Raw genomic sequence first — 922,746 nt, forward strand, 5'->3', positions numbered from 1 at the left:
AAATTCTTCCGCTGATGCTTCTCCACGTCACGTAATACTTGCTGACTGACCAGAGCAGCAACGCCGCATGTTCCGTCAGCCGATGGTTCTGCCATGACAAAATATTTACCGCCTTCAGCCTGAAATGCAGCAGATTCGTAGGATTTATTTTGCATGACGGAACGGCGAGCCGCAGCCAAGCTGCTTTTAATTTGAGGATGACTGAGCAGACGAGTTTGTGCTTTGCTGCCCGTATAGGTGTTCGTATTCCCGTCGCTTGTGTGAATCCACTGTAACGTATGAAGATGACTGTGCGATTGCTGTAGCGTGCGGGTAAACTGCCTTTTCTGATCAGCAGTTTTACCATCAAGTTCCCGCATCACGTATTGAATATCCTGCCTTGCATCCATGCGTGTGAGGGTATCCGTAGCGGACAGGTCCAAAGCCAACATTCCTTTTTTGAGTTGCTTCTCTTGCTGTGGCACCATCTTGGCCGTATATTCGGGCTGCGGTGTATGGCGGTGATCACGGGAAGGCAGCATCAGTGTGATGAGAAGCACCCCGGCAGCTGCTCCTAGCAGGGGTTTTAACCATTTTCGCCGAGACATGAGACCGTCCTCCTTGAGAATTCATAAATTTATGGTTTAGCGTGAGGAGGTTGGCATGTTTTTATACCTTTCAATGCTTATTTGTGGTAGGATAAATACTGAAAATTACAGCTCTTTCGGTTAGAAGGGACTATTTTCGGGTAACCAAATTGATGAACAAGCAACAAATAAGGGGGAGCTGCCTTGATGTCAGCAGTCAACGTACAAAAATTATGTGAGTCGGCGCAGGAGAGACTGAAAACTGCCGTGAAACGGGTGGAAACATTCCTCAATGAGCATGCTCTGCCGCAACTGGCTGCAGATGGCAATGAGGAGTCCGTGCTCTTTTACAAAGGCTTTTTGTCGGATCTCCGTCATGTCCTTGTTTTTTCCGAAGTATCTTATGAAAAGTTGGGTGTGGCTTTACGCCGTGCCAATTTTGACGTCGATTTTGCGGAAAAGGCATTGTATAACGTTTACCATGACTGCGTGAACAGCTTTTTTTATCCCAAAAATGAATCTTACGCAGAGGACGGACGTTATGCGTATACGGGGCAAGATGCTATCCGCTTCCGTAAAACGCCAGTGCCAGCCGCTCGCGAAGTGATCATGGACATTACGAAAAATTTTGAAGAATTGCGTGATGATCTGACTTATTATGAAAGTGACTATTTGACTCAGCGCCGGATGCAGACTCGCCGTACTCATGCATAAAGCATTCAACGGGGAAGATCATTTCTAATCAAAAACTAAAACAAGACAAGCAAGCCGTTTTCTACTTGCTTCCTGCCATTTTGGAGGAGGTGAAGGAAGCGGCTTTTTTCGTATGTCACCAACTGCCATATACCATAAACGCATAGGTGCGGGATAGCGGGGGGACAATGAATCCGAGGTGATGATCATGAGCCAAGAGGCCAAGCCAATCGTTAAGTGTAGCGTAGCCAATTGTCATTATTGGGGAGAAAACAACTTGTGCAAGGCAGATTTGATCATGATTGAAGTTGATGGTCATGCCGGAAAGAAATTTAAAGAAGAATATGCGGGGGAAAGCTTCAGTTCAGAAGAACGTGATAAGGCCGACACGTCAGCCGCAACCTGTTGCCACACTTTTAAACCGAAGTCCGTGTAAATTTTATTACGCGATTCATTTTGCATTTGGAGGTGCAGTTTATTATGGAAGATCATGAAAACGACAAGCATCAGAATGAAGAGCATGTTAGCCGCAAACGTGTAGATTACCCCCGTCACATTCATGAACGATCTGCCAAGCGCCGTAATGATCGTGAGGAATATGCAGCAGAGGTTGCTCCCGGCTCAGTTGCGACTCGACATGAGGTCAAGGGTGAAGAGCAAGTTATAAACAATAGTGGTCGTATTTCTGGCTATGTTGGTCTGGCTGCGGGAATTGCCTCATTGTTTATGTGGTCCATTGTTCTGGGGCCTATTGCTGCAGTTTTAGGCTTTTTTGCTTATGTGAATGGCAGCAAAACGACCGGCATTTGGTCGATTGGTCTTGGGGCGCTGGCGACATTGAGTTATTTTGCTTTTATCCCGTTCGTTCGCTGACCTTGCTGGAGGAAAAAGTACAGTTTTCTTTTGTATATCCGAGAAAAATCATCTTAGTGATATAATTACATTTAAGCTGATCTATAAAGCTCCGCTGTCTTTTCGACAGAAACGGAGCTTTTTTTCATTAAAAGGTATGGAAGTACATAGTAAAAAGTTGTATCATAGCAGTAACGACAAGCTATTTGGGATATAACAACTATAGAAAGTTGGGAACACCACATGCAAATTGATCCGCGCGTGTCCAAGTCCATGTTAGACATGCAGCTGTTAAATAATATGAGTGCTACAACCCAGACGGGGACAACGGACGCTTTTTCCGGATTACTGGAACAAGTAGGTCAGTTGGAAACAGATGGTGCTGTGACTCGAGAAAATTCAAGTGATGTTACCAGAGACGAAAATGGTTTGCTTTGGCTTCAATTGGGACCTTCGAGGGGAACGGCTTCGTCATTGTATCCCGCTCCTTCCAGCACAGCAACAGACGGACCTACAACACCTACGGCATATGATGATTTGATTAACGAGGCTAGTCAGAAATACGGCGTTCCAGTAGCGTTGATTAAAGCAGTTATTGATACGGAATCTTCATTCAATCCGTCGGTCACTTCTTCGGCCGGGGCCAAAGGGCTTATGCAACTTATGGATGCTACGGCTCAAGGTCTGGGAGTCAGTGACCCGTATGATCCTGGACAAAATATTGATGCTGGAGTTCGTTATTTGTCTTATCAGATTAAACGTTTTAACGGACAAGAAAATATGGCGCTGGCTGCATATAATGCAGGTCCCGGACGGGTGCAGCGGCTTGGTGTAAGTAGTGATGAACAGTTAATGTCTGTACTGGATAAGCTTCCGCTGGAAACGCAAAGATATATTAACAAGATTCAAAATGCACGTGAAAAATATACGATCTAAGCCCTATAGCTTATAACGAAAAAAGTGCGTAATTTCAATTTAGATTAGGTCCGCAGAACAGGGTCAATATGGGGAAAGGGTGTCGCTATAATGTAGCGACCTTTCCCTATTTTGGTCTTTTTTTGTTGCAGCAGTTGTAGGGTAGAAAGGGGAGTTTAATGAAATATTTTGATTATGCCGCGACAACTCCGCCTTTTGAAGAGGTGATTACAACCGTTGCCGAGATCATGAGACGCCACTATGGCAATCCATCTTCGATGCATCGGTATGGAGAGGATGCGGATAAGTTGCTTAAGCGTTCGCGCGAAGTATGTGCTGCGGCTTTGGGAGTGTATCCATCAGAGATTGTCTTCACATCTGGGGCAACGGAAAGCAACAATCTTGCTATTAAGGGAGTAGCTTTGCAGTATCAGACCAGAGGCAAGCATATTGTTACTGTATCGACAGAACACCCGTCTGTGTATGAAGCTTGCAGACAACTGACAAATCTGGGTTTTGAGGTTACATTTTTACCTGTCGATGCAGAAGGGCATGTGAGCGCCGAACAGGTTTGTGCCGCTGTCCGTAAAGATACGATTTTAGTCAGTATTATGCATGTCAATAATGAGACGGGAAGGGTGCAACCGGTGCATCATATCGGAGCTGCGCTGAAGAAACAGTTCCCCCGTATTCTATTTCATATTGACGGTGTACAAGGGTTTGGAAAGCTGCCGGTTGATATCCGGGGCTGGCAGGCTGATCTGTACAGCCTCTCTGCGCATAAGCTGCGTGGACCTAAAGGTGCTGGACTACTATTCGTTCGGGAAGGTGTAGAGGTTTTCCCACTGCATAGTGGCGGCTCTCAGGAGCAGGGTTTTCGTGCAGGTACGGAAAATGTGCCACTGCTTGTTGGTATGTCCAAAGCGGTACGACTAGCGGGCGAACGACAAGCAGAAACAGCACGACGTATGACCGAGTGGAGAGAACGGGTGGTCGCAGAAGTGCAGACAATCCCTCAACTGCGGCTAAACAGCGGGGAGGAAGCACCGCATATTGTCCACTTTTCGTATCCGGGTATGAAGGCCGAGGTGCTGCTGCATACGCTGGAGCAACTAGGTGTGGCCGTATCCACCAAATCGGCTTGTTCTTCGAAGTTGGCCGAGCCCAGCCGGGTGCTGCAGGCGATGGGCCGCAATGAGGCAGAAGCATCTGGCGGCATTCGTATCAGCTTCGGTGACGAGCATACGGAACAGGATATTGACGAGCTTATACTTGCACTGCAACAGGCTGTAGCCAAGCTGGAATCCCTTGAAAGGTGGAAACGTTAAAATGCACTATGATATGCTGTTACTTCGCTTCGGTGAATTTACATTAAAAGGGAAGAATCGAACTCGTTTTGAAAAGGCAGTACTGAATCACGTGAAGCTGCTGCTCAAGCCGTTTCCCGGCGCTTCTTTGCGGAAGGAATTTGGACGGATTTATGTGGTACTCGGAGGAGAGCCTTATGAACAGATCATTCAAGTGTTACAAAAAGTGTTTGGCATCACGACAATAAGTCCTGTCAAAATGGCTCCTGTCGAGCTGGGTGCTATAATTGAGACCGCTGTAGCTTTGATGCGTGAGCTGAATGTGGCCGAGGGAACGACTTTCAAGGTAAATGCCCGCAGAGTGTGGAAGGAGTTTGCTCATTCCTCACAAGAGATGAACCATTTAATTGGTTCTCCTATTTTGCGAGAGTTTCAAGCGTTGAGGGTCGATGTGCATCAACCAGATATTGAGTTGCGTGTGGAAGTCAGAGAGCAGGCGGCCTATATATTCAGCGATGTTATTATGGCTGTAGGGGGCTTTCCGTTAGGAACGAACGGTAAAGCTATGCTGCTGCTGTCTGGTGGAATCGACAGCCCGGTAGCAGGATGGTCTTCCATGCGTAGGGGACTGGAAATTGAATGTGTACATTTTTATAGCTATCCGTTTACAAGTGAGCGTGCGAAAGAAAAGGTCATTGAATTGGCAAGGGTATTAGCAGGCTATGCAGGGCGGATCAAAATCCACCTTGTACCGTTTACAGAGGTGCAGACGGCCTTTACGCGCACTGGACAGGACAATCTGATTATAACGCTAATGAGACGGTCTATGCTGCGAATTGCAACGATGCTGGCTGAGCGTGAAGGAGCGCTGGCACTCGTGACGGGTGACAGTCTGGGTCAAGTTGCTAGTCAAACGTTATCCAGCATGAATGTGATTGGCCGTTCGACAGAATTACCATTGCTGCGACCTCTCGTCATGATGGATAAGCAGGAGATCACGGAAATCGCTAAGCAAATTGGCACCTACGATTTATCCATCCTTCCATATGAGGATTGCTGCACATTGTTTGTTCCTAAATCCCCAACGACCAATCCAAATTTGTGGGTTGTTCAAAAGATTGAAGCCTCTATTCGGGATTTAAATGCCTTGATTGAACAGGCTGTGGCTGCAACGGAAACGCTTGTCCTGGAGGCAGGCGGAGCTATAGAGGGGCGTAATGAGGAAGTTATACAGGAAGATTGGTTTTAAACAAAAAGGCAGACCCACTGTTATTATGGGGTCTGCCTTTTTTGATTTTAGTTAAAACAGTTTTTGAATCATTTTAAACCGCTTTTTCTCGACTGGATACTGTTTTGCGATTTTGAAGATATCCCGTGAGCAAAATACCAGCCATAACTGTAGCAATAAACAAGATACGCAGCGCAGGGTGCTCGGTAAAGTAAGGTTCCAGCTTACGTTCTTCAGTAATCATATTAGAGGCCGTATAACCAAGTACAGCCGATCCCAAATAGATAATCCAGGGGAATTTATTGATCAGTTTGATAAAAAGAGTGCTTCCCCATACCACGATTGGCACGCTGATTAACAGGCCCAGCACTACAAGTAGCAAATGCTGCTGGGCAGCGCCAGCAACAGCAATCACATTGTCCAGACCCATAGCCGCATCGGCTACAACAATCGTGCGGATAGCACCCCATAATGTTGTTCCCGCTTTGACTTCGGTATGGTCCTCCTGGTCTACGAGCAACTTATACGCAATCCAGACTAACATAATCCCCCCGATGAGTAACAACCACGGTACTTGAAGCAGCCAGAGTACCACAATGGTGGCTGCTATGCGAATAAGCAGGGCACCACCGGTGCCGTACAGAATCGCTTTTTTTTGCGTTGCAAGAGGCAGCTTTCTGGCGGCAAGTCCAATTACAATCGCATTATCCCCTGCGAGCAGAAGATCAATAAATATCACATTAAGCAGTAGCCAAAAGAACTGAAGTCCGGACATATCAATCGTTCTCATCTCCCTGATTAAACATCCTAAAATCGTTGTATGTGTTTATTTTAATACCCGTTTTCCGGAAATACGATTCATTATATGGCTGTTTGTTATTGATTTCAAGGTCTTTACTCAACGAATTTGACATCATTTTTTAATAAATGATGACTTATTTGACAAAGCTTATAAGCATAGCCTCGTCCTATTTCGCATACAAGTAGGATGGGGGTGTTTGTACACATGGAGCATATCATTTTGCTGTTGAAAATATTAATGATTAATTTGGTGTTAAGCGGTGATAATGCGGTTGTTATAGCCATGGCGAGCAAAAATTTGCCTGCAAGGCAGCGGAGTCAAGCTATATGGTGGGGGGCAGTCGGTGCAGTCCTCCTGCGCTGTGTTTTGACTTTTGTAGCTGTCATTTTGCTGGGCATACCCTTTATTCAGGCGGCAGGCGGTCTACTTCTGTTATGGATTGCGTTTAAGCTGCTTTATGAGAGTGAGGATCATGTAGGAGTCAGAGCAGAAACAACCATATGGAAGGCTATACAGGTGATTCTGGTAGCGGACTTTGTGATGAGTCTAGATAACGTATTAGCTATTGCAGCACTAGCAGATGGGGATATCGCCATTATTGTCATTGGTATTGCAATTAGCATTCCGATAGTTGTCTGGGGCAGCAACGTAATTGCGATCTGGCTTCACCGGTTCCCTGTACTTGTTTTGCTCGGATCTGCAATCCTGGCTTTTACGGCAGGAGAAATGCTACTGCGTGATCCCCGACTGGGTGTATGGTTAGCAGGTACGGGAGAGCTTATACATGCATGGTTACCAGGACTCTTAGCCTCAGCAGTTGTGATTGCAGGAATATATCGTCAGCTACGTGCTCATCATATTTGAACGTAGTTTTTTTGGAAAACATCGGCTAAAATATACTTAAAAACAATCACATTAAGCGACCTAAAAACAAATTCAGCAAACAAAGGAGACCACGATGAATTCCGGAAAAGAGCGTATGATCGGAGTGGGCATTGTTGCCGTAGGACTGATTATTTTGTTGGGGAAACTGGGGACGTTCTCCTTCTTGGGACGAAACTTTTGGCCTTTGCTGTTTTTAATACCTGGAATCGTACTGCATGCAATGTACATGAAGCGTAAAGTTTCACCCTTTATGTTGCTGCCAGCAGGGATTTTATCGGTTTATGGCTTCTTATTTTTGCTCTGCAATATTTGGGGCTGGAATTTAATGGCCTATTTATGGCCTTTGTTACTTCTAGGTGTGGCGGTTGGATTATGGGAGTACGCCATTAATGATATTTCGCTTTCTCGTAATGTATATACGGGGGGCGTGATATTGGGCTTGGTATCGGTGTTTTTATTGGTCATTACCCTGTTAAGAACGGGTATCATATATGTTATTGCAGTTTTACTGATCGGCGCTGGAATCTGGTTGGTCGTAAACAACCGCGGCAAACGCAAATGGTAAACGACAAGCAATGAGATTTTATGGCGGTAAATTACGGAACAGGCAATAATGTCTTGCTTTATGACATATTTCAACTATAATATAATGGATATGATAAGAGCGTCGGAATGATTTCTGACGCTTATTTTAAGGTTTTCACGCGAATCGGAGAGAGAAGCTGTCTGTACAAAGCCTGAAACATATAGAAGGCTGGCAGGGAGTGGGCCTAAAGAACGATTGTTAGCCTTGAATCAGCACTGCTTCAGGATAGAGACACTATTTTGATATACGGAAAGGATATGGATACAAACCATGCATGCTAGAGAAAACATTCGCAATATTGCGATTATTGCCCACGTCGACCACGGAAAAACGACGCTTGTCGACAAGCTGCTTCAACAGTCCGGAACATTTAGAGAACACGAGGCTGTTCAGGAGCGCGCCATGGACTCCAACGATCTGGAGCGTGAACGCGGTATTACGATTTTGGCTAAAAATACAGCTATCACTTACAAAGATTATCTGATTAACATTGTAGATACACCAGGACACGCCGACTTTGGTGGCGAAGTGGAACGGATTATGAAAATGGTTGACGGTGTTTTGCTTGTCGTAGATGCTTACGAAGGTTGCATGCCGCAAACGAAATTCGTACTGCGTAAAGCGCTGGAACAAAATCTGACGCCTATCGTTGTAGTGAACAAAATTGACCGTCCGGCGGCTCGTCCGGCAGAAGTTATTGACGAAGTACTGGATCTGTTCATCGAGCTGGGTGCGAATGATGAGCAACTGGAATTCCCTGTTGTGTACGCTTCGGCGCTGAACGGAACATCCAGCATGGATGCTGAAAAGCAAGACGATAACATGCAAGCATTGTACGAAACAGTTGTAGAGCATATTCCGGCTCCAACTGAGAATGTAGATGAGCCTCTTCAATTCCTCGTAACACTGATGGATTATAACGAATACCTTGGCCGAATTGCAGTAGGTCGTGTAAACCGCGGTATCATCAAGCAGGGGCAAGCAGTCACAGTTATGCAACGTGATGGTAGTAGTAAATCGGCGCGTATTGAGAAGCTGTTCGGCTTCCAAGGCCTGAAACGTATTGAAACGGATCAAGCGGGCGCTGGTGACATTGTAGCGATTGCGGGAATTAAAGATATCAACATTGGTGAAACCATTGCTGATCCAAACCATCCTGAAGCGCTGCCTGTACTGAAGATTGATGAGCCGACACTGCAAATGACCTTCTTGGTTAACAACAGCCCATTCGCAGGTCGCGATGGTAAGTGGGTAACATCCCGTAAATTGCGTGAGCGTCTTCTGAAAGAACTCGAAACGGATGTCAGCTTACGTGTTGATGAAACGGATAGCCCGGACGCCTTTATTGTATCCGGACGTGGTGAGTTGCATCTGGGTATCTTGATTGAAAACATGCGTCGTGAAGGTTACGAACTGCAAGTGTCCAAACCGGAAGTTATCGTCAAGGAAATTGATGGTAAGAAAATGGAGCCAATCGAACGTCTCCTTATTGATATTCCGGAAGAAAGCATGGGCGCAGTTATGGAAAGTTTGGGCTCCCGTAAAGCCGAAATGGTTAACATGATTAATAACGGCACCGGACAAGTTCGCTTGGAATTCCTGATCCCTGCACGTGGTCTGATCGGCTACACTACAAACTTCCTGACTTTGACTCGTGGTTATGGCGTAATGAACCATGCGTTTGACAGCTATGGACCATTTGTTGGCGGTCAAGTAGGTGGACGTCATCAGGGTGTACTCGTGTCAACAGAAAACGGCAGCTCTACATTTTATGGTATGCTGGGCGTAGAAGATCGCGGTATTTTGTTCCTAGAGCCAGGTACTGAAATCTATGAGGGTATGATCGTTGGAGAGCACACACGTGATAACGACATCGTCGTTAACATTTGTAAAGAAAAACAACTGACAAACGTTCGTTCAGCAACAAAAGACGATACAGTTAAACTGAAAACACCTGTAATCTTCTCTTTGGAGCAAGCGCTCGAATACCTGAATGATGACGAGTATTGCGAAATTACACCTAATGCCATCCGTTTGCGTAAAAAGATTTTGAACAAAGGTGAACGCGAGCGTGCAGAGAAGCAACGTAAAACAGCACAAGCAAATATGTAATTGATTGGATTGGTCTTTGGCCACAGCGGCGACGCCCGGGAACGGGATGCGCCGCTGTGTGTGTTTTAGGATTGTAAACTTGGAGAAAGCTATATTTCTCAAAACGCAGGAAAAGGTGTTGAAGCATGAGTAATCTTTCGAACGGATTGCCTCCCCGGACACAAACTGGGAAAAAATCCGCCAAACCGAAAAAAACGAAAAAGAAAAAAAGCTTTTTCAGATCGTTTATGAAGTTTGTCTTGTTTCTGCTCATTATAGGTATTTTAGCAGCAGGTGGTTATACCTACTATCTTTACAATCAGGTAGAGGAAGTTTTGGATACGGGGATCAACAAGGAAGTACCCAAAACACAATTGGCAGAAACTAAGCCTTTGACTATCTTATTGCTAGGAACCGATTACCGCCCTGATCATCCGACTTATTTGTCCGACGTTATTATGGTAGCTACATTGAACCCCAATACTAAATCGTCTACCATCGTGTCCCTACCGCGCGATACGCGTCTAGAAATGGATGGATATAAACCTCGCAAGTTGAATGAGTATTATCCGGTGTTTAAGGCTAGAGAAAAAGAATCTGGTGAAGTTGCTGAAGAACAGATGAAGAAGATGATCGGCAAATATTTAAACATTGATATCGATTATGTGACGGTTATTAACTTCCAGGGCTTTAGAGATGTAGTAGATAATTTGGGTGGCGTAGATGTGACGGTTGATAAAAACATGTGTTATCGTGACCGTGCAGATGGTACCGATATTAATCTGACAGCTGGAGCCAAGCATTTGAACGGTGACCAGGCTCTTGATTTTGTTCGCTACCGCAAATCGAATTGTCGTCCGAGAACAGCTGAATCTGACGATTTTGATCGCAATCGTCGACAAAATCAGGTGCTTCATTCTCTAATTGACCAAATGCAATCCTTTAACGCTTTGACCAAGTTTAGTGCAATTATTAAATCGGTTGATAAGAATATGATGACAGATATTGAGTCACAGCAAATGAAGAATATCGTACAAACCTATTGGAATATTTCCAAGCAAAATGTGAAATACAATCCGGTAGCGGGAACATGGCGTAGCCCGTATGTGTACATTGATGAGCAACAGCTCGATTTGGCCAAACAAGCGCTACAAGAGGAGTTAGCTAAAAAAGTAAGCGACAATACCGCAGCTTCTTCCAATTCCTGAGTATGTATATTTCTTCCCGCTTATGTTATACTCGCAGCGAGTAAAGCTCTTATATAACATAAGGGGGTTGAGGTATGTCTAAAGTTATAGTGAACCAAGTCTAGGTCCAGTGAGCAATCACTGGGCCTTTTGTGTCTAAATTCAAAAATGGACAGGCTCAGAGGCTATCTTCACTTACAACTTTTCGTTGTTTTATGCTGCTTTGGGGTTCTTTTTTCAGGGAATCAGCAAGTATTAGGTACCCGGTGAATAGGTATAGGTATGAAACACGAGATTGTCCACGCCGCTTTGGAGGGGATTTAATGAAGAAAATTTTTGTGCTGGATACGAATGTGCTGCTGCATGATCCGAAAGCCATTTTTACCTTCAAAGAACATGAAGTTGTTATTCCAGCTGTAGTTCTGGAAGAAATCGACTCCAAAAAACGCAACGCGGATGAGATTGGACGGAATGCCCGCAATGTATCGCGATTGTTGGACGGGTTGAGAGAAGTGGGCCATCTGCATAGTGGCGTTCCACTTCCCCAAGGTGGAAGGCTTAAGGTTGAGTTGAACCACCGAAGTTTTTTGAAAGTTCAGGAGATGTTCGGGGAGGTTTCGAACGATAACCGGATTTTGGCGGTCGCCTTGAATTATCATCTGGAAGAGCAGGAGCAGCCTGAGCCGCGTTCGGTCGTTTTGGTCAGTAAAGACGTGCTGGTCAGGATCAAAGCAGATGTATTGGGACTGCTGACTGAAGACTACCTCTCCGATAGAACAGGCGATTTAAGTGAGCTATACCCCGGATACTCGGCAATACAGGTGCACCCGTCCATCATAGATGAATTTTACTCTAACCGGTTTTTACTAATCAAGTCACTGGAACTACCTTATACACTGTATCCACATGAATTTGTCATTCTGAAAGATGAAATGGGAACTGGAAAATCAGCATTACTGAAAGTTAACCAGGAGGCAGAGCGATTAGAGCCGCTGTACTTAAGTAACGAATCAGTATGGGGAATCAGCGCGCGCAATGCTCAACAGAGGATGGCATTGGAGCTTTTGCTTAATGATGATATCCCTCTCGTGACCATTACAGGAAAAGCGGGTACGGGCAAAACGTTGCTGGCGCTGGCGGCAGGTTTGCTTAAAGTAGAGGATGAGCATCGCTTCAAGAAACTGCTGATTGCTCGACCTGTTGTTCCTATGGGCAAGGATATTGGTTATTTACCAGGAGAAAAGGATGAAAAGCTTCGTCCATGGATGCAACCAATCTACGACAATCTGGAATATCTGTTTGATGCCAAAAAATCAGGTGATATCGACAAAATTTTGATGGGCTTGGGCAGTATTCAGGTGGAGGCACTTACTTATATTCGCGGACGTTCGATACCTGGGCAATTTATTATAGTCGATGAGGCGCAGAATTTATCCCGACATGAGATTAAAACGATTGTGTCTCGGGTGGGTGAGGGAAGCAAGATCATTTTGATGGGAGACCCGGAGCAGATTGATCACCCTTATCTGGATGCAGCCAGCAACGGTTTAACCTATGTGGTGGAGCGGTTTAAGCAAGAAGGGATTAGCGGGCATATTATGTTGGAAAAAGGAGAACGCTCCAAGCTCGCGCAGTTGGCAGCTGATTTGCTATAAAGTCCTATCGTTATTACAATAATAAAGACCTCGGGAATATCCCGGGGTCTCTTGTTTTGTACACGTAAAAGTTCAGAACAATGAAAGTGGGCAAAAGCTTATTTAAAGTTTAATTCGAGCTTAACTTCAAGCATTCCTGCTAAAGTGCGTACTTCTGTGGCTTTGACATAGGAAATAAGCTGCTGTGGGTAGAAACCCAGATCAAAATCCCTTTCCAGCTTGTTGCGGGTCGTATCAGGTAGTTCCAGACCATTAAATACTAATCGATCCACATGAAATAAAATTGCATTTTTCGGTTCATTCTCTACCGTGTAGTGACCTTCTACCCTTAATTTCATCGTTCCTTGTTGGCCTTCTACCATAATTTGATCCTGCGCAAATGTAAAGTTGAAGTGATTAAACAATTCATTTTCTGACTTTAAAAAACGGTTAAAGTCCTCTTCACGAATGCTTATCGTAATGACTTTTCCATTTGTAACCATGGCACCTTGTTGTTGTTGAATGAATTGCGGTAAATCCTGCATAGCTTGAGCTAATGCTTTAAAGTGTTTATTTACCTCGTAGACACCTACATTTTCCCAATAAGCTGTCATTTCGCCAATTAGCTTGCGTAGGGTATCCGGGTCATTACTGGCGTTAACGCCGTCATTTACACGCGACTGAAGCAGGACAATGCGTTTGCGTTGAGCCAGTAAGTTTGTTTTGACTGTCTCCAATTCCATTGACGCTTGGATGACTTGTTGTTCTGTTTTTCGCATAGATTGATAATTGGATTCGTATTCTTGAAGCACATCCTGATCGTGACTAATCAATAACAAGTAGTAATCGTACAGAGAGAGAAGTTGCCTTATACTTTTTGCCCCTAGCACCACACTTAACAGCTTGTCCCTTTCCCCCATATAATAAGATCGCAGCACAGAGCCTGCACGCTTCCGTTGTATGGTCATTTGCTCTTGCTGAACGGTGAGGTTACTTCGCAGTTCCTGCTGGCGCTGCAAAAGAGTCTGTTGCTCCTGACTGATTCGCTCAATTTCATGGTCTATCTCTACAATCGACAGACTATCTTGTAAAATCTGACTTTCTTCTTGGGAGGGAGCGGCTAGAGTAGGACGTACATATATGAAAGTTAGCAACATAATGGTGCTCAGCAGGGTGCTGATTGTGATTTTTATTCGTTTGTTCATTTGGTTTCCCCTTTTATGTATTCCCGAAAAAAACTCATGGTAATGTATATGATCCTTTCTGTTTCTTTAACCATTCATTTTATTGTACAGCAGTCTGAGCATGCTTGAAACCCGAAACTGTTTACGTTCACGTATGAGTTCTTGCAGAAATGGAAATACAATTTAGTATCAAATAGATTCTATGAACTCTACGAGAGGCATAGGAATGAATAAACAGCTTTTATACCCTATTCAAATACCGGCAGGATCGGTTCATGAAGACGGTTATTTCAGGATGTTGTTAGGAGGGCTAGAGGCATGACTGCAATAAGACAAGATGCATGGAGTGTGGAAGATGACTTGATATTGGCGGAGGTGACATTGCGGCATATCCGTGAAGGTGGAACGCAGCTTGCTGCGTTTGAGGAGGTTGGACAAAAGATAGGAAGAACCTCTGCAGCATGCGGCTTTCGTTGGAACAGTTGCGTGCGCAAACGTTACGATGAAGCAATTAGCATTGCCAAAGCACAGCGCCAGAAGCGCAGTTATATCCGCAAGCAGAACCCGGTAGGTGTATCACAGGTTGCGGCTTTTGCCTCGCTTGATACAGTCGAAGGTGGGTACAGAACGGATGGTACGAGTGAGGATACATTTTCTATTGATGCAGTAATTCGTTTCTTGCGTCAATGGAAGGGATCCGTCCAGGAAACGAATCGGCAGATTAAGATGCTGGAGAAAGATTTACGGGAAAAGGAAGAAGAATTGAGTCAGCTTCGCTCCATTAATGACCGGCTGTCCAAAGAAGTGAATGAGGTGCAAACCGACTATCGTGTTGTGAATGATGATTATAAAGCTCTGATTCAGATTATGGACCGGGCTCGGCGCTTGGCTCTAATTACTGAAGATGAGGAAGAGCTTAAATCCAGATTCAAAATGGATGCCAATGGGAATCTGGAGCGCATTGAGTAACAAGATTACTTCTGCAATTCTGAAATAAAACGTCAACTAGCGCTTTGCCGTAGTTGGCGTTTTTTGTATTTCTTTAGAGTGCATATGATATAGTAGAAAAAAAGATGGAAGCGAGACGATACAAAGGTGATTGATATTATTGGAGCGGGTTCGCTGGGATTGTTGTTTGCCGGGAGGTTATCTGCCTCGGGTACAAAAGTAAGGCTGTGGACACGTACACTTGAGCAGGCACGCGTCATTACTCATGAAGGAATCACTGTGTTTGATAAGGAGGGGCAGGTGGCAGTACATATGTCTGGAGATAAATTGAAGGTAGCGCCATTGGCGGATTGGCAACGGTTAAATTCACAGGCTCCGGCACGATGGATAATGCTTATGACCAAACAGGGGGCGATTGAGGAAGTATTAGAACAGATCCAGCCTGCAGCTCAAATGGACAGAGATATAGGAATCGTTTGCTTGCAGAATGGAATCGGTCATATAGAACGCATTAGAAAGGCTTGGCCTAAAGCTGTGGTATACCCTGCTGTGACGACTGAAGGAGCCAAGAGGCAGGGAGTCGCATCTATTATACATGCAGGATCGGGTGTTACTGAAATAGGTTGTTCGGAGGAAGGGGAGGAGTCGAAGAACAATAATTTTAACCAATGTGTGCTAAATCGGCTGCTTGCAGCAGGATTTGACGCTTGCTTGTCGAAAGAAATCGAGAACGGTATGTATCGCAAGTTGTTGATCAATGCTGTAATCAATCCGCTGACGGCGGTATGGCGAGTTCGTAATGGCGAGCTGCTTTCGCCCCCTATTCGAATACATATGATGCGCAGGTTGTACGATGAAGGCATTCAAGTGTATGAAGCTCATGGTATCCACTGGGAAAACGCATGGTGGGAGCAAATTATAAATGTATGCCGGTCAACGGCAGAAAATCACTCGTCCATGCTAGCTGATGTACTTGCACAGTCCATGACAGAAGTTGCTTCAATTAACGGACAACTGGTGCAGATGGCAGATCAGGCTGGGGTTACTGCACCAACTCATGAGGTATTGTGGCAATTAATTGAAGGTATGCGGCTAAAAGAGGGGTGATCAGTTGAGTCTTATACAAGGTACCATTATCACTTTCAGTATTCTTCCCTTTTTTCCGTTTTTGATCGTGTTTGCGGTTTGTCGCTACATTCTTAAAATGGAAAAAAAGAAATCGTTACTTACTTCTATGGATATTACCACGTTTTTTCTGATATTTTCCGTCGCAGCACTCTTTAACGTCATTTTTACATCTCGATTCGGTTTTTATTTGATTCTACTGCTCCTATTACTGGCCTTGGGTTTAATTGGAGGAGCTCAAAATCGAATAAAAGGAAAGGTTGATGGTAAAAGATTATGTAGAGCGGTCTGGAGATTAACTTTTATAGCAATGACATTGGCGTATATTTTGTTGACTGTTGTTGGTATATTTAAGAATATATTCAACATCATGTGATATAACATGACATGAAACGGTGAGAAAATATGAATTAATCATGTTTTTTTGAAAAAAAAGCTCAATTTGAAGAAATGTAATGTAGATTTTTTTGACCGCTGGTTGTATAATCTATAAACATATACCACTTTAGAACTAGGGGGAAAACGCTAGATGAAAAGGAAAAGCTTTTTAGTCCTTTTGACACTCATTCTTGCAGTTGGCGCATTGCTCGCAGGTTGCGGCTCCAGCAAGAACGATACCAATGGTAAGGGCGCACAAGAAAACACCTCGACTACGCCGGCTCCGGCCGACAAGCAAATTTTGCGCATTAACCTTGCATCCGAGCCGCCAACGTTCGATCCGGCACAGGCTCAAGATACTCAAGCAAACACTGTTTTAAAAACAATGTATGAAGGTCTTGTTCGCATGGGCCCTGATGGTAAAGAAATTCCTGGTGTAGCTGAATCTTGGAAAATTTCCGATGACGGCAAAACCTATACGTTTAAGCTTCGCGATACTGCAAAATGGAGTAATGGCGACCCAGTCAAAGCAAGCGACTTCGTATTTGCTTGGCAACGGGTATTGGATCCTTCCACGGCTCCTGCACCTCCATATGCTTACCAATTGTACTATATCAAAAATGCTGAGGGTTACAACCTGAGCACTTCCAAATCTTTTAAAGGTACTAAAGTTACGGACTTCAAAGATGTAGGTGTCAAAGCAGTTGACGACCATACATTACAGGTAGAACTGGAACATGCAACACCTTACTTCCTGGGATTGACTTCTTTCTACACCTATTATCCGGTGCATCCGTCTGTTAAAGGTAATGATAAATGGGCGACTAAAAAAGAAAGCATGATCACTAACGGGCCTTTCACATTGTCGACTTGGGAGACAGGTCAAAAGATTGAGGTTTCCAAAAGCGAGAATTATTGGGGTAAGGACGAAATTAAACTGAAGAAAATTACAATGTCCCTTGTAAACAGCGGTGCAACAGAACTCGCTTCTTACAGAAGTGGACAACTTGATTATGCAGGTAAACCAAATGGTGAAATTCCTGCAGACCAAATGATGGCTGTGAAAAATGAAATGCCTAATGAATTCCAGGCTAAAGGTATAGCAAGCACCTATTACTATTTGTTTAACGTCACCGAAAAACCGTTCAATAATCTTAAAATTCGTAAAGCATTTGCAATGTCGATTCAACGTCAGCCGATTGTTGATAGAGTAACGATGGGTGGAGAGATTCCTGCTTACGGCTTTGTACCTCCGGGTATTAAAGGTTTATCTCAGGAATACCGTAATGAGCATAAAGATGATTATTTCAAAGAAGATGTAGCTGAAGCGAAGAAATTGCTTCAAGAAGGTATGAAGGAAGAAGGAGTAACTTCACTCCCTCCAATCACTCTACTCTACAATTCTACTGAAGGACACCAAAAAATTGCTTTGGCAGTTGCAGATATGTGGAAGAAAAGCCTGGGAATCGATGTGAAAACGCAAAACCAGGAGTGGGGCGTATTTATCCAAACACGTAACAAGTTGAATTTCCAAATTGCTCGTGGTGGATGGTCTGCTGACTTTAATGATCCGATGACATTCTTGGATATCTGGACAACTGGTAATGGCAACAATAATTCTGGATATTCTAATCCTGAATATGATGGTTTGATTAAAGCGGCTAAAACAGAAACTGATCCAGGAAAACGCATGGAAATATTTGCGAAAGCAGAGAAGCTTCTTGTTCAGGATGATATGGTTTTACTGCCGATTTATTACTACTCTAATACTTCTTTGACGAAACCAAATGTAAAAGGCGTTGCCTTGGATTTTAGTGGTGCAATTGATTTTACAAGAGCTTATATAACACAGTAAGTAGCTGATACTTGATTCTGAAGTTGAAGAGTTACTTCGGGATATATATGTGGGTACTGCCATATATATCCCGTTTTTTTTGTGTGTGAGGGTTCTTCTTAATATGATTAAATTAACCATGCATATAAGTAGATTGGACAACCCAACTCTATTTCTATAGAATCGAATGGTGTCGAAAAAATATGGGGGGTGTAAACGGGCGATGGCGCGTTATTTGATCAGTAAATTTATATTTATGCTTATTTCTTTGCTCATTCTGATCTCTGCGACGTTCTTTCTGATGAAGGCAATTCCAGGTAACCCTTTTATGAGCGAAAGAGCGACGTCTCCTGAGATTCAAGCCCGATTAATGGAACAGTATGGGTTGGATAAGCCTGTATATGTACAATATTTTAAATACTTAGGTGATATTGTTACGGGTGATTTTGGTATTTCTATGAAAAAATTGAATCAAGATGTGAGCGACATTATTGGACAGACCTTTATGGTATCATTAAAATTAGGTCTGGTAGCAATTATTGTCTCCATTATTGTCGGTATTTTACTAGGCATGCTGGCGGCTTTGTACCATCGTAGACTCATTGATACCGTAGCGATGATATTGGCAATTCTAGGTATTGCGGTTCCCAGCTTCGTTTTGGCATCATTAATCCAGTTCTTTTTTGCCCAAAAGTTGGAATTGTTTAATGTTATGGGTTTTGAGGGCCCAATGGACTACGTTCTGCCTGTTGCGGCTTTGTCCGCTCAACCAATTGCGTTTATTGCACGATTGACGCGTTCCAGTATGATAGAAGTACTGCATGCAGATTATATCAAAACGGCCAAAGCTAAAGGCTTGAAATCCATTACGATCATGTTCAAGCACGTTGTGCGGAATGCTATTTTGCCAGTTGTTACCTACGTAGGTCCAATGACAGCGAATATTATTACCGGATCTGTGGTTATTGAACGGATTTTCGGGATTGGCGGTATTGGTAAAGTGTTTGTGGAAAGTATCACAAGCCGTGATTACACTATGATTATGGGGATAACGATTTTTTACGGTGTTTTGCTTATGTTAGCGCGTTTTATTACAGATGTCGCGTATGGGTTTATTGATCCTCGGATTAAGCTGTCCGGCGGGAAGGAGGGGTAACTTTATGTCTGTGAAAGACAATGCTGTGAATTTGGATAAACTTCAGGTGAAACCGGAAGATTTCCAAAAAATAGGTGTCGATGAAAAGCAGTCTGAAGTTATTCAGCGAGAAAGCTTATCTGCTTGGCGCGATGCCTGGGAACGACTTCGTAAAAACAAGGTTGCAATGACTAGCTTGATTGTTTTAGTTCTGATTGTGCTTTTTTCTTTAATCGGCCCGATATTGTCACCCTATAATTATTACTCTAATGATTTACTCAGCACGAATCTGCCACCTTCCGCGGAGCATTGGTTCGGTACGGATGATCTTGGACGTGATATGTTTGTCCGTACATGGATGGGAGCACGGATTTCCTTGACGATAGGTCTGGCTGCAGCTTTGATTGATTTGCTGATTGGTGTTATTTATGGTGGAATTATGGGTTACTTTGGTGGCCGCGTTGATGAAATCATGAATAAATTTTCTGAAATCTTGTACTCCATTCCTTACTTGCTTGTTACGATCCTGTTGCTGGTTGTACTGGAGCCAAGTATCACTACAATCATTATTGCGCTTTGTGTGACCGGGTGGATTAACATGTCGTGGATTGTACGTGGTGAAATGATGCAACTCAAAAACAGAGAGTTTGTACTTGCTTCCCGTTCCATGGGTGCTGGAGCAGGTCGTTTGCTTTTCCGCCACCTCTTGCCTAATGCAGTAGGTCCGATCATCGTTACATTGACGTTGAGCGTTCCGACCGCTATTTTTTCCGAAGCTTTCCTGAGCTTCCTCGGGTTAGGGGTACCGAATCCGGAGGCATCGCTGGGTTCAATGATTGAATCAGCTCTGACCGGGTGGATGTATTACCCGTGGCGGATGCTTTTCCCGGCAGGTTTGATCAGTTTGATTATGCTTGCGTTCAACCTTTTTGGCGACGGCTTGCGTGATGCGCTTGATCCGAAGTTGAAGAAATAGGAGGTGAGATCATGGTGAGTAGCAACAATTTAATTGAGGTTGAAGGTCTTAAAAAGTATTTTAATGTTGGCAAAAACCGTGTGCTCAAAGCGGTGGACAACCTGAATTTCTATATTCGTGAGGGTGAAACGCTGGGTATGGTTGGCGAATCCGGCTGTGGTAAGTCTACAGCGGGTCGTACGATTTTGCGCTTGTATGAACCTACAGCAGGAAGCGTACGTTTTAACGGGACGGATATTTACAAATTATCACCGAGTAAAATGAAAGCCATGCGCCGTGATATGCAGATGATCTTTCAAGATCCGTATGCATCATTGAACCCGCGTTTTACTGTTTCTGATATTATTGGTGAGGCGCTGGATATTCACAATATGGCGGGTAGCCGTGCAGAACGTAAGAAACGGATTGAAGAGTTACTTGATCTGGTTGGTTTGAACCCTGACCATGCAACACGCTATCCGCATGAGTTTTCTGGTGGTCAACGTCAGCGGATCGGTATTGCACGCGCACTAGCGGTTAATCCTAAATTCATCATTTGTGATGAGCCGATTTCGGCTCTTGACGTATCTATCCAGGCTCAGGTTGTCAACCTGCTAAAAGAGCTTCAAGAACGTTTGGGTCTGACATATCTGTTCATTGCGCATGATCTGTCGATGGTTAAGCACATCAGTGATCGGGTAGCTGTGATGTATATGGGTAGAATGGTCGAGCTTGCAGAAAGCGCTGAGTTGTATGCAAATCCGATCCATCCTTATACGAAAATGCTTTTGTCGGCGATCCCACTCCCTGATCCAGAAGTAGAAGCTAACAAAAAACGGATTATTATGCCAGGCGACCAAGCAGGCCCGATTCATGATGCATCTGGCAATAAGACAGGGGCTTATAACCTGGAAAATGCCACGCTCATCGAAGTGTCCAAAGGACATTTTGTAGCTGAGCCTTACGCCTGATCTTGTTTTATGCAACAACCGCCGAGTTATTCGGCGGTTTTTTTTGTAGGAAGCTTTGACGTGGACATGGGCTTTCGGTACAATCAAGCAGTAAGGTTTTGGTGGAGACAGGAGGCAGACCCATGAAAATAATTCCGGAAACGCTTCGCGGAGGGTCGGCTTTGGCAGAAGATTATATACAGGGTACGGGACGCGCAAGCGATTTGTATGAGTATAATGTGCTGCACGCCGATGCTTATGCCCAACGGGCGAAGTGGCTGGATAAGACGGGGCATCTGCGATTAAACCGTAAGGATGTCGTAGCATGTCTTCGTATATACAATGAGAAATACAATTCGCATGAGGCGGTTCGTGCTTCATTGGACCGTCTGGATAGTCCAGATGCCTTAGTAGTAGCTGGCGGACAGCAAAGCGGACTGTTCACAGGTCCGATGCTGGTCATTTACAAAGCCGCTACAATTATTAAGGCAGCGAGAGAAGCTGAGGAACGGCTTGGACGTCCGGTTATCCCCGTCTTCTGGATTGCTGGCGAAGATCATGACTGGGATGAGGTCAATCATACATACGTAATGGCAAATGACCCACAAGCCGTCAAAATCAAGCTGAATAAGCAACTAGAACGCCGTTCTTCGGTTAGTGCGATTAAAGTTGATACTGTTGAGTGGAAGCAAGCGATAGCGGATATAGAGCAAAGCTTGCCAGATTCAGAACATAAGGCTGATATAATGCGCATGATTGAGAACGGATTAACGGACTCATATGGACTGAGTGAAGCCTTTGCCAAGTTGCTGGGCCTTTTGTTCGGCAGCTATGGATTAGTACTTTTGGATTCAGCAGATCCTTCGCTACGCAAGCTGGAAGCATCCGTTTTTAAGCGGCTGGTTCAGCACAATGATGAGTTGGAGCAGGCTTACCGGACGACTGCCACGCGGATCGTAGATTATGGCTATCATTTACAAGCGGATGTGCATGAAGGCGGCGCGAATCTCTTTTATATCCATGAAGATGAACGTTTGCTGCTTTTCAAAAAAGCTGGGCTATTCACAGATCGACACGGTCTGGTGGTGTTTACTGTGGATGAACTGCTTGAAGAGATAGATAGACATCCCGAACGTTTTAGTAATAATGTGCTAACTCGTCCTCTAATGCAGGATTCACTGTTTCCGGTGCTGGCATCTGTGCTGGGTCTAGGAGAGATTGCTTACTGGGCGATTACACGGGATGCTTTCGGGGTGTTGGAGATGCAGATGCCGATACTGCTGCCACGAATGTCTTTTACGTTGGTAGAGTCAGGTGTGGAAAAGCATATGCTTAAGTATGAATTAAGTTTTGGTCAAGTTCGAGACGGACTTGAGGAACGGAAAAAGCAATGGATTGCCACTCAAGATCAGCTTGGAATGCAGGATCAGTTTTCCGGGGCAAAGGAAGCTTTTGTCCGCATGTACGAACCGCTTGTGCAGCAGACAGGTTTGATTGAAAAAGGTTTGCTACGGCTTGGAGAAACCAACCGCGATAAGATTCTGTCACAGATCGCCTATCTGGAGGCAAAAGTTCAGGAAGCGTTGCTTCGACAAAATGAAACAGCACTTCGCCAGTGGGATCGTATTGAATGGTCGCTTTTCCCATTTGGACAGCCGCAGGAGCGGGCGTATACGATCTATCATTTTCTGAATCGTTATGGTCTCAGTCTGATGGATACGATTATGAATGTACCATTGGATTTGACGGGGACGCATCGTGTTATTTATGTATAATTTGTTGTTTTATATAGGATTTATCATGGAATAAAATTTAACCAATTTGAAGGAGGAAACAAAGTATGACTTCCCATTCTCTGCAAAATAGCATAGTTCACGATCTTAAATTGGCTCCTGAAGGTCATTTGAAAATTGATTGGGTAGAAGCACATATGCCGGTATTGAACCGTATACGTCAACAATTCGAGCAAGAGCAGCCTTTTGCTGGTTTGAAGGTAACCATCTGTCTACATCTGGAGGCCAAAACGGCTTATTTGGCTAAAGTGGTACAAGCAGGTGGAGCGCAGGTAACTATTACGGGTAGTAATCCATTGTCCACACAAGATGATGTTTGCGCCGCATTAGTTGAAGATGGCGTTACTGTATTAGCTAAATACAATCCGGACCCAGAAGAATTCAAAAATTTGCAAATCAAGGCACTGGAAACAAAGCCGGATCTCATTATAGATGATGGTGGTGACTTGGTTACTCTGTTGCAATCCGAACGGCCTGATCTGATTTCTACGATCCGTGGGGGAGCAGAGGAGACAACTACTGGCATTATTCGTTTGAAGGCATTGGAAAAAGAAGGGCAACTTCACTTTCCGATGGTGGCTGTTAATGATGCTTACTGCAAATATTTGTTTGACAACCGCTATGGTACAGGACAGTCAGCTTTCGACGGCATTATTCGTACGACTAATCTGGTTGTAGCCGGAAGTACAGTGGTTGTGGTAGGTTATGGCTGGTGTGGCAAAGGGGTTGCAATGCGTGCGAAAGGGTTGGGAGCCAACGTTGTTGTAACCGAGGTTGATCCAATCAAGGCTGTAGAAGCCCATATGGATGGTTTCCATGTGTTACCAATGGTAGAGGCTGCCAAACTGGGTGATTTCTTTATTACAGTAACTGGTAACAAGGCTGTAATTACAGGGGAACACTTTGATGTGATGAAGGATGGGGCTGTGCTGTGTAACGCAGGGCATTTTGATGTGGAGGTTAGTAAGCCTGAGCTTGCTAAACGTTCCGAATCCATTCGTACGGTGCGTCGTAATATTGAGGAATATCGCTTTAAAGATGGACGTAAAATGTATTTGCTGGCAGAAGGACGCCTTGTGAATCTAGCTGCCGCCGATGGTCATCCAGCAGAAATTATGGATACGACATTTGCGCTTCAGGCGCTTGGCTTGAAATACGTGAATGATCGTTATAATGAGCTTGGTAAGGCCGTTATCAATGTACCTTATGAAATTGATGAGCAGGTAGCTCGATTCAAGCTTGATAGTCTGGGAATTCAAATTGACACGTTAACTGAAGACCAAAAGATCTATTTGGACAGCTGGAACGCGTAAGCGGATTTTTCGTCACGATTTTCGCTGCAAAAGTGTTGTGTTTTTAATGCAAGTGTTTGTTTAGGTTGACATAATGGACAGAGAGTAAGCCCTTTATTCCGTGTGGTTTCGAAACCTGATGCATATTGTCGGGTGCCGGCTTCATGGGATAAGGGGCTTTTTTGTATCTTATGACGCAGGGCTACAATAACAGACATAATGCTATGGATCCAGCTTCTATCACTTTTTGGTAATGAAAAAGAGGTCTTTGATTTTTTAAAGCGAATCTATTATGCTTAGGTGGTGGAAAGTGGGCCAAAGTGGGAGAATGGGGTAAGGGGTGACGAAACCAATGTTTATGGGGGAGTTCCAACATAGCATTGATGAGAAGGGTCGGCTTACTGTACCGGCCAAGTTTCGTGAACTTCTCGGTGCCTCGTTCGTGGTTACCCGCGGGCTGGACCAATGCCTCTTCGTGTATCCTATGGATGAGTGGGCTGTCATGGAGAAAAAACTTAAAGCACTGCCTCTGATGAAGGCCGATGCGCGGGCGTTTACCCGTTTTTTTTTCTCGGGAGCGACTGAATGCGAATTGGACAAACAGGGCAGGGTAAATTTACCGGGGAATTTGTGCGAATACGCCAAGCTTACTAAAGAGTGCGTCGTATTGGGAGTGTCCACCCGTGTAGAGATTTGGAGTAAGCACACTTGGGAGCAATATTTCAACCAATCAGAGGAAGCATTTAATGACATTGCTGAGAAATTGGTTGATTTCAACTTTGAATTGTAATTTAGGAGGTCAGCCGTTTGTTTCACCACATTACCGTACTCAAAGAAGAAGCAACACAGGCACTAAACATCAGGCAGGACGGGATTTATGTGGACTGCACGTTGGGAGGGGCAGGACACAGTTCCGTCATTGCATCACAGCTTGGCCCTGAGGGAAGGCTTATTGCCTTTGATCAGGACGACTGGGCATTGAACAATGCGCGAGAGAAGCTGTCAGCCTATGAAGGAAAGATTTCATTAGTGAAATCTAACTTCCGCCACTTGCAGGACAAGCTGACTGAATTGGGATTGCCCGAAAAAGACGGCGTCCCGCAGGTCCAGGGTATTTTGTTCGATCTGGGTGTGTCCTCGCCCCAGTTCGATGAGGGGGAACGGGGATTTAGTTACAATCATGATGCGCCGCTTGATATGCGGATGGATCAGAGTAGCTCGCTTACGGCTTACGAAATTGTCAATGAATGGTCGGAAGCAGAGATTGCGCGTATTTTGTTTCATTACGGAGAAGAGAAGTTTTCACGGCGGATCGCAAAGATCATGATTGAACGTCGATTGAACAAGCCTATTCACACAACAGGGGAACTTGTCGATATTATCAAAGAAGGAATTCCGGCTGCGGCACGCAGAACCGGGGGACATCCGGCTAAACGCAGTTTCCAGGCTTTGCGGATTGCTGTAAATGATGAGTTGGGTGCACTGGAAGATACTTTGCATCAGGCAATAAGATGTCTGGCTCCAGGAGGCAGAATTTCGGTCATTACATTCCATTCTCTGGAGGATCGGATATGCAAGCATATTTTCAAGGAGTATTTGGCGAAAAGCATCTATCCATCTGATTTGCCTATTTTGGAGGACAAAATGATAGGCGATCTGAAGCTGGTGAACCGTAAGCCGATTGTAGCGTCAGAGCAGGAATTGGAGCTTAATCCACGGTCCCGGTCAGCGAAGCTGAGAGTTGCCGAAAAATTGTAAATTTAATGGAGAAGGAGAGGCGACATGGCTTATACACGCGGTAATTTGGCTGTAAAAGAAAGAGCCCGTCAGGAACAGGTTCAGCAACAACGGTATCGTGAGACCACCAAAGTCGTTACACGCCGCAGAGAGCTGCCGATTCGAGAAAAGCTGCTGTATCTATTGACACTTGTAGCGTGCATTGTCATTGCTGGTATGTTGATTGGCAGGTACGCTCACATTTATCAAATCAATTATTCGATTAATACGGCAAGCAAGGACATTTCCAAATTACAGACCAATATCGCCCAACTGAAGATTCAAAAAGAGCGTCTGGAAAATCAGATCGTGCCGACTGCAAAGGAACAGGGATATATCGAACCAACAAGAGAGCCCATTCGTGTGGAAAAGCAGGCTGCCAAATAGTTAAGGGCATAGCATCAAGCTATGCTCTGACGTACATTTTTTTGCAGAGAGGTTTGAGCTATGGTCAAAAGAATAAAGCTTCGTACACTGCTGATAGGGGGATGTATTACCCTCTTTTTTCTTGTTCTGCTACTTAAGGTATTTTGGATTCAAGTTGTGAGCGGGGAGTACTGGCATAACCTGGTAGTTACTCAAGTGGAAAAAGATCAGGTGATTCAGCCCAAGCGTGGAACCATTACGGACCGTAAAGGAAACGTATTGGCTACGGATGCACCAGCTTATACGGTAGTTGTCAATCCTACCATTATTCAGGAGTATGATTTGGAGAATGAGGTTGTAGCTAAGCTACACCAATTACTCAAAACACCTGAGGATGAGCTGAGAAGGCATCTTTCTGCAAAGGATAAAGCGGGGAACTACTTAAAAAACCGCGAGATCCGCAATGGAGGCTGGAAGGTAGATCCTGAGGTCAAGGCACAAGTGGATACGTTCAAAGAGTATTTGAAGGATAAGTATCAAGTAATTGGAGCTGTGGACACTGTTCAAGGATCCAAACGCTATTATCCAGAAAATAAGCTGGCTTCCCATGTTCTTGGCTATCAAAGAAAAGATGGCACAGCAGGTATGGGGTTGGAAGCTTATTATAATAAAGAGCTCTCGGGGACGGCTGGAAAGCTTCTGTATCAGCGGGATCGGAAGGGAGTTCCTCTTCAAGGATCGGGAAGTGTCTATGAGCCGGCACAAAATGGTAAAAATTTAAAGCTGACGATTGACGATACGATTCAGTATTATATAGAGGATGCCATGCAGGAAGCTATTGCAAAATACAATCCGAAAACGATGACTGTGGTAGCGGCTGATCCCAAAACGATGGATGTTCTCGGTATGGCGACCTACCCGAATTTTAATCCCAATACATATGGGAGTACACCTTTGGAAAATTTCCGTAATAATGCTACTCAGTCCATCTACGAGCCGGGCTCCACGTTTAAGATTGTGACCTTGGCTGCCGCGGTTCAAGAAAAGGTATTCAATCCGAATGAATCCTACCAATCTGGTATGATTCGGGTCGGAGGTTGGGATATTCGTGACGTAAGCCGTAACTGGGGAACGTTAACTTATCTTCAGGGAGTCAAGCGTTCAAGTAACGTCGGCTTTGTCCATCTGGGGCTGGATAAGTTGGGTGGCGAAAGGCTGAAGAAATATATTAATAACTTTGGTTTCGGGGTGAAAACGGGTATTGATCTTCCGAGTGAGTCTACCGGAGCTATCACATTCCATACCCAGTACAAATCCGAGGTCGCAACAGCTTCATATGGACACGGACGTGTCCAGGTGACGCCAATCCAGCAGGTAGCTGCCATCTCGGCAATTGCTAACGGGGGGAAGCTGATGCAGCCTCATCTGGTAAAGGAAATTATAAACCCAGATACAGGCGAAGTGCAGACGATTCAGCCAAAGGAAATCCGCCAAGTGATTACTCAGGAATCTGCAGCTCAGACAAGTAGCTATCTGGAGCAGGTTGTGTCTGACCAGGAAATTGGTACGGGACGCCTTGCTTATATCGACGGATATCGTGTAGCTGGTAAAACAGGTACAGCGACGAAGGTCGTTGGAAAAGTATATGACCATTCGAAGGATGTCGTGTCCTTTATAGGTTTTGCACCGGTAAATGATCCGAAAATGGCTGTTTTGGTTGTTATGGACGAACCTAACAAATCGGTAGGCGGCGGTACAGCAGCAGCGCCTGTATTTAAAAAAATCGTATCCCAATCGTTGCAATATATGGGTGTTCCAAAAACGGGAACTAAAACGAATAAATCAGGCAGCGCTGTTGTAAAAACAGTGAATTTGCCAACGGTACCACAATTAACGGGTCAGGTGAAGAAGGATGCGCAAAACGCATTGCTCAAACAGGGGATTGCCTATGAAACGGTAGGCAAAGGCTCCAAAATTGTTCGCCAGTATCCTGAAGCAGGCGTCAAAATGAAACCCGGACAACGCATTTACTTGCTGACTGAGGATAGTGCCAACATGACTATCCCTGATTTTACAGGTGTTTCGTTGCGTGACACACTTCAAGTTCTAACCCTTATGAGGGTTGGTGTGCAGGTAAGCGGCGAAGGTTATGTCGTCTCTCAAAAGGCGCAAATGGTAAATGGAAAGCGAATCGTCAGTGTGATGCTTCAGCCGGCCAAAGAAACGGTGACCGGAGTGAAACCGGAGGATACACAGGACTCGACCAATGGAGTTGCAGCTAACCAGATTGGGAGCGCAACAAAAACGGAGGCCGATAATAAAAACGAATCCGGTACTACTGCCGAAGCTGGAACAGATGCGGGAGCTCCTAAGAGAGGAATATCGGCTGTTGCAGATGAGAAAAGTGCTGCTGAGATTAAAGGCGAGGATAACTGATAGCTTGTTCTAATGTTCGTTCTTTTGAATATTCATGAGGTAAGACATGTCATGAGTATTTGAGGAACGGAGGGAGCGCGTTTGAAAAAATCTAACGTGACCATGCGGCGAAGGCTGGTATGGGGGCTAATGGGATTATTTGTACTGTTTGCGGCCTTGTCGATCCGGCTCGCCTATGTTCAATTGGGTAAAGGAGGCGAGCTCTCGGCCAAGGCTGAGGATTCGTGGCGCCGCAATATTCCATTTGCCGCCAAGCGTGGCGAAATTTTGGATCGGCAGGGTACGGCGCTGACCTACAATGTCAGTTCGCCCACAGTCATGGCGATACCAGTACAGATTAAGAAGCCGGAAGAAACGGCACGCAGGCTGGCGCCCTTGCTGGATATGAGTGAGGATAAAGTGCTCAAGCTGATTACCAAACGAACAGCAAGCCAAAAACTTCAGCCCGGCGGACGAAAAATTACGATGGAGAAAGCGCAGCAAATTCGTGATTTGAAGCTGCCGGGTATCGTTGTTGCTGAAGACAACAAACGTTATTATCCTTATGGTGATCTAGCCGCTCATATTCTTGGGTTTACAGGAATTGATAATCAAGGGCTGACAGGCGTAGAGAAGCAGCAAAACAGTAAGCTTCGGGGAATTGACGGAAGTATTGCATATTTATCAGATGCAGGTGGTCGTCTGATGCCAGGTTCTTCCGAAAAATACATTGAACCGAAGGATGGACTGAATTTACAATTAACCATTGATAAGTCTGTGCAGTCCATTATGGAGCGGGAGCTTGACCAAGCCATGGTCAAATTTCAGGCGAAGTCCGCGTTGTCTATAGCTATGAACCCCAAGACGGGTGAAATATTAGGCATGGCTGGACGACCAAGCTATGAGCCAGCGCTATACAAGCAATATGCGCCTGAAATCTACAATCGAAATCTGCCTATCTGGATGACATATGAACCTGGGTCTACTTTTAAAATTATTACATTGGCGGCTGCCTTGGAAGAAAAGAAGGTCAATCTCAAAAATGACCGTTTTTTTGATCCGGGATATATTGAAGTCGGTGGAGCACGTCTGCGTTGCTGGAAGAAAGGCGGACATGGGAGCCAAACTTTCCTTCAAGTGGTGGAGAATTCTTGCAACCCTGGTTTTGTAACATTGGGGCAGCGGTTAGGCAAAGAAACACTGTTCAAGTACATTCGCAATTTTGGCTTCGGCAGCAAAACGGGGATCGACATGATTGGTGAGGGCAACGGCATTTTGTTCAAGCTACCTCAGGTAGGTCCTGTAGAACTGGCGACGACCGCTTTTGGTCAAGGGGTGTCTGTCACCCCGATCCAGCAGGTTACGGCTGTATCAGCGGCAATCAATGGCGGTAATCTTTACAAGCCTCACATTACAAAAGGTTGGGTTCAGCCGGGAACCGGAAAAGTGCTGGAAAAAGTAGAACCAGAACTGGTACGTAGGGTCATTTCAGAGGACACCTCCCGACAGGTAAGGGAAGCGCTGGAAAGTGTCGTTGCTAAAGGTACAGGTCGTCCTGCTTTTATTGAAGGCTACCGGGTGGGAGGTAAAACGGGGACAGCACAAAAGGTGATTAACGGGCGTTATTCTTCCTCGGAGCATATTGTATCCTTTATTGGTTTTGCACCGGCAGATGATCCGCAAATCGTCGTCTATACCGCTGTCGATAACCCGAAGGGCATTCAATTCGGCGGGGTTGTTGCTGCGCCAATCGTGCAAAATATTTTAAAGGACGCGCTGATTGCCTTAAAAATACCACCTCGCACCAATCAAATTGCCAAAGAGTACAAGTATGGAGAAAATCCGATCGAAACGGTACCTGATCTGGTAGGTGCTACTGCAGCTGATTTGTACGAAGATATGAATATGAACTTTATGCTCGTAAAATCCGGGTCAGGCAAGACGGTCGTGAGTCAGGCGCCGAAGCCGGGCTCCAGATTGGAGCGGGGATCAACGATCCGTATTTACATGGGGGATTGATAGGTTCATTTTATACCATACTATGAATAACGAGAGAGCAATGGAGGAATGAAAGATGCAGCTTCAACAATTGGCTTCACTGCTGGCCGTCTCCCGTGTCGTGGGTGACGGTACAGTGGATTGCCGAGGAATCGGGGCGGATTCACGTCGAGTGCAACCGGGAGATTTATTTCTGTGTCTGCCAGGTTTTACAGTGGACGGACATGAATATGCCGAGCAGGCAATTGCGTCCGGAGCGGCAGCTTTGGTCGTTGAACGGGAACTGGATGTACCTGTTCCGCAGCTTGTAGTTAAGGATGCACGACATGCCATGGCGGTTTTGGCGGATTATATGTTTGATTCACCGAGCCGACGCATGCGCATGATCGGCATAACCGGAACCAACGGTAAAACAACGATAACTTATCTGATTGAAAAGATCATGAAGGACGCCGGGGTGAACACCGGACTGATTGGTACGATTCAAATGCGTTACGGTGGTCAGTCTTATCCAATGTCTGGCACTACGCCCGAAGCGGTGGAACTTCAACGTTATCTGGGAAATATGGCAGAGCAGGGGGTTCAATGCTGTGTCATGGAAGTATCCTCACATGCGTTGGAGCAGGGTCGCGTCAAGGGAACTGATTTTCGCACAGCTATATTTACAAACCTGACGCAGGACCACCTGGACTACCACAACACAATGGAGGAGTACCGTGCTGCAAAAGGACTTTTGTTCTCTAGGTTGGGAAATGCTTTCTCGCGTGATGCATCAGATAGCAAATATGCTGTTCTGAATGCAGACGATCCGGCTTCTTCCTATTTGCAGGCTCAAACTGCGGCCCAAGTGATTACATACGGCGTGGAAAAGGAATCTGATGTGCAGGCATCTCGTATCACTATTGGTGCCAAGGGAACCTTCTTCCATGTGTCCACTTTTAAAGGAGATACCGATATTGAGCTTCGAATGGTGGGCAAGTTCAATGTGTACAACGCACTGGCGGCCATTACCGCAGCTCTGCTGGAGGGAATTTCGCTGGCGGATATCAAGAGGAGTCTAGAGTCTATCGCGGGCGTAGATGGGCGGGTAGAGCCTGTAGATGCGGGTCAGCCCTTTGCTGTTATTGTAGACTATGCCCATACACCGGACGGATTGGAAAATGTCCTTCGCACCGTAAAGGAATTTGCGGTCGGTAAAGTATGGTGTGTATTTGGATGCGGCGGTGACCGGGATCGTACGAAACGTCCGTTGATGGGGAAAATTGCTGCGCGTTACAGTGATCATTCGTTTATTACTTCCGACAATCCGCGAACAGAGGACCCGAAAGTGATTTTGAAAGACATCGAACAAGGGCTGATTGATGAAGGTATACCCGCAGAACGATACGAATTGATCGTGGATCGAAGAACTGCAATTCATAAAGCTGTTGAAATGGCAAGCCCTGACGATGTAGTATTGATTGCGGGAAAAGGTCATGAGACTTACCAGTTGATCGGAAAAACGGTGCATGAATTCGATGACCGCATCGTAGCCAAAGAAGCGATAAGGGGTTTATCCAAGTGATGAAAAGAACAATCGGTCAGATTGCATCTATGTGTGAAGGAACACTTCACGGAGAAGCGGACGCCGAACAGATAGTCGAAGGCGTTTTTACAGATTCTCGCAGGCCGCAGAGCCAAGGGTTGTTTGTTCCACTCGTGGGCGAACGATTTGATGGGCATAATTATGTGCAGCAGATCGTAAGTGAGGCAGGTGCAGCTGCATTTTTATGGCAAAAGGATCATGGCGTACCTCCGGCTGAGAACGCTATTGAGGTAGAGGATACGTTAGAAGCCCTTCAGCATCTAGCAGCTGCATACTTACGCGAAACTGGCGTTTCTGTCGTTGGGATCACGGGAAGCAACGGCAAGACGACAACGAAAGACATCGTAAACGCTCTGCTGGGCACGACTTTTAAAGTACACAAAACCGAAGGAAATTATAACAATCATATCGGTTTGCCTTTAACGGTACTGTCCATGCCGCAGGATACAGATATTCTCATTCTGGAGATGGGCATGAGTGGACGTGGAGAGATTCGTCTGCTGGCTAATATTGCCCAACCAGATGTAGCTATCATAACGAACATAGGCGAATCGCACTTGCTGCAGCTTGGTTCTCGTGCGGAAATCGCTCGTGCAAAGTTGGAAATCACAAGTGGCCTTAAGCCCGGTGGTTTGCTGATCTACAACGGGGATGAACCACTGCTTTCACAAGTGTTGGCGGAGTCTGAAACGGTCAAGCCTGAAGGTTTAAAATTATTTACGTTCGGGCTAGCTGCAGGCAACGATGACTATCCAACTGAAATCACTTCGGATGGAGAAGGTAGCTTATTCATAACAGCCCAATCTGGCAAAGAGGCTTTCCGACTTCCCTTGCTTGGACAGCACAATGTTGTAAATGGTTTGGCAGCACTGGCGGTAGCGCGTCATTTCAATGTCGATGCAGACCATATACGTAAAGGGTTGTCGTCTTTAAAACTGACGGGCATGCGTATTGAGGTCGTGAACTGTCCTAATGGACTTACTGTGCTAAACGACGCTTATAATGCCAGTCCGGCTTCTATGAAGGCTGCAATTCAGACGTTGTCTGCGTATAAAACGGATGGACGTAAAGTCGCCGTACTTGGTGACATGCTGGAGCTGGGACCTGAGGAAAAGCAATTCCATGAGGAAATTGGAATTTTCGCGGCAAAGCACGACGTAGAGGTACTGTTTACCTACGGTGCGTTAGGCACTTCGATTGCACAGGGCGCGCAAGGGTTGATGCCAGCTGTTAACGTGCACGCCTATACAGATAAGCAAGAGTTGATCCAGCATTTGCGGGTTCATCTCCACGCCAATGATATTGTGCTGGTTAAGGCATCCAGAGGGATGCGACTAGAAGAAATTGTGGATGCGCTGAAAAACGGTCCGCTACAGAACTGATGTTGACGAGAGGGAGACTCCCATGGATATTCAATTATTACTGCTGACGATCGTCGTATCGTTTATACTGGCGGTCATTGCCGCTCCACTGCTCATTCCGCTGCTGCGGCGAATGAAATTTGGCCAGCAGGTCCGGGATGACGGGCCACAAAGCCATCTTAAAAAGATAGGTACGCCTACAATGGGCGGTATCGTGATTCTGGTGGCTTTTACGCTGACCTTTCTTAAGTTTTCAGCTATTAAAAATACGGACTTTTACGTTCTGCTGGTTGCTACACTCGGCTTTGGGCTGATCGGATTTTTGGACGACTATATCAAAATTGTATTCAAACGCTCGTTAGGCCTGACGGCGCGTCAAAAGCTGTTTGGACAATTATTGTTTGGCGCGATCATGTGCTGGCTTCTGCTTAGCAATGATCATAGTACTGCGATCGGCATCCCTGGAACGTCATGGTCATTTGATTGGGGCGGCTGGTTCTATTATCCGTTCATTATTATCATGATGCTGGCAATTAGCAACGCTGTCAATTTCACGGATGGGCTGGACGGGCTGCTGTCCGGTACAAGTGCCATTGCCTTTGCTGCTTATGCCATTGTCGCGATTCAGGCAACCTCGCTTCCGGCAGCAGTATGCTCAGCAGCTATGATTGGCGCTGTACTAGGATTTCTCGTATATAATGCTCATCCTGCCAAGGTGTTTATGGGTGACACAGGCTCGCTGGGAATCGGCGGCGCCATAGGTGCCATTGCCATCGTTACGAAAAGCGAAATTTTGTTTCTCATTATCGGCGGTGTATTCGTAATTGAAATGCTGTCCGTGGTCTTGCAGGTAGCTTCCTTTAAAACACGTGGCAAGCGTATTTTCAAAATGAGCCCGATTCATCATCATTTCGAGCTGTCCGGCTGGTCCGAATGGCGCGTAGTTATTACATTCTGGGCTGTAGGACTGCTGTTGGCAGGACTCGGACTTTATCTCAACAAGGGGTTGTAGACCAATGAACCATCCAGACGCATACAGAGATCAGGAAGTCGTCATTATCGGTCTGGCCAAAAGCGGCGTGCAAGTTGCCAAGGTGCTGCACCAGGCCGGAGCGAAGCTGACAGTCAATGATAAAAAAGATAGGGAACAATGTCCCGAAGCTTCTGAATTAGAGGCTTTGGGAATTTCCGTTTTATGCGGGGGTCACCCAGAGGGGTTGATTCATCCTGGAGTGAAGCTGGTTGTCAAAAATCCAGGCATTCCTTATACGGCCCCTCCCGTACAGAAAGCTGTCGAGCTCGGCATTGAGGTTGTGACCGAGGTTGAGGTCGCCTACCATCTATGTAAAGCTCCGATCATCGGAATTACTGGCTCCAACGGAAAGACGACCACGACCACTTGGGTAGGCAAGCTGTTGGAGGCATCCGGCATGAATCCAATCGTGGCTGGTAATATCGGTACGCCCTTATGTGAGGCGGCTGTGGACGCCAAGTCGGATGAGTGGATGGTTGTGGAGCTGAGCAGCTTTCAGTTAAAAGGAACAAAGGATTTCAAGCCCGCTGTGGCCTGCCTGCTCAATGTAGCAGAGACCCATTTGGACTACCACGGAGGCATGGAGGACTACGTTGCATCCAAGGCGCGTCTATTTGCCAATCAAACGGCGGCGGATACTGCGGTGGTGAACTGGGACGACCCCGTCTGCCGGGAGCTGGTACCCTATATAAAAGCGAAGCTGCTTCCGTTCTCTACGACAGAACGTTTGCAGGAAGGGTTGTTTGCTGATCCGCCATACATACCGGATGTGACGGACGATATTGAACGTAGCATCGTATACCGCGATGGAAATGGTGTGCTGCATCCCATTATAGGCATAGCTGAGATTGGACTTCCGGGTCGTTTTAACGTAGAAAATGCTCTTGCTGCCTGCGCAATCGCCATTGCTGTAGGCGCAGAACCAGCAAATTTGGCGGAACCATTAAGTACTTTTCGCGGCGTAGAACATCGGCTTGAATATGTTTTAGAACACGCTGGTGTAGCTTATTACAATAATTCCAAAGCAACCAATTCGAAAGCAACGATGATGGCCTTATCTTCCTTTAAGCAGCCTATTGTACTCATTGCTGGAGGATTGGATCGTGGCTCTGATTATACAGAGCTCGTACCTTCTTTACAGGAAGGTGTGAAAGCCGTTGTGCTCCTGGGTGAGACACGGCATAAGCTGGCTGAGCGGGCCAAGCAGGCCGGAATAGAGCATGTCAAGGTCGTCGATAATGGGGAGGATGCCGCCGCTACGCTCGTGGAGGCTGTGAACAAGGCTTCTGAATTTGCTGAGACGGGAGATGTGGTATTACTCTCACCCGCCTGTGCAAGCTGGGATATGTTCCGATCCTATGAAGAGCGTGGACGTATTTTTAAAGAGGCGGCGCATAAATTGTAAGTAGGGGGGTTGGATAAGCCCCTACTTTTATGCAAGGGGTGGCCTCCTGATGAAGCAGTCTCGTCCAGCGCCGGATCTATGGCTTTTCGTTTGTATTGTAAGCTTATTAGCCATCGGCATGGTTATGGTATATAGTGCGGGCGCCGTCCTCGCTTTTCACGAGTACGGGGACTCCTACTATTTTGTTAAGCGACAATTGCTGTTTGCGGGGCTCGGCCTAGTAGCGATGTACTTTACTGCCAGAACGGACTACCGGGTCTGGCAGAAATATGCCAAGGTCGTATTGTTGATCTGTCTAGCGCTGCTGGTTGCCGTATTAATTCCCGGCATTGGTGTAGTAAGAGGCGGGGCACGAAGCTGGCTCGGTATTAGCTCTTTCGGCATTCAGCCTTCCGAGTTTATGAAGCTAGGTATGATTCTTTTTCTCGCTCGTTGGCTCAGTCGTCCTGATTATGATATTAGCTCTTTTACGCGCGGCCTGTTGCCGCCGCTTGGACTCATGGGACTGGCTTTTGGGCTTATTATGCTCCAGCCCGATTTGGGCACAGGTACGGTAATGATGGGAGCGTCCATGCTCATCGTATTTACGGCAGGCGCGCGTATGAAGCATCTCGGTCTGCTAGCTCTGTCGGGAGCAGCGGGGTTTGCTGCACTGATTGCAGCTGCGCCTTATCGACTCCAGCGCATCACAGCTTTTCTGGACCCTTGGTCCGATCCGCTTGGCGCAGGCTATCAAATTATTCAATCGCTATATGCGATTGGTCCTGGCGGGCTGGCGGGCTTGGGACTCGGCATGAGTCGACAAAAATATAGCTACGTTCCTGAGCCGCAAACTGATTTTATTTTTTCCATTTTGGCGGAGGAGCTTGGCTTTATCGGTGGAATGACGGTGCTGGGGCTCTTTTTGGTTCTCGTGTGGAGAGGAATGCGTGTCGCTATAACCATTCCGGATACCTATGGTAGTTTGCTTGCGGTGGGTATTGTCGCAATGGTTGCCGTACAGGTCGTCATTAATATTGGTGTCGTTATCGGTTTAATGCCGGTGACAGGAATAACACTGCCCTTAATCAGCTATGGAGGTTCTTCTCTGACCTTAATGCTAACTGCTCTGGGCATTTTACTAAATTTATCACGTTATGCGAGGTGAACGTTTATGCGCGTCGTGTTGAGCGGCGGCGGCACCGGAGGGCATATTTATCCGGCGTTGGCCGTAGCCAGACAGTGCGAAGAAATTGATCCAGACGCTGAATTTTTATACATTGGCGGTCAACGAGGACTCGAAAGTAAGTTGGTTCCTCAGGAAAAAATTCCATTTGAGGCTATTGATATCACAGGATTTCGTCGCAGCTTGTCTGTGGAAAATATAAAAACGATCATGCGTTTTTTCAATGGGGTTCGCAGATCCAAAGCATTATTAAAGAAATTTAAGCCAGATGTCGTTATTGGAACTGGGGGATATGTATGTGGCCCCGTCGTTTATGCAGCTTCCAAGTTGGGAATTCCCAGCATTATTCATGAGCAAAATGCAATTCCAGGGCTGACTAATACATTTCTGAGTCGCTATGTGGATACAGTGGCTGTTAGCTTTGAAGGCTCAGAAGGAGCTTTTCCCAAAGCTAAAAATGTACTGTACACCGGAAACCCGCGTGCTACAACAGTTCGTTTGGCTAACCGGGATCGGGGATTTGCTACGATTGGGGTTCCGATGGACAGCTCAGTTGTCCTTGTGGTCGGTGGCAGCAGGGGAGCGAAGGCCATTAATGACGCCATGATTGCAATGGCTCCGCAACTTTCGCAACTGAAAGACGTCCATTTTGTATATGTAACCGGAGAATCTTATTACGAGCAAACGCTGGATAGCATACGGAATCAGATCGGCTCATTGCCCAATCATCTACATGTGCTTCCCTATATTCACAATATGCCAGAGGTGCTGGCCTGTACTTCTTTAATTGTTAATCGTGCAGGTGCGTCCTTCTTGGCAGAGATTACATCGCTCGGCATTCCGTCCATTCTGATCCCATCACCTAATGTGACGAATAACCATCAGGAGGCTAATGCTCGTACCCTTGAAAAGGCAGGCGCATCCGTCATGATTGTAGAAAAGGAACTGAGTGGCCCGGCCCTGTTTCAATCTATAGCGGGAATTATGAAGGATAAGGCATGGCGGAGTCGCATGGCGGAGTCGGCGTCTGCGCTTGGCAAGCCTGACTCAGCGGATATTTTAGTAAAAGAAATGGAGCGTCTTGCCCGTAAAAGGTAGTTTGCAGCGTAGAATTGGGCGGTTGTCACACACCGGATGGTATTTACATAGGATACCCTATAGATTGTGACCATCACTCAGGCTGCCGGTTGTCAGGTGAGAGCCTTATAACCATGCGGGGCAAGCAACAAGGAGGTTTCAGTACAATGCAGCAATGGATGCCATTATTAGCGGAGCATGATATCGGAAAAGTGCTGGAGCATGAGCCGCTGTCCAAATATACGACATGGAAGATTGGAGGCCCTGCGGATGCACTTGTCATCCCGGATACCAAAGAGCAGCTGGCAAGAGTTTTGAAGCTGGCTAGCGAGCACGGAATTCCCTGGATGCAGTTGGGGCGGGGCTCCAACATGCTCGTCTCTGACAAAGGGATACGGGGACTTGTGATCAAGCTGGGACCAGGATTTGATTATGTTCATTTTGAAGATGAACAGATCGTTGCTGGAGGAGGCGTTTCACTGGTCAAACTGTGCGTTATGGCCAGCAAACAGGGCCTATCCGGTCTTGAATTTGCTGGTGGTATCCCAGGATCGGTCGGTGGGGCTGTCTACATGAACGCCGGTGCCCATGGGTCTGATGTGTCACAAATATTCCAGTCCGCTGAGATTGTGCTGGATACAGGGGAATTGGCTGTGTACGATGCCGAGAATATGCATTTCAGCTATCGTCACTCCGTGTTGCATGAGCAACGTGGAATGGTGACAGAGGCAGTGTTTCGGATGAAGCGGGGCGACCGCGAGGAAATTTCAGCAGCGCTTGCGGCTTTTAAAGACCGCCGTCGGCTGACTCAGCCGCTACAGTTAGCTTGTGCAGGAAGCGTGTTCCGCAATCCTCCAGGAGACTATGCTGCCCGTCTTATTGAGAGCGCAGGTCTCAAGGGCTTGAAGGCGGGAGGCGCAGAGGTATCTGTACAGCATGCCAATTTCATTGTAAATACCGGTCAAGCGACAGCAGAGGACGTGCTTACCCTAATGAAGCATATTCAAAGTACAATATCATCTCAAACCGGCATCAAGCTAGTTCCGGAGGTTTTCGTAGTGGGTGAGCGGTAAACTCGGAGGTGATACATTGGACAAATTGGTGATTGAGGGAGGCCGTCCCCTGTCAGGCACCATACGTATCCATGGGGCAAAAAATGCGGCACTACCTATTCTTGCAGCGAGCTTACTTGCACAAGGTAAGGTAGAAATTCGGAATGTGCCCCATCTTTTAGACATTAAGGTCATGCTGCACATCCTTGAAAGACTCGGCTGTACATGCCGACATGAAGAGGAAACGGTATACGTGGATACGTCGTCCGTCCGAACGTTCCAAATTCCGGAAGATTTGATGAAGCAAATGCGCTCATCTATCTTTCTGATGGGACCGCTGCTCGCCAGATATGGAGAAGTTTCTATTTACCAGCCCGGAGGCTGTGCCATAGGCGAGCGCAAAATTGATCTTCACCTAGAGGGCTTAAAAGCTCTTGGCGCAGAGATAGAGGAAAAAGACGAGCAAATTACGTTTCGAGCCCACAAGCTGATCGGCTCGGACATCCACATGGATTTCCCGAGTGTAGGTGCAACGGAAAATATTATGATGGCCGCTGCGTTGGCTGAAGGACGAACAACGATCACCAATGCAGCGAGGGAACCGGAGATTCAGGATTTACAAAACTTCTTGAATGCCATGGGAGCCCGCATTATCGGTGCTGGAACCGACACGATTACAATTACGGGGGTCAGTTGCCTCAATCCGTGTACGTATGAGGTCATTCCTGACCGCATAGTTGCTGGAACGGTTATGATCGCAGCTGCAGCTACACGAGGAAGTGTGTCGTTGACACACTGCAATCCATCCCACTTGTCTGCTCTGATTCATGTCCTCAGGCGGGCTGGTGTTCAAGTCGGCATCTTGAATGATATAATGACCGTAAGTTGTATGAGTCGTCCCAAAGCAGTGGAGAGGATCGTTACCTCCCCTTACCCGTCTTTTCCGACGGATTTGCAATCTCAGGTCATGGTTCTGCTTTCTTTGGCGGACGGATTCAGTGTCATGAAAGAGACCGTCTTCGAAAGCCGATTCAAACATGTGGATGAACTAAATGTAATGGGTGCTGATATTACGGTTGATGCAAATGCTGCCTTTATAAGAGGAGTTTCACGTCTGTACGGGGCTACGGTAGAGGCTACCGATCTGCGGGCAGGGGCTGCGCTGGTCATAGCGGGTCTAGCGGCTCAAGGACGTACCGTTGTCGAGCAGGTTCATCATATTGACAGAGGGTATGACCGGATCGAGCGTCTTTTTCAGGGACTGGGTGCCCGAATGAGCCGTCAGTCTCCGGTGCCGGAGCAACTGGATTTCGTAAATTAATGCCTGTAATGTCCCTCCATTAACGGGGGGACAAAAGGGCTTTTGTGGAGAGAAGCTATGCCAAATGCTCAAATACCTGTTCTTAAAAAGAACAGAACGAAAAAAAGAACAAGCCGAAAGATTGCTATTCTTCTCATTTTGTTGTTTATCGTATTGCTCGCTGTTCTCTTTTTCCGTTCTTCGTTGAGTCGGGTTTCTGAAATTCGTTTTGATGGTAATGTATTTTCGACCCGAGACCAGCTTCTTAACCGAAGCGGTCTGGCTGTTGGAGATCAGTATTTCGGAGTCAGTTCATCTGACATCTCTGAGAAGTTGCGGGAAATTCAATCGATACAGCAAGTCACAGTGGACAAGCAGTTTCCGGGTATTATTGCTATTCACATTAAAGAGTTTGCTACGGTCGCTTACGAGTTGCAGAGTGACGGGAGCCTTCGTGCTATTCTAGCGAATGGGACAAGCGTGGGCGTGGGGAGTAGCGGAATAGCCGTTGAGAAGCCTATTTTGACCAAATGGAAATCTGATGATCCGTACAAAGCAAAGCTGTGTGATGCTTTATCACGCATTCCGGGGGAATGGACTGCCGATATTTCGGAAATCATTCCTGCGCCGATTCCTTCTTTTCCGGACCGCATCAAAATGTACACACGTTCCCAGTTTGAGGTTATAACAACCGTTTCTCTACTGAATTCTAAAATCAGCTATTTGAATCAGGTGCTAGAAACAGAAGATCCCGGTTTGATCACCATGTTGGAGGCGGATTCCTACGTTCCGTTCAAACCAGATACGAGTGAAGAGAGCCAAGAAAAAGATACTACTCAGTGATGTGAAAAAATGCTAGAATTGATTTTATGGGTAATAGACTTGCCTCCTTCTTTTTTCTTCAAATTTTTATGTGACTGCAACCATAAATTGGCTTCTAAAAAATTTGTAGAAAAAAGAGGGAAAGCATGGAGTTTGTTGAATATGTACAGAGTGTGTTTAAAGAACGAAATTCATTTTGGAGTCAGGAGGTGCCACAGACTTGAGCAACAATGACATCATTGTTAGTTTGGACATCGGTACATCCAAAGTTCGGGCTATTATTGGGGAAATGAATAATGGAACCTTTAATATTATTGGAGTTGGATCTGCCGACTCGGAAGGGATTCGCAAAGGTGCAATTGTAGACATTGATCAAACCGTGCAATCAATCCGTAACGCCGTGGATCACGCAGAACGCATGGTTGGTATTCAAATAACAGAAGTGTATGTGGGGATTTCAGGCAATCATATTGGCCTGCAAAATAGTCATGGCGTAGTAGCTGTGTCCAACGAGGACCGTGAAATCGGTGAGGAGGACATTGAGCGTGTACTGAAGGCAGCTGAAGTTATTGCCGTACCACCGGAGAGGGAAATTATTGACGTGGTAGCCAAGCAGTACGTCGTTGATGGCCTTGAAGGCATTCAGGACCCTCGCGGTATGATTGGAGTTCGTCTCGAAGTAGAGGCTACGATTGTTACTGGAGGCAAGACCCCGATACATAATCTGTTGCGCTGCGTTGAGAAAGCTGGCTTGAGGATTAAAGATCTGGTCTTGCTGCCTCTTGGAGCCGGACAATTGTCTCTTTCGAAGGATGAAAAGGTGATGGGTTCAGTTCTGGTGGATATTGGTGCAGGTTCTACGAATGTTGCCATTTTCCAGGAAGGAACGATTGTTGCCACATCAACACTTCCGATTGGTGGAGAGTTTGTAACCAATGATATTGCCTACGGACTGAGAACCCTTACCGATCAAGCCGAAAAAGTAAAGCTTAAATACGGCTGCGCATGGTATGATGATGCGGCAGTCGATGTCGTCTTTAAAGTGACACGTATCGGCAGTAATGTGGATAAGGAGTTTAACCAGCAGGATTTGGCTGCTATTATTGAGCCGAGAGTGCAGGAAATTTTTCAACTCATTCAGGCGGAAGTTAAGCGCTTGGGTTACACAGAGCTTCCGGGAGGTTATATACTTACCGGAGGCACCGTCTCCATGCCTGGTGTACTTCAGGTGGCACAAAGCGAACTGGCCGCTTCCGTAAGGATCGCCGTACCTGATTTTATCGGTGTAAGGGATCCGGGCTACACGAGCGGGGTTGGAATCTTGCATAATGCTATTCGTTACTATCGCGGAAGATCGACTAGCGTTAGCAACAGTGGCGGAAGTGCCAAGAAGCCGACTAACCGAACCAAAAGCAGTAGTCCCGTTGCGGAAGGTGAGCAAAAGCAGGGGTTGATTGAACGATTAAAAAATATGTTCAGTGAATTTATATAACGTTCATTGCTAATTATGCCAATCATGGACGGGCCATCCATGCACATTGAGGGGGAGATGGAATAGTATGTTGGAATTTGATTTTGAAATGGAGAGCTTGGCTCAAATTAAAGTGATCGGCGTCGGAGGCGGCGGCAGCAATGCGGTTAACCGAATGATCGAAAATGGTGTTCAGGGTGTGGAGTTCATTACAGTCAATACAGATGCCCAAGCACTTCATTTAGCGAAGTCTGAGCATAAGCTTCAAATTGGCGATAAGCTGACCCGCGGTCTGGGTGCCGGCGCTAACCCAGATGTGGGTAAAAAAGCGGCTGAAGAGTCGCGTGAGCTCATTATGAATACGCTCAAAGGTGCGGATATGGTATTCGTAACGGCGGGAATGGGTGGCGGTACAGGAACCGGAGCGGCTCCTGTCATTGCTGAAATTGCCAAGGAATGCGGCGCGCTGACTGTAGGCGTGGTAACCCGACCGTTCACGTTTGAAGGGCGTAAGCGCTCCAATCAAGCTGAACTTGGTATTGAGGGATTAAAAGAAAAAGTAGACACTTTGATTGTAATCCCGAATGACCGCTTGCTTGAAATTGTGGACAAGAAAACCCCGATGTTGGAAGCATTCCGTGAAGCGGACAATGTTCTGCGTCAGGCGGTACAAGGTATTTCAGATTTGATCGCTGTACCGGGTCTAATCAACCTTGACTTTGCTGACGTTAAGACGATCATGACGGAGCGTGGTTCCGCTTTGATGGGGATTGGCGAAGCAACTGGTGAAAATCGTGCGGCTGAAGCTGCACGCAAGGCGATTATGAGCCCGTTGTTGGAGACATCCATTGAAGGTGCTCGTGGTGTGATTATGAACATCACTGGCGGCAACAACCTGTCTCTGTATGAGGTTAATGAGGCAGCTGAAATTGTAACATCGGCTTCCGATCCGGAAGTAAACATGATTTTTGGTGCTATCATTGACGAAGAGTTGAAAGAAGAGATCAAGGTTACCGTCATTGCCACTGGCTTTGAAGGCAAGCCAAGTCAACCGGCACCGGGACGTAAACCGGCAGCTAACCCAGCTACTTCCGAATCGGCGGAAAAAGGCTCTCCTAACTTGCGTCCATTTGGTAACACTCAAAGCAGTGATCAATTAGACATTCCTACATTTTTACGTAACCGTTCGCGCAATAATAATAACGATAACTAGTTTCAATTCAGACTGCCCGCATTCTCCCTGGAGATGCGGGCTTCTTTCTGTTTTCCGTATCCTGCAGTTCAGGTGCTTCTCCTCTTTCCGACAAAATTAGTCGGTCACCGTCCCCACCGTTAGACAGACTTTGAACAGCATGACTACTATACTTAAGCCTATCCTGCAAACGCTGGGCGGGTGAAGCCTTGGTTGTTTATATCGACTTGATTTTTTTGGCCAATTTGTTCATTGATGCTGTGCTGCTGATGGTCACCGCTTGGATGAGAAAAATCCGTCCGGTGTGGTGGAGGTTGATGGCTTCAGCTGGAATCGGCGCAATGTACGTGGTCATGATGTTTGTGCCGGAACTGTCCTTTTTATTTACGTTCCTGATCAAACTGGCATTATCGGTCATAATGCTGCTGGTGGCTTTTGGATTTGGCAGCATGCAAAAGTATCTTCGTACAATGGGTGCCTTTTACATGATCAATTTTGTAGCTGCAGGTGGCATTTTGGGGATGCATTATTTTCTCCAAAATACAGGGGAACTGTTTAATGGCATCTGGTACACCGCTTCAGGAGGAATGTCTTTTGAACTGAAAATTGCATTCTGGTTTATTTTATGCGCATTTGGCGGAGTGATGCTTTTCTTTCGAATTGTGCAGTCCTCAAAGCAGCGCACAGAAAGGATGAGTGGGTTTCTGGGACAAGTGCAGGTGTGGATTGGGCAGGATCATATTGAGTGTACAGGCTTGTTGGATACAGGTAACCAGCTCCATGATCCTTTGACCCGAACCCCGGTGATGGTCATGGAGGCAGCATTGTGGGAGTCGTATTTGCCCGCTTCCTGGCTCCAAAAATGTTCTGAGGGTAATGCTGACCAACTGGTGATGGAACTGGGAGACGAATCGTTTAGCTGGCAGGATCGTGTTCGTCTCGTCCCCTATCGTGGAATTAACCGCAGTCATTCCTTTATGCTTGCCCTTAAACCAGACCGGGTAGAGGTGGTGATGAATGGGGTTCATTTTGTACATCATCGAGTGTTGATTGGCTTGGACGGGGGAACATTGTCGGCAGAGGGGAAGTATCGCGCCATCATCCACCCGGATGTGACGGCACAAGAAGGGGGCAGTGCTGATACCAACCAGAAACGAGATGCACATTTGAGTGAACATTTTACAGAATCAGGATGATGGAGCATAACACAAAATGATGTTTGAAGGCGACAAGAAATATCCAATGGTGAAATGCACGGAGCACAGCAGGAATTGCACTATTTTCAAAAGGGGGAGAATGATATGCGAGAACAGATGAAATTGAAGATGAAAATTAGGCTAGCGTTGCAACTGCAATATTATCGTATTTTATTTTTACTTGGGCTGAAAAGTGAAGAAATTTATTATATTGGCGGCAGCGAGGCGCTCCCCCCACCGCTGACGAGAGACGAAGAAGATTATTTGCTGGGAAAACTTTCTTCTGGAGATGCGGCAGTACGGTCGATGCTAATCGAAAGAAATTTGCGGTTAGTCGTATATATTGCCCGCAAATTTGAGAATACGGGCATCAACATTGAAGATCTCGTATCCATCGGTGCTATTGGACTAATCAAAGCGGTTAACACTTTTGATCCGGAGAAGAAAATCAAACTTGCCACCTATGCGTCCCGATGCATTGAGAATGAGATTTTGATGTATTTGCGTCGCAATAGTAAAACAAGAACGGAAGTTTCTTTTGATGAGCCTCTGAATATTGATTGGGACGGTAACGAGTTGTTGCTTTCCGATGTGATGGGGACGGAAAATGATACCATTTACCGTAATATTGAAGAGCAGGTAGACCGTAAATTATTGCATAAAGCACTGGATAAGTTGACGGATCGAGAGCGTTTGATTATGGAGCTGCGCTTCGGCTTACAAGACGGAGAAGAGAAGACACAGAAGGATGTTGCTGACCTGTTGGGTATCTCGCAATCGTATATTTCGCGTCTGGAAAAACGAATAATAAAGCGCTTACGAAAAGAATTTAATAAAATGGTATAATGCATGGGTATCCGGAAGCGATGGAAACGGCGAATAAAAAAATGCCCTCAGGAGATAATGTACATTAATGTTGCTCCTTGGGAGGTAAGACACGATGACCCGAAACAAAGTGGAAATTTGCGGTGTGGATACCGCCAAACTGCCGGTATTAACCAATGCAGAAATGCGCGAGTTGTTCACATCACTTCAGCAAAATAATGAACGATCAGCCAGAGAAAAATTGGTCAACGGCAATCTCCGACTCGTCCTGAGTGTCATTCAACGATTTAACAATCGGGGAGAGTTTGTGGACGATTTGTTTCAGGTAGGATGTATCGGCCTAATGAAGGCGATTGATAATTTTGACCTTTCGCAAAACGTAAAGTTCTCCACTTACGCGGTGCCGATGATTATCGGAGAGATCCGCCGTTATTTGCGGGATAACAATCCGATCCGTGTATCCCGTTCGTTACGGGATATTGCATATAAGGCGCTTCAGGTGCGGGACAGTCTGACGAATCTGAACTCGCGGGAACCAACGATTTTTGAAATTTCAGAGGCACTGAATGTGCCTAAAGAAGATGTTGTGTTCGCGTTGGATGCAATTCAGGATCCGGTTTCGCTGTTCGAGCCGATATATCACGACGGGGGCGACCCAATCTATGTGATGGATCAGATCAGTGATGACAGAAATAAAGACGTCTCATGGATTGAGGAAATCGCTCTGCGAGAAGCGATGCATCGCCTGGGCCAGCGTGAAAAGATGATATTGTCTATGCGTTTTTATGAAGGAAAGACGCAAATGGAGGTTGCCGACGAAATCGGTATCTCTCAAGCCCAGGTTTCAAGATTAGAGAAGTCGGCTATACAGCAAATGCAAAAACATGTAAAGTCCTAATGAAATGAATGCTGGAATGATTAAGTGACAAAAACGATCCCGTGCGGATCGTTTTTGCGTTTGTAGGACATTTTTTTGGCTCTTCCACTCATATAGTGAAATAAAGGATGTGATGCGTGTGAATGCACCGGAAACGTCAGTAAGAGCCATGAAAATTTCCGAGTTTCAAACCAAGGATGTCATTAACATTGTAGATGGACGACGTCTGGGACAAATCAGTGATCTGGAGATTGACGTACGACAAGGGAAAATTGAAGCTATTGTGGTTCCGGGCAGCAGTCGATTCATGGGCTGGTTTGGAGGGGGAAGCGAATTGGTTATTCCGTGGCGCAACATTGTGAAAATTGGTTCGGATGTTGTGCTTGTTCGATTGGAGGGATTGCATGAGCCACCGGATGAAAGGGAGGAAAAGCCGTATATCGAACGTCAGGAGCGGAATGACCGACGGGTCTTTTGAACAAGAGGGACACGTAATTTAGTATGTTGTGAAGACACAGCGGCGGCTTTTTGGTACACTGGGCAGTAGAGGTGAGAACAAAATGGAACCGTTTATAGTGAATACCGAGGCTACGGGGGCTATGCCAATGCAAGATGGCGGACGTCCCGTACCGGAGTTGTTATATATTCAATCTTGGGAGCGGCAGGTTCAGGGATTAACAGCGGGTTTTACAGGTCGTCATGGAGGTGTCAGTGAGGTTCCCTACGCTAGTCTGAACTGTGCGTTTCATGTAGGAGATGACCCCGAGAAAGTCATTCGTAACCGGCGGCTCATTGCAAAGCAACTTGGTTTTGCTGCTGAAGCATGGACGTGCGGTGAGCAGGTTCATGGTCATCATGTTGCTGTGGTCAAGGCTACTGACCGCGGGCGGGGCTTTATAGATCGTGCATCCGCTTTTCAGGACACAGATGGACTATTGACGAATGTACCTGGCATTTTGCTGACGTCTTTTTATGCAGACTGTGTACCCTTATATTTTTGTGATCCAGTGCGCCGTGTGATTGGGCTGGCGCATGCAGGCTGGAAGGGAACCGTTGCGGAAATTGCATTGAAAATGGTACAGACCATGCAAAACGAATATGGATCTCAGCCGTCAGATATACTAGCAGCTATTGGTCCTTCCATTGGTTCTGAATCCTATGAGGTGGATGAGCACGTGATGAACCGAATTCGGGTTTTGGAGCATGATTGCCCGGGTAATGATAAATGGGAAGGTTGTGTTTACTTCCCCTTAGCCGACGGTAAAACACTACTTGACTTGAAACAATGCAATCGACACATTATGATGAAAGCAGGAATATTGCCGAGCCATATCGAATGTACTACCTTATGCACGAGTAGCCGTAGCGATTTGTTTTTTTCATATCGCAAAGAAGGCGGCGTCACAGGAAGAATGGCGAGTTGGATTGGTCTGGAAGAGAGGTGAGTCCTCCCGTGTCTTTGGAGGAACGAATTAAAGAAGTGAATGCCCGTGTAGAAGCGGCATGTGCCCGAAGCGGACGTTCGCGTGATGAAGTAAATGTGATCGCTGTCACGAAATATGTTTCGGCGGCGACAATGACATCGGTATTGGATAGCGACTTAGAGCATGTGGGCGAAAATCGCTGGCAGGATGCTGCGGATAAATGGAGTAAGCTGGGTGACCGGGGAACGTGGCATTTTATTGGTCATCTCCAAACGAATAAAGTTAAAGATGTAATTGGAAAATTTAAATTTATACATTCGCTTGACCGCTTATCACTCGCTCAGGAATTGGATAAGAAGGCAGCTGCTCTGGGACTGCGAGTTAAAGCTTTTGTGCAAGTCAATATTTCTGGGGAAATGTCCAAATATGGCTTGTCCTCTGAGGCGGTTGTCCCCTTTTTGGAACAAATTCGCGAGCTGGAACATGTGGACGTGATTGGCTTGATGACGATGGCTCCTCATGAGGAAGACCCGGAAAAAACTCGGCCTGTATTTCGGGGATTGCGTGAATTACGGGATAGGTTAAATGGACAAGCCTTGACCAGGGAACCCATCGTTCACTTGTCTATGGGGATGTCCAATGATTTTGAAGTGGCGGTTGAAGAAGGAGCGACCTGGCTGCGGCTTGGTTCCGTACTGGTCGGACGAGAGGAGGATTTCCATTGGGCGTAATGAATAAGTTCATGAACTTTCTGGGGCTTCAGGAAGAAGAGGAAGTTATAGAGCGAGAGGTTATGAATACGCAGGAAGATCAAGAAATTGAAACCCCAAGCTTTGATAAACGTAAGAACCAGAAGGGCACTAATGTTGTCAGCATCCATTCACAGAAAAATGTGAAAGTTGTCCTGTATGAGCCGCGTTCTTATGATGAAGCACAGGAAATTGCCGACCATATCCGTTCCCATCGCACCGTCGTAGTCAATTTGCAACGAATTCGCAAGGATCAGGCGCTACGCATTATTGATTTTTTGAGTGGTACTGTGTATGCACTGGGTGGTGGTATTTCCAAGGTCGGGAACAATATTTTTCTGTGTACACCAGATACGGTTGAGATTCAAGGCTCTATTACGGAAATACTGGCTGACACTGAACAAGAACTTAACAGAATGAGGTGAACTTTTCTTGATCGAGGTAATTTACTGGCTATTTCAGATTTATTCGTACATGATCATTGCATATGTTCTGCTGTCATGGCTTCCTAATGCTAGAGAGAGTGTGATTGGTGATTTACTTGCCAAGTTTGTGGAGCCGTATTTGTCTCCTTTTCGCAGGTTTATACCGCCAATCTTCGGGATGATTGATATTTCTCCCATCGTTGCGCTGATTGCTCTGCGTTTTGCGTCGTACGGTTTGATTTCTTTAATTGGTAAGCTCGTCTAGGAGGAGTTATGCGAACTGAGATTTATGAGCATTTTCACCCGGATGAACGGGATTATGTGGATCGTGCTTCCGAATGGATCAGTCATGCGGGGGCTTATCATGAGCAGAAGCTGACTGATTTTTTGGACCCGCGCCAACAGTACATATTGGAGACACTTGCTTCGAAGGAAGACAAGGTCACGATTAGGGTAGATGGCGGATACATGGCTTCGGAACGAAAGCGGGCGCTGATTGCGCCCGATTATTCGGATTTGGACGGTGAGGAGATGGGGATTCAGGTCCTTTCCATCACATCTGACGATCTTAAAATAGGTACCCTTGAGCACGGTGATTATCTAGGTGCCCTACTGGGACTTGGAATCAAACGTGGGAAAATTGGAGATATTCATGTACTGGATGATGGGTGTCATGTATTGGTAGCTTCAGAGATCGGTGATTTTATGACGATGCATTTGCAGCAGGTACACCGTGTTCATGTATGGACAGAACTGTTGCCTGTAGCGAGTCTGCGAACGAAGGAAGTTGCATTAGAGACGCTAGACCTGACGGTCGCTTCTTTGCGTCTGGACGGTATTGCCAGCGATGTGTACAAGCTAAGCCGCAGTAAAATATTAACACCGATTCGGGCGGGACGATGCAGGGTAAATTGGAAGGTGGAGGAGAATCCATCCACTCCACTTAAAGCTGGAGACGTTATTTCCATGCAGGGTTTTGGGCGTTTCAAAGTGCTTGAAACAGACGGGATGACAAAAAAGGGAAGATTCCGTGTCAAAATTGGTAAGTTTGTATAGCTGTAGGCAGGAATCACGAGCTTTCTGTCGAAAGAATTAAGCTATAGCGAAGAACTGGAACGATTTTGCTCTGTACAGTATTCACAAAACGGGGTATGATGACCGATAGATGATAGTGAGCGTCGTGACGCGGAAAATGTATTTTTTGTCAATCTTATAGGAGGTGGACGGCATGCCATTAACGCCATTGGATATACATAACAAGGAATTTGCCCGCCGGCTTCGCGGTTATGATGAGGATCAGGTTAATGAATTTTTGGATCAGGTGATCAAAGATTACGAGGGCGTTATTCGTGAAAATAAAGAACTGAGCACCGAGTTGTTGAACGTACAGGAGAAGCTCGATCATTTCGCGACCATTGAGGATACGCTGAGTAAGACGATTATCGTAGCGCAGGAAGCCGCAGATGAAGTTCGTAACAACGCCAAGAAAGAATCCCAACTGATCGTGAAGGAAGCGGAAAAAAATGCGGACCGTATTGTGAACGAAGCATTGTCCAAATCCCGCAAGATCGCGTTGGAGGTTGAAGAGCTGAAGAAGCAGGCATCGATTTACCGAGCACGGTTTCGTACACTGGTGGAAGCACAGCTTGACTTGTTAAGCCAAGACGGCTGGGAAGCTCTTGAAAACCGGGAACGCGAAGTACTGGAGCGCGAGCGTGAGATGAAAGAAATTTATTAATTTCATTTCTGACAAGCTTTTATTAGGCGTTGTTAGGGTTGACTTTTTACTTTAAACAGGCTATAACTGTAAATACTATACTGAATTCAATGATTATCCGTCCGTCGGCTGATGGTTGTTATTCAAGGTAACGATGTTGCTGTTTAATATTCGATGAATTTAACATGTTTAATTCGTTGATGGGAACGAGTACGTCATGATTTGTCCCTCAGAGAGTTGGCCTTCCGGTGCAAGCCAACGTTCAGAACATGACCGAAGATCCTCCCGGAGAAGTGAGCTGAAGCGCTTAAGATGTATGGCGTGTGTAAGCAATCACCGTTTGCCATGCGTTATAATGGCGCCCTGCTGTAGTTGAGTGGGGCTCAGAGAGCCGTGATGAGACTGTATTTTTAGAATGGTCTATTTTTACGGAATCAGGGTGGTAACGCGAGCACAGTCTCGTCCCTTTACAGGGATGGGGCTTTTTTTGTTGCTTTTTTTAGGAAATGCTAGGGAAATCAATGATGAGCAGAGAGGGAGTATGACAGTATGAACAGAGTGGATGTTAAAGAAAAAGCACGGTCCCGTGACCTGCGCATCCTGAGCAAATGGAAGCAGGAGGACACATTCCGTAAATCCATTACAAATCGTGAAGGAAAGCCAAATTTTGTGTTCTATGAGGGCCCACCAACAGCTAACGGTAAACCGCATATCGGTCACGTGCTGGGCCGTGTAATTAAGGATTTTGTGGGCCGCTATCAGACAATGAAGGGATACCGCGTCGTACGTAAGGCAGGCTGGGACACGCATGGCTTGCCGGTAGAATTAGGTGTACAGAAGCAACTGGGGATCTCCCATAAACCTGAAATTGAAGAATACGGCGTTGAAAAGTTTATAAAAAAATGTAAGGCGAGCGTGTTTGAGTACGAGCAACAATGGCGTGATCTAACCGAAGCGATCGGATACTGGACAGACCTCGATAACCCGTACATTACATTGGATAATAACTATATCGAGAGCGTATGGAACATTTTGGCGACCATTCATGAAAAAGATCTGCTGTATCGTGGTCATCGTGTGAGTCCGTATTGTCCGGATTGTCAGACAACGCTAAGTTCTCATGAAGTAGCGCAGGGCTACAAAGATGTAAAGGATCTGAGTGCCACGGCCAAGTTCAAGTTGCATAGTAGTGGTGAATATGTACTGGCTTGGACGACAACACCTTGGACCTTGCCGAGTCACGTGGCGCTCGCCGTCAACCCTGAACTGGAATATGCACGTGTGAAGCAGGAAGACGGTGTATACATCGTTGCTAAAAATCTGGTTGAAGACGTAATTAAAGGCGAGCATGAAGTGATTGGCACGCTATCTGGTTCAGAACTGGTTGGCCAAACCTATACCCCGCCATTTACGTATTTTCAGGTTGAGAAGGGTAATCAGATTCTGGGTGCGAAGTTCGTAACAGATTCCAGCGGTACAGGTATCGTTCATATGGCTCCAGCGCATGGTGAAGATGATTACCGGGTATGTCGTGAAAATGGTGTTGAGTTCATCAACGTGGTGGATCTTCAAGGTAACTATGTAGAGGAAATCACTGATTTTGCAGGTCGTTTTGTGAAAGACTGTGATGTAGATATTGTAAAAATGCTGTCCGAAAAAGGCCTGCTGTACAGCAAGGAAAAATACGAGCATAGCTATCCGTTCTGCTGGCGTTGCGATACTCCATTATTGTACTATGCTATGGACAGTTGGTTTATCAAAACAACTGCGATCAAGGATCAACTGATTGCCAACAACAGCGAAGTCGAATGGTATCCGGGTCATGTACGTGAAGGACGTTTTGGCAAGTTTTTGGAGGAACTGGTGGATTGGAACATCAGTCGTGATCGCTATTGGGGTACACCGCTAAACATCTGGGTTTGTGAGGAAACTGGAGAACAGTTTGCTCCGCATAGTATTGCTGAATTGAGGGAACGTGCGATTGGCGACGTACCAGCGGACATCGAGCTGCACAAACCATATGTAGATGATATTAAGGTTCGTAGCCAATGCGGTAAATACGAAATGACTCGTACACCGGAAGTGATCGACGTATGGTTTGATAGCGGCTCCATGCCGTTTGCACAGCATCATTATCCTTTTGAAAATAATGAAACGTTCGAGCAACAATTTCCGGCAGACATGATCTGTGAAGGGATTGACCAGACTCGTGGCTGGTTCTATAGCTTGCTTGCGGTTTCGACTATGCTGACTGGCAAAGCTTCTTATAAAGCTGTCATGGCGACAGGCCATGTACTGGATGAGCAAGGGCAGAAAATGTCCAAATCAAAGGGTAATGTTATTGATCCGTGGGAAGTGATTGACGAGTACGGTACAGATGCTTTCCGCTGGGCATTGCTGTCCGATAGTGCACCATGGAATAGCAAACGTTTTTCCAAAGGCATCGTAGGTGAGGCTAAATCGAAGCTGGTAGATACGCTTGTGAATACACACGCATTTCTGACTCTGTATGCGGATATCGACGGATTTGATCCGGCACAGCACCCGTTCAAACCATCGGCTCATAAGTTGGATCGCTGGATTTTGTCCCGTCTGAACAGCCTGATTTTGGTAGTGGACAAAGCGCTGGCTGTAAATGACTTCCTGAACTCATCCAAAGCAATTGAGTCGTTTGTGGATGAGCTGAGCAACTGGTATATCCGTCGTTCACGCGACCGATTCTGGGGCAATGGTCTTACAGAAGATAAGCTGGATGCATACCGTACACTGACTGAAGTGCTGTTAACGACTGCCAAACTGCTTGCGCCGTTTATACCACTGCTTGCAGAGGATATTTACCTCAACCTGAGTAACGGGGAAAGTGTTCATCTGGATGATTATCCGACTGCCAATGAATCCTTGATCGATCTGGAATTGGAACGAGATATGGAAACGGCACGTCGTGTCGTTGAATTGGCGCGTAACGTCCGCAACGAAACGGGTTTGAAAACGCGTCAACCGTTGTCCGAGTTGATTCTATCCATGGATCAAGATTTTGAACTGAGTGGCTATGAGGAGATCATCAAAGATGAGATTAACGTGAAGCATATTCATGTTGAGACGGACGATAGCGGCTTTGTAGATTTTACACTGAAACTGAATTTGAAAGTAGCAGGCAAGAAATACGGCAAAAATGTCGTTTTCCTACAAAACTTTTTCAAAGGAATGTCTGCTGAGGATACCCGTACTGTTGTAGAACAGGGAATGTTAAATGTCGCTTCTCCAGAAGGTGAAGAGCTACAAGTTACAGCTGAAGAATTGCTGGTAGAGAAAAAAGCGAAAGAAGGCTTCGCTTCTGCTTCCGGTTATGGCTTAACGGTAGCGTTGAACACGGACATTACACCGGAGCTGGAGCAAGAGGGCTGGGTACGTGAAGTGGTTCGTGCGGTACAGGATTACCGTAAAAAACTGGATCTGCCGATTGAAAAGTATGTGGCATTGACGTTGGATGTAGATAACGAGCTGCGCCAGGCCATCGCAAGCTTCGACACTGTGTTGCGTGAGAACGTATTGGTTACGACTGTGACATTTGGTCAAGCCGAACCGGCAGAACATGTGGAAGTGAACGGTAAAACCATCGGCGTTCATATTGGGGAATAATTACAAGCCCCCTGTCCCATAATACAATAACAGGCAGCATATAAAAACGAGCCTAAGCATCGGAAACGGGTTTTCTCCGTTACGTGCTTCGGCTCGTTTGCTGCGTTCAGGGCAGCCATGGGAAAAGGGGGATTGTGCACATGACGGCACGATCAAGGCGTAGACAGAAGAGGAGTCTCCGAGGGATGAACGGAGAAGGAGCTGCCATAGCCACAGATAAAAGCAAAATAGGTAATCAGACAGAGCGATTAAGTCGTGTTGAAAAGCTGATACGTGCTGTCTCAGAGCAGATGGAACGGACACGTATTGCAGATTACGCTTTGCTGTTGAATAAGCCTTGGCGATTGCTCTGGCTAAATCTAATATCAGGCGTTTCCCGGGGAATCGGCATTGCGCTAGGTTTTACTTTTTTTGCCGCTACCATTATTTATGTGCTGCAAGTGCTCGGAGCGTTGAATTTGCCGATTATCGGTGATTATATCGCTGATATTGTACGGATCGTACAACGACAATTGGAGCTTACTACCTATTAGGAAGCGATTTCCACCTTGAAGTTCACGATTCGTCTTCGTGCGTATCCGGCTCCAGTAGACCTTCGCCCTCGCCATCTTCGATATAACGCTGATAAATGGAACTGCGAATAACGGATACATTTTGTCCATAAATGTCAGTAGCAACAAAGCTTTCGTATGGTTCTACGAAGCCCATATTATCATCGCCTGCTTCAATTTCCATATCATCATAACTGTGGATTTCTCCGCTTTCGGCCATGGCTGGGGTGTTAGAGGTACCCCAATTTTCGACGATCTGCCAGGCATCTTCACCGTCAAAGCCGTTTTGATCATCACGCTCATCCAGACTCGTTCTGCCGAACGAGGGAGCGAGAAATTCTTCCTCCACTGGGCGGCGGTTAGACACTTCTGTTTCGGGACTGTACTCTTTGCAGTAAATGGTATAGGGAACAGCCAGTAGCCGTTCATAGGGAATAGGTTTACCGCTGGCGGCGCAAATGCCGTAGGTCCCCTTGTCCATTGCCATCAAGGCTGATTTGATACGTTCCAATTGAAACTCATCATGCTCCAATAAGGAAATATCTTTGGCTCGCTCGTAGGTTTCGGTAGCCAGATCGCCTGGATGGTTATCAATGGGAGAAAGCTCACCGGTTTGATCGCGCTGTGAATCACCGAGTCCGTAATGGTCGTTGTTTTGCAAGCGATGCTCAATTTCCTTTTTGCGTTCCAGCAGTTCGTTACGCAGACCCTGCAATTGTTGCTCCGTCAATGGGGACATGGAATCCTCTCCTTGTTCTAGGTTTCATGCGCATGCGTTGTGTCGAGTATGCTCCTTGTAGTTTGCACCGGGAAGACCTCTTTTACATAGGAAATTCTAATCAAATGCGAAGGAGTTCATTTTATGGATGGTCTGTGCTTGATAGCTTGCGGGTTTCGTGGACGATCTGAGAACGCTTATGCTACAATAAATGGGTTCAACAACGGATATAAGCGGATCGGAGTGACGAAGGACTGTGATTTATTTTGGTATTGCGCTAATAATTTTTTTGATTGATCAGGGAGTCAAATATTTGGTGGCTACACGAATGGAATTGTACGAACAAATACCAGTCATCGGCAATTTCTTTTTAATCACCTCCCATCGTAATCGTGGAGCTGCTTTTGGGATTTTGGAAGGTCAACGTTGGCTTTTTATCGTGATTACAATTGTAGTGGTGATTGGTATCGTCTGGTATCTGCGAAAAACAGTTAAGGCTGGACAAAAGCTACTTCCTGTTGCGCTAAGTTTAGTGCTGGGGGGAGCAGTCGGTAACTTTCTGGATCGGGCTATTTCAGGGGAAGTGGTTGATTTTGCACAATTTAATTTTGGAAGCTATACGTTCCCCATTTTTAATGTGGCAGATTCGGCAATTGTCATCGGTGTAGCATTGATTATTTTGGATACATTGCTGGAATCGCGTCGGGAAAAGGGAAATGGCAATGATAGCATCGAAGGGAAGTCATAGCATGAGCGAAGTGAATGAAAATGGCGAAGCCGCAGGTCTGTCTTATGAGGACGAACTGGAGGGTGAATCTCTGGAATGGACAGCGGCTTCCGGGGATGCCAAAACGCGTATTGACAAATATATCGCCGAAGAAATGAAGGAAGTGTCTCGTTCTCAGATACAGCTGTGGATCGGAAATGGTCGTGTGCTGGTGAACGGTACGACAATTAAGGCGAACTACAAGCTGGCTGAAGGAGACCGGATTGTATTATCAGTACCGGAAGCAGAAACTGTAGATATTGTTCCAGAGAATATTCCGTTGGATGTCGTTTACGAGGACTCGGACGTTATTGTTATTAACAAGCAACGTGGTCTGGTCGTGCATCCTGCACCGGGACACTCTTCGGGAACATTAGTTAACGCACTGATGTACCATTGTCACGATCTTTCGGGCATTAACGGGGAATTACGTCCTGGTATTGTTCACCGTATTGATAAGGATACATCAGGACTGCTAATGGCGGCTAAAAATGATCAGGCTCACGCATCACTTGCAGCACAGCTTAAGGATCATAGTGTGACTCGGAAATATATAGCCTTAGTTCACGGTCATTTGAGCCACGATCAGGGAACGGTAGATGCTCCGATTGGCCGCGATTCGGGTGATCGCAAATTGTTTACAGTGACGGAACGTAACAGCAAGCATGCCGTCACCCATTTTCTCGTCATTGAACGATTGGGGGATTATACCCTCCTTGAACTTCAATTGGAAACAGGACGAACACATCAAATTCGTGTTCACATGAAATTTATTGGACACCCATTGGTTGGTGACCCTATGTATGGGCGCAGCAAAGGGGTTCGTATGGATGGTCAGGCGCTGCATGCGGCGGTACTGGGCTTTAAGCACCCATCCACTGGAGAATACATGGAATTCAGCAGACCGATTCCTCCTGATATGGAGGATGTGTTAGCATCCTTGCGTAGTCGTTAAAACAATGGTGATTTGCATTCCTATTCACAAACCTGAATAAATTATTAAGTTAAACCGCCTAAATGGCGGTTTTTTTATTGTGAGACAAGGCATGGGTAAAAACAACTATGGATAATTATACAATTACATTGTATAATTATTAAAGTGCTTCCGGTGGTTCCGGTTGAACGGGTGTTGACACACGATTTTCAATCTGTCATACTTCTTGTAGTTGCGATGAACTTTGTCCAAGAGATGGCTAACCATCTCACACTATGAGAAGCAGGACAAAGGAAATCCTGAATAGCACCTTTAAATCAGTCCCGTGAGGCTGGCAAGGTAACGTGAATGGATCACTGATCAGTGCATCCGCTGCGGCGGTATGTCTTCAGTGTGTCCGAGAGATCGGAGAACAGTAGAAGACTGTTCACACGAGACTCCTTGCCAAACTTGGGCAAGGAGTCTTTTTTGTATCCGAACACGGGACCAGGTCTGAAGGGAACATCACCTGAGGAGGCTGGAAGCATGAGTAATGAAACACATGTACTGATGGATGAAATTGCGATTCGTCGGGCATTGACACGGATTGCACATGAAATTTTGGAGAAAAACAAAGGTATTGACGATTGTGTGCTAGTAGGTATTCGAACACGCGGAGTTCATCTGGCGCAACGCCTGGCTGAAAAAATTGCTGAGATTGAAGGCGCACCAATTCCATGGGGAGAGCTGGACGTCACAGCCTACCGGGATGACCGGAACAGCGTAGCCGAAGCTAAAGGAAATGGAAAAGAGCTTTTGATGAATCCTGCTGACGTATCGGTTCATGATAAGAAAGTCATTCTCTTTGACGATGTGCTGTACACAGGCCGCACCATCCGCGCGGCGATGGATGCATTGATGCACTGCGGACGACCGCAAATGATTCAGCTGGCAGTACTAGCGGATCGCGGACACCGTGAGCTTCCGATTCGTCCGGATTACATCGGCAAGAACATCCCGACCTCCAAATCTGAGGAAATCGTAGTAGCCCTTCAAGAGACGGACGGTAAGGACGAAGTGACAATCATTCAGAACCGGGGGGAACAGCTATGATCACCACAGCCAGTCAACTTAAAGAACGTAGCCTACTCGGGTTAAAGGAACTCAGCCGAAATGAAATCGAGTCCATTCTGGATCGCGCTCATTATTGGGAATCTCAACCAGAAAAACTGGTTCCAGTACTGCAATCACGCTTTGCGGCCAACATGTTTTTTGAAAACAGCACTCGTACCCGCTTTTCTTTTGAAATGGCAGAGAAGCGGCTGGGCGCTCAGGTTTTGAACTTTTCCGCTGCGGCTTCCAGTGTGGAAAAAGGGGAGTCCATTTACGATACAGTACGTACGCTCGAATCCATGGGCATTGATGCAGGAGTCATCCGGTTAAAGCCAGCCGGAGTGCTGCAAGAGCTCGCTGAGAAGGTCAGTGTCCCACTGGTTAATGCGGGGGACGGCAACAATGAGCATCCAACGCAGGCTCTGCTGGACCTGTACACCATGCGCAAAACTTTCGGTGAGCTTAAAGGCTTGAGAGTGTCCATCATAGGAGATATTCTGCACAGCCGTGTCGCTCGCTCGAATCTGTGGGCCTTGCAAAAATTCGGAGCCAAGGTAAGCTTCTGCGCTCCTGATAATATGCAAGCACCTGATCTTGCGGCCTACGCGCCTTATGTTCCGATGCAAGAGGCACTACAAGCGGACGTGGTCATGATGCTTCGGGTACAGCTGGAACGGCATGCCGAAGGGATGTTGCGCTCAGCGGATGAATACCGAGAGCAGTACGGTTTGACAGAGAAAAGAGCAGCGAACCTGAAGCCCGGAACGATTATCATGCATCCAGCTCCAGTGAATCGGAATGTGGAAATTGATAGTGCAGTTGTGGAAAGCGAACAATCGCGAATTTTTCCTCAAATGGCAAACGGGGTTCCGATCCGCATGGCGGTTATGGAACGGGCAATGAAGCTGTAGAAGCTGTCAGTAGGATCGTAGGGAAAAGTTGCAAAAAACTGAGCGGAGGAATATTTCAGATGAAACAATTAATTATGAATGCAAGCGTATTGAACGAGCAGGGTGAGGCTGAATTGAAATCCATCCTAATCGCCGACGGAAAGATTTTGGCTATCGCAAGTGCGGATGCTGGAATCAGCCTACTTATGGAAGAAGGCGCATCTGGGCAGGAGCGCGAAGTCGAGAAAGTTGACGCCCAGGGGAAGCTGGTCATCCCCGGTTTAATCGACATGCATGTGCATCTGAGAGAACCCGGCTTTGAATATAAAGAAACGATTGAAACGGGTAGCCGCGCGGCGGTGAAAGGCGGATTTACGACGATTGCCTGCATGCCAAATACACGTCCAGTGACGGACAATGTGGACACAGTTCAGCTGGTATTGAAAAAGGGACAGGAAGCGGGGCTAGCCAAGGTTCTTCCTTACGCAGCCATCACGAAAAACGAACTGGGTCGTGAGCTGACAGATTTTGAAGCGCTCAAAGCAGCAGGTGCCATCGGCTTTACTGACGATGGTGTCGGGGTGCAAAGCGCGCAAATGATGAAGGACGCCATGGCGCGGGCCAAAGCACTGGATATGCCGGTTATTGCACACTGTGAGGATAACACACTTGTTGAAGGAGCGGCAGTGACGGACGGCGAATTTGCCAAGCGCCACGGGCTTAAAGGCATTCCGAACGAATCTGAAGCGATTCACGTCGGACGGGACATTTTACTATCCGAGGCAACCGGGGCACACTATCATGTATGCCATGTCAGCACGGAGCAGTCAGTGCGGTTAATCCGCCATGCGAAATCTTTTGGCATCAAGGTAACGGCTGAGGTATGCCCGCACCACTTGGTATTGTCAGATGAGGATATCCCTGGGCTGGATGCGAACTGGAAAATGAATCCTCCGCTACGCTCCCCGCGTGATGTGCAGGCATGCATCGAGGGACTGGAAGACGGTACGATTGACATCGTCGTAACCGACCATGCAGCGCACAGTGAGGAAGAGAAGGCAAGGGGGATGGAGCTGGCGCCATTCGGGATCGTTGGATTTGAGACGGCCTTCCCGCTGTTGTACACGAAATTCGTAGCTACCGGACAGTGGACGCTGGACTTTCTGGTGCGTCGTATGACTGCTGATCCAGCGCGTGTCTTCCGCCTTGATACGGGACGCCTGGAAGAAGGGGCTCCAGCTGACCTGACCATGATTGATCTGGAGCAGGAGCAGGCAGTTGATCCGCAAACGTTTGCCAGCAAAGGACGCAACACTCCTTTTACAGGCTGGAAGCTCAAAGGCTGGCCTGTGAAAACTTGGGTAGATGGCAAACTGGTATGGTCTGCTGACGAAGCAAAATAAATAGAAACCACTAAAAAAATAGAACCTTATAGCAGGAAACAATATAGAGGAGTGAGACGGGATGCAGGCAAGATTGTTACTTCAGGACGGCACGCTGTTTACAGGCACATCATTTGGTGCGGAAGGTGATAAAACAGGCGAGGTCGTTTTCAACACAGGGATTACAGGCTATCAAGAGGTGCTTACTGATCCCTCTTACTGCGGACAAATCGTAACGATGACTTACCCGCTGATTGGCAACTATGGAATTACTCGTGATGACTTTGAATCGGTACGGCCTTATGTCCATGGCTTTGCTGTTAGACATTACGAGCCAGCGCCAAGTAACTGGCGTGCTCAATACAGCGTGGGCGATTTGCTGAAGGAATATGGCATCATTGGCATTAGCGACATCGACACCCGCATGCTTACCCGGATTATTCGCCATCACGGCACGATGAAGGGCATTTTGACGACTGGTTCCCAGCCGCTGGAAGAACTGAAAGAAATGATGTCTGACTTGACCATTGAAGAACTGCGCAATCAGGTTCCTATGACTTCTACACCTCATCCGTACAGCAGTCCTGGCAACGGAGAGCGGATCGTATTGATTGACTACGGTGCAAAAAGCGGCATTTTGCGCGAACTGAATAAACGGGACTGCGATGTAGTTGTCGTTCCACATGATACGACGGCTGAGGAAATTCGTCGCTTGGACCCGGACGGTATTCAGCTGTCTAACGGCCCTGGAGATCCAAAAGACGTACCCCATGCCGTTAGTACGGTAGCAGAACTGTTAGGGGAATATCCGATTTTCGGAATTTGCTTGGGACACCAGTTGTTCGCTTTAGCTTCGGGAGCGGATACGGAAAAGCTGAAATTCGGACATCGCGGTGGTAACCATCCGGTGAAAGAACTGGAGAGCGGACGCTGCTTTATCACATCACAAAATCACGGCTACACGGTGAATGAGGATTCGATCCAAGGTACTGAGCTTGAAGTGACGCATATTAATAACAACGATAAAACGATTGAAGGTCTTAAACATACCAAGTATCCCGCGTTTTCGGTGCAATATCATCCAGAGGCTGCACCAGGACCTTACGATAATGGTTACCTGTTTGACCGCTTTCTGGACATGATCCGTGAGCACAAAAGAAATTATCCAAAGCAACCGCGTCAGGCTGCTATCGCCGCCGCAGTGAGAGGAGAGCGCTAATATGCCGAAAAATACAGAACTTAAAAAAATACTCGTGATCGGTTCCGGTCCTATCGTCATTGGTCAGGCAGCAGAATTTGATTATGCTGGTACACAAGCTTGTCAAGCGCTCAAAGAAGAAGGCGTCGAGGTAGTACTGATCAACAGTAATCCGGCAACCATCATGACAGACACCAACATGGCAGACAAAGTATACATCGAGCCGATTACACTTGATTTTGTAACACAGATTATCCGTCAAGAGCGTCCAGATGGTCTGCTTCCTACGCTGGGAGGACAGACAGGTCTGAATATGGCAGTGGAACTGGCTCGCGCCGGAGTGCTGGAGCGTGAAAACGTCAAGTTGCTGGGAACTCAACTGAATTCGATAGAAAAAGCCGAAGATCGTGATCTGTTCCGTGATTTGATGCGCGAGTTGGAACAACCTGTACCAGAGAGTGTCATTGTAACAACCTTGGAAGAATCTTTAGAATTTGCTAACGAAATCGGTTATCCAATTATCGTTCGCCCGGCTTATACGCTAGGGGGAACAGGCGGTGGTATCTGCTCCACAGAAGAAGAACTGCGTGAAACCGTCAGCTCTGGCTTGAGATACAGTCCAATCGGACAATGTTTGGTGGAAAAAAGTATTGCAGGCATGAAGGAAGTCGAGTATGAGGTCATGCGTGATGGCAATGATAACTGCATCGTTGTCTGTAATATGGAGAACTTTGATCCAGTCGGCGTGCATACTGGCGACAGTATCGTCGTAGCTCCGAGTCAGACGCTGTCAGATCGCGAATACCAGATGCTGCGCTCTGCTTCTCTGAAAATTATCCGCGCCCTCAATATCGAAGGCGGTTGTAATGTACAGTTTGCGCTTGATCCGCACAGCTATCAATACTATGTCATTGAAGTAAACCCGCGCGTAAGCCGCTCCTCGGCGCTCGCTTCCAAGGCAACCGGATATCCGATTGCTAAAATGGCTGCCAAAATTGCACTGGGTTACACGTTGGATGAAATTGTGAATCCGGTAACGGGACAGACGTATGCTTGCTTTGAGCCAACATTGGATTACATCGTAAGCAAAATACCACGCTGGCCATTTGACAAATTCATTTCTGCCAACCGCAAGCTGGGCACGCAAATGAAAGCAACGGGTGAAGTCATGGCCATCGGACGCACATTCGAAGAGTCCATCCAGAAAGCGGTACGGTCTTTGGAAATCGGTGTACACCGTCTGCATCTTAAGGGAGCCGATCAGCTGTCTGATGACGTGCTCAAGGATCGTCTGATTAAAGCAGATGATGAGCGGTTGTTCTTGGTAGCTGAGGCGTTCCGTCGCGGCTGGCAGCAGCAGGAGATTCAAGATTTGACAAAAATTGACTGGTGGTTCCTCGATAAGGTAGAGGGAATCATCAAGTTCGAAGCCATTATCGCTGGAGAATCTGAGCTGACCTACGAAACACTCTATCAGGCCAAACGTAAAGGCTTTACCGACCGCTCGATCGCCGAGATTCGCAGTATGGGCCAAAACGACAGTATGACAACCGAGCGTGAGGTACGTGAATTCCGTCTAGCTCAAAACCTGCGTCCGGTCTACAAAATGGTAGATACGTGCGCAGCCGAGTTTGAAGCCACAACTCCGTACTACTACTCCTCTTACGAGGTGGAAAATGAAGTGATTCCATCTAGCAAAGAGAAAGTTATCGTACTCGGTTCCGGACCGATTCGGATCGGGCAAGGGATTGAATTTGATTACTCCACCGTACATGCGGTATGGGCTATTCAAAAAGCGGGCTACGAAGCAGTGATTATCAATAACAACCCGGAGACGGTATCTACGGACTTTAACACATCCGACCGCCTCTACTTTGAACCGCTCTTCTTCGAAGATGTAATGAATGTTATCGAGCAGGAAAAACCGATTGGGGTTATCGTCCAGTTCGGGGGTCAAACGGCCATTAATCTCGCAGCTCCACTGAGTGCGGCAGGCGTGAATATTTTGGGTACGAGTCTGGAAAGTATCGATGAAGCGGAAGACCGGAAGAAGTTTGAGCAACTTTTGTCTCGTCTGGCTATCGCACAGCCTAAAGGCAACACGGTCACATCAGTTGATGAAGCAGTAGGAACCGCACAGGCGCTGGGCTATCCAGTTCTGGTACGTCCATCCTACGTTCTGGGCGGACGCGCTATGGAAATCGTGTACTCAGATACGGAATTGCTGCGGTACATGGAAGAAGCGGTTAAAATCAATCCAGAGCATCCGGTGCTCATCGACCGTTATATGTTGGGTAAAGAAGTTGAGGTTGACGCCATCTGCGACGGCGAGACAGTATTGGTACCAGGCATTATGGAGCATGTAGAACGGGCCGGGGTTCACTCAGGTGATTCTATCGCGGTGTATCCACCACAGCACTTGTCTGCCGAGTTGAAACAAAAAATTGTGGAAATTACAATCAGCATCGCTAAGGAATTGAAAACGATCGGTCTGGTAAATATCCAGTTTGTTATTCATCAAGACGAGGTGTACGTGATCGAGGTTAATCCTCGCTCCTCGCGGACAGTTCCTTTCTTGAGTAAAGTAACAAATATCCCAATGGCGAATCTGGCTACACAGGCTATTTTGGGCGGTAAGCTTAAAGATGCAGGTTATTCAGAAGGTCTATGGCCTGAAAGTAATTATGTCTCGGTTAAGGTTCCGGTATTCTCCTTTGCCAAACTGCGCCGTGTAGAGCCGACGCTGGGCCCGGAAATGAAATCGACAGGTGAAGTTATGGGACGCGATATTCAGTATGCCAAAGCACTGTACAAAGGACTTGTGGGAGCTGGTATGAAAATTCCATCCACTGGGGCGATCATCATTACAGTGGCAGATAAGGATAAAGAAGAAGCTGTCGAGTTGATGCAGGGCTTTTACAGACTGGGCTATAAAATTATTGCAACAGGTGGAACGGCGGCTGCTATGAAGCAGGCCAATATTCCAGTGAACACGATCAACAAACTGAGCGAAGGTAATCCGAACATCCTGGATATGATTCGCACGGGTGAAGCCAACTTTGTCTTCAATACGTTGACCAAAGGCAAAACGCCAGAGCGTGATGGATTCCGTATCCGCCGCGAAGCAGTTGAGAATGGCATTGTCTGCATGACCTCACTGGATACAGTACGCGCTTTGCTAAGAATGCTGGAAACGATCAATTTCACATCCGAATCCATGCCGGTCCTGAGCAAATAATGCGTTACGAATAGATGTGAGGAAATAAGTAGCACAGGGAAGGACATTCATCAGCTTCGGCTGACGGATGTCCTTTATCACGGGCAAATGCACCCGAATTGACGTAAAAAGGGGATGGAGAACGGTGAATGGAGCATTTCAGCAGATGGCAGGACGGCTGATGGTTGCGTTAGATTATCCCAATGCACAACAGGCTGAGCAGTTAATTCGGCAGCTAGAAGGGATTCCTTGTTATATAAAAGTAGGTATGCAACTGTTTTATAGTGCAGGGCCAGCTTTTGTAGAACAACTAAAGTCCAGAGGATACTCCGTATTTCTGGATTTGAAAATGCATGATATCCCTAACACGGTGCGGGGAGGGGCAGAGAGCATTACCCGCTTAGGTGTAGATATGTTCAACGTACATGCTGCTGGGGGCGTTAATATGATGTCAGCCGCTAAAGCTGGTGCAGAAGCAGCTATTTCCGCAGACAGCTCGCTTTCCATGCCGCTCATTATTGCAGTCACACAGCTGACCAGCACGGATCAGACGACCATGAATAAGGAATTAGGTATTCCTGGTACGGTACAGGATGCAGTGGTTCGTTACGCACAACTGACCCGTGAGGCGGGACTGGATGGTGTGGTAGCTTCACCTTTGGAAGTACCTGCCATTCGTGCTGTATGTGGATCAGACTTTAAGACGATAACTCCTGGCATACGCCCGGCAGGTAGTGCTACAGGCGATCAGTCGCGTGTGCTTACACCTGGCCAAGCCATTGCACAAGGCAGCAGCTACATTGTCGTTGGACGTCCTATCACCGCAGCAGCAGACCCACGCGCCGCAGCGGAACACATTATTGAGGAGATGATACAAGTATGACCACATTCAATAGTATACCTGAGCAAATTGCATCCCATCTGTTACGTATTCAGGCGGTGGCATTGCGCCCACAACAGCCTTTTACATGGACATCCGGCATTAAATCGCCAATCTACTGTGACAATCGCCTGACCATGTCCTACCCGGAGGTGCGCGAGCTGATCGCAGACTCATTTGCTGCTCTTATTCGTGAGCAATACCCCGAAACTGAAGTCATTGCAGGGACAGCTACAGCAGGGATTCCTCATGCAGCCTGGGTGGCGCAAAAGCTAAATCTGCCAATGGCCTATGTAAGGGACAAAGCCAAAGGACATGGGAAAGAAAACCAAATCGAAGGCCGTATTAGTGCAGGTCAGAAGGTTATGGTTATCGAGGATCTTATTTCTACAGGAGGCAGCTCCATTAAAGCAGCACAGGCCGTAGCACAAGCAGGCGCTCAGCCATTAGCGGTACTGGCCATTTTCAGCTACCAGCTAGACAAAGCGACTCAAGCCTTTGAAGAAGCGGGTGTGGAGCTGCAAAGCTTGTCCAATTATACAGCCCTGATGAACGTTGCCTTGCGTGAAGGAACCATTCAGGAAGAAGAGATGGAACTGCTGCGTTCCTGGCGCCAGGACCCCGCTTCCTTTGGTAAATAAGATGAGCTATAGAGGCCAATAGGTCTAATGATTAGAGCGATTCGTACTCTTTGCTAACCATTGTAGATTGTTATGGCCCAGGCCGTGTAAATCGAATTCGATCCGGTTACACTAACTCCTACCATCATGTGAAAAGAGGGAGCTCGGATGTATTGGATTTACTATGGCAGACTGTACACGACTAAATTTCAGGCAGGATGTCTGGCAAAAAGGTTGGAGCACGACGGCTGGATGTATGGCTACAATGATCCCCGCGCAGTGGAGGTGTACCGCTCGCGCAAAGGTCGTTATGGTGTCCGGTTTATTCCGTAAGTCCACAAAAATAATTTTTAAAAAGAAAATTTTCGAAAGACTATTGACGAAACACAAGAAAATGTTGTATATTAATTAACGTTGCTGTTATGAATGTGTGACGTGAGTATACATATTTTTTTGAGGGCCCTTAGCTCAGTTGGTTAGAGCGGTCGGCTCATAACCGATTGGTCGGGGGTTCGAGTCCCTCAGGGCCCATTTCCTCAAAAACCCTTGCTTAGCAAGGGTTTTTTTGTTGTTTATAGAGGGAAAAGGAAATTTTGAACTGCCCACGGTATTCATTGAGACAGACCTTGTTTCGGATAAGGCTCGTACTCCACCGCTGGTCGGATCATCGAGGATGCTTTTTTATGATGTTAAATTGAATTTGCCAAAGCCTCTTTATTAAGCTAGTGCTAATGCGGGTTCAAGGATGGAGTGGTATTTTGAAAATAGATCAAGTTTTTGAACATGACATAAGTGAAGAGTTAGCAGCCAGTATACAAACATTATTAATCGACAGTTTTTCAGAAATCTACCCTAAGGATAGAATTTATTTCAAGCAACTTCCTCATTTTAGACTTCTAGCTTTTAACCATGAATATCAACTTATAGGTCATGTTGGATTAGATTATAGGATAATGAATCTAAACGGAGAATCCATAAGAGTACTGGGTTTAATTGATTTGTGTGTTTCAAAAAATGTTCGATCACAGGGAATAGCTTCAGCGCTGCTTTTAGAAATTGAAAAATTATCCGTTACAGGAAATATTGATTTTATACTTTTATGTGCAGATAATATGAACTTGTATTTAAGAAATGGATATAAGCCTGTAAAGAACAAAATTAAATGGTTAAAAATTGATAATGAAAAAATGATTACAAATGGAATAGGCTTTGAGGAAATTGATGGAATAATGATTAAAAAAGTAGGAAAGATCGATTGGAGCGAGGGGGACTTGGATTTTTTTGGGTATCTTTATTGATCTCACGAAAGTTTAGAAAAGAGGACGTTCGAGCAGTTTTGAGGATCATTTAAATAAAACTTCTCAAGAGGTCGTTAAATAGAGTTCAATGAAAATTAATATAGAGTTCTACTGATAAAATAGCAGTATGAGTTCTACTCGCCCCATAAAGAAGCACTGTCCCAATAAACGGACAGTGCTTAAAAAACTCGCTATCAAATCACCATTTTGATAATGATCGTTGACTCCGTACTCCCAGGAACGCTTATTCCAACCTTAGTTTACCTTGACGGTATACACCATTCTCAATTTACCGTTACCGCCGTAAATTTCTACTCTTGCGCTCGTTGCAGTGGTGGTTGTTACCACGCCGGAAGAGGAGACTGTGACATTTCCGCTCACCACTTTATAAGTATCGCCCGGGTAATTTGACAGCGCATAGGAATAATTTCGTGGCAATGTAGCCGTTCTGTAATATACTCCGTTAACTTCTACAACAGGCGTAATTACTGGCGAAGGACCTACTGCTGCGGACGCACTAGGGACGATGATACTACCAATTAGCCCCAAAGACATTGCTGTTGTTAATAAGATTTTCTTAGTATTCATAAAAAATTCCTCCTGATGTATGATATGAGCTCCTAAAATATACCATGTAAAATTATTGATTTCGCTTTATTCGACAAATGTTGTCAAAATAATACAAAAAAACGATTCTAAAGTCCTATAAGATACAAAATAATTAAAATATAACAATTAAAGAAATTCATTTTATTGTACTGTATTTTTGAACTATTCTCCTGGCTGTATAGTCTTTGATCCACACGGAATAAAAAACGGACGTCAGAGTGATTAGCTCCAAGCCCGTTTTTCGTATTTGTATTCTTTCTAGTTCTTGATATCAGTTGACAAGTTGATGTGCAAGTCTCTCATCGCTGTCTAGATTCCTTTCTACCATACGCTGTTTTAATGCAGACAGTTCCGCACACTGACGAATGGCTTCCGCTATAAGCTGGGCGACCTGTTTGGCTCCTTTGTCAGAAAAATGGGTATTATCCGTTATACCAGCGGGGTAATTAGGGTGCGCTTTTTCAGGCAAATACATAAATAGCTGCTGGGACTCTTTTTCACCCATGGAACGATAAAGCTGCTGAGAAGCTTCAAAAATATCGAGCAGGGGTGTTTTGGTTTCCGCGGCTACTTGTCTCATGGCAGCGGGATAGGCTCCTACAGCCAGCGGATCAGGTTCACCGTTTGCGGTGAATCGGCGGCGGCTTACAGAGGTCAATAGCACTGGAATTCCACCACGCTCTCTAGCGGACTGAATGTAATGAATTAAGTTTTGACGATAATCTCCATCAGGATCGGTATAGCGAGTGGGGTCTTCTTTTTTCTCATCGTTGTGTCCAAATTGAATAAACAGATAGTCTCCAGCTAGAATATCTTTTTCAATATCAGCTAATCGGCCTTCTGCTATAAAAGATTTGGTGCTTCGCCCATTGACAGCACGATTGTCCACATGAACAGACGGTGCCAAATAGCTTTGCAAGTGTTCACCCCAGCCTGTCATCGGTTTTTCGGTAGCCCCTTTTTGAGCTGCAGTGGAGTCCCCGGCGATAAACAGTCGAGTTGTGATCTGTTGTCTCGCCCGAGCATATCCATGTTTTTGAAGCCAAGTTTCCGCCAGATTGAGCCATTGATGGCATTCATGGTTGTCCTCTGACAGTCCCAAGCCGTGTCGTCCTTCCTCAAATACATGCAGTTCAAACGGAATACGTTCCCTGGATAATGAAAAAGCGAACAACAGACTATTTTCTACCGGTACAGCGCCATCATTGGCTGTAGTCCACATCAAAGTTGGAGGTGTCTTTGAAGTCACTTGCCGATCGGATGAAAAGGCTTGAAGCTGTTCCAGCGTCGGCTGTTCCCCTAAAAAATGCGTACGGCTTCCGATATGTGTATAAGGCTCATAAAATGAAATTACAGGGTATCCCAACAACAGAAGATCTGGCTTTACCGTCCCTATAGTGGAGACAATGGAGGCCAAGTGACCGCCTGCTGAAAAACCGATGAGCCCCACTTGGTCAGGGATGACCAGCCAGTCATGCGATGTTTGGCGAATCCATTGCAGAGCATGTTCTACATCCTCCAACAAGGAAGTAATCTCGAAATCACCGACTTGATACTCCAGCACACCCGCATGAATACCTAGATCGTTTAACCACCGAGCTATAGGCTCTCCTTCATGTGAGGCCAAATGCTCGTAACCACCGCCAGGTAATACCAATATAAAAGGACGAGCTTCACCAACTGCTACGGGATAGAGGGAGAGAAAGGAAGTTTCTGACGGAAATTCTTCTTTTACAATCGGTTCTTTAGGACTAACAACATGTAACATAAGTAATTCCTCCAAATTTCTTTTTAACTGCCGCCAACCAAACAAAATCGACTTAAATTGGAATGATACGGATGTAAAAAATAATGCACACGTGAAAAAAATGATTTAAACCTTGTTATGAAAGCGCTATAATTTTGATGTGATGCAAAGAGCCAGAGGGGGAGCGCAATGAAAAAAGGAAGAATGTTCTACACCATTTTTATTACGATTCTGGTTTTAGGAATAGGATTTGTGGCCAGTTTTGGCAGCTACATCTATTTTACAACAATTAGCTCCGTTGTGGAGAGGGTTTCCAATACCAAGCAAAGCTATATGGCACAGATCAGAAATAGCCTGGAGCAGAAAATTCAAACGATTGAATATGCTTTTAATACGTATAGCACGACCAGTTCCTTTAATGATGTTGTGAAAAATCCCATTACAGAAAAAGATTTTATAGCGTATCGGAATGTGAATACTCAGCTCAATTATATTGCTACAATGGGATTAGAGGGAACGGAATATTCACTCATCAGTCTGGATCAGAATTGGAGAATCTCCAATGGAAGCCTGTCTTATTTGACGAAAGCAGAAAGGGAGAAGCTGGTTAATACCTATATCGACCATCAGAATCAGGGACTATTCTGGGTTAAAACAGATAAAGGGATTCGTTTTGTTAATACCTTGCCTGTATTCTCTAAGAAGAAGCAAGCCATTGCTCTGTCGGATATTTCGCTGCAAACATTAAATCATACGATTCAAACCGAGGATCATATGGCTGTTTTTATCTTGAATAATCAAGGCGATTTAATGTATGAAACCCAGCCTGCCGAACAATTATTGTCCACCCAGCAGCTCCAGCATATTTCAGAAGCCACAGTGAAGCCGAGCAACACAGGTATGCTAACTTTGGAGAAAACGGATCAGCAGCCTGCACGACAAGTCATTTACGCCAAATCTGCCTATAACAATTGGACTTATTTAACAGTATTAGATAAAAAAGAAATTGCGGATGCCTTTCAAACGACCAAATTTGGGATCATCATGATGGGACTTGTATTAACGCTCTTAATGGTGGTAGTGGCGTACTTCATTGCCATTTACTTTACAAAGCCATTTCAGCAAATAAAACGAAGCTTGCCTAAAAATCCTAATTTTGCTTTCAAAAATGAACCTTCTAAAAATGAAATTGAATGGATTATTAATTCCATCGATAACATTGTAACCGAGAAGGAAAGCTTGGAAAGTCTCATTCAGTCCGAAATGCCACAGTTGGAAACCCAATTGATTCTCAACCTGTTCCGCAAACGTATTTCTGCAGAGGAATTGGCACGAAAAATGCCACGCTTGGGTTATCCGCAGATCGAGAATCAAATGTATATTACCTTGTTAGTCCAACTGGATAATCTGGGAGATCGAGAGCCCTCGGATAAAGATGTTTTGCTGCTGGCTATTAACAAAATCGTAGAAGAAACGATTCCAGAGCAGCAGCGAATGCTTCCCATCATTTTGAACGATAACACTCAGGCCACCATATTAATTTTGACAGGGTTGAGCGAACAGGAAATGAGAAAGCAAGTCTTGGATGATGCGACCCTTTTGGTTCGAAACGTAAAAGAGTATTTAAATGTTTCCATCAGCATCGGCATTAGTACGGCGTATGATAACTTATTAGAAAGTAAAGAAGCCTGTGAGATGAGCAAGCAAGCTTTGCATCACCGTTTAAATTTAGGCAAAGAGTCGATTATTTTTTATGAAGATATTTCCATGGTCATTTCAGGTCCGGTGCTGCTCCATTATCCTACGGAATTGGAATCAAAACTATTTGATGCCATCCGAATAGGGGACGAAGAGCAGGTATATCATACCGTGCACTCATTATTGGAGGAAATGATGGTAAAAAACAATCATTCCATGAACTTTGAGGTGCTGTTGGTACGGTTTGTGAATAACCTCATCCAATTAGAGCAACTATTAGGGATTGAAGTGCTGCTGACGCAAGACAATCATGCCTTGTATCATCGTTTGCTGGACATCCGTAACCCGGAAGAGATAGAACGTATGCTGATAGAGCAAGTTATTTTCCCCATGGTAAAAAGCATGAAGGAGAAGACCAACCAGCAATTCCGCTGTCTCTCGGAGAAAATTGCTGCTATTATCCGTGCTGAATATGACCAGGAATTATCATTAGAACTCATTGGAGACCGACTTCATTACAATCCGAATTATTTAAGCAGTATTTTCAAAAAAGAATACGGAACGACGTTTAGTGAATATCTGATGGGCTACCGGCTGCAAATGGGTAAGAAGTGGCTCGTTGAGACAGATATGACGATTAAAGAAATCGCCGAGCGACTGCAATATCATAATTCGCAAAACTTTATCCGCTCTTTTCGGAAAAAGGAACAGGTTACACCGGGAGCTTACCGAAAGATGAAGCAAGCCAATTAACCTTTAACCGCTCCTAACAAAGCTCCTTTGACAAAGTGCTTTTGCACAAATGGGTACACGATTAACATCGGAACGGTCGCAATGACAATGACCGCCATCTTAATCGTCTGCGCAGGCGGAATGACATCTACAGCAGTTCCTTCTGCCTGCATACCACTGGAAACGATTACAATTTGACGTAGCAAGACTTGAATCGGCCATTTGGCAGAATCATTGATATAGAGAATGGCGTGCATATACGTATTCCAGTAGGCAACAGCGTAGAATAGAGAGATGGTTGCAATAGAAGGCAGGGCTAATGGCAACATAATTTTAAAGAAGATACCAAAATCGTTGCACCCGTCCATCTTGGCTGATTCCTCCAGATCATCTGGCAGCGCCTGAAAGAAGTTACGCATGATAATCAGGTTAAACGCATTAATGGCGACAGGAAGAATCAAGGACCAATACGAATTGATAAGCCCCATGCTTTTTACAACCAGGAATGTTGGAATCATCCCCCCACTAAACAACATAGAAAACACGACAATGAAGTTAATCGTATTGCGGCCGAGTAGATATCTTCGGGATAATCCATAAGCCATAAAAGCAGTAAATATCATACTTACAACTGTACCGACGATCGTTACGCCGACCGAAACCCCGAGACCTCTAAAAATGGTGGGAGTCGACAGAATATAGCGGTAGGCATCCAAGGAAAAAGTAACTGGGAATAAAATGAACTTCTTGGCTATCACTTCTTCGGTTGAGGCAAAAGAGCTGGCGATGATATTCAAAAAAGGTAAGAGACATGTGAGGGCAATGAGAATCAATAGTGTACTGTTTACAATGTTGAAGATACGGCTGCCCAGCGATTCTTTTTTTCGTAATTTTTGTTTTCGTAATGGCTGTGTCAATGTGGTTGACCTCCTCGTAATCGTTTACATGGCAACCTTATCAAGAGGAAAGAATTCCGTATATAATCAAATCTTGAGGTGTTCCCTAAGCCTGGAAAAAAGCGAATGATCATTAGGTTGTGTAGTAATCATTAGCTAAGGTGAAAGGTTGAAAAGTAGGCTGCACACCCAATTTTGTAAACGCTATCATTTGGTGATTATATGCGGAATGCTGAAAATCGCATACTCTTGAAAACGTATACAGGAACGTTTGAAGGAGGTCGAACTAATGAAAGTTTCAAGTGTCCCCGCACCAAACATGAAAATGAAAAAGAACAAAAGAACGACGGAAAGCCTTTTACGAATGCAGAAACACAAGCTGCTCTATCTAATGGTTTTACCCGGACTGGTATACTTCATTATTTTTAAGTACTTTCCTATGGGGGGATTGGTGATTGCATTTCAGGATTATCAAGCTTTTCAGGGAATCACAGGCAGTCCATGGGTAGGCATGAAGCATTTTATTCGTTTGTTTACCGAGCCTACGTTTTTTATGCTGCTTCGCAATACGCTGGTTTTGTTTGCATTGAACATTGTAATCTTTTTTCCATTGCCCATCATTTTGGCGCTTATGCTGAACGAAGTCAGGAAGATGTTCTTTAAGAACATTATCCAAACCATTATCTACATCCCGCACTTTATGTCATGGGTTATCATTGTTTCGATTTCTTATGTATTCCTAACCGTAGACGGTGGGGTGCTGAATGAAATGATTGCCGCGCTAGGTGGTGAGAAGATCAGTTTCTTAACTTCTCCGCAATGGCTGCGAACAGTCTACATCGGGCAAGTGATTTGGAAGGAACTGGGATGGTCTACCATCATTTATCTATCTGCGATTACAGTGGTAGATACGCAATTGTATGAGGCAGCAGAGATGGACGGAGCTGGACGCCTGAGAAAGACATGGCACGTTACCTTGCCTGCGATCCGCCCAGTCATTATTACATTGTTAATTTTGAAGATCGGTAGCACGTTGGATTTGGGCTTTGAGCATATGTATCTGCTATTGAACTCCTTAAACCGCGAAGTTGCCGAAATCTTTGACACTTACATTTATACTGCGGGCTTAAAGAATGGACAATTAAGTTTTAGTACAACGGTAGGGCTTTTTAAAGGTGTGGTAGGTTTAATCCTGATTATGGGCTCCAATCGACTGGCCAAGAAATTTGGTGAAGACGGCGTTTACTAATGACGACGGGAAGGATGCAAAATGGTGCGGTTTGTAGAAAACATGAACAAATGGTGCATGCGCCTGCTACGCCTGGTCTACCTTAACTTGCTTTGGACGGTTGCGACGATTCTGGGCTTGGGTTTTATAGGCGTTGGGCCTGCAACCGTTGCTATGCTTAGTATTTTAAGACAGTGGATTCGGGGCAATGAGGAAGTCGCCATTTTCTCGACGTTTGTACGTTACTTTAGAGAAAGCTTTAAAGAAGCAGCCATCATTGGGGGGCTTTACAGCCTTGTGGGTTACGTGCTCTACGTGGATATCGTCAACGTCTCGTCCTGGTATGTTCGTGTGGTGACGCTTATTGGAGCCTTTTTGTATCTTATCTCTTTGGCCTATATTTTCCCGCTGCTGGCTCACTATGATTGGAGAGGCATCAGACTGAAGGTCAAGATGTCGATCGTGATTGGATTTTCGTATTTACAATACACGCTTGTTCTTTTTGTAGCCATTGTCGTGCTATTTGCATTGATTCTAGGCTTGTACCCAGGAATTCTAACTTTTGCCGGAGCAAGTATTATGGGCTATCTCGTGATGTGGATGACGCATCAGGTATTCAGCAAAATAGAGCGAGAGGTTCTGGTGAAAGAGGAAGATATGGCATGAATATACAAACAGAAAAGGAGCAAACACGATGAAAAAGGGAATCACGACGAAAAAGGGAGTATCAGGCCTTCTTGCTGTACTAATGGTCATGAGTGTTTTTTTAGCAGCTTGTGGTGATAAGGGGGGAGAGGATCAAAGCGGCCAAACCTATGATCCGAAATCCAAACTGGAATTTACCTGGTTAAACGTATTGCATACAGCTTCTCCGCCTACAGAAACGATCAAAAGCAAAATTGAAGAATACACCAATTCTAAAATCACGTTCAACTGGGTGCCGGATGCTTCCAAAGAAGAGAGAATTACCACCGCACTGGCTTCTGGTGAACTGGCTGATATGGTGACGCTGACGATGATGACTAACTCTTCAGTGCGTAGTTCATTGAAATCAGGACTATTCTGGGATGTAGGAAAGTATTTGGATGATTATGAAAATTTGAAGAAGATCCCGCCTGAAGTGCGAGAAGCCGCATCCATTGAAGGGGTACTGTATGGCGTTCCGTTCCAGAAGAATCTGGCTCGGGCAGGTCTGGTCATTCGTCAGGATTGGCTGGATCGCTTAGGATTGAAGGTGCCGACGACACTGGATGAGTTGTATGAAGTTGCGAGAGCGTTTACAGAAGATGATCCGGATGGGAATGGAAAAAAGGATACGACTGGATTTGTTGACAGATCGGATCTACGCTACAGCAGCTTCAAAACTTTAAGTTCCTACTTTGGCACACCTAATGGCTGGAAAGTAGATGAAAGCGGAAAGTTTACGCCGGAATTTGATACTCCCCAATATTTGGAGACCTTAAAGTATTCGAATAAGTTATACAAAAACGGATATCTCTCTAAAGACTTTGCTGTAACCGCTAAAACGGACCAGCAGCAACAATTTGCACAAGGTAAAGCAGGTATTTATACAGGCATGATCGATATCTCTAACCTCAGAACCTTGTCCCAAGGCCTGCAAAAGGGGCTGAAGCTGGTACCAGTTAACAAGATTTCGAATGGAGATGGCAAATACCACGTATGGTCTGAGGGAAGCGGGGTAGGAGGTTTGCTGGCATTTCCGAAATCCGAAGTAAAAACAGAAGCTGAGTTGAAGAGACTGCTGCAATTTGTAGATGATTTAATTGACAAAGATGTATATATGTATATGACCGGTGGTATTGAAGGCACTCATTATAAAATCGAAAAAGATGGAGCCTTCAAAATTACGAATACAGATTTGTGGCAAGCAGATGTTCAGCCATTTTCAAGCTCCAGACCAAGTGAAGTGACTTATAACTTAAAAGATGCCAATCCAGAAAAGGAACTGGCTAATGAATTAGTCCGAGAAAATAATGAATTTGCTGTTCTGGACCCGACCGTGCCACTGGATTCAGTCACCGCTAATGAGCAAGGAACAGAGCTGGAGAAAATCATTACCGACGCCTCCTTCAAATTTATTATGGGTGAGCTTGACGAAGCCGGATTTAAAGCAGCCGTAGAAAACTGGAAAAACTCCGGTGGATCACGGATTACCGCTGAGTATGAGGAAGCGTATAAGAAAACGAAAAAATAAAGATATAGGTTGAACATGAGTGTACATGAATTGCCACTACGCAGGCGGATGGTGCTTACCATCGCTGACACTTGTCCAGCACCATTCCGCCTATTCCGTTTTCCAGTGTATTTTCAAGTCAGTCTATAAATCATTTTCGTATTCATAAAAAAAGACAGGAGAGAACGAAATGCAATTGTATAACATTGTAGATTATGGAGCAGTTCAGGATGGCACGACGCTGGCTACGGGAGCGATTGCGGCTGCCATTGAAGCGGCCAGCAATGCTGGAGGAGGAACCGTTGTTGTTCCGTCTGGGACGTATCTGACAGGTGCTATCTTTCTGAAAAGTAACATTGAGCTGCATGTAAGCCCTGGCGCAACTCTGTCCTTCAGTACGGATCTGGCTGATTACCCTGTAGTGGAATCCAGATGGGAAGGCGTTCAGCGGGAAGTGCATGCGTCATGCATTTATGGACAGAATCTTGAGAATATTTCAGTTACAGGTAGCGGAACGCTGGATGGAAATGGTCAGCCGTGGTGGGAAAAGCACCGAAATCATCCAGAGGAGTTACAGTATCCGAGACCCAAATTAATCAGCTTTGACCGTTGTCAGCGGGTTACCATTAAAGATGTTATGTTAAAAAATTCCCCCAGTTGGACTGTAAACCCCATCGCTTGCTATAACGTTACGATTGATAATTTGTCCATTCTTAACCCGGCGGACTCCCCCAATACGGATGGCATTAATCCTGAATCTTGTTCCAATGTTCGTATTAGCAACTGCAATATAGATGTGGGCGATGATTGTATTGCGATCAAAGCGGGGACCGAAGATACACAAGAGCGAATTCCATGTGAAAATATTACGATTACCAACTGTACGATGGTGCATGGACATGGCGCAGTTGTACTGGGGAGCGAAATGAGTGGTGATATTCGTAATGTTACAATCAGCAATTGTGTGTTCAAGCAAACAGATCGGGGTATACGTCTGAAATCCAGACGGGGACGTGGCGGAATCATCGAGGATATCCGCGTCAGCAACATTGTGATGGAGGAGGTCATTTGTCCATTTATTCTGAACCTGTATTATTTCTGCGGCCCTCGGGGCAAAGACAAATATGTGTGGGACAAAAATCCCTATCCGATTACCGATGAAACCCCGTGCTTTAGACGAATTCATTTTTCCGATATTACGGCACGACAGGTTCATGCGGCTGCTGGATTCTTATACGGACTAGCAGAACAATATATTGGTGAAATTACATTCTCCAATATTGATATTTCTATGGCTAAAAATGCAATTCCCGGTCGTCCGGCCATGATGACAGGGATCGAAGATATGAACAACCGTGGTTTTTATCTAGGTAACGTGAAGGATATTCGTTTTCAACAGGTGACGATTGAGAATCATCAAGGTCCTGCCTTTTATATTGAGAATGGGGAAGACGTTGAAATCAATCGTTGCCATTCGAAGAATACAGCTCAGCCCGAAAAGCTGATAGAACAAGTAACGATACAACCTTCTGAACAAAATAGGATGAATTAGGAGGACATGAAAGGAGGTACAACGTGGATAAATTACAAGCATTGTTGGGAGACCTTCCGGCAGATCGCCCTATAACGGCAACTCTGTTGAATGAAGAAGAGCGTGAGGGGTACCGACTGGAGTGTCTCCTGCTCGACTTGAACGGGATCGAATCTGTACCCGCTTATGTAGCTACACCCTTGCAAGGGAACGGTCCGTTTCCAATGGTCGTTTTTAACCATTCGCATGGGGGCGATTATACGAACGGACGCAAGGAACTGCTCCATAGCAGCTCTTACTTGCAGCAGCCCTCGTTTGCTACAACCCTGACAGACATGGGGTACTGCGTATGCTGCATTGACATGTGGGGCTTCAATGAACGTGGGGGCAAAACCGAAAGCGAGCTGGTAAAGGAAATGCTCTGGCAGGGCCAAGTGCTGTGGGGCATGATGCTGTATGATAACCGTCGCTTGGTGGATTATATGTGCCAGCGTGAAGACATTGATGCTTCCCGTATCGCAACAATCGGTATGTCGATGGGCGGACTCATGGCATGGTGGATGGCTGCGTTAGATGAACGGATACAGGTTACGGTTGATATTTGTGGACAGGTAGATGCCCATACGCTAATCGCTAAACGGGGATTGGACCATCATGGCTTTTATTCCTATGTCCCCGGCTTGCTGAAGCATTTTACCACCCTTGATATTCAAAAGCGGATCGTACCTCGTCCACGGATGAGTATAACAGGTCAAAATGACCGGATGTGTCCTATTGAAGGAGTCGAGCATTTGGCAAAAGGGTTGCTGGAAGCTTACCAGCAGGCAGGTCACCCAGAGCATTGGCAGCCTGTGATTGCAGGCGGTGGACATATGGAGACGCTGCAAATGCGCACGGCGTGGCAGACATTTTTAGCCAAGCACCTGTAAATCAAATGAAAGGATCGGGGTAATCATGCTAGTTGGAAAAGAATCCTTTTGTGATTTCCATACGATTCAGGAGGCAATTGCTGTATTGGAGCAGTCGGCTTCCAATGAAATGGAAACGTTAACTATTTTATCAGGTATTTATGAGGAAGAGGTGCGAATTTACCGTTCGTATCTTCATATTATAGGCATCGGGCAGGTAGAGATTCGAATGAATCGGTATGCCAAGGAGCGGAATGAAGCGGGTGAGGAAATAGGGACCTTTGCGACACCCACTTTATTTTTAGGCGGTAGCCATCTGATCTTGGAAAATCTCACGATTTCCAACACGGCAGGACAGGGAGAAGCCATTGGGCAGGCCGTTGCGGTATACGCTCATTGCGATGAAACGGTCTTTAGAAACTGTACCTTTAAAGGGCACCAGGATACTTTATTTACAGGCCCTCTACCTCCTGCACCGAAAGAACGACTCCAGTTTGGTGGAATCCATTTGAAGGAGCATCATAGGCACTATCGGCAGCTTTATCAGCATTGTTATATAGAGGGTACGGTGGACTTTATTTTTGGTGGGGCTACCGCGTATTTTGAAGATTGTGAAATTCGCAGTTTACGCCATCATGAAAACCAAACGAGCTACGTTACAGCCGCCTCTACGCCGCAAGGACAAGCGTATGGCTATGTATTCAACCAATGCTACCTAACTGCAGAGCCTGATATTGCCCCGGTTTTTTTGGGGCGTCCGTGGCGGGAATATGCCAAGACCGTATTTGTCGATTGTAAAATGGGCGCTCATATTGACCCACGTGGCTGGGACAATTGGGACAATGTCGCGAACGAGAAAACGGTCTGTTATCAGGAATATAACGGACACGATGAAGTTGCTGCATTACGTAAGCAGCGTGTTCCGTGGGCGGATTGTTTTGAAGCGGGAACAAAAGCATGGAGCAAGGAACAGGTTTTTGATGAAGTCACATTTTGGAAGTAAGGAGAAGTGAGGTCTCATGATGATCCAAAATCCCATATTAAAAGGCTTTAATCCCGATCCGTGTATTACACGAGCCCTGGATACTTACTATATTGTGGTGTCATCATTTGAGTGGCTGCCTGGAGTACGGGTGTACCAGTCCAAAGATTTGGCCCATTGGGAGCACTGCACAGATATTTTGACCGATCAGGTTGACTTAAGAGGTAATCCTAAAAATTGCAGCATTTGGGCACCGCAGCTTAGCTATGCAGATGACCTTTTTTATCTGCTCTATACGGATGTAAAAAGCACCAAACGTCCGTTCAAGGACGTTCATAATTTTGTGATGACGGCGCCTACGATCCAAGGACCTTGGTCGGAACCCGTTTATCTTAACAGTAGTGGATTTGATCCGTCTTTATTTCATGACGAGGACGGACGCAAATGGCTGTTGAACGCATTGTGGGATTACCGTATGTTGGAAAGCAACAAATCTTCTGGCATAGTTATGCAGGAGTATGACAGCCAGCAACAACAGCTTATTGGCGAGCCTGTTAAAATCTTCGATTGCACTCCTTTGAAGAAAACAGAAGCGCCTCACATCTACAAGCATAACGGTTATTACTATCTTGTTACAGCGGAAGGCGGAACGGGTACTGGGCATGCCGTTACCATAGCACGCTCGAAGCAGATATCCGGGCCATATGAAGTGGACCCGCACAACCCGATGCTTACGTCACGTGATCGACTGGATTTCCCGTTACAATGCGCAGGACATGGCAGTCTTGTACAAACACCAGACGGCGAATGGTACATGGCTCATTTATGCACACGTCCAGTAGAGGGGAAATATGCCATTTTAGGACGGGAAACAGCCTTGCAGCAAGTGTACTGGAATGATGAAGGCTGGCTGCGATTAACCGCCGGGGGCCATACACCCCAATTGGAGGTGCCTGCGCCTCAAGGAACAATTTCGGTTAAGCAAGAGCAGCAGGAGTATATTTTCGAAGACTTTTTCGAGGGCCCCACACTTGACAAAACGTGGAATACATTGCGTATCCTGGCTAACGAGAGCTGGTGTTCATTAAGTCAGCGCCCGGGCTACCTTCGCATTCTGGCTGGAGAATCCATTCAAAGTCTGTTCCAGCATCACGTGCTTGCCATTCGGCAAACGGATCATCATTTCCGGGTAGAAACAGCACTGGAGTATCAGCCAGCCAGCTATTTGCAAATGGCGGGACTTTTGCTGTATCTCAATGAAGAGGATTATTTGTACGCGTATGTTAGCTATGAAGAGGGACAAGGGAAGATACTGCGCATGATGCGATGTGAAGCCAATACATTTACCTTAGTTCCCCAAGCGATTACGCTACAGGACGATCTTCCTATACATTTAGCTGTGGAAGTCCATGCATCCCACGGGCAATTTTATTATGGAGTCGGAGATAAACCTGCTTGGAAGCGGCTTTTTGAAATGCAGGATATCAGCTTTTTATCCGGTGGTTTTACAGGAAATTTTGTAGGTATTGCTGCTCATGATATGCAACAGTTCCAAGGAAGCTACGCTGATTTTTCCCATTTCTTATATCATGGTATGGATCATCTTTCCTCATAAAAAATATTATAATGATGAATGCTGAAAGCACCTTGATGGGTGCTTTTTTCGTTGGTTCTGCACTTTACCTTTTCACATTATAACTTCGCAAAATCTCCAAAAAGGCGGTGCATGCTTTCGTTTCAAATACCGCAGAAGGGGTCAGAAAAGAAAATTTCCGAATGAAGGGGAGATCGAGAATATCCAATACTTCTAATGTTCCCAAAGCAAGTTCCTTTTGAATCACCCATTGGGACAGCAAAGAAATCCCCAAGCCTGCTTCTACAGACTCTTTGATGATCTGTGTACTGCCAAAATTCATCATATGAGAAGGATAAAATCGAAGCTGTGCAAACATCTTTTCAGCCGCCTCCCGGGTTCCAGAGCCTTCTTCCCGCAGAATCCAGATGTCCTCATGCAGCTCATTTATATCCACTTGAGATTTACCAGCCAAACGATGATTTTGCGGAACGACGATATACATTCTATCATCAGCAAATGATCCAATGTGTAGATGGTCATGCTGAAATTCTCCTTCGATAATTCCCACATCCAATTGATTATGGATCACGAGCTTTTCAATTTCCAATGTATTGCCGATGGTAATGGAGGGCTGAATGAGTGGATACTGGATTCTCATTTGCGCAATCACATGCGGCAGCACATATTCGCCATACGTGTAGCTTGCACCAATAGACAGGTTACCCTTTGCCGTATGCATTAGCTCATCCACCAAGTACTGCATACGTGTATGGAGTCGGATAATCTCCTGGGCATGATGATACACAATTTCACCTGCTTTGGTTAAGCGCACATATTTATTACTACGCTCCAGGAGGCGGGTTCCTACGCTACGTTCCAGCATTTGAATATATTGACTTACCGCAGGTTGGGTCATGTGTAATACCTCGGCAGCTCGTGTGAAGTTTTGTTTCTCCGCGACCCTAACAAATACGATTAAAGATTGGTCCAAAGCCCATTCCTCCAAATTCATCATATCTACTTACTTATTATCATTATTATAATGATTTATTTTTCTTATGACAAAAAACATATTAAGCTGGATGCATGTAGAATTGGAGGGGTTCACCATGAACAGTCATACACAACATACCAAATTATTTTCGAACAGAGGGCGATTATTCCAGCGTATATTTGGCATTATCCTCACGATGTTATTTGCTTTGGCAGGCTACGGTCTGAACGAATTGCCAGGCTTTCATTATGTAGGTCCATTGGCTTGTGCCATGTTTCTCGCTATTCTGTACCGACAGTTGTGGGGATACCCTGAAGCTGTGCGCTCAGGGGTTGAGTTTTCAGCAAAGAAAATACTACGTGGAGCGATTGTGCTATTTGGGCTGAAGCTGAATATGGATGTTGTCATTCATCATGGACTGGGTTTACTTTTGCGTGATGTGGGCACCGTTGTATTTTCCATCTTTTTTACGGTTTGGCTGGCAAAACGTTTCAAGGCAGATGCTTCGCTTTCGCTTCTTCTTGGTATTGGAACAGGAGTTTGTGGTGCAGCAGCGATTGCAGCGGTTTCTCCCTTGTTAAAATCCAAAGATGAGGATACAGCCATAGGAGTAGGACTCATTGCCTTGGTTGGTACGATATTTGCCATTTTGTTTACCGTGCTTCGACCCTGGCTTCCTTTGACGGATATGCAATATGGGATCTGGTCGGGCATCAGTTTACATGAAATTGCACATGTGGCCTTAGCTGCAGCACCTGCCGGACAGGATGCTCTTGCAATGGGCTTATTAGCCAAACTGGGGCGTGTTTTCTTGCTCATACCGCTCAGCTTTGTTTTAATGGTTTGGATGAAACGAACCGGAAAAATTCGTACAGATGCTAAAGTGGAGTTTCCCTGGTTCCTCATCGGCTTTATGGCTACAAGTGTTGTGGGCAGCTATGTTTTTGGAAAATATATTGTAGTTCCATCTAGTCTGACAAACGGAATTTCTCAAGTTACCACCTTTATGTTAACGATGGCTATGGTAGGTATGGGGCTGAATGTGAGCTTTAAGGCTTTGCGAGAGAAAGCAATGCTTCCCTTACTGGTACTGTCTGTTACCTCGATTATTCTTATAGGTTTAACATTTTTAACAGTATGAACATGAAGTATTCGTTTGTGATAAGATTGCTAGTAAACCAGATTAATAAAACTGGAAAAAGCTCTGCTTGCTATATAGCTGGTAGAGTTTTTTAGTACTTTTGTATGATAAAACTGAAATATGTACTGAATCAATCGTAACTTTTTACATATGATTCGCGTCTATCAAAATGGAGGTCCTGAGAATCATAGAGTGCAAGAATTTCATAAGCGAAAATATAGAGAATGGTAGGGTACATAATGAAGAAAATTTGTTTATTTGCTTTTTTGTTTCTGTTTCTACTAGCATTTCCAAGAGAGAGTCACGCTGCCTCTTCGAGTTCACATCTTCAGTTAGACGGTAAAGATATAAGTGTTGGCAAAGGTGTTCAGATTCAAGAAGTAAAGGGGAATATACTGGTTCCACTCCGTCTCATTGTAGAGGAATTGGGTTATAGCGTGAATTGGGAGTCCAAGACAGGGACCATAACTATACATAAGCAAAATCTTAACCTCAGTCTTCAGGTCAACAATCCCATGGCCTCTGTTAATGATCATCAAATGGGATTGGCTGTAGCGCCTTTGCTTAGAGAGGGGACGACTTATGTTCCGCTTCGCTTTGTATCCGAACAGACAGGGGTTGATGTGGTCTGGAACAACGAGCTTAAAACCGTGTTCCTGACGACTCCACCTGCTTCAAGCGGGAATAGCGAGTCCACTCATGATCATTCTGCTACTCCAGCTGTAAGTAATCCTAAAGAGAGTGCGCGCACGGCTATAAACCAAATTAGCTTCGCTAATCACCAATTGACTATAGCTGTTAATGGAAAAGTAACCCCCAAAGTAACTACGTTGACTCATGCAGACCGTATTGTTGTAGACATACCGGATACAAAGTTTGCTGAGGAATTTCTAGCATCGCAATCATTTGACAATAGTGGACAAGGAAGTTTTCCAGTCACAGAAGATCCAGATGTTTCCCAAGTAAGATATTCCATGTTTAGTACAACTCCCGCATCGGTACGTATTGTGGTTGATCTTAATAACAGCACACCTTTTCATATACTCAATGCAGATGATGGTAAGGTTGTTATAGCATTGGATCAGGAAACGGAGGAGCCATCAACTACCGAGAACGTTTTACCTACCATACCTGTTGCACCTGTGATTTCTTCCGATGGACACGCGCAAGGGATTGACGTCTCACACTATAATGGCAATATTGATTGGCAGCAAGTGGCAGCGGCAGGTAAAACATTTGCTTTTATTAAAGCTACAGAGGGCACAAAATATCAAGATAATCAATTTTTGATAAATGTACAGGGTGCCAGAGAGGCTAACATCTTGGTTGGCGCTTACCACTTTTTGAACGCAACTACCGCGGATGGAGCTCGTCAGGAAGCTGCTAACTTTGCTAGGGCTCTAGATTCAGCAGGAGGCAGGCTGGATCTGCCCCCTGTGATGGACTATGAAAATAACCCCAAAGGTCTTACTCCTGCACAAATTAATGAAGTGGCTCATGCCTTTTTGGATGAAATGGAGAGGCTTACCGGACGTCAGCCGATCGTATACACGGGTAATGTCTTTGCTTCCAAGTTTGATCCTACATTTTCTATGTATAAACTGTGGGTAGCCCGATACAGCACTACGCAAAAGCCGACCGCGGTTCCAGCTTGGAATAACTGGTGGGCTTGGCAATACAGTAGCACAGGCAGTGTTCCGGGTATTCGAGGCCAAGTGGATTTGGATGAATACAACGGAACGATAGATGAACTCCGGGCTTCACTTGGAGGAGAGCTCGATTAGCATAATCATATCATGATCAATCCTCGCGAATCCGGAATAGGATCTGCGAGGATTTTTAATGTCTGATTTGTTTAGTTGGGCATGATCCATACGATTTCGCTGATTCGAACAAAGAATTTTTTCCCATATACATCTAAAATGACATGGTCGGGCTTACAATCAACTACGCATCCATCAATTCTGCCACGAGTGGTCTCAAGTACAACGTACTTGCCGATCACCGATTTTAATGTTTCTACGACGTATGGATCTACAGGGTGCACCACGACGTGATGAGAGGTAGGATGGTGAGGAAAAGGTTGATTAACGTTGTAATTGAGCATTTGATTTGAATTCAATTGCTTCACTCCTTCAAGATTAGTTGTGTTATCCTATGCTCCTGCCTAGGAAAGGTGTAGGCTAATGCCCATCAGCGAAAACATTCATAACATTGCCAAAAAGCCCGGTCCATAGGAAAGCTCAATACATAAGCTATGTTGTACCTTGAATTGAAGGAGGCAATGACCATGAGTGAATGTGAAAGAGGTTGTGGCGGCGGTTCAGTAGGAGGCTACCCAGGAGTTTGGACATCGACAGGAGCTATTCTGGTACTGTTCATTCTGCTCGTTATCATTACGAAGTCTTTATGGGTTTAATTTAAAATGAGTAGCTTAACCCCCCATCGGTATATAACTGATGGGGGGTTAAGTGTTTTAGAGGATGGAATAAATGATAAAACACCTCAAATAACAGCGTACAAGCCCTACACAAATGGTGCCGGGCGAGACAGCTGTCATTTGAGGTACATTGGCATCTATAGACAGGAACGGACAATGGGTCAGGGATTAAATTAACGCAATCGCCAGCAGGGTGAACAGGCTCAATGTTAAGATTTGATTCCCATACCCGTAGCCAGGGTAAAAGGCAGACGTTTGTACACGTCCGTTCCGTTCTGTTTTTAAGTACACATTATTACGATCCACATCCATAATGGTTCCTTCGTACTGTTTTCCGTCCATGGTGAGAATACGTACCTTTTTATTCATGCAGTTCAAACAGTTGTAGTAAGCGTCCATTCCATCACCCCCTCTTATACATTGGCATTTTATGAGAGGGACGGTCTTATGGTAACGGCGAACATACAGGGAAAAGGTATTCCCTCGAACTAAGACCTGACTAGAGTTAGCCTATTCTTGATAGGGATTAAAAGAGAAGCCAGGATATCCGTTAGTATAGGCGTAATCTCTTTGGGGGACGGCTTGATAGTGTGGTGAAGCATCAGCAAGCCTCACATGTATCTCAGGTTTTCGGGGGGGCTGCTGCTTGCAGTCATTGGGAGGACCGATGATGACAGGCTTTTTAATAGGGACGAGCGCTTCCTGAACCTTATTCTCATCCAGGCAGTAAGTATGAGCCATAATGTTATTTGGCGTTAGGCGCAAAATGTCAGATCCCAGTATAAATTCAGGGGTCGGGGCATCAAAAATCGTCAACAAATGAGTGTTATCCATCGTGGCGACCAGATAATGCCACCATCCTTGAGGGACGTTAGCCACTTGGCCAGGTGTGATCGGAAAATGTCGTAACTCGCGGGTAAAGGGGTTAATCAGTGACACGGTTACGGCTCCAGAGATGCAGTAGACCAGTTCTGTGGCATTTTGATGATAGTGAGGCTCCACAACATTAGCAGTGCTGAGGCGAATATCCAGCAGCGATACATTTGCCAATGTATTCAGCTGCTGGATCGACAGCTCGTTGATCGAATTTTGAGCATCCTTCTGAAACAAAACATTGTCTCTTAAATCATAGGTGAATTGTACAGTAGGAGAGGTGTAATCCATATATGAATTCACGCGTCGTTTCCAGCCTTTCTGTTATTCGAAATTTGAGGATCGTACGCTACCCTATGCATACGCCTATATATGTGTGCGCGGAAATGTGATTTGAATTCATAGAAATCAGGCTTCGGTCCCGGGTAAGTTAAAGCGAAAAATAGCGAAAAAAGTCACGTATTCAAGTGTGTCCAGAACATGCTCCATTGCTTTTAATACACGTCATTCCTTTAGGGATGGCGTTTTATTTGCTTGGGTAGTCTTAGGACCAGAGCCGGATGATACGTAAATGCGGCTTGTGGTATACTGCAACGGACGTGTGAAAGCATGATTGTCCCATTCCGTATGTAGCCACGCGTCATTTCTGCAGCTAGGCATAAGTTATGTCATAAGAAACATCATCGGATAAACGTCCCTGAGTTGTACAGGCCGGAATGGTTGCACCGGACAGAACATGAAAGAGGAGGTTGTCTGGAATATGAAAAAATTATCTATTTTAATCCTGTCCTGCGCATGTATGTTAGGTACTGTATTGTCAGTCGCACCAGGACAAGCACAAGCACAATCGTCAGCTTTGAAGAAAGGGGTTCAAAGCGAACGGGTGCTGGAGCTTCAACAGCGGCTTCATTCGCTCGGTTATTTCAAAGCCGGGTTTACTGGGTACTATGGTTCTCTGACCAGTAAAGCGGTGACTCGTTTTCAACGGGATAACGGTCTGACACCTGATGGAGTAGCCGGAGCTGCTACACAAGCCAAGCTGAAATCCTTCGGTAAGGTGCGCGTAACCGCGCTGGATCAACTGGCTCGTATCATTTATTCTGAGGCGCGCGGAGAATCGTTTGAAGGTCAAGTAGCTGTCGGCGCTGTCGTATTAAACCGTGTTCAGTCCGGCGAGTTTCCAAGCTCGATCCCGGACGTTATTTTGCAGCCTGGCCAATTCACCGCTGTACAGGATGGACAATACCGCCTGAAACCCAACAAGACTGCGTACCGTGCAGCCAGACAGGCACTTAATGGTGCTGATCCGACCAATGGGTCCTTGTTTTATTACAACCCGGCCATTGCCACAGCCAAATGGAGTAAAAGTCGCCCGGCTGTCATCTCACTCGGTCGCCATACGTTTACGAATTAATTTCACATGAGAATACGCAAATTTCTAGCCGTCAGTTGCTTCTTTAGGAGCAGTGACGGTTTTTTATATTCGCAAATTTGTAATATATTAGTGGTGATTCATCTGATTTAATATTAAAAATTCTACCTATTATTCCGATACTCTTAATAGACAAAAAAATGAAATTAAAGGAGTCTTTCTAAAATGAGTCAACATCCTTACACTATCGAAGTAGATCAAGCCATGAAAACGGTATATATGGCGGTGAATGGAGTGTTTAGCCAGGAGGAGTATGATAGCTTTGTAAAAGATTATGTAGCCAAAACCTCATCCATTCAGGCGTCCAGCTTTACACTCAAGGTAGATTGTACCCAGATGGCACTTTTGGGTCCGGGAGAAGTGGAAAAATTGAAGGGCTCATTTGTACGTTATAAAGAAACCGGATTTGCCAAAGTAATCTTTGGTATCAGCCTTCAACAAACCATTATTAAAATGCAGCTTGGTCGAGTAGCACGCGAAGCAGGATTAAACAACGTAGATATTGTTGTACAATAATGCGCTGACGTATGTGTAAGGGGGAAGCCTGATGAGCCATATCAAAATAAAAGCACTGGGTGTGTACCATCCGTCCCATTCGTTGGATAACGAATACTATGTTCGCCATTTTGACGAGCGGGGCAAGGATATTCGACGCTTCATGGAGCATATGGGCAGAAGAGAGCGTTATATCATTGATGACCCGAACGAAAACGGTTTAACCATGGGAATTGCGGCTGCACAAAAAGCTCTGGAACAGGCTGGTATGACAGGCCGTGACGTGGATATGATCGTGTTCTCCACTCAAGTTCCTGAGTCACTGTTTCCGATGAATGCCTTGTTTGTTCACCATGTGATTGGGGCCAGACATGATGTGGCCGTGATGGATTCCAACGCGAATTGTGCAGGGATGACAGTCGCTGTCGATCAAGCCAGTCGGTCGATGTTATCTAATCCTGACGTGCGGACAGCACTTATTATCGGGTCGGATTTTAATTCACTCATTTCCGGTCCGGAGGATGAGATTACTTATGCGAACTATGGAGATGCTGCATGTGCGGTTATTTTGGAGCGTACAGAAGAAGACACCGGATTTATAGATTCTATGTATTTTACGGACCCAGTCAATATAGATAAAATTTTGTACCCGGCTCAGGGGTTAGCGGCAACACTCCAAAGGAATGCCCCCGGAAAATATATTCAGTGGCTTCCGTTCGATGCTAATATGGCCTTGCCTCCTACATTTGATCTGCTTGAACGCATTTTAAAAAAGAATGGGCTATCGCCTCAGGATGTACGGGCTTATTGTCTGTCTCAGTTCTCGTTAGCAAATGTATTAAAGATTCAGGATCACTTGGAGCTAGAGGATACCCAAATGATTTATGTGGGTGATCGATATGGTTACACAGGAACCAGTAGCCCGTTCATTGCTCTACATGAAGGTATTGAATCGGGTCGTATCCGGCGCGGTGATTATGTGCTGTTCTGGACGATTGGAGCTGGGTATCAGCTGGTTGCTATGTTGTTTAAATATTAGTTATGCGAAGACCTTGCAGCTGCAAGGTCTTTTTGTGTATCACACAATGACAATTGTAATGATTTGGTTGTGTTATGTTTGATTATTTTGTAAAATTTAAACATTGAATTCATAAGGGAGAGCTTATATTGCGGACATCGGATAGCATGATAATTATGACAGAAAACATAGCACACATTTCATAATAGGAGCTGAAGGGTCATTAAGATCGAAAATTTATTTTATGGAGAACGAATAAAGCTGGCCGCAGTCAGGGAAGAAGATGCCGAAGTGATGTTCAAATGGGGTGAGGATGCGAAGTATCTGCGAAATGTAGATACGGATTTAGCGCTTCCTTACACGTTGAAACAGATGGAGTCAGAAGGATCTCCCAGATCTAACGAGGTCTATTTTCGATTAAGAACATTGGCAGATGATGTCCTGATCGGATTTGTTGCTATCCACGGGATTGAGTGGAATAATCGCAGCGGACAACTGGCAATAGGTATAGGTAATACGGAGTACCGTGGCAAGGGCTTTGGGGCAGAAGCTGTAGGTCTCATTCTTCGGTATGCGTTTTATGAGCTCAATTTAAATCGGGTCGGCTTGGATGTGATTGAGTACAATACACAAGCGATCCGAACTTATGAGAAGGCGGGGTTCCAGCTTGAGGGTAGAGTTCGTTCCGCTGTTCTTCGTGATGGCAACAGTTATGATCGTATCATGATGGGTATCCTGTATTCTGAATGGAGCTCGACTGTTCAAGTATAATAGATACACAATTTGTTCATAAAATATTCCATAATAAGCCTTTTAATAATGTGAAAAGAGGTTTATAGTTAAGGGGTCACATGCCCAAATGGTTATTAATTTGAGTATGAGTCAAAGCTGAGGAGGAATTTACATGGCAAACGTTGTAAGATCCATCACTTCACCCAAGAAATTTATTTCTGGACAAAATCTGCTCTCGTCGTTAAATGACTATATTAAGGATTATGGCGATAAAGCCTTTGTTATCTGCGATGAGTTCATACTTGAAAGGGCCCAAAAGGAGGCAGGCGCTTCAATTGAAGCAGCTGGTAACCAAGTGGTCTTCGAGAAATTCCAATATGAATGTACAAAAGAAGAGATTGATCGTAACCGCGAATTGGTGCGTAAACATGGTTCGAACATTATCATAGGCATTGGCGGGGGAAAAACATTGGATACCGCTAAGGCAACGGCTTATTATGAAAAGCTGCCTGTTGTTATTTTCCCAACGATTGCTTCTACAGATGCTCCTTGTACCGCGCTTGCGGTTATATACAAAAAAGATGGCTCTTTTGATGAATATCTGTTCCTGCCTACTAATCCAGACGTTGTACTGGCGGATACAGGCATTCTGGCAGCAGCGCCTGCACGTTTCTTTGCAGCTGGAATCGGTGATGCACTGGCCACTTATTTTGAAGCTCGTGCTTGCTATCAGGCCAACGGGGATAACCTGGTTCTGAACAAGCCTTCCACTACAGGGCTGGGACTTGCTCGTCTTTGTTATGATACGTTGCTGGAAAATGCTGTGAAGGCCAAACGTGCTGTGGATCGTAAAGTATATACTCGTGCGGTGGAGGATACGATTGAAGCTACCATTTATCTGAGCGGTGTTGGTGCAGAATCAGGTGGATTGGCAGCAGCACACGCCATTCATAATGGTATGACGGCTGTTCCTTCGCTTCATAAAGCACAGCATGGTGAGAAAGTCACATTCGGTTTGTTAACCCAGCTAGTGCTGGAAAATGCACCGAAAGAAGAACTGGAAACCGTGATTAAACTGGTTAAGGATGTAGGCCTTCCATTGACACTTCGTGACTTGGGTGTAGAGGAATTTGTTGAGGCTGAATGGCGCCAAGTGGCTGAAGCTGCTTGTGCATCGAATGATACAATGGTCAACATGCCGTTCCCGGTTAGTCCTGCTGACGTGTACAATGCAATCATTGCAGCGAATGCAATAGCAGAATCCTATCAAGAATAGTTTCTTCCTAAATCACGAAAATGGGTTTGCAAAAACGGGTCTGTCACATCACTGGCAGACCCGTTTCGTGTACGTGCACTACATGTGAAACGAAAGAAGGATACCAGGGACTTATATCCTATCTTGTTCTGACCGATATACATGTAACAGGGAAATTAGGTTGGTTACACAGCAGGAGGAGATTTGATGTTGGTGCATGGTAAAACACGTAGGGGCAACTTGTACATCCATATGTCCAGCGGTTTTCACAAAATTGGAGATTATCGGGAAGAATACTCTGTAGCACCGGGTGATCGGCTGATGTCTAGACTGTCCAAGCGGATCTACACCATTGTATCCGTACATCTTGGAGAAGAGGCATATGCCGATATTGATCTAGAAGAGGTTATCAGGAATAGTTAGAGAACTTTATTTGGATTTTGGTATAAAAAAGCTTTCACTTTGCTTCTAGAGCGAAGTGAAAGCTTTTTTCTTTCAGTCCAGAGATTCATGAAGAAGGTCTCGTGTAATGATATTATTTTGGTTCATAAAATGTCTGATTGCTGCTTGTGAATTGGTTGCCGACAGTTCCTTACCCCATGTCATGGCATAGGCCCAGGCTGGCTGGTTCTGCAGCACCTTCGCACTCGGCAGAATATTACTTTCTCCGATTCCCATAGGCTTGCCCTGCGCAAGCTTTAGTAATTCGGTGTAGTAAGAGGATTTGTAATCATTGTTATAGATATCAGCTGCAAGAATATCTACCCGGTTAATACCTGGGAAGGAAAGATCATAAGGAGTGCTATATGCGTTTGGGGCATTGGGACTCCACACCCACAACAGGTTATCCAGATGATGGACATGAGTAAATCGATCATACATTAAATTCCACAACTTGGCGTAATTTTGCTTGTCTCCCCACCAAAACCAGTTGCCGTTCATTTCATGATAGGGCCTCCATAAAACAGGTACATCCGCGTCTCGTAAGGTCTTAAGGGACAGAGCCACCTCATCCAGATCGGCGATCAGTTGTTTATATTGCGGGGTACCTGGCGTGATGTAACGATTAAATTCAGCTTGAGTAATTTTTGCTTGTACGTTTTTCCACGTTTTGGGTTTGCCCGGTAGCGCCTGATGGAAGGTAACAGCTACGATTCCGCCGCCCCGACTCCATTGGATAGCACTATTCACAACATGCTGACGTTGCTCTCGTAGGGCCGTAAGAGACTGATTGGCTAATCCTCCAAACTCATAGCCGTGAAGCCCTGCGTATTGTCCGCTGATTTGTTGTAGCTTGTTATTTTGTTCATCCGGTGCCTCTAAGTAATCATGCTGCCCGGAAATTAGCATACCATCCGGTACATTAGATAGGTAGGCAAGTAATTGCTTGGCTTTGGCAGAGGCCTGAACATTAATTGGCGGGGCGGCATCGGCAACAATGAACGATTGCTGAGAGCCGCTGAAGAGTAAAACAAGCATTAGCAGTAGCACCCTCTGTAACCAAAAGCGTGTTGAGTGAGATTTCATGGCGCTCCTCCTTTGATGCATGGTAATGGGATTAGTATTTTTCTTTTTGCTTTCTAAGCTGTATATAGGCACTAATAATAATCACCAGCAGACTAATCATGGCCCATCCATTGAATTCCTGTGAGTGTATCCAGTTGTCCCATACAAGGAAGCCTAAAATTACAACGAGCAAACTCATTGTGAGATACATTTTGGTTTGTGCTGGACGTTGAGTGCGTTTCGAAATCCAATGTATGATGCCGAAAACGATGGCTGCCTGAAATAAAAATATACCCATTATCATTAAACTTGCTAAAAAGATTGGGGACATCGGTATCCTCCTCCTGGGTTTACAAACAGAATATGCAGGTTGTAAACGGAATGTGGATTCTTGGATGTGAATTTAATTGCAAGTTGAGTAAACAATTGAGCACTGGTTACGATCTTGAACAAGTTGACTAAATTATACCATAACTACCGTCCTGCAATGAAAGACGTCTAAATACCCACTCTACCTTGATTCGACATCAGACTTTATATTCAGCGAAATATTGACATAAGGGGGTACACTTCACATATATGAAGATGCAATCAGAAATATGTGGTAAGTATATACATAAAAGCAACGCGAAATCGACGGAAAAGTTTGGTATGATTAAAGTGGATTGAAAAGGAGGTACTCTTATGAATGAAGAAAACAGACCCTTCTCTAGATCAGCAGATGCTGAAGGAGCAAAAGCGAACTTTGATGCCAATCAGCGGAAGCTTCACTCCGAGGGAGTGCCTAGCTTATGGCGTCAGGTCAGCAACCTGCTGATTCTGGTTGGTGTGATTGCATTGATTATCATTTTAGGTCGAGTGCTCTAATGAGATATCCCAAAAAAATCAAAAAAAATTTAAAGAATTAGGGATGTGAAATGGTGCTAAAGGCAGCTTTACTTTTTATATTGGCTGGCATCGCTGAAATTGGAGGAGGATATTTGATTTGGCAGTGGCTGCGGGAAGGGAAGACATGGTATGTCGGACTTTGCGGCGGATTAATTTTAGCTGTGTATGGAATTATTGCTACCTTTCAGGTATTTTCCTCCTTTGGGCGTGTATATGCAGCATATGGTGGTGTCTTTATTGTTCTTTCCATTGCATGGGGCTGGTGGATTGATAAAAAGACACCCGACTTGTACGATTTCATTGGTGGATTGATTTGTTTGGTCGGTATAGCTGTAATCCTGTTTCCGCGATCAGGATGATAGGACGAAAAACCCTTTTTTTATTTTTTAAAAACATGACTATAGGTCTACAAAAACAAGCTTCATATTCCGAAATAGAACTTAAGGAGGGGGTTCTATGAACTGGAATCAAATGAAGCTTAGATTGAAATTTGGCAGTACCATGCCAAAGAATGAAGGTAATTTCTCTTTTGGTATCATGTGTGGACTCTTAATCAGCATCGTGCTGTGGATCTCGATCATTGGCTGGATCATGCTGATCTTTAAGTGATTTTACGAAATCGCTGTACATATCAAAACAAATGCATTAAGGGCTACTTTAAACCTATGTCCTATTACCCATGCTTTATTTTGTGAAATCGTTACGTAACTTGTCTATCCCGCGACCTATGGCTTCATCGATCATATCAGTAGCAGCAGGTGTATCTGCATCAGTGTCAGGAATGCGATTAAATCCTGGCTCGCGCTTGTCCAGGGATTGTTTATGTTCAATTTGATCGTCAGTACGATTCTTTTCAGAGTTATTATCTCTCATAGCACATCACAGCTCCTTTTATTAGGTACATTCAGCTTCTATACTTTACATAAACGTTTGTACTCCAGACTAAACGTTGATAAAAATAAAACCGGGGGGAGTAAATCCCGCCCGGCACTTCCCAAACAACTAGCGATGCTCAATCAGATCAATCGCTCCCAGAACAACATGAGCCAGTCCGAAACCGAGAATGCCTGTAGCTGCAAGTTTGTACTTACTGCTCAGCAACACAGCGCCTGAAGCCGATACTACCGTTCCAAGAACAGCTGGAATCATACCTTCACGCATTCGTAACACCCCTTCTGGTAGTTTGGAAAGACGTTTATTAGTGTAATTCAAATGTGCATAAGTTATACAAAAAGAAAATTTTATTATTTTTTTTAAAAAACACTTTACAATCCGATGAAATTATCGTATTATATGTTGGTGCCCGGTTGAACGACATTTACATAGCGAGAACACTTCTGTGTTTCTCAGATACTTGTAAGACAAGTAAGTGTAAAGAGTAGCGTTCCTAAGATTATGCCGGGGTGGCGGAATTGGCAGACGCACAGGACTTAAAATCCTGCGGTAGGTGACTACCGTACCGGTTCGATCCCGGTCCTCGGCACTATCGTTTTTATTTTGGACCCCTTGATTATCAAGGGGTTTTTTATTTTTTAGTGATTGAAATCCTCGTTTCCATATCACAGGATCACAGGGAGTGAGCGCCTTTTTCGCTCCTGGGGACGGATTGGGGACGAACTTTTGGATCGAAGACATCTAGGTGTGCTGTTGTTTTACGACTAAGCTTCTTGGTGATGTGAGCATAGGTATCTGAAGACACCTGAGATGTGGAATGTCGTATCGATGTTGAATCTCCTTGATAGATGCTCCCTAGCCAAGCAAATACGTTGCATTTGTATGGCGGAGATCATGAAGTGATACATTACGGAAGCTGTGCCGCTCACACCAGTTTTTCCACTGCTGGGACGGCGTTGTATGGTAATAGGGTTTCCCTGTACCTGAATGAAAAACAAAGTTACGATCCCCGCCTTTCCATGTCCCATTTGCCTTTGTCTCAAACCTTAATTTCCGCATGCTTTTAACATGGACGGCCAGTTCCTCCATGTACCATTGTGGCATATCTACATAATCGTTAGATGCTTCATTCTTGGTAACTGTAATGTCCGCCTGGCCATTTTTGGTGCTGTCAACCGAATACGGGATTTTGTCACCAACGACTATGGACGGGGGACGAAACGAAACAAGAAAAGTGAAAATGGACTCAGGATGCCAGAAGTAAATTAGACCGTAAGGGCTTAAGCCTTTGCGGTCTTTATTGTAGGTGTCTAAAGTTCTAGACTGAAAAATAAAGTAATAGTCTGAATGAGAAATTATCTAAGATTAATACATTGGTCTCCTCATCAAGATACCAACCAGGTGTTTATCGTGCTCGAAGAAGAGATGTTCATTGATTTCCGCGATAGCCAAGTAAAGATTTCCCAAGATGTTGTTTATTGTACCAAGGGTGTCGAACACAAAACTTTCGCTAACCAGGAGTATCATATCATGTTAGTAGAGCCCAGGGGCGTAGTAAACACTGGCGAGACTGAGTCAGAATTAACAGCAGTCAATGATATTTGGATCTAATGCATTTAGCTTCAGTTCGATTACATCGTTAAAGTAACGGGACACGATAGTTCAACTTCACTTGCTGCTATGACGAGAACCGGATTCCCCTGTAAGGGTCCGGTTTTTTCTGCAACGCATTGCTTAGCGTACGATTTTTTCCGTTTCGTGAGGTGCCCCCTATATCGTGAGTACCATCGGGAAATTCTCCAGCTACACGATATTCTTCATTCGCGCCATTTCTATTGCTTCTTCGCGGTTGTTGACGCCGAGTTTTGAGTAGAGAATCGAGCAGTAATTGCGGATCGTTCCCTCCGATAAAAATAGCTTGGCGGCGATCGATTTGTAGCGCAGTCCGCTCAACAGATGCTCCAGAATCTCCATCTCGCGTTTCGTAAGCCCGTACGGGTAGTTTCCCTGACTTGAACCGATTTTCTCCAACTGCTCACGTTGACGCTTCATCTCTTCGAAAACTCGCGTAGCGACCGATTGGTCGATCCAGATTCCTCCATTATAAATAAGTTTCAAGGCTTCCTTCATCTCAATTTCCGAATGATTCAGACTATCATGCAATATAACTTCCCGATCCGTCAAGCGACAGAGGGTGGGGTAACTGCGGTTAGAACGTAGTTTAGCAAGCACGTCATATAAGACAGTTGACAGTTTGTCATGCGGTATATGTGACAGGTCCAAGTCAATGTCATCAAAAGCTTGGCGGTTTTATCACTGTTCGATTTAACAGTATCGGAGGTAAGATGAGGGGGTAAAGCAGAACAAGATTCTAAAATAATAGGAGCGATTGCGTTATGAAATCATTCACCATTCGAAAAGGAGTTGCACTTACTATAATAGCTATATTGGAGACGGATTCCTAACGCTGCTCTTTAACGATTCGCTACTTCAGGGATTTGAACTCACGTTCTTATTCAGCTGTACATTTCTTACAGGTGGTACGCAGAACTGAATGAATTGTTTAGCTTCGGCCGTAAGAGGGCGACGAATCCTTAGGTTGCGGGGTTTGTTGAAGAAGATGTCTATGAGGGGACTTTCCGTCATTTTCCCGGCACGCGCTGCACACTGCTTTAATTGAAGGTTTCCGATCAGCATCGTACCGATGTGATTCGGGTCATCCGGACTTTTCAGAAGGAGAAGCCATCTTATCAGTATTACCTGATTGGATTGTTAGGAGTGCAAATGAATCTCAACTAGCATGTAACGAAATTATTTTTGGTCGCACTTATATATCAGATTAAACTTGAGCGATCAGCGATGTGCATCAAATTGAGTGAAGGCCCCCCTCAAGACGGGCCACCATCCAGTACCTCAGCCCGGATGCTTTTTTGGTTAAATCCTCTATCATAAAGTAACAAAAATAAGGAATTCACATAGGAATATTATTTCAGTTGGACAATTTCAATAAAATTTGTCGATTAAAATAAGAATGAGGGATGATTGGATCAATGTTGCTTCGTTTACGCAAATCTTCAATGCAGGCGGCCTGGATGGTGTGGGAAAGAGGGTTCGATTGGATTTCACGCTTTCGCGGCTCGCATACATCGCACTTTGGAATTTGCAAAGTCATGATTAAGAAACACCGAGGGGAGAGTATCGTCTGTGCGGACTCCACGATCATCAATAAAGGCGATCTGGTCGGGGAACTCCATCTCAATAATGAAACGATTCTGACGCTGATCAAATCCGAAGACTCAGACCGCGCAGCGCTCATGACGGCCCGGCTTACACGGAAATCCATGCAGCAGATCAGCGAGGCATTCGCAAGTCAGCCGGAGTTCAGAGAGGTGAAGGCGTTAGTCGGCGTTACGCTGCTTCATCGTGGTTTGATACATGGTCTTGGTTTCGAACAACAACCGATGAAATCCGATCTGTTCCAACGCATTACAACGGCTTATCTCCGATTATTGTTATCCGTCATGCACCCTGAAGGCAAGAAGCGGATTGGCCGCAAGACCGAAAAATTGATACCGATGATGCTGATTCACTCCCGCAGCTCGCTGAGGAACCGATTTATGACGGTGAAGTGACGGTCCGTTTCAAAGGAGTTATGTCTACCCAAATCAAGCTCCAATTAATTAAAAAAAAGAAACTAAGAGCGTGGTGAGTAAGTTCCTGGAGGGCGGTATGGAGTTGGAAACACAGCGATTGGAAACCCATACCGCCCGGAGGCAACCTATTTTTCATTGTGCTCTGTAACAAAGGCGGGATAGGCATTCATGGATAAAATTATGGGATTTTTACAGAACTTTGGAGCGACGGGACTTTTCATTCACGCTATGCTCGATGCGATTATTTTCCCCATCCCGGCGTTCTTCCTGCAGCTTTCTTTAAGCGCGGTGCAACCGGAGTCGGCTTTATGGCTCGCTACGGTTGGCTTTGCAGGAAGTCTGCTTGGGACACCGATCGGTTATGGGATCGGCAAGGTGTCGGGAAAGCATGTTATGGGTGGTGTAATGAAGAAAAAATGGCTGGATTCGGCAAGCGACTTATTTGCCCGCCGCGGCGAGGCTGCAATCCTGATCGGATCGTTCACTCCGATCCCATTTAAAATATTTACGATTTTATCTGGATGCATGAATTATCCATTGTGGAAGCTGCTCAGCTATGCGGCCATTGGCCGGGCGGTGAAGTTTTATGTAGTCGGTTTTCTCTTCTATATATATGGCCGCGCGGCAGAGAATATGGTGAACCAAGTTCTCACGATTACGCTGGTGGGCATTGGTGTTGCGATTGCGGCAATATGGTTCTTGATACGGAAGCTGTGCGAGCGGAGGAAGATAAGGGATGAACATCAACCGATCGAAAAAACAGGGAATGGAGGCGGAAAACAGGATGCAGTGGATAAGGCGAATTGATCAAACGATGTTCTTCTGGTGCAACCAGCGGCTGAGCAGTAGGGCAATGGACCGATTGTTCGGATGGATTACCCATTTGGGCGGAGCTTTGTTTACCATCATTTGCGCCGTGTCCTTGGCATGGTTCGCCGAGGGGGAGTTCAGCAGAATCGGGCTGCAAAGCTTGATCGCACTGGCCGTTAGCCATATCATTGCTGTCCTGATCAAGAGAAAGGTGCGCAGAGACCGGCCTTTCCGCAAGTTGGAGCAGGTGAAGGTAGGCAAATTCCCGTTGAAGGATTATTCCTTCCCATCCGGCCATACTACCGCTATTTTCGCCCTGGTTACACCTTTTATGTTGGCCTCATCGCCGGCAATTATGCTTGTCTTGATTGGTCTGGCCTTGTTGGTGGCCATATCCCGGGTTTATTGGGGCTATCACTATCCGATCGATTGTGTGGCTGGTGGGATGGTCGGATTCCTAACGGCGGTGCTGGTTGTTTTGTTCATGCATAGTTAAATTTCACGAGGGAGGCGATTGTTGATGAATAGCATGAAACGGGAAAAGCTGCTGATTCTGTCCGGCGCGCTCGGGGATGGACATATGCAGGCGGCCAAGGCGATTTTAGAGGCATCGGTGCTGTACAAACAGGGAGTAGAGGTGATCGACTTCATGCAATGGATCCATCCCCGCATGCATGTCGTTGAACGGTATTGCTTCCTGCAATGGGTGAAGCATTTTCCTTCCTCATACGGATATATGTATCAGAAGACCCGGACGGACAGTACACTTACTTTCTTCCTGAAGCATTTTCTCACGACCAGCCTGCAGCGGCTGCTCAAACTTCTGAATGAGGAACAGCCGACGTTGATTGTCAGCACGTTCCCGCTGGCATCAGCCGCCATTTCCTTGCTTAAGGAAAAAGGGATGACGGATCTGCCTGCGGCAACGGTCATTACCGACCATTCCGATCACAGCTATTGGATACATCCGTCTACGGATCTGTATCTGGTTGGCTCCGAAGGCGTGCGTGCAGCTCTGCAGAGAAAAGGCGTTGCTGACCACAAAATCGCTGTAACGGGCATCCCTGTTCGCCCATCCTACAGTCAGCATGACAATAAAGACCGGCTGCGCGAGAAGCTGGCCTTGGCTCTTGACGCCTTTGTCGTGCTGGTGATGGGTGGCGGCTGCGGGATTATTGATAAATCCTTCATCGAGCAAATGCAATCTGACTCTTTTCCCCCTAACGTGCAATTTGTCATCGTATGCGGACGCAATGTGAAGCTGCTGTACCGCCTGCGTGAAGCGTTGGGAGACAGGGATAACGTCATACTGACAGGCTTCCTGGAGGGAATCCATGAATGGATGGCGTCCGCAGACGTATTGATTACCAAGCCGGGCGGACTGACGACCTCCGAAGCGCTGGCGCTCCAGCTTCCCATGCTGCTGCTGGAGCCACGGCTGGGGCAGGAAAAGGATAATGCGGGTTATTTGATTCAAGCGGGAGTAGCGTATCTATGTCAGATTGACAATTTGCAGGATCAGCTTCAGCGGCTGGTTCAACAGCCTTCCCTATTGGAAGAAATGAGGGAGAAGGCAGGGCTGTGCAGACAGCAGGATTCCGCCAGACATGCGGTCATGCAAATTCTGAGCATGCAGAGCGATACACAGGAAGAAAAATGGGTTTGCTCCTTGCAGCAGTATGCTTAAGCTTAATTTTCACTAAGGAGGATAAAGACGTTGCTTGTTAAATATTTGTTGATTGGGCTCATAGGCTTCATCAGTCTGTATATGATAATTCCTAGTTTTCTGCCAAGAATGATCAAATTTGGAGCCTTTCGTAAGGGAACGACCAAGAACCAGGTAGCGTTCACGTTCGACGATGGGCCGCATCCGAGGTATACACCGGAATTATTGGATTTATTGCAGGATTATCAAGTGAAGGCCACATTCTTCGTGCTTGGCTCGCAGGCGGAGCTGCACCCGGATCTGATCAGAAGAATGGACCGTGAAGGTCATCAGATTGGAATCCACAATTACAATCACATCTCCAATTGGCTGATGCTTCCCTGGACGGTGCGGCGTGATCATATGAAACGGACCGCAGATATTATTGAATCCATAATTGGAAAAAGGCCGGATCACTATCGTCCGCCGTGGGGGCTCATGAACGCTTTCGATTTCTTTCATCCCAAATCGTACCGCATTGTACTCTGGTCCTTGAAGGCGGGGGACTGGCGCAGCAGAAGCTGCCGCAAGAAACTGAAGGCAACGCTGCTGAACGGAATTACGGACGGATCTGTTATTTTGCTGCATGACAGCGGAGATTCGCCGGGAGCGGACCGTCACGCGCCATATTTTATGCTTCGGGCTCTGGAGGAAGTACTGCATCAATTACAGGGACGCAACTTGCAATTCGTTCGTCTGGATGAAATGGCTTGACAAAGGAAATGAGGTGACAATAGTGGGACAGGAACCGCAAATTTTAATTTTAACGGCCGATTACGGAGAAGGTCATCATCAGGTGTCCAAGGTGTTGCAGCAAAGCTTGATCCGCAATGGTTATTGCCAGGTGGCGGTTGTCGACTTGTTCCGGGAAGCCTATCCTGTGCTGAACAAAATAATCCGCTATCTGTACCGGCAAAGCCTGTATGCAGCCAGCCTGGGCATTCCCTATTACGGATGGACCTACCATCTGACCAACCAGCTTCCCATGAAGGGAAAGATCGCAGCCTGGATGAACAGTCTTGGCGGCGACAGGCTCAAGAAAATCATCCTCCAGTACCAGCCGGAAGTCATCATTTATACATTCCCGTTCGGCAGCTTGCCAAGCAGCGTGGCATTATCTGCGATCCGTCCCCGGACTGCTGTTGTCATAACGGACTTTGACGTTCACCGAAGATGGCTGTTCGCCAAGCCGGATCATTATTTTGTCCCTGCCAGCGACGTGAAAGAGGCCATGGTCAGGCAGGGCGTCCCCGAGAGTCGTATTACCGTGACCGGAATTCCGGTCAGAGAGTCATTTCATGATGCGGCAATGAGTGGTCCCGGCTCCGTTAAAGAAGCAGATGAGCATGTGATTCTGCTTATGGCTAACGTCTGCGGCACATTGCATTCGCTATCGAGGCTCATCGGGAAGCTGCTGCTCTTGTCAGGCGTCCGCATTCAAGTGATTTGCGGCCGGCAGGAAGGATGGAAACGGAGGCTTGCGGAGAGCTGGGCGGATGATGCAAGAGTGGATGTATTCGGCTTCACCGATCAATTGCATGTTCTGATGAGCAGCGCCTGCTGCGTAGTCACGAAAGCGGGAGGCGTTACACTATCCGAGACGATTCAGGCCGGGGTTCCAATTTTCATCCTAAATCCGTTTCTGGGGCAGGAGAAGGAAAATGCCCTGTATTTGCAGCGCAAAGGAGCGGCAGTCGTGGCCTTTACGATTCATGATCTGGTGTTGCAGATACAAGCGATGATCTCCTCTGAGCAGATCAAGCAGTCGATGATGAACGGGCTGCTCGCAGCAAGGCAGAAAGCGGCTGCGGACCTTATTGTCCGGCATTTGTTTCCTGAGGCAAGTCCCTTAAGAAGGAGTGGAATATGATGAGCGGGAGGAGCGCGTTCAAGCTTTCTACTCTGACGCTGTTCACGGTGCTTTTTTGCACAGAGTTTGTCCGAAGCGCTTTCTTGTTCTCGTTCCTGCCGAACTTTGCCGTCAACGAGTCGGGGCAAACCGTTGCTTTGGTCGGTCTTGCCGTCTCGCTTCATTATACAGCCGATACGCTGATTAAATGTGTGGCTGGATATTTGCTGGACAGGTTTTCGCTGCGCTGGCTGCTGCCCGCCACTTTCGTCCTGATGCTGTCCGGACTAGCCGCCGTGTTCTTTAGTCCGTATGCCTGGGGGCTTGTTGCCGGTTCCGTGATGCTTGGGATGGGGGCGTCGCCTATATGGCTCATTTGTCTGGAGAAAGTCCGACTTACGGAGCGGGCGGCCCAGATGGGAGCGATATACACCGTGTGGTTGGCCTGCATCGGTCTGGGGCCGGTCACAATCAATCTCACCTTCGATTATGGCTTCGAACCTGCCTTCCGGCTGATGGTTGCGCTGCTCGCCGTCGGCTGCATCGCATCGTTCGGGATTAACAGAACAACCCCCTTGCATCTCCAGAATGTCAGCTTTGCCGAACAAGCGGCAGGACTGCGAAGAAGGCTCGTTCAGCTGAAATGGCTGCTGCCAGGCATGGTCCTGCAGATGACCGCCGCGGGACTGCTGCTGCCGATACTGCCCGGTTTTGCCGCTGACCAACTCGGTCTGAGCCAGCCGCAATATTCGCTAATGCTCATATTAGGCGGGGCCGGCGCGATGCTGTTTCTTGTCCCGATGGGAAAGCTGGCCGATCGATGGGGGCACAAGCAAATGCTGTCCGCCGGTTTCGTATCGCTTACGGTCGTATTGGCTCTGTTAGTCGTATCCATGCCGCCGCCTGCATTAACGATGCTGTTTGCCTTTATGCTGGGATTGTCTTACTCAGCCGTGCTTCCGGCCTGGAATGCGGTTGTCGTACCTTGTTCCGGAGGATCAGAAGGGGACCGGGTGGGGAGTACTCTCCGGGATTGAAGGGCTCGGTATTATGATTGGCCCGGTCATCGGGGGATGGATAGCCAGCCAGTATACGAATGCCGCTGCCATTAGCATCAGCGCTGCTTTACTGACGGTTCTTGCACTTTTTTATTTGATTTTGCCGCAAAACAAGCTGGTCTCGGCTGGCGGGACTTTGCAGCACAAGAGGGAGAACGCTCATGGACCTGATCGGGTTAGTTGAACCGAGTATGGATACCTGGTCTTGCTCATCGGCTTGCCGCTGGACTTCATCGCGCTCCCCATTCCGCCGAGTACACCTGAAATCCAAGCCATCGAAAATCATCACGATACAAGCCTCAGTTCATCTACCTCAGTACAAGAAGCTGGTGAAGGTGCCGATTTTAATTACGATTCTTTAAAGGATTACATTGCCTATGGTCTAACTTATGATAAGAAAGAGGACAGATTTCTCTTCAATGACAAGCAAGTCAGATTGTTTGTTGATAAGGATATAAAAAATGAAGGTAGATCAAATAACTTTTACTATGATGCTAAAGGAAATCCGATTTCAAAGTGATTAGAGATGATAACAATAAGATAATCAAAATAACGGAAGTTCATGGGAGTGAGTTACAAGCCTTAAATAAAACATTTGGATTTATAATAACTGATGGAAATTTACAGTTTGAATAAGTAGAGTCATTATATAAGCTACTGAAAAAGCCTTAAACCGTAAAAGGTGAAAGAATACCAGTGAAATGATGGTTTTCTTTCACCTTTTTTAATAGACGGATTGTCAAGACAAGTACAACAGTTCCTCCTGTAACGATTCGTGAGAGGACTTCCATCTTAAGTTTTTCGGGGCCGGTTGTTAATCAGGGCGAGAGCTTGTCCCAGATCAGCATCTGTCACCTGAGCGAAGTTATGACCCTTTGAGATTAATTCACGCCCAAGACTTGGTATTTTCGTTGGAGTCTCGTTGCCAGGATGAGTACGGGCCGGCGAAATAGACACCCACGCCGTACAGTCGTTCCAATTCTCTGTGACAGGCGAATTCTTTCCCTCGCCCACGGTCGCGCTCCGAATCGCAGACATCGGATACTGAGCCGCCAGTAAGCCAAACGCGATCTTCATCGATAATGCCGTGCGATCGTCATATAATCACTTGGTAAAAACGTGTTTTTGCCTCTACGATGTGTCGACACAAGTTTACTCTTTCCTCGGCTGGAAACGACCGTATCCAGCTCCCAGTGACCGAAGGTTTTCCGGCTACGGATCGTATTGGGACGCTGCAAATCAGGCCGGGTATTATGAATCGATATCAGGAAAATTGGTTTAGAACAAGTCGTGGTTCAGTACAGCCAGCATTTTCATTTTATAAACGAAGATTTACACGAGGAAGTTGCTGCTACCCAACTCTTGATAAACTTTCTAATACATAAATAATCAGTCAATTTAAAATGCCGTTGCAACGGATTAAAGTAATCACTATTTATCAAGATTGTCCCCTATATTGATAATGAAGTAGGTTTAGTTTTTATATAAGCGTAAGTTGAAATAAGAGGTTTCAGAATGAAAAAGACTCCTTGGTATGATGTAAATGGGTCCACGATGCTGGCCAGCGACTGGATCCAAAAAGCAAACCAAGGAGACTACAAGATGAATTCTACTCAAAATGAACGTATTAATCAAATCACTTCTTCTACCTTAATTATCGGTGTAGACATCGCTAAATTCAAACATGTCGCCCGGGCACAAGACTACCGCGGAGTCGAGTTCGGGAAGGCTATTACGTTTGAGAACGACCGTGAAGGCTTTGAATTGTTCGTTAGCTGGTTCAGAAAGATTGCTACGGAGCAAGGGTTCCAGGACGTCATCGTTGGCATGGAAACAACCGACCACTACTGGTTGAACCTGGCCCATTTTGTGAAAGAACAGCACGTGACCCCTATATCGTGAGTACCATCGGGAAGTTCTCCAGCTACACGATATTCTTCATTCGCGCCATTTCTAATGCTTCTTCACGGTTGTTGACGCCGAGTTTCGAGTAGAGAATCGAGCAGTAATTGCGGATCGTTCCCTCCGATAAAAATAGCTTGGCGGCAATCGATTTGTAGCGCAGACCGCTCGACAGTTGCTCCAGAATCTCCATCTCGCGTTTCGTAAGCCCGTACGGGTAGTTTCCCTGACTTGAACCGATTTTCTCCAACTGCTCACGTTGACGCTTCATCTCTTCGAAGACTCGCGTAGCGACCGATTGGTCAATCCAGGTTCCTCCATTATAAATAAGTTTCAAGGCTTCCTTCATCTCCCGCGGATGAATCGACTTCAGCATGTAGCCTTCTGCCCCGCGCTCCAATGCAGTTGCTGCCTGCGAGGAATCCTTAAACGTTGTCATGAATACAACCTTCATATCAGGCCATCGTTGTTTCATCTCAACTAAAGCTTCAATCCCGCCCATTCCTTGCATACGAATATCCATTAGCACGATATCTGGTTGGGAGCGATCACAATGTTCTAATGCTTCGCGCCCGTCCCTGGCTGTACCAACGACGTTAAAATCAGCATGCTGATCCAAAATTTGCTTCAAGCTGTCGGTAATGATCACCTGGTCATCAACGATCAGCAGGCGGATTGCATCATGTACAGGCTCTGTCTGCAACGGAATATCACATATGACGAAAGTTCCTTGTCCTGACTCGGAATGCACGGACACCGTGCCGTGAAATAGTTCAAGTCGTTCCTTCATTCCATTGAGCCCAGATCCAAATTGGATTTCTTCGATTCCGATGCCGTTATCTTCGATCTGTAATCGAAGCTGCTGACTATTGAAATGTAACTGAACGGATATCATGCTCGCCTTGCCGTGCCGAACCACGTTGGTTAGAGACTCTTGAAGGCAACGATATAAACAATTGTTTATTTTTTGCATAACAAGAGTCTCACTGCCGATCACACGGAATTTGACCGTTATACCTGTTGACTTCATAAAATCTTCAGTTAATTGCCGCAGCGATTCACTTAACGAATGGTTCAACGGAGTATGAGAGAGCTGATGCAGATGCTTTCGGATATCAACCAGACTGTGTTGGGCGATTCCGACAAGTGAATTGATCCTCTCTATTTGCGCATCTGGTACGGACGATCGCAGTGATTCGACGCCGACGATGAGCGAGGTAAGCGTATGGCCAATCGTGTCATTCAGCTCATGTGACAGCCGGCTGCGCTCCTCCATCAGCGTAAGTTCCTCAATCCGCTTAATATGCTGCTCCAGCAACAGCTTTTGTTCTTGAATAATTCGGGCTTGCTTATGGGACTGAATTAAAATATTAAACGCGAAGCCGATGGCAAAACCAAGGCTGCAGCTAACGATAAACTCATACGGGAGACGATCAGCAATCCAACCGTTCAATACCGGGAATACGATTCCGCTAAGGATACCTGTCCACACATAGTTTCTTCGACTGCTCGTCAAGCCGATAGTAATCACGAGTAAAACAAAAGACCAAAGCAATCCCGGGGCTGCGTAAGCTAAATAAAGATAAAAAAAGCCCGTTACCGTGACTTCGATTGTGAGATACCAGTCTTCTTTCCTATAGAGGATGATTAATGGAACGAGATAAACGACGAAAGCGAGAGAAAGTACAACCCAAAGCGACACAACGGTTAATGACGGATCGACAAAACCAGCGCTTGCGATAATGACCAGCTAAAGCGTTCGTATGGCCACAAGTATCCAATCATACCAGACCATTTTTTTCATTATCGAGAACACGAATTACGCACACCTTCTTATATTTTTTTGCAAATCAAATTCCGAATGATTCAGACCTATCATGCAATATAACTTCCCGATCCGTCAAGCGAAAGAGGGTGGGGTAACGGCGGTTAGAACGTAGCTTAGCAAGCACGTCATATAAGACAGTTGATAGTTTGTCATGCGGTATATGTGACAAGTCCAAGTACGATGTCATCAAAAGCTAGACGGTTTTATCACTGTTCGATTTAACAATATCAGAGGTAAGGTGAGGGGGTAAAGCAGAACAACATTCAAAATAATAGGAGCGATGCGTTATGAAATCATTCACCATTCGAAAAGGAGTTGCACTTACTTTAATAGCTATATTGGCGGGTACAGTGGCCTATGGAACTGTCCACGCAGAGGGTCAGACGGCAACTTATCAAGCTATCAATAAAGCTGCCAATACCGACAATATTTTATCGTCGGAATTCGCAAAAGAACCCAAAAAAGAACTCAACGAGAAAGAAAAGAAAAGAAAGCATCGGGAAGAAGTCAAACGCGTCATGGATCAAGTAGTTACCAACAAAAGAGTTCCAAGTGTCGTGGCAGGCGGGCTACAGGATGGGGAACGCTGGTCCTACGCTACGGGTACAGCCAGTTTCGAAGTACCACGCCCGGTGGAGCCGGATTTTTCATTCCGTATTGGAAGCATCACGAAGACATTCACTGCTACCGTTGTATTGCAGTTGGCTCAGGAGAAAAAATTGAACCTGGATGATTCGGTCGAAAAATGGCTGCCGGGGGTCATAAAGGGTAATGGGTATGACGGCAACAAAATTACGATTCGTCAGTTATTGAACCATACAAGCGGGCTTGCGAGCTATACTGATCTTGATTTTCGAGATATTACCTTGCCTCAAAATCCATTCCGTTACTATTCGTCCGACGAGCTTATCAGCATGGGACTAGCTAAGCCGCCTGTATATGCGCCAGGGAAGGGCTGGAACTATTCGAACATGAATACTATACTAGCCGGTCAAATTATTCAGAAGGTAACAGGAGAGACGTATGCGGAGCAGATCAGGAAACGGTTGATCGAACCGCTCGGGATGACAGGGACATTTGTAATGGAAAATAGTCACGATATTCCAGGTAAGCATGCCACAGGATATAATATGGACAGATCGGGTCATTTGTATGATTTAACAGAGATGAATCAATCATGGGCAAATGCAGCCGGAGATATAGTCTCAACAACCAAAGATTTGACCACCTTCTTCAGTGCGCTGTTGGGCGGAAAGCTTCTAAATCAAGAGATAATGGACCAGATGCTCACGACAGTAGATTCACCTATAGGTAAAGTTGGACTAGGGATTTATGAAATAAAAACAGCTGACGGGCAATCATACTGGGGGCATGCTGGCGGTACTTTCGGATTTGAATCGAGAGCCTTCGGATCTCTAGGCGGGCAGCATATTTTGGTAACGTGCATCAACTCGGTAGCTCCGGAAGTGGAGCCTGCTCACAATAAAATAATCAATAAGGAGTTTGGCCGTTAAGTTTAAAGCCGACATCGCGTCCTTTATTTGAGGGCGGATGTCGGTTTCTGCTGTGATTAACCGTCGTTTCATGCAATCGAGGCACAAATGTCCGCATTCAGAATAAAACGATAGATAAGATTCACGAGGGGCATAACGACGGCGTATTTTATATTCGGTCGGTCAAGCTCTACTATCGACTTCTTTACCACTCCCGCCAACAGATGGTTTACCGCCAAAATCGTAAAATAGGTTAGACGCAAATTCGATATAGAGAATAAGAAGAGATATATGGATTTTTAGAAATACATAGTAGGTATAGACAACGTAATATTACTAACCTACATATTGCACCAGACTACAATTTCTATTTAAAAAAGACTTCAAGGAAAATCAAACATTAAGACTATTGTACAAAAATATCAGAATTTCGTATATGTTATTCCGCTAACGGGATACGTTAGTTCAATGGAACAGCGACAGTCTAGGACATTATTTTCTCGTACTGGTTGTCACTGTTCCAATTTCAAAGTCCGTCTAAAACTTATTTTATGGAGACTAGCGATATGACAATTCGAAAGATGCATGGAATAATGTCGATACAATCGTATGGGACAATATAGGAGATGAATTTGAGGGAAAGAAACTTAATCATTATTCAAAACTTGATCTAACCAGGTGAATATGCGGTGGTTAGCCAATTTTAATGCTCCAAAATTTTCATTTTATCCCTCTGATTTTGTATTTTCGTCTAGTCTATCAGACCTAGGAATATTTTTCTAGGACAAAAGTTTTGGATTCGGTATACAAAAAGCCTTGTCTAGAACGTATGTTCGGAATATAATTTCTACATAATACATCAGGAGGCTACATACATGTCGAAAAAATTAGAAGGTAACGGCTTATGGGAAAGCAGCAGGATTATCATACCAGAACACAAGGAAGCATACTTAAAACTCATGAAAGACCGTCAGCGGAGAGGCAAGCCGGAACTTGACGATCAGGAAGTCCAGTTGATCGAGCAAGCGCTTATAGAGTCCTACAACACACGCCAACCTATAACACTAGTGGTTTTTAGCCCGTTCGATGACGAAGAACTCACAGGTGTAATCACGTCTATAAATACTGCTCGCAGGGAAGTGAAACTGTTTCGTGGCGAGGATGATTTTAGTTGGATCAAGTTGGAGGATATCATTTTCAGCAAGTATCTAGCAAAAATCTAAGGGTAGTAAATATTCTACTGATGTTATTCAACAAACAAGAAATGTCTCAGCTGCCTTATCTACGACAATTCAGCCGAAGTCTTTCTAGGAGCATTTGATGCTAGTGTTTTAGCTGAGCAGATCAATCCTCATATCGCAATCGAAAACTTCCTGATGACGATGCACTACACCCGCATCAAGTTAAAGAAAGAGGCATACAGATTGGTACAAGACTACTATGGGGAAGCCTACTTTTACAGAAAATCCTGATGAGCTCCAACAACATCGCGCTGGACCAAGGTAACTTTTTCTTCACTAACGGTCCATTTGTTGTGCAAAAAATGGACCGCTAGCGAAGAAAGAAATCAATTCAGGTTAATGAAACAATTCTATGAGCTCTTGCTTGTGTACTTGGAAAATTAACAAAAGAGGCAGCGGGATTCCTGTCTCTTTTGTTATTATTCTACGTCTGAGAAAAGCGGAGTGGACAAATAACGCTCACCTGTATCAGGTAATATGACCACGATCGTCTTGCCTTTGTTTTCTGGAAGCTTCGCAATTTGTGTTGCTGCATAAACCGCAGCCCCAGAAGAAATACCAACAAGCAGCCCTTCTGTTTTGGCAAGCAGGCGTGCAGTTTCAAATGCATCTTCGTTTTTAACTTTGAAAACCTCATCCACATATTCTTCATTAAAGTTATTTGGAATGAAACCAGCACCGAGTCCTTGTAGTTGATGTGAACCTGGAGTACCCCCAGACAGCACTGGTGAATCGAACGGTTCGACGGCTATCACTTTTACAGAAGGTTTTCGTTCCTTCAATCCCTGGCCAACGCCCGAAATAGTTCCACCTGTACCTACGCCCGCAATAAAAATATCTACACCGCCATCCGTATCATGCCAGATTTCTACAGCTGTAGTTTTGCGGTGGATTTCTGGATTGGCAGGATTGCTAAACTGCTGTGGTATGAAAGAGTTTGGTGTTTCGGCAGCCAATAGTTCAGCACGCTTGATAGCGCCTTTCATCCCCTCGGATCCCGGTGTTAACACAAGCTCAGCACCGAACGCAGTCAAAAGCTTGCGACGTTCGATACTAAACGTTTCAGGAAGTGTAATTATAAGTTTATATCCAAGAGCCGCAGCTGCAAATGCAAGTCCGATTCCAGTATTTCCACTTGTTGGTTCGATAATAACGGAGTCTTTATTGATTAAGCCTTTCTCCTCAGCGTCTTTAATCATAGCATATCCAATGCGGTCCTTAACGCTACCAGCCGGATTGAAATATTCCAACTTAGCTACCACGTTTGCCTCAATATTTTGGATTTGGCTGTAGTTCAACAGTGCTAGCAAAGGAGTATTTCCAATTAATTCAGTCAACTTTTGGTGAATTTCAGTCAAAATTATCCCTCCAAACAATTAATTCATATCTACTTACTATGACATAGATATTATCACGAATTTTTCTTCATAACCATGTCCTGTTAATTCATAGTGAGGAGCGGGAACGGATGGAACAGTTTAAACCTAAGGTACTACTCATAAAAAAGTAGTCCAAGCTTATTCAGAACCTGAGAGTCATTAAGAATGTATACAGTGTATCCTTTTACCCGCTAACCTAGTGGTCGGCGGATAACGAATTTGTATTTAGTAGAAGGCAAAAAGAGCAGTAAGGAATTAATCCTTCTGCCTCACCGTTAACATACGGGGAGGCGTTTTTGTTTTGGCAAGCTTACGGTGTATCAATTCGCGCCATCAAGTTGCTCTTGCGAGAGCTTACGACTAAATGCCTACAATACGAAGTAATTTATGTTCTTAATAAGGATATCGATACATCATCTAAAAGAATTGTGGCAAAGGTGTCCTCTGCTGTAACACGGAACACTAAATCTCTGGAAACAGTTCCCGAATTTCCCGAGATTGAGAAAGTGCGGGAGGATATGACAGGGGCTGCGCCCTTTCCACTTTTCTTTGGTTTCATTTGAATTAACCCTCTTTCTGTAGACATATTTGCTACACTAGTAGTTTATGAAATATGAATAAGAGTGTTCATAGAGAAGAGAATACAAAAAAGACCGTCTATTGACGGCCTTTTCTATGTTTCGACTCGAAATATATCGTGGAGGCTATCTATGCTATAAAAAGGATAAAATTAAGTAGATCTATGCGAAAAAATAGAAATTATAGGAATACAAGAAAAACGAAATAGCTAAAAACGAAAGAATCAGCGTCGCGGTGCATACCTTTCTTAACAATGTAGTCTCCGAAACGTTACATTTTCTTACAGCAAGATAGGCAGCCGGTACAAAGGCAAGCCCAAGTACCCAGAAAAAGATAATATTGAAATTGAAATTGGACATAGGCTGATAGGGGTCGCCTATCAATTGGATGCTTGAAGCAATGAGATTGACGATCACAAGCAGACCCAGCAAGGGGATTACGGTTACACTGTCAGGCAAGGGAAGCCGCGAAGCACTCTTCTGCTTTCTTGCGTCCTTGAGCTTCCGCAGCCATCCCATAATACCGAAAATAGACCCAAGCGCAAACCAAATACCGCATCCCCCGACCAGAATATAACTGAAGATGGATGTTTGCAGGAAGGATATCGGCAATTGGTCATCGATCACTCCATATGACAACTGCGTCACTTTACCATCGGCATTGGTTAAGAAAAAAAGACGGCTGATGTTTAGGCCCGCGTGATCATAAGGAGTGCTCCCGGGAGTCACGCGTTCAAAAAAATAGGGTTTGGTTTCTACATAATCAACATGAATATTCATGGATGGAATACTCAGAGTGATTCCGCCATTGCCGTTGGCTGTGACCACTTCTTCCGCATTGGATAATACGGGTATAAGCTTCAATATACCAGATGATACTGCGCGAGCAGAACGGTATTTTCCCTCCACATCCGCGCTATGCTTCAACGTGCTGTCCGCTTGCGGAGTAGCGTGGGAACCCCCGACAAACAGGTCAATGAGTTCGCTTCTTGCCCCGGACATTTCATTTTCCACATTAGTCAGAATACTGATCCCAAAGTTTTGATCCGGCACGATAGAGACCAGAGAGGAGAATGAATCTGTATTTCCACCGTGCTCGATAACACGATAATCTCCCGCGAACCGTTCCCAAAAGCCATGGGCATTCCCCGGAAGCTCGGGATAGTGGGTATACGAAGCCTCATGCATTTCTCGCAGGGTTTCATTCTTGTTGAACAGCGAATATTTTAAGGAATGGTCCATGTTCAGATGAGCAAGCATAAAATGAGCCATGTCCTCCGAAGTAATGTTTAACGCACCAGCCGGCACATCATTAAAGAAAACATTCGGCTTTGCAACCCAGTTTCCATCCTTTTTGGAGTAGCCTGTTGCTTTATGTTCGATAACCTCTGGAATAAGATCATACCGTTGTGTAAAGTAAGAATGTTTCATGTCTAGAGGCTCAAATATATGTTTCTGAATATAGGTTTCAAAAGGCATTCCGGATACACGTTCTATAATATAACCGGCCAGGTTGGTCCCATAGTTGGAATAAGCAATCACTGTTCCAGGCTCATAAATCTGTTGAGGCTGGTTTCCGGGTGCGACATGCTCCTTGAGAGGCCTAAGATCAGCAGGATCATGAACCAAAAGTTTTTCCAGGCGCTCCTCAAAACCTGCCGTGTGGCTCATCAGTGATTTCAGGGTAATAGGCTTATCAAAAGAAGGCTTGAGAAAGCCGTCAGGCAAGTATGTGCGGATGTCCGTATTCAAATCCAGCTTTCCTTGCTCAACCAGTTGCATTACTGCCGTCCAGGTGAACAATTTCGATACGGAACCGGCCTCCATATAGGTTGTTTCCGTACTCATGGGTGTTTGTTTCTCGATGTTTGCGTATCCGTAACCTTTTGAAAAAACAATTTTTCCGTCCTTTACTATGGAAACCGCAGCACCAGGAATCGCTGTTCCTATATATTTTTTCATAATTTGATCTGTTCTGTTTTCGATTTCGGAAATCGGGATTCCAGAGGGAGTGGTTGGAACGGACCCAGAAGCATATGCCTGGACCGGGATAAATGCCATCAATGCCAACAGGAACAAAGAGGCAAATCGTTTTTTCAATTTCATATCAAGTCTCCTTTTTGCTGCGCTTGAATCTTTAAGAGCAGTCTGTTTTTTGGAACATTTTTAGTGTAGCAGTCAAGTCTTTCTTATTTCTCTCCTGTTCCTTACTTTTTTCTTTCTCAAATGAAGCTTCAACTCTCAAATGATTTACCGAAAAAAAGCTATATTTACGTTGGTACAGCTTTATATGTATGTTGACAACCTATAAAATAAAGACAAGAAGAATCCTCATAGTTGAAAAAAATAGGAGATGACAATAAATGAAAGCCTGTGAACCTCTGACTATTTCATCTGAAAGCGGATACAATATTCAAACCGATGAAAGTCTGCCCATTGCCCACGCTTGGAACATGATTGCGCGAGATCATAAGCAAGTGTTTGGCCGCGAGCCATTGCAAACAGAAGTAGAGCCCTCGATCATTATCCGTTATGCGCAGGAAGGAGATAGCTGTCCGCATTGGCCAGAGGGCTATTGTCTGCGTTTTGTTGCTGGTAGCAAGGGAACGGTACTCCATATTATTGGCCGTGATGAATTAGGAATTATTTATGGACTGCTTCATTACAGCCGTTTCGCTCTGGGTGTGGAGCCGTTCTGGTTCTGGACGGAGCTCCTCCCGCCTAAGCGGGATACCATAGTAATACCGAGCCAGAATGTTGACAGTATACCGTCCAAGGTCCGATATCGGGGATGGTTTGTCAATGATGAGGTATGCTTGATTGGCTGGAAAGATGATTATCCACCGACGGAGCAGGTGTGGCAGCCCGTTTTTGAAGCGTTACTGCGCTGTGGTGGAAATATGGTGATTCCCGGAACCGATTTACCACGCACAGGTATCCATCATAAGCTTGCAGCAGACATGGGTTTATGGATCACACATCATCATGCTGAACCGTTGGGGGCGGAGATGTTTTTGCGCGCCTTTCCGGGTAAACAAGCTAGCTACAGAGAGCATCCCGAGTTGTTTGAACAGCTGTGGCAGGAAGCGATTGAACGGCAAAAGGAAGAAAAGATTGTATGGGTATTATCTTTTCGCGGGCAGGGTGACAAGCCTTTTTGGGAAGATGATCCTTCCTTTAATACGCCGGACAAACGCGGACAATTAATCTCGTATGTGGTTCGCAAGCAGTACAATATGATCTGTGAATTTGTGGAGCATCCTGTGTGCTGTATGGCGATGTATGGTGAGATTGCCGAGTTATACAAGCAGGGGCATATGGAAGTACCCGAAGGGGTGATTAAAGTATGGGCGGACAATGGTTACGGTAAAATGGTATCTCGGCGCCATGGGAATCTTAATTATCGTGTACCAGCATTGCCTGAGACGCAGGATGGGGACAAGAATGGAGTATATTACCATGTGACCTTCCACGATTTGCAAGCGTCGAACCATCTTACCCAACTTCCCTCCTCAGCCAGCTTAATTATAGAGGAATTAACAACAGCGTTTACTTCAGGGGCGGACGAGTACCTGCTGGTCAATTCAGGTAATATTTTGCCGCATGTATATACGCTGGATTTAGTAGCAAATTTATGGATGAAGGGTGAAGTGGATGCTGAAGAGCAGCTTACTGATTTTATCGGACGGCTGTACAGTAGTCAGCTTCAAGAGATTTCCCAATTATACCGGGATTATTCCCGTTGCACTATCGTTTATGGCCCGCATAAGGATGATCGAGCAGGGGAGGAATTCTATCACCATCCAGCTCGGCAAATTATGGGGTATTGGCTACAAGGCAAAGAAGGCAGTGATGAACGGCTGTACTGGGCTACTGGAGAAAGGCCTTTTCCTGAACAGGTTCGCTGGTTCAAGGAAAAAGCCGAGTCGGTAATCCCGGACTGGGTTGAACTGCGAGAGCGGTGTCTACGAATCATGAAGCAGTTGTCAGAAGATGAATGTCGAAGGCTGTATAATCAACTGCTTGTGCAGATTGAACTGCATCTGAGTGGCTCACGTGGACTGGCAAGCTTATGTAGCGCTTATGGGCTGTTCCTTGAAAAAGATTATCCACGAGCATTTATACAAGCTTCTCATGCCGTTTGGAGCTACCGAATGGGTAAAGAAGCTTTATCGCTCGCAGGAACTGGAAGATGGGAGCATTTCTACCGGGCAGATTGGTTAACCAATCTGGATAACACTATTTCTCATGCGGACACTGTGCGGAGATTTCTTCGTCTTCAGGGAGACAGTCCGGATATGTTCCTATGGTCCAAACAATATTTAATGCCAGAAACAGAGAAATATATCTACCTAGAGAATACGCATCGCAAGCCCCTTCCCGATGATGAGTTGGCACGCAGTCTGGAGAAGGTATTATATTAAGGAAGACATGTAGCATAAGAAGCAACAGCGTCTGCCTGCAACCTTTCCAGCTTATACTACGTCAATGAGGTTGTTAATGGCCAAGCGGCCTAATTCAATTACAAGGTGGAATTTAACATGAGTATGAGAAAAGGTGCATTTGCAGCCATTACAACTGTAGCCATTTTGTCCTTTTCCGTTGGAGGTCAAATGTCTGCGGCAGACCGCCAATTTAAGGATTTGAATAACGTAAGCGGTAAAGAAAAAATTATATCCCTTAAAGATCAGGGTCTACTCAAAGGTATCTCTGATACGAAGTTTCTCCCGTCATCTAAAGTGACCGTTGCCCAAGGCATTCAGTTGATCTCCGGCGGACTCCAGCTCAGTTTGGCCGCCATTGATTTGAACAAGGAGCCACAGGTCAGTAGACTGTTTACCCATGTGAAGGATAATGCATGGTACGCCGAAGCTTTTATCAACGCGCACTATAATGGTGTGGTTATTCCAAAGGATATTGATCCTGCCAAAGCTCTGACTAAGGAACAGTTCACCCATATGCTGATTCAGGGCATGGAAAAAGCAGGCGCTCTTCCGATGATTAAAATCGCACCTGCGAATATTGCGGATGACAGCGAACTGGAGCCTTCTTACCAAGGTAGCATTCAACGCTCGCTAGTCTACAAGGTCAATACCTTGGATGCAAATGAAAAGTTTTATCCAAAAAGCGAGATTACACGTGCCGAAGCTGCTGTTATGTTATATAATGCATTGGAATACCTGAATACTCATACAAAATCGTAATAAATACAGCAATAAAGAGCTTTTCTTCTGAGGGAATTAAGCTTTCAGTTACTTGACATCATTATCGTTAATGTTATAATAAGGAAATCGAATTTAGACCTGCGGTAGCTGATTACCGTAAGGATATTTTCCTGGTCCTTCGGCATATAACACAGGTAACGAATAAATAAGCTGGCTCCGGATGAGGAGTTCAGCTTATTTTTTTGGATCAAAAAGCTTACCGTTTTCACTGATTTACATATTGAGAGGAGACAGGAGTATGTTTGGGAATGACTGGGATGATGTACTACGAGAAGAGGTCGAAAAGCCATACTTTAATGATTTAAGGTATACGTTAGCCCGAGAGTACAAGTTACATAAGGTATATCCTCCAAAAGAAGACTTGTTTTCCGCACTCAAATTAACGCCATTTCATCTGACCAAAGCGGTTATATTGGGACAGGATCCATATCATGGAGAGGGACAAGCTCACGGTTTAAGCTTTTCTGTTAGACCTGGTGTGCGAACGCCACCGTCTCTATTAAATATATACAAGGAGCTTCGCGATGATATCGGTACTCCCATTCCGAATCAGGGATACCTCGTTCCTTGGGCTGAGCAAGGTGTGCTGCTGCTGAACAACGTGTTAACCGTGCGTAAAGGACAACCGCAATCTCACCAGGGAATAGGTTGGGAACGTTTCACGGATGCTGTCATTGAAGCGATTAATGAGCGCGAGCAGCCAGCAGTGTTTATTTTGTGGGGGAGCCATGCTCAGAAAAAAGCAAGCTTCGTGAATACCAGCAAGCATTTGGTGCTAAAATCCGTTCATCCGAGTCCATTGGCGGCTCACAGAGGTTTTTTTGGCAGCAAACCTTTTTCGCGTACCAATGCATTTTTGCAGGAGCATGGAATGGAACCGATTCGGTGGGATATTCATAGCCGCTAGCACTGGAGGTGAGGACATGCGTCAATGGAAGGGACGTCAGGTCATTTTATATCACGGCAACAATGGTCATACCCAGAAGGTGCGCGGCACGCTTGAAAAATGGGATGAGATACGAAAGTGTGTTATTTTAGGCCCGAAAATGCTGGCTATTCCTTTTGAAAATATTACGCATATTACCATGTTTCCTCCGGGGCGTGAGCGTAGAAGCCGCCATCCGGCGAAGCTGAACGCTACTGGTTATGTAATGAGCGTTCCGTTACAGTTTGATAATGCTATTCATTTTCAGTCGGCGGTGACGATTTGGAGAGAGGATCAGCTGATTGCTTATAATGTAAAGCTGGTTAGTCACTCGGCACACGATGTAATTCTTGAAGATGGACAAACCTTATCTAAGGAAGAGCATTTGTTTGTGGTAAGGTCACTGCGTGGAGAACTTTAACTGTAATAATTCACCTTTTTTTGATGAAGGGTTCAATTTAGTTAACTGCTTACCGATAAAAGATAATGGGATTGTTAATAATACCCTGTTTTATAGAATGAGACAAAGGGAGCGAAACGAATGGAACGTATGAAACGTATGAGCAAACGGAGTACCTTCTTACTTGCGTTGCTGATGTTTGTATTTGCAGCATGGCCAGCAGGTTTGATCCGGGCTGAGGAGAGCAAGACCTCCACGGTAGAGTGGGATAGTCAAAATCCGACTACATTGAATCTGGGTGGAAGCCCCGCTCAATTAAAAGTGTGGTCATTGACAGAAAAGGGCAAGGAAGATGTTACACAAAAGGCAGAATGGATCTCTGGGGATTCAAGTATTTTAAAGGTAGATAAGGGACTCATTACTCCTGTGTCAAAAGGGCAGATTAAGATTGTTGCTACATATGAGCAGCAAACGGTAAGTACAACGATTACAGTAAAATCGCCTTACAGCAAGCTGCAATTAAATCCGACGGGTCCACTGAATCTGACGATTGGCGGAGAATCGAAGCAATTGACTGCTCAAGGTGTTCTTACTGGAGGTGGGACGGAAAATGTATCCGGTGTCGAATGGACTTCTTCGAATGCGGCTGTTGCTACCGTTAAAGATGGTCTTATTCGTCCACTTGCCAAAGGCGTGACTTACATTAAAGCAAGCAAAGATGAACTCAAAGCACAAACGATTGTGTATGTGCGCTCTTCTTCCCAGGCATTGGTATTGAGTGCAACTGGGTCCAAATCGGTCTTTTTAGGTAGCTCCCCAATTCAGGTTAGTGCAACTGATGTCAACCTGACTGGCAGCAAAACAGATGTGACCAACACGGCAGAATGGACTTCCTCCAATCCGCTGGTTGCCACAGTCGAGCAAGGTAAAATCACACCGATGGATGCAGGCAATTCGACGATTACAGCGTCCTATCATGGTTTGAGCAAGACTCTGAAGATTAATGTACTTCCGACGGTTGAAAAACTGGTTTCAAGCAAAGCCAGTCTGACTCTCGAAACAGGAGGCAAAACTTCTCTTCCGAGTATATCTGCTTATTTGGTCAATGGAGCAAAAAAAGCAGTTCAATCCGATGTAAAATGGAGCTTAAGCAGTGAAAGTGCAGTTAAAATAGCAAATGGTAAGCTGGTTGCAGTGAACCCAGGCAGTGCAACATTGACAGCAACGGTAGGTGCGCTCAAACTGGATATTCCAGTGACTGTGCAATATAAAGTGCTCAAGCTGATGGCTTCTGAGAAAAAATATGTACTGGTTGCAGGCCAAGAAGCAAGTATTCCGACAGTAAAAGCCCACATGGCTGGTGGTGGAATACTGGATATTACCAATCAGGTAAGCTGGGTAGGTACAACAGCTGCAGTTACAGTAGCAAATGGTAAAGTAAAAGCGGTGAATGGCGGTAACTCTGGAATCAAGGCTATGTATATGAATAAATATGTGAAAGTACCTGTCATTGTGGAAGGAGCCATTTCTACATTGACACCAAGCTTTTCGAATGCCGAAATGAATTTGAAAGGAAGTAAGTCCATCAAAGTCATCGGCATATATACGGATGGTAAAAAAGTTACCCTGAGCAGTAAAGTGAAATGGACAACATCGAATGCTTCCGTAGCGATCGTAAAAGGCTCTTCCATTAAAGCCGTTGGAATTGGAAACGCAACGATTACGGGCACATATCAGGATAAGTCGTTTAACATCGAGATCAAGGTCACACCTAAGCTGCTCAAACTGGTATTGAGCAATAAAAACCTGAAGCTGCCTAAAGGCTCCTCTCAAGTGCTTAGTGTGAATGCAGTTTATGATTCAGGTGCTACTACCAATGTGACAAGCTCAGCGGTATGGACATCCTCCAAACCGTCGATCGTACAGGTTACAGCTGGTCAGGTGAAGGCCTTGGAAAGCGGAAGCTCCAGTATTAAAGTAGTCTATGGCGGTAAGAAGGTAACGACATCTGCCAAAGTGTTAAAATAGCTACGTACATTGTCACATCCACTTATACAAAATAACCCCCGGTCCAAAGACCGGGGGTTATTTTCAGCTTATTCTACGCCGTCCTGATAATGATTTTTCCAATGTTTATCGCCTTTGTGTGCGAAGTCTTCAACTGTCTTTTCCAAAGTAGCTACCAGTTGGGCTTTAATCTCAGAAATTGTGTCTCGGAACAGTCTTTCTTCCGTACCATTGATCTTTTCACCATATAGAGCCTGAGCGGCTATAAATTGACGATGTTGCTCCACAAAACTGTCAATCGAATGCAATGCATGCTCCACGTATTGGGAAATGCTATGATGCTCGTTAGGCAGTTGCAATTTTAATTCATGAACTCTGTTTAATAATGCCATGATGATCACCTCGTGCGTTTTGTTATGTCAATAATTATACATCATTTTCGGAAAACTTTCATTAAATTTTGATTAAAATGTGACTTTTATTATGTCATGATTGCATTTTCAATGGTGATCAGGCATAATTTTCGGAACTTTCATTATTTTCCTTTGTATTGTGATTTTAAAATTTAAAATATATGATACGAAGATGATGCAAGAGCAAGCTGCGACAGCTGTCTTTCTGACATGTTATAATGGGGAAAAGCCCAGTCGGAAAGGTTGTCAGTATGGTATGAAGCTTTTTAAAGGTTTATTTTGGGGGATTCTGATTAGTCTTCTTCTGTGGTGTGCCTTGTTTGGGCTTGTCCGCTGGATGTCTCATTAAGTCGCTTCCTGTATCTTATACAATAACTCTTGCGACTGTATCCACGTCATTAACAGAAATCGTATATACGTGTTCGTCATCATAGAGCTTGAATTGCTGAGTTTCTTGGTCAGATAGGAGCTTAGGCCAGCCAATTACGGTACTTCCATTCAGTAACCGGACTACAACGGCTTGCATTTGGCTCACGGCCAGTTTGATCTCATCGTTCATTCGTGCAACCTCCTCTCTATACTATTTGTCGTCCAATATTCAACCTTTTTTTATAGTTAGTAAGGGGTTACAAAAAATAAAATCCGGGGATCACCTTAGTTGAAGGCATCTATTGGAATAGCTTGAAGGGAAGAGAGAAATTGAAGAAAAAGTTGCTAAGTTTTATAGCTTTAGTTCTGCTAGCTGCGGGCGCGTACTGGTTTGAAGGAGGCAATCTTCTTACGAAAATAACAGGAGAGAACCCGCCTTCCTCGGCGGCTCAGGTAACGCTGCAATTCCCGTCAGGTCGTTACCCTGAAACGGCGCAGCATATTAAGGAAGCCATTCAGGCGGGAAAATCACCAGTATGCACAATTGACCGTGAAGGAGCCGAGCTAAATCGCAAGCATTCGCTTACAGGTGTTCCCACTCGTAAGGGATACGATCGTGATGAATGGCCGATGGCTATGTGTTCAGAAGGAGGCAAAGGTGCAAATGTCAAATACATAGCCCCTAAGGATAATCGTGGGGCAGGATCATGGGTTAGTCATCAATTGGATGAGTATGAGGATGGAACTCGTGTAAAATTCGTTATTAAATAGTTTTTGATTTCGTGTTTTTACCTTTTAGCTCCTTAGATGTTTCCTGTTTGGCCTTAACCAACGCCAGAAAATCAAAAAAATCACCTAGTGTATTGAAGCCGGCACCTAAAATGGCCAAGTCTTCAGCGGATAGTTGGTTAAACCATTCCATTTGCTTAGCATCAAACATATTATCACCGCCAACCATTGATAATGTAGTGTATGTACTGACGGCAACAAAGGTCAGGGCTCAGGCATACCAATTAAGTATGCCTGTTTCTTGTGCAGAGGATGTGTAGAACTCATGTTTAAATTTAATTTTTATACTAAAATCGTCTCCATCGTTATCGTATTGCTTATACCTCTGCTGATCCTGTATGTCTATTCTAATCAGACAACGACAGGTGTACTACGTGAGGAGCTGAATCAATCTAATTATAATCAGCTGACTTTTTTTCAAAACCAGGTGAATACGAATATTGAAATGATTTCCTCCTGGCCGCATCTGCTGATTCATGATCCTGATGTAGCCAGTTTTCAAGCGATTTTTTTGAAGGACAAAGTTCTCAATCTGGATGGAATTAACCTTGTCAAACGGATTCAAACCAAGCTTGGGCTTCAGGAAAGCTCTTCTAATTGGAGAACCGGACTGAGTATCTATTCTCCTTCGCTTGGACGGGTTGTATCGGAAAATGGAGCAGGTTTATATGACCAGAAAAAACTAAATCAGCTGATAAAAGACGGCTGGCAGGTATCCAAAAAAAGATCATACGGGAAAGACCAATTTATATTTTCATTGTATACATTATCCCCGTTTTCTTCACTTGGTAATCCAGAAACTGCTAACACGATTATTAAGGTTGAATTTGACAGCAGTAATATTCAGGATATGCTTGACCGCTTCAAAGGTGATGGACGCAAGGAGCCTTTTTATTATAAAAAAGGCGTAGGAGCGATCTATAATCGTACTGCCAATGAAGAGCTGTCTGGACAGCTGATTTCAAAATTAGAAAAAATGGGACTCCATGAAGTTGACAATCTGACTGTGAAAATTGGAGAAGAAAGCTACCTGGTTCATGCCGTTCTTTCGCAAACGACGGGTTGGTATTTGATTGATTACATGCCTTTGTCCGATATGATGTCTCCGATTTACTCATCGAATCGACTGTTTTATATAACGGTTGTTGGCTCGCTGCTGGTAGGCCTGATTGGCGCTTATTTGCTTCATTCACAGGTACAAGTGCCGATTCTTCAGCTTGTGCGGGCATTTAGGAGACTAAAGGACGGAGACTATGCTGTTCGATTAAGTCTAAGGGGGAGTCACGAGTTTGCTTTCCTGTCTAGTCAATTCAATCAGATGGTCGAACAGATTCAGGAGCTGTTTGAGAAGGTGTATGTTGAGCAGCTACATGTCAAGGAAGCGCGACTAAAGCAGCTCCAGTCACAAATCAATCCACATTTTTTTTATAATTGTTTTTCGTTTATCACAAGTATGGCGAAGCTGCGCAATCATGAGGCGGTCGTGGCTATGGCTCATAATTTATCCAGGTATTATCGGTATACGACAAGACAGGAGCGGGATTTGGTTCCATTGTCAGAAGAAGTCGAGTTTGTTCAATATTATCTGAGGATACAGCAGATGCGTATGCCAAGGCTAACGTTCTTAGTTCATGTTTCTTCGCAGGCCAGCAGTCTGCCGATTCCGCCGCTTATAGTGCAGCCACTGGTGGAAAATGCGGTGCTGCACGGAATAGAGCCTCAAGCGGAGGAGGGTCTAATTCATATTTTGACTGAGCGTGTTGGCTCGTATATGTACCTGATTGTGGATGATAACGGACTCGGTTTGAGTAGAGAGGCTATAGCTGCCCTGACATCAACGCTTGACAGGCCTGTGGAAGAGGATCATGGATACGGTTTGTGGAATGTGCATCACCGCATGCGATTACATTTTGGGGAAGATGCCGGACTGGAGTTCTCTTTGTCTCCATTGGGAGGATTGCGTGCAGTATTAAAATGGTCGATCTCAACAGAAGGAGAGCATGCGAATGGTTTAATTGAGCCTTCGCCAGATTCGAATATAGTTAAAATGGAGGGACCAGATGGTTCAGATATTACTAGTAGATGATGAGAGTTATGTAACAGAAAGTCTGGCAGCTACCATTCCGTGGGAGACGCTAGGCATCGAGAGGGTTCATCAAGCGGTTTCCGCATTAGCAGCAGTGGATGTGCTGGAAGCGTACGATATTGATATTCTGGTAACAGATATTCGTATGCCTGGTATGACGGGACTGGAGTTGATTGTTGAAGTAAACGAGCGATGGCCGCATATCCGAAGTTTGTTACTGACAGGCTATGCCGATTTTGAATATGCTAAAAAAGCGCTTCAGCTTAAGGCTTTTGATTACATTTTAAAGCCGGTGGATGATGAAGAGTTTATCAAATGTGTGTCAGCCGCCATGGATTCGCTAAAGGAAGAATGGGAAGCATTTGACAAGGTTCATCAATTACAATATAGCCGCAGAAACGATTTTGGTGTACTGCGGACCCATTTGATGCATGATTTGCTACTCGGGCGTGATTTACCAGTACCAAAAATAGAGAGCAAAATGTCCGAGTACGAAATCAAGCTACGTACGGGACATCCTGCCAGTATGCTGCTTATTCAGCTAGGAAAGCATTTTTCTGATATGGACTATCATTCAGTCTCCTTAATTGAGTATGCGATTGGAAATATTGCCGAAGAAGTGTTCGCACCTGATTTTCACGTTTGGCATTGCAAAGCGCCGCATGACTGCTTAATTGTATTAATAGAAGGGGATTGGAATTCATTTCCTGAGCGGAGTGTGGATGAGCAGAATCGTTTTTTGAGTGCGGCGATTGAGGCCTTTCGAAAAAATGTAAGCAATTACTTGAAAGGGGAAATTTACGTTGCATTAACCGGATGGTTTAAGTTTCCAGAGGAACTGCCTAAGCTATATCAGACAGCGATTAGATCTTTATACTGGAATCATCAGGAGGAAACGGATGCACTGCTATTCATAGAAGAACAGACAGAACAGCCACACAGTTCAGTTAAGTCACTAGAGGGGCTTTATATGCACCCTACGCTTACTCATCTGCTCGAATCCAGGCAATGGGACGAGGCTGAAGCGAAAGTGAGCCGTGTATTTGGAAAAATGGAAGAGGTGGGATATACACGCGAGCATTTATATGAGCTGTTTATTTCGGTGACGAGCGCCTTTATGTATACAGCGCACAAACAAGGACGTTTCATTACACAGATGGATCAAGTAGGCTTCGATCCGTTACATGCGCAGAAAATGGTTCATTCGTTCCCCCACCTCAAAGAGTGGATATTTTCCATGATGAACAAACTTAAATCTGAATGGTCCGCAAGCGAACAAAGCGCTAAAAGTTATGTGGTCAAGCAGGTTCAGGAGCTCATCTCCCAGGATAAAGGCCAGGAGCTGTCTGTTAAGACGATTGCTGATCAGGTTTATCTTCATCCAGTCTATCTGTCTAAAATTTATAAAGCTGAAACCGGAGAAGGTCTGGGTGACTATATTATCCGAATGAGAATGGAGCGGGCTCTTTATTTGCTCAAATATTCCAACAAAAAAATATACGAAATTACGACGGAACTAGGCTACCAGAATCCCCAATATTTCAGTAAAATGTTCAAAAAGCATTACGGAATGACTCCGCACGAATTTCGAGATCAGTAGAGATGGGACCAGTAAAGACGAAATCAGTAAAGATCAGTTGGGAAAGGTGCAGAAATATTTATTTTGTGACATAGGCTGTGAAGAAAAGCCCTTCTATAATAAAAGAGTAGAAAATGATTTCTAGAGGGGGAACAATATGCGAGTTCATTCGAAGAAAAAGCTGTTGTCGTTGCTCGCCGCAACTATGGTATTAGGAGTTGGCCTTGTGGGCTGCTCAGGTGCGGAAAATGATGGGAATGCGGACGGCACAGCTAAAACTGAAAACGTATACAAAGAAAAATACAATCCAGAAGTCACAATTTCCACGGTATGGGGTGTAGATCCCGCCTTAAAATTTAAAAATGGTGAATCTATCGAAAATAACATTGCGACCAAATGGGCTAAAGAGAAATTCGGTATTAATATCAAATCACTCTGGTCCGTCACGGATACGAATGGTGCATTTGCTACGAAGCTGCGTTTGGCTATGTCCTCCGGTCAGGAGATGCCGGACGTCGTTGTACTGGGGACGGAAAATGAGCAACTGGCACAGGACATGATCGATTCCGGTATGTTTGCAGAGGCTGGTCCGTTGTTTGACAAGTACGCTTCGGATTCCTGGAAGCAGGCGATGAATCAGGATACGAATGTATGGAATCAGTATAGCCGAGATGGTAAGAAAATGGGTATTCCTGTGCTTGATTTCGCCTATAACCATGATTATGTATTGTGGGTACGACAAGATTGGTTGGATAAGCTGGGTATGAAGGCTCCTGAGACGATGGATGATCTGGAAAAAGTGATGGATGCCTTTAAAAATAAAAATCCGGACGGACTGGCTCCGAACAAAGTGGTTCCGCTCAGTATCGGTTTTAAAACATCCATGAACACTTGGATGGGTGACCCGTCCTGGATTTTCGGGGCATATGGCACACTACCTCAGCAGTGGAACAAAGGCGCGAATGGCAGTTTGGAATATGGCTCCGTGCAGCCTGGCATGAAGCCGGGTTTGCAAAAGCTGAGCGAGTGGCTCAAAAAGGGATATATCCCTCAGGAAGCAGCATTGTGGGATGAAAATAAAACGGCAGAACCTACAGTCGCAGGAACAGCCGGCATGATTCCTGGGCCATATTGGATGAGCGGCTGGCCGCTTCAGGATACAGTCAAAAATGCGCCGGGTGCCATATGGAAGCCGATTAAGATTCCAGCAGGTCCTGACAACAAAGCCATGCGTCACGGTACGCAATACACCAATGGTGTTGTACTAATCAACAAACAAATGCAGCATCCTGAAGCTTTTTTCACTTATCAAAACTATTTGTTTGACCATTATGCTAATGCCAAACCGGATAGCGATTTGTCGAATGGGCTGTTTAAGGGCTACGATTATGATTTGGATGCGGACGGAAAGCTAATGTCTATCGATAAAATACCAGGCGGTTATGTAAACTCTATTCGTTATTTGCTGGTTCGTGATGGTGCGCGTATACCTGATGCCCAAATGAAGGCTTTGCTAAGTTTGGCTAACGGCGCAGAACCGAAGACCCGTCTGGAGAAAGATGTAATGGTGAACTACGGGAAAGGTACTCCTGCAGCTGCCAAAGTGCTTATGGAACAGAAGGATATCTCCATGAAAGATCAGTTCACAGGTCCAACTACGCCAACCATGAAGGCTAAAAAGGACTATCTGGATAAAATTGAAAGTCAGACCTTCAATGAAATTATTTATGGCAAGCAGCCGATCTCTGCTTTTGATACCTTTGTGCAGACGTGGAAAACAGCGGGTGGCGAACAAATTACAAATGAAGTAAACGAATGGTATAAAAGCGTCGAAAAGTAAAAACCAATGATGTTGTAACAGAGTAGGAAGGCTGTCCCGAGGTGGGCAGCCTTTTTACTACAGTTTCACCCGTATCGAGTGGAAATGAATGCGCTATCATGGTGTATTTGAAAAAAAGTTTTATTCGTTTGGCGAGCTTAAAAAAATGATTGCTTTTGTGCCATGTATGTTGGTTTTTTGAACTGTCGGGACTGCGAAAACGCTTTTATAATTGAAGTATACCATGAATGAAAGTTACAGGAGGAACTGCAATGAGAAGTCTGCAACGTACGTGGCCATTTCATATCATGCTGCTGCCAGCCATCATTTTCTTAATTGTATTCAGCTACATTCCGATGGGCGGCATCGTGATGGCCTTTCAAAATTACAAGCCTTGGCTAGGCATAACGGGTTCCGAGTGGGTTGGACTGGATAACTTCCGCTTTTTGTTTCAACGGGAGGACAGTCTTCAAGTTGTCTGGAATACACTAATTATTGCTGTGTTAAAGATGTTTTTCAATCTGGTGGTTCCGTTTGTTTTTGCTATACTGCTGAATGAAATTCGCAAGGTCGGACTTCAGCGATCCATTCAGACACTGGTTTATCTACCACACTTTCTGTCGTGGGTCATCTTGGGCGGAATTCTGATTGACCTGTTGGCTACAGATGGATTTATGAACCGTATTCTCGGTAGTTTCGGGATCCAGCCTATCTTTTTTCTGGGAGATAATAACTGGTTTCGATTTACTGTCATTGTTTCAGATATATGGAAGGAGTTCGGCTACAACACCATCGTATTTCTCGCTGCACTGGCGGGTATTAATCCTTCGTTGTATGAGGCTTCTGAAATGGATGGAGCGAGCCGCTGGAGACAGACGCTACACATCACTGTACCTTCGTTAATTCCGATGGTAGTCGTTGTTGGAACGCTTGCACTTGGCAATGTACTGAATGCCGGTTTTGACCAGATTTTCAACCTTTATAATCCACTGGTTTACCAAAAAGGCGATATTATTGATACATTCGTCTACCGGACAGCGTTAATCAATGGGGAAATGGGCTTTGCCACCGCTATCGGCTTGTTCAAATCCGTTATCAGTATGATTCTCATTCTGATATCTTATCGACTTGCTTACAAATGGGCAGGTTACCGCATATTCTGATTCCACGAGGCTGAAAGAGGGAGAGTCATGTATCATAAAACAACGCCATACCGCATCTTCAATGTGTTTAATATTTGCTTACTAGTGATGTTGTCTATCATGTGTATCGTTCCACTGATTCATGTGTTGGCGGTATCATTTAGTGCTAAATCAGCAGCAGATGCCAATCTGGTTGGACTGTGGCCAGTGCAGTTTTCATTAGAAGCCTATAAGAAGACAATGAATAACCCGATTTTTCTGCACTCCATCTGGATTTCTGTCTGTCGGACTGTATTGGGAACCGGCTTGACACTGCTGATTACCTTTTTAGCTGCTTATCCACTTTCAAAGGAAACATCTGTGTTCCGTAGCCGAAACGTATATTCATGGTTGTTCGTGTTCAGCATGATTTTTAACGGTGGTCTGGTTCCATTCTATATGGTTATTCAAAAGATCCATCTCATGGATAGCTTCTGGGTACTTGTTTTGCCAGGAGCGGTCAACACATTTCTGGTCATCCTTATGTTGAACTTTTTTAGAGGAATTCCCAAAGAGATGGAAGAGGCCGCATTGATCGACGGAGCAGGACATTTTCGGACATTGTTTAGTATCTTTTTACCGATATCCATGCCTTCCATTGCGACGATTGCGCTGTTTAGTATGGTATTTCATTGGAACTCCTGGTTTGACGGTCTACTCTATTTGAGCAATGCAAAGGACTATCCGCTCGCGACGTTCCTGCAAACTGTAATTATTCAGAAGGACATGAGTTCCATGAGCATGAGTCCAAAGGAGATGGAATTACTTTCTCAAACGACGGTTAATGCAGCGCAAATTTTCATTGGTGCAGCGCCTATTCTCATTGTATATCCATTTTTACAAAAGTATTTTGTTAAAGGTATGACGCTAGGTTCCGTCAAAGAGTAATAGAAATAATAAGGAGATGATTTACAGTGACGTATCAAAACATAACTAAGTACCCCCCGATTAGTGAGCGAATTCCACGTATGCTGCATGGAGCGGACTATAACCCGGAGCAATGGCAGCATTACCCTGAGGTGTTAGCGGAGGATATTCGTCTAATGAAACTAGCCAAATGTAACGTGATGTCTGTTGGCATTTTCTCATGGGTATCATTGGAGCCTGAGGAAGGTGTATTTACGTTTGAGTGGCTGGATCGTATTCTGGATTCGTTTGCTGAGAACGGAATCTATGCATTTTTGGCTACTCCTAGTGGAGCAAGACCAGCCTGGATGTCACAAAAATATCCTGAGGTGCTGCGTGTGGAGGCTAACCGTGTCCGTAATCTGCACGGGTTTCGCCATAATCACTGTGCTACATCGCCTGTTTACCGGGAAAAAGTACGTATCATGAATACGAAGCTAGCCGAGCGTTATGCTAACCATCCGGCTGTGATTGGCTGGCATATTTCCAATGAATTTGGTGGAGATTGCCACTGTGATTATTGTCAGGAGGCATTTCGCGCTTGGGTCCAGGATAAATACGGTACGCTGGACAAGCTAAATCACGCATGGTGGACGACCTTTTGGAGTCATACGATTACGGACTGGAGCCAAGTTGAGTCCCCGGCACCTCACGGTGAAACACAGGTTCATGCCATGAATTTGGACTGGAGACGGTTTGTGACCGATCAGACCGCAGATTTTATCAAGCATGAGATTGTGCCGCTCAAGGCTGCAAATCCAGCAATTCCGGTCACAACCAATTTGATGGAGTTTTTTGAAGGATTGAACTACTGGAAGTTTGCTGATCTGCTCGATGTTATATCCTGGGATAGTTACCCAACATGGCATGATCGTGAGGGAGATGATAGCCGTCAGGCTGCTAAAGTGGCCATGATGCATGATATTATTCGTTCAATCAAGGGAGGTAAGCCTTGGATGCTCATGGAGAGTACACCAAGTTTGACGAACTGGCAAGACGTTAGCAAGCTGAAGCGGCCGGGAATGCATCTGCTCTCGTCTTTACAGGCTGTGGCACACGGGTCAGACACCGTTCAATATTTTCAGTGGCGGAAAAGCCGCGGTTCGAGTGAAAAGCTGCATGGTGCGGTTGTCGATCATGTCGGACATGAGCACACTCGGGTATTCGGGGATGTGACCCATGTCGGTAATGCGCTGGAAAAACTGGAGGAGGTTATCGGTACATCTGTACCGGCGGAGGCCGCAGTCATTTTTGACTGGGAGAACCGTTGGGGAATCAACGATTCACAGGGACCGCGGAACAAAGGTGTAAAATATGAAGAGACAGCTGAAGCGCATTATTTGGCGCTGTGGGAGCAGGGTGTGCCTGTAGATGTCATTCATATGGATGCAGATTTCTCCAAATACAAACTTTTGGTAGCTCCGATGTTATATATGGTCCGCAGCGGTGTGGGGGAGCGTATACAGAAGTTTGTTGAAAACGGTGGTATTTTCGTAGCAACCTATTGGTCTGGTATCGTAGATGAACATGATTTGTGCTTCCTTGGAGGCTTTCCGGGCCCGCTTCGTAAGACGCTGGGGATCTGGTCGGAAGAGATTGACGGATTGCATGATCATGACCGTAATCACATTTTGCCGGTTGAAGGCAATGAGCTGGATCTGCAAGGGGAGTATGAAGCTGTAGAATTGTGTGATCTCATTCATACAGAGGGTGCAGAGGTACTGGCTGTGTACGGTTCAGACTTTTATGCAGGACGCCCAGCTTTGACGGTGAACCGTTTGGGACAAGGAAAGGCTTATTACATCGCATCACGCAACATCGGACTATTCCACAGTCATTTTTACAGAAGTTTAATTGAGGATGCAGGAATCAGTAAAGCGCTCAATGTGAAGTTGCCTCATGGAGTGAATACGGCGATTCGTACCGATGGAGTTCATGATTATATTTTCATATTGAATTTCACGCATGAGCCGCAAAAGATTATGTTGGATGGACGAACTTATGCGGATATGCTTGAAAATCATGTGATAGAAGATGGTAGCATTCAATTGGATGCCTACGCTGTTAAGGTTTTAAAGACAGAGCGCAATAAATAGAACATGATATATTAAGTGTGATCTCTATCGTTTTCCCGAGTGGGAGCTGGTAGATTGGTCAGAGGCAATGAGAAGTATACAATTCGGATGGGAGATGACTTATGAAAACAGGTAACCGCACGATGGTATTTGCGATGTTGATCTTGTTATCCAGCTTATTGTATCCGTTCGGTTCTGTAGGGTTGGGTGCGGCTTCGGCCGCCCCTGCTTTCGCCAAAGGAGCAGATATAAGCTGGGTAGCAGGAATGGAAGCGCAAGGTATGAGTTGGAAGGATAAGAAGGGTGTTCGTCGAGATATACTGCAAATTTTGCGAGATGACTATCAGATCAACTCGGTGCGTATCCGTGTGTGGGTAAACCCTGACATGAAAGATTATGCAAGCGGATACATGAATGCCGAAAAGGCAGCAGAACTGGCGCAACGAGCTAAAAAGTTAGGTATGAGCGTTATGCTGACTCTACATTATAGTGATTCTTGGGCAGATCCAGGGCAACAGAACAAACCTTATGCGTGGCGCAATTTCACATTTACACAACTTATGGATGCAGTCTGGTCCCATACGGTCTATGTTATGGACACGATGAAAAGCAAGGGGGTAACACCGGACTGGGTGCAGATCGGTAATGAGACGAACAATGGAATGCTCTGGGAAGATGGCAAAGCTTCGGTGAACATGAAAAACTATGCCTGGCTCGTCAATACAGGTAATAATGCTGTAAAATCGGTAAGCAGTAGTACTAAAACGATCGTACATTTAGCCAACGGGGATAACAGTTCTGTGTTGAACTGGAATATCGGCGGGCTGATTGATAATGGAGCTCAGTTTGATCTCATCGGACTGTCTCTGTATCCGTCTCCTTCTGACTGGCAGGGCAAGGTGGATCAGACGATTACCAATGCCAATAACCTCATTGCAAAATACGGCAAAGGTATTGTCATCAGTGAAATCGGGATGGAATATAATGAACCTGCGGCTTCCAAGTCATTTATATTTGCAATCAAAACGAAGGTTCGGGACATCGGAGGCGGTAAAGGTACAGGGGTATTTTATTGGGAGCCTGCTGCAACTCCAGGTTACAATCAGGGTTATAACAAAGGTGCTTGGCAGGCTGACGGTAAGCCAACTTCAGCTTTGGAAGGATTTATAAATTAAGAAGTACGTAAGAGTATATCAAAGAACCTCTGATGCGCATTATATGCAGATTAGAGGTTCTTTACTGTTATCTATGGCTATTTAGAAGTTATAAAATTAGGCTTCTCGGTTTACCTTGAAGAAAGAAATAAGCTCTTCCAGCTCGCCAGACATCAATGTAAGCTTGTCAGAAGCTTTGACAATAGAAGCCATGGATTCAGCTTGTTCTCCAATGGTTTGTTCAATTTGTTTGCTGCTGTCCACTGTTTTGCTAACTGTGGAAGACAGCTCGTCAGAGGTAGCTGACATTTCCTGCGTGCTGGCCGAGATCTGCTCCGTTGCACTGGATACTTCCTGGATTTGTGACGACACTTTATTAGACGCATCTAAAATTTCAGAGAACATTTCGCCTGTCTGCTTTGTAACTTCCAGCCCGACGTGAACTTCTTTTGTACCAACGCTGATGCCTTTTACAGTTTGCTCAATTTCTTTTTGGATTTCTTCAATAAGCTCTGCGATTTGTTTGGCAGACTCTTGAGACTGCTCAGCCAAATTACGCACTTCTCCCGCTACGACTGCAAAACCTTTGCCTTCTTCACCGACTCTGGCAGCTTCAATAGAAGCGTTCAGTGCAAGCAGATTCGTTTGACTGGCAATGCCTGTAATGATGCTGACGATATTGCTGATTTCGTTCGAACGGTTCTGCAGCGCATTAACGGAATCAGCTGTACTTTCCATTGTAGTGGAGATAGAGTCCATTTGAGCGGAAAGCTTTTGGGCTACCTGATTGCCTTCAACGGAGCGTTTTTCCATAGAATAAGCTTGATCAGCTACGGAAGAGGAGCTCTCCGCAATGGTTTGGATAACTGTCGACATTTCATTCATAGCTCTGGAGCTTTCATGTGCTGCGTGATCCTGAGCTTCAAGCCCCTGGGTTATTTCCTGAATATTGCTGTTAATGACGTTCGTATTCGTACTGTTTTTCTCGCTAATGCTTAACAATTCTTGGGCAGATCCCGTAACTTCTTGTGTCGTATCCTGTACTTTCACCATAGTATCGTTAAGGCGTTTGATCATAGAATTAAATTTTTGATTGATAATGCCAAGGTCGTCCTCGCCTGTCTTGATTTTTACATTCAGATTACCCTCGCTGACTTCTTCAATGCCCTTCATCAGGCTACGAATCGGGGAGAGGGTGCGCTTTACCAGTAAATATTGAATCGTTAAGAAGATGGCAAGAAACAGAATGAGCAGTGAAACACCGTATACAAGCAATTTATGAAGGCCGGTAGGTACAGAGCTCGCATCTACGTCAAAGTAAATCGCACTTGTGACTTTCCCGCTTGCATCTGTAATCGGGTAAACAATGGTAGTCCATGTGCCATATTCGTCCGTGTAAAAGCTGCTTAATGCTGATTCATTAGATTGAAGCATTTTATTTACGGCTTGTGCATTTTCGTCAGGAAGAGTGTACATGTCCCCAATGTTCATCTTTAAGTCTTGGAAAGCTTGGACTAAATTTGTGGGAACGCCAATAATGGAGGTCTGATTACCTTCTGTTAGCTCTGTACCAAATATGTAAGCTTGGGCAACATTCGGATAAAAGGCGTGAATAGAATCGAGAAATTTGCGTAGATCTTGTTGAGCAGAGCCGTTATAATCTTTTTCATTCAATGCTTGTTGTACTTTTGTTTTATCAACATCTTCTGCCCATTTTTTAGTCAATACCTTAACTTGATCTTGCAGCTGCGTGGTGAGAATGTTCTTTTGAAGTATATAGCTGGATGTGATGAGAATAGCTCCTATTAATACGATGTTAAGAAAAGAGATTAATAGATTTTTACCAAAAAAGGACATAGTTCTCCACTTCAAGTTTTTCACGTTTTCTTCTCCTTTGAATTAGCAATTTAGTTTCATATACAACCTACCCCATATATATTTCGACAATTTGCTTTCTAAATGTTAGGTATTTATTAAAAGGGAGAGTAGAAGGTTATTCAAAAAGAACGGCGGCCCCCTAGTGAATGAAACGATGGGGCCGCCGCTTGTCGGCAAACTGGATTTATGTTGTTTTTCCAACTCAATTCTTACTAAATCACTTTATTGTTCAGACAATATTTAAAAAATAAGATAAATGAGGACAAACGGGTTTGCTTTACACCTATAAATACCTGGATTGCATTGAGGGTTCTTAACTTTTCTGTCCCTTATAAAAGAAGTGAAATGAGCAAGGGTAGTGAAATGAGCGATAAAACTGAGCTAATAACAAATGCAGATGCAGCTTCCGTTTCCAGTGTTTCATAACGGGTAGCAATCATAGCGGCCACAGCCGAGCCGGGAAAAGCGACAAGCAGTACGGCTTTGCTTACATCTTCATGGGATAGTCCTATCAGAACAGCAATACCGAGCATAACAATAGGCATTACGATGGCTTTCAGCACAGCAATGCTAAGTGCTTTTGGACTGAACGTAATCTTCTTGATACCAATGGTTACCCCGATGGCAAATAGGGCTGTACCGGCAGTAACATTGCCGATTTGATCAAACATGGATTGTAAAAGTTTCGGAGCGTGGAATCCACATAGAGTCAATATGACACCAAACAAAGGTACGCAGGCAAGTGGCTCGCTGAGTCCATGAAGGACTGATTTCATAGTGACTTTAAATAAGTTGCCTTTAGTGCCGTCGGATTCTGTTGTTTTGCGCTGGCCGACCGTTCCCAAAATACTTGCAAGCGGATCAAGAATGGCATTAACGACGATCCCGGTAATCGCAATCGGGATGGCGACTGACGCACTTCCGAACAAGCTGCCCAGAACCGGAATTCCCATGAATGCAAAAGAAGGCTGTGTTGAATTCAATGCGAACATGGAGGATTCAGTCAGGCCTTTTTTGGCAATTAAGCGATAAACAATGAGCAATACAATATAAAAGCCGATTACACCAAGTAGCAAAGCCACAAGAAAGGGCCACTTTTGAATCAACGTCTCTCTTGGTGTCGTCGTAATCCCAATAAACAAATGTGCGGGTAGAGCAAACTTCGTCACGAGTGTATTTAATCCCTTAGAAGAAGCGGGGTTAAAAGCTTTAAACAATCCTGCGAAATAACCAATTAAAATGACAAAGAAAATAGGAATTAAGATAATAAAAATATGACCTGTAGCCATGATGTCGCCTCCAATGAAGATGTCCGCCAAAAATGGCGGACATCAGTTAAATAATCACTTTGCGTATGCAAGTATAAATTTGATGTTGTTCGCTATTTTTTAAACCAGGACCGCTTCCTGACCATATTGTTTGATGGGTTTATATTTACAGTCCCACATCGCATCTCGAACTGCTTGTGCGATATCGTCCGGTTGATGACGCGCTACTCCATCCTGAACTGCTGCCTTGGCCACAGCCACGGCTACCGCTTCAGATACTTCGCGTAATTCATTGATTTTTGGCAGCAGGGAAGCACCAGGCTGCGACAAATCCACCATTTGAGCTACTGCATGGGCAGCTGCAGCAAACATGCTATCTGTTATGATTTTGGATTTTACCACGATTGCGCCAAGACCAAGACCCGGGAACACGAAAGCATTGTTGGATTGCCCAATTTCAAACTTAATATTGTTATAGATCACCGGCTCAAAAGGACTTCCTGTTGCAATCAGGGCTTTTCCTTCGGTCCAGTGGATCAAATCTTGCGGAGTTGCTTCTGCAAGTGGAGTCGGGTTGGACATAGGCATAATTATAGGACGTTCTGTATGTTTGGCCATTTCTTTAACGATTTCCTCACTAAATGCCCCACTAACACCGGAAGTACCAATCATAATCGTCGGTTTCACGCGGCGAATGACTTCAAGCAGAGGGATTTTTCCATCTTCAGCATGTTCCCAGTCACGGCATTCTGCAGCATCACGCGCATAAGGAACCTGAAATGGAAAAAGTCCTTCTGTTTCGTTGGTAAGCAGGCCACGGTAATCATAAGCCCAGAAGTTACGTCTTGCTTCTGCTTCTGACAGTCCTTCCAGCATCATGGCGGCGCTAATTTGGTCTGCATTGCCGATTCCGGCAGCTCCTGGACCAAAGACTAGAACCCGATGCTTGCTCAGTGGGATTCCGGACAATTGAACACCGGACATCACACCTGCGAGTGTAACCGCTCCAGTACCCTGAATGTCGTCATTAAAAGTCAAAATACTATTTCCGTATTTATTGATAATGTTCCGTGCATTGACATTGCCCAAATCTTCCCAGTGCAGCAGAGCATTCGGGAAAAAGGAAAGTGCAGCCTGAACATAAGTGTCAATAAATTGATCATATTGTTCTCCACGTACACGTTTGTGACGATTCCCCATATATAAAGGATCTTCCAATAGCTTCTCGTTGTTTGTACCTGCATCAAGAACAACTGCCAGCACCCGGCTAGGATCTATACCAGCAGCAGCTGTATACACAGCAAGCTTACCAATAGAGATATTAATACCTCCGACTCCCCAGTCCCCGATTCCCAAAATACTCTCGGAATCTGTGGCTACGATCAGGTCGATATCATCAGGGTCCAGGTTCAAATTCTTAAAAGCCTCTTCGATACCCGCCAGATTATCAATAGATAAATACATACCACCGGGCTTGTGATATTCATGACTGTATTCCTGTATAGCCTGGCCTACTGTTGGTGTATAAACAATCGGGAGCATTTCGCTTAGGTGCTCAGAGAGCAAACGATAATAAAGGACCGTATTGCGATTAAAAAGATCATTTAACGCAACATTTTTACGCAAATTATCCGGTTGGCTCTGAAATTGCTCGTAAACCCGTTGAACCTGCTCCTCAATAGTTAATATCGTAGGAGGAAGGAGACCGTCAAGTCCAAGTTGTTTCCGTTCTTCCAAGGTAAAAGCCACTCCTTTATTCAGCAGTGGGTTGGCAAGTAGATCTTTTCCGGTTAATTTGGTTTCGATAGATCCGTCTTCCGTAAAATGAAAAGCACGCATTTTTAATTCCTTCTTTCTAGAAAATTACATTTAGTTCATCCTTGAACAATTCGTGAACAAGTATACGCCTTATTTTAAACCAAGTGAACAAGTATGTTGTGTGAAAAATGGTTATATAAGTGTTTACATAAGAGAAATTATGAAAATGAAAGCGATTTTCAATGTTTTTAAATGAAAATTTCATTTAATTTTCATAATATTTTCGGAAAATATTGATCTAATGTGATGTTTATCATAGTTTTTATAGGTGTGATTCGATTGAGTGTGCATAAAAAATAGCTTAACTTCATTTTATATAAACGAAGTTAAGCCATTTTTTGGGCTATAGGGATGTTTGAGGAACAATTCAATGCTTCGCAGCTTTATATTTTTCGCAGCTTTATATTTAATGAATATCAGGCATTTAATTCTCCAATGCGATTGACGGCTTCATCAGTAGCTGTAGCAGAGCGTCGCATCCAGCTGTTACGCCATTTCAATTGCATTATGATGACGAGGGTAAAGGCACAGAACGTAAGTAGGCTCAGACAGATGAAGCCCGGCATATAGGAACCCGTTGATTTGTACAGATGACCCAGTATAAGAGGGAGAAAGTACCCGCCTATGCCACCAGCAGCGCCGACGATGCCGGTCATGAGCCCGATTTCGTTGCCGAAGCGCTGCGGCACGAGCTGGAATACAGAGCCGTTGCCAGCGCCAAGGCACATCATGCCTACGAACAGCAGCACAACTACCACGGTAAGTGGCGGTAAAAACGCAATGCCGGCGAGCATAATCCCGGCCCCCGCATACAAGTACATTAGCATGCGTGAACCACCAATCCGATCGGATAAAAAGCCACCTACAGGACGAAAAAAGCTTCCGGCAATCACACAAACGGTTGCAAAATCGGCGGCATGTACCGCGGAGAGGCCATACTGGGTATTGAAGAAAATAGTCAAATAATTAGAAAGGCCAACGAATCCGCCAAACGTCACGCAATAAAAGGCACAGAATACCCAGGCATCCCTCTGTTTGAGCACCGAAGCATATTGCGACAGATTTTTTGGTGCCGGGCGGTGAGGGCTGTTGCGGGCAAAAATACTGAACAGAATGAAGACGATTAAGATGGGGAGGATGGCCAATCCGAAAACGGCTTCCCAACTGCCAAAATGTTGAGCAATGCGGTTGGCGAACAAAGTCGCAAGGACGGTACCACTATTACCGGCTCCGGCAATTCCCATAGCCAAGCCTTGATGCTCTTTGGGGTACCATTGACCGGCTAACGGCAGCGCAGCTGCAAATGAAGCTCCAGCTACGCCCAGGAGTAGGGCAACAACGTATAATTGCTCCAGCGAATCAACCCACAGCCAGCCGAGCAAAAGCGGGATGATCGTGACAAGCATACCAATCTGTCCTGTGAGCTTGGGACCGATATAATCCGACATGAATCCGAGCACGAGCCGCAGCAGGGAACCACCGAGTATGGGTAGAGCGACAAGATTGGCTTTTTGTACAGGGTCCATTGGATAATCATTGGCAATTACAACGGCCAACGGTCCGATCATCCCCCATATCATAAAACTGATATCAAAATACAGAAAGGAACCAAATAAGGTGGGCTTGTGTCCGCTTTTCCAGAAACTTTTTTTGTTCATTCTCCATCTCTCCTGTTCTAATTGTTGTTCTTTGTCTGCAAAATGTAATTTGAACATGAAAAGCCGCAAATCGCCCCTACATGGTATCTAGGAAACGGTTTGCGGCTTCATTGCCGTGGTTGACACACTTCATTGTGAGTCGACTTGGTATGATCACGTTGGAGTGATTTTAATTCAAATTATAAAAAAGGATCTATTGTATGTCAATATACATAACACAAATGCGAGAAAAAAATTAAATAAAAGGTGAAAATATAGTTTTCATGTATTGAATGTTGACATGACATTCACAATTCAGTAATCTTAGATACATATCGGCACAACGATGTGCCGACTTTTACGGCAACGGTGCCCTTTTCCATTGAATGGAGAAGGGCTTTTTCTGTCTTATTTTATTCTGAGAATGGGGCTGGTTTAACATGATGAAAAAACTGGTCGTCGTCGGCAATGGTATGGCAGGCATCAAATGTGTGGAGGAAATACTCAATTTGGAGCCAGAGCGGTTCCAAATCACGATATTTGGTGCAGAGCCCCGTCCCGGGTACAACCGAGTGCTCCTGTCCAAAATGCTTCAGGAGGAGAGCTCATTTAAACATATCGTTACCCATGACTGGGACTGGTATGAAGAGAACGGGGTAAAGCTGTACGCGGGTGAACGCGTCTGTCGTATTGATGTTGCAACCGGGATGGTGGAAACGGAATCCGGCATGAAAGAACCTTATGACATGCTCATATTGGCAACGGGCTCATTACCTTTCATTCCGCCCATTCCTGGAGTGCGAAAACAGGGAGTAATTGCTTTTCGTGATGTGAATGATTGTGAAACCATGGCTAGATATGCCAAAACATACCGCAGGGCCACGGTTATCGGAGGGGGGCTGTTAGGACTTGAAGCTGCTCAAGGCCTGCTGAATCTAGGGATGGAAACTGAGGTTGTTCATAATGCGCAGTATCTTATGAACCGTCAGCTTGACCGGACGGCAGCTGTGCTTCTGCAGCGAAAGTTGGAGGAACAGGGCATGAGGTTTCATTTGGCGAAGGAAACGGTCAACATCATAGGCCGAAACAGGGCGCAAGGCTTGATGTTTGCGGACGGGAACAGGCTGGACACGGATTTGGTTGTGCTGGCGGTTGGTATCCGACCGAATATCGAATTAGCTCAGGACAGCGGTCTGACCGTAAACCGCGCCATTGTCGTGGATGATTATATGCGCACGAGTATTCCTGGTATTTATGCCGTCGGCGAATGTGCTGAGCACCGTGGGATTTCATACGGACTGGTGGCGCCGCTATATGAGCAGGGCAAAGTGCTGGCAAAAGTTATTTGTGGTCGTGAAACGGCTCCCTATGAAGGGACGGTTCCGTATGCGCAGCTCAAGGTAGCGGGGATCCATGTGTTTTCCGCAGGAGACATTCGCGATGAGGGAAACGAGACAGCGGCCATGGAATATAACGGAATGCTGGAGGTTTATAAAAAAGTGATGATGCGCGGCGGCGCTGTCACTGGCGCCATTTTGTACGGAGATACGGCGGAAAGTACCTCGCTGCTCGGAATGGTACGGCGCGGGGCGTCCGCTACAGAGCTTGCATCCCGGGATAACAGCCGGAGCAAAGCAGAGGATGCGGCAGCCGCACTGCCGGAAGAAGAAACGGTATGTGCGTGCAACGGCGTGAGTAAGGGGGCTATTTTGCGAGCGATTGCCACGGATAAGCTGAAGACGGTGGAAGAGGTGAAGAGCCGGACCAAAGCGTCCGGTTCCTGTGGGGGATGTCGGCCGCTGGTGGCTGCACTGGTCAAAAATAGTTTGTCCCGATCCACAGATTCCGGACCTGTAGTTACTCCAACCGCCCAAGAAATTGTCCCTGTTTGTGGATGTACGCATTACGATCATGATTCGCTTAAAACAGCTATGGTGGACGCAATCTGTCAGACTCCAGGTGAAGTAGTATCCCGTCTCGGTTGGACTAGACAGCAGGGGTGTGAATTGTGTCGTCCGGCTGTACTTTATTACTTGGAATCTCTCGGGTTGCGCGACAGATCTGCGACAAATCCATTAGGGGCTGGCGTTGCGGTTCAGGTCACACCGCAGTACGGAGGAGAGGCGCCCTCTGCGGGTCTGCGCTTTACGAACCTAAATGCCGAGGATCGGTCTTTTGTTGAGTCGGATCTGATGGATCAGGCATTTGTAGAAGTAGCCTGGCTAAGAGAGCGGTTGGCAACTTTATGGGGAAGTCTCGCATTGCCAGCATTAGTTAGAGTTGCTATTTGTCCTGGATCGGCGTATCCCGGAGGTGTACTTGTCCACGATATTGGAATATCTCGTTCTCCAGCAGGCTGGGAGGTCTATGCGGGTGGCCAGGCAGAGCATCCGGTTCGCCAGGGGCACCTGCTTGGATTGGAGGAAGACCCGACAGAAGCGGTTCTGCTGACTGCAACTTGCTTGCAAATATACCGACATAGTGCCCGGTATGGGGAAAAAATGTGGGAGTGGATTGAAAGGACTGGTGTTCTGGCATTACGGGAAAGTGTGCTTGACGCTGCTCTTCGAAGTGGTCTAGCGGGTAGTCTGCGGACCACAATGCTGACAGGATGACGGGTTGAGTTGGAGTTATGGCGAATTATCTATCGTGCAGACGATAAAATTCCGAAAAATGGCGAAAGGAAGGTGGCTTTGATGTGTCAGTCGGGAGAAGGCAAACCGGAAGCTGGGCTACATGTACCGTCAGTAATGGATACGCAGTGCCCGTTTTGCAGCGTGCAATGTAAGATGACCGTTAGCACGGGTACAGAGACACTTGCGGGTATCATTCGTACAGTGTATAAGGCGGAAGGGAAGCATAATGCAGCCTCGCAGGGTAGGTTGTGCATCAAGGGAATGAATGCGCATCAGCATGCGACTCATGCGGAAAGGCTGGTACAGCCCCTCATTCGCAAAGAGGGCCAACTGGTTCCCGTCAAGTGGGAGGAGGCGTTGGATACTATAGCTAGCAGTTTCTCTACGCTACTGTCCACACAAGGTCCTGATGCAATCGGAATTTACGGTGGAGGTTCACTCTCCAATGAAACGGCTTATTTACTCGGCAAATTTGCAAGAGTGGCTGTAGGTACGCGATATATCGACTATAACGGGCGCTTCTGCATGTCGGCAGCGGCATCCGCTGGCAGTAAAGTGTTTGGCATTGATCGCGGACTGACCTGCAGGCTGGCTGATATTCCGTTGGCTCGTTGTATTGTGCTCGCAGGTACGAATATCGCTGAATGCCAGCCGACCTTAATGCCTTACTTTCACCAGGCGAAGGAAAACGGCGCCTTTGTCATCGTAATTGACCCGCGCGCGACACCAACGGCGGCCGCCGCTGATTTGCACCTGCAAATCAAGCCGGGTACGGATGCTGTGCTGGCCAATGCCATGCTAAAGGTCATCGTGGATGAGGGATTTGCGAATGAAGAGTTTATCCGCAAGCGGACCAACGGCTATGACCAGCTGTTGACTCATTTGAAGGGTGTGGATCTGAGAGAATCGGCTGCGTTGTGCGGAATTGAAGTAGAAATGATCCAGCAGGCAGCACGTGCCTTTGGCAGTGTGGAGACGGGCATCGTTTTTACGGCCAGGGGTGTTGAACAGCAGACAGATGGACATATGGCGGTGCGTGCATTTCTTAATCTGGTGCTGGCCACTGGCAAGATTGGAAGGGAAGGATGCGGTTATGGAGCTATCACAGGTCAGGGAAACGGGCAAGGGGGACGAGAGCACGGCCAAAAGGCTGACCAGCTTCCTGGTTACAGATCGATTGAGGATGAAGAAGATCGAGCCTATGTGGCGTCCGTATGGGGAGTGAAACCAAGCAGTTTGCCAGGAAAAGGGGTGTCCGCCTATGAAATGATGGAGCTTGTCCATCAGAAACAAATCCAAGCTTTGTTCGTGATGGGCTCTAATCCTATTGTATCTAACCCGAATGTCCGGCTGGTGGAGAAAGCCCTCAAAAAGCTGAATCTGCTGGTTGTGGCGGATATGTTTCTCACGGAAACCGCGCGAATGGCTGACGTTGTTTTGCCTGTGACATCTTATTTGGAGAATATGGGGACGATGACCAATCTGGAGGGCCGCGTTCTGCTACGGGAAGCGGCGAGGCCCGCACCAGGCGAGGCTAGAGATGACTGGAACATTTTGTGTCAGGTGGCTGCAAAGCTAAACAAGGGCGGCTATTTCTCGTACAGGGATGCCGAGCATATCTTTGAAGAACTGCGGCTCGCCAGCCGGGGCGGTCCTGCCGATTACTACGGGATCACATACGACAGGCTGCGTCGTGAAGAAGGAGTATATTGGCCATGCCCGTCTACGGACAGAGCCGGTATGGATACAATGTTTCGGGAAACCTTTGCCCATTCTGATCAAAAGGCTGTTTTTACGGTGGTTGAAAGCTGTGGAGCAGGAGAGGAGATATCAGAGGAGTACCCGCTTATTTTGACGAACGGCCGTGTACTGGCTCACTATTTGACCGGTGCACAAACGCGCAGAAGTCCGTCGCTGGCCGCGCGAGAGATTGAGAATTATGTGGAAATTCATCCGCGGACAGCGCGACGCTGGCACATCAGGGACGGGGAGTGGGTAGAAATAGCATCACAGCGCGGCAGCTTCACTGTCCGCAGCCGGATCAAACCACATATCCGCGAAGATACGCTCTTCGTGCCCATGCATTGGGGTGGGATACAAAATGTTAATCGGGCGACCCGCCCTGATCTTGATCCGTTCTGTCGGATGCCTGGCTTCAAAACGGCAGCTGTACGCATCCGTCCCCTTCATCTGGCTGCAGCCGCAACCAGTGCAGATAACGAGGAATGGTCGGAGTTCTAGAGCAGGACGGAGTAAGTGACTTTTTCTTTGCATAAAAGGCCAGCCCCCTTGTATGAGTGAGGGAGCTAGCCTTTTTGAGTTGGACAGTTTAGGGCTCGTAATCACAGACTGCGTGACGCCAGTAATTATAAATGCAATCGGGTTTCAGATCTGTCTGCTCCCGTTTTTATTTCTGTTCTGAGCATGGCTTCCCGCCAGTGACAATACAAACCCCAGGCGTGCCCATTTTCTAGCAGCGGTTTGCAGGTATACAAACCTTCCTCTATGGAGTCAACTCGCCCTGCAACGAACAGTCGGACCGCACTGTTGAGTAACACTTGATTCGAAAAGGCTAAAGAAGCTATGCCTTGTAGCACTTCCTCCGTAATGCGCAGTTGTTCAGCGGGGGTCCAGTTATGCTCTGGTACCACCGAATCCAGTCCGTACATTTCCGGATCAATAACCTGTAATGATACCTCGCCGTTAGCAAGCAGGTAAGTCCGGGTCGGCCGATCGATGAACAGATCCTCCGATCCTTCGCTCCCTTGGACGATCAGAGCTCTGTGGTAATTCAGATTTTGTATGAGTTTCGCCGTCTTTTCGAACACGGTATTGTGGAAAACGCCGAATACAATATATGGGGAAGAACCGTAATCAACCAGTTTCTCGGCAGTATTCAGCACTGTGCGAAGCCCCAGTTCTTCGCGAATGGGCCGCATATCTCGCAGGGGCACACACCACTGTTCGGAGGCTACGAACAGTACACCAGTCAGCTTCGCGGCATGAACGGCGATTTCACGCGTCATGTTCCGGGGCGTTACTCCCATTTCCTGCAATAAAAGCGGGAGCGTAACACCCCATTTGGGAGGGAGGGGTGCACTACCATGCATCGTTACAGGAATTCCGCATGAGGCGAGTAGAAAGGCCGTTGCGAAGGTGGCAATAAATGAAGACTTCCTGCCATCATACGGACCGGCGAAATCAATACCTTTATGCATCGGGTAGCGATGGGTATATTTACGGCAGACGTTTACGAATGCTTCCAGCTCGCCAACACTCTCCATTTTAATGCGCTCCGCGGCAAAGAAAGCTCCGATTTGAGCAGGGGTTGCTGACTGGGTCATAATAAGTTCGGCAGCAGCTTCGGCTTCGGCGTAATTCAGATCCCGGGCGCCCCTTTTGCCACGACCCACTTCTTTTAATATTTCAATGATATTCATGTTCAGGCCCCTTTCAGATTTATGCTTTTAGCATTTGCTGTGCTTTGACGATGGAAATTGCCACATCAACGATACGTTTGCGTTCGTTCATTGCTTTTCTCCGCAGCACATCATATGCTTCCGCTTCCGGGATACCGTTTACTTCTCCAAGTATTCCTTTCGCCATATCAATCCATTTGCGTTCTTCCAACCGAGCGGTCAGTTGCTTGCGTTCACTTTGCCAGTGCTGGCGTTCAAAAAAGCGTTTGGCACTAAAATGAAGAGCCCAATTCAGCTCATGGGCTGCCATAGAAGGGGTTAGAATGCCATCAACAGTGACATCAGCTTCACAAGCCTCTGTCGATGATAGCGCTGATTCTGCGCTGCACCACCAGAGCAACGGAACCGCTTTGGCTTGCTCCAGCCTGCCACCCCACATGCTAATCATGCCTACAGGGATGTTTAGTACCGCCGCATCTGCATTAAGGATTAGCTGTTTGATTTCAGATTCATTGCGGCAGGGCAGAGTTAGGTATCCGTTGGATTCTAAAAGGTGTTCAGGTCCTGCCTGCCATGAGGAAACGGCGTGTGTCTGCTCAGATACATGATCAGAATGTAAGTGAATTACCAACAAGGAACGCAAGCGGGCTCCTCCTCTCTGTAATATGAAGGGTAGTTAGCGATGGGGATGGTATTCATTGATAACAAATATGACATGTGATTTTATCCGTTTGCTTTATTTTTCCACCATCATCAAGTTGAAACGGACTTTTAAACCATTTTGGCGTGTTTTGGTCTGAAAATCAATCCTAATTTTGTAGGGGAGTGATATTTTATACGTCATAGACATGTTACATGGTGATAAAATATAATTTTTTATAAGTTTATGCGTTAGGAATGTTGACATATCATTTGAACCATTATATATTAGCTACAATACTTTTTAATTCCATACTCTGATGGATACAACGGCGTATTCGATGAAACGGCAATGGAGCCTGTTTTCTCATGTGGGGGGATATTTTGAATCCCCATATGTGAAGCGGGCTTTTTATGTTTTGAGGATACAAATGGAAGGGGAGTGACCTGATGAACAATATCCAAAAGTTAGTGTTGATCGGCAACGGAATGGCGGGGATACGCACTCTCGAACATTTGCTGAAGCTTGCACCAGGTAGCTATGAGATTACGGTATTCGGGGCCGAGCCCCATCCAAACTATAACCGGATCATGCTGTCTTCCGTTCTGGCGGGAGGGGCTGGTTTGCAGGATATTGTCATCAACGACTGGAGTTGGTATGAAGACAACAATATTCGATTGTATACCGATGATCCTGTCACAGCTATCGACACGGAAAAGCAGCAGGTGACATCACGCTCCGGCGTATGCATCTCTTATGATTTGTTGTTGTTGGCAACGGGGTCTAAAGCCTTTATTCTGCCGCTTCCAGGGGCCGACAAGGATGGTGTTATCGGTTTCCGGGATATTCGTGACTGTGAAACGATGATGGAGACGGCGAAGACGCACAAAAAAGCAGCCGTCATCGGTGGCGGATTGCTTGGACTAGAGGCAGCCAGGGGGCTGCTTAACTTGGGGATGGACGTCACAGTTATCCATATTAACGGATATATTATGGATCGGCAGCTGGATGAGGCTGCTTCCCTTATGCTACGGCGCGAGCTGGAAGAGCAAGGAATGACATTTCTGGTCAATAAGCGGACGGCGGCTATAACAGGACGTCGCCGCGTGGAAGGGTTGAAATTTGCCGATGGCAGCGAGTTGGAAGCGGATCTGATCGTTATGGCGGTAGGCATCAAACCAGACATTGAACTGGCGGTGTCGGCGGGAATCCCTGTAAACCGCGGGATCATCGTAAATGATCACATGGAAACGAATATCCCCGGCATCTACGCCGTTGGAGAATGTGCAGAACACCGGGGAATCACTTACGGGCTGGTTGCTCCATTATATGAGCAAGGTGGTGTACTGGCTCAGCGACTCGCGGGAATGGAGACTCCCGGCTACAGTGGTTCTGTTACCTCGACAAGGTTGAAGGTATCGGGTGTCGACGTGTTTTCAGCAGGGGATTACAAGGATGAACCGGGAACACGCTCCCTGCGGTATCAGGATGATATTGGTGGCGTCTACAAAAAAATCGTAATCAAGGAAGAAAAACTGATCGGAGCCGTTCTGTTTGGGGATACGTCTGACGGAGCCATGCTGTTTTCGTTGATCAAAAGTGGCGAGTCGGTGGTTGGCCGAGAGAAAGAGTTATTACTTGGCTTCAATCCCGGTCAACCAGAAGCTAGTGGCTCCATGATGCTGGAGCAGATGCCTGATGACGAAACTGTATGCGGATGTAATGGTGTATCCAAGGGTGACATTGGAGAGGCGGTTGCGGCTGGCTGCCGGAGTGTCGGGGAGATTAAGGCATGCACAAAAGCATCGGCATCATGTGGCGGCTGCAAGCCATTAGTGGAGGGACTCTTACAGCTATACGCAGGCGCAGAAGCCGGAGAAACGATGAAAGAGGGTATTTGTAGTTGTACGACGCTTGACCGGGAAGCGATCATTGATGGCATTCGGGAGATGGGATTAAAGAGTGTCAAAGAAGTGATGAATGTGCTGGGATGGAACGAACCGGAAGGTTGCACTAAATGTCGGCCGGCCCTCAATTATTATCTAGGTATGCTATGGCCAGTGGATTATGAAGATGAGAAGGAATCCAGATTTACGAATGAACGGTACCATGCCAATATACAAAAAGATGGCACCTATTCTGTCGTGCCCCGCATTTATGGAGGAGTTACTTCACCTGCCGACCTGAAGAAAATTGCTGCTGTCGCGGAGAAATACAATGTGCCTCTAGTTAAATTTACGGGTGGCCAACGTCTTGACCTGCTTGGTGTGAAAAAAGAGGACTTGCCAGGGATCTGGGCCGAGTTGGATATGCCGTCTGGATATGCCTATGGAAAGACGCTGCGAACGGTTAAGACGTGTGTAGGTAACACCTTTTGCCGCTTTGGCACGCAGGATGCTATGGGGATGGGCATCCGGTTGGAAAAGGCATTTGAACGTCTGAATGCTCCATCCAAAGTCAAACTGGCTGTGTCCGGTTGCCCGCGTAACTGCGCTGAAGCGACGATCAAGGATTTGGGCGTCGTTGCTATTGACGGTGGCTGGGGGATCTACGTTGGAGGTAACGGCGGTATCAAGGTCCGGGCAGCTGAACTACTTTGTACCGTTAAAACCGAGGATGAAGTGATGGAATGGACCGGTGCCTATCTGCAGTATTATCGTGAGCAGGCTAATTGGAACGAACGCACAGCCCATTGGTTGGAACGGGTCGGAGTGGAATCCATCAAACAGGCACTTTCGGATGCAGAGACGAGGAAGCAACTGGTGACCAGAATTGAAGAGACATTAAGCACGACGACTGATCCGTGGCACGAAATTATTCACAACGAAGAGCTGCGCAAAAATTTTGTGCAGCTGCCGGAACTTAAGCCAGTAATGGAATAGGGGGCTGACAAAATGGAGACCAATACGACAACCAACAAAATCAGAATAGCTAATTTGAACGAAATTGACCGACGTGGAGCAAGGACAGTTCGCATTCATGATACAGAAATAGCTGTATTCCGTCTGAGTGATGGCAGCGTGCATGCACTTGAGAATCGTTGTCCGCACAAAGGGGGACGGTTATCCGAAGGAATGATATGTGGCTCAGCAATCCATTGTCCGCTCCATGACTGGAAAGTTGACCTTTCCACTGGTCGGGTGCAAGAGCCAGATACTGGATGTGTGACTGCTTACCCGACGGAGATTGACGGTGAGAGCGGGGCGGTTTATATCGTAATCTAAGAGTTCTATGCGTATTGTGCTGAGGTCCTGCTTTTTTTCTTCTATATAAATAGAAGGATTAAGGTGAAAAGCTTTGCTGAAGTAAAAATGGAATTGTTAAAGTACAACGATCTGAGTATACAGAAAAGTCGACCCTATCTTTCCGGGCGGCTTTTTTATCTTATAAGTATCATTTTGATTAAAAAACAGGATAACTGGATTTATCCCTAGACAAACAAAAAAAGCCTTGAATATCAAGGCTTTTGACGAATAGGACGGATGGGGATCGAACCCATGACCCTTACCCTGTCAAGATAATGCTCTCCCGCTGAGCTACCGTCCTTCGGTTATTAGATAATATCATGTATTAACCATATATGTAAAGTGAAAAAATAGAAGTCAGCCTGTACTTCATGACCATTTATATATATAATTCGAATTTAGTGAGTTTACAAATTTGGAGTTAATGATAGGGGGAACAGGTGATGGCCGCAGAAATTATAAGTGTAACAACAGAGGAGCAGCTACAGGAGGCAATATCGATCCGTACCAAAGTGTTTGTCGATGAGCAAAAGGTTCCTCTCGATTTAGAAATTGACCATTATGACAAGCTGGGAGATACGGCCCATCATTTGCTAATTTGTGAACATGGTGAAATGGTGGCCACTGGTCGGTTGACATACTATGAGGAAGATACAGCTAAAATGCAACGTATTGCCGTTCTCAAGGAGCATCGTGCCGCAGGTTATGGACGTGTATTACTGCTAGCACTGGAGGAACGTGCACGTGAATTGGGGTTAAGATACTCGTTGCTAGATGCCCAATGTCAAGCCGAGAAGTTTTACGAAAAGCTTGGCTACGAGACGATCTCCGATGAACCTTTTGACGATGCGGGAATACCGCATGTTCGTATGCGCAAAAAGTTGTAGTCGGCAGCGCAAGGTGCATACAAATCTGTACAATGCGCATGCTAGTAAAAGTTCCTCCACTATATTATGGATAAGGAGCGATACAGCATGGCTAATACAGAACGGGAGCGAATTAAAGCAGTACGTAAAAACGGGGATGGCGACCTTACGTCTTTTCAGACATCTACCGGTCGAATTTTAGATTATAGCCAAGCTTTGAATGAGATTGAGACAGGCTCAATTGCAGGCGTTAACGTTTTCAAGGCCAAGGATGGCAGCAAACGAATTCGGGGAGATGCCGACGGAGATCCTTCTAATAACCTGGATCAACTGCCATTGTTCTGACCTTAACTCGCAACATTAGAATGCAAGTTCATCAATATATTCAAGAACTAGCAAGCCGCCTGGCTTTCCTACAAAGGATAGCCAGGCGGCTTTTTGTTAATTGTTAAGCTGTATTTAGCATGCTACTCTGCACGTTCCAACTCTGCAAGTTGATATAATCGTTGCTGTTCCAGAAAGGACATGACGCCAGCTTTATCCCTGAATTGTTCCATATCATCACTATAGTGCATCAAATGAATCCGCTCTTGAAGAGATGGCGCCAAGCTTAGCAGCTCGTTCAACGTCGTATGGACTTCTCCGGCACCTTGTAATTGAACCTCATGCAGAATACTCCGACATCCTCGTTCATGCACCAGATGATGAAGCAAATCAGGGTCAAAAACCATATCTGCACTATAAAAAAGTCGGTCATTTATGAATAAGGAATAACTGTTTTTACCAGGAATATGCCGTGTAGGGATCAGCTCCACCTGGATACCGGATACTAATGTAGTGGGCACACCAGGCGTTATTACGTTTACCTCGAATACATCTTCAAGCTTGTCAATCATACCCTGCTGTGACATCCCGCCCTTGAGTGTATGCTCCCATAAAGGGTGGATTAGGGGTTCGGCGATATAAAGTAGAGGCTTGCGACGATGGAGAATGTTCATTTGAAAACCGAATTCCTCCAAACCTCCGACATGATCTGCGTGAATATGTGTGATTAAAATGGCGTCAATATCAGGCAAAGGAACGCGCATTTGGTGTAATGCTAACGAAGCGGTTGTACCACAATCGATTAGCAGTTTGCCTTCTCCGCTGTCCAGCAGCGCGTTGTTGTTGTAATAATGTTTGGCAAAGGCACTGCCTGTGCCAAGCATTTGTATCGTTAGGCTCATAATGGATCTATCCTCCAGACTTTGTGTACTAGGACATTCTACAGTCGTATTTTACCACCTATGCTGCTGGAACTAAAGATTTGGCTCCTTCTGTAAAAACTTTGGACAATTTGTGAAACACAGCGCAACTTGTGCGGCTGAGCTAGGTATAAATGTACGACAGAAGGTTTTTAACAGATGACGATGGAGGGATTAGTAGTGATGAAATGGAGAAGAGTGATGGCCCTAATGATGGCCTTTTCAATAATGGGAGGGACCGCCATTTCGGCGGAATCCGCCAAGGACCAAGTGCAGTTGATTATTAATGGAGAGGTGTCAAAAGATGGTGCAGTTGTCATTGATGGGAAGACCTATGTGCCCATCCGTGATTTTAACGGACTTGTAAATTTTGATCCATCCGGTGGAAAAGTTGTTTTCGACCAGCCTAACGTGCATATGTTCCTGTTCAAGGGAGATACTGTGTTTGGTAACGTGAATAAAGGCAATAAAGTGAAATTTAATGTATTTAGTCAAATTGATACCTTGAAAACAGATATCTCCGGAGTGAAGGTAGCGATCACCGACCCTTCGGGCAACGTGAAGGATATTCAGTCCCAAGATATCAAAGGAGCACAAAAGGATAACTTCTGGTTCCGTACGAACGACTTTACGTATGATTTCAAAACAGCAGGGAATTACCGGGTTGGTTTCTACATTAAAGAGAGCAAAGATGGCAGCTATACCTTGGTGTCCGAAAAAGTCATTACAGCGATAAATTAGGCATACCACAAATTGACCTGCACCCTTGATCATGTTACGATACGGGGGAAAATAAAACAATTTGAAGGTAGGTATTTCCATGAGTGATCACAAACATGAACACGGTGAAGCCTGCAACCACGATCATGACCACGAACATGAAGAAATGGTTCTTACGCTAACTGATGAAAATGGTAAAGATGTAGAAATGGTGCTGGTAGAGACCTTTGATGTAGAAGATCACGTTTATGCTCTTCTGCTTGAGCGAGGCAATCCCGAAGCGGATGGCATTATTCTTCGTATGGAAGAAGAAAACGAAGAAATGGTGCTTTACAATATTGAGGACGAAGATGAGTGGAAACGTGTAGAAGCTGCATATAGTGAGCTTGTTGCCCAATACGAATAGAATTGGATGTAGTAGCTGTTATAGCTCTTTAAGAAAAAAAGCCCCCAAATGGAGGCTTTTTTTCTTGACTATCAACATATTTTGTAAGCATGTGTTGTCCGATCAATATTATGAAATAGCGTCAGTCTCGACGATAACCTTCACCTGATGTACTGTTCGGTCCTCGGGTCCTTTAACAGGCAGGCCTACTTCTACATGATCAACAATATAATCAATATTGTCCTGCGAAATAACTTCTCCTGGCAGTAAGATCGGAATACCCGGTGGATACACATAAATGAATTCTGCAATAATGCGACCAGCAGATTCCTTGAAGGGCACGATTTCCGTATCTCCATAAAAAGCGTCTCTTGGAATGAGGGAGAGCTGAGGGATATCTGGTATCTTTACAACCAGCTCATGCTCCTGACCTGTGGAATAGTGCAGAGAAGCCAGCTCACGCAGAGCTTTCAACAAAATTTCAATTTCCTCTTTGGTATCCCCAGGGGTCACCAAACAAAGAATATTGTACATATCGCTAAGTTCAACCTCGATATTATAGTGATCTCTCAGCCAATTTTCCACATCGTATCCGGTAAGGCCCAAATGGCGGATATGAACCGTAATTTTGGTTGGATCATAATCGTAGGTAGCTTCCGTGCCGAGAATTTCACTACCAAAGCAATATAGCCCTTCAATCTTGTTAACCTCTGAGCGGCAATATTCAGCCAAATCAAGGGCGCGTTGTGCTATTTCATGACCGTTAAGGGCCAGATTACGTCGGGATGTGTCTAACGAAGCCAACAGAATATACGAAGTCGACGTTGTTGTCAGCATACTGAAAATCGTTTGTACACGCTGCGGATTAACGAATCCGTTTTTCGTATTTACATTCAGGATTGAGCTTTGAGTCAAGGAACCACCCAGCTTGTGAACGCTTGTAGCTGACATGTCTGCTCCCGCCTCCATGGCGGACATCGGTAGATCAGAGTGAAAATGAATCAGTACTCCATGAGCCTCATCGACCAGGACCGGCACATTATAGCTGTGAGCGAGATCTACAATTTCCTTCAAATCGGCGCACACACCGTAATATGTCGGGTTGATAACAAGGACGCCCTTGGCGTCAGGGTGGCGTTCCAATGCCCGGCGTACGGACTTGGTTGTAACCCCGTGGTGAATACCGAGATTCTCATCACTGACTGGAGAAATGAATACCGGCTTCGCACCAGCGAAGATAATGGCAGACATTATAGATTTGTGTATGTTTCGGGGTACAATAATTTTATCACCAGGCATGCAAATCGACATAATCATGGTGATGATGGCTCCGCTTGTCCCCTGTACACTGTAATACGTATAATCAGCTCCGAAGGCCTCTGCTGCAAGCTTTTGAGCTTCTTCGATGACGCCTGAAGGCTGATGCAGATCGTCCAATGGAGCGATGTTGATCATATCTATGGAAAAGGCATTATCCCCCATAAATTCGCGAAATTCCGAATCTGCTCCCACTCCCTTTTTATGACCTGGGATGTGAAATTGAACCGGGTTGCTCTGAGCATGCTTTTTCAAAGCAGTAAAAAGCGGGGTGTTGCTTTGATTCATTAGTGTTGTCACAACCTTTCGTGCAGGATTTCGACAATCCTGTGCAAGTGATAATAGAACAAAATTGAGTATAGCAGTTTAAAGTAGGAATGCAAGCGATTGAGGGCGCATTTATTTGCGAAAGAGTGGAGTAGGCGGAGAACCCGGTCTTTATAGCCAAAAAATGAAGGTGGAGGATGTGGATTAGATGAGACAAATAGGACGAAAAAAAGCTCCGCAGCGGTTGTGGACTCCTTTTTTTACTAAATTATGGGTTTTGGTATTTCTGGTCGAATTTATGAAAGGATCTCTTCTGGTATCCATCCTGCCGGTATATATGGGAGAAACGCTTGGTTTGTCGGCTGGGGTTATTGGTTTGGCCTTTTCACTTCAGTATTTTGGAGACAACGCGTTTCGGGCACCGGCGGGCTGGATGGCTGAACGACTCGGCTACCGTGGAACGATGTCGACCGCGCTGTTGTTTACGCTTGTAGCGATTATTATGCTGAGCGTACTGACAGAGCCCGTGTGGCTCGTCGTCGCGTGTCTGCTGCTCGGTCTAGGTACTTCTCCGCTCTGGCCTTGTGTTATGACCGGAACGACTGAAATGTCCGGGCCTAATAACAGCAATGGCGCGGCGATGGGTACACTGGAAATTGCGTCTATGGGCGGAACAGGATTGGGCCCGCTCATTATGAACTTCGCCATATCCCACTATGGACATTCTTACGGCATGGTGTTCATGATGTTGATAGGATGCAGTATTGTGTTGTTGTTGGTTGCTCTCATGCTGCCAGGACCGAAAAGGTCTGCTGACAAAGTTGACCTCGAACAGAGCGCTCTAGTGTCGTCTGATGGGTACATAAAGCAGAAGCGGGGGACTCTAAGGGGAATCCAAGAGACGATCGGCGTACTCAAAACAAAGCTTAACGTCAATCCGTTAATTTACCCGGCGCTGTTTTTGCAGTCTTTTGTTATCGGTTTGATCAGCCCAGTACTTACGCTATACGCTCGGACGGACCTTGGGATTTCACCGAACCTGTACAGCGTGCTCCTGATTGCAGGCGGTGGGGTGACTGTGCTGGCACTGATCCCTTGCGGCAAATTGGTCGACCGACTTGGAACGGAGTATTTTCTACATGTTGGCTTTTTGTTAGCCGGAATTACGCTGTTTTTCTTCTCAATCGTTCGATCTATTCCGCTGGTGTTTGTATCCGTAGCGCTTATTGGTTTGGGATATGCGCTCATTTTGCCTGCATGGAACACGTTTCTTGCCCGACTGATTCCGGAAAACGAGCGAGCAACGGTATGGGGCTTTTTTTTAACACTTCAAGGCTCCGGCATGGTTATAGGCCCGCTCGTTTCAGGAGTGCTATGGGACCGTGCTGGACACACAGCTCCATTTATCATCAGTGGGGTCGTGATGCTGCTCATGTTTGGCTGCCACTTGGCTCTGGCGCGGAATCCACGCAGGAAGACTGTGGAGGCCTGAACAGCGCCTTGAAAAGCAGCGAGGGCTACTCTTTCGAGAAAGACATTCGGTACAGCGGCAGCAAATGCTCAAAGGTGGAACGCACCGTCTGCAGCAATGCTGCTCCGTCACTGGCGAGAGGGTCATTACGATCAATACGGAGCCCACACATGACCTCGGCTTTTTTTACCTGTTGCAGCTTTTGGATGATCGTTTGAAACTCTTCAGTGTCCATGTGCTGCTGTTCTGTACCTTCTGAAGCCATATGATCCATGGACCAGTAAAAATGGCCCGGTATGTTAGAGCGCACATCGCTCAGGTTGGCTTCAAGCGCCTGGGCAAACGTTATTTTATTGGGACTTTCATAAATGACTGCGAATATGACGAAAATATGGGAAGCAAACATACCTACCTCGAAATGGGGCAACGCCTTATACCCGCGTTTATTTGCCGCCCAGGCTACCCATGTATCTATCGGGGGATTGACTTTGCGTCGTGCATGCTTGGCAACGTGAACATGCATAGGCTCCCCACATAAATCTGTTAGAAACGGAGCTAATTCCTCGCCAATCGCTTCCAGCTTGGGCCGAACCTGCTGAATCAGTACTTCCATACGAGGCTCCAACCCCGGTATTTCAAAAACATCGAAGTCCTTTGCAGTAAATCCACTAAGTGTCATTCCTTTTCCTCCTGTAAATGGGTTAAGCCATTTCGAGTGGCGTAATATGTCCGATTATAGCATAATGTCAGCGGGCTTGACCGACTTTAGGCCAGGCTCGGTACAAGCATATAAGGCAAAAGTAGGATTGTGCGCTGTTACTCATAAAAATAGGTCAAATAACCAAGTACCCTTACATAAAATGAAGTATAAAATAGAGCAAGGGAAGATCAAGCGGGAAAGCCGCAGGCTTGCTGTAGCCGGACTTCTTGAATCGGACTTGAAAAAGGAGGGAATGCCGTGAACAAGGGCTGTGAGGTAGAATATTGCAATCTAGAGCTCCGGTTTAGCCGTCGGCATATCCATAATCTGATCAAGGATTTGATATCGGAAGGGTATTCGCTGTACTGGAGCGAGGATGAGTCGTATCTGGTTTTGTCGGTGAGAACCGGGCGCAAGCTGGTGAAGCTCCGTTTTCAACAATTGCGCACAGGACACTACAAGCTGGCTGGAGATTATGTAATTCGCGATGCCAAGCTGGCTGAGTGGCTGGAGAAGCTGATTGGAAGCACCCGGGGCCATGCCATTGTCAAAAGAGTCAAGGACCATCATATTTTAGTAGAAAATATTTTGTTTGGTGAGGTCATTCGTCTGGTCGAGGTTACAGGCTTTAAGCAGCGTGTTATTTATCAGAAGGGACCGGTGCTGTCAGCACAGGAAATGGAGGATATGTACGCTTCCAATGAAGGAGAAACCCGACTGCTGCTGCTTAAAATGGAAGTGGACGATGCATTGGAGAAGCTGTTCACAGCGATGACAGATGGAGATAAGGCTGAAATCGGGAATTGCCATGAGCGCCTGCAAACGCTATCCCACCAACTGCTGATGATGGAAGCGTAGTACATCTGAACACCTCATGTAAATGGGGTGTTTTCATCTGTGAATAGACAGGGGTTCACTTCTTACACCAAAAACGTTAAAATAGAAGTGCACGTATTCCGATTCACAAAAAGTGTAATGCGGTAAAGCGGCGATATAGAAGACAAAATATGTTGCAAAGGATGAGGAACCAGATGGCAAAACAGCAAATTGGTGTGATCGGCCTGGCGGTAATGGGTAAGAATTTAGCCCTTAATATTGAGAGCAGAGGCTTCACTGTCTCGGTTTTTAATCGTTCTCCAGAAAAAACGCACGATCTTATCAAAGAAGCAGAAGGTAAAAAACTGACGGGTACTTTCTCCATTGAAGAATTTGTGAACTCATTGGAATCGCCCCGTAAAATCCTGATCATGGTTCAAGCCGGTAAAGCTACAGATGCCACGATTGAACAGCTTGTGCCTCATCTGGACAAGGGCGACATTATTATAGACGGAGGCAATGCCTACTTCCCTGATACACAGCGCCGCAGCAAGGAGCTGGAGGAAAAAGGACTTCGCTTTATTGGTACAGGCGTGTCCGGTGGTGAAGAAGGTGCCTTGAATGGTCCTGCGATCATGCCGGGTGGACAAGAAAGTGCCTATAAACTGGTAGAGCCGATTCTAACGGCAATCTCTGCTAAAGTGGAAGGCGACCCATGCTGTACATATATCGGTCCCGACGGTGCTGGTCACTATGTAAAAATGGTGCACAACGGTATCGAGTACGGTGACATGCAATTGATCGGTGAAGCGTATCACCTGTTAAAATCAGTTCTAAACGTGAATGCAGAAGAGCTGCATGAAATCTTCACGGAATGGAATAAAGGGGAACTGGACAGCTACCTGATCGAAATTACAGCTGATATCTTCTCCCAGTATGATAAAGAAACAGGCAAGCCTATGGTAGATGTGATCTTGGATGCTGCAGGTCAAAAAGGTACAGGTAAATGGACAAGCCAAAGCGCTTTGGATCTGGGTGTGCCATTGTCCATGATTACTGAATCTGTATTTTCCCGCTTCTTGTCTGCTATGAAAGACGAGCGCATTGCGGCAAGCAAAGTGCTGAGCGGTCCTAATGCTGAGTCCTTCAGCGGCGACAAGAAAGAATTTATCGAAAGCGTACGTAAAGCACTGTTTGCAAGTAAAATTGTGTCCTATGCTCAAGGTTTTGCTCAAATGCGTGCAGCTTCCGATGAATATGATTGGGATTTGAAATACGGAAAAATCGCTATGATCTTCCGCGGCGGTTGCATTATCCGCTCGCAATTCCTGCAAAATATCAAGGATGCATATGACCGCGATCCTGCCTTGAAAAACCTGTTGTTGGATTCTTACTTCAAAAATGTAGTTGAAACGTATCAAGATGCATGGCGTCAAGTGATTTCCGTGGCTGTATCCCAAGGTATTCCAGTGCCTGGTTTCTCCAGCGCGCTTGCATACTATGACAGCTACCGCACTGAGCGTTTGCCAGCAAATCTGTTGCAAGCACAACGTGACTACTTCGGTGCCCATACGTTCAAACGTGTGGACAAAGAAGGCGTATTCCATCATCAATGGTTCTAATGAACGGATGGATATGCATGAATAGCATTATGTAGTACAACGGAAGCTTTTTTGCCCTATGGGTAGAAGAAGCTTCCGTTTTTTAATTTATAATTATGGATACGATTATGATGGCAGTAGAGGATTGTGTAATCTTTTGACGCTATGGTATGATAGGGACAAAATATTTTAATGCATTACCGCGTCTAAGCTTTGAGTTAAAACAAAAGAGACGGGAAGGTTCCCGTCTCTTTTGTGAAGTAGGTATTCTATTGCTCCTGTGACCATTGCAGCATGCCGCCAGTCATGTTAGTACAGCCTTCATAACCTAGCTGCTGTAGATATTCGCAGGCTCGTTCACTGCGATAACCGCTCCGGCAAATAAAGATAATTTCACCGGTGCGTTCAATTTCTTCAAGACGACCCGGAAGCTGTCCGAGCGGAATGTGCTTGGCACCTTCAATCATGCCTTCCGCTACTTCTTCCGCTTCGCGGACGTCAATTAGTTGCAATTGCTCTCCTGCTTGCAGACGTGCGCGCAACTCAGAAGGTTCAATCAGGGCGATTTGCGTCATGGCCGGACCTCTTTTCTGATATATAATGGGTGCTACGTATGTTTTTGGCGTGTGCAAAATGTCACACACACTCTATGTATGATAGCTAAGCTATCTCTTGGATGTCAATCGGCTTAATCTTGAAGGCGGGTATAGATTAATTAACCGACGGGATTCACTCGGGCGACCTAGATTAATATTTCTTATTTTTTTGGGTGGAGAAATGAATGCTACAACTTGTATAATTAACGTATAATAGGATGGTTGAACCGAAAAGGAGCATGTACATTATGGATGTTATCGTTAGACCTACCCCTTCCTTGCAAGGAGAGATTGGGGCCCTGTCCTCTAAAAACTACACTACTCGTTATCTGCTCACTGCGGCACTTGCTGAGGGACAAAGTACCATTTATTATCCTGCCCATAGTGAAGACAGTGATGCTATGCGTCGTTGTATCGCCGATCTGGGTGCAGTACTGGAAGAGGATGATGAAAAAATAGTTATTACAGGTTTTGGTAGCCATCCTCAAGCTGTGAAGGAATTGAATGTGGGAAATGCAGGAGCGGTGCTCCGTTTTTTGATGGGTATTGCATCTCTATGTCCGGATGTTACATTTGTTAATACATATCCCGACTCATTGGGCAAAAGACCACATGATGATCTAATCGATGCACTGGGGCAATTGGGTGTGAAAGTAGACCATCGTGAAGGTAAGTTGCCAATTCGTATTCAGGGTGGTCAGGCGAAAGGCGGTAAAATTCAGGTGTCCGGCTCGGTTAGCTCACAATATTTGAGCGCCCTGCTATTCCTTACGCCTTTACTGGAGGAAGACAGTGAAATCGAAGTGCTGCATGATTTGAAATCCAAGGTGGTCATTGGGCAGACTCTGGAGGTATTGCAAGAGGCTGGTATTATCATTCATGCAAGCGATGATTACATGTTTTTCCGTGTCCCGGGACGGCAATCCTATCAGCCACGTACGTATACGGTACAGGGAGACTATCCAGGGAGTGCAGCGGTGCTGGCGGCTGCTGCAGTAACGAATTCCGATGTTACCATCCATCGTCTTAAGGAGCAGAGCAAACAGGGAGAACGCGCTATCGTAGATGTGCTGCGCATGATGGAAGTACCACTGACACATGAGAACGATACCGTCGTTGTGAAGGGCAATGGTCGATTGAAAGCAGTCGAATTTGACGGTGATGCTGCAACAGACGCTGTGCTTGCAATGGTGGCTGCGGCTGTATTTGCTGAAGGCACGTCCCGTTTTTATAACGTGGAGAATTTACGGTATAAGGAGTGTGACCGCATTACCGATTATTTGAATGAGCTGACCAAGGCTGGAGCTCGGGTAGAAGAACGTCAAGCGGAAATTATCGTACATGGCAGACCGGAGGGTGTCGAAGGTGGCGTGGAAATTAACGCGCATTTTGATCACCGTGTTATTATGGCCTTGACGATTGTAGGTTTACGCGCACAGAAGTCGTTAGTGATCAAGGATGCACATCATGTTGCCAAATCGTATCCGCAGTATTTTGACCATCTAACGGCGCTTGGTGCTTCTGTAGAATGGGTAAAGTAAAAGCAAACGAAGATACGAATAGGAGGGAACAGAATGGCTTTTGAAAATCCGTCGAGAGAAGAGATTAAAACTATTTTGGAACAAGTAGGCAATATTGCGGTTGTTGGTTTGTCTGATAAATCGGACCGTACCTCATACATGGTTTCTTATGCCATGCAGAAACGGGGATATCGGATTATTCCGGTTAATCCTGCGGCGGCAGGGCAAACGATTCTTGGGGAGACTTGCTATGCCAGTCTTGCTGAAGTACCTGAGCCTGTGGAGCTGGTCAATGTATTCCGCCGCAGTGAATACTGTGCAGAGGTTGCGCGTGAAGCAGCTGCTATTGGAGCTAAGGTTTTGTGGCTTCAACAGGGAATTATAAGCCAGGAAGCCGCTGACATTGCGCAGGAGCATGGAATGACGGTTATTATGGATCGTTGCATTAAGGTGGAGGACTCAGTGACCCAGGCTGTGCGTAAAGGATAAACATGGATCAGTAATCTGTGCTATACGCAGATGAATAAAAACCTTCTTCCCTTGCTTCACAGGGTTGAAGGTTTTTGGTGCGAAATGAGGAATATGGTACAGTATATTATCCTCTCGGGAATCCATATAATGTATGTATGCCTTGTTGATGAAATGGATCTAAACGGATTCATAGTGTTATCTTGTGATGATAAAGCTTTGGACCTGTAGTAGCGTAGATAAATATTTTTGCAGGATGGAATCATTGCTTTGACAAAAGTATTTATTCGGCTTACCATCAGGGATAGAAAGGAGAGGAATGCCATGAATTGGCTCGGATCCTTACAACAGCTCGGTCGTGCTGTCATGCTCCCGACGATGGTGCTACCAGCCGCTGCAATATTGCTAAGTCTCGGCAGCCTTCCTTGGTCGACATGGGGATTCCCCATGGTGTCTGATATGGCAAATGCGGCAGGACACGGGATTTTTTATTTTTTGCCATATTTGTTTGCGGTTGGTGTTGCCCTGGGTATGTCGAATCAGGCAGGTCAGGCGGGACTGGCAGCATTGGCTGGTATGGCTATATACGATCAGGTCACATTGAGATTTGGAAACGGACTCATTCAACCAGCGACGCTCATTGGTATCATTTTGGGGGTCATTTCAGGGGTGGCCTATAATCGTTTCAAAAGCATCAAATTGCCCGAGGTGCTTCAGTTTTTTGGGGGTACCCGATTTGTTCTGCTGCTTATTGGCCTCTTCTCGGCTGTGTTTGCAGGACTCATGCTAATTATTGCCCCACTCATACAGAGAGGGCTGCAATTTATAGTAGGTTTGGAATCGAGCTTGGGCGGCTTTGGACTGTTTATCTACGGTATTCTCTACCGACTACTGGCGGCCTTTGGTCTTCACCATCTGCTTAATAATATTTTTTGGTTTCAACTGGGTACATATAAAACACCGTCTGGTAACGTTGTGCAGGGAGATTTACCCCGGTTTTTTGCTGGCGATCCGACAGCGGGCTATTTCATGTCCGGGCTGTTCCCCATTATGATGTTTGCGATCCCTGCCATTGCGCTGGCGATCATTCAGGAAGCGCGTGAAGATTTGAAGCCAAAGGTGCAAAAAACATTTTTGACAGCTGCGCTTGTTTGCTTTTTTACTGGAGTGTCGGAACAGATTGAGTTTGCCTTTTTGTTTGCTGCTCCTTATTTGTTCCTCGTTCATGCAGTTATGTCTGGGCTGGCCATGTGGCTTACCTTTGAGCTGGATATTCATCACGGATTTTCCTATTCGGCGGGTTTTATAGATTATGTCCTTAATTTTCATCTCTCACATAACGCCTGGTTGTTAATTCCAGTGGGAGTCGCGTACGGGCTTGTGTATTATGTACTGTTTCGATGGGCTATCCGGCGGTTCCGTATTCCAACTCCTGGACGCGAGGAAGGTTCGGTTCTGGAGGATTGGGCCGGCAATATTCCTTATAGTGCTCCGCTTATTTTGGAAGCACTTGGCGGGAAGGAAAATATTGTGCAAGTAGAGGCCTGCATCACACGTTTGCGGCTGACCGTCCACAATGACAGGCTGATTGATACCGGAGCGATGAAGGCTTTGGGATCGGCTGGGCTTATCAATCTGGGTGGGGGTAATTTGCAGGTTGTATTCGGAACGTATTCAGAACTGATTCGTGAGGAAATCGCGAAGCTGATGGAGCGTGATCTCCCTCAAATTTTGTTCAACGCTCCTGTACATGGAAAAATGCTACCGATTCATGAAGTGCCTGACAAAATTTTTGCGACGAAGCTGGTTGGGGACGGTGTTGCTTTTGTTCCTGAACGCGGTGAACTTGTTTCTCCGGTGTATGGTACTGTGATGCATTTGTATCCGACCATGCACGCTTTAGGCATCTCCACACGAGAAGGACTTGAAGTTCTACTTCACATCGGGATTGATACTTCACAGCTAAAAGGGAATTTTACTGCTATGGTAGAAGCAGGCGATACGGTGGAACCGGGGCAATTGCTGATCAAATTTGATTTGCAGGCGCTACGAGAGCAAGCTCCATCGCTGGTGACTCCTATGGTCATCACGAATCCGGATCGCGTCAAGTCGTGGAGCTTTGCTCCGTTTAAAACAGTGAAAAAAGGTCAGGCCTCGGTAATGTCCGTTGTGCTGCATGACAGGAATGTTGGAGGGGTAGAAACATGATAGAAGGCATCGGCGCCGCAGCAGGTGTGGCAATCGGGAAGGCATTTGTCCTGCCGAGCTGGGAGTGGGATTTACCTGATCAAAAAATGGATGCGGTAGATCTTGCAAAGGAATTTGAACGTTTGTATGAAGGGATACGCACATCCAAAAGTGAAATCCAGTTTATTAAGGATGAGTTTCGAGAGATGGTGGGGCCAGAAGAATCCAGCATCTTTGATGCTCATCTTGCGATATTGGAAGATCCGGAATTCATGAATGAAATTCGTGGAATTATTGAGCGTCAGTACAAGGCGGCCGAGGTGGCCGTGAAGGAAGCCATTGATCATTTTGTGACAATGTTTGATTTACTGGACGATGAATATATGAAGGAGCGGGCAATCGATATCAAAGATGTGGGGAACCGGCTGCTCAAGCATTTGCTGGGTGCACCGGAGGTGACTCTTCCCAAGGACACACAGCCCTATATTCTGGTAGCCAAGGAGCTCTCACCCTCCCAGTCGGCACACTTGAATCCTAGCTATGTTTTAGGGATTGTAACTATGAATGGTGGTAAAACTTCGCATTCTGCGATCATGGCCCGTGCACTTGGGATTCCACTCGTTTCAGGACTGGAGAGCAATCTGAATTTGCCCGTTCAAACGGGAGACATAATGGTTGTGGACGGAGACCTGGGCAAAGTTTATGTGAATCCGGAAAAAACGGTAACTGATCATTATAAAATTTTGCGCGACGAGCAGCGACGTAGAAAAGAGCAGCTTCAGGTACTTGCTTCTGTAGATGCCGTGACTAAGGATGGAACCACCCTGAGGCTGGCGGCCAATATTAGTTCGATTAAAGAGCTGGAGGCAGCTTTGAAGCATGGCGCTCAAGGTGTAGGACTGTTCCGCACGGAATTTTTATACATGGATCGCAAATCTGCTCCAGATGAAGAGGAACAGTATGAAGTATATCGGCTGATAGCAGAAAAGGCAGGAAACCACTCTGTGGTCATCCGTACCTTGGATATCGGTGGAGATAAGCCGTTGGACTATCTTCAACTACCAGAGGAAGAAAATCCTTTTCTGGGTTACCGTGCTATACGGATCAGTCTGGATTGGAAAGAATTGTTTAAAACCCAGTTGACTGCAATTTTGCGAGCCAGTGCAATGGGAAATATCAAGGTAATGTATCCGATGATCTCATCTGTAGAGGAGGTCCGCCAGGCAGATGCTCTTTTGAAGGAGGCTATGGCGGATTTGGATGCAAGAGGGCTTGCCTATAATCCGAACATTCAGCGAGGAATTATGATTGAGGTACCGGCTGCAGCGATGATCGCTGATTTATTGGCAGCTGAAACCAATTTTTTTAGTATCGGAACGAATGATCTGGTTCAATATGTGCTGGCTGTAGACCGTATGAATGAGCAGATTGCACATATGTACCATCCATACCATCCAGCTGTACTTCGAATGCTGCGCATGACTGCACAAGCGGCACATCAAGCAGGAATTGATGTGAGTGTATGTGGTGAGATGGCTGGAGATGAACGGTCCGTTCCGCTTTGGCTGGAACTGGGGATTCATCAACTCAGCATGTCTCCCCAATCTTTATTGCGGGTCAAGCATCGTGTGCTGAATACGACTGCATCTGAGGCAACGACGGTCGCTCAGGTTTGCTTTGGCATGTCCACTGGTGCAGCGATTGAAGACAAGCTGACTGCAGCTAATGTCAGCTGCACTCCGGCCGGGCCTGGACGGCAGTAATATGTAATGTCCGCAAAGCTTCGCAATTAGCATACACTTTTGGGGGGAGCCAAAAACTCCATACTGTTAGACTTGTCGTGACAAACCTTAATGGCGTAGCATGGTTTGGACGAAAAAGAACCTTCAAAACCACCTCATTCATGGTTTTGAAGGTTCTTTTTTCATCTTGTTGACAGTCTGTTGTGATTACGGTTTAGGTGTTATCTGCTAACAAATCGCAGAACGCTTTTCCGTAAGGTGGAAGATCGGGCGGCCGACGAGCAGAAACAATATGCCCATCCGTCACAACAGCTTCATCCTTCCAGGTAGCTCCTGCATTTTCCATATCATCACGAATACCTGGTGTGGAAGTTACCGTAACACCATCCAAAATTTTAGCAGAAATCAGTACCCAGCCTGCATGACAGATTTGTCCAATCGGCTTATGAGCAGCATGAAACTCCTGTACGAGTTGAATTACTTTGGGATAGCGGCGCAGTTTATCAGGTGCCCAACCGCCAGGGACGAGAATCCCGTCATAATCACTGCTATTCAGTTCCTCAAAGGCATATTCCGCTTCAGCAGGTACGCCATATTTTCCAATATATTTTTTACCCTTTTCCGCACCGGCTAAATGCACTTCTGCACCTTCTTCACGAACACGGTAAATTGGATACCACAGCTCCAGATCCTCGAATTCCTCATCCACTAGGGCGATAACCTTTTTTCCGGCAAGTCTTGACATCCAACCATCCTTTCGTGCGTCACATGATGACACCTCTGTTTTGTAATCTGTACTTTTACATCTTAAGAAAAAGAACGCCCGAAGTCCATTCCTTCGCAGATTCTTATGTTAGTAGTCTGCTCTTTGACGGCAATTGTCGTCATTTTCTGACCCGCCAAAGCTTTGGTAATTTGTTCATAGCTGCAACGTGTGGAAGGATTTGAAGTCCCAAAGTCGAAATAAAACAAGGTATGATAGATTTAATGGAGTTAACAAATATTTATTAGACTAGTAGATAGATATATTTGGATTCTGATGAGATCCTCGTATAGTTTGATCCTACGTAATGAGGTGGTTAAATGCATAAGCAATGTCAATGTGGCAAACCGATGGGACTGGAACTGCGAAAGGTAATCTATGCGGACAAGGTTGAAATTTTGCACGTCCCTGTATTCTCATGCTCGTCATGCTTTTCCAGTGAGGTTTTGCAGCATGTGACGAAGGACATTAAGGCACTATTACAAAGTCTAGGGAGCAAACCTACGGCGCGGAGAATTTCTTTTGCTCGCAACAATGAACTGGCAGAAATCATTCGCAAGCTTGTACTGGAGGAAGCGGACAATCCCAATGTAGATTGGCAATCTGCTTTGGAGGAGCGGATGGAGCTTCGAATTAATCTCTTACTGGATCTTTATCGCTATGCGAGAAGTCTGGGAGACGAAGATTGGATGAATGATGTAGAGAAAAAATTGGTCCAATTATCCGGTTTTACCAGTGAATCGGTATTTACAAATACAAAAAACTAAAAAATATGAAAATTTTCATGGTCACCATTGGATTTTACATGTTCTTTTTGTTACGATGGGAATAGGCCATACGACAAGACACAGAAAGGAATGTATATCCAATGGCGACGATGACAAAAATGACTACTGTTCAACAATTAGATACGGCTCTGGAAGCGTCATCAGACAAGCCGTTGCTTCTCTTTAAACATAGCACACGTTGTCCGATAAGTGCAGGCGCATATCAGGAAGTGGAGTCCTATTTGCATGACGCTCCCAACGAAAATATTGAATACGGTATCATTTATGTAGTAGAAGATCGGCCGGTGTCCAATGAAACCGCGGACAGGCTTCAGGTGAAGCATGAATCCCCGCAGGCCATTTTAATCAAGGGCGGAGAAGCTGTTTGGCATACATCCCATTCGAATATTACAGCCCGTGCACTCCACGATCATCTCACATAGATAGAATGTGTGCTGTCGTTGCATAAAGTAGTATTTTGTCGTATCATGGTTCTAATTAGTTGATCTAGGATTCGGTTGAAAATTTATTGGCAATGGAGAGAAGGAATGTGACGGTAACGATCTATGATGTAGCTCGCGAAGCTGGTGTCTCAATGGCCACAGTGTCCCGCGTAGTTAACAATAATCCTAATGTGAAACCTCAGACCCGCAAGAAAGTGTACGAAGCGATTGAACAATTGGGATATCGCCCAAATGCGGTCGCTAGAGGTCTGGCCAGCAAGAAGACAACGACCGTCGGCGTGGTTATACCGGATATATCGAACTCAATTTTTGCAGAAATTGCACGCGGTATTGAGGATATAGCGAATATGTATCACTATAATATTATTTTGTGTAATGCCGACAAGCGAAAAGAAAAAGAGATTCGTGTCATCAACACATTGCTTGAAAAGCAAGTGGATGGTCTTCTGTTCATGGGTGGTACAGTAACGGACGAGCATATTCAGGCGTTCCATACAGCTGCGGTCCCTATCGTTCTATGTGCAACGAGTGATGAAAAAGGAAGCTATCCTTCGGTCGATATTGACCATGAAGCGGCTGCTTTTGATGCAGTAAACACGTTGATCCGCCATGGACACCGTCAAATCGCAATGATCAGTGGTACGCTTCAAGACCCTGCAAACGGCTATGCACGTTTCCAAGGTTACAAGAGAGCATTGGAAGCAGCCGGAATTGATTATCAGGAGGATCTGGTGCGAATCGGGAACTACCGTTATGAATCTGGTGTTGAAGCCATGAAATATTTTCTCGGCCTGAAGAAGAAGCCAAGTGCGATTTTTGCTGCAACGGATGAAATGGCAATTGGTGCGATCCATAGTATTCAAGATGAGGGATTGAAAGTTCCTGATGATTTTTCGGTAATCAGTGTTGATAATATTCGTATGGCCTCTATGGTTCGTCCTCAGCTGACAACCGTCGCGCAACCGATGTACGATTTGGGTGCGGTAGCGATGCGTTTGCTGACCAAGCTGATGAAAAAGGAAAACGTGGAGAACCCTCGCGTTATTTTGCCGCATGAAACTATTTTGCGGTTGTCAGTTAATTATTTAGACTAGACGCAGTGCTGAATAGGATATACCTTCGATGAAAGCTCCTTTGATGGAGCTTTTTTCGTGGATATAAAGCTTCTTCTGGACATCATCATCAAACTAAGAATAGAGGGATGCGTAATGAGCCGACTTTATGGATTAATGGGTGCTATGGATGAAGAGATTGAATTGCTGCTGGCAGCGATGACGGAAGCGAGTAAGACGGTCAAGGCTGGAATCACTTACACTACAGGAATCATTCACGGGCAAAGAGTCGTCGTCTGTAAATCCGGTGTAGGCAAGGTTAATGCGGCGGTAACAACACAAATCCTGATTGATCATTTTGGTGTAGAACAGATTATATTCACGGGAGTGGCAGGGGCGGTTCATCCTGATTTAAACATTGGGGATATTGTCATCTCATCAACATGTATGCAGCATGATATGGATGTAACGCCTTTGGGTTATGCCAGAGGGGTCATTCCTTATCAGGACACCTCAGAGTTTGTGGCTGATCCCGAGCTTGTAAGTCTAGCTGAGCAAGCCTGCAAATCGTTTGGCGATCGGTATATTGTCGGCAAGGTACTTTCTGGCGATCAATTTGTTGCACATCGTGAGTTAGTGACTGCATTGCATCAGGAAATGGACGGCGCTTGTACCGAAATGGAGGGTGCGGCTGTGGCTCAGACAGCTCATATGAACGCTGTGCCTTATGTTGTACTACGATCTATGTCAGATAAGGCTGATGGATCGGCCCACGTTAATTATGCTGAATTTACGGTAGAAGCTTCACATCGTTCGCATCGTATTGTGGAGTTCATGCTCAAGCATTTGGGCTAATGGTATAATTTTTTTAATACATGAATCTTCGGACAAATCGGATATGGTCAAACTGCTCTTGTGATGCGAGGGGCACATCCTTTCCCATTCGTACCATCAGACAGTTAGCAGGATGTGAGCATATTTCAGGATCATCCGTGGCGTACCAGACCATATCTACAGTTTTCATTAGACGCTCCATCATGCGGCGGTATTCCCATACGGAGAGACCGCTGCCTTTTAAATCCCAATGCCAATAGTATTCGGTCGTAAAAATAATATAGGATTCAAGCTGTCCATCCTCAAAGGCAATCCGAATCATTCGGCTACCCAGGCCCAGACCACGATAGTCATTGGCTACCTCAACAGCTCCGAGTTCCAGTAAATCCTTCATGCCAGCTTCCGACCAGCGCTCCATCTCATCTGGGTAATGAAAAGTAACATATCCCATAAGGGTTTCCCCGTTGTGGGCAATGATAATTCTGCCTTCTGGCAGTTCCGAAATATCCACCAACGCGTCGAATTGCTCCCTTGGTTTGCGAAAGGCATCTAATTGCTTGTGCATTTGAAATGAACGCAGTTGATCCGCAGATACGGGGCCTTCTACATAGATTGTTTGTCCGTTATGATCCAGCGTATCCGAGTGGTACAGTTTTAAATGCTGCATACGTACGCCCTCCTTGTTCGCCATGAGCTCGTTCCTCATATCCCATACTTATAGCAAAAAAACAATTAAATGAAAAGGATGGTCGTCACATCGTGACCTATGATATACTGTTTTAGACATAAAATGTTCACAATTTAAATCAACCAGTAAACCAAAGGAATCTATCTGCTTTATTGATTTTTGTAAGCGTTATCTTGTCCTGCGTGTTTCTCATTAATCCATTGTGAGGAGGCTGAACGCATGAAGATTGAAGAACTCCAGACTGTAGTTCCCACATCCAACATGGGCCCGTATGAACAAGCTTACAACAACTTTCAGTGGGAGGATGCAGAGCGTCATTTTACGTGGTATGAAACAGGCAAGGTAAATATGGCACATGAAGCCATTGATCGACATGTACAGGAAGGACGGGGTGAGAAAGCGGCACTATTGTATTGTGACGCAAACCGTCATGAAACCTACACCTTCTCTCAGCTTCGTGCTAGCTCTAACAGGTTCGGAAATGTGCTGCGCAAATACGGTATTGGTAAAGGGGAGCGGGTGTTTATTTTCATGCCACGTTCACCTGAGCTGGTTATTAGTTTACTTGGTGTTCTAAAGGTAGGGGCTGTTGTCGGTCCATTGTTTGAGGCGTTTATGGAAACTGCGGTTAAGGATCGATTGGAGGATAGTGGGGCAGTTGCATTAGTGACCACACCTGCGCTTCTGTCACGGGTAAAACGTGAGGAGCTTCCTGAGCTACGGCATATTTTTGTGGTTGGTGATATGGATGAACGCGAGCAGGGAATTATCGATTTTGAGACAGAAATGCTTACGTCCTCAGAGGAACTTGAGCCTGAATGGTTGGATCGTGAAGATGGATTAATTATTCACTATACATCAGGCTCAACAGGCAAGCCCAAAGGCGTGTATCATGTGCAAAATGCAATGATTCAGCATTACTATACTGGCAAAATGGTGCTGGATTTGCGGGAAGATGATGTGTATTGGTGTACTGCTGATCCTGGCTGGGTCACGGGAACGTCATACGGTATTTTTGCTCCATGGCTAAATGGAGCGACGAATGTCATTCGTGGGGGGCGTTTCAGCCCGGAAGACTGGTACCGTACGATTGAGCGTCACGAAGTGACCATATGGTATAGTGCTCCTACAGCGTTTCGGATGCTGATGAGCGCAGGGGAGCAGGTTGTTTCCAAATATGATCTCAGCAGTCTGCGGCATGTATTATCCGTTGGGGAACCGCTGAATCCCGAAGTGGTGCGATGGGGATGGCAAGTATATACACAGCGCATTCATGATACTTGGTGGATGACGGAAACAGGCGCACAGTTGATCTGTAATTACCCTGAGCTGCCGATTAAGCCGGGTTCGATGGGAAAGCCACTCCCAGGTATTCAAGCTGCTATTTTGGACGACAGAGGGCAGGTGTTGCCTCCTAACCGGATGGGTCACTTGGCGATCCGTACACCATGGCCATCCATGATGAATCGTATATGGAACAATCCGAACAAGTTTCAGGAATATTTCCGCTTTCCCGGTTGGTATGTATCGGGTGATTCGGCTTACATGGATGAGGACGGATATTTCTGGTTTCAGGGTAGGATTGATGATGTCATTAACTCCTCTGGAGAGCGAATCGGCCCTTTTGAGGTGGAAAGCAAGCTTCTGGAGCATCCTGCTGTAGCGGAAGCCGGAGTCATTGGAAAACCAGATACCGTGCGGGGAGAGATTATCAAAGCTTTTGTTGCACTGCGTGAAGGCTATGCACCGTCTGAAGCTTTACAGCAGGACATCTATCGCTTCGTTAAGGAAGGGCTGTCTGCCCATGCTGCTCCACGCGAAATTGAATTTAAGGAAAGGTTACCCAAAACCCGCTCTGGTAAAATTATGAGACGCGTGTTGAAAGCCTGGGAGCTTAACCTTCCTACAGGTGACTTATCTACCATAGAGGATTGAAGTACAGTGTATATTAGAATTAAAAAAAGGAGTCTCCAAAGCCTTAATGGCTAAGGGGACTCCTATCACTTTCTACTCTTGTCTTCAGTTATGGACGGACGGCTCCAGAAGGAGCCGATTCCCCCATGGCATTCATGGAAGTGACACGAAACCAGCCTTTTGGCTTTTTCTTCGACTTATATTCAAAGCTGGTAGATGCGGTAGAGCCTATATTTGTAAAAGGCTCCGCACCGCTTTCGCTGTAATACACGTTATAGCCTGTAATAGCGTCCGCCGACTTACCTGCGCTCCATTGGAGCGCTACGGATGAGCCTGCGGCTTTAGCTTGAGGCTGTCCAGGGGCAGTAGGGACCTCTGTAGGCTGCTCACCTGTTCCATCTCCCTCGCCCGGAACGTCTGGAGACTCAGAATCTGCAGGTGGCACTACAGGTGTTGCGCTTGCTTTCGTGCTTGGACCGGACTCATGGCCGCCCACATCAACGGCGGTCACGTAGTAGCTAGAGCTGCTGCCCCCAGGGCTGTCAGAGAACACCTTGGAGCTGTCAGCCATAACGACCTTGCCAAGCCGTTGGAAGCTCCCCCCATCTGTAGAACGATACAGACGGTATCCTACGACGTCGCTGTTTCCGCTTGGGCTAAAGCTGATTATGGCTTTACCATCACTATAGCTTACGTTGACGCTAGATGGAGCGTTAGGAGCTGCTCCATCGTCCTTGCGTGGATCAATCTGAGTAGGAGCTTCCTTATCTGCATCCTGAGGCAGATAGTAGGACAACGAATTATGTCGTCTCATCACCTTAAAGGCTTGCTGAAGCTCTTTAATCAATTCTGAGATTGACTTTTCCCGTTTCCTAACGGTCCGTTCATATAACATATCATCCGGTGTACCATCGCGTGGAATATAATTCACACCTTGGTAGGTAATATATTTCGCACGACTCACACCATTTTCACTGTTTTTAGGTGGATACTTACTGTTATAAATGTCCGAACCATACGCGGATGCTGTACGGCTTACAATGCCGTCAGGTCTCTTGAAGCTGTCCGTTTGGAACAGCTGAGCATCTTTAGTTGTTACTTCATTCATGATTAGAGCCCATAAGCGGCGAGCCCGCTCTTTTTGGACTTTCGTTTCAAGCTTATTGACAGGTTGCTTGTAACCAACCCATACACCCAGTGTGACGTCAGGCGTAAAGCCCTCGAACCAAACATCAGTGTAGGATTGCGTAGTGCCTGTCTTGCCGGCAATCGGAATCTTACCGGATTGATCAAAGTTCCGCTTCACCAGTCTGCCTGTGCCCTCAGACACGGCTGTACGCAACATATCTGTCATCAGGTAGGCGGTTTGCGGTGAGAAGGCCTGCACAGGATTAGGCTGATGCTTGTATATAATATTGCCTTGCGAATCCACAATCTTTTCGATCATATAGGCGTCATTAAACACACCGCCATTTGGAATGGCTCCATATGCATTCGTAAGCTCCTCGACGGTCACCCCATGGGCCAAGCCGCCAAGTACACCCGTTTGGGCGTTGTTATCACTGGGTTGCAAGGTGGTGATGCCCAGCTTCTTGGCAAAAGCCCAGGCTTTGCTGATCCCTACTTTTTCGTTAAACAGCTTGAGTGCTACCGTATTGAGCGATTGATTCAGTGCATAACGCGCCGTGACCAATCCTTGATAGCGGTTGTTAGAATTTTTCGGAATGTGATACCCATTACTGCCATCTTTCAAAATAATAGGGGCATCATCCACGATACTACCAGGCTGCACAAGACCGCTGTCCAATGCAGGGAGATAGGCAGCAATCGGTTTCATTGCCGAACCCGGCTGACGAACCATCTGGGTGGCATAATTCATCTGCTCCTTTTGGAAGTCCCGACCTTCCATCATTCCAAGAATGGCGCCTGTTTTATGCTGAATCAGAATAGCCGCTGCTTGTTCGTCACCCTTGGTTTTACTAGTGGCAGAGAAGTTATTCTTATTTTCTGCAATTTGACGCATAGATTTGTATACGCTCTTATCAATGGTGGTGTACACCATATAACCGCCTGTGCGAAGCTGCTGTTCAGCTTCTTTGAGCAAATCATTATCGTCCTTGGTTTTGGCATCTGCACTGGCATTAGCTGCTTGACCCGGATTGGTGACAGACATGAGTGCCTGCGCAGCTTGTCGTTCTGTTTCTATCATAAGATATGGATAGGTGTTATAAGCCTTAACAGTACGTGGTGCGAGAGATTTTTTGATATCAAAAGCCATCGCTTCATCATACTGTGCTTTATTGATTTTGTTCTCCTCCAGCATTCGACTGAGCACCAGGTGCTGGCGGTTGATGGCTCTTTTAAAGCCAGCTTCATTAAACTCACCCTTACCGTTGTAAGCAGAATAGGAAGAAGGAAGCTGTGGCAAACCTGCCAGATAGGCAGCCTGGGCTATATTAAGCTCGTTCAGATCATTCTCATTAAAAATACCTTTGGCCGCTGCTTTAATGCCAAAGACGTTGTAACCGCTTGAACCGTTACCAAAAGGTACTTTATTAAGATAGGCCGTAATAATTTGTTGCTTGCTTAGGAAGCGCTCAAGGCGCAGAGACAGCAAAATTTCTTTGACCTTGCGATCATCTGTGCGATCGAGATTTAGAAAGACACGACGCGCAAGCTGCTGGGTGAGGGTACTACCCCCGGTTTGTACGGATTCATGCAGCGCCTTTTGCTTCACAGCACGCAGTGTTCCCGATAGATCGACACCTTTATGCTCGTAAAAATGATTATCTTCAATGGCAATGACTGCGTCAATGACGAGTTGTGGAATCTCCTTAAACGTGACAGGTCTTCGATCTTCTTCTGTCCGGAGTTGTCCGATGGGAGAGCCATCATTGAAATAAGCGAAGCCTGTAATTGCATTCTTATCTACTTCCTGTAGGATCATGGATCTGGAACGCACGGGTTCGCTTTTTACAATAGAAGCAACATAGCCGGCGGCCGCTCCTCCTGCAAATAGTGCCCCCATAAAACCGATGATGACGACCCACTTTATGACACGGCCGAGCCTTCGCATGGTTGTCCGCAAGCGGGAAGGCTTTGGCTCTGATACATTGTTTTTTTCTTCAACCATTAAGTCTTCCTCCTTTATAACAGCCATTATTATAGCATAAAATTACAAAATGAACCCATATGCTAAAAAGCCTGTCTTTTGGTGTCGTTGACTACATAAAAGCAGTGTGTTATAAATAGGTCAAAGTAAATATCGTGAAAAGCAGAGAAAGACTTCAGTAGAAGGCGGATTCACGTTGTACAGAGAGCCGATGGGTGGTGTGAATCGGTAGCGTCCCTCCTTTGAATTACCGTCTGGAGCTGTCTGGATGAATGGAAAGCTTTTGCAGGTTTGCGAAGCACCATAGTAATCCAGTACCGGGTGTAGGCCCGTTATAGGAATGAAGTGAAAGAAATGTCTGTCTTTGACATGCGTTTCTTTAATTAGGGTGGTAACGCGAGCAGCTCCTTCTCGTCCCTTGGGATGAAAGGGGCTTTTTGGTTTGTCTAATATGTAATATTTTGGATGAAAAATAGGGGGTATACAGGATGAAGTGGGAAGAATTGAAGCCGGAGCAACAGGTAGAGGTAGAACGACAGCTAGAGGTGATACAGCGGGGTGTAGCGGAAATTGTACCGGAGGATGAGCTGAAGCGTAAGGTGATCAAATCGGTCGTTAGCGGCGAGCCGCTCAAAATTAAGCTGGGCCTTGATCCATCTGCTCCCGACATTCACATCGGACATACGGTTGTTATGCACAAACTGCGCCAGTTCCAGGAATTAGGCCATCAAGTACAACTGATTATCGGAGATTTTACAGGCAGAATTGGTGATCCGACAGGTAAATCGGAGACTCGTAAGCAACTGACTGAGGAAGATGTACAGCGCAATGCCCAAACATACAAGGAACAAATTTTTAAAATTCTCGATCCTGAAAAAACAAAGGTATTTTACAATTCCGAATGGTTAGGGCCAATGTCTTTTGCTGATGTAGTAACCCTGTCGGCCAAAGTAACGGTTGCCCGTATGTTGGAACGGGATGATTTTACAAAAAGGTACCAAAACGGATTGCCGATCAGCATCCATGAGTTCTTTTACCCGCTGATGCAGGGCATGGATTCCGTGGCTCTCCAAAGCGATATTGAATTAGGGGGAACGGATCAGAAGTTTAATCTTCTGATGGGTAGAACCCTGCAAAAAGAATACGGAGTTGAGCCACAGGCTACTATTACTTTACCATTGCTTGAAGGGCTGGATGGAGTTCAGAAGATGAGTAAAAGCTTGGGGAACTACATTGGTGTTGATGAGGAGCCGAACGAAATATACGGAAAATCCATGTCCGTTCCTGATGAGCTGATGCTGAAATATTTTGAGCTTGCAACGGATATCAACAACGAGGAGTTGGCAGAGCTGGCGAAAGGTGTTAAGGACGGCTCAGTGCATCCACGTGATGCCAAAATGAAGCTGGCTGGAACGTTAGTGCGCATGTACCATGGTGAAGAAGCAGAGGAAGCAGCGAAGCAGCATTTTGTGACCGTATTCCAGCAGCGCGCGCTGCCTGACGATATTGAAGAGTTCACCTTGACGGCTGATCAGTTAGAAGAAGGTGGCATTCGTGTGATCCAGTTGCTGACTCATCTGGGCTTTGCAGCATCTAACGGTGAAGCCAAGCGCAGTATTCAGCAGGGTTCGGTCAAAATTAACGAAGAGAAATGGACCGATGTGAACGAAGCATACACGCCGAAGGAAGGCGACATTGTGCAGGTAGGTAAACGGAAATTTGCTAAAATCAAGCTTGGATAATGAAAATATATTCAAAAGCAGCGCTGAGATTGTCTCGATCTCAGCGTTGCTTTTTTATTTCTGCCAAGTGAAAAGTCATGGTAAACTTAGCACAAATAATCAAACATGTAGGTGAAGAGTTATACATAATGAAAACGTGGGTTGCACAATTTGGGTGTAGGATCGATAATCAGAATAATTACGAGTGTGGGGAAGGATTATATGGACTATTTTAAACGAATTCAGTGTGCGATTGAGTTTATTGAATTGAATCTCCGGGAGGATCTAAAAATTGCCGATATTGCTTCACAGGCATGCTTTTCAGCTTTTCATTTCCAGCGGGTTTTTCAGGCCATTTCGGGTTTTACGGTTCAACAGTATATAAGAAGGAGAAGATTGTCCGAGGCGGCTGAACAGCTAAAACAATCCAATCAAAAAGTGTTGGACATTGCTATTGAGTTTCAGTACAACTCGCAAGAAGCCTTTACCCGCGCTTTTGAAAAGAATTTTGGGATCACCCCTGGGAAATATCGTAACAGTGATATTGAGCTTCCTGGACAAAGCAAAATTAATTTTCTGGATTATCAAAAAAATACGAAGGGGGATTTGGATGTGAACAAGCCAGTGATATTGCAGCTCGAAACGACCAAAATTATAGGGTATGAATATAAAACAAATCTGAATAATGAGCAGCACTATAAAGAAATTCCAGGATTTTATGGGCACTTTGGAGCCAATGAATATTTTATGTGTATCCCGAACAAGATCGCACCGGGAATGTCATATGGGGTTGCCTGTCGATTTGAAGACAATGGTGCATTTTCATTTGTGGTGGGCGAGGCAGTTGAAAAAGAGTCAAATGAACTGGCAGAGGGTTTCATATATATGGAGATTCCAGCAGGGAAGTATGCTGAGTTTGACGCTTCGGGTTCAGATGGACGGGTTCAGAATATACGAGACTTTATCTATGGCACATGGCTTCCTAATTCTAATTTTGAACGGAGGGAGGGACCAGATTTTGAAATTACGGACGTGATGAATTCCTCCTATCCAGATCATTTGAGCATGAAAGTATACATCCCCATTGAATAAAACTCTCAGGCTCGATCATAAGGAATATAAAAAAAGCACCCGAATAAATTCGGGTGCTTTTTGGTGCTAATGCAGGGATTAGCGGTTGTAGAATTCGACGATTTGTTTTTCATCGATATCTTGGGACAATTCGCCACGCTCAGGCAAACGAATGAATTTACCTTCCAGAGCTGCGTCATTGTACTCCAGGTAAGCTACCAAGTGGTTGCGGTTTTCCAAAGCTTCTTTGATGGAAGACAGGGAACGACTTCTTTCACGAAGACCGATCACGTCGCCAGGGCTTACTTGGTAAGAAGCGATGTCAACTTTTTTACCGTTCACAGTAACGTGACCGTGAGCTACCAATTGACGTGCGCCTGCACGGGAATTAGCAAAGCCAAGACGGAATACAAGGTTGTCCAGGCGGCTTTCCAGCAAGAACATAAAGTTTTCACCAGCGATACCGTGCATGTGTTGAGCTTTGTTGAACAGGGTACGGAATTGTTTTTCACCCAAGCCGTACATGTGACGCAACTTTTGTTTCTCTTGAAGCTGCATACCGTAGTTGCTGATTTTTCTCCGTTGGTTTGCACCATGTTGTCCCGGAGGGAAAGGGCGTTTCAATTCTTTACCTGTGCCGCTCAGGGAAATACCGAGACGACGGCTCAATTTAAATTTAGGACCAGTGTAACGTGCCATTATAGAGTTAACTCCTTCATAATTAAAATTTGAGTTGGGGCTCTCTTTGCGCTCCAATTTGTTCGGCGCTACCTATTAAGGTGAGACGCACTACTGACAGAAAAGTTCAGCCGCTGTCCTGTCAGCAACAAAAAAGATGAGGGTGACACAAACTGTTACGCCCAAAATTTAAGATCCGCACAGTAGATAGTTCTGCCGTACAGTCTTTTTCAATAATATATACTACATGTAAGAGTAGGACAATGTCAAGAAGAGAAAAAGAATGAAAACGTCAAATTTTGTCGATAGGGCTTTAGAACTAAAAAAGTGGGACGAATTTCTGGAAAATGGATGCAAATTTCTAGAGTTGGGAGTAAAATAGATCATATTATGAGCTATAGTGGTGTATAGCCGCTGTCTTGGTACAGCTAATTTTGCTGTGAAGGAGCGCCTTAATATGTCGGAATTTTCAACAACGGATCAGCAAATGCTTGACAGTAAAACGGTCCAGGCTAGCGGTGCTCCGCTGTTTGATGATAAAGGATATACTTCTTTTGCCTGGCTCCAGAACATGGATATGACACCCTATGATTTCCCCTATATTAACCAGCTGCTTGTTCAAGGATATCGGAGTTGGTTACAACAGGGCAATGGTATATCCTGGATTAACGAAGAATATACTGCTGTTTTTAATTTTATAGGTGTTCGTGTTGCTGGTAAAAAAGAAGATGATGACGAGGATTTGGATTTGGTCGAACGTTGTTGCATATCTAGAGAGATGGAAGTGAGCCAGCGCAAACTTCGTGATGGAAGCCTTTCGTTTGTGTATATGGTTCCCATACTATGCCGTAATTACAAGAGCGAGCCCTTTGCCGCTCTTCGTTTTACACGGCCTGCTCAACATTCTGTCCCAAATCTGGACACATTGTTATCAGCTGCTTTACATTTTAAATCCTGCTTTTACACGAAGTTTGAGTACATATTTATGGAAGATGTCCTTGGGATGCGGAATCGAAGCGATCGTGAAGGTAGACGCCGTTCTATTTTATTTCAGATTGTAAAACGGATGCATGACAAAATTGACGTAGAAGGCGTGCTGGATGAGGTATTCGGGAGCATCGCCTATTTGTTTCCCCATGTAGATATCACCTTGTATATGAGTCAGGATCGACATAGTCGCAATCCGCAGGTCAAACCTTTACTGCTGCATGAACGGGACGAAGATGTATGCGTCCGTGCATTTATGAAAGGGCAAATGGCTGTGAATGAGCCTGTCGGTACACAAGATGAAATAACTGAAATCGGCATCCCATTACGTGGTAAGCAGGGCGTATACGGTGTTTTCCATATGATTCTTCCATCGGGCGCGGATAGTATGAAAAAAGTGGATGTAGAGCTGATTGCCATGATGGCGGATACGGCTGGCACCGCATTTGAAAATGCAAAGCTGCTTGAGCAATCGAATGTACTTATCCATGAATTGCGTCTCATTAATGAACTGGTTCAGCGCTTGAATCAGAGCCTGAAGTTAAATGAAATATTTGAATTTGCCGTGCAGGAGTTATTAAAAATGTTCATGGCGGACTTTTGTTGTATTGTACAGCTTGACCAGGATGGAAACTGTTTTAAGGTCATGTCGAGTAATGTGGAAAGCTTAAGACTGGAAAGTTACCCTCTTGAAGATGGATTTGCTGGACTAATACGCTTAACAGGGGAACCAGTGATTGTGTCGGACTATAGAAAGGATGGGAAGATATCCTCTCATTTTATGGATGCGACGCACTCCCAGTCTTTGATGGCTGTACCTATGAAGACCAGCGGTACTCCTAAAGGGGTTATACTATTGTCCAGCAAGCTTCCGCACTTTTTCTCTTACGATAATTACAAAATGTTGCAAATGCTAGCCCCTCATATCGGGTTGGCGGTAACCAATGCTATGCTGCACGCTGAGGTGCGGCGGTTGGCTAATATGGATATGTTAACAGGTCTGTATGTACGTCATTATGTGGACCAAATCATTCAGCAACATCAGGAAAAGGATTTCTGTGGATCTCTTATTTTGGTAGATATTGATCAATTCAAACAGGTGAATGATACGCATGGGCATCAGACGGGTGACGAAATTTTGAAAAGCGTCAGCAATATCGTTCGTTCGGCGACTCGCGATGAGGATGTATGTGCGAGATGGGGCGGCGAGGAGCTTGCCATTTATTTACCGCAGCTGGGGGTACAGCAAGCGCTCGGATATGCAGAAAAAATACGTTACCGCGTACAGCATGAAACTGAGCCTCAGGTGACTGTTTCTTGCGGGATTGCTGAATGGAACTGGCTGGACGAGCAGATCAGTATTGAATCTTTATTTTATAGGGCTGATATGGCCTTGTACGAAGCAAAAAATGAAGGACGCAATCGAATAGTTGTTGATCATGTAGCCAATGTGTAGAGAATATTCCTAGGGAATGTTCTCTTTTTGTCTTGTATAACCCATTGCGGACAGGTAATCCTAAACGTAGCTATATCGTGTGTATGATTGAACTATAGGGATAACACGATGAAGTGAACCAGGTAGCATAACTGGCTTGAAGCAGGATTATTGCTCATGAGTACAGTTATGTTCAGGATAGGACGGATGATGGGATGCATTGGAAAAAGCAATGGATGATGCAGGTTTGTGGTGTGTTGCTTGTAATAGGTGTGTTAAGTGGTTGTGCACTGGATCGACAATATACGCCTGAGCAGATTTTTAAGAGAGCAGTTGCAGGAATGGCTGGCAAAGAGATGGTAACGTTTACTGGACGGACTGCAATTAGAGCAGACAGTGGTCTGCCAACGAATAAGCAGTTTGAATATCGCGGTAGGCTAAGAAATCACGATGAATTGACCATGCACTGGGGTTCTGCAGAGGCTTTCCGTAAGCAAGGTGGCTACACAGCTCTGAAACAAGGTAAGTCCGAGCATGATGTTACACAGGAACGTTTTATTCGTCAGAGTGGGAAATGGGTTTCGCTGACATCCGGTTATCCTCCTGTGGTTGGAAATGGTATGTTAAATCGCTTCAATCCGATTCAGGAGCTTGAGGAATTAAATACACTGAATAAGAGCATTCGTATGGAAACGGGAGCTGCCCGGGGAACTTGGGTGTTGAGGATTGAACCGGAATCTGCTTCGGCAAAGCGCTGGTTGAAAGATCGTTTAATAAAAGAAATGAATACGTTAAACCCTCAAATCGTGATATTAAAAACGCAGCAGACAGGAACGAATCGAGAGCTGCGAAAGAAGCTGAGCCAAATATGGGCGCAAAGTTGTGAGGATATGAATAACCAGCTGGAGCAATCCATTGTGCATACGGTGTATCATTTGACCATAGATCGCCAAACAGGTTTACCCTTAAAGCTTTCATCCGAATGCCAGATTACCCGACAGGGAGAAAATGAAGATCTGCATCAAGAGGCTTTGATAACCAGAGTTACTTTTGAGGACTACAAGTAACGTGGCGGGCGTGATACAATGAATTTTGAATTAACCATCGTTCAAAAAGAATGAAATAGAGAAGGAGAGACACTACATGAAAGATCCTAGAATACTTAAGCTGGCGGAAAATCTGGTAGGTTACTCTGTTGAAGTGCAGCCTGGAGAAAATGTATTAATCGAAATGATTGGTACAGAGCGCGACTTACTTAACGCCATCATTCATGAAGTTGGTAAAAAAGGTGGAAATGTTTTTGTACAACTTACAGACCGTAAGGTACAGAGCACCATGCTTCGTCACGCGACAAAGGAGATGCTGGAGACCTGGGCTGAGATTGACCTTAACCGGATGAAGCAAATGCACTGCTATATCGGAATTCGTGCAGGTGAAAATGTAAATGATTTGTCAGATGTGCCGGAAGATAAAATGAAATTGTATAATTCCATTTATCAGCATGCGGTACATAGCGAACAACGGGTGAAACACACCAAATGGGTAGTGCTGCGTTATCCGAATGACAGCATGGCTCAATTGGCGAATATCAGCACAGAAGCGTTCGAAGATTTTTATTTCGATGTGTGTAATCTGGATTATGCAAAAATGGACAAAGCTCAAGATGCATTGGCAGACCTGATGAATCGGACGGACAAGGTACGGATTAGTGGACCGGGTACGGATTTGAATTTCTCTATTAAGCAAATTGGAGCTATCAAGTGTTCAGGTCAATGTAATATCCCGGATGGCGAAGTATACAGCGCGCCTGTACGTGATTCCGTTAACGGAACGATCAGCTACAATGCACAAACCCTGTATAATGGCATTACTTTTGAAAATGTTAAATTCCGTTTTGAAAATGGTAAGATCGTGGAAGCAACGAGTAACGATACGAAGCGGCTGAATGATATTCTCGATTCTGACGAGGGAGCACGTTATATTGGCGAGTTTGCCATCGGGTTTAATCCGCACATCTTACATCCAATGAAGGATATTTTGTTTGACGAGAAAATCGCCGGCAGCTTACATTTTACACCGGGTCAAGCTTATGAAACAGCGGATAACGGTAATCGTTCATCGATCCACTGGGATTTGGTGTTGATTCAGCGTCCAGAATATGGCGGTGGTGAAATTTATTTTGACGATGTTTTGATTCGTAAAGATGGCATCTTTGTACTGCCTGAGCTGGAGCCATTAAACCCTGAAAATTTAAAATAACGATATCCGTTCTTGCTGAGAAAGCGATTTCAATGTATCATTATGGATGAGTAACGATACATGACAATTCAGTAAAGCGAGGGATTTCTATGTCCAATAATAACGCGGCGGTTGTTGAAATTGCACAGACGGCGAGCAAGTTCACCTCTTCCATCGTCCTTCATTCCGAAAATAAGTATATTGATGTGAAAAGTATACTGGGCTTGTTTACGACCCTAGTCAGCAGCCATAGCTATGAACTACACGTTCATGGACCAGATGCGGAGGAAGCCAAGAAAGCGATCATCGAGGTGTTCGAGAAGCACGGACTTCATATTTCAGTAGCCAGCTAACTTTATTCTTGAAGCAAAAGCATCCCTACCTGTAACTGTAGGGATGCTTTTTTTGTCAGGTTCTTGTATTAGCCTGCAATTTGGTCTAATATTAAGGATAGGACGTCTTGTGCGACATTGAGACATAGGGGGGAAGAATCCATGACTTCATCTGATTTGCAGGAACAATTGAATATCAAGGCTATTAATCTGCTTCAGGAAGATGCAGATAAAATAAAGAAGCTTATTGAAGTACAGATGGAGAATCTGGCAACCCGTTATTGCCCTCTCTATGAGGAAGTGCTGGATACTCAGATGTACGGATTTTCCAAGGAAGTGGATTTTGCGGTTCGCGCTGGACTTCTTCCGGAAATGGTAGGTAAACAGCTGGTCAGTGAGCTGGAACGCAATCTGGCTATTCTATATGAGGCCATGAATAATAAGGCCAATTAGGAAGACGGTTGAATTGATGAGAGCATGCGGAGCTTGAGAGCATGCTTTTTTTGATGCCTTTTTTTAAAAAAATGTTCTTTTAGGATGGTAAAAGCGCATCCCCTTCCACCATCCTAATGAACATTTTAAAACCTTAAAAAGCTACACAAGAAAGAAGGATACACCTAACAATACATACACTACCAATAGCATGAGCCCCTCATACCAGTTGGTTGAGCCGTCTTGGGTGATGGATTTGGCGATAAATACAGCGACAGCAATGGCGACCAGCTCAATAGTAGTGAAAACAATATTCATCGTGTTTCCCATAAAGTAACTGACAAATATCAGCACAGGGGCAACAAATAGCGCAATTTGCAAACTGCTGCCGACAGCTATTTCAACCGATGCACCGATTTTATTCTTCATCGCCAGTAAAATAGCAGCGCTGTGTTCGGCTGCATTACCAATAATAGCGACGAGGAAGGCACCTACGAACAATTCGCTGAGCCCAAATTGGGTCGTAAACACCTCCAGCGTACCTACCAGCCATTCGCTGACAAAAGCGACCATGACGGTAGCAAGTATCAAATAGGCAATGGATTTGTTTCTGGACCATACAGGGGCATGCTCATGTGGTAATTCTTCATCTTTTTGTTCGGTCACATCAGATAAATAGTCCTTATGCGTAATCATAGAAAAAATAAGCCACGCAATATACGCGACAATGAGCGTGCCTGCGACAATGAGGCTGAGCGTATCTGATTCGCTATCCGTGATAACGTGTGTGTTCAAAAAGACAGCTGGAACGAACAAGGCAATAACAGCCACAATCATCAGAGAACCACTTAATCCAGCCAGCGATATATTGAAATTTTGTACTTTGTACTTTAAACCGCCAGCGAACAGACTTGCTCCTAGCACCAACAGCAGATTGCCGATGATAGAACCGGTAAGACTGGCCTTTACCATATCGTAAAGACCTTCTTTAACAAGAAAGATGGCGATGATCAGTTCGGCTGCGTTACCAAAGGTGGCATTTAAGAATCCACCTAAACGTTGGCCAGCATAATGCGCGACGCTTTCGGTCGCCCTGCCGAGGAAACCGGCTACGAATACAACAGAAATTGCACAAATGACAAATTGGGCTATAGCGTTCCAATGCGTGTAATGAGCGACTGCGCTAAGAGCAAATGTCGCTATAAGCAAAGCGGGAGATAACCATTTTTTCAATGAAGAGCACCTCGATATCAATAAATGTGTACAAGTTTGGTGAAAGCTGTCACTTCAGCATTTTGCATAATTCGATTCCCATCGCACATAAGTACAATATATAGACGAACTAAAGCGTTTCGATCTATATATTGCTGATTGGAAAACACTCTTGGGGTTTATGCAAAATGCTCACTTGTATGGATTTTCTAAATTAATATACCCAAAATGATATAGGTTGTAAACGAAAGTTGTTTTTCATACGTAGGGTTTGCATTTGGAGTGGCTGAGGCTTTACAATACAAATAAAGGATGGATGAAGGGGGACATAGGTCATGGCAGAGCAAATTCAACAACTGGAAGCAGGAAACATCAAGATTTCCAACGATGTCGTGGGTAAAATTGCCGGGATGGCCGCATTAGAGACACCGGGCATTGCTGCAATGTCAGGCGGTTTATCGGAAGGCTGGGCCAAAAGGCTGAGCGGTAAAAATGTGCAAAAAGGCGTATCAGTGGAGGTTGGACAGCTGGAAGCTGCCATTGATCTACGTATTATCGTACTCTACGAAACACCTATTCATGAGGTGTCCCGAATTCTTCAGCAAAATGTACGAGAAGCCGTCGAAAGTATGACAGGTTTGCGGGTCGTGGAAGTGAACGTAAAAGTGGAAGGTGTCGCGTTCAAGGACGACGCAGTGTAATAGAATCAAGGACCGATAATTCTACATTTTTAACCAATTGTATACATGCCGGGAATTCCGTAGGATAACCCGAATAAAAACACGAAAACTGGTGGTTATAGAATCGCCAGTTTTCGTTTTATGAATCAACAGCATAGCCATTTTTGCAGAAGGTTTCCGTATTTTTATACATAACCAAAAGAACTTCCAAAGCCACCGTTGTAAGTGGTCCTTGGAAGTTCTTTTTTTAGCGAAAACGGTTGGTTCTACGAGTTTGAAAGCGATTGGGTACTTCATTACGGACAGCTACCCCTGTGGTGCGTTCCTGCACCGCTTGTTTGGTGTTCTCACGAGAAATACTGAGCATAATGCCCATCGAAAACATCATGACAAGCAAGGAGGAGCCACCAAAGCTGATAAATGGAAGCGTTACGCCAGTGATTGGAATTGTTTGGGTTACACCGCCGATGTTAATGAAGGCCTGAATGGCGATCAAACCCATGATACCGGTGCCTACCAACGTTCCGAACGGATCATGGCAACGCAGAGCAATGATCATGCCTCGCCAAATGAAATACAAATATAGCATCAGGAATATGGCTGTTCCGATAAATCCGAATTCTTCACCAATTACAGAAAAGATAAAATCATTAAATGAATTAGGAAGATAGTGAAGCTTGATAATACCTTTACCAAATCCTGACCCGTTTAAGCCGCCTTCACCTATAGCTTGCAAGGACTGTACCAGATTGTATCCCGTTCCTTGTCTATATTTCTCGGGATTAAGAAAGGCCTGAAAGCGTCCGATTTTGTAATCTTGCTTGGCAGCAGCTTGTCCATCTGTGGTTCCAGAATCTCCTCCAAACAACGACCCAATACCAAATACAATGGAGGCGCCTAGCACGAGCAGAACAATTGATGCTGTAATATGCTTGACACTGGCTCCCCCGGCATAAATAATCAGACCACTCGTAGCAACCAAAATGAAGCAGGAGCCTAAATCAGGTTGAAGCATGATGAGTCCTGCAACACAGCCTACAATGACGGTTACAGGTATGTAGCCAGTCCGCAGATCTCTAAAGCGATCTCCTTTTTTGACAATCAGTGCAGATAAGTAAAGAATGATGGAAATTTTCGCAAGCTCCGTTGGCTGGAAACCAACACTACCAAACCTGAGCCAGCTTTTTGCGCCGTTAAGTGAGCCTGTAAAAAGAACGATGATTAGCAGTAATATAGTTATGAAAAATAAAGGTACAAAAAGCTTTTTATATTTTTCCATCTTAATATTCATAGCTACCAACATAATAAAAAGTCCAAGTACAGCAAATGCAGATTGGCGCTTCACAAAATATAAAGAGTCAAAATTGTATTCTTTATTCAGCAAAGCTACGCTGGAGCTGGAGCTAAATACCATAATTACACCGAATCCAACCAGTAACAAAGTGAGGATCAGCAATTGGAAATCCGGTGTGCCTCTTCTTCGAGTCTCCGGCTTCGTATTTCTCATATCAGCTTCCCCCGGTATTCGCCACAAGGTATATTCCTCGCAGACGGTTATCATTTTATCGTTTACCCATTTTATCATATTATGTTTGATGGGCTTCTGCAACCTCCCTGGAGCAACAGATATCACAACAATTCCATATCTGCTACAATAGGATAAAAATGAAGACTTGAGAGCAGCGGTGCATACGTGGTGACGCTGCATGATGAATCGGGAACTTGCCCGGTGCTTTAAAAGGAGAGGTGGAGCATTATGACACAACATGCGATAGACAAGACCTGGTTTGACCAGTTGCAAGAAAATATGGTGGAGTGGCGTAGACATTTACATAAGAATCCCGAAATTTCCTTTCAGGAAAGCAAAACTGCAGCTTTTGTAGCGGATAAGTTGGAGAGTTGGGGAATCGAGATTCGCCGTCAGGTAGGGGGACACGGTGTTGTAGGCACCATTCGTGGTGCTAAACCCGGGCCTGTCGTCCTGCTGCGTGCCGATATGGATGCTCTTCCTATTCAGGATGAAAAGGAATGTGAATATCGCTCCAACGTAGACGGAGCCATGCATGCTTGCGGCCATGATGGACATACATCCGCGCTACTTGGAACGGCTTACTATTTCAGTCTGAATCGGGACGAGCTGCAAGGAGAAATTCGGTTGTTGTTCCAACCTGCGGAGGAATTGCTGCCTGGCGGAGCGGTCAGTGTAATAAAGGATGGTATATTGGAAGGTGTGGACGTCATTTATGGTATCCATTTATGGACACCTTTTCCTGTCGGAACGGCTGCGAGTTGTGCAGGGCCGCTGATGGCGGCGGCAGATGATTTTTATATTGAAATCACAGGTAAGGGTGGGCATGGTGGGATGCCTCAGTCCACTAATGATAGTGTCGTGGCGGGCTCAGCTCTTGTCATGCAATTGCAAAGTGTCGTAAGTCGTTCAGTCGACCCATTACGACCTGCCGTGCTGACGGTGGGAACCATCCAAGGGGGCTCTGCGCAAAATGTGATCGCAGAAACGTGTCGCTTGAGTGGAACGATTCGTACGTTTGATGAGGAGACACGAACGGTGATGAAGGAGCGACTGCATGAGGTAACAGAGCTCACAGCCGCAACATACGGTACAACAGCACAGGTTCGCTATATTATGGGATACCCACCAGTTGTCAATGACGCACATGAAGCATCTCGTTTCTTTAATGAAGCAAAATCTGTTTTCGGCAAGGAGAATGTACAGGAAGCGTCGAAGCTGATGCCTGCTGAAGATTTTGCGTATTATTTGGAACGTGTGCCAGGTTGCTTCATGTTCGTAGGAGCGGGTAACCCAGCTAAAGGAGCGGTTTATCCACACCATCATCCTAAATTTGACTTTGATGAGGATGCTATGATTAACGCGGTTCGGTTGTTTATTGCGATGTCTACGGGATACGCTGCGGAACGAAAAGCAGGGGCAATTAAGGGCTAAAATGAGTTGAATTGGGAACGGTTCAATCTGGAGTATGAGCTGAATGAAATGGGGTACCCTACTCTTGAAAAGGAGGGAGTACCCATGAAAAAGGTTCAGGAAGTTATGACTAAAGAATGCGTAACGGTTACCCCGCAGGACAATATTTATGAAATTGCGGTCAAAATGAAGGACAATGATACTGGTTTTATTCCGGTTGTGGAAAGCGAAGGCAGTGATAAGTTGATCGGCGTAGTAACGGACCGTGATCTTGTCGTTCGCGGTTATGCGGCTAAAAATTCGGGTTCGGGTTCAGTCGATACGGTTATGACGACAGGTATTCGTACAGCCAGTGCGGACATGTCGGTGGACCAAGCAGCTGAACTGATGGCGGAGCAGCAAATCCGTCGGTTGCCTGTGACGGAAGGAGACCGTCTGATCGGGATTGTCTCGATCGGGGATTTGGCTGTTCGTAATATTTTTGCAGACAACGCTGGAGAGGCGCTTAGTCATATTTCCGAGCAGGTCCACTAGAAGAATAATTAAGGTAGGCATTTGTTTGGGAGGTCTTTACCCCGGGCGTTAAATCAGGAGTTCAACCCGAATATGGGTTGGGCTCCTTGCTATTCTGGTTGATATTCGAATAAACGGATAAGCTATTTATTATATAACTGAATCAATTTCATAATACCTTTAGCTGCTTCAATCAAAACTAGTTATAGATCAAAATGATTCGATTTGTCTGTATCTAGTTACAACCACCAAACTTTAATGAGTTATGAAATTGATTCAACTTTAAAATGATGTATTGTTAGATTATCAGGAGGTAGTCATGAATCCAGATCATCCTTGTATTGTACAACGTGATTTTACCGTTCTGCTGGAAATGGCCTTGCCCGGTTCGGAATGGGCTCGTTCACAGTTGCAGATTTATGCGGAGCTGGTTAAAAGTCCGTCCGCTTTTCATACATACCACATCACTCCACTGTCTTTGTGGAATGCAGCTGCCCTCGGATGGAGTGCTGAGGACATTCAAAATAGTTTGTATTCCATGTCCCGTTGGGATATTCCACGTGATTTGTTGAATGATATTGAACAGCTCGTTTCTCGTTATGGGACGTTGACGCTTTCACGAGAGGGTACGGAAGAAGAGCGAACTTATAGCACAGATACGATTGACGCATACCGTGCTGAGCATGAGCCAGACGGAGGTATAAAGACAGGGAAAGCCAACAGCTATACAATAGGTGATCGCTTGATCTTGGCAGCAGAGACCCCCGCTTTACTGAATGAGCTACTGACCAAGCAAGAGCTAAAACAGCTTGGTTTACTTCGCGTTGATGAGGAAAGCGCATCGGTCCCGCCCGAAAATCGGGGCTTGCTCAAGCAGGAATTAACTCGCTTGGGATATCCCGTTGTGGATACGGCAGGCTATCTTGTAGGGAATCAGCTTAGTTTTACCTTGGGAAAGGGACAAACGAAGTTGCAGCTTCGTGATTATCAAGTAAAGGCCGCTGATGCGTTTGAAGGAGCGGACGGCTTAGGGGGTAGTGGTGTACTGGTGCTTCCATGCGGAGCTGGAAAAACAGTGATAGGCATGGCGGTGATGAATCGGCTTCAGTGTGAAGTGCTTATTCTAACATCTAATACTACTTCTGTACGGCAATGGGTAGAAGAATTAAAGCAAAAGACGGATATTTCTGCCGATTCCATCGGGGAATATAGTGGTCAGAAAAAAGAAGTGCGCCCGATTACGGTGGCAACATACCAAATTTTGACACACCGTCGCACCAAGGATGGGGATTTTGAGCATATGAAACTGCTGAGTGAGCGGAAGTGGGGACTCATTATATATGATGAGGTTCATTTGCTGCCCGCGCCAGTATTCCGGGCGACGGCTGACATTCAGGCTACCCGTCGTTTGGGGTTAACGGCCACGCTGGTTCGAGAGGATGGTTGTGAACGGGATGTGTTCTCTTTAATTGGGCCCAAACGGTATGATATGCCATGGAAGGAGCTGGAGCGACAGGGCTGGATCGCTCAGGTCGATTGTGTGGAGTTGCGGCTTCCAATGACAGCTGAACTTTTGGAGCGCAGTATGCGTGCTGAGGGCAGACAGCAGTACCGAATTGCAGCCGAAAATCCGATCAAACTGGAGGCGGTGCGTAGCCTGATGCAGCAGCACAGTGGTTTGCCCACGCTCATTATTGGTCAATATTTGGACCAGTTGCGTACATTGGCTCAGGAGCTCGGTGTCCCACTGATTACGGGTTCAATGAGCCAGACGGAGCGGGTGCGTTGGTTTGATGCATTCCGCAAGGGTGCAATTCGGACCCTATTGGTGTCCAAGGTTGCAAACTTTGCGGTGGATCTGCCGGATGCAGCAGTAGCCATAGAGGTATCGGGCAGCTTTGGCTCTCGCCAGGAAGAAGCGCAGCGACTGGGACGCATTTTGCGACCAAAGTCAGGCGAGAATAAAGCTTATTTTTATGCTCTAGTGACGGAGAATAGCAAGGAGATGGATTTTGCAGCTCGTCGTCAGCTGTTCCTGATTGAGCAAGGCTATGAATATGCGGTTCGCAGATTTAGTGTGACAGAGGCTATTGGAAGCAGGGATGCTAAGTCTGGAGATCGTGGAAAGAAAAAGGAGGCCTAATCAAGAATGGGCGTAACGAACACGCAAGACAGCTGGAATGAGCTTTCATCGGATGAGCTGCTGGTACTTAGACGATGCTTTATTCGGCACGCGGGACAGCCCATGAAGGAAGAAGAACCTATACAGCTTACCCGGGGATCGTTAAGCGGAGTCGAAACGAAACTGGCACTGCGTGGATTACGTGCCCGGGGCTGGCTGGAGGCTGTTACCAAATCGTGGGGCGAACGAATTTTATATATCCCGGTTTATCGACTACCGGATCTGTACGATATGTTGTTAGAGGAAAATCCAATGAACATGATGCATTCGGATCATCCGATAACGGTACATGAATCAATGACAGGCCTGGAGTCGGAATTGCTGCATGCGTTGTCACGTATTGCAGTACAGGGCGTCCCTTTGACGGCCAAAGGAACCATACATAAGCGATCATTGCAAAAATTGAATGAACTGACCCCCTTTCGCCCGGAGGACCTGATGGGTCTTGGGTTGCATTATGCGCATGCAGAGCTGTATCCTGTGCAAACGGTGGTCATGATGGATTTGCTACTCAGTTTGGGGCTGTTAGTGAAAGAAACGGTGTCTTTTCGCATTCAGGAAACGGAACTGGCGACTTGGATTCGTTTGTCTGCTTGGCAAATGCGCAAGCATATTTTTGCTACACTCATGGAAAGATACGGCAAGGCCGAAGCATCCATGCAGCATTTTCGCTATATGCTGTGTGCCGTCTCCCAGTATATGGGAATAGAAGGGTGGATATCTATCAAGTGTCTGCTGCAATGGATGCTTCAAGTAGGCCTAATCCAGCAGGAGAGTACGAGCGGAGCTGATTCCAAGAACGGCGCCCTTTTAGACCTTATTCCTACAACCTCAAATCCGGAAGGGTTTGCGGGAGAAACGGGTTCTGATTTTAATTTTAATGGATCTTTCATGGAGGGATTGGAGGGTTGGCTGAAGGCCCTGACTGCGTTTGGAATGGGTGATTGGGGCCAGACTGCATCGGGTAAACTGTGTTTTCGCTGGAATGTATCTGTGTTAGACATGCTTCGTCCCAATAATTACGAGGATACAAATCAAGAACAAGGTACTTTTTATGTACAACCTGATTTTGAAATATTGGTTCCGCCAGATGTGGCATATGATGTGCGCTGGCGACTGGAATGCTGCTGTGAACGTGTGACAGGAGATCGGATGGCAATATACCGGATCACCAGAGAAAGTGTTACAGAGGCAATCGAGTTAGGGATGGAAGCTAAAGCAATTCCTGCTCTACTGGACAAGTTCAGCCGGACAGGCGTGCCTGATCATGTACGTATGGCGGTAGAACAGTGGGCAGGCGATGTCGGACGGACGGCATTTGCAACGGTAACACTTTTGCGATGTAGCACACAGGAGGATGCAGACATGGTTGCACGCCATCCCGCGCTGGAAGGATTGCTGGAACGGCTTGGCGACAAGGACTTTATTATTCCGGCGAGCTCTGTTGTCAAAATACGAAAAACGCTTGCTGCAATAGGATTAGGTCCACGTCGTGAACCCGAAGGTGTGGACGAGCCAGCTCATCATTATCCACTGATTTCGGAAACAGAGAACATAAATTCAGGCAGCCTCAACAGTGAAATGGAGTCCGAACCTATTCAAGCCCGTTCTATATTTTCCCAAGAGGGGAGAGCAGGTTTGGTTTATACAGGGCGAACGCTGCACTTTTACGAACAAGAGCATACACTGCCTGATCCGTCTGACTATTTTCCAGAAAGATCTACAGTCCCCTCCTCATGGACAAAAGAATGGAGGAGTTACCATACTTCCACTGCCCGGCAGTTGATCGAGCAAGCGATTCGTTGGCAGGCTGCTGTGGGGCTGCGAATCGGTGGGAAAGAGGTTAAATGGATACCGGAGGCGGTGGTTTCCGGTGCACCATGGAGTGTCACAGGCTGGTATGCCTCAGGAAGGGATGACGAAACACTTTCTCCTGCGACCTTACAGCCAAGTGAATGGTCAGACATGCGCTTGCTGGTTCCTTTTACATAGTAGGGCCAGGAAGTGCATGAAACTCCTTCTTCTCAAAAGAAGGATGTGGTATGATAAATGAGTCTACTTTTACAGGGTAGAACTTTATATAAAGTGAGATGAACATTCATGAGCGTAGCCGAATTGAACACGGTCAATATGGCAGAAGTGCTTATTAACGCCTATGAATTGGGCGATATGGTCAACCGATCCTTTGAGGTATCGGATTATTTATATTGGAAACAGCGTGTGGAATTGAATCCGTCTATTCAGGCGTGTGTACGCAAGCTGGATGCCAAAAAGGAGCTATTCGCGGAAACGGAGCGTTTTGGGCATTTTCATCCGAACTATCATGAAGCGAAGGATGCAGTGCAGGTCGTTGAGCTGGAACTGGAACAATTCGTGGATGTTAAGGAGTTCAAACGAGCCGAAAAGGCGCTGGATGATATGCTTCATGCCATGTCTGAAACGATTGCATATTCCGTGTCCGAGACTATTAAGGTGCCGAGCAACGATCCGAATGTGAAAAAAGGCGGATGTGGCAGCGGAGGGAAATGCTCCTGTGGATAGGTCATAGGAATGATACCGAGTGGAGGGGAGATGAAGCGAATGTTTGCCGAGCGGACAGGGTACATCATTTGGGTAAGCGATATCAAGGCTGCCCGCAATCTGGAGAAATACGGAAATGTCCACTTTATTTCAAAGCGTATGCATTATGTAGTGATATATATGAATGCGGATCGGGCAGAAGACACCGTTAAAAATATTCGCAGACTTTCCTATGTGCGTAAGGTCGAGCGCTCTTTTCGAAATGAGATTAGGACGGATTACAACGACGATAAGGAAAAGATGAAAGAATATGAGATATAAGATCAAATGTCTATAAATTGTAAACTTTTCTTGAAAGGTCAGCCTACAGGCTGGCTTTTTTTTGTGAAGTCAGGACTTTTGCATAATGGTCTTGATGCTGTTAGACCTAAAAAATCTTTAAATATCACCCATAAACTTCAATTTTGTAACTTGTAGTCCCGGGTCTGTTGAGGTAACATATGAATATATTGGTAGATATAAAGACCTATCTGGTGGGGAGAGTGATCCCGTGCGTGACAAAGCAATGCAGCGATGGAGTACATACGAACCGTTCTATGTGGAGATGGGCGATAAAAAAGTCGCCGATATCGTGATAACAAATCATGCGAAAACACGTTACTTAGATCGGGTAGAGCAGAAACAGTCCGAGACGAATCATATCGCCGCCTGGCTTTGGGAATGCCTGAAGCAAAACAGGATGGAGTCCTATTATCATAACGAAGAGGATGTATATTTAATTGATGGTGATCTGGTCGTCGTGGCCGAATTTGGAGAGTTGCCCGGCGAGATGGATATTGCGGGGAATCCGCTTCACAAAATGATTGTCATTACCTTTTTGGGCCGGATGTCGGAGACCATTGAATTAAGGGATTTGAAGTCATACTATTCATGGTTACGCCATTCGCGGCGCATGACACTGATGAAAAGCACTCGTAAGCAAAAATAGACGGTCATTTGGAGAACGGCTTCAGATGAAAAAATCTCCAAACTTCCTGAATACCGTTAAGTTTAAGTAGAAAGTATGCAGTTATTAGCTGCATGCTTTTTTTATTTTCCAATAATAAAACTACCCAATTCAGTAAGTTTACTTGGAAATGCTTCGACAGACGTTTTTCTTATGTTAAAATAGGGAGAACAGAGGGGAGAGGGCTGTCAGTATGAACTTTCATCAGTTGCACATTTTTTATACCGTAGCGGAACGCGGGAGCTTCTCGGCGGCGGCACAAGCGCTGCATATGACACAACCTGCGGTGACGATGCAAATTCAGTCTTTGGAAGATTATTTTGGCACAAAACTGCTGCAACGTTCGACTAAAAAAATCGAACTTTCAGAGGCGGGAGCGACACTCCTGCCTTTTGCGAAAAAAAGCATGCAACTGATCAGGGAAGCTGACGAGGCGATGTCTGCTTTTACTCACATGTTGGAGGGAAGATTGCATATTGGCGCCAGCCTAACGATTGGTGAGTATATTGTACCCAGAATGCTGGGACCGTTTGGTCAGGAATACCCTCATATACGCATGGCGATGAATGTGATGAATACAACTCAGATTATGGATGATATACTAAAACATCAGCTGAATTTAGGACTGATTGAGGCCCCAGTCCAGCATCCGGATATCGTGGTGGAACCTGTGATGCAGGACGAACTGAAATTGATTGTGCCTTCAGGACATGCGCTGGCCAAGGCTAAAAAAGTGGTTCTGGAAGATGTGTTCAAGCATCCTTTTGTAGCCAGAGAAAAGGGATCTGGTACACGTCAAGTAATAGAAGATGAGCTGAAAAATCGTGGTATGGATGCCTCCCGACTTGGGATTGTAATGGAGATGGGGAGCACTGGAGCGGTTAAATCGGCGGTGGAGGCTGGACTGGGTATTACCATGCTATCACCATCTTCGGTGAAGCATGAAGTTGCGCTCGGATTATTGAAAATTGTAAATATTTCAGATATCACGTTCAAACGAGAATTTTATGCAATTCATTTGAAGTCGGCGTTGTTGCCGATTCCGGTAGTAACCTTCCTGTCTTACTTGCGTCGTCATGATCAGGGAACGGACGTCCTGAGGGACTCGCAGGACGAGCTTGCAAAGGTGAAAGAGAAGGAGGATGTATAATGAAGGAGCAGATTAACGTAAAACGATATGATTTACACACACACACCCAAGCATCTGACGGAATGCAACCACCTGCAGATAATGTGCGCTGGGCCAAGGAAAAAGGACTGGCAGGTGTGGCCATTACAGATCATGATACGGTAGCTGGCCTGGAGGAAGCTCTGGAAGAGGGAAAACGCATAGGAATTACTGTGGTGCCAGGAGTGGAAATTAGTACTCGAGCTGGCGATAAGGATATTCATATACTCGGTTATTTTATGGATTACCGCAATAAAGTGTTTTTGGAACGGTTGGAAAAGCTTCGCCAGGCACGGGATACCCGTAATGATTTGATTTTGAGTCAATTGCGTAGTCTGGGTGTGGAAATCACACTGGATGAAGTGGTGGCTACGATGGGCAGACCGCTGGCACCAGATGAAAGCATTGGACGTCCGCATATGGCGGATACGCTGGTTCAAAAAGGATATGCGAAGGATATGCGGGACGCGTTTGACCGTTACTTGGCGGAAGGAGCGCCCGGATATGTGTCTGTACCCCGTGTAGAGCCTGCGGAGGCCATAAACTGGATTCGTGAAGCAGGAGGGGTACCTGTGGTGGCCCACCCTGGCTTGTACGGAAATGATGAGCTGGTTCGTTCTATTATAGAGGAGGCGAAGCCTGCGGGCTTGGAGGTGCGACATTCGGACCATGATGCTGAGGCTGAGAGCCGATATACTGCGATGGCGGCGCAATATGGGCTCATTGCAACTGGCGGCTCGGATTTTCACGGCGCGCGTCAAGGTGTTATTTTTCACGGTGATCTGGGTAGCCGTAGTGTGGAAGGGCAGGTAGTCGAGGAATTGAGGAAGGCTGCTGTTGGACAAAAGTAAATAAAAAGCCCCTTGCCTTATGCATGGAACACAAGAAGTGTATCGTGCAAAGAACAAAGGGCTTTTTTTGTGGATTCAATAGGCTAGTAGGACTTAGCCGTTTTTGATGCGATTCGGCAGCTTTTTGACTAGTTCCTCATCGGGTGTAATGAAAAGCGTACGCTGATGGTCGTAGATGACAAAGCCAGGTTTGGCTCCGCTAGGCTTACGTACATGTCGAATCAGGGTGGCGTCCACAGGTACACTGCTGGACTGCTTGGCCTGACTAAAATAAGCAGCGAGTTGAGCTGCTTCCTCCAGCGTCGCATCTCCGAATTGCTCAGCACGTATAACGACGTGTGACCCCGGAATATCCTTTGTGTGCAGCCAGGTGTCATTTGGTCCGGCCAGTCGATTTGTTACATATTCATTTTGCAAGTTGTTTTTGCCAACCAGTAACTCGATACCTTCGGATGATGTATAGACGTGCAGGGTTGGACGGTCGTTTTTCTTCTTTTTCTTTCCTTTTTTGACCCGATCTCTGAGATAGCCCTGCTGAACCAGTTCTTCACGTATTTCCTCAATGTCATTCATAGAGGCATGGGCTAGCTGCTGAAGAAGACTGTCCATATAACGGATTTCTTCGTGTGTTTTCTCCAGTTGTTCGTCAATGACAGCCAGGCTGTTTTTATATTTGTTGTATTTTTTAAAATACCGTTGTGCATTATCCGACGGGTTGAGTAGTGGGTCCAGTGGGATGGTCATTGGACGCTGTTCCTCATCATAGAAGTTGGTGAGCGTCACTTCTTTGTCCCCTTTTTTCACCTCATGCAGCGAAGCGAACAGCAACTCTCCATAAATGCGAAATTGATCGGCATCTTCCGCCTCGGCCAAATCCTGCTGGAGATAGTCGAGTTTTTTTACATTTTTACTTCGCTCGTTTTGCAGAAACCGCAGTAGGTCACTGACCTTTTGCTTAACCGTATCCCTTTCTGCCTTTTCACCGAAGAAGTCCTCCATACACTCACTGATCGTAGCGTATTCCTTACGTTCTCCTTGGATCAACGTCAGCGGAATAGCTGAGAATATCACTTTATCTTGTGCATTTAGTCCAGATACCGGCTGAAAACGATGATTCCGCACGTCATCCATGATGTGACTGAATGTACTCCATAGTGAATGATCACTACCACCAGATACTTCATTAGTTACTCGAGTTAGTATCTCTTCAGCAATGAGGGGACTGAGCCCGGTAAAAGTGTTCACGATCCAGCGTTTGGGGGTTTCTTCGGCCTCAATCGCTGTTTGATACGAGGATCTGAAAGCCGCCTCTTCTGTTTCTAGTGGATTCAGCTTGTTTTGTTCAGGAGGCTCCGTGTATTGAAAGCCGGGCATAATGACCCGATAGCTGCTAATAGACGGTGTAACATGATGAATGCCATCTAGCATCACGCCTGTTTCCGGGTCAAGCAAAATAATGTTGCTGTGTCTGCCCATCAGTTCAATGATAATTCGTTTGAGTGAAACATCTCCCAGTTCATCACGTTGACGTACATCCATGTGAATAATACGCTCCATGCCCACCTGCGTGATTTTCTCAATAACGCCTCCTTCGCAATGCTTGCGAAGAAGCATACAAAACATAGGAGCTTCTGTCGGATTAAGAAAGCTTTGTTCTGTAAAATGTACACGCGGGAAGGTCGGATTAGCTGACAGCAGCAGCTTTACGCTTCCGCCTTGTGCCCGCAGATTCAGCACGATATCGCGATCGTTTGGCTGATGTATTTTATTAATGCGCCCGCCTCGGATGCCTTGCAGTTCGTGTACGATAGCGCGGGTTACGATTCCGTCCAATGCCATAATTATGTTCTCCTTTGAAGCAAATGTATTTTCGCCTTCCTACTATGATACATAACTTTGGGACAAAACTTAAGCGGCTTTGTGATATTTCAGATCCTGTCCGAATAGATTGAATCTAGAAAGTCTGTCCAGCTTATCAGCAATCGTGGCACAAAAATATAATAACGGGCAGCCATCCTACGCACAACCGACGGAAGCGGACTATCTGACCGGGAGGGAATTGGGGAGAATGGAACAAGCACACTGGCACCAATTAAGCAATGAACAGCTTTCAACAAGTCTGGAAGTCGACCCGAAGCAGGGTCTTTCGGAGGAACAGCTTGCGGAACGAAGAGAAAGGTCAGGATGGAATGAGCTGAGCGAGGGGAAGCGAGTTTCGGCGATCTTGCTGCTGCTCAACCAGTTCAAGGATTTTATGATGCTTGTATTGATGGGAGCGACCCTGATATCCGGCCTGCTTGGCGAGTATTTGGACGCGATTACCATTATTGCTATTGTTGTACTGAATGGAATTCTTGGCTTTGTACAGGAATTCAGAGCTGAGCGTTCATTGCGAGCTTTGAGACAACTATCGGCTCCGACGGCCAAAGTGTTGCGGGGCGGAAAACGAATTCAAGTTCAAGCCAGAGAACTGGTACCGGGTGATATTGTGCTGCTGGAAAGTGGTGATCGCATTCCCGCAGATGTAAGGTGGTTGAGTACGAACGGCTGTGATGTAGAGGAGTCCGCCCTGACAGGTGAATCGGTTCCGGTGAGTAAGCATTGCCGCCCTATTCATGCCGCCGAGGTACCACTTGGGGATCAAAAAAACATCGGTTTTATGGGCACGATGATGACTAGAGGAACCGCACAAGGAATAGTTATACGTACAGGTATGAGTACCGAAATGGGTAAGATCGCAGACTTGATAGAAAATACGGAGTCGCAGGAGACACCGTTGCAGCACAGATTGGAGCAATTGGGCAAAATTTTGATTATCGTAGCGTTGGCGCTAACGGTGCTCGTTGTCGTAGCAGGCATTTTACATGGACAGCCAGCCATGAGCATGTTCTTGGCCGGAGTGAGCTTGGCTGTGGCGGCTATACCGGAAGGGTTGCCAGCTATTGTGACGATTGCGCTCGCATTGGGTGTGCAGCGTATGATTAAACGAAAGGCGATTGTGCGTAAGCTGCCTTCTGTTGAAACGCTCGGCTGTGCATCTGTCATTTGTTCCGACAAAACGGGTACCCTGACCCAAAATAAAATGACGGTTACCAAGCTATGGCTGGACGGCCGCTTCTGGGGAGTTACGGGAGAGGGCTATGACCCTCACGGGCATATTATGGATAGAGACCTTCCTGCCGATCTTAAAAACGGACAATCTCTGCGTAGACTGCTGCAAGCCAGTGTGCTTTGCAACAATGCGGAAATTGTTCAAGCCGATACAGAGGAGCTACGTTCGAAAAAGAAAACCAAAGAGCCGACGCCGTCCTCCGTTTGGGAGCTAAAGGGTGATCCGACGGAAGGAGCGCTGGTCACGTTAGCTGCCAAGGGGGGAGTCACGCGACAAGGGCTATATGAGCTATACACAAGGGAGCGAGAATTTCCTTTTGACTCGGATCGGAAGCGAATGTCGGTACTCGTACGCCACCAGGGAGGACACATTGTCTTTGCCAAAGGTGCACCGGATGTATTGCTGGGCCAGTGCTCCTACATTTTATGGGAAGGAAATGTCGTTCCGTTAACGGGTACGCTGCGCCAAAAGGTACTGGCAGCTAACGAAGGAATGGCCTCGGAGGCGCTACGTGTACTTGGTGTCGCTTACCGTGATATCCGCGCGCATGAGCGTGTCTCCACGGTTGAGGAGGCTGAAGCACAACTGATCTTTATCGGGCTGACAGGCATGATTGATCCGCCACGTCGCGAGGTTCGCGAAGCCATTGGCAAGTGTCGTCGTGCTGGCATTCGCACTGTGATGATTACCGGAGATCACGGTACAACTGCAGAGGCCATTGCACAGCAGCTGGGCATTTTTCAGCGCGGATCCCACGTGTTAACAGGACAGGAATTGTCTGCGATGGATGATGCGTCGCTGGACAAAGCCGTTGATACCGTCTCTGTATATGCACGGGTTTCGCCGGAGCACAAGCTACGGATCGTCAAGTCACTGCAAAGGCGCGGACATGTCGTAGCCATGACTGGAGATGGCGTCAATGACGCTCCAGCGATAAAGGCGTCGGACATCGGCATTGCAATGGGTATTACAGGGACGGACGTGACCAAAGAAGCGGCTGCGCTTGTTCTGAGTGATGATAATTTCTCTACGATTGTAGCCGCAATTGAGGAAGGACGGAATATTTACGAGAATATCCGTAAATTTATCCGTTATCTACTCGCCTCCAATGTGGGTGAAATTTTGACGATGTTTTTTGCCATGATGGCCGGGCTGCCATTACCTTTGTTACCGATCCAGATTTTATGGGTGAATCTGGTGACAGATGGCCTACCAGCGATGGCTCTGGGGGTGGACCAACCAGAAAAGGATCTCATGGAGCACAAACCTCGTGGCGCAAAGGAAAATATTTTTGCTCGTCGACTGGGCTGGAAAATCATTAGTCGTGGCTTGTTGATTGGTTTATGTACGCTAGCGGCCTTCTGGCTGACATTACGTATTGCACCGGATGACGCAGGACAACTGATCAAAGCACAGTCCGTTGCCTTTGCTACGCTAGTTCTGGCGCAGTTAATTCATGTGTTTGATTGCCGCAGTTCCCGTTCTATTTTCCATCGTAATCCGTTTCAAAATAGTTATCTTGTGCTTGCCGTGCTGTCTTCAATAGTACTAATGCTAGTGGTTATGTACGTGCCTATGCTGCAACCTATTTTCAAAACGGTACCGCTCGGTTTGCGTGAGTGGGCGCTATCCATTGTCGCAGCTGGGATTCCGACGTTTCTGATGGGAGCGGGAAGTGTGTGGGGCGGTCGACGCAACCGTCGTCGCGGCGGAAATACACACTTTTCAGCGGGACGTACGAAGTTTTCATCCTAGAAATCGGGTTATGCATATCGCATCGCTTTCCCACTATTGCCCTGTATGATATCATGGGATCAAAGCTTCATGAGGAACATGACATCAGCAGCAACGGCGGAGGTAAGCTATGGAATTCACAAAAATGAACGGTCTAGGTAATGATTTTATCGTTTGGTTTGGGCATCAGGAGTTGCCGTCTGACGCCTCGGAATTAGCTGTTCGGCTATGTGATCGACATTTTGGTGTTGGCGCCGATGGGTTGGTATATATATTGCCATCAGAAAAAGCGGATTTCTGCATGCGCATTATTAACTCGGACGGCTCAGAGGCCGAACAATGCGGTAATGCTATCCGTTGTGCTGCCAAATACGTATATGACCGTAAGCATATCAACCGTGAACAGATCACGATTGAGACGCTGGGTGCAGGTGTACAGCAGGTCGAACTAACTGTAGAGAATGGACTTGTTCGTATGGTGAAGGTAGATATGGGAGAGCCAATTCTTGAGGGTTTGAAGATTCCGACTACTCTGGATCTGACTAGCGTAATTAATGAGCCCATTGAAGCTGGAGGAAGTGGTTTTCGCTTTACGGCTGTATCTATGGGGAATCCGCACTGTGTCATTTATGTGGAGGATGCGCCAAGCTTTGATCTGGAAGCCTGGGGGCCAAAGCTGGAATGCCATCCGTTATTCCCTAAAAAAACAAATGTTGAGTTCGCCACGGTACGTAGCCGTAAGCATATAGATATGAGAGTATGGGAGAGAGGAGCCGGGCCGACGCTAGCTTGTGGAACCGGGGCCTGTGCTACGCTTGTTGCTTCTGTACTAAACGGATATAGCGACCGCCACGCCATTGTAAGCCTGAAGGGCGGCGATCTGGATATCGAATGGAGCGAGGAAGATAATCACATATATATGACGGGTCCGGCTGAGATCGTGTACGAAGGTCGTCTGTTCTGAATCATGTGACTATAAAGATAACGTGCAACTACTTATGAATCGTATAGAAGTGAGTGAAAAGAAGACCTTAGTAGGTCTTCTCAGATTGTCGAGAAACCCCGTCATTTTGAGACGTGGGTTTCTTTTTTACATCATAATGCTCTGGTCTCTGGAGAAGCAGGGGGGTTACCCCTGTTTCTCCAGGCGATCTAGGTGGATCGCCATCTTCTTCATGTTCTGCACGGCTGCCGTCATAAGGGCGTGTTCCCTGACGTTTGGAAGACCGCGCAAACGGCAATAGCGAAACCCATGGAGCTCTTTGGCATCCGCGAAGCTTCGCTCAATCGTCTCTTTTCGTTTGCGGTACAGCTTTTTACCAGATGGGCTCAGCCGGTTGCTCCGTACCCACTCTTTGCTGTCTTCCCAGACATGCCGAGTCACCACTTTGCGGTGGTTTCGAGACTGGGTACACTGACTTAGCAGTGGGCAATGCTGGCACTGAGCTGGGTCAGAGGCATACTGCCGGTATCCCTTACGGTCCGTCGTTCGGTAGGGCAGTTCCTGTTGGGCTGGGCATCTATACGCATTGCGTTTGGCATCGTATTCAAACTTCCATTTCGGAAACAGTCCTTGTCTGGGATGGAATCTTCGGTGAGCAATCACGGCAAAAATCTTTCGGTTCTGCAAACCTCGGCAAATCGGCGTTGTTAAATAACCTGAATCTAGTGCAACAGCTTCTACTTGAAAACCAAAACGTTCTCTTTGGCGATCCAAACGGAACAAATAGGGGACAGAATCATGTACATTCCCCGGTGTCACATGCACGTCCGTAATCAGATTGTACTTCATATCCACCGTGCGGTGGTCCAGATAGAAGAAGCCTTCGGGCTTGCCATCACGGATCATATAGCCGCTGTCCGGGTCTGTTTTGCTCACTTTAATTTCTTTTTCTTCGTTCACTTCCTCTCGGGATTTTAAGGCTTTTTTCCGTGGTTTCTCCGGTCATCCTTCACCGCTTCGTTCAGCTCGTCCATATAGTCTTTAGTATTCTGCAACACTTGTTCTTTGGTGTACTGGTGCCTGTTAGCATTGGCTTTGACGTGTGTGGAATCGGTGACGAGAACACGCCCACCCACCATTCGGTGAGAGATCGCCTGCAGCACAATTTCATCGAAGATATCTTGAAAGATCGTGGTGTCTTTAAAGCGAGTACGACGATTCCAGCTAATCGTCGTATGGTCCGGAACTTTATCCGTTAAGCCCAACCTCAGAAACCAACGATAAGCTAGGTTCGTCTGAATTTCTCGCTCGAGTTGCCGTTCTGAGCGAATGCCATAGAAATAACCGAGAAAGATCATTTTAAACAATACGGTAGGATCAATGGCAGGACGCCCGTTGTCTGCACAATACAGTGATCGAACTTTATCATCGATAAACGAAAAATCGATATACTTATCTACTTTGCGGAGCAAGTGATCTTGAGGAACCAGATCTTCGATGGAAACAAATTCGTAGGATTGTTGTTTTTCGCGGTTGGAGCGTAGCATATCAACACCATCCGTTCTACAATAGTTACCTATATTATACAACATTAACGCGGTGTCGTCTTAAACAAAATTAACATAAAATAGGCTGTCGAGACTTTCTCGACAGCCTGAGAAGACCTTAGTAGGTCTTCTTTTTTTGGACTTAGATGCCCCTGTATACAAGGAATATGATGAACAAAGCAACATTCTGTCTTTTTTTGGCGCCTGAACGATGTATAATATAGAAAATGAAAAACAATAAGGAGGCCGTTCATAGTGCGGAAATTTCGTTGGATTTCAGCAGTTACAGTCTTCATATTTGTAGCCACCGCGCTTCCGGTTCAGGCGGCGACCATTCCTGCCGCCGCGGAAACGACGGATAAGCAGGTTGGGTCGCTAACTCCGACAGTGGTAAGCCGTTTAGAAAAAGCGGTGCAAGAACTCATCGGCTCGAAGACAGCATTTCAATTTGACGATGTGACGGATATGGGGAAAACTTGGATTGTAGAGGGCGGACTAGAAGATGGAACTGCTACGTTGCAGACAGAATATAATAAAGAAAAAAATAGAGTAGATTCTACAACCATACGATATAAAATAAGCAGCTTGGGAAAAGCGATGAACGCGCCACTCAAGACGAAAGTGCTAAACAGCGCCAAAGCGTTTGACAGCAAGCGTCCTTTGCAATTTGAAGCATTTTGGCGGGTCAAATCCCCTTATCAGTCCAACAAGCCATCAAATTACTGGGTATTTTGGGGCGCAGGAGAACAGGCTTCCTCGTTGTATGTGGATGTGGATCGAAGTAACGCTATTACCATCAACGCGGACTATGCGCTGAAGCGGGTGGACCCTCTGATACTGAACCGTGCAATGAATACATTTAAGCGTGTGAGTGGACAGCCAATTAAGGTGCAGCACGCTTCACGGTACAAGGACGAAGCGAAGGGGCTTTCATATTGGTCGTTTGAGGATGCAAACGAGGCCAGTGAGGTCAAAATTAGCGCGGTAACCGGTAAAGTGCTGGCCGTATCCACCTATGGGGTGGACTGGAATGATGACGCAGATTTCAAAAAAACATTTGCAAGCCCGAAATATACTGCCTCAGAAGCTTTGAAGCTAGTCAAGCCCAAGGCTCAGATGTTATTTAATATCAATTTGACCGGCTATAAAGTGAAAGTTCAAGGGAATCAATATACGTTCTACAAGCAGCAAAAGGGAACGGATTCTATTGTGGCTAAAGTGAATAAAAAAGGGACTTTTTACGCTTACTCTCTCCATTCTTCCAATGGGAAAATGTAGTAGGAAATAGAAAAGATGAATCAAGCCGCTCCACTCCTGATATCATATTGTCGGGGAGTGGGGCGGCTTTTTTAGTTTTTGGCTTATGTTTGAAGTCTCTTTATGTTACATTAGTATGAAAATAAAGAGCGGGGTGGAGCAGAGGACATGAAACCGGATTTGCGTACTGTGCTGAATCGTGAAATTATTGTCGGAGACGGCGCAATGGGGACTTTTTTATATCAGCTAGGATTTCCAGTAAATACGTCTTTCGAAGAACTGAACATCACTTCGCCTGATGTTATATCAGACGTGCATGGTCAATATTTAAGTGCAGGAGCTCGATTGCTGGAGACTAATACATTTTCTGCAAATGATTATAAGTTAGCCCGGTTTGGACTGGAATCTAAGGTAGAAGAGATCAATCGTGCTGGTGTGAGAATTGCCAGAGATGCGGCCGGACCTGAACATTATGTGGTGGGTGCAGTGGGTTCCATATGTGGGGGAAAGCGGCTTAACATATCAAAGCTGGAGCTGGCAAGAAACTATGAACAGCAAATTGATGCCCTTCTCTCCGAAGGAGTCGACGGTATTTTGTGCGAAACGTTTTATTCACTGGATGAAATACGCATAGCGCTTCACAGTGTACGTAAATATAGTGATATTCCGGTGATTTGTCAGTTTGCGGTCGATCAGGTTGGTCGTACTCAGGATGGTTTTTTAGTGGCGGAAGCTTTTTCGGTGCTGCGTAATGAGGGGGCAGACATCCTTGGATTTAACTGTCACTCGGGTCCGCAGGGAATTATGAGTGTAATGGAGCAGCTGGACGGCCCTTTGTCTGTACCGTTGTCCGTATATCCGAATGCGGGACTAGCAGATTATGTGGACGGTCACTATGTATACGGTGCATCACCTGAATATTTTGGAGAATGTGCCAAATCCTTTGTAGACCTGGGAACGAGGCTGCTCGGTGGTTGCTGCGGAACTACACCGGATCATATTGCTGCTATATCCAAAGCCTTGAACCGTTTGCAACCGCCTCCTCTTGCTTCAAAAGAAGCTTTGTCGAAAGAGTCCTTTCAAGTGGCGGAGCAGATTGCAGATGAAGGGGAACGAGGAAATGGCAGACATACCAGTGAGCCCAACATCGTGGATCTTGTAAAGGAACGACATACGGTCATTGTAGAACTGGATCCTCCGCGCGATCTGGACATTACGAGGTTTATGCAAGGTGCTCATGCGTTGAAGAAAGCCGGGGCCGACGCGCTTACACTGGCTGACAACTCGCTTGCAGTCACTCGCATGAGCAACATGGCGCTTGGACATTTGGTCAGTATTGAAACAGGCTTGCGTCCATTAATTCATATAGCATGTCGTGATCGCAATCTGATTGGTACTCAATCCCACATGATGGGTTTTGACGCGCTCGGTATTGACCATGTACTGGCGGTTACTGGAGATCCGGCGCGGTTCGGTGATTTGCCAGGCGCCAGTTCGGTGTATGATATGACCTCTTTTGAAATCATACGTATGATCAAGCAATTAAATGATGGTGTCGCATTTTCCGGTAAGCCACTGAAGCAGAAAGCTAATTTTGTGGTAGGTGCCGCATTTAATCCTAACGTCAAGCATTTGGGTAAAGCCGTACAGCGGTTGGAGAAGAAAATTGCCTCCGGAGCCGACTATGTTATGACTCAGCCCGTATACGACCACGAGTTGATTGCAGCCATCGCGGAAGCGACACGACATTTGGAAGTACCGATTTTTATCGGTATTATGCCGCTGGCTAGTGGGCGCAATGCAGAATACTTGCACAATGAAGTACCAGGCATTCAGTTATCCGATGAGGTGCGTGCACGTATGTCTGGTCTTGAGGGTCCGGAAGGACGAGCAATGGGTGTGTCTATTGCCAAGGAGTTACTCGATACGGCAATGGAACATTTTAATGGTATCTATTTTATGACTCCATTTATGTTCTATGAAATGACAGCTGAACTGACTTCTTACGTATGGCAAAAATCAGGCCGCGCACAGGCCCCCTTGTTTCGACTATAATAATCAATTACAATAGTATAATGGATGTGATGCCGATGTCATTGAGTATGACCGGATACGGTCAAGCCATCCTTCATTATGAGGGCTATAAAGTGCGCTTGGAATTGAAATCGGTGAATCACCGCTATTGCGAAGTGATGATGAGAATTCCGCGCGAATGGACTCGTTACGAAGATGGCTTGAGAAGAACGGTTCAACAGCAGATTAAACGCGGTCGTATCGATGTCTTTATCCACAGGGAACGTGATGAAGAACAGATGCCCGCCGCGCGGTTAAATGACACTGTGGTGCAGGCTTACCTGCATGCAGCGGAGCAGCTGGCGGATCGTTATGGAGTGAAAGGAACGTTAGGGATAAGCGATATTCTTGCTTTGCCTGACGTTCTGGGTGAGCCTGGAGAGGCTTTCCATGGAGACGAAGAGGACTGGGAAGAGCAACTACAGCGAGCTTTGAATGAAGCTTTGCAAGGTTTACTGGAGATGAGAAGGCGAGAAGGCGGGCATTTGGCGCAAGATGTGAAATCCCGTATTTTACGTCTGGAATCCCTGCATCATGAAATGACGGTGCTGGCTCCTCATGTTGTGAGCGACTACCGTAACAGGCTGAAACACAGGCTTAAAGAGCTTCAGGACGGTTCATTTACGCTTGATGAACATAAGTTCGGAATGGAGATTGCGTTATTCGCGGATCGCAGCAATATTGATGAGGAACTTACCCGGCTTCAAAGTCACTTTGGGCAGTGCAAGGGGTTGCTGCTATCGGACGAGCCGGCCGGTCGCAAATTAGATTTTTTAATCCAGGAAATGAATAGAGAAGTCAACACGATCGGCTCCAAGGCTAATCATCTCAACTTGGTTAATTTGGTCGTTGAGATGAAAGCAGAGCTCGAGAAAATTCGTGAGCAGGCTGCAAATATTGAGTAGCTACCTGGTAGCGGCACGGCTGCAAGAGTCACATGTATAGGGGGAAAGACCTGAATATGGCAATCAAATTGATCAATATTGGTTTCGGCAATATCGTGTCGGCCAACCGAATTATCTCCATCGTCAGTCCGGAGTCTGCTCCGATCAAGCGGATTATACAGGAAGCCAGGGACCGTCATATGCTAATTGATGCTACCTATGGCCGCCGGACGCGGGCTGTTATTATTACAGACAGTGATCATGTAATCCTGTCTGCGGTGCAGCCGGAGACGGTCGCTCATCGCCTATCCACTAAAGATGATGACAATGACGAATAAAAATGGAGTGTACTATGGCTAAGGGATTATTATTTGTAATATCCGGACCTTCGGGTGTCGGTAAAGGGACGGTAGGCAACGCATTGCGTGACAAGCTACCAGAGATAACGTACTCCGTTTCTGCTACAACTCGAACACCTCGTTCGGGTGAACAGGATGGAGTGACCTATTTTTTTAAAACGCGTGAAGAATTTTTGGGTATGATTGAACGAGATGAAATGCTGGAGTATGCTGAGTATGTAGGGAACTATTATGGTACTCCACGTGATTTTGTAGATCAGACGCTTGCGCAGGGAAAAGATATTTTTCTGGAGATTGAAGTTCAGGGAGCGCTAAAGGTTAAAGAAAAATTTCCAGAAGGCATATTCATTTTTCTGCTTCCGCCTTCGCTAGATGAATTAAAGGATAGAATCAGGGGACGGGGCACAGAAACTCAAGCGACCATAGACCACCGTATGTCGGTAGCTGTGGATGAAATGAATCTGTTGCGTCACTATGATTATGCGGTTGTCAATGATGAGATTGATTTCGCTTGTAAACGAATAGAATCCATTATTATCGCCGAACATTGTAAGGTTCATCCTTAAACGAGGGCTTTACATATGCCAAGCGTACCTAAAGAGAAATAATACTGTATAAGCTGAGCTTGAAGGTGTACACTGGAGTTCAGCTTATACAGTCCCAAAACTACATGAAGAGGTGTCTATTCGTGCTGTATCCTTCCATTGATGAAATGATGAAAAAGGCAGATAGTAAGTATTCGTTGGTTGTAGCGGCTTCACGTCGTGCCAGACAGTTGCGCGAGGGTGAAAAGACGACTCTCAAGAATCCTAAATCCCACAAACAGGTTGGAGTGGCGTTGGAAGAGATTTACGCGGATCATCTGCGTCTTGAAAGCGGCGAAGACGAGTAAGAATTATACACAACTATTATAACCGGGCGCAATGCCAATTCCTTTGACAACCGCAAGGTTGTTATTTTTTTAGGTCAGGGGGAGTTAACGATGTTGAAGGGGAAAGTTATTATTCTTGGTATAACCGGTGGAATTGCTGCTTACAAAGGGGCTGCGTTATGTAGTAGGTTGACACAAAAGGGCGCCGATGTTCATGTGATTATGACAGCCTCTGCTAAGGAGTTTATTACCGAGCTTACACTGCAGTCGCTCTCTCGTAATCCGGTGTACAGTGATACGTTTGATGAAAGAGAGCCGTCCGTCGTATCCCATATTCATCTGGCAGATGCGGCTGATTTGGTGCTTGTTGCACCTGCAACTGCGAATATTATTGGAAAAATGGCGCATGGCCTTGCTGATGATATGTTGTCTACAACGTTGTTGGCTACAACAGCGCCTATTATGGTGGCACCTGCGATGAATGTACATATGTACACTCATCCGGCAGTCATGCAAAATATGGAGACGCTTGTATCACGTGGTGTGAAGATGATTGAGCCTGGTGAAGGATTACTGGCTTGCGGTTACGTTGGCAAAGGACGTTTGGAAGAGCCGGACACAATTGTGCAAACGATAGAGCACTTTTTTGATCAGCAAGCCCAGGAACAAAAAAACAACATTAAGTCTGAATCCCGATGGTTTGGTGGCGAATCTGTGGAGGCTCAAGTGCCTGAGTCACCTGTGAATGAGAATGAATCGGTGTTTTCAGGTAAAAAAGTCATTGTAACGGCTGGAGGCACGATCGAGCGAATTGATCCAGTGCGTTATATCACAAATGATTCATCTGGAAAAATGGGCTTCGCCATTGCAAAAGTGGCTCAAAAGATGGGGGCAGAGGTGCACTTGATTGCTGCCAATACCAGTGCGGAACCGCCTGCTGGTATTATGCTTGAAAGAGTCCAGTCGGCTGAAGACATGTACGCAGCTGTATTAAAACAATGGGAAACGAGCGATATGGTCGTTATGGCTGCTGCAGTTGCAGATTATCGACCACGTGAGATAGCACAGACCAAGATCAAGAAAAAAGATAGTGTATTTACGCTAGAGTTAGTGAAGAACGTCGATATTCTAGAATCACTCGGACGGAGTAAGAAACATCAATTTTTAATTGGCTTTGCAGCTGAAACTGAACATTTGGAGACGTATGCGAAAGATAAATTAGAACGTAAAAATTGTGATTTGATCGCGGCAAACGATGTAACTGTGAATGGTGCTGGTTTTGGCGTCGATACGAATGCTGTTCAAATTTATGACCGAAGCGGGATCGTTGAGCGTATTCCTGTACAGTCAAAGGAAGAAGTTGCGCGTAAGTTGCTTACTATAGCCGCGGGACGCATGGGTGGGGTGCTGCATTAATGGAGACGGGCAATTTAGTTGCCAAGGTCATTGTCGATGTACCTGCCAAGGATACGGACCGCACCTTCGATTATCTGATACCGGATTCAATGAGACCTTGGATTGAGCCGGGTAGTCGGGTAGCTGTGCCATTTGGCAAACGGACGGTGCAGGCTTTCGTCATCTCGGTAGTCCCAGCTGAGGAACCACCGAAATACAGGATGAGAGCGATTCAGGAGTTGCTGGATTTGGTGCCACCTTTATCTGCCGACCTAGTCGAACTGGGCAAGTGGATGAGTGAACGTTATGCTTGTAATCAAATTATGGCATTGCAAGTGATGATTCCTACCGCGCTCAAAGGCAAAGCAGAACGTTATATCTCAATTGCGGAACAGCATGAGTTAACGCATCCACAGCGTAGTATACAACCGAATCAGGGCGATGAGCTCGAATGGGCACTTCTGACCGACGATGGTATGAGTGATCCGACAGAGCGTCGGATTGTCAGCTTCATTCAGGAGAAGGAGCAAGTCCCGTTGCAGCAACTCAGTCGACGTTTCCCTGAGGAAGCGGAGGTTATTAAATCACTGTTACGCCGGGGTGTGCTTCAGGAAAGTCAAGTTATTAAAGACAAGCTTGGCAAAAAGACCATGAAATCCGTTGATCTGGCTATCGGCATAGACGAGGCATCAACGGTACTGGAGCAATTTTCTGCCAAAGCACAGCGTCAGCGGGAGGTACTTGCTTTTTTGCTGGAACGTAGCGAGTTTTTGCCTCTGTCGCTCAAGGAAGTCATGACCTCATTGAGTGTGTCTGCTGCAACGGTTAAGGCGCTGGAAGATAAGGGCTATGTGTTGCTGGAGGATGTCGAAGTGTTCCGCGACCCGTACCGGGGCAGACACTTCAAGCCTACAGAGCCACTCCCTCTCACAGCAGAGCAGCAGTCGGTGTATGAACGGATTATTCGCCAGCTGGACACGCGTGAGCAAGGAGCTTATTTGTTGCATGGAGTCACGGGGAGCGGTAAGACGGAAATTTATCTACAGACGATTCAACGTTGTATCGAGCAGAATCGGCAGGCCATTGTGCTGGTACCTGAAATATCGTTAACCCCACAAATGGTTGAGCGTTTTAAAGGTCGGTTTGGCGATCAGGTAGCAGTGATGCACAGTAGGTTGTCTGGAGGAGAACGGTACGATGAGTGGCGCAAAATACGCGAAGGCCGTGTGAAAGTGGCGATTGGTGCTCGCTCGGCAGTATTTGCGCCTTTTCGTGAGTTAGGTCTTATTATTATGGATGAGGAGCACGAAACGTCCTATAAGCAGGAAGAGACACCTAAATACCATGCGCGTGATGTCGCCATTCGCAGAGCCCATCAGCATGGGGCTGTCGTTATTCTCGGCTCGGCTACACCGTCGCTGGAAAGCTACTATGCGGCTCGCTCACAAAGCAACGACGAGTTTGCGCCGTTGCTACTTGAAATGCCAACTCGCGCATTGGGGAACACGTTACCCGAAGTACATATCATGGATATGCGTGAGGAACTGCGTGCTGGCAACCGCTCTATGTTTAGCCGTGCGTTGCATAATGGGATTGCAGAGCGGTTAGAGCGTAAGGAGCAGACGGTGCTCCTGTTGAATCGGCGTGGACACTCCACATTCGTCATGTGCCGTAGCTGTGGCTATGTGGCGGGCTGTCCGCATTGTGATATTTCGCTTACGTATCATCAGCGGTCGAACAATTTACGTTGTCATTACTGTGGTTATTCCGAGCCTGTGCCTCAGACTTGCCCTGAATGCGGTAGTGAGCATATTCGCTATTTCGGTACAGGTACCCAGCGAGTGGAAGAAGAGCTGGCGAAGCTATTCCCCGGTATACGTGTTGTTCGAATGGATGTTGATACAACGACAGAAAAAAATGCCCACGAAAAGCTCCTCAAGCAATTTCGTGATAAAAAAGCGGACGTGCTGCTCGGTACTCAAATGGTTGCCAAAGGCCTGGACTTTCCCGATGTGACACTGGTTGGTGTCATTACTGCGGATTCAGCTCTCAATTTACCGGATTTTCGGGCTGCGGAAAAGACATTTCAGCTGTTAACACAAGTAGCTGGACGTGCTGGGAGACATCAATTGCCAGGGGAAGTATTCGTACAATCCTATACTCCAGAGCATTATTCGGTGATTCACGCAAGTCGCCATGATTATGCTTCTTTTGTGAGGGAAGAATTGAAACACCGCCGCAATTTGCACTATCCACCATATTGCCGTCTTATTTTGGTAACCTTTTCTCATGAACAACTCCCGGTGCTGGTCCGGCTGGCAGAGAATTATTCAGCAACACTACAGGGACGGGCCAGACAACGAGGCTGGTTCGGGAATATGGATCGTCTTACATCGGATGTACTCGACATTTTGGGACCAGTAGCTTCACCCATTTCGAGAATCAAGAATAGATACCGATTTCAATGTATGATAAAATGGCGTGGAAATATCGACGCGATTAGTTTGGCTCAGCAAGTAGCTGATGAAATGGCCGAATCCGCACAGGCGCAAAAGTTGCTGATTAGTCTGGATGTTGATCCACAAATGCTTATGTAGAGCGTTGCCACAAAAGTTATTAGCACAATTAATGCGGACAAGTCGTCCGTACATAGGATAATGTAGCAGTCGCGTTTGTGATGAATACAGTTAAGCCTAAACGAAGGAAAAAGGATAAAGAGGAAGGTGTTCTGTTGTCATGTCAATTAGAATTATAGTGTTGGAGCCGGATGATGTATTGCACAAAGTAGCAAAGGAAGTTACTAAAATTACACCTAACGTGCAAAAGCTGCTCGACGATATGGCAGATACGATGTATGAAGCGGAGGGTGTAGGTCTTGCTGCTCCGCAAGTAGGTATTTTGAAGCGTCTCATCGTTGTAGATGCTGGAGATGAACATGGTTTGATTAAAATGATCAACCCAGAAATCGTGGCCGAAGAAGGGGAGGACTTGGGTCCAGAAGGCTGCCTGAGTATACCAGGGTTGAACGGGGATGTGCGTCGTGCCGAGAAAGTTACAGTCAAGGGACTGGACCGCGAGGGTAAGGCCATTACCGTTACAGCGACAGGATTGCTTTCTCGTGCTTTTCAGCATGAAATCGACCATTTAAATGGAATTTTGTTCACGGATATTGCAGAAAAAGTATATGAGGTTGCGCTGGAACAGCCAGGACCGAACCGTCAGATAGGAGAGTGAGGTTCGATGAGTCAAGACATTCGTATTATCTTTATGGGTACGCCTGAGTTTGCAGTGCCTTCGTTGAACATGTTACTGGATAATGGTTATAACGTGGTCGGTGTGATTACACAGCCCGATAAGCCACAGGGACGGAAAAAAATATTAACGCCTACACCAGTTAAGGAAGCGGCAGAAAAACGCGGATTACCTGTACTGCAACCGACCCGCCTGCGCCAGCCAGAAGCGGTGGCTCAGGTGGCGGAGCTGCGTCCTGATCTGATCGTAACCGCAGCCTATGGGCAAATTTTGCCAAAATCCGTACTAGACCTGCCTCGTTTCGGCTGCCTGAATGTGCATGGTTCGTTACTTCCCCGTTATCGGGGAGGTGCACCGATCCAGCGTGCGATTATTAACGGTGAGACCGTGACGGGTGTGACGCTGATGTATATGGCGGAAGGACTGGATACTGGCGATATGATATCGCGAGTTGAGGTTGCTATAGAGCCAGAGGATACCTCCGGTACGATTTTTGAGAAGCTAAGCGTAGCTGGAGCAAAGCTTTTGCAGGGCGAGCTGCCTAAATTGCTGGCAGGCCAATCAGACCGTACGCCGCAAAACGAGGACGAGGCGACCTATGCTCCGAATCTGAACCGCGACGATGAGCGTATTTCGTGGAGTGACAATGCACAGCAGATATACAACCGGATTCGCGGCCTTGTACCTTTTTCCGGCGCGTTTACGCTTTGGGAGGAAAATGTTTTTAAAATATGGGCTGCTGAGCAGCCTTTCATAAATAATGAAGTGAGTGGCTCAAATGCTCCAGCACCCGGAACGGTTCTTCAATTGACCGCTCGTGGCATTGAGGTGCAGACAGGCGAGGGAACTCTTTGGCTGACTCAGGTTCAACCGGCTGGCAAAAAGGTTATGGATGCCGGAACCTTTGCGCGCGGCGGACAGATGAAGCCAGGCACGGTGCTCGGATGAGCGGGAGTCACTCCCGTCAGGGAGGCAAAGGCAAGGGAGTGGGTGCCAGATCCGGCAATACTCGCAAACAGACGGCGCGGGAAGTTGCACTTGATGTGTTGACCGGTGTGGAGCAAGAGGGTGCGTATAGCAATCTTGAGTTAAATCGTCGACTTCAGCAGGCAGGTTTATCTGCAAGTGACGCTGGTCTGGCGACTGAACTTGTATACGGTACAGTCGCACGCCGAAATACACTTGATTATTTTTTGAATAAATTTGTTCAAAAAGGAACGGCCAAGCTTCAGGCTTGGGTACGTTCGTTGCTGCGGATGAGTGTGTATCAGGTGGTGTATCTGGATCGAGTTCCGGATCATGCAGTCGTTAGTGAAGCGGTGACCATTGCCAAGCGTCGTGGGCATCAGGGGATTTCCGGTATGGTCAACGGCGTGCTCCGCAGCATGCTGCGTGAGCCGGACAAGCTGCGTATTCCTGACGATTTGTCACCAGAGGAACGGATTTCATTAGAACATTCTCATCCACAGTGGCTGGTTAAGCGTTGGATTAAGCAATACGGTGCAGATACTGCTGAGGCTATCTGTCAGGCTAATAATGAGCCCCCTGCGGTCAGCGTACGGGTGAATACGACAATGACCAGCCGTGATCAGCTGCTGGACGAGATGCGCTCAAAAGGACTTGATGCCGTTCCTTCGGCAGTTAGTCCCTATGGGATTGTTGTTCGTAGCGGTGGCAATATGGCGCTTACCTCGTGGTATACGGACGGCTCGCTGTCCGTACAGGATGAAAGCTCTATGCTCGTTGCCGAAGCAGTTGCTCCTGAGCCCGGTATGCTGGTACTGGATTGCTGTGCCGCTCCAGGCGGCAAAACAGCTCATATGGCTGAGCTGATGAAGGATCGCGGTCGGATCGTTGCAAATGATCTGCATGCCCATAAGCATCAATTAATCCGTGAACAGGCTAAACGACTTGGCCTGGATGCCGTGGAAACAGTCACTGGTGATGCGCTAGAACTGAAGGAACGATATGCCCCAGCTTCTTTTGACCGTATTTTGCTGGATGCACCATGCTCTGGCTTTGGAGTAATTCGTCGTAAACCGGACCTGCGTTGGAGCAAAACTGCGCAGGATGTTCGCGACATTACACAGCTTCAGCATGAGCTGCTGGATAGTGTGGCGGGACTGTTGAAGCCAGGTGGCATTCTGGTATACAGTACATGCACGATTGAGCCGGACGAAAATGAAGGACAATTGACTCGGTTTTTAAGCGAACATTCGGAGTATGAATTGGCAGAGGGTCATTCCTTCCCGGACGTGAGCCGCGAAATGGATAGTATACAGGGAGGCTCGGTACAGCTGTTACCGCAGCATTTCCACAGCGACGGATTTTATATCGCGCGCCTACGTCGGGTGAAATAGCGCGGAAGAGAATTCCATGCAGCTGCCCACCAGCATTTCCACATTCCGCCGGAACATTTCCGGCGGTTTTTTGCATGAAGACGAAAAATTTTTACCCCCTCAGGGATTTGTGCTAAAATAGGAAGAATGAAAAATACGATCTGCGATCAAACAGAACTTAATGAAGAAGGAACGGGTGCAAACATTGATGAAACCTTTTATATATGATTTAACTTTGGAGGAGCTTCAGGACTGGGCCAAGAACAATGGCGAGCCTGCTTTTCGTGGAGGACAAATTTTTGACTGGCTGTATGTGAAGCGGGTCAATGATTTCAGCGAGATGACGAATTTGCCCAAGGCGCTGAGAGAGAAGCTTGAGGAGCAATTTAGTTTTGTGACGCTTAGTGAAATTACAAAGTTGGAATCAAAGGACGGTACAGTAAAATTCCTGTTCGGTTTGCATGATGATCATGCCATTGAAACGGTCATTATGAGACACAATTACGGAAACAGTATTTGTGTAACGACACAAGTGGGTTGCCGAATTGGTTGTACTTTCTGCGCTTCGACGCTTGGAGGCCTCAAACGGAACCTGACAGCTGGTGAAATTACTGCACAGGTAGTACAGGCTCAGAAAATTTTGGATAAAACGAATGAACGAGTGAGCAGCATCGTGATTATGGGCTCGGGCGAGCCTTTTGAAAACTATGAAGCGACCATGACGTTTTTGCGTACAATGGTTCATGAAAAAGGTCTGAACATTGGTCAACGTCATATCACAGTGTCGACCAGCGGTATTGTACCGAATATTTATAAATTTGCCGACGAGGATACCCAGATTAATCTGGCAATATCCATTCATGCGCCTAATGATGCACTTCGGTCGAAGCTAATGCCTGTAAATCGGCGTTATCCCTTTAAGGATGTTATGGATTCTCTACGTTACTATCTTGCTAAGACGGGGCGGAGAATTTCGTTTGAATATGCCCTGATTGGTGGGGTAAACGATCAGGCAGAACATGCTGAAGAGCTAGCGGATGTGTTAAAGGACATGCTGTGTCACGTTAATTTGATTCCAGTCAACCATGTGCCTGAGCGCAAGTATGTGCGCACATCGCGTAGCGATATTTTTAATTTTCAACGTATTCTTGCCGAAAAAGGCGTCAATGTGACGATCCGGCGTGAACAGGGTCACGATATTGCCGCTGCCTGCGGTCAGTTGCGTGCAAAGCATATGGAGTTGGGGTGAAACCATTTGATCAAAACAGTTCATGTCAGCCATGTCGGACGTGTACGTTCGGTGAATGAGGATTCTGCCTGGATCAGGCACTTAGAGCAAGGCTATATTCTTGGGATTGTTGCCGATGGTATGGGGGGGCATTTGGCCGGTGATACGGCCAGCCGCCTTGCGGTAGAGACACTTGCCGCTGATTTGGCGACGCTGGAGAGCGGATTATCCGCACATTCTTTGACGGCGGCGCTCAGCGACGCTATTTTGCATGCCAATGAAGTCATCTTCCAGACGGCTGCACGCGATGAGAAGTATCATAATATGGGAACGACAGTTGTTGCGGTTTTACTATACGACGCATCCGGAATTATCGGACATATCGGTGACAGTCGCGCCTATGTCATATCCAAAGGAGCGGTACGTCAGCTTACAGAAGACCATACTTTGGTTAACGAGCTGTTCAAAAACGGTCAGATCAGTAAGGAAGAACGGGAGAACCATCCTCGTCGCAATGTACTGACACGGGCGCTGGGCACTGATTCCGAGGTGAAAGTGGATATTGACTCCATTACGCTGGAAAAAGGCGATGTACTGTTACTGTGTAGCGACGGATTAAGCAATCTGGTAACGGAAGAACAAATCAGTAAAGTAGTAGGTGCCGCAGAGAATCCTTTGGAGGAGCGTGCGGATCGTCTGCTACATCTGGCGTTGCTTGCCGGAGGAGACGATAACATTACTGTAGCTTTGTTTGAATTGCCCGATGACACGGTTTCATTGAATGAAAAGGGGTGTGACGCATGATCGGGCACCTGCTAGGGGGAAGATACGAAATTATTGAGCGTATCGGTGGCGGCGGTATGGCTCTGGTGTACAAGGCTCAAGACATTTTGCTGAATCGCAATGTCGCAGTTAAAGTGTTGCGCCAGCAATTTGTTCATGACGAGGAATTTATTCGCCGGTTTCGGCGTGAGGCGCAGTCTGCGGCTTCGCTTTCGCATTCGAATGTGGTCAGTATTTATGATGTCGGCCAAGAGGATGAAATCCATTATATTGTAATGGAGTGCATCGAAGGTAAAAATTTGAATGAGATTATTAAAGAACGTGCGCCATTGCAAGTGGATGAAGCAGTACGGATTGCTTCCCAGATTTGTGATGCGCTGGAGCATGCTCACCAAAATCAGATCATTCACCGAGACATCAAGCCTCATAATATATTAATTGGACGTAATGGACGGGTTAAGGTAACCGATTTTGGGATTGCTAGAGCTGTTACGTCAACGACCATTACCCAGACGGGTTCTGTTGTAGGTTCTGTTCATTATTTTTCACCTGAGCATGCAAAGGGTGTCGTCACCGGCGAAAAATCGGACTTATATTCTTTAGGTATTGTCTTATATCAAATGCTGACGGCGCAGCTCCCTTTCCTCGGAGAAAGTCCAATTAGTGTAGCGCTCAAGCATTTGCAAGAGGAGTTTGAGGAACCGCGTAAAATTAATCCGTTGATTCCGCAAAGTGTGGAAAATGTCATTCTAAAATCCATGCGCAAAAATCCAGAAGAGCGTTATCAATCGGCAGATGAAATGCTAAAAGATTTGGAAACCTGTTTGCTGCCGGGACGGCGTAATGAATCCAAGCTGGAGTTTACACATTTGGATGATGAGGATCAAACACGGGTTATTCCGGCTATTAAGCCTCAACAATTAGGGATGTCTTCTAGCGGGGAAGATGTACCTGCCCAACCGCGTGAGTCTGAACAGCTTCCGAGCAAGCAATCGTCCAAGAAAAATAGAAAAAAAGCGATCTTGTGGGTAACACTAGTGTTGGTGTTACTTCTGTGCATGGGCGGAGTGGTGTACTATGTGCAAAGTGTACTTGTCGTGCCTGAGGTAAAAGTACCAGGTGTATTGACACAAACAGAAGACCAAGCGAAGGTTAATCTCAGTAAAGCGGGTTTACTCATTGAGGAGCCAATCCAGCATGAATACAAAGAGGGGATCGCGCCTGGAATTGTATTTTATCAAAGCTATCCTGCAGATTCTTTAGTCAAGGAAGGAACCAAGATTAGTCTGAAAGTCGGGATTGCCAAGCCGCTCACCCCAATGCCGGATGTAAAAGGCCAAAGCTACGAGAATGCTGTTAAGCTGCTGACCGCCCAGCAAATTAAGGAGACGCAGATTCAGCAAAATGAGCAGTTCAGTGATCAGGCCGTTGGGACCGTCCTTAGTCAGACTCCAGCTGCAAATGAGCCATTTGATAAGGATTCAGTCCAAGTTGTGCTCACAGTCAGCAAGGGCGCTGACACTGTAAAAATGCCAAGTCTCGTAGGGAAAACGCAGAACCAAGCGGAAAATGAGGTCAAAAAGGCAGGGCTGAAGGTTGGCTCGATTAAAGAAGAATTTAGCTATGAGCAGGAAAAAGGAAGAGTAACCAAACAATGGCCGTCCGAGGCAGGCAGTGAGTTGCCACCAAATACGGAAATTACGTTTTATGTAAGCACTGGTTACCCGCCAGAAGCGATTACGCTGCCATTTAATGTGCCTGTTGCACCGAAGGAAGAGGGTAAAAACAGCAAAATTCGTATTACTTATACGGATGCACGTGGAGAAAATCAGGAATGGGGAAGCCGTACAATTAATACGACACAGGTGTTCACTATCAACCTGCTAATGGCTCCGAACAAAGACAGTGTTGTCTCAGTATTTAGAGATGGTGACTTTATTGATACGTATCCGGTCTCTTATATTGATGCGAAAAATGGAACAGTGACGATGCCTCAAATTGCCCCACCTGCTGGAACTTCACCAACGGATACACCTGATGGTAATTCCTCGCAAAATGGAAGTGGAAACGGCGAGGAAGGTGATAACGGGGGATCTTCTAATGATAGTGGTGACGGTGGAGGCGACTCGAACAATCAGGAGGGCACAGGAGGTAATGGTGACCCTTCCGCCTTTGTTCCTGGAACGAATTCCACGGGGGCTACGCGCAGTGAGTTGGCAGTTAGCCATAAAAACAACCAAGGTCACGCTTCCCACAAAAAGAAGGAAAAAGTGATTGAGGCTGTTCAGCATCAGTAAACGTGCAATAGGAGATGCTTAACCTGCTATACGCAATAAAACTTAAACATTATGAAGGAGGACATCTTACACATGCCTGAAGGTCTGATCGTCAAGGCGCTTAGCGGATATTATTATGTCTCCAGCCTGGATCAGGATGGGCGTCCGGTATCTGGCGAAGCTACGGTACAATGCAGAGCACGCGGCATTTTTAAGAAAAAAGAGATCACGCCTCTTGTCGGTGATCGGGTCGTTTACGAACTGACTGAGAACGGGGAAGGTATGGTCAAGGAGATTAGAAAGCGTACAACGGAGCTGATTCGTCCTCCGGTAGCTAATACCACGCTTGCTGTGCTGCTGTTTTCCTTACGTGAGCCGGATTTAAACCTGCCTTTACTGGATAAATTTTTAGTCCATATTGAGCACGCCGGGCTGGATACGATTATCTGTCTGACTAAGCGCGATTTGTATGAAGGCAGCCCTTCAGAGGATGACACCGTGCTGACCGTTCAGGAAATGTACCGGAAGATCGGTTATGAAGTGCTGGTAACCAGTGCCCGTACCGGAGAAGGAACGGTTGAGCTTAAGAAGCTGTTGGCTGGTCAAATCAGCGTGTTTTCCGGGCAGTCAGGTGTAGGGAAGTCTTCCATGCTTAATGCTTTGGAGCCTGGGTTAACGCTCGAGACGAGCGCCATAAGCAATAAGCTGGGCCGAGGAAGACATACGACTCGTCATGTAGAGCTTATTCCTTTAGACAACGGAGGGTTTGTAGCAGATACGCCGGGGTTTAGCCAGTTGGATTTTCTGGAGCTGGGTGTGGATGAACTATCTCCCTGTTTTCGTGAATTCCAGCAGTATGCGGAAGGATGTAAATTTCGGGGGTGTACCCATATTCACGAGCCTGGCTGTAAAGTAAGAGAGGCCCTGGAAGAAGGACATATTTCACAGGGACGGTATGATAGCTATTTGCAGTTCTATCAGGAATTAAAAGAAAAAAAACGGAGGTACTAAGTTTATGTTAAAAATAGCACCGTCGATTTTATCCGCTGATTTTGCTCGCTTGGGCAGTGAAGTTGCGGAAGCTGCGGCAGGAGGGGCAGACTGGATTCATGTGGATGTAATGGATGGGCATTTTGTATCCAATATTACATTGGGTCCACCTATCGTTCAGGCTATTCGTCCGCATACGACTCTTCCCTTGGATGTTCATCTGATGATTGAGCATCCTGAACGTTATATTGGCGATTTCGTAAAAGCAGGAGCCGATATCATCACTGTTCATGCTGAGGCGTGTGTTCATTTGCATGGTGTCCTTCACTTGATCAAGCAGCAAGGCGCTCTGGCTGGAGTGGCTCTCAATCCGGGTACTTCACCATACGCGATCAAGGAAGTGCTGCCAAATGTAGATATGATTCTAGTGATGACGGTCAATCCTGGCTTTGGAGGACAGTCCTTCATTCCAGAGACGTTGAATAAAATCAGACAAATCCGTGCTTGGTTGAACGAATTGGGTCGTCCAGACGTACATATCGAGGTAGACGGAGGTATTGCGGAGGAGACGGCACCAGCCGTATTTGAAGCGGGGGCTAACGTGCTGGTGGCTGGTAGTGCGGTATTCGGCAGAGCAGACCGCGCAGCGGCTATTGCTACGATTCGGGACAGTGCAGCTCGTTTGTCCAAGTGAAGCTGACCGAAGCATTGTGGATGACTGTCGCGAGCATGGCGACGGGGTTGACCCTTAGCTGTTTCTCGCTTGTGAAGGCTCCTTGGAATGTCGTTCTTTCACTTTTGGCTGTTCTAGTTGTGCTGTTTTATTTTCGTAAAAATGAACGGCGTGGTTTACGAATAGGTTTTGTGGTGTGCAGCGTACTTTATTATATCCTGTTTATTTTCATACTCTCAGCATATCTCTATGTTCGCGGACTTGTCTGATGGTATAGCCTGGGATGGTTGTGCATAAATATGGTTACATGAGCGGGATTCTCATGTAGCCTTTTTTTGTGGGGTAACAACCCTTGACAGGTTGCATAAACTACAGAGAACGGATGCAGGAGGATGATGGGGAGGGTGAGGCATGAAGTTTTACACAATCAAGCTGCCAAAATTTCTGGGTGGATTCGTTAAAGCCATTTTGAATACATTCCAGAAAAACTGAATTCAACGTAATGTAAACACAGGATGTAGGATGAAAGCTAGAGGTACACAGGGCACGCTTCCCGGGCATAACAGATAGGTAGCTCGGTAGTAAAAGATAAGAACGCACGGGAAGGTGCCTGACATTTTGTTCTCCTGAACTAGGCGGATATTACTTTTCGAATAACCAAAAAAGCACCCGTTTAAAACGAGGTGCCTTTTGTTTATAACGATATTTTTTTACGACTACACGCGAGTCACTTTACCGGCTTTCAATGCACGAGTGCTGACATAAACGCGTTTCGGTTTACCGTTAACGAGAATGCGAACTTTTTGTACGTTGACGCCCCAAGTACGGCGATTACGGTTGTTAGCGTGAGATACGTGGTTACCGCTGCCAGGCTTTTTGCCTGTTACAGAACATTTACGAGACATGATTCCACCTCCTATTCTGAAAATAACCAAATTCCATATGGAACGGGTCTCTCTTCAGGCCGACTGGGTCAGCCGGACTTTGTAAGTCACTAACCTGAACAAAACAATACTTAAATATAATATCATAGTCAAAAAAGCTCCGTCAACTGATTCAAAAACTTTATTTATTTCTCTTTCGCATTATAGTACAATATGGGATAGTTATTGTTGCGATTATTTTGTATTTAAATGGAATGTGAATTCTTATTCCAGTCATGCCGGCGGTTCAGAGGCGGGACTATAGTTATCATTCCAGCCGATGATTTATTGTGGGGCAGTTGACTGGTTTTTCATTGTATATGACCTGTAGAAGAACAACCAGACGTGAGTACAAGAGCTTATGAAAGTGTGACATTCGTATTCGTCGTCTGGCTTTAGTATAATTTAATTGAACCTGTAGGCACAGTTGAATAAGGTGTGGTGAAGGTTGATAGTAAAACAAGTGTATTAAGCTAGGAAGGGGAATTCTCTTGAGTAATCGTTCTTTGAATGGAACAGATTTTACCGCAATGGTTTTAGCCGGGGCGGAACAATTACAGCAGCATGCGGAACATGTCAATTCACTAAATGTATTCCCGGTGCCAGACGGTGATACGGGAACCAACATGAATTTGACGATGAGCGCGGGCGTAACGGAATTAAAGAGGGGGGATTCTTCCTCCATCGGTGTCATGTCCGGCATATTATCCAAAGGTTTGCTGATGGGAGCCCGCGGCAATTCAGGGGTTATCCTGTCTCAGTTGTTTCGTGGCTTCAGCCGTTACGCTGCCCCATACGAGGAATTGAATACCCTTCAGTTCGCATCGGCATTGCAGAGCGGGGTGGATGCGGCCTACAAGGCGGTGGTTAAGCCGGTGGAGGGTACAATTCTTACCGTGGCGAAGGAAGCGGCCAGGCATGCTGTGTTTTTCTCGCGCCGGACGAACGATATCACGGAACTGATGGAAGAAGTGCTTGCCAAAGCGAAGGAAACGCTTGCCATGACGCAGGACATGCTCCCTGTACTGAAGCAAGTAGGAGTTGTAGATTCGGGTGGGCAAGGTCTTGTGTATATTTATGAAGGCTTTATGCAGCATCTTGGAAGCGGCTTGGTGACGTCTCCAATTGCAAAAAGTGATAATGCACGCCAGGTTTTTGCTCCTCACGTATCGGAGAGACCTACTGCTCCTGCAGTTGTTCCTTCCCCAGATGCGCCGATTTCTGCGCAAGCGAAGCTCGAAACGGATAATATTGAATTTTTGTATGATATGGAGTTTTTTATTAATCGACAACTGGGCGATGCGCAAGGTACCTATTTTGATGAGGAAGCCTTCCGGAAAGCGTTATCTGTAGATGGTGATTCTATTATCGTGATTTCAGACGATGACGTCATCAAGGTTCACGTGCATTCTAAGGCTCCTGGTGAAGTACTGAATTTGGCACTGCGTTACGGAGAAATTACACAGATTCGTATTTTAAATATGCGCGAGCAGCATCGTGATTTGTTGTCTGCGGGTATGGATGTTGCTCCTGAGCCTGAGTGGTTTGCTGAAATACCAACAGAGCCTGTACGTGAGGAAGAGCCGTCTGAGCCTCCCGCTCATGAACTGGCATCCTTTGGTTTTATAGCTGTGGCTTCCGGTGAAGGAATTGCTGATATTTTCAGAAGTTTAGGCGTCGATGTTGTCCTTGCTGGCGGCCAAACAATGAATCCGAGCACAGAGGACTTCGTTAATGCGGCCCGCTCGATTGCGGCTCAACATATTTTTATTCTTCCGAATAATTCCAATATTATTTTGGCGGCAGAACAAGCACGTGAACTGCTAGAGATGGAACGTTTGGTGTCGGTTATTCCGAGCAAAACAATTCCTCAGGGCATTGCGGCAGCATTTGCCTTCCAGGAGGAAGAGGCTTTTGAGGTAAATCAGGACAATATGCGTGACGCAGTCACCCGGGTGAAGTCTGGGCAAGTGACCTACGCGGTACGGGATACGACGCTTGATGATCTGCATATTACAGCAGGGCACTACATCGGTATTCAGGATTCCAAGATTGTTGCGACCGAGGAACACTTAATGGCAACGTCCCGCCTTTTGCTAGCGAAAATGCTGGTGAATGGCGATGAAATTGTTACTATTCTTACAGGTTCGGACGCGAATCAAGAAGACACAGATCAGCTTGTTGCATGGATTGAAGAAAATTATGCGGATGCTGAAGTGGAAGTTCATGAAGGTGGTCAGCCGATTTATCCTTATTTGTTCTCAGTGGAAACCTGATGTGCTTTTGCGCGTCCATGGAAGTCCACTACAAAAGGAGGTCTGACTGATGAGTAGTACCATCATTTTGACGGATAGCACGGCTGATATTCCATCGGAATTAGCAGACCGTCTCGGTATAGTCGTTGTACCACTGACAGTGATGTTCGGCAGCACAGCTTACCTGGACGGCATTGAGATGTCAGCGGCGCAGTTTTACAGCGAACTGGTGCGGGCTGATGAGCTGCCTACGACTTCACAGCCTTCACCAGCCCGTTTTTTGGAGACGTACACGACACTGTTGGAGCAATACCCTGAGAGTCAGGTTATCTCTATCCATTTATCCTCGGGTGTGAGCGGAACGTATCAGTCTGCTTTGCTGGGCAAATCCATGCTAGAGAAGCATGAACATAGAGTGACTGTGGTGGATTCCAAATCAGCTTCATACGGATACGGTATGCTAGTGGTTTATGCGGCAGAGCTAGCGGCAGCCGGGCACTCCCCGGCTGATATTGTTCGGGCTGTGGAACGTCGTGGAGAGCGCCGTTGTTTGTATTTCCTGGTGGATACCCTGCAATACTTACAAAAAGGCGGACGTATTGGTAAGGCAGCGGCAATGGTGGGCACGTTGCTTAACATTAAGCCGATACTTTCGATTGACAAAGAAGGCATTATTTATTCGGTTGATAAGGCGAGAGGGCATAAAAAAGCGACAGCGAGAATTATTGAACTACTGGAGCGGGACTTAAAAGGCCAAAAAATTAATATTGCTGTGGGTCATACGGCAGATCGCTCAGCGGCAGAAGCGTTCGTGGCTCAGCTGGCAGAGCATTTTGAGCTAGGAGATCGAATATATACTGAACTTGGCGCTGTGATTGGGACCCACGTAGGGCCAGGGACGATTGGCATTTTTGTGTGGCCGGCCGGAGATGAGAGGTAATATGCTGCAATTGGATCAAATACCTTTAAAACAAATACATGGCGTGAGTGCTCTCAAAGAGGGAGAGCTTCACGCTTTTGGCATTTTTAACATACAGGATATGCTGGAATATTATCCGTTTCGGTATGAAGATTACCGACTGCGCTCGCTAAGCGAAGTGAAGGACGGAGATAAGATTACGGTACAAGCCAAAATTATGGGCATTCCGGTGCTTCAGCGTTACGGGCGCAAATCAAGGTTGACTTGTAAATTGATGGCCGAGGATTGGATGTTTACCGCAACGTGGTTTAATCGGCATTTCATGAAGGAGCAGCTAACCTCAGGTCGTGAAATTGTGGTGACTGGTAAATGGGACCTCAAACGTATGCAGATGACTGTTGCAGATTCTGAGTTTCCTGATAAAGGAGTAGCCCGCTCGGGGACACTTCAACCGGTGTACTCTATAGGCGGCAAGATCACCCAAAGCTGGATGCGAAAAATAATGAACCAGACGCTCCAGCAGTTTGGTGAAATGATCCCCGAAATATTGCCTGAGTTGCTTGTACGCAAATATAGTATGATGCCGCGCAAGCAGGCTATTGCGGGTATACACCAGCCTCAGGACAACCGCGAGGGGCAAGAGGCTCGTCGGCGGATGGTGTATGAGGAACTGTTTTTATTTCAGTTGAAAATGCAGGCATTCCGGGCGTTAAATCGCGGTCGTGCGGACGGGGTGGTACATACGGTGGATAACGCCACGATTCGTGAATTTGTAAGGGCTTTGCCTTTTGAATTAACGGATGCACAGAAGAAGGTAGAGCTTGAAATACTGCACGATCTACGCTCACCTTATTGTATGAACCGTCTGCTTCAGGGGGATGTTGGGTCAGGTAAAACAGTTGTTGCTGCCATCGGTTTATTTGCCACAGTACGTTCCGGTTTTCAGGGAGCGCTGATGGTGCCAACCGAAATATTGGCCGAGCAGCACATGCGATCGCTTCACAAGCTGTTTGAGCCCTTTGGAATCAGCGTTGGTCTACTGACTGGGAGTACAACCGGGAAGAAGCGTAAGGAACTGCTAGCTGCTCTCCAAATGGGTCTGCTGGACATTGTAGTAGGCACCCATGCTCTCATTCAGGAGGATGTATATTTTCGTCAGCTTGGGCTTGTTGTAACGGATGAGCAGCATAGATTCGGAGTGAACCAGCGAAGTGTACTGCGTCGCAAAGGCTATAATCCCGATGTGCTGACGATGACGGCCACACCGATCCCTCGTACGCTGGCCATCACTGCGTTTGGCGATATGGATGTTTCTACGTTGTCAGAGCGGCCGAAGGGGCGTATTCCAATTTCCACCTATTGGGTGAAGCACGAACTGATGGATCGGGTACTTGGTTTTATTTCCCGCGAGGTAGACCAGGGACGGCAGGCTTATCTGATTTGTCCGTTGATTGAAGAGTCGGAGAAGCTAGACGTACAGAATGCCATCGATTTGCATATTCAAATGCAACAGGCTTTTCCACATTACCGCGTTGGGCTATTACATGGACGAATGACTCCCGCAGAAAAGGAAGAAGTTATGCGTTCTTTCTATGCGAATGAAATTCAGTTGCTCGTTTCAACGACGGTTGTGGAGGTAGGGGTAGACGTTCCCAATGCGACACTAATGATCATTATGGATGCGGATCGTTTTGGACTATCCCAGTTACATCAATTACGTGGACGAGTCGGACGGGGTGCACATGCCTCGTATTGCGTATTGATCGCTGACCCTAAGTCGGAGGTTGGTCAGGAGCGGATGAAGGTTATGACCGATACGGACGATGGTTTTGAGGTGGCTAGACGCGATCTGGATTTGAGGGGGCCGGGTGACTTTTTTGGTACCAAGCAGAGTGGGCTACCCGAGTTTCGTTTAGCAGATATGGTAGCGGATTTTGAGGTGCTGGAAAAGGCGCGTGAGGATGCAACTGATCTGATCAAGGATGCGTCCTTTTGGACATCTCCGCAGTATGAAGCATTGCGCGGTTATTTGCAAAAAGAGCAGATTTTTCAGGGGGATCTCATCGATTAATCCACCATGAATTATGAGATTGTTTTAAACGTTTTAAACAGATAGGCACAATGGACAGGCTGGCCGTCATATATTTGGGAATGACCGAATGATATGGGAGGTGTGGCAACATTGAGCTATCAGCAATATGGAATCAGTCCGCAACTGGTGGAGCGGATTAAGTTGAAAATGAAGAATCGTGCGCTCAAGGAGCGGGTTAAGCAGCAGATTGAAGGTGTGACTAAAGCGGACCTGCAAAATAAAGCTAAGGTGCGTCATCTTGTGAAGTCCACTTCTGCTATTTTAAACGAGCGTTTGACGGCTGCGCAGGAGGAGCAATTGACCGCCTTCGTATTGGCACAAAAAATTGATCCGTCCAATACATTTCATCTAATCAAGCTGTGGGGAATGTTCCGTTGATTGCTATTTGAAGAGGTGCTTCAAAGCGTTCTCCATGTTTTTTTGTGAAGCACAGATAAAAAAAGGATTGCCTGATATCAGGCGATCCTTTTTGGTTTGTTTTAGTTCATTCCCCGGGCAATAGCTAGTGTGCACTTATCATGAGACTTTTTATTTGTAATGACCGCCAATTTTGATAGAGCGTTCCATGGCCTGCCCGGCATCTGTTAACGATGATGCTCGCATGATGATGGACTGACCATACCGATCCTTTAAAGTGTCCGTCACCTTTTCCAAAGCACGGGATCGCTCCTGATCCTCAAATAAATCCAACTGATATAGTTGATCATCCACCAATCCGCTTAAAGTAACCCCTGCGCGCTTCACGGGCATATGATTCCAAAAAGTATAAAAGATTTTTTTAACGGTTTCATATACTTTTTGGGTATGGTTTGTAGGATCGGGTATCTTCATTTGTCGGGAGAACCCAGTTGGTGCCTCGTAGGGACTGCATATACAATGAACAGTCACAACTGAGCCCATATATCCTTTGCGGCGGGCGTCCCGACACACCTCTTCTGTTAGTTCAAGCAGGATGGTTTCCACTTCCGCAGGCTGGAGATAGTCGCGGGGAAGAGTCATCATATGACCGATGGATTTGGGAGGTGTATTAAATGTTTCCGGCTTGACCGGGCTGTGATCGATCCCGTTAGCAGTCCGCCATATCACCTCTGCCTGAATATCGGACTGCTTGCCGAAATGAGACCGGAATCTGTCCTGTAGCCGGGGTAAGGGGGTACGTGCGATATCTCCAATGGTGTGTAGTCCAAGCTTCTCCAAATGCCGTTCCATACGCGAACCAATGCCGAACATAAGACGTACTGGCTGAGGCCACAGCAACGCTGCAATATCGGATGTAGGCAACAAGAAAATGCCACTGTCATTTTTTTTAGCCCATATATCTGTCGCGGTTTTAGCCAGCATTTTGTTGGAGCTGATGCCAATTCGAATCCATACTCCTGTTTGTGCCAGTACCTTTTGCTGAATTTCACTTGCAATACTCACCGGATCTCCGAACAGAGAGAGACTTCCGCTCATATCCAGAAACTGTTCATCAATGCTGAAAACTTCAACCAAATCCGTATATTCATTATAGATTTCTGTTATTTTTAATGAGACATCGATATAATGCTGCATACGCGGGCGTACAATGATAAGGTCAGGACATTTTTTCACCGCTTCTCCCAGACGTTCTGCTGTAGATATACCGTATTTTTTGGCCAGCGGACATGCAGCTAAAATAATGCCTGAACGAAGTGCAGGGTCACCGGCCACAACGAGTGGCTTATGTTGGTATTTGGGATCATCTGCTTTTTCGATGCTGGTATAAAAACTTTGGCAGTCCGATAAGAATATGGTTCTATTTCTGCGTTCCTTCAAAAATTCGACCTCCTCTCCTGATAGGTGTTGATCATCCTACCAAAATATTCTTGAATGTATACTCTTATAGTAGTATTATATACAGAACAAGTGTTCCTAATACAAATGTATTTTTTGGAACGTTAGAGTTTACGTAAAACCTAACATGGCGTATCATAATATCTTGAGCAAAAACAAGTGGAAATGAATGAATATTGAGGGGAGAAAACCATTTTTATGAACCCAAAACGTCGACCATCATCTCAAAAACGCAGTAGGTGGCGTATTTTTGGCAGAGTTTTGCTAATTAATATCAAGTGGTTCTCGTTTGCGGGTGTACTTGGATTGCTATTTGCTGGAGGTCTTATATCCGGCTATGTAGCGGCACTGGTTCATGATGAACCTGTACGATCACGTCAGTTGATATATGAAAAGGTAAATGAGAACGCTCTGACCAGCTTTGTATTTTTTAATGATCAGGTAACTCCGGTTGGAAGAATGCGCATGGAGGAGGATCGACAGCTCGTTGATCTGAAGGATGTCCCTCAGTCGATTGTGGACGCCCTCATTTCAACGGAAGACAGCCAATTTTATGAGCACCGTGGTGTGGATTTAAAGGGAACAGCTCGTGCCGTTAAGCAGAAGCTTTTGAATGAAAACCGCCAAACAGGCGGCAGCACACTGACGCAGCAGGTAGCCCGAAGGGTTTTTCTCAGTCTGGATAAGACGGACAGCCGCAAGGTGAAGGAAATGCTGCTAGCATTGCGTATGGAACGGTTTATGGGCAAGGATAAAATATTAACGGCTTACTTAAACAAAATGCCTTTTGGTAATGGTTCCGCTGGTTACAATTTATATGGAATCAAGTCTGCTTCGTTAGGAATTTTCAATGTAAGTGATCTACATAAGCTTCATAGTGCTCAGGCGGCTTATTTGGCAGGTCTCCCGCAACTGCCATCTGTTTATTCCGCTTTTGATGGTAAAGGGAACTTTGATGAAGAAGGCTTCAATAAAGCGATGGAGCGTCAGCGTGTCGTGTTGGGAAGAATGCTGGCAACAGGTAAACTTACGCTATCCGAATATAATGAGGCGCTTCAATTTGATGTGAAAGCCACTCTTGCGCCACATCGCGAAAAAAGTTATAACACATTCCCTTATTTGATGCTGGAGACAGAGCGGGAAGCGGCCCAATTGTTAGCGCTCCAGCAAAATCCGGATATCACGCCAGCCGAAATTTCCAAGCCTGAGCATGCCGAGCTTCTTCAAAATACGCGAGAAGAGTTGCAAAGGTCCGGATATCGAATTTATACAACGATAAATAAGAAAATTTATAATAATATGCGGCAGATTGCAGCCAATCCACAAAACTTTTCTCCATACAGTAAGAAGAAGGGATTAGAGCAGATTGCAGCAATCATGATTGATCATAAAACAGGGGCTGTACTTGGTATGATCGAGGGCAGAGATTTTAATACCGAGCAAATGAACTATGCAACTCAAATGACACGTCAGCCCGGTTCTGCCATGAAGCCTATTGCTGCTTATTTACCTGCTTTGGAAAAAGGCTACACTCAGCCAGCCGGTCTTATTGATGATTCACAAATCATATTGAAAGACGGACGTAAAGGTTATCATATTCCTAAAAATTATAACAGACGGTACGAGGGGCTTATGACAGCCCGTGAAGCACTCAATCGGTCAATCAACATCCCTGCGCTGAGGCTGTTCTTATATGAAGTTAAAATTCCTAACGCTTGGAATTTTGTGCGTTCTCTTGGAATTACGACCATTCAGTCGCAGGATGAACATGCACAGACAGGGGTTTTGGGTGGACTAAGTAAAGGGGTATCCGTCGAGGAACTGACCGCAGCATATGGAACGATTCCCAATATGGGTGTATATAATGCACCTCATCTGATCAGCAAAATTACGGATGCCAACGGGAAGATCGTATATGAATTTAAACCGCAGACGAGACGTGTATATTCGCAGCAAACCGCATTTTTGATGACGGATATGCTCAAAACGGTTATATCAGATCCGAGGGGAACTGGCAAACGTCTGCAAAATGCTTTTAAAAGCTATGGTGACATTGATATCGCCGGTAAAACCGGTACGACACAAAACTTTGGTGATGTGTGGTTTATGGGGTATACACCTGACGTTACACTAGGCGTCTGGGCTGGTTACCGCCAACAGGTTAATACACTATCTCAAGAAGGCCATTCCAGAGCACAGTCAGTGTGGGCACTGATCATGAATGAGGCGGTCAAGGACCAGCCTGAGCTTTTTAAGAATAAGCACTTTATACAGCCGGAAGGTGTTGTAAGAGTTACGGTTTCTAGCCTTACAGGTAAGCTACCAGGGCGTTATTCCCGTCAATCGGGTCAACTCGTGACTGACTGGTTTAATCAAAAATATGTGCCTACCGAGGTTGGAAGAGAACAGATTCCGCGTTCTGCTAGACCAGTGGTCCCATCCAAACCAGATATCAAGGAAAAAGCAGTCCCAGAGGTTGAGGTCCCTGCAATAGATCAAGAGAAAATTCCACCAGAGGAAACGGATCCTGCTATTCCTGACGCAGACACAGAGGTAGATATGCCTGATGAGAACAACGATGTGCCATCAACAGATACTTCGCAACCTTCTGTTGAAAATGAACAGGAGACTCCTTCTGAATCGGAAAGCCAGAGTGAGACTCCAAAAAACCAATCTGATGAAGTTACTTATCCAGAAATAATATCTGATCAACCCAAAAACTAAGCGACAGGAACGGTTTAGTTTAAAATGCCGTTCCCAACAATGTCTACAGTGACCTGCGGATGAAAACGAACATTGGGGTATTCTTCATTCCAATCTACACTTTTCCATACTACTGGATGATGAGCGATCAACTGTCTGTCTACGCCAAAGGCATCACATCCATTTTCCTGATTGCTTTGAGGATCATCTACAGTCTCTAGCGTTTGCGACAACACGCCTTCAGGAGTGAGATCATAAGCCGATGCATTTGCCAATCGGGCATCCTTCAAATTGTTCTGATCCCAGCAGCCTGTTATAAACATGAGTAGAGCCAGCATTCCAAGCGCTCTGCTCTTTTTTATGTTTCAGGTCCCTCCTTTTTTTTGAAGAGATAGGATAGAATTAGCAGCAGAAAAAGGGAACACAATTAGGGGGAAATAAGTAAAATTATTGGGCGTAGAACCAATTCCTAGTTATTATTTGATGATATGCGCCAGCTCTAATGGCAAAATAGCTGGATGAAAAGTAATCGTCGCAATGTAAATGGCAAGCAGCGTAAAAGCGATTAAAAAGCTCGTCATTCGAATCGTTCTTAGAAATGAACTAATAATCCAACGAGCGTGATAATCGTCTGGGCTTTGGTAAAATGCAGAAAAAGAGATGGGAGCTATTAGAGTAGTTGGGCTACCATCAGCCAAAATCGCAATCCGTCCCTCCATTAGATTGGCGGTCACACCATCCGGTCGTTCCGTCTGAGCTATTGAGGGAAGAGAATAAGAATTGTCCTCCTTAAATTCTTGAATAAAACCGGCAGGGAGCGCCATATCGGAGGAGATTGCTTTAATTCTCGTTTTCACTGCTTTCACCAGCTCAGGATTAGCCAAGTCTTGAACATAGACAATAACGATTTTAGTTCGGGTTTTAGATCCCACATAAAGTAGCGTACAACCAGTGACGGGGTGACAATTTGTTTGCGAATCAGATTCAGATTGATGGATAACTGCTCAAACATTTCTGCTTAATTCAACGGAAGCTGCGTCATGTCCAGCCAAGAAAGCACCCCCTTTTGGATGAGATAGGCATAATGTGTGCCAAATGGACTGAGTTTATCCATGATCTGGTGACTTATCCATTCTTGAATCACCAGATTACAAGGAGGCTTAATCTTACGTCGGATCAATTCCTAGATAGTGTCCCAGTTTCCGCCGGACCTCGCTGCGAGCAAAGGATGAAAGCATGAAAAATCGCCTTTGATAGCCACGGCATGCATACAAAACCTCTACGCCTTCATGATTTCGGATTTCGCTGTAAATTTTAATTCCTAGTGTTTTCATTCGCGCTTTTGTCTCTGCTAATTGAACAGCTACGCGCTGTTGTACTCCAGTCAGGCTACGAACATACAAATCGGGCATTTTTAGAGGAGAGGTATTTATAATACGAATGTCTCGTTCCAGCACATCCAGAACAAGAGTTAAAAGTACACACATCTTGACCAGCCCTGTGTCTTCTTCAGAAGGTAAAGGAGCTTTGCTCTTGTGGTTCAGTATCTTTTGGCTTGGCATAAAAATCTCCTTTACTCCGAGTAAGAATACAATATATAATCAGTATATAGAACGTATGTTCTATTTATACCTCATCATAGGAATTTTTCCATGGCTAAAGCAATCATCAATTATTGGAAAAGTGATGGGGAGCGATACCCATGTGCCATTATGTAAAGAATCTTACGTTTATCGCCAATGACAGTCAAACAGAGTTTATGTTAAGCTAATGGATAAAAACTTACATAAAAGGGGAGATCGTTCTGACTGCGGTCAGCCTTTACTATTTAACTTAAGAAGTGGAGAAAGAAGGTATACATATTGTCACGTTCGTTATATGCAGCTTTATTACTGTTGAGCCTCATTTGGGGCGGTTCGTTTATGTTTATCAAGGTGTTGTTGCTACATCAGGTAGGGCCGTGGACTATTGTATTTCTCAGGTCCAGCTTTGGGCTTATTTTTATTGTCTTGTTAATGATACTTATGCGCAGGCCGTTTAAAATCAAAAGCATTCCGTGGAAATCGGTTACTCTGGTAGCTTCGGTCAACATGGTCTTGCCATGGACATTGATCGGTTTTAGCGAGACCAGAATAGCTAGCAGCATGGCTTCTGTATTGAATGCTACCACGCCCATATGGACCATGTTGGTGGGGCTTGTTTTTTTCGGAGCTATTTTTCATCGAATGCAGTGGTTAGGAATGGGTCTCGCTTTTGTAGGAATTATTATTTTATTGGGTATTAATCCTGCATCTATTATTTCTGTTGATCCTGTGGGTTTTGGGTGTATGCTGCTTGCGACTCTTTGCTACGGATTTGGAACACAGCTCTCCAAACGTTTTCTTTCCAATCTTTCCATGTATCAGGCTACCTTTGCGACACTGCTTGGTGCGGCGGTAGGGGGTGGCATTATGATGGCAATGGTGGAGAGACCTGATTTGTCGATTGTTTCTGATTCAGGTGTATTGGGTTCTCTTATAGGACTGGGAGTTTTGGGATCAGGAGTAGCATATATTTTGTTCAACTACATGATTTTGCGGGGGAGTGCGGAATTTGCTTCTTCGGTGACGTATTTTGTACCAGTAAGTGCCATTGTATGGGGCTTTTTGCTCTTGAATGAACATATCGGCTGGAACGTTCTAACCGGGCTGGTCCTTATACTTGGAGGAGTGTTTATGGCCAATCAGCGTAGAACCGCCAAATTAAGTGGATAATAATCTAAACAAAAATAAAATACGATTTGGGTTATATTAAATGTACATTCGCCAAACCTTCGGTATAATGCGTTAATTCACACATACAATAAAGCATGCTCACACATAAAATAAAATATGGTGCAGCAAAAAAGCAAGCTGTTTAGCAGGTGACAAGGTGTGGTATAATAAATTATAGAATTATATGTACCACAGAAATGTCGGAGTTTTATTCCACAAAAGAAAGGATCAGGATACCATGTGTCCCCGAAGGATACTTCCCCAAAGGACGATTTGGAAACGATTTGATCTGTCTTATACTTAGCTTTTCCGCGGAGTAACGTCAAGTTGCGAAAGCCAACTCTGCGGAAGAGGGGATTGTACATGCGAAGGACCAAGTCCTCCAGGCACATCTTACCTGGTAGTTTCCGTAAGAGTGGGTTCATCCACATCAAACTTACGAGAAACCGAGGGAGCCTGTATGAGGAAAACTTACGAATCTATCGTGAACAATGGAGCATTGAGACAGATTGCTGTCATGTTGCTCGGAACATGCATTTTAGCTTTTACGTACTATCACATTAATGCCCAAAATCATTTGTCAGAAGGCGGATTTGCAGGCTTGGCCCTGCTGGGACATTACGCGTTTGGTATATCTCCAGCATGGAGTATGTTGCTGCTTGATATTCCCGTCATATTGCTGGCATGGGTACTGAAGGGCAAAAGATTTATGCTGCTTGCGTTAATCGGAGCCGTCGCTTTTTCACTGTTTTATGCAGGATTTGAGAAGTATTCGACTCTGGTTATAGATCTACATGGAAATCTGCTGATAGCTGCTCTACTTTGTGGGGTGCTTACAGGTTTGGGAGCCGGAATCGTACTGCGATTCGGTGGAGCAACCGGGGGCGATGATATCTTATCTCTGCTGATCAGTGAGTGGCGCGGGTGGAAAATCGGCAACGTGTTTATTGTCAGTGACATCATCGTACTGGGATTATCACTATTGTATCTGCCTATGAAGGAAACAATGTTTACAATACTGGCTGTGTGGCTTGCCGGAAAAATAATTACATGGACGACCACGTTCCAACTGCACCGACCTGTGAAAAAGGTACTGCCAGCGGCTATACCCGCTAAAAAGGTGGTTGCCAAAACAGTGCCGGTCGTCCACAGCCTTCGTCAATAAGGAAAGGGTGTTACGTTAGGAGAGAAATCTTCTTACGTAACACCCTTTCGCTGTATTCAGCTTCTATCAGGAAGGTTTTAAAGTAGACTGAATGCGTCCGTTTTATATTTTTTCTACTGTTTCTCATCTTGCTCGGCTGGATGATTATCGTTCCATTCCTCGGCTTGGGAAGTGGCAATCGCAATCGAGCGACCTTCTTCATAGCCGTCACGGAGTAGAGCGTTAGCAATATCAACGGCTTTTTCTCGCACACGAGGTTCCAGGTTTTTCATGGATGGAGGGTAATCATGTTTGTCCCAAGGCATAGTTGCACACTCCTTATAGCAGATGATGTATTATGTATTACCCGTTGTAGGATTAAACAAACGGAAATCAAAGAAATGAATATATTGTAAAATGTATCTTGAGAAAAAGCGTATAATGGTGTGCAGAATACCAGAAAAAGGAGTGAAGCATTTGCTTGCCTGGGGTTTTGTTTTTTTGCTGACTATCATCATTCATACTACAGATAGCTTGTCCTATGCTCTGCGGCTTGGTGGTTTGCGAGCGCGTCGGATTGGATTAGCGTTAACCGTTGCGGGAATGCTGCTGTTGGTTTCACGCACCTCTAACATGGCGCAGGGGCCTTTACTCGGAGGGATGGTCGATCAGGCTAAAGCTGCAGCACAAGTGGGCGGAACGGATATTGGACTGGAACTATATATGCATGGGGTACTGCTGGCAGCAACCGTTGGAACCATACTTGCTATATTACTGTATCCAACAGTGGTACGCATGTCAGCCAGATGGATTGTGCATTTGGAGCATACCGGATCTATTCCGGCTTTGGTGCGTCATTTAATGCTGCGAAGTCGCTGGAAACATGCAGGCTACTACATAAAACGTCCCACCTGGTCCATGCTTACTTCACTGATTAGCGGAGCGATACCCAAGCGTCTAATTATTCTGAATATAGCTGTCACTTCGATTTATACAACAGGAGTAGTATCTGCTTTATATGCATCATTCCTGTGGCCTGCTCAAGGTACAGCAATGTCAATGTCGTCAGGTCTAATCAATGGCGTTGCAACGGTATTATTGACCTTGTTAATTGATCCAAGGTTGGCGGTCCTGTCGGAGAAAACGCTACGAGGGGAGCTACCCTTAACTCGGATGAACAGTATGTACGGCTGGATGATCATGTCGCGTTTGGCAGGTACTTTATTAGCTCAGCTATTGCTAGTACCGCTAGCAATTTGGCTTGGATGGGTAATGAGTTAATTGCTAGCTTTCGTAATGATGTGCTGCTGCCATATCCCAAAAAAGGGCTGACCCGTGATCATCTATTAAAGATAGATCGCGGGTCAGCTCCAATGATTTTATGGTTACTTACTGTTCAAATAATGACTTATATGCTCCGTATCCTTCACGTTCCAAGTCTGCTTGAGGCACGAAGCGGAGCGCGGCGGAATTGATGCAATAACGCAGACCATCTGGACCAGGACCATCATCGAATACATGCCCTAAATGGGAGTCAGCTTCGCGACTTCGCACCTCGGTACGGATCATAAAATGGCTGAGATCGGTTTTTTCTTTGACATTATAGCTGCGCAGCGGACGGGTAAAGCTGGGCCAACCGCAACCTGCATCATATTTGTCCAATGAACTGAACAAGGGCTCTCCTGATACGATATCTACGTAAATGCCTTCACCCTCATGATCCCAAAACTCATTTTGAAAAGGGCGCTCGGTCGCGTTCTTTTGAGTTACTTCGTATTGAATAGGCGTCAGCCGATCTTTAAGATCGGATTTATCAATCTTGCCAGACCAATTTTGTTCGATAAAGTCCTCACGTCCCGAACCTTTGCGGTAGCGTTTGTAATGAGCGGGGTTTTTCTTATGGTAGTCCTGATGATATTCTTCTGCTTCATAAAAAGTGGTCGCAGGCAGGATCGGTGTAGCAATGGGCTTGTCGAAGCGGTCACTTTGAGCCAAAGCTTCTTTAGAAGCTTCTGCCTTGATTCGCTGCTCTTCATTATGATAGAAAATAACCGTTTGGTAAGATGAACCTCTATCGTGAAACTGTCCACCTTCATCCGTCGGATCAATCTGCTGCCAGAATAGCTCCAACAGTTTTTCATACGGGAAAACTTGTGGATCAAATGTAATCTGTACGGCTTCCACATGCCCCGTTGTTTCAGAGCATACCTCTTCATAGGTAGGATTTTCGGTATGTCCCCCTGTGTATCCAGATCTAACCTTCAAAATACCGGGTAATTCCTCAAAAGGGGAAACCATGCACCAGAAGCAGCCACCTGCAAAAGTTGCTTTTTCTACCGTGTGTGGATTGTTGGTACTCATATTTGTCACTCCAATCTGAGAATGTTTAATTAGTTGTTATTTAAATAGCTTACAATTAAATTATATACGAGATTTTTGCAAAATCCAACGAAACGTCAGAAACCAAACGGCAGTGTAACTGGCTCTGTCCTCAAAATCGCCATGAAACATCCTACAGAAACGGTAGCAAACTGTCGCATTAAATTCTATTGATGCGTTGAAGCCTTTTTCGGTAGAGTATAAAGCCGCCGCCCACCAATGCAGTATATAGCACCAAAATGAGCAAACCAGTGATTGGGTGTTCTGCAAAGGTGCCGCCAGCATAAGCATACACCGCAATTGCGGGAAGCTTGCCAATAGCTGTACCTAGGATAAAGCTCCAGAACGGGAACCCCGCTACTCCAGCGTATACATTTACCGCTGCCTGGGGGATGACCGGAATCAGGCGAGCCAGCAGAACAGCAGCAAAAGGCTCCCTTTCCATGACCCGATTGAAGCGCTCCAATGCAGGAACCCGCTTCAAATAGGCTCGTCCTTTGTCACGAAACAGGGTACGTACTGCAATGAAAACGACCAGTGCAGCCATGGTAGTGCCTAGCCAGCAAATCAGAGCACCTTGCCAAGGACCTGCGGCATAAGCAATAGAAGCGATAATCAGCTTGTAAGGCACAAACGGTATTAACGCGAATAAAAATGCGAGCAGTAGCAGAACTGGAAAGGAGGTTTGCTTGTCCGCCCAGGCGAGCCAATCATATCTGTAGATAAACGCGATGCAAAGCAGCGAAACATAAGCAGCGGCAAGTAGCCATTTTTTCATTTACATACCTCTTTCAATATCCCTGTACGGCTTATCGCTTATACAGAAAAAAATAGGGTTCACATTCCTAATAATGTGTGCTATACTGCCACTAATAGAATAGTTCCCAAAGGGGAGTAGCTCAACGAGTAAAGTCGTCATTACGGGATTTTTAATCCCCGGCTTTATTGGCAACGTAATGTTGTAAGCGAGACCTTTGCCAGGATTTTAGGAATCCGGGTAAATGGTCTTTTTTTGATGCCAAATTTGGGTCAGCGCCGTTTCCGGATTCCGTGAAATGGCGCTTTTTTAGTATAAAGCGCTGAACTATGTACAGTATAACAAATAAATAAAAAAGGTGGGAGAAACGTATGGATTTGTTGTCAATTGAGTTTTTAACCGCATTAGTATCCATCATTATCATTGATCTGGTGCTAGCCGGTGACAATGCAATCGTAATCGGTTTGGCGGCTCGCAATGTTGATAAGGCCAATCAAAAGAAGGTCATTATTTGGGGGACGGTCGGAGCGGTCATCATTCGTGTGATTGCTACGGTGCTGGTCACGTATTTATTGCAAATTTATGGATTGCGTTTGATTGGGGGACTCGCACTTATCTATATCGCCTATAAGCTACTGGTCGAAGAGAAGAAGCATGAAATTTCAGCCACGAATCAAATGTGGGCAGCGATCCGCACCATTATTATCGCGGATACGATGATGGGGCTCGACAATGTACTTGCTGTAGCGGGCGCAGCTCATGGAAATATGCTACTCGTTATATTGGGTCTTGCAATCTCTGTTCCAATCATGGTGTGGGGAAGTACGATTATCTTGAAGCTGACAGAACGTTACCCAGTAGTTATTACGATTGGGGCTGCTGTACTTGCTTATACTGCTGCCAAAATGGTGGTGGCGGAACCGTTGATTGCACACTGGTTTATGAACGGGGTCGTTAAATACGGCTTTGAGGTTCTGGTTGTGGTTCTGGTTGTAGCCATTGGGATGCGTGTTAAAAAAATCAAAAGTGAAAAAACAAGAAAGCAAGTGCAGCACGCCTAAGCTAACTTACATTGAGGTAAACTTAGCTGAAGCTGAATGTTCATGCCATAGAGGCTGTTCCGTTATTGTCCAACTGGACCCGGAGCAGTCTCTTTTCTTTACTTGTCAGCAGACTTCCATGTAAACTAGACAACAGATGAATGAGTGATTAGAGGTGGGAATGATATGGACAAGCAAACGAAGACAAGGGTAGCCATTGCGGGACTGGGTGGTATTGCTCGTAAAGTATATTTGCCGTTACTGGCTGCACACCAAGGTGTAGACATTGTAGGTGTCATGAACCGTTCACAGGAGCCGGTAAGTTCCGTCATGGAGCAATATAGGTTGCCTAGAGGAACGACAGATGTGAAGGAGATGCTGGCATGGGAACCGGAAGCTGTATTTATACATGCCGCGACCGAAGCTCATTTTGATCTGGTTATGGCGTGTATTGAAAAAGGGATTGCCGTGTATGTGGATAAACCGTTGTCCTATGATGTTCGTCAGAATCTGGAAATGACCGCTTTTGCGGAAGCACAGGCCGTGCTGCTGGCGGTGGGATTTAATCGGCGTTTTGCCCCGCATTATGTTGCTGCTAAGGCTTGGTTAGAGGAAGCGGGTGGATTCAGTCAATGTGCGGCTATTAAACATCGTACTGGATATGATCGAAGACCGGCGGCACAGACGGTTTATGATGATTTAATTCATATGCTTGACTTGCTTTTGTGGCTGGGTGGCGATGATTATGAACTGCTGCATAGTAGTCTGAATACGACGAGTGAAGGATATATGGATGCTGCGTTCGGGACTGTACGTTTGGGAAATGCCACCGGAAGCTACAGTATGAGTAGACAGGCAGGAGCTGACATAGAAAAACTGGAGCTTCACGGGGCAGGACGGTCTGTTGAAGTAACAAATATGGAACAGGCTGTTTTTATGCAAAAAAATCATTCACCATTAACGCAAGCTTTTGGAAGCTGGGATACGATTTTGGAAAGACGAGGATTCACAGGAGTCGTGAATCATTTTCTGGAGCATATTCATCGTCCGGAGGAGTGTGCTGTACGAGCTGGAAAAGTATTGGAAAGCCATATGCTGGCTGACGAACTGATCAACCGTTTGAGTGATTAATATGGAACGTCCGAACATGATCTTAACAGTCCAGACAGACATCAAGAATTAGGTTGAAGGAGAAATGAATGAATGGAAGAAGATAATCGTGGTAAACAGCTAGAAGAAGCCATCATCGAAAATTATAAGCAAGAAGAAGATATGATGATTCTTGTATTTGCGCAATGGTGTATCAATCACGGGTTGGAGCCAGAGGAATTATATCGTGTAGCGTATCCGCATCAGGATAGCAACGAGCGTCTGCTACGAGTACGCAAATTGACTGTATCGCGTGAAGAAGCGGGTGATATTCCGCTGGATACAGTATTAGGGGTACTATCCATGTTCGGAAATGAGGACTTGGCGATGGTCGTATCCGAGGCGGCTGCCAGCCTTCCGTCGGAACGGAAATAGGGCTAGCCAGAATAAAGGATATACTGTTATCATTTATGGCATCATGGACTCACTATATTTACTTAAGACATTGTTGATGGGGAGGTAAGCTGACGATGGAAGATATACCTGTGCCAAGCACCTGCAAAGGTTGTGAAAGAGATATCTCGATATCGGAAGAGCAAATTACCAGAATTCTAACCAACATGAGACCCAAAATGGAATGTGTAAACGATGAAGTGTACGAAGCCAGACTGTTGGCCTGCTCACAATGTGAAGAGTTAATGTCCGGACATACGTGTGGTATCAGCGGAAGTATTGTTCGTGTACGTGCTTTGGCGGCAGCTCAAAATTGTCCCAGTTACCATGGTTCACGGTGGATAGGAACAGCCTAAAAGATACAATGCTCAGGCTCGGCTGAACCTGGATTACGGGTTAAAGTAGTCATACCTTGGTCTGCCTTAATGGCAGGCTTTTTGGTTTGATTGGACCTTTTCTTAACGATTGACAAAAAGTAGACAATAAAATATATTAAACACGTGAAATATTTTTATTTAATTATTAATAAATATATTAATGTTTGCTAGATGTGATGATGCGTAAAAATTAAAATCGAAAGAAGCTCGGTGGAATGAGTGATATTTACACCGAAATGAAAGCGTAAACATTTATGCGGGTGTTCCAACAATCTTAATATTTTTGGGGAGGGTTTGTTGTGAAGGGTTCTATTGTTGTTAATACCGATTGGAAACAAGGCATTATTAATAAAAACATTTATGGACAATTTGCTGAGCATCTTGGACGTTGCATTTATGAAGGCATATGGGTTGGAGAGGACTCACCGATTCCGAACACAAACGGAATTCGTAATGATGTGGTGGAAGCGCTGAAAAAGCTGAATATTCCTGTGCTGCGCTGGCCGGGAGGCTGTTTTGCCGATGAATATCATTGGAAAGATGGTATCGGACCCAAAGGAAATCGTAAGAGAATGGTAAATACGCATTGGGGCGGTGTGGTTGAAAATAATCATTTTGGCACACATGAGTTTTTTCAATTGTGCGAGCTGTTAGATGCAGAGCCTTATATTTGTGGAAATGTCGGCAGTGGTACAGTTCAGGAAATGTCGGAATGGGTAGAGTACATGACCTTCGATGGAGAGTCCCCAATGGCTGCATGGCGTCAGGAAAACGGTCGTGAGAAACCATGGAAGCTCAAATATTTTGGAGTGGGTAACGAAAACTGGGGTTGTGGCGGTAACATGCGCCCAGAATATTATGCCGATCTGTATCGCTGCTATCAGACATATGTCCGTAACTATGGCGAGAACCGCATTTATCGGATTGCAGGTGGGGCGAATGTGGACGATTATCGTTGGACCGAAGTGTTGATGCGTGAAGCTGGGCATCTTATGGACGGTTTGAGCCTGCATAACTATACGATCCCGGGAAACTGGGAAGGGAAACGGCAAGCACTCGGCTTTGATGAAGCGGAATGGTTCGAGACGATGAAAAAATCACTGCACATGGATGAATTGATTACTCGTCATTCTGCTATTATGGACCAATATGATCCTGACAAAAGGGTCGGACTGATCATCGATGAATGGGGAACTTGGTTCCTGACTGAGCCAGGGACCAATCCGGGCTTCCTGTATCAACAAAATACGATGCGCGATGCGCTGGTAGCTGGGCTGCATCTACACATTTTCCATAATCACCATGACCGAGTACAGATGACGAATATTGCTCAAATGGTCAATGTTTTACAAGCAATGGTTCTGACCGAAGGTCCTGCTATGCTGTTGACGCCGACATACCATATATTTGAAATGTTTAAGGTGCATCAGGATGCGCAAGCACTGGCTGTTCATGTAAAGGTAGGCGATTATGAATATGACGGGGATTCCATCCCGCAAGTAAGCGTGTCCGCCTCCAAGGCGCAGGATGGTAATATTCATATCAGCTTTTGCAACGTCCATCCGGGCGAGTCGGCAAACTTGAATTTGGAGCTAAGAGGACTGGAAGAGGTTAAAAAGATCAGTGGTGTTGTCCTTGCCAACGACGATATGCAGGCACATAATACGTTTGATCAGCCAGAGCGTGTGAAAAAGGAAGCTTTCACATCCTATCAGCTTCAAGGTCAGCATTTGGATGTTACACTGCCACCAATGTCAGTAGTGATGCTGACAATTGCTCCGTAAAAAAGCTGGGTCGTGGTATGTAAGCAGTATCCACTATTATTGGTTATGAACAAAGAGAGCGTTCAGGTGAACGCTCTCTTTGTCCTACAATTGCTCGCGGTGAATCACCCTGAATTCCTTAGGCGACATACCGAAGCGGGAACGAAATACACGGTGAAAATACGTGTAATTTGCAAATCCTGACGATTCGGCGGCTTGTTCCAGTGACATGGGACTGAAAATGATTCGTTCTCTCGCCATGTTAAGCCTGATGTCCAGCGTGTACTGCATAATGCTCGTATCGAATGTTTCCTTAAACAGATGCACTGCTCGGGATACGCTGATACCGACGTGTGAAGACACGTCATCCAGTTTGAAGTTAGAGGATGCATTTTCTTCAATATAATTTTTAATCTGATACGCAAGATAGTTATGATGAGTAGCGATAGGATGATCGGATAGCATACGGTCAAACTCCAAACATAAAATGCGTATGTAATAACTTGATATTTCCGGGTAAGGATTAGAAATACGTCGTTGCTCCATCACAAGCTGACGAAATAGGCCAAGCAGGGCTTCTGTGAGCTGAACCTTAATTCTGTTGGGTCGTTTATGATGGTTCCACCACTCATCTACCCAGGAACCACCGAAAAAAATGTGATAATCTCCGCTTTCCACGACCAGCTCTCCCATGGGATTCAACTCACTATGAATATCCAGTTCATAAGGCTCGGTAGGATTGAATAACAGTAGGTCACCTGCCTCAATCCGTGTCATTTCCCCGTTAATGCGGGCTTGGCAACGTCCATCTGTTTGCAAACGGAATAAATAATTTTTGATCCCCTCAGGCTGGTTCGAATAAAAGGGCTTTCGATGGAAGGAATAGCCTGCGGTAAGAACCTGACAAGGCTCGACGATAGACATGATGATGACTCCTTTGGGCATATGGCTGTTTCAAATATTGACCAGATTGTTCATGTTTTAATCATATTATTCATTTTAAACGAAACAGAAATAGAATACTATGTGAACTGTAAAGCTTACATGTTAGATGAGAAAGTACATGTTGGAGGCCAAGGAGTGTGACGACGTGGAACGAATGAAGGCCGGGATTATCGGATGCGGTACTATTAGCTCGGTATATCTTGAAAATCTCCAAAAGAGCCCACTCATTGAAGTGGTGGCCATCGCTGATTTACTGGATGAGAGGGCAAAGGAGAGGGCCGATAAATTCAACATTGAAAACGTATACAAATCGGATGAATTACTGTGCCAGCCTGAAATTGAGCTTGTATTTAATCTGACCGTGCCTGGCAGCCACGTATGGTCAGATATAGCGATACTAGAGGCAGGCAAGCATGTGTACAGTGAAAAGCCTTTGGCGCATTGAAATTCACGGACCATCGTGCCAATGCTGAGCTGGCCTACCATGTGTTAGAAGCCATGCATGCTTTTCAGCACTCATCATTGGAAGGCAATACATTACGCTGGTAAGTACGTTCAAGCCGGACGAGGATGTGTATTATGGAACAGATATAATGGTTCCTAACTTAAAGAGGTGAAGGGTAATGGCTAAAGTAGGATTGCAATTGTACACCGTAAGGGAAGAGCTTGAACAGGATTTTGAAGGTACATTGCGCAAGGTAGCTGAGCTTGGCTATAAAGGAGTAGAATTTCATACCTTTTTCGGACGCAATGCCAAGGATGTCAGAGCGCTCTTGGATGAACTGAATCTGGAAGTTGTCGGAACTCATGTACAATATTCTCGCTTGCTGGATCATTTGGATGAGGAGATTTCATACCACAAAGAATTGGGCAATAAGTACCTAATCGTTCCTTATTTAACCGAAGAACAGCGGGAGTGGGATGAACTTTTTGCTAATTTAAATCGTATTGGTGAAAAAGTGAAGGAACAGGGTTTGATACTGGCTTATCATAATCATGATTTTGAATTAACAGAAAAGATCAATGATCGCCCAGTATTCGATGCTTTATATGATGCAGTTTCCGATGATTTGTTACAGGTCGAAATGGATACTTGTTGGGTATACTACGGGGGCTATGATCCAGTGGAATACATCGGACGTTATAATGGACGCCTGCCTATCATTCACTTAAAGGATATGGCACGTGACGAGCAGCAAAAAGCAGTGACTGTAGAGCTTGGCAAAGGCGAAGTGCAGCTTCAGGCCATTACAGACGCCGCTATTCAGGCAGGTGTGGATTGGGTCGTCGTGGAACAGGATTTCTGCTCAAACCCTCCAATCGAAAGCATTGAAACCAGCATTAAATGGCTCCAACAATACGCAGCTCAGGGAGGAAATATTCATGTCTAAAACACTTAAAATCGGGATTATTGGTTGTGGAGGCATTGCCAACGGCAAACACTTGCCGAGTCTTGCCAAGCAGAAGCGTGCGGAGATCGTTGCATTTTGTGACATCATTCAGGAGCGCGCTGAAGAGGCAGCAGAAAAGTTTGGTGTTGATGGCTCGCAAGTTTATAGCGATTACCGTAAGCTGTTAGAAAATAAAGACATTGAAGTCGTACATGTATGTACACCTAACGACTCGCACTCGGAAATTACCGTAGCGGCGCTTGAGGCAGGTAAGCATGTGCTGTGTGAAAAGCCGATGGCTAAAACTGCTGAGCAAGCACGGGAGATGCTTGATGCGGCCAACCGCACAGGTAAGAAGCTGTCCATAGCGTATCAAAACCGTTATCGTGATGACAGTTTGTACCTGAAGCAATTAGTCGAGCAAGGAGAGCTTGGAGAAATTTATCTGGGCAAAGCCATTGCTCTACGCCGTCGCGCGGTTCCGACTTGGGGAGTATTCTTGGATGAAGAGAAGCAGGGCGGTGGTCCTCTTATTGATATTGGCACGCATGCACTAGACCTGACACTCTGGCTGATGGATAATTACAAGCCTAAAAGCGTACTAGGTTCAACTTTCCATAAGCTAGGGGATCGTAAAGATGCGGCAAATGCCTTTGGGCCTTGGAACCCTGAGGAATTTAAGGTAGAGGACTCAGCTTTTGGTTTTATTACGATGCAAAATGGAGCTACGATTGTACTGGAATCCAGCTGGGCATTGAACGTTGTAGAGTTTGGCGAAGCGAAGACACTGTTATGCGGTACCGAAGGCGGAGCTGATATGCAGGATGGATTGCGCATTAACGGAGAAAAGAACAGCCGTTTGTTTGATACGAAAATAGATCTGGATGCAGGTGGTGTTGCCTTTTACTCTGGAGAGACGGAAAATGAAGCAGACCGCGAAGCCCGCCTGTGGATCGAATCTATTCTGGACGACAAAGAACCTCTTGTGAAGCCGGAACAGGCACTGGTTGTTACTGAAATTTTGGAAGCTATCTATGAATCGGCACGTACGGGAAAAGCTGTCTATTTTGACTAAGCCGTAATTATCCCGAATAGACCATCGTTATAATGAAAGCAGCTTTTTTCACATATGATACAGGGGGGATTTCTTTTGAAACTTGGAGTATTTATGGTGTTGTTCGGTGGCCGTTCGCTGGAGGAAGCGTTGGATTATGTGGCTTCTCAAGGATTGGATGCTGTAGAAATCGGTACAGGCGGCAACCCGGGGGATAAGCATTGTAAGCCGGATGAATTGCTGGAGAATGATGCAGCGCTCAAAAATTTTAAAAAGGCAGTAGAGTCCCGCGGACTAACGATTAGCGCACTTAGCTGTCACGGCAATCCTCTTCATCCGCAAAAGCATTTGGCCCAGGCTGATCATGATACGTTTCTTAAAACCGTTCGATTGGCAGAAAAGCTGGAAGTTCCAGTTGTGAACACTTTCTCCGGCTGTCCGGGAGATCATGAGGATGCGAAATATCCAAACTGGCCTGTGGCTCCGTGGCCTAATGATTTTCAAGAAGTGTTGAAGTGGCAATGGGAGAATAAAATTATTCCTTACTGGACCGAGACGGGGAAATTTGCAGCAGATCATCATGTTAAAATTGGATTGGAGCTACACGGAGGCTTCTCCGTTCATACACCAGCGACCTTGCTTCGTTTACGTGAAGCTGCGGGAGAGGTTATTGGTGCTAATCTCGATCCGAGCCATATGTGGTGGCAGGGAATTGACCCTGTGCAGGCAGTTCAAATTTTGGGCCGAGAGGGAGCTATTCACCACTTTCATGCCAAGGATACGACGATTGATCCGATTAATGTAAATAAATATGGACTTACCGATATGCAGGAATATACGAAAATGCTAGATCGCGCTTGGCAGTTCCGTACTGTGGGTTATGGACATGATGTAAAAACCTGGGCAGATATTATCAGTGCTCTGCGCCTGGTGGGATACGATCATGTAGTGAGTATTGAGCATGAAGATGGTCTGATGTCCGTGGAAGAGGGCTTTACTAAGGCTGTCCACAATCTTCGCCAGGTACTGATTGAAGAACCGCTGAGCGAGATGTGGTGGGTCTAACCTAATAGGGGGAAATGTTGATGATTAACGTCACCATTTGGAATGAATTTTTGAACGAAAAGTTGAATGATGAAGCCAAACAGATATACCCTGACGGGATACACAAAGCGTTGGCTGACGGCCTGGCAGGAGAGGGATTTGCCATTCGAACAGCTACACTGCGTGATGATGCAGAGCATGGTTTGGGAGAAGAAGTCTTGAATTCCACAGATGTGCTGCTGTGGTGGGGGCATAAAGCCCATGATCAGGTGAGCGATGAAGTTACGGCGCGTGTTGTCAAGCGAGTGCAGGAAGGAATGGGCTTAATCGTGCTGCACTCAGGCCATTTTTCCAAGCCATTCAAAGCCCTGATGGGCACTAGCTGCGATCTGAAATGGAGGGTGGCAGGTGAACAGGAGATTATTTGGTCGGTGAATCCGTCACATCCCATTGCAGAAGGCATTGACGCCAAAATATTGTTGAAGCAGGAAGAGATGTATGGCGAGTTCTTTGATATTCCTACGCCGGATGAACTGGTATTTGTTAGTAACTTTGAAGGCGGCGAAGTATTTAGAACCGGATGTACCTTCCGCCGAGGTAGCGGTAAGATATTCTATTTCCGCCCAGGCCATGAGACCTATCCGACTTATTACCAGCCTGACATTTTGAAAGTTATTGCAAACAGCATTCGTTGGACTTCTCCGACAAGTATTAACAAACCAATATATGGTAGAAGTGAACCAGTAAGACCTCTCGGTGGAGTGTTGGTATAATGACAATCATCACATATTGATGAGCTGTATAATGAACAGATTGATAGGCGGAACCTCTTGGGATTCCGCCTTTTTGTATTTAACGATTTAGACATATACCTGCTGTGTTGGTTTGTTGTATAATCAGTTTTGGTCATGGCAACTTTATCGGCGCAGGTATTTAATTTAAGAAGAAAGTGTTTTCTTTCGGGATAAAGTATGCTAAAATGATATATACTAACAAAAGGAAAGCTTTATCAAACCGAAATGCAAAAGAAGGTGAAAAATTTGGAAAGTCAACCGCAATATACAAAAATGTGTCCGCGTTTTGAAACCGCCTTTTCATGTTTGGGCAAGCGTTGGAATGGATTAATTATTCAATCCATGATGAGCGGTCCTAAGCGGTTTAAGGATATTTCCAATCTGATTCCCACAATGAGTGACAAAATGTTATCAGAGCGGATGAAAGATTTGGAAAATGAAGGAATTCTTACACGTCATGTATATCCAGAAACTCCTGTCCGCATTGAATACGAGCTAACAACCAAAGGCCGTGCACTTCAGCCGGTTATGGAACAGATTCAATTTTGGGCTGAGGAATGGATTAGATGAGCACCAAACTAAATAAGCGTTTTTCATAGCAAAACAGCCTTTTCCTAGAAAAAAGGCTGTTTTTTATATTGCGTTTAGGACTACTTATCCATTTTGCAGAAATGATGTGCTTAGGCAGCACGACTTAATAGCCTTTGACGCGCCCTGCAACTGAGAATAATGCTGCTGTTGCACGGCGAGGCACACGGGTTTGAATATCCAGCGCGGCCGAACGGAATGTACCCAGACAGGAATGACAAAGTCTCCCTGCATAAATAGGGGAACGGCAGGACTCACAAGGATAATCAAGCTGACTGTATGTGGAGGGAAATTTGCCTGCTCTTACCCAATCTGTGAGCAATTCTATAGGTGTACCAGTTACGTCACTGAGCTGGCGAGTATGAGTAGAAGGATGCTTCCATAGATAGTTAGAACAGCGGTCCAAGAATATATTTTCTTCCTGAATACAAGTACTACAGAGGTTTCTAAGGTTTTGACGAAAAACGGAACCGCATTTTGGGCAATTAGAAGTATGTATCTCCATAGAAACCAGTCCTTTGTATCGAAATAAAGTGAAATTTTAAAATTTATTAGTTACATATTACTATGACATTATACCTATATCAATCTTTATTTATAGAATCTTTGACCTTTAAGTGTATGTTAAAATCTGTGTTGACATGACTCTATTACTTATGTATCATTACTTACATAAAGTTACTTGATGAATAAAATAAATTGTTTATGATAAGGGGATCTTTATATGATGCCATCTTTATTTTTGGCCCATGGCTCACCGATGCTTGCTATTGAACAGACGGACTATACTTCATTTTTAGAGCAACTGGGGAAAAGTATTCGTCCTAAAGCAATAGTTATCTTTACTGCTCATTGGGAAACACAAACGTTGACAATCAGTTCGATGGATGACGTGTACGATACTATTTATGATTTTGGCGGTTTTCCACCGGAACTGTACACAGTGAAATATCCAGCACATGGTTCTGTGGAACTGGCCAATAAGCTGAAAAAATTATATGAACAAAAGGGCATTGACGTAGAAACTGATCGGGTGAGGGGATTGGATCATGGATCTTGGACATTGTTGCATCGTATGTATCCTGAGGCAGACATTCCGGTAGTTCAGATCTCTGTAAATCCATATCTCTCGCCCAAAGCACAATATGCTATTGGTGAAGTGCTGCGAGGACTGGGAGAACAGGATATTCTGGTCATTGGTAGTGGCGTGACTGTTCATAATCTGCGTATCGTCAAATGGGGGGAAACGAAAACAGAACCTTGGGCTATAGATTTTGATGATTGGATTATTGAAAAAGTACAAAGTAGAGATATAGAGGCTTTGGATCACTATGAAAGCGAAGCACCGTATGCTCGCCAGGCCGTACCCAGAGCAGAACACTTTGTACCGTTGTTTATTGCAATGGGGAGTGGCAATCCTGCAAACAAAGCCAAGGTTATCCATAGAAGCTATGAGATGGGGAATTTAAGTTATCTATGCTTACAGTTTTAAAGAGTGTCGCCAGAAGAAGGACTGTCATTAAAATGCTTCGCTACTGCTCCTGTATAAGTAGGGGAGTGGAAATAAATTAGGGAGTGTTATAAGCTATAGTGGCTTATAACACTCCCTTTTACATAAAAAAACGATTTATTATATCCGGCAAATCTCACGAGGGCATAGTTCACAATGACATACACCTTGCAGCATTTCCAAATCTTTGACAACAATCATACCATTATCATATTCAACTGCATTTTTCTTACGTAGATCACTAAGCATCCGGTTTACGCTTTCCCGGGTCGCACCGATCATATTTGATAAGTCAGTATGAGTAATTTTTTTATGAATCAGGATATGTTCGCCGTGAGGCTCACCATAGGTATTGCATAGACGAATGAGCGTTGAACATAAAGCGCCTGGCTTGCCGTACATCATCAAATCGCGGAACTTAGTCTGAGTAATGCGGTGATGTGAACCCATCCATTTCATAAAGTCAATCGCAAAATCACAATGCTGGCAAATAAGCAGTTCCAAATCTGTATGATCGATTACGCCAATATCACTGTCTTCCAGAACCTCAGCAGAAAAGGAATGCTTAGTACCGAAAAATGGATCGGCTTGACCAACAAGATCGCCGCTTTGATACATATATAGAATAAGTTCCTTGCCCTCATCCGTTGTTTTGGTTACTTTCACGCGTCCGCGCTTAATATAAAACAGCTTATCCGCTGTATCTCCTTCCCAGAACAGATGCGAGCTTTCTGGCATAACTCGATCTTTCATCATTACTTGCAATCGGTTGAAGCTGGCCTCCGAGAAGCAACAGGTGTTGCCGCGGGCTTCCATTACATTTGTAGGGTTTCTCATCGTCCATTTCCCCTTTGTATCCTATGTTTTTTATCTGCAACTTGATCAATTCAAATTCATTATATACTTGTGCAATGAGTTTTTGGGGCAAGAAGAGGGGGTAAAAGTGGCAGAATTCCAAACTTTGTGATTTAATTCACTTCATAAAATAAAATTTTAAATAGATTGTGAAAAAAATCACAATATATCTTGAAAAGCTGTGTTACGATCAGTGCGTGAACAAGAGATAGTACACGAGATAACAGGAGGATGAGGGAAATGGCTGTTAAAAACGAGGTTATTCAAAAAGAGCAAAGCGCAGAGCAGTATATTCAAACGCTGATTGACCGGGGGAACCGGGCACAGCAAGCTTTCATGAGTATGAATCAGGAACAGATTGACGAAATCGTACAAGCTATGGCACTCGCAGGGATGGATAAACACATGTACCTGGCGAAGTTGGCTGTTGAAGAAACAGGACGCGGTGTGTACGAGGACAAAATCACCAAAAACATGTTTGCAACAGAATATATCTATCATAGTATCAAAAATGAAAAAACCGTCGGTGTCATTGAAGACAATGATTTTGACAGTTTTCAAAAGATAGCAGAGCCAGTCGGTATTATCATGGGGATCACTCCAGTGACAAACCCGACTTCGACTACGATGTTCAAAGCGCTGATTGCCATTAAAACACGTAACCCAATCATTTTCGGTTTCCATCCATCTGCTCAATCGTGTAGTGCGGAAGCAGCCCGCGTCTTGCTCGAAGCAGCTGTTAAACATGGTGCTCCGGCCGATTGTATTCAATGGATTGAAGCACCTTCGATGGATAAGACCAATGTATTGATGAACCACCCTGATGTGGCGCTAATTTTGGCAACTGGTGGATCAGGCATGGTTAAGGCAGCTTATAGCTGCGGTAAACCAGCACTTGGTGTAGGTCCTGGTAACGTGCCTTGCTTTATTGAAAAAACAGCAGATATCAAACAGGCCGTGAACGATCTTATCCTCTCGAAATCTTTTGATAACGGTATGATTTGTGCTTCGGAGCAAGCGGTTATTATCGAAGAGCCAATCTTCGAACAAGTGAAAAAATTGATGATCGCTAACGGTTGCTATTTTGTAAATAAAGAAGAAGCAGCTAAGCTCACTCAAGGAGCTATGAATGTCGAGAAATGTGCAGTGAACCCAGCTATTGTCGGGCAGTCTGCTGTGAAAATTGCTGAAATGAGTGGTATTACAGTACCAGCAGGAACTAAAATTTTGGTCGCTGAGATTGAAGGGGTAGGAACAAAATTCCCATTGTCTGCGGAAAAATTGAGTCCTGTATTGGCTTGCTATAAAGTAAAAAATGCGGAACAAGGTATTCAACGCGCTGCTGAAGTCGTGGAATTCGGGGGCATGGGTCACTCGTCCGCTATTCATTCGAACGATGAGGATGTTATCGCTCGGTTTGCAAACCGTTTGCAAACAGGACGTATCATTGTAAATGCACCTTCCACACATGGTGCGATTGGCGACATTTACAACACCAATCTTCCTTCGTTGACACTTGGTTGCGGTTCGTACGGTCGTAACTCGACTTCGTCGAACGTATCGGCAGTCAATCTGATTAATGTGAAAAGGGTGGCGAAACGGACGGTGAATATGCAATGGTTCAAAGTACCTTCCAAAATCTATTTTGAAAAAAATTCGACACAGTATCTTGCTAAAATGCCTGATATCACACGTGTAGCTATTATCACAGACCCTATGATGGTACAACTGGGATATGTAGATCGTGTTATTCATTATCTGCATCAGCGCCAAACACCAGTAGCTATCGAAGTGTTCTCTGAAGTAGAGCCAGATCCATCGACAGTTACGGTAGAACGTGGTACTGAAATGATGAGACGTTTCCAACCGGATTGCATCATCGCACTGGGCGGCGGTTCGCCAATGGATGCCGCTAAAGGCATGTGGATGTTCTATGAATATCCAGATACTGATTTCAATAACTTAAAACAAAAATTCATGGATATCCGTAAACGGATTTACAAGTACCCACGTCTGGGCCAAAAAGCACAATTTGTAGCTATCCCTACAACATCGGGTACAGGTTCCGAAGTTACATCGTTCGCAGTAATTACGGACAAAAACCTGGGCGACACGAAGTACCCACTGGCTGACTATGAGTTGACTCCTGATGTGGCAATTATTGACCCAGTGTTTGTATATTCGCTGCCTAAAACAGCTGTAGCGGACACAGGTATGGACGTTCTGACACATGCTATCGAGGCTTACGTGTCCGTAATGGCTAATGACTACACAGATGGTCTGGCAATTAAAGCCATTCAATTGGTATTCCAATACCTAGAACAATCGGCTCTGACCGGTGATAAGCTGGCTCGTGAAAAAATGCATAATGCTTCCACACTTGCTGGTATGGCGTTTGCTAATGCATTCTTGGGCATTAACCACAGTCTTGCACATAAATGGGGTGGACAATACCATACAGCGCATGGCCGCACGAATGCCATTTTGATGCCGCACGTTATTCGTTATAATGCGAAAAAACCGACAAAATTTGCTTCGTTCCCTAAATATTCGCACTTTGTTGCGGATGAGCGTTATGCAGAAATCGCGCGCATACTGGGACTGCCTGCACGCACCACCGAAGAAGGGGTTAACAGCTTGATCGAAGCGATCCGTAAAATGAACAAAACACTCGGTATCGAGGAATCGTTCCAACAAATCGGTTTCGATGCGAAAGATTTCGAATCACGTGTAGATTATCTGGCTGACCGCGCATTTGAAGATCAATGTACAACTGCGAATCCTAAGTTGCCACTGGTTACTGAGTTGGCTGATGTCTATCGCAATGCCTTCTACGGACGTTTTGACCAATAATATAATAGGTAAGAAGAGGCTTGTGAAAAAGCATTTTCTCGTTCAATACCGATGCAGGCTCTCTATATAGAGGGCCTGTTGGTTTGGGAAGGGAGGTGAACGGCAAGGCTAAGGATATAGGTGCGAAGCTAGGGAAAATAAAGTGACAAAAATCACTCATATTGTGATTTTTGTCACATACTACACTCTATCATTATTCTACAATAAGGGTGTAAGAAAGGTCCCGACACTGAGCGTAAGGCATCGGTGAACAGGCCGGGCTCAAGAAATAGCTTTATCGTGAAAAAAATCACAAGTCCGGAAGACCAAACAATTTGGAGGGATTTACATGTCGGTGATTGAGAGAGAATTACAAGAGCAACAATCTGGCTGGAGAGGTTTTAAAAAAGGCAAATGGACTAAAGAAGTCAACGTCAACGATTTTATTGAAACCAATATCTTACCTTATGTTGGCAATGAAGAATTTTTGGTTGGTCCTACGGCCAACACAACTGCATTGTGGGATATTGTATCCGATCTTACCAAAAAAGAGTTGGCAAACGGCGGCGTGCTTGATGTAGACGTGAATACGCCATCCACTATTATTTCACATAAACCGGGTTATCTAGACCGGGATAAAGAGCAAATTGTCGGTGTACAAACAGATGCTCCATTCAGACGTTCTTTACAGCCGTTTGGCGGAATTCGAATGATGATCGACGCTTGCAAAGCCTATGGTTTTGAAGTGCCAGAAAGTATCATTGATATCTTCACTCATATTCGTAAAACTCACAACCAAGGTGTATTTGACGCTTATACAGATGAAATGAGAGCGGCTCGTAAAGCTGGTATCATTACTGGTCTGCCAGATGCATACGGCCGTGGTCGTATTATCGGTGACTATCGTCGTGTAGCTTTATACGGTGCAGACTTCTTGATCCAAGATAAAAAGCTGCAACTGAAAAGCCTTGAAGTTGATTCCATGGAAGAAGACGTAATTCGTCTGCGTGAGGAAATTTCCGAGCAAATTCGTGCTTTGAATGAACTGAAACAAATGGCTGCTGAGCACGGTTTTGATATTTCAAAACCTGCTAACAATGCGAAAGAAGCTTTCCAATGGGTATATTTTGGATATCTTGCAGCAATCAAAGAACAAAATGGTGCAGCAATGTCCTTAGGACGTGTATCTTCCTTCCTTGATATTTACTCTCAACGTGATATGGAAGAGGGTACAATGACAGAAGAACAAGCTCAAGAACTGGTCGATCATTTTGTTATGAAATTGCGTATTGTTAAGTTCTTGCGCACACCTGACTATAATGAACTGTTCAGTGGAGATCCAACTTGGGTTACTGAGTCCATTGGTGGTATGTCCGTAACTGGAGAAACTCGGGTAACTAAAAACAGCTTCCGTTTCCTGCACACCCTCTACAATCTGGGACCTGCACCGGAACCGAACCTGACTGTACTGTGGTCGGAAAAATTGCCTGAAGGCTTCAAAAAATATTGTGCGAAAGTTTCTATTGAAACTAGCTCCATTCAGTACGAGAATGACGATCTGATGCGTCCGATTTATGGAGACGACTATGGTATTGCTTGTTGTGTATCGGCAATGAAAATCGGTAAACAAATGCAATTCTTTGGTGCTCGTGCTAACTTGGCTAAAGCTCTGCTGTATGCAATTAACGGTGGTAAAGATGAAAAATCTGGCGTCCAAGTAGGGCCTGAATTCCCAGCCATTACAGGTGAAGTTCTGGATTATGAAGAAGTGTTGAGTCGCTTCAAACCTATGATGGAATGGTTGGCCAAACTGTATATGAACACTTTGAATGTTATTCACTACATGCATGATAAATATAGCTACGAACGCATTGAAATGGCGTTGCATGATCGTGATATTCTCCGCACCATGGCTTGTGGTATTGCGGGTCTGTCAGTTGCTACCGACTCCTTGAGTGCCATTAAATTTGCAAAAGTTAAACCAATCCGTAACGAAAAAGGGATTGCTGTTGACTTTGAAATTGAAGGCGAATACCCTTGCTACGGTAACAACGATGACCGTGTAGATAACATCGCTGTGGAACTGGTAGAGAGCTTCATGAGCATGATTCGCAAGCATAAAGCTTATCGTAATGCGCTTCCTACTCAATCTGTACTGACTATTACTTCTAACGTGGTGTATGGTAAGAAAACAGGTACAACACCGGATGGACGTAAAGCAGGCGAACCGTTTGCACCAGGGGCAAACCCAATGCACGGCCGTGATAAAAAAGGTGCTTTGGCATCTCTGAGTTCCGTAGCCAAATTGCCTTATGAACACAGTCTGGATGGTATCTCGAACACCTTCTCTATCGTGCCTAAAGCACTGGGTAAAGAAGAAGAAACACGCAAAACAAACCTTGTTTCGATGATGGATGGCTATTTTGGAAGCCACGCACATCATCTGAATGTCAATGTGTTTGCTCGCGAACAACTGTTGGATGCAATGGAACACCCAGAAAACTATCCACAGCTGACGATCCGTGTTTCCGGTTATGCCGTTAACTTTATCAAGCTGACTCGTGAACAACAATTGGATGTTATTAACCGTACTTTCCACGGTACAATGTAAATAAGTATTACAATGACGCACGCATAGCGGATGCGGGAAGGATGATGCAACATGTTGAAAGGACACATACACTCATTGGAAACCTTCGGGACCGTCGATGGTCCCGGCATCCGCTTCGTGCTCTTTATGCAAGGATGCTTGTTGAAATGTCAGTATTGCCATAATCCGGACACTTGGGCCTTGAATGAAGGCAATCCAATGACCCTAGAGGAAGTATTGGCTGAAATTGAACCGTATTTAGCCTATTACCGTTCTTCGGGAGGCGGATTGACCGTATCCGGTGGAGAACCGACATTGCAAGCTCATTTTGTAGCAGAGCTGTTCAAAGAAGTGAAACGTCGCTGGAATTTGCACACGACACTGGACAGTAATGGCTTTAATGATGCGGGCCGTATCCATGATCTGCTGGACGTAACAGACTTGGTGTTACTTGATATTAAGCATATTGACAACGACAAGCATATTAAGCTTACAGGCAAGTCCAACGACCGTATGCTAAGCACAGCTCGCTGGTTGTCTGAGCAAGGGCGTAAAATGTGGATTAGACACGTATTTGTACCGGGTATTCATGATGACGAGCAAGATTTATTGAATTTGGGACGGTTTATCGGAACGTTGAACGGAGTCGAGAAATTCGAAATTTTACCTTACCATCAAATGGGTGTTTACAAGTGGGAAATGCTCGGTAAGGAGTATCCGTTGGAGGGAGTTCCATCTCCTACAGACGAAGAAGTTCAACGTGCTTACCGACTCATTGAAGAGGGTCGTCTGGAGACTGCAGGAAAGAATGCTGTCTGTCGTCCATCATAATGTAAATGGTGCAAAAGCTATTTCTTAGTAATGAAGCCGCCGCCACATCAGGTCAGATGGGTGGCGGTTTTTTGTTGTTGAATTTTTTGCAGTCACAGGAGAAAGTTCCCTTTTTTTCATGATAAGCAAAATTTCCAGAAACTTTTTAACAACTGACGCGTCTAATAGTATGACTTTTTACGGGAATGATAATAATTTGGTGATAGAAGGAGACAGACAATGAATTTCAAGAAATGGACCATGCTCACCGCTTTGGCGGTAGCTCAGGTGGCCGCAGTAGCCCCTGTAGGAGCAGAAGCAGCATCAACAACCGTTCAATCCACCGATTCGGTTAGCGCACAGCAGGCTCAGACCAATGTTGCTGATTCCAGCGTTCAGAATAGTATCGGAGCTCAAGAGGGAACAGGCACACAAAACAACACGGTAACACCAGATAACACAGGCGTAACCAATGATCCATTGACTGGCCTACCTACGGATACAACCAACGGATCGAACGTATCCAATGATGTATACGGTGGAGACGGAACGATCACCAATCCTGGTGGAGCTCCAACAAACATGGGTGCTAATCAACTGATTTTGTATTTAAACAGCGCGAAAATGGAACAAAACGGACAGGTGTATACGGCAACTCAGCCGATGACTGTTAAGGACGGAGTTTCCTATGTAGCTATCCGTTCACTTGTCAGCCGTGTCGGATTGCAGTTTAGTTATGACACTGCCACCAAAGAAACCGTAATCACACAAGGAACAAATGTCATGCGCTTCAAAACAGACAGCAAGGTTTATACGGTTAACGGTGAAGCCAGACAAATGAAGGGACCGGCTTTTCAGCAAAAGAACGTATTTATGGTGCCGTTGACCTCGATTACACAGGCCTTAAATATTCCTTATACTGTGAATAATACGACTAAACAAGTTATCATGGATTTGAATCAGAAGCCTAAAGCTTCCTTCACGGTTCAGCAAAAAGATATCTATGCGGGCGAAACCCAAGTTACGTATTTGACGAAGGAATCTTCTCCTACAGGTCTACCGATTGTGAACCAACGTTGGGAAGGTAAGCAGGACGTATTTCAGGAGCCGGGTACATATGTAGTTACCTATTCTGTTCTTGACTCTGCTGGAAACTGGAGTGATCCTTACTCAGTTACAATTACAGTAAGACCGCCGAACCAACCGCCAGTCGCTCTGTTTACTACAGATAAAAAAGAGTACAAGATGGGTGAAAAGATCACCATTACGGACCTGAGTACGGATGATGAGAATGCTATTACTAAGCGTGATTGGGAGAACAAGAAACTTGCCTTCTTCCAACCAGGTGATGTAACGATTACGTTAACCGTGACTGATAAGCACGGCGCAACAGGTACCAAAAGTGAAACGATTAAAATTACGAATGAACTGCTGTACAACGAAGATGATTTCAATAAAATCTTCACACCATATGGTGATAAATATACAGTAGACGGCAGTCAGGTGCCTACCATGGCTACCATTCCTTTGACAAGTACATCTTCACCGCGTCTTTTGATCCGTGCTAACAGCCCGGAACGTGTATTTCAGGACGGAATTGTGTATCAGGAAACCGGATCAGGAAGCACGCGCATACTCGTCCATCATGTGAATGAAACGGGTCGAGATGTGAAAATGTACGTGATTGCAACCAACAACAATATTACTCCTGCCAACATGAATGTCGAAAATTCCGGTTTTGCCGGACCATCTGAATTTGCAACGGCTGCGGGTAAAGTCTCGATTCAACGATATTTTCAATCCATGCAGGATGGAAGCAAGCGTTCTAGCACAGTTCTAAATCCTGGCGAAAGCCGCGTTATTTTACAGGATCTGAACGCACAAAAAATCAAGCAAAAACAAGTCATTTCTCTGTTATCCGATTTATATACGGATCAACCTATTCAATACACGGTTATTGTGTTAGATGCAAATACAGATCCGTTGACCGTGTTGCCTACTTTGGCAAAACTGCCTAAGGACGGTATTCATAACCGTGGAACGTACGCTAATTCGGATATCTCACTCAATTATACCGAAGAGGTTGGTAAAACAGCTCAACGTATCGTTCTTGGCGATAATAAGGTAGACCCGAACCTGATTGGTACGGATGGTCTGGACGGCTCTTCTGCTTCCAATGCCGGTAATTTTGGTGTTGTATATAAAGTTAAATTGGATCATGTAGCGCCGTATTCACTGATTACGTTCAACCCGCGTGGAGGCGAATATTCCGGCTATGCGATGGTAAACAATCAGGTTGTGGGTATCCCGACAAACGGCTCGGTATGGGCTCCAAATGAGATGAGTGTGCTGTATCGCACAGGGCATATCGAGGAAAGTGTAGAGATGTATTTCACTGCTGCTGCAGGAAGTAACTTGCCGGTTTCCGTAGTAGTTATGCCTTTACCAGCTATTAAAAATTAATATGAATTAACCGGTACTGTTTACCGGCTTAGACCTTGGGTCTCGTCATTCACCGTTTAAAAGTCGATGTCACTTGCAGAATATAGGCGTTCTCCTGCTGCGAATTTGATCGTAGCGCTGGAGAGCGTCTTTTTCTTATGTATAGATGCGAATATCTCTTATAATATTGACTTTAATCGTGGTATAATAAATAGATGCAAGCCTAAGCCTGCATCAGAAAACCTGAAACTACAGACAGGGGAGGGTGAAACGCATGCTGACAAAGGATGAGATTATTGCAACAATGTCCGCTCAGGGGCTGCGTATTACAGATCAGCGCAAAACGTTGGCCACGTTATTTTCCGAGAATGAAGGGTATCTGTCCCCCAAAGACGTTTATGAATATATGGGTAAGAAGTACAGTGGACTTAGCTTTGATACAGTTTATCGTAATTTGCGTGTAATGCAGGAATTAGGTGTGCTGGAACAGGTATCTTTTGAGGATGGAATGAAGTTCAAGGTGAGCTGTAATGAGCATCATCACCATCACCATATGATTTGCTTGAGCTGTCAGAAAACATTACCGATTTCTTTTTGCCCAATGCAAATGACGGATACAACGGATCAATTCCAAATCGTCGAGCACAAGTTTGAAATTTTTGGTTATTGTAAAGAATGTCAACAGAAGAATGGACATACTGATAGTAATTCGGATGGGGGATTCAGACAGACGAGCAGTCACACTCACACTCACAGCCACGGGGGCTACTGAAATGAAAATCACCACACGCAGAGTGGTACAGGCTCCGATTAAGTTTTATCGTTCCTATATTTCACCGTTAAAGCCGGCTACCTGCCGATTCTATCCAACGTGTTCAGCGTACGCGTTGGAGGCGGTAGAAGTGCATGGTGCGCTCAAAGGTTCATGGCTTGCTACTAAGCGTATAGCCAAATGCCATCCCTTTCATCCAGGAGGCGTAGATTTGGTTCCTCCTGCAAAAAAGGAGACAGACAGGTCTAGCGAAGATCGTTTGGCTACTCATTCCGAGAAGAGTCTGACTTGACAGCGCTATGCGGATTTGGTTATATTTTGGTTAATATTGTTTTCCTGCGAAGGGATGAGTAGGGTGAATTGTCCAGTACAGAGAGCCGGGGTTAGCTGCAAACCGGTCTGGAGCGAAGCCTGAATATGGTCCTGGAGGAACCTTTTTCGAGCGTATTTGCCACAGTTATTTGTGCACGGGAGGCAAACGTAAGGGGGAGGCGTGTTCCAGCGTTAATGGGCGGTCAGATGTGACCGGTGAAGCCTGTAGTCTGCGAGGATACAGGAAAATTGGGTGGTAACGCGTGAGGTGACTCTCGTCCCATAGGGGCGGGGGTCTTTTTTGTGCCCAATTTGTTCCAAATTCATAAATTGGAGTACCATCATGTCAGCAGGTCTTATCGAGCTGCCGTGAACAAAACAGGAGGCAACATACATGTCCAATGAGAACACATTTTACATTACGACACCGATCTATTATCCGAGCGACAAGCTACATATAGGTCATGCTTACACGACAGTTGCGGGAGATGCAATGGCCCGTTACAAGCGGCTACGCGGTTATGAAGTGCGTTATTTGACAGGAACGGATGAGCATGGTCAGAAGATTGAGCAAAAGGCAAGTGCAGCTGGCAAAACGCCACAACGTTTCGTAGATGACATTGTGGCAGGCATCCAAGACCTGTGGCGGAAGCTCGACATTTCCAATGACGATTTTATCCGTACTACGGAGGAACGTCATAAGGCTGTCGTACAGGAAATTTTTGATCGTTTATTAAAACAAGGCGATATTTACAAGGGAGAATACGAAGGCTGGTACAGCATCCCTGACGAGACGTACTACACAGAAACTCAGCTGGTTGACGTGGTGAAGGACGCTAAAGGCAATGTGACTGGAGGTAAGAGCCCGGATAGTGGACACCCTGTAGAATTGGTCAAGGAAGAGAGCTACTTTTTCCGCATGAGCAAGTATGCTGATCGGTTGCTGCAATTTTATGAAGAGAACCCGCAGTTTATCCAACCGGAATCCCGGAAAAAAGAAATGATTAACAACTTCATCAAGCCGGGGCTAGAGGATCTGGCTGTTTCCCGTACAACTTTTGACTGGGGTGTTAAGGTCAAGGGGGACCCGAAGCATGTCGTATACGTTTGGATTGACGCACTTTCCAACTACATCACAGCCTTGGGATATGGTTCTTCTAATACTGAGCTGTACGATAAATTTTGGCCAGCAAATGTGCATATCGTGGGTAAAGAGATTGTACGGTTCCACACGATATATTGGCCAATCATGCTGATGGCATTGGATCTTCCGTTACCTAAAAAAGTATTTGCACATGGTTGGTTACTTATGAAAGATGGTAAAATGTCGAAATCTAAAGGCAATGTGGTAGACCCGGTAACGTTGATTGACCGTTATGGTCTGGACCAACTTCGCTACTACTTGCTGCGCGAGGTGCCTTTTGGGGCAGATGGAACATTTACACCAGAAAGTTTTGTAGATCGAGTTAATTCGGATTTGGCAAATGATCTGGGCAACTTGTTGAATCGTACCGTGGCGATGGTAGATAAATATTTTGACGGCAAGGTTCCGGCTTATGAAGCAAATGTAACAGAATTCGACGGAGCTCTGGAAGACATGGCAACATCGACTTATAGCAAAGTAGAAGAAGCCATGGAAAACATGGAGTTTTCCGTGGCATTAACGGCGATTAGCCAATTTATTAGCCGTAGCAACAAATATATTGACGAGACGCAACCATGGAATTTGGCTAAGGATGAGGCAAAACGTCGTGAATTGGCATCGGTTATGTTGCATTTGGTAGAAAGCTTGCGCATCGCTTCCATCTTACTTCAGCCATTCTTAACCCGTGCTCCTCATAAAATTTGGGAACAGCTCGGTATTAGCCAAGGTGAGCTGACTACATGGGATAGCGGCAAGCAGTTTGGTCGTATTCCGGAAGGAACACAGTTGGTCAAAGGTAATCCGATCTTCCCACGTCTGGATTCAGAGCAAGAGGTTGCTTTTATCGTGGAAGCAATGACAGGAGGTAAGAAACCAGAGGAAGCTACGACACAAGTTCAACCACAGAATGCATCTGAGACGAGCCAGGAAGCGCCGGAGGCAAAGGAAGAGATTGGCATTGAGGATTTTGCCAAGGTAGAACTGCGCGTTGCTCAGGTCGTCGCTTGCGAGCCTGTGAAGAAGGCAGATAAACTGTTGAAGCTCCAACTTGATCTTGGTTATGAGCAGCGGCAAGTAGTATCAGGGATTGCGAAGTTTTATACACCTGAAGATATCATTGGGCGCAAGGTGATCTGTGTGACCAATCTTAAGCCGGTAAAACTTCGGGGAGAGCTGTCGCAAGGTATGATTTTGGCAGCTTCACATGGAGATCAGCTTACGCTCGCCACCGTACCGGAAGGTATGCCGAATGGTGCAGTTGTAAAGTAGTACGCTAGTTAATAAAAGAACGTAATGAGCGTATGCCCGAGAATCATTCTTCTTGGGCATGCGCTTTTTGGCGTGCATCATATTTTGCTCCCGCTACACGTATGTTTAGTAGGCAGGGCTTGTTTGCTCGTGTTCACTTAAGACAGGGGAGGAAATGAGGATGACAGATATTAACGCCGGATTGGCGATCGTAGCCGGACTGGTTTCTTTTTTTTCACCGTGTTGTTTACCGCTGTATCCATCTTATTTATCGTATATGACAGGGATGTCTGCGCGTGAACTGGCTGAAGGACGGCATAAGGCCGAGGTTCGTTATCGTACGATGGGGCATACACTTGCTTTTGTACTGGGCTTTTCGGTCGTTTTCTATTCACTGGGTGCAGGTGTCGGGTTGCTTGGAGAATGGTTTGCCAATTATGGGGATACGCTAAGAGTGGTAGCAGGGTTACTTATTTTACTAATGGGACTGGTATCTCTCGGTGTGGTAAGTCCTTTGATTCTAATGAGGGAGCATAAGCTTCGCTGGACATGGAAGCCTGCCGGGTACGCCGGTTCCTTTGTAATCGGAATTGGTTTTGCGGCAGGCTGGTCGCCCTGTATCGGTCCCATGCTAACAGCTATTATCGCTTTGGCTGCAGTAGAGCATCACATTTGGTTCAAACTGATTACAGGCTATGCGCTCGGGTTTGCGATTCCATTTTTTGTATTAGCTTTGCTGGTAGGCTCTGTTCGGCTATCCTCTCGCTATACCTCCATCCTCATCAAAACAGGTGGCATACTACTTGTTATCACTGGCATTTTACTGGTAACGGATCATATGACCGATGTAACGCTATTTTTACAACGGATTACCCCGGGTTGGATGCTAGTTATGTGAAATACTCAATACGACTTAAAGGAAAATGTTCAAAAATACGCTCTGTGATAAACTCTCGCAGTGCATTTTGCTGTTCATCGGGATAAACGTATTTGTTTTGTCCCCAGCGTCCCCATTTTTTCTTGCGTTTCTCTATGTCCATCTCCAGCTTGGTTTTCGGATAACGTTTCTCGATGACAGCTTTGGATGTTTTGGTGAAGCGATGCTGTATTAATTCGAACGTCAAATCTTTTGTAGCATGCTGGGGCAAGGTTTCTCCCAATTTGCGCAGTAACTCGCCGTAACCTTCTTCCCAGCCGTCATACCAGATGATGGGTGCAATGATGAACCCCAGCGGATAACCGGCTCGTGCGATTTTGCCCGCGGCTTCAATACGTTCCTCGAAGCGGGAAGTTGCAGGTTCAAACTGTTTAATAACATAATCGGAATTAATGCTAAAGCGGATGCGAGTATGACCATTATGTTTAATATCCAGCAATGGATCAACATGATGATATTTAGTAACAAAACGCAGACGGCCAAATTCCTCATCTGCCATGAAACGAATCAAGTCTCCAAGCGTTCCGGTGATATGCTCCAAACCAACCGGATCGGAGGTACAAGCTGCTTCAAAACGGGTAATTTCAGGCGCACGCTCCTCGATATAAGCTTTAGCTGCTGATAAGATATCGTCAGTGTTGACATATACACGAATATACGGCTTTGCTCCCAAGGTTGTTTGTAAATAACAGTAGTGACAATGCCCCATGCAACCAGTCGAAATGGGGATGGCATATTCAGCAGAAGGCTTGGATTGATCAAAAGTTAACGTTTTACGGATACCAACTACCAAAGTTTTTTTTGCCATTCGGTACTTTTCAACTTCAGTTTCACCTGGTAAATTGGTAATTCGGTTGTGAGAGGTAGTCATCCGGTACGGAATATCCTTGGCTTTAACCCAATCCATAATACGCTGGCCCTTGGGATAATTTAGTGCGTCTGGCTCAAAAAACACCAGGTCAGGCAAAAATGGCTTGGTTCCTCTGGTTTGGACAGGAGTACGCTCAAGCGTAGACATGGCTAACGCTCCTTTCAAAATAAATCCACAGTGCTCTGGTGTCCAACTTTAACATATTGCCGCAGAAGTAAACGATACAGGGACGACGATATTAGTGTACCCGGCTTAAATTGAACAAATCGTGGCAATAGATGTGAGTGAAGGGATGAGACTTGCCAATGGGCAATGATAACATGTATCATTACATAGTAGGTTTAACGCAGGAAATGAAGGCGGTAAGCGCCCGTTCAATAACAGAAAAGAGGGAAACAAGTGCCAACGCCAAGCATGGAAGATTATTTGGAACGCATTTACCAACTGATTGATGAGAAGGGATATGCTCGTGTCTCGGACATCGCAGAGGGTTTAGAGGTGCATCCTTCGTCCGTCACCAAAATGATTCAGAAGTTGGATAAGGACGATTATCTTGTATATGAGAAGTATCGGGGACTGATTTTGACACCAAAAGGGAAAAAGGTCGGCAAACGGTTGGTTGATCGCCATCAGTTATTAGAGCAATTTCTGGATATGATTGGGGTTGAGAAGGACCTGATATATAAAGATGTGGAAGGTATTGAGCATCATTTGAGCTGGGATTCCATCACCCGTATCGAAACATTGGTTGAATATTTTCGTCGGGATGAAGATCGCTTGCGCCAGCTTCATGACATACACAAGGAATTGAGTGGAGATTCCTAAAAGCATCTGTCCTTATGGACGATGCTTTTTTATTTGTTCCGACCGCAACAAATATCCGGTGATTAGCGTCTATCCATTATATAGCAGGACAATATAGGGGTTAAAATTAACAGGGTTAGCGGAGGATTGTAATAATATGAATCGAAAGAAAATAGTGGCATTGGCTGCAGGCATACTCTTAGCAGTGCAGACTGCCATCGTTCCTGGAGTCCAAGCAGCTTCAACTGGTGATATTGAAATTATATTGGACGGACAGTCCCTGCAAAGTGACGCATCACCGTATATTGTACAGGGAGCCAATGTTACGATGGTTCCTTTGCGAGTGATTAGTGAGGGATTGGGCGCTCAGGTCAACTGGTCGGAATCGTCCGGTACGGTAACGATTACAGCACAGAACAAAAATATATCTATGGAGAATGGTGCACAAAGCGCTACGGTGAATGGTAAGTCAGTTCGACTGGATGCATCTGCCCGTATGACAAGCGGAAGAGTCATGGTGCCACTGCGTTTTGTTGGGGAAGAGTTGGGATTAAAAGTGGATTGGCAAGCTTCAGAGCGAGTCATTACGTTAAGCAGTGGTAAGGAAGGTGTCTCTACGGGTGGGAGTAGCTCGGCGGGAAACAGTGCTTCCACATCAGATACGTCTGCATCTGGCAATCAGGAGAGTGTAAGTACGGATCAGGGAGCCAGCGATAATGAGCAGACGGTTGTCACTTCACCGTCAACGTCTACTAGTGAGGACGGTTCAAGTTCTTCACAGGCAAATGTTGTTCAGGTAAAGGCTTCAACTTCCATGCGTGGGGCATGGATTTCTACCATCAATGGAGATTGGCCTTCTTCCGCTGCCCGAAGCAGCTCCGAGAAGCAAAAGCAGGAGTTTACTAAAATGCTCGATGATTTGCAGGGGATGGGCATCAATGCGGTATTTGTTCAGGTTCGTGCCAGCGGTGATGCGCTCTACCCGTCAAGTCTCGTACCCTGGAGCAAGTATTTGACCAACACCCAAGGTAAAAATCCAGGCTATGATCCCTTGAAATTTATGATTAGCGAATCGCATAAGCGAGGGATGGAATTCCATGCCTGGTTTAATCCGTTCCGTGCGAATTCTACAGGAACAACCAGCGGTTTGGCTGCAAACCATGTGGCTAATCAACACCCGGACTGGATTGTTAAGAATGGTAGCCAATTGTACATCAATCCAGGAATTCCGGCTGCACGTCAGCATGTCATTGCGGCGATTATGGAGGTCGTGAACGGATATGATATTGACGGCGTCCATTTGGACGATTATTTTTATCCTTACAGCGGGACTTTTGATGATGATGCGACCTTCAAAGCATATAATGCCAACAAAATCTCTAATAAGGGCGACTGGCGGAGAGATAATGTGAACAGTTTTGTTCGCGATTTGGGCAAAAGCATTCATGCCAGCAAGTCTAAGGTTCAATTCGGAATTAGCCCTTTTGGGGTATGGCGTAACAAATCTCAGGACTTAACGGGTTCAGACACGAAGGCAGGCGTTACAGCGTATGATACGACGTTTGCGGATGTGAGAACCTGGATTAACAAAGAGTGGATTGATTATGTAGCTCCACAAGTTTACTGGAGTATCGGTTTCCCTGCGGCGGGATATGACAAGCTTGTCGCATGGTGGTCCAATGAGGTCAAAAATTCAGATGTTAAGCTGTATATCGGTCATTCTCCTTATAAAATCGGCACCCCTGAAAAGGGCTGGCAAACGGCTCAAGAGCTAATTAAGCAGCTTGAACTGAACAAAGATTATAAACAGGTCAAAGGGGATATTTACTTTAGTGCACAGCATTTGCGTAAAAATCCATATGGACTCATTCAGCTTCTTCAAAATTATTATCAAATGTGATATAAATTGGATCATATAGGTTCTATTTGGGCCTCCGTTCTCATAGATAAGCAGTAGAACTGCTTACTCCCAAGAGAACGGAGGTTTTTTGATCTATGCTGATCAATGCTGTGTTCCAGGGTGGAGGGGTTAAGGGAATTTCGCTGGCGGGTGCAGTTAAGGCTGCGGAGGAGCATGGAATTGTATTCAATCGTTTAGCAGGTACATCATCAGGTGCTATTGTAGCTGCTTTATTGGCTGCGGGATACTCTGCGGATGAAATGAAAGCCGTAATTGAGAAAACCCCCTTGGTCAAGTTGTTACGACGTTCTCCAGTGTTCAATATTAAGTGGATTGGACCAGCAGCTCGTATCTTTCTTAAAAAAGGTCTCTACTCAGGGGAGGCACTGGAGCACTGGGTACGTGAGCTGTTACGAGCTAAGGGAGTGCGTACGTTTGCGGATTTACCTCCTGGCAAACTGCGCATTATTGCATCAGATATCACGAATGGACGCATTCTGGTGCTACCTGAGGATATCAAACGTTTTGGTATCAATCCCTCTTCACTGGAGGTAGCCAAGGCCATTCGGATGAGCACAAGTATCCCTTATTTTTTTGATCCCGTTATGTTAAGGCTTGATTCTGCACTTGCCAAGGGAAAGACCTTTTCTCAGCAATTTATATTTGTAGTTGATGGGGCTTTACTAAGCAATTTGCCTTTGTGGCTTTTTGATGAGCCTGTAAATGAACGTGAGGCCAAAACGATTCCAACGGTAGGGTTTCAAATGGTGGGCAAGACGGGTACGGAGACCAAAGTTTCTTATATACGGGGTCCTTTGACCATGCTGCAGGCTATTTTCGATACCATGCTATCAGCACACGATGAACGATATATTGAGCAGGAGAATCGGTATCGGACGATTAAAATTCCAACATTGGGGATCCGCACTGCACAATTTAACATTTCTACAGTGCAAAGTGATTTGCTGTATGCTTCCGGTGTGCAGGCAGGGGATGCTTTTTTCCACAAGTGGAGCATCACTTCTTACCAGCAGCAGTATAGCAAATACCAATTGATGAAGGATACCATGTACGCTATGAAATGAACACTAATTGGCAGTTAAAGTAATTTAAAAGGGTGTAAAAAAGGAGCCTCTTCCCGGTCATATTTGAATATGCGGGTGACGGCTCCTTTGTGCTGCATTTTAAAGGATGATTATTATCGTTAATGATATTTAGGTTGTTCTTCTTCATTTTTGCCCTTGGAACCTTCAATCACATGAAAAGGATACGCTTTGCGCTTGCCCGTAGTCTGCTGCTTACGTGCGTTGGCTGTTTTGGCCATGGTGCGCACAGAGGGTTTGATTTTGGGAGTACGATTGCTTTGTCCTGGCAGGTATTTGTATAGCAGAAATATAACTGCAAAAACAAGGACGGGAATGAGTAAACTCATGAGAAAGCCCCAACTTCCTCTCCACAGCATATCCACAATCCCATATGCACCCAAAGCAAGGGTAAGCCAGAAAATAACAGCATGTCTGTTCATTATTCACTCATCCTTTCACAGGATCAAGTGCAGGACTGTTGAAGGTCTCCTTTACAGGTACATTTTCCAACTCAGCATCCAATTCAAGCATACGCTTAAATGAGGCAATGGATACCTCCACTTGATCATCAGTCGGTTCTTTGGTGGTAAGTAGTTGCAGCCACAGACCGGGGTAACCTAAATAACGAAGTACCGGAATTTCACGAAGAGCATTGGTCAGCTTGAGAAATTCAAAAGAAAGCCCCAGTACGATCGGAAGCAGTAGAAGCCGTTGCCCCATACGCTCCCACAGATTATCGTAGGTGAATAGGGAATAGACTAGTACCCCGATGATCACGGTCAGCATAATAAAGCTGCTACCGCAGCGGTAATGCAAACGGCTGTATTTTTGCACATTGGCCGGGGTTAGTTCTTCTCCAGCTTCGAATGCCGTAATTACTTTATGCTCTGCACCGTGATATTGAAACAGTCGTTTGATCAATGGAGTTTGGGAAATGCCCCATAAATAAGCCAGCAGCAGAATCAGCTTAATGGCTCCTTCGGCGAGGTTATGCAAAATTTGGCTGTGAAACAAGCCGTCGAACAGGAAGTCTTCTACAACAACCGGAACGAGGGTTAACACAATTTTGCCGAACAAAAAGGAGATAATCCCGACTGCCGCTACACCGATCATCATACTCAGACTCCAGCGAGATTCTTCTTTTTTCTTTTGCTCAGCGCGTTCTTCCGGATCTACTTCATCATCAGCATACGCATCGGCTGAATAGTTCAAATGCTTGGTACCTTTGGCGCTGGAGTCGATGATGCTTACAATCCCCCGCAATAAAGGAATTCTGCGGAATTTGGATACCCAGGATTGCTCCTTGCGTGGTACTTCCAAATATGTGATTTCGCCAGTTTTGCGGCGAACTGCCGTGACATTGACACGCTTGCCGCCGAACATGACACCTTCAATGACTGCCTGACCACCGTAGCTCACAGGCTTGGATGCTTGTGACAACCGTCTCACCTCTCTTAATACATGCTTTTTTGTATATTGTATCGAATTTGGAAGGGAATATCTAGTTAGATGAAACTGGTGTAACCACAGGCTTATAAAAAAAGCATTTATGGAGCGTCAGACTGCTCACATAAATGCTACTCATTATAAAACTTCGGAAACAACCTATTGCGTAATTGCCCCAACAACCTGGTCAACCAGTCCTTTTGATGAGAGGGGGCCGCCAAATGTCCATGTCGTACCGTTCAGTGGATAGGTGCGTTTTTCTTTAACGAAATTCAGACCGTTCCAGACCGAATTATTTTTCATAGGTGCCCCGAAAACATCATCGTCCGGCTGCACAATATAGATAAAGTTGCTGTTCTGAACAGCAGACAGAGCTTCAATACCGACGGTTGTAAAGCCATACGGTTCAACTTTGCTTGGTTTCCAATCATTAATCATACCGATCTTCGCCAGTGTTGCCACGACGACTGAGTTATCCGAAAACATACGGAGGCTGGCCGCATTTTGCGAAGTGAAAGCTTGTGTCAGTACATAATGATAATCCGACTTGCCAGCAGCGGCGAGCTTTTCTTTGGCTTCAGCATAATGCTGATCCAGTTCGGCAAGCACCTGCTTAGCTTTTTCTTCTTTTCCCAGAGCAACTGCGATGCTATTAAAAATTTCTACCATTTTATCATGATCGTAGCCATTACCATTGTTCAGATTATATTCGATCGTAGGAGCGATGGCCTTAAGTTGCTCATAGATAGCTTCATTCCCATCAACATTGGAAATGATCAGATCCGGTTTCAATGCAGCAATTGCTTCCAGATTCGGCTCGTTACGCGTGCCGACATCGACCACGCTACTATCCAGAGCCGCCTCCGGTGTCACGTATACCTTGTAGTTGGCATTGTCAGCATTACCCACCGGCTGAACGCCCAACGCAACCAAATCCTCTGTAAATGTCCATTCCAGCACTACGACACGCTGTGCGGGCTTGTCGAGCGTGATCTCACCACGATTATGCTTTACCGTCACAGGACCGGTCGCTGTGTCAGTCGGTTTACTACCCGATGTGGCTACCTGATCTTTGTCCGATGCATTGTCGGCTGCTCCGCAACCTGCCAGAGTGAGCGTAAAAACCATTAACAATAAAATCCCGATGAATCCCTTTTTCATAGAAGCGTTCTCCCGTATATATGTTTTTATAAAATGATAATGATTATCATTTTCACCATTATATTATGATAGAGGATTGAAATTTTGTCAATGTAAAAAACGGGTCCGTACCCTCAAGTCGAAAGCTGCCATTATTCAGCATTCCTGTTCATTGTTAAACTCTCCCCCCTTGGAGCATACTACCAGCAAAATGGAATGCAGAATCCGATGGAAGTACATGCATATCCGATTGCGATAGTCTTTACGATGGGAAAAAGTTTTCATATTGAAAGGGGATTAAACAACATGAGCGAAACCTTCTCTATACCCAAGATAGGACATAAACAGGAGCAACCTCGTGGATCTCAGGATCAACGTAATCATAACGACAGTGGTAGAGGCAGGCAGCAGTCAGGCAAAATACATACGCCTCTCATTCCTTTTGCGCTTGAGTTGGGTTTTTTTTCGGGTTTGCTCTGGGGATTGCTGCGCTGGCTGTTTTATAAGTTGCACTTTACTGTAGTAGCGCCTGGCTTTCTCGCAGAGCCTTTTTTCAAGCATTCATTTATGAACACCATGGCGGGACATCTGGTAGGGCTACTGTTTTTTATTGGATTATCCGTCGTAGCTTCACTGGTGTACACTCTGTTGCTGCGCAGATTTAAGGGTCCTTTACCCGGCATTGTGTATGGCCTGATTTGGTGGGTTGTTTTATTTGTATTAACAGGTCCTAAGCTAGGGATGATGAATGCTCCTGATCGGTTAACATGGAATTCCCTGTATACGGAAATTTGTGTGTTTTTACTGTGGGGACTATTTATCGGATATACCGTTGCTGTCGAGTATACGGATGAAAGAAAGCGCGAGCCTGAGAAAGCTGAGGGCTGAACGTAACAAAAACTTCTCAAGCGCCTATTCCCTGTGTTAAAATAGCATTTGGTTATTTGACAGAGGGGAGCGGAATGAAAGATGAAGAATGACCGGGTGTTAAAGCTGCGGCAGGCGCTGGGCGAGCATAATCTGCGGGCTATGCTGATTACTAGCCCTGTCAATCGTCGATATTTGACAGGCTTCACAGGTTCGGCAGGTTATGTGCTGATTACGGAATCCCATAGCTATTTGCTGACTGACTTTCGCTATATGACGCAAGCGACCGAACAAGCCGAAGGCTTCACGGTAGTGCAGCACGCTGCACAGGTCATGGAAACGGTGAAAGAATTGCTGTCTTCCCATCAGATCAGCGAAACAGGCTTTGAGCAAGACGCTGTAACTGTTGCGACGCATAAAGCTTATAGCGAAGATTTGTCACCTATTTCACTGGTTCCGGTGTCGGGCATTGTAGAGAAATTACGGGTGTACAAGGATGCAGAAGAGCTGGAAGTGATGCAGCGGGCAGCGGATTTGGCAGATGCTACTTTTGCACACATTTTACCTTACATCAAGCCAGGTGTCAGCGAGCGTGAGCTGGATCTGGAAATGGAATTCTTCATGCGCAAGCAGGGAGCTACATCCTCTTCATTTGACACAATTGTGGCTTCTGGGGTTCGTTCGGCATTGCCTCATGGCGTAGCCAGTGCTAAGTTAGTACAAGCAGGCGAGCTGATTACGTTTGATTTTGGTGCGTTGCTGGATGGCTATTGCTCCGATTTGACACGTACAGTGGCCACACAAGGGGATTTAGCGCCCCAGTTGCGTGAGATCTACGATATTGTACTTAAGGCGCAACTTCACGCACTTGAACATATTAAGCCGGGCATGACAGGCCGTGAAGCGGATGCACTGACCCGGGATATTATTGCAAGCCATGGCTATGGAGACAATTTCGGGCACAGTACAGGTCATGGTCTGGGTCTTGAAGTACATGAATCTACACGCCTGTCGAAGGCGAGTGATGATATTCTGGAGCCGGGTATGGTGGTAACGGTCGAGCCAGGTATCTATGTGCCTGGATTGGGCGGTGTACGGATCGAGGATGATATCGTTATTACAGATAGCGGCATCAAATTATTAACACATTCGAGCAAAGAATTTACAGTCGTTTAATAACGATAACAGTCCTGTAGGAGGGGTATTTTAGTGATTAACGTTAATGATTTTAAAACAGGTTTGACCGTCGAGGTAGACGGAGATATTTTTACGGTGCTGGATTTCCAACACGTAAAACCGGGTAAAGGTGCAGCATTCGTACGCTCCAAGTTGAAAAACTTGCGTAACGGTAACACCGTTGAACGTACATTCCGTGCGGGTGAAACGATCGGTCGGGCGCAAATCGAAAACCGCGGTGTATCTTATCTGTATGCTAGTGCAGACGATCATACATTCATGGATAATGAAACATATGATCAATTCACATTGTCCAGCGATCAACTGAAATGGGAACTTAACTTCCTGAAAGAAAACATGAATGTAAATATCGTTAGCTATAATGGCGAAATCCTGGGTATTAACCTGCCTACCAGCGTGGAACTCAAAGTAATCGAAACAGAACCAGGTATTAAAGGTAATACAGCTACAGGTGCTACCAAAAATGCCAAATTGGAAACGGGTTTGAATGTTCAAGTTCCTTTGTTCATTAACCAAGATGACGTATTGTTAATTGATACACGTGACGGCAAATACATGTCTCGCGCATAAAATTTGCTGCTTTTAGATTTCCTCTGTCCTTGTGAAGGGCAGGGGATATTTTTATAAGCACTAATATTAAAAAACAATGGCTCCGCACAGCACTTTCGTATTATACTGTACTAAAGTTATTCCGCAGGATGTCACGTTCAAGTCGTTGGGTGCCATCTCAAGGTTACATACTGAGTCTGAGGGAGTGAATATCGTTGTCTTTGTATGTCATGAAATTCGGAGGCAGTTCCGTCGGTGACACGGAGCGCATGAAACGCGTGGCAAAACGCGTTGTGGAGAAACAGAGTGAAGGGCATCAATGTGTAGTGGTCGTTTCCGCAATGGGAGACACGACAGACGAACTGATTGACCAGGCCAAATTGTTGAATGAGCAGTTGCCTGCACGTGAGTTGGATATGTTGATGACGACAGGTGAGCAAATTTCAATCGCCTTGTTGTCGATGGCTATTCAGCAGTTGGGTCATGAAGCGGTATCGTTTACGGGATGGCAGGCTGGTTTCCGTACTGAATCTGACTTTGGTCGAGCACGGATTACGGATATTCAACCTCAGCGTGTGCTGGATGCACTGAGCAGCAACAAGATCGTTGTTGTAGCTGGTTTCCAAGGGATGTCTGTAGAGGGAGACATTACGACGTTGGGACGTGGTGGATCTGATACGACGGCGGTTGCGCTGGCGGCGGCGATTCAAGCGGATGCCTGTGAAATTTACACGGATGTGGACGGCATTTATTCAACAGATCCACGGATCGTGAAGGTTGCTCGTAAGCTAAAAGAAATTTCTTATGATGAAATGCTGGAATTAGCTAATCTGGGTGCAGCTGTATTGCATCCTCGTGCGGTAGAATATGCCAAACATAACCGGGTACCGCTGATCGTGCGGTCCAGTTTTAACCATAATGAAGGAACGGTCGTAAAGGAGGATGCAGTAATGGAACAAGGCGTTGTAGTCAGTGGGATTGCATATGATAAAAATGTAGCAAGAATCAGTATTTTGGGCGTCGCCGATATTCCCGGCGTACTGGCGAAAGTATTTGGAACACTGGCGGCAGCCAAAATTGATGTAGACATTATTGTACAGAGCGGGGTTGAAGCTGGTAAAGCGGATTTCTCCTTTACAGTAGCTCTGACGGATCGTGAAGCGGCACTGGAGACGCTGGAAGGTATTCGTGGAGAGCTTCCGTACCGTGAAGTAACGTCTGAGGAAAACTTGGTGAAGGTTTCCATTGTAGGTGCAGGAATGGTTAGCCATCCGGGTGTTGCTGCGCAAATGTTTGCCGTACTGGCAGAGCAAGGCGTTAGCATTAAAATGGTAAGCACATCTGAAATCAAAGTATCGTGTGTAATTGAAGCGGGTAAGCTTCATGAGGTTATTCAGGCGTTGCATACAGCTTATAACCTGGACACCGAGGAGCAAGCGTTTGTGGGTGGACCGCAAGACCGTCGTTAATAACTGCAACGTGATCTAGACACTGAATATGGCTAATGTGAACGATGCTTATGACAGATAAAGGTTGATACATTATATGCCCTCTATTTATAGTTTGATAAATCATAGAATACAGCAGTAGGTTAAGAGGTTGTTCCATCAGTGAGAGTTAAACTGAGGGGAAGCCTCTTTTTTTCTGAATCTATCTTTTCTACCCAAGGGTTTCCCTTAGCCGACAAGGCTTTGAGAGGCCCTTTTTTATTTGTGCAAATTAGAGAATGGTGCTTAAACAAGCGGGAGAAAGGTCTGTTGAGTGTTGATAGGAGTTAGCAAAAGTTTGCCTAGGTTTTCAATATATTTTCGGCATAAAAAGCGAGAGTCAACCATAGACTTGTCTTAAAGAAAAAGGACAACTGTGAGGGGGCTGCATCGGTATGGAATGGCTGGAGTTATTTCCCGAACCGTTGCACGGTATACTCGGAAGGCTTCCAGAAACGGTATTTGAGCAACTGGAAGAAATCCGGGTCAGGGAAGGAAGGCCGTTGGAAATTAATGCAAACGGTGAACATCATTTTGTAACGTCTGCTGGTCAGCTGACTTTGAACCATGTGGAAGCCTATAAGCCTGACCGTGAGGATGCCCACCGACTGCTGGATTTTATCAGCAATCATTCCCTCTATACGATGGAAGAGGAGCTTCGTAAAGGGTTTATTACGATCCCTGGCGGTCATCGTATTGGCTTGGCAGGGAGAACCGTGCTCAACCGAGGACGAGTGGAGCATTTGAGGGATATAAGCAGCTTTAATGTAAGAATTGCGCGTGCAATTCCCGGCATAGCTGATCGGATATTGCCTTATGTAGCAGATCGAATGTCCGGGAAAATCCGGCATACCCTCATTTTGTCCCCTCCTCAGCATGGCAAAACGACACTGCTTAGGGACTTGGCTCGGCAACTCAGTTACGGAGGGATGGAAAGCCATGGGGGGCGACGGAATGGACTCAAGGTAGGCATTATAGACGAACGCTCTGAGATCGCTGGTAGTCACAAAGGTATCCCGGGTTTTGATGTCGGGCCTCGCACCGATGTATTGGACGGATGTCCGAAAGCAGAAGGCATGATGATGATGATCCGCTCGATGTCACCGGATGTCCTCATTGTTGATGAAATCGGACGACCGGAAGATGCGGAGGCGGTGCGCGAAGCGCTCCATGCAGGCATTGCAGTCATTGCTTCCGCACATGGTCGCGATGTGGCTGAAATGGCGACCCGGTCTGCTTTTGCTGGATTAACTACAGGACAAGAGCTATTTCAACTCTACGTCATGCTGGAGCGGACGAGCCGGGGCGTCTCATTCCGACTGGCAGATGCCAAGCAACGCAGGCTTACACTGTCTGGAGAAGGGCAGAATGGGGGTATCTCCTATGCTTAAGCTGCTGGGTGCAGCCTTGGTTATACTGGCCGCTACGCTGGCAGGTTGGCAACGGGCAAGGCAGTTTGCAATGAGGCCGCGGCAAATCAGGGAGTTGATTCTTGCGCTGCAAAGATTGACCACCGAGGTTTCCTACGGGGTGTCTCCGCTACCAGATGCTTTCGCCAAGACAGGAGAGCCCTTGCGAGAGCCCTTACGCACTCTGTTTCAGCAAGCCTCACGCTGGATGCACCCCTCTTTTGGCCTGACTGCCAGAGAAAGCTTGCATAAAGCCATTGAAGACTCGTGGAGCCGTTCCTCTATGAAGCAAGCCGAGAAGGAAGCGATGCGGCAGCTTGCTTACAGTCTTGGAACCAGCGACCGTGAAGACCAGATCAAGCACATTGCGTTGACCATCCAGCAGTTATCCCATGAGGAAGCGCAGGCGCAGGCAGATCAGGTGAGGTACGAGCGTATGAGCAGGAGCCTGGGACTGCTGATCGGAGCATTGATCGTCATTTTGATCTATTAGCGGGGTGCTCGAATGAATTTAGAAGTGAACGCAATTTTCCAAATTGCCGGAATTGGCATTATTATCGCTATGATTCATACCGTATTAAAGCAAATGGGCAAAGAAGACATGGCGCACTGGGTAACGGTCATCGGCTTCGTCGTGGTCCTGTTCATGGTGGTGCGAATGCTGGATAACCTTCTGCAAGAGATCAAATCTATCTTTCTTTTTCAGTAGGTGGACACATGGAAATTATTCAGGTGGTGGGCTTCGCCCTCATTGCCACAGTCCTTATTTTAGTCATTAAGGAACAGAAGCCGATGTTTGCCTTTTTGATTGCAACAGCTGCGGGAATCGTCATTTTTTTGCTGCTGATTGGCAAGATCGGATCTGTGGTTGCTGTACTGGAGCGACTGGCCCGGTCTTCAGGCATGGACATGATCTATTTTAAAACCGTCTTGAAAATAATCGGTATCGCTTATATTGCTGAATTTGGAGCGCAAATCGTTCGGGATGCAGGACAAGACGGGATTGCTTCCAAAATTGAGCTTACCGGAAAGGTACTCATTATGGTGCTCGCAATCCCAATTATCAGCATTATTATTGATACCATTCTGAAGCTGATGCCCGCCTGAGGGGGTGATGCCATGAAAAGGCTGGGGGGCATGCCGAATCTCAAAGTAATTGCAATGTTGCTGCTATGTCTATGGTGTGCCTCGGCTGCGTTCCTCTTTGCAGATACACCGACAAACGAATGGATCAGACAGCAGGCGGAGCAAATGCCCAAAGATGAAGTAGAACATTATTGGGACGGGCTCATGCAGCAATATGGCGGATTTTTCCCTGATCAGAAAACGCCTTCCTTCATGGACATGCTGCTTCCAGGCGGTGAAGGGTTCAGCATAAAGGGTGTATTGAGCGCTATAGCTGATTTTTTCATCCATGAAATCCGAGTAAATGCCAAGTTGCTCGTCACCATCGTCATGCTCAGCATTATGAGTATGGTGCTGGAAACGCTACAAAGCGCTTTTGAAAGCAAACAGGTCAGCAAAGTGGCCTACGCTATCGTATACATGGTCATTATCATTTTGGCGATTAATAGCTTTAGTGTAGCGATTGGTTATGCCAAAGAAGCGATTGATAGCATGATTCACTTCATGATGGCAATGTTGCCTTTGCTGTTTACTATGCTAGCCTCGATGGGGAACGTCGTAACAGTTTCGGTGACCCACCCGCTGATTGTATTTATGATCAACACAGTCGGAACAGTCATTCATACGCTGGTTTTCCCGCTGCTGTTCTTCTCGGCTGTGCTGTACTTGGTCAACTCGCTGACGGGCAAATACAAGCTGACCCAGCTAGCCGATCTGTTGCGGAACGCTGGAGTAGCAGTGCTGGGAGTGCTGCTGACCATTTTTCTAGGAGTCATTTCGGTACAAGGCTTGACATCGTCCGTTACTGACGGATTAACGATCCGTACAGCCAAATATATTACAGGTAGCTTTGTTCCGGTGGTCGGCAAGGCGTTGGCAGATGCGACAGATACAGTTATTTCGGCTTCGCTGCTCGTTAAAAATGCCATTGGTCTGGTAGGAGTCATTATTATTTTGTTCCTGTGCGCCTTTCCCGCCCTCAAGATTCTGACGCTGGCGCTCATTTATAAAGTGACAGCAGCGATCATGCAGCCTTTGGGTGATACGCCTATCGTGGCATGTCTGGATGCGATCGGCAAGAGCATGATTTATGTTTTCGCGGCGCTGGCAGCAGTGGGATTGATGTCCTTCCTTGCAATTACAGTCATGCTCGCAGCAGGCAATATGACAGTCATGATGAGGTGAACCAATGCACGTAAACCAACAAGGGGGAGGAGAGTGACGTGACCTGGCTGGCAGGCTGGCTCAAGGAACTGGTGCTAATCGTGTTGCTGGCTTCTTTTGTCGATATGATCTTACCGAGCCGATCTATGGAGAGGTATGTCAAACTCGTTCTCAGCCTGCTTATTCTGCTGACGTTGCTGTCTCCGGTCGTGCGCTTACTGAGTACCAGTCCTTCCGAGGTTCTAGGGCGAGCATTGGATCTTCAACGTCAGGCTGAGACAGGCAAGAGGGAACCGACATTGGAGGAGATTCTAGCAAAAGGCAGCCAGTTAAAGCTACAGCAAGAACAAAGCTCCATGCAATGGGCTGGCAAAGAGGTAGCTAAGGAAATGAAAGGACAGTTGGAACAGTATACTGGGTTAGCAATTCAGTCGGTCCAGGTTACCCTTGCAAAGATTCAACAGGAGGAATCAGGGCTGGAGGCAGGAACGGGTGTCCAGTCGGTAGTGGTCCAATTGGCAGAACAGCAGCCAGAAAAAGAAAAGAAAAACACAGACGTCTCGCCTGGTGCAGATGTCAAGCCGATTATGGTGGAGCCTGTAACCGAAAAGACAGTGAATATTCGTGTAGAGCCAACACATGCAAAAACTTCAGATTTTAATGAAGGAACGCGAGAGAATGATCGTAATCCTGACAAAACTGTTGAGGACGGAAAGCCAACAGATACGAAAGCATTTGGCTTAATTACAGGACTTTTACGTGAAAAATGGGGGATAGATAGCAAAAATGTTCAGGTGCTTTCTTCGCAGGATGGAACACATGAATGGTAACAGGAGGTGAGCAGAAATGAGCAAATGGCTGAAAAAGCTGGAGCAATGGCTGGGTGGAGGGGCGGATGGGGCGAAAAGGTTCAATTCATTTCGTTGGTTGCTTATTCTTGGCCTTATCGGTGTAGCGATTATGCTCTTTAATTCATTCGTTAATGTAAAAAAGGTTGATCCAGAAAACGTAGGGCGTGAGCCGCCTGGCGTGATGAAAAATGAGCCTACGTTAGAGACAACAACAGGTGAAGAAAGTTCTTTTGCCGGGATTGAGAAGGTTTTTGAGGACAATATGAAACAGATGCTGGAGCAGATTGTTGGCGTAGGAACCGTTGATGTCATGGTTACGGTAGACTCCACCGAAGAAGTTATCGTTCAACGCAATGTAAAGGACATGCAGGAAGAGAACAATGAGACGGACGCCAATGGTGGACAACGGCACACTACTCAATATACACGTGATGGCGAAATTGTCACCTATGAATCATCTGGTGGTCAGCACACCCCGATTGTGACAAAAAAAGTAAAACCGCAGGTGAGGGGAGTGCTTGTTGTGGCTATGGGGGCAGAAAACCCTACAGTGAAGCAGCTAATTGTCGATGCTGTACAGAAGGGGCTAAATGTACCTTCCTACAAAATTTCAGTCGTACCGCGCAAGCAGGGATAATTTGGAATTCAGGAACAAAGAAGTTTATATTTTAAACCATTAATGAATATGGAGGACGGAACATGAATAATAAAAGACAAACCGTTTGGCTGGTGTCCATGCTGAGTTTAATGGTCGTGCTGTCTGCGTATTATTTGTTTACGGAGGACTCAAGCCCTGCAAATCCACCAGTAGCCGATAGTGAACAAGTGAGCAAGGTTAAGCAGGATGCCGCACAGGAAGCAACGACGAAGGCAGAGGAACAATTGAACGAACTGAAGGTAAACGAAGTAGTGACGAATGGAGAAGTAACTGATGGAGCATCAGCAAATTCCACAAAGTCGGATACGGCTTCTACAACTGACCCAGCAACAGAAAACTCAAAAGGCGACAAAGGTACGGCAGCTACCCCTACTACTGAACCGGCGACATCCAATCAAAACACAACAGCGACTAAGACGGACGCGACAGCACAAAATGACGACAAAGCAGCCTCTACAGCCAAAACCGACCAGCAGGTACTGGATCAAGTGGCAACTGATCAAGCTGCCCAACCTACAGCAGCAGCTGTGATTGACAACTATTTGCTGGAACGGGACGTGGAAAATCAGAAGAAAAATGATGAACTGACTACCGCAATGAACGACAGCACACCAAAGAAAGCTGCGGAGGCTCAAAAGGAATTACATGTACTTGAAGATAAGCAGGCTAAAATTACTGGAATTGAAGAAGAGCTTCAGCAACAGTTCGCCAATGCGGTCGTCCGTGAGGAAGACGCTGATAAATACAAAGTAGTGGTTCTGAGTGAAAAATTGGATGCTAAGCAAGCGGTAACAATTGTCGACAAAGTCATGAAGGAACTGAATGTAACGCAGGATAAGATCAGTGTCCAATATGTTACACAATAAGACAAAAAACGCGAAAAAGCCCGGATTTCTGCATTATTCCGGGCTCTTTCTATTTTTAATGATTGTGATATAATACATAAAGCTGTTTCAACAATGTTATCAGCAACCGGCAAAATGCTGAAGGAGTGATTAATAGAGATGTTTAAATTAAGCGAGATTAAGGAATTGATCAAGCTGGTGGATGAAACGTCTGTGCATGAGCTTGAAATTGAAAATGAAGGAACTCGCTTGTTGATCCGTAAACCGGGCAAAAGCGAAATCGTTACAGTACAGGCTCCTGTGGCAACACCTGCTTATGCAGTGGCACCACAAGCTGTTATTCCAAATCCACAAGTACAGTCCGATGTTGGATCTACAACTGCTGGAGAACCGAGGGAATATGCAAGCAATCTACATAAAATCGTATCTCCGATGGTAGGCACTTTCTATAGTTCTTCATCACCGGATACGGCTCCGTATGTGAGTATCGGCAGCAAAGTGGGCGAAAAAACAACGGTATGTATCATTGAAGCGATGAAGCTGATGAACGAGCTGGAAGCTGAAGTGAAGGGCGAAATTGTGGAAATTTTGGCCGAAAACGGACAGTTGGTCGAATATGGCCAGCCATTGTTCCTTGTGAAACCGGAGTAAAAAGCTTGTTTGCACCCTCTTTTGAGGGTTCGGCAAGACTGCTCCCAGGGAGGATAAAGTCATGACATTTCAAAAAGTATTGATTGCGAATCGTGGAGAAATTGCGGTTCGTATCATTCGCGCTTGCCGCGAAATGAATATTTCGACAGTTGCTGTATATTCGGAAGCTGACAAGGATTCGTTACATGTGCGTCTCGCAGATGAGGCTTACTGTATCGGACCGACGCTATCTAAGGACAGCTACCTTAATTTTACGAATCTGATGAGCGTTGCTACATTGACTGAATGTGATGCCATTCATCCAGGTTACGGATTTTTGGCGGAAAACGCAGACTTCGCTGAAATTTGCGAATCGTGTAATATTACGTTTATTGGTCCTTCTCCTGAAGCCATTAACAAAATGGGAGATAAAGCCGTTGCCAAGCAGACCATGAAGGATGCCGGAGTTCCGGTTATTCCGGGTTCAGACGGGCTGGTTGAGGATTTGCAGGATGCGATCGGCATCGCACGTGATATCGGATATCCGGTAATTATCAAGGCCACAGCAGGTGGCGGAGGTAAAGGTATTCGTATCGCCGAAGATGAGGATAACCTCATTCAGCAAATCACTACTGCTCAGCAGGAGGCGCAAAAGGCATTTGGCAATGCGGGTGTGTACCTAGAAAAATATTTGACCGGTATGAAACATGTGGAAATACAAATCATAGCGGACAAGCATGGTAATGTTGCCCATTTGGGCGAACGGGACTGCTCTGTGCAGCGTCGTCGTCAGAAGTTGTTGGAGGAAGCACCATGTCCTGTACTTTCACAGGATGTCCGTGAAGAAATGGGTCAGGCAGCTGTTCGTGCAGCTTTGGCCGTTCAATACTCTGGTGCAGGTACTCTCGAATTTTTGCTCGGCCCGGACAACAATTTCTATTTCATGGAAATGAATACACGTATTCAGGTAGAACATCCCGTAACAGAAATGATTACCGGTGTAGACCTGATTAAGGAAATGATTTCTGTCGCTGAAGGGCATCCGCTTTCCTTTACGCAGGAAGAAGTCACCATCAATGGTTGGGCGATAGAGTGCCGTATTAACGCTGAGGATCCGGATCGTAATTTTATGCCTGCACCGGGTAAAATCGGATTTTATCTGCCTCCAGGCGGTCCTGGGGTACGGGTAGACAGTGCAGTATATCCAGGTTATAGCATTCCTCCTTATTATGACTCTATGATCGCCAAGCTGATTGTGTGGGCACCTACACGGCAGGATGCAATTGCCAAAATGAAGCGGGCTTTGACTGAGTTTGCTATTGAGGGCATACCCACAACGATTTCTTTTCATCAGCGCTTGCTAGAGCATCCGACCTTTATTAAAGGCGATTTTGATATTAAATTTTTGGAGGAAAACGAAGTTTAATCGGTATATTTCCTCCGTTTGTCATAATGAACGCCAAATGATATAGTATGGATAATAAGTGAGCATGTCTGCTTTGAAATCCAAAGCTGGAATGAAACTTATTTTGACCGAAAGGTGTTGAAGGTATGAGCACAGTGCCAACCGAATTCGAACGTACAGAAATTGGGGAGATTCAAATTGCCCCAGAAGTTATTGAAGTCATTGCCGGACTGGCTACCGTTGAGGTACCGGGCGTTGCGGGAATGAGTGGCGGATTTGCTGGTGGGTTTGCCGAACTGCTAGGCCGCAAAAATTTATCTAAAGGTGTAAAAGTGGAAGTCGGACAGCGTGAAGCTGCTGTAGACGTCTCCGTCATTATTGAGTACGGTAACCGTCTGCCTGAGGTGGCTGCTGCTATTCAGCATAATGTTAAGCGTTCGATTGAGAACATGACAGGTCTTAACGTTGTTGAAGTGAACGTGCAAATTCATGATGTTCAATTCAAAAATGCCGATAAAGTAGAAGAGCCGGAAGTGCTGGGCGCCGGACGGGTTAAATAGAGCGATACTTTGTACAAACCCCCGACCCTTATGGGTCGAGGGTTTACTCTAATTTAAGGAGGCTGTGCGTTTCGTGGCTAAAGTTATGGACAGACTTCTGCTGTTCTTGTACAGCTTAAGTATCGGAATTATTTCCATTCTCGCCATCCTCCTCCTGAGCGGGGCCATTCCGTATGTTTTAAGTATTGAGGATGAGCGAGTAGTGTGGTTTACCAGCCTGATTATTGCAGGGGTTCTGTTGTTATTGAGTCTTCGTTTTTTTTATATCTCTATTCGACGGAACCAAACCGTACAGCATTCTATTGATCAACGAACGGAATACGGTGACATTCAGATTTCAGTGGATACCATTGAAAATCTGTGCCTCAAAGCAGCTTCCCGATTTCGCGGGATGCAGGATTTGAAAGCACGCGTTCGTGTGTTGGATTCGGGACTTGATATTACGATTCGGGCGGTTGTAGACGGGGAAAGCTCCATTCCGGTGTTAACCTCCGAGGTACAAAAGGGGGTACACGATCATGTGGAAGAAATTACAGGAATTCCTGTGTCCAATGTATCGGTGTACATCGCTAATGTTTCTCAGTCACCCAGCTTTAAGAGTCGTGTGGAATAGAGGTGATTTTCCCTGATGCCCTGGAAAGAAATATGGGGAAGTTACAAGGGCCGGATCATGGGGATCACGGCTGGTATTTTTTTCGGTTTTATTTATTTGTGGGCAGGCTTTTGGAATATGTTGTTCTTTGCATTGATGGTGTTCATCGGATATACGCTAGGAAGACGTAGCGATTCAGCGCTCGGTTCATTCCTCCCTTGGAAGGAATGGGGCGATTGGTTGTCGCAACGTTGGCGTCCTTTTAAATGAACCCTGTGATACGTGTTCTCCAAAATAGAGCTGTAGCTTCTTTGCGCCCAACGTTTTGGAGGATGCGTTCACAGGTTTTTTTGTGGAAATTGGTTAGAATGAAAAATAGATATAGGCAAGCGTAGGAGGCAGGGCATGAAAAGACGTCTGGCGAGGGAATTAGCGGTACAGAGTATGTACCATATGGAAATGAATGAAGTGGATGCGGCAGCAGCCGTGGACATGTTGCTTCAGGAAGCCGCTGAGGAAAACGAAGCGGAAGTTGTCGTTAAAAATGCAGCAGTGTTAAGAGCGTATGTCTTGGAGCATGTGCGGGGTACGTGGGAGCACAAGGAAGCCATTGATGGGCTGCTGGTGGATTATCTTAAAGGCTGGCAGATCAGCAGACTTTCACGTGTAGATCGTCAAATTTTAAGGCTTGCGGCATATGAGATGATTTTCCGTGAGGATGTTCCAGCCAAGGTAGCTGTTAATGAAGCGATTGAGTTGTCGAAGCACTTTGGTACCGAGGAATCCGGTAAATTTGTTAATGGTGTACTGGGACGAGTGATACAAGAACTGGAGCAATTGAAAGCACGTTTTTAAGTAGAGACTACTGAATCAGGTTGGAGAGTGGTAAAACATGTCAGCACCGATCATTGATGGTAAACAAATCTCTCAGGATATTCGCGCAAGCATTCAGCAAGAGGTCATTCGTCTGAAAGAGCACAGCTTTCAACCCGGACTGGCTGTTGTATTGGTAGGCGAAGATCCCGCTTCGCAAGTGTATGTTAAAAACAAGGAAAAGGCATGCCATGATCTCGGCTATTACTCCGAGGTTCATCGGTTGGCAGCAGATACTTCGCAGGAAGCATTACTGGAACTGGTAAACAAGCTGAACCATCAAAGTACCATCCATGGAATTTTGGTGCAACTGCCGTTGCCAAAGCATATTCATGAAAAAGCTGTCATTGACGCGATTGCAGTGGAGAAGGATGTGGATGGATTCCATCCGGTGAACGTAGGGAATTTGGTCATCGGTGACGATAGTCTATTGCCTTGTACTCCTGCTGGAGTCATTGAGTTAATTAAGCGTGCTGGAGTGGAGATAGCCGGTAAACATGCGGTAGTTATTGGTCGCAGTAATATCGTGGGCAAGCCAGTGTCTTTATTGTTGCAGCGTGAAGATGCTACGGTTACGATGTGCCACTCCCGTACAGCGAATATTGCGGACCTAAGTCGACAAGCAGATATCTTAGTCGTTGCGATCGGCAAAGCCAACTTTATTGATGCTTCGTTCGTGAAGCCCGGAGCGGTAGTGATAGATGTAGGGATGAACCGTCTGGAGAACGGAAAGCTGGCGGGGGACGTTGATTTTGAGAGCGTGAAGCAAGTGTCTGGTCCGATTACGCCTGTTCCCGGCGGAGTAGGGCCGATGACAATTACGATGCTGATGCAAAATACGCTCGTAGCGGCCAAGCGGTCGCACGGTTTGGCATAAGGACAGCTGCCTGTGGCTGAACAACGTATTTACTCTATAAAGGACCTGAATCGTTATATCCGGATGAAATTGGAGTCGGATCAGGTGCTGTCTGATGTATGGATACGCGGGGAAATTTCTAATTTTACGCATCATTCAAGTGGTCACATGTACTTTACGCTCAAGGATGAGGGGAGCCGCATACGTTCGATTATGTTTGCAACCCATAATCAGCGGCTCCCTTTCGTACCGAAAGAAGGTACGCGTGTTATTGCCCGGGGAAACGTATCCGTGTACGAACGAGATGGACAATATCAGTTTTATGCGACTCAAATGCAGCCTGATGGTATAGGAAGCCTTTATTTAGCTTACGAGCAGCTCAAGCAAAAGCTGGATGCAGAGGGACTGTTTGATACTGCTCGTAAGCGTAGCCTCCCTGCCCATCCAGTAACCATTGGCGTGATTACGTCACCGACTGGAGCGGCTGTGCGTGATATTATTACGACACTTCAACGGCGATACCCGCAGGCTGGAATTGTGTTGTATCCTGTGCTTGTACAAGGAAAAGGTGCCGCCCTCTCGATCGTCAAGGCAATTGAAGTTATGAATCGTATGCAAGAGGTTCAGGTGATGATTGTCGGACGGGGAGGTGGCTCATTGGAAGAACTGTGGGCGTTTAATGAGGAAGCGGTTGCGCGCGCCATTTACGCATCGATCATTCCGGTTATTTCGGCAGTTGGACACGAAACGGATTTTACCATTGCCGATTTTGTGGCTGACTTACGTGCGGCAACGCCAACCGCAGCAGCCGAGTTGGCCGTGCCTAATCAGGCAGAGCTACGGGATCAGCTGCTCCAGCGGGAGCAACGGTTGCGTAACGCCCTCCGGCAGCGGCTGGAAACCAGCCGTGTACGCTTGGCGAGGCTTCAGCGTTCACCAGTCCTGCTGCACCCACGCCGCTATATGCTACAGCATGCAGAGCGAATGGACATGCAGCATCAGCGTCTAATCCGCGCAGCGCGTAACCGTTCTCGTTTGAACGCAGAAAAGAACGCACGTATGCGTCAGGTACTAGAACGGTTTAATCCGCGTGAACAAATTCGTTCAGCACGCAAGCAGACGGATATGGCGCAACGTCAGCTGGAGTCTGCGATGCGTGCTATTACGAAAACGGGACGGCAGCAGTTGCACACGGGAATTCGTCAACTGGATGCGCTGAGCCCACTCAAAGTCATGGCCCGAGGCTATAGCTTGGTATACGATGAGCAGGAAAAACGGCTGATTAAGTCGCTCAAAGACGTACAGCCGGGAGATTCCATCAAGATTAAAGTGAGTGATGGGCAGTTGGACTGCCAAGTATGGGGAATGAAGGAGGACGCGAAGCACGGTGGCGAATGAAACGGAATTGAATTTTGAAGCGGCTATGGCTGCTCTTGAAGAAATTGTCGGACAACTGGAGCATGGAGACGTTCCTCTGGAGCAAGCCATTGATTTGTTCCAGCGGGGGATGAAGTTGTCTCAACTTTGCAGTCAGAAGCTGGAGCAGGTTGAACGTAAAATTGAAATGATCGTGGAAGAGGATGGAGATTTGCGCAAGAAGCCTTTTGGTGGGGGACTGGATGAAAACGGCGGTGAAGGACTTGAATAGACCGTCGTTCAAGGAATATTTGACCGGGACGACGGATGCGGTTTCGTCCGCACTGACCGAGCAATTCCCGGCCGATTGGGACATTCCCGATGTTCTTCGAGAATCCATGAATTATTCACTCACCGCAGGCGGAAAACGGCTGCGGCCTCTGCTTGTGATCGCTGCTGCTGAAGCATTCGGTGGAAGCAGGGAAGCTGCGCTGCCAGTGGCATGTGCGGTAGAAATGGTACATACGTACTCCCTCATTCATGACGACTTGCCAGCCATGGATGATGATGACTATCGGCGAGGTAAGCTGACGAATCATAAGGTATACGGCGAGGCGGTTGCCGTCCTTGCGGGTGATGCTTTGTTGACCCATGCCTTTTACAGTATTGTGCAAGCAGGACGGCGTCACGGTGTTTCGTCTGATTCGCTATTGTCCATAGTTGAGGATTTGTCCGAAATGAGTGGCGCGCGGGGCATGGTAGGCGGACAGGTCGCCGATATGTCAGGCGAGCAAGGAATGACGGGGATCGAGGAACTGGAATATATCCATCTTCATAAAACGGCTGATTTGATTATTTTCTCGCTCTTGGCAGGTGGACGGATTGGTGGGGCGGACAAGGGTCAATTAGAGGCGCTTCGACGCTTTGGACGAGATTTGGGGCTGGCTTTTCAGATACAGGACGATATACTGGACCTCATAGGCGATGAGAGTAAAATGGGTAAGAAAACGCAAAGTGATGTTGAACAAGAGAAGGTCACCTATCCGTATTTCATTGGTATGGACGCATCTTTGCAGCAGGTAGAGGAACTCACCGCATCTGCTAAAAGAGTGATAATAGAGAGTGGTATCCCCGATTCTTCTCGTTTGCTGGAGATAGCCGATTACCTGATGAAGCGTGATCATTAGTTGCGTTAGAGCTGTTTTGACTTGTCTGCGTTTAAGCACAGTCAAAAAGTGTGATATAATACTTGTTAACTTTACTCACAAACTTGAAGGAAAGCGGGGAGATATGCGTGCTGCTTCCACACATAAAGCAACCAGGCGATCTGAAATCACTGTCGGTTGAGGAGTTGGCTTCTCTAGCCGAGGAAATCAGGAGCTTTTTGATTGAGAAGCTGTCCGTGACTGGGGGGCATCTGGCATCGAATCTGGGAGTGGTTGAGCTCACGATCGCCCTGCATTATTGCTATAACAGTCCGAAGGACAAGATGATTTATGACGTTGGGCACCAAGCCTACGTACACAAAATATTGACAGGGCGAATGGACCGTTTTGATACACTTCGTCAGCGTGATGGACTTTGTGGTTTTGTAAAAAGAAGTGAGAGCGAGCATGATGTTTGGGAAGCCGGTCATAGCAGCACTTCTCTGTCGGCCGCAATGGGAATGGCTTTGGCTCGAGATTTGAAGGGCGAGGACAATAAAGTCATTGCAATGATCGGAGACGGCGCGCTGACTGGGGGGATGGCCTTCGAAGCGTTGAATCATATCGGACATGAGCGCAAAAATTTAATGGTAATTCTGAATGACAACGAAATGTCCATAGCACCTAATGTAGGGGCCATGCATAATTATTTGAGTAAAATCCGCTCGGACCGCCATTATTTGCGGGCAAAAGATGAGCTGGAAGTTTTGCTGAAAAAAATACCCGCGATCGGCGGTAAACTTGCCAAATCGGCTGGCCGTGTCAAGGACAGTCTTAAATATATGATGGTGCCTGGTGTACTGTTTGAAGAGCTGGGACTTACGTATCTCGGTCCAGTGGACGGACATGATTTGCCGAAGCTAATCGAAACCTTCCAGCAGGCTGATAATGTCACTGGCCCTGTATTGGTGCATGTCGTAACCACCAAGGGCAAGGGCTATAAACCTGCGGAAGCAGATTCACACAAATGGCATGGAATCAGTCCCTACAAAATTGAATCGGGTCAGGTACTCAAAGCTGTAGGTAATCCGATGTATACGGAAATTTTCGGTCGAACGTTGATTGAGCTGGCTGAGCAGGATGAGCGCATCGTTGCGGTCACACCCGCTATGCCTGGCGGATCAGGTTTGGTACCGTTTAGTAAAGAGTTTCCTAGCCGTATGATTGACGTCGGCATTGCTGAACAGCATGCAGCTACCATGTGTGCTGCGTTGGCAATGGAAGGGATGAAGCCGGTGTTTGCGGTGTACTCCACTTTTATGCAGCGTGCTTATGACCAGATTGTGCATGATATCTGTCGTCATAATGCGAACGTAATGTTCGCGATTGACCGTGCAGGTTTTGTTGGGGCTGACGGGGAAACTCATCATGGCGTGTTTGATGTGGCATTCTTACGTCATATCCCCAATCTTGTGCTTATGATGCCAAAGGATGAGAACGAGCTACGTCATATGATGAAAACAGCGCTCGACTATGAAGATGGTCCAATTGCTTATCGTTACCCACGTGTTAATGTGGTTGGCGTGCCGTTGGATAAAGAATTACAGGCTATTCCCATCGGCAGTTGGGAGCTCCTGCGTAAGGGTGAGGGCTTTGCTGTAATTGCATCAGGACCGATGCTCCAGGTGGCGACAGAGGCTGCGGAGGCGATGAAACGGGAAGGTTTGCAAGTGGGCGTCGTGAATGCTCGTTTCCTGAAACCTTTGGACGAGGATATGTTGCGTGAGCTGGCTCGTCAGCATACGAAGCTGATCGTATTGGAAGAAGCTTCTGAAGCAGGAAGCTTGGGTAGCGCTGTACTGGAATTTTACGCTAAAGCCGAAATACAAGAGGCACAGGTGCGCCTAATGGGGATTCCCGATCTGTTCGTGGAGCATGGCTCCATCAAAGAGCAGCGTGCTGAAGTAGGTCTCACCATTGAAGATGTATGCTTAAAGTTGCGTAAATGGGCTGCTGAGCCAGCATATGGCATGGGACAATCTGTATAGGGTAACTTGAAGTGAAGACCATGACGTTTATAAAAAGTATGACAAGAGCAGCCTGGCTGCCTAAAGGGAGATTAACATGTCTGTTCCGAAGGAACGCATTGATGTATTACTTGTAGAACAAGGCTTTTTTGAAAGCCGTGAAAAAGCTAAAGCTGCGATTATGGCTGGGCTAGTGCTGGCGGACAGCGAACGGATCGAGAAGGCGGGGATGAAGGTACCACGCGCCAGCGAGCTTAAAGTTAAGGGTTCGGTGCATCCGTATGTAAGCCGTGGAGGATTGAAGCTGGAGAAGGCCATCCGTCAATTTGAGCTGGATATGAAGGGCAGGACAATGCTGGATATTGGCTCGTCCACTGGAGGTTTTACGGATTGTGCGCTTCAGCATGGAGCTGAATACGTATACGCCATTGATGTGGGTTATAACCAGCTGGATTGGTCGCTTCGTAATGATGAACGAGTATGCGTAATGGAGAAAACGAATTTCAGATATATGACACCCGCGGATTTGAATGGTTCCGTGCCGAATTTTGCTAGTATTGACGTTTCCTTTATTTCATTACGTATTATTTTGCCCCCGTTGCTTGCCTTGTTGCATCAACCTGCTGATATTGTAGCTCTAATCAAGCCGCAATTCGAAGCTGGACGCGAAAAGGTCGGAAAATCCGGTGTGGTCCGTGATCCTGCTACGCATAAAGAAGTGTTGCAGACCATTCTGATGTTTGCACATGAGCTTGGACTTACGCTGCAAGGTTTGGCTTATTCACCTATTACAGGTGGAGAAGGCAATATTGAATTTTTAGCGCATTGGCGTTTGGATGGGTTTCCTGCTGCAGAATCGCAGTTGGAGAAGATGGATTTCAGACCACTGATTGAACGTACCGTTCAGGAAGCAGGTCAGACTTTTAATAATGGTCCATCGCGTAAGTAACATTCAGGGGTTCTCCATGAGTTCTGTGAACTTAAGGGAACCTCTTTTTGGTGTGAGGGATTGATTATAGAACTCACGTTCGCCTATAATGAGATGTACAAAGGAAAAGGGATTTTACATCTTGTCCTAGAATATGTCCATGAGGTGATCGGTCCATGGACACAAGATATGATACGGTTATCATCGCTGTGATCGGGGTGATATTAGGAATATGGGCTTTGTATAGCCTACGTGCCTGGTTGAAGGAGCCAGAGCCGCTTGTGCTAAAGACGATACCGATTAACGAGGACTTGGACGAAGGACCTGCCACACACCTACTCGAAGAAGCAGGATATGAAGTAGTGGGCGGGAAGATGAAAATACCGCTTGCTTTTAAAGTGAACGGACATACCGTGTATAGCCGTTTGTTTATAGACTACGTGGCTGTACGAAACGGTTCGACATATATGGTCAAAACGTCACGCCGCAAGAAACCAATGGAGTGGAGTGGTCCTGATTTAAGGGACAGGCTCATGCCGTATTTATTGCTCTATCCGGGTTGCGCGGGTGTATTGTACGTTGATACGGACGAGCGAAGTATTCGCCTTATTACATTAGTGGAAGACCTCGAAGAAGAGGAATATGAAGGTTAATCCATAGGAGGATTATATGAAGGGTCAACGACATATTAAAATTAGGGAAATTATTTCACAACATGAGATTGAGACGCAGGATGATCTGGTTGAAGCATTGCGTAAGGCTGGTTTTCAGGTCACACAGGCGACCGTATCGCGTGATATCAAGGAGCTACTGCTCATCAAGGTCCCAATGGACGATGGCAGATATAAATATTCGATGCCTTCAGATCAGCGCTACAATCCAGCCCAGAAACTGAAACGTACGTTGGTTGATAACTTTTTGCATATTGACTACACAACCAATCTGATTGTGATGAAGTGTCTGCCGGGAACAGCCAACTCGATTGCTGCTTTATTGGACAATATTGAATGGTCCGAAATTATGGGTACGATTAGCGGAGATGACACCATTTTGATTATTTGCCGATCGGAAGAAAACAGCGAAGCTATCGTGAATCGTCTTATGGGCTACATTTCCTAATTATAATGGCTACGCATATTAGGCGTTTTAATTTGTACATCATAGAGGTGAAAGAACGATGCTGGTCACTTTGTCTATACGGAATTTGGCGGTCGTAGAGGCCGTCGATGTTCATTTTTATAAAGGGTTTCATGTGTTGAGCGGGGAAACAGGTGCTGGTAAATCCATTATTATCGATGCGCTTGGGCTAATTGCAGGCGGTAGGGGCTCTGCTGATTTAGTACGTTACGGTTGTGATAAAGCAGAGATGGAAGCCTTGTTTGAACTGCCAGTAAAACATCCCGTTTGGAATACACTTGAGGAACAAGGGATTAAGGCTAATGCGGAGGAGCATTTGCTAATTCGTCGTGAACTTACGGTTCAGGGAAAAAGCTCTTCTCGAATTAACGGCCAGATGGTTAATTTAACGATGCTGCGTGAGGTAGGTGAACAACTCGTCAATATACACGGGCAGCATGAGCATCAAAGCCTGCTACGTGCAGATCGCCATCTGGCGCTGCTGGATACGTTCGGTGATTCGGTGATCGGTCCGGTCAAAACGCTTTATCGGGAGCGTTACAATGCTTTTGTCAAAGCGGAAAAAGAAGTAAGAGAACTGCAAAGCTCCAGTCAAAAGGCTTATCAGCTTTTGGATATGTACCGATTTCAACTAGAAGAGATCGCTGCGGCGGAGTTGAAATTGGGAGAAGATGAATTATTGGCAGAAGAACGGGTCAAGCTATCCCATAGTGAGAAAATGATGGATGGGATATCAGGAGCATACGAACTCTTAAGCGGCAGAGGTGGACTGGATACGATCAATAACGTGTTGTCCAGATTGAACGATGTCCAAAACTATGACAGCAAAAGCCTTCAGCCCATTGCAGAGCAGATTCAGTCTGCTTTTTACCAGTTGGAGGACGCAGCATTCCAATTACGTTCTTATCGTGAGGATATTGAATTTAATCCAGGCAAGCTGCATGAAGTGGAACAACGTTTGAATCAAATTACCGGATTACAGCGAAAATATGGTGATAGTATAGAGCAGATTTTGGAATACTATAGCCGTATTGAGCAGGAAACCGATCTGCTGGAAAATAAAGATGAGCGGCTGGAGCAGCTTATTGCAAAACGGGACGAGTTGCTGTCCGATTTGCTTGAGATTTCGGAAGAGCTTACAGAAGCACGTGAAATTTGCGCTGAAGAGCTTGCAGAGCAAGTGGAGCAGGAGTTAAAAGACCTGCAGATGGAAAGAACGTCACTCAAGGTGCGCATTGATCCAATTGAAGATCCACGCGGATATGAGTATAAAGGTCTGAAGGTAAGACCTACCAAGCAGGGTATTGATAATGCGGAATTTCTTATTTCCCCCAATCCAGGTGAGCCATTGCGTCCACTTGGCAAGATCGCTTCAGGCGGTGAGCTATCACGTATCATGTTGGCGATGAAAAGTATTTTTGCGCGTCATGATCAAATTCCAGTACTCATTTTTGACGAGGTGGATACCGGGGTGAGTGGTCGTGCAGCTCAATCCATTGCCGAGAAGCTATATCGTTTATCTTCCGTTTGTCAGGTGTTCTCCATTACTCATTTGCCACAGGTGGCATGTATGGCAGATCATCAGTACCTTATTGAGAAAAATGTTCATGACGGACGGACCATGACTCAAATTGAGGGACTTACGGAGGACGGGCGTGTCAAAGAATTGGCACGGATGCTGGGCGGTGTGGAAATTACCGAAAAAACATTGCATCACGCACAGGAAATGCTGAATTTGGCGGAAGGAAAGAAAGCCTGAAAAGAGCGGCCGGCGTAATGTTTAACAGTTATAAAAGCCTGGGGGCAAGGTTACCTTATAGGTACGCAATTGGCGACCACCTTTACTCGTCAAGCGAAAGAAGCAAAGGGAGCGTGACAGCCATTGAATTTTTACTCCAGGATCAAATTGCTCGGTCTTTTGCTTGTTTTTCTTATGTGTTCTATCGGTAACGCTCAGCATGTGCAAGCAGCGCTGCCTCCACAAGCTTCTTTGGATTTGTTCGGTTCTAAAAGCGTGAGGACAACCCAAGAAAGTGTAATTCCCGATTTAAAAGTATACCCGGGAGGGCAGACGATTGGGGTTAAAGTAAAATCTTCAGGAGTGCTTGTCGTCGGTCACCATATCATTCAGGAAAGTAATGATCGTAAGGTATCACCTGGTGAAACAGCGGGGATTCGCCTAGGGGATCGGATTACACACATGAACGGCAAACCACTCAATAGCCTGGCAAGGGTTGCTGAAGTAGTAGACGAAGCAGGTAAGAATAAAAAGGCGCTCGACATTACGCTTTGTCGAGGTGAGCAGACCATTTCCACCAAGTTAACACCAGCATATGATCAGGATGATAAAGCATGGCGGCTTGGGTTGTATATTAGGGACTCGGCTGCAGGTGTAGGTACATTAACGTTTTACGCACCAGACCAAGGTGTATACGGGGCCTTGGGCCACGTAATTACCGATATGAATACCCAAACCCCTATTGTCGTGGGAAGCGGAGAGATTGTGCAGTCCAATGTGACATCAATTGCGAAAAGCCAAAGTGGGGAACCAGGAGAAAAACGCGCTCATTTTCTCAAAGATCATCGGGTATTAGGAAATATTGAACGAAATACGAATTTCGGAATCTTTGGGAAAATGTCAGATGAGCCGCAATATGGATTGTATTCGACTCCTATTCCGGTGGCTCTTGCGAATGAAGTAAAGGAAGGACCTGCAGAAATTTTGACTGTACTGGAAGGTCAACAAATTCAGCGGTTTCAGGCGGAAATTGTACACATTTCTCAGCAGGACAAACCGGCAACCAAAGGACTTGTGATTCGTATTGTAGATCCAAAGCTGTTGGATAAGACCGGGGGAATCGTGCAAGGAATGAGCGGTAGTCCGATCATCCAAAATGGTAAGCTTATCGGGGCTGTAACACATGTATTTGTGAATGATCCTAAATCAGGTTACGGTTGTTTTATCGAATGGATGCTGCGCGATGCAGGAATCATGCAGAATAACGTAAGCTTAAAATCATCTTCTAATCTTAAGGCGAGCTAGTGGCCTTAAGATTTTTTTGTCGAAAAGCAGGGGAATAGCTCATAATTGCAAGATAAACAATCAATTATAATAGAAACTATAAAAAAAATAAATAAAAATAATTTTCGACAGAAGGAATTCATAATTCGATGTCGAAATCATATACTCCGACAAGAAATATTTATATACTGTAAACAGATATCACAATGGAATATCACTCAATGAGGAGGAAGTACATTGCAAAAAATTGAGGTATTGTTGGCAGATGATAACCGGGAATTTACGAATTTGCTTGCTGAATATATTTCCGATCAGGAGGATATGGAAGTTACAGGAATCGCCTATAACGGCGAAGAAGTGCTCCAACGCATCGCAGAATCCCGCAACATACCTGATGTACTTATTTTGGATATTATTATGCCTCATCTGGATGGTCTCGGTGTATTGGAGCGTTTGAGAGAAATGAACCTAACTCCACAGCCGAAAATCATTATGCTGACTGCATTCGGACAAGAAAATATTACACAGAGGGCCGTACAGCTCGGGGCGTCTTATTATATTTTGAAGCCGTTTGACATGGAAGTGCTGGCTAACCGTGTTCGCCAATTGGTGGGACCTCAGTTAGTTAACAGCAGTCCGGTGACCATTTCATCCATGCGGTCCAACGTTGTACCTATGGGTAAGACGAAAAACCTGGATGCCAGTATCACGGCCATCATACATGAAATTGGTGTACCAGCTCACATCAAGGGCTATCAATATTTACGTGAAGCCATTACGATGGTGTACAATAATATCGAAATTTTAGGAGCCATCACCAAAACATTATATCCGGCAATTGCCGAAAAGTTCAAAACGACGGCATCTCGCGTAGAACGCGCCATTCGTCATGCTATCGAGGTAGCATGGACCCGCGGAAATATCGACAGTATTTCACACCTGTTCGGTTACACCATTAATATCAGTAAGTCCAAACCAACCAATAGTGAGTTCATAGCGATGGTGGCAGATAAGCTGAGAATTGAGAACAAGGTGTCCTGAAAGGATCAGAATGATTGATAAAGCAAGGAATTCTTGGGTTTTGACATTTATGAATGATAATTGTAGGGACGGCTACGAATCTCCATAACAGTCGTCCCGATACCGATTAACTTCTGAATAGTAGACAACTGATACCGCCTTTTTATTGGTTCTTCCAAAGACCAGTAAAGGAGCGGTATTTTTTATAAACGATTTTGAAATTCCCCGTCACCATATCAAGTATCTACTTGAGACAGGACGAGTAAAAGCTTGTAATCCAATAAGTACTAAACAATTTTGGTCGGAAGTGGTGAACAAAACGAAATGAAATATTAAAAAAATAATATATAAATTCAAACATTGGATAAAAATTTCAAAAAAACATATTAGTACCTTTTTACTATTGTATATGGATTAGATAAATGCAATACTAGAATGGTAGCTGGCCAGCTTAAATACTTTGCCCATAGGAGGCTTGGTTGTTGTGAAAAAAAGAATCGCCGTAATTTTATTGTTTATGTTTGCAATGTTCTCCACATTTAGTTCTGTAAGTGCAGCCGACGGAACCGTTCCGCTGTATCGTTACTACAACAACGTTGACCATTTCTATACCACTAATTTTGATGAGCTTGGCAACGGTATGAGTGGATATAGACTTGAAGGCATACAAGGTTACATTTTCTCGCAACAGCAACCAGATACATCACCGTTATATAGATACTATAATGGTACAGATCACTTTTATACCATTAATTTTGATGAGCTTGGCAATGGCATGAATGGTTATAGCCTTGAAGGCATACAAGGTTACATTTTCCCGCAACAGCAACCAGACACATCACCGTTATATAGATACTATAACGGTACAGATCACTTCTATACCACTGATTTTAACGAGCTTGGTAATGGAGGATCCGGTTATTCTTTTGAAGGCATAGCAGGGTATATTCCGAATTGAGACGCTCACCTCAGGAATCGAAAGTTCATCGCAGTGGTGGCAGATAAACTACAGATTGAGAATAAGGTGAAGCATAACAATTCAGCCAATACCGCTGATTTATTGGGTCATCCGTGACCAATAGATCAGCGGTATTTTTTTATGGAAGATTTTGAATTTCAACTGTATAGTTTTATGCTTTACTGTTCGTCTAAGAATATTGCACGTAAAACTTTAGTAGTTACGAAACTGACCATAAAGTTGTTCGGTAAGCATTTACAAGATCAGTATCAGATTGAATACGTGAAGAAAGTTCAGTCTTGACACTTCCGGCAGTACATTAAATATTTGCAGGAACCTTGGAAGTATACAGTAGTCAATAGGTGGAGACTAGGAGAAGAAGCACCTAGAGAAATATTCAGACCTCAAGAAGAACATTTCCACAACCACAATTGCAAACTATATTCGGAATATAAAGGTGTTCTTCAATTATCTCTACGAAGAGGAACTTGAAATACCAAAAAATCCGGTTGAAGCATTGAGAACCCGAAAGTATAACGTAAGGTAAATAAGACTTTAACAACAGAACAAATCAAAAAGGTGTTGGGTCAATTTGATGCGGCTACTTTTCATGGGTATTCGAAACTATGCAATTACCTGTTTACTGCTTGGTAAGGGGATGAGAAAAGGTGAATGCCTGAGTCTACAGCCAGAATCCTTTGATTTCAAGCACAAAAGTATATTTGTGAAGAATGCTAAGAATAAGAAGGAGAAGTATGTTTATTTTTCCTTCAGATCAGTTAACAAGATAAAAAGCTGGATGCGTTATAAAGACCGCTACTCTGAAGCCTATTTCTGCATTGCCAACCTTATATTCTGTCTAATCAATCGTACCGCTGCCAATAGTCTGCCATGGGCTTTGCTTGTATTAGCTTTCGCCCTTTAAGTACTGTTGTACGGCTCCTTCATTAAAGATAATGGCATGGTGAGCGTCTCAGCTTTTATTCTAGTGGACGTACAATGGTGTTGGTGCGAAGAATATGCTTGATCGACAAGTTCTATTAGAAATATAATTGAAACAATCTTTCAAATGAGGTGAATCGGATGTCTTTCCGTATTGTTCGAAGTATTTAGTTTCCGGGTTGGAAAAAACGCGTACCAGCCGTCAAGGGGGGAGTTTATCCTTTTGACTAAACAAACTAAAATTTTGAATATCGGTCTGCTAGCCCGTAGCTTTTATCCTTATTTGGAAGGTGAAAAGTAAATGAATTCAATAGAGTATAAAGAGTTTTATGATAAGATTGGAAAAATCAACGGATGGGATTTCAGTAAGGTGAAATGTATCTCCAAAGGCGTAAAATGGGACTTCTACAATGAAGTAGCGAAGACATGCAAGAAGTCGGACATATTGCTTGACATCGGTACTGGCGGCGGGGAAGCCATTTTATCAATAGCAGATTCTGCATTACTTCTAGTTGGGATTGACCATTCCACCGGAATGATTGAAACAGCAACCAAGAATTCTGCTGAATCAGACATAGCAAATGTTCGTTTTCTCCAGATGGGTGCTGAAAATCTAAATTTTCCTGAGAACTTCTTTAATGTAATCTCTTCTAGACACTCATGTTTTTATGCAAAAGAAATAGAAAAGGTGTTAGTAAAGGGTGGTATGTTCCTGACACAGCAAGTAAGCGAAAACGACAAATTAAATATTAAAGAAGCGTTTGGAAGAGGTCAGGCATGGGGGGCTAAGAAAGACTCATTAAAAGCTAAATATATTACGGAATTAAGTGATGCGGGCTTTAACGACATACAGTCATTTGAATTCAATGCAACCGAATATTATCAGACTCCTGCAGACTTAATATTTCTCTTGAAACACACTCCAATTATTCCCAACTTTGGAGATGAAGAAATTGATTTTCATATACTCCAGCAATTTATTATGGACAATCAAACCGAAATAGGAATAAGGACAAATTCAGAACGATTTATGGTGATTGCTAGGAAGTAAAACATAAAAGGATACCCGCTTTTGGGTATCTTTTTTTTAATTTAGAAGTTTGATGCAATAAGTGAATAAAGATTTTCAGCATCTCTCTTGCTATATATGACGGTACAATTGTTGGGAATTATAAAACATAATGCTCTACAAGAGGTTTATAAAATAAGCCTGAATCAGTTGCACCAACCATCACGAGGAGAAAACTCCCTTTTGTAAACAGTTCTGAAATTCTCTTTAAATTTGATATAAACAATGTGTCGTTTCTTGTCGATATAGTATCTAATTATAAAGAGAACTGAGGAGCGAATATATGAAATTTAACATCCGAACAAAATTGATATTGGGTTTTCTTGCGGTAATAATCCTATTGATCGTGATTAGTACAGTATCTATCTCCAGAATGAAAAAATTAGGTGACACTTCGATGGCAATCGATAGTCATTGGATGCCAAGTGTGACCATTCTGGGGACACTAAATGGTGATGTATCTGATGTAGAGCGGATTTCATTAAACATTATTGTAGAACGTGACCCAGAGGAAATGGAGAAGGTTCAGGCCGAATTTGATAAGGTTCTAAAAAAGGTTGAGGACGGCCGAAAAACATACGAAAAATTAATTGCTACCCCTAAAGAACGCGAAATGTATGAAGAATTCTCCAAAAATTATACGGAGTATTTGGCTAAGTTGCCAGAAGTGATTGAAGCGGGTAAAGCTAATGATTACACTCAATCAAGCATCCTTCATCAAGAGTCCTATAAGTTATGGTATAGTTCAAACGATATGATCAGTCAGCTCATTAAATTGAATGCAGATGGATCTAAACAAACTACGAAAGAAGCGGTTGACAACTTTATTTCAGGTAGACAACTGGTCATCGTTTTGAGCGTTGCAGCCGTTATATTAGCATTGATCATGGCAATCATCATAGCCCAAATTATTTCTAAACCTATCTTGCGAATCAGTCGTGCTGCTGAAAGTATCGCATCGGGTGATCTTACAAGTGAAGATATCATTGTGAAGGGCAAGGACGAAATCAGTACGTTGGCACATTCTTTCAATGTCATGGTTGAGAACCTTCGTGAACTGATTCAATCTGTGAGTAAGACGACTGAGCTGGTAACCACTTCCTCAGAAGAATTGACGGCCAGCGCAGAGCAAAATAGCCAAGCTTCTGCACAAATAACCGAAACGGTGCAAGAAGTAGCTACTGGAACAGGAGACCAGGTAGATATGGTGACGAAATCGTCCCAAGCTATTGAGGAAATGTCTATCGGTGTTGAGCAAATCGCCATCCGCGCGCAAAATGTATTCGCATCTGCGCAAGATGCGGCCCATAAATCGGCTGAAGGTAACCAGATGATTCAACAGGCAGTTACGCAGATGAACGCCGTGAATGATTCGATGAATGGATTGGCAGATCTCATGGCTGGATTGGGAGAGCGCTCAGACGAAATTGGCAAGATCATTGATGTTATCACCAATATTTCTAGTCAGACCAACCTTCTTGCCTTGAACGCTGCGATTGAAGCGGCCCGTGCAGGAGAACATGGTCGTGGATTTGCTGTAGTTGCAGGCGAAGTTCGCAAGTTGGCTGAACAATCGGCTCATTCTGCTCAACAAATTACGGAGCTTGTGGGATTGATTCAAAAGGATACTACCCATGCTATTGAGGCGGTAGCGTCCAACGGGAAGGATGTCATGACAGGTCGTGAAGTTGTACAAAATGCAGGCGCATCCTTTGAACTCATTCAGGAAACCGTAAATAAAGTGGCCAGTGAAATTGAAGAGGTTTCTGCCGGATCAGAACAAATGTCTGCAAGTACTGATGAGATTGTTGGTTTTGTCAGACAAATTTCAGCAATTGCTGAAGAGGCTGCAGCCGGGACACAGCACGTGTCTGCTGCGACTCAAGAACAACTGGCATCGATGGAGGAAATTGCTTCCTCTGCAAGAAACCTGTCCAAAATGGCAGAAGATCTGCAAGGACAAATTGGTAAATTCAAAGTATAATTCATATACTGCTTTTTATGTCTCAGAGGAATAGCTGCTCTATTGTGAGCGGCTTTTTTCTGTTTTTTATTAATACATTGCAATTAAAGAGTGGAGATAAGAAGAGCCTGTAATTGGAACGATATGATATAATGGTGGGAAATTCTTTGGGTTGGAGTGACATCATGGACAATAAGACTGAACTTAAAGCAAGTGACCTACGTCAGTTAGCGATAGATAAAATCATAGCCACACCATTTTTGAATGATTTTAAGTATCTGAAAAGCAGAAAAGTTTTGAAAAAAGACACCAAGGAATTTATATTTGAAATTTATTTTGGTGCGACTAAATATGGTGCATTAAAAGTTTATATTATCGTGGAATCCAAAAAAATAAAAAAGAAGTATAGTACGGGGGCTTGTTTTCAGAGTGAGTTGATTGCTCTGACTAAGAAATATACGGGAAACAGGGATTACCTTGTGTCCACAGAAGCAGAAAGAGAGCGCGTGATCCAAGAGATTATTGAAGATATCTACACTTTCGCGTTGCCTTTTTTCAAGCGATTTGAACATATAGAAACACTAGCAGAACAAGTACATAAGTCAGGTTTTTTACCGCATCGCAAACGCTTTGATAAGTTTAATCCGTTGACGAAAAGATTCATTGATTTTTATTATCAAGGGGAGTAATGTAGCCATCTGAGGCATTTTTGTTCTTGTTCTCACCATTGAGCAGTAGATAAGCATTTTGATAAGGAGAACGATTTCCCTAGAGTAGATATTATCGTTTTTTAAAAGGATGATGTACAATTTGTAAAACGGTCAATGTACTCCTCAGGAGAAGATGATTTACCTAACATGCTCAATTTCTTGCTAAGAGGCGAGTCAATGTTGCATTAGAGGGTACGGTTTTTATGTGGGTAGGCATTGGATGAACAGCACAGAGGCTGTACACACGGGTATATTTTAATGAATAAAACTATAGGCTAAGTCATCGCATTGAACGGGCTAGTGGTATTAACCCAATTGATTCTAAAGCAAAGGCGGGGATGAGAGCATGTGGAATAGTCTGACTTGGGTGTTCTTCGGCGTGTTGTTGGTGGCATTGGGTTGGATTGTTAAAGCAAGGCGTAATCGCAGCAGCAACAAACAAGTGAATGAACAGCGGGGCAGTAATGTCGTTGAATTTCGTCCTCGTAAGTCTGCTCGACAATCCCGAACTGGAAATGAATCTAAGTCTAAAGGGTCTTCCGGTTCACGCGTGAATACAAAAGCAGCAGGTATTCAGGCCCAAACTGGATTTGGACTGTCTGACTCAATCCAGGGCACTGGCAAGCAAAAATGTTCCTTTTGTAAAAAAGAAGAGAAATTAACCTTCTATGCGGATGACAATGGATCGCTGTATGGGGTCTGCAAAGAGTGTAAGCATAAGGCGGAAAGACAAGATATGTTGCCACTTTAGTCTATACAGACTGTTGAGGACCATCATTAAGAGAATTCTTAAACTAATAAAAACTCCCAACCCATGTAGTAATTGGTTAGGAGTTTTTTGCCTATGTTCTACATTGTTATCTAAGTTGCCTGTAAATTAATTCCTCAAGCGCATCTGCTATGTGATCTGGTCCATAGGATAGCTCTTCCCGGCTTAAGCTCAACCAGGCATGACGCTCATCCATATCAAAGGCACTCTCCAGCCAGCCAGACAACCCTCTGCCCCTGCGGTCTACTTCTACAAGCACATGCACACCCTCGGGTTCCAACTGCATAACCAACTCTAGTTCCTCGATATCCCGTGCATATTCCGAGCCGGGCGTAAATTCAAACTCCTGCACGAATGGAACACTGCGTCCAAGCTTGGGGTGACGTTCGCATGAGGAGGAGCGGAATCGGAAACCCAACAGGTGAACCGCCTCAAACACTGTATTCATATAGGGATGTGGCTCAATTTTGAGTGAATCACGATCGGTCGGGTCCAAAGCCATGCCAATATCTAATGCTGTTTCCAGCCAGACGGGCTGTTTGGCGTGAGTAACAGGAGTTTCCAACGGCAATCTGAAGGAAAAAGGAATTTCAAGCTCTTGTCCTTGCTCTAGATGAAAGCCGTCAGATACCTTAATTCGTGCAATGCAGCAGGTGGTGGTAGTTTTTTTATCATCGTGCTCCACGATATATTCAGTCTTGAGCTCGATGTCAATTTTGCCGATTTCCTGATCAATTTTGCCGCCTTTGATGCGCATGACGCCACTAAGTTCTTCCCCAGGCACATATACGGCTTGATCCACCAGCGTATCGACTTTAGCTGAACCGATTCCTGCGCTTGCTAAGATTTTGTTAAAGAAACTCATTATTCCGTCCCCCCATATAATCTCATGGTCATGATATACAAACGAAGACTAAAAACTTGTACAGCTTAACCGGATATACGGGGGAATGATTCGAATCGTTCCAAAAAAATGCAAGAAAAAAGTCACTGATACTCACGTAGGCATATTGCAGTTTGTCGATCCATCTGTCTACTAATCGCAGTTCACTTTATGAGGAGGTATAAAGCAATTTCGACAACGAGGCTCATAAGCCTCAGAGTCGCCGATCATCACAATAGGTCCCACAGTGGAAGGTTTACCATTTACCATACGTTGCGTAAATACTGCTTCCGAGCTGCCACATACAGCGCAAAAGGAAGTCAGCTTCTCGATGTCATCCGCCATGGCGAGCAGACCACCGACATAGCCGAATTCCTTGCCTCGGTAATCCAGATTCAGCCCATCGGCAATGACATGCTTGCCGCAATAAGCTAGCTCTTGTACGAGCGACATAATATGACGACTGAAAAACTGGACTTCGTCAAAGGCAACCACGTCGGCATCTTGTGTTTCTTGCAAAATACGCTGAACGAGCTCATCTGTGAGTTTTCTGGGGATAGAGATAGCGGGCAGCCGATATCCGATCCGGCTTACTATTTCGTCCTCGGCATAACGATTATCTTCAGCGGGTTTGTAAGCGACCACTTTACGATGCCCGTATTGGATTAGTTTTTGACAGCGGCGAATCAATTCGCCGGATTTTTCACTGAACATGGGGCCTGTAATAATCGTAATTCGTCCTGTAGGCAAAGCGAATTCCCCTCTCTCTAACATGTACATAACACTGTTAATCTTCTTCTCCGAAAGAAAACGCCATTATAGATTACCATAACCAGCCGTATACAGACTAGAGAAAATATATTGATTTTCGACATGTTTTTGTATGTCCATTCCTAAAACGTAAATGTGGTCGTCATTGCTCTGCCGCCGCGGGCATGATATGGTGAAGCGTAGTGGAATGAAGGGAAGAGTGAAAGGCATGGACGAAAAAAATACGGATTATAGTGCCAAAAAAGGAGCATTACTGGAGCAAGGACTGATCAGCCCGCAAGCTCTAGAACTCATCACTGAGCTGGAGACAGAGCTGAACTTTCTGCGCAAGCAAAATGAATCATTTCGCAAGGCGCTGCGAGCCAAATCAGCACAAAGTTCAAGGATGTCTACCAAATTACGAGATGCGCTGTATGAATGATATGGAAAGAGATCTGGATTAAAGGGTTAACTTTTTTGTAGCCTATGCCTAAACGCTATATTTTGTACAGTGAAATAAAGAGAGTACAATAAGCTATATATAATCAATTGTTAATGGAGGAGAAACATGACTATACATTGTGATGTCGCTATTTTGGGTGGAGGAACCGGGGGGTATGTAGCAGCTATTCGTGCCGCCCAGCTTGGCAAAGAAGTGGTTATCATCGAAAAGGACAAGCTTGGCGGAACCTGTCTGCACCGTGGTTGCATTCCGAGTAAGGCCTTGCTGCGCAGTGCGGAAGTATATGCGACAATTAAGGAAAGTGCACAATACGGTATTGAGACATCGGGAGCACAGCTTGTATTTCCCAAGGTTCAGGAGCGTAAGGAAGCCGTTGTGGAGCAGTTGCATCAGGGCGTTCAATTTTTGATGCGTAAAAATAAAATTACGGTGCTGAGCGGTAAGGGACGCGTGATTGGGCCGTCTATATTTTCTCCAAAAAGCGGGGCAGTTGCTGTGGAATTAGAAGATGGCGAGATGGAGACGATTGTTCCTGCACATCTCATTATTGCAACGGGATCACGCCCGCGTGTGCTGTCCGGGCTAGAGCCAGATGGCGAATTTATTCTGAGCAGTGACGAAGCGTTAACGATGGAGGAGCTACCCGCATCCCTGATTATCGTGGGCGGTGGTGTGATTGGCGTGGAGTGGGCTTCCATGCTAAATGATTTTGGCGTAGAGGTTACGGTGGTTGAAGCCGCGAATCGCCTCATCCCCACGGAAGACGAAGACGTTTCGCGTGAAATGCAGCGCTTGTTAACCAAGCGTGGTGTCAAGGTGCTGACGGGTTCACAAGTGCTGGCTAAAACATACGGCAAAGATGAGGAAGGCGTACAGATTGACGTGCAAAAAGGGGAAGAAACCGAAACCCTCAGCGCTTCCAAATTGCTCATTTCTGTAGGGCGTCAGGCCAATGTGGAAAATATCGGGCTGGAAAATACGGATATCCGCGTAGAGCATGGCTTTATCTCGGTTAATGAGCATTTGCAGACGAATGAGCCACATATTTACGCCATTGGAGATTGTATCGGCGGCTTACAACTGGCGCATGCGGCAAGCCATGAAGGTTTGCAGGCGGTTCATCATCTGGCGGGCGAAGAGTTTCACAGTGTACCTAACCATCTGATTCCGCGGTGTATTTATACACGGCCTGAAGCCGCGAGCGTCGGCTTAACGGAGCAAGAAGCCCGTGAGCGTGGACATCAGGTGAAGACAGGGAAGTTCCCTTTTCAAGCTATCGGAAAATCGCTAGTATACGGCAGTCGGGACGGCTTTGTCAAAGTAGTGGCCGACGAGAAGACCCATGATATTCTCGGTGTACATATGATCGGTACGCATGTGACGGATCTGATCAGCGAGGCCGCTCTTGCGCAACTGCTGGATGCTACGCCGTGGGAAGTCGGACAGCTTATTCACCCGCATCCGACGTTGTCGGAGATTTTGGGAGAAGCGATGTTGGCCGTTGATGGACAGGCGATTGGCATATAGACCTTTCAAATAAATCGGTGCTTTTCTTTTTGGGCAGAAAAGGATTATAATGGGGTTAGCCAGAGTTTAGTACCAGGTTTTAAGACAAGATGGTACTAGGTACTGGAAGTAGGATGTTTGACACTTAAGGAGGTGCCTCAATGAGTTCTAAAGGCGCTGTAGACGCTGGCTTCAGACATGAGCAGCTGGGACTTACTCACGGACAAGTTATTGATATGTACAGATATATGTTGCTCGCAAGAAGATTTGACGAGCGCAACATGCTCCTGCAACGGGCAGGGAAAATTAATTTCCACGTTTCTGGCATTGGACAGGAGGCGGCACAAGTAGGTGCAGCTTTCGGCCTTGACCGGGAAAAGGACTATTTTCTTCCCTATTATCGGGATTATGGATTCGTGCTTGCGGTAGGAATGACGCCGCGCGAACTGATGCTGTCGGCATTTGCTAAGGCAGATGATCCCAATAGCGGTGGTCGCCAGATGCCAGGTCATTTTGGTAGTAAACGGCTACGTATTGTGACAGGCTCCAGCCCAGTAACGACACAGGTTCCGCATGCAGTGGGTGTAGCTTTGGCTGCCAAAATGCAGAAAAAGGATTTTGTATCATTTGTTACGTTTGGGGAAGGCTCCAGCAATCAGGGAGATTTTCACGAGGGCTGTAACTTTGCTGGTGTACAGAAGCTGCCAGTCATCATTATGTGCGAGAACAATCAATATGCGATATCGGTTCCGATTCATAAACAGTTGGCAGGCAAGGTAAGCGACCGTGCATTGGGATATGGATTCCCAGGGATTCGAGTCGATGGTAATGATGCGTTGGCCGTATATGCGGCGGTGAAAGAAGCACGGGAACGTGCTGTCCGTGGTGAAGGTCCTACGTTGATCGAAGCCATGATGTACCGTCTGTCTCCTCACTCCACCTCGGATAATGATCTGGCTTACCGAACCAAGGAGGAAGTGGATGAGAATTGGGCCAAGGATGGCGTAGCCCGTATGAAAAGCTACTTGATTGAATGCGGCATTTGGGATGAGGCCAAGGATGCGGATCTGTCGGCTGAGCTGCTGCTCGAAATCAAGGAAGCGATTGAATATGCAGATAATGCGCCTTTTCCAAAGCCCGAAGATACGCTGCTGCATGTGTATGCAGATAGCGATGGGGAGGGCCTGTAACGATGGCGATTATGGAATATATTGATGCGATTCGTCTTGCGATGAAAGAAGAGATGGAGCAGGATGAAACAGTTTTTGTATTAGGTGAGGATGTTGGGGTGAAGGGCGGTGTCTTTACAACGACAAAGGGACTGATGGACCAATTCGGTGAGCAACGTGTCATGGATACGCCATTGGCTGAGTCGGCTATTGCCGGGGTAGCGATTGGTGCAGCCATGTACGGAATGAAGCCGATTGCTGAAATGCAATATTCGGACTTCATGCTTCCGGCGACGAATCAGATTATTAGTGAAGCAGCTAAAATCCGCTACCGCTCTAACAACGATTGGAACTGTCCTGTTGTAATTCGCGCACCAATCGGTGGAGGGATCTTTGGCGGTTTGTATCACTCTCAGTGTCCAGAATCTATCTTTTTTGGTACGCCGGGTTTGAAAATTGTTGCTCCATTTACACCTTATGACGCAAAAGGATTGCTGAAAGCAGCCATTCGTGACCCTGATCCAGTGCTATTTTTTGAAAATAAAAAATCCTACAAGCTGATCAAGGGTGAAGTGCCTGAGGATGATTATATCGTTCCGATTGGCAAGGCTAATCTATTACGTGAGGGTGACGATATTACGGTCATCGGTTATAGCCAGCCTTTGCATTTTGTCATGCAGGCTGCTGAGGAATTGGAGAAGGAAGAGGGCATTACTGCACAGGTTGTGGATTTGCGCACACTCCAACCGCTGGACCGCGAAGCCATTGTTGAGGCTGCACGACATACGGGTAAGGTATTAATCGTGCATGAGGACAACAAAACGGGCGGCATCGGTGCCGAGGTATCGGCTATTATTAATGAGGAATGTCTGTTCGAGCTGGATGCACCGATTGAGCGCCTATGTGCTCCTGATGTGCCAGCCATGCCGATTAGCCCACCGATGGAGAAGTTTTATATGTTAAACAAGGATAAAGTGAAGGAAGCCATGCGCCGTCTTGCAATGTATTAATATAGGGAAGATTGGACGAAAGCATTCCAAAAGTGTAGTGGGGTAGCGGTAAAACGCGCCCTTCTATGATGTTAAGGAGTTGAAAAAATGTCAGACCAAACACAATGGAACGACGTGACCATGCCACAATTGGCAGAATCGCTCGTATCGGCGACAATTGCCAAATGGCTCAAACAACCTGGGGAAACGGTAGAGCAATTCGAGCCGATTTGCGAGGTTATTACAGATAAAGTGAATGCAGAAATTCCATCCACATTGGACGGCATTATGGGTGATCTGTTGGCAGAGGAAGGTCAGACAGTAGCGGTAGGTGAGTTAATTTGCCGTATTCAGACGAAGTCGGCTGCACCTGCAGTGGCATCAGGGGCGACACCTGTTGCACCAGCATCTCAAAGCACCGTACAAACACAAACTCAGCAGAGTGCTGGATCGGATCAGTCCATGAGAGGACGGTTTTCCCCAGCGGTGCAAACCCTGGCTGCTGAGCATAATGTGGACTTAAGCCAAGTACCAGGCACGGGCATGGGGGGACGAATTACCCGCAAAGACGTGCTGAATTATGTGCAGCGGGGCAGTTCCGCTGCCACTGGAGCATCTGGACAGCCGACTGTGACGGCAACAGGACAAGGCTCTCCTTTTGCAGGAAGACAGCAGTCTGCCCCTCAGTACAGTACACCGATTCAAAATATGGACCCTGCTATTCCGGTTCGTAACAGTGGGATTCATTTGACGGAGGCTCCAAAAGCTCCTGTGATCGAAGTTGAGGGTGGCAACAATAACAGATCCGAGTATTTTATTGATGTTACACCCATTCGCAGTGCAATTGCTCGCAATATGCGACAAAGCGTTTCGGAAATTCCACATGCATGGACGACGATTGAGGTGGATGTGACCAATCTGGTGATGCTCCGCAACAAGATTAAAAACGAATTTAAGCAAAAAGAAGGAATTAATATTACGTATCTGGCTTTCCTCATGAAAGCAGTCGTGAATGCAATCAAGGAATATCCGATTATGAATTCGGTCTGGGCAGTGGATAAAATTATCGTCAAAAGAGACATCAATATTTCGCTAGCCGTGGGTACAGAGGACTCCGTTCTTACCCCTGTTATTAAAAAAGCGGATCAGAAAAATATTGCTGGATTAGCTCGTGAAATTGACGATTTGGCACGTAAAACCCGGGAAGGCACGCTCAAATTGGACGACATGCAAGGCGGAACGTTCACTGTAAACAACACAGGCTCCTTTGGTTCCATTTTATCTTATCCGGTGATTAACTATCCGCAGGCTGCAATTCTTACCTTTGAATCCATTGTCAAAAGACCCGTGGTTATCGATGATATGATTGCAGTTCGCTCAATGGCTAATTTGTGCTTGTCGCTGGATCATCGTATTTTGGATGGAGTGATCTGTGGACGATTCTTGCAACGGGTTAAAGAAAATCTTGAAGGCTACACTTTGGATACGAAGCTGTACTAATCATCCGAACAGTTGAGGAAATGTACGGAGAGGAAGTGACAGGCCGTGAACAGACGACCGCTTGATGTAACCTATACGAATAGGATGGAATATGCCCATGCATGGGATGTCCAGAAGGAGATTGTGGGAAAGCTGGATGCGGGAGAGGCAAGAGAAACGCTTATGCTTCTCCAGCATCCACCGACCTACACGATTGGCTCTCAGCGGCATCCTGAGCATTTGCTCCTCACACCAGAGCAACTGAAGGAGCAGGGAATCAGCGTCTTTCAGATTGACCGTGGGGGAGACATTACATATCATGGGCCGGGGCAGCTTGTCGGATATCCTCTACTTATGCTCGGCAACCGGGAGGCGCTGAATCTGCATGGATACCTTCGAAGTCTGGAGGAAGTGATCATTCGGTTGTTGGCATCTTATGGGGTTGAGGGAAGTCGTAAGCCTGAATATACGGGGGTATGGATCGGGAATCTTAAAATTGCGGCCATTGGTGTCAAATTCAACAAGTGTAAGCACCGCCGGGGCTTCGTAACCAGCCATGGCTTTGCCTTTAACATCAAATCAGGGATACAGCATGAGGGCTTTGAGGGCATTGTCCCGTGCGGAATTCAGGAATACGGTGTGACATCATTGGAGGACTGCATACAGAAGCCTACGTCGGTGGAGCAGATTGCGAAGGAAATTGTACCGTACTTTGAACAGCAATTTTCATTTGCTGCGCAATGGCAAACGCATTCTTTCCAATAAAGGTAAGGCGGGCTATTGTGTATTTACACGGGAGCCCGCCTGTTTGCTTTACGTAACAGCTCGTCCACTCAAGGCTTCATAATGCCTTAGAGCAGCCGGATACCTTGAGCGGTATAGTTATTATAGTGGCATAATAAACGGCTCAATTACCATGAACAGTGTAGAACCAATCATAGCTGCGAGCATAATGTAGACGAAAAAACGAACCCATTTTTTGTTCGACATGTGTAACTCCTTTAGGATAGGTTTAAGTCATAGATAAGAACATCTATCCGTATTGTAGCGTAATCGGGAAAGAGAGGAAAGTTTAATGACAGTAAAAGTAGTAAAAGACCGAATCGTACAGGAATTTATGGAACTCGTACAGGTGGATAGCGAAACGAGAAATGAGCAGGAAATATCACGCGTCCTAAAAGAAAAGTTTAATGCTCTCGGGCTGGAAGTAATGGAAGACGATTCTCGTGAAAGAACTGGACATGGTTCAGGCAATCTGATCGTCACCTGGAAAGCGGAAGGTGTAGAGCAAGCACCCAAATTATTTTTTACCTGCCACATGGATACCGTTACTCCGGGTAAAGGCATTAAGCCGCAGTTGGGTGAGGATGGCTGGATTCGTAGTGACGGTTCAACGATTCTGGGGTCTGACGACAAGGCGGGAATTGCTGCTTTGTTCGAGGCGATTCGTGTCGTGCGTGAACAGAATATTCCCCATGGTCAAATCCAGTTCGTGATTACGGCTGGCGAGGAATCTGGTTTGATGGGGGCACGTGCGATGAAGCCAGACGTGCTAGATTCTGATTTCGGATATGCTTTGGATTCGAATGGTGAGGTCGGCTCTATTTGTATAGCTGCCCCCACGCAGGCACGTATTGAAATGAAGATTACTGGGAAGTCCGCTCATGCGGGGGTAAATCCCGAAGATGGCATTAGTGCCATTCAGGTCGCTTCTAAAGCAATTTCTAAAATGAAACTAGGACGGATTGATAAGGAAACGACCGCTAACATCGGCAGTTTTGAGGGCGGCGGCGCGACGAATGTGGTATGCGATTTTGTGTTGATTCGTGCAGAGGCACGTAGTATTGTGCAGGAAAAGGTTAATCATCAAATTCAGCATATGCGTGAAGCGCTGGAAACCACCGCACGCGAATTTGGTGCACAGGGAGAGTTCCGCAGTGAAGTCATCTATCCGGCATTCAGCTTTACGGAGCATGATGAAGTTGTACAGGTTGCACAACGTGCAATTCAAGGACTGGGACTGGCAACGCCAACCTTTCATTCCGGTGGTGGCTCAGATGCAAATGTGTTCAACGGGCTTGGAATTCCGACGGTGAATTTGGCTGTGGGCTATCAGAACATCCATACAACAGAGGAAAAGATCAAGGCCGATGACCTGGTGAAGGTTGCTGAAGTTGTCGTAGCTCTGATTCAAGAAACCACAAAATAAACTTGTATCATACACTTGCAATATATTGAAAAAAGGTTCAGGTTAAAGACAGGAACAGTGTTCCTTCGTCTTTAGACCTGAACCTTTTTTGGAACAACTAGCGAAGCGATAGTGGCTGTAGGTCCGTGTTCCTTTTGCCATTGGCGCAAGAGTGCTTGAATCTGCCAAGCTTTACCAACGATATGGAGGGTGCTTTCAGTACGGTAGCTTTTCATTTCTGCATCTCCTCATGACAGGAAGTTTGTTATTCTACCACCAGCTTATGTACAAAGTGGACAAGTTAGACTAACTTTGGTGATAATTAATAAAGAAAGATAGATATGAAGGAGGAAACTTACTGATGAACGAGCAAACGAATGGACAATTGAACAATTCAACAAACGATGCACCTCGCAAGCCTTATTCGAATCCTGCGCTAGACGAAAAGACCGTGTCCACACAGCCTATCTTTGAGGGAAAGGTTATTACATTACAGGTGGACACGGTAGAGCTTCCCGACGGCTCCACTGGAAAGCGTGAGATCGTAAAGCATCCAGGTGCGGTGGCTGTTTTGGCTCTACATGAAGGGAAAATGCTGGTCGTGGACCAGTACAGACAGGCGATGGGGCGCTGTGAGGTGGAAATTCCTGCAGGTAAGCTGGAGCGGGGTGAAGACCCGATGGAAGCAGCGGGACGTGAGCTGAGAGAAGAGACAGGTTATACTGCCAAGTCGTTGAAGCTGCTGCATTCCTTTTATACCTCTCCTGGGTTTGCGGATGAAATCATTCATCTGTATGTGGCCGAAGAGCTGGAGTTAGGTGAGATGGAACCGGATGAGGATGAATTTCTGGAGCTGTTTGAGGTGACGCTGGAAGAAGCACAGACGCTCATTCGCGAAGGACGGATTAGTGATGCCAAAACGATTCTGGCCGTCTATGCATGGCAACTCCGCCAACTTACAGGGAGCTTCTAAGCGTATGGATGAAAATATAGTAGAACTTAACGACTACTTTGCAGACTTGCATATTCATATTGGCAGGACAGAGAAGGGAAATCCGGTCAAAATTAGTGGCAGTCGCGATCTGACCTTTGCCAACATAGCTAAGGAAGCCTCCGGTCGCAAAGGAATTGGGCTGATCGGTATCATTGACTGCCATGCACCTAATGTACAGGAGGATATTCGTACCTATTTACATACGGGTGAAATGAAGGAAATCAGCGGCGGGGGTATCGCATACCGAGATACGGTTATTCTCCTTGGCACGGAGCTGGAAATACGTGCCGAAGGTCGTCCTGAGGCGCACGTACTGGCCTATTTTCCAGATCTGGTGGTGATGGAGGATTTTACCCAATGGCTGGCCCGGCATATGAAAAATGTTAATCTCAGTTCACAACGAATCTATGCACCGCCACGCGAGTTGCAGCAGCAAATTTACGGACGTGGAGGCATTATGGTGCCAGCGCACGTGTTTACTCCTCATAAGGGCATATACGGCAGTTCAGCGGCCCGTATGGAGGAACTGCTGGATATGGAGCTCATTAGTGGGGTGGAGCTGGGACTGAGCGCAGATTCGTCTATGGCCGGTTTAATTTCGGAACTGGATCGCTTCAGCTTTCTCACGAATTCAGATGCCCATTCACTCGGGAAAATCGGACGAGAATACAATAAATTATCACTGGCGAAGCCGTGTTTTGATGAATTCAGAATGGCTTTGGAGCGGCGGGAAGGACGACGGGTGCGTGCCAACTACGGATTAAATCCAAAACTGGGCAAATACCATCGCTCTTACTGTCAAAGCTGCGGTACGATTATTGACGAGCAACAGATGGCGGATGAACGCTGTCCTGACTGTGGTCATACCAAGCTGGTGCGAGGAGTGCTGGATCGAATATGGAGCATTGCCGACCGTGAGCAACCCATGATTCCCTCCCATCGTCCGCCGTACATTTACCAGATTCCACTGGAATTTATTCCAGGTCTGGGCAAAGCCAAGCTGAACCAGCTATTGGCTGCATTTGGAACAGAAATGAATATTTTACATGAGGTTACACAGGAGGAGTTAGCAGCAGTCGTCGGAAAAGTGCTGGCAGAGCAAATTGTGCTTTCACGCGAGGGGCGACTGTCGCTTGTATCCGGTGGTGGTGGAACATACGGCAAAATAGCTAAGTCCTAGTAAAGTCTTGTCCCTCTAAAGGCATATCAGCGTCTGCTTGTTCATAACCATAAATTATCTATGCCGCTGGCTTGGCACATCATTCGTGATGTTTGATCCGCAGCGAAAGCTGCCCCATTTCTAGCCATCAGCCGTCGGATTACGGTTGTTTTTTGGACAAACAAGCAGATGAAAGGGGCAGGACGCCGATGCAATGGTTTCGTCATACGTTAAAGGATCAGACGCCATATTATGTGTTCTTGGCTGTGCTGTTTCTGGTGGGAGTCGTCTTTGGCGCACTTATGGTAAACGCACTCTCGCTGGAGCAGTTACAGGATTTGTCCCGTTACCTGAAGGATTTTTTTGTAACGGTCAATCAAAACGAACAGGGCTTCGCTGATTCGCAGGCGGCTTCGACCTTTTGGGATAGCGTATCTTTACATCTGAAATGGGTCGGCCTAATTTGGGTGTGTGGCCTTTCGGTTATTGGTCTACCGGGTATTCTTGTATTGAATTTCCTCAAGGGTGTGCTAATCGGATTTTCAGTAGGTTATCTGGTGGGGCAATATTCGTGGAAAGGACTGCTATTTTCTTTGGTTTCAGTTGCTCCCCATAACCTGCTCGTGATTCCGGTACTGCTCGTCTGCAGCGTGGCTGCGATGACTTTTTCCATCCATATGATCAAAACCAAAATACTCGCTACCCGGCCGTCAGACGGAATGCTGCGTCCGTTGCTGTCTTACGCAGGGTTGACTGCTGTGATGATCGTGCTTCTTATTGGTAGCGCGTCCTTTGAAACTTGGATCACCCCGGTTATGATGCAATGGGTCACTCCTATGCTGACAGCTTCCGTGTCATCTTGATCCGTTTCAAAATGTTTGACTTTATTTGTATAGACCCCCTATAATAATAGGAGTGAAAAAAGTGCAGTAGGCAGTAGCTTTGCAGGGGGAGGGAGACACATGGAAGCACGGATCGAAAAAATTAAGCAGCAGCTGCAATCCCAGGGCTACAAACTAACGCCTCAGCGGGAAGCCACCGTCAGAGTTTTACTTGAGAACGAAGATGATCATCTGAGTGCGGAAGATGTATTTATGCTCGTCAAAGAGAAAGCTCCCGAAATCGGTCTGGCAACCGTATACCGTACCCTAGAACTGCTAAGTGAACTGCATGTCGTGGAGAAAATTAATTTTGGTGATGGCGTTGCGCGTTATGATTTGCGCGGCGATACAACCAAACATCACCATCACCATTTGATATGTGTGCAGTGTGGCAGTGTAGATGAAATACTGGAAGATTGGCTTGGACCATTGGAGGAGCGCTTGGAACGGGAATATAACTTTACCGTAGTGGACCATCGTTTGGACTTCCACGGTATTTGTTATCGTTGTAAGGCGAAGAACGATACGACCGCTCAGAAATCTTTGGGCAAATCCAGAAAAAACAAATCTCAGGACTAAAAGCTGACTACCCAAGCTCTCACCGACGAAGATGCGTTCGGGAGAGCTTTTTTGGTTCGGAGCCTGTTGTTCGGGATTAAGCGGTATAAAAAGGAATAGCTTGTCATACCCTTCCATAGAGAGTCCTAATTAGGACCATATTCTGGGGAAAAGGCGGCTGATCCACATGGTACTATCGTTGCGGAGAGGACTAAAATGGCTACGTTTGGTAATCTTGTTCGGGGCGCTGGCATGTATGTTCTTTTTTAGCCTCAGGCTGTTTACAGATTGGATAACACCTGTAGATCATTACCGAATACCGGAAGGACATGCAGTGAAGGTATTTGGCGGACAAAAAGTAAATGAAGGGTCCGAGCATCGAATAGCAGTGTTGGAACGTTTGCGTTTCTTTTACTGGTATGGTGAATAGTCTAAGTAATCGGTCTTGATGAGCTTATGAAATGATGAAGGTAGCACACGAAGAAGCAGGCGCTGAGACTGAACCGCTGTATGCAGAACAAGGAGACTTTTGGAACTCATGAAAATGTACATTCAACCTTTCGTTCAATTTATGGAAGAGGAAAAGGGTTTGTCGCGCAGCACTTTGGAAGCGTATCAACGAGACGTACAGCAGTTTGTCGAGTTCGCAGAAAGCTGTGGTATTGAGCAGCCGAATAATGTCCAACGGTCACATCTGGTACTGTATTTGGGCCATTTGAAGGAACAGGGAAAGGCTGCGGCGACAATATCACGTAGCGTCGCCTCCATTCGCTCCTTTTTTCATTTTCTTATTCGGGAGGGAATTACGATCCATGATCCGTCTGTTCTGCTGGAGCTGCCCAAAGCGACTAAAAAGAAGCCCTCGGTGCTAACGCAGGATGAGATAGAGCGTTTGCTGGCCGCGCCAGATGTGACTGCCCCGCAAGGGGTGCGAGACAAGGCGATGCTGGAGTTGCTGTATGCGACGGGCATTCGCGTATCAGAGCTGATTGCCTTAAACGTGCGTGACGTGCGCACCGATTTGCGCTTTGTGCATTGTGGCGGCGAGGCAGGCAAGGAGCGTGTTGTACCGATCAGCCGTGAGGCATCACAGTGGGCACAAGCCTATATGGACGAGCAGCGTCTATTATTGCTGAGATCCGGGCAGGGTGAAGAAGCTCAGGTAGAGCAGGATGCCATGTTCCTGAACGTATCTGGACAGCGTCTCAGTAGACAGGGCTTCTGGAAAATGATTAAGAAGTACGGCCAGGAAGCAGGCATAAGCGAGGATATCACGCCCCACACGCTGCGGCATTCCTTTGCGGTACATATGCTGGAGGGCGGAGCGGACTTACGCTCTGTACAGGAAATGCTGGGTCATGCTGATCTGTCAACGACGCAGGTATATGCGCAGACGGCCAGACGGAATATGAAGGAAGTATATGAAAAGCATCACCCGCACGGCGGCAACCGCACTTCTCATGAAAGCAAAGATCGAACATAACGATACTTTGGTTTCATAGAAAATGTGATAATGACTATAACTTTACGATTGTACAAGTCAGGAGAGATATTAATGTCAACAGCCAACCAAGCTACAATTCAGGAAGCAGCAGATTATATCCGCGCCAAGAGCGGAATACGTCCAGAGATTGGCCTTATTCTGGGATCGGGTCTCGGTATTCTGGCCGATTTAATTCAGGATGGAATTAGTATTCCTTATCAGGATATTCCCCATTTTCCTGTATCGACGGTAGAAGGTCATGAGGGTGAACTACTGTTAGGCACGATTGAAGGTCGCGCTGTCGTCATGATGAAAGGGCGCTTCCATATGTATGAGGGCTATGGCCCGCAGCTGACGGCTTTCCCAGTTCGGGTGATGAAGCAATTGGGGATTCAAAGTCTGCTGGTGACGAATGCAGCAGGTGGTGTAAATACTTCCTACGAAGCAGGCGATCTGATGGTCATCTCGGATCATCTTAATCTGACAGGACAAAATCCGCTGATTGGACCAAACGATGCCGGTCTGGGCGTTCGTTTTCCAGATATGTCGGAGGCGTACAGCCGCCGTTTGCGTGAAATTGCCAAGCAAACGGCTAACCAACAGGGCTTCAGCCTGCAGGAAGGTGTATATGCTGGATTGCTGGGACCTAACTATGAAACGCCTGCTGAAATCGTCATGCTGCGTACACTGGGTGCAGATGCAGTGGGTATGTCGACCGTATCTGAGGTTATTGTAGCCCGTCATGCAGGAATTGAGGTACTGGGCTTCTCTTGTATCACAAATATGGCCGCAGGCATTCTGGATCAGCCTTTGTCCCATGGTGAAGTGATGGAGACGGCAGAGAAGGTACGTGAGCAATTTTTAAAACTTGTGCTAGCGATTATTCCACAAATGTAGATTGGGGATCATGTTCAACCGAAGTGGTGGACATATATCCCAAGAGCCCCATATCCAAACGCCTTTTGATGGCGTGGGTATGGGGTTCTTTTTTACATACAGCGGTTGATTTGAGTAACATCTCCTAATGGAGAGGCTGTGTGCTCAATGCAGTTGAATTCGCTTTTTCTGCTACAGCCAGTGTATGTCGTTCTTGCACCTTGATCACAATAACCATAAAAATAATCCAGTAAATGGATAGCGAGTTCAGGAAACGGCTGTCCGTTATATTGTTCAATATGATAAACAGGAAAAAAACAGCTGCCGTCAGCCATGTATACATATCTGCTTTGCCAATTCTAAATTTAAATAAAGTGGTTATGGCGAGTGTAATGGTTGCCAGTAGTCCTGTAAGGCCCACATCGATCCACAGATCTCGGAAACCGCTATGGCTGCTTGTCAGATCAAAACGAATTCCATTCGCATAGATACTGGGCCGGGCTGCCCAGTAGGAGCCATAACCATGTCCGAACCAGTAATGGCTCTGAATCGCACCAGCAATCCCCTGCCAGATTTCCGTTCTTCCAGTTAAGGTCGTTGTCTTTCCGAATTCCGACGCAATCGCATCTCCATAAGTAAAAGTGAACACCAAACCCAAAAGAACGAGCAAGCAGGAACAGCTAATGAAGAAACCACGCAACGCAATGCTTCGGATTCTCTTGAATAGCAATATAAACAATATAAATACGAAGAACGAAGATGTCAGCATCAAAGAGGTGGTAGATTGGCACTTGATGAGCAATAAGGCATTGAGTAAGATGAAGCCAATATGCAAAACTTTATGTTTACCCCTGAAAAAGTAAATGACATGTGAAACAAAACCTAACAGAGAGAGAGTTCCGAGTGTATTTTTATGACCAGAGATGCCCTTCCATAGCCCAGTATGTTCCACGCCACCATGAATAGCAAAGGAGGGAACGAGCAAAACGGCGAGTAAATTGAGTATGCTCAAAATACTTAACGTAACGACTAAGAGACGAATGCAGCCCTGTATTGTATAATGGGTGGCCAAATAGAGCCCAAAGGTAGAGAAGGCAAGAAATTTGAGAACCATCAGCAAGGAAGAGGTCTGCTCTTGTTCAGCCCACAAACAGGAGGCAGCGATGTACAGCATGAGTAAAGTCAGCAACGGATTGTCGGCTAAGGTTGCGATCAATGATCTGAGTGAAGGTAGTAGCATGATATAGCTAAACAACAAGATGAGCAGGGAAATCGTGATAACTCTGGGAGACAAACCCTGACAAGCATAGGGAATCGAAAAAGCCAGTAAACCAGCTACTGTAAGTATATGTTTCACGGTTCCACCGCCTAGATACGTTATGTATCTATAATATACAAAACGTATCTTCTTGTACAATAATAATAAAATATTTATTTTCATTTTTCCCACGCCTAGAGCAAGCCCTCTTGTGCATATACTCAGTCCATGCTAAGAAAATGAAGGATTCTTCGGCTGGTCAAAGAGGAACTTTTTACGTTTTTAAACATGGGGGTGTTCGGGTGGCGGATCATTTTTTTACAGACCGTTTGAAGTTGAATTTGAGTGGTACGGGCAAAGAGTTAACGCCGCAGCAATTAAATGAAAATTTTAAAACCATTGAAAAAGAATTCATTGAACGCAGTGTAAACGTAAGCTGGTTTGGAACTGCTGGTGATGGTATTCAGGATGATACGGCAGCTTTGCAGGAATTGATTAATAAGACCCCCGATTATTCTATTCTTCACATTCCCAGTGGACGATACAAAATAACCTCTACCCTACAGATTCGCAAGCAGGGTGTACGCATTTTTGGCATTCATAAGGGCAGATACCGACAAGGCAAAGGGGTTACGTCGATTGAATATTATGGTACGGGCCCTTGTTTTCAAATTGGAGATGAAAGTCTACCAACGTTTAGCGGATTTCAAAATGTGCAGTTTCATGACTTATCGATCCGGTACGAGGGGGCTGACAGAGCCACATTAAATAATCCGTTTTCGCAGTCGGTGAAGCGTGGATATTATGGTAAAGGTACTTTGGGTATTCAGGATTGGAAGGGCGGCGGAGTTGCCCTGGATAATGTCCTAATTGAGCATTTCGAAACGGCTTTTTGGGGCTACGAAAGTGATGTCAATTTATTTAAATGCACAGAGATTAATTACAATAAAACAGGGATTCACTTGCAGAATAGAAGTTCACAGTTTACTAGCATAGCGCTTTTTACATTGGGGAACGATACGGCATTGGATCTGAATAGCTCCAACGGGGCTAGATTTTTGGCTAGCCAGCACATTAAGGATGGAAGTTCCAATGATATTCCCATTCTCATTAATGATTTTATGAACGCTGAATTTATAGGCTGCTGGTTTGAGGGACTAAGCAGAGAGCATAAGATGACAGTACCTTCTTTTATTCAAATTGGTGCTACTAAAGAAACCAAAAATGTGGCATTGCGTGACTCCATTTTAGCGATAGCGGATAAATTCAATGATACCCAATCCGTATGTAACTATTTTGTAGATGTGGTCATTGGCAAAAAAGTTTTGGTGGACGAGGTGGGAGGGTATCCCCGTAATCTAAAAAAGCTTATTTCTTTCTCTGGTAGTTCTTCCACACAGCAGGTGACACTTCGCTCACATTTGGATTTTAACTATAACAATAATCGTTATGACGAGAATAATGGGACAGGGCAGGCTTTGCTGCTGGTCGAGAAATACTCGAACAACGGAATTGAGCATTTGGACGAAACCTTTGTTAAAGCCTACCTGGGAGCGAGACAAAATCTTCCGGCAGGTAGTTGGCAGAAGGTGAAGTTCAATCAAATCAACCAGGATGAGCTGATCGAATTCGATGCGGTGAATAGTCGATGGCGAGCCAAGCGAGCTGGGAAATACAGAATACAAGTCTACATTTCGACCGATCCCCAAGTTGATGGAAACCGTACACGGTTAGCACTTCACTTGAATGATGAGCAGCTTGCCGGGAGTTCCGCCTATGCTTATCTCGATGACAGGATAATTGGCGGACTGAACTATAGTGCATTGAGTGGAGCAATGGAACTTAGACTGGAAGCGAATTCTTTTATTGATATACGGGTGTTCAGTCAAAATGCAATGGATATTCTACCAGGTGGAGGTATCACATATCTCACCGTAAGCCGAATTTAAACAATTATTTCACAGACGATAGATGTTCTGTCATTTTAGATATTGGAAAATGCGCACCATGCTGACTCAGCTTGGTGCTATTTGATGTTTTTAGTCATATGGAATATTTTTCTTTCATTCTGACGACAATGGTTAGCAGCACAGCGAATAGGCTGGAGGAGTAAGTAAATAGGCTCCGGTGGTTTACGCCAATATGTTGAGGAGGGAACCGATTGTGAAGAAAAAAGTGGTGGCGTTCATCCTGGCTTGCCTGATAGCCTTGACTGCCGTCCCTGTCGGCGGTTGGGCCGAAGAAAGCATACCTGATAGCAAAACCAAAGAGGGATCAGCGGCTGAGCTAGCTCCCCAGGCTCTCTCGGCGATCCTGATGGATGCAGATACGGGCACAGTCATCTATGAAAAAAACAGTCGTGAAAAGCTTCCTCCAGCGAGCATCACCAAGATTATGACGATGTTGCTAACAATGGAGGCCATTCAGGATGGCAAGCTTAAGCTGACCGATAAAGTTCGTGCCAGCGAATATGCATCTTCAATGGGGGGCTCGCAAATTTTCTTGGAGCCGGGAGAAGAAATGACGGTCGATGAGATGCTGAAGGGAATTGCGATGGCTTCAGGCAACGACGCCTCTGTGGCGATGGCTGAGAAACTTGCAGGGTCTGAGCAGGCATTTGTTGAGATGATGAACGCCAAGGTGCAGCAACTCGGGCTCAAGGATACGCATTTTGCCAATTGCAACGGTTTACCCGTAGAGAATCACTATTCTTCTGCGCATGATATTGCGGTTATGAGTCGGGAGTTGTTGAAATACCCGCAAATTACGAAATATACGGGAGCCTATCAGGACTATTTGCGTAAGTCCTCAGTCAAGCCCTTTTGGCTGGTGAATACGAATAAACTTGTCCGTTTCTATACTGGAGCAGACGGGCTGAAAACAGGCTATACGGCAGAAGCAAAGTTCTGTCTTTCCGCTACCGCGAAGCGTGATGGCTTGCGTGTCGTGGCTGTCGTGCTCGGGGAGCCAAATACGAAGATACGCAACAATGAAGTGTCTTCCATGTTCGACTATGCATTTTCTCAATATACAATGAAATCCATATACAAGCCGGGTGAATTGCTGGGCAGCGTAAAAGTTGAAAAAGGCGTGTTGCCAGAGCTGAAAATTCAGGCTGATCGTTCTTACAGTGTGCTGGTGAAAAAAGGTGGCAACAAACAAACGTTGCGTCATGAATTGCAACTGGCCCCAAGCCTCAAAGCTCCTGTCCGGGCTGGTGATCCAGTTGGTAAGCTGGTCGTCTATCAGGATGGACAACGGCTTAAGGAGTTTAATATCACTTCGCCTGTGGCTATCGAGAAGGCCGGATGGTGGAAATTGTTTAAACGTACCATGTCGAACCTATTTTCTTTGTAGATTTTACGGGGTTTTCTTCTAGTTTTGTCGGAGGGCAGGAATCGTCTGCGGCTACGTAGAAATCCTTGTCCAAGACCGGGAGGAGAGTGAGCAAGCATGAACCTGCAAATTGAAATGGAGCATCACCGGGGGGTACTGATTGTAAGGCTGTCTGGTGAGCTTGATCACCATACGTCGGACATGGTCCGTATGCAAATGGATGAGGCGATTCAGCGCCGGCAATGCGAGCATATTGTGCTCAGCCTGAAGAATCTTCAGTTTATGGATAGCTCCGGCCTTGGCGTTATCTTGGGACGGTACAAACTGATCAAGCAAAAGGGCGGAAAAATGGCAGTCTGTGATGTCAATCCGCCAGTACACCGACTGCTGGATATGTCAGGGCTGTTCAAAATCATGCCCATTTATGACAACGAGGGAAATGCGCTCACGGAACTGGAGGTAGTGTCATGAGAGAAGGCACGGGTAACAATTTCATGAGCTTGCAGTTTGCTGCAAAATCCGAGAATGAAGCATTTGCTCGTGTGGCTGTCGCGGCCTTTATTTCCAGGCTTGATCCCACAATGGATGAGCTAAGTGATTTGAAAACCGTGGTGTCTGAAGCGGTGACAAACAGTATCATTCACGGCTATGACAGCGACCCGTCAGGTGTCGTAACGATTAGAGTCGGGATTGAAGCGGACGTGATCACGTTGGTTGTTGAGGACGCAGGCCGAGGAATTGAGGATCTAGAACTCGCCAAGCAGCCTTTATATACGTCCAAACCTGAATTGGAACGCTCCGGCATGGGCTTTACAATTATGGAAAATTTCATGGATGAGTTTGAAGCAGTCAGTGAGCCGGGCGGAGGCACGTCGGTCCGGATGAAGAAAAGGATTGAATCCAAGAAAGCTTTATATAATTAGGAGTTGATCCTATGGAAGCAGGAGGAAAAAAAACTTCGCACAGCTATTTAGAGGATGCGGAAGTCAAGCGGCTTATTGCATTGAGTCAATCCGGTGATAATGAGGCTCGTGAGACACTGGTCAATAGTAATATCCGGCTCGTCTGGTCTGTCGTGCAGCGCTTTATGAACCGGGGGTATGAACCTGACGATCTTTTTCAAATTGGTTGCATTGGCTTGTTAAAATCGGTGGATAAATTCGATCTCAGCTACGAAGTCAAATTTTCAACATATGCAGTACCGATGATTATCGGTGAGATTCAACGGTTCTTGCGTGATGACGGTACACTCAAGGTTAGCCGTTCCTTGAAGGAAACGGCCAATAAGGTCCGCAAAATGAAGGACGAGCTATCCAAACGGCTCAACCGCCTGCCTACAGTCAAGGAAGTTGCTGATGAGCTGGGAGTGACGCCAGAGGACGTTGTTTTTGCGCAGGAGGCCAATAAGCCGCCTACTTCAATTCACGAAACGGTGTTCGAAAATGACGGTGATCCGATTACACTTATGGATCAGATTGCTGACGAATCCCAGGAAAGATGGTTTGACAAGCTGGCACTCAATGAGGCCATTGGCGGACTATCTGAGCGGGAGCGGTTGATTGTGTACCTGCGCTATTACCGGGATCAGACGCAATCAGAGGTTGCAAGTCGGCTTGGTATTTCTCAGGTGCAGGTATCACGGCTGGAAAAAAAGATTTTACAACTGATCCGCGATCAGATTGCCCAATAATAACAGTCAGGATCTTAGTGAAATCCTTATGCTTACGTATTTTTAAAGGGTATTCCAAAGCCATTTTAATGGTCAGGGGTACTCTTTTTTGCGTGGGATAAAAGACAATACACAGAATAGGTTTCCTTGCTTCGTTCCATACTAACTGATAATTACGAGGATAAGGAGGGGATCGGATGACTCATACTCCGGCTCCTACAGTAGCTCCTATTGTCTACTTGCGGCTCCGCAGCCGTGTCCGCATGATACAAGGACAGGATTTACATTTGGGTGATGTAGCCAATTTGCTGACTAATCCTGAATGGGAAAAGGAACTGCTTGAGCTTGTTCTCAAGCGGCCGCAGCACCAGGACGGTAATCTGATACTGATAGATATGCTGCAGATCATAGCAAAAATTAGAGATCATATTCCGGGGGTCGTAGTTGAATCTCTTGGGAAGCCGCATGTACTTGTCGAACTCGTGGAGAAACCCCGTAAGCCGTCCAAAATACTGTTTGTTTTGGTATGGGTGCTTCTGTTTTTTGGCTCTGCGCTGACAATTATGAATTTTCATGCCGACGTTAGCATGATGGAAGTACAGGTTCGGATTGTGGAGATGATTACGGGACATAAGGATGAGCATCCGTACCTGTTTCAAATTGCTTACTCAATCGGCATCGGCTTTGGCATGATCGTTTTTTTTAATCACTTGTTCAAGAAAAATTGGAACGAGGAGCCGACACCGCTGGAGGTGGAAATGTATCTGTACCAGGAAAATGTGGATCAGTATGTTGTGGCAGAGGAATATGAAAAGATGGCCCGTCTGCAGACAAAGGCTAAGAAACCATGATATTTGTACAGGCTGCACTTCAGATTATTTTAGGTATTGCTGGGGGCCTTGCGGTGGGTAGCGGTGTAATTGCTTTTTTTATTGTGCTGGATATCATGCCGCGATTAGCTCAACTCACCCGTACGTATAAAAAATCACGTGCATACGAAAAAGCAATGATTATAGGTTCAGTGCTGGGGACTGTGGTCGATTTTTGGAACATTTGCTTGCCACTACCGGGCATATTTACATGGATACCTGGGCTATTTTGCGGAGTGTTTATTGGTTTGCTCGCCGCGGCTTTAACGGAGGTATTAAATCTCCTGCCTATACTCGCCAAGCGACTCCACATGACCGTGTATATGCTCGGTCTGCTAATGGCAATGGTGCTTGGTAAGGTGACGGGTTCCTTATTTGACTGGTTTGTATACAACCGTTAACAACGAAAGCGAAGGGGACAAGGAATATGGATCACAGAGCGGATCAAGAGCATCGGGAGCAGCATCAAGAAGACGGGGTAATCGGAAGGGAATATCATACTGGCGAAGAAAAGTTGAGTCCATGGCAGGAAAAGCAGGCGCAGGAATCTGCACGTTTTAAACACAAAAAAGAGAGTGAGCGATCTGATAACGTAGAGGAGTCCGTTCGCTACTGGCAGGCCGAAGATAATATATCGCCGAGGATGAAGGATAACAAGAATACACTTGAAACAGTATTAGGTTTGGGGGAGACCTTTGATGTCGTATTCAGGGAAATGACACTGGGAGGGCGTCATACTGGATATCTGTTCCTGAATACCTTTGCGAAGGATCAAATTATGCTTGAAGTGCTAAAGCGGCTCACCTATCTGACGCCGGATAATCTCTCTTCCGATGGACTACAAGCGTATTTCGAAAACTTTATTCCACATATTCAGGTGGAGAAGACAGATAAGATGTCAGTCGTCATTAACAAGGTACTGACGGGGATGAGTGCCTTTTTCATGGAAGGTGAACGTTTTTCCCTTATTCTGGATACCCGTAATTATCCGGTGCGTAGTCCAGAGGAACCCTCTTTGGAGCGGGTTGTGCGCGGTGCCCGCGACGGGTTTACTGAAACAATGCTTACAAATGTAGGTCTGGTACGCCGGCGTTTGCGGGACCCAGGACTTAAATTTGAGGCTATGCAGGTCGGACGCCGAACTCGAACGGACGTATGCTTGGGCTATATTGACGATATTGTAGATAAGGTGATGGTGGATACTGTACGAGACAAAATTAAAAATGTTAATTTGGATGGTATTCCGCTGGCCGATAAGCAATTAGAGGAGACGATTATCAATAAAGGTTGGAATCCATATCCATTAGTACGATATTCGGAGCGACCAGATGTCGTGGCATCGCATATTATGGAAGGGAGACTCGTTATTTTCGTAGATACCTCACCCAGCGTGATGATCTTGCCTACCACTTTTTTTGACTTGTGTCAGCATGCAGAAGAAAATCGGCAAACCGCTTTTATGGGAAGTTATTTGCGGTGGGTACGTTTTTTAGGCATATTCGCCTCAATGTTTCTGCTTCCGATGTGGCTGCTAATGGTCATCAATCCCGAATTAAAACCAGCTTTTCTTGATTTTATTGGTCCTCAAAAGGAAGCACATCTTCCGCTGATTGCACAGTTTATCATCGTGGAACTAGGGGTCGATCTCATGCGAATGGCGGCTGTGCATACTCCGACACCACTGGCTTCCGCTATGGGCTTGATCGCAGCCATTCTGGTCGGTGATATAGCGGTTAAGACGGGACTTTTCGTGAATGAGGTCGTGCTGTATATGGCTGTCGCTGCCATAGGAATGTTCGCAACACCGAGCTACGAGCTGGGGCTGGCAAATAGACTGATTCGACTATTCCTGCTGGTTGCTGTTGCGATTTTTCACGTACCGGGCTTTGTCGTGGGTACGACACTGATCATTTTGATGCTGACGCTGCATCGGTCATATAATTCTTCGTATTTGTGGCCGTTCATTCCTTTTAATGCCAAAGCGTTAGCTTCCATCTTGTTCCGTATGCCTGTACTAGATGCGGCTAACCGCCCGTCATCTAACAAAACGAGGGACAATACGCGTATGCCCCATACGGATGCCGACACAGATTCGAACTCAGGCAATGGACAGGAGCATTAATATAAATGATCTGCATAAAAATCCATTGTTCTTGATGTTTTTTTTGCTATACTGGTGTAAACATTCGATGGAATATGACTAGCTTGTTCCAGAAAGAGAGGCGCCAGAACATGTATTTGCATGGAAGCAGTAAAATTAACAGCAATGGACATTTGGAGATCGGCGGTTGTGATACAACGCTTTTGAAAGAGCGTTTTGGCACGCCGCTATATATTGTTGACGAACAGTTAGTCCGCCGGCGTTGCCGGGAATTCATAGAAGCTTTTCGTGAAACTGGATTGAAGTTTCAAGTTGCTTATGCAAGCAAAGCGTTTTGTGTTATGGCGATGTGCGCTTTAGCTGCTGAAGAAGGGATGTCGCTTGACGTTGTTTCCAGTGGAGAATTATTTACTGCGCTACAAGCAGGGTTCCCGGCAGAACGAATCCATTTTCACGGCAATAACAAAACACCGGAAGAAATTGAAATGGCGTTAGATGCGCAAATTGGTTGCTTCGTCGTCGATAGCGAAATGGAGTTGCATTTGTTGCAGGCCCTTGCCTCTGAGAAGGAACAGCAGGTGAATATCTTACTGCGGGTTACACCAGGGGTTGAGGCGCACACGCATGAATATATGGCCACAGGTCAAGAAGATTCGAAATTTGGCTTTGACATTGGGAACGGTACAGCACGCCAAGCAGTGGAACAGGCTATCAAGCTAGATCATCTTAACCTGCTGGGGGTACATTCTCATATCGGTTCGCAAATATTCGAAGTGAATGGCTTCCAAATGGCTGCTGAACGGGTTGCAGCTTTTTCCAGAGAAATTAAGGAACAGCTTCAGTTTTCTTTCAAAGTGATTAATCTGGGTGGGGGATTTGGCATTCGCTACACAGAGGAGGACACACCGCTGAAAGTTTCCACCTATGTGCAGGCTATCGGCGAAGCGGTGAAAACTTATTTTTCAGGACTTTACGATGAACTTCCAGAAATTTGGATTGAGCCGGGACGCAGTATTGTAGGCGATTCAGGCACGACCTTATATACGGTAGGAAGCATCAAGGATATTCCGCAAGTACGTAAATATGTTTCGGTAGATGGTGGGATGACAGATAATCCACGCCCTGCACTGTATCAGGCCAAGTATGAAGCGATGCTGGCTAATCGAGCGCAGGATACGAACGAAGAGACGGTGTCCATTGCGGGCAAATGCTGCGAAAGCGGCGATATGCTGATTTGGGATGTAGAGCTGCCTCGTATAAATAGCGGCGACTTGCTCGCTGTTGCCTCAACCGGAGCTTATAATTACTCGATGGCGAGTAATTATAACCGAATACGTCGACCTGCAGTTGTATTTGTCAACAACGGTGAGGCCGAGTTGGTGGTGCGTCGGGAAACCTACGAAGATATGGTACGCAACGATGTTGTGCCACAGCGCTTGGTTCGTGATCAAGCCAGTCCGGCGGTTCAGCCCAACGCCAAGATTACGGTTTCGTCCTGATTTTAACATTGTAAGATCAAGCAGGCCATTGAGTCGGTAATCATATACCGGGGTCAATGGCCCTTTTTTTTTGGACAAGACTTTGCTAAGCGCGGCAATTCATAGTAAACTGGAACTTGATGTTATTTAGTTCTCAAAACAGGTTGAAAAGGAGATACAAACAATGAAAAAAGGTAGAATAGATCTTGAAAACGGCGGTATCGTCGAAATTGACTTTTTCCCAGAAGAAGCTCCAAACACCGTTGCTAACTTTGAAAAGCTGGCAAACAGCGGTTACTACAACGGTTTGAGCTTCCACCGTGTCATTCCTGGCTTTGTTGCTCAAGGTGGTTGTCCGATCGGTAACGGTACAGGCGGTCCTGGTTACACGATTGACTGTGAAACAGCTACGAATACAACAAAGCATGCCAAAGGCGTTCTGTCCATGGCTCATGCAGGTCGCAACACAGGTGGCAGCCAATTCTTTATCTGCTACGCTCCACAACCACATTTAGATGGAGTACATACTGTATTTGGTAAAGTAACCAAAGGTATGGAATTCATTGATGCTGTAAAGCAAGGCGACAAAATGAAAGAGGTTAAAGTATTTGACGTGTAATTTTACCGTTAATTACATGATCTTTTTTAAATAGCGTTGCACCTAAGCCGTTCTGTCTTTGGACAGGACGGCTTTTGTTGTCTTTTGTTTGACGGTTTATTGATTTTCGCAATCACGTAGGCATTACAGTGCGTAAGATCACATTCGAAAAGTAAGTGTTGTGATAGCCTTTTCATAAGAATGCAATTTCCAATTTTTTTTATATGAGTATTCAAACTCGTTAAGGATTGGAAAAGAAGGGGGCTTATCACATTGTCTATTTTAACGAGCACAAATCGACTCGGATTTTTTGAAATCCGGCTGGAATCCATTGGTGGACTCGGCGCTAATCTGGCTGGCAAAATGTTGGCCGAAACCGGGGTGCTTGGTCTGGGGCTGAATGCTTCAAATTTTTCGTCCTACGGTTCGGAAAAAAAGGGAACTCCGGTTAAAAGTTTCGTCCGTTTCTGTGAGCCAGAAGTCGATATTCGGGATCACAGTCCGATTGAGCAACCGCATGTGGTAGGCATTTTCCATGAAACGTTATACAAAACGGTAAATGTAATCAGCGGACTGCCAGCGGATGGGATTGTAGTGGTTAATTCCACGCGTCCGGCAGAAGAAATACGGGCTGATTTGGGACTGGTATCCGGAACATTAGCGGTGGTGGATGCGATGGGCATCGCACTGGAAGAGCGAACCAAACTAAATACGTCCATGCTCGGTGCCTTGTTCCGTGTCTGTGACTTCCTGGACCCGGAAGCGATGAGATCGGTTATACGCAGTACCTTTGAAAAGAAAAATCCACTGTTAGTGGAACCTAATCTGCGTACGTTTAACCGTGGTTATGATGAAATGGAACTGCACGTATATCCGGTTACTGATGACGCGCAGGATCGGGTTTTTGAACGTCCGCAGCCATTGCTGGGATACGAAACGCAATTACTGGGGGGCGTTATTGCAACTCAGGGAAACAGCATAACGAGAGATGTTAGTGGTTCACGTCAGGGGTATGTGCCTGAATATGAAGTTGATAAATGTACCCATTGTGCCAAGTGTGATTCGATTTGCCCGGATTACTGTTTTGTATGGGAAGAGCAAGCAGACAAACGCGGAAGAATGATGCCATTTTTGCAAGGGATTGATTACCAGTATTGCAAAGGATGTCTGAAATGTGTAGATATTTGCCCATCGGGGGCACTAAGCTCGCGTCGCGAGCAATGGGGATGGGCTGAACAGAATCGAGTTGCCCACCAATTTCCGGTATATGAAGGAGGGCGTGCGTAATGGCAAAACTGGAGGAAGAACTCAAACAGACAGGCGCCGCGCAAGTGACAACGTTCGAATCCGGTAATGAAATGGCAGCAACGGCGGCTGCGCAGATTAATTATCATATGATGGGATATTTCCCGATTACTCCATCTACCGAGGTAGCGCAGTATCTAGATCAGATGAGAACGAGAGGTCAGCATAATATTAAGCTGGTTGCAGCAGACGGAGAACACGGATCGGCAGGGATTTGTTATGGAGCTGCCGCAGCGGGAGCGAGGGTGGTGAACGCCACTAGTTCGCAAGGTTTCCTGTACATGCTGGAGCAGTTACCTGTTCAGTCAGGTACCCGTTTTCCTATGGTTATGAATCTGGTGACACGAGCTGTCAGTGGTCCCCTAGATATTCGCGGAGATCATTCGGATCTGTACTATGGTTTGAATACAGGCTGGGTCATTTTGACGGCAAGTACACCACAGGCTGTGTATGATATGAACATTATGGCACTAAAAATTGCAGAGCACAGCGATGTTCGGCTGCCTGTAATGGTCGCATATGACGGTTTTTATACGTCCCATCAAAAACGTAAAGTGCAATATTTTGCCGATGCTGAGACCGTGCGTGGTTTTGTAGGTCCTAACCCGAACTTAAATTATCCGAATATTACGGATTTTGATCATCCTGTTACTGTGGGCGCGCATATGAACGGCGATGACTTGACGAATAATCATGTTCAGCTGTCCGAAGCACTGAAGCTGTCAGAAGGAGTATATGAGCAGGTAGCAGCAGAATATGCCGCTTTATCCGGTCGGGAATACCCGATTTTAGATCTGTATCAAATGGAGGATGCTGAGGTTGCGGTATTTCTGTTGAATTCGGCGGCTGAATCGGCCAAGGATGTGGCGGATCAACTCCGCGCGCGCGGAATTAAAGCTGGTGTGATACGTCCGAACATCATCCGACCGTTCCCAGCCGCACAACTGCGGGAAGCATTACGCAATGTCAAGGCGTTGCTGGTAGGTGAGCGTGCAGACTCGTATGGGGCAGACGGCGGTAATTTAACGCATGAAATTAAAGCGGCCTTGCAGGAGGACCCGCTGAATCGGACACTCGTGTTGAGCCGTATCTTTGGCTTGGGCGGCAAAGATTTTTATGCAGAAGATGCAGAGGCGTTCTTCCAGCTTGCAATCGAGGCGGCAGAGGCCGGACGAGTAGAGAAGCCCTTTGATTACTACGGAATTAATTCGGGTTCACCGGACAAGGTGATGCCGCAAGTTATGCAGCCGCCACGTGGTAATGATTACCGTACGGGTCTGATTCAGGTTACGCCGGACGAGGAGACTGGGAAGCTCAAGGTCAAGGTACCCCCTTTGCGGTCGTTGACAACCAAACCACGGCGTCTTTCACCAGGCCACGGAGCTTGTCCAGGATGTGGGGCATTGTCTGCGCTGGAACTGTTTTTCAAAGGTATTGAAGGGGATATTGTCGTGCTGTTCCAGACAGGCTGCGTATATGTGACGACGACAGGGTATCCATATACATCACACAAACAACCGATGATCCACAATCTTTTTCAAAACGGGGCCGCTACCCTTTCAGGAGCGCTAGAAGCTTACATGGAAATGAAACGGCGTAATGAAATTGAGATGTCGGACGATCCGACCTTTATCATGATTAGTGGTGACGGTGGGATGGATATTGGTATGGGTTCTGCGATTGGTGCGGCTCTGCGTAATCATAAGCTAATCATGCTGGAATATGATAACGAGGGGTACATGAATACAGGTTCACAGCAATCTTACTCCACTCCGCTCGGTCACATGACCAGTACGTCGGGTGTAGGTAAAATGCAAAAAGGAAAGCAAGGGCATCACAAGGATACCGTGCAAATCATGGCTGCTTGTAACATTCCGTATGCTTTTACCGCTGCTGAAAGTCATCCGCAGGATATGCTGCGTAAAGCAGCCAAGGCTCAATGGTATGCAAACAACGTGGGTACGGCCTATGGTAAAATCCTGTGCGCCTGTCCGCTGAATTGGAAATCCGAAGACAGACTGGGTACCAGCATTGTGGGCGCCGCAGTCGAGTCCTGTTTCTTTCCTTTGTACGAAATAGAGCAAGGCAGTACGACGATTACGTACAATCCGGAGGACAAAGGAAAACGAATTCCAGCTGCTGAATGGCTGAAATTAATGGGTAAAACGAAGCATCTTATTAAGGAGGAGGCTACGCTGGCGACCTTTGAACAGGAGATTGAGCGTCGCTGGACTATCCTGAAAAAGAAACATGAAATTTCAGAGCTATAATCCTGTTTTTTGCATAATCATCGATTAACATTGTTAGCCGCTGTTACTGTAGTGGCTCGATCAAGATTCTTTGCGCTTTTTGCGCAAAGAATCTTTTTTGTCGTTTATGGGTTGAAGCATAAAAAAACAGGTAATGATTTCCGATATAGGAGTGGAGGCCTATAAGAGGCACGTTAAAAAGTTTTCTTCTGAATTTTAAGATGCAATGAGGTGCAGGTAATGATTAAGCTGAATACAGTTGAAATAATCGAAATTATAAAGAAGCAAATCCCTAAGGTTATGAACATCAAGCCAGTGGAACTCAAGTTTACGGATGATTTTGGACGGACCTCGCTGGCAGCGACAGAACACAAATTTACGCTGACGAACCAGCATTATTCTGCCAAGGTGATGGATTGCGTGTTAGAAACACAAGTACGCCCCATTTTAATGTGCGAAATTATTTATTTTCTAAAATGCGAGTTTATTGACGGACATGTTGATGTACGACTGGATTATGAAGCATGTTCTGAGGAAGGGCGAGGACCGGTTGCTTCAGCCGTAATTACCTTTGATCATGCAACAGAGCTGGGAGTCGAGGAACTGGCCGATCTGATTGACTTGGCGCTTCATATGAACGATAAAACCTGGTTTGAAGAACTCTCCAGCCAATATGTCAAAACCAAAGCAGGAGCTTCTATTTGATAACTTGCTTTTTTTAGAGGTCGGTGCTAATATACGTAACAAGTTTAATGTTAATTCAATTAAATAAGAGCAAGATCCTTCGGGGCGGGGCGAAATTCCCCACCGGCGGTGATGACATGTTTGTGGATCGTTTTTGTGAGAAACAGCATGGCTTAGTCCGTGACCCGGATGCTGAATGATCAGCAGAAGGTGGACCTGGTGCAAATCCGGGACCGACAGTATAGTCTGGATGGGAGAAGGATACGAAGCGCATGTGCATGACGTGACATGTGCCGATTTTTAGCATACCCAATTGTGCGTACGGCTTATTTCGTTGTAGGACAGCATCGGGCGATAGCTTGCTTAAGCTTTCTTTTTGATGGGTGTTCTGAGCGTATTTGGTTGTATACTCAGTCATGCTTTCTATTGGCAAACCTATGATTTCATGTCGTCTTAAGATGCAAATGAACTGCGCTTGTATACTACAAATGTGACTCTCATCACCCCCATGACGGATTGAATCCGAACTGGGGTTTTTTTGCGCTTATAGCTGATGAATTAGGGATAAACTGAGATGTAGTGGAAAGGAGTGAAGGCATGTTTACCGGATTGGTCGAGGAAGTGGGTCGTATTCAAACCATTTCCAAAAGCGGTGAAGCGATGGTGCTGGGGATTTCGGGTTCCGTGGTGTTGGGCGATTTAAAAATAGGAGACAGTGTCTCAGTGAATGGCGTTTGCCTGACGGCGATACAGATCGGTACGAAAGACTTTAAGGTTGATGTGATGCCGGAAACCTTTCGTAGCACTAATCTGAAAGAGTTGAGATCCGGCAGCCGAGTCAATCTGGAGCGAGCGATGGCGGCGAGTGGAAGGTTCGGAGGACATATCGTGCAAGGACATGTGGACGGGACGGGAACGATTCGCGGGGTGACATCAGACCAGAATGCAGTGGTGTTCGAAATTGAGCCTAAAAATCAAACATTATTTAAATATATTCTTCTCAAAGGGTCAATCACAATTGATGGTATAAGCCTCACAGTTGCACAGCGTACGGGAGATACCTTTGCCGTATCCATTATTCCCCACACCTTATCCGAAACGGCCTTACAAGCCAAACATGAGGGGGATACCGTCAATATCGAATGCGATATTTTGGGCAAATATGTAGAACAGCTTTTAAATTACAGAGGTGCAACGGAGGCGGAGAGAGTAGAAAAAGCTCCTCTCAGTTTGGACTATTTGGCGAAATACGGCTTTGCCTGATATTGAATGGTAAACCTGTTTAGGAGCATTCGTGGCACAAGACATAAGGAGGAAAGTGTTATGGATAGAGGTAGCCAAACAAGTGCAATGGCAAACGTCATAGAGCATGGTGAGTTGGAACATGACGAAGAGATTCGTTTGGATTCCATCGAAGAAGCGTTGGAGGACTTGAAAAACGGTAAGGTTGTCATTGTAGTGGATGATGAACAGCGCGAAAATGAAGGCGATTTTATCGCTTTGGCTGAAAAAGCGTCGCCTGAGGTCATTAATTTCATGATTACAGAAGGTCGCGGGTTGGTCTGTGTGCCGATCACACGACAAAGAGCCGAGGCCTTGGAATTGCATCCTATGGTAAAGCAAAATACAGATTTCCACGGTACTGCCTTTACGGTATCGGTAGATCATATGGAGACAACAACGGGGATTTCAGCGGCCGAGCGTTCCTTGACTGTACGCGCCTTGGCAGACGAAGCAGTCACAGGAAGTGATTTCCGCAAGCCTGGTCACATGTTCCCGCTGATTGCTCGCGATGGGGGTGTCTTGCAGCGTGCTGGTCACACGGAGGCGGCTGTTGATCTGGCTCGACTCAGTGGCTTCAAGCCTGCTGGAGTCATTTGTGAAATTATAAAGGAAGATGGCTCAATGGCCCGCCTGCCTGATCTGGCATTGGTCGCTAAGCGACATCAATTGAAGCTGATCAGTATTCAGGATTTGGTGGACTACCGTCGTCGTTTGTCATTGTAAATAATTTAAATTAAGAGAGGTTGATTAATTATGGCACGTTTTCTAGAAGGTAATCTTGTATCGAACGGTTTAAAATATGGTATTGTGGTGGGCAGATTTAATGAGTTTATTACGAGCAAGCTGTTAAGCGGTGCAATTGACGCACTTCAACGACATGGTGCACAGGAAGATGAAATTGATGTAGCCTGGGTTCCGGGTGCATTTGAAATTTCACTAATTGCGCAAAAAATGGCTGCAAGCGGCAAATATGATGCCGTAATTACGCTGGGTACGGTCATCCGTGGTTCTACTTCACATTATGATATCGTCTGCAATGAAGTGGCCAAGGGTGTGGCAGCGAGCAGCCTAAAAACGGGAGTACCTGTTATTTTTGGGGTAGTGACTACAGAAAACATTGAACAGGCTATTGAACGAGCAGGTACGAAGGCTGGTAATAAAGGTTGGGATTCAGCACTGGCTGCGATTGAAATGGCCAATCTCGGCAAGCAATTTTAATGATAGGAATAGCTGAATAGAACGGTATAAACTGCAAGGGGAAAAAAGGGATTAGATTGTTAAGCAAGGCGATGACGTATATACTACAGAAAGAGGGATTGATAACGCAGAGCATAAGTGCTATAGGGAAAGGTATTGTTGAATGATGATTGGAGTAAGGCAGGGGGAAGCACATTGACAGTCGTAAACTACAAGCTGGAAACATTCGAGGGTCCGCTGGATCTACTGTTGCATCTGATTGATAAAGCCGAAATCGACATTCAGGATATCCCGATTAGCGATATTACTGATCAGTATATGGCTTTTTTGCACAGTATGCAGGAGCTGGAACTGGACATTACGAGCGAGTTTCTGGTGATGGCGGCGACGCTCTTATCCATTAAGAGTAAATTGTTGCTTCCCAAGCCACCTGTGATGGAATATGACGATTTGGATTTTTATGAGGAAGAGGATTATGATCCACGTGAGGAACTGGTCCGCAAGCTGGTGGAGTATCGTAAATATAAAGGGATTGCTCGCCATCTAAGTGAACGTGAGTGGGAGAGGAGTCTAATTTATGGCAAAGAGCCAGAAGATCTGAGTGCATTCCTGCCCACTGAACCCGTAAATCCGGTGCATGGGCTGCATGCAAGCGATTTGGTCGCAGCCTTTCAGCGTGCTTTGCGCAAAGCAGAACGACGTACGACGGTAACCCGTGTTCATCGGGACGAAATTTCAGTCAAGGACCGTATCCGGCAAGTTATCGGGGCTTTAGAGATGGTGGGGAATGGAGGACGGCTGCTGTTCTCCAAGCTGATGCATGAGGATATGTATCGGCATGAAGTGGTTGTGACCTTTTTGGCTATCCTTGAACTGATGAAAATGAAGCAAATTTTCTGTTATCAGGAGAAGCTTTTCGATGATATTGTAATGGAGTGGAGAGGGGATTTACGGGTTAATGGATTATCTGAAGCTGAAATCAATTATTGAGGGACTGCTGTTTCTAGCAGGAGAGGAAGGGTTGTCCACCAAGCAGATCGCCGACATTGTAGAGCAGCAGCAAGAGCTGGTTGAACAGTGCCTGGAAGATATGAAGCAGGACATGGAGCAGGGGGGAAGAGGCCTGCAACTTGTCCGTATTGCCGGTCATTATCAGCTTGCAACTTTATCCGAACATGCACCTTACTTTGAAAAGCTCGCATACTCTCCGGCACGTGCGTCACTGTCTCAAGCTGCTTTGGAGACGCTGGCCATTGTGGCCTACCGCCAGCCCATTACAAGAGTTGAAATCGAAGAGATTCGGGGGGTTAAATCCGAGCGGGCCATACATACACTGGTCAACAAGGAGCTCATTGAAGAGAAAGGTCGAGCGGAAGCCATCGGACGGCCGATATTGTACGGAACGACGAAATCATTTTTGGATTATTTCGGTCTGGGCTCTCTGGCAGATCTACCGCAACCGGAGCTGTTCGAGAATTCGGACAATTTGGAGGAAGAGACTCAATTATTGTTCGAGCGTCTGGAGAGTAGCCAGCCTGCGGCCAACGATCTAGATCTTGAATCCCAATAAAGTTGCTCCGGATCTTGCGGCTCACTTATGTAAAAGTTCAAACAGACAGCCAGTCCTCATATCGTTGGGGGCTGGCTGTTGGTATTTTAAGATGCATGATTTTCCGGCGAACGGTCATACTATTTTTGCCATGATATTCTATAGCAAAAAGGTAGGGAGGACACGCCAGTGTGGAAATGGATCAGTATCGCCATCATCGTCGTTATATTACTTGTACTGGCAGTTCTGCTCTCTCGTATTCGTTTGAAGCTGAATATTGCCAAACATGACAATGATGATCGGGCGCATCTAGAGATCAGATTTCTATACGGGATGATAAAAATGAATTACGATGTGCCGGCCATTCTCATAACAGGGTTGAAAAAGGGGCTTCTCTATCGGCTAGATCGCAACAAAAACATACATAAAACGGATGCTTCCGTGGATAGCGGTAATATTGATACAGTAAAAATCAAGCAATTTATACATGATATACGGGTTTTGCTCAAGGGAACGAAATCCTTTAATAAATGGTTGCGACATACATTGGCACATGTGACGATGTCCAAAATGGAATGGTCTACCAACATTAGTCTTGCTGACGCAGCATATACAGCTACCTCAACTGGTATTTTGTGGGGATTAAAAACAACCTTGATCGGTTATGCTTCAAGCTTTGTACGCATGGATTGTACCCCTAAGCTGTATGTTGTGCCCTATTGGGTGGATCGCTTGCGTTTTACCACCACTTTGAACTGTGAAGCAAACGTATCGCTCGGCTATTTAATGTTCTCCATGCTCATCTTATCTTACCGCATATGGCGCGTTCCGGGTGGACCGGAGGCATGGAAACGGGTTTTTTTCAAAAAAAATGCGGCGGATCATCAAGCTAACAATGAATGGTAAACAGTGGAGAGAGGTGAGACTCAATCCTTTCTGAACTATCGAATGACATACATATTTCCTTGAACCCCTGCGCACAATAGCGAAAGAAAAGGCAGTCTACGCTTGAGATAAGCAGAGGAGGAATAAATCATGTCAGATCACCCGATTCAAGGGCTCATGCAAACCGCAATGGAAAACATCAAAGCCATGGTAGACGTGAATACGATTGTAGGAGACGCAGTGGAAACACCCGATGGTTCTGTTATTTTGCCAATCAGTAAGGTGGGATTTGGTTTCGCTGCCGGGGGAAGTGATTTTAACGTAGACGAAGAGGCACTTCATACTTCCTCGGCGTCGGGTAATCATAGCGGGAAGGAAGGGCATCCTTTTGGAGGCGGTAGCGGTGGTGGTGTATCTATTCATCCCATTGCTTTTCTGGTTGTTGGCAAACAGGGGGCACAAATCGTTCCATTGGACAATCAAACGCATCTGATTGAGAAGCTCATTGACTCCACGCCATACCTGATTGATAAGGTTCAGTCTATCTTCCGGAATTCAGGCGGCGACTTGCAGACTCCCCCCCCACAGGTACCTGTAGATGTTGCTACGGATCACAGTAATTCTGGCCCGGCTTACTTGTAAAAGTTATTGAAATTAAAAGCATTCTCTCAGGAAGGTATCCCAAAGCCGAGTATAGGCTAAGGAATACCTTCTTTTCTGCTTGTACTTGGGCCTATCCCCGAATATACTGCCTTCCCCCAATGAAAGCATGTATATGGTGACTGTATTCCTGTTGATATAAAGTATGCAGCGAGATTTCATTTTTTCGATTTCCTTCGGTAGCAAACTGCGATAGGTAGATGAAGTCCGGATAGATCACTTCATTCGTCAAATAAGCGGATACCGTGGCATCAGGCCGACGATGTTGATTCAGGGAATCGATAATACCTTTCGCCGGCAAGATGCCAATCCCATGTCCATAAAACAAGTCTTCCTTCAGCTTAACGACATTTTCTCCTTTCCATTCTAATGTTTCAGACGACACATCCGGATTGTTGAAATACAGAATATCGCCAGGAGCCGCTTTATGACTTCCTTCCTGCTGTATGAGCCTGAGGTCGCTGTCATAGTGCCAGTCATACAGCAGCATATCTGCAAAAATCCGATTAAACTCACTTTCCAGAATGGAATCCAGCACTCCATTGTACAGCACAATAACCATAGCTGTTGCACATTCAAAAGCGTATTGATGACCGTTTAAAAAGATATCTCTGATGCCTTGGGCTGGTGTGACACCTGCTTTGATCTGAAAGCCACCTTTTTCCGTTAAATTCCAAAATTGCGGGTTGCAACGTGCGGTAGCAAAAGTGGCAAAGGATACACCGCTTCGATGCAATGCTTCTGCGGACTCTACAATCCGCGATCTTAAAATCATTTCAAACTGTAGTCGCTGCATGTTATAACCCCTCGATCCATATTTAACGTTTAGTAACTAATATATATGTGCTCAGGAGGGCATGTTGCTTGGTTTGTGTAGAAAGAAAGCGAAAAAGGAGCAGCTAATGGCTAGTCCTGTAAAGGAATTTTCTGTTATAAAGGTGGACATACTTTGAACAGCTTGGACATAGAATGGTACAAGACTTGTTTAAAACCGGAGGAATCCAAATGTTTAAAAAAAAGCAACACATTCACGCGGACCACAGCCATTTCTTGAATAAGGCACGCGCATTTGTTTTGCCGCTGGTATTTCTGCTTATTTTGTCATTGCCGCTTACGTTGCTAAGTCCGCAGCCCGCTCGGGGAGCGATAAAAACAGAAGTAGCGCCGCCCGCATTAGGAACCCATGCACAGGCTGCTTCTTTAATTGATGTTACATCAGGAAGAATCATTTATTCTACCGAAGGTGACCGGGAGCTACGTATTGCCAGCCTGACCAAAATTATGACAGCGATCGTGGCTATTGAACATGGACGCTTGCAGGACCGGGTAAAGGTGAGCCCAACCGCGTATGCCAAAGAAGGGTCCTCGCTTTTTCTGCAAATGGGTGAACAAATGTCATTGGAAAATATGCTGTACGGCTTAATGCTCCGTTCTGGTAATGATGCCGCTTCTGCCATTGCTGAGCATGTGGGGGGGACAGAAGAGGGATTTGTTCATTTGATGAACGACAAGGCGGTTCAGCTTGGGCTAAGCCATACACATTTTGCTAATCCGCACGGGCTGGATGCCGAGGGACATTATTCCTCAGCCAATGATATGGCCCGGCTTACTGCTTATGCGCTGCATAATCCAACTTTTGCACGTATCGTAAAAACAGAATTGAAAAAAGCACCGAATCCCAACGACTCTTGGGACTACTCATGGCACAATAAAAACAAAATGCTGCGGCTGTATGACGGAGCTGACGGGGTGAAAACAGGCTTTACCAAAAAAGCGTTTCGCTGTCTGGTCAGTTCGGCTACACGGGACGGTCGCCAGCTCGCTGCTGTTACCTTGAATGACGGGGACGATTGGAACGATCATGCCCGTATGCTTGATTACGGATTCCGATATTATCCGCTCATTCCGATTACGGACAAGCAGCAACCTATCGATGGTTACCCACTATTAACAGGTACAAGCTTTGCCTATCCTTTACATGATGGCGAGAAAACCCAGTTGCACAAAAGACTGGTGTTGTATAAAAATTCCGCTTCTGCCGATAGAGCGGACGTATCTTTTGGCTTACGAGGACGGGTTGAATTCCTTTTGGAAGGTAAACTTATCGGTTCTGTTCCTGTGTATGCAAAAGGTAGTAAGCTGCCTGCTCAAAATACCGTACAGCCACAGAAGGAGACTCCAACTGCACAAGAACCTGCGAACAATACTCAGCAACGAGGTTGGACGAGCAGATGGAACGAAATCCTTAAAAATTTGTTTGGAGCATAGGGCAACCAGGAAATAGAGCTGTACGTGTCACATCATTGGGAAAAGGAGGAATCAGCCATGATTCATCTCATATGGGTGGCTTTGATTTGTATTGGATTTGTATTTGCTGCCGCGCAGGGAAATATTGAGGTGGTGACGAAAGCGGCTTTTGACGGGGCAACTACGGGGGTTACAGTGTGCTTTGGACTGATAAGTGTGCTGGTGTTCTGGATGGGCATGATGCGGCTGGCTGAAGATGGCGGGCTCTTACAGAAAATATCCAAGCTTCTTTCTCCTTTGGTTGCCTTTCTCTTCCCTGATGTTCCGCGTAATCATCCCGCTATGGGTTACATTTTGTCCAATATGAGCGCCAATCTGCTGGGCCTGGGGAATGCAGCCACACCGATGGGAATCAAGGCGATGCAAGAGCTGCAGACGCTCAATCCAGATAAGCAAACCGCCACACCAGCCATGTGTACGCTACTCGCCCTGAATACAGCCAGTATTACGCTTATTCCTACGACGTTGATCGCGATACGGCTAAATTTTCATTCCGCACATCCGGCAGAAATCGTCGGTACGACACTGGTAGCGACCGCAATAGCCACCTTTGCTGCAATTGCGGCGGATCGTTGGTACCGTAGTCGAGAATTGCGCCGCCGTCCTCCAGCGATTCCGCCGTCCCAGTCATCCTTGGCGCCACTCGCCCCACCAGCACCAACATCAACATCTACTGCCTCTTCAACGACGTTGCCCGCATCTTTACCTGCCGTTCCGCGAACGGGAATCACGGCTGCCAAGGGCAGGGACACCACTTGGAAAGGATGAGGGAGGCATGCTTAATTTTATAAACCTCGTATCGACTTGGGCCATTCCGGTTATTCTCGCTTTTATTCCTTTATATGCATATGCTAAAAGGGTCCCTGTCTACGATTCTTTTGTGGATGGAGCCAAAGACGGATTTTCTACCGCCATCAGCATTATTCCTCATCTCGTAGGCATGATGGTGGCAATTAGCATTTTTCGAGCATCCGGCGCCTTGGACTATTTGATCTCTTGGGTTACCCCTTGGATTAAACACTGGGGTGTACCGGGCGAGATATTGCCTTTAGGTTTGCTTCGTCCATTGACGGGCACTGGCTCACTTGCGTTTACGACGGATCTAATTCGCACCTATGGCCCGGATTCCATGATCGGTCGGATCGCTTCAACGATTCAGGGCAGCACAGACACGACGCTATATGTGCTAACTGTATATTTTGGTGCGGTAGGTATCCGCAATGGACGGTATGCTTTGAAGGTAGGACTATTTTCAGATGTGGTTGGTTTTGTGGCAGCCATTGCGATTTGCCTGCTTGTATTTTAATTTCTGCATCGTTTTTTGAACGGGGGTTGTGATTTTGCTCATGGATGGGTATCATTAGCATGAGGTGAATTAGCGAACATGGAAAGATTGCAGAAAATATTGGCCCAAGCTGGTGTAGCTTCCAGACGTAAATGTGAGGAGCTTATTCAGGCGGGTAGCGTGGAAGTGAACGGGGTTGTCGTAACTGAACTGGGAACGAAGGCAGACCCTGATCAAGATATGATTACGGTAAAGGGACGCCCGATCAAAACCGAGAAAAAAATCTATTTGATGATGAACAAACCTAAAGGGGTCATTACGAGCGCTTCCGATCCGGAAGGCCGTAAAATCGTGTCAGACTATCTGAAAGGCGTTAAGGAACGCGTATATCCGGTGGGACGTCTCGATTACGACACCGAAGGACTGCTGTTGCTCACCAATGATGGCGAGTTCGCCAATCTGCTGACCCATCCCAAGCATCATGTGCCCAAGACATATGTGGCAACAGTCAAAGGCGTTCCACATGGTACTGAGCTGGACAAGCTGAAAAAGGGAATCGTGCTGGAAGATGGCATTACTGCACCAGCCGAGGTAGAATATAAAGATGTAGATCCGAATGGTAAGGAGTCTGTGATCCAGATTACCATTTATGAAGGCAGAAATCGCCAAGTAAGACGGATGTTTGAGGCCATTTCACACCCAGTCATCAGACTCAAGCGGATAGCCTTCGGAGATCTTTTGCTACAAAACTTGAAGCGCGGTCTGACCAGACCCCTAACCAAGGACGAAATCAACCGTCTCATTCAACTTGCCAAATCAGACAACACGAAAAAGAAACGGACAGGACGGGGGTCATAACCCCGGCCTTTTTGGTGTAAAGAGACTGTTGGATGAGAGTAAAGTTTGACCAAGCACGGGAAAATAGTAAAATAGAGAGAATGCTTTTTTTAGCGAAGGGGCTGGGAATATGTCAGAACAAAGCAACCGCATATTAATTGTAGATGATGAAGAACGCATTCGACGCCTTCTGCGGATGTATCTGGAAAAAGAAGGATATGCAATTGACGAAGCTGAGGATGGCGAGATTGCCCTCCAAAAAGCGACTGCAAGCGATTACAGCATTATTTTGCTCGATGTGATGCTTCCAGGGATGGATGGGATTGAGGTGTGTACACGGCTGCGTCAGACCAAAGCTACACCTGTGATTATGCTGACTGCCAAAGGCGAGGAAGTGAACCGTGTACAAGGCTTTGAAGTCGGAGCTGATGATTATGTGGTTAAGCCCTTTAGCCCGCGAGAAGTCATTTACCGGGTGAAGGCGATTTTACGCCGTTCGTCGGAAACTGCCTTTTTAACGAAAGAAGCGGTACCAAGCAATAGTATTGTTTTTCCGAATCTTATCATTGAGCATGATGCGCACCGGGTAACTGCGGGTGGGATTGAAATCAGTCTCACGCCTAAAGAGTACGAGCTGTTGCATTATTTGGCGGTGTCACCAGATAAAGTCTTTTCACGCGAAGAACTGCTGAAAGACGTTTGGAATTACGAATTTTTTGGTGACCTGCGCACTGTGGATACGCATGTGAAACGGCTTCGTGAAAAGCTGAATAGGGTATCGCCAGAGGCAGCCGCTATGATTACGACCGTGTGGGGCGTAGGTTATAAGCTGGAGGTTCCAAAATAACGTGAACTTCTGGAGATCGCTGGTAGGCAAGCTGTGGATCACCATCATTTGCCTTGTAGGCTCTGTGCTTATTTTTTTAGGGCTTTTTTTATTGCCGTACATCAACAGAAATTTTGCGGCGTATGAATCGACGGAAATCAAGCATTTGTTCACCTATACATGTATAGTCGGATTTTTATTGACGACCTTTTTTGCCCTATTTCTTTTTACTAAAATCACACAGCCTATGCAGCTGTTGATTCAGGCGGCGAATGCCATTCGTGAGGGAAGGTATGATACTCGGCTTTCGCTGGTGACCAGTGATGAAATTGGAGAACTGGCGAAAACTTTTAATCATATGTCTACGGAACTGGAAGCAACGATCCGCAGTCTGAATGAGGAGAAAAACCATTTATCCAGCGTACTGCGAAGCATGTCTGATGCAGTAATCACCTTCGACAGAAGCGGACAAATCATCTTGACGAATCCGCCGGCACAAAGTTTGCTGAATATCTGGGAAAAGCTGGAGTGGCAGGAACGTGATCTGGAGGAGTTTGGAGCTTCTGTACCTGAGCCTTTGCAGTCTCTGTTCCATACCGTTATGGACAGGGGAGAGGATGTCGGAGACTATATCCATGTCAAGAAGGGCTCCTGGTCGGTGCAGATGGCGCCTCTGTATACGGATAATGCAATCCGCGGTGCAGTAGCTGTGCTTAGAGATATTACGGAAGAAGTGAAGCTAGAGAAGATGCGGAGCGATTTTGTGGCCAACGTATCTCATGAAATCCGTACACCTTTATCTATGATGCAGGGCTACAGTGAGGCGTTGCTGGATGGTATGGCGGGTTCACCAGAAGAATCCGAGGAACTGGTGCAGGTCATCCATGATGAGTCATTACGCATGGGAAGGTTAGTCAAGGATCTGCTTGATCTGGCCCGAATGGAGGCTGGTCATACAGACATGCACCGACAGGAATTGGATGTGAACGAGTTGATCGAGCGTGTTCACCGTAAATTTACGGTACGATCCAAGGAACAGGGACTGACACTCGATTACCATGAGCATGGCCAGCGTTTGTTGCTGCCTGAGGCAGATGAAGACCGGTTGGAACAGGTATTGACCAATTTGCTGGATAATGCATTTAGACACACACCCGGTGGGAAAAAGGTTACTATTGCGGCGGATCGAATTTTGGGAGAACGGCATGAGTTAATCCGTATTCGGATTAAGGATGAAGGTGTAGGCATTGCCAGCGAGGATCTACCTTATATTTTCGACCGCTTTTACAAGGCAGATAAAGCCAGAGTACGTGGTGAGGATAAAGGGACTGGCTTGGGGCTTGCTATTGTCAAGAATATTGTAGAGGCTCACGGAGGCTCTGTCTCTGCTGCCAGCGTATTGGGGGAAGGGACGGAATTTACTATTTTGCTGCCTATCTCCAGCAAAACTAAGCTGGGTCTGTAACAGGCTTATAAGCCCAATCTGATATCCCCCGGTTTGCAGGCATCCTCGGAAGAGGGTGCTTTTTGTTGAAAAATCAACATTTATCTTGTTCAACGTGGAACATCCTGTTTCAAAATGATTACTCACATGATAGATAACTCGGTATAAGAAAAAGACGCCTGGGTAGCCAGGCGCCTCTCTTTATTATAAAACCATGGACCTCTCAATAGGGTCTGGAACTAATCTAGCACTACTTCTTGGGCAGTATTTAGTTCTGGCAAACCAACGAGTTGAATCAGTACGTCTTTCGGCACGGCTTTATCGACGGTCAGGATCATGATAGCTTCTCCGCCGACAATTTTACGCCCTACTTGCATAGAAGCGATATTGACGCCGTTCTCCCCAAGCAAGGTGCCGACACGACCGATAATGCCTGGTTTATCATTGTGCGAGATGAGCAGGAAATGAGCTTCCGGTGCCACGTCTACTGGGAACTGGTTCAACCTAACAATACGTTCGCCATAGCCTGCCAGCAGGGTGCCAGATACACGTTGCTCTTCGCCGCTCTGCGTTTTGAGTGTAACGGTAATCAGGTTGGTAAAACCCTTGGTGGCGGGCGCCTGAGATACGACAAGATGGATGTCACGTGTTTTGGCCAGATGTACAGAGTTTACAATGTTCACATCGCTGCCCAGATGACGGCTAAGTACGCCTTTCAAAATATACCGTGTCAGCGGCTGTGTATCCACAGAGGACAAATCGCCAGCGTAATCTACCTGAATTTCACGTACAGCCTGATTCGTGATCTGAGCGGCAAAGCTGCCCAGCTTCTCTCCAAGCGAGAAATATGGCTGCAATTGCGTCATGACGTTGGATGGTACTGGAGGCATGTTGACCGCATTTTTAAAAGGCTCATCACGCAAAATATGCAGCACTTGCTCGGACACGTCGATAGCTACATTCTCCTGAGCTTCGACAGTCGAGGCACCCAGATGTGGTGTAACGATAATTTTCGGGTGGCTCAGGAATGGGTGGTCCTGTGCTGGCGGCTCTGACTCAAATACGTCAAAAGCTGCACCGGCAACGATACCTTCATCAATGGCTTCAACAAGAGCCATTTCATCGATAACTCCGCCCCGGGCACAGTTGATAATGCGCATTCCTTTTTTCATCACTTCAAACTGTGGACGAGCAATCATATGTTTCGTTTCCGGTGTTAATGGTGTGTGTACGGTCATAAAATCTGCGTTGCGGATAATTTCATCCACGCTCGCAAGCTTAATGCCCAGCTTCTCAGCGCGTTCTTCCGTTAGAAATGGATCATAGCCGAGGATACTCATGCCAAATGCTTTGGCACGTTTAGCCACCTCACTGCCGATACGTCCCATGCCGAGGACTCCAAGTGTTTTGTTACGCAGTTCGACACCGAGGAATGTTTTACGATCCCATGTACCGCCAATGGTTTTGGCATATGCCTGTGGAATATGACGTGCTAGAGCCATCATCATCGCAAAAGTGTGCTCACATGTCGTAATCGTGTTGCCGTCAGGAGCGTTAATAACGATAATCCCGCGTTGTGTTGCTGCTTCGAGGTCGATGTTATCCACTCCGACCCCAGCTCGCCCTACAACCTTGAGGTTCTTACCTGCCGTCATGATGCGTTCGGTTACCCGAGTTTGGCTTCGAACGAGTAATGCGTCATAGTCACCAATAATTTGAACCAATTCATCCTCGCTGAGACCTGTGTTCTTGTCCACCGTGACATCGTCTGCATCCATCAGTTGCTGGATGCCCAGGTCACTGATTGGATCGGATACTAACACTTTAAACATTTGGTTTCCTCCTCAAAGTTAACTTCTTTTATGGACAGGATGCACTTCAAACTGAAATACATTCCATAAAGAACATGAAAAAACTTGAAATGCTTCTAAAAGTACAGGAGAGCGGTGTGAAATACTAGTGTGATAACGCATTGACGCAGAAAAGGGATGGAATAGCATTATGCACCAAACTAACGACCAAAAGTCTTATGCGGAGACGCTTTGCGGTTTTCGGGCATCAAAAAAACCCCCGAATCACATACTATCTCCATAGTAAGGGACGAGAGTTATCGTGGTACCACCCTAATTCGCAGCCATTTCGCAATGGACTGCCTTCAGCGGTCATAAAATGACCGAAAGGATAACGGTTTTCTGCCGATTGCATCTAATGCCGGGAAATATTCCCCAGACCTCGGTGCAATAACTCAGGAGCGCTGAAAGTAGTTACTTCGTCACCGGCTTCCACCCAAGCACCGGTTCTCTGAGGACGAAATCAATACCTTTTCTCCATCATTGTTGTTGTCGCTAATAATTTTTTCATAATGTATCATGGCTTACATGGGCATGTCAATAGGACATGCGACATGTGAGGATAGCAGGCTAGATATATAGCTACAGAATGCGGAAAATTAAGATTTAAGTCTTCTTGAATCCGCCCGACTTTTTGGCTATGATGCTAAAGAAGACTATGCAGAGGACTAACTAACTATGAAAAAGCTTAAAGTGAAATGGAAAAGAGCGCAAATTCATGAATTGAACGACCGCTTGCTGCTTTACAATTTGTATCTAACTCAGGGGCTGACCCTGCTGATTGGCGCAATCTGGATATTTTTTCAGAAAAGAAATTTGTTAGAACTATTTGCATTGCCGAACACTCTGCACGTCTTATGGTGGGGATTGGGATTGGCCGCCGCTATGTTACTTGTGGATCTGTTGCTATCCCGGATTATGCCTGAGGATGCTATGGATGACGGTGGTATTAACCAAATGCTATTTCAAAATCGTCCGGTTTGGCATATTATTTGTATAGCAGCTATCGTTTCTATCTGTGAGGAACTCTTGTTCAGAGGTGCGATTCAGTACAGCATTGGTCCTTATTGGACAAGCATTTTATTTGCGGTGATTCATATCCGATATTTACGGCATTGGATTCCCACTGGCTGGGTTTTTGTTAGCAGTTATGGATTGGGCTACATATATGTGCAGACCGGTAGTCTGTGGGCACCGATCATTTGTCATTTTGTGATTGACCTTATATCTGGTTTAGCGTTACGTTTTCGGAGGTATGAAGAATGAATCAGGAACTTAGCAGAGTGCAGACCTATGGTAGCCGTCGAAATGGTCGCAAAGGCAAGGAAGAGGACAGGTCAAAATCTAAACCAGTTCGCTCCCGTGCTTCACGGCCCGTGCCAGAATTGGCTCACGTTGCCGCTGCACCAGAAGTTGCTGTGACGATGGAGGGTGACACTCCTGCCAGTGAGTACCGAACGCGGGCAGAAATGTTTCCGTCCCGCCGTATTCGGGTAAGCAAGTGGTTTTTAAATTTTTTGAGCACTCTTTTTGTGCTGATTACTGCAGCATTACTGTGGTGGGGCGTCAAGGGTGCACCACCCATCAGTGAAATGCTTTGGTAATATAAAGTTATTATGGACGTCTGTGCTTAGGTCAAGGCGCGTAATGATACGGCGAAAAAGCCTCCATCTCCACATGAATAACGGAGAATGGAGGCCTTTATTGCATCATCTATAGTTAATCCGGAGTATACGCAAGTGTCTACTAGCTAGCAGGAACCTCAATCCCTTGCGGATCGACAAATTGGTAACCCTTTTGCTCAAGGCGCGTCAATAGACTGTCCAGCGCCTCAGCTGTCCATGGCAGTTCGTGCATCAAGATATTGCTGCCTGGATGAAGTTGTTCTGTTACATTTTTGAGAAGTGCCTCCGTTTTATTAGGCTGATTCTTTTTCATTGTCCAGTCCAGAGAACCGACGGACCATGTCATGTATAGGAGACCGTTTTCCTTAGCGACCTTGCGACCTACGTCCCCGCCTGCACCATGAGGGGGGCGGAAGAAGACGGGGGCTTGGCCTGTAATGTCCTTAACAGCTTTTTGTACCGTTTCAATCTGTTTTTTGACCTCGGGCTCAGATTTATTCTTCAGCACGATGTGATCCCAGCTATGGTTGCCGATGGGCTGTCCACGGTCATGGATAAGCTTAAGCAACTCAGGATGCTTTTTTACACGGTAACCGTTTACGAAGAAAATTGCTTTCGCTTTGTGTTTGTCCAGTACATCTATGATTTTGTTAATCATGGCTGCTTCCTTAGGACCATCATCAAAGGTCAATAACACGACTTTTTTTTCGGTACCTTGTTGGTCAGGGATTACATTGTAAGCTTTGTCCAAGTGATACATTTTGTTATTGATAGTTGCAGATGTCGCAGCTCCTGTTTCGTTGCTTTCGCTGGTTTTATCATTTTGTGCATTGGTTTTATCCGCTGAGTTATGTTCATCACTGCCTGCTTGCTTACTGCTGTTTTTTGGGGAAGAGACGTTGCTCTGATCTTTGGCGCTGTTACTTGAGTCAGACGCTACCGAATCCTGCTGGTTGCTTGTTGCCGCAGATTCAGGCTTGGTTGCAGTGCAAGCACTAAGCAGCAGACATGCGGTGAACAAAATGGCTGCTGTTTTTGTACCCATTATTTCATCTCACCTTCCTGTATTTTATACCGTATGAGTTTGTCACTACTGACGAACACTATGCTTGATTCTACCACAAAGGGAGGTTCTAATTGTGAAAACATCTTCATTTTTCCTGGGAATCGTTTTGGGCGCTGTCGCAAGCTCTATGATCTCCCGTAACCGCAACATGTTGGGCTTATCTATGGACATAGGTGGAAAAAAAGGCGGCAATTTAGTGCAGCAAGCCCGTACTAAAATGATGGACGCGGCATTCCCCGGGATGGGCGAGATTACGCTCAATAAAGAAGACACCCATAAGGATCAAGACCATCATTCACAAACAGATAAAACCGCTTATAACGCCCATACTGCCAAGAACAAAGAAGAGAATATGAAGTTGATTAAAGACTTCATCAGCACAAGTCCCGATGTTAAACGTGAGGTCGAGCAAATTTTGAAAGAAACTCATACAGCCGTACCGGGATTGTAACCCAGAAACCTTTATTCCGAATCATTTTGCGGCTTTTTTGTAAAAGCCGTTCAAATGATTCTTTTTTTTATCTTTTTATTGCGTGCATTTACGATTATAAAATGATAACATGATTACATAGAACCATTTTCATCACAGGCATCATAATTGCATCATAATCTGTTAATAACACTCGGCTGCCAGGAGGAGGGTCCAGTATGAAAATAGAAAGATTAAGTCAGGACAAGATACGGATTTTCCTTACCTTTGACGATTTGAGCGAACGCGGTATTCAAAAAGACGATATGTGGCAAGAAATTCCTAGAGTTCATGAGCTGTTTACCGAAATGATGGATCAGGCATACAGTGAGCTGGGCTTCGACGCCACGGGACCGTTAGCTGTCGAAGTCTTTGCGCTTCCTGCTCAAGGAATGGTTGTTATCGTCACTCGGGGTAAATACGACCATCAACAGTATGGTTCGGGTCCCGATGAGGAGCTTCCAGAGGAAGTCTACGAAATGGAAGTCACGTTGGAGCATAGTGATTCCATCGTTTATGCGTTTAGCGATTTCGAAGTACTCATAGAAGCGGCTCATATGCTTCGTAGCAACACTACGGAAGCAGGTAAGCTGTATCATTATAGAGGAAAATGGATTCTGCATTTGGAACCAGAAGAAGTAGAGGAGTCCAAGCTTGCCGCTTTAATCGCGGTTCTTGCTGAATTTGGAGAAGGCTCATCCGTTACACCAGCTATGTTGGAAGAGTACGGCAAACTGGTCATTCCTGAACAGGCAGTTGCTGTCATCTGCACTCATTTTGACAGCCGTTCTTGATTCGTTTTATCAAAAGTGATATCGAAGTGAATTTGTCGGCTCTGCGCTGAAAGCAGAGCCGACTCATTTTTATGGAGGGATGATCGGTGCTTCTGTTTTCAGTTTTAGCGGCAGCCACAGCGCCGGGTCTCGCCTTATTGATGTATTTTTACTTGAAGGACAGGTATGATTCGGAGCCACTGCACATGGTTATTAAAGTGTTTTTGCTCGGCTTTTTGGTGGTTCTTCCTGTCATGATTTTTCAACGAGGGCTGCTGCTTTGGCTAGGGGATCACACGTTAATCCAGGCGTTCGGCATTTCAGCCGGAGTGGAAGAGTTTTTTAAATGGTTTCTGTTGTATCACATCATCTATAATCATACCGAGTTCGACGAGCCTTATGATGGTATTTTGTATGCGGCCGCAGTCTCACTCGGATTTGCAACGGTTGAAAATCTGTTATATGCCTGGGCGGGCCATGCTTCGGTTAGCATGATGCTGATGAGATCATTGCTACCGGTATCCGGTCATGCGATGTTTGGCGTAATGATGGGCTACTACATGGGGAAGGCCAAGTTTTCAGAAGGCTTGAGGAGCAAATACATGTTGCTGCTGTCATTGGTGCTTCCATGGTTCTGGCACGGAGTATACGATTTGATTTTAACGAAATTTTCGCATGACTGGATCTGGTTTATCATTCCACTTATGGCCTTTCTATGGTATGGAGGAATGGCGAAGATCAGTCGGGCTAATAACCGTTCTCCTTTTCGTTTGTTAAAACGGGAAGAAAAGGTTAACATGTAACAAAATGGGACACACTGATCTGACAAACCTGTTAGAGAAAGAGGTGTCTTTTTTGCGTATAAAAGTTAGAATTCATTGTAAAAGATGCGGAGAACGCTTTGTGCTGAGAGGACGCATAGAGCAAGGACAGATTCAGACCGGCTTTAAACGCTGTATTTGCGATAACTGTGAGTTTATTGTTGAAGTCATGGAAAACCATGCATAAGAGAGCTTTCTTCTTGTCACACTATCGGTAGTGTACTTGAAGAAAGGAGACTCCCAATATGTATAAGCGACTTAGTTCCGTATTGTTCCCGGTGGTTACCCTGATGATGATAGGAGCATTTGTGTGGGGTTATCAGCAAAGCCAGATGAGAAAAGAGGTGTCTCTTCAGGCAAATAGCATGTCGATAAAAGCGGAAAATCAATACCAGCGTGCGTTTCACGATTTGTCGTTTCATATGGATCAGCTGCATTCTCAACTCGGTAACGCGGTTGCTGTCCATAATACTTCACACGCGATGCACCGCAAATGTTTGATGAACGTGTGGAGGATTACAAGTGAGGCTCAAAATGAGGTTAATCAGTTGCCCCTCAATGTAATGCCTTTTAATCATGCTAAAGATTTGCTGTCACATCTATCTGCATTTTCGTATCAGACCGCTGTCCGTGATCTGGATCACGAGCCCTTAAACGAGAAAGAAATTTCGAACCTGAAAACGTTGTATAACAATTCCAAAGAAATTTCGAAAAACATGCAGGAAGTGCAGCAGAAAGTCATTAGCAAAAATTTGCGCTGGACGGATGTGGATATGGCGGCAGGTTCTCAAACTGGGCCGAAGGACAACACCATTATTGATGGCTTTAAAACCGTGGACAAAAAGGTGGAAAACTATAAAGAGCTGGATTGGGGACCGTCTGTAGCCAGCATCTATGATAAACGCTCTGTGAAAAAAATGAGTCTCCCGCCAGTAAATGCAGAACAAATTAAACAAAATGCTGCTGAATTTACAGGAAAACCGGAAAGTCAGATCAGGGTGAACGAAAACGGTAAAGGAACGGAATGGGCATCTTATACAGCTACCCTGCTAAATAAGAAGCAGCCTGTGGCCAGTATGGATTTTACGAAAAAAGGCGGCAAGCTTATTTCTTATCATGACATGAGGGCAGTAGGTCCTAAAAAAGCAACACGTAATGAAGCGATTCGCTATGCTAGTGAATACCTTGAACAAAAAGGTTACAAAGACATGAAGCCCGTTGCGTATGATGAAAGCGGGAATTTAGCTAACATTACATTTGTGAGCCAACAAGGGGATGTGATTATCTATCCAGAAAAAATCGCAGTCAGATCAGGCCTTGATAACGGACAAGTGATCGGTTTTCAAGCCAGTGATTATGTGTATGAGCATAGTCATCTCCGCCGCATACCGCAAGCGAAATTGAATTTGAATGCAGCACGAGCAAAATTGAATCCTGAGTTTCGTGAAACTTACCACCGTAAAGCCTTAATTGAAAATGAACTTTCGAATGAAGTTCTCTGTTATGAATTTGGTGGTAAAATCAATGGTTCCGTTTACCGGATATACATTAACGCCAATACGGGGATGGAAGAAACGATTGAAGAGGTTAAAGATTCAGATGAACCTCAGGTTACTGCAAGTAATGCCTAGTTGATTACATGAAAATGAATCAATAGTCACTCTAAACCTCCTTCATGAAGGAGGTTTTTTGTGCTTTAGTCATAGATCAAACAAATATTATGCTTAATATAGGCACAAAGTCGTGGTATTATATACCTTAATTAGAGCTTTTAATGGACAAGGATGGTGGATCATTTGTTTCCCAAAATTAATGATGTGTTATACATACAAGTGGCAGGTACTGACCATAAGGACGAGATTTTTGAATTTAAGTCTCGTATTGCAGAAGAGGAGTCACAGAACTTTTTAATTGAAATTCCTATGTCACAAACAAGTGGGCATTTGAAAAAATTGTTTCTAGGGGAAGAACTGTCTATATTTTTTTTGAGCGAGGGTGGGATTAAAAATTATTTTAATACCCACGTTACGGGTTTCAAAGAGGATATCCTCCGGATGATTCGTATCCACAAACCTGCTCCAGACAGCATCAGCAAAATTCAGCGTCGAAACTTTCTTCGGGTTAAGGCCAACTTGGAAATTGCTGTAAAGCATGGTGCGAACGAGTCCAGATTTGTAGCAGAGACACATGATGTAGGAGGTGGGGGTGTTTCTTTTCACACCCAGGGAACTCATCATCTTGAAGAAGGAGAATCATTGTCTTGCTGGATTTTAGTTCCATATAAAAACGGTACTCAGGAGCATGTTCCGTTCCAATCTGAAATTGTGCGCATTCAGCAGATGGAAAACGGTCGCAAACTCATTATGCTGAAATATGAGGAAATCGCTGATCAGGAGCGCCAAAAACTGATTAAATATTGCTTTGAAAGACAGCTGGAATTCAGGGGGAAATCTTAATCATCCGAAATTTTTCTTTTTTAGTAAACCTGTCGCTTATTTTGCATCGCCTATAAATGTGTGGTATAATTTTCACGTCGCAGGCAATGCCTGCTTTTTTCTTGAGGTTAGGTTAGGAGGAATTCCCTGTTGGCAAGGCAACATGTATCTTCAATTAACAAAATAAATGTAGCCATTGATGGACCTGCTGGTGCAGGGAAAAGTACAGTGGCCCGCTTGGTGGCGAAATCACTTTCTTATGTATATGTAGATACTGGAGCCATGTACCGAGCAGCAACGTGGTACATGATGCGTAAGGAAATTCCTGCAGAAAATGTACAAAAAGTGCTTCAACATGTACCTGAGCTGGTGATTGAATTAGTACCGGACCCCACAGGCCAAAAGGTTTATTGTAACGGGGAAGATGTAACCACTGTGATCCGTTCGATGGAAGTGACTAGCAACGTGTCACAGTATTCAAGTATTGCCGGTTTACGCACTCGTTTGACTGAAAACCAGCGTGAGATGGCTGCACGCAAGGGTGTCGTTATGGATGGTCGCGATATTGGAACAACTGTACTTCCCGATGCGGAAGTCAAGGTGTTCATGACCGCAAGTGTTCAGGAACGTGCCTCCCGCCGTTTTAAAGAGCTGAGCGAAACTGATGATATCACTCTGGAGCAACTGGAACGTGACATTGCGGCACGTGACAAGCTTGACGAGGAGAGGGAGGTATCTCCGCTTCGTTGCAGTGAGGACGCCATCGTGCTCGATACGACCCAAATGGGCATTCAGGATGTCGTTGATACGATCGTATCTTATTGCTTAACGGAGAAGGATGGAGAGATCAGCCAATGATATATACTGTATGCGCCAGTATTTTGCGTCTCATTTACCGCGTTCTGTTTAGACTTGAGGCGGTAGGCAGGGAAAATGTTCCTGCTGAGGGTGGAGTGCTGTTGTGTTCTAATCATATTAGTAATCTTGACCCTCCTACAGTTGGTATTTTGCTGAAGCGAAAGGTTCACTTTATGGCAAAAGCCGAGCTGTTTAATGTTCCTGTACTGGGTCCACTAATTGGGAAACTGGGAGCTTTTCCAGTCAAACGTGGCGGTGTAAGTAAGGAATCCATTAAGCTGGCATTGAACATTTTGCGTGATGGTAAGGTTATGGGAATCTTTCCCGAAGGTTCCAGAGGAGCTGGGGGAATCGGTAAAAAGGGTGCTGCAAGCTTTGCGCTACGCAGTGGAGCGGCTGCCGTTCCGGTCGCCATTATTGGTGATTACAAGCTTTTCCGTAAAACGAAAGTGTTATACGGTAAACCTGTCAATTTGGACGATTACCAAAAGGGTGCCGATATCGAAGGAGATCCACTTGAACTGGCAACAGAAGCAATTATGTCTCGTATTCGCACGATGAAGGAAACGGGTAAGCCTACGAATAACTGAAAGGCTTGTATGAATTGTGTCTAAGCTCGGAAAACTAGAACAAAAGTTTATTTATGTTTTGAACTCTGCCATGCGCAGGTTTAAATAAATGGTTTTTTTTGAATTGAGGAGGGTATTGACATGTCGGAAGAAATTAAAAATCAAGAAGCTGCTGAAGCGGCAAATCAAGACGAGCTCGATCAAATCGTCTCCCTGAAAAAAGGTGACACCGTTAAGGGTACAATCGTGAAATTGGAAGATAACCAAGCGGTAGTAAGCATTGGATATAAATACGATGGAATTATTCCAATTCGCGAGTTGTCTTCTGGTCTGGATAACGCAGAAGAAGCAGTACAAGTAGGCCAAGAGGTTGAAGCTAGAATTATCAGCATTGACGATGGCAAGGAAAAACTTGTTCTGTCCAAACGTGCAATCGACAGTGAAAATGCTTGGGAAAAGTTGGAGCAACTGTTCGAAAGCAAAGAAGTATTTGAAGTCGTTGTAAATGATGTCGTTAAAGGCGGCATCGTGGTAGACGTGGGTCTGCGCGGATTTATCCCTGCATCCATGGTAGAACGTCACTTCGTAGAAGATTTCAGTGATTACAAAGGCCGCACATTGCGTGTTGTTGTAAAAGAACTGGATCGTGAAAATAACAAAGTGATCCTTTCTCAAAAAGACGTTCTGGAAGCAGAATTCGAAGCCAACAAGCTTAAAGTAATGGCTGAGCTGAAAGAAGGCCAAGAAATCGTAGGTACGGTTCAACGTCTTACTCAGTTCGGTGCTTTCGTAGATGTTGGCGGCGTGGATGGTCTTGTTCACGTATCTGAAATTGCTTGGACTCATGTCGATAAGCCTTCTGATGCAGTTTCTGAGGGAGACCAAGTGAAAGTAAAAGTCTTGAAAGTAGATCCTGAAAAAGGAAAAATCAGCCTGAGCATGAAAGCTGCACAGCCTGGTCCTTGGGAATCGGCTGCTGGACAATTCAACAACAATGACATCGTAACAGGTGTTGTAAAACGTCTGGTTAACTTCGGCGCATTCGTTGAAATCGCTCCTGGCGTGGAAGGTTTGGTTCATATTTCCCAAATTTCCCACAAACACATTGGAACTCCACAAGAAGTTCTGGAGGAAGGGCAAGAAGTGAAAGTTAAAATTCTTGAAATGAATCCTTCCGAAAAACGTGTTAGCCTGAGCATTAAAGAAACTGAGGAAGCTCCCGAAGCTGCTCCTAAAGCAGAAAGAGCACCACGTGCATCTCGTGCACCTCGTGAGGAACTGAATAATCCTAACGTTTCCCTCAATAATTCCGGTCTGAGCATTACGCTCGGCGAGCGTTTTGGCGATAAGCTGAACAAATTTAAATGAGTTTAAATCAATACATTTTATAATATGCATAACGTACACCATCGGCGGACCCAGAGGGTTCGCCGATTGTTGTTACATGACCATATCGCCAATAGGTATGTTTTTTGCTATGATGATAGCGGAAGAATTGACAGGAGGAGTGAATTTATGGCAAGACCCGTTGTGGCTATCGTTGGTCGTCCGAATGTGGGCAAGTCCACTATTTTTAATCGGATAATCGGGGATCGTTTGTCCATCGTGGAAGATAAACCCGGAATCACTCGTGACCGTATATACGGTATATCGGAGTGGAATGGTAAATCCTTCAGTATTATTGACACCGGCGGCATTGAGATTGATGGTGAGGATGTCATTTTAAAATCCATCCGTATGCAGGCCGAACTTGCAATAGAAGAAGCAGATGTAATTGTATTTATGAGTGATGCGAAAGCAGGAATTACACAGTCAGATGAAGAGGTTGCTCAAATGCTATATCGTTCGGGTAAACCGATCATCGTAGCTGTCAACAAGGTGGACAACCTCAGTCGCGCCGATCTGATTTATGAGTTTTATTCTTATGGATTTGGTGATCCAATCGCTGTTTCTGGTAGCCATGGTACAGGGATAGGCGATCTGCTAGATGCCATTACATCCAATTTGCCTGAGCTGGAAGAAGATCACTATGATGAAGACGTTATTCGTGTTGCCTTGATCGGCCGCCCGAATGTAGGTAAATCTTCACTGGTTAACGCCATTCTGGGAGAAGAGCGGGTTATCGTTAGTGACATTGCAGGCACGACACGTGATGCAATTGATACACCCTTTGAAAAAGACGGTCAAAAGTATGTACTGATTGATACGGCAGGTATGCGTAAACGTGGCAAGGTATATGAAACGACCGAAAAATATAGTGTAATGCGTGCCATGCGTGCCATTGAGCGTGCAGATGTTGTATTGGTCGTTATTAACGGCGAGGAAGGCATTATTGAACAGGATAAGCACATTGCTGGCTATGCTTATGAAGCGGGTAAAGCTTCGCTGTTTGTCGTTAACAAATGGGATGTCGTGGACAAGGACGACAAAACGATGCACCAGTTTGAAACGAAAATTCGCGATCACTTTTTGTTTATGACATATGCTCCGATTGTGTTCTTGTCTGCAAAAACGAAGCAACGCCTGCAAAAGCTGCTTCCTGTTGTACAGCATGTGGCACAGCAGCATGTGTTGCGTATTCAGACACATTTGCTGAATGATGTAATTTCCGATGCGGTTGCCATCAATCCTCCACCAACAGACAAGGGACGTCGTCTGCGCATTAACTATGTGACCCAGGTTGCTGTTAAGCCGCCTACGATGGTTGTATTCGTAAACGATCCAGAAATAATGCACTTCTCGTATGAGCGTTATCTGGAGAACAAAATCCGCGCCGCCTTCAATTTTGAAGGAACTCCAATTCGAATCTTTACACGGCGCAAGTCTGACGAAAGTTAGGAGCGAATAGGTTGATTTTACAAATCGTTGCCATCGTACTCAGTTACTTGCTTGGCTCTGTCAGCTTTAGTTTGCTGTATGGAAAATTAAAAGGAATCGACATTCGCCAACATGGGAGCGGCAATGCCGGTGCGACGAATACGCTGCGTGTGCTTGGAAAAGGCCCAGCTATTCTGGTACTGCTGCTGGACGTTCTTAAAGGGGTTATTGCGGTACTAATAGGGCACTGGTTAGGTGGGGAATCATCCTGGGTACCGGGTTTGTGCGGCATTGCGGCGATTGCGGGCCATAACTGGCCGGTATATTTTCACTTTCGTGGAGGAAAAGGTATTGCGACTGCTATTGGTGTATTGGCATCGCTTGCCTTACTGCCCGCACTATATGCCGGAATCATTGCGATACTTGCAATTGTAATGACTCGTTACGTATCCCTTGGATCACTCATATTTGTCATTTTGACCCCTTGGATATTACTCGTGCTTGGTTTTGCATGGCCGTTATTCTGGACGGCTCTAATCATTTGTCTGTTCGCTGTGTGGAGACACCGTACCAACATAGTCAAGTTGGTACGGGGGAATGAGAATAAGCTTGGCTCCAAAGGAGGAGATCGTCTTGTCTGAGAAAATAGCTGTGCTGGTCGCGGGGAGTTGGGGAACAGCCCTGGCTTCCGTTCTTGCGGCCAATAACAACGATGTCTCTGTCTGGACGAGAAACGAGCAGCAAGCAGCTGAAATCAATGAGAAGCATACAAATGAGCATTATTTACCGGGCTCTATTTTGTCTGATCGCATTTCAGCTACAACTGATATGCAGACTGCGGTATCTGGTGCTAAAGCAGTGATAATCGTATCTCCTTCTGCTGCTGCTCGTCAGGTAGCACGTAGTCTGAAAGCTCATTTTAGCAAGGATATGCTGGTAGTGCATGCCATTAAAGGTTTTGAAACAGAAACGCTTAAACGTATGTCCACGGTGATCTCGGAAGAACTGGAAGTCGCGGAGGGCGATATTGCCGTGCTGTCTGGTCCGAGTCATGCGGAAGAAGTGGTGAGGAAATGTCCTACAACGGTCGTTGTAGCTTCCTCCAATGAGCAGGCTGCACAGGCTGCTCAGGGGCTGTTCATGAACTCCTATTTCCGTGTCTATACAAACCGCGATTTGCTCGGTGTGGAACTGTCCGGGGCGCTAAAAAACATTATCGCATTGGGTGCGGGAATGTCAGATGGGCTTGGTTTCGGTGATAATGCCAAAGCAGCTTTATTGACCCGTGGGTTGGCTGAAATTACCCGTGCCGGAGTTGAGATGGGGGCTAATCCATTAACCTTTGCCGGCCTAGCTGGTATTGGCGATCTAGTGGTCACGGCAACGAGCCGTCACAGTCGCAACTGGCGTGCAGGGTCACTATTAGGACAGGGCCAACAGCTTGATGATGTGCTGGAATCTATGGGCATGGTCGTAGAGGGGATTCGAACGACAAAAGCGGCATACGCCATCTCTCAAAAATTAGGTGTTCAGATGCCTATTACAGAGGTACTGTATGGAGTACTGTTTGAAGGACGTGACGTCCGTAAGGCCGTTGAGGCGCTGATGGGTCGCGACCCTAAGACCGAGATGGAAGTCATGCCACTTCAGACTTGGGAGCAATGGCATTCTTAAAGGCTCAGATGAGCTTTAATAATATAAAGGCTGTCTCATGGTAGATTTTTTCTATAATGAGATAGCCTTTTTTAGTTAGGCGTTTGGCATGTCTTATGTACGCTTAATCACCTTTTGTCTCCGCCACTCATAGACTGAGTTGAGCAATGGCGGAGGAGGGGAGATTATGAATAAAAACTTTCCGAAAGATGCATTGAAGGCCATTAACAAAAAAGGCGGCAAAAACATATCCGAAAATGCAGTGAAAAAGCTGGCAGGCACGGTAAAGGCGGACACGCTTCAAAGCGAAGCGCAACTGCGTCAGCTTATCAAGCAAGTGTCTGCGATGGCCAACATTCCGGTGTCGGAAGATACAGTAAGGGATATTGTTGGTGCCGTCAAAAAGAGCGGAATGAATCCTTCCAATATGGAAGCGTTGATGAAAATGATGATGAAAAAATAGACCGCTGGCCGCACGCCAGTTAGTATTATTCACCGTGGACCGGGAAGGTTCGCGGTTTTTTTATATTTTGGAGTGGGTAACCGCTTTTACAGTACACAAAATATCGAACTGCCCTGTCGAACATGTTATAATGATGCCCATCAGGAAACGGAAGGAAAGACAGCAAAGGAGGAAACAATGTTGAAGGAGGCAATATCATCGGTGTTAGTAGACAGGCTTCCTCACAATCTGGCAGTTGCGCTGAGTAGCTTGGCTGAGAACTGGTCAACAGTGTCGGTTCCGTGGATGCTAGGCGGGAGTTGTTCACTACTTGTACATGAAGTTGAACTGGATCGCCTGCCTCGGGACATTGATATTTATGCGGATATTCATGCAGCAAAGCAACTTCATGCGCACCCCCTGGGTATAAGTATAGATCGACAGCAGGTTGATCGTAGCGGCTCTTACGTTTCATTGCTGAGCCACTATGATCTGGAGGGATTTCCAGTCGAGTTGGTGGGGGGATTTGAAGTATTATGTGACGGAGCGTTATACCGCTTAGAGATCGAGCGACTACTTTGGTCGGCTGGTGTTCAGCTTGAGCTGGGGAGTGCTTCACTGCGTCTGATGCCGCTCAGTCATGAACTTTTATTCAATATATTGCGAAATCGACCCGACCGATATAAAGCGATTGCAGAAGTCATGAAGCGCGACCCGCGACGTCATATAATTGTACTGAAGCAGCTACTAGTCAGTAATATTTGGAATGAGGAGCAATTGGACAAGCTTGTAGAACTTCTGCCTTGGCCAGAGTTGCACTCCGTCATCCAGATGGGCAATGAAGTATAAGTTGTGTGTGTTAGGAGAAAGACAACTGGAGGACTATTCATGAATGTGCAGATTACGTTTAGGCCGTCAGGTAGGCGCGTACAGGTCGGTCAGGGTACGTCATTGCTTCAGGCTGCTCGTAAAGCGGGTGTATATATCCCCACTCGTTGTGACGGAAAAGCAGCCTGTCTGATGTGTAAGGTACAAATATCACCGGAATGGGCTGAATTTGCAGACCAACCCAGAGATGCAGAGCAGCGTAAGCTGGGGCCTTTACTGGATGAAGGAATGCGCTTATCCTGCCAGGCACGTGTCCAAGGCGATATGGAGGTAACCATACCGGAGGATAGGCTCAAGGCGGCTATCAGACGGCAACTGGAGCGTCAGGCGCTGGATGATGAACTGTGGTAATGCCGATTATATCAGGAGAATAGAAAAAGGATGTTTCCGACGACTCTAAACGGTCAGGAGAAACATCCTTTTTTTATTTAATCTAGCGACGAAGTCATGGGAGAGTCTTGCCCCGCATATATTAGGTGAGTGGAACCAAACGTAAAATATCGTTTCTGCAATGATCGCTCTGTCGTAATCTATTTTTCAAAAAACTAAACATATTTTACGGAGGGGATACATATGATGGTATCAGTCCAAATGCATGTACGAGTTTACGCCGTTTCGCCGATTCCATCAGTCTCCTGAATCTCGGCGGCGGACGACTTCCGGGCATTTTAAAGGCTGTTCTGCCGCATCTGGGATCAAGCAGTTGGTTGAACACGAAGCGGATGCTCTTTAAGCATTTTTCCTTCGGAGACTTTTTAGGAGGGGATTTCATTGGAGAAAGTAGACATTTTTAAAGACATTGCCGAACGTACCGGAGGAGACATTTATCTTGGGGTCGTCGGCGCAGTCCGAACAGGAAAATCAACGTTTATCAAGCGGTTTATGGAGACGATTGTTCTGCCAAACATTACAAGTGAGGCGGACCGTGCCCGCGCCGTAGACGAGTTGCCGCAAAGTGCGGCAGGCAAGACGATCATGACGACGGAGCCTAAATTCGTACCGAATAATGCCGTCCAGATCAAAGTAACGGAAGGACTGGATGTGAATGTACGTCTGGTTGACTGTGTAGGATATGCAGTAGAAGGAGCAAAAGGGTACGAGGATGAAAATGGTCCGAGGATGATCTCCACACCATGGTTCGAAGAACCCATTCCTTTTCAGGAAGCGGCAGAAATTGGTACACGCAAGGTTATTCAGGAGCATTCGACGCTCGGTGTGGTAGTCACTACAGACGGCACGATTGCGGAAATCCCGCGCAGCTCTTATGTAGAGTCGGAGGAACGCGTCATTGAGGAGTTGAAGGAAGTTGGCAAACCATTTGTTTTGGTTATCAACTCCACGCATCCTCGCAGTGATGAAACACTCCAGCTTCGCGGTGAGCTGGCTGCCAAGTACGATATACCAGTTATGACACTCAGCGCGGCGACGATGACGGAAGATGATGTTACAGGCGTACTTCGTGAAGTATTGTATGAATTTCCGGTGCATGAGGTGAATGTAAACCTGCCGAGCTGGGTCATGGTACTGAACGAAGAGCACTGGCTGCGTAGCAATTATGAAAATTCCGTTCGCGATACGGTTAAAGATATTCGACGCCTGCGTGATGTAGATCGAGTGGTTGGCCAGTTTATGGAATATGAATTCATCGACAGGGCCGGATTGAGCGGGATGAATATGGGGCAGGGCGTAGCTGAAATTGATCTGTATGCTCCCGATGAGCTGTATGACCAGATTTTGGTCGAAGTCGTCGGGGTAGAGATTCGTGGCAAGGATCATTTGCTGCAAATGATGCAGGATTTTGCCCATGCCAAACGAGAGTACGACCGCTTCGCCGAGGCGCTGGAAATGGTCAAGACAACGGGATATGGCATTGCCGCGCCGTCGTTATCTGAGATGGCACTAGACGATCCGCAGTTGATTCGTCAGGGTACAAGGTTTGGTGTGCGGCTCAAGGCGACAGCACCTTCTATACACATGATTCGTGTCGATGTGGAATCGGAATTTGCTCCGATTATCGGAACAGAGAAGCAAAGTGAAGAGCTTATGCGCTATCTGATGCAAGATTTTGAGAATGACCCAATCAAAATTTGGGAGTCAGACATTTTCGGACGTTCGCTGCATTCCATTGTACGGGAAGGCATTCAGGGTAAAATCGCCATGATGCCGGACAATGCACGCTATAAGCTGCAGGAAACGCTGGGTCGTATCATTAATGAAGGCTCCGGCGGTCTCATTGCTATTATTCTTTAAGGGTAAGCCACACCTAAAAAATGTATAAGAGAAATACCGTGGAGAGCAATTTGCTCTCTACGGTTCGCAAAAACAAAATATTAGACTGACCTCCAAAACCAGACAGGGGTAGCCATGGACGAGAAAATAAAGTCCTAGACTACCTCTGTTTTTATTGAGCTTTTCGTTTCTCATAAAGTGCTGTAGGCGAATTTTTCCTATTCATTAAAAGCGTAGTTCTGATATTCGGCTGGACAACCCCAATATTGAAATACTATGCGTGCAGGATCGTCAATCGGTAAGTATACTTCAATTCCAGGATACATGTGGCTACTTACAGAAAGATGAATTTGCTTGTAGCGAATAGGGACTAAATCGTCCGCGGTTCCCATTCTGGCCAAAATAATTTTGGGTTGCTCAATTTCACTTGCTGAGTCCTTTGGCTGCATATTCCAATATTTATTAAGATCATCGTATTTTTGAAATCTGTCTATTAACTTCGTATACCAATGGTCGTATCGGGACAACATGTTATATCTTTTGAAAGCTTGTATCCCAAAAATAGCATGAGACTCCCACTGTTCGAACGACTCAGCATCGAAGGTAGAACGGGGACGAATGGAAAAATCGGAGTTAAAATGAAAATCTACTTTATTCAGTTTGCCATTCATAAAAGAATCGGAAGGAATATCAAATAAATGGCGAAACGGTTCATTTAACCCTTTGATATCTAAGGTATGAGTAACAATCATCGCCGGAAATGGCAAATTACTCATGATTTGCTGTGTTTGCTCCAGCGCCAGCTCTAGAGAACGTCCTTCGAGTTCGTAATGGATCGGAAGATATTCAGCGGCGAGGAGAAGGTCATTGCGCTCATGTGAAGTACACTCCAGATACTCAGCAATATGGATTATCGTTTGCCGGTCCGGTATTCGACGAGACCGTCCAACCAATAGATTTTTATACGTAGGACATGCCTCATCATTAAGCTCCTGCTGAGTAAATCGTTTTAATAACGGGTGTGATAGCTCAGTATATTCCCGTTGACGCTTCATGCGAACAGCTTCAATCTCTCCCAAAACGTTTTTTAATGTTTTATATCGGAAGTCCTTGTGCATGGTCATCCTTTTTCAATCCTTTTCATAATGAGGTGTAGTTCTACACTTGGTGCAGATAGTTCCCTACAGTATACTACAATGTGAAAAAGGGGAGCTATTTACAAGGGTTTCTCAATGAGAATGATGGGGGAGATCATATGGTTCGTGCAATTGTAACAGATCCGTTTGCTTCAGGATATTTCGCAATAAAGGAAGTTTCAGTCCCGCAGGCCCAGCCTTGGGAAGCGATCGTTCAAGTACAGGCCTTCTCTCTGAATCGGGGTGAAGTTGTAGATGCAAGAAATCATGGAAGACAGAGCAGACCAGGATGGGATTTTGCCGGGATTGTCATCGAGCAAGCCAAAGATGGCACGGGCCCGAAACAAGGAAGCCGTGTCGTAGGACTTCTCCCGATGGGAGCATGGGCCGAACAAATTGCCGCTCCTACTTCATTAGTGGCTGAATTTCCTGATGATATTACCTTCGCCCAGGCTGCTACTTTACCAGTAGCCGGTCTGTCAGCGCTCTATACACTTCGAAAAGGAGGAATGCTGCTCGGTAAGCGAATATTGATATCTGGATCGACTGGCGGAGTTGGGACTTTTGCACATCAGCTAGCGGCGCAATCAGGAGCTTTTACAGTAGGTGTAGCCAGAACAGAGGAAAAAGCTCTACTTGTTCAAGAGGCTGGTGCTAATGAGGTTATCGTTGGCGATCCGGCGATTTCCTCGCTGGATACATTCGGACCTTATCATCTCATTGTGGATTCAGTAGGTGGGGATACGCTAGCTGCATTACTACCTCAGCTTATGCCAGAGGGGATATGTGTGTCCATGGGACATTCGTCCTCACCTTACGCAACGATTAATATCAGGGGCTTAGGTGGTAGAACTTTGTATTGCTTCTTTCTAGGTGAGGAAATAAATCGTTATTCCCCAGCGGGAGATCTAAAATTACTAGGTGAGCTTGTATCAAAAGGCCAGTTAGTACCAAAAATCGAAGTGGAGGCATCGTGGAAGGAAATTGGAGCTGTAGCCCAACAACTGATAGATCGGAAATTTTCCGGTAAAGCAGTGCTCCAAATAAGTTAGATGTGAGCGTTCTCCTATTTAAAATAAACAGACAGATTGTATCTTCGACCCAGGCTCCGCCTTGATTTCAAATTTAAGCAGCAACCGTTTTCCGGTATTCAATCGGGGGGGCGGTTGTTTGTTGTGTGTTGGCCTATAAAACCGGAAAATTTTCTATATTTAATAAAACCTATTTACATACTTGGTTTAAAGCGATATATTAAGTATCAAATTTGAATCATTTTGTGGTTGAACGAGGGGGAAATGAAATCATGGATATCCAAAAAGAGTTCCAAAGACACAAAAAGCTAGGACTGGGAGGTATCATGCTACTGGTGCTGGTTTTGCTGGTCACTGCATGTGGCGTGCCGAAAACAGAGAGCGGCACTCAAGGGACAAGCACTGCGGAATCGAATACAACAAACGAAAAAACGGACAACTTAAATCTAAAGGGTAAACGGGTTGCGTTGATCATGGAGTTTAACACGGGCACATTTTCGCAACAGTATGTTCAAGGTGTGGAAGAGGAAGTTGAAAAATTTGGCGGTACGCTGACTAAGTTTGTGGCAGATAACGATAAGGCTAAAATGGCTTCTCTGCTTGATAGTGCGATTAACCAGCAGTTTGATGTCATTTTGACTGATCACGGTGATGCATTACTGGAAACAGGGTTGAAAAAAGCAGTTTCCCGCAATATTCCAGTTATCGTGTTCGATGCTGCCGTCAATGTTCCGGGTGCGGTAGTGCTCTCACAGGATGACCAAAGCATGGCTGAGCTAACGCTGGAGCAAATGAAGAAGGATATCGGTGGCAAAGGCAACATTGTGAAAGTATGGGTTGCCGGATTTGCGCCGATGGAACGTCGTCAGGTTGCTTATGGTGCATTTTTGAAATCCAATCCGGATATTAAAGAAATTGCGACTTTTGGTTCGGCTCAGAATCCTGCGTTGGATACGCAAGCCAAAATGGAAGCTGTATTAAAGCAATATCCTAAGGGCGAAATTACAGCCGTCTGGGCGGCATGGGATGAATTTGCCAAAGGCGCAGCACGTGCCATCCAACAAGCGGGACGTACGGAAATTAAAGTCTACGGCATTGACATGAGCGACGAGGACTTGCAAATGATCCAAGACCCGAAAAATCCTTGGGTGGCCTCGGCAGCCGTAGATCCAACAGATATCGGGCGCGTACAAGTGCGCTATGCATATCAGAAGCTGCATGGGGATAATCCGGAGGAGAAAGTCGTACTGAAGGCTGTATATGTGCAACGCGAAGCGTTGCCGGATAAGCAAATTTCCACATCCGAGCTGTCCCAATATGTGAAGGGCTGGGGCCAAAGCGAACAGGGCTATAAGGATTGGATGAAGGAATATGAAACGTCCAAATAAAATGTTTGCATAACGCAAAGGCGCGCTTCGGCGCGCTTTTATCATAAGCAGGCGTGAGGGGGCACCATGAGTTCACAAGTATATACATTGGAAATGAAGAAAATTAGCAAACAGTTTGCTGGTGTAGATGCGCTGCGAGCCGTGGATTTTACAGTGCAGGGTGGCGAGATTCACGCTCTGCTGGGCGCCAACGGGGCAGGGAAAAGTACATTGATGAAGATTCTGTCCGGTGCGTATCATTCCGATCAGGGAGCTATCGTAGTTGGTGGCAAGGAACTGAACATTAGTTCACCGTGGGAGGCCAAAAGAGCGGGAATTCACTGTGTGTATCAGGAGGTCGATTCAGCGCTTGTACCACAGTTAACTGTTGCTGAAAATATTGTAATGGACGATTTGTCAGCCCCTGATGGTCGATGGTGGACTGCACCGGTTTCTATGCGCAGACGAGCGCGTGAGGCATTAGCACGTCTGGAGATAGATATTGACGTGCGACGATATGTGTCTGAATTGACGTTGGCAGAAAAACAGCTTGTACTTATATCACGCATTCTGACACAGCAAGCCAATGCCATCATTTTTGACGAGCCTACGGCGCCGCTCAGCGAAGAAGAAACGCGACGTTTGTTCCGCACAATCCATACACTCAAGGATGAGGGAGTTGCATGTATCCTCATCACACACCGATTGCCGGAGGTTATCGAACACAGTGACCGTGTTACGGTGATGCGTGATGGTGAGCGCGTGTTCACGGGACCTGCGTCTGATTTAAGTGTAGGTGACATCGTTACGCATATGCTTGGGAAAACATTTGAGGAGGAATTCCCAAAAACAGAGGTACCGATTGGTGAAACGGTATTGGAAGCGAAAGGGCTTCACAAAGGATTACGAGTGCACGGCATTGATGTACAGGTCCGATGTGGTGAAATTCTCTCTATTGTGGGTTTGGTTGGTGCAGGCAAGACAGAGCTGTCACGACTTCTTACAGGAGCAGACAAGCCGGATAAGGGAGAGCTGACCTTTAAAGGTCGCTCCATTCGATTGAGGGAACCAGCGGATGCGGTAGCTCAAGGAATTGTGTCCATACCCGAGGAGCGACGTAAGCAGGGGGTGCTAATTGAGGAGAGTGTGGAAAGAAACCTTAGTCTTCCGCTTTTGGGCAAACTGAGTGTCCTTGGTTTCATCAGTCGACGTAAAGAACGAAATAACGGTAATGGGATTGTCGCCTCTCTCGGTATTAAGACACCATCGCTCCGTCAGAATGTTAAATATTTAAGTGGCGGGAATCAGCAAAAAGTTGCTATTGGGAAATGGCTGCATTCCGGAGCGGATGTATTTGTTTTTGACGAGCCAACCAAGGGTGTAGATATAGGGGCAAAAAGTGATATTTTCCGTATCATTGGTGAGTTGGCGGAGCAAGGAAAAGCGATCATTTATCTAACCTGTGAATTTGCTGAAGGGATTGGCATTGGTGATCGGATTGCAGTGATGTATGATGGCAAAATTATAAAGGAATTTGCTCGGGGCGAAGTGGAACAGGAACAGCTTCTGTTGTATGCCAGCGGGGGTGAAGAGGTGCATTCATGAAGGAAAAATGGTTAAACGTCTCATTTCGTTACGGTGCCGTAGTTGTCATTATAGGTGTGTTGGCGTTTTTTTCATCTACATTACCTTATTTCTGGACTTATGATAATTTAATGGACATTCTTGGCTCGATTGCCATTGTGACTTTCGTTGCCATTGGTGTGACATTGTCACTTATCGTGGACGGTTTTGACCTGTCGGTGGGAGCTACAGTATCTTTGACAACGGTCGTTTCCGCTTCTTTAATGGTCTGGTATGAGCAGCCTGTTGCGGTGGTCATTATTGTGTCTCTGATTGTCGGCGCTTTGGTAGGACTGTTGAATTCATTATTGATCATTAAACTGCGTATTCCTGATTTGCTCGCAACCCTTGCAATCATGTATATTGTAAGCGGGATTCACAAAACGTACGCACAGGGCTATACCATATATAATCATATGCAGTTTCCCGATGGTAGCAAGGCGCCGGGGGAGATATCTCCTGCATTTCTTTTGCTGGGGCAAGGTAAATGGTTGGGTATCCCGATTTCGGTTATTTTACTGTTGCTGGCTGTGGCGGCAGTGCATGTTTTCTTGACCTATACAAAGCATGGGCGTCAAATGTATGTAACGGGTGGAAATAAGGAAGCTGCTCGTCTGTCGGGTATACGGGTAAAAAAAGTCCGTACTCTGGCCTATGTTGCTTCAGGTGTATTTGCGTCGATTGCCGGTATTTTGTATGCCTCGCGCGTAGGCTCAGGCCAAATTGACGCGGGTTCCCCCTTGCTCATGGAAGCGGTAGCTGCAGTATTCGTCGGTTTTTCGGTCTTTGGTGCTGGTAAACCCAATGTCATTGGTACATTTATTGGTGCAGTTTTGATCGGTGTGTTGGTTAATGGACTAACGATGATGAATGTGCAATATTTCGCCCATGATATTGTCAAAGGAGTAGTGCTGGTACTTGCGCTGGCCGTTACTTTTTATGTGTTAAACCGTCGTCGTACTTGAAATTGTCTGTGGACTGTATTACTATAAACCTTGTTCCACGCAAGCAGGGTGCCATAAAACGCCAGTTTCGGCCTATATTGCGGAGGTTAGGTATATTCTATGTATATTTAACGACGAAACGGAAACAGATGATAACATTATGGAAGGCAGTACGCCGCCCGGGTTATTTTATACAGGCGACCTCATATCGGTCATTAACACCGATAACCTAAATGCTGGACTACACTTGAATTGGGAGGTGAATATATTGAATAAAACGGATTTGATCAATCAGGTTTCTGAAAGCACTGAATTGTCCAAGAAGGACGTAACCAAAGCAATCGATGCAGTATTTGAGGCGATCTCTGGAGCGTTGCAAAGCGGAGATAAAGTGCAACTGGTAGGTTTCGGGAACTTTGAGGTTCGTGAACGTTCCGCACGTAAAGGACGTAACCCGCAAACAGGAGAAGAAATCGAAATTCCTGCGAGCAAAATTCCGGCATTTAAACCGGGTAAAGCGCTTAAAGACGGAATTAAATAAGATTTCTTACATATTCCCAATGCGCTGAAAAGACCGTGAATTTGATTCACGGCCTTTTCTTTTTGTCCTGTTTACTTCGTGGTAGGGGTGCTATGGACTGGAGAAGAGGAAGCTGCCCTGCCGTTTCGCGAGGCATAAGCGATCAGCACTAGGGGTTCACCTGTTAGCTCGGCAAATTCATGCTCCAGCTGTTGAAGCCGTTCGATTTGGGCAGGACTGAGATTGGCGGGAAGGTAGTTTTTCATCAGATCCGTTCCTTTCTTTAATAGATGGGACTGCACGGATAGTATGGCTCGGGACATGCTAATTATTGCAGGAGCACGGGAAGCATGTAGTTGACAAAACAAGCTTGAATCTCCATCATAAAAAGTATAGCTTCGGCTCTCAGGGAGGAAAAGGATATGGAAGATAACGTGACGGGTAGCAGTGAGTACGTCGTAATTAAAGCGAAAAGCAACGGATGTCAGGTATTTGGTTTGACCAGAGGCCAGGATACACGCTTGCATCATTCAGAAAAATTGGACAAGGGCGAGGTACTGATTGTCCAATTTACGGATCATACTTCTGCTATTAAAATTCGCGGCAAAGCCGTTGTGATGACTAAGCACGGGGTAGTAGATACGGAGGATTAAAATGCAGGCATAGCCTGCTTTTTTTTGTTGTAGAATGAGAGTGAGGACCTTTACCGTAGCAAACCCACATTATGAGGTAGAGGTCAGGGGAGGCTCTGATGAAACCTTGGATTGTATTCGGTGGCTCCATTCTCATAACCATCGCAGCAGCTGTGTTGCTGCCGTCTTTACAAGTGCTGGACTCAGGAACCGCAGCAGTTCGTGAGACACAGGCGACGATTTCGCCTCAGCAACGGGTGCTGCTGTCAGATGACAATCTGGTGGATACGCTGAATGAGCTACCGTTGACTACACCGATTGCAAGCGCAAGCTGGGAACATTCAGTCCTGACCCTGGATGTCAAACTGTCCAAGGAAGAAACTGCCCCGCTAGAGATTTATCAAAACATGGCGGAGATTGCCGCTTTTAGCTTTTACGGAACGACGAATGTGCGGCAATTGCTGCTTCGGGTGGTGACGCAGGACGAATGGTCAGGAGAACGTCATTTGCTGCTTGCATCCGATATACGCCGGAACGAGTGGACGAACGAGACATTGGAACAGCTGAGAAGCCGGGAAGGCGCGGAATTGCCAGAGGATTTGAAATCCCGTTTCCGCATTACAGTAACGCCCATGTGGCAAAACAGGTTTAACGGTGTATATACAGATTAGATGTTTCTGCCGGTGGACCTACAGTACTTTAGTCGCGAATCATTTTAAATTGTGATATAATATAAGGCATTGCAATTATTTGAGTATAGCAGAAAGTCATGTCTCGGAGGCTTAGGATGAAACCGTATCGCGTACCCCAATTAGCAAGGAAATATGTGGAATACGACATGATTCAACAACATACGGAAATGCCGGCTTTTCCTGACAGCCGTACCCGTTTGATGTTTGTGTTTTTGAACCGGAATGCGCAGGAGCTGCATGCCAGTGAGGACGAACTGTACGCATTGGTAACCTCACTTGTGCAGATGGGGCTGGATACGCATGATATGATTGATACTTTATCCGGTATACGGAGCCCGGAGGAGATGCGTTCCAGACAGCTGAAAGTGTTAGCTGGGGACTATTTTAGCAGTCGTTTTTATCAGCTGCTTGCACTGGCAGGCCGCATTACGGCCATTTCGAAGCTGAGTGATGCTGTATGTGAAGTGAACGCAGGGAAAATGAGTCTGTACTGGGGAATGAAGCAATTCCGCTTGGATGCAACTCAGTATTTAACTCAGATGGTTCGTTTCAAAAAGGAGCTTTTTTTATCATTCACTTCACTTGTAGCAGAACAGGATCAGGAAATTTGGAAGCAGCTTCTCAACAAATTTGCCCTCTGTGATACCTTGGTGGAGGAATGGGGTAAGCGGACAGAACCGGACAAGTCCCGTTTCGGATATATGTTCTGGCATATTTATGGTAACGGGGACCGGAACGAGCAAGCGTTGCTTTCAGAGAGTGGTACTGACACTGAAGCATGGCGTAAGCTTGTTCTGAAATACAAAGCCGAGGATGCGATACTGGACAAGCTTCGCACGGCTGTTACACACATCCGGCAGATCCTGTCAGATGACCAAAATACGGGGATCGAGGAATTTGAACGCATGCTTGAGCCTTTCCTAAAGCTGCTAAATAGTCCGCACCCAGTTGTGAGGGAAGGTTAGGTGAACGTGATGGGATCAAGCGACACCAAGCCGAAAGAGCAATTCGTTCATGGCGTGTTTGAAAGCATAGCAGGTAAATACGATTTGATGAACGATATACTGAGCTTTCGCAGACATAAGGCTTGGCGGAAATTTACGATGAAAAAAATGAACATGCGTCGCGGCGATACGGCAATTGATCTTTGCTGTGGTACATGTGACTGGACGCTTGCGATGGCGCGAGCAAGTGAAAGTGGTCACATCGTAGGACTCGATTTTAGTCAGAACATGCTCAATGTTGGCGAGCGTAAAATTATATCAGAATCCCGTGAAAAGCAAATTAAGCTTGTTCAGGGCAACGCGATGGAACTGCCTTTTGAAGATAATTCATTTGATTATGCAACGATTGGTTTCGGTCTGCGCAACGTACCTGATCTGCGCCACGTGTTACAGGAGATGCAACGAGTCGTCAAACCTGGCGGGCAGGTCGTATGTCTAGAATTGTCCAAACCTACTTGGCAGCCGTTCAAGGGAATTTACTACACATATTTTCAACACATCTTGCCCATGCTCGGCAAATTGTTCGCCAAACGTTATGAGCAGTATAAATGGCTCCCTGATTCGTTGGCGCTTTTTCCAGGAAGGGATGAGTTGGCTGGCATCTTCCGTGAAGTCGGATTGAAGGATGTTCAGGCTCATTCTCTCACCGGAGGCATTGCGGCATTGCACATTGGAATCAAGGAGAGTCAGCATGTTTAAGAAAATTGCTATTTTTTTGGAAATGATTAAAATTGAACATACGTTATTTGCGCTCCCATTTGCATTCATGGGGGCTGTATTGGGGTCAGTTGTCGTGACAGGCAACCTTCCCTCGTGGCCGCAGATCGGCTGGATCCTGCTAGCTATGGTTGGCGCACGCAGTGCTGCTTTTGGCTTCAATCGTATGATCGACCGGGTGATTGACGGGAAAAATCCGCGCACAGCAGGACGCGCTATCCCGGCAGGGTTGCTCAAATCAAGCGAAGTGGTAATTTTCATTATCGTCAGTCTGGTGTTGTTATTCTGGGCATCATTCAAGTTAAGTCCGCTGGCGTTCAAGCTGTTTCCGCTGGCCTTTTTTATGCTCGTTTTTTACTCTTACACCAAGCGTTTCACTTGGCTTTGCCATATTGTACTTGGTCTGACCATTGGTTTGGCGCCACTAGGCGCGTGGGTTGCGGTAACGGGACAAATAGATTTGACCGCTATCGTTCTGTATCTCACGATCGCATTTTGGACGGCTGGATTTGATGTTATTTATGCTTGTCAGGATATAGATTTTGACCAAAACGAAGGAGTTTATTCTATTCCTGCCCGTTTTGGTGTAGCAGGTGCATTGAACATCGCTCGGGCATTCCACGTCATTACGGCGATCGGATTTATTGTACTGTTCTTTATTGCAGATTTAAGCTGGTGGTATCTGGCGGGCATGATTATTTCGTACATCATTTTATTTTATGAGCACTATATCGTATCTCCAAAAGATTTGAGTCGTTTGCAGACGGCATTCTTTACTATGAACGGTGTACTTAGCACTGTCGTATTTGCCTTTACACTGATTGATTTGGTGGTGCGTTAATACTAATGAATAATCAGGTGAGCGAACATCAAGGCAAACGAATCGTTATTGGCATTACAGGCGCGAGCGGAAGCATTTATGGTGTGCGACTGGTAGAGACTCTGCTGGACTTGCAATACACAGTTCACCTGATCGTGTCTAATGCTGGCTGGCGGGTGTTGAAAGAGGAGTTGGGCTGGAATGTGACTGACCGGGAAGGGGCTTTGAATGAACAATTCGGAGGCCGTCCCGGTTCTCTTGTATACCATCCGTTCACAGATATTGGAGCTTCGATTGCGAGCGGCTCTTATTTGGTGGATGCGATGATTATCATGCCATGCTCGATGGGGACGTTGTCAGCAGTAGCACACGGTTCGTCCGATAATCTCATGGCGAGGGCAGCGGACGTGATGATAAAGGAAGGTCGTCCGCTGATCCTTGTGCCTCGTGAGACACCTCTACATGCCATTCATTTGGAAAACATGCTTAAGCTTGCGAGACTTGGCGTCAAAATGATTCCGGCTATGCCGGCTTTTTACTTTCATCCGAAGACGCTGGATGATATTGTGCTGTTCCTCGTAGGCAAAGTATTGGACAGCTTGCGTATAGAACATCAACTGTTTACGAGATGGGGGGATTCCGATGCCGACACCGGACACCAAGACAATCACAATCGGAAAAATTAAATATACAAACGCTTGGCCTATTTTTCATTATTTTAATCCTTCTGAGCTTCTCCATTCGGCGGAGATGGTTTCTAAAGTTCCGGCTGAATTGAATCAAGGTATGTTGAATGGGAGTTTGGATATCAGTGCGATGTCCTCCTTTGCGTATGCATCCGGTGCTGAGGAAATGCTACTGTTGCCGGATTTATCCGTCAGTGCAGATGGTCCTGTGCAATCCATTTTACTATTTTCACGCAAGCCGCTGGACGAAATCAAAAACGGAACCATTGCATTAACGAATACGTCTGCTACATCCGTGAATTTGTTAAAAATTTTGATGCAAAAGGCATGGGAAGGTCAGCCTTCCTATTTTGACTGTGAACCGGATCTTGACTTGATGCTGGAACAGGCAGATGCGGGGCTACTGATTGGAGATCACGCGATTAAGGCATCTTGGCGAAACGAAGGTCTGTATGTTACGGACCTCGGAGAAGAGTGGAAGCGCTGGACGGGCTACAGTATGACTTTTGCTGTATGGGCAGTACGACGTGCTGTTGCTGCTCAAAATCCCGCAGCGGTGGCTGAAACTGCGAGTGCGTTCCGCGCAAGCAAGCAGCGTAGTCTGTCGGACTTGACGTCTGTTATTTCTGAAGCATGCGAGGAAATTGGAGGTCTGCGAGATTATTGGGAGCGCTACTTTACTAATCTGTGTTATGATTTTGGAGAGAAGCAACAACAAGGTTTAGAGCTTTACTTTCAGTATGCGCATGAACTGGGGCTGCTTGACCGACGAGTAAAGCCGCTTCTCTGGAGTGACAATACGCTGACACGGGTGAAAGAATGAAACGATTGGATTTGTTCGGTTTATTAAAGAAGGATATGAACTTTATAGAAGAAGAGTTGTACCGCAGTATCGATAGTACGGAGCCGTTGATTAATGATACGTCGCTTCATCTGCTTAAAGCAGGGGGCAAGCGTTTGCGTCCCGTATTTGTATTGCTGGGAGGCAAGTTTGGAGAATATGATCTGGACAAGCTCAAGCGTATAGCGGTACCTCTGGAACTGATTCATTCTGCCTCTCTCGTTCACGACGATGTGATTGACGATGCGGAAATGAGACGCGGTCAACCCACCGTGAAGTCCAAATGGGACAATCGGGTGGCTATGTACACCGGAGACTACATATATGCACGTGCGCTGTCTATTGCTGCTGGATTGCCGAATCCCGACATTCACCGGGTACTGTCTAAAGCGCTGGTGCAGATGTCCATTGGTGAAATGGAACAAATTCGTGATTTTTTTAATGTGGATCAGAGTGTGCGTAATTATTTGCTTCGCATACGGCGCAAAACGGCTTTATTAATTGCGGTTAGTTGCCAGCTGGGAGCTATGGCTGCAGAGGCACAGGAAAGTGTCAATTCCCTGCTGTACAGCTACGGCTATAACGTAGGTATGGCTTTTCAAATTCAGGATGATCTGCTTGATCTGTGCGGAACAGAAAAAAAGATCGGAAAGCCGCCGGGCAGCGATATGAGACAGGGGAATATTACGCTTCCGGTGATTTATGCGCTCGAACAGCCTGAGTTGCGTGCAGATCTACTGGCTGAAATCCGCCGCATTCAGGATGGAGATGGGCTAGGAGACGCACGCAAAGCGGTGGATATAATCAAAAAAAGTGAAGGAATCGCTAAAGCTGAAATTCTCGCCGACCGATATATTAATAAAGCGCTAAACGCGCTGGACTTACTACCAGATGTCAAAACAAAAAAGACGCTACGCGATATTGCTCATTTTGTAACACGCCGCTCCTACTAAAGTTGTGTTTTGGGTTTGCTGTGACAAAATGCTTTAACCAGTTCCAAGCTTTCTGTTACAATACAGTTTAGTACTGTATAAATACATTAGATTGGATTGGGAGTGAGCCGATGGATCGTACTTTTTTGATGGTTAAACCGGATGGTGTACAACGTGGATTGATTGGACGTATCATTAGTCGTCTGGAAGACAAAGGCTTTAAAATGGCGGCTGGCAAGCTTGTACAAGTATCAAGAGAACAGGCAGAACGGCATTATGCGGAGCATGTGGGCAAGCCTTTTTTTGAAGAGCTTGTAGGTTTTATCACATCAGGCCCTGTGTTTGCTATGGTATGGGAAGGGGATAACATCGTTACGCTTTCCCGCTTGTTGATTGGTAAAACACAAGTAACCGAAGCTCTTCCGGGCACAATTCGTGGAGACTTTGCAGCACATACACCGTTTAACCTCATTCATGGTTCAGATTCACCGGAGAGCGCAGAGCGCGAGATTGCAAATTTTTTCATGCCGGAAGAATCCGTTCGGTATGAAAAAAGTGTGGCGACCTGGGTGTAAGTTTAATTACGTATGAAGAAGGATGGTAGCATGACGGATATGGAACTGGGTCAGACGGACCCCGATTACACAGCGTTTATCCGCAAAATCAAGGACAGCACAGGTATTGATCTTGCACAATACAAAGAAGCACAGATGAAAAGGCGGTTAACTACGCTTTGCAACAAAAACGGGTTTCCCAGTTTTGTTTCTTTTTATGATGCCATGATGAAGGAAAAACCTCTATTCTATGAATTTCTGGATCGGATGACGATCAATGTTTCGGAATTTTGGCGTAATCCCAATCGGTGGGAAGTGCTGCGAGATACAATCTTGCCACAACTGCTTGTGGGGAAGCAGAAGCTTAAGCTGTGGAGTGCGGCCTGCTCGACTGGTGAAGAGCCTTATAGCTTGGCTATGGTTCTCGACGGTAAAGGGATTTTGGGGAATTGCTCCATTACGGCTTCCGACATTGATGATGGTGCATTGGCAAAAGCCAAGGAAGGCAAATATTTGGAGCGTTCGCTCAAGGATGTGCCTGAGCAGGTAGCTAGCAAATATTTTAAGCCGGATGGTGCGATGTATCGAATTGATGACCGTTTGAAACAAGCCGTGAAATTTCAAAAGCAAAACTTGCTGCTGGATCGGTTTGAGGATGGCTATGATCTCATTATCTGTCGAAATGTAATGATTTATTTTACAGAAGAGGCCAAACATACGTTGTATCAAAAGTTTGCAGCCAGTCTTCGTCCCGGCGGAGTATTGTTTGTCGGTAGCACAGAGCAAATCTTTTCTCCTAACCAATATGGTCTGGAATCGACGGAAACCTTTTTTTATCGCAAAAAAGCATAAGCCTGCAAACATCATCCAAAGTTTTATAGGGACTTATTTATATCTTTGAGTAATTGATGGTTGGCTTATTAGCAAAGCACGTCCTTTAGCCCCTTTGGCTAAGAGGCGTGTTTTTGTTTATCTGCATACACGTGGCTTTTCTTGTCAAAGAAAGGTGCGTATACTATAATGAAGCACAGTTAAAGATTTTAGCGATGCACAGTTTAACAGTTTAAAGGGGGAACGCGTCATGAGTTTACGTTATTTAACCGCGGGGGAAACGCATGGTCCCCAGCTAACTGCCATTGTAGAGGGTATGCCGAGCAATTTAAAATTGGATTTTGAGGAATTGAATTTTCAGCTGCACCGTCGTCAGAAAGGATATGGACGGGGTCGGCGTATGCAGATTGAAAAAGATACGGCGAAGATTGCTGGAGGCGTACGTCACGGATACACCACGGGTGCACCGATTGCGCTGGTTGTGGAAAATAACGATTGGAAGCACTGGCAGAACATTATGAATATTGAACCTATTGAAGGCAGTGATGAAGAAAAGCGTCGGGTTCACCGGCCACGTCCGGGTCATGCGGATTTGAATGGCGGAATGAAATACAACCTGAAGGATCTTCGTAACGTGCTGGAGCGCTCCAGCGCACGTGAAACAGCAATTCGTGTGGCATGCGGCGGTTTGGCTCGTCAATTGCTGGCTGAGTTCGGAATCAAGGTGGCAGGTCAGGTCATTCGTATTGGGGAAATCGAAGCTCCTTACCGCGATTTGCCGATTGATGAGCTGATTGCGGTGACAGAAGCTTCCTCGGTGAGAGTAACCGATCCAGAAACCGAAAAGAAAATGGAAGCATATATTGATCTGATCAAGCAAGAAGGTGATTCAGTCGGTGGGGTAGTGGAATGTATTGTAGAAGGTGTTCCGATTGGTCTGGGCAGTCATGTACAGTATGATCGGAAGCTGGATGCACGTATCGCACAAGGCGTCATGTCGATTAATGCATTTAAAGGCGTGGAAATCGGCATCGGTTTTGAAGCAGGAGAGTTGCGCGGTTCACAGGTGCATGACGAGATTCTATATGATGAGGAACGTGGATATCACCGTCGTACCAATCGTTTGGGTGGTTTTGAGGGGGGCATGACGAATGGAATGCCAGTTGTGGTTCGTGGCGTAATGAAGCCGATCCCCACACTCTACAAGCCTCTGCAAAGCGTCGACATTGATACGAAGGAGGCGTTCACTGCACAGGTTGAGCGTTCGGATGCATGTGCAGTACCTGCGGCTAGCGTAGTTATGGAGCATGTGGTAGCTTGGGAGATTGCAAAAGCTTTGCTAGAAAAATTCGGCGGGGATTCGATTGAAGAGATTCGTGCGAATATTGCATCCTACGAAGAACAATTGGGGCGGTACTAAAATGAGTACGCTGACGGTACAGCTTGGCGAACGTTCTTATCCTATTCATATTGGACGAGGACTGTTATATCGAGCCGGAGAGTTGTTGAAAGAACGAGGAATTGCGCAAAAAAGCCCGTTGTTGATTGTTTCTGACGAAAATGTAGCGGGATTCTACTTGGCAACATTGGAGAGCAATCTTCAGGCATCTGGCTACAAGACAGTGTCCTTTGTCGTTAAGCCAGGTGAAACCTCCAAGTCGCTTGCTGTATTTGAGCAGGTCATAACAGCAGCCATTGAGGGCGGCTTGGATCGCAATTCAGCCGTTATTGCACTTGGGGGTGGTGTCGTGGGTGATTTGGCTGGATTTGTGGCAGCTTCTTATATGAGAGGTGTCAAGTTTGTACAGATCCCCACTACGATTCTGGCCCATGACAGTAGCGTGGGCGGTAAGGTCGGCATCAACCATCCTTTGGCGAAGAATATGATAGGAGCTTTCCATCAACCGGAACTTGTGTTGTATGACGTAGATACGTTGTCTACACTGCCTCCTCGTGAGGTATCTGCGGGGCTTGCTGAAATGATCAAGCACGGCTTGATCTGGGATGCTGATTTCGCCCAGTGGTGCCGTGACCATGCGACTGATTTGCTTGCACTGGATGCGACAGCTCTGGAGTACGGTCTGGAAAAGGGATGTTCCATTAAAGCCGAAGTGGTGTCACGCGATGAACGAGAACATGATTTGCGCGCTATTTTAAACCTAGGTCATACGATTGGTCATGCGATTGAAGCTATTGCGGGATATGGTGAGTTTTTACACGGGGAAGCCATTTCGATTGGAATGGTCGGCTCCGCACTTCTGGGCGTGAAGCTGGGGGCAGATCCTTCTTTGGTAGATGCAACGAAGGATATGTTGTCTTCACTACGGCTACCGACCTCCCTTCCGTCACATCTCGATACAGATCGGCTGCTGGACGCGATGATGCATGACAAAAAGTTCAAAGAAGGCAGCATTACTTTTGTCGTCCCACGTAGCATCGGGCACGTGGAGGTTGTGAAGGATATTTCCGTCTCTTACATCCGAAGAGTTATTGAACAGTTAAAAGAGGGGGTGTAACGATGTACAATCGTGGAATTCGTGGCGCGACGACCGTAGCGAATAATGAAGAAAATGAAATTTTGGAAGCAACAAGCCAACTACTGGAGGAAATTGTATCCTACAATGAAATTCAGCCAGAGGATATTAGTAACGTATGGATTACGGTGACTCATGATCTGGATACTGCCTTTCCAGCCAAGGCCATTCGTCAGCTTGATGGCTGGGATATGGTTCCGCTCATGTGTGCATTAGAAGTTCCTGTGGCAGGTAGTTTGCCCAAGTGCATCCGTCTGATGGTACAGGTGAACACTGATAAATCCCAGCGGGAAATTAAACATGTATATTTGAACGGAGCGCAGGCCTTAAGACCGGATCTAGCTTCCCAAGGGAAATAAGTGCCTGTTTTTTAAGTTGATGGTTGCCAAAGTAACATCCCATGAGATATAGTGTGTGTAGCAGAGTTAAGTAGAGTAGAGTTAGCCAGAGACAGAGTTGAGATGAGAAGAGTGCAGCCTTAGCCAATTCCATATGAGATTACAGAGATCGGCGGTAGCGGGTAAGCTTTTGTCTATGAAGAGATATTCTTCTACAGAGAAGCTTATTTGAGGCAACCTGCGCGGTTAAACCAAAGGGATGAGTGTATACTTATCAATTTGCTGTAGTCATTTTACATATGGAGCATTCTTATAATTTCAATAACTGACAGCCTCTACCTTACCGGTAGAGGCTTTTTTACGATTATAGAATTTATAAAATTTTCAGCGGAGCTGAACAATTCTATAATCGCAAGAAAAACTTCCGCTACACGCGGTCTGGCCTCCGTGAAGGTACGTCGATAGACGTTTTTCTTATATTCTCTCCTTTGGTTCTGCGCCAATTTGGAAAGGAAGTGATCTCATGTTAACGCCGCATGTGGAGCAAGTGATAACGATGGCGAGTGAATTTAACCTGATTCCTGTGTACAAAAAAGTGCTGGCTGATATGGAGACGCCGATTCGGATTTTCCGTCGGTATGCCGAGCGGGACCGTGCCTTTCTGCTAGAGAGTGTAGAGGGAGGCGAGCAGTGGGCGCGACATTCGTTCATCGGTACAGACCCGTTTCTAATGGTCTCGGGTAAAAAGGGACGTTTGATATTGGAACAACACGGTAAACGGCAAATATTAAACGACAAGCCGATTGAAGCGCTCAAAGCATTGCTACGTAAATACCGCAGTCCGAAACTGAAAGAAATGCCTCCATTTACAGGCGGGGCTATCGGATTTTTTGGATATGACCTGCTTCAATACTATGAAAAGCTGCCAGAGCACTCGGTAGATGATTTGAATATGGATGATATTCGTTTTATGTTCTGCGATCAAGTCATTGTCTTTGATCATGTGAAACAGCAAATTTTGCTGGTTGGCAATGTTCATGTAGGCGAAGGGTTCCGCGATGAGGATATTCGAGCTGCTTATGCTGATGTGGAACGCAAGTTGGAGGAAACGGCACAGTATCTGCGCAAGCAGCCTCAGCCTGAGCGATTAGGATCGGCCTCCATTCCAGATGATGTGGAACTGGGTGAGATTCAATCCAATGTGACGAAGGAACAGTTTATATCAAACGTAGAGCAGGCGAAGGAGTATATCCGCTCCGGTGATATTTTTCAGGTTGTACTATCCCAGCGTTTTCACATTGATACAGAGGCCTCTCCTTTACAGGTATACCGCGTGCTGCGCACGATGAACCCGTCGCCATATATGTATTATTTGAAAATGGATGACGAGATCATCGTAGGCACTTCGCCTGAGGCACTCGTCAAGGTGGAAAACGGCCGGGTAGAAACCCGTCCTATTGCAGGAACGAGACCGCGTGGGGTAACGGAGACAGAAGATGTGGCACTTGCTGAAGAACTGTTAAACGATGAAAAAGAGCGTGCAGAACATCTGATGCTGGTCGATTTGGGAAGAAATGATTTAGGCCGTGTATCACAGTTTGGCACAGTCAAATGCGATACGTTTATGGAGATTGAACGCTATTCCCATGTCATGCACATTGTTTCCAATGTGTCGGGTGAGCTACGTGAGGACAAAGATTTCTTCGATGCTTTCCTGTCTTGTCTGCCAGCCGGCACCGTATCAGGGGCACCAAAGCTGCGGGCCATGGAGATTATTGCTGAGTTGGAGCGGGAAGCACGTGGACCCTATGCAGGGGCAATTGGATATTTGGGCTTCTCGGGCAATATGGACGCTTGCATTACGATTCGCACGATTGTGTTTAAAAAGAACCGGGCTTATGTCCAGGCAGGCGCTGGAATTGTGTGGGACTCAGTTCCGGAAAGCGAGTATCAGGAGACGGTGAACAAAGCAAAGGCATTGCTGAAGGCAATCCGCACGGCAGAAGTGATGTTCCCGGCAACGACACAGCCCTATAACAGCGTCATCAACCAGGATTATTTGTACACTCCGTAACACGCAAAAATCTGATTTTGAGGAGGAGACGACAATGGAACGACATGACATGATGCAAGTGGGGTTAAGCCGGATCATGGAGGGACAGCATCTTTCGCGTACGGAGGCCCGGAGCGTAATGGAACAGATTATGAGTGGAAGTGCTACACAGGCGCAAATTGGCGGGCTGCTGACGGCTCTTCGTCTCAAAGGGGAAACGGTAGATGAAATCACTGGTTTTGCCGAGGCTATGCGTAGCTACGCTAGTCCAGTGCAAGCTGAAGAAGGCAGCGGTCGTCTGCTGGACACATGTGGTACTGGAGGTTCGGGTATTCACAAGTTTAATATTTCCACGATATCCGCGATCATCGCAGCTTCGGTGTCTGTACGGGTAGCAAAGCATGGCAACCGTTCTGCAAGTGGCCGTGCCGGGAGCGCTGATGTCCTGGAGGCATTGGGAGTCAATATTCATTTGACGAGTGATCAGGCTAGGTCATGTCTGGACCGAATCGGCATCTGCTTTTTATTCGCACAGCTGTATCATCCGTCTATGAAGCATGCCGCCGCGCCGCGCCGCGAACTGGGTGTGCGGACGGTATTCAATATGCTGGGTCCATTGACGAATCCGGCTGGTGCGGATCGGCAGTTGTTGGGCATTTATGACGCCAGCAAAACGGAAGTCATTGCCGAGGTATTGAACCAGCTCGGCTCCAAACGGGCCATGGTTGTCAGTAGTCTGGATGGACTAGATGAAATTAGCATTTCAGCTGCGACACGAGTATCCGAGCTAAGGGACGGCAAGGTTCACACGTTCGAGCTTCATCCGTCGGATTTGGGCTTGCAGACGCATTCTCTTGATCAGGTGCTGGGCGGTGACGCACAGGTTAACGCAGATATCATACGACGAATTTTAAACGGAGAGCATGGAGCTTATCGGGATGTTGTGTTAGCGAATGCAGGAGCGTGCATTTATGTATCAGGCACAGCAGCTACCTTGACGGACGGAGTAGCACGAGCGGCCGAAGCCATTGACTCTGGACGGGCACTTTCCAAGCTGGACCAATTAATACAGGCAACGGGGGAATATCAATATGTATCTTGATAAAATTGTGGTGACGAAGCAACAAGAAGTGGAGCAGCTTAAGGAGCATTTTCAAATAAGTAAAGCTGAACGATTAATTGCTGATTTACCTGCGACGAGAGGATTCGAAAATGCGATCGCGAGCGGGCGCAACCGTCCGCTCGGACTGATTGCTGAGGTGAAGAAGGCTTCCCCATCCAAAGGGCTGATTCGACCGGATTTCCATCCGGTGGACATTGCACGTGCATATGAGGGAGCAGGAGCGGATTGCATTTCTGTACTGACAGATGTGACGTATTTTCAGGGAAGTCCTGAATATTTACAGCAGATTCGCGATCAGGTGAAGATTCCACTGTTGCGAAAGGATTTTATCATTGATGAACGGCAAATATATGAAGCTCGTTTGCTGGGAGCGGATGCGGTGCTGTTGATTGCCGCTATACTGGAACCGCGTGTATTAGGGTCCTTTTTACAAATCGCCAAGAACCTTGGGCTGGACGCATTGGTAGAGGTGCATGACAGTGAGGAGCTTAAAGCGGTGCTGGAGCTGGGGACAGCAACCTTGATTGGCGTAAATAACCGAAATCTGCGAACATTCGAGACTCGTCTCCAGACGACGGAGGAGCTGATCTCACTAATTCCTAAAGGGATTACGTTCATCAGTGAGAGCGGAATTGCTGGACCGGAAGATGTAAAGTATCTGCATTCGGTGGGTGCACACGGCATCCTGGTAGGGGAGCATCTGATGCGCAAGGAAGATGTGGGACAGGCTGTAACCGAATTGATGGACGGGATTAAAGTATGAACAAAACGGGCGTAAAAATTTGTGGACTTCAAAGCGTTGAAGTGCTAAAATCTATGGTAAACTTACCGGTCGATTATATAGGTTTTGTGTTTGCCGACAGCAAGCGCCGGATTGACGGCGTACAGGCTGGAGAGCTGCTTCGCGTATTGGATGAATGGACCTCAGGCAGCAGACCGCGCAGCGTGGGCGTATTTGTGAACCCTGGTGATGCACTGTTAAATGATGTGATGGAGAAAGCACCCTTGGATGTCATACAGCTGCATGGACAGGAGAGTCCAGAGCGCTGTCGGGAAATCAGGGAGTATTTTGGTATACAGGTATTCAAGGCATGGTCTGTGGACAGTCAAGGACAGAGAGAACGCTCGGCGGACGAATTGGATGCCTATGTCGGAACAATTGATGCTTTACTGCTCGATACATACGATCCCCTGTATGGTGGCGGTTCTGGAAAAACGTTTGCGTGGGATCGAATTCCTGCCTATCAGGCTTGGACCCATCAACATGGAATTCCTTTGTTTGTAGCCGGTGGGCTGACTGCCGATAATGCGGAAAAGCTGGTTCATGAGCATCATCCCGATGGGCTGGATGTATCCAGCGGTGTAGAGACGAACGGAGTCAAGGACATAGCAAAAATCACAGCATTCGTGGAAAGGGTGAAGCAGGCATGACACAATTACCTGATAACAACGGACGTTTTGGAACATTTGGAGGACGTTTTGTACCGGAAACGTTGATGAACGCACTGATTGAATTGGAGGAATCCTACCGTAAGTACGCGGATGATCCCGAGTTTAAAGCAGAGTTGAACGGGCTCCTAAAGGACTATTCTGGTCGGGAAACGCCGCTTTATCATGCGGAGCGTCTGAGCCAGCATTTGGGCGGGGCTAAAATTTACCTGAAGCGCGAAGATTTAAATCATACCGGTGCCCACAAAATCAATAATGCATTAGCTCAGGGATTGCTGGCGAAGCGTATGGGTAAACAGAAGGTTATTGCTGAAACAGGCGCAGGACAGCATGGTGTCGCGACAGCAACTGTGGCTGCGTTGCTCGGATTGGAATGCAAGGTGTTTATGGGCGAAGAGGATACTGTGCGCCAGCAGTTGAACGTCTTTCGGATGCAGCTTTTGGGTGCAGAGGTCATTCCAGTGACATCGGGTACACGTACACTTAAGGATGCTGGTAATGAAGCCTTGCGTTACTGGGTCAGCCATGTCCATGATACGTTTTATATTTTGGGTTCAGCTGTCGGCCCGCATCCATATCCAATGATGGTGCGGGACTTCCAACGTGTGATTGGTGATGAAACGCGTCGCCAGATCCTAGAGAAGGAAGGCAGATTGCCGGATGTCATCGTGGCAGCGATCGGTGGCGGAAGCAATGCCATCGGCATGTTTTATCCTTTTATTGAGGATCAGGGTGTCGCTTTGATTGGCGTGGAGGCCGCTGGAAAAGGTGTCGAAACAGAATTCCATGCAGCTACGATGACCAAGGGAACACAAGGGGTCTTCCAAGGCTCTATGAGTTATCTGCTTCAGGATGAGTACGGACAAGTGCAACCTGCGCATTCCATCTCGGCTGGACTGGATTATCCAGGTGTTGGACCGGAGCATTCATACCTGAAAGATATTGAGCGGGCCAAATATGTTCCGATCACGGATCAGGAAGCGCTGGATGCGCTTCAGCTCCTCTGCCGTACCGAAGGAATACTTCCTGCATTAGAGTCGGCACATGCAGTTGCGCAGGTTGTCAAGCTGGCACCCACGTTGACGGCAGATGATATTATCGTTATTTGTTTGTCTGGACGCGGGGATAAAGATGTGGACTCCATTATCAAGTATTTGGGAGGAAATCCGTCATGAATTTAATTGATCAGGCGTTTGATCGCCTTAAAAATGAAGGCAAAACGGCATTAATTCCTTTTCTGACGGTAGGCGACCCGGATGTGGATACGACGATAGAGATCATTCGGCAGTTAGAGTCGGCCGGAGCTGACATATTGGAACTGGGTGTACCCTATTCCGACCCGCTGGCTGATGGTCCTGTAATTCAGCGCGCGTCTGAGCGTGCACTGAAACGGAAAATTTCCATCCGCACGTGCATGGAGACAGCTTCTCTGGCTAGGGCGGCAGGTTCAAACCTGCCTTTTATTCTGTTCACGTATTATAACCCTGTATTACAGATGGGGATGGATGCTTTCTTTGCAGGCTTGCAGGAGCACGGTATCAGCGGATTGATTATTCCGGACCTTCCGCTTGAGGAAGCGGAGGAGCTGGGAGGACGGGCAGCAGAGGTGGGTGTGCATCTGATTCCTCTGGTGGCTCCAACGTCTGAACAGCGGATCGAGCGAATTGTCCGTCAGGCCCGTGGATTTGTATACTGTGTATCCTCGCTGGGTGTAACTGGGGAAAGAGCTTCCTTTTTTGAAGGTATAGAGGGCTTTATCGCGCAGGTCAAACGGCATACGGATATTCCGATAGCGGTCGGCTTCGGGATTTCTACTCAAGAACAGGTAGCCCGGTTTTCAAACATTTGTGATGGAGTTGTAGTCGGCAGTGCTATTGTACGTCAGGTAGAGGAGGCCATTCCGCTACTGAATGATTCTGCACGCAGGCAAGAAGGTCTTTTGCAAATTCATAATTTTGTGGCACAATTAAAGCAATAATGGGTGTCAAAATATAAAGTAGTAAATATAGTTCTGATTGGATAGAGGAGGTAGGGGCATGCAACCTAAACCGCATATTGTACATTTGCCAGTATATCAGCCCGGTAAACCGATTGAAGACGTAAAACGTGAGCTGGGACTCAATGAAGTCATCAAGCTCGCCTCGAATGAGAATCCGTATGGTAGCTCTCCTAAAGTATTGCAGGCTATTCAGCAGGAGTTTGCTAACATTAGTGTGTATCCTGATGGAAGTGCGGTAGCTTTGACACAGGCACTAGCTAAACGGACGGGTTTAAAAGAGGAACAGTTTATCTATGGCTGTGGCTCTGACGAAATTATTGCGTTGATTACGCGTGCTTTCCTCCTTCCTGGAGAAGAAAGCATCATGGCCGATCAGACATTTTCCGTGTATAAAAGTAACGTGGAAATTGAGGGAGCGGTTGCAGTTGAGGTGCCTTTGCGTGATGGTGTACATGATTTGGATGCTATGCTGTCCCACATCAATGACCGTACAAAAATTATTTGGATATGTAATCCAAATAACCCGACGGGCACGATTGTACCCGAAGCGGAGCTGATTGCGTTTTTGAACCAAGTACCAAAGCATATCATGGTTGTGCTGGATGAAGCTTACGCCGAGTTTGTGACGGATCGTTCTTATCCCGACGGCATTCGTTTGTTGCCAGTGTATGAAAATCTGGTTGTACTTCGCACCTTCTCCAAAATCTATGGCCTTGCTTCGCTACGCATTGGTTATGGTATGGGAGCTGAGTCAATTATTCGCTTGATAAATCAGGTTCGTGAACCGTTTAATACTTCACGGGTAGCACAGGCTGCGGCTATTGCTGCTTTGGAAGATCAGGAATTTGTTCAAGAATGCCGGGATCGTAATGCAGAGGGCAGAGCTTATTTGCAAAATGAGCTGAAGCGTCTGGGATTGGAGTCTTTCCCAGCACATGGTAATTTTATTATGCTGGATGTACGTCGTCCATCCGGTGAGGTATTCCAGGAGTTGCTTCGTAAAGGTGTGATTATTCGCGCAGGTCATCACAAATATCCGACATATATTAGAGTGTCCGTTGGATCACAACCGCAAAATGAGTTGTTTATTCGTGCGCTGGAACAGGTCCTGGGGGCGGAAGCGGCGAAAGTACGCCTATAATTTCCGCAGATGGGATTTGATAATTGATGAAGATTGCCATTTTCGGCGTGGGACTGATAGGTGGGTCCCTCGCACTTTGTTTTAAAGGGAAGCCGGATATTTCGGTTGTCGGCCATGCCCATCTCCCTGAACTGATGGAACCGATGTTAAGCCGTGGTGTCGTGGACACCGCGACTCTTTCGGTTGAAGAAGCGGCAGAGGATGCCGATTTTATTTTTTTATGCGTACCTGTGGGCTTATTGGAGTATTATCTCGAACTGTTAAGCAGGCTACCGCTTAAAGCGGGTTGTATTATCACTGATGTAGGCAGCACGAAATCGGCAATTGCCAAAAAAGCATCAGAAATTTCTTTGCGCAATGCTTACTTTATCGGTGGTCATCCGATGGCCGGTTCGGAGCGTTCCGGTGTAAAGGCTGCTTCCGCGTTGCTGTTTGAAAATGCATATTATGTGCTTTCCCCGGCAGAGGGTGTGCCTGAGGAAGCATACTGCTCGCTGGAACGTTTATTAAAATATACTAATGCTCATGTTGTGCGTGTCGAACCAGCTATGCACGATGACATTGTCGGTGCGATTAGCCATCTTCCGCACATTATTGCAGCAGCGCTGGTGAATCAGGTGCGAAAGCACAATGATGATAATCCGTTGTACCGTACATTGGCTGCCGGTGGGTTCCGTGATATTACACGGATAGCCTCTAGTGATCCGGTTGTGTGGCGGGACATCTTACTGAGCAATCGTGAAGTTTTACTAGGTCTGTTGGAAGAATGGAACGGACAGATTGAGCGTTTTACCCATTTACTGAGAATACAAGACGGTGAGGGAATCGCTGACGAGTTTTTAACAGCTGGGCACTTCCGCAGTGAACTGCCAGAGCGTCGTAAAGGAGTCATCGTCTCCACGTTTGATCTGTATATTGATGTACCGGATACCCCAGGGATTATCGGGCGAATTGCTATGGAACTGGGGAATCACAGCATTAATCTGAGCAATATGCAAATCATTGAAAGCCGGGAGGATGTCCCAGGCATCATGCGGCTTTCCTTCCGTCAAGAGCAGGATTGGGAGCGTGCCAAGACACTGCTGGATTCGATGGGCTATAAAGTGGTGGTATAAAGGGTGAAGAAAGTATGAGTTTTCGTTAAAGGAGGGGCTCCGCTCCGCTTCTCCAGATTCAAATGAACCTCTACGCTATGGTTCGCCTTAAAAGCACCACACTTTCTGGGAGTGAAGTAGTAAGAAAAAATCTAAAGCGGGTGAAGGTTCTCTTCGCTCGCTTTTTTGTTACTTGAAGAGGTAGTGGAGCTACGCGTTATTTTGTAATTACTATCTTTCTATACATACCGTTGAACATTATAGGTGCATCCTCTTTGATCCGCAGTTTTGTTTTTTGGGTTTCAAACAGTTCTTCAAAATTCAACCCTATATCGGTTCCTAACACCTTAATAACGGGCCTTATCGTTTTTTTGAATAATGAGGGCTTTTTTCCTTTAGGAGAAAACTTATCGAAAATAATAATTTCCCCGTCTTTTTTCAAAACCCGCACCATCTCATCGAAGCATTTATTTGCGTTAGGTACTACTGAGAGAATTAAACTTCCTACTACTATATCAAATTGCTCATCCATAAAATTCATTTGTTGAGCATCCATTTCCAAGAATTTTATGGAGTTTTTGGCAAATTTATCTTTTGCTTTGTTAAGCATTTCAGGTGAATAATCTATGGCAGTAATATCCAGCCCGTAGTGATTTATTAATTCTAAATCTGCTCCAGTTCCTACACCTACAAAAAGTATTTTTTGCTCGCTATTAAATGACTTTTCTTGAAATATGATCTTTCTAGAATTGAGGAAGCTACCTGAATTGAAAAAGTTATCATAAATTGGAGACCAAATCTTATATACAGCCTTGTTCCACTTATTATTCATTTCCTGCCCCCTATCTATTGAAAAAATTAATTATATAATAATGTGTTTTAATAGGACAACCAAATAATTGGTGAAATATTGATGTATTTTATCAACCCACATATGGGGTAGGTGAGTAAGGTAAAGAGGAGTATTGGAAAACAAAAAAAAGACCACCCGGGTAAAGCCCCGGGTGGTAGCTACTTTTAGTGAAGTAGCTGAGTAGGATAGGAGTGGAGAGAAACCATACTGTACTTTTATTATATGTATACGTTTTCATTTTGTCAATGTTTTTTTAAAGCGTTTTCTTTTTTTGTGTAATTATCCTTATTGGTTTATTTGATGGCACGCTTTCAGTAGGTTTGTCATTTAATCTTGAAAAAATTTAAAATCCATTGAAAAGCTGTATAAATGAATTAGTTGCCAGCGTTAGGGAGGCATTGATGGAAATCGTGGGGATTTTGGACTTTTTTACTGGCGGTCATTTTGTGGTACAATGGGTAAGTCCATTTTGGACGTTGAATATTGTTGGGGATAGCACCGTTAATGTTGGCACTACATAGGGTAAGAAAATAACAAATGTTCCATGATGCTGTTTCATCCATTTGCGCAGAGGGCGCAACTTTTTTTGACCTGTTCGGTATATATAGACAGAATCGAACGGGAAAACAGCACATGTATGGGCGAGGAGGGTCTCACTCGGATGATGACAGATTCCCAGATGATTCAGGAAATCAAACAAGGTAATGTTGAGGTTTATTCAGAATTAATGAGGCGTCACCAACGTAAAATTTTAGCTTTTGTTTATCATATGCTGAAAAGTTCGAACCTGGAAATGATTGCTGAGGACTTATGCTCGGAGACGTTTTATAAAGCGTATCGGAGCCTGCACTCTTTTCGCGAGGTAGACGCATCGTTCTCCACTTGGTTATATACAATTGCACGCAATACGGTGCTAAGTGAGCTTCGCAAGCACCGTAGCGGTCAGGTTCCATTGGAGGAGAGCGGTTATGTACCGGTAGCTCCATCGGATGTAATTCCGGAGCAGGCTGTCCTTCGCGGTGAGAAGGTAGAGATGGTTCGTGAAGCGATCAATAGATTGCCTGAGAAGCAGCGATCTGCGCTGATTTTGCGTGAATATGAGCAATTAGATTATCAGGAGATTGCGACTATTTTAGGACAGACCGTCAGTGCGGTGAAGTCGTTGCTTTTCCGGGCAAGAACCAGTGTGAAGACGCAGTTGGAGCCTTATTTTTTTGAGCCTCTCTATGAGGAAAACGAAGGGATGAGCAGCCAATGAAATCCAGGGACACTGAGGATTTGTTCGCTACAGGCAAAAATGTATCGAAACAAGACTCGGAGCGCAGACGGGCCAAAAGCTCGTCTGCTGGGTGGGAACATGGTTCGGAAGAAAAAGAGTGGGATTTGTCAAAAGAAAATCGATCCGCTATTCGTGATATTTCCTTTGAAATAACAGATGATAAGCTAGAGGCCATGAATCGCAGAGTCATGGATCGAATTTATGAAGAATCACCGTGGCTTGTTCCGGGTGAGCATCGACGTGCGCGTGTGAACCCAGCAGCCCGTAAGTATATGTCTGTATGGATCGCTGGCTTCTTGGCCGTATTTTTATGCAGCTTTTTGTTTTTGAACTGGAATGGAAGCTCCTCTAAGGAAAATCCCCCTCAAGCAGCTCCTGTCATGGATACGGGTATTTTACCGACAGGCCTGTTGGAAACTACAAGTACATCTCCACAATATCAATACCACATTAAAGATGTGAATAGTGGCATTATGGACCCGCTGGTTGCTAGCATTGTTCCTACTTATCCGCAATACTGGATGCTGTTGTCTGTATTGGCACTTGCGCTTGCTTTATTTTCTCTGGGCTGGATCCATCGGACGAGAAGGGTCAGAAGTTAGCAGGACAGCTGGACTCCAATATGAATTCATAACAATGCCTGAATAACAAAACAGCGGAGGAAAAGACACGATGCTTATTGGCTTAATCAGACATGGATTGACGGATTGGAATGCGGTAGGGAAAATCCAGGGCCACAGTGATATTCCGTTAAATGAGGAAGGACGCCAGCAGGCACGCTTGCTTGCAGAACGATTAAAGAGAGAGTCTTATCATTGGGACGGGCTTATTACAAGTAGTCTCTCCAGAGCGAAAGAGACCGGGGAGATTATTGCTTCTGCTCTGCATCTTCCGTTGCTAGAATCTGATGATCGACTAAGAGAACGTGCTTATGGTCAGGTCGAGGGCATGACACAGGCCGAGCGTGAAGAGAAGTGGGGAGTCGACTGGCATCTGCTGGATCTAGGGCAGGAAAGCGATGCGGATCTTCAGCTTCGCGGGCTAGGTTTTATGGAGGCCATTTGGACGGAAAATCGGGACAAGAATCTGCTGGTCGTTTCCCACGGCGGTTTTTTGGCTAATTTGTATAAGGCTCTGTATCAGGAAAAATTCACGGAACGAATCGGCAATTTGTCACTTAGTATACTTCAGCGTGAGGATATGGATTGGGCACCACTTTTGTATAATTGCACGAAGCATTTGCAAGAGAAAAGTGACTGTAACTCAAAAAGTTAGTAAAAGACCACGGCTTCTACTCATCGTAGAAGTCGTGGTCTTTTTTGTTTTTTAATTATACCTTTGCAAAAAAAGAGGTTTAGAGTTTGAACAATCCGTCAAAGCTGTGGGTACAACAGGTAAGAATCAATTCCGGATGACAGTCCAGTGACGAGGCGATGGAACAATGAATCTGGCGGATATGCTGACATTTGCGGATATTGTGCATTTGAACAGAATCGCGGTGTATTACGATTGTGACTGTAAACCTAATTCCAAGCATGAGTTGATCCAGGGGATTTTGACGAAGCTCGGCAGCAGTAGTTTTTTTGAGGCGCAGGTCAAGGAGCTGAGGTTGTCAGAGGTAAGGTTTTTGAACGCACTGCTGTTCGATGACCGACCGTATTTCAGCATGGAGGAATTGATTGCAATAGCCAAACAGTCTGTTGAGGAGGACGAAAATCCTGGTGAGCGGCCAAGAGATATTGTGACCCGTCTGCGTTCTAGTGGCTGGTTGTTCAACGGTTCGACGCACAACACGAGGTATTTGTTCCAAATTCCGTTGGATATGAAGGAGCGTTTTCGACGTGTTATGGTACATGACTTCCAAAGCGGAATGACACGGGTAAGCGAACCGTCATCGTACCGGGATGAAGGGCATCTACTGGCAGAGGATTTACGGCTTTTCCTTCAATACATGGGGCAGCATGAGGTTCCGCTAAATCCCGAGGGGGCTTGGTACCGTCGCAATCAGCAGCAGCTGATGGAGCATTTGCACATTGCGGAGCCGCTTTTGGGTAAGGGAGGATGGCGTTTCGGGTATGGTTCCTCTTTTAAGTTTTATCCAGACCGAATGGCCCTACTGTATGATTATGCCCGTCACTCCAAGTACATCGAGGAGAAAGGGGACCAGGTTGTGCTGACAGCAAAGGGAGAAGCGCATCAGGAGCATACAATTGAGGAAGAAATGATACAGCTATTCAGGTTTTGGTTAAGACTGTATAAAGGAGCCGTTCCTAATTTGCTTTCTCTAGTCTACTGGATTGGAGAATGTGCCAGGCCGTGGACGTCCTCAGAGTCGCTTTTTGTACATATCGGCCCACTGATTCGACCGTTTTACTATGATACGCCCCGTTCGGTCTTTGATCAGAGAATTATACGAATGATGCTTCACTTGGGTATGCTTCGTCAGGGTGAACATCCGACGGGACCCTCTGTACAGATGACAGCCTGGGGGCTGAAGTTGGCGGGAGAGTGCCGCATTGGGCGGAACGACTCGGGTATACGGCTCCATTGACAAGCAACACACATGTTGATAGAATTTCACCCAAAATGAGAGGGTGAAGTTGATGCTGATTCACTATAACGGAAACATGCCACAGCTCCATTCATCTGTCTATGTGGCAGAAGGAGCAAAAATTGTCGGAAAAGTAACGATCGGCCAAGATTCCTCTGTATGGTTTAATGCCGTACTGCGCGGAGATATGGCGCCTATCTTCATCGGTGAACGCTGCAATATTCAGGACGGTGTCGTGGGACATGTGAACACGGATCAGCCCCTGTTGCTGGCGGATGACATTTCGATAGGTCATGCTGCAATAATCCACGGTTGTATGGTAGGCAAAGGCACTTTAATCGGTATGGGGGCCATTGTACTCAACGGAGCGGAGCTTGGTGAATATGCTTTAATAGGAGCAGGGTCGGTCGTTACGGAAAATACCAAAATACCACCCTATACTCTTTCTCTCGGTACACCTGCCAAAGTGGTGCGCGAATTGACAGATGCAGATTTGCAGCGGATGTCACGAACGGCACTCAGCTATGTGGCGAAAGGAAAAGAATATAGGATCTCTTAAACTCATGTTGGAGGTGCATCCTATGGATAAAATGAAGGTTACTTATGAAGTAATGTTGGGCCTGTCTGCTGAAATGGTTTTGGACGAGGCATTACGTAAACACCGGAGTGAAAAACTCTACAAGGATATTGATGAGGCGCTGGCCTCCGGAGATGAAGTAGCTTTTCGTCATCTTACGGATGAGCTGAAAGCAATGAGTTAGAATAATCTTAGGAACCCTAAGTTGGATTTCAGACCAATTGTTAGTTCGAGATCATAATCATCAAACCTGACTGTAGCGGCGGTCAGGTTTTTTTGATACGCTTGGATATGATATAGTCTTTGTAGGATGGGCCTGTACAAGGCAACCGTCGTATGAACGGAGGATGAAGGGCGTGTCGTTATCTTATTTGTGGAGCCGGTCGTTCTTGACGAGCCGGCCTTTTTTGTGGCTGCTGTTCTGGTGTAATCTGGTAGGAACAGTGTATGGGTACATATGGTATGGGGGGCAGTTGGAATATACTCTAAATTATCATCCGATGTGGCAGATTGTATTTGTGCCTGATAGTCCGACGGCGAGTCTGTTTTTTACGATCTCTATAGCATTTTTGCTCTATTCTCCGCGTCTCAAGAGCTTGAAGGTCATTCGACAGATCATGGAGGCGTTGGCTGTTGTCACGAGTGTAAAATATGGCATATGGGCTTCAGCTATTATTTTTTGGGGAGTTGCGCAGGGCGGACATATGATATGGCAGGATTGGATGCTGGTGGCATCTCACACGGCAATGGCGGTCGAAGCGTTACTGTTCGTGCGTTTTTTCACCTGCAAATGGGCTGCTTTATGCCTAGCCGCACTCTGGACATTGTTAAATGATACGATGGATTATACATTTGGTATATATCCGTATCTTCCAAAGACGCTAATGGATAATGTACCGCAAGTGCGTGCGTTTACCTATATGCTAACCCTTGTCAGTATCGTAGCAGCATGGCTTGCCATGTTTGCGCGCAATCGAATGAGAGTAGAAGTGAAGAAATAGAAAGGAATCCGTGATGATCATAAAATAAGAAAGAGCTTTAATCATTTAGCTACACAAAGTTTTGGTTTTGATTTTGAAGAAAGTTCTAGTCCCGGTAACCTTGCCATACAGTAAGGTGAGGAGGGATGTCCCATGATTAGGGGTCAGACGTTTCAAATTACGATACGTATTGTTTCGAGTGTTGTATTATCTATGGTCCTGCTGCTGTCCGTCTGCGTCCCTCCAGGTGTGGCAGAAGCGCATGATCAATCAAAACCCATAGGAAATACAAAAGAAATTGAGGAACTGGATCATGCAGCTGCGATACTGTACCGGGATGTGATGGACGGGAACATTGAAAAAGCGCGCGCGGATGTAGCCGAGGTGAGTCGATGGTTTGGCACCGGACAGGTGCAGGCAGCGTTATCTGTAGAGGCCATTCATGCTTTGTCCGGCAGCATCCTTGAGGTGCAGCAAGCTACACAGTCCGTCCAAGTATCACCAGATGAGTGGGTGAAGGCTGCGGCCAATTTACGACTTGCGACAGATGCGCTTGCACATCCGCGTCAGCCCTTATGGCAGCAGTATTATAAGATTTTAAAAGAAGATGTTAGCGGTTTGAACAGCCAGTTTGCTAAAGGTAACATGAAGGGTTTCAAAGCTGGAGCCGCAGTGCTGGAGGACCATTATGAGACGATTCGTACAGCAGCATTGATACATGGCAGAACAAGTGAGGTTGTCCGGGCTGATTCATGGATTTCCTACGTCAAAGGATTGGGGGATCAGCAATACGCAGATGCCTCAGCGATTAGAGGGGCGTTGGATCAGGGAAATCCGACGTTTAATGCCTTGTTTGGACGTGAAAAAGACGCCACTGCACTGGCGCCATTTATCCCGCGTGAAAGTGAGCGCCGGGCAGAATTGGCAATCGGCATGATTGTTCTGCTGGCGCTGGTCTATGCAGGTTATCGTAAATATCGAGCTGGTTTCTCTGGATAACGATGCAAATTCGAACATTCGCGTCGTTGGCTGCTGAGCCATCCATATAGATTAGCCCATCGCCCGGATTTCCGGGCTATTCCTCTTTGAACCCCTCTCCATGTACATCATGCACATCCTGTATGATAATAAACGCCCGTGGATCAACCGATTTAACAATTTGGTGCAAACGTCGTATTTCCTGACGAGGCACGACACAATAGGCAACATGCTTGGCCTGCTTGGAAAATGCACCTACAGCCGGAATAATAGTAACTCCGCGATCCATGTCTCTAATAATAATATCCGCAATGTCCATCGTGTGGTCGCTGATAATCATAAAGGCTCTGGCGGAATAGGCGCCTTCTTGTATAAAATCAATAATCTTGGACGCGATGAACACGGCGACTAATGTATATAGAATTTTTTCTTTTGGTATGTAAAGTAGTGAAGCACCGATAATGACGATATCAATGACCAGCATAATCCTTCCCATACTCCAGCCAAACTTCCGGTTTAGAATACGAGCGATTATATCCGAGCCGCCCGTGGTGCCGCCAAAGCGGAACACAATACCTAATCCGGCTCCAAGCGTAACCCCCGCATATAATGAAGAAAGTATAAAATCGTGTTCAGTTTGAAATGTTCCCATCCATCCGAGATGAATCATTTTTTCATACAACCACAGAAAAAAAGTGAGCGACCCAATACCTACCCCTGTATATAGAATTTGCTTGCCCCCAAGCATTTTCCATCCAATTAAAAATAAAGGAATGTTCAGAAGCAATGTGGAGAGAGAGGGTGAAATCGAAAAAGCATAATTGAGCAGCAGGGTGATCCCAGTAATACCACCTTCCATCAGTTTACTGGGTATAATAAAATAAAGCAGACCGAATGCATAGATGGCGGTCCCGAGCACAATGGGTAAAATCATTTTAAGCTGTTCCATGGACTTGGATATCTTCATATAATCCCTCGCAGTAGCAGTTTAAGGAAGAACGACTTCATGCTGATTTTGCTAATCGCAGCTCCTTATATGTAGTATACCTTTTTACGGTAGCTTTAAAAGACTGATGACAGTAAGTTGGGGTCATAAGTTCACAATTAAAAAAAATTTGTTTTAAAATGTGCTTTACGATAACATATGAATAAACCTGCACATGGGGGGATTGCGTGTTTCATGGAAAAATCATTAGATGAAATTCAACGTGAGGTAGACCAGTATATATCTCAATTTAAGGAAGGGTATTTTAGCCCTTTAGCGATGTTGGCCCGGATGTCTGAGGAAGTCGGGGAACTGGCGAGGGAAGTCAATCACTCCTTTGGCGAGAAACCGAAAAAAACGGATGAGGCGGACAATTCCATTGAGCTGGAGCTGGGGGACATTTTGTTCATCACCATCTGCTTTGCGAACTCGCTAGGTATAAATTTGACCGAGGCACATGATAAGGTTATGCATAAATTTAACACACGTGATGCGAATCGTTGGACCAAAAAGGACACCGATTAGGCGCTTTGTACATATGCTGTACCAAACCGGTTACCCGGAGGTGCAGTGTCATGAAGGCGGAGGAATACGTTCAGAAAGCTTATCAGTGCATTTTGCAGAACGATTTTGAGCAGGCCGTGGAATGGTTTGAAAAAGCAATTTCAGCTCAGCCTGATCATGCGGAGCATTATTTCCGGTGCTCGGTTACCTATGCTCGTAGTGGTCGTTTGGAGCAGGCTCTCGCATATGCAGAGCATGCGGTTCGTCTCGCTCCACAGCAGGATGAATATGTTCTCCATCTACATGCGCAGGAAGCCAGGCAGCATACGGAGAAGGCCAGAAAAATGCTGGATGTCGACAGAGCTACGCCGCAGGTGCGTCAGGATGCGATCTTGTTACTGGAACGAGCAATAGCCCTCGATCCGTTATGTGGGGATGCTTTTTTGCTGCTCGCATTGATTTATGACGAAATGAATGAGTATAAGCTGGCTGTGCAGGCTGCTCGTGAGGCGGCTGCACTGTTTCCTCACAATGTGCAGCTTGCCAACCTCATGAAGAAGTTATGCCAGCAGATGAATGAACAGATCTAGCACAAATGGATGCATAAGGAGTTGTAGGGATATGTCAGAACCAATAAAAGTGGCTGTTGTAGGAGCAGCAGGGCGTATGGGCCGTGAAGTTGTCAAATTGGTTCTTCAAGATGAGGAACTACAGCTTGTGGCCGCAGTGAACAGAACACATGCCGGCAGTGATGCCGGCCTTCTCGTCGGACTACCGGAAGCGGGTATCGCTATTGTGGAGGATGTGGAGCAGGCATTACTGGATAGCCGAGCGGATGTCATGGTCGATTTTACGGGGCCGCGTTTTGCATATGCACATACAGAGCTTGCTATCAAGCATGGAGTTCGTCCGGTTATCGGAACAACAGGGTTTACTCCCGAACAGATTGATGAACTGGACAAGCAGTGTCGTGAGCAGCAAATTGGTGGTCTGATCGCGCCAAACTTTTCAATTGGCGTCATTTTGATGATGCGGTTTGCGGCTCAGGCAGCGAAATACTTCCCACATCTGGAAATTATCGAATATCATGGTGACCAAAAATTGGACGCGCCATCGGGCACAGCCATTAAGACCGCAGAGCTGATCGCCGAACAGCGTGAAGAGCTGCGACAGGGTAACCCGGAAGAGGAAGAAACGTTAGAAGGATCACGGGGAGGTTACTATCAAGGGTTTCGTGTCCACAGTGTCCGTCTTCCCGGTGTGTTCGCACAGCAAGAAGTGATATTCGGAGGGTTTGGACAATCTCTGAAGATTCGTCAGGATTCTTATGAACGGGCGGGCTATATGCCGGGTGTTAAAATCGGTATTCAGAAGGTCATGGAGCAGCCAGGGCTTGTATATGGATTTGAGCATTACATCGATTAAGAATACGCGAATGATTGGACGAATGAAATTATAGAATGAGGCAGGAGGAACTTCGAATGTTAAAGATTGCATTTATTGCGCATGACCGAAAAAAGGATGAAATGGTAAATTTCATAACGGCCTATGAGCATGTTTTTACAGATCACAAGTTATTTTCAACAGGTACAACAGGTCTGCGTATTATGGAGCAAACCAAGCTTGAAATTCACCGTTTCATGTCCGGGCCGCTTGGAGGAGATCAGCAAATTGGGGCCATGGTTGCGCAAAATGACATGGACTTGATTATATTCTTGCGTGATCCGCTCATGGCACAACCGCATGAGCCGGACATTAGTGCCTTGTTACGTTTGTGTGACGTGCAGGGGATTCCTTTGGCGACAAACGTTGCAACTGCTGAAATACTGGTGAAAGCGCTAGACCGAGGCGATTTTGCTTGGCGTGAGCTGGTACATAAATATAAACCGGGCATTGACCAGCAGGGTGATATATAATGACGCTGGACATCCTGATTTTCGGAGCTCATGCTGACGATGCAGAAATAGGAATGGGAGGCACGATTGCCAAGCATACAGCCGCTGGTTTAAAGGTGGGCGTGTGCGATTTGACGCGGGCTGAAATGTCATCCAATGGTGATGTGGATACTCGTATGTCAGAAGCTGAACATGCTTCGAAAGTGCTCGGGCTTGCTGTGCGGACGAATTTGGGTCTGCCTGATCGTGGATTATATGTAACTCCTGAACATGTAGCTGCAGTTACAGCAGAAATCAGGCGCCATGCACCGAAAGTCGTATTCGCTCCTTATTGGGAGGATCGGCATCCAGACCATGTCATGTGTAGCAAGTTGGTGGAGGAAGCGGTATTTAACGCGAAGTTGCGACGTTTTATGCCAGAAAATCCTGCGGTACAGGTAGAGCAATTATATTTTTATTTTATCAATGATATTGGCAGAACGGATTTGATTGTGGATATCACCGAGCATTATGAAGTTAAGGAACAGTCGTTATTGAGTTATGCTTCGCAATTTCAGGCAGCGCCTGGAAAGGATACAGTGTCCACACCATTAAATCAGGGATATGTGGAACGCGTAAAAGCTCGCGACTCGTTGTTGGGTCAGCGCAAATTGATTTCGTATGCGGAAGGCTTTGCGTCCAAAACGCCATATCTGGTTAAGCTATTCACATAAGAATTCTATACTTGAGCATTTTGCAGAGTGTTAAAATAAATCGGCAGAAAAGTTATCACTGGTGATCGGAAGGAGGCAGCTAGCTTGAATGACAAACTGAAAATTGGGATTACCTGTTATCCGTCGCTGGGTGGTTCCGGCGTAGTGGCTACTGAGCTGGGCAAGTTGCTGGCAGAAAAAGGGCACGAGGTTCATTTTATTGCCAATAGCATTCCGTTCAGATTAGGCGGGACGTTTCAGAAAAATATTTTTTATCATGAGGTTGAAATTAACGATTATTACGTGTTTAGATATCCGCCCTATGATTTGTCACTGGCGACCAAAATGGCCCAAGTCGCACAAATGAAGAATTTGGATGTACTCCATGTTCATTATGCGGTACCACATGCAGTATGCGCTTACTTGGCGAAGGAAATGGTGGGTGATCATCTGAAGGTGGTAACCACCCTACACGGTACGGACATTACAGTCTTGGCACAGGATGAGTCGTTGAAGGACCTGATTCGGCTGGCTATTAACAAAAGTGACGCTGTGACGGCGGTTTCCAAAGATTTGATTCGGGAGACGATAGATGCGCTGGAAATTACACGGCCTATTGATTTAACCTATAATTTTGTAGATAAACGGGTGTATTATCCACGAGATGCCGCTGCGCTTAGAAGAGACTTTGCCCAACCGCATGAAAAAATAATGATGCATATTTCCAATTTCCGTCCTGTCAAAAGGGTGGGCGATGTGTTGGATATATTTGAAAGAGTGCAACGAAAAGTGCCTGCGAAGCTGCTGCTGGTGGGGGAAGGACCGGATCTACCAAAAATCCGTTGCAAAATTGAGGATTTAGGACTTCAAGACAAGGTCTTCTTTTTAGGTAAGCAGGATCAGATCGCAGAAGTGATTTCTATGGCGGATGTGCTGCTGCTTCCCTCGGAAAAAGAAAGTTTTGGTTTGGTTGCGCTGGAAGCAATGGCCTGTGGAGTGCCGACAATCGGTTCTCAGGCCGGAGGAGTTCCTGAACTCGTTGTGCATGGAAGTACGGGGTATCTTGCTGAAATTGGTAATACTGAGGCGATGGCTGATTATGCAGTTGAGCTGTTGTCCGATGAAGCGATGGCGGAACGTTTCCGTGAAGCGTGTCTGACCCGCGCCCGTACCGTTTTTTGTGATGAGCTGATTACCCGTCAATATGAAGAAATCTATTACCGTGTGTTGGGACGCGAGGTGCCGGATCTTAAACCGATCAGCGTTTAAGGGGGCGGACTCGCGTCCGTTTTTTATATTGAATACTTGCAAAGGGGGAAACCCTATGAATACAAATACTTGGCAATGCGCTGACCAAGAGATGGCACTTCATGGCAGAGAGGTCATACATACACTAACAGCAGCAGGCCACGAAGCTTACTGGGTTGGCGGCTGTGTGCGGGATGAGATATTAGGACGAGCTATTCATGATATGGATCTGACCACTTCGGCTGAGCCTGAACAGGTCTTAGCGCTATTCCCTCATGTTATTCCGACAGGAATCCAGCATGGGACGGTAACGGTTATGCAGGGTGGCCATGCGTTCGAGGTGACCACTTTTCGTACAGAAAGCGGTTATGCCGATCACCGCCGTCCAACGGAAGTTGCCTTCGTGAAGGATATCCGTGAGGATCTGATGCGACGGGATTTTACTATGAATGCGATTGCGATGGCAGAACACGGAGAGCGGGTGGACCCGTTTGGGGGAGGAGCCGATTTGCGAGCTGCTCTCGTTCGTTGTGTGGGACGAGCTGAGGAACGCTTTGAGGAGGACGGGCTGCGAATGCTGCGTTGCATCCGTTTTGCCTCTGTATTTCGGTTCCGGGTGGCCTACAATACCTGGAAAGGTATGATCCGTCGCAGAGAGGGACTTCGATATATAGCCATGGAACGGGTACGAGTCGAGTTAGAAAAGATGCTAGCGGGGCCTGACCCATTACGTGGATTGGAGATGCTGGGACGTAGCGGATTGCTTGGCTGTACGAAGGTTCCGGTTCCCTGGGAACAATGTGACGCACAGGCGCTCAAGGAGATCGTGCAGCTGCCAGCAGAGCTACGGTGGGGTCTGCTCCTTATGTCTTGTAGACTTAGCTCCGAGGCAGCGGACGAGCTATTAAGAGCTTGGACCTTTTCCAACGCCGTACGTTTGCGTTTGGTTCATTTATTGGAATGGGAGACCGAGCTCATCAGCCATGCTGTTGCCATAGCTGACAACTCTGTTTCGAGAGATTCTGACCCTATCAACGACGAGGTACTGCGTCGTAACTGGATTCGATTGTTAATTAAGCTGGGAAAGGATACAGCTTCAGACTGGCTGGAGCTTCACAAGACACTGCCTTCTTCGTTCCGTGGATTACCACCGTGGGTAGAAAAGCATGTGAAGAAGATTGCCGAACTGGCAAACTCGTGGACACAGCAGGCTGTCGTCGTTCGTATCAAAGATTTAAATATTACTGGAAATGAACTGGTTCAGGCAATGAATCGACCAGGTGGACCTTGGCTGGGGCAGATGATGGAACGGCTTTTACAAGCGGTCGCTTGCGGAGATATCCCGAATGAAACAGAAACATTGCTTCAGGAAGTGAAACGGGTGATGAGTAGTGAATAATCATGATAGACTGTTAGGCATACTGGAGGAAGGTTCATCCGATTACGTATCTGGTGAGGAGATTAGCCGACGCCTCTCCGTTAGTCGCACAGCAATATGGAAGCAAATCAACAAACTGCGTGAGCTGGGTTATAATATCGATGCCTCTTCGCGCCGGGGCTATCGGTTGATATCTCGGCCTGACCGATTGGAAGTATCCAAACTGGCAGATCTATTAACTACACAATCGTTTGGCCAGCGTATCATAGTGCTGGATTCGACGGTATCCACTCAGCAGGATGCTATGCGTTTAGCAGAAGAGGATGCGCCGGAGGGAACGGTAGTGCTGGCAGAAGAACAGACGGCGGGTCGGGGACGTCAGGGACGTAAATGGTATTCCCCTCGCGGCAAAGGGATATGGATGAGCATTGTATTGCGCCCCACCCAGCCCTTAGCTTTTACCCCCCAGCTAACGCTACTTACAGGTGTAGCAGTGTGTAGAGCCATTCGTCGGCTGACGGGTGTGGAGGCAGGAATCAAATGGCCAAACGATCTGTTGATTCATGGTCGCAAAGTATCCGGTATTCTGTTGGAATCTGCAACAGAGGATCAACGGGTCCGCTACTGTATTGCAGGGGTCGGCATTGACGTAAATTTAAATAAAGAAGATTACCCGGAAGAGCTATCCCATGTAGGGACATCCTTGAAAATAGAAGCAGGGCTTGAAATTGACCGTACTGCACTGATTGCTGCAGTTCTGGAAGAAATGGAGCTGCTAAGTAAGTTGTATGCCGAGCAGGGGTTCCAGCCCATAGCCATGCTGTGGGAGGCGTTATCCGTGACGATGAACCGCAGCGTTCGGGCACATATGGGACAAGGAATAGCGGTAGAAGGTACAGCGGTGGGCTTGGACCCTTCAGGGGCACTAGTGATAGAAACGAACCAGGGTGAGCGGATTCAGGTTATTTCAGGGGATATACAATTGTAGAAGCGACCCTAGCTGAGTATACGACCACAATCTTTCTGTTTCCTGTGTGAAACTTCACGTGAAAAAGCTGATGTTTTTTGTTATACTGTGCAGGAGGCGGCATCGGACGGTCCGAGCTGCACTCCAAGGGCACATTGCTCTACTTTAGCAAGTTTGTAAGACCATCATAACTTCATTTGAAGGTTACGTTGGATTCTGCTCTGAGCCGAACAGGACCGAGACAGAAGGGACGATCTCAAAATGAGTGTCTTTTTTGGCTGTTCGGACCTTTTGATGACGCAGATGTACAGGCGTTCATAAAAGGTTATTTTTTGTGCCAAAAAAAGATGGAAGGGAGCCATTCGCGATGGCAGGAAAACAAGCGCTGAATATTGTAAAAATGAAAAAAATGAAGCAGGAGGGCATTCCGCTCAGTATGCTGACCGCCTATGATTATCCATCGGCTAAGATAGCCGAGGAGGCGGGAATTGACATCATTCTCGTGGGGGACTCGCTGGGTAACGTAGTTCTTGGTTACGATTCGACCATCCCTGTGACCTTGGATGATATGGTGTACCATTCCCGGACAGTTGCAAGAGGCGCTGAGAATACATTTATCGTAGCGGACATGCCTTTTATGACATATCACGGCAGCATATCCGAAAGTCTTCAAGGCATCCGCCGTCTGATGCAAGAAGGACATGCGCATGCTGTTAAATTGGAGGGCGGAGCTGAAATTACCGATGTCGTAAAAGCGACTGTTCAGGCAGGTGTACCTGTGCTGGGACATATCGGGCTTACTCCGCAATCAGTTAATCAAATTGGTGGCTATCGCATTCAAGGTAAGGACGAAGCAGACGCACGCCGGTTGATGGCAGATGCCAAGGCATTAGAGCAGGCGGGTGCCTTTGGTATTGTCTTGGAATTGGTGACTGAGGAAGTGGCAACGGCGATTTCTAAAGAACTTTCCATTCCAACCATTGGAATCGGTGCAGGACGTGGATGTGACGGTCAAGTACTTGTTTATCACGATCTGATTCAGTACGCATCTCCTTATTTCAGCAAACGCTTTGTTAAAACCTATGCCGATGTAGGCGGCTTGATCCGTAGCAGCATTGAGCAGTATGTGAGTGATGTGAAAGGGCGGGCATTCCCGGCCGCAGAGCATGTATTCAGCGCGGATGACCGTGTTGTGGAGTCCCTGGAGTCCTTGTACGGACAGGCAAAAGGACAAGCGCAGAAACAAGCTAAGGAAAAGGTGGAATCTCAGTCATGATCATCGTAAGAGAAGTGGCTCAACTACGCAAGGTTATTGCCGAACGTCGGCAACTTGGAGCCAATGGAGCAAAAACGGTACACGATTCTGCCTCTTTACTGCAACATAAAGTCGGCTTTGTACCAACGATGGGATACCTGCATGAAGGACATGCGAGCTTGATGCACAAGGCGCGTGAAATGGCAGATACGGTGGTGCTTAGCATTTTCGTAAATCCGATCCAATTTGGACCGAATGAAGATCTGGAAAGCTATCCCCGCGATGAAGCTCGTGATTTGGAGGTAGCACGGCGTGAGGGCGTGGATATTGTATTTTTGCCAACTGTAGCAGAAATGTATCCACAACCAACCCAAACCAAAATTCGTGTATCCGCTTTGACAGATCGCTTGTGCGGTGCTTCCCGTCCCGGCCATTTTGATGGTGTGACTACGGTGGTAGCCAAGCTTTTTAACATGATAGGTCCTGATTTGGCCTTTTTTGGGATGAAGGACGCACAGCAGGTTGCTGTGCTCCAGCAGATGGTGACTGATCTCAATATGAACGTGACTATCGTACCTTGTCCCATCGTCAGAGAGGCGGATGGTTTGGCCCTCAGCTCCCGTAACGTGTATTTAAGTGCAGAACAGCGCGAGCAGGCATTGGTGCTGTCCCAGTCACTGCGTAAGGTGCAAGAAGTGAGCGAAGATATTGTAACAAACACAATTACGATTCGTCAGTTACATCAAATGGTGGAGTCCACCATTACTTCCTCTCCTTTAGCAGACATTGATTACATTGAAATTTTAACTTTTCCCGGTCTGGAGCCCCTTCTTCCCGAGCAGCGGCTATGTGATGTTCAGGAAGACATCATCGTAGCGCTAGCTGTGAAATTTGGCAGTACCCGACTGATTGACAATATAAGAATACAGAAGGCGGAGGTGCTTTCCCATGTTTAGAACCATGATGAAATCCAAAATTCACCGCGCTACGGTTACGGAAGCTAACCTGAACTATGTGGGGAGTATCACTATAGATGAAGATCTCATGGAGACATCGGATCTGTTGGAGAATGAAAAGGTTCAAATTGTAAACAATAACAATGGAGCTCGACTGGAAACCTATGTTATCCCCGGACCGCGTGGGAGCGGTGTGATCTGTCTCAACGGTGCGGCAGCTCGTTTGGTGCAGCCTGGTGATACAGTCATTATTATTTCCTATGCTTCCATGTCAAATGAAGAGGCCAAAACATACAAACCAACAGTGGTATTTGTTGATGAACATAATAAACCAGCCCAAACGATGAACAAAGAAGTACATGCGACGATCATGTAATGAATGGGAGTGCGGATGAAACCCGTCTTTTAAGCGAAAAATGTGAGTGTATTAATCCATCTTTCATAAGGGCGGGATGCACATGTTCCAGCATGTATTCGCAGAAATGAACAGCATGTTAGATGATATCGTGAAGCATTACCCATCAGCCCAGGGCTCCCGCAGGCAGGAGCTGCTACAGCACTGGAGTCTGCTGCGGAGAATGAGTGACGGAATTATGGATGAGTGGCTGGCCTTTGAGGAAAAAATGGTGTGCCTGCGTGCGGCCGGCTTTTCCGCGGAGACCGATATGTCTGACACGGAGCTGCCTGAAAAAGAGCTGCCGGCTTTTAGTCGGGGGCAAGGGTATTATCGATTACTTATGTACTCTGAGGCGATCCAACAATTTGAGCAGGTACTACAGCATTTTCCGAACAGTTGGCAGAGTCGCATGTATATGGGAATGGCCTATTTTCAACTAGATGATCCAGCAGAAGCTGTATACCATTTTCAGAAGGTGCTGGACCTGACTGAGCAGGCAGGACTAAAAGCGGTCATCTATAATGCGCTAGGCTGTCTGTTGGCAAAGCAGGCTGACGTAGAGGAGGCGCAAAAATGTTTTGCTCTCGCACATCAGTTAGATCCTGCGTTACCCGAGCCGCTGCACAATATGGAAGCCTGTTTGTCCGGTACCGAAAAGCTTCGATACGACAGCTCCATAATGACCTGGATGTAGTTGTCAGACACCGAGTAAGACGATGCATGCCCACCTCCTGAGGCGGCGTATGCATCGTCTTTTTTGGCTGTCTTAATTTCCAAACACGCGATCTTCTGCTATGCTAATATACGGAGTTATTATTTTTGTAAGTGTCATAAGAAAGGATTAAGCCCGAATGAAATTTGCGGTATTGGATTTTGAAACGACAGGCACCCAGTCCGCGGATGACATCATTCAAGTCGGACTTGCAATTATAGATCATGATAACAGCATTTCCCGTGTTTACGGCTCTTATGTGAACCCTGGCAGATCTATTCCACCTTTTATCACTGGATTGACCGGAATTACAGACGATGACGTGAAGGATGCACCTGCACTTGAAGAAATGATGATGGAGCTTGTGCCTATGCTGGACGATGTTGTACTGGTCGGTCATAATGTGGCGTTTGATTTTAATTTTTTGCAAAACGCTCTGGATCGGTGCGGATACTTGCCATTTAGCGGAAGAATCTTGGATACAATGGATTTTCTGAAAATTATGTTTCCATCACTATCTTCGTATCAGTTGGGTTTTGTGTCTTCTGAGTTCGGGCTGGCACATGATCGCCCTCACCAAGCAGACAGCGACGCATTGGCTACGGCCGAGGTGTTTTTAAAGTGTCTGGGTGAGCTTCAAGCATTACCTCTGATAACGATACAGCGGCTTAGTGATTTGTTTGCAGAGGAAGACAGTGACCTTGGATGGTTTCTTGATGGGGTGCGTGAAGAGAAAGAGCTTGATCCTATTCAGGATTTGGAGGGATATCAGTTTTTTCGTCAGCTTGCGCTAAAAGTGGAAGATTGGACGGAGCTAGCTGCTCCGCGTAGAGAAGATGACCCGAATCCACTGTCAGGTGTTACCTTTGAGGAGTACATGGATGATGTGCGGGACAATTTGCGTTCATCCTTGAGTCAATATGAGGAGCGCGAGGCGCAGATACAGATGATTGAGGGTGTGAATCAGGCACTGAGTGAAGACAAGCATCTGCTGATTGAAGCAGGTACAGGAACAGGGAAGTCTCTGGGTTATTTGCTCCCATCGCTGTATCACAGTGTGAAAAAGGGACAGCGCGTTATGGTGAGTACACATACGATCAACCTGCAGGAGCAATTACGCGAGCGCGACATTCCGATGCTGACCAAGGTGATTCCGTTTCCGTTCCGGGCTGCTATTTTCAAGGGTCGGGGACATTATTTGTGTCTGCGTAAGTTTGAACATAAAATAAACAGAAGAGACTTCGCTACACCGAAGGAAGATTTAATTACAGCGGCTCAGATGATCGTCTGGTTGACGCTAACAGAAACCGGTGATGATGAAGAACTGAATCTGAGCAACCGTGGAGGGGATTTCTGGGAAACGGTGGCGAGTGATTCAGAGTCCTGTCTTGGTCGTTCCTGCCCATGGTTCCGCAAATGTTATTATCATCGTGCACGCCATGAAGCAGGAATAGCGGATGTTGTTATTACGAATCACTCTAAGTTGTTCACAGACGTCAAAGCCAGTCATCAGTTATTGCCGAGCTATGAACATCTGGTGATAGATGAAGCCCATCACCTGGAGGAAGTAGCTGGTAAACACCTAGGTATGCATATGAAATATTTCACACTCGTGCATACACTGACGCGACTGTTCAAAGACAGCAAGAATGGACAACTGCCTTCACTTCGTCAACAGTTGGCGAAATCGGGGCACGAGAAGTCGGCAGATTGGGCCTCAACTATCGACCAGCTGTATCCGCTCGTGTTAGAGGTGAAGGAAACTTGGGACCTGCTAAGCGACAAGCTGTTTGGCATGTTGCCGGAGCGAAGTGATGCGACACCGGGTGAAACAGGACAGTTTTCTTCCCGTCTCAAACCTTCGGCCAAGCCTGCAAAGTGGGATCAGGCGGGAGCTTTGGAAAATCAGCTATATGTAACGATGAGCGAAATTTTGCGCAAGGGCGACAAGCTGATGCTGGACGTCAAGGAAGAACATGACGATTATGCGGCGGATAGCCTTATTACAGATATCACGGGTCTGCTCAAGGATTTGGCGGGGATTCGAGAAAATTTGCGCTTTTTTATCCGACTCGATGATGAAACAACCGTATACTGGCTCGAGGCAAGCGGGCAATTCCGTAGTAAATCATTGCAATTTTATGCGGTACCCGTCGATGTGAGCCGCCAGTTGAAAGAAATGTTTTTTGACAAAAAAAGAAGCATTATTCTGACTTCTGCTACCTTGTCGGTAGATAAGTCGTTTCAGTACATGATCGATCAGCTCGGCTTACAGGAGGCCGCAGATCAAGAGCGGCTGATGACTTCGCAGCTCCCGTCACCCTTTAATTACAGGGATCAGGTGTTGCTGGTTATTCCACGGGATTTCCCAAGTGTGAAGGGCAGTGTAGGAGATGCGCATTTTGTAGATATGCTCGTTAGCTCTCTAGGAGCGACTGCTCAGGCGACACGTGGGAGAATGCTCGTTCTGTTTACGTCCTATCGGATGCTCCGGCAAGTGTATGAGCCGCTCAAAGAGGCCTTAGCATCCAGCGAAATTACTGTGCTGGGACAAGGTGTGGACAGTGGAAGTCGCAGCAAGCTAACCCGCCGGTTTCAGGAAGCGAAAGCTTCTGTATTGCTGGGGACCAGCAGTTTCTGGGAAGGCGTCGATATTCCGGGGAAGGCTCTGACTTGTCTAGCCATTGTTCGCTTGCCGTTTCAACCGCCGAATCACCCGCTGCTGGAGGCAAAAAGCGAACTGCTCCAGCAGCAGAAGAAGAATCCATTTATGAAGCTGTCTGTACCGCAAGCGGTCATTCGCTTCAAACAGGGATTTGGTCGGTTGGTACGTACAGCGAACGACCACGGGGTCGTTATCGTTTATGATACGCGTGTGATTGAATCCTATTACGGAAAGCACTTTTTGTACTCGTTACCGGGACCAAAAATGGAGCATATGCCATCGGAGCAAATGGTGCCCCGCATCGCCGAATGGCTCCAATCCGCCCCGGAGACAGAGGCATAACGGACGGACATAAGTATGTTCGTTACAATTAGGGGGAGCAAGTATGAAATCAGATAAAATTTCAGAGGCTGTCGTACGGAGGTTACCCGTATATTTACGTTATCTGAATGCACTGCACAAACGGGAGGTGGCTACGGTCTCTTCTCAAGAGCTGGGACAGAGGCTAGATTTGAACCCGGCCCAAATCCGTAAAGATCTTGCTTATTTTGGAGATTTTGGTCGGAAGGGTATCGGTTATGATGTTTCTTATCTCATTGAGAAAATACGCCATATCCTGAAAATCGACCAACAAATTAATGTAGTATTGGTCGGAGCGGGTAATCTGGGGCAAGCCCTTTCGAATTATAACGCTTATTTAAAAGACAATATGAAGATTGTGGCGGTATTTGATGCGTTTCCGGATAAGGTAGGAACCAAGATCAATACATTGGTCGTGCAACCGATGGATGAACTGGAAGCGACTGTGAAAGAAAAAAACATTCGAATCGGGATTATTACCGTACCTGATTTTGAAGCACAGCACGTGGCTGATAGGCTTATTGATAGCGGAATTGGAGCGATCCTGAACTTTGCACCGACTACTCTCAAGGCACCAGCCAACATTCGGATTCATGCCACAGACTTTACAACTGATTTGCTTAGCCTCGCTTATTATTTGGAGGACGGAAAGGAAGAAGCACAATATGACAGTGAATAAATGGATGATTAAAAACGGATCTTTTGCCGTAAATGGACCAGAAGCAGGGGTAGTCCATGGTTTTATGATTGTGGAGGATAGTCGTATTACTTATATTGGCGAAACCTTGCCTGCGGGTGAGGAAGAGACGGAAGCGATCGATGGTAAAGGGCTATTGTTTTTACCTGGTCTGATCAATACTCATGGTCATGCGGCGATGTCTCTACTGCGTGGGCATGGAGATGATTTGGCACTTCAAGTATGGCTTCAGGAAAAAATGTGGCCTATGGAAGCCAAGTTTACATCTACAGACGTGTACTGGGGTACGTCCTTGTCTGTGCTGGAAATGCTGAAAGGTGGAACAACAACCTTCCTCGATATGTACGATCATATGGATGAGGTGGCTCGTGTGGCTGAAGAGTCAGGTATTCGTGCAAGTCTGATGCGTGGAGCAATTGGACTATGTTCGGAGGAAGAACAGCGAATCAAGCTGGCAGAGGCCGTGACTTTTGCGCGTAACTGGCACGGTAAAGCAGACGGCCGTATTACAACGATGATGTCACCGCATGCGCCATATACATGTCCACCTGCGTTTATTGAAAAATTCGTACAAGCTGCGCATGATCTGGACTTGCCACTGCATACGCACATGTCTGAGACGATCGCCGAAGTAGAGCAAAACGTACGCGACTACGGTTTGCGTCCGGTTGCACACTTGGATAAGCTTGGCTTTTTCTCCCGTCCTTCGCTTGTTGCCCATGGCGTTCATTTGAACGACGAAGAAATAGCTTTACTGGCAGAACGTGGTGTAGCGGTTTCCCACAATCCTGGCAGCAACTTGAAGCTGGCAAGTGGTGTGGCAAGAGTGCCTGAATTGCTGCGTGCAGGGGTTACGGTTTCTCTCGGAACGGATGGTCCTGCCAGCAATAATAACCTGGATATGTTCGAGGAAATGCGTCTGGCAGCACTTATTCACAAGGGTGTATCCGGTGACCCTACGGCAGTTCCTGCAAGTGAAGCGCTGCGTCTGGCAACAGAATACGGTGCAAAGTCGATTGGTTTAAAAGAAGTAGGAGCGTTGGCAGCAGGCAACAAGGCTGACTTTATCGCGTTGGATCTGAATCAGGCACATTTCTTGCCGCGTACAGATCTTATTTCCCATGCGGTATACTCTGCAAGCGCCAAGGACGTGGCTCATGTGTGGGTAGACGGTCGTCAGGTTGTGAAAAACGGCGAATGCCTGACTATGGACGAGGAACGTATCAAACATGAGGCACAAGCCGCCTTTGAAGGGCTGCTGTCGCGCTAATTCAGGTGTCACATCCCCTTAGAGAGGAAGCACGGGTTTGAAAAATAAGAAAAAATGGATAGCGGTCGCCATTTTGGCCGTGATACTGATCCTGGTCAGCATTTTCTGGTATTATTCCTATGTTACTCAAGACCAGGTGGCTGAGAAAAATGCCGCTATCATTAAGGCCAAGCAATCAGGTGGTCTGGTTAGCACGACTCAAACATGGAAGTCTGTGTGGGATCAGGTATATTGGGTGGTTCAAGGGAAAAATGCACAGAATGAAAATATAATGGTATGGGTTCCTTTTCAAAAAGTGGAGGGACAACCTAACGTACCTGCCGCAGATAATAGCGGTGTTCATACCGAGCTGCTGAAGAACGGAGTCGACGAGCAAAAAATGACGTCGCTAATTCAGCAGCAGCTTCCAGGTGTAAAAATTGTAAGCCTCCAGCCGAGTGTGTTCAATGGCGAATATGTGTGGCAGCTGTTTTACGATGATGGAAGCCATCATTACTATGCCTTTTACCGTTTTTCAGATGGGGGAGCGACGGGGGTAAAGTATACTTTGCCCAATAACTGAGCTGGTTGAGGATCAGCAGATGTGGAATGAATGACTAGTAAATGATTAAAAGCTCAAGAAAAAGACGTAAATGCGATGAAATTCGTATTTACGTCTTTTAGTCTTGCTATGCCGTAAAGATGAGCTGAATGCCAGCGAAGCATCTTTACCTACCCAACTTCTCTCCTAAGGCAAATTCATCTTTATGGCGGGCAAGAGCGATCGTAAGATCAAATCCTACATGCAGCGTCCCACCTCCACCATAACCAAAGATTTTGCCTCATCACAACACCTCCACACATTGCCTTCGATTTTAGATATACGTTATGATATACTATATTTTATAAGTGATAGACAAAAATGATAGAAAAAAGAATTGCTGATCACTGTAAGATCATGCAATTTGGTTGTTTGTTGACATTCGTCCCGTTTCTTCTGAGTTTTACATTTTGAGAGGAGGATGTTGTTTGAAATTGCGTGCAGTTCCTATCGTTGTGGCGGCAGTTTTGGCAGCTTTGCTGCTATTTGGGGGATGGTTCATTTACCGTCAGGTTACAATGCAAAGTCCTCTGGAAAAACTGGTTTCTCAATATCCAGGCGTGACAAGCGCTCAAATAGATATTAAACAGGATCAGGTTGTATTGAAACTAGATCTCAAACCGCAGGCGGATGTGGCCGGATTGGTCGATGTAGTTAAGCAAAAAGGACAATCCATCATTGGCAGCCGCACCATTAAGCTCGATATTGCAGACCGTTCCAATTCAGCACTGAATCAATGGTGGTCTGAGGCTATGTTTCCTGTAGCCGAAGCGATGGAAAATAGAAAGTATACTCAAATTTCATCTACAGTTGAGCATATGAAAAAGAAAAAGACGGGTATCAAAGCTGATACCGACATGGATTCGAACAATGTCTATATCCGACTCAGCGAAGGGAAAGCGACCAAGTTTATCGTTTTGCCACGTCAATCTCAGCAGATGGGGGTATGGCCTAATGCCTAGATGGATCAAGGAAATATTAATCGGCATTGTGCCGGTAACCATTATATTTCTCGTTTTTATTGGGGTAAATATTATCCCTCTTCTAGTTGCTGGTGTGATGTTCAGCGGCTTGTTAATGCTCATGCATGCTCGTGGAGGCTTGGCCGTAGGTGCTGGGCAAGAACGTAAACGTAAAAAAAATGGCCCGGACAAGCTGACTTTTGAGGAAATCGGTGGGCAAGAAAGCGCTAAGCAGGAGCTGCGTGAGGCCTTGGATTTTTTGAATCGACATGATGAAATCTCCAAGTTTGGTATCCGTCCATTAAAAGGCGTTTTGCTCACAGGTCCTCCGGGAACAGGAAAAACACTGATGGCTAAGGCAGCGGCACACTATACTAATTCTGTTTTTGTTGCAGCCTCAGGTAGTGAATTTGTTGAAATGTACGTTGGTGTTGGAGCAGGTCGTGTGCGTGAGTTGTTCCGGGAGGCACGTACTCGTGCAGCCAAGGAAAAGAAGGAAAATGCAATTATTTTTATTGACGAAATCGACGTAATTGGTGGTAAACGTGAGGGTGGACAGCAACGAGAATATGATCAGACTTTGAATCAGTTGCTGACAGAAATGGATGGTATTTACTCGGTAGATACACCGCGGATTTTGATCATTGCGGCAACAAACCGTAAAGAAATGCTGGACAGCGCCTTAACGCGCCCAGGGCGTTTTGACCGTCATATTCAAGTGGATTTGCCTGATAAGAAGGGCCGTCTTCATATTCTTAAAATTCATGCCAAAAACAAACCGATTCAGGAAGATGCGAATCTGGATAAAATTGCTGAGGAATCTTATGGGTTTTCTGGCGCACAGCTGGAGAGCGTAATGAATGAAGCGGCAATCTATGCGATGAGACAGGATCAGAAAATGATTGCACAGAAACATCTGTCGATGGCAATTGACAAAGTGATGATGGGTGAAAAGACAGATCGAGAATCGACCTTGGAAGAGAAAAAACGTGTAGCGATCCATGAACTGGGACATGCTATTATGGCCGAAATTGTTCGTCCTGGTAGCGTAAGCCAGGTTGCACTTAGCCCACGTGGGAAAGCGCTTGGGTATGTGCGCCATAATCCACAGCAAGAGCATTATTTATACACCAAGCAGTATCTGGAGGAGCAGATTATGATCTCGCTCGCAGGGGCTACGGCAGAAGAAATGTACTATGGCGGTCGAAGTACCGGCTCTAGTAATGATTTTGAGCAGGCGCTGAACATCGTCCATACGATGATGACTTCCGGTTTGACTTCACTTGGCATTATTAACATGGAAATGGTAACGAAAGAAGAACTCATGCGGGAAAATGGCGAGATTATGGCTGACCTGCATACCCGAACTTTGGAACTGCTGGAAAAGCATCGTCCTGTGTTCGACAACTCACTTGACATCCTAATGAAGGAGGAAACTTTGTCTGGAGACCAATTTAGATGTCAATTTAGTGAAAATGCTTTATTACCAGCATAATTTTTTATGCTGGTTATTTTTTTTTACTTTTAGTCCGTGCTAAGATATTATTATCTATTGGGACATAAACATGTATTTTTCGACAAAGAAGGATACAATATATGAGAGTGACCAGGAAAGGGTGGAGTTAAGAATCATGCAATTTAAAAAAATCGGCGTCATCGGCGGCGGCACCATGGGACAGGGGATTTCTGAAATGCTCGCGTCCAAAGGAATCGATGTGCTGCTGGTAGAGCAGACACCAGAGAAACTAGACTACGCCTACAATATGATTGAAACGAGTCTGGACAAACAACTGGAAAAATGGGCAATTACTCAAGCTGAGAAAAAATTGATCTTATCCCGCATTCAGAAAGTATCCCATTTAGCGGAGCTCGGCAGCTGTGATATGGTCATTGAGACTATTACAGAGAATCTGGACGAGAAGAAAGCAGTGTTCCAAGAGCTGGACCATGTGTGTCCAAACAATATTATTCTTGCAAGTAATACATCCACGCTGAGCCTGACCGAGCTTGCCAGCTCGACCAAGTATCCAGAGCGTGTTATTGGTATGCACTTTATTTATCCAGTATCCCGTATTGATCTCGTAGAAATTATTCGTGGTTTAAAAACTTCGGATGATACCTTTGAAAACACTAAGATGTTCGTGGAAGAAATAGTGGAGAAAAAAGGAGTCATGATTTATGAATCTCCTGGATTCGTAACAAGCCGGATTATCTGTCTGCTGATTAACGAAGCGGCCCATGTACTTCAAGAAGGCGTGGCTTCCGCTGATGATATCGATGACGCTATGCGAATCGGCTATAACTTCCAAAACGGTCCTTTGGAAATGGCTGACCGCTTTGGTCTGGATTCCGTTTTGGCTGCTCTGGAGCGTATGTTCCGTGAATTTGGTGAATTGAAATATCGTCCGTCCATCGTACTAAAGAAAATGGTGCGTGCAGGTAACCTGGGCGTGAAATCGGGCGAAGGCTTCTTTAAGTACGACAAGGATGGTGACCGGATATGAAAATTCTCGTAATCAATGCAGGGAGTTCTTCTCTGAAATACCAATTGTATGATATGACGGACGAGTCCGTTTTGGCAAAGGGACTGGTAGAGCGTATCGGTATGGATTCCTCCATTCTGACGCATAAGCCAACCAATAAAGAAGAATACACCGAAGTTAGCGAAATTTTGGAACATACTACAGCCATCCGTAAAGTGCTAAACGCACTCACAGATGCTGAACATGGTGTAATCTCCAGTACTAGCGAAATTCAGGCTGTGGGCCACCGTGTGGTTCATGGAGGCGAAATCTTTAAACAGTCAGCAGTTGTAACGCCTGAAGCGAAGAGTGAAATCCGCCGCTTGTTTGACCTGGCGCCACTGCATAACCCTGCTTCCATGATGGGGATTAAAGCGGCTGAATTGAATATGCCAGATGTACCGCAGGTTGTAGTATTCGATACCTCGTTCCATCAAACCATGCCTGAAAAAGCTTATATGTACGCCATTCCAAGAGTGTTGTACAATAAGTACAAGGTTCGTCGTTACGGTGCCCACGGTACTTCCCATGACTTTGTGAGTAAGGAAGCAGCCAAATTCCTTGGTCGTCCTTTGGAAGACCTGAAGATTATCACTTGTCATATCGGTAATGGTGGTAGTATAACAGCAGTTCAAGGCGGTTTGTCTGTTGATACTTCCATGGGGATGACTCCACTGGAAGGCCTTATGATGGGTACTCGTAGTGGTGATTTGGACCCAGCAATCGTACCTTATGTCATGAACAAAGAAGAATTGACTGTCAATGAAGTCAATTCCATGCTGAACAAGCATAGTGGACTTTTAGCTATCTCCGGTATCAGCAGTGACATGCGTGAAATCACAGAAGGTATGGAAAAAGGCGAAGCTAATTCTACATTGGCATTTGAAATGTATGAATACCGTCTGCGCAAATACATTGGATCGTATGCTGCCGCAATGAACGGGGTAGACGTAATTGCATTTACAGCAGGTGTAGGCGAGAACTCCATCGTTCTGCGTAAGAGAGTGTTGGAGCAATTGACATTCCTCGGTGTCGAGCTGGATGAATCGTTGAATGCTATTCGTTCTGGCGAGCCTCGCCGGATTACAACTGCAAATTCAAAGGTAGAAGTACTGATCATTCCAACGAACGAAGAACTGGTTATTGCCCGCGACACGTTCCGTCTGGTTCAGTAGTTCGGTTCGAAAGTGTAAACTTTATGCATGTGGACTATTGTTTGAGTTCCGCATGCACCAAACAGCGAGAGCAAACAGCCTGACCCAGGGGGAAGGGCTGTTTGATTTTCGGTTAAGAGGAGAGAGACGGTCATGACGAATAAAAGTACGATTGCCCAAGTGGGTCGCCATGTAGGGGAAACGGTTACAATCGGCGCTTGGGTAAACAATAAACGATCTAGTGGTAAAATTCAGTTTCTGCAACTGCGGGATGGCAGCGGGTATATTCAAGGGGTTATCGTGAAAAGCGAAGTGTCCGAGGATATTTGGAATGACGCCAAATCCTTGACTCAAGAGAGCTCCCTTTACGTTACTGGAGTGGTGCGTGAAGAACCGCGTAGCCAATCAGGCTTTGAATTAACGGTTACAGGCATTGACATTATTCATTTGACCGAAAACTACCCGATTACACCCAAAGAGCACGGTGTAGATTTCCTGATGGATCATCGTCACTTGTGGTTGCGTTCCGCCAAGCAACGTGCTGTTTTGATCGTACGGGCGGAAATTATCCGTGCTGTACAGGAATTCTTTAACGGCAACGGCTTTACGAAGGTGGACCCACCTATTTTGACTCCTTCCTCTGCAGAAGGCACAACAGAGTTGTTCCACATTAAATATTTTGATGAAGATGCGTATTTGACACAAAGCGGACAGTTGTACATGGAAGCCGCGGCAATGGCGCTGGGCAAAGTGTATTCCTTTGGTCCAACTTTCCGTGCGGAAAAGTCCAAAACACGTCGTCACCTGATTGAGTTCTGGATGATCGAACCTGAGATGGCTTTTGTGGATCATGAAGAATCCTTGTGCGTACAGGAGCAGTTTGTAAGCCATATCGTGCAATCTGTTCTGAAAAATTGTGCGAAGGAGCTTGAAACTATCGGACGCGATGTTTCGAAGCTGGAGCAAATTCAAGGCGAATTCCCACGTATTACGTATGATGAGGCGATTGCCTTCCTTCAAGGTGAAGGTTTCGATATCCCATGGGGGGAAGACTTTGGTGCTCCTCATGAAACGGCGATTGCCGAAAGATATAACAAGCCTGTGTTTATTACACATTGGCCGACACACATTAAGGCATTCTATATGAAACCAGACCCGACCCGTCCAGAGGTTGTTCTGTGTGCCGATATGATCGCTCCTGAAGGCTACGGCGAAATTATCGGGGGTTCCCAACGGATTGATGATCCAGCATTGATGGAAGAACGTTTTAACGAGCATAACTTGGCTCGTGAAGCCTACCAATGGTATATGGATCTGCGCACCTATGGTACCGTTCCGCATTCTGGTTTTGGACTGGGCCTGGAGCGTACAGTAGCATGGATTTGTGGACTCGATCATGTACGTGAAACGATTCCGTTCCCACGTATGCTGTATCGTTTGTATCCGTAACCGATGACCGGATCATTCGACAAGACATCAGCGGCAGAATGGGCGGAGGGAGTAGCCTTTGCTATGGAAGCCGGAATGGTCCAGATTCCCTACGCCCTGCTCAAGCATTATCGAACACTTCGGCTGGCAGATGGCGAAATGCTGCTACTGATGCAGTTGCTTGCCTTCAAACAAGCGGAACGTAATGAATTTCCGACATGGGAACAATTGCAGGCCCGTATCGGATGCACTGCGAATGAAATCGCACTCTATTTCAGTAAGCTCATGAAAGAAGGATTTTTGAGAATTGATTCCGTAGAAGACCGCAGTTCATCTGTACAATTCGAACGTTACAATTTGACGGGGCTGTATCGTAAGTTGGCAGAATGTATGATCGCCGAGCGTAACGAGCAGCACGATGAAGATGACATTTTGTTTGCCGGAAAGCCGGATTTACTGAATGGAATATCGGAATCCCCGCTTACAGAAGAACGGAATTTGTTCACGATTTTCGAGAAAGAATTCGGGCGACCATTATCACCGATGGAATACGAGACGATCACCAGCTGGGTGGATCAGGATCGGTATCCCGAGGAGCTTATTTTGCTGGCTTTGAAGGAAGCGGTATTTGCAGGGAAGGTACATTTCCGGTATATAGACCGTATTTTGCTGGAGTGGAGCCGAAACCGTGTCCGTAATGCACAGGATGCCAAAGAATACGCCCAGCGATTCCGTGGTGGCGGACGCAATTAATGTATCGGTCTAAGCCTTTTAGGTAGTAGACTTATATATGAAGGCTGTTACTGCAGATTGGCTATTGTGCAATGAGGACAACATGGAATATCGCCTGTGCGCGTGAGCTAAGCCGAAATGAAGACGAGTAAATAGGCTTTAATGATAGAGGACACACCATTCCGTCAGGAGGGTGTGTCCTTTTTAAATTATTTTTTCGAAATATGCAGGGGAAGGAAATTTCCTGGCGTCTATAGTATTGGGAAGGGGGAGAGCGTCATTGATATAGAGAGAATCATTGAACGAATACGGTCTGGTGACCGGCAGGCGTTCCGTGAGATCGTAGAGCTGTACAGCAAGCATGTATTTCATATCGCCTATTCGGTGCTGCATGACAGCAAGGAAGCAGAAGATGCCGCGCAGGAGGCATTCGTTCAGGTGTACAAGTCTCTCCCCCAGTACCGGAACGAAGGTTTTAAAACGTGGCTGAGCCGAATTGCGCTCCACAAAGCGCTGGATATTAAGCGCAAACAGGACAGACGCCCCGCAGAGCTAATAGACGTCGCACAATCCCTTGTACAGCTCCCTTCCCGGGATGAGGATGTGCTGACTCGTCTCATCCGCGAGGAGCAAATTAAAGAACTATCGCAAAAAATCGCTCAGTTGCCCCAGCAACATCGGGATATTATTCAAGCCTACTATATGCAAGGCAAAACCTACGACCAAATTGCAGAAGAGACGCAGGTAGCTTTAAAAACGGTAGAGTCGAGACTCTACCGGGCGCGACTATGGATTCGAAACCACTGGAAGGAGGAGGAATGGCAATGACTGACCAACAGGATAAACCGTGGATTGAAGGGAAATCGAATGACTGGCATGCTTACATTGCAGGAACTTGCACGATAGAGGAATCTGCCCGGCTGGAAAGGCTCCTGCTGGAAGACGAACAGGCGCTGATGTTATATCTTGTTGCACTGGAGCAATTGGAGTCAACTATGAAAGATTATTCTGCCTGGATGGATACGGAGCGCTTCACAGATCAGGTAATGGCCGTTCTTCCCGAGCTAGAAGCTGAACCGAGTCAAGTTATGTTCAAAAAACGCCGCTGGTTTGAAAAACCTGTGTTTCACTATGTTGTCGCCGCAAGCCTAACGTTGATCTTGTTGTCCAGTGGAGCCTTTGACAAAATGATGCCGCAAACAGACGGAAAGCCGATTCCTCCAAAAGAACGCGTCTCTTACAGTGAAGAGGTCATGCGAGCTACCACGACCTGGCTCGATAAATTAAAGCCCTAAATCTTCGGATAAAGGGTGAGACGAAAAACTCAAAAACAACAACCTTCAGATGGGGACTTCATTAAAATCCCATAAATAGAAAGGAAGTGTAGCGATGCCTTATACGGAAAGAAGCAAGCTCTTGGCATTTCTATTGAACATCATTCCCGGTGTGGGACACTATTACTGGACCAGAAAAGCCAATGCGTTTGTATACACCATTTTGTTTTTCGGATGTCTGGCGGGAGGATTATTTTTTTCAGTGGTATCAAGAGACGAATTACCTTTATTGGCCAGTATGTTTGTTGCCGCTCTTTTTTGGGGACTGAGTATGCTGCATATTATTATTAGCTTGTTGCGTTATGATCCTCGTGCAGCTGCTGTTCCATATCCCCCTCATGTAGGACCTAATCCATATGGTTATTACTCGCAAAGTGGGCCTTATGGACAGGCTGGTTTAACAGGAGAGGTACCGGAGGAGGCAACACACGCAGATACGGATTCACCGGGGGCAGGAATGGGATATGGCCCAGGCTATAACCATTATCAACAAGGACACTATGGTATGGCAGGATCACCTGCTTTTCAAAAAGGATCGGACAATGAACGATTTTTTACGATTTTGCTGTCGTTCATTCCTGGATTGGGACACCTTCACTTGGGCCTGATGCAGCGTGGTTTGTCTTTTCTGCTATCTTTCTTTGGCTTTGGAGCGATCCTCGTTTTTATTACCAGCATTACAAACGAATCCGGATTTTTGGCGTTTGCGGGCGTGTTACCGATCATTTGGCTGTATTGCATGTTTGATGCGGTGCAGCATGTACATCGCAAACAAGCGGGAGAAATGCTTCAGGACCGTACTTTGTTTGAGGAACTGGAATATGGAAGAGTCGAGGGACGGCGGAGTAAAATGCTGGCTACCATTTTATCGGTATTTCCCGGTGCTGGACATATGTATATCGGTATGCAAAAGCGTGGACTCCAGCTCATGCTTCTGTTTTTAGGAGGCATCTATGTACTGGACGTGCTGCATCTTTCACTTTTTTTGTTCCTGATTCCGGTGGTCTGGTTTTATAGCTTTTTTGATGCGTTGCAGCAAGTAAGCCGTTATGGACGGGAGCCGCTGATCGATAAGCCTGTGATCGGTATGTTTGCACAATATCACCGCTGGGTAGGCTTGGGGTTACTATTGCTAGGAGCCTATTACATCTTAATCAACGTATTAGTTCCTACTTTGGAACGTCTGTTTCCGAATGGAGAGATTTATAATTTGGTTGACATGTATCTACGAACGATTATCGTATCCTTATTGTTGATCGGCGGTGGTATTTGGATGATGATCGGGAATTCCAAATCTAAACGAGTAAAGGAGAAGCAATAGAATGGATACTGAATTTTCAAAGAGTGAGGCTCCCTTTAAGGGAGCCCATCATCCTCAGAGCGATGGAGGAGGCTCCACAGGTATATTGGGTACATCATCTAACAAAAATAATTCCTCTAAAGCGTCAAACGCTCCGGCAGGGGTGTGGAAAGTCGGAAGGCTGTCCATGGGACTTTTCCTCGTCCTGCTGGGGAGCATAACGTTTGCCTCCAAGTTTTGGGGAGCGGGCATACTGGACCAGGCTTTGACCTGGTGGCCTGTCGTTTTTGTTTTGCTAGGTTTGGAAATTTTAATGTATACTGCTTGGAAGGGGACGCGTGAGCGTATTCGTTATGATGTATTCAGTATGTTTATTACGGCGGTATTGGTTTTTTGCTGTATCGGATTTGCCTTGGTCAGTTCATTGGGGATCACTCCGCAAGTCAGAGAAATAATGAGTTCGGTTCAGGAAACAAGGGTTCTCCCAGACTGGCATGAAAAACTGCCTGCCGAAGTGAACAAAGTGATTGTACAGGGAGAAGATCCTTATGCGGTCAAAATTGACGCAACCAGCTCACCGGAAGTGCATGTGTTCGGAAGTTATGTATACACAGGCAAAGAGGACGAAATAAAGGGTCAAGATTTATATCAGACCAAGCAAATCGGCGATACCTTGTATGTATTACTGGGTCAAATTCCGACACGGTTCATGCAGACTCAACAGCAGCTTGATGTTACGATTGCTGTACCTGAGGGAATTACGGTTACTGTGCGCGATAGCCGAGGAAATATAATTGAAAAATAGGGAGATTTTCCGGCTCCAACTTTACATTTTGTATCATTCACGCGATACTTGAAAAGGAAGCCTGAGATGTCATCCATGTCGCTAACTAATGGTGCATTTGCTTATCAGGCGAAACTTGATGGTGTGCAGTCGAATAGCGATTGTGATCGGAAATGAGGGAGAAAAATGATTTCGTTGAATCCTGATACGCTTACAGGGCGTGAAAATTATAAGCTGTTGACCGGAAGTATTATCCCAAGGCCGGTAGCCTTTGTAACGACTTTGAGCAGCGAAGGGGTGCTGAATGGTGCGCCGTTCAGTTATTTTTCCATCGTTGCCTCCGAGCCGCCACTGCTGTCTGTATCCGTACAACGTGTCGATGGAGTATCCAAAGATACAGCACGTAATGCGATGGAGCATAAAGCTTTTGTCGTACATATCACAGACGAGGACAATGTGGGAACGGTGAATGTGACGGCTTCCCGTCTGCCGCCGCAGGAGAGTGAGATTACACTGGCAGGCCTTACCCCGGTCAAAAGTACAAAAATCGCAGTTCCCGGTGTGACAGAAGCGAAAATACGCATGGAATGTATTCTGGAACAGGTGATACCGCTAGGAGGCGAGGAGGACACACCTGCTTGTGATCTGTTAATCGGACGCGTAGTGCAGTATCATTTATCCGAGGAAGCGTACCAAAATACGTATGTGATTGCTAAGGAGTTGCGTCCAGTAAGTCGGTTGGCTGGGAACAATTATGCGAAGCTAGGAGAGCAATTCACGCTGGAGCGTCCCCAATAGGGGGCGCTTTTTTTACAGCACGCCTTAAATTACATCGGAAGGATTCTTATTCATCACATTTCCTTTATGAAGGCAATGTTTAATCTGAATGTTGATATTATTGTGGTGTTTCGAGAGCCAAGTGTTTAAAATGAGTCCCTATTTTGTTGGAGTTCCCTGATGAAAAAACATTTGCCATTGACCATCGTTTAGTTTCCAAATGGAACTTCTTAATGACCTATTTCCATCGTCAATCGATTTAGTACAGTATGTTGAATGTACAAAATCTGACGACAACAACTTTATTTTAAAGTTGGTAATTATAAATGGTATGTAGTTCAAAGGAGCTCTATCATTTAAAAAAATTAATTGCAATGATTTGTCGTATTTTTTACCCGAAGAGCCATATTCAATATAATCATTAGCTAATAGCTTTTCAAAATCTTCTTTTCGATAATGCATTAACTGCTTTTCTAAATTCAATATAATCTCATGTAATTCTTTACTCACCTTATCACCTCAACTAAGATTTTATGTCACCACTAGGATAGGAAACTTTTTTAATAAAAAAGAGAACGTACCGTGCTTTTCGCTCAGGCCCCGTTCTCGATATTCAATAACCGCTTTTACTAATAATGATACACATCTTTGAGACTTATGAGTTTATTTACTTCAAAGTTTTCAGCAGCAGGGAGCGATACGTCGTTTCAAACAAAAATTCAAACGCCTCCAAATGCTTTTTAGCCTCAAATACATCACGGCCCCACGCATAAATGCCGTGGTTACGCAATAAAATTCCAGGCACCTGATCATTCAGTACACCAGACACCAGCCTGGCAATCGAGGCAATATCCGCGTAATTAGGCAGCACAGGAATATCAATCGCAGCATTTTCTTCCCAAATGTTAAAAGCCTTGATCAGCTCAATACCTTGGATAGGTACAGCGCTTTGCTCACCATAATATTCGGAAATCAGATTGTTAAACACGGTATGCACATGAAAAACTGCTCCACAGCCTGTCAGGCGGTAAATTTCGCAATGGATGAGCGTCTCTGCACTTGGCTTGAGGTTTGTGGCTTCTGCTGCTTTTCCGTATTGGTCTACGAACAGAAAATCCTCAGGAGTGCGTTTGGTTTTATCTTTGCCGCTGGCGGTAACTGCAAAATAAAATTGTTCAGGATGAAAATCACCGATTCGGATCGACAGATTGCCGCTTGTGCCTGGGAACCAGTTACGAGAGGCGAATAGCTCCTTGACATCAGCGAGTTCTTCCAACGAACGGCGTTTTTCCTCGAATGAAATGTCTGCCAAGTTAAAACTCATTTACAGCACCCCTTGCTCCTGTTTTTGCTTTAAATCCTCGATAATGTCATCAAATGTTTCAAAGGGTACATGTGGTACGCCAAGTTCTTGACACTTTAAAGTCAGATGCGAACGGGAGTACACAAGATCGGCAATTTTAGCTCCTTCAAAATCGGTCAGACTGTCGCCGATCAAAATCCGTTCATATTGTTCGGGAGAGTATTGACGAATCACAGTCGTTTTACACATGCCGCAGTCATTTGTACACGGCTCCTCACATGGATGCGGCCACGTAATCTGGATGCGCTCCTCGGAAAAATCTGCTTTGTTGCAATAGACGTGGTCGTGTGGAATATCGAATGGTTTTAGCAATGGATCAATAAAAAAATCAATGCCGCCGCTGGTAACGAAAAATTCAATCTGCTGCTCCCGTACATAGTCCAAAAAGCGTGCAAAGCCCTCGCGTATACCAGCTTGTCCAAGTACATATGAGATAATTTCGCCCTTTTGCTCCGAAGGCATCAAGGCGAACATCGCACCTACGCCTTCACGAATGGATGTATGCCCATTTACGATCTGATGCATGATGGGCTCACAGCCTGCAGGCTGAAAATGCTTCATAATGGCGACAATATTATCGCTGTTCGTAATTGTCCCGTCAAAATCGCAAAAAATGACGGGCTTCTTTGCTGTGCTCATCGTTCACCTCCCCATATGTCAAGCGCAGATTGCAGCTCGGGGTGAGTACGGGCGTATTCTGCCAGCGGGACATTCTGCTGTACGGCTTCAATCGCCTGCACAAAGGCGCGCCCACCGGCTTCTGTACCTAGCGGATGGCCGTGAATCCCACCCCCGGCGTTGACAACAACGTCAGTACCAAAGTCACGTACAATTAACGGCACGAGGCCCGGGTGAATCCCTGCGGAAGGGACAGGCATGCTGGCCTTCAGCGGTAGATCAGGGGTGATCAGTTCATCGCGGATCGCCATGTTTTCCTCACGCGGCATCGTCACTGAGCCGTAGGGAGAAGGGAAGAGGACGAGGTCAGCGCCAGCCAGCCGCATAAGCTGACCAAGTAGAACGGACGCCGATATACCATAATGTGGCGACGGATAAGCAGCTCCCGCCAACGAAGGATGAGCAGCAATTGGCACCGAGACGGCGGGATCGCTGCTAAGTTCATGCAGCACATCGTAACCGTAGGCCAACACGTTAAACAGTAACGCGTTGGCACCCGCGTCGATGGCCTTGAGAGCTTGCGTCTTAAGCTGCGAGGTCGGCCCCGTTAAATTAGCCGCATACAGCAGCTTTTTACCGGTTTCGCGCTCAGCCGCTTCGGCAGCTTTGATGCAGGCTTCGACTCGTTTCTCAATTGGTGTCAGCGCATTTTCAAACAAGATCTCGTCATCCTTGATCAGATCGACACCGCCGAGAGCCTGCCGGGTAAACTGTTCACGAAGTTCGTCCAAATTGAGGCCAATCACAGATTTGAAAATGCTCATGAGCAGAGGGCGATCATGCACGCCGAGCTGCTCGCGCAAGCCGCTGATACCGAATTTCGGTCCGGGAAAAGCAGAGCGGAAGGCTTCCGAGAAACCCAGCTTCGTTAGTTTAATTCGGCCGTCCATCGAAATTTTGCCGAAGACTGTGACCAGCAGTGCGGGAATATCCCGGCTGAAGTTGACATCCGGGTAAGCGATGGTCAGGTCGGCGTACCGTTCACCAGGACCTCCATCGTGAATATCCACAGAATGAACCGAGCCAAGATGCTTTTGCATCGCGTCCCGTTTGGCTTGCGGGAGCTCAGTCCAGCTGCCCACCGTCATGCCGATGGCAATAGATTGGGCCTTTTGGTTAAAATCGGCTTTGTCATCGTATACCCGGTAGGTCGCCAAGCAATAGCTCATTCAATTCCCTCCTTGAGTACAGCTCCCATCTCGCGGGATCGTTCAGCGCACCGCTGCACCGCCGCAATCACCGTTTCATAGAAGTCACCTTTGTCCAGCATTTCCAATGCAGCTACCGTAGAGCCATTAGGAGACATGATTTTGTGGCGAAGGGCAGAAGGCTCCTCTCCGGTTTGCTGTACCATGCGTGCCGCTCCAAGCGCGGTTTGCACCGTTAGTTCGTGCGCTTGCTCAGGGGTCAAGCCACCACGAATTCCCCCGGCAATCATGGCTTCCATCAGATAGTAGACATAGGCAGGGCCGCTTCCAGATATCCCGGTCAAAACATCCATTTTCTCTTCCTCTATAACCGTCACCGTACCTACAGATTCGAACATCGTAAGCACATTTTTACGCTGGTTTTCGCTGATCTCTTTGGAAAAGCTAATGCCTGTAGCTCCCAGCCCAATCGAGCTGGATGTATTGGGCATCGTCCGTGCGATCGGCTGCTTGCGACCCAGTAAGGTTTGCATCGTACGAATGGACAATCCAGCGATGACCGATATGATCAGCTGCTCATCAGACAGAAGTGGGCCGAGCTGTCCAAGTGCTTGTGCAGCATCCTTGGGCTTCATGGCAAGCACAATGACTGGAGAACGACGCAGAAGCTCGGTTTTGGCGGCATCCTCGGTTTGGTACAAGACTCCATATTGCTTTTGGAGTTCCTCAAGACGAGCCTGATTACTGCGGTTGATAACGGTAATACCACTACGTTTAACGACAGAACGAGCCGTCATTCCACGAATAATAGCCTCTGCCATTGATCCTGCCCCGAAAAACGTAATTTGCTCGTTAATTAAAACTTTCGTTTGTGATTCACACATAGATTCATAACCTCCAAGGATACGGATTGATTTTTGTTATTATTCCCTGATTTGTCCAGTACCGTACACGCGATATTTGGTTGAAGTCAAGGCAGGCAATCCCATTGGACCACGGGCATGTAATTTTTGTGTGCTGATTCCGATCTCGGCACCAAACCCGAACTCAAAGCCATCCGTGAAGCGGGTAGAGGCATTGTGGTACACGGCTGCCGCGTCCACTTCTTGCAGAAAACGCTCGACATGGGCTTGGTCCTCGGTGACAATACACTCAGAATGCATCGTACCGTAACGGGCAATGTGCTCCAGTACTTCGTCCAGATTGTCCACGACCTTGACGTTCATAATGTAATCATTATACTCGGTGCCATAGTCCTCTTCTGTGGCAGGAACAGCCCAAGGAACCAATTCTCGTGTGCGTGCACAGCCGCGTAGCTCAACCCCCGCATCACGAAAGCGTTCTGCCAATCCTGTTAAGTGTGCTTTTGCATAATCCGAGTGTACGAGCAATGTTTCCATCGAGTTACACACGGACGGTCTTTGCACCTTGGCATTCAGTGTAATCGCTTCGGCCATTGCTGCATCCGCTGTAGCGTCCAAAAAGGTATGGCACACACCTGCTCCGGTTTCGATGACAGGTACGGTAGCGTTCTGAACAACATTTTGAATGAGTGAACGCCCGCCACGTGGAATAATTACATCCAGCAAGCCGTTCAAGGTGAGCATTTCGTTGACCGAGGCACGGTCTGAATCTTCAATAAGTTGAAGTGCCTCGCGTGGCACAGCTGTTGCGTCTAGTGCCTGCTGGAGTACTTCGATAATCTTGCGGTTGGAGAAGAGGGCGGCCGAACCACCGCGTAGCACAACCGGATTACCTGTTTTCAAGCACAGGCCCGCGGCATCCACGGTTACATTTGGACGCGCTTCATATATGATGCCGATGACACCCAGCGGCACACGTATCTTCTCAATTCGCAGACCGTTTGGACGTTCAATTTGCTCAAGGGTGTCGCCGACCGGGTCAGGTAGTGCCACAATTTGGCGTAATCCTTCGGCAATTGCCCCGATTCGGTCCTCGGTCAGCGTGAGGCGGTCGAGCAGTGATTCCGATGTTCCCAATTCCCGTCCATGTTTCAGGTCATTATGGTTTGCTGCAATCAGCTCTTCAGTATGATTTACTAGAGCTTCAGCCATAGCAAGCAATGCTTCGTTTTTCTGTGCTGTAGTCAGGCGGTTCATGACCCCGGCACTTTTTTTGGCAAGATTCGCTTTGGTTCGTACTTCGCTAAACTGATTCTCCTCGGTTGTAGCTGTGTTTGTCGTTAAATCACTCATGTTACGGCCTCCCTACATACATAATGTAATCCATTCATCCCTGTGAATCACCTCAAGCCGGTGAATGGGACCAATTTTGCCCACAACCTCACCACTCGGTAATCCTTGTACCATTCGAAGCTGTTCATCGTCATAATTGACGATGCCGCGTCCTAACACTTTATTTTCCGGTCCGAGCACCTCAACGACATCTCCGGCATGAAAGCTGCCCTCGACACGTCGTACGCCAACCGGAAGTAGACTGTGTCCTCCGTGAACCAGCGCTTCCTCGGCCCCTTCGTCTACATGCACCGCGCCCAGAGGGGTGGACATAAATCCAAGCCATTGTTTTTTCATCGGAAGTGAAGAGAGGTGAGTGTCAAAATATGTTCCTGGTCCGTGTCCTTCGACGGCTGCGTCTAAATCGCCATTCGCGCTTACACGTCCCACATATACAGGCACACCACCGCGTGTAGCGACTTTGGCAGCTTCGATCTTGGATCGCATGCCGCCAGTACCTACAGATGATCCGGAACCTCCAGCTAATGCATAAATCTCCTCTGTAATTTCTTCGATACGTTCAAAACGTACGGCATTCGGATGCTTGCGCGGATCTGCCGTATATACGCCATCAGTGTCCGTAATGATAATCAGATGCTGAGCTTTGACCAGATTGGCAACCAGCGCGGACAGCATATCGTTATCGCCGAATTTCAATTCGTCAATTGATACCGTGTCATTTTCGTTAAAGATCGGGATAACCTGCTGGCGCAGCAATTCTTCTACGGTCATTCCGGCATTGTTCATCCGTTTGCGGCTCAAAAAGTCACTACGGGTTAGCAGAACCTGCGCGATCACTAGGTCAAAATCTTTAAAAGCCTGCTCATAGGCCTGCATGAGAAGAGCTTGGCCAACAGCCGCTGCCGCCTGCTTTTCATGTAGCAGCTTAGGGCGAAAAGGGTACCCAATCTCTCTGAATCCCGCGGCTACTGCGCCTGATGTAACCAGCAGCACTTCATGACCTTTTGCACGAAGCAAGCTGATTTCCCGGGCAAAATAAGCGATGGCTTCCCGATTCAAGCCACCTTCCACTCCAGTTAGAGAGCTGCTACCGATTTTAATGACGATACGTGTTGACATGACGTCCACTTCCTTAATTTTACTCTTTTTAATGCAAAAAAACTTCCATCCTTTGTATGCAAAGGACGAAAGTTTGTGCTTCCGCGGTACCACCTTCATTGATGATTCATGATCATCCCACTTGAAACCTGTTAACGGCAGGGGCCGCCTGATTGCGCAGGGCGCTCGGGGATAGGAGTTGGGAGAGAGTCCAGGTAAATTCTTGCAGCCTATCGGAATTTACTCTCTGAACAGGACCGGGTCTCTCTTAATAGTCCCTTCAACGCGCTAAATGATATTGGATACAGAATACCACGAAAAGACCAGGTTTGGCAAAGAAGTTGTAGCTGGAAAATACGGATTAACCAAACAGGTTTAGCTTGCCAATTCGATCAGCCGCCTCGGTCAGTCGAGCTTCTGAGCTCAGCAGCCCCGCTCGCACATATCCTTCGCCGCCACTCCCGAAGCCGATCCCTGGAGCGACAGCCACCTTGGCTTCCCGCAACAACAGATCGGCAAAAGAAGTAGAAGTATAGCCCTGCGGCACAGGCAACCAACTGAAAAAGGAGCCGCTTGGGCGTGTCGCCTTCCAGCCGATTTGCCCAAGTGCATCATAAAAAGCGTTACGGCGCGATTCATAACGGGCAACCAGCTCGCTTACGCAGTTCTGCGAGGCCGTCAAGGCTGTTGCTGCGGCTGCCTGAATGCCGCCAAACAAGCTTACATAAATATGATCCTGCAGCAGGTTAATCATCGAGATGATTTCGGCATTACCGAGCGCGAAACCAACACGCCAGCCCGCCATATTGTACGTTTTGGACAAGGTATAGAACTCAATCCCCACGTCTTTAGCACCCTTAGCCTGTAGGAAGCTTACCGGACGTTCGCCATCAAATCCAATAGCGCCATAGGCAAAATCACTGGCAACCACAATGCCGTTACGTTGCGCGAATTCAACCGTATCCTCGTAAAAGGAAAGTGGAGCAGTAGCCGAGGTAGGATTATTCGGATAGTTAAGGAACATTAGCTTAGCGCGGCGGCGGTCTTCCGCGGAAATGGCTTCATAGTCGGGCAGAAAACGATTCTCTTCCTTTAATGACAGAAAAGACATTTCCGCTTTAGCCAAGGCTACACCTGACCAGTAGTCCGGATAACCGGGATCAGGGACGAGACATACATCACCGGGATTGAGTAGGACTTGTGGGAGCTGAACCAAACCCGTTTTTCCGCCAAACAGGATGGCGACCTCACTTTCAGGATTGAGCGTTACACCGTAATCCTCCTGATAGCGCTGGGCAACGGCTTCCTTGAGAAAGCTATAACCGCGAAATGGCGAATATTTATGATATAGCGGGTTATCTGCTGATTCCTGCAAAGCTTTTACAATATGAGAAGGAGTGGGGGTATCGGGGTTCCCCTGTCCGAGATTAATGACATCATGCCCCGCCGCGATTTCACGGTTTACATTTTGTACAAGTGTGGCAAAAAATTGAGTGGGTAACTGTTTCATGACGTCAGAAGAAGGAATAGAAAAATGAGTCATCCATGTACACGACCTTTTGGAATAGTTTAAGAAATAATCTATCACGATTTTACCGAGCTGTATAGGGGGAATTAAGCTTGCATGGTTGCGTAATCCAGACTGATCGGGCTATGATGGGAGAAAATACCGGACAATGGGTCACGAGAAGCTCCGGCACACAAGGAGGATGAAGGATTTTGACGTATCAGGAAGCTCAGCCGTTCAGTGTTGCACTCATACAAGCTCACATAGAGATAGGAAATCCCCCGGAAAACCGCAGTCATATCCGAGCTTTAATGGAACAAGCGATGAAAGCCGAACTGAAGCCGGATCTGATTGTCCTGCCAGAAATGTGGAACACAGGCTATGCCTTGGAGCGCATTCATGAGCTGGCGGACGAAGAAGGGACGGAGACTCGGGCATGGATAGCAGCATTTGCCGCCACCCATCAAGTGAATGTAGTAGCAGGGTCAATCGCAGAGAAAAAAAGCGACGGTCATGTGTATAATACGATGCTCGTTTTTGACCGAACAGGCAGAGAGGTTGCTTCGTATTCCAAAATTCATCTATTCCGACTTATGGATGAAGAAAAATATTTGCAGCCTGGCGAAGAAAAGGTTTTATTCGCACTGGATGATGGGATTCAGGCAGGTGCGTCGATCTGCTATGATATCCGGTTTCCTGAACTAGCCCGCAGTTTGGCCCTGTCGGGCGCAAATTTGTTGATCGTACCCGCAGAATGGCCTCATCCTCGGCTGCATCACTGGCGCACCTTGCTGACCGCACGTGCTATAGAAAATCAAATGTATGTCATTGCTTGTAACCGGGTAGGTCGCAGCGGAGATACTGATTTCTTCGGGCATTCGCTTATTATTGATCCATGGGGAGAAATCATTGCTGAGGGCGGAGAGCAGGAGGAGATTCTCACAGGAACGATTGAGTCTGCCTTGGTGCAGGACGTGCGTGGTCGTATTCCGGTGTTTGAAGATCGGCGTCCCTCACTGTATGACCGATAATCAGTGTAGAAAGGAATACTCCATGCTTAAGGAACGCATTGAATTTTTGTGTAAAAAGAAAAACCTGTCCCGTAAAGAGCTGGTAGACGGGCTGGTGACACCTGCACATTTTGCGAATATACTGGCCGACCGTTACCCGTTAGCAGAGGATCTGGCTGAGCAAATTGCTGGGCGTTTAGGTGTAAACCCATCGTACCTCTTACGTGCAGCGGCAGAGGATGAGGAAACGCTGGCTACAGCGGATAAGATTTTTACAGAGCTGTCCAAGCTGGCTAATCCTGCCACGGAAGGCTATGTGGATCAGCTGGAGGATCGCAACGATTCACTGGTAGTGGAAATGACGACTTATTTGATGAAGGCCGTTTATTACCAGCAATTAAATGACCCAACGGCCTATGAATATTTACATCAAACCTATTTGAATTTTTATTTGGAGAAGTTTGGTCGTTCGGATGAGGTGGAGCTGCCCGCACCGCTAAAAAAAGCAATTTTATTTTATAAAATCCAGTATCTCCGCTCTAAAAATCATTATTATGATGTGCTGAATAACGTTACGCAGTTAATCCGATTGGTGGAAGAGGGGACGGAAAACTGGCTCAATGCGCAAAACATTATGATGGAGGCCTGCATTCAGGTTAAGCAATTTGATCAGGCGAAGCAGGTATTCGAGCAGACGATGCGAAGGGTGTATGATGATCGGCTTTTTCACCGTTTGACGGGCCTGTATGTAGCTTACAGCGGATATTGTTTTGCCATGGGTTCTGTACAGGAAGCACTGTTAACGCTGTCTATGGCTGAGGCCAATCTAGTCTATTTGGAAAATGCGGCAGATATGCTCACGACCATCCTGAACAACCGGATTATTATGCTGACATCGATTGGAGAGCTGGACAAGGCATTGGAGGAAGTAGGGCGTTTTGAAGCGCTGGTGAGTCGGGAGCGGGAGGAAATGCAGCAGATGATGCTGCCCGTTACGCTGATATATCGTTGTGAGATTGCGTTTGTGCGGAAAAATTGGGGCCTTCTCTCACAGCATTTGGATCAGCTTCGCCAAACCAATCTGACAACAGATCAGCAAATGGGGCTTGATTTTTATGAAAGCCAGCTTGCGCTTGCTCAGGGAAATCAGGACGCCTTTTGGATGCATGCCTTGCAATGCTTGCCTTATTTTGAAGCTCTTCAGCATCCAGCGCGGCTTGAACAGTTATATGAAACGCTGGCTGTGGTGTCCGAGGACAGTCGTCGTTATAAAGAATCATCTGCGTATTATCGTAAACTGGTCTATCTTTTAAGAAAAAAATAGTCAGAAATCATTCGCTTTTCACAAAACTATCGGATAGATTGTTCGAAAGAATACTCGGAAGTGTGCAAAATTTTGTGCGAACCGTGCCAAAGTTCAAAAATAAACCGACAAAATACAGGTTGAAGCTCCTGTTTTTCCGGTTTTTTTGTATGTGCCAAAACGTATTGTGATGTCAGGAACCGTCTTCTATACTGAATTCATAAGGTACGACAATACAAAATACGAGGTGCAATCACATGATGAACTTTTTCGGTAAAAAGAAAAAACAGCAGGATGCGATAGAACAAGCAGACCAACTGATGAATAAAGGCCTGTCAGGCTTATTTATGAAAGGTCTAGTACCCAAAGAGCATCGGGAACAGATCAACCAAAGCCTAAATTCGGCAAGACAAGCTCAAACAGCGGCTAACGGTGGTTTGGCGATGGCAGCGACTGCGGTTATTATTTCGGTAACAGATACCGGGAAGCTCGTGAATTTTGATCCGATCGTAGTGCTAGTGCTAGATGTGACAGAAATTAACGGCAATCGATACCAAAAAACGTTGGAAACGCTCGTATCCAAGCTGCAAATCCCGCGGCCTGGAGATACGGTGGGTCTGGGAAGCAACCCGAAAAATCCATCAGAGCTGATCTATATGGGTCTGGTGACAGCGTAAAATGAATGAGGTGTTTCACCCTATCTTGCTGACATATATTTTAAACAGATGATTGAAAAGGGGTTTTGAAGAATGAAAGGATTTTTGAGTATGATCGGGGTACTTCTAGTGTTTGGTGTAGGCTTCTCACCATTCTTGGCTAACTACTTATGGAATGATCCATTTTTGATTATGGATGCTCCGTGGTATCGGCCGTTAATTTATACAGGCTTTGCGCTTATATTTCTACCTGGTATTATAGGTGCGTTTTTCGGAGGGGGTAAAGTCAAGAAGGGTGCTCCTGGGGTAGGGATCATTACTAGTGTTCAGCAAACAGGGACTTATGTAAACAATCAGCCGCAGGTAAAACTTGGGTTGACCGTAACCAAACAGGGAGAAGACAAATATGATACTGCTTTGACGACGATTATTCCTTTAACTTCCATGGCTCAATTTCAGCCAGGCTCGATCATTCCACTCGTAATATCGGAGAAAGACAAAAAGAAAGTAGGACTTGACCTGAAAGGGCAGGTGTCGCAGATGGATTTGCAAGCGTTAATGAATGAGCAAATGGTCAAGCAGGGCGTATCGCCCGAGCTGATGGAAATTGCCAAAACCGGTGAGCAGGCATATGCAAAGGTGCTGGATGTTACACCCATGGGTGAAGCGGGATCCGATAAAATTAAGCTTCAATTTACGCTGAGTGTAACGAAAAGCAACGGCGATACCTTTAATGTAACCACGCAAAAGGATGTTTTTTCTTCCCAACTATCCAAGCTGCAGCAAGGAAGCATTATAGAGGTCATTTATTCACCTCAAGATCCTTCGAAATTGGTCTTTAAAACACAAGTGAGTGAAGCCGAGGTACAGCAAGCATTTGGTTCTTCTCGATCATAAAAAAGTTTTTTATGATACCTGTTTCAGATACAGCCTATAGGTGTATTATAATAGTATCCCGACACCAGGAGGTTGATAACGATGGATAATCAAAGTAGATCCGAACTGGCGAATAGGGATGGCCTGTCACGGCCGAGAGGCTTAAATAGACAGGTTGTCGGAAACAACTATGAAATGGGCTATGATCAGGACAAAAGTCCACCACATCTAGGGAGACCCTGATCACAACAAGGCGAGGACAGACACTTTGGGATCACACAGCACATTGGAACTGAGGTAGGACATTCTTGGATACCAAGACTAGAGACCTTAAGGAAAGAAGTGATGCGGGATGGATAAAGTGGAGTTTCCGAGCAAGCGTAGAGTAATCAGGCGAGGCTGACATGAATTTCAAATGAACATGAAATGTGGTTCGTTGAAGACAGATGGAAGCAACATCGCAACAGTGTAATCGAACCCGTGATCTAATTGCAGTATTGAAAGTATAGGGGCGAAGCCCCAGGACCGTCTTCCTCTCTGGCTTGGGCTGGGGAGGAAGACGGTCCTTTTCACGTTCGAGGCTACTTTTGAGAAAGTTGCTCGACCGTTTCTCGGAAGGTATCAATAAAAGCTTCGGCAGCTTTAGACAAATAACGTCCGTTCCGGTAAGCAATGGCCAGGGTACGGCTGGGAGTAGGTTCGGCGAGTGGCAGCAATGCTGGAACAAACTCGCTACTGGCGGCCCGTGCGATAAAACGTGGGACGAGTGTCACGCCCATACCTGTCGCTACGAGCGATTGAAGGGTCTCCATATTAGTGCTTTCAAACACCACATTGGGTTCAAAGCCTGCTTGATGACATAGATCCATCGTCAGCTTGCGAAAGCCTTGCCCTTTTTTCAGGACGACAAAAGGCTCGTCTTTCAGTTCTTCCATATGCACTGGCAGCGGCTGGGTACCATTTTTACGCAGGGCTAGGGGATGACCCGGAGGAACAGCGAGATCAATCCATTCTTCACCGATGGGTACATAAGAAAGTGTAGGTTCTACTAAGGGAAGAGAGAGCAGGCTGAGATCTGTATCGCCACTTGCCGTTTTTTTCTCCAGATTCATGGATGAATCTTCGACTAACACGATTTCAATGTCTGGATGAGCCCTCTTGAATACAGGCAGCACATGCGGCAGCAAATGGGAGCCTGTGATAGGCATACTGCCAACGACGACCTTCCCTTTTCGCAGCTGAGAAATATCGTCCATTTCCTGCCGGAGCTGCTCGACTGCATCAACTATTTTTTTTGCCTTTTCTACAAAGCTTGCTCCTGCATGTGTTAATTCCACCGTGCTGGTGTTGCGTTGAAATAAAAGTACCCCAAGTTCTTTTTCAAGTTTGGACAATTGTTGGCTCAAAGAAGGCTGAGCAATATGCAGTTTTTCTGCTGCGCGTGAGAAGTTTTTTTCCGCTGCAATTTGCAGGGTGTACTGAAGCTGTCTGAATTCCATCGAATTTCATGCTCCTTATCTTATAAACTTTTCCTATTACATCATAGACTGATTATACAATAATAAAATTAAATGCCCAGTCCTGACGAATCTCATGTGTCACAAGTATTATATAGATGAAGCGTTTTGTCACAAATATCGTCTTTTAATATAGATAATGAATTCCTTTAACATTCTCCTGATAAAACATAATTAATCTTAGTTCTGGTTGTACAAAAAAGATCTGGGAGGAAAATGAATGCTAAAATGTTGGGGGCTACATACGAAAAAATCGGTGGCTGCACTCGTAGCGACGATGATGCTAGCAGTAAGCGGTGGGACGGCGATGGCAGTCGAAAAGGACACGTCGATTAAAAACGTAATTATTTTGATTCCAGACGGTATGGCTAATGACGCCACTGCACTGGCTAGATGGTACAAAGGATCCTCCTTAACGTTAGACAGCATGGCAAGCGGCATGGTGCGTACGCATTCTGCGGATGCTCCAATTGCCGATTCTGCTCCAGCGGGTACTGCTTTTGCCACAGGACATAAATCTCATACTGGGTATGTAGGTGTCCTTCCTGATGAAGCGACAATGCCTGGACAACAACCCATTGCAGGGGGTGACGCCAAAAAACCTGTAGCTTCCATTCTTGAGGCTTCCAAGCTGGCAGGAAAATCGACCGGAATTATTGCGACTTCCGAGATTATGCATGCGACACCAGCTGATTTTACCGCACATTATCCTGATCGTAAAAATTATGATGCACTCAGCATGCAGCAAGCCTACAACGGGGTTGACGTAGTGTTAGGTGGAGGCGGCAAGTTTTTGGAGGCAGCAGGGCGTAAAGATGGCCAAGATTTGGTAGCCCAAATTAAAGACCAGGGTTATGACTTTGTCACGACACCTGAAGGGTTGAAAAAATCGACCTCCAGCAAGCTCTGGGGCAGCTTTTCTCCCGAAGCCCTTGCGTATAACCTGGATCGCGATGCATCCAAGGAACCTAGTCTGGCGGAAATGACATCGAAAGCCATTGATGTGTTGTCCAAAAACGATAAAGGCTTCTTCTTAATGGTAGAAGGCAGTAAAGTGGATTGGGCCGCCCATGCAAATGATCCAACCGGAATTATTAGTGACGTGCTTTCATTTGACGATGCGGTGAAAGTGGCTGTGGATTACGCCAAACAAAACCAAAATACTGTCGTCGTAGCAGTGACAGACCACGGAAACGGTGGATTGACGATTGGTAGCAGCGATACAACTAGCAATTATGACAAAACGCCTTTAGCTGCTTTTATAGACCCGCTGAAAAAAGCGAAGCTGACGGGTGAAGGCTTGGAAGCCAAGCTGAATGCAGATCGCAGCAATATTAAAGAGGTGCTTTCCACGTATTTTGGCATCACCGATTTGACAGACGAAGAAGTGAAAACCATTAAAGATGCCAAAGAAGGCAGCATGAACTATGCTGTCGGACCGATCATTAGCAAACGTGCGAATATTGGCTGGACTACAGGCGGACATACAGGAGGCGATGTCGTGTTGTACACGTACGCGCCGAACGGAGACCGTCCATCCGGTGTAATCGACAATACGGATGTAAATAAGTATATGACACGTGTACTTGGACTGGACTTGGATACAGTCAGCAAGCAGCTTTTTGTTCCTGCAAAAGCCGCTTTTGAAGCTAAAGGAGCCAAGTTTACTGCGGATACGAAAGTCATTACAGTGACCAAAGGCAGTAACAAGCTGGAGCTTCCGGTATACAAAAATATTGCTATGCTGAATGGTAAAAATACCACGCTCAACGGTGTAGTTGTATTTAACGGTGTTGATTATTTTGTACCCCAGCAGGCAATTGATTTGATTCAGTAATATGCAGAATCATCGACAAGGGCTGTTTCTTCCATTAGAGGAAGAGACAGCTTTTTTGTGTGTTGAGCTAAATGTGTATTTTTTGAGGCGGAAGTTGAAGAAGGTTTTTATAAAATGGGATTTTTTGTGAAACTAGTCACGTTACATCTTCTTCGATATTGCTAGAATAATACATGTACGGTACAAGCCGCTGATGATGCGAAGTCCGGATGGACGAGGGAAGAAGGGATGAGTCACGGACGAATTATTACTGCGTCTGGCTGACGGCAAGGAATGGACGCATACGGAAATGATGGAGTTGCTGACACGTTTGGATGATGAGCCGACGCTACGGGCTCAACTGAGGCACCTGGCAGCTCGCACCAAATTGGAGCGCTATGGCAAAGGTGTTTTTTTACGGGGATTAATTGAATTCTCCAGTATATGTCGTCAGGACTGCATGTACTGTGGGCTGCGTGCTTCGAATAAACAGGCAGATCGTTACCGTTTGCAGCCGGAAGAAATTCTGGCCTGTTGTGCGGAGGGCTATGAACTCGGCTATCGGACCTTTGTGCTGCAAAGTGGGGAAGATTACTGGTTTACAGCAGCCCGGCTGACGAAATTGATTCGAGAAATTAAAAGCCGTTTCGCGGATGTGGCAGTCACACTGTCCATCGGTGAACGAGATGATGAAACTTATGAGCAATTATACGAGGCGGGCGCGGACCGTTTTTTGCTGCGGCATGAGACAGCTTCCCCCCGTTTGTACGCCAAGCTGCATCCGACGATGACGATGGAAAGCAGGCGCAGCCGTCTACTGGCTTTGCAACGAATCGGCTTTCAGATCGGGGCCGGATGTATGGTGGGGTTACCAGGACAAACAAATAGTGAATTAGCAGACGATTTGGTCTATCTGCATAGCCTGTCACCAGATATGATCGGGATTGGTCCTTTTTTACCGCATAGCAACACGCCGCTTCGGGATGCCAGTCAGGGGAGCATGGAAAAAGCTCTCGATATTATTTCGTTATCCCGACTGGTTGTTCCAGATGCACTTATTCCGGCGTCCACGGCAATGGGAACGATTCATCCCCAAGGCAGGGAGAAGGCGCTTCAGGCAGGGGCAAATGTGGTGATGCCCAATTTGTCGCCACTGGCGGTGAGGCCTAAGTATGCGATTTATGAGAATAAAATATGTTTGGGAGATGAGTCTGCCCAATGTCGTCATTGCCTGGAACTGCGGATTCGTGGAGCGGGATTTGAAGTCGATATGGGGCGCGGTGATAGTTTGAGGGTGCAACGACAACTTATGAGATAGGAAACTTTGTGAGGCTATGACGGAAACATTGCAGTAACCATAAATAAGGAGATGGGTATACGTGAGTGGAGTACGGGAGAAAGTATCGGCGGATTTTATTAATGAAGCAGAGATTATGGCAGCAGTGGAGCAGGGGAAACAAGAGGCAACAGATCGACACCGTATTTTAGAAATTTTAGAAAAGGGGAGAGCCTGCCGGGGACTGAGTGCGAGTGAAGCGGCGGCTCTTTTACATGTGGATGATCCTGAATTATTGGAAGAGATGTTCAAATCTTCGAGGGCAGTCAAAGAGCAAATTTATGGCAACCGGATTGTGTTGTTCGCCCCTTTATATGTAAGCAACCACTGCGTGAATAACTGCGAATATTGTGGTTATAAACATACCAATGACAGCTTTACTCGTAGCCGTCTGACACCGGAGGAATTGGTGGAGGAGGTTAGAGTGCTTCAAGAACTGGGACACAAGCGACTCGTGCTGGAAGCGGGAGAAGACCCAGTTCATTGTCCCATTGACTATATCGTCGATTGTCTGCGCCAGATCTATGAGGTCAAGGTGGATAACGGCAGCATTCGGCGGATCAATGTGAATATTGCATCCACAACCGAAGAGGACTATCGGAAGCTGGCAGAGGTGGGCATTGGAACGTATATTTTATTTCAGGAAACGTATCATCGTGAAAGCTATCGTAAATTCCACCTGCAGGGACCAAAGCGGGACTTTGATTGGCACACTACGGCAATGGACAGAGCCATGCGTGCGGGTATAGATGATGTGGGGATCGGTGTGTTGTACGGTCTGTATGATTTTCGCTATGAGACCGTAGCGATGCTGAAACATGCCGAGCACTTGGAAGAAGCCTTTGGCTGTGGCCCTCATACGGTTTCAGTTCCACGATTGCGTCCGGCTGAAAATGTAGATCTGGAGCGATATCCGTACCTGGTCAACGATGAGGATTTTATGAAAATTGTATCCGTTCTTCGACTGGCTGTCCCTTATGCTGGAATGATCCTGTCCACGCGCGAGGAGCCGGAATATAGGGACCGCGTCATTGGTCTAGGCGTGTCGCAGATTAGTGCAGGTTCAGCTACAGGCGTAGGGGCATATGCAAAACAGGAAACTGATGATAAGCCTCAATTTGAGGTGGGGGATCATCGCTCACCATCGGAAATTATTAAAAGTCTGTGCCGTGGCGGATATATGCCGAGCTACTGCACAGCTTGCTACCGTGAGGGGCGAACTGGAGATCGTTTCATGGAGCTTGCCAAATCAGGACAAATTCATAATGTATGCCAGCCGAATTCGCTGCTGACCTTCCAAGAATATCTGCTGGATTATGGGGATGAGGAGGCACGTGAACTGGGAGCTGCCGCTCTGCGAGAAAATCTGGAGCGTATACCACGTGAATCGACGCGCCGTTTGACGCTTGACAGACTTGAACGACTGGAAGCAGGCGAACGCGATTTGTATTTTTAGCAATTTATATTATTCGTAGTATCATTTCACGCTATGAAATCTCATGATTTATAATGAACTTGAAAATAAAAAGCAGTCGCGTTGAAATCAGCGCGACTGCTTTTGTGTGTCTGGAAAAAAATATGAATACCGAGATGAGGACTTTTAGGAATAACTGCCGGCCTCTACAGCTTGCTCCCATGCCAGCATAGCAGATGGGAAGCATTCAATAGCACGGGGAAAGACCCCCTGTACATAAGCGATGAAAACACCATAGTTCACAATCGGCACGCCGGCAGCTTTCGTTTCCGACATTCGATGAAGCATCGTACGCCGATTGAGCATGCATGCACCGCAATGAATAACCAGTGCATATTCGCTCAGATCATCAGGGAAGCTGGAGCCGGATGCATGCTCAATGATGAGTCGTTTGCCTATCGTTTGGCGGAGCCAGCGTGGAATTTTCACTCGACCAATATCGTCAGATTGGCATTGGTGAGTGCAGGCTTCGGCAATAAGTACACGGTCTCCATCCTTGAGGCGATCAATGGCTCTTGCACCTCGTACCAGTTCGTCCAGATCGCCTTTATGACGGGCAAACAGGATAGAAAAAGAGGTGAGAGGCACATCTTTGGGCGTGTCAGCCGCTACTTTCATAAAAACCTGTGAATCGGTAATGACCAAGCGAGGCTTGCGTCCCAATCTCTCCAGTGTCAATCGTAGTTCATGTTCTTTGGTCACTACGGCGATGGCATCACTCTCTAGTGTATCGCGGATTGTTTGCTGTTGTGGCAGGATCAATCGGCCTTTTGGTGCAGCTTTGTCGATGGGAACGACCAGCACAACAACATCGCCGGGTGACAACAGGTCACCGACGATACGGAAACGATCCTCGTTTTGGGGGAGTGTATTCGTGATAGCCTTTTTCAGTTCCGTGTCTCCCCGGAGCAAAGATGCACTGAAAGGAATCAAGGTGAGATCCAGTTCAGTTGCCAGTTTTGTAGCCGTTTTATCTGATTCTGTAAGGGTATCTATCTTATTCAATACCCCAATAACAGGAATTTTTTTGATGCTGAGCTTTTCAAGTAGCTCATACTCGAATGGTCCGACTCCAACGGTAGCATCGATGACCAGCAGGGCCAAGTCTGTACTATTAAGTATTTCGAGCGTTTTGTTGCGGCGCAGCTCTCCGATCTCACCCTCATCGTCCAGTCCGGCGGTATCTACCAAAACAATGGGACCCGCAGGGAGCAGCTCCATCGGTTTGAAAACGGGGTCCGTGGTCGTTCCTCCTACAGGAGATACCACAGCGGCGGGCTGACCGGTCAGGGTGTTCAGAATGCTAGATTTGCCTGCGTTGCGGCGACCGAGCAGGACGATATGTGGTCGGTTGCTGCGAGGGGTATCATTCATTCCCATGGTGAGTTCCTTCTTCCTGCCCCGGAATTCCGGGCTTGGTTACTGTATAGGGATGGCACAATTGGTCAATCCGCGAACGGGTCAGTAGGCCGCGATCTTCTGCAATATCCTCTGGTGCGCGACCTTGCGCAATAGCTGCAGATGCAATGGAGGCAGCTTCATCATAGCCAAGCTCCGCGACCAGCGCGGAAGCCATCACGGCTGAGTTACGCAGATTTGTAGTACAGCGTTCCTCACGCACGATCAGGCCACGCACACATCGTTCTTCGAATAGTCGAACCGCGCTGTTCAGAATATGTAGCGATTCCAGCAACGATTCGGCAATCAGCGGCAGGAATGCGTTTAGCTCCAACTGACCCGAGGCAGCGGCCATAGTGATAGCCGCATCTTCGGCTATCACACGCATGGCTGTTAGTCCTGCCATTTCAGCTATTACCGGATTGACCTTGCCAGGCATAATAGAGGATCCGGCCTGAACTGGAGGCAGAGTGTATTCGCCAATACCACCGAAAGGACCAGAGGCCAGTAGGCGAAAATCGCCAGATATTTTGTACAGATTCACGGCGGCTGCTTTGAGTAGACCGGACACCTCCACAAAGACATCCATATTTTGAATCGGATCCATCGGGTGGTCGCTGCGACTCAGTCCAAAGCCGGTCTCATCCGCCAGTTTTTCGACCATACGATAGCTGTAAGCGCGGGGCGCATTCATACCTGTGCCAATCGCCGTGCCTCCAATAGGGATTTCCCGCAGCCGCTCTTCGGCCTTATAGAGACGCCAGCGGTCGCGCGCTATAGCCTTTGCATAGGCACCAAAGCCCTGCCCGGCCATCATGGGCAGGGCATCTATTAGCTGAGTGCGGCCTAGCTTGAGTAGGTCGGCATATTCTGTTTCTTTGTGCTGTAAAGCATCCTGTAACGAAGACATTGTGTCACATAAAGGCCGAAGCAGCCGTATCGCTGCAATTCGTAGCGCTGTGGGATAGACATCATTCGTAGACTGACAGCAGTTCACATCATCCAGCGGATGTACAATTTCATACTGCCCTGGTCTGCCTCCTAGCTGTACGATGGCCAAATTAGCAATGACCTCATTTACATTCATATGGGTACTGGTGCCTGCGCCGCCTTGCATAGCATCCACGGTAAACATATGTTGGTGTCTCCCGGCGAGTATTTCATCACAAGCATATACAATGGCAGAGGCCCGTTGGACAGGAAGCCGTTTCTGCTCTCCATTCACTTGAGCGGCTACTTTTTTTACCAACACAAGAGCGTGGATCAGGTTTGGGTTCACAGGCCTGCCACTGACCGCAAAATTGTTCATCGCGCGTGCGGTGTGAATACCGTAAAAGGCGTCTGCGGGAATTTCCATCTCTCCTAACGCATCCCGCTCGGTTCGCGTATTTGTAGGTAGAGGGAAACCTTCAGTCATAGACCTGTTGCCGGAATGCGTGTCATATGCAGCAGCTGACGTGCACTTGCAGCGCGTTTTTCCTCAACCCGAGCATGAACCAGATCTGGCTCGACCAGCTTGAGGGCTTGTGTTGGACATTTACCAATGCAGGCCGGGCCGCCGTCCACACCTTCGCACAAATCACATTTGCTGGCAATCATGCGTTCTTTGGGTTGCAAACGGCCTGACATATTGGTGTACAGTCCGTCTTGAACGACAGGCTGCCCGTTTCGATACTCGGGTACCATGGTAATCGCGCCGTAAGGGCAGGCGATCATGCAGGTTTTACAGCCAATGCAGCTTTCACTGTTAATGAGAATGCAGCCATCTGCGTTCGTAATGGAGCCGTTCGGACAAGCGTTAGCGCATGGGGCATCCTCACAGTGACGACACTGAACGGGTGCAGTGACTCCAAATGATTTAATAACCTTCAGACGAGGGTGAAAATGAAACTCATCATCTGGTGAGATAAAAGGGTTCTCCGCTGAATGTGCGATGACACATGCGATTTCACAGGTACGACATCCGATACACTGGTCGGGATCAGCTAAAACAAAACGGTTCATACAATTCGACTCCTCTCTAACTAACGACAAATATAATGTATACAGCATAAAAAACTTAACGTATTAATGAATGGAGTAATCCGTATCCCCTTTGATAGAAATAGTGCTACTGCGGCTTTGCTTGCCGGGCCCCCGTTGTTGGAAGGTCGTGTGCAGAAGATGATGCGACACATGACCCAGCGGCTCACCTAGAAATTCATCATAAAGTTTAATGATGTGAGGGTTCTCATGCGATTTTCGTACCTGGCGTGCAGCATCATGTCCATAGATGGAGGATTTACGTGCCCGATAAGCTTCAATTCGTTGCTTTTCTAACATGATCTTGGGTTGTCCCCCTCCACTGATACATCCGGCAGGGCAGCCCATCACCTCAATAAAATGATAATCACATTCGCCCGCCTGGACACGATCCAATAGCTGATAGGCATGCTGTAGCCCGGCGACGACCGCTACCTTGAGCTGTAGCTTGCCTACCTGAACCTCAGCTACTCGAATGCCTTCCTCACCACGTACAAAATCGAGTTGGAGCTTCGGCAGTTTTTCATTCGTCAGCAGCTCGTAACCTGTACGGATGGCAGCTTCCATGACTCCTCCAGTGACTCCAAAAATGGAGCCTGCACCGGAATATTGCCCTAACGGTGAATCGAATTCTTCATCAGGCAGGTTTGCAAAATCAATTCCGCTCTGCTTGATCCAGTATGCAAGTTCACGCGTGGTCAGTACCTCATCCACATCACGGTAACCGTCTGATTCCATTTCAGGACGATCGCACTCAAATTGTTTACAGGTGCATGGCATGATGGCCACGCTGTATATATTCGCAGGCTCCACCTCGTCCAGTTGTGCGCCATAAGACTTGATAAGCGCTCCTAACATTTGCATCGGAGATTTGCAGCTGGATAGATGGTCTAGCAGATCGGGATATTCAATCTCGGCAAATCGGACCCATGCTGGACAGCAGGATGTGAACATAGGCAAAGGACCGCCTTCGGTCACGCGACGAATCAATTCCGTGCCTTCCTCCATGATGGTCACGTCAGCTCCAAAGTTGGTGTCATATACCCGGTCGAAACCAAGGCGGCGCAAAGCAGCAGCCATTTTCCCAGGCGTCAAGGTGCCGAATGGCATTCCGAATTCCTCCGCGAGTGAAACACGAATGGCCGGAGCACATTGGACGATCCGAAACTGTCCAGGTTTGGTCATCATATCGCTTACCTTATTCAAGTTGTAGCTATAATAGGCAGCGAATAGCGGCTCTCTGATGTCGGCAGGCATATCGCGTTCTTGTATACGCTCCAGCCGTCTAGCGGCGCTTTCCTGTGGAGATGAACCTGCCCAGTCAGATGCGTATACGCTGCATATTTGTACACATTGACCGCAAATAACACATCGGTCTGCATTAATGGTTTGCGGTTCTCCAGGCAGTCCCTCTATGGCATCTACTGGACAAACCTCAGCACAGCGTCTGCATCCCGTGCAGAGCTTCGGGTCAATATGAATGACAGGGTCTGTGCAATCAGTCGTCTTCATACAAGGAGGTGAAGAGATCTTGTCTATAGTGGTTGACATGTTTTTCTACCTTTCTGCGGCTGATTTTGACCTTACAGGCGTGGGAAAAAGACTTCCCGCCGAGGCTCTGGAGGCGAGTCGGATATACCTTTGGCCAGCCGTAGGACATGATTCGGGCAGGCATCTACACATGCAGGCTGTCCGTTCTCTGTTTCCGCACACAGATCGCATTTGCTTGCCGCGGTGCGGGGAAGGGCCACTCGATTTGCCCGGTGAGTCAGGCCGGACTGCGTCACAAGGTGTCCGGCCCGGTAGACCGGAGACACCTCAATTGCCCCGAAGGGGCAGGCCAAAACACAGGAAGTACAGCCGATACATCGATCCTCATCTATCATGACGACTCCGTCCTCCTGACGAATGGCCTGCACCGGACAGGCATGTGCGCAGGGGGCATTTTCGCAATGCCGGCATTGCACCGGCACATACGTATCCCCTGTACGAACAACATACACCTTGGGTACGACAGGAACGCTGACGGTTCCGACCGAAGCTCCTATACCGTTAGCCTGACTGTGAACGGCGAAGCACGCCAGTTCACAGGCTTTGCAGCCGATGCACTGCCCGGCGTCTGCGACTACAAAAGAAGAAGCAACAGCGCTTGTTCTACCGGCTGCTCCCATTCTACTCATCGAAGCTGACCGGGTATCAGTCGGACGGTGCATCATATTCCCTGTGCCGCTCATCTTGTCACCTTATCAGCCAAAACAGCTTCCTGGACGTTCATCTGTTTGCGAATCTGTTGGTACGATTCATGTACATCACGTTCGGCCTGAGCTTGGTCGGCTATTCGTTCCAGGCGGATGGCACAGTATTTTAATTCCGGGGTTTTGGATACCGGATCGAGAAAATCAGCGGTCAGCTCGTTGCATGCTCCAACCCACCAGTGATAGGTCATGTAGGTCGCACCTTGTTGCACACGGTCACTGATTTGTGCCCGAGCCATGATGCGTCCCCGGCGGGAGGATATGGCAACAATTTCACCATCCAGAATATTCAGATCTGCTCCGTCTTCCGGGCTAATCTGAATAAAGCCAGGCTCATCAGACAATTGGCGCAGCGCACGGCAATTGCCAGTCATGGTACGAACGGAGTAGTGGCCTACCTCACGGACTGTAGACAAGACAAGCGGGTATTTTGCATCCGGTTGTTCTTGTGGCGGACGCCATTCGCAGGCGAATAATCTGCCTTTGCCACTAGGTGTCGAAAATTGATTTCCTTTATACAAATACGGTGTACCTGGATGATCCTCAGTAGGGCAGGGCCATTGCACGCCGCCTTGCTGCTCCATTTTTTGGTAGCTGGCACCGGAGAATAATGGGCAGAGGCTACGCATTTCATCCCAAATTTCCTCTGTGTTTGCATAGGACATAGGGTAGCCCATGGCGGTAGCAACCTCGCTAATAATAGCCCAGTCTGGCTTTACATCACCCTGTGGCTCGACGGCCTTTCGGATGCGCTGAAAGCCCCGATCTGCCGAAGAATATACACCGTCATGCTCGCCCCAAGCAGTAGAAGGGAGGATGACATCGGCATGCAGCGCTGTTTTGTTCATGAAAATATCCTGGACCACGACAAATTCCAATTGGTCTAGGGCTTCACGCAACTCGGCGGCGTTCGGATCACTTTGTACAGGGTCTTCGCCGAAAATGTAATAAGCTTTCAGCTTGTTCTCCTTCAGGATGAGGTGTGGTACCTCCGTAAGTGGATATCCTTTTTTACGCGGCAGCTCAACACCCCATGCTTTTTCAAACTTTTTGCGAACCGTGGTGTCTGTTACATCCTGATAGCCAGGATACACATTCGGTAAAGCACCCATGTCACAGGAACCCTGTACATTGTTTTGTCCCCGTACTGGTCCGATACCCACATTCGGCTTGCCCAGATTTCCGGTCAACAGTGCAAGGGAAGCGAGCCCCTTTACTACGTCAACGGCCTGTGAAAATTGGCATACGCCCATTCCGTACAAAATGGTAGCGGTAGGGGCCTTTGCATATTCCCTCATAGCCGCCCGGATATCGGCCGCCTTGACCCCCGTAATGCCTTCCGCATATTCGGGAGTATATTTTTTAATGCTGTCTACATATTCGGCAAAGCCTTCTGTGTTTGCTTCCACATATCGTTTGTCGTACAGTCCTTCATGCACAAGTACATGACCAAAAGCGTTCACCAAAGCCATGTTCGAACCGCCCTTTAAGGGTAGCCACATATTCGAGATACGAGCTGTTTCGGTCATGCGCGGATCGCATACAATAATTTTGGCGCCTCTTTGCTTGGCAGCTACAATGCGTCTTGCGACGATCGGATGTGTTTCGGGTGCATTATATCCAAATACGAAAATGAGATCAGAGTGTTCAATTTCAGGAATAGAGTTGGACATAGCTCCATCTCCGAGCGAGTAAGTCAAACCTGCCACAGAAGGGCCATGGCATACACGAGCGCAATGGTCAATATTGTTCGTGCCAATGACCGCCCGCATGAACTTTTGCATGACATAATTGGCCTCATTTCCCGGACCACGTGCGGAGCCCGTTCCCATAATGGAGTCGGGTCCGTATTTTTCCTTAATTGCTGACAGCCGTTCGGCAGTATATTGAATGGCTTCCTTCCACTCCACTTCCTCCATAACTCCATTTTTGCGAATCATGGGCTTGCGCAAGCGTGCAGTCAGAATTTGCGGGTCATTCAGAAAATCCCATCCGTAGTGTCCTTTTAGACACAACGTTCCTTCATTCGTACGACCACCAGCCGGCTCTGCGCCAATTACCTGTCCTTTTTCCACCAGCAAATGAAGCTGACAACCGCTCCCGCAGTAGGGACATACGGTCAATACCTTGTCTGCCATAAGTGCAGCACCTCTTTTATATGAAATAGATGAAACTCGAAACATAAAAAAAGCCAATACAAAAATGCCGCTTTACGCTGCATCCTGTACTGGCTTATCCGCGAGCGAGGAGACAAGGCTCCTTCCCGCTAATCCAACCGGTGTATGTGTTGTAGTTCTAGAGTAATGATAATGTGTCCGTCTCCATGGACGGAGGGGCAGACCTCCCAAGTATAAGTGAAGGGACTGCCGAGTGTTTTTTCGGCTTCGTTCATAAACTCCTTTTCCAGATAGGGACGAAGGACGTCCCAATATTCTCTGACCTTGTCCTCAGCCCCTTCATGAACGAGGATTTCGGACAGATTAGACAATGTACCTCGAATTTCTACCGTAATCCGGAGCGGCGAATCCAGTGAAACCTTGACGTTGTCCGGTCCTTTTCCCCGGTAGTGTTTGACAATACATACGGCCAACTTCCTGATGCGCTCACGGTATTCCAATTCGGTATTCAACATCTGGACACTCCGCTTCGAATCAAAATAAAGGCGTACTTGCCGCGCATGCCAGACAGCCTGTGTAACTAGTTTAGAACAAGACGTAACCGTCCCGACCAAAGTGGTCTGCCCAGCACGGCGTATCACTCTTCTATGGTAGAACAGGTTGGCCCGGAAAGATGTGAAATTCATTACACTGAACCAAAATTTTACATGGATTAGCCCCCTCTTGAAGCAGCTTTACCTCTATGGTTTGTATGATGCTTCTCGTTCTATCGCATTGCTTGTACAGTTCTAATACAAAAGCAGTAGATGAATTTATTATTATTACATTGAACGAAAATGCTAGTCGAACACCAGAAAATATAAATATGTTATCCAAAATAGGTGATATCGTACGTGATTCTGCAACTACCATGATATGTGTGGGATTGGAAGTGGTATTCGTGAACATCATCTTCAGGTTATGCGAATTCCGGAAGATTAGTTGCTAAGAGGAATACTGGGTACGCTAAATCATCAATCCAACGCTAATTTGTCTGTACACAAACCAACAGATCCTAAGCAGATCGCCCAAGTCATTGTCTGTTACAAACACCCGACGAACAGCGTTGGTTTTCAAGTCGAGACCCATAATAAAGTGGCAGCAAAGCAATTTATCGCACTGTACAATCGCTTTCATCATGGGGTAAAGTGCGGGTTCAAGATGTAGAATCTATGCGAAATTCAGTTGTAGAAGGGCAACTTAAAGGTCGCCAAATGAAGAAATTACTGCAACGTGTGGCTGAACATAAAGCCGCAAGTCAAGCCATGTATAAATAAAGAGAAGAGGTCCGTGCTAGAATGCATGGGCCTCTTCAAACCTTTAATAATTGATTTTATAAAACTTTACTGTTTAACCAGAACGGATAAATCGCCTTCAAAAACTTGCTCCTCTTTGTGGTTGAAAGTCGACAGCATTACAGTAACGAGTCCTGTTCCATTCCTCATCTCTTTTACTCCAATCACTTCAACGATGGTGTACAATTCGTCGCCTGGATATACTGGCTTAATAAATTTAATATTATTCATAGCAGTTCCAGCAATAACCTCATCACCGTAACTCCCTGTTTCAACCCAAAGCTTAAAAGAAACAGCTAATGTTTGAATTCCTGAAGCGATAATTCCATTAAACCTGCCTTTTAATGCTTTCTCTTCATCTAAATGCATATATTGCGGGTCAAACTCCCTTGCAAATCTGGTAATATCCTCTTGAGTTAATTTCAAAGACTTGGTTTTAAATACTTGTCCGATATAAAATTCATGAAACCGCATTATTACACCTCTTGATTAAATTATTTGCTTATTTATAGAGTAGCATAATATCACCAATCAAGTTAAACTGTCCGTTAGCTTAATGACGTATTGTCCGTCTACAAATTTATATTCACTGAACAATATTTCCCTTTAAAACTCGTAGCGGTATAGCAGCAAATTAATTTAAGATACAAGTATGAAAAGCCTCTGATAATTCAGGGGCTTATTTTGCGTCTTGAGGAGGTGACGAAATACATGGCAAAGATAAAATCCACATTGGATATACAACTGGATCTAACCAGATCGGTTCAAGAATTGACTGAGGTTATTTCTGCTGTAATTGCTTCACAGCCAGCACGCCGGAAAGAAATTCTTATAGGTTTGGATATTGCGGTAGGAAATGCATTAGCAGAGATACAGGCCCAAGAGGAAAAGAATCAAAAAGCAAATGATGATAGCTCAGGAAAAGTTTCCTGAACGGAGAGACGGGGGAAGAAGGTTGGATAAGTGGGAGTTTTTAAGTTCTGTACTGCTTTAGGAAGCAGCGCTGTGACGTATTTTTATGGTGGGTGGTCGGGAGTATTGGGGGTGTTACTTGCTCTGGTCATTATTGATTATGTGACCGGATTATTTGCCGCTGCCGTAGAAGGTAAGAAGGGTACCGGACCAGGTTTAAAAAGCAAGATTGGTCTTATCGGTATAGCTCGAAAGGTATTTATTTTTGCAATGGTAGCAGTATCCCATCTAATTGATGGAGTCTTAGGCGATTCGCACCTATTCCGAGATGCGGTCGCCTATTTTTATATGGAAAATGAGCTACGGTCCATTTTGGAGAATGGTGGCAGACTCGGCGTTCCTATCCCGCCTGTGATCCGACAGGCCGTAGAAGTTTTAAAAAGTAAAAGTGGTAAGGAAGGAGAGAAAGAGGATGCAACGACGAAACAGCCGTAATGCCCAAGGAATAGACGTATCCCGTTATCAAGGAAAGATTGATTGGAAGGCGGTTAAACCGACGGTATTTCATTTGCCTACATTAAAGCAAGTCAGGGGCAAGTTATGTTGACCCAACATTCATTACAAATGCAAAAAAGCCAAGAAAGCAGGCGTGTTGTTGGGGGCCTATCATTTTTTAGATGCCACCAGTGTTGACACAGAGAAAGCGGATGCACGGCATTTTGCTGATGTGTAGGATCAGGTTGGAGGTGCCAAAGCGCTGGAGCTTCCTGCGGTGATGGACTACGAAAACAATCCTGGCAAGCTCTCCAAACACTTATTAGTGCTGTAGCATTAGCCTTTCTTTTGGAATTGGAGCGCCTGACAGGACGAAAGCCAATCATTTACACGGGTAGTGCCTTTGCCGCCAATTTTAACGCCTCATTGGGCGGTTACCCATTATGGATAGCCCGGTATAGTGACACTCGCGTCCCAAGCGACACAGTGACATGGAAACGTTGGGATATTTGGCAATACAGCGACAGCGGCAAGGTAGCTGGGATAAAAGGGAACGTGGACATGAATGAGTTTGACGGTACAGCGGACGAGCTGTGTAAGCGATTCGGCGCTGTTGTCCCTGCACAAGAGACAGAATCCGTTACACCCGGCATATTCCGCGTCAATGGCAAAGAAGCGGGGAGAGCACTTCTACATGGCTCCAGAACTTATGTACCGTTGCGGTCTTTGGCAGATGTATTGGGCTTTTCTTATCACTGGGACAACACCCGTAAGGAAGCGTATTTAAACAGAGCCAAGCTGCAAACTGTCCAACTTGTAGAGGATACGGCTTATGTGCAACTCAAGCCAATTGCAGAAGCTTACGGGCAGTAGTGTCCTGGGATTCAAAAAATAAAATCGCATCGTTGAAAACGAAAGGGGAAAAGTAATCATGCAATCAATTATCGAAACTGTGCAACCTTACGTAAATACCATCTCCACAGCCGCTGTGGGTGTGCTTACAGCGTTTGTTTTAGGAGGTCTGAACAAAACTCAAAACTAAGGTTAACGTGTGGCTAGAAGCGCGTACTACGGCGGCACAGAGGGAAATAATCCATAAAATTGCTGGGGAGGGCTTTGCTTTTGCTCAAACAGCATTTAAAGAAGCTGGAGGAGAACGTAAGCTTCAGGAGGCTTTGCAGTATGCTTCACTTACTCTTTCCAGTCAAGGTATCGTAGTATCCCAAGTAGAGTTAAAATCCGCGATTGAGAAGGCATATCTGGAGATAAGGCCAAAACAAAAGTGGCACTCGCTACTGACGTACAGACAAACGAGGAGGCAACACGGGCAGCAGCTAAGGAAGCTGTATCGGGGCTTGCTGCAAAGCTTAATGATTTCTTGGCTCGTGCTACAGCAGAGGTATCATCCGGTCAGGTTCAGACAGCAACTGAGTCTATTCAAGAACCAACAGAATCAGTACAAGCGCCTGCTACGGAGCAAGACTAATACGGCTATAGTTACAAAGTAAACACTAAACAGATAAGGAAAGCCCGAAAGATAGCGTAAACTTGCTTCTTTCCGGCTTTTTGGCATGTTGCTAATCAGAGCAATTACTTGTTCAGCAGCATGAAGTTATTGATGAAACCCTCTTCTTGTATAAAGATGGGGGTTTGAATTTTCGATGTGAAATCATAATAATATACGCCGCGCCCTTCCTCCTCATTTTTCTCAGAGGCGCTACCCAAATAGTAGACACCCTTGCCGTCGGGGGACATATAGACAAATTGGCGGGATAAAATAGGCAACTTGATTTTGGTGCGTTTACCTGTTGCAATATCAATCAGACTATACTCTGGATTGCCACCATTAATGAATCGAGTGGTTATGAGGAGCAGCTTATCATTACTGCTGGACATCGATGATATTTCTTGATTTTTTAGTGTAATAACAGAACGCTCTTGCTTAGTGACGCTATTGATTTCTGTAACCTTGTTATCCGGTGGGATCATAATGGTCTGTGTTCGGTTTGAGATTTCTCTTTGTTCATCTTGCTCCTTAGCTGAATAATGTGAACTGTAAATTGCTTTTTTGGCTGGATTATAGGTTATAGACCAAGTTTGTTCTTCATGGTTTTTATCTTGGTTTTCATCATGCATAAATTTCATGGCGTGCGTTGTTTTATTGTAGAAAATAGTTTTAAGTATACGTTCTCCTTTTTTGACCGCAACCAGAACGAGTGGGCCATCTGGAGTAGTTGGTACGATACGATTGATGGCAAACAAATTATCGGTAAGCTGTTCGTTTTTTTTGGTATTCAAGTCATACGAAAATAACTGGTCTCCCTTATCACCAACACCGGCAGAGTAATAAATTTTGTGATCAGGCAAGGACACCACAGAAAGCGGGTACTGGGAGGTATAGGGGACGTCGGCCAGCTTGGTCACTTTCTTACTACTCAAGTCGTACGTCATTACACGCATAACCATGCCTTGATCTGCATTTTTCCCATTTACATATTCTGTATAAGTCATGGATAGATATTGGCCCTGACCGGCTAGAGCTGTCTTTTCCCCTGATTGGGTTTTTATGGGTACAGCAGATTCTGCGGGTGGAGCAGTAGAGGGGGAGCAGGATGACAATAAAGCTGGCACGAGCAGGAAAAGTATAAAGAACTTAAAGGATTTGTAGTGGCGTGTTCTCAAAACGAGACATCCTTTCTGAAATAAGTGATGAATCAAACTGAATATGATAACGAAAAGGGAAAGGATAGGACGCGAGATCCTATCCTTTTTCGGTGCAAAGATATTAAAAATCATAGGAATATCTTGCTGAAAATGAGACGTACGAATGCCATTCTAAACCTAGATCCTCTACACCCGTTTTCCAAATATCAATGACTGCATCTGGAAGACTCCCATTATCAGCTTTATAAAAATTAGCTACGATATCATTATCATAATTTCTTACCCGAATTTTTGTCCCAAACTCGGGATTATCAATGGCTCCTTTTGTTGCACAGTCACCTCTTTGAAGTCTATTGGAATTTTCTCCATACGTGTCTGTGAAGTTTGTTCCTCTCCCTGTGCCTCGAACATAGCCATCAGATGTTCCGCTAATTTTAATTTCATTATCATGATTTCCATATGTATATGCCCCAGGTGGTTTGCGTGTACCGCGTGGTAATGCTTGAAGCGAAACATTATTAGTAGTAATCGCATTTTCTTTTTGATCAGGCAAGATAATATCTTTGATGTAACCTTCGCCGTCATAAATAACTTTTAAACCAGGCTGAGGGTCAGGGTTATCAATATGATATACCGGCAGTGATTTGGTTGCTTCATCGATTTCTTTATCCTGTTGTTTTTCTTTTTCTAGCTCAGCCTGTTGTTCAGCAGTAAGTGGGGCAATAGCAGCTTTAGATTTTTGCTGTTCAGGTACTGGAGTTCCTTTTTCCAATACAACCATGTTATTGTTCTCATCATATTGGATGATGGTACCCGCTAACATGCGGTCAGGGATTTTATCTCCTTTTTCGGCATGAGAGATTGCCGGGCTGACGACTCCCAAAGAAATGAGTAGCGTTGCAGCCAGAAAAGCTTGTGGAAGAAATTTTACTTTCATACAAAGTACCTCCTTGAAAAATTTGTAAATACAAAGCCAGCGTAAAGGAATCTACTAATATTGTAAACCTTTTTATGGCATATATGAATATATTTAATATTTTTTAAGATGGGTATAGGCTGCGGAGAGTGTTCTTTACGTCATTTCATGCCACCGATTATGCCGAAGTTCTTTAATAAAATGCAAAAGAAATAAAGGTTATTGACAACTGTTAAATTATGGACAACAATAGAATGCAATAATATAAAAGTTTTGGAATTTCTGTATGAAGGGTGGATATGACATGAAGCATACACCTACGATTAGAGCAGAATTAGACGGATATTTAAAACAAGAAGGTTTGAGTCTATCGCAATTTGGGCAAGTTGCAGGCATGAATAGGGGGGCGCTAAGTGCCATTGTGACAGGAAACAAGCCTATGTCTGTTAACCAGCTTGATCTAATTACTGAGGCGATGGGTTTACCGGAAGGCCACTTTTACGACTTATTTATAGAAAACTACATCATCGACACGCCCCCGAATATGAGACGAATCGAGCCATTTTTGTATCGTTGTGCGGAGTTGGACAAGTTGGATGCGATCCGTCGAGTGGTAGGAGCCATCATGGACAATCTACTTTATTCGCCCAAACTGTTTGACATTGCAGAAACCCTATTCGCTCAAGGACGCCATGCTGCGGCGCTGCTGCTCTATGAGAGCGTAGCAGAAGCAGAGAAGTACCAACATTCTGAACGTCTGGCAGTCTGTCAATATCGAATATTTACGATTCAAATTGGAGATGATCAAAGTCGGAATATGAAGGCAGCTATACTGTTTGAGCCTTATGTCGAGCGTTTGGATGAAATAGACCAGCTTGACGCATTGAAGGATTTGGCAAACGTATATAGGTCATTACGTAAATGGGACAAGGTAGACGAAATGGCAAGGCAAATGAGAGCTAAAGCGGAAATCCAGTATAGTTTACAACACCAAGAAAAACGAAAGTTTCTAGATGATGAAAAGAGAACAAGAGGGCCGTTATTTGGATACATTGCTTATGCTGACCTGTTGTGTGCTAGTGTTTGTGAAGCTCAAGGCGATTATCAACAAGCTCTACAATATACATACGCCTATGCGGATTTAGACTGGGTTAAAGAGGATGACGAGGACACAAAACACTGGGTAAACCTGTTCAGTCACTGGGCGGTAGGAAATACTTACGTATATAAGCTGTTGTCAGGAGAAATAAGCCTGCTGAACGATTATGTTGAATATATTGCTACAACATCAGCCGCTAACGAGAATGAAAAGCTTTCAAAACTGCTGAATGTTATAATCGCAGCAAACCAGTTTAGCATAGATGTAGACGATATACTCAAACGATTTGAAACGCTAATTGCGACTTTTTCACAACAACCATCATCAGATGATATGTATACCCGACAAGTGATACCGGATTATATCGCGTGGTTTGGTTACGAGTTAGGTTTTTATTATTTATACCGAGGGAAGTACATTGATGGCTTTAAATATTTGATGAATGCAATGGTAAAGTCACATATAATAAATAATGAAACTTACTTTATAAACTGTATGGGGTTGTTTGTTCGTTTTCAAGCCCATGCAGTTCCTGAAACTAAAGCTGAGTATTTCAATTTTATTGAAAGGGTGTGGGAAAACAATGTTCAAAAAAATGGTACTTTTAGTCATCGCGGCTAGCTTTTTGTTTATTGTTACTATGCCGGACCAAGCCTTTAACCACCACCATAGTATTCAGCCTAACGTTACCATTGGAGGATTTTAAAGAAAAAGCTCTGCTAACCTTATGGTTGGCAGAGCTTTCTTCAGTGTAGGAATTACCACACGATTTACTCGAATACTATTTCTGAAGTGATCAGCATGAACTATACATATAGAGTGTCAAAGTCGGATATAGAACTTTTTGCAGATGCGTTAGGCCAGGTAAGAGTATATGTAGTACAGCCGTTGAGCAATGAGTTGATAACGGTCGTTGACTACGGCGGAGTAGTGGAAAAGTTTTCGCCTGATGCAATTAAGATTAACGAGTCGTATTTCTTTCGTAAGCAGTTTGAATTTAGAGTAGATCTTAAAGAACCTACCAAATTGTAATCGGTAGCCTTAAAGGTAGACCATAACAAAAAATAGGAGAGGAAAAGGATGAAGAAAAGAATATTTCTGTTCTCGATTTTATCTTTAGCTATAGCAACTACGGTAGGTGCTGCTTCAGCTTCACCAAGTATAACTAGCAAAAACACCATAATTAATCAAAGATCGGGGGGAAGCGCAACTGTAAAAGAATCCTTTAGTGTCCCTAAAGGATGGGGTCATGTTAAACTTCGTATGAAGAATCACTCTGATCATCCAGTAAAGGTAAGTTTAACTCACAGCGGTTCAAACAAACTATATATTGAAGGATTAGTAATCGCTCCTCACGACACAGTGACTTGGAAATCTACTGACCAAGGTTTCAGCGACGGTTTGCGTTCTGGAGACTACATACTTCAGTGGAGAGGCAGCGACTATAAAGTTAATGGGGAAACATGGGGGGTAGCTGATTCACAGCCTGGAAATCTCTAAGTTATCCTAGCTATACAACTGTCCTTCTAGCCGTTTGGTGAGGAGGGCTAATTATGCGTTTGTTCAAGCCAACAAGTGAATTAATCCCCTTAATTGTTCGGTAGAGCTTTTTTTCATTGATCAGTTTGAATTTAGAGTGGATGTGAATAAGGACTCCGCTGGTATGTAACCAGTATGGAGTCCTTTGGTGTTTATTATTTAGTTGAATACTCACTTACTTCAACGTAAGGATTTTGTTGAATATTACGTAGTCTTTACGGTTGCTGAATGGTCCCTTGTTGTTATTGTGCTTATCAATGGCAAAGAATGAAGGACCTCTACCAGTATCCTTTGCGTCATACCAAGCGGTGAAAGCATTCAATTCTTTTTTACTCAGATCGAATTCTTTATCAAACCCATTACCCATGGTTACAGTAAGAATAGCGCGGTCACCAGTTGCTTGAGAGGCCTTATCTGTATCGGACGAACCAGGTGTTGTAGACGGATCTGGTGTTGGTGTTACCGGCAAATTATTGTACATCTCGAAGGCTCCAAGTGAAAATAGAGAATTACCAGTATTACTAGTGATGTTCAAACGGTATTTTTTATATTTTGTTTCATTGGTAAATGAAATTCTTTTTTCTCTTTTTCTTTCCAGTTAGTAATATTTTTTTGTGTATCGAGAATGACCCGTGAAACACCGTCCGACCCTTCGAACATCCAATCTTTTGGCGATTCGGTTAAACTAGATCTACGTGGAGCCAACACATATTTGTTGACAACTACAGGACTTTCAAATTCATAAGCAATCCAGCGTGGATACTTCGCCACGCCTCATAATATAGTATTGAGAAGATTTAATATAATTCCAAGTAATAACAGGGGAGTAGGATCGATCTTGGGTAAGTCATCAGTTAGATAAATATGCAAATATTTAGATTGTATTTATAGATTGGCAGGTTTATGTTTAGACACATTTCGAGGAATATACTTCCAAATATATACAGTAAAATAATGAAGCCTCTGTCACTCCACAAGGAGGAGGTCAAACTGACCCTGAGCAACTCTCAGGTAATCGCGCAATCATGGTATTGACCATGACTACCGGTTTGGACAAGGAATTTGACTTAAGCATGAAAGAGGTCAATGACTTTATCGCTTGGTTGAGAGCAGACAGGCTGGTACTGGATTGACTAAGCATTTTTTGTTAAGAAGCCCTTCCTTTAATCAAGACCTCGCATAGCCTATGGAGTATAGTACCCTAAAATAAAGGAGGCGTTACGTGTGGGGGAAATGAAAAGAGACTACGCGGGAATCACCGGAAGAGTTTGGACGTCGATAGCTGCTGTCTTGGCACTGTTCATTTTGCTGGTAATCATCTTGAAATTAATTCATTTATAAAGATTCTTAAGCTCCACCAGCAGCCACATTAGCTCCTGAGGAATGTATAAGGTTCGCCGTTCGACCCGTCCCCGACCTTAAAGAAGTTGGTGAAACAACAACGTTTTGAAAACAACAGAATGACCTTCAGCCGCTTTTCCGGAGTGGGTAGGGGAATAACCCCTTAACGACGCCTGATCCACGCCGGAGCGGCTGAAATAAGTGGACTGTTTTTACTATTAAGAGCTGATAGAAATCAGTGCAAGGAACCGCCTATATTCACCTCATCTATTCTTATAGCCTTAACCTATCACTTCTATAGATATCATATCTTAGACCAATCAGACATCCCGTGGTATATTGTTGACATTCAAGAGAGAGCCGCTCAGCTTCTCTCCACTAGATTCGAAAAACACAGGGGTGAATAATGATGAGTAAAAAGACTATGTTCGAGAAAATTTGGGATAACCATGTCATCTATCAGGAAGCAGGTAAGCCGAGTATTTTGTACATCGATCTTCACCTCGTACATGAGGTAACATCGCCACAGGCGTTTGAGGGATTACGTCTTAGCGGCCGTCAGGTACGTCGTCCAGAGCTTACGTTTGCAACGATGGATCATAACGTACCGACTAAGGACCGTTACAATATTACGGACCCGATTTCCAAGCAGCAAATTGATACATTAACTCAAAATTGCCGTGATTTCGGTGTCACACTGTATGATTTGGATACGGTGGATCAGGGTGTCGTTCACGTTATGGGGCCTGAACTTGGTCTGACTCATCCGGGCAAAACGATTGTTTGTGGTGATAGCCATACTTCCACACATGGGGCGTTCGGAGCACTCGCTTTTGGTATCGGAACCAGTGAGGTAGAGCACGTAATGGCAACACAATGTCTCCAGCAAGCCAAAGCCAAAACGATGGAAGTTCGCTTTGTAGGTACCCGCAAACCTGGTGTGACAGCAAAAGACATGATTTTGGGTGTCATCGCCAAATACGGTACAGATTTCGCTACAGGCTATGTTATTGAGTACACAGGTGAATCTATTCGCGAATTGAGCATGGAAGAGCGCATGACTGTGTGTAACATGTCCATTGAAGGCGGAGCCAGAGCAGGAATGATTGCACCGGACGAAACCACCTTCAACTACTTGCGTGGACGTCAACATGTACCGCAAGGAGACGCTTTCGAGCAGGCGGTTGCTGAGTGGAAAGAGCTTGTCACAGATGAAGGCGCTGAGTTTGATGTCGTGCTGGAGTTTGACGTAGATGCTTTGATTCCTCAAGTAACCTGGGGCACCAGCCCGGGAATGGGTACAGATATTTCTTCAACCGTACCGATTCCGGCAGAACTGCCAACCGAAAATGAACGTAAAGCAGCTGAAAAAGCGCTTGAATATATGGATTTGAAGCCAGGTACTCCGATCACGGATATTGCGATTGATTATGTGTTTATCGGCTCCTGCACCAATGGGCGGATTGAAGATTTGCGTGCAGCCGCTGAGGTTGCCAAAGGTTACAAGGTTTCTGACAAAGTAACGGCCATCGTCGTACCAGGTTCGGGACGTGTGAAAATTCAGGCTGAAGAAGAAGGACTGGACATCATTTTTAAAGAAGCAGGATTTGAGTGGCGTGAAGCAGGATGCAGTATGTGTCTTGCGATGAATCCAGACGTACTGCAACCGGGACAGCGTTGTGCTTCGACTTCTAATCGTAACTTTGAAGGTCGTCAGGGACGCGGAGGACGGACTCATCTGGTATCTCCAGCAATGGCAGCCGCTGCGGCGATTCATGGGCATTTTGTTGATGTACGGGATTGGAAATTCAAGCAGGAAGAAGTAGTCCGCTAGGATACAGGGGGAGGAATTACGATGGAAGCTTTCACAACATTAAAAGGAATTGTAGCACCTGTGGATCGGGTGAACGTGGACACAGACGCTATTATTCCTAAGCAGTTTTTGAAACGAATTGAGCGTACGGGCTTTGGACAGTTTCTGTTCTACGAGTGGCGGTTTGATGAAGAAGGCAATATCAATCCTGAATTTGAACCGAACAAGCCTCGTTATGCAGGGGCGTCTGTGCTGATCTCTCGCGCTAACTTTGGCTGTGGCTCCTCACGTGAGCATGCACCGTGGGCGATTATGGACTATGGGTTTCGTTGCGTAATTGCTCCGTCTTATGCAGATATCTTCTATAATAACTGTTTTAAAAACGGTATATTGCCGATCAAGCTGTCTGAAGAGCAAGTAGAGGAATTGTTCCAGCGTACGGCGCAGCATGATAACTACCAACTGAACGTAGACCTGAATGAAAAAACAATCACAGACGACTATGGTCTGAAAATTGAATTCGATCTGGATGAACATCGCCGTCAGTTCCTGCTGCAAGGCTTGGACGATATTGGACTGACACTCCAGCATGAATCTGAAATTCTGGCGTATGAACAAAGACGCGCTGCGAAACAAGGCGCATAATCATAATTCCCAGTTTAGGTTCAATACGAAGCCATATAGCTTGCTCATTTGTTAGACAGAAAGCCCGTACTGGCAATCCTTTTGCCTGCGGGCTTTTATCATGCTCAAAAAATAAATTGGAAAATAAGGGGTTGACGGTTCGACTCAGCATGGTATTGTAAATGTAAAATGGTTGAAGGACTGTGTCTGTGAGAAACACCAAAAAATACATATATAAGTTAGGGGAATGAGGATGAAGAAATATGGTTGGGTGATACTAGCGGCTATCTTGATTTGGTTGTGGCCGTCCTCCCCTCATGTGAACGCGGCTGGAGCAGATTTGTTTTTAGATGGCAAAAGGGTGGAAGCGCCTGCAGATGCCAAGCCTGAAATGGTCAATGGAAAAATCATGGTACCGCTAAGGGTGGTTGGGGAGCAGCTTGGATATCAATTCAAGTGGGAACCACAATCCTATAAAATCTCAATTCAAAAAAATAGTACCGATATGTCTATGTATGTAGGCCGTACATCGGCTGATGTGAATGGAAAAACAGTTAGTCTGGATGCACCTCCTGTGCTTCGGGGCAGCTCAACCATGGTTCCATTACGTTTTGTTGGGGAGCAAATGGGACTAAAAGTAGATTGGAATAATAAAAGTAAATCCGTAAATCTCAGTCAAAAGGCTGCAACTCAACAAGCAAATAAACAGTCACAATCCCAACCATCGTCGCAAACGTCAACACGGAGTACAACAAGCACCAATAAAACGTCTTCAGCAACAGTGACGACAATAAACCCAGTTGAAGCAGATAAGCATACTGAAGCTGCAGCTTCACCAACCAAGCAGCAAAATACAGAACGGACCGCAGCAAATGCGTTGCTTGTAAAAAATATTACTTTTGAGGGTGAAACGTTAAAGATTTCTCTGAATAAAGATGTTACCCCTAAAGTATCCAAAATGACGGGGAATGATCGTATTGTTGTAGATTTACCCGGGACTTCACTGGCGACTGATTTTCTTCAGCCGTTCCCGATTCGCACCGATGGCACGCGGGCGTTGACGAATAGTGACAGTGAGGATGTGCAGGAAATTAGATTTGCTCCCGCAGATGGACGAGATGGGGGCGTACGCATTGTCATAGCTTTAAATCAGACACGTGATTACGATCTTTCAACCAATGGCCTAGGTGATATCACCCTTCAATTGCGTGAGCGTAGTGTGAATTCAGCAGTGGTAACACCAACGAATGTCGAAGGACGGCGAATCGTCGTAATTGATCCCGGACATGGTGGCAAGGATCCTGGGGCAGGTAGTGTGACTGGGCGACATGAAAAGGAATTTGCATTGGCGGTAGCGTTAAAGGTCGAGCAGCTTCTGCAAAATGATCCCGATATTCAAATCATATTGACTCGTAATGGAGATACGTATCCCACGCTGGATGAACGACCACAGCTCGCTAATAATCAGCAGGCTAGCGTGTTTGTTTCCATTCATGGTAACAGTATGCCAGCTTCTAATAACGGAAAAGCTAATGGGTCAGAAACCTATTATGCACGTCAGGAAAGTTTGAGCCTGGCCACGATCATGCACAAGCATCTTGTAGCAGCAACCGAGTTCAAGGATAACGGCATTAAAGTGGCAAACCATGTGGTGACGAGAAAATCACAAATGCCTGCAGTATTGCTGGAGTGTGGCTACCTTAGTAATCTATCAAATGAAGCAGCCATGTTCACAGAAGAAACACAAGAGAAGATCGCTGAAGGTATTGTCGATGGGTTGAAGGAGTATCTCGGAACAGCAGGCACAGGAGCAACGGAACCACTTAACTAAGTGAGGTTTACAATAAAAGCTACTTTCCACCTTATTAATGAAAATTCATGGGGGTGAAAAGTAGTTTTTTTAGTTTTTTCGGCTGTGACTTTTGACGGAAAGCAAATGATCTATATTTTTAGTCAAAATTCGACAAAAGTAGTTCTTTGGCACGTATATTTCTGTTATGATGGAATATATTCGCAACTTTTGGTGTGAGATAACGTCTAAAAGGTTGTCTGATATTACATAAGCGCGTATATCAGGTCGCCGCACCGGAGCATGTGGCAAAAAAATTATGAATGGAAGGGTGACGAATGAAGAAATTTGGTTTTTTGTTGTTATTATTTGTCTTCATGTGGGCGGTTCCGGGTTATGGACATGCGGCTTCGAGTGGAACACAAATCTATCTCGACGATCAACAGTTAAGTGTCCCTAGTGGTGCTAAGGCACAAGTAATTGGCGGAAGTACAATGGTCCCGCTACGCGTAATTTCTGAAAATTTGGGATATGACGTGACATGGAAGCAGCAGGCGCGAACCATAACGATTGAGAAGGACAGTACCTTGATCCGAATGATAATCGGAAGTAAGACGGCGACTGTCAATGGAAGCGACATTAGTCTGGATGCTTCGCCTCTGCTGCGTTCCAATTATGCCCTTGTACCGCTTCGTTTTATCGGCGAGCAAATGGGACTGGACGTAAAATGGGACAGCAGCTCCAAGTCCGTAAAATTATATACCCGCAGTAGCGGGTCTGGAAACGGGGAATTTACACCTCCCAAGTCCGGAAATAACAGTACAGGTACTGGAAGTGTAACTGCACCAACGAATAATGCAAACTCAGGTGTTACACAGGTGCAGGGAATCAGTTTCAGCCAAAACCGTTTAACTATCACAACAGCCAGTGCCGTTAAGGCGAAAGCGTTTACGATGACAGGCCCTGATCGGGTAGTGGTGGATTTGCCAGCGACTGCGTTTGCTGACAATTTCGGAGACCAGCAAAAGCTGGATAGCAGCTTAAATGGTTCGCTGGACATTGAGAATGAAGCGGATGTGTCCGGTATCCGTTATGCTTTATTCCAAAAGGAACCTTCAACGGTGCGCGTTGTTATTGATTTGAAACATGCCATGAATTATACCGCATATAATGATGGCTCGAATCGTGTTATCGTCGATCTGGCTTCCAAAGATTCAGTGAATACCATGCCAGACGCAACGTTACCAGATGGCTCACAGCCGGATGACACACAGACATCACCAACGAACAGCAATGGTAAAAAGGTCGTTGTTATTGATGCTGGTCATGGAGCAAAAGATTCTGGAGCAGTTGGTGTTTCGAGAAAAAACTATGAAAAGACCTTCAACTTAGCGATGGCTCTGAAAGTAGAAAGCATATTAAAGCAGAACCCCAAACTTGAGGTTGTGCTGACACGCAGTGATGATACATTCTTGGAGCTTAAACAGCGCGTAAAAGTAGCTGAAAACCTTAATGCTAACGTGTTCGTGTCCATTCATGCTAACAGCAGCGGTAGCTCAGCTTCCAACGGTACAGAGACGTATTACCAGCGTAGTGCAAGCAAAGCGTTCGCCAACGTTATGCACAAGTACTTTGCACCTGCGACGGGCCTAACAGACCGCGGCATTCGTTATGGCAATTTCCATGTAATTCGGGAAACGACTATGCCAGCCGTATTGCTTGAAGTAGGATATCTGAGTAATGCAAAAGAGGAAGCCACACTGTTTGATGAAGATTTTCAAAACCGGGTAGCTCAAGGGATTGCAGATGGAATCACAGAGTATCTCGACGTAAAATAAATCTTCAACAAATCGCTTGTCAACGTCAAGCAAGGAGGGGGACATATGAACAAGAAAATCGTAATTGCAGGTCTGCTGGCACTGTTTGCCATTGCAGGTGCAGGGTGTGCCTCTAAGCAAACAACGGCTCCTGCGACTCCATCTCAGGAAACACAAACTTCTAATGCACAAAATAGCACACCCGAACAGACGACCCCTGATCCATCGGCTCAGTCTGCTGAAAATAATGGGGCGAGTCAAACACCTGCATCTCCGTCAACAGAGCCTACAAAGACCAAGACGGACACGGAAAATTCAGGAGATCGACAAACACAACAGATTACGGTGTACTATACGGATACTCAAGAGAATGGCTTGAAAGAACAGAAAAAGGAAATTACCTATCCAAGCGAGCTGGAAAAGTTGCAAAAAGCGTTTGAAGCTCTGCAAAAGAGTGGGGATTCTGCTCTAATCCCGTTGTGGTCCGAGAAAATTTCCGTGCATAAGATCAAATTGGATAACGGTGCATTGACTTTTGATATTTCCCTGCCGGACGAGGCTCGATTGGGAGCTGGCGGCGAGGAATTGGCTATCGATGCCTTGAAGAAAACGATGTTCCAATTCAAGGAAGTCAAAACGCTGGATTTGCTCGTAGATGGTCAATCTCTAGAGTCCTTAATGGGGCATGTAGATTTGGATCATCCCATGAGTCGCTAACCGATCAGACGCTATGAAAATTTCTTGGGAATTTGCACACTTTTCACGTGCAATCTGTGACAGATAATGATAATATAGGAGTGTATTTCTCGCCTATGCAGGCAGTCATGCACAAATAGTATTCGTTTCTTTCCGGATGATTATTTAGAGTGACCGTCTTGATGCGGGCTATCCCGTATCAAGACGTTTTTTTTGGTAGGAGGTAGGATTTCCGTGAATGCAGCAACCGCACGTCATATATTGGACACCATCGGTACGATGTTTCCGGATGCCCATTGTGAGTTGAACCATGACAATGCTTTTGAATTAACGATCGCCGTGTTATTGTCTGCTCAATGCTCCGATCAGATGGTCAATAAAGTAACGGCAGACCTGTTTCAAAAATACAAGTCACCTGAGGATTACCTAGCTGTTCCTCTTGAGGAACTGGAGCAGGATATTCGCAGAATCGGCTTGTACCGAAACAAGGCCAAGCATATTCATAACCTCTGTCGTATTTTAATAGACCAGTACGGGGGAGAGATACCTTCGGAGCACGATCAACTGGTTAAGCTACCCGGTGTTGGCCGCAAGACGGCTAATGTCGTTGTATCTACTGCTTTTAATGTACCAGCTATTGCGGTAGATACGCATGTAGAGCGCGTTTCAAAACGACTCGGCTTTGCAGGGTGGGATGATTCAGTGCTTGAGGTGGAAAAAAAGCTGATGAAGAGGGTTCCTAGGGATGAATGGTCTTTGACCCACCACAGGCTCATTTTTTTCGGGCGCTACCATTGTAAAGCTCAAAACCCTCAATGTCAGGTGTGTCCGTTGCTTGATGTATGCAGGGAAGGCAAGAAACGTATGAAAACGTCTCTTATCAGAAAAGATAAGGAACGTAGAGCTTAAAGACCCACAAAGGTAACAAGAGGGTTTAACCATTTATGTGTAGAAAAGGATGAAGAGTATGAAGTGCATTTCGGTATATACAGACAATTTTGAAGCATTCTCTGATATTTTTGAGCAAATTGTAACAACAGAATTTGCTGAAAACGAAGAGCGCGAGCTTGAGGGAATCACGGTTAGTCATTCCGGTGATGTACCTGAGCATTATCTGGAGCGTATGTCACAAAAGCCAGAAGTGGTCGTAATGAAGGATAAATCCCGTGGGATTACGATTTTACAGCATGGTCAAGTATTTGAAATTTTGCTGCCAGTGCTTGAGACTGCAGCCAATTAAGTTCAATTAGCGGACGACATGCGTTGCATGTTCCGGTATAGGCGGCTCGGCTGGTTTAACCAGCCCGAAGGCGCATATATACACGAACCTTGCAGACCATCCTGATGTGGATAGAGCCTCTTCCAATGAAGTGTGCATACATTTTGTACCCTGAATTATGGTGTCTCGTTCCGCATGTTCCAAAAGGTGAATGTACGTAATGAGCAGGCTCACCCGTTGTTTACATATCTTGCTTCGTCGTTGTCCCTTGAGGGCTTTGATAAATGCATTCGGTTGCCTAAATACTTATTCCTAATGATCCGTTTTGGACAGAATAAAATGAACTTTTTGTTATCATGTACGAAAACAGCGTTCCCTAAAGCCAGGTACTGGCGGGGAGCGCTGTTTAGTTTTTTTGATGTGATGATTCTCACAATGGCTTAGGAATGCTACAATATAGCTATTTGGTGCAGACAAGTGATAAGGAGTGGAACCGTAGCTTATGATGCAAACGATTACAGGGGATGCGGGAAAGTGGTTGGATACGATAGAACAGATACAGAATACACTGCGTAAAGCCGGGGATGAAGCGGGAGCGAAGGCGGTAGGGGATCTGCTGGAAAAAGCATATGCGCAGGAGCTGACCATTGCCTTTTGTGGACATTTTTCAGCGGGTAAATCGAGCCTGATTAACAGCCTGTGTGGTAAAACCGTCCTGCCATCTGGACCGGTGCCTACGAGCGCTAATGTAGTGTCCATCCGTTATGGACGTCCGAGAGCACTCATTCATCCAGCCCAAACAGCGGAAAATCCAGAGCCGGAAAGCATGGAAGCCTCCCTGTCCGAGCTTGCTGAGTATTGTAAAAATGGTGGAGCCTATGAATCGGTTCAAGTGTGGGAGGATGTTCCCATATTATCTAACGGAGGAGTGCTGCTGGATACACCCGGCGTCGATTCCACAGACCACGGACATGCGCTGGCGACACATTCTGCTTTACATTGGGCAGATATTGTTTTTTATGTAATGGATTACAACCATGTCCAATCTGAAAATAATTTGTCTTTTGCCAAAAGTTTATCGGATTGGGGCAAGCCGTTATATTTGATCATCAATCAAATCGATAAACACCGGGAGCGGGAGCTTTCATTTACACGTTATCGTAATGAGGTGGAGACTAGCTTTCACGCCTGGCAAGTTCATTATACGGACATCCTTTTTACTTCCTTGAAGGAGCAGAATCATCCATGGAACCAGTGGAAACAGTTGACGCACCTGATTCCGAAATTGCTGGAGCGAAAAACAGAGCTTTTGGCATACAGTTTAGTGTCCTCTATGCATCATTTGGTAGAGCAACATGTAGAGACTGTGCAGTCAGCTGAAGAAGAGGAACTGAACACACTGCTAAAAGAAGCGGGTGGGGAAGAAGCCATTTTGCGGCTGGATATAGAGCAGAAAACCTTGCAGCAAGAAGACGAACACTGGAAGATGCTCCCGGAGCAGGAGCGTAAACGGCTGCGTCAAGAGCTGGATCATCTACTGGAACACGCACATTTGACGCCAGCGGAGCTACGTGAAGCCGCAGGCGAATACTTAGAGAGCCGCAAGCCGGGCTTCAAAACAGGACTATGGTTTGCAGGAGGAAAGACTGAGCGAGAAAAGGAAAGCCGTTTGGAACGGCTGACAGGAATGCTGACTGATCAGGTGGAGGGACAATTGCTTCCTCATGTACGGGAGCTTCTGCGGTCTTGGGGTGACGGTCAGGGGTTGTGGACCTCTGCGATGGAGCAGGAGCTGGATGGCATCCGTCCTGTGATAGACCGGCAACTGGTAGAGCAGACGGTGAAGGAAAATGCGTTGTCGCCAGAGTATACGTTAAACTATTGCAAGGACCTACGCGCTGCTGTGACCGCCGATTGCCGCCGCAAGGCGCTGACGCTGCTAGACCGCCTGCTGGCCCAGCTAGCAGTGCGAGCCAAAGCCCGCCGCGCGGCTCTCGCAGAGAAGCACACTGCGCTGTTGGCGCAGGCGGAGGCGGCGAGCCGCTACAGCACTCGCGTGCAGGCCTCGGCTTCGTACGCCAACCTGTTGCGCAGCTTGCTGCCGCAGGCTCCCGCGCCAAGCGGGTTGCCCTGTGCGGACGCGCCTGCATCGGCGTCCGATACCGCCGCTGCTGCGGCGCCAACGGGCGTTGCGCGCCCAGGCATCGCTGGCCCGCGCAACGCATCGGCACAGCCGCTAGCAGGGACGGCGGCAGCACAGCCTGCCGCTGGAGGCCGCCGCACGCGGTTGGATGCAGCAGCGGCCCAATTGAAGGCTGCCGCTGCCCTCGTAAGTCCGTACCCTGCCATGCAAGCGGCGGTACGGGATTTACATGCCCGCGCCGCTGCGCTGGAGGGCGGGCAGTTTACGCTGGCGCTGTTCGGAGCGTTCAGCGCTGGGAAATCCAGCTTTGCCAACGCTTTGTTGGGTGAAGCTGTGTTGCCCGTATCGCCGCATCCGACGACAGCGGCGATTAACCGCATAATGGCGCCTGCAAGTGCTGAGCGCCATGCCACGGCTGACGTCCATATGAAATCAGTGGACGCGTTGCGGGAAGATCTTAAATACTCATTTCGGTTATTAGGATTGGGAGAGCCAGGGGCAGCGGGCTGGCAAGAAGCCGTTCATGCTTTATCTCCGGAAGGCATCCATCCTGCGGGCAGGCCTCATTATAGTTTTTTAAAGGCTGCCGCAGCCGGATGGGAAGAAGCTGAAAGCTTGCTGGGACAACAGCTTCAGGTGAATTTAGAGCAGTATCGGGATTTTGTCGCGTCTGAGCACAAATCATGCTTTGTGGAGCATATTGACCTTTATTATGATTGTGCTCTGACCCGTCAGGGCATCGTGCTAGTGGATACGCCAGGAGCGGATTCTGTGAATGCACGGCACACAGGCGTGACCTTCAACTATATGAAGCATGCGGATGCTCTTGTATTTGTCACCTATTATAACCATGCGTTTACGCAAGGCGACCGGCAGTTCCTGAATCAACTAGGTCGAGTTAAAGAGACCATGGCACTGGATCAGACGTTTTTTATTGTTAATGCATCAGATCTGGCTTCTTCTGAAGAAGAACTGCATTCTGTTACCCGGCATGTACAGGAACAACTACAGGCGAATGGAATCCGAAAACCACGTATTTATCCGCTTTCCAGTATGCTGGCGTTGGAAGCTACCGAACAGGGAGAGGCTTCGCTGCGTTCAGCTTCACGTTTTGATGCATTTGAAGATGATTTCTCGGCATTTGCAGCCGAAGAGCTGGCAGGTTTGTCCATCGCTTCGGCTATGCAGGAACTGGCCCGGCTGCGGAACCGCATAGAGCAACATGCAGCCGATGCCCGCTATAGCGTGGAAGAACGGGAGATACGATTAGAGCGATTAACTCGCATCCGTGGGGAATTGGAGCATACACTCCTAGGCCTGACTGATAGCAACGGTGCATCTGTGTTATCGGGCGAGACCGATGAACTGCTGTATCATGTACGTCAAAGGCTGTCCTATCGGACTGGAGAATTTATGGCAGAGGCGTTTCATCCATCTGTTCTGCGTGAAGGAGTAGGTGATCTTCGTTCGGCTTTTGCATCTTGTGGTCGTGAGCTGATGCGTTTAATCGAACTGGAGCTGTCTCAGGAATTACTGGCAACCACACTCCAGCTGGAAAAAACGGGACAAACTTTGGTGCACAAGGCTATACAACAGTGCGTAGAACACATGAACCATCAGTTGCCAGGACTAGATTGCACAATACCTGAATCGAGAAAATGGGCTGTTCCCGAGCTGAAGGAAATTTCCCTGCAGGAGTCCATTCATTGGAAGGATTATTGGAATAGCTTTAAAAATCCAAAGCTATTTTTTGAAGGAACTGGTCGAGCGAATCTACAAACCAAACTGGAGCCGATATTACGCGAGCGAATCGGGGAAGCTGTGGATCAGCAACGTGAACGAATGTCTGCTTTTTACGTTACGCTGATGCAGGAGGAACAATTGTGGCAGAAAGCTCAGCTTCGAGAGCAAATGCTGGAGACGACTCGTGGCATGGAGCATGCCCTTATGGGCGGTGAGCAGCCACAGGTTTGGGAAGAACTTGCTGGCAAGATTGCGGCTTTGGAGTAAAGATAAATATGTTCACCAATGATTAAAGATCAGGACACCGGGTTGTGGGACAACCCGGTGTTTTATGCATGCTCCAAAAAGAAAGCAATACTGAGTAAATAGCCACATTCAATAATAAGAAAGCGATTTAATTTGTCTAATCAGCCACCAATTGATAACCTGCCTGAATACGGCTCGTTATCCTCTTTGCCGCCTTGGAACGCGAATGGTAAACTTCACTAAGCCATATAACAACGTCGTGCAACTAATGGAGGGACATTGACATGGAAGTGCTCAGGCAACTGCAAGTTTTTTTTCGCGAGAGGAGACACTATCTGTTTCTTTCTATTTTATGCCTTGCGATAGCGACGGCTCTGGGACTGGTGTATCCGAACCTGCTCCAAAGGCTTATTGATAACGCTATCATCCCCGGTGACTTCGGGAAAGTTCCGGCGCTGGCTCTGACTGTGCTGGGAGTAGTCATCATCAAAGGGTTCATGCAATTTTTACATGGTTTTTTTGGTGGACGGCTAGGTAACTACCTGGCATACCGCCTCCGCAATGCTTGTTACGAAAAGCTGCAATTTTTGTCCTTTAGATATTATGACACGGCCAAAACGGGTGATCTCATGTCCCGACTGACTGGTGATTTGGAGGCAATTCGTAACTTTATTGGGTTTGGTTTTGCCCAACTCCTCAATGTGCTACTGATGGTCGTATTCGGCTCTATGATGATGCTGTATATTAACTGGCAGCTCACCCTCATTACGATGATCAGCATGCCATTGCTGCTCTTCGTCACATTCAAGTTTGAATCCCGGATTCATCCCACCTTTCAGGAAATGCGGATTGCCCTTAGCGCCTTGACGACAGCAGTCCAAGAAAACATAACAGGTGTGCGAACCGTCAAATCTTTTGCCCGCGAATCATATGAAGTTGAGAAATTTTCAGTACGTAATGAGCAATACAAAAGTAATCAAATTCAAGCTGCTTCCTTATGGAGTCGGTTCTTCCCTGCTATGGAACTAATTGCTTCTGTCAGTGTGGTCCTTCTGTTGGGCATGGGCGGGTATCTGGTCATTCAGAAGTCAATGACCTTGGGGCAGCTCGTCGCTTTCTTTAGCTTAATTTGGTATATTATCGGCCCCATCTGGAGCATTGGCTTTCATATCAATAACTATACGCAGTCCAAAGCTTCTGGTGAAAGGGTCTTGGAACTGCTAAATCAGTCCATAGATGTAACCGATGAAGCCGGAGCACTTACACTCGATGCCGATCAGGTGGAAGGACATGTTACGTTTGAACATGTTACCTTTGCTTACGGAAATAAGCTTCCTGCTGTTGTTGACATCAATTTAGACGCACCGCCAGGATCAGTCATTGGAATTTTAGGAGGAACGGGGTCAGGGAAGTCTACCATTATTCAATTACTCATGCGTGCTTATAATGTGAATGCAGGAAGTATCAAGTTGGATGGCAAGGATATACGTCACTTGAAGATTCGTGATTTGCGTGCTCAAATTTCTTCTGTGTTTCAGGAGACGTTTTTGTTTTCGTCCTCTATACGTAATAATATTTCATATGGTTTAAGCCATGTCAGTATGGATGACATCATACGCGTTTCCAAACTGGCTCAGGCGCATGAATTCATAACTGAACTACCGCTGGGATATGACACTGTCGTTGGAGAACGTGGATTGGGACTGTCCGGAGGGCAGAAACAACGGATCGCCATCGCGCGCGCACTACTCAAAAATCCGAAAATTCTGGTACTGGATGATGCTACCAGTGCGGTCGATATGGAAACAGAGCATGAAATACAGACCGGTTTTCAAGAGGTTATGCGTGGTCGAACAACATTTATAATCGCTCATCGAATCTCTTCGCTTCGCCATGCCAATGAAATTGTGGTGCTTGAGGAAGGACGAATCGTCCAGCGTGGAACACATGAACAGCTTATTGCTACTCCAGGTCCATATCAGGATGTGTATCATATTCAATACGCCGATTACATAGCTCAGGCTCCAGACGGTGTATCCGAAGGGCAGGTGAGACCATGAATATACCCGCAGAAAAAGCCAAACCGTTAAAAAAACCGACGAATGAGCGCTTTGTCTATCAAGATGATGATGTCATTGACAAACCGTTTAACTGGTCAGAATTCAAACGTTTGCTGGCATACATGAAGCCCTATGCCCGTCAGATTCTGCCGATCCTTCTGGTCATGATGATTCTTGGTACCATTACCAAACTGACGGTTCCTTATTTGATCAGTCTGGCCATTGATAAGGCAATTGCTCCCGCATGGCCTGCACTACCCAGCGTAAAGTTACTGCTGCTCATCACGGGTGCCGTGCTCTTGTTATATTTAATTCAATGGGCAGCCAGCACGTACCGCATTAAATTCACCAATATTATCGGTCAACGGGTTATTTACGATTTGCGTGAAGATTTGTTCAAGCATATTCAAAAGCTATCCTTTAACTTTTTTGATAAGAGACCGGCAGGTTCTGTATTAGTGCGCGTGACGAATGACATTAACTCGCTACAGGATCTTTTTACGAACGGTGCAGTGAATGTCCTGATTGACTGCGTACAGCTTATCGGAATTATTGTCATTTTGCTGCTTATTAACTGGAAGCTCGGTTTGGCAGTAATTGTGACCGTTCCGATCATGTTTTTGATCTCGACCAAGCTGCGCGTTCGCATCCGTCGCGCTTGGCAAGAAGTGCGTATGAAGAACTCGCGTATCAACTCTCATTTGAATGAGTCTATTCAGGGGATTCGTGTGACACAAGCGTATACGCAGGAGCAGGAAAACATGGCTTATTTCGACGATATGAACAGCTCTAGCAAAAAATCGTGGGATAAGGCTTCTGCCATGAATCAGGTTTTTGGCCCACTTATTGATATTACCGGAGGTTTTGGTACGCTTGTGCTGTTCTGGTTTGGAGCGCATTTAATTCAGACAGATCAGCTTACAGTGGGACTGCTGGTTGCGTTTGCCAACTATGTTGGGAACTTTTGGGAGCCGATTAATCGGCTGGGCCAAATGTATAATCAGTTACTGGTTGCGATGGCCTCGTCAGAACGAATTTTTGAGTTTATGGATGAACAGCCGAATATTGCAAACAAACCGGGAGCAAAAGCCTTGCCACCCATTCGGGGTGACATCCAATTTGAAAAGGTCATTTTTGAATATGAGAAGGGACGTCAGGCGCTTAAAGGTATTAGTCTTTCCGTCGAAGCGGGTCAATCTATAGCGCTTGTGGGTCACACCGGCTCAGGTAAAAGTACAATTATTAATCTGCTCAGCCGTTTTTATGACATTACGTCAGGGAGGCTTACGATTGACGGTCAAGATGTGCGTGATGTCACGGTGGAGAGCTTGCGAAGCCAGATTAGCATCGTGCTTCAGGATACATTTATTTTTTCGGGGACGATACGCGATAATATCCGATTTGGCCGTTTGGATGCAACGGATGAGGAAATTGAAGCGGCTGCGAAGGCGGTCAATGCTCATGAATTCATTGTTCACTTGCCAGCTGGCTATGAAACAGAAGTAGAGGAGCGGGGGGGAATGCTGTCCATGGGCCAGCGACAGCTCTTATCCTTTGCTCGTGCCTTGCTGGCTAATCCGCGAATTCTTATTCTGGATGAGGCCACAGCCAGTATTGATACAGAAACGGAGTTGAAAATTCAGGAGGCTCTTCAGGTTTTACTGGAAGGCAGAACTTCTTTTATGGTCGCTCACCGTTTGTCTACCATTCGAAATGCTGATCATATCGTTGTACTGGATCATGGGGAAATCCAAGAAAGTGGTAATCATGAACAATTGATGAAAAAACATGGAATATATCGGGGGCTGGTGGAAGCACAGTTCAGATTTTTGTAAAAAAAAGATCAAAAAATCGCGTTTTTTGTAAATTTAAATGCCGAGCACTATTGCATTCTTGGAGCTAAACCCTGAAAATAAAGATGAAAAGAGATCAGAGCAATTTTCGTCAGAGGGGGAAGAGTTCAAGATGTGGGGTGCTCCTTTTTCTGCCAAGGCTAAGAAGATGCTGCTGCTGGGTAGCGGCGAATTGGGAAAAGAAGTCATTATTGAAGCTCAGCGGCTTGGCGTGGAATGTATTGCTGTTGATCGCTATGAACTGGCTCCAGCAATGCAGGTAGCCCATCGCTCTCACTGTCTGGATATGCAGGATGCTGAGGCGTTGAAGGCACTAATTCGTGAGGAAAAGCCCGACATAATTGTACCTGAAATCGAAGCTATTGCTACGGGTGCTTTGGAAGAATTAGAGCAAGAAGGATTTCACGTAGTACCAACGGCCCGTGCCGCCCGTCTTACGATGGACCGGGAAGGTATCCGCAGGCTGGCTGCCGAGAAATTACAGCTTCCGACTGCTGCCTATCGTTTTGCAGATAACTTTGAGCAGTTGCGGTCGGCGGTTCATGAGCTGGGCACGCCATGCGTGGTCAAGCCCTTGATGAGTTCGTCGGGTAAAGGGCAGTCTGTATGCCGGGCAATCGAAGATGCAGAATCCTGCTGGAATACGGCGCTGGAAGGCGCGCGTGCCAAAACTACACGTGTCATTGTTGAAGCTTTTGTCCCGTTTGAGAGCGAAATCACCTTATTGACCGTCAGATCGGTTTCGGGTACGACTTTTTGCCCACCGATTGGCCATATTCAGAAAGATGGGGATTATGTCGAATCCTGGCAGCCCCATGGCATGACGGACAAGCAGCTTTCGGAGGCGGAAGACATTGCCCGTACGATTACGGATGAACTGGGTGGTTACGGATTGTTTGGCGTAGAGCTATTTTTAACGACTGATGGCGTCATATTCAGTGAAGTATCCCCTCGTCCGCATGATACAGGTATGGTGACCATGATCACGCAGGATTTGTCGGAATTTGCACTTCACGTGCGGGCCATCCTCGGATTCCCAGTGCCATCTGTCACGTTGCTTACACCAGGAGCTTCAGCTACTTTGAAGGCAGAAGTGGCTACGCGGGATTTTGTAATAAGCGGTCTGCATGATGCATTATTGCTACCCCGGACACAGGTGCGAGTGTTCGGGAAGCCAGAAACCAAGCCGGGTCGCCGGATGGCTGTAGCGCTTAGCGCTGCAGAAGATGTGGAAACAGCACGGAAGACGGCCGAAGAAGCTGCTAATATGCTGAAAGTGGAGGTAAATCATGTCTAACAATGTGATGATTCCAGTACTGACAATTCGTTCCGTAGAGCTTGGCGATTGCGAAGCCGTAACAGGACTACTAAGAGAAGTCGGATACCCGATGACTTGTGGTGTAATGAAAGAAGTTATGGGAACAACGCGGGAGGACAGTCAAGCGAATATGATGGTTGCAGAAATGGATGGTCGTGTTGTCGGAGTAATCGGCATGCATACGGCTCAAAGCTTGGCTTATCCTGATCCTGCCGTACAAATCACCATGCTAGTCGTGAGCGGGGAGTATCGCGGCGAGGGCATTGGCAAGCGCCTGGTGGCTTGTGGTGAGGAGTGGGGACGTGCGCAAGGATGCTATCATTTATTCATTACTGGAGCGAATAACCGCATCAAACAAGTAGAGGCCCGGGCTTTCTACAACCGAATCGGCTTTGAAAAGCAAGGCTACCGTTTCAGCAAAAAGCTTAGATAATCAGCCTACAACAAGACAATTTAATACTTAAAGCCTCACTACTTTTAACTTAGTTCCGCATGGTTCATTCCGAGCGGGGCTATTTTTTTTCCAACTTTTATACCATTGATCCTGCTATAAAACATGATATACTGCTAGAGTAAAGATTACAAAGTTGTAACCGGACGCGTTCACACCAAGGCATTTATACAACAAGGAGATGACGAAATGAAGAATATGTTGAAAAAAACACTTGTGATGGGAAGTCTAAGCGCCATTTTATCCGCAGGATTCATCGTTCCGGCATCAGCTTCACCAGCTGACGATTTGACTGCCCAACTACAACAGTGGTTTCAAAATAACGGATATACCGTCAATATGTCCAACGGGACGACTACGATAACAAAGACCGTAATTAAGGATGCATCTGAAAAGGACAAGGCTAAAAACAAAACAGCAAATCCTTCATCCGGCAAGCAAACAACAACCAAACAAGGTAGCCAAAAGGCTTCGCAGTCTAGTAACAAGCAACAGGCCCAAAAACAAAACACAAACTCAGGCGCGGGTCAGTCTGCAGGGTCTGATGCACAACTCAGCAAGTCCCAATTTGCAGCTGAGGTTGTAAAGCTTGTAAACAACGAGCGCAGCCAAAAAGGTCTGAAGCCCCTTACATCTAATGCGAAGCTTACAGAAGTAGCCTTAGCCAAGGCGAAGGACATGAGCACGAACAATTACTTTTCCCATACATCTCCGACCTACGGTTCACCCTTTGATATGATGAAAAAGTTCGGTGTAACTTATACGTATGCGGGTGAGAATATTGCTATGGGACAACAAACACCACAAGAAGTAATGAAAGCTTGGATGAACAGTCAGGGACATCGTGAGAATATTTTGAAGGCAGAATATACGCAAATCGGTGTGGCTTACTACAATGGATATTGGGTACAAGAGTTCACACGTAACTAAGATGATAGTAAATACGTTCGAAACGTCATGCCGCTGTTATGAAAAGATAGTGGCATGACGTTAATCTGGAGACCCGCTGACACGTTCAGCGGGTCTTTTGGTGTCTCTTATTCCTCCACAGGCATAACCCTTGCTTTATACCAGAAAAGACATAAGGGACGTATTTATAGTATGATAGCAGCAAGTTGAATGGATAGCAGACTATTTATGGAAAGCTAGGTGAGCAAATGAGCTACGAAATCGTGCATGAAGGTGCCTTTGCTATGCTCAAGGTGCAGTTGAACCCCGGGGAAATGATCAAAGCGGAAATGGGAGCAATGGTTTCCATGTCTTCCAGTGTAGATATAAAGGGGACGGTAGACGGTGGACTGTTACGTGGTTTAGGCAGAATGCTAAGCGGAGAAAAATTCTTTTTTCAAGAACTGAGGGCAGCCCGTGGGCCGGCTGAAGTGTTGTTAGCCCCTGCCAGTATAGGTGATGTACAAGCGGTGGAATTGGATGGCACGTATAGGTTGATGGTCCAAAAGGACGGTTTTCTAGCTTGTACAGAAGGCATTGAGGTTAGCACCAAAATGCAAAACCTGATGAAAGGTTTATTCTCCGGTGAAGGTTTTTTTATCGTAGAAATCAGTGGTCGAGGTACGGTATTCCTATCCTCTTATGGAGCCATTCATCCCATTTATATCGCGCCAGGAGAGGAGCGTATTATTGATAATGCTCATCTGGTGGCATGGCCGGATTATATGGATTATAAAATTGAAAAAGCATCGAAAGGCTGGTTGTCCAGCGTAACGAGTGGAGAAGCGCTTGTATGCCGTTTTCGCGGTGAAGGAACGGTACTGATACAAAGTCGAAATCCGGGCAGTTTTGGACAATGGATCAAAAGTTTCATCCCTGATAGCAAATAGTTTGATTCGTTTGATTAGAGATAAGGATGGTCATTTGCCATCCTTTTTTTGCATGTTCATGGGAAATTATATGTGACTCTAAGCATTTATTGCGCTTTTATTCCGAACGGTTTATTTGCAAAATGATATAAGAAGCTTTATGTTTATTTCACTAAGCTATCAGGAGGGAACACGAGTGAATTCATCAAAATGGATTTGGCGGTCTGTCGGTTCCGTTTCCATTGCCGCCACATTGCTATTATTGTACGGATTTATTACAGCAGTACAAAGTATCACGGCTCCAGAGCCAATGGTTAGCACTCAACCTGTACATTCCGGTTCATCGCAGACACAAACTGCGCCATCCGCTACTAATCAGACGGGAGAGTTTCGGGTAGCTGCCATTGGAGATTCGCTAGCCAAAGGCACGGGGGATGACTCCGGAAGTGGTTTTGTGCGTCGGTCGGTGAGCTTGTTAAATAATCAGGAAGGCCATAAGGCTCAGCTCATAAATAATCTGGGGATTAATGGACTGACGACTCAAGGACTATTGACCAAGCTGGATGAGCCTGGTGTTTCTTATGTGTTGAAAAAGGCTAACGTTATTATGGTCTCGATTGGCGGAAATGATTTATTTCAGGGGGCTCAGGCTGCCCAAACCGGCAAAGAGCCGCCTACACTCAGTGGTTTGCGTAAAGCTGTGCCTGATGCCGCCAAACGTCTGCAAAAAGTGCTGACAAAGGTAGGGAAAATCAATCCGAATGCTAAAATTATCTATGTCGGATTATATAATCCATTCAGTGATCTGCAGGAAATGAAAATTCCCGGTAATCTTGTGGTAACAGAATGGAATCTGGCTGCCATGGCAATTACCAACCAAAACAGCAATATGACTCTGGTTCCAACTTTCGATTTATTCCAGCAAAATTTGCCCGTCTATTTATCATCCGATCATTTTCATCCAAACGGACAGGGCTATCAGGCAATCGCTGAACGTATCGCGCAAGGGTTTGCAGTTGCAAACACGAAGGATGCCGATAAAGTGGATAATGAACAACAGTCTACAAGCAGCCAACCTGCTGAAGTGAAAAAGGGAGGGAACAACTAATGAGCATCCAATCTGCTGACAAGAACGGGACTGGAATAACCGAAAATTCGACCTCAAGGGATGCAGTGTCCAGTTTCCATTCCGCCAATCAGGTTGGCAGCACAGGCAGAGACAGAAGCAATAACGAAACAGTTCTCTCTGTTCAGCACGTTAAGAAACGTATCAAACGCAAAATGATCATTCATGATGTAACATTCGACGTTCGTGCGGGTGAAATTTTCGGATTTCTCGGCCCTAATGGGGCTGGGAAAACGACGACTATTCGTATGCTGGTCGATTTAATTAAGCCTACGGAAGGGACGATTACTGTCTGTGGACATAATGTAAATCGTGACCCTGAGCAGGCTTTACGGCATATTGGTTCTATTGTGGAAAATCCAGAGGTGTACAGCTATCTGACAGGTTGGGAGAATTTAGAGCATTTTGCCCGTATGCAGCCTGGTGTAGACGAACAGCGTATCCGCGAAGTCGTTGAGCTGGTTCGGCTCGATCGCCGTATCCATGATAAAGTAAGTACGTATTCTCTCGGAATGCGCCAGCGTCTTGGTATAGCCCAAGCCTTGCTCGGTAGACCGAAATTGCTGATTTTGGATGAACCGACCAACGGGTTAGACCCCAAGGGGATCAAGGAAATGAGAGCTTTTATCCGTTTGCTAGCGGCAGAAGGCATGGCTGTATTTGTTTCCAGTCATTTGCTTAGCGAAATCCAGCTGCTATGTGATCGGGTGGCAATTATAAGTCGGGGAAAGGTGCTAGCTGTAGGTGGTGTACGAGAACTGGTTGAGACGCACTCACATATGGCCGTATGGCAACTGGAGCCTCGTGATCAGGGTCTTGCCATATTGCAAAATTCTCCGCATGTGCAAATGATTACGAACGCCGATGAATTAATTGATGACAGTATTGTTGCAGGTAGCGGAGCCGATGCAATTTTTACAGAAATGGATGAAGAGCATATTGCGGAGCTGGTGACACAAATGACGGCTTCCGGTATTTCCGTAAAAGGTGTAACCAAAATCAACCCTACACTGGAGCAGCTATTCCTGAAAATGACGGAAGGTGAGATACTTGAATAACATTTTACCGCTCGTACAAAATGAAACACTCAAAATTATCAAGAAGAAACGATTTTATGTCATTTTACTAGTTTTACTTGTGCTTGTGCCGATTTTTACGTACGCTCAGATGAAAGTGGCAGAAAACAATCGCGAAAAATTCGGCAATGATTGGCGGCTTGAACTGCGTCAGGCGATTACCGATAATCAAAACTCGCTGGGAAGTGACCGGGTTCCCGAGGAATGGAAGACCTACCGTCGGGTCTTTGTGCAGCAGATGCAATATTATTTGGAAAATGATGTGAATCCGAATGAGCCGAGTGGTGTCACTTTTACCAGAGAGTTTATGGATAATTCCATAAATCTGTTCGTTCCATTGTTGATTATGGCTATAGCCTCCGACTTGGTTTCAGGAGAACGGACGACAGGCACGATAAAAATGTTACTGACCCGCCCAGTCAGGCGGTGGAAAATACTGCTGAGTAAGCTGCTGACATTGTACATGTTCGTTTCGCTCATCATTTTGGCTGTATTTGTAATTAGCTATGTGATATCAGGCTTGTTTTTTGGTTTTCGCGGTTTTAATGTTCCGGTATTTACCGGATTTCAAATTGTTGGATCGACGGTGGATTTGTCTGCTGTACATGCGATTCCACAATGGCATTATCTGATGCTGCAAGCCGGATTAATCTGGTTTGTCAGTCTTGTGGTAGCTTCGTTAGCCTTTATGGTATCTGTCCTGGTACGAAGTACGGCGGCAAGTATCGTGGTCATGATGGCTGCACTCATTTCGGGCACTATTTTGACAAACATGGCTTCGTCTTGGCAGAGTGCTAAATATTTATTTATGGTTAACCTCCAATTAACCGATTATTTATCTGGAAGCCCCGCCCCGATTGAGGGAATGACTTTACCCTTTTCTTTAGCTGTACTGGGCATTTGGGGGACTGCGGCATTGATTGTTTCATTCGCCGTCTTTACGAAACGGGATATATTGAATTAAAATGGACAAGGTAAAAGAAAACATCTGTTTGCATTTTTGGTGAAAATCATCAAGAATAAGGCAAAACACGGTTACGATTAGACAAAGGGGGAGCATGAATGGTCGACAAAATCGACTTGTCTGCGGGAGTGTCCGGCACACAAAGCGGAGCTTCAGAATATGGCGCGGACGACATTCAAGTGCTCGAAGGGCTTGTGGCAGTTCGCAAACGGCCGGGCATGTACATCGGGAGCACCAGTTCTTCGGGGCTGCATCATTTGGTATGGGAAATTGTAGACAACGCGGTGGATGAACATCTCGCCAAGTTTTGCTCTCGCATTGATATTACAATGCATAAGGACGGTTCCATTACGGTATCAGACAACGGGCGCGGTATTCCTACGGGAATGCACAAAACGGGAATTCCTACGCCTCAGGTTGTATTCACCATTTTGCACGCCGGAGGTAAGTTTGGCGGTTCGGGATATAAAAAGTCCGGGGGTCTGCACGGTGTAGGTGCATCTGTAACGAACGCTCTTTCGGAATGGCTTGAAGTAGAAATTTACCGGGACGGCAAGATTCACCGTCAGCGGTTTGAATATTGGCAGGACAAGAAGGGCGTGGAGCATGTCGGGGAACCGACCACAGGCCTTGAAGTGCTGGGCAATACTAACAAGACGGGCTCGAAAATTACTTTTAAACCGGATATTCGTGTTTTTCAAGCAGGCATTCATTTTAACTACGATACGTTGGCTGAACGCCTTCAGGAGATTGCTTTTCTAAATTCGGGCCTTCGTATTCAACTTAAAGACGAACGCAGCGGAAAGTCAGATGAGTATTTTTATGAGGGTGGCGCAAGTCAGTTTGTTGCTTTTCTGAATGAGGGCAAGGATGTGCTGCATGACGTTATTCACTTTAATGCCGAGAAAGAAGACATTGAAGTAGAGATTGCCATCCAGTACAATGCGGGTTATACAGAGACGATTGCTTCGTTCGTTAACTCCATTCCGACACGTGGCGGAGGTACGCATGAAACGGGATTCAAAACCGCTTACACTCGTGTCATGAACGACTATGCGCGCAAAACGGTGATGTTGAAAGAAAAGGATAAAAACTTGGAGGGCAACGATCTACGTGAGGGCATGATGGCTGTAATCAGTGTCAAGATGGCTGAGGTTGAATTTGTCGGTCAGACAAAGGATCAGCTGGGTAGCGCTTCGGCACGGAGTACAGTGGATGCCATCGTATCTGAGCAGATGCAGCGTTTTTTGGAAGAAAATCCGCAGATAGCACAAACTTTGATCAAGAAGGCAGTTCAAGCATCCAGAGCGCGTGAAGCTGCACGTAAAGCTCGGGATGAGATGCGTTCCGGTAAAAAGCGCAGTGAAAGTTCCAATTTGAATGGTAAACTGTCGCCTGCGCAGTCCAAGGATTTTACACGTAATGAGTTGTTTATTGTGGAAGGCGATTCGGCTGGAGGATCAGCCAAGCAGGGACGGGATTCCAAAATTCAGGCCATCTTACCGCTAAAGGGTAAGCCGATGAATCCGGAGAAATCCAAACTGGCGGATATTATGAAGAATGATGAGTACCGTGCTATTACAGCAGCTATTGGTGCGGGGGTAGGAACAGAGTTTTCGCTGGAAGACAGCAATTATTCCAAAATCATCATTATGACCGATGCAGATACAGATGGTGCGCACATTCAAGTGCTGTTGTTGACGTTCTTTTATCGGTACATGAAAGAGCTTATTGATGCAGGACGCATATTTATTGCTCAACCGCCATTGTATAAAATAACTCGAAAGTCGGGTAAGCTCGAAACGGTGCGTTATGCTTGGACTGACGAGCAGCTTGATAATTATTTAAAAGAATTTGGACGGAATTTTGAGCTTCAGCGCTATAAAGGACTTGGGGAAATGAACCCTGATCAGTTATGGGAAACAACGATGAATCCCGATTCACGCACCTTGTTACGCGTTCAGATAGAGGATGCAGCCAAGGCTGAACGTAGGGTGTCCACTTTGATGGGTGATAAGGTGGATCCGCGCAAACGCTGGATCGTGGAAAACGTAGATTTCACGGAATACGTAGAGTAGTGCTATCAAAAGAGGTGTATACATGAGCTTATCGGAGCAGTTTTTGCCAGCTTTTCTGGAGGAAGTGGTCGGTGACCGCTTTGGCCGATATTCCAAATATATTATTCAGGATCGGGCGATACCCGATGTACGGGACGGATTAAAACCCGTACAACGTCGGATTCTTTATGCAATGTACGACTCGGGCAATACGCCGGATAAAGCATATCGTAAATCGGCCAAAACCGTTGGGGACGTAATGGGTAATTACCACCCCCACGGTGATTCGTCGATTTACGACGGCATGGTACGGATGGCACAGCCCTGGAAAATGAGTCACGTGCTGGTGGACGGTCACGGTAACTGGGGGTCCCAGGATGATGATCCGGCAGCAGCTATGCGTTACACGGAGGCTCGCTTGTCTCCGATCGCAATGGAAATGCTACGCGATATTGAAAAGCGTACGGTTTTGTTCAAGGACAATTTTGATAACTCGGCCAAAGAGCCTGTTGTGTTGCCGTCTCGTTATCCAAATTTATTGGTGAACGGTTCCAGTGGAATCTCGGCGGGATTTGCGACAGAGATCCCTACGCATAGTTTACGCGAAGTTATTGATGCCAGCATTGCTGTGATGGAAAAGCCGGAGATTGAGTTGGAAGAGATTATGACCTTTATTAAAGGTCCTGATTTCCCGACTGGTGGACTCATTATGGGTGGCGAAGGCATCAAGGACGCTTACCGTACGGGAAAAGGACGCATTTATATTCGTTCCAAAACGGAAATTCAGTCCTTGCGCGGAGGTAAGCAGCAGCTGGTCATTACCGAAATCCCATACCAGATCGTCAAATCAAGGCTCGTAACCGCCATGGAAAATATCCGTTTGGAGAAAAAAGTGGAAGGAATTGCCGAGGTTCGTGACGAGAGTGGACGAAATGGTTTGCGCATCGTTGTGGAGCTGAAGAAGGAAGCCGATGCAGAAGGAATTTTAGCTTATTTGCTAAAAAAAACCGACCTACAGGTGGCATATAACTTCAACATGGTAGCCATTGTGAACAAGGCGCCACATCAGCTTGGACTGAAGTCCATTTTGGAAGCGTATATCGCCCATCAACGCGAAGTTGTCACTCACCGTATCCAGTATGAACTGGAAAAGGCAGAGGATCGTGCCCATGTGCTAGAAGGTTTGGTCAAAGCACTGAACATTCTGGATGAGGTCATCGCAGCCATTAAAGCTTCCAAAAACCGCCAGGACGCGCAAAATAATTTGCAATGGATGTTTGGTTTTAGCGAACGTCAGGCTGATTCTATTTTGACTTTGCAGTTGTACCGTCTCACCAATCTGGAAATCACCACGCTTGAAAAAGAACTGGGTGACATCCAGAAAAAAATCGCGCAATATCGTTCTATTCTGGAAAGTGACCGTAAGCTGATCAGCCTGATTCGCAAGGAACTGTTGGAAATTCGCGAAAAGTACGGCATTGACCGTCGTTCAGATATCCAGGGCGAGGTAGAAGAGATTAAGGTAAACCTGGAAGTCATGGTAGGAGCAGAGGATGTGTTGCTGACACTCTCGAAAGATGGCTATGTGAAACGTACAAGTATGTTGTCATTCACTCGTTCAGGCGGGGAACGTTCAAGTTCCGGTGTTAAAGAAGGGGATTACGTTACCCAATTACTTGATGTGAATACGCTGGATGTATTGCTCGTCTTCACTCAGCGCGGACAATACTTTTTATTGCCTGTACATCAGGTGCCAGAGTATAAGTGGAAAGAGCCGGGCACTCCAATTGTCAACGTCATTCCGTTATCGAAGGAAGATCGTATCGTAAGTGTTATTCCGCTCAAAAACATTGAGGAAATCGGCAAAAGCCTGGTATTTGTAACCAAGAAGGGCCAAGTAAAGCGTACAGAATTGAAAGAATATGCTACAAAACGTTCTAGTGCCGTAGCCGCCTGCAAAGTAGCAGGGGACGATGAGGTATTATCGGTAACGTTAAGCGAGGGTACCCGGGATATTATGCTGATTACCCGCGCGGGAATGAGTATACGCTTCAAGGAGCAAGAGGTTAATGCGATGGGCCGCGTCTCGGCTGGTGTCAAAGGTATACAGCTGGCGGAAGGCGATGAAATTATCGCGGCGTTGTGGGTAGAAGAGGATGAAGGAGAAGTGTTGGTGCTGACCGAGTCTGGTTATGGTAAGCGTACGCTTCTGTTGGACTATCCTACACAGGGAAGAGGCGGCAAAGGTATCACCACCTTTGAGTTCAAGGAAGGCAAACGAGTACGTTCGAATGGAACTCGAATCGTGGCAGCTTTCTATTGCCGTGAAGCTGTTCAATTATTTGCAATCACAGCAGAAGGACAAACGATGTCCTTCCTTTCGGAAAAGGCTCCTTTGACCGACCGAAAGGATACAGGCAAGTTGCTGGCTCCAGTGGAGAAGAAGGACGAAATTGTGAATGTGCTGCTGCGTAGTGAGCCGCAAGCTTCTCAGTCTATAGAATAATAGGAAAAGTCAAGCGCTTATTAGCTCGAAAAAGAGAGGTCCTCTCGTGCCATTCCGGCACGAATGAGGACCTTTTTGCCGTCATGGTGTCGAACTCTGACCAGCCTTCAAAACCCAGGTGAGACTTCCTTCCCCTTTTCATTTCATGCTTCAAAAACGGCAGGAAACCGGGGCTAAATGGCGAAAATTTAATGTGATGAAATACAATCCGGACGGTGGCCCATACGGTAACTTTGATGCTTTTACTGACCCTGTTATTTAAAGGAGTGAGGCAAAATGCAAACGACTGAATTTGCGAAAATCTGGTCCAGAATGGCTAAGGATTATAAGGTTCATATGGAGCAGCAGCTGGCTCCATCACTAACGGAAGCTCAACTTACGGTGCTGGAGGTTTTGAACGAATACGGCCGTATGAAACCGTCTCAACTAATCCCATATCTCGCCACCACACCAGCCGCGGTTACGATGCTGCTGGATCGGATGGAGCGGAATCGACTGGTCACCCGTTTCAGAGATGTAAAGGACCGTAGAATTGTATGGATTGTTATCTCGGATCAAGGGAGAGAAGAAGTAGAGCGTGGATTGCGAATCCGGGATGATTTTCTGGGTTCTGCACTAAACCGTATTTCTCAGCACAATCAAAATTTGCTGGTTTATTTGTTGGGGAAAATTACAACTAAGGCGAAAACTTCAGTAATGACACGTGAGGCTGAGGGAGTAAAGGAACAAATAGAACGAGCAGAATAACTAGAATGGTGGCTACATGAAAAGTAGCTGTACGCAGCAGGTTATCATTTTAAGGTAAGTAGGAGTGCGCGGATGTAAATACCTATCGTGGTATTCATACCCGCGCCTTTTTTGTGTTGAAGTATAGGTGGTATTTGGGTGAATGTTGACATTTACATAAGAGATGATAAAATAATAGTTATAAATAAATAACATTTCGCATGCAAATAGTTGCTAGTTTATGTATATGGATTGTGAATTGGGTAATAGAAAGAAGGATGGTTTCAGTGAGTGACAGAGAGGAAGACAGACTTGAGGTGTACCGGATTATTCAATCGGTAAGGGAGATTAACAAAACGATATTTTATGCCTTCTGGAATGAGGAGCAGCATTTGGATCTGACGGCCATTCAGCATATGGCTTTGGCAATTCTGAATAAACGCCCCGACATCGGGTTATCCGAGTTGGCAGACATAGCGCATGTGGGAAGCAGCTCTATGAGTGGGGTGGTTGACCGCTTGACCAAGGCAGGATATATTGCTCGCGGACGGCATGAGCATGACCGTAGATCCTTAGTGCTGACGCTTACGCCGGAAGGGAAAGATATCATGCAAAAAGTAGACGACATGTGGATGGAGCGCGTCTTGCCCATTCTGGACATTCCGAAGGAGCATCTAGAGATGGTCCTGGATATCCATAAACAAATGATTATGAAATTAACACCGAAGGGAATGAATCAACTTGAGCAGTCCTCAAATGACACTACCAGGTAATGTACGCAGAGCACCCATTGTGGCCGCTCTGTTGATTGGCGCGATAGTAGCGATATTAAATCAGACGTTGATCAGTGTGGCTTTACCGAAAATGATGAGTGATCTGAATATAGATGCCAATATAGCTCAGTGGCTTAGCACGGGCTTTATGCTCGTGAATGGGGTATTAATCCCGGTGACCGCGTTCTTGATTGCCCGTTTCTCCACTCGTAAATTGTTTATTAGTGCGATGACTATTTTTTCAATCGGCACGCTGTTATGTGCTATAGCACCGAGCTTCAGCATATTGCTGATCGGTCGGCTTATTCAGGCCGCGGGGGCAGGTATCATGATGCCCTTAATGATGGTCGTTATCTTGAACATCTACCCAATAGAGCGTCGTGGCCGGGCGATGGGAACCCTGGGGATTGCTATGGGTTTTGCTCCAGCCATTGGGCCAACCTTATCCGGTTATATAGTACAGCATTATGACTGGCGGGTATTGTTCTGGATCATCCTGCCGATTTCAGTAATTTCGATTGTGATCGGATTTATTTTTCTAAAAAATGTAACGGAGCAGTCCAAGCCAAAGCTGGACATTCCCGGCATCATTTTGTCTACGCTCGGTTTCGGTGGACTGTTATACGGCTTTAGTGATGCAGGAACATCAGGTTGGGGAAGTATTCCGGTCCTGTCTACGCTTATCGTTGGGACAATTGCGCTTATTTTGTTTATTGTTCGCCAATTGAAGGCAGATGAGCCTATGCTGGAGTTCCGTATCTTTAAATACGATGTGTACAGCTTGACGACAATCATTAATGTGATTGTGACGATGGCTTTGTACGCCGGTATGATATTGCTTCCGATTTATTTGCAAAATATTCGGGGTTTTACACCGCTCCAGTCCGGTATGCTGATGTTACCAGGAGCGATTCTAATGGGGCTCATGTCTCCTGTAACGGGGGCTATTTTTGACCGAATTGGAGCACGCTGGTTGTCTGTAATTGGTTTGCTGATTATGGCTATAACGACTTGGGAATTTACACGGTTGACCGAAACAACCACCTATATGACACTGTTAATTAATTATACGGTGCGGATGTTCGGGATGTCGTTGCTGATGATGCCGATCCAAACGGCCGGGTTGAATCAGCTTCCACAACGATTGAATGCACATGGTACGGCGATGAGTAACACGCTGCGTATGATTTCCGGCTCGATTGGGACGGCAATTCTGGTGACAGTGATGTCTACACAAAGCAGCAACCGTTTGACATCGATTATTACATCTGAGGGACTAACCGTGACGGATAAAGCAGGGATGCTGGCTGCAGGTAATCAAGCTACAATTTATGGGATTAACTCGGCTTTTATCATTGCAACAGTGTTGAGTGTGGCCGCTCTGATTTTAGCGTTTTTTATCAAAAATACGAATGCAAAAAACGCCCATCCCCATCAACAGCTGGTAAGCAGCAAGAAGGGGCAGTCCGTGGCTTCCTCGTCATAAAAGGATAAGATTACGCATTAATTTAATTTTCTACAAAAAGGAACCTGTAACGCATGTGAACAAACATGCATTGCAGGTTCTTTGTGCAAATGGGGATTGAGGATGTAGATATCCAGATGGAGCAGGGCTTTTCGGTTCAAATTTCAGTCGTAATCATGTTCTCGTAAAGCGACCTGGGCCATTCATCCCATGGAAATTGGACAGGAGGTAACGAGTGAAATCTCATATCGTCCTTGCTAACCGGATGCGGTGCTCCAGCGAGTAAGGACCAAAGCGCCAGCTGTTGACCGGGCCGACTCAGATGACCCCCATATTTTTGGTCACCGTAGAGGGGACAGCCGATCGCCTGCATTTGCACACGAATTTGGTGTGAGCGTCCGGTGTGCAACTTAATCTGCACGAGACTGAGTCCATCTGCTTGTCCGATTACGCGATACTCCAAAATGGCTTCCTTCGCACCAGCCGTGCCAGGCCGAACCGTTTGAACCGTGTTGGTTCGACTATCCTTTAGCAGGTAATGGGTCAGACGGCCTTGCGGGGCCGTAGGAACGCCATTCAGAACGGCTGTATACAGTTTGTGAAAATGACGACTTCGAACCGACTCTGACAGGCGAGAAGCAGCTTTGGACGTCTTAGCAAAAATCATGGCTCCACCTACAGGCCGATCCAGTCTGTGAACTAAACCCAAAAAAACGTTACCAGGCTTATTGTGTCTAATTTTTAAATCTTCCTTGAGTAAAGACAACAGATCAGGATCACCACTGGCATCCTCTTGCGTTGGAACATTGACAGGCTTTACAACCGCCAAAACATGATTGTCCTCATATAGGACAGGGATGTTCGACTGTGCATGTTCATGCCGAGTAAGTTCATTTTGAGTCATAAGAGGAATTTAAGCCTCCCAGCGTCCGAGAATACCACAAGGCAAATTCAATCCCGAGCGTGTGATCGGCAATCCGATTTCACCAGCGCTAATTTGGCCGCCGTATTTTTGTTGCATTGTCATGCTCAGCATGTTGCGCAATACAGTAGGCGAAATACCTGTAGTATAGGAGTTAATCAGCATGAACAGCGGTTGATCCGAAATGATGCTCATGCAGGATTCAAGAAACGGGTATAAGCTTTCTTCAAGCTTCCAAGTTTCTCCGTTCGGTCCGCGCCCGTAAGAAGGAGGGTCCATAATAATGGCATCATAACGGTTGCCCCGACGTTGTTCTCGTTGCACGAACTTGAATACGTCGTCCGTAATGAAACGTACCGGACGGTCAGCCAGACCGGACAATTGAACGTTTTCCTTTGCCCACTGTACCATGCCTTTGGCGGCATCCACGTGAACCACACTGGCTCCAGCATACGCAGCAGCAGTAGTGGCTCCTCCCGTGTATGCAAACAGGTTCAGTACAGAAATGGGTCTGCCTGCACCTTTGATTTTATCCATCATCCAGCTCCAGTTTGCTGCTTGCTCTGGGAAAAGACCAGTATGCTTAAAGCTGGTCGGTTTAATGTGGAATTTAAGCGGTCCATAGCTAATGGTCCAGCGCTCAGGGATAGGTTTTTTCATATCCCAGTTGCCGCCACCGGAGGAACTGCGGTGATAATGCCCATGAACATTACGCCATTCAGCTGTTTCCTGGGCCAAAGGCCATATGATTTGCGGATCGGGACGACGCAGGACAATATCACCCCAACGTTCTAGTTTTTCACCACCGCCTGTATCCATTACTTCATAGTCTTTCCATTCTTGTGCTACATACATGTACAATCCATCCTTCAGCAGTCAATTCAGGATTCAGGCAGCAAGCTGCACAGAAATCCCCATATGGAGTCTATTGTACAACAAACCACAGCAACAATCGAATGATTACATAAATAAGTAAGTAGTCACTTGGTCTAAAATATTTTTTCTCGGATATACTTGTAATTATAGCGCTTCCATATTAAAATGAAGCCAATCCCACTTGTACGTACAACCATCCGTTTTTTATTATAATAATGAAAATGGAATAAATTGTACGTACATAATATTTTTTTATCAACACAGCTGAAATTCTACTTCATTAAACAGGCCCCTAATTAATTTGCTTATCCATAGGTTTTCAGCCAGCAGCCGCATGTCATGCGGCTGTTTTGCGTATATTTCCCCAAGATTAAACCTAGTTTTTGAAATTAACATTTGACAATGAGAATCATTATCAAATATTATTTGAGTAACAGGGAGTGAAAGCATCCCATATTTCAAATAAAGGTGAGGGATGAACTTGGGTAAAATCATGATTACTTATGCCAGTTTGACCGGTAATACAGAGGAAATTGCGGAATTGATCGCCGAGGGCGTCCGTCAGGCAGGACATGAGGCTGAGTTGAAGGCTTCGTATGATTGCAGCGCGCAAGAACTGCTCGCATATGACGGGTTCCTGCTGGGTGTATATACATGGGGAGATGGTGAGCTTCCTGATGAATTTTTGGATTTTTACGAGGAACTAGACGAACTTGATCTGTCTGGTAAAAAGACGGCAGTATTTGGTAGTGGAGATACATCCTATACGCAATTCTGTGGTGCAGTGGACTTGGTAGAGGAAAAAGTCAAAGAACGCGGCGCATCGGTCATTCAAGAGAGTCTGAAGATTGAATTCAATCCATTGGATGATGATAAGGAGAATTGCCGAGCTTACGGAAGACAATTTGCACAGGCTGGTATTGAAGTGTCCTGAGAAGAGAGTGAGGGATAGGTATGCGCAATAGCGATAGCTTAAGCGGCTTTCCTCTTCTGCACGACTATCAGCTGGAGGAGATGTGGAGAACTCCACAGCCAATCCGTCAATCACAGAGGAAAAGAGGGCGTGAGGGCTGGAATTGGCGGCAACGGGTTCAATATGCAGTAGGGCATGCGCTCAACGAATACTTTGGAATGGAAGTAAAGGTACGGCGGGAAGTCCCTGTCCAGTATGTGCTGGAGAAATGGTGGCCCAAGCAGTCAGACAGCTTTGAATCTTTGTTCCATTATTGGGATGTCAAAAATAAAGTGTCAGGTGAGTTGTCAAAAATTTGTGGCTTAAATAATGACTTGATGGTGCCTGTGATGCTGTATGAACAATTTTGTACGTCTGTGCCTGAGTTAGAGATCAATATTTCGCTTATTGTTCAGGCTGCTTGGCAACTATCAGCAGAAACAGATTCCCTGCTCATTCAAAAGTACATCGTTGACTATAATCCTAACGTTATTAGTACATTCCAACATATGACAAATGTATTTTGTTATTACGCATTTGGGGCCCTTCCTCAGCTTATTGAGGTATACTGTCTGCTGGAAGGCAAGAAGGTCCGCTTCATTCCGGGGCCTGCTTCTTTACAGCAATCTCTGGATTATGTGAGGCTATTGAGGGATTCCAAAGATGATGTACATGGGACGTCAGAACGCTGTCGTTGCGGGGGTTGCATGGAAAAGCAAGCTTCTCAAGGGAATAGAATGAATAAGAACACGAAGGAAGGACAGGAGGCGAAAAACTGCAAACAACGGTCAGCTGTACCTACGCCTTTCTCTTAACATTATTGTGTAACCCTTTAATTGTAAACTATCCCTTTTCGTGAAAGAGCCTTGGAAACAAGGTTCTTTTTTATGAAAAAAAATTATGAAAAAACTGAAAATTTATGTTGCCTGAATAGATAAATATATCTATAATATTTCAATGTACAATAGTTATATGAAAATATTTAAATATAAAAGACGGTTTGTGGACCATGGATCAGATTGTCCTATGTACATAAAATAAGTCCTGTCTTTTGCATGGCACGTTGCCATGTGTTTATTTACGTTCTCCATTTGGTTTAATGGCCTAATATTTCAATTTTAAAATATTAGCGTTGAATAATAAAAATTTTTTGGACAACAGGGGTGGAAGAAGTGAGTAAGAAAACTGTATTGCCAATCCTCATTGTACTGCTCGTTCTGAGCGGTGGAGCTATTGGCTACTATTATTGGTATCAAGCAACACACTTTGTTAAAAGTGACGATGCGCGCATTCAAGCCGATCAATATAAGGTAATGCCGCAAATCTCCGGAGAAATAAGCCACATTGATGTGGAAGAAGGAGATGTTGTTCAGCGTAATGAACCGATTGCCGAGCAGGATGTATCGGGGCTGGATGCGAGCATGATCAGCAAGTCCGTACTGCGCGCGCCGATCAATGGAACTGTCATTAAGATTTATTCGAAAGAGCATGAAATCGGATCGCCGGGTAGTGCTGTTGCAACTATGGTGGATATGAACAGCTTGTATGTATCCACGAATATTGAAGAAAATGACATTAACCGCATTAAACCAGGACAGCTTGTTGACATTACGCTTGATGCAGCAGGGGACCAGGTGATTCAGGGTAAAGTTCGTAAAGTAGGCGAAGCCTCCAACGCCGTGTTCTCACTCGTTCCTGCAGTCAACACAAGTGGTAATTTTAACAAGGTGACTCAGCGTGTGCCTGTAGAGATTGCTGTGAACAAGCCGAAGGATCTGAAGCTTATTCCTGGAACGAACGTGGAAGTAAAAATTCATACACCTTAAAAAGGAGGGGTCCATGTGGCTGCCAATGATATTGCTGCTGCTCCTTCGACAGATTCTTCCAAAGAACGCTGGCTTGCCTTTTTCGCTATCGTTTTAGGCGCCTTTGTCGCCATTCTGAACAACAGTCTGATCAATGTCGCCATTCCTAGATTGACGACGGATTTAGGATCTACGACGACACGTATTCAGTGGGTTATTACAGGTTACACGCTTGCATCTGGTGTAATCGTACCGATTACCGGATATATGGAGCAGCGCCTCGGATACAAAAAGTTTTTGATTCTAGCGCTCAGCGTATTTTCGCTGGGAACGGGAATATGTATTTTTGCATGGAGTGATTCTTCCCTGATCGCAGCACGGGTGCTGGCTGGTCTGGGCGGTGGTGTTATTATGCCGCTGAGTATGACGATTATTTACAAAATTATGCCGCGTGAACAAATCGGTATGTCCCTTGGTATATGGGGGATCGCCGCAATGGCAGCGCCGGCTGTAGGGCCTACGCTTAGCGGATATTTGATTGAGTGGTTTAACTGGCGGTTCTTGTTTATTGTCAGTGTGCCGGTTGCTTTATTTGCAATTTTAATGGTTATTCTTCTAATCAAAGAGCCGCCTAAAGTAGAGCCGAAGCCGTTTGATCTACCGGGCTTTTTGCTGGCCGCAACTTGTGCCGGAACACTCTTGTACGCATTGACCAACGGCCAGCGTGATGGCTGGACTTCTTTTGGAATTGTATCCCTGCTGTTTATTGCTTTCTGGGCACTTGTTTTTCTGATCTATGTAGAAAGCGGCAAGGATAATGCTGTAATTGAAATCTCATTATTCAAGAATTCAAAGTATACGATTAGTGTTATTGCCTCTAGTCTGGTCATGATGGGGATGTACGGAGGAACGTTCCTAACACCGTTGTTTTTGCAAAATATCCAGCGTGTGTCACCGATTGATACTGGTATTATCCTCATTCCACAGGCCATTGCCATGGCGGCTATGATGCCTATTGCCGGGAAGCTGTTCGATAAGTTCGGAATTGTGCCTTTGGGGCTTGTGGGCCTGACGCTAACCAGCTTTATGACCTATCATCTTCACCAGCTTACGCCAGATACTTCGCATGCCTGGTTGGAAACCGTAATGGCATTACGGGGTCTGGGAATTGGTATTTGCATGATGCCATTATCCACGGTCGGTATGAATGCCGTTCATCCGAGCAAGGTAGCCAATGCATCTACAGCATCCAATCTGGTACGTACTGTAGCTGCATCTATGGCGATTGCAGTGCTAACCGCCATTATGCAAAGCCGTTCGGCTGCTCATGCCCAGCAAATTTCGGAGTCCATTACACCAGACTCGGCTCATACGCTACAAGCGACATTGGGCAGCTCATGGATGTCATCCATAAGTAGTTTAATCACACTAGATGCCACATCAAGAGGGATTGGGGATACGTTCCTCATTTCATCCATACCGCTGTTTTGCACGATTCCACTAATCTTTTTGTTTATTCAGAGGAAGAAAGCAAAGACACAGCCGGAAGCTTAATCAAGGAACTATAAAATACGACTGGATGGCTTACATTATTTCCACGGACAGAAAGAAAGGGAATTATCATGAAAATATTGAGAGTAGAAAGTACATTAGCGGCTTTAGTGCTCGGCGGCGCAGTGCTGGCAGGCTGCTCCAGTAATAGCGGGGCGGCTCAGGATATGGTCGTTCCGGTTAAAATCAGCCAAGCACAGCAGGGAATTATCGGACAGGGGAATATTTATACAGGAACGGTTACACCATCGGAGACGGTGAACATCGTGCCTAAAGTGGGCGGTAAAGTGGTTGAACTGCCTGTGGATATTGGCTCCGAGGTTAAAAAGGGTCAAGTACTGTTCAAGCTTGATGATAAGGACATGCGGAATAATGTTGCGAAAGCCCGCGCCGCAGCAGCTGCGGCAGCAGCCGGAGTAAGCACCGCTCAAGCATCCCACGAATCTACGATGGTTCAGGCAAACTCGGGCTTAGTGCAGTCCAAGAGTGGCGTGATTCAATCCCAAAGTGCAATCAATCAGGCACAGGGAGCTATTAATCAAGCCACTACAGCCGTAGAACAAGCAACACATGGTGTCTCCTCGGCAGCCAATACGGTGAAACAAACGCAGCAAGCTTTGGCAGATGCACAGAAGAATGTAACACGTACACAAAGTCTATTTGATGCAGGTGCGAGCACCCAAGCTCAATTAGAACAAGCCAAAACAGCAGTCGTGAATGCGGAAGCGGCTTACAATAATGCACAAAATGCGCAGGCTAACGCGCAAGATCAGCTGGTAGCTGCGCAGAAGGCTCTAACTACAGCTCGCAACAGCTATGATTCAGCAAAAAATAGCTACAGTAATGCAAATAGCGGTTACAGTAATGCGCAAAATCAGCTCAAAGTATCTCAAAATACTGCGGTTATCGAGTCCAGCCAACAATCTCTTAAGCAGGCTCAGCTGAATGTGAACATTGCTCAGGATGCATTGGATGACACCGTTGTTACATCACCGATCAATGGTATTGTGGGCACGAAAAATGCAGAAGTGGGCGAAATGGTATCCGCTCAGTCTCCTGCGCTGGTCATCGCTAATCTGAGTACGGTCAATACATTGATCTATGTTCCAGCGGAGCAGATCAACAATGTAAAAGCAGGTGACAAGGTACAGGTTCGTGTTGCAGCTTCCAACATTGTAACAACAGGTACAGTTAAAAATGTAAGCCCGTTGGATGCAAGTGGAAAAGGCTATCCTGTAAAAATCTCAGTAGCGAATCCAGACACGAAACTGAAATCCGGCATGTTGGCTGATATCAGCTTTGTCGCTGCCAATGCACAAGAAGGAATTGTGGTTCCTACTGCGGCAGTTCAAAAGGATCAAGGTAAAGAATATGTATATGTTGTAAACGGAGACCATGCGAAACGTAAGGAAGTGAAGACTGTTCAGACGGCAGGTTCACAAACACTCGTTACCAGTGGCTTGAGCAATGAGGAGAATGTGATCGTGAATAATCTGGCATTGCTGTCCGATAACTCACCGATTACAATTAGCCAATAATTAGGCTCTAAACTTACGTACTATATAATAGTAGAAGTTTATTATGAATATGCAAAGACAGCCTGCTTAGCGGGCTGTCTTGTTTTTATTTCATTCAGCAAATTTTACATAGGATTAATGTCGATATGGGACTATTTTTGACGAACATTGGTAGAATAGGATAGACTAAATTGGAAATAGATAGTTTACGAGATCTCAGACAAGCGATCGGAGGAATTGTAAGATGGAAGTGAAATTGGTAGTGGATTATGAAGCTTATGAGAATGGCCAAACGATGGCTAAATCTATTGAGGAACTGGCAGCCAAGCCGGAGAGCGCGCAAGTTACAGATCTCATCATTGGAGATTGGGGCGGCGCCTATGAAAGTTCACCAGAGGATTTTATCCCAGTGTTAGTGAAACTCAAAGATCAATTCCCTAAGATACGCAAACTGTTTATTGGTGATATGGAATACGATGAGTGTGAGGTTTCCTGGATTAACCAGACGAATCTGTCCCCATTGTTAGAAGCGTTTCCAGCATTGGAGTCCTTTCATATCAAAGGTAGCCAGGACCTGAGCTTGGAGCCGCTTCGTCATAACCATCTTCAAGAATTGGTTATTATCTGTGGTGGTCTGCCTGTGAGCGTTCTTGAGCAAATACGTAATGCTGAACTGCCTGAACTGCGCAAGTTGGAACTGTATTTGGGTGTCGAGAACTATGGCTTTGACGGTAGCCTGAAAGATGTTTTGCCGTTTTTAGACAGCAATCCTTTTCCCAAACTTACATACTTGGGACTCAAAGATAGTGAAATACAGGATGAAATTGCTATTGCAGCAGCTAATGCCCCTGTGATTGGACAATTGGAAGTGCTGGATCTCTCACAAGGTACGTTGTCTGATAAAGGTGCAGAAGCGCTACTGGCTAGTGAAAGTATAAAAGGGCTGAAGCATCTGGATTTGAGCTATCATTATATGTCTAGTGAAATGATGCAACGTTGGAAAAGCTCAGGTCTATCTGTGAACGTGGAAGATCAACAAGAAGCGGATGAGGAAGATGATTGGCGCTATCCATCACTGACTGAGTAATTTGTACAAATGGATTTCTAAAACGGACTGTTTTCAAAATTAAATTGATCTAAAGTGAGGCGGCTCTATGGTTAGGATGTCAGACTGTAATGTCAGCGAGCCGTTTATCTTGTTCGGTAATCCGGGAAATCGTCGAACTACTGGGCTGCAGGAGGCGAGAAGCAGATTAATGCTTCCGCCCGCTCTGGAGGTTTCCTATAAGAATGTGCTGGAAGCTATTCGGCAGAAACAAGGTCTGAGCGAGCTGATGTTGCGAATAGCTGCACGAGCTACGCAAGAAAGCGTGAATGGCAGTTCCTTTGTGCAAGAGAGCATTGATCAGTTACTGGCGGGGCAGATGGACAGTGGTCCGCTGCTTCGTCTGGATGCACCGGGCGAAAGCTTTGAGGTAGAGCGTGAGTTGATTGCTCTGGGTGCCTCGGATGGTGAGGGAGACGATTCTCTGTTGCCATGGCCCGAATGGACACAAGGCACAGGTATATCGGCGGCAGAAGCGCGATGTCTGCAGGAGCAGCACGGTCGTATTTGGCACCCGGCACAATGGTTCCGGGGCTATTGCCGTCTGCTGGCCTGGCTACGGGATGAAGTGGCTCTGCTCTGGCCCTCGTCACACTGGATGAACGACCCGGCGGAAGTTGCCGTGATGTTCGACAAACGGCGTTGTAGCGCCGATTTAGGCAAGGCAGATATAAGGGTTCCACCAGTGCTTGCATCTTCAGGTGGTGCATTTCGTGATGTTGTCGATCTGCACACGGCAATGAAGGAGAGCGGGTTTCACCGCGTATTTGTGAAAATATTTTGTGGGTCCGGTGCTTCTGGTGTCATGGCCTATCAGGTACATCCCCACACACACGCGGAACTGGCAGTGACCACGATTGGAACGGAAATCATACACGGACAGCGCGTGTATTATAATGCCGGACGATTGCGTCGTTATACGGATAAGCAGGACATTCATGCTATCCTTAACTGGCTATGCCTGGAAGGGGTACATGTGGAGCGCTGGATTCCCAAAGCGACCTTGAATGGGCGTGTTTATGATGTGCGCCAACTCGTGTGCGGATCAGAAGCTTGCCATGCGGTTTTACGTTTGAGCCACAGCCCTATTACGAATTTGCATTTGCGTAATGAGCGGCTCTCGCTGAAGGAAGCCGGATTACCGCAGAATACGGTGGAATCGGTCCAGCTTACGGCGAAAGCCGCTATGAGTGTTTTTCCAGCCTCCATGGTTGCTGGACTGGATGTGCTGGTTCCGGCTCATGGTGGTCATCCCTATGTGTTGGATGTTAATCCGTTCGGTGATTTGCTGTACCGGGTTGAGCATCAGGGTTGGAATCCGTATGAATGGGAAATGCAGCACCTCGCTAATAGGAGCGTGGGTACGGAAAGGAAAGACAGATATGACTGATATGAATCAAATTGTCGGCTCTCATGATATTGTCATGATTACGCTTGATACTCTGCGTTATGACGTAGCAAAGCTGGAAGAAGAGAACTGTCCGAATTTGTGCGGCTCCGGGTCGTGGGAAAAACGCCATACACCGGGTAGCTTTACCTATGCTGCACATCATGCTTTTTTTGGCGGATTTTTGCCGACTCCAGCGAATACAGATAAGACTTCACATATTCGTCTGTTCCACACCAAGGATACGGGATTGCGTACGCATTCACATACGTGGCTGTTCGATGCCCCGGATATTGTGTCCGGGCTAGAGGGTGAAGGTTATCGGACCATCTGTATCGGCGGCGTTATTTTTTTCACAAAGAAAAATAAGCTTGCCAAGGTGCTGCCTGGATATTTCCAAGAAAGCTACTGGCGTATGAACTTTGGTGTTACCAACCCCCGTTCGACGGAGAATCAGGTGAATCATGCTCTGAAACTGTTGGAAAATGCAGACCCGTCACAGCGCTTGTTTTTATTTCTGAATGTATCAGCGATCCATGGGCCTAATCATTATTTTGTGAAGGGCGCAGCCAAAGATTCAGTGGAGTCTCAACGGGCAGCCTTGCGGTATGTGGATGGTGAACTTGGACGTTTGTTTGATGCTTTGCGAAATCGGGGCAAGACGTTTTGCATGGTTTTTTCCGATCATGGTACAGCTTATGGGGAAGACGGCTATGAAGGACATCGTCTGGCGCATGAGGTAGTCTGGAATGTGCCTTACCGCGAATTTATTTTATAGAGCAAATAGAAGTATAGATTGCACTGGTAAAATATCAAGAAATCAATCCAGCGTGAGGAAGGAGCAGAAATGAAAGCCATAAATCTGAATCACTCGCATCCAGCGGATGCGCCAGCCCCGGAGATAGACACAAACTTAGCACCGTCTAGGTTTCAGTGGCCTGAAACTCCTGCTGAATGGGCAAGCACAATCCGTGAAGCTCCTTACCGCTCCTATCTGTACTCTTACCCGCATAAAACGGCCTATCGTCCGTTTGATACACCACTCTTATTACAGGAGTTGTGGGAGAAGGAGGAGTTAGAAAGCTATTTTTTGTATATGCATATTCCATTTTGCGCGGCTCGCTGTGGGTTTTGTAACCTGTTCACTTTGCCGGACAAGCGTCTGGATGTACATAAGGAGTATGTGGATGCACTAGAAAGACAAGCCAAGCAATGGGCACCCATTATGGGGCGTCGACCTTTTTCACGTTTTGCGATCGGCGGCGGTACACCGACCTTACTGGAGGCTCCTTTGGTGGAGCGCTTGTTTGACATTGCGGAAAATATTATGGGACTGGACCCTAAGCGAGCTTCTATTTCGGTGGAGACCTCTCCCGATACTGTGACTGAAGACAGGTTGGAGGTGCTCAAGCGCCGCGGGACAGATCGTGTCAGTATGGGAATTCAGAGCTTTGTGGAATCAGAAAGTGCCGCCATATACCGACCTCAGAAGCCCAAACTTGTTAGAGAAGCACTTGAGCGGCTGGTGGAATACAACTTTCCTTTGCTGAACGTAGATCTGATCTATGGCTTGCCTGGTCAAACGGTGGAAACCTGGCTGTATTCTTTAGAGGAAGCCCTGTCTTACTCGCCAGGAGAAATATTTCTTTATCCGTTATATATTCGAGAAAATACGATTTTAAAGCCAGGCTATACCGGGCTGGATCATGATATTCGCCTTAGCTTGTATGAAGTGGCGCGCGAACGGCTCAAACAAGCAGGATATGTACAATACTCCATGCGCCGTTTTGCAAAAAATGATGGTATATCCAGCAAAGAGCTTTTGCCCTACAGTTGCCAGGAGGAAGGTATGGCTGGTCTGGGGTGTGGTGCACGCTCCTATACACGCAATGTCCACTATGCCAGCCGTTATGGGGTTAGTGCAGCAGCTACCCGTAGCATTATCGCAGATTATGTTGCTGCGGAACGTCATGATCTGGCTGACTACGGCTTTATTTTAAATGTGGATGAGAGTAAGCGACGCTTTATCTTAAAGGCGCTTCTTCATCGGGAAGGTTTGGAGCTATCAGCCTATGCAGAGCGCTTCGGTGTATCCCTGTCGGACGATTTTACAGGAATGTCGTTGCTGCTGGAATCCGGTATGGCTGTCGTCGAGGAGGGCACGCTGCGACTTACAGAGGAAGGAATGGCCTATTCCGATGCGATTGGGGACTGGATGATCTCCACGTCAGTACGTGAGCGTATGGAAGGATATGTAGGCGCATGAGAGCGACCTTATATTATCGTGGTTCGTTGACCTCGTGTAACTATGCTTGCCCTTATTGCCCGTTCAGTAAAAACGTTGATAGTCGGGAAACGTTGAACAAGGATCGGGTCCAGTTGGAACGTTTTGCTGATTGGGTACGGGAACAGGGCGTTTTGGGGCATCGTCTCTCTATTTTTTTTAATCCGTATGGAGAAGCCTTGATTCATTCCTGGTATCGCAAGACCATGATTGAGTTTTCCCACATGGCGCATGTGGAAAAAGTGGCGGTACAGACGAATCTCTCGACGAAGCTGGATTGGACGAAAGAACTGAACGCGGAGACTGCTGCGCTGTGGGCTACATATCACCCTGGAGAGACGAAAGAGCAAGTTTTTATATCGCAGGCTATGAAGCTATATGAACTTGGTATTTCCTATAGTGTCGGTACCGTCGGGTTAAGACAAGCCTTCCCAGCTATTCGTTCCTTAAGATCGCAACTTCCAAGGGATGTTTATTTGTGGGTCAACGCCTACAAGGATCGACCCCATTATTATACAGATGCTGAAGTCACTGAATTAACTGCGATCGACCCCTATTTTCAATGGAATTTAAAGGATTATAGCAGTCAGGGACGGGCATGTCGCGCCGGTGAAGATGTATTTTATGTCCAGGGTGACGGAAGAGTAAAACACTGCTATCAGGATCGACGGGTGCTTGGACACTTATATAGGGATGGTCTTGAGGGTCTGAGTGGCAAACGTCCGTGCCGGATGAGAGAATGCGGCTGCTATATCGGCTATATTCATATGGAAGAGCAGCCGTTTCGGGAAATGTACGGTAGTAGCTTACTCGAAAGAGTGCCGCAAGTACAGCTATCTCCGGTTCCATCATTTAGCAGACAGGCTATTCATAGAGATAATGAATCCATATAGCAAGGGTTGTCCACATCTAAATGTAATACTACAGCACCTTGATCTATTAGAGAAACGATCAACAAAAAACCGACCCTTGCCATCAAGCAAAGGTCGGTTCATTTGTTTTATAATAACTCTATACGACTGTTCTATGCGAAATAATCAAGTTTGGACAATAGCAGTAATTTCTTCATCCAGATCTAATCTGATTTGTTCGCGATAGGCACGAATATTGTATTCGGAATATAGGTATCTCAGAATGGCTTCTATCATATTGGCTTCCACCAGATATTGACTGCGGCCCTGTACATGGACTTCTGCTGAATAACCTGTATCCTCTTCCCAGCTTAGTTCTACTGTCACATCCGTGGGCTGGACACCTTTACGTTCAGCCATATGCAAGCAAATAGCGTTGACAATCTCATCCATACTCAAAATCATAGCTTAGTAACGTCCTCCACGGGAATCATCTGGTCTGCGACGATTTTTAATAGCACGGTAGATACCTACTCCGATCATGATCAGGACGTAAATGGCCAGAACGTTAACGGCAAGGCCAAGCAAGCTACCCAATGCGCCCATGTTGCCGAACAATCCGCCGAAGAGCATACCTGCCAAACCGCCCAGCATCATACCTTTCAGAAATCCGCCGCCACCGCCAAGGAATCCACCGGTTCTGCTTGTATTACCAGCAGTTGCCCCTGACTTGGCTCCGCTATCTGACTTATTAATTCCATTGCTGTCATTCGCCTTGCTTGGTGTAGATTGGTATGATTTAGGTCCGGATTTAAACCCGCCGCCTCGCCTTGCGTCAGCTGTAGATGGTGCGATCATAGCAATGAGTAGGGTAAAAGCCATCATCAGCATCATCATATTTTTCAAAGTGAATGTTTTTTTCATGTAAATATAATCCCCCTTAGTAAATTTGTTTATAGGTCAAACAACCGCTTACCAGTAATACGAATGGCATGGAAAAGGGTTTCAAAGAATTTTAATTTTTAAAAAATTAAATAATAACGTCCCATAAATCCTATGCATGGATTGGCTAAAACATTCAGCTTTGCGGCTTAAGTGAAAACGGATTAGTGTCAGCACTGACATCACCGGCAAGCAGCATACGCAGAACCATTTGGCACCATTCCAGACCTGCTTTAGCATTCAAAAGTCCTTTTTGTACTAAAATATAGTCACCAAAGTTCTTACTGCCAAAATGTAAATTCTCTGCAGGAATATCGTTCAGGATATCCTCAAGATGCTGGATTTTCTGAATAAAATGACGTTTGCGTTCCTCCAGCATACGATTGGCACTACTTTTGTCCGTTAACCAAAGACAGAACAGTCGAAGACTTAATTCATCCCGTGTAACCGGAGCAGCTAACGCTTCCTGGGACCATTGCTGAAGCATATGGATTCCCTTGTCGGTAATGGTATACATTTTCTTATCAGGCTTGTCGGACTGCTGAATCCAACGGGAGGCTAGCAGTTCCTTGCTCTCCATACGGGCCAGTAGCGGATAGATCTGACTGTGCTTGGCCTGCCAAAAAGGCTGGATACGCAACATCAGATCATAGCCGGAGGATTCCTCTCTTGCGAGAAGCCCCAACAGACCATACGATAGTAAATTCATAGATCTTATCTCCTTCATCCATCATAGTAACGGTTGTAACAGCACTGCGGCAGCTATTCTGCAGCTTCATGAAAAGTGTACACTGAAACTGTATGGTTTGACAACTTTCAGTCAGGTCGTTCACAGGTTAGCCAAAATTGACTCTTGTCATTCTCCACGTATATGTGCTTTTTTTCATAAAAAAGGGTAGTTTAAGCTCGTATGTACGAGCTTAAACTACCCTGGTAACCTTCTGCCGAAGCGTATCCTATTTACTGTTCATTTCCATCAACGAGAAGTGTTAACGCTCCTGTATCTGGATGAATAACCATGCCGTGAACGGGGGCATTAGGAGGGAGAAGCGGGTGATTTTTAATAAGCTTCACGGTAGTTCTTACCCCTTCTTCAATGTTGTCAAAACCTTTTAACCATTTATTTAGCTTAATTCCTGAATTTTCTAATGTATTCAGCACTTCCTGAGAAATTCCGCGATCGAGCATTTCATTGACCATGTGGTCTGCATTTAATGCAGCCATGCCGCACTCATAATGACCTACAACGACGACTTCGTCTGCTCCCAGCTCATACAGGGCGACTAGCACACTGCGCATTACACTTCCAAAGGGCTGTGAAATAATAGCACCCGCATTTTTGATGATTTTCACATCACCGTTGCGCAGGTTCATGGCTTTCGGGAGTAACTCCGTTAGCCGTGTATCCATACAAGTGATAATGACCATTTTTTTATTGGGGAACTTGCCCGTTCTATAGGCCTCGTATTCTTTGTTTTCTACGAAAACACGATTGTACTCTAAAATTTCTTTGATGTGATTCACGATTGTTCCCTCCAGATTCTATTAAAGTTTGATATGTACAGCCCAACGTTTATTTTAGGTCTTAGGAGCTGGTCGTACATGTTGTGTGTTGATTATACTTTTTAATATAAGTATCATCAAGTATAGGTATTGTAAAGTTTTATCCATTTTAAGTTAAAGAGGTGACCTCAAGCATGGCGCAACAGACGTTGGATCAATTGGCGGCTTTAAAGGAGCTTTCACACAAAATCAGTAGTTATGGCGAAGCAGTAGGTCTGCTGCACTGGGATTTACGAACTGGTGCTCCGCGCAAGGGTGTTGACATTCGGTCGGAGACGTTGGGTATGCTGTCCACTGAAATGTTCAAGCTGATGATCTCGGATGAAATGGGACAATTGCTGCAATTTTTTGCCACAGTAGATAAGCTGGAGCAACTGGAAGACAATGATCGCAGATTGGTGGAGGAATGCCGTAAAAATTATGACCTTAATCGTTCGGTTCCGGCAGACCGATACCGGGATTATAGCATTCTCGCAGCGCAGGCAGAGAGCAAGTGGGAGGACGCAAAGGAACATAGCGATTTTGTCGGATTTGAACCCTACTTGTCTAAAATCGTAGACATGAAGCGTGAATTTATCGGCTACTGGGGGATTAAGGATACAGAGTATGACACGCTTTTGGATCAATATGAGCCGGGGATGACGGTTGAAAAACTGGATGCTGTGTTTGATCGTCTCAAAAAGCGCCTTGTGCCACTATTGTCTAAAATTCAGGCTTCACCGAACCAGCCGGATAAGAGCTTTTTAGATGGTGTGTTTGATGTGAAGCAGCAGGAGAAGTTCAGCCTGTTCATATTAGGTCAGATGGGGTATGACTTTGACGCAGGTCGCTTGGATGAGAGCGTACATCCTTTCGCAACAGGATTAAATCCAGGTGATGTGCGTATAACAACACATTATCTGCAAGATGATGTAACTAGTGCTATTTTCAGCTCGTTGCATGAAGGAGGCCATGCGCTGTACGAACAAAATATTGCTCCTGAGCTAGCAGGATCACTACTGTCGGGAGGAACCTCTATGGGGATTCATGAATCCCAGTCCCGCTTGTGGGAAAATAAAATCGGACGCAGTCGTGCTTTCTGGGATCGGTATTACGATGATTTGCAAAAGCATTTTCCTGATCGCTTGGCAAAGGTTACGGCAGATCAATTCTATCGGGCAGTCAACCGTGTGGAAAATTCACTTATTCGTATTGAAGCGGATGAGCTAACATATAATTTACATATCATTATCCGTTATGAAATTGAAAAAATGTTGTTTAATGAAAAGCTGGATGTGAAGCGTCTCCCTGAGGTGTGGAATGCGAAATATAAGGAATACCTAGGGTTACTTCCACCGAATGATGGACTGGGCGTACTTCAAGACGTTCACTGGTCCGGTGGTGATTTTGGCTATTTTGCTTCCTACTCGCTTGGCAATATGTATGCAGCACAAATTTTGGCGACATTACGCAAAGAGTTACCAAATCTAGATGAATTAATCGCTGCTGGAGAACTTGAGCCGATCAAGCAATGGCTGACCGAACGTATTTACCGTTACGGCAAGAGCCGGACGCCTTCCGAGTTGATTGTAGCCATTACAAGTGAAGATCTGAACCCGGATTATCTCGCCGACTACCTGGAAGAGAAATATACCTCCATATACAAGCTGTAAATCATATGCCATCTTCCCCACGTTCCCGGGCGAACGTGGTTTTTTTTTGTGCAATTAACCAATATATCGACAACCGCATAACAATATATGAAGTCAACGGATGTAAAAAGGTGGGGAGGGAATAAGGATGAAAAACGGCGCTCGTTTCAAAGCTGTGGTGGCTGCGGCACTACTCGGATTACTGTTGCTCAGTGGGTGCACCCCCAAAGGGGGGGAGCAGACAATTGAGATCAGACTAGGCGAGGTAGCCCGTACGGTCTTTTATGCGCCGCAGTATGTAGCCTTGAGCCAGGGAATGTTTGCTCAGGAGGGACTGGATGTCCAATTGGCAACGATTCCCGGGGGGGACAAGGCGATGACGGCGTTGTTGTCCAACCAGGCGGATATCGCGCTCATCGGCGCGGAAACATCTATTTATGTGTATCAGCAAGGAGCAGAGGACCCTATCATTAATTTTGCCCAACTGACACAGAAGGATGGAACCTTTTTGTTTGCCCGTCAAACGCAAGATAACTTTGCATGGGAAAAGCTGAAAGAACAAAATTTTTTGGGGCAACGCAAGGGCGGAATGCCGCAAATGTCACTTGAATTTACGCTTCGCAAACACGGCATTGATCCTCATAAGGATCTGAAGCTGATTCAAAATATTGATTTTGCTAATGTTGCCTCTGCTTTCGGCTCGGGTACAGGGGATTATGTACAGCTATTTGAGCCACAGGCATCTATTTTTGAAAAGGCAGGTCGTGGGCGGGTAGTTGCCTCTATCGGTGTGGAGAGCGGCGAATTGCCGTATACGGTATATATGGCTAAGCAAAGCTACCTGAAGGCAAATAGCGAGGCTGCACAGAAATTTACAAATGCTGTATATCGGGCACAACAGTGGATTGCTACGCATTCACCTGAACAGATTGCCGAAGCAATCACGCCCTATTTTAAAGATACAGATTTAGCTATTTTGACGAGTAGTATCAAGCGATATAAGGAACAGAGCACCTATGCTTTGAACCCGATGATTGAGGAAAAGGAATGGAAGAACTTACAGGATGTCATGACCTCGGCAGGGGAGCTTAAAAGTCCAGTTGCACTGGATAAGCTAGTGAACCCAAGTTTTGCACAACAAGCGATTTCGTCAAATTCTACCGGAAATACTGAACCGCCTGTGAAAAAGAGCACAACTGAATCTACGGATGCAGGTGTCGATGCTGGAGGTTCGTCATGATGGAGGAACGGAGTGATCTAACTTCGGACGCGACAAGACCGATGGTGAGACTGGAGCAAGTGACGCATGTCTATGTAACGGATCGTGAAGCTTCGCTGGCGGTTGAGAATATTGATTTTTCCGTAGAGACAGGGGAGTTTGTCAGCTTGGTCGGCCCAAGCGGCTGCGGCAAAACGACGATCCTGTCCATGATCGCAGGGCTACTGCGTCCAGCGGCAGGCCAAGTCATGTTGCAAGGTCAGCCGGTAAGTGGGCCGAGTCCAGAAGTCGGTTACATGCTGCAGCAGGATTATCTGTTCCCGTGGCGGACGATCATGGAGAACGCATTGTTGGGTCTGGAACTAGCCAACAGAGTAGATGAAGCTGCACGTGAGCAGACAAGGCTGTTACTGGAAGGCATGGGTCTGGGAGGGAAGGAGCATCTGCATCCATCCCAGTTGTCTGGGGGAATGCGCCAGCGCGTGGCGCTGGTACGGACGCTGGCGACCAATCCGGGATTGCTGCTGCTGGATGAGCCGTTCTCCGCGCTGGATTATCAAACCAAGCTACAGCTGGAAGATCTGATTGCGGAAACCTTGCGCGAGCGGAGGAAGACGGCTATTTTAGTCACACATGATTTGGCCGAAGCCATTGCGGTCAGTGACCGGATTATAGTGATGGGTCGAAATCCTGGTCATGTCCGCCGTACCTTCGAGATTCCAGATTGCATCCGAGAAGCTCAGCCTTTTTATGCACGCGAGCAGCCGGGTTTTAATGAGCTTTTTCATGAAATATGGGGTGAACTGGAGGCTTCGGGAGCAAAGGAGTGAGTTAACGAATGAAGGACGAAGCGGATCAGCTTGAGCAACGTTGGATTCAAGGACTACATCAGGCGTATTTACGCAGCAGGCGTTCGCAACGATGGTTAGTGACAGGGGTACAGACAGCTATTTTACTGCTTTTGTTTGTATTATGGGAAATTGCAGGTCGATTGAAGTGGATTGATGTACTGTTGTTCAGCTATCCGAGCAAAATTTTCACCCAGATCGGTAAGGATGCGGTCAGTGGTGAATTATGGGGACATGTAGGTGTCACCGTGGGAGAGACGATGGCGGGGTTTTTACTCGGTACACTGTTAGGTACGTTGCTGGCTGTACTTATTTGGTGGTCACCGTTTTTGTCGAGGGTGCTTGACCCCTATATGGTCGTGTTCAACAGTATGCCTAAGGTGGCGCTAGGTCCAATTTTTATCGTTATGTTTGGGGCGGGATTTACTGCTATTCTAATGACAACCCTCTCCATTACGGTCATCATTACGACACTAGTCGTATACAACAGCTTTCAGGAAGTCGATTCGAATCTAATCAAAGTGGTTCGCACGTTTGGCGGATCACGCCGTGATACGTTTCAAAAGGTGATTTTGCCTGCATCCTTTCCTGCAATTGTCTCTACACTAAAAGTGAATGTGGGTATGGCATGGGTTGGCGTGATTGTTGGTGAATTTCTGGTGGCTAAAAACGGCTTAGGCTATTTGATTATCTATGGTTTTCAGGTATTCAATTTCACGCTGGTTATGTCCAGTTTGTTGATCATTGCTGTCGTAGCTACTCTGATGTATCAGGCGGTCGTGTATGTGGAGCATCGCCTGCTTTCGGGTCGTCCTCATCGGTAATAATAAAAGTTCTGAACATTTGTGTAAAACGTGAAAATAAAGTACCATGAAAAATGAAAATACTTAAAATTTATGAAAATGCTAAAACAGATTTCATCCAGAGAGGACAGAATTTTTTCATGGGCTTTCGTACGATTAAAACGGCTATTGCCGCATTAATGGCCGTACTTATTGCGGAGGGTTTTGGCATTCATGGTGCTACCTCAGCAGGGCTTTTAGCGATATTGGGGGTGGATGTCACACGCAAGAGAAGTCTCCGTACTATTTCGGCGAGATTTTTTGCATCCGTCGTGGGGCTTCTTTTTGCTTGTGTTTTGTTTGTAGTATTCGGATTCCATGATTGGGTACTGGCATTATATATTTTAACGGCGTTTCCAGTCATTGTACGGGTGGGCTTTAAAGAAGGGATTGTCACCGGTTCGGTCGTGGTTTTTCGCGTATTCAGCGGCGGCGTGATTGATATGGAGGTACTGCTGACCCAGCTAGGTCTGCTAGTGATTGGACTGGGTTCCGCAATGATTGTCAATTTAGCCTATATGCCGGGTTCTGATAATACCATGCAACAAATTCGGCAGGAGGTAGATCGGACATTTTCTGTTATATTCAGAAATATGGCCAATACGCTGCGTAGTCCAGCATACATATGGGATGGCAAGGAAGTTATTGAAGCGAACAGCGTGATAGCCAAAGGGGTCACTGAGGCGGGACGTTCCTTGGAAAATCAGATGCTTCGTCCCCAAGAGGGCTGGAATGTGTATTTTTATATGCGAAAAGAACAGCTGGATTCGATCCAAAACATGATGCAGTTGATCGCACAAATGTATCAGCATATGCCGCAGGCCAAGCTTCTGGCTGAGCTGTTCGACCAGCTTAGCAATGACGTTTTGGCTGGACATTATACGGGACAGACCGAGAAGCTGCTGGAGCAGGTTCGTGAAGAATTTAAAGCCATGGAGCTTCCCGCAACCCGGGAGGAATTTGAGATTCGTTCGGCATTATTACAGCTTACACATGAGCTTCATCAGTATTTGAAAATTGCGAAAAAGGACAAGGCCCCTACTCCAGTAAGAAATTAGAGTAAAGGCCTTGAGCGGCTACTATCCATGACGGACAGTAGCCTTTTCTTGTTCAGTGTCGGTAGAAGCCGGATGGTTTAAAGTCCGTTTGTGCCGAATTCGGTCTGTGATCCATAAGACAGCGGTGATCAGGCAAGGATACAGCATAGCCCATCCGACAAAGGGGAAAACGACCGCTGTAGAGATAAACGATATCCAACTAATGGCAACGCCCCAGCGACTACCACGTAGAAGTTTAATTCCTGCTGCGCAACCGCCGAGATAGGTCAGAATAAAGGTGGCGTTCGGGAACTGGATCAGGTTAGTGAGTGAAACAGTACCACTACCGTACAACACCATAATGATCACGAAGCAGACGCTAAGAAAAGCAATGCCTCCGATAGGGGTGTGGAATCGTTGGGATAACATGCCCATCCAGCGAAAGGCCTGTCCTTGCCGGGATAAAGCATAAGCGACACGTGAAGCGGCACCCACATAAGCAATAATAGTAGCGGTACAAATAAAGATACCCGTCAAGCCTGCAATTATCGCGCCCCATGGCCCAATAGCCCGACTAATCACCCATACGAGCGAAGCATCCGAACCCCCTGCAAGGTAACTTTGTGTGCCCACAGTAGCCAGCGCTGTTAAGAAATAAAGCAAACCAACAATGACGGCTGCAATGGTCACACCTCTAACGGCCGCCCGCCGGGGATTAGTGAATTCCTCTGACATATGGGACACGGCCTCCCAACCGATAAAGCACCAAAACAGAATCGCGGCCGCTTGACCGACGGAGAGCCAGCCATGTGGAGCAAACGGGGTGAAGTGGATTGTTTTCATCTGAGGAAGTGCTGCGGCAATGGCGAATATAAGGACAGCAACGATAGCTATGACGACTGCGATCTGAATACGTCCCGCGACCTTCATGCCGATCCAATTGATGATCAGGCCCACCGCCAGCATAGCAGCGGCTAACATCATGCGGCTTTCCTCTCCCCAGCCCATGGCTGCGGTCATATAGCCGGCTCCGGTGAGTGCGGCAACAGGAGCCCCAATCGGAACTGACATGAGAAAAAACCACCCGATATAAGCACCGGCACGTGGTGAAAAGGCCAACGTGACAAAATGTGATACCCCACCCGCATTCGGGAATTTGGCGGATAGAAGACCCATAGAAAGTGCCATTGGCAAGATGAGCAGGGTCATAAAACCCCATGCCAGCAGCGATGCCGGTCCCGCCATTTGGGCGGCAAGACCAGGCACAATCAATATTCCCGAACCCAGTACAGCTCCGATATAGAGTGCAATGGCCTGTGGAAGACCAATGGTGGATTGAAGTTTACTTTCACTTGTCATGCAGAAAAGCCTTCTTTCTATTGTTATTTTCTCCAGCTTATCAGATAATCAATCTATCGGAAAAACGGAATATAACGATTGCTTGCATCGGAAAAAACGATTGAAGGAGCGGATTATGGAATCGCGGCATTTGTTTACCTTTTTAAATGTAGTTGAGGCAGGCAGTTTTACGCGAGCAGCGCGTATACTGGATTATGCACAGTCGAGTATCACTGCTCAAATTCAAACGCTGGAGACTGAGTTGGGTACGCCGCTTTTTGATCGCATTGGCAAGAAAATCATGCTGACGGATGCCGGGCGACGTCTGCTGCCCTATGCGCAGGAAATTTCCAAGATGCATGCTATGGCTAAGGATGCGCTTCGTTCAGAAACGGAATTGGCAGGCACGCTGAAAATAGGAGCACCAGAGTCTCTGGCCGCTTTTCGTCTACCGAGTCTGATCCGTGAGTACAGGGAGCGGTATCCGAAGGTTAAAATTGTCCTCAAACCCGGCGAATGCTGGGAATTACGCGATTTGATCCGTTCCGGTGAGCTGGATTTGGCTTTTTTGCTTCAGCCCGAGACAGAGGATAGAGAACTGAATGTCACCACGCTTATTCACGAGCCGATGGCCTTGGTTGCGCCACTCGAGCATTCGCTGGTTACCTATACCCAGGTAGAGCCTGCCGACTTGAAGGATGAAACCATTTTGCATACAGAGGCAGGATGTACGTACCGTATCCTTTTTGAGCAGTATCTGAATAAACACGGTATTTTTTCAGACCCTAGCCTGGAATTTTGGAGTATTGAAGCCATCAAGCAGTGTGTCATGGCTGGGCTGGGTATTGCGTTGCTCCCGCTAGTAACGGTACAAAATGAGCTGCGAGAAGGTAAAATGGCGCGTTTAGCCTGGGATGACAGTGAACAGCAGGTGGCTACTCAGGTCGCTTATCACACGAAAAAGTGGAAATCCCCGGCTCTTAGCGAATTTTTACAGATCGTTGAGCAGCATGTAACACATTGGCGTGCATGAGTTCAAGCCATCACGGCATATGCTTATACAAATAATATTTTTTCCTTTTCGCCTATTCACTCAACATTCGCCCACAACCTGCATACATATGTATGGAATGATTGATTGTATGGAGGAGGTTCAAGAATGGCATTAAGTCATAAAAATCGTAGAGAGATTATTACCAAAGCGATCTGTGGTAAAGGTCGCAGATTCTCTACCGTAACCCATACCGTAACTCCGCCGAATAATCCGACGAGCATTTTAGGGGCATGGATTATTAACCACCAGTATGAAGCTGTGGCGGCGGGGGACGGCATTGAGGTCGTCGGGACGTATGATATCAATATTTGGTACTCATACGATAAAAACTCGCAGACCGATGTTGCCAAGGAAACGGTGTCGTACGTAGAAAATGTGCCGCTCTCGTATCTTGATCCGAAGCACCGGGCGTCTACAGTGGAAGTATCCGCCGAAGCTACACAGGAGCCGAGTTGCGTCGAGGCCAGTGTGTCTTCTGGAGGTGGCAGCGTAATGATCCGGGTCGAGCGGGAATTTGCGGTGGAGCTGGTGGCGGAAACGAAGATTGTTGTAGAAGTATTCCCGAATGGCAGCAGCGATAATTTTGACAAAGACTTTGATTTTGGAGCGGAAGAGGGGGACTATGAGGAGCTCGACCCCGACCTCATTGACGACGAGCTCTGACAGAAGCAACCAAAAAGAGGGCCGCTTACTCTTGCGCCGGCTGATTCTGCGCAGGGGGCAAAGGCCCTCCTTTTTTGTTGTTGCGGGTTGAAATTGGATTGAAATCCGTACGTAGTTCGTAGGGGGGATATAATGCAGCAGCCAGGACAGGCGCTCATACGCTTCAGGCAGATGCCAAATGATGAAAAAAAGCGTAGACTGGAGCGTTCAGGCATAGCGGTGCAGTGGATGGATAGCAGTATAGCAGATTTTGCGATAGGCTACGCGGTGCAAATCCATCAACTGCGAGTATTGGAGATTCGTAGGCGTGCCATCGAAGGCCCTTCCAAAGTCCGCGCATACGATCTGTCTGAACTGGATCAACATTCACCGCTCTATGTCCGGATGGAGCGGCTAGCTGTACGTGCGTTGTATACACTGGGTTTGGACAGTGGTGAGGTGATACTGACGCCGCTGGGGGAGCGCAGCTGTCAGGTGCGTGAAGTCTCGGCACAGCCATGGTTGAACGATAGACGTTTGGCCGCGCTATATGAAATTGCTGCGCGCGAAGGGGATGTTGAGGGTGAGAATCTTTCAGCGCAACGAGGGAAAGATCGACTACTCATCGGAATGGACCCTGAATTTGTGCTGATTCGTATGCCAGAGGGACGGGTCGTGCCGGCCTCAAGATATTTGGGTCGTCTCGGCATAGCCGGCTGCGATGCTGTTACGCGTCGAGGACGAACGCTGTATCCAGTCGCTGAGCTTCGTCCTGCTCCGAGTGGAGATCCGGACCGTCTGCTGAAGCACCTGCGTCAAGCTTTTGCAACCGCAGCCCGGCGCATTACCGACCGCACACTCATCTGGCAGGCGGGGGGGATGCCGCAACCGGGTTTTCCACTGGGCGGACATCTGCATTTCAGCGGGGTTGCGCTAAACGGTGCCTTGCTCCGGGCACTGGATAACTATTTGGCACTGCCTTTGGCGCTACTGGAAGACAAGCGTGCGGCCCGGCGCAGACCGCATTATGGCAATTTGGGTGATTTTCGACGTCAGTCGTATGGAGGCTTTGAATATCGTACACTGCCCAGTTTTCTTATCTCGCCACAGCTAGCGAAAGGTGTGATTGGTATGGCGTTTCTCATTGCTACTCAATATCCGCGTTTGCAACGTAGGCCGCTGGGTGAAGAGGAGGCTCACAGAGCCTTTTATGAAGGAAATCAATTTGTGCTTAAGGAGTATATGGAACCTCTTATTTTGGATATGGTTTCACTGGAAATATACTCGCAATATGAAGCTTATGTAGCGCCATTGCTGGACAGCCTCCGCAAGGGGAAGCAGTGGGATGAATCACGGGATTTGCGCCCCTTTTGGAAGCTTACGTAAAATCAAGTGTCGACACCAGGAATGGTTTCATGTTATCGACTGTCATTTTTGATATAATGAGAAATAATTATAAGTTTAAACGGAACAAAGTGTGGGGGTTAGTAAACGGTATGTCTAAATATACACCGATGATTGAGCAGTATTTATCCATAAAAGAGCAGGCTAAAGATGCATTTTTGTTTTTCCGTCTGGGAGATTTTTACGAGATGTTTTTCGATGATGCAATTCTTGCATCCAAGGAGCTGGAAATTACACTTACGGGTCGTGAGGGTGGCGCCACGGAAAAAATTCCGATGTGCGGCGTGCCTTATCATTCAGCGGAAAATTACATACAGCGCCTCATTGAGAAAGGTTATAAAGTGGCCATCTGTGAGCAAATGGAGGAAGCCTCAGCTACGAAGGGAATGGTGCGGCGGGATATTGTCCGCGTTGTGACCCCGGGTACAGTAATGGAAGGCAAGGTGCTGGGTGATAAATCCAACAACTACATGGTATGTGTCACAGAGACGGACGGGATGCTGGCTCTTGCGGCGTGCGACTTGTCAACAGGTGAATTGTATGTGACCTCTGTGCCTGATTCGAAAGAATGGCTACTAGATGAAATAAACATTTATGAGCCGTCCGAAATGTTGGGGGATGGTCATCTGCTTGATTTTGTGGCTTCCCGTATGTCCCCCGTTGGACGGCGTGTTGTGTATACGGCCTGGGACAAATCCAAGGATGATTTGGTTCGGGATCAATTTGGCGAAGCCACGTGGGCAAGGCTTACGGAGGAACGCAGACGGTGCGTATCACGCTTGATTTCCTATTTGAATGAAACGCAAAAAAGATCGTTAGGCCAATTGACCCAAATCTCCGTATATGAGCCAAACCATTTTATGATTCTGGATCCATTTACCCGCAGGAATCTGGAACTGGTGGAGACAGTACGTGAACGCTCCAAGAAAGGCTCGCTGCTGTGGCTGTTGGATCGCACAGAGACTTCCATGGGAGCGCGTCTGTTGCGTCGTTGGATCGACAAGCCGTTGTTGAGCGGCAGTCTTATTGAGGAACGCTTGGAGGCGGTGGACAAGCTATACCACCAGTTTATTTTCCGAGAGGATGTACGTGCTCAGCTTAAAGAGATTTACGATCTGGAGCGTCTGGTTGGGCGGATTGCCTTTGGTAGTGCTAATGCACGTGATCTGATCGCTCTCAAGCTGTCGCTGGTCCGAATTCCTTCTTTACGCGAATTGTGCGCTGAATCTCCTTCGAAGACGCTGAGACAGATTGCACAAACGCTGGATAGCTGTACAGACCTGTGTACATTGATTGAGGAAGCGGTGGCGGATGAACCGCCGATTTCCGTAAGGGATGGAGGTCTTATTAAGGAAGGCTACCATCAGCGTCTGGACGAACTGCGCGAGGCGAGTGTGAACGGTAAACGTTGGATCGCTGAGCTAGAGGCCAAGGAACGTGCAGCAACCGGCATTCGGTCACTTAAAATTGGATATAACAAAGTATTTGGTTATTATATCGAGGTGACCAAATCCAATTTGGCCTCATTACCAGAAGGTCGATATGAACGCAAACAGACGTTGGCGAATGCGGAACGGTATATTACACCGGAGTTGAAGGAAAAGGAATCTCTAATTCTGGAAGCCGAGGATAAAATGGTTGATCTGGAGTATACGCTTTTCTCCGAGCTTCGCAGTAAACTAAACGCTGAAATTCCCCGTTTGCAAAAGCTGGCAGAGCAAGTGGCTGAAATTGACGTGTATCAGTCGCTGGCATCGGTTAGCGCGGAACGGGGATTCGTGAAACCTGAGCTGACTACAGGATATGATTTCGTAGTGGAGCAGGGTCGCCATCCCGTGGTGGAGGCTGTAATGAAAGATGGCGGTTTTATCGCCAACAGCACGGTATTGGAGGAAGCGGATGCGCATATTCTACTTATCACCGGGCCGAACATGGCTGGGAAAAGTACGTATATGCGTCAGGTCGCACTTATTGCAATTATGGCTCAAATTGGCTGTTTTGTCCCTGCTGCACGTGCCAAGGTGCCGATGCTGGATCGCATTTTCACACGGATCGGCGCAGCGGATGATCTTATCGGCGGGCAGAGTACGTTTATGGTCGAAATGGCAGATATCCAAGTAATGACGGACAAGGCAACTCCGCGAAGCTTGATCATTATTGATGAACTGGGACGAGGTACGTCTACCAGTGAAGGAATGGCAATTGCACAGGCAGTCATCGAATTTGTCCATGACACGATCGGCTGTAAGGCACTGGTATCCACGCATTTCCATGAGCTGGCGCATTTGGAGCAAGGCCTGTCTTCGCTGCGAAATTACTCTATGGCCGTGCAGGAAAGCGGCGACAAAGTGAATTTCCTGCGCAAGCTCATACCGGGAGCGGCTAGCAGTAGCTATGGTATTTATTGTGCTCGGCTTGCAGGCTTGCCCAATAACATTATTGAGCGAGCGAATGGACTGCTGAATGGTTTTGAACAGGCAGCGGCTCAAGTAACGGCAGGTACCGAGATAGTAGTAGGAGGGAAGGAAGGGACTGATCTTCGTACAGTTTCAGGGACAGAGGATATTTCTTCTTTGACCAAATATAATTCAGGCCAGACATTGCGAGAAAGCGGAGAAACTGCATCATCAGCTCAGTCTTTATCACAGCAGGCGACCCTGGTAAAAGAAGATACTCTACAGACTGTGGAGGATTCCAGCAGGTTGGAGCAAGGAGCAACCGAAGTGGTACAGCTGTCCATTTTTGGAGAGCAGGAGCTTGCCACCTCCAAGCCCCACGCAGAGACAGTAGAGACGAATCCAATTGTGCGCCAAATTTTGCGCAAGGTGAAGAATGCTGATGTCATGAATATGACTCCTTTACAGGCAATGCAGCTATTAAATGATCTTAAAAATAAGGCCAATGGCCTGTAGTTAAAATAAGTGACATTATTCTTATTTTTCATCGCACTTTGAAGTCAGGAGGAGGTTAAAAGGATGTCTAAAATTCGGGTACTGGATGAACATATTGCGAACCAGATTGCTGCCGGTGAGGTCGTGGAGCGTCCAGCCTCCGTCGTGAAGGAACTGGTGGAAAATGCGATTGATGCAGGCGGTACGCGGGTGGACGTATGGGTAGAAGAGGGCGGCTTGCAAAGTATCCGGGTGACGGATAATGGAAGTGGCATTGAGCCTGAAGACGTGGAAACGGCATTCTATCGGCACGCGACAAGTAAAATTGGACATGGTCGCGACCTGTTTCAGATCACAAGTCTCGGCTTTCGGGGAGAGGCGTTGCCAAGTATTGCGGCAGTATCGAAAGTAGAGTTGCTTACAGCAGCCGGAGATGACGGGCGTGCCCGTAAATTAGTGATTGAAGGCGGTAAGCTGTTACTTCACGAGGATGCTGCTAGTAGGCAAGGGACGGATTTTACCGTACGGGAGCTGTTTTATAATACACCTGCAAGGCTGAAATATATGAAAACAATCCAGACCGAGCTGGGACACATTTCGGATGTATTGTACCGAATGGCGCTTTCGCACCCGGAAGTGGCCTTCACATTGCGGCATAATGGCAATACATTGCTGCAAACGCTGGGCAATGGTGATTTGCTGCAGGTGATTGCCGCTATTTACGGAACTTCTGCGGCGAAATCCATGCTGCTGCTAGAAGGAGAGAGCCTGGATTACCGAATTAGTGGCTATGTCAGTCGCCCAGAGTGGACGAGATCAAATCGCAATGCGATCTCGACAGTAGTGAATGGACGTTTTGTACGAAGCTACGGGCTTAATCAGGCGTTGCTCAAGGCGTATCATACCTTGTTGCCGATCAATCGTTTTCCGCTGGCTGTGATCCAACTGGAAATGCATCCTTCTCTGGTGGATGTTAACGTTCATCCTGCCAAGCTGGAGGTAAGGTTCAGTAAAGAAGCTGAACTGTTTCAGCTGGTTGAAGATTCGGTAAAAGCTGTCTTAGGGCAGCAAGTGCTGATTCCGAAGGCAGTCAAGCGCGAGATCGGTGGCAAGGACAGTGGCTCGTTTGTGCAGGAGCAGTTTCACTTCTCGAAGGGAAATGGTGCGGAAGGGGATGCTCCTTCCGGCAAAGACCGGGGGGGAGCACTGCCACCTTCCGTAACTTCGCCGGAGAGCCAGGAATCGCACCAATCCAATTACTTGAACAGGAACGAAGAGAATAACAGGGGTAGCCAGGAGCGTGAGCAACGTCCGAGCAGGGATAGTCTCTCAGCCATTGGACGGGCAAACAATCTTTCAGGTAAAAGTATTAATGATGATGAACTGGATGCAGATTTTGTGGAAGAAAACAACGGGAGTGAAGTTAAAGGGGAAGTGCCGCTTCCTGATGGGGCGACCGTACAGTCGTCCGAAGGAGATAATGCCGCAATAGGCACAACTACCTTATACAGCAGAGGGATACAGGAAACAGCTGCTTCTGCTGCTTACCCATCTTCTATGCCGCCGATTGCAGGACAAGCTACGGATTCCCGTCATTTCGCGGATCAGAAGCCGCGCCAGCAACGTCTGGATGCGGAGCAATTGGCAGCGGTGTCGGGAGAAGTTCCAGAGCTGCCTACTTTTCCTGAACTGAATTTAATCGGTCAGCACCATGGGACATATCTGATTGCGCAGAACGACCAGGGCTTGTATTTAATTGATCAACATGCCGCACATGAACGAGTCAATTATGAATTTTATTATGAAAAATTCGGCAATCCCGAGTCAGTATCGCAGGAGCTGCTACTGCCAATTACACTGGATTTTACGCCTTCCGAAACGGAAAAGTTGAAAACAAGGCTGCACTGGTTTGAACAGGCGGGGGTGTATCTGGAGCATTTTGGCGGTCAAACCTTCCGTGTCAGCTCTTACCCGTACTGGCTTCCCCAAGGGGAAGAAGCGGATGTCATTGAGGAAATGGCCGGATGGGTGCTGGAGGAAAGAGCCATTGATCTTGCTAAGCTGCGGGAAGCAGCCTCAATCATGTGCTCCTGCCGGGCTTCGATTAAAGCAAACCAGAAGCTGACTGATCGGCAGGCTATTGTGCTGCTAGAGCGTTTGGCAGCGTGCAAACAACCTTATACTTGCCCTCATGGGCGACCTATTGTGGTTTCCTTTTCCACATATGATTTAGAGAAGCTGTTTAAAAGAGTAATGTAAGGGAGTATATATATGTTGCAGGATCGGGAAAACCGTGAAGAAGAGCAGTCGAGCCTACGGGAAAAGCAAGTCGAATTACTCGTCACGACAGGGGATTCCCCCTCGGCTGAGGTTGTGGAGCGAGCGAAGTTGCTTGCAGCCGAGTTAGGGGCGCTGTATGCCCCTCGTCGTGGCATATCGGTAGCTAAGCTAATTGCGGCTCACAGAGTCCGTCAAGCGTTGGTTCTGGTGCAGGGCGCAGTAAGGCTGATTAGCCCAGAACAACCACCGATGGCTTTTCACCCCAGTATGGGCTTCATTCGCGCCAAACGGGTATTAAAGGGTGAACCTGACCCGATGTTGACGGCTGCCCGGATCGTCCCGGGTGATACCGTGCTGGATTGCACTGCAGGACTTGGTACGGATTCTCTTCTATTTTCAATTGGAACGGGAAGCTCTGGACAAGTCACGGCTGTGGAGAGTTCTTTCCCCGTCTACGCTTTAATCAAGGATGGAATGAGGCATTACCGTTCCGGCAACGCTGAAGTAGATAAAGCCTTTTCCAACATTGACGTTCGTTTTGGTCATCATTTGGACTATTTGCGTAGTTTGCCGGATCGCAGTATAGATATTATTTATTTTGACCCTATGTTTCGTGATCCGTTGCTCGATTCCAGCGCAATTGGTCCATTGAGAGGGTTGGCAAATCCAGACGCGTTGAGTGAGGAAAGTATTGTTCATGCGAAACGGATTGCACGAAAAAAAATTGTATTAAAAGAAAAACGGGGTAGCGGGGAATTTGCCCGCCTCGGCTTCCGTGTAGAGCAGCGGGGCACAACGAAAACAGTGTACGGAGTGATCGATATTGACAGTGGCACCTAAGCCTAAACTACTCGTTCTTGTTGGCCCGACTGCGGTTGGCAAGACGAAACTAAGCATTGAGATGGCTCGACAATTTGACGCGGAAATTATTTCCGGGGATTCCATGCAGGTATACCGTCATATGGACGTTGGAACTGCCAAAATTTCCGAACAGGAAATGGAAGGAATCAAGCACCATTTAATTGATATTCATGAGCCTGAATACCCATATTCAGTAGCCCAATTTCAGGAGGACTGTCGTCGTCTCATACCTGATATTCAATCTAGAGAAAAGCTACCGTTTATCGTAGGCGGAACAGGTTTATATGTAGAATCAGTCTGCTATGAATACCAGTTTTCCGAGGTAGGGGCTGACGAAGCTTTTCGTCAGGAGCAGCTGGACTATGCCGAACAGTTTGGAGCTGACGCGCTTCATGCGCGACTACAGGCGGTTGATCCCGAAAGTGCACTTCGTTTGCATCCTAATGATCGTCGTCGTGTCGTTCGGGCATTGGAAATTTACCATGTTAGCGGAACGACACTTAGCTCTCAACTTGCCAGTCAAAAAAAGGAATCTCCCTACCAACTCTGCATCGTAGGTTTGACAATGGATAGGCAAATGCTATATAAACGTATTGAAGACCGAATTGACGGGATGCTCGATCAAGGGCTTGTTGCTGAGGTAACCTCCTTAATGGAACGGGGAGTGCGAAGCGATGCCATCTCCATGCAAGGTCTAGGCTATAAAGAGATATCCTCCTACCTGCGGGGAGAGGTGTCTTTGGAAGAGGCGGTGACTTGGCTAAAACGGGATACGCGTCATTTTGCGAAGCGACAGCTCTCGTGGTTTCGCCATATGAAGGATATCCAGTGGGTAGATGTCACTGATTTCGGAAATTTTTCTGCTCATGCAGCCCAAATACACGAAATTATAGCAGGAAAGTTCCGGACAGACCTTGAATATACTTCAAAACAATCCAAATGATTATTGGGGGTACGGCTAAAATGAACAAGTCCATTAATATCCAAGATACGTTTCTGAATCAATTGCGCAAGGATTCTATACCTGTAACGGTATACCTCATCAATGGATTTCAGGTGCGAGGGACGATTAAAGCATTTGACAATTTTACGATTGTGATCGACTCGGATGGAAAGCAGCAGCTGATTTACAAGCATGCCATCTCCACCTTTACACCGCAACGCAATGTATCGCTTGTACAGCAACAGGATAGCGCTAGCGATAACTGATTACGGCTTGACGGTCGTCCGGGTTCATGAAACTTTTCAGGCGTCCGTCTCGTCTAACTGTATAGGAATGTGACCGGGAGCAACCTGATCAGGGTTGTTCTTTTCATTCCGTTTACTTTCAAGTTGCCGACAGCAAGCTTTAAGCTTATGTTAGGTACCATATGATTATTCGCGAAAGGGAGTCAGGGGAATGCCAAACGATTCATTGTCCAGATCCGGCAATCGCAATAGAAACACATCTAAAGAGAAGCCGAAGGGCAAGAAAAAGAAAATTACAGGTAAGCGAATTGGATGGACGCTGTTTATTACCGCGGCGGTAGCTATATTTTGCGCACTTGGTGGCTATTTATTTGTCATGGTAAATGGCGAAAAAATTTACGATGCGAACAAGGACAAAATCACAGTGAATGAGACATCAAAGGTTTATGACCGCAACGGTGTGCTCATGGGTGAGTTGTCTGTGCAAAAAAGTGATCCTGTCAAAAGTGAAGAAATACCAGACTTGCTCAAAAAAGCTTTTATTGCAACCGAGGATAAGCGTTTTATGGAACATCAAGGAGTTGATATTTGGTCTATCGGCCGGGCAGCCGTTAAGGATATCGTGGCCCGTTCGGCAGTGGAGGGCGGCAGTACGCTAACTCAGCAGCTGGCCAAAAACTTGTTTTTGACACGTGACAAAACCTTTTTCCGTAAAGCGACAGAGGTATCCATCGCAATGGCGCTGGAGCGGAGGTTGACTAAAGATGAAATTATTACTCTCTACTTAAATCGGATTTGGTTTGGACGCTCCTATTCTGGAATTAAGGCAGCGTCGGAAGGTTATTTTGGGCAAACCAACTTAAAAGAATTAAAATTGTGGCAAATTGCTACACTGGCAGCTATTCCGAAAGGGCCATCCAAGTATAATCCGATCAGTAACCCGGAGAACTCGAAGGCACGACGTGCGGTGGTTCTCCAGCTGATGTTTGAGCAGGGGATGATTGGAAAGCAAGAGATGGAAGAGGCCAAGGCTGTAAATTACAATTACAAACAACCAGAAAAAGTTCAAAAGTATCAAAATTTTATGGAATACGTCATGGATGAGGCAGAGGATGCACTGCCAGGAGTTAGCGGCAATGATCTGATTATTGGCGGTTACAAAATTCATACCACAATGGATGCCCAGGCTCAAAATGCGCTGGATCAGGCGATGGCAGATGATGACATGTTCGAAAAAAGTCCTGACGATCAGCCAGTTCAAGCTTCGATGGTCATTATTAACAACCAGACAGGTGGAATTGCCGCTATGGCACCCGGACGGGATTACAAAAAGGGAACCTTCAATCGTGCGACACAGAGCCGCAGACAGCCAGGATCGGCCTTCAAGCCGATTGTAGCCTATGCGCCAGCTCTCGAATCCGGTAAATTTACGATGGATACTCCTTTGAGTAACGAACGCCAGAGCTTTAACGGATACAGTCCGAAAAACTTGCATGGTTACTCGTCGACCATCAGCATGCTCGACGCGATTACGAAGTCTGAAAATATTCCGCCTGTATGGTTGCTGAACCAAATCGGTGTGGAAAAAGGGGTTCAATTTGCCGAGAGCGTAGGCATTCCGATGGACAAAAACGATCACTCACTTGCTATCGCATTGGGTGGATTAAGCAAAGGGACGAATACCCTTGAAATGGCGCAGGCGTACAGCTCATTTGCCAATAAAGGACAATTCCAAAAGGCTTATTCTATTAAGCAAATTAACAATAGTGATGATCAAGTAGTTTATACTCATGAAGAGGAAACTAAATCTGTAATGAGTGAAAAAACGGCTTATGAAATGACAAAAATGATGCAAAATGTAGTCAATAGCGGCACAGGTCGCAAAGCACGCATTGACTGGCCTGTAGCCGGTAAAACGGGTACGACCCAAAGTGGAATTAGCGGTAATAGTGGTAACCGGGACATCTGGTTTGTCGGTTATACGCCAGAATATACCGGAGCAGTATGGATGGGTTATGATAAGCCGGACAGTAAACATATGCTCAGAAACTATAGTGGGCAGTCGGCAGCCTTTTTCGGAAGGGTCATGGGTGAAGCTCTCAAGGGGCATCCGGTTACGCAATTCAGCGAGCCGAAGGGATATGAACCACCAGTTGAGCAGAAGCCAGAAGAGCCGGTTCAGGCTACCGCTCCAAGCGGACTGAGCGGGTCTTATAGTCAGGACACCCAAATTGTATCGTTGTCCTGGAATGCGGCAGAGGGAGACAATGTACAATACCGTGTTTATCGTAAAGAGTCTTCCGAAGGAAGCTTCAGGACGATTATGGAGGCGATGAGAGGCACGAGTGGCGAAGATACGTCTCCTGTAGCTGGAAAAACGTATCAATACTATGTCGTAGCTTATGGAACGGATGGTAAAGAATCCGCAGCTTCGAATACGATTAGTGTAGAAATTCCGACAGAGACTACTCCGATAGATCCGCAGCTAGGAAATGATCCTAATCAGGATGGAACTGTACCGGATAATGGCGAGAATATAGATGGTCAGGACGGCACAGACCAGGGGAATACGACTCCTGGAGGTACTGATAACGGTACTGGTTCTGACCAAGTACCAACGTCTCCTGGAGGTAACAATGGAAATGGTACTGGAGGCACAGGCAACAGTAACGACAATTTTGGGAACGGAAACGATACAAATACGGGGAATGGTCAGACGACTACGCCGGATTCAGGTATAACTGATGAAAATACTATGACCAATCCAGAAAATACAGATGCATCTACCACAGGTGCTATTATGGATGGAAGTCAGGAAAGCAAATCCAACGGTCATTCAAACTCCAATCGTGGACGTCACAACCGGGATTAGCAAATATGTTTTATGTAAGATGATATTGGCTTCAAATCAAAGGTATTTTCGGACTGTTTTGACAGTCTGAAAATACCTTTTTTGCTGTAATACAGGGGTTCTTTTTGAGTGTACAGTTTAAATATGGTAAGCTGGTTTTACCAATGTTGGAGAGGAACATCATTTATGAAGCGCAAATTCGGAGACCGGGCCAACTGGCGCAGAATCACCAATCGCAAGTTTGCTTGCCGGTATGTAGAAAGTGACGCGTTTACAGGATATATGACCCTGTATACCATTTTGAGTCTCAAGGAGCCGTTATGGAAGAGTTACGGTGGTCATACGTTTTGCATAGCCGATAAAGGATATTCCTGGCTGCAATATTATCCAAAAGGTGAGCACTATGTGGTGACTGCTATGTTTGACAATCGGGAGCAAATCGTTGAATGGTATATTGATACCTGCCGAAATCAGGGTGTGACTGATCAAGGAGTCCCTTGGTTTGACGATCTGTATTTGGATGTTGTGGTGCTTAAAAACGGTGAAATCTTCCTGGTGGATGAGGATGAATTGGAGGAGGCATTACAACGGGGGCATATCTCAACGCAAGAGGCAGAATTGGCTAACCGTACAGCGGCTGATGTGTTACATCAGATAGATGCCCACGTGTTCCCTTATTTTAAAATGTCGCTGAAACACCGATCAGAATGGTTTCACAACGGTGATTTCAAGAGAGAACGGTGAAAGTTTTGCAGTGGATTAAAGACATCGGGCCCCAACGCCCTGAGTTGAAAAGCAGGCAGAGTCGCCTTAAGAAAATATCTATGGTAACCAAGCGTCTTGTACTTTCTTTGATAATTTTCATTTTGATCGGATTGGTATGGGCAGGAATCCGAGTGTGGAACATGAATACGGCCGCCTCTACCACTCCGCTCCAGCAAGTGCAAATTGGTATCGTATTAGGTGCTTCTATGTGGGGGGCTGAGCCCAGTCCTGGATTGAAGGAAAGGCTGGAAGAAGCCTTGCGCTTATACCGCAACGGGACGGTACAGCATCTAATTGTAAGTGGTGGACTGGATAAACCCGATTTTCCGTATACGGAGGCTGAGGGCATGCAACGCTATTTGGTAGATAGAGGGGTCCCTGTACAGCATATTGTGTTGGAAAACCATGCGACCAGTACTTACGAAAATCTGCTCTATAGCCAGCGCATTATGAAGGAATATGGATGGACCTCTACCGTGATCATCACACATAGCTATCATGGCCCTCGGGCGATGGAGATTGCTCAATTCTTAAAGTTTGATCATCCTCAGATGGCTCTGACGGAATCTAAAGTGCTGAATATGCCAATTCATCAATCAAGAGAAGTATTGGCATACGCTAAATGGACGCTGCAACGGTGGTGGATCAGCGCTCAAACTTGGGTTGCCTGAATTAAAGAAAAGGCTTTGTGCACGTTCCCGTTGCTTTTATGCTAATAAGGACATGCCAGACCGAATACATTAATAGGGTAAGCTGTGCCTGAAGAAATGTTGAGGTGATGGATGCATGAACGGACGGGGAATCGCCGCGGGCAAGCGGTCGGAGGAGAGACCTTCCAGACAAATTAATGTCGTGCTGCGTAGCCCGGAGCCGATAGCTTCGGTGACTGTGGACGAGACGGAAGTAGTGGCTTCAACCAAGTCACAGGCGCTACCGCAGTATCTCAGTCTTTATCAGGAAATTCAGAAAGAACTCGATCATCTCGTCGGCTTGGATAACATCAAAGACCTGGTATTTGAGGTATATGCCTTTTTGCAGATCGCCCATATGCGCACGGATGCAGGACTGTTGAGCAATGCCCACGTGTATCACATGATTTTTAAAGGAAATCCAGGTACAGGGAAAACGACAGTGGCCCGCATTATCGCTAAAATGCTGCAAAAAATGGGGGTACTGAGCAAAGGTCATCTGATTGAGGTGGAGAGGGCTGATCTGGTCGGTGAGTATATTGGCCACACGGCGCAAAAAACGCGAGATCTGGTAAAGAAATCTCTTGGCGGCGTGTTGTTCATTGATGAGGCTTACAGTTTGGCACGCGGAGGGGAAAAGGATTTTGGAAAAGAAGCGATTGATACCTTGGTAAAGTCCATGGAAGATCAAAAAAATCAATTTATTTTGATTCTCGCTGGATACTCGGGGGAAATGGACTTTTTTTTACGAACGAATCCTGGTCTTCCTTCTCGCTTTCCAATCCAGTTGGATTTTCCTGATTATACTGTGGATCAGCTCATCCAAATTTCCGAGATGATGGCCAAGGAGCGGGATTATATTCTCATGCCTCAGTCCATAATTAAAATGAAGGAGCATTTGCTAAACGAGCGTAATGACAGTCTTCATGCATTTAGTAATGCACGCTATGTTCGTAATGTGATTGAAAAAGCGATTCGGCACCAAGCTGTCAGGTTGCTTAATCAGTACAGGAGCGGGCAACCCGGCAAACAGGAATTGATGACGCTGCGTCCAGAGGATTTGAAAATGGATAAAAGATAGGCGATAATAGGAATCTGAATCACATCGAATGCTATGACATCGAACGGGGGCCGGCCTGAACATCAGGTCGGTCTCTGTTCGAGAGTTGACATGAAAATAAAGGAGCAAACAATATGGCGAACTCCACTCATGATACACAAACCGAAATGCAGGACAAGGCGGTTCTGGTCAGTCTGATTACGGATGAAGTCAAACGATCTGGCATTAATACGGAATACTCGTTGGATGAGCTGGTGAAACTGGCTGAGACAGCGGGAGTTGAGGTACTGAGCGTCCTGACACAGAATAAGGAAGCCAAGGACTCAAAATGGTTTATTGGTAAAGGAAAAGTAGAGGAATTGCGTGCAGTTGCTGAAGAATTGGGAGCGAATACAGCTATTTTTGATCAGGAGCTCTCGGGGGCCCAAGTACGGAATCTGGAAGAAAGTCTGGATCTCAAAATTATTGACCGTACACAGTTGATTCTGGACATTTTTGCTCAACGTGCAAAAACCCGGGAAGGTATTATTCAGGTTGAACTGGCACAGTTGTCATATTTACTCCCCCGATTGTCTGGACATGGCAAAAACCTCTCGCGTCTTGGCGGCGGAATCGGAACACGTGGTCCTGGTGAAAGCAAGCTGGAGACAGACCGTCGCCATATTCGTGACCGAATCAGTGATCTGAAACGCCAACTGGAGGAAGTGACCCGTCACCGGTATTTGCACAGGGAGCGCAGACAAAAGAGCGGTATTGTTCAGGTTGCACTTGTTGGCTATACCAATGCGGGCAAATCGACGCTGTTGAAGCAACTGACAGCAGCCGATGTATATATTGAGAACCAACTGTTTGCGACGCTGGATCCTACCTCCAGAACAATGGAACTTCCGAGTGGAAAAGAAGTTATTCTTACGGATACGGTCGGTTTTATTCAAAATCTTCCTCATGATTTGGTGGCTTCCTTCCGGGCTACTTTGGAGGAGGCGAATGAGGCACATCTCATTTTGCATGTCGTGGATGCGTCTTCGGATATGCGAGACGAACAGATTAAAGTTGTAGAGACGATCTTACAGCAGCTAGGGGCTGCGGACAAGCCTCAGATCGTATTATTTAACAAAAAAGATGCCTGTACCCCTGAGCAACTCGAAATGCTTCCTTCCGGGGAGGGTTATTTGAAAATCAGCGCTTTTGATGAAGGGGATTTGCTGGGCATTCGTGAACTGATTCAAGAGCATCTGAGTGGTGATACGCTGAGATTTCGCATTCCTGCGGAACGTGGAGATTTAACATCGGTGCTTTATCGAATTGGAGATGTACTACTGACAGAGTATGATGGCAATGATGTCATTTATGAAGTTGAAATTCAAAGAGGCGAGTACGAAAAGTATGGTCATGCGCTCAGCGAGTTCACAGAAGGTTAACATCTAATGATGTTTTTGGGTCAATAAAATGATAATGCTCATCGTTCAAAGTGAACAATAATATAACATGAATAGCCTAAGGCTGCGTAAGAGAGAGGGTCAAGAAAGTAAATGGTAGTTTTTAGTCCAGAAATACAGCAAATTCAGGAAACGGCAGAACATAAAATACAAGAACGTATACAGCACATAGATCATATTGTAGATTCAAATCAGTGGAAGGTAATTCAGGCATTCCAGCGGAAGCAAGTGAGCGATTTCCACTTTGCGGGTTCGACGGGATATGCTTACAATGACCGGGGACGTGAGGTGCTGGAAGAAGTCTATGCGGAAGTGTTCGGTGCGGAGGCAGCGTTGGTGCGTCCGCATTTTGCTTCGGGTACTCATACAATTGCCACTGCTTTATTTGGTGTGCTACGTCCAGGGGATGAACTGTTATACATTACTGGGAGGCCTTATGATACACTGCACAAAGTGATTGGTAAGCCCGGCGACGGAACAGGATCATTGCAGGATTTTGGCGTTACTTATGGGGAAACCGCACTAACAGCGGAAGGTAAAGTGGACTGGGAAGCGGTGGAGTCTGCGATCCATGCCAATACCAAAGTGATCGGTATTCAGCGTTCACGCGGTTATGATTGGAGAGCTTCGTTTAGTGTAGCAGATATTGAAGAAATGACAGCACGTGTGAAGGAAATAAAACCTGACGTCATTGTCTTTGTTGACAATTGCTACGGTGAATTTACCGAGAAGCTGGAACCTACTCAAGTCGGTGTCGATTTGATGGCAGGTTCGTTGATTAAAAATCCCGGTGGTGGCATTGCAGAAACGGGTGGATATATCTGCGGCAAACAAAAGTATGTAGAACTGGCATCCTACCGATTAACTGCACCTGGAATTGGTGGAGAAGTAGGAGCCATGCTAGGTACTACACGAGGCATATTTCAGGGACTATTCCTTGCTCCAACACTGGTTGGGCAAGCGGTTAAAGGGAGCGTATTCGCAGCTGCGGTCTTTGAAGAGATGGGATTTGAGACCAAACCTGCCTGGCATGAAGAGCGTACGGATTTGATTCAGGCTATTTCTTTTAGTGGACCAGAGCATCTAATTGCTTTTGTACAGGGCATTCAGCGTGCGGCTGCCGTGGATAGTCATGTGGTGCCGGAGCCGTGGGATATGCCGGGTTATGAGCATCCAGTTATCATGGCTGCAGGTACGTTCATACAAGGGGGAAGTTTGGAATTATCCGCAGATGCTCCTATTCGTGAGCCTTATATTGGTTACATGCAGGGGGGGTTAACCTACTCTCATGTTAAATTTGGAGTACTTATGGCTCTGCAAACGATGAAAGAACGTAAATTATTGTGAGTTTTTCTAACATGTCATTGACACTTTGCATCAGCTAAATGTACAATAAGGTGTATAATAGATCACTGGAAGGTTGATGACAAATGGGCGACGAAATTCGCAGAAATATGGCCTTATTTCCAATAGGTATTGTCATGAAGCTAACGGACTTGTCAGCGCGTCAGATTCGTTATTATGAACAGCATAACTTGATAGTTCCTGCCCGTACATCGGGAAACCAACGTCTTTTCTCTTTTAATGACGTAGAGCGTCTGCTTGAAATTAAGGCGTTGATCGAGAAAGGTGTTAACATTGCGGGAATTAAACAAGTCATGAATCCGGTTACCAAGGAATCGGAGGAAGCTACGGTTATTACTGCAGATACGGAAGTTAAACGCCGTGAAATGTCTGATACTCAGCTTCACCGCTTGCTGAAACAACAACTTGTTGCAGGCAAAAGACCAGGACAGGTATCCCTGATCCAAGGTGAATTATCACGGTTCTTCAATAAGAGATAATGCTTTGACTTACCTCTTGGTATAAGGTTGCCTTACTTTAAAACCAGGTCTCATCATTTAAGTAATTTATAGAACAACTGATTCGTATATAGTCGTTACAGAAAGGGAGAGGTTAGAGTGAGTTATAGCAGAGAAGATATCCTTCGGATTGCGAAAGAGGAAAATGTTCGTTTTATTCGTTTGCAATTCACAGATTTGCTGGGCACTATTAAAAACGTTGAAATTCCGGTTAGTCAACTGGAAAAGGCATTGGATAATAAAATGATGTTTGACGGATCTTCCATAGAAGGTTATGTGCGTATTGAAGAATCTGATATGTATTTATATCCGGATTTGGACACTTGGGTTGTATTCCCTTGGGTAACCTCGGATCGTGTAGCTCGTTTGATCTGCGATATTTACAAGCCGGATGGAGTCCCATTTGCAGGTGACCCGCGGGGCATTTTGAAACGTGTACTTAAGGAAGCCGAAGAGCTGGGATACACTTCGATGAATGTCGGACCCGAGCCTGAATTCTTCTTGTTCAAAACGGATGAAAAAGGCGAGCCAACTACAGAACTGAATGACCAAGGCGGGTATTTTGACCTGGCTCCGATGGATCTGGGTGAAAACTGCCGTCGTGAAATTGTACTTAAGCTTGAAGAGATGGGCTTCGAAATTGAAGCATCCCATCATGAAGTTGCACCTGGTCAGCATGAGATTGACTTTAAATATGCAGACGCGATTAAAGCTGCGGACCAGATTCAAACGTTCAAGCTCGTTGTTAAGACGATTGCTCGTCAGCATGGTTTGCATGCTACCTTTATGCCAAAACCTTTGTTTGGTGTAAATGGCTCTGGTATGCACTGCAATCAATCGTTGTTTAAGGACAATGAAAACGTATTTTATGATGAAACGGACGAACTCGGATTAAGCCAGACGGCCCGCCACTATATGGCTGGTATTCTGAAACATGCACGTGCAATGGCAGCGATCACGAATCCAACAGTAAATTCCTACAAACGTCTCGTACCTGGTTATGAAGCGCCTTGTTATGTGGCTTGGTCTGCAAGCAATCGCAGTCCAATGATTCGGATTCCCGCGTCTCGTGGTCTGAGCACTCGCGTCGAAGTTCGTAACCCTGATCCGGCAGCGAATCCTTATTTGGCCTTGGCAGTGATGCTGAGAGCTGGTTTGGATGGGATCAAACGTCAGTTGGCTCTGCCAGCTCCGATTGATCGTAACATTTACGTGATGTCTGAAGAAGAGCGGATTGAAGAAGGCATTCCAAGTCTGCCTGCAGACTTGAAAGAAGCTTTGTCTGAACTTATTCGTAGCGAAGTTATCTCTGACGCACTGGGTGACCATGCATTGGCCTACTTCTATGAGCTTAAGGAAATTGAATGGGATATGTACCGAACCCAAGTTCATCAATGGGAACGTGATCAATATCTGACGCTTTACTAAAATGGGAAATCCCTTGGCGCTCTAAGCGTTGAGGGATTTTTGCTTTGGGGGTAGTATATGGATATTATGAAGTTGAATTATAAAGCGCCCCCAAATTGCCCCCAAACTTTTTATTATCGAAATAAATTCTCAGTAAAAGACTCATATTTCCCCATGTTATTCGATTCTATTTTTTTTGAAATATGAGCATAGATGTCTGATGTTACTTGGATGCTACCATGTCCCAAGCGTTCCTGCCATATTTCATATCAGCACCAGCTTCTAAATGCAATACTGCGTGCGTATGTCGAAGAGAATGGATAGGTAAGGGGGGGAGTGCCGTTCGTTTTAATATCCTAGAAAATGAATTGAACAAAGACGATTTCGGGATCGGACTTCCATCTGTACGACACATAATTAGATTAAGATCATGCCTATACATTTCGCCTAAAGTGATCTTGTTTTGATTTTGAACATTTAGGTGGTGTCTTAATGCAGCCAATAAGGTGTTACTTATTTTTAAGGTTCTTTTTGAGTTGAATGTCTTTGTATCACCAAATAAATCATCAGGATTCTCAGGGAGATCGTAATCTAAAGTTTTACTAACGGTTGCCAAGCCATTTTTTAGATCAATGTCTGGCCACTGTAACGTGCCAACTTCTCCTTTTCGCATACCTGTTCTAACATAAACATAAAGAAAAACCAATAAATATATCCGTATTTTTTTGCATTTGCTAGAAATTCAGGAATGTGCTCTGACTCAATAAATTTTACTTTATCTGATTTCTTAATCCCCCTGATAGTCACACCTTCACACGGATTCTTATCCAGTTTACCGAGCGTAACAGCCTTTTCTAGCGCGTCATGCATAGTGGAATGTATGAGTTCTACTATACGTCTGCTATAAACTTTATCCCCTCTACCTTTACTCTTAGAAAGCTTATTTATGAATTTTTGATACATGAGCGGCTTTAATTTTTGTAATGTGATTTTTTTGAAGTGGGGTTTTATGTGCTTTTCAATGTTGTACTCATGAAGATTCAACGTATTATGGAGACGTTCTTTGGTGGAACTTCCCGATTGAAGAACCACCATATTGCGGTACACCATTGGATGCAGACTGGCCGGATTATCATACACATTGGACGCCAATAACCATACCTATAATGGATAGAACGGGGCAAGGACATGCCGGAAGTATTTAAAATGCCGAAGTATCCATGTGCATTCTGTAAAAAGCGAAGGCGACACAGCTTTGTGATTTCATAATTGACCACTACTTCACAACAGCTAAGGATGAAAAAGGACGAATGATCGGTATGCAACATGAAACATGAAACATGAAACATGCAATAACCAAATGTGTACGGAATGCATGGTTATTTATGGCGGGCTTGAATTTTGCCCATGATGCAGCAAGCTTTGGAAATATATACAGGACAACCATGAAAGAAAGCCGGGAAGACTCTATGATACCGTATTTGGGAGGAACAACAATGACAGATAAACAACAACAGTATCCAAAATTGACGTATGAACAGCTTGAGGAATTGCATACAAGAATGGAAGAAAACAGCTATTGGCAATTACAACTGGGCTAAATATGAGGAAGGACGAGCTGACAAAGCAACAGAACGGCATGAGGCTGCTCTCCGAGATCGGGACGCTGTATATAAGAAATTGGAAGAGGCTGAATCCCTTATACAACAAAAGGATGCAGAGATAGCCAGGCTGAAAGCTCGCCTCCAAGATGTTTCTACAGTCTAGAAGAGCAGCGGAATATAAGCGATTCAGTAGAGCGTGACTCATGAATTACGCTTATACCTCTATACTAAGTGTTACTTCAGTTATCTTCTTTGATGATATAGATGCAGTAGATATAAGAAAAACAAAGTGGCTGCTAAACAAATATACTGACTTAATTGATGTAATCAAAAACTATGAACATTCATTAGAGCAAATTGAAAACGGAATGTCGGCTTATGACTTGCTTTCAGCCGAAGGCTCTGTAGCAAAAAGGGTAACAGGTCAAGAACTGACGGCAGACGTGACGGCAAATACTGTTTTGCTCAAGGATCAGCGTCACATAAATTACAGGTTTTATCTCCTCATTACAAACAATATCCGTTTTGCAATCTCTAACATTAGGGATGCGCATGAAAAGCTTGCTGCAAAACTTTTGTTCCTAGATGGGATGAAGTATCTAAAAGCTCAACAGTATATGAGCAGAGAGTATAAAAAAGGGATTCATGGTATATCAGCTACGACATTCGCTGATAAAAGACGTAAGGCCATAGAAAATTTAGCGAAAAGTCTTAAAGTCAACCGAACATTGGATTTTGTGATCATCGACTATGGACGGGGCCGTAATAAGGAAGGAGAAATTGGACTTAGAATGCCAGAAGTAAATTAGACCGTAAGGGCTTAAGCCTTTGCGGTCTTTATTGTTGATGTCTAAAGTCTAGACTGAAAAATAAAGTATTTTCTTAGTGCTTAGGTTAAGATAAGTCCCCTGTTTAAGCACTACATGCTACCCGCGTACGTTCTTTAATAGGTGATTGGAAATGGAATATAAATGAGGAGGACTTAGCCCAAGCGAAGGCGCGCGAGCGTTCTTTTTATTGAACTAACTGACAGGATAGCTCAATCGTTTCTCGAATATTTTCTGAGTTGGATAATTTAATGAACTTTGTGAATATAACGTTATCTGAAAGATACGAAATAATTATTTTTTGAAGGGATGATTAAATTGAAGCAAGGGATATTAGTTTTTCTAAATGGAACTTCAAGTTCTGGAAAGACCTCCATATCGACTGAACTCATAAATCAGAAAGAGATCCTTTTTTATCATTTATCAATTGATGATTTTTTTAATAATTACTATGATTTTATTAATAATAAATTTCCAGATGATCCTCCAAAAGAAATAGATCATCAAGTTGTCTCACAAATCCTTGATGATTCCATATTTTCAGTGTACCATTCGACAATTAAACTGTTATTAGAATTGGGTTTTAATGTAATAGCAGATACCATAATCGACAATGACAAGAGATTTAATGAGTTTCTTGATCAATTTTTCGATCAGCCTACGTTATTTATAGGTGTCATATGCTCGGAAGAAGAACTCATAAAAAGAGAGCAAAAAAGAGGAGATAGACAGATTGGACTAGTAGCTTCACAGTTTAGCAAAATATATTGCTTTGGTGAATATGACCTCGAAGTAAATACTGAAGAGATGAATCCAATAGAATGTGCCGAAAAGATAATAAGTTTTATTAAGTCCAATAAGGAATACTCGATTTTTAAGAAATTAAGTAAAAGAAATGTTAGTGTTTCCTAGATGGCGTATTCACCAGATAACACCATATTCAAACATTGGGCTACGCCCCTCGGTCTGCCCGAGGGATTTAGGGATTAAGCTAACGAGGAACGTTAGTTCAATGGAACAGCGACAGTCTAGGACTTTTTTTCGTCCTTTGCTGTCGCTGTTTCAATTTCTAGGCTCAGTCTACTACTTTATTTTCTTCTGATAGTAAGAACTATGTATATCCGTAGTAGGTACGGAGTAGAAAGGATTTACACTCTATTCAGGAACAAATAAAATCCATTCTAGGAGGCAATAAACATGGCACATAGTTACGCTTACTTGGACAAGGAAAAAATTCTCCATCTCCATCCGTTGGAAGATGAAGCAGTTAAGTATGGCAAGTATATGGGTTCAAATCTGGATTACGACGAAAGTGGCTTCCCGATTATCGGCGGTGAAGGTGTAGTTTACTATGTAGACAAAGACACAGCTTATGTAAACGGAAATGAACATGATGGCAAACAAATTGCTGTACCAAGTGGCCTTAAAACACTAGCTGATCAACTTCTGTAATCGTTAAGATTTAAACGTGGTGGCGGAATAGACGCAAGGCCGTGATACATGCCTCGCCCACATCGAAACTAACTACAACTAATTCGAGACAGCCGTAAAGAGAGTCATAATACCCCATCAATAAGGGCGGCAGTGGCAAGCGCATGACGGAGGGTTAGGGCGCATTCAAAACTAAATCTATGAGAAAGACATTCGGGTACTATTTTTATAACGAAACGAAGGATATAGCGTTACTAATGGATCTGTTCAATCACACTGAACAGAAGGTGACATTACGTTATGTAGGTATCCTTCAGGACACTTTAGACGATGTTTTGAAGGATTTTGAGTTGTAGCAATTCTCTACAATAGGGTAACCGTGAATTCAAAATGGGAAAAGGACAACAAAACAAATAGCACCAAGCAATCTACGTGTTTTATGAGTTACCGAGAATATATAGTATAGTGAATTAGTTTTACATTATTTAGTTTAACAAGTGCTAGTTTTCTAGTAGTTAGAACAACATCACGAATAAATGCAAGTGGAGCGCTAGATTTATTTTTAGGCCTCCGCGTTAAAACCAACTCGAATACTTTGGTGGTGGTGAAAATTAAGTGAGCAGAGAACGAAATCCAAACCGGAAAAAGGCGCTGAAAATGTGGTTGGATAGCGGACGTGAAATGAAACTTAAGGATATAGCGTTAAAGCTGGGTGTGAGCGATTCCAGCATCCGCAAATGGAAGGCACTGGACAAGTGGAGCGAGCTTCCCGAAAAAAGAAAACGCGGGGGCAAACAGGTAATAGGAATGCAAAAGGGAATAAGGGCGGAAGTGGTGGCCCTCCTGGGAACGACAAAGCAGTCACACATGGATTCTTCCGTAAATTTATGCCTCAGAATCCTGAGTTTCTTGAAATCATGGACGCAGTTCAAGAAATGGACCCAGTTGAAATGATCTGGTACAACATAACAACCCAATTCCAAGCCATCGTATGGGCACAACGAATTATGTTTGTTGAGGATAAAGGGGGAAATGATTAAAGAACTTAAAAAAGTCGAATATGAAATACACAATAAAGGCACTAGGAAAGAGAAGAAGCTTGAGCAAGTAGCAATTAAAGAAGAACATGAATTTCAATTTTCATGGGACCGTTATTCCGGGGTTTTATGGCACGCGCAGGCGGCAAGGAACCAGTTAACCAGCGGAAACATGAAACAGCCTGGTCAGAACCCTTGCGCGGTTCAATTCCGCAGCGTGTCTTCTATTTTTCCATCGATGGGAGAGGTATTGTGAAAAAGAGTCCGAAAACAGGAAAATGTATGCTTTGCAATGACCCTAATCCGAACCGGGAGAACACAACAATGGGCGCATCCTTTTGTAATACGTGCTGGGAAACTATGAAGTCCGGTGATGAGGATAAACTGGGTGAGAGAATTGTCTGGGACGAGTGTTTGATGGAAATAAAGTGTTAGACCGTGAAAATATAGTTCTAGACTGGCAGCTGCGGCGTTAAGCCAACGGGCAGGATGGTAGATAAAATATGTTATTATTGGATTGTGCAAAGTTTATTCCGCCTATTCGAAGGGAGATTAGTAGAAATGCAAAGTGCTCAACAGGTGCTAACAAATTATTTTCAAGCATTAGGAAGCAGACAGATTGATAAAGTGATCGAATTGGTTCATGATGAAGCGAAATTTATTATTCTTAAAAAAGAGCCTTCTAATAAAATTCCTTTATACGGCACATTTCATGGAAAAGAAGGTGTTAGAAATTATTTAAACTTATTAGAAGAAGCAGAACAAATAGAGAGTTTTGTCCTTCACAAACTCATCGGTAATAAGGAAGCAGCGTGTGCATGGGGGAATTTCCGCATCAAGGTCAATGTAACCGGGAAAGTGTTCGAGAGTGATTGGGCAATTATTTGCGAAGTAGAACAGGAGAAGATAATGTTTTTTCAAATCTTCGAAGATACTGCCGCACTAGAAGAAGCTTTTGATTTAAGAGACTGTTGATGTTAGTGCACCTACACATCACTATGCTGAGTAATCATACGAAAACGTAGGTTATTGGCCGGTAACATATCGAATTTGGTCAAGTATGCGCTACGCTAACGAAGAACGTTAATAGAATGATAACAGCGGCAGTCTAAGACTAATATCGAGAAAGTGAGCAAAAGCCAGCTTATAATGGTTTAATTGCCCATTTTCCGGTATTGTCTGGTCTTAGTTCTTTGACGGCCATTTTCTAATATCAGTAAAATGGTCTTGTTTGTTACTAAGTACAAATGCTTTTATGCAACAGCGTAGCGTTTTGCATCCCGCTTGCGGGAATAGAACCTATCGCTGTTTCTTTTTTCGGGTTTTAAATAAGCGCCTCGGTTCATTTGGTGCTCTAAATACATAGGCAGATACAAGTCACTCATTTGGGTGGCTTCTTTTATTGCCTTGAAAGGATTTTTGGTTTGAAGAAGAAGCAGAAGAAAGGAATTTTGCTATACATGAAAGGACCACCAAAAAAGCCAAAAAAATGCAAAGGTTGTGTATGGGGGAAGTGGGATGGGGTTAAGCAGTTTTGTTCCCGTACAGCTTGTGTGAAAGAATGAATTAATCCCATCTAAAATATCTTGCCTTACACAACGTTACACTTCTATGCATAGGCTATCAGGAAGTAAAAACTTTCTGAGGAGTGTGACAAAAATGTATTATACCCACGGGGGAATACAGTATTACCCAGCAGGTAGACCGCCACAACAGCATATTATAAATCCAAATCAGGTTAAAAATTACCTAAATCAAGCCGTTGATATGAGGATGAGTAATGGACACCGTCTTTGTAACGTCTTTATTACGTATGTGTCTCCGCAGACAGATAAAACACAACCAGACTATGGAGATATGACTTATGTAAGAATTATTGATGGGAAGTTCGTTTCTTTATCAAATAATACACAAAACATTGACGAGGTCGGACCTGCTGGTTCCTTATGTGGTCATCGACCATCGTGGTAGAATGTTAAGCACCCATTGAGGTGCTTTTTCTTTTGCTCTTATACGCCAATATGTGAGTTGTTCTAGGCACTTTTTCCGTTATCCGGACGAATACCGGAAAGAGTACAGCAAAGAGCAGAGAGAGGGCATACACACGCTCTGACAACCTGTTAGCCTGCTACCCGAATAACGAGAACCAACTCAACTCAAGTAGCCTTTTGAACATTTACACTACCTCTTTCATAGTATATGGCAGTTGATAAAGAGAGGTGGCTACTGATGGAAATACCAATAACAGGTTATGTTGTTCATTCCAGTGATTCCGACTCTAACCATTCGCATAAGCTTTTTATTAATTCGTGGGACGGTAGGCCAGTTAATGTTCACGTACATCCTTTTAATGGGAATACATCACTTGATGTAGGACACTACCACCATTACGCTGGAGTAACAGAACCAGCTCCAAGTGGTGTTCCGCATGTTCATAATTATTATGCAGAAACATCATTTAACGATCAACATACGCATCTAATTAGAGGTACTACAGGACCAGCCATTCACTTGACAGGTGGTGGGCATTACCATCATTTTGAAGGGTATACAACAGTAAACGGTAGAATTCCTCACGCCCATAGGTACAGTGGAAATACCGGAGATGAGAAAGACTACCGATATTAATCAATTTGAAAAACTCATCCCCATACAAATAGTGGGACTGATGGAGTTGGTTATGGCGGCATGTTTACCAGTGTCGGGGTTATTCTCGTACTATTTATACTGCTTATGATACTTGGGGGTTGTAATGCTTAAAGGACTCAGCCACAGGTTACTGAAGATTCGACTTTATGAATACAGTGTAATTGGCCAAACAATTTAAAATCAGTAGTAACAATGACGAGCTACTACTGGCTCGTCTTTTCTTGTTCCAAGGTGCTGACGCTTAGAAAGCACCTTGGATGGGATGGATCGGCTACACTCTTCTAGACAGAAAAATTGTGGTCTAATATAGTAGACTACAGACCAACCTAGAAGGAGCAAACGGATCATGACTAAAAAAGAAAGACGTACCTTTAGCGCTGAATTTAAAGCGTAGATGGTTCAGCTCTATCAAAGTGGCAAAGCACGAAAGGATATCATTCAAGAATATGATTTGAATCCTTCATCGTTGGATAAATGGGTGAAACAGAGTTCCATCTGGATCCTTCAAAGAGAAAGACAACCGGACTCCAGAGGAATTAGAACTGCTCGAACTTCGAAAACAGAACAAGCAACTGCTCATGGAGAATGACATATTAAAGCAAGCCGCGCTGATCATGGGACGAAAGTAAATGTCATTCGCCAGAATAAACATAAATACTCGGTATCAGCAATGTGCGACGTCCTAAAACTCCCGAGAAGCACCTATTATTATGAAGAAAACAAAGTAGAAGTGACATCGGAGGGTGAGCTTCCCTCTCTGATTATGGACATTTTTCAAAGCAGCCGTCAAAACTACGGTACGCGTAAGATCAAAAAAGCGTTACACCAGCAAGGCTTTACAGTATCCAGGCGGAGTATTGGACGAATCATGAAGGAATACGGGTTGGTTTCCTCGTATACGGTTGCTCAGTACAAGCCTCATCCCACGAGATGCAATGAAGCCAAGCAAGCGAATGTACTGTACCGGAAATTTGAACAAGAGCAAACGTTGTCTGTCGTCGTAAGCGATCTGACGTACGTCCGAGTGGGTTCATATTGGAACTACGTATGCTTCTTTGTAGATCTGTTTAACCGCGAGATTATTGGCTACAGTGCAGGCCCTCACAAGGATGCCAAGCTGGTTTGCCGTGCTTTGGCTTCAATTAAGGGCAACCTGAATGACATTCAACTCTTCCATACCGACCGAGGCAATGAATTCAAGAATAAGCTCATCGACGATGCGCTAAAGGCTTTTCAGATTGAGCGTTCTTTGAGCATGAAAGGCTGTCCCTATGACAATGCCGTTGCGGAAGCTACTTTTAAAATTTTCAAAACGGAATTTGTGAAGAAACGTCATTTTGAAAGTCTTGCTGAGCTAACCACAGAATTACATGACTATGTACACTGGTTTAACCATATTAGGATTCACGGTTCTCTGGATTACTTGAGTCCAGCTGAGTTCAAGCAGAGACACCACAAAAAAATTGTCTAGTTTAGTGTTTACAATCCATATGTGTTGGTGTTGGATGCCTTGAAGCCTTAGAAAGAAAACAAGTCATTACACCCGGGTATACTGGTACTTCTAAACCACTCACTCTCGAGAGTGACGAGTCGAGTTTTACATTGTTTTTCCTTATAGGATGGCTAGTTTGATGAATAAATACTATGCGAGAAAAATGATCTTTACTACTTACTACAGCGGCAGGTCGGTCTCAGAAGATTAAGGAAATTCGATTACTGGAAGCTTTGGATGAGAGACAGATTTCTGTTTTGAAAATATGCTAAATGATATTTTAGGAGCATCAGCCAAACAGCAAATTCCGTTTCCATATGGGTATTTTGGTGATTGGTAACAGGTAGTGGAACTTATAGGAAGATAACCAAAAGTCCACATACTAAAAAGAAGGACCCAAAGAGTATAGATACAGAGCCTCTAAATTTCATGTCGTCAATGTAAGCGTCGCTTGGTTCTGAGTCACCTTTGATCTTCCAGGCTTCGTTTGCACGCCATCCCCAAGTGGGAATTCGTTTACTTAAAATACCAAGTGAGAAAAAAATAATCGCGATAAAAATAAGCATGAATCCCATTTGATCAACTCCTTAAGTAAACTATACCAAAAAAGAACGACAGATGGAAAGTGTCGTCCCTCAAGGATAGATGGAAAAAAAGAGGGCTTTGCCCTCCATATGATGGTGTAATGTTAATCTGAATAGGCAACCGCATTAAAACTTTCTATTCCTATTCGGGTGGCATCCGCTGTGCAAAATAAATATAAGGTATACACTAATTCATTTGATGGTGGTAGAGGGACATTGTAATCGGATGCATTAATGGTAACGACCTGTACAGCGTTTGGGTTTGCTTCGGAGACACTAACAGAGTAAAGAGCGTATGCAACAGGAGAGTCGAGAGTGCCTCTAACAATAGAAATAGCAATAACGGAGTCAAAAGGTGGAGTAGTGGGAAATGAAAGCTCAGCAATCCCTGATAATTGTACACGCATATTTTCCCCAGCGCCCGTCACGTCTAAGCCAAGCTCTGCGATGGCAACAGGAGTATTGGCTGGCATGGAGATTGAGATCGTATTACCGTAACTTGCGTTTTGAGATGTTCGAGCATCTAACAATCTAGTCATTATCTCATCTCCTTTTTTGGGTAAAGAATTTGCAAGCTGGAAATAGAAAGATACATACTGTGCAGGGGCTGGATCGGTTGATAGTAGGGCTATTAAGCTTTAGAAGGATAAGCAGTAATAATCTAACACGATAGGGTCAGACCTATGCCTATTTTCCCAAGATCAAGTCAACAGCCCAATCTTTTTGGTTAATTGCACAATAAGCTACTTTGACTAGACTTTGGAGGTGATCATTAATTATGTTTAGACATTATTATTGGCAAAAGAAAATGCATCGGAGAAAATTTAGAAGATGTGTAGTTAAAAAAGTCAAAGTTTTACCGAAAGTTATTGTTAAAGGGATCCGAGGACCTCAAGGACCTCAGGGACCGCAGGGAGCGCAGGGACTGCCGGGTCCACAGGGAGTTCCAGGTGCTCAAGGCCAGCAAGGGCTACAAGGTTTTCAAGGAATTCCCGGACCAACAGGACCCGCAGGAGCAGTAGGGCCAGCAGGAGCAGTGGGGCCAGCAGGACCAGTGGGACCGGCAGGAGCGGTAGGACCCGCAGGAGCAACGGGGGCAGCAGGGCCAGCAGGCGGCGGGATATCAGACTTCTTAAGTGTCTTCCGAGCAGATCCTGGTACGGGAACGGACACAGTTCCGGGTAACTCACCAATTACCTTTACTGGAGTTTTGGCTAATGTTGGTGGTGCATTTACTTTCACTCCTCCATCTACAACGATAACAATCAACGAAACGGGAAGCTATCTAATAGATTTTACAATTCATAACCAAGGTGATGCTGCCTTTAACCTTACCGTAAATGGAATCCCTGTTACTCCTGTTCCCTTCACGGGTAACGGTGGCGGACCAATTTCGGCAGAAGTCATTATTACTGTAGGGGTCGTTCCTACAACTATTCAATTGGTAAATGCAAATGCAACCCCAGCCCAACTTCATAACTTTACCAATACTACTCTTACTATATTAAAGTTGACCGTTTAAGCCATTTTTAATGATATATAGAACATTATATGTAGCCGCTTTAGAAAAGACTGTACGATTTCATATCGTCAGTTTGTCTAATTCACTTATAGTAAGCAGACGAATTTATGGGGGAGGGATTGTATAGCATGGCAAGAGAACGTAGTGGCAGTAATAAGATCCATTAAACACTATCACTACTCCAAAGCCTATCTTTAAAGTTAAAATGGTAAATCCGCAGTAACATTGTAAAAAAAACAATGATATTATTCAAACATTGAAATATGAATGCTAAGAAGGTTAGGAAACTTTTCCTACCTTCTTTTTGTTGTGGCATTTAAAAAAGAAATTTATTCGCACGAAGATCAATAGTAAATCTGGATAAGTCAGACGTTATTCTGTATTTATAGTAGTTTGCGAATGTAGTCCATCCGGCATCGGTTAGCGTCAAAGATGGACATTGGTAGGGCGAACAGTTCCAAGTAACTCCAATCAGTGAGGCATTTTTAACTGGCTGTCAAAAAAGCATCAGCGGGCGTAAATAATTGACCTGAATCACACTAATGGAGATTTGCCGGAGCTACTTGTATCTGTATCGCACACAAGTTCACCAGTGGGAACGTGATCAATATCTGTACTTTACTAAATAGTGAAACCCCTTGGGGCTCTAGGGGATATGGCCCATTGGTGAGATAAACCAAGACACCTTCAAGGTAAATGGAAATTCTCTTTCTGAAAATGCCATAGTGGTAAGCGTAAAGGCACAGCATAGTAAAACAGCAAAGGCAATCGAATCATGAAGCTAAAGATTGCTGACAAATTGTCGAAAACATCAGTAAGTTCTTCAACATTAGTCATTAGAGAATCCAATGTGGCTAAGACAAAGAAGAAATTAGACAGTGTTGAGAAGGCTATAGCTAACTATAAGTCCTTCTCTTTTTCTTCCGAATTAGCATGGTCAGGAAAAGGAGGACAGGCAGAGCAATCTGAAAGATAGGCCAAACTCGAACCAAGGCTACATGAAGACCGAACCACAAAAATTCGGTTAACCTAGAGGAGAGAAACGTAAGGGCGTATATGATGATACTTAGCAACAGTAAAGCAGGCTTATATCTAAAGGGGGTTATCGTTTGAAGCCCAATGACGGCACCAAACATAAAACCAGCCGTTTTGATTCCGATTCCAATAAATAGAATCATCGAAAACAGGACATCAGCTCTCTCAACGATCTTCGGTAGCTGAATTAGTTGTGTAACCTCAAATAAGGGATAGGTGCTTGATGCTGCCCATTCCGGACCTAAAACCAGGATTGTTAGTTCATTCATTACAATGAGGAACACAGCAGTGATCCAGTAAACAATGACGATTGACCGCTGTAATTTACGTTTATCCGTAACAATCTTGAACAGCACAAGAAAAAGAACCGTCTGCCCGAAGGGAAAAGACACGATCTCGGGAATGGCAGCCTTCACTACGGGAGTTAGACCATTCTCCAATACAGGAAATAAAAATTCAAAGTGAATGAGTCCTGTAAAAGGAGTAAGCAATAATAAAATGCCATAACCAAAAACCAATAGAAGAAGGAAGATATGACATAGAAGGAACCAGACCCTCGGTCCAAACCACACTACATCGGCACAGACAATTAACGCTATAAACGTAATAACTTCGGTAGGAGTTCTGTTAAGTAATGTCAATGCGCCGAGCTCACCAATGTCCCTGACACTCCTGGAAGCTTCATAAGCAAAGTAACTGATGAACAGAAGACCACCCAGACTACCTATCCATTTTCCCCAATAACGGCATAGGAGCTCGTACAAATCTCGATGTGGATCAAGTTTATGCATGTATAAATACATGATTAGCAAGACGAAGCCTACAAGTGCGCCGATCAGCATGGCTAGCCATGCATCCTGCTTGGCTGTAGCTCCCAAGAGGAATAAGGTTGTACTGCCAACCTGAAACAAGGAAAAAGCGATAGCTAACCCGGATACCCTGGTGACGGTTTTATTCATACTTTTTAAGCCCCTTTATACAAAATGGGTTAGGTTTGACTTCCGATATGCTTCTGTAGGAGGCCAGGACGCTGAATCCGTGCATCCACTCGAATGTCCAGTTCTATCTTCTTGAATTCCTGATCCCAGTCTTTTTTCACCGTTCCCCACTCCCTTGGGAACCTCCGGTGAATCCGGTCAGCAAAACCAGTTGCGTCTACACCAAGTTCCTGAAGTTTAGCCCAGCCCTTATTTATCGTACTGGTCACTTCTTTTGCAATCTCTTCTTCCAGATCATGTATGGTCTTCGTCTTGGAAATATCCTTAGTGCATGTAGTTTCATTTAAAGTCCCATTAATTTTCACTCCAACCTGCATAGTGTAATGAGAACTGGTTTTTCTGGGTGTAAGCTTTACATTAGCAGAGTTTACTAGTATGGAAGAGTACATTTCCCTACCGGGCTGTTTGCTGCATGGGAACGAAATTTCGCTGTTGTTAATCTTTTGAGACAGATAAGATACACCCAGACTCTCTTCCTTGTTGAGAAACCCTTTGAGCTTTCCTTTTTGGAATACCGCCAATTTAGTCAATGCCAGTTTGAGCGGGGCCGAGGTTTTTTTGAAGACATCCAGACTCTCTGCTTCCTTCACATCCTGATAGTCCCCTTCTCCGGTCAACTCGGCGACCGGTACTCCAATAGATTTGGAATCCGAGTTCATGCTTAATACGAAATCATAAACCCTAACTTTCGGAAACACCGATAAAATATCACTCTCTTTGTCGACTAATTCAGCCATGGCGACGCCTTGAAGTTTTTCAGGCGGCAGTAATTTCTTTAATAGATCGGATGCTAAGCCGTCCGTTACAATCATAGTTACCATCTCCCTTGCTTCCGTATTACGAAGATAAAAATCAATTAAACGGTCCATTCCTTTCTCAGCCGCTCTCTTACCGATAAATACAACACGATTATGTGCTATGTAGATTTGTCTTGATGTTTTTAAATTGCTGTACGATAACGCCTGGTTATAGGTTTTGGACTTTACTGAGAATACATGGGATGCCGGTTGAGAAGACCCTCCCGTTCCTCCTCCGGTACCACTTGCAAGGGCGGAGGGAATAATAATCTGATAGGACATCATCCACTGTCCGTCGTCCATCATATCTACTCCTGTAGCCGCAGTTACCCACAGCTCATTCAGTTCGACTCGGTTCCAGCAACCCGCCAAAATGAATAATATGACCAAGGCCAAAATAAATCTACCTAATTGGGACATATCGGTTCCTCCTTACGCCATGGGATCTCGGCTGTGTTCCCCCGCTTGTTCTGCAAATGATTCCTGTTCCGTTGCCTGTCTTACTGGATTGACATCCCCAATCATTTTCGGCCGTTTCTTCATCTTCCACCAAGGTACACGCACAAACAGGTCTTTCATATTGCTCGTATAGAAAGGTGCGAGCGGCATCATATAAGGAACGCCGAACGAATTCACAGATACTAATCGAACGAGGATGGGAACCAAGCCCGCCAAAACGCCGTATAATCCAAATAAACCCGCTAACAGCATTAGTCCAAATCTGAGCAAACGAACAGCCCCCGCCATATTGATCGCAGGTAGTACAAAGTTGCAGATAGCTGTGAATGAAACCACAATCACCATAGCTGCAGAAACCAATCCCGCCTGTACAGCAGCTTGTCCAAGAACCAATGCCCCAACGATAGAGATTGCAGGCCCTACGGCGCGCGGCATTCGTACTCCTGCTTCGCGAATAACCTCAAAGGTCAGCTCCATTAGCATTGCTTCAAGCAGGGCTGGCAATGGTGTATTCTCTCTCTGCGCAGCCAAAGTGATGAGCATTGTTGTAGGCAGCATTTCCTGGTGAAACGTTGTTGTTGCAATAAAGAATGAGGGTAATAGCAATGCCAAGAAAAAGGATGCCATTCGAACGATTCGAAGAAAAGATGCCAGATCATAACGTTGGTAGTAGTCTTCACTGGATGCGATGAACCGAAAAAAGGTTACAGGAGCAATCAATACAAATGGAGTCCCATCAACCAATATCGCTACTAACCCCTCAAGCAAGCTGCCTGCTACAGTATCCGGGCGCTCAGTGTTATATATGGTTGGAAAGGGGGTCCATACCCCATCTTGAATAAATTCCTCGATATATCCACTTTCGAGAATACTGTCCGTGTTAATGGAATCTAATCGTCTGGAGATTTCCTTAACCACCTCTGGATCTGCAATGCCTCGAATATATGCCACCGATACCTTCGTCTGCGTGTATGATCCGATAATTCGAGAATCAAAGTGGAGTTCAGTTGATTTGATCCTTCTCCGGAGGAGTGCGATATTGGTGGATATATCCTCTGTAAACCCCTCTTTAGGACCGCGAATTACTGTCTGCGATGTTGGCTCCTCAACCGCTCTTTTAGCCCCCCCGCTCATAGAAGCAGCAAAGGCCTTGGTGCTGCCTTCGACAAGGAGAACCACCTGTCCATAAAGAACGGCATGGATAAGTGCTTTCTCATTTTTAAGGCAAGTGATGCCCCCAATAGGAATACGATCCATCAACCAACTTTCAACATTACGATCGGAGAGATCCCCATTTCGAATACCTGCAGTAAGTTCCTCCAGCAGTGTCGTTAAAATTTGCTGATCAATCAGGCCTTGAAGAAAACCTACAGCGAGAACCGGATTGCCCTGTTTATCGTTCAAACAACGAAGAATGAAATCCGTGCTATGTCCTATTTCCTGCTTCAGCAAGGTCACGTTGTCCTTAAGCGTGCCACTCAGTTCCTTGGATAACTCAGTCGTTTTTTTATCATTAACTGGTTCAGAGCTCGTGCCATTTTTAGATCGTGAAGGCTGCTTAAACAGCCATTTTTTTAACTTGTCAACCATAGCAATACAGTTCCCTTCTAGATAGCGGTTAACTGTAATATGTTGCTATTCCACGATTTATATGTACACACCTTCCAAAAGATGTTTTTATATCAATTTATTTCAACTATGTTTACAATAGTAGAAGCTTTTTTAGTGGCATACGGCAAAAATTGTTGGCCGGTATAGACACAGTCTAAGAGAAGGGCTTGCGGATGTCGTTTTTGTATTGGATGGATTCGTTGTAGCCAAAGACCTTCATTCAGAGTTTTTAAAAGATGAGTCATTTCGAATGGTGGTATCTCCAGATCATCTGCTGGCATCTCGTTCCTCATTGATTGTTGATGACTTTCACAGAGAACAAATTTGGTTGCTTTACCATAGGATTTACCGGATATATCATTTTCTGCGCAAATGCTCTGGCATCGGGAAAAGTGGATTTTCACATCGTTGGCTGCTCTAATACATGTTGCAAAGAATGAATTAAAATCAAATGAAGCATCTGGCTCATAAGAGGAGCACTTGCGAAGTTATTTAAAGCACAAAAAAGTCCTCCGGAAATCACCATTTAAAGATATTCTTGCCAGATGTCATTTTTCGTTGGCTACCGTGAGGGAGGCAGAGCACTTAAATATTGCTTTTTGATAGCTGTCCACTTGACAGGAGGCGCTTCAGTTTGGAGAGGTTTTTACTCTTTTATAAGGGGAGACGATATTATGGAAGCAAAACCCGCTGTAGAATAATATAGCTCTCAGTCTTAGTGAAATAACTATTAGAATGCCCCCAATAGAAAGAATCGGCAGCCATGGATAAGAAAATAAAATAAAATCCTAGACTGCCGATGTTCTATTGAACTCTCGTGTCCCTTAAGTTCAATCGCTTCCCTTTTCATAAAAGTTGTTGTGCAAAGCTTTCTGCCGTTTAAATCATGTCTTACTCCAAGTCACTTTGTAAATTTCTAATCTCCACCGAGTTCAATCGTTTTCGTGGCGACACGGTCATGAAATTCCCGATCATGTTCCACGAATACAATGGTCGGCGTGTACTCAAGCAACAGCTCCTCAATTTGCATCCGGGAAATCACGTCGATAAAGTTGAGCGGTTCGTCCCAAATATGCAGATGAGCCTCCTCACATAGGCTTCTCGCGATTAGAACCTTCTTCTTCTGCCCGCCGCTAAACGCCGATATATCCTTCTCAAACTGGATGCGGGCGAAATCTAGCTTACGTAACACGGCCTTAAATAAGCTTTCGTCAATTCTGTGCTCTGCTGCATAATCGGAAAGCGTTCCTCGCAGATGAGAAGTATTCTGGGATACATAGGAAACGCGAAGCTGCGGCTCCCGCTGAAACGTACCTGTATAATGTAGCGTCTCATCGTTCAGCAGGCGAAGCAAGCTAGACTTACCTGAACCATTTGGACCTGAAATTGCAATCCGATCTCCTGGTTCGATCGTCAGACAAATGTTCTTGCAAACCGCTCTTTCCCCGTAGTAAATCGTGACGTGATCCAGCATAGCCAGTTCCGATTTGGGATACACGAGCTGAGAGATCGCAAGGCTTTCTGACTGTTCGATATTTCGGAGCAATTTCGATTTTTCCTCTAAAGCGGCGTGTTGCCGCTGTTCGATGGATTTCGAGCGTTTCATCATTTTCGCTGCCTTATGCCCGACGTATCCCTTGTCAAGCTTGGAGCCGGAGTTTCGTGTGCCGTTCTTCGATTTTTCGGTCTCGAAAGACCAGCCGCTAGTACGTTTAGCAGAAGCAGATAAACGCTGTATGTCTTTGTACAGCTTTTCGTTTTGTGCCATTTCGAACGTATCTTGGCGAGTTTTGTTCGTCCACCAACTGGAGAAGTTGCCTTTTTGGATTTCGATATTCGTTTTGTTGATCGATAGAATATGATCCACGCAGCGGTCGAGAAAAGCCCGGTCGTGTGAAACAAGAATAAAACCGCGCTTCGTATTCAGATAATCGGCGACAAGCTTGCGTGCGTGCAAGTCGAGATGATTGGTCGGTTCGTCGATGAGCAGAAATCGATTGTCTTGGATGAATAGCACGGCCAGCAATACCTTCGTCTGTTCTCCTTGGGACAGCGATTCGAATGGCCTGTACAACACGTCTTCTGAAACCTTAAGCAGGTTCAGTTCGCGCATCAACTTCCAGCTCTCATAGCTTGGCACGATCTCTTCGACGACGTCTAAGGTCAAATACTCCGGGTGATCGACGGGAAACGGAAAATAATCAAAGGCGACTGGTGTGGAGATCGTACCGCTGTATTCGTATTTCTCCTGCAACAGGTTTAAGAACGTCGTTTTCCCCCGACCGTTTCGCCCCGTAAAGCCCAACTTCCAGTCTGTATCAATTTGAAAATGAACATTTTCGAATATGGGGTCATAGCTGCCTGGATAGGCAAAAGTAAGATTGGTTACCTGAATGGCGGGCATGGCAGTCATCCTTTCGTTTGGAAATAAAAAAGAGCCGCAAGAAAGGTGCTATCTTGCGGCTCTAATCCATACGAGGAAATACGGCCCCATTTCAAGGGGCCGTATGACTGTCCGGAGAGGGAGCGCAAACGAAACGCAGACCTTTCTTGCAGAGATGAATAAAACGACCACAGCCGATCGCTGAGTCCGTTCTTTTCGTGATCTCAAAGCAAGAAAGTTCTACATGTATCCGTTCAACTCCCGTCATCAAATTACATCCAGTTTATCACAATAGTAATTTAACTACAACCTGCGTAGCCCTGTTAGGCTGAAGCCTCGCGTAGTTCGACATGCTCCTTAGATCGATTACTGTTATTCAACTATCCTGCTCGTTCGTATTAGGTTAATAACATATGGGTTTTTAAACTCCCTAGCGTTATAGCAGCAGAACCAATTTAAGATATAAGTATAAAAACCTCTGATAACTCAGGGGCTTATTTTGCATCTTGAGGAGGTGACGAAACCCGTGGCAAAAATAAAATCCACATTGGATATACAACTAGATCTGACCAGGCCGGTTGAAGAATTGACTGAGGTTATTTCTGCTGCCATTGCTTCACAACCAGCACGCCGGAAAGAAAAATACTTAAAGGATTGGATATAGCAATAGGAAATGCATTAGCAAAGATACAGGCCCAAGAAGAAAAAGATCAGAAACCAAACGATGATAGCCAAGGAAAAGTTTCCTGAACAGAGAGACGGGGGAAAGAATGTTGGATGAGTGGGAGATTTTTAAATTTAGTGCCACTTTAGGTAGTAGCGCGGTAACGTATTTTTACGGCAGGTGGTCGGGAGTATTGGGGGTGTTACTTGCTCTGGTCATTATTGATTATGTGACTGGACTATTTGCTGCTGGCGCAGAAGGTAAGAAGGGAACCGGACCCGGCTTAAAAAGCAAGATTGGTCTTATCGGTATCGCTCGAGAGGTATTTATTTTTACAATAGTTGCTGTATCTCATCTAATCAATGGAGTCTTAGGCGATTCGCACCTTTTCCGGGATGCGGTCGCCTATTTTTATATGGCAAATGAGCTGCTTTCGATTGTTGAAAATGGCGGCAGGCTTGGTGCGCCAGTCCCGTCGATCATTCGGCAGGCTGTGGAAGTTTTAAAGAGTAAAAGCGGAGAAAGGAAGGTGACGGGGAAAATGCAGATAAGCAAAAAAAGGTAACGCGCAGGGAACGACGTATCTCGCTATCAAGGCAATATTGATTGGAACCTGGTCAAAGCGGGAAGCGCGACATTTTGCTGATGTGGTGGATCAGGTAGACGGTGCAAAAGCGCTGGACTTTCCTGCGGTGATGGATTATGAAAACAACCCCGGCAAGCTGTCCAAAACGCTTATTAATGCTGTGGCGTTGGCCTTCCTGATCGAGCTGGAGCGGATTACAGGACGTAAGCCCATTATCTATACGGGCAATGCATTCGCAGCTAATTTTAATGCTTCATTAGGTGGCTACCCACTATGGATAGCCCGTTACAGTGAAACGCGCGTACCGAGCGATACAGTGACGTGGAAACGTTGGGATATTTGGCAATACAGCGATAGTGGCAAGGTATCCGGGATAAAAGGAAACGTGGACCTGAACGAATTTGATGGAACAACGGACGAGCTGCGCAAATCGATTTGGCGTTATTGTCCCTGGCCAAGAGACAGAATCCGTACATCCGGCACATTCCGCGTAAACGGTAAAGAAGCGGGGGAAAGCCCTTCTATATGGCCCCAGAACCTATGTACCGCTACGGTCTTTGGCAAATGCCTTGGGCTTGTCTTTTCGTTGGGACAATACCAGCAAGGAAGCCTATTTAAGTGGATCCAAGCTGCAAACTGTCCAACTTGTAAAGGGTACAGCGTATGTCCAACTCAGACCAATTGCTGATGCTTATGGAGCGGTAGTGTCTTGGGATTCAAAGAATAAAATCGCATCGTTGAAAACGAAAGGGGAAGAGTAATCATGCAAACAATTATCGAAACTGTACAGCCTTACGTAAATACCATTGTCACAGCCGCTGCGGGTGTGCTTACAGCGTTTATTTTAGGAGGTCTGAAAACTCAAAACTAAGGTTAACGTGTGGCTAGAAGCGCGTACCACGGCGGCACAGAGGGAAGTAATCCATAAAATTGCTGGAGAGGGGTTTGCTTTTGCTCAAACAGCATTTAAAGATGCTGGAGGAGAACGTAAGCTTCAGGAGGCTTTACAGTATGCTTCACTTACTCTTTCCAGTCAAGGCATTGTAGTATCTCAAGCAGAGTTAAGGTCTGCGATTGAGAAGGCATATCTTGAGTACAAGGCCAAGACAAAAGCGGTACTAGCTACTGAAGAACAGCCAAACGAGGATGCAGTACAGGCCGCAGCTAAGGAGGCTGTATCTGGTCTGGCTGCAAAGCTTAATGATTTCTTAGCTCAGGCTACAGCGGATGTGGTCGCTGTTGTTCCTACTCAGGTGCAGTCTGAACCCGAGCTTATTTTAGCGCCGGTAGAAGCTGTAGAAACGCCTATGACCACGGAATAAAAGGATAAAACCAGTACCCTGCTGGTGTGTGCTGGCAGGGTGCCTAAAAATGTATTTATTAGGAAAATTGAATTATTTGCATATTACTTTACGATATTATCATTGTTAATTGAAGTTTAAAGGCGGGTTGAATAAGATGGTGTTCAATATACTAAGTATCATAGTGATTATCTTAGGGTTATATGATTCTCCAACAGGCACAATTAGTTTAACAGGTGGTGATTTTCACCAAGGAATGAGAGTATTAAAGATTGAAAAAAATTTTAGAGCATGGCAAGGTGTCGCTTCTGACGGGACACACATTTACCTTACATCTGATCGTGATGAGAACTTCAAACTTTCCAATACAATATCTGTTTATACAATGAACGGTGTTTTTGTAACTGAGAAAACGAAAGCTTATACAGAAACAGATCAAAGAGGGCTTTTTATGTCTTTTGGAGATTGTTACATAATAGATGGTTACCTTTATGCAACGGTATATAATTTTAATTCGGGGCCATCAACAGAAGAACGTATTAGCAGGATAGTAAAGTATAGCTTGCCTAATTTAAAACAAGTAGATGAGTTCAATATAGGGTATGGCACAGCAGAGTCTTTAGCAAAATTTAATAATACATACTGGATAGTTTACCATGACTTAAATGAGATCAGACAATTTAATAAAGATTTTAATCTAATAAGATCATACCCCTTATCGGAGAACTTTGGAAATGATGGTGGTTATCAAGGCATTTTTTTTGATGGGGATGAGTTATACGCTAACCTACATGGCTCGAATAAATATGGAGAAAATTATGCGCAAGGATTGGATCATTACCACTTTAATGGTAAAGAGTTTAGATTTATTGAGCGGATAAAACCCCCTACATATGGAGCAGGTCAAGGTGTTGAAAAAGTTGGCAAACTATATCTATGGGCTGATCGTCCTGAAAATAGCATAATAGTTACCGAAAAAATTAAGAATTAATTCTGTTTCCGTTTGCTAAGATGGATTTGGATGGAAATTTAATGATATGAAAAATCACTAACCAATGCATAATCACTACAACACATACGGAAGCAGCGTTGTGCAATCCGAAAGAATCGGTGATACCCTACTGGCATACCATGGTGGGGTGTTTTGTGTATTTCTACAATTAAATTCAATAAATGAAGTTCAAAAATATGTTAGATTTTCAAGTGTAAAAAAGAACATAATTGTATAATAATTCAAGTTGTTGGCCAACCATACTTGTTGAAAATAAAACATAGAGGTGCTAACTTGAAGAGAATAGCTAAGTATTTTTCCGCAATTTTATCCGTTATTTTATTATTTAATATTTTTGGTTTGACTGTAACTTCAGCTTCAGCTGAAGAAATCACTCATCAGTCTGAAGAAGTTACTGAGGAATATGACAGACAATTGGATAAAGTGTATGAAGAATACAAGGAAAATCAGTCTGGCGTTCAATCTGAATTTGATCAAAATCACATTACTCCCTTTGCAGCTCAACCAGCATCAATTGGTCATATAATTAAGTTTACAATACAACAACTTTTCAAAAGAGGTAGTTCTGTTGCTGTTCAAACCACAACAAGAAATGTTATAACAAACTTAACTAAACATGCCATTGAAGAAGCTATTAAAGATGGAATTACTACTCTTTTGATTGACAATCTGCTTGAAGGCAAAGCATCCGGTATGCGAGCAGTTGAAAAATATGTCGATATTCAAACAGGAGCTCGTGTTGTTTATGACCCTATATTCAAACGGTATTTTTTATATTTCGTTTCATTGCTAAATGAGAATTCTTTTTTCTCATCTTGGCTCCAGGTAGTAATATTTTTTTGTGTATCGAGAACAACCCCCGGTTTGGAAAAAGAGTTTGGCCTAAGTATGAAAGAGGTCAATGACGTTATCTCATAGTATGAAAGCAAGCAAGCTGGTTTTGGATCGGCTTCATATACCGTCGATAAGCACGACAACAACAAATGCCCATTCAGTAGCCGTAAGAACTACATGCTGTATGATCGTATTCTAACATTTGAAGTAAGTGAATACTCTAAATAAATTTAAATCTCTGCTAACCTTCATTGGTTGGCGCAGGTTTTTACTGCTTTATGGATTAATAGGGATAGACTTCATTAGAATAACGGATGATGATCTTCTTTAAAATTTTTTTCTCCAAACAAGCTATAGAACAACAAGGAGCCAGATAATGGCTCAACATTTGATCAAAATGTAAACTATGGATGGAAACCAGTAGCTTTAGCTCAGAGGGATTTTCTTAAAGTTTTAGTTGGGGTAACAACAGAAGCGTACATAACCATTAATGGAAAATATTGGAATATGGTTTTAAGTAACACTTACAATTACTAAGATATTTTCTTTCCCTGTTGGCGAATTGCTAGCAGGTCTTTTTTACGCCCTTTACCAAGTTAAAAATATGTTTACTACTTAATATTTTCTGTATATATTAATATTTGGAAATTAATTTTCTTAAATTTTCCCTACAAAAATAGACTAAATTAATAGATGAGATTATCTCAATGAGCATTTCATTAAGAATAGAATACAAATCCGGTGGTGAGCCAATTGAGTTTGTAAAAGGTGAGATCACTGGCTTTACTTATAAAAATAATAGTTCCATAAACCTTTCAGCTAAGTCTCCAAACTTGGCTCATTCGCTACATATTCGAAGCAAAATTCCGCTTCATTCGCTTCCTTCAGTTATAGACAATGCGGATAATTCCAACATGCTGTATACATGGGCAAACACAGACTATAAACCTGATAGTGAGGATTACTATCGCAAATGTAATATCCAAATCGATAGAAATGAAAACACAATCCGAGATATTACGTTTACACATGCTTATGTAGTTAAGTATCAAGAACAGATTGATACCAGTAAAGAGATCCTTGAGTTTGAACTTGTTCTAAAACAAAAAGAAGATCAATTGAGAAAAATTCAATACAGTCCTCAGTTAGAATCTAAGGAAACAAGAGAAAAGGATCAGTCTGATGTCTCGCCAAAAGTACTGGAAGGTGCATATAGTAAGAATATGTTAGTGTATGCAGGAAATATTACTTTTCCGTTTGAAAATCCGATGGTAGAACTAGAAAAGACTTGGGTACGAGGCGTAGAGAAGGTAAAAGATTCGACAGACACTGTAATACATTATCCTGATCGTAAAGCATTTGCATTAGTAGCTGTTCCTATAGCTCGAAAGAAGTACGGGGACATCACAGCCCATTTACTTCAACATTCACTTGACTACAAACCAGGAAATTTACACTTTAACGAGTGGTCATATGAGGCGCAGCAAGTTAAAAAATCTAAAGAGCACATCGCAATAGTTAATGATGAAGTCAAAAAAGCTAATGGTAAAAAAGTTAAAAGTTTTTCTTATAATGGATCTGCGCAATTAGAAAGTGATAGAGATTTATATAATGCTTTTCACAACATGTATTATGAAATAAATGGGGATTACGTTGACGGGCAATGGAAAATTACTACAATATATTATGATAAATATAATTTCGAGTTTAATTTTAAACGAATGTTTACTGGGAACAACAAACTCGGTTGGGCTGCGGCCAATCTAACAAATATAATGGAATCATGGGGAACACTCAATGAGTATACGTCTTATGTAACAGTAACTGATACAAGAAAAGCCTAGAAGTGAGGTATGAATTGCAGATGAAGTTTAGATATATCTTTATTTTGATCTTGGTCTCTCTACTAGTTATAACTACTACTATAATTTTTCTAGTAAATTTTGCGGATAATACGAACTATAAATACCCAGATGGAAAAGATACCGTAGAATATTTTGGTGACGGGACTTTTCAAATTTTGAGAGGGGGGCGGGACAACTGTTTAATACTTTATAATCATCTTGCTGCTCCAACGGAAAAAGCTGTTGATAATATTGTGTCATATAAGATAAAAAAAAATATCGTATATATGGTTGGGGAAAATGGCTTCATCAAATTGGATTCAAGTACCAACACATACGTGAAAAAGAAACGGATTTCTGACTTTACTTCCGAAGATAGAGAGATATTTAATAAATTAACGGAAAAATAGAAGCTATCATAAACAAATGTGGTAGCAAGGGAGATTTAACTTGTTCACAAAGGTTAACTTAACATGCGCTTTAGTTGAGCTATTGTTATGTAAGTATTTTAAATTTATAAAGAATGGTTACCACCAGTGGTGATATTATGATTATTAAAATTGAAGGTTTCTTTTTTCAGAATTTGATTACTGGTCCCCTATGCACACAAGAAGAACTATATCAAAAGTATATACAAGCAAAAATGCTGAGTCTTAATATTAGAGATTTACCTGATATATTTTGTCGACTTCATAATTTTGATCGATTACGTTTTGAAGATGACACAGAGGTTGGTTTCGTGATTGATACAGATACGGACAGGATATATAGACCGATATATTGATGTTTAAAGCGATGTATTCGAAAGATATCTTCCCATCTCCTTTAATTACAAGTAATGAAGGACTCACATAACTGGCTACTATATTCGATTTTATAATCAAAGTCGATCACAACGAAAGTTAAATAAGTTGCCTCCGAAAGAATATCGAAAGCAGCTTATAGTCTAGGGGCTTTTTTCCGTGTCTATAAAATGGGGACTTGACCACTAGCTAAGCTAGTGTTTTTTTATTTACCTGCATGCCCTATCATAGAACGTATTTAAACATATATTAAGGTAACGACAAATAAAGGAGGTTAAAAGAGAGGGGTGCCTATGAAAATACAGGTGGCGGCGGTGTATGGACTTCTACAGCGGCAATTTTAGTGCTCTTTATTCTCTTAGTTATCATCACTAAATCACTTTGGGTTTAGTTTGTAAAAAGAACTGTTGGAAAATATCATTTCACTCATGGATATTCAATAGTTGAGCCCATTGAGCGCATAAGCTATTTGGCAATAGCCACCGTATTCGCTTCTCTTTCGGCAAATACTTGGTGGATTCCTGCCATAATAGTTTTGCGCTTATTGTATTTCATTTTATCTTTTCAGTAGCGAGTCAAGACCACTGCTGGCTTATCAGGCTTCTGTTAGATAAAATTCTCAAAGAGGTGGTAGGATGAAGGTTGAAGTAAACAAATGTAATTGCAGCATCAAAAAACCAATATATCTAAAGAGTAATGTTACTATTACCACAGTGGGTAAGGGGGCTACAGTGCTGCAAATTGATGCTAACTAGGGATAATGGAGCTTTAACTTCGAACAATTCAAACCGGGCATTGAATGTAATTATTAAAAATTTAACAGTGCATGGTGTAGCAACAACCGAGCCTGATAAAGTGCCAAGTTATGTTAGCATTACAAATTATGGTATTCTGTTGGAAGGTAGTAGCTATGTGAACGATAAGGTACTCTTTGAGAAAGAACATAGAGATTAAAAATACAAATATGGGGCTCCATATAAAAGGATTTTCCGACGTAACGGTACAGAATAGTGAATTTCACGACAACGGTGGGGGTTCTAAAAAATCTAGCCAAAGTCCATACATGTATTGTGACGATACGTGAGCTTTAGCTTTAACTAATTGCCCAAAAAGTACCAATAACTCACAATAATGACCTTGCCAGTACGAAATCACAACTAATACATATGGAGAAGTTAGTACCTAGCGAGTGAAAGTTAAGACTATGAAACTGCTATTAACGGTCGGCAAACCACTTGACGACGATTGATCCACGCCGGATCGTAGCCTTTTCCACTGCTCTAAAGTCGGCTTGATTCCAAAAGTGTATTTAAGTAAGTGAATACTCTAAATAAATCGAAAAGCTCTGTTACCTTAATTGGTCGGCAGAGCTTTTAACTGTTCACGGTTTTTAAAATATATCCAGGTATTCTTTCTGGAATTTGATGAAATCTTGCACACTGTCGTGATAGGTAAATCTACCGCCATTTTTATCAATAATCCAGTTGATATTCTCGTCATTTAACAAGATTCCATACATGCAGTGATGAAGCAGTTCAATTTGCTTTTCATCCCTAATTCGGATCAAATGTTTTTCTTGTTCGATAATGAGGTACCATTTCGTTTCTGTTTCATCTACATCCGCATCCACATACAGTATTGATACCGACAAGGGGAATGGCCAGTCAAACCATTGTCCTCGCTTGTCTTCTCTATAACCTTCAAATGCCATGGTTATTCCCTCCTACTTGGATAATTTCCTGATTAGTTTAAATGTATCTAACGTGCTGCGATTGTACGCTTAATTAGGTTCTTGTCTTATCCTACTGGCACAGGAATATCGCCCCCATATTCTTCTCCTTGGCTTCACGTACACCATCATAAACATCTGTAAAAGTTCAGTGTCACTTTGGCAACCGTCTAATTCCGCTATTGTTGCACAATAGTTGTATCCGCTTTTATCGTTCATTGTTCTGATCTGTACAGTATACGGAAAACGACAGGTAATAAAGAAGCTGAACGCTTTGTTACCCGATATCAAAACGCTATTACCAATACTGTACAATTATTCTACTGAGCAATGATGTGGTCCAACATGAAGGACTGGAGATAAGAACAGGTAGCAGTGTAATGGACATAAAGGCGCGTCTGCTGGTTTTGGAAGAGGGGACCACAAGAGCGATATACGCTCTATATTGTAATCATAGGGGGCTGGGATGGTGACCAAAAGATCATTACATTTTCTCGTATGGAAATAGGCGCTGTATTAAACCTCCAATGATATGGAGCAAGGATACACTCATGTCTTGAATGTATCTTGTTTCTGGAGGGTCAAAAGTGAAAACCCCTTATTCACAGTCCGTTTTGAGCTATAACCAAATTTTAATGTGGCTTTGTGTTCTTTCGTTTTTAGTGTGTTAAATGAAATGGTTCTTAATATCTCTTTACCTGATATTGCTGATGAATTCAATAAGACACCAGCCATTACAAATTGGGTGAATACTGCCTTTATGCTAAGTTTTTCTATAGGAACAGCTATATACGGAAAGTTATCTGATCAGTTAGGTATTAAAAGGTTGCTCCTGTTTGGAATCATAGTGAATTGCGTAGGATGATTAATTGGATTTGTGGGACATACTTTTTTTCCAACACTTATCTTGGGACGATTTATACAAGGGATTGGTGCAGCTGCATTTCCTTCACTTGTGATGGTCGTAGTTGCTCGCATATCCCAAAAGAAAACAGGGGAAAGGCAATATGGCCTCATCGGGTCTATCGTAGCAATGGGTGAAGGGATAGGACCGGCTATTGGTGGGGTGATTGCTCATTATATTCATTGGTCTTATTTACTGCTTCTTCCTGTTTTAACGTTTGTAACTGTTCCCTTCCTGATAAAATTATTGAAAAAGGAAGTCATTTCAAAGGGCTCGTTTGACAATGCAGGAATCGTGCTTATATCTCTAGGTATTGTATTGTTTATGTTGTATACAACTTCTTACAGAATTTCTTTTCTGGTGATAAGTGTTCTATTTTTCTTGATCTTTTTAAAACATATCAGACAAGTAACCAATCCTTTTGTTGATTCTTCATTGGGGGAAAATACTGCATTTATGATAGGAATCCTTTGTGGGGGGCTTATGTTTGGTACCGTAGCTGGATTTGTTTCTATGGTCCCTTATATGATGAAAGACGTTCACCACTTAAGTACCGCAATGTTTGGCAGTGGAATTATTTTTCCTGGAACGATAAGTGTTATTTTCTTTGGTTTTCTTGGAGGAGCACTTGTTGATAAGAAAGGTTCCTTACATGTGCTAGCAGTCGCCGTTGCATTTCTTGCCGTCAGTTTTTTGGTAGCTGCTTTCTTTATTGAAATGACACCTTGGCTGATGTCTATTATTCTAGTCTTTGTTTTCGGTGGTCTTTCTTTTATTAAAACAGTAATATCCACTATTGTTTCAAGTAGTTTAAAACAAGAAGTAGCTGGCGCAGGAATGAGCTTGCTTAATTTTATAAGCTTTTTATCAGAAGGAACGGGGATTTCAGTTGTAGGAGGCTTATTGTCAATACGTCTTATTCATCAAAAATTTATACCAATCATTAATTTTCCATCTGCTTATTTATATAGCAATATGTTATTGATTTTTTCAGTGGTCATTATAATTAGCGGGATTTTATCTGTTATTGTATATAGACGTTCAGTTTCAGATTCCTGATAAGAGCAAAAAAGGATTACATGCTGAAAATGATCGCATCCTCACGTTTGAAGTAAGTGAATACTCTGAAAATAAATCAAAAGCTCTGCTAACCTTAATTGGCCGGCAGAGTTTTGTGTGCTGATCAGTTTGATTTTACTAGATACGGGAAAAGTAGCAATGCAAAGTGTGCGTACAAGATAGTATTGTTTTTAAATTCGGCCTTATTACAGAAGGATAGGCTAATTTGAATACTTAAACTTATAATACCAAAAAATCGCTTTCTCATGGGCTGTGGAAAAATTAGAATATAGCATAGTATCAACTCCGCCGATTACAAAGTTATTTTTAGCATAGAATCGACAAGCTAAAATATTCACATCCTGTGTTTCAAGCATAAGGCCAACAAGATTATTCTGCTTAGCCCACTCGGTTGCTTTACTCAATAAGGCTGCTCCGATTCCCTTGTGTCTCCAGTCTTTAGCGACGGCAATATCCTCAATTAGAGCATAGCCATTCCAATTAGTACAAAGTTTAATTTTCCCAACACAGTCGTTCTCATCATAATATAAAAAAATAGATTTTCCTTGTTCATTAATATAACTGATATCGACGTCATCATCCTCATACTGTTTAAAATATGGTTCGGGAAAACTTTCTTCTATATATGACCAAATGTTGTTCTCGTATTTAGGTATAATTTTTCCTGACACAATAAAGCCGTTATTCTCATTTGACTTTTTAAAATCCCCCATATTTGAAAGTGACATTTTAATTATCATGGCTTGTCTCCTTCTGGTTTAATTTCTCTATGCACATTATTCTAAAAGAGAACCACTTTTTCCTGTCTGTTAGATTTATAAAAGAGTAAAATAGTAGCGACTGTTCAACTATGTGTGATATTTACGATCTCGTCCGCTTGCTTAAACGATTCATAGCAGTAGTTAGGTGTGCTGCTTAACACAAAAAAGCAGGAAGAATTTCTCCCGCTTTTTGCATGAAAACGATTATTAACGTCTGCGTTGTCTATCGTTTACGCTAAACAAATTAACAGCCAGTGCGTTACCTCTTGCACGCGCAGTGGCTCTTTGATTGGAACGGATGTTCAATCTTCTTCTTCTTAAATCACGTCTGCAATGTCTTCTGCTCATAATATCACCTCCCTTCAAGAAATGAAGGTGCGGTTGAATCTTAGTGGCGTTTATGCTTACGCTTGGAAATTTTGATATTCAAGGCATTGGTTGCTAGTGCATTTCCGCTTCCTGTTTTAGCAGCTGCGGCTTGAAAGACTTTAACGACCAGATATCTGTTTTTCCCGATGCGATGCTTATACGTTTTAACTCTATTTCTGATCATCTGCATATCTCCTTTGCTTAGTTCTGCTATATATATATGTCAATTGTGATAGTAATGTATCAGCATAAATCTATTAGAAGCAAAAAGAAGCTAGTACCTATATCCCTAAAGGTTAACAAAAAAACTCATGCGAACCTGTCTTCGCCTTTTCAACTTTACGTTGCAGGAGATGTTACAGGCAGGTCGGCATGAGTCTAATGTGTAGAATAAAGATAATATGCAGTTTGTATGAAAATTATTTACTATTAAGGGTGTTAAGTTTTTTTTCGTAGTACGCCTCTTGGACAAGAATATGATTCAGTTGTTCTGAGAGCTGTTTATATTCTTGGCTGGCCTCTGGGTAATTATTTCTTTCGGAAATTACAGCTTCAAGTTGCTTTTCTAAATACCTGAAATGGATGAGTATTTGTATGTACTGAATACGATCGTAGGTTGTTATGTGTGATTTCTCTTCTGCATACAAATGATCCATTGTTGGAACTGCACAGCTTACGACGATAAATATCATAACAAACGCTGAAATTATTATTTTTTTCATTTAATTCCTCCTACAGGGCTATGAATAATTAATATACCATATTTAGCTAAAAGAAAGAAAGATCTATTAGTTTTGCCCACAACAGTATAGCTGTTCAAGATCAGTGGGGGATTATTTGAGACGATGAGGCTGATTTTATAGTAGATACAATAGGAATAGGTTGCTAAAAGGAAAGAATAGTTGTGAGATACATAGTAAGCATGATAACAATACAAAACCGGCTTGCCCTAGGCAGCCGGTTTTGTATTAGGGGATAGAATAACGGGGAAGGAAGAACGAGAAATCAGTGGAAGTCCCGGAAGAGTCCTACAACTTTGCCCAAAATACTGACGTGTGTCAGACGAAGCGGTTCAAAGGCTGGATTTTCAGGTTGAAGCCGGATATGATCTTTTTCTTTGTAGAAGGTTTTAACTGTAGCTTCGTCTTCATCTGTCATAGCTACAACAATATCGCCATTATCAGCGGTCTGCTGCTGACGTACGATTACATAGTCTCCGTTAGCAATCCCAGCCTCAATCATGCTTTCGCCTACAACAGATAACATGAATATTTTATCCTCACCAACAAAGTGTTGGGGAAGAGGAAAGTAATCTTCAATATTTTCTGTCGCCGTAATAGGAAGACCAGCGGTTACTTTGCCGACGACGGGGACACGACTAATGGAGTAATTAATCAAGTTGCTGTTATCCGATTCGTCTTGACCGAGTAACTCAATAGCCCGTGGTTTTGTAGGATCGCGGCGAATGAGTCCTTTTTTCTCTAAGCGATCCAAATGACCGTGAACCGTAGAACTGGAGGCCAATCCGACAGCCTCGCCTATTTCGCGTACAGAAGGGGGGTATCCCTTTAGACGCACTTCATTGCGGATAAATTCAAGAATGGCCTGCTGGCGGCTCGAAATCTTAGACATACCGTATCAACCCCATTTAGTAACGTTTGGGAAAATTATAGCATAGAACCTCCGTTCGTACAAACATAAGTTCTAAATAATCCCTAAAAAAATTGCGAACTTTTGTTCTCTTTTCTATTGAACAAAACAAACGTTCGTGTTATATTGTGAAAACATAAGAACAAACGTTTGGAGGACACAACCATGATGAAATATAGCACCTATCAAAGTATTTTTCCAATGAATATAGAAAATTTACAGGAGACCCGAAAAGAGGGTAGGGCGCGTTTTATGCAGATTATTACCCATACTCTTTTACTTAAGCTTCTTATTATAGTGATTGTTGCTTGGATTGCAGGAGCAGGTGTACTTACGGTTTTCGCGGCTCCTTCAGCTTCCAAGGAAGAAGTGACTAAACTGACAGTACAACCTGGGGATACGTTGTGGCAGATTGCCGCGAATCATAAACCGGAACGAATGGATACACGAGTATATATAGAAGGAATTGTGCGGATTAACGGTTTAGAGGATCGGGGAGTGCAGGCAGGTCAGGTACTCAAGCTTCCTGACTTATGATCTATAGACTATTAGAGCTTGTCAGGGAGCGTAATGCGGGAGCCTTGACAAGCTCTTTTCTACATGTCAAAGTGTATTATATCTTTGCTTTTATGGAGGGGACACAATTTGGATATAGACAGCTTGGTACAGCGCATTAATGAATTAGCGCGCAAAGCAAAATCCGAGGGATTAACAGAAGAGGAAACCACAGAACGTGCCAATCTTCGGGAAATTTATTTAGGTAACATTCGTCGTAATTTTCGGCAGCAGCTAGAAACGATTGAATTTGTGGACGATGATACATCGAAGGGAAATGACGGGCTGAAGCATTAATGTTGTTAAAGCGCCCAAGCCTGCAATTTGCCTTTTGTTTTAGGTACCTCTCATGGTATCTATATAGATCAGCTTTGAGGCAATTGTTTTAATGTAATATATCTGGGAAGGAATTGAGAGATGGCCCGATCATTTGAAAGAAAAGTACGCAAAAACACAGCGCATTTAAATAAATCGCGCAAAAAGCAAGGTATTCAAACCATTAGCGGCGCAGGTTCTGCAATGGATATTTTTCGTGGCCGTAATATTACTGTGCCAATTATGCTGGCTGGTCTTTCTGTATTGTACATGCTTATGAGTTACTTTTTGACTAAGACCGGTATGCGAGGGATGGATTGGCTTGTATTCGGCCTGTACTTGATGCTGGCTGTTATCTTTTTTATCCGTCGTCCTTATCTGAAAGTGGGAAAGGATACTCTCTATATGCTGAAAGGTGGTAGAGAACGTCCAATGACGGCAGGGGACATGAAAGCCATCAAGATTGAAAAGGGTTACGTAACCGTTGAAAGAAAAGGTAAGGGTGGTAATTTCATTTTCACAAAATCATTAGGTCGCTATGACACGGATGCCATTGCAGAGCGACTTGAGAAGTTTGCGCTATCCAATCAGATACAGGTTGACAAGAAATAACTGATTTAGCCTGTAGCTCTGTAACAAAGGCCGTATGATGTTATTTCATATAACATGCTGCGGCCGCTTGCTTAATATGGGCACACATAACGATTCAAATGCTTAATCAAGCAAATAGGCGTACATATACTGTGGAAAGAGAGTGGATAATTCAGATGACGATTCAGGCGGTAATGTTTGATCTTGATGATACCCTTTTGTGGGATGAACGTAGTGTAGAAGAGGCATTTGATGCAGCGTGTCAAACAGGCTCCCGTGAAGCAGGTGTTGATCCAAAAGCTCTGGAGGAAGCCGTACGTAAAGAAGCACGCGCTTTGTATGAATCCTATGAAACCTTTAGTTTTACTCAAATGATCGGCATTAATCCGTTTGAAGGATTGTGGGCGAATTTTACAGCGGGTGAGCAACCTGAATTCCGTCAATTGGAACAGTTGGCCCCTGTTTATCGAAAGGAATCATGGCGCAGAGGACTCCAGCAACTAGGGATAGATAATGAGAAGTTGGCGGAAAAGCTGGCTACCCAATTTGCTTCGGAAAGACGCGCACGTCCCCATGTATATGAAGAAACGTTTGAAATTCTAGAACAATTGAAGGGACAATACAAGCTGTTATTATTGACAAACGGTTCCCCTGATTTACAACAGGAGAAACTGGATGGAGTTCCTCAATTAGCTCCTTTCTTTGATCATGTGGTCATTTCAGGTTCATTTGGTCGAGGCAAGCCGGATCCGTCTATATTCCAGCATGCGTTGGGGCTTCTTGGTATTGAGCCTGAACATGCTTTAATGGTAGGAGATAAGCTGACGACTGATATTCAAGGAGCGTTGGCAGCAGGTGTTCACTCGGTGTGGGTGAACCGAAACGCCAAAACCAATACCACAGAGATCAAGCCGAAGTTTCAAATCAAGCATCTGTCTGAATTGGATGGAATTATTCAGTCGTTAAAGTAAGAAATCTACACCTTTAGAAACGAGTATTAAGAAAACTCCCTTCGCTCGATTGTCACAGAGCAGAGGGAGTTTTTTATTTACACAAGGATAAATTCGTAATTATGCTTTAATGAAGGTTGGATCTTCGAACGGTTCCGCAATCCAGCCATTTTCTTCAATGAACAAGCGGACTGCTACGATCTTTTGATTCTCCATTAAAGTGAAGAAGTGAGGTATATTTTCGGGTACGGAGATAACGTCCCCCGGTGAAAGCTCTACGTTAAAATAGTCGATCTCTTCAGGTCCTTTAATAATAAAGATGCCTTTACCAGCGATAATGGCACGGATTTCATCCTCGGTATGGGTGTGAATTTGCTCAAACTTGGCCAGCAACTCGTCCAAATTCGGCGTTGCTTCAGATAGAGTGATAACGTCCCATATTTTATATCCGCGACGTGCGGCTAAATCCTTGATTTCGGGTTCAAATGTTTTGAGAACAGCGGCCTTTTGATCATCTGTTAAGGTAAAGTTCTCTTGCAGCTCCCCGGACAATTTGGAAGCATCCCAATGTTCATACAATATCTCGTGACTCTCCAGAAATTCACGTACTTGTTCTTCACCGCTAATTCTTTCATTCGTATTACGTATTAAGATTTCGGCCATGTATTTATCCCCTCTTTTCCACTTGGATTAATGTTATATAAAGAATACCATGTCTTGAAACGTTGTACAATACAGGATTTCAACATTTTATAATGCAAATGAACATAGCTAAAGGATGCAGGGTTAAGTACGTTTAATAATGCTACAAACTATAAAAATGGATAAGAGAAGTCGTTTTTACAAAGAACAACCTGTATAAAACGTATGTTTTTACTTCAATCTATCTAAATGATACGGTTTCTGCTAAACTAGGATTTAACGTTTTGCGGGGGTGAAGAAATTTGGATAAAGTTAGCTTGCAGGATGCATTACAACGAAGAATACTCCTTCTTGATGGGGCCATGGGCACCATGATTCAACAGGAAGACCTTTCCCCCGATGATTTTGGTGGGGAAGAGCTGGAGGGCTGTAATGAAATGCTGGTCTTAACGAGACCAGATGTCATTCAAGGGATTCATGAAGCCTACTTGAAGGCTGGGGCAGATCTAATTGAAACGAATACATTTGGAGCAACATCCGTCGTTTTGGCGGATTACGATATACCGGAACGTGCCCGTGAAATTAATCTGGTGGCGGCCAAACTGGCGCGTAACGCGGTGGATAAATACAGCACTGCGGACAAGCCTCGCTTTGTAGTAGGAGCTATGGGCCCAACCACGAAAACCTTGTCTGTCACAGGTGGTGTTACATTTGCTGAGTTGATTGACAGCTATCAAGAGCAGGCCTTGGCGCTTATTGAAGGCGGCGTGGATGTACTCCTTTTGGAAACCTCACAGGATACGCTTAACGTCAAGGCTGGAAGCATCGGAATTCGGCAGGCTTTTGAGCAGACAGGTATCGAGCTTCCACTAATGATTTCAGGCACGATTGAGCCCATGGGAACGACGTTGGCCGGACAAAATATCGAATCCTTTTGCATATCACTGGAACACTTGCATCCAATTTCAATTGGGTTGAATTGTGCTACAGGTCCAGAGTTTATGCGTGATCATATTCGCTCTCTGTCTGAAATGTCCTCTGCAGCTATTAGCTGTTATCCAAATGCGGGCTTGCCCGACGAAAATGGTCAATACCATGAATCGCCTGATTCATTAGCACGTAAAATGACTGCTTTCGCTGAAAAAGGCTGGCTGAATATTGCTGGGGGATGTTGTGGTACCACGCCTGAGCATATTCGAGTTATGAGTGAAAGTATGTCGCAGTTTGAGCCGCGTCCGCTGGTAGGTCATCATCCTCCTGCCGTATCAGGCATTGAGCCTGTATATATTGAACAGGACAATCGTCCGTATATGGTTGGTGAGCGAACAAATGTTCTTGGCTCCCGCAAATTCAAGCGTTTGATTGTGGAAGGCAAATATGAAGAGGCGTCTGAAATTGCCCGTGCTCAGGTAAAAAGCGGAGCGCATGTCATTGATATTTGTGTGCAGGACCCGGACCGCGATGAAATGACGGATATGGAAGCGTTTTTGAAACTGGTTGTAAACAAGGTAAAAGTACCTTTGGTGATAGATACAACGGATATTAAAGTCATTGATAAAGCACTTCAATATTCGCAAGGTAAGGCGATTATTAACTCCATTAATCTGGAGGATGGTGAAGAGAAATTTGAGAACATGGCTCCTCTTATTCATAAGTACGGCGCCGCTGTTGTTGTTGGTACGATTGATGAACGCGGACAGGCTATTTCACGTGAGGATAAGCTTGAGGTAGCTAAACGTTCTTATGATCTGTTGGTGAACCGTTACGGTTTGGCAGCGGAGGATCTAATTTTTGATACGCTTGTATTTCCAGTAGGAACAGGTGATGAGCAATATATCGGTTCAGCTAAGGAAACGATTGAGGGTATTCGCATTATTAAAGAGGCGCTTCCCGGAGTGCATACTATCTTGGGCATCAGTAACGTTTCTTTTGGTTTGCCGGAAGCGGGTCGTGAAGTGCTCAATTCCGTCTACTTATATGAATGTACCAAAGCAGGTCTGGACTATGCGATTGTAAACACTGAGAAGCTTGAGCGTTATGCATCCATTCCAGAGCATGAGCGGAAACTTGCGGAAGACTTGATCTATAAAACAAATGACGATACTTTATCCGCTTTTGTAGCAGCTTTTCGTAACAAGAAAGTGGAGAAAAAAGAAAAGATATCAAACCTTTCGCTCGAAGAAAGACTGGCTTCCTACGTAGTGGAGGGAAGTAAGGAGGGACTCATTCCGGATCTGGAGCAAGCGCTTGTGAAATATTCTTCGCTGGAGATTATTAACGGCCCGCTGATGAAGGGGATGGAGGAAGTAGGACGACTGTTTAACAATAACGAATTGATTGTAGCAGAGGTGCTGCAAAGCGCTGAAGTGATGAAGGCGTCCGTGGCTTATTTAGAGCCGTTCATGGAGAAGAATGAATCCTCAGTAAAAGGTAAGATTTTGTTGGCTACAGTCAAAGGTGATGTGCATGACATTGGTAAGAATCTGGTGGAGATTATTCTATCCAACAATGGTTACCATATTGTGAATCTGGGTATAAAAGTACCACCAGAACGCATTATTGAGGCTTACCGTGAAGAAAAGGCCGACATGATTGGCTTATCCGGGTTGCTTGTTAAATCGGCACAACAAATGGTGCTGACCGCACAGGATTTGAAAAATGCGAATATTGATATTCCAATAATGGTGGGTGGAGCTGCTTTAACACGTAAGTTCACTAAAAATCGTATCCGTCCTGAGTATGATGGTCTGGTTGCCTATGCAAAGGATGCTATGGATGGCCTAGATATTGCCAATAAGCTTATGAATCCTGAGTCCCGTAAAAAAATGGCCGAGGAGATGGAGGCTGAGCGAGAAGCTGAAGCGGCAATCGTCGTGGAAGCCAAGCCGCTCCCTAAACTCACTCGAGCTGTGCGCTCTAACATTGCTCAGGATCTGCCCGTCTATATTCCACCAGATACGGATCGCCATGTACTGCGTAACTATCCACTGAATTATATTTTGCCTTACGTGAATATGCAGATGCTAATGGGGCATCATCTTGGTTTAAAAGGCAATGTTGAGCAGCTGCTGGCTTCGGAAGATCCGAAAGCGATTCAGTTGAAGGAAACCGTGGACAGCATCATGTTTGAAGCTGTGACAGACGGAATCATCCAGGCACATGCCATGTATCGTTTCTTTCCAGCGCAGTCGCAAGGGAATCAAATTCTGATCTATGATCCGTCGGATGTGAGCAAGGTACTGCACACATTTACATTTCCGCGCCAGCAGGTAGAGCCTTATCTGTGTCTGGCTGATTTCTTGAAATCAGTGGAATCCGGAGTTATGGACTATGTGGGTTTCATGGTCGTTACAGCTGGTCATGGGATTCAGCAGATATCTACCCAGTGGAAAGATAAAGGGGATTATCTGCGCTCGCATGCACTTCAAGCGGTAGCACTCGAAGTAGCAGAAGGGTTAGCGGAACGGCTTCACCATATTATCAGGGATAGCTGGGGTTTTCCGGACCCTGCCGATATGACAATGAAACAGCGGCACGGTGCCAGATATCAAGGCATTCGGGTATCCTTTGGCTACCCTGCATGTCCAGATCTGGAGGAACAGGGGCCGTTGTTCCAGTTGTTAAAACCTGAGGATATTGGCGTTGAGCTGACGGAAGGGTTTATGATGGAACCGGAGGCTTCTGTATCAGCCATGGTGTTCAGCCACCCTCAGGCGCAGTATTTTAACGTCGAAAAGGTTTAACACCTTTATCAGATGGGATAGCAAATACCCTCCGAGCTTCGGAGGTTTTTTGCTGGTCAGCAGGAAGAAGGTTAATGTTATGGAATTTTATTTTCTCGGTACAAATGCAGGGGTGCCTACGATTCAGCGAAATGTAACGTCCATCGCTCTTCGTTTGCTGGAAGAACGAAGAAGCATGTGGCTGTTCGACTGCGGTGAAGGCACTCAACAAGAGGTATTGCGTTCGCCGCTCAAACTAAGCAGACTTGAAAAAATATTTATCACCCATTTGCATGGGGATCATCTTTTTGGTCTGCCGGGGCTGCTGTCGAGCAGAGCGTACCAGGGGGGAACGACACCACTGACGGTATATGGACCGCCTGGAATCCAGCAATATATCGAGCTATCTTTAGGGATCAGCCAATCGCGTATCAATTACCAACTACATATTGTGGAGCATACGGGCGGGGTTCTGTTTGATGACGGACAATTCCGGGTAGAGTCAGCTTTGCTGGATCATCGGATCGACAGCTATGGCTACCGAGTTGTAGAGATGGATAAGCCCGGTAAGCTTAACCAAGAACTGTTGGAGCGATATGGAATCAAGCCCGGCCCGGTGTACGGTAAGTTAAAGCGTGGGGAAAGCGTGGAGGTAGAGGGTGGAGTTATTTTGCACCCTCAGGATGTTTTGGGTTCGCCGAAAAAGGGGCGTATCATCACGATTTTGGGGGATACGAGACCTTGCCCGAATACGGTAGTGCTGGCTCAAGATGCAACTGTCGTCGTTCATGAAGCCACTTTTCTGCATGAACTGGCAGATACAGCGTACGAGTATCATCATAGTACGGCGCTTCAGGCAGCGGAGGCTGCAAAAGCCGCAGGTGCGGGTCAGCTAATCATGACACATTTTAGTTCTAGGTATAAAGATCAGGAGCAGCTTCAGCCATTGCTGGAGGAAGCGCGAAGCATATTTCCCAATTCATTGCTTGCGGAGCAGCATGTGTTGTTACCGGTACCCGATATCGGTTAATAAACGATTGGAGAAGATATGTGCATGGGTACCGGGGCTTGCTCCGGTGCCTTTGTTTTTCACCGAAATTATTTTCCGGGAAAGCGCAGGATGCGACAAGAGATGAGAACCCGTACACGGTGGTGGGGATGAATTTGTTCTACCACATATGGAGGTATGTCATATTCGCGTTTCTATATATCGAATTTAAAGGATTTTATGTCTTGAGCATGATCAGGAAATACAGAAGATTTCCTTTGAGGAAATAGCGCCTTCGATGGATTTCGACGAAGATGTGAACTTATGTCATGTGAAAGCGACGGCTTTTAGCGAGGAATGGCGCTATTTTGCACGGTTTGCCAGCAATTCATGGACTTCATAAGCATTTTTGACTTAAGATAGATGGGATGAATGGAGACAGCCGATTATTTTATAACCTGAATCATTAAGGTGGTTAAATAAGAAGGAGAACATCGTTCATAGGATGAATTATAATTTTCAATGCTATGATGTGAATGGATTTGAAGTGGGGGAGGGGATTGCGATAAAATCGTTACTAATTGATCTGGATGGAACCCTTTATCATGGAAATCGGATGATCAAGGGTGCGGATCTGTTCATATCCCGATTGCGTACAGACCAGATACCTTATGCTTATGTTACAAACAATGCTTCACGCACACCCGAATCGGTGGCTGAGCATTTGGTTGGTATGGGAATTAAAGCGGCCAGCCATGAAGTATATACTTCGGCGTTAGCAGCTGCACAATATGTAGCACAGCAAAGTCCTGGAGCTCGTGTATATTGTATTGGTGAGACAGGATTACGTGATGCACTCACAGGAGCCGGTTTGCAGCTTGTTGAGAACCATCCTGATTATGTGGTGCAGGGGATAGATCGTCAATTTACATATGATGCGCTGGCCGCTGCCATGCGTTGGATTCGGGAAGGAGCCACTTTTATTTTGACAAACCCGGATCTCCAATTGCCTTCACATGATGGGCTAACGCCAGGAGCAGGTACGATTGGAGCAGCAATTGAAGCGGCTTCACAGGTAAAGCCTATTGTCATCGGTAAGCCTTCAAGCGTATTGATGAATTATGCACTGAACCGCTTAAACATTAGGGCGGATGAAGCTCTGGTTGTGGGCGATAATATGCTTACAGATATTGCGGCAGGTGCAGCAGCAGGTTGTAAAACAGCTCTGATCCTGTCGGGCGTGACGACCCGCGCTAATATGGACGAGCATGTGCGTACCGTTGGAGTAAAACCTGACCTGATGTTTGAAAATCTCGCTGAATTGCAGGACTGGATGAAAGAAGAGCTGAGATAATAGAAAAAAGTATATGTCTTAGAAAACTTGCGAGCATTAAAAGCTATGTAGCTACGAAAGGAAAGATGTTGATATGCCGGAACTTCCTGAAATGGAAAACTACAGAATCTTATTATCCAAACAAATTTTGGACATTCCGATTACTGGAGTGACGGTTAGCCGTGAAAAGTCCATTAATACTGAAGTGGAAACGTTTGAGAAGCAATTGCTCGGAACGACCGTTGTATATTTAGAGCGTCGAGGCAAGCATTTGATTTTTCATTTAAACACGGGCGGGCGGCTCGTACTTCATCTGATGTTGGGAGGGCTGTTATTTCTGGGAACGGAGGAGCAGCGTCCAGATCGTACAGTTCAGATCGAATTAGATTTTAGTGGAGTAAAGCTTTATTTTATCGGACTGCGCTTAGGTTATCTGCACTTGCTGACGGCTAAAGAAACAGAGGAGGCTTTGTCAGACCTGGGACCTGACCCGTTAGACCGCCGCATGACGTTGGAAAAGTTTACAGCACGGCTGAAGGGACGCCGGGGGATTTTAAAAACAACACTGGTGAATCAGCAGATTTTTTCAGGTATTGGCAATTGTTATTCGGACGAAATTGCTTATATCGCCGGATTTACACCGGGTTCCAAAGTACAAAACATTGTGCAGTCGCCAGAAAAAGTGGAAAAGCTATACCATGCCACTCAATCCGTACTACGTGAAGCTACTGCGGAAGGTGGGTACATGGAAATGCCTCTAATGGAGGGAGACACACTAACAGGTGGATTTGATCATCAGTGTCGAGTATATGACCGCGAAGGAGAAGAATCTCCAAGTGGAGGGAAAATTGTAAGGGTTGAACTGGCGGGGAAAAAAGCATTTTATTGCCCGGTACAGCAGCATGATGCCTAAATTGCTCATTGGCTCCCATGTGAGTACGCGTGGTGGCTTTTCCAAAGCCGCTATGCGTGCGCGAGAGCAGGGGGGGCGTTCATTTCAATATTTCCCGAAAAATCCTCGTAGTCTTAGGTTGAAGGAATGGAGTGCTACTGATGCTGCTGCTTGCAACGCTTACTGTATAGAGCATCAGCTTCATTCCATTGCTCATTCGCCATATCCCGTTAATCCGGCTCATGGGTCCGATCGTGGTCAGGAACTTTATGAGCAGACGATTGCTTCATTACGCAATGATCTGGATATTGCTGAAGCCTGTGGGTCAAAAGGGATTGTCGTTCATTTTGGTCACATGCATTCGTTAGACCCTCTAGAGGGCTATCGTAACATCATTAACTGTTTTAATGATGTGCTGGAAGGCTGGCAGGGAAATGCTAAAATATTGATTGAAAATCAGGCGGGGGATCATGGACCTATGGGAACCACGCTTGAGGAAATGGTGCAAATCCGTCAGTTGTGCCGGTATCCTGACAGTATCGGCTTTTGCTTGGACACTTGTCATGCGTATGCAGCAGGATTGTGGAACGGTGGAATGGACGAGGCTTTGATCGATAAAGGAAACCGTCTCGGCTATTGGTCAGCTCTATGCGGAGTTCATTTGAACGATTCTAAATACCCGTATGGCTCTAAAAAAGACAGACACGCTCGTGTGGGGCAAGGCTACATTGGTACTGAGGGCATGCGCTGGATGACAGATCAGGAGGCTGTAAGAGGCATTCCTATCGTTTTGGAGAGTGAGACGGGACCTGATGGGACACATCAGGAGGATATTCAAATGATTCTAAGCTGGGAGTAAATCAGTCTGATTGATAATAACTATCTTTGAGACTTGTGAGCTTGCATATATGGGAAAAGGAGGAGAAGTTGATGTATTTGTTTATGGACGATTATCGGCCTTGTCCTCCGGGCTTTAAGCTGGCAAGAGATGCGGAAGAGTGTCTGCTACTGCTTCATGAATACCCTATTACGATACTATCGCTAGATTATGATTTGGGTCCAGGTCAACCTACGGGAAAAGATGTGGCTGCTGCTATCGCAGGGAGACGGTTATATCCACGTGAAATTTACTTGCATTCCTCCAGTCCAGAGGGGCGGCGAGCCATGTATGAGCTGCTCTATGCGAATAAGCCAGAGGGAGTCACCGTGCATAATGGGCCCATACCCGAGGAGCGTATGCGAGAGATCAGAAAAGGGTCTGAACAATGAAAGAGATCGGACAAAAAGACGCGCGCCGTGCCATATGGGAGGGATGCAAGCTGGCTTTGTTTGTGTACACTCCCATGTGCGGAACATGCGCAGCTGCCCGTAAGATGCTGGAGGTAGCAGAGCATTTGCTCCCCGAAGGAGCAGTGGTGCAGAGCAACATTAACTATATTCCTGAACTGGTACAGGAGTACCGGATATCCAGCGTTCCCGCGCTTCTTATATATAATGGTGAAAACAATAATCCTGAAATCATCTACAAAATGGAATCTGTAGAACACTTGCTGAGCAAAATAAGGAGCGTGATGGAATGATATCCATGAAGAGCATTACGTTGCAGCGGGAAGAAAGACGGATATTGGACGATGTAAGCCTGGATATACGAGAAGGTCAACATTGGGCTATTCTGGGTCGCAATGGTTCCGGTAAAACAACTTTGCTGGAAATGATGACAGGGTATATGTTTCCAAGTCGTGGTACGGTTGAAGTGCTTGGGCAAATGTATGGTCAATGTGATGTGCGGGAGGTCCGCAAGCAGATCGGATATATCAGTCAGACCTTATTGGAAAAGCTGGCGCTAAAAGATCCAGTTTGGGAAGTAGTCGCTACAGGTGCGTATGCTTTTTTGCGCTTTTATCAGGAAATTCCAACAGAGGCAAAAGAAAAGGCCATATCTTTGCTGGAGGGTATGAATTTAGGTGACTTGATTCATCATCCGCTGGGGACGTTATCTCAAGGAGAACGTAAAAAGGTGATGTTGGCCCGCTCACTGATGGCGGAACCCCGTCTGCTAATTATGGACGAGCCTTGTGCTGGGTTGGATCTATTTGAGCGGGAAAAAATGCTGGTCGAGATTGATCGGCTCCGCAAGCGGGACTTATCAGTGGTCTATGTGACTCATCACATTGAGGAGATTGTCCCCCTATTTACACATGTTGCATTGATTCGTGATGGTAAGGTTGCAGCAGCTGGACCGAAAAAAGAAGTTTTAACGAAAGAATTGATTATGCACACATATGAAGTTTCGGTTGAGCTGGATTGGGATGGAGAACGTCCCTGGATTCGGGTGTGCGCTGGAGGGTAATGTTATTTTGGAGGAACTATATATGAGTACAGATGAACAAAGTGAATCTACTTTGTCATCATCAAGATTTATTTGTACGGCCAATCACGGTTTTGCACCCTATGCTCAAGAGGAGCTTAGAAGAATATTTGGCTCTGTGAAAAGTACGATGCTTTTACCTGGTGAAATTTTTCTGGCTACATTACCTGCGGAAGAAATTGAGACAGTGAGGACAATTACAGGTCAGCCGCCGATGTTTTTACGTCACTTGTTTCCTGTTCATTTTCAGGAAGAAGGAACGGATCTGGTTCAGGTGCAGGAGCGTCTGGTTGCATTCATCCGTAACCGCAAGGAACTGATGGATCAACGTGTTTCTTTACAGGTGCGCAAAGGATCTAATAGCAGCTGGACTGAAAGCGCAGGTGCACTTAAGCAGGCTTTGAGTGAACAATTAAGTGATCTACCTATGGAGCAAACAGTACAAGGCGCCGATGTTATTGTGTCCGTTTTTGCAGATACAGATACGTGGTATGCAGGTGTATCACGTCCTGAGGACAACCTATCGGATTGGAGCGGAGGTGCGGTTCGTTTTCAGAAAGAAGACGGACAAATTTCCCGTGCCAAATTCAAGCTATTGGAAGCAGAAGTAACGTTCGGCATAGATTTTGGCGCTTTCCATCAGGGACTGGATATTGGGGCAGCACCGGGTGGATGGACTTCCTTCTTACTGGAGCGGGGACTGAAAGTTACTGCGGTTGATCCGGCAAAGATGGAGCCATCACTGATGAAGTACGCCAATCTGACTTTTTTGCGTAAAAATGCAAGTGAAGTCAAATTTAAAGAGAATTCGTTCGATCTGCTGGTTTGTGATATGAGCTGGAGTCCTAAGCAAATGGCAAGGCTTGTTACTGATTTACTATATAGTTTGCGAAGTGGTGGTACTGCTATCGTTACGGTCAAGCTAATGCATAAAAAGCCCTTGGCGCTCATTCATGATGTAATTGCTTCATTTGAGGAGTCCGGCATGCAGATTCAGCGAGCTAAGCAGCTATTCCATAATCGAGATGAGATTACCCTGTACATGATTAAGTATGGAAAATAACACTTTACAATAGATACAGGTGTGCTATATAATAAATCCAAATTGTTCCTTAAAAATAATAATGATGTTTAAATCAAGGGAAAGCATCCCGCGAAACGGTTTTCATGGCGACATGGAAATTTGATTTTGCGGCAGCTTTCCCTTTTTTGCGTTGTTTGCTTAAGAAAGGAGGTAGGAGAATAATGAAGCAACCATCACAGTTGGAATTCGGATCAATTGTTGGTGAGCGTTACCGTATTGTGCGCACATTGGGTTCGGGAGGAATGAGCCGCGTGTTCATGGCAGAGGATTTAAAACTGCCAGGCAAGCAATGGGCAGTGAAGGAGTCGGTTGCCGAGCCACAAGTGATGAAGCTTGTACGCACGGAGGCAGAGATGCTGATTTCACTAAGCCATCCACGTTTACCAAGAATTGTTGATTTTTTTGAGCATCCCCCATCTGGTGCGGTATACCTGGTTATGGATTACATCGAAGGAATTACGCTGGAAGCATATATGAAGGGTTACCAAGGCTATATTCCACAGGAGCAAATCGTCCCATTCGCTTTGCAGGTACTGGATGTGTTGGATTATTTGCATACCCGTCAACCACCAGTCATTTACCGGGATCTGAAACCAACGAATATTATGCTGACACCGGAAATGGAATTTATACTGATTGATTTTGGAATAGCGAGGAGCTACAAGGCTGAGCTGGATCAAGATACGGTAAAGCTGGGCACAGTGGGCTTCGCTGCCCCGGAGCAATATGGAGCAGGTCAGACGGATGCTCGTTCAGACTTATACAGTTTGGGAGCGCTGCTATTGTATCTCTGTACAGGAGGAAAATATAGCGAGTGGACTGCGGGAGTAGAAGGATATATACGCGGGGAATTGTCTCGTCATTTGATTCCAGTAATTCGAAAACTGCTGCGTGAGAATCCTAAGGAACGATTTCAATCCGCCGGGGAGGTCATTGGAGAACTGCGTCGCAGTGCTGATTTTCAACCTGCTCAACAAGGAATATCCGTTAATGATGCCTCAATGGATTATGCAGGTACAAGGGTAGTGGCTGTACTGGGTGTCTCTGCCGGCTCCGGTGCTACGCATACAGCAATTATGGTGAGCCACTATCTGGCTCGAAGATCCCGCTCCGTAGCTTTGGTTGAGCTGCACAGCACAGCCAAAGCATTTGCCCGACTTCAAGAAGTCGTAGAAGGCACATCCGTTGGACAAATGAGTTCAAGTCGGCGTTTTGAAGTCGATGGAGTACATTACTGGCGACAAACATCGCGTGCGGATGTCATTTCTTTGTTGGGTGGTTCTTACAGATTTATCGTACTGGACCTGGGGAGTGGGCAGGATAATGAACGTCTGGAAGAATTCTTTAGAGCCGATTATCCGCTCGTCGTTGGCTCAGGGGCCGAATGGAGGGTTCAGGATATAGCAGGGCTAACCCGATCTCTTCAGCGCCACCCACAGCACAAATGGAATTACTGCTTGCCATTGGCAACTTCGGAGGCGGTTCGCAGGCTTCGTAAGGAGCTGGATCACGATAAAGTATTTGCTCTACCGTTCCACTCAGACCCCTTCGAACGGGATGATGAGATGGATCAGGTGCTGGACGAGCTGTTTCGCGGAGTTATTCCAGACACCCGGAGAAGACGCTTCGCATTCCTTAAGCGACGGCGCTAAATAGAAAGTATATATCAAAAAGAGGCAGGGGAGAAGTTGTGTGTCCAAGCTAAGAAAAAGCAGTAAACAAAAACTGTATGCCGGTTGCATTGGCGCTGGGATTGTTGGCATTATCTTTGCCGGCTACCTTATGGTTAATATCCATCAAATGAATGAGGTTAGGAAACAGGCTGAGGTAGAGGCAGAACTGAAATGGAAAGTGTATGAACAAGAGCAACGAACCGCGAAAAAAGGCTGGGCGGTTGTCCGTGATATTTCTCCAGGTGAACAGATTGCATCTAATGATTTGAAGGGAATTAAAGTTCCCGGTTCTCAGGCTCCATCAAATTTGCTGGCAAATAAAAGTGAAGTTTCCGGAACCACAGCCAAGATTGAGCTTAAAAAAGGATCTGTGCTTACATCGTCTATGATTACTGCTGATGAACCCACACCTAAAGATTTACGCAACCGTGAGCTAAAGGTGGTGGTACTACCCAACAGTCTAAAGTCGGGGGACGAAGTAGATATCCGCATACAATTTCCAACAGGTCAGGATTACATTCTATTATCCAAAAAGAAGATTTCCCGACTGGAAGGTCCAATTGTCTGGGTCACTTTGAATGAGCAGGAAATATTATCGCTTTCGAGCGCGATTGTTGATGCCTATCTGCATAAAGCATCCATTTATGCTCTGACGTATGTCGATCCCCAATTTCAGCCTAAGGCAATCCCGACCTATCCACCTAACGCGCAGGTGTTAGCGTTAATGAATAGTGATCCGAATTTGATACACATTGCTGAACAAAAGCTGTCTAAGCAGCTGCGGGATTCCCTTGAAAATGCAATTAGTTCATCAAACAGTGTAATTTCAACACCCGTGGAAAGAAGTCTGAGTGAGGAAATTGCAGCTCAACATGCGGGTGCTACTATAGAAAACCCAACAAGCGGGATTGATGTTACAAGAAATGAATATGAGAATGAGCAGGATCATCAAGAACAAACAAAGATTCTGACGCAGGGTGGAAGCTCTGACCCGTATGCCAAATAAATGAGAGAAAAGGAACGGAAGTATGAAAACATGGATATTTGCCGGGCTTTGTGACAAAAGCGATACCTTGTTATACATCAGCAGCATATTAGCAGCTTCCGGCCAACGGGTACTGCTTGTAGATGCTACGCTGCGGGGACGGTATCGGTATAGCATAGGGATGCTTGACAAACCACTTCCCATTACGCAGTTTAGTGGTTTTGATGTAGCAATTGGATTTACAGCATGGGAAGACCTGCATATAGGTATGACGGCTGATCAGAAGGCAGAGCAGGTTTATGACATTGTTATTTTAGATGTAGAGTTACTTGATTTTTGTCCAATTTCTGTTTGGAAAAGGGCAGAACTGCGAGTTTGGGTCAGTGATTATAGCCGCATGCTAATGCATAACGGACAGAATTGGCTTCAGCATTTATTCAGTCAACCTGAATTCCCCAAAGATCTTGTATTTCACAAGCTATTTTTACAGGCCGTGGATTGTGGTCTGGAGGAGCCGTATCTGTGGGAATACATGAATCATTTCCCGGCATCTTGGCAGCAAGAGCCATATATACTGCCATGGGATGAGGGGTTGCTTGCTCTGAAACTGGAAAATGAGCATAAAAAACAGCTAATACTAAAACCGCTATCCAGAATGTATAAGAAAGAACTATGCCGTTGTATTGGGGAATGGATGAGTTGGGAATTAAAGGTGATTCGTCGTGCGCTAAAGCGTGCGGAAAGGAGTAGAGCATGAGTACCATTTTGTTTTGGAGCCCCATTAAGGGGGCTAGTGGAAGTAGCTCTTTGGCGGCAGCAATAGCAATTACCATAGGCAATCTATATAGAGGAAGACTATTATTGACTCATTTGGGTCGTAGACATACTGGTATTGAATCAGGATTACCTATACAAGAGTATGGTATGGATGATCCAACCCTACAGCTTCAGGAAGGGGGCTGGGATGCTGCCGCACGTTTAGTTCTGCGAGGGACACTGTCTAAAGAAAATATTCGTAATTATACGACACCTGTACTCGAACATACTTTGGATGTACTTGAGGGAACCTCCAGCTTTGGAGCTGCACCGCCGTTACTGTCTCCAGGGCTTGTACGGGCAGTAATAGATACAGCGAACCAATATTATGATTTAACGCTAATTGATGCAGGAAGTGGAGCAGGATGGGGGGCTGTACAGCATGAAGCATGTGCACGAGCCAAACTGGCTGTTCTTTCACTCACTCAGAATATGCGAGAGTTAGACGCTTATTTTGAATCCGTGTCTCCGTTATCTACCTACTCATCGTTACCCTTATTAATAGTACTTGGAAAATATGATGTGCATTCTCAAGTGAATGAAGCGAATATTCGCAGGAGATATGGCTACAAAGGTGCTCTGTATACAGTCCCTTATAACACCGGATTTATGGACGCATGGAACCGCAGGGATGTGATCGGCCATGTGCAGCGTGAGGTACGAAGTGGAAAAGGGCAGCCTCGCAAGCTTTTTATGACTGTAGGATGGGCGCAGAGTATACGTCATATCAGCAAAGCTATTCTGGAGGCGGCAGAGTCCGATCTTCGGCTCAAGGCTTTGGAGAGGGGCGCTTAAATGCTGTCCGCTCAAATGATCAACGGATTGATTCTTACCTGTATAGTATTGATGTGCATCGTACTGATTATTGTTAAATATCGAGGGAATTTTCACTCGCGACATTCAACCCTTCGAGTAGAAAAAAAGAATGAAGATGCCACATTCGAAACATTAATAGAGTATATCAAAAATGCACTTCATGAACTAAGTCATAGCCAGATGGCGGATGCCGGATTGCATGAAGAGGAATATAGACGGCGTATCCATCAAAGGGCGGAACTACGCAGGGCATTAAAGGACTGTGCCAATGGTAGCAGTGGAGATAAACGTTTTGTTAAAAATCTGATGGCTGAGCTTCTGATTCACGGTTACGGCTTGAACGAGAAAATCGTCGATACTGTTATGCCATTCTCCAGACCTGAGTTGTTTAGCATACAGGATCAATTCGAAATTATATTTTACCAATACCAGCAGAAGTTTGGCGCTGATGCACTATCACGTTTACTGGATACTTATGACTTGGCCGAAATGAGATATTCACAGCAAGGTGAAGAAGATGGAAGTTATCTCGTTACCGCAGAGGACATTCGTTATATCTATGATTGTGAGTACCGGCCCCTTTCCTTTTTGGAGAAGGTGGATATTATTGTCCAGCGGATTTATCAGCATTATAAAGGCTTTTCCGTCATTGATGATATTCGTGACCAGCGGATCGACGGTGTAAGTGGGGGCGTCAGTGGTATGCCGGAAGGTGGGATTCCTGCATCATCAGACTGGCCTTCCGATGGGTATGTATTTGAACAAACAACTATGCCTACTGCCAATAGTTATGAGAGCGTATGGATTTTTTATAAAGGTAAAACGATCCATCTTTCGTTCCTTTCCTTCGGATCTGAGCGTGAACTTAAAAGGGTGTGCCAAAATATTTACAAATACAATTACCCGGGACAGCTTTCCGAAGCAAATGGTTATAAGGTCAATGAAATGAAGGATGGGTCACGGGTAGTGGTGGTACGACCTCCTTTCTCAGAATCGTGGGCTTTCTTTGTCCGTAAATTTGATATTCAAAGCGCATCGCTGGAACAGTTAATTAAGGGACAAAATGCTGATTTTCCAATCCAGCTACTTTCTTATTTAATGAAAGGCAGCCGGATTACTGCTATCACAGGCGCGCAGGGCTCAGGTAAGACGACGTTGTTAATGGCGATGGTCAAGCACATTTATGCTTCGTATACGCTTCGCGTTCAGGAAATGGCTTTTGAACTGCATCTACGCAGCATCTACAGTCGCCGTAACATTCTTAGCTTTCGAGAAACGGATCATATTTCAGGACAACAAGGGCTTGACTTACAGAAAAAAACAGATGGAACCGTCAATATTCTAGGCGAAGTAGCAAGTGATGAAGTAGCTGCTTGGATGATTCAAATGTCGCAGGTTGCCAGTCTGTTCACCATTTTTACTCATCATGCCAAAACATTTCGTGATCTCGTGTTTTCACTTCGTAATTCATTGCTCAAAACAGGAGTATTTCAGCATGAAGGCATTGCTGAGGAACAGGTAGTTCATGTCATTAACTTTGATGTGCATCTCAAACGTGATGCGGAAGGGCGACGCTACATCGAACGGATCACAGAATGTGTGCCGCGTGACCCGGATCATACGGATGCAGGCTCCAATGCTTCAACGAGCTACAGTTATCGCCACGTTATGGAATATCAGAACGGAAGCTATATACCGATGGAGCCCTTAACAGCCAAAAATGTACAAGAAATGTGTGAGCAGATGAATGTAAATGATGCCAGAGATTTCCGCAGTTTTTTGACCCGCTATTGGGAGGAAGACTATGAGTCTTAAAGAAATTTTATTATGGATTTTACTTATATCAGGTGGGGGCTTTACGCTTCTATATATAGCTTTATGGGGGTTGCGTAAGCGCAGTAGTCATGCAGTTCGCAGAGGACGAATTTATTCTGTGAAGGAAGGTCGCAAGGGAAAAGCGGTACTGCAACGTGAGCTACAAGCCTTACTGCATAAGTTGTACACGCTGTGTATGAAGGTCCCTTTCTTGTCCGGATACATCACGAGTATACGTAAGCGACTAGCTGGTCAGCATGCCTACGATGAGTACAAGCTTCGCCTACAGACGATGAAGATGACACTGTTCATCTGGGGAGCTTTTGCTTGCAGTGGTGTTGTGCTGGTCATGATGAAGCCAGGAATAGAGTTTGCTATATTAGCCGTTTTATGCGGAGTGGTAATCAACAGTCTTATTTTGGATATGGCCATTAGCCGGATGGAAAAAAGGCTACTTGCACAGATGATCGAATTATTCGCCAATGTGCGTCACTATTACCATCAGCACGGTATGGTGGAGGAAGCTATATCCGAAGCGGCCGATTTGGCGGAGGCAGAGGCCGGAAGACACGCACGACTCATCCATGAGGCGCTAACAGATGTTGATCCGCACGAAGCATTGGAAAGATACTATGAATCGGCTCCTAATCGATTTTTAAAAGCTTTTGCCGGTATCTCGTATATGGTAATGGAGTTTGGTGATCGGGTTGAGGAGGGTGGCTCCATTTACTTGAAGGGGCTCGGCAGTCTCGCACGCGAAATCCAGTTGGAGTTGCTGCGAAGAAATAAACTGGACTATCTGTTAAAAAGTCTAAACGTGATCGCACTAGCACCTGTTTTCTTTACCATCCCAATCGAGACATGGGCGAGATCCAGCTTTCCCTCCATGGATGAGTTTTATCAGGGAAAATTGGGTTATATCACAAAATTATCCGTTTATATTGTGATAATCGTATCTTATTTCCTATTACAGAAGCTACAACAGACCGACGAGACAGGATATCGTGCGGGTAGAGGACGGAGGGTTTGGGAGCAGAAGCTATACCGTTTTCCTATCATTCGTAATGTGGTGGATTCTTTAATTCCGCGTCAGAATATGTCTTCTTATTTTCAAATAACCCGCCTATTAAAGGAAAGTGGTGCGGAGATTAGGCTGGAGTGGCTCTACATACGCAGAATGGCTCTTTGTATCATAGGATTGGTGCTCAGTATCAGTACGATATTTTTTTTACATGAAGCTGAGAGAACGCATATCCTTCACGCACCAGTGCAATCGGGTCAAATGTTTGGACGTTTAAGTCCGGTGGAGCAAAAAGAAGCTTTGAAGCAGAGTGAGATTGATCGCAAAATCATGCATTCGCTGAACATGAGGTCGAACAGCACATACGAACATACGTACGCTGTTTTAGAGCATAATGCTAATGGAACTGCTACTCCTGAACAGTTATCCACAAATACTTGGCGTATCCTCCAAAAGCTAAAAGATTGGAATGATGAATACATCAAGTGGTGGGAAGTGCTGATTAGTTTGATTGTTGGGTACGCAGCCTATCAAATGCCTATGCTTTTATTATATTTGCAACGAAAAATGCGTCGGTTGGATATGAGGCATGAGGTGTATCAATTTCAAACAGTTATTTCCATTTTACGGGTTATGGAACGAATGTCTGTCGAGGAAATATTGGAGTGGCTGAACAGATTTTCAGTTATATTCAAAAGACCTCTGCAAAAATGTTTGCTTCATTATGAACATGGGCCAGAGGCAGCTCTCGACTTGCTAAAAGAAGAAGCGCCTTTGCCGGAATTTCAACGTCTCGTGGATAAGCTTCATTTGTCTTTAGGTAAAATTACGATTCGAGAGGCCTTTGATGATTTGGAATCCCATATGTCCTACTATTTCGAACAAAGAAAACAGGAGTATGAAAAAATAATAGACAGTAAGGCTATCTGGGGAAGGATGATTGGTTTTGCCCCGATGTATGGTCTTATCTTTTTATATTTGGTGATTCCGTTGATCGGCATGAGCTTTGTTCAAATGGATAACTATTATGAACAAATACAAAAAATTCAGTAAGAAAGTTAACCTATGACTAATACAAAATAACAAGCTAGGGGAGAAAAATAATGAATAACGCATCAACAGCTTTAAAGGTAGCCGCTGGGATATTTTTGACCATCGCTCTAATTACGATTGTAGTTATACTATTTATTTCAGCCCAGGAGGCGACTAAAACGGCACAAAACAATTTTGCTGATATTCAGACCGAATTGTCTCAAGCCTCTTTTACGGTATATGACGGCACAACGATTAGCGGTTCCCAGGTGACCAATGCGCTGCGGAAGTTTCAGGGGAAGGACCAATTCGGCATTCAGATTAAAACCGGCAAAAATATGGCAGGCCAGTGGTACGGTAATGCTCTGAACATTAGCCCAGACAGTGAACAGTATGGCGCCGTGAATGGTGGCAGTGATAAGACAGGTAAAATCACGAATACACTTAATGAGAAAGAGAATGAATACGTAAATCCGAGTGGTAAATTTAAAGCTGAAATCGTCAAGGACAAATCGAACGTTGTCCGTGGGTTGTTGTTTATCCAGTCCTAAGCACTACAGCAAAGATAATAATCAAAAGGGGGATGAGAGTATGTCTGATCACGCTTCAAGCATGCTGCGGCTTGGTGTGTCAGTTATTCTGTTCATAACCGCATGTGTAACGGCAGCAGACTTGTCCAGCCAGCTGGATGGTGCACTGGAATTAAGATCACAGCAAGAGGAGCATTCTGAAGGGCGAATAGCCCGTACTGCTGGGGCGGGGTTGCCGGGACGGATAAAAGGAACTCAGGTCATACAGGCAATTCGCATGAACTTACAGGAGGGGATTTCGATTCATGTCGACGGGACAGAGTATGATGTGTATTCTGAACCGTTTGAGCCTGATGTGTCGACCTTGGATGCTTCTTCTTTATATTCCATATACCCACAGCGTAATGGGAATGGGGACATAACATCTGTACGTTTTGAGAAATTGGGGGAGGAATGAAGTGGTTCAAACAATATCCAAGCTGTTGGGGGCGCTGATCGCTGTATTGCTTTTGTACATCGTACCCGCAGCTCAAGCTGCTGAACGGCAGGATGATATATCCGGGTTAAATACATATCATTCAACTGTACGTTTTGTTGATATGGTAAGAACCAAAGGTTACATTACACCGACGATGTATAACGATTTTATGCGTGATCTGGAATTGACAGGCAATACGTACGAAGTTGACTTGGAACATATGCACAAAAAGTATGTACCGGACTATGCAGATGCCGCGAAGCCAGACAGTTTTCTGGGCAATTATGAAACTGTATATGATGGGTACTATAATCCGCAAATCTTGCCTGTACTGTTTCCTGACAATCAGCAGCCAAAATCAGATCAGACACGTCGGTATACCTTGATGGCCGGGGATTATTTTACGGTCCGGGTACATAATACGAATCGGACTCCTGCGGACTTGTACAAATCATGGCTTCTTGGTGGGGCAGGTAGCGGCAAGCCGGCAGTTACAGCTTCTTACGGGGGCATGGTTCTGAATGAAGATTACTGATTTTGCGGTCATATTTATACTTTTGTTTTTGCCCTTTGGTGTAGTTAGTGACTTACGGGTGCAGAATCAGCGTGAAGTGCAGCAGTTAGAAATGAAATATACGTCGGCTCTCCGTACCGCAGTTCAGGATGCAGGGGTTGTGCTCTCACAGAATGAACGTCAGGAACGCGAGGCCGGATACGGATCGGATAAGTTTTTTCGGGTAGATAAAGAAGCAGCGCTGAACACGTTCCTGCACACCCTTTTTCTTAATGTAGGCATTGATGGGGATATAGTAGCACAACGTGCATTATTGGATTACATACCGGCTATTGTAATTCTGGATTATGACGGTTATTATGCGTTTACCTCAGAAGCCTATACAGACGAGCATGGACAAGCTGCTATTGGCCACAAATGGAGCGAAAAAAAGCCATATGCCTATGTTGATTCAGTAGGCAACAGTGTGGGGTTCACCTTGGATAATTATGTGCACGCATACGATACTCGAAATCACAGGTGGGTAGAAGGCTTTCAAAAGGAACTTCAGGATCAGACCGCTATATCTTTGCTGAATAATTCAGAAACTTTTGAGCAAATACGTCGTTCCACCATTGTTCGCATCGTTCAAGAGGACTTGGCGCGAATTATTAATGTCCATAACGAAAAAGCAGCGCGTAACGGCATAACTTATTCGTTCACGCTACCGATCATTCCGCAAGAGGAGTGGTACAACACGGTAGATGATGTGGGGCTGATCGCGTTTATCCAAGGCATTCCGGTCGGAGACAGGTATTACAATAACTATGGATTTGGTGGTGGGAGAGTCGTTAGAAAGCAAGACATTATCGGTGGCATAGAACCAGATACTGGAATAAAGTATTTTTATAGAGATTTATGTCCAGCTCCCTTTAAAGCGAGTGAACGTTTCACGGATGAAAAATCTGCAGCAGCTGCGGGTTACTTTGAGTACAAATGTTATAATGGCTTAAAATAATCACCCTCATGGGTGGTTTTTCTTTTTTTAGGCAGATCCATACCAAAAAACCTTAAAATTCACTGTTTTCAATATTCCGATATGGTTGCAGAATGTGCTACAATAAAGCTTTGAAAGAAACGAAATGCATATGAAATAAGAACAGTCGGCAACGCCGATGACAATAAGGAGCCAAAAACAGCTTATGAGTTTATTGACTGTAGAAAATGTATCCCACAACTTTGGGGACCGCGCATTATTTAAAAATGTTTCCTTTCGATTGCTTGCGGGGGAACGTGTAGGTTTGGTAGGAGCTAACGGTGTTGGTAAATCGACACTCATGAACATTCTCACTGGAAAATTGCTTAAGGATGAGGGTAAAGTGGAATGGACTCCACGTGTGCGTTACGGCTATCTGGATCAGCATACCAAGCTGACACCGGGCAAAACGGTACGTGATGTATTGAAGGATGCTTTTCTTCCTTTGTTGGAATTGGAAAAGGAAATGATGCAGATTACTGACAAAATGGGGGATGCTTCTCCTGATGAGTTGGAAGTGTTGCTGGAACAGATGGGTGAAATTCAGGAGCAACTGGATATGGGGGATTTTTACCTCATTGATGTGAAGGTTGAAGAAATGGCGAATGGACTAGGTCTGTCGGCCATAGGACTGGATCGGGATGTATCCGCACTTAGTGGCGGGCAACGGACAAAGGTTCTTCTTGCTAAGTTGCTGTTGGAAAAGCCGAATGTCCTGCTGTTGGATGAGCCTACCAACTATTTGGATGTAGAGCATATTGAATGGCTTACGCGCTATTTGAAGGACTATCCCTATGCCTTTATTCTTATTTCACATGATACTGAATTTATGAACCAGGTCGTTAATGTTATTTACCATCTTGAATTTGCCAAGATGACCCGTTATTCAGCTAATTATGAAAAGTTTCTCGAAATGGCGGATCTGAACAAAGCCCAGCATATTGATGCTTATGAGAAGCAACAGGATTTTATTAAGAAACAGGAAGATTTTATTCAGCGTAATAAAGCGCGTGCCTCTACGTCAGGCCGAGCAAAGAGCCGTGAAAAGCAGCTTGATCGGATCGAACGTATTGATAAGCCTGAAGAAGCCGCAAAACCAACCTTTCAATTCAAAGAGGCACGTGCAAGCGGAAAGACGGTATTTGAGGGTATTGATTTTGAGATTGGTTATACACATGCCCTTTTGCCTAAAATGTCCATGACGATTGAACGTGGCGAAAAGATTGCAATTGTCGGCTACAATGGTGTCGGTAAATCGACATTGCTCAAAACCATATTGGGAAAAATTCCGCCAATCAGTGGAAAAACTTATCAAGGTGATTTTTTGCAGCCCGCTTATTTTGAGCAGGAAGTAAAGGCCGAGAAAATTACACCGATTGACGATGTGTGGAATGAATTTCCGCATTTGAACCAGCATGAAGTACGAGCGCATTTGGCGCGTTGCGGTTTGAAAAATGAGCATATCACGCGTCCGCTATCTGCGCTCAGTGGTGGAGAACAGGCTAAAGTCCGTCTTTGCAAACTGTTAATGCGTGAAAGCAACTGGGTACTGTTCGATGAGCCTACCAACCACTTGGATGTTAAAGCAAAGGATGAGCTGAAACGTGCCTTGAAGGAATACAAAGGGACCGTATTGCTTGTATCTCACGAACCGGACTTTTACGAGGATTGGGTAACCAAAACGTGGAATGTGGAAGAGTGGTCAAGTAAAGTTAACTAAAATCAGCTAAATCCAGTTCCAGCAAATTTCACACGAAGTGGGGTTTGCAGAATTAGAAAAATATGCTAAGCTATCTTTAGCTTATACAATAAAATAGTCACACTAGGGGAGCCGCCCATGCGGCTGAGACGGAATAAATGGATTTCGGACCCTTTGCACCTGATCTGGGTTATGCCAGCGTAGGGAAGTGAGCGCCGTACAAACAAGGCAACACCATCTTTATTTTTGTTTGTGCGTGGGACGATACACGTATACGGATTCATGGTCCGTTCGATTATTGGACGTTCGTTAAACCACTTCCTTGGGGAAGTGGTTTTTTTGCGTTTCGTTCATTTTAAGTAGTTCGAGCTTCCGTAGACGATTCACATATAATCCCCTTTCATTCCTGCTGGTAGACGTGGCTGGCTAAGCTTAGATCCTTTAGTCCAATGTGAGGTGAAGACAAAATCGAATTACACGCAATTTCGATGGAAAAGGGCACTTTTGCACAAGCCGCCCAAGTGGCTGCTGTGATTTGTCCGTATGTTCATTATGTACACGCACGTTTAAAACAGAATGGTGCCTCTGCATTGCTTTCTTTGACTCGCAGCCTGGTGGAGCAGGAAGTTCCTTTGCAACAAATTGTAGTAAATGATCGTGTGGATGTAGCTTTACTTACTTTGGTCGGAGCCGTTCAATTACCAGCTAATGGATTACCTGTTGTGGATGTGAAAAGCCTACTTCCAAAGGGTACACGCTGTGGAGTGTCTGTACATTCCTTGGAGGAGATGCAAATTGCTGAGCGGGCAGGAGCGGACTATGTACTTTATGGTCACGTATATGAGACCCATTGTAAGCCCGGTATTGTACCGCGGGGTTTAGCTCAGCTTGAACATATTTGCAGGTTGTCGAACATTCCGGTGATTGCGCTAGGCGGCATACAACCGCATCATATCCCGGAGCTTTATAGGGCCGGAGCAAGCGGAATTGCGGTGATGTCTGGTATATGGGAGGCTGAGTCGCCCGTTGCAGCTGCAATGGAGTATAGGCGAATGGCAGACCTTGTAGTTCACAGCCTGTAGCGAGAAAACGAGAGTAGAGGCAAGCTGAAAGCAGAAGGGTTTATGGAGAGGAGATACGGAACAAATGCTAAAGATACACACAGAGGAAAGAGCGATTGGACACGCTGAATGCTTGGTCATAGGTGGAGGTGTCATCGGCAGTTCCATTGCTTATCATGTGGCCAAGGAGGGAAGAAGTACGATTATGCTGGAACGATTGATCCCGGGTGAGGGAGCCTCAGGAGCAGCGGTTGGAATGCTGGCAGCGGAAAGTGAAGAGTTCACCGACTCTGAGCTATCACGATTTGCTCGCATAAGTCGAGATGCATTCCCTGAGCTTGTCTGTGATCTAGAGCGTTTGTCAGGTATTTCGGTGGAATTCCGTACTGAAGGGTTTGTGACCCCTTTCCGTACGGAGACTGAAGGCCAAAAACGCTGGAAAGCTGCTAAAACGCGAGAGGGTGATTGTCCTATCTGGTGGGATGCGAAAGAATTGGCCCGACGAATTCCAGGTTTGGATGAACAAGCGATCGGGGCAATATATCGTTCAAAGGAGACACAAGTGGCTCCTGTCCAGCTTTGCCGTGCTTATGCAGGTGCTGCTGCGGTGCTGGGAGCAACGGTATGGTCTGGTACACAGGCAGAGCAACTGGTCATACAGGATGGTCGAATTTGCGGTGTCCGCACAGATAGTGGTTTTTTTTCCTGCGATCAGGTCATTATTGCCGGAGGCTTGGATAGCATGAAATTGCTAGCGCAGGTTGGGTTTGAATATCCACTTTATCCGGTCAAGGGCGAAGCGGTAGCGGTCTCCTTGAAGGATCACCCGTTAGAATATACCATTTATGCTGATGATATTTACCTCGTGCCTAAACAGAATAACGAGCTTTGGATTGGGGCAACGAGCCTTCCACATCAATATGACGAAGAGGTGACCGTAGGAGGCTTGGAGGGGGTGTTGGCACGTGCCTCTGCCTGGCTGCCGCGCGTCCGTGAAGCTTCTTTTATACGCGCTTGGGCGGGCTTACGTCCGCAGGCTGTATCAGGTCATCCTTTTATAGGAATTGTTCCTGGGGTCGAGGGCGTATATGCTGCAGTCGGGCATTATCGTAACGGTGTCCTGCTGAGTGATGCTACCGGGCGTGCGATGGCAGCTATGCTTAATGGGGCTTGTGCAGCAGAACTTGGGATAAGTAGTTTTTCTTCTGAGCTCCTCAAGGAGAAAAGCTTATGAAGCTGACGATTAACGGCCAGAGCCTGACCTTTTCTAATCGAATCACTCATGTGAATCAATTGCTACATGAGCTTGATGTAAAGGTGAAAACCGTAGTGGTGGAGCTGAATCGGCATATATTGACCCGTGAAGATCATGATGAAGCGGTACTGAAAGATGGAGATTGCCTAGAGATTGTACATTTTGTGGGAGGCGGTTGATTATGTTAACCATTGGAAAAGCATCTTTTACCTCGAGGTTGTTGTTGGGAACAGGAAAATTCTCTGATCTGGATATCCAATCCCAAGCCGTAGAGGCTGCTGAGACGGAAATATTGACGTTTGCTGTACGGAGATTGAACTTGGAGGAACGGGATAAGCAGCATTTTCTCGATATGCTGGATTTGAGCCGGTATACACTTCTTCCCAACACAGCAGGGGCTACAACAGCAGAGGAGGCGATTCGTATTGCCAAATTGGCAAAAGCCTCCGGCCTGTGCGATATGATTAAGGTGGAAGTCATTGGGGATAGCAAGACACTGCTGCCGGACCCATTTGAAACGTTGAAAGCTAGTGAAAAGCTGTTAGAAGAAGGCTTTATCGTGCTGCCCTACATATCGGACGATGTGATTCTAGCAAAGAGGCTACAAGAGCTTGGAGTACATGCCGTTATGCCTGGAGCTTCACCGATTGGTACAGGACATGGTTTGCTTAATCCGTTTTCATTAGGTCTAATTATTGAACAGGCGGAGGTTCCGGTTATTGTCGATGCGGGTATTCGCTCACCCGGTGACGCGGCAATAGCGATGCAGTTAGGGGCAGATGCTGTTTTGTTGAATACAGCCGTATCAGGAGCGAAGGACCCGGTAAAAATGGCAGAGGCCATGAAACTGGCTGTTCGTGCTGGAAGATATGGTTTTGAGGCGGGGATGATTCCTGTAAAACGTTACGCTTCAGCAAGCAGTCCGATAGAAGGTATGGTTCAGGCATGAAGGTAACTGACAAATCCGGTGCAGGAGGAACACATTCAAGTGACCGTTATTCCAGACAGGAAAGATTCGCGCCCTTTGGACCGACAGGACAACGTCGGCTTGCTTCTTCCCACGTACTGATCATAGGTGCCGGAGCGTTAGGTACAGGTATTGCGGAAACGCTCGTTCGCGGGGGTGTAGGTACAGTGAGCCTCGTAGACCGGGATTATGTGGAATGGAGCAATTTGCAGCGCCAGCAGCTTTTTCAGGAAAGTGATGCTGCGCAAAGATATCCCAAAGTAGTAGCTGCTCAGCGAAGATTAAAGGATATTAATTCGGAAACGGTTATACATGCACATGTACTGGATGTTGGGGTGGAAGAGCTGGAAGAGTTGATCCAAGGGGTAGATCTCTTGATGGATGCAACCGATAATTTCGATACCCGACTTCTTATGAACGACATGGCACTCAAGCATCGGATACCTTGGATTTATGGGGGATGTGTAGGCAGCTATGGTGTAACCTACACCATTTTACCGGGTCAAACGCCTTGTCTTCACTGTCTGCTGGGAACTATACCGTTTGGTGGGGAAACCTGTGATACCGCCGGGATTATTCCGCAGGCTGTACAGATGGTCACGGCTAACCAAACTACGGAAGCTTTCAAACTTCTTGGCGGATATCCGGAAGATTTGAGAGGAAAGTTACTTTCGTTTGATTTGTGGAAAAATGAGTATGTAGCGATAGCGGTAGATAGCGTTAAAAAGGAGAACTGTCCTTCTTGCGGCAGCCAACCGACGTATCCCTATTTGTCGGCCTCTCATCGGCAGAAAACAGATGTTTTGTGCGGTAGGGATACCGTTCAAATTAGACCAGCAAACCCGATCCATCTGAATCTTGCAGAAACGGCAGATAGATTTGCTTCTTTGGGAGAAGGAAAAGTAGAGCGAAATCCGTTTTTGGTTTCCTTTAGTACAAGCGAGCATCGCTTGGTTGTTTTTGCAGATGGCAGAGCGCTGATCCATGGGACAAAGGACGTGGCAAAAGCAAGAAGTCTGTATCATCGCTATTTGGGTTAAACGATAAAAGCAGAAAGCCATTCTTTGGAGAATGATTTTCTGCTTTTTTGTTACAATAATATTAATATGCTTTAATGGCTTATAACACAAACTTGTTCGTATCCAATATGTAATGCTATGTCCAAACCAGGTGGGTGAAAAGGTGAGCCCGTTAATTTTGCTTGTGGATGTAAATGAAGCGTCTCCCGTAATTGTTCGTCCATTGGAGCAGGAAGGTTATCAGGTGGTTCATGTTAGCAATACGACGGATGCAAGCTCTTATGTAGCCCATAATCCTGTGGATTTGTTGCTGCTCAGTATAGAAGATGAACAGACCGTTTCGCAAGGCTTGCTTCGCATATTGCAGCAATACCATCCTCATGTCCCGCTATTAGCAATGACTTCATCAGATAAGGAGGACCATATTGTTTCCTGTTTTGAACAAGGAGCACATGATGTGATCGTTCTGCCCTTTTATCCTAGAGTTTTTCAGGCTAGAGTGGCTAATTTATTGCGGATTTTTGGTATTGAACGTGATGTGAAAAGGGCAATCGAGGCGGGTGATTTACATATAGACAATGCAAGCAGATTGGTGAGCAGAGGGGGACAAAAGCTGGAATTAACTCCGAAGGAATTTGATCTTTTACTTCATCTGGCGATACATCTTAACCAAGTTTGTAGCAGGCAGAAAATTCTGAAGGATGTTTGGAAACATGATTATATCGTTGATACGAACGTTGTAGATGTCTATATCAGACATTTGAGGGCTAAAGTAGATAAGGGGTATAAGTTTAAAATGATCCGTACGGAACGAGGTATTGGTTATTCACTCAGAACACCAACCGTATCAGAATAGTATTAGGTATATAAAAAAAGCCGGAACTTTTCGTCCCGGCTCGCATATTTCAAAATGAGTTTCTTACTACAGTACGCGGCGTGCTTTAATGTATGTTCTTTTCCAGTTGCCAGAGTTCAAATTGGAGATGGTCACGCCAGGTCCGCCGTAAGTGTGCAAAATTTTACCCCCGCCCATATAGACTGCTACGTGGGTAATGTTGCGTCCTGTAGCACGACTACCGCTTGAAAAGAAAACTAAGTCGCCTTTTTTCAGATTGGACTTGGATACGGCATGTCCGACTTTAGACTGTTGAACAGAAGTACGCGGCAAATTTACTCCGTATTTCTTGAATATGTGCTTCATGAAAGAAGAACAGTCAAAATTACGTGTAGTGCTTGTGGAAGCTCCAAACTTATAAGGAGTTCCCATATATTTTTCACCGTAGTTAATTACTTTTTGGCCTACCGAAGTCGTAGTGGCGGCTTGTGCCGTATTTGTTCCCTCAATTGCAAAAGTACCAAAGCCGATCGTGGCTGCGACCCCTGCTATAATTACCTTTTTTATGATTTTCTGCATATTCATGTTGTAAGTACCTCCAAAAATTGATTTGTGCAATATTTTGCTGAGTTGCTAACTAACTGACAGCGTTGAGTATAACAGTTTTGAAGCCCCCTAATAGTTGGAAAAGAACTCTCAAATGCTTGAGGGACAAGACTTACACAGCGATTATTAAAAAACGATTAAAAATTACAATTTGTAAAAAATATATCGATTCATGGATTTCTATAAACGGAAAAATCCTTGTTCATCAAGGGTTTTGAGTGAAAAACAATTTATATAATGGTTACAACAATGTCATAATTAATCCTTGCTTTGAATAACGAGTAGTAGACCGCTTTTGATGGAAATCGTACCTTTTGAAGCCGTTAGCTTATTACTGACAGCACGTGATTGTCCCATTTTGAGGGTGGCATTATGTAACGGATACATAAATCCTTCCAGTTGTATGCCTGTTACTTCGGAGGTCATAGGAAGCAGGGAGGTATATGTATAGCCCATAGGTTGGATCTCAAGCGTTGATCCGGTGAGCTCAATATAATTATGTGCGTCCATAATAGCGCAGCTAATATGATGCTGCATTGCGCGTACCAATATTTGAACATTAGCCAATGTGTGGTCCATCCGGGTGCCAGTCACACCAAGCATCAGTACTTGATCTGCCTGTTCGTCCATAGCGATTTCTAAAGCAAGCTCAGTATCTGTTAAGTCTTTAAGTACTGGATCGCACGCAATCATACGTTGGCTTGCTGATTCTACCTTTTCTTTTTCCACTGGTGTGATCGAGTCAAAATCTCCTACAGAGATATGTGGTGTAATACCGTGCTCGATCAGGAAAAGAGCACCTTTATCTGCACCTATAATAAAATCATCGGGCTGTATTTGATGTAAATCTTCTTCATTAAGACGACCACCTGAAAATACAATCGCTCGTTTTTTTGTCATAATCAACATCCTTTCTTTCTGATACGATCCTATATATACCATCGTTTTTAAGTATACCGCGTTAAATATGGCTTGCACAATTTTGGAGGACATGGCTACAATGAAACAGAAAAAAGGAAGTGTAACGTGTAATAGGAAGGAGAACGAAATGATTAACGTTTTGTTTGTATGTTTGGGCAATATTTGCCGCTCACCGATGGGGGAGGCAATACTGAGACATAAAGCGCAGGAACGGGGATTGGGTGCAGAAATCGGGGTGGACTCGGCCGGGACAGGCGACTGGCACATCGGAAATCCTCCGCATGAGGGAACACTAAAGCAACTTAAACTGCATGGAATCAGCGAACAAGGCATACAGGCGCGGCAAATAACGGGCCGTGATTTTGACGCGTTTGATTATATTGTGTGCATGGATGACTCTAATGAACGAAACATGCGAAAGATTGCAGGTGGAGCGGAGGCAGATATTCTAAAATTTATGGACTTGCTCCCTCAAGAAAAATTAAGAGAAGTACCCGATCCATATTTTACAGGGAATTTTGAAGAGACCTATCGATTAATGGACGCAGGGTGCGAGGCCTTACTGGACAAGATCGTAGAAGAAAAGCTATAATGTGAACGACAGATGACGGCAATCATTGCCGTTTTTTGTTATACATTTTTGAAAGCGCAACCAAATCATGAAAAAGAAGAAGGAGCTTTATGACCTAGTAGGTCAAATGCTCCATTCCCTTTAGTTACCTGGGAGAATTTTTACTCAGGCGCGATCCAAAAAATACATTAGCGCGTCAGGCAACTCGTTTTGCCAAAAGCCCCACAAATGTTTGCCATCCTTTTCACGGTAAGAAACTTCAGCGTTCCGTTCGCGCAGCAAATCTGCGCATTGACGGTTAAGCTCTACAAAGTTGTAAATGCCAGTATCACTCTCAAATGCATCTTCCTGAAGGCCAACCGTCATCCACACCCGCAAATGAGACAGATCTTTCTCACGGGCGATGATTTCCTGCGAAGCTTCATAGTAAGCACCTGAGAGGCTGATAATGCGGTTGAACAACTGAGGATACATCAAAGCCAAATGCAGAGACACACTGCCTCCCAGTGAATCCCCCGCCAAAATACGGGACGCTGCATCTTTTCTTATAGGATACTTTTGCTCTACATAGGGAATAATCTCTTCTGCAAAACAGGCGGTATACGCCTCAAAACGATTGCCAAAGGGAGCATACTCCTGCGTTCGAATTTTTGTATTCACTTCCACACCTACAATAATGAAGGGTTCGACGCCCTCATCTAGAATGAGGCGGTTGGCATGAGTTGCAATGCGGCCAAAATTGAAAAATTCTTCTCCGTCCTGACAGTACACGACCGGGTAGCTCAATATTTCATTATAGCCGGGCGGCAAATAAATCCGGAGAGTTCTGGTCTCGCCAAGAAAGCGGCTGTCTACTTCGTCTTTAAGGATGGTTCGTTTTAAATACCGAGAATCCGTCATTTTTCGTCACCTTTCTTGGGTATTATTTTGCATTCGGGATCACAATAAGTTAAGATTACCCTGATTGCAATAGATGTTTAAAATTTCAATCATGTACTAAGCTGTTACAGTAAAAAACATACCCTGTTACACACACAAAAATGTGACAAACTCAAAAAAAATAACTAAATCTTTGACGCGAGCGATATAACAGGTGTATAATAATCCTATAACAGCGGAACTTGATATTCAAATTTTTTTGTTGAGGTGAAGAAAATGAGCAAGGTTCCTTATGAAGTTTACACAGAGGAAGTTGAGGCGCTGTCCGTACTTTCTCCGGATGGTGAAATTATCAATAAAGATATGTTGCCTAAACTTACAGATGATCAATTGAAAGAAATTATGTATCGAATGGTATTTACACGTACTTGGGATGACCGTGCCGTTAACTTAGGCCGTCAAGGGCGTCTCGGTTTCTATGCTCCGGTATCCGGACAAGAAGCAACCATGGTTGGTAGCGAATATGCGCTCCAAAAAGAAGACTTTATTGCTCCAGGCTACCGCGATATTCCGCAAATCGTTTGGCATGGCCTGCCATTATACCAAGCTTTCTTGTATTCCCGTGGTCATCAACACGGCGGCCAAGTGCCGGACGGTGTTAATGTACTGATGCCGCAAATCATCATTGGCGCGCAAATTTTGCATGCTATGGGTATTGCTATGGGTTACAAGCTGAAAAAACAAAAACAAGTCGCCATTACATATACAGGTGACGGCGGTTCTTCCGAAGGTGATTTCTACGAAGGCCTGAACTATGCTGGTGTATACAAGTTGCCAGTTATTTTCTTTGTGCAAAACAATGGTTACGCGATCACGACTCCATTCTCAAAACAAACGGCTGCTCTTTCGATCGCTCATAAAGCAGTAGCTGCTGGTATTAAAGGCGTGAAAATTGACGGCATGGACGTGCTTGCAGTTATTAAAGCCGTTCAAGAAGCTGCAGAGCGTGGACGTAATGGTGAAGGTGCTACTTTGATTGAAGCCGTAACGTACCGTTTCCGTCCGCATTCCCTTTCTGATGATGCAACAAAATATCGTTCTAAAGAAGAAGAAGGCGAATGGAATGCGAAAGATCCAATTGCCCGCTTTGCGAAATACCTTGAGAAAAAAGGTCTTTGGACTGAAGAAGATACAGCTCGCGTAAAAGAAGAAGCTAAGGCAAAAGTGAATGAAGAGATCAAAAAAGCCGAGAAAACAGAAAAAATGACAATTCCTGGCCTGATTGATAGCATGTTCGAAACAACGCCTAAGCACTTGGAAGAGCAAAAAGCTGATTTTAAATAATTGAACTTGAAAGAGACCGGGCGGTAACCCGATCCGGTCTGCTTTTCGATTGACCTGAACTGAAATTGATCTGTCAATGTTTAAGGAGGAAATGAAGCAAATGGCACAAATGAACATGAAAGAAGCGATTCGTGACGCACTGCGCGTAGAGTTGAAACGCGACCCTAACGTCCTGCTTTTCGGTGAAGACGTAGGTCATGTAGGTGGCGTATTCCGCGCTACAGAAGGTCTGCAAAAAGAATTTGGCGAAGAACGTGTATTCGATACTCCGCTGGCGGAATCCGCAATCGGGGGTCTTGCTGTCGGTTTGGGTATTCAAGGCTTCCGCCCTGTAGCTGAAATCCAGTTCGTAGGCTTTATCTTTGAAGCGCTTGATCAAATGGCAATTCAAGCATCCCGTATGCGTTACCGTTCCGGTGGACGTTACAATTCTCCAATCGTATTCCGTACACCTTTTGGTGGCGGTGTTAAGGCAGCCGAGCTGCATACAGATTCCTTGGAAGGTCTGCTGGCTCAAACACCTGGTATCAAGGTTGTTGTTCCATCCAACCCTTATGATGCAAAAGGTCTTATGATTGCGTCTATTCGCGACAACGATCCTGTGTTTTTCATGGAGCATTTGAACTTGTATCATGCATTCCGCGCTGAAGTTCCTGAGAATGATTACACAGTTGAACTGGGCAAAGCTAATGTAGTTCGCGAAGGTTCCGATGTGACGATCATTACTTACGGTATGATGGTACACACTTCGGTTAAAGCTGCGGATGAGCTGGAAAAAACAAAAGGTATCAAAGTAGAAATCATTGATTTGCGTACCATTAGCCCGATTGACATTGATACCGTTGTTGCTTCTATTCAAAAAACCAATCGTGCCATCGTTGTTCAAGAAGCGCAAAAGAGCTCCGGTGTAGCTGCTGAAGTTATTGCACAAATTAACGAAAAAGCAATCCTGCATCTGGAAGCACCCGTTCTGCGTGTAGCAGGTCCGGATACCGTTTATCCTTTTGCTCAAATTGAAGATACTTGGTTGCCAACGCCAACACGTATCATTGATGCGGTTAATAAAGTATTGGAATTTTAATTAAAGCACACCGTAAATTTGGGAGGTTTTAAACGTGGCTAAATTTGAATATAAATTCCCGGAGCTAGGTGAAGGTCTTCACGAAGGCGAAATCATCAAGATGCACATTAAGCCCGGCGACAAAGTAACAGATGAAGATATCATCATGGAAGTACAAAACGATAAGGCTGTAGTTGAAGTTCCTTGTCCGGTTAATGGTACAGTACAAGAAGTATTTGCCAAAGACGGTGACATCTTTAACGTAGGTCAAGTCGTAGCTGTAATTGATGCAGAAGGTGAACTTCCCGAACAAGAAGATGCACCAGAAGCACCAGCTGCTAGCCCTGAGCCAAGTGCTGCTGCACAAAGCGGAGCTGCAGGTACAGCTAGATTTGAATATAAATTCCCAGAGCTGGGTGAAGGTCTTCACGAGGGCGAAATCATCAAGATGCACATCAAGGCCGGCGACAAAGTAACCGATGAAGATATCATCATGGAAGTACAAAACGATAAGGCTGTAGTTGAAGTTCCTTGTCCGGTCAATGGCACAGTACAAGAGGTATTTGCCAAAGACGGCGACATCTTTAACGTAGGTCAAGTCGTAGCTGTAATCGCTGCAGAGGGTGAACTTCCAGAACAAGAAGAAGCACCAGCTGCTGCTAAACAAGAACAGGATGCTGCACAAGGCGGAGCTAACACTAAACCAGCTGCAACTCCTGCTGCTTCTAACAAAGATGTACTAGCTACACCTAGCGTCCGCAAATTTGCTCGTGAGCAAGGTGTAAACATCGCTCAAGTGAGTGGCTCCGGCAAAAATGGTAAAATCACCAAAGAAGATGTAGAAGCTTTCAAAAATGGTGGAGGCCAAGCGGCTGCACCAGTAGCGAAAGAAGCTGCAAAAGCACAAGAGCCTGCTAAGAAAGAAGCGAAAGCTGCAGCAGCATCCGCACCAGCAGCAGATCCACGTGCTGAGGAAGAGCGCGTACCATTTAAAGGTATCCGCAAGGCTATTTCCAATGCTATGGTTAAATCGGCTTATACGGCTCCGCACGTTACGATTATGGATGAAGTAGATGTAACTGAACTGGTTGCTTTCCGTACTCGTATCAAACCAATTGCTGAGAAGAAAGGCACAAAAGTAACATACCTGCCATTCATCGTAAAAGCTTTGGTTGCTGCTTCCCGTCAATTCCCGGCTCTGAATGCCTCAATCGACGAAGAAGCAAACGAAATTGTCTACAAAAAATACTACAACATCGGTATCGCTACAGATACAGACAACGGTTTGATCGTTCCTGTTATCAAAGATGCTGATCGTAAGAGTATCTGGATGATTGCTGATTCCATTCGTGATCTGGCTGTGCGCGGTCGTGATGGAAAATTGGCAGCAAATGAGATGAGAGGAAGCACAATCTCCATCACTAACATCGGTTCCGCAGGCGGTATGTTCTTTACTCCAATCATTAACTTCCCTGAAGTTGCGATTTTGGGTACTGGACGCATCAGTGAAAAAGCAGTCGTGAAAAACGGTGAGATTGTTGCCGCTCCAGTAATGGCTCTTTCTCTGAGCTTTGACCACCGTATTATTGACGGTGCAACTGCTCAAAACTTCATGAACTATATCAAACAGCTGCTCGCTAACCCTGAGTTGCTTGTTATGGAGGTGTAATCAATGGTAGTAGGAGACGCTTCTCTGGATATTGACACATTGGTTATCGGTGCGGGTCCTGGCGGCTATGTAGCTGCCATCCGTGCCGCACAATTAGGACAAAGCGTATTGATCGTTGACAAATCTGAGCTGGGCGGTGTCTGTCTGAACCGTGGATGTATTCCATCCAAAGCTTTGATCTCTGCAGCTCATCAATACGAAGCAGCTAAACATGGCGAGTCTTTCGGTATTTCGGCTGAAAATGTAAAAGTAGACTTCGCTAAAACACAAGAATTCAAAAACGGCGTTGTTAAGAAAATGACAGGCGGCGTAAGTGGCTTGCTCAAAGGCAACAAAGTTGAAGTTTTCAATGGTGAGTGCATGTTCATCAACGAAAACGAAGCGCGTGTATTCAACGAACATGAATCACCACGTTACCGTTTTAAAAATGCAATTATCGCAACAGGTTCCCGTCCAATCGAACTGAAACCATTCCCTTTTGGTGGACGCATTCTGTCTTCTACAGAAGCATTGAACCTGCCTGAAATTCCGAAAAGCCTGATCGTAATCGGTGGTGGATACATTGGTGCAGAGCTCGGACAAATGTACTCCAAATTCGGTTCCAAAGTAACGATTATTGAAGGTATGGATACAGTGCTTCCTGGTTTCGACAAAGATATGACTTCGATCGTTGCGAAAAGCATGAAGAAAACGGGCATCGAAATCTTCACTGGCGCTAAAGCGGAAAGTGCAGAGCAAACAGATAAAGACGTAACAGTGAAATTCTCCGTTAACGGCGAAAGCAAAGAAGTAACTGCTGATTATCTGCTTGTAACTGTTGGACGTCGTCCAAACACAGACGGTGAACTGGGGCTGGATCTGATCGGCCTAGAACTGGATGAGCGCGGAATGGTGAAAGTTGATCACCAAGGACGTACTAGCATTCCTCACATCTTTGCAATCGGCGATATCGTAGCTGGTCTTGCTCTGGCGCACAAAGCTTCTTACGAAGGTAAAGTAGCTGCTGAAGCAATTGCAGGCGAGCCGTCTGTAGTAGATTACAAGTGTATGCCGGCTGTCGTTTTCACGGATCCAGAATGCTCCAGCGTAGGCTACACAGAGTCACAAGCCAAAGAAAAAGGCTACAATGTCAAAGTTGGCAAGTTCTCTTATGGAGCAAACGGTCGTGCGGTTTCCCTGAACGCTGCTGAAGGTTTTGTGAAAATCGTTGCTGACGCTGACACAGGTTTGGTACTGGGTACGCAAATCGTAGGTCTGGAAGCTTCCAACCTTATTGCTGAGCTGGGTCTGGCGATTGAAATGGGTGCTACACTCGAAGATATCTCCTTGACTATTCATGCTCACCCTACATTGGGCGAAATCGTTATGGAAGCAGCGGAAGTCGTGCTGGGTCATCCGATCCACGCATTGGCACCACGTCGCTAATACCATTTTTCATTATCTCGTTTTCGTTTTCATACATGACAAAGATAGGCAAGGAGCGCTATATCTGCGCTCTTTGTCTCTTTTTTTTCAAACTTTAGGATTTTCAGGACTACCATGAAAATTCACACAGTACATGGTCAACGAAGTACCGTACATGATAAACTAACTATAGATATGGGTGCAGAAAAGAATTTTAAAGATTAGAATCTGGCGATGCCAGGTTTTTATTCATGCTCAAAGGAGAGGAATAACGTGCGTAACTATTTGGAACTGCTGGAGGATATTTTAGAGAATGGAGTAAAAAAAGAGGATCGTACAGGAACGGGTACACTATCTGTTTTCGGAAGGCAACTCCGTTTTGACCTGGCCAAGGGCTTCCCCTTGGTGACCACCAAAAGAGTACATTTGAAATCCGTTATTCATGAGCTGTTATGGTTTTTGCGGGGAGATACCAACATTTCTTATCTCAAGGAGAACGGAGTTACCATTTGGGATGAGTGGGCAGACGAGCAGGGGAATCTGGGGCCTGTATATGGGTCGCAATGGCGCTCGTGGGAAACAACAGACGGACAACATATTGACCAAATTGCGAATGTCATTGAAGCTATTAAAAAAAATCCGGATTCACGTCGACACATTGTCAGTGCTTGGAATGTGGCTGAAATCGAATCGATGAAGTTGCCGCCATGTCACTTTGTATTTCAGTTCTATGTAGCTGGAGGGAAGCTTTCCTGTATGCTAACGATGCGTTCTGTGGATACCTTTTTAGGGTTGCCGTTCAATATCGCAAGTTATGCATTACTAACGCATATGGTTGCACAGCAGTGCGGTTTGGAGCCCGGCGAATTTATTTGGTCAGGCGGCGATGTGCATATTTATTCAAATCATATGCAACAAGTGCATACACAGTTGGAACGTGATCCTTATCCGTTGCCTCAGTTGAAAATTCTGCGCAAGCCGGATTCGATTTTTGATTATACCTACGACGATTTTGCTTTTGAAAATTACGAATATCATCCAGGGATTAAGGCGCCTGTCGCCATTTGATTAGAGGAGGTGGGAAAATGGGCATTTCAATGATATGGGCTATGGCACAAAATGGTGTGATCGGCCGAGATAACAAACTTCCCTGGCGCCTCCCTAGAGACATGGCCTTTTTCAAAGAGCAGACGATTAATAAAACGGTACTCATGGGACGCAAAACGTGGGAATCCTTTGGAGGAAAAAGCCTGCCAAACCGGCGTAACGTTGTCTTGACCCGAGATCTGCGCTATCAGACGGAAGGTGCGGAAGTAATTCATTCAATGGAAGAAGGACTCCAATTAGCAAAGCAGGAAGAGTTAATGGTCATCGGAGGAGCAGAGATTTATTCACTGTTTTGGCCACATGCTGATCGGCTGATTGTGACTCGGATTGAGGAGGTTTTTGAAGGCGATACAACCTTCCCTGAGCTGGATTGGAACGGCTGGAATATAGTTAGTGAGACCCCAGGTATCAAGGATGACAAAAATCCCTATGAGTATCGTTTTGTTGTTTACGAGAGAACCGAATAAGAATAGACTATATCCGACCCCACTCATTTGAAAAATTAATAAACCATATAAAAAATCCTTTTGGCTGTTGATGCAGAAAGTTGCATAAGTTTTCATCACTTTTACGCTGTATTGTGATACAATAAATCAAATTCAATGAGAACAGACCCTTTCATAATACAAATAGACAAATTCGAATTTGACTTAAATTCTGAATGGATGATCGGGGTTCATAAGCGAAGAGATGGGGGAACGTAACATGTCTACACCAACTGGATTTATGGAATACACACGACAGCTTCCTACAGACCGGGACCCGGCAGAGCGTATAAAGGATTGGGAAGAATTCCATAAGCATATGTCTGAGGAAGAGCTGCGTACCCAAGGGGCGCGTTGTATGGACTGCGGAACCCCTTATTGTCATACGGGGATGGATATCATGGGAGCAACTTTAGGCTGCCCGGTTCATAATCTCATTCCGGAATGGAACAATCTCGTATATCGTGGTTTGTGGAAGGAAGCGCTAGAGCGGCTGCACAAAACGAATAACTTCCCAGAATTCACAGGTCGTGTTTGTCCTGCGCCATGTGAGGGTTCATGTACTGTGGGACTGATCGGACAGTCTGTTACAATTAAAACCATTGAGGAAGCTATTATCGAAAAGGGTTTTGAGGAAGGCTGGGTTGTCCCTAATCCGCCAGAAAAGCGTACAGGCAAACGAGTGGCTGTTGTCGGTTCGGGTCCGGCAGGTTTGGCTGCAGCGGCTCAGCTTAACAAAGCAGGGCACAGCGTGACTGTGTATGAGCGTGCAGATCGTGTGGGTGGATTATTGATGTATGGCATACCGTCCATGAAATTGGATAAAAAGGTTGTTCAGCGGCGAGTGGATTTGCTGGAGGCTGAAGGTATTCAATTCATCACCAATACGGAAATCGGCAAAGATATCCCTACCGATCAGTTGATTGGTGAATATGATGCTGTTGTTCTATGCGGTGGTTCTACGAAGCCAAGAGAATTCAACATTGAAGGTAGCGATTTGAAGGGTGTTCATTATGCGATGGATTATCTGAATGGTACCATCAAAAGTTACTTGGACTCCAATCTGGAAGATGGCAACTATTTGTCTTCCCAAGGTAAGGACGTTATTGTAATCGGTGGCGGTGATACGGGTTCGGACTGTGTAGCTACTTCTTTGCGTCATGGTTGTCGGAGTGTCACTCAATTTGGCACACATACCAAAGCACCTATGGAGCGTGACCCGATTGCCAATCCTTGGCCACAATTTCCAAACGTGTATTCTCTTGATTATGCACAGGAAGAAGCTAAGGCGCTGTTCGGAGAAGATCCACGTGAGTTCTCCATCATGACGACCAAATTTGTAGGTGATGAAAACGGTAATCTGAAAGAGCTGCACACCATTCAAATTCAACGGATTGTTGATGAAACAGGGCGCAAAATCTATCAACCGATTCCAGGTACGGAGCGCGTATTCCCTGCACAAATTGCTCTTATTGCCATTGGATTTGATGGTCCTGAGCAAACGATTGTAGAGCAAATTGGCTTGGAGACGGATCGTCGTTCCAACGTTAAAGCACGTTATGGAAAATATGTTACTAATGTGGATAAGGTTTTTGCTGCAGGTGATATGCGTCGCGGACAAAGTCTTGTTGTGTGGGCTATTAATGAAGGTCGAGAAGCTGCGCGTGAAGTTGATAAATACCTCATGGGCGCTACCGTTTTGGTGTAATTATAAATTTTATGTTACGGATCAGTCAAAGCTCCATCTTCGGATGGGGCTTTATTGTATTTCAAGCTGAGTCTGCCAGAAGCGAAAAATGAATAAATGATTATTGAGCTGTGAAACATTGTGAAATATATGTTATATAATATAACTTAAATTTAATCGTATCACCATATATTTCTTATCTAAATTGATCATAACATAAAAAAGAGTGTTTAGTGTAGCTTTTTTATAGAAAAAAGAATTATTTCACAAGAAAATCTGATATATATGTAATGTAAATTAACATATACATAACTTTCGGTGACTATTTAAAATCATGACCTGAGAGAACCATGGTATCTATGGTATAATACACGTATATTGTTGAAGCGTTTGACTAAATGAATTTACAAAGGAGCTTTCGTCGGGAGAAGGCTCCTTTTGCATGAGGCCGGGATACCTGTGTTTTCATTAATATCCATGTATATGTATGATTCATGGAGGAGAAACAGAAGGCCGTCAGGAAGGAATGGAGTATGAATGAAGACGTTGATTATTGCTGAGAAACCGGATATGGGACGGACGATTGCCGCTGTTATGGAGCCGCGGGCTAAAAATAACCGTACCTATTTGGAAGGGGAGAAATACATTGTAACCTGGGCGATCGGGCATTTACTGGGTTTGGCTGAGCCGGATGCATACGATGCTAAGTACAAGCGATGGAATATTAAGGATCTTCCTATTATCCCTGAGCAGTTCAAAATTGTACCGAATCCGAAAACAAAAGATCAGCTGAAAATGATTGGTGAACTGGCCAAACGCTGCGATGCCATCGTAAATGCTTGTGATGCTGGACGGGAAGGGCAATATATTTTTGCGTTGATCCAACAGCAATTAAAGTTGCGTCAGCCAGTTAAGCGACTGTGGATTTCAGACTTGACAGCGGAAAGTATTGCGACAGGCTTTGAACGATTGCGAGATGCTTCGGAGTTTGAATTTCTGACTCAAGCTGCGCGGGCACGAAGTGAAGCGGACTGGCTGATCGGCATGAACGCTTCCAGAGCGTTCACAACACGACATAACACACTGCTGTCGGTAGGACGGGTGCAGACTCCCGTGCTGGCACTGATTCATGACCGGGAAAAAGAAATTGAGGCATTTCAGTCTCAAACCTTCTATGACGTGTGGGCAGAATTTAAGCAAGATCAGATCAAGTACAAAGGTGCGTGGCAGGGGGATAGGCTGACGAAGCCAGAGGAAGCTGAGGAAATCGCTGCGGCTGTTCGCGGAAAAATAGGTAAAATCACCAAATATGACACCAAGCAGACAAAAGAGTATCCTTTTAAATTGTACGATTTAACGCTGCTTCAACGCGAGGCGAATGCCAAGTACGGTTATTCGGCCAAAAAAACACTGGATGTGGCACAAGCGCTTTATGAGCGCCACAAGGTCATTTCCTATCCGCGTACCAATTCTAACTATGTGACAGAGCAAAATATAGACGGCATGCACAAGGCACTACGGATGCTGGGCACAGGTCCTTATGCTGATCTGGTCCAACAAGCGAACCCCAATTTGGTTCATAAACAGAATAAATCGGTCTGCAATCCATCTCGTGTTGAGGATCACCATGCTATTTTGCCGACATTAAAAAGGCCAGGAACACTAAGCAAAGAAGAGCAAAATGTATATGACCTGGTTATTCGCAGGTTTTTGTCGCATTTTTTTCCGCCTGCTGAATACAAAATGCATACCGTAATGACACAGGTGGACAAGCATCTGTTTAAAACAAATATTAAAGAGCTTCTTTCCTTGGGGTGGAAAGTAGTTTTAAGTAAGGTTGATCAGGATAAAGGTAAAAAGAGCAAATCACCGAAAAAAGAAGATGAAGAGGAAACGGACGAGTGGACGGACAAGAAGTTTGAGATTGATGCGGGGCGTCCCGTGGATTGTGTTCGCGCCGAGATGAAAGAAAAGGCAACTCAGCCCCCTAAAAGCTACACGGAGGGTACATTGCTTAAGGCGATGGAAAGCGCGGGTAAACAGATGGAGAATGAGGAATTGCGTGAGGTCATGAAGGATGCCGGTTTAGGCACACCTGCGACGCGGGCCGCCACAATTGAACGATTGAAAAAGGTTGGCTATATTGAAATGAAGGGTAAAAAGATTCTTATTACGGAAAAAGGAAAGATGGCTATTGACCTGATCCGTCATGCTGGGGTTGATCTATTAGCCTCCCCGGAGATGACAGGTCAATGGGAACGTCGCCTACATCAAATTTCCAAGGGTGAGGCGGCTCAAGAGAAGTTTATGGAGAACGTTAAAAGATTTACGTTGTCCATCATTGATAAGGTGAGGCAGCAGCCGCCGGCTCCGGCAAATGCCTTTGGTGAGGAAGCAAGGGGGAAGCGTGCGGTTGGAAAAGAAGGCGCAAGTAGTGCGCGTGCGAGCGGACGCACCGCCGCCAAAGGGGTGGGGCGTGCTACATCAGGACGCGGTGGCAGCGCTGGAAGCGCAACGCTAGAGCAAGCAGCACCACCAGCACGCAGCTCTTCCGACGGATCCTCAGGCATTTCAGGAAGCCAAAGGCAAGCTTTAGGTAGCTGTCCACGCTCTAATTGCGGCGGAAGCATTATTGAAGGGCGTAAAGGGTATGGGTGCAGCCACTACAAGCAGGGTTGTGGCTTTGTCGTCTGGAAGGAATATGCTGGAAAGCAGATTACCGAAACGATGCTCAAGTCCTTGTTGACGAGGGGACAGACGCAATTGTTGTCTTTTAAGCGTAAAGATGGATCGACCGTCAAAGCGCGAATTGTTCTGAATGAACCTGGTACAGGACAACTTAGCGTTCGAGAGGAATCCTGAGACAGGGTTTAGACCAATACAAAAAAGGACCCTATCCGAGGGTCCTTTTTTGTTGGTGCAATTGTATGCTTTCGTGGATAACCCGTGGTACTTCCGTTAGCTTCTGTATCGTATACATCACGGAGTTCACGTTTTTTTGCAGTTCAACCATATTGTAAATCCATTCCTTAGGCTGCTTGAGATATACAGCATGAATACCTGCGGCAAGGGCTGGAGAAACATCAGTGCGCAGAGAATTCCCGATCATCCAGGTGATGCTTCGGTCCAAGCGATTCATCTGGATGATTTCTTCTAGGGCTTCGACATTTTTATGCTGGCGAATGTAGATGCGGTCATCAAAGTAGGTAGCCAGTTTCATTTGTTCAATCTTTCTTTCTTGAATGATCTGCTCACCGCCAGTATACAGATGGAGGGAATGCCCTGCTTTTTGGAGGGAGTTCAGCGTTTCGACCATGCCTGGATATGGTTCGATTTCCTGTTCGTACACACTTCGGCCAAGAGAGCGAAGCTCCTGCTCTTCCCGAGAATCGAGACGGCGTCCGAATTGTTCCGAGAAAAATTGGTACGTATCTATCAAAGATTGTGGGAAATGCTCGCTGGCAAAGCCTACTTGATGAACTCCAGCCACATCAATTTCGATTTGTTTTTCACGAATCGTATTTTTCGTTAGGTTATGATTTGCAAACCATTCCTGAAGCAAATCGAAAAAGTGGTTGAGGATCAGGTCAAAATACTTGTTGCAGTGGACTAAGGTGTCATCAAGATCAAATAAAATGTGCTGCTTCGGATACGACATGATGCATACTCCTTCCAAGCCAAAGCTTTAACGTTGCTTCGGTTATAACTAAAAGTACAATTCAAATTACAATCCAATATAGGATTCCAAAAATACCTGTAAATCAGCCGCGCCATCGGGACGGATGCTGAATCTTTCCTTATGATAACGTCCGATGTGAATTCGGAGCAGACCAGCGACTCGTAAAATCATCATATCAGACATGAGTGTATCTTCCAAACGGCTCAAATCATGGCGCATATCTTCGAGAGACTTAGGACCTTGAGCTACATAACGCAGAATTCGTAGCCGCTGCGGATCATTAACCGCACGAGTGAGCCGTAGCAGAAGCGTAGGCGGTTCTTCCTCGCTCTCCTCGGGGATATCTACTGGATACTGGATCAGCAGTGTGCGGGTATAAAAACAGTATGAATTAATCGGGCGATTATGGACAACTGGAAATAGGACTACTGTATCCAGGTCTTCCATGTGTGGCACGACTAGTCCAGCTGTCGCATATTCAACCAGTGCTCCCGGTTCCATTTTACTCAGCAGCATGCGCTTTTCCGCAGCGTCTTCTTCTGCCAACACACGCAGTTCGCCTTCCAGGGCCCGAAAATAATCACGATCCCACAATTTGAGGAGTGGTGCGTATACCTTACGAATGCGTAAAGATTCTTCAAAGGTTAAAAAAGGGATATGCGGAACGAGCAACTCAAACATATCTTTATCCGGACCGTGGTCCAAATAAGAGATATAATCAGATATTTCATCTGATTCCGGACGAAGTAACGCCCAAGCATAGAGTGCGTCATAATCGCTAAAAGGGCAATCCTGAGCTGTAGCCAGCTCAGTACGAACTTCATGTTGTAGTCGTGCATCTACCTTGTCGATCCATTCATGGCCCAAGTCCATATCTTGAACCCACTTTTTAGTCACATAGGCCATGAAGCTGCCGAGCAATTCATAAATTGGAGAAGTGTCTATTTTAATTTGATAACTCATGGAACCCAATGCCTCCTATTCTGTCTTCTAGCCCAGAGCGGTGAACGTAATTAAGCCCGTCCATAAGCAAAACATGAGCATTTTAATGATTGCTCACTTATTTATTATGGCTTGTTCTGCCAGGGATTGTCCACTATAATATGAAATAGTGCGTTGTGACGTGAATGGGTTCGGATTGAACATACGAGGCTCCTTAACCGAAGGGAGTCAGATACATACCAGACAAGCTCTTTCCGTAAAATCGTCATCTCAGATGGCGATTTTTTTCTTCTATTCTTTAATACGCAAATTACACCTGAATTTGTATGTGATTTGCCGGTTTGGCAGGACGGCATGGAATACATAGTGATAAGAATTATTATTGATTATGGAATCAAATGCAAATCATTTCTTAACATTGATTTTTTAATTATTTTATTTGTTCGATCAGGAGGAGCTAGGATGTCGTCGTCGTTACGGGTTCATTATTTTATTTTAATTGCTGTTATTATTGTTGCTGGATTATGCCAAGGTTTATTATTACCTATTCTGTCTATCTCGTTGGAACAAATGGGAGTTTCATCTTCACTAAATGGAATGAATGCGGCTGCTCTGTATATTGGTTCATTCGCAATGACGTTGGTGGCAGAACGGACATTGGGCTGGTTAGGGTTTAAAAAGCTGATGGCCGGTGGGCTTGTGCTAGTGCTCATTACGCTGCTGCTGTTTCCGCTAATCCCTGATATTCGGATATGGTTCATACTGCGTCTGCTAGTAGGTATTGGCGACAGTGCATTGCACTACTCTGCGCAGCTATGGATATTGCTGGTGACTCCAGCAGAGAAGCGAGGGCGCAACATTTCCTTTTATGGTATGTCTTACGGTCTGGGTTTTGCATTAGGACCATTAGGATTATGGCTACTTGATTATGGAATGCTGGTTCCATTTGCTGCGTTGGCCTTATTGTGCTTGCTTGTTTTGCTGTTGGTGTTAATTAAGCTGCCGGACTCCAGACCAGAGAAGCTGGAGTCCGAGGCGCGTCCCACTCAAAGATTTCGTCGCAGCTACAGCTGGGCATGGTACGCTCTTTTGCCTGCATTTCTATATGGCTATATGGAAGCGAGCCTGAACAGTAACTTTCCAGTCTATGGCCTGCGTATTGGCTTTCATACCGATGAAATCGCCGCCTTGCTGCCGTTCGTCAGTTTGGGAGGGTTAGTTCTGCAGCTGCCGCTAGGGATATTGAGTGACCGTTGGGGACGTAAAAAGGTGCTAATGAGCGTAGGCATAGCAGGGGGAATGACCTTTATGTTGCTACCATGGAGCGGCAATCATTTTATGTTCACTTTGATATTGCTGACTCTAGCAGGTGGTTTAGTAGGCTCCTTTTTCTCCCTCGGTTTGGCCTACGCCGCTGATCTGTTGCCCAAATCTTTTTTAGCAGCCGCGAATGTACTGGCATCCTTTCATTTTAATCTGGGAAGTGTGATCGGACCTAATATTAGCGGAGGGTTGCTGGACTTTGGAACTCAAGGCAGCATGTTTCTTGTCCTTGGTGGTAGTTACATTGTTTTCGGATTGTTAGGTTTGTTTTCCAGAAAAAGAGTAACGGCGGTTTAAAACTGCGGTTTGCATGGTATTTGTTTCACATTTACTATAAAATATAAACAGTATTGATGGTGCGCAAAGGGGAATCACTTAGATGATTAAAATTCGGAAGCTGACCAAACAAGTGGGACCTGAACGGACCCAGCTACTTCGAGGAATTGATGCTGAAATTCATCAAGGCGAATTCATAGCCATAGTGGGGCCAAGTGGAAGCGGCAAAACGACGCTGCTTCGCTGTCTTGCTTTACAAGAGCCATGGGATGAAGGCAGTTTAATTGTAGGTGGCAATGATGTGCTGAAATCCGGTTGGACTGGCAAGATGAAAATAAAGCGGGAATGGGCATACCTGGAGCAAAACCCGCATCTAAATATGAATCGAACCGCTCTTAAAAATGTGCTCATTGGCAGATCCGGTCAAACTCCAATGTGGAGAATGGTGACCGGTATGGTGCGTTCCGACGATTATATGGGAGCGATGGACGTACTGGAGGATCTGGGTCTGCTGGATAAGGCGCATGATAAATGCGACAAGCTCAGCGGTGGCGAGCGGCAGCGGGTAGCGACTGCGCGTGCTCTCGTGCACGGAGCTAAAGTTATTTTAGCTGATGAGCCTGTAAATGGACTTGATCCAGCTTCGGCAGCGCATGTATTGGAGACTTTTCGCAAGCTGTGTTCTGACGAGCGGGTGACGATCATGACTGTACTGCCGTTGGAAATGGCTGAACGCTTTGCTTCCCGTATATGGGGGTTGAATGATGGTGAATTGGTGTTTGATATTCAGGGGAGACGATTGACACAAGCGGAAAAGAACAAATTGTGAAGGGGACGGCAAGAGAAGTGAAAATAATGCTGTTGAGAATGGTGACTGGCTGCTGTTCCTTGCTGCTCCTTGCTGGATTTTTAAGCGGCTGTAATGTTATTAGCGATCCCATTTCGCTGATGGAGACACCGACGATGTCTGACGAGAAGCAGGAACTGAATGGTGCAGTGAATACGCAACTAGGGGCGGTACAGCCTTTAAGGCCGAATGATCCAGATGACCCGACGCCAATTCGAACGGGTGATTTGAACAATGATGGCACAGACGAAGCAGTGCTCTTTTATGAAACGCCTGATGAGAGCGTAAAAATACATGGTGCCTTGTTTGAAGATCAGGGGGGAACGTGGGTAAAGAAGCTGACGTTTGATGGGGAAGGCACTGTGCTGGAGTCATTTAAGCTCGTGGATTTAACGAATGATGGAACACTCGATATTGTAGCGGGTTTTTCCAGCGGAGATAGTGGCGATGGCGGGGACCAGAAGGGACTCATCGTGTATTCCTATACCGGAGGAACTCTGGAGAAAATATATGCTACAGGTTATACGGACTTCGTCGTAGATGATTTTAAGCATAACAAGATGGACTTAAACGGGGATAAATTGAATGATTTGACGATTATCACGCTGCGACGTAATGAATTCTTTACAGTTAAAACATTCCAATTCAGTGGGGGGACCTTTAAGGAAATCGGATCGTTGGATTTGGACAGTCAGGTCTTAGATGTCTATAATGTCGTTGCTGGCAAGGTAGCCGAGGGTAGGCAGGGGATTATTATAGACACCAAAATTGCTCAGACCACTACCGTTTCCAATGTTATTGTGATGGATCACGGCAAGCTTAGGAAGCTTAATCTTATGGATGTCACCTTCAAGGATGCGACCATCGCCAGTGGTGATGTGGATGGTGACGGTATTCTGGAATTTGGTAATTTGGAGAAGCCTAAAGGTTGGAGTAACAAGCCGCTGGATGAGGTTCCATATTTTGTGTCGTTCTATCAGTGGGACGGGGCGAAAGGAACGATTTTTAAGCAGCAGCAGTATCGTGATTCTAATGAACAGGTCTACTTCAGATTACCGAAAGAGCTGCATGGCAAGGTGACGATTGATCCGAAAGTTTCGAAGAAGGACAGCTATTTGCGCTTTATTTTGGATGATACAGACAAAACGATAGCGGAAATTAAATTTTTCTCGTTGTCACAATGGGAGCGAAACAACGAAGGGTATAGCCAACTGTGGCGAACGAATGCGCAGGTCATTGGCATTAAGCGATCCAGTGAGCTGGAACCGCGTAAAACCATTAAAAACAAGCTGGGGGAAAGGCAGGTAGAGTAGAGTGAGTAAAGTTTTAATCATGGAAGACGAGGAATCCATTCGCAGCTTTATCGTCATTAATTTGAAACGTAACGGTTTTGAGGTGCTGGAGGCGTCGGAAGGGCATGAGGCTCTGAATATTTTGAACACGGTGCGGGATATTGATATTGCACTGCTTGACGTAATGGTACCCGGTATGGATGGTTTTGAAGTCTGTCGGAGAATCCGGGAGACGAATGAGCGCATCGGCATTATCTTTCTCACAGCGAAGGTACAGGAGCAGGATAAGGTATATGCCTTGTCTGTAGGGGCCGATGATCATGTGAGCAAGCCTTTTAGCCCGACGGAGCTGATTGCACGTATTCAATCGTTATTGCGTCGGGTGAATGTTCATCGTGAAACAGCAGCCAAAGTGTCCTTCCAGTCTGGACCGTTCACCCTGGATTTGATTGCTAAGCAATTTAAGAAGAACGGGCAGCTGATTGAGCTGACACCGACTGAGTTTTCTCTGATTCAATTTTTTCTGGAAAAAGAGAACACGCCGCTCAGCCGAGATGTTCTACTTGATCACGTATGGGGCAAAGAGTATATGGGCGATCCGAAAATTGTAGATGTGAATATCCGACGTCTTCGGCAGAAAATTGAAAACAATCCATCCGAGCCGGCTTTTTTACAAACAGTTTGGGGACATGGATATAAATGGAAAGGTCAGTCTCAATGATCAAAAAGGGAATTCGCCGACAGATTGTGCTTCACTATTTTTTCGTAGTGTTCTTAGCGCTTCTGTTAGTAGAAGTCATTTTTATGTTTGCACTCCGGTCGTACTATTACGATTCCATTTACAAACATATCGAAAGCCGTATCGAATCGGTAAGTGAATTTGCACCCAAATTTAAAGAGCCGGAACAGTCTTTGCAATCGTATTTGTTAAATACATTTTCTCTGCCCTTTACTGAACTGCAGTTGCTCGATGAACAGGGAAATGTAATTGATAACTCAACGAATTTTGCAGCAGATCTAAGTGTGCAAACAAGTGATGTGACACAAGCATTAGCTGGGGATACGGGCAAATGGATCGGAAAGCAACCGAGCACGGGGCAGCAGGTGATGGCGGTATCTCAAAAACTGGACAATATCGTCGGAGACCAGGTGTACGTTATTCGGTATACAACCTCGCTGGAATTGGTAAATGATAAGCTGTTTACGATTACGCTGTTTTCTCTTGGCATCATGGCAGCTGTACTGGTTATTGTATTTGTGGTCAGTACAGGGCTCGCGAATTCCATTGTTAGACCGATTAATAATATCCGCGATGTATCTGCTCAGATGGCTCAGGGGAGGTTTGATACACGCATTGAAGGCGATTATCGGTATGAGTTGGGTGAACTGGCTTCGACTCTGAACTATATGGCACAGGAAATTGTCAGAACAAATCAAATCAAGGATGATTTTATTTCATCTATATCTCATGAATTGCGTACTCCGCTTACATCTATTAAGGGTTGGAGTGAAACGTTAAATTCTGGCGGCTATGACCCCGAAGAGACGAAAATCGGGATGAAGATTATCTCTAAAGAGACGGATCGGCTGATTGGCTTGGTGGAGGAAATTCTCGATTTTTCCAAGCTGGAGCAAAATGCCATGAAGCTTGTAATGGGAACGGTAGATCTTCGGGAGCTTTTGCAGGAAATTATGCTGAACGTATGGGCCAAAGCAGAAATGAAGCAAATAAAACTTCAGCTTGATTCGGAAGAAGCGGCATATTTCGTCCATGGAGACGGTAACCGTCTAAAACAGGTATTTTTGAACATTGTGGATAATGCTATCAAGTTTTCGCATGAAAGCTCAATTATTTTTCTGTCGCTTCAACGGGTTGATGGCAATATCGAGATATCCGTACAAGATACAGGAATTGGAATTAGTGCTGAAAATCTTGCCAGAGTAAGAGACCGCTTTTTCCAGGTAGACCACCAAAACGGTGGTACTGGACTGGGATTGGCAATCTCACAACAGTTTGTCGAGCGCCATCATGGTCAGATGCTCATCAGAAGTGAACTGGGGGCTGGCACCACTATTACGGTTTCATTACCTGCTCTGCAAGCAGAGCAATCCGTGGAACCACCACAACTCACTGAAGAATAGATTTAAAGCCTACTTATAGGTGCAATTAGAAAAACAGCCAGTCCTCTTAAATCGGGAGGGCTGGCTGTTTTTGATTTGGGGTAACGTTATGAAGTAAAACCTTCGGCACGCAAGCGTGTATTGCGCTCGTAAGCTTCTTTCAGCATACGTGTAGTTTGCGGCCGTACCGCCATTTTACCAAATACCACTTCATTGGGTCCGATGACCATAATTTCGCCCGGACTGCCTTTAATGACAGCACCATCGCGAATCACAGCACCTTCACCGATAATCGCATGTTCAATATGGACGTTACGTCCAATGCGTGTGTCCGGCATAACGATACTTTCTTTGATGGCTGATCCTTTACCTACCTCGACACCACTAAATACAACGGAGCGTTCAATTCGGCCCTCTACTTGACAGGAATCATGCAACAAGCTGCCCAATGGCTGCGTTTGACGGTTAGGTACCTTTTGTGCGCTCAACCTTGTGCGGCGTTCACGTGTATACATCGGCCAATCCTTACGTTGAAGGTCGATCGCACAATTCTCGTGTAACAAATCCATGTGTGAATCCCACAGGCTTTTAACGGTACCTACGTCCTTCCAATAGCCCTGGAATTCATAAACGTACAAGGATTCTTGATCCGCTAACATTTTAGGTATGATATCTTTACCAAAATCATGACTGGATTGAGCATCCTGTGCGTCTTCTAACAGGTAGTTTCTCAAGTAATCCCATTTGAAAAGATAAATACCCATAGAGGCCAAATTACTTTCCGGTTTCTCAGGTTTCTCTGCAAATTCTGTGACACGTAGATCTTCATCCGCACTCATAACACCAAAACGGTGTGCTTCATCCCAAGGTACCTCCATGACAGAAATGGTAGCCGCAGCTCCTTTTTCCTTATGGTGGTTCAGCATTTCGCGATAATTCATATAGTAGATATGATCACCGGATAAAATAAGCACATGCTCCGGATTTTGGCTGTCAATATATTCAATATTCTTATGAATAGCATCTGCCGTTCCTAAGTATTCAGCGTTACCTGTGTTGTAAGATGGAAGCAGGGTAATTCCTTTGTCATCTGTTTTTGTAAGACCCCATGGTGTTCCATCCCCGATATGTTCGTGCAAGGATTCTGCCTCATATTGCGTCAGTACACCTACAGTATCAATGTCTGAATTTACGCAGTTACTGAGAGGAAAATCGATGATTCGGTAATGACCGCCAAAAGGTACGGCGGGTTTTGCAATCGTTGAAGTAAGGGGAGCAAGACGGCGTCCCTCTCCGCCTGCCAGCAGCATGGCAATGCATTCTTTATTAAACATTTCGTTTCCCTCCCGGTTTAGTTGTCAGTGTAGTACATACATAAACGGTATGGGGTACTCTTGAAACCATTAGGTATATAAGATTCCCCAAAAACTAAGGTTTATTTTTTTCCTAGTCATTTTTCTGTTCATTGTGGCTAGAATGGGGTAATAACTCAAGTCAGCTTTGAGCCAAAAGCGAATGCATTACCGATTCATACATTTTTACTTACAAACATATAAGGGTGGTGACGTGATGACAGACCAAACTCTTCCGCAACAGGCTATTTCATCGGAAGATATTTATTTGTTTCATGAAGGAACGCTTTATCACAGCTACCGATCTTTGGGTTCCCACCTTACTGTGGAGAACGGAGAACAGGGCGTCCGTTTTACGGTCTGGGCTCCTCATGCTCTCCATGTCGGGCTTGCTACAGATCGCAACAACTGGAATGGGGAACAGGATTCCTTATATAGGGTTCCCAAATCCGGTTTTTGGAGTCGTTTTTTTCCGGGGATATCCCAAGGAACTTTTTACAAATACGACATTACGGGTGCAAACGGTGAACGATTTCTGAAAGCAGACCCTTACGCGGTACGTGCTGAAGTGAGACCGGCAACGGCTTCTGTGGTAGCTTCTATAGATGGTTATACTTGGAACGATGCGATTTGGCGCCGAAAACGTAGAGCACCGTATGGAAAGCCTCTACACATATATGAGCTTCATCTGGGCACTTGGAAGCAAAAAGAAGATGGTACGTTTTATACATACAGGGAAATAGCTGAGCTTCTTGTGCCTTATGTGACTGATATGGGGTATACACATATTGAACTGATGCCGCTGAGTGAACATCCGTATGATCTTTCCTGGGGCTACCAACTTACTGGATATTTTGCACTCACAAGCCGTTATGGAGAACCGCATGATTTTATGTATTTGGTGGATCGTTGCCATCAGGCGGGAATTGGAGTGCTGATGGATTGGGTCCCAGCCCATTTTGCAAAAGATGCTCATGGATTAAGGCTGTTTGACGGATCGCCCCTGTTCGAATATGCGGATCCGCTGATTGCGGAAAAGCCCGGCTGGGGAACGCTGACGTTTGATTACAGCAAACCGGAGGTGCGTTCTTTCCTGATATCTAATGCGTTATTTTGGATGGATATGTACCATATTGACGGCCTGCGCGTAGATGCTGTGACGAGTATGCTACGGCTGGATTTTGAAAAGCAGGACGGTCAATATCGTTTTAACTCTAAGGGAGGTATTGAAAATGAGGAGGCTATTGCCTTCCTTCAACAACTGAATGAAACAGTATTCCGCTATTATCCGTATGCTCTGATGATGGCAGAGGAGTCCAGTGCCTGGCCTATGGTAACTTCCCCGGTAAGCGATGGAGGACTCGGTTTTAATTACAAATGGAATATGGGCTGGATGAACGATACGCTTGATTATATCGAAACGAATTTCGATCAGAGACCGGAGCGCCATAATTTGCTGACATTCCCCATAGCTTATGCGTACAGCGAAAATTTTACACTGCCATTGTCGCACGATGAGGTTGTTCATGGTAAGAAGTCGCTGCTTGATAAAATGCCAGGTAACTATGAGCAAAAATTTGCCGGGCTTCGAGCGCTTCTCGGTTACCAACTCACCTCGCCGGGCAAAAAGCTATTATTTATGGGAGGGGAATTCGGCCAATTCATCGAATGGAAGGATGAGGAGCAGCTTGACTGGTTTCTGCTGGATTATGACAGTCACCGTTCGCTGCACGCTTTTACGAAAGCGCTGAATCATTTGTATATTCAGGAAAAGGCACTATGGGAACTGGATCATTCGTGGGATGGATATCAGTGGATTGAGGCGGAGGACCGTGGGCAGAGCGTAATTACGTATTTACGTAAAAGTAAAAAGCCAGGAGATACATTGGTCGTGCTTATTAACTTTCAGCCCGTACCGAGAGAGAACTACCGAATTGGGCTGGAAAAGGCCGGGAGTTATATCGAACTGCTGAACAGTGATCATAAGGACTTTGGGGGAAGTGGCCAGCTAAATACCGGAATGATACGGACCGCCCGTATTCCTTGCCATGGTCAGCTTCACAGCTTGGAGGTGACTATACCACCCCTGAGCATCGTTATACTCAAGAAAGCGCCTCGGAGGCCTAAAAAAGCAGATTAACCACATAAGGAGGAAGCATATATGAACATTTTGTTTGCGGCAGCAGAAGCACATCCATTTATTAAAACAGGCGGGTTGGCTGATGTCATTGGCGCACTGCCGAAGGCACTTCGTCAGGCGGGGTGCGACGTCCGAATCATTTTGCCTAAATATGCGGGGATTCCCGATACTTATAAAAAGTCTCTACGTCCGGTAGCGGTAAAGCAAGTAGCCGTAGGCTGGCGTAATCAATATTGTGGAATAGAGGAACTGACATTAGACGGAATCAAGGTTTATTTTATAGACAATGAGTATTACTTCGGTCGTGACGGTATTTACGGTTATATGGATGATGGCGAACGCTTTTCCTTTTTTAACCGAGCGATTTTAGAAATGCTGCCTGAACTGAACTTTCGGCCGGATATTTTGCATTGTCATGATTGGCATACAGCAATGGTTCCGCTGCTTCTGAATGCCGATTATCGACATTTGCCCTTCTACAGCGATATTCGCACGGTGTTTACCATACATAATCTGCTGTATCAGGGGGATTTTCCGTATGAGGTCTTAACTGAGCTGCTCAACCTGGATGGGAGCTATTTCACCTCCGAGGGTGTGGAGTATCATGGCAGACTGAATTTTATGAAAGGTGGGCTTACGTACTCGGATCATGTCACGACCGTGAGTCCGACCTATGCAGAGGAGATTCAAACGGAATTTTACGGATATGGGCTTGAGGGTCTGCTTCGTAAATTGGGAGATCAGGGTCGCTTAACAGGGATTGTGAACGGAATTGACACCAAAAGCTATAATCCTGCTACGGACAATCGTATTTATACGAAGTACCGAACGAGTCTGACAAAGAAAAAGGAAAACAAAATTGGTCTGCAAAAGGAGCTGGGTCTGCCGGTACGGCCGGACGTACCTATGATTGCCATGGTAACCCGACTTGTAGATATGAAGGGGCTAGATCTGGTAACGAGAGTGCTTGATGAAATCTTGTATTATGATGATATCCAGTTTGTCGTTTTGGGAACAGGGGATCCGGCTTTTGAGCATTGGTTCCGTGAGGCAGCGGGACGCTATCCACTGAAAATGTCGGCGCAGCTTGCTTTTAGCGAACCTCTGTCACGAAAAATATATGCGGCAAGCGATATGTATCTTATGCCATCAAGGTTTGAGCCTTGCGGGATCAGCCAACTGCTAGCGCTTCGTTATGGAAGTATCCCTATTGTGCGAGAAACTGGGGGCCTTAACGATACCGTGCAGGCTTACAATGAGTCTACAGGGGAAGGAAATGGATTTAGCTTCACGAACTACAATGCACATGATATGCTGAACACCATTCGTCGTGCTGTTCATTTTTATCGCCAATCTGAGCATTGGTCGAAGCTTACACAGACGGCTTTCGCAGGAGAATATAGTTGGGATGTTTCAGCCGAAGCGTATATGGATATTTACCATTTGCTCACAAAGACGGACTGAACGGAGTAGGAACACCATATTCATATTAATGAAAAAGGGAATCCCTTTAGCCAGTGTTTGGCTGAGGAATTCCCTTTTTTGCTATGATCAGTCGCCCCCGCCACCACAGCTGCTTCCACATGAAGAGCCGCTGCTACACGAAGAATGGCTACCAGAATCGCCTGAATCATGGTGAGAAGAGCCTCCATGATGAGAACTGTCATGGGAGGAATGATGATGCGAGTGATGCGTATCCCAGTTCGAGCAGCCGCTTGCCGAGCTACAACCAGATGAGCTAGCTAACCCGGCATTGCCTGTAGCATCCGGGTGCATGTGTATGGCAAATTGTTCAGGTTGATACCATGAATACCATACAACAGCTAATAACAGATAGTCGACCTGTAAATAGTTGACCTTAGGCAATTGCTTACCCTCAGGATCATCCACCGCTTTATTCACCCGCTCGCGCAGATGTTGTACAATCTTATGAACCGTTTGTTGGGCTTGCTGTGAAATGGCTATATTCTCCTGAGTATTCCAACGGTTACCTGCTGGCTGCGCCGAAGTTGTGAGTTTGTAATAATGTGAAAGCTCGTCGTTCGGTAATGGATGATTAAAAAAAGTCCCCCACAAACTGGCGCTATAGCGGTTCCAGCCAAAGCATTCCACATACAACCAATCAAACCACGCACGCTCCTCCGGCATCGGCTGAGAGCCGCCAGAATGGGGCGCATGGTGAAGCATACGACCAAAAAAAGCTTCCGAGAATTGCTGATATTCGCGGGTAAACATCAACATTTCGTGCCATAATTCATCCACATCACTACTGAACATAGGCACACGATTCATAATCGCGCATAGCATAAAATATCGTTTTAGCTCATGCCAACGCCAATCATATTCTTGCTCCGTAATCTCTGGGTGGGCTTCCATTACACGATTCCTTACGCTATGAGCATAGGAGACGGGAATGGATTGCTCCAATAGCTGCATCAGCTCCGTAATCTCTGGATGACGCTCCTGCGTAAGGGAAGAAGGAGAAGGGGAGCTGAGGAAAAAAGCATTCCGGCGCCGTGTTTTTCTGTTTCCCCGGTTCCTGCGTATTGCACGGAATATAAACCAAAAAATGATGAGGTCTATCACAATAAACAACGTCCAAAAGCTACTCATACTATCCATGATGGCTGGCTACTCCTTTCTGAAATAACACGGAATTAAGATTTAGCGTTCGTTATTCAGCAGAGCGAATTCTTTTTTTATCTGGGCTAGCAGTTCAGGATTCGTGATTACATCGCAAGCAGTCCATGCCAAAGTTCTCGCAGCCAGCAGCATTCCTTCCATGGCTCGGTCCTGCATCGCCAAATCGCGGAATTCTGGTGTATGCAAGGCATGCTTCTCGTCAATAACTTGAATGTAAGGATGGATAGCAGGGCAATGAAGCGATACATTTCCGATATCCATAGAGCCATGATCTTCGCCTTCCGTTATATCTTCTTGCGAAATGCCAGCCTGTACCAAATTTGCGGTAAACGCATCGGAAAGTACACGGTTCGTGACCATTTCATCATAAGAAGTCTCATAATTGGAGGTCTCCAAACGACACCCGGCCTGTAAAGCAGCTCCTTCAGCAATTTGAATAACACGGCGAGTCAGCGGGTTCAGTTCTTGACGTGTAGCGGCCCTTACATAAAATTGCGCTGAGGCGTAATCAGGAATAATATTGGCTGCTTGGCCACCCTGATTAATGATCCCATGGATACGCACTGTGCTTTTTACTTGTTGACGGAACGCATTGATGCCATTGAACGTTTGAATCACAGCGTCCAGCGCGTTAATGCCTTCGTGCGGGCTGGCAGCCGCGTGAGCGGATTGACCAAAAAATTCGAATTGTACAGCATCAATCGCCAGCGATTTGCCTGATTTTTCGTAACGATCATAAGGATGCGTCATAAGTGCTATGTCGCAATCATCAAACAAACCGGCAGCGGCCATAGGGACCTTAGCACCACGAGTTTCTTCGGCAGGTGTGCCGTATACCCGTACTTCTCCACCAGTTTCGTCGATGATCGACTTGAGGCCAACGGCAGCACCGGTACTCATCATGCATATCAGATGGTGCCCACAGGCGTGTCCTAAACCTTTCAGAGCGTCATATTCTGCCAGAAAAGCGACAACCGGCCCGGATTTTTCAGCTTTGTAAGTTGCAATAAAGGCTGTTTCTATGCCCAATACGGGTGCCTGGATCTCAAAACCGTGAAAAATGAGTTCTTCTTTTAAACGGGCAGCGGCCAGAAATTCCTCGTTTCCAAGTTCAGGATTTGCCCCAATATATAACGAAATGTCCTTAAAGCGTGGGGCATGCTGCTCAATTGTCTTTTGAATGGTCTGTTTAAAATTCATGCTGAAAACTCCTTTATATAAGCTGTAATGTAGGTACTGTGCTAGGTATGCTGAAATTGTACTATAACATTCATTGCATAATCATGCATATTCATTTATAATGACACAATCTTATTTATTATAAAGAATTTAAGGAGAGAAAAAAAGATTGAAAAAGGCATATCGTTTTACCGCCCTGGTTTTGACGGCGGTTATCTTGCTGTTGACGGGTCTTCCCATGCTCAATGCATACGGAACGGAAGCAAAGCCACAGAAAAAACTTGTAGTGGGCATGAGTGCCGACTTTCCGCCGTATGAGTTTCATAAAGTTATTAACGGTAAGGATACTATTGTTGGCTTCGATGTGGAAATCGCGAAGGAAATCGCCAAAGATTTGGGTGCGGAGATGGTCCCTGAGGACATGAGTTTTGACTCTTTGCTACCTGCTCTGCAAAGTGGTCGCGTAGACTTGGTACTGTCCGGTATGACACCGACGGATGAGCGTAGAAAAAGCATTGATTTTTCAGATGTATATTATCGCTCCAAGCAAGTCATTATGGTACGCCCAGAGGATAAAGACAAATATCCTACGATGGCTGCTTTGAAAGGCGAGAAGATTGGCGCGCAAAAGGGGAGTATTCAGGAAGAAATTGCTCAAAAAGTACCCAATGCCTCTGTAACCTCACTGGACAAAATATCCGATCTGGTACTCCAGCTGCGGACCCAGCGTATCAACGCTGTTGTGATCGAAGATACGGTTGCTAAAGGGTACACGTTAGATGGGACCGTAACACTTGCCAAAGCGATACCTGAGGATGCCGGAGCAGAAACTGCTGTAGGTATACGTAAGGGGAACGCAGAATTGCTTGCCTCTGTAAATAAAACGTTGGCTCGCCTGAAAGCGGACGGGTCGATTGAAAAGTTTTCTACAGAAGCGAGTGCACTCTCGGCAGATCGACAGGTTTCTTCTAATAACATCGTAGATATTTTTTGGAAATACCGCAGTCTTTACGCTACGGGTATTGGTTACACTCTGTTGCTGTCTGCACTCGGAGTACTGTTTGGATTTATCATTGGTCTGATCGTATCCTTGTTGCGGATGAGTGGTATACGCATCATTGAGTGGTTAGGTACCACATATGTGGAGATCCTGCGTGGCACACCTATGCTGGTGCAGCTCATGATCATTCACTACGGGATTGCTTTGACGCTGGGTGTCAATTTTACTCCACTCCAGTCCGGTATAATCACATTGTCTCTGAATAGCTCGGCATATCTGGCTGAAATTTTCCGTGCAGGTATCCAGGCAGTAGACCGTGGACAGATGGAGGCCGCACGCTCATTGGGTATGGGACGAGGCAAAGCTATGCGTCACGTCATTTTGCCACAAGCGTTTAAATCTATTTTGCCTGCTATAGGTAATGAGTTTATTACAATTATTAAAGAATCCTCCATTATTTCGACTATTGGTATGGTGGATATTATGTATCAAGCCCAGGTCATTAAGAATATTACCTACGAAGGATTAAGTCCGTTCATAATCACAGCCGCTATTTATTTTGTAATGACATTCAGCTTGTCTAAGCTGCTTGGTTTATGGGAAAGGAAGTTGAGAGCCAGTGATCACCGTTAAACAATTGCGTAAATCGTTCGGCAAGAATGAGATTTTAAAAGGCATTGATATAGATATCGCCAAAGGAGAAGTTGTCGTTATCATCGGTCCCAGCGGTTCGGGGAAGAGTACGTTTTTGCGTTGTATGAATCTGTTAGAACAGCCGACGGATGGGGAGATTTTATTTGAGGGCGAGCCGATTACAGCTCGTGGTCATAATATTAATGTAACCCGGGAAAAAATGGGGATGGTGTTCCAGCATTTTAATCTGTTCCCACACAAAACAGTGTTGCAGAACCTGACGCTTGCACCGACGCAGGTTAGAAAACAGTCAGGTAAGGAAGCGGAAAAAATTGCATTAGAACTCCTGCGTACCGTGGGGCTCGAGGATAAGAAGAATACCTATCCGAACCAGCTATCCGGTGGTCAGAAGCAACGTATTGCGATTGCGCGTGCTTTGGCCATGCAGCCGCACGTAATGCTGTTCGATGAGCCGACTTCTGCATTGGACCCTGAAATGGTTGGAGAGGTTCTGGATGTAATGAAGAAGCTCGCCGAAGGCGGTATGACAATGGTAATTGTAACGCATGAAATGGGCTTTGCCCGCGAGGTAGGCGATCGAATTATCTTTATGGATAACGGTCAAATTGTGGAGCAGGGTGCACCAGACCAGGTATTTGGCACTCCAAGCCATGATCGCACTCGTGATTTTCTTGCCAAAGTATTGTAAGAAAGTGCTGGTCTAATCATAAAAGAGCTCTCCGTTGACGGAGGGCTTTTCTTATTTTGTCACCATTTCCCCATACTTTCGTAACAAATATCGATTTCTTAATGACAAAATTGTAACGAGTGTAGTATGATGTTCAGGGTTCCCAACATTTTCATGCGGATAAGGTTACAAAATTGTGATATTATGCAGTAAGCCAAAACTTACCGGGACAGCATGCGGTTAGACAAGCGCTGAAATGCTGGCCCAAACTATGGGAAGTGCGGGGGACGTAACAACGGCAGCCATTCCGATACGTCATAAGACGATGAGGAATATGCCTAGGGGTGAATTGCACAAGCATAGGGCTTCTCCTGAGTCCGAATCCGACAGCTAACTTCGCAGGCATAAAAGAGGAGGTACATATCTTTGAAACATTTAAAACATATTGGTAAAACGATGAAAATTGCGGTGCTTGCCGCAGCTATTGCAGGGTTGGCACAGACAGCTGGAATAGCGGATGCTGCCTCGCTTCACACTGCCAAAGAGGGCGATACCTTCTTTTTGCTTGCTCAACGTTATGGAGTATCGGTAGACGAGCTAACAAAGGCTAACCCAAACATTGCCTCCAGCAATATATATGCAGGTCTGCAAATTAAGGTGCCTGGCGAAAAAAGTGTAAAGGCAGCTTCGGAATCGAAGCCGCAGCTTCTTACGGAGAAAGCAGCAGCGAATGAGGCGCCAACGATTGAAGCTTGGGGTAAAACATTCAACTATAGCAAAATAGTTGACGTTAAGGCTTCAGCGTATTCTGCCGCAGCCGATGAGAATGGTAAATGGGGCGCAGTGGACTACTACGGCAATCCGCTTAAACTAGGTACAATTGCGGTAGATCCTAACGTCATTCCGATGGGCACGAAAGTACTGGTTACAGGCTACTCCCATCCAGGTTTGCCGGATCATTCTTTTGTAGCTGTCGCTCGCGATCAGGGCAGCGCCATTACAGGAAAGCGGATTGATATCTTTATTCCAGGCAACAAATCATTTGTGAACGACTTTGGATTTCAAAATGTGAAGCTGTACGTTATTGATAAATAGCATTGTACGTATATACAGTTTAATTAAACATAATATATATTATGTAAACATAACGCCTATATTCGTATATATCTAGGTCGGACTCTTATCAGGTCCTATCCGTAAAAAGGCTGTCTTGACGAGCAGAATACTTCTGCTGGTAAGACAGCCTTTTTACGTTGCTTTAGCTTGGACCTCAATTATAAACATACTGTTATTTTCGTTCCGATGTGTGGAGTAGCCGGGGGACTGTCACAAATTTGTAGCCCTTAGCTTTTAGAGAGTGAATTAGACCCGGCAAAGCTTGGACAGTGCCTTGCAAGTTGGAACTTTGACCTCCACCAGCGTGCATTAAAATAATAGAGCCAGGCCCTGTAGCTGGAATCACATTTCGCTGAATTTGTGTTTTACTTAGTCCCTTCCAGTCGAGAGAGTCTACATTCCAGTTGACAATCATGTAGCCATGACGACGTGCCCACTTTATTTGAGGCTCTGTAATTTCACCGTAGGGTGGACGAATCAACTTGGGGCGAAAACCTGCGCTGGCTTGTAAAATACGTTCTGTTTTTGTAATCTGGTTGCGAAAGCGTTCTGGTGTAGCCTTCCTAAAATCCGGATGAGTATAGGAATGATTTCCTATAGCATGGCCTTCACGGATAATACGACGTATAATCCCCGGATGCTTTTCCGCACGGTGACCGACGATGAAAAAGGTGGCTTTGATGCCGTTGGCGTGTAATACGTCCAAAACCTGCGGCGTATACCTAGAATCGGGCACATCATCAAAGGTTAAGGCAATTTGGCGGGTGTGTGGGCCGCACATTTTAAAAATGTCCGCATGTTTTTTACGCAACATTGCTAATGTAGGAGTAGCTCGATCTGTACTCAGATGTACAGAAGAAGCAACAGCTGCTTCCTTGGGATGGGGCGTTCCGATCTTGGGAGGCGCATCCGCGTGAACGGGTAAACTTGAAAATGCTAGTAACAGTGCCAAGCATGGCAACACTCCCCTGTACGGCATATGTATCCCCCCTTTTCGTGCAGTGGTACCTAGTGGTGCTCTCGACTATTATGTACCTGTCCTATTAAAAATATGCTGGTTACCAAGTTAGGCTCATAAACGTCTGGAAAGAAGTTCGCGATGAAATGATTATCAATGAAGATGATGGAGCTAAACGTACATATTCTCTTAAACATGACCGAAAACAAGAGCATTTTCGCAAGTTTTAGCCTTACAACGGATTCGGTATCCCGTGACAGCTGGTGTATAATGGGGTTGCAATTCATAATTATACAGACATGGAATTGAAGGAAGGAAGGATAAAAGTGACCGACTTGTTTACTCCTTATCAATTAAAGGGGCTTTCTTTAAAAAATCGGATTGTTATGCCCCCGATGTGCCAATTCAGTGTGGAGGCCGAGGATGGAAATCCGACGGATTGGCATCATGTCCATTATGTGAGCCGAGCAGTAGGAGGTGCTGGTCTTATTATTGTGGAAATGACAGCGGTTCATCCTGATGGACGTATTACGGATCGTGATTTAGGTATTTGGAGTGACGAACATATTCCTGCATATCGTAAGATTGTAGAGGAAGTTCACAAGTATGGTGCCAAAATTGGCATTCAACTAGGCCACGCTGGACGCAAGGCCGAAGATGCTGAGCAACCTGTGGGTCCTTCTTCGATTCCTTTTAGCGAACGCCTTAAAAAGCCGCACGCCTTAAAGACAGCAGAAGTCAGGGAACTGGTTCAGGCATACAAAGAAGGCGCGCGCCGCGCGGTGGAAGCCGGTTTTGATACGGTTGAGATACATGGCGCTCACGGCTATCTGATCCATCAATTTCATTCGCCTTTAACAAATACGAGAGAAGATGAATATGGCCAGGATCTGTCACTGTTCGGTGTTGAGGTCATACATGCTGTTAAAGAGGTTCTTCCTGCTGATATGCCTGTGCTTATGCGGATATCTGCCAAAGAATACGTCGAGGATGGATATAATGTGGAATACATAACAGGTGTAGGGGAACGATATCGTGATGCAGGTGTGGACATTTTCCATATCTCTTCTGGTGGCGAGGGTCCAATTGGTTCTGGCGGAGGGCCGTCTGCGCGTGCTGGCTATCAGGTGGATTTAGCTCATACCGTCCGTGAAAAGCTGAATGTACCTGTAATTGCTGTTGGATTACTGGATGATTATGAGGACGCCCGTCGGGTTGTTCAGCAAAAAGAAGCTGATCTGGTAGCAATAGGCCGCGCCATGCTGCGTGATCCCTATTGGGCGTTGCATGCATCGCGGGAGCTAAAAGTACAGGCCGACATCCCAGAGCCTTACTTGCGCGGCTTTTAGATAATTTTTGAAACCCTCTTTGCAAAGCTTGCGTAAACATGTGTACAGAGCTTAAAATTTAAGCATTCAACTCTAGGAGGAACTTCACATGTCTATTTTCAAACGATTAAGAGATCTTACGATGTCCAACATTAACGCCATTATTGACAAGGCAGAAGATCCAGTTAAAATGACGGACCAATACATTCGTGATATGCAAGAGGACCTGGAAGATGCAGAGAAAGCGGTAGCCGCTCAAATTGCTATTGAAAAGAGATTCAAACAGCAATACGAAGAACAGGCTGCTTTGGTAAAGAAACGCGAAGAACAGGCACATACCGCTGCAAAAGCACAAAATGTAGATCTGGCCCGTCGCGCGCTGGAAGAAAAGAAATCTGCTGAACAAAAAATGAACGAGTTCAAAGCTGGTTACGAACAGAACAAAGCTGCGGCCGATAACCTGCGTGGCAAGCTGGATGAAATGCGCAGACAGCTGACAGAAATGAAAAACAAGCGCGAGACACTGGTTGCCCGTTATAACGCAGCTAAAGCGCAAACTGAAATTAACAAAGCTATGAACGGTTTTAGCTCTGATACGGCAACTGCCGGATTGAAGCGTATGGAGGAAAAAATGCTGCAAGCAGAAGCACGTGCCGAAGCGAGCAACGAAATGTCTTCTAAGGAAAAATCGTTGGATGAGGAGTTCAAAGAGCTGGATAAGAAAAGCGCCGTGGACGATGAGCTTGCCGCTTTGTTGAAGCAATACGAAAATAAATAAGAACATTTAAGCAGTGCCGCCAAGTTTGATTGCTCAGGAAGCGAAGGAGAAACGTTTTCTCCTTCGCTTTTCCCTGCCCGCAGGCGTAAAACATTATATGAAGGTCAAGAAGATGTGGAGGATGGTATGAAATGCATTTTTTAGAAACGATGAAAGCAATGCTTGTATGGACTGGTGCGGGAGCTATTTTGATCTTCGCATTAATGTATGTCGACTCTTTATTCACGAAGTATAAGGATTTTGCCGAAGTGAAAGCTGGAAATATGGCCGTAACGGTACGAATGATTATGAAGCTGGTTGCACAAGGCTATATTTTGTCAGGCTCTATCGCTACAGCTAATAATTTGCTCGAAGCGCTTGTGTATTCTGTGATCGCTTTTGTCATCCTGCTTGTTTTGGAAGTTATTGTACGTCTGCTGTTGCGGTACTGGGCCCAGTTTGATCTGGATAAAGGTACACAGGAAGGTAAAATTGGTTTCGGCCTGTTTTCAGGAGCGCTGCATCTGGTTGGCGCCTTGATCATTACAGCATGCTTCTAGGCTAAGAAAGGCAGGAATATAACCATGGGTGTTTGGAAACGAATTTCAAATCTATTTGCTAAGCCGGAGCCGCCAAAAGCAGAGAAAAGCATGCTTCACTTAAATCCAGGTGATATCTGTGAAGTTTCGCTTGTCACCTATGAAGTGGTAGGTCGTGTACATAATCGTGCCCGGAATGCCGTTGTTTTGACACTTCAGGATGGTAATCAAATCAGTTATCTTCATATAGAGGAACGGGAAACACTGCAATTCGGACTATATCAGGCCATCGACGGCAGACTTGACAACCCTGAGGAAGTGCCGACCATTTTAGAGCTGGATGATACAACGTATCATTTGGAGGAGCAATATTCTGGGCAAGTTACCGTCATGGGCCGTGCTCCTTTCCGACAGGGTGGAGAGCAGCACGTTTGGCAGTACCAGTCTGATAATTACCATTTGTTGCGGGTAGAGTGGCAGGACGGTCGCTTTATGCTTTATGAAGGAGAAGAAGTGATTACCGGAGACGTCAAGGTTATTCGGGCAAGCTAGGAGAGGGTTACACATGAGCAAACGCACCTGGCAGTATGCATTAAAGGTCTTTGTGGCGCTGAGCTTGTTCGTATCCGTGTTAAGCGGTTGCGGCGCGCCAAGTGTAAAGGATACGTATCCGCTGGAATCGGTTAGTGGCAGCGGAAATTCAACCTCGTATGTATACCGGGCAGCTGGCAAGACAGTCCCGGAAGTAGCGGAGGAATTGAAAGAACAGCGTACACCGGAACAAATGTCACCGCAGAGCAATGAGCGGATGTTTCTGGTATATAGCGATGAGTGGTACCATTTGCAGCAAGATCCAGCTAAGAAGGAAGATACACTCATTGAAATTGACAGTAAAAAGTATGTAGAACAAAATTACAGTTCAAGCTTTTTAAAAGGATACTTAACCGCAACTGTGCTGGATGCTCTGTTTGATTCCTTACGTGGTTCAGGCTCCTATCGGGGCTACTCCAGCAGAGATGTATACCGACCTTCTCAGGGCCAATATCGTGCTCCTACAGTGCAGGAGAAAAAGGCGATTCCGCCGATTACGGTGGAGCGGAAAGGTTCGGTTACCCGTAGAGGGAAGAACTCGGATTCTAGCGTTGGATCAAGCGGAAGTTTGTTCGACAGAGGGTCCAGCAGTTCACCGAGCAGAGGCTCGATTTCACGTGACCGGAGCGACAGCGGCGGTTCCAGCATATTTGATTCGCCGCGTAAATCTTATAGTAAGCCCAAAACACGTAGCGGTTCAGGTAAAATCAGCCGACGAAGTCGACGATAATGGGTAAAATTTTATTTTCTTCTAAAGTTGTTTGCGGAACTGTGGAGCTGTTGCACAGTTCCTTTTTTGTAGTTTGATATAACCTAAAGTGAATTGAACGGTGCTCCTTTGCTTCGATTTTATTGCTGTCTATTTTGACCTACACTTGATCAGAGCTTATGTGTTCAATACCATCGTCTTCAATAATGTTGCTTTTTTTGATATGGAAATGACGAGCTATCTTTTCTATAGCACCCATCCGTGGTTCAGAAAGTCCGCTCTCCCAAGCTGAAATTGCTTTATTGGTAACCCCAGCGATCTCAGCAAGTTCTTGTTGAGTCAAATGATATTTTATACGTAATTTTTTAAAATTCTCACTTAAAGCCACTATAATCCCTCCACCCCAAATTAAGTAGATTATAACCTTGATATCGAAAAAAAACCAACATAATACATTAGCAAAAGCAACGTCGCTCACTTGGGGTGACTTTTTTTGTTAGTATAAATGGGTGTCGAGTTTGAAGAAGAAAGCCAGGGGAAGAAAATTCCACCTCATATTTATACAAAAAAATCCAATTTACTAGATTATTTCATTGCCACATCTATTAGTAAAATATACAATTACATCAGGCGAAATAGGAGGATGGTGTAACTGTGTTATCTGCTTTTTTATATATTTTACTTGGTTTTTTCGATGCTTTAGCGGCAGTTACTTTGGTCTTGAAGATTTATATGCTCCCCGTGTGGGAAAATCGAAGAAAAATACTTCTCTATGCAATTGGCATAACTTTGTTTTCCTTTCTCATGAGAGAAGTAATAGGCATGCCTAAATTAGATTTTCCGCTTCAGTATTTGTTAATGGTTCTCTTTTTAAGATTTGGTTTAGGGATCAAAACATATCTTGCGGCTTTTTCTGCTGGTTCCGGTCTTACAGCTTACATTAACCTACAGCTATTTGTATATATATTTGCAAACTTTTTCGGAGTAGCACAGCCAGGTGTTATAAGTGATACAGCTGGCTCTTCTATATACGTTATACAGTTGTCTTCCATCCTTACTGCGTACTTTATTTCTTTTGTGATGGGTAAATATAACTTTGGATTCTCATTTATCATTCAACCCCCACATGATTTTTTGAAAGGTGAAAATTACCTAGCATCTCTAAATAAAATGTTCATTATAGGGTCCCTAATATCATTTGTCACTATTTTTGTTACTTTGTATATGCTCTATAACTCCAATACGATAGGATTACTTTCCATCTCATTACTAACTTTTGGAATATCGTACTTCTTATCAGAGAAAGGAGATTACGAGGATGCTAGAAACGCTATCGAGGCACATCGCATCAGAAATAAAGAAAGCTGATCCTGATGGACCCACAAGTGTTGAAGTGATGGAGTATGCGATTGGTATAAAAATTACCGAAATTTCAGCAGTGCTCATGGTCGCAGTTATAGGATGGATAACAGGACATTTTTGGGGGGCATTACTAGCTCTGGCTACGATCATGTTTGTAAGGAGATTTTCAGGAGGGGTACACTTCAGCAACCTTACACTTTGTGTCTTCTTTACAACGGCCATATGTGTAACTATACCTTTTGTCTCTTTAAGTTTAGCAACGATTTTGATAATTAACGCTTGTTCATTATTAGTGATTGTACTATATGCTCCCAATCATTTTATCTATATTAATAAGACCAAACATCACAAATATTATAAAACGATATGTATTTTAGTTTGCATATTAAATTTTTTTATACAATCTCACATAATATGTTTAGCTTTAATTATACAAGCATTCAGTATTCTTCCTTTATGGAAAGGAGGTGAGCGAAAATGGATAAGAAATTGGCGAGAGCTTTAAGTATAAGCCTTGGTAAATACGCTAACGAGTCTACGAAAAAAGAAAAAACAATTTTTGGCGCTAAACCTGTACCAGCTGAGCTGAAGAAAACAGAAAAGAACTGAATTTAATGGAAGAGGGAAAGCGAATCCTAGCCACTCCATTGCTTGATGACAATTCACTTGGAGATTGCTCTTTTTTTTGTGAGAATCACCTAGTTGCGATTGAATTGTGGAAGCCTAAAAGCAATTATCACATTCCGCTTTTTCATACTTCTCATGGAAGATTTACAGTTCCCACCACCCTCCATGAATGTTCCGTAGGCTTACCCACTTTTTGCAATTTGGACGGATCTAATTTGGTTAACATCACACAAGTGGACAAGATCATTACGGGAGATTATGGAGGGGGGCAGGTTGTTTTTAAAAATCAAGACATTAAAGAAAGTATAAATTCAGCAAATTTATCTCGATGGAGACAAATATATGCAGATGCAATGAATGCCGATAGAGAAATTCGTTATATTTTCGGATCGGAAATTAAGGTAGTGGGTAAGGCAGCAGTGAGCGGTTTTTTTAAGGTAATGAATATGCACAGTGTGGATATGTGGGAACCTAAAAAAAATTATTATGTCCCGCGTTTCAACTCTGGAGATCGTTCTTATACAATCGGGCTAACCGCACAGGCTTGCAGGGAAGCTTTTCCGTATCTATATCCAGCTTATAAAGATACCCTGATAAATCTCGACTTGGTTTGTGAAATTGAGTCTAACGCATTTGGAGGGCTGGTACGATTCGAAGGATCTGACTTCACTTGCTCGATGTCTCATAATAAACTTAAAGCGCTTAAAAAACTGTGGAAATGACCCATGAAAATTCAGGGGTCATTTTTGTTACCAGATTTAAATGAATAAGTCAATAATCAGTTAGACTAGGATAAGCCGGACGGGTTCGATTTAATTCGACATATTTCCCGTTTTTAATCATTTTCCATGTGATAAAATTGATTATGAAAAAAATAACAATCTTTTAAATAAAGGTGAAAACAATCTACATATAAGAAAAGGAGGGTGAAAGCGGGATATATATTGTAAATGCCGGCATGTACAAATGCCCCGAAGGAAATGCCTGTTTGTCAGGCAAGTTCCCACTCATATAAGTCCTCAGCTTTACACTCCAATATCCTAGAAATGAGGACTGCCGCCTCGAATGACATTTTGTCACGTCCCGCGATCCAGTTGGATATTTGTTGCCGCGAATATCCAGTTCGTCGGGCGAGCCATGATTGAGTGCGTCCATGAGATTTGAGTTCCTCTTTCAAAAGGCATTTCCCCCGAGTAAGTTTTTGCACCTTACTTGCTCCTAACAGGGGAAAAGTGTTTCGTTCAGAGTATACAGGTAAATTACTTTTTTATCAATTATATTGTGGAGTTGATTGGATGGTTGCAGATAAAAATGAAAATGTAACTTGCACTAGCTTTTATACAATAAAGATGGCACGACTCGCTTCAGGATATAGTGAGTTAATAGCTTGCAATATACTTGGTATGTCAATGAATGAATTAAAACATATAGAGGAAGATTCATCCGATTTAACAATAGCTCGAGCACAGCAAATGTCCTCGTTATATGAGGTTTCAATAGATTCAATCTATTTCGGAAAAATTAATATAAACTAATAAAATAGAGAAATGACCGGATGATACGCAAAATTAAAAACTGAAATCTACCAAAAACAGCCGCGATATGATATCCAGGCTGTTTTTTGGCGGATAAAGACTTGGAGCAATTCAATAAATACCGTTTGGATTTGCCAGATAACGGTTTTAGCGTTATAACAGAAAGAGGGCATTTAAGAAGAACGGAGTGAGAATATGAATCATACATCATTAAACGCAGAAAAATTCCAGCGTAAAGCAGTTCAGGTGGAAGAGGCACAAAGCAGGATAGCTAGTCATGTTAAACAGGGTGAAAGGGAGGACGTAGGGCTTGAGCAAGCACATGGTCGCTATCTGGCGATGGATTTGACTGCGCCACATCCGTATCCCCGCTTTCGTCGTTCTGGTATGGACGGCTATGCGATCCTTGCCTCGGACACTGAAGTCTGTTCGACCGGTCAGGAAATCTGGCTACACGTGATTGATGAAATTCCTTGTGGCACTGTATCGGACAAGCGGGTGGAGACGGGAATGGCAGCCCGCATCATGACAGGAGCACAACTACCTGAAGGAGCGGACACGGTGGTTATGCTGGAGGCGACACAGCTGCGTGAGGAAAATGGACAGACATATGTTGGCTTAAAGAAGCGTATGGAAGTTGGCAAAAATGTGACACAAATTGGTCATGAGATTAAGGAAGGTCAGCTTTTGCTCAGTAAGGGAACTTGCGTGGGAGCGGGGCATGTCTCAGTACTGGCTACTTTTGGTGTACATCGGGTGCCTGTTTACAGGAAGCCAAGGGTGGCTGTCTTTTCCACAGGGTCAGAATTGCTCGCAGTGGATGAGCCGTTACAACCGGGAAAAATTCGAAACAGTAATACATATATGCTGGCTTCTCAAATCAGAGAGGCAGGAGGAGAGCCGTTCATTTTACAAGCCATTCATGATGATTTGAGTCTTGCCCGTACCTCTGTACGTGAAGCCATAGCTGCCTATGATATCGTGGTCACGAGTGGAGGAGTATCGGTGGGGGATTTTGATATTATGGGTGACCTGGTACGACAGGAAGATGTGAATATGCTGTTCAACAAAGTTACGATGCGTCCAGGAAGTGTGACCACAGCCGCAGTGATTGACGGCAAGCTGTTATTTGCGCTTTCAGGCAACCCCGGTGCGTGCTTTGTAGGCTGTGAGCTGTTTGTACGGCCGACGATCCAAATGATGTTATCTTCGGCACATCCATATTTACAAACCTGGACGGCGAAGTTAGGCGCAGATTATACGAAGGTAAACAACTATACACGCTTTGTACGCAGCTCTTTGGAGATACGTGGTGGGCAAGTATACGCGATTCCTGCGCGAGCAGATGAATCTAGTGTCATGGTGACCATTAAGGACAGCGACTGTCTGATCGTGATTCCTCCTACAACAGAAGGATTACGCAAAGGTGAAGAGGTGCGAGTACTGGTATTACAAGGTGGACAGGTAACGTGAATACGAAACATCCATTTGTATGTCAAATCGTCGGATTCAAAAATACGGGGAAAACGACCTTTCTCGGAGGGTTAATTCGTTATGTGCAGAAGTCAGGTCTACGCGTAGCAGTGATCAAGCATGATGGACATGAATTTGAAATGGATCATGAGGGTACTGATACGTATAAGCACCGACAGGCGGGTGCTGAAGGCGTAGCTATTGTTTCGGCTGGAAGAACAGCTATTTTAGAGGAGAATAGTCAGCCTGTCACCAGTCTGATACGGCATTTTCAGGCCTATGATTGTGTGTTGCTGGAAGGCTTCAAGCAGGAGGATTATCCGAAGCTGGTCATGGTTAAGGAACAATCGGATGCTCAGCTTACCGTTAAGCTGACAAATGTACAGGGGGTAGCGGTTTGGGAGCATCAAATGGATTGGGCTCAACGTCACTACTCAGATGAAATGATACAAATATTTCCTGCTGAGGCCAACGGACCCGCAGGCCGCTGGCTACTCGAACAGATTCAAAAGCAGATAGAAGGAATGAGGAATAAGCAGGGGTGAGACATCAATCGGCTGAGTCGGTTAGAGTCTCTACCCGCCGTTCGATCGCCTGGGACATGGTTTTGTCAGTCAGGTGGGCATACACTTCTGTTGTTTCTGTCGAAGCGTGGCCCAGTTGTTCCTTTGTTTTGTAAATATCATTTTGTAAATAATAATCAGTAGCAAAGGAATGACGAAGCTTATGCACGGTAAGGTAAGGCTTACCGAAACGCTTGGCGTACTTGATGATCATTGCCTGAATCGCTCTTTTGGTCATCCGTTTGCCTTCTGTACTCCCGTTAGGACGTGTGACAAAGAGAGCCTTTTCTTTTTTTGGAGCGCGGTAACGGGTATGTCTCAGGGACAAATAAAGTACGAGATCATCTTTGGATTGCTCGCGGAAATACACCGGCGTTTTAAAGGTTTCGTCGTTATTGCCTTTGCGATACACATATAATAATTTATTGTTTATGTCTAAATCATCCAGATTCAGATTGACGATTTCAGATACGCGCAGGCCTGAGTTCAAAATGAGGCTGGCGATGCAGGCATCCCGTTCCTTATTTAGTTCATAGGAGTACAGCGCCTGCTTATTATCGGCCAAATCCTGACCATAGCCTTCATAAATATAACCGATGAATTCAAGCAGTTCTTCCTCTTCCAGTATTTTACCTTTAAGCTTGGCCGCCGTATCCTTGGGTTTATGTATACGCTTGATTTCGACCTTGGCCATAATGTTGCGTTTGAGCAATGGATAAAAATTTTCATCCTCAGCGATCTGACTTAAATAATGAAAAAGCGAACGCAGAGACGACAGCTTACGTGAAATGGTTATACGGGAGTTGGAGCCTTCGAGCTTAGTAGACAGAAATAATCGAAAGCCTGTAATACTGTCCATGTGAAGTGTCTCCAACTCTTCAAGTGTAACTTGGGCATTCGTTTCTCCGGCAGACAAGCCTTCCGAGCGAAGCCATGAAAAGAAAGCTTCGTAATCCCGCACATATTCTAGTAGTGTGGAAGGGGACAGGTCGGGCAGCTTATAATCCATAAATTGCTGCACGTACCATGGTAATCCCGGCATTTTTTCATCTAGTTTGCGCCGGTCGATGATCTTTTGTATATTCATTGGGTTCCACCTCGTCCGGTCATAATATATATGTATTTTAGCATATTTTGAACAGCACTGGATGGGATGTAATTCGAAGTTAAAGAACGGATTGAACCGCCAAGAGAGGTGAAAGTATGGGGTATAATATCAAATCGGAACTGAAGCTGTCTATTAAGAGTGTACCGGAGTCGCAAAAGGACATTATTGTACAGCTCATGCAATTTTATTTATACGATTTTACAGCCTATCTGCGAATTGATGTCACTGAGAAGGGGACATTCCCGGCTTATCCAGACTTGTATCAATATTGGACGAGCGGCGAACAGAAGTTGCCTTTTCTGATTTGGAGACAGGATGTTCCTGTGGGCTTTGCACTCGTTGACCGAATGTCCAGCAATCGAGAAGCTGACTACTACATGGCTGAGTTCTTTGTACTTCGTCCTTATCGGCATAATGGGGTTGGGACTTGGGCGGCTCATGAGCTGTTTGGACGTTTTAACGGACGCTGGAAGGTGACCCAGATGAGTACGAATAGGCCGGCACAATCCTTTTGGCGTAAGGTGATTGGAAGCTATACGAAAGGTGAGTACAGGGAACAGACACATCCCGTAAGAGGAAACATTAGTCAGTTTTTCAATACCTGAAAAATTCTAAATAGATAAGTTAGTAATGAAAAAGAGTTGGGGAGAGTATCCTATCGGCTCTTTTTTGTTGTAAATTCAAGTCTTCTATGATAAGAGAGCTACATTCTACAGGCTGTTCATGGTAAGATAAGGATAGAAGCATATAAATTCAATAGGAAAAGAGGGTATTATGCTAGAAAAATGGGTTCAGGAATTAAAAGATGGTGAACAAGAGCTGATTGCGTGGAGAAGACATCTACATCAGCATCCCGAGCTTTCTTTTGAAGAAACGAATACATCTGCTTTTATCGCCGATCAATTGCGCTCTTTTGGTATTGAGGTAAGAACGAATGTGGGTGGAAACGGTGTGCTCGGGTTTTTAGAAGGCGGTCAGCCAGGTAGAACGATTGCATTTCGTGCTGATTTTGATGCACTTCCTATTCAGGATGAAAAGGAAGTGCCTTATAAATCGACCGTTCCGGGTGTTATGCATGCCTGCGGGCATGATGGTCACACGGCTGCATTACTTGGAGTGGCACGCGTGTTGAGCCATAACCGTGAGGCGCTGAAGGGAAAGCTTGTGTTTATTTTTCAACATGCAGAAGAAAAACCGCCTGGCGGAGCCAAGTTTATGATTGAGGATGGCTGTCTGGAAGGGGTAGAGGCGGTATACGGTATTCACCTCGCGTCTGAAATTCCTTTTGGTAAAATTGGATTAAAGAGTGGGCCTGCGATGGCGGCTGTCGACGCGTTTACGATCCAGATCAACGGTAAAGGCGGGCATGGCGCACGACCGCACCAGACGGTAGACTCTATTGTTATCGGCAGTCAAATTGTGAACGGGTTGCAGCAGGTGGTTAGTCGCAGGGTGGACCCTATTGAATCAGCAGTGTTAACAATTGGGGTATTTCAAGCTGGAACTGCCTTTAATGTGATTGCAGATAAGGCCAAAATTGAAGGGACTGTACGTACGTTTAATAAGGAAGTGCGTAAGGAAGTCGAGAATGAAATTCGCAGTATCGTCAAGGGGTTGACTGAGGCTTATCATGCCGGATACGAAATGGACTATTTGAATGGCTATCCTTCTTTGGTGAATGCCGAAGCCGAAACGGAGCGTGTACGCGAGCTCATCGGCAGACTGTATGGAGCAGACGCTTTTTTGGATTTGAAGCCGGTCATGGGAGCAGAGGATTTTGCCTATTATTTGGAGCAACGACCGGGAGCCTTCATTCATGTAGGTGCCCGTAATGAGGATGAACGAACGCATTTTGCTCATCACCATCCTCACTTTGATTTTGATGAGCGGGCATTGCTCGTCTCAGGGCATATTTTTTTAGCTCTGGCGCTTGAATACTTGCAATAATATGCATTTGTTTATGACTAAAGCCAGTATTAACGGAAGTAACGGAAGCTGGAACCGCGCATAGCGCGGTTTTTTTGTTGTAAATCCAAGTATTTTGACACCCATAAAGAATGAAAATAAAGTAATTAATTCACTATGTGAAAAATTCATAATAGAAATAAATAAAAGGTGTTAACTCTGAAGGAAGTCTAAACCTCATACTATAAGCTGCGGAGCAGGAGATAATATCGCATGATCTTGATTTTTCGTACAAGGAAATGAAAAAAAGATGACGAATCTATTGAGCATGACAACAGTGTAAGCGCTAACAAATTGGGTGTTGCACTATATTTATTGGGATGAATGGGGGTGAGTCTAAGAGAACATTTGTCAGAATTGTGAGAAGCAACGATAACGATAGGAACGAATTCGTATATTCAAATGATTATGAAGAAGGAGGTTGAATTCATTGACTAAGGCAAAAAACAGGTTGAAGATTGCTTGTTTGGCGCTTGTGGTAGCGGGTGCTTCCTGGACAGGAATGATAGCGCCGACTCATGCTGCTTCAAGTGACGATTACAGTTGGAAAAGTGTCGTTACGGGTGGAGGTGGTGGTTTTGTACCTGGCATTATTTTTAATGAAACGGAAAAAGACCTGATCTATGCACGTACAGATATTGGAGGGGCTTACCGGTGGAATGCTGCCAATGAGAGCTGGATTCCGCTGACGGATTCTGTGGGCTGGGAGGATTGGAACCAAAATGGTGTCGATGCACTAGCAACTGATCCTGTTGATCCAAACCGTGTATATATAGCTACAGGTACGTATACTAATTCATGGGATAAACAAAACGGGCAAATTATGCGTTCCACCGACAGGGGCAATACGTGGCAGACGACCAAGCTTCCTTTTAAGGTGGGGGGCAATATGCCGGGGCGCTCGATGGGGGAACGTCTGACGATTGATCCAAATAGGAATAATATTTTGTTCTTTGGAGCTCGAAGTGGTAATGGACTATGGAAAAGCTCTGATTTTGGAGCAACTTGGAGCAAGGTGAGCAGTTTCCCAAATCCAGGGACGTATGTACAGGACCCTTCCAATGAATATACCAGCGACATTGTCGGTTTAGCCTGGATCACCTTTGACAAAAAAACAGGCTCTTCGAGTAAAGCAACGCAGACGATCTATGTAGGTGTAGCAGATAAAAAGCAAAGTGTCTATCGCAGTACAGATGGCGGGACAACCTGGTCTGCTATAGCGGGACAGCCTACGGGCTATTTGCCACATCACGGTGTGTTATCAATGGACGGCAATCTATATATTTCTTATAGCGATGGAGCCGGTCCATATGACGGAACAAAGGGTGAACTGTGGAAATTGAATACAGCCAGCGGGCAGTGGACTAACATTAGCCCCATAGGTAGCAGTAGCGCGGACAATCATTTTGGATATGGTGGACTGACGGTGGATGCCCAGAAGCCAGGTACACTTATGGTTGCTACGTTGAATGCCTGGTGGCCGGATGAAACGATTTACCGCAGCACGGACAGTGGGGCAACCTGGAGTCCTATTTGGGAATTTGATGGTTATCCGTCTCGCAAGCTGAAATATAATCTGGATATAAGCGGTGCACCTTGGCTGACTTTCAATGCCAACCCGGCTCCACCGGAAGTATCGCCCAAGCTGGGGTGGATGATCGGTGATCTGGAGATAGATCCATTTAATTCAGACCATATGTTGTACGGCACCGGAGCTACGATTTATGGCTCTAAAAATCTAACCAATTGGGATAAAGGCGGAAAGCTGGATATTTCAGTAGCCGCTAAAGGGGTAGAGGAAACGGCGATTTTGGATCTGGTGAGCCCTCCAACCGGCGCGCCTTTGGTGAGCGCAGTAGGTGATGTCTCTGGATTCAGACATGACGATTTATTCAAGGCTCCAGCTAAAATGCTGGATAATCCGACTTTTACAAGCAGCGAAAGTATTGATTATGCCGAGCTGAATCCTTCTTTTATGGCTCGGGTAGGTAAAGCGGATTATAAAAAAGATCCAAATGCCAAATCCATCGGTATTTCCAATGATGGTGGAGCCAACTGGTATAAGGCAAATAGCGAGCCTTCTGGTACAGCAGGAGGGGGCAGCATCGCTGTAGCAGCAGATGGTAATGGCTTGCTGTGGAGTACCTCAGACAAAGGTGTGTTCTACTCCAAAACTGGTGGCAACTCATGGACAGCAAGCACAGGGATTCCAGCGAATGCAAAGATCGTCTCTGACCGAGTGAACCCTAATAAATATTACGCATTTGCCTCCGGGAAAATATATGTGAGCACCAATGGTGGCGTATCCTTTACGCCTTCAGCGGTAACTGGCTTACCGACAGCAGGCAATGCTGATATTGATGCTGTACGAGGAGCAGAAGGAGATGTGTGGTTCGCCGGAGGCTCCGAGGATGGGGGGCCATATGGTTTATGGCATTCCAACGATTCCGGCGCTACGTTCACCAAGCTCTCTAATGTGCAGGAAGCGGATTTTGTAGGCTTTGGTAAGGCAGCGCCGAACCGCACGTATGCAGCGGTATTTATCGTTGGTAAAATAGATGGTACACGTGGATTTTACCGATCGGACGATGCTGGTGCAAACTGGGCGCGCATTAATGATGACAAACATCAATATGCTCGAGTGACCAAAATTATTGGGGACCCGCGGGTTTATGGACGTGCTTATCTGGGAACGAATGGCCGCGGCATTCTGGTGGCAGATCGTGTGGGTGGTGATCAGCCATCTACCGGGCAAGCAAGTATTACACCAACGACTGCAACCTATGGAGTGAATAACAACAATACAGATATTACTGTCAAGCTAACACTTAACGGCAATACGCTGGAAGCGATCAAGCAGGGGAGTGTGGTGTTGAACAAAGGTGAAGATTATACGCTTAGTGAGGATACAGTCGTTCTTACCAACAAGTATTTATCTAAACTTCCTAAAGGAGAGACAGCACTAAACTTCCATTTTAGTACAGGCAATGATGCGTTGTTTACGATTACGGTGAAAGGGGATACGCCAAGTGAGCCAGGAACAGGCGAGGGCGTTCTGAAGGTGCAAACCTTCAATGGGAATGTATCCACCACAAGCAATACAATCAGTTCCAAATTTAAAATAACCAATACGGGAACCTCATCCATTTCCCTAGCAGATGTGACATTGCGTTATTATTACACCATTAACGGGGAGAAAACACAAAATTTCTTCACGGATTGGTCGAGCGTCGGTACAGGGAATGTGATTGCTAGCTTCAAAACATTATCCAATGCGAAGCCAGGGGCAGACTCTTATGCAGAAATTGGGTTTAAATCGGCTGCGGGTTCTTTAGAGCCTGGTCAAAGTGTGGATTTGCAAACCCGGATATCCAAAGAGGACTGGAGTAGTTACACACAGACCGATGATTATTCATTTAATCCTACAGCAAACAGTTTACAAGATTCTGCTAAAATAACCGCTTATCTGTCTGGAAGCAAGCAATGGGGAATTGAGCCCTAAACCTTAATAAGGATAATCCTAAGTCAGCCACTCTAATGAGTGAGCTGGCTTTATTTTGATGACCTTGTTGTCCCGCATTCTTTTTTTAGGAAAAAGCAACGACAAGTTGAAAACAGCAACTAATAGAGATTCAAATTAGATAATATAATTATTTCATTATATGAAAAATTAACAATAGAAAAAAACTCTTTCTCGCATACGATCTCAATATAACAAACACACCACCTTAAGTAGAAAAAAGAAGCAACAACAGGAACGTATGTTCTTTTATCTCGAAAAAGAAACGCTCCTGTCCTTAGACAAAAAGCGTCTCTAATCCATTTTTTATATTATCATACACCTCAAACAAGATGCCGGGATACTGAAATTAACAGTGTCATCGTAATGACATTCATAATCGTTGATAGTAATACTGTTTGTGCGGCAAAATCGGGTTCATTTTTATATTCTTCCGCCAAAATACTTGTATTAACTCCGGTAGGCATACCCGATGCAATGAGCAAGGCTTGAGCGGGAATCCCTTTAAGACCCAGTAGCAAGACGAGCAGAAAACCGACCAGTGGACCTGCAATCAGGCGTAGTACCATACTGATGTATACGGCTGTCCGGCGCAAACGAAAGGGATATTGCACAATTTGTGCTCCCAAAGTAAGTAGAGCCACGGCAACCATCGACTGACTAATATATTTCAAAGGTTCAGCCAGTAAATTAGGCAACGGACTATGCAACAGATTTAGGAGCAAACCTAGTGCAAGTGCATAAGGTACAGGCATTTTCAAAAAATTAATTAAAATTTTTCGAGTGTTAGCCTTACCGTTCTGTACAACAAAAGTACCGTATGTAAATGTAACAAAGCTTTGAAAGGTCATAATCAGAGCCTGAACGGAAATGGCTAGCGGATCACCTTTGAACACTAACTGATTGATTGGTAGACCATAATTTCCTGAATTATCTAGCATTACACTGTTTGTAAAAGCTCCACGCATTCCAGGGCTGTATTTCAGCGATCTGGCGACGGTAGTACTGATTACGTACAGAATAGCTATGTACAAGGCATAAAAAAGTGAAACCTCACCCATGAGCATTAAAGAAATTTCCGAGTGATATAGACCCGTAAACACAACTGCGGGGGTGATATAATAAAAATTGATTTTAGCTAAGGTATACAAATCCAGTCGAAAATAATATTGCATGATACAACCAAAACCGATAAGTACAAAAATAGGTAAAACAACGTCCAAAAGAATGGTGCCGAACATGTCTGTTTCATCTTCTTTCTATTATGCGAATGTAAAGGCTGTTTCTTATAAATGCATGGGCATTTTCTCATTATACTGTGTAAATAGGTTAGACGTATAATAAAATTTTATAGTGGTTTTGGTAATCTGGACTGCAGCTATAGTGGTGTCTCACACATTAAATAAAAAAAGATAAAAAATCAGCTTAGAGAAACCGTTAATACATCTAGGGACGATTGAGCCCGGTGTTTACTATAAGGAGGAATCGCATCATGAAAAACACTTGGACAGCTTTACTAGCGTGTATACTGGTCTTGGGATTGGCAGCGGGAACCGCTGAAGCCAAGCAGGGACGCGGAAATGATCAGGGGAACAAACAGGAAGCAAAGACGTCTGTTAAAGACGGGAATGAAAAGAGCGGGGAAGAGCTAATCAATCCCCATGACTCAGACAATGATCAGTCCAAAAAACAAAAGGACAAAGCATCCGGTAAAAAGGATGAAAACAGTAAAAAAGACAAACACGCAGAAATCAGAAAAACTGAACCTGTTACAGTAACGGATGATACATACGGGGGGTCCAAAGACCATAATGGTCACAAGGGACGCAACGGTTACAAGGGTCTGCTTCACGCGGTAGAAAATACGAAGGATAAGCCGGCAGGAGCGGTTATTGCGAATCTGCTGCTTACGAAATACCCGGACCGTTTGACTTCGGAGCAGGTTGCTGAACTTGAATTGATCCGGAATTCTGGTAAAGCACTGACTGAGGCAGCTGAGCTACTGGCTGAAAACGGAAATGTGACAGATGCCGTTTACATGCAGGAGGAGGCGGTACTGGCTAATGTGTCCGATCTGGACAGCTACAAAAAGCTGGGTGAATTCTCGAAGAAGGCCGGACGGCCGTCGGGTATGAAGCTGTTCGTGAATGGTGAAGAATACGACGCCAAACCGATTAACCGCAATGGGACCACACTTGTTCCGTTTAGAACAGCTTCCGAAGCTTTGGATGCAAAGGTTTCCTGGGATCCGAAAGAAAAGGCTGTTACTGTCACCCGTAACGGCGTGTCCGTCAAATTATTTGTTAACAGTCCGAAAGCATATATTAACGGTCAGCCGTATTCTATCGAGCAGCCAGCATCCATAGTGGATGGGACGACAATGGTACCTGTAAGGGTAATCGGAGAGGTCTTGGGGACAAATGTTAAATGGGAGCCTGAGAGCCAGTCCGTTGTTGTATACGAGCAGCCAACAACACCTGCATCAACATCATAACGTGCTGTAACAAATATTTTGTAAACAAAAAGGGCCCCTGACTAAATGTCAGGCCTTTTTGTTTTACCTTGCAATGAATGATTCCGTATTCTTTTTAATGGTGAGAGGATAGATAGCCTTCATGATACTACCAAGCTATTCGCATTATGTGCTGGTCATGTGTACAATTAAATAGAGAACACTGACAAAAGGGAGTGTTATAGATGGATTTAGGATTAACGGGAAAAGCAGCCTTTGTTGCAGGTTCCAGTAAAGGACTCGGCAAGGCAAGCGCACGGGAGCTGGCACGCGAGGGTGCGAATGTCATCATTTCAGGACGGAACGAAGCAGAGCTTCAGCGGACGCAGGCGGAATTACTGGAAACAGCGAGTGGCCGCGTTGAATATGTAGTTTGCGATGTAACAAAACCAGAAGATATCTCCCAGGCCATCCGCCGTACAGCTGATTTGTTTGGCACCGTTGATATTTTGGTTAACAATGCGGGTGGGCCTCCTGCTGGTACCTTTGATGATTTTACTGATGAAGTGTGGATGCAGGCCTTTGAACAAAATTTACTTAGTCATATCCGGTTGATCCGTGAGGTGTTACCCTATATGAAAAAACAACAAAGCGGTAGGATATTAAATATTGCTTCTTCCTCAGTTAAGCAGCCAATTCCGGGACTAATCATTTCAAATACGCTACGTACTGGAGTCGCTGGATTGGCGAAAACATTGTCTCTGGAATTGGCTCCTCATAATATTCTGGTACATACTGTAGCACCGGGGAGAATTGCAACCGATCGCGTGCGTAGCTTGGACGAGCATCGAGCTGAGAAAACCCAGCAAACGACGGATCAGGTTCGAAAACAAGCAGAAGAGGGCATTCCATTGGGGCGGTATGGAGAGCCTGAAGAGTTCGGTAAAGTTGTTGCTTTTCTGGCGTCTTCAGCTTCATCCTATTTGACAGGGAGCACCATCCTTGTGGATGGCGGAATGATTAAATCGTTATAAAATAAAGAAGCGTGCCAGCCTCAGGTTTAATAGGGGGCTGGCACGCTTTTTTAAAATTTATTTAGGGAGTTGGAAATGTTCATTCAAGGACTGTTCAGCTCTCGCGGCCTGGAAGTTCACAACCCTCATCCGTACATACACCACCTGCATCCTGTTTGGACGAGCTGCCACTTATCATAGTGAAAGGTGAGCGTCCATCCCATGCTTTTTGAAGTGCGTCATGAAATACTTCCTCCGGCTGGGCACCAGAAACGGCAAATTTTCGATCAAATACAAAGAATGGTACACCCTGAACACCCAACTCAGCGCCTTCGGCTTCATCAGCTCTAACTTCGTCGGTAAAACGGTCACTGGCTAATATAGCAGCCGCTTCCTTTTGATCTAGACCAACTTCAGTAGCCAGCGCTGCCAGCACTTCATGATCCCCTGTATGCTTGCCTTCGATGAAAACAGCATGGAATAAGCGCTCGCTCAGCTCCAGCATTTTGCCTTGTGTTTGAGCCCAAAGTGTTAAGCGGTGAGCATCAAGAGAGTTCGTCGGCACCATGGCATGAATATTATACTCAAGACCCGCAGAGCGTGCATTTTCGTTCATTCGATCATTCATAGCCTGAGCCTCTTGCAGACTGACCCCATATTTAGCGGCTAGTTCTTCATTGATCGTTTTACCACTATCTCTCACAGCACCCGGGTTCAATTCGAAACTCTTAAATGTCAATTGCACCTCATCGTGATGTGGAAATTTCTGTAACACTTGCTCCAAACGGCGTTTACCAATATAACAGAACGGACACATATAATCAGACCAAACTTCAATATTCATCAGGGATAAGCCTCCATGTATACGTATTTTATTGTGTAACCGGGAGCATTGCTCCTCACTTTAGAATGTGTATAAAGGTGAAACTTCATTAGTTACAATAAGAATTATAAAGCTAAAGGATTCAACGTGCAAATAATTAATGCTTGTCAAAAAATTAATGCTGTGATATTTTATATGTGTAACCGGTTACACATTGGAGTTGAACCTACACTATGACAACAATTAAAGAAGTCGCCAGCTTTGCAGGGGTTTCCGTAGCAACCGTATCCAGAGTTATTAATGAAACTGGGTACGTACACGAGGATACACGTCGAAAGGTTGAGGCTGCTGTGAAGCAGTTAAATTACAAGCCTAATGAAGTTGCACGTTCTTTGTATAAAAAGAAATCTAGATTAATAGGTCTCTTGCTGCCGGATATTACGAACCCGTACTTTCCCTTGTTAGCCCGTGGGGTAGAGGATCGAATGCAGGAAAATGATTTCCGGATTATTTTCGGTAATAGTGATGAAGATCGCCAAAAAGAATTGGATTACATGGATACTTTTGTTCAAAATAATGTCGTTGGTGTTATTTCTTCTACCAATGATCCCGATGCCGATTGTTACGCCAAACTGAAGATCCCGGTCGTTTTTCTCGATCGAACTTCCAGTGACAGCCTCTCCGTATATGCAGATGGAGCCCATGGCGGTTGCTTGGCTGCTCAAGAAATGGTTGCACGCGGCAGCAAGCAAATTACAGTCATGCAGGGCCCTGCACATATTCGTCCAGCACAAGATCGTTTTCGCGGGGCGGTTGAAGAGCTTCAGCAATCCGGAATTGCTTACCATGTGGTCGAGACAACGTCCTTTTCGTTCAAGGAGGCCGAGTCGTGGGCCAAAGAGCTGTTTAGCAAGTATCCCGATACGGACGGAGTTATCGCAAGTAATGATATCGTGGCTACAGCGGTGATGCATGAGGCACATAGATTAGGAAAGAAAATCCCGGATGATGTTCAAATTATCGGGTTTGATGATATACCACTAAGTAGTTTGTTATTCCCGCCTTTGTCAACGATTCGACAGCCTGCTTATGAAATGGGCTGGGAAGCAGCAGGACTACTCATTCAGTTGATTGAGCATTCGCAAGTAACGAAGTCAAGTGTACCTAATCTTCATTCGAAAGTACTTACCTATTCAAGCATACAATTGCCCGTCAAATTTATAGAACGGGATACAACGAGAAGGGTGGATAATGATGGCTAAAATTTCGATTATCGGAAGCAGTTCTATGGATCTCGTAGTTACTTCGTCCAAACGTCCCGGTGCTGGTGAAACGGTATTGGGTGAAAGCTTCACAACCGTACCTGGAGGTAAAGGAGCCAATCAGGCAGTAGCCGCAGCACGACTCGGAGCCGACGTTACGATGATTGGACGTGTAGGGGATGATCATTTTGGGAAGCAGATTTTACGTAATTTTGAAGAAAATCATGTTCATACCGATTATGTGAAACCGGTTACACATATGGAAAGCGGTACAGCGCATATTATACTAGCTGAAGGCGATAACAGTATTGTCGTGGTAAAAGCAGCGAATAATGAAGTGACGCCCGCCTATGTGGAAGAAGCGCTTGACGTCATCCGAAGTTCGGATATTGTGCTAATTCAACAGGAAATACCAACAGAAACGGTTGTTTACGTAAGCGAGATTTGTGCGAAATACCAGATACCCTTGTTGCTGAATCCAGCCCCGGCTCGTGAAGTAGAGGAAAGCGTAATTGCGAATGCGACCTACATTACGCCAAACGAGCATGAAGCTGCCATTATGTTTAAGGATTTAAGTCTTCAAGAAGCGCTGCGCAAATATCCCAACAAGCTGTTTGTGACTGAGGGCAGCAACGGTGTACGGTTCTTCGACGGAGAACAGGAAGTCGTGGTTCCTACTTATAAAGTAGAAGCTATTGATACGACAGGTGCAGGAGATACGTTTAACGCTGCTTTTGCAGTGGCTTTAGCTGAAGGAAATTCGCTGGCAGACAGTGTGAAATTTGCTAATCGTGCTGCGTCATTATCCGTTACCAAATTTGGTGCCCAAGGTGGAATGCCAACCCGTCGTGAAGTGGAGGAGCAAATATAATATGAAGAAACATGGAATCCTAAACAGTCATATATCCAAAATACTGTCGGATCTCGGCCACACTGACTATATTGTCGTGGCTGATGCTGGCTTACCTGTTCCTGAAGGCGTTACCAAAATTGATTTGGCCCTTAAACTGGGTGTTCCATCCTTTCAGGACGTCGTTGATGTCATTGCAGCAGATATGGTGATCGAAAAAGTAACGCTGGCCGAAGAAATCAAACAAGAAAATGAACAAGCATTACAGTATATTATGCACAACTTTGCAGGGGACCAATTAGAACAGCCACAGATTAGTAAGCAGGTTGCCGTCATTGAGTTTTGCTCTCATGAACAATTCAAGGAGCTGACCCGTTATGCAAAGGCGATCATTCGTACAGGAGAGGCTAAACCGTATGCCAATTGTATTTTGCAGGCAGGAGTTCATTTTGGATAAATCAATGTTGAATAAAAAGGAGGGTACAGCATGCAGATTCAAATGAAAGGAATTCACAAAGCCTTTGGAACCAATCAGGTACTGAGTGGTGTTCACTTTGATCTTCGTGAAGGAGAAGTACATGCCCTCATGGGTGAAAATGGTGCAGGCAAATCAACGCTGATGAATATTCTAATCGGACTGCATCGGCGAGATGAGGGAACGATCATCATTGACGGCCAGGAAACCTATTTTGCTGACCCCAAAGAAGCGGAGCAAAAAGGAATTGCTTTTATTCATCAGGAACTGAATGTGTGGCCGGAGATGACTGTGCTGGAAAATCTGTTTATCGGCAAGGAAATGACATCCAAGTGGGGCTTACTAGATAGCTCCAAAATGAAAGCGCTAGCAAATGAACAATTCAGCAAGCTTTCGGTAAACCTTCCATTGAACGGTGAAGCAGGCGAGTGTTCAGTGGGTCAACAGCAGATGATTGAAATTGCCAAAGCACTCATGACAGATGCTAAAGTTATCGTGATGGATGAGCCGACAGCGGCCTTAACCGAACGGGAAATTCAGAAGCTATTCGAGGTTATTACTTCCTTGAAAAAAGTTGGTGTTTCGATTGTGTATATTTCACATCGGATGGAGGAAATATTCGCGATCTGTGATCGGATTACCATCATGCGTGATGGGAAAACGGTGGATACTCAGGCGATTCCCGATACGAATTTTGATGAGGTTGTACGGAAAATGGTAGGTAGAGAGCTGACTGAACGCTACCCGGTAAGAACGCCTGCTTTGGGAGAAGTGGTGCTGGAGGTCAAAAATGCTTCGCATAAAGGGTTGTTTGAAAATGTGAATTTCACTGTACGATCTGGGGAAATTGTAGGTTTTTCAGGCTTGATGGGCTCGGGACGGACCGAGATCATGCGTGCGTTATTTGGACTGGATGCTTTGGATCGTGGTGAGATTCATGTGCGTGGAAAAAAGGTGTCTATTCGTAAACCGGATGATGCAGTGAAACTAGGGATTGGCTTCATTACAGAAGACCGAAAAGATGAGGGTTTGGTGCTGGATTTTTCTATCCGGGAAAATATGGTACTGCCGAATCTGTTCAGTTTTACTTCAAAAGGATTTATTTCAGGTAAAAAAGAGTTAGATTTTGTTAACACTTTAATTAAGCGCTTACAAATCAAAACCCAATCGGGCGAAACAACGGTTCGCAGTTTGTCAGGTGGTAACCAGCAAAAAGTGATTATTGCCAAATGGGTAGGTATTGGTCCGAATGTACTTATCCTTGACGAACCGACGAGAGGTGTGGATGTGGGAGCCAAGCGGGAAATCTACCAGTTGATGAACGAGTTGACCGAACGTGGAGTCGCGATTATCATGGTATCCTCGGAACTCCCTGAGGTACTCGGCATGAGCGATCGTATTGTCGTAGTGCACGAGGGAAAGATCAGCGGAGAGCTGAGCAGGGAAGAAGCCACACAAGAAAATATTATGACGCTAGCTACAGGAGGACAGTAATATGACAACTATGAATGAATCAAAAAGCAGCAAAGGCTTTCAAATGTCACAAATCACACAGAAGCTTGGCCCATTGTTGGGGCTCATTATTTTGGTAATCATTGTATCGGTCTTAAATCCCAGCTTTTTGGAACCGCTTAATATTTTGAACTTATTGCGCCAGGTATCCATTAATGCGTTGATTGCGTTCGGTATGACCTTCGTTATTCTCACAGGCGGAATTGATTTGTCAGTCGGCTCCATATTAGCACTATCCAGTGCGTTTGTCGCAAATATGATGCTGGCCGGGTTCGATCCTATTTTGGCGATTATCATCGGTTGTGCATTGGGTGGCGTGATGGGGATGGTCAACGGCTTGATGATTACGAAAGGTAAAATGGCACCGTTTATTGCTACACTAGCAACCATGACTATTTTCAGAGGATTGACACTCGTTTATACCAACGGTAACCCTATTACAGGACTCGGAGACAGTCTGGTATTTCAATTGTTCGGACGTGGCTATCAGTTCGGTATTCCGGTTCCAGCGATTACGATGCTCATTACCTTTGCTGTTCTATGGATCATTTTGCATAAAACACCATTCGGACGCAAAACGTATGCCATTGGTGGTAACGAGAAGGCTTCAATTGTATCTGGTATTAAAGTACCGCGTGTAAAAATCTGGATTTATTCTCTGGCTGGAATGCTTTCCGCGTTGGCGGGAGCTATCTTGACTTCACGTTTGAACTCGGCGCAACCGACAGCAGGTACTTCTTATGAATTGGACGCCATTGCGGCTGTCGTATTAGGTGGAACAAGCCTCTCGGGAGGACGCGGACGAATCGTAGGTACATTAATTGGTGTGCTTATCATCGGTACGCTAAACAATGGCTTGAACTTGCTGGGGGTTAACTCATTTTATCAAATGGTGGTAAAAGGGATCGTCATCGCTATTGCTGTATTGATTGACCGTAAAAAATCCGCATAATACACCTAATCTGCGTAGAAGGAGACACATAAATATGAAAAAGCTTACATTAATCATGACTGCCTTGCTGCTCCTGCTCATGACAGGGTGTTCCTTGGAACCGCCCGAGTGGGCGAAACCTAAAACGGCTGCAAACCTGAAGGACATTAAAATCGGCTTATCGATCTCAACGCTGAATAATCCATTCTTCGTTTCTCTCAAAGACGGAGTTGTGACAGAGGCCAAAAAACAAGGAATGCAGGTTATTGTTGTGGATGCACAAAATGATTCGGCGAAACAAAGTAATGACGTGGATGATCTGATTCAACAGGGAGTAAACGCGTTACTTATAAATCCGACAGATTCGTCGGCCATCTCCACAGTGGTACAATCAGCGAATGCATTGAACATCCCGGTGATTACACTGGACCGTTCTGCTGACAAAGGAGACGTAAAAGCACTTGTCGCTTCAGACAACGTAGAGGGAGGACGAATGGCTGCCCGATATGTGATTGATCAAGTTGGAAAAGGTGCCAAAGTGATCGAGCTGGAAGGTGTTCCAGGAGCATCCGCTACCCGTGAACGCGGAAAAGGATTTCATGAAGTAGCAGATAAGGATCTGAAAGTCATAGCTAAACAATCGGCCGATTTTGATCGGACGAAAGGTTTGAACGTGATGGAAAATCTGCTGCAAGGCAACCCGGACGTTCAGGCAGTATTTGCCCACAATGATGAAATGGCGTTGGGTGCGATCGAAGCAATCCAAAGCTCAGGTAAAAACATTCCAGTCATCGGTTTTGACGGTAACGAGGATGCGCTTAAGTCAATTAAGGAAGGGAAACTGACAGCCACCGTAGCTCAGCAACCCGAGCTTATTGGTCAATTGGCGGTGCAGGCAGCCAAGGATGTACTTCAAGGTAAAACCGTGAAAACATCCATTCCCGCTAAGCTGGAGTTAGTGGATCAATCGAAATAAAAAGGGCGCTTGACCCAACATATTAAGCTATTCGGACTGATGCTGTAATGCGCATCAGTTCTTTTTTTTGGCTATTCTACGATGACGATACATACACATAAATGGAAGTTTTTTATTTTTGTATTGTAAGAAGAGACGGTAAAAGATAGAATAACAATTATATGATAATGAGAATCACTATCATATTATGAATTGTATATATCTAAGGAGGACGTATATTGTGCAACAAAGATACAGATTAAAATGGGAATCCACGCTTTGTCTTGTGGTTCTTTTGATGGTTGTATTGAGTGCATGTGGAAACGCAGCTAGCAACAACCAGACAAATGACAAGACCAGCACTAATGATCCTTCCGGACAATCCAAAACGGTTGTCATGCGCGAATATACTGATGCTACTGGTAATAAGATCAGTATCCCTGCAAATCCACAGCGAGTTGTCACGACACAATATTTGGATGCTATGCTGGCCTTGGGAGTTAAGCCTGCAGGTGCTGCTTCCCACTTGTTGGAAGGCGACTATTTAAAAGGTAAGATTGACGGAGTTGCGAATATTGGGAACCCGACAAATGTAGAAAAGGTGCTGGAGTTACAACCGGACCTGATCATCACAACAGAATATACCACGCCAGAAGTGAAGGAGCAGCTGGAGAAAATTGCTCCAACCGTGGTCGTTTCGTTTGGAGATGGCGACTTATTTGAGCAACTGCGGAATGTCGCAGCCGTGCTGGGTAAGGAGAAGGAAGCCGAGCAGTGGATCGCTAGTTTCAACAAAAAGGCTGAAGAAGGTCGAAAGAAGCTGGCTGGAAAATTCAAAAAAGATGAAACGGTTACGATTTATATGGCCTACGATAAGAATGTGTTAAGGGTATACGGAGCGCGGAATGTAGGACATGTTATTTACCGTTCACTGGAATTGAATCCTCCTGAGTACATACGCCAGAAGCTGGCGAAGGACCCGAGATTTAATTATGTTTATGATGTTATTTCAATGGAAAAGCTGCCTGAACTATCAGGAGACCGAATTATTATGCTGGTTTATGATGAAGCGAGCAAGGACGGAATGCTTAAGCAAATTGAACAAAGTGCACTGTGGAGAAATCTTCCGGCTGTCAAGAACCACAAAGTGTATTTCATCAAAGCAGATCCGTGGTTTACGTACTCACCGCTAGCCGTTGACCAATCGCTGGATGAGGCCGTTAAAATGTTTTCCGTTGATCCGAAGTGATCAGTTCAATTGAAATTAGAAAGGAGAAGTCATGACTATGCTTAGACGATTTTTTGAATACTACCGTCCTTACCGGACTTTGTTCATCATTGATTTCTCTTGTGCCTTGCTGGCAGCACTGCTGGAGTTAGCTTTTCCGCTTGCAGTCAACCGGGTGGTCGATGATTTGCTACCCAGCGGGAACTGGAAATGGATTTTATATGCCTGTCTAGCTCTACTCGGTATTTATGTCATAAGTGCTGCGCTGAATTACGTAGTTACCTATTGGGGGCACAAGCTGGGTATTAACATCGAATCGGACATGCGTAAAAAGCTATTTGATCGGGTACAAAAGCAATCTTTTCGCTTTTTTGACAATAACAAAACAGGGCATCTCGTTTCCCGTATGACCAACGACCTGATGGATATTGGGGAAATTGCCCACCACGGACCCGAAGATTTGTTCATCGCGTTGATGACACTTGGGGGAGCCTTTGGTATCATGCTCAGCATTAACTGGAAGCTGGCTGTACTGACTTTCATCATTGTACCCCTCATGATTTACTTGTCTCTTTATTTCAGCCGTAAAATGTCTGCTGCTTTCCATCGTATGTTTTCTGATATTGCGGATTATAACGCTCGCATTGAAAATAATGTCAGCGGGATTCGCGTTGTTCAAGCGTTCTCCAACGAAGCACATGAAATGGAACGTTTTGCTGAGAATAATGGACGTTTTCGTAAAACGAAGCTGATCGCGTACCGGATTATGGCCTGGAATTCCTCGATTAGTTTTATACTAATGAAGCTGGTTTCATTGTTTGTGCTTGTGTGTGGAACATGGTTTGTTATCGAAGGACAGATGACCTACGGGGAATTTATCGCATTTGTGATGCTGTCTAATGTATTCCTGGGGCCAATTAAACAAATTAATTCTGTCATCGAAACGTATCCGAAAGGGATTGCCGGCTTCCGACGGTACCTGGATTTGCTGGAAAGTGAATCGGATGTAGAAGATCTGCCTGGGGCCAAGGCGGTTAGCCATCTTAATGGAGATATTCAATTTGCAGGTGTAACGTTTGGTTACGAAAACAAAGATAAGGTATTACGCAAAGTAGACCTATCTATCCATGCAGGTGAAACCGTAGCACTTGTAGGTCCTTCAGGAGCAGGTAAAACGACACTTTGCAGTTTGTTGCCTCGCTTCTATGATGTCGAGGAAGGTAGCATTACCATTGATGGGATGGATATCCGTGAAATGAAGCTGGATTCGCTGCGATCCATGATTGGTATCGTACAGCAGGATGTATTTCTCTTTGATGGAACGATTCGTGAAAATATTGCTTACGGTAAGCTTGATGCTTCGGAAGAAGAAATTTGGGATGCTGCTCGTCGAGCTCAGATTGAAGACCTTGTTCGCTCATATCCGGATGGTCTGGATACAATGATCGGTGAGCGAGGTGTAAAGCTCTCCGGTGGTCAAAAGCAACGTTTGTCTATTGCCCGGATGTTCCTTAAAAATCCGCCTATTCTCATTTTAGATGAAGCGACATCAGCATTGGATACAGAGACAGAAGCCGCGATTCAGCAGGCGCTGACAGAGCTTTCCCAAGGTCGCACGACACTCGTTATCGCCCATCGTCTGGCAACAATCAAAAATGCTGACCGCATTATCGTAGTTGCAGATCAAGGAATTGCCGAGCAAGGCAGACATGAAGAGTTATTGGCAGTAAAAGGAGCGTATAGTCGCCTGCACCAAGCTCAATATGGAACGTAAATAGGCCGATATGACACCGTAAATAGAGAGAGGAAGATTGGGCTTGACAAAGAAAATGTGGATTGTGATGATGCTTCTGTCAGTCATTTTAGTTCTTACCGCCTGTAGTGGAAACGTGAAGCAACCGGATGAAAAGCAGAATCAAACTTCTAGTGAACAAAAGTCAGAGGAAATGAAAACAGTCAAAACGATTCATGGAGATATTAAGATTCCGGTTCACCCTCAGCGGATTGTAGTAGATATGTACCAGAATGATTTACTAGCACTAGGGATTAAACCTGTGGGAAGTGTTAAATATTATCTGGATAATCCGTTTTCGAAGGAGCTTGTGCAGGGCATTGCAAGCATTGGAGATCGCGGCAGCGTATCCATTGAAACAGTATTGACTCTGGAGCCTGACTTGATTCTAATTGGTTCCAAAGATGCTTCTGAATATGAAAAATATAGTAAAATTGCTCCGACCATCGTCATTCCTTATGGAACGTATAAAAATGTGCATGAGGAACTGACAGCTTTTGGTGAGCTACTTGGAAAAGAACAGGAAGCCAAAACATGGCTTGCCCAATACGATCAGCGGATGCAGGCTGCACGTGACAAGCTAAAGGGTATTATTCAGCCTGAGGATACGTTCACCGTAATGGAAGCTTCGGATAAAGAATACTATGTATATGGTGATAATTTTGGCAGAGGAGGACAGGCCGTATACAGAGGACTCAATTTGACACCTCCGCCGCTTGTCCAAAAAGAATTATTAGGTGAGACTCAATGGAAGTCGGTGTCAAAAGAAGTCATTAATCAATATGCAGGCTCTTATATCTTTCTGACGGTTAACAAGGATTTGAGGGGTTACAAAGGAGACAGCATATGGAAATCACTGAATGCGGTCCGGCAAGGTAAGGTTTTTGAGCTTCAGGAGGATCGATATTGGTACTTCGACCCGATTGCCATTGTAGGACAAGCTGAGGAAATCGCAGATATGATCGTCCAGCGGAATAAAGAGAACGCCGCACAGAAGTAGTCGTTTCGGTGTTGTTCGCAGCCCTTTGGTATTTATGCCGAAGGGCTTTATTTTTTCACAATAGGGTAGAGCATTAGGCACTCCTCGAAATTTGCTATTGAAGCTATTGCCACATTAATTTACAATAGTAAAGATTGCGTGATAATAATTCTCATTATCAACATCATCTTCAACACAGTTCGTGATAGCTACATACTATTCAACAGTAAGGGTGAACAATAGTTATGAAATTATCAGAATCATCAGATGGCCCCGCTCAAAGTAAACATAACCAGTCGCCGACTCAATTCCACTCGCGACCTTGGGCGGCTACGCTTATCCTGACAGTTGGGCTTGGAATTTTAGCGTTCGGTATCGCGCTATCCCTATCTTTTGGTGCAGCCTCTATTAGGCTAGAAGAGGTATGGAACGCTGTTTTTCATTTTAAACCCGAGTTGCAAAACCATCAAATTATTTGGGAAATCCGTCTACCTCGAATTCTGGGTGGGGTTTTAATCGGTGTTTGCTTTGCCGTTGCAGGTGCAATTATGCAAGGAATGACTCGAAATCCACTTGCTGACTCGGGCTTGCTTGGACTGAACTCGGGAGCCAGCTTGGCGATGGCGATTTGCTTTGCACTTTTTCCGGGTTCTTCTTTTTTACAATTAATGTTGTATTCCTTCGTTGGTGCAGCTCTGGCTGTTGTGATGGTATATGGTACAAGTTCTATATCCAAATCAGGTCTCACGCCAGTTCGTCTTGTATTGGCGGGTGCAGCTGTCACGGCATTGCTGTCTGCCTTAGGAGATGCGATCAGTTTGTACTTTAATGTTGGACAGGATTTGGCTTTTTGGTATGCCGGAGGGCTTAGTGGAACCAAGTGGGTTCAGCTCGGTATAGTTTTGCCTTGGGTTGTGGCAGCTTTTATCGGCGCTCTCATGTTGTCGCGCTCCATTACGCTGCTTAGTCTGGGAGACGAAATTGCATTGAGTCTTGGTCAGCGAACTGGGGTGGTAAAGGTAGTCGGGATGATTCTTGTTCTGATTCTGGCGGGTGCAGCGGTGTCATTGGTTGGCTCTATAGGTTTTGTGGGATTGATTATTCCCCATATAACCCGCAAGCTGGTTGGCGTCGATTATCGCTGGATTATTCCGTGCTCGGCCATTATGGGAGCTTTACTCATTGTGTTTGCCGACCTGGCAGCCCGTATGATTAATGCGCCTGAGGAGACACCAGTGGGTGTACTTATTGCCTTAATTGGGGTTCCGTTCTTCCTTTATCTGGCACGTAAGGAAAGGAGGGCACTGTAAAATGAATAACGTTACGAATGGGGCTATTGCCAAAGCTAGTCATCGTAAAAAAATCCATGATTGGATGGTTGTTGTCATTCTGCTCATATTGCTCATTGCTGCGTTCACCATAAGTGCAAATACGGGAACCATCCGACTTTCGCCAATGGAGCTATTTAGAACCTTGTTTGGGCAAGGGACTCCACAGCAGGAATTAATCCTATTTGAATTCCGATTGCCACGAATGGTTATTTCCCTTCTAATCGGTGCAGGCCTCGCTGTTTCTGGCTGCATTATGCAGGGAGTTTCGCGTAACGGTCTAGCGGACCCTGGTATTCTGGGGATTAATGCGGGCGCCGGGCTGATGGTCATGCTGTTTGTATTGCTTTTTCCATCTATGCAAACTACGAATTCATTGTTTTTACTTCCCGCTCTTGCGCTGATTGGATCAGGAGCAGCTGCTATTCTGATCTACGCGCTTTCTTACAAGAAAGGCGAAGGAATTTCCCCAACAAGGCTACTACTGAGCGGGATTGGTGTAGCGGCGGGTATCAGTGCTGCGATGATCATTATGACTCTTAAGCTGACACCTGAAAGCTACACGTTTGTAGCTAATTGGTTAGCAGGAAGCATCTGGGGCTCAAACTGGAAATTCGTAATGGCTCTGTTGCCTTGGCTGATTGTATTACTTCCTTTTGTATACTACAAAGCAAATGTGATGAATGTGCTTAATCTGGGGGATCAGACCGCATCGGGGTTGGGTACACCTATCGAAAAGGAACGTATTCTCCTTCTGGCTGCTGCGGTTGGATTGGCCAGTTCTAGTGTTTCGGTTAGTGGCGGTATCGGCTTTGTCGGTTTGGTGGCTCCACATTTGGCGAGAAAGCTGGTGGGCCCGAAGCATAAAATGTTGCTGGTAACCTGTGCTTTAGTCGGAGCACTCCTGGTACTTGTAGCGGATACGATCACACGATCTTTACCTTTACAGAAAGAAATTCCGACAGGTTTGATTGTAGCCATTCTTGGTGCGCCATACTTCTTATATCTGCTGAGTCGCTCCAAAGGGTAACATCCGAAAGAGTACTACCTGTCAATTAAAGGCTACACACAACAAATAACCTTCAACACCACTAAGGAGAAGTGGGGCTGAAGGTTATTTTTTCATTTGATTAGCAGCCTTTCATCTCAACGGGAAGTATTCAAGGCATGAGAGGTTTGATGCAGCTCTCTGATCATTTTATGCAACGTGTAATTTTCCTGACGTGTCACGCCGTGTTGATTTTCCTGAACCAGCAATTGATGGATGTTTCGTTTTAGAATTTCACTTCGACGTTCCAGCATTTCGGTACTCATAAATAAATGAACACTCCCTTTGTCATGAATAAACCTACATTTTTGAAATGAGCATAGGTCGAATATAAGGTTGCCTTTCGACTTCTTTAAGTATATCGTGCTGAATGATCAAGGGAAAACGGAGCTAGACTGCAAATTACTTTTTCTCATCATCCATGCCGTGTCGACAGCGACTCACCCCATGAGTTCTTAGATATACTTCCTGATGCTGGCGATAACAAGGGATTAGGGGCAATTAACTTAATGTATATAATTTGACTGTCTCATGTTTTCTGATTTAAAGGCTATCATGGGGAGTTGGGGTTCTTGTGTGGAACATGACGGTTGGACAGCTCGAATAATAGATCATTCGATTTGTGTTCAATATGAACATACAGTTGCGATAACAGAGGATGGTCCTCAAATTCTGACACTGCTATAAAGTAGTAGTGCCTTTCTGGTTACTGGCGAACAAAATTATAACGAATATGAACCGCATTTATGCGTTTTTTTAATGCTAAATGCTTTCGCTCGGCTGCTAAATAAGGGGGAAAACGCTCTATTTACCCTTGAAAAGCGTTTAAAAAACAGCGTATAATATAAATTATACGCTGTTTAGGTTTAAAACGACTTTTGGAATCTCTTCTGCGTAAGATGTCGATTGAATTGTCGATAAAAATAAGACGAAAATGATCGTTTTACAGTATATTTCGGAATATGAACTGAATTGGAGGCGAGCGGGATGAAAAAAGAGTTGCGACATGTGGAGCTCGATACAACAGAAGAAATTGATGAAATATATACTGAGGAGCTGGAAGCTTTTTTGATTTGGATGAAGGATGCTGGATATACGATACATACGCAAAAAAATTATATAGGGGATGTGAAGCAGTTTTTACGCACGTTGCGTGATAAACCACTCGATCAGGTGAAGAAGATTCATGTTATGTCGTATTTGTCTAAAGCGCGGGAGGGAGGAGCCGGAGATAGTACGCGGAACCGGAAGCATGCAGCGGTGAACAGTTTTTTTAAAGCGCTACAGGAATTTGAGTTATGCAGCACAAATCCGGCAGCGGGAATTAAAAAAGCAAAGACTGAAAAGAATCGTATGCCCGTCTATCTGGATGAAAAGGATATTCATCCGTTTTTGCTCGCGGTGGAGGGGAAATATGCAAATCGTAATATGGCAATTTTTCTGCTGATGGTCTACATGGGATTGCGGGTGGGGGAGGTTCACTCATTGAATGTCTCGGATTACAGTCGAGAAAGACGTACCTTAGATGTGTTCGGTAAAGGACGTAAGTGGCGTACTCTCCCGGTACCGGAAGCCGTGTGTGATTTTGTGGAGCATGCGTTGGAGGAAAGATTGACGCCGTGGAGAGGTAAAGAGGATGCGATGTTTGTATCCCAAAAAGGTCGCCGTCTGGCAGTGCGCACCATTCAACAGATCGCTACAGAAACGTTCGAAAGATTCCAGCAAGATAAGAGTATAGAACGCCGGGAGGCTTATTCCAGCCATAAGCTGAGACATACATTTGCGACAATGCTATTGCGTAAGGGAGCAGATCTGCGTACCGTACAGGAGCTGCTAGGGCATTCATCCATTCAGACAACCACAGTATACACACATGTCACTGATCGGGAAAAAGAAAAAGCAATGGATAAGCTGGATATTCAGATACCAATATCAGGATTATAAGTACAGCGTGAAAGTTGAGATTAAATGAAAATGAGTTTACATAATAATAATTATGTAAACTCATTGGGCAGAATTACATCCTGACTTGAAAATCACATCAACGGCATTAGGTCATTACAATCATGAACGTAGTATTCTTTTTCATAGCGTTAGTCTTGTTTTTGATTGATTTGTTCCAAATGATGCCGCAAATGCTGAATATAATCGTCAACTAGCCACTGTAATGTTTCGGTGGAGTGGTCATCTTTTTGAAATCTTTTCTTAGAATCGAATGATGTACATGAGTTTAAAACATTTATGATTTGCTTATTCAATAGTTTCCATAGGTGTATGACATCCACGTAAGAGAACACTTCCTGATACTGATTAGCTGCCACCCATTCATTTTGCGCATACGATTCAATTTTGATAGGGGATGTTGAATGCTTAATCATGATAAATCTTCGATGATTATTAGAAGCGGAGTCGCATAGATGTCCTAGTATTTCTTTTTTGGACCATTTCTCCGAGAACGGTTTGGCATTAAATTCATGTTCTGTGATCGAAAAAATTCTTTTTCATAATCCTCGATGATTCTCGCCAGTTCTTCAACAGCATTCTTCAATAGACTAGCCTCCTTATTTTAATGATCGTCTTATGATTAGCATTAGAATAATTCAAAATAAGCTGGAAAGAAATGGTGAATTAAAGGTTAGTATGATATTGCCTTGACGAAAGCTAACACAAATTTATTTAAAGAAATAAATTTGAACCTGGTACTATGGTAGTTAATTTAAATGAGGACGTTCTCATGAAAGAAGAACATCCCTATCAATTTTTGGAATCCTACAAATCTAAGCATAAGATGCCTTTGTATCCTAACGTTAGAATGATAACAAAAGTGATTATTCGATGAGTGCCGGATTGAGTAATACAAATAAGAGGGAAACCGTCTAGTTTACATAATATATATTATGTTTTCCGTTGGTAGAATCTGCAAGTGGATCGCTCTTGTTAAGTGTCCGCTTGCAGATTCAAGTTTCACTGACAATATAAAAATAGCTTATTTTTCAGTTGAGAATATACCCGTGCGTCTACATTTCATTTTCTGGGGGAGATTCGATCATCACTCCTTCGACATGCTTGCGTCTCAGCAGTTTCCGTTTTTTGCGGTTTTCCTTGGTTTCTAAAACAATATCCAGATCATAGTCGTCAGGATACAGTTCAGTAGCAGCGATGTGAAGGACGAGCCTCTTTTTGTTAATGCTCAGTTTTTGTCCTTGGATCAAAATTCCGACATTCCCCCGTTCATCCTCGGTTTTGTATACAATTCCAGTTCGATCCAGGTAGCCTACATAAACACTATCACCAAGGGCAAATGGCTTGGTTTTGAGAGGAAGTTCTTGTTTCCTCCGTTTTGTGGCTGTATCGTCAAAAGCCGCTTTTTTAGGAAGAGACTTATTTGCATCATCAGACATTTCATCATCAACACAAGGGGGAATAACAAACGATTCCTGTGTATTTTGAGATGCTCTGCCCGCAGAAATGGCCTCGGAACGCTCGATAATACGTGTCCACATGCCCAGCTTCAGGGCAATTGCATATGCGTAGCTTTCTCCGGCCTCTCCAATGCGAAGTCGGTACAAAGGCTGTAGCGTTTCGGTATCAAACTCCATACGAGCATTCTGAAATCCCGGTGTATTTTCAGCAAAATGCTTAATTTCGCTAAAGTGCGTTGTAGCCACTACTGTCGCCCGGCGACGATGGAATTCTTCTAGCAACGCGATAGAGAGACCTACTCCTTCTCCCGGATCGGTGCCGGATGCCATTTCATCAATCAGGATCAGAGTAGAGTTGCCTGTTGTCTCTAATATGCTAATCATGTTGCGGATGTGTGCAGAAAAGGTGCTCAAAGCATGTTCAATGCTTTGCCCATCCCCGATGTCTACCACAATTTCCTCGAATACAGCCATTCGGCTGCCATGCAAAACAGGTACCAGTAGTCCCGATTGCACCATTAGTGTTAAAAGACCGACGCTTTTGAGGGCCATCGTTTTTCCGCCTGTGTTCGGTCCGGTGATGATGAGTGAGGAATATCCTTCGCCAATTGAGAAATCAAGCGGCACCATGGTATGGGACATCAACGGGTGACGTGCACCTTGGATGTCTATAATCCCGTTAAGGTTAAGTTCGACAGGGATAGCATCCAGAGTCATGGCGTATTTGGCTTTTGCCAATAAAAAATCCAATACACCTACTGTCTCTGTATTGATGCTTAGTTCCCGGTTGTATGACTCAGCCATTGCCGTCAGGTCTCCCAGCACTTTCATTTCTTCTTTTGATTCTTCTGCCATGTTCGCGCTCTGATCGAATTGCAGATTCGTAATCTCGGCAGGTTCAACGTAAACCGTTTGACCACTTCCTGATTCATCCAGTACATTACCTTTCACTTGTTTACGGAATTCTTTTTTGATTGGAAGCACGTAACGGCCATTGCGCTGACTAATCATATTTTCTTGCATAATGGATCGGTGACGGCTGGTGAGAGAGTCAAGTTTTCTCTTGATACGTTCTTCAGTAACCGCAATTTTTTTGCGAATTTTAGCTAGTTCTTTACTGGCCATATCCGTCACACGTCCCGAATGAATACATCTTTCGATTTCGGATAAAAGTGGCTCCATGCTATACATGGAAGATGCATAAGCGCTGACGGTTGGAGCAGCGTCCGCCTTGGAATGCATATATTTTATCAGTTGAATACAGCTTCGAATGAATTGAGCCATATGAGAAAAATCACGCTCGCTGAACATATACCCGGTTCCGAGCAGTTGAAGAATGTGCTCCATACCTTCCAACGAAGGAACAGGAACGCTTGCTCCGTGGCGAATGATCTGTAACGCTTCGTTCGTTTCGTCAAGACGAATCTTAATGGTACGGATATCAGTAATTGGCCGCATAGTAGCAGCGTGACGCTTACCCAGGTAAGAAAAAGCACATTCAGAAACTCTTGTTTTAATTTGATCATATTCCAAACGCAGCATTGTAGTTTCGTTCATGAATAAATCTCTCCTTTGGTTGTGTGGTGTAAGGATTTAGAAAACCTTGCTGTTAAAATAAAAAAGGGCGGAGAATGAACAAAACGTTCATTCTCCGCCCTTAAGGAAAGAGGGAATTTATCTTCAAATAAGCCTGTTATTCAACTTTTGTAGTTCCGAGTTCCGTGTTTCCAATTCATTCACGCAATAGTTCTTTGCTAAGCTATTGGGATCGTGAAAGGAAGACGTTTAAAGGGAAGTTACAAAATCTGAAAACAAAAAAACCGCGCTGAACACAGCACGGAATAGAGCCTGGATGAAGATAATCCCGAAGGCGATTTATGATATCCGCATGTTCTTAACTAATATCAGGGTAACAACACGGCAACAAACAAACCTGTCCCCGAAGGGTACAAGCGCCTGATGATACTCCCTGAATATGCAATTGCTTAGTTAAGAACATTCACCGACATCAAAATCTCTCCCTTAATTGAAGATATAACCATACTATACGATTGGACAGGCGTTGAAGTCAAGTCCTACTTCTTTAATACGCTACAATGGTGATCATTATATTAACATAACATATATTATGTAAACTCGATATCTAATAAAGTTTTGTTATCTATTAAATGATAATGAGAAGGATATTCAACAGGCTATTAACCGCCTTGTCCAAGGTGGAACGGTCATTGCTATTGCTCATCGCCTCAAAACGATACGAAACGCGGACCGTATTGTAGTATTGGACAAAGGAATGGCCGTAGGGCAGGGACAACATGATGAGCTGTTGGATGATAACGGCCTGGATGCACGATTGTGGAAAAGACAGCATGAAGGAAGAGAGTCATAATCCGTCTGAAATTATGATACAAACATTAAGAAACCGCCCCGGAGGATGGCATATCACCTCTCCAGGGGCGGTTTCTTGTGCTGCTATTCAGAATCATCGGCTATGACAGCTTGTACAGGCCGCCTGTCACGAAGCAATGGTAACAACAGCGTCGCTCCGACCAAAAACAAGCCGGCGCTCACGGTATATACGGTGTTCAGGGAGGATTCGTGTTTGAGTGTTCCGCCAATACTCATACCGACGACCATCATCCCGGAGAACAGGGGAGAGAGGGCACCACCGACGCGGCCGATAAAAGCAGCTTCGGCGTTTTTCATCATCATTGTGTTGATACCGATATGAATGCAAGGATAAAATAGGCCGCTGAAAACTTGTAGTGCCATGGTCAGCACAATATTGTGCGACCATCCGACTCCAAAGGTTGTCAGTGTGCTGACCAAAAGTCCGACCACCAGCAGTAATTGCGGCTGTACTTTTTTGGCAACCCCCATAATCAGACCGCCTCCCACCAGCATAGCCGCTCCGTTCGCCATTAATGGCCATTGCAGGAATTCCTTGTTTTGTCCAAGGTTCTCGATGGCGATAAAAACCATTAATGGTTGAATAAGTCCGACCGCTAGCCCAATTACGGTGAATGTTCCCCCAAGCGTGCGAAGTGTGCGGTTATTCCATACATAACGTATTCCTTCTTTAAGCTCTTGAATGAAATGAGGGGGTTGATCATCTATCTCAAGTGCTTGTTCATCTTGTGGAATACGAGTCAGGACAAGCGCCGAGATGAGAAACAATATTCCGGTTATAGACATTGAAATGAAAATTCCAAAGTGTTGATAAATAAATGTACCGATAACGGGGCCGATAACCATAAATAATGCCATGAGAGATTGAAAAAGGGCCATCACTCCCTGAAGCTGTTCTGGTGCTACATGCTGCTTAAATATCTTCATCGCAGACGGCTGAGAAAATTGAGATAGAATGGCCGAAAAGAAAGTGGACAGCAAAAGCACCTGCCATGACCCGTACCATAATGCCAACAAGACAATAAAAATAGAGGCAGCGGACAGCAAATCGCAACTAATCATGGTCCGTTTGGGCCGCCAACGGTCCGCGAATGTTCCTCCAATGATAGCGAACAGAAAAATAGGCATGAATTCAGCAACTGAAATGAGCGACACGTATACGGGATCATTATGAGTCAAATCTGTTACATACAACAGTATGGCAAAGTTGCGCACCCAAATGCCCAAATTTAGCAGCGCATTGGAGGCGATTATGGTCCTTATATATGGATTATTAAACAACTACAAACTCTCCTTTCCTTTTCCAGGGTACAAGATCCTTAAGATGTCATTTTAAATAAACAAAAAATATTTTTGTCTATGTAATAATAGATAATATAATAAATTAACTACTATTTAGTCAAATGTTTTTTGAATCATGAAGAAAGTAGAGCATAGAAAATAAAGAGGTCAATGATCGTTAAGAACGTGAAATAGAATAGTAGTAAAAGTACTCACTTTAAACTTGTGAATTAGGAATGATATCTAATCGAAAAATTAATTTACATAATAAATATTATGTTAACTAAAAATATTTATCTTAATAATAGGCGGCTGAATCCGATGTACCTTTTAAAATCATAGTGATATAATTACGCGTACATGCCTGAAAAGGAGCGAATGGAACGTAAATGAACTTTCAAGTGGATTTTTTATCTTTTTTTGTAATTCAGGTAGATGGAAAAGAAGGACAGGGTGGTAAGTCCTATAAGCATTACGCTACGATGGACGACTACGATTATGACGAAAGCGATGTTAAAAAATTTCTGGACGGGGAATTTACTCGTATTAGCAAGCGGAAGGTTGAAAAAAATCCCAGCACAGAGCAGGCACCGACCAAAATCGGCCGCTTTATCGTCGAACCGGAGCATGAATTGAGCAGTAATCCGAATTTTAATATGTTCGCCCGACTGCGGGCAGCAGAGGATAAGGAAGATTTTAAAAATGCTTGTGACGATCTGGTGCGGATGTATCTGGATACGAGCGCAGTACGCGGCGGAGCGCTGATCATTGTACAGGCAACCTTGAATACACACTCGGATGATCCGTTTATTTTTGTGCTTAAATGTGATTTCGAGCCTAAAATTGCCAGAATTACTGAAAGCAGTCTGGTGAGTGAGGTCGAAATGGCTATTTCTGCGCGTAATATGAAATCCATCATGTATCCTTACATGCTTGAGGAGGGGATGAACGATGAGTGGGAGCTTAAAATTCACCAGTCTTCGCATGCCCGGTATTTTGAGGATTTTTTGAAATTCGTGACCTATGAGCAATCCATGCCGGAAATCGTCAATGAGCATGTCATGGGCTTCGTTCAGAACTATGTAGAAACCAAATGGCCGGATGCATCTAATGAGGAAAGACAGCAGGAAGAGCGCGATCTGGAATTGTGGGCGGCGAGCGAAAAACGGGATTTGCAAGGGAAATGGGAACCACTCCAGGTCGTAGAGGCTGCACAGCATATTGTCGAGCTGAAACCAGAGATTGAAGTGCGTTTCAAACTAGATGATACGGCCGTGCGTGGGCTACTGTCCGACTTTGGCGCCAAGCTGCATATCACGAAACTTCATGATCGATATGCACTTATTATTGAAGGTGACGCATTTACGTTTGAAAAGGGATTTTCACCGATTGAGCTGCTTCAACCTGAATCGTTTGAAACGGTGGCTGAGCGGCTAAAAGAGAAACGCCAGCATGAAAATGAGTATGTGGATGGCGATACGCCACCTTGGTAATTTGAATGCATAGCAGGACGACAAACTGAACTTTTACATTATAACGACTAAAAAACTGGCCTCTCAACGGATATTACCGCTGTGGAGGCCAGTTTTGTTTAGCTTTTATGTTCCCGATCTACACATGAACTTTGCTAATTTGATCTTTCAGCTTGTCCGCAGATTGAAGCAACTTTGCACGTTCCTCGTCATTGAGCGGAAGATCCAAAATTTCACGTACTCCATTGTGATCTACGATACTTGGAACGCCTAAATATACGTCAGATACTCCGTTATAATTTTCCAGCAAGGTGGACACATTAAGTACCGACCCCTCGTCTCCGAGAATGGCGGCTACAATTCGGTCGAGAGCCAGCCCGATAGCATAAGAAGTTGCGCCTTTAGCATCTATAATTTCATAGGCAGCATTCTTGGTATTTTCAAAAATTTCATTTTTCGTTTCTTCACCCAGTTCAAGCGGAGTTCCAGCAACGTTGGCTGTGCTCCATACAGGTAACTCGGAGTCACCGTGTTCTCCAATAATATGAGCGTGGATGCTTCGTGGATCGATGCCCTTTTGCTTCCCGATCAAATAGCGGAAGCGTGCGCTGTCCAGCAACGTTCCTGATCCAATGACTCTACTTGAAGGCCAACCACTGCGTTTCCAAGAGATGTAGGAGAGAATGTCCACTGGATTGGTTGCGATCAGCAAAATGCCGTGTGTATTGACCTTGACAATATTATCAATAATACTTTCAAAAATTTCGGCATTACGCTTCAGCAAATCAATGCGCGTTTCTCCCGGCTTTTGTGAAGCGCCTGCTGTAACAATAATGATATCTGCATCACGGCAGTCTTCATAATCACCCGCCCACACTTTGACACCGCCGAGAAAGGGAAGCCCATGATTCATATCGAGCATTTCCCCCTTCGCCTTTTTGACGTTGACATCAATAAAGACAAGTTCTGACATGCGTTGGCGCAGCAGTAGGGTATAGCCGGTTGTTGTGCCAACCGCTCCCATGCCGACAATGGCCACTCTACTTCGTTTGTAAGGTTTTAAGCTCATAAAATCCTCATCTCCTTCTCGGGTTGTATACCTTTTCATTTTGGGGTATTACTTAAAAATTTATCTTTCCAACTTAGTGTACCGTATATATTTACCCACGGCAAAGAAATATGACATTTTTCCTTGACTTCAAAGGCGAGCTCGCTAATAATTAATCGAATGATAAGAACACGCACTAAAGCGTTGCAGCACCGATATTGACGTATGAAATTATGGAAAGAGGATTCGGCATATGGACTTATTTCGAAAAAAAACAGGACTGCTCCCGCATGAGGAAAGCGGATCTACAGGTCACTTAAAGAGAACAATGGGTGCCTTTGATCTCACCATGCTAGGTGTAGGATGTATTATCGGTACCGGGATTTTTGTTATTACTGGCAAGGCAGCAGCAGAAAATGCAGGTCCTGGATTGATGCTCTCCTTTGTTATTGCAGGTATTGCCTGCGTACTAGCAGCCTTATGTTATGCGGAGCTATCATCTACAGTTCCCGCAGCTGGGAGCGCTTATGCGTATAGTTATATTGTATTTGGAGAAATTTTGGCCTGGGTACTGGGTTGGGACCTGATTCTGGAATATGGAGTGGCGGCCGCCTCTGTGAGTAGTGGATGGTCTGCATACTTTCAAGGCTTGCTGGCTGGATTTGATATACATTTACCGCTGGCTTTAACCGCAGCCTTCGATTCGACCAAGGGAACCATTATTGATCTACCAGCCGTGTGCATCATTATGCTCATCACACTGTTACTGAGTCTCGGAGCCAAGGAGACGGTTCGATTCAATTTAATAATGGTTTGTGTTAAAGTCGGAGTTGTATTGCTATTTATTGCAATCGGTATCTTTTATGTTAAGCCTGACAACTGGACACCATTTTTGCCTTATGGATTTTCTGGTGTTTTGAGTGCTGCGGCAATCGTATTTTTTGCTTATCTGGGTTTCGATGCCATCTCAACTGCAGCCGAAGAAGTTCGCAATCCGCAGCGGAATATGCCCATCGGCATTATTTCTTCTCTTGCGATCTGCACGGTATTGTACATTGCCGTTTCAGTTGTGCTAACGGGAATGGTACCTTATACGCAGTTGGGGGTAAGTGATCCTGTTGCGTTTGCCCTCCGTTTTATTCATCAGGATTTCGTAGCCGGATTGATTTCAGTCGGAGCGATTGCGGGGATGACCACCGTTTTACTGGTGCTGTTGTTTGGTCAAACACGGTTGATTTTCTCCATGTCACGTGATGGTCTTTTACCCGTTTTTTTATCTAAAATAAATGCCAAAACTCAAACACCGATTCGAAGCACTTGGCTGGTAGGTAGTATTATCGCATTGGCTAGTGGATTGTTCCCGTTACATGCACTGACCAATTTGACGAGTATTGGAACCCTGTTCGCTTTTGCTGTGGTATCGGTAGGGGTTATCGTTCTGCGCAAGAAACGCCCTGATTTGAAAAGAGGCTTTACTGTGCCGTGGGTTCCGTTGCTCCCGCTTTTAAGTGCGTTGGTTTGCATCGGTCTGATGCTTCAGCTTCATATTAGCACCTGGATTGGATTCATTGTGTGGCTCCTGCTTGGATTGCTGATCTATTTCTTCTATGGATACCACAAAAGTTTGTTGAACCGTAAATCCTAATAAATTTTAGTATAAAAAGCCGGCATCCTGCACTTTTGTGAAGGGGCCGGTTTTTTTTGTCATTACGCGAAATGTGTCACATAGAGGCGTTTATGGTATAATTCTGTTTCAGATAAGCTTTTGGCACGTGATTACAGCATGCCATCGAGGGAGGATTTTTATATGAAACTGCGCTGGCGTGCGCTCTTGGGGGGAGTACTACTGCTGATAGGTATTCTGCTGACTGCCTGTTCTGCTGAAGCCCCAGAAACGTTAACAAAACCTCCGATTGAGGAACCTGATGATCAGGGTCAGACGATTACTATTAATCCACCAGTGACTCCAAAGGTGGGCGATCCCAACGCCAAATATGTAGTTCAGACGCGAATAGCGGATTTTCATTTGATTGATAATAATAAAGGGTTAGTTTGGGGAGTTACCCATAATGAGCTCCGACTTTATGATACTCATGATGGCGGAAAGACATGGAATAATATTTCCCCCTCCGAAAACGTCCAATTTCAAGACAAACTTGAATATGGAAAGGACATCAGTTTCACTGATTCGCGTCACGGTTGGGTTGTCCGCCAAAATTTGGACAAAACAGCAACCGTCATTCTGAGAACAGCAGATGGAGGACAGAGCTGGGATGTTTCAGCGCTTCCAAGCGGGGATCATGTGAGCTCGATCCAATATGTAAATCCAACTACTGGCTGGATCATGGCATATGTAAAACTGAATGAGCAGGATCAACAAAAACTGTTGTATCACACCACTGACGGTGGAGCCACGTGGAATAAAGTTGCGCAAAGTTCTGGTATGACATCCAACAAATCAGGCTCAGGTTTACCCGATCGGGGCAGTCTGGCCGGGATGAGCTTTTCTTCCAACAAGCAGGGATTTGTAGCGATCAATCTAGATAACAGTGTTAAGTTGTACAAGACTTTGAATCAAGGGAAAACCTGGACGCCGGTAGCTAACAGAATTCAGGGCTGCCCTCAGGCCAAAGCAGAAGCCCAGCAGTCTCTGAAAGGGAGCAGTACCTCGTACTGGATTCCAGTTCTTTGCTCTGGGGTTAACGGCACAAAATATAATGGACTGTTTACAAATGATACAGGGGCCCAATGGAGCGATGTATCTTTGGGTCTGAGTAGCAACATTAATTCTATTATCCCTGGCCGTACGTTTCTAAACGAAAAGGAAGGGTGGATCATAACCGAAACCGGATTGACCCGTACATTGGATGGGGGGAAGACGTGGACAAGTCTCACAGGCAACAAAGTGCTACCCTTGAAGCTAAAAGACTACCCACGATCGGTCAAGCTCCGTTTCGCCTCTTCTTCGGTGGGTTGGCTGCTTCTGGAACGCCTTGATGACAAGAAGTCACTGCTGCTGAAAACGACGGACGGCGGTGCGAACTGGAGAATTTTATAATCGCTATAAAGGTGATTGCCCTGGGGTATTTTTCTCAGGGCGTTTTATTTTTAAAAAATTTAAATTTTATACGACTATATGTGAAAAAAATCACAAACTAACGAATAAGCCGCTGTTATACTAAACCTGTAAACAACGATAGGAGTGATAATCATGAGAGCGAATCAGGATCATATGTTAACCCAATACTACCTACAATTTTGTTATACTTGCCAGGATGCCTATGGTTGCACGACTGAAGAGGACTGCAAGCAGTGTGCAGAGCGTTACGCTGAAGACGAAGATCATGAAGCTCTGGATGAAACACAACGTTATCTCCAGCTTGTACATGTGTAAATCAATGAATCATTCTGATATCGCCATATCTTGAGCCTCCCGGATTATTCCGTGGGGGCTCTTGGCGTTCTTGAGGGTTGCTATCAAATTTGGGCAGGAACATACATATACTGTTATGGAAAGCTTAGGTCAGGTCAGGATGCCCGGTCGTTTCCCTGTGGAATGCCTGGCGGAGAGGAGTGCGGTGCATGGGTTTTGAATCATTATGGATGTTCGATTGGCTGGGCACGGTACTGCCCGTATTTTTCGTTGTCGTGTTGGGTATTGTCGTGTTGTCTGCAGGCAGGGAAGTCATGGAATGGAGTCGGAATAAAAGGCAGCCTGTACTGACGGTCGGTTCCCGAATTACGGCCAGAAGGACACATCTCCAACAGAGGCGGCAGGAGGAACAAGGGACTCGCACCTATACTTTCTATTACGTAACCTTCGAAGTGGAAAGTGGCGACCGGATGGAGTTTAAGGTATCTGGGGAAGAATATGGTCAATGCGCTGAAGGGGATGAGGGACGGCTTACTTTTCAGGGTACAAGGTATATCGGGTTTCAGCGTCTTAATCGCTATAGCTTGGAACAGGTTAAAATGTAGAATTCAGTCTAATTATTTTTGGATTCATTTACAGCCTTCTGTAAGAAACCAGGGTAGGGGGCTGTAGATGTTTCTTGTTCGACACATTTTGGTACATATATATTAGAACAGAGTAGTTCAGAGGAGGAATGATTCGTGTCATTTGAGGGACAAGTTGTTATTGTAACAGGAGCGGCGCATGGCATCGGGAAAGAGGTCGCTTTTGCCTACGCTGCTCAGGGTGCCCATGTTGTATTTGCGGACTACAATGAGGAAGAGGGTGCCGCAGCCGCTGCAGCAGCCCGGAACGAGGGCTATCAGGCCATTTTTATTCCTTGTGATGTACGGAAGGAAGAAGATATTGTGGCGCTAATCCGTGCCACGGTAGAAGAATACGGCACGATTCATACGCTAATTAACAACGCAGGCGTATCCAAATGGAAATCTCCATATGAGTTAACGCTAGCAGAATGGGATGACATTTTGAATACTAACGTACGCAGCTGTTTTATTGCCACTAGGGAAGCAGCTAAGGTGATGAAACGAAACGCAGAAGGTGGCTCTGTGGTCAATATGACCTCTACACGAGCTTTCATGTCAGAACCGGATACAGAAGCCTACGCGGCATCCAAAGGAGCTATTGCGGCCCTTACACACGCGATGGCTATATCGCTAGGAAAGGACGGGATTCAGGTCAATTGCATCAGTCCAGGGTGGATTGAAACCGGGGATTATGAGCAACTGCGTGCAGAAGACCATCAACAGCATCCGTCTGGGCGAGTAGGAACCCCTAAGGACATCGCACGGGCCTGTCTGTATTTGACACAACCCGGCAATGATTTTGTAACAGGCACGAATCTGGTAGTAGACGGTGGCATGACACGTAAAATGATTTACGAGCCATAATAAAATCCTAAATGAGTAGTCCCAATCTAGGGGCTATTTTTTTGTTTCTGGACTGTCACCCATTGGGCATTTGTACCATACGATAGGGTATGTGATGGAGAAGCGAGGAGGGGACGCGTTGGCTGTAATCAAGACCAACTCAGAGGATGTAAGGACACTCGCCCGATTGATGCGGGCAGAGGCCGAAGGAGAAGGAGAGCAGGGGATGCTCATGGTTGGCAATGTCGGAGTAAATAGGATTTTGGGCAATTGTCTGGATTTTCGGGGAGTTCGTCTTATGAACGATATGGTGTTTCAGAGTCCAGGCGGATTTGAAGCTACCCAAAAGGGGTACTTTTATCAAAGAGCTCGTGACCGTGACATTCGTCTTGCCCGGCGTGTCATTAATGGGGAAAAAATACGCCCGGCGTCCAATGCATTATGGTTTTTCAGACCGGCAGGAGACTGTCCGGACACCTGGTATAACCAGACCAATACTGGACGTTTTAAAGCCCATTGCTTTTTTAGCCCGACTGTACAGGATTGTCCTGCCGTCTTTTAGAACGCTTCAACATGAGTTTGAATAATTTAAAACCATTTTAGGAGGAATTTACATGATTTCACAGCAAGCTTACCGTCCTGTTTCTTATCCTGCTGGTGGCGGGTATCCCGAATGGCCCAGAGGGATGAATCCGGTCGGAACTATGCAGCCCATCAGCACCTTCCCCCCTCAGGTTAATAGCGGTAGTGCGATGACACCGACTGGTATGGTGGTACAGAGCCAGACTCCACAATTTGAGCAATCATATATTGAAAACATTTTGCGCTTGAACTTGGGCAAAACAGGTACCTTTTATATGACGTATGAAAATAACCGGGAATGGAATGCGAAAATATTCAAAGGTATTCTGGAAGCAGCGGGTCGTGACCACATTATTATCAGTGATCCGGCTACGGGCAAGCGGACGATTTTGCTGATGGTGAATCTGGATTATGCTACTTTTGATGAGCCATTGTTGTACCAATATCCCGGCGTCATCGGGAATCCGGGTGCATCCCCGGTTCGCTGATGCCTTCATATATATGAGTCTACATCCTCTGCCAGACGGCAGGGGATGTATTTTGTTTATAATCTTTCTCAAATATAGTAGCTTTCTTGGTGGTAAGCAGCGAAAACGAGAGCTTTACGACCTAAATGATAGTGGAGCTGTTTTTTCTGACATTGCTTGTGGTTTGACTGTATAGAGTATAGTTATATAATTAAATATAAGCTGATGAATAATCTAATCATTTATGCGGAATATGGCTTTGGAAGCCGGAAGGAGTGAATGTGTTGGGAAGTTGACGCTGCTTATGATGTGTTATCGTTCTGTCTATGATGAAACTATCCGAAGGAGGTGCGCCTGTCTGCCGTAATGACGGCTGATGGGGAGCATATTGAGTGACCCTTTACCGAGTATGTTTAACTTATTTATTGTTTTTGCATTAGTACTATTGAATGGTTTTTTTGTATCTGCGGAATTTGCCATGGTGAAGGTCAGAGGCAGCCGTATTGAGACTTTGGTGGAGGCGGGCAATAAAAAGGCCGTATACGCCGCCAATATGTTACACAACTTGGACGCTTATTTGTCTGCCTGCCAGTTGGGTATTACACTAGCATCGTTGGGACTAGGATGGATCGGAGAGCCGGCCATCGCACATTTGATCAAACCTGTATTTACAGCCGCTGGATTAGGAGCGGTATATGTGCACGGTACTGCCGTGGTTATTGCATTTATTGTCATTACGATTCTGCATATTGTGTTGGGTGAATTGGCGCCCAAAACGATAGCTATTCGTAAATCTGAGACCATTACGCTGTATTCAGCCATGCTGATGACTTGGTTTTACAAGTTGATGTATCCATTCATATGGGCGTTAAATGGAATGGCGAACAGCCTGCTGCGTTTATTCCGTCTGGAGCCGGTATCCGAAAATGATGATTCCGCGCATACGGGGGATGAAATACGTATTCTGATGAAAGAAAGCAATAAGAGCGGACTAATTGATAATACGGAATTGGCGCTTGTTGATAATATATTTGATTTTACCGACACGACCGCCAGGGAAATCATGATTCCGCGAACTGAGATGATCTGCTTATACAGTAATGAGTCCACAGAAGAAAATCTCGCGATTGCGACGGAAAGCATGAGAACCCGTTATCCAATCTGCGCCGAAGATAAGGACCATATTATCGGCTTTATCCATATTAAGGACCTTCTGCGGGCGAACACACTGGATACCCGTACGATGATTCGACCGATTCTTGCTGTCCCTGAATCTACACAAATTAGTGATCTGCTCAAACGCATGCAGCGTAGCAAGACGCAAATCGCAATTTTGATTGATGAATATGGCGGTACATCGGGTATGGTAACGCTGGAAGATATTATGGAAGAAATCGTTGGTGAAATTCAGGATGAGTTCGATCAGGAACGTCCGAGTTGTGAGCAGATTAATGACGAGGAATTTTCCATTGACGGCATGTTATTAATTGATGAAGTGAACGACCGCTTTGGACTGGATCTTGATCATGAGGATTATGATACGGTAGGGGGTTGGCTATACTCACATGTCGAGGTTATTCCCCCACAGCCTGGCCAGTCTGTAGTGTTTGAGGGGTGTATGTTCACGGTAGAAGAGGTTGAAAACAAGCGGATTTCACGTATTAGGCTGATAAAACAGCCTTTCGTCGTGGAAGAAGCAGGAGTCTCATAACGGAATAAATTTGGAGAGCGACCTTGAAAGATGTGGGGTCGCTTTTTAATTTGTCTTCTTTACAGAAAGGACATGAATTGATATGATGTTCGTGTGATTGTCAACCTAATTATAATTATTTGGGTTGACAATAAGAAAAGAATTTCCTCTACGCTGAAAATTTTATCCATTTACATGATCATTAAATTTTGGGAGGCAAGAAGTATGAATTTACAAAACAAGGTTATAGAATGGGGCTCGTTGGCTGAAAAAGCGATACATGGTAGCCATGTTACGCTGGAAGAAGGTATAGCGGTACTGGAAGCCGACGATGAGGAGTTATTACCGATTATGCAAGCTGCATTTCGAGTACGACACCATTTTTACGAAAAAAAAGTAAAGCTCAACATGATCATGAACGCCAAAAGTGGCTTGTGCCCGGAGGATTGCGGTTATTGCTCACAATCTATCGTATCCACGGCGCCTGTGAACAAGTACAGTATGTTGGACAAGGAATCACTGTTGGCTGGAGCTAGGGAAGCAGTAGCACGGAGAGCAGGGACGTATTGCATCGTAGCTTCGGGCAAGGGCCCAACAGATCGGGAGCTGGATCAGGTGATTGAGGCTGTACAAGAAATTACTCACACAATGCCACTCAAAATTTGCGCTTGCTTAGGGATTCTCAAGGGAGATCAGGCACGGCGGTTGGCAGAGGCTGGGGTACATCGATACAATCATAATTTAAATACAAGTAAGGCCAACTATCCCTCGATTACAACCACACATACATACGATCAACGCGTCGAAACTGTGAAAATGGCACAATCTCACGGAATGTCTCCATGCTCTGGCGTTATTATCGGGATGGGGGAAACGAATGAGGAAATCGTTCAAATGGCTTATGCCTTACGGGAGTTGGATGCTGACTCTATTCCGGTTAACTTCTTGAATCCAGTCCCCGGAACCCCATTGGAGGGAGCAAAGCGAATATCACCTATCCAAGCTTTGAAGGTGCTGGCACTGTTCCGCTTCATCTGTCCATCCAAAGAAATACGCGTTGCAGGTGGACGAGAGTTGAATTTACGCTCGTTACAACCGCTTTGCCTGTATGCAGCGAATTCAATTTTTGTAGGAGATTATTTAACGACAGAAGGCCAAGAGGTCACATTTGATCATCAAATGATTGAAGATCTTGGTTTTGAAATTGAGATGTGTGCCCTTTCAACCGTATAATAGAAATTGTACAAACTTGGAAGGGAGAGTTAAACAATGAGCGAAAAAGTATTTATTAGTCCAGGTAAATATGTGCAAGGGAAAAATGTGATTGATAAAACAGGTGAGTATGTTAAGCCATTAGGCCGTACTGCCTTGGTTATTGCGGACAAGCTGGTTTGGGAGATTGCAGCCGACCGCGTGGTAAAAAGTCTGGAACTGGCTGATATTACAGCAGTTAAAATTGAATTTCAAGGGGAAGCCTCCAAAAACGAAGTCAACCGTATTGTGGATCATGGACGAAGCGCCCAGGTCGACATTGTCATTGGTGTAGGTGGCGGTAAAACGCTGGATACCGCTAAAGCTGTAAATGAACTTCTCGGTTCCTCAGTTGTGATTATTCCAACGACTGCTTCTACAGATGCCCCTACTAGTGCACTATCTGTTTTGTACACCGACGAAGGTGCATTTGATACGTATTCCTTTTTCAGTAAAAATCCGAGCCTGATCCTAGTGGACACAAAAGTCATATCTCAAGCACCGCCCTTATTCCTCTCCTCAGGCATTGCAGATGCCATGGCGACGTGGATTGAAGCCCGTGCGGTCATTGAAGCTCGCGCAACGACAATGGCTGGTGGTTTGCCAACTTTGGCGGCAGAAGCCATTGCGTCCAAGTGTGAGGAAGTTCTTTTCGATTACGGACTGCAGGCTTACGAATCCGTGAAACGCAAAGTCGTCACACCTGCGCTTGAAGCGGTAGTGGAGGCGAATACGTTGCTAAGCGGTTTGGGCTTTGAAAGCGGCGGTTTGGCAGGCGCACATGCGATTCACAATGGTTTTACCGTTCTGGAAGGAGATATTCATCACCTAACACATGGTCAGAAGGTAGCTTTTGGCACCTTAGTCCAGCTTGCCTTGGAAAAAAGACCTTTGTCCGAGGTGGAGCGGTATATTGACTTTTATCTAAAACTCGATCTGCCTGTCACGCTGGAAGACATTAAGCTACAGGAAACTTCCCGAGAGGATTTGTACCGGGTAGCTCAGGCTGCTACCAAAGAAGGCGAAACTGCTCACAATCTACCATTTGCTGTCACAGCGGATGATGTGCTTGATGCAATTTTTGCGGCTGACCAGTATTCACTTGCCTATAAGGCCAAAATTGGACATAGAAACTAACTCCATACGAAATAAAGTAGATTCAAAGGCCGCTGATCAGCGGCCTTTTTTCCATTATTTAACTTGCAACTTATGTTATGATTTTTATGGTACATAATCAGGAAATGCCGGGAGTATATTTAGGGCTCCCCTAAAATTTGAGAGGAGTTTAGCGATGGCAAAATGGAACGTAGAAGATCAAGGTATTCAATATACTATTGAGTACAAGCGTAGCTTAACTGGCGGGAGAATTATTGTGAATGGAAGCGAGCAGAAGGTTAAAAGCCAGAATGCATTTTTGAACTTGATTGATTTTCCTATTAAATTGAAAGAAAAAGCTGTAAATGTTGTTGTCATTGGTAACAAAGCGGATTTAGCTATGGACGGTGTATATCTTGGGTCCAATCAACCTTATGTTCCTGTGAGTAAAGTTCCGGGCTGGAGTTGGGCTTTTGTCGTGGTCAGCTTGGTTATAGGATTGCTATTTTCGGGGATTTTCGGTGTGTGTATAGGAATATTGGGCAGCATGTTTTACGTGAAATCATCTTTATCCATGCATCAAACCACCAATCGAAGAGTTGTAAATTGCTTTATTGTCTTTTTCATCATCAGCGTGATACAAATTGTTTTTGGAATTGCAGCGAATTCTTGGATTAACACGTTGTAAAATAGATCAACTTAGCCTAAGGTTGAAGCAAGAAGGCTCTCACGCATGAAGCGGTGAGAGCCTTTTTGCCGTGTTAGATCGCCCAATTTCCTTTACGGAAGATAGGTTCCTCAGTACCGTCCTCAGTAACGCCGTTGATGTCCATTTCACTTGAACCAATCATAAAGTCGACGTGAGTCAGACTGGAATTCAGGCCGTTGGCAGCCAACTGCTCTTGAGTCATATCCTTGCCGCCTTTAAGGTTAAATGCATAAGCATTACCGATGGCCAAGTGGTTAGAGGCATTTTCATCAAACAACGTATTATAGAATAAAATATTTTTATCAGAGATAGGTGACTTGTGAGACACAAGAGCAACCTCACCCAGGTAGTGTGAGCCTTCATCCATTTCTACGAGATGCTGAAGAGTTTCCAAACCGGTTTCTGCCTGAACATCGACAATACGTCCATTTTCAAAAGTCAGTGAAAAGTTGTCGATGATATTTCCGCTGTAGCTAAGTGGCTTGGTGCTGCTGACCTTACCGTTCACTCCCGTTTTAAGCGGAGCTGTAAACACTTCCTCAGTAGGCATATTGGCTACAAAAGTATGTCCCTGTTGGTTGACGCTTTCAGCCGCTACCCACAGATGATCTTTTGCCAATTCGATGGTGAGATCTGTGCCTGGAGCCAGATAATGCAGCTTTTTATAGCGTTTGGCATTTAAAATATCAGATTTACTGGAAAGGGTTTTCAAATGCTCTTTCCATGCCTCCACGGGGTTATCCAGATCCACACGCACGGTGCTGAAAATGGCATCCCACAGTTTATCCATTTGCTCGGAAGCTGGCAGATCAGGGAATACTTTGGCAGCCCATTCTGCAGAAGGATAAGCAATCAGAGACCAACTGAATTTGTCGGCCATTTGATATTCGCGGTATTGACGTAATTCATGTGACCGCACGCGCTGAGCAGCAGTAATTCGGCTGGACGGAATCCCCTGAAGCAAATCCGGATTTTCTGCAATGACATGCAGTACAGCTGCGCCATTTTCGACCTCTTCAGTCATTTCGGCTGCATACCATTTGGGAGCAATATTAAAAGTTTCATCAGGAGCTAGTTCATACTGTAATCGAGTAATGGTTTCATCACTCCATTTTACTGTAACCAGCTTGGCTCCGGCAGTATACGCTGATTTGACGATAAGTCTCACGAGTTCGGCGGACAAAATTGGTGCATGAACGATGAGTGTCTGCCCAGGATGGACATTGGCGCCGACCCGAACGGCTAACTCGGCATATTTTTGCAATTTTTGTTGAAAATCTGACATGTAACTTTCCTCCATTTCACGAAAAGCCTTAAATAAGGCTTGGGTAACTTGCACAGTTTTTTTGCAAATTCCACACATAGCTTATATATTGTACAATGTAACGAAAAGGTTCACAAATTAGTTTTGGTACTATTTAGTGAAAATGAAAGGGCGGATAGATGAATGACAGAGCAAAATTCACCTCAGGAAGTGAAAGAAGTACATATTCAACAGGCACAAATGACAAGAGATGAGAATGGTGCTTATTTGGGTCAAGTGGTATTTGGAGTAGACGGGCAGAGTTCTGTATATGAAATCACATTCCACAGTAAAAGGGGAAAGGAATGGGATTACAGTCTTCATTTTGCGGGAGAGCCACGGGTGGAGGAAGAGATGCTGCAAATGGATAGCTGGATTGAAGAGAACGATGATTTATTCGACTATTTGCTAGATACGGCATGGAGCAAATTACCCGAGTAATGTAAACATGGTCTATTTTCGTGACAAGCGGATTATATTTAGCAGTGTCCGCATAATCTGCTGACATGGGGGAAGCCTAAAGGTCGATATTAACAGTAAATTCCATGTGAATAGGAGGGTGAAGCTTTGGCAAATCATCTGTTCACCGAAGGAATGACGGCAAATGAAGAGGCTGCTCCCGATCTCCTGAGCTTACGGACGCTGTTTGTAAATATGTGTTTTATTGGGGAGCCAGGAAGCCGTTCCTGGGTGCTGGTGGATACGGGGATGACAGGATTTACAGACTCGATTATACGCCTGGCAGAGGAACGGTTCACTGGCCCTCCGATCGCTATTGTGCTTACACATGGTCATTTTGACCATGTGGGTTCGGTTATTGAGTTGGTACAGCATTGGGGTACACCTGTTTATGCACATCCTTTGGAATTACCTTATTTGACGGGAATGAAGGATTATCAAAAACCTGACCCTAGTGTAGGGGGAGGTTTAATGTCGGGCATTTCCTTCTTATACCCCAATGATGCTATAGATCTCGATGATCGCATCACCTCCCTGCCCCAAGATGGCAGTGTCCCTGGTGCCCCTGGTTGGAAGTGGCTGCATACGCCAGGACATACTCCTGGTCATGTATCGCTTTTTCATGAGCGAAGAAGGTTAATGGTGGCCGGTGACGCTTTTATTACGGTGAAACAGGAATCGGTACTGGCCGTTATTTTACAGGAAAAAGAAATACACGGGCCTCCTGCGTATTTTACAACAGATTGGCAAGCTGCGCAGCGCTCGGTGGAAATGCTGGCCAAGTTAAAGCCTGAGATTGCAGTTACAGGACATGGTCATTACATGCATGGTACTGAGCTGACATATCAGCTGGAGCGACTGGCAGGAGATTTTGAGCACATGGCTGTACCCAAACAAGGACGTTATGTGTAGTCATGTGTGAAGGACGATGCCTTGCGGGGCATCGTTTTTTTTGTGGACGTGGAATTTTTTTGCTCAGCATGGTATAGTCAAGCCAAAAGCTAAACGCTTTCATTAAACATCGTCATTTCATCAAGGAGGATTTTTTGATGACACAACAACATGCTGCAATTGGTGATCTTTATTATGGAATACCGGCGATTCGTCTTAAATTTGGACGATATGAAGCGGTTGCCCTGCCGGGAAACGGCGCAAATCTGATTTCTTTTCGTGACAATGAAACGGGATATTCTTTTCTGCGTGAGCCAGATGCTGAGAGCATAGAGGCTTTTAAGCAAAGCCCATCCGTTTACGGAATTCCTTTCCTGTTCCCTCCGAATCGGTATGAGGATGGAAAATTCCTGTGGAATGGTGTTACATATGAGCTGCCGATAAATGAAGAGGCGACCCACAACCATCTGCACGGCTTTTTACACACTGTTCGGTGGGAGGTCGAGGACTACGGTTCCGGGGAGCAGGGCAGCTATGTGGTAATGAATCAGCATGTAAGGGAAGGACATCCCATGTTCCGCTATTTACCCTTCACCTTTACCATGAAATTAACGTACAGTCTGGACGAATTTGGCCTGCATCAGCGTTATGTGATCCATAACGAGGGCGATCAACCGATCCCCAATTTATTTGCCTTTCACACAGCGATTCGCGTTCCGTTCGTACCCGATAGCTCGCCTGAGGACTACAAGATTAAGGTCACAATCGGTGAGCGTCGTGAGCTGACGGAACGGTTGTTGGCCACAGGTCAGTTCCAGCCTTTATCTCCGGAAGAGGAACTGCTGAAGACGACGGGAGTTAGTCCTTATTTTGCCTCTATGGATAATCATTACACGGCAGCTCCGCAAAATGGACGCAACTACATGGAACTGACACACAGTAAGACAGGTGCTACCCTCGTATACGATGTAGGTACAGCTTATAAGCATTGGATGATCTGGAATAACAAAGCGAACAAGGAATTCATCTGTCCTGAGCCGCAAATGAACATGATCAATGCACCGAATCGTCCAGACCTACCAGCGGAGGAGATCGGATTGATAGCACTGGCTCCAGGCCATATTTTTGAAGCAACCAGCCGTTTGTATTGTATTACACCTAATAAATCGAAATCCTAGCATTTAAATTTATCCTTATAGGCCTGTATCGTGTCCAACGGTGCAGGCTTTATTTGGGGTTGTAAAGCACAGGTAAGGGCCAATGGGGAAGGAGGACGAAAAAGGTTGCAGAATGCCAAGCAGTCATAGTATGATACGAAACAGGAGATGATCAGATGAATTTTCCTTTTCAAGCCGTCAAACGCAAGCAAATCGCCGATGAAGTAGCTGAACAGCTGCAACGAAAAATTGCTACTGGTGAATGGGATGAGGGCACTAAGATTCCAACCGAACCTGAGCTCATGAAGCTATTCGGAGTCGGGCGATCTACAGTACGTGAAGCGGTTAGCGTTCTGGTGCATGCCGGTCTATTAGAGAAAAAGCAAGGACACGGAACTTTTGTTTGCCAACCGACAACTTCTCAAGAGCCATTGGATTACCGTCTAAGCCGTGCTGAAATTATTGAGGTTTATGAAGTGCGGAGTGTGTTGGAACTAGAGATTGCCAGATTGGCTGCGTTACGTCGTAAAGACGAGGATCTACGCTTGATGCGTGAGGCGCTGGATCGTCGTGCTGCAACCCTGGCCGCTGGAGATATGAACGGGTATTTGGATGCGGATATCACTTTTCACTTGGCTGTTGCCGGAGCTACACGCAATAAGGTGCTTACAGATGTATATGGCAGCTTTGTAGAGGCCATTCGCAAGGCGTTGAACAATCTCATTACCGATCCGGCGATGCAAAATCATTTTACTGTGCAGCATGAAAAAATATATGAAGCAATCCGGGATCAGGATGGCAAGGCTGCCGAGCTGTATAGTATTCAACATTTGGACGGCACCAAGCTGGAGCTGCAAAAGCATATGGGAAGTTCATAATTTTTTTTACTCTTAAACATCAGATGATCGGATGAATAAAATATTTAAACCTTCTACTTGAGCATCTCCTAAAATCAAACCAAAGGTGGTATCTGTATGCGCAAAATATGGGTGTTGGACACAACGTTAAGAGATGGAGAACAATCACCAGGAGTTAGCTTAACTAGCACGGAAAAGGTGGAAATTGCCCTTCAGCTGCAAAAATTAGGCGTAGATCGGATTGAGACCGGCTTTCCAGCAACCTCGCCTGGTGAGATCACCAGCATGCAGGAGATTGCCAAACAGGTTACCCAAGCGACACTGGTTGGTTTTGCGCGCTCGAAAGAACAGGATATTGATGCGGTCAGAGAGGCGCTACGAGGAGCAGAGGATGCCTGTCTTCATTTGTTTCTGGCTACCTCACCTATTCACCGCCACCATAAGCTTCGAATGGATAAAACGAAAGTATTAGAGACCGCTGCTGCTGCCATTCGTTATGGACGCAAGTATTTCAGCAAGGTAGAATTTTCAGCAGAGGACGCCAGTCGTACCGAACTGGACTTTATTTGTGAGGTCGTAGATATGGCGATTCGTGCTGGAGCGACAATCGTCAATTTACCGGATACGGTGGGATATGCCTCGCCGGATCAGTTCGGTGAAATGTTTAGAATTGTAAAACAACAAGTGCCCGGTATCGAAAAAATACAACTTAGCACACATTGTCATGATGATCTTGGTATGGCAACAGCTAACACGCTGGCGGCCATCCGTAATGGTGTAGACCAATTTGAAGGTACCATCAATGGCATCGGTGAGCGAGCCGGAAATACACCTATCGAAGAAGTTGCACTGGCCCTTGACACCAGAACCGAGCTTTATGGTGCACAAACGAGTCTGGTTTTGGAGGAACTGTATGCTACCAGTCGCCTAGTGAGCAAACGAACGGGGATGTCGGTGCCGGGAAACAAGGCCATTGTTGGAGCCAATGCGTTTGCTCACGAGTCTGGTATACACCAAGACGGGATGCTTAAAGAGCGTACAACATATGAGATCGTGTCCCCTGAGCGTATTGGTCTGAAGACGAGTAAACTTGTGTTGGGCAAGCACTCGGGTCGACATGCATTTAAAGAAAAACTGGCGGACATGGGGTTTGATGCTTTGACGGAGGAACAGCTGCAAGAGACGTTCCGCAAATTCAAAGCATTGACGGATAAGAAAAAACAGGTGTTGGATGAAGACTTGCTCGTCCTGATGGACGAAAGCCGCAATGCCTCGCCTCAAATGTACACACTGGATTCCATTCAGGTGTCTTATGGTAATCAGTCGGTTCCAGTCGCATCCATTCGATTGGGTAAACAAGATGGGACAGCAATTGATGAAGTGGCAATGGGTAACGGTTCTGTAGATGCGATTTTCCATGCTATAGACAAGGCCAGTGGTGAAGAGGTGGAGTTGGAGGATTATTCGATCCAATCTGTAACTTATGGCAGAGACGCATTGGGGGAAGTGCACGCCATTTTGAGGCAAGGAGAGTACACAGCTCTGGGAAGAGGCACAAGTACTGATATTTTGGAAGCTAGCGCCAAAGCTTACATCGATGCGCTGAACAAGCTACTGGGCAGAAAAGAAGTACATGCCAAAAGCAATATCACCATTAGTTGATCCTAGTGGTCAGGCTTGTAGACGAATTTTCCTTCTTCCTCCTCTGGCCTCATCGTAAAAAAGCGCTTGCAAAATAAATGATAACATTTGAAATTTAATGTATAATAGGCAAGAGAGATCACCATATTTTGTCTGAATTACATAGGCCAAGAGGAGGAAATGAGTTGAACTACCGCATTGAAAAGGATACGTTGGGCGAAATCAAAGTACCGGCAGACCGTCTGTGGGGAGCGCAAACACAGCGCAGCAAGGAAAATTTCCCGATTGGCTCGGAGAAAATGCCATTAGAGGTCATACAGGCGTTCGCGGTGCTTAAAAAGAGCGCGGCGATCAGTAACTATAAGCTGGGTAAGCTATCACAGGAGAAGCAGGACGCGATTATTTATGCAGCGGACGAGATTCTCGCAGGGCGGGTTGATGACCATTTCCCGTTGGTTGTATGGCAGACAGGGAGCGGAACGCAGTCCAATATGAATGTGAATGAAGTGATTGCTCATCTGGGGAGCCAATGGTTACAAGAGCAGGGAAAGGATGCGAAGCTGCATCCCAATGACGATGTTAACATGTCGCAAAGCTCGAATGATACGTTTCCCACGGCGCTTCATGTAGCGGGTGTCATTGCAGTGGAGGATCGTTTGTTGCCTGCCATCGATAAGCTGAAAGAGACTTTTCAACAGAAGTCAGAGCAATTCAAGGATATTATAAAAATTGGGCGAACCCATTTACAAGATGCGACACCGCTTACGCTGGGTCAGGAAATAAGTGGTTGGTATGCAATGTTAGACAAGAGCAAGCGAATGATCATCGACACGGTGCAATACATGAAGGAGCTAGCGATTGGTGGTACAGCGGTGGGGACAGGAATTAATGCTCATCCAGAGTTTGGCTCCCGAACCTCAGCGGAAATTTCCAGTTTCACTGGCAAAACGTTCACTTCTGCACCCAATAAATTTCATGCACTGACCAGCCACGATGAAGTGGTGGCCGTACATGGAGCAGTCAAAGCGCTCGCTGCCGACTTGATGAAAATCGCCAATGATGTTCGTTGGCTGGCAAGTGGTCCGCGTAGCGGCTTGGGCGAAATCACGATTCCTGCTAACGAGCCAGGTAGCTCCATCATGCCCGGCAAGGTAAATCCGACCCAGAGTGAAGCACTGACGATGGTCGTTACGCAAGTCATGGGTAATGATGCAGCTATCGGCTTTGCAGCAAGTCAGGGTAATTTTGAACTGAACGTGTTTAAGCCAGTAATCATATACAATTTTTTGCAGTCTGTTCATCTGCTGGCCGATTCCATCATTGCTTTTAATGACAACTGTGCCGTTGGCATCGAGCCTGATCTCACGAAGATTGAGCACAATTTGAATAATTCACTGATGCTGGTGACGGCATTGAATCCACATATCGGATATGAAAATGCCGCTAAAATCGCCAAACTTGCACATGCAGAAGGGCTGTCCCTAAAAGAAGCGGCACTCCGCAGCGGACTGTTGACTGAAGAACAGTTCGATCAATATGTTGTACCTGCGCATATGATTCATCCTAAAGCCTAAAGCACGACGATTGTCTCTGCTTAAGCCTTATAAAAAATATACAAACCAGCTCATGGAGTGCGATTTAGCACAAACCATGAGCTGGATTTTTTATTTTATTATATAATTTTTTGTTTAGAATTAGTATTCTGTGTGATTTGAGGGTATATAGATAAAAGGCGAAAAATTGAACATCTATTTTCAAGATAGGAGAAGCCGTATGGAACAGACAACCGTTATTAATTTTATTGTGCTTTTGCTGTCCGGCTTGCTGCTGGTCGGTGTGCTGACTACCAAATTTTCCAGCCGTTTCGGTATGCCTGCGCTTGTTTTGTTTATTGCCGTAGGCATGGTGCTCAGTCAGTTTATTTATTTTGATAATGCCTTTATCACACAACTAGTTGGCATTCTCGCGCTCATTGTAATCTTGTTTGAAGGCGGGATGCAGACAAAGTTTGCAGATGTTAAGCCAGTTATTCGACCTGCGTTGTCATTATCAACGTTGGGGGTCATCATTACGACTGTAGTCATTGGCGTCTGCGCCAAGTTTATTTTAGGCGTAAGCTGGATGGAATCCATGCTGTTTGGCGCTATTGTTGGTTCGACGGATGCGGCAGCCGTGTTTTCCGTTCTAGGAGGTAAAAACATCAAAAAGCGAATTACCTCGACGCTTGAAGCGGAATCCGGTAGTAATGACCCGATGGCTGTATTTCTCACAGTAACATTGATTGAGCTGATACATCACCCTGAGCAATCCATTTGGATACATATCTTGTTATTTTTATGGGAAATGGGCTTTGGTTTAGCCGTTGGTTTTGTACTCGGACGCTTAGGTGTATATGCCATTAATAAAATGAATTTTGATTCATCCGGTTTGTATCCTGTGATGGCATTGGCATTTGCGGTCTTGACGTATGCGGCGGCGTCGTTACTAGAGGCAAGCGGATTGCTGGCGGTGTATGTCATGGCGATTGTATTGGGAAATTCCGACTTGACCTACAAGCGATCTATTATTCATTTTAACAATGGCTTCGCCTGGATGGTGCAGATTATGATGTTTGTCCTGCTCGGGTTATTGGTCTTTCCCGATCAATTGCTGGGCATTGCGTGGCAAAGCTTGGCGCTCTCCTTCATCCTCATGCTCGTGGCTCGTCCAATAGGCGTGTTCCTAAGCTTGCTTTTTTCCAGGTACTCTGTGCGCGAGAAAACACTGTTATCCTGGGCAGGACTGCGTGGGGCGGTACCTATTGTACTCGCAACCTATCCTTTACTGGATGAGATGGATGTAGGACCTTTGTTTTTTAATGTTGTATTTTTCGTCGTGCTCACTTCTGCGATTATTCAAGGTACCACTATTTCGTGGCTAGCGGTAAAGCTTGGCTTGATGGACCCTAACGAGACGTCGTCTCCATCACTGCTGGAATTAGTTTCACTGGGAAAAACTACTTCGGAAATCAACCACATTCAGGTACAAAATGGGATGTCGATAGCGGGCAAAGCGATTCAGGATATACAGTTGCCTGAAGATATTTTATTCACAGCCATCATTCGGAACGAGCAAATTATTGCCCCGAGAGGCACGACGGTGATTGAACCGGGCGATACTTTGTACGTGCTTAGTCCCAAACTCAAGCGACAGCAGATGAAAGAGCTGTTCATGCTGCTCGAACCGGAGGCTGCTCCGTAAATAGGATATCACCCCTACATTTCAGTCCTTCACATTTATGTGAAGGGCTTTTTAATGTATTCTTTTTCAGAGTGGATGAATCTGTTAAAAAATTGACACTATCATTCTACAAAATTAGTTTATGATATTGTCGTTAGATGTCGCAGCCTATCGTTACGGATCATTTGATGGGCAATAGTGATGAAATACGATAGAAGTCACCAAACAGGAGAGATGATAAATGAAACCGGAAGTCTTGCCACAGCGTGCAGCAGCTCGCAGGCAGAAAAATAAGAAAAAGAAACGAAAAGGAAAATTTGGTCGCTTTATGCTGCGACTTTTTATTGTATTCCTGTTAGCGGGAATTGGGGGTGGTGCATGGTTGTTTTTAACCCCTTCTGGCAAGGACATGCGCTATTTGGCTGCGGACACGCTGATTACGACTCAGCATCGTCACTGGGCGAAATATTTTATCGGCGAAGCAGAAGCGAAGAAACGAGTGGCTGAATATTCGGCCCGGTTCGAAGAGATGGGTGAGGAGAAGGATAGACATACAATCAACTTGCCTGATCTGATACCTACCAAAGTACAGCAAACGCCGTTGGTTGAAGTGGAAGAAGTGTCGGGTCGTAACTATCATGGCTATGTTATGACGGTGCATGACCCCACTAAAATTAGGCTCGGGGTTCCTGCTAAAGTCGGCCGGGGAGAACATGTATCTAGCATGGTCGAGCGTTTGGGGGCTGTTGCTGGAGTAAATGGCGGTGGCTTTGCTGACCCCAACTGGAATGGGAATGGTTTTAAACCGATTGGCGTTGTCATTTCCCAGGGTAAGATATACTACAATGATATGGGTAGAAATGCCTCTGTTCAAATCGTAGGTATTGATAAACAGGGGAAAATGATAGCTGGTCACTATTCGTTGTCCGAGTTGTCCAAAATGAATGTGCAAGAAGCGGTTACTTTTCAACCACGCCTAATCGTGAATGGGAAAGGTCTGATTCGTAATGCAAGCGAGGGGTGGGGAATTGCCCCCCGTACCGCAATGGGGCAAAGAGCAGACGGTGCCATTATATTCGTGACCATCGACGGTCGTCAGCCTGGGTACAGCATAGGTGCCAACTTGTATGATATGCAAAATATTTTGCTTAAACATGGAGCGGTTATCGGTGCTAATCTGGATGGAGGTTCTTCAACGGTGCTAGTCAAGGATAATGCCATTGTAAACAAGCCTTCTTCTGAATACGGAGAGCGCTATTTGCCGACTGCGTTTCTCGTATTTGAGCATCCAGAGACCGTTAGTATCCCGAACATATGGGAAGGTTTGAATCCTGGAGACATTGACGCAGCCAAAAAGAGATAGATCAGGAATGAACTAGTTCATTAAGTGAACGGAGACTGATGATGAAGCTAAAACGAGCAGGATTTCAGCGATTGTTTGTCGCCTTGTTAATGCTATCCTTACTCTTGACCACAATGCATCAGGCGGCTGCCGAAGCTACTAAACAGGGTGCCATAGCGTCTCAATCAACGCAGTTCATAGATATTGTTATAAACGGACAACCTATAGACAGCAAGGCTAAACCTCTATTGATCGACGGAAAGCTCATGGTTCCGCTTAAACCTTTAGCCGAAGCTGTAGGTGCAACCTACCACTGGGATGTCAAAAAGAAGCAGATTACGCTACAAAAGTGGACAGAACCCTTGGTTCTTAAGGAGCAATCACGTAAGAACCAGTAGCAACTTACCTTTGAGGTTGTAAGTGAAGAAGTATATATATCTCTGAGAGATGTTTCGCTTGATTTAGGTTATACGTTGGAGAAGTTCACTACAGGATGGGGAGACAGCAGTACCACTTTCTATGGGCGTATTACTACGGATAAAAAAGAAGAACTGCTGGGTACTACTGGTGATCCGATAACTGGACTCCCGGCTAATACCAAACAAATTATGAAAACCTTCAAGCTGCCGTGGGAATCGCGTACAGATGCCCAGCAGGTGATGGAATAAGTTAAAAGCAGCAATAGCAAATGAAAATATAAGAAGCGCGGATCGTTGAAGTAAAGATACTTCCGGTACGCGCTTTTTTCGATAGGATTTGTACTTTTGTTGCTTCGTGCTTGCGTAAATATCTATTAAGCATCATTATCTGCTTCGAGAAACACGGAGATCAGAATTCGGGCGTTGTTTTCTCCCACATTTTTGACATAGTGGGGGATGGCTGCTCTCCAGCTAAAGGAATCTCCTGCTTCCAGGGTAGCTGTATCCTCGCCTTGCTCCACGTATACCGTGCCCTCCAAGATAAAATGAATCTCATCCCCTGCATGAGCATGCTCTTCTTCTGTAGATGAGCCGGGCGGCATTTCAACGAGCATCATTTTGACGTTACCCTGCCCCCCCAAATGATCGACCTGGAGCTTGTTTTTACCATATAAGGTTTTACGGCGCTCGTCCTTGCGAATCACTTGCATCCGTTCCTCATCTTTAAGAAGCAGAAAAGCGAGAGGTACGTTTAGCGCATTAGCGATGCTGTCCAATGTAGCGATGGAAGGGGAGGTTTTATTATTTTCTACTTGACTCATAAACCCTTGCGATAGTCCGGTTCGTTCGCATATTTGCTGAATGGATAAATTTTTACGTTTACGAGCAGCGCGTATGTTGCATCCTATACTCATAGAGCGTTCCTCCTATAAGGAAATATAATATATACTAATGTAATATTTATCATACCAAATATTTTGTTGACAGACCACTGTTTCTTATGATAAATTCACATTACAAAATAATTATTTCTATTACTAATAATTCGACTTTGATTCACAGTCATGTGTAGCGGCATAGATTCAGACAGTATTATTTTTTCAACCAAATTATTAGTAATATAAATTAATTATTCATATGCACTTGTGTGAGTGTAATAAACAAACAGAATGGAGAGATAAATATGAGTTCAGCAAGCAAAAATATTTCTACAATTATGCGGGTGGCACTGGGAATTTTGTTTTTGGCACACGGAATTGCTAAATTCCAAATGGGGTTGGGTAATGTAGCAGGCTGGTTTTCCAGCATTGGCGTTCCAGGATTTTTAGGTTATGTCATTGCGGTGATTGAGTTGGTCGGCGGAATTGCATTGATTCTTGGATTACTTACCCGCTATGTATCTGGGCTATTTGTGATTGTTTTGATCGGCGCTATTTTTACAGCAAAATTGTCCGGCGGGTTGATGGGGAATGGCCAAGGAGCTGGCTATGAACTGGATATTGCTTTTATTCTTGTAGCACTTCATCTGGTATTTGCACCAACGACTCGCTTGTCTCTGGATTCGTTGATCGGCCGTCGTGAGTCAACCGAACAATAATTTTTGAATAGCTTTAGTCCTCCAATCCATGTAGAAAGAGGGAAATCTCATGACAGCACATATTCATGACAACACCAAAATCGGGCAGGTTTCATTAAAAGTAAGCAACTTGGAACGTTCTATTCAATTTTATACAGAGGTCGTTGGTTTTCAGCTGCTGCGTCAAACGGCGGATACCGCTGAATTGACTGTCGATGGGAAGCATGCGTTACTGATCCTTAACTATATTGAAAATGCAGTTATTCTGCCGCGCCAGTCCGCAGCCGGATTATACCACTTTGCTATTCTTCTACCGAACCGTGTAGCTCTGGGCCTGTCTTTACGTAATCTGCTGGCTCATGAGATTGAAATCGGACAGGGAGACCATGATGTAAGTGAAGCCCTATATATCCATGACCCCGATAATAACGGAATTGAAATCTATACAGATCGTCCCCATGATCAGTGGAAAAAGGATGAAAATGGATTTTACATGATGGGAACAGATCCCGTGGATGCAGAAGACTTGGTTGCGATTTCCGAGAATTTACCTTGGCAGGGACTACCTCAGGGAACGGTAATCGGGCACGTCCACTTCCATGTGTCTAATTTGCTCAAAGCACAGCAATTTTATTGCGATGTGCTTGGCTTTGACATTACGTGCCGGTATGGCTCTTCAGCCTTGTTCGTTTCCGCAGGTGGTTACCACCACCATATGGGCTTGAATATATGGGCAGGTGAAGGAGTCCCACCAGCTCCTGAGCACGCTGCCGGACTGGATTATTTTGAATTGATCGTACCAGATCAGAATGAATTGAATGCCGTTGTGGCTCGTTTAGAGGCAGCAGGCTATGGGGTGCAAGAACGCGATGGCGCCAAGTATGTAGCTGATCCGTTCCGCATTCAAATTAAACTGGTTAACGGTCAAATCTCGTAACATAGAAGGAACTCAACAGAAACAGAAAAGGGTATTCCTATAAGCCGTAAAGGCTGGGAATACCCTTTTTTCGTATACCTAGAACAAGCTCCAATCCAAATCCCGAGACATCGTCTCCAGCAAGTGTACACCAGCTGTACTGTTTCCCATACGGTTCAGAGAAGGTCCAACCAGTCCAATGCCATAGCGTCCAGGTACCATCGTCATAATACTGCCTGATACGCCGCTTTTGGCAGGTAGTCCGACTTGAATGGCGAATTCCCCTGAAGCGTCATACATGCCGCATGTCGTCATAAATGTTTTGGCGATCTGTACATAGCGGCGGGGAATCAGCGGTATACCTGTCACCGGATCACGGCCGTTGTAGGCTAGTACAAGTCCCATACGTGCTAAATCTGTACAGTTCAATTTGACAGCACAATGTCTGAAATAAACTTCAAGCACATCCTCCACATGACCTCTTAAAATACCTTTTTCCATTAGAAAATAAGCAAGAGAACGGTTCAAATGGCCTGTAGCTGATTCTGAGTCGTAGACATCCTGATCATATTCCAATGTGTCATTGTGGGTAAGCAGGCGGAAAAATTGGAGAACACGGGCAAATTTCTCTTCTGGACTGTTCCCGCGAATCAGAGAGGAGATCGCGATTGCCCCCGCGTTAATTAGTGGGTTAAACGGAATCCCCGGCTCAACCAGTTCTAGTTTCAACATGGAATTAAAACGGTCTCCGGTAGGCTCCATACCCACCTTAGAGAAGACAACGTCCTCTCCATTATCCATCAAGGCCAGAATGAGCGTAAATACCTTTGAAATACTTTGCATCGTAAATTGGATTTCCGTATCCCCGGCTACCACGGTTTCACCTGCACCGTTCATTACAACAACACCAAGCGCGTTGGCCGGGGCTTTGGACAGTTCGGGAATATATGCTGCTACCTTGCCATGAATATACTCATGACGGCTTTGTTCTACCCATTCCGGCAGTTTGGTCTGTAATCTCTGCCACTCCGATGTCATTTCTTTTCCTCCAGTCGAGTAACCAATCTGTGGTATTTTATTGTAGAGCAAAAAGTAGCTATATACTTATTTTAAAGAAATTTTCAGTCAAAAAACAAGCTCTGATGTCATTTCTTTTTCTCCAGTTAAATACCCAACCTAATGTAATATCGGGATTATAGTTTATCCCCTGTAGTCTTCATTCTCTTCATCCAACTGCCTATCCAGAAATCACTTCTAAGTGGCACATATACCTTTTTTAGCATTGGTTCATAAGAAAGTTTCCCATCTTTAAAAAAGTTAATAGGAGAAGGAGATGAAGTGAAGCATGGTACACGGTATGTTAGCGGATTACCCGCGTGAGAAAACGATTCATCAACTGTTCGAAGAGCAGGTTGAGCGCACACCGGATCACATAGCAGTTGTATTTGGGGACAAGCACTTGACGTATGCTGATCTGAACAAACAGGCTAATCAACTAGCACATGTTTTGCGGGCTAAAGGTTTAGAACAAGACGAGGCTGTCGGAATTATGGTCGAATGCTCATTGGAAATGATCATCGGAATTTTCGGGATTTTAAAAGCTGGGGGAGCCTATGTTCCGATTGATCCTGAATACCCGAGGGAACGTATACGCTATATGCTGACGGATTCTGGTGCAAATCTCCTGCTGACCCGGCTTCCAATCCACCAGCAAACAGAACTCGCCAGTGTTGTACTGGATTTGATGGACGAGCGGAACTATGGGAAAGAAACAGGGAATCTCTCATCTAAGCAAGGTTCCGACACCCTTGCTTGCATTATGTATACGTCTGGCTCTACAGGCGTACCTAAGGGCACCCTGACGATGCACTACAATATTACACGTGTTGTTAAAAAGCCGAATTACATCCAATTCTCGACAAAAGATAGGATATTACAAGTGGCCAGTTTTTCGTTCGATGGTTCTACATTTGGTATTTATGGAGCTTTGCTTAACGGAGGCACTCTCGTTTTGAACTCACAAGATCAAACCATGAATGCACGTGAGCTATCAAGCGTCCTACGGACACAAAAGATCACGAAATGCTTCGTCACGACAGCACTTTTTAATGCATTGGTGGATGTGGATCCCGATTGCTTTGCAACAATTGAAACCTTGCTATTCGGTGGTGAGAAGGTTTCAGTCAGCCATGTGCGTAGAGCGTTTGCCCGTCTAGGTCCGGGCCGCTTAATTCATGTCTATGGACCGACGGAGAGCACGGTATTTTCTACTTATTATCATATCGATCATTTGGACGAAAATGCAAATACCGTACCGATCGGCAAACCCATCAGCAACACGAAGGTTTACATCTTGGATCAAGAGCAGCATCCTCTGCCACAGGGAGTTGCAGGTGAACTGTACATCGCTGGCGATGGATTAGTTAAAGGTTATTTGAATCGTCCAGAGCTGACAGAAGAGAGGTTTATTCAGTCTTCATGGGTACCTGGAGGCAGGTTGTATCGAACCGGAGATTTGGTGCAAGAGCAAGCGGACGGAAACATCGAATATATCAGCCGGATCGACGATCAAGTGAAAATACGGGGTTATCGAATTGAGCCTGGGGAAATAGAGTCGCATTTATTAAAAGTAGATGATATACAACAAGCGGCAGTTATTGCCCGTGAAAAGGAGGCCGGTCAAAAGCAACTGGAAGCATACTTTACGGCGACCAAAAAACTGACAGCAGATGAAATTAAAACGGCTCTCTCTATAAAGCTGCCGAATTACATGATTCCATCTTTTTATATACAACTAGAACAAATGCCATTGACACTGAATGGTAAGCTGGACCGCAAGGCACTGTTGGCCCTTGAAGAGAATATGCATGGTGGAGCAGAATATGTGTCTCCTAAGCCAGGACTGGAAACGAAGCTGATGGACATCTGGCAGGATGTATTGGGTGTGCAGCAGTTCAGTGTTTTAGATAGCTTCTTCGACCTCGGTGGGCATTCTATTCATGCGCTTACATTAATGTCGAGAATGGAGCGTGCAGGATATCACGCCACTTTAACAGACATTTACCACTATAAAACGATTCGGGCACTCGCTGATTATCTTCATTCAACTCAGAATAATATTGTAGGGTCCGAAAAGCAACAGGACATCATAAAAACAACTCAAGAGTTGATATCTTGGCTTCACCAAGAAACAGATGGTGTTTACGAGCTGGTGAAATACCAAGTAAGGGATTTTATTCACGAAGTTAGAGATATTCAGGTGCTTTACTGCGACACGGTGGCTGACGTTAACCATATCATGCGGATCATGGACGGGAAAATAACTCAAGAGCTACTGCCACACTACATTGTACCACTGCATCAAAAAACTAAAATGGCTGATCTATACTGGACCATGGATGAAGAGGTATTTTTCCAACGTCTGGGCTTAAAAAGCATGGATCTGGATCAGGTGGAAGGTTTACGCAAGCTTCTGGAAAACGATTATTTGAAAAAAGATCAGTGGATTAAAACAGGAGCAGTGGCACAAGAATATCCGCTAAGTGGAATTCAGCAAATGCAAATTTCGTTTGATACACCTCCAAGTTTAGGTATATTTAGGCTGGATGAGTGCGTGAATTACGATTTTTTGGATCAGGCTTTCGCTCATTTTGTACAAAGTCAAGGATTACTGAGAAGTGTCCCGGTCCAAAGAGATGAATGGACTTATTGGAGGGAATACGTACCTTCTAGCGATGGTTTACCAAAACTCAACATCATTGATGTGTCGGATTACAACCCATGTGGTCCCATTACGGACATGATAAATGATTATGTTACGAACACCCGTTTCGCCGAAGAACATACTTTGTTCCACATGTTTGTGCTGAAACGAAACCTTCGTGAACATTATGTCATAACTATTTATCATCATGCGATATGCGATCGGGTGACCTCGGAAGTAGCTGAAAGACAGTTGGTTGCTTACTACAGGAGTCTGCTTCAAAATCGACCCCTTCCTACGGATGAAGTGAAGCCCTATGTGGAGTATGTCAATCTAATCCAAAGTGGACCGAAAGGAATTACGGAACAAGAATTGATATCAGCCTTTAATCTGGAAGCGTTCCAAAAAAGCAAGCAAAATGTCTTCCAGGCACCAAATCTTCGAACGTGCACAGAAGCCTACCTGTTTAACGTAAGCATCCCTGCTGAAAATCCTTCTTTGGAGTTTGCGCTTTCTGTCTATACAAGGGGCTTGCAAACTTATTTAGGTATGGATAAGCTACCATTGTTATTTTTATATGATGGAAGAAGGTACGAGGAGGCGGCTTATTATAACACGGCCGGTGAATTTATTGATTTTGTACCTATGCTGATCGAACTGAAACAAAATCCGGATGAAATGATGCAGTCTGTCAGAAGCAGACTGGAATTATTAAAACACCATACGATTAATTTTATGCATCTTCTTACAAGTCCTGATTACAAAGACAAGTGGGAACGTGCCAGAACATTTGCACAGTTTGGGAAGCAGTACGAGCAACTAGACTTATTCATGTTTAACTATTTAGGAAACAGCGCTAAGGCAGACTCAAAATACAGCAATTATTATGATGAAACTATCATAAAGCAACCCAATCCGCTACCGATCTATTCACTGTTCAATTGCATTGCTTCTTCCTACACGGACGGCCTTATTTTTTCTATACGATGCAGTTACGAGATAGAGGTTGAGGAAGTCAGGGCTGCATTTTATCAAGCTGCCGGTATGGCATCCCGGATAGGGGAGGTTTAATAACGTGATGGAATCAGCTAATACATCTAATCAGAGTAGTTCTGATAGGCCGCGACGTTACTTGCCTTTATTTTCTCAGCAAAAAGGAAATGCCGGATTGCCCGAAGGCGATGATCAAGCACTTTACAAGATTCGTTTGGGGACAAGACAGGTCAAAACGATTATGGGTTTTGTACAGCATCATCAGTTGGGTATGCCTTCTTTTATAACAGCCATATGGTCCGTACTGCTATCCCATTACTCCAATCAATACGCTCTGCCTGTTTTATATTCCGTGGTATCAGACAAGGAAAGGAAAGACTGTCGTCTGGATTATCCATTACTCATTCATATACAGAAGGAAGATCATCTTCTCTCTTTGATACAAAGGATACAAATGGAATGGAACAAACAACATAGTAGCGACGAATTGAGAGAGGATTTTTCGCAGCAAACTAAAGTTGATCCTCCATCAGGGGCAGGGAAGGATTTCTTCAATGTGTGTATCGCAGAGATTTATGCTGACTTTCCTTCTCCAAGTTTAAATGCGGAAAAGTCCCCTCCCCTTTACGGTATAGATCAGCCAGAAATCGCGCTCTGCTACCGGTATGACCCGGATATATTGGAGTGCGCAATACAGTATGATGGCAGCCGTTTCGAAAAAATGCAAATCGCCAGATTCGCAGGCCATTTCAAAACACTGCTGGCAAATGCACTCCTTCTTCCGGAGAAGACGGTACTATTTCACCCCATGCTGACCACAAGAGAACGCAGACAGATGCAACAATGGAATGATACGGAACAAGCCTATCCTTTGGATAAAACCGTGGTTCAATTGATCGAAGAGCAGGCTGGCCGAACACCCGATGCAATCGCTTTAGAGTTTGGAGAGCAGAAGCTGACCTACTATGAGTTAAATCGCCGGGCAAATCAAATCAGCCGCATGATTTTAGAGTCGTATTCGATACAGGGGCATGGCGTTCTGCCGACCGTCACGCTGATTGCCATCGTCTTGGATAGAAGCGCAGATGTGATCCCGTCGATGTTTGGAGTTATGAAAGCGGGCGCTGCTTATCTTCCGATCGATCCCCAATATCCTGGGGAACGGCTGCGATTTATTTTAGAAGATGCACAGGCCCAAATGATTATAACGCACAGCCAATTAGTAAGTAGGCTAAATCCATATATTTCTCAAATGGGTAGGGGAGCATATTCGCTGATTTGTGTGGATGAATGCTTGGTGCAGCAGGACTACTATCCCTACGAAAACTTGAAGATCAAGGTTACACAGAATGATCTCGCTTATGTCATCTACACATCCGGTTCTACTGGAAAACCGAAGGGAACCCTTATTGAACACGCGGGTCTGGTTACGTTGATCCCTTATCTTGTTGAAAAGTTTGGTATCACCTCAGATTCAAGAGTCATGCAATTCGCCTCCATTAGTTTCGACGCTTCAGTCTATGAATGGATCGGCACGCTATCAGTAGGCGGAACAGTGGTTGTTCTGTCAGACGAGGAACTGCCTCCTTATGCAGACATTTCAGATATTCTTGAAGAGAAAAATATCCACGTTGCGATGCTAACGCCATCTGTGCTGCGAACGATGAAACATAGAGAACTGCCAAGATTGCGGACAATTGTATCTGCTGGAGAACCCTGTACGCCTGATATTGTGGACTATTGGGGAAGAGGAAGACGATTCGTGAACGCTTACGGGCCGACCGAAGTGACGATTATTTGTTCTACTTCCGTCTGCAGACCGGGAAAAGAAATTACGATCGGCAAACCCGTCTATAACAAACGTTTATTCGTTTTGAATCCATTCGGCAGTCCTGTGCCTGTCGGCGTTCCCGGCGAACTATGGGTGGGCGGCATAGGGCTTGCCAGAGGATATTTGAATCGTGAAGAACTGACTCAGGAACAGTTCGTTCACAAAGAGGTTGTAATTAGCAGTGAATATCCGCCACACAGTGAGCGGCTATATAAAACCGGGGACATTGTGAAATGGACGCCGGATGGTGAATTGGTATTTATCGGCCGTATCGATGAACAAATTAAAATCAGAGGGTATCGTATCGAGCTGGGTGAAATAGAACATCAGCTCCGCCAACATCCTGACATCGGTCAATGTGTCGTTCAAGCCTGGAAGGACGGGTCCTACCATAAACTGGTGGCCTATTATACTGCCGTAGAAGAGCTGAAAGAGGCCGATCTGACACAGCACTTAAACTCTGTATTACCAGCTTATATGGTTCCTTCATATTTTTGTTATCTGGAGTCAGTTCCAGTAAATACAAACGGTAAAGTCGACCGTGGAGCTCTCCCTGATCCGAGGGGGACCTTATTTATTCAAGCTGATGAAGTTGTGGAAGCAGACGAGGACGGTTTCGAAAAGCGCTTGCTTTGGATTTGGCGGCAGATTTTAAAAAGAGGAGATATCGGGGTTAACGACCATTTTTACGCGGTTGGGGGAGACTCAATTCTTGCCATTCAGGTCGTATCTATGGCCAGGGATCATGGTATCATGCTTACTCCAAGACAAGTTGCGGAGCATCCAACCATTCAGAAATTAGCTGCTGTGGTTACTTGGACAGACAATGATCAAAAGGAAGATCTCATCGTTGACTTGACAGGCGAATTTGGTTTGACACCGATCCAGTACTGGTTTTTCGAGCAACAGTTTGTAGAGCCGCATTATTTCAACCAATCCCAGCTGTTTGTACTCCGTGATTGTGATCCTGTGAAGCTGGAAACTGCCATTAATCAATTGATTCGATTACATCCAGAGCTGTCGATGGAGATCGTAGTCAAGGAACATGTGTATTCGCAGCGCTACCGAAAGGATGTTTCCATTCAACTGGCTAGCTACACCCTTCAACAAGTCGATTATCCCGAATCCGAAATTTCAAGCATTTGTGATACGTGGAACAGACAATTGAATTACGAGACGGGTGCCATGATGTATGCAGGAGTAATTCAAGGTCACCCTGACGGTAAAACCCGTCTGTTTATGACTATACATCATCTAGTCATTGATGGAGTGTCTTGGAGAATATTGGTTCAGGAATTGTATCAATTGTATCAGGGTATAGCGCTGCCTACTGTTTTAAATCCATACAAGAAGTGGCATTCTGCATTGATGAGTTATTCTAGACATAAAGATACTTTACGTCATATTGAATATTGGAAAAAAGTGCAGCATCAAACCGCAGCATTTGTACTGCCAGTAGACCATTACCCGGATCGTAAAAAGAGCAGTGAATCTTCGGAATTAGTTACAATGCTTACTCCTGACGATACGGAACTGCTTTTGCATCATTGCTCTCAGGCTTATCATACTGAGATCAACGACCTGCTACTTACAGCCTGGTCCCTGGCGCTCTCCGCTTGGTCTGGACAGAAGACGATTGCGTTTCGCTTAGAAGGCCATGGACGTGAGCACTTTGTATCCGATATAGATCTGACAAGAACCATCGGTTGGTTTACCTCCATGTTTCCGGTATGCATTCAGATTACGGACAGTTCCCCCTTGGGAGCGACGATTAAATCTGTCAAAGAGCAGTTGCGTTGTATTCCTCACCGCGGCATGTCATATGGCGCTTTGAGATACTGCCATCCGAATACAGAAGTCCGTTCCGAGTTATCAGCTTCTGAACCTCAGGCTCTTTTCAATTACTTGGGCCAGTTTGATCAGGAGAATGCGAGCGAATTAAACCAGTGGTTAGGGTTTACAAGTGACGCAGCACAGGATTATAGCTCGCCGCTTAATCATGGAACAAGCCTATTGGAACTCAACTGTTCCATTGTTCATGGCAAGCTGCATTTGTTTATGAAATATAGCAAATGTCACTATGAAGAAGTGACCATCACTCAGTTGTTAGATACTTTTATAACACGTGTGCTTGCTATTATCGAACATTGCAGCCGGACTGAACACCAAGAGTTCACACCTAGTGATTTTCCATCAGTGTCACTGGAACAGCATTCGCTCGATCAGATCGTACAGACATATCATTGGCAATATGGTGTAGATAAAATGATGCATCTAAGTCCCTTACAAGAAGGACTGCTGTTCCATTATTTAGATCATCCTAGTTCCGATCAATACTTTGTGCAGGTTAGTTGGAAATATCATGGTAGGCTAGAGGTAGACCGTTACCGGGAAGTCTGGAACAGCATCATTTCTGAAAATGATAGCTTGCGGACTTGCTACATTTGGGAGGCGTTGGACAAGCCCATACAATGTATTATCCAAAATGCAGAATGGGATTGGACATTTTTGGATTTTGAAGCAGAGCAACCAGAGCAGCAACAAGAGTGTATCGAACGCTGGATGACAATGGATCGTAATCGCCGTTTTGATCTGAGTCAGCCTGCATTCCGCATAACACTGATTCAGACTGCTTCAAACGAATGGACGATGATCTGGAGCTACCACCATATTTTGCTGGACGGTTGGAGCCTGCCGCTACTAATAAATCGAGTTCATGAACTCTATGTTTGTAGCCTGCAAAACCGGATGCCACAGCGCAGCTTGACCCGTTCTTATGAAACTTATATTCGTTGGTTAAACAATAAGGATCGCACAGAGGCCGAGTTATTCTGGAAGGCATATTTAGCCGACGTAACGGAGCCAACCCAACTACCGATAGAGAAGGGCATACTTCCCGAGGCACATCAACCGATTGAGAACCAGCAGATCGAGACTCTTTGTATTGATCCGAGACGAACCAAGCGGATCGCTGATTTTGTTCAGCAAGCGCAAGTTTCGCTAAATACGTTGGTGCAGTTTGCATGGGGTAAAGTGCTACAAGTCTATCAAGATGCGGATACAACCATATTTGGTATGGTCGTTTCCGGAAGGGGATCGGATCTTGCAAAAGCGGATCAGATCACAGGTATGCTGATTAATACGCTGCCTTTGGTCATGCACTGGAATGTCGAGCAAACCATCACTGAATATGTACAAAAGCTGCACCAAACCATTCAGAAACTAAATGACTACAGCTATGTGAGTCTGAATGAACTGAAGAGCTGGACTGGTATTCAAGGACATATCATGTTTTACAGCATCGTAGCATTCGAAAATTATTTGAACGACTATCGGCAACTAGAAAATGAATTGAAGATGTCAGCTATGGAGGAACGAGAGAAAACGAATTATCCAATGACGATCACCGTTGCCAATGACGGGGAACAGATCACCATCAAGTTTATGTATGATGCAGATCGATTGAACCAAGAAACGGTTTGTCGACTGGCAGAGCATCTGCTAAATACGCTGGAATATGTGCTGGAATACCCGAATTACAACGTCAGAGACGTTTGCTTCATGAACAAGGATGAATATGAACGAATCGTCTACGACTGGAACAATACGTATACAGCATATCCCAGAGAGCGTTCAATTATTGATCTATTCCAAGAGCAAGCGGAGCTGCGGTCTTCACAGCCTGCAGTAATTGCGCACAATCAGGTTATGTCCTACCACACCCTAAACCTCATGTCCCAGCACGTTGCCAAGATGTTAACGGATGATGCTGATGATAACAATCATGGAAAGTTTATTGGAGTTTACTTGCCGCGCTCTCTTGAATTCATTGTCTCCATCCTGGCGATCATGAAAGCGGGATATGCCTATGTTCCCATTGACCCCGATTATCCGGCAGCAAGAACCCGCGAATTAATCAAGGACGCTGGACTGGACACCATTATCACTTCACAGGAAGGAGCGGAACGTATCTCGGAAGCCTGTAAGGGAATCCGTTTAATACTGATGGATACAAAGTATTTTGACCAAAATGGAGTTGTGGAACAAGAAGAGAAGGAGAACATGATTGCTCCAAATGATCTTGCTTATCTAATGTATACATCCGGATCGACGGGAAAACCGAAAGGCGTTATGGTGGAACATCGCAATGTCATTCGCTTGGTCAAAAACACCTGTTATTTTCCGTTTTCTTCTGATATCAGATTGCTTTATACAGGTTCGCCTGTTTTTGACGCTTCTACGTTTGAAATTTGGGGGACGCTGCTGAATGGAGGACAGCTGTTTGTAGTTTCAAAAGATGATCTTCTAAATATACATGTGCTGGAGCAGCGGATGAAGGAGTGGAGAATTAATACACTATGGCTAAGTTCTGCACTGTGTAATCACTGGATTGAAGAAAATGAAAAGATATTTGCTAGACTCCAATGGTTGCTCATAGGTGGGGAAGTTTTGTCGGTTAAGCATATCAATCGTATCCGTCTTGCCAATCCGGAACTTTCGATTCTCAATGTATACGGTCCTACGGAGAACACCACCTTTTCGACGAGCTACCGGATCGAAAAGCCTTTTGAGCAGAATATCCCTATTGGCAAGCCCATTAGTAATTCAACTTGTTATATTCTGGACAAACGGGGCCGTGTTCAGCCTGTCGGAGCAATCGGGGAATTATGCGTGGGGGGAGACGGGGTTGCAAGGGGGTATTGGCGGCAAAACCAATTGACACAGCATGCGTTTGCACCGAATCCATATCGCTCTGCCAAAGATGGTGAAAGAGGTACGAATTCAATTCTATACCGTACGGGAGATCGGGCGAGATGGCTGCCAGACGGGAATATCGAGTATATCGGACGGGCTGACGATCAGGTGAAACTTCGCGGCTATCGAATCGAACTCGGAGAAGTCGAGTTCCGTCTTAGCAGCTATCCTGTAGTGAAAGAATGTCTGGTCTTTATCCGGGAGGTTTATGGCGATTTGCGGATGATCGCTTACTATACAGCGGAAGAGGAGCAACGAGTGGAGCAGCTTCATACTTTTATGGCTGAAGGTCTTCCTTCTTATATGTTACCGTTTCGTTACGTTTGGCTGAAATCGTTCCCATTAACGGTTAACGGGAAAATCGATCGTAAAAATCTTCCTTTACCTGAAATCCATAGCAGCGATAAGGAAGCAAATGCTGGACCGAAGACTGAACTGGAGCAAACCATAGAAGAAGTTTGGAGCATGGTCCTGAAGCTTGATTACATTGGCAAGAATGAAGATTTTCACACGTTGGGAGGCCATTCGCTCCATGCACTACGAATAGCCAGCCTGCTGCAAAAAAGCGGATATCCGGTTACGGTCAACCAAATATTTCGCGAACAGACGATCGAACGTTTGGCCCTCTCATTGATCAATGCAATGACGGATACAGCAACTGACCTTTGTCCGAACATGGATATCCCATATCAGTCTATAAGAAAAGAATACCCGGATGACGGATTTCCGCTGTCTGCTGTACAAAAACGTTTTTTCCAAAGAGATCTCGTGAATTATAACATGTTTAATGTACCTTACTTGGCTCGGCTCAAGAATTACATTCCTACAGAATTGCTGAACGCGTCGATTGAACCACTATTGAACAAACATGCGGCGTTGCGGCTGTCGTTTGCTCAACTGGATGATGAATGGTATCAGTTTGAGCAGAAAATAAGTGCAGGACAGGTAGTTTCTTACGTAGATTTGCACATGGTCTCAGGGTCGCATGACGCCTACATTTCGGAATACTGCTCGAAAGTGCAGCATGAATTCGATATCAAGGAAGGACCTTTATGGAAAGTTGTGTTGTTTGACCATTATTGCGAAAAGAGACAACAGGTGATATTACTTCTGTTCCATCATTTAATTTTTGACGGGATTTCCATAAACATTTTTTTAGAAGAGTTGAGATATCTTCTCTTGCCGGGAAAAAGGAGTGATTTGGCGTTACATGCGGAGGAGAAGGAAAGCAGTTATCGGGATTGGTGCATAGCGTTGTCGCAATATGCGGCAAAGGCCCCTTTTCCTAAAGCATCCACTTTCTGGAGTAAGGTTGTGGAAGGCGGCCAATCTTTACAGGTTGACAGGGAATCGGAGATACAGCCTCTTCACCGACACATGAGAACTATAACGTATGATTTACTTGAAGGAGAGGAGCATATTCTTCTTCTAAAGGCATTGGCTATGAAGCATCATACTACTCCACTGAGCATCTTACTGACGGCGTTGTCACAAGCTTGTTTCCAATTGAAAAAGCAATCGGATTTGCTGCTGCATGTGATGTCTTATCAACGTGAGTCTTTTTTGCCGGGTATTATGATTGATCGTACTATCGGTTTTTTTGCCGGTGCATACCCCCTTCGAATTCAGATTCCAGAAGGAGAACTGTTGGGGAATTGGGAAACGGCACTGAGACATGTCACACATACGTTGCGGCATATACCATCTGAAGGCTTGGATTATTTTATTTTACGACATATGATACAGGGAATTTATCTAGATAAGGAACCACTAAGGGACGGAACACACATGCTTTTCCATTACCAATCAGAGGAAATGAACGGGATAGCTGATGATTTGTTTGAGCCTTTACCCATATCTTACGGAAATACGAACGCGGCGGACAATCCCTCTGCTTACAAGTTAAATATGACGGCAGGTCTTAGATGCGACAGATTAAGTTTAACCTGCTATTATAGTTCACTGCATTATAAGGATCAGACGATCGCTGAGCTAATACGCCTCATATCCAGACATCTGTGCCAAAGCATCAGTGTTCGCCCATATACCATGATAGCGGAGGGGAGCTTCAGATTATGAAAATATATGAATTTTGTCCATTTTTCAATGAAAATCGCATTGCAGATATTAAAATAAAAGAAAATTCCGGTTGGATTGATGAGTTGCACGTGATCGAAGCTAACAAGACGTTCAGCTATTTAGATAAGCCTCGGAACTTTAATCCAGATTATGTTGGTCCCAAGGTCATTTATCATCCATTTCATGCGGATCAAATGTTTCGTGAACCTGAGAAGCACTCATTGTACTTTGATGTGGATAGCTGCGGTGCGGATAACTTTGACCGCTGGTACTGGCGTCTGCTCAGCCATAACAGTGCGTTTCATAATGAGGCTTGCCAAAGAAACAAGAGTACCTCTATCTTGCAGGATAAGGTTGAGGATGATGATGTAATCATTTTGGCTGATTTTGATGAGATCATTGATAGCCGGATGGCGGATCGTATTGTTTCGGAAGTGAAGAAACATCAAGTTATTACAATTAAAATGCACTACTCTGTATTCTTTCTGAATCTTTTTTGCCAATCTAATCACGGTGCTCCTTATTGGAGCTATCGCGTGTTCGCCATGACCGGCCGGTACTTCAAAAGTATGCCTTTCTTACCCGACTATCTCAGGAAGAAGGGGATTGCTGAAGCGCTGTATCATGACATTTATTGTCTGGAGGAGCCAGCTGGATTCCATCATTCATGGCTTGAATATCAGAAAACCGCGCTTCCCAAACTGCAAGCTTTTGCCGCCAATGTAGAAGATAAAAGTATATTAAATGCAGAGTATATTGATCAGTGCTTACATGATAAAAAGCTGTACTATATTGATACTGAACTTTATGTTGATAACTCAAAATCGTTTTTGAGCAGTCTACAGGAACTTAAAACAGATGATCTTTGGTACAATTAAAGGGAAAAGAGATCAAATAAAAACTGCCGACGGGGTCGGCAGTTTAGTTTAAAGACCTTCTGATGTATCAGGTTGATTTATCGGAAGGTTGTTTTGCTATGTACTTGGAATCAATAGTAGCTGCTTGAATTCAATGAACTTATGAGTGCAGGTAACAGAGCAACAGCCATAATGATATAGATCACGATTACAATAGCGGCCCAAAGAAGGCCTGCTTTAGCGTAATTAGCTTTGCTCGGATTAGTCGAGCCGCTAAATGCCCACACAAACAGCATAATAAGTCCAACTACCGGTATAGCCATCAGAAGTAAACTGATCATCCATTCCTTGAATGAGACTGGAGGCGGGTACACAGGGGCTGGTCTGGATGGTGCTCCTTGTTGATTGTTTTGCGGATTAAACTGGTTAGACAATTGGATCTTCTCCCTACGTGATTAGTATGTTGTGTTTCCTATATTGACCAAAACATCATACATGATATGACAATAAGCAACAAGTAAAATTCAGTAAACAGTCTAATAGTACTATCAAACGATTAAAAATAGGTCTATACACCCTATTGACGAAGCAGTTTTTATATATTATTGTATTGATATTAACATTTTGTTTTTATCAATTGATTCAAATTAAAAGTTACATAGAGCATTCGCCACTTTTGACTCAAAAGCGATGAAATACCCATATATGAACAGGTAGGTGACGCAAGTGACAGATGGATTGAAACATGATTACAGTGGCTTGACGGAAGAGGAATTTTTGGCCGCTTATGATGCGAGTGAATATGAGCGCCCATCCGTAACGGTAGATATGCTGCTATTTACGGTAATGGATCAGCTCCAACAAAATTACCGTAAGCTGCCGGAGAAGACCCTACAGCTTCTTTTGATCCAAAGAGGGGAGCATCCCTATATAGGACAATGGGCGTTGCCAGGTGGTTTTGTAGGCATAGATGAAAGTCTGGAAGAAGCTGCACGACGCGAGCTTAAAACGGAAACGAATGTGGATCAGATTTATATGGAGCAGCTATATACTTGGGGAGATGTGGCACGTGATCCACGTATGAGGGTGATCAGTTGCGCTTACATGGCTTTAGTTGACCACGATTCCTTGGAGGTACAGGCGGGGGATGATGCCGCTGATGCCCAATGGTTTGAGCTGGATTACAGCGTAGCTCAGGAGACGCGGACGAATCAGCCGGAAGGTTACACATGGGAACAAGACATTGACATCACATTGAAGCATGGGGACATCCATCTGTCAGCCAAAGTAAAAATAACTGAAATTCTTAAGGGAAGAACCATTGAAATCAAGCGAGAAGTGCTGGAGTCACAGGGAATTGCTTTTGATCATGCCAAAATTATTGCGTACGGTATAGAGCGTCTGCGCAGCAAAATAGAATACACAGATATCGCATTTCACCTGATGCCGGCTCTATTTACATTAAGTGAGCTTCAGCAGGTGTATGAAATTATTCTAGGTAAGGAGCTGTTGGCTGCAGCTTTTCGTCGCAAAATAGCTGATCTCGTGGAAGAAACCAATGAGTATAGAAAAGCGGCCGGACACCGTCCATCCAAGTTATACCGATTTAAGCCTCGGTCGCGTTTTATGTAACATAAGGAATATGAAATGAGGAATCATCATGGAAAAGTTTACGTTTTTTTATCGCAGTCATTCGCCGTTTTCGCAATGGTATCCTTCTGATTTTGTCGTGGATGGAATGGAGTTTAACTGTGCCGAGCAATATATGATGTTAAAAAAAGCCCAGCTTTTTGGGGATGAAAAGGCGGCCTTGAAAATTATGCAAGCCCCTACTCCAAGGGAACAAAAAGCCCGTGGCCGCAGTGTGCGCGGATTTGACCAATCCTTGTGGGAGGCCAATTGCCGGCAATTTGTGTATGACGGTAATTACGCCAAATTTACACAAAATCCGAATTTGCTCAAGCACCTGCTTAAAACGAAAGGAACCACTCTGGTTGAGGCTAGTCCAACCGACACCATTTGGGGTGTAGGCTTAGCTGAGAACGATGCTCGTATACGGAACCGCAAGCTATGGCGTGGCACGAACTGGCTAGGAGAAATATTGACGAATTTACGTGAGGATGTATTGCAAAAGGAGGAATCGTCATCATGAAAAATACAATGAATTCCCGGAGCAACCGAGATGCCCGGTCGCATATGGCGCAGGAAACACTATCCATTTTGGAACATGGGTATTATACGAATAACAAACAGGCTCAAGTAAATATGACAAATGACATAGGGAATGCGGTCACAGGCTCGAAGTTATATACACCTTCTCAGCTGGTAACTGTAAAACAAGAGGCAGAGCAAAGAATAAAAAGTATATTGGAGCCTTCTTCTCGCATAGACGAACAGAGGATCATTGCAAAATTGGAGGTTACGGGAGAAAGCACGTTACAGGCGGCATACAGACTCCAGGTAGAGGAGAAGCTGACCCACGTGGCGTGTTTGAATTTTGCATCAGCCAAAAACCCGGGAGGTGGATTTCTCGGAGGCAGCCAGGCTCAAGAGGAAAGCTTGGCTCGTTCGTCAGCGTTGTATCCTTGCATTTCACAAATGGAAGAGATGTATGGACATAATCGGAAGCTGCGGAGCTGTTTTTATTCAGATTATATGATTTATTCGCCTGAAGTTCCGGTATTTCGGGATGATCAGGGAACATTGTTGGAGAAGCCGTATCAAGTCGATTTCCTGACCGCACCTGCTGTAAATGCTGGAGTGGTGCGAGAACGGGAGCCAGAGCAGGTGAATCGGATTGGTGAAGTGATGCTGGAGCGAATCCGTTACATTCTTGGAATGGCTAAGCAAAACGGCGTAGAACATCTTGTGCTGGGAGCCTATGGTTGCGGGGTATTCCGCAATAAGCCGGAAGAGGTTGCCCTCTGGTTCAAGCAAGTAATTGTAGATGAAGGATATGGTTTGCTGTTTGACCGGATTGTTTTTGCAGTGTTGGATCACAAAGCAGAGCAACGTACTTTAAACAGCTTTAAAAATGTTCTTTCTTGAAGTAAAGGCAGTGCATTAAATCGTTTACTATAATATCTCATGAAAAAGGAAGGTGCTGAATGGAACCATCTTCGAATATAACCTGGCATGTGTCCGATATTGATAAGCAAGCGCGTCAGCTTTTGAATGGCCATAAAAGTCCGGTGCTTTGGTTTACAGGGCTGTCTGGTTCGGGAAAATCAACGGTATCCTCCACACTTGAAAAAGCGTTATATGCACGAGGCATACACACGTTTATTTTGGATGGGGATAATGTTCGGCATGGTTTAAATCGGAATCTAGGTTTCCTACCCGCTGACCGTAAAGAAAATATTCGTCGTATTGCTGAAGTTGCAAAGCTAATGGCACATGCGGGTGTCCTAACCATTTGCGCCACCATTTCCCCTTATCGGGAAGATCGTGAAATGGTAAAGGAGATTTTAAAGCAAGAAGGTTGCTATGAGATATATATACAGTGCAGCCTGGAGGAATGTGAGCGACGCGATCCAAAAGGAATGTACAAGAAAGCGCGCGCCGGAGAAATTCATCATTTTACGGGGATTGATGCTCCTTATGAAGCACCGCTGGAACCGGATCTAATCGTATCCACTGAAGGGCGGGAGGTAATCCCGTCGGTTCAGGATATCTTGGATTTTCTCGATAGCAAGCAGCTACTTTTATGATTTTATGATGAATTCTATATGAATATTGTCTGAAAGCCTCAATGGCAAAAATTCGAGAAGTGATCAAAGGAATCATTACAGAACGTGAAAATGGAAGTATACCTATTAGTAAATAAATACAGTACTGCATATACGGCAAGCCTTAGGGGGCTTGCTTTTTTGTTTATGATTTTAAACTAATTCTAAATCCTATATTATAATTATTATAAAAAAGTATTGATTTTTGTTTGTGCACAATTTATAGTGAAAGACACATAGTCAACCAATTCATTCAAGAGGTGATTTCAATCATGAGTAACCAACCAACGAACCTGACTACAAGCTGGGGCGCTCCTGTTGGAGATAATCAAAATTCGATCACAGCAGGCTCGCGAGGTCCCGCACTAATTCAGGATGTGCATCTGCTGGAGAAATTGGCACATTTTAACCGGGAGCGTGTGCCGGAACGCGTCGTTCATGCAAAAGGTGCAGGAGCACACGGATATTTTGAAGTTACTAATGATTTGTCTGCATATACAAAAGCAAGCTTCTTGTCTGAGGTGGGCAAGCGTACACCGATGTTTATTCGCTTTTCTACAGTGGCGGGTGAGCTGGGCTCGTCCGATACTGTACGCGACCCGCGTGGTTTTGCGGTGAAGTTTTATACAGAAGAAGGTAACTATGATCTCGTGGGCAATAATACACCTGTGTTTTTTATTCGGGATGCCATTAAATTTCCTGACTTTATTCATACGCAAAAACGTCATCCCCAAACCCATCTGAAAAACCCGAATGCGGTCTGGGATTTCTGGTCCTTATCTCCTGAATCGCTGCATCAGGTAAGTATTCTAATGTCTGACCGCGGTATTCCAGCTACTCTTAGACATATGCATGGTTTCGGTAGTCACACGTTCAAGTGGGTAAATGCCGAAGGACAGGCAGTATGGGTGAAATATCATTTTAAAACAGAGCAAGGTGTGCAAAATCTTGATGTGGATTTGGCTGCGAAAATTGCTGGTGAAAATCCGGATTATCATACAGAAGATTTGTTTAATGCCATCAAAAAAGGTGATTTTCCTGCATGGAAACTTCATGTGCAGATTATGCCGGTAGAAGATGCAGATACGTATCGCTTTGATCCATTTGATGTGACAAAAGTATGGTCTCAAAAGGATTACCCGCTGATCGAGGTTGGACGCATGGTGCTGGATCGCAATCCTGAGAACTATTTTGCTGAGGTAGAGCAGGCGACATTCTCCCCGGGTTCATTTGTTCCTGGTATTGAGGCATCCCCGGATAAAATGTTGCAAGGACGCCTGTTTGCCTACGGCGATGCACATCGCTACCGTGTAGGTGCAAATCATAATTCGTTGCCGATCAACCGTCCGCATGCGGAAGTTCACAACTACCAACGCGATGGTGCATTGCGCAGTGACAGCAATGGCGGAGGATCTGTCTATTACGAGCCTAATAGTCTCGGTGGACCCAAAGAATCACCTGCGCACAAAATGGCTCCTTTTGAAGTGTCTGGCGAAGCTCAAAGTGTAGCCTACGATCATCATGATCACTACACACAACCGGGCGACCTATACCGCTTGCTCAGTGAAGAAGAGCGTGCACGCCTGGTCCGAAACATCGTAAATGCGATGAAGCCCGTAGAAAGTGATGAAATCAAACTGCGTCAGATCGGACATTTCTACAAAGCTGATCCTGAATACGGACGCCGTGTAGCCGAAGGTTTAGGCTTGACCGTTCCTCAAGGCGAGTAGAGGTATCTGCAAACTCCTAACCTGAAAGCCGTATGAATAAATAATAAAAGGATGTCCCAACACCACGTACATGGTGGATGGGACATCCTTTGTTTTTGAGAGCGATGTAAATCAGGTGCTGCTATATCCTCTGCAAGCGAGGTAAATAGATTACAAGAAACAGTGACCGTCCTAGTGCAAATACGATAAAGGATAGCCAAAGTCCGTGATTCCCATAATGGGGAACGCACCAGAAGAGAGCGATCAAAAAGCAGAGCAATGAAATCAGCATCGAATTACGGATCGGATACGTTACCGTCATCCCCGTAAACACACCGTAGAATACCAGTCCCAGCCCGGCTGCCAGTGGAAAGACCACAAGCCACCCATTATAAGGGCCTGTAAGGCTAATCACTGTAGCATTGTCCGTAAATAGTGAGATAAGCGGCTCTTTCAGTGCGAAATACAATCCTCCTGTCACTACGCTGGTCACCAGTGTCCAGAACCAGGACAAGTGAATAACCCTTTGCAGCATTTTACGATTCCCGGCACCCCGAGCCTGACCTGTCATGATGCTACTAGCGTTGGCGAACCCATCAAAAAAGTAAGCCATAATGTAATGGATCTGCAACAAAATAGCGTTTGCCGCCAATTGATCGGTTCCAAAGCTCGCACTGCGCGCCGTAAACAGATTAAACATCGTCAGCAGACAGGCTGTACGGATCATAAGATCAAGGTTTGTTGCCATGACACTTTTCAACTCTGAAGCTCCAAACCATCCTCGCCAATTCATCTGTCCGCTTTGCTTCCATTCTCTCCAAATCGATGAGCGGAACACCAGAACGAGACCCAATATACATGCAAGAGCCTCCGCAATCAGAGTAGCGCTTGCAACACCAGTGACATTCCAATGCATCATCTGTGTAAATACAATAGCTAATACCATATTGATTACGTTCATTGTAATTTGCAAAAATAATGTAGCCTTCACACGGGATAATCCCATCAGCCAGCCGAGCAGCACATAGTTCACCAATGTAAGAGGGGCTCCCCAGATACGAATGTTAAAATAAATTGCTGCCTGCGCTGCCACATCCTGAGCTGGATGGATTAGCTGCAGAGAAGCTAACAGAATGGGCTTTTGTAACACAATGAATACCGCACCAATGAGTAAAGCAATGGCCAGTGGGCGCATGAGAGCAGCTATGCCCTGGTCGTTATTTTGTGCCCCCGCGGCTTGGGCCGTGAAAGCTGATGTGCTGACTCGCAGGAAGCCAAACAGCCAATATAAAGTATTGAAAATAAGAGTGCCCACCGCTACACCGCCTAAATACGCGGAATCGCTCAAATGACCGATTACAGCTGTATCCACCGCACCGAGTAGCGGGGTTGTAATCGTCGAAATAATTAAAGGGATAGCTAAAGCAAGATAGGCTCGGTGGGAAGGCAACATGTTGAAAAAACCTCCAGTAATGATTGTGTGTAGGGATGGCGATCCGAATGAAATAATGCTTCCTTGGGAAAATGCTCAAGCACACTGCCTTCTTTCATGACCATGATTCGATCACTCATAAAGTGCACAGCCGCCAGATCATGTGAGATAAACAGATAAGCCAATCCTAGCTCATCCTGCAAATCCTTGAGCAGATTTAAAACGGTGGCTTGTGTGGTCACATCCAGACTTGCTGTTGGCTCGTCCAATACGATAAAATCCGGCTCTGTGCTGATGGCACGTGCGATGGTTACACGCTGCTTTTCCCCACCGCTAAGCTGATGTGGAAACTTGTCCAGATAGCTGGCTGGAAGCTTTACCATATCAAGCAAATGTTCTGCTATATCCCGACGTTCTGAGGACATACCCGTCATAAAAGAAGGAACATAGTACTTAAGCTGGTCCAGTGGCTCCAGCAGGGATTGCAGGATGGTTAGTCTGGGGTTCAAAGCCGCAGATGGATGTTGAAAAACTGCACCCAGCCTGCTGCGAATCCGTTTTAACTCGCTCCGCTTTAATCCCCGGATAGACTGCCCATCTAGTCTAAGCTCACCTTGATCAAATGGGTCCAATGTCAATATACAGCGAGCGAGTGTGCTTTTCCCACTGCCGCTTTCCCCGACAATGCCCAGACATTCTCGAGGGGAGATCGACAGAGCAACATTTTGCAGCACCGTTTTGCCTCCAGTGTAAGCCTTCGTCAAACCGGAGACGGTCACGACAGGATTAGACGTGTCTTGCCGCTGAGCGCAGGCAGCTTGATTATTCATGTGCAGCGCTCCTTTCCATTGCGTCCTGTTCTTCAGTGCTGTTGTAAGGTAAACGTGCTGGAGCGCCCGGAGACAGCGGCGGAATAGCTGCCAATAGACGACGAGTATACGGGTGGTCCGGATGGTTCAGCACCGCTTGCGTTTCACCTATTTCAACCAGTGAACCTTCGCGCATCACTGCGATTCGATCTGCATACTTGCGTACATGACGCAGATCGTGAGTGATCCACAAGACGGAAATACCCGTTTCCGTCCGGATTTGGTCAATGAGCTGCAGCACCCGATGAGCTGTGAGCGTATCCAGCGCCGTTGTGGGCTCGTCGGCAATAAGTAACTTCGGCTCCAGTAGTAGTGCAGCCGCAATAGCTACCCGTTGCAATTGACCGCCGCTGAGTTGGAACGGATAGCTGCGGTACACACGCTCGGCGGGAAGCTGTACGCGCTCCAGCACCTCGATACAGCGCTGCTTGCGCGCCTTGCGATCTTGCTTGCCATGGGCGCGCATCAGCTCGTCCAGTTGGCTGCCTACACGCAGAAAGGGGGTGAAAGCCCCGTGGTAGTCTTGAAAAATGTAGGATATTTCACTGCCAAGCAAAGAGCGCCTTTGTTTAGCGGGTAGATCTAGTAAATTATTGTCCTTCCACGTAATGATACCTTCCGCTGTAACAGAAGAGGGGAGAAGGCCGCCGATAGCGAACGCCGTCATGCTTTTGCCGCTACCACTTTCGCCGGCAAGAGCACACCATTCCCCCGGACGAACGGCAAGCTCCAGTTGCTCTACAATCGTTTTTACATTGGTCCGAATCGTTAAGCCTTCAATAGTCAGCATGTGCCAATTCACTCCTCTGTCCGGGTTTTAACATCATAACGGTCGCGTAGTTTATCTCCAAATACGTTTGCTAGTAGCACGGTTAGCACGACAGCTATCCCAGGAACCAGCATCAGGTGGGGAGCCATTTGAAAATACGCTCGTCCTTCATTCAACATAGTACCCCATTCCGGAATTGGTGGCTGTGGACCTAAGCCCAAAAAAGATAGGGAGGCAATCATTAAAATAATTTTGCCGACATCCAGCGTAGCCAGCACAAGAACATTCCCTATTGCATGGGGGAGAATATGTCGCATGACAATCCGCAGGGAGGAGGTACCCGCCAGTATGGATAACGAAATGTAATCCTTTTGCTTTTCTGCCAGCACGGTACTACGCACCAGGCGTGCATAACTAACCCATTTTACCGCAGTTACCGCGAAAATAAGATTTACTAAGCCTGGTCCGAGCAAACCGCTCAGCACAATGGCAAAAATATAATCTGGTAATGTCATGAAGGCATCGACCACCCGCTTGAATACACGATCCATCCAGCCTACAATAAATCCTGAAAGCAGACCAAGAGGGACCCCGACAACCAGCGAAACGGCCAAAATCAACAAACTGGTTCCGACAGTCGTCCGAAGTCCAGCTATGACTCTCGATAGTACATCTCTGCCCAAATGATCCGTTCCCAGCCAGTGCGTAGCGCTGATCGATTGTAGTCGATTCCCCATCTGGATACGATACGGATCTTGCGGTGCAAGAAACGGAACGACTGTAATTGCTGAAAGAATGAGCAGGATGGAGAGCGACACGATCCATGTTTTGGACAATCGCGTTCTAGTGAGCTGCCCGTTTTCCGCATGTACGGATTTTATCATGATAAACGTTTCTCCTTCAAAGCGATTTCAGGATTGACCCAACGGTAGGACAGCTCTACCAAAATATTGATACATACAATGAATACAGCCATAAATACGGTATAGCCCTGAATTATGGGGTAATCCCTTGCAGCAATGGCATCCACAATCCATTTTCCCAGCCCCGGATAGGCGAATAGCACTTCAATCACGACTGTGCCTCCCAGTAGGCTACCTATACTCTCACTGAATACCGTAATGAGTGGAACTAGACTGTGACGGAGCATGTGTCTGAAAAAAATGCGGATGGGGCTGATTCCACGCGCTTGCGCCGCTTTGATAAAGTCTTGCCCCGAGCTTTCAATCAGACTTGCGCGAATCATTCGTACATAAACGGCCGCCATTGCTAATCCCAAGGTAAGAGAAGGGAGTACCAAATGAAAAGCGGTTCCTTCGCCCATAGACGGCAAAATGCGCAATTTAACTGCAAACCATTCGATAAACAAAAGCCCCAGCCAAAAGCTGGGAATCGAGGAGCCGATTAAGGCAAACACACGACTGGCGCTGTTAATCCAGCGGTTACGGTAGAGCGCAGCCATCGTTCCCAAGGGTAGAGCTATTAGCAGCAAAATGAACAGAGAGCCTCCGGTCAGCAGCAGCGTATAAGGCAGTTTTTCCATAAACTCTGTGAATACCGGACGATGGGTTAAATAAGATTGTCCAAAATCAAACTGAAGCAACTGAACCAGCCACTTACCATATTGCACAGGTAATGGTTGGTCCAGCCCTAGTTGGCTGCGCATATCCGTAATTTGCTGATTGGACACAGCTACATCATCGACTCGGAGAATGCTCCGGACGGGATCGCCCGGAACAAGCTTAAGCAGACAGAAGCTCACAAAGGAAAGAATAAGAAAGAACAAAACTAGTTCAAGAAACTTTTTGGCCATGGATTTGAACATGCTAGTTCACATCCAGGTCCTGGGTTAGCAAGTAATATTCACTTTGGCTAGTTACCCAGTTATGTACGTAATCGCGATAGGCCACTACGTTGTTTGGATGGACCAGAAAGGATTGCAGATTTTCTTGGTCAATCAGTGTGACAGCTTTCAGCGCCAGCTTGTTGCGTTGTTCCTCATTCACGGTTGTGTTCAGCTGTGAAATCATACTCGCGAGTTCCGGTACATGCACACGCCCATAATTTAGTGCTCCTTCAGGCATGTAAGCCGCATTTAGAAAATAGCTTGCATCGCCGCGCGGGGCTGTAATGCTACTATAAGTCGCTAAATCCCAATCCTGATGAGCGGTAAGATATTCGTCAATATTATCAACCTGACGGATATCAATCGTAATGCCAAGTTCTTTAGCATTAGCCTGAATCAGCTGGGAAATGAGTGGAAGTTCCGCTCTCGACTGGTAAGTTAGTAATGTAAGTTGAAGCGGCTTGCCGTCAGGGGTTGCAACTTTTCCGTTCTGCACTGTATATCCAGCTTGCTTGAAGCCTTCTCGTGCAGCATTTAAATCAAATTTTTTCGTAATATATTCCGGCGAAAATGGAAAGTCGGGCAAGAACGGCCCTTGAGCAGGGGTTCCCTGGCCGGACATAATACCGCTGGCAATCTCATCACGGTTGATCAGGTTATCGAATGCCTTACGCACAGCCGTCTTTTTCAGATCGTTATTGTTCATATTGTAAATAAGTTGATGCGTTCGCAAACTAGGAAGCGAGTCAACCTTAACAGTAGAATCAGCTTTCAATAGCTCCAGGCTTTCAATTGGCGGGCGATACACAATATCAGCAGTTTTGGCTTGAAAAGCAAGCTGACGTGCATTGGCGTCTTCGTTAAACATGAATTTGGCATGCTTCAACTTTACTTCACCGTTCCAATATTGTTCATTGCGATCTAAATTCAGTTCACTTCCAGCACGGAAGCTGGCAACCTTGAACGGTCCCGTCCCAGATGGGAGGTCACCTGTAGCTGTGGTGTCTATAATAGCCGTATTCGGATGAACCAGCTCAGACACAAATTCTGGGAAAGGCTTGTCTGTCGTAATGGTCAAAATCTGTCCATCCGCATGAATATCACGGATATGTAGCGCATTTTTGACCGATGGATTGAGCTTTAACGCTCTTTCCAAAGAGGCTTTGACAGCAGCAGCATTGACGGTTTTACCGCTGTGGAAGTTCACACCTGATCGGATGTTGAAGGTCCAGTGCTGTCCGTCCTTGCTGTTCCATTTGTCTGCAAGCCAAGCTTCCAGCTTAAGATCCTTGTTCACTTTGATCAGTGTTTCACTTACTCCAGCACGAACAGCTGTGTAATTTACATCTGAATGGGGGTCTATAGTAGGGCTTTGCACGTTGAACAATAAGGTGACACTTTTATCTTGTGGTGCAGCAGATGGAGAGGGTGAAGCTGACGGAGATGAAGCGCAGGCTGCCATCATCACCGCCATTACCGCAGGTATAAATAGTTTAAAATAAGAACGTTTAAACAACAGGGAGTCCTCCTTAATAGTAATCGTAATTTTTACGCTTTAACTCATAAATCATATCGTAACCAAATGAAGGTGCTTTGTAAATATGTAATTGACGAATGTGTATGTAAATTCATATCAAAAAGACTGCTAACCAATAGTGATATGGTTAGCAGTCTTTAAGTTTATTCACATATTTTTAATTTGGGGTCACATGAAAATTATGAATTAGTGCATGGGAGCTTTGGCAGTGCCATGTTCAACATGAACTCTGCGGATGAAAAAGGCAAGGATCAACCCGATCACACTGATGATCATCGCAAAGAAAAATGAATTTTGTGATCCGATTGTCATGGCATTGGCCATTTCATTTACGGATTCAGGCATACTGGATTGGCTCAAATAGCCTTCCATACCTTTGGAGAGAATGCTTACCGCTACAGCTGTACCGATTGCACCAGCAACTTGTTGGAGCGTACTCATAATGGCTGTTCCGTCTGGGTATAGATCCATAGGGAGCTGATTTAGGCCGTTTGTCTGAGCTGGCATCATAATCATGGAAATGCCGATCATCAAGCAGCTATGAAGCACAATAATGAGTACAAGAGTTGATGTTGTTGTAATGCCGGACAGGAAAAACAAAACAGCAGCTACAATCACAAGTCCTGGAATGACAAGCCACTTGGGACCGAATTTATCGAACAATGAACCCATAATAGGAGACAAGAGGCCGTTGATAATCCCACCGGGCAAAAGTACTAAACCTGCTGTTAGAGCAGACAGAGCCAGCCCCTTTTGCAAAAAGAGTGGAAGAATCAGCATCGTAGAAAGGATCGTCATCATACATAGGAACACCATAATAACGCCAATAACAAACATAGGGTATTTAAATACACGCAAATTCAACATAGGCTGCTTCATTTTCAATTGACGTACAGAGAACAGTATCAACGATATCAGACCGACAATCACAGGAAGCAGAACCATCAGGCTAGCCCAACCTTCGCCACCTTCTCCGGATTTACTGAAACCGAACACGACACCGCCGAAGCCAATGGAAGATAACAGGATAGATAAAAAATCAATTTTGGGCTTGGTCGTTTTTGAAACGTTTTGCATAAATAAAATACCGCAAATCAGTGAGAGAACCAAGAACGGAAGGGAGATCCAGAAGATCCAGTGCCAAGACAGATTTTGCAGTACCAGTCCTGCAATGGTAGGGCCCACTGCCGGTGCGAACATAATGACCAATCCGATGATCCCCATAGCCGCGCCTCTCTTTTCAGCTGGGAAAATGATCAAGATGGTGTTAAACATCAATGGCAATAACAACGCCGTGCCAATGGCCTGAAGAATACGTGCGATCAATAGCACTGAAAAAGTAGGTGCAAGCGCAGCAACGAGACAACCAGCTATTGAGAACAGCAACGATGTAACAAACAGCTGTCTTGTCGTAAAGGTTTGAATCAGCAATCCCGATACAGGTACTAAAATACCAAGTGTAAGCAGATAAGCGGTTGTCAGCCATTGGGCTGTTGCAGTTGTAATATGCAAAATCTGCATCAAATCATTCAGTGCAATGTTAAGTGCCGTTTCACTGAACATCCCAATAAAGCCGCTAAGGAGCAGCGCAATCATAATAGGTAGCACCTTGAACGTTTTGGGTTCAGAGGGTGAACTTGTTTGACTCATTGTACTCATGTTGTTTTTGTTCCTCCAAATAAATTAATAGTGTTGAATTATAACAATCGGTCTATATATAATAAACATGTTGTTATTTTTTTGTCAAAGTATAAGTTGTAAATATTAAATAATGAAGGATGCTGTATATGGCTGCTAAACCCGAATCATACGAGAATATCGTACAAACCGCATCGAAGCTCTTTTTTCATCAGGGGTATCACGCGACCGGACTGAATCAGATTCTTGCGGAGAGTGGATCACCGAAAGGGTCACTTTATTATTATTTTCCGCGTGGTAAAGAAGAATTGGCTTTGGAGTGCATAAGAAGAGGGAATGAGTTTATAAAGCAAAAATTAAAACAGACACTGGACGGGAATGATAATCCAGTGCTAGCCATTCAGGATTTTATTCGTAATACAGCTGAGGAGGCAGACCGTACCGGCTTTAACGACTTCATGCCGATTGGCTTCTGGGCTGCTGCGGAAACTTCCTGTATTAGTGAATCGCTACGTCATGCTTGTGTGAATACGTTTACAGATTGGCAGCACATCTATATGGAGCGTCTTCAGGAATCGGGCTGGGACGAGGAAAAGGCACGCAGTCTGGCGGTACTTATCATTTCGATGCTCGAAGGTGCATTGATTTTGGCCGTTACGCAACAGAGCAGTGCTCCTATTTATAATATCGTGGATTACATTCCACAGTTGGTCAAATAATCCTGTCTCTTCAATTTTCAATCTCTCCTAATGAGCTCCAACAAGTAACTTTAGAGAGCCGATGTTCTCGTTTTTGAGAACTCGGCTTTTTTGTGGTTCTGAGACGTAATTTTACTCACATTACCAGCACCAAATGATGAAAAGTATGGTAAAATAGAATGAATTTGATTTTGATTTTGCACGAAAGGAAGGGTGATAGCAAGTGGCAAAAGCGAAGGTACCCAAACGGCCTACTCGGGATGAATTTGTACTGGAGGAAATCGGGAATCAGCTTGTAGAAGCACAACGAGAGCAATCCGAGGTTGTATTGACCGTATGGGGACGCGCAGAAACAACCCGCGGACAGATTGTTAAAATGGACCCAAGAACAGGGAAGGTTCATGTAGAGAGTAATGGAGAAACGGATAAAGTTCCTTTTATGGATATTATGAGTGTAAATTACCCGAGAGATTAGTTGTTGTGATTACATAAATATAGCAGAAAGGGACAACAAGAATGACAAAGTTAGAGTCTCCCTTACTGCGAGGGAAAGTAACAATTTAAAATTCGCGTATACAAAAACAACCGAGTGGTTTAGAGCCATCGGTTGTTTTTGTATACTGCTGCATGAGTGGGAAGAGAAAGCCGCGTTGTTGTATTGGCACTTGCCCTTGTATATGCTTATGCAGCTTTTATCGGGCTGGTATGACTCGCACGTGCTTCGGCTTTCTTAAGCACCTTACGATCAAAAATGAAGGGGCCAAACGGCAAAAGTGAGGCAATCAAGGCAGCAAGACTTTGCAGTAGCGTTATTTTCCGCATAATCAGCATGACCACAGTCGCTACAACATAAGCCACGAACAGTACCCCATGGATCATACCCACCCAGCTTACTATTTGCGGTATTCCAGCTGCGTATTTAAGTGGCATAGCGATACACACAAGCAGTAGATATGAAATTGCTTCAATATTACCAATGACACCAAACATCTTAAAGGCATTTTTGAACATAATACACCTCTTTCTCTTATTACTTAAAATTTAATATATCCTATAATGCATTGTTATTAAACGGTAGAAAGTTACGATATATCGAATATTTACGGCAGATGCCAACGTCACACAGCTTAGCGCTCCTGGAAACGATAATTGTAATTTCATTTAACTTGTCAAAATGTGTATCCCTATTGTATGCGCGACCCCCTATCAGTAAAAATACGGTGTGAAGCCTAAACATTTTGTATGCAAATTCCGATAACAGTTAAATGAACGTGTGTACATTATGGTACATATTTTAAAAGCTGGATTGCAGCAGAAGGGCTTGTAAGCTTAACTTATTAGTTTTTGACAAATAAAATTTCCATACTGGTATCAAGGAGAGCATAGAATATGAATAAAAAACGTTTGCGTCAATGGATGGCTCCGTTCGCAACGGCTACACTGATTTTGAATACGGGATATGGCATTTTGACACCCGATGCAGTGGCTAGCGCGTTGCCGACTGAGAGGCATTACTCAAATCTGACAGGCCTAAATACAACACAGTTACATACCAAATTAGCAACCGCTCAAGGTAGTCAAGTGCCTGTTACTTCAGGTCCGAAAGTGACTACGTTAACCAAAGGTTATGGTCAGAACACCTATCTTAACCAAATGCTAAAAGTAATGTCGAGCCAAATGGTGACTGCGAATATCGCGCCGGCAGAGGTAAGCAATCTGACAGCGGTTCCTACAGAAACAACAAAAGTAAATTTGTCCTGGAACAATCCGTCGGACATCAATTTTGACCACGTAAAAGTGGTTGGTGTTACTAACGATGTGTATGTAGATAACATTAGAAGTAACTCTTATATGTTAAGCGGTTTACAGCCGAACACGACATATACCTTTCGCGTGAAAACGGTGAATAAGAGTGGAAATGAATCTCTCGGTACAACAATACAGGCTAAAACGGCTTCCGTTGATGGTCCTGTGGATAAGACACCACCAGGAGAAGTAAGCGGACTGGCAGCGACGAATGTAGGATATAATGGATTTACCATCAATTACATATTGCCTAAGGATGCTGACTTAAGCCAAGCGATTGTCTATTTAAATGGTACAGAAATTCAAAGAACCACAGGCACGTCTTACACGTTTAATGTCTTGAATGCTGCCACAGCCTATACCGTAACGGTCAAAACGATAGACAAATCCGGAAATATATCTCAAGGAGTTAGTATTCCAGTTACAACTTCTACGGTCTCTACCGATATCGTGCCCGATGTGACAGGTGCTTCAGTGACATCAGTTAATAACTATAGTGTTACTGTTTCCTGGACAAGGCCTAGCGGAATTAGTACGGTCAGTCTGTATAAGGACGGGCAACTGGTAACCGATTCAACAGGAACATCCTATACTTTCAACAATCTTTCGGCAAGCCAGACCTATACGTTCACGATAAGATCTAAGCGAAGCACAGGTACATTGTCCTCCGGTGTGAGACTAACTGCCACAACGGACAGTACGTCTTCCAATTCGTCAGAAGTGTCCAATCTTGAAGTAGATAGCAAAAGCGACACCTGGATCAAAATCACCTATGATATGCCGAGTCGAGCCGACAAGGTGAAGATATATGTGGATGGTGATTATAAGGGGACTACAAGCTCTGAGTCCTATAAAATCACGGATTTGCGAGAAGGACGCTGGTATGAGATTAAGGTCGTGACTGTCAATAGCAATGGAAGAGAATCTAGCGGTGTAAAGATATCAGAACGCACAGATTCGGATGGTTACTACTCTTCTTCATCTAGTTCATCGAACTATGAGAAAGCAAGAGATTTGATGCGAATTGCGGAAAACAGTCTAAATGCGTCCGACTGGCGTTCTGCCAGAGATGCAATCAGTGATCTGCCGAGCGGAACCCGTAAAAGCGATCTGCTGGATCGGCTAGAAGCTATTCGCAATAGAGCGATTGGTACCGGTAGTTCATCATTCGGGACGAGTTCTACTACGACAACCACTTCTGGTACAACGTCTTCATATCCTAACAATGCGGTTTCCTCCTATTCATCTTCGTTCACCCTGACACCAGGAGCTAAATCAGCTTATGTCGATGGTCGTGCTACGACGATGGCTCAGGCTCCTCGGATCATTAATGGGGCGACGATGGTCCCGCTGCGCTTTATCAGTGAACGGATAGGTTACGAGGTGAATTATGAAAAATCGACCAAAAAGATTATTCTGAATCGACCTACAGACGGCAAACAGGTAGTGCTTCAAGTCAAGAATTCGACCCTTGCCGTATATGAGTTAAACAACTCCCGAAGTTATTCGACGAACATCACAGCTCCGGTTATTGTTAACGGCTACACGCTGGTTCCATTACGAGTGATTAGCGAGCTTTCGGGGTATCAGGTGAACTATAATACTGCATCCAAACAAATTACGATTACCAAATAAATGCATCTGTTAAAAGAGTTCTAAAGTGAAAACTTTAGAACTCCTTTTTGTCTACTATCCAATAAGTGTACGTAAAATGCGAAAAGGGGCGCTTTATAAGCGCCCGCTAATAGAGTTATAAATTGACAATCAGCTACTCTGTAAACAAGTTATTTTGACTAAAATGATATTAAGCTGCTTAAGATCTTCTACAGTTAGTTGAATACTCAGCGTTTGAAGATTAGTTTCGATCTGATCAGGCTTGGTCGCACCTGGAATGATTAAGGTATACGATAGGATTGATTCTCGCTTGTATGATTCATGCACTGATTGGTATCTCAATGCTTACCTGTCCGCCGCTTGTCTGGGTGGAGTTGGTGATGATCAGTTGTCCGCCATGTAGGTTGACAATGGATTTTGTTATATACAGGCCCATACCGTAATGTCCACTCAATCTTCTGGATGAATCACCCATATAAAACTGCTCGGCGGCCTGTTTGAGACCTGCTGGAGAGAAGCCCGGGCCTTCGTCTACGATGCTGAACCGAATACAGTTTTCAACAGATTCTACGATCAGCTGGATCTCGCTGTATTCAGGCGCCTGATCTACCGCATTAGAAGCAACATTCATAATGGCACGCTCAAGTAGCACTGGGTCTGCATACAGCGTCTTAGGGAGGTTATATACAGCGAATGCTACAGATATTTTTTTGACAGCAGCCAAGGCCATTATCTGATCTTTCACTTTCGATAAATAGAAGTCAGCGTCCATCGTTTCCGCCCGCAGGGTGACTAGTGTTTCCGCTTTTGAAATGTCAATGAGAGTTTTAATATACTGCTCCATCTGCCTGGTGCTTTCCGCAATATAATCCGTATAGTTCTTTTGCTCTTCGGACTGTTCGGTCTCGGACAGTAGCTCTACGTTTCCACGAACGATAGTGAGTGGTGTTTTGACATCGTGTGCTAGAGCGGAAATTTGCTCGCGGCGGGATTTTTCGAGATTCCACTGTTTCTGAAGCGATGTCTTTAAAGTTTCTTTCATTTTATCCATGGAATGCAGCACCTGATCGATCTCCATCACGCCACTGAACTTGATTGAGAAGTCCAAATCCTGTGCTTGAATTTGTTTGGTAGCCTGCTGCAATCCGATCATCTTACGTGCCAGCTTTCGTCCGAAGGAGGAAGCCAGTAAAGCACCTCCCCCCAGGAAGGCGATACAGAACACGGCCAAAAAGGACAATTCTGCGTTCGGCAGATATTGACGCAGGATAGGAAGTTCAAACTGTGCCGAGACAGAATAGCGCATCACAGTAATTTCATCATGATGTGGAACTTTTACATAGTTATAGGGAAATTGATACGCAGTATTGCTCTGCTGCGTAACACTCCAAGCGGCTTGGGCCTGGTTTTCAGAAAGATTTCCTTCAATGAGGCGGCCTTCCGAAGTGAACAATGCGTACTTATACAGTTTTATCTGAGAATTCGGTTGCAGGGTCTTGCCCGCTTCAATGATTGACTTGTCCTCCCGTACCTGCTTCTCCGCATAGTTCGCGGGAAGAATGGCCCCATAAGATATCAGGGCATAGAAGATGAGGACCAGGAACAGAGCGAGCGCAATCGTCCCAATACAAAACATAACTAAATAACCCAGGAAAATGGTTCGTAATTTGGTAGTCTTGCGTGCTTGTTGTACTTTGGTTACTTCCATCGGTAGCCGATCCCCCAAACCGTCTCCACTGGAGAAACCTCTACTTTGCCAAGCTTGGCCCGGATATTTTTGACATGCTCTACAATGGTGGCGGAATCGCTGTCCCCATCCAAGCCGAAGACCGCTTCGTAAATCTGCTCCTTAGAGAATACCTGCCCCCAGTTCAAAGCTAGAAACTTACATATCTCATATTCACTTTTGGTAAACGGGACTACAACATTCTGAACGGTGATTTCCTTGCCAGACAGATTGAAATGAACTTCCCCGATGCAGAATACATTACGCCGTTCACGATTCTCCCGTCTGAGATGGGCGTTGATTCGTGCGCGCAGCTCTCCAGTGCCGAACGGTTTGACAATATAATCGTCGGCTCCATCCCCAAGCCCCAACATCACATCGTTCTCCATGGATTTTGCGGTAAGAAACAGTATCGGACAGTCTACCTTGCTGCGAATTTCCCGGCAGAGTGTGAATCCGTCCATGGTAGGCATCATCACGTCAAGCAGTATAAGATCAAATGCTCCGAGCTGCATGGTGAGAACCTGTGGGGAGGCGGAGACCACCGTGACAACATGGCCATCTTTCTGCAAAATATTTTGAAGGAGTGCCAAAACGGCGGGTTCGTCATCAACGGCCAACAAGTTTGCCATGCTTTATTCACATCCCTTGCTTTCTTTACTCTAATCTTTACTCCAACGAACTTTGTCCTTCCCAACGACAAATCCATAACCCTAATAATACCATGATGACTAAGGTCCCTACTACGCAATATCTGATTCCCAAATCGAGCTGTATAGCTTCAGGGATAGAATCAGCTGAGCTTACGCCGTATTGCACCCAGATCGTGATGAACCGGGCCGCCCAAGCAGAGGGAACGAATATCCAATTATGATCACCCAGCCCTGTAAGAAGCAAAGCGGACAATAGACTCTCCATAATACCCAGGCCGATGGAAGCTCCCTTACCGAACCGCAAACTAATGAAAAAATGCAGAATATAAAGGAACACACTGGACACAAACAGAATGCAGGCAGCCAACACATAAAACTTCAAGCCATACGGGGACTCTTTCATAAGATATATATAGCCAGCCCCAAAGCCGCCTGAGGCAAGCAGCACACTGCCAAATCCCAAGCACAGGAGTAGGCTAAGCTTGCTCAAAAAAGGTAACAGCTTCACCGGCGAGGTCAAGAGGTGTTGGAAATTTCCAGCGACTGACTCCTGCTCAACAGCAATGGAGCATACAATACCAATCATGATAGGAAGAACCACAGCCAGGACCTGCAAATAGCCGTCTATCTTCGAAATCGGTGAATACGGAGTAAAGGAATAGTAGGCTAGAAAAATTGCTATCCCCAAGATCGGCACAAGCAGCTGCACGAGCAATAAGGGCTGCCTTCGAAGTTTAAGCACGTCAGATTTCAGATTGCGGAAGAAAGATATCATCTTACTTAGCCTCCCGTTTACGGAAAGACATGGCCGTCAGCACTGACAGAATCATGAATAGACATACTGTGATCAACAGGCCGGGAACAATTATGCCTCCATCCAAAAGTGGATCTCCTGAAGGAACGGCAAGCCCATTAGGCAGCACTTGGATGACGGCGCACATCAATCGCGCTGGTATAGCATAGGGTACCGCCCACCATACAGAAGACGTAGCGAACAAGACGGTGCAGGCTACGTTGCCCAGCATGTTGATGATTAGGGTGGCAAACATGCCTATTCGATCCGTCAGGAACAGGCAAAGTGGAACTTGCCACAAAAAGGTGATGAAGAGGATCAGAGTTGCAGCGACGCTTTCTGCTAGTGTCACGGAAGTTGAGAATACGAATCCGCCAAGAGTTATCCCTATAAATAAAATAATAGAGGAAACCATTAAGAGTCTTACGCAAACCCCGATTTTACCGTACCATACCTGAGCCAAATCTACAGACATGCCAAGGACAGCACGGTATTTCAGCTTCTTGCCATCCTTTTGGATCACTCCTGAGCATATTAAGGTGAGCGCACCTGGCAGCAGCATGAAATACCACCAATTGTAGCTGGCGCTTTGGAGCATATGTCCCCCCATGAGCACGGTACACAGAAGAAGAGTAACGATGGGGGCCAGCCAGACCAGCTTTTTCGTAAAGGTACGCTTTAATTTTAGATGCTCGGCGGCTATATATTGCTGCATCCTACTCATCCCCTTTTCGGTATTCCTGTGCAATCTGCATGAACAACGATTCCAAGTCTTGTCCTGGTGTAACCGCCTCTTGGTAAGCTAATATGCCACCAGCGATAATACCGACATGGTCAACGATTTGTTCGACTTCGGATAAAATATGACTGGAAAGAATTACGGTAATTCCTTGCTTCGGGAAGGAGCGAATCAGCTCGCGTTGCTCCTGAATGCCAATGGGGTCAAGTCCGTTGGTTGGCTCATCTAAAATTAGTAGTTTGGGATGGTTGAGGAGCGCAATAGCAATGCCCAGCCGCTGTTTCATGCCCATCGAGAACTGGCCAGAGCGCTTTTTCCCGGTATGAGTCAAATCAACAATGTTCAGTACTTCATCAATTCGTGAATCAGGTAGTCCGAGCAAGGTTGTACGAACCTTTAAATTCTCTCTAGCAGTCAAATTCTCATAGAGTGGAGGAGATTCGATCAGTGCGCCGATCTGAGCGAGATATTTTCGTGACCAGGGTTTTCCTTGGAATAAAATTTCACCGCCTGTCGGACGTAGCATACCAGTTAACATTTTCAAGGTGGTTGATTTTCCAGCCCCATTTGGGCCAAGTAGCCCATAGACGGAATTCTCCTGAATAGACAGTGTGACGTTGTTCACCGCCTGTTGCCGTCTAAAGGTTTTGCAGAGATTTTTAGTCTGTAAAATAATGTTATCCATATCAGTTCATCCTTTTCATTCGTTCTGACAACTACTTTACAGATCAATTCTAAGAACTTTATAAGGATAGAAATATTAATGTTTCAAACTTTATGCATTCATGCGGTATTCGCTATAATGGATACAGTGATTTAGGAAAGGGATGTATTCATGAAGAGGGTTATCGTAATCGGAGCAGGAATTCTGGGGGCATCGACAGCATACCAGTTAGCAAAATTGGGCGCTGATGTCATTCTTGTAGACCGCAAAGATAAAGGACAGGCGACTGATGCAGCTGCTGGCATTATTTGTCCCTGGTTATCACAGCGACGCAATCAAGCTTGGTACCAGCTCGCCAAAGCGGGCGCACGTTTTTACCCCGGATTGATTGAAGAACTTAAAAGCGAGGGGGAAACAGAAACTGGCTATGCTCAAGTTGGAGCTCTCAGTATTCATAATGATTTGGAGAAAATTAAAAAAATGCAGGAGCGAGCACACTTACGACAAGCGGATGCGCCAGAAATCGGTGAGATTACGCAACTAAATGAAAAGGAAACCCATGAACAATTTCCTTTGTTAGTAGAAGGTTACCATTCTGTTCATATTAGTGGTGCCGCTCGTATAGATGGTCGGGCGCTGCGTGATGCGTTGATCCGATCAGCACAAAGAAATGGGGCAACCCTTATCCATGGGGATGCTGTGCTTCAATACGATTCCGACCATGTAACAGGAGTAACGGTCGGTGCAAACAGCTTCTCATCTGACGAAGTCATTGTTTGTGCAGGTGCATGGGCCAATCAACTGATGCTGCCTTTGGGCATTCATTTTAAGGTTAGTTATCAAAAAGCACAAATTATGCATTTGCAGGTTTCTAATAGGCAAGACACAGGCACCTGGCCTGTAATCATGCCGCCTTCTGATCAATATCTGCTTGCTTTTGACAAGCAAAAGATCGTAATAGGGGCGACTCACGAAAATGAAATCGAAGGCTACGATACAAGAGTAACAGCAGGTGGAACGCAAGAAATCCTAAATAAAGGTTTAGAATTAGCACCTGATTTAGCAAATAGTACTTTTCAGGAGGTAAGAGTTGGTTTCCGTCCTTTTACACCCGGTTTTCTACCGGTGATCGGAGCTGTTCCTGGCTGGAATGGCCTTATAGCGGCAAATGGGCTTGGAGCATCCGGGTTGACCATGGGTCCCTTTATTGGAAATCAGTTGGCAAAGTTGGTACTTGGAATGGCCTTGGATATCGATATCAATGATTATGATATTCAAAAAGCAATAGTTGAAAGTTGATCCTTGACTGAGGAGAACAATATATATACTGAAAAAGTCGCCATACTGGCGACTTTTAGTTTTAGTACTATATTTATTTTATACGTCATTCATCATGTCATTGAGATGCGAATTCTTCAACGATTGTGTTGCGAATTGCATGTTTTTTAAGTAGTCAATTTTATAGATACAGGAGTAGATCACATTTAATACATAGTCAAAGGCAATTTGCGACGAAAATGTACCAATCTTGGCATGTTTTACTTCGTCATTAGGCACCTGGATACAGATATTACTGAGTTTGGCCAATTCATTTTGACTGGTTGCTGTAATTGTGATAAAAGGAATATTTTCATGTGTAAAGTGCTTTGCTGCTTTTAAAAAGATCGGTGATTTTCCGTGGTAAGTTAAAAAAACAGCGCAATCCTGTGGCGTAAGATTAGCCGTATGGTACGCCCACTCAGACAGCTCCGTAGCTATAACCACATACTTGTTAATTTTCACTAATTTATTTTGGAAACTTTTCGCACGGATTTGTGAATCTCCTAACGCATATATAAAGATCCTTTTCGCTTGATCCAGCAATAGGGCTGTTTGCGACAATAAATCATCATCCATGAATGTAAAGTTTTTTTCTATCGTTTCCTTCATTAATTCTGCAATTTCTTTCGCCACTTGAAGTGGGGATTCATCAAAACCAAATGGATAGTTGGGGTCTACATTGGAAATGTTCTGGGTATTCTGCTGAAACTCCCGAGCAAGTTTGATTATGAACTCCTTGAAGCCAGATAGCCCAAGTTTATGTGTTAATCGATTAATCGCGGAATGCGAAGTATATGTTGCCTTTGCAAGCTCCTGAATATTTAAGTGCAGGATAGTTTCCTTATGAAGCAAAATATAGGATGCAATGCTTTTTTCGTTTGGTGTAAAGTTTTGCATTTCGGATAATTGCATCAGTATTTTCAACAGGTTCACTCCGGTTCAATTGAAATGACGTTTGATAAAGGATCTAAAATAAACATTTTGTTTGAAAATAAACAAACATTTTTAAAAATATTCGGTTGATTGTACCATTTTGGCGGCAAATCCTTTACGATCAACGTTCTTCTTCTATAATAAATGAAAAAGAGCCTAGGGGGAATTAATATGCTTAACATCGGTTATATTGGGAATGGCAAAAGCACCAATCGGTATCATCTTCCTTTTTCATTGACCAGAGATCATTTGAACGTAAAGACGATCTACGCCCGTAATCCAGATAAAGGGGAGTGGGGGAAAATCCCTGGTGTGCAGTATACTGATAATCTTGAATCTCTAATGAACGATAAGGAAATTCAGTTGATTGTTATCTGTACACCTGTAGAATCCCACTACACTTATGCGAAAATGGCACTCGACCACGGGAAAAATGTACTTGTTGAAAAACCCTTTATGTTAACGAAAGAAGAAGCTGTGTCCATCTTCCAATATGCCAAAGAGAAAAATCTGATTATACAGTGCTATCAAAACAGACGTTACGATTCGGATTTCCTCACTACCAAGAAGGTTATTGAATCAGGAAAACTCGGTGATTTGTTGGAGGTGGAAATGCATTTCGATTATTACCGCCCTGAGACCCCCAACTCCACTTCTCATTTTTCCAAATATAACAGTTACCTCTATGGACATGGCGCTCATACCATTGACCAGGTTCTTGCCTATTTTGGGAAACCTGACACGATCCATTACGACGTGCGCCAATTGCTCGGTTCTGGAAGAATGAATGATTATTTTGATCTAGATTTTTATTATCCCTCACTTAAGGTATCCATTAAATCCAGCTTTTTTCGTTTAAAAGAGCGGCCGAGTTTTGTTGTATACGGCAAAAAAGGCGTTTTTATAAAGCAGACAAAGGATCGTCAGGAGGAGCATCTTAAATTATACTATCTGCCTAAGGGACACGCCGATTTCGGCATCGACCAGCCTGAGCATTATGGCATTTTAACATACCTTGATGATAAGGGCGAGTATCATGAAGATAAAATCGTTTCTGAAAAGGGAGACTATGCCCGAGTGTATGACGATATGTATCAGTCGATCGTAATTGGTAAAGAAAAAGTGATTAAAGACGAAGAAACGATAATGTGTATGGAAATACTTGAAAAAGGTATAGAGGAGTGCAGCTAAAATGAAGTTAGGAATTGTCGGAGCAGGGATGATCGTAGGGGATCTATTAAGCTTTATTCAGGAAATCCCGACCATTTTACTAAAGGGCATTTGTTCTAGACCTAGCCACAAGGGGAAATTACTGGATTTACAAAGTAAATATGGAATATCTCAGATTTATTCGGATTACAGCGAGATGCTGATGAGTCGTGATGTGGATACAGTTTATATCGGGTTGCCTAATCATCTTCATTATTCATATGCGAAAGAGGCATTATTGAGTGGTAAACATGTCATCTGTGAGAAGCCGTTTACTTCCAATTTGCAAGAATTTCTAGAGCTAAAAGAAATTGCTCAGCAAAGAAAACTGGTATTGGTGGAAGCCATAACGAATCAATATTTGAAAAATTATTTGTCAATGAAGGAGTATCTACCTAAGCTTGGTGAGATCAAAATAGTGGAATGCAACTATTCTCAATACTCATCTCGGTATGAAGCTTTCAAAGCGGGAATAATCCAGCCTGCGTTTAATCCGGAAATGTCTGGTGGAGCCTTGATGGATATTAATTTATATAATATTCATTTGGTTGTTGGATTTTTCGGGAGCCCGAAGAAAGTGCAGTATTGGGCGAACATGGAGCGTGGAATTGATACTTCAGGTATGCTGCTGCTTGATTACGGTGACTTCAAGTGTGTCTGCATAGGTTCAAAAGACAGTACGGCTCCCAATGCAGTGAACGTTCAAGGCAATAAGGGCTATATACACATGGCAAGTTCAGCAAATATATGCGACTGCTTTGATTACACTGCGAATAAGGAAACGCCAATCCGGGTAGATCAGAAAGATCATCCCCATCGAATGTATGACGAATTCGTTGAGTTTGACCGTATCATCGAGGAAAAAGATTTGGAAAAAGTCTCAGAAATGCTTGAACACAGCGAGAGGGTCATGAATGTCATTGAGAAAGCCAAGCAATCCGCCAATCTTGTATTTGGTCCTGATAAATAAAGAAGCAGCTCAATTACTGAGTTGCTTCTGATCCGTAATTCCCACACAGCGGACACTGCATAACGGATAACCACTTCTTCGTTTAATCCTTGATTTCTCTCTTCAGTCATGTCTTTGATATCATTACTTCAAGTCATAATCCAATCACGAGGAAGTCTCTTTAGTTAGAGTGAATAATTCAGATGAAAAATCATATTTCTCCGTAATATTAAAATCCTGGTCAGCCTTATAAGGCGGGGTGAGTATAAGTCCGATGTTCATTAACTCGCTGCCTGTAAAACGTCGGTCCAATTCTTCCACGAAATATACTGCCATTTCGTCCAGTCCGATGAGCTTTAGCCGTGAATAAGCTGCATTGGGGCGTGAGAGAACCTGGTACCAGCCGACGAGAGCATGCTCACGTTCTGCATCAATGGTCATCCATGCTGTTTCATTTTTTTCAAAGGGACTTAGCAGACGGTAAAAGGTTCCCTGTGTAATTAATCGTCGGTGACGTTTATATACTTGTATTTGTTTTTTAATTACATTGCACTCTTCTTCGGACAACGCCAATGGGTCAAGTTCATAACCGAATATACCAAAGTAGGCGACATTGGATCTAGTTTGCAGCGGTGCCGTTCTGCCTACCTGGTGGTTCGGGATGCTTGACACATGAGCACCCATACTGCTAAGCGGATAGGCCATGGAAGTGCCATACTGAATCTTCAGACGTTCTATAGCCTCGCTATCGTCGCTTGTCCATGCTTGCGGAGCGTAATAAAGCATCCCTGGATCAAACCGTCCCCCACCGGAAGCACAGGACTCAAACAAAATCTCAGGGTGTTCGGTAATCAGCTTCTCATATAAAGCATATACACCCAGGACATAGCGGTGAAAAAATTCGCCCTGTCTTTCCTTGCCCAGAGATAACGAATAGGCTTCTGAAATACAGCGATTCATATCCCATTTTACGTATTCGATCCGAGCAGAAGAGAGCACGTCATCCATTAACTTAAACAGGTAATCCACGACAGGCGGTTGGGAATAATCAAGAACATATTGATGACGTCCATGCTTGCGTTGACGGCCGGGTGTTCCCACAACCCAGTCTGGATGCTCCCTCATAATATGAGAGTCGGAGTTAACCATTTCCGGCTCGAACCAAAGACCGAATTTCATCCCGAGCTGATTGATCTTCTTTGCCAAATTCGAGATCCCGTTCGGTAGCTTTTCAGGATTTTCAAACCAGTCACCGAGGGAAGAGGTATCATTGTTTCTTCGACCGAACCATCCGTCATCCAAGACAAAGAGTTCAATCCCCAGTTCACCTGCTTTTTTTGCCATATCAACTATTTTCTGCTCAGTAAAATCAAAATAGGTCCCCTCCCAGTTATTGATCAATACAGGTCGTTCCCGCTCGGTCCAACTGCTGCGAATTAAGTGTTTATTGTACAGGCTATGGTATGCTTGGCTCATGCCATTTAAACCGCTCTCAGAATAGACCAGAACTGCTTCAGGCGAATAAAAACATTCTCCTGGCTTCAGGGTCCAGCAGAATTTGTCAGGATGAATGCCGATCATCAATCGGGTAGTTGAATAGCTGTCCACTTCCGCCTGGGCAAGAAAGTTCCCGCTGTAAACGAGATTAACCGCATATACTTCTCCTTGGTGTTCCTGTGATCCGGGTTTGGCAAGCGCCAGAAATGGATTGTGAACATGACTACTAATTCCTCGAGTGCTCCCAATCGACTGTAGCCCAGGTCTCAATGGTGTACGCTCCACATGACGTTCCCTGCCCCAAGCCCCTGATAAATGAATAATTTCATATTCGGCTTCAGGAAGATCAAGACTCAGGCTCATTAGACGGTTGACTCTCAGGGGATTATTCCCGGAATTCGTTATGGATACGGATCTCGTGATCACGGGCAGTTCGCTGAAGATGGTGTAAGCAAGCACGGCCACCGTTCCTGTAAGAGAATCGGTCAGCGTGATGAGGAGTGTCTCTGCTTCATGTGCTTCCTTACAAAACGTAGCTGGAAGATGAGGAATTTTAGGTTTTCCAGTGATTACCTCGTAATGGTCATAAGTGAACTCCATTATATGAGATCCGTCCTCCTGTATGATCTCAATTGCTGGCTCTCGAAAGTCTCCACTTCCCGCAGAAGGAAATTCCTGCTTAATACTTTCCAACGATGTCACCAAGTCACTATCAAACTCACCGACAGACACGGGACGATAGCTTCGCTCGATAAAGCGGTCATATTGACCAAGGTACTCTATTTTTTTGCCGTAATATAAATGCTCCAATTGCCCGTTCTCCATGACACGGAAAAGATAACTACAGTATTTGTTCGTTAAGTGAAATGTCCGTTCCTTTTGGTTAACTTGTAGACTAGCCATGTACATAGCCCCTTTCAAAATATGTCGAACCACTTGAAAGCGTTATTATTGAATCAGCATAACAAAGATAGTGATAGTAAATACATGACTTTTTTTAAGTTGGATATGGGAAAAACAAAGAACCTTACAAAAAAATATAGTTTAGAGCCAAATTTTTTCTGGACATTTGTCATCCTTAACTTATGCTATACTGTTAAATTAACAAGCATAGGTTCTTTATTTGGAAAAGTGAGGAGGATGCCAATGGGCCAGAATATGATTCAATATGTTGATACGTATACCAGTTCAGAGCATAAAAATATATCAGATTTGATTTTGTATAACTGTGGCACAGAGCTCTGCTTATCCAAACAGGATTTTGGACCCATCGCCCGCGATTTTAATCTGGTTCATTTTGTACTAAAAGGACGAGGTAGGCTGGTGATTGACAACAAAAATTACGATATAGGAGAAGGACAGGCTTTTTTAATTCCGGCCAATAGGGTAGCTTATTACCAGGCGGATGAAGCCGAGCCTTGGGAGTACAGTTGGGTCGGCTTTATGGGCATTAAATCCGACATCTACCTGCAGAACATATCACTTCCACACCAGAACCCTTATATAATTGATATCGAAGATATTACGTTCTTTCATTCCACGATTATTGAGATGTTGCGGATCGGAGATAACACGCTTTCTTCATCGCTGGCTATACAGGGGTATTTATTCCATATTCTTGCCAAACTTGTACACAATTTGGGGGAAACGATGTCGATAAAGGAACAGCTTCCTTATTCGGTGCAAGCGATAAACTTTATTGAGAAAAACTACATCAGTGGCATCCAGATTAGTGAAGTAGCGGAGTACCTTGGTCTACATCCGAATTATCTGACCTCCGTTTTCAAACTAGAAACTGGTGAAACGCCTAAACAATATCTGATAGTCCTCAGGATTAAAAAAGCGTGCGAATTGCTGCAGCATACAGACTATTCGATCCAGGTCATATCTAATTCGGTCGGCTATACCGATCAGTTGACCTTTTCGCGAGCTTTTAAAAATGTAATGAGCATATCACCCAGCGCGTATAGAAAAAAATTTCTTTGATTTTGCTATATAAATCTATAAAAATATTTGTATTTAGAAGCGGTTTTTTTTGCTATCGTAAAACTGTGGATTTTTTCCTGCATGGCATTTTAACGATTGTAGGAAGAGTACTTTTTACGGGAGGAGAATTTCGCGCGTGAATTTCATTATTGCTTTTATTCCAGCCCTTGGCTGGGGAGTTATGCCGATACTGGCGCATATTACAAAAGCCAGTCCCCGAGAACAGCTGACAGGTACCGTTATTGGTGCTGTGCTGTTTTCCCTGTGCTTGTACACCATTCATCCTACCTCATTAACACCGATTCATTTTGTGGTAAGTTTTATATCTGGTATTTTTTGGGCCGCTGGACAATTGCTCCAGTTTCAAGCTTTTCAAAAAGTAAGCGTATCGATCGCCATTCCTGTGATTTGTGGTCTGCAGTTGATAGGGACGACGCTATTTGCCGCACTTATTTTGGGTGAATGGATAACAGGGTACCAATATGCGATAGGCGTTGGTTCTCTTCTGTGTATATTGGCAGGAGTTCTGTTAACCAGCTATCAGGGCAAGTCTGCTGGATTGCCCAAGCCTTTGCCGGTACCCATTATCATAATGTTGGTTTGCTCGGGGTTAGCGTTAAGCAGTTATGTCGTGATTAATCAGTTTTTTCATATATCCGGGCTATCCGTCATTCTGCCGCAATCGCTCGGTATGCTATGCTCAGCCATGGCCATGAATCTGAAGGGCAAAAAGCGGCTACGATTCTCTCTGGTGGTTCGCAATTTGTCGACAGGATTGGTTTGGAGCATTGCGAATCTAGCACTATTTATTTCCAATGGGCTGATCGGCATGGCGGCTAGTTTTCCGATCTCTCAAGCGAGCATTGCTATTGCCTGTGTTGGCAGCATTTTAATATTTAAGGAAAAGAAGAGTCCTCAGGAATGGATAGGTATACTTGCGGGAATTACAGTACTGATGATAGGAGTAGGAATGATCAGCATGCTCAAGCCTTAAAGAATCATTTTGTATCTTGTATATGATCAGGTGTTTTGACTGTTTGCCAGTAGGAACCACGAGACCACGTTCTTTTAGTAACGAAAAGAGCTTATCCATCTATGGGGTACGCTTTTTGGGATTGACAGAGGTAGGACTGCATGAGAAAATGTACGCGCGTACATAAAATGATTTGGAGGTGGGTAATATTGTTTCGCGCAAGGAAGTAGCCGAACTTTCCGGCGTGTCTGAAGCGACAGTATCCCGGGTCTTGAATGCGGTAGGTCCTATCAAAGAGGATACGCGAAGAAGGGTTCTGGACGCAGCCAATCAGCTTGGATATGTTCCCAGTGCGCTGGCCCGTAACTTTGCCCGAAGGAAGAGTGGCCATCTTGGTGTGGTTATGCCTTATGTCCCGAAGGCGCACTTGTTCTCAGCCTATTTTTTCTCTGAGATGCTGAGCGGTATCGGAAACAAGGCTAGAGACAGCGGACTTGATCTGCTTCTATTGTTCCGGAAGCCGGGGGAACGGATTGATTACAGTAGTCTTTTCCGTCAGCAAAGGATCGATACCTGTATCATCCTTGGAGCCAGGGATGACCACGATGAGGTGGAAGCTCTAAAGAGGCTTCAGGAAGAAGGACGTCCGTTCTGCGTCATGAATCACCATTTTGAAGGGCAATCGTTCTGTGAAGTGGATGCAGACCATGTAGAAGGCAGCCGGGCGGCTGTAAGTCACCTCATCGAGCAGGGATACAAGCGGATTGCCTTTCTCAACGGCCCGGATATCTATTCCAATAGTACTGAGCGAATGAAGGGTTATCGTACCGCGCTTCAGGACGCTGGGATTGAATATGACCACGAACTGCTTCTGGAAGGTAACTATAGCCGTCGGAGCGGACTCGAAGCCTCAGCTACAATCGCAGACCAATTGAATGATATTGATGCTGTATTTGCGGCGAACGACCGGATGGCTCTTGGGGTAATGCAGGGTCTCCGTGAGCGCGGACTGGCAGCTGACCGGTTTCCGGCGTTTGTAGGCTATGACGATTCGGATGCGGCTGAGATGGCTGTTCCGCCGCTAAGCAGTGTCCGCGTACCTTTTTATGAGATGGGGGAGCTTGCAGCCTCGAAGCTTATACCCGATTCTCAGCATCTCATTCCGGCTCTGGAACTAACCGGGTGCGACTCAATAAGAGAACTCCTATCCACAGAACTGATTATCAGGGCGTCATCCATTCGTCAATAACACCATTCGTCAAAAATTCGTTGAAACTCAGACCCATAAGGAGGATCACGACATGTCTAATCGTCTTCGTATCGGAATGGTTGGCTACAAATTTATGGGCAAGGCTCACAGCAACGCTTACCGAAGTCTACCCATGTTCTTCCCAGATGCCCCGCTGCAGCCAGAGATGTCCGTTATCTGTGGACGCAACGAGCAGGGGGTTCAGGCAGCTGCCCGCCAGTACGGCTGGACCGAAAGTGTTACGGATTGGCGTGATCTAGTGAAACGTAACGATATTGATCTCATTGATATTAACGCCCCGAGTAATGCCCATAAAGAAATTGTCGTGGAGGCTGCCCTCCATGGCAAGCATCTGTTCTGTGAGAAGCCGCTTGCGCTCTCGCTGGCGGATTCACGTGACATGCTGCAGGTAGCAGAGCAAGCAGGGGTCAGACATATGGTAGGCTTCAACTATCGCTTTTCACCGGCTGTCCAGCTGGCAAAGCAGCTAGTCGAGAGCGGTCGCCTAGGCAAAATTTATCATTTTCGTGCCTTCTTCCTTCAAGACTGGATCATGGACCCGTCCTTCCCGCTGGTATGGCGGCTGCAAAAAGACGTGGCCGGTTCTGGCTCTCATGGTGATCTTGGCGCCCATCTGATTGATCTCGCTCGCTTCTTGGTTGGCGAGTTCCATGAAGTGATCGGCATGAGCGAGACATTCATCCAGCAGCGCCCGTTAGCTTTGGAGATGAGCGGGTTGAGCTCCAAAAGAAACACTGAAGCAAATGCTCCAATGGGAGAAGTGACAGTCGATGATGCCACGCTGTTCCTGGCACGCTTCGCCGGAGGTGCGCTGGGCAGCTTCGAGGCCACACGTTTTGCTGCCGGACATCGGAGCACCAATTCATTCGAGATCAACGGTAGCCTAGGCAGTGTGCGGTTTGACTTTGAACGAATGAACGAACTGGAAGTGTATTTCACACAGGATGAGGAAGACGTTCAGGGCTTTCGCCGCGTACTCGCCACCGATCCGGCACACAAGTATTCTGAAGCTTGGTGGCCTGCAGGACATACGATTGGATTCGAGCATACCTTCACCCATGAGATGCTTGAGATGTTGAGTGCCATCTCTGAAGGAAGGCAACCGTCGCCGAACTTCCGTGACGGTGTTGCTTGTCAGGCTGTGCTTGAAGCGGTAGAACGATCCATAGAGGAACGCCGCTGGGTATCCATTGAAGAAATGTAGTATAACAATACATTCCGAAAGGTGAGTGGATTACAGATGCGCAAGGCACTGATTGTATGGGGCGGATGGAACGGACATGAGCCGGAGCAGGTGGCGGCCATTTTTGAACGCATTTTGAAGGAAGAGCAGTTCGAGGTGGAGGTGTCTAATACCCTTGAAGCCTACCAGGATGCAGAGAAACTGCTTGACCTGGACCTGATCGTTCCAATGTGGACCATGGGACAGATTGAGCAGGAACTGGTCGATAATGTCTCCGCTGCGGTTCAAAGCGGCGTAGGTCTCACAGGCTGCCATGGTGGCATGTGTGATGCCTTCCGGAACAATGTGGATTGGCAGTTTATGACAGGCGGGCAATGGGTTGCGCATCCCGGCAATGACGGCGTAGAGTACATGGTGAACATGAAGCGCGGCTCCAGCCCACTTCTAGACCATATTGAGGATTTTCAGGTCAAAAGCGAGCAGTATTACCTCCACGTAGACCCAGCAGTTGAAGTGCTGGCAACCACACGCTTTCCGATCGTACCAGGCCCCCATTCAGCTAATGGGCCAGTGGATATGCCCGTTGTATGGACGAAGCGCTGGGGGAACGGCCGCGTCTTCTACAATTCGCTGGGGCATCACGCAGATATCATAGATATGCCTCAAGTGACCGAGATGATGCGCAGCGGATTTCTGTGGGCAGCAGCAGGCAAACAGGCGGTGGCCACCCGGGGCAGCTCTCTCGCAGAGGCTTATACAGGCATGACAGACAACCAGCAACGCTAGGGTGAACAGGATGGTATCCGATGTAACAAAAGAATGCCATTATCCATTTTTTCTGAAGAAGAAGGGAGTCTAGGCATGAACAAAATGAAAGTAGGCATTATCGGGTGTGGTAAAATTAGCGGAATTTACATGGAAAATTGCCATCGTTTCGACATTCTGGAGCTGTACGCTGTAGCGGATCTGGACCAAGGTCGGGCAGAGGAGCAGGCGGTAGCGTTCAACGTTCCGCATGTATATTCGGTAGATGAGATTTTGGCTGATCCGGAGATCGAACTCATCATTAATTTGACCATTCCGGGCGTTCACGCCGACGTATGTCTCAGAGCTCTTGAGGCAGGCAAGCATGTCTATGTGGAGAAGCCACTTGCCGTCACCCGTGAGCAGGGTCAGGCTGTCTTGGATCTTGCTCATCAAAAGGGACTGCTTGTCGGCTGCGCACCAGAGACCTTCTTCGGTTCCGGTATACAGACATCATTGAAGCTGATTGAAGACGGAGTCATTGGGAGTCCGGTAGCCGCTACGGCTTTCATGATGAGCCGTGGACATGAACATTGGCATCCTGATCCTGAATTTTATTATGCAGTCGGCGGCGGTCCAATGTTTGATATGGGCCCTTATTATTTGACGGCTCTGGTGCAAATGCTGGGTCCGATTGCTGCCATTTCGGGCATGACAGGCAAGGCGATGGACCAGCGAACGATTACGAGCGAGAAAAAGAAAGGCCAGACTATCCCAGTCGATATTCCGACCCATGTGGCCGGGTTGCTGCGCTTTAAGCAGGGAGCTGTCGGTACGCTGATTACCAGCTTTGACATCTTTGGTGGAAGCACTCTGCCACCGATTGAGGTTTACGGTACTCATGGCACGCTGCAGGTGCCTGACCCGAACACGTTCGGAGGGCCAGTTCGCTATAGGCTGCTAGGCGAGCAAGAATGGACAGAGGTACCGCTGCTGCCAGGATACCAGGAGAATACACGGGGCATCGGTGTTGCCGATATGGCCTACGCTATCCGCAGCGGACGGCCTCACCGCGCTAGTGGAGAACTGGCCTACCATGTGCTGGAAGCGATGTGGGCGTTCCATGATTCTTCCGATCAGCAGACCTTTTATACGATGCAGAGCACATGTCAGCGCCCGGCGGCTTTACCGGAAAACCTGCCCTTGTATACGTTAGATGTGTAAAATAATGTAAATTTTACATCCCGCTTTGAATGTTCATTTCTATTAAAAAGAAGACTCCAGCTCCGTTTTGACCGGGGCTTGGAGTCTTCTTAGTTCATTTTCAGGAAGGATTTTAATTGCGGGTATAAAATCATTCTTTACCGGTTGTTCTAGATATGTTATATTGTTGGCGTGGGAGGAGTACACGGATAAGAAGCCAAAAGTTATGGGGAGTGGTGTGAGTGTGAGATCTTGCCGTGGAGCTCTTCTACGAATATTAGAATGATCATTCTAATTATAACAGATGGAGAAGGGATGGATTGAACATGGAATATCGTGTATTAGGAAATACAGGCCTTAAAATAAGCAGTTTTGTATTAGGTACAGGTACTTTGGGTTTTTGGGGCAACAATACGGAGAAAGAAGCTGCAGTCATGTTAGATGAGGCTTTGGCTGGAGGCATTAATCTGATCGATACAGCGGATGTCTATTCAAGTGGTCAATCCGAAGAAATTCTGGGTCACATCCTAAAAGGACGCAGACAGGATGTTATTCTGGCCACGAAAGGCGGAATGCCCATGGGCAGTGGGCTTAATCAATCCGGTAACTCTAAATATTGGATTAAGCGTGCAGTAGAGGGAAGCTTGAGAAGGTTGCAAACGGACTATATCGATTTGTATCAACTACATCAGCCAGATCTCCATACTGACATTGAAGAGAGTCTTGACGCACTTACGGACCTGGTTCGTGAAGGAAAGATTCGCTATATTGGTACATCCAATTTTCAGGCATGGCAAGTGACCGAAGCACAGTGGACTAGCGAACGTAAAAATACAGCACGCTTTGTATCCGAGCAAGCCCCATATTCCATTGTGAATCGGAGTATCGAATTCGATTTGCTTGCTGCAACTGCAAAATATGGAATGGGCGTAATGGTTTGGAGCCCACTTTCGGGTGGTCTACTAACGGGAAAATACCGCTCAGGAGAAGCGGTTGCCCCAGATTCAAGAGCAGCGAGTTCTCTAGGGAAACTTTCAACAGTTGTAGACCCAAATCGAGAAGAAAACCGAACCAAGTTTGAAGCCGTTGCTAAGCTCCAAACCCTTGCAAATGAAGCAGGATTAACTTTGCCTCATCTTGCCATGGCATTTACACAAGCTCATTCGTCAGTTACTTCTGCTATAGTGGGGGCAAGAACAATTGAGCAACTACGTGAAACGTTAAAAGGCAGTGACATTCGATTAAACACTGATATCCTGGATGCGATAGATGCTATCGTTCCGCCAGGAGTAACCCTGGATGCCCTGGAAAAAGGATGGACGCCTGACTGGTTACAAGCAGACAAACGAAGAATCCTGGGTTAAATATATAAGACAGACCTCATAGCTGTAATGTATTCACATATTTTAAATCTAGTTTGCCGATCCTTCACTAAATTGTATAATGATTATTCGAGGTGATGACGATGGCAAGATCAAAAGAATTTGAAGTTAATGAAGTATTAGATAAAGCGATACACCTGTTTTGGGCACAAGGATATGAGAAAACTTCAATGCAAGATTTGGTTGAGTTTATGGGCATTCACCGAAGAAGTATCTATGATACCTTTGGGGATAAGCATGCCTTATTTATGAAAGCTCTCGAACGATATGAAACGAAGCAGACCAGCAAAATGAGGTTTCTGATTGAAAAACAAAAACCGATCAAAGAATCAATTCGGGAGTTGTTTGAGGCGACAGTAAGAAACGAAGGAGAACCTCTAGGGTGTTTTCTCGTGAATTCAGGTGTGGAACTCGGCGTGTTGGATCCTGAAGTTGCATCCTTAGTTGATGAAAGTTATTCGCGAACTGAGGAACTCTTGACTAACCTTGTTCTGAAGGGTCAACAATCGGGTGAATTCAAGGCTGACTTGGATCCTGTAGTTATTTCTCATTATTTAATGAATGCGTGGTTAGGGCTACGTACGTTGGTTAAGACAACAACGGATCAGCAAAAATTAAAGAATATTATTGATATGACACTGACCGCTTTAGATTAAAAGTGAAATTACAGCATGACAGGCAAAAGGAGTTACCTCAATGGAGGACTGTTTGTTTCCGTGATACAAGTTTTTTCTTGTCCCTCTAACATAAGAAAGAACTTGTATCTTACGCCTCAAACATGTCAAGGAATACCGCTCCAAAATTACAATTCTTAGCCACGAAAAAATTCTTTATTGTTCGTTCTAAAATTGATATGCTAATAGCAAGTCAGATCTAACTGTTTTTTTTACCCTAATAAGAATGGTCGTTCTAAAATCGTCTTTAAAACTTATTTACACTAATATGCATGTTATGAAGGAGAGAATATTATGAAGTATACAGTTATTACAGGAGCAAGCTCGGGGATTGGATATGAAACGTCATTGGCATTTGCGGCACGTGGCAAAAACCTAATCTTGGTAGCTAGAAGATTTGATAAATTAGAAGAACTCAAATCAGCAATTCACAATATTGACCCTAATGTAAATGTTATTGTTCATACAAGTGACCTGTCTGTTACAGATCAAGCCTACACACTATATAACGATTTAAAGGAATACCAAATTGAGACCTGGATAAACAATGCGGGACTCGGTGAATCTTCTTTTGTAGCAGAACAGAATTTAGATAAAGTTGAAACCATGTTACGTGTTAATATCGAAGCTTTGACCATCCTTTCTACACTATATGTACGAGATTATGCTGATGTAGAAGGAACTCAGTTAATTAACGTTTCATCTGGACTTGGATATGCCATTGCTGTTGGGAGTGTTACTTATTCTGCATCTAAGTATTACGTTAGTGCCTTCACAGAAGGACTTGCAAAAGAACTAGAAATAAAAGGTGCAAAACTAAAGGCAAAGGTTTTGGCACCAGCTATAACAGAAACGGAATTTGTGAAGAAATCATTAGATGCAGAAGATTTTGATTATAAAGCAAACATGCCTAAGTACCACACTGCCAAACAAATGGCGGGCTTCATGGTGGATCTTTATGACAGCAACGAAGGGGTAGGGATTGTAGACCAGAACTATAATTTCAATCTCAGAGGTCAAATATATCCGATCATTTCAGAATTTTAAATTCAATTTATAGATCTGTTGAGTTTATTGAAAGAGGAGAGTATCCAATGAAAAGTTGTGGAGTAAAACGAAGATTGGAAAAATGGAGCTGCCACATCGTTTAGCAATGGCACCAATGACACGTAGCAGATCGCAAGAAGATGGCACACCGGGAGAGCTAACATCTCTTTATTATGCTCAACGAGCGTCAATGGGACTCATTATTACGGAGGGTACACAACCTTCTGATGATGGTCAAGGGTACTTATGGACACCTGGGATTTATACGGATAAACATATTGAAGGATGGAAAAAGGTTACCGATGCAGTGCACGAAGCAGGTGGATATATGTATATTCAGTTAATGCATGCTGGTCGTATGTCGCATCCTGATAATACACCACATCATCGTCAACCTGTTGCACCATCTGCAATCGCGCCTGGTGTAGAGATGTTTACTGCTAAAGGTATGCAGGAAATCCCCGTTCCCCGTGAGTTAAGTGTAGAGTACATTCAAACGACTATAGCAGATTTCCGGAAAGCAGCAGCAGCGGCTATTAAAGCAGGTGCGGATGGCGTTGAAATTCATGGAGCCAATGGTTATCTGATTAATCAATTTATCGGAGAAAACTCGAATACACGAACAGATCAATACGGGGGATCTATAGAAAATCGTGCTCGCTTTGCGATCGAATTAACAAAAGCCATCGTCGAAGAAATTGGAGCAGAAGCAACAGGCTTCCGTATTTCGCCAGGGACACCTCTAGGTGGGATCCAAGACGGAGAACAAGGTCCTGAACTTTATCGCTATCTTGTAAAGGAATTAGCTCAATTGGATCTAGCTTACCTTCATGTCATGCATCTAGGAAATGAAAAGCTGCTCCAAGACATTCGCTCAATATGGACGAATCCATTGTTAGTCAATCGTGCAGGACGGGCTCTGGAAGATCTTAGCACGGATTTAGATAGTGGCCTTGCTGATATGGTGCCCGTTGGTGTGTGGTCATTAGCCAATCCAGATTTGGTGGAACGACTTCAAAAAGGAGCGCCATTGAACGAAGCAGACCCGACAACATTTTTTGGTCTGGGGAGTAAAGGTTACACGGACTATCCGACGATACGAGAATTAGAACCGCAAGAGGGACTACAATAGCAAAAGAGTGGAACATGGCGTACAACCGTAAATTGTACGCCATGTTTTTAGCCAATAGTTTCATGGTTATGCTATCTCCAAATTAGCAAAGGAAGAGGATGAATATGAGAGCAGCACAAATACAGAAATATTCAAAAAAAATCCAAGTGGAGTTAAATGATGTTGACATGCCACAGATCAACAACCATGAGGTGCTTGTCAAAGTAAAGGCAGCAGGTGTAAATCCACTGGATATCCTAAATTTGAATGGTAGTGTTCGGATGATTGCTGACTATAAGTTGCCATTAACTTTAGGAAATGAACTATCTGGGGTTATTGAAGCTGTTGGTGATGATGTTTTGAATTTTAAGGTTGGTGACCCTGTTTATACGAGGTTGCCGCTTAATAAAATCGGTGCTTTTGCCGAGTATGCGGCCGTAAATGAAGATGCTTTATCCATCATGCCTGAAAATCTATCTTTTATTGAAGCTGCTGCTGTACCCCTTACTGCCTTGACTGCTTATCAAGCATTGCACGATGTACTCCATGTCCAGCCGAATAAAAAGCTATTCATTCCTGGAGGAACCGGAGGATTTGGCGCTATGGCAATCCCCATTGCCAAATCACTGGGGTTATTTGTTATTACAAGTGGAAGTGAAAGAAGCAGATCACGTACAATGTCGATCGGGGCTGATCAGTTCATAAATTATAAGGCAGAGAATTATGCTAACATACTGTCCGAAATCGATTATGTGATCGACACCTTGGGGACCAAAGAGATCAAAGCTGAACTGGGTATTTTAAAACCACAAGGGAAATTGGTATCATTGAAAGCCGGACCTAATTATCGCTTTGCGGTTGACAATCATTTTCCAATGTGGAAAAAAGCATTGTTTGGTCTAGTGGGTGCTCGCTTAGATTCTTTAGCACGCAAGAATCAAAATGAATATCGCTTTTTATTTGTGCAAGCCAATGGAAGTCAATTACAAGAAATCACTAAACTTGTTGAAAAAGAAAATATTAAGCCCTCTTTAGATTCAACTTATACGTTTGGTGACATTAACAAGGCGCTGATTAAAGTGTCGACGGGCCACTCTCAAGGCAAAGTGATTGTGACCTTCTAAGTAATTTCTAGTTCACATACTTTTCTATCGTGCTTCGGACTGCTCCGGGACCTGCCAGCATTTCATGAAACATGGCTTCAATCTTGTCGCCCAGACCAATTTCATATAATCGGACACCGAACAGTTTGTCATCTTCGAGGAGGCAGCGAACCTCGGAGGTCTGATCGCCCAGCTTCGTATTCTTCAAATATCCCTGCAACGTATCCAGTAACGGGTCCGGACTGAGTGTGAAGGGTTCTCCTTGATCATCCACTCCCAGCAAATAGCGACACCAGATCGCAATGGTCAAGGGAATAGCAGTCAAGTTCGTAGGATCAAGTCCTACTGTGCCAACATAAGACTTTATGGTTTCACCAAAACGGATGCTCATCTTTTGAGAGGTATCTGTTGCAATCCGCTGTGGCGTATCCGGAATATAGGGATTGGCGAAGCGTTCCTGCAATACCTCATCAATAAATGGTTTCGGTTGAATAATACCGGGATCAACTACAACAGGCAACCCTTCCTTGTAGCCGATAGTTTCCACCAGACGACGTAATGTGTGATCCTTCATTTCATCTGCAATAAGCTCATACCCAAGCAGACACCCAGCTAGCGCCAGCGCTGTATGCAGCGGATTGAGACAGGTAGTGACTTTCATCTTCTCCACTTTGTCCACTGTATCCCGATTCGTGAAAATGATACCAGCTTCCTCCAGTGCAGGTCTCCCGTTCGTAAACTTGTCTTCAATGACCAAATACTCGCTAACCTCAGCATTGACAAAGGGAGCCGTATACGTATGCCTGGAGGTAACGATTAACTCCATGTCGGCTAACCCCAGTTCCTGAAGAGCAGACTGTACTTGCAAGGAAGGGCGGGGGGTAATTTTGTCGATCATGGTCAGGGGGAAGGTTATTTTCTCCTCATTCTGCAGATAGTCTGCAAATCCTTCCTTTACCAGGCCTCTGCGAGTCCACTCCTTGGCGATGGCAATCATACTATCCTTTAACAGATCGCCGTTATGGGAGCAATTATCCATGCTCACAAAAGTCATTGGAAGTCGCCCCTTTAGATAACGCCGATAGGCAAGCGAAGTAGCTATGCTCATCACATGCGCTGGTTGTTCAGGGCCATTCATCAAATCCCTCTCTACAACAGCCAGATACTTGCCGTCGGGCCCGGTCAGAGCGTATCCTTTTTCCGTGACAGTAAAGCTGGCCATCTGCAGGGAGGGATTCTCAAATATTTCAATCAGACGGAGGTAGTCGTCTGGACGATTCTGTTCTGCCGCGATTTCCTCAACGATGCTTGCGACCACGCTCTTGTGAAATCTTCCGTCTGCACTCATCAGCACCAGTAAGGTTAAATTGTCGTAAGGCTTATAGGCTTTGTCGATCATTTCAAAATCAAAGGCTTCGGCTGCAATAATACCTGTATCCGCTTTCAAGTTATTCAGCAGTTGTTGCTGCGCATTGGCTATCAACCCTCGAAAAATATTGCCTGCGCCAAAATGCACCCATTGCGGTCTAAGTCGGGTGTTATGGGCTACAAGCTCCAGATCATATTTCGGCAATTCAATACCTGCTGCTTCCCAGGCCGCCTTATCTAAAAGGCCTTTCCGGTCAAGTTGGAGCATTTATTTCACTCCTTTGCCTTGAGCGAGACTATCCCAGACACCAAGTAAGTACATAACTCCCAGTGCACGGTCATACAAACCATAGCCTGGCCGACAATTCTTTTCTTCCCCCCATAGATGTCTACCGTGATCTGGACGTACATATCCCTGATAGCCGTTCTCGTGATAAGCTCTAACTATTTCCGGTACATCGACGCTTCCGTCCTTCCCGCGGTGTGACACTTCAATAAAGTCTCCATTCTCAAACACCTTGACATTACGAATATGCGCAAAATGAATACGATCATGAAACTCCCGAATCATGGCTGGTAAATCATTCTCAGGATTGCTTCCCAGTGAGCCTGTGCAGAAGGTTAGACCATTATATGGACTGCTCACTGCGTCTAGGATGCGCCGGATGGTCTCACGACTCCGGACAATTCTCGGCAATCCGAAGATGGGCCATGCTGGATCATCAGGATGAATGGCCATCTTGATGTCAGACTCCTCGCAGACCGGGATGATGCGCTCAAGAAAATACTTTAGGTTGTCAAACAACTTGTCTTCTGTGACATCCGCATAAGCAGCAAAAAGTTCATCCAGTCTCGCCAACCGTTCCGGTTCCCAGCCAGGCATGGTGAACTTCCCAGCTCCCTTGAGAATCCGATCCACCATTTGGCGGGGATCATCAGTAATGGCAGCCTTTTCATAAAAGAGGGCATTGGACCCGTCAGGCAGTTCCTTGTACAGCTCTGTTCTGGTCCAGTCAAAGACAGGCATAAAGTTATAGCAAATCACCTTAACTCCCACTTTGGCTAATTTTCGAATGGTGTCGATATAAATGTCAATATATTGATCGCGGGATGGTAGGCCGATTTTGATATCATCGTGGACATTTACACTTTCTACGACCGCCGAACTAAAGCCCTTGCTCGTAATCTGATCAGCTACCTCCTGAATTCGCTCCATTTCCCATACTTCACCAGCTACCTTATCATGTAAAGACCAGACAATGCCCATAACTCCAGGAATTTGCCGGATATGGTCCAGCGTAATATTGTCGTTGCCTTCTCCATACCATCTCCAGGTCATATTCATAACGATACCTCCCTGATTATATTCGTCTGTCTTGTATACAAGATTGAGTTGATCATAAATTATAGGGTTTGTTCTTGTCAATGATAATTATAAAGGGATTTATCACCTCAAAATGCTTTATAATAGTTCTAGATTTATAAAGTGAAGGTAGGAATGAAATGTTGACGAAAGAAGAAATCAAGCAGCTTTTGAAAAATGATATTTTGTCACTGACTTTAAAGCCGGGTACTCTACTGAGTGAGACGACTTTGTCAGAACGCTTCCAGCTGTCCAGAACTCCGCTACGCGATGTATTAAAGTGGCTTGCGCTCGAGTCCTACATTGATATTTATCCCAAGAAGGGGAACATTGTGTCCTATATTGATCTGGAGTCCGTTGAGCAAATTATTTACTTAAGAAGCGCATTGGAAAAGGAGATTATGAAGGAGCTTTCTTCGCAAATTACATTAAGCGATGTGCAGGAGCTGAGCGATATTCTGGACAGACAGAGAGCTGTGATCGAAGAAGATCATGCGACGGATCAATTTCTCAGTTTGGATGATCAGTTCCACCAAACCATGTTCCAATTGGTGGGGCGGGAGTTTCTTTGGCAGCTCATTCAGCAGTCAAATGTTCACTATATCAGATATCGCAAGCTGCATATGCTGGAAACAGGGAAGCTGATGGGCATCTGGCATGAGCACCAAGCTATGCTTGAATACATGCTGAATAAGGAAACAACCAAAATGGATGATCTGGTTCATCATCATCTTAGAGAGGATATCCATTCGCTCGATTTTCTTCGGAAGTTCGCTGATTATATCAAGAAATAAGGCGGCTAGCTTAAATTAACTTGTATGAATATTGAGGAAGTGGGGGAGTCATGGAGGCTGTTCTACGAGTTGGATATATCGGTGAAAGAGCGAGTAAGAAATGTGAGACTGCAGCAAAATTTATGGGCGGAAACGAGCTGGCCTTTGTCATTCCGTTTTTGCTCGTGAGTATTGTTATTTACCGTCAGGCGGTGGCCAAACTGGAGGAATTCTCACAGGAGTTTTCAGACTTGTATACATGTCAATTGAAAAAATACTGAAATATTTCTATGATTTAAGTGAAAAATGCCAGACCAATTCTAGATTATAAAGGGGGTAACCGTATGTGTAGATATGCAATATGCGGCCCATATAAAGATATCTTTGCCTGCTTTACCTGCAGGAAAGTATATAAGCAGACATCACGGTTTGAAATGCCGAAGGATGAATATGAACGGATTGTCCATGTCTGTCCGCAATGCCAGGCATCCATGCATGACATGGGTCATGATTTTCAGGCCCCGAAGCAAACGGATATCAAACAGTGGAAAAAGGTAGAGCTACTATATCAACAAGGATACACTTACCACTCCTGCGGCTGTGGTGGCCCCGGGTACAGACCCTCTCGGCTGATAGAGGTGCCTGAATTTCTGGAAACACAGCGAACGTTTGAGAATAAGGGAGAGGCGCTGCTGTACCGGCTTTTGCAAAGCTAGAACAAACGTATTTTGAAGCGTATCCAACAATTCGAAGAAGTCTACTCGTGGACAGGTTTTCTATCGGAATTTGTTTGATCGAGCAAAGCAGGTGTTGTAAGGTAGATCGACTTGGAATGAGATAATATTCTATGTCATGCAGCACCTGTCGGGTAATAAGAATTTCATCCCATTCATTGCTGCGAAATCGCGGCTTTTTTTATTTTAAGAAGTGATAGCGGAAATCAAAAAAGAACCTGGATAGTTTTATCAGGTTCTTTTATATTGCATATAAAACAGACACGATGATATAATCAGATTATCTTTTATAAAGATGTAGTAGACATAAATAACACATCTTACAATTAAATCTTACCATGCCGCTAAACTCTTGTCAAATGTTTTTTTCTCAATTTAATGGTTAGGAGAGATGTTGAATGAATTCACTAGTTCTCGATTTTCAAGAAATGGATAACACTCAGCTTTTGCTTGTTGGTGGAAAAGGGCTACACTTAGGGGCATTAACCAAAATGGAAGGAATACAAGTGCCAGAAGGGTTTTGTGTTACAACAGTGGGATATCAAAAAGCCATCGAACAAAACGAAATGATTCATGCTTTGTTGGATCGGCTAACTACGCTTAAAATAGAAGATCGAGAACAAATTTATGGAATTAGCAAGAAGATTCGACAGGCCATTATGGAAGTAGCCATTCCTTCCGATGTTGTGAAAGCAGTTGCTCACTATCTCTCCCAGTTTGGCGATGAATATGCTTATGCCGTGCGTTCTAGTGCGACCGCTGAGGATTTGCCGCATGCTTCTTTTGCTGGTCAACAAGACACTTATTTAAATATTATCGGCAAAGAATCCATCTTGGAGCATATCCGCAAATGTTGGGCTTCTTTATTTACGGAACGCGCGGTAATTTACCGAATGCAGAATGGATTTGATCACAGCCAAGTTTATTTATCTGTTATCGTTCAAAGAATGGTGTTCCCACAGGCTTCAGGGATTTTATTTACCGCTGATCCCATCACTTGCAACCGAAAGCTGCTCTCTATCGAAGCCAGTTTCGGACTTGGAGAAGCACTGGTCTCTGGCTTAGTCTCTGCCGATTGTTATCAAGTACAGGAAGGGGAAATCGTCGATAAGAGGATAGCAACCAAAAAATTGGCTATCTATGGACGAAGAGAAGGCGGAACAGAGACTCAGCAAATCGATCTCGATCAGCAAAGGACTCAAACCCTTACGGAACAACAAATTTTACAACTGGCACACATTGGAAGACAGATCGAAGAACACTTCGGCTGCCCCCAAGACATCGAATGGTGTTTGGCTGATGATACATTTTATATTGTCCAGAGCCGGCCGATCACCACTTTATATCCCATTCCTGAAGCAAATGACCAGGAGAATCACGTGTATGTATCTGTCGGTCATCAGCAAATGATGACTGATCCTATTAAACCACTGGGGATATCTGTTTGGATATTAACAGGTGCCACGCCCATGTTTAGAACTGGTGGCGGAAGGCTGTTTGTGGATATCACGATGGGCCTGGCTTCACCAGCTGGCAGGCAAAATTTATTGGATGTTCTAGGGCACTCCGATCCGCTCATAAAAGACGCGCTTATTACCATCATAGAGCGGGGAAATTTTATAAAATCGGACCCATATGACACAAGCGAACCGGGGCCCGTTAAAAGCCATAAGGGTATGTCGTCTGCGGATATTTTGGAAGAAGCAGGAAACGACCCGGAAATTGTTGCTGTTTTGATTAAGAGTAGTGAGACATCGTTATCAGCATTAAAACATAATATCCAAACGAAATCAGGATTGGATGTATTTGATTGTATCCTGGAAGATATGCAGCAACGGAGGCAGCGAGCGTCAGAACTGAAAAATTTGAATGTGATTATGGCCGCCATGCATGCTTCAGCATGGATCAATGAAAAAATGAATGAATGGTTAGGTGAAAAAAACGTAGCAGACACACTTTCCCTATCTGTACCTAACAACGTCACTTCGGAAATGGGTATGGAGCTACTGGATGTTGCAGATGTGATTCGTCCCTATCCGGAAATAATTGAGTATTTACAACAGGTAAAGGATGATAACTTTTTGGATGAACTGGTTCAATTCGAAGGTGGGCAGCAGGTGCGTGATGCTATTGCTGTTTATCTCGACAAATATGGAATGCGATGTGCCGGGGAGATCGATATTACAAGAACACGCTGGAGTGAAAAACCAAGTACACTGGTACCTATGATCCTCAGTAACATTAAAAACCTTGATCCTGGCGCCAGTAAACGAAAGTTTGAGCAAGGGCGACAGGAAGCTTTGAACAAAGAACAGGACTTATTAGCCCGATTGAAACAATTACCGGGTGGTGAACAAAAAGCCGAAGAGACAAAACAAATGATCGACCTGATCCGGAACTTCATCGGTTATCGTGAATATCCGAAATACGACATTGTTAGTCGCTACTTTATTTATAAACAGGCTTTACTAAAGGAAGCGGAACGACTCGTACAAGCCAACGTTCTTCATGAAAAAGAAGATATTTACTATCTCGCTTTTGAAGAATTGCAGGAAACCATACGCACAAATAAACTGGATTACCAGGTCATCGACAAACGAAAAGATGAGTACAGATTATATGAAAAACTAACTCCGCCACGTGTTATCACGTCTGATGGGGAAATCATTACGGGTCAGTACAAACGAGAAAATATCCCTGCCGAAGCTATTGTAGGCCTCGCTGTTTCTTCGGGTATTGTAGAGGGGCGGGCACGTGTGATCCTGAATATAGAAGGGGCTGATCTGGAAGATGGCGATATACTAGTCACCGCCTTTACCGATCCTAGCTGGACTCCATTGTTTTTATCCATAAAAGGCTTGGTTACGGAGGTGGGTGGACTGATGACCCATGGAGCCGTTATCGCACGTGAATATGGCTTGCCAGCCGTTGTCGGAGTGGAGAATGCGACCAAACTGATAAAAGATGGGCAACGAATTCGCGTGCATGGAACCGAAGGGTATATCGAAATATTGTAATGGCTGAATACGCTAAGTAATAGCCTCTGTCATAATGGACGGTATTAAATGCAACCTGTCATGGATAAAAGGGCGATTATCCTGTCGTCCTTTTATCCATGACACAAAGTACCCCCCAAAAATATCAACTGATTTTAATTTTTGGGGGGAATAATTTAAGAACTTATTTATTTGATGATCGAAAAAACACATTATTTAATGTGTAACAATAATCAGGAACCTTTAGGAGTTATCAATGGTTCCCTTGCTGCGATCAACACAATGATTTATACATAGCTGATCCGATCTAAATCTCTTGTGCTGCTGTGTGATTATTTATGATCATCTAATTTATGCGTACATGCAGAGGAAGACACACCGAAGTGTTTTTATTCAACAAAATCCAAAAGTGATTTCTATGATGTCCTACGTTATTGGGGTAAAGTGACAGACTTGACTTGAGCAGAGGTATTTCCGTAAATATCTTTAGCCAGCACGAGAATATGCAGCGTATCGCCCTGGGAGGCACCATCCTGTTTATATTTAGTAGTTGGAAGCGTTGCTGACCAATTGGTTTTATCTTCTGTAATAACGACACGAATGCCATTGACATAAACTTTAAGCTGTGCGATATCGCTTTGATCTGTGACTGAACCTTCCAAAGCGAGAACATCATCCGTGATTGAAGCATTCAACTTAAGTTCAGGGGTTCCTGTTTCCTTGCGTTTAGAGGGTGGGAGAGAAGTTTGCGGGTTATAGGAAAACGTTTCATCCTCAAGAGCTGGCGTGCGTGCTGCAATAGGACGGTTTTTGGTAGCCTGCTCATAGGAATAAGCGTAACGAAGCAGGTCGTTATCGCTGTATGCGGCACCTGCCATTGTCAGATTAACGGGCATTCCGGTATCCTTCATAGCGCCCATACTCACAGACACACTTGGGATCCCGTACTCGCGTAGAATAAAATTCGTATTGGAGAAATAGTTGCCATTCTCCCAAGCCTCCTCATAGGATGTTTCATTCACATCGGAGTCAGCTTTACCGATATTCGAATTTGCCGGGAATACAATAAAATCAAGGTTGTTTTGCTTCATCCAATTTTCAAAATCAATCTTTCGTACATTTTCAAGCCCCCGTAGTCCTTCTTGAAACTGAGGAATTTGTTCGTAAGGGGTGACGCCTTTCTTTATGGTTTCAATAAATATGTCATAGTGGCCAAGGTCTCTGCCACGTTTGGCATCTACCGAACCGGGTGGATTCGGGAAGACGGTTGCAGGGTCTATATTAGCCCATGACGGGAAATTCGGATCGTCCACACTTTTAAGGAATTCCTCAGCTGCATAGGGATTAAGCAGCCCGAATTCCTTTTCAGCCCACTTTGCCGGCATTAAACCACGTTCTTCAGGTGTTTTCGCTGTTGCCCGGTCCTTCTCGCTGTTGGCCTGCAAGGGGAAGTCAACTTCCACAACCTCAGTTCCAAGAGCAGTTAAATCCTTTACAGCTTTTTCCCATAATGCCTGTATCGAAGGTCTGAATTTGATCGGAGTTGAGGTTTCATGGTCCTTACCGATATAGATTTTCGGAACGCCAATGCGTTTGCCTTGCAAAGCTTGAATATCTCGTAGTTCTAAATAGGATTTGGGACGGACACTGTTGACGGAAGGGAGCCGAACGGCTTTCTGTTCTCGCCAGAAATCACCCTTGGTAATCTTATCTTCTACAACGATCACGTCAAGCAAGCGGAGCATGTCCTCGACAGTCCTCGTATGTGGGACAACGACATCCCGTATAGGGAAGAGAGGCCAATTCCCCCGAATGGAGATTAGGCCTCGCGATGGCGTGTAGGCAATTAAACCATTGTTCGATGCTGGTGATCTTCCAGAGGATACCGTTTCTTCCCCCATGCCGAAGGCAGCGAAGTTGGCGGCTGTTGATACACCAGATCCGTTAGAGGAGCCGGAGTACCAGGCTGCAGCCAAATAATTTGGATTGTACGGACTTTCAGCACGGCCATAAACACCTCTTTGCATTCCCCCTGCTGCCATTGGCGGCATGTTGGTTTTACCAATGAGCACCCCACCGGATTTACGTATCTTCTCTACTGTAAAGGCATCGTCCTTTGACATCAGGTTTTTGAAAGCTGGAGATCCAGAAGCGACAGTAAGTCCCTTAACCTTGTAACTGTCTTTAACCGTGTAGGGGATGCCTTGCAGAGGCCCGGTTTTAATACCTTGCGCCCTAAGTTGATCAGCCTGAGCAGCTTCTTTTAGTACGTCGGGGTTCAGAACAGGGATGGAATTCAGTCGAATGCCACTAGAATCATAGGCATATACCCGGTTAAGGTACAGGGCGGTGAGCTCGACACTTGACAGTGCTCCTGACTTCATCGCTTCCTGCATTTGAGCAATCGTAGCCTCTTGCAATTGAAATGTGACTAGAGAGGAGGCGGGGTCACTAGTTTTACTAGAGGATGAGGGTGAAGGAGCGGCGGATGCAAGCGGGCATCCCGTGAAAGTTAAAATCATACCAACTGCAATCCATTTGCAATAGTTGCTGACTACATACCTTGTATTCGCTTTTAGCGTTCGTGCGTACATAGCATTTCACTCCTTAAAATTAGGTAGGATCAGGAATTTAAAAAGAGAGGGATGAGAAAGGCACTTTTATAGCATAAATGTTTCTAATTATACTACTTATTTTCATGTAGAATGTCAATTTTTGTAATGCACAATACAAAGAAATTCGTTACTTTTAAGTGTGAAATCTAGTAATCCATGAGTCAGATTGTTGCATCATCGCTGATTCAAGTTTTGAAATGAAAACGACACCGTTTTGGTGCCGTTTTTTCGCGGGAGGAGGCAATAGAGGCTTAATTCTTACGTTTTAATTTATGACTTGATTCCTTTTTAACAGCTCCCATAATTGATCAGCCACATCATTTGGCGATTGAGGCATGTTATTCAGAATCCACCATTGCTTCAGAAACAAGTAAGGTTGAACGTTTGGTATAGGAATAGGTTAAAAACCGATTGGACATAATTAAATGTGTTGGTGAACGGTTCTGGAAGGAAATATATGCGTACATATCATGACATTTTAATTCCTGCACCAATGAATAAAGAGTAATTTTAGTAGGTAACTTTGTGTCAATGTACAACAGAAGTCTACATTATCTATATTTACATATGTACAAAATACGGGTTTTGTGAACATGTATAAAGAAAACCGTATAACAGCTTGGCTTTAGCGGCGTTGTTGTACATTTGTACATTGACACAAAGTTCCCTACTTAAGCAGTTTAATCGGAATTTTGAGTAACTTAGTTTTTTTCTCCAAGCGAATGAGGTGATTTTTTTATTATCAAACTAAGTAGGAAACTTTGTGTCACTTATTTGACGAGCCCTACATTACTTATCCATATTATTAACCGCATTTCACATTTCTTCATCTGTTAAATGTGTATAGATCATGATTGTTTGTATTGAGGAATGTCCTAATTGGTTCTTCAATCTAGGCACATCATTGCTCTCTAAGTGGTAACGCGTTGCAAATGAATGTCTTAGAGAATGCACGATTAATGCTGGTTTTCCAAAAGCTGAAGCATACTTTTCAATTAGTTTTTCAATGGATCGCTGAGTTAAACGTCGGCTTTTTCCTTTACGACCTATGGGAGCTGCAATAAACAAAAAGCTTTCATTTTTTTCTGGGATATATCTGGATTCTCTAATCTGCAATAAGTAACTCAAAGTTTGCATAATTTTGTAATCTCGAATAAATTTATCTTTTTCATTTGTCCTTGCTTAATGATGCTTATGAAACAATCGTTTCTGTGAGCATCATATCCAAAAAGGCAAATTAACTTATATTTCAATCATTTCCAAGAATTATGGTGTATTAGATTATTTAGATTACGACGTCTCTCCCAATTCACTTGCTCTAGGATTGGTTTTGTAGGATAAAAATCCGTATAACCTAATGAAACCAAAGCAATAGGATCAATATGTGGTGGAATATTTAGTATTTCCCGTACGTCTGTTTTCTTGTAAAAACTCACCCATCCCATAGCTATTCCTTCTGCATAAGACGCCAACCACATATTTTGGATACAACAGGCGACGGATAGAATATCTGTTTCAGGAATAGAATTTCGCCCAATTACATGTCCCCCACCTCTAGTTGGATCACATGTAATACAGATCGTTATAGGTGCTTCCCTTATACCCTCTAATTTTAACGAGAGAAATCTTGTCTTTTTTTCATCTTCATAGTGTATGGACAAGGCCTGTATTTCTTTATGACATGCATACGCCAATCGTTCTTTAACTTCTTGAGAGTCAATTACAATAAAATCCCAAGGTTGCATAAAACCAACGGAAGGTGCATGATGACCAGCCATTAATATGTTGTTTAACTTATCTTTGGATATGGGTTTTCCATTAAATGATCGAATATCTCTCCCTTCAAAAATGGCTTTAAATATTCCTTTTCTTTCATTATCATTTAACAATTTAATTCCTCCCTTAAAACAAAAATCCCCAGAATGCGCCAGTACTCAGATTATTATGACAGGGTTTCAGGTTCAAGTTTACATTGAAGTTGGTATTTTATGATATAACTCTTATGCTTGAAATCAATATTATCTCTTGCAGTTCATTATCAATCCGTAGTCTAAACTGCCTGACCCTCAAAACAACGAACTACGATCACAAAATTATAAACTTTTCACAGACTGACTCAATTGAACAACCCCACATAAACTATCTGGGACTTCAAAGCCCGGCTTATCTAAAGATAAGGCTTTAACTTATCAATTGCGACTTGGAACAAATCATCCGGCAGCAGTTTATAGATATTGCCATCGATCACGTACATCTGCGTTGTCTTCCTGCGCGCTGACCAATAATTAAAATAGCCGAATAGTCGTTTTTCTTCCCGGCTTTGATAGCTGATCCAATGTACTTGGCAAGTTCCATTTCCTCAAACTCAGGCAACCTGTCCCAATACATGAGATTCTAAAATATGTATTCATCGCTTGCTGCACATCAAATAATAATAGTCCAAATACTCGCTCCATATAATCAGCGATTCTGCAAATACCTTGGCATTGTCAAGAACTCTTTCTATATAGGTCACAAAATCTGGTTGTAGTGCTTCTCCAAGTGCCACAGCTTTTGCTGCAATGACATTCATAAGTGGGCTCCCCTTGTATCCCTGGGATCAACACCATAAGAAACAAAATTATAAAAAAGTTATAGGAAACCATTATGATATCGCTTTGGGACTGCAAACCGGCAGCGGTAAGACTCTAGTTAGAAAGGTAACCCCAAGAAAGAGATTTTCGAAACAGTTACGAGTTCGCTGGCATTGGCGGCATCCAGATAATCCGCCCCCAATGCCAGAATTAGATTGTATTGTTCCTCACGCGACGCTTTGCCCTCTCAATGCACAGTCGGCCGTGGACAGTGGCTCCACTTTTGTGAACACGACAAAATCGGCGTCAACTTCATTAAGTGATCGTGCTACTTTATCCAAGATCCCTATTCGTTTCGTGAAGGAGTGTCCGGTAACCATTATTATATCAATCGTTCACTCTTTGATATGCCTGAATCCCAATCTTCAAGCGCTGCAATCCATCAGTTAGTCGTTTTTTAGGGCAGGCGTAGTTCAATCGAATGAAATCGTGTCCATTGCCGCCATAGATGGCGCCGTCCGAGACATACAGCCCCGTTTCTTTCCTTATGAATTTACACAGTTGACTTACATTAGGAGTTATGTTCCGGCAATCGATCCAAGCCAAATAAGTCGCTTCCGAATGGATAATTCGGAGCTGCGGCAGTTCACTAGCCAGATAATGTTCGAGATATTGCTTGTTCGCCATGAGATATTCCAATAAGGCTTGCAGCCAGGGTTCGCCTTCCGTAAAGGCAGAGATTGCTGCTTCAATCGCAAAAAAGTTAGGTTCGGCCACTTCATCGGTGTTAATGCCACGGTGTACAAGTTTACGAATCTTCGAATTCGGCACGATAATACTTGAAGTTTGAATTCCCGCAAGATTGAAAGTTTTCGTCGGTGCCACACAGGTGATGCAATTTTGTGCGATCACTTCCGATACGGAAGCTAACGGAATGTATTGGTGGTCTGGGTGTGTTAAGTCGCAGTGAATTTCATCGGAAAGGATAAGGACCTCATGTTTGACGCAGAGCGTGCCGAGTTTCTCAAGAACTTGTTTGTCCCATACTTTACCTATGGGGTTGTGCGGATTGCAGAAAATCATAAGCGTTGTGTCAGGATCGGCTAGCTTTTTCTCCACATCGTCAAATTCGATCGAATATCCATTGTCTTTGTAAATCAACTCACTTACTAGAACTTCTCGTTGATTGTTCTTTATGGAGTTGTAGAAAATGTTATAGACAGGCGCAAGCACTAGCACTTTGTCGCCGGCTTTGGTCATTTTGCGTACGATAGATGATATCGCCGGCACTACCCCCGTGCAAAACATAATCCATTCTTTTTGGATCTGATATTGATGTCTCTTTTCCCACCAATGGGCAACTGCATCATAATAAGTATCTGGTATCGAGGTATATCCATAAATACGATGGTCTAATCTCTTTTGCAGAGCATCGACTATAGCAGGCGAAGTCTCAAAGTCCATATCCGCCACCCACATCGGCAACTCTTCAAATCCAACATCCCATTTATAAGAGTTAGTGGCCAAACGCTTCGTCATTTTATCAAAATTAAAGGACAAATCGATCACCTGCTTTATCCAGCTCATATCGGGTGTAGGCAGCGTTGATTTCTTCGTCATTGATGATGATTTCGCCGATATCCTTTGCTTTGATTTTCCCTGAGATTGGATTTTTCACGCTATCAATTGAGGTCTTGGTTTCCACATCAATGGTTGAATATTCGAATGCCAAGTCGGTATTCAGAATCGTTCCGTTCTCGATTACGAGACGGTCCATGTAGCACATTCCCTGATTGCTTTCGATAGTACAGTTGATAAAGGAGATGTTTTTCGAATTCCAGCCTAAATATTCTCCGATGATCAATGAATCATAGACGGTGACATTCTCGCAATTCCAGAAGGCGTCCTTTGAAATAATCTTCGCATTGCGAATCTCCATATCCTTAGCTCCGTCGAATGCGTAGTTCCCCGCTAATGTGAAATTGTCGATATTGATATTTGCACTATTCATTCCAAAGTAATCACCTTTTGCGGTCACATGATGCAAGTGAATATCTTCGCAATTCCATAAGGTTTCTTGCGCGTTGGGCAGATCGACATACGTCAGTCGGATTCCGCTCGAACGCCGAAATGTCTTTGGCGCCTCTATTACGCTGTCACTGATGACAATTTGATGTGTATACCATATTCCCGATCGGGCCATATCAAGGAAAGTGCTACGATTAACACGAATATTATTGCAATACCACAAGGGATACTTCCATTTAAAAATGCTATTATCGATAGTAATATCGTTGCTTTCCTTCAGGGGGGACTCGCCATCTGCAAAAATGGAATTAGTGACCATGAGGTTCTTTCTCTTGAAAAGTGCTCGTTCTCCGGTAAGCATTTGTTGATCGATCGTTTGCATAATACTGTCTCCAATCGCTCAGTACTAGCTTCAAATCTTCTCTGACCCCATAATTCACAGAATAGCAACAGAGGGTTTCAGATTTATTAGAAGCTTATATAAACGGCAGCATCGACGGCTGCCGTTTATATGTGTTAATCCATTTACTATAGCTTAATATATACTTCATCCAGTACGGGTTCTAACCAATCTGTTTGTCCTGGTGTAAGAGCTAAGTGAACAAACCAGCTGTCCTTTGTAGCCCCATGCCAATGTTTAATGAACGCTGGAATGTTTACCACATCGCCTGTTTTGAGTAATTGAGCTGGCCTTCCTTCTTCTTGATACCACCCCTCACCGCCAGTAACTAACAACACTTGCCCAGTGTGATGAGAGTGCCAGTTGTTGCGGGCACCGGGAGCAAAGGTTACATTCCCGATTGCTGTATTGAGTGGTGCTGGATCGGTAAACACCATTTGTAAGTACGCGTCTCCGATAAAGTTTTTTTCGACTTTTTGACCCAATGGGAAGAGTGTGCTATGGCTTAAGTGCTCGTTCTTCATTTTTCATCTCTACTTTCTTATATTTTTAACGTTATCCAACTTGAGCTGTTGGTCGAATGATCATCTCATTAATGCCCACATCCGATGGTTGCTCGATGGCAAAGGCAATGGCACGTGCGATGCTGTCTGCATCGATTGCTATCTTGTAAAAATCATCTAAGCCCGCTTTCATTGCCGGATCAGTTGTCGTCTCCAGCAGTTCGCTGGTCACAGCCCCCGGCGAAATATTGGTCACACGAATATTTGTACCACTCATCGCTTCTTCTTGACGCAAGCCTTCAGAGATTGCTCTTACGGCATGTTTGGTACCACAATAAACTGTCCCGCCTGGGTAGATGTTGTGTCCAGCCACGGATGAAAGGTTAATAATATGACCTGATTTCCGTTCTCTCATAGATGGAAGGACTGCCCCGATTGCGTACAATACCCCTTTGATATTGACATCGATCATTCGGTCCCATTCATCAACCTTTTTCAAAGCAAGAAAAGCCTGCGGCATGATTCCAGCATTATTGACTAAAACATCAATTTTTCCAAACTCGTTAAGCGCATATGCAGCAAGATCCTCCATTTGTTGGTGCGAACTTACATCCGTCACTTTATATATAGCTTGTCCGCCGCTTTGTTCAATTTCATCTTGTAATTTCTTTAACCGGTCTTCGCGGCGAGCGGCAAGAACCAATTTTGCTCCTTTGGATGCCAGTTCTTTTGCAGCTGCTTCTCCAATACCGCTGGACGCTCCTGTAATAATAACTACTTTTTCTTGAATATTTGACATTTTAGATAAACATCCTTTCTTAATTTTAGGTACACTTTCATCTATAAAAAAAATCTATTTTTTCGCTTAATTTCTCTTTCTATTCTGGAATGATTTCATTCACACAACTCAAAGCATTTAATGTTCTCGGAAAACCCATATAAGGAAGGCAATGAGTGATGGCCGTGATCATCATATCCTTGTCATTGCCTACATTCAGGTTGCCTTGCACATGTGCCTTGACTTGACTTTCACAACCGCCGAGACTACTCACAATACAGAGGGTCAGCAACTCCCGTGTTTTCAGATCAAGGCCTCCACGAGTATAGAAGTCACCAAAACAGAAGGCAGAAAGATAGTCCTGTATATGCTTTTGATTGTATGGGACATTCTTCCTGTTCTTTTCAATGATATCGCCAAAGATTTCTACCTGCACTGCAAGGCCTTTGTCTAACCGATTCTCTTCTTCAACCTGCTTTTGACTTTCGAGAGGTAACTCGATATTTCTGGATTGGAAAACCTCATTAATCTCCGCGATGGCATTTAGCGTTTTAGGGAATCCTAAATAAGGGGCACAATGGTAAATGGCCTCTTTAATTTCTACCGGAGTTAGTCCAACGTTCAGTGCAGCATGAGCATGCGCCTTGAGCTGAGGTAACGTTTGATTCGTTACAAGCACCACCAGAGTGATAAGCTCACGTTGTTTATCGTCCAACTTCCCTTGATAAAAAACTTCCCCAAAAATAAAACGGCTCAGGATGTCCTGAAAATCAGGATCAGTAGCGTATGCTCCCGGCATTCCATTACCAAATAGCTGTTTAAATGTTTCTTCACTCTTTTCAATTCGATTCATAACTGTGCCTCCTGCTTGTTTTTTTTGTGGATGAATAAGACCCACTGAAAGAATGACGATAATTGCGACGCGGTAACCTCCAATTCCCGTCTCTATGATGAAGCCAACAGGCTTAGCATCACCATTCTTCTAGACAAGTTTAGGATTCAGCGCATAAGCCACATAATCCTTGGCACTTTGCTCTAGCTCCTCATCTGACAGGTGTTGCATTACACCATACAAGATATATGGTGTCAAATAGCGTGTTCCAATCAAGTTACTGGTTGCCTGAAGAGGTCGCAGCAGCTCGGAAACGGTGTATTTAAAATTACCGTCTGGTAAATAGTTTTCTTTAGCAGCGCCGGTAGAAACGGCAATCAGCAGCTCTTTTCCGTGCAGCTTGTCCCCTTTGCTTCCAAATGCCCAGCCATGAGTTAGGACTACATCCTCCCATTTTTTCAACAATGAAGGCGTACTGTACCAGTAGAAAGGGAATTGCAAAACGATGCGATCATGCTGCTCCAATAGCCTCTGCTCGGCAGCGACATCGATCTTCTCATTCGGGTATGCCTCATAAACACGATGAATTGTAACACCAGCTTGCTTCTCCATTTCTTCCGTTAAGCGACGATGAACACGGGAAGCAGTTAAATCAGGGTGAAAAACAAGAATGAGTATTTTCATTTTAAATTTTCTCCATCCAAGAATTTTTTTTCTATCAATTATTTAAATGGATACCAAGTTCAAGAGCTAGTTTAATAATTGGGCAACTGTGTTCTTTATTTAGTACTCATTGATGGGAATCACGACCTGCTCACCAAAGCTCAAACAGCCATGACAAAGACGATGTACTTCTAATCCGGTATTACCAAGTTAACTATTTTACTCCTCATTTTTCAGTGGACTATTTACAGCTTTGTCTGCTAAAATCCGTCCTGCAACACCTATATTATCTAGTTCATTTTCCCTTACGAACACAAAGAATGCTTGTTCAGGTATATTCATGATAGTTGAAGCTGATGTAGTAAGGTCTTTTACTAACTTTCTTTTTTGCTCTTTAGTTAATTTAGCTGCTTCAATTGTAATTACAGGCATAATTTATTCTCCTTTATTGTGAGTTTATGTCTAATGACGACGAGCTGACACAAAAACTCATGTGCATCTCTCTTATCAAAGAGACCGTGCGACACCAATTTATATGAATTTAAAAATGACCAACGATTCGGTGCGGTACATATGGTTCTTCCAAAAACGCAATTTCTTCAGCAGTTAATTGAATAGATAGAGCAGCTTCTGCATCTTCGAGCTGGGATATTTTTGTCGCACCGACAATAGGAGCGGTTACCGGTTCTTTATGCAGAAGCCACGCAAGTGCGATGTGAACCCGGCGAACACCATGTTTCTCTGCCAAACTCGCAACCCGGTTCACCACCAATTGATCCGCATCTGTTGTTGCATCATATTTTTGTTTTGCAATTTCATCAGTTTCGGCACGATGTGTTGTTGTCTCCCGCGCCAATCTTCCTCCTGCGAGCGGGCTATAAGGAATGACCCCAATTTTTTCTTCCTTACAAAGTGGGAGCATCTCTCGCTCCTCTTCACGGTAAATGAGATTTAAATGATTCTGCATTGATACAAATCGGGTCCACCCATTCTTCTCAGCTATATGTAAAGCTTTCTCAAACTGCCATGCCCACATTGCAGAGGCTCCGATGTATCTTGCCTTACCAGCCTTAACTATATCGTGCAATGCCTCCATCGTCTCTTCGATAGGCGTGTTATAATCCCAACGATGAATTTGATACAGATCGACGTAGTCGGTTTTCAATCTCTTAAGGCTCTTATCGATTTCGCTCATGATCGCCTTGCGGGAAAGTCCAGCGCCATTGGGTCCTTGATGCATTCGTCCATGTATTTTAGTCGCGATGACAATTTCATCACGATTCGAAAAATCCTTTAATACACCTCCAATTATTTCCTCACTTGTCCCTTCAGCGTACACGTTTGCAGAATCAAAAAAATTGATTCCAAGCTCCAGAGCTTTTTTTATGATCGGACGAGCGCGTTCTTCATCAAGTACCCATCGATGATGACCTTTTCGTGCGTCTCCAAAACCCATACAACCAAGACAAATCCGGGATACATCCAAGCCAGTATTTCCAAGTTTCGTATAATCCATTTCATGGTTCCTTCCTTTCGTTTGGTGCGATCTTGACTTGCCTCAGAACGGGTACGCGTACTGATCATTGAGTTTAGATAACTCCAAATAAAAAATGAACATTGATTGTTTAATCAACTTACGTTTATAATTCTAAACGGAAACAAAATGCTTGCAATAATCAATTTCTTTCGATGTGTGGATTACTCAACAAATTATCCGTAATTGCCGATTATCTCAGTAAGGGGACTTTAAAAATGACTAAAGTGGACAGAAGGGTACTCAAATCTCAAGAAGCCATAAAGAAAGCAATACTTGAACTGATGACTGAAAAAAACTTTGATGACATTACAATTCGGGATATTTCTGATAGGGCAAATGTTAATCGAGGAACAATCTATCTCCATTACATGGATAAATTTGACTTGCTAGATAAGATAATTGAAGAACATATAAACAATCTCCGTGAACTTTGCCACACAGCATCTGAAATGAGTTTCCAAGAAGGAAATTATGTCTGGTTCGAATACTTTGCAGACAATCATTTGTTCTTTTCAACCATGCTAAACACGAAAAGTTCAGCTTATTTTCGTACTCAATTCCTTGATTTAGTCGTCCAGGAGTACAAGGTAGAAGTCGATGTAACAGAAGGAAAAAATCAAGGCTTAAGTGAAGATGTCATTCTTCAATTTTTTGGGGCCGCGGTCGTGGGGATCGTAGAATGGTGGTTTAAGAATGGAATGTCAGTCCCCCCTCGTGTCATGGCAGAACAAACTGGGATATTGTTAGATAGAAATTTTTAAATTGCATTCCCAACAAATCTAGTAAATCGAGTAATTTCTTGTACTGAGGTTATTTAAACAAAATTCTCATCCTAATTTTGTGATGAGGGTAGGGTTTTGAATATTGTTCTCGCATTCGGAACTTGAACACTAGAGATAAGGCCCATACCCGGCACAGTACAAAAACATGAAGCGGCACCCGCTCCATGTTTTGTACTTAAATTCATAACTTTATTTCCTATTGAGAACACGATCCCGAATAACAAGAAAATGCTTACCACAAGAAGACTTGCTCATGTTAGTGAGAACAAGAGAATATATCGCATTTTAAATTAAGGGTCTTGTTTAGAAAAAGTTTGTAAGCGTCACATCTGGTCGACTGTGATTCCATCATCAACTAGCTATGGCTGTATAAACTTAGTCTAAATCTTCTCCATTGCTACTAATTACTTTCTTATACCAATTAAAGGACTTTTTCCTACTACGACTTAACGTACCATTTCCCTGGTCATCTTTATCCACGTAGATGAAACCGTATCTTTTGTTCATTTCTCCAGAGCTTGAGCTTACTAAATCAATGCACCCCCAGGTTGTATATCCTAGCAACTCTACGCCATCTTCTTTTACAGCAGCTTTAAATGCTCGGATATGTTCACGAATATACTCGATTCTGTAATCATCCGAGATACATCCATTTTCATCAGGCTTGTCCGCAGCTCCCAACCCATTCTCGACAATAAATAATGGTTTTTGATAGCGATCATACAATGCATTTAATGTAATTCTCAGCCCGAGTGGGTCAATTTGCCAGCCCCATTCACTTCTTTTTAAATGGGGATTTCGTAATGTCGGAAAGAGATTGGCAGCGGTTTGAGTATTAACTGCTGGGTCGGCACTTGTTAATCGCGAACCATAGTAACTAAATGAAACGAAGTCAACTGTATTATTTTTCAGAAGCTCCTCATCATCATCTTCCATTTTCAGATGTATATTCATTCTTTCGAACATTTTTTTGGCATAATTCGGGTATTCACCACGAGATTGTACATCCACAAAGAAGTAATGCTCTCGATCCCTTGTTATGGCTTTCCATACGTCTTCAGGAGCGCAAGTATAGGGGTAAGTGCTGGCACCCGCCAACATACATCCTATCTTGAATTCGGAATTTATTTTGCGTGCAATTTCAGTAGCTTTAGCACTCGCGGCCAATTGGTGATGAGCTGCCTGATACTTCACAGCTTCTTCATCTTCATCTTCATCAAACACCAATCCTGAGCTCCCGAATGGTAGGTGTAATAACATATTGATTTCATTAAAAGTTAGCCAATACTTCACTTTATCTTTGTAGCGAGTGAATAGTGTTTCGCATAGTCTTTCATAATAATCAACCATTTTACGGCTTCTCCAAGAACCGATGGTTTTTACCAAATGCATCGGCACATCAAAATGAGTGATCGTTACTAAAGGCTCTATATTATATTTTAAACACTCATCAAAAACATCATCGTAGAACTTCAAACCTTCTTCGTTGGGTAATGGATCATCCCCATTTGGATAGATTCGTGTCCATGCAATAGATAAGCGGAAGCATTTGAAGCCCATTTCTGCAAATAAAGCAATGTCTTCCTTATAATTATGATAAAAGTCGATGGCTTCATGGCTTGGATAGAAATGTTCATCATCACATTCCATCATTTTCATCTTACCTTTCATTACAGAAACGCGATCCTGTCCTGCGGGTATAACATCGACGGTTGACAATCCCTTATTCCCTTCCAAATATCCACCTTCACATTGGTTTGCAGCAGTTGCTCCTCCCCATAAAAAGTCTTTGACTAAAGTCATTTATAATCCACTCCTTGAATTTGATATGGTTACACTATTAGGACTAACAACTCATTGTTAAAATCAGTGACTGCACTACTGTTATTAGTTAGCACATCAGCATAACTGTAAGTATTCGTAACGATCACCGGGGTCTGGGTAACATATCCTTCCTCTCTGATTTTCTCCAAATCAAACGTGATTAGTGTCTGTCCCTTGGTAATTCTCTGACCCTCTTCAACATGAGCTTCAAAGTACTTCCCATTCAGTTTAACGGTGTTCAATCCTATATGGATGAGTATTTCAACCCCATCATCGGAGAGTAAACCGATTGCGTGTTTCTTGGGAAACAGCGAAACAATTTTCCCATCAAAAGGAGCGACCACTTTTCCTTCGCTTGGCTCAATGGCAACTCCTTTTCCCATTGCTTCTGTGGAGAAGGCCGCATCTTGAACATCCTTCAATGGAATCATTTCACCTTTGATAGGACTTGTAATAACCGTATTTTTAAGTGTGATGATTTTATCGTTTGTGGTGACTTTATTCTGCTCAGACGTTTCTTTCTCATATTTTAAGGTTAATAAGTAGGTAAGCACTGCAGTTATAACCGTTGTAATTAATAATGCGATGAGTATATTATAGAAATTCCAAATGTTTTCTCCAATATAAAGCGGAATAGCTGGAAGCCCTGATGAACCTGTTGCATAACGTGAAACTTCCATAACCCCTGCGTAAAGCCCTCCAGCAGCGGATCCAATCATAGCCGCAACAAGAGGATATTTTTTAGGTAAATTAACACCGTAAAGTGCTGCTTCTGTAATTCCCATTAAGCCTGTAATTCCACTTGTAGTGGAGATTTGCTTGGATACTGTATCCTTTGTTCTCCAACTGACAATCAACGCGGCTACACCTTGCGAAATATTGGATATCATGGCTCCAGGTCCAATGATATTTTCATATCCCAATGTCGTGATTTGAGCCAATGATAACGGAACGATACTGTGATGAAGTCCAAACATAACAAGGAGTGGCCAGAAGGTTGCAATTATGAAAATGACCACCCATGCTCCGTGCGATCCCAAAAAATCAAACCCCATTGCCAAATATGTTCCGAAGAAAGAACCTAGCGGTCCTAGTGCAGTTAAGGAAATAAATCCAACAACCAGAATGGTAAACATCGGAACAAAAATAATTTTTACAGCGTTAGGAATGACTCTTTTAAAGAATGGTTCAATGTAGGATTGCGCCCACACGGTTAATAGAATCGGAACAACCGATGAACTGTAAGCAACAAGTGTCAATGGAATATTAAAAACGCTAACATTATTACCCGCAGTTCTCAATAGATCCAGATTCGGATGAAGCAATATCCCAGCCAACACAAGTGCCAGTACAGGGCTGCATTTTAATTTGTTTGCAGCCGAATATGCTAATAAGAAGGGTAAGAAATAAAAAATGGCATCCGACATGAAATTGATTACATAGTAAGTTTGTGACGCTTTTGAAACTACATTAAATAAGATCAGCAAAGCCAATAGCGCTTTTATCATTCCCGCGCCTGCAATAGCCGGAACGATTGGACTGAATGTACCTGAAATAAAATCGATTAATTTGCCAAAAACGCTTACATTTTTTTCGTTAGATAATGTATCATCTATATTTTCTGCATGTTTTATATATTTGATCACTTCCTCATATACTTCTTCAACATGGGTGCCAATAACCACCTGAAATTGTCCGCCGCTTTCAATCGCATCAATCACGCCATCTAAAGCTTTAATAGCGTCTTGATCGGCTTTTTTATTTTGGTTTAGTGCGAATCTAAGCCTTGTCATACAATGAGTTAGTGTTGATACATTTTCACTACCACCAATCTTCTCTACAATATCCTGAGCTAATTTTTCATATTTTTTGCTCATTAGAAAATGCCCCCTCTTCTTGTTGTTGAACAATGAATTACGCCTTTTATTTATTAAACATAAACAACTTTACCTGCTAAATAAAAAAAGTTATTTATCAGTAATATTTAAAGGCTTCATTCAAGCTGCACCTTTAAGATATCACTAGATAAATAACCTTATCCAATACCTATAATCTATGTTTTATTATGCTTGTGAGGCATACTTGATTAATTGAATTAAGTGAGAAGTAGCCTGGTTAAAAATCTTGTGTTTCTTCCAAACAATAACACAACTAAATTTGAGTTCTGGAAAAAATGGTCTGAAGCAAAGATGTTTTGAACCTGTCATCGCAAGAGCACCTTCAATACAAATAGCAGTTCCCATACCATTATCTACAAAATTAACTATGTTAGAAATTAAGTTGTATGTGGCTAGAACATGTATATTTTCATATTCATCAGCAAACCAATTAGCAATTTCATTTTGTACTGTTGGACGACTAGAAAGAAGTAAAGGAACTCCAACAAGATCATTGGGAGTAACATATTCTTTTTGTGCAAGAGGGGATGAAGCCTGTGTTAGAATTCCCCATCGTTCCTTTTGAGGCAATCTGATGAAATCGTATTTTTCAATATTTATGGGCTCTAATAAAATCCCAATTTCAAGTAATCCTTTGTCTATTTTTTCCTTTATATCATCCCCTGTTCCGCTATAAATATAATAATTAACCTGTGGATACTCTTCATGAAAAGCTTTTAATGTTTGAAATAAATAATGCGATGTTAGTGATTCGACGCTTCCTATAGAGATAGTTCCTCCAACCAGATTATTTTGATCTTTGAATTCTCTCTCTGTTTTATCCGCAATCGTTAGGATTTCTTCTGCCCTCTGACGTAAAAGCATGCCAGCATCCGTTAATGACACCTTTTTTTTACCGCGAATAAGCAATTGAGTTCCTAAATTTTTTTCTAAGTCAGCTAATTGTCTGCTTAATGTCGGCTGTGTTACATGTAGTACATTTGCTGCATGCGTAATACTTTCCAAACGAGCGACTGTAAGAAAATAACGAAGCACTCTTAACTCCATGTTTCCCCCTGTTGACAATATGTGCTTATGAATAGATTCAATATGTCCTAGTAATTAACTTACCATCTTAAATACCGTTCTTTCAGTTTACTTTTTCACACACTTCTCTGCCATTATAACCATTAATCAGTTCTATATGCATATGTTTATATGTGGAATTGAATCGATATATGGGAAGGACTTGGGTACTGTTACGTGAACATAGTGTTGTTGGGTTTGAGCATTTTGTGATAAGGCCTCCCCAAAATTAGTTACGAATTTTCATGTTGCTGAGCCGTTCCACGTTTTCAGGATCGTGAAGGGATAAGATTAAACTCTCTTTGGAATCCAACGTAGCAATCCTTTCCATATCTTCCCTACTCATTTCAAAGTTAAAGATATTAAAGTTTTCGATAATTCTTTCCTTATGAACGGACTTTGGAATCGCAACAATTCCTCTTTGTATCAACCAACGTAAAGCAACTTGAGCCATGGATTTATGATGTTTCTCAGCTATTGATGCCAATACTTCATTTTTGAAAATGTCATTTTTCCCTTCAGCAAATGGTCCCCAGGACTCAATCTGAACATGGTGATCCTTCATAAATTGAGCATTTTCTACTTGTTGTGTAAATACATGCGTTTCAACTTGGTTTACAGTAGGAACGATTTCATGATGAACGATTAAATCCATCAGGCGATCATTTAGGAAGTTACTTACGCCGATTGCCCTGATCTTCCCCTCATGATATAATTCCTCCATCGCACGCCATGAACCATGGATATCGCCAAAGGGCATATGAATGAGATACAGATCCAAATAATCCAGTTGCAGTTTTTTCAGTGATGTTTCGAATGCTTTCCTAGCACTCTTGTAACCTGCATCCTGAATCCAAAGCTTTGTTGTAACGAATATTTCCTCTCTGGGCACGCCACTCTGCTTGATGGCACGACCGACTGCTTTTTCATTGCTATAAACAGCAGCGGTATCAATCAAGCGGTAACCTTCCATTAGGGCATTACAAACCGATTCTTCGCATACATTTTCATCATCAATTTGATAAACCCCAAATCCGAGTATCGGCATCTCGACACCATTGTTTAGTGTAACACTTTGCATTTTAGATCCTCCTGTTTTTTATACTCAAGTCTTAGAATGCTGGGGCCTCGCATAGATCTTAATGTTCGCAAGCGATTGGTTAAGTATTGGATTCAAAGCTATTTTTGGTACCGGATAATTTTTTTATCCCTTTAACCAGAATGAGATAGGTAATTATAGATAATAAACTTGTAGAAAAAATAATAATTCCAAAAGGTATAGCAGAATTTTCGCCTGCAATTCCCACAAGTGGAGACGTAACGGCACCTAATGCGAATTGTAAAGTGCCGAGCACGGCGGACGCGCCCCCTGCAATATGCCCCTGCGATTCCATTGCTAATGTAAAAGAGATGGGGCCAATGATCCCAATGGATAAAGCGAATAAGAAGATCGAAATAAACATAGCTGATAATACTCCATGTACTAGTACTATAAATAAGACTGCAGCAGAAGATATAAACGCTAGTATTATTCCGATCAAAAACAATCGACTTTCCGTTACCCGGTCTGCAAGCAGTTTGACGAATTGAGATCCCAAGATAATAGCAAGGCCATTCAACGCAAAGAGGATTGAAAACAGTTGCGGCGACACGCCGTATATGTTTTGATAAATAAATGGGGTACCTGCAACATAGGCAAAAACACCTGCGAACAATATGCCATTGACTAGAGCATACCCTATAAAAGACCGCTTTCGGAATAAGCTATTATAATTTTTCATCAACGCACGGGGACTGCCTGAAATACGTTGTTGTACAGGTAAGCTTTCCTTTAACCCCCATATGGTTATCCCAGTTAACCCTATGCCTAGCACCCCTAAAAATATAAATACACCTAACCAAGAGCTGTATGACATAACCGTACTTCCAGCCGTAGGGGAAATTAACGGTGCCACATTGCTTATCATTGTCAGCAACGATATAAACTTAGTCATTTCAATCCCACTAAACCGATCTCGAACAATAGCGCGCGAAATAACGAGTCCAGCGGACGCAGCAACCCCTTGTATAAATCTTAAAGATATAAACCATCCTATGCTTGGTGCAAAAGCGCATCCAATAGAGGAAAGGATATATAGTATCATGGAAATCAACAAAGGCTGGCGTCTTCCATAAATGTCGCTTAAAGGTCCCATTATCAACTGTCCTAGCCCTAATCCTAACAGACTAGTGGTTAAACTCGCTTGAACCGCAGTTGCGCTTGTTCCAAAAAAAACAGCGATTTGCGGAAGTGATGCAAGATACATATCGACGGTAAACGGCCCCAACGCCGAAAATATGGCCAATATTAGAGCAAAACCGAGAGAATTTTTTTGGGTCTTATATTTCATTCCTTTTACTCCTATGATTGTTTTAATGCTTTCTTTAAACTAACGCATTTGCTTTAGATGTTATGGGTTTGTTACTTCTGCCCCCATAGAATGAGCGATCTCACACCATGTGTCCGAGTCCACCAAATCCAACGACCGCTATATTTTAGCCGGAATCAACACCCCAATGGCGCAGCGGCGGATACGTTGTGATCCCAGTACATAAAAGTGGAGCGGCGACATCAAGATTAATGCCGTCTAGAATTCGAACCACGAAATCCTCCGTTATTACAACGATATGGGTGGAATAACCTCCCTGCGTATATTGTCCATATCTATCGATGACTCCGTAGGTACTCGTATGTCCATTAAGACAATATTGCTCCTTTCCTCTACGGCAACTCTCGCACTCTCCACAGGAATCAACCATACAGCCAACTCCTACTCGGTCACCAACAGTATACTTTGTGACTTCCAAACCAATCTGGGCGAAAATTCCAGCGTGTCCTGGAACGGGAGGATATTGGACTGGCCCTCAATCTCCACGGGCAGTATGGATGTCAGAGTGGCAAATACCCGCATACTTGATCTTAATGAGAATATTATGCGGCTTAAGATCACTGCGCTCAACTGTAGAACCTTCTGGACCGAACACAGCACGTGCATTAGCATTAATCATATATAACCTCCAATGAATAGAATTTTTATCAGTTAGCTATTTAGAAATTAGTAATGATTATCCACACTTCTTTATTAAACACCATGTGAACACCCTCTTTTCTAAATTTAAGTTCTCCTTTTTTTAGGTAAGTAAGCCACGGAGAGCGAATAAACAATACTGGTTGTTTTATCAACTTATGTCTATTATTATAAAAAAAGAAACCTAAGTTCAATGGTTAAAAAAGCGCAATTTGTTGAAATAGCAACATCATCACGAAAAGTGTTCATTATTTTTTGATCAGGGGGAAAAGAGAAGATGATTAAAGTGGATCGGAGAATCCTAAAAACGCAAGAATCCTTAAAAAAAGCCGTTATTGAACTGATGGCTGTAAAAAACTTCGATGACATTACCATTCAAGACATTGCAAACAAGGCAAACGTAAACCGCGGTACAATTTATCTTCATTATCAGGACAAATATGATTTATTAGATCAAATCATGGAAACACACATTAATGAATTAAAAGAAATGGATACGTGGGCATGTCAGATGGAGTGGGCTGATGCTCTTGTTCCATATTTCGAGTACTTTGAGAAAAATTATTTGCTTTTTTCAACCATGCTAGCAGCATCAAAAGGTACACCTTCATCTTTTAGAACGCGGCTACTTGCTTATTTCATGGAAGGGTTCAAAGGGGAGATTGACAAAGAAAGCGGGAAAAATACGGAATTAGTCGAAGATGTGATGTTGCAATATGCTGGGACTGCTTATGTAGGGGTCATTGAATGGTGGATTCGAAATGGAATGCCCTATTCACCGCAAGTCATGGCCACGCAAGTTGGCACCTTGTTAGAAAGAAGTTTTTAATCGGTATTATATTCTGTAAAGAAAATGACCTTTTTCCTTTTCAATAAAGGTCACAGTATATAACGAAACACTAAAACAACGGCAGCCGATTGGCTGCCGCTTCTGCTTGTTTTTTCATTTTTTTTGTTAGAGTTTTCATATTCTTTCTCGGTTACGTTTTCTAACCGGTCTGTATCACCCCAGTGTGAGTACTAAGTATACAAATCCAACTATCCTTCGTAACCCATGCCAATATTTTACGTTCGGTGGAATGTTCACCACATCGCCTGTTTTAAGGAATTGAACTGGTTTTCCGTCTACTTGATACCAACCCTCTACTCCAGTAACTAATAAAACTTGCCCAACATAATGAGAGTGCTAGTTATTACGGGCGTCTGATGCAAAAGTTACGTTTCCGATAGCTTTATTGAGGGAGACAGGATTGTTAAACACCAATTGTAAGAAGGCGTTAGCGATAAAGTTTTTTCTTCTTTTGACCCGACGGTAAAGATGGGGCTATTTCTTAAGTGCTCGTACGGAACTGTCAAAAAATAACTATGATGGAGGTTAATACAAAAAATCTGTGATATTAGAATTTGAATCATTGTGTCTTGTATTGAGTAAAAAATCTCTAAGTTCAACTTCTCTATCTTGCCAACTAGCATCATGCTCTAACGAACAAAGAAATTTTTAAAGCTGCGGGTATTAATGAAAAAGAGATTACTCGTCTTATAAAGAGATGCTTGATGTGGGATAAAGATACAAATATCATCTGGGGTTTTAGGGCTCTCATACCACAAAAAAGAATTTCTAATTATCAAAGAAAAGCCCAAACTTCTGTGGACTTAAATGCTCGGTCATTCTGATCCCAAAACAACCACACTTTACACCCATATTAGAAACGACGAGCAAAATCATATGGTGATCTTCTACACTTTAATTGGACAAAAAAATTAAATGTAACAGATACAAAACATCGATATGTATTGTAGATTGGAACAAAAAATAATCATGTCATTCCACAAAGTAACTCTAACTATAGCCGCCCCTTTAAATATTACAAATTCCTCGAAAGAGGCAAACTTGTTGTCATTCTCCCCTAAATATAAAAAAATCCTGATATTATCAGGACTTAGTTGGGGTAAACTTGTTGTCATTGTACAACATAGGCAATACTTAAAACCTGGAAATAAATAACTAAATTAATTCACAAAACCTTTATTTTTTTTATCTGTTGTGATTTTGATCAGTCCGTTTTAATTGAAATCCGATGTTTTCTATGACTATAAATATAGAGTATCAAGAAGGCTATCTACTTTACTGTTTGTGAGACTGGTTGGGTAGGGCAGAACAATCGGTCAAAACGGCGCATCAATCCTTCAAGCGGACCAACAGGAAGCTTAGCAAACAACAATCCCAGCAACAGTGTAACAACTGCAACTATTACGTTGCCGAACGGAACTCCGTCCAGACTGTGCCCAATCTTTGCCAGATACAGAAACCAAACTATTACAAATTGAATGGCATACATGGTCAGAGCCATACGTCCGACTGCTGCAAAAGGCAATAATACAGTAGAGGCTTTTTTGGATATGAGACATGCAACGCCCAATACCAAGAATGAAATTCCTAATCCTATCATCGTTTGGAAGGTCGAAGCGGTGTGCGGAGCCGACTGCAAGAGCATATGCCACATTGGTGATTCCGTATTAAGCGGCCAAATTGCGTATTCATCCGGTGGCTGTACAGGAGCAACTCCTTGCATCCTTACCAGCCATTGTTCAAAGTGGAGACTCCAATTCGGAAGTACAAAAGCAGCCAGTGCTTTGCCAATAACAAGCATAACGATACCACTGCCTGCGAGTATGAGAGCTGTGCGTAATCTGGTCAGGTCAAAGCGGCCAATGGCCATACCAGTAACAAATGCAGGGATCAAGGCGATAGCAGACATTGGACCTCCTGCAATATCACCAAGAAGATAAGCTTTTGAGAAAATACTTGATCCCAGAATCATTAGCGGCGGGGCTGTCACGAGCAAAACTGCTGCTGTTGTAACAATGGTGCGGGTCGAACGGCGAAATAACATAAGGGCCAGCACAAACATAGCTGAATAGGCAGGCAAAATGATGCCATATGGAGTGTTCAGCATAATAAGCAAATAACCAATAATATCAACAAATACTGCACGGGCTAGCATTCGCGCACGGAAAGCGGCCGTTTCCGCTCCCCATTCCATCATGCGCTGTGCCATAATGGAATAAGATATACCCCCGCACAATACGAATAATAGTGTCGTGTTTCCGGAAACAATCGCAGAAACGTTTGGGTTCGATCCGAAGTGCTGCAAATACATTCCCAGCACCGCCATTCCTCGTACTGCATCAAGTGCTACAAGACGCCCGGTGCCCCGCCTTCTTTTCGACTCTTCTACAGAGTTTCGAGAAGGAATATCGGTTTGTGTAACGTCGTAGGATGAATTGGATATACCTGCTGTATCTACTTCTTTATCATCTAATTTATTAGCAACCGTCTTTTCATTTACTTGATTTTCATTCAATTGGCTATTTACGGAAAAGGCTCGTATTTTGATATTGGCCTCTTCCTCATACTCTCTGACGGATCTGCTTATCAGTTTGATACTGCTTAGCAACTTGCATTCCTCCTTGAAAATCCTGGACTCGTATTTTTCATCAACCCGCATGTACAGGATGATGTTACGCTATAGTCCAATATATCCTGCAGATGTCGCTAAAGTTTGATCAAGTTGTAAACAAAATGTCACAGTAGGCGAAACCGTTTTATCGCGAAAACAGCCTTATTCACAGTTGATCACTGGAATAATGCTGTTTGCAAAATTACTTAGGATTTGCTGGGAACAGCATTAAAAATGGAATTGGCCAGCAAACGGAATTGTTGCTGCGAATGAGCACCATTGGTGAGATCATTAGAGAACACAGTAATATTCTTTTTGTTTTCTATATAGGTGAAGGCCATAATCTTTCCTCTTGCAGCATCGTGACCTGGCCACCAGCCCGCTTTGAAGAAGTTTTCTTTATTACTAATGGTTGCAAGAATTTTTGCAGCTTTAGGTAGTTTCGTAATGTAAGAACCTGTAACGGTGTAGAAGTATTCTTCGTTATCGTAAGGGGCTGTAATCACATTATCCTGTTTGACATTCGCTAGGAAGACCCCTTCGTATCTTTCCCATGTCGGTCCAGCAAACGCAAATTGAGGAATACAGTTTTTCACGTTACCCATCCCCATATTTCCATAAGCAATGTATGGTTTCCCTTTCTCGACAAGTTTATCGGAATCGAATGTATTCACCAACACATCGGCATGCTGCTGATCATCGGTCACTTTAAAACCGAGATTTTTGAGCACATAAGCCGATTCGCCGAGAGCGGCTACCGTAGAAGGTTTAAGAACTTTACCAACGGGTTTGTTATTGCCGAATGCCGTGACATCAAGATAGTATTTCGAGGCCAGCGGGTTCAGATCATCATAGGCGACTGCAAAGTCACCCGCTTCATATCCTGTTCCGCTTTTGGATAGCATCGTAACCACTTTGCCGGATTTAAGCAATTCATTAACCGTTTTGATGGCATCGTTATTGGTGTTTAGGATTAAGACATAGGCAGAATCATTCGGCATTGGTGTGGCCGGAATCGATACGGAAGTCACCGGAGAAGTTTTGCCCGCAAACACTCCGGTTTCTCTAACCACATCACGTTCAAATCCTCGCAGGACAGGAAAATCCTGCACAATCTCGCCAGCTACGGAAGCATAATCTGAGACGTTAATACCATCATATAAAACCATGTTTGCAATGCCGTGTTTGGCCTGGTGCATATTTATGATAAATGAACCCGCAGGGTAGGTTTTGCCAGCAGTACTTACAGCTTCTGTCGAGCGTTCAACCGTTACTCCATTGCGGATAAGATATTCAATCATCCGATAAGCTTCCAGCGGATTTTTTTGAAGACTCTTATCGATCGGCAAAACGTAATACTCAGGAAAAAAATTCTCATTACCGTGACGAGGGCGGCCAATAACTTGATTTTTGACATTGACTAGATACCGATCTACGGCATAATCATCGATGTTATTGATTCCACGTTCATATACTTTTAGCTGGTTCAAAAATAAATTTTCTTTCTTTTGCATAACATAATCGGTTGCTGCAGCGACACTATAATACAATGCTTTGGTCGACTCTTCATTCGATTCAGGTGTTTCCAGCGTATGTCCCATTGCACCATGGTGCATGGCGAAGACAGCTGTATAGGCTGGAGACGCATCGTCCCATCCTGAAGAAGTCCCCTTGGAAACATATTTAGGATTTTCGACTGTTTTACGATGTTCTTCATAAGGAATATGGTAGTAATCATACTTTGTGTTTGCTATACCTGCTTCACCCATCGCTTTTGCCTGTTCTACCATGTTATCCATAAGCAGATCGTATTCAATATTCGGATCGTGAGGCGGTGTGGTAGGCTCAATCAGAAAATTCTTATCAAAGCCATGCAGATCTAGGAAAGAAATCGGCGACCACTTGGCAATTTGCTCTGTAACACTGCGTGTTTCAGGCTGGGTTTGATAAGAATTATCCCGATTCAAGTCAAAGTATTCAGCATTATAACGTTCGGTATGCACCCTTCCATCTGGATTTTCCGTATACAGGAACAGGAAAAACACATGTTCAAGCGCATCATCCATATTCAGAGTGACCGTACTCGATTTTCCATTGGACGAGGTGGTCTTGTACGTAACATTTTTATCGAGAGCCATGGTCTTAAAATAATTGATAATCGCATCAAAGCCCGGCGCTTCATTTGGATGAATATTGTTGATCCAGATGGGCACTTGATAATCTTCGAATGCACCTGATTGAATATCGTTCTCCAGCTTTGCAGGATCATTCAGCATGGCAGGATGAGTTACATTCTGATATTTGTCAATCGTTGCTTGATCTTTGGCAACCACAGTCATATACATATCGCGGCCTTCAACGGATTTGCCGATCGACATCGTTTTAATGTATCTGTCGTTTTTTTGAGCTGCTTGTGCCGTAATCGCATCAATCTCCGGCTTCAGTTCATCATACGTACGGAAGCTGTCGTATGGGACCAACTTAATGGGGGCCTGGGCAACGGTTTTGCCGTTGACTGCTGCAGCCAGTTCATAGGTTCCCATCAATGAGGCGTACAGTGGACGCTGCAGACTCGGTTCGGCAAGATTTTCCGTACCGTAAGTAAGACCAAAATTGATATTGGCAGTGACTTCTCCGTTTTCTGCTTTGACCTGAGTAACGGTGATAAAGGGGGCGCCATTATAATCGTGATCCTTGTACGATTTCCATTCCGATAATGGCTTGCCACCATAAGTCCAGCTTATTTTCTTTATATTGGTACCCTTCGGAAGCTTAAATCTAGCTTTAATGGTTCTTTTCTTCGTCATGGATGCCAGATTGTTATCCAATTTCAGTGTCGGGATATTTTTAACCTGCGTTGAGATTGTTTTTGTTGATTGACTCTGTTTATCGTTTAACAACGTGCTTTCTGTACGTTGTGCAGCATCAGCCATAGCCATGTGCGGAGCAGTGATCTCCAGAAGCATGGCGGCGGATATGGTTAACGCCAAGCAGAACCTTACTATTGGTTTTGTACCCATTCTTTTTCCCCCTATGGATAACCGGAAGACCATGTTGTGCTCATAAAGAGCATTTAACAGACTATTGTCCGGCAAATTACGATTTTATATATTGTCCAATCCTATTCAAGATCTGTTTTCTGCCCGGAAGGATTGTCTGTCATCGAATGAGAAGCGTCGGAGTTTATGGTACTTTGCACAAATTGCTTCAAATCAGTTCGACTTTTTACATCCAGAACAGCTGCTTTGCCCACATAAGTTTCTTTTAATAGCTTCATTGGCGGTATTTGTTCATTTCCCTTTAACGTACTTTGATACCCTACCGAAGCTAAATTCCACATATCGGAGACTGACAAATTGGTATCGATATACGGACTGATTTCCTCTAGAATGGAAGGAAGCTTCATAATGGAAGTCGTTGTTTTGACCTTCTCGGCTAATGCCGTAATAAATTGGCGTTGTCTTTCTGTTCTGGAATAATCGGACATGGCATCATGACGAAAACGAACATATTGAAGCGCCGTTTTGCCGTTGAAATGCTGCTGTCCCTGCTTTAAATTAATATCGTACTCATGCAGATCGGCCTTGCTTTCATAGTACATATCCTTTTCGACATAAAAATCGAGTCCGCCTACAGAGTCCACGAGTTTAATAAACCCCTGGAAATCGGTATATACATAAAAATGAACAGGCACCCCCAGCAATTCACTGACTGCTTTCATCGCCGTATCCGGCCCATGCGTAACAGCCGTGTTGATTCGGTTTTTGCCGTATCCGGGAATATCCGTATAAGTGTCACGCAAAATCGAAAACACATGGATATGCTTATCGGTAGGATTCAACGAAACAACCATCATGCTGTCGGATCTGGGTACCTCGCCCTTGTCGCTTCCACGGGCATCCACACCCATCAGCAAAATATTGACAGGCTCAGTTCCCTCCCATGCTGGAGCTTCCAGAGCTTCGGTATTATCGGTGCTTACATTAATGAACGGGGAGTTTGCCGGAGCCTTATTAAATCCTTCCAGCCCTTTGTAAATCGAAAAGAAATAATAAAAAATAAAGCTTACAGCAGCGACCACAAGTAACAATGTTACAATTAATATCCTCTTTTTCCTCTGTGTCATGTCATTCTTCCTTTCCGAATTATGAACGCGCCTGTCCCTTCTGTATTTAAGATTTTTGCAAGGCTGCTACGAGGAGTGAAGTGTAATATCGGCTACCCCCTGGTTTTAAATGGACGCCATCTCTATAAAAGTATTCATCTTTGCCTACACTGGCCGAATACCAGTCCACCACGCTGACGTTGCTAAACTCATCGGCAACCTGTGCAATCGTGTCATTCACCGTGTTTTGCCATCCTTTCGGAACCCGGGTGGTGACCAAGATTACCTGTCTGGCTCCAGAAAGGGATTGCAGTACGTCGTGCAGTTGGTCTCTGCTAAACGGACCATTGGTGCCGAGTTCGATAATGACTTGGTCTCCCAGTTTGCCTTGGGTGGCTAATTCATTAATGACTTTTACAGCTTGAGACATCTGCCGGCCAACCTTGCCGTCTACCGTCATATTCGGAAGCTGCTCTTTTAAATAAGGCTCAATTCCGACCGTAACCGAATCTCCAATCATCGTGACGCCCTCGCCGTTTAAGGACGCGGATGGTTGAGCTTGTTCTCCGCTGGTACTGGAAGCCCCAGGCTTTTGTGCAGCAGGCTGCATCGCATCAAAATTGTATAGAGAAGAATCCTTGCCGCGTGGTTCGTTATCATCCGAATTTTGCTTTGAATGTAGATGGAGGCCTATGGCTCCTATGACGATAAGAAGAATCATAAAACCCCATAATGCCCTCACTTTTCTGACATTTTTTTTGTTCATACCTAGTTCATCCTTTCCTTTAACATGCTAGTAAGTTTTATCCTGTTTGATAGCATCAATCAAAACCGAGGCATAATACTGAGCTCCTTCTGGTTTCAGATGGACACCATCGTCATAAAATAGATCGTTGCGGTTTTCGCTGGCCGAATACCAGTCGATAAGTCGTACATTTTGAAATTCACCAGCAATTTCACGCAGATTGTCATTTACGGTATTCTGCCACCCTCTCGGTACTCTGGTCGTTATCAGATAAATTTGCCGAGAATCCTGTAGTGAAGTCAGCAAGGACTTCAGTTGACTCTGGTTAAACACGCCGTTGGTGCCGAGTTCAATAATAATTTTATGGCCAAGCTTGCCCTGTGCCCGCAGGTCATCAAGCGCATTCCCAGCCTGTGACATTTGCCGTCCCACCTTGCCATCAATGGTCATACCGGGGAGCTGCTTTTCCAGAAACGGGGCGGCATCCAGAATGACGGAATCTCCGATCGCCGTGACCCCCTCTCCTTCTGCTGAATGGCCTGTATTTACATCGGAAAAGCCGGATTGCACCTTTTCTGTCTGGACGGGTTCCTGGCTTACAGTTGCTGGAGCATCAGGCACAGGATCTGGTGAATTCGTCTTCCATGATGTCAGGACCAGAATAATGGCGATAACAATGACGACAAGGCCTAACTGGCTGCCAGCGCCTGACCTGCGGAGTGATTTTAGGGTCCCGCGACGAATGGGCTCTTCGATGTATCTGTAGGAAAGACTTGCCATTATGAAACTGGCCGTTACCTGCAGAGCAATACGTATATAGCTGGCATCTTCGGTATTCACCACCGGACTTGACAAAATAATGATTGGATAATGCCAAATATACAGACTGTAAGATCGCTTACCGATCCAGCTCAGAGGCCGGCAGCCGAGCCATCGTTCCAGTCGATTGGCCGGATGAACAAGTACAGCAATAATAACTGCAGTAATGAGTGATAAATAAAGAAAACCGCCGCGATACAGCGAATCATCAAACTGGTTGGTCTGACCGATCATGATAAACAGCATTACAATGCCCAGCACGCCAGTCATATCCAGCATGGTCCGTGACGAAGAGGATACATTTTCGCTCAGTCTCCAGCTGGGCCAGATTATCGCCAGAGCCGCTCCGATCAAAATGGCAAACACCCGCGTGTCCGTCCCGTAATACACCCTGCTCGGATCTGTTCCGGGTTCGTATATCACGGCCATGGCTATGGCGGATACGGCGGCGCAACCCAGAATGTATAACATCAGTCTTCCTCGTCGCGGCGCAAGGCACAGACCGATCAGTAGAACAAGCGGCCAGATGACGTAAAACTGTTCCTCAATGGAAAGCGACCAGAGGTGACCGATTGGAGAAGGCGGGCCAAAGCTCTCGAAATATGAAACATGATGAAAAATGAGATACCAGTTGTTTACGTAAAAAAGCGAGGATACAAAATGGCCTCTTAACGCCTGCAGTCTGGAGAAATCAGTAATTAAAAGCCACAGTGCCACTGCAGTCAGCATAAAGATCATGGCCGGCAGTAGTCTGCGCATTCGTCTGATCCAGAATTGTATAATGGAGAAACCACTGCGCATCCTCCATTCGAAAAGAATCTGATCCGTAATCAGATATCCTGATAGGACGAAGAAAATCTCCACCCCCAGCAGCCCACCTTCTGCCCATCTGAAATGAAGATGATAAGCAATAACAGCAAGCACAGAGATGGCTCTTAGCCCATCCAGGCCGGTCATATAACGTTTTATGGGTTGATTCAGGTGCAAATTCCGGTTTCCATTCACTATGGTCCATTCCTTGTCCTTATAGGCTAATGATCTTGCTTCATTTACTATAAAAAAAAGATGTCGCGAAAGTTTGATCAACATGTAAACAAATTGTCACAACGGTTGCAAAAAGAAAAACCTTATTCCGGCTGAACAACCGAAATAAGGTTTTTGACGTCTACAAACATGGCGATCCTCACCGCTATTTCAATTCAATGATCAATGACTCCTTGCTAGGAGAATCCGTTGACGCAGTCTGCGAGGAATCCAATTGTTTTTGTCCTTGAAGCAGTACACTTTTATTGTTCGGATTCCAGTATATATGCGTCGGCACAATTCCGCGATACACCGGTTCCTTATACAGTATATTTCTTCCCTGCACCTTGCCTACGTAAGTAACATTTTGATCATACTCGGTGTATGCGATATTTTTCCTGTCAGGCGAGAATTCAAAATCAAACACTTTTTCCAGAATGACGGAGAGTTCGCCGTTTCGCCGATCATATTCATACAGTGAATTATCCGTTCCGAGAAACACAAACTGGTCGTTATTCATCCAGGCTACTGAATCTCCACCAATCTGACGCTCGTATTGAAATTCAATATTCTTCCCGGAAACCTTCCCCATGGTTAGTATCTTTTTCTGACCTTTTTTTGCACCAAACAACTCCACCAGTATGCTGCGGCCATCATTTGCAATGTTAACACTCAAAAGCGTGTCTTCCTTCATAATGCCTTTTAACTGATACTTGCCAGAAGTTTGAGACCCCATATCGTAGATGTACAGGCTATCCGCTCCATTATCAAACGGATTTTCTACCAGGTAGCCGATATACGAACTGTTGGCCGACCAGGAAACATATTGTACATAAGACTCGTTTCTAGTACTGATCCTGTCTATTTCCTTTTCCTTGCCATCCTGCAAGGAAATAAGCCTTAGGGTTGTCTCCGAGGAAGAACGAGAAAATTCGCAAATATATTTCCCATCGGGAGAAAGTGTCGTATTGGAAGTTACCTTACCGATTCCGGGTATGGCCTTGCTCTGCTCATACGGATAAGTTAAACGTTCCACCGTGCCTCGCTTCAGTATGGTCATGGCTCCGAACGATGCGATAACGGCATTTCCAGACGACCATCCCAGTAGCTCCCCCCGATTTGCAAAACGATCCGGAAGCCGATATATTTTTTGAACCTGAAACGGCCGAGAGCTTTGATCGGTACTGGAAACTTCATTGCTGTCGGCGATGACGACGGTCTCTGTTTTTGGTTCTGAACCGCATCCTGACAGCAGTAATACCACGAGAGATAGGACCAGCAGCATTACAACATATTTATTGCCCATTATTCATTCTCCGTTCCCCGCGGTTTCCAGCGCTTTAAATTCTACCGTAACGATGGTTTCATTATGCTCGTTTGCAATCGAGATGGAACCCGCAAATTCTTCAACGATGGATTTCACAATGCTGAGCCCCAATCCTACACTGCCTTCCTCCGCACTGTCGGAATGAGCTGGATAAAATGGCTGTAACAGGTGTGACAGATGTTCTGCCTCAATCGGATCGCTTGGATTGCTGAAAATCAAGCGGATCTTTTCTTCTGCCCGTACTGCTTTTACCGTTACTACCGAAAACGGCAAACTATATTTTATCGCATTATCTATCAAGTTGATGAACAGCTGTCTGATTCTGTCCCTATCGGCCAACATCATCAATTCCTCATTCATCTCATATTCAATGGTCTTTTTATAGCGCTGTGCCCGGATCATCATCGATTCACATACATCCTGCAGAATTAGCCCGATATCTACCCGATCAAGCTCATTGATCATGATATTTTTGCGTGAAACTTCCAGTAGTTTTAGCACCATCGCATGCAGGCGTTTGCTCTCCTCGATAATATGATTCATCCCTTTGCCAAAAAAAGCACGGTCTTTCTCACCGTTCATTCTGATCAGCTCCGCATATCCCAGAATGGAGGTTAATGGCGTTTTCAGTTCGTGAGTAATATTGTCAAAAAAGCGCTTTTCCTGCTGGTGAAGCTCTTTCAAATGGTCCCGGTCCTTCTCAATAATATGAATCTGTCTACTAATTTGATCAATCATATCGTTAAAATTCTCAGCCAGTCGGCCAATTTCATCCCTGCGTTTAAAGTGAAGGCGGATATCCAGATTCCCGTTTTTCACCTCAGTGGAGGCTTGCGTCAGTCTGGTCAGCGGGATGGTAATATGCCTGGAAAGAATATAGGAAAACAGAAAAGCTGCCGCAAAAATCGCCAGGGCAATATAGAGGGTAATCTGCCGAATCTGTCCGGTTTGTTCGTAGAGTGAGCTGAAATCTTTGTAAAAACGCAGTATGCCCACCTTTGAACCGTCTATAACAACCGGATAGGAGAAAAGGACAGTCGTCTTATTACGATCATAAGTAATGCTGTACGCTGTATTGCCACCAATCGCCTGCTGCAGATCGCTTTGCATGTGCTGCTGAAAAATGGAGCTGTCCGGGGCATAAAGCAATTTGCCCTCCACCGTATACACGCCAATACTGCTGTCCGTGGTATGGTTCAGATTAGTTGCTATTTCCCTCGCAATTTCTCCAAAATACAGCTCATTGCTACTGAAATGGTTAATCAGGAAAGCCTGACGCACATACACGTTGCTGTTATTTTTCAGTCCGATCAGTTCGGAGGTAACCAGATTCTGATTGCTTGTCCGGATAAATTCCTTGACTGTCTGATTGAGCACGACAAAAGAAAGCGAAAAAATCAGAAAAAAACCGATCAGGAATTTGATGCTGATTTTACGTATCATGCTTATCCACCCATTTTTTTAAATTTGTACCCGATTCCGAAGACGGTAGTAATGCATTCGGTGGCGTCTAGCTTTTTGCGGAGTCTCTGGATATGCGTATCAACCGTACGGGTATCTCCGACAAAATGATAACCCCACACCAGATCAAGCAGTTCGGAACGTGTAAAGGTTTTGCCCTGATGTTTAACCAGCATCATAAGCAGATCAAATTCCTTGGGGGTCAATTCAACAGGACGGCCTTCTATTTGGACGAGTCGTTCTTCTTCGATCACTTCAATATTGTCAAACCGAATGACGGCTTTCGTGGCTTCTTCCCTGTCCGAGCTGTTCGCCTGCTCCACTCTGCGCAAAATGGTTCGAATGCGTGCAACAACTTCGCGCAGATCAAAAGGCTTGGTAATATAATCATCGGCACCGAATTCAAGGCCTAGAATTTTATCGGTAATGTCCGATTTGGCTGTAATCATGCAGATCGGTATGTTATAGTCCGTTGTCACCTTTTTGCAAATGTCTAGACCGCTCTGGTCAGGTAGCATCCAATCTAACAGCAGCAAATCGGGCTGAAACGACTGCAGCTCATGCATTCCCGTTGCTCCACTGGCCGCTGTGCGTGTCTGGAACCCCTCCATAGAAAGCCCGTACGAAAGCAAGTCGGCAATCGGGGCATCATCTTCGATAATAAGAATCTTTGCTTTATTCATCGTAATCCTCATCTCTTTTTTTAATACGGTAGGTTTATGACATTGTCCATTATATTAATCATTCAGGGGAAAACAATCAAATGTATATTGTAAATCCTCATACCCACTATCAGCATATAGCCCCACCTTTTCTGTTATAAGAAGCCGTACCATGAGCGTTTTTCGATAAAAACTTAAGCAACATAAGCGATAAACAAACTAAGGTTGCTTATAGGAAGTTCATCCCAGTTCCAGCTGTTATTGGCCTATTCGAAAGGTCAATCATAAATAACGAAATCTTCGCCTGATGTGAAAGTGATGTGTCCGTTGTTTTGGAATAGCTGTTTGTTACCTAGCCAGCATTTTGTCCAGCAAGTCCTCCAGCTCGGTTGAAGGTCGTTGTGACTGAACCCGTTGAGTAAGAATTGCTCACGGTTCCGTTAGAATTGTATCCGACTAAACCACCAGCGCGGGACAGTCCATCCACTTGGCCAGTCGCATAACTTTGGCTGACGGTGCCTTGAATATTATAGCCTGCAATTCCTCCAACATATCCAGTAGATTTGGTTCCCCTCACGTTGACAGCCGATATAGACTTAGTAATCGACGCGTTGTTAACACCCGACCAGACCACTCGCATAATCATAGGTGCCCTCTCCGAGCGCTTCTACACTGCCGGATGCAAATACATTACTGATTTGACCGAAACTTGTACCAGTAACACTTCCTACGTTCCTATTTCCGATTATGTTAACATCCATTAACCGAACGTTACGAACAATACCTGTAGCCATTAAATTGCCAAAAAAACCGACATTCATTGACAAGGGCTGATTAATCGTCAAGCCGGAAATCGTGTATCCGTTCCCATCGAACACACCCGAGAAATTGGCAATCGGGTTCCAAGTACGATCCGTTAATTGGATATTAGCACCCAATTTGTAATAAGCGTTCGGATTAGTCCTGATATCATCCAGCATCGCCGCTGTCGTGATGATATAAGGGTTATGTTCCGTACCGTTTCCCGTTCCGTAAAAAGCATGTGCCCGTGAAGGGGCGACGGGAACAATAGCTGCGGCAAGAATAATGACTACTAGGATTAATTTTAAATAAGAAGTAAGCTTTTGGTTTAGACGAAATTCCTTAATTAATGGTAACAATAAAAGTTCCTCCTTCTTATGCGACAAATAAAATCATCTGAATTGTTTAGGCTAATGCCACCTCATCTCATATAGTACTAAGTACAGCAACGCTATTTTCTCTCAAGGAAAAATTTAAATTTAAGCATGAAAAATAACCGTTCATTGAAAGAACGGTTACCCGCTTTTCAGTTTGTTTTATCGCCGCTGCCTTAAATAACATTCCCCTGGCCTACTAAAATCAGGATGCGATTATATGCATTGCAATATCGACATACATTAAATAAATATTATATATGAAACGATGCTGCTTTCCTGTTCACACAATTACTGTCTCCTTTGTATGTTTTGGCTGTTATTTTGATACGAAGATTTTAGCATGGTATAACTGAACAAATTTTGAACATTCACACTTCTGCTTCTTCGAAGAATGCTCTAATCATAAACCTGGCTTAGATATTAATGAACCGAGAAGACTCAGCTGATATGTGACGGTTTCATTGCCCCTAAAGCCTCCATTTAGACGACTTCTAGAGCAACTTTGTATTGTCTACCAACAACAGCAAGCCACTAATCCTAGACTAACAGATTAGTGGCTTGTTCGTGGAGTTTATAAGGGACTCATATTAAAGTTCTCAGCGGAGTTTCTTGTTCAACGGGTCCTTAAATTTCTTTCCCATTTGACTCAACAACTTTTTTGTACCAATAAAAAGAATCTTTTTTATAATGCTTTAATTGTTTGATATCATCATCTGTTCGATCTATATAAATTAATCCATACCGTTTTTTATATCCGTTACTAGTGGATAATAAATCGATGGCAGACCACGGATTATAGGAAATGACCTTTACACCAAAATCAATCGCTTTTTTAACTGCGAGGATATGTTTTTTCAAATAATCAATTCTGTAATCATCATGAATCCTCCCATCAATGGTCAACTCGTCGTATGCACCAAGACCATTCTCTGTGATCATCAAGTGCATATTATATCTTGTATAAATATCACGCAAAATGTATTCCAGTCCAGTTGGATCTATAGCCCAGTCTGTAGTCTCCAGAGCAGGATTCTCGCACATTTCATAGAAGCCCGGATGTGTTTCGAAGCCAGATATTTCTCCCTTGATACCAGAGACATTAACTCCCGACCACTGTTCATCGGCAACCTCTGGACAGGCTTTGGCTGTGTCACTGGCATAGTAATTCAGAGCCAAAAAATCAGATTTTAAATATGAGTGGTTGATTTCAAATGGTTTTTCGCAATAATTTGTTACCTCTAGATCCATTCCAATTAATACCTAGTGATCATATTCTAGCTCTCCATAAAACGTGACTTCTCAGTTAAGCTTCTTACTAAAAGCAAACCATCTATTTACCCCAATCTTATTTAACTTGGTAGGTGTGTACATACATTCACCCCATTATGGGAGAAATTGTATCAATGGAATGATTCGTCAAATACTTCAATATTCCTTTTTCTAAGAGAATCTAATTATGTCGAAATAAATCCTATAATTTCGATTAAAGCGAAATTATCTTATGTCATTCCCATAAGTAACTCTATCTAATAGCCGCCGCATTAAATATTACAAATTCCTCGTAAGGGATAAACTTGTTGTCACTGTACAGTTGCGCCATGCTGCACTTGACGTGTATATTTTCCCCACATATAATTGAAGTCAATAAAACATATGAACGGTTGCTCATATGTTAATAAAATAGAAAGCTGGGATATGTATGGCAGGACATAATCATGGACATCGACACAACAATAAAAAAGTTTTGCTGATCTCCTTCATCATCATCACTACTTACATGCTGGTCGAAGCTTTTGGTGGATTTATTACCAATAGTTTAGCTTTGTTCTCGGATGCAGGTCATATGTTATCGGATTCTCTTGCGTTGGCGATCGCTTTGTTCGCGTTTAAGTTTGGAGAGAAAGCTGTCAATAAGGAAAAAACCTTTGGTTACAGGAGATTTGAAATATTGGCTGCAATGCTAAACGGTGTTACTCTGATTGCGATTGCCTTATACATTTTTTACGAAGCGATTGAAAGGTTTATAAATCCTCCAGAAGTAGCTACAGTAGGGATGCTAGTTATCAGTATTGTTGGCCTGTTCATTAATATACTCGTTGCCTGGATTATGATGCGAGGTAGCGATACAGAGCACAACCTGAATATGAGAGGTGCTTATCTGCACGTCCTCAGCGATATGCTGGGATCTGTTGGAGCGATTATTGCCGCTCTTCTGATGATGTTCTTGGGATGGGGTTGGGCAGACCCACTTGCTAGTGTAATTGTCGCAGTACTTGTCCTTCGCAGTGGTTACTTTGTTAGTAAGTCTTCCCTGCATGTGCTTATGGAAGGAACACCCCGTAACATTGATGTAGAGGAAGTCGTACAAGCCATTTCGCAGTTCGAAGGTGTGAAAGCCGTACATGATGTGCATATTTGGTCAATTACTAGCAACTTAAACGCTCTGACTGCGCATATTGTAGTTGATGGAAATAAAACAGTGTATGAAACCGAGGCCCTACTGCATAGTATCGAGCATATGCTGGAGCATAAGAACATTCCTCACTCTACTTTGCAGATCGAGTCCGAACAGCATAGACACGATGAATCCATTATGTGCACTATAGAGTCAGGTGCGCCGGATGCACATGCACATCATAGCCATTAATAAAAGGAGGACTGTTTGACTTTTTTGGAGCGGCTGAATCCTCGACCGCTCCCCTAAGTACCAATGCACTCCTTGGAAATTTGTTCTGTAGACTTAGATCCAAGTCTGTTAACGCAAAATGGGTCATTCCTTCTTAAATGGAGCGATGGCATCTAGTATAAACCTCATTATTTTCTCAAAAGTCAAATTCATATCTGAATCGAGATAATTCAAGTCTGCCCACCATCACAATACGGTTTTTCGTACGCATCTTTACCTACGCGATTGCCCTTTGATACGATTCAATCAGTGATTCAAGGTGACCTTATTATTTTTGAAATGGTGACTTTTCCGTTCTCTTTACATATTAATAGCACCTGAAGCTATTCCCTCTGACTTTTCCAATCCAAAAAAGAACTGACCGTCGTAGCTTCTTTCTTTTATATGTCCAGTAGTATATAAATAAAGATTAATAAAATGAGTGGACTGTTTAATCAGTGCCTTTCATAAAATTCTGAGTCAAATGGAGTGAAGTCTCTTTTAGAGTATTAATAAAAATACGTGTCGCAGCACTCAGGTATTTATCTTTCCTGTAGATAATTCCTATATATCGAGCAAGATTAACATTTAAAATGGGAATAATTCTGATACGAGGATGGTTAAGGTACTCTAAGTAAGGTCGCGGTAATATAGTTACCCCTATCCTATCTATAACCATATTAATTAAAGATTGCATGGTTGTAATTTCAAAGACCGGTTCTGGAATAAACCCCACATCTTTACAAGCTTTATTTATAAGCTGTCTTATAAAATATTGTTCAGGAAGTAAGATGGAAGGTGTTGTTTGCAAGACTTCTATACCTAATTTATCCTGATTCTCTAACGGGTGTCCAACAGGCACTGCAAACGCCATTTCCTCTCTATATAAAGAAATAGTTTCTAATTCATCCCCTTTCATAGGTAAAAAAACAATGCCTATATCCAGCTTATTTTCTAACAGTTGTTTTTGAATATCCCCAGTACGTAATCCAAACACAGATATCTTAACACCAGGATATAGATGATGAAAACTACGTAATGTGGGCGGAATGAGGTAATTTTCAACGGTTAACAAGGTGCCTATAGAAATGGTTCCTCTTTGAAGGCCATTTAGTTCATCTATTGAGGTTTTTGCCTGTTCCAGTTCATGAAAAATGTTACGTGTATACTTTAAGAGTAATTCCCCTGATTCCGTAAGAGCCGTCTTTTTACCAATGCGATCAAATAAAAGTGTGCCAATTTCATGTTCTAACAAACGAATTTGTTGACTTAAAGAAGGTTGAGAAATCCCTACCTTTTCTGCTGCTCTTGTAAAATGTAGCTCTTGGCACACAGCGTAAAAATATTCAAGTTGTCTTAACTCCATTCTTAAGCCTCCTGATTTAAACGGTAATAGTTCCTACCTTTACATTTTGCAAGTTTATTAACATGAATTTCAATAGGAATACTATAAACAATCTTAGATATTACACATTATATCATAGGTAAAACCTATGGTTATTATATAAATAATTGAATTGTACTATTGATTGAACTGTCTTAGACTATTAGTTGCACAGAGATCCATTTAATCCTAAAAGTATAAATTCTTTAAACTGTGTAAAAATTTTGTGGGGGTGATAAGATGGGTAGTCAAAAAACAGAGATTATCTACTACAGTGAGTTTTTAATAAAGAGTAGTAAGCCTGCCGTTCGAGCATGTTCATGGAAATGGAAAGACATTTATCCATTACTCAATTAATCTGTATCGGAAGGCTTTCTTTAAAGTGGCCGTGGAACATTGTCACTCATTCATAATCATACAGGGGATACGCATGGAACTTCATCAACTATGAAAGTAGTCGTCCAAATTTTTAAACCTGGTGGGCATAATAAAGCTCATCGTCATACTAATGTAGCTCTCAATCTAGTATTTCAGGGCGAGGGTTATAGTATCGTGGATGGAGAAAAGATTGAATTGAAAAAAGGCGACCTATTCTTAGCTCCTCCTTGCTCTGCTCATGAGCATTGCAACACTTAGCAAACAGAGGATGCTATTATTTACACGTTTCAAAATGTACCGGTTCTTACTTCAATGGGCACTTGGTTTTTAGAGAAACCGGTGGGTAGTACACCTCGTCACATAGTCAAACCAGATACACAAATAAAGAATAACTAGAAAAGATTAGTTAATACTTTTGGCCTGAAGAATGTAACCAAACTTTAAACAACATGAACATAGAACAATTTAGTCATTCAAATATACCTTTTAAAAATTATCTGAAAGGATTAGTATTTGACCTTATGTACAAATTAGTTCTTGTAATGTATATACACTGGAGGATATAACTGATGAAAAATTTTAATGTTGCTATTCCAACTCCCTTTCGTGATGATGAGAGCTTATATTTAGAAGGATTCAATCCTATTGTTAAACATTTAACAGATAACGGGATAGATTCACTACTTGTGTCTGCTACGACAGGCGAACAAAATTCAATGAGCATTGAAGAGCGTATCCATATTATTGATTATTTTAATCAACAAAAATTTGAAAATGTTGAACTGATGTTTGGCGTATCAGCTACAACAACAAGAAATGCAATAAAACTGGTTAAAAAGCTTGAGGAATCTGTTTTTGATTCTATTCTAATTCAGTTTCCACCTTACATTCAGCCGACACAACAACAAGCTATTTCTTATATCAATGAGCTGCTACAACATACCACCAAAAACGTTGTCCTTTATAATAATCCTTTCCGAACAGGATTTGAGCTAAGTGCTGAATCATTAAAGACTGTTATTAACCAGAAGTACTCTAACCTTGTAGGACTTAAAGAAGAGAGTGATGCCAAACGTCACCATAATACTGACTTACCAGATGATTTCATCATGTTCGCTGGTGGAGATGTAAATCTTACAGAAAAGATAATGAATGGATGTAATGGACTTTCTAGTATGGTAGGAAATGTTTACCCACAAGAAATCAAACAAATTTTTAATGACTTATTAATGAATAAACCAGTAGACCTTTGGAAGATAAAACAATTAATTAATAAAGTTACAAGTGGTCAAGCCATCATAAACATAAAAAATCACTATAATTCTTTAGGTATAAAAGTAGGGGCTTGTCGTTCTCCTATTAACTAACGGGAGAAGTCCAAAAATTCGCTTAATTTAATTAAAATGTTTAAAAGTAACCGTCAAGTAGAAAACAACATTTTATTATGTTCTCTGCTTTACGGTTACTATTGTGGAACAATATGGAAGTGTGGCAATTCAAACAATAAATGAATTGATTACCTAATTTAGAAAAGCTTTAGTATTAAATACGGAGGATCTATAGCGATCATGGGTATTTCACAAAAAACCAATCAACTAGGACAACCGAAACCGGATCTAAAGCCTAGAATAGGATTACTTATTATAGGTATCATCCTAATGGGAGCCAATCTCAGAGCCCCACTAACATCAGTGGGTCCACTAATAAATTCTATACGTGACAGTTTAGGCATATCTAATATACTAGCAGGGACAATAACTACAGTACCTTTACTTACTTTTGCATTCTTATCCCCTTTTGCCCCTAAGTTAGCTCAACGTTTTAGTACGGAGTTTATCCTATTTATTTCTTTAATCTTATTAACCATTGGATTTGGAATACGTTCTTTTGGTGGTGTAATAACCTTATTTATAGGAACAATCTTAATTGGTTCATGTATTGCCATTGGTAATGTATTACTCCCCAGTCTTATTAAACATAACTTTGCACAAAATGTAGGAATGATAACAGGGATTTATATAGTCTCTATGAATTTATGTGGAGCTATTGGATCCGGTATAAGTATTTCCATCTCCTCATTATCAGGGTTAGGATGGTCAGGAGGTCTCGGATGCTGGGGAATCTTATCTCTTCTTACACTTTTCTTTTGGTTACCACTAATACAAAATCAACATAAATCTATTAGATTTGTACAAACTAAAAAGAAAGTTAAATCTATAAACTTATGGCATTCTAAACTAGCATGGTATGTCACGTTATTTATGGGTTTTCAATCCTTAATCTTTTATACCATGATAACGTGGCTTCCTGAAATTCTTGAACAAAAAGGGCTGAACACTCATGAAGCTGGCTGGATGTTGTCTTTAATGCAATTTGCTATGCTTCCTACTACGTTTATTGTCTCTATTTTAGCTGGACGTTTAAAGAAGCAGCATCCATTAGTACTGGTTTCAGTCATCTTGCTTATTGGAGGGGTATTCGGTATCTTACACGGAAGCACGATCCTTATTCCAATATGGATAATTATGGTTGGAATTGGAGTGGGATTTGCCTTTAGTTTAGCTATGATGTTTTTTAGTTTACGTACTCAAGATACGAATGAGGCAGCAGAATTATCCGGTATGGCTCAATCATTAGGTTATCTTTTGTCTGCTATCGGCCCTGTCTTATTTGGATGGTTGCATGATGTGACACATAATTGGAATACTTCCTTACTGATGTTAGTTTTAACTTCTGTTATTATCTTTATCACGGGTATAGGCGCAGGAAAAAATGAATATGTAGCATAGGATACCAGTCAGTAAACAAGAATACTTGGTTTTTAACCCAGTCTCAAAAACATTTGTTTTTGGGACTTTTTTGTAATTGGTATTAATATATAAAGGGGAATGGATAGTTGAAAACAAGAGAACTTCTTACCGACTGTCGCTATTTTATTGAACTAACGTTTCCCGTGAGTTGGACAAGATTATTAGAACTGAATGCTAATCCGTTGAATTTATGAATCCCAGTTCCAAATTTGGCGAGATCATTTCTTTATTTCCTGGGATCTTTCGAATTGATCCACTTAATCATTAAGCTCCCTGGAAATGATTTAGTTTCCTCACTCAAGCTCATGGAAGCGCTGCATGCTATTGTGCCGAACGGTACGACATATTTCTTGCAAATTACAATTAATATCTATTTTACATTACTTTCTCATAACCTCTTATCTACGAATTTCGCAAATATCTTTCAAATGTAAAGTATTCGCGAAAAAATTGACTATCCTGCCCTTTAGTTTAATAAAAGGGCGTCTGTCGCCGTCGATGAAATCCTATCGGGAATGTAACAATGTTCTTGTCACCCGACAAATGATAAATTGTCAATTAGCTGGAGAATATTATTTAAAAACACACCTAATACAAAATGCAACTCACCTCCATCTAGAAGTAAATGAACTTTGCCAAATTATTTTCTGATCTTGCTGATGAAAAATGGATATTTAGGGACCTTTTCGTATGATTTCCTATGTGAATGTGATATTTAGTATACTTATATATTCATTAAACTTGACTTTTGATGCCCATAATAAGAACGTGCATCACTAATCCCTTCTGCTCTTCTGCATTACAGGTAAATAAGCTCTTCACTACAAATCCAGACGACCAAACTCCCAACCTAACTTTCCTCATCTCTTTTGTAATCTGTCGTGCTGATTGAGCACAACAAAAAGAGATCAACGGTCGGAACACGTTGATCTCTTTTTGTCGTCTCACTCTGCTTTTCTTTTTCTACCGTTCTCGTCACTCGCAGACCGAGGAGATATAAACTCAGTATCCTCAGGGTTATGTGTCCCCCTCTGTTCTATTTCTAATGCCTACATTTTTTTGGTGTTTGGATATCCAATGTCACTGGATCATTTCAAACGGACAAAATGTATTTCTCCAAGCCTATTTTCAAACCGTCTTCATCATTACTCGATGTAACCCAGTCGGCAATTTTCTTAACTTCCTCTGGCGCATTCCCCATTGCAATTCCTAGGCCTGCGTACAAAATCATATCCATGTCATTATAGTTGTCTCCAATGGCCATCGATTCACGATAAGTAATATTAAATATCCCCTCGAGTTCCTGAATGGCATACGATTTGGACACCATCTCATCCATAATTTCCAGATAGGTTCCCTTGGATTTATAGACACTGATACCAGTAACTTCATTTTTGATTTGTTGTACAAGCCGCTCAACGTCTTCGGGAGGTCCCATGCATAAAATTTTGTGAGTATCATGATCTTCTTCTATATATGAGGAAAGCACCCTCTGTATGGGAGAGCCATTAATAATTCCCGCTTCCTGAATTACCCAAGGATTTTGAGTGTTATCAACGATCCACTGGTCATAGCCATATAAGTTAAAACTAATAGAAGGATAATGATCCGATACAATATCGTATATTTGTTTAATGCTCTTTTTCGATAAACAGATGCTATGGAGGATTTCCCTATTACAGCCCAATATTAGACCACCGCTATAACAAATGACGGGAGCGTTAATATTGAGCTCTTGCTGAAGAGGAAAAATGCTGCTTGGCATTCTCGCTGAAACGAGTACAAAAGGGATATTTCCTCCCACAACCTTTTGGATTGTATTTTTGGTGTCGAATGTAATTTGATGTTTTGAATTTAACAACGTCCCGTCAATATCGCTAAAGATTGCTTGTATCATGGCCCATGCTCCCTTGCGATTTTTTATCACTTTTCTTCCTCAAGCACCTTGATAACTTCTACTCCGCTATCCTGCAACATCAGCAATGAATGCTTCGGGGCATCCTGATTTGTAATTAGAATATCAATTTCGGAAAAATTCAGACCTTTAAACGGGCTTGTTAAATTAAACTTTTTGAAATCGGCAAGTAAAAATACTTCTCTGGCACGCCTCGATACCAGCTTTTTAACTAAAGCATCATCACGGTTCGCAAAATACACTCCGTCTTCCATAATGGCGGCAGCTCCTAAAAAAGCTTTGTCAAAAAAAACATCGTTCAACTGCATAGCCGTGTCGTAGTCATAAAAAAAACGGTTTTCATGATTAAATTTGCCCCCAAGCAAATTTATGTTAATTTCACTTTTTGCTGATAAAGCTTCTGCATTATCCAACGAGTGTGTGTAAACCGTCAGATTCTTGTCCAATTGCCCACAGAGCAGTTGAATGGTAGTCGATACATCCATGAAGCATACATCTCCGTCAGCGATATGCTCAGAAGCTGCTTTTGCAATAAGCATCTTTTGCTTTGTTGCTGAGGTTACACGTTCCTTGTAGGCTCTTATTTCTTCTTTTAATAAGGGTAAGGCAATACCTCCATGGGTTCTGATAACCCCCCCTTCATGAACAAGCTTAATAATATCCCTTCTTGCCGTATCTCTCGAGATGTTCAATAAATCGCAAATTTCCGAATTTGATAATTGGTTACGGCTTTGGAGATACTCCAAAATTTTCAAAAGTCGTTCCTCTTGGTGAATATAATCCCTCCCCCTTTCCCTATATTCATTATAAGCAATTTAACGCTTTTTGTTAAGTGTTTTTAAGTGTTTTTTTCAAAAATTAAGCAAACCGCTTATATTGAGTATTTCACATGATAAGTCCCCGATCCGCATGCACATCGCATTAAGAGTCCAGGGACTTTATTCATTTTGCCTATTTATTGATAAATTCAATCTTTTGACATCTGCAGTGTTGGTTTTTACTTTTCGCAGTTGCGTGTTTCTCGCACATTTAATTTGAAGTGGATTGATTATAAAATGCTTGCACTCCTCGCGTATTAAAATAGGAAACTAATCCACATCTAATCCTACAACCGGCTCCATAACACACTCCCTAATATTAAAGTTGCGGCCACTCCCACGATGGTTCCCCCATAGCTTCGCTTGTGATACGAGATCCCTGTCTCAACCAGCTCAAACATGGTCATTGAGGGCAGTGAGAGAACTGTTTTCACGACGGGGCCCGCCCCAATAAAGTCAACGTTCTCTCGGCTACCGCCATCATATGATGCCTAAGAAAAAAGGCCAACCAGAAATCTCTGATTGACCTAATAACACGAAATAAAGTCCTAGACTGTCGCTATTTTATTGAGCTAACGTTTCCCGTTAGTTTGACAAGATTATTAGAACTGAACACTAAATCCGTTGAATTTATGAATCCCAGTTCCAAATTTGACGAGATCATGTTCCCTCAGAAATTTAACTGCAATTTTTACTTCATCTAAAATTATTGGATTAAGTCCTAATGTATTGTGAGAACCGTATACCATTTTGACGTTGGGTATTCTTGCAATCTTTTCTAATGAATTCACTAAATCAACAGGGTTCGTTGAAGGATAAAAGGCATATATTGGCACTTCATCATAGAGCAGATCGCCAGTAAATAAATACCCTTTTGTTTCATCGAAAACTGAAATATGGCCAGGAGAATGTCCTGGAGTGTGATATATAATTAATCTTCTGTCCCCTAGATCGAATATATCACCATCCTTCAACAAACCTGTCGGCTTTCCTTTAAAGGGTTGGTATGTATCCGGATTAAACCTTTCTGGAGTAGGCAAGGTTATATCTCTTCTAATATTCTTCCTGATTTGCTCTATTGTTAAGCCTTGAATCCCGTTAATTAGCCAGTCTTCATCTCCTTTATGGACAAAGATCCGTTCAAATTCGCCATGGTTACCTATGTGGTCAGTGTGGACATGTGTCGTAATAACTTTTAGAGGTAAAGATGTCAACTGCTCTATTATTCTTTTGATACTATCAATCCCAAGCCCTGTATCAATTAATACCCCTTCTTGATTTCCCAATAATAAAAATGAATGTACTTTCTCCCAACGTCCGTATTCACTAATTGCGTATGTATTATCATCAATCCGTTGCACTGTAAACCAAAGATCTCTAATCATAGAAGCCTCCAAATTAGATTCTTTACGTCTTCTAAATTATACACTTAGCATTGAAATTTTGCCCGTTAGCTTAATGAAGCATCGTCAGTCTAAAACTTTATTTTCTTTTACCCGCCGCGATCTAATAACTAACTCCATTTGCTTATTCGTCAGGGGCTACACTAATCTGCAGTGGGTCGATCTGAAAATCCTCTCCCTCCTGGGAAAATTGTTAAAAAACTTTTCCAATGTTCCCTTGTAAGACAGGTAGGATAATAGAAATTCCAGTCGCTCTCCCCCTGTTAACGCTCTCCTGATCATAGTGTAGCCTTCCTCTCGCAAAAACCTACAACTTAAAATGGTTGCAATATGTCGAATGCTGAAGTAAAGTTTTTTTAAGCTCATTTCATATAGGAGGATAACAATGATTTATAGAAACGCTACTGTTGATGATATATCTGCTATAGTGGAATTACAAAAAAAATATCACATTACAACCATTAGTGAAAAAGACAAACCTGATGGCTTCGTAACAACCTTATTTACAGAAGAACAATTTAAGGAATTAATTGAAAAAGAAAATGGAATTACAATTGCATGTCATGACCAGAAGATTGTTGCTTATGTGATGGCTGCCTCATGGAAGTATTGGGCTAAGTGGCCTTTTTTTCAATTTATGATTGACGATTTGAAAGATACAGAATATAAGGGAACTACGCTTTCTACTGAAAACACTTATCAGTATGGGCCAATTTGCATTGATATGGATTACAGGGGGACGGTAGTACTCCGAAAGGTTTTTGATTTTTCCAGAATGCAAATGAGTAAAAAATATCCGATATTGATAACTTTTATAAACCACATCAATCACAGATCATACGCTGCCCACACCAAAAAGCTTGGTCTTGACGTGATTAAAAGCTTTGATTACAACAATAATACTTACTATGAATTGGGTTGTTACACATCAGAATGATTGGATGTAATTGTAATTTTGGACCATCCATAAGCCTATTTTACCATCTCAATACCAAACCTCATGGAAATCGCCCTTCAACTAGCCTACCAGGCCAGTTGAAGGGCGATTAGAATTAGAGATATTACCGATTAAGATCGAAACGACTAGCATTGAATCAGCTTAACTTACCGGTCAAAAATTGTGCCTCCCCCAGTCCAAAACTCCAATCATCATCATTATTTTCAACAATAGATACCATTAAATCGGTTGGTGCGATGCCGCATTCAGCTTCTAACCTTTCAGCCAGCAAGGAATAGAGCTTTTGTTTCTTCTCTTTTGGCCGGGCTTTGCTTATTATGGAGAGAATAACTAGACTATCGGTACGGTTAAATCCTAGCCCAGTATCCTCAATAATCATATGGTCCGCCGGGTGTTCGTGAATGATTTGGTAACGATCTCGCTCAGGAACGTCAAAAGCTTCCACAACAACTTGGTGAGCAACATCCAAAAGTTTTTTCAGGCTTGCTTTATCTCGTCCTTTAATAAGATCAAAACGAAGTAATGGCATTTTAACTTCCTCCCTTTAATGAAAATTATTTTTCCCTATTTATTATCACCCATTCTAAATAAAAGAAAATTTCCGGGCAAGAACACTGGCTTGATCAATGGTTTGTTTTACAATTGAAGCGGCAGGTTGGTCGCCTGCTAACCGAAGACCTTGGCCCGCCCAAAGTGACATATACTCGGGGTCGTTCGCTTTTGCAGCTGCCTGACGAATGTCCCGGGTCATCGCGTTTTGAATGGGGTAAGTCGGGATTGTTCCGGGGTACTGATGCATGTCAATCATAAATTTTGTTTGAATGCCTCTTGAAGCTCTTCCAGAGTAAGCACGTGTAATTTCAGTGGAGTCCTCATTTGACGAGAGGATTTTCTGGTTGTACGTTTCATGGGCGCCGCTCTCGGGGCAGGCTAGAAACGCAGTGCCCATCTGTACTGCGGCGGCTCCTAATGTAAGGCTTGCTACAAGTCCACGCCCATCCATGATTCCTCCTGCTGCGATGACCGGGATCGACACATGGTCAACGATCTGCGGAACAATAGCCATAGTGCCTATCAAAGCATGGGAAGGGTCTTTCATGAAGGTCCCCCTATGCCCGCCTGCTTCGCTCCCTTGAGCCACAATTGCATCTGCGCCAGCTGCTTCCAATTGCTTGGCTTCATCAACAGTTGTTGCAGTTCCAATGATGAATATTCCATGCTGTTTCATGGTTTGGATCACGTCTTGGGATGGTACGCCAAAAGTGAAACTAAATACAGGTACACGCTCCTCCAACACTACCTGTAGCTGCTCCTCAAATGATTCTGAAAACTTCATAAGAGATGGATTTTGAGCCGTGCCAAGTTTGATGCGGTATTTATTCAGATAATCTGTCATCCGGTAAATTGCTTCTTCCGAATCTTCTGATTGCTCAGGCACAAACAAGTTTACTCCAAAAGGCTGGTCCGTTCGTTGCTTGATCTTTTGGATCTCGCTACGGAGCTGCTCCGGTGTTAAGTATCCGCCCCCTAGGTTGCCTAGCCCACCGGCATTTGAAACAGCCTCTACTAATTCGGGCGTCGAAACGCCACCAGCCATCGGCGCTTGAAAAATCGGGTATCGAATTTTAAGAGCACGCGTCAAATCAGTCTCAAACACCTTTAAAAACCTCCTTTTATTGAAAATTAGATGAACTCGTGCCTTCAAAAAAGAACAGACCCTAACCTCATGCCGAATATATTGGGAAGGTCATACTGGCAGCATGACACCAACGACTTGCAGGATCAGCGCAATAATCAATGATAATAAAATCTCAGACTTTTCAATTATATTCGTTAATAGCATCCAATCTTTTGAACAGTTTATTAAACTCTTTTAATTTAGCCTTATCCTCGACTTTGATCCCTGAACAATAGAATGAAATATTGCCATTGCCTTCATCTAAAGAATTCATTTCTTCCAGTACTTTTTTTAGATTTTTTGCAGTACCATTATTTCCATCAATTATATTAACATCCGATGAAAATAATTTTCTAAATATATCTTTAAAGTAAGAAAAGTGAGTACATCCTAAAACAATAGTTTCATACTAACTTAAATCATATATAGATAATTGTTCTTGAAGATAAGGCAGCACTATTTGCTCGTTAAACTCAAAACTTTCTGCAAACTGGACTAACCTCGGAAGAGGTAATAAATCAACAGTATGTTCGATATCTAATTTAGTAATAAGATTTTGAAGTCTTTCTTCCCTTAGAGTCAAAGCAGTAGCAGTTACTAAAACTCGTTTATCTATATTTTTTTTTGATTTAACAGCTGGTTTTACGACAGGCTCCATACCAATGATTGGAATACTGTATTTTCTCCTTATTTCTTCGATTGCTGTGCTTGTGGCAGTATTACAAGCAATCACTATCGCTTTTACTTTTTGCTGGCTAATAAATTCTATAGCATTTAAAACATACTTTTTAACTTCATCTTTCGTTTTGTGCCCATATGGAACATTTAATGTATCTGCGTAATACATATAATCTTCATTAGGTAAAACTTTTAATGTATCATGCAATACAGTAATGCCTCCAATACCAGAATCAAAAAAAACTATTTGCATTTTTTATTCCTCCAATAAGGAATCAATTCACCAATTCCATTTGTATCTGATTCCAAAGCAAACTGCCCAGGATCTAACTAAGCTCTTGACCAGGATGAATGTGAGCATGGTTTAAATTTCCTATCGCTCCTTTTTGACTTGAAATGACTGCACCGGATAGCAATATTATAGCAGCAACAACAAGCACTAAAGTGGCAAGAAGTAGTGATAGGCTATAGCTATGCGCCACTTCTAAAACGATTCCGGCTCCGATTGGACCGAGTATTTGCCCGATACCAAAAAATCCTGTCATCAAAGCAATTGCTCTATTACCACTGGATGGTCTAGACGTACGAGCCGCGGCGAGAGCAAGCATGGAAATGCCCATAAAAGTGCCTCCAAAAAGGACAGATCCTAACGTCACGCCGAATATATTGGGAAGCCATACCGGCAGTATGACCCCAACAGCCTGCAGGATAAGCGCAATAATCAATGGTTTGATGTAACCGACTTTACTCGCCCACCAGGACCAGATCACTGTTGATGGTACCGCCGCTATCCCAACGATAATCCAGCTAAAGTCAGCAAAACTTGACATATGAGGCATTTGCTTAACCATTGCTACAAGAAACGTCGCGCTTACTACATAACCTAACCCCTCAAGTCCATAAGCAACAAGAAGCCAGCCGAAGATAGATGGAGTTTCCGCTGATGAACTCAGGGATTCAGCATTTTGAGTTATAAGTTTCGGCTCTTTATCGTGGATAAATGACCAAACGGGTATGATAAGGATGATACTAATGATCAAAAGGCCGATCCAAGGCCCCCTCCAAGTGAAAATGCTAAGAAAAGGCGTAAGTAAACCAACTAAAACAATACCAACGCCAACTCCTCCGTAAAATATACCTACCCATTTTTCACGCTTATCTGAAAACAACGTATCCAACACTAAACTTGATGATAGAACGAAAATAAGGCCGCCGCTAATTCCAGCAAGAAAGCGCAAAATCATCCACCATAAAATGATGAAGTGATTCCCATAAGTCCCGTTAAAATGATGCAGAGTACCAATTGCATCCGAAGATGATAGGCTCTTCGGGATCCCCAGGTTATGAAACCTGCACCAAAGGCAGCGATAAGGTAACCCAAGTTATTACTCCCTGCCAAATATCCGGATTCCGTAGCGGATAGATGAGCTTGTGATTGCATCAATGGAAGTATGGAAGTATATGAAAAACGTCCGATTCCCATTGCAATAATGAGCATAACTAAACCACCGATCATGGTCTTTGTGGAATTAAACAATTTCGCATTTTTAGCTCCTGAATTCTCCATGAGACTGACCTGTCACCCTTCTAAATTCAATTTACCTCTCAATACATCAATTAATATGAACATAAATCCTAGTTAACATTAAAAAAATCAATTCCTATAACAAGAAATGACGGTAGAAACCATCCGGGATTTACCAACTTTTGAATCTTCAAATTCTATTGTTTTCCTAAAAAATCCAACATTAGTTCTCCAATTTCATATGCATGTGTTTCCAATGCAAAGTGCCCAGTATCTAATAAATGAATCTCGGCTTTAGGTAAATCTTTCTTAAAAGCCTCAGCACCAGCCGGAATAAAGGAAACATCATTTTCACCACAGACTGCTAGCAAGGGCGACTGATATTCACGGAGATACTGTTGAAACTCCGGGTACATTTTTACATTATTTTGGTAATTCTTTTTTTTATATCCATTCTTAGGTAAATTCAATTTTCTTTTCAGACATCACATTGAATCTTGATAATTAGGGCTTTCTTAGCGGATCATGTTTTACGATGTTACGAGCAAATGAACGGCGAGCCTTGACAAAAACCATTGCAAAAGAGGCAAAAAAAGACCCCGAAGTCTCTTTTCAGGTTCATCACCAGCAGTTGTGTAAGCGCAAAATAGCCCCCACCTTGTTCCCAAGATGAGGGCCTGTTAGTCTTAGTTTGATTGAAATAGGCGGCACGTCAGTGGGAGCGAAGGCGATCATGGCAACAATTCGTCTAGCTCAACCGGATCTTTCGGATTCGCAAGCTGCGGAAGCTGTTCGAGCAGGTCCGTCAAATACTTGAAAGGATTTAGCCCGTTTTTCTTTGCTGTTTCAATGACACTGTAGATCGTTGCACTGGCTTTTGCTCCGTGTGGCGCATTGGAAAAAAACCATTTTTTTCAATGATAACGAGCGAATACCAGCCGCTTCCGTCCGGTGAAGAATAGACGGTCGAGTACGCAAACCACATCGCCCCGGCATCGTGTCCGCTGTCGATATGCAATTTCACCTTCAATTTGTCATTAGTCCTATTGGCGATCCGCCAACATTTTAACTTTATCTTGACTAGCTTAAACCATGCTATTAATAGTAAACAAAGTAACGAATTTCACCGATAATGTTACTTTGTTTACGGGATATCTTAACTCTGTAAACAACGTATTCAGCGTAGTGGTGCCTTTACAATGAGAGGCATCGGATAACCTTGCTAGGTAGGGCTTGCTGAACGGGTCACATTTTACAGTGGAACGAGCAAGCGGACCGCGAGTCTCAACCACAGCCATTGCAAAATAGACAAAAAGAGAACCCGAAGTCTCTTTTCGAGGTTCATCACCAGCAGTTGCAGCCCGATCACGGTCTCGCTCGTCGTCTGAAGGTGTGCTCGAATACGGCCAAACCCATAACTGCGCTTGCCTTCGCCGAACTTGCCTTCCACCGCATTGCGTGCGGCTGCATCCGTCTTGGCGATTTTCTTTTTCTCCTGCTGATCGGCTGACGGACGACCCAACTGCGGTCCGCTTAAGCGAATTCCCTCTTTGCAGAAGCGCAAGTTGTCGCGGGTTCGATAGATCTGGTCGGCCAGCACCGCTTTGGGATAATAACCAAATCTGGCGCGGTAACGCTCTACGGCGTCCTGCAATGTCTGCCCTTCGTTGTAGCTATCCCACGACAGATGCTCGCGGAAAGCGTAGCCGTTCACCACGCTAATCGCCAGCTTCTCTCCGAACTCGACGTTTGCCCTGGCTTTGCCGCGCACGATCGGTCTGACATGTGGCTGTGCGATACTGACAATCCGATCCGATATGCTGTGTGTCCGCTTGTCATACATCGTTTGCTGCTGACGATAAAGCTCTTGAATGACCAGCAGTTCCTTGTACAAACGCCGCGGCAGGCCGCTCGTCATATCGGCGAGTTCGGCGATCATGCGTAGATCACGGGAAACGAACCTGAGCTGCTTGCCGATCGCTTTTCGTATCGCGCGCGGCTTCACGCGCCGCTGCTTGGCAACCGCCAGATAGGCTTGGCGGGCACGCTCTCGGTATGTTCTGGGCTTGCGGGTCTTTCCACGTTCCGGTTCGTGCAGGATGTCGATGATCTTCTCCAGCTTTTCTCTGGCCTGATTCAGTAACGACAAATCCGTCGGGTAGGCGATATCCGCCGGCGCGCAGGTAGCGTCCAGCAGCAGTTCGCCCTCGTTCGTCAGTTCCATCTGCTGTGGCTGCGTTTCTGAAGGCTTACCGGACGCTGCGTCAGTTCCGCTGCCAGGTTCATCGTCGTCCGATGAATCATCCGACACTTGCGCGCTTCTTCCAGAGCGATCCATTCATTCACTTCATCCAGAATTTCGCCACCCAATCGCTTGCGGAAATGCGTCATGAGAGAATGATGAAACGGGCGGCGGTACCGATATTCCGGCAGACCGAGGAAGTACTGCAGATACGGGTTCTCCAGAATCTGACGAAGTGTCTCCCGATCATCGGTGCCAAGCCGCTCCTGGATGATGAGTGCGCCGAGCGCGATACGGATCGAAACGGCTTTTTGGCCCTTGAGGCTTTTCTTGAAGTTTTTCGCATACTTCTCTTCGAGCATCCACCACGGAATCATCTGGGCCAGCAGCACCCAGCGGTTATCTTCTGCGAGCTTTCCGCCGAACGGCAGAAAAAAGTCGACGGGCAGGTTCATCTGGTTCTCGGTTCGCTGATACAATCCTGACGCCTCCAAGTGCACGGTTTTTCACGGGGCTGCCCCGTTTTCCTTCGACATAAGAGGCCCTAAACCCTTGTGCCTGTTGGAGTTTTGATTCGTTCAGCAAGCCCTAGGTAAACCGTGTCCTATGGGCATCGGCGCACGTGTTTAGACTCCGATGCCGCGAGGCTCATTGTCAAGGCGAATACGTTGTTTACATGTCTTCGATGTACACGCCCTTGATAATCAAGGATTTTCTAAAAGCGAGTTGAGATAATTAACGAAAATATACGCTAAGTATTAAACGGATTAATGACCCTTTGGCGGCTCAAACATCATATTGTTTAACTGGTTCACAAAAATACCTTCGTTCGGGCCCGGGTTGTTTCGAAATACTTTCGCTTCTTCCACTAGAACCTCGTCCGCATCCGTACCAAGTACCTTCATCGTTTCATCAATGAATGATGCTAGTAGCATAGAGCTCGGATCGTTATTGAAATACGTTTGAACCCCTGGCGGCGCAATTTCCAGGATTTTCACCGATGTGTCTTTAAGCATGTACCGTTGGGATAGCGTATAGGAATGGAGCGCTGCTTTCGTCGCACTATAAACAGCAGCACCCGCCAGTGGCACGAATCCAAGTGACGAAGTCGTGTTGATAATAACCGCTTCTTCTTTGGACTTCAAATGCTCGAGTATCTACATAACTTTTCACAAATAGTATATTGTACATATTTTTTAGAGAGAATGCCTGTTTTAGAACCTTCTCTTTGTTCTTATTCAAAAATTTAATTGTACAATTCTCTAGGGCCTGTACGCAAACCTATTTGAGCCATAAACGAATTGAAAGCAGCGTCAAAAAAGCCATGAACATGTTCGCTGTTTTTTCATAGCGAGTGGCCAAGCGTCGATAGTTTTTTACTTTGTTGAAAAAGCATTCAATTAAGTGTCGCTCTTTATACGTTTCAGAATCTAACGGGCGCTTTACCCGCCGATTGCGTTTGCTTGGGATAACCGGAGTGATCGCTCGGCTTTGCAAAAGCTCCAGAATGGCATTGGTATCGTAGGCGCGATCAGCCAACACTTCGCCCGGGCAGAAGTCCAGTTCATGAAGAAGGCGATAGCCGGTGACAGAATCGTGGTCTTGTCCTGGCGTCAATTCGAAACGCAGCGGATAGCCGAGCGCATCCACCATCGCATGAATTTTGGTAGTTAATCCTCCGCGCGAACGTCCGATTGCTTGCCGGTCCTGCCCCCTTTTGCGCCCGCTCCATGTTGATGGACGCGGACGATGGTGGCATCGACCATGACCTGCTCCCAATCCGGCTCGATGGCGACATGCTTCAGTATTTCACCCCAAATATTCGCTTTTTGTAGCCGCCAGAAAAAGCTGTAGGCTGAAAACCAAGGGCCATAGTAACTCGGTAAATCCCGCCATGGCGCGCCCGTTCGAGCAACCCAAAGCACGGCATTGAGCATCTGGCGCCGATCCTTGGGCGGACGTCCTCCCTGTTTTTTTCGGGCTGGGGGCAACAGGGGGTCAACTATATTCCATTCTTCATCCGTTAACTCGTATCTTCGTCTCATGTGCCTTATTTTACTAGATTTCTACGAGTTGTACAGTTTGCGTACAGGCCCTAAAAAAATCGGGCTGAAAAAACGCATTTTTCAGCCCGATTTTGCTTATCTTTTTTTAAAATCCACCTTAGTTCTTACCGCCATAGCCCTTATAAGTAGAGTAAACTGCATCTGCATATTGATTGGCCAGAATAGGACGGCCATAAGAATCTGTAGCTCCCGGATACCAGTAATCTCCTCCGTTATAGTGTAATAAGCCGTTATATATATTGCCGAATTTAATAATCTTTTCATTTAAAATCAGGGCGCCCAAGTATACCTGATCTTGTTCACTGCCGTGATTATAAGCAGGGACAAATTTTGAACTGAATTGAGATAAATAAGCATTACGTGTGTTTGGTTCTACCTGCATCAATCCGTCGCCGGCTGATGGACTGCCTGGTAAGCCTGCTCCAAAGCTGCTTTCCTTTTTGATCACAGCACTCAGCAATAAAGCAAAATCTCCGCCTTTACCGAATTTATCGCCCGCATTCATTGTGTATGTCCATATGTGGCTTGGAACTTCGGAAGGCTTTGTTACTGAAGGACCTGTTGGTGGCGTTGTTGGCGGTGTTGTAGGTGGCGTAGTTCCGCTGCCGCCTTTCTCCCATAAAGCAGGAACAATAGGTGGTTCCCAACCTACGAGGGAAGTATGTGCCTGACGACAGGTATAAGTACTTCCACTATATGTTACTGTATCATTTACTGCATAGGCAGTATTTGGTGCCCATGCTCCCCTAGCGGCTGCGCTCACCGGCAAGACTGCGCAAAAGGTGGATAAGAATACTGCTAAAACTACCAAAAGTGATGTGGCTTTAAAAGAAAACTTTTTGCTAGTCATTTTCAAACCTCCTTGTATTTTTCTTCTGATATTTTCCTGTGTTGCTCATTTTCAACATTTATCAGCACTATTTCCCCCCCTTTGTTTTCACAAATACTTCAAGTTCATTCCATAATTAAAGCGCTTAAACAAATGATTACAATTCTGGTAATACAGAAACATGGAAATAATTCCAATAGGACGTAGGTTCTACTTTCTTGAAATTTTTGATTAGACTGGAAAGAGGCTAAGTCTACAGGTCATTAAAGTCAACCTAAAAACTTAGCCTCTTGATTTCATATTAAATTTTAAATAAACTTCAGTCTTCACATAACATTGTCTGCAAAGTCGATGAGACTACTATTTATTATTGCTGCTACATCCTTTTTGTAATCGTGTATAAAAAAATGATCCCCGTCAAACATATGAATTTTACAACTTTTGGACGTATAATCATGCCATTTTGCAACGTCAAAAATAGTGGCTCCCTTTTCTCTTTTTCCCCACAATACACTTATATCGCAGTCAAGCTTAGCGTTTTTTTCAATGTGCCTGTATGTGTCAGTAATTCTAAAATCCGCTCTGAGTATCGGTAAAAACAACTCCATTAATTCATTGCTTTTCAGAACCTCTTTGGGCGTGCCTCCCAGCTTAAATACCTCATCCACAAACTCCTTATCCGGCAAATCATAGAGTACCTTCTTCTTACTTACAAAACCCGGAGGATATCTGCCGGAAATAAACATATGGACAGGATATGGATGTCCGAGCTCCTTTATTCTATAGGCAAGTTCATATACAAGTACACTGCCCATACTGTGGCCAAACAACGCATAAGGTTGTTCTTCAAGGTTGCTTATGATAATACGGTGTATATCTTCAAGCGCTTCCTCAACACTTCCGTAAAACGGTTCACCAATCCTGCTGCCTCTTCCCGCAAGCTCAATCGGGAAAAGCTCAATCCTATCATGCAAGTATTGTTCCCAATATTTATATACTGCTGCAGAACCTCCTGCATACGGCAGACAAAACAATTTAATCTTATCCATTATATCTACCCCTTATATCTGAACTATTGGTTGATCTCTTCCAATATTTCTTTAATAATAGCCGCATTTTTATCTATATATCCTGTACTTAACATATCAAAATGACTGCCAAATCCGTTATATACTTTGAACTCTCCCGTTGTTGCCTCTCTCCATCCTTCACATAAATCAGCTTCACCTTCATTGTCTTGCTGCTGTGATATAATAAGATGGATATTGGAGTTTATCTGTCCCGAGTTTATAACACTTCTAGTGTATTTATGATAATTTCTTATTCTTTCAATGGCCTTTTCAATAACTGCCTGGTTATCTCTAAACATGCCTTTTATAAGTTTCTCATTTTCTTCTATAAATTCTTTATCCTGTTGCTCAGCAAGTTTCTTAGCATCTTCGCTTTCTTCCTCAATAAGGACAAATGATTTAGCCGAATCCAGAAAGATTATATCGGATACATGATGTCCAGTTTCAATTAATACTTTAGCAACTTCAAATGCCAGATTACCTCCTGCCGAGTAACCAAATAGAATATATGGGCCCTCGGGTTTGACAGAAGTAATTGCCTTCACATACTCCTCCATCCTGCTCTCATTTTCTATAAAGTCAAAGGAATATATGGAATAAGCATTCATTTGTTTTGATAAACTACCATAAGCTATTCCATTTCCTCCTCCTGGAGGGAATGCAAACATAAGACTCTCCATTGCTGAATTAAAATGAATTGCCGGACTTGGTGTAATATAATCATTGGCGTACGTATTGTGTATAAAACGGGCAATTTCCTTTATGGTTGGGGCCATATAAAAGTCTTTTAGTGGTACCTCAACATTTAACTGTTCATAAATTCTGCTTATAAGGGATATTGCCTTCAGTGAGTATCCTCCCAGTTCAAAGAAGTTATCATTCACACCAATTTTTTGTACTCCAAGGGCATCATGCCACAGCAGTGCAAGCTTCTCCTCAACTTCACCGCAAGGCTCTACATACTCTACTGATGTAGCTAAAGTACCGTCATTTTGGGGTAAATTATTCCGATCTATTTTTCCATTGGCTGTCAAAGGCAGCTTTTCCAGCTGAACAAAGTATTGTGGTATCATGTAATCGGGAAGTTCTTTTAAGAGAAGCGCCCTTAAATCTGATATTGTAAATTCACTTTCCCCTGCTATATAAGCACACAAATACTTGTTGCCCTCCTGGTCTGTCTTTGCAATTACCGCAGCTTCTTTTATTGAAGGATGCTTTAATAGCTGCACTTCTATTTCCCCAAGCTCTATCCTAAAGCCCCTAATCTTTACCTGATGGTCTACTCTGCCTATAAATTCGATGTTTCCGTCAGGAAGCCACCTTCCAAGATCACCGGTACGATACATTCTTTCTCCAGAGCTGAAAGGATTAGCTACAAATTTTTCCGTAGTCAATTCAAGTTTGTTCAAATAGCCTTTTGCCAGCCCATCTCCAGATATATATATTTCACCAGTTGTATTAACCGGTAAGATATTCATGTCTTCATTAAGTATATATATCTTATAATTCTGCAATGGCATACCTATAGGTATACTTGTTAGATTTCTCACCTTCTCACGGCTTAAATGGTAATAAGTTGAATCTACGCAGCATTCTGTTGGACCATAAACGTTTGTTATAGTAGGGTTATTATCTTTAAACCGATCATAGAAACCTTGTATACCTTTACATGAAAGTTCTTCCCCTCCGATAATAAACTGTATAACTGAAAGACTTTCGCCAGGACTGGCAGTATCTGTTAAAAGCTTTATATGTGCTGGTGTTCCGTCTGAAACAGCAATTGAATTCCTGTTATAGTACTTTAGAAGGCCCTCACCATCTAGCCTTGTATCCTCAGGAACTATAAACAGCGTATGGCCAAGGAGAGAAGCCGCAAATATTTGTTTTACAGATGCGTCAAAAAAGTAAGGGGACACAAGGGCAACATTTAAATAATTATCATAATTTTCATAGACAAGCTTTCTTAGTCCATAAACCAAGTTAACTACACTTCGATGCTCTATCATTGAACCCTTCGGAACTCCAGTAGATCCCGATGTATAAATGATATAAGCTAAGTCCTCTGGTTTATTTATTTTATCAAGGTTTTCAGCACTTCCAATGTATATTTCAGGGGAATCAAGCAGTAATATATTACCGTAAAACTCTGCTTTATCCGCTAAATGTGATTGCGTCAACAGCATAGTTGCATTACTATCTTCCAGTAATTTTTTTATTCTTAGTTCAGGAAGTTTGGTTGAAATTGGTAAATAGACACCTCCTGCTTTTAAAATTCCCAGTATTCCAACCTGCATATCTACAGATCTTTCTACCATTATTCCAACTATGCTGTTTTGCTTTACACCATTACTTCTTAGTGCTCTGGCAAGCTGATTTGCCTTTTCATTGAGCTGCCTGTAGGTTAATTGCTTGTCCTCAAACACTACAGCTACATTATCAGGTGTCCTTTCCACTTGGTCTTGGAACAGCTCATGTAGAGTCTTATCCCTAGGGTATTCTGCCTTTGTATCATTAAAACTATTTAGTATTTGCTGTTTTTCATCCTGAGATAGTATATTTATTTCGGACAGCATCTTTTCGGGGTAAGCTGTGATCTCTTCCAGTACATTGATGAAATGGACCCCAAGTTTTTCTATTGTCTCTTTCTTAAACAGACGAGTAGCATACTTTAACCCAAATACAATATTATTCTGGGTCTCTTGGGCGTTTAGGGTCAAATCAAATTTGGACGCCCTGAACTCATTATCATAGGGCATGAACCTTAGCCCATTCATCTTAAATTCTGATGCCTCTTTATTTTGCAAGACAAACATAGTATCAAACAGCGGATTTCTGCTCAAATCCCGCTTAATGCTAAGCTTCTCCACAAGTTCCTCAAATGGGTAATCCTGGTTTTCATAAGCCCTTAGAGCGTTTTCTTTTACTACCATCAAAAACTCGCTGAAATTCTTTTTACCTTGAGGGTAATTCCTCATAGCTAGGGTATTGACAAACATGCCTATGATGTCCTGCAAATCTGTATGTGGCCTTCCTGCTATAGGGCTTCCAATTACGACATCTTCCTGTCCGGTGTATTTGAAAAGAAGCACATTGTATGAAGCTAGAAGCACCATATACAGTGTTGCTCCATGATCCACGGCAAGCTTGTTCAGTTTATGTGCAAGTTCCCGGCCTGTTTCAAAACTGACCATATCGCCTTCAAAACTCTGTATAGCCGGCCTTGGGTAGTCTACCGGCATATCAAGTACTGGTATTTCTCCCCTAAATGCCTGGAGCCAGTATTCTTCTTGTTTACTGATTGTGCCGTCAGCAAACAATTTATTCTGCCATACGGAATAGTCCTTGTACTGAATCTGAAGTGCTGGAAGATTCATTCCTTCATACAAGCTTATGAATTCTCTTACCAGTATTTCATCCGACACCCCGTCAGATATGATATGGTGTTTATCAAGCATCATGACATGCCTGTCTTCTCTAATTTTTACGAGCCCTGCTCTTAGTAAAGGAGCCTTGCCAAGGTCAAATGGCCTTATGAATTCATTTGCTGCTTCTGAGGCTTTTTCTTCGCCGGTTTCCATGTACATGATACTAAATTCCACCTCATCATGGACCTTCTGCACCGGTTCACCATCTACCATATGGAAGGAGGTCCGGAAAGCCTCATGCCTTTTTACCAGCTGATCTAAGGCTTTCTCAAAACGTTCTATATCAATACTGCCTTCTAACAACATAAACTCTGGCATATTGTATGCCACCCTTGCTCCTTCAAGCTGATTTAATATATACAGCCTTCTTTGGGAAGACGACATAGGATAGTATTCCATTTCTCCAGTGGGCTGGATAGATTGATAAATACTCTCTTGGGCTTCCTGGATGTACTTGGTAATTTCTGCAATTGTCGGCAGCTTGAATATCTCCTTAAGAGATATATTTACATTGAACTCTTTGTGAATTTTGGCTGCAAAGTTTATTGCTTTTAATGAGTGCCCCCCAAGCACAAAGAAATTATCATTTCTCCCTATTTTCTCAACCCCCAGGATATCCTGCCACAATTGTACAAGCTTCTCTTCCACTTCACCTGAAGGTGCTTCATACTCTACTCCAGTATTTAAATGAGCAGCAGGGTGGGGCAAGTTCTTCCGGTCTATCTTACCATTGGCTGTCAAAGGCATTTCATCCAGCTGCATGAAGTATGCCGGGATCATATACTCGGGCAATTCTTTTGAAAGGCATTCCCTTAGTTCAGTTATTGTCAGTTCATTTTCCCCAACGAAATATGCACACAGATCCTTGTTCTTCTGTTGGTCTTCCTTTACAATAACCACAGCTTCTTTTATTGAAGCATGTCTTAATAGCTGAGCCTCTATTTCTCCAAGTTCTATTCTAAATCCCCTTATCTTTACCTGGTGGTCCATCCTGCCTAAAAATTCTATATTCCCGTCAGGCAGCCATCTTGCCAAGTCCCCAGTACGATACATTCTTTCTCCCTTTATAAACGGGTTAGATACAAATCTTTCTGCAGTAAGCCCCGTCTTGTTTAAATAGCCTTTGGCAAGACCATCCCCAGATATATATAATTCCCCAGCGATACCTATAGGATTTACTTCTAATTTCTTACCAAGTATGAATGCTCTGGTGTTTGGCAAAGGACGGCCTATGGGGATATTATCCAATCTACTAAGCCCCGCCGCAGTAATCAAATATTCCGTAGAATCCACACAGCATTCGGTAGGACCATAAACATTTGTGATGCAAGGTTGCACATCCTCAAATCTGCTTAGGAAGTCTTTTACTGCATCAAATGGAAGAACATCTCCGCCTATAATAAAATGTCTCACTTTTAGGTTATTATCTATAGGAGGAGAATTTAACATCATATTTACGTGTATGGGCGTTCCATCCGAAATATCAATCCTATTTTCACTATAGAAGTCCAGCAGCTTTTTACCGTCTTTCCTTGCTTCCTCCGGTACAATGTACAATGCATGCCCCATTAGCAGTGCTGCGAAAATCTGCTGCACCGAAGCATCAAAAACATAAGGGGCAATGAGGCAAACATTCAACGGTGATTCATATTTGCTATATATTCTCTGGAACAGACCCTCTACCAGGTTTAATACACTCTTATTATCAATGCAAACACCTTTAGGGTTTCCCGTTGAGCCAGAGGTATAGATGATGTACGCTGTATCACCAGGCTTATTTATACATTTTATATTCACATCGTTTATAAAATTATAATCATAATCAGATAAATCAATAATCTCACCATCGAAATCATCACGATCCATAAGATGATTTTGGGTGAGTAAAATTTTGGCCTTGCTGTCCTCCATCATATACCTTTTTCTTTCCAATGGATAATTAGGATCTACAGGAAGGTACGCCCCCCCAGCCTTGATTACTGACATTATACCTATAACCATTTCAGGCGAGCGGTCCACCATTATGCCTACAATATCATCAGGCTTTACTCCCTTTTCTCTTAATGCCCTGGCCAATTGGTTTGCCTTTTGATTCAGTTCTCGGTAGGTTAATTGTTTACCTTCAAAAACCACTGCAATATGATCAGGAGTCTTTTTCACTTGCTCCTCAAACATTTGGTGTATGGTTTTATCCAGGGGATATTCGAGAGCAGTATCGTTAAAGCTGTATAATACTTGCTGTTTTTCTTCCTGTGATAACATTTCGATTTCATAAAGCCTTTTTTCGGGGTATGCTGCAATTTCTTCCAGCAAATTGATGTAATGAGCCCCAAGTCTTTCAACAGTTTCTTTCTTAAACAGTCTTGTACAGTATTCGAGTTCAAAGGCTATACCATCCTCAGTCTCAAATGCATTTAAGGTGATGTCAAATTTTGATATTCTGCCTTCTATCCCTTTGTTGTACGGCTTGAAGCTTAGATCAGACGTTATGAGCTCTGCTTTTCCAACATTGTATATGGCAAACATGGTATCAAAGAGGGGATTCCTGCTCATATCCCTCCTTATGTCCAGCTTATCCACTAATTCTTCAAACTGATAGTCCTGATTGTCGTATGCTTTCAAAGCATTTTCTTTAACTTCTTTCAAGAATTCAATAAAAGTCTTTTCTCCTTGCGGGTGATTTCTCATGGCCAGAGTGTTTACAAACATACCTATGATGTCTTGAAGGTCAGCATGAGGCCTTCCAGCTATAGGACTTCCCACAATAATATCTTCCTGTCCAGTGTATCTAGATAACAGCACATTGTATGCAGCAAGAAGCGTCATATATAATGTAGCTCCATTGTCTGATCCAAGCTTGTTAAGTCTAACCGCAAGCTCGCTATCAGCTTCAAAGCTGATGTAGTCTCCTTCAAAGCTTTGTACTGCGGGTCTTGGGTAGTCGGTGGATAAATCCAGCACAGGGATCTCTCCCTGAAAGGTTTGGAGCCAGAATTCCTCCTGCTTACTTATGGCAGCTCCTGCAAACAATTCCCTCTGCCAAACTGAGTAGTCCTTGTACTGTATACGCAGTGGAGGAAGTATTTTCCCTTCATATAAGCTTATAAACTCTCTTACCAGTATGTCGATGGACACTCCATCCGATATGATATGATGCATGTCAAACACCATAATATGTCTGGCTTCTCCAATCTTTACAAGTCCAACTCTTAATAGTGGAGCCTTTCCAAGGTCAAAGGGCCTTATGAATTTCTCCACTATTTCGGGAACCTTCTCTTCACTGGTTTCCAGGTACATGATACTTAGGTCCGCCTTGTCATGGACTTTCTGAGACAGCTCTTCCTCGATCATATGGAAGGAGGTTCGAAAGCTCTCATGCCTTTCTATCAGACTATGAAAAGCCTGCTCAAAACGTGCTTTATCAACAGTACCTTCCAGCAATATTATGCCAGGTATATTGTAGGCGATTCCAGCTCCTTCAAGCTGGTTTAATATATATAGTCTTTTCTGGGCGGAAGACATGGGATAATATTCCATATCCCCAGCACGTTGAATGGACTGATATAGGCTCTCCTTTGAGTCTTCAATGTAGCTGGCAATTTCTAAGATGGTTGGTGTCTTGAATATTTCCTTAAGAGGTATGTCTACATTGAACTCTTTGTGAATTCTTGCTACAAGGCTTGTTGCCTTTAACGAGTGTCCTCCGAGCATAAAGAAGTTATCATTTCTTCCTACCTTCTCTATTCCAAGGATGTCCTGCCACAGCAGCGCAAGCCTTTCCTCCACTTCACCTGAAGGCGCTGCATACTCTGTTCCTGTATTTATTCTTCCATCAGGCAGCGGCAGCGCCTTTCTGTCCAATTTTCCATTTATGGTTAACGGTACTTTTGCTATCCTCATAAAATAGGATGGAATCATATAATCGGGCAGCTCTTTAGATATAAGCTCCCTTATTTCGGTCACTGTCACTTCTCGGTCAGACACTATATAAGCGCAAAGATACCTGCCTACACTTGAATCCTCCCGGTCAATGACCACCGCCTCATTTATATCAGCATGCTTCAAAAGGGCTGCTTCTATTTCCTCAAGCTCGATTCTATACCCTCTTATTTTAACCTGGTGGTCTTTTCTGCCGGCAAATGCAATATTCCCGTCAGGAAGCCACTTTGCAAGATCTCCTGTTTTATACATCAGTTCTCCAGGCATAAATGGGTTCGGTACAAACTTTTCCCTGGTAAGTTCCGGTTTTTTCAAGTATCCTCTCGCCAATCCTGCCCCGGAAACACAGAGTTCACCCTCAACACCTATGGGCTTAAGATTATTGTTTTCATCAACTATAAACACCCGGGTATTGGTAATAGGTTTACCAATAGGTACCGACTTATCGGCCGTCTCACAATCATCTGCTTTCCATACCGTTGCACATACGGTTGTCTCAGTAGGTCCATAAGCATTTATATATGAAATCCTGTTGCTCCATTTCTTTAAAAGTTCGGGAGTGGAAGCCGAACCTGCTGCAATTACCTTCTTTAAGGAAGTTACTTTTTCCGGGTCCAGATTTGCCAGATACGGAGGTGGTAAAGTAGCAATAGTTATCTCATTTTCATTTAGGTATTCTTCAAATCTTCGATAGTCATTGATAATATCGCTTGAAGATATATATAGTGTTGCTCCTGCCAATAGTCCCATAAATATTTCCCAAACTGCAGCGTCGAATGAAATTGATGCAAATTGAATAATCCTATCGCTTTCACTTACATTTAAGCGGGTCTTGAAAAACGCCTCCAGATTTGCTACCCCTTTATGTTCTACCATAACCCCTTTAGGTTTTCCTGTAGACCCAGATGTATAAATGATATATGCCAAATTTTGCGGTGAACATACCACTTCCAAGTTCATAGGGTTTCCGGCATAAAGGCTTTCATCTTCTATGTCTATATACTTCCCGTAAAACTCCACTTTCTCCAGGAATTTCTTTTGGGAAATCAGCACCCCTATCTCGCTGTCCTCGAGTAAATATTCGATTCTTGCCTTAGGGTAGTCAGGATCTATAGGCATATATGCCCCTCCGGCTTTAAGTATGCCAAATATACCTATGACCATCTCCAGTGAGCGTTCTACCATAATACCCACTATGCTGTCTGGTTTAACTCCCTTATCCCTCAACACTCTTGCAAGCTGATTTGACTTCTCATTGAGTTCCCTATAGGTTAGCTGCTTACCCTCAAACACCACTGCCGCATTGTCAGGTGTCTTCACCGCTTGTTCCTCAAATAGTTGGTGAATGGTCTTTTCCCTGTGGTATTCCTCCGTTGTATTATTGAAGCAGTGTACTATTTCTTTCTTTTCCACTTCGGTGAGTATATCAATATTCCTAATATGCATATCGGGATTATCGGTTACAATTTCTATTACCGACTGAAAATGTCCCTTGATTTTTTCTATGAAATTACCATCATATACCAGTGAGTTGTAACTGAATTTAATAGATAATTCCTTACCGCCATCAACGAGTATCCCAAAATCATAATTCGTCTGCTCGAATATTTCCATTCCAACTACGTTTAAAATGCCATTACTGGATGAAGCATTAACCGCTTCATCCATAGGGTAATTTTCAAAAGCCATAACATGATGTATCAAGGCATCTTTCAAGCATGTTTTTGACTGCACATCCGCCAGAGGATAGAAACTGTACCGGTCAGATTCAAGCACCGATTGCTGCATCTCTTTGATCAGTTCGGTAAAAGTTTTATCCTCATCACAACTCACCCTTACTGCAACGGTATTTATAAATAAACCCACCATGCTCTCAATTCCCTGTATTTCATGAGGCCTTCCCGATACCACCTCACCAAACACCACATCATCGGTATTGTTATACCGCTGTAATAATATCCCCCATATGGTCTTTATAATGGTACTCATGGTTGTATTGTTTTTGGCTGCAAACTTCTCAAGATCGCTAGTTATTTGTTCAGATATTTTAAACTCCGTTTCTTCAATCCTGAAATCATCACTTGCAGACCTGCCGTTTTGGGGAAGGACTGTCTGATGCTCGTAACCTTTAAGATAGGTTTCCCAGTAATCTGCGGCCTCGTTCTGATTTCTGCCTTCCAACCATTTGATATAGCGGCTGTAAGGATATACCTTTCCTGACTCCGGCTCCCGGCTATTCATCAGGGCTTCATAGTTTTCCATAAATTCTCTAAATATATTTGCGAGACTCCACCCATCAATAATGATGTGATGAAAGCTCCATACCATGTTATAAGATTGGTAGCCTGTTTTAATTACACTTAATCTTGTTAAAATATCCCTTGATAAGTCAAAGCCCTTTTTTCTGTCTTTAACCCTGTATTCTTCTATATACCTATCCCTTAGTTCTTCGGCAAGGGAGGTAATATCCTCATAGCTGACAGACAGCTTTCTTTCCTTCATGACTACTTGTAAGGGCTTGGCTACATTTTCATACAAAAAAATTGTTCTCAAAGCGTCATACTTTTCAATAATGATATTAACGCTCTTTTCAACACAATCAATGTCCAGGATGCCTTTTATAGAAAGTGATATCTGCTCAAAGTAGGCGTCTGAATTTTTATCCATCATATAGTGGTACAATATCCCTTGCTGCATAGGAGTGAGCCGGTACATATCTTTTATGTTTTGTTTCTTCAAATCACTCATAAGTACTCCTCCTTAAATACAAACTCTTTTTATTCGAAGTTATTCAATACGTCTTCAAACTCATCCATATTCAGATCGTCTACTGTAAAATCACTGAGTGTAGCTTCTGAATAGTCCATTTCTGCACAATGGGTTATTATGTTTACTAAATGCTTTTTAAAACTCACCGCTACCCCTTCAATAGTACTCTTCTCATACTCGCCCTGGTTGTAGCTAAAGTTTAATTCCAGCTTCCCGCCTTCTACAGTTCCGCCGTTAATATCAATACAATACTCACTTTTATAGTTTGGTCCTGTAGACTCTCCGGCAGGAATATCAGACACTCCAAATAAATTGTCTACATTATCCTGGTTGAATTGACCGAGGTAATTGAAGCTTATTTCAGGGTTTAGATTAAAATTTAAATCGGCTTTGTTTTCCGGCAAGGTAAGATATTTTAGTATGCCGTAACCTATCCCTTTGTTAGGTATCTGCCTGATGTTTTCTTTTACCGATTTGATCATGCGGGAAATATCGAGTTGTCCGCTGACATCTAACACCACGGGATACTGGGTGGTGAACCATCCCACGGTCCTGCTTATGTCAATGTCTTTAATGATTTCCTCCCTGCCGTGCCCCTCCAGACTGATCAGAACCTTATCATTTCCGGTCCATTCCCTCACTGCTAATCCCAAGGCGGTAAGCAATATGTCGTTTACTTCTGTGTTATAAGCATGGTTTACCCGCTTTAGCATCTTCTCAGTCTCTTCAATACTCAGCTCGATCTTGACGCTATTGTTATTCATATACCTTCTTTCTTCAATCTCTCGGTCTTTTGGAAGCGGTATTGTTTCAGTTTTTTCCAAATTGGTCCAGTAATTTATTTCTTTTAATAGTTCAGGGCTATTGGCATACTCATCAAGCCTCTGTGCCCAATCTTTGAAAGAGTCGGTCTTGTTGCTGAATTTTATTTCATCATTGTTTAGCGCCTGTCTGTATCCTATGTCCAAATCTTCCAGTATGATTCTCCACGATACCCCATCAACTACAAGGTGGTGAATAGCTATTAGCAGGTGGTCCCCTTCTTTAGTCTTAAACAGACCAACCTTAACTAAAGGACCGTTATACAAGTCCATGCTCCTCTGAATCCTCGACGCTTCCAGCTCTATTTTTTCCCGGTAATTATAGCTGTCCCTAAGGTCTACAATTTCCAATGAAAAATGTTCACCTTCAAGGTTTTTGTTGTATTGGAGTATATTTTGATCCTCTATTTTTACCACTGTTCTAAAAATATCGTGGTGCTCTACAAGCTTTGACAATACTTTTCGAATAATAGCTTCTTCAAATCCGTTACGCCCATATATCATTATTTCCTGATTAAAATGATGGATATCCTTGCTGTCTTGTTTATACAACCATCTTTGTATAGGTGTTATCGGTACTATGCCTTCTACCGGGCCTTGATGAATTCTTCGGCTTGTAGATTGTATATATTCGACGAGTTCCTCAATTACAGGATGTTTGAATAAGTCCCGCATTTCAAGCTTTAGCCCATGGACGTTAAGACGCGACATTACCTGTATGGCTTTTATTGAGTCTCCTCCAAGGCTGAAGAAATTATCTTTTACCCCGATGTTTTCAGTTTTTAGTACGTCTTCCCATACTTTGGCCAGTATTTCTTCTCTTTCGTTTCTAGGAACTACATGCTCTACTCCGGTATTAATATTCCCCTGTGGTTCAGGCAATGCTTTCCGATCAATTTTACCGTTGGCATTAAATGGCATCTGTTCCAGCTTCGTGAAATATGCTGGTACCATGTAGTCAGGTAGTTCGTTTAAGAGATGCTCCCTTAGCTCGGAAATGGTCAATTCATTTTCCCCTACAATATATGCACACAGGTACTTCTTCCCTTGCTGCTCTTCCTTTGCAATAACCACTGCTTCCTTAATAGCAGTGTGCTTCACCAGATGTGCTTCAATTTCTCCAAGCTCTATTCTAAAGCCTCTTATCTTTACCTGGTGGTCGATCCTGCCCATGAATTCGATGTTCCCATCAGGAAGCCGCCTTACTAAGTCCCCTGTGCGGTACACTTTTTCGCCGGGAATAAACGGGTTAGGTACAAATTTTTCTGCTGTCAGTTCAGGTCTATTCAAATAGCCCCTTGCAAGACCGCTTCCACCTATCACAAGTTCACCGGCCACTCCTACAGGAGTTAATTGGTTGTGCTTGTCCAGTATATAAAGGTATACATTCTGTAAAGCTTTCCCTATAGGTACTGTTATAAGTTCTTCTGCTATTTTCTTTGTTATACTGTAACCCGCTGCATATATCGTGGACTCTGTAGGCCCATAGATATTTTCCAGAGATGTGTTCTCTGAGACATCGAAAAGCTCATGGACAAGCTTTTTGGGCAGCGCTTCTCCAGCAGCAAAAATATACCTGAGAGTTGATGGCAGTTTTATACCATTATCTTTTAAAGTTTGTACCATTATATTCAGCATTGATGGTACAAAGTTTACATGGGTTATCTTATGCTTGTTTATTACCTCTACTAACTCCATAGCTTCCTTTTCCACACCTTGGCGTGATATTACAAGCTTTCCTCCGTTGAGGAACCAGCCAAATATCTCAGCTACGGATACGTCAAAGGTATAAGTTGTTTTAAATAGAAAAGCGTCTTCCGCTTTAAGCGGATACATGGCCTGGAGGGCTGTAATTATGTTTACAACGCTAGTATGCTCAATCATTCCACCTTTGGGCTTCCCTGTCGAACCTGATGTATAAATGACGTACGCAAGGTCCGAGGGTTTGTTTACATTTTCAAGCTTTGAGTTCTCTTCATTTAAATATTCTTCCTCCAGATATATAATATCCGCATCAATCTGCTTATTTTCCATAAAGGTCCTGGAGGTCAAAAGGATCTGGGAACCACTATCGTCCAACAAATACTTTATCCTTGTATCAGGATAATTAGGATCTATCGGCAGATACGCCCCTCCAGCTTTCAATATGGCAAATATCCCCACAATCATCTCAAATGAACGTTCGGCCATAATTCCTACAATACGGTCAGGCTTTACCCCTTTGTTCCTCAATACTCTGGCCAAATGATTTGCCTTTCCGTTCAATTCCCTGTAAGTCAAGTGCTTGTCTTCATATACCACAGCTATGTTGTCAGGTGTCCTTTCCACCTGCTCAGCAAACAGCTCATGTATGGTTTTGTCCTGCGGATAGTCTTTCTTAGTATTATTAAAGTCTATCAGCAACAGCTTTCTTTCTTCATGACTTAATATAATAAGCTTGTCAACTGACCCTTTGGGGTTATGGATAAACATATTTAAAATATTAATAAAATAGTCTATACACTCTTCTGCCTGTTTTCTTTCCAATACTTTGTCCGAGTAGATCAAGCTTATATTAAGATCATCGAATGTATTACTTACTGTAAAGTCAAGACTTGTATTGGTTGCTTCATATTCATCAACTGAAATTCTATCTTTAACATCACCGATTTCTTTGTTTATTATCTCGTTATATATATGAAAATCCACATAATTGAATATGGTATCAAATAAAGGATTTTCCTCTTTGTTTTCTTTTCCGCCCAGGATATTTATGATCTCAAATAAAGGCAGTCTTCCATAAAGCTTTAAGTTTATTAATTTCTTTTCTGCAACTTTTATCAATTCCTCCCATATATCGATTTTATCAAAACACATTTTGACGGGAACCGTATTTAAGAAGCACCCCAGCATCTTATCTCCATCTTCGCATACAGGTCTGTTATTTTCTACCAAACCTACGACAAAGTCATCCTCGTATGAAAGCATATTGAGCATATAAGTGTATGCAGCAAAGCAAAGTGTCTTTAAGCTTACATCATATCTTCTGGCAGTACTTCTTAAATCACCTAAAAATTCCTGACTTAAATGGCGTGTTACATGGTCTACTTTATAAGATTTTTTTGTTTTTCCATGAATATTTGCAGGCATATTCAACCTTTTATATTCACTTAATTCCTCTCTCCAATAATTAATTACTTCCTGGTTGTCCTTAATTGTCATTTGGTCTGCTATATAATCTTTATAGCTGCATTTAAGCCGTGTTGGTATATAATCTTTTTCTTGCTTAAGCTTAGAGTATAGGTTTGAAACTTCCGTAATCAATGAAGCAACACTCCAGCCATCCAGGATAGCATGGTGGAATATCAGAACCAGACAAATATGGTTTGCGTCAAGTTTGAATATTCTTATCCTCCAAAGGGGCTTTGATATATCAAACGGATTCGCTCTGTCATTTTCCAAATATTTGTTTATATACTCAACCTGCCCTGTCCTGCTAAAATTCATGATATCTATCTGCTCAATATCAAGACTACTGCCCTTATAAACAATTTGCACAGGAGTTTCAAAATCCTCTAAATTAAAAACCGTCCTTAAAATATCATGTTTTGACGTCATTAGAAGCATCGCTTCTTTAAATGCTGGGAAATCAAAGTCTTTGTCATTCAGATGAAATGCAAATTGGTCATGATAAACTGCATTTTCATAGTCTTTTTTGGAATGATAAATCATACCCAGCTCTATGTGACTCATCGGATATATATCTTCCATGTCCGAAGGTAACTTTTCTGAGAGAGTTTCATTCATCAATATTCGCTGTTTAAATAACTCCAGTTCTTCCCTTGCTTTACCCATCTTACTGTTAAAAGCTTCCGTATCTTTTACTTTTAAGAATGCAGACAATCTCTCAATATCAGGATTCATGTATATATCCCTGATTTGGATGTTTATATCCAACTTTTTGCATATTGTGCTGACTAATGATATTGCACGTATAGAATCTCCGCCTATTTTAAAGAAGTTGTCCCTTATTCCTACCTGTTTTGCTCCAAGCACTTCCTGCCATATTTCAACCAGTTTCTCTTCCACTTCATTCCGCGGCGCTACATATTCTGTTCCCGTACTCATACTTCCGTCAGGCTCGGGCAATGCTTTCCTGTCTATTTTTCCATTAGGGGTCAATGGCAGCTTTTCCATCTGCATAAAGTAAGAAGGGATCATGTAGTCCGGGAGCTCTTTTGACAAGTGTTCCCTCATCCCCTGTACGGTTATTTCTTGATCCGGTACGACGTACGCACAAAGATACTTATTTCCGTCAGCTCCTTCTTTGTCCAATACCACTGCTTCTTTTATTGTTTCATGCTTTAATAACCGGTTCTCTATTTCACCCAGTTCTATCCTGTAGCCTCTTATCTTTACCTGATGGTCGATCCTGCCCAGGTATTCTAGGTTGCCGTCAGGCAGCCACCTTGCCAGGTCACCTGTCCTGTACATCCTTTCACCCGGTGCGAATGGGTTTGCTGCGAATTTTTCTTCTGTAAGTTCCGGTCTGTTCAAGTACCCTCTTGCCAGTCCATCCCCTGCTATGCATAGTTCTCCCGCTACTCCTATCGGCTGCAGGCCCTTTTCCTTACTGACAACATACAACTTAATGTTATCTATGGGCTTTCCTATTGGTACAAGCTCCAATTCTTCTTCCGTGGAGCAGCCAAAGTAGGATACATCTACTGTTGCTTCTGTTGGTCCGTACAGGTTATGCAGGCTTGTTCCTTTTTCTTTGTACAGCAGCTTGTTGAACTTTTCTACTTGCTTCAGGTTCAGTGCTTCTCCACTGGCAAATACCTGCTTTAAGCTTGCTATTTCCTCTATTATCCCCTTTTCCTCTACATACTCTAAAAATACACTCAACATGGATGGTACAAAGTGCATTGTGGTAACTTTATTTTTTTCGATTGCCTTCACGATTTCTTCCGGATTTTTTTCTCCTCCCGGTATCAGCAGGCAGACTTTGGCCCCAGTAAAGCTCCACCACAATAATTCCCATACCGATACGTCAAAGGTATAGGGAGTTTTCTGCAGGATCACATCACCTTCAGCTATCGGGTATTGCTTCTGCATCCAGTTGATCCGGTTGATTACGGAGTAGTTCTCTATCATTACCCCTTTGGGTTTGCCGGTAGAACCGGATGTATATATTACATAAGCCAAGTTTTCAGGTTTACTAATTAACTTTGGATTTGATACATCCCCAGTAAATAGTTCCTGATTTTCTATGCTAATAAATTCAGCATTTCTGTAACTACCTTTAGCATTTATAAATTTATCCTGTATCAGAATAATTTGGCTGCCACTGTCATCAAGCATAAACTGGATCCTGTCTTCAGGGTATTCAGGAGCTATGGGTAAATAAGCCCCCCCAGCTTTTAGGACAGCCATGATCCCTATGATCATTTCCGGGGAACGTTCTACCATAATTCCCACTACACTATCAGGTTTTATTCCCTTTTCTCTTAATTTTCTGGCCAGTTGGTTTGCCTTTTCGTTTAGCTCCCTATAAGTCAGCTGTTTATCTTCAAACACTACAGCAATATTATTGGGTGTCCGTTCCACCTGTTCCTCAAAAATCTGATGGATGGTCTTTTCCCGAGGGTATCCTGCTTTTGTATTATTAAATTCATATAATATTTGATGTTTTTCGTCTTGTGACAGCATATCAATTTCTAATAGCCTTTTTTCAGGAAAGGCTGCTGCCTCTTCCAATACATTAAGGTAATGGGCAATAAGCCTTATAACTGACTCTTTCTTAAACAACCTGGTAGCATACTCCAATTCAAATGCAATACCGTCCTCTGTTTCCTCAGCGTTTAAAGTCAAGTCAAACTTGGATATTCTTACTTCACTGTCATAGGGCATAAACCTTAGCCCATCCATCTTCACTTCTGATGCCTCGATATTTTGCAGTACAAACATAGTATCGAAAAGTGGATTTCTGCCCAGATCCCTTTCCAGGTTAAGCTTATCTACCAGTTCTTCAAATTGGTAATCTTGGTTTTCGTAAGCCCTTAAGGAGTTTTCTCTTACTTCATTAAGGAAGTCCACAAAAGTCTTTCCACCTTGAGGCTGATTCCTCATGGCTAGCGTGTTTACAAACATACCAATAACGTCCTGAAGATCAGTATGCGGCCTTCCTGCAACGGGACTTCCAACTATAATATCTTCCTGTCCGGTGTACTTGGACAAAAGGACATTGTATGAAGCTAAAAGTACCATGTAGAGCGTGGCACCATTATTCACTGCAAGTTTGTTCAGTTTAACAGCAAGCTCCTTGCCTGCTTTGAAACTGATCACATCTCCCTCAAAACTCTGTATAGCTGGCCTAGGGTAGTCTAGCGGCATATTAAGCAAAGGAATTTCTCCTTTGAATACTTGGAGCCAGTATTCTTCCTGCTTACTAATTGTCCCATCAGCAAACAGCCTGTTCTGCCATACGGAAAAATCCTTGTACTGAATCTTAAGTTCCGGAAGTTCCTTACCTTCATACAGGCTCATAAATTCTCTTACCAGTATGTCGTCAGACACCCCGTCAGATATAATATGGTGCTTATCAAACATCATAATATATCTGTCTTCTCCAACTTTTATAAGCCCAACCCTAAGTAAAGGAGCCTCATCAAGGTCAAAGGTCCTAATAAATTCACTGGCTATTTTCGCAGCTCTTTCCTCATCGGTTTCCATATACATAACACTAAAATCCACATTGCTATGGACCTTTTGTACCGGTTTACCATCTATCATATGGAATGAGGTACGGAAAGACTCATGTCTGTCAACAAGCTCCCTAAAAGCCTGTTCAAAGCGCAGTTTATCGAGTTTGCCTTCAATTAGCATAATACCAGGCATGTTGTATGCCATCCCAACTGCGTCAAGCTGGTTTAGAATATACAGCCTTTTCTGGGCGGATGAAATTGGATAGTACTCCATCTCCCCAGCCGGCCCAATAGAATGAAATACACTCTCCTTTGCAATCTTGATGCACTCGGCAACTTCAGACATATTTGGGCTCTTAAATATTTCTTTAAGCGGTATGTTTACATTGAACTCTTTGTGAATCCTGGCAATAAGATTTGCTGCCCTTAAGGAATGTCCCCCCAGCTCAAAGAAATTGTCGTTTCTTCCCACTTTCTCTATACTAAGGATATCCTGCCACAACCCCGCAAGTTTCTCCTCCACTTCACCCAAGGGTGCGACATACTCTATTCCAGCATCGATATTGCCGTCAGGTTCGGGCAATGCCTTCCTATCTATTTTGCCATTGGGAGTCAGCGGCAGCTTTTTTAACTGTATAAAATAGGATGGTATCATATAGTCTGGAAGGTCCTTTAAGAGATGTCCCCTTAGTTCTGCTATTGTTAATTCATTTTCCCCTGCCACATAGGCACACAGATACTTGTTTCCCTTCTGATCTTCCCTTGCAATAACTACTGCTTCCTTTATTGAAACGTGCTTTAGCAGTTGTGCTTCTATTTCCCCCAGCTCTATTCTAAATCCCCTTATCTTTACCTGATGATCTACTCTTCCTAAAAATTCCATATTCCCATCAGACAGCCATCTGGCCAGATCCCCTGTACGATACATCCTTTCCCCTGGTATAAACGGGTTAGGTACAAATTTTTCAGCTGTCAGTTCGGGCCGGTTTAGATATCCCCTTGCAAGCCCTTCTCCCCCTATGCACAACTCACCCAAAACCCCTGTAGGCTGAGGTCTCAAGTGTTTGTCAACAACGTAGTATTTTATATTTTGCATTGGCTTTCCGATAGGTACACTCCCGGATTCCAAATAGCTTCCCAGTCTCTTTTCGTAATAACTGGAATCTATGGTGGACTCAGTAACCCCATAGCTATTAACAACCCGCAGTTTCTCTCCATACCAGGATTGTAATCTTTCATAATCTTCCACAGAGAGAGTATCTGATCCAAGTATAAGCAACTTGAGGCTATCAATAATCAAAGCATTATCATGGATATAATCCATAAGAGGAATAATCAGTGCCGGTGTGGATTCAAAGATGGTTATTTTATGGGTTTTAATAAGTGAATATAATCGTGCAGGATCGTATCTCTCCTCGGATGAACAAATAACCATTTGGCCTCCGTTGAGCAGCGTTCTCGAAACATCTCCCACAAATACATCAAAAGAAAAACTTGCGATTTGCAACAGCTTTACATCCATATCCGCAAGCCTATATTCCTTTTTCCATGCGTAAGATATGTTGACAAGACTTCTATGCTCTATCATGATCCCCTTTGGCTTTCCTGTGGTTCCTGATGTATAAATGACATATGCTAAATTACAAGATTTATTAATGACAGGAAGATTTTCTGTTCTCCCGTTGTAATTCACACAGTCATCAAAGCTTATAATATCAAGATCAAATTTAATTTTTTCTTTATGATGTTCTTGCGTAAGAATAATTCCAGCCAAGCTGTCATCGATCATATATCTGATTCGTTCTTCAGGATATTCGGTGTCTATGGGTAAATACGCGCCTCCTGCTTTAAATACAGCAATTACACCTATTATCATTTCTATGGACCGGTCTACCATTATAGCTACTACACTGTCAGGTTTTAATCCCTTGTCCCTTAAGATCCAAGCCAGTTGATTGGCCTTTTCATTAAGTTCTCCGTAAGTCAAGTATTTATCTTCAAATACTACTGCTATGTTATCAGGCGTCTTTTCCACTTGTTCTTCAAATAGCTCTTGTATGGTCTTATCCTTAGGATATTCTACTTTTGTATCATTGAAGCCATAGATTATTTGCTGTTTTTCCTCCTGGGACAACATATTTATTTCCGACAACCTTTTAAACGGATTTGCGGTTATCTCTTCCAACACGTTAAGGTAATGAGCCGCCAACCTTTTTATAGTCTCTTTTTTGAAAAGCCGAGTACAATATTCAAAGCTAAAAGCCATACCATCTTCACGCTCTATTGCATCAATGGATAGGTCAAATTTTGATATTCTATACTCTAGCCCGTTATTAAAAGGTCTGAAGCTTATACCAGGTACTGCAAATTCTACCTTAGAGGCATTTTGCATGGTAAACATAGTATCAAACAGTGGGTTTCTGCTCATGTCCCTCTTCAAGTTAAGCTTCTCAACCAGTTCTTCAAATTGGTAATCCTGATTGTCATAAGCCCTTAGAGCGTTTTCTCTTACTTCATTCAAGAATTCTACAAAGGTACTATCTCCCTTGGGGTAATTTCTCATAGCCAAGGTATTTACAAACATACCAAGGATATCCTGCAGGTCTGAATGTGGCCTTCCGGCTATAGGGCTTCCAACGATTATGTCTTCCTGTCCGGTGTGCTTAGACAGCAATATGTTGTATGCCGCGAGCAGTGTCATGTAAAGCGTAGCCCCATTATCCCTTGCAAGCTTGTTTAATTTATTCGTAAGCTCACTGCCTGCTTCAAAGCTAAAAAAATCCCCTTCAAAGCTTTGTATTACAGGCCTTGGATAGTCTAGCGGCATATTCAGTACAGGTATTTCTCCCTGGAATGCTTGGAGCCAGTATTCCTCCTGGCTGCTAATTCCGCCCTCATCAAACAGTTTATTCTGCCATACAGCGTAGTCCTTGTACTGTATCCGAAGTGCTGGAGGGTTGTTTCCTTCATAAAGATCCATAAACTCACGAATCAGTATGTCCATGGAGACACCATCGGATATAATGTGATGCATATCAAACATCATAAGATGCCTGTCTTCTCCCGTTTTTACAAGCTCTACCCTTAGCAGAGGAGCCTTGCCAAGATCAAAAGGTCTGGCAAATTCCCCAGCATACTCTGCGGCTTTTTCTTCGTTAGTTTCAAAGTACATCACGCTGAATTCCACATGGTCATGAACCTTCTGGACCGGGTTACCATCGATCATGTGGAACGATGTTCTAAGAGTCTCATGCCTTTTTACCAACTGCCTGAAGACTTCCTGGAAACGCGCTGTATCAATGCTTCCTTCCAGCAGCATAATACCAGGCATGTTGTATGCTGTCCCTGCCCCTTCAAGCTGGTTTAGTATATACAGCCTTCTTTGTGCAGATGACATAGGGTAGTATTCCATTTCTCCTGCCAATTTGATTGACTGATATAGGCTCTCCTTTGAGTCTTTAATATATCTGGCAATTTCTAAGATGGTTGGTGTCTTGAATATTTCCTTAAGAGGTATGTCTATATTGAACTCTTTGTGAATTCTTGCTACAAGGCTTGTTGCCTTTAACGAGTGTCCCCCAAGCATAAAAAAGTTATCATTTCTTCCTACCTTCTCTATTCCAAGGATATCCCGCCACAACAGCGCAAGTTTCTCCTCTATTTCTCCCGAAGGTACTACGTATTCTACGCCGGTATTAACATTGCTATCGAGCACAGGCAATGCTTTCCTGTCTATTTTTCCATTAGGGGTCAATGGCAGCTTTTCCATCTGCATAAAGTAAGAAGGGATCATGTAGTCCGGGAGCTCTTTTGACAAGTGTTCCCTCATCCCCTGTACGGTTATTTCTTGATCCGGTACGACGTACGCACAAAGATACTTATTTCCGTCAGCTCCTTCTTTGTCCAATACCACCGCTTCTTTTATTGTTTCATGCTTTAATAACCGGTTCTCTATTTCACCCAGTTCTATCCTGTAGCCTCTTATCTTTACCTGATGGTCGATCCTGCCCAGGTATTCTAGGTTGCCGTCAGGCAGCCACCTTGCCAGGTCACCTGTCCTGTACATTCTTTCACCCGGTGCGAATGGGTTTGCTGCGAATTTTTCTTCTGTAAGTTCCGGTCTGTTCAAGTACCCTCTTGCCAGTCCATCCCCTGCTATACATAGTTCTCCCGCTACTCCTATCGGCTGCAGGCCCTTTTCCTTACTCACAACATATAACTTAATGTTATCTATGGGCTTTCCTATTGGTACAAGCTCCAATTCTTCTTCCGTGGAGCAGCCAAAGTAGGATACATCTACTGTTGCTTCTGTTGGTCCGTACAGGTTATGCAGGCTTGTTCCTTTTTCTTTGTACAGCAGCTTGTTGAACTTTTCTACTTGCTTCAGGTTCAGTGCTTCTCCACTGGCAAATACCTGCTTTAAGCTTGCTATTTCCTCTATTATCCCCTTTTCCTCTACATACTCTAAAAATACACTCAACATGGATGGTACAAAGTGCATTGTGGTAACTTTATTTTTTTCGATTGCCTTCACGATTTCTTCCGGATTTTTTTCTCCTCCCGGTATCAGCAGGCAGACTTTGGCCCCAGTAAAGCTCCACCACAATAATTCCCATACCGATACGTCAAAGGTATAGGGAGTTTTCTGCAGGATCACATCACCTTCAGCTATCGGGTATTGCTTCTGCATCCAGTTGATCCGGTTGATTACGGAGTAGTTCTCTATCATTACCCCTTTGGGTTTGCCGGTAGAACCGGATGTATATATTACATAAGCCAAGTTTTCAGGTTTACTAATTAACTTTGGATTTGATACATCCCCAGTAAATAGTTCCTGATTTTCTATGCTAATAAATTCAGCATTTCTGTAACTACCTTTAGCATTTATAAATTTATCCTGTATCAGAATAATTTGGCTGCCACTGTCATCAAGCATAAACTGGATCCTGTCTTCAGGGTATTCAGGAGCTATGGGTAAATAAGCCCCCCCAGCTTTTAGGACAGCCATGATCCCTATGATCATTTCCGGGGAACGTTCTACCATAATTCCCACTACACTATCAGGTTTTATTCCCTTTTCTCTTAATTTTCTGGCCAGTTGGTTTGCCTTTTCGTTTACTTCCTTATAAGTCAGCTGTTTATCTTCAAACACTACAGCAATATTATTGGGTGTCTTTTCTACCTGCTCTTCAAACAGTTGATGTATAGTCTTATCCTTAGGATACCGGACCTTTGTATCGTTAAAGTCATATAGTATTTTCTGCTTTTCTTCCTGTGAAAGCATATCAATTTCTGACAACCTTTTTCCAGGATAAACCGTTATCTCTTCCAGAACATTAAGGTAATGGGCTGCAAACCTTTCTACAGTCTCTTTCTTGAACAGCCTTGTGGCATATTCCAAATCAAATGCAATACCTTCCTGGGTTTCCCGAGCATTTAATGTCAAGTCAAATTTGGATATTCTAAATTCATTTGTATAGGGTATAAACTTAAGCCTATCTATCTTCAATTCTGATGAGCCGGTATTTTGCAATACAAACATAGTATCAAAAAGAGGATTCCTGCTCATATCCCTCTTTACATTAAGCTTTTCCACCAGTTCTTCAAACTGGTAGTCCTGATTTTCATAAGCCCTTATAGAGTTTTCCCTTACTTCCTTTAGAAACTCAGCAAAGGTCTTTTCTCCCTGGGGATAGTTCCTCATGGCTAAGGTATTTACAAACATACCTATTATGTCTTGTAAATCTGTATGAGGTCTTCCAGCTATAGGGCTTCCCACTATAATATCTTCCTGCCCCGTATACTTAGACAGCAGTATGTTGTATGAAGCAAGCAATGTCATGTAAAGAGTAGCCCCATTATCCCTTGCAAGCTTAATAAGTTTTCCCGTAAGCTCACTGCCTGCTTCAAAACGGATAAAACCTCCGTCAAAGCTTTGAACCGCAGGCCTTTGGTAATCTACTGGCATATTCAGCACAGGAATTTCTCCATTAAATTCCTGGAGCCAGTATTCCTCCTGCTTCTTTATTTTGTCCCCAGCAAATAGTTCCTTCTGCCAAACAGAATAGTCCTTGTACTGTATACGGAGGGAAGAAGGGTTATTTCCTCCATACATATCCATGAACTCATGTACCAGTATATCCATGGACGTACCGTCAGATATGATATGGTGCATGTCAAACATCATGACATGCTTGTCTTTTCCCGTTTTCACAAGGCCTACTCTTAGCAGCGGAGCAATTCCAAGATCAAACGGCTTTATAAATTCTTTTACGATTTCCCCCACTTTTTCTTCGTCAGATTCTAGATACACTACACTAAAACCCACAGGATCATTGATCTTCTGGACGGGTTCACCCTCTATGAAATGGAAAGATGTTCGAAGGGTCTCATGCCTATTTATAAGCTGTTGGAAGGTCTTCTGAAAAAGCTCCAGATCAATACTGCCTTCAACCAGCAAGCTGCCTGGCATATTGTATGCTGTCCCTGCTCCTTCAAACTGATTTAATATATACAGCCTTCTTTGGGCTGATGACATAGGGTAGTATTCCATCTCTTTAGCAGTTTGGATGGATTGATATATACTCTCCTTTGCTTCCTTCATATACCTTGCTATTTCCGCTATAATTGGAGCCTTAAATATTTCCTTAAGAGGCATGTCTATATTGAACTCTTTGTGAATTCTCGCTACAAGGCTTGTAGCCTTTAAAGAGTGTCCACCTAACATAAAGAAGTTGTCATTTCTTCCTATCTTCTTAATTCCAAGGATGTCTTGCCAAATCAGTGCAAGCTTCTCTTCAAATTCGCCTATAGGCGCTTCATACTCTATTCCCGTATTTATATTACCTTCGGGTTCAGGCAATGCCTTCCTGTCTATCTTGCCATTAGCTGTCAATGGCATTTTTTCAAGCTGCACAAAGTATGATGGTACCATGTATTCGGGCAGTTCTTTTAAGAGATGCTCCCTTAGTTCTGATATTGTCAGCTCATTTTCTCCCGCTATATATGCACACAGGTATTTACTGCCCTGATGGTCTTCCTTTGCAATCACCAAAGATTCCTCAATTGAAGGATGCTTTAGCAGTTGTGCTTCTATTTCACCAAGCTCTATCCTAAAGCCTCTTATCTTTACCTGGTGGTCTATTCTACCCAGGTATTCCATTTCTCCATCAGATAATAACCGGACCAGGTCTCCAGATCTATATAACCTCTCTTCCGGCTTGTACGGATTTTGAACGAACTTTTCCTTTGTAAGCTCCGGTCTTCCAAGATATCCTCTGCAAACTCCGTCTCCTCCTACACAAAGCTCTCCGGCTACTCCAATGGGAACAACTTTCATGTTCTTATCCATTACATATGTTGTAAGGGTTGGTATAGGCCTTCCTATGCTGCTCACATTAGATCTAATTTCTTCCTCTTCTATCTCTTTATATGTGACATGCACTGTTGTCTCGGTTATTCCATACATATTGATGAGTCTAGTCTGCGGGTACTTCTTTCTCCATTCCTTCAACAATGCAGGCTTTAATGCTTCCCCTCCGAATATGACATATCTTATCTTAAGTTCTTTTTCTTCATATGATACTTCTTCATTGGCTATATTATAGAAGGCTGAAGGTGTCTGATTTAATACGGTCACCTTCTCATTCCTTAGAAGTCTCAGATACTCTACATTGCTGCGTGCTGTCATTTTAGGAACTACCACCAATCTGCCCCCATATAACAACGCCCCGTACATCTCCCATACGGAAAAATCGAAACTCATAGAATGAAACATAGTCCATACATCATTTTCGTTAAAATCAAACTGCATTTTACTGTTAAATAACAGCCTTACTATGTTTCTATGCTCTATCATTGCCCCTTTGGGTTTACCTGTAGAGCCTGAGGTATATATTAAGTAAGCTAGATCGGAAGGTTTATTTACCTCCGATAAGTTATATTGTTCATCTGAATATTCCTGCTCATCTTCTAAATTTATTACTGTACCTATTGATGTATATTTGTCTATAAAATGTGATTGGGTCAACAGGATCACTGCCCGGCTGTCTTCCAGCATATGACTTATTCTTTCCTCAGGATAATCTGGATCTATGGGAAGATATGCCCCTCCTGCTTTTAATACCCCTAGGATTGCTACTATCATCTCAAGTGAGCGTTCTGCCAGAATACCTACGATACTGTCCGGTTTGACTCCTTTAGCCCTTAATACATGGGCCAACCCATTTGATTTTTTATTGAGTTCACTATATGTAAGCTTTTTACCCTCAAATACCACAGCTACATGATCAGGGTTCTTCTCTGCCTGCTCTTCAAAAAGCTGATGGATAGTCTTGTTTTTAGGATACTGTGCCTCTGTAGCGTTAAAGGTATATAGGATTTGCTGTTTTTCTTCCTGTAACAGTACATCAATTTCCCACAACCTTTTTTCAGGGCATGCCGTTATCTCTTCAAGAACGGAAATGTAATGGGTTCCAAACCTTTTTATTGTCTCCTTCTTAAACAGCCTGGTACAATATTCAAGGTTAAATGTTATACCTTCTTGACCCTCTACCACTTCAAGCATAAGGTCAAATTTTGCCTTTCTGCCTTCCAGCCAGTTGTTGTATTGTTTGAAGTTTATACCCGATGCTGCAAATTCTGTCTTGCTTGAAGTGCGCAGTGCAAACATAGTGTCAAAAAGAGGATTCCTGCTCATGTCCCTCATGAGATTAAGTTTTTCTACAAGTTCTTCAAACTGGTAGTTCTGATTTTCAAAAGCCAAAAACGCATTTTCCCTTACTTCCTGCAAGAATTGGACGAAGGTCTTTTCTCCCTCAGGATAGTTCCTTATGGCCAAGGTATTTATAAACATACCAATGATACCCTGCAGGTCAGCATGGGGCCTTCCGGCTACAGGACTTCCAACTATGATGTCTTCCTGTCCAGTGTATCTGGACAGGAGTACGTTATATGCAGCCATCAGTACCATGTATAAGGTAGCTCCATTATCTGTTGCAAGCTTATTTAGTTTGACTGAAAGTTCAGGGTTTATTTCAAAGCTTACAGCATCTCCTTCAAAACTTTGTACCGCCGGTCTTGGATAGTCAGTAGGCATATCCAGTACCGGTATATCACCCTTAAATGTCTGGAGCCAGTATTCTTCCTGCTTCTTTATTGAGTCTCCGGCAAACATCTCCTTCTGCCATACAGAAAAATCCTTGTACTGTATCCGTAGTGGCAAAAGGGTCTTCCCTTGGTACAAATCCAAAAACTCACTCATAAGTATATTGACTGATATACCATCTGATACTATGTGGTGCATGTCAAACATCATAACACGCCTGTCTTCGTTCGTTTTTACAAGTCCTACTCTCAGTAATGGAACTTGGCTAAGATCAAAGGGCGTTATGAATTCTTTGACTATTTCTGCTGCTTTTTCTTCATCCAGTTCCAGGTACGTAATACTGAAATCCACGTAATCATGAACCTTTTGTACTGGTTCACCCTCAACCATATGAAATGATGTGCGCAGAGCCTCATGTCTTTTTACTAGCTCCTTGAATGCCTGTTCGAAGCGTACTGCATCAATGTTTCCTTCCAGCAGTACGACGCCTGGCATGTTATATGCAGTACCTGCTCCTTCAAGCTCGTTTAGTATATACAGCCTTTTCTGGGCAGATGACATAGGGTAAAATTCCTGCTCTCTGGCAGAAGGTATTCTAGAAAAGGCATTTGGCGTATATTTTGAAACATCTTTTCCTTTTTCTTTTAGCATCGTCTCAAATAGCTTTCTTTTTTCTGGAGAAAGAGATTCTATTCTTTTCATCAAATTATCCATAACTTCGTCCCTCTTCTCTATTTCATCTCTTTTAATTCCTATTTATAGATTTTCAATCATGCTTAAAATTTCTTCGATTTCCACTGTATCGTTAAGTCTATTTTTAATACTTTTTGCTATTGCCGAAATTGTAGGACCCATAAACACTTCTTTTAATGCAAATTCTATGTCAAATTCTTTATGAACCCTTGATACAAGATTGGTTGCCTTTAATGAGTCTCCTCCTAATTCAAAGAAGTTATCATTTACTCCAATCTTCTGGACTCCAAGGATTTGGCTCCATATCAGTACAAGCTTCTCCTCAATTTCACCGAATGGTGCAGCATAGTCTACCCCTGTATTAATATTTCCATCAGGGGCAGGCAGGGCATTTCTATCTACCTTGCCATTCGCTGATAAAGGCAGTTTTTCCAACTGTACAAAATATGAAGGGATCATGTAGTCTGGCAGATCTTTGGAGAGATACTCCCTTAATTCCGGTATTGTCAATTCACTTTCTCCAACTATATATGCACAGATGTACTTGTTCCCTTGGGGGTCTTCCCTTGTTGCTGCCACAACTTCTTTTATTGAAGAATGTTTTAGAAGCTGAGCTTCTATTTCTCCAAGCTCTATTCGGTATCCGCGGATCTTAACCTGATGGTCTATTCTGCCCAGGAATTCGATATTCCCGTCAGGCAGCCATCTTCCCAGGTCTCCTGTTTTGTACAGCCTTATCCCCTTTTCTTCTCTGAAAGGATCTTCAAGGAATACATGGGCTGTTTTTTCAGGGTCATTTAAATAACCCCTTCCTACACCTGTTCCAGAGACGCAGATCTCTCCTTTTACTCCGATAGGGCACAGGTTCATGTTTTTATCTGTTATATATAGATTCATATTTTGTATAGGCTTGCCTACAGGAATGTTCTCTCCTTCATGAGCAGCTTCCATAGTATATAGAGTAATATCGTCCGCTGCCTCTGCAGGTCCGTAGGCATTAACTACTTTAGTATTTGGACATAGGTCAAACCATTTCCTTACTATGCCGGATTTTACGGTTTCTCCCGTTATCAGCAAGTAATGAAGTTCTTCCGGTTTATTCCCTGTATTTTCCACATACTCAAGCATTAAAGCAAGGTATGAAGGTACCACCTCAAGGACCGTTATGCCATCTTCTATGATCCGATTCGTAAACCTTGCAACATCCTTTACTATTTCATCTGGATAGATGATAATTTGAGCTCCTATGGTTAGGGCTGCAAAGAACTGCCATACAGATACATCAAAGTATTGAGGCGAGTTCTGGGATATTATGCTGTTGTTAGTTATACAAAGTTCCTTTATTTCCGCATGGATGTGGTTTATCATGCCAAGATGCTCTATCATAGCTCCCTTTGGTACACCAGTTGAACCAGATGTATATATAACATAGGCCAAACTATTTATGTCTATATCTAGATCTAGGTTTTCGCCACTTTCAGCCTCAATCTCTTTTTCACACTGGTCAAGGTATATAATTCGGCCTTTATAGTTCTCACTAAGCTGCTGGGTCACATAATCTGATAAGGTCAACACATAGGCAGCTTTAGATTCCTTAAATATATCAAGCACCCTTTGTGTAGGGTATTTTGGATTTACAGGTATGTAAGCCCCCCCTGCTTTCCATATACCAAGTACCGATTCTACAAATAAGGGTCCCCTCTCCAGCATGACAACTACGGCTTCTTCTCTACCAGTGCCAGCCTTTAGCATGTACCTTGCTATCCTGTTTGCCCTTTGGTTGATCTGGCCATATGTAAATCTACGGCCTTCATACGCTACTGCTATATTGTCTGGACGTACTTTCGTCTGCTGCTCAAACAGGTGGTGTACCGTCAGGTGATGTTCAAATTCAACCTTCGTATCGTTAAAGCCGTATATTATTCGCTCCTTTTCTTCTTGGGATAACATATTGATTTCTGATAGTTTTTTTTCAGGGTTTGAGGTTATCTCTTCAAGGATATTAAAGTAATGCTGAACAAGCCTTTCTACCGTCTCCTTCTTAAACAGACGTGTAGCATATTCCATCCATAATATTATATTATGACCATCTGGTATCAACTGGAATGTTAGGTCAAATTTTGATGTTTTACTTTCAACCGGATATTTGGAATACTTTAATTCACCACGATGTTCCATAATATGCTCATCAGAAGGAACAATATTAAACATAACAGTAAATAAAGGATTTCTGCTTGAATCTCTCTTTACGTTAAGTTTTGTCACAAACTGATCAAACCTGTATTCCTGATTTTCATATGCTTCTAAGGAGCTTTCTTTTACTTCTTCCAAGAACTCAGTAAAGGCCTTATTTCCCTCTGGGAAATTCCTTAATGCCAGGGTATTTATAAACATCCCCAGTATTCTTTCAGTATCAAAATGAGTTCTTGCCGCTATAGGAGTACCAATAATTATGTCTTCCTGTCCTGAGTATTTATACATTAGTGTATTTAATGCCGCAAGAAGTATCATATACACGGTGGCTCCTGTTTGGGAGGAAAGTACATTTAATTTATCCATCAAATGACTGTCTAAATCAAATAGCAACCTATTTCCTTCAAAGCTTTGAAGGACAGGCCTAGGATAATCTGTAGGCATATCAAGGATAGGAATTTCACCCTTGAACCTATTAAGCCAGTATTCTTCCTGCTTTTTGTAAACCTCAGTGCTAAACAAGCCATTCTGCCACTGGGCAAAATCCTTATATTGCACCTCCATTGCCGGAAGGCTTTCACCACTTAATATAGAAACTATTTCATCAAAAGTCCTGATTATTGAAGTTCCATCCGAGACTATATGATGTACATCAAGCAAAAGTATTTGCCTGCTAGCATGGATTTCTATAAGACCTACTCTTATTAAGGGTGCTTTGCTTAAATCGAACGGTCTTACAAATTCATCGATTATTTTCTCTACTCCGTCTTCCTCAGACTCAAAATATTCTATAGTAAAATCAACTTCATCTTGTATCCTTTGCACAAGCTCCCCATCAATCATCTCAAAGGATGTCCTAAATGCTTCATGCCTTTGTATCAATGTTTTTAATGCTTCCCCAAGGGCAACCCTTTCAATCCCACCTTCAAATAAAATTCCCACAGGTATGTTATACCCAATGTTGTTACCCTCAAGATTATTAATGATATACATCATCTTTTGTGCAGATGAGGTTTCATAGTACTCTTTTTCAGAAACTTTAGGTATTCTTTCAAGCTCAGCCTTACCCATATTTAGGGAACCCTGTTCTGAAATCTTTCCCGATTCGTATAGCTTTGATATCATTTGCTCGGAAAGATCGTATATGCTGGAACCCTTAAGAAGTTCTACTATGGAAACAGGTGTTTTAAAGGCAACCTCCATCCTGTTTTTTATTTCGGTGGCCATTAATGAATCCATCCCAAAAACAGTTAGTGGTTGTTTGGTACTTAGATCCTCAGGATTATAACGCAAAACCTTCGCTACTATTGTTTTAATATGCATTTCAACGATATTCTGCCTGCTCTGTATTGGAGATGAAATAATATCCTCCAGGATATCAGCATCCACCTTTGATTTATTTATATTCTCTTGTTGTCCTGACTCATCTTGCAAAAGAGTTTTAAGCACATGTGGAGAACTCATGGGTGAGAACCATTTTTCCCCAAACGTTTGCCACGAGAGTATAGGTAGAACCACAGACTGTGCAACAGCTTCTCCAACAAGGTGCTCCATAGCCCTAATTCCCTTTTCTACCGTTACAGATTCTATGGATTTTTGTATATAATACTCCGGATCACGTTCCATAAACCTTGCAGCCATTCCAACCTCTGACCATGGTCCCCAATTGATACTCAGTGCAGGAAGTCCTCTCGATAAACGGTAATGTGCAAGTGAGTCCAAAAAGGCATTCCCAGTTGCATATGCTCCCTGGCCTGGTGAACCAAATACAGAAGCAACTGAAGAAAATAAAATAAAGAAGTCAATAGGCCGTCCCTCTGTCATACGGTGAAGGTTCCATGCACCATTTACCTTAGGCGAAAGGACCCTATAAAAAGTCTCATCTTTACTAACCTCAAGAAATTGATCATCCGTAATACCAGCAGAATGTACAACACCTCGAATAGGAGGCCTTTCTTCCTTATCAAAATCTTTAAAAAATCCAGCAAGCTTTTCCTCATCAGTTACATCCACTGATCCAATATATACTGTTGCCCCCTGGGACTCCAGCTTACGAACAAACTCAATCCTCTCTGCAAGGCTGCTGCCTGGCTCTACATTGTTCCATTCAGAACGTTTTGGAAATTCTCCGCGTCCAAGCAGTACCAGATGTCTTGCTCCCTTGGCAACCATCCACTGGGCTGTAATCATACCTATGCCACCAAAAGCACCTGTAATAACATAACTTCCATCGGGGCGAAGATGTACGGGTACTTGATGCTGCATATCAATCCGCAGTTTATCGATTCTTGCTGCAAGTCTATTCCCATTACGGAAAGCAATTTGGTTCTCTCCATTACCTAAGACTTCTTTTAACAGCATTTCCATTTCACCCGCATTGGCCTCTATGTCAAGGTCTACAAGGCCTCCCCAATTTGAAGGCAACTCATGGTAACCTATGACGGTGCCAAGGCCCCATACCAACGACTGTAAGAATGCAGAATTTGGAGTAGCCCTGTTGATCATTTGGGCTCCTCTTGTAATAACCCACAGCTTAAAATTTAATCCCAGATTTGTGGTTGCTTGTACCAGGTGTTTTAATACAAACAGGTTTTCAAAACAAGCTTTTTCTATAGCTGTATTGCTAACTTCCTGGATCTCAAGGATATTGAGGCTCCACATATATACAATACCTGTTAGCTTCGTTTTAATTTTTGAGAATTCATCAAACAACGCTCTAAGATCCTCAATGCTTCGAGGGTTTATATATATCTCACGCTCTTCATACTGCCAACCAAAACCCTCACCAGGATATACCATAAAGCATTCTTCTCCCCTTTTTTCAAGGAGATTTGCCAGTTCTTTTCCTGCTGCTTTATGATCCACAAAAATAAGCCATGCTCCAGAGTTAGCAGCAGCTGTGCGGGTATCAACTTCTTCACTTTTTAGAAGCTCCCAGTTTATCTCATAAAGATAATCCTTAACTCTTCCAGCATCAGACCCTCCACTATTTCCAAGTTCCTTAGTTCTTATGCCCAGTATTTCGGCGATTAGATTTCCGTCCTCACTATATAGACGGATGTTGGCGTTCAAATTATTATCTTTCCTATCTACCAACTGCGTATGACAAAGCATGACAGGCTCCGGCCTTCCATAAAGCTGCACCCTGTCTATTCCTACAGGTAGGAATGATTGGCCTTCGTTATTTTCATCTTCATTAAGTGGTGCAACTGCCGCAATGGTAACCTGGAAACAGGCGTCCAATACCGCCGGGTGAAGACCGTAGATAGAGCTATCAATCTCCAGTATTTTAGGGATCTCGATCCTGCCAAGAGCTTCGTTATCACCTTTCCATATCTTGTCTATACCTTGGAAATAAGGACCATAATGGAAACCCATTTGATAGAAGGTTTTATAACATACTTCTTTTCCGTATTCTTTGGTACAATTGCCAAGTATTTGAATCAACTCATCTTTAGCAGTGATCTTTATGTTTTGCCGTTTTCTTATTGTGCCGGATGCATTGCATGTCCAAGTCTTATCTTGTCCCGGTATCCTGCTTGAAATCTCGAATTTTGCGGTTTTTGGATCCAAAACCACCTGCACCACAGGTGATACTCCTTGATTTAAAAATAAAGCATTTTCAAACTTTATATCTTCAACTGTATAAAAACCCTCTCCAAAATAGCTTCTGGCACAAGCCATTCCCAGCTCTACATACCCTGCTCCGGGGAAAACTTCTATACCTTGTATTTTATGATCAGAAAGATACGTCATATAGGTAGTATTAAGTTCAATCTCCCATATAGGGCTGGAAGTTTTCAAACGGCGTCCTAAAAACTTGTGCTTATTTTTTCCCTGCCTAAATTCACTTGATTCCTGCGTTTCCATCCAGTATTTATCCCATTGCCATGGATAAAGAGGGAGACTTACAAACTCACCTTGGTACCGGTAAATCTTGTTCCAATCTATAGGGTATCCCAGTGCATATAGATTCCCTAAGTTCTCCAGTATTGAAACCTGTTCGTTTTCATTTCTTTTTATAGAGAACAACTTCTTACCTTCAACGTTTTTAGCTGACAGACAATCAGAAATAGAAGCTGCTAAAACAGGGTGAGGGCCCACCTCAATAAATAAGTTATAATTCAACGAAATCATTTCATACATTGCTGCTTCAAAACGTACCGGCTCTCTTACATTTTTATACCAGTAATGTCCATCACACTCTGTACCCGTCAGCATTTTCCCTGTAACCGTGGAATATATCGGTATCCCGGCAGGCTGGGACTTTATTCCTTTTAATGCCTCCAATAGCTCCTGCTCATATGGTTCCATTTGGTAACTGTGATACGCTACATTGACCTTTAAAAGCCGCGCAAAAACCCCCTTATCCTGCAACTGTTTTTGGATCTGCTCAAGGGCATCAGGATCACCTGACAAAGTTACCGAATTTGGGCTATTGATTGCTGCCATTGAAACACCTTTTATGTTCTCATCCAGCAGGGCCACAACTTCTTTTTCTGGTAAACCTACCGCCAGCATTGTGCCCTTGTTTACTGCTTTTTGCTGTGCACGGCTTCTGTGAATACTTACCAACATGGCATCTTCAAGGCTGTAAATTCCTGCAACATATGTAGAAGCCACTTCTCCAACACTGTGTCCTACCACCGCATGGGGTATAATACCCAAGGATTTCCATACTTCAGTCAAACCCACCTGAACAGCAAAATTGGCAGGTTGAGCAAACTGGGGCTGGTCCAGACGTGAATTCTCCTCATCGGCGAGAAGTTCCTCCAGTAGAGACCATCCAGCATACTGACGTGTAAGTTTATCACATTTTTCTATCATATTTCTAAACACAGGGTCTTTTTCAAGGAGCTGTCTGCCCATAGCCCACCATATGGGCCCCATACCTGTATATACAAAAACAGCTTTATTGTACTTTCCTGCCTCAACATTTCCCGCAGACATCCCCTGGCGTGCTTGTCCTTTAATATACGCTTCCAGGTTTCCTGCAAGTTCTTCCTTTGAAGATGCCGAAACCGCTAGTCTATAGTCATGATGGGTGCGCTTTTTGCTCATCATGCTTCCAATATCATATAAAGAAATACTTTCTCCACTTCCATTAATAAAATCAACATACTTTTGCGCATAGTTTTTTAGCGCCTTTTCTGAGCGCGCAGATATGGGAATCATATATGGCCATCCGGTATTTACATTAACTTCAGGAGTACCCTCTTTTTGGAGATCTGTAGCTTCCTCCAAGAGGATATGGGCATTTGTTCCTCCAAAACCGAATGAATTTATGCCAACCAATGCAGGTTGCGGCAAAGGCTCCAGGGTCTGAGGAATTCGTATACATAAATCGTCAAAGGGAATTTTAGGGTTTGGATTCTTAAAGTGCAGATGTGGAGGTATTTGCTTATGCTTTATGATTAGTGAAGCTTTTATCAGTGCGGCAACTCCTGCAGCGGCCTCAAGGTGGGCAATGTTTGTCTTAACAGATCCGACAATACACTTTTTATCTTTTGGCCTGTCTGTTGAAACCACTCGTGCTATTGCATTAGCCTCAATAGGGTCTCCAACCGGAGTGCCGGTGCCGTGAGCTTCAATATATGTTATATCTGAAGGTGATATTCCTGCCTTTTTGTATACCTCCTTCATTAAGTTTTCCTGAGCCTGCCCGTTTGGAACAGTAATCCCGTCTGTGTGGCCGTCCTGGTTTACACCCGATCCACTTATTACGGCATAAATCCTATCTCCGTCTTCGATAGCATCTGACAGGCGTTTTAAAACCACAACGCCGGCTCCTTCTCCTCTTGCATAACCGTTTGCACTGGAATCGAAAGTTTTGCACCGTCCATCGGGAGATAAAAAACCACCCTTACTTTCCGCTATGGTATACTCAGGTGTAGCTATAACACTTACTCCGCCTGCTATTGCGAGATTACATTCATTATTCAATAAACTCCCGCATGCAAGGTGTGTTGCAACCAAAGAGCCCGAACACGCTGTATCTACAGACAAACTTGGACCTCTGAAATCATATATATATGAAATCCTGTTGGACAACATTGTCATCATCATACCCGTTGCCGAATGTGTATCTAAACTTTCAACCGATTCGTTTTTAAATTGTATTGCTTGATAGTCAAGGGTGAAGCCCGCTACAAAGACACCGGTATTGGTTCCTGCTAGCTTGGCCGGATCCAAGCCTCCATCTTCCATTGCTTCCCATGATGTCTCCAGCATCAGTCTTTGCTGTGGATCAAGAAAGGCCGCTTCCCTTGGAGAAATACCAAAAAACAAAGGGTCAAACTCATCTATTTTATCTAAAAATCCACCATGACAGGTGTAATGCTTGCCTGGCTTTGATTTGTCAGGATCATAAAACTTTTCTAAATCCCAGCGGCCTTCGGGTAAATCGGAAGTCATATCTTTTCCCGCAGTCAATGCTTCCCAGAACTCCTCAGGCCCCCTTATTCCTCCTGGAAAACGGCATCCTATTCCTATAATGGCGATTTTATCCATAACTTTCGACCTCCAATACTTTATTTATATTCTCTTGAATAGCTTGTCTGATAATTGAACAACCCTGCTGCAAAAGTTCAAGCTCGATGGTTAACGGAGGCATAAGTTTTATAACACTGTCTTTTCTTCCTGCGCTTTCGATGATTAAACCGTTTTGGTAACATTCCTCTACTACTTTTTGCGTGATTCGCTCATCCTCCACATTGGAAAAATCAATACCCCAAATCAAACCTGCACCTCGAATGGTCAGGCCCTTATGTAATGACAAAATCTGCTTGGTTAAATATTCTCTTACAAATGCTTCCTTATATTTCACAGACTGTTCCAAATTATTCATTTCCCAATATTCCAACGCAGCTGTAGCTCCAATGAAAGCAAGCTGGTTTCCCCGGAACGTACCGTTATGCTCACCAGGCTTCCAGACATCAAGTTCCGGTTTCATCAGCAGAATAGACATGGGAAGACCATACCCGCTGATTGACTTGGAAAGCAGTACAATATCAGGGATCATCCCGGCACGTTCAAATGAAAAGAACGGTCCGGTGCGTCCGCAGCCAACCTGAATGTCATCGCAAATCAGTAGAATACCGTGTCTGTCGCTAAGTTCCCTCAGCCTGAGCATCCATTCGGGTGAAGCTATATTTACGCCGCCTTCCGCCTGAATGGTTTCAAATATAATAGCCGCCGGTTTTTCGATTCCCGAGTGACCGTCGTTTAGAACGGCTTCCATGTATTCAATAGTATCGAATGAGTCAATTGGACTCTCGGAGTATGGGAAAAAGGTAACATCGGATAATACTATGCCGGAGGAAGATCTTTTCTGAATGTTGCTGGTAACAGCCAGACTCCCCAGCGACATTCCGTGAAATCCTCCCATAAACGCAAATATACCAGTCCGTTTAGTGAATGGCAGTACCAAGATACGGAAAAATTTCTTCCCCAATTACTTCATGTCTTGAGAAATAAGTGATGAGTCTTTCGTATCCGTATTTATCCTTTATGTGTTCTTTTAAAAAGTCCTGATCGATCATGTTTACACTCAATGATAATACAGTAATATGAAAATAATTCCAATAGGTCATAAGTTCTACTTTACTTGAAATTTTTATCAGGCTGGAAATCTTAAAATGAGAGCAACGTATTATAGCAAGGAAGCCACCTACATTTTTTGAGCGTGTATCGGGTTTGTAGAAGTAAAAAGGTATCCTTCTAATAAAAACTTCTTTAGTTACAGGTTGGTAAGCAATATTATCGTCAACGCTCCACTACCCGCCGGATATATATCGCTAGCTCCAGAAGTTTGGGCTTACCGGACGCGCTGGGGTTATGGCGGCAGCCGCAGGACCGATCGATGAGGATCGGACGGATTGACGCGGCATCAATGCGTCAAAGTCAAGAGGCCGCTGAAGAGCTTTCGTAAGCTTTTTTCTGTTGCGGACGGAACCACGAGGCAGCAAGAGCGAGTAGAGAAGTCCCTATTAGTGCGATGATGACCCAGCGGTAACCGTGAATGACGAAAGCAAAATCAACGGCAGAAATCACATTATTCTTTCCGGAATACAGCACGTTCTTCAGGTGGGCTGGCAGCGCTGCGCCGACGATGGTTAAAGAAAGATCCGTACTCAGCACTTGACCCAAGTTATATAGCATGGACCGCAGTCCATTCGCCACCCCGCGGCTTTGCTCCGGAACGCTTGACATGATCTCCGTCGTATTGGGGGTAAGGAATAAACCGGTCCCGACCCCAATTAACAACATGCCGCAAGCGGTGACCCCGTAAGAGAAATTTCCACCGACCACGAATAGGAGTAACCGCCGGTGTCAGCACACGATCACGCTTTGATCGCTTGCTGTAGCCGGGAACTGAGAATGTAGTCTGCAACTGGCTCTTCATCCCCCATTTAAATAAGCCGCCAAGATACCCAGACGTTACCTTGCTCTACACCAACCTGGTAACAACCTTGTTTCCTTGATCGGCCAGTTACGGATTTACTTGCATTTTTATGGTAAAAATAGAAGGCTCAATTTTGATTTTTGTCCCAGTCCAAGAAAACAACTAATAACAATAAATGAAAAAAGCCGCAAAAGTCGCGGCTATTGTGAAATACACTGTCAATACAAAGTATTACCACGAATCTTATAGAATTCGGCAACAACCAGTGGCTGAAATACAGTTTATAATAGTATAGCTTCTTGCTCTAAACGCTTGCCCGTACACAACATCTCTCGAATTAATCCGTGAAACTAGGAATTATCCGTGTTTTCCAGTAGCTGCTCCAATTTGACTTGATAATCTGCAGTGAAGGTTTCTGCCCAATCCAAATGCTGATGGAAAGTAGTCTTATCCATACGATAGGGTCGTAGTTGTGGAAACACTGATTTTTGCAAATGCCGGAATATTTGGAACCCTCCCCAATCGATGTCGCCCCAAAACTGAACTTCAATCTGAAGACCATTTTTATCAAATTTATCTTGGATTTGCCGAAGAAAAAATCGTTTATCCGGTCCTGGAAAACTTCCAAGATAAACAACAATGATCTTCTTCTCTAACAAATTACCAATTCTCGATAACGATTGGATATATTCATGAAATACAGTTTTATTTCCAATGATAAGAATGCGTTCAGCCCTCAAATCTATCACGCGGCCTGCTTTCATTAATTGCGAGTGAACCGTCACACCAAAGAATAGTCGCTCTGGGAGAGATTCACCCATTTGTAATTCAATTCCTTACAAGGCTTGAAGTAACAATTTAGTTTGGACATAATCTTTACTTCAACTGAGATAAATTTGTCAATACTGACTACTAGATCAAAGTTGGAGGAATAAGCACATGGTGACCTGAAGCGGATTATTGTCAAAACAAGAATTACGTCAATTCGTAAAAGAGCATAATTTTCAATCGGCAGAAGATATTCAATGGACATTAAAGGAATTATTTGCAGATGTACTTCAAGAAGCATTAGAAGCCGAACTGGATACGCATCCCGGTTATGAGAAACATGATGTAAAAACAAACAAACGAGAAACAGCCGCGACGGCTACAACAGTAAGAAAACCGTAACCTCCGAATACGGTGATGTAGAATTTGAACCTGTAGTCGTGAAGAAAAATCAAACGAATGTGACCGGCATTGAGGAGCACATATGTATGCGAAGGGTATCAGTACACGGGACATTCAGGATCATTAGAATAAGTCAATATCTCCGAAACGCTGGCTGATTAATTCTCGGTACTGTCCGTTCTCTATGCGTAATTCGTCCAAAGCATCTTTATACGTACTTATAAGCTGTGTTAAATGAGTAACCTTGGCTTGCAATTCCCGGTGCTCCTGGGCTACAATCTCAGGACTTGTAATCGTTGGTTCTCCTTCAGAGGCCGAGTCTAGGATTAATTGTATTTCCTCATTCAATTTGGTGAACCATTTTTCCAAATATTCCTTATAGGAACCCGTCCACAACATTCGCGAGCTTTTCAATCTGATTCGCGAGCTTTTCAATCTGATTCGCGGGCGTTTTGCAATCATATCGTACACATCTGATTTTGAAAGACGCGATAATCGCCCCTTTTTGACATCATTTAAAAGCTTTCTTTTTACTTGTGCACATTCCCATGCAAGTCGCTGCTACTGAAAGAAACCGGACGAGCCAATTTACTTTACCTCCCCACTTAAAATATAACAAAGCACTTCTGCATTAGTTGGATTAGGCTTCTCTTTAGACTGTTCACGAAAGTATGCCTTTGCTTTCTCAAAGAGCAATGAATGCAGTTTTTTCGCCTCATTTGGCGGCATTTTAAATTTATTTACCCAGAGACTTCTTTCTGTTTTGTTCAACCGTTCCTTTATATCCTCAGCCTTCTGAAAAACCATTTTTCGTTGTCCTGTGGACTTGAAATTTTTCTCTGCATCGAGACAATAGTAATAATGCAACATTTCACGAAATATGTCGGCCTTGTGCGCATCTTCTGTACCCTCATCAGGACTATAATCATCACATGCTCTACAATGCCCGGGTGTATGACCACAGTTTAGCAAGACATGTGCATTACAATTATGCGTATAACCACCTACGTTAACCTCGTGTAACTCATCTTCCAAATCAATAACTTTACCTTGGAAACGTGGTGATTCCTCTATAATTTTCTGGGTTAATTTATATGCTTCATCTAGCTTTTGAGGCGTGACCTCAAACTTAGATGAAATTTCGGTTATCTCATCAATGGCTACATATTCAGTAGACGAAATTCCAGCCCCTTCTGTCTTATCAGCATCCTCCCCTTCCGGTTTCTTTCTCCAAACGCCTTTTTGAAGTAGATGACCAAACTTTGCAACTTCTTCTGCAGGCATTGTTTCCGTATAAGGCTTTTTTGAGGAAGGATGACTATGTCCTGCCTGCCTCTCTAGTAGCTCATCATTGTCTCCTAAGATACGCCGATAAGTAAGATGGAGCGCTCTTAGATTATGGGGTGTGAAATATGGCTTCCTAAGTTCAGGCCATAACTTCGATTGATTGCGAGTTAAAAAATTATACAGTCCGCTAGTTCGTATAGGGCCATCATTATGTTTTGAAGCCAGTAAACGAAGTTCCGTAAGGCCATCCCCACCCCACTCTCTTGGAAAAAATATAGGTTCTGATGGGGCAAAATGAATCAATTCGTTAAACCATCTTGCAGCATCGCTCTTCACTAGAGCGTGATGAACCCATTCATAGCCGTTTCGATCGGGTTGATTGCGAATGGTCTTGGTTTTGTGAAAACGAATCCAGGAATTATCCTGCGAATCTATAAATAAAGCATTCTGAAGCAAATTAACTATTTCATGAGGCCTTGCTGCAGTTGATAACATCAACAGGCAAGCCCGCCTATGACGAAAGTCCATCAGAATGTTCTCGTTAATTAAAGGAGTTTGATCGTTCATTAAGGTCTGCACAAGAATATAAGCTTTGGACATACTAAATACTCGTCCATGATCTTTTGACATAACACGTCTAGGTCTTGGCATAATCCGTTCTATGTTGTATGAAGCATTTGTAGTTCTTATAAGCCACCTAAGCCAATGTCGAAGCGCCACTCGGAAAAACGTCTTATCTTCTTGTCCCTTCATCTGGCCAAAAATCTCTGTGTATACTTCTGATATTGAATTCTCGCTTATGTCAGTAAGACCTTTTGATCGACATTTGATTGCAAAATACCGGATGTACTTGACTATCGCTTTCCAATAATTTATGCTGATAGTTTTTTTACCGTATCTGAAAAGTAAATTTCCTTCATCGTCGTAATAATCATCAGTTATTGAATTATTCACACGTTGCCTCAAGTAAGAAAATGCAAAGGTATAGAGACTCTCCTCAAACGGCGTTTGGGTTGGATATATTCCCGCGGCTATCCAGACACTTCTTTCCGCTTCATCGCAAGGTATGACCGGTTTATTTTCAATCAAGGAATCTGTTTCTTTAGCTAACATCTTACCTAGGAGGGTTAAACTACTTCTATGATATTTAGCGATCTTACTTGCTTTTGCTAATACAGAGGAAGTAATAATATGATTACCCTCTAACCCTTCCTTAAGGGCGTAACCTGCGAACCATAAGCAAACTACAGTTCGAAGCAAAGGAATCCTTTTCTTTGCCTTTTGTAGTTGTTTTTCGCTATCCATCGGATACAATACCGGATAGTATTTATCGTAAAGCGCATCAAAGTACTCAAAATTCGGTAACTCGGGAAAAGGAAATTTATTGAATTCGGTCTTTGTTGGAAATACGATCTCTAAAGGCAAACTGATCCGTTGTAAAAAGGCAAGCAGTAATACGTAATCTCTTTGGGTGCCGGGTAACTTGAAAAATATTGTGGGTTGTACCAAATCCGTTAAGGAGCTTGATAAAATAGGTTCAACCCGTCCCCAAGTCTCTGCCGATCTGTATTGTTCATACTCCGATCTTGTCAGATGCTCTCTACTCTCGAATTGTCCCTTTCGCCTTACAGTAATGGGTCCAAATCTCAGGGATTGCCAAGCTAATATTTGCGACACGATTTCACCTCTTTCCAATCTAAGCTCAGACTAGTCGACTGATAACCTCTATTTGAATCTGTTCGTCACTATAGCCGAAATGCCGAATCATGTCCCCAAGCAACGCTATTTGCGTAGCTAATCCGGCCGCCTTGGCGTTTTTGGTTGTAAAATCCCGACTGCCTCGCATCATGTTCCACATGTCCTTGGTTAATCTGGCCAAAGTATGAAATGCCTGTGCTGCTTCACTTTTTCGTATGGCGAAATGATGACAGGAAAAACACTTTGCCTCAAAAAGGCAAGCCCTCTGTATTAAACATCTTCCTACACCTGTAGGAGCTGGAAGCCCGAATTTTGCAAAGAATTCATCTAAAGATAGCTCTTCAGATCCCAAAGCTTTTATCAATTCGTCAGGCTCAGTTTGTTCGCTGGCAAGTGCTTCGAAGATTCGCCAAATAAACCGTCCCGCAATCTCACCATCCTGATATTTCTTAATAGTAGCAAATAACAATGCTTGACGGGAGAGATTACTTCGTAAGTATCGATTCAGCATGGTTTGATTTTCATGACCTGCAGCAAGTCGTGCTAACTCACTGTTCCCGGTTTCGATTGCAATGTGAGTTATGAGATAGTGTCTGTAACCATGAGCCTTCCCTTTTTTATCTCCATGTCCAATAAATTCTGCTATCTTGTAAAAAAACCTATATATTTGTCTTTCATTCAAAATCCAGGGATATTTCTCCAATTGAAAAAGATGCACATACGATGCATCCGCTCTTTCGTTCCGTATCGGTCGGAAGGCTTTATCGCTCGATCTTTTCTGTAAAAATTCGACCGCTCTAAGACCTGCAGAATCAATTATAGGAAATTGGCCGTTACGATGTTTAGCTTTCTCAATACCTGAATATGGGCTGTATAATCCTACCGCTGATGGAGCATTAGGCAATGGCAGCATACATTCTTCAGCCTGAAGATTGAGCAGATACGTTTTACGCACCGGTGATGAGGCAATAATTAACCAAAAAGCGCGACATAAAACTTCAACATCATCTTCGGGATGATAATTTTCAATTGCTTCCTTCATGAGCATCGGGAAGTTTGGGTCATCAAAAGCGAGGCCATCACCGGAATATGTTTCTTCTTGGGCCTCACGATGAATTCCAGAATATAAATCACTGGGCCAGTCAACGTATGTTGGAAAAAATGTATGAGAACCTTTCCCCCAATCAAAGAATAACTTTATGTGTAGAAGATTGTTCCCGGTATACTTAGCTGAAAACTCCTCTCCATCGTTATTCTTTGAAATGTAATCAAACAAATCGAGAAAATCTTCATACTCGAGAGATGAAGCATCCGACTCCCCGTGCTGGTCAAGCCATTTAAAAAATTTATGCAAAGCACTGCCCGCTTTACGAATATAATAGTCTAGCGAATTACTTCGTTTTAAATGCTCGCGAAACTCACGTGCGATATCCCCCCACTTTGGATGCTCACAGCAATCGTCAAACAGTATTCTTTGCCTACGTCTTCCTGGTTCATCCGAATATCCAAGCTCAAAAAGAATGTCCTTTAAACACTTGGCGTTATAACGTTTGTCGTTCGGACGCATTACATCCGCTAACGCTATATCTTCTTCCGTGAAATCGCCCAGCGGTTTCATAACACCTAGAAGGTGTATAGATAGTTTGTTGAACAAACCTATACGGTTTGAGTCTTTTTTGCGGATGTTTTCTGCTTCTGAATTTTTGAGGAGGCCCATTTTGACGGGGAAATCCGACAGATTAACACGACCTCTGGTTGACAGGTAACAAACCAAGTCGTTTCGACGATATTGTGCTACTACATCATTTCCCTTGCAAAAACCTGTATGCCAAGCCCAGAAAATGACATACCATAGGTCTCGACTGTCGCGATGCCGAAAGGTTGGTCTCTCTTCAGGCGGTACAGCTAACCAGTTATCCGGGGCCGGAAATGTAGTAAATAATTGAAGGACGGGATTTTTTATAGAAGAAAATACTTGATTCACATGATTCAAACGCAGCGTGTTTTTTAAAAATTTGCGAAATTCCGATAATGGAGTCCATTCTAGTGTCATTCCGAGTCCTCCTCATGCGCGTGGATTCCCTCTGAGATCTCCGCCTGTCGCATAAATACCCTCCCTAAATGATCTACTTTACCTTTTTCGTGTCATTATTTGACTCAGGTATCTAATGAATATATGTATCGCGCGTAATCACGACAGAAGAATGCCCCAACCACTTGCTGATCTCTTCGAATGGTCTGCGATATCTTAGGAGAAGTGATGTCGCGAATAAGTGTCGGAAGGTGTGTGGATAGTAGGAACGTAGGTCTACGCTTCCCCCAGTTCGTTGAAATAAGTCATCAGCCAAATTATTATACTTACTGTAAACGCCTTTCTTACTTAATGGCTTCCCTTTTGAATTGTTTGACTCTGATACAAATAGATAGCCATGATCTTCACTTGTGTAATAAGACAAAAGTTCCCGCCGCTGAAGAAGTGCCCAATACAGAAGATCAGTGAACTCCTCTTGTGTTGGAAATCGGATATTTTTCCTGCTAAATGGATCAATTGTTTTGTGAGTTATCAACGCCACGTCCCTGCAGGAAGCCTTCGTTTTCCATCCCGTATCAATGACCCAATTCCCCCGCAACCCGCGTTCTTTTACAAACTGCAAGTTCCCGGAAAGAGACTCGGTTAATTCCTCTCTTGCTGTATGATACACGTTTAAGTTGGAAGGAATTGTTGACGGCTCAATTCGAATCTCAGCTGCTTCACTAGGGCGTAATCCAAAGTAACGCAATATCGCAAAGAGAAGAAGATCCAAAGCATTTTCATACGGATCGATCAATTCAAAGAACATGTCTGCTTCGGTCTCACTAAAGACCTTGTCGTGGTTAATGGGAGAGGCTTGCCTGCTCTTCCCTCCTCCAGGTCCTGCAGTACCGGAATCTCGAGCAATATTTTCCACATCAAACACTATCCGCACCCTACTACCCGCAGTACCCGCTATTAATGAATGATTATCTCTTATTTCTTTTCTCGGAACCTGCTCTAATGGCAGGTATTTAAATCTTGTTGTTCTATCACGCAAGAACTTCAGATATGCACATGCAGTATAGATGATCGGAGCAAGTGCACCAGACGGGTACTCACACCAGTTGGTTTTCTTTAAATCGTTATGACTGCTTCGAATTACGGTTGATAGCTTCCCTTCTGCCATTGCATGTTTGTTAAGGGGGATATTCTTTAACATAGACCAATGAATCCCGTGAGTCGCCACCTTTAAATCTTCAAATGGCTTGTAACCTTTTGGAATACATCGAAGGTAATCCGCAAATCCCAGTAATATTACTTCAATAGGATACGGTCTTACCTGCTTTTACTTCGATATTATGGATATGTTCAAAATCTTCCTCTAGCCTCCAGAACATCATGTAATCCAAGAACTTTTTCAGATTCTGGGCATGCCCTGTAACCGTATTCATTTTTAGCTTTTCCGTAAATAATAGATTCATTAAAAATGTTGTAGCTTCATGATGAGTACTATGATTTGGTTTAACAATAGCGATCACTTGGGTACCTTCTACTTGATGTATGTAATGTAAACCATCAATGTTAAGGGATTTGTAGTATCGGGCATACCCAACCAATCGCATTGTTTCCCCCATTAGCTGTGCTATGCTCAGAAGCTCTTTACACACACACTCCCCCCCTCTCCCAAGCATTTTTATTCATTCCTCTGTATAAGTTGAGTATAGAGGGACCACCCCCACCTCAATTATGTTTCCATAATTTTCTTTAATTCTACACAATACGTTGCATTCTGACAACAATAATTCACCCCCTATCCATAGATAAGATAAGGGGTTTCGAGATTTACATTATTTACTTCCCATTTATCAAAAGCTCAATTCCAGAATCAGATACAATACCGATGCCATTTCGAATGATAAGCTATTTGACTATTCGATTTGCTTGGAGTGACTACAGGACTCACGGGTATTCTGTATTAACAAGAGTCAGTTGTTAGTTTTCTTCTTTACCTGAACAGGTACATTAAAATCATCGACGTTAATATGTCCAAACCCGCCTTTGGAGTGGTCAACCACCTTTATATAAAGCTCCTCCCCGATATAATCCGTCGCATCCCAAATCTTACGTTGATATTCCTCATAATTGGTCGCTGTCTCTTTAAATAACTCTTTGTCGTCCGACGCCCGAACCAGCGCAACATACAGACGATCTATATCCCGGCCTCCGCTGATAAGGAAGTTGATCTTACCGTTCCCACCAAGGACGAAATTTTGAGATCTTAGCGCTCCGGTTAAGCTGTCGCCGCCGGCTTGCTCGTTGAAGCCCCACAAATGGTAGCTGCCCGGAATTTTATGCGACGGGTTGAAGAAAATGTTGTCCCAGAAGAACTGGGTATTGGTCACATGGACATTCTGGAAGGCGTCTCCTTCCGTCATCCATCCTGTTAAGTCGCCCGTAGCAAAATCATGGTTAGGCAGCTCTGTAATATCCTTATACACAGAATTATCCCACTTATCGGGTACATAGACCGGAGCAGCCGGTTTACCCGTTAAGGCATTCATATCCCATACTTGCATGGATTTGATATTGATATCGCCATCGGCCCAGATCTGTAAGCCTAAGGAGTCGTATCTGCCTACATAGACACGAGTTGTCAGCTTCTTCTTGTAATTTGCAAAGGCTTCAATGACCGAGCGATCAAGAAAGATATGGAGTTTCAAGTTCTCTCCTTCAAGATCTACATATCCTCCTTGAATGCCGTCTACACGCACATCCGGATCAATGCTGCTCTTGGTTCGATCCACATTAAACGTCCCGTTCTTCTTGTCGTAGTAAATGAGCGTCTCTTCTTGGCCTTTTTCCGAGCGTCGCACCTTGAGACCAAATTTCTGGGCTTCACGCGGATCAATCTCCATCACAATCTCTAGCATGTCGCCTTTGACATTCTTAATCAATTGATTGGCACTCTCCAAATTTTTGTCCGAAAAATCAACCCATTTTTCCCCTCGAAGGCTCTGCAGTTCTTTAATCGGTTCGATATGCAATTTATCATGCTTATCGAGGCTTAGGGAAACCGGCAAAGATAAATTATGAGCCCATCCAGATTGATATTCGGCTTGCGGTGTTCTTACATTTTGCACCATAGAGAATACGACCGTTCTTCCGTCGGGTGTGACCAGACCGCTCTCTGCGGTTAAATAGCCGTCACCTACATCCATTTTGGAGGGTGCCTCCTGATCAGGAATAAATTTAAAGTTATCCCGGTCCCAGGTCCCGATCCAGTAAAAGACCTCAACATCTCTTTGCACATCGTTCGCTGGAGGAACATGCTCCGGCTTTTCATGGGGATTAATCATGAAAATATATTTTTGCTTGCCCGTACTATCCGTGCCTAATGGCAATAACACTGGTAGCTCCCATACCGTACCCAACTCCGGATAACGGCTTCTGTCACTAACGTATAACGGCCCCTTATATTTCCAATTGTACATATCTTCGGATACATACACCAAAGCTGTGCCGCTGCTGAAGTCTGGAAGACCAGATGTCACTAACTGATACCACTTGTCCACCTCTTTGTCGTACCATACAAACGGATCGCGGAACTCGTTGTGGATGCCTTTTCCGTTCTGCTCCGTTACCGGTTTAGGATATTTCCCCCATTTTTCCAAATAGGGATCGGACAAATCCGCCGGAGTTGCCAACCCTGTTCTTTGGTTCGGCGACAAGGAGTCGTTGCCAGCGGTATAGAACAGAACAGGATTGCCGTTTCGATCATACGCTGCACTGCCTGACCACGTGCCGTCCGGATCTAGGGTGCCCGCTTCGGGCGCAAGAGCAGGTCTTACATTTTCCCAGTTCACCATATCGTCACTCACCCAATGCCCCCAGTGGATTTGATGCCAGAATGGACCTTGCGGGTTATGTTGATAAAATAAATGGTATTTGCCGTTATAGTAAATCGGTGCATGTGCTTCATTCATCCAGTTTTGCGGAGGCATCGCGTGGTACTGGGGTCGGTGCTGATCTCCGTCAAACACACTTGGATCCTCATCAATGTCCGCATTCGGAATTTTCGGAATTGAACCTCCATGAAGCGCCTTCACGCTCTCATATCCAGCAAGTATCTCCTGGTTCGTAAGGGCTTTATTATGCAGCTTCACTTCATCTAGGAGTCCGCTGAACATATTGAAGGAGAACACCCCTGCTAACTCTACAGGTTTATTATTTTTCCCGATGATCAGGCTTTCGGTAGATGGTGTGATCGGAACGTTGACGGGGGTTGCTTGGGAAGCCACTTCCTCACCGTTTAGATATAACTTAATTTTTCCATCTTCTTTACTGAAAGTAGCGGCCACATAATTCCACTTGTATTTTTCCAACGGGTGATCCTTTACCCATACCTGAATCCACTGACCGCCGATGCCTACTTGCATCGACCATGTACCGTGCCGATACATACCAAGAGAAAAGCCTTCCGCTTTATCCTGGTCGGATTGGTTTACGATCGCAGACAGCTTGTTTCCGTCTCCCCACTCATAGCTACGCGGTGCAACCCAAGCTTCGATGGTTAACGCGTCGCTTATAGGCACAGTATCGTTTGCATTGACCTCAATATAATTCGAGTATCCATCGAACAATAAGGCGCCGCCTTTTATTCCGCGCGGAGTCCATCTCGGATCCTTCGACGCCATATACCTGGCGTTGTTAAATACATAGTTCACATCGTGCTTAAGATCGTGTACTTTCTCCAACGCTTTCTTTCCTGCGCCTTCATCAAGGTTTAAGTAGAAAATAGTCCCCCTACCACTTGCTTGGAAACTATCAACGGCAATGCTGGCTTCATTGGAATGATCGACAACCTTTACATAGAGCTTCTTGTTGTAGTGTTCTTGCACTTTCCATGAGATTTTCTCGTTCGCGCTGACATTCCCGGTTTTCATAAGCAATGTGTTGCTGTTCGCATCGAAAAGTGCAACATATGCATTTTCTGGTTTGAGGATATCCAAAACAGTAAAATTAATTGTTCCGGTTCCCTGAAGCGTGAAAGTATTAGAAGTGATGGAGCCCTTTCCTTGCAGGGAGGATTTGGCATAAAAGTTCCCTTCTTTGCTCGCATGAGCTTCATCAGTTACTTCAAAAGCATCTTCCTCAACCGTCCAGCCATCGAGATTTCCGGTTTCAAAGCTTGGATTATCGATTTCATAGCGCTTGAAATCCGGCTTGATATCCGTCGCAACAATTCCTTCAGCTGGCTCCGACTCATGGTACATGGAGAATGCGTCCGCAAAAATGACTCCCCAATCCGAGGTTGCATTATCGACGACCTCCACATACAGTTTCTTGCCCAATTGTGTGGAAAGATCCGCCTTGTATTGCACCATATTGGCAAGCCGCATGCCCTGCGCAGGATCCGGGAAGCCAACGTCGGCGAATGCGCTATTTCCGTATCGGGCAATAACTTGTCCCGTATCGACTTCCACAATATTTATAAATACCTTGTCTGGGTTCTTTGCACCGCCAAGCTTGAAGCTGATCCAGCCGCTTCCGCCCAGCTCGAAAGTGCTGGAACGAAGTACACCTGTCGCAGATTCGTCATACTTCCAGCCGTTTAAATGATAAGCTCCTTCCTGGTTATACGGTATTTTTTCTGCCCACCAAGTCGTTTCGTCGGTTACGCTATTCGGACCGAACGCATCGCCTTTGATAACGGTCCATCCCGTCAAATCTCCTGTTTCAAATCCAGGATTCCGGATTTGATAGACTGAATCTGTAACTGACAATCCCATGTCATTCTTAGGAATATTCTTGATTTGATAAATCGCATCCGTAACCGATGATTTCACATCATTCTTAGGAATGAGCGTTTCTCCAGCAACAGTTCTATTTTCGGACGCGACAGAGATTCCCGGAACAACAAGCTGGAGCACCATAGCCCATATAACCATTCCCGATATCCAACATTTTCCTCTTTTGACTTTCCTCATTCTCGAGCCTCCTTCGAAACTTGTTATACTTGCGAACATCGATACCTCATTTCGAAATGCTCTCCTTGTACAAAGATGAATAGTCATGAAGAAGGGAGAATATGAATGAAACGTTTCCAAACGGAGGAATGCAAAGTTTCTTGATCATTTGTGCATACCCCATTCGTAAGGAGCGCCTAAACAACCGTCTTACCAAACGGACTGCATATCCCATATATCCAAGGATTTAACAAACGGTTCTCCATCTCCCCAAATCTCGAGTCCCAAAGCATCCATACGGCTCGGATATACCCGGGTTGTCAGGCTTTTCAATCCGCTTGCATAAGCTTCGACCATGGAGCGGTCCAAATAAATGTGAAGCTTCAGATTCTCCCCAAGCAGCTCCAACTTACCGCCTTGAATCCCTCCGCACTTTTCTCCAGGATGCAGGGTCGTTTTCGAGCGGTCGACCATGAGCAACGCTTGATTCCAATCATAATACAGCAGAGTTTCTTCCTCTCCGTCCGGCGTACAACGGACCTTGATTCCGAATTTTTTGGCGCTGCCGGGCTCCAATTCCAATTGAATCTCAAGCATGTCACCATGAACATTCCTAAGCTGCACATTAGTTTCAGCCAATGACTGGTCCCGAAGCGATAGCCGCTTAGGGCCACGCAGCGATTGAAGCTCCTGAATCGGCTCTATTCCCAGACGTCCGTCATCCCTCAAATACACGCTTAACGGCAAGCCTCCGTTATGAGCCCAACCCGACTTATATTCCATCTCGGAGGTCCGGTCGCCTTGGGCTATCGTAAAGACGATATTTCTGCCGGTCTTCGGATCAACCATTCCGCTCGGTCCGGTAAAATGGAAATCCCCGACATCAATCAATTGAGGCTCTTCTTGATCGGGGATGAACGAAAGATTTTGCTTGTCAAGTTGTCCGATCCAATAGAACACCTCGACATCCGCTCCCTTCCCCACAGGGCTGACAAGCAGCAGATGTTTGTTCACTCCCTGCTTGTCACTGCCAAGGGGAAGAAGCACAGGGAGCTCCCAGATGGGTCCAAGGTAAGGAAACTTCTGAATATCCGCTTTAAAAAACGGCCCTTTATACGTCCAATTCAGCATATCCTGTGACGCAAATGCCAGTGCTGCTCCACCTTCAATTCCGGACCCGACCAGAGCATACCAGCCGTCATCGTCCTTCCATACGAATGGATCTCGGAAATCCCCAAATGCGCCCATTCCCTTCTTCTGCACGATCAACGGCTCTGGATGTTTGACCCACTGAACCAGATCCGGGTTTCCGTCAAGGGTATAAGTGCTTCGGGCAAGCGCTACGCTCTGATTCGGAGAAGCGCTGTCATTACCTGCCGTAAAGAACAAGACAGGAAGTCCGTCAGCATCATAGGTTGCGCTTCCCGACCAGATCCCGTCCGGTGCGAGCTGATCCTTTTCGGGCGCCAGGGCCACGGGTAGATCACGCCAATGCACCAAATCCTGACTTACCCAATGTCCCCAATGGATCTGATGAAAGAACGGCCCCTGCGGGTTATGCTGATAGAACAAATGATATTGCCCGTCAAAATAGATCGGTGCATGAGGTTCGTTCATCCAATGGGCCGGCGGGCTAACATGATATTGCGGTCTGTGCCGATCAAGTAGCAGTGGCGTTCGGTCCAGCTTGATCTCGTCATAGTTTAATTGTGGCCGGATACCTTCATGAAAGGTATCCAGCACATGCCGATAAGAAGCGGCCACTTCTTCCGCGCTCAGCGCCCGATTATAAATCTTGAGTTCATCAATGATACCGCTAAACATGTGCAGGCTGAACACTTCCGCCAGCAGGCTGCTATGGTTATTCTTGCCGATAAGAAGATCCGTGTCCGCCGCCTCAGCCAGGCGGGAACCACGAGGCACGGCAGCTGAAGCGATTTCACTGCCGTTTAAATACAGCTTGATTTCCCCTTGGTTCCCATCGAACACAGCATTCACGTATGACCATTCATTCTTGGGCAGTTCATGGCCGTCCGGCGACCAAAGTTCCTTCCAGTCTCCTCCTTCCAGCCCGACTTGGAAGGACCAGGAACCGTGACGGAACATGCCGAGCAGATAACCCTGCTTGCGATCCAGGTTGTAGCGGTTCACGATGGCGGACAATTTGCCATCATCCCCCCATTCATAGGAGCGTGGGGCTACCCATACTCCTATGCTTAACGCTGATCGATACTCTGGCTCGGTGTTCTGATTTCCCTCATCGAACGAATGCGCAATGTAAGTCGAATAACCATCGAACAGAAGCCCATTTCCAATTACCCCCTGTCTCCACCGTGGAGGGCAAGGTTGAGTAAACTCCGCTTGGTTAAACACGTACTGGATATTATCCTGGACTTGGGATACGCTCTCCAGAGCGCTTGTACCGGTTCCTTCATTGAAGGCCCAATACATAATCAATCCCCGATTATCGGTTGCATGGCTCATACTTCAACCCTCCTGGATGTCTGCTCCGTTGGACCATTAGGAATATGAATGGAGTTAAGAGCATGCATATAAAACGAGTTCACTACAACTTCCCCTGATTTCGCACTTATCTCAATACGATCCATCGGAGCATCAGGGAATATTTGATCCGTCAGTGCAACCAAGCCCTCATTCGCGTACACTTCAACCGCGTTGCGATCCAGCCAGATATGCAGCTTGATCTTCCCATTCTCCGAAACCATTCTAGCACCGTGCTTGCACGCAAACGACGGGTGGAAATCACTCAGGCCCGATTTCGAGCGGTCGATGAATAGCCATTGGCGCACAGGGTCATAACCGATAATAGTCTCACTTTGCCCAGAGGACTTCATTTTAATATGAACCTCGTCTTCGGAACGAATGTCGATATCCGCTTCAATTTCAAGCAGAACATCATTCGTTTTTTGCGTAAACGGCACCTCTGGCGTAACCTTAACCTCATTCCAGCAGAGCGTTCCTTTCCGCAGCTGCTCTATTTCCCGAACAGGCATTTGGGTCAGAACTACGCCCTCGTCTCGACTGGTCAATGACAAGACGCGAGGCAGAGTCATTGTGCCTCTCCAGGCCCCGGTAGGCGTTTGGTTAGCATATTTCCAGTTGCTCATCCATCCGATGATCACACGCCGTCCGTCCTGCTCAGCTATATCCGACCAGGTGACCCCCGCATAATTGTCCCGGCCATAATCCAGCCACAGGATATGATCGGCCGGATGGTCATTAATGAACGTATTTCCGTCGAACTCTCCGATAAAGTATTGCGTGCGTGAGCCTTCTGGACAGTTGGGATTATCTCCGATGCTTATGATAAGTACCCATTTGGAATGTCCGCTGTCATCAACCGGCAATTCAAAGAGATCAGGGCATTCCCAAACTCCGTCATGCGAGCCTTCACTCTTTCCGAATTCGCCTGACAACGACCATTCACGCAAATTGTCGGAACGATAAAACCGAACGTGGTCTCCCGCGACAAGAGCCATAATCCAGGATGCACTTGGCGAATGCCAGAACACCTTGGGGTCCCGGAAGTCGACCAGATCATGCTCGTCGAGTATTGGGTTCTCCTCATATTTGTGCCAAGTTCGGCCTTTATCGCTGCTGTAAGCCAGGCTTTGCCGCTGGCGAGGTTGTTCGGTCTCCGGACAGCTGTCTGCATGAGTGAAGAGTGCGATCAATCCATGGGAACCATCGAACAGTCCGCTGCTATTATTCCAGTCAACCACACAGCAACCGGAGAAAATAGCGCCATGCTCATCCGGGAACAGAGCGATAGGCATATGCTCCCAATGAACCAGGTCTTGGCTTACCGCATGACCCCAGTGCATTGGTCCCCATTGGTTACTATAAGGATGGTGCTGATAAAACAGATGATAGACTCCCTCGTAATAGACTAATCCGTTGGGATCATTCAACCAATGGGAGTGAGGTGAAAAATGAAAACCCGGCCTAAATCTATCATCATCGTGCTGTTTATTTGTCTCGATTATCTGGGTAATTTCATCTGTCGTCGGCATAGATTGAAGAGCCCCTTTCCGTGTGGTTACTAATGCACCGCCGGCATTAGCAAAAGTTAGCATACCGATGATTTGCTGTTTGGTCAGCTGATTCAAATAAACACCGGCTTTCAGTATCTTATATAACAAGCAGCCCAGAAAAGCGTCGCCGGCTCCTGTCGTATCAGTGGCCTCTACTTGAAAACCCGGCACATATCCGTCATGATCAGCTAATCGGTAATAGCAGCCTTTTTCCGCTAAAGTTACGAAGATCCCGGCGATGCCGAATTGCTGTTGCAGCTCTAGCGAGCCTTTTTCCACATCAGTTGTACCCATTATAAAGTGGAGCTCATCTTCCGATATTTTCAGGATATCTGCATACTTCATGCCCCAAAGGATATTCTGTTTCGCTTCCTCTTTACTCTCCCATAAAGCAAACCGGATATTCGGATCGAATGAAAGCAGGACTCCTGCCTCTTTAGCCTTCACAACTGCCGCTCTTGTTGCCGTACGGGCCGGCTCATGGGTCATCGACAAAGAACCAAAGTGCAGTGCATGGCAGTTTTCAATCCTATCGAACGGGACATCCTGCGTGCGCAAGTATGTATCCGCTCCTGGTTTCCGGTAGAAGCTGAACGATCGGTCTCCGTTGTCATCCAGATGAACAAATGCCAGCGTTGTATTGGCTTCATCTGTAAACGTAAGCGCAGACACGTCGATGCCGCCGTTCATCAAGGTATCGTGCAGCAAGGAACCGAATTGATCATCCCCAACTTTGCTAATCAATGTCGCTCTAGCTCCTAAACGGGATAGAGCAGCTGCTACGTTAGCCGGAGCCCCTCCAGGATTGCATTCAAACTGCTCGTTGCCTCCCGTGGTACGACCTGATGGCGTAAAGTCTATCAATACTTCCCCAATGGTTATTACATCAAGCACAGTTTTCTCCCCACCTATCGTTTGATTATTTATTTTTTAAATTTGCATTATATCGATCCAACCCTTTTTGATAGATCTCCATTAATTCGTTCAGCCCCATCTTCTCGAGTGTCTTCACATAGCTGTCCCACTTTTCATCTACCTCGCCATCGACGATGAACTTGCCTCTTTGGGTATTTACATATTTAATAAGTTCTGGCTCAATCCGATTGATTTTATCTAGTTCATCCGGTTCAAAGAAGATGCTCGCATAGTTTTCCTTTTTCATATATGGAGTGTAATATTTCTCCAAATACTCAGCACGCTTCTGAGCTCGGGGTTCCATATCAACAACTTTTCCGAAGTCATCGAAAGTAATGACGCCCGGATTTCCTGTGCCTGGAGCCACTTTTTGACGGAATTCACCTGCGGAGACTCCCTTGGGAAGCGGCAGGTTCACCAATTTTCCTTTTTCGTCCTTCTTGAATACGACATCCAACGGACCCCAGTGAATTTGAGCCGCCATGTAAGGGTCATACTGTTGATCGATCCAACGCATCGTCATTGCCGGATAACGGTTCTCCTTTGTAATCACGAAGCTACCTCGTCCCGGACCGCCGCCGTTGTTGCGACCAATCATTTGATCTCCATTTGGGCCTTTAAGCGGGGGCAGCAGAGCATAATCCTTACTACGCTCCGGTCCGACAACTTCTTCGACTTCCCACCAAACGTAGGAGCCGAGCGTTTCATCTGGTGTTTTGCCTTTTGCTAAATACTGAGCGGCATCCTGGGTGAACGATTCAGGGTCAATCAGCCCCTGCTTATACCAGTTATCATGAATATATTTTAATGCTTCCTTATATTGAGGTTGCGTAGCGGTAAAGATCACTTTACCTTCGCGGACGATCCGATGTTCCAAATTATCCGGAAGACCGAAAGCTCCGAATATGCCAGCAATGTCACTACACCACTGCATGTGCATAAAGCTTAATGGGATTTCATCAGCCTTGCCATTGCCGTTCGGATCCTTCGTTTTAAAGGCAATCAAAGCCTGCGTGTATTCGTCCAGCGTTTGAGGTAATTTTAGGCCCAGTTTATCGAGCCAATTTTTATTGATGACGTGAAAGAAGGGGTTGGTATCGAGCTTATTCTCTTCCCACGACGGCAGCCCATAGATGTGACCGTCTGGCGCTGTGATGGCTAGTTTAATATCAGGCCGTCGATCGAGAAGCATCTTCAAATTAGGTGCATATTTATCAATTAAATTCTCCAGCGGAATAATGGTTCCGTCTTTACCGTAATTGATTAGATCGTAATCTGTGAATCCAGCTCCGTAAAAGGCATCTGGCAAATCTCCGCTGGCCAACAACAAATTTTTCTTCTCTGCAAAGTCAGTGTCTGGAATGTTTTCCCAATCAATTTTTACGTTTGTTTGTTTTTCCAGCCGCTTAAATATTTCCATTTTCGAGTAATCTGGCGCTAAAGCAGCTTTTGGGGATACCATCTTTAATGTCACCGCTTCTTTAACAATCGGAAGACCGGTTTTATTAAAATTTGCATCCTGATCTGGATTCACCGTCTGATTTTTTGACTCGCCTCCGCCTCCCGAACATCCGCTAAGAGCAAACATTCCAGCCAGCATTAGAATTCCAGCCCTTTTGAATAATTTCATCGTACATAACCTCCTTATGTCAGTCCACAAGCTGAGAACTTCCCTTGTCCTAGTTATTTACTTGTCTGAATGCTGAATTTAGGTATTCTGTTGCACATTCCCCCTTTCAGGCACCATGACAATGTTAGCCTTTGATCGAGCCGATCATCACGCCTTTAACAAAGTATTTTTGCAGGAAAGGATACAAAATCAGCAACGGTAGGCTGGATACCATGATGACACCATATTTGATAAGCTCTGTAACGCGCATCTTCGCTGCATAGGATTCCACGTCTATCATCATGCTCGAGTTGGCCTGATTCTGGACAAGAATGTTGCGAAGGACCAGTTGTAATGGATACTTGCTTTCATCGTTCAAGTAAATCAAAGCGTCAAAGAAACCATTCCAGAACCCGACAACATGATACAGTACCATTACGGCTATAACGGACTTAGACAAAGGTAATACGATGCTCCAAAAAAATCTGGTATTGGAACAACCATCAATGGAAGCGGCCTCCCACATTTCATCCGGGATGGTCGACTGAAAAAAAGTCCTTACGATAATGACATTGAACACACCTCCCGCTCCAGGAATAACAAGTGCCCAGATCGTATTCAGCATGTGAAGATCTTTAATCAGCAAATAGGTCGGGATCAACCCCCCACTAAAAAACATGGAAATCAGTAAAAACCACATTATTACCGACTTTCCTGCCAGTCCTTTACGAGCTAACGGGTAAGCTGCACATACGGTCACGGCAACTCCGATTAATGTTCCTAGACTCGCATATAAGATCGAATTGGCATATCCAATCCATATAGATGAATCGCTGAATATTCGCCCGTATCCATCCAGCGTAAAACCCTTTGGAAAGAACCATACTTCACCTGAGTAGATGAGATTGGGGTCACTGAGTGAAGCAATCAATACAAAATACAGCGGGAATAATACAAGCAACATAACTATGGTCAGCATGACGTAGTTGACGATGTCAAACCACATGTCTCCCTTGCTTTTTCTCTTTAATAATTGATTCAAAATGAACTCCCCCTTACCACAGGCTGGTTTCTGTCAATTTTTTTGCGATCCGGTTGACGGTGACTATCAGGATAATATTTACAACTGAATTAAACAGGCCAACTGCTGTAGAAAAGCTGTATTGTGCTTTTTGAATCCCGATTTCATAAACATAGGTCGGAATAATATTGGAGGTGGCATAATTCAAATCGTTCTGCATAAGGAAAGCCTTTTCAAAACCGATACCCATAATGTTACCGAGTGCGAGAATCAATAAGATGACGATCGTCGGCAAAATGCTTGGAATATCCACATGCATTACGCGCTTCCATTTGCTTGCTCCATCCATGATCGCGGCTTCATGCAATTCTGGATTGACCCCTGCCAGCGCAGCAAGGTAAATGATGGTAGCAAAACCTGTCTCTTGCCAAACCCCTGATAAAATATACAAAGGGCGGAACCACCCTTCGTCGGCCAAGAACATAATGGGGTCCCCTCCAAACCAAGTGATGATGTGATTCACAATTCCGCTGTTTGGAGACAGAAAAACATTAAGCATACCGACGAGCACTACGGTCGAAATAAAGTGTGGTGCATAAATTACAGTTTGTACAATTTTCTTGTATCTCTTGGCCAGCATCTGATTGAGCATAATCGCTATAATAATCGGAGCTGGGAAGCTAAATACAAGCGATAGAACACTGAGTGTAAGCGTATTAGTCATGATCGTCCAGAAGTTATAGGAATCGAAAAAATCAATAAAGTGCTTAAAGCCTACCCACTCGCTTCCCCAGATTCCCCGACTTGGTGAAAAATCCTTAAAAGCAATTTGTATTCCATACATTGGATAGTACTTAAATACGAGATAAATAATAATGATTGGCAGCAAAAACAGATATAGTTCATAGTCACGTTTGATCTGGTTCCATATTTTGCGATTTGGCTTGATCGTAGAATGATCCCACTCACTAGTTCTTGAATTCACCATTACACTCCCTTTCTTGTAAAAGAATATTTTCATTTTTGAAACGTTTCCAATTTATTAAAAGAAAAACGTCAGCCGGTGATCCATACCATAAATCCACCGAATGAGCTAAAGTTTTTCCAAAGTCAAAAACAACCTTGCCTAAGATAGCAGGAGACGATACATTTGCTGATCCAAACTTATTCCTTGGATCTTTTAACAGAGTAGTCTGATTGTCAAATGAAACGTTTCCAATTTATTATAAAAAAAAAGGCGAGTTTGCAGATCCAGACTGAGATCCAACTGAATGAGCTAATATTTATACAATAAAACTCATGTCGTTTCGCCTTGCCTGAAGATAACGGGGAGACGATACACTTGCTGATCTAAAGTTATACCATCCATCTTTTGATACAGTAGTCTGATTGTCAGACGTGCCATCTCCTCCACTGGCTGCCTAATTGTAGACAATATCGGATGAAAATAACGATGATCCTGAATGCCGTCATAACCGATGACCTTTACATCTTCTGGAACTCGAATACCCTGCCTACCTGCTCTTTCTATATATTTGGCGGCAAACATATCGGTAATAGCGAAAATGCCATCCACATCCCGATGCTTAGATAGAAATTCGCCAAAATAGGCTTCGTCGTCCACAATAGGATCTGGTTTCTCGTATACAACATGGTCTACACCCAATTTTTTCGCCTCATCAATGAAACCTTTTCTTCGATTCATGGTTTCACTAAAAATGGAAGTGACGCTTCCCATAAAAGCCGGTTTTTGGGCCCCTGCCTTAACAAGTTCCCTCAAAGCTAGACGGCCTCCCTCATAATTATCTGAGGTCACACAAGTGATTTTTTTGTTGAAATGTCTGTCAATACTTAGAATTGGAATGTCATTGCTTACGCTATTTTCTATATCATTGTAAGTAATGCCGACAATACCAGCCACTTTGTTTTGACGTAGCATATCCAGGTAATACAGTTCCTTTTCGGGCTTGCCGCCGCTATTACATAACATGAGCTTAAAGCCTTCCCGATCCAACTCATCCTCAATGTAATAAGCCAGTTCAGAAAAAAAAGGATGCCAGATACTTGGAAGCAGCAAGGCTACCATCTTGGATTTCCTCATTTTAAAATTTCGAGCGACTTCATTAGGAAAATAATTCAGTTCTTGTATAGCTTTCTCCACTTTCCTTCGTGTATCTGGTTTTACAGAGCCCGAGTTATTAATAACGCGGGACACCGTTCCCACAGCAACACCAGCTATCTTAGCTACATCTCTAATACTTGGCATTTAACCCCCCCATATCTCTTATGGGAATTATAATAGCACGAAGTTGGAAACGTTTCAATAATCTTTGAAGCGCTTTTTTTCTGACTTTCTTCATTACCTACTCCGCATATGAATTTGTGTCACCTGATTCAATCGAACCGCTGAGGAGTACCAACTCCATTCCGGCGGGACGGGGATCTTTTTGTCATCGATACTATTGAGTCAATCGACCCCCTAATCATTAACGTAGTGTTTGCGTGACCCTTCTTTTTTCTTTTAAGCTGCTTTAAAACAAGGCTGCCGAAATTTTCGGCAGCCTGTTACTATCTTCAAGACCCTATTTTCATTGATCGCTCCGGATCAACCGCCGAATTTGATACAAATCGCCCTCCATGCGGAATTCGCCTGGAGCCATTCCTGTATACTTTCGGAACACTTTGCCGAAATAATTCGCATTCGAGAAACCGGACTGTTCCGCCACCTGCTCCAATGTCAGATTTGCGGGCTCCAGCAGAAGAGCAGCCGCTCTTTCCAACCTCATACGAGTTAAATAGCGGCCGGGAGAGAGGCCAAGCTTGCGCTCAAACTCACGGGTGAGATGAAATTTAGAACATCCGGAGACCTCCGCCATGTCCTGAAGGCCAATGCTCCGATGCAGATTACTGTCAATGAAGGTCTTACAGCGTTCTACAACCGGAGGCAATGGGACGCTGCTGGCAAGAGTGACAAGATGACTCGCCAGTGACATGGCCAGTGAATAAGCAGCCCGTGAGCACTGATACATATCGCGGTAGCTGTTCTCAATAGCTTCCCGATAAGTCACCCACAGGAGATGCTCCAAATCGGTCCCCGGCTCAATCCGGAAAATGTAGCCGCTTATGTCCAGCCATTCCTGGAGGAGATGCAGCGCCAAGTGTGACAGTTCGAAGTAAAGCACTTCCCATCTGGGAGAATCAGAGGGGAGACGGTAGATATGGTCGCCCGGAACATCAGCCAGAAAAGCATCCCCCGGCTCGAGGGAATGTCTCCTCCCCCCCGTTTCAATCTCACCGCGACCATTCAATGTATATTGAAGCACACAATGGTCTCCGGTACGGTTCCGTCCATCCCAGATATAATCATGCGAAGTAATCAGCTCATATCCAGCACCTTTTAACAAGATATAGGGCATAGGTGTTATAAAGTGAAAAGATATCGAGGACTGCTTCTCTTTCCCGTTTCCCTCCCCATGATTCACAGCAATATTTCACCCTCCTCAATTTATAAAGTTACTCTTGTTTCGGTTCTTCTGCACCTTTACGCTAATGATGAAGACGAATTTTCTATAATCAGTTATTTCATACGCTTACTAAATTATAACACTAAAAGGAGCACGATTTCACTTATGGGCATTCATTACGATGAGAAACGCATGGTATTTCACCTGCAAACCCCCGGTTCCAGCTACTGCATTCAGATTGTTCGCGACGGCTACCTTGGGCATTTATACTGGGGACGACGAATCGCCATCTACCAGGATTCTGTACCTTTTGATTTTATCGATCGGGGCTTTTCGCCGAATCCTGACCCTGCTGACCGAAGGTTCTCCTTGGACAACCTTCCGCAGGAGTATCCGGGTTACGGGAACGGCGATTTTGGCATACCCGCCTATCAGGTCGGCCAGTCTAATGGATCTGAAATCTGTGATTTCCGTTACCAGACTCATCGGATATTCGCCGGCAAGCCAAAGCTTCCAGGTCTTCCTGCCACTTACATCGAGAGGGAGGACGAAGCGGATACGCTGGAGCTTGTGCTTGAAGATGCACTGACCGGTCTGCGTGCTACCTTAATTTATACTGTCTTTAACAAATACGACGCCATCGCTCGGTCGGTTCGTTTCGACCATACCGGCTCCGACAATCTGGTCCTTCTTCGCGCGCTCAGCGCCAGTATCGATTTCAGAGATGACGAGTATGACATGTTGACCTTCTACGGTACGCATACCAATGAACGAAATATTGCGCGGAGACCCCTTATGCCCGGCATCCAGAATGCGGAAAGCCGGCGAGGTGCCAGCAGTCCCCAGCAGAATCCGTTTCTGGCCCTGCTTCGTCCTGGCGCTGATGAAGACAATGGCGAGGTATACGCGCTCAATCTCGTTTACAGCGGAAACTTCATAGCCCAGGCCGAGGTTCAGCAGTACCGGACGACTCGGTTGTCGATCGGCATCAATCCGTTTGGCTTCTCCTGGCAGTTGGCTCCCGGAGAAAGCTTTCAAACGCCCGAGACCGTCATGGTATACTCTGCACAAGGCTTGGGCGGGATGTCCCGCGTCTTTAATAGGCTCTACCGCACGCGGCTCAGTCGCGGCAAATTTCGTGACGCCGAACGGCCGATTCTAATTAATAACTGGGAGGCCACCTACTTTGACTTTAACGCCGACAAGATCGAAGCGATCGCCCGCGAAGGGAAAGAACTTGGTATGGAGCTCTTTGTCCTGGACGACGGTTGGTTCGGCAAGCGGGACAATGATTTGAGTTCCCTGGGCGACTGGACCGTTGACCGTCGCAAGCTTCCGGAGGGGCTGGACAATCTGGCCCGGCGGATAACCGGAATGGGCATGCAGTTCGGTCTGTGGTTCGAACCGGAGATGGTCTCACCGGACAGCGAACTCTACCGGCGCCATCCCGACTGGTGTCTTCATGTGACAGATCGTCCCCACACGGTGGGGCGAAATCAGCTTGTTCTCGATCTGTCGCGGCGGGATGTATGCGACTATATTGTTGGAGCGCTGTCCGATGTTCTGTCTTCCGCACCGATTACTTATGTCAAATGGGACATGAACCGCCATTTGACGGAGATCGGCTCTGCCCTGCTTCCGGCGGAGCGCCAGCGCGAAACGGGACACCGGTATATCCTCGGTCTGTACAGGGTATTGGACGAGCTCACTTCCGTCTTTCCGGATGTACTGTTCGAGAGCTGTTCCAGCGGAGGAGGGCGCTATGATCCCGGCATGCTCTATTACATGCCGCAAACGTGGACAAGCGACAATACCGATGCGATCAGTCGGCTAAAAATCCAGTACGGCAACAGTATGGTCTATCCGGCTGTGTCTATGGGCGCTCATGTTTCGGGTGTACCGAATCATCAAGTCAACCGGGTTACTCCTCTTGACACCCGAGGACATGTCGCGATGTCGGGAAACCTTGGCTACGAACTCGATCTTACCAAGATGTCGCCGCAGGAAAAGATAGCGATCAAGTCCCAAGTTGCGCTATATAAAGCAATTCGCCCCCTTATCCAATTCGGAGAATTTTATCGCATTTTAAGTCCGTTCGAGGGCAACGAGGTGGCCTGGGCCTTTGTTTCTGATGACCAGAGCGAAGCTGTACTTGCTTTCTTCCGAGTGCTGAGCCAGCCGGGTGAAAGGGTGCCTATTCTGAAATGCAAAGGATTGAATTCGCGTTACCTGTACCGCCATCACGAAACTGGAAAGATATACGGAGGTGACGAGCTGATGTACGCCGGTTTGACACTTCCAAGAATAAAAGGGGATTTTATCAGCCTGTTCTGGCGGTTTAGTAAGATCGACGAGCAATGAATGTATCAAAGCAAAAAAATTAGAAGTCCAACAGAAAGCAGGGCCTGAAATCATGAGATTTCAGGCCCTGCTCGCTATGCCCCTTCGCCGTGGTTATATTATTTTGAGAAGCAAAAATCAACTGGCAAATGTGCTGTAACAGCTTGCCGGTTCTCCGATAAATCCAAGCTACACCATCATTTTAAGTGAACACGAAGCAGTGGGGACACCGTCTACCACCCCAGCGCCTTCCATCGTCTCCACCGGTTTCACCATTTCCTGGTCGTCCGGGACCAACACTGGTGTGATCACCGGAAAGCCCGCCTGCTCGATTTCGGAAATATCAAATTCCAGCAGCTGTCCTTTCTTGATTTTGTCACCGGTCTGAACTCGTAGAGTAAACCCTCTTCCCATTTGTAAAGATCAATGGAGCGATAGAGCATGGCTCAGCCGGTAAGATTGGAACGTTGCGCTCCAAACGGCATAAAAGCAATCTTTCTGTTTCCATACTTTGGGGTCGCGACAATGATCGGTATACCCGGACGGAGGTCCGCTTATAACCGGGGAGGAGAACTTGTGTATACGTCCATCTCTCTCCATTTGAGCCATACACTGATAAGGCACTCGCTCCCAACTCTTATCATGTGTATTGCCGGTGTACCTGAGGTACAATCGCCCATTGTGTTCGATTGCACTGCCCGAGTATACTCCATGACTGTCAAAATCCCGGTCCGGTTTTAACGCCACTCCCCGGTTCGTCCAGTGAACGAGATCCCGAGAGCTGGTATGATACCAATATTTGAGACCATGCACAGTACCGAGAGGAAAACATTGATAGAACAAATGATACTCTTCATGAAAAAAAGCAAATCCATTCGGGTCGTTCAGCAACCCTGTCTCAGGCTGGATATGATACCCCTGGCGCCAGGGGCACCTTGCCACTCTGGCGGCCAGACCGGAGATTTCCTCCGTATTGGTATCTTCTAATCTTCTGTATCTCTCTTCTTTTGTCCACTCCACAGCAACCTCCTTACTGCAAAATAGTTCCAAGCATGCTTAAACTTACGGTCGATCCGCTGCTTCGCTTGAAGTCTCCCCTGAGGCTGACGCATTTTTCCGCTTGCCCCAGAGCAGGGTGATGAGAAACGTAACCAGAAAGCTGATGCCCATGCCGATACAGAAATCAGCGATGGACTGTGGACGGATTGCGATAATACCGGGTAGCGCCGCCGGTCCCATTGAAATGGACAGCACATGTGCGTAAGCAATATAGGCGGAAGCCAGGCCGGAACCGATCATCGCAGCAATGAACGGGTAGCGAAGCTTCAGGTTGATTCCGAACATTGCAGGTTCGGTAATACCGAGCAGCGCGGATATGCCGGCAGCTGAGGCGATACTCTTCGTCTTGCTGTTGCGTGTGATGAGAAAGACGGCCAGCGTAGCCGCGCCCTGAGCGATATTCGCCATCGAGGCAATCGGAAGCAAGAAGGATCCGCCCGTCTTAGCAACGTCCGACAATAGTTGGGTATCCACAGCGAGGAAACTGTGATGCATTCCCGTTATGGCAATCGAAGAATAGAAAAAACCGAAAATACCTCCTCCAATGAAACCCGTCGTATCATAGAGCCAGAAGAGACCATCTGTCAGTCCGTTGCCCGCGGCGCGAAGGACCGGTCCAACAACAGCAAAGGTCAAGAGGCCGGTAACGAGGACAGACAGCAAGGGAGTCAACAGATTATCAAGATAAGATGGAATTACCTTTCGCAAATTTTTCTCGATTACCGATAAAATATAGGATACGGCCAGTACTGGCAGAACCGTTCCCTGATAGCCAACCTTTTCGATTGAGAAACCGAACAGTTGCCAGGTGGGTACTGTCCCATCTACAAGTGCCTGGCCGTAGCTGTAACCATTAAGCAGATCGGGATGAACCATAATCATGGCCAGCGCCGCACCCAAATAAGGATTTCCACCAAACTTGCGAGTGGCCGAGAAGCCGATCAGGATGGGAAGGAAAACAAAAGGAGCGTTGGCGAATAAATTAATAATGCTTGCCCAATCGGCAATACCAGGGTACATTTCGACCAGAGACCTGGGACCAAACAGATTGCTGGCAGTCAGAACATTGTTGATCCCCATTAATAGACCCCCGGCAACAATCGCCGGAATGATCGGAACAAAAATGTCGGAAAGTGCTTTCACAAGTCGTTGAAGCGGATTCATTTTAGCTGCTCCTGCCGTCTTTACATCGCCGGTGGACATTTCTCCGAGACCCGTAAGTTTGGCGAACTCGCCATACACGTTATTTACAATCCCGGCTCCAAGGATAATTTGATATTGCCCTGCTATAGAAAAAGTCCCTTTAACAACGTCCATTTGATCAAGCGCTTTTTGATCAAGCAAAGATTCATCTTCAAGAACGAGCCGCAATCGCGTCGCACAATGAGCAGCTGCCGTTATGTTTTCCTTACCTCCCAGGGCATCCAGGATGTCAGCTGCAACTTGCTTGTAATCCATATTTCTCTCCTCCTAATATTATGAAACCGGTTCCAATTTAATTAAAAAAAATGTTCGTTACCGACATTGGCCGGTAATTTTTGTTCGAAAACAACTGCCCCCCCTATTACTTTCTCCGAAGAAGGTTATTGCCCCACTTCACCACTTCTCGCTCCCTTCAATAAGCCCCTTTTGACCACCCGTAGGATTGGATGGACATACAACCCTTGCCATAGGAAAAAAATTGCTCAATTCAAAATGTTTGTTTTATATTAAATTTTGTAAGGGGGCTGTTATTTGATAATAAAACACTATCCATGTCATCCCCAATGGTAAGTTAATGCGATGGCAGGGTAAAAAATTGCCCCTTCATTAACACAAAAATCCACCGCAGAAAATAAAGGGTCGTTGCTGCTTCCAGCCCGGTTTTCCTACACTCTGACCTGAACAGACTGAAACACGAGGATTATTTGCTAAATCCATAAGAGTGCTTGCCTGCCAATCGTCAGGAAAGAATTTAAGCATCTCTTGGCAGAACAATGTGGGTTCTTACGATATTCAGGAATCGGTTTATTGAATACTTAAAGCCTCCGTTTCGTCTCCGGTGAGTCCTTCGTCTTCATCATCTACCATCGTCTCTACCCAATTAATGTCTGCAAAAGCTATCTTCATGTACTCCATCAGTACGCGCTGAGCATTGAATCCTACCTCATCAATCATAGATTCCTTAGTAAAGTTTTCTGCAACTAACCAATCAAAAAACATAATATAGTCATGGCAATAGTTCAGAAGCACTGATAAACCTCCCCACCTATAAGTTCATCACTTTGGTCGTTTGATCAATGATGAAACTGAAATCGCCTCTTGCAAGTGGTGAATTATATATTATTATACAATTTTATCTATGTATTCCATAAAAGAATTCTCCTTGGACGCAAACCATCATTCTGAATCCATTACTATAGAAAAAAGCCGCCATTAAGGGCGACTTTCTACATCCTATGTTCTGTCCTCCAAGAGCTTCAATCTTAATTTGATCGCCCACCATCAATAAAGGTTGTTTTTCAATCTGGGCACATTAATGTTCTCTAGGTGATAACGGGTTGCAAATGAATGTCTCAGAGAATGCACGGATAAAGCTGGTTTTCCAAAAGCTGAAGCATATTTTTCAATCAGTTTCTCATTGGTTAAGCAGAGATGCTCTTCATGAACAGCTATTATTGTCATCAGAAATTTTCGTCCATATCGAAATAGAAATCAGGTTCTCTCCCGTTTCCGGTAACTGTTTCTGGAACGGTACTGCTGCGGAGATCTTGCCGGATAACGTGCGGGAAAAGAAAACATATGGACCAGATGGGTAAACGGTATGGAAGCGAACAGAAGAAACGCCAGGATGATGTGAAGCTGAAACACGAAAGGAACCATGTGCATCAACCCGTATTGCGGATTAAAGGTGAACAGGCTGCGAAACCAAGGCCCGATGGTCGTACGGTATTCATAGGCCACCACAGTCGTATTATACACGATGGTCATATAGGTACCGATGGCTGCGATGATCAGGACTAAAATCACTGCAAAATAATCACCAAAACCCGCATGGGCCCTTACCCGACGGTTAAGGATTTTGCGCATAAGCAGAAGAACCAGACCGATGACGACCATCAGACCGGCAAAGCCGCCCCCCGCGATCGCAAATATATGATAGGTCTCATCGGATATGCCGAAGAAATGATAAACACTGCGCGGGATCAACACACCCATGATATGGCCAACAAACGCGAAAATGATCCCGTAATGGAACACAGTCGAACCGATTCTGAGCCATCTTTTTTCAAAAATCTCCGTGGAAGGCGCCGTCCAGCTGACCTGACGAAAAGCAAACCGATAGAGCAAGCCAAAGATCATCACCGTCAAGGTGAGATAGGGAAACACGACCCACCAAAAGATACCAGTCATCATTATACCTCCATTCCATCGCACGTTTTGTAGACAGGTAAGCCCGAATCGCTACGAGCCGTACCGTCCATGCCAAACAGGATAGGATAAGGCAGTTCATCCAGATCGGCGCTCTCCCGCTTGCTCTCCAGCATGCGAATTTCTTCTTCCGTAGGGACCTCGAAAACATCGGTCATCAGAAAGTTCAACAACTCGGAATAGGGACTGTCTTCAGACAGATGCTTCCGAATCCGCTCTGTGGCTGCGGCCAGCCGGAGTTCAAGCGCGCGTACATGAACATTGTCGGACCTTACGGCCAGCAGCTCGTACAACAGCGGAATGAAGTCGCACAGCTCCCCGCTCGGCATCATAAAGCCCGCATCCCGGACAATATGCTGAAGCAAAATCAGAGCTGCCCCACGTTCCCGACTGTCACCCAATTCATGAGCGGTCAGATAGAGTCCGGTCTTTTCCTTCCAATCGAACGTCCAAACATAAATTTCCTGAAGCTCCTTGGGAGGAACCGAGAAGATAGCCTCGGCCGCCTGGCCAAACCTGCTCGCCAGCTCATTATCTTTCATTTCCTCTTGGACGGCTGCAAGCAGTTCCTCCTTCATTTCCTGAAAATCCTCATAGGGATATCCTAGCAATCTGGCGCAGGCCGCCAGCAAAACGGGCTTATGTTCCATCATCCATGTCCTCCCTTGCGAAAAGATGTGACGTGACCGCGCTTGACGGGGTAATGGATTCGATGCTGCATGCCCCCTGCTTGTAATGAAGCTCTTTCGCGCCATCCATTTCCCTCCGGGCGGTTGGGATCACAAACCTTTCGTTATATTTGGCAACAGCGAACAATCGGGTCATCTCTTCAATTTCCTCCACTGTAATTCCCGCCTCTCCCAAAAGCTGGCTGTGTCTGAGATCATCCATGCCGCCAACGGCTCGCTGCCGCCTATGTACACGCATGGCGGTCATTTTAAGCAACACTCTACGGATGACGGAGGTATCCCCTGCCGTAAGCAGAGATGCCAGATACTCCATTGGAATCCGCATCTGATCGACGGCGGGAATATAGTGATCGGTCTGAAGCTCGTCTTCTTCAATATGGTTCATAATCGGGCTAAGCGGTGGAACATACCACACCATAGGGAGCGTGCGGTATTCCGGATGAAGTGGCAGAGCAACCTTCCACTTCATGGCAAGCTTGTAGATCGGCGAGCGCTGTGCCGCATCGATCCAGGAATCGTTGATCCCGCTTCTTCTCGCCTCCTTGATCACTTCCGGCTCGAAGGGGTCAAGGAACACCGAAAGCTGGGATTCATACAAATCCTGCGGATTCTCCACGGAAGCTGCCGCCTTGGCTCGATCTGCGTCATAGAAGACGACACCGATATAGCGAATCCGGCCCACACAGGTTTCCGAGCAAATCGTGGCCATGCCCGCTTCTGTCCGCGGGTAGCAGAAATTGCATTTTTCCGCCTTGTGCGTATTCCAGTTGTAGTATACCTTGTGGTAGGGGCAGCCGTTGGTACAAAATCTCCACCCCCGGCAGGCGTCTTGATCCACAAGTACAATACCGTCCTCCTCCCGCTTGTACAAAGCTCCGGATGGACAGGAAGCCACGCAGGAAGGGTTCAGACAGTGCTCGCAAATGCGGGGCAGGTACATCATGAACGTCTTCTCATACTCCATGGCGATCTGTTCCTGAAGCTGCTTGACATTCGGGTCCAGCGGTACGATCTCACTCCCGCCAGCCAGGTCGTCATCCCAGTTCGGGCCCCATTCCGGCTTGTCCATATATTCTCCGGTAATCAGTGATACAGGCCGCGCGACCGGAAGATGCTTCCGCTTGGGGCTATGAATCAAGTTATCGTAATCATAGGTCCACGGCTCATAGAAGTTGTCCAGGCTGGCCATATTCGGATTGTAAAAAATATTCGCCAGTTTGGTGATTGGCCCCCCCGCCCGGAGTGCCAGCTTTCCGTTGCGCAGAACCCACCCGCCTTTAAATTTCCTCAGGTCTTCCCATGCCCGAGGGTAACCGGGACCCGGCCGGGTTTCCACATTGTTGTACCACATGTATTCCGTTCCGGGCCGATTGGTCCACGTGTTCTTGCAGGTCACCGAACAGGTATGGCAGCCGATGCATTTGTCCAAGTTCATGACCATGGCGACTTGCGCTTTAATCCTCAAGCCAGTCAACCTCCTTTAACGGTCGGATGATTGTCATCGTATCTCTCTGACTTCCTGTCGGCCCGTAGTAATTAAACCCGTAGCTCAGTTGGGCATAGCCTCCGATCATATGTGTCGGCTTCATCGTAATTCGAGTCACACTGTTATGGGTACCGCCGCGCTGCTTGGTGATAGAGGTACCCGGCACGCCAAGCGTGCGATCCTGGGCATGATACATATAAGCGATCCCCTCTGGAATCCGGTAAGTCAGCACCGCTCTTGCTGCGATGACTCCATTCCGGTTATATACCTCAATCCAATCGTTATCCTTGATCCCGATCGAAGCCCCGTCTTTTTCGTTCAGCCAGACGACCTGCCATCCGCGGAACAGCGTCGACATTTGATTGGTGTCGATGAACATCGTATGAATTCCCCATTTTTGGTGCGGGGTCAAATAACGGATCGTCATCGTTTTTCCATTCGCTGGCACTTCTTTCTCACCCTTAAAAAAAGGAACGTGCTCCAGCGGCGGCAAATAAAGCGGCAGCCCTTCACCGAAATCCAAAATCATCTCATGGTCCAGATAAAAGCTTTGTCTGCCTGTTAAAGTGCGCCATGGAATGCTGTACTCCGTATTTAAGGTAAAGGGCGAGTATCTCCGATTGTCCTTCTCCAAGCCACTCCAGACCGGAGTTGAGATCGTATGCCGGGGCTGAGCAGTAATATCCAGAAGCGTGAAAGCCTCTTCTTCCCGAGGTTTTGAGATGTCCTCCAGCTTTTTGCCGGTTTTGGTCTCTAACGAACGCCAGCCTTCCACGGCTCGTTCTCCGTTCGTGGCGCCAGACATCAGCAGAATCGCTTCGATTACCTGTTTATCCCGGAATAGATCCGGCTGTCCTTTGCCAATCCCCTCATGTTTCGATGCCCCCAGCCGCTCCATGAGCTGGCCGTACACCTTGTCGCCGGGAATTTTAATCCCCTTTGTTCCATAACCCTTTTTAATGTTCGGTCCGATGGTAATCATTTTTCCATACACGTTCGGATAGTCACGCTTCACCAATAAAAAATGGGGCATCGTTTTGCCGGGCACTGCCTCCGTCTCTCCCTTGCGCCAATCGCGGATTTTTCCGTGAACTTGGGCGATTTCATCTGGACTGTCATGTCCGAGCGGAGTCATGAGAACATCCTCGCAGGCTGGCAAATGTTTCTCCGCCAATTGGGAGAACGTTTTGGCGATTTCCCGAAAAGCGTCCCAATCGCTTTTGCTTTGCCAAGGCGGTTCAATAGCCGGATTAAACGGATGGACAAACGGATGCATATCGGTCGTGCTTAAATCGTATTTTTCGTACCAGGTCGCTGCTGGCAGCACGATATCCGAAAACAGCCCTGAACTCGTCATTCTAAAATCCATGCTGATGAACAAATCGGTTTTGCCTTCCGGCGGAACATCATCCGTCTTCACCGTCTCTGGCCGCCACGAATGGCTCGGGTCCGTCAACACCTGATTGTCCGCCCCGATCAAATGTTTGGCAAAGTATTCATGCCCTTTACCGCTATCGCCAAGCAGATTGGACCGCCAGTTGAAAAAGACACGCGGGAAATTGTTCGGATCATTGGGGTGCTCCACCGCAAAATCTAGCTCTCCCTCTTTAACCATTCTCGCAATTTCCTGTACGGCCTCCTGATCGTCCGAAAACCCTTTTTCTCGAACCTGTCTGGCCACATCGATGGAGTTCTGGTTGAATTGCGGGAATGAAGGCAGCCACCCGAGCCTTACGGCCAGCGCATTGACATCCGCAGGATGCATATGGTTAAACCGCCCGCCCCAGGATGGTTTCTGCTCCTCATTGACCTTGGCCTCATAGCGGAACTGCTCCGTCGCGAAGTAGAAGAAGGAGGTTCCGTTTTGTAAGCGGGGAGGCTTGATCCAATCTCCTGCAAATGCGATCTGCTGCCACCCCTCCACTGGCCTCACCTTTTCCTGACCTACGTAATGGGCCCATCCGCCGCCATTTACTCCCTGGGAGCCCGTGAGCAGAACCAAATTCAGAATGGAACGGTAGATTTGGTCGCTGTGATACCAATGGTTCGTTCCTCCGCCCATGGCGATCATCGATTTTCCACCTGTCTTGGCCGCATTTTCGGCAAACTCCCTCGCTACCTGAATGCAATGAGATTTCTTGACGCCAGTAATCGCCTCCTGCCAAGCCGGTGTGTAAGGCTTCGGATCGTTATAATCGACCGGATAATCGCCTTGCAGTTGCTGTCTGGGTACACCCACATGAGCCATCATAAGGTCATAAACCGTCACGACTTTGAGCGTCCTGCCTTCCACACTCGGCAAATGCTTTACGGGAACTCCACGCCGAACTGTCCCTCCCTCCGATTCCACGAAATAAGGAAAGTCAACGAGAGCCACTTCATCCGCCGCATCAATAAATGACAGCAGAGGATCCACTACTGTCCCGTCAGGATTTTCGAGATCCAGGTTCCACCTGCTGTCCTGATCCCAACGGAAGCCCTGGCTGCCGCTCGGAACCATCGGCGCTCCTGATGCCTCGTCCCAGACTACCGTTTTCCATTCGGCCAACTCCTGGGCATCTCCCAAGTCGGAGGCCCGGAGGAAGCGGCCCGAACGAAACGCATCGGCATGTTTCTCTAGTATCACGAGGAAAGGAAGGTCTGTAAATTTTTTTGCGTAATCCGTAAAATAAGGGACTTGCTGATCCACGTAGAATTCTTTGAGAATGACGTGGGTCATAGCCATGGCAAGCGCGGCATCGGTCCCGGCTTTAGCTGGCAGCCAAATGTCCGCAAACTTTTCATACTCGGCATAATCGGGGCTGACCCCGACCACCTTGGTGCCGTTATAACGGGCTTCCACCATGAAATGCGCATCAGGAGACCGGGTTTGCGGAATGTTGGTCCCCCAGATAATAAAATACTTGGAGTTATACCAGTCGCCGCTTTCCGGCACATCTGTTTGTTCTCCCCAAACCTGCGGCGAGGCAGGGGGAAGGTCTGCATACCAATCATAAAAACTGAGGATGGTCCCGCCAATCAGCGACAGGAAGCGTGTCCCTGCCGAATAACTCACCATGGACATGGCCGGGATCGGGCTAAAACCAACAACACGATCTGGACCGTATTGTTGAATGGTATGGATAATAGAGCTGGCAATCATCTGACAGGCATCATCCCAATCCGCCCGAACGAAGCCGCCTTTCCCCCTGGCCTTGACGTATCTGTCACGCTTTTTGGGATCGCTGACGATGTTTTTCCAGGCCGTGACCGGGTCCTCAACAACTGCCAGCTCCTCACGCCACATGTCGTACAAATCACCGCGGATATAGGGATACTTCACCCGGATCGGGCTATAGGTATACCAGGAGAAGCTTGCCCCGCGCGGGCAGCCCCGGGGTTCATACTCGGGGAAGTCGGCTCCTGTGGTCGGGTAGTCCGTTTTTTGTGTTTCCCAGGTGATAATGCCGTCCTTGACGAAAACATTCCAACTGCAGGAACCGGTACAGTTTACGCCATGTGTCGACCGAACGACCTTGTCATGCTGCCAGCGGCCACGGTATAGGCTCTCCCAATCCCGGGATCTTGGGCTCTCCTCGGTCCATCCCTCGTTTATGGCCTCTCCGCGTTGCAAATATTTCAACGCATCAAGCAGCTTGTTTTTATGTTCAGCCATTGCACAGATGCTCCTTTCCCTGCTGGTTTACCGGGTTAAACCTTTCCCCCGTCAGTTTGAAGCTGTCTTGTCCCAACTGAAGCTCTTCCATAAACACTTCCCAATCCGCTGCGTTGCAAGCCGCGATAATCAGGCGCTGAAGCTCGTTCAGATCCTGCAGCCGGCAGATTTGTTCTTGCACAGGCTGCGGCACTCCGCCGAATCTCATCTCAAGCAAGGCAAGCAAATCATTCCGATCATCCCGGACAAATTGTTCCGTTTCCACCTGATTCATCTGGTTCGCCTTCTTTCGTATCCATTTTTCCAACTCATTCTGCCGACCTTTGTTAGAATTTCATCATTTTAAAATAATCGGCAATCATCGATTTCTTAATCTTTTCCGCCGACTGTTTAAAAAAGGTCAAGACCTCTTCATCGCCGTCTTCCACCAATGCCCAGGAAAATTTCCTGCTGGTGACCTGCCCCAATTCCTCGCCAAATCGGAGGTAGACGGTGATGCCGTGATCATCGGTCCGGCCACCCGCCTTCACATCATAAGGATGAAGGTGGAGCATCTCGAGCTCTTGTACCAGTAGCCGATACAGTCTCGGCTCCACAGATTGAAGTGGTTTGTCGGGAAGCATCGCCGCCAGTGTATAGGTCTCATTTTTCATGGAGCAGTCCCTCCACTTCTTTTTCCAGCATGTTCATTTCATCCCGGTTATGCAGTTCATCAACGATAATCAAAGCCTGAAAACGAGCAAGAAGCTCGCCACCCACCTTGCTCTGCGCCAGCAGTTCCTTAATCTCAGCGACAATTTCTCGCATTAATTGATGATCGCGAGTCAGGGAAATAATGACGTTCTTCAACTCCGACTTGATGCCCACAGCTTCTACATATAATCCTTCCTCTTCGCTGGCTGCGTGCTGGAGCGTACGCCCCTCCCAATGCTCCACCGTGATGTAGGCAATTTCCTCCGCTTTGTCCAATTCACCTTTTTTTATACTTCTGTCCAACAGCTCGGTAAGTTCTCTTGCTTCGCCTAAGGCCGCCTCATGAATCATCGAATGACTGTCCACATGTCTCAATGCGGGTCCTGACATGAATCCCCCGCCTCCTTTCCTGTTGCTTTTTTTGAGAAATGATTTTGCGCTAGCCCGCCGCCTTCACCTTCCTCGATTACGGAGTCAGCCTGCGAAAGGTCGCTGAATATAGCCACATAATGAGTGACATTCTGCTCGTTCGTAATTGCCGTTACCGAGAGCCACTCTCGAAAAACCTCCCCGCTTGCCTTGCGATTGACGATCTTTCCCTGCCATTTTCCGGTGGTCAGCAAAGTGACCCAAAAGGCATTATAGAAAGAGCGATCTTGGAAGCCGGAGTTGAGTATATTGGGAGTTTTTCCAATCACCGCTTCTTTGGGATATCCGGTGACCTCGGTGAAGGCGGCGTTTACGGTATGGATCACGCCCTTGGCATCAGTGACCATCACGGCATCGGCTGTGGACTTGATAATATCCGACGCAAACTCCAGCTTGTTGCTGAAAAATACCCACAGAACAAGTATCAGGCTGGCCAGCGAGGCCTCGGACAAGGCCATAAAGCCGATTGCGTAGTGGCCTGTCCACCCAAACAGCAGGGTAAGCAGCAGTGGAGGAAAAAAACCGCCCAGACCGCCCGCGGCAGAGACGATCCCGCTGGCGATGCCCCCTTGCTTTGAAAAGTATAGCGGGACCAGCTTGAACACCGCGCCGTTCCCGATACCGGCGCACACGGCTACCATCAAACAACCCAACGTAAAAAGAGGCATGGTCAATCCGAAAGAGAGTAAAACTCCTGACAAGGTTAGGCCGGCAAACACGAACATAAGAACTACAAAAGGATTGAACTTGTCGGACAGTATCCCGCCTACTGGACGGAGAAAGGTAGCCAAGGCGATAAAACCCGCCGTCCTGAGTCCGGCATCCACCTTGCTTAATTCAAAATAGCTGACCAGAAAACCGGGGAGATAGATTGTAAAAGCTACGAAGGAGCCGAAGGTGATGAAGTAAAATATGCTGAAAAACCACAACTTTTCGTTGCGATAAACCTGCTTGAGTTGATTCTTCCAGGACCTTCGTACGCGCTCTTCGTGCTTATCCCCTAAAAACAGATTCAGTAGAGCGAAAAGGGCGAGCAAAATCAAAAAAAACTGAAGGGCTCTTGACCAGCCGATCGCATCAGCCACCCACGGTGCACCAAAGGTAGAGATGGCCGTACCCAGATTCCCGATCCCGTATATCCCGTTGATGGTGCCCTGCTTTTCTTTGGGATAATATTTGGGCAGTGAAGTCACACCGACCGAGAACGTGGCTCCACCTATCCCAAGAAAGAAGCCCCCGACCGCCAAATCCAGAAAAGTATTGGCCTGGCTCAAATAGTAGACAGGAACAAGCAGAATAAAGAAACTGACTGTATTCATCAGCCTTGCCCCGAAGCGGTTGGTCAGAATCCCCGCCGGAATTCGCAGCAAAGAGCCCAAGATTACCGGGATCGCGGTGGACCACGCTCTTTGTCCGAGCGTCAGCGGAATATCCTGACTTATGTAAGAAATCAGGGAAGAGATCAAGACCCAGACCATAAAGGAGACAACCAGACTTAAGGTTTGCAATGGCAACTGAATTTTTTTTACCATGTATAGCTCCCCTTTGAAGATTATTCGAATTGCAAATATAGGATATAATATCCATTTTTGACAAACTTCTGACCTTTCAAACATTTGATTTGGGGAGGTAACAAATGACGACTCACTTGCAACCTGTGATGGAAGGATGCTTGCCATGATCGGCTACGATGTGGAAAAATATTTTCGGAAGATGCTCTAGCTGGCGGGCAAAAATCAGGTCAACTTTTTATGTAGAGCAATTGCATTTGTATTTTATGAAGCTCAAGCGATTAATAGTTTTTCCACGTCCATGAGCAGTTCTTCGCCTGTCATATTTGAATACTTTTGGCCACATAGAAATTCTAAACCACTGTCTTTTTCTATTGTATAGGATGAAAAACTCCAACTTGACATGGTTAATCAAATTAGTAGGTTTCTATTGATTGTTACGCTGGAAAGATAAGCATCGTTTGCAGAAATGGGCATATACCCAGGTGATTTTCAAAATAAAAAAACGCTCTAGGTTATCCTAAAACGTCTTTTGAAAATAGAAATATTAGCCATAGAGGTCAACATCAAATGATTAAAGTTTGAGCTTGTACCCGATGCTCTCTAACGGGTAACATCAAACTGAAATTAAGATGCATATTGTCAGAATAGTAACTAGCAGCAGTCCATCTTGTTCTGCCCCAATTAAAATATTATTATCGCTGTGTAAATATGGTTGCAATAATGTCTATCACCTTCTATAGACTTGGAGACCTTAGGCCCTTTTTGATCGCTTTAAGCGTGATTATGGCGTAAAGACGAGGCTGAAACTAATGAACGATCGAAATAGATAAACAGACTCATTGATTCATTTATTGGAATAAAGCAAGCAATTTGGCGGTCTTTTTAGACCACCTTTTTTATTCTCAGAAGGTCTTTTAAAACAATTTTTTTGAATGGCTGCTGAAGTCTGAAACTTCAAAGTAGAACCTATAAATCCTTGCGGACAAAGCGGCGCAGCCCGAGTCCAAAGAGCACAGCCGTGTAAAATGCCGCGTATATCAAAAAGGCTGTTGAAGGAATCTCGTCGATACCAAACGGTCCACTTGTGCTTACCGGGATGAGTCCATTAATATTCTCGAAGCTGAACAACACTGCCTGCATTTTACGCTGCAGTCCATCGGCAGGCATGATCAGGGACAGGACACCCGTTATATTGTTCAGGGTCTGCATGGGACCTGGCTCCAGACCCACAGAGCCGATGATTTTTCCAACCATGCCACCGAGCCAACCAGCCCCATAAAGCATCGTCATGACGACACCATTCGCAACCGATGACAAATAGCCGGATCCGAACATGGACACGGTTACAAGCAAGGGAACGACTGAAGCAAATAGCAAAAAAGACTGCACCAGCACTACCGGATCACGCGGGATCGAAGCATGCACATCGGTGATCCACAAAATCAGGCTGTACAATACCAAGGCATAGATTACACCAAGCGAAACATAGCCGAGCCAGCGGCCCGTATACCATTTCCACCTCGGAATCGGCCGTGGCAGCATCGCCTGCATGACCCCCTGCTCCGCCTCACCCGCAATCGTGGAAAATGAGCTAAAAATCGCTAAAAAGGCGAGTACAAAACTTGCGAAGAAAAAACCGAGCATCAAAATGAACATCCCGAGCGTAAATTCCTGGATCATAGTTTCATTATTCGTACCGCCTGTGATCACCCTAGAGGTAGAATCTCCTGCGATGGCGCCGGCAATAAACCAAAATCCCAGCAGGAATACAACAGTTAATAAAAGTGTCAGCAGGAGGACCCGTTTGCGCAGTAGCTCCTTCCAGGTCATGGTCCAAATAATCCTCATTCCTGTTCCCCCCTATGATTCAGCCCTGCAACAGCCTTCATGAACCACTCTTCAAGCCGTTCTCGAACTTTGGTGACTTCATATAACGTCATCCCCTGTCCGATCAGCAACGTATTGATCCAGCCTGCCTGTTCTTCGCTCTCCAGTTCCGCTTCAAGCCAGACGGTATCATCTATGCCCCTCTCTCCTGTAAATCCGCCTTCGGCTTTTCCATCTGTTATTACTCGAAAGCTGAGCTCTGTCGTATCCATAAGCCAGGACAGCAAAAAAGGCGAAAATCCGCCGACTTTAAAACGCCAGCAGACTCGCTTCTGGAGCATTTCGGCTACCCGCCCATGGCGGAGAACCTGTCCGTTATTCAAGAGTGCCATTCTGTCGCATAATACTTCCACATCCTCAAGCAGATGGGAGTTTAAGAAAATCGTTTTCCCCTGCTGCTTCAGTTCCTCAAGTATATTACGTACATGCATTCGTCCAACCGGATCCATGGCGGAAGAAGGCTCGTCAAGAAAAATCACGGCCGGATCATTCACCAGCGCGCAAGCCAGTCCAAGCCGCTGCTGCATGCCTTTGGAATAATGCTTAACACGGTCCTTCCCCCGTTGACCCACACCTACCATGTGCAATAGCTCAGGAACTCTCTTGTCGATCACCTGCTTGTCCAAACCGCATAATCGCCCATGCAACCGGACGACCTCATCACCGGTAAGCCATTCCTGATACCGGTACAGCTCGGGGAGATACCCGATTTGCCGTTTCGCTTCGAGCGTTCCGATGGGTGCACCCATCAGGGTTGCTCCTCCGGCCGTCGGATGGATGAGCCCGACCAGCATTTTCACAAATGTGCTTTTCCCGGCTCCATTGGGGCCGAGGAAGCCAAAGGCTTCCCCTTTCCCTACGGTGATGGTCACGTTGCGGCAGCCGCGCCCGTTGCTGTATTCCTTGGTTAATCCTTTAGCGTCGATTGTCGGCTTACTCATGCCTCAACCAGCTCCTTAAGCTTGTTCATGAAATCAAACTCTGACTCATAGGCGCTCCCACCTTCAAAGGAAAAGACCTGTCCGTCTTTGATCCAGATAGCGGTACGATTCGTCATTGATCTGTACTTCATGTTTGTAACCAGAACCTTGGTTCCTCCAATGGTAATCTCAGAAGTTTCAGCACTTTTATTAACCACATATGGCATAGGAATGGAACCTGCCAGAATGCGGCTGCGCTTTACCTTCTCTTTCAGATCGGAAGGCAGAATCGGAAGCTGAAGAACGGCATCCACCGCTTTTTCTGTATCAACGGACGGATCTACCGTAATTTCTGGAGCCTGCATCTGTGTCAGAGTTGCCCAGTGGTCCTGATCGGTACCCAAATCGTAATTTACGCTTTCATGTGTACTAAACGCTATTTCTTTATTGTCCATCGACTCCGGCAGCAGCTTCGTTGCCCCTACACGCTGCATAGCTTTATTGAGCTCATCCACATTCAGCATCATTGTAATTTTTTGTGAAGGAGTAACGTACACACTTTCCTTCGTTCCGGCCACATTTACTGGAAGAAGCTGATATCCGAGCTTAGAGACGGCTTGTTCACGCGTAAAATCACCCTGTACGTTTCCGCTTTCCGATGTAAACTGGCCAAAGGTGTTTTCTATGTCGGCCGATTTTCCCGGAACCAGTTGATTAAACATACCTTCGAGCGTGCTTTCGTCAACTGTAGCGATATCCTGCACCCGGAATTGATTTAAAAATGCCGCCAGCGCGTTATTTCCCACAGGGGTTGTAAGTACGACGCCAAAGATAACGGCTGCCGCCACCGCTGCGGCCCACTTTCGGCCCTTGCCTGCCCGCCGGCGGAAAGAAGCAACCGGAGCCGGAGCATCAACTTTCAAACTGGATTCCGAATCCTGAATTGCAGCTGAGTCCGCTGGCGGCCTAAGGGTATCGGCAAGCCTCAGAACGTCCTCTTTGTTATTTGCGTCCCCGGTCTCCCACTTGGCGTTTACCGGCTCCATGGCCAGCTTCTGTAGCAACCTCTCCCAGGCTTCATGTGTACTTTTGTCAGCTTCTGAATGCTGCAATTTAGTTGTCATATCATTTCAATCCTTTCCGAATATTTGATTAGTCCTGCCTTGCTATAGCCTTGCTGGATGTGGCCTGCAGCTTGCGTGTCGCTCTTTGGAGCAGACTGCCTATTAGCGGCGACCTGACATTAAGCTCTTCCGCGATCTCCGCATAGCTGTAGCCGGAGTAGCGCAGAAGCAGCGCTTGGCGGTCTCGTTCGGGCAGTCTGTCCAGCCAAGCCTGAACCTCTTCCTGATCCAATCGACGCATCAGCGCCTCTTCGCCGGATTCAGAAGCGACTTCCCCTTCATACATTATCTCCTGCTTATTCTGCAGCTTTCTCTCTCTTGCTCTCTTCTCTAAATAATCGTATCCGATTCTTGTCAGTACCCGGTGTAGCCATGCCCCCAGGGTTGCCGGGTTGTCCGGCGGATTTCTGTACAGCCTCAGAAATACTTCCTGCGCCAGATCGTCGGCTGCTGCTTCATCTCGCACAAGCGCAGCCAGTTTTCTGCGTACGGTTGGATAATGCTCATAAAATATGTTGCGGAATGGTGAGGATTCCGGAATACTCATTTTATAATTGCCTCCTTTTAAGCTGCAGCTATTAGGAAGACGAACCTTCTTCCTTTTTTGTATCATGCTCGGGAGATTTTCTTCGAATTTTTTTAGGCTGCACTTAATTGGACAGTCCAATGACATCAGGATTAAGAAATTGTTAGACATTAGAAAACAACTTTATTGTACAAAGAACTATTGTATTTCAGCAAAACCTATGCTCGTCGCTCTAACGAAATTTGTGTATGTACGTCGTACCGACTACATCCATCATTGTATTAATGATTCATTAAACCGGTAAAAAAGCTTTCCATAGCCACCTTTTCGGGTGATTATAAAAAGCTAATCTGTTTTGGAGCGTCTATAACGATCGCTTAAAATTTCCCAGAAAACTGTTTGACAATGCCTTTTGTCAGGTCCGCTAGAACTAAATACTGAACGACACTTAACTTTTCATTATTTAGTATGCATGGGGTTAATTGATATTGAACCTATGACTGGAATAGGAATGGAGGGAATATTATCAGTAACGATTACTAGTCAGTGTTATCACGTTGAGCGCCCTCCATCGTTTTTATTGCAATGTAAAACGCCCAATGTAACCGATATATTTGAATTGACGGCCGAGACATTAAGTCTTTGTGCTGCTGAAATGGCTTTATGAGGGCACGAAGCACCCCCTGCCTCGACACGCCTCTCCTCAATGATAGTGTTCTGTGAATTGAGTGGATATCCTTCAGAAAAATCAGTAGATTTCTAGAAGATTGTTATGATTCTTTGGAACTATTCTACCAAATAAAAACCCCTTCTTTGTAGAAGGGGTTTCAAATATACGAACCTAGCTATTCATGCCATGATTATTAAGTTGTTGGAAGCTATTCATGCCGTGATTGTTAGGTTGGATCGTTGCTGCACCAGTAGGGATGATTACGTTACCTAACAGAAACAATACTACTGCCATCATACCTAATGCCTTTTTCATCTTTTAACACCCTTTCTAGGATAGTTTTGTTCAATACATTATATTCATTCAGCTGTTCTTTAGTTGCATGAACACTAAATGAAACAAATAATGCATTGATTTTTTTATATCCAGTATCATCCTTAAGTTTATCAGACATTCGCAATCCCTTGAGGGATATATTTAATGCATTGTAAATATTACCATTAGTAAAGTGGTAAAGGGACATAAGATATAAATGATCTATATAATAACGAATATTGGCTTCCGTTTCGTACTCTCCATCCAGAGCGTCCAAATTAGGCTCAAATTCTTTTAATGCCCAATCAACGTTACAGTTATGTTTTAAAGCTGACTCCAGTATCGTAATAATCCCCGGCAACAACTCTTCTTCCTCGGCATTGTGTATAAATTGCACATATTCAGGAAGCGTCTCCATATTACCTTCCAGCAAATTCAAAACATATGTATTGGCATTTGCAATCATCCTGAAATGTGCTACATCCTCCTTCCCCTCATCGTCCAATCCAGATATCCATCCCAATTCAGAGTACTTTTCAATACAATCCCTGGCTGCTGAGTAATCGCCCATCTTTTGCAATGCGATACCTTTCGCCACCATAGAATATCCAAAATAAAAAGCAACACTTCGTTTAAGTCTTTTAGTATCAATTCTCGGCTGCCCTTTTGCTTGTCTAAGTTGGTCTTCTTCATAGAATGCGTTGATTGAGTGGTGGAGTTTATCCGCAATATGTACCATAGCATCCCAACCATCTAGTGAAAACTCTGCTTGCAGCATTTCATACAAAAGGTTTATGTCACTTATTGATTCTAAAACTGCCGAGTTAAACATATAGCTGCCTCCTGATTACATTTTTAACCAATAGTATATTATAATTGGGCAATGGTCAATTACGTAGTTAAGTGAGCTATTCACAAGTTGAATCTTCTCTGAATTTTCGCATATGATGTGAGACACTGAATTGGCTTAGCCCAAGTATTTTTGCATACTGTGCCTGTTTAAGTCTTGGACGCAGTTCCATTAAATCTTTCAGTCTGCCCCTTGTTATTTCAGACTTACGTTTCTTTACATTCTAATCTCTGTAGTAGTCAATTCTACCGCTGGCGTGGGGTGCTGCCTCCTTTTAAATCATGTGTACATACGATGATAGAAAGCTTTCCTGAAAGTGCGTTAGCTGATCGACTGATCCCGCAAAAAGGTAAATACATACATTGGGAAGATCAGTCCGAGAACTAAGTTACCCAGACGGTTCGACTCATGTTTGAAACAACGTTACCATTTTATGATCTTTTACGATGCGTTCAGTGCTGTTATTTGGTGTAAAAACAGAGGATTTGAACGAAGGCAATGGGTCCATTTGGCCTGCTGCCTTCTCGTTATGATTAAGTTATCGTCTCTCGTTAGTCCAATCTAGACTATTCTGAATCTTGTTCATCCTAAGCCAACCAGAAATTTAAAACAGAGGATTTTCTTCGAGTGGTTGTGTCTCACGTAGATCTCTAGCCTTCCGAACAGAGGGCGAGTAAAAAACGTCACTATGCATATGCTGAATTTTATCCCAGTTGCCAGGATTGGTCGTGTCTGGAGAGCGGTGCTCCAGAATGGCCTGATATAGAGCCGTTTTTTGTTCCAAATGGGCAACGTGCTGTTTGGCTTCTTCGAGCTTAATGAGCGCCGCTTCCTTATGCTCCATCATGAGTGTGTAGCGTTGCGGAATGGTCGAATCCCCTTCGAGACAGAAATCGACGTACATTTTAATGACTTCAATCGGCATCCCGGATTGCTTGAGACATTTGACGCCATGCAACCAGTTGATCGATTCTTCGTCGAACATCCGAATGTTGTTTTGATTGCGCTGTACGCTTGGTACCAGGCCTTTATCCGTGTAAAAGCGTACAGCGTGCTCGGTGAGTCCCGTTATCTGGGCAGCTTCTTTGACTGTATGCATGTGGAATCCTCCTTGGAAAAATAAAAATTTTTGAAGATGGCTTGACTTCGTGTAACACGAAGGCGTTAGGCTTATTGTAATGCAAGTCGACCGTAAGCGGAAGCCCACTGAGGTGCCCGATTTCCGAGTTTTGCGGCCGTTTGCGTTTTACATTTGGACAATGGGAGGAAATACAATGCAAACCGTAACATTAAACAATGGTGTGAAAATGCCGATCATCGGCTTTGGTGTCTACCAAGTTCCAGATGCTGAAGAATGCGAGAACGCTGTATATGAAGCGCTGATGGCTGGTTACCGCCTGATCGACACCGCCTCCGGTTATTTGAATGAGGAAGCGGTCGGTCGTGCGATTAACCGCAGCGGCGTACCGCGTGAGCAGCTGTTCATCACGACCAAGCTCTGGGTTCAGGATGCCGGCTACGAGAGTACCAAGCACGCATTTGCCAAATCCTTGAAGAAGCTTCAACTCGACTATCTCGATCTGTACCTTATTCACCAGCCATTTGGCGATTACTACGGTGCATGGCGTGCGATGGAAGACCTGTACCGCGAAGGCAAGATTAGGGCGATCGGTGTCAGCAACTTCCTACCCGACCGCCTGATGGACCTCATCGTTCATAACGAAATCGTACCCGCCGTCAACCAGATCGAAACGCACCCGTTCTACCAGCAAACAGAGAGCGCAGCTTTTATGAAAGAGCACGGAGTTCAACACCAGTCGTGGGCCCCATTCGCTGAGGGACTTAACAACATGTTCAAAAACGAAGTGTTGCTCTCGATCGCAGAAAAATACAACAAGTCCGTCGCTCAGGTCGTATTGCGCTGGCTTGTTCAGCGTGAAGTCGTTGTAATTCCAAAATCGGTGAGAAAAGAGCGGATCGTCGAAAACTTTGACATTTTCGATTTTGAGTTGAGCGCGGATGATATCGAACAAATCTCGGCCCTCGATACGCGGGAAAGTCTTTTCTTATCGTATCGCGACCCGGAAGTCGCCAAGATGATGGGCAACTGGAGAATCGATCTGTAAACCTTGATCGAACCATAAACTTATCACTCGTTTATCCTCATCTATAAAGAAAGGGCAGAGCGGTTTAAAGTGAACCCTGTCCTTTCTTTACTTGAATTGACCCTTGGATTCGCTTTTCCGCTTTATAAGATGCCACCTTTCGCTTAATCATAATCCCCCCTATTAAAGCAATAATTCTAGTCTGTTTCTAATAGAAGATTTAGACTAATTTATTCAACGAGCATCTCTGTTAGCGCAATTCTCAGCTTGTGTTCGTAACTAGATATTTTCGGTTTTGTCAGTTGGAAGCTGGGACACACAAATATCTACGCGAAGTGCCGAGGATTCCAAGGGAATTTTCCAAGCTTGGTGCACGCTGTTTGAGTTTGGCTAAAATGTCATAGTACTGTCTAATTCCCGCATCCAGATTCCTGCGTGTCTCTGTGCAAATTGTTGGAAGGAGACAGGCGCCTTCCCAGTCACCCTCATTACAGTATCAGTACTTAGATCTTCCGCTCCTTCCTCGCGAATTTTACGGTCGAGTCCGGTCATGATCTCAGCATAATCCTTGCTTATCCCTGCTGCTAACCAGCTGCGGGTGAATTCATCATCTGATATTGATTAGTCAAATTGAGAAAGGAAATGCGATGCCCTCTTTTGAGATCATTAGCAAGCTTGCGGAGCGATTAAATTGCTCTATTACTTTTCTCTTAGAAGAAGTGGCCTCGGAAACCGTTTCTCCTCCTCCCTCCATTCCTACTCAATTGGTAAGGGCGGAACAATATCTTGAAAGCAATTTGTTAAATGAGTTTCTAAACATAATAAAGAGTATAGAAATCACAGAGGAAGAAGCTGATTTAAAAGCCCAACTCAATAACAAAAGCAAGCGCACAAAAAAATGAGTGAATTGTATATTCTTATAGCTGAAGCTTATTATCACCAAAAAGATTTTGAGACCGCTTCGTATTACTACAGGCAAGACCTCCCTGCTCAATAACAAAAAACCTCAGGGCTTCTTCCAGATGGATAAGGTCCCTGGGGTTTAACCATTATATTTCCACTTATGGCTCATAGCGCTCCATAATGATGACCGCATTGTGGCCGCCAAAACAAAGGAATTGCCTTAAGTATCAAGGATTGTAATAATGCAACTTATTTGGGTAACGTACATCAGGTGTAACAACAATACATTCCCCCATCATGGTCAAAAAAGAGAAAGAAAAACCAGAAAAAAATCCTGGAATTTTTCCGCTTTTTCTTTAGGCTGTCACATCAAAACGCTTTGGCTGCCAATATGGCTTGCCGGATTGCTGATTCCTTTATGCTCTGCGCTTGGTCCGGCTGCTCACTGATACCTTCAACAAAGATAGCCTGCACATCGTCAATGCCCAGTAAATTCATGATAGCTTTTACATAACTATGGCTGTACTCTACATCTTTGAACTTCCCATGGGAGAGAACCGTGCCGGAAGCCTGAATGTGCATCACTTTTTTGTCCTGCTGCGTCCCAATCAAACCGGACAAACCCCGCAGCCCATTATCGGCTCGCTTAATAGTTTTTCCCGGAACTATAACCGCGTCAATGTACGCTTTCAGAACCGACGGGAAAGAATAATTCCATACCGGATTGACAATGACGATTTTATCCGCAGTCATGAATTGGTCCGTAATCTCGCGCATTCGCACCGCTTTGACCTTCGATCCCTCGCTCAGTTCATCGAAAGAAAGACCACTTGGTGGCTGCCCCCAGCGTCTTAGAAGATCGGCGTCGATTTGCGGAAGATCCATGCGATACAGGTCCAAATGAATGACCTCATCTCCTGGATTGGCCTCCTGATAGGTTTCGATAAACTGTTTGCCGACTGATAGGCTGTATGTACCGTCTTTTAAAGGATGAGCGGTTACGTACAATACAGTTGCCATGATAAATCCACTCCTATGTTATGATTAAAATAATTGAGGATACAATGCTATTAATAGCAATTCTAGCTATGCTGTTCGTGGATATGAAAGAGCTTCCCCTACTCCATGACTTCCACTGTCTGGTAAACATTCAGCAGTGGAACTTTTTCGAGTCCTATTGAAAATCGCTGAATATTATCATTACTAACTCCCTTCTTAATGTAATCATTATAGTTACAGAAAAAAATGAGTGTCAAGAAGGATCATGAAATGCAGACACCAATTTTTTGACTTTTATTGGCCGTTCATAAACTGCATGCCCCACAGGAAGACCGCTTTTCTCAAAGATGTAAAACAAAAAGAAACCGTCTTGGTAAATGGAAGTGCGACCCACCATTTACGAAAGGAACGGTTTCTTTGTACTATCACCTTGTTCGTGTTGTCAATGAGGCTGTCCATCGTTTGGACGATCAGATTTTCAGGGAGGCTTGCACACCTAAGTTTCTAAAGAATATGCGAGAATCTGGTCTTTCGTTAGACTCTTTCCTTTGTTCCAAATATCGCGTATTTCCTGTTCAATTAAAACATGTTGAAGATCAAGAAGCACTGCATTATGCTCCACGGGAAAATTCGGAACGGCAGCACCTCCGAAGCTTTCGCGACATTTCTCAGCAGCACTCAGAAGGATGACCGCTTCTGGATAAGCCTTCTTTGCCCATAAAGCTATAGCCAACCCTTCTATTCCGCGAGAGAGAATCCATGTCCCTTTGTAAATTTGGCTGATCGCAATGCTATTTTTGAAGCATTCAATGGATTGATCGGTCTGCCCAAGTTTCAAGGCAGCATAACCGAGGCTTTCGTACGGACCGGATACTTCCCATTTATCCTGAACCGATTCGAAGAAGTACACGCTCTCTTTTAGAAGCATGGATGCTTCATGATACTCCTTTTGTTCCAGCTTTAGCTTTCCGTAAGCATGCAACGAAGCCGCCAAATTCCACATGTCCTTCGTTTTCCTGGCAATATCAACGCTCTCCTTAACGAGAGGCTCGGCATCTTTCAAAAGTAGCTGTTTGATATAAATAAATGCCATGAGACGAAGAGAAGAGGCTAATTGTGCAGAATGGTTCAGATCACGGGCGAGCTCAGCGCTGCGTGCAGCTGAAACCATGGCTTCTTCAACGTTTCCTTGAACCAATTGAATGACGCCCCGCCCATGCAATGCTTTGGCAAAATCTCCACCAGGCAGTTCTTTATGAACGGTACTTTCCAGAAAACGATTAAGCCAAAAAATCCTCTCCTTTAATCTGCCTTCATGAAGCCAGAACCAGTAAAGGTTTGAAACCATATGAAATCCAATTGAGTTGGTATGTGCATCATTCTGATAACACCATTGCATGGCTGAGCGCAGGTTTGCATATTCTTGTCTCACTTCATCAAGGCAGGCATCACGCTCTCGAGTCCTGAACTTGGCCTCGGCACGATTCAAAATTTGGCTGTAATATTGAGCATGACGTTCAAGAAGAACATGTCTGTTACGGCCGTCAGTTTCTTCCCGCATCTTCTCGCCAGCATATTCCTTAATGGCTTCCAGCATGAAATAACGGATGTAGCGGTAGTCATCACTGGTTTCGATTGAGACGAGTGACTTGTTGACCAGTCCGGATAACAGATCAAGCATATCTTCCCGAGCAAGTTTATCATCACGGGTGGGCAATGTGGGTTCGCAGCTACAGATCCGCTCCACTGCCTCCAACGTAAACCCTCCCGAAAATACACTGAGCCTTCTCAGAAGCAGTTGCTCCTTGCCGGTTAGTAGATCGTAGCTCCAATCGATTGTAGATTTCAGCGTTTTTTGCCGAGGCACAGCATTTCGTTTTCCAGCAGTCAATAATGTCAGCAGACTCGCCAGACGTTCTTCCATCTGTTCTAATGTCAACATACTCATTCTGGAAGCCGCAAGCTCAATGGCTAACGGAATCCCTTCTAATTTTTTGCATATGGCACCTACAAGCTGCAAGTTTGCCAGCGTGGGTTGAAGCTTAGGAGCAACCAAAAGCGCACGTTCCATAAACAGTTGCACGGCTTCAAATTCCTTGATTTCTTCTTCGGAAAGCACCTCCAGCGAATACTCCTCACCTGGAAAGGATAACGGGGGAATCCGATAGACGTATTCCCCCGAAATGTTCAAGGCTTCTCGGCTCGTGACCATGATGCTTAGTGTTGGCGCAGCCATCAGGAGTGATTCAGCTAAAGCCGCGCATGCATCAATGATGTGTTCGCAGTTGTCGAAAATAAACATCATTCTTTTCTCGGAGATTACATCTAATATGGTTTGGAGATCAGTTCGATTCCCTTGATTTTGCAATCCCATAGTGGATAACAGATACTGGCCCAAAAAATGATGATCCTTTACGGCGCCGAATTCGAACATCCAAATACCGTCCGGATACGTTTCAGCAAGCGTTGAAGCGACTCGAACAGCAAGTGATGTTTTCCCTATCCCTCCGGGTCCTACGATTGACACAAGGGAATGGAACTTCAGCTGTTCTTTCAGGTCAGCCATGGATTGGTTTCTTCCTATAAAGAGAGAAGGAGGCTTCGGTAACTGACTTTGCCTTGCAAGTGAAACGGCTTGCGTGGCAACCCGACCTTCCTGCGCGGAACCTTCGAACGAAGCAACGGTTTCAAACCAAGTGACATCAAAATCCGGAAACTCCCGTTTTGTTGCAGAGCGCACTTCCGAAAAGCGTTTTACTGCAAGCCAAAGCTCCTCAGCCTCTTTCCGCTGGGCTCCCTCCAGGAAGAGTCCTTCCTCCAAAAAGACTTGAATCAAACGTTTGAGGCTGTCAACGCTGGGAAGACGATCTCCGTTCTCCCACTGTTGAACGGTTCGTGGATCGACGCCAACTTGCCTTGCCAAGTCAACTTGCCGTGTTCGTTTGGAAAGGTTATGTCTAGCGGGCCTGGAACGAATTTTTTTAATCCAATCATGGGGCCAATCTTTCAAAGATTTTTCGTCTTCCATCTTATCACCTGGCTTCAATAGTTTGAGCATCTCTGACACGAACTAACACGAACTCATGTACATTCGTGTTCTGGATTTTAACAGATAGAATAAAGCATATCAACAAAAAGAGGAGGTAATCTACATGCCTTTAACGCGTATCGTCACGTTGGAAGGACGTTCGAGCGAAGCTAAAGCCCGTATTAAAGAGGCTGTCTCGCAAACGATCGTGGACAAGCTGCAAGTGCCTGAAAATGATCGTTTTTTGATTATCGAGGAACACAACCGAGAGAACTTCAACTTTGATCCAAACTGTCTGGACATTGAAAGAAGCGATGGATTTCTCATCGTTCAAATCATTTTGAATGTCGGCAGATCGTCTGAAGTAAAAAAAGAGTTCTATGCGGCATTAGCTGAACAACTGCATGAGCAGTGCAACATTAGAACCGAGGATGTTTTTATCAATTTAATTGAAGTCACGAAAGACAACTGGTCTTATGGCAACGGTATCGCCCCTTTTATTGTTTAAATCGTAATTTTATATAAGAAGGAGAGAAAATATAATTATGTCGACTATTCTTTATATCACTGCGCATCCTGGTAATCCTGAAGCATCTTACAGCCTTTCCGTTGGCGAGCAATTTGTACAAGCCTATCAAGAAAGTCACCCAGAAGATAAGATTGTGCACGTAGATCTGTATCAACGAGACATTCCGCATATCGATGCAGATGTATTGGAGGCATGGGGCAAGCTTCAAACGGGAGCATCGTTTGATCAATTGACTGCCGCGCATCAAGAAAAAATAACCCAACTGAATCATTTGCTCGAAGAGTTTGTCACTGCGGACAAGTACGTGTTCGTTACACCCATGTGGAACTTTTCTTACCCTCCGGTATTGAAGGCATACATTGATTCCTTTTGCGTCAGAGCCAAAACATTCAAATACACGGAGAATGGCCCCGTTGGACTGCTGCATAACAAAAAAGCATTCCACATTCAAGCTAGCGGCGGCATCTATTCGGAAGGTCCTGTAGCGGAACGCGAGAATGGAAGCCGTCATTTGAAGACGGTTTTGAATTTTGTCGGCGTAACAGACTTTGATAGCCTATTTGTGGAAGGTCTGTCCACGGCGGGAGACCGCGCTCCCCAAATCAAAGCCGAAGCAATTGAAAAAGCGCGCAATGCTGCGAAGAATTTCTAAGAGTATGTTTCGATAGCGATTGGAGATTAGTCAATATCGTGGCAATGGTTTGTTACATCACATTAATCTGAATAAACCCGGCACCGCCGATTTGACCAAGGGGGAAGAAAAATGAAAGTATCTTATCATGGACATTCGGTTGTAAAAATCGAAACCCATGGCACAATTATTCTTATTGATCCTTTTATTACAGGCAACTCCAACACCGATCTGGAAGCAGCCGACGTGCAGGCTGATGTAATCCTTCTGACCCATGGCCACGGGGATCATGTTGGAGATACTGTGGAAATTGCAAAACGAAATGACGCGCTGGTAATCGCATCGGCAGAGCTAGCGGATGTTCTCAGTTGGCAAGGTGTACGAACCCACGCCATGAGCATTGGGGGAGCTTATCAATTCGAATTTGGAAAAGTGAAATTAACCCAGGCTTTTCATAGCTCAAGCCTCGTTAATCTGGAGACTAAAACAATCATCTATACGGGAATGCCTACAGGGATTCTGTTCACAGCAGAGGGCAGAACGATTTACCACGCAGGAGACACAGGTTTGTTCTACGATATGAAGGTGATTGGAGAACTCAGCAATATCGATTTGGCATTTCTGCCGATCGGAGACAACCATACTATGGGTCCAGAAGATGCTGCGCTGGCAACTGAATGGCTTCAAGCGAAACAAGTTGTGCCGATCCATTTCAATACGTTCCCTCATATCAAACAAGACCCTCACTACTTCGCTTCGCTTCTAAAGGAAGGGGTAGGGAAAGTGTTGGAACCGGGAGAAGGGCTCGAGTTGATTCCCTGACCTGCTAGTTGAATTTAGTTATTTCCAAAAAATCAAAAGCGGGCGCTCTCCTCTGTTGGACGGCGCCCGCTTTTGATTTTTTGGATTTTAATGGTTAACTTTGGAATCAACTGCTCTTAAGAAGTATATTTTAGGTATTAGAGGATAAAATATGCTTTATCAATAAAGCAAGGGGGTTAACTTGTGTTGTTAGGTTGGTTTAGAAACGTTCTGAGACCTGAAAGAAGGCGTAGACAAGATAGTGAAAAGTCCAATCAGCAAACAACTGACCCCATTAATCCGTCATTGCCCCAAACTCTGTCTTTACTCAAATCGAAACTCGGACAAGGTCCTGATTTTATCATTCGTAATTTTTCCGAAAATCCTGCCCATGCCGGTCATCTCGCAGTATGTTATATCGAGGGATTAATTGATCAAAACTTACTTTCCGATTTAATGGAAGGTTTAATTACAAAAAAACTCTCTGAATCTTCCTCTAAGCTTGGTGAAAATAGCACGGTCTCTCTATTAAAGAAGACAATTCCAGCAGGAAATATTCAAATGATACATTCGCAAAATGAGGTATATCAAGCCATTCTCTCCGGGAATGCTGTCATTGTCATCAACGGAAACAACTATGCTTTGGCAGTTTCCATCGCAGGCGGAGTAAGACGGGCTATTCAGGAACCCAGTACTCAGACCGTAGTACGGGGTCCTAAAGAAGGATTTACAGAGGATGTCTCAACTAACATTACACTGATCAGAAGAAAATTGCGGACACCTGACCTTAAATTTGAAAGTCACGTTATTGGACGATATACACAAACTAAAGTCATATTAGCTTACATTGAAAATGTTGCTAATCCAGAAGTAATACGGGAAATTACAAAACGGCTTCAATCCATTGATACAGACAGCATACTTGAAAGTGGCTATATCGAAGAATTCATACAGGATGAACCACTTAGTCTCTTTCCCACCATGCTAAACTCAGAGCGTCCGGATACTGTCGCAGGTAGCCTTTTAGACGGACAAGTAGCTGTTCTGGTTGATGGGACGCCATTCGCTCTGATTGCACCTGTAACTTTCTTCAATTTCTTTCAAACGGCCGAAGACTACTACCAGAGATATGACATTTCAACTTTTTTAAGGGCTCTTCGTGTGGTATCTTTTCTAGTCTCATTGTTGCTTCCCTCTCTATTTATAGCCTTGACGACTTTCCAACAGGAAATGATCCCCACCACGCTGTTAATTACGCTGATGGCTCAACGGGAAGGAACTCCTTTTCCTGCATTAATTGAAGCATTAATGATGGAATTGATGTTTGAAGTGATTCGTGAAGCAGGTGTGCGAATGCCACGGGTCATCGGACCAGCCGTTTCCATTGTAGGAGCTCTGGTTATCGGGCAGGCAGCGGTGCAAGCCGGACTGGTCTCAGGTGCAATGGTTATCGTTGTTGCCTTCACTGCTATATCGAACTTTGTCATCCCGTATTTTGGTATGGCTTCAGCAGTCAGGTTGTTGCGTTTTGCACTTATGCTACTGGCGGGGGCTCTGGGCTTATTCGGTATTCTGATAGGAATTATCCCCCTTCTTGTTCATCTTGTATCTCTCAAATCATTCGGAGTTGATTATTTTGTGCCCTACAGCCCCACCTTTAAATCTAATATGAAGGACCTTATCATCAGAGCTCCGTGGTGGGCTATGAAAACCAGACCTAGCGAAAAATCAGGCCATAACCAGACAAGACAGGCAGCTCACCAATACCCTGCTAGTTCGGATGAAATCAAAAATAATGACAAGTCTGATACCCAAAAATAGGAGAGATCAATGGTGCGGCAATTAAGAGTTAGTTATGTTCTGTTTATTGCAGGGTTATTACTTACAGGGTGCGTAGATCGTACAGAATTGAACGAATTAGCCATCACAACAGCAACTGGAATTGATGGCCATAAGGGCGACTGGATCAATACCTATCAAATCATAATTCCATCAGCTATGACGACTGGATCAGGTGGTTCTTCCACCGGGGCATCGCAAAGCGCTGTACATACCTTTTCTACACATGGAAAAACATTGAGAGAAACCGTTACGAAGAGTAGCCTGGAATACCCGCGCAAACTATATTTTGCCCAAAATAATATACTCGTTATTGGAAAAAAAGCAGCAGAACAAGGCATTGAAGAGATTATTGATATTTACCTCCGCAACCTTGATTCACGAGAAACTGTAAAAGTATTCATTGCCAACGGAGAGGCTCGTGATTTTTTAAAAAAGCTTGTACCACCAGAGAAAATTCCTGGTCAAGCTTTAGAAAAGATTATAGAAAGAGATAGCAAATTAGGATCAATCTACCCCGCAATATCCATGTATGAATTTATCTCGAAAATTAGCTCCGATAGTGGCGCAGCCGGAGTTCCAGAAATATCTCTTGAGGGTTCAGAGCCGGAGAAACTAGACTCTGTTGATGTTTTCAAGGAAACCTCCGCCAAAAATAAACTCAAGTTATCGGGTTTAAGCATTTTTCAGAAAGACAAGAGAGTCGGCTTTCTAAATGAAAAGGAAAGTATGGGGGTTTCATGGTTAAACAACCAGATTAAAAACACTACTGTAAACTATGTAGATGGGAATGTTACGTCCGCTTTCCTCATCCGGAAAGCCAAGATTAAGGTTACGCCAATCAAGAATTTAAATCATTATTACCTAAACGTTGACGTTAAAGCTACCGGTGATCTTCTGTCAGCCTCTTCCCAAAGAGAAATGAAAAATATGCAAAGTACACATCAATTGCAGATGCAAGCAGCAGAAACGATCAAATTGCAAATTCAGGAAGGCTGGAAAGCCTTACAGCAAAAGAATATCGACCTTATCGGTATTGGAAATAAAATCCATCACAAGTATCCAAAAGACTGGAAAAAAATAAAAGAGACGTGGCCTGGAGAGTTAGCAAACATGGATATAAAAATAGATGTAAAAATGAAGCTTGCACGTCCAGGATTATTCGAAAAATCTTTTAACGAACTGTTGAAATAAGATAAACAGGGAGAGGTGAATTGAAGCCATGCGTCAAAATACAATCCGACTATCCGAGTTGATCATTTGTATGTCTTTATTTGAAGTTGGAAGTACAACTTTGTTTTTAATGGGGGCTGAAGCAAATCAAGATGCTTGGTTAGTCATGTTGATAGGAGCTTTAGCAGGACTACTTCTGCTAAAGCTCCATCTTGTTATTCACCATCAAGATCCTGAATTAGATTTGTTCATGTTGTTTCGCCGTTACACTGGGAAATATGTGGGCACACTCATCAATTTACTTTTTGTGCTGTATTTTACATATGAAGCTTCTCGGAACATACGCGATTTAGGCGAGGTGACAGTAATGACATTGCTCCGCCAAACCCCTTTGTGGATCATCATCTTGATCACAATCGTGGTTGTATCCAACACGGTTCGTTACGGCTACAAAGCATTTTTCTTATTTTGCTTGTTCCTTTTCCCTTTTTTTGTACTTGGATACGCCATAATTAGTATATTAATTCCGGCAACTGGTCTCTTTCACTTGGAAAATTCCCTTCCAGTTTTAGAGGAAGGATGGAAACCCATATTTAAAGCCGCTATTCCTGAGCTTATCTCCTTTCCATTCGGACAAACTGTGTTATTTCTTGTATTTTATCCGCTCGTACATAAAGGCCGGAATCTCACAAAACCCGTTTTCTTTGCCTATATAGTGACCGCACTTGCTCTAACATTTATTAATCAATTGGATATTTTTGTTCTCGGACCTAAGATCGCCGCTAATAGCACACTTCCACTTTTGGAAACCGTTCAGTTGATTGAATTAGCAGATCTGTTCGAACGAATGGATGCCCTTTTCACCTTGCTTCTTTTTCTTGGCTTGATCATCAAAATGTCTTTATTTTTTAACGGTGCAGTGATAGGACTTGAAAAAATAACTGGAGTCGGATTTAAAAAATGGATTCTTCCCCTTGCTGCACTTATTTATGGGCTTTCTTTTTTGTCGCCTAACTATACTCATCACATGGTAATCGGTCGGAAATTTGTTCTTAATTCCTGGTTTCCTATTTTTCAAATTCTCCTCCCTTTGTTACTATTTGTGGTTATTGTCATCAAAAAAAGAAATCTAAAAAGCTGAGACCTTTTCATTTATGGAGTGTATCGATAAGGTACATCCTCGCTTCATAAGGACGCATTTCTATTTCAGACATGTTATTTGGATAATTGGATATTAGCAACTGCTTAGTCTCTGCCAGCTCTTTCTGAAGTGGGAGATGGGTTGTGTATTTTTGAAAATTACATACTACAAGTAGTTTGGCTCCTTTCAGCGTTCGAGTGTAAGCGAACAAATCTTTATTCTCGGGATACATCAGCTCATAATCCCCATATATGATCACTTCATGATCTTTCCTTAATCGGATTAGTTTCCGATAATAATGGAATATGGATTCAGGGTTATTTAAACTTTCTTGTGCATGGATATCCTTATAATTCGGGTTTATTTTAATCCAAGGGTTCCCTAATGTAAAACCAGCGTTGTCGGAAGCGTCCCACTGCATTGGTGTTCGAGCGTTATCACGCCCCTTTGCAAAGACTGACTCCATAACTTTGTCTTCAGGGTATCCTTTCTCAATTCTATCTTTGTAGAAATTTAGTAACTCAATATCCCGATAGTCTTCAATTGGATATTGAACATTCGTCATTCCTAATTCTTCCCCCTGATAAATGTATGGTGTGCCTCGCATGCCATGAAGAAGGGTTGCCAACATTTTAGCCGATTCTATCCTGTATTCTCCGTCATCTCCCCAACGAGAAACGATTCGGGGTAAGTCGTGATTATTCCAAAACAAACTGTTCCAGGCATCCCCCTTCAGCTCTGTCTGCCATTTAGACAACACTTTTTTTAATTCTAAAAAATCTAGAGGCTTAAGATCCCACTTCCCTTTCCCCGCTTGTTCGTCCAAACTAATATGTTCAAATTGAAATACCATTGAGAACTCACTGCCGTCCGGGTTGCTATACAATTTGGCGATCTCTGGCGTAGCGCCCCATGTTTCTCCAACCGTCAGCAGGTCTCCAGCTTTTTGAAACGTCTCCTTGCTGAGTTCCCTGATATACTTATGCAGATTCGGCCCGTTGCTGGTAATTTTCAAATCTGGCTCTTTTCCGATTAAGTCAATTACGTCAAGTCGAAAACCGCCTACACCCTTGCTTATCCACCAATTGATCATTTCGTAAATCTCTTGTCGGACTTTTGGGTTTTCCCAGTTGAGATCCGGCTGTTTTACAGAAAAAAGATGTAAATAATATTGCCCTATCTCGGGTACCCATTCCCAAGCTGAACCACCAAAGATGGAACCCAAATCGTTTGGTGGTATTCCTTCAACGCCATCTCTCCAGACATAATAGTCATGGTACGGATTTTCTTTGCTTTTTTTTGCTTCTTGAAACCAGGGATGCTCATCGGAAGTATGGTTTAACACCAAATCCATTATGATTCGAATGTCACGCTTCCCAGCTTCATCAATTAACATCCCCATATCATCCAAAGACCCGAACATCGGATCAATATCCCGATAGTCCGAAATATCATAACCAAAATCATCCTGAGGGGATTTACAAACTGGTGATAGCCAAATTGCACCGACACCAAGTTGCTGCAAATAGTCCAGACGGGAAACAATTCCTTTCAAATCGCCGATTCCATCACCATTACTATCTTGAAAGCTCCGTGGATATATCTGGTATACAACGATTTCTTTCCACCAATTTTTATTTTCCATTGTTCATTACAACCCTTCCAATACACAAATAGTATTTTTATCTTAAGCAAGTCACAGCATATAATTACTCTTTTACCGATCCTACAACAATTCCAGTCACAAAATATTTTTGAAGCAGCGGATAAATCAGCAGCAGCGGGATGACAGCGACTACGATTTTGGCCGCATTTAAATTTTTGTTTGAAATTTCAGTCAAGTTGCTGAGTTGTGCTGAGTTGGTGCCGGATTGAAGAAGTTCCGCAATGTTCACATTAAGGGACTGAATATAAGTCATTAGCGGATAATTGCTAACTTGGGTCATATAGATCAAACCGCTGAAGAAATCATTCCACGTTCCCACGATACTGAATAGTGCTACCGTCGCCAGCGCAGGGATGGACACGGGAACATACACTTTAAACAGGACCTGGAGCGGATTCGCCCCATCGATGAATGCTGCTTCTTCTAGCGCCTTAGGTACAGCAGAGAAGAAGTTCATGACAAGGATGACACTGAATATAGGGACCGCACCCGGTAGAACAAGCGACCAAATTGTATTAAGCATATCGAGGTTTTTGATCAGTAGATAACTCGGGATCATCCCACCGCTGAACAGCATGGCAAAAATCATGACATTCATATAAATGTTTCTGCCTCTAAATTCCCTTTTCGACTTGGAGAGCGGGTATGCCATTAAAATAATAAGAATCATGTTGAGAATAAGTGTAAGCACAACACGTAGAACAGATATGCCAAAGGAACGCCAGAACTGAGCATCATCAATAATTTTCGTATACGCTGCTGTTGTAAAATTGACCGGTACGAGACCTACAGCATTAGCTGACACGGCCTCGCTGCTGCTGAATGAAATCGCAACGATATTCCATAAAGGAAGAAGGCAGATCAATGCCAGCAATATGACGATGGTATTGATGACAAACCGGCCAATTCGATCTTTTAGGCTTACAGAATACGGCATAGGCTTTGCCTCCTTAGAATATTTTTCGGTCGGTGTATTTCTTGGCCAAATGGTTGGCGGATAATAGCAAAACAATACCGATCACTGACTTAAACAGACCAACAGCCGTACCGAAGCTATACTGTCGCCCAACGAGTCCAATCCGATATACATAAGTATCCAGAATATCCCCCGATTCATAGACAACCGGATTATACAGATTATAAATTTGATCGAAGCCGGCACTCAAAATATTGGTCAGACTCATCACTCCCATGAGCAGGATAATAGGCAGCATGCCTGGCAATGTAATATGCCATACTTTTCTCCACCAGCTGGCTCCATCCATTCCTGCCGCTTCATACAGACCCGGATCAATCGAAGTAATTGCAGCCAAATAGACGATGGAACTGTAACCGAACTCCTTCCACACGTCTGTCCCAATAATCAGCGGCTGGAACCAGGTGTTGCTGCCGAGAAAATTAATATTCTCCAGACCGAAAAAAGCCAAAATTTGATTCACTATTCCATCCAAACTGAACATGTTAACAACCACGGATGCTAGAACTACCCAGGATAAAAAGTGTGGCAAATAAACAATTGTCTGTACGGATTTTTTAACGAATTTGATGCGGATCTCATTTAACAAGATGGAAAAAATGATAGCCATCATTGTTCCCAATAGAATCTTGGCAATGGCAATCACCAACGTATTACTAAAAACCTGTGCGATGTCCGGCAGCTTAAACATATAAATAAAATGCTTCAGCCCTACAAATTTGGAGCCAAACATCCCCTTGGCTGGTATATAATCCTGAAACGCCGTAATGACACCGAC

795 protein-coding genes, 3 tRNA genes, 29 pseudogenes, 3 riboswitches and 3 other annotated features (2 of these 833 running past the window's edge) are annotated in these 922,746 nt (G+C 44.9%); of the genes and pseudogenes, 586 read left to right on the top strand and 241 right to left on the bottom strand.

All coding sequences use genetic code 11. From position 1 onward, the window contains the following. A protein-coding gene (locus ACEN8J_RS05990; RefSeq protein WP_495594341.1) for a S8 family peptidase crosses the window boundary here: on the bottom strand, positions 1-587 show its 5' portion. It extends 1,294 nt beyond the left edge of the window; 587 of the gene's 1,881 nt are visible here — the first part of the coding sequence; the start codon lies at positions 585-587; the stop codon falls past the left edge of the window. A gap of 186 nt (positions 588-773) precedes the next feature. Between ACEN8J_RS05990 and ACEN8J_RS05995 the strand changes: the two genes are divergently transcribed. The 6 genes from ACEN8J_RS05995 (at position 774) to thiI (ending at position 5,582) form a co-directional block, all read left to right on the top strand. Continuing rightward, a complete protein-coding gene (locus ACEN8J_RS05995; protein ID WP_029517778.1) occupies positions 774-1,280 on the top strand; it encodes a YpuI family protein in 507 nt (168 codons plus the stop codon). A 187-nt stretch (positions 1,281-1,467) separates the two neighbouring features. After that, positions 1,468-1,695, top strand: a complete 228-nt coding sequence (locus tag ACEN8J_RS06000) for a DUF1540 domain-containing protein (protein WP_029517777.1) — start codon at positions 1,468-1,470, stop codon at positions 1,693-1,695. Between the two features lie 44 nt (positions 1,696-1,739). Next, complete coding sequence (locus ACEN8J_RS06005) at positions 1,740-2,132, top strand: hypothetical protein (protein ID WP_322251723.1); 393 nt, start codon at positions 1,740-1,742, stop codon at positions 2,130-2,132. 222 nt (positions 2,133-2,354) lie between these two features. Further along, a complete protein-coding gene (locus tag ACEN8J_RS06010; RefSeq protein ID WP_318627858.1) occupies positions 2,355-3,047 on the top strand; it encodes a lytic transglycosylase domain-containing protein in 693 nt (230 codons plus the stop codon). Between the two features lie 158 nt (positions 3,048-3,205). Continuing rightward, the gene (locus ACEN8J_RS06015) at positions 3,206-4,354 is read left to right on the top strand and encodes a cysteine desulfurase family protein (protein ID WP_495594342.1); all 1,149 of its coding nucleotides are present in this window, start codon (positions 3,206-3,208) and stop codon (positions 4,352-4,354) included. 1 nt (position 4,355) lies between these two features. Next, on the top strand, positions 4,356-5,582 hold the full coding sequence (thiI, locus tag ACEN8J_RS06020; protein WP_069010273.1) for a tRNA uracil 4-sulfurtransferase ThiI: 1,227 nt from the start codon (positions 4,356-4,358) through the stop codon (positions 5,580-5,582). Positions 5,583-5,655: 73 nt separating this feature from the next. Here the strand turns inward: thiI and ACEN8J_RS06025 are convergent, their stop codons facing one another. Further along, positions 5,656-6,351, bottom strand: a complete 696-nt coding sequence (locus ACEN8J_RS06025) for a TerC family protein (protein WP_165149080.1) — start codon at positions 6,349-6,351, stop codon at positions 5,656-5,658. Between the two features lie 216 nt (positions 6,352-6,567). Here ACEN8J_RS06025 and ACEN8J_RS06030 point away from each other — a divergent pair, with 216 nt between their 5' ends. The 5 genes from ACEN8J_RS06030 to ACEN8J_RS06050 all read left to right on the top strand — a co-directional run bounded on the left by ACEN8J_RS06030 (position 6,568) and on the right by ACEN8J_RS06050 (position 12,767). Beyond that, positions 6,568-7,227: a TerC family protein gene (locus ACEN8J_RS06030; protein ID WP_029517771.1), complete on the top strand. Its 660-nt coding sequence runs from the start codon at positions 6,568-6,570 to the stop codon at positions 7,225-7,227. Between the two features lie 94 nt (positions 7,228-7,321). Further along, complete coding sequence (locus ACEN8J_RS06035) at positions 7,322-7,813, top strand: LiaF transmembrane domain-containing protein (RefSeq protein ID WP_029517770.1); 492 nt, start codon at positions 7,322-7,324, stop codon at positions 7,811-7,813. Positions 7,814-8,104: 291 nt separating this feature from the next. Continuing rightward, positions 8,105-9,946: a translational GTPase TypA gene (gene typA / locus ACEN8J_RS06040; RefSeq protein WP_029517769.1), complete on the top strand. Its 1,842-nt coding sequence runs from the start codon at positions 8,105-8,107 to the stop codon at positions 9,944-9,946. Between the two features lie 125 nt (positions 9,947-10,071). Next, on the top strand, positions 10,072-11,133 hold the full coding sequence (locus ACEN8J_RS06045; protein WP_029517768.1) for an LCP family protein: 1,062 nt from the start codon (positions 10,072-10,074) through the stop codon (positions 11,131-11,133). A gap of 302 nt (positions 11,134-11,435) precedes the next feature. Then, the gene (locus ACEN8J_RS06050; RefSeq protein WP_029517767.1) at positions 11,436-12,767 is read left to right on the top strand and encodes a PhoH family protein; all 1,332 of its coding nucleotides are present in this window, start codon (positions 11,436-11,438) and stop codon (positions 12,765-12,767) included. A gap of 98 nt (positions 12,768-12,865) precedes the next feature. On the opposite strand, the gene ACEN8J_RS06055 is transcribed toward ACEN8J_RS06050, so the two are convergent. After that, entirely contained in the window at positions 12,866-13,951 is a 1,086-nt protein-coding gene (locus ACEN8J_RS06055; protein WP_495594343.1) for a coiled-coil domain-containing protein, read from the bottom strand. Between the two features lie 297 nt (positions 13,952-14,248). On the opposite strand from ACEN8J_RS06055, the gene ACEN8J_RS06060 reads away from it, so the two are divergent. From ACEN8J_RS06060 to ACEN8J_RS06240, 37 genes are all read left to right on the top strand, one after another. Beyond that, positions 14,249-14,899, top strand: a complete 651-nt coding sequence (locus ACEN8J_RS06060) for an RsfA family transcriptional regulator (RefSeq protein WP_495594344.1) — start codon at positions 14,249-14,251, stop codon at positions 14,897-14,899. A gap of 126 nt (positions 14,900-15,025) precedes the next feature. Continuing rightward, complete coding sequence (locus tag ACEN8J_RS06065) at positions 15,026-15,985, top strand: ketopantoate reductase family protein (protein ID WP_049817000.1); 960 nt, start codon at positions 15,026-15,028, stop codon at positions 15,983-15,985. 4 nt (positions 15,986-15,989) lie between these two features. After that, positions 15,990-16,379 (top strand): DUF3397 domain-containing protein, encoded by a 390-nt coding sequence (locus tag ACEN8J_RS06070; protein WP_013311106.1) that lies wholly within the window; start codon positions 15,990-15,992, stop codon positions 16,377-16,379. 153 nt (positions 16,380-16,532) lie between these two features. Beyond that, positions 16,533-18,236 (top strand): peptide ABC transporter substrate-binding protein, encoded by a 1,704-nt coding sequence (locus ACEN8J_RS06075; RefSeq protein ID WP_029517764.1) that lies wholly within the window; start codon positions 16,533-16,535, stop codon positions 18,234-18,236. 202 nt (positions 18,237-18,438) lie between these two features. Further along, positions 18,439-19,371 (top strand): ABC transporter permease, encoded by a 933-nt coding sequence (locus ACEN8J_RS06080; protein ID WP_029517763.1) that lies wholly within the window; start codon positions 18,439-18,441, stop codon positions 19,369-19,371. 4 nt (positions 19,372-19,375) lie between these two features. After that, positions 19,376-20,326, top strand: coding sequence for an ABC transporter permease (locus ACEN8J_RS06085; RefSeq protein WP_029517762.1), 951 nt, complete (start codon positions 19,376-19,378; stop codon positions 20,324-20,326). Positions 20,327-20,337: 11 nt separating this feature from the next. Then, positions 20,338-21,276, top strand: a complete 939-nt coding sequence (locus tag ACEN8J_RS06090) for an ABC transporter ATP-binding protein (RefSeq protein WP_029517761.1) — start codon at positions 20,338-20,340, stop codon at positions 21,274-21,276. Between the two features lie 122 nt (positions 21,277-21,398). After that, on the top strand, positions 21,399-23,030 hold the full coding sequence (bshC, locus tag ACEN8J_RS06095; RefSeq protein ID WP_342425026.1) for a bacillithiol biosynthesis cysteine-adding enzyme BshC: 1,632 nt from the start codon (positions 21,399-21,401) through the stop codon (positions 23,028-23,030). Positions 23,031-23,095: 65 nt separating this feature from the next. Next, positions 23,096-24,361, top strand: coding sequence for an adenosylhomocysteinase (locus ACEN8J_RS06100; protein ID WP_013311100.1), 1,266 nt, complete (start codon positions 23,096-23,098; stop codon positions 24,359-24,361). Between the two features lie 331 nt (positions 24,362-24,692). Next, on the top strand, positions 24,693-25,130 hold the full coding sequence (gene mraZ, locus ACEN8J_RS06105; protein WP_013311099.1) for a division/cell wall cluster transcriptional repressor MraZ: 438 nt from the start codon (positions 24,693-24,695) through the stop codon (positions 25,128-25,130). 17 nt (positions 25,131-25,147) lie between these two features. After that, the gene (rsmH, locus tag ACEN8J_RS06110) at positions 25,148-26,098 is read left to right on the top strand and encodes a 16S rRNA (cytosine(1402)-N(4))-methyltransferase RsmH (RefSeq protein WP_023989455.1); all 951 of its coding nucleotides are present in this window, start codon (positions 25,148-25,150) and stop codon (positions 26,096-26,098) included. A gap of 24 nt (positions 26,099-26,122) precedes the next feature. After that, positions 26,123-26,503, top strand: a complete 381-nt coding sequence (locus ACEN8J_RS06115) for a type VI secretion system membrane subunit TssM (protein WP_029517759.1) — start codon at positions 26,123-26,125, stop codon at positions 26,501-26,503. Positions 26,504-26,563: 60 nt separating this feature from the next. Continuing rightward, positions 26,564-28,918 (top strand): penicillin-binding transpeptidase domain-containing protein, encoded by a 2,355-nt coding sequence (locus ACEN8J_RS06120; protein WP_069010278.1) that lies wholly within the window; start codon positions 26,564-26,566, stop codon positions 28,916-28,918. An 81-nt stretch (positions 28,919-28,999) separates the two neighbouring features. Then, positions 29,000-30,916, top strand: a complete 1,917-nt coding sequence (locus ACEN8J_RS06125; RefSeq protein WP_025721601.1) for a stage V sporulation protein D — start codon at positions 29,000-29,002, stop codon at positions 30,914-30,916. Between the two features lie 55 nt (positions 30,917-30,971). After that, a complete protein-coding gene (locus ACEN8J_RS06130; protein ID WP_069010279.1) occupies positions 30,972-32,459 on the top strand; it encodes a UDP-N-acetylmuramoyl-L-alanyl-D-glutamate--2,6-diaminopimelate ligase in 1,488 nt (495 codons plus the stop codon). Further along, entirely contained in the window at positions 32,459-33,862 is a 1,404-nt protein-coding gene (locus ACEN8J_RS06135) for a UDP-N-acetylmuramoyl-tripeptide--D-alanyl-D-alanine ligase (protein ID WP_069010280.1), read from the top strand. The genes ACEN8J_RS06130 and ACEN8J_RS06135 overlap by 1 nt, the downstream gene beginning before the upstream one ends. A 22-nt stretch (positions 33,863-33,884) precedes the next feature. Beyond that, positions 33,885-34,853 (top strand): phospho-N-acetylmuramoyl-pentapeptide-transferase, encoded by a 969-nt coding sequence (gene mraY, locus ACEN8J_RS06140; protein ID WP_013311092.1) that lies wholly within the window; start codon positions 33,885-33,887, stop codon positions 34,851-34,853. Positions 34,854-34,857: 4 nt separating this feature from the next. After that, complete coding sequence (gene murD, locus ACEN8J_RS06145; protein ID WP_495594345.1) at positions 34,858-36,279, top strand: UDP-N-acetylmuramoyl-L-alanine--D-glutamate ligase; 1,422 nt, start codon at positions 34,858-34,860, stop codon at positions 36,277-36,279. Between the two features lie 49 nt (positions 36,280-36,328). Next, positions 36,329-37,426, top strand: a complete 1,098-nt coding sequence (gene spoVE, locus ACEN8J_RS06150; protein WP_029517754.1) for a stage V sporulation protein E — start codon at positions 36,329-36,331, stop codon at positions 37,424-37,426. Between the two features lie 6 nt (positions 37,427-37,432). Next, positions 37,433-38,542 (top strand): undecaprenyldiphospho-muramoylpentapeptide beta-N-acetylglucosaminyltransferase, encoded by a 1,110-nt coding sequence (murG, locus tag ACEN8J_RS06155; RefSeq protein ID WP_340885915.1) that lies wholly within the window; start codon positions 37,433-37,435, stop codon positions 38,540-38,542. A gap of 146 nt (positions 38,543-38,688) precedes the next feature. Next, a complete protein-coding gene (gene murB, locus ACEN8J_RS06160) occupies positions 38,689-39,594 on the top strand; it encodes a UDP-N-acetylmuramate dehydrogenase (protein ID WP_029517752.1) in 906 nt (301 codons plus the stop codon). Between the two features lie 16 nt (positions 39,595-39,610). After that, positions 39,611-40,894, top strand: coding sequence for a UDP-N-acetylglucosamine 1-carboxyvinyltransferase (gene murA, locus ACEN8J_RS06165; RefSeq protein WP_069010303.1), 1,284 nt, complete (start codon positions 39,611-39,613; stop codon positions 40,892-40,894). Between the two features lie 57 nt (positions 40,895-40,951). Further along, positions 40,952-41,716, top strand: coding sequence for a cell division protein FtsQ/DivIB (locus ACEN8J_RS06170; protein ID WP_069010282.1), 765 nt, complete (start codon positions 40,952-40,954; stop codon positions 41,714-41,716). 199 nt (positions 41,717-41,915) lie between these two features. Further along, positions 41,916-43,187: a cell division protein FtsA gene (ftsA, locus tag ACEN8J_RS06175; protein WP_039272246.1), complete on the top strand. Its 1,272-nt coding sequence runs from the start codon at positions 41,916-41,918 to the stop codon at positions 43,185-43,187. A 67-nt stretch (positions 43,188-43,254) separates the two neighbouring features. Beyond that, positions 43,255-44,379 (top strand): cell division protein FtsZ, encoded by a 1,125-nt coding sequence (ftsZ, locus tag ACEN8J_RS06180; RefSeq protein ID WP_013311084.1) that lies wholly within the window; start codon positions 43,255-43,257, stop codon positions 44,377-44,379. A gap of 188 nt (positions 44,380-44,567) precedes the next feature. After that, positions 44,568-45,554, top strand: coding sequence for a sigma-E processing peptidase SpoIIGA (gene spoIIGA / locus ACEN8J_RS06185; protein WP_029517748.1), 987 nt, complete (start codon positions 44,568-44,570; stop codon positions 45,552-45,554). A 105-nt stretch (positions 45,555-45,659) separates the two neighbouring features. Further along, positions 45,660-46,400, top strand: a complete 741-nt coding sequence (gene sigE / locus ACEN8J_RS06190) for an RNA polymerase sporulation sigma factor SigE (protein ID WP_495594346.1) — start codon at positions 45,660-45,662, stop codon at positions 46,398-46,400. 94 nt (positions 46,401-46,494) lie between these two features. Continuing rightward, positions 46,495-47,277, top strand: coding sequence for an RNA polymerase sporulation sigma factor SigG (gene sigG, locus ACEN8J_RS06195; RefSeq protein ID WP_007431182.1), 783 nt, complete (start codon positions 46,495-46,497; stop codon positions 47,275-47,277). A 112-nt stretch (positions 47,278-47,389) separates the two neighbouring features. Next, a complete protein-coding gene (locus ACEN8J_RS06200) occupies positions 47,390-47,734 on the top strand; it encodes a YlmC/YmxH family sporulation protein (protein WP_196245358.1) in 345 nt (114 codons plus the stop codon). Positions 47,735-47,816: 82 nt separating this feature from the next. Next, positions 47,817-48,701, top strand: coding sequence for a peptidoglycan editing factor PgeF (gene pgeF, locus ACEN8J_RS06205; RefSeq protein ID WP_340932649.1), 885 nt, complete (start codon positions 47,817-47,819; stop codon positions 48,699-48,701). An 8-nt stretch (positions 48,702-48,709) separates the two neighbouring features. After that, a complete protein-coding gene (locus ACEN8J_RS06210; RefSeq protein WP_029517744.1) occupies positions 48,710-49,411 on the top strand; it encodes a YggS family pyridoxal phosphate-dependent enzyme in 702 nt (233 codons plus the stop codon). Further along, on the top strand, positions 49,402-49,854 hold the full coding sequence (locus ACEN8J_RS06215) for a cell division protein SepF (RefSeq protein ID WP_069010286.1): 453 nt from the start codon (positions 49,402-49,404) through the stop codon (positions 49,852-49,854). The genes ACEN8J_RS06210 and ACEN8J_RS06215 overlap by 10 nt, the downstream gene beginning before the upstream one ends. 7 nt (positions 49,855-49,861) lie before the next feature. Continuing rightward, positions 49,862-50,119, top strand: a complete 258-nt coding sequence (locus ACEN8J_RS06220; protein WP_029517743.1) for a YggT family protein — start codon at positions 49,862-49,864, stop codon at positions 50,117-50,119. Between the two features lie 8 nt (positions 50,120-50,127). Next, positions 50,128-50,910, top strand: a complete 783-nt coding sequence (locus ACEN8J_RS06225) for a YlmH family RNA-binding protein (RefSeq protein ID WP_495594347.1) — start codon at positions 50,128-50,130, stop codon at positions 50,908-50,910. Positions 50,911-51,082: 172 nt separating this feature from the next. Then, positions 51,083-51,592 carry a DivIVA domain-containing protein gene (locus ACEN8J_RS06230; protein WP_023989434.1) on the top strand — a complete coding sequence of 170 codons (510 nt, stop codon included), beginning with the start codon at positions 51,083-51,085 and terminating at the stop codon, positions 51,590-51,592. A 167-nt stretch (positions 51,593-51,759) separates the two neighbouring features. Further along, positions 51,760-52,041, top strand: a binding site (T-box leader). Between the two features lie 79 nt (positions 52,042-52,120). Continuing rightward, positions 52,121-55,210: an isoleucine--tRNA ligase gene (gene ileS, locus ACEN8J_RS06235; protein WP_495594348.1), complete on the top strand. Its 3,090-nt coding sequence runs from the start codon at positions 52,121-52,123 to the stop codon at positions 55,208-55,210. A 185-nt stretch (positions 55,211-55,395) separates the two neighbouring features. After that, positions 55,396-55,743 carry a DUF5665 domain-containing protein gene (locus tag ACEN8J_RS06240; protein ID WP_029517740.1) on the top strand — a complete coding sequence of 116 codons (348 nt, stop codon included), beginning with the start codon at positions 55,396-55,398 and terminating at the stop codon, positions 55,741-55,743. Between the two features lie 22 nt (positions 55,744-55,765). Here ACEN8J_RS06240 and ACEN8J_RS06245 read toward each other — a convergent pair whose 3' ends face one another. Continuing rightward, entirely contained in the window at positions 55,766-56,500 is a 735-nt protein-coding gene (locus tag ACEN8J_RS06245) for a TraR/DksA C4-type zinc finger protein (protein WP_069010288.1), read from the bottom strand. Between the two features lie 235 nt (positions 56,501-56,735). Between ACEN8J_RS06245 and lspA the strand changes: the two genes are divergently transcribed. The 12 genes from lspA to ACEN8J_RS06305 all read left to right on the top strand — a co-directional run bounded on the left by lspA (position 56,736) and on the right by ACEN8J_RS06305 (position 68,756). Then, positions 56,736-57,227, top strand: a complete 492-nt coding sequence (gene lspA, locus ACEN8J_RS06250; RefSeq protein ID WP_023989430.1) for a signal peptidase II — start codon at positions 56,736-56,738, stop codon at positions 57,225-57,227. A gap of 1 nt (position 57,228) precedes the next feature. Continuing rightward, positions 57,229-58,200, top strand: a complete 972-nt coding sequence (locus tag ACEN8J_RS06255; RefSeq protein ID WP_165149110.1) for an RluA family pseudouridine synthase — start codon at positions 57,229-57,231, stop codon at positions 58,198-58,200. 504 nt (positions 58,201-58,704) lie between these two features. Then, positions 58,705-59,271 (top strand): bifunctional pyr operon transcriptional regulator/uracil phosphoribosyltransferase PyrR, encoded by a 567-nt coding sequence (pyrR, locus tag ACEN8J_RS06260; RefSeq protein WP_029517736.1) that lies wholly within the window; start codon positions 58,705-58,707, stop codon positions 59,269-59,271. Continuing rightward, a complete protein-coding gene (locus ACEN8J_RS06265; RefSeq protein ID WP_023989427.1) occupies positions 59,268-60,182 on the top strand; it encodes an aspartate carbamoyltransferase catalytic subunit in 915 nt (304 codons plus the stop codon). Before pyrR ends, ACEN8J_RS06265 begins: the two co-directional genes overlap by 4 nt. Positions 60,183-60,241: 59 nt before the next feature. Then, positions 60,242-61,564, top strand: a complete 1,323-nt coding sequence (gene pyrC, locus ACEN8J_RS06270; protein WP_165149116.1) for a dihydroorotase — start codon at positions 60,242-60,244, stop codon at positions 61,562-61,564. 61 nt (positions 61,565-61,625) lie between these two features. After that, complete coding sequence (carA, locus tag ACEN8J_RS06275) at positions 61,626-62,762, top strand: glutamine-hydrolyzing carbamoyl-phosphate synthase small subunit (protein WP_029517734.1); 1,137 nt, start codon at positions 61,626-61,628, stop codon at positions 62,760-62,762. 1 nt (position 62,763) lies between these two features. Then, a complete protein-coding gene (gene carB / locus ACEN8J_RS06280) occupies positions 62,764-65,979 on the top strand; it encodes a carbamoyl-phosphate synthase large subunit (RefSeq protein ID WP_340932641.1) in 3,216 nt (1,071 codons plus the stop codon). Positions 65,980-66,046: 67 nt separating this feature from the next. Then, positions 66,047-66,841, top strand: coding sequence for an orotidine-5'-phosphate decarboxylase (gene pyrF, locus ACEN8J_RS06285; RefSeq protein ID WP_080658631.1), 795 nt, complete (start codon positions 66,047-66,049; stop codon positions 66,839-66,841). Beyond that, entirely contained in the window at positions 66,838-67,479 is a 642-nt protein-coding gene (gene pyrE, locus ACEN8J_RS06290; RefSeq protein ID WP_013311063.1) for an orotate phosphoribosyltransferase, read from the top strand. Before pyrF ends, pyrE begins: the two co-directional genes overlap by 4 nt. A gap of 147 nt (positions 67,480-67,626) precedes the next feature. Continuing rightward, the gene (locus ACEN8J_RS06295; RefSeq protein WP_014282411.1) at positions 67,627-67,791 is read left to right on the top strand and encodes a hypothetical protein; all 165 of its coding nucleotides are present in this window, start codon (positions 67,627-67,629) and stop codon (positions 67,789-67,791) included. A gap of 124 nt (positions 67,792-67,915) precedes the next feature. After that, positions 67,916-67,989: transfer RNA gene (locus tag ACEN8J_RS06300), tRNA-Ile, on the top strand. Between the two features lie 227 nt (positions 67,990-68,216). Next, positions 68,217-68,756: a GNAT family N-acetyltransferase gene (locus ACEN8J_RS06305; protein WP_029517731.1), complete on the top strand. Its 540-nt coding sequence runs from the start codon at positions 68,217-68,219 to the stop codon at positions 68,754-68,756. A 255-nt stretch (positions 68,757-69,011) separates the two neighbouring features. On the opposite strand, the gene ACEN8J_RS06310 is transcribed toward ACEN8J_RS06305, so the two are convergent. Together ACEN8J_RS06310 and ACEN8J_RS06315 are read right to left on the bottom strand one after the other, a co-directional pair. Then, complete coding sequence (locus ACEN8J_RS06310) at positions 69,012-69,344, bottom strand: hypothetical protein (RefSeq protein ID WP_340932636.1); 333 nt, start codon at positions 69,342-69,344, stop codon at positions 69,012-69,014. Between the two features lie 292 nt (positions 69,345-69,636). Continuing rightward, on the bottom strand, positions 69,637-71,133 hold the full coding sequence (locus ACEN8J_RS06315; protein WP_340885896.1) for a GDSL-type esterase/lipase family protein: 1,497 nt from the start codon (positions 71,131-71,133) through the stop codon (positions 69,637-69,639). 168 nt (positions 71,134-71,301) lie between these two features. On the opposite strand from ACEN8J_RS06315, the gene ACEN8J_RS06320 reads away from it, so the two are divergent. Next, a complete protein-coding gene (locus tag ACEN8J_RS06320) occupies positions 71,302-73,563 on the top strand; it encodes a helix-turn-helix domain-containing protein (RefSeq protein ID WP_069010294.1) in 2,262 nt (753 codons plus the stop codon). On the opposite strand, the gene ACEN8J_RS06325 is transcribed toward ACEN8J_RS06320, so the two are convergent. Then, positions 73,560-74,459 (bottom strand): carbohydrate ABC transporter permease, encoded by a 900-nt coding sequence (locus tag ACEN8J_RS06325; RefSeq protein ID WP_013311057.1) that lies wholly within the window; start codon positions 74,457-74,459, stop codon positions 73,560-73,562. The genes ACEN8J_RS06320 and ACEN8J_RS06325 overlap by 4 nt on opposite strands. Before the next feature lie 268 nt (positions 74,460-74,727). Between ACEN8J_RS06325 and ACEN8J_RS06330 the strand changes: the two genes are divergently transcribed. The 7 genes from ACEN8J_RS06330 (at position 74,728) to ACEN8J_RS06360 (ending at position 82,896) form a co-directional block, all read left to right on the top strand. Further along, positions 74,728-75,687 (top strand): ABC transporter permease, encoded by a 960-nt coding sequence (locus tag ACEN8J_RS06330; protein ID WP_023989418.1) that lies wholly within the window; start codon positions 74,728-74,730, stop codon positions 75,685-75,687. A 21-nt stretch (positions 75,688-75,708) separates the two neighbouring features. Then, positions 75,709-76,332 (top strand): YesL family protein, encoded by a 624-nt coding sequence (locus tag ACEN8J_RS06335; RefSeq protein WP_029517727.1) that lies wholly within the window; start codon positions 75,709-75,711, stop codon positions 76,330-76,332. Between the two features lie 28 nt (positions 76,333-76,360). Continuing rightward, on the top strand, positions 76,361-77,881 hold the full coding sequence (locus ACEN8J_RS06340; protein WP_029517726.1) for an extracellular solute-binding protein: 1,521 nt from the start codon (positions 76,361-76,363) through the stop codon (positions 77,879-77,881). Positions 77,882-78,050: 169 nt separating this feature from the next. Continuing rightward, complete coding sequence (locus ACEN8J_RS06345) at positions 78,051-79,412, top strand: glycoside hydrolase family 28 protein (protein WP_495594349.1); 1,362 nt, start codon at positions 78,051-78,053, stop codon at positions 79,410-79,412. A 23-nt stretch (positions 79,413-79,435) separates the two neighbouring features. After that, the gene (locus tag ACEN8J_RS06350) at positions 79,436-80,320 is read left to right on the top strand and encodes a dienelactone hydrolase family protein (protein ID WP_342434296.1); all 885 of its coding nucleotides are present in this window, start codon (positions 79,436-79,438) and stop codon (positions 80,318-80,320) included. 25 nt (positions 80,321-80,345) lie between these two features. Next, the gene (locus tag ACEN8J_RS06355; protein WP_495594350.1) at positions 80,346-81,302 is read left to right on the top strand and encodes a pectinesterase family protein; all 957 of its coding nucleotides are present in this window, start codon (positions 80,346-80,348) and stop codon (positions 81,300-81,302) included. 16 nt (positions 81,303-81,318) lie between these two features. Beyond that, positions 81,319-82,896 (top strand): glycoside hydrolase family 43 protein, encoded by a 1,578-nt coding sequence (locus tag ACEN8J_RS06360; RefSeq protein ID WP_495594351.1) that lies wholly within the window; start codon positions 81,319-81,321, stop codon positions 82,894-82,896. A 64-nt stretch (positions 82,897-82,960) separates the two neighbouring features. Here the strand turns inward: ACEN8J_RS06360 and ACEN8J_RS06365 are convergent, their stop codons facing one another. Continuing rightward, positions 82,961-83,848 (bottom strand): LysR family transcriptional regulator, encoded by an 888-nt coding sequence (locus ACEN8J_RS06365; RefSeq protein WP_495594352.1) that lies wholly within the window; start codon positions 83,846-83,848, stop codon positions 82,961-82,963. A gap of 118 nt (positions 83,849-83,966) precedes the next feature. Here ACEN8J_RS06365 and ACEN8J_RS06370 point away from each other — a divergent pair, with 118 nt between their 5' ends. Beyond that, positions 83,967-84,992 carry a YeiH family protein gene (locus ACEN8J_RS06370; RefSeq protein ID WP_322251730.1) on the top strand — a complete coding sequence of 342 codons (1,026 nt, stop codon included), beginning with the start codon at positions 83,967-83,969 and terminating at the stop codon, positions 84,990-84,992. A gap of 239 nt (positions 84,993-85,231) precedes the next feature. Further along, entirely contained in the window at positions 85,232-86,776 is a 1,545-nt protein-coding gene (locus tag ACEN8J_RS06375; RefSeq protein ID WP_029517719.1) for a GH25 family lysozyme, read from the top strand. Positions 86,777-86,847: 71 nt separating this feature from the next. Here ACEN8J_RS06375 and ACEN8J_RS06380 read toward each other — a convergent pair whose 3' ends face one another. Further along, complete coding sequence (locus ACEN8J_RS06380) at positions 86,848-87,114, bottom strand: DUF2642 domain-containing protein (protein ID WP_025719729.1); 267 nt, start codon at positions 87,112-87,114, stop codon at positions 86,848-86,850. A gap of 168 nt (positions 87,115-87,282) precedes the next feature. On the opposite strand from ACEN8J_RS06380, the gene ACEN8J_RS06385 reads away from it, so the two are divergent. Continuing rightward, positions 87,283-87,411 (top strand): hypothetical protein, encoded by a 129-nt coding sequence (locus tag ACEN8J_RS06385; protein ID WP_013371969.1) that lies wholly within the window; start codon positions 87,283-87,285, stop codon positions 87,409-87,411. Positions 87,412-87,600: 189 nt separating this feature from the next. Here ACEN8J_RS06385 and ACEN8J_RS06390 read toward each other — a convergent pair whose 3' ends face one another. Together ACEN8J_RS06390 and ACEN8J_RS06395 are read right to left on the bottom strand one after the other, a co-directional pair. After that, the gene (locus ACEN8J_RS06390) at positions 87,601-87,831 is read right to left on the bottom strand and encodes an LSm family protein (RefSeq protein WP_029517718.1); all 231 of its coding nucleotides are present in this window, start codon (positions 87,829-87,831) and stop codon (positions 87,601-87,603) included. Between the two features lie 111 nt (positions 87,832-87,942). Next, entirely contained in the window at positions 87,943-88,608 is a 666-nt protein-coding gene (locus ACEN8J_RS06395; RefSeq protein ID WP_039272218.1) for a cupin domain-containing protein, read from the bottom strand. A gap of 457 nt (positions 88,609-89,065) precedes the next feature. Here ACEN8J_RS06395 and ACEN8J_RS06400 point away from each other — a divergent pair, with 457 nt between their 5' ends. The 6 genes from ACEN8J_RS06400 to ACEN8J_RS06425 all read left to right on the top strand — a co-directional run bounded on the left by ACEN8J_RS06400 (position 89,066) and on the right by ACEN8J_RS06425 (position 93,660). Next, complete coding sequence (locus ACEN8J_RS06400; protein ID WP_318627877.1) at positions 89,066-89,719, top strand: cell wall hydrolase; 654 nt, start codon at positions 89,066-89,068, stop codon at positions 89,717-89,719. Between the two features lie 183 nt (positions 89,720-89,902). Further along, positions 89,903-90,253 carry a hypothetical protein gene (locus ACEN8J_RS06405; RefSeq protein WP_318627878.1) on the top strand — a complete coding sequence of 117 codons (351 nt, stop codon included), beginning with the start codon at positions 89,903-89,905 and terminating at the stop codon, positions 90,251-90,253. 31 nt (positions 90,254-90,284) lie between these two features. Then, a complete protein-coding gene (locus ACEN8J_RS06410; protein WP_495594353.1) occupies positions 90,285-91,271 on the top strand; it encodes a ketoacyl-ACP synthase III in 987 nt (328 codons plus the stop codon). A 201-nt stretch (positions 91,272-91,472) separates the two neighbouring features. After that, positions 91,473-92,021, top strand: a complete 549-nt coding sequence (locus tag ACEN8J_RS06415) for a GNAT family N-acetyltransferase (RefSeq protein ID WP_029517712.1) — start codon at positions 91,473-91,475, stop codon at positions 92,019-92,021. Between the two features lie 133 nt (positions 92,022-92,154). Then, complete coding sequence (locus ACEN8J_RS06420) at positions 92,155-93,258, top strand: glycerol dehydrogenase (RefSeq protein ID WP_029517711.1); 1,104 nt, start codon at positions 92,155-92,157, stop codon at positions 93,256-93,258. 186 nt (positions 93,259-93,444) lie between these two features. After that, positions 93,445-93,660 (top strand): hypothetical protein, encoded by a 216-nt coding sequence (locus tag ACEN8J_RS06425; protein WP_013311038.1) that lies wholly within the window; start codon positions 93,445-93,447, stop codon positions 93,658-93,660. A gap of 72 nt (positions 93,661-93,732) precedes the next feature. Here the strand turns inward: ACEN8J_RS06425 and ACEN8J_RS06430 are convergent, their stop codons facing one another. Together ACEN8J_RS06430 and ACEN8J_RS06435 are read right to left on the bottom strand one after the other, a co-directional pair. Then, a complete protein-coding gene (locus ACEN8J_RS06430) occupies positions 93,733-94,764 on the bottom strand; it encodes a glycosyl hydrolase (protein WP_029517710.1) in 1,032 nt (343 codons plus the stop codon). Positions 94,765-94,795: 31 nt separating this feature from the next. After that, on the bottom strand, positions 94,796-95,074 hold the full coding sequence (locus ACEN8J_RS06435) for a hypothetical protein (protein ID WP_029517709.1): 279 nt from the start codon (positions 95,072-95,074) through the stop codon (positions 94,796-94,798). Positions 95,075-95,427: 353 nt separating this feature from the next. On the opposite strand from ACEN8J_RS06435, the gene ACEN8J_RS06440 reads away from it, so the two are divergent. The 3 genes from ACEN8J_RS06440 (at position 95,428) to ACEN8J_RS06450 (ending at position 96,240) form a co-directional block, all read left to right on the top strand. Then, positions 95,428-95,610: a hypothetical protein gene (locus ACEN8J_RS06440; RefSeq protein WP_029517708.1), complete on the top strand. Its 183-nt coding sequence runs from the start codon at positions 95,428-95,430 to the stop codon at positions 95,608-95,610. A gap of 53 nt (positions 95,611-95,663) precedes the next feature. Continuing rightward, the gene (locus ACEN8J_RS06445; protein ID WP_029517707.1) at positions 95,664-95,990 is read left to right on the top strand and encodes a YnfA family protein; all 327 of its coding nucleotides are present in this window, start codon (positions 95,664-95,666) and stop codon (positions 95,988-95,990) included. 97 nt (positions 95,991-96,087) lie between these two features. After that, a complete protein-coding gene (locus tag ACEN8J_RS06450; RefSeq protein WP_165149143.1) occupies positions 96,088-96,240 on the top strand; it encodes a hypothetical protein in 153 nt (50 codons plus the stop codon). Positions 96,241-96,315: 75 nt separating this feature from the next. Here the strand turns inward: ACEN8J_RS06450 and ACEN8J_RS06455 are convergent, their stop codons facing one another. Both ACEN8J_RS06455 and ACEN8J_RS06460 read right to left on the bottom strand, forming a co-directional pair. After that, positions 96,316-96,504 (bottom strand): hypothetical protein, encoded by a 189-nt coding sequence (locus tag ACEN8J_RS06455; protein WP_023989396.1) that lies wholly within the window; start codon positions 96,502-96,504, stop codon positions 96,316-96,318. A 129-nt stretch (positions 96,505-96,633) separates the two neighbouring features. Beyond that, on the bottom strand, positions 96,634-96,792 hold the full coding sequence (locus ACEN8J_RS06460; RefSeq protein WP_013311032.1) for a hypothetical protein: 159 nt from the start codon (positions 96,790-96,792) through the stop codon (positions 96,634-96,636). A gap of 236 nt (positions 96,793-97,028) precedes the next feature. On the opposite strand from ACEN8J_RS06460, the gene ACEN8J_RS06465 reads away from it, so the two are divergent. Continuing rightward, positions 97,029-97,114: transfer RNA gene (locus ACEN8J_RS06465), tRNA-Leu, on the top strand. 1,214 nt (positions 97,115-98,328) lie between these two features. Here ACEN8J_RS06465 and ACEN8J_RS06470 read toward each other — a convergent pair. Next, positions 98,329-98,658: pseudogene (locus ACEN8J_RS06470) on the bottom strand (response regulator transcription factor); the annotation flags it as partial. A gap of 917 nt (positions 98,659-99,575) precedes the next feature. Here ACEN8J_RS06470 and ACEN8J_RS06475 point away from each other — a divergent pair. The 9 genes from ACEN8J_RS06475 to ACEN8J_RS06515 all read left to right on the top strand — a co-directional run bounded on the left by ACEN8J_RS06475 (position 99,576) and on the right by ACEN8J_RS06515 (position 106,120). Further along, complete coding sequence (locus ACEN8J_RS06475; protein WP_049816996.1) at positions 99,576-100,157, top strand: YkoP family protein; 582 nt, start codon at positions 99,576-99,578, stop codon at positions 100,155-100,157. Between the two features lie 189 nt (positions 100,158-100,346). Beyond that, positions 100,347-100,985: a YqaA family protein gene (locus ACEN8J_RS06480; RefSeq protein ID WP_495594354.1), complete on the top strand. Its 639-nt coding sequence runs from the start codon at positions 100,347-100,349 to the stop codon at positions 100,983-100,985. Beyond that, positions 100,963-101,484: a phosphatase PAP2 family protein gene (locus tag ACEN8J_RS06485; protein ID WP_039272208.1), complete on the top strand. Its 522-nt coding sequence runs from the start codon at positions 100,963-100,965 to the stop codon at positions 101,482-101,484. Before ACEN8J_RS06480 ends, ACEN8J_RS06485 begins: the two co-directional genes overlap by 23 nt. 24 nt (positions 101,485-101,508) lie before the next feature. Continuing rightward, a complete protein-coding gene (locus ACEN8J_RS06490; protein WP_209949530.1) occupies positions 101,509-102,675 on the top strand; it encodes an MGDG synthase family glycosyltransferase in 1,167 nt (388 codons plus the stop codon). Positions 102,676-102,705: 30 nt separating this feature from the next. Then, the gene (locus tag ACEN8J_RS06495; RefSeq protein WP_029517702.1) at positions 102,706-103,407 is read left to right on the top strand and encodes a polysaccharide deacetylase family protein; all 702 of its coding nucleotides are present in this window, start codon (positions 102,706-102,708) and stop codon (positions 103,405-103,407) included. Positions 103,408-103,429: 22 nt separating this feature from the next. After that, complete coding sequence (locus ACEN8J_RS06500) at positions 103,430-104,563, top strand: MGDG synthase family glycosyltransferase (protein ID WP_495594355.1); 1,134 nt, start codon at positions 103,430-103,432, stop codon at positions 104,561-104,563. Next, on the top strand, positions 104,560-105,579 hold the full coding sequence (locus tag ACEN8J_RS06505) for an MFS transporter (protein ID WP_495594356.1): 1,020 nt from the start codon (positions 104,560-104,562) through the stop codon (positions 105,577-105,579). The genes ACEN8J_RS06500 and ACEN8J_RS06505 overlap by 4 nt, the downstream gene beginning before the upstream one ends. Continuing rightward, the gene (locus tag ACEN8J_RS06510; protein WP_495594357.1) at positions 105,512-105,784 is read left to right on the top strand and encodes an MFS transporter; all 273 of its coding nucleotides are present in this window, start codon (positions 105,512-105,514) and stop codon (positions 105,782-105,784) included. Before ACEN8J_RS06505 ends, ACEN8J_RS06510 begins: the two co-directional genes overlap by 68 nt. Positions 105,785-105,805: 21 nt before the next feature. Then, on the top strand, positions 105,806-106,120 hold the full coding sequence (locus ACEN8J_RS06515) for a hypothetical protein (RefSeq protein WP_029517699.1): 315 nt from the start codon (positions 105,806-105,808) through the stop codon (positions 106,118-106,120). Between the two features lie 219 nt (positions 106,121-106,339). Here ACEN8J_RS06515 and ACEN8J_RS06520 read toward each other — a convergent pair. Further along, positions 106,340-106,835: pseudogene (locus ACEN8J_RS06520) on the bottom strand (IS30 family transposase); the annotation flags it as partial. Between the two features lie 367 nt (positions 106,836-107,202). Here ACEN8J_RS06520 and ACEN8J_RS06525 point away from each other — a divergent pair. Next, positions 107,203-107,487, top strand: a pseudogene (locus ACEN8J_RS06525) (IS110 family transposase); the annotation flags it as partial. A gap of 37 nt (positions 107,488-107,524) precedes the next feature. On the opposite strand, the gene ACEN8J_RS06530 reads toward ACEN8J_RS06525, so the two are convergent. Next, positions 107,525-109,252, bottom strand: a complete 1,728-nt coding sequence (locus tag ACEN8J_RS06530; protein WP_495594542.1) for a response regulator — start codon at positions 109,250-109,252, stop codon at positions 107,525-107,527. Positions 109,253-109,752: 500 nt separating this feature from the next. Here ACEN8J_RS06530 and ACEN8J_RS06535 point away from each other — a divergent pair. Both ACEN8J_RS06535 and ACEN8J_RS06540 read left to right on the top strand, forming a co-directional pair. Beyond that, positions 109,753-110,844: pseudogene (locus ACEN8J_RS06535) on the top strand (serine hydrolase domain-containing protein); the annotation flags it as partial. An 854-nt stretch (positions 110,845-111,698) separates the two neighbouring features. Continuing rightward, complete coding sequence (locus tag ACEN8J_RS06540) at positions 111,699-112,046, top strand: YolD-like family protein (RefSeq protein WP_069010548.1); 348 nt, start codon at positions 111,699-111,701, stop codon at positions 112,044-112,046. A 437-nt stretch (positions 112,047-112,483) separates the two neighbouring features. On the opposite strand, the gene cysK is transcribed toward ACEN8J_RS06540, so the two are convergent. Then, positions 112,484-113,422, bottom strand: a complete 939-nt coding sequence (gene cysK, locus ACEN8J_RS06545) for a cysteine synthase A (RefSeq protein ID WP_495594358.1) — start codon at positions 113,420-113,422, stop codon at positions 112,484-112,486. A 317-nt stretch (positions 113,423-113,739) separates the two neighbouring features. On the opposite strand from cysK, the gene ACEN8J_RS06550 reads away from it, so the two are divergent. Next, the gene (locus tag ACEN8J_RS06550; RefSeq protein ID WP_069010549.1) at positions 113,740-114,006 is read left to right on the top strand and encodes a hypothetical protein; all 267 of its coding nucleotides are present in this window, start codon (positions 113,740-113,742) and stop codon (positions 114,004-114,006) included. A gap of 177 nt (positions 114,007-114,183) precedes the next feature. Here ACEN8J_RS06550 and ACEN8J_RS06555 read toward each other — a convergent pair whose 3' ends face one another. Next, positions 114,184-116,127 carry a serine hydrolase domain-containing protein gene (locus ACEN8J_RS06555; protein WP_495594359.1) on the bottom strand — a complete coding sequence of 648 codons (1,944 nt, stop codon included), beginning with the start codon at positions 116,125-116,127 and terminating at the stop codon, positions 114,184-114,186. A gap of 257 nt (positions 116,128-116,384) precedes the next feature. On the opposite strand from ACEN8J_RS06555, the gene ACEN8J_RS06560 reads away from it, so the two are divergent. From ACEN8J_RS06560 to ACEN8J_RS06580, 5 genes are all read left to right on the top strand, one after another. Next, a complete protein-coding gene (locus tag ACEN8J_RS06560) occupies positions 116,385-118,445 on the top strand; it encodes a glycosyl hydrolase 115 family protein (protein ID WP_495594360.1) in 2,061 nt (686 codons plus the stop codon). A gap of 117 nt (positions 118,446-118,562) precedes the next feature. Then, positions 118,563-119,225, top strand: a complete 663-nt coding sequence (locus ACEN8J_RS06565; RefSeq protein ID WP_209949546.1) for an S-layer homology domain-containing protein — start codon at positions 118,563-118,565, stop codon at positions 119,223-119,225. A gap of 259 nt (positions 119,226-119,484) precedes the next feature. After that, positions 119,485-120,153: a uracil-DNA glycosylase gene (locus tag ACEN8J_RS06570; protein WP_495594361.1), complete on the top strand. Its 669-nt coding sequence runs from the start codon at positions 119,485-119,487 to the stop codon at positions 120,151-120,153. Between the two features lie 16 nt (positions 120,154-120,169). Next, positions 120,170-120,592: a YolD-like family protein gene (locus tag ACEN8J_RS06575; protein ID WP_029517688.1), complete on the top strand. Its 423-nt coding sequence runs from the start codon at positions 120,170-120,172 to the stop codon at positions 120,590-120,592. A gap of 120 nt (positions 120,593-120,712) precedes the next feature. Next, entirely contained in the window at positions 120,713-122,599 is a 1,887-nt protein-coding gene (locus ACEN8J_RS06580) for a tenascin (RefSeq protein WP_495594362.1), read from the top strand. 68 nt (positions 122,600-122,667) lie between these two features. Here the strand turns inward: ACEN8J_RS06580 and ACEN8J_RS06585 are convergent, their stop codons facing one another. Next, the gene (locus ACEN8J_RS06585) at positions 122,668-122,970 is read right to left on the bottom strand and encodes a hypothetical protein (RefSeq protein WP_013310964.1); all 303 of its coding nucleotides are present in this window, start codon (positions 122,968-122,970) and stop codon (positions 122,668-122,670) included. 385 nt (positions 122,971-123,355) lie between these two features. Then, a complete protein-coding gene (locus ACEN8J_RS06590) occupies positions 123,356-123,550 on the bottom strand; it encodes a hypothetical protein (protein ID WP_029517686.1) in 195 nt (64 codons plus the stop codon). Positions 123,551-123,690: 140 nt separating this feature from the next. On the opposite strand from ACEN8J_RS06590, the gene ACEN8J_RS06595 reads away from it, so the two are divergent. Beyond that, a complete protein-coding gene (locus tag ACEN8J_RS06595) occupies positions 123,691-124,131 on the top strand; it encodes a NucA/NucB deoxyribonuclease domain-containing protein (RefSeq protein ID WP_069010555.1) in 441 nt (146 codons plus the stop codon). Here ACEN8J_RS06595 and ACEN8J_RS06600 read toward each other — a convergent pair. Continuing rightward, positions 124,124-124,300, bottom strand: coding sequence for a hypothetical protein (locus tag ACEN8J_RS06600; RefSeq protein ID WP_176715684.1), 177 nt, complete (start codon positions 124,298-124,300; stop codon positions 124,124-124,126). The two genes, ACEN8J_RS06595 and ACEN8J_RS06600, sit on opposite strands and share 8 nt — an antisense overlap. A 114-nt stretch (positions 124,301-124,414) precedes the next feature. On the opposite strand from ACEN8J_RS06600, the gene ACEN8J_RS06605 reads away from it, so the two are divergent. From ACEN8J_RS06605 to ACEN8J_RS06635, 7 genes are all read left to right on the top strand, one after another. Further along, complete coding sequence (locus ACEN8J_RS06605; RefSeq protein ID WP_495594363.1) at positions 124,415-126,235, top strand: sensor histidine kinase; 1,821 nt, start codon at positions 124,415-124,417, stop codon at positions 126,233-126,235. Then, positions 126,210-127,835 (top strand): response regulator transcription factor, encoded by a 1,626-nt coding sequence (locus ACEN8J_RS06610; RefSeq protein WP_029517683.1) that lies wholly within the window; start codon positions 126,210-126,212, stop codon positions 127,833-127,835. Before ACEN8J_RS06605 ends, ACEN8J_RS06610 begins: the two co-directional genes overlap by 26 nt. Positions 127,836-127,971: 136 nt before the next feature. Then, entirely contained in the window at positions 127,972-129,654 is a 1,683-nt protein-coding gene (locus ACEN8J_RS06615; protein ID WP_029517682.1) for a type 2 periplasmic-binding domain-containing protein, read from the top strand. 251 nt (positions 129,655-129,905) lie between these two features. Next, the gene (locus ACEN8J_RS06620) at positions 129,906-130,796 is read left to right on the top strand and encodes an ABC transporter permease (protein WP_029517681.1); all 891 of its coding nucleotides are present in this window, start codon (positions 129,906-129,908) and stop codon (positions 130,794-130,796) included. 27 nt (positions 130,797-130,823) lie between these two features. Continuing rightward, positions 130,824-131,702, top strand: coding sequence for a carbohydrate ABC transporter permease (locus ACEN8J_RS06625; protein ID WP_029517680.1), 879 nt, complete (start codon positions 130,824-130,826; stop codon positions 131,700-131,702). 26 nt (positions 131,703-131,728) lie between these two features. Continuing rightward, positions 131,729-133,816 carry a beta-galactosidase gene (locus tag ACEN8J_RS06630; protein ID WP_495594364.1) on the top strand — a complete coding sequence of 696 codons (2,088 nt, stop codon included), beginning with the start codon at positions 131,729-131,731 and terminating at the stop codon, positions 133,814-133,816. Between the two features lie 101 nt (positions 133,817-133,917). After that, positions 133,918-134,970: a glycoside hydrolase family 53 protein gene (locus tag ACEN8J_RS06635; protein ID WP_340885860.1), complete on the top strand. Its 1,053-nt coding sequence runs from the start codon at positions 133,918-133,920 to the stop codon at positions 134,968-134,970. 96 nt (positions 134,971-135,066) lie between these two features. Here the strand turns inward: ACEN8J_RS06635 and ACEN8J_RS06640 are convergent, their stop codons facing one another. From ACEN8J_RS06640 to ACEN8J_RS06655, 4 genes are all read right to left on the bottom strand, one after another. Then, positions 135,067-136,830: a methyl-accepting chemotaxis protein gene (locus tag ACEN8J_RS06640; protein ID WP_340885856.1), complete on the bottom strand. Its 1,764-nt coding sequence runs from the start codon at positions 136,828-136,830 to the stop codon at positions 135,067-135,069. A 326-nt stretch (positions 136,831-137,156) separates the two neighbouring features. After that, complete coding sequence (locus ACEN8J_RS06645; protein WP_340885855.1) at positions 137,157-138,116, bottom strand: AEC family transporter; 960 nt, start codon at positions 138,114-138,116, stop codon at positions 137,157-137,159. 99 nt (positions 138,117-138,215) lie between these two features. Further along, on the bottom strand, positions 138,216-139,934 hold the full coding sequence (locus ACEN8J_RS06650; protein ID WP_318627887.1) for an NAD-dependent malic enzyme: 1,719 nt from the start codon (positions 139,932-139,934) through the stop codon (positions 138,216-138,218). A 395-nt stretch (positions 139,935-140,329) separates the two neighbouring features. Further along, the gene (locus tag ACEN8J_RS06655; protein ID WP_340887096.1) at positions 140,330-141,571 is read right to left on the bottom strand and encodes a nitrate/nitrite transporter; all 1,242 of its coding nucleotides are present in this window, start codon (positions 141,569-141,571) and stop codon (positions 140,330-140,332) included. 419 nt (positions 141,572-141,990) lie between these two features. Between ACEN8J_RS06655 and nirB (ACEN8J_RS06660) the strand changes: the two genes are divergently transcribed. Then, entirely contained in the window at positions 141,991-144,165 is a 2,175-nt protein-coding gene (gene nirB, locus ACEN8J_RS06660) for a nitrite reductase large subunit NirB (RefSeq protein WP_495594365.1), read from the top strand. A gap of 81 nt (positions 144,166-144,246) precedes the next feature. Then, the gene (gene nasC / locus ACEN8J_RS06665) at positions 144,247-146,427 is read left to right on the top strand and encodes an assimilatory nitrate reductase catalytic subunit NasC (protein ID WP_342426132.1); all 2,181 of its coding nucleotides are present in this window, start codon (positions 144,247-144,249) and stop codon (positions 146,425-146,427) included. 125 nt (positions 146,428-146,552) lie between these two features. Here the strand turns inward: nasC and ACEN8J_RS06670 are convergent, their stop codons facing one another. Next, on the bottom strand, positions 146,553-147,626 hold the full coding sequence (locus ACEN8J_RS06670; protein WP_029517670.1) for an anthranilate phosphoribosyltransferase: 1,074 nt from the start codon (positions 147,624-147,626) through the stop codon (positions 146,553-146,555). 19 nt (positions 147,627-147,645) lie between these two features. Next, positions 147,646-148,248 (bottom strand): ANTAR domain-containing response regulator, encoded by a 603-nt coding sequence (locus ACEN8J_RS06675; RefSeq protein WP_069010568.1) that lies wholly within the window; start codon positions 148,246-148,248, stop codon positions 147,646-147,648. A 446-nt stretch (positions 148,249-148,694) separates the two neighbouring features. Between ACEN8J_RS06675 and nirB (ACEN8J_RS06680) the strand changes: the two genes are divergently transcribed. Both nirB (ACEN8J_RS06680) and nirD read left to right on the top strand, forming a co-directional pair. Continuing rightward, the gene (nirB, locus tag ACEN8J_RS06680; RefSeq protein ID WP_495594366.1) at positions 148,695-151,127 is read left to right on the top strand and encodes a nitrite reductase large subunit NirB; all 2,433 of its coding nucleotides are present in this window, start codon (positions 148,695-148,697) and stop codon (positions 151,125-151,127) included. 12 nt (positions 151,128-151,139) lie between these two features. Beyond that, positions 151,140-151,469 carry a nitrite reductase small subunit NirD gene (gene nirD / locus ACEN8J_RS06685; protein ID WP_322251747.1) on the top strand — a complete coding sequence of 110 codons (330 nt, stop codon included), beginning with the start codon at positions 151,140-151,142 and terminating at the stop codon, positions 151,467-151,469. Between the two features lie 250 nt (positions 151,470-151,719). Here the strand turns inward: nirD and ACEN8J_RS06690 are convergent. Further along, positions 151,720-151,791, bottom strand: a tRNA-Val gene (locus ACEN8J_RS06690). A gap of 142 nt (positions 151,792-151,933) precedes the next feature. Here ACEN8J_RS06690 and ACEN8J_RS06695 point away from each other — a divergent pair. After that, the gene (locus ACEN8J_RS06695) at positions 151,934-152,377 is read left to right on the top strand and encodes a GNAT family N-acetyltransferase (protein ID WP_029517666.1); all 444 of its coding nucleotides are present in this window, start codon (positions 151,934-151,936) and stop codon (positions 152,375-152,377) included. 87 nt (positions 152,378-152,464) lie between these two features. Further along, positions 152,465-152,701 (top strand): DUF3892 domain-containing protein, encoded by a 237-nt coding sequence (locus ACEN8J_RS06700; RefSeq protein WP_495594367.1) that lies wholly within the window; start codon positions 152,465-152,467, stop codon positions 152,699-152,701. A 122-nt stretch (positions 152,702-152,823) separates the two neighbouring features. Here ACEN8J_RS06700 and ACEN8J_RS06705 read toward each other — a convergent pair whose 3' ends face one another. Continuing rightward, on the bottom strand, positions 152,824-153,582 hold the full coding sequence (locus ACEN8J_RS06705) for an MBL fold metallo-hydrolase (RefSeq protein WP_039270813.1): 759 nt from the start codon (positions 153,580-153,582) through the stop codon (positions 152,824-152,826). A gap of 201 nt (positions 153,583-153,783) precedes the next feature. Between ACEN8J_RS06705 and ACEN8J_RS06710 the strand changes: the two genes are divergently transcribed. Together ACEN8J_RS06710 and ACEN8J_RS06715 are read left to right on the top strand one after the other, a co-directional pair. Next, complete coding sequence (locus ACEN8J_RS06710) at positions 153,784-154,341, top strand: hypothetical protein (protein ID WP_013310940.1); 558 nt, start codon at positions 153,784-153,786, stop codon at positions 154,339-154,341. Positions 154,342-154,420: 79 nt separating this feature from the next. After that, positions 154,421-154,726 (top strand): DUF1292 domain-containing protein, encoded by a 306-nt coding sequence (locus ACEN8J_RS06715; protein WP_007431055.1) that lies wholly within the window; start codon positions 154,421-154,423, stop codon positions 154,724-154,726. Between the two features lie 108 nt (positions 154,727-154,834). Here the strand turns inward: ACEN8J_RS06715 and ACEN8J_RS06720 are convergent, their stop codons facing one another. Beyond that, entirely contained in the window at positions 154,835-156,310 is a 1,476-nt protein-coding gene (locus ACEN8J_RS06720) for an aminotransferase class I/II-fold pyridoxal phosphate-dependent enzyme (RefSeq protein ID WP_029517663.1), read from the bottom strand. Positions 156,311-156,497: 187 nt separating this feature from the next. Here ACEN8J_RS06720 and ACEN8J_RS06725 point away from each other — a divergent pair, with 187 nt between their 5' ends. Continuing rightward, positions 156,498-157,781, top strand: coding sequence for an MFS transporter (locus ACEN8J_RS06725; RefSeq protein WP_340932581.1), 1,284 nt, complete (start codon positions 156,498-156,500; stop codon positions 157,779-157,781). A gap of 25 nt (positions 157,782-157,806) precedes the next feature. Here the strand turns inward: ACEN8J_RS06725 and ACEN8J_RS06730 are convergent, their stop codons facing one another. Then, positions 157,807-158,439, bottom strand: coding sequence for a DUF1054 domain-containing protein (locus tag ACEN8J_RS06730; protein ID WP_495594368.1), 633 nt, complete (start codon positions 158,437-158,439; stop codon positions 157,807-157,809). Between the two features lie 279 nt (positions 158,440-158,718). On the opposite strand from ACEN8J_RS06730, the gene ACEN8J_RS06735 reads away from it, so the two are divergent. Continuing rightward, positions 158,719-159,318 carry a YkzI domain-containing protein gene (locus ACEN8J_RS06735; protein WP_039270817.1) on the top strand — a complete coding sequence of 200 codons (600 nt, stop codon included), beginning with the start codon at positions 158,719-158,721 and terminating at the stop codon, positions 159,316-159,318. Positions 159,319-159,491: 173 nt separating this feature from the next. Beyond that, a complete protein-coding gene (gnd, locus tag ACEN8J_RS06740) occupies positions 159,492-160,898 on the top strand; it encodes an NADP-dependent phosphogluconate dehydrogenase (RefSeq protein ID WP_307346611.1) in 1,407 nt (468 codons plus the stop codon). A gap of 248 nt (positions 160,899-161,146) precedes the next feature. Here the strand turns inward: gnd and ACEN8J_RS06745 are convergent, their stop codons facing one another. Continuing rightward, a complete protein-coding gene (locus ACEN8J_RS06745; protein ID WP_010345522.1) occupies positions 161,147-161,452 on the bottom strand; it encodes a rhodanese-like domain-containing protein in 306 nt (101 codons plus the stop codon). 269 nt (positions 161,453-161,721) lie between these two features. Here ACEN8J_RS06745 and aroA point away from each other — a divergent pair, with 269 nt between their 5' ends. From aroA to ptsP, 4 genes are all read left to right on the top strand, one after another. Next, positions 161,722-163,014, top strand: a complete 1,293-nt coding sequence (aroA, locus tag ACEN8J_RS06750; RefSeq protein ID WP_495594369.1) for a 3-phosphoshikimate 1-carboxyvinyltransferase — start codon at positions 161,722-161,724, stop codon at positions 163,012-163,014. Between the two features lie 33 nt (positions 163,015-163,047). After that, positions 163,048-163,482, top strand: a complete 435-nt coding sequence (locus tag ACEN8J_RS06755) for a CoA-binding protein (protein WP_029517656.1) — start codon at positions 163,048-163,050, stop codon at positions 163,480-163,482. Between the two features lie 303 nt (positions 163,483-163,785). Further along, the gene (locus tag ACEN8J_RS06760; RefSeq protein WP_023989337.1) at positions 163,786-165,669 is read left to right on the top strand and encodes a glucose PTS transporter subunit IIA; all 1,884 of its coding nucleotides are present in this window, start codon (positions 163,786-163,788) and stop codon (positions 165,667-165,669) included. Beyond that, a complete protein-coding gene (gene ptsP / locus ACEN8J_RS06765; RefSeq protein WP_029517655.1) occupies positions 165,666-167,411 on the top strand; it encodes a phosphoenolpyruvate--protein phosphotransferase in 1,746 nt (581 codons plus the stop codon). The genes ACEN8J_RS06760 and ptsP overlap by 4 nt, the downstream gene beginning before the upstream one ends. Positions 167,412-167,604: 193 nt before the next feature. Here ptsP and ACEN8J_RS06770 read toward each other — a convergent pair whose 3' ends face one another. After that, a complete protein-coding gene (locus ACEN8J_RS06770; RefSeq protein ID WP_029517654.1) occupies positions 167,605-168,135 on the bottom strand; it encodes a type 1 glutamine amidotransferase domain-containing protein in 531 nt (176 codons plus the stop codon). A gap of 338 nt (positions 168,136-168,473) precedes the next feature. Here ACEN8J_RS06770 and ACEN8J_RS06775 point away from each other — a divergent pair, with 338 nt between their 5' ends. The 4 genes from ACEN8J_RS06775 to ACEN8J_RS06790 all read left to right on the top strand — a co-directional run bounded on the left by ACEN8J_RS06775 (position 168,474) and on the right by ACEN8J_RS06790 (position 171,291). Further along, positions 168,474-168,920, top strand: coding sequence for a hypothetical protein (locus tag ACEN8J_RS06775; RefSeq protein WP_029517653.1), 447 nt, complete (start codon positions 168,474-168,476; stop codon positions 168,918-168,920). A gap of 101 nt (positions 168,921-169,021) precedes the next feature. Continuing rightward, on the top strand, positions 169,022-169,363 hold the full coding sequence (gene ytxJ / locus ACEN8J_RS06780; RefSeq protein ID WP_069010576.1) for a bacillithiol system redox-active protein YtxJ: 342 nt from the start codon (positions 169,022-169,024) through the stop codon (positions 169,361-169,363). A 107-nt stretch (positions 169,364-169,470) separates the two neighbouring features. Beyond that, a complete protein-coding gene (gene ccpA / locus ACEN8J_RS06785) occupies positions 169,471-170,478 on the top strand; it encodes a catabolite control protein A (protein WP_029517652.1) in 1,008 nt (335 codons plus the stop codon). Positions 170,479-170,592: 114 nt separating this feature from the next. Further along, the gene (locus tag ACEN8J_RS06790; RefSeq protein ID WP_029517651.1) at positions 170,593-171,291 is read left to right on the top strand and encodes a 5'-methylthioadenosine/adenosylhomocysteine nucleosidase; all 699 of its coding nucleotides are present in this window, start codon (positions 170,593-170,595) and stop codon (positions 171,289-171,291) included. A 13-nt stretch (positions 171,292-171,304) separates the two neighbouring features. Here ACEN8J_RS06790 and ACEN8J_RS06795 read toward each other — a convergent pair whose 3' ends face one another. Continuing rightward, on the bottom strand, positions 171,305-171,937 hold the full coding sequence (locus ACEN8J_RS06795; protein ID WP_029517650.1) for a GNAT family N-acetyltransferase: 633 nt from the start codon (positions 171,935-171,937) through the stop codon (positions 171,305-171,307). Positions 171,938-172,177: 240 nt separating this feature from the next. Between ACEN8J_RS06795 and acsA the strand changes: the two genes are divergently transcribed. Continuing rightward, positions 172,178-173,893: an acetate--CoA ligase gene (gene acsA / locus ACEN8J_RS06800; protein WP_340885840.1), complete on the top strand. Its 1,716-nt coding sequence runs from the start codon at positions 172,178-172,180 to the stop codon at positions 173,891-173,893. 88 nt (positions 173,894-173,981) lie between these two features. On the opposite strand, the gene ACEN8J_RS06805 is transcribed toward acsA, so the two are convergent. Further along, positions 173,982-177,005 (bottom strand): penicillin-binding protein 1A, encoded by a 3,024-nt coding sequence (locus ACEN8J_RS06805; protein WP_029517648.1) that lies wholly within the window; start codon positions 177,003-177,005, stop codon positions 173,982-173,984. A gap of 135 nt (positions 177,006-177,140) precedes the next feature. Then, positions 177,141-177,406: a binding site (T-box leader), on the top strand. Between the two features lie 66 nt (positions 177,407-177,472). Between ACEN8J_RS06805 and tyrS the strand changes: the two genes are divergently transcribed. Both tyrS and ACEN8J_RS06815 read left to right on the top strand, forming a co-directional pair. Next, positions 177,473-178,726 (top strand): tyrosine--tRNA ligase, encoded by a 1,254-nt coding sequence (gene tyrS, locus ACEN8J_RS06810; RefSeq protein WP_013310921.1) that lies wholly within the window; start codon positions 177,473-177,475, stop codon positions 178,724-178,726. A 201-nt stretch (positions 178,727-178,927) separates the two neighbouring features. Next, complete coding sequence (locus tag ACEN8J_RS06815) at positions 178,928-179,797, top strand: AraC family transcriptional regulator (protein WP_029517647.1); 870 nt, start codon at positions 178,928-178,930, stop codon at positions 179,795-179,797. Between the two features lie 78 nt (positions 179,798-179,875). On the opposite strand, the gene rpsD is transcribed toward ACEN8J_RS06815, so the two are convergent. Then, on the bottom strand, positions 179,876-180,475 hold the full coding sequence (rpsD, locus tag ACEN8J_RS06820) for a 30S ribosomal protein S4 (protein ID WP_013310919.1): 600 nt from the start codon (positions 180,473-180,475) through the stop codon (positions 179,876-179,878). 436 nt (positions 180,476-180,911) lie between these two features. On the opposite strand from rpsD, the gene ACEN8J_RS06825 reads away from it, so the two are divergent. From ACEN8J_RS06825 to ACEN8J_RS06845, 5 genes are all read left to right on the top strand, one after another. Further along, positions 180,912-182,897: a sensor domain-containing diguanylate cyclase gene (locus ACEN8J_RS06825; RefSeq protein WP_029517646.1), complete on the top strand. Its 1,986-nt coding sequence runs from the start codon at positions 180,912-180,914 to the stop codon at positions 182,895-182,897. 194 nt (positions 182,898-183,091) lie between these two features. After that, positions 183,092-183,943 (top strand): hypothetical protein, encoded by an 852-nt coding sequence (locus tag ACEN8J_RS06830; RefSeq protein ID WP_141695450.1) that lies wholly within the window; start codon positions 183,092-183,094, stop codon positions 183,941-183,943. Between the two features lie 76 nt (positions 183,944-184,019). Next, a complete protein-coding gene (locus ACEN8J_RS06835; RefSeq protein ID WP_029517644.1) occupies positions 184,020-185,135 on the top strand; it encodes an aminopeptidase in 1,116 nt (371 codons plus the stop codon). An 89-nt stretch (positions 185,136-185,224) separates the two neighbouring features. Beyond that, complete coding sequence (locus tag ACEN8J_RS06840; protein ID WP_013310915.1) at positions 185,225-185,467, top strand: HPr family phosphocarrier protein; 243 nt, start codon at positions 185,225-185,227, stop codon at positions 185,465-185,467. A gap of 141 nt (positions 185,468-185,608) precedes the next feature. Next, complete coding sequence (locus tag ACEN8J_RS06845; protein ID WP_007431028.1) at positions 185,609-185,899, top strand: Fpa/YlaN family protein; 291 nt, start codon at positions 185,609-185,611, stop codon at positions 185,897-185,899. A 141-nt stretch (positions 185,900-186,040) separates the two neighbouring features. On the opposite strand, the gene cax is transcribed toward ACEN8J_RS06845, so the two are convergent. Further along, positions 186,041-187,111, bottom strand: a complete 1,071-nt coding sequence (gene cax, locus ACEN8J_RS06850) for a calcium/proton exchanger (protein WP_029517643.1) — start codon at positions 187,109-187,111, stop codon at positions 186,041-186,043. A 314-nt stretch (positions 187,112-187,425) separates the two neighbouring features. Here cax and ACEN8J_RS06855 point away from each other — a divergent pair, with 314 nt between their 5' ends. Further along, entirely contained in the window at positions 187,426-187,791 is a 366-nt protein-coding gene (locus ACEN8J_RS06855) for an Asp23/Gls24 family envelope stress response protein (protein WP_013310912.1), read from the top strand. A gap of 226 nt (positions 187,792-188,017) precedes the next feature. On the opposite strand, the gene ftsW is transcribed toward ACEN8J_RS06855, so the two are convergent. Then, positions 188,018-189,277 (bottom strand): putative lipid II flippase FtsW, encoded by a 1,260-nt coding sequence (ftsW, locus tag ACEN8J_RS06860; protein ID WP_029517642.1) that lies wholly within the window; start codon positions 189,275-189,277, stop codon positions 188,018-188,020. Between the two features lie 249 nt (positions 189,278-189,526). Between ftsW and ACEN8J_RS06865 the strand changes: the two genes are divergently transcribed. From ACEN8J_RS06865 to ACEN8J_RS06905, 9 genes are all read left to right on the top strand, one after another. After that, positions 189,527-190,732: a M20 family metallopeptidase gene (locus ACEN8J_RS06865; protein ID WP_495594370.1), complete on the top strand. Its 1,206-nt coding sequence runs from the start codon at positions 189,527-189,529 to the stop codon at positions 190,730-190,732. Positions 190,733-190,816: 84 nt separating this feature from the next. Then, on the top strand, positions 190,817-191,245 hold the full coding sequence (locus ACEN8J_RS06870; RefSeq protein ID WP_029517640.1) for a CBS domain-containing protein: 429 nt from the start codon (positions 190,817-190,819) through the stop codon (positions 191,243-191,245). 298 nt (positions 191,246-191,543) lie between these two features. Beyond that, the gene (locus ACEN8J_RS06875; protein ID WP_495594371.1) at positions 191,544-193,367 is read left to right on the top strand and encodes a DNA repair helicase XPB; all 1,824 of its coding nucleotides are present in this window, start codon (positions 191,544-191,546) and stop codon (positions 193,365-193,367) included. Between the two features lie 6 nt (positions 193,368-193,373). Continuing rightward, complete coding sequence (locus ACEN8J_RS06880) at positions 193,374-195,398, top strand: helicase-associated domain-containing protein (RefSeq protein WP_342434281.1); 2,025 nt, start codon at positions 193,374-193,376, stop codon at positions 195,396-195,398. 108 nt (positions 195,399-195,506) lie between these two features. Beyond that, positions 195,507-195,947 (top strand): YlbF/YmcA family competence regulator, encoded by a 441-nt coding sequence (locus ACEN8J_RS06885; RefSeq protein ID WP_013310906.1) that lies wholly within the window; start codon positions 195,507-195,509, stop codon positions 195,945-195,947. Between the two features lie 39 nt (positions 195,948-195,986). Beyond that, positions 195,987-196,247, top strand: coding sequence for a YlbG family protein (locus ACEN8J_RS06890; RefSeq protein WP_029517637.1), 261 nt, complete (start codon positions 195,987-195,989; stop codon positions 196,245-196,247). Between the two features lie 229 nt (positions 196,248-196,476). Continuing rightward, entirely contained in the window at positions 196,477-196,914 is a 438-nt protein-coding gene (locus tag ACEN8J_RS06895) for a hypothetical protein (protein WP_025717787.1), read from the top strand. Positions 196,915-197,125: 211 nt separating this feature from the next. After that, entirely contained in the window at positions 197,126-198,082 is a 957-nt protein-coding gene (locus ACEN8J_RS06900) for a selenium metabolism-associated LysR family transcriptional regulator (RefSeq protein WP_069010585.1), read from the top strand. Then, a complete protein-coding gene (locus ACEN8J_RS06905) occupies positions 198,082-198,951 on the top strand; it encodes a PHP domain-containing protein (protein ID WP_039270856.1) in 870 nt (289 codons plus the stop codon). The genes ACEN8J_RS06900 and ACEN8J_RS06905 overlap by 1 nt, the downstream gene beginning before the upstream one ends. Before the next feature lie 93 nt (positions 198,952-199,044). Here the strand turns inward: ACEN8J_RS06905 and ACEN8J_RS06910 are convergent, their stop codons facing one another. Beyond that, positions 199,045-200,790, bottom strand: a complete 1,746-nt coding sequence (locus ACEN8J_RS06910; protein ID WP_318627902.1) for an Rqc2 family fibronectin-binding protein — start codon at positions 200,788-200,790, stop codon at positions 199,045-199,047. A 229-nt stretch (positions 200,791-201,019) separates the two neighbouring features. Here ACEN8J_RS06910 and ACEN8J_RS06915 point away from each other — a divergent pair, with 229 nt between their 5' ends. Together ACEN8J_RS06915 and dapF are read left to right on the top strand one after the other, a co-directional pair. Next, entirely contained in the window at positions 201,020-203,818 is a 2,799-nt protein-coding gene (locus ACEN8J_RS06915; RefSeq protein ID WP_495594372.1) for a calcium-translocating P-type ATPase, SERCA-type, read from the top strand. 109 nt (positions 203,819-203,927) lie between these two features. Continuing rightward, on the top strand, positions 203,928-204,761 hold the full coding sequence (gene dapF, locus ACEN8J_RS06920) for a diaminopimelate epimerase (protein WP_029517632.1): 834 nt from the start codon (positions 203,928-203,930) through the stop codon (positions 204,759-204,761). Between the two features lie 165 nt (positions 204,762-204,926). On the opposite strand, the gene ACEN8J_RS06925 is transcribed toward dapF, so the two are convergent. Next, a protein-coding gene (locus ACEN8J_RS06925) for an IS1182 family transposase (RefSeq protein WP_495594373.1) occupies positions 204,927-206,287 on the bottom strand; the annotation gives its coding sequence in 2 pieces (ribosomal slippage) (positions 204,927-205,720 and positions 205,720-206,287; 1,362 coding nt in all). A 255-nt stretch (positions 206,288-206,542) separates the two neighbouring features. Here ACEN8J_RS06925 and ACEN8J_RS06930 point away from each other — a divergent pair. The 17 genes from ACEN8J_RS06930 to spoVM all read left to right on the top strand — a co-directional run bounded on the left by ACEN8J_RS06930 (position 206,543) and on the right by spoVM (position 225,159). Next, positions 206,543-207,565: a hypothetical protein gene (locus tag ACEN8J_RS06930; protein WP_069012753.1), complete on the top strand. Its 1,023-nt coding sequence runs from the start codon at positions 206,543-206,545 to the stop codon at positions 207,563-207,565. A gap of 147 nt (positions 207,566-207,712) precedes the next feature. Beyond that, positions 207,713-209,599 carry a bifunctional homocysteine S-methyltransferase/methylenetetrahydrofolate reductase gene (locus tag ACEN8J_RS06935; protein ID WP_340955859.1) on the top strand — a complete coding sequence of 629 codons (1,887 nt, stop codon included), beginning with the start codon at positions 207,713-207,715 and terminating at the stop codon, positions 209,597-209,599. A gap of 35 nt (positions 209,600-209,634) precedes the next feature. Next, entirely contained in the window at positions 209,635-210,522 is an 888-nt protein-coding gene (locus ACEN8J_RS06940) for a YicC/YloC family endoribonuclease (RefSeq protein ID WP_029517198.1), read from the top strand. Positions 210,523-210,578: 56 nt separating this feature from the next. Next, complete coding sequence (gene remA, locus ACEN8J_RS06945; RefSeq protein WP_005548256.1) at positions 210,579-210,839, top strand: extracellular matrix/biofilm regulator RemA; 261 nt, start codon at positions 210,579-210,581, stop codon at positions 210,837-210,839. 14 nt (positions 210,840-210,853) lie between these two features. Further along, positions 210,854-211,426, top strand: coding sequence for a guanylate kinase (gmk, locus tag ACEN8J_RS06950; RefSeq protein WP_013310894.1), 573 nt, complete (start codon positions 210,854-210,856; stop codon positions 211,424-211,426). 122 nt (positions 211,427-211,548) lie between these two features. Next, positions 211,549-211,752: a DNA-directed RNA polymerase subunit omega gene (rpoZ, locus tag ACEN8J_RS06955; protein WP_013310893.1), complete on the top strand. Its 204-nt coding sequence runs from the start codon at positions 211,549-211,551 to the stop codon at positions 211,750-211,752. A 90-nt stretch (positions 211,753-211,842) separates the two neighbouring features. Beyond that, positions 211,843-213,147 (top strand): bifunctional phosphopantothenoylcysteine decarboxylase/phosphopantothenate--cysteine ligase CoaBC, encoded by a 1,305-nt coding sequence (coaBC, locus tag ACEN8J_RS06960; RefSeq protein ID WP_029517199.1) that lies wholly within the window; start codon positions 211,843-211,845, stop codon positions 213,145-213,147. Beyond that, on the top strand, positions 213,147-215,723 hold the full coding sequence (priA, locus tag ACEN8J_RS06965; RefSeq protein ID WP_029517200.1) for a primosomal protein N': 2,577 nt from the start codon (positions 213,147-213,149) through the stop codon (positions 215,721-215,723). The genes coaBC and priA overlap by 1 nt, the downstream gene beginning before the upstream one ends. 139 nt (positions 215,724-215,862) lie before the next feature. Next, positions 215,863-216,360, top strand: a complete 498-nt coding sequence (def, locus tag ACEN8J_RS06970; protein WP_029517201.1) for a peptide deformylase — start codon at positions 215,863-215,865, stop codon at positions 216,358-216,360. 6 nt (positions 216,361-216,366) lie between these two features. Further along, entirely contained in the window at positions 216,367-217,326 is a 960-nt protein-coding gene (gene fmt / locus ACEN8J_RS06975) for a methionyl-tRNA formyltransferase (RefSeq protein WP_029517202.1), read from the top strand. Then, complete coding sequence (rsmB, locus tag ACEN8J_RS06980; RefSeq protein ID WP_029517203.1) at positions 217,323-218,738, top strand: 16S rRNA (cytosine(967)-C(5))-methyltransferase RsmB; 1,416 nt, start codon at positions 217,323-217,325, stop codon at positions 218,736-218,738. Before fmt ends, rsmB begins: the two co-directional genes overlap by 4 nt. Before the next feature lie 187 nt (positions 218,739-218,925). Next, a complete protein-coding gene (gene rlmN, locus ACEN8J_RS06985) occupies positions 218,926-219,966 on the top strand; it encodes a dual-specificity RNA methyltransferase RlmN (protein WP_029517204.1) in 1,041 nt (346 codons plus the stop codon). A 6-nt stretch (positions 219,967-219,972) separates the two neighbouring features. Continuing rightward, positions 219,973-220,749, top strand: coding sequence for a Stp1/IreP family PP2C-type Ser/Thr phosphatase (locus ACEN8J_RS06990; RefSeq protein WP_069012748.1), 777 nt, complete (start codon positions 219,973-219,975; stop codon positions 220,747-220,749). Continuing rightward, on the top strand, positions 220,746-223,025 hold the full coding sequence (gene pknB, locus ACEN8J_RS06995; RefSeq protein WP_069012747.1) for a Stk1 family PASTA domain-containing Ser/Thr kinase: 2,280 nt from the start codon (positions 220,746-220,748) through the stop codon (positions 223,023-223,025). The genes ACEN8J_RS06990 and pknB overlap by 4 nt, the downstream gene beginning before the upstream one ends. Before the next feature lie 72 nt (positions 223,026-223,097). Beyond that, positions 223,098-224,015, top strand: coding sequence for a ribosome small subunit-dependent GTPase A (gene rsgA / locus ACEN8J_RS07000; RefSeq protein WP_029517207.1), 918 nt, complete (start codon positions 223,098-223,100; stop codon positions 224,013-224,015). Between the two features lie 4 nt (positions 224,016-224,019). Beyond that, entirely contained in the window at positions 224,020-224,688 is a 669-nt protein-coding gene (gene rpe / locus ACEN8J_RS07005; RefSeq protein WP_029517208.1) for a ribulose-phosphate 3-epimerase, read from the top strand. A 390-nt stretch (positions 224,689-225,078) separates the two neighbouring features. Next, entirely contained in the window at positions 225,079-225,159 is an 81-nt protein-coding gene (gene spoVM, locus ACEN8J_RS07010; RefSeq protein WP_010345573.1) for a stage V sporulation protein SpoVM, read from the top strand. 224 nt (positions 225,160-225,383) lie between these two features. Here spoVM and rpmB read toward each other — a convergent pair whose 3' ends face one another. Further along, positions 225,384-225,572 carry a 50S ribosomal protein L28 gene (rpmB, locus tag ACEN8J_RS07015; protein ID WP_013310881.1) on the bottom strand — a complete coding sequence of 63 codons (189 nt, stop codon included), beginning with the start codon at positions 225,570-225,572 and terminating at the stop codon, positions 225,384-225,386. Positions 225,573-226,081: 509 nt separating this feature from the next. Here rpmB and ACEN8J_RS07020 point away from each other — a divergent pair. The 4 genes from ACEN8J_RS07020 to ACEN8J_RS07035 all read left to right on the top strand — a co-directional run bounded on the left by ACEN8J_RS07020 (position 226,082) and on the right by ACEN8J_RS07035 (position 231,234). Beyond that, positions 226,082-227,866: a DAK2 domain-containing protein gene (locus tag ACEN8J_RS07020; RefSeq protein ID WP_340885805.1), complete on the top strand. Its 1,785-nt coding sequence runs from the start codon at positions 226,082-226,084 to the stop codon at positions 227,864-227,866. 49 nt (positions 227,867-227,915) lie between these two features. Beyond that, entirely contained in the window at positions 227,916-228,785 is an 870-nt protein-coding gene (locus ACEN8J_RS07025; RefSeq protein WP_495594374.1) for a DegV family protein, read from the top strand. Between the two features lies 1 nt (position 228,786). Further along, positions 228,787-230,835: an ATP-dependent DNA helicase RecG gene (gene recG, locus ACEN8J_RS07030; protein ID WP_165150238.1), complete on the top strand. Its 2,049-nt coding sequence runs from the start codon at positions 228,787-228,789 to the stop codon at positions 230,833-230,835. Between the two features lie 111 nt (positions 230,836-230,946). After that, positions 230,947-231,234, top strand: coding sequence for a stage VI sporulation protein F (locus tag ACEN8J_RS07035; RefSeq protein WP_013310877.1), 288 nt, complete (start codon positions 230,947-230,949; stop codon positions 231,232-231,234). A 150-nt stretch (positions 231,235-231,384) separates the two neighbouring features. On the opposite strand, the gene ACEN8J_RS07040 is transcribed toward ACEN8J_RS07035, so the two are convergent. Continuing rightward, entirely contained in the window at positions 231,385-232,653 is a 1,269-nt protein-coding gene (locus ACEN8J_RS07040) for a DNA polymerase IV (protein ID WP_029517212.1), read from the bottom strand. A gap of 216 nt (positions 232,654-232,869) precedes the next feature. Here ACEN8J_RS07040 and ACEN8J_RS07045 point away from each other — a divergent pair, with 216 nt between their 5' ends. Next, positions 232,870-235,395 carry a transglycosylase domain-containing protein gene (locus ACEN8J_RS07045; protein WP_495594375.1) on the top strand — a complete coding sequence of 842 codons (2,526 nt, stop codon included), beginning with the start codon at positions 232,870-232,872 and terminating at the stop codon, positions 235,393-235,395. A 14-nt stretch (positions 235,396-235,409) separates the two neighbouring features. On the opposite strand, the gene ACEN8J_RS07050 is transcribed toward ACEN8J_RS07045, so the two are convergent. The 3 genes from ACEN8J_RS07050 to ACEN8J_RS07060 all read right to left on the bottom strand — a co-directional run bounded on the left by ACEN8J_RS07050 (position 235,410) and on the right by ACEN8J_RS07060 (position 236,936). Then, entirely contained in the window at positions 235,410-235,712 is a 303-nt protein-coding gene (locus ACEN8J_RS07050) for a Ger(x)C family spore germination C-terminal domain-containing protein (protein WP_029517214.1), read from the bottom strand. A 138-nt stretch (positions 235,713-235,850) separates the two neighbouring features. Then, the gene (locus tag ACEN8J_RS07055; RefSeq protein ID WP_029517215.1) at positions 235,851-236,306 is read right to left on the bottom strand and encodes a spore germination protein; all 456 of its coding nucleotides are present in this window, start codon (positions 236,304-236,306) and stop codon (positions 235,851-235,853) included. A gap of 234 nt (positions 236,307-236,540) precedes the next feature. Then, the gene (locus ACEN8J_RS07060) at positions 236,541-236,936 is read right to left on the bottom strand and encodes a YhjD family protein (RefSeq protein ID WP_495594376.1); all 396 of its coding nucleotides are present in this window, start codon (positions 236,934-236,936) and stop codon (positions 236,541-236,543) included. Between the two features lie 300 nt (positions 236,937-237,236). Between ACEN8J_RS07060 and ACEN8J_RS07065 the strand changes: the two genes are divergently transcribed. Both ACEN8J_RS07065 and ACEN8J_RS07070 read left to right on the top strand, forming a co-directional pair. Beyond that, on the top strand, positions 237,237-238,127 hold the full coding sequence (locus tag ACEN8J_RS07065) for a DMT family transporter (RefSeq protein ID WP_029517216.1): 891 nt from the start codon (positions 237,237-237,239) through the stop codon (positions 238,125-238,127). A 460-nt stretch (positions 238,128-238,587) separates the two neighbouring features. Beyond that, on the top strand, positions 238,588-239,292 hold the full coding sequence (locus ACEN8J_RS07070; protein WP_029517217.1) for a YitT family protein: 705 nt from the start codon (positions 238,588-238,590) through the stop codon (positions 239,290-239,292). A gap of 113 nt (positions 239,293-239,405) precedes the next feature. On the opposite strand, the gene ACEN8J_RS07075 is transcribed toward ACEN8J_RS07070, so the two are convergent. Then, positions 239,406-239,597: a DUF2188 domain-containing protein gene (locus tag ACEN8J_RS07075; RefSeq protein WP_495594377.1), complete on the bottom strand. Its 192-nt coding sequence runs from the start codon at positions 239,595-239,597 to the stop codon at positions 239,406-239,408. 151 nt (positions 239,598-239,748) lie between these two features. Between ACEN8J_RS07075 and ACEN8J_RS07080 the strand changes: the two genes are divergently transcribed. Beyond that, on the top strand, positions 239,749-240,552 hold the full coding sequence (locus ACEN8J_RS07080; protein ID WP_495594378.1) for a lipid II flippase Amj family protein: 804 nt from the start codon (positions 239,749-239,751) through the stop codon (positions 240,550-240,552). A 108-nt stretch (positions 240,553-240,660) separates the two neighbouring features. Here ACEN8J_RS07080 and msrA read toward each other — a convergent pair whose 3' ends face one another. Together msrA and ACEN8J_RS07090 are read right to left on the bottom strand one after the other, a co-directional pair. Beyond that, positions 240,661-241,632 carry a peptide-methionine (S)-S-oxide reductase MsrA gene (msrA, locus tag ACEN8J_RS07085; protein ID WP_340885792.1) on the bottom strand — a complete coding sequence of 324 codons (972 nt, stop codon included), beginning with the start codon at positions 241,630-241,632 and terminating at the stop codon, positions 240,661-240,663. Positions 241,633-241,810: 178 nt separating this feature from the next. Then, complete coding sequence (locus ACEN8J_RS07090; RefSeq protein ID WP_029517221.1) at positions 241,811-242,428, bottom strand: TVP38/TMEM64 family protein; 618 nt, start codon at positions 242,426-242,428, stop codon at positions 241,811-241,813. A gap of 350 nt (positions 242,429-242,778) precedes the next feature. Between ACEN8J_RS07090 and ACEN8J_RS07095 the strand changes: the two genes are divergently transcribed. From ACEN8J_RS07095 to ACEN8J_RS07115, 5 genes are all read left to right on the top strand, one after another. Then, positions 242,779-243,468, top strand: coding sequence for a TerC family protein (locus ACEN8J_RS07095; protein ID WP_029517222.1), 690 nt, complete (start codon positions 242,779-242,781; stop codon positions 243,466-243,468). Positions 243,469-243,633: 165 nt separating this feature from the next. Further along, positions 243,634-244,578, top strand: a complete 945-nt coding sequence (locus ACEN8J_RS07100; RefSeq protein ID WP_029517223.1) for a Gfo/Idh/MocA family protein — start codon at positions 243,634-243,636, stop codon at positions 244,576-244,578. 72 nt (positions 244,579-244,650) lie between these two features. Next, positions 244,651-244,971, top strand: a complete 321-nt coding sequence (gene yxiS / locus ACEN8J_RS07105) for a protein YxiS (RefSeq protein WP_013310862.1) — start codon at positions 244,651-244,653, stop codon at positions 244,969-244,971. Positions 244,972-245,066: 95 nt separating this feature from the next. Continuing rightward, positions 245,067-245,345, top strand: coding sequence for a DUF6171 family protein (locus ACEN8J_RS07110; protein WP_029517224.1), 279 nt, complete (start codon positions 245,067-245,069; stop codon positions 245,343-245,345). 320 nt (positions 245,346-245,665) lie between these two features. Next, positions 245,666-247,150, top strand: coding sequence for an alpha-N-arabinofuranosidase (locus ACEN8J_RS07115; RefSeq protein WP_495594379.1), 1,485 nt, complete (start codon positions 245,666-245,668; stop codon positions 247,148-247,150). An 84-nt stretch (positions 247,151-247,234) separates the two neighbouring features. On the opposite strand, the gene ACEN8J_RS07120 is transcribed toward ACEN8J_RS07115, so the two are convergent. Beyond that, entirely contained in the window at positions 247,235-248,053 is an 819-nt protein-coding gene (locus ACEN8J_RS07120; RefSeq protein WP_029517226.1) for an AraC family transcriptional regulator, read from the bottom strand. A gap of 166 nt (positions 248,054-248,219) precedes the next feature. Here ACEN8J_RS07120 and ACEN8J_RS07125 point away from each other — a divergent pair. The 6 genes and pseudogenes from ACEN8J_RS07125 to ACEN8J_RS07150 all read left to right on the top strand — a co-directional run. After that, positions 248,220-248,513 (top strand): annotated as a pseudogene (locus ACEN8J_RS07125) (Gfo/Idh/MocA family protein); the annotation flags it as partial. Between the two features lie 184 nt (positions 248,514-248,697). Continuing rightward, positions 248,698-249,465, top strand: a complete 768-nt coding sequence (locus ACEN8J_RS07130; RefSeq protein WP_029517228.1) for a sugar phosphate isomerase/epimerase family protein — start codon at positions 248,698-248,700, stop codon at positions 249,463-249,465. After that, positions 249,458-250,540: a Gfo/Idh/MocA family protein gene (locus tag ACEN8J_RS07135; protein WP_029517229.1), complete on the top strand. Its 1,083-nt coding sequence runs from the start codon at positions 249,458-249,460 to the stop codon at positions 250,538-250,540. Before ACEN8J_RS07130 ends, ACEN8J_RS07135 begins: the two co-directional genes overlap by 8 nt. 75 nt (positions 250,541-250,615) lie before the next feature. Next, a complete protein-coding gene (locus ACEN8J_RS07140; RefSeq protein ID WP_029517230.1) occupies positions 250,616-251,584 on the top strand; it encodes a sugar phosphate isomerase/epimerase family protein in 969 nt (322 codons plus the stop codon). A gap of 20 nt (positions 251,585-251,604) precedes the next feature. After that, positions 251,605-252,336: a ThuA domain-containing protein gene (locus ACEN8J_RS07145; protein ID WP_341070963.1), complete on the top strand. Its 732-nt coding sequence runs from the start codon at positions 251,605-251,607 to the stop codon at positions 252,334-252,336. Between the two features lie 246 nt (positions 252,337-252,582). Further along, positions 252,583-252,927 carry a winged helix-turn-helix transcriptional regulator gene (locus tag ACEN8J_RS07150; RefSeq protein WP_340955834.1) on the top strand — a complete coding sequence of 115 codons (345 nt, stop codon included), beginning with the start codon at positions 252,583-252,585 and terminating at the stop codon, positions 252,925-252,927. Between the two features lie 124 nt (positions 252,928-253,051). Here the strand turns inward: ACEN8J_RS07150 and ACEN8J_RS07155 are convergent, their stop codons facing one another. Then, a complete protein-coding gene (locus ACEN8J_RS07155; RefSeq protein ID WP_223821919.1) occupies positions 253,052-253,351 on the bottom strand; it encodes a hypothetical protein in 300 nt (99 codons plus the stop codon). Between the two features lie 318 nt (positions 253,352-253,669). On the opposite strand from ACEN8J_RS07155, the gene ACEN8J_RS07160 reads away from it, so the two are divergent. Further along, positions 253,670-254,437: a DODA-type extradiol aromatic ring-opening family dioxygenase gene (locus ACEN8J_RS07160; protein WP_029517232.1), complete on the top strand. Its 768-nt coding sequence runs from the start codon at positions 253,670-253,672 to the stop codon at positions 254,435-254,437. A 138-nt stretch (positions 254,438-254,575) separates the two neighbouring features. Here the strand turns inward: ACEN8J_RS07160 and ACEN8J_RS07165 are convergent, their stop codons facing one another. Next, the gene (locus ACEN8J_RS07165) at positions 254,576-255,292 is read right to left on the bottom strand and encodes a Crp/Fnr family transcriptional regulator (protein WP_013310849.1); all 717 of its coding nucleotides are present in this window, start codon (positions 255,290-255,292) and stop codon (positions 254,576-254,578) included. Between the two features lie 258 nt (positions 255,293-255,550). Here ACEN8J_RS07165 and adhE point away from each other — a divergent pair, with 258 nt between their 5' ends. The 8 genes from adhE to ACEN8J_RS07205 all read left to right on the top strand — a co-directional run bounded on the left by adhE (position 255,551) and on the right by ACEN8J_RS07205 (position 268,358). Next, positions 255,551-258,163, top strand: coding sequence for a bifunctional acetaldehyde-CoA/alcohol dehydrogenase (gene adhE, locus ACEN8J_RS07170; RefSeq protein ID WP_029517233.1), 2,613 nt, complete (start codon positions 255,551-255,553; stop codon positions 258,161-258,163). Between the two features lie 328 nt (positions 258,164-258,491). Next, positions 258,492-260,753, top strand: a complete 2,262-nt coding sequence (gene pflB / locus ACEN8J_RS07175) for a formate C-acetyltransferase (protein ID WP_165147081.1) — start codon at positions 258,492-258,494, stop codon at positions 260,751-260,753. 51 nt (positions 260,754-260,804) lie between these two features. Next, positions 260,805-261,563 (top strand): pyruvate formate-lyase-activating protein, encoded by a 759-nt coding sequence (gene pflA / locus ACEN8J_RS07180; RefSeq protein ID WP_029517235.1) that lies wholly within the window; start codon positions 260,805-260,807, stop codon positions 261,561-261,563. A gap of 219 nt (positions 261,564-261,782) precedes the next feature. Beyond that, positions 261,783-264,005 (top strand): copper amine oxidase N-terminal domain-containing protein, encoded by a 2,223-nt coding sequence (locus ACEN8J_RS07185; RefSeq protein WP_029517236.1) that lies wholly within the window; start codon positions 261,783-261,785, stop codon positions 264,003-264,005. Between the two features lie 253 nt (positions 264,006-264,258). Continuing rightward, on the top strand, positions 264,259-264,756 hold the full coding sequence (locus ACEN8J_RS07190; RefSeq protein WP_029517237.1) for a Fur family transcriptional regulator: 498 nt from the start codon (positions 264,259-264,261) through the stop codon (positions 264,754-264,756). A gap of 1 nt (position 264,757) precedes the next feature. After that, the gene (gene yidD, locus ACEN8J_RS07195) at positions 264,758-265,048 is read left to right on the top strand and encodes a membrane protein insertion efficiency factor YidD (protein ID WP_029517238.1); all 291 of its coding nucleotides are present in this window, start codon (positions 264,758-264,760) and stop codon (positions 265,046-265,048) included. A 414-nt stretch (positions 265,049-265,462) separates the two neighbouring features. Continuing rightward, the gene (gene metG / locus ACEN8J_RS07200) at positions 265,463-267,481 is read left to right on the top strand and encodes a methionine--tRNA ligase (protein ID WP_029517239.1); all 2,019 of its coding nucleotides are present in this window, start codon (positions 265,463-265,465) and stop codon (positions 267,479-267,481) included. Between the two features lie 160 nt (positions 267,482-267,641). Further along, positions 267,642-268,358, top strand: coding sequence for a cytochrome c biogenesis CcdA family protein (locus tag ACEN8J_RS07205; RefSeq protein WP_029517240.1), 717 nt, complete (start codon positions 267,642-267,644; stop codon positions 268,356-268,358). Here the strand turns inward: ACEN8J_RS07205 and splB are convergent. Further along, a complete protein-coding gene (gene splB, locus ACEN8J_RS07210) occupies positions 268,351-269,415 on the bottom strand; it encodes a spore photoproduct lyase (protein ID WP_023989268.1) in 1,065 nt (354 codons plus the stop codon). The genes ACEN8J_RS07205 and splB overlap by 8 nt on opposite strands. 252 nt (positions 269,416-269,667) lie before the next feature. Between splB and mntR the strand changes: the two genes are divergently transcribed. The 3 genes from mntR (at position 269,668) to ACEN8J_RS07225 (ending at position 273,057) form a co-directional block, all read left to right on the top strand. After that, complete coding sequence (gene mntR / locus ACEN8J_RS07215; RefSeq protein WP_029517241.1) at positions 269,668-270,093, top strand: transcriptional regulator MntR; 426 nt, start codon at positions 269,668-269,670, stop codon at positions 270,091-270,093. A 136-nt stretch (positions 270,094-270,229) separates the two neighbouring features. Then, entirely contained in the window at positions 270,230-271,972 is a 1,743-nt protein-coding gene (locus tag ACEN8J_RS07220; protein ID WP_165147075.1) for a family 10 glycosylhydrolase, read from the top strand. A 95-nt stretch (positions 271,973-272,067) separates the two neighbouring features. After that, entirely contained in the window at positions 272,068-273,057 is a 990-nt protein-coding gene (locus ACEN8J_RS07225) for a patatin-like phospholipase family protein (protein ID WP_165147072.1), read from the top strand. Positions 273,058-273,176: 119 nt separating this feature from the next. Here the strand turns inward: ACEN8J_RS07225 and ACEN8J_RS07230 are convergent, their stop codons facing one another. The 3 genes from ACEN8J_RS07230 to ACEN8J_RS07240 form a co-directional block, all read right to left on the bottom strand. Further along, positions 273,177-273,497 carry a hypothetical protein gene (locus ACEN8J_RS07230; RefSeq protein ID WP_029517244.1) on the bottom strand — a complete coding sequence of 107 codons (321 nt, stop codon included), beginning with the start codon at positions 273,495-273,497 and terminating at the stop codon, positions 273,177-273,179. A gap of 7 nt (positions 273,498-273,504) precedes the next feature. Beyond that, positions 273,505-274,497, bottom strand: a complete 993-nt coding sequence (locus ACEN8J_RS07235) for a DUF1385 domain-containing protein (protein ID WP_029517245.1) — start codon at positions 274,495-274,497, stop codon at positions 273,505-273,507. 165 nt (positions 274,498-274,662) lie between these two features. After that, positions 274,663-275,664 carry an ABC transporter substrate-binding protein gene (locus ACEN8J_RS07240; protein ID WP_340932527.1) on the bottom strand — a complete coding sequence of 334 codons (1,002 nt, stop codon included), beginning with the start codon at positions 275,662-275,664 and terminating at the stop codon, positions 274,663-274,665. A gap of 285 nt (positions 275,665-275,949) precedes the next feature. Between ACEN8J_RS07240 and ACEN8J_RS07245 the strand changes: the two genes are divergently transcribed. The 35 genes from ACEN8J_RS07245 (at position 275,950) to ACEN8J_RS07415 (ending at position 307,739) form a co-directional block, all read left to right on the top strand. Further along, entirely contained in the window at positions 275,950-276,531 is a 582-nt protein-coding gene (locus tag ACEN8J_RS07245) for a YqhR family membrane protein (RefSeq protein WP_495594380.1), read from the top strand. A gap of 81 nt (positions 276,532-276,612) precedes the next feature. After that, on the top strand, positions 276,613-277,686 hold the full coding sequence (locus ACEN8J_RS07250; RefSeq protein ID WP_340885765.1) for a M24 family metallopeptidase: 1,074 nt from the start codon (positions 276,613-276,615) through the stop codon (positions 277,684-277,686). 33 nt (positions 277,687-277,719) lie between these two features. Then, on the top strand, positions 277,720-278,277 hold the full coding sequence (gene efp, locus ACEN8J_RS07255; RefSeq protein ID WP_029517249.1) for an elongation factor P: 558 nt from the start codon (positions 277,720-277,722) through the stop codon (positions 278,275-278,277). A gap of 194 nt (positions 278,278-278,471) precedes the next feature. Then, a complete protein-coding gene (locus ACEN8J_RS07260) occupies positions 278,472-279,725 on the top strand; it encodes an aspartate kinase (protein WP_495594381.1) in 1,254 nt (417 codons plus the stop codon). 413 nt (positions 279,726-280,138) lie between these two features. Then, positions 280,139-281,134, top strand: coding sequence for a stage III sporulation protein AA (spoIIIAA, locus tag ACEN8J_RS07265; RefSeq protein WP_029517251.1), 996 nt, complete (start codon positions 280,139-280,141; stop codon positions 281,132-281,134). Next, the gene (spoIIIAB, locus tag ACEN8J_RS07270; RefSeq protein WP_029517252.1) at positions 281,127-281,645 is read left to right on the top strand and encodes a stage III sporulation protein SpoIIIAB; all 519 of its coding nucleotides are present in this window, start codon (positions 281,127-281,129) and stop codon (positions 281,643-281,645) included. The genes spoIIIAA and spoIIIAB overlap by 8 nt, the downstream gene beginning before the upstream one ends. A gap of 12 nt (positions 281,646-281,657) precedes the next feature. Further along, the gene (spoIIIAC, locus tag ACEN8J_RS07275; protein WP_010345636.1) at positions 281,658-281,861 is read left to right on the top strand and encodes a stage III sporulation protein AC; all 204 of its coding nucleotides are present in this window, start codon (positions 281,658-281,660) and stop codon (positions 281,859-281,861) included. Positions 281,862-281,869: 8 nt separating this feature from the next. Further along, entirely contained in the window at positions 281,870-282,259 is a 390-nt protein-coding gene (gene spoIIIAD, locus ACEN8J_RS07280; protein ID WP_013310826.1) for a stage III sporulation protein AD, read from the top strand. Positions 282,260-282,271: 12 nt separating this feature from the next. Beyond that, on the top strand, positions 282,272-283,462 hold the full coding sequence (spoIIIAE, locus tag ACEN8J_RS07285; protein WP_029517253.1) for a stage III sporulation protein AE: 1,191 nt from the start codon (positions 282,272-282,274) through the stop codon (positions 283,460-283,462). A 38-nt stretch (positions 283,463-283,500) separates the two neighbouring features. Beyond that, entirely contained in the window at positions 283,501-284,271 is a 771-nt protein-coding gene (gene spoIIIAF / locus ACEN8J_RS07290; protein WP_029517254.1) for a stage III sporulation protein AF, read from the top strand. Positions 284,272-284,287: 16 nt separating this feature from the next. After that, positions 284,288-284,929 (top strand): stage III sporulation protein AG, encoded by a 642-nt coding sequence (gene spoIIIAG, locus ACEN8J_RS07295; protein WP_029517255.1) that lies wholly within the window; start codon positions 284,288-284,290, stop codon positions 284,927-284,929. Between the two features lie 62 nt (positions 284,930-284,991). Continuing rightward, positions 284,992-285,816 (top strand): SpoIIIAH-like family protein, encoded by an 825-nt coding sequence (locus ACEN8J_RS07300; protein ID WP_029517256.1) that lies wholly within the window; start codon positions 284,992-284,994, stop codon positions 285,814-285,816. Between the two features lie 138 nt (positions 285,817-285,954). Continuing rightward, positions 285,955-286,446: an acetyl-CoA carboxylase biotin carboxyl carrier protein gene (gene accB / locus ACEN8J_RS07305; RefSeq protein ID WP_029517257.1), complete on the top strand. Its 492-nt coding sequence runs from the start codon at positions 285,955-285,957 to the stop codon at positions 286,444-286,446. A 61-nt stretch (positions 286,447-286,507) separates the two neighbouring features. Next, positions 286,508-287,851 carry an acetyl-CoA carboxylase biotin carboxylase subunit gene (gene accC / locus ACEN8J_RS07310; RefSeq protein WP_029517258.1) on the top strand — a complete coding sequence of 448 codons (1,344 nt, stop codon included), beginning with the start codon at positions 286,508-286,510 and terminating at the stop codon, positions 287,849-287,851. A 125-nt stretch (positions 287,852-287,976) separates the two neighbouring features. Beyond that, complete coding sequence (locus tag ACEN8J_RS07315) at positions 287,977-288,390, top strand: Asp23/Gls24 family envelope stress response protein (RefSeq protein ID WP_029517259.1); 414 nt, start codon at positions 287,977-287,979, stop codon at positions 288,388-288,390. A 73-nt stretch (positions 288,391-288,463) separates the two neighbouring features. After that, the gene (gene amaP / locus ACEN8J_RS07320) at positions 288,464-289,003 is read left to right on the top strand and encodes an alkaline shock response membrane anchor protein AmaP (RefSeq protein ID WP_029517260.1); all 540 of its coding nucleotides are present in this window, start codon (positions 288,464-288,466) and stop codon (positions 289,001-289,003) included. Between the two features lie 15 nt (positions 289,004-289,018). After that, entirely contained in the window at positions 289,019-289,252 is a 234-nt protein-coding gene (locus ACEN8J_RS07325) for a DUF2273 domain-containing protein (RefSeq protein ID WP_023989248.1), read from the top strand. A gap of 135 nt (positions 289,253-289,387) precedes the next feature. Then, entirely contained in the window at positions 289,388-289,837 is a 450-nt protein-coding gene (gene nusB, locus ACEN8J_RS07330; protein WP_013310817.1) for a transcription antitermination factor NusB, read from the top strand. A gap of 37 nt (positions 289,838-289,874) precedes the next feature. Then, entirely contained in the window at positions 289,875-290,732 is an 858-nt protein-coding gene (gene folD / locus ACEN8J_RS07335) for a bifunctional methylenetetrahydrofolate dehydrogenase/methenyltetrahydrofolate cyclohydrolase FolD (RefSeq protein ID WP_340932521.1), read from the top strand. Positions 290,733-290,744: 12 nt separating this feature from the next. Further along, positions 290,745-292,109 carry an exodeoxyribonuclease VII large subunit gene (xseA, locus tag ACEN8J_RS07340; RefSeq protein WP_340932519.1) on the top strand — a complete coding sequence of 455 codons (1,365 nt, stop codon included), beginning with the start codon at positions 290,745-290,747 and terminating at the stop codon, positions 292,107-292,109. Further along, positions 292,099-292,359, top strand: a complete 261-nt coding sequence (gene xseB, locus ACEN8J_RS07345) for an exodeoxyribonuclease VII small subunit (protein WP_013310814.1) — start codon at positions 292,099-292,101, stop codon at positions 292,357-292,359. Before xseA ends, xseB begins: the two co-directional genes overlap by 11 nt. Next, a complete protein-coding gene (locus ACEN8J_RS07350) occupies positions 292,331-293,254 on the top strand; it encodes a polyprenyl synthetase family protein (protein WP_069012726.1) in 924 nt (307 codons plus the stop codon). The genes xseB and ACEN8J_RS07350 overlap by 29 nt, the downstream gene beginning before the upstream one ends. A 107-nt stretch (positions 293,255-293,361) precedes the next feature. Further along, complete coding sequence (gene dxs / locus ACEN8J_RS07355) at positions 293,362-295,260, top strand: 1-deoxy-D-xylulose-5-phosphate synthase (protein ID WP_029517266.1); 1,899 nt, start codon at positions 293,362-293,364, stop codon at positions 295,258-295,260. Between the two features lie 76 nt (positions 295,261-295,336). After that, complete coding sequence (locus ACEN8J_RS07360) at positions 295,337-296,188, top strand: TlyA family RNA methyltransferase (protein WP_029517267.1); 852 nt, start codon at positions 295,337-295,339, stop codon at positions 296,186-296,188. Between the two features lie 155 nt (positions 296,189-296,343). Further along, on the top strand, positions 296,344-296,820 hold the full coding sequence (locus ACEN8J_RS07365) for a hypothetical protein (protein ID WP_029517268.1): 477 nt from the start codon (positions 296,344-296,346) through the stop codon (positions 296,818-296,820). A 16-nt stretch (positions 296,821-296,836) separates the two neighbouring features. Continuing rightward, the gene (gene ahrC, locus ACEN8J_RS07370; RefSeq protein ID WP_013310809.1) at positions 296,837-297,286 is read left to right on the top strand and encodes a transcriptional regulator AhrC/ArgR; all 450 of its coding nucleotides are present in this window, start codon (positions 296,837-296,839) and stop codon (positions 297,284-297,286) included. Between the two features lie 58 nt (positions 297,287-297,344). Beyond that, on the top strand, positions 297,345-299,063 hold the full coding sequence (gene recN / locus ACEN8J_RS07375; RefSeq protein WP_029517269.1) for a DNA repair protein RecN: 1,719 nt from the start codon (positions 297,345-297,347) through the stop codon (positions 299,061-299,063). Positions 299,064-299,186: 123 nt separating this feature from the next. Then, a complete protein-coding gene (gene spoIVB / locus ACEN8J_RS07380; RefSeq protein ID WP_069012724.1) occupies positions 299,187-300,347 on the top strand; it encodes a SpoIVB peptidase in 1,161 nt (386 codons plus the stop codon). Positions 300,348-300,563: 216 nt separating this feature from the next. Then, positions 300,564-301,367, top strand: coding sequence for a sporulation transcription factor Spo0A (gene spo0A / locus ACEN8J_RS07385; protein ID WP_029517271.1), 804 nt, complete (start codon positions 300,564-300,566; stop codon positions 301,365-301,367). Positions 301,368-301,830: 463 nt separating this feature from the next. Continuing rightward, the gene (locus ACEN8J_RS07390) at positions 301,831-302,304 is read left to right on the top strand and encodes a hypothetical protein (protein ID WP_029517272.1); all 474 of its coding nucleotides are present in this window, start codon (positions 301,831-301,833) and stop codon (positions 302,302-302,304) included. A gap of 610 nt (positions 302,305-302,914) precedes the next feature. After that, positions 302,915-303,229, top strand: a complete 315-nt coding sequence (locus tag ACEN8J_RS07395) for a tyrosine-type recombinase/integrase (RefSeq protein ID WP_161626998.1) — start codon at positions 302,915-302,917, stop codon at positions 303,227-303,229. 318 nt (positions 303,230-303,547) lie between these two features. Further along, positions 303,548-304,297, top strand: a complete 750-nt coding sequence (locus ACEN8J_RS07400; protein WP_495594382.1) for a class I SAM-dependent methyltransferase — start codon at positions 303,548-303,550, stop codon at positions 304,295-304,297. A gap of 301 nt (positions 304,298-304,598) precedes the next feature. Then, positions 304,599-306,299 carry a methyl-accepting chemotaxis protein gene (locus ACEN8J_RS07405; RefSeq protein WP_495594383.1) on the top strand — a complete coding sequence of 567 codons (1,701 nt, stop codon included), beginning with the start codon at positions 304,599-304,601 and terminating at the stop codon, positions 306,297-306,299. Between the two features lie 164 nt (positions 306,300-306,463). Then, positions 306,464-306,967: a hypothetical protein gene (locus tag ACEN8J_RS07410; protein ID WP_495594384.1), complete on the top strand. Its 504-nt coding sequence runs from the start codon at positions 306,464-306,466 to the stop codon at positions 306,965-306,967. A 367-nt stretch (positions 306,968-307,334) separates the two neighbouring features. Continuing rightward, positions 307,335-307,739, top strand: a complete 405-nt coding sequence (locus ACEN8J_RS07415) for a hypothetical protein (RefSeq protein ID WP_069012721.1) — start codon at positions 307,335-307,337, stop codon at positions 307,737-307,739. A gap of 106 nt (positions 307,740-307,845) precedes the next feature. Here ACEN8J_RS07415 and ACEN8J_RS07420 read toward each other — a convergent pair whose 3' ends face one another. Beyond that, on the bottom strand, positions 307,846-308,622 hold the full coding sequence (locus ACEN8J_RS07420; RefSeq protein WP_495594385.1) for a sporulation protein: 777 nt from the start codon (positions 308,620-308,622) through the stop codon (positions 307,846-307,848). 171 nt (positions 308,623-308,793) lie between these two features. Further along, complete coding sequence (locus ACEN8J_RS07425; protein ID WP_029517279.1) at positions 308,794-309,390, bottom strand: thymidine kinase; 597 nt, start codon at positions 309,388-309,390, stop codon at positions 308,794-308,796. Positions 309,391-309,598: 208 nt separating this feature from the next. Between ACEN8J_RS07425 and ACEN8J_RS07430 the strand changes: the two genes are divergently transcribed. From ACEN8J_RS07430 to lipB, 6 genes are all read left to right on the top strand, one after another. Beyond that, the gene (locus ACEN8J_RS07430; RefSeq protein ID WP_069289844.1) at positions 309,599-309,832 is read left to right on the top strand and encodes a hypothetical protein; all 234 of its coding nucleotides are present in this window, start codon (positions 309,599-309,601) and stop codon (positions 309,830-309,832) included. A gap of 126 nt (positions 309,833-309,958) precedes the next feature. Beyond that, a complete protein-coding gene (gene lpdA / locus ACEN8J_RS07435; protein ID WP_069012719.1) occupies positions 309,959-311,380 on the top strand; it encodes a dihydrolipoyl dehydrogenase in 1,422 nt (473 codons plus the stop codon). Between the two features lie 140 nt (positions 311,381-311,520). Then, a complete protein-coding gene (locus tag ACEN8J_RS07440; RefSeq protein WP_029517281.1) occupies positions 311,521-312,549 on the top strand; it encodes a thiamine pyrophosphate-dependent dehydrogenase E1 component subunit alpha in 1,029 nt (342 codons plus the stop codon). Positions 312,550-312,551: 2 nt separating this feature from the next. Continuing rightward, a complete protein-coding gene (locus ACEN8J_RS07445) occupies positions 312,552-313,538 on the top strand; it encodes an alpha-ketoacid dehydrogenase subunit beta (RefSeq protein ID WP_029517282.1) in 987 nt (328 codons plus the stop codon). Between the two features lie 87 nt (positions 313,539-313,625). After that, positions 313,626-315,017: a dihydrolipoamide acetyltransferase family protein gene (locus ACEN8J_RS07450; protein ID WP_340932510.1), complete on the top strand. Its 1,392-nt coding sequence runs from the start codon at positions 313,626-313,628 to the stop codon at positions 315,015-315,017. Between the two features lie 45 nt (positions 315,018-315,062). After that, positions 315,063-315,761: a lipoyl(octanoyl) transferase LipB gene (gene lipB / locus ACEN8J_RS07455; protein WP_029517284.1), complete on the top strand. Its 699-nt coding sequence runs from the start codon at positions 315,063-315,065 to the stop codon at positions 315,759-315,761. 120 nt (positions 315,762-315,881) lie between these two features. Here lipB and prli42 read toward each other — a convergent pair whose 3' ends face one another. After that, positions 315,882-315,986, bottom strand: coding sequence for a stressosome-associated protein Prli42 (prli42, locus tag ACEN8J_RS07460; protein WP_023989226.1), 105 nt, complete (start codon positions 315,984-315,986; stop codon positions 315,882-315,884). Between the two features lie 85 nt (positions 315,987-316,071). Between prli42 and ACEN8J_RS07465 the strand changes: the two genes are divergently transcribed. After that, complete coding sequence (locus ACEN8J_RS07465; protein WP_029517285.1) at positions 316,072-317,205, top strand: tripeptidase T; 1,134 nt, start codon at positions 316,072-316,074, stop codon at positions 317,203-317,205. A 71-nt stretch (positions 317,206-317,276) separates the two neighbouring features. On the opposite strand, the gene mciZ is transcribed toward ACEN8J_RS07465, so the two are convergent. Further along, complete coding sequence (gene mciZ, locus ACEN8J_RS07470) at positions 317,277-317,420, bottom strand: Z-ring formation inhibitor MciZ (protein WP_080658620.1); 144 nt, start codon at positions 317,418-317,420, stop codon at positions 317,277-317,279. A gap of 125 nt (positions 317,421-317,545) precedes the next feature. Here mciZ and ACEN8J_RS07475 point away from each other — a divergent pair, with 125 nt between their 5' ends. The 7 genes from ACEN8J_RS07475 (at position 317,546) to ACEN8J_RS07505 (ending at position 323,156) form a co-directional block, all read left to right on the top strand. Further along, a complete protein-coding gene (locus tag ACEN8J_RS07475) occupies positions 317,546-318,157 on the top strand; it encodes an NUDIX domain-containing protein (protein WP_029517286.1) in 612 nt (203 codons plus the stop codon). A 4-nt stretch (positions 318,158-318,161) separates the two neighbouring features. Further along, positions 318,162-319,358, top strand: coding sequence for an endonuclease Q family protein (locus ACEN8J_RS07480; protein WP_495594386.1), 1,197 nt, complete (start codon positions 318,162-318,164; stop codon positions 319,356-319,358). A gap of 188 nt (positions 319,359-319,546) precedes the next feature. Continuing rightward, positions 319,547-320,200, top strand: a complete 654-nt coding sequence (spoIIM, locus tag ACEN8J_RS07485) for a stage II sporulation protein M (RefSeq protein ID WP_029517288.1) — start codon at positions 319,547-319,549, stop codon at positions 320,198-320,200. Between the two features lie 99 nt (positions 320,201-320,299). Further along, the gene (gene fur / locus ACEN8J_RS07490; RefSeq protein ID WP_013310789.1) at positions 320,300-320,797 is read left to right on the top strand and encodes a ferric iron uptake transcriptional regulator; all 498 of its coding nucleotides are present in this window, start codon (positions 320,300-320,302) and stop codon (positions 320,795-320,797) included. Between the two features lie 166 nt (positions 320,798-320,963). Beyond that, positions 320,964-321,206, top strand: coding sequence for a YqzK family protein (locus ACEN8J_RS07495; protein ID WP_029517289.1), 243 nt, complete (start codon positions 320,964-320,966; stop codon positions 321,204-321,206). 108 nt (positions 321,207-321,314) lie between these two features. Next, positions 321,315-322,259, top strand: a complete 945-nt coding sequence (gene xerD / locus ACEN8J_RS07500) for a site-specific tyrosine recombinase XerD (protein ID WP_495594387.1) — start codon at positions 321,315-321,317, stop codon at positions 322,257-322,259. A gap of 72 nt (positions 322,260-322,331) precedes the next feature. Next, positions 322,332-323,156, top strand: coding sequence for a purine-nucleoside phosphorylase (locus ACEN8J_RS07505; protein ID WP_013310786.1), 825 nt, complete (start codon positions 322,332-322,334; stop codon positions 323,154-323,156). 124 nt (positions 323,157-323,280) lie between these two features. Here ACEN8J_RS07505 and ACEN8J_RS07510 read toward each other — a convergent pair whose 3' ends face one another. Further along, on the bottom strand, positions 323,281-324,492 hold the full coding sequence (locus ACEN8J_RS07510) for an O-antigen ligase family protein (RefSeq protein WP_029517291.1): 1,212 nt from the start codon (positions 324,490-324,492) through the stop codon (positions 323,281-323,283). 203 nt (positions 324,493-324,695) lie between these two features. On the opposite strand from ACEN8J_RS07510, the gene ACEN8J_RS07515 reads away from it, so the two are divergent. The 20 genes from ACEN8J_RS07515 (at position 324,696) to ytfJ (ending at position 344,239) form a co-directional block, all read left to right on the top strand. Further along, positions 324,696-326,342 carry a glycosyl hydrolase family 28-related protein gene (locus ACEN8J_RS07515; RefSeq protein ID WP_029517292.1) on the top strand — a complete coding sequence of 549 codons (1,647 nt, stop codon included), beginning with the start codon at positions 324,696-324,698 and terminating at the stop codon, positions 326,340-326,342. A 214-nt stretch (positions 326,343-326,556) separates the two neighbouring features. Beyond that, complete coding sequence (locus ACEN8J_RS07520; RefSeq protein WP_495594388.1) at positions 326,557-327,750, top strand: D-alanyl-D-alanine carboxypeptidase family protein; 1,194 nt, start codon at positions 326,557-326,559, stop codon at positions 327,748-327,750. Positions 327,751-327,846: 96 nt separating this feature from the next. Then, a complete protein-coding gene (gene spoIIAA / locus ACEN8J_RS07525) occupies positions 327,847-328,200 on the top strand; it encodes an anti-sigma F factor antagonist (protein ID WP_013310782.1) in 354 nt (117 codons plus the stop codon). Further along, positions 328,197-328,652, top strand: a complete 456-nt coding sequence (spoIIAB, locus tag ACEN8J_RS07530) for an anti-sigma F factor (RefSeq protein ID WP_029517294.1) — start codon at positions 328,197-328,199, stop codon at positions 328,650-328,652. Before spoIIAA ends, spoIIAB begins: the two co-directional genes overlap by 4 nt. Positions 328,653-328,663: 11 nt before the next feature. Beyond that, positions 328,664-329,419: an RNA polymerase sporulation sigma factor SigF gene (gene sigF / locus ACEN8J_RS07535; RefSeq protein ID WP_023989213.1), complete on the top strand. Its 756-nt coding sequence runs from the start codon at positions 328,664-328,666 to the stop codon at positions 329,417-329,419. A 176-nt stretch (positions 329,420-329,595) separates the two neighbouring features. Then, positions 329,596-330,249, top strand: a complete 654-nt coding sequence (locus ACEN8J_RS07540) for a stage V sporulation protein AA (RefSeq protein WP_029517295.1) — start codon at positions 329,596-329,598, stop codon at positions 330,247-330,249. Continuing rightward, entirely contained in the window at positions 330,246-330,668 is a 423-nt protein-coding gene (locus ACEN8J_RS07545) for a stage V sporulation protein AB (protein ID WP_029517296.1), read from the top strand. The genes ACEN8J_RS07540 and ACEN8J_RS07545 overlap by 4 nt, the downstream gene beginning before the upstream one ends. A gap of 26 nt (positions 330,669-330,694) precedes the next feature. Next, positions 330,695-332,389 carry a spore germination protein gene (locus tag ACEN8J_RS07550; protein ID WP_029517297.1) on the top strand — a complete coding sequence of 565 codons (1,695 nt, stop codon included), beginning with the start codon at positions 330,695-330,697 and terminating at the stop codon, positions 332,387-332,389. Positions 332,390-332,499: 110 nt separating this feature from the next. Next, complete coding sequence (lysA, locus tag ACEN8J_RS07555) at positions 332,500-333,867, top strand: diaminopimelate decarboxylase (protein ID WP_341070949.1); 1,368 nt, start codon at positions 332,500-332,502, stop codon at positions 333,865-333,867. A gap of 163 nt (positions 333,868-334,030) precedes the next feature. Continuing rightward, positions 334,031-334,465 (top strand): peptidylprolyl isomerase, encoded by a 435-nt coding sequence (locus ACEN8J_RS07560; RefSeq protein WP_013310775.1) that lies wholly within the window; start codon positions 334,031-334,033, stop codon positions 334,463-334,465. Between the two features lie 252 nt (positions 334,466-334,717). Then, a complete protein-coding gene (locus ACEN8J_RS07565) occupies positions 334,718-335,731 on the top strand; it encodes a 2-oxoacid:acceptor oxidoreductase family protein (RefSeq protein ID WP_029517299.1) in 1,014 nt (337 codons plus the stop codon). Continuing rightward, complete coding sequence (locus ACEN8J_RS07570) at positions 335,731-338,019, top strand: thiamine pyrophosphate-dependent enzyme (RefSeq protein ID WP_165147036.1); 2,289 nt, start codon at positions 335,731-335,733, stop codon at positions 338,017-338,019. Before ACEN8J_RS07565 ends, ACEN8J_RS07570 begins: the two co-directional genes overlap by 1 nt. 219 nt (positions 338,020-338,238) lie before the next feature. Further along, complete coding sequence (locus tag ACEN8J_RS07575) at positions 338,239-338,703, top strand: IDEAL domain-containing protein (RefSeq protein WP_029517301.1); 465 nt, start codon at positions 338,239-338,241, stop codon at positions 338,701-338,703. Positions 338,704-338,774: 71 nt separating this feature from the next. Continuing rightward, positions 338,775-338,948: riboswitch (FMN riboswitch) on the top strand. Positions 338,949-339,279: 331 nt separating this feature from the next. Continuing rightward, complete coding sequence (ribE, locus tag ACEN8J_RS07580; protein ID WP_495594389.1) at positions 339,280-339,945, top strand: riboflavin synthase; 666 nt, start codon at positions 339,280-339,282, stop codon at positions 339,943-339,945. A gap of 60 nt (positions 339,946-340,005) precedes the next feature. Further along, positions 340,006-340,689 carry a 3,4-dihydroxy-2-butanone-4-phosphate synthase gene (ribB, locus tag ACEN8J_RS07585; RefSeq protein WP_341039539.1) on the top strand — a complete coding sequence of 228 codons (684 nt, stop codon included), beginning with the start codon at positions 340,006-340,008 and terminating at the stop codon, positions 340,687-340,689. A 30-nt stretch (positions 340,690-340,719) separates the two neighbouring features. After that, positions 340,720-341,184: a 6,7-dimethyl-8-ribityllumazine synthase gene (gene ribH / locus ACEN8J_RS07590; RefSeq protein ID WP_023989205.1), complete on the top strand. Its 465-nt coding sequence runs from the start codon at positions 340,720-340,722 to the stop codon at positions 341,182-341,184. A gap of 174 nt (positions 341,185-341,358) precedes the next feature. Beyond that, positions 341,359-342,153, top strand: coding sequence for a segregation and condensation protein A (locus tag ACEN8J_RS07595; protein ID WP_029517304.1), 795 nt, complete (start codon positions 341,359-341,361; stop codon positions 342,151-342,153). Then, positions 342,122-342,733, top strand: coding sequence for an SMC-Scp complex subunit ScpB (gene scpB / locus ACEN8J_RS07600; protein WP_029517305.1), 612 nt, complete (start codon positions 342,122-342,124; stop codon positions 342,731-342,733). The genes ACEN8J_RS07595 and scpB overlap by 32 nt, the downstream gene beginning before the upstream one ends. 168 nt (positions 342,734-342,901) lie before the next feature. Then, positions 342,902-343,618 (top strand): DUF2953 domain-containing protein, encoded by a 717-nt coding sequence (locus ACEN8J_RS07605; protein ID WP_029517306.1) that lies wholly within the window; start codon positions 342,902-342,904, stop codon positions 343,616-343,618. Positions 343,619-343,747: 129 nt separating this feature from the next. After that, positions 343,748-344,239 (top strand): GerW family sporulation protein, encoded by a 492-nt coding sequence (ytfJ, locus tag ACEN8J_RS07610; RefSeq protein ID WP_029517307.1) that lies wholly within the window; start codon positions 343,748-343,750, stop codon positions 344,237-344,239. 91 nt (positions 344,240-344,330) lie between these two features. Here ytfJ and tgl read toward each other — a convergent pair whose 3' ends face one another. Beyond that, on the bottom strand, positions 344,331-345,053 hold the full coding sequence (gene tgl, locus ACEN8J_RS07615) for a spore coat transglutaminase TGL (RefSeq protein ID WP_029517308.1): 723 nt from the start codon (positions 345,051-345,053) through the stop codon (positions 344,331-344,333). Between the two features lie 209 nt (positions 345,054-345,262). Between tgl and ACEN8J_RS07620 the strand changes: the two genes are divergently transcribed. The 6 genes from ACEN8J_RS07620 (at position 345,263) to ACEN8J_RS07645 (ending at position 350,977) form a co-directional block, all read left to right on the top strand. Beyond that, on the top strand, positions 345,263-346,525 hold the full coding sequence (locus ACEN8J_RS07620; RefSeq protein ID WP_069012708.1) for a D-alanyl-D-alanine carboxypeptidase family protein: 1,263 nt from the start codon (positions 345,263-345,265) through the stop codon (positions 346,523-346,525). Positions 346,526-346,582: 57 nt separating this feature from the next. After that, positions 346,583-347,332, top strand: coding sequence for a nucleoside recognition domain-containing protein (locus ACEN8J_RS07625; RefSeq protein WP_209947367.1), 750 nt, complete (start codon positions 346,583-346,585; stop codon positions 347,330-347,332). Positions 347,333-347,339: 7 nt separating this feature from the next. Further along, a complete protein-coding gene (locus ACEN8J_RS07630) occupies positions 347,340-347,870 on the top strand; it encodes a spore maturation protein (protein WP_209947369.1) in 531 nt (176 codons plus the stop codon). A 78-nt stretch (positions 347,871-347,948) separates the two neighbouring features. Beyond that, positions 347,949-348,707 (top strand): pseudouridine synthase, encoded by a 759-nt coding sequence (locus ACEN8J_RS07635; RefSeq protein ID WP_023989197.1) that lies wholly within the window; start codon positions 347,949-347,951, stop codon positions 348,705-348,707. Between the two features lie 109 nt (positions 348,708-348,816). Next, a complete protein-coding gene (locus ACEN8J_RS07640; protein ID WP_495594390.1) occupies positions 348,817-349,533 on the top strand; it encodes a response regulator transcription factor in 717 nt (238 codons plus the stop codon). Position 349,534: 1 nt separating this feature from the next. After that, on the top strand, positions 349,535-350,977 hold the full coding sequence (locus tag ACEN8J_RS07645) for an ATP-binding protein (RefSeq protein WP_069012706.1): 1,443 nt from the start codon (positions 349,535-349,537) through the stop codon (positions 350,975-350,977). 218 nt (positions 350,978-351,195) lie between these two features. On the opposite strand, the gene serA is transcribed toward ACEN8J_RS07645, so the two are convergent. Then, positions 351,196-352,788, bottom strand: a complete 1,593-nt coding sequence (gene serA, locus ACEN8J_RS07650) for a phosphoglycerate dehydrogenase (protein ID WP_013310756.1) — start codon at positions 352,786-352,788, stop codon at positions 351,196-351,198. Between the two features lie 261 nt (positions 352,789-353,049). Further along, positions 353,050-353,299, bottom strand: a binding site (T-box leader). 185 nt (positions 353,300-353,484) lie between these two features. Here serA and ACEN8J_RS07655 point away from each other — a divergent pair. Next, positions 353,485-354,072, top strand: a complete 588-nt coding sequence (locus tag ACEN8J_RS07655) for a type II CAAX endopeptidase family protein (protein ID WP_165147012.1) — start codon at positions 353,485-353,487, stop codon at positions 354,070-354,072. Beyond that, positions 354,069-354,410, top strand: a complete 342-nt coding sequence (locus ACEN8J_RS07660; RefSeq protein WP_029517314.1) for a hypothetical protein — start codon at positions 354,069-354,071, stop codon at positions 354,408-354,410. Before ACEN8J_RS07655 ends, ACEN8J_RS07660 begins: the two co-directional genes overlap by 4 nt. A 142-nt stretch (positions 354,411-354,552) precedes the next feature. Here the strand turns inward: ACEN8J_RS07660 and ACEN8J_RS07665 are convergent, their stop codons facing one another. After that, entirely contained in the window at positions 354,553-355,476 is a 924-nt protein-coding gene (locus ACEN8J_RS07665) for a polysaccharide deacetylase family protein (RefSeq protein WP_029517315.1), read from the bottom strand. Positions 355,477-355,570: 94 nt separating this feature from the next. On the opposite strand from ACEN8J_RS07665, the gene ACEN8J_RS07670 reads away from it, so the two are divergent. From ACEN8J_RS07670 to spoIVA, 15 genes are all read left to right on the top strand, one after another. Continuing rightward, complete coding sequence (locus ACEN8J_RS07670; protein ID WP_029517316.1) at positions 355,571-355,948, top strand: hypothetical protein; 378 nt, start codon at positions 355,571-355,573, stop codon at positions 355,946-355,948. A 197-nt stretch (positions 355,949-356,145) separates the two neighbouring features. Next, positions 356,146-356,760 (top strand): genetic competence negative regulator, encoded by a 615-nt coding sequence (locus ACEN8J_RS07675; protein ID WP_013310751.1) that lies wholly within the window; start codon positions 356,146-356,148, stop codon positions 356,758-356,760. 86 nt (positions 356,761-356,846) lie between these two features. Beyond that, on the top strand, positions 356,847-357,542 hold the full coding sequence (gene prsW, locus ACEN8J_RS07680; protein WP_069012703.1) for a glutamic-type intramembrane protease PrsW: 696 nt from the start codon (positions 356,847-356,849) through the stop codon (positions 357,540-357,542). A 263-nt stretch (positions 357,543-357,805) separates the two neighbouring features. Continuing rightward, positions 357,806-359,191, top strand: a complete 1,386-nt coding sequence (gene ypeB, locus ACEN8J_RS07685) for a germination protein YpeB (protein WP_495594391.1) — start codon at positions 357,806-357,808, stop codon at positions 359,189-359,191. 165 nt (positions 359,192-359,356) lie between these two features. After that, the gene (locus ACEN8J_RS07690; protein WP_029517319.1) at positions 359,357-360,016 is read left to right on the top strand and encodes a flagellar brake protein; all 660 of its coding nucleotides are present in this window, start codon (positions 359,357-359,359) and stop codon (positions 360,014-360,016) included. Between the two features lie 129 nt (positions 360,017-360,145). After that, positions 360,146-360,853: a (d)CMP kinase gene (gene cmk, locus ACEN8J_RS07695; protein ID WP_495594392.1), complete on the top strand. Its 708-nt coding sequence runs from the start codon at positions 360,146-360,148 to the stop codon at positions 360,851-360,853. Then, positions 360,850-361,443: a lysophospholipid acyltransferase family protein gene (locus tag ACEN8J_RS07700; protein WP_495594393.1), complete on the top strand. Its 594-nt coding sequence runs from the start codon at positions 360,850-360,852 to the stop codon at positions 361,441-361,443. Before cmk ends, ACEN8J_RS07700 begins: the two co-directional genes overlap by 4 nt. A gap of 120 nt (positions 361,444-361,563) precedes the next feature. Further along, positions 361,564-362,790 carry a 30S ribosomal protein S1 gene (rpsA, locus tag ACEN8J_RS07705; RefSeq protein WP_029517322.1) on the top strand — a complete coding sequence of 409 codons (1,227 nt, stop codon included), beginning with the start codon at positions 361,564-361,566 and terminating at the stop codon, positions 362,788-362,790. A gap of 147 nt (positions 362,791-362,937) precedes the next feature. After that, entirely contained in the window at positions 362,938-364,260 is a 1,323-nt protein-coding gene (der, locus tag ACEN8J_RS07710; protein WP_013310744.1) for a ribosome biogenesis GTPase Der, read from the top strand. An 11-nt stretch (positions 364,261-364,271) separates the two neighbouring features. Continuing rightward, positions 364,272-364,880, top strand: coding sequence for a glycerol-3-phosphate 1-O-acyltransferase PlsY (gene plsY / locus ACEN8J_RS07715; protein ID WP_029517323.1), 609 nt, complete (start codon positions 364,272-364,274; stop codon positions 364,878-364,880). Further along, positions 364,873-365,913, top strand: coding sequence for an NAD(P)H-dependent glycerol-3-phosphate dehydrogenase (locus ACEN8J_RS07720; RefSeq protein WP_029517324.1), 1,041 nt, complete (start codon positions 364,873-364,875; stop codon positions 365,911-365,913). The genes plsY and ACEN8J_RS07720 overlap by 8 nt, the downstream gene beginning before the upstream one ends. 166 nt (positions 365,914-366,079) lie before the next feature. Beyond that, positions 366,080-366,355 (top strand): stage VI sporulation protein F, encoded by a 276-nt coding sequence (locus ACEN8J_RS07725; RefSeq protein ID WP_013310741.1) that lies wholly within the window; start codon positions 366,080-366,082, stop codon positions 366,353-366,355. A gap of 177 nt (positions 366,356-366,532) precedes the next feature. Continuing rightward, complete coding sequence (locus tag ACEN8J_RS07730) at positions 366,533-367,183, top strand: hypothetical protein (RefSeq protein ID WP_023989184.1); 651 nt, start codon at positions 366,533-366,535, stop codon at positions 367,181-367,183. A 39-nt stretch (positions 367,184-367,222) separates the two neighbouring features. Further along, entirely contained in the window at positions 367,223-367,573 is a 351-nt protein-coding gene (locus ACEN8J_RS07735; protein WP_029517325.1) for a 2Fe-2S iron-sulfur cluster-binding protein, read from the top strand. A gap of 420 nt (positions 367,574-367,993) precedes the next feature. Then, positions 367,994-369,472 carry a stage IV sporulation protein A gene (gene spoIVA / locus ACEN8J_RS07740; RefSeq protein ID WP_029517326.1) on the top strand — a complete coding sequence of 493 codons (1,479 nt, stop codon included), beginning with the start codon at positions 367,994-367,996 and terminating at the stop codon, positions 369,470-369,472. Positions 369,473-369,669: 197 nt separating this feature from the next. Here the strand turns inward: spoIVA and ACEN8J_RS07745 are convergent, their stop codons facing one another. Next, positions 369,670-370,575, bottom strand: coding sequence for an MmyB family transcriptional regulator (locus tag ACEN8J_RS07745; protein ID WP_069012700.1), 906 nt, complete (start codon positions 370,573-370,575; stop codon positions 369,670-369,672). A 131-nt stretch (positions 370,576-370,706) separates the two neighbouring features. On the opposite strand from ACEN8J_RS07745, the gene ACEN8J_RS07750 reads away from it, so the two are divergent. The 5 genes from ACEN8J_RS07750 (at position 370,707) to ACEN8J_RS07770 (ending at position 376,093) form a co-directional block, all read left to right on the top strand. Beyond that, entirely contained in the window at positions 370,707-371,639 is a 933-nt protein-coding gene (locus tag ACEN8J_RS07750) for a zinc-binding dehydrogenase (protein ID WP_069012699.1), read from the top strand. 251 nt (positions 371,640-371,890) lie between these two features. Then, positions 371,891-373,006 carry a sugar ABC transporter substrate-binding protein gene (locus ACEN8J_RS07755; RefSeq protein ID WP_165147003.1) on the top strand — a complete coding sequence of 372 codons (1,116 nt, stop codon included), beginning with the start codon at positions 371,891-371,893 and terminating at the stop codon, positions 373,004-373,006. Between the two features lie 66 nt (positions 373,007-373,072). After that, positions 373,073-374,590 (top strand): sugar ABC transporter ATP-binding protein, encoded by a 1,518-nt coding sequence (locus ACEN8J_RS07760; protein WP_165147000.1) that lies wholly within the window; start codon positions 373,073-373,075, stop codon positions 374,588-374,590. Next, positions 374,587-375,573 carry an ABC transporter permease gene (locus tag ACEN8J_RS07765; protein ID WP_069012697.1) on the top strand — a complete coding sequence of 329 codons (987 nt, stop codon included), beginning with the start codon at positions 374,587-374,589 and terminating at the stop codon, positions 375,571-375,573. The genes ACEN8J_RS07760 and ACEN8J_RS07765 overlap by 4 nt, the downstream gene beginning before the upstream one ends. Positions 375,574-375,820: 247 nt before the next feature. Further along, positions 375,821-376,093, top strand: a complete 273-nt coding sequence (locus ACEN8J_RS07770; protein WP_013310732.1) for an HU family DNA-binding protein — start codon at positions 375,821-375,823, stop codon at positions 376,091-376,093. 71 nt (positions 376,094-376,164) lie between these two features. On the opposite strand, the gene ACEN8J_RS07775 is transcribed toward ACEN8J_RS07770, so the two are convergent. After that, positions 376,165-376,338 carry a hypothetical protein gene (locus ACEN8J_RS07775; RefSeq protein ID WP_165146994.1) on the bottom strand — a complete coding sequence of 58 codons (174 nt, stop codon included), beginning with the start codon at positions 376,336-376,338 and terminating at the stop codon, positions 376,165-376,167. A 156-nt stretch (positions 376,339-376,494) separates the two neighbouring features. On the opposite strand from ACEN8J_RS07775, the gene mtrB reads away from it, so the two are divergent. The 21 genes from mtrB (at position 376,495) to ACEN8J_RS07880 (ending at position 395,533) form a co-directional block, all read left to right on the top strand. Further along, entirely contained in the window at positions 376,495-376,725 is a 231-nt protein-coding gene (gene mtrB, locus ACEN8J_RS07780) for a trp RNA-binding attenuation protein MtrB (RefSeq protein WP_013310730.1), read from the top strand. A gap of 98 nt (positions 376,726-376,823) precedes the next feature. Continuing rightward, positions 376,824-377,375, top strand: a complete 552-nt coding sequence (locus ACEN8J_RS07785; protein WP_165146991.1) for a hypothetical protein — start codon at positions 376,824-376,826, stop codon at positions 377,373-377,375. 116 nt (positions 377,376-377,491) lie between these two features. Then, a complete protein-coding gene (locus ACEN8J_RS07790; protein WP_069012695.1) occupies positions 377,492-378,361 on the top strand; it encodes a heptaprenyl diphosphate synthase component 1 in 870 nt (289 codons plus the stop codon). A gap of 9 nt (positions 378,362-378,370) precedes the next feature. Continuing rightward, positions 378,371-379,099, top strand: a complete 729-nt coding sequence (locus tag ACEN8J_RS07795; protein ID WP_039271329.1) for a demethylmenaquinone methyltransferase — start codon at positions 378,371-378,373, stop codon at positions 379,097-379,099. Then, positions 379,092-379,958 (top strand): UbiA-like polyprenyltransferase, encoded by an 867-nt coding sequence (locus tag ACEN8J_RS07800; protein WP_029517333.1) that lies wholly within the window; start codon positions 379,092-379,094, stop codon positions 379,956-379,958. Before ACEN8J_RS07795 ends, ACEN8J_RS07800 begins: the two co-directional genes overlap by 8 nt. Before the next feature lie 5 nt (positions 379,959-379,963). Next, complete coding sequence (locus ACEN8J_RS07805) at positions 379,964-380,623, top strand: UbiX family flavin prenyltransferase (RefSeq protein ID WP_340955770.1); 660 nt, start codon at positions 379,964-379,966, stop codon at positions 380,621-380,623. After that, entirely contained in the window at positions 380,580-381,446 is an 867-nt protein-coding gene (locus ACEN8J_RS07810) for a menaquinone biosynthetic enzyme MqnA/MqnD family protein (protein ID WP_029517335.1), read from the top strand. The genes ACEN8J_RS07805 and ACEN8J_RS07810 overlap by 44 nt, the downstream gene beginning before the upstream one ends. Further along, positions 381,443-382,417 (top strand): polyprenyl synthetase family protein, encoded by a 975-nt coding sequence (locus ACEN8J_RS07815; RefSeq protein WP_029517336.1) that lies wholly within the window; start codon positions 381,443-381,445, stop codon positions 382,415-382,417. Before ACEN8J_RS07810 ends, ACEN8J_RS07815 begins: the two co-directional genes overlap by 4 nt. Positions 382,418-382,527: 110 nt before the next feature. Next, the gene (ndk, locus tag ACEN8J_RS07820) at positions 382,528-382,971 is read left to right on the top strand and encodes a nucleoside-diphosphate kinase (protein WP_029517337.1); all 444 of its coding nucleotides are present in this window, start codon (positions 382,528-382,530) and stop codon (positions 382,969-382,971) included. Between the two features lie 30 nt (positions 382,972-383,001). Further along, positions 383,002-383,802 (top strand): CheR family methyltransferase, encoded by an 801-nt coding sequence (locus ACEN8J_RS07825; protein WP_495594394.1) that lies wholly within the window; start codon positions 383,002-383,004, stop codon positions 383,800-383,802. Between the two features lie 229 nt (positions 383,803-384,031). Beyond that, on the top strand, positions 384,032-385,201 hold the full coding sequence (gene aroC, locus ACEN8J_RS07830) for a chorismate synthase (protein ID WP_013310720.1): 1,170 nt from the start codon (positions 384,032-384,034) through the stop codon (positions 385,199-385,201). A gap of 1 nt (position 385,202) precedes the next feature. Next, complete coding sequence (gene aroB, locus ACEN8J_RS07835) at positions 385,203-386,297, top strand: 3-dehydroquinate synthase (RefSeq protein ID WP_340885731.1); 1,095 nt, start codon at positions 385,203-385,205, stop codon at positions 386,295-386,297. Positions 386,298-386,299: 2 nt separating this feature from the next. Then, positions 386,300-386,674, top strand: a complete 375-nt coding sequence (aroH, locus tag ACEN8J_RS07840) for a chorismate mutase (protein WP_029517339.1) — start codon at positions 386,300-386,302, stop codon at positions 386,672-386,674. 502 nt (positions 386,675-387,176) lie between these two features. Next, positions 387,177-388,727: an anthranilate synthase component I gene (gene trpE, locus ACEN8J_RS07845; protein ID WP_029517340.1), complete on the top strand. Its 1,551-nt coding sequence runs from the start codon at positions 387,177-387,179 to the stop codon at positions 388,725-388,727. Positions 388,728-388,761: 34 nt separating this feature from the next. After that, positions 388,762-389,808: an anthranilate phosphoribosyltransferase gene (trpD, locus tag ACEN8J_RS07850; protein ID WP_495594395.1), complete on the top strand. Its 1,047-nt coding sequence runs from the start codon at positions 388,762-388,764 to the stop codon at positions 389,806-389,808. After that, positions 389,798-390,592 carry an indole-3-glycerol phosphate synthase TrpC gene (trpC, locus tag ACEN8J_RS07855; protein ID WP_318627156.1) on the top strand — a complete coding sequence of 265 codons (795 nt, stop codon included), beginning with the start codon at positions 389,798-389,800 and terminating at the stop codon, positions 390,590-390,592. The genes trpD and trpC overlap by 11 nt, the downstream gene beginning before the upstream one ends. Beyond that, positions 390,589-391,260, top strand: a complete 672-nt coding sequence (locus ACEN8J_RS07860) for a phosphoribosylanthranilate isomerase (protein WP_495594396.1) — start codon at positions 390,589-390,591, stop codon at positions 391,258-391,260. Before trpC ends, ACEN8J_RS07860 begins: the two co-directional genes overlap by 4 nt. After that, on the top strand, positions 391,257-392,453 hold the full coding sequence (gene trpB, locus ACEN8J_RS07865) for a tryptophan synthase subunit beta (RefSeq protein WP_013310713.1): 1,197 nt from the start codon (positions 391,257-391,259) through the stop codon (positions 392,451-392,453). Before ACEN8J_RS07860 ends, trpB begins: the two co-directional genes overlap by 4 nt. Continuing rightward, entirely contained in the window at positions 392,450-393,256 is an 807-nt protein-coding gene (trpA, locus tag ACEN8J_RS07870) for a tryptophan synthase subunit alpha (protein ID WP_495594397.1), read from the top strand. The genes trpB and trpA overlap by 4 nt, the downstream gene beginning before the upstream one ends. A 58-nt stretch (positions 393,257-393,314) precedes the next feature. Continuing rightward, a complete protein-coding gene (gene hisC, locus ACEN8J_RS07875; protein WP_495594398.1) occupies positions 393,315-394,418 on the top strand; it encodes a histidinol-phosphate transaminase in 1,104 nt (367 codons plus the stop codon). Positions 394,419-394,444: 26 nt separating this feature from the next. Continuing rightward, positions 394,445-395,533 carry a prephenate dehydrogenase gene (locus ACEN8J_RS07880; RefSeq protein ID WP_495594399.1) on the top strand — a complete coding sequence of 363 codons (1,089 nt, stop codon included), beginning with the start codon at positions 394,445-394,447 and terminating at the stop codon, positions 395,531-395,533. Between the two features lie 196 nt (positions 395,534-395,729). Here ACEN8J_RS07880 and ACEN8J_RS07885 read toward each other — a convergent pair whose 3' ends face one another. Then, positions 395,730-396,344 carry a class I SAM-dependent methyltransferase gene (locus tag ACEN8J_RS07885; protein ID WP_495594400.1) on the bottom strand — a complete coding sequence of 205 codons (615 nt, stop codon included), beginning with the start codon at positions 396,342-396,344 and terminating at the stop codon, positions 395,730-395,732. Between the two features lie 682 nt (positions 396,345-397,026). Between ACEN8J_RS07885 and ACEN8J_RS07890 the strand changes: the two genes are divergently transcribed. The 8 genes from ACEN8J_RS07890 (at position 397,027) to ACEN8J_RS07925 (ending at position 402,751) form a co-directional block, all read left to right on the top strand. Beyond that, the gene (locus ACEN8J_RS07890) at positions 397,027-397,623 is read left to right on the top strand and encodes an RNA polymerase sigma factor (protein WP_013310707.1); all 597 of its coding nucleotides are present in this window, start codon (positions 397,027-397,029) and stop codon (positions 397,621-397,623) included. Then, positions 397,620-398,246, top strand: coding sequence for a hypothetical protein (locus ACEN8J_RS07895; protein ID WP_029517350.1), 627 nt, complete (start codon positions 397,620-397,622; stop codon positions 398,244-398,246). Before ACEN8J_RS07890 ends, ACEN8J_RS07895 begins: the two co-directional genes overlap by 4 nt. Positions 398,247-398,316: 70 nt before the next feature. Further along, on the top strand, positions 398,317-398,919 hold the full coding sequence (locus ACEN8J_RS07900; RefSeq protein ID WP_029517351.1) for a histidine phosphatase family protein: 603 nt from the start codon (positions 398,317-398,319) through the stop codon (positions 398,917-398,919). A 166-nt stretch (positions 398,920-399,085) separates the two neighbouring features. Next, positions 399,086-400,195, top strand: coding sequence for a hypothetical protein (locus ACEN8J_RS07905; RefSeq protein WP_069012435.1), 1,110 nt, complete (start codon positions 399,086-399,088; stop codon positions 400,193-400,195). A gap of 52 nt (positions 400,196-400,247) precedes the next feature. Beyond that, positions 400,248-400,754 (top strand): gamma carbonic anhydrase family protein, encoded by a 507-nt coding sequence (locus ACEN8J_RS07910; protein ID WP_069012436.1) that lies wholly within the window; start codon positions 400,248-400,250, stop codon positions 400,752-400,754. 22 nt (positions 400,755-400,776) lie between these two features. Further along, entirely contained in the window at positions 400,777-400,956 is a 180-nt protein-coding gene (locus ACEN8J_RS07915) for an IDEAL domain-containing protein (RefSeq protein ID WP_013371655.1), read from the top strand. Positions 400,957-401,128: 172 nt separating this feature from the next. After that, positions 401,129-401,773, top strand: a complete 645-nt coding sequence (locus ACEN8J_RS07920) for a DUF1405 domain-containing protein (RefSeq protein ID WP_029517354.1) — start codon at positions 401,129-401,131, stop codon at positions 401,771-401,773. Positions 401,774-401,905: 132 nt separating this feature from the next. Next, complete coding sequence (locus ACEN8J_RS07925) at positions 401,906-402,751, top strand: sporulation protein YpjB (protein WP_495594401.1); 846 nt, start codon at positions 401,906-401,908, stop codon at positions 402,749-402,751. A gap of 76 nt (positions 402,752-402,827) precedes the next feature. Here the strand turns inward: ACEN8J_RS07925 and ACEN8J_RS07930 are convergent, their stop codons facing one another. Beyond that, the gene (locus ACEN8J_RS07930; protein ID WP_029517356.1) at positions 402,828-403,697 is read right to left on the bottom strand and encodes a YitT family protein; all 870 of its coding nucleotides are present in this window, start codon (positions 403,695-403,697) and stop codon (positions 402,828-402,830) included. 213 nt (positions 403,698-403,910) lie between these two features. Between ACEN8J_RS07930 and ACEN8J_RS07935 the strand changes: the two genes are divergently transcribed. From ACEN8J_RS07935 to ACEN8J_RS08065, 27 genes are all read left to right on the top strand, one after another. After that, on the top strand, positions 403,911-404,240 hold the full coding sequence (locus ACEN8J_RS07935) for a nucleotide pyrophosphohydrolase (protein ID WP_029517357.1): 330 nt from the start codon (positions 403,911-403,913) through the stop codon (positions 404,238-404,240). A gap of 50 nt (positions 404,241-404,290) precedes the next feature. Further along, positions 404,291-404,809, top strand: coding sequence for a tetratricopeptide repeat protein (locus tag ACEN8J_RS07940; protein ID WP_029517358.1), 519 nt, complete (start codon positions 404,291-404,293; stop codon positions 404,807-404,809). Between the two features lie 31 nt (positions 404,810-404,840). Next, complete coding sequence (gene dapB / locus ACEN8J_RS07945) at positions 404,841-405,644, top strand: 4-hydroxy-tetrahydrodipicolinate reductase (RefSeq protein WP_029517359.1); 804 nt, start codon at positions 404,841-404,843, stop codon at positions 405,642-405,644. 56 nt (positions 405,645-405,700) lie between these two features. Further along, on the top strand, positions 405,701-406,135 hold the full coding sequence (mgsA, locus tag ACEN8J_RS07950; RefSeq protein ID WP_029517360.1) for a methylglyoxal synthase: 435 nt from the start codon (positions 405,701-405,703) through the stop codon (positions 406,133-406,135). Continuing rightward, complete coding sequence (bshB1, locus tag ACEN8J_RS07955) at positions 406,135-406,827, top strand: bacillithiol biosynthesis deacetylase BshB1 (protein ID WP_029517361.1); 693 nt, start codon at positions 406,135-406,137, stop codon at positions 406,825-406,827. Before mgsA ends, bshB1 begins: the two co-directional genes overlap by 1 nt. An 84-nt stretch (positions 406,828-406,911) precedes the next feature. Further along, a complete protein-coding gene (bshA, locus tag ACEN8J_RS07960; RefSeq protein WP_029517362.1) occupies positions 406,912-408,075 on the top strand; it encodes an N-acetyl-alpha-D-glucosaminyl L-malate synthase BshA in 1,164 nt (387 codons plus the stop codon). Positions 408,076-408,130: 55 nt separating this feature from the next. After that, positions 408,131-409,453, top strand: coding sequence for a CCA tRNA nucleotidyltransferase (locus ACEN8J_RS07965; RefSeq protein WP_029517363.1), 1,323 nt, complete (start codon positions 408,131-408,133; stop codon positions 409,451-409,453). Next, positions 409,446-410,420 carry a biotin--[acetyl-CoA-carboxylase] ligase gene (locus ACEN8J_RS07970; RefSeq protein WP_495594402.1) on the top strand — a complete coding sequence of 325 codons (975 nt, stop codon included), beginning with the start codon at positions 409,446-409,448 and terminating at the stop codon, positions 410,418-410,420. The genes ACEN8J_RS07965 and ACEN8J_RS07970 overlap by 8 nt, the downstream gene beginning before the upstream one ends. Before the next feature lie 346 nt (positions 410,421-410,766). Further along, complete coding sequence (gene panB / locus ACEN8J_RS07975) at positions 410,767-411,675, top strand: 3-methyl-2-oxobutanoate hydroxymethyltransferase (RefSeq protein WP_039271112.1); 909 nt, start codon at positions 410,767-410,769, stop codon at positions 411,673-411,675. Next, entirely contained in the window at positions 411,672-412,610 is a 939-nt protein-coding gene (gene panC / locus ACEN8J_RS07980) for a pantoate--beta-alanine ligase (RefSeq protein WP_069011505.1), read from the top strand. The genes panB and panC overlap by 4 nt, the downstream gene beginning before the upstream one ends. Next, positions 412,603-412,986 (top strand): aspartate 1-decarboxylase, encoded by a 384-nt coding sequence (panD, locus tag ACEN8J_RS07985; RefSeq protein ID WP_013371641.1) that lies wholly within the window; start codon positions 412,603-412,605, stop codon positions 412,984-412,986. Before panC ends, panD begins: the two co-directional genes overlap by 8 nt. 82 nt (positions 412,987-413,068) lie before the next feature. Next, positions 413,069-413,701 carry a tetratricopeptide repeat protein gene (locus ACEN8J_RS07990; protein ID WP_069011506.1) on the top strand — a complete coding sequence of 211 codons (633 nt, stop codon included), beginning with the start codon at positions 413,069-413,071 and terminating at the stop codon, positions 413,699-413,701. Between the two features lie 157 nt (positions 413,702-413,858). After that, a complete protein-coding gene (dinG, locus tag ACEN8J_RS07995; protein ID WP_318627170.1) occupies positions 413,859-416,726 on the top strand; it encodes an ATP-dependent DNA helicase DinG in 2,868 nt (955 codons plus the stop codon). 43 nt (positions 416,727-416,769) lie between these two features. Beyond that, complete coding sequence (locus tag ACEN8J_RS08000) at positions 416,770-417,423, top strand: redox-sensing transcriptional repressor Rex (protein ID WP_029517369.1); 654 nt, start codon at positions 416,770-416,772, stop codon at positions 417,421-417,423. Continuing rightward, on the top strand, positions 417,410-418,711 hold the full coding sequence (locus tag ACEN8J_RS08005; protein WP_069011508.1) for an amidohydrolase: 1,302 nt from the start codon (positions 417,410-417,412) through the stop codon (positions 418,709-418,711). Before ACEN8J_RS08000 ends, ACEN8J_RS08005 begins: the two co-directional genes overlap by 14 nt. A gap of 37 nt (positions 418,712-418,748) precedes the next feature. Beyond that, positions 418,749-419,273 (top strand): cell wall elongation regulator TseB-like domain-containing protein, encoded by a 525-nt coding sequence (locus tag ACEN8J_RS08010; RefSeq protein ID WP_039271118.1) that lies wholly within the window; start codon positions 418,749-418,751, stop codon positions 419,271-419,273. A gap of 446 nt (positions 419,274-419,719) precedes the next feature. After that, complete coding sequence (locus tag ACEN8J_RS08015; RefSeq protein WP_029517372.1) at positions 419,720-420,253, top strand: hypothetical protein; 534 nt, start codon at positions 419,720-419,722, stop codon at positions 420,251-420,253. Next, positions 420,246-421,748 (top strand): AAA family ATPase, encoded by a 1,503-nt coding sequence (locus ACEN8J_RS08020; RefSeq protein ID WP_029517373.1) that lies wholly within the window; start codon positions 420,246-420,248, stop codon positions 421,746-421,748. The genes ACEN8J_RS08015 and ACEN8J_RS08020 overlap by 8 nt, the downstream gene beginning before the upstream one ends. A gap of 136 nt (positions 421,749-421,884) precedes the next feature. Further along, positions 421,885-422,757 (top strand): 3-hydroxyacyl-CoA dehydrogenase family protein, encoded by an 873-nt coding sequence (locus ACEN8J_RS08025; protein WP_029517374.1) that lies wholly within the window; start codon positions 421,885-421,887, stop codon positions 422,755-422,757. Further along, positions 422,754-423,950: an acetate/propionate family kinase gene (locus ACEN8J_RS08030; RefSeq protein ID WP_029517375.1), complete on the top strand. Its 1,197-nt coding sequence runs from the start codon at positions 422,754-422,756 to the stop codon at positions 423,948-423,950. The genes ACEN8J_RS08025 and ACEN8J_RS08030 overlap by 4 nt, the downstream gene beginning before the upstream one ends. A 132-nt stretch (positions 423,951-424,082) precedes the next feature. Next, the gene (gene asnS / locus ACEN8J_RS08035) at positions 424,083-425,378 is read left to right on the top strand and encodes an asparagine--tRNA ligase (protein ID WP_430025038.1); all 1,296 of its coding nucleotides are present in this window, start codon (positions 424,083-424,085) and stop codon (positions 425,376-425,378) included. A 3-nt stretch (positions 425,379-425,381) separates the two neighbouring features. After that, complete coding sequence (locus tag ACEN8J_RS08040; protein WP_049816981.1) at positions 425,382-426,110, top strand: DnaD domain-containing protein; 729 nt, start codon at positions 425,382-425,384, stop codon at positions 426,108-426,110. A gap of 174 nt (positions 426,111-426,284) precedes the next feature. Beyond that, complete coding sequence (locus ACEN8J_RS08045; protein WP_495594403.1) at positions 426,285-426,917, top strand: RNA polymerase sigma factor; 633 nt, start codon at positions 426,285-426,287, stop codon at positions 426,915-426,917. Next, complete coding sequence (locus tag ACEN8J_RS08050; protein ID WP_029517379.1) at positions 426,914-427,384, top strand: hypothetical protein; 471 nt, start codon at positions 426,914-426,916, stop codon at positions 427,382-427,384. The genes ACEN8J_RS08045 and ACEN8J_RS08050 overlap by 4 nt, the downstream gene beginning before the upstream one ends. A 94-nt stretch (positions 427,385-427,478) precedes the next feature. Beyond that, positions 427,479-428,744, top strand: a complete 1,266-nt coding sequence (locus tag ACEN8J_RS08055) for a multi-tm2 domain protein (RefSeq protein WP_340885717.1) — start codon at positions 427,479-427,481, stop codon at positions 428,742-428,744. Between the two features lies 1 nt (position 428,745). Then, positions 428,746-429,528: a hypothetical protein gene (locus tag ACEN8J_RS08060; protein ID WP_069011514.1), complete on the top strand. Its 783-nt coding sequence runs from the start codon at positions 428,746-428,748 to the stop codon at positions 429,526-429,528. Positions 429,529-429,693: 165 nt separating this feature from the next. Next, positions 429,694-430,305: a flavin reductase family protein gene (locus tag ACEN8J_RS08065; RefSeq protein ID WP_495594404.1), complete on the top strand. Its 612-nt coding sequence runs from the start codon at positions 429,694-429,696 to the stop codon at positions 430,303-430,305. Between the two features lie 138 nt (positions 430,306-430,443). Here ACEN8J_RS08065 and ACEN8J_RS08070 read toward each other — a convergent pair whose 3' ends face one another. From ACEN8J_RS08070 to ACEN8J_RS08105, 8 genes are all read right to left on the bottom strand, one after another. Further along, entirely contained in the window at positions 430,444-430,794 is a 351-nt protein-coding gene (locus ACEN8J_RS08070) for a nuclear transport factor 2 family protein (RefSeq protein WP_318627176.1), read from the bottom strand. Between the two features lie 157 nt (positions 430,795-430,951). Beyond that, entirely contained in the window at positions 430,952-431,608 is a 657-nt protein-coding gene (locus ACEN8J_RS08075; RefSeq protein ID WP_165146907.1) for a methylthioribulose 1-phosphate dehydratase, read from the bottom strand. Next, complete coding sequence (locus ACEN8J_RS08080; RefSeq protein ID WP_029517384.1) at positions 431,609-432,286, bottom strand: 2-hydroxy-3-keto-5-methylthiopentenyl-1-phosphate phosphatase; 678 nt, start codon at positions 432,284-432,286, stop codon at positions 431,609-431,611. It lies immediately after the preceding gene. Beyond that, on the bottom strand, positions 432,283-433,494 hold the full coding sequence (locus ACEN8J_RS08085) for a 2,3-diketo-5-methylthiopentyl-1-phosphate enolase (RefSeq protein WP_165146885.1): 1,212 nt from the start codon (positions 433,492-433,494) through the stop codon (positions 432,283-432,285). The genes ACEN8J_RS08080 and ACEN8J_RS08085 overlap by 4 nt, the downstream gene beginning before the upstream one ends. Then, positions 433,491-434,357 carry a pyrroline-5-carboxylate reductase gene (proC, locus tag ACEN8J_RS08090; RefSeq protein WP_029517386.1) on the bottom strand — a complete coding sequence of 289 codons (867 nt, stop codon included), beginning with the start codon at positions 434,355-434,357 and terminating at the stop codon, positions 433,491-433,493. The genes ACEN8J_RS08085 and proC overlap by 4 nt, the downstream gene beginning before the upstream one ends. 39 nt (positions 434,358-434,396) lie before the next feature. Further along, entirely contained in the window at positions 434,397-435,689 is a 1,293-nt protein-coding gene (locus ACEN8J_RS08095; protein ID WP_165146865.1) for a glutamate-5-semialdehyde dehydrogenase, read from the bottom strand. A 12-nt stretch (positions 435,690-435,701) separates the two neighbouring features. After that, the gene (proB, locus tag ACEN8J_RS08100) at positions 435,702-436,907 is read right to left on the bottom strand and encodes a glutamate 5-kinase (protein WP_340955743.1); all 1,206 of its coding nucleotides are present in this window, start codon (positions 436,905-436,907) and stop codon (positions 435,702-435,704) included. A gap of 241 nt (positions 436,908-437,148) precedes the next feature. Continuing rightward, positions 437,149-438,330 carry a pyridoxal phosphate-dependent aminotransferase gene (locus tag ACEN8J_RS08105; RefSeq protein ID WP_165146862.1) on the bottom strand — a complete coding sequence of 394 codons (1,182 nt, stop codon included), beginning with the start codon at positions 438,328-438,330 and terminating at the stop codon, positions 437,149-437,151. Positions 438,331-438,506: 176 nt separating this feature from the next. Between ACEN8J_RS08105 and ACEN8J_RS08110 the strand changes: the two genes are divergently transcribed. From ACEN8J_RS08110 to ACEN8J_RS08130, 5 genes are all read left to right on the top strand, one after another. Continuing rightward, positions 438,507-439,325, top strand: a complete 819-nt coding sequence (locus ACEN8J_RS08110) for a carbon-nitrogen family hydrolase (protein WP_165146859.1) — start codon at positions 438,507-438,509, stop codon at positions 439,323-439,325. A gap of 22 nt (positions 439,326-439,347) precedes the next feature. Further along, positions 439,348-440,628, top strand: a complete 1,281-nt coding sequence (locus ACEN8J_RS08115) for a helix-turn-helix domain-containing protein (RefSeq protein WP_029517391.1) — start codon at positions 439,348-439,350, stop codon at positions 440,626-440,628. Positions 440,629-440,864: 236 nt separating this feature from the next. After that, on the top strand, positions 440,865-441,284 hold the full coding sequence (locus tag ACEN8J_RS08120) for a hypothetical protein (RefSeq protein WP_029517392.1): 420 nt from the start codon (positions 440,865-440,867) through the stop codon (positions 441,282-441,284). 72 nt (positions 441,285-441,356) lie between these two features. After that, on the top strand, positions 441,357-442,160 hold the full coding sequence (locus ACEN8J_RS08125) for a hypothetical protein (protein ID WP_165146856.1): 804 nt from the start codon (positions 441,357-441,359) through the stop codon (positions 442,158-442,160). 81 nt (positions 442,161-442,241) lie between these two features. Then, on the top strand, positions 442,242-442,382 hold the full coding sequence (locus ACEN8J_RS08130) for a hypothetical protein (RefSeq protein WP_165082404.1): 141 nt from the start codon (positions 442,242-442,244) through the stop codon (positions 442,380-442,382). A 338-nt stretch (positions 442,383-442,720) separates the two neighbouring features. Here the strand turns inward: ACEN8J_RS08130 and ACEN8J_RS08135 are convergent, their stop codons facing one another. After that, positions 442,721-443,638: a LysR family transcriptional regulator gene (locus tag ACEN8J_RS08135; protein WP_029517394.1), complete on the bottom strand. Its 918-nt coding sequence runs from the start codon at positions 443,636-443,638 to the stop codon at positions 442,721-442,723. A 238-nt stretch (positions 443,639-443,876) separates the two neighbouring features. Between ACEN8J_RS08135 and ACEN8J_RS08140 the strand changes: the two genes are divergently transcribed. From ACEN8J_RS08140 to hydG, 3 genes are all read left to right on the top strand, one after another. Continuing rightward, positions 443,877-445,493: an alkaline phosphatase gene (locus ACEN8J_RS08140; RefSeq protein ID WP_165146853.1), complete on the top strand. Its 1,617-nt coding sequence runs from the start codon at positions 443,877-443,879 to the stop codon at positions 445,491-445,493. 256 nt (positions 445,494-445,749) lie between these two features. Next, positions 445,750-446,790 (top strand): [FeFe] hydrogenase H-cluster radical SAM maturase HydE, encoded by a 1,041-nt coding sequence (gene hydE / locus ACEN8J_RS08145; protein ID WP_274385934.1) that lies wholly within the window; start codon positions 445,750-445,752, stop codon positions 446,788-446,790. Between the two features lie 61 nt (positions 446,791-446,851). Beyond that, the gene (gene hydG, locus ACEN8J_RS08150; RefSeq protein WP_013310651.1) at positions 446,852-448,264 is read left to right on the top strand and encodes a [FeFe] hydrogenase H-cluster radical SAM maturase HydG; all 1,413 of its coding nucleotides are present in this window, start codon (positions 446,852-446,854) and stop codon (positions 448,262-448,264) included. Positions 448,265-448,408: 144 nt separating this feature from the next. On the opposite strand, the gene hydF is transcribed toward hydG, so the two are convergent. From hydF to ACEN8J_RS08190, 8 genes are all read right to left on the bottom strand, one after another. After that, a complete protein-coding gene (gene hydF, locus ACEN8J_RS08155; protein WP_340932459.1) occupies positions 448,409-449,662 on the bottom strand; it encodes a [FeFe] hydrogenase H-cluster maturation GTPase HydF in 1,254 nt (417 codons plus the stop codon). Beyond that, complete coding sequence (locus ACEN8J_RS08160) at positions 449,649-451,097, bottom strand: aspartate ammonia-lyase (protein WP_081317575.1); 1,449 nt, start codon at positions 451,095-451,097, stop codon at positions 449,649-449,651. The genes hydF and ACEN8J_RS08160 overlap by 14 nt, the downstream gene beginning before the upstream one ends. Continuing rightward, positions 451,094-451,684, bottom strand: a complete 591-nt coding sequence (locus ACEN8J_RS08165) for a 4Fe-4S dicluster domain-containing protein (RefSeq protein ID WP_013310648.1) — start codon at positions 451,682-451,684, stop codon at positions 451,094-451,096. Before ACEN8J_RS08165 ends, ACEN8J_RS08160 begins: the two co-directional genes overlap by 4 nt. 63 nt (positions 451,685-451,747) lie before the next feature. Beyond that, a complete protein-coding gene (locus tag ACEN8J_RS08170; RefSeq protein ID WP_238437745.1) occupies positions 451,748-453,253 on the bottom strand; it encodes a [FeFe] hydrogenase, group A in 1,506 nt (501 codons plus the stop codon). A 32-nt stretch (positions 453,254-453,285) separates the two neighbouring features. Continuing rightward, complete coding sequence (locus ACEN8J_RS08175; RefSeq protein ID WP_029517399.1) at positions 453,286-453,936, bottom strand: 4Fe-4S dicluster domain-containing protein; 651 nt, start codon at positions 453,934-453,936, stop codon at positions 453,286-453,288. Next, positions 453,933-456,095 (bottom strand): formate dehydrogenase subunit alpha, encoded by a 2,163-nt coding sequence (fdhF, locus tag ACEN8J_RS08180; protein ID WP_029517400.1) that lies wholly within the window; start codon positions 456,093-456,095, stop codon positions 453,933-453,935. The genes ACEN8J_RS08175 and fdhF overlap by 4 nt, the downstream gene beginning before the upstream one ends. Positions 456,096-456,223: 128 nt before the next feature. Then, positions 456,224-456,589: a hypothetical protein gene (locus tag ACEN8J_RS08185; protein WP_013310644.1), complete on the bottom strand. Its 366-nt coding sequence runs from the start codon at positions 456,587-456,589 to the stop codon at positions 456,224-456,226. Positions 456,590-457,456: 867 nt separating this feature from the next. Then, a complete protein-coding gene (locus tag ACEN8J_RS08190) occupies positions 457,457-457,882 on the bottom strand; it encodes a MaoC family dehydratase (RefSeq protein ID WP_029517401.1) in 426 nt (141 codons plus the stop codon). Positions 457,883-458,119: 237 nt separating this feature from the next. Here ACEN8J_RS08190 and ACEN8J_RS08195 point away from each other — a divergent pair, with 237 nt between their 5' ends. The 5 genes and pseudogenes from ACEN8J_RS08195 (at position 458,120) to ACEN8J_RS08215 (ending at position 460,301) form a co-directional block, all read left to right on the top strand. Then, on the top strand, positions 458,120-458,341 hold the full coding sequence (locus ACEN8J_RS08195) for a hypothetical protein (protein ID WP_165146841.1): 222 nt from the start codon (positions 458,120-458,122) through the stop codon (positions 458,339-458,341). Between the two features lie 72 nt (positions 458,342-458,413). Beyond that, entirely contained in the window at positions 458,414-458,815 is a 402-nt protein-coding gene (locus tag ACEN8J_RS08200; protein WP_238794824.1) for a phage holin family protein, read from the top strand. Further along, positions 458,793-459,744: pseudogene (locus tag ACEN8J_RS08205) on the top strand (GH25 family lysozyme). Before ACEN8J_RS08200 ends, ACEN8J_RS08205 begins: the two are co-directional and overlap by 23 nt. 120 nt (positions 459,745-459,864) lie before the next feature. After that, positions 459,865-460,011: pseudogene (locus tag ACEN8J_RS08210) on the top strand (phage holin, LLH family); the annotation flags it as partial. Positions 460,012-460,097: 86 nt separating this feature from the next. Next, on the top strand, positions 460,098-460,301 hold the full coding sequence (locus tag ACEN8J_RS08215) for a hypothetical protein (protein ID WP_495594572.1): 204 nt from the start codon (positions 460,098-460,100) through the stop codon (positions 460,299-460,301). A 104-nt stretch (positions 460,302-460,405) separates the two neighbouring features. Here ACEN8J_RS08215 and ACEN8J_RS08220 read toward each other — a convergent pair whose 3' ends face one another. Beyond that, entirely contained in the window at positions 460,406-461,497 is a 1,092-nt protein-coding gene (locus tag ACEN8J_RS08220) for a hypothetical protein (RefSeq protein ID WP_340932447.1), read from the bottom strand. A 103-nt stretch (positions 461,498-461,600) separates the two neighbouring features. Then, positions 461,601-462,416: a hypothetical protein gene (locus ACEN8J_RS08225; RefSeq protein ID WP_238437744.1), complete on the bottom strand. Its 816-nt coding sequence runs from the start codon at positions 462,414-462,416 to the stop codon at positions 461,601-461,603. Positions 462,417-462,699: 283 nt separating this feature from the next. Between ACEN8J_RS08225 and ACEN8J_RS08230 the strand changes: the two genes are divergently transcribed. Both ACEN8J_RS08230 and ACEN8J_RS08235 read left to right on the top strand, forming a co-directional pair. After that, on the top strand, positions 462,700-464,115 hold the full coding sequence (locus ACEN8J_RS08230) for a helix-turn-helix transcriptional regulator (RefSeq protein WP_039271170.1): 1,416 nt from the start codon (positions 462,700-462,702) through the stop codon (positions 464,113-464,115). Between the two features lie 459 nt (positions 464,116-464,574). Then, the gene (locus tag ACEN8J_RS08235; protein WP_069010667.1) at positions 464,575-464,994 is read left to right on the top strand and encodes a hypothetical protein; all 420 of its coding nucleotides are present in this window, start codon (positions 464,575-464,577) and stop codon (positions 464,992-464,994) included. A 194-nt stretch (positions 464,995-465,188) separates the two neighbouring features. Here ACEN8J_RS08235 and ACEN8J_RS08240 read toward each other — a convergent pair. Both ACEN8J_RS08240 and ACEN8J_RS08245 read right to left on the bottom strand, forming a co-directional pair. Next, positions 465,189-465,487: pseudogene (locus ACEN8J_RS08240) on the bottom strand (SPRY domain-containing protein); the annotation flags it as partial. Positions 465,488-465,564: 77 nt separating this feature from the next. Continuing rightward, positions 465,565-465,804: a hypothetical protein gene (locus ACEN8J_RS08245; RefSeq protein ID WP_029514978.1), complete on the bottom strand. Its 240-nt coding sequence runs from the start codon at positions 465,802-465,804 to the stop codon at positions 465,565-465,567. 239 nt (positions 465,805-466,043) lie between these two features. On the opposite strand from ACEN8J_RS08245, the pseudogene ACEN8J_RS08250 reads away from it, so the two are divergent. The 23 genes and pseudogenes from ACEN8J_RS08250 to ACEN8J_RS08360 all read left to right on the top strand — a co-directional run. After that, a pseudogene (locus tag ACEN8J_RS08250) lies at positions 466,044-466,162 on the top strand (fibronectin type III domain-containing protein); the annotation flags it as partial. A gap of 621 nt (positions 466,163-466,783) precedes the next feature. Continuing rightward, complete coding sequence (gene leuC, locus ACEN8J_RS08255) at positions 466,784-468,208, top strand: 3-isopropylmalate dehydratase large subunit (protein ID WP_322252554.1); 1,425 nt, start codon at positions 466,784-466,786, stop codon at positions 468,206-468,208. A gap of 21 nt (positions 468,209-468,229) precedes the next feature. Beyond that, positions 468,230-468,832 carry a 3-isopropylmalate dehydratase small subunit gene (gene leuD, locus ACEN8J_RS08260; RefSeq protein WP_165146838.1) on the top strand — a complete coding sequence of 201 codons (603 nt, stop codon included), beginning with the start codon at positions 468,230-468,232 and terminating at the stop codon, positions 468,830-468,832. A gap of 232 nt (positions 468,833-469,064) precedes the next feature. After that, on the top strand, positions 469,065-470,642 hold the full coding sequence (locus ACEN8J_RS08265) for an N-acetylmuramoyl-L-alanine amidase (protein WP_165146835.1): 1,578 nt from the start codon (positions 469,065-469,067) through the stop codon (positions 470,640-470,642). A 296-nt stretch (positions 470,643-470,938) separates the two neighbouring features. Next, positions 470,939-472,438, top strand: coding sequence for an N-acetylmuramoyl-L-alanine amidase family protein (locus ACEN8J_RS08270; RefSeq protein WP_165146832.1), 1,500 nt, complete (start codon positions 470,939-470,941; stop codon positions 472,436-472,438). A 45-nt stretch (positions 472,439-472,483) separates the two neighbouring features. Then, positions 472,484-473,134: a GerMN domain-containing protein gene (locus ACEN8J_RS08275; RefSeq protein WP_029514971.1), complete on the top strand. Its 651-nt coding sequence runs from the start codon at positions 472,484-472,486 to the stop codon at positions 473,132-473,134. A gap of 213 nt (positions 473,135-473,347) precedes the next feature. Then, a complete protein-coding gene (gene nth / locus ACEN8J_RS08280; RefSeq protein ID WP_029514969.1) occupies positions 473,348-474,022 on the top strand; it encodes an endonuclease III in 675 nt (224 codons plus the stop codon). 58 nt (positions 474,023-474,080) lie between these two features. Then, entirely contained in the window at positions 474,081-474,353 is a 273-nt protein-coding gene (locus ACEN8J_RS08285; protein ID WP_013310628.1) for a hypothetical protein, read from the top strand. Between the two features lie 481 nt (positions 474,354-474,834). Beyond that, positions 474,835-478,485, top strand: coding sequence for a dynamin family protein (locus ACEN8J_RS08290; protein ID WP_241113298.1), 3,651 nt, complete (start codon positions 474,835-474,837; stop codon positions 478,483-478,485). Positions 478,486-478,748: 263 nt separating this feature from the next. Then, complete coding sequence (locus ACEN8J_RS08295; RefSeq protein WP_029518158.1) at positions 478,749-480,524, top strand: ABC transporter ATP-binding protein; 1,776 nt, start codon at positions 478,749-478,751, stop codon at positions 480,522-480,524. Further along, the gene (locus tag ACEN8J_RS08300; protein WP_029518157.1) at positions 480,521-482,359 is read left to right on the top strand and encodes an ABC transporter ATP-binding protein; all 1,839 of its coding nucleotides are present in this window, start codon (positions 480,521-480,523) and stop codon (positions 482,357-482,359) included. The genes ACEN8J_RS08295 and ACEN8J_RS08300 overlap by 4 nt, the downstream gene beginning before the upstream one ends. Before the next feature lie 130 nt (positions 482,360-482,489). Further along, a complete protein-coding gene (gene purT, locus ACEN8J_RS08305; RefSeq protein WP_029518156.1) occupies positions 482,490-483,674 on the top strand; it encodes a formate-dependent phosphoribosylglycinamide formyltransferase in 1,185 nt (394 codons plus the stop codon). Continuing rightward, positions 483,667-484,128, top strand: a complete 462-nt coding sequence (locus ACEN8J_RS08310; RefSeq protein WP_013310623.1) for a GNAT family N-acetyltransferase — start codon at positions 483,667-483,669, stop codon at positions 484,126-484,128. The genes purT and ACEN8J_RS08310 overlap by 8 nt, the downstream gene beginning before the upstream one ends. Positions 484,129-484,335: 207 nt before the next feature. Continuing rightward, entirely contained in the window at positions 484,336-485,076 is a 741-nt protein-coding gene (locus ACEN8J_RS08315; protein WP_029518155.1) for a CAP domain-containing protein, read from the top strand. A 227-nt stretch (positions 485,077-485,303) separates the two neighbouring features. Further along, positions 485,304-485,984 carry a TIGR00266 family protein gene (locus tag ACEN8J_RS08320; protein WP_029518154.1) on the top strand — a complete coding sequence of 227 codons (681 nt, stop codon included), beginning with the start codon at positions 485,304-485,306 and terminating at the stop codon, positions 485,982-485,984. Between the two features lie 139 nt (positions 485,985-486,123). Next, entirely contained in the window at positions 486,124-487,071 is a 948-nt protein-coding gene (locus ACEN8J_RS08325) for a GDSL-type esterase/lipase family protein (RefSeq protein ID WP_039271184.1), read from the top strand. Beyond that, positions 487,071-488,147 carry an ABC transporter ATP-binding protein gene (locus tag ACEN8J_RS08330; protein WP_029518152.1) on the top strand — a complete coding sequence of 359 codons (1,077 nt, stop codon included), beginning with the start codon at positions 487,071-487,073 and terminating at the stop codon, positions 488,145-488,147. Before ACEN8J_RS08325 ends, ACEN8J_RS08330 begins: the two co-directional genes overlap by 1 nt. Beyond that, positions 488,140-489,129 (top strand): ABC transporter permease, encoded by a 990-nt coding sequence (locus ACEN8J_RS08335; RefSeq protein WP_165146826.1) that lies wholly within the window; start codon positions 488,140-488,142, stop codon positions 489,127-489,129. The genes ACEN8J_RS08330 and ACEN8J_RS08335 overlap by 8 nt, the downstream gene beginning before the upstream one ends. Positions 489,130-489,227: 98 nt before the next feature. Next, positions 489,228-491,207, top strand: a complete 1,980-nt coding sequence (parE, locus tag ACEN8J_RS08340; protein ID WP_013310617.1) for a DNA topoisomerase IV subunit B — start codon at positions 489,228-489,230, stop codon at positions 491,205-491,207. Positions 491,208-491,229: 22 nt separating this feature from the next. Further along, positions 491,230-493,692: a DNA gyrase subunit A gene (gene gyrA / locus ACEN8J_RS08345; RefSeq protein ID WP_254325447.1), complete on the top strand. Its 2,463-nt coding sequence runs from the start codon at positions 491,230-491,232 to the stop codon at positions 493,690-493,692. A gap of 276 nt (positions 493,693-493,968) precedes the next feature. Continuing rightward, positions 493,969-494,439, top strand: a complete 471-nt coding sequence (locus tag ACEN8J_RS08350) for a MarR family winged helix-turn-helix transcriptional regulator (protein ID WP_341039458.1) — start codon at positions 493,969-493,971, stop codon at positions 494,437-494,439. 266 nt (positions 494,440-494,705) lie between these two features. Next, complete coding sequence (locus ACEN8J_RS08355; protein ID WP_318627194.1) at positions 494,706-495,191, top strand: MarR family winged helix-turn-helix transcriptional regulator; 486 nt, start codon at positions 494,706-494,708, stop codon at positions 495,189-495,191. Then, positions 495,175-496,677 carry a DHA2 family efflux MFS transporter permease subunit gene (locus tag ACEN8J_RS08360; RefSeq protein WP_318627195.1) on the top strand — a complete coding sequence of 501 codons (1,503 nt, stop codon included), beginning with the start codon at positions 495,175-495,177 and terminating at the stop codon, positions 496,675-496,677. The genes ACEN8J_RS08355 and ACEN8J_RS08360 overlap by 17 nt, the downstream gene beginning before the upstream one ends. A gap of 136 nt (positions 496,678-496,813) precedes the next feature. On the opposite strand, the gene ACEN8J_RS08365 is transcribed toward ACEN8J_RS08360, so the two are convergent. After that, on the bottom strand, positions 496,814-497,560 hold the full coding sequence (locus tag ACEN8J_RS08365) for an RluA family pseudouridine synthase (protein ID WP_318627196.1): 747 nt from the start codon (positions 497,558-497,560) through the stop codon (positions 496,814-496,816). Positions 497,561-497,569: 9 nt separating this feature from the next. Continuing rightward, positions 497,570-498,433 carry a class I SAM-dependent methyltransferase gene (locus tag ACEN8J_RS08370; RefSeq protein WP_028540694.1) on the bottom strand — a complete coding sequence of 288 codons (864 nt, stop codon included), beginning with the start codon at positions 498,431-498,433 and terminating at the stop codon, positions 497,570-497,572. Positions 498,434-498,929: 496 nt separating this feature from the next. Between ACEN8J_RS08370 and ACEN8J_RS08375 the strand changes: the two genes are divergently transcribed. From ACEN8J_RS08375 to ACEN8J_RS08420, 10 genes are all read left to right on the top strand, one after another. Next, complete coding sequence (locus tag ACEN8J_RS08375) at positions 498,930-499,388, top strand: flavodoxin (protein WP_039271202.1); 459 nt, start codon at positions 498,930-498,932, stop codon at positions 499,386-499,388. A 20-nt stretch (positions 499,389-499,408) separates the two neighbouring features. After that, a complete protein-coding gene (locus ACEN8J_RS08380; protein WP_069010637.1) occupies positions 499,409-500,221 on the top strand; it encodes a hypothetical protein in 813 nt (270 codons plus the stop codon). A gap of 357 nt (positions 500,222-500,578) precedes the next feature. Next, entirely contained in the window at positions 500,579-501,232 is a 654-nt protein-coding gene (locus ACEN8J_RS08385; RefSeq protein ID WP_069010635.1) for an HlyD family secretion protein, read from the top strand. 15 nt (positions 501,233-501,247) lie between these two features. Next, a complete protein-coding gene (locus ACEN8J_RS08390; RefSeq protein WP_061831583.1) occupies positions 501,248-502,765 on the top strand; it encodes a DHA2 family efflux MFS transporter permease subunit in 1,518 nt (505 codons plus the stop codon). 68 nt (positions 502,766-502,833) lie between these two features. Further along, entirely contained in the window at positions 502,834-504,300 is a 1,467-nt protein-coding gene (locus tag ACEN8J_RS08395) for an efflux RND transporter periplasmic adaptor subunit (RefSeq protein WP_039271208.1), read from the top strand. 223 nt (positions 504,301-504,523) lie between these two features. Continuing rightward, on the top strand, positions 504,524-505,366 hold the full coding sequence (locus ACEN8J_RS08400; RefSeq protein WP_039271210.1) for an STM4015 family protein: 843 nt from the start codon (positions 504,524-504,526) through the stop codon (positions 505,364-505,366). 67 nt (positions 505,367-505,433) lie between these two features. Further along, positions 505,434-506,774 (top strand): STM4014 family protein, encoded by a 1,341-nt coding sequence (locus ACEN8J_RS08405; protein ID WP_318627200.1) that lies wholly within the window; start codon positions 505,434-505,436, stop codon positions 506,772-506,774. Further along, positions 506,767-507,549, top strand: coding sequence for an STM4013/SEN3800 family hydrolase (locus tag ACEN8J_RS08410; protein WP_069010631.1), 783 nt, complete (start codon positions 506,767-506,769; stop codon positions 507,547-507,549). Before ACEN8J_RS08405 ends, ACEN8J_RS08410 begins: the two co-directional genes overlap by 8 nt. A gap of 69 nt (positions 507,550-507,618) precedes the next feature. Continuing rightward, positions 507,619-509,037, top strand: coding sequence for an STM4012 family radical SAM protein (locus ACEN8J_RS08415; protein ID WP_165146812.1), 1,419 nt, complete (start codon positions 507,619-507,621; stop codon positions 509,035-509,037). Continuing rightward, on the top strand, positions 509,034-509,948 hold the full coding sequence (locus ACEN8J_RS08420; protein ID WP_318627201.1) for an STM4011 family radical SAM protein: 915 nt from the start codon (positions 509,034-509,036) through the stop codon (positions 509,946-509,948). Before ACEN8J_RS08415 ends, ACEN8J_RS08420 begins: the two co-directional genes overlap by 4 nt. A gap of 144 nt (positions 509,949-510,092) precedes the next feature. Here the strand turns inward: ACEN8J_RS08420 and ACEN8J_RS08425 are convergent, their stop codons facing one another. The 4 genes from ACEN8J_RS08425 to ACEN8J_RS08440 all read right to left on the bottom strand — a co-directional run bounded on the left by ACEN8J_RS08425 (position 510,093) and on the right by ACEN8J_RS08440 (position 512,372). Next, positions 510,093-510,371 carry a YxcD family protein gene (locus ACEN8J_RS08425; protein WP_013310599.1) on the bottom strand — a complete coding sequence of 93 codons (279 nt, stop codon included), beginning with the start codon at positions 510,369-510,371 and terminating at the stop codon, positions 510,093-510,095. Positions 510,372-510,374: 3 nt separating this feature from the next. Then, positions 510,375-510,830 carry a hypothetical protein gene (locus tag ACEN8J_RS08430; protein WP_069010626.1) on the bottom strand — a complete coding sequence of 152 codons (456 nt, stop codon included), beginning with the start codon at positions 510,828-510,830 and terminating at the stop codon, positions 510,375-510,377. A 154-nt stretch (positions 510,831-510,984) separates the two neighbouring features. Continuing rightward, complete coding sequence (locus tag ACEN8J_RS08435; protein ID WP_013310597.1) at positions 510,985-511,557, bottom strand: PadR family transcriptional regulator; 573 nt, start codon at positions 511,555-511,557, stop codon at positions 510,985-510,987. 251 nt (positions 511,558-511,808) lie between these two features. Then, positions 511,809-512,372 carry a beta-class carbonic anhydrase gene (locus ACEN8J_RS08440; RefSeq protein ID WP_029518130.1) on the bottom strand — a complete coding sequence of 188 codons (564 nt, stop codon included), beginning with the start codon at positions 512,370-512,372 and terminating at the stop codon, positions 511,809-511,811. A 173-nt stretch (positions 512,373-512,545) separates the two neighbouring features. On the opposite strand from ACEN8J_RS08440, the gene ACEN8J_RS08445 reads away from it, so the two are divergent. The 5 genes from ACEN8J_RS08445 to ACEN8J_RS08465 all read left to right on the top strand — a co-directional run bounded on the left by ACEN8J_RS08445 (position 512,546) and on the right by ACEN8J_RS08465 (position 518,009). Beyond that, the gene (locus tag ACEN8J_RS08445; protein ID WP_495594405.1) at positions 512,546-514,063 is read left to right on the top strand and encodes a carboxypeptidase M32; all 1,518 of its coding nucleotides are present in this window, start codon (positions 512,546-512,548) and stop codon (positions 514,061-514,063) included. Between the two features lie 127 nt (positions 514,064-514,190). Beyond that, a complete protein-coding gene (locus tag ACEN8J_RS08450) occupies positions 514,191-515,282 on the top strand; it encodes an ABC transporter substrate-binding protein (protein ID WP_029518128.1) in 1,092 nt (363 codons plus the stop codon). Next, the gene (locus ACEN8J_RS08455; RefSeq protein WP_495594406.1) at positions 515,279-516,091 is read left to right on the top strand and encodes an ABC transporter ATP-binding protein; all 813 of its coding nucleotides are present in this window, start codon (positions 515,279-515,281) and stop codon (positions 516,089-516,091) included. The genes ACEN8J_RS08450 and ACEN8J_RS08455 overlap by 4 nt, the downstream gene beginning before the upstream one ends. An 8-nt stretch (positions 516,092-516,099) precedes the next feature. Beyond that, entirely contained in the window at positions 516,100-516,933 is an 834-nt protein-coding gene (locus ACEN8J_RS08460) for an ABC transporter permease (protein WP_013310592.1), read from the top strand. A 119-nt stretch (positions 516,934-517,052) separates the two neighbouring features. Beyond that, positions 517,053-518,009 (top strand): aromatic acid exporter family protein, encoded by a 957-nt coding sequence (locus ACEN8J_RS08465; RefSeq protein WP_029518125.1) that lies wholly within the window; start codon positions 517,053-517,055, stop codon positions 518,007-518,009. 21 nt (positions 518,010-518,030) lie between these two features. Here ACEN8J_RS08465 and ACEN8J_RS08470 read toward each other — a convergent pair whose 3' ends face one another. Next, positions 518,031-519,347 (bottom strand): amino acid permease, encoded by a 1,317-nt coding sequence (locus ACEN8J_RS08470; protein WP_029518124.1) that lies wholly within the window; start codon positions 519,345-519,347, stop codon positions 518,031-518,033. A gap of 115 nt (positions 519,348-519,462) precedes the next feature. On the opposite strand from ACEN8J_RS08470, the gene ACEN8J_RS08475 reads away from it, so the two are divergent. The 16 genes from ACEN8J_RS08475 to glnA all read left to right on the top strand — a co-directional run bounded on the left by ACEN8J_RS08475 (position 519,463) and on the right by glnA (position 539,740). After that, complete coding sequence (locus ACEN8J_RS08475) at positions 519,463-520,359, top strand: LysR family transcriptional regulator (RefSeq protein WP_029518123.1); 897 nt, start codon at positions 519,463-519,465, stop codon at positions 520,357-520,359. Positions 520,360-520,485: 126 nt separating this feature from the next. Beyond that, positions 520,486-521,043, top strand: coding sequence for an outer spore coat protein CotE (locus ACEN8J_RS08480; protein ID WP_495594407.1), 558 nt, complete (start codon positions 520,486-520,488; stop codon positions 521,041-521,043). A 132-nt stretch (positions 521,044-521,175) separates the two neighbouring features. Continuing rightward, the gene (locus ACEN8J_RS08485) at positions 521,176-522,408 is read left to right on the top strand and encodes a putative amidoligase domain-containing protein (RefSeq protein WP_340932399.1); all 1,233 of its coding nucleotides are present in this window, start codon (positions 521,176-521,178) and stop codon (positions 522,406-522,408) included. Positions 522,409-522,518: 110 nt separating this feature from the next. Beyond that, positions 522,519-525,338 (top strand): DNA mismatch repair protein MutS, encoded by a 2,820-nt coding sequence (gene mutS / locus ACEN8J_RS08490; protein ID WP_029518121.1) that lies wholly within the window; start codon positions 522,519-522,521, stop codon positions 525,336-525,338. Positions 525,339-525,401: 63 nt separating this feature from the next. Then, positions 525,402-527,576, top strand: coding sequence for a DNA mismatch repair endonuclease MutL (mutL, locus tag ACEN8J_RS08495; RefSeq protein ID WP_340955684.1), 2,175 nt, complete (start codon positions 525,402-525,404; stop codon positions 527,574-527,576). A 12-nt stretch (positions 527,577-527,588) separates the two neighbouring features. Beyond that, positions 527,589-528,437, top strand: a complete 849-nt coding sequence (locus tag ACEN8J_RS08500; RefSeq protein ID WP_495594408.1) for a class I SAM-dependent methyltransferase — start codon at positions 527,589-527,591, stop codon at positions 528,435-528,437. Next, entirely contained in the window at positions 528,421-529,401 is a 981-nt protein-coding gene (gene miaA / locus ACEN8J_RS08505) for a tRNA (adenosine(37)-N6)-dimethylallyltransferase MiaA (RefSeq protein WP_029518118.1), read from the top strand. The genes ACEN8J_RS08500 and miaA overlap by 17 nt, the downstream gene beginning before the upstream one ends. A 20-nt stretch (positions 529,402-529,421) precedes the next feature. Then, the gene (hfq, locus tag ACEN8J_RS08510; RefSeq protein ID WP_029518117.1) at positions 529,422-529,667 is read left to right on the top strand and encodes an RNA chaperone Hfq; all 246 of its coding nucleotides are present in this window, start codon (positions 529,422-529,424) and stop codon (positions 529,665-529,667) included. A gap of 190 nt (positions 529,668-529,857) precedes the next feature. Then, the gene (locus ACEN8J_RS08515; RefSeq protein ID WP_165146788.1) at positions 529,858-532,518 is read left to right on the top strand and encodes a PBP1A family penicillin-binding protein; all 2,661 of its coding nucleotides are present in this window, start codon (positions 529,858-529,860) and stop codon (positions 532,516-532,518) included. 165 nt (positions 532,519-532,683) lie between these two features. Next, positions 532,684-533,241: a ribonuclease FAU-1 family protein gene (locus ACEN8J_RS08520; RefSeq protein ID WP_069010609.1), complete on the top strand. Its 558-nt coding sequence runs from the start codon at positions 532,684-532,686 to the stop codon at positions 533,239-533,241. Further along, positions 533,238-533,933: a YdcF family protein gene (locus ACEN8J_RS08525; protein WP_029518114.1), complete on the top strand. Its 696-nt coding sequence runs from the start codon at positions 533,238-533,240 to the stop codon at positions 533,931-533,933. Before ACEN8J_RS08520 ends, ACEN8J_RS08525 begins: the two co-directional genes overlap by 4 nt. Before the next feature lie 115 nt (positions 533,934-534,048). After that, complete coding sequence (locus ACEN8J_RS08530) at positions 534,049-535,032, top strand: AAA family ATPase (RefSeq protein WP_039271232.1); 984 nt, start codon at positions 534,049-534,051, stop codon at positions 535,030-535,032. Positions 535,033-535,145: 113 nt separating this feature from the next. Beyond that, complete coding sequence (gene hflX / locus ACEN8J_RS08535; protein ID WP_495594409.1) at positions 535,146-536,432, top strand: GTPase HflX; 1,287 nt, start codon at positions 535,146-535,148, stop codon at positions 536,430-536,432. A 111-nt stretch (positions 536,433-536,543) separates the two neighbouring features. Further along, positions 536,544-537,797, top strand: coding sequence for a methionine gamma-lyase family protein (locus tag ACEN8J_RS08540; protein ID WP_165146785.1), 1,254 nt, complete (start codon positions 536,544-536,546; stop codon positions 537,795-537,797). An 83-nt stretch (positions 537,798-537,880) separates the two neighbouring features. Next, complete coding sequence (locus tag ACEN8J_RS08545) at positions 537,881-538,294, top strand: MerR family transcriptional regulator (RefSeq protein ID WP_007430683.1); 414 nt, start codon at positions 537,881-537,883, stop codon at positions 538,292-538,294. A 117-nt stretch (positions 538,295-538,411) separates the two neighbouring features. Next, positions 538,412-539,740: a type I glutamate--ammonia ligase gene (gene glnA, locus ACEN8J_RS08550; protein ID WP_013310575.1), complete on the top strand. Its 1,329-nt coding sequence runs from the start codon at positions 538,412-538,414 to the stop codon at positions 539,738-539,740. A 202-nt stretch (positions 539,741-539,942) separates the two neighbouring features. Here the strand turns inward: glnA and ACEN8J_RS08555 are convergent, their stop codons facing one another. Both ACEN8J_RS08555 and ACEN8J_RS08560 read right to left on the bottom strand, forming a co-directional pair. After that, the gene (locus ACEN8J_RS08555; protein ID WP_318627207.1) at positions 539,943-540,392 is read right to left on the bottom strand and encodes a tyrosine-type recombinase/integrase; all 450 of its coding nucleotides are present in this window, start codon (positions 540,390-540,392) and stop codon (positions 539,943-539,945) included. Then, a complete protein-coding gene (locus ACEN8J_RS08560; protein WP_318627208.1) occupies positions 540,344-540,814 on the bottom strand; it encodes a tyrosine-type recombinase/integrase in 471 nt (156 codons plus the stop codon). The genes ACEN8J_RS08555 and ACEN8J_RS08560 overlap by 49 nt, the downstream gene beginning before the upstream one ends. 712 nt (positions 540,815-541,526) lie before the next feature. On the opposite strand from ACEN8J_RS08560, the gene ACEN8J_RS08565 reads away from it, so the two are divergent. The 8 genes and pseudogenes from ACEN8J_RS08565 to ACEN8J_RS08600 all read left to right on the top strand — a co-directional run bounded on the left by ACEN8J_RS08565 (position 541,527) and on the right by ACEN8J_RS08600 (position 548,738). Continuing rightward, positions 541,527-542,132 (top strand): hypothetical protein, encoded by a 606-nt coding sequence (locus ACEN8J_RS08565; protein WP_069010607.1) that lies wholly within the window; start codon positions 541,527-541,529, stop codon positions 542,130-542,132. Positions 542,133-542,468: 336 nt separating this feature from the next. Next, positions 542,469-543,062, top strand: a complete 594-nt coding sequence (locus ACEN8J_RS08570; protein WP_449292240.1) for a chloramphenicol phosphotransferase CPT family protein — start codon at positions 542,469-542,471, stop codon at positions 543,060-543,062. A gap of 285 nt (positions 543,063-543,347) precedes the next feature. Then, entirely contained in the window at positions 543,348-543,602 is a 255-nt protein-coding gene (locus ACEN8J_RS08575; protein ID WP_318627212.1) for a hypothetical protein, read from the top strand. Between the two features lie 594 nt (positions 543,603-544,196). Then, a complete protein-coding gene (locus ACEN8J_RS08580; RefSeq protein WP_449291981.1) occupies positions 544,197-544,535 on the top strand; it encodes a phage terminase small subunit-related protein in 339 nt (112 codons plus the stop codon). A gap of 78 nt (positions 544,536-544,613) precedes the next feature. Continuing rightward, complete coding sequence (locus tag ACEN8J_RS08585; RefSeq protein ID WP_340932382.1) at positions 544,614-544,874, top strand: hypothetical protein; 261 nt, start codon at positions 544,614-544,616, stop codon at positions 544,872-544,874. Between the two features lie 305 nt (positions 544,875-545,179). Then, positions 545,180-545,593, top strand: coding sequence for a nuclear transport factor 2 family protein (locus ACEN8J_RS08590; protein WP_449291980.1), 414 nt, complete (start codon positions 545,180-545,182; stop codon positions 545,591-545,593). Positions 545,594-546,847: 1,254 nt separating this feature from the next. After that, positions 546,848-547,246, top strand: coding sequence for a YmaF family protein (locus ACEN8J_RS08595; RefSeq protein ID WP_318627220.1), 399 nt, complete (start codon positions 546,848-546,850; stop codon positions 547,244-547,246). A gap of 415 nt (positions 547,247-547,661) precedes the next feature. Further along, positions 547,662-548,738 (top strand): annotated as a pseudogene (locus tag ACEN8J_RS08600) (IS3 family transposase). Positions 548,739-549,112: 374 nt separating this feature from the next. Here the strand turns inward: ACEN8J_RS08600 and ACEN8J_RS08605 are convergent. Both ACEN8J_RS08605 and ACEN8J_RS08610 read right to left on the bottom strand, forming a co-directional pair. Beyond that, positions 549,113-549,334: a DUF6199 family natural product biosynthesis protein gene (locus ACEN8J_RS08605; RefSeq protein ID WP_069010594.1), complete on the bottom strand. Its 222-nt coding sequence runs from the start codon at positions 549,332-549,334 to the stop codon at positions 549,113-549,115. 113 nt (positions 549,335-549,447) lie between these two features. After that, entirely contained in the window at positions 549,448-549,882 is a 435-nt protein-coding gene (locus ACEN8J_RS08610; RefSeq protein WP_029517855.1) for a hypothetical protein, read from the bottom strand. Positions 549,883-550,121: 239 nt separating this feature from the next. Here ACEN8J_RS08610 and ACEN8J_RS08615 point away from each other — a divergent pair, with 239 nt between their 5' ends. Continuing rightward, positions 550,122-550,865: a BclA C-terminal domain-containing protein gene (locus ACEN8J_RS08615; RefSeq protein WP_340955641.1), complete on the top strand. Its 744-nt coding sequence runs from the start codon at positions 550,122-550,124 to the stop codon at positions 550,863-550,865. Positions 550,866-551,761: 896 nt separating this feature from the next. Here the strand turns inward: ACEN8J_RS08615 and ACEN8J_RS08620 are convergent. From ACEN8J_RS08620 to abc-f, 4 genes are all read right to left on the bottom strand, one after another. Next, complete coding sequence (locus tag ACEN8J_RS08620; RefSeq protein ID WP_165146704.1) at positions 551,762-552,859, bottom strand: GerAB/ArcD/ProY family transporter; 1,098 nt, start codon at positions 552,857-552,859, stop codon at positions 551,762-551,764. Positions 552,860-552,888: 29 nt separating this feature from the next. Next, the gene (locus ACEN8J_RS08625; RefSeq protein ID WP_029517852.1) at positions 552,889-554,115 is read right to left on the bottom strand and encodes a Ger(x)C family spore germination protein; all 1,227 of its coding nucleotides are present in this window, start codon (positions 554,113-554,115) and stop codon (positions 552,889-552,891) included. Positions 554,116-554,127: 12 nt separating this feature from the next. After that, the gene (locus ACEN8J_RS08630; protein WP_069010592.1) at positions 554,128-555,744 is read right to left on the bottom strand and encodes a spore germination protein; all 1,617 of its coding nucleotides are present in this window, start codon (positions 555,742-555,744) and stop codon (positions 554,128-554,130) included. Positions 555,745-556,681: 937 nt separating this feature from the next. Beyond that, a complete protein-coding gene (abc-f, locus tag ACEN8J_RS08635; RefSeq protein ID WP_318627228.1) occupies positions 556,682-558,169 on the bottom strand; it encodes a ribosomal protection-like ABC-F family protein in 1,488 nt (495 codons plus the stop codon). 505 nt (positions 558,170-558,674) lie between these two features. On the opposite strand from abc-f, the gene ACEN8J_RS08640 reads away from it, so the two are divergent. The 10 genes and pseudogenes from ACEN8J_RS08640 to ACEN8J_RS08685 all read left to right on the top strand — a co-directional run. Beyond that, complete coding sequence (locus ACEN8J_RS08640) at positions 558,675-558,812, top strand: hypothetical protein (protein ID WP_340955634.1); 138 nt, start codon at positions 558,675-558,677, stop codon at positions 558,810-558,812. 106 nt (positions 558,813-558,918) lie between these two features. Next, a complete protein-coding gene (locus ACEN8J_RS08645; RefSeq protein WP_340955632.1) occupies positions 558,919-559,377 on the top strand; it encodes a phage holin family protein in 459 nt (152 codons plus the stop codon). Between the two features lie 52 nt (positions 559,378-559,429). Then, positions 559,430-559,831: pseudogene (locus ACEN8J_RS08650) on the top strand (glycoside hydrolase family 25 protein); the annotation flags it as partial. Positions 559,832-559,955: 124 nt separating this feature from the next. Next, complete coding sequence (locus ACEN8J_RS08655) at positions 559,956-560,159, top strand: stalk domain-containing protein (protein WP_445744865.1); 204 nt, start codon at positions 559,956-559,958, stop codon at positions 560,157-560,159. A gap of 117 nt (positions 560,160-560,276) precedes the next feature. Then, positions 560,277-560,720, top strand: coding sequence for a phage holin, LLH family (locus tag ACEN8J_RS08660; protein ID WP_495594410.1), 444 nt, complete (start codon positions 560,277-560,279; stop codon positions 560,718-560,720). Between the two features lie 136 nt (positions 560,721-560,856). Next, on the top strand, positions 560,857-561,690 hold the full coding sequence (locus tag ACEN8J_RS08665; protein WP_340955628.1) for a hypothetical protein: 834 nt from the start codon (positions 560,857-560,859) through the stop codon (positions 561,688-561,690). 876 nt (positions 561,691-562,566) lie between these two features. Then, positions 562,567-562,773: pseudogene (locus ACEN8J_RS08670) on the top strand (fibronectin type III domain-containing protein); the annotation flags it as partial. Positions 562,774-563,252: 479 nt separating this feature from the next. After that, a complete protein-coding gene (locus ACEN8J_RS08675; RefSeq protein WP_495594411.1) occupies positions 563,253-564,389 on the top strand; it encodes a hypothetical protein in 1,137 nt (378 codons plus the stop codon). Between the two features lie 20 nt (positions 564,390-564,409). Beyond that, positions 564,410-564,799 carry a hypothetical protein gene (locus ACEN8J_RS08680; protein WP_039271255.1) on the top strand — a complete coding sequence of 130 codons (390 nt, stop codon included), beginning with the start codon at positions 564,410-564,412 and terminating at the stop codon, positions 564,797-564,799. A gap of 679 nt (positions 564,800-565,478) precedes the next feature. Continuing rightward, positions 565,479-565,583 (top strand): annotated as a pseudogene (locus ACEN8J_RS08685) (YjcZ family sporulation protein); the annotation flags it as partial. A 999-nt stretch (positions 565,584-566,582) separates the two neighbouring features. On the opposite strand, the gene ACEN8J_RS08690 reads toward ACEN8J_RS08685, so the two are convergent. Next, positions 566,583-566,903, bottom strand: a complete 321-nt coding sequence (locus ACEN8J_RS08690) for a hypothetical protein (protein WP_029517409.1) — start codon at positions 566,901-566,903, stop codon at positions 566,583-566,585. 578 nt (positions 566,904-567,481) lie between these two features. Between ACEN8J_RS08690 and tet the strand changes: the two are divergent. Next, positions 567,482-568,884: pseudogene (tet, locus tag ACEN8J_RS08695) on the top strand (Tet(L)/Tet(K)/Tet(45) family tetracycline efflux MFS transporter). A 221-nt stretch (positions 568,885-569,105) separates the two neighbouring features. Here tet and ACEN8J_RS08700 read toward each other — a convergent pair. The 5 genes from ACEN8J_RS08700 to lexA all read right to left on the bottom strand — a co-directional run bounded on the left by ACEN8J_RS08700 (position 569,106) and on the right by lexA (position 571,667). Continuing rightward, complete coding sequence (locus ACEN8J_RS08700; RefSeq protein ID WP_449291973.1) at positions 569,106-569,645, bottom strand: GNAT family N-acetyltransferase; 540 nt, start codon at positions 569,643-569,645, stop codon at positions 569,106-569,108. Positions 569,646-569,873: 228 nt separating this feature from the next. After that, positions 569,874-570,014: a hypothetical protein gene (locus ACEN8J_RS08705; RefSeq protein ID WP_165146693.1), complete on the bottom strand. Its 141-nt coding sequence runs from the start codon at positions 570,012-570,014 to the stop codon at positions 569,874-569,876. A 40-nt stretch (positions 570,015-570,054) separates the two neighbouring features. After that, a complete protein-coding gene (locus ACEN8J_RS08710; RefSeq protein WP_013310546.1) occupies positions 570,055-570,219 on the bottom strand; it encodes a hypothetical protein in 165 nt (54 codons plus the stop codon). A gap of 235 nt (positions 570,220-570,454) precedes the next feature. Continuing rightward, positions 570,455-570,757: a hypothetical protein gene (locus tag ACEN8J_RS08715; protein ID WP_449291972.1), complete on the bottom strand. Its 303-nt coding sequence runs from the start codon at positions 570,755-570,757 to the stop codon at positions 570,455-570,457. A 283-nt stretch (positions 570,758-571,040) separates the two neighbouring features. Next, the gene (lexA, locus tag ACEN8J_RS08720; protein ID WP_013310545.1) at positions 571,041-571,667 is read right to left on the bottom strand and encodes a transcriptional repressor LexA; all 627 of its coding nucleotides are present in this window, start codon (positions 571,665-571,667) and stop codon (positions 571,041-571,043) included. A gap of 186 nt (positions 571,668-571,853) precedes the next feature. Between lexA and ACEN8J_RS08725 the strand changes: the two genes are divergently transcribed. The 4 genes from ACEN8J_RS08725 to ACEN8J_RS08740 all read left to right on the top strand — a co-directional run bounded on the left by ACEN8J_RS08725 (position 571,854) and on the right by ACEN8J_RS08740 (position 574,117). Continuing rightward, on the top strand, positions 571,854-572,222 hold the full coding sequence (locus ACEN8J_RS08725; RefSeq protein WP_039271343.1) for a LysM peptidoglycan-binding domain-containing protein: 369 nt from the start codon (positions 571,854-571,856) through the stop codon (positions 572,220-572,222). Positions 572,223-572,330: 108 nt separating this feature from the next. Beyond that, positions 572,331-572,537: a DUF896 domain-containing protein gene (locus ACEN8J_RS08730; RefSeq protein ID WP_029517413.1), complete on the top strand. Its 207-nt coding sequence runs from the start codon at positions 572,331-572,333 to the stop codon at positions 572,535-572,537. A 120-nt stretch (positions 572,538-572,657) separates the two neighbouring features. Then, a complete protein-coding gene (locus ACEN8J_RS08735) occupies positions 572,658-573,167 on the top strand; it encodes a hypothetical protein (RefSeq protein ID WP_025724118.1) in 510 nt (169 codons plus the stop codon). A gap of 155 nt (positions 573,168-573,322) precedes the next feature. Further along, a complete protein-coding gene (locus tag ACEN8J_RS08740; RefSeq protein WP_029517414.1) occupies positions 573,323-574,117 on the top strand; it encodes an HAD family hydrolase in 795 nt (264 codons plus the stop codon). A 99-nt stretch (positions 574,118-574,216) separates the two neighbouring features. On the opposite strand, the gene ACEN8J_RS08745 is transcribed toward ACEN8J_RS08740, so the two are convergent. After that, positions 574,217-574,759 (bottom strand): 1,2-dihydroxy-3-keto-5-methylthiopentene dioxygenase, encoded by a 543-nt coding sequence (locus ACEN8J_RS08745; protein ID WP_341070920.1) that lies wholly within the window; start codon positions 574,757-574,759, stop codon positions 574,217-574,219. Between the two features lie 281 nt (positions 574,760-575,040). Between ACEN8J_RS08745 and metH the strand changes: the two genes are divergently transcribed. The 26 genes from metH to ACEN8J_RS08875 all read left to right on the top strand — a co-directional run bounded on the left by metH (position 575,041) and on the right by ACEN8J_RS08875 (position 602,677). Further along, positions 575,041-578,481: a methionine synthase gene (metH, locus tag ACEN8J_RS08750; protein WP_483595488.1), complete on the top strand. Its 3,441-nt coding sequence runs from the start codon at positions 575,041-575,043 to the stop codon at positions 578,479-578,481. A gap of 79 nt (positions 578,482-578,560) precedes the next feature. Next, positions 578,561-579,490: a ribonuclease Z gene (gene rnz, locus ACEN8J_RS08755; RefSeq protein WP_029517417.1), complete on the top strand. Its 930-nt coding sequence runs from the start codon at positions 578,561-578,563 to the stop codon at positions 579,488-579,490. Positions 579,491-579,953: 463 nt separating this feature from the next. After that, a complete protein-coding gene (locus ACEN8J_RS08760; RefSeq protein WP_081317588.1) occupies positions 579,954-580,802 on the top strand; it encodes a TIGR01457 family HAD-type hydrolase in 849 nt (282 codons plus the stop codon). Positions 580,803-580,875: 73 nt separating this feature from the next. After that, positions 580,876-581,694, top strand: a complete 819-nt coding sequence (locus ACEN8J_RS08765; RefSeq protein ID WP_025724124.1) for an Fpg/Nei family DNA glycosylase — start codon at positions 580,876-580,878, stop codon at positions 581,692-581,694. After that, positions 581,684-582,532 carry a deoxyribonuclease IV gene (locus ACEN8J_RS08770; RefSeq protein ID WP_318627361.1) on the top strand — a complete coding sequence of 283 codons (849 nt, stop codon included), beginning with the start codon at positions 581,684-581,686 and terminating at the stop codon, positions 582,530-582,532. The genes ACEN8J_RS08765 and ACEN8J_RS08770 overlap by 11 nt, the downstream gene beginning before the upstream one ends. A 71-nt stretch (positions 582,533-582,603) precedes the next feature. Then, a complete protein-coding gene (locus tag ACEN8J_RS08775) occupies positions 582,604-582,942 on the top strand; it encodes a cyclic-phosphate processing receiver domain-containing protein (RefSeq protein ID WP_318627235.1) in 339 nt (112 codons plus the stop codon). Continuing rightward, entirely contained in the window at positions 582,939-583,253 is a 315-nt protein-coding gene (locus ACEN8J_RS08780) for a thioredoxin family protein (RefSeq protein ID WP_029517421.1), read from the top strand. Before ACEN8J_RS08775 ends, ACEN8J_RS08780 begins: the two co-directional genes overlap by 4 nt. Further along, a complete protein-coding gene (locus tag ACEN8J_RS08785) occupies positions 583,250-584,023 on the top strand; it encodes an ABC transporter ATP-binding protein (protein WP_029517422.1) in 774 nt (257 codons plus the stop codon). Before ACEN8J_RS08780 ends, ACEN8J_RS08785 begins: the two co-directional genes overlap by 4 nt. A gap of 22 nt (positions 584,024-584,045) precedes the next feature. Further along, positions 584,046-585,104 (top strand): 23S rRNA (cytidine(2498)-2'-O)-methyltransferase RlmM, encoded by a 1,059-nt coding sequence (locus ACEN8J_RS08790; protein ID WP_029517423.1) that lies wholly within the window; start codon positions 584,046-584,048, stop codon positions 585,102-585,104. 179 nt (positions 585,105-585,283) lie between these two features. Further along, complete coding sequence (locus ACEN8J_RS08795) at positions 585,284-586,777, top strand: protein kinase domain-containing protein (RefSeq protein ID WP_495594543.1); 1,494 nt, start codon at positions 585,284-585,286, stop codon at positions 586,775-586,777. 40 nt (positions 586,778-586,817) lie between these two features. Further along, positions 586,818-587,804, top strand: a complete 987-nt coding sequence (locus ACEN8J_RS08800; protein ID WP_029517425.1) for an SAF domain-containing protein — start codon at positions 586,818-586,820, stop codon at positions 587,802-587,804. 22 nt (positions 587,805-587,826) lie between these two features. Then, the gene (locus ACEN8J_RS08805) at positions 587,827-588,540 is read left to right on the top strand and encodes a hypothetical protein (RefSeq protein WP_039271283.1); all 714 of its coding nucleotides are present in this window, start codon (positions 587,827-587,829) and stop codon (positions 588,538-588,540) included. Next, the gene (locus ACEN8J_RS08810) at positions 588,537-589,394 is read left to right on the top strand and encodes a hypothetical protein (RefSeq protein WP_165146657.1); all 858 of its coding nucleotides are present in this window, start codon (positions 588,537-588,539) and stop codon (positions 589,392-589,394) included. Before ACEN8J_RS08805 ends, ACEN8J_RS08810 begins: the two co-directional genes overlap by 4 nt. Beyond that, on the top strand, positions 589,395-591,230 hold the full coding sequence (locus ACEN8J_RS08815; protein WP_069011706.1) for an ATPase, T2SS/T4P/T4SS family: 1,836 nt from the start codon (positions 589,395-589,397) through the stop codon (positions 591,228-591,230). Then, positions 591,220-593,304, top strand: coding sequence for a hypothetical protein (locus ACEN8J_RS08820; protein WP_495594412.1), 2,085 nt, complete (start codon positions 591,220-591,222; stop codon positions 593,302-593,304). Before ACEN8J_RS08815 ends, ACEN8J_RS08820 begins: the two co-directional genes overlap by 11 nt. A 50-nt stretch (positions 593,305-593,354) precedes the next feature. After that, positions 593,355-593,834 (top strand): hypothetical protein, encoded by a 480-nt coding sequence (locus ACEN8J_RS08825; RefSeq protein WP_029517430.1) that lies wholly within the window; start codon positions 593,355-593,357, stop codon positions 593,832-593,834. A gap of 40 nt (positions 593,835-593,874) precedes the next feature. Continuing rightward, positions 593,875-594,270 carry a hypothetical protein gene (locus ACEN8J_RS08830; RefSeq protein ID WP_495594413.1) on the top strand — a complete coding sequence of 132 codons (396 nt, stop codon included), beginning with the start codon at positions 593,875-593,877 and terminating at the stop codon, positions 594,268-594,270. Between the two features lies 1 nt (position 594,271). Continuing rightward, positions 594,272-594,826 (top strand): hypothetical protein, encoded by a 555-nt coding sequence (locus ACEN8J_RS08835; protein WP_495594414.1) that lies wholly within the window; start codon positions 594,272-594,274, stop codon positions 594,824-594,826. After that, positions 594,813-595,802 carry a hypothetical protein gene (locus ACEN8J_RS08840; protein WP_495594415.1) on the top strand — a complete coding sequence of 330 codons (990 nt, stop codon included), beginning with the start codon at positions 594,813-594,815 and terminating at the stop codon, positions 595,800-595,802. The genes ACEN8J_RS08835 and ACEN8J_RS08840 overlap by 14 nt, the downstream gene beginning before the upstream one ends. 184 nt (positions 595,803-595,986) lie before the next feature. Then, complete coding sequence (locus ACEN8J_RS08845) at positions 595,987-597,540, top strand: ABC-F family ATP-binding cassette domain-containing protein (RefSeq protein WP_029517433.1); 1,554 nt, start codon at positions 595,987-595,989, stop codon at positions 597,538-597,540. 94 nt (positions 597,541-597,634) lie between these two features. Continuing rightward, a riboswitch (TPP riboswitch) is annotated at positions 597,635-597,743 on the top strand. Between the two features lie 264 nt (positions 597,744-598,007). Continuing rightward, on the top strand, positions 598,008-598,601 hold the full coding sequence (locus tag ACEN8J_RS08850) for a thiamine phosphate synthase (RefSeq protein ID WP_029517434.1): 594 nt from the start codon (positions 598,008-598,010) through the stop codon (positions 598,599-598,601). 64 nt (positions 598,602-598,665) lie between these two features. Continuing rightward, complete coding sequence (thiO, locus tag ACEN8J_RS08855) at positions 598,666-599,814, top strand: glycine oxidase ThiO (protein WP_495594416.1); 1,149 nt, start codon at positions 598,666-598,668, stop codon at positions 599,812-599,814. Continuing rightward, complete coding sequence (gene thiS / locus ACEN8J_RS08860; protein WP_029517436.1) at positions 599,811-600,014, top strand: sulfur carrier protein ThiS; 204 nt, start codon at positions 599,811-599,813, stop codon at positions 600,012-600,014. Before thiO ends, thiS begins: the two co-directional genes overlap by 4 nt. Positions 600,015-600,016: 2 nt before the next feature. Continuing rightward, positions 600,017-600,784, top strand: a complete 768-nt coding sequence (locus ACEN8J_RS08865; RefSeq protein WP_039271297.1) for a thiazole synthase — start codon at positions 600,017-600,019, stop codon at positions 600,782-600,784. Next, a complete protein-coding gene (locus ACEN8J_RS08870; RefSeq protein WP_165146617.1) occupies positions 600,781-601,842 on the top strand; it encodes a ThiF family adenylyltransferase in 1,062 nt (353 codons plus the stop codon). The genes ACEN8J_RS08865 and ACEN8J_RS08870 overlap by 4 nt, the downstream gene beginning before the upstream one ends. 142 nt (positions 601,843-601,984) lie before the next feature. Next, positions 601,985-602,677, top strand: coding sequence for a response regulator transcription factor (locus ACEN8J_RS08875; RefSeq protein WP_495594417.1), 693 nt, complete (start codon positions 601,985-601,987; stop codon positions 602,675-602,677). 66 nt (positions 602,678-602,743) lie between these two features. Here ACEN8J_RS08875 and ACEN8J_RS08880 read toward each other — a convergent pair whose 3' ends face one another. Both ACEN8J_RS08880 and ACEN8J_RS08885 read right to left on the bottom strand, forming a co-directional pair. Next, complete coding sequence (locus tag ACEN8J_RS08880; protein WP_039271305.1) at positions 602,744-603,241, bottom strand: C40 family peptidase; 498 nt, start codon at positions 603,239-603,241, stop codon at positions 602,744-602,746. A 279-nt stretch (positions 603,242-603,520) separates the two neighbouring features. Beyond that, on the bottom strand, positions 603,521-604,162 hold the full coding sequence (locus ACEN8J_RS08885) for a thiamine diphosphokinase (RefSeq protein ID WP_318627296.1): 642 nt from the start codon (positions 604,160-604,162) through the stop codon (positions 603,521-603,523). Between the two features lie 148 nt (positions 604,163-604,310). Here ACEN8J_RS08885 and ACEN8J_RS08890 point away from each other — a divergent pair, with 148 nt between their 5' ends. After that, positions 604,311-604,775 carry a low molecular weight protein-tyrosine-phosphatase gene (locus ACEN8J_RS08890; RefSeq protein ID WP_274481582.1) on the top strand — a complete coding sequence of 155 codons (465 nt, stop codon included), beginning with the start codon at positions 604,311-604,313 and terminating at the stop codon, positions 604,773-604,775. Positions 604,776-604,919: 144 nt separating this feature from the next. On the opposite strand, the gene ACEN8J_RS08895 is transcribed toward ACEN8J_RS08890, so the two are convergent. Continuing rightward, a complete protein-coding gene (locus tag ACEN8J_RS08895) occupies positions 604,920-605,654 on the bottom strand; it encodes an alpha/beta hydrolase (protein ID WP_025724149.1) in 735 nt (244 codons plus the stop codon). 255 nt (positions 605,655-605,909) lie between these two features. Between ACEN8J_RS08895 and pdhA the strand changes: the two genes are divergently transcribed. From pdhA to ACEN8J_RS08935, 8 genes are all read left to right on the top strand, one after another. Continuing rightward, positions 605,910-606,977, top strand: coding sequence for a pyruvate dehydrogenase (acetyl-transferring) E1 component subunit alpha (gene pdhA / locus ACEN8J_RS08900; protein ID WP_029517443.1), 1,068 nt, complete (start codon positions 605,910-605,912; stop codon positions 606,975-606,977). Positions 606,978-607,077: 100 nt separating this feature from the next. Continuing rightward, positions 607,078-608,058, top strand: a complete 981-nt coding sequence (locus tag ACEN8J_RS08905; protein WP_039271308.1) for an alpha-ketoacid dehydrogenase subunit beta — start codon at positions 607,078-607,080, stop codon at positions 608,056-608,058. A 34-nt stretch (positions 608,059-608,092) separates the two neighbouring features. Next, on the top strand, positions 608,093-609,706 hold the full coding sequence (locus ACEN8J_RS08910; protein ID WP_277397970.1) for a 2-oxo acid dehydrogenase subunit E2: 1,614 nt from the start codon (positions 608,093-608,095) through the stop codon (positions 609,704-609,706). A gap of 3 nt (positions 609,707-609,709) precedes the next feature. Next, positions 609,710-611,131 carry a dihydrolipoyl dehydrogenase gene (gene lpdA, locus ACEN8J_RS08915; protein WP_039271311.1) on the top strand — a complete coding sequence of 474 codons (1,422 nt, stop codon included), beginning with the start codon at positions 609,710-609,712 and terminating at the stop codon, positions 611,129-611,131. A 252-nt stretch (positions 611,132-611,383) separates the two neighbouring features. Next, positions 611,384-612,178 carry a thymidylate synthase gene (gene thyA, locus ACEN8J_RS08920; RefSeq protein ID WP_069011721.1) on the top strand — a complete coding sequence of 265 codons (795 nt, stop codon included), beginning with the start codon at positions 611,384-611,386 and terminating at the stop codon, positions 612,176-612,178. Positions 612,179-612,195: 17 nt separating this feature from the next. Then, positions 612,196-612,684, top strand: a complete 489-nt coding sequence (locus tag ACEN8J_RS08925) for a dihydrofolate reductase (protein ID WP_069011722.1) — start codon at positions 612,196-612,198, stop codon at positions 612,682-612,684. A gap of 238 nt (positions 612,685-612,922) precedes the next feature. Next, entirely contained in the window at positions 612,923-614,410 is a 1,488-nt protein-coding gene (locus ACEN8J_RS08930) for a glutamate synthase subunit beta (protein ID WP_069011727.1), read from the top strand. A gap of 516 nt (positions 614,411-614,926) precedes the next feature. Next, on the top strand, positions 614,927-617,251 hold the full coding sequence (locus ACEN8J_RS08935) for a type IA DNA topoisomerase (RefSeq protein ID WP_449292301.1): 2,325 nt from the start codon (positions 614,927-614,929) through the stop codon (positions 617,249-617,251). A gap of 31 nt (positions 617,252-617,282) precedes the next feature. Here ACEN8J_RS08935 and ACEN8J_RS08940 read toward each other — a convergent pair whose 3' ends face one another. Together ACEN8J_RS08940 and ACEN8J_RS08945 are read right to left on the bottom strand one after the other, a co-directional pair. Beyond that, positions 617,283-618,047: an HAD family hydrolase gene (locus tag ACEN8J_RS08940; protein ID WP_341070901.1), complete on the bottom strand. Its 765-nt coding sequence runs from the start codon at positions 618,045-618,047 to the stop codon at positions 617,283-617,285. 66 nt (positions 618,048-618,113) lie between these two features. Continuing rightward, a complete protein-coding gene (locus ACEN8J_RS08945) occupies positions 618,114-619,031 on the bottom strand; it encodes an ArsR family transcriptional regulator (protein ID WP_495594418.1) in 918 nt (305 codons plus the stop codon). Positions 619,032-619,472: 441 nt separating this feature from the next. Here ACEN8J_RS08945 and ACEN8J_RS08950 point away from each other — a divergent pair, with 441 nt between their 5' ends. The 5 genes from ACEN8J_RS08950 to ACEN8J_RS08970 all read left to right on the top strand — a co-directional run bounded on the left by ACEN8J_RS08950 (position 619,473) and on the right by ACEN8J_RS08970 (position 624,890). Beyond that, positions 619,473-620,630 (top strand): MFS transporter, encoded by a 1,158-nt coding sequence (locus ACEN8J_RS08950; RefSeq protein ID WP_029517451.1) that lies wholly within the window; start codon positions 619,473-619,475, stop codon positions 620,628-620,630. 82 nt (positions 620,631-620,712) lie between these two features. Beyond that, on the top strand, positions 620,713-621,438 hold the full coding sequence (locus ACEN8J_RS08955) for a phosphonate ABC transporter ATP-binding protein (protein ID WP_029517452.1): 726 nt from the start codon (positions 620,713-620,715) through the stop codon (positions 621,436-621,438). After that, complete coding sequence (locus ACEN8J_RS08960; protein ID WP_322252736.1) at positions 621,435-622,769, top strand: hypothetical protein; 1,335 nt, start codon at positions 621,435-621,437, stop codon at positions 622,767-622,769. The genes ACEN8J_RS08955 and ACEN8J_RS08960 overlap by 4 nt, the downstream gene beginning before the upstream one ends. A 1-nt stretch (position 622,770) precedes the next feature. Then, positions 622,771-623,469, top strand: coding sequence for a response regulator transcription factor (locus ACEN8J_RS08965; RefSeq protein ID WP_007432526.1), 699 nt, complete (start codon positions 622,771-622,773; stop codon positions 623,467-623,469). After that, positions 623,466-624,890 (top strand): sensor histidine kinase, encoded by a 1,425-nt coding sequence (locus ACEN8J_RS08970; RefSeq protein WP_029517454.1) that lies wholly within the window; start codon positions 623,466-623,468, stop codon positions 624,888-624,890. The genes ACEN8J_RS08965 and ACEN8J_RS08970 overlap by 4 nt, the downstream gene beginning before the upstream one ends. 86 nt (positions 624,891-624,976) lie before the next feature. Here the strand turns inward: ACEN8J_RS08970 and ACEN8J_RS08975 are convergent, their stop codons facing one another. Further along, on the bottom strand, positions 624,977-626,203 hold the full coding sequence (locus ACEN8J_RS08975) for a glucose-1-phosphate adenylyltransferase (protein WP_029517455.1): 1,227 nt from the start codon (positions 626,201-626,203) through the stop codon (positions 624,977-624,979). Between the two features lie 235 nt (positions 626,204-626,438). Here ACEN8J_RS08975 and glgB point away from each other — a divergent pair, with 235 nt between their 5' ends. Both glgB and glgA read left to right on the top strand, forming a co-directional pair. Further along, complete coding sequence (glgB, locus tag ACEN8J_RS08980; protein WP_029517456.1) at positions 626,439-628,361, top strand: 1,4-alpha-glucan branching protein GlgB; 1,923 nt, start codon at positions 626,439-626,441, stop codon at positions 628,359-628,361. 21 nt (positions 628,362-628,382) lie between these two features. Further along, positions 628,383-629,825, top strand: coding sequence for a glycogen synthase GlgA (gene glgA, locus ACEN8J_RS08985; RefSeq protein ID WP_029517457.1), 1,443 nt, complete (start codon positions 628,383-628,385; stop codon positions 629,823-629,825). 87 nt (positions 629,826-629,912) lie between these two features. Here glgA and ACEN8J_RS08990 read toward each other — a convergent pair whose 3' ends face one another. Both ACEN8J_RS08990 and ACEN8J_RS08995 read right to left on the bottom strand, forming a co-directional pair. Continuing rightward, positions 629,913-630,983: a UCP032817 domain-containing protein gene (locus ACEN8J_RS08990; protein ID WP_029517458.1), complete on the bottom strand. Its 1,071-nt coding sequence runs from the start codon at positions 630,981-630,983 to the stop codon at positions 629,913-629,915. A 42-nt stretch (positions 630,984-631,025) separates the two neighbouring features. Next, positions 631,026-632,204 (bottom strand): M20 family metallopeptidase, encoded by a 1,179-nt coding sequence (locus tag ACEN8J_RS08995; protein WP_495594419.1) that lies wholly within the window; start codon positions 632,202-632,204, stop codon positions 631,026-631,028. Between the two features lie 148 nt (positions 632,205-632,352). Here ACEN8J_RS08995 and ACEN8J_RS09000 point away from each other — a divergent pair, with 148 nt between their 5' ends. The 3 genes from ACEN8J_RS09000 (at position 632,353) to ACEN8J_RS09010 (ending at position 635,599) form a co-directional block, all read left to right on the top strand. After that, complete coding sequence (locus tag ACEN8J_RS09000; RefSeq protein ID WP_029517460.1) at positions 632,353-633,816, top strand: ABC transporter substrate-binding protein/permease; 1,464 nt, start codon at positions 632,353-632,355, stop codon at positions 633,814-633,816. Next, complete coding sequence (locus ACEN8J_RS09005) at positions 633,803-634,525, top strand: amino acid ABC transporter ATP-binding protein (protein WP_029517461.1); 723 nt, start codon at positions 633,803-633,805, stop codon at positions 634,523-634,525. Before ACEN8J_RS09000 ends, ACEN8J_RS09005 begins: the two co-directional genes overlap by 14 nt. 230 nt (positions 634,526-634,755) lie before the next feature. Beyond that, positions 634,756-634,924, top strand: a riboswitch (cyclic di-AMP (ydaO/yuaA leader). Positions 634,925-634,930: 6 nt separating this feature from the next. Continuing rightward, on the top strand, positions 634,931-635,599 hold the full coding sequence (locus ACEN8J_RS09010) for a 3D domain-containing protein (RefSeq protein ID WP_029517462.1): 669 nt from the start codon (positions 634,931-634,933) through the stop codon (positions 635,597-635,599). A gap of 193 nt (positions 635,600-635,792) precedes the next feature. Here the strand turns inward: ACEN8J_RS09010 and ACEN8J_RS09015 are convergent, their stop codons facing one another. Further along, complete coding sequence (locus tag ACEN8J_RS09015; RefSeq protein WP_029517463.1) at positions 635,793-636,599, bottom strand: polysaccharide deacetylase family protein; 807 nt, start codon at positions 636,597-636,599, stop codon at positions 635,793-635,795. 305 nt (positions 636,600-636,904) lie between these two features. Here ACEN8J_RS09015 and ACEN8J_RS09020 point away from each other — a divergent pair, with 305 nt between their 5' ends. From ACEN8J_RS09020 to ACEN8J_RS09040, 5 genes are all read left to right on the top strand, one after another. Then, on the top strand, positions 636,905-637,927 hold the full coding sequence (locus tag ACEN8J_RS09020) for an NADH:flavin oxidoreductase/NADH oxidase (protein ID WP_029517464.1): 1,023 nt from the start codon (positions 636,905-636,907) through the stop codon (positions 637,925-637,927). An 88-nt stretch (positions 637,928-638,015) separates the two neighbouring features. After that, positions 638,016-638,684, top strand: coding sequence for a PspA/IM30 family protein (locus ACEN8J_RS09025; protein WP_010348252.1), 669 nt, complete (start codon positions 638,016-638,018; stop codon positions 638,682-638,684). A gap of 131 nt (positions 638,685-638,815) precedes the next feature. Continuing rightward, on the top strand, positions 638,816-639,223 hold the full coding sequence (locus tag ACEN8J_RS09030; RefSeq protein WP_013310484.1) for a DUF350 domain-containing protein: 408 nt from the start codon (positions 638,816-638,818) through the stop codon (positions 639,221-639,223). Positions 639,224-639,247: 24 nt separating this feature from the next. After that, on the top strand, positions 639,248-639,754 hold the full coding sequence (locus ACEN8J_RS09035; RefSeq protein ID WP_029517465.1) for a DUF4178 domain-containing protein: 507 nt from the start codon (positions 639,248-639,250) through the stop codon (positions 639,752-639,754). A 13-nt stretch (positions 639,755-639,767) separates the two neighbouring features. After that, a complete protein-coding gene (locus tag ACEN8J_RS09040; RefSeq protein WP_029517466.1) occupies positions 639,768-640,523 on the top strand; it encodes a DUF4247 domain-containing protein in 756 nt (251 codons plus the stop codon). A gap of 139 nt (positions 640,524-640,662) precedes the next feature. On the opposite strand, the gene ACEN8J_RS09045 is transcribed toward ACEN8J_RS09040, so the two are convergent. After that, a complete protein-coding gene (locus tag ACEN8J_RS09045; RefSeq protein ID WP_449292304.1) occupies positions 640,663-640,890 on the bottom strand; it encodes a helix-turn-helix transcriptional regulator in 228 nt (75 codons plus the stop codon). 266 nt (positions 640,891-641,156) lie between these two features. Between ACEN8J_RS09045 and ACEN8J_RS09050 the strand changes: the two genes are divergently transcribed. From ACEN8J_RS09050 to ACEN8J_RS09065, 4 genes are read left to right on the top strand one after another with little or no spacing between them, the layout of a single operon-like run. Continuing rightward, the gene (locus ACEN8J_RS09050) at positions 641,157-641,870 is read left to right on the top strand and encodes a hypothetical protein (protein WP_029517468.1); all 714 of its coding nucleotides are present in this window, start codon (positions 641,157-641,159) and stop codon (positions 641,868-641,870) included. Continuing rightward, entirely contained in the window at positions 641,821-642,369 is a 549-nt protein-coding gene (locus tag ACEN8J_RS09055; protein ID WP_069011745.1) for an accessory gene regulator ArgB-like protein, read from the top strand. The genes ACEN8J_RS09050 and ACEN8J_RS09055 overlap by 50 nt, the downstream gene beginning before the upstream one ends. Beyond that, positions 642,342-642,473, top strand: a complete 132-nt coding sequence (locus tag ACEN8J_RS09060) for a hypothetical protein (RefSeq protein ID WP_256026089.1) — start codon at positions 642,342-642,344, stop codon at positions 642,471-642,473. Before ACEN8J_RS09055 ends, ACEN8J_RS09060 begins: the two co-directional genes overlap by 28 nt. A gap of 5 nt (positions 642,474-642,478) precedes the next feature. Then, positions 642,479-643,213, top strand: coding sequence for a hypothetical protein (locus ACEN8J_RS09065; RefSeq protein ID WP_069011746.1), 735 nt, complete (start codon positions 642,479-642,481; stop codon positions 643,211-643,213). A 269-nt stretch (positions 643,214-643,482) separates the two neighbouring features. On the opposite strand, the gene ACEN8J_RS09070 is transcribed toward ACEN8J_RS09065, so the two are convergent. Next, positions 643,483-643,698 (bottom strand): helix-turn-helix transcriptional regulator, encoded by a 216-nt coding sequence (locus tag ACEN8J_RS09070; RefSeq protein WP_016820733.1) that lies wholly within the window; start codon positions 643,696-643,698, stop codon positions 643,483-643,485. Positions 643,699-643,786: 88 nt separating this feature from the next. Between ACEN8J_RS09070 and ACEN8J_RS09075 the strand changes: the two genes are divergently transcribed. From ACEN8J_RS09075 to mobB, 3 genes are all read left to right on the top strand, one after another. After that, positions 643,787-644,026 (top strand): helix-turn-helix domain-containing protein, encoded by a 240-nt coding sequence (locus ACEN8J_RS09075; RefSeq protein WP_029517471.1) that lies wholly within the window; start codon positions 643,787-643,789, stop codon positions 644,024-644,026. A 195-nt stretch (positions 644,027-644,221) separates the two neighbouring features. Further along, on the top strand, positions 644,222-645,499 hold the full coding sequence (locus tag ACEN8J_RS09080; protein ID WP_029517472.1) for a molybdopterin molybdotransferase MoeA: 1,278 nt from the start codon (positions 644,222-644,224) through the stop codon (positions 645,497-645,499). Continuing rightward, positions 645,496-646,044, top strand: coding sequence for a molybdopterin-guanine dinucleotide biosynthesis protein B (mobB, locus tag ACEN8J_RS09085; RefSeq protein WP_039273233.1), 549 nt, complete (start codon positions 645,496-645,498; stop codon positions 646,042-646,044). Before ACEN8J_RS09080 ends, mobB begins: the two co-directional genes overlap by 4 nt. Positions 646,045-646,048: 4 nt before the next feature. Here mobB and xerS read toward each other — a convergent pair whose 3' ends face one another. Then, positions 646,049-647,149: a tyrosine recombinase XerS gene (xerS, locus tag ACEN8J_RS09090; RefSeq protein ID WP_340932319.1), complete on the bottom strand. Its 1,101-nt coding sequence runs from the start codon at positions 647,147-647,149 to the stop codon at positions 646,049-646,051. A 116-nt stretch (positions 647,150-647,265) separates the two neighbouring features. On the opposite strand from xerS, the gene ACEN8J_RS09095 reads away from it, so the two are divergent. From ACEN8J_RS09095 to ACEN8J_RS09105, 3 genes are all read left to right on the top strand, one after another. Next, positions 647,266-647,775, top strand: coding sequence for a GNAT family N-acetyltransferase (locus tag ACEN8J_RS09095; protein WP_029517475.1), 510 nt, complete (start codon positions 647,266-647,268; stop codon positions 647,773-647,775). 169 nt (positions 647,776-647,944) lie between these two features. After that, entirely contained in the window at positions 647,945-649,117 is a 1,173-nt protein-coding gene (locus ACEN8J_RS09100; protein WP_069011749.1) for a M20 metallopeptidase family protein, read from the top strand. 448 nt (positions 649,118-649,565) lie between these two features. After that, positions 649,566-652,637 (top strand): cellulose binding domain-containing protein, encoded by a 3,072-nt coding sequence (locus ACEN8J_RS09105; RefSeq protein ID WP_495594420.1) that lies wholly within the window; start codon positions 649,566-649,568, stop codon positions 652,635-652,637. 341 nt (positions 652,638-652,978) lie between these two features. Here the strand turns inward: ACEN8J_RS09105 and ACEN8J_RS09110 are convergent, their stop codons facing one another. Then, a complete protein-coding gene (locus tag ACEN8J_RS09110) occupies positions 652,979-653,896 on the bottom strand; it encodes an AEC family transporter (protein WP_069011754.1) in 918 nt (305 codons plus the stop codon). A 251-nt stretch (positions 653,897-654,147) separates the two neighbouring features. Between ACEN8J_RS09110 and ACEN8J_RS09115 the strand changes: the two genes are divergently transcribed. Beyond that, a complete protein-coding gene (locus tag ACEN8J_RS09115; protein WP_069011756.1) occupies positions 654,148-655,149 on the top strand; it encodes a copper amine oxidase N-terminal domain-containing protein in 1,002 nt (333 codons plus the stop codon). A 203-nt stretch (positions 655,150-655,352) separates the two neighbouring features. Continuing rightward, entirely contained in the window at positions 655,353-656,141 is a 789-nt protein-coding gene (locus ACEN8J_RS09120) for an SDR family oxidoreductase (RefSeq protein WP_029517480.1), read from the top strand. A gap of 94 nt (positions 656,142-656,235) precedes the next feature. Here ACEN8J_RS09120 and ACEN8J_RS09125 read toward each other — a convergent pair whose 3' ends face one another. After that, positions 656,236-656,964 (bottom strand): DsbA family oxidoreductase, encoded by a 729-nt coding sequence (locus ACEN8J_RS09125; RefSeq protein ID WP_318627308.1) that lies wholly within the window; start codon positions 656,962-656,964, stop codon positions 656,236-656,238. 212 nt (positions 656,965-657,176) lie between these two features. Between ACEN8J_RS09125 and ACEN8J_RS09130 the strand changes: the two genes are divergently transcribed. From ACEN8J_RS09130 to ACEN8J_RS09180, 11 genes are all read left to right on the top strand, one after another. After that, positions 657,177-658,205, top strand: coding sequence for a LacI family DNA-binding transcriptional regulator (locus ACEN8J_RS09130; RefSeq protein WP_069011760.1), 1,029 nt, complete (start codon positions 657,177-657,179; stop codon positions 658,203-658,205). Beyond that, a complete protein-coding gene (gene rbsK / locus ACEN8J_RS09135) occupies positions 658,198-659,076 on the top strand; it encodes a ribokinase (protein WP_069011915.1) in 879 nt (292 codons plus the stop codon). The genes ACEN8J_RS09130 and rbsK overlap by 8 nt, the downstream gene beginning before the upstream one ends. Before the next feature lies 1 nt (position 659,077). Continuing rightward, complete coding sequence (gene rbsD / locus ACEN8J_RS09140; RefSeq protein ID WP_069011762.1) at positions 659,078-659,512, top strand: D-ribose pyranase; 435 nt, start codon at positions 659,078-659,080, stop codon at positions 659,510-659,512. Positions 659,513-659,542: 30 nt separating this feature from the next. Next, positions 659,543-661,024, top strand: coding sequence for a sugar ABC transporter ATP-binding protein (locus tag ACEN8J_RS09145; protein ID WP_495594421.1), 1,482 nt, complete (start codon positions 659,543-659,545; stop codon positions 661,022-661,024). A 1-nt stretch (position 661,025) separates the two neighbouring features. Continuing rightward, entirely contained in the window at positions 661,026-661,994 is a 969-nt protein-coding gene (locus ACEN8J_RS09150) for an ABC transporter permease subunit (protein ID WP_013310465.1), read from the top strand. Positions 661,995-662,028: 34 nt separating this feature from the next. Continuing rightward, on the top strand, positions 662,029-662,949 hold the full coding sequence (gene rbsB, locus ACEN8J_RS09155; RefSeq protein WP_165146578.1) for a ribose ABC transporter substrate-binding protein RbsB: 921 nt from the start codon (positions 662,029-662,031) through the stop codon (positions 662,947-662,949). Positions 662,950-663,169: 220 nt separating this feature from the next. Beyond that, entirely contained in the window at positions 663,170-664,177 is a 1,008-nt protein-coding gene (locus ACEN8J_RS09160) for an ABC transporter substrate-binding protein (RefSeq protein WP_165146575.1), read from the top strand. Between the two features lie 37 nt (positions 664,178-664,214). Then, positions 664,215-665,930, top strand: coding sequence for an ABC transporter ATP-binding protein (locus tag ACEN8J_RS09165; protein WP_322252712.1), 1,716 nt, complete (start codon positions 664,215-664,217; stop codon positions 665,928-665,930). Positions 665,931-665,967: 37 nt separating this feature from the next. Then, the gene (locus tag ACEN8J_RS09170; RefSeq protein WP_322252711.1) at positions 665,968-666,948 is read left to right on the top strand and encodes an ABC transporter substrate-binding protein; all 981 of its coding nucleotides are present in this window, start codon (positions 665,968-665,970) and stop codon (positions 666,946-666,948) included. Positions 666,949-667,172: 224 nt separating this feature from the next. Further along, positions 667,173-668,237: a FecCD family ABC transporter permease gene (locus tag ACEN8J_RS09175; RefSeq protein ID WP_322252710.1), complete on the top strand. Its 1,065-nt coding sequence runs from the start codon at positions 667,173-667,175 to the stop codon at positions 668,235-668,237. A gap of 1 nt (position 668,238) precedes the next feature. Next, complete coding sequence (locus tag ACEN8J_RS09180; protein ID WP_069011774.1) at positions 668,239-669,285, top strand: FecCD family ABC transporter permease; 1,047 nt, start codon at positions 668,239-668,241, stop codon at positions 669,283-669,285. Positions 669,286-669,401: 116 nt separating this feature from the next. Here ACEN8J_RS09180 and ACEN8J_RS09185 read toward each other — a convergent pair whose 3' ends face one another. After that, positions 669,402-669,569: a hypothetical protein gene (locus ACEN8J_RS09185; RefSeq protein WP_007432475.1), complete on the bottom strand. Its 168-nt coding sequence runs from the start codon at positions 669,567-669,569 to the stop codon at positions 669,402-669,404. A 298-nt stretch (positions 669,570-669,867) separates the two neighbouring features. Between ACEN8J_RS09185 and ACEN8J_RS09190 the strand changes: the two are divergent. Continuing rightward, positions 669,868-669,990 (top strand): annotated as a pseudogene (locus ACEN8J_RS09190) (type I methionyl aminopeptidase); the annotation flags it as partial. Between the two features lie 300 nt (positions 669,991-670,290). Continuing rightward, on the top strand, positions 670,291-671,247 hold the full coding sequence (locus tag ACEN8J_RS09195; protein ID WP_029517491.1) for a tyrosine-type recombinase/integrase: 957 nt from the start codon (positions 670,291-670,293) through the stop codon (positions 671,245-671,247). 149 nt (positions 671,248-671,396) lie between these two features. Here the strand turns inward: ACEN8J_RS09195 and ACEN8J_RS09200 are convergent, their stop codons facing one another. Continuing rightward, entirely contained in the window at positions 671,397-671,798 is a 402-nt protein-coding gene (locus tag ACEN8J_RS09200; RefSeq protein ID WP_209947527.1) for a DinB family protein, read from the bottom strand. A gap of 522 nt (positions 671,799-672,320) precedes the next feature. After that, positions 672,321-674,282: an endonuclease MutS2 gene (locus ACEN8J_RS09205; RefSeq protein ID WP_209947454.1), complete on the bottom strand. Its 1,962-nt coding sequence runs from the start codon at positions 674,280-674,282 to the stop codon at positions 672,321-672,323. A 613-nt stretch (positions 674,283-674,895) separates the two neighbouring features. Here ACEN8J_RS09205 and ACEN8J_RS09210 point away from each other — a divergent pair. Then, positions 674,896-675,114 (top strand): annotated as a pseudogene (locus ACEN8J_RS09210) (ABC transporter ATP-binding protein); the annotation flags it as partial. Positions 675,115-675,197: 83 nt separating this feature from the next. Here ACEN8J_RS09210 and ACEN8J_RS09215 read toward each other — a convergent pair. After that, positions 675,198-676,415, bottom strand: coding sequence for an MFS transporter (locus tag ACEN8J_RS09215; RefSeq protein WP_322252707.1), 1,218 nt, complete (start codon positions 676,413-676,415; stop codon positions 675,198-675,200). Between the two features lie 389 nt (positions 676,416-676,804). Here ACEN8J_RS09215 and ACEN8J_RS09220 point away from each other — a divergent pair, with 389 nt between their 5' ends. Further along, positions 676,805-677,908, top strand: a complete 1,104-nt coding sequence (locus ACEN8J_RS09220) for a DUF3900 domain-containing protein (RefSeq protein ID WP_069011777.1) — start codon at positions 676,805-676,807, stop codon at positions 677,906-677,908. Positions 677,909-678,026: 118 nt separating this feature from the next. Here the strand turns inward: ACEN8J_RS09220 and ACEN8J_RS09225 are convergent, their stop codons facing one another. Further along, on the bottom strand, positions 678,027-678,956 hold the full coding sequence (locus ACEN8J_RS09225) for an L-lactate dehydrogenase (protein WP_069011779.1): 930 nt from the start codon (positions 678,954-678,956) through the stop codon (positions 678,027-678,029). Between the two features lie 232 nt (positions 678,957-679,188). Between ACEN8J_RS09225 and bcaP the strand changes: the two genes are divergently transcribed. From bcaP to ACEN8J_RS09280, 11 genes are all read left to right on the top strand, one after another. Next, positions 679,189-680,580, top strand: a complete 1,392-nt coding sequence (bcaP, locus tag ACEN8J_RS09230; RefSeq protein WP_069011782.1) for a branched-chain amino acid transporter BcaP — start codon at positions 679,189-679,191, stop codon at positions 680,578-680,580. Positions 680,581-680,742: 162 nt separating this feature from the next. After that, a complete protein-coding gene (locus tag ACEN8J_RS09235) occupies positions 680,743-681,993 on the top strand; it encodes a WD40/YVTN/BNR-like repeat-containing protein (RefSeq protein WP_029517498.1) in 1,251 nt (416 codons plus the stop codon). Between the two features lie 153 nt (positions 681,994-682,146). Beyond that, the gene (locus tag ACEN8J_RS09240) at positions 682,147-682,329 is read left to right on the top strand and encodes a hypothetical protein (RefSeq protein WP_029517499.1); all 183 of its coding nucleotides are present in this window, start codon (positions 682,147-682,149) and stop codon (positions 682,327-682,329) included. A 188-nt stretch (positions 682,330-682,517) separates the two neighbouring features. After that, positions 682,518-682,913 carry a DUF2500 domain-containing protein gene (locus tag ACEN8J_RS09245; RefSeq protein WP_013371386.1) on the top strand — a complete coding sequence of 132 codons (396 nt, stop codon included), beginning with the start codon at positions 682,518-682,520 and terminating at the stop codon, positions 682,911-682,913. A gap of 135 nt (positions 682,914-683,048) precedes the next feature. Further along, entirely contained in the window at positions 683,049-683,798 is a 750-nt protein-coding gene (locus ACEN8J_RS09250) for an SDR family NAD(P)-dependent oxidoreductase (protein ID WP_165146563.1), read from the top strand. A gap of 118 nt (positions 683,799-683,916) precedes the next feature. After that, entirely contained in the window at positions 683,917-684,339 is a 423-nt protein-coding gene (locus ACEN8J_RS09255; protein ID WP_165146560.1) for a cell wall hydrolase, read from the top strand. Between the two features lie 52 nt (positions 684,340-684,391). Continuing rightward, positions 684,392-684,847, top strand: coding sequence for a spore coat protein GerQ (gerQ, locus tag ACEN8J_RS09260; RefSeq protein ID WP_039273179.1), 456 nt, complete (start codon positions 684,392-684,394; stop codon positions 684,845-684,847). A 388-nt stretch (positions 684,848-685,235) separates the two neighbouring features. Continuing rightward, on the top strand, positions 685,236-686,537 hold the full coding sequence (locus ACEN8J_RS09265) for a hemolysin family protein (RefSeq protein WP_176715738.1): 1,302 nt from the start codon (positions 685,236-685,238) through the stop codon (positions 686,535-686,537). 204 nt (positions 686,538-686,741) lie between these two features. Continuing rightward, the gene (gene bioB, locus ACEN8J_RS09270) at positions 686,742-687,749 is read left to right on the top strand and encodes a biotin synthase BioB (RefSeq protein WP_318627320.1); all 1,008 of its coding nucleotides are present in this window, start codon (positions 686,742-686,744) and stop codon (positions 687,747-687,749) included. A 36-nt stretch (positions 687,750-687,785) separates the two neighbouring features. Continuing rightward, complete coding sequence (locus ACEN8J_RS09275; RefSeq protein ID WP_318627321.1) at positions 687,786-688,904, top strand: glycerol dehydrogenase; 1,119 nt, start codon at positions 687,786-687,788, stop codon at positions 688,902-688,904. A 154-nt stretch (positions 688,905-689,058) separates the two neighbouring features. Continuing rightward, a complete protein-coding gene (locus tag ACEN8J_RS09280) occupies positions 689,059-689,550 on the top strand; it encodes a hypothetical protein (protein WP_495594422.1) in 492 nt (163 codons plus the stop codon). A gap of 73 nt (positions 689,551-689,623) precedes the next feature. On the opposite strand, the gene ACEN8J_RS09285 is transcribed toward ACEN8J_RS09280, so the two are convergent. Beyond that, the gene (locus tag ACEN8J_RS09285) at positions 689,624-690,856 is read right to left on the bottom strand and encodes an aminopeptidase (RefSeq protein WP_495594423.1); all 1,233 of its coding nucleotides are present in this window, start codon (positions 690,854-690,856) and stop codon (positions 689,624-689,626) included. A gap of 162 nt (positions 690,857-691,018) precedes the next feature. Between ACEN8J_RS09285 and ACEN8J_RS09290 the strand changes: the two genes are divergently transcribed. The 10 genes from ACEN8J_RS09290 to ACEN8J_RS09335 all read left to right on the top strand — a co-directional run bounded on the left by ACEN8J_RS09290 (position 691,019) and on the right by ACEN8J_RS09335 (position 701,108). Further along, complete coding sequence (locus tag ACEN8J_RS09290; protein WP_023988878.1) at positions 691,019-691,315, top strand: hypothetical protein; 297 nt, start codon at positions 691,019-691,021, stop codon at positions 691,313-691,315. A gap of 126 nt (positions 691,316-691,441) precedes the next feature. Continuing rightward, a complete protein-coding gene (locus ACEN8J_RS09295) occupies positions 691,442-692,245 on the top strand; it encodes an MBL fold metallo-hydrolase (protein WP_029517508.1) in 804 nt (267 codons plus the stop codon). A 137-nt stretch (positions 692,246-692,382) separates the two neighbouring features. Next, positions 692,383-693,402, top strand: a complete 1,020-nt coding sequence (locus ACEN8J_RS09300) for an aldose 1-epimerase (protein WP_013310435.1) — start codon at positions 692,383-692,385, stop codon at positions 693,400-693,402. Positions 693,403-693,557: 155 nt separating this feature from the next. Further along, the gene (locus ACEN8J_RS09305; protein ID WP_495594424.1) at positions 693,558-694,259 is read left to right on the top strand and encodes a FadR/GntR family transcriptional regulator; all 702 of its coding nucleotides are present in this window, start codon (positions 693,558-693,560) and stop codon (positions 694,257-694,259) included. 96 nt (positions 694,260-694,355) lie between these two features. After that, positions 694,356-695,900, top strand: coding sequence for a 2-isopropylmalate synthase (locus tag ACEN8J_RS09310; RefSeq protein WP_495594425.1), 1,545 nt, complete (start codon positions 694,356-694,358; stop codon positions 695,898-695,900). Positions 695,901-696,064: 164 nt separating this feature from the next. Beyond that, entirely contained in the window at positions 696,065-697,453 is a 1,389-nt protein-coding gene (fumC, locus tag ACEN8J_RS09315; RefSeq protein WP_318627324.1) for a class II fumarate hydratase, read from the top strand. A gap of 199 nt (positions 697,454-697,652) precedes the next feature. Beyond that, on the top strand, positions 697,653-699,119 hold the full coding sequence (locus ACEN8J_RS09320; RefSeq protein WP_029517512.1) for a potassium/proton antiporter: 1,467 nt from the start codon (positions 697,653-697,655) through the stop codon (positions 699,117-699,119). Between the two features lie 220 nt (positions 699,120-699,339). Then, positions 699,340-700,461 (top strand): phosphodiester glycosidase family protein, encoded by a 1,122-nt coding sequence (locus ACEN8J_RS09325; RefSeq protein WP_318627325.1) that lies wholly within the window; start codon positions 699,340-699,342, stop codon positions 700,459-700,461. A 38-nt stretch (positions 700,462-700,499) separates the two neighbouring features. Next, entirely contained in the window at positions 700,500-700,838 is a 339-nt protein-coding gene (locus ACEN8J_RS09330) for a stalk domain-containing protein (protein ID WP_495594426.1), read from the top strand. Positions 700,839-700,913: 75 nt separating this feature from the next. Continuing rightward, positions 700,914-701,108: a hypothetical protein gene (locus ACEN8J_RS09335; RefSeq protein ID WP_459760549.1), complete on the top strand. Its 195-nt coding sequence runs from the start codon at positions 700,914-700,916 to the stop codon at positions 701,106-701,108. A gap of 125 nt (positions 701,109-701,233) precedes the next feature. Here ACEN8J_RS09335 and ACEN8J_RS09340 read toward each other — a convergent pair whose 3' ends face one another. Continuing rightward, a complete protein-coding gene (locus ACEN8J_RS09340) occupies positions 701,234-701,773 on the bottom strand; it encodes a helix-turn-helix domain-containing protein (protein WP_029517515.1) in 540 nt (179 codons plus the stop codon). A gap of 269 nt (positions 701,774-702,042) precedes the next feature. Here ACEN8J_RS09340 and ACEN8J_RS09345 point away from each other — a divergent pair, with 269 nt between their 5' ends. Both ACEN8J_RS09345 and ACEN8J_RS09350 read left to right on the top strand, forming a co-directional pair. Continuing rightward, positions 702,043-702,456, top strand: coding sequence for a DoxX family protein (locus tag ACEN8J_RS09345; RefSeq protein WP_029517516.1), 414 nt, complete (start codon positions 702,043-702,045; stop codon positions 702,454-702,456). 49 nt (positions 702,457-702,505) lie between these two features. Next, complete coding sequence (locus ACEN8J_RS09350; RefSeq protein ID WP_029517517.1) at positions 702,506-703,372, top strand: VOC family protein; 867 nt, start codon at positions 702,506-702,508, stop codon at positions 703,370-703,372. A gap of 78 nt (positions 703,373-703,450) precedes the next feature. Here the strand turns inward: ACEN8J_RS09350 and glsA are convergent, their stop codons facing one another. Beyond that, a complete protein-coding gene (gene glsA / locus ACEN8J_RS09355; protein WP_029517518.1) occupies positions 703,451-704,389 on the bottom strand; it encodes a glutaminase A in 939 nt (312 codons plus the stop codon). A gap of 307 nt (positions 704,390-704,696) precedes the next feature. On the opposite strand from glsA, the gene ACEN8J_RS09360 reads away from it, so the two are divergent. From ACEN8J_RS09360 to ACEN8J_RS09370, 3 genes are read left to right on the top strand one after another with little or no spacing between them, the layout of a single operon-like run. Further along, complete coding sequence (locus ACEN8J_RS09360) at positions 704,697-708,125, top strand: non-ribosomal peptide synthetase (RefSeq protein ID WP_341070891.1); 3,429 nt, start codon at positions 704,697-704,699, stop codon at positions 708,123-708,125. A 7-nt stretch (positions 708,126-708,132) separates the two neighbouring features. After that, a complete protein-coding gene (locus ACEN8J_RS09365; protein ID WP_495594544.1) occupies positions 708,133-716,712 on the top strand; it encodes an amino acid adenylation domain-containing protein in 8,580 nt (2,859 codons plus the stop codon). Further along, positions 716,709-717,590 (top strand): glycosyltransferase family 17 protein, encoded by an 882-nt coding sequence (locus tag ACEN8J_RS09370; protein WP_341039396.1) that lies wholly within the window; start codon positions 716,709-716,711, stop codon positions 717,588-717,590. Before ACEN8J_RS09365 ends, ACEN8J_RS09370 begins: the two co-directional genes overlap by 4 nt. A gap of 110 nt (positions 717,591-717,700) precedes the next feature. Here the strand turns inward: ACEN8J_RS09370 and ACEN8J_RS09375 are convergent, their stop codons facing one another. Further along, positions 717,701-718,003, bottom strand: coding sequence for a hypothetical protein (locus ACEN8J_RS09375; RefSeq protein ID WP_069011801.1), 303 nt, complete (start codon positions 718,001-718,003; stop codon positions 717,701-717,703). Positions 718,004-718,295: 292 nt separating this feature from the next. Here ACEN8J_RS09375 and ACEN8J_RS09380 point away from each other — a divergent pair, with 292 nt between their 5' ends. The 5 genes from ACEN8J_RS09380 to katA all read left to right on the top strand — a co-directional run bounded on the left by ACEN8J_RS09380 (position 718,296) and on the right by katA (position 723,027). Beyond that, positions 718,296-719,201 (top strand): NUDIX hydrolase, encoded by a 906-nt coding sequence (locus ACEN8J_RS09380; protein WP_495594427.1) that lies wholly within the window; start codon positions 718,296-718,298, stop codon positions 719,199-719,201. A 28-nt stretch (positions 719,202-719,229) separates the two neighbouring features. Next, positions 719,230-719,721 carry a riboflavin biosynthesis intermediates N-glycosidase gene (ybiA, locus tag ACEN8J_RS09385; protein WP_495594428.1) on the top strand — a complete coding sequence of 164 codons (492 nt, stop codon included), beginning with the start codon at positions 719,230-719,232 and terminating at the stop codon, positions 719,719-719,721. Continuing rightward, positions 719,718-720,617 (top strand): TIGR02452 family protein, encoded by a 900-nt coding sequence (locus ACEN8J_RS09390; RefSeq protein ID WP_495594429.1) that lies wholly within the window; start codon positions 719,718-719,720, stop codon positions 720,615-720,617. The genes ybiA and ACEN8J_RS09390 overlap by 4 nt, the downstream gene beginning before the upstream one ends. Before the next feature lie 59 nt (positions 720,618-720,676). Continuing rightward, positions 720,677-721,279, top strand: a complete 603-nt coding sequence (cysC, locus tag ACEN8J_RS09395) for an adenylyl-sulfate kinase (RefSeq protein WP_165146527.1) — start codon at positions 720,677-720,679, stop codon at positions 721,277-721,279. Between the two features lie 290 nt (positions 721,280-721,569). Then, the gene (gene katA, locus ACEN8J_RS09400; RefSeq protein ID WP_029515135.1) at positions 721,570-723,027 is read left to right on the top strand and encodes a catalase KatA; all 1,458 of its coding nucleotides are present in this window, start codon (positions 721,570-721,572) and stop codon (positions 723,025-723,027) included. Positions 723,028-723,148: 121 nt separating this feature from the next. On the opposite strand, the gene ACEN8J_RS09405 is transcribed toward katA, so the two are convergent. From ACEN8J_RS09405 to ACEN8J_RS09435, 7 genes are all read right to left on the bottom strand, one after another. Beyond that, the gene (locus tag ACEN8J_RS09405; RefSeq protein ID WP_069011809.1) at positions 723,149-724,459 is read right to left on the bottom strand and encodes an MATE family efflux transporter; all 1,311 of its coding nucleotides are present in this window, start codon (positions 724,457-724,459) and stop codon (positions 723,149-723,151) included. Next, positions 724,426-725,268, bottom strand: a complete 843-nt coding sequence (locus ACEN8J_RS09410; RefSeq protein ID WP_069011811.1) for an ABC transporter ATP-binding protein — start codon at positions 725,266-725,268, stop codon at positions 724,426-724,428. Before ACEN8J_RS09410 ends, ACEN8J_RS09405 begins: the two co-directional genes overlap by 34 nt. Then, entirely contained in the window at positions 725,261-726,097 is an 837-nt protein-coding gene (locus ACEN8J_RS09415) for an ABC transporter ATP-binding protein (protein WP_495594430.1), read from the bottom strand. The genes ACEN8J_RS09410 and ACEN8J_RS09415 overlap by 8 nt, the downstream gene beginning before the upstream one ends. A gap of 8 nt (positions 726,098-726,105) precedes the next feature. Then, on the bottom strand, positions 726,106-726,960 hold the full coding sequence (nikC, locus tag ACEN8J_RS09420) for a nickel transporter permease (protein WP_495594431.1): 855 nt from the start codon (positions 726,958-726,960) through the stop codon (positions 726,106-726,108). Then, positions 726,957-727,901, bottom strand: coding sequence for a nickel ABC transporter permease (gene nikB, locus ACEN8J_RS09425; RefSeq protein ID WP_340955502.1), 945 nt, complete (start codon positions 727,899-727,901; stop codon positions 726,957-726,959). Before nikB ends, nikC begins: the two co-directional genes overlap by 4 nt. Position 727,902: 1 nt before the next feature. Continuing rightward, a complete protein-coding gene (nikA, locus tag ACEN8J_RS09430) occupies positions 727,903-729,438 on the bottom strand; it encodes a nickel ABC transporter substrate-binding protein (protein ID WP_081317590.1) in 1,536 nt (511 codons plus the stop codon). A gap of 207 nt (positions 729,439-729,645) precedes the next feature. After that, entirely contained in the window at positions 729,646-731,109 is a 1,464-nt protein-coding gene (locus tag ACEN8J_RS09435; protein WP_069011926.1) for a DHA2 family efflux MFS transporter permease subunit, read from the bottom strand. 137 nt (positions 731,110-731,246) lie between these two features. Between ACEN8J_RS09435 and ACEN8J_RS09440 the strand changes: the two genes are divergently transcribed. Next, positions 731,247-731,816 carry a TetR/AcrR family transcriptional regulator gene (locus tag ACEN8J_RS09440; protein WP_029515149.1) on the top strand — a complete coding sequence of 190 codons (570 nt, stop codon included), beginning with the start codon at positions 731,247-731,249 and terminating at the stop codon, positions 731,814-731,816. Between the two features lie 202 nt (positions 731,817-732,018). Then, positions 732,019-732,270, top strand: coding sequence for a YolD-like family protein (locus ACEN8J_RS09445; protein ID WP_029515150.1), 252 nt, complete (start codon positions 732,019-732,021; stop codon positions 732,268-732,270). Positions 732,271-732,476: 206 nt separating this feature from the next. Here ACEN8J_RS09445 and ACEN8J_RS09450 read toward each other — a convergent pair whose 3' ends face one another. Beyond that, positions 732,477-732,806, bottom strand: a complete 330-nt coding sequence (locus ACEN8J_RS09450; RefSeq protein ID WP_495594432.1) for a DUF3817 domain-containing protein — start codon at positions 732,804-732,806, stop codon at positions 732,477-732,479. 378 nt (positions 732,807-733,184) lie between these two features. Here ACEN8J_RS09450 and ACEN8J_RS09455 point away from each other — a divergent pair, with 378 nt between their 5' ends. After that, on the top strand, positions 733,185-735,236 hold the full coding sequence (locus ACEN8J_RS09455) for a fibronectin type III domain-containing protein (protein ID WP_340885569.1): 2,052 nt from the start codon (positions 733,185-733,187) through the stop codon (positions 735,234-735,236). A gap of 298 nt (positions 735,237-735,534) precedes the next feature. On the opposite strand, the gene ACEN8J_RS09460 is transcribed toward ACEN8J_RS09455, so the two are convergent. From ACEN8J_RS09460 to ACEN8J_RS09480, 5 genes are read right to left on the bottom strand one after another with little or no spacing between them, the layout of a single operon-like run. Then, positions 735,535-736,923, bottom strand: coding sequence for a HAMP domain-containing sensor histidine kinase (locus tag ACEN8J_RS09460; RefSeq protein ID WP_165146503.1), 1,389 nt, complete (start codon positions 736,921-736,923; stop codon positions 735,535-735,537). After that, a complete protein-coding gene (locus tag ACEN8J_RS09465; RefSeq protein ID WP_029515155.1) occupies positions 736,914-737,573 on the bottom strand; it encodes a response regulator transcription factor in 660 nt (219 codons plus the stop codon). Before ACEN8J_RS09465 ends, ACEN8J_RS09460 begins: the two co-directional genes overlap by 10 nt. A gap of 37 nt (positions 737,574-737,610) precedes the next feature. Next, on the bottom strand, positions 737,611-738,369 hold the full coding sequence (locus ACEN8J_RS09470; protein WP_165146500.1) for a lantibiotic immunity ABC transporter MutG family permease subunit: 759 nt from the start codon (positions 738,367-738,369) through the stop codon (positions 737,611-737,613). 1 nt (position 738,370) lies between these two features. Next, the gene (locus ACEN8J_RS09475) at positions 738,371-739,102 is read right to left on the bottom strand and encodes a lantibiotic immunity ABC transporter MutE/EpiE family permease subunit (protein WP_165146497.1); all 732 of its coding nucleotides are present in this window, start codon (positions 739,100-739,102) and stop codon (positions 738,371-738,373) included. A 1-nt stretch (position 739,103) separates the two neighbouring features. Beyond that, a complete protein-coding gene (locus ACEN8J_RS09480; protein ID WP_069011825.1) occupies positions 739,104-739,811 on the bottom strand; it encodes a lantibiotic protection ABC transporter ATP-binding protein in 708 nt (235 codons plus the stop codon). Between the two features lie 150 nt (positions 739,812-739,961). On the opposite strand from ACEN8J_RS09480, the gene ACEN8J_RS09485 reads away from it, so the two are divergent. After that, positions 739,962-741,089: an NAD(P)/FAD-dependent oxidoreductase gene (locus ACEN8J_RS09485; protein WP_069011827.1), complete on the top strand. Its 1,128-nt coding sequence runs from the start codon at positions 739,962-739,964 to the stop codon at positions 741,087-741,089. A gap of 78 nt (positions 741,090-741,167) precedes the next feature. Here the strand turns inward: ACEN8J_RS09485 and ACEN8J_RS09490 are convergent, their stop codons facing one another. Continuing rightward, a complete protein-coding gene (locus ACEN8J_RS09490) occupies positions 741,168-742,034 on the bottom strand; it encodes a MurR/RpiR family transcriptional regulator (RefSeq protein ID WP_209947488.1) in 867 nt (288 codons plus the stop codon). Positions 742,035-742,214: 180 nt separating this feature from the next. On the opposite strand from ACEN8J_RS09490, the gene ACEN8J_RS09495 reads away from it, so the two are divergent. Together ACEN8J_RS09495 and ACEN8J_RS09500 are read left to right on the top strand one after the other, a co-directional pair. After that, positions 742,215-743,234: a Gfo/Idh/MocA family oxidoreductase gene (locus ACEN8J_RS09495; protein ID WP_495594433.1), complete on the top strand. Its 1,020-nt coding sequence runs from the start codon at positions 742,215-742,217 to the stop codon at positions 743,232-743,234. 1 nt (position 743,235) lies between these two features. Beyond that, positions 743,236-744,222, top strand: a complete 987-nt coding sequence (locus tag ACEN8J_RS09500; RefSeq protein WP_069011833.1) for a Gfo/Idh/MocA family protein — start codon at positions 743,236-743,238, stop codon at positions 744,220-744,222. Positions 744,223-744,366: 144 nt separating this feature from the next. Here ACEN8J_RS09500 and ACEN8J_RS09505 read toward each other — a convergent pair whose 3' ends face one another. Continuing rightward, entirely contained in the window at positions 744,367-746,601 is a 2,235-nt protein-coding gene (locus tag ACEN8J_RS09505; protein WP_495594434.1) for an alpha-galactosidase, read from the bottom strand. A gap of 243 nt (positions 746,602-746,844) precedes the next feature. Between ACEN8J_RS09505 and ACEN8J_RS09510 the strand changes: the two genes are divergently transcribed. From ACEN8J_RS09510 to ACEN8J_RS09560, 11 genes are all read left to right on the top strand, one after another. Beyond that, positions 746,845-747,684 carry an AraC family transcriptional regulator gene (locus ACEN8J_RS09510; RefSeq protein WP_029515168.1) on the top strand — a complete coding sequence of 280 codons (840 nt, stop codon included), beginning with the start codon at positions 746,845-746,847 and terminating at the stop codon, positions 747,682-747,684. Positions 747,685-747,820: 136 nt separating this feature from the next. Continuing rightward, the gene (locus tag ACEN8J_RS09515) at positions 747,821-748,678 is read left to right on the top strand and encodes a GRP family sugar transporter (protein ID WP_029515170.1); all 858 of its coding nucleotides are present in this window, start codon (positions 747,821-747,823) and stop codon (positions 748,676-748,678) included. A 172-nt stretch (positions 748,679-748,850) separates the two neighbouring features. Further along, positions 748,851-749,906 carry a LacI family DNA-binding transcriptional regulator gene (locus ACEN8J_RS09520; RefSeq protein WP_176715732.1) on the top strand — a complete coding sequence of 352 codons (1,056 nt, stop codon included), beginning with the start codon at positions 748,851-748,853 and terminating at the stop codon, positions 749,904-749,906. A gap of 52 nt (positions 749,907-749,958) precedes the next feature. Further along, complete coding sequence (locus ACEN8J_RS09525) at positions 749,959-751,131, top strand: Gfo/Idh/MocA family protein (RefSeq protein ID WP_039273095.1); 1,173 nt, start codon at positions 749,959-749,961, stop codon at positions 751,129-751,131. A 36-nt stretch (positions 751,132-751,167) separates the two neighbouring features. Then, positions 751,168-751,896, top strand: coding sequence for a ThuA domain-containing protein (locus tag ACEN8J_RS09530; RefSeq protein ID WP_029515175.1), 729 nt, complete (start codon positions 751,168-751,170; stop codon positions 751,894-751,896). A gap of 75 nt (positions 751,897-751,971) precedes the next feature. After that, positions 751,972-753,078: a Gfo/Idh/MocA family protein gene (locus tag ACEN8J_RS09535; RefSeq protein WP_029515177.1), complete on the top strand. Its 1,107-nt coding sequence runs from the start codon at positions 751,972-751,974 to the stop codon at positions 753,076-753,078. Positions 753,079-753,383: 305 nt separating this feature from the next. Next, positions 753,384-754,421 (top strand): aldo/keto reductase, encoded by a 1,038-nt coding sequence (locus ACEN8J_RS09540; RefSeq protein WP_340932274.1) that lies wholly within the window; start codon positions 753,384-753,386, stop codon positions 754,419-754,421. A 101-nt stretch (positions 754,422-754,522) separates the two neighbouring features. Further along, a complete protein-coding gene (locus tag ACEN8J_RS09545) occupies positions 754,523-755,095 on the top strand; it encodes a TetR/AcrR family transcriptional regulator (protein WP_029515180.1) in 573 nt (190 codons plus the stop codon). 312 nt (positions 755,096-755,407) lie between these two features. Continuing rightward, on the top strand, positions 755,408-756,160 hold the full coding sequence (locus tag ACEN8J_RS09550) for an SDR family NAD(P)-dependent oxidoreductase (protein ID WP_029515182.1): 753 nt from the start codon (positions 755,408-755,410) through the stop codon (positions 756,158-756,160). A gap of 55 nt (positions 756,161-756,215) precedes the next feature. After that, positions 756,216-757,292, top strand: coding sequence for an alkene reductase (locus tag ACEN8J_RS09555; protein ID WP_495594435.1), 1,077 nt, complete (start codon positions 756,216-756,218; stop codon positions 757,290-757,292). 104 nt (positions 757,293-757,396) lie between these two features. Continuing rightward, positions 757,397-758,395: an NADP-dependent oxidoreductase gene (locus tag ACEN8J_RS09560; RefSeq protein WP_495594436.1), complete on the top strand. Its 999-nt coding sequence runs from the start codon at positions 757,397-757,399 to the stop codon at positions 758,393-758,395. Between the two features lie 7 nt (positions 758,396-758,402). Here the strand turns inward: ACEN8J_RS09560 and ACEN8J_RS09565 are convergent, their stop codons facing one another. Then, on the bottom strand, positions 758,403-760,010 hold the full coding sequence (locus tag ACEN8J_RS09565; protein ID WP_069011847.1) for a mannitol dehydrogenase family protein: 1,608 nt from the start codon (positions 760,008-760,010) through the stop codon (positions 758,403-758,405). Next, the gene (gene uxuA / locus ACEN8J_RS09570; protein WP_029515187.1) at positions 760,011-761,087 is read right to left on the bottom strand and encodes a mannonate dehydratase; all 1,077 of its coding nucleotides are present in this window, start codon (positions 761,085-761,087) and stop codon (positions 760,011-760,013) included. A gap of 158 nt (positions 761,088-761,245) precedes the next feature. Here uxuA and ACEN8J_RS09575 point away from each other — a divergent pair, with 158 nt between their 5' ends. The 4 genes from ACEN8J_RS09575 (at position 761,246) to ppsA (ending at position 765,629) form a co-directional block, all read left to right on the top strand. Continuing rightward, entirely contained in the window at positions 761,246-761,899 is a 654-nt protein-coding gene (locus ACEN8J_RS09575; RefSeq protein WP_029515188.1) for a GntR family transcriptional regulator, read from the top strand. Positions 761,900-761,949: 50 nt separating this feature from the next. After that, positions 761,950-762,159 carry a hypothetical protein gene (locus ACEN8J_RS09580; RefSeq protein WP_029515189.1) on the top strand — a complete coding sequence of 70 codons (210 nt, stop codon included), beginning with the start codon at positions 761,950-761,952 and terminating at the stop codon, positions 762,157-762,159. 63 nt (positions 762,160-762,222) lie between these two features. Beyond that, positions 762,223-762,594, top strand: coding sequence for a hypothetical protein (locus ACEN8J_RS09585; RefSeq protein WP_029515195.1), 372 nt, complete (start codon positions 762,223-762,225; stop codon positions 762,592-762,594). A gap of 416 nt (positions 762,595-763,010) precedes the next feature. After that, on the top strand, positions 763,011-765,629 hold the full coding sequence (ppsA, locus tag ACEN8J_RS09590) for a phosphoenolpyruvate synthase (protein ID WP_495594437.1): 2,619 nt from the start codon (positions 763,011-763,013) through the stop codon (positions 765,627-765,629). A 410-nt stretch (positions 765,630-766,039) separates the two neighbouring features. Here ppsA and ACEN8J_RS09595 read toward each other — a convergent pair whose 3' ends face one another. From ACEN8J_RS09595 to ACEN8J_RS09650, 12 genes and pseudogenes are all read right to left on the bottom strand, one after another. Continuing rightward, a complete protein-coding gene (locus ACEN8J_RS09595) occupies positions 766,040-768,202 on the bottom strand; it encodes an amidase (RefSeq protein WP_069011849.1) in 2,163 nt (720 codons plus the stop codon). An 837-nt stretch (positions 768,203-769,039) separates the two neighbouring features. Further along, positions 769,040-769,342 (bottom strand): annotated as a pseudogene (locus tag ACEN8J_RS09600) (tyrosine-type recombinase/integrase); the annotation flags it as partial. Positions 769,343-769,476: 134 nt separating this feature from the next. After that, positions 769,477-770,112, bottom strand: a complete 636-nt coding sequence (gene bluB / locus ACEN8J_RS09605) for a 5,6-dimethylbenzimidazole synthase (protein ID WP_069011851.1) — start codon at positions 770,110-770,112, stop codon at positions 769,477-769,479. A 204-nt stretch (positions 770,113-770,316) separates the two neighbouring features. Then, positions 770,317-770,816, bottom strand: a pseudogene (locus ACEN8J_RS09610) (hypothetical protein); the annotation flags it as partial. 367 nt (positions 770,817-771,183) lie between these two features. After that, on the bottom strand, positions 771,184-772,416 hold the full coding sequence (locus tag ACEN8J_RS09615; RefSeq protein WP_256026092.1) for a MalY/PatB family protein: 1,233 nt from the start codon (positions 772,414-772,416) through the stop codon (positions 771,184-771,186). Then, complete coding sequence (locus ACEN8J_RS09620) at positions 772,346-773,206, bottom strand: DUF3737 family protein (protein ID WP_495594438.1); 861 nt, start codon at positions 773,204-773,206, stop codon at positions 772,346-772,348. The genes ACEN8J_RS09615 and ACEN8J_RS09620 overlap by 71 nt, the downstream gene beginning before the upstream one ends. A gap of 146 nt (positions 773,207-773,352) precedes the next feature. Continuing rightward, complete coding sequence (locus ACEN8J_RS09625; RefSeq protein WP_029515203.1) at positions 773,353-773,748, bottom strand: cupin domain-containing protein; 396 nt, start codon at positions 773,746-773,748, stop codon at positions 773,353-773,355. Positions 773,749-773,779: 31 nt separating this feature from the next. Beyond that, positions 773,780-774,526 carry an SDR family oxidoreductase gene (locus ACEN8J_RS09630; RefSeq protein ID WP_064964079.1) on the bottom strand — a complete coding sequence of 249 codons (747 nt, stop codon included), beginning with the start codon at positions 774,524-774,526 and terminating at the stop codon, positions 773,780-773,782. A 79-nt stretch (positions 774,527-774,605) separates the two neighbouring features. Then, positions 774,606-775,358 (bottom strand): carboxymuconolactone decarboxylase family protein, encoded by a 753-nt coding sequence (locus tag ACEN8J_RS09635; RefSeq protein ID WP_069011862.1) that lies wholly within the window; start codon positions 775,356-775,358, stop codon positions 774,606-774,608. A gap of 129 nt (positions 775,359-775,487) precedes the next feature. Then, complete coding sequence (locus ACEN8J_RS09640) at positions 775,488-776,021, bottom strand: NAD(P)H-dependent oxidoreductase (protein ID WP_069011864.1); 534 nt, start codon at positions 776,019-776,021, stop codon at positions 775,488-775,490. A gap of 198 nt (positions 776,022-776,219) precedes the next feature. Continuing rightward, positions 776,220-776,432 carry a 4-oxalocrotonate tautomerase DmpI gene (dmpI, locus tag ACEN8J_RS09645; protein ID WP_061828371.1) on the bottom strand — a complete coding sequence of 71 codons (213 nt, stop codon included), beginning with the start codon at positions 776,430-776,432 and terminating at the stop codon, positions 776,220-776,222. A gap of 109 nt (positions 776,433-776,541) precedes the next feature. Further along, positions 776,542-777,516, bottom strand: coding sequence for an aldo/keto reductase (locus ACEN8J_RS09650; protein WP_029515209.1), 975 nt, complete (start codon positions 777,514-777,516; stop codon positions 776,542-776,544). A 236-nt stretch (positions 777,517-777,752) separates the two neighbouring features. On the opposite strand from ACEN8J_RS09650, the gene ACEN8J_RS09655 reads away from it, so the two are divergent. Then, complete coding sequence (locus ACEN8J_RS09655) at positions 777,753-778,298, top strand: TetR/AcrR family transcriptional regulator (protein WP_069011866.1); 546 nt, start codon at positions 777,753-777,755, stop codon at positions 778,296-778,298. Positions 778,299-778,694: 396 nt separating this feature from the next. Here ACEN8J_RS09655 and ACEN8J_RS09660 read toward each other — a convergent pair whose 3' ends face one another. The 6 genes and pseudogenes from ACEN8J_RS09660 to ACEN8J_RS09685 all read right to left on the bottom strand — a co-directional run. Next, the gene (locus ACEN8J_RS09660) at positions 778,695-780,122 is read right to left on the bottom strand and encodes a 6-phospho-beta-glucosidase (protein WP_069011868.1); all 1,428 of its coding nucleotides are present in this window, start codon (positions 780,120-780,122) and stop codon (positions 778,695-778,697) included. A gap of 29 nt (positions 780,123-780,151) precedes the next feature. Then, positions 780,152-782,020: a beta-glucoside-specific PTS transporter subunit IIABC gene (locus ACEN8J_RS09665; protein ID WP_069011870.1), complete on the bottom strand. Its 1,869-nt coding sequence runs from the start codon at positions 782,018-782,020 to the stop codon at positions 780,152-780,154. A 186-nt stretch (positions 782,021-782,206) separates the two neighbouring features. Beyond that, a complete protein-coding gene (locus ACEN8J_RS09670; protein WP_029515212.1) occupies positions 782,207-783,088 on the bottom strand; it encodes a LysR family transcriptional regulator in 882 nt (293 codons plus the stop codon). Positions 783,089-783,335: 247 nt separating this feature from the next. Beyond that, positions 783,336-784,187 carry an aldo/keto reductase gene (locus ACEN8J_RS09675; protein ID WP_069011872.1) on the bottom strand — a complete coding sequence of 284 codons (852 nt, stop codon included), beginning with the start codon at positions 784,185-784,187 and terminating at the stop codon, positions 783,336-783,338. A 79-nt stretch (positions 784,188-784,266) separates the two neighbouring features. Next, positions 784,267-785,496, bottom strand: coding sequence for a multidrug effflux MFS transporter (locus ACEN8J_RS09680; protein ID WP_069011874.1), 1,230 nt, complete (start codon positions 785,494-785,496; stop codon positions 784,267-784,269). Positions 785,497-785,565: 69 nt separating this feature from the next. Beyond that, positions 785,566-786,154, bottom strand: a pseudogene (locus tag ACEN8J_RS09685) (alcohol dehydrogenase catalytic domain-containing protein); the annotation flags it as partial. A gap of 297 nt (positions 786,155-786,451) precedes the next feature. On the opposite strand from ACEN8J_RS09685, the gene ACEN8J_RS09690 reads away from it, so the two are divergent. Continuing rightward, positions 786,452-787,003: a TetR/AcrR family transcriptional regulator gene (locus tag ACEN8J_RS09690; RefSeq protein WP_069011876.1), complete on the top strand. Its 552-nt coding sequence runs from the start codon at positions 786,452-786,454 to the stop codon at positions 787,001-787,003. Between the two features lie 1,291 nt (positions 787,004-788,294). Here ACEN8J_RS09690 and ACEN8J_RS09695 read toward each other — a convergent pair. From ACEN8J_RS09695 to ACEN8J_RS09745, 11 genes are all read right to left on the bottom strand, one after another. Beyond that, entirely contained in the window at positions 788,295-789,632 is a 1,338-nt protein-coding gene (locus ACEN8J_RS09695) for a DUF418 domain-containing protein (protein ID WP_495594439.1), read from the bottom strand. Positions 789,633-789,841: 209 nt separating this feature from the next. Then, positions 789,842-792,655, bottom strand: a complete 2,814-nt coding sequence (locus ACEN8J_RS09700; RefSeq protein ID WP_495594440.1) for a M14 family metallopeptidase — start codon at positions 792,653-792,655, stop codon at positions 789,842-789,844. 101 nt (positions 792,656-792,756) lie between these two features. Then, entirely contained in the window at positions 792,757-793,761 is a 1,005-nt protein-coding gene (locus ACEN8J_RS09705; RefSeq protein WP_341070848.1) for an LCP family protein, read from the bottom strand. Positions 793,762-793,807: 46 nt separating this feature from the next. After that, complete coding sequence (locus ACEN8J_RS09710; protein WP_340885513.1) at positions 793,808-794,506, bottom strand: SGNH/GDSL hydrolase family protein; 699 nt, start codon at positions 794,504-794,506, stop codon at positions 793,808-793,810. A 27-nt stretch (positions 794,507-794,533) separates the two neighbouring features. Further along, positions 794,534-796,309, bottom strand: a complete 1,776-nt coding sequence (locus tag ACEN8J_RS09715) for an acyltransferase family protein (protein ID WP_495594441.1) — start codon at positions 796,307-796,309, stop codon at positions 794,534-794,536. Positions 796,310-796,493: 184 nt separating this feature from the next. Continuing rightward, on the bottom strand, positions 796,494-797,633 hold the full coding sequence (locus ACEN8J_RS09720; RefSeq protein ID WP_029515227.1) for a hypothetical protein: 1,140 nt from the start codon (positions 797,631-797,633) through the stop codon (positions 796,494-796,496). A gap of 3 nt (positions 797,634-797,636) precedes the next feature. Beyond that, positions 797,637-799,097, bottom strand: a complete 1,461-nt coding sequence (locus tag ACEN8J_RS09725; protein WP_029515228.1) for a sensor histidine kinase — start codon at positions 799,095-799,097, stop codon at positions 797,637-797,639. A 2-nt stretch (positions 799,098-799,099) separates the two neighbouring features. After that, entirely contained in the window at positions 799,100-799,798 is a 699-nt protein-coding gene (locus ACEN8J_RS09730; RefSeq protein WP_069011890.1) for a response regulator transcription factor, read from the bottom strand. Positions 799,799-800,129: 331 nt separating this feature from the next. Then, positions 800,130-800,423: a GLUG motif-containing protein gene (locus tag ACEN8J_RS09735; RefSeq protein WP_245231639.1), complete on the bottom strand. Its 294-nt coding sequence runs from the start codon at positions 800,421-800,423 to the stop codon at positions 800,130-800,132. After that, entirely contained in the window at positions 800,392-800,937 is a 546-nt protein-coding gene (locus tag ACEN8J_RS09740) for a M26 family metallopeptidase (protein ID WP_495594442.1), read from the bottom strand. Before ACEN8J_RS09740 ends, ACEN8J_RS09735 begins: the two co-directional genes overlap by 32 nt. A gap of 642 nt (positions 800,938-801,579) precedes the next feature. Continuing rightward, positions 801,580-802,203, bottom strand: a complete 624-nt coding sequence (locus ACEN8J_RS09745; RefSeq protein WP_342435140.1) for a family 1 glycosylhydrolase — start codon at positions 802,201-802,203, stop codon at positions 801,580-801,582. A gap of 451 nt (positions 802,204-802,654) precedes the next feature. Here ACEN8J_RS09745 and ACEN8J_RS09750 point away from each other — a divergent pair, with 451 nt between their 5' ends. After that, complete coding sequence (locus tag ACEN8J_RS09750; protein ID WP_025679519.1) at positions 802,655-803,602, top strand: cation diffusion facilitator family transporter; 948 nt, start codon at positions 802,655-802,657, stop codon at positions 803,600-803,602. Between the two features lie 469 nt (positions 803,603-804,071). Here ACEN8J_RS09750 and ACEN8J_RS09755 read toward each other — a convergent pair whose 3' ends face one another. Further along, positions 804,072-804,986: a LysR family transcriptional regulator gene (locus tag ACEN8J_RS09755; protein ID WP_029515234.1), complete on the bottom strand. Its 915-nt coding sequence runs from the start codon at positions 804,984-804,986 to the stop codon at positions 804,072-804,074. A 465-nt stretch (positions 804,987-805,451) separates the two neighbouring features. Here ACEN8J_RS09755 and ACEN8J_RS09760 point away from each other — a divergent pair, with 465 nt between their 5' ends. The 3 genes from ACEN8J_RS09760 to ACEN8J_RS09770 all read left to right on the top strand — a co-directional run bounded on the left by ACEN8J_RS09760 (position 805,452) and on the right by ACEN8J_RS09770 (position 808,171). Continuing rightward, positions 805,452-805,640 (top strand): cupin domain-containing protein, encoded by a 189-nt coding sequence (locus ACEN8J_RS09760; RefSeq protein WP_165083947.1) that lies wholly within the window; start codon positions 805,452-805,454, stop codon positions 805,638-805,640. A gap of 311 nt (positions 805,641-805,951) precedes the next feature. After that, entirely contained in the window at positions 805,952-806,749 is a 798-nt protein-coding gene (locus tag ACEN8J_RS09765) for a dihydrodipicolinate synthase family protein (protein ID WP_102163732.1), read from the top strand. Between the two features lie 201 nt (positions 806,750-806,950). Then, complete coding sequence (locus tag ACEN8J_RS09770; protein ID WP_495594443.1) at positions 806,951-808,171, top strand: CynX/NimT family MFS transporter; 1,221 nt, start codon at positions 806,951-806,953, stop codon at positions 808,169-808,171. 1,114 nt (positions 808,172-809,285) lie between these two features. Here ACEN8J_RS09770 and ACEN8J_RS09775 read toward each other — a convergent pair. The 3 genes from ACEN8J_RS09775 to ACEN8J_RS09785 form a co-directional block, all read right to left on the bottom strand. Next, positions 809,286-810,089 (bottom strand): Cof-type HAD-IIB family hydrolase, encoded by an 804-nt coding sequence (locus tag ACEN8J_RS09775; protein ID WP_049816871.1) that lies wholly within the window; start codon positions 810,087-810,089, stop codon positions 809,286-809,288. Positions 810,090-810,115: 26 nt separating this feature from the next. Further along, positions 810,116-810,862 (bottom strand): DeoR/GlpR family DNA-binding transcription regulator, encoded by a 747-nt coding sequence (locus tag ACEN8J_RS09780; RefSeq protein WP_049816870.1) that lies wholly within the window; start codon positions 810,860-810,862, stop codon positions 810,116-810,118. Between the two features lie 665 nt (positions 810,863-811,527). Further along, entirely contained in the window at positions 811,528-812,310 is a 783-nt protein-coding gene (locus tag ACEN8J_RS09785; protein ID WP_495594444.1) for an MBL fold metallo-hydrolase, read from the bottom strand. Between the two features lie 403 nt (positions 812,311-812,713). Between ACEN8J_RS09785 and ACEN8J_RS09790 the strand changes: the two genes are divergently transcribed. Beyond that, positions 812,714-813,265: a GNAT family N-acetyltransferase gene (locus ACEN8J_RS09790; protein WP_029515242.1), complete on the top strand. Its 552-nt coding sequence runs from the start codon at positions 812,714-812,716 to the stop codon at positions 813,263-813,265. A gap of 157 nt (positions 813,266-813,422) precedes the next feature. On the opposite strand, the gene ACEN8J_RS09795 is transcribed toward ACEN8J_RS09790, so the two are convergent. The 18 genes and pseudogenes from ACEN8J_RS09795 to ACEN8J_RS09880 form a co-directional block, all read right to left on the bottom strand. After that, the gene (locus ACEN8J_RS09795; RefSeq protein WP_029515243.1) at positions 813,423-813,815 is read right to left on the bottom strand and encodes a tautomerase family protein; all 393 of its coding nucleotides are present in this window, start codon (positions 813,813-813,815) and stop codon (positions 813,423-813,425) included. 54 nt (positions 813,816-813,869) lie between these two features. Further along, positions 813,870-814,943, bottom strand: a complete 1,074-nt coding sequence (locus tag ACEN8J_RS09800; RefSeq protein ID WP_495594445.1) for an NAD(P)H-dependent flavin oxidoreductase — start codon at positions 814,941-814,943, stop codon at positions 813,870-813,872. Between the two features lie 163 nt (positions 814,944-815,106). Next, positions 815,107-815,895 (bottom strand): annotated as a pseudogene (gene murI / locus ACEN8J_RS09805) (glutamate racemase). A gap of 73 nt (positions 815,896-815,968) precedes the next feature. Beyond that, positions 815,969-817,209 (bottom strand): annotated as a pseudogene (locus tag ACEN8J_RS09810) (YbfB/YjiJ family MFS transporter). Positions 817,210-817,364: 155 nt separating this feature from the next. Further along, positions 817,365-817,604: pseudogene (locus ACEN8J_RS09815) on the bottom strand (alpha/beta fold hydrolase); the annotation flags it as partial. 294 nt (positions 817,605-817,898) lie between these two features. Then, positions 817,899-818,081 (bottom strand): annotated as a pseudogene (locus ACEN8J_RS09820) (transposase domain-containing protein); the annotation flags it as partial. Beyond that, the gene (locus ACEN8J_RS09825) at positions 817,991-818,197 is read right to left on the bottom strand and encodes a hypothetical protein (protein ID WP_495594446.1); all 207 of its coding nucleotides are present in this window, start codon (positions 818,195-818,197) and stop codon (positions 817,991-817,993) included. The gene ACEN8J_RS09825 and the pseudogene ACEN8J_RS09820, both read right to left, overlap by 91 nt. 222 nt (positions 818,198-818,419) lie before the next feature. Next, positions 818,420-819,888: pseudogene (locus ACEN8J_RS09830) on the bottom strand (IS5 family transposase). 288 nt (positions 819,889-820,176) lie between these two features. Continuing rightward, positions 820,177-820,563: pseudogene (locus ACEN8J_RS09835) on the bottom strand (SDR family NAD(P)-dependent oxidoreductase); the annotation flags it as partial. Positions 820,564-820,690: 127 nt separating this feature from the next. After that, positions 820,691-821,454 (bottom strand): IS5 family transposase gene (locus ACEN8J_RS09840; protein ID WP_318628283.1). Its coding sequence is split into 2 segments (ribosomal slippage): positions 820,691-821,118 and positions 821,118-821,454, totalling 765 coding nucleotides; the frame shifts between segments, so codons are not numbered across the junction. A gap of 118 nt (positions 821,455-821,572) precedes the next feature. Beyond that, positions 821,573-822,325, bottom strand: coding sequence for a carbohydrate-binding protein (locus tag ACEN8J_RS09845; protein WP_029515254.1), 753 nt, complete (start codon positions 822,323-822,325; stop codon positions 821,573-821,575). 305 nt (positions 822,326-822,630) lie between these two features. Next, positions 822,631-823,353, bottom strand: coding sequence for a thioesterase II family protein (locus ACEN8J_RS09850; protein ID WP_052132609.1), 723 nt, complete (start codon positions 823,351-823,353; stop codon positions 822,631-822,633). Positions 823,354-823,376: 23 nt separating this feature from the next. Beyond that, a complete protein-coding gene (locus tag ACEN8J_RS09855) occupies positions 823,377-833,486 on the bottom strand; it encodes a non-ribosomal peptide synthetase (RefSeq protein WP_495594447.1) in 10,110 nt (3,369 codons plus the stop codon). Positions 833,487-833,515: 29 nt separating this feature from the next. Next, complete coding sequence (locus ACEN8J_RS09860; protein WP_495594448.1) at positions 833,516-850,834, bottom strand: non-ribosomal peptide synthase/polyketide synthase; 17,319 nt, start codon at positions 850,832-850,834, stop codon at positions 833,516-833,518. 42 nt (positions 850,835-850,876) lie between these two features. Beyond that, positions 850,877-859,516, bottom strand: coding sequence for an amino acid adenylation domain-containing protein (locus ACEN8J_RS09865; protein WP_495594449.1), 8,640 nt, complete (start codon positions 859,514-859,516; stop codon positions 850,877-850,879). Continuing rightward, positions 859,509-860,417, bottom strand: a pseudogene (locus tag ACEN8J_RS09870) (aminotransferase class III-fold pyridoxal phosphate-dependent enzyme); the annotation flags it as partial. The pseudogene ACEN8J_RS09870 and the gene ACEN8J_RS09865, both read right to left, overlap by 8 nt. A 491-nt stretch (positions 860,418-860,908) precedes the next feature. After that, positions 860,909-861,217, bottom strand: coding sequence for a hypothetical protein (locus ACEN8J_RS09875; protein WP_495594450.1), 309 nt, complete (start codon positions 861,215-861,217; stop codon positions 860,909-860,911). A gap of 543 nt (positions 861,218-861,760) precedes the next feature. Next, the gene (locus tag ACEN8J_RS09880; protein WP_029515261.1) at positions 861,761-862,231 is read right to left on the bottom strand and encodes a Wadjet anti-phage system protein JetD domain-containing protein; all 471 of its coding nucleotides are present in this window, start codon (positions 862,229-862,231) and stop codon (positions 861,761-861,763) included. 139 nt (positions 862,232-862,370) lie between these two features. Between ACEN8J_RS09880 and ACEN8J_RS09885 the strand changes: the two are divergent. After that, positions 862,371-862,704 (top strand): annotated as a pseudogene (locus ACEN8J_RS09885) (transposase); the annotation flags it as partial. On the opposite strand, the gene ACEN8J_RS09890 reads toward ACEN8J_RS09885, so the two are convergent. From ACEN8J_RS09890 to ACEN8J_RS09950, 13 genes are all read right to left on the bottom strand, one after another. After that, positions 862,704-863,042 (bottom strand): hypothetical protein, encoded by a 339-nt coding sequence (locus tag ACEN8J_RS09890; protein ID WP_495594451.1) that lies wholly within the window; start codon positions 863,040-863,042, stop codon positions 862,704-862,706. The pseudogene ACEN8J_RS09885 and the gene ACEN8J_RS09890 overlap by 1 nt on opposite strands. Positions 863,043-863,168: 126 nt before the next feature. Further along, positions 863,169-865,544, bottom strand: coding sequence for a site-specific integrase (locus ACEN8J_RS09895; RefSeq protein ID WP_029515264.1), 2,376 nt, complete (start codon positions 865,542-865,544; stop codon positions 863,169-863,171). A 25-nt stretch (positions 865,545-865,569) separates the two neighbouring features. Further along, complete coding sequence (locus tag ACEN8J_RS09900; RefSeq protein WP_029515266.1) at positions 865,570-867,618, bottom strand: site-specific integrase; 2,049 nt, start codon at positions 867,616-867,618, stop codon at positions 865,570-865,572. 112 nt (positions 867,619-867,730) lie between these two features. Continuing rightward, the gene (locus ACEN8J_RS09905; protein ID WP_495594452.1) at positions 867,731-868,798 is read right to left on the bottom strand and encodes a tyrosine-type recombinase/integrase; all 1,068 of its coding nucleotides are present in this window, start codon (positions 868,796-868,798) and stop codon (positions 867,731-867,733) included. A 100-nt stretch (positions 868,799-868,898) separates the two neighbouring features. Further along, positions 868,899-869,246, bottom strand: coding sequence for a hypothetical protein (locus ACEN8J_RS09910; RefSeq protein WP_495594453.1), 348 nt, complete (start codon positions 869,244-869,246; stop codon positions 868,899-868,901). Between the two features lie 318 nt (positions 869,247-869,564). Then, on the bottom strand, positions 869,565-873,566 hold the full coding sequence (locus tag ACEN8J_RS09915) for a GH32 C-terminal domain-containing protein (RefSeq protein ID WP_495594454.1): 4,002 nt from the start codon (positions 873,564-873,566) through the stop codon (positions 869,565-869,567). 189 nt (positions 873,567-873,755) lie between these two features. Further along, positions 873,756-876,029 (bottom strand): GH32 C-terminal domain-containing protein, encoded by a 2,274-nt coding sequence (locus ACEN8J_RS09920; protein ID WP_241113510.1) that lies wholly within the window; start codon positions 876,027-876,029, stop codon positions 873,756-873,758. Continuing rightward, positions 876,026-878,494 (bottom strand): PfkB family carbohydrate kinase, encoded by a 2,469-nt coding sequence (locus ACEN8J_RS09925; RefSeq protein ID WP_029515272.1) that lies wholly within the window; start codon positions 878,492-878,494, stop codon positions 876,026-876,028. Before ACEN8J_RS09925 ends, ACEN8J_RS09920 begins: the two co-directional genes overlap by 4 nt. A gap of 25 nt (positions 878,495-878,519) precedes the next feature. Next, positions 878,520-880,145 (bottom strand): ABC transporter substrate-binding protein, encoded by a 1,626-nt coding sequence (locus ACEN8J_RS09930; RefSeq protein ID WP_029515274.1) that lies wholly within the window; start codon positions 880,143-880,145, stop codon positions 878,520-878,522. 124 nt (positions 880,146-880,269) lie between these two features. Next, positions 880,270-881,166: a carbohydrate ABC transporter permease gene (locus ACEN8J_RS09935; protein ID WP_029515275.1), complete on the bottom strand. Its 897-nt coding sequence runs from the start codon at positions 881,164-881,166 to the stop codon at positions 880,270-880,272. Between the two features lie 13 nt (positions 881,167-881,179). Beyond that, positions 881,180-882,133, bottom strand: a complete 954-nt coding sequence (locus ACEN8J_RS09940; RefSeq protein ID WP_340932231.1) for an ABC transporter permease — start codon at positions 882,131-882,133, stop codon at positions 881,180-881,182. 309 nt (positions 882,134-882,442) lie between these two features. Continuing rightward, a complete protein-coding gene (locus tag ACEN8J_RS09945) occupies positions 882,443-883,411 on the bottom strand; it encodes a LacI family DNA-binding transcriptional regulator (RefSeq protein WP_495594455.1) in 969 nt (322 codons plus the stop codon). Between the two features lie 322 nt (positions 883,412-883,733). After that, entirely contained in the window at positions 883,734-884,627 is an 894-nt protein-coding gene (locus ACEN8J_RS09950; protein WP_165150659.1) for a helix-turn-helix transcriptional regulator, read from the bottom strand. A 147-nt stretch (positions 884,628-884,774) separates the two neighbouring features. Here ACEN8J_RS09950 and ACEN8J_RS09955 point away from each other — a divergent pair, with 147 nt between their 5' ends. Continuing rightward, positions 884,775-886,970, top strand: coding sequence for an alpha-galactosidase (locus ACEN8J_RS09955; RefSeq protein WP_318628297.1), 2,196 nt, complete (start codon positions 884,775-884,777; stop codon positions 886,968-886,970). 168 nt (positions 886,971-887,138) lie between these two features. Here ACEN8J_RS09955 and ACEN8J_RS09960 read toward each other — a convergent pair whose 3' ends face one another. From ACEN8J_RS09960 to ACEN8J_RS10055, 20 genes and pseudogenes are all read right to left on the bottom strand, one after another. Then, positions 887,139-887,261 (bottom strand): hypothetical protein, encoded by a 123-nt coding sequence (locus ACEN8J_RS09960; RefSeq protein ID WP_412178876.1) that lies wholly within the window; start codon positions 887,259-887,261, stop codon positions 887,139-887,141. Between the two features lie 24 nt (positions 887,262-887,285). After that, positions 887,286-887,363: pseudogene (locus ACEN8J_RS09965) on the bottom strand (PTS sugar transporter subunit IIA); the annotation flags it as partial. Positions 887,364-887,372: 9 nt separating this feature from the next. Beyond that, entirely contained in the window at positions 887,373-887,969 is a 597-nt protein-coding gene (locus tag ACEN8J_RS09970) for a sucrose-6-phosphate hydrolase (RefSeq protein WP_318628299.1), read from the bottom strand. Positions 887,970-888,011: 42 nt separating this feature from the next. Beyond that, on the bottom strand, positions 888,012-889,466 hold the full coding sequence (locus ACEN8J_RS09975) for a sucrose-specific PTS transporter subunit IIBC (protein ID WP_209950298.1): 1,455 nt from the start codon (positions 889,464-889,466) through the stop codon (positions 888,012-888,014). Between the two features lie 549 nt (positions 889,467-890,015). Continuing rightward, on the bottom strand, positions 890,016-890,240 hold the full coding sequence (locus ACEN8J_RS09980; protein WP_029515287.1) for a hypothetical protein: 225 nt from the start codon (positions 890,238-890,240) through the stop codon (positions 890,016-890,018). A gap of 258 nt (positions 890,241-890,498) precedes the next feature. After that, a pseudogene (locus tag ACEN8J_RS09985) lies at positions 890,499-890,627 on the bottom strand (tyrosine recombinase XerS); the annotation flags it as partial. A gap of 75 nt (positions 890,628-890,702) precedes the next feature. Beyond that, positions 890,703-891,401, bottom strand: a complete 699-nt coding sequence (gene narI / locus ACEN8J_RS09990) for a respiratory nitrate reductase subunit gamma (protein WP_069011446.1) — start codon at positions 891,399-891,401, stop codon at positions 890,703-890,705. Positions 891,402-891,403: 2 nt separating this feature from the next. Continuing rightward, entirely contained in the window at positions 891,404-892,072 is a 669-nt protein-coding gene (gene narJ / locus ACEN8J_RS09995) for a nitrate reductase molybdenum cofactor assembly chaperone (protein ID WP_495594456.1), read from the bottom strand. Next, positions 892,059-893,573: a nitrate reductase subunit beta gene (gene narH / locus ACEN8J_RS10000; RefSeq protein ID WP_495594457.1), complete on the bottom strand. Its 1,515-nt coding sequence runs from the start codon at positions 893,571-893,573 to the stop codon at positions 892,059-892,061. Before narH ends, narJ begins: the two co-directional genes overlap by 14 nt. Then, entirely contained in the window at positions 893,563-897,249 is a 3,687-nt protein-coding gene (locus ACEN8J_RS10005; RefSeq protein ID WP_029515294.1) for a nitrate reductase subunit alpha, read from the bottom strand. Before ACEN8J_RS10005 ends, narH begins: the two co-directional genes overlap by 11 nt. Continuing rightward, positions 897,242-897,523 (bottom strand): hypothetical protein, encoded by a 282-nt coding sequence (locus tag ACEN8J_RS10010; protein ID WP_029515295.1) that lies wholly within the window; start codon positions 897,521-897,523, stop codon positions 897,242-897,244. The genes ACEN8J_RS10005 and ACEN8J_RS10010 overlap by 8 nt, the downstream gene beginning before the upstream one ends. Before the next feature lie 52 nt (positions 897,524-897,575). Continuing rightward, on the bottom strand, positions 897,576-897,902 hold the full coding sequence (locus ACEN8J_RS10015; protein ID WP_039274876.1) for a hypothetical protein: 327 nt from the start codon (positions 897,900-897,902) through the stop codon (positions 897,576-897,578). Beyond that, positions 897,892-898,332 (bottom strand): hypothetical protein, encoded by a 441-nt coding sequence (locus tag ACEN8J_RS10020; RefSeq protein ID WP_029515298.1) that lies wholly within the window; start codon positions 898,330-898,332, stop codon positions 897,892-897,894. Before ACEN8J_RS10020 ends, ACEN8J_RS10015 begins: the two co-directional genes overlap by 11 nt. Further along, positions 898,314-899,903, bottom strand: a complete 1,590-nt coding sequence (locus tag ACEN8J_RS10025) for a nitrate/nitrite transporter (RefSeq protein ID WP_029515300.1) — start codon at positions 899,901-899,903, stop codon at positions 898,314-898,316. The genes ACEN8J_RS10020 and ACEN8J_RS10025 overlap by 19 nt, the downstream gene beginning before the upstream one ends. Before the next feature lie 948 nt (positions 899,904-900,851). Continuing rightward, complete coding sequence (locus tag ACEN8J_RS10030) at positions 900,852-901,733, bottom strand: ABC transporter permease subunit (RefSeq protein WP_495594458.1); 882 nt, start codon at positions 901,731-901,733, stop codon at positions 900,852-900,854. Further along, positions 901,730-902,713, bottom strand: a complete 984-nt coding sequence (locus ACEN8J_RS10035; RefSeq protein WP_029515303.1) for an ABC transporter ATP-binding protein — start codon at positions 902,711-902,713, stop codon at positions 901,730-901,732. Before ACEN8J_RS10035 ends, ACEN8J_RS10030 begins: the two co-directional genes overlap by 4 nt. Beyond that, entirely contained in the window at positions 902,710-903,816 is a 1,107-nt protein-coding gene (locus ACEN8J_RS10040) for a hypothetical protein (protein ID WP_241113509.1), read from the bottom strand. Before ACEN8J_RS10040 ends, ACEN8J_RS10035 begins: the two co-directional genes overlap by 4 nt. A 28-nt stretch (positions 903,817-903,844) precedes the next feature. Continuing rightward, on the bottom strand, positions 903,845-904,363 hold the full coding sequence (locus tag ACEN8J_RS10045; RefSeq protein WP_029515305.1) for a sigma-70 family RNA polymerase sigma factor: 519 nt from the start codon (positions 904,361-904,363) through the stop codon (positions 903,845-903,847). 914 nt (positions 904,364-905,277) lie between these two features. Beyond that, positions 905,278-906,159, bottom strand: coding sequence for a hypothetical protein (locus ACEN8J_RS10050; protein WP_029515306.1), 882 nt, complete (start codon positions 906,157-906,159; stop codon positions 905,278-905,280). 622 nt (positions 906,160-906,781) lie between these two features. Further along, positions 906,782-907,276 carry a MerR family transcriptional regulator gene (locus ACEN8J_RS10055; RefSeq protein WP_029515307.1) on the bottom strand — a complete coding sequence of 165 codons (495 nt, stop codon included), beginning with the start codon at positions 907,274-907,276 and terminating at the stop codon, positions 906,782-906,784. A 175-nt stretch (positions 907,277-907,451) separates the two neighbouring features. On the opposite strand from ACEN8J_RS10055, the gene ACEN8J_RS10060 reads away from it, so the two are divergent. Next, positions 907,452-908,303 carry an aldo/keto reductase gene (locus ACEN8J_RS10060; RefSeq protein WP_029515308.1) on the top strand — a complete coding sequence of 284 codons (852 nt, stop codon included), beginning with the start codon at positions 907,452-907,454 and terminating at the stop codon, positions 908,301-908,303. 596 nt (positions 908,304-908,899) lie between these two features. Further along, positions 908,900-909,184: a helix-turn-helix domain-containing protein gene (locus ACEN8J_RS10065; RefSeq protein WP_141695491.1), complete on the top strand. Its 285-nt coding sequence runs from the start codon at positions 908,900-908,902 to the stop codon at positions 909,182-909,184. Positions 909,185-909,554: 370 nt separating this feature from the next. Here the strand turns inward: ACEN8J_RS10065 and ACEN8J_RS10070 are convergent, their stop codons facing one another. Both ACEN8J_RS10070 and ACEN8J_RS10075 read right to left on the bottom strand, forming a co-directional pair. Then, positions 909,555-910,205: an FMN-dependent NADH-azoreductase gene (locus ACEN8J_RS10070; protein ID WP_341039350.1), complete on the bottom strand. Its 651-nt coding sequence runs from the start codon at positions 910,203-910,205 to the stop codon at positions 909,555-909,557. Between the two features lie 475 nt (positions 910,206-910,680). Then, entirely contained in the window at positions 910,681-913,212 is a 2,532-nt protein-coding gene (locus ACEN8J_RS10075; protein WP_495594459.1) for a helix-turn-helix domain-containing protein, read from the bottom strand. Between the two features lie 124 nt (positions 913,213-913,336). On the opposite strand from ACEN8J_RS10075, the gene ACEN8J_RS10080 reads away from it, so the two are divergent. The 6 genes from ACEN8J_RS10080 to ACEN8J_RS10105 all read left to right on the top strand — a co-directional run bounded on the left by ACEN8J_RS10080 (position 913,337) and on the right by ACEN8J_RS10105 (position 919,326). Further along, positions 913,337-913,720: a tautomerase family protein gene (locus ACEN8J_RS10080; protein ID WP_029515310.1), complete on the top strand. Its 384-nt coding sequence runs from the start codon at positions 913,337-913,339 to the stop codon at positions 913,718-913,720. A gap of 37 nt (positions 913,721-913,757) precedes the next feature. Further along, positions 913,758-914,393 (top strand): FMN-dependent NADH-azoreductase, encoded by a 636-nt coding sequence (locus ACEN8J_RS10085; protein WP_029515311.1) that lies wholly within the window; start codon positions 913,758-913,760, stop codon positions 914,391-914,393. Between the two features lie 111 nt (positions 914,394-914,504). Beyond that, positions 914,505-915,194, top strand: coding sequence for a metal-dependent hydrolase (locus tag ACEN8J_RS10090; protein ID WP_069011459.1), 690 nt, complete (start codon positions 914,505-914,507; stop codon positions 915,192-915,194). 183 nt (positions 915,195-915,377) lie between these two features. Then, positions 915,378-916,994 carry a spore germination protein gene (locus ACEN8J_RS10095; protein ID WP_495594460.1) on the top strand — a complete coding sequence of 539 codons (1,617 nt, stop codon included), beginning with the start codon at positions 915,378-915,380 and terminating at the stop codon, positions 916,992-916,994. 9 nt (positions 916,995-917,003) lie between these two features. After that, entirely contained in the window at positions 917,004-918,206 is a 1,203-nt protein-coding gene (locus ACEN8J_RS10100) for a Ger(x)C family spore germination protein (RefSeq protein ID WP_165150641.1), read from the top strand. A 28-nt stretch (positions 918,207-918,234) separates the two neighbouring features. After that, positions 918,235-919,326 carry a GerAB/ArcD/ProY family transporter gene (locus ACEN8J_RS10105; RefSeq protein ID WP_165150639.1) on the top strand — a complete coding sequence of 364 codons (1,092 nt, stop codon included), beginning with the start codon at positions 918,235-918,237 and terminating at the stop codon, positions 919,324-919,326. A gap of 7 nt (positions 919,327-919,333) precedes the next feature. On the opposite strand, the gene ACEN8J_RS10110 is transcribed toward ACEN8J_RS10105, so the two are convergent. The 3 genes from ACEN8J_RS10110 to ACEN8J_RS10120 all read right to left on the bottom strand — a co-directional run. Continuing rightward, positions 919,334-920,971, bottom strand: coding sequence for a glycoside hydrolase family 13 protein (locus tag ACEN8J_RS10110; RefSeq protein ID WP_495594461.1), 1,638 nt, complete (start codon positions 920,969-920,971; stop codon positions 919,334-919,336). 64 nt (positions 920,972-921,035) lie between these two features. Further along, complete coding sequence (locus ACEN8J_RS10115) at positions 921,036-921,929, bottom strand: carbohydrate ABC transporter permease (protein WP_039274896.1); 894 nt, start codon at positions 921,927-921,929, stop codon at positions 921,036-921,038. Between the two features lie 13 nt (positions 921,930-921,942). Next, positions 921,943-922,746, bottom strand: partial view of an ABC transporter permease gene (locus ACEN8J_RS10120; RefSeq protein ID WP_029515318.1) — the 3' portion only. 111 nt of this gene lie beyond the right edge of the window; only the last 804 of its 915 coding nucleotides appear in the window; its start codon lies beyond the right edge, outside the window; the stop codon is at positions 921,943-921,945.

The sequence above is a fragment of the Paenibacillus sp. Paensp38 genome, assembly GCF_059491915.1.

Excerpts from the sequence above, each read along its gene's own strand:
- ACEN8J_RS05995 (WP_029517778.1), top strand. The coding sequence starts at position 774 with ATGTCAGCAGTCAACGTACAAAAATTATGTGAGTCGGCGCAGGAGAGA.
- ACEN8J_RS06000 (WP_029517777.1), top strand. The coding sequence starts at position 1,468 with ATGAGCCAAGAGGCCAAGCCAATCGTTAAGTGTAGCGTAGCCAATTGT.
- ACEN8J_RS06005 (WP_322251723.1), top strand. The coding sequence starts at position 1,740 with ATGGAAGATCATGAAAACGACAAGCATCAGAATGAAGAGCATGTTAGC.
- ACEN8J_RS06010 (WP_318627858.1), top strand. The coding sequence starts at position 2,355 with ATGCAAATTGATCCGCGCGTGTCCAAGTCCATGTTAGACATGCAGCTG.
- ACEN8J_RS06015 (WP_495594342.1), top strand. The coding sequence starts at position 3,206 with ATGAAATATTTTGATTATGCCGCGACAACTCCGCCTTTTGAAGAGGTG.
- thiI (WP_069010273.1), top strand. The coding sequence starts at position 4,356 with ATGCACTATGATATGCTGTTACTTCGCTTCGGTGAATTTACATTAAAA.
- ACEN8J_RS06025 (WP_165149080.1), bottom strand. The coding sequence starts at position 6,351 with ATGAGAACGATTGATATGTCCGGACTTCAGTTCTTTTGGCTACTGCTT.
- ACEN8J_RS06030 (WP_029517771.1), top strand. The coding sequence starts at position 6,568 with ATGGAGCATATCATTTTGCTGTTGAAAATATTAATGATTAATTTGGTG.
- ACEN8J_RS06035 (WP_029517770.1), top strand. The coding sequence starts at position 7,322 with ATGAATTCCGGAAAAGAGCGTATGATCGGAGTGGGCATTGTTGCCGTA.
- typA (WP_029517769.1), top strand. The coding sequence starts at position 8,105 with ATGCATGCTAGAGAAAACATTCGCAATATTGCGATTATTGCCCACGTC.
- ACEN8J_RS06045 (WP_029517768.1), top strand. The coding sequence starts at position 10,072 with ATGAGTAATCTTTCGAACGGATTGCCTCCCCGGACACAAACTGGGAAA.
- ACEN8J_RS06050 (WP_029517767.1), top strand. The coding sequence starts at position 11,436 with ATGAAGAAAATTTTTGTGCTGGATACGAATGTGCTGCTGCATGATCCG.
- ACEN8J_RS06055 (WP_495594343.1), bottom strand. The coding sequence starts at position 13,951 with ATGAACAAACGAATAAAAATCACAATCAGCACCCTGCTGAGCACCATT.
- ACEN8J_RS06060 (WP_495594344.1), top strand. The coding sequence starts at position 14,249 with ATGACTGCAATAAGACAAGATGCATGGAGTGTGGAAGATGACTTGATA.
- ACEN8J_RS06075 (WP_029517764.1), top strand. The coding sequence starts at position 16,533 with ATGAAAAGGAAAAGCTTTTTAGTCCTTTTGACACTCATTCTTGCAGTT.
- ACEN8J_RS06080 (WP_029517763.1), top strand. The coding sequence starts at position 18,439 with ATGGCGCGTTATTTGATCAGTAAATTTATATTTATGCTTATTTCTTTG.
- ACEN8J_RS06085 (WP_029517762.1), top strand. The coding sequence starts at position 19,376 with ATGTCTGTGAAAGACAATGCTGTGAATTTGGATAAACTTCAGGTGAAA.
- ACEN8J_RS06090 (WP_029517761.1), top strand. The coding sequence starts at position 20,338 with ATGGTGAGTAGCAACAATTTAATTGAGGTTGAAGGTCTTAAAAAGTAT.
- bshC (WP_342425026.1), top strand. The coding sequence starts at position 21,399 with ATGAAAATAATTCCGGAAACGCTTCGCGGAGGGTCGGCTTTGGCAGAA.
- ACEN8J_RS06100 (WP_013311100.1), top strand. The coding sequence starts at position 23,096 with ATGACTTCCCATTCTCTGCAAAATAGCATAGTTCACGATCTTAAATTG.
- mraZ (WP_013311099.1), top strand. The coding sequence starts at position 24,693 with ATGTTTATGGGGGAGTTCCAACATAGCATTGATGAGAAGGGTCGGCTT.
- ACEN8J_RS06115 (WP_029517759.1), top strand. The coding sequence starts at position 26,123 with ATGGCTTATACACGCGGTAATTTGGCTGTAAAAGAAAGAGCCCGTCAG.
- ACEN8J_RS06120 (WP_069010278.1), top strand. The coding sequence starts at position 26,564 with ATGGTCAAAAGAATAAAGCTTCGTACACTGCTGATAGGGGGATGTATT.
- ACEN8J_RS06130 (WP_069010279.1), top strand. The coding sequence starts at position 30,972 with ATGCAGCTTCAACAATTGGCTTCACTGCTGGCCGTCTCCCGTGTCGTG.
- ACEN8J_RS06135 (WP_069010280.1), top strand. The coding sequence starts at position 32,459 with ATGAAAAGAACAATCGGTCAGATTGCATCTATGTGTGAAGGAACACTT.
- mraY (WP_013311092.1), top strand. The coding sequence starts at position 33,885 with ATGGATATTCAATTATTACTGCTGACGATCGTCGTATCGTTTATACTG.
- murD (WP_495594345.1), top strand. The coding sequence starts at position 34,858 with ATGAACCATCCAGACGCATACAGAGATCAGGAAGTCGTCATTATCGGT.
- spoVE (WP_029517754.1), top strand. The coding sequence starts at position 36,329 with ATGAAGCAGTCTCGTCCAGCGCCGGATCTATGGCTTTTCGTTTGTATT.
- murG (WP_340885915.1), top strand. The coding sequence starts at position 37,433 with ATGCGCGTCGTGTTGAGCGGCGGCGGCACCGGAGGGCATATTTATCCG.
- murB (WP_029517752.1), top strand. The coding sequence starts at position 38,689 with ATGCAGCAATGGATGCCATTATTAGCGGAGCATGATATCGGAAAAGTG.
- ACEN8J_RS06170 (WP_069010282.1), top strand. The coding sequence starts at position 40,952 with ATGCCAAATGCTCAAATACCTGTTCTTAAAAAGAACAGAACGAAAAAA.
- ftsZ (WP_013311084.1), top strand. The coding sequence starts at position 43,255 with ATGTTGGAATTTGATTTTGAAATGGAGAGCTTGGCTCAAATTAAAGTG.
- sigE (WP_495594346.1), top strand. The coding sequence starts at position 45,660 with ATGCGAGAACAGATGAAATTGAAGATGAAAATTAGGCTAGCGTTGCAA.
- sigG (WP_007431182.1), top strand. The coding sequence starts at position 46,495 with ATGACCCGAAACAAAGTGGAAATTTGCGGTGTGGATACCGCCAAACTG.
- ACEN8J_RS06200 (WP_196245358.1), top strand. The coding sequence starts at position 47,390 with ATGCGTGTGAATGCACCGGAAACGTCAGTAAGAGCCATGAAAATTTCC.
- pgeF (WP_340932649.1), top strand. The coding sequence starts at position 47,817 with ATGGAACCGTTTATAGTGAATACCGAGGCTACGGGGGCTATGCCAATG.
- ACEN8J_RS06225 (WP_495594347.1), top strand. The coding sequence starts at position 50,128 with ATGCGAACTGAGATTTATGAGCATTTTCACCCGGATGAACGGGATTAT.
- ACEN8J_RS06230 (WP_023989434.1), top strand. The coding sequence starts at position 51,083 with ATGCCATTAACGCCATTGGATATACATAACAAGGAATTTGCCCGCCGG.
- ileS (WP_495594348.1), top strand. The coding sequence starts at position 52,121 with ATGAACAGAGTGGATGTTAAAGAAAAAGCACGGTCCCGTGACCTGCGC.
- ACEN8J_RS06240 (WP_029517740.1), top strand. The coding sequence starts at position 55,396 with ATGAACGGAGAAGGAGCTGCCATAGCCACAGATAAAAGCAAAATAGGT.
- ACEN8J_RS06245 (WP_069010288.1), bottom strand. The coding sequence starts at position 56,500 with ATGTCCCCATTGACGGAGCAACAATTGCAGGGTCTGCGTAACGAACTG.
- ACEN8J_RS06255 (WP_165149110.1), top strand. The coding sequence starts at position 57,229 with ATGAGCGAAGTGAATGAAAATGGCGAAGCCGCAGGTCTGTCTTATGAG.
- pyrR (WP_029517736.1), top strand. The coding sequence starts at position 58,705 with ATGAGTAATGAAACACATGTACTGATGGATGAAATTGCGATTCGTCGG.
- ACEN8J_RS06265 (WP_023989427.1), top strand. The coding sequence starts at position 59,268 with ATGATCACCACAGCCAGTCAACTTAAAGAACGTAGCCTACTCGGGTTA.
- pyrC (WP_165149116.1), top strand. The coding sequence starts at position 60,242 with ATGAAACAATTAATTATGAATGCAAGCGTATTGAACGAGCAGGGTGAG.
- carA (WP_029517734.1), top strand. The coding sequence starts at position 61,626 with ATGCAGGCAAGATTGTTACTTCAGGACGGCACGCTGTTTACAGGCACA.
- carB (WP_340932641.1), top strand. The coding sequence starts at position 62,764 with ATGCCGAAAAATACAGAACTTAAAAAAATACTCGTGATCGGTTCCGGT.
- pyrF (WP_080658631.1), top strand. The coding sequence starts at position 66,047 with ATGTCCTTTATCACGGGCAAATGCACCCGAATTGACGTAAAAAGGGGA.
- pyrE (WP_013311063.1), top strand. The coding sequence starts at position 66,838 with ATGACCACATTCAATAGTATACCTGAGCAAATTGCATCCCATCTGTTA.
- ACEN8J_RS06295 (WP_014282411.1), top strand. The coding sequence starts at position 67,627 with ATGTATTGGATTTACTATGGCAGACTGTACACGACTAAATTTCAGGCA.
- ACEN8J_RS06310 (WP_340932636.1), bottom strand. The coding sequence starts at position 69,344 with ATGAATACTAAGAAAATCTTATTAACAACAGCAATGTCTTTGGGGCTA.
- ACEN8J_RS06315 (WP_340885896.1), bottom strand. The coding sequence starts at position 71,133 with ATGTTACATGTTGTTAGTCCTAAAGAACCGATTGTAAAAGAAGAATTT.
- ACEN8J_RS06320 (WP_069010294.1), top strand. The coding sequence starts at position 71,302 with ATGAAAAAAGGAAGAATGTTCTACACCATTTTTATTACGATTCTGGTT.
- ACEN8J_RS06330 (WP_023989418.1), top strand. The coding sequence starts at position 74,728 with ATGAAAGTTTCAAGTGTCCCCGCACCAAACATGAAAATGAAAAAGAAC.
- ACEN8J_RS06335 (WP_029517727.1), top strand. The coding sequence starts at position 75,709 with ATGGTGCGGTTTGTAGAAAACATGAACAAATGGTGCATGCGCCTGCTA.
- ACEN8J_RS06340 (WP_029517726.1), top strand. The coding sequence starts at position 76,361 with ATGAAAAAGGGAATCACGACGAAAAAGGGAGTATCAGGCCTTCTTGCT.
- ACEN8J_RS06345 (WP_495594349.1), top strand. The coding sequence starts at position 78,051 with ATGCAATTGTATAACATTGTAGATTATGGAGCAGTTCAGGATGGCACG.
- ACEN8J_RS06355 (WP_495594350.1), top strand. The coding sequence starts at position 80,346 with ATGCTAGTTGGAAAAGAATCCTTTTGTGATTTCCATACGATTCAGGAG.
- ACEN8J_RS06360 (WP_495594351.1), top strand. The coding sequence starts at position 81,319 with ATGATGATCCAAAATCCCATATTAAAAGGCTTTAATCCCGATCCGTGT.
- ACEN8J_RS06370 (WP_322251730.1), top strand. The coding sequence starts at position 83,967 with ATGAACAGTCATACACAACATACCAAATTATTTTCGAACAGAGGGCGA.
- ACEN8J_RS06375 (WP_029517719.1), top strand. The coding sequence starts at position 85,232 with ATGAAGAAAATTTGTTTATTTGCTTTTTTGTTTCTGTTTCTACTAGCA.
- ACEN8J_RS06385 (WP_013371969.1), top strand. The coding sequence starts at position 87,283 with ATGAGTGAATGTGAAAGAGGTTGTGGCGGCGGTTCAGTAGGAGGCTAC.
- ACEN8J_RS06390 (WP_029517718.1), bottom strand. The coding sequence starts at position 87,831 with ATGGACGCTTACTACAACTGTTTGAACTGCATGAATAAAAAGGTACGT.
- ACEN8J_RS06400 (WP_318627877.1), top strand. The coding sequence starts at position 89,066 with ATGAAAAAATTATCTATTTTAATCCTGTCCTGCGCATGTATGTTAGGT.
- ACEN8J_RS06405 (WP_318627878.1), top strand. The coding sequence starts at position 89,903 with ATGAGTCAACATCCTTACACTATCGAAGTAGATCAAGCCATGAAAACG.
- ACEN8J_RS06410 (WP_495594353.1), top strand. The coding sequence starts at position 90,285 with ATGAGCCATATCAAAATAAAAGCACTGGGTGTGTACCATCCGTCCCAT.
- ACEN8J_RS06420 (WP_029517711.1), top strand. The coding sequence starts at position 92,155 with ATGGCAAACGTTGTAAGATCCATCACTTCACCCAAGAAATTTATTTCT.
- ACEN8J_RS06425 (WP_013311038.1), top strand. The coding sequence starts at position 93,445 with ATGTTGGTGCATGGTAAAACACGTAGGGGCAACTTGTACATCCATATG.
- ACEN8J_RS06430 (WP_029517710.1), bottom strand. The coding sequence starts at position 94,764 with ATGAAATCTCACTCAACACGCTTTTGGTTACAGAGGGTGCTACTGCTA.
- ACEN8J_RS06435 (WP_029517709.1), bottom strand. The coding sequence starts at position 95,074 with ATGTCCCCAATCTTTTTAGCAAGTTTAATGATAATGGGTATATTTTTA.
- ACEN8J_RS06440 (WP_029517708.1), top strand. The coding sequence starts at position 95,428 with ATGAATGAAGAAAACAGACCCTTCTCTAGATCAGCAGATGCTGAAGGA.
- ACEN8J_RS06450 (WP_165149143.1), top strand. The coding sequence starts at position 96,088 with ATGAACTGGAATCAAATGAAGCTTAGATTGAAATTTGGCAGTACCATG.
- ACEN8J_RS06455 (WP_023989396.1), bottom strand. The coding sequence starts at position 96,504 with ATGAGAGATAATAACTCTGAAAAGAATCGTACTGACGATCAAATTGAA.
- ACEN8J_RS06460 (WP_013311032.1), bottom strand. The coding sequence starts at position 96,792 with ATGCGTGAAGGTATGATTCCAGCTGTTCTTGGAACGGTAGTATCGGCT.
- ACEN8J_RS06475 (WP_049816996.1), top strand. The coding sequence starts at position 99,576 with ATGTTGCTTCGTTTACGCAAATCTTCAATGCAGGCGGCCTGGATGGTG.
- ACEN8J_RS06480 (WP_495594354.1), top strand. The coding sequence starts at position 100,347 with ATGGATAAAATTATGGGATTTTTACAGAACTTTGGAGCGACGGGACTT.
- ACEN8J_RS06485 (WP_039272208.1), top strand. The coding sequence starts at position 100,963 with ATGCAGTGGATAAGGCGAATTGATCAAACGATGTTCTTCTGGTGCAAC.
- ACEN8J_RS06490 (WP_209949530.1), top strand. The coding sequence starts at position 101,509 with ATGAATAGCATGAAACGGGAAAAGCTGCTGATTCTGTCCGGCGCGCTC.
- ACEN8J_RS06505 (WP_495594356.1), top strand. The coding sequence starts at position 104,560 with ATGATGAGCGGGAGGAGCGCGTTCAAGCTTTCTACTCTGACGCTGTTC.
- ACEN8J_RS06510 (WP_495594357.1), top strand. The coding sequence starts at position 105,512 with ATGCGGTTGTCGTACCTTGTTCCGGAGGATCAGAAGGGGACCGGGTGG.
- ACEN8J_RS06540 (WP_069010548.1), top strand. The coding sequence starts at position 111,699 with ATGTCGAAAAAATTAGAAGGTAACGGCTTATGGGAAAGCAGCAGGATT.
- ACEN8J_RS06555 (WP_495594359.1), bottom strand. The coding sequence starts at position 116,127 with ATGAAATTGAAAAAACGATTTGCCTCTTTGTTCCTGTTGGCATTGATG.
- ACEN8J_RS06560 (WP_495594360.1), top strand. The coding sequence starts at position 116,385 with ATGAAAGCCTGTGAACCTCTGACTATTTCATCTGAAAGCGGATACAAT.
- ACEN8J_RS06565 (WP_209949546.1), top strand. The coding sequence starts at position 118,563 with ATGAGTATGAGAAAAGGTGCATTTGCAGCCATTACAACTGTAGCCATT.
- ACEN8J_RS06570 (WP_495594361.1), top strand. The coding sequence starts at position 119,485 with ATGTTTGGGAATGACTGGGATGATGTACTACGAGAAGAGGTCGAAAAG.
- ACEN8J_RS06575 (WP_029517688.1), top strand. The coding sequence starts at position 120,170 with ATGCGTCAATGGAAGGGACGTCAGGTCATTTTATATCACGGCAACAAT.
- ACEN8J_RS06580 (WP_495594362.1), top strand. The coding sequence starts at position 120,713 with ATGGAACGTATGAAACGTATGAGCAAACGGAGTACCTTCTTACTTGCG.
- ACEN8J_RS06585 (WP_013310964.1), bottom strand. The coding sequence starts at position 122,970 with ATGGCATTATTAAACAGAGTTCATGAATTAAAATTGCAACTGCCTAAC.
- ACEN8J_RS06590 (WP_029517686.1), bottom strand. The coding sequence starts at position 123,550 with ATGAACGATGAGATCAAACTGGCCGTGAGCCAAATGCAAGCCGTTGTA.
- ACEN8J_RS06600 (WP_176715684.1), bottom strand. The coding sequence starts at position 124,300 with ATGTTTGATGCTAAGCAAATGGAATGGTTTAACCAACTATCCGCTGAA.
- ACEN8J_RS06605 (WP_495594363.1), top strand. The coding sequence starts at position 124,415 with ATGTTTAAATTTAATTTTTATACTAAAATCGTCTCCATCGTTATCGTA.
- ACEN8J_RS06610 (WP_029517683.1), top strand. The coding sequence starts at position 126,210 with ATGGTTCAGATATTACTAGTAGATGATGAGAGTTATGTAACAGAAAGT.
- ACEN8J_RS06615 (WP_029517682.1), top strand. The coding sequence starts at position 127,972 with ATGCGAGTTCATTCGAAGAAAAAGCTGTTGTCGTTGCTCGCCGCAACT.
- ACEN8J_RS06620 (WP_029517681.1), top strand. The coding sequence starts at position 129,906 with ATGAGAAGTCTGCAACGTACGTGGCCATTTCATATCATGCTGCTGCCA.
- ACEN8J_RS06625 (WP_029517680.1), top strand. The coding sequence starts at position 130,824 with ATGTATCATAAAACAACGCCATACCGCATCTTCAATGTGTTTAATATT.
- ACEN8J_RS06635 (WP_340885860.1), top strand. The coding sequence starts at position 133,918 with ATGAAAACAGGTAACCGCACGATGGTATTTGCGATGTTGATCTTGTTA.
- ACEN8J_RS06645 (WP_340885855.1), bottom strand. The coding sequence starts at position 138,116 with ATGGCTACAGGTCATATTTTTATTATCTTAATTCCTATTTTCTTTGTC.
- ACEN8J_RS06650 (WP_318627887.1), bottom strand. The coding sequence starts at position 139,934 with ATGCGTGCTTTTCATTTTACGGAAGACGGATCTATCGAAACCAAATTA.
- ACEN8J_RS06655 (WP_340887096.1), bottom strand. The coding sequence starts at position 141,571 with ATGAACAAAAAAAGTTTCTGGAAAAGCGGACACAAGCCCACCTTATTT.
- nirB (WP_495594365.1), top strand. The coding sequence starts at position 141,991 with ATGATGAAAAAACTGGTCGTCGTCGGCAATGGTATGGCAGGCATCAAA.
- nasC (WP_342426132.1), top strand. The coding sequence starts at position 144,247 with ATGTGTCAGTCGGGAGAAGGCAAACCGGAAGCTGGGCTACATGTACCG.
- ACEN8J_RS06670 (WP_029517670.1), bottom strand. The coding sequence starts at position 147,626 with ATGAATATCATTGAAATATTAAAAGAAGTGGGTCGTGGCAAAAGGGGC.
- nirB (WP_495594366.1), top strand. The coding sequence starts at position 148,695 with ATGAACAATATCCAAAAGTTAGTGTTGATCGGCAACGGAATGGCGGGG.
- nirD (WP_322251747.1), top strand. The coding sequence starts at position 151,140 with ATGGAGACCAATACGACAACCAACAAAATCAGAATAGCTAATTTGAAC.
- ACEN8J_RS06695 (WP_029517666.1), top strand. The coding sequence starts at position 151,934 with ATGGCCGCAGAAATTATAAGTGTAACAACAGAGGAGCAGCTACAGGAG.
- ACEN8J_RS06700 (WP_495594367.1), top strand. The coding sequence starts at position 152,465 with ATGGCTAATACAGAACGGGAGCGAATTAAAGCAGTACGTAAAAACGGG.
- ACEN8J_RS06705 (WP_039270813.1), bottom strand. The coding sequence starts at position 153,582 with ATGAGCCTAACGATACAAATGCTTGGCACAGGCAGTGCCTTTGCCAAA.
- ACEN8J_RS06710 (WP_013310940.1), top strand. The coding sequence starts at position 153,784 with ATGAAATGGAGAAGAGTGATGGCCCTAATGATGGCCTTTTCAATAATG.
- ACEN8J_RS06715 (WP_007431055.1), top strand. The coding sequence starts at position 154,421 with ATGAGTGATCACAAACATGAACACGGTGAAGCCTGCAACCACGATCAT.
- ACEN8J_RS06720 (WP_029517663.1), bottom strand. The coding sequence starts at position 156,310 with ATGAATCAAAGCAACACCCCGCTTTTTACTGCTTTGAAAAAGCATGCT.
- ACEN8J_RS06725 (WP_340932581.1), top strand. The coding sequence starts at position 156,498 with ATGAGACAAATAGGACGAAAAAAAGCTCCGCAGCGGTTGTGGACTCCT.
- ACEN8J_RS06730 (WP_495594368.1), bottom strand. The coding sequence starts at position 158,439 with ATGACACTTAGTGGATTTACTGCAAAGGACTTCGATGTTTTTGAAATA.
- gnd (WP_307346611.1), top strand. The coding sequence starts at position 159,492 with ATGGCAAAACAGCAAATTGGTGTGATCGGCCTGGCGGTAATGGGTAAG.
- ACEN8J_RS06745 (WP_010345522.1), bottom strand. The coding sequence starts at position 161,452 with ATGACGCAAATCGCCCTGATTGAACCTTCTGAGTTGCGCGCACGTCTG.
- aroA (WP_495594369.1), top strand. The coding sequence starts at position 161,722 with ATGGATGTTATCGTTAGACCTACCCCTTCCTTGCAAGGAGAGATTGGG.
- ACEN8J_RS06755 (WP_029517656.1), top strand. The coding sequence starts at position 163,048 with ATGGCTTTTGAAAATCCGTCGAGAGAAGAGATTAAAACTATTTTGGAA.
- ACEN8J_RS06760 (WP_023989337.1), top strand. The coding sequence starts at position 163,786 with ATGAATTGGCTCGGATCCTTACAACAGCTCGGTCGTGCTGTCATGCTC.
- ptsP (WP_029517655.1), top strand. The coding sequence starts at position 165,666 with ATGATAGAAGGCATCGGCGCCGCAGCAGGTGTGGCAATCGGGAAGGCA.
- ACEN8J_RS06770 (WP_029517654.1), bottom strand. The coding sequence starts at position 168,135 with ATGTCAAGACTTGCCGGAAAAAAGGTTATCGCCCTAGTGGATGAGGAA.
- ACEN8J_RS06775 (WP_029517653.1), top strand. The coding sequence starts at position 168,474 with ATGCATAAGCAATGTCAATGTGGCAAACCGATGGGACTGGAACTGCGA.
- ytxJ (WP_069010576.1), top strand. The coding sequence starts at position 169,022 with ATGGCGACGATGACAAAAATGACTACTGTTCAACAATTAGATACGGCT.
- ACEN8J_RS06790 (WP_029517651.1), top strand. The coding sequence starts at position 170,593 with ATGAGCCGACTTTATGGATTAATGGGTGCTATGGATGAAGAGATTGAA.
- ACEN8J_RS06795 (WP_029517650.1), bottom strand. The coding sequence starts at position 171,937 with ATGCAGCATTTAAAACTGTACCACTCGGATACGCTGGATCATAACGGA.
- acsA (WP_340885840.1), top strand. The coding sequence starts at position 172,178 with ATGAAGATTGAAGAACTCCAGACTGTAGTTCCCACATCCAACATGGGC.
- ACEN8J_RS06805 (WP_029517648.1), bottom strand. The coding sequence starts at position 177,005 with ATGGTTGAAGAAAAAAACAATGTATCAGAGCCAAAGCCTTCCCGCTTG.
- tyrS (WP_013310921.1), top strand. The coding sequence starts at position 177,473 with ATGAAGTGGGAAGAATTGAAGCCGGAGCAACAGGTAGAGGTAGAACGA.
- ACEN8J_RS06815 (WP_029517647.1), top strand. The coding sequence starts at position 178,928 with ATGGACTATTTTAAACGAATTCAGTGTGCGATTGAGTTTATTGAATTG.
- rpsD (WP_013310919.1), bottom strand. The coding sequence starts at position 180,475 with ATGGCACGTTACACTGGTCCTAAATTTAAATTGAGCCGTCGTCTCGGT.
- ACEN8J_RS06825 (WP_029517646.1), top strand. The coding sequence starts at position 180,912 with ATGTCGGAATTTTCAACAACGGATCAGCAAATGCTTGACAGTAAAACG.
- ACEN8J_RS06830 (WP_141695450.1), top strand. The coding sequence starts at position 183,092 with ATGCATTGGAAAAAGCAATGGATGATGCAGGTTTGTGGTGTGTTGCTT.
- ACEN8J_RS06835 (WP_029517644.1), top strand. The coding sequence starts at position 184,020 with ATGAAAGATCCTAGAATACTTAAGCTGGCGGAAAATCTGGTAGGTTAC.
- ACEN8J_RS06840 (WP_013310915.1), top strand. The coding sequence starts at position 185,225 with ATGTCCAATAATAACGCGGCGGTTGTTGAAATTGCACAGACGGCGAGC.
- ACEN8J_RS06845 (WP_007431028.1), top strand. The coding sequence starts at position 185,609 with ATGACTTCATCTGATTTGCAGGAACAATTGAATATCAAGGCTATTAAT.
- ACEN8J_RS06855 (WP_013310912.1), top strand. The coding sequence starts at position 187,426 with ATGGCAGAGCAAATTCAACAACTGGAAGCAGGAAACATCAAGATTTCC.
- ftsW (WP_029517642.1), bottom strand. The coding sequence starts at position 189,277 with ATGAGAAATACGAAGCCGGAGACTCGAAGAAGAGGCACACCGGATTTC.
- ACEN8J_RS06865 (WP_495594370.1), top strand. The coding sequence starts at position 189,527 with ATGACACAACATGCGATAGACAAGACCTGGTTTGACCAGTTGCAAGAA.
- ACEN8J_RS06870 (WP_029517640.1), top strand. The coding sequence starts at position 190,817 with ATGAAAAAGGTTCAGGAAGTTATGACTAAAGAATGCGTAACGGTTACC.
- ACEN8J_RS06875 (WP_495594371.1), top strand. The coding sequence starts at position 191,544 with ATGAATCCAGATCATCCTTGTATTGTACAACGTGATTTTACCGTTCTG.
- ACEN8J_RS06880 (WP_342434281.1), top strand. The coding sequence starts at position 193,374 with ATGGGCGTAACGAACACGCAAGACAGCTGGAATGAGCTTTCATCGGAT.
- ACEN8J_RS06885 (WP_013310906.1), top strand. The coding sequence starts at position 195,507 with ATGAGCGTAGCCGAATTGAACACGGTCAATATGGCAGAAGTGCTTATT.
- ACEN8J_RS06890 (WP_029517637.1), top strand. The coding sequence starts at position 195,987 with ATGTTTGCCGAGCGGACAGGGTACATCATTTGGGTAAGCGATATCAAG.
- ACEN8J_RS06900 (WP_069010585.1), top strand. The coding sequence starts at position 197,126 with ATGAACTTTCATCAGTTGCACATTTTTTATACCGTAGCGGAACGCGGG.
- ACEN8J_RS06905 (WP_039270856.1), top strand. The coding sequence starts at position 198,082 with ATGAAGGAGCAGATTAACGTAAAACGATATGATTTACACACACACACC.
- ACEN8J_RS06910 (WP_318627902.1), bottom strand. The coding sequence starts at position 200,790 with ATGGCATTGGACGGAATCGTAACCCGCGCTATCGTACACGAACTGCAA.
- ACEN8J_RS06915 (WP_495594372.1), top strand. The coding sequence starts at position 201,020 with ATGGAACAAGCACACTGGCACCAATTAAGCAATGAACAGCTTTCAACA.
- dapF (WP_029517632.1), top strand. The coding sequence starts at position 203,928 with ATGGAATTCACAAAAATGAACGGTCTAGGTAATGATTTTATCGTTTGG.
- ACEN8J_RS06935 (WP_340955859.1), top strand. The coding sequence starts at position 207,713 with ATGAAACCGGATTTGCGTACTGTGCTGAATCGTGAAATTATTGTCGGA.
- ACEN8J_RS06940 (WP_029517198.1), top strand. The coding sequence starts at position 209,635 with ATGTCATTGAGTATGACCGGATACGGTCAAGCCATCCTTCATTATGAG.
- remA (WP_005548256.1), top strand. The coding sequence starts at position 210,579 with ATGGCAATCAAATTGATCAATATTGGTTTCGGCAATATCGTGTCGGCC.
- gmk (WP_013310894.1), top strand. The coding sequence starts at position 210,854 with ATGGCTAAGGGATTATTATTTGTAATATCCGGACCTTCGGGTGTCGGT.
- coaBC (WP_029517199.1), top strand. The coding sequence starts at position 211,843 with ATGTTGAAGGGGAAAGTTATTATTCTTGGTATAACCGGTGGAATTGCT.
- priA (WP_029517200.1), top strand. The coding sequence starts at position 213,147 with ATGGAGACGGGCAATTTAGTTGCCAAGGTCATTGTCGATGTACCTGCC.
- def (WP_029517201.1), top strand. The coding sequence starts at position 215,863 with ATGTCAATTAGAATTATAGTGTTGGAGCCGGATGATGTATTGCACAAA.
- fmt (WP_029517202.1), top strand. The coding sequence starts at position 216,367 with ATGAGTCAAGACATTCGTATTATCTTTATGGGTACGCCTGAGTTTGCA.
- rsmB (WP_029517203.1), top strand. The coding sequence starts at position 217,323 with ATGAGCGGGAGTCACTCCCGTCAGGGAGGCAAAGGCAAGGGAGTGGGT.
- rlmN (WP_029517204.1), top strand. The coding sequence starts at position 218,926 with ATGAAACCTTTTATATATGATTTAACTTTGGAGGAGCTTCAGGACTGG.
- pknB (WP_069012747.1), top strand. The coding sequence starts at position 220,746 with ATGATCGGGCACCTGCTAGGGGGAAGATACGAAATTATTGAGCGTATC.
- rsgA (WP_029517207.1), top strand. The coding sequence starts at position 223,098 with ATGCCTGAAGGTCTGATCGTCAAGGCGCTTAGCGGATATTATTATGTC.
- rpe (WP_029517208.1), top strand. The coding sequence starts at position 224,020 with ATGTTAAAAATAGCACCGTCGATTTTATCCGCTGATTTTGCTCGCTTG.
- spoVM (WP_010345573.1), top strand. The coding sequence starts at position 225,079 with ATGAAGTTTTACACAATCAAGCTGCCAAAATTTCTGGGTGGATTCGTT.
- rpmB (WP_013310881.1), bottom strand. The coding sequence starts at position 225,572 with ATGTCTCGTAAATGTTCTGTAACAGGCAAAAAGCCTGGCAGCGGTAAC.
- ACEN8J_RS07025 (WP_495594374.1), top strand. The coding sequence starts at position 227,916 with ATGAGTAGTACCATCATTTTGACGGATAGCACGGCTGATATTCCATCG.
- recG (WP_165150238.1), top strand. The coding sequence starts at position 228,787 with ATGCTGCAATTGGATCAAATACCTTTAAAACAAATACATGGCGTGAGT.
- ACEN8J_RS07045 (WP_495594375.1), top strand. The coding sequence starts at position 232,870 with ATGAACCCAAAACGTCGACCATCATCTCAAAAACGCAGTAGGTGGCGT.
- ACEN8J_RS07050 (WP_029517214.1), bottom strand. The coding sequence starts at position 235,712 with ATGCTGGCTCTACTCATGTTTATAACAGGCTGCTGGGATCAGAACAAT.
- ACEN8J_RS07060 (WP_495594376.1), bottom strand. The coding sequence starts at position 236,936 with ATGCCAAGCCAAAAGATACTGAACCACAAGAGCAAAGCTCCTTTACCT.
- ACEN8J_RS07070 (WP_029517217.1), top strand. The coding sequence starts at position 238,588 with ATGAGGAAAACTTACGAATCTATCGTGAACAATGGAGCATTGAGACAG.
- ACEN8J_RS07075 (WP_495594377.1), bottom strand. The coding sequence starts at position 239,597 with ATGCCTTGGGACAAACATGATTACCCTCCATCCATGAAAAACCTGGAA.
- msrA (WP_340885792.1), bottom strand. The coding sequence starts at position 241,632 with ATGAGTACCAACAATCCACACACGGTAGAAAAAGCAACTTTTGCAGGT.
- ACEN8J_RS07090 (WP_029517221.1), bottom strand. The coding sequence starts at position 242,428 with ATGAAAAAATGGCTACTTGCCGCTGCTTATGTTTCGCTGCTTTGCATC.
- ACEN8J_RS07095 (WP_029517222.1), top strand. The coding sequence starts at position 242,779 with ATGGATTTGTTGTCAATTGAGTTTTTAACCGCATTAGTATCCATCATT.
- ACEN8J_RS07100 (WP_029517223.1), top strand. The coding sequence starts at position 243,634 with ATGGACAAGCAAACGAAGACAAGGGTAGCCATTGCGGGACTGGGTGGT.
- yxiS (WP_013310862.1), top strand. The coding sequence starts at position 244,651 with ATGGAAGAAGATAATCGTGGTAAACAGCTAGAAGAAGCCATCATCGAA.
- ACEN8J_RS07110 (WP_029517224.1), top strand. The coding sequence starts at position 245,067 with ATGGAAGATATACCTGTGCCAAGCACCTGCAAAGGTTGTGAAAGAGAT.
- ACEN8J_RS07120 (WP_029517226.1), bottom strand. The coding sequence starts at position 248,053 with ATGTCTATCGTCGAGCCTTGTCAGGTTCTTACCGCAGGCTATTCCTTC.
- ACEN8J_RS07130 (WP_029517228.1), top strand. The coding sequence starts at position 248,698 with ATGGCTAAAGTAGGATTGCAATTGTACACCGTAAGGGAAGAGCTTGAA.
- ACEN8J_RS07135 (WP_029517229.1), top strand. The coding sequence starts at position 249,458 with ATGTCTAAAACACTTAAAATCGGGATTATTGGTTGTGGAGGCATTGCC.
- ACEN8J_RS07145 (WP_341070963.1), top strand. The coding sequence starts at position 251,605 with ATGATTAACGTCACCATTTGGAATGAATTTTTGAACGAAAAGTTGAAT.
- ACEN8J_RS07150 (WP_340955834.1), top strand. The coding sequence starts at position 252,583 with ATGCAAAAGAAGGTGAAAAATTTGGAAAGTCAACCGCAATATACAAAA.
- ACEN8J_RS07160 (WP_029517232.1), top strand. The coding sequence starts at position 253,670 with ATGATGCCATCTTTATTTTTGGCCCATGGCTCACCGATGCTTGCTATT.
- ACEN8J_RS07165 (WP_013310849.1), bottom strand. The coding sequence starts at position 255,292 with ATGAGAAACCCTACAAATGTAATGGAAGCCCGCGGCAACACCTGTTGC.
- adhE (WP_029517233.1), top strand. The coding sequence starts at position 255,551 with ATGGCTGTTAAAAACGAGGTTATTCAAAAAGAGCAAAGCGCAGAGCAG.
- pflB (WP_165147081.1), top strand. The coding sequence starts at position 258,492 with ATGTCGGTGATTGAGAGAGAATTACAAGAGCAACAATCTGGCTGGAGA.
- pflA (WP_029517235.1), top strand. The coding sequence starts at position 260,805 with ATGTTGAAAGGACACATACACTCATTGGAAACCTTCGGGACCGTCGAT.
- ACEN8J_RS07185 (WP_029517236.1), top strand. The coding sequence starts at position 261,783 with ATGAATTTCAAGAAATGGACCATGCTCACCGCTTTGGCGGTAGCTCAG.
- ACEN8J_RS07190 (WP_029517237.1), top strand. The coding sequence starts at position 264,259 with ATGCTGACAAAGGATGAGATTATTGCAACAATGTCCGCTCAGGGGCTG.
- yidD (WP_029517238.1), top strand. The coding sequence starts at position 264,758 with ATGAAAATCACCACACGCAGAGTGGTACAGGCTCCGATTAAGTTTTAT.
- metG (WP_029517239.1), top strand. The coding sequence starts at position 265,463 with ATGTCCAATGAGAACACATTTTACATTACGACACCGATCTATTATCCG.
- ACEN8J_RS07205 (WP_029517240.1), top strand. The coding sequence starts at position 267,642 with ATGACAGATATTAACGCCGGATTGGCGATCGTAGCCGGACTGGTTTCT.
- splB (WP_023989268.1), bottom strand. The coding sequence starts at position 269,415 with ATGTCTACGCTTGAGCGTACTCCTGTCCAAACCAGAGGAACCAAGCCA.
- ACEN8J_RS07220 (WP_165147075.1), top strand. The coding sequence starts at position 270,230 with ATGAATCGAAAGAAAATAGTGGCATTGGCTGCAGGCATACTCTTAGCA.
- ACEN8J_RS07225 (WP_165147072.1), top strand. The coding sequence starts at position 272,068 with ATGCTGATCAATGCTGTGTTCCAGGGTGGAGGGGTTAAGGGAATTTCG.
- ACEN8J_RS07230 (WP_029517244.1), bottom strand. The coding sequence starts at position 273,497 with ATGAACAGACATGCTGTTATTTTCTGGCTTACCCTTGCTTTGGGTGCA.
- ACEN8J_RS07240 (WP_340932527.1), bottom strand. The coding sequence starts at position 275,664 with ATGAAAAAGGGATTCATCGGGATTTTATTGTTAATGGTTTTTACGCTC.
- ACEN8J_RS07245 (WP_495594380.1), top strand. The coding sequence starts at position 275,950 with ATGAGCGAAACCTTCTCTATACCCAAGATAGGACATAAACAGGAGCAA.
- ACEN8J_RS07250 (WP_340885765.1), top strand. The coding sequence starts at position 276,613 with ATGAAGAATGACCGGGTGTTAAAGCTGCGGCAGGCGCTGGGCGAGCAT.
- spoIIIAA (WP_029517251.1), top strand. The coding sequence starts at position 280,139 with ATGGAATGGCTGGAGTTATTTCCCGAACCGTTGCACGGTATACTCGGA.
- spoIIIAB (WP_029517252.1), top strand. The coding sequence starts at position 281,127 with ATGCTTAAGCTGCTGGGTGCAGCCTTGGTTATACTGGCCGCTACGCTG.
- spoIIIAC (WP_010345636.1), top strand. The coding sequence starts at position 281,658 with ATGAATTTAGAAGTGAACGCAATTTTCCAAATTGCCGGAATTGGCATT.
- spoIIIAD (WP_013310826.1), top strand. The coding sequence starts at position 281,870 with ATGGAAATTATTCAGGTGGTGGGCTTCGCCCTCATTGCCACAGTCCTT.
- spoIIIAE (WP_029517253.1), top strand. The coding sequence starts at position 282,272 with ATGAAAAGGCTGGGGGGCATGCCGAATCTCAAAGTAATTGCAATGTTG.
- spoIIIAG (WP_029517255.1), top strand. The coding sequence starts at position 284,288 with ATGAGCAAATGGCTGAAAAAGCTGGAGCAATGGCTGGGTGGAGGGGCG.
- ACEN8J_RS07300 (WP_029517256.1), top strand. The coding sequence starts at position 284,992 with ATGAATAATAAAAGACAAACCGTTTGGCTGGTGTCCATGCTGAGTTTA.
- accB (WP_029517257.1), top strand. The coding sequence starts at position 285,955 with ATGTTTAAATTAAGCGAGATTAAGGAATTGATCAAGCTGGTGGATGAA.
- accC (WP_029517258.1), top strand. The coding sequence starts at position 286,508 with ATGACATTTCAAAAAGTATTGATTGCGAATCGTGGAGAAATTGCGGTT.
- ACEN8J_RS07315 (WP_029517259.1), top strand. The coding sequence starts at position 287,977 with ATGAGCACAGTGCCAACCGAATTCGAACGTACAGAAATTGGGGAGATT.
- ACEN8J_RS07325 (WP_023989248.1), top strand. The coding sequence starts at position 289,019 with ATGCCCTGGAAAGAAATATGGGGAAGTTACAAGGGCCGGATCATGGGG.
- nusB (WP_013310817.1), top strand. The coding sequence starts at position 289,388 with ATGAAAAGACGTCTGGCGAGGGAATTAGCGGTACAGAGTATGTACCAT.
- folD (WP_340932521.1), top strand. The coding sequence starts at position 289,875 with ATGTCAGCACCGATCATTGATGGTAAACAAATCTCTCAGGATATTCGC.
- ACEN8J_RS07350 (WP_069012726.1), top strand. The coding sequence starts at position 292,331 with ATGAAAACGGCGGTGAAGGACTTGAATAGACCGTCGTTCAAGGAATAT.
- ACEN8J_RS07360 (WP_029517267.1), top strand. The coding sequence starts at position 295,337 with ATGTCTGTTCCGAAGGAACGCATTGATGTATTACTTGTAGAACAAGGC.
- ACEN8J_RS07365 (WP_029517268.1), top strand. The coding sequence starts at position 296,344 with ATGGACACAAGATATGATACGGTTATCATCGCTGTGATCGGGGTGATA.
- ahrC (WP_013310809.1), top strand. The coding sequence starts at position 296,837 with ATGAAGGGTCAACGACATATTAAAATTAGGGAAATTATTTCACAACAT.
- recN (WP_029517269.1), top strand. The coding sequence starts at position 297,345 with ATGCTGGTCACTTTGTCTATACGGAATTTGGCGGTCGTAGAGGCCGTC.
- ACEN8J_RS07395 (WP_161626998.1), top strand. The coding sequence starts at position 302,915 with ATGGGTATTCGAAACTATGCAATTACCTGTTTACTGCTTGGTAAGGGG.
- ACEN8J_RS07400 (WP_495594382.1), top strand. The coding sequence starts at position 303,548 with ATGAATTCAATAGAGTATAAAGAGTTTTATGATAAGATTGGAAAAATC.
- ACEN8J_RS07405 (WP_495594383.1), top strand. The coding sequence starts at position 304,599 with ATGAAATTTAACATCCGAACAAAATTGATATTGGGTTTTCTTGCGGTA.
- ACEN8J_RS07410 (WP_495594384.1), top strand. The coding sequence starts at position 306,464 with ATGGACAATAAGACTGAACTTAAAGCAAGTGACCTACGTCAGTTAGCG.
- ACEN8J_RS07415 (WP_069012721.1), top strand. The coding sequence starts at position 307,335 with ATGTGGAATAGTCTGACTTGGGTGTTCTTCGGCGTGTTGTTGGTGGCA.
- ACEN8J_RS07420 (WP_495594385.1), bottom strand. The coding sequence starts at position 308,622 with ATGAGTTTCTTTAACAAAATCTTAGCAAGCGCAGGAATCGGTTCAGCT.
- ACEN8J_RS07430 (WP_069289844.1), top strand. The coding sequence starts at position 309,599 with ATGAAGGGAAGAGTGAAAGGCATGGACGAAAAAAATACGGATTATAGT.
- lpdA (WP_069012719.1), top strand. The coding sequence starts at position 309,959 with ATGACTATACATTGTGATGTCGCTATTTTGGGTGGAGGAACCGGGGGG.
- ACEN8J_RS07440 (WP_029517281.1), top strand. The coding sequence starts at position 311,521 with ATGAGTTCTAAAGGCGCTGTAGACGCTGGCTTCAGACATGAGCAGCTG.
- ACEN8J_RS07445 (WP_029517282.1), top strand. The coding sequence starts at position 312,552 with ATGGCGATTATGGAATATATTGATGCGATTCGTCTTGCGATGAAAGAA.
- ACEN8J_RS07450 (WP_340932510.1), top strand. The coding sequence starts at position 313,626 with ATGTCAGACCAAACACAATGGAACGACGTGACCATGCCACAATTGGCA.
- prli42 (WP_023989226.1), bottom strand. The coding sequence starts at position 315,986 with ATGTCGAACAAAAAATGGGTTCGTTTTTTCGTCTACATTATGCTCGCA.
- ACEN8J_RS07465 (WP_029517285.1), top strand. The coding sequence starts at position 316,072 with ATGACAGTAAAAGTAGTAAAAGACCGAATCGTACAGGAATTTATGGAA.
- mciZ (WP_080658620.1), bottom strand. The coding sequence starts at position 317,420 with ATGAAAAGCTACCGTACTGAAAGCACCCTCCATATCGTTGGTAAAGCT.
- ACEN8J_RS07475 (WP_029517286.1), top strand. The coding sequence starts at position 317,546 with ATGAACGAGCAAACGAATGGACAATTGAACAATTCAACAAACGATGCA.
- ACEN8J_RS07480 (WP_495594386.1), top strand. The coding sequence starts at position 318,162 with ATGGATGAAAATATAGTAGAACTTAACGACTACTTTGCAGACTTGCAT.
- spoIIM (WP_029517288.1), top strand. The coding sequence starts at position 319,547 with ATGCAATGGTTTCGTCATACGTTAAAGGATCAGACGCCATATTATGTG.
- fur (WP_013310789.1), top strand. The coding sequence starts at position 320,300 with ATGGAAGCACGGATCGAAAAAATTAAGCAGCAGCTGCAATCCCAGGGC.
- ACEN8J_RS07495 (WP_029517289.1), top strand. The coding sequence starts at position 320,964 with ATGGTACTATCGTTGCGGAGAGGACTAAAATGGCTACGTTTGGTAATC.
- xerD (WP_495594387.1), top strand. The coding sequence starts at position 321,315 with ATGAAAATGTACATTCAACCTTTCGTTCAATTTATGGAAGAGGAAAAG.
- ACEN8J_RS07505 (WP_013310786.1), top strand. The coding sequence starts at position 322,332 with ATGTCAACAGCCAACCAAGCTACAATTCAGGAAGCAGCAGATTATATC.
- spoIIAA (WP_013310782.1), top strand. The coding sequence starts at position 327,847 with ATGAACCTGCAAATTGAAATGGAGCATCACCGGGGGGTACTGATTGTA.
- spoIIAB (WP_029517294.1), top strand. The coding sequence starts at position 328,197 with ATGAGAGAAGGCACGGGTAACAATTTCATGAGCTTGCAGTTTGCTGCA.
- sigF (WP_023989213.1), top strand. The coding sequence starts at position 328,664 with ATGGAAGCAGGAGGAAAAAAAACTTCGCACAGCTATTTAGAGGATGCG.
- ACEN8J_RS07540 (WP_029517295.1), top strand. The coding sequence starts at position 329,596 with ATGACTCATACTCCGGCTCCTACAGTAGCTCCTATTGTCTACTTGCGG.
- ACEN8J_RS07545 (WP_029517296.1), top strand. The coding sequence starts at position 330,246 with ATGATATTTGTACAGGCTGCACTTCAGATTATTTTAGGTATTGCTGGG.
- ACEN8J_RS07550 (WP_029517297.1), top strand. The coding sequence starts at position 330,695 with ATGGATCACAGAGCGGATCAAGAGCATCGGGAGCAGCATCAAGAAGAC.
- lysA (WP_341070949.1), top strand. The coding sequence starts at position 332,500 with ATGTATTTGCATGGAAGCAGTAAAATTAACAGCAATGGACATTTGGAG.
- ACEN8J_RS07560 (WP_013310775.1), top strand. The coding sequence starts at position 334,031 with ATGAAAAAAGGTAGAATAGATCTTGAAAACGGCGGTATCGTCGAAATT.
- ACEN8J_RS07570 (WP_165147036.1), top strand. The coding sequence starts at position 335,731 with ATGGCAAAACTGGAGGAAGAACTCAAACAGACAGGCGCCGCGCAAGTG.
- ACEN8J_RS07575 (WP_029517301.1), top strand. The coding sequence starts at position 338,239 with ATGATTAAGCTGAATACAGTTGAAATAATCGAAATTATAAAGAAGCAA.
- ribE (WP_495594389.1), top strand. The coding sequence starts at position 339,280 with ATGTTTACCGGATTGGTCGAGGAAGTGGGTCGTATTCAAACCATTTCC.
- ribB (WP_341039539.1), top strand. The coding sequence starts at position 340,006 with ATGGATAGAGGTAGCCAAACAAGTGCAATGGCAAACGTCATAGAGCAT.
- ribH (WP_023989205.1), top strand. The coding sequence starts at position 340,720 with ATGGCACGTTTTCTAGAAGGTAATCTTGTATCGAACGGTTTAAAATAT.
- scpB (WP_029517305.1), top strand. The coding sequence starts at position 342,122 with ATGGATTATCTGAAGCTGAAATCAATTATTGAGGGACTGCTGTTTCTA.
- ytfJ (WP_029517307.1), top strand. The coding sequence starts at position 343,748 with ATGTCAGATCACCCGATTCAAGGGCTCATGCAAACCGCAATGGAAAAC.
- tgl (WP_029517308.1), bottom strand. The coding sequence starts at position 345,053 with ATGCAGCGACTACAGTTTGAAATGATTTTAAGATCGCGGATTGTAGAG.
- ACEN8J_RS07620 (WP_069012708.1), top strand. The coding sequence starts at position 345,263 with ATGTTTAAAAAAAAGCAACACATTCACGCGGACCACAGCCATTTCTTG.
- ACEN8J_RS07625 (WP_209947367.1), top strand. The coding sequence starts at position 346,583 with ATGATTCATCTCATATGGGTGGCTTTGATTTGTATTGGATTTGTATTT.
- ACEN8J_RS07630 (WP_209947369.1), top strand. The coding sequence starts at position 347,340 with ATGCTTAATTTTATAAACCTCGTATCGACTTGGGCCATTCCGGTTATT.
- ACEN8J_RS07635 (WP_023989197.1), top strand. The coding sequence starts at position 347,949 with ATGGAAAGATTGCAGAAAATATTGGCCCAAGCTGGTGTAGCTTCCAGA.
- ACEN8J_RS07640 (WP_495594390.1), top strand. The coding sequence starts at position 348,817 with ATGTCAGAACAAAGCAACCGCATATTAATTGTAGATGATGAAGAACGC.
- serA (WP_013310756.1), bottom strand. The coding sequence starts at position 352,788 with ATGTTTAAAGTGTTAGTATCCGATCCAATCAGTGACCTGGGCATCCAG.
- ACEN8J_RS07655 (WP_165147012.1), top strand. The coding sequence starts at position 353,485 with ATGAAAAAGCTTAAAGTGAAATGGAAAAGAGCGCAAATTCATGAATTG.
- ACEN8J_RS07660 (WP_029517314.1), top strand. The coding sequence starts at position 354,069 with ATGAATCAGGAACTTAGCAGAGTGCAGACCTATGGTAGCCGTCGAAAT.
- ACEN8J_RS07665 (WP_029517315.1), bottom strand. The coding sequence starts at position 355,476 with ATGGGTACAAAAACAGCAGCCATTTTGTTCACCGCATGTCTGCTGCTT.
- ACEN8J_RS07675 (WP_013310751.1), top strand. The coding sequence starts at position 356,146 with ATGAAAATAGAAAGATTAAGTCAGGACAAGATACGGATTTTCCTTACC.
- ypeB (WP_495594391.1), top strand. The coding sequence starts at position 357,806 with ATGTATAAGCGACTTAGTTCCGTATTGTTCCCGGTGGTTACCCTGATG.
- ACEN8J_RS07700 (WP_495594393.1), top strand. The coding sequence starts at position 360,850 with ATGATATATACTGTATGCGCCAGTATTTTGCGTCTCATTTACCGCGTT.
- rpsA (WP_029517322.1), top strand. The coding sequence starts at position 361,564 with ATGTCGGAAGAAATTAAAAATCAAGAAGCTGCTGAAGCGGCAAATCAA.
- der (WP_013310744.1), top strand. The coding sequence starts at position 362,938 with ATGGCAAGACCCGTTGTGGCTATCGTTGGTCGTCCGAATGTGGGCAAG.
- ACEN8J_RS07725 (WP_013310741.1), top strand. The coding sequence starts at position 366,080 with ATGAATAAAAACTTTCCGAAAGATGCATTGAAGGCCATTAACAAAAAA.
- ACEN8J_RS07730 (WP_023989184.1), top strand. The coding sequence starts at position 366,533 with ATGTTGAAGGAGGCAATATCATCGGTGTTAGTAGACAGGCTTCCTCAC.
- ACEN8J_RS07735 (WP_029517325.1), top strand. The coding sequence starts at position 367,223 with ATGAATGTGCAGATTACGTTTAGGCCGTCAGGTAGGCGCGTACAGGTC.
- ACEN8J_RS07745 (WP_069012700.1), bottom strand. The coding sequence starts at position 370,575 with ATGACCATGCACAAGGACTTCCGATATAAAACATTAAAAAACGTTTTG.
- ACEN8J_RS07750 (WP_069012699.1), top strand. The coding sequence starts at position 370,707 with ATGGTTCGTGCAATTGTAACAGATCCGTTTGCTTCAGGATATTTCGCA.
- ACEN8J_RS07755 (WP_165147003.1), top strand. The coding sequence starts at position 371,891 with ATGGATATCCAAAAAGAGTTCCAAAGACACAAAAAGCTAGGACTGGGA.
- ACEN8J_RS07760 (WP_165147000.1), top strand. The coding sequence starts at position 373,073 with ATGAGTTCACAAGTATATACATTGGAAATGAAGAAAATTAGCAAACAG.
- ACEN8J_RS07765 (WP_069012697.1), top strand. The coding sequence starts at position 374,587 with ATGAAGGAAAAATGGTTAAACGTCTCATTTCGTTACGGTGCCGTAGTT.
- ACEN8J_RS07775 (WP_165146994.1), bottom strand. The coding sequence starts at position 376,338 with ATGAAAAACTACCTTCCCGCCAATCTCAGTCCTGCCCAAATCGAACGG.
- mtrB (WP_013310730.1), top strand. The coding sequence starts at position 376,495 with ATGGAAGATAACGTGACGGGTAGCAGTGAGTACGTCGTAATTAAAGCG.
- ACEN8J_RS07785 (WP_165146991.1), top strand. The coding sequence starts at position 376,824 with ATGAAACCTTGGATTGTATTCGGTGGCTCCATTCTCATAACCATCGCA.
- ACEN8J_RS07790 (WP_069012695.1), top strand. The coding sequence starts at position 377,492 with ATGAAACCGTATCGCGTACCCCAATTAGCAAGGAAATATGTGGAATAC.
- ACEN8J_RS07795 (WP_039271329.1), top strand. The coding sequence starts at position 378,371 with ATGGGATCAAGCGACACCAAGCCGAAAGAGCAATTCGTTCATGGCGTG.
- ACEN8J_RS07800 (WP_029517333.1), top strand. The coding sequence starts at position 379,092 with ATGTTTAAGAAAATTGCTATTTTTTTGGAAATGATTAAAATTGAACAT.
- ACEN8J_RS07805 (WP_340955770.1), top strand. The coding sequence starts at position 379,964 with ATGAATAATCAGGTGAGCGAACATCAAGGCAAACGAATCGTTATTGGC.
- ACEN8J_RS07810 (WP_029517335.1), top strand. The coding sequence starts at position 380,580 with ATGCCGACACCGGACACCAAGACAATCACAATCGGAAAAATTAAATAT.
- ACEN8J_RS07815 (WP_029517336.1), top strand. The coding sequence starts at position 381,443 with ATGAAACGATTGGATTTGTTCGGTTTATTAAAGAAGGATATGAACTTT.
- ndk (WP_029517337.1), top strand. The coding sequence starts at position 382,528 with ATGGATCGTACTTTTTTGATGGTTAAACCGGATGGTGTACAACGTGGA.
- ACEN8J_RS07825 (WP_495594394.1), top strand. The coding sequence starts at position 383,002 with ATGACGGATATGGAACTGGGTCAGACGGACCCCGATTACACAGCGTTT.
- aroC (WP_013310720.1), top strand. The coding sequence starts at position 384,032 with ATGAGTTTACGTTATTTAACCGCGGGGGAAACGCATGGTCCCCAGCTA.
- aroB (WP_340885731.1), top strand. The coding sequence starts at position 385,203 with ATGAGTACGCTGACGGTACAGCTTGGCGAACGTTCTTATCCTATTCAT.
- aroH (WP_029517339.1), top strand. The coding sequence starts at position 386,300 with ATGTACAATCGTGGAATTCGTGGCGCGACGACCGTAGCGAATAATGAA.
- trpE (WP_029517340.1), top strand. The coding sequence starts at position 387,177 with ATGTTAACGCCGCATGTGGAGCAAGTGATAACGATGGCGAGTGAATTT.
- trpD (WP_495594395.1), top strand. The coding sequence starts at position 388,762 with ATGGAACGACATGACATGATGCAAGTGGGGTTAAGCCGGATCATGGAG.
- trpC (WP_318627156.1), top strand. The coding sequence starts at position 389,798 with ATGTATCTTGATAAAATTGTGGTGACGAAGCAACAAGAAGTGGAGCAG.
- ACEN8J_RS07860 (WP_495594396.1), top strand. The coding sequence starts at position 390,589 with ATGAACAAAACGGGCGTAAAAATTTGTGGACTTCAAAGCGTTGAAGTG.
- trpB (WP_013310713.1), top strand. The coding sequence starts at position 391,257 with ATGACACAATTACCTGATAACAACGGACGTTTTGGAACATTTGGAGGA.
- trpA (WP_495594397.1), top strand. The coding sequence starts at position 392,450 with ATGAATTTAATTGATCAGGCGTTTGATCGCCTTAAAAATGAAGGCAAA.
- hisC (WP_495594398.1), top strand. The coding sequence starts at position 393,315 with ATGCAACCTAAACCGCATATTGTACATTTGCCAGTATATCAGCCCGGT.
- ACEN8J_RS07880 (WP_495594399.1), top strand. The coding sequence starts at position 394,445 with ATGAAGATTGCCATTTTCGGCGTGGGACTGATAGGTGGGTCCCTCGCA.
- ACEN8J_RS07885 (WP_495594400.1), bottom strand. The coding sequence starts at position 396,344 with ATGAATAATAAGTGGAACAAGGCTGTATATAAGATTTGGTCTCCAATT.
- ACEN8J_RS07890 (WP_013310707.1), top strand. The coding sequence starts at position 397,027 with ATGATGACAGATTCCCAGATGATTCAGGAAATCAAACAAGGTAATGTT.
- ACEN8J_RS07895 (WP_029517350.1), top strand. The coding sequence starts at position 397,620 with ATGAAATCCAGGGACACTGAGGATTTGTTCGCTACAGGCAAAAATGTA.
- ACEN8J_RS07900 (WP_029517351.1), top strand. The coding sequence starts at position 398,317 with ATGCTTATTGGCTTAATCAGACATGGATTGACGGATTGGAATGCGGTA.
- ACEN8J_RS07905 (WP_069012435.1), top strand. The coding sequence starts at position 399,086 with ATGAATCTGGCGGATATGCTGACATTTGCGGATATTGTGCATTTGAAC.
- ACEN8J_RS07910 (WP_069012436.1), top strand. The coding sequence starts at position 400,248 with ATGCTGATTCACTATAACGGAAACATGCCACAGCTCCATTCATCTGTC.
- ACEN8J_RS07915 (WP_013371655.1), top strand. The coding sequence starts at position 400,777 with ATGGATAAAATGAAGGTTACTTATGAAGTAATGTTGGGCCTGTCTGCT.
- ACEN8J_RS07925 (WP_495594401.1), top strand. The coding sequence starts at position 401,906 with ATGATTAGGGGTCAGACGTTTCAAATTACGATACGTATTGTTTCGAGT.
- ACEN8J_RS07930 (WP_029517356.1), bottom strand. The coding sequence starts at position 403,697 with ATGAAGATATCCAAGTCCATGGAACAGCTTAAAATGATTTTACCCATT.
- ACEN8J_RS07935 (WP_029517357.1), top strand. The coding sequence starts at position 403,911 with ATGGAAAAATCATTAGATGAAATTCAACGTGAGGTAGACCAGTATATA.
- ACEN8J_RS07940 (WP_029517358.1), top strand. The coding sequence starts at position 404,291 with ATGAAGGCGGAGGAATACGTTCAGAAAGCTTATCAGTGCATTTTGCAG.
- dapB (WP_029517359.1), top strand. The coding sequence starts at position 404,841 with ATGTCAGAACCAATAAAAGTGGCTGTTGTAGGAGCAGCAGGGCGTATG.
- mgsA (WP_029517360.1), top strand. The coding sequence starts at position 405,701 with ATGTTAAAGATTGCATTTATTGCGCATGACCGAAAAAAGGATGAAATG.
- bshB1 (WP_029517361.1), top strand. The coding sequence starts at position 406,135 with ATGACGCTGGACATCCTGATTTTCGGAGCTCATGCTGACGATGCAGAA.
- ACEN8J_RS07965 (WP_029517363.1), top strand. The coding sequence starts at position 408,131 with ATGAATACAAATACTTGGCAATGCGCTGACCAAGAGATGGCACTTCAT.
- panB (WP_039271112.1), top strand. The coding sequence starts at position 410,767 with ATGGCAGGAAAACAAGCGCTGAATATTGTAAAAATGAAAAAAATGAAG.
- panC (WP_069011505.1), top strand. The coding sequence starts at position 411,672 with ATGATCATCGTAAGAGAAGTGGCTCAACTACGCAAGGTTATTGCCGAA.
- panD (WP_013371641.1), top strand. The coding sequence starts at position 412,603 with ATGTTTAGAACCATGATGAAATCCAAAATTCACCGCGCTACGGTTACG.
- ACEN8J_RS07990 (WP_069011506.1), top strand. The coding sequence starts at position 413,069 with ATGTTCCAGCATGTATTCGCAGAAATGAACAGCATGTTAGATGATATC.
- dinG (WP_318627170.1), top strand. The coding sequence starts at position 413,859 with ATGAAATTTGCGGTATTGGATTTTGAAACGACAGGCACCCAGTCCGCG.
- ACEN8J_RS08000 (WP_029517369.1), top strand. The coding sequence starts at position 416,770 with ATGAAATCAGATAAAATTTCAGAGGCTGTCGTACGGAGGTTACCCGTA.
- ACEN8J_RS08005 (WP_069011508.1), top strand. The coding sequence starts at position 417,410 with ATGACAGTGAATAAATGGATGATTAAAAACGGATCTTTTGCCGTAAAT.
- ACEN8J_RS08020 (WP_029517373.1), top strand. The coding sequence starts at position 420,246 with ATGCCTAGATGGATCAAGGAAATATTAATCGGCATTGTGCCGGTAACC.
- ACEN8J_RS08025 (WP_029517374.1), top strand. The coding sequence starts at position 421,885 with ATGCAATTTAAAAAAATCGGCGTCATCGGCGGCGGCACCATGGGACAG.
- ACEN8J_RS08030 (WP_029517375.1), top strand. The coding sequence starts at position 422,754 with ATGAAAATTCTCGTAATCAATGCAGGGAGTTCTTCTCTGAAATACCAA.
- asnS (WP_430025038.1), top strand. The coding sequence starts at position 424,083 with ATGACGAATAAAAGTACGATTGCCCAAGTGGGTCGCCATGTAGGGGAA.
- ACEN8J_RS08040 (WP_049816981.1), top strand. The coding sequence starts at position 425,382 with ATGACCGGATCATTCGACAAGACATCAGCGGCAGAATGGGCGGAGGGA.
- ACEN8J_RS08050 (WP_029517379.1), top strand. The coding sequence starts at position 426,914 with ATGACTGACCAACAGGATAAACCGTGGATTGAAGGGAAATCGAATGAC.
- ACEN8J_RS08055 (WP_340885717.1), top strand. The coding sequence starts at position 427,479 with ATGCCTTATACGGAAAGAAGCAAGCTCTTGGCATTTCTATTGAACATC.
- ACEN8J_RS08060 (WP_069011514.1), top strand. The coding sequence starts at position 428,746 with ATGGATACTGAATTTTCAAAGAGTGAGGCTCCCTTTAAGGGAGCCCAT.
- ACEN8J_RS08065 (WP_495594404.1), top strand. The coding sequence starts at position 429,694 with ATGATTTCGTTGAATCCTGATACGCTTACAGGGCGTGAAAATTATAAG.
- ACEN8J_RS08075 (WP_165146907.1), bottom strand. The coding sequence starts at position 431,608 with ATGAGTTTTAACTTGGCAGACATTTCATTCGAGGAAAAACGCCGTTCG.
- ACEN8J_RS08080 (WP_029517384.1), bottom strand. The coding sequence starts at position 432,286 with ATGAGCACAGCAAAGAAGCCCGTCATTTTTTGCGATTTTGACGGGACA.
- ACEN8J_RS08085 (WP_165146885.1), bottom strand. The coding sequence starts at position 433,494 with ATGAGCTATTGCTTGGCGACCTACCGGGTATACGATGACAAAGCCGAT.
- proC (WP_029517386.1), bottom strand. The coding sequence starts at position 434,357 with ATGTGTGAATCACAAACGAAAGTTTTAATTAACGAGCAAATTACGTTT.
- ACEN8J_RS08095 (WP_165146865.1), bottom strand. The coding sequence starts at position 435,689 with ATGAGTGATTTAACGACAAACACAGCTACAACCGAGGAGAATCAGTTT.
- proB (WP_340955743.1), bottom strand. The coding sequence starts at position 436,907 with ATGAAGGTGGTACCGCGGAAGCACAAACTTTCGTCCTTTGCATACAAA.
- ACEN8J_RS08105 (WP_165146862.1), bottom strand. The coding sequence starts at position 438,330 with ATGACTCATTTTTCTATTCCTTCTTCTGACGTCATGAAACAGTTACCC.
- ACEN8J_RS08115 (WP_029517391.1), top strand. The coding sequence starts at position 439,348 with ATGCTTAAGGAACGCATTGAATTTTTGTGTAAAAAGAAAAACCTGTCC.
- ACEN8J_RS08120 (WP_029517392.1), top strand. The coding sequence starts at position 440,865 with ATGATGAACTTTTTCGGTAAAAAGAAAAAACAGCAGGATGCGATAGAA.
- ACEN8J_RS08125 (WP_165146856.1), top strand. The coding sequence starts at position 441,357 with ATGAAAGGATTTTTGAGTATGATCGGGGTACTTCTAGTGTTTGGTGTA.
- ACEN8J_RS08130 (WP_165082404.1), top strand. The coding sequence starts at position 442,242 with ATGGATAATCAAAGTAGATCCGAACTGGCGAATAGGGATGGCCTGTCA.
- ACEN8J_RS08135 (WP_029517394.1), bottom strand. The coding sequence starts at position 443,638 with ATGGAATTCAGACAGCTTCAGTACACCCTGCAAATTGCAGCGGAAAAA.
- ACEN8J_RS08140 (WP_165146853.1), top strand. The coding sequence starts at position 443,877 with ATGCTAAAATGTTGGGGGCTACATACGAAAAAATCGGTGGCTGCACTC.
- hydF (WP_340932459.1), bottom strand. The coding sequence starts at position 449,662 with ATGGGAATGAATGATACCCCTCGCAGCAACCGACCACATATCGTCCTG.
- ACEN8J_RS08160 (WP_081317575.1), bottom strand. The coding sequence starts at position 451,097 with ATGACTGAAGGTTTCCCTCTACCTACAAATACGCGAACCGAGCGGGAT.
- ACEN8J_RS08165 (WP_013310648.1), bottom strand. The coding sequence starts at position 451,684 with ATGAACCGTTTTGTTTTAGCTGATCCCGACCAGTGTATCGGATGTCGT.
- ACEN8J_RS08170 (WP_238437745.1), bottom strand. The coding sequence starts at position 453,253 with ATGTCAACCACTATAGACAAGATCTCTTCACCTCCTTGTATGAAGACG.
- ACEN8J_RS08175 (WP_029517399.1), bottom strand. The coding sequence starts at position 453,936 with ATGAGCGGCACAGGGAATATGATGCACCGTCCGACTGATACCCGGTCA.
- fdhF (WP_029517400.1), bottom strand. The coding sequence starts at position 456,095 with ATGGCAGACAAGGTATTGACCGTATGTCCCTACTGCGGGAGCGGTTGT.
- ACEN8J_RS08185 (WP_013310644.1), bottom strand. The coding sequence starts at position 456,589 with ATGTTGAATACCGAATTGGAATACCGTGAGCGCATCAGGAAGTTGGCC.
- ACEN8J_RS08190 (WP_029517401.1), bottom strand. The coding sequence starts at position 457,882 with ATGCGGTTTCATGAATTTTATATCGGACAAGTATTTAAAACCAAGTCT.
- ACEN8J_RS08195 (WP_165146841.1), top strand. The coding sequence starts at position 458,120 with ATGGCAAAGATAAAATCCACATTGGATATACAACTGGATCTAACCAGA.
- ACEN8J_RS08225 (WP_238437744.1), bottom strand. The coding sequence starts at position 462,416 with ATGAAAGTAAAATTTCTTCCACAAGCTTTTCTGGCTGCAACGCTACTC.
- ACEN8J_RS08230 (WP_039271170.1), top strand. The coding sequence starts at position 462,700 with ATGAAGCATACACCTACGATTAGAGCAGAATTAGACGGATATTTAAAA.
- ACEN8J_RS08235 (WP_069010667.1), top strand. The coding sequence starts at position 464,575 with ATGAAGAAAAGAATATTTCTGTTCTCGATTTTATCTTTAGCTATAGCA.
- leuC (WP_322252554.1), top strand. The coding sequence starts at position 466,784 with ATGAGTAAAAAGACTATGTTCGAGAAAATTTGGGATAACCATGTCATC.
- leuD (WP_165146838.1), top strand. The coding sequence starts at position 468,230 with ATGGAAGCTTTCACAACATTAAAAGGAATTGTAGCACCTGTGGATCGG.
- ACEN8J_RS08265 (WP_165146835.1), top strand. The coding sequence starts at position 469,065 with ATGAAGAAATATGGTTGGGTGATACTAGCGGCTATCTTGATTTGGTTG.
- ACEN8J_RS08270 (WP_165146832.1), top strand. The coding sequence starts at position 470,939 with ATGAAGAAATTTGGTTTTTTGTTGTTATTATTTGTCTTCATGTGGGCG.
- ACEN8J_RS08275 (WP_029514971.1), top strand. The coding sequence starts at position 472,484 with ATGAACAAGAAAATCGTAATTGCAGGTCTGCTGGCACTGTTTGCCATT.
- ACEN8J_RS08285 (WP_013310628.1), top strand. The coding sequence starts at position 474,081 with ATGAAGTGCATTTCGGTATATACAGACAATTTTGAAGCATTCTCTGAT.
- ACEN8J_RS08290 (WP_241113298.1), top strand. The coding sequence starts at position 474,835 with ATGATGCAAACGATTACAGGGGATGCGGGAAAGTGGTTGGATACGATA.
- ACEN8J_RS08295 (WP_029518158.1), top strand. The coding sequence starts at position 478,749 with ATGGAAGTGCTCAGGCAACTGCAAGTTTTTTTTCGCGAGAGGAGACAC.
- ACEN8J_RS08300 (WP_029518157.1), top strand. The coding sequence starts at position 480,521 with ATGAATATACCCGCAGAAAAAGCCAAACCGTTAAAAAAACCGACGAAT.
- purT (WP_029518156.1), top strand. The coding sequence starts at position 482,490 with ATGTGGGGTGCTCCTTTTTCTGCCAAGGCTAAGAAGATGCTGCTGCTG.
- ACEN8J_RS08310 (WP_013310623.1), top strand. The coding sequence starts at position 483,667 with ATGTCTAACAATGTGATGATTCCAGTACTGACAATTCGTTCCGTAGAG.
- ACEN8J_RS08315 (WP_029518155.1), top strand. The coding sequence starts at position 484,336 with ATGAAGAATATGTTGAAAAAAACACTTGTGATGGGAAGTCTAAGCGCC.
- ACEN8J_RS08320 (WP_029518154.1), top strand. The coding sequence starts at position 485,304 with ATGAGCTACGAAATCGTGCATGAAGGTGCCTTTGCTATGCTCAAGGTG.
- ACEN8J_RS08325 (WP_039271184.1), top strand. The coding sequence starts at position 486,124 with ATGTTTATTTCACTAAGCTATCAGGAGGGAACACGAGTGAATTCATCA.
- ACEN8J_RS08330 (WP_029518152.1), top strand. The coding sequence starts at position 487,071 with ATGAGCATCCAATCTGCTGACAAGAACGGGACTGGAATAACCGAAAAT.
- parE (WP_013310617.1), top strand. The coding sequence starts at position 489,228 with ATGGTCGACAAAATCGACTTGTCTGCGGGAGTGTCCGGCACACAAAGC.
- gyrA (WP_254325447.1), top strand. The coding sequence starts at position 491,230 with ATGAGCTTATCGGAGCAGTTTTTGCCAGCTTTTCTGGAGGAAGTGGTC.
- ACEN8J_RS08350 (WP_341039458.1), top strand. The coding sequence starts at position 493,969 with ATGCAAACGACTGAATTTGCGAAAATCTGGTCCAGAATGGCTAAGGAT.
- ACEN8J_RS08360 (WP_318627195.1), top strand. The coding sequence starts at position 495,175 with ATGACACTACCAGGTAATGTACGCAGAGCACCCATTGTGGCCGCTCTG.
- ACEN8J_RS08365 (WP_318627196.1), bottom strand. The coding sequence starts at position 497,560 with ATGACTCAAAATGAACTTACTCGGCATGAACATGCACAGTCGAACATC.
- ACEN8J_RS08370 (WP_028540694.1), bottom strand. The coding sequence starts at position 498,433 with ATGTATGTAGCACAAGAATGGAAAGACTATGAAGTAATGGATACAGGC.
- ACEN8J_RS08375 (WP_039271202.1), top strand. The coding sequence starts at position 498,930 with ATGAACTTGGGTAAAATCATGATTACTTATGCCAGTTTGACCGGTAAT.
- ACEN8J_RS08380 (WP_069010637.1), top strand. The coding sequence starts at position 499,409 with ATGCGCAATAGCGATAGCTTAAGCGGCTTTCCTCTTCTGCACGACTAT.
- ACEN8J_RS08395 (WP_039271208.1), top strand. The coding sequence starts at position 502,834 with ATGAAAATATTGAGAGTAGAAAGTACATTAGCGGCTTTAGTGCTCGGC.
- ACEN8J_RS08400 (WP_039271210.1), top strand. The coding sequence starts at position 504,524 with ATGGAAGTGAAATTGGTAGTGGATTATGAAGCTTATGAGAATGGCCAA.
- ACEN8J_RS08405 (WP_318627200.1), top strand. The coding sequence starts at position 505,434 with ATGGTTAGGATGTCAGACTGTAATGTCAGCGAGCCGTTTATCTTGTTC.
- ACEN8J_RS08410 (WP_069010631.1), top strand. The coding sequence starts at position 506,767 with ATGACTGATATGAATCAAATTGTCGGCTCTCATGATATTGTCATGATT.
- ACEN8J_RS08415 (WP_165146812.1), top strand. The coding sequence starts at position 507,619 with ATGAAAGCCATAAATCTGAATCACTCGCATCCAGCGGATGCGCCAGCC.
- ACEN8J_RS08420 (WP_318627201.1), top strand. The coding sequence starts at position 509,034 with ATGAGAGCGACCTTATATTATCGTGGTTCGTTGACCTCGTGTAACTAT.
- ACEN8J_RS08425 (WP_013310599.1), bottom strand. The coding sequence starts at position 510,371 with ATGATTTTGAGTATGGATGAGATTGTCAACGCTATTTGCTTGCATATG.
- ACEN8J_RS08430 (WP_069010626.1), bottom strand. The coding sequence starts at position 510,830 with ATGAAAAAAACATTCACTTTGAAAAATATGATGATGCTGATGATGGCT.
- ACEN8J_RS08435 (WP_013310597.1), bottom strand. The coding sequence starts at position 511,557 with ATGAATTTACTATCGTATGGTCTGTTGGGGCTTCTCGCAAGAGAGGAA.
- ACEN8J_RS08445 (WP_495594405.1), top strand. The coding sequence starts at position 512,546 with ATGGCGCAACAGACGTTGGATCAATTGGCGGCTTTAAAGGAGCTTTCA.
- ACEN8J_RS08450 (WP_029518128.1), top strand. The coding sequence starts at position 514,191 with ATGAAAAACGGCGCTCGTTTCAAAGCTGTGGTGGCTGCGGCACTACTC.
- ACEN8J_RS08455 (WP_495594406.1), top strand. The coding sequence starts at position 515,279 with ATGATGGAGGAACGGAGTGATCTAACTTCGGACGCGACAAGACCGATG.
- ACEN8J_RS08460 (WP_013310592.1), top strand. The coding sequence starts at position 516,100 with ATGAAGGACGAAGCGGATCAGCTTGAGCAACGTTGGATTCAAGGACTA.
- ACEN8J_RS08465 (WP_029518125.1), top strand. The coding sequence starts at position 517,053 with ATGGGCTTTCGTACGATTAAAACGGCTATTGCCGCATTAATGGCCGTA.
- ACEN8J_RS08470 (WP_029518124.1), bottom strand. The coding sequence starts at position 519,347 with ATGACAAGTGAAAGTAAACTTCAATCCACCATTGGTCTTCCACAGGCC.
- ACEN8J_RS08475 (WP_029518123.1), top strand. The coding sequence starts at position 519,463 with ATGGAATCGCGGCATTTGTTTACCTTTTTAAATGTAGTTGAGGCAGGC.
- ACEN8J_RS08480 (WP_495594407.1), top strand. The coding sequence starts at position 520,486 with ATGGCATTAAGTCATAAAAATCGTAGAGAGATTATTACCAAAGCGATC.
- ACEN8J_RS08485 (WP_340932399.1), top strand. The coding sequence starts at position 521,176 with ATGCAGCAGCCAGGACAGGCGCTCATACGCTTCAGGCAGATGCCAAAT.
- mutS (WP_029518121.1), top strand. The coding sequence starts at position 522,519 with ATGTCTAAATATACACCGATGATTGAGCAGTATTTATCCATAAAAGAG.
- mutL (WP_340955684.1), top strand. The coding sequence starts at position 525,402 with ATGTCTAAAATTCGGGTACTGGATGAACATATTGCGAACCAGATTGCT.
- ACEN8J_RS08500 (WP_495594408.1), top strand. The coding sequence starts at position 527,589 with ATGTTGCAGGATCGGGAAAACCGTGAAGAAGAGCAGTCGAGCCTACGG.
- hfq (WP_029518117.1), top strand. The coding sequence starts at position 529,422 with ATGAACAAGTCCATTAATATCCAAGATACGTTTCTGAATCAATTGCGC.
- ACEN8J_RS08515 (WP_165146788.1), top strand. The coding sequence starts at position 529,858 with ATGCCAAACGATTCATTGTCCAGATCCGGCAATCGCAATAGAAACACA.
- ACEN8J_RS08520 (WP_069010609.1), top strand. The coding sequence starts at position 532,684 with ATGAAGCGCAAATTCGGAGACCGGGCCAACTGGCGCAGAATCACCAAT.
- ACEN8J_RS08530 (WP_039271232.1), top strand. The coding sequence starts at position 534,049 with ATGAACGGACGGGGAATCGCCGCGGGCAAGCGGTCGGAGGAGAGACCT.
- hflX (WP_495594409.1), top strand. The coding sequence starts at position 535,146 with ATGGCGAACTCCACTCATGATACACAAACCGAAATGCAGGACAAGGCG.
- ACEN8J_RS08540 (WP_165146785.1), top strand. The coding sequence starts at position 536,544 with ATGGTAGTTTTTAGTCCAGAAATACAGCAAATTCAGGAAACGGCAGAA.
- ACEN8J_RS08545 (WP_007430683.1), top strand. The coding sequence starts at position 537,881 with ATGGGCGACGAAATTCGCAGAAATATGGCCTTATTTCCAATAGGTATT.
- ACEN8J_RS08555 (WP_318627207.1), bottom strand. The coding sequence starts at position 540,392 with ATGCGAAAAGGAGAAGTTGGCACGTTACAGTGGCCAGACATTGATCTA.
- ACEN8J_RS08560 (WP_318627208.1), bottom strand. The coding sequence starts at position 540,814 with ATGGTGGTTCTTCAATCGGGAAGTTCCACCAAAGAACGTCTCCATAAT.
- ACEN8J_RS08565 (WP_069010607.1), top strand. The coding sequence starts at position 541,527 with ATGAATTACGCTTATACCTCTATACTAAGTGTTACTTCAGTTATCTTC.
- ACEN8J_RS08575 (WP_318627212.1), top strand. The coding sequence starts at position 543,348 with ATGGCACATAGTTACGCTTACTTGGACAAGGAAAAAATTCTCCATCTC.
- ACEN8J_RS08585 (WP_340932382.1), top strand. The coding sequence starts at position 544,614 with ATGATTAAAGAACTTAAAAAAGTCGAATATGAAATACACAATAAAGGC.
- ACEN8J_RS08590 (WP_449291980.1), top strand. The coding sequence starts at position 545,180 with ATGCAAAGTGCTCAACAGGTGCTAACAAATTATTTTCAAGCATTAGGA.
- ACEN8J_RS08595 (WP_318627220.1), top strand. The coding sequence starts at position 546,848 with ATGGAAATACCAATAACAGGTTATGTTGTTCATTCCAGTGATTCCGAC.
- ACEN8J_RS08605 (WP_069010594.1), bottom strand. The coding sequence starts at position 549,334 with ATGGGATTCATGCTTATTTTTATCGCGATTATTTTTTTCTCACTTGGT.
- ACEN8J_RS08610 (WP_029517855.1), bottom strand. The coding sequence starts at position 549,882 with ATGACTAGATTGTTAGATGCTCGAACATCTCAAAACGCAAGTTACGGT.
- ACEN8J_RS08615 (WP_340955641.1), top strand. The coding sequence starts at position 550,122 with ATGTTTAGACATTATTATTGGCAAAAGAAAATGCATCGGAGAAAATTT.
- ACEN8J_RS08620 (WP_165146704.1), bottom strand. The coding sequence starts at position 552,859 with ATGAATAAAACCGTCACCAGGGTATCCGGGTTAGCTATCGCTTTTTCC.
- ACEN8J_RS08625 (WP_029517852.1), bottom strand. The coding sequence starts at position 554,115 with ATGTCCCAATTAGGTAGATTTATTTTGGCCTTGGTCATATTATTCATT.
- ACEN8J_RS08630 (WP_069010592.1), bottom strand. The coding sequence starts at position 555,744 with ATGGTTGACAAGTTAAAAAAATGGCTGTTTAAGCAGCCTTCACGATCT.
- abc-f (WP_318627228.1), bottom strand. The coding sequence starts at position 558,169 with ATGCCCGCCATTCAGGTAACCAATCTTACTTTTGCCTATCCAGGCAGC.
- ACEN8J_RS08645 (WP_340955632.1), top strand. The coding sequence starts at position 558,919 with ATGTTGGATGAGTGGGAGATTTTTAAATTTAGTGCCACTTTAGGTAGT.
- ACEN8J_RS08665 (WP_340955628.1), top strand. The coding sequence starts at position 560,857 with ATGGTGTTCAATATACTAAGTATCATAGTGATTATCTTAGGGTTATAT.
- ACEN8J_RS08675 (WP_495594411.1), top strand. The coding sequence starts at position 563,253 with ATGAGCATTTCATTAAGAATAGAATACAAATCCGGTGGTGAGCCAATT.
- ACEN8J_RS08680 (WP_039271255.1), top strand. The coding sequence starts at position 564,410 with ATGAAGTTTAGATATATCTTTATTTTGATCTTGGTCTCTCTACTAGTT.
- ACEN8J_RS08690 (WP_029517409.1), bottom strand. The coding sequence starts at position 566,903 with ATGGCATTTGAAGGTTATAGAGAAGACAAGCGAGGACAATGGTTTGAC.
- ACEN8J_RS08700 (WP_449291973.1), bottom strand. The coding sequence starts at position 569,645 with ATGATAATTAAAATGTCACTTTCAAATATGGGGGATTTTAAAAAGTCA.
- ACEN8J_RS08705 (WP_165146693.1), bottom strand. The coding sequence starts at position 570,014 with ATGAGCAGAAGACATTGCAGACGTGATTTAAGAAGAAGAAGATTGAAC.
- ACEN8J_RS08710 (WP_013310546.1), bottom strand. The coding sequence starts at position 570,219 with ATGATCAGAAATAGAGTTAAAACGTATAAGCATCGCATCGGGAAAAAC.
- ACEN8J_RS08715 (WP_449291972.1), bottom strand. The coding sequence starts at position 570,757 with ATGAAAAAAATAATAATTTCAGCGTTTGTTATGATATTTATCGTCGTA.
- lexA (WP_013310545.1), bottom strand. The coding sequence starts at position 571,667 with ATGTCTAAGATTTCGAGCCGCCAGCAGGCCATTCTTGAATTTATCCGC.
- ACEN8J_RS08725 (WP_039271343.1), top strand. The coding sequence starts at position 571,854 with ATGAAATATAGCACCTATCAAAGTATTTTTCCAATGAATATAGAAAAT.
- ACEN8J_RS08735 (WP_025724118.1), top strand. The coding sequence starts at position 572,658 with ATGGCCCGATCATTTGAAAGAAAAGTACGCAAAAACACAGCGCATTTA.
- ACEN8J_RS08740 (WP_029517414.1), top strand. The coding sequence starts at position 573,323 with ATGACGATTCAGGCGGTAATGTTTGATCTTGATGATACCCTTTTGTGG.
- ACEN8J_RS08745 (WP_341070920.1), bottom strand. The coding sequence starts at position 574,759 with ATGGCCGAAATCTTAATACGTAATACGAATGAAAGAATTAGCGGTGAA.
- rnz (WP_029517417.1), top strand. The coding sequence starts at position 578,561 with ATGGAATTTTATTTTCTCGGTACAAATGCAGGGGTGCCTACGATTCAG.
- ACEN8J_RS08760 (WP_081317588.1), top strand. The coding sequence starts at position 579,954 with ATGAATTATAATTTTCAATGCTATGATGTGAATGGATTTGAAGTGGGG.
- ACEN8J_RS08765 (WP_025724124.1), top strand. The coding sequence starts at position 580,876 with ATGCCGGAACTTCCTGAAATGGAAAACTACAGAATCTTATTATCCAAA.
- ACEN8J_RS08770 (WP_318627361.1), top strand. The coding sequence starts at position 581,684 with ATGATGCCTAAATTGCTCATTGGCTCCCATGTGAGTACGCGTGGTGGC.
- ACEN8J_RS08775 (WP_318627235.1), top strand. The coding sequence starts at position 582,604 with ATGTATTTGTTTATGGACGATTATCGGCCTTGTCCTCCGGGCTTTAAG.
- ACEN8J_RS08780 (WP_029517421.1), top strand. The coding sequence starts at position 582,939 with ATGAAAGAGATCGGACAAAAAGACGCGCGCCGTGCCATATGGGAGGGA.
- ACEN8J_RS08785 (WP_029517422.1), top strand. The coding sequence starts at position 583,250 with ATGATATCCATGAAGAGCATTACGTTGCAGCGGGAAGAAAGACGGATA.
- ACEN8J_RS08790 (WP_029517423.1), top strand. The coding sequence starts at position 584,046 with ATGAGTACAGATGAACAAAGTGAATCTACTTTGTCATCATCAAGATTT.
- ACEN8J_RS08805 (WP_039271283.1), top strand. The coding sequence starts at position 587,827 with ATGAAAACATGGATATTTGCCGGGCTTTGTGACAAAAGCGATACCTTG.
- ACEN8J_RS08810 (WP_165146657.1), top strand. The coding sequence starts at position 588,537 with ATGAGTACCATTTTGTTTTGGAGCCCCATTAAGGGGGCTAGTGGAAGT.
- ACEN8J_RS08815 (WP_069011706.1), top strand. The coding sequence starts at position 589,395 with ATGCTGTCCGCTCAAATGATCAACGGATTGATTCTTACCTGTATAGTA.
- ACEN8J_RS08820 (WP_495594412.1), top strand. The coding sequence starts at position 591,220 with ATGAGTCTTAAAGAAATTTTATTATGGATTTTACTTATATCAGGTGGG.
- ACEN8J_RS08825 (WP_029517430.1), top strand. The coding sequence starts at position 593,355 with ATGAATAACGCATCAACAGCTTTAAAGGTAGCCGCTGGGATATTTTTG.
- ACEN8J_RS08830 (WP_495594413.1), top strand. The coding sequence starts at position 593,875 with ATGTCTGATCACGCTTCAAGCATGCTGCGGCTTGGTGTGTCAGTTATT.
- ACEN8J_RS08840 (WP_495594415.1), top strand. The coding sequence starts at position 594,813 with ATGAAGATTACTGATTTTGCGGTCATATTTATACTTTTGTTTTTGCCC.
- ACEN8J_RS08845 (WP_029517433.1), top strand. The coding sequence starts at position 595,987 with ATGAGTTTATTGACTGTAGAAAATGTATCCCACAACTTTGGGGACCGC.
- ACEN8J_RS08850 (WP_029517434.1), top strand. The coding sequence starts at position 598,008 with ATGGAAAAGGGCACTTTTGCACAAGCCGCCCAAGTGGCTGCTGTGATT.
- thiO (WP_495594416.1), top strand. The coding sequence starts at position 598,666 with ATGCTAAAGATACACACAGAGGAAAGAGCGATTGGACACGCTGAATGC.
- thiS (WP_029517436.1), top strand. The coding sequence starts at position 599,811 with ATGAAGCTGACGATTAACGGCCAGAGCCTGACCTTTTCTAATCGAATC.
- ACEN8J_RS08865 (WP_039271297.1), top strand. The coding sequence starts at position 600,017 with ATGTTAACCATTGGAAAAGCATCTTTTACCTCGAGGTTGTTGTTGGGA.
- ACEN8J_RS08870 (WP_165146617.1), top strand. The coding sequence starts at position 600,781 with ATGAAGGTAACTGACAAATCCGGTGCAGGAGGAACACATTCAAGTGAC.
- ACEN8J_RS08880 (WP_039271305.1), bottom strand. The coding sequence starts at position 603,241 with ATGAATATGCAGAAAATCATAAAAAAGGTAATTATAGCAGGGGTCGCA.
- ACEN8J_RS08885 (WP_318627296.1), bottom strand. The coding sequence starts at position 604,162 with ATGACAAAAAAACGAGCGATTGTATTTTCAGGTGGTCGTCTTAATGAA.
- ACEN8J_RS08890 (WP_274481582.1), top strand. The coding sequence starts at position 604,311 with ATGATTAACGTTTTGTTTGTATGTTTGGGCAATATTTGCCGCTCACCG.
- ACEN8J_RS08895 (WP_025724149.1), bottom strand. The coding sequence starts at position 605,654 with ATGACGGATTCTCGGTATTTAAAACGAACCATCCTTAAAGACGAAGTA.
- pdhA (WP_029517443.1), top strand. The coding sequence starts at position 605,910 with ATGAGCAAGGTTCCTTATGAAGTTTACACAGAGGAAGTTGAGGCGCTG.
- ACEN8J_RS08905 (WP_039271308.1), top strand. The coding sequence starts at position 607,078 with ATGGCACAAATGAACATGAAAGAAGCGATTCGTGACGCACTGCGCGTA.
- lpdA (WP_039271311.1), top strand. The coding sequence starts at position 609,710 with ATGGTAGTAGGAGACGCTTCTCTGGATATTGACACATTGGTTATCGGT.
- ACEN8J_RS08925 (WP_069011722.1), top strand. The coding sequence starts at position 612,196 with ATGGGCATTTCAATGATATGGGCTATGGCACAAAATGGTGTGATCGGC.
- ACEN8J_RS08930 (WP_069011727.1), top strand. The coding sequence starts at position 612,923 with ATGTCTACACCAACTGGATTTATGGAATACACACGACAGCTTCCTACA.
- ACEN8J_RS08935 (WP_449292301.1), top strand. The coding sequence starts at position 614,927 with ATGAAGACGTTGATTATTGCTGAGAAACCGGATATGGGACGGACGATT.
- ACEN8J_RS08940 (WP_341070901.1), bottom strand. The coding sequence starts at position 618,047 with ATGTCGTATCCGAAGCAGCACATTTTATTTGATCTTGATGACACCTTA.
- ACEN8J_RS08945 (WP_495594418.1), bottom strand. The coding sequence starts at position 619,031 with ATGAGTTATCAAATTAAAATAGACACTTCTCCAATTTATGAATTGCTC.
- ACEN8J_RS08950 (WP_029517451.1), top strand. The coding sequence starts at position 619,473 with ATGTCGTCGTCGTTACGGGTTCATTATTTTATTTTAATTGCTGTTATT.
- ACEN8J_RS08955 (WP_029517452.1), top strand. The coding sequence starts at position 620,713 with ATGATTAAAATTCGGAAGCTGACCAAACAAGTGGGACCTGAACGGACC.
- ACEN8J_RS08970 (WP_029517454.1), top strand. The coding sequence starts at position 623,466 with ATGATCAAAAAGGGAATTCGCCGACAGATTGTGCTTCACTATTTTTTC.
- ACEN8J_RS08975 (WP_029517455.1), bottom strand. The coding sequence starts at position 626,203 with ATGTTTAATAAAGAATGCATTGCCATGCTGCTGGCAGGCGGAGAGGGA.
- glgB (WP_029517456.1), top strand. The coding sequence starts at position 626,439 with ATGACAGACCAAACTCTTCCGCAACAGGCTATTTCATCGGAAGATATT.
- glgA (WP_029517457.1), top strand. The coding sequence starts at position 628,383 with ATGAACATTTTGTTTGCGGCAGCAGAAGCACATCCATTTATTAAAACA.
- ACEN8J_RS08990 (WP_029517458.1), bottom strand. The coding sequence starts at position 630,983 with ATGGATAGTATGAGTAGCTTTTGGACGTTGTTTATTGTGATAGACCTC.
- ACEN8J_RS08995 (WP_495594419.1), bottom strand. The coding sequence starts at position 632,204 with ATGAATTTTAAACAGACCATTCAAAAGACAATTGAGCAGCATGCCCCA.
- ACEN8J_RS09015 (WP_029517463.1), bottom strand. The coding sequence starts at position 636,599 with ATGCCGTACAGGGGAGTGTTGCCATGCTTGGCACTGTTACTAGCATTT.
- ACEN8J_RS09025 (WP_010348252.1), top strand. The coding sequence starts at position 638,016 with ATGTCTATTTTCAAACGATTAAGAGATCTTACGATGTCCAACATTAAC.
- ACEN8J_RS09030 (WP_013310484.1), top strand. The coding sequence starts at position 638,816 with ATGCATTTTTTAGAAACGATGAAAGCAATGCTTGTATGGACTGGTGCG.
- ACEN8J_RS09035 (WP_029517465.1), top strand. The coding sequence starts at position 639,248 with ATGGGTGTTTGGAAACGAATTTCAAATCTATTTGCTAAGCCGGAGCCG.
- ACEN8J_RS09040 (WP_029517466.1), top strand. The coding sequence starts at position 639,768 with ATGAGCAAACGCACCTGGCAGTATGCATTAAAGGTCTTTGTGGCGCTG.
- ACEN8J_RS09055 (WP_069011745.1), top strand. The coding sequence starts at position 641,821 with ATGCTAGAAACGCTATCGAGGCACATCGCATCAGAAATAAAGAAAGCT.
- ACEN8J_RS09060 (WP_256026089.1), top strand. The coding sequence starts at position 642,342 with ATGGATAAGAAATTGGCGAGAGCTTTAAGTATAAGCCTTGGTAAATAC.
- ACEN8J_RS09065 (WP_069011746.1), top strand. The coding sequence starts at position 642,479 with ATGGAAGAGGGAAAGCGAATCCTAGCCACTCCATTGCTTGATGACAAT.
- ACEN8J_RS09075 (WP_029517471.1), top strand. The coding sequence starts at position 643,787 with ATGGTTGCAGATAAAAATGAAAATGTAACTTGCACTAGCTTTTATACA.
- ACEN8J_RS09080 (WP_029517472.1), top strand. The coding sequence starts at position 644,222 with ATGAATCATACATCATTAAACGCAGAAAAATTCCAGCGTAAAGCAGTT.
- xerS (WP_340932319.1), bottom strand. The coding sequence starts at position 647,149 with ATGAATATACAAAAGATCATCGACCGGCGCAAACTAGATGAAAAAATG.
- ACEN8J_RS09095 (WP_029517475.1), top strand. The coding sequence starts at position 647,266 with ATGGGGTATAATATCAAATCGGAACTGAAGCTGTCTATTAAGAGTGTA.
- ACEN8J_RS09100 (WP_069011749.1), top strand. The coding sequence starts at position 647,945 with ATGCTAGAAAAATGGGTTCAGGAATTAAAAGATGGTGAACAAGAGCTG.
- ACEN8J_RS09110 (WP_069011754.1), bottom strand. The coding sequence starts at position 653,896 with ATGTTCGGCACCATTCTTTTGGACGTTGTTTTACCTATTTTTGTACTT.
- ACEN8J_RS09115 (WP_069011756.1), top strand. The coding sequence starts at position 654,148 with ATGAAAAACACTTGGACAGCTTTACTAGCGTGTATACTGGTCTTGGGA.
- ACEN8J_RS09120 (WP_029517480.1), top strand. The coding sequence starts at position 655,353 with ATGGATTTAGGATTAACGGGAAAAGCAGCCTTTGTTGCAGGTTCCAGT.
- ACEN8J_RS09125 (WP_318627308.1), bottom strand. The coding sequence starts at position 656,964 with ATGAATATTGAAGTTTGGTCTGATTATATGTGTCCGTTCTGTTATATT.
- ACEN8J_RS09130 (WP_069011760.1), top strand. The coding sequence starts at position 657,177 with ATGACAACAATTAAAGAAGTCGCCAGCTTTGCAGGGGTTTCCGTAGCA.
- rbsK (WP_069011915.1), top strand. The coding sequence starts at position 658,198 with ATGGCTAAAATTTCGATTATCGGAAGCAGTTCTATGGATCTCGTAGTT.
- rbsD (WP_069011762.1), top strand. The coding sequence starts at position 659,078 with ATGAAGAAACATGGAATCCTAAACAGTCATATATCCAAAATACTGTCG.
- ACEN8J_RS09145 (WP_495594421.1), top strand. The coding sequence starts at position 659,543 with ATGCAGATTCAAATGAAAGGAATTCACAAAGCCTTTGGAACCAATCAG.
- ACEN8J_RS09150 (WP_013310465.1), top strand. The coding sequence starts at position 661,026 with ATGACAACTATGAATGAATCAAAAAGCAGCAAAGGCTTTCAAATGTCA.
- rbsB (WP_165146578.1), top strand. The coding sequence starts at position 662,029 with ATGAAAAAGCTTACATTAATCATGACTGCCTTGCTGCTCCTGCTCATG.
- ACEN8J_RS09165 (WP_322252712.1), top strand. The coding sequence starts at position 664,215 with ATGCTTAGACGATTTTTTGAATACTACCGTCCTTACCGGACTTTGTTC.
- ACEN8J_RS09175 (WP_322252710.1), top strand. The coding sequence starts at position 667,173 with ATGAAATTATCAGAATCATCAGATGGCCCCGCTCAAAGTAAACATAAC.
- ACEN8J_RS09180 (WP_069011774.1), top strand. The coding sequence starts at position 668,239 with ATGAATAACGTTACGAATGGGGCTATTGCCAAAGCTAGTCATCGTAAA.
- ACEN8J_RS09185 (WP_007432475.1), bottom strand. The coding sequence starts at position 669,569 with ATGAGTACCGAAATGCTGGAACGTCGAAGTGAAATTCTAAAACGAAAC.
- ACEN8J_RS09195 (WP_029517491.1), top strand. The coding sequence starts at position 670,291 with ATGAAAAAAGAGTTGCGACATGTGGAGCTCGATACAACAGAAGAAATT.
- ACEN8J_RS09205 (WP_209947454.1), bottom strand. The coding sequence starts at position 674,282 with ATGAACGAAACTACAATGCTGCGTTTGGAATATGATCAAATTAAAACA.
- ACEN8J_RS09220 (WP_069011777.1), top strand. The coding sequence starts at position 676,805 with ATGAACTTTCAAGTGGATTTTTTATCTTTTTTTGTAATTCAGGTAGAT.
- ACEN8J_RS09225 (WP_069011779.1), bottom strand. The coding sequence starts at position 678,956 with ATGAGCTTAAAACCTTACAAACGAAGTAGAGTGGCCATTGTCGGCATG.
- bcaP (WP_069011782.1), top strand. The coding sequence starts at position 679,189 with ATGGACTTATTTCGAAAAAAAACAGGACTGCTCCCGCATGAGGAAAGC.
- ACEN8J_RS09235 (WP_029517498.1), top strand. The coding sequence starts at position 680,743 with ATGAAACTGCGCTGGCGTGCGCTCTTGGGGGGAGTACTACTGCTGATA.
- ACEN8J_RS09240 (WP_029517499.1), top strand. The coding sequence starts at position 682,147 with ATGAGAGCGAATCAGGATCATATGTTAACCCAATACTACCTACAATTT.
- ACEN8J_RS09245 (WP_013371386.1), top strand. The coding sequence starts at position 682,518 with ATGGGTTTTGAATCATTATGGATGTTCGATTGGCTGGGCACGGTACTG.
- gerQ (WP_039273179.1), top strand. The coding sequence starts at position 684,392 with ATGATTTCACAGCAAGCTTACCGTCCTGTTTCTTATCCTGCTGGTGGC.
- ACEN8J_RS09265 (WP_176715738.1), top strand. The coding sequence starts at position 685,236 with ATGTTTAACTTATTTATTGTTTTTGCATTAGTACTATTGAATGGTTTT.
- bioB (WP_318627320.1), top strand. The coding sequence starts at position 686,742 with ATGAATTTACAAAACAAGGTTATAGAATGGGGCTCGTTGGCTGAAAAA.
- ACEN8J_RS09275 (WP_318627321.1), top strand. The coding sequence starts at position 687,786 with ATGAGCGAAAAAGTATTTATTAGTCCAGGTAAATATGTGCAAGGGAAA.
- ACEN8J_RS09280 (WP_495594422.1), top strand. The coding sequence starts at position 689,059 with ATGGCAAAATGGAACGTAGAAGATCAAGGTATTCAATATACTATTGAG.
- ACEN8J_RS09285 (WP_495594423.1), bottom strand. The coding sequence starts at position 690,856 with ATGTCAGATTTTCAACAAAAATTGCAAAAATATGCCGAGTTAGCCGTT.
- ACEN8J_RS09290 (WP_023988878.1), top strand. The coding sequence starts at position 691,019 with ATGACAGAGCAAAATTCACCTCAGGAAGTGAAAGAAGTACATATTCAA.
- ACEN8J_RS09300 (WP_013310435.1), top strand. The coding sequence starts at position 692,383 with ATGACACAACAACATGCTGCAATTGGTGATCTTTATTATGGAATACCG.
- ACEN8J_RS09305 (WP_495594424.1), top strand. The coding sequence starts at position 693,558 with ATGAATTTTCCTTTTCAAGCCGTCAAACGCAAGCAAATCGCCGATGAA.
- ACEN8J_RS09310 (WP_495594425.1), top strand. The coding sequence starts at position 694,356 with ATGCGCAAAATATGGGTGTTGGACACAACGTTAAGAGATGGAGAACAA.
- ACEN8J_RS09320 (WP_029517512.1), top strand. The coding sequence starts at position 697,653 with ATGGAACAGACAACCGTTATTAATTTTATTGTGCTTTTGCTGTCCGGC.
- ACEN8J_RS09325 (WP_318627325.1), top strand. The coding sequence starts at position 699,340 with ATGAAACCGGAAGTCTTGCCACAGCGTGCAGCAGCTCGCAGGCAGAAA.
- ACEN8J_RS09330 (WP_495594426.1), top strand. The coding sequence starts at position 700,500 with ATGATGAAGCTAAAACGAGCAGGATTTCAGCGATTGTTTGTCGCCTTG.
- ACEN8J_RS09340 (WP_029517515.1), bottom strand. The coding sequence starts at position 701,773 with ATGAGTATAGGATGCAACATACGCGCTGCTCGTAAACGTAAAAATTTA.
- ACEN8J_RS09345 (WP_029517516.1), top strand. The coding sequence starts at position 702,043 with ATGAGTTCAGCAAGCAAAAATATTTCTACAATTATGCGGGTGGCACTG.
- ACEN8J_RS09350 (WP_029517517.1), top strand. The coding sequence starts at position 702,506 with ATGACAGCACATATTCATGACAACACCAAAATCGGGCAGGTTTCATTA.
- glsA (WP_029517518.1), bottom strand. The coding sequence starts at position 704,389 with ATGACATCGGAGTGGCAGAGATTACAGACCAAACTGCCGGAATGGGTA.
- ACEN8J_RS09360 (WP_341070891.1), top strand. The coding sequence starts at position 704,697 with ATGGTACACGGTATGTTAGCGGATTACCCGCGTGAGAAAACGATTCAT.
- ACEN8J_RS09365 (WP_495594544.1), top strand. The coding sequence starts at position 708,133 with ATGGAATCAGCTAATACATCTAATCAGAGTAGTTCTGATAGGCCGCGA.
- ACEN8J_RS09370 (WP_341039396.1), top strand. The coding sequence starts at position 716,709 with ATGAAAATATATGAATTTTGTCCATTTTTCAATGAAAATCGCATTGCA.
- ybiA (WP_495594428.1), top strand. The coding sequence starts at position 719,230 with ATGGAAAAGTTTACGTTTTTTTATCGCAGTCATTCGCCGTTTTCGCAA.
- ACEN8J_RS09390 (WP_495594429.1), top strand. The coding sequence starts at position 719,718 with ATGAAAAATACAATGAATTCCCGGAGCAACCGAGATGCCCGGTCGCAT.
- cysC (WP_165146527.1), top strand. The coding sequence starts at position 720,677 with ATGGAACCATCTTCGAATATAACCTGGCATGTGTCCGATATTGATAAG.
- katA (WP_029515135.1), top strand. The coding sequence starts at position 721,570 with ATGAGTAACCAACCAACGAACCTGACTACAAGCTGGGGCGCTCCTGTT.
- ACEN8J_RS09405 (WP_069011809.1), bottom strand. The coding sequence starts at position 724,459 with ATGTTGCCTTCCCACCGAGCCTATCTTGCTTTAGCTATCCCTTTAATT.
- ACEN8J_RS09410 (WP_069011811.1), bottom strand. The coding sequence starts at position 725,268 with ATGAATAATCAAGCTGCCTGCGCTCAGCGGCAAGACACGTCTAATCCT.
- ACEN8J_RS09415 (WP_495594430.1), bottom strand. The coding sequence starts at position 726,097 with ATGCTGACTATTGAAGGCTTAACGATTCGGACCAATGTAAAAACGATT.
- nikC (WP_495594431.1), bottom strand. The coding sequence starts at position 726,960 with ATGATAAAATCCGTACATGCGGAAAACGGGCAGCTCACTAGAACGCGA.
- nikB (WP_340955502.1), bottom strand. The coding sequence starts at position 727,901 with ATGTTCAAATCCATGGCCAAAAAGTTTCTTGAACTAGTTTTGTTCTTT.
- ACEN8J_RS09435 (WP_069011926.1), bottom strand. The coding sequence starts at position 731,109 with ATGAGTCAAACAAGTTCACCCTCTGAACCCAAAACGTTCAAGGTGCTA.
- ACEN8J_RS09440 (WP_029515149.1), top strand. The coding sequence starts at position 731,247 with ATGGCTGCTAAACCCGAATCATACGAGAATATCGTACAAACCGCATCG.
- ACEN8J_RS09450 (WP_495594432.1), bottom strand. The coding sequence starts at position 732,806 with ATGTTCAAAAATGCCTTTAAGATGTTTGGTGTCATTGGTAATATTGAA.
- ACEN8J_RS09455 (WP_340885569.1), top strand. The coding sequence starts at position 733,185 with ATGAATAAAAAACGTTTGCGTCAATGGATGGCTCCGTTCGCAACGGCT.
- ACEN8J_RS09460 (WP_165146503.1), bottom strand. The coding sequence starts at position 736,923 with ATGGAAGTAACCAAAGTACAACAAGCACGCAAGACTACCAAATTACGA.
- ACEN8J_RS09465 (WP_029515155.1), bottom strand. The coding sequence starts at position 737,573 with ATGGCAAACTTGTTGGCCGTTGATGACGAACCCGCCGTTTTGGCACTC.
- ACEN8J_RS09470 (WP_165146500.1), bottom strand. The coding sequence starts at position 738,369 with ATGATATCTTTCTTCCGCAATCTGAAATCTGACGTGCTTAAACTTCGA.
- ACEN8J_RS09475 (WP_165146497.1), bottom strand. The coding sequence starts at position 739,102 with ATGCAGCAATATATAGCCGCCGAGCATCTAAAATTAAAGCGTACCTTT.
- ACEN8J_RS09480 (WP_069011825.1), bottom strand. The coding sequence starts at position 739,811 with ATGGATAACATTATTTTACAGACTAAAAATCTCTGCAAAACCTTTAGA.
- ACEN8J_RS09485 (WP_069011827.1), top strand. The coding sequence starts at position 739,962 with ATGAAGAGGGTTATCGTAATCGGAGCAGGAATTCTGGGGGCATCGACA.
- ACEN8J_RS09495 (WP_495594433.1), top strand. The coding sequence starts at position 742,215 with ATGCTTAACATCGGTTATATTGGGAATGGCAAAAGCACCAATCGGTAT.
- ACEN8J_RS09500 (WP_069011833.1), top strand. The coding sequence starts at position 743,236 with ATGAAGTTAGGAATTGTCGGAGCAGGGATGATCGTAGGGGATCTATTA.
- ACEN8J_RS09505 (WP_495594434.1), bottom strand. The coding sequence starts at position 746,601 with ATGGCTAGTCTACAAGTTAACCAAAAGGAACGGACATTTCACTTAACG.
- ACEN8J_RS09510 (WP_029515168.1), top strand. The coding sequence starts at position 746,845 with ATGGGCCAGAATATGATTCAATATGTTGATACGTATACCAGTTCAGAG.
- ACEN8J_RS09525 (WP_039273095.1), top strand. The coding sequence starts at position 749,959 with ATGTCTAATCGTCTTCGTATCGGAATGGTTGGCTACAAATTTATGGGC.
- ACEN8J_RS09530 (WP_029515175.1), top strand. The coding sequence starts at position 751,168 with ATGCGCAAGGCACTGATTGTATGGGGCGGATGGAACGGACATGAGCCG.
- ACEN8J_RS09535 (WP_029515177.1), top strand. The coding sequence starts at position 751,972 with ATGAACAAAATGAAAGTAGGCATTATCGGGTGTGGTAAAATTAGCGGA.
- ACEN8J_RS09540 (WP_340932274.1), top strand. The coding sequence starts at position 753,384 with ATGGAATATCGTGTATTAGGAAATACAGGCCTTAAAATAAGCAGTTTT.
- ACEN8J_RS09545 (WP_029515180.1), top strand. The coding sequence starts at position 754,523 with ATGGCAAGATCAAAAGAATTTGAAGTTAATGAAGTATTAGATAAAGCG.
- ACEN8J_RS09550 (WP_029515182.1), top strand. The coding sequence starts at position 755,408 with ATGAAGTATACAGTTATTACAGGAGCAAGCTCGGGGATTGGATATGAA.
- ACEN8J_RS09560 (WP_495594436.1), top strand. The coding sequence starts at position 757,397 with ATGAGAGCAGCACAAATACAGAAATATTCAAAAAAAATCCAAGTGGAG.
- ACEN8J_RS09565 (WP_069011847.1), bottom strand. The coding sequence starts at position 760,010 with ATGCTCCAACTTGACCGGAAAGGCCTTTTAGATAAGGCGGCCTGGGAA.
- uxuA (WP_029515187.1), bottom strand. The coding sequence starts at position 761,087 with ATGAATATGACCTGGAGATGGTATGGAGAAGGCAACGACAATATTACG.
- ACEN8J_RS09575 (WP_029515188.1), top strand. The coding sequence starts at position 761,246 with ATGTTGACGAAAGAAGAAATCAAGCAGCTTTTGAAAAATGATATTTTG.
- ACEN8J_RS09580 (WP_029515189.1), top strand. The coding sequence starts at position 761,950 with ATGGAGGCTGTTCTACGAGTTGGATATATCGGTGAAAGAGCGAGTAAG.
- ACEN8J_RS09585 (WP_029515195.1), top strand. The coding sequence starts at position 762,223 with ATGTGTAGATATGCAATATGCGGCCCATATAAAGATATCTTTGCCTGC.
- ppsA (WP_495594437.1), top strand. The coding sequence starts at position 763,011 with ATGAATTCACTAGTTCTCGATTTTCAAGAAATGGATAACACTCAGCTT.
- ACEN8J_RS09595 (WP_069011849.1), bottom strand. The coding sequence starts at position 768,202 with ATGTACGCACGAACGCTAAAAGCGAATACAAGGTATGTAGTCAGCAAC.
- ACEN8J_RS09615 (WP_256026092.1), bottom strand. The coding sequence starts at position 772,416 with ATGACGAAGAAATCAACGCTGCCTACACCCGATATGAGCTGGATAAAG.
- ACEN8J_RS09620 (WP_495594438.1), bottom strand. The coding sequence starts at position 773,206 with ATGCAAACGATCGATCAACAAATGCTTACCGGAGAACGAGCACTTTTC.
- ACEN8J_RS09625 (WP_029515203.1), bottom strand. The coding sequence starts at position 773,748 with ATGAAGAACGAGCACTTAAGCCATAGCACACTCTTCCCATTGGGTCAA.
- ACEN8J_RS09630 (WP_064964079.1), bottom strand. The coding sequence starts at position 774,526 with ATGTCAAATATTCAAGAAAAAGTAGTTATTATTACAGGAGCGTCCAGC.
- ACEN8J_RS09635 (WP_069011862.1), bottom strand. The coding sequence starts at position 775,358 with ATGAATCGAATTGAAAAGAGTGAAGAAACATTTAAACAGCTATTTGGT.
- ACEN8J_RS09640 (WP_069011864.1), bottom strand. The coding sequence starts at position 776,021 with ATGAAAATACTCATTCTTGTTTTTCACCCTGATTTAACTGCTTCCCGT.
- dmpI (WP_061828371.1), bottom strand. The coding sequence starts at position 776,432 with ATGCCTGTAATTACAATTGAAGCAGCTAAATTAACTAAAGAGCAAAAA.
- ACEN8J_RS09650 (WP_029515209.1), bottom strand. The coding sequence starts at position 777,516 with ATGGATTATACGAAACTTGGAAATACTGGCTTGGATGTATCCCGGATT.
- ACEN8J_RS09655 (WP_069011866.1), top strand. The coding sequence starts at position 777,753 with ATGACTAAAGTGGACAGAAGGGTACTCAAATCTCAAGAAGCCATAAAG.
- ACEN8J_RS09660 (WP_069011868.1), bottom strand. The coding sequence starts at position 780,122 with ATGACTTTAGTCAAAGACTTTTTATGGGGAGGAGCAACTGCTGCAAAC.
- ACEN8J_RS09665 (WP_069011870.1), bottom strand. The coding sequence starts at position 782,020 with ATGAGCAAAAAATATGAAAAATTAGCTCAGGATATTGTAGAGAAGATT.
- ACEN8J_RS09670 (WP_029515212.1), bottom strand. The coding sequence starts at position 783,088 with ATGGAGTTAAGAGTGCTTCGTTATTTTCTTACAGTCGCTCGTTTGGAA.
- ACEN8J_RS09675 (WP_069011872.1), bottom strand. The coding sequence starts at position 784,187 with ATGCAAAGTGTTACACTAAACAATGGTGTCGAGATGCCGATACTCGGA.
- ACEN8J_RS09680 (WP_069011874.1), bottom strand. The coding sequence starts at position 785,496 with ATGAAATATAAGACCCAAAAAAATTCTCTCGGTTTTGCTCTAATATTG.
- ACEN8J_RS09690 (WP_069011876.1), top strand. The coding sequence starts at position 786,452 with ATGATTAAAGTGGATCGGAGAATCCTAAAAACGCAAGAATCCTTAAAA.
- ACEN8J_RS09700 (WP_495594440.1), bottom strand. The coding sequence starts at position 792,655 with ATGGGTACAAAACCAATAGTAAGGTTCTGCTTGGCGTTAACCATATCC.
- ACEN8J_RS09705 (WP_341070848.1), bottom strand. The coding sequence starts at position 793,761 with ATGACACAGAGGAAAAAGAGGATATTAATTGTAACATTGTTACTTGTG.
- ACEN8J_RS09710 (WP_340885513.1), bottom strand. The coding sequence starts at position 794,506 with ATGAACAAAAAAAATGTCAGAAAAGTGAGGGCATTATGGGGTTTTATG.
- ACEN8J_RS09720 (WP_029515227.1), bottom strand. The coding sequence starts at position 797,633 with ATGGGCAATAAATATGTTGTAATGCTGCTGGTCCTATCTCTCGTGGTA.
- ACEN8J_RS09725 (WP_029515228.1), bottom strand. The coding sequence starts at position 799,097 with ATGATACGTAAAATCAGCATCAAATTCCTGATCGGTTTTTTTCTGATT.
- ACEN8J_RS09730 (WP_069011890.1), bottom strand. The coding sequence starts at position 799,798 with ATGAATAAAGCAAAGATTCTTATTATCGAAGATGATGCCCCGATTGCC.
- ACEN8J_RS09735 (WP_245231639.1), bottom strand. The coding sequence starts at position 800,423 with ATGATTATGCGAGTGGTCTGGTCGGGTGTTAACAACGCGTCGATTACT.
- ACEN8J_RS09745 (WP_342435140.1), bottom strand. The coding sequence starts at position 802,203 with ATGGATCTAGAGGTAACAAATTATTGCGAAAAACCATTTGAAATCAAC.
- ACEN8J_RS09750 (WP_025679519.1), top strand. The coding sequence starts at position 802,655 with ATGGCAGGACATAATCATGGACATCGACACAACAATAAAAAAGTTTTG.
- ACEN8J_RS09755 (WP_029515234.1), bottom strand. The coding sequence starts at position 804,986 with ATGGAGTTAAGACAACTTGAATATTTTTACGCTGTGTGCCAAGAGCTA.
- ACEN8J_RS09760 (WP_165083947.1), top strand. The coding sequence starts at position 805,452 with ATGAAAGTAGTCGTCCAAATTTTTAAACCTGGTGGGCATAATAAAGCT.
- ACEN8J_RS09765 (WP_102163732.1), top strand. The coding sequence starts at position 805,952 with ATGAAAAATTTTAATGTTGCTATTCCAACTCCCTTTCGTGATGATGAG.
- ACEN8J_RS09770 (WP_495594443.1), top strand. The coding sequence starts at position 806,951 with ATGGGTATTTCACAAAAAACCAATCAACTAGGACAACCGAAACCGGAT.
- ACEN8J_RS09775 (WP_049816871.1), bottom strand. The coding sequence starts at position 810,089 with ATGATACAAGCAATCTTTAGCGATATTGACGGGACGTTGTTAAATTCA.
- ACEN8J_RS09785 (WP_495594444.1), bottom strand. The coding sequence starts at position 812,310 with ATGATTAGAGATCTTTGGTTTACAGTGCAACGGATTGATGATAATACA.
- ACEN8J_RS09790 (WP_029515242.1), top strand. The coding sequence starts at position 812,714 with ATGATTTATAGAAACGCTACTGTTGATGATATATCTGCTATAGTGGAA.
- ACEN8J_RS09795 (WP_029515243.1), bottom strand. The coding sequence starts at position 813,815 with ATGCCATTACTTCGTTTTGATCTTATTAAAGGACGAGATAAAGCAAGC.
- ACEN8J_RS09845 (WP_029515254.1), bottom strand. The coding sequence starts at position 822,325 with ATGACTAGCAAAAAGTTTTCTTTTAAAGCCACATCACTTTTGGTAGTT.
- ACEN8J_RS09850 (WP_052132609.1), bottom strand. The coding sequence starts at position 823,353 with ATGGATAAGATTAAATTGTTTTGTCTGCCGTATGCAGGAGGTTCTGCA.
- ACEN8J_RS09855 (WP_495594447.1), bottom strand. The coding sequence starts at position 833,486 with ATGAGTGATTTGAAGAAACAAAACATAAAAGATATGTACCGGCTCACT.
- ACEN8J_RS09860 (WP_495594448.1), bottom strand. The coding sequence starts at position 850,834 with ATGGATAATTTGATGAAAAGAATAGAATCTCTTTCTCCAGAAAAAAGA.
- ACEN8J_RS09865 (WP_495594449.1), bottom strand. The coding sequence starts at position 859,516 with ATGGATAAAATCGCCATTATAGGAATAGGATGCCGTTTTCCAGGAGGA.
- ACEN8J_RS09875 (WP_495594450.1), bottom strand. The coding sequence starts at position 861,217 with ATGTCAAGCGTTCCGGAGCAAAGCCGCGGGGTGGCGAATGGACTGCGG.
- ACEN8J_RS09880 (WP_029515261.1), bottom strand. The coding sequence starts at position 862,231 with ATGGGTGAATCTCTCCCAGAGCGACTATTCTTTGGTGTGACGGTTCAC.
- ACEN8J_RS09890 (WP_495594451.1), bottom strand. The coding sequence starts at position 863,042 with ATGATTGCAAAACGCCCGCGAATCAGATTGAAAAGCTCGCGAATCAGA.
- ACEN8J_RS09900 (WP_029515266.1), bottom strand. The coding sequence starts at position 867,618 with ATGACACTAGAATGGACTCCATTATCGGAATTTCGCAAATTTTTAAAA.
- ACEN8J_RS09905 (WP_495594452.1), bottom strand. The coding sequence starts at position 868,798 with ATGTTAAAGAATATCCCCCTTAACAAACATGCAATGGCAGAAGGGAAG.
- ACEN8J_RS09915 (WP_495594454.1), bottom strand. The coding sequence starts at position 873,566 with ATGAGGAAAGTCAAAAGAGGAAAATGTTGGATATCGGGAATGGTTATA.
- ACEN8J_RS09920 (WP_241113510.1), bottom strand. The coding sequence starts at position 876,029 with ATGAGCCATGCAACCGATAATCGGGGATTGATTATGTATTGGGCCTTC.
- ACEN8J_RS09930 (WP_029515274.1), bottom strand. The coding sequence starts at position 880,145 with ATGAAATTATTCAAAAGGGCTGGAATTCTAATGCTGGCTGGAATGTTT.
- ACEN8J_RS09940 (WP_340932231.1), bottom strand. The coding sequence starts at position 882,133 with ATGGTGAATTCAAGAACTAGTGAGTGGGATCATTCTACGATCAAGCCA.
- ACEN8J_RS09945 (WP_495594455.1), bottom strand. The coding sequence starts at position 883,411 with ATGCCAAGTATTAGAGATGTAGCTAAGATAGCTGGTGTTGCTGTGGGA.
- ACEN8J_RS09955 (WP_318628297.1), top strand. The coding sequence starts at position 884,775 with ATGGGCATTCATTACGATGAGAAACGCATGGTATTTCACCTGCAAACC.
- ACEN8J_RS09975 (WP_209950298.1), bottom strand. The coding sequence starts at position 889,466 with ATGGATTACAAGCAAGTTGCAGCTGACATCCTGGATGCCCTGGGAGGT.
- narI (WP_069011446.1), bottom strand. The coding sequence starts at position 891,401 with ATGACTGGTATCTTTTGGTGGGTCGTGTTTCCCTATCTCACCTTGACG.
- narJ (WP_495594456.1), bottom strand. The coding sequence starts at position 892,072 with ATGATGGAACATAAGCCCGTTTTGCTGGCGGCCTGCGCCAGATTGCTA.
- ACEN8J_RS10005 (WP_029515294.1), bottom strand. The coding sequence starts at position 897,249 with ATGGCTGAACATAAAAACAAGCTGCTTGATGCGTTGAAATATTTGCAA.
- ACEN8J_RS10010 (WP_029515295.1), bottom strand. The coding sequence starts at position 897,523 with ATGAATCAGGTGGAAACGGAACAATTTGTCCGGGATGATCGGAATGAT.
- ACEN8J_RS10015 (WP_039274876.1), bottom strand. The coding sequence starts at position 897,902 with ATGAAAAATGAGACCTATACACTGGCGGCGATGCTTCCCGACAAACCA.
- ACEN8J_RS10020 (WP_029515298.1), bottom strand. The coding sequence starts at position 898,332 with ATGTCAGGACCCGCATTGAGACATGTGGACAGTCATTCGATGATTCAT.
- ACEN8J_RS10025 (WP_029515300.1), bottom strand. The coding sequence starts at position 899,903 with ATGGTAAAAAAAATTCAGTTGCCATTGCAAACCTTAAGTCTGGTTGTC.
- ACEN8J_RS10030 (WP_495594458.1), bottom strand. The coding sequence starts at position 901,733 with ATGAGGATTATTTGGACCATGACCTGGAAGGAGCTACTGCGCAAACGG.
- ACEN8J_RS10035 (WP_029515303.1), bottom strand. The coding sequence starts at position 902,713 with ATGAGTAAGCCGACAATCGACGCTAAAGGATTAACCAAGGAATACAGC.
- ACEN8J_RS10040 (WP_241113509.1), bottom strand. The coding sequence starts at position 903,816 with ATGACAACTAAATTGCAGCATTCAGAAGCTGACAAAAGTACACATGAA.
- ACEN8J_RS10045 (WP_029515305.1), bottom strand. The coding sequence starts at position 904,363 with ATGAGTATTCCGGAATCCTCACCATTCCGCAACATATTTTATGAGCAT.
- ACEN8J_RS10050 (WP_029515306.1), bottom strand. The coding sequence starts at position 906,159 with ATGTTTAACTCGGCAGTTTTAGAATCAATAAGTGACATAAACCTTTTG.
- ACEN8J_RS10055 (WP_029515307.1), bottom strand. The coding sequence starts at position 907,276 with ATGCATACAGTCAAAGAAGCTGCCCAGATAACGGGACTCACCGAGCAC.
- ACEN8J_RS10060 (WP_029515308.1), top strand. The coding sequence starts at position 907,452 with ATGCAAACCGTAACATTAAACAATGGTGTGAAAATGCCGATCATCGGC.
- ACEN8J_RS10070 (WP_341039350.1), bottom strand. The coding sequence starts at position 910,205 with ATGGCAACTGTATTGTACGTAACCGCTCATCCTTTAAAAGACGGTACA.
- ACEN8J_RS10075 (WP_495594459.1), bottom strand. The coding sequence starts at position 913,212 with ATGGAAGACGAAAAATCTTTGAAAGATTGGCCCCATGATTGGATTAAA.
- ACEN8J_RS10080 (WP_029515310.1), top strand. The coding sequence starts at position 913,337 with ATGCCTTTAACGCGTATCGTCACGTTGGAAGGACGTTCGAGCGAAGCT.
- ACEN8J_RS10085 (WP_029515311.1), top strand. The coding sequence starts at position 913,758 with ATGTCGACTATTCTTTATATCACTGCGCATCCTGGTAATCCTGAAGCA.
- ACEN8J_RS10090 (WP_069011459.1), top strand. The coding sequence starts at position 914,505 with ATGAAAGTATCTTATCATGGACATTCGGTTGTAAAAATCGAAACCCAT.
- ACEN8J_RS10100 (WP_165150641.1), top strand. The coding sequence starts at position 917,004 with ATGGTGCGGCAATTAAGAGTTAGTTATGTTCTGTTTATTGCAGGGTTA.
- ACEN8J_RS10105 (WP_165150639.1), top strand. The coding sequence starts at position 918,235 with ATGCGTCAAAATACAATCCGACTATCCGAGTTGATCATTTGTATGTCT.
- ACEN8J_RS10110 (WP_495594461.1), bottom strand. The coding sequence starts at position 920,971 with ATGGAAAATAAAAATTGGTGGAAAGAAATCGTTGTATACCAGATATAT.
- ACEN8J_RS10115 (WP_039274896.1), bottom strand. The coding sequence starts at position 921,929 with ATGCCGTATTCTGTAAGCCTAAAAGATCGAATTGGCCGGTTTGTCATC.